This window comes from Janthinobacterium sp. SUN128 (assembly GCF_030587275.1).
In the GTDB taxonomy this organism is placed as follows: Bacteria; Pseudomonadota; Gammaproteobacteria; order Burkholderiales; family Burkholderiaceae_D; genus Janthinobacterium; species Janthinobacterium lividum.
In genome coordinates this window covers 3,127,961-4,050,706 of record NZ_JAPWHY010000001.1, presented here as the reverse complement: position 1 = coordinate 4,050,706, position 922,746 = coordinate 3,127,961, and the positions used below count along the sequence as shown (strand labels likewise).

The 922,746-nt window shown below is 63.0% G+C and carries 818 protein-coding genes, 7 tRNA genes, 1 other RNA gene and 3 pseudogenes (1 of these 829 running past the window's edge); 456 read left to right on the top strand and 373 right to left on the bottom strand.

What is annotated here, in order from left to right:
- Positions 1–52: the final stretch of a glycine betaine ABC transporter substrate-binding protein gene (locus O3297_RS18315; protein WP_305049706.1), read on the top strand. Its footprint begins 1,379 nt before the window's first position; 52 of the gene's 1,431 nt are visible here — the last part of the coding sequence; the start codon falls outside the window, past its left edge; the stop codon is at positions 50–52.
- A gap of 11 nt (positions 53–63) precedes the next feature.
- Here the strand turns inward: O3297_RS18315 and O3297_RS18310 are convergent, their stop codons facing one another.
- Positions 64–243, bottom strand: coding sequence for a hypothetical protein (locus O3297_RS18310; RefSeq protein ID WP_034746290.1), 180 nt, complete (start codon positions 241–243; stop codon positions 64–66).
- A 218-nt stretch (positions 244–461) separates the two neighbouring features.
- Here O3297_RS18310 and O3297_RS18305 point away from each other — a divergent pair, with 218 nt between their 5' ends.
- Positions 462–599, top strand: a complete 138-nt coding sequence (locus O3297_RS18305) for a hypothetical protein (protein ID WP_157751284.1) — start codon at positions 462–464, stop codon at positions 597–599.
- A 353-nt stretch (positions 600–952) separates the two neighbouring features.
- On the opposite strand, the gene O3297_RS18300 is transcribed toward O3297_RS18305, so the two are convergent.
- The 4 genes from O3297_RS18300 to O3297_RS18285 all read right to left on the bottom strand — a co-directional run bounded on the left by O3297_RS18300 (position 953) and on the right by O3297_RS18285 (position 3,761).
- Positions 953–1,459: a GNAT family N-acetyltransferase gene (locus O3297_RS18300; RefSeq protein WP_070254603.1), complete on the bottom strand. Its 507-nt coding sequence runs from the start codon at positions 1,457–1,459 to the stop codon at positions 953–955.
- The gene (locus O3297_RS18295) at positions 1,456–2,409 is read right to left on the bottom strand and encodes a DMT family transporter (RefSeq protein ID WP_305049366.1); all 954 of its coding nucleotides are present in this window, start codon (positions 2,407–2,409) and stop codon (positions 1,456–1,458) included. Before O3297_RS18295 ends, O3297_RS18300 begins: the two co-directional genes overlap by 4 nt.
- A 320-nt stretch (positions 2,410–2,729) precedes the next feature.
- Positions 2,730–3,179 (bottom strand): glycine zipper 2TM domain-containing protein, encoded by a 450-nt coding sequence (locus tag O3297_RS18290; RefSeq protein ID WP_034780449.1) that lies wholly within the window; start codon positions 3,177–3,179, stop codon positions 2,730–2,732.
- Positions 3,180–3,332: 153 nt separating this feature from the next.
- Entirely contained in the window at positions 3,333–3,761 is a 429-nt protein-coding gene (locus tag O3297_RS18285; RefSeq protein WP_034780447.1) for a DUF962 domain-containing protein, read from the bottom strand.
- Positions 3,762–3,856: 95 nt separating this feature from the next.
- Between O3297_RS18285 and O3297_RS18280 the strand changes: the two genes are divergently transcribed.
- Entirely contained in the window at positions 3,857–4,378 is a 522-nt protein-coding gene (locus O3297_RS18280) for a DNA-deoxyinosine glycosylase (protein WP_305049365.1), read from the top strand.
- A gap of 9 nt (positions 4,379–4,387) precedes the next feature.
- Here O3297_RS18280 and O3297_RS18275 read toward each other — a convergent pair whose 3' ends face one another.
- The 3 genes from O3297_RS18275 to O3297_RS18265 all read right to left on the bottom strand — a co-directional run bounded on the left by O3297_RS18275 (position 4,388) and on the right by O3297_RS18265 (position 7,335).
- Positions 4,388–5,050 carry a hypothetical protein gene (locus O3297_RS18275; RefSeq protein ID WP_305049364.1) on the bottom strand — a complete coding sequence of 221 codons (663 nt, stop codon included), beginning with the start codon at positions 5,048–5,050 and terminating at the stop codon, positions 4,388–4,390.
- Positions 5,051–5,153: 103 nt separating this feature from the next.
- The gene (locus O3297_RS18270; RefSeq protein WP_092608634.1) at positions 5,154–6,362 is read right to left on the bottom strand and encodes a hypothetical protein; all 1,209 of its coding nucleotides are present in this window, start codon (positions 6,360–6,362) and stop codon (positions 5,154–5,156) included.
- A gap of 106 nt (positions 6,363–6,468) precedes the next feature.
- Positions 6,469–7,335: an HDOD domain-containing protein gene (locus O3297_RS18265; protein ID WP_151097145.1), complete on the bottom strand. Its 867-nt coding sequence runs from the start codon at positions 7,333–7,335 to the stop codon at positions 6,469–6,471.
- Between the two features lie 290 nt (positions 7,336–7,625).
- Here O3297_RS18265 and O3297_RS18260 point away from each other — a divergent pair, with 290 nt between their 5' ends.
- Positions 7,626–8,204: a DNA-3-methyladenine glycosylase gene (locus tag O3297_RS18260; protein WP_070281638.1), complete on the top strand. Its 579-nt coding sequence runs from the start codon at positions 7,626–7,628 to the stop codon at positions 8,202–8,204.
- On the opposite strand, the gene O3297_RS18255 is transcribed toward O3297_RS18260, so the two are convergent.
- Both O3297_RS18255 and O3297_RS18250 read right to left on the bottom strand, forming a co-directional pair.
- The gene (locus O3297_RS18255; protein WP_305049363.1) at positions 8,201–9,895 is read right to left on the bottom strand and encodes a methyl-accepting chemotaxis protein; all 1,695 of its coding nucleotides are present in this window, start codon (positions 9,893–9,895) and stop codon (positions 8,201–8,203) included. The genes O3297_RS18260 and O3297_RS18255 overlap by 4 nt on opposite strands.
- Positions 9,896–9,963: 68 nt before the next feature.
- A complete protein-coding gene (locus tag O3297_RS18250; RefSeq protein ID WP_034780434.1) occupies positions 9,964–10,422 on the bottom strand; it encodes a cache domain-containing protein in 459 nt (152 codons plus the stop codon).
- Between the two features lie 282 nt (positions 10,423–10,704).
- Here O3297_RS18250 and O3297_RS18245 point away from each other — a divergent pair, with 282 nt between their 5' ends.
- From O3297_RS18245 to O3297_RS18225, 5 genes are all read left to right on the top strand, one after another.
- The gene (locus tag O3297_RS18245; RefSeq protein WP_305049362.1) at positions 10,705–12,069 is read left to right on the top strand and encodes a KamA family radical SAM protein; all 1,365 of its coding nucleotides are present in this window, start codon (positions 10,705–10,707) and stop codon (positions 12,067–12,069) included.
- 2 nt (positions 12,070–12,071) lie between these two features.
- Positions 12,072–13,421 carry a nitrate/nitrite transporter gene (locus O3297_RS18240; protein WP_305049361.1) on the top strand — a complete coding sequence of 450 codons (1,350 nt, stop codon included), beginning with the start codon at positions 12,072–12,074 and terminating at the stop codon, positions 13,419–13,421.
- Complete coding sequence (locus tag O3297_RS18235) at positions 13,366–14,214, top strand: fumarylacetoacetate hydrolase family protein (RefSeq protein WP_034746323.1); 849 nt, start codon at positions 13,366–13,368, stop codon at positions 14,212–14,214. Before O3297_RS18240 ends, O3297_RS18235 begins: the two co-directional genes overlap by 56 nt.
- Entirely contained in the window at positions 14,214–14,780 is a 567-nt protein-coding gene (locus O3297_RS18230; protein WP_305049360.1) for a carboxymuconolactone decarboxylase family protein, read from the top strand. Before O3297_RS18235 ends, O3297_RS18230 begins: the two co-directional genes overlap by 1 nt.
- A gap of 95 nt (positions 14,781–14,875) precedes the next feature.
- A complete protein-coding gene (locus O3297_RS18225) occupies positions 14,876–16,429 on the top strand; it encodes a S1C family serine protease (RefSeq protein WP_249153584.1) in 1,554 nt (517 codons plus the stop codon).
- Positions 16,430–16,485: 56 nt separating this feature from the next.
- Here the strand turns inward: O3297_RS18225 and O3297_RS18220 are convergent, their stop codons facing one another.
- The 3 genes from O3297_RS18220 to yjgA all read right to left on the bottom strand — a co-directional run bounded on the left by O3297_RS18220 (position 16,486) and on the right by yjgA (position 18,453).
- The gene (locus O3297_RS18220) at positions 16,486–17,154 is read right to left on the bottom strand and encodes an alpha/beta hydrolase (protein ID WP_034780428.1); all 669 of its coding nucleotides are present in this window, start codon (positions 17,152–17,154) and stop codon (positions 16,486–16,488) included.
- A complete protein-coding gene (mog, locus tag O3297_RS18215; protein WP_099394915.1) occupies positions 17,151–17,780 on the bottom strand; it encodes a molybdopterin adenylyltransferase in 630 nt (209 codons plus the stop codon). The genes O3297_RS18220 and mog overlap by 4 nt, the downstream gene beginning before the upstream one ends.
- Before the next feature lie 73 nt (positions 17,781–17,853).
- On the bottom strand, positions 17,854–18,453 hold the full coding sequence (gene yjgA / locus O3297_RS18210; protein WP_305049359.1) for a ribosome biogenesis factor YjgA: 600 nt from the start codon (positions 18,451–18,453) through the stop codon (positions 17,854–17,856).
- Between the two features lie 92 nt (positions 18,454–18,545).
- Here yjgA and pmbA point away from each other — a divergent pair, with 92 nt between their 5' ends.
- The 3 genes from pmbA to O3297_RS18195 all read left to right on the top strand — a co-directional run bounded on the left by pmbA (position 18,546) and on the right by O3297_RS18195 (position 23,880).
- Positions 18,546–19,898, top strand: coding sequence for a metalloprotease PmbA (gene pmbA, locus O3297_RS18205; protein ID WP_305049358.1), 1,353 nt, complete (start codon positions 18,546–18,548; stop codon positions 19,896–19,898).
- A gap of 245 nt (positions 19,899–20,143) precedes the next feature.
- Complete coding sequence (locus O3297_RS18200; protein WP_305049357.1) at positions 20,144–22,555, top strand: TonB-dependent siderophore receptor; 2,412 nt, start codon at positions 20,144–20,146, stop codon at positions 22,553–22,555.
- Positions 22,556–22,566: 11 nt separating this feature from the next.
- On the top strand, positions 22,567–23,880 hold the full coding sequence (locus tag O3297_RS18195) for an aminotransferase class V-fold PLP-dependent enzyme (RefSeq protein WP_305049356.1): 1,314 nt from the start codon (positions 22,567–22,569) through the stop codon (positions 23,878–23,880).
- Between the two features lie 43 nt (positions 23,881–23,923).
- On the opposite strand, the gene O3297_RS18190 is transcribed toward O3297_RS18195, so the two are convergent.
- The 3 genes from O3297_RS18190 to O3297_RS18180 form a co-directional block, all read right to left on the bottom strand.
- Entirely contained in the window at positions 23,924–25,033 is a 1,110-nt protein-coding gene (locus O3297_RS18190) for a cytochrome-c peroxidase (protein ID WP_305049355.1), read from the bottom strand.
- A 223-nt stretch (positions 25,034–25,256) separates the two neighbouring features.
- Positions 25,257–26,954, bottom strand: coding sequence for a methyl-accepting chemotaxis protein (locus O3297_RS18185; protein WP_305049354.1), 1,698 nt, complete (start codon positions 26,952–26,954; stop codon positions 25,257–25,259).
- Positions 26,955–27,320: 366 nt separating this feature from the next.
- Complete coding sequence (locus O3297_RS18180) at positions 27,321–28,445, bottom strand: M14-type cytosolic carboxypeptidase (protein ID WP_034780413.1); 1,125 nt, start codon at positions 28,443–28,445, stop codon at positions 27,321–27,323.
- Positions 28,446–28,586: 141 nt separating this feature from the next.
- Between O3297_RS18180 and O3297_RS18175 the strand changes: the two genes are divergently transcribed.
- Positions 28,587–28,841, top strand: coding sequence for a hypothetical protein (locus O3297_RS18175; RefSeq protein WP_176376543.1), 255 nt, complete (start codon positions 28,587–28,589; stop codon positions 28,839–28,841).
- A 111-nt stretch (positions 28,842–28,952) separates the two neighbouring features.
- On the opposite strand, the gene paaX is transcribed toward O3297_RS18175, so the two are convergent.
- Complete coding sequence (paaX, locus tag O3297_RS18170; protein WP_034780406.1) at positions 28,953–29,882, bottom strand: phenylacetic acid degradation operon negative regulatory protein PaaX; 930 nt, start codon at positions 29,880–29,882, stop codon at positions 28,953–28,955.
- Between the two features lie 267 nt (positions 29,883–30,149).
- Between paaX and paaA the strand changes: the two genes are divergently transcribed.
- The 20 genes from paaA (at position 30,150) to O3297_RS18070 (ending at position 50,700) form a co-directional block, all read left to right on the top strand.
- The gene (gene paaA, locus O3297_RS18165) at positions 30,150–31,139 is read left to right on the top strand and encodes a 1,2-phenylacetyl-CoA epoxidase subunit PaaA (protein ID WP_305049353.1); all 990 of its coding nucleotides are present in this window, start codon (positions 30,150–30,152) and stop codon (positions 31,137–31,139) included.
- 28 nt (positions 31,140–31,167) lie between these two features.
- Complete coding sequence (gene paaB, locus O3297_RS18160) at positions 31,168–31,452, top strand: 1,2-phenylacetyl-CoA epoxidase subunit PaaB (protein ID WP_034746356.1); 285 nt, start codon at positions 31,168–31,170, stop codon at positions 31,450–31,452.
- A 14-nt stretch (positions 31,453–31,466) separates the two neighbouring features.
- Positions 31,467–32,219, top strand: a complete 753-nt coding sequence (gene paaC / locus O3297_RS18155) for a 1,2-phenylacetyl-CoA epoxidase subunit PaaC (RefSeq protein ID WP_151097123.1) — start codon at positions 31,467–31,469, stop codon at positions 32,217–32,219.
- Positions 32,219–32,752, top strand: a complete 534-nt coding sequence (gene paaD / locus O3297_RS18150) for a 1,2-phenylacetyl-CoA epoxidase subunit PaaD (RefSeq protein WP_305049352.1) — start codon at positions 32,219–32,221, stop codon at positions 32,750–32,752. The genes paaC and paaD overlap by 1 nt, the downstream gene beginning before the upstream one ends.
- Before the next feature lie 39 nt (positions 32,753–32,791).
- Positions 32,792–33,871 (top strand): 1,2-phenylacetyl-CoA epoxidase subunit PaaE, encoded by a 1,080-nt coding sequence (gene paaE / locus O3297_RS18145; protein WP_034780398.1) that lies wholly within the window; start codon positions 32,792–32,794, stop codon positions 33,869–33,871.
- Between the two features lie 50 nt (positions 33,872–33,921).
- The gene (gene paaG / locus O3297_RS18140; protein ID WP_034780396.1) at positions 33,922–34,713 is read left to right on the top strand and encodes a 2-(1,2-epoxy-1,2-dihydrophenyl)acetyl-CoA isomerase PaaG; all 792 of its coding nucleotides are present in this window, start codon (positions 33,922–33,924) and stop codon (positions 34,711–34,713) included.
- Position 34,714: 1 nt separating this feature from the next.
- Positions 34,715–36,283, top strand: coding sequence for a 3-hydroxyacyl-CoA dehydrogenase PaaH (paaH, locus tag O3297_RS18135; RefSeq protein ID WP_305049351.1), 1,569 nt, complete (start codon positions 34,715–34,717; stop codon positions 36,281–36,283).
- A gap of 10 nt (positions 36,284–36,293) precedes the next feature.
- The gene (gene paaI, locus O3297_RS18130; protein WP_370385414.1) at positions 36,294–36,719 is read left to right on the top strand and encodes a hydroxyphenylacetyl-CoA thioesterase PaaI; all 426 of its coding nucleotides are present in this window, start codon (positions 36,294–36,296) and stop codon (positions 36,717–36,719) included.
- Positions 36,720–36,787: 68 nt separating this feature from the next.
- Positions 36,788–38,116, top strand: coding sequence for a phenylacetate--CoA ligase PaaK (paaK, locus tag O3297_RS18125; protein WP_070254579.1), 1,329 nt, complete (start codon positions 36,788–36,790; stop codon positions 38,114–38,116).
- Between the two features lie 26 nt (positions 38,117–38,142).
- Positions 38,143–39,348, top strand: coding sequence for a 3-oxoadipyl-CoA thiolase (gene pcaF, locus O3297_RS18120; RefSeq protein WP_092607624.1), 1,206 nt, complete (start codon positions 38,143–38,145; stop codon positions 39,346–39,348).
- A 73-nt stretch (positions 39,349–39,421) separates the two neighbouring features.
- Positions 39,422–40,573, top strand: coding sequence for an ABC transporter substrate-binding protein (locus tag O3297_RS18115; protein ID WP_034780388.1), 1,152 nt, complete (start codon positions 39,422–39,424; stop codon positions 40,571–40,573).
- Between the two features lie 72 nt (positions 40,574–40,645).
- Positions 40,646–41,524, top strand: coding sequence for a branched-chain amino acid ABC transporter permease (locus O3297_RS18110; protein WP_034780386.1), 879 nt, complete (start codon positions 40,646–40,648; stop codon positions 41,522–41,524).
- Positions 41,521–42,525: a branched-chain amino acid ABC transporter permease gene (locus O3297_RS18105; RefSeq protein ID WP_099389077.1), complete on the top strand. Its 1,005-nt coding sequence runs from the start codon at positions 41,521–41,523 to the stop codon at positions 42,523–42,525. Before O3297_RS18110 ends, O3297_RS18105 begins: the two co-directional genes overlap by 4 nt.
- A 1-nt stretch (position 42,526) precedes the next feature.
- On the top strand, positions 42,527–43,282 hold the full coding sequence (locus O3297_RS18100; RefSeq protein ID WP_034780381.1) for an ABC transporter ATP-binding protein: 756 nt from the start codon (positions 42,527–42,529) through the stop codon (positions 43,280–43,282).
- Positions 43,282–44,013: an ABC transporter ATP-binding protein gene (locus O3297_RS18095; RefSeq protein WP_099394905.1), complete on the top strand. Its 732-nt coding sequence runs from the start codon at positions 43,282–43,284 to the stop codon at positions 44,011–44,013. The genes O3297_RS18100 and O3297_RS18095 overlap by 1 nt, the downstream gene beginning before the upstream one ends.
- A gap of 102 nt (positions 44,014–44,115) precedes the next feature.
- Positions 44,116–44,730 (top strand): phenylacetic acid degradation protein PaaY, encoded by a 615-nt coding sequence (paaY, locus tag O3297_RS18090; protein ID WP_305049350.1) that lies wholly within the window; start codon positions 44,116–44,118, stop codon positions 44,728–44,730.
- Between the two features lie 32 nt (positions 44,731–44,762).
- Positions 44,763–46,814, top strand: coding sequence for a phenylacetic acid degradation bifunctional protein PaaZ (gene paaZ / locus O3297_RS18085; RefSeq protein WP_305049349.1), 2,052 nt, complete (start codon positions 44,763–44,765; stop codon positions 46,812–46,814).
- A 565-nt stretch (positions 46,815–47,379) separates the two neighbouring features.
- The gene (locus tag O3297_RS18080; RefSeq protein ID WP_305049348.1) at positions 47,380–48,642 is read left to right on the top strand and encodes a hypothetical protein; all 1,263 of its coding nucleotides are present in this window, start codon (positions 47,380–47,382) and stop codon (positions 48,640–48,642) included.
- A 10-nt stretch (positions 48,643–48,652) separates the two neighbouring features.
- Entirely contained in the window at positions 48,653–49,060 is a 408-nt protein-coding gene (locus O3297_RS18075) for a hypothetical protein (protein WP_070281618.1), read from the top strand.
- Between the two features lie 65 nt (positions 49,061–49,125).
- Positions 49,126–50,700 carry a methyl-accepting chemotaxis protein gene (locus O3297_RS18070; RefSeq protein WP_305049347.1) on the top strand — a complete coding sequence of 525 codons (1,575 nt, stop codon included), beginning with the start codon at positions 49,126–49,128 and terminating at the stop codon, positions 50,698–50,700.
- Between the two features lie 70 nt (positions 50,701–50,770).
- Here O3297_RS18070 and O3297_RS18065 read toward each other — a convergent pair whose 3' ends face one another.
- The 12 genes from O3297_RS18065 to O3297_RS18010 all read right to left on the bottom strand — a co-directional run bounded on the left by O3297_RS18065 (position 50,771) and on the right by O3297_RS18010 (position 63,479).
- Positions 50,771–51,994 (bottom strand): Xaa-Pro peptidase family protein, encoded by a 1,224-nt coding sequence (locus O3297_RS18065; RefSeq protein ID WP_305049346.1) that lies wholly within the window; start codon positions 51,992–51,994, stop codon positions 50,771–50,773.
- Positions 51,995–52,039: 45 nt separating this feature from the next.
- Positions 52,040–52,576: a type II secretion system protein gene (locus tag O3297_RS18060; protein WP_257217383.1), complete on the bottom strand. Its 537-nt coding sequence runs from the start codon at positions 52,574–52,576 to the stop codon at positions 52,040–52,042.
- A complete protein-coding gene (locus O3297_RS18055) occupies positions 52,563–52,946 on the bottom strand; it encodes a type II secretion system protein (protein WP_099389305.1) in 384 nt (127 codons plus the stop codon). Before O3297_RS18055 ends, O3297_RS18060 begins: the two co-directional genes overlap by 14 nt.
- 5 nt (positions 52,947–52,951) lie before the next feature.
- Positions 52,952–53,434: a type II secretion system protein gene (locus O3297_RS18050; RefSeq protein ID WP_305049345.1), complete on the bottom strand. Its 483-nt coding sequence runs from the start codon at positions 53,432–53,434 to the stop codon at positions 52,952–52,954.
- Complete coding sequence (locus O3297_RS18045) at positions 53,431–55,314, bottom strand: secretin and TonB N-terminal domain-containing protein (protein WP_099394900.1); 1,884 nt, start codon at positions 55,312–55,314, stop codon at positions 53,431–53,433. The genes O3297_RS18050 and O3297_RS18045 overlap by 4 nt, the downstream gene beginning before the upstream one ends.
- Positions 55,315–55,331: 17 nt before the next feature.
- The gene (locus tag O3297_RS18040) at positions 55,332–55,868 is read right to left on the bottom strand and encodes a hypothetical protein (RefSeq protein WP_070281611.1); all 537 of its coding nucleotides are present in this window, start codon (positions 55,866–55,868) and stop codon (positions 55,332–55,334) included.
- A complete protein-coding gene (pilO, locus tag O3297_RS18035) occupies positions 55,865–56,485 on the bottom strand; it encodes a type 4a pilus biogenesis protein PilO (RefSeq protein WP_305049344.1) in 621 nt (206 codons plus the stop codon). The genes O3297_RS18040 and pilO overlap by 4 nt, the downstream gene beginning before the upstream one ends.
- Positions 56,473–57,015 carry a hypothetical protein gene (locus O3297_RS18030; protein ID WP_092607663.1) on the bottom strand — a complete coding sequence of 181 codons (543 nt, stop codon included), beginning with the start codon at positions 57,013–57,015 and terminating at the stop codon, positions 56,473–56,475. The genes pilO and O3297_RS18030 overlap by 13 nt, the downstream gene beginning before the upstream one ends.
- Positions 57,006–57,794, bottom strand: coding sequence for a hypothetical protein (locus O3297_RS18025; RefSeq protein ID WP_305049343.1), 789 nt, complete (start codon positions 57,792–57,794; stop codon positions 57,006–57,008). The genes O3297_RS18030 and O3297_RS18025 overlap by 10 nt, the downstream gene beginning before the upstream one ends.
- Positions 57,781–59,478 (bottom strand): GspE/PulE family protein, encoded by a 1,698-nt coding sequence (locus O3297_RS18020; protein WP_305049342.1) that lies wholly within the window; start codon positions 59,476–59,478, stop codon positions 57,781–57,783. The genes O3297_RS18025 and O3297_RS18020 overlap by 14 nt, the downstream gene beginning before the upstream one ends.
- Before the next feature lie 25 nt (positions 59,479–59,503).
- Positions 59,504–60,697 (bottom strand): type II secretion system F family protein, encoded by a 1,194-nt coding sequence (locus tag O3297_RS18015; protein WP_099394896.1) that lies wholly within the window; start codon positions 60,695–60,697, stop codon positions 59,504–59,506.
- 250 nt (positions 60,698–60,947) lie between these two features.
- Positions 60,948–63,479: a M4 family metallopeptidase gene (locus O3297_RS18010; RefSeq protein WP_034780355.1), complete on the bottom strand. Its 2,532-nt coding sequence runs from the start codon at positions 63,477–63,479 to the stop codon at positions 60,948–60,950.
- Positions 63,480–64,150: 671 nt separating this feature from the next.
- Between O3297_RS18010 and O3297_RS18005 the strand changes: the two genes are divergently transcribed.
- Entirely contained in the window at positions 64,151–64,807 is a 657-nt protein-coding gene (locus O3297_RS18005; RefSeq protein ID WP_034780353.1) for a hypothetical protein, read from the top strand.
- Positions 64,808–64,858: 51 nt separating this feature from the next.
- Here the strand turns inward: O3297_RS18005 and argH are convergent, their stop codons facing one another.
- Positions 64,859–66,256, bottom strand: coding sequence for an argininosuccinate lyase (gene argH, locus O3297_RS18000; RefSeq protein WP_099389069.1), 1,398 nt, complete (start codon positions 66,254–66,256; stop codon positions 64,859–64,861).
- Positions 66,257–66,529: 273 nt separating this feature from the next.
- Here argH and O3297_RS17995 point away from each other — a divergent pair, with 273 nt between their 5' ends.
- Together O3297_RS17995 and O3297_RS17990 are read left to right on the top strand one after the other, a co-directional pair.
- Positions 66,530–66,736, top strand: coding sequence for a hypothetical protein (locus tag O3297_RS17995; protein WP_070256105.1), 207 nt, complete (start codon positions 66,530–66,532; stop codon positions 66,734–66,736).
- Between the two features lie 161 nt (positions 66,737–66,897).
- The gene (locus O3297_RS17990) at positions 66,898–67,323 is read left to right on the top strand and encodes a GNAT family N-acetyltransferase (protein WP_176386310.1); all 426 of its coding nucleotides are present in this window, start codon (positions 66,898–66,900) and stop codon (positions 67,321–67,323) included.
- Positions 67,324–67,328: 5 nt separating this feature from the next.
- Here the strand turns inward: O3297_RS17990 and O3297_RS17985 are convergent, their stop codons facing one another.
- Together O3297_RS17985 and O3297_RS17980 are read right to left on the bottom strand one after the other, a co-directional pair.
- On the bottom strand, positions 67,329–68,717 hold the full coding sequence (locus tag O3297_RS17985) for a YfcC family protein (RefSeq protein WP_083299835.1): 1,389 nt from the start codon (positions 68,715–68,717) through the stop codon (positions 67,329–67,331).
- Between the two features lie 17 nt (positions 68,718–68,734).
- Positions 68,735–69,871 (bottom strand): succinylglutamate desuccinylase/aspartoacylase family protein, encoded by a 1,137-nt coding sequence (locus tag O3297_RS17980; RefSeq protein WP_305049341.1) that lies wholly within the window; start codon positions 69,869–69,871, stop codon positions 68,735–68,737.
- Positions 69,872–70,072: 201 nt separating this feature from the next.
- Here O3297_RS17980 and O3297_RS17975 point away from each other — a divergent pair, with 201 nt between their 5' ends.
- From O3297_RS17975 to O3297_RS17965, 3 genes are all read left to right on the top strand, one after another.
- Positions 70,073–71,074, top strand: a complete 1,002-nt coding sequence (locus O3297_RS17975) for a MurR/RpiR family transcriptional regulator (protein ID WP_099389067.1) — start codon at positions 70,073–70,075, stop codon at positions 71,072–71,074.
- Between the two features lie 31 nt (positions 71,075–71,105).
- Entirely contained in the window at positions 71,106–73,904 is a 2,799-nt protein-coding gene (locus tag O3297_RS17970) for a TonB-dependent receptor (RefSeq protein ID WP_305049340.1), read from the top strand.
- Between the two features lie 162 nt (positions 73,905–74,066).
- Entirely contained in the window at positions 74,067–75,320 is a 1,254-nt protein-coding gene (locus O3297_RS17965) for a cyanophycinase (RefSeq protein WP_034780338.1), read from the top strand.
- Between the two features lie 144 nt (positions 75,321–75,464).
- Here O3297_RS17965 and O3297_RS17960 read toward each other — a convergent pair whose 3' ends face one another.
- Both O3297_RS17960 and O3297_RS17955 read right to left on the bottom strand, forming a co-directional pair.
- A complete protein-coding gene (locus O3297_RS17960) occupies positions 75,465–76,673 on the bottom strand; it encodes a DUF418 domain-containing protein (RefSeq protein WP_305049339.1) in 1,209 nt (402 codons plus the stop codon).
- Positions 76,674–76,681: 8 nt separating this feature from the next.
- A complete protein-coding gene (locus O3297_RS17955; protein WP_305049338.1) occupies positions 76,682–77,284 on the bottom strand; it encodes a TetR/AcrR family transcriptional regulator in 603 nt (200 codons plus the stop codon).
- 209 nt (positions 77,285–77,493) lie between these two features.
- Here O3297_RS17955 and O3297_RS17950 point away from each other — a divergent pair, with 209 nt between their 5' ends.
- From O3297_RS17950 to O3297_RS17890, 13 genes are all read left to right on the top strand, one after another.
- Positions 77,494–78,936, top strand: a complete 1,443-nt coding sequence (locus tag O3297_RS17950; protein ID WP_305049337.1) for an IgA Peptidase M64 — start codon at positions 77,494–77,496, stop codon at positions 78,934–78,936.
- Between the two features lie 427 nt (positions 78,937–79,363).
- Positions 79,364–79,549 carry a hypothetical protein gene (locus tag O3297_RS17945; protein ID WP_139144621.1) on the top strand — a complete coding sequence of 62 codons (186 nt, stop codon included), beginning with the start codon at positions 79,364–79,366 and terminating at the stop codon, positions 79,547–79,549.
- Positions 79,546–80,331 carry an enoyl-ACP reductase FabI gene (gene fabI, locus O3297_RS17940; protein WP_170846361.1) on the top strand — a complete coding sequence of 262 codons (786 nt, stop codon included), beginning with the start codon at positions 79,546–79,548 and terminating at the stop codon, positions 80,329–80,331. Before O3297_RS17945 ends, fabI begins: the two co-directional genes overlap by 4 nt.
- Before the next feature lie 10 nt (positions 80,332–80,341).
- Positions 80,342–81,790 carry an efflux transporter outer membrane subunit gene (locus O3297_RS17935; protein WP_305049704.1) on the top strand — a complete coding sequence of 483 codons (1,449 nt, stop codon included), beginning with the start codon at positions 80,342–80,344 and terminating at the stop codon, positions 81,788–81,790.
- Between the two features lie 18 nt (positions 81,791–81,808).
- Positions 81,809–82,882 (top strand): HlyD family secretion protein, encoded by a 1,074-nt coding sequence (locus tag O3297_RS17930; RefSeq protein WP_305049336.1) that lies wholly within the window; start codon positions 81,809–81,811, stop codon positions 82,880–82,882.
- A gap of 2 nt (positions 82,883–82,884) precedes the next feature.
- Positions 82,885–85,629 carry a ribosome-associated ATPase/putative transporter RbbA gene (gene rbbA / locus O3297_RS17925; protein WP_305049335.1) on the top strand — a complete coding sequence of 915 codons (2,745 nt, stop codon included), beginning with the start codon at positions 82,885–82,887 and terminating at the stop codon, positions 85,627–85,629.
- Between the two features lies 1 nt (position 85,630).
- A complete protein-coding gene (locus O3297_RS17920) occupies positions 85,631–86,755 on the top strand; it encodes an ABC transporter permease (RefSeq protein ID WP_034746452.1) in 1,125 nt (374 codons plus the stop codon).
- Positions 86,756–86,802: 47 nt separating this feature from the next.
- Positions 86,803–89,067: a DUF3141 domain-containing protein gene (locus O3297_RS17915; protein WP_305049334.1), complete on the top strand. Its 2,265-nt coding sequence runs from the start codon at positions 86,803–86,805 to the stop codon at positions 89,065–89,067.
- A 9-nt stretch (positions 89,068–89,076) separates the two neighbouring features.
- A complete protein-coding gene (locus tag O3297_RS17910) occupies positions 89,077–90,492 on the top strand; it encodes a bifunctional enoyl-CoA hydratase/phosphate acetyltransferase (RefSeq protein ID WP_092607701.1) in 1,416 nt (471 codons plus the stop codon).
- Entirely contained in the window at positions 90,489–91,706 is a 1,218-nt protein-coding gene (locus tag O3297_RS17905; protein ID WP_305049333.1) for an acetate/propionate family kinase, read from the top strand. The genes O3297_RS17910 and O3297_RS17905 overlap by 4 nt, the downstream gene beginning before the upstream one ends.
- Positions 91,707–91,921: 215 nt before the next feature.
- Positions 91,922–92,398, top strand: coding sequence for a hypothetical protein (locus O3297_RS17900; RefSeq protein ID WP_034780321.1), 477 nt, complete (start codon positions 91,922–91,924; stop codon positions 92,396–92,398).
- Between the two features lie 164 nt (positions 92,399–92,562).
- Positions 92,563–94,884 carry a M43 family zinc metalloprotease gene (locus tag O3297_RS17895; protein ID WP_305049332.1) on the top strand — a complete coding sequence of 774 codons (2,322 nt, stop codon included), beginning with the start codon at positions 92,563–92,565 and terminating at the stop codon, positions 94,882–94,884.
- Between the two features lie 26 nt (positions 94,885–94,910).
- Positions 94,911–95,264 (top strand): hypothetical protein, encoded by a 354-nt coding sequence (locus tag O3297_RS17890; RefSeq protein ID WP_139144131.1) that lies wholly within the window; start codon positions 94,911–94,913, stop codon positions 95,262–95,264.
- Here O3297_RS17890 and O3297_RS17885 read toward each other — a convergent pair.
- From O3297_RS17885 to O3297_RS17865, 5 genes are all read right to left on the bottom strand, one after another.
- Positions 95,255–95,443, bottom strand: coding sequence for a helix-turn-helix transcriptional regulator (locus O3297_RS17885; RefSeq protein WP_034780317.1), 189 nt, complete (start codon positions 95,441–95,443; stop codon positions 95,255–95,257). The two genes, O3297_RS17890 and O3297_RS17885, sit on opposite strands and share 10 nt — an antisense overlap.
- Before the next feature lie 200 nt (positions 95,444–95,643).
- A complete protein-coding gene (gene parC, locus O3297_RS17880; RefSeq protein WP_034780316.1) occupies positions 95,644–97,998 on the bottom strand; it encodes a DNA topoisomerase IV subunit A in 2,355 nt (784 codons plus the stop codon).
- 48 nt (positions 97,999–98,046) lie between these two features.
- Positions 98,047–99,849, bottom strand: coding sequence for a J domain-containing protein (locus tag O3297_RS17875; protein ID WP_305049331.1), 1,803 nt, complete (start codon positions 99,847–99,849; stop codon positions 98,047–98,049).
- A 12-nt stretch (positions 99,850–99,861) separates the two neighbouring features.
- A complete protein-coding gene (locus O3297_RS17870; protein WP_092607719.1) occupies positions 99,862–101,571 on the bottom strand; it encodes a molecular chaperone HscC in 1,710 nt (569 codons plus the stop codon).
- The gene (locus O3297_RS17865) at positions 101,571–103,568 is read right to left on the bottom strand and encodes a DNA topoisomerase IV subunit B (RefSeq protein ID WP_305049330.1); all 1,998 of its coding nucleotides are present in this window, start codon (positions 103,566–103,568) and stop codon (positions 101,571–101,573) included. The genes O3297_RS17870 and O3297_RS17865 overlap by 1 nt, the downstream gene beginning before the upstream one ends.
- Before the next feature lie 462 nt (positions 103,569–104,030).
- Here O3297_RS17865 and kdpF point away from each other — a divergent pair, with 462 nt between their 5' ends.
- From kdpF to O3297_RS17830, 7 genes are all read left to right on the top strand, one after another.
- Positions 104,031–104,120: a K(+)-transporting ATPase subunit F gene (kdpF, locus tag O3297_RS17860; protein ID WP_034746483.1), complete on the top strand. Its 90-nt coding sequence runs from the start codon at positions 104,031–104,033 to the stop codon at positions 104,118–104,120.
- The gene (gene kdpA / locus O3297_RS17855) at positions 104,120–105,925 is read left to right on the top strand and encodes a potassium-transporting ATPase subunit KdpA (protein WP_305049329.1); all 1,806 of its coding nucleotides are present in this window, start codon (positions 104,120–104,122) and stop codon (positions 105,923–105,925) included. The genes kdpF and kdpA overlap by 1 nt, the downstream gene beginning before the upstream one ends.
- Positions 105,926–105,934: 9 nt before the next feature.
- Positions 105,935–108,013: a potassium-transporting ATPase subunit KdpB gene (kdpB, locus tag O3297_RS17850; RefSeq protein ID WP_092607725.1), complete on the top strand. Its 2,079-nt coding sequence runs from the start codon at positions 105,935–105,937 to the stop codon at positions 108,011–108,013.
- A 10-nt stretch (positions 108,014–108,023) separates the two neighbouring features.
- The gene (gene kdpC, locus O3297_RS17845; protein ID WP_305049328.1) at positions 108,024–108,599 is read left to right on the top strand and encodes a potassium-transporting ATPase subunit KdpC; all 576 of its coding nucleotides are present in this window, start codon (positions 108,024–108,026) and stop codon (positions 108,597–108,599) included.
- Positions 108,600–108,721: 122 nt separating this feature from the next.
- On the top strand, positions 108,722–111,463 hold the full coding sequence (locus O3297_RS17840; protein ID WP_305049327.1) for a DUF4118 domain-containing protein: 2,742 nt from the start codon (positions 108,722–108,724) through the stop codon (positions 111,461–111,463).
- Positions 111,460–112,158, top strand: coding sequence for a two-component system response regulator KdpE (gene kdpE / locus O3297_RS17835; protein ID WP_034746496.1), 699 nt, complete (start codon positions 111,460–111,462; stop codon positions 112,156–112,158). The genes O3297_RS17840 and kdpE overlap by 4 nt, the downstream gene beginning before the upstream one ends.
- Positions 112,159–112,290: 132 nt before the next feature.
- Positions 112,291–113,040, top strand: coding sequence for a TorF family putative porin (locus tag O3297_RS17830; protein ID WP_305049326.1), 750 nt, complete (start codon positions 112,291–112,293; stop codon positions 113,038–113,040).
- Between the two features lie 55 nt (positions 113,041–113,095).
- Here the strand turns inward: O3297_RS17830 and O3297_RS17825 are convergent, their stop codons facing one another.
- Genes O3297_RS17825 through O3297_RS17815 form a run of 3 tightly spaced genes read right to left on the bottom strand, consistent with a single transcriptional unit; the run spans position 113,096 to position 114,958 of the window.
- On the bottom strand, positions 113,096–113,605 hold the full coding sequence (locus tag O3297_RS17825; protein WP_305049325.1) for a cobyrinic acid ac-diamide synthase: 510 nt from the start codon (positions 113,603–113,605) through the stop codon (positions 113,096–113,098).
- Between the two features lie 10 nt (positions 113,606–113,615).
- Positions 113,616–114,653 (bottom strand): 4-hydroxy-tetrahydrodipicolinate synthase, encoded by a 1,038-nt coding sequence (dapA, locus tag O3297_RS17820; protein ID WP_305049324.1) that lies wholly within the window; start codon positions 114,651–114,653, stop codon positions 113,616–113,618.
- On the bottom strand, positions 114,650–114,958 hold the full coding sequence (locus O3297_RS17815) for a hypothetical protein (protein WP_225317423.1): 309 nt from the start codon (positions 114,956–114,958) through the stop codon (positions 114,650–114,652). Before O3297_RS17815 ends, dapA (O3297_RS17820) begins: the two co-directional genes overlap by 4 nt.
- A gap of 212 nt (positions 114,959–115,170) precedes the next feature.
- On the opposite strand from O3297_RS17815, the gene O3297_RS17810 reads away from it, so the two are divergent.
- Positions 115,171–116,178 carry a gamma-glutamyl-gamma-aminobutyrate hydrolase family protein gene (locus tag O3297_RS17810; RefSeq protein WP_034780288.1) on the top strand — a complete coding sequence of 336 codons (1,008 nt, stop codon included), beginning with the start codon at positions 115,171–115,173 and terminating at the stop codon, positions 116,176–116,178.
- Positions 116,175–117,254, top strand: a complete 1,080-nt coding sequence (locus tag O3297_RS17805; RefSeq protein ID WP_305049323.1) for an alginate lyase family protein — start codon at positions 116,175–116,177, stop codon at positions 117,252–117,254. Before O3297_RS17810 ends, O3297_RS17805 begins: the two co-directional genes overlap by 4 nt.
- Here the strand turns inward: O3297_RS17805 and O3297_RS17800 are convergent, their stop codons facing one another.
- The 8 genes and pseudogenes from O3297_RS17800 to O3297_RS17765 form a co-directional block, all read right to left on the bottom strand.
- Complete coding sequence (locus O3297_RS17800; RefSeq protein WP_305049322.1) at positions 117,255–119,726, bottom strand: TonB-dependent receptor; 2,472 nt, start codon at positions 119,724–119,726, stop codon at positions 117,255–117,257. It abuts the gene before it with no gap.
- 255 nt (positions 119,727–119,981) lie between these two features.
- Positions 119,982–120,761 carry a FecR family protein gene (locus O3297_RS17795; protein ID WP_305049702.1) on the bottom strand — a complete coding sequence of 260 codons (780 nt, stop codon included), beginning with the start codon at positions 120,759–120,761 and terminating at the stop codon, positions 119,982–119,984.
- 54 nt (positions 120,762–120,815) lie between these two features.
- Positions 120,816–121,298: pseudogene (locus O3297_RS17790) on the bottom strand (sigma-70 family RNA polymerase sigma factor); the annotation flags it as partial.
- Between the two features lie 354 nt (positions 121,299–121,652).
- Positions 121,653–122,783: a YbdK family carboxylate-amine ligase gene (locus tag O3297_RS17785; RefSeq protein ID WP_070256033.1), complete on the bottom strand. Its 1,131-nt coding sequence runs from the start codon at positions 122,781–122,783 to the stop codon at positions 121,653–121,655.
- A complete protein-coding gene (locus O3297_RS17780) occupies positions 122,784–123,971 on the bottom strand; it encodes a cation:proton antiporter (RefSeq protein WP_034780723.1) in 1,188 nt (395 codons plus the stop codon).
- A 311-nt stretch (positions 123,972–124,282) separates the two neighbouring features.
- Positions 124,283–125,452, bottom strand: coding sequence for a VWA domain-containing protein (locus O3297_RS17775; protein ID WP_070256030.1), 1,170 nt, complete (start codon positions 125,450–125,452; stop codon positions 124,283–124,285).
- The gene (locus O3297_RS17770; protein ID WP_070256028.1) at positions 125,446–126,096 is read right to left on the bottom strand and encodes a GNAT family N-acetyltransferase; all 651 of its coding nucleotides are present in this window, start codon (positions 126,094–126,096) and stop codon (positions 125,446–125,448) included. The genes O3297_RS17775 and O3297_RS17770 overlap by 7 nt, the downstream gene beginning before the upstream one ends.
- Positions 126,097–126,105: 9 nt before the next feature.
- Positions 126,106–126,975 carry a MoxR family ATPase gene (locus tag O3297_RS17765; protein ID WP_034780284.1) on the bottom strand — a complete coding sequence of 290 codons (870 nt, stop codon included), beginning with the start codon at positions 126,973–126,975 and terminating at the stop codon, positions 126,106–126,108.
- A gap of 234 nt (positions 126,976–127,209) precedes the next feature.
- Between O3297_RS17765 and O3297_RS17760 the strand changes: the two genes are divergently transcribed.
- A complete protein-coding gene (locus O3297_RS17760; protein WP_034746524.1) occupies positions 127,210–127,539 on the top strand; it encodes a cytochrome c in 330 nt (109 codons plus the stop codon).
- An 11-nt stretch (positions 127,540–127,550) separates the two neighbouring features.
- Positions 127,551–127,892 (top strand): cytochrome c, encoded by a 342-nt coding sequence (locus O3297_RS17755; RefSeq protein ID WP_034780283.1) that lies wholly within the window; start codon positions 127,551–127,553, stop codon positions 127,890–127,892.
- Positions 127,893–127,905: 13 nt separating this feature from the next.
- On the opposite strand, the gene norR is transcribed toward O3297_RS17755, so the two are convergent.
- On the bottom strand, positions 127,906–129,462 hold the full coding sequence (norR, locus tag O3297_RS17750; RefSeq protein ID WP_305049321.1) for a nitric oxide reductase transcriptional regulator NorR: 1,557 nt from the start codon (positions 129,460–129,462) through the stop codon (positions 127,906–127,908).
- 205 nt (positions 129,463–129,667) lie between these two features.
- Here norR and nirK point away from each other — a divergent pair, with 205 nt between their 5' ends.
- From nirK to O3297_RS17735, 3 genes are read left to right on the top strand one after another with little or no spacing between them, the layout of a single operon-like run.
- The gene (gene nirK / locus O3297_RS17745) at positions 129,668–131,098 is read left to right on the top strand and encodes a copper-containing nitrite reductase (protein WP_305049320.1); all 1,431 of its coding nucleotides are present in this window, start codon (positions 129,668–129,670) and stop codon (positions 131,096–131,098) included.
- Positions 131,099–131,124: 26 nt separating this feature from the next.
- The gene (ytfE, locus tag O3297_RS17740; protein ID WP_092607756.1) at positions 131,125–131,802 is read left to right on the top strand and encodes an iron-sulfur cluster repair protein YtfE; all 678 of its coding nucleotides are present in this window, start codon (positions 131,125–131,127) and stop codon (positions 131,800–131,802) included.
- A 14-nt stretch (positions 131,803–131,816) separates the two neighbouring features.
- Positions 131,817–134,102, top strand: a complete 2,286-nt coding sequence (locus O3297_RS17735; protein WP_305049319.1) for a nitric-oxide reductase large subunit — start codon at positions 131,817–131,819, stop codon at positions 134,100–134,102.
- A 135-nt stretch (positions 134,103–134,237) separates the two neighbouring features.
- Here the strand turns inward: O3297_RS17735 and O3297_RS17730 are convergent, their stop codons facing one another.
- Together O3297_RS17730 and O3297_RS17725 are read right to left on the bottom strand one after the other, a co-directional pair.
- Positions 134,238–134,660, bottom strand: a complete 423-nt coding sequence (locus O3297_RS17730; RefSeq protein WP_070281576.1) for a DUF1841 family protein — start codon at positions 134,658–134,660, stop codon at positions 134,238–134,240.
- Positions 134,661–134,719: 59 nt separating this feature from the next.
- Complete coding sequence (locus tag O3297_RS17725; protein WP_305049318.1) at positions 134,720–135,187, bottom strand: DUF1203 domain-containing protein; 468 nt, start codon at positions 135,185–135,187, stop codon at positions 134,720–134,722.
- A gap of 469 nt (positions 135,188–135,656) precedes the next feature.
- Here O3297_RS17725 and mqo point away from each other — a divergent pair, with 469 nt between their 5' ends.
- Positions 135,657–137,255 (top strand): malate dehydrogenase (quinone), encoded by a 1,599-nt coding sequence (gene mqo, locus O3297_RS17720; protein WP_034780274.1) that lies wholly within the window; start codon positions 135,657–135,659, stop codon positions 137,253–137,255.
- 102 nt (positions 137,256–137,357) lie between these two features.
- On the opposite strand, the gene O3297_RS17715 is transcribed toward mqo, so the two are convergent.
- Entirely contained in the window at positions 137,358–137,990 is a 633-nt protein-coding gene (locus O3297_RS17715) for an RNA pyrophosphohydrolase (protein ID WP_034780273.1), read from the bottom strand.
- 204 nt (positions 137,991–138,194) lie between these two features.
- Here O3297_RS17715 and O3297_RS17710 point away from each other — a divergent pair, with 204 nt between their 5' ends.
- Both O3297_RS17710 and O3297_RS17705 read left to right on the top strand, forming a co-directional pair.
- Complete coding sequence (locus O3297_RS17710) at positions 138,195–139,934, top strand: proline--tRNA ligase (RefSeq protein ID WP_305049317.1); 1,740 nt, start codon at positions 138,195–138,197, stop codon at positions 139,932–139,934.
- Complete coding sequence (locus O3297_RS17705) at positions 139,931–140,548, top strand: lytic transglycosylase domain-containing protein (protein WP_305049316.1); 618 nt, start codon at positions 139,931–139,933, stop codon at positions 140,546–140,548. Before O3297_RS17710 ends, O3297_RS17705 begins: the two co-directional genes overlap by 4 nt.
- 103 nt (positions 140,549–140,651) lie before the next feature.
- On the opposite strand, the gene O3297_RS17700 is transcribed toward O3297_RS17705, so the two are convergent.
- Positions 140,652–141,047 carry an SWIB/MDM2 domain-containing protein gene (locus O3297_RS17700; RefSeq protein ID WP_071653383.1) on the bottom strand — a complete coding sequence of 132 codons (396 nt, stop codon included), beginning with the start codon at positions 141,045–141,047 and terminating at the stop codon, positions 140,652–140,654.
- 77 nt (positions 141,048–141,124) lie between these two features.
- Between O3297_RS17700 and O3297_RS17695 the strand changes: the two genes are divergently transcribed.
- Complete coding sequence (locus tag O3297_RS17695) at positions 141,125–141,322, top strand: hypothetical protein (protein WP_139144128.1); 198 nt, start codon at positions 141,125–141,127, stop codon at positions 141,320–141,322.
- Between the two features lie 160 nt (positions 141,323–141,482).
- On the opposite strand, the gene ffh is transcribed toward O3297_RS17695, so the two are convergent.
- A complete protein-coding gene (gene ffh / locus O3297_RS17690) occupies positions 141,483–142,850 on the bottom strand; it encodes a signal recognition particle protein (protein WP_034780269.1) in 1,368 nt (455 codons plus the stop codon).
- Between the two features lie 239 nt (positions 142,851–143,089).
- On the opposite strand from ffh, the gene O3297_RS17685 reads away from it, so the two are divergent.
- The 15 genes from O3297_RS17685 to O3297_RS17615 all read left to right on the top strand — a co-directional run bounded on the left by O3297_RS17685 (position 143,090) and on the right by O3297_RS17615 (position 161,438).
- Entirely contained in the window at positions 143,090–143,599 is a 510-nt protein-coding gene (locus tag O3297_RS17685; protein ID WP_070255996.1) for a sigma-70 family RNA polymerase sigma factor, read from the top strand.
- Positions 143,596–144,588, top strand: a complete 993-nt coding sequence (locus O3297_RS17680; protein ID WP_370385413.1) for a FecR domain-containing protein — start codon at positions 143,596–143,598, stop codon at positions 144,586–144,588. Before O3297_RS17685 ends, O3297_RS17680 begins: the two co-directional genes overlap by 4 nt.
- A 112-nt stretch (positions 144,589–144,700) precedes the next feature.
- Positions 144,701–146,899, top strand: coding sequence for a TonB-dependent siderophore receptor (locus O3297_RS17675; protein WP_305049314.1), 2,199 nt, complete (start codon positions 144,701–144,703; stop codon positions 146,897–146,899).
- A gap of 116 nt (positions 146,900–147,015) precedes the next feature.
- Positions 147,016–147,297 (top strand): hypothetical protein, encoded by a 282-nt coding sequence (locus O3297_RS17670; RefSeq protein ID WP_092607777.1) that lies wholly within the window; start codon positions 147,016–147,018, stop codon positions 147,295–147,297.
- Positions 147,294–148,997 (top strand): PepSY domain-containing protein, encoded by a 1,704-nt coding sequence (locus tag O3297_RS17665; protein ID WP_305049313.1) that lies wholly within the window; start codon positions 147,294–147,296, stop codon positions 148,995–148,997. The genes O3297_RS17670 and O3297_RS17665 overlap by 4 nt, the downstream gene beginning before the upstream one ends.
- Complete coding sequence (locus tag O3297_RS17660) at positions 148,994–149,335, top strand: DUF3325 domain-containing protein (protein WP_034780266.1); 342 nt, start codon at positions 148,994–148,996, stop codon at positions 149,333–149,335. The genes O3297_RS17665 and O3297_RS17660 overlap by 4 nt, the downstream gene beginning before the upstream one ends.
- A 91-nt stretch (positions 149,336–149,426) precedes the next feature.
- On the top strand, positions 149,427–150,614 hold the full coding sequence (locus O3297_RS17655) for an efflux RND transporter periplasmic adaptor subunit (RefSeq protein WP_052139997.1): 1,188 nt from the start codon (positions 149,427–149,429) through the stop codon (positions 150,612–150,614).
- A 5-nt stretch (positions 150,615–150,619) separates the two neighbouring features.
- Entirely contained in the window at positions 150,620–152,614 is a 1,995-nt protein-coding gene (locus O3297_RS17650; protein ID WP_099389041.1) for a MacB family efflux pump subunit, read from the top strand.
- A 148-nt stretch (positions 152,615–152,762) separates the two neighbouring features.
- The gene (locus O3297_RS17645) at positions 152,763–153,752 is read left to right on the top strand and encodes an ABC transporter substrate-binding protein (RefSeq protein WP_370385412.1); all 990 of its coding nucleotides are present in this window, start codon (positions 152,763–152,765) and stop codon (positions 153,750–153,752) included.
- A gap of 229 nt (positions 153,753–153,981) precedes the next feature.
- A complete protein-coding gene (locus O3297_RS17640) occupies positions 153,982–154,785 on the top strand; it encodes an inner membrane protein YpjD (protein WP_034780265.1) in 804 nt (267 codons plus the stop codon).
- Positions 154,782–155,042, top strand: coding sequence for a PP0621 family protein (locus O3297_RS17635; RefSeq protein WP_034780264.1), 261 nt, complete (start codon positions 154,782–154,784; stop codon positions 155,040–155,042). Before O3297_RS17640 ends, O3297_RS17635 begins: the two co-directional genes overlap by 4 nt.
- A 111-nt stretch (positions 155,043–155,153) precedes the next feature.
- Positions 155,154–156,224, top strand: a complete 1,071-nt coding sequence (locus O3297_RS17630) for a sigma 54-interacting transcriptional regulator (RefSeq protein WP_176376502.1) — start codon at positions 155,154–155,156, stop codon at positions 156,222–156,224.
- A complete protein-coding gene (ampD, locus tag O3297_RS17625) occupies positions 156,202–156,813 on the top strand; it encodes a 1,6-anhydro-N-acetylmuramyl-L-alanine amidase AmpD (protein WP_034780263.1) in 612 nt (203 codons plus the stop codon). Before O3297_RS17630 ends, ampD begins: the two co-directional genes overlap by 23 nt.
- Positions 156,814–157,204: 391 nt before the next feature.
- Positions 157,205–160,168, top strand: coding sequence for a ribonucleoside-diphosphate reductase subunit alpha (locus O3297_RS17620; protein WP_092607799.1), 2,964 nt, complete (start codon positions 157,205–157,207; stop codon positions 160,166–160,168).
- Positions 160,169–160,286: 118 nt separating this feature from the next.
- Positions 160,287–161,438, top strand: a complete 1,152-nt coding sequence (locus O3297_RS17615; RefSeq protein ID WP_034780261.1) for a ribonucleotide-diphosphate reductase subunit beta — start codon at positions 160,287–160,289, stop codon at positions 161,436–161,438.
- An 85-nt stretch (positions 161,439–161,523) separates the two neighbouring features.
- Here O3297_RS17615 and O3297_RS17610 read toward each other — a convergent pair whose 3' ends face one another.
- Together O3297_RS17610 and O3297_RS17605 are read right to left on the bottom strand one after the other, a co-directional pair.
- Complete coding sequence (locus tag O3297_RS17610; protein WP_305049312.1) at positions 161,524–162,300, bottom strand: SDR family oxidoreductase; 777 nt, start codon at positions 162,298–162,300, stop codon at positions 161,524–161,526.
- Positions 162,297–162,626, bottom strand: a complete 330-nt coding sequence (locus O3297_RS17605) for a nuclear transport factor 2 family protein (protein WP_070255967.1) — start codon at positions 162,624–162,626, stop codon at positions 162,297–162,299. The genes O3297_RS17610 and O3297_RS17605 overlap by 4 nt, the downstream gene beginning before the upstream one ends.
- A 122-nt stretch (positions 162,627–162,748) precedes the next feature.
- On the opposite strand from O3297_RS17605, the gene O3297_RS17600 reads away from it, so the two are divergent.
- On the top strand, positions 162,749–163,669 hold the full coding sequence (locus tag O3297_RS17600; protein WP_070255965.1) for a LysR family transcriptional regulator: 921 nt from the start codon (positions 162,749–162,751) through the stop codon (positions 163,667–163,669).
- A gap of 900 nt (positions 163,670–164,569) precedes the next feature.
- On the opposite strand, the gene O3297_RS17595 is transcribed toward O3297_RS17600, so the two are convergent.
- Positions 164,570–165,565, bottom strand: coding sequence for a hypothetical protein (locus tag O3297_RS17595; RefSeq protein ID WP_305049311.1), 996 nt, complete (start codon positions 165,563–165,565; stop codon positions 164,570–164,572).
- A 253-nt stretch (positions 165,566–165,818) separates the two neighbouring features.
- Between O3297_RS17595 and O3297_RS17590 the strand changes: the two genes are divergently transcribed.
- Entirely contained in the window at positions 165,819–166,352 is a 534-nt protein-coding gene (locus O3297_RS17590; RefSeq protein WP_034780256.1) for a YggT family protein, read from the top strand.
- 49 nt (positions 166,353–166,401) lie between these two features.
- Here the strand turns inward: O3297_RS17590 and O3297_RS17585 are convergent, their stop codons facing one another.
- The 8 genes from O3297_RS17585 to O3297_RS17550 form a co-directional block, all read right to left on the bottom strand.
- Positions 166,402–167,340: a carbohydrate kinase family protein gene (locus O3297_RS17585; protein ID WP_305049310.1), complete on the bottom strand. Its 939-nt coding sequence runs from the start codon at positions 167,338–167,340 to the stop codon at positions 166,402–166,404.
- 11 nt (positions 167,341–167,351) lie between these two features.
- Positions 167,352–168,599: a DUF3426 domain-containing protein gene (locus tag O3297_RS17580; RefSeq protein ID WP_305049309.1), complete on the bottom strand. Its 1,248-nt coding sequence runs from the start codon at positions 168,597–168,599 to the stop codon at positions 167,352–167,354.
- 8 nt (positions 168,600–168,607) lie between these two features.
- Entirely contained in the window at positions 168,608–169,552 is a 945-nt protein-coding gene (gene prmA / locus O3297_RS17575) for a 50S ribosomal protein L11 methyltransferase (protein ID WP_034780253.1), read from the bottom strand.
- Positions 169,549–170,964 carry an acetyl-CoA carboxylase biotin carboxylase subunit gene (gene accC, locus O3297_RS17570; RefSeq protein WP_034746622.1) on the bottom strand — a complete coding sequence of 472 codons (1,416 nt, stop codon included), beginning with the start codon at positions 170,962–170,964 and terminating at the stop codon, positions 169,549–169,551. The genes prmA and accC overlap by 4 nt, the downstream gene beginning before the upstream one ends.
- A gap of 101 nt (positions 170,965–171,065) precedes the next feature.
- Positions 171,066–171,527 (bottom strand): acetyl-CoA carboxylase biotin carboxyl carrier protein, encoded by a 462-nt coding sequence (accB, locus tag O3297_RS17565; RefSeq protein WP_034780252.1) that lies wholly within the window; start codon positions 171,525–171,527, stop codon positions 171,066–171,068.
- Positions 171,528–171,618: 91 nt separating this feature from the next.
- On the bottom strand, positions 171,619–172,056 hold the full coding sequence (gene aroQ, locus O3297_RS17560) for a type II 3-dehydroquinate dehydratase (RefSeq protein ID WP_034746628.1): 438 nt from the start codon (positions 172,054–172,056) through the stop codon (positions 171,619–171,621).
- A gap of 82 nt (positions 172,057–172,138) precedes the next feature.
- Complete coding sequence (locus O3297_RS17555; protein WP_305049308.1) at positions 172,139–172,705, bottom strand: TlpA disulfide reductase family protein; 567 nt, start codon at positions 172,703–172,705, stop codon at positions 172,139–172,141.
- Between the two features lie 19 nt (positions 172,706–172,724).
- Positions 172,725–173,363, bottom strand: a complete 639-nt coding sequence (locus O3297_RS17550) for a hypothetical protein (protein ID WP_305049307.1) — start codon at positions 173,361–173,363, stop codon at positions 172,725–172,727.
- Positions 173,364–173,478: 115 nt separating this feature from the next.
- Here O3297_RS17550 and mpl point away from each other — a divergent pair, with 115 nt between their 5' ends.
- The 9 genes from mpl to O3297_RS17505 all read left to right on the top strand — a co-directional run bounded on the left by mpl (position 173,479) and on the right by O3297_RS17505 (position 182,885).
- Positions 173,479–174,855, top strand: coding sequence for a UDP-N-acetylmuramate:L-alanyl-gamma-D-glutamyl-meso-diaminopimelate ligase (gene mpl / locus O3297_RS17545; RefSeq protein WP_305049306.1), 1,377 nt, complete (start codon positions 173,479–173,481; stop codon positions 174,853–174,855).
- Entirely contained in the window at positions 174,852–175,436 is a 585-nt protein-coding gene (locus tag O3297_RS17540; protein WP_099389029.1) for a YqiA/YcfP family alpha/beta fold hydrolase, read from the top strand. Before mpl ends, O3297_RS17540 begins: the two co-directional genes overlap by 4 nt.
- On the top strand, positions 175,433–176,047 hold the full coding sequence (locus O3297_RS17535; RefSeq protein WP_305049305.1) for a chorismate lyase: 615 nt from the start codon (positions 175,433–175,435) through the stop codon (positions 176,045–176,047). Before O3297_RS17540 ends, O3297_RS17535 begins: the two co-directional genes overlap by 4 nt.
- A gap of 2 nt (positions 176,048–176,049) precedes the next feature.
- Positions 176,050–178,137, top strand: a complete 2,088-nt coding sequence (locus O3297_RS17530; RefSeq protein WP_305049304.1) for a ribonuclease catalytic domain-containing protein — start codon at positions 176,050–176,052, stop codon at positions 178,135–178,137.
- Positions 178,138–178,276: 139 nt separating this feature from the next.
- A complete protein-coding gene (locus O3297_RS17525) occupies positions 178,277–179,134 on the top strand; it encodes an energy transducer TonB (RefSeq protein ID WP_305049700.1) in 858 nt (285 codons plus the stop codon).
- Positions 179,135–179,145: 11 nt separating this feature from the next.
- Positions 179,146–179,973, top strand: coding sequence for a shikimate dehydrogenase (gene aroE / locus O3297_RS17520; RefSeq protein WP_305049698.1), 828 nt, complete (start codon positions 179,146–179,148; stop codon positions 179,971–179,973).
- Complete coding sequence (mtgA, locus tag O3297_RS17515; protein ID WP_070255932.1) at positions 179,970–180,695, top strand: monofunctional biosynthetic peptidoglycan transglycosylase; 726 nt, start codon at positions 179,970–179,972, stop codon at positions 180,693–180,695. Before aroE ends, mtgA begins: the two co-directional genes overlap by 4 nt.
- Positions 180,696–180,916: 221 nt before the next feature.
- On the top strand, positions 180,917–181,882 hold the full coding sequence (gene corA / locus O3297_RS17510; RefSeq protein ID WP_034746658.1) for a magnesium/cobalt transporter CorA: 966 nt from the start codon (positions 180,917–180,919) through the stop codon (positions 181,880–181,882).
- 286 nt (positions 181,883–182,168) lie between these two features.
- Positions 182,169–182,885, top strand: a complete 717-nt coding sequence (locus O3297_RS17505) for an HAD family phosphatase (protein WP_305049303.1) — start codon at positions 182,169–182,171, stop codon at positions 182,883–182,885.
- 5 nt (positions 182,886–182,890) lie between these two features.
- On the opposite strand, the gene hemL is transcribed toward O3297_RS17505, so the two are convergent.
- Both hemL and O3297_RS17495 read right to left on the bottom strand, forming a co-directional pair.
- Positions 182,891–184,180, bottom strand: a complete 1,290-nt coding sequence (gene hemL, locus O3297_RS17500) for a glutamate-1-semialdehyde 2,1-aminomutase (protein ID WP_305049302.1) — start codon at positions 184,178–184,180, stop codon at positions 182,891–182,893.
- A 45-nt stretch (positions 184,181–184,225) separates the two neighbouring features.
- A complete protein-coding gene (locus O3297_RS17495; RefSeq protein ID WP_370385411.1) occupies positions 184,226–185,083 on the bottom strand; it encodes a hydroxymethylpyrimidine/phosphomethylpyrimidine kinase in 858 nt (285 codons plus the stop codon).
- Between the two features lie 96 nt (positions 185,084–185,179).
- On the opposite strand from O3297_RS17495, the gene O3297_RS17490 reads away from it, so the two are divergent.
- The 7 genes from O3297_RS17490 to O3297_RS17460 all read left to right on the top strand — a co-directional run bounded on the left by O3297_RS17490 (position 185,180) and on the right by O3297_RS17460 (position 195,144).
- Positions 185,180–185,332, top strand: coding sequence for a rubredoxin (locus O3297_RS17490; protein WP_034780237.1), 153 nt, complete (start codon positions 185,180–185,182; stop codon positions 185,330–185,332).
- Positions 185,333–185,417: 85 nt separating this feature from the next.
- Positions 185,418–185,840: a response regulator gene (locus O3297_RS17485; protein WP_305049300.1), complete on the top strand. Its 423-nt coding sequence runs from the start codon at positions 185,418–185,420 to the stop codon at positions 185,838–185,840.
- 36 nt (positions 185,841–185,876) lie between these two features.
- Entirely contained in the window at positions 185,877–186,242 is a 366-nt protein-coding gene (locus tag O3297_RS17480) for a PleD family two-component system response regulator (protein WP_034780235.1), read from the top strand.
- Positions 186,243–186,301: 59 nt separating this feature from the next.
- Positions 186,302–186,883: a chemotaxis protein CheW gene (locus O3297_RS17475; RefSeq protein ID WP_305049299.1), complete on the top strand. Its 582-nt coding sequence runs from the start codon at positions 186,302–186,304 to the stop codon at positions 186,881–186,883.
- Positions 186,883–189,120, top strand: a complete 2,238-nt coding sequence (locus tag O3297_RS17470; RefSeq protein ID WP_034780233.1) for a methyl-accepting chemotaxis protein — start codon at positions 186,883–186,885, stop codon at positions 189,118–189,120. The genes O3297_RS17475 and O3297_RS17470 overlap by 1 nt, the downstream gene beginning before the upstream one ends.
- A gap of 40 nt (positions 189,121–189,160) precedes the next feature.
- Positions 189,161–194,473, top strand: coding sequence for an Hpt domain-containing protein (locus O3297_RS17465; RefSeq protein ID WP_305049298.1), 5,313 nt, complete (start codon positions 189,161–189,163; stop codon positions 194,471–194,473).
- 29 nt (positions 194,474–194,502) lie between these two features.
- Positions 194,503–195,144 (top strand): hypothetical protein, encoded by a 642-nt coding sequence (locus O3297_RS17460; RefSeq protein ID WP_305049297.1) that lies wholly within the window; start codon positions 194,503–194,505, stop codon positions 195,142–195,144.
- On the opposite strand, the gene O3297_RS17455 is transcribed toward O3297_RS17460, so the two are convergent.
- Positions 195,137–196,600, bottom strand: a complete 1,464-nt coding sequence (locus O3297_RS17455) for a deoxyribodipyrimidine photo-lyase (RefSeq protein WP_305049296.1) — start codon at positions 196,598–196,600, stop codon at positions 195,137–195,139. The genes O3297_RS17460 and O3297_RS17455 overlap by 8 nt on opposite strands.
- Positions 196,601–197,042: 442 nt before the next feature.
- Between O3297_RS17455 and O3297_RS17450 the strand changes: the two genes are divergently transcribed.
- From O3297_RS17450 to O3297_RS17425, 6 genes are all read left to right on the top strand, one after another.
- Positions 197,043–197,645 (top strand): YqgE/AlgH family protein, encoded by a 603-nt coding sequence (locus O3297_RS17450; protein ID WP_034746689.1) that lies wholly within the window; start codon positions 197,043–197,045, stop codon positions 197,643–197,645.
- A gap of 165 nt (positions 197,646–197,810) precedes the next feature.
- The gene (gene ruvX / locus O3297_RS17445) at positions 197,811–198,194 is read left to right on the top strand and encodes a Holliday junction resolvase RuvX (protein WP_070256114.1); all 384 of its coding nucleotides are present in this window, start codon (positions 197,811–197,813) and stop codon (positions 198,192–198,194) included.
- A gap of 39 nt (positions 198,195–198,233) precedes the next feature.
- Positions 198,234–198,758: a bifunctional pyr operon transcriptional regulator/uracil phosphoribosyltransferase PyrR gene (pyrR, locus tag O3297_RS17440; protein ID WP_034780225.1), complete on the top strand. Its 525-nt coding sequence runs from the start codon at positions 198,234–198,236 to the stop codon at positions 198,756–198,758.
- On the top strand, positions 198,751–199,716 hold the full coding sequence (locus O3297_RS17435) for an aspartate carbamoyltransferase catalytic subunit (RefSeq protein WP_034746695.1): 966 nt from the start codon (positions 198,751–198,753) through the stop codon (positions 199,714–199,716). Before pyrR ends, O3297_RS17435 begins: the two co-directional genes overlap by 8 nt.
- A 24-nt stretch (positions 199,717–199,740) precedes the next feature.
- Positions 199,741–201,042, top strand: coding sequence for a dihydroorotase (locus O3297_RS17430; RefSeq protein ID WP_034780221.1), 1,302 nt, complete (start codon positions 199,741–199,743; stop codon positions 201,040–201,042).
- Positions 201,043–201,129: 87 nt separating this feature from the next.
- Positions 201,130–201,876 carry a 1-acyl-sn-glycerol-3-phosphate acyltransferase gene (locus O3297_RS17425; RefSeq protein ID WP_034780218.1) on the top strand — a complete coding sequence of 249 codons (747 nt, stop codon included), beginning with the start codon at positions 201,130–201,132 and terminating at the stop codon, positions 201,874–201,876.
- On the opposite strand, the gene O3297_RS17420 is transcribed toward O3297_RS17425, so the two are convergent.
- The 7 genes from O3297_RS17420 to O3297_RS17390 form a co-directional block, all read right to left on the bottom strand.
- A complete protein-coding gene (locus tag O3297_RS17420) occupies positions 201,873–202,637 on the bottom strand; it encodes an ABC transporter permease (RefSeq protein ID WP_034780216.1) in 765 nt (254 codons plus the stop codon). The two genes, O3297_RS17425 and O3297_RS17420, sit on opposite strands and share 4 nt — an antisense overlap.
- 2 nt (positions 202,638–202,639) lie before the next feature.
- The gene (locus O3297_RS17415) at positions 202,640–203,884 is read right to left on the bottom strand and encodes an ABC transporter substrate-binding protein (RefSeq protein ID WP_305049295.1); all 1,245 of its coding nucleotides are present in this window, start codon (positions 203,882–203,884) and stop codon (positions 202,640–202,642) included.
- A 17-nt stretch (positions 203,885–203,901) separates the two neighbouring features.
- The gene (locus O3297_RS17410; protein ID WP_176376483.1) at positions 203,902–204,705 is read right to left on the bottom strand and encodes an ABC transporter ATP-binding protein; all 804 of its coding nucleotides are present in this window, start codon (positions 204,703–204,705) and stop codon (positions 203,902–203,904) included.
- Positions 204,702–205,787, bottom strand: coding sequence for an acyl-CoA dehydrogenase family protein (locus O3297_RS17405; RefSeq protein ID WP_305049294.1), 1,086 nt, complete (start codon positions 205,785–205,787; stop codon positions 204,702–204,704). Before O3297_RS17405 ends, O3297_RS17410 begins: the two co-directional genes overlap by 4 nt.
- 1 nt (position 205,788) lies before the next feature.
- Positions 205,789–206,343, bottom strand: a complete 555-nt coding sequence (locus O3297_RS17400; protein WP_305049293.1) for a carboxymuconolactone decarboxylase family protein — start codon at positions 206,341–206,343, stop codon at positions 205,789–205,791.
- Positions 206,344–206,461: 118 nt separating this feature from the next.
- A complete protein-coding gene (locus tag O3297_RS17395) occupies positions 206,462–207,382 on the bottom strand; it encodes an AraC family transcriptional regulator (RefSeq protein ID WP_034780206.1) in 921 nt (306 codons plus the stop codon).
- A 93-nt stretch (positions 207,383–207,475) separates the two neighbouring features.
- Complete coding sequence (locus tag O3297_RS17390) at positions 207,476–208,315, bottom strand: symmetrical bis(5'-nucleosyl)-tetraphosphatase (protein WP_092607863.1); 840 nt, start codon at positions 208,313–208,315, stop codon at positions 207,476–207,478.
- A gap of 455 nt (positions 208,316–208,770) precedes the next feature.
- Here O3297_RS17390 and O3297_RS17385 point away from each other — a divergent pair, with 455 nt between their 5' ends.
- The 4 genes from O3297_RS17385 to waaA all read left to right on the top strand — a co-directional run bounded on the left by O3297_RS17385 (position 208,771) and on the right by waaA (position 212,874).
- On the top strand, positions 208,771–209,079 hold the full coding sequence (locus O3297_RS17385) for an H-NS family nucleoid-associated regulatory protein (protein ID WP_034780203.1): 309 nt from the start codon (positions 208,771–208,773) through the stop codon (positions 209,077–209,079).
- 92 nt (positions 209,080–209,171) lie between these two features.
- Entirely contained in the window at positions 209,172–210,554 is a 1,383-nt protein-coding gene (locus tag O3297_RS17380) for a phosphomannomutase/phosphoglucomutase (protein ID WP_034780201.1), read from the top strand.
- 4 nt (positions 210,555–210,558) lie between these two features.
- Complete coding sequence (gene waaC, locus O3297_RS17375) at positions 210,559–211,581, top strand: lipopolysaccharide heptosyltransferase I (protein ID WP_305049292.1); 1,023 nt, start codon at positions 210,559–210,561, stop codon at positions 211,579–211,581.
- 18 nt (positions 211,582–211,599) lie between these two features.
- On the top strand, positions 211,600–212,874 hold the full coding sequence (gene waaA / locus O3297_RS17370) for a lipid IV(A) 3-deoxy-D-manno-octulosonic acid transferase (protein WP_305049291.1): 1,275 nt from the start codon (positions 211,600–211,602) through the stop codon (positions 212,872–212,874).
- A gap of 123 nt (positions 212,875–212,997) precedes the next feature.
- Here waaA and O3297_RS17365 read toward each other — a convergent pair whose 3' ends face one another.
- The 11 genes from O3297_RS17365 to miaB form a co-directional block, all read right to left on the bottom strand.
- Positions 212,998–213,921 carry a M48 family metallopeptidase gene (locus O3297_RS17365; RefSeq protein WP_305049696.1) on the bottom strand — a complete coding sequence of 308 codons (924 nt, stop codon included), beginning with the start codon at positions 213,919–213,921 and terminating at the stop codon, positions 212,998–213,000.
- A 44-nt stretch (positions 213,922–213,965) separates the two neighbouring features.
- The gene (locus O3297_RS17360) at positions 213,966–214,706 is read right to left on the bottom strand and encodes a 1-acyl-sn-glycerol-3-phosphate acyltransferase (protein ID WP_034780186.1); all 741 of its coding nucleotides are present in this window, start codon (positions 214,704–214,706) and stop codon (positions 213,966–213,968) included.
- A 16-nt stretch (positions 214,707–214,722) separates the two neighbouring features.
- Complete coding sequence (gene gmhB / locus O3297_RS17355; protein WP_052139990.1) at positions 214,723–215,310, bottom strand: D-glycero-beta-D-manno-heptose 1,7-bisphosphate 7-phosphatase; 588 nt, start codon at positions 215,308–215,310, stop codon at positions 214,723–214,725.
- A complete protein-coding gene (gene glyS, locus O3297_RS17350) occupies positions 215,310–217,412 on the bottom strand; it encodes a glycine--tRNA ligase subunit beta (protein WP_305049290.1) in 2,103 nt (700 codons plus the stop codon). The genes gmhB and glyS overlap by 1 nt, the downstream gene beginning before the upstream one ends.
- A gap of 39 nt (positions 217,413–217,451) precedes the next feature.
- The gene (gene glyQ / locus O3297_RS17345) at positions 217,452–218,369 is read right to left on the bottom strand and encodes a glycine--tRNA ligase subunit alpha (protein ID WP_305049289.1); all 918 of its coding nucleotides are present in this window, start codon (positions 218,367–218,369) and stop codon (positions 217,452–217,454) included.
- A gap of 150 nt (positions 218,370–218,519) precedes the next feature.
- On the bottom strand, positions 218,520–220,034 hold the full coding sequence (gene lnt, locus O3297_RS17340; RefSeq protein ID WP_305049288.1) for an apolipoprotein N-acyltransferase: 1,515 nt from the start codon (positions 220,032–220,034) through the stop codon (positions 218,520–218,522).
- A gap of 79 nt (positions 220,035–220,113) precedes the next feature.
- On the bottom strand, positions 220,114–220,992 hold the full coding sequence (locus O3297_RS17335; protein ID WP_034746750.1) for an HlyC/CorC family transporter: 879 nt from the start codon (positions 220,990–220,992) through the stop codon (positions 220,114–220,116).
- A 117-nt stretch (positions 220,993–221,109) separates the two neighbouring features.
- Positions 221,110–221,529 (bottom strand): DUF4259 domain-containing protein, encoded by a 420-nt coding sequence (locus O3297_RS17330; protein WP_034780174.1) that lies wholly within the window; start codon positions 221,527–221,529, stop codon positions 221,110–221,112.
- A gap of 4 nt (positions 221,530–221,533) precedes the next feature.
- The gene (ybeY, locus tag O3297_RS17325) at positions 221,534–221,998 is read right to left on the bottom strand and encodes an rRNA maturation RNase YbeY (RefSeq protein ID WP_176376477.1); all 465 of its coding nucleotides are present in this window, start codon (positions 221,996–221,998) and stop codon (positions 221,534–221,536) included.
- On the bottom strand, positions 221,982–223,046 hold the full coding sequence (locus tag O3297_RS17320; RefSeq protein WP_070257432.1) for a PhoH family protein: 1,065 nt from the start codon (positions 223,044–223,046) through the stop codon (positions 221,982–221,984). The genes ybeY and O3297_RS17320 overlap by 17 nt, the downstream gene beginning before the upstream one ends.
- A complete protein-coding gene (gene miaB / locus O3297_RS17315; RefSeq protein ID WP_070281530.1) occupies positions 223,043–224,410 on the bottom strand; it encodes a tRNA (N6-isopentenyl adenosine(37)-C2)-methylthiotransferase MiaB in 1,368 nt (455 codons plus the stop codon). The genes O3297_RS17320 and miaB overlap by 4 nt, the downstream gene beginning before the upstream one ends.
- 650 nt (positions 224,411–225,060) lie before the next feature.
- Here miaB and O3297_RS17310 point away from each other — a divergent pair.
- Complete coding sequence (locus O3297_RS17310; RefSeq protein WP_034746769.1) at positions 225,061–225,387, top strand: hypothetical protein; 327 nt, start codon at positions 225,061–225,063, stop codon at positions 225,385–225,387.
- Between the two features lie 167 nt (positions 225,388–225,554).
- Here the strand turns inward: O3297_RS17310 and O3297_RS17305 are convergent, their stop codons facing one another.
- Complete coding sequence (locus tag O3297_RS17305; RefSeq protein WP_305049287.1) at positions 225,555–226,400, bottom strand: HDOD domain-containing protein; 846 nt, start codon at positions 226,398–226,400, stop codon at positions 225,555–225,557.
- On the bottom strand, positions 226,397–226,726 hold the full coding sequence (locus O3297_RS17300) for a hypothetical protein (protein ID WP_306508788.1): 330 nt from the start codon (positions 226,724–226,726) through the stop codon (positions 226,397–226,399). Before O3297_RS17300 ends, O3297_RS17305 begins: the two co-directional genes overlap by 4 nt.
- Positions 226,727–226,940: 214 nt before the next feature.
- Between O3297_RS17300 and O3297_RS17295 the strand changes: the two genes are divergently transcribed.
- Genes O3297_RS17295 through O3297_RS17280 form a run of 4 tightly spaced genes read left to right on the top strand, consistent with a single transcriptional unit; the run spans position 226,941 to position 229,692 of the window.
- Positions 226,941–228,512, top strand: a complete 1,572-nt coding sequence (locus O3297_RS17295) for a sensor histidine kinase (protein WP_305049695.1) — start codon at positions 226,941–226,943, stop codon at positions 228,510–228,512.
- A 21-nt stretch (positions 228,513–228,533) separates the two neighbouring features.
- Positions 228,534–229,115: a DUF1697 domain-containing protein gene (locus O3297_RS17290; protein ID WP_305049286.1), complete on the top strand. Its 582-nt coding sequence runs from the start codon at positions 228,534–228,536 to the stop codon at positions 229,113–229,115.
- The gene (locus O3297_RS17285) at positions 229,115–229,516 is read left to right on the top strand and encodes a DUF3224 domain-containing protein (protein ID WP_070257437.1); all 402 of its coding nucleotides are present in this window, start codon (positions 229,115–229,117) and stop codon (positions 229,514–229,516) included. The genes O3297_RS17290 and O3297_RS17285 overlap by 1 nt, the downstream gene beginning before the upstream one ends.
- On the top strand, positions 229,513–229,692 hold the full coding sequence (locus tag O3297_RS17280; protein ID WP_034746783.1) for a hypothetical protein: 180 nt from the start codon (positions 229,513–229,515) through the stop codon (positions 229,690–229,692). The genes O3297_RS17285 and O3297_RS17280 overlap by 4 nt, the downstream gene beginning before the upstream one ends.
- A gap of 70 nt (positions 229,693–229,762) precedes the next feature.
- Here the strand turns inward: O3297_RS17280 and O3297_RS17275 are convergent, their stop codons facing one another.
- Positions 229,763–230,167 carry a PEP-CTERM sorting domain-containing protein gene (locus O3297_RS17275; protein ID WP_305049285.1) on the bottom strand — a complete coding sequence of 135 codons (405 nt, stop codon included), beginning with the start codon at positions 230,165–230,167 and terminating at the stop codon, positions 229,763–229,765.
- A gap of 333 nt (positions 230,168–230,500) precedes the next feature.
- Here O3297_RS17275 and O3297_RS17270 point away from each other — a divergent pair, with 333 nt between their 5' ends.
- From O3297_RS17270 to O3297_RS17255, 4 genes are read left to right on the top strand one after another with little or no spacing between them, the layout of a single operon-like run.
- The gene (locus tag O3297_RS17270) at positions 230,501–230,854 is read left to right on the top strand and encodes a helix-turn-helix transcriptional regulator (RefSeq protein ID WP_034780109.1); all 354 of its coding nucleotides are present in this window, start codon (positions 230,501–230,503) and stop codon (positions 230,852–230,854) included.
- Between the two features lie 8 nt (positions 230,855–230,862).
- Entirely contained in the window at positions 230,863–231,288 is a 426-nt protein-coding gene (locus tag O3297_RS17265; protein WP_034780106.1) for a YeeE/YedE family protein, read from the top strand.
- Positions 231,289–231,296: 8 nt separating this feature from the next.
- Positions 231,297–231,728, top strand: coding sequence for a YeeE/YedE family protein (locus O3297_RS17260; protein ID WP_070257440.1), 432 nt, complete (start codon positions 231,297–231,299; stop codon positions 231,726–231,728).
- A gap of 42 nt (positions 231,729–231,770) precedes the next feature.
- Complete coding sequence (locus O3297_RS17255) at positions 231,771–232,628, top strand: ChaN family lipoprotein (protein ID WP_305049284.1); 858 nt, start codon at positions 231,771–231,773, stop codon at positions 232,626–232,628.
- A 14-nt stretch (positions 232,629–232,642) separates the two neighbouring features.
- Here O3297_RS17255 and O3297_RS17250 read toward each other — a convergent pair whose 3' ends face one another.
- The gene (locus O3297_RS17250) at positions 232,643–233,470 is read right to left on the bottom strand and encodes an IclR family transcriptional regulator C-terminal domain-containing protein (RefSeq protein WP_305049283.1); all 828 of its coding nucleotides are present in this window, start codon (positions 233,468–233,470) and stop codon (positions 232,643–232,645) included.
- A 166-nt stretch (positions 233,471–233,636) separates the two neighbouring features.
- Here O3297_RS17250 and O3297_RS17245 point away from each other — a divergent pair, with 166 nt between their 5' ends.
- From O3297_RS17245 to O3297_RS17160, 18 genes are all read left to right on the top strand, one after another.
- Positions 233,637–234,335 (top strand): 3-oxoacid CoA-transferase subunit A, encoded by a 699-nt coding sequence (locus O3297_RS17245; protein ID WP_305049282.1) that lies wholly within the window; start codon positions 233,637–233,639, stop codon positions 234,333–234,335.
- A gap of 10 nt (positions 234,336–234,345) precedes the next feature.
- Positions 234,346–234,987 (top strand): 3-oxoacid CoA-transferase subunit B, encoded by a 642-nt coding sequence (locus O3297_RS17240; protein WP_092607904.1) that lies wholly within the window; start codon positions 234,346–234,348, stop codon positions 234,985–234,987.
- A 69-nt stretch (positions 234,988–235,056) separates the two neighbouring features.
- Entirely contained in the window at positions 235,057–236,259 is a 1,203-nt protein-coding gene (gene pcaF, locus O3297_RS17235; protein WP_305049281.1) for a 3-oxoadipyl-CoA thiolase, read from the top strand.
- 252 nt (positions 236,260–236,511) lie between these two features.
- Positions 236,512–237,807 carry an MFS family transporter gene (locus tag O3297_RS17230; protein WP_034780684.1) on the top strand — a complete coding sequence of 432 codons (1,296 nt, stop codon included), beginning with the start codon at positions 236,512–236,514 and terminating at the stop codon, positions 237,805–237,807.
- 71 nt (positions 237,808–237,878) lie between these two features.
- The gene (locus O3297_RS17225; RefSeq protein WP_305049280.1) at positions 237,879–238,574 is read left to right on the top strand and encodes a fumarylacetoacetate hydrolase family protein; all 696 of its coding nucleotides are present in this window, start codon (positions 237,879–237,881) and stop codon (positions 238,572–238,574) included.
- Between the two features lie 21 nt (positions 238,575–238,595).
- Positions 238,596–238,916, top strand: coding sequence for a thioredoxin family protein (locus O3297_RS17220; protein ID WP_370385434.1), 321 nt, complete (start codon positions 238,596–238,598; stop codon positions 238,914–238,916).
- A gap of 544 nt (positions 238,917–239,460) precedes the next feature.
- Positions 239,461–240,747, top strand: a complete 1,287-nt coding sequence (locus O3297_RS17215) for an MFS transporter (protein WP_151096954.1) — start codon at positions 239,461–239,463, stop codon at positions 240,745–240,747.
- 249 nt (positions 240,748–240,996) lie between these two features.
- Positions 240,997–242,016 (top strand): ABC transporter substrate-binding protein, encoded by a 1,020-nt coding sequence (locus tag O3297_RS17210; protein WP_151096952.1) that lies wholly within the window; start codon positions 240,997–240,999, stop codon positions 242,014–242,016.
- A gap of 203 nt (positions 242,017–242,219) precedes the next feature.
- Positions 242,220–244,394: an iron ABC transporter permease gene (locus O3297_RS17205; protein WP_225317420.1), complete on the top strand. Its 2,175-nt coding sequence runs from the start codon at positions 242,220–242,222 to the stop codon at positions 244,392–244,394.
- A complete protein-coding gene (locus tag O3297_RS17200) occupies positions 244,391–245,476 on the top strand; it encodes an ABC transporter ATP-binding protein (protein ID WP_151096949.1) in 1,086 nt (361 codons plus the stop codon). The genes O3297_RS17205 and O3297_RS17200 overlap by 4 nt, the downstream gene beginning before the upstream one ends.
- Positions 245,473–246,303, top strand: a complete 831-nt coding sequence (locus O3297_RS17195; RefSeq protein WP_208672434.1) for an inositol monophosphatase — start codon at positions 245,473–245,475, stop codon at positions 246,301–246,303. The genes O3297_RS17200 and O3297_RS17195 overlap by 4 nt, the downstream gene beginning before the upstream one ends.
- 112 nt (positions 246,304–246,415) lie before the next feature.
- On the top strand, positions 246,416–247,525 hold the full coding sequence (locus O3297_RS17190; RefSeq protein ID WP_151096948.1) for a porin: 1,110 nt from the start codon (positions 246,416–246,418) through the stop codon (positions 247,523–247,525).
- 70 nt (positions 247,526–247,595) lie between these two features.
- Positions 247,596–248,585, top strand: a complete 990-nt coding sequence (gene iolG, locus O3297_RS17185; RefSeq protein WP_151096947.1) for an inositol 2-dehydrogenase — start codon at positions 247,596–247,598, stop codon at positions 248,583–248,585.
- 12 nt (positions 248,586–248,597) lie between these two features.
- A complete protein-coding gene (gene iolC / locus O3297_RS17180; RefSeq protein WP_305049278.1) occupies positions 248,598–250,544 on the top strand; it encodes a 5-dehydro-2-deoxygluconokinase in 1,947 nt (648 codons plus the stop codon).
- Positions 250,541–252,370: a 3D-(3,5/4)-trihydroxycyclohexane-1,2-dione acylhydrolase (decyclizing) gene (gene iolD / locus O3297_RS17175; RefSeq protein ID WP_305049277.1), complete on the top strand. Its 1,830-nt coding sequence runs from the start codon at positions 250,541–250,543 to the stop codon at positions 252,368–252,370. The genes iolC and iolD overlap by 4 nt, the downstream gene beginning before the upstream one ends.
- Positions 252,367–253,287, top strand: coding sequence for a myo-inosose-2 dehydratase (iolE, locus tag O3297_RS17170; protein WP_305049276.1), 921 nt, complete (start codon positions 252,367–252,369; stop codon positions 253,285–253,287). Before iolD ends, iolE begins: the two co-directional genes overlap by 4 nt.
- On the top strand, positions 253,284–254,081 hold the full coding sequence (iolB, locus tag O3297_RS17165; protein WP_305049275.1) for a 5-deoxy-glucuronate isomerase: 798 nt from the start codon (positions 253,284–253,286) through the stop codon (positions 254,079–254,081). The genes iolE and iolB overlap by 4 nt, the downstream gene beginning before the upstream one ends.
- A 10-nt stretch (positions 254,082–254,091) precedes the next feature.
- Positions 254,092–255,591 carry a CoA-acylating methylmalonate-semialdehyde dehydrogenase gene (locus O3297_RS17160; RefSeq protein WP_305049274.1) on the top strand — a complete coding sequence of 500 codons (1,500 nt, stop codon included), beginning with the start codon at positions 254,092–254,094 and terminating at the stop codon, positions 255,589–255,591.
- Between the two features lie 30 nt (positions 255,592–255,621).
- Here the strand turns inward: O3297_RS17160 and O3297_RS17155 are convergent, their stop codons facing one another.
- The 12 genes from O3297_RS17155 to O3297_RS17100 all read right to left on the bottom strand — a co-directional run bounded on the left by O3297_RS17155 (position 255,622) and on the right by O3297_RS17100 (position 270,400).
- On the bottom strand, positions 255,622–257,196 hold the full coding sequence (locus tag O3297_RS17155) for a histidine-type phosphatase (protein ID WP_305049273.1): 1,575 nt from the start codon (positions 257,194–257,196) through the stop codon (positions 255,622–255,624).
- 90 nt (positions 257,197–257,286) lie between these two features.
- Entirely contained in the window at positions 257,287–258,924 is a 1,638-nt protein-coding gene (locus tag O3297_RS17150) for a histidine-type phosphatase (protein ID WP_305049272.1), read from the bottom strand.
- A gap of 76 nt (positions 258,925–259,000) precedes the next feature.
- Positions 259,001–260,401 (bottom strand): acid phosphatase, encoded by a 1,401-nt coding sequence (gene acpA, locus O3297_RS17145; protein WP_305049271.1) that lies wholly within the window; start codon positions 260,399–260,401, stop codon positions 259,001–259,003.
- Positions 260,402–260,631: 230 nt separating this feature from the next.
- Positions 260,632–261,618 carry a LacI family DNA-binding transcriptional regulator gene (locus O3297_RS17140; RefSeq protein ID WP_318526607.1) on the bottom strand — a complete coding sequence of 329 codons (987 nt, stop codon included), beginning with the start codon at positions 261,616–261,618 and terminating at the stop codon, positions 260,632–260,634.
- Between the two features lie 182 nt (positions 261,619–261,800).
- Positions 261,801–264,281 (bottom strand): TonB-dependent receptor, encoded by a 2,481-nt coding sequence (locus O3297_RS17135; RefSeq protein WP_151096938.1) that lies wholly within the window; start codon positions 264,279–264,281, stop codon positions 261,801–261,803.
- Positions 264,282–264,360: 79 nt separating this feature from the next.
- The gene (locus O3297_RS17130; RefSeq protein WP_305049270.1) at positions 264,361–265,362 is read right to left on the bottom strand and encodes a FecR domain-containing protein; all 1,002 of its coding nucleotides are present in this window, start codon (positions 265,360–265,362) and stop codon (positions 264,361–264,363) included.
- A complete protein-coding gene (locus O3297_RS17125) occupies positions 265,359–265,886 on the bottom strand; it encodes a sigma-70 family RNA polymerase sigma factor (protein ID WP_034780071.1) in 528 nt (175 codons plus the stop codon). The genes O3297_RS17130 and O3297_RS17125 overlap by 4 nt, the downstream gene beginning before the upstream one ends.
- Before the next feature lie 182 nt (positions 265,887–266,068).
- Positions 266,069–266,145, bottom strand: a tRNA-Met gene (locus tag O3297_RS17120).
- 61 nt (positions 266,146–266,206) lie between these two features.
- Positions 266,207–266,283 (bottom strand) — tRNA-Met (locus tag O3297_RS17115).
- A 91-nt stretch (positions 266,284–266,374) separates the two neighbouring features.
- Entirely contained in the window at positions 266,375–267,334 is a 960-nt protein-coding gene (gene miaA, locus O3297_RS17110) for a tRNA (adenosine(37)-N6)-dimethylallyltransferase MiaA (protein ID WP_305049269.1), read from the bottom strand.
- Positions 267,335–267,439: 105 nt separating this feature from the next.
- Positions 267,440–269,344: a DNA mismatch repair endonuclease MutL gene (mutL, locus tag O3297_RS17105; protein ID WP_151096934.1), complete on the bottom strand. Its 1,905-nt coding sequence runs from the start codon at positions 269,342–269,344 to the stop codon at positions 267,440–267,442.
- Positions 269,345–269,461: 117 nt separating this feature from the next.
- Positions 269,462–270,400: a peptidylprolyl isomerase gene (locus O3297_RS17100; protein ID WP_305049268.1), complete on the bottom strand. Its 939-nt coding sequence runs from the start codon at positions 270,398–270,400 to the stop codon at positions 269,462–269,464.
- Positions 270,401–270,669: 269 nt separating this feature from the next.
- Between O3297_RS17100 and O3297_RS17095 the strand changes: the two genes are divergently transcribed.
- On the top strand, positions 270,670–271,320 hold the full coding sequence (locus O3297_RS17095) for a VTT domain-containing protein (protein WP_034780059.1): 651 nt from the start codon (positions 270,670–270,672) through the stop codon (positions 271,318–271,320).
- Positions 271,321–271,419: 99 nt separating this feature from the next.
- Here the strand turns inward: O3297_RS17095 and O3297_RS17090 are convergent, their stop codons facing one another.
- Positions 271,420–271,641, bottom strand: coding sequence for a hypothetical protein (locus O3297_RS17090; RefSeq protein WP_305049267.1), 222 nt, complete (start codon positions 271,639–271,641; stop codon positions 271,420–271,422).
- Here O3297_RS17090 and O3297_RS17085 point away from each other — a divergent pair.
- Complete coding sequence (locus O3297_RS17085; RefSeq protein WP_305049266.1) at positions 271,610–272,506, top strand: carbonic anhydrase; 897 nt, start codon at positions 271,610–271,612, stop codon at positions 272,504–272,506. The genes O3297_RS17090 and O3297_RS17085 overlap by 32 nt on opposite strands.
- 98 nt (positions 272,507–272,604) lie before the next feature.
- Here O3297_RS17085 and O3297_RS17080 read toward each other — a convergent pair whose 3' ends face one another.
- The 3 genes from O3297_RS17080 to tsaE are packed head-to-tail and all read right to left on the bottom strand — an operon-like array spanning position 272,605 to position 275,308.
- A complete protein-coding gene (locus O3297_RS17080) occupies positions 272,605–273,441 on the bottom strand; it encodes a D-hexose-6-phosphate mutarotase (RefSeq protein WP_305049265.1) in 837 nt (278 codons plus the stop codon).
- A 14-nt stretch (positions 273,442–273,455) separates the two neighbouring features.
- The gene (locus O3297_RS17075) at positions 273,456–274,856 is read right to left on the bottom strand and encodes an N-acetylmuramoyl-L-alanine amidase (protein WP_070281515.1); all 1,401 of its coding nucleotides are present in this window, start codon (positions 274,854–274,856) and stop codon (positions 273,456–273,458) included.
- Positions 274,820–275,308: a tRNA (adenosine(37)-N6)-threonylcarbamoyltransferase complex ATPase subunit type 1 TsaE gene (gene tsaE, locus O3297_RS17070; RefSeq protein WP_034780043.1), complete on the bottom strand. Its 489-nt coding sequence runs from the start codon at positions 275,306–275,308 to the stop codon at positions 274,820–274,822. The genes O3297_RS17075 and tsaE overlap by 37 nt, the downstream gene beginning before the upstream one ends.
- A gap of 78 nt (positions 275,309–275,386) precedes the next feature.
- Here tsaE and queG point away from each other — a divergent pair, with 78 nt between their 5' ends.
- Complete coding sequence (gene queG / locus O3297_RS17065; protein ID WP_070281514.1) at positions 275,387–276,478, top strand: tRNA epoxyqueuosine(34) reductase QueG; 1,092 nt, start codon at positions 275,387–275,389, stop codon at positions 276,476–276,478.
- A gap of 19 nt (positions 276,479–276,497) precedes the next feature.
- Here the strand turns inward: queG and O3297_RS17060 are convergent, their stop codons facing one another.
- Positions 276,498–276,842, bottom strand: coding sequence for a DUF3052 family protein (locus O3297_RS17060; protein WP_305049264.1), 345 nt, complete (start codon positions 276,840–276,842; stop codon positions 276,498–276,500).
- Positions 276,843–276,988: 146 nt separating this feature from the next.
- Here O3297_RS17060 and O3297_RS17055 point away from each other — a divergent pair, with 146 nt between their 5' ends.
- Both O3297_RS17055 and O3297_RS17050 read left to right on the top strand, forming a co-directional pair.
- On the top strand, positions 276,989–277,663 hold the full coding sequence (locus tag O3297_RS17055; RefSeq protein WP_305049263.1) for a PadR family transcriptional regulator: 675 nt from the start codon (positions 276,989–276,991) through the stop codon (positions 277,661–277,663).
- Positions 277,664–277,685: 22 nt separating this feature from the next.
- Complete coding sequence (locus O3297_RS17050) at positions 277,686–278,513, top strand: siderophore-interacting protein (RefSeq protein ID WP_305049262.1); 828 nt, start codon at positions 277,686–277,688, stop codon at positions 278,511–278,513.
- A gap of 111 nt (positions 278,514–278,624) precedes the next feature.
- Here the strand turns inward: O3297_RS17050 and O3297_RS17045 are convergent, their stop codons facing one another.
- Both O3297_RS17045 and O3297_RS17040 read right to left on the bottom strand, forming a co-directional pair.
- Positions 278,625–279,209 carry a response regulator transcription factor gene (locus O3297_RS17045; protein ID WP_034780029.1) on the bottom strand — a complete coding sequence of 195 codons (585 nt, stop codon included), beginning with the start codon at positions 279,207–279,209 and terminating at the stop codon, positions 278,625–278,627.
- Between the two features lie 32 nt (positions 279,210–279,241).
- Positions 279,242–281,260 (bottom strand): PAS domain S-box protein, encoded by a 2,019-nt coding sequence (locus O3297_RS17040; RefSeq protein WP_305049261.1) that lies wholly within the window; start codon positions 281,258–281,260, stop codon positions 279,242–279,244.
- 136 nt (positions 281,261–281,396) lie between these two features.
- Between O3297_RS17040 and O3297_RS17035 the strand changes: the two genes are divergently transcribed.
- The 6 genes from O3297_RS17035 (at position 281,397) to O3297_RS17010 (ending at position 286,494) form a co-directional block, all read left to right on the top strand.
- Positions 281,397–282,389, top strand: a complete 993-nt coding sequence (locus O3297_RS17035) for a TRAP transporter substrate-binding protein (RefSeq protein ID WP_370385433.1) — start codon at positions 281,397–281,399, stop codon at positions 282,387–282,389.
- A gap of 116 nt (positions 282,390–282,505) precedes the next feature.
- Complete coding sequence (locus O3297_RS17030; RefSeq protein WP_034780017.1) at positions 282,506–283,078, top strand: TRAP transporter small permease; 573 nt, start codon at positions 282,506–282,508, stop codon at positions 283,076–283,078.
- A complete protein-coding gene (locus O3297_RS17025) occupies positions 283,075–284,355 on the top strand; it encodes a TRAP transporter large permease (RefSeq protein ID WP_176385522.1) in 1,281 nt (426 codons plus the stop codon). Before O3297_RS17030 ends, O3297_RS17025 begins: the two co-directional genes overlap by 4 nt.
- 425 nt (positions 284,356–284,780) lie before the next feature.
- On the top strand, positions 284,781–285,293 hold the full coding sequence (locus tag O3297_RS17020) for a methylated-DNA--[protein]-cysteine S-methyltransferase (RefSeq protein ID WP_305049260.1): 513 nt from the start codon (positions 284,781–284,783) through the stop codon (positions 285,291–285,293).
- The gene (gene xerD, locus O3297_RS17015; protein ID WP_305049259.1) at positions 285,290–286,207 is read left to right on the top strand and encodes a site-specific tyrosine recombinase XerD; all 918 of its coding nucleotides are present in this window, start codon (positions 285,290–285,292) and stop codon (positions 286,205–286,207) included. The genes O3297_RS17020 and xerD overlap by 4 nt, the downstream gene beginning before the upstream one ends.
- 80 nt (positions 286,208–286,287) lie before the next feature.
- Positions 286,288–286,494, top strand: a complete 207-nt coding sequence (locus O3297_RS17010; protein WP_070257461.1) for a hypothetical protein — start codon at positions 286,288–286,290, stop codon at positions 286,492–286,494.
- Positions 286,495–286,559: 65 nt separating this feature from the next.
- On the opposite strand, the gene O3297_RS17005 is transcribed toward O3297_RS17010, so the two are convergent.
- Genes O3297_RS17005 through O3297_RS16995 form a run of 3 tightly spaced genes read right to left on the bottom strand, consistent with a single transcriptional unit; the run spans position 286,560 to position 292,045 of the window.
- Positions 286,560–287,837 (bottom strand): TolC family protein, encoded by a 1,278-nt coding sequence (locus O3297_RS17005; protein ID WP_305049258.1) that lies wholly within the window; start codon positions 287,835–287,837, stop codon positions 286,560–286,562.
- Positions 287,824–290,928, bottom strand: a complete 3,105-nt coding sequence (locus O3297_RS17000; protein WP_305049257.1) for an efflux RND transporter permease subunit — start codon at positions 290,926–290,928, stop codon at positions 287,824–287,826. Before O3297_RS17000 ends, O3297_RS17005 begins: the two co-directional genes overlap by 14 nt.
- Positions 290,921–292,045: an efflux RND transporter periplasmic adaptor subunit gene (locus tag O3297_RS16995; protein WP_305049256.1), complete on the bottom strand. Its 1,125-nt coding sequence runs from the start codon at positions 292,043–292,045 to the stop codon at positions 290,921–290,923. Before O3297_RS16995 ends, O3297_RS17000 begins: the two co-directional genes overlap by 8 nt.
- Positions 292,046–292,272: 227 nt before the next feature.
- Between O3297_RS16995 and O3297_RS16990 the strand changes: the two genes are divergently transcribed.
- The gene (locus O3297_RS16990; protein ID WP_034779983.1) at positions 292,273–292,953 is read left to right on the top strand and encodes a response regulator transcription factor; all 681 of its coding nucleotides are present in this window, start codon (positions 292,273–292,275) and stop codon (positions 292,951–292,953) included.
- Complete coding sequence (locus tag O3297_RS16985) at positions 292,946–294,343, top strand: cell wall metabolism sensor histidine kinase WalK (RefSeq protein WP_305049255.1); 1,398 nt, start codon at positions 292,946–292,948, stop codon at positions 294,341–294,343. Before O3297_RS16990 ends, O3297_RS16985 begins: the two co-directional genes overlap by 8 nt.
- Here O3297_RS16985 and O3297_RS16980 read toward each other — a convergent pair.
- From O3297_RS16980 to O3297_RS16965, 4 genes are all read right to left on the bottom strand, one after another.
- Complete coding sequence (locus O3297_RS16980) at positions 294,335–294,649, bottom strand: hypothetical protein (protein ID WP_092607970.1); 315 nt, start codon at positions 294,647–294,649, stop codon at positions 294,335–294,337. The two genes, O3297_RS16985 and O3297_RS16980, sit on opposite strands and share 9 nt — an antisense overlap.
- Complete coding sequence (locus O3297_RS16975) at positions 294,646–295,368, bottom strand: MgtC/SapB family protein (RefSeq protein ID WP_034779974.1); 723 nt, start codon at positions 295,366–295,368, stop codon at positions 294,646–294,648. Before O3297_RS16975 ends, O3297_RS16980 begins: the two co-directional genes overlap by 4 nt.
- A gap of 359 nt (positions 295,369–295,727) precedes the next feature.
- Entirely contained in the window at positions 295,728–298,847 is a 3,120-nt protein-coding gene (locus O3297_RS16970; protein ID WP_151096921.1) for an efflux RND transporter permease subunit, read from the bottom strand.
- A gap of 3 nt (positions 298,848–298,850) precedes the next feature.
- Complete coding sequence (locus tag O3297_RS16965) at positions 298,851–300,083, bottom strand: efflux RND transporter periplasmic adaptor subunit (protein ID WP_305049254.1); 1,233 nt, start codon at positions 300,081–300,083, stop codon at positions 298,851–298,853.
- Between the two features lie 393 nt (positions 300,084–300,476).
- Here O3297_RS16965 and O3297_RS16960 point away from each other — a divergent pair, with 393 nt between their 5' ends.
- Positions 300,477–303,011, top strand: a complete 2,535-nt coding sequence (locus O3297_RS16960; protein WP_211548094.1) for a bifunctional diguanylate cyclase/phosphodiesterase — start codon at positions 300,477–300,479, stop codon at positions 303,009–303,011.
- On the opposite strand, the gene O3297_RS16955 is transcribed toward O3297_RS16960, so the two are convergent.
- Positions 303,008–303,994, bottom strand: a complete 987-nt coding sequence (locus O3297_RS16955) for an endonuclease/exonuclease/phosphatase family protein (protein ID WP_092607979.1) — start codon at positions 303,992–303,994, stop codon at positions 303,008–303,010. The genes O3297_RS16960 and O3297_RS16955 overlap by 4 nt on opposite strands.
- 37 nt (positions 303,995–304,031) lie before the next feature.
- Here O3297_RS16955 and ybaK point away from each other — a divergent pair, with 37 nt between their 5' ends.
- The 21 genes from ybaK to eutC all read left to right on the top strand — a co-directional run bounded on the left by ybaK (position 304,032) and on the right by eutC (position 325,171).
- Complete coding sequence (gene ybaK / locus O3297_RS16950) at positions 304,032–304,523, top strand: Cys-tRNA(Pro) deacylase (protein WP_034779956.1); 492 nt, start codon at positions 304,032–304,034, stop codon at positions 304,521–304,523.
- 97 nt (positions 304,524–304,620) lie between these two features.
- Positions 304,621–305,265, top strand: coding sequence for a glycerol-3-phosphate 1-O-acyltransferase PlsY (gene plsY, locus O3297_RS16945; RefSeq protein ID WP_305049253.1), 645 nt, complete (start codon positions 304,621–304,623; stop codon positions 305,263–305,265).
- Positions 305,266–305,355: 90 nt separating this feature from the next.
- Complete coding sequence (locus O3297_RS16940; protein ID WP_305049252.1) at positions 305,356–306,021, top strand: DsbA family oxidoreductase; 666 nt, start codon at positions 305,356–305,358, stop codon at positions 306,019–306,021.
- A gap of 70 nt (positions 306,022–306,091) precedes the next feature.
- The gene (locus O3297_RS16935; protein WP_034779946.1) at positions 306,092–306,382 is read left to right on the top strand and encodes a DUF427 domain-containing protein; all 291 of its coding nucleotides are present in this window, start codon (positions 306,092–306,094) and stop codon (positions 306,380–306,382) included.
- Positions 306,383–306,419: 37 nt separating this feature from the next.
- Entirely contained in the window at positions 306,420–307,379 is a 960-nt protein-coding gene (locus O3297_RS16930; RefSeq protein ID WP_305049251.1) for a DUF2157 domain-containing protein, read from the top strand.
- Positions 307,376–309,037 (top strand): GDYXXLXY domain-containing protein, encoded by a 1,662-nt coding sequence (locus O3297_RS16925; RefSeq protein ID WP_305049250.1) that lies wholly within the window; start codon positions 307,376–307,378, stop codon positions 309,035–309,037. Before O3297_RS16930 ends, O3297_RS16925 begins: the two co-directional genes overlap by 4 nt.
- 41 nt (positions 309,038–309,078) lie before the next feature.
- Complete coding sequence (locus O3297_RS16920; RefSeq protein ID WP_305049249.1) at positions 309,079–310,323, top strand: metal-dependent hydrolase; 1,245 nt, start codon at positions 309,079–309,081, stop codon at positions 310,321–310,323.
- A gap of 105 nt (positions 310,324–310,428) precedes the next feature.
- Positions 310,429–312,180, top strand: a complete 1,752-nt coding sequence (locus tag O3297_RS16915; RefSeq protein ID WP_211548082.1) for a cation:proton antiporter — start codon at positions 310,429–310,431, stop codon at positions 312,178–312,180.
- Positions 312,181–312,272: 92 nt separating this feature from the next.
- The gene (locus O3297_RS16910; protein WP_034779933.1) at positions 312,273–313,181 is read left to right on the top strand and encodes an ion transporter; all 909 of its coding nucleotides are present in this window, start codon (positions 312,273–312,275) and stop codon (positions 313,179–313,181) included.
- Between the two features lie 49 nt (positions 313,182–313,230).
- On the top strand, positions 313,231–314,211 hold the full coding sequence (locus O3297_RS16905; protein WP_176376447.1) for a 3-oxoacyl-[acyl-carrier-protein] synthase III C-terminal domain-containing protein: 981 nt from the start codon (positions 313,231–313,233) through the stop codon (positions 314,209–314,211).
- Between the two features lie 10 nt (positions 314,212–314,221).
- Positions 314,222–315,259, top strand: a complete 1,038-nt coding sequence (locus tag O3297_RS16900) for an NAD(P)-dependent oxidoreductase (RefSeq protein ID WP_305049248.1) — start codon at positions 314,222–314,224, stop codon at positions 315,257–315,259.
- The gene (locus tag O3297_RS16895; protein WP_305049247.1) at positions 315,252–316,082 is read left to right on the top strand and encodes an MBL fold metallo-hydrolase; all 831 of its coding nucleotides are present in this window, start codon (positions 315,252–315,254) and stop codon (positions 316,080–316,082) included. Before O3297_RS16900 ends, O3297_RS16895 begins: the two co-directional genes overlap by 8 nt.
- On the top strand, positions 316,079–317,383 hold the full coding sequence (locus tag O3297_RS16890) for a F390 synthetase-related protein (RefSeq protein WP_305049246.1): 1,305 nt from the start codon (positions 316,079–316,081) through the stop codon (positions 317,381–317,383). The genes O3297_RS16895 and O3297_RS16890 overlap by 4 nt, the downstream gene beginning before the upstream one ends.
- Positions 317,380–318,018, top strand: a complete 639-nt coding sequence (locus O3297_RS16885; RefSeq protein WP_305049245.1) for a phosphatase PAP2 family protein — start codon at positions 317,380–317,382, stop codon at positions 318,016–318,018. The genes O3297_RS16890 and O3297_RS16885 overlap by 4 nt, the downstream gene beginning before the upstream one ends.
- Entirely contained in the window at positions 318,015–319,130 is a 1,116-nt protein-coding gene (locus O3297_RS16880) for a sterol desaturase family protein (protein ID WP_305049244.1), read from the top strand. The genes O3297_RS16885 and O3297_RS16880 overlap by 4 nt, the downstream gene beginning before the upstream one ends.
- Complete coding sequence (locus O3297_RS16875; RefSeq protein ID WP_305049243.1) at positions 319,127–320,245, top strand: acyl-CoA desaturase; 1,119 nt, start codon at positions 319,127–319,129, stop codon at positions 320,243–320,245. Before O3297_RS16880 ends, O3297_RS16875 begins: the two co-directional genes overlap by 4 nt.
- Positions 320,246–320,312: 67 nt before the next feature.
- Entirely contained in the window at positions 320,313–320,867 is a 555-nt protein-coding gene (locus O3297_RS16870; protein ID WP_305049242.1) for a GbsR/MarR family transcriptional regulator, read from the top strand.
- Positions 320,864–321,505 (top strand): DUF4166 domain-containing protein, encoded by a 642-nt coding sequence (locus O3297_RS16865; protein WP_305049241.1) that lies wholly within the window; start codon positions 320,864–320,866, stop codon positions 321,503–321,505. Before O3297_RS16870 ends, O3297_RS16865 begins: the two co-directional genes overlap by 4 nt.
- On the top strand, positions 321,502–322,965 hold the full coding sequence (locus O3297_RS16860; protein WP_305049240.1) for a TIGR01777 family oxidoreductase: 1,464 nt from the start codon (positions 321,502–321,504) through the stop codon (positions 322,963–322,965). Before O3297_RS16865 ends, O3297_RS16860 begins: the two co-directional genes overlap by 4 nt.
- A 34-nt stretch (positions 322,966–322,999) precedes the next feature.
- Positions 323,000–324,388, top strand: coding sequence for an ethanolamine ammonia-lyase subunit EutB (locus O3297_RS16855; protein WP_305049239.1), 1,389 nt, complete (start codon positions 323,000–323,002; stop codon positions 324,386–324,388).
- 9 nt (positions 324,389–324,397) lie between these two features.
- Positions 324,398–325,171: an ethanolamine ammonia-lyase subunit EutC gene (gene eutC, locus O3297_RS16850; RefSeq protein ID WP_305049238.1), complete on the top strand. Its 774-nt coding sequence runs from the start codon at positions 324,398–324,400 to the stop codon at positions 325,169–325,171.
- Here eutC and tsaD read toward each other — a convergent pair whose 3' ends face one another.
- The gene (tsaD, locus tag O3297_RS16845) at positions 325,172–326,212 is read right to left on the bottom strand and encodes a tRNA (adenosine(37)-N6)-threonylcarbamoyltransferase complex transferase subunit TsaD (protein ID WP_305049237.1); all 1,041 of its coding nucleotides are present in this window, start codon (positions 326,210–326,212) and stop codon (positions 325,172–325,174) included.
- Positions 326,213–326,421: 209 nt separating this feature from the next.
- Here tsaD and O3297_RS16840 point away from each other — a divergent pair, with 209 nt between their 5' ends.
- Positions 326,422–326,829: a nitrite reductase (NAD(P)H) small subunit gene (locus O3297_RS16840; RefSeq protein WP_034779878.1), complete on the top strand. Its 408-nt coding sequence runs from the start codon at positions 326,422–326,424 to the stop codon at positions 326,827–326,829.
- A 126-nt stretch (positions 326,830–326,955) separates the two neighbouring features.
- Here the strand turns inward: O3297_RS16840 and O3297_RS16835 are convergent, their stop codons facing one another.
- Both O3297_RS16835 and O3297_RS16830 read right to left on the bottom strand, forming a co-directional pair.
- On the bottom strand, positions 326,956–328,017 hold the full coding sequence (locus O3297_RS16835; RefSeq protein WP_070254320.1) for a 3-deoxy-7-phosphoheptulonate synthase: 1,062 nt from the start codon (positions 328,015–328,017) through the stop codon (positions 326,956–326,958).
- A 144-nt stretch (positions 328,018–328,161) separates the two neighbouring features.
- Entirely contained in the window at positions 328,162–328,839 is a 678-nt protein-coding gene (locus O3297_RS16830) for a hypothetical protein (RefSeq protein ID WP_305049236.1), read from the bottom strand.
- A gap of 169 nt (positions 328,840–329,008) precedes the next feature.
- Here O3297_RS16830 and ybiB point away from each other — a divergent pair, with 169 nt between their 5' ends.
- The 23 genes from ybiB to O3297_RS16715 all read left to right on the top strand — a co-directional run bounded on the left by ybiB (position 329,009) and on the right by O3297_RS16715 (position 349,147).
- Positions 329,009–330,001, top strand: a complete 993-nt coding sequence (gene ybiB / locus O3297_RS16825) for a DNA-binding protein YbiB (protein WP_305049235.1) — start codon at positions 329,009–329,011, stop codon at positions 329,999–330,001.
- Positions 330,002–330,057: 56 nt separating this feature from the next.
- Positions 330,058–331,272, top strand: a complete 1,215-nt coding sequence (locus O3297_RS16820) for an NAD(P)/FAD-dependent oxidoreductase (RefSeq protein ID WP_034779856.1) — start codon at positions 330,058–330,060, stop codon at positions 331,270–331,272.
- A 161-nt stretch (positions 331,273–331,433) separates the two neighbouring features.
- Positions 331,434–332,039, top strand: a complete 606-nt coding sequence (locus O3297_RS16815; protein ID WP_099388967.1) for an FxDxF family PEP-CTERM protein — start codon at positions 331,434–331,436, stop codon at positions 332,037–332,039.
- Positions 332,040–332,194: 155 nt separating this feature from the next.
- Positions 332,195–332,407 carry a 30S ribosomal protein S21 gene (gene rpsU, locus O3297_RS16810; RefSeq protein WP_008451879.1) on the top strand — a complete coding sequence of 71 codons (213 nt, stop codon included), beginning with the start codon at positions 332,195–332,197 and terminating at the stop codon, positions 332,405–332,407.
- 320 nt (positions 332,408–332,727) lie between these two features.
- Positions 332,728–333,180, top strand: a complete 453-nt coding sequence (locus tag O3297_RS16805; protein ID WP_034746974.1) for a GatB/YqeY domain-containing protein — start codon at positions 332,728–332,730, stop codon at positions 333,178–333,180.
- A 130-nt stretch (positions 333,181–333,310) separates the two neighbouring features.
- Complete coding sequence (gene dnaG, locus O3297_RS16800) at positions 333,311–335,107, top strand: DNA primase (protein WP_070254315.1); 1,797 nt, start codon at positions 333,311–333,313, stop codon at positions 335,105–335,107.
- Between the two features lie 465 nt (positions 335,108–335,572).
- A complete protein-coding gene (gene rpoD, locus O3297_RS16795) occupies positions 335,573–337,813 on the top strand; it encodes an RNA polymerase sigma factor RpoD (protein ID WP_034779848.1) in 2,241 nt (746 codons plus the stop codon).
- 108 nt (positions 337,814–337,921) lie between these two features.
- Positions 337,922–338,000 (top strand) — tRNA-Ile (locus O3297_RS16790).
- 517 nt (positions 338,001–338,517) lie between these two features.
- Positions 338,518–338,859 (top strand): hypothetical protein, encoded by a 342-nt coding sequence (locus tag O3297_RS16785; protein WP_305049234.1) that lies wholly within the window; start codon positions 338,518–338,520, stop codon positions 338,857–338,859.
- Between the two features lie 226 nt (positions 338,860–339,085).
- Entirely contained in the window at positions 339,086–339,310 is a 225-nt protein-coding gene (locus O3297_RS16780) for a hypothetical protein (protein WP_305049233.1), read from the top strand.
- Between the two features lie 64 nt (positions 339,311–339,374).
- Positions 339,375–339,590: a major coat protein gene (locus tag O3297_RS16775; protein ID WP_305049232.1), complete on the top strand. Its 216-nt coding sequence runs from the start codon at positions 339,375–339,377 to the stop codon at positions 339,588–339,590.
- Between the two features lie 73 nt (positions 339,591–339,663).
- Entirely contained in the window at positions 339,664–340,899 is a 1,236-nt protein-coding gene (locus O3297_RS16770) for a hypothetical protein (RefSeq protein ID WP_305049231.1), read from the top strand.
- A 9-nt stretch (positions 340,900–340,908) separates the two neighbouring features.
- On the top strand, positions 340,909–341,238 hold the full coding sequence (locus tag O3297_RS16765; protein WP_305049230.1) for a DUF5455 family protein: 330 nt from the start codon (positions 340,909–340,911) through the stop codon (positions 341,236–341,238).
- Positions 341,235–341,375 (top strand): hypothetical protein, encoded by a 141-nt coding sequence (locus O3297_RS16760; protein ID WP_305049229.1) that lies wholly within the window; start codon positions 341,235–341,237, stop codon positions 341,373–341,375. Before O3297_RS16765 ends, O3297_RS16760 begins: the two co-directional genes overlap by 4 nt.
- Positions 341,375–342,520, top strand: a complete 1,146-nt coding sequence (locus O3297_RS16755) for a zonular occludens toxin domain-containing protein (protein WP_305049228.1) — start codon at positions 341,375–341,377, stop codon at positions 342,518–342,520. Before O3297_RS16760 ends, O3297_RS16755 begins: the two co-directional genes overlap by 1 nt.
- The gene (locus tag O3297_RS16750; protein ID WP_305049227.1) at positions 342,517–343,839 is read left to right on the top strand and encodes a type II secretion system protein GspD; all 1,323 of its coding nucleotides are present in this window, start codon (positions 342,517–342,519) and stop codon (positions 343,837–343,839) included. Before O3297_RS16755 ends, O3297_RS16750 begins: the two co-directional genes overlap by 4 nt.
- A gap of 318 nt (positions 343,840–344,157) precedes the next feature.
- Complete coding sequence (locus O3297_RS16745; protein ID WP_305049226.1) at positions 344,158–344,388, top strand: hypothetical protein; 231 nt, start codon at positions 344,158–344,160, stop codon at positions 344,386–344,388.
- Positions 344,369–344,638, top strand: a complete 270-nt coding sequence (locus O3297_RS16740; RefSeq protein WP_305049225.1) for a hypothetical protein — start codon at positions 344,369–344,371, stop codon at positions 344,636–344,638. The genes O3297_RS16745 and O3297_RS16740 overlap by 20 nt, the downstream gene beginning before the upstream one ends.
- Positions 344,639–344,857: 219 nt before the next feature.
- Entirely contained in the window at positions 344,858–345,760 is a 903-nt protein-coding gene (locus tag O3297_RS16735; protein ID WP_305049224.1) for a hypothetical protein, read from the top strand.
- Positions 345,761–345,852: 92 nt separating this feature from the next.
- Entirely contained in the window at positions 345,853–346,683 is an 831-nt protein-coding gene (locus O3297_RS16730; RefSeq protein ID WP_305049223.1) for a site-specific integrase, read from the top strand.
- A 121-nt stretch (positions 346,684–346,804) separates the two neighbouring features.
- Positions 346,805–347,416, top strand: coding sequence for a hypothetical protein (locus tag O3297_RS16725; RefSeq protein ID WP_305049222.1), 612 nt, complete (start codon positions 346,805–346,807; stop codon positions 347,414–347,416).
- A 2-nt stretch (positions 347,417–347,418) separates the two neighbouring features.
- The gene (locus tag O3297_RS16720; RefSeq protein ID WP_305049221.1) at positions 347,419–348,546 is read left to right on the top strand and encodes a DUF262 domain-containing protein; all 1,128 of its coding nucleotides are present in this window, start codon (positions 347,419–347,421) and stop codon (positions 348,544–348,546) included.
- Positions 348,547–348,811: 265 nt separating this feature from the next.
- A complete protein-coding gene (locus O3297_RS16715; RefSeq protein ID WP_305049220.1) occupies positions 348,812–349,147 on the top strand; it encodes an FKBP-type peptidyl-prolyl cis-trans isomerase in 336 nt (111 codons plus the stop codon).
- Between the two features lie 16 nt (positions 349,148–349,163).
- On the opposite strand, the gene O3297_RS16710 is transcribed toward O3297_RS16715, so the two are convergent.
- The 4 genes from O3297_RS16710 to O3297_RS16695 all read right to left on the bottom strand — a co-directional run bounded on the left by O3297_RS16710 (position 349,164) and on the right by O3297_RS16695 (position 351,190).
- Positions 349,164–349,358, bottom strand: coding sequence for a hypothetical protein (locus tag O3297_RS16710; RefSeq protein WP_305049219.1), 195 nt, complete (start codon positions 349,356–349,358; stop codon positions 349,164–349,166).
- A 97-nt stretch (positions 349,359–349,455) separates the two neighbouring features.
- On the bottom strand, positions 349,456–350,169 hold the full coding sequence (locus O3297_RS16705) for a YjjG family noncanonical pyrimidine nucleotidase (RefSeq protein ID WP_305049218.1): 714 nt from the start codon (positions 350,167–350,169) through the stop codon (positions 349,456–349,458).
- A 115-nt stretch (positions 350,170–350,284) separates the two neighbouring features.
- Positions 350,285–350,617, bottom strand: coding sequence for a hypothetical protein (locus O3297_RS16700; protein WP_305049217.1), 333 nt, complete (start codon positions 350,615–350,617; stop codon positions 350,285–350,287).
- A gap of 81 nt (positions 350,618–350,698) precedes the next feature.
- On the bottom strand, positions 350,699–351,190 hold the full coding sequence (locus O3297_RS16695; RefSeq protein WP_305049216.1) for a DUF4265 domain-containing protein: 492 nt from the start codon (positions 351,188–351,190) through the stop codon (positions 350,699–350,701).
- Between the two features lie 120 nt (positions 351,191–351,310).
- Here O3297_RS16695 and O3297_RS16690 point away from each other — a divergent pair, with 120 nt between their 5' ends.
- Positions 351,311–351,727: a GFA family protein gene (locus tag O3297_RS16690; protein WP_305049215.1), complete on the top strand. Its 417-nt coding sequence runs from the start codon at positions 351,311–351,313 to the stop codon at positions 351,725–351,727.
- An 11-nt stretch (positions 351,728–351,738) separates the two neighbouring features.
- Here O3297_RS16690 and O3297_RS16685 read toward each other — a convergent pair whose 3' ends face one another.
- Both O3297_RS16685 and O3297_RS16680 read right to left on the bottom strand, forming a co-directional pair.
- The gene (locus O3297_RS16685; RefSeq protein ID WP_305049214.1) at positions 351,739–352,344 is read right to left on the bottom strand and encodes a glutathione S-transferase; all 606 of its coding nucleotides are present in this window, start codon (positions 352,342–352,344) and stop codon (positions 351,739–351,741) included.
- Between the two features lie 68 nt (positions 352,345–352,412).
- A complete protein-coding gene (locus O3297_RS16680) occupies positions 352,413–353,132 on the bottom strand; it encodes a Crp/Fnr family transcriptional regulator (protein WP_034779829.1) in 720 nt (239 codons plus the stop codon).
- A 548-nt stretch (positions 353,133–353,680) separates the two neighbouring features.
- On the opposite strand from O3297_RS16680, the gene O3297_RS16675 reads away from it, so the two are divergent.
- A complete protein-coding gene (locus O3297_RS16675) occupies positions 353,681–355,366 on the top strand; it encodes a methyl-accepting chemotaxis protein (protein WP_151096893.1) in 1,686 nt (561 codons plus the stop codon).
- Here the strand turns inward: O3297_RS16675 and O3297_RS16670 are convergent, their stop codons facing one another.
- Positions 355,367–355,585, bottom strand: coding sequence for an oxidoreductase-like domain-containing protein (locus O3297_RS16670; protein ID WP_099394780.1), 219 nt, complete (start codon positions 355,583–355,585; stop codon positions 355,367–355,369).
- Positions 355,586–355,960: 375 nt separating this feature from the next.
- Here O3297_RS16670 and O3297_RS16665 point away from each other — a divergent pair, with 375 nt between their 5' ends.
- The 13 genes from O3297_RS16665 to O3297_RS16605 all read left to right on the top strand — a co-directional run bounded on the left by O3297_RS16665 (position 355,961) and on the right by O3297_RS16605 (position 373,964).
- Positions 355,961–357,526 (top strand): DEAD/DEAH box helicase, encoded by a 1,566-nt coding sequence (locus tag O3297_RS16665; protein ID WP_305049213.1) that lies wholly within the window; start codon positions 355,961–355,963, stop codon positions 357,524–357,526.
- Between the two features lie 1,034 nt (positions 357,527–358,560).
- Positions 358,561–360,765, top strand: coding sequence for a beta-glucosidase (locus tag O3297_RS16660; protein ID WP_305049212.1), 2,205 nt, complete (start codon positions 358,561–358,563; stop codon positions 360,763–360,765).
- A 95-nt stretch (positions 360,766–360,860) separates the two neighbouring features.
- On the top strand, positions 360,861–362,096 hold the full coding sequence (locus tag O3297_RS16655; RefSeq protein WP_305049211.1) for an oligosaccharide flippase family protein: 1,236 nt from the start codon (positions 360,861–360,863) through the stop codon (positions 362,094–362,096).
- A 14-nt stretch (positions 362,097–362,110) separates the two neighbouring features.
- Positions 362,111–363,097: a glycosyltransferase family 2 protein gene (locus tag O3297_RS16650; protein WP_305049210.1), complete on the top strand. Its 987-nt coding sequence runs from the start codon at positions 362,111–362,113 to the stop codon at positions 363,095–363,097.
- Entirely contained in the window at positions 363,090–364,280 is a 1,191-nt protein-coding gene (locus O3297_RS16645; RefSeq protein WP_305049209.1) for a hypothetical protein, read from the top strand. The genes O3297_RS16650 and O3297_RS16645 overlap by 8 nt, the downstream gene beginning before the upstream one ends.
- 29 nt (positions 364,281–364,309) lie before the next feature.
- Entirely contained in the window at positions 364,310–365,344 is a 1,035-nt protein-coding gene (locus O3297_RS16640; RefSeq protein ID WP_305049208.1) for a polysaccharide biosynthesis protein, read from the top strand.
- Between the two features lie 4 nt (positions 365,345–365,348).
- Complete coding sequence (locus O3297_RS16635) at positions 365,349–366,458, top strand: NAD-dependent epimerase/dehydratase family protein (RefSeq protein WP_305049207.1); 1,110 nt, start codon at positions 365,349–365,351, stop codon at positions 366,456–366,458.
- Between the two features lie 2 nt (positions 366,459–366,460).
- Positions 366,461–367,594, top strand: a complete 1,134-nt coding sequence (wecB, locus tag O3297_RS16630) for a non-hydrolyzing UDP-N-acetylglucosamine 2-epimerase (protein ID WP_305049206.1) — start codon at positions 366,461–366,463, stop codon at positions 367,592–367,594.
- Between the two features lie 8 nt (positions 367,595–367,602).
- Positions 367,603–368,829 carry a glycosyltransferase family 4 protein gene (locus O3297_RS16625; RefSeq protein ID WP_305049205.1) on the top strand — a complete coding sequence of 409 codons (1,227 nt, stop codon included), beginning with the start codon at positions 367,603–367,605 and terminating at the stop codon, positions 368,827–368,829.
- A gap of 6 nt (positions 368,830–368,835) precedes the next feature.
- On the top strand, positions 368,836–369,786 hold the full coding sequence (locus O3297_RS16620) for an SDR family oxidoreductase (protein WP_305049204.1): 951 nt from the start codon (positions 368,836–368,838) through the stop codon (positions 369,784–369,786).
- 1 nt (position 369,787) lies between these two features.
- Positions 369,788–370,348: a sugar transferase gene (locus O3297_RS16615; RefSeq protein WP_305049203.1), complete on the top strand. Its 561-nt coding sequence runs from the start codon at positions 369,788–369,790 to the stop codon at positions 370,346–370,348.
- Between the two features lie 105 nt (positions 370,349–370,453).
- Positions 370,454–372,376, top strand: coding sequence for a nucleoside-diphosphate sugar epimerase/dehydratase (locus tag O3297_RS16610; protein ID WP_305049693.1), 1,923 nt, complete (start codon positions 370,454–370,456; stop codon positions 372,374–372,376).
- Between the two features lie 343 nt (positions 372,377–372,719).
- The gene (locus tag O3297_RS16605) at positions 372,720–373,964 is read left to right on the top strand and encodes a lipopolysaccharide biosynthesis protein (RefSeq protein ID WP_305049202.1); all 1,245 of its coding nucleotides are present in this window, start codon (positions 372,720–372,722) and stop codon (positions 373,962–373,964) included.
- A gap of 37 nt (positions 373,965–374,001) precedes the next feature.
- Here the strand turns inward: O3297_RS16605 and O3297_RS16600 are convergent, their stop codons facing one another.
- A complete protein-coding gene (locus O3297_RS16600; RefSeq protein ID WP_305049201.1) occupies positions 374,002–374,898 on the bottom strand; it encodes a sulfurtransferase in 897 nt (298 codons plus the stop codon).
- A 213-nt stretch (positions 374,899–375,111) separates the two neighbouring features.
- On the opposite strand from O3297_RS16600, the gene dnaE reads away from it, so the two are divergent.
- Complete coding sequence (dnaE, locus tag O3297_RS16595; protein ID WP_305049200.1) at positions 375,112–378,651, top strand: DNA polymerase III subunit alpha; 3,540 nt, start codon at positions 375,112–375,114, stop codon at positions 378,649–378,651.
- A gap of 63 nt (positions 378,652–378,714) precedes the next feature.
- Here dnaE and O3297_RS16590 read toward each other — a convergent pair whose 3' ends face one another.
- The 4 genes from O3297_RS16590 to O3297_RS16575 all read right to left on the bottom strand — a co-directional run bounded on the left by O3297_RS16590 (position 378,715) and on the right by O3297_RS16575 (position 381,577).
- Positions 378,715–378,945, bottom strand: coding sequence for a DUF6139 family protein (locus tag O3297_RS16590; protein ID WP_034786466.1), 231 nt, complete (start codon positions 378,943–378,945; stop codon positions 378,715–378,717).
- A gap of 122 nt (positions 378,946–379,067) precedes the next feature.
- A complete protein-coding gene (locus tag O3297_RS16585; protein ID WP_305049199.1) occupies positions 379,068–380,066 on the bottom strand; it encodes a VirK/YbjX family protein in 999 nt (332 codons plus the stop codon).
- A gap of 46 nt (positions 380,067–380,112) precedes the next feature.
- Entirely contained in the window at positions 380,113–380,667 is a 555-nt protein-coding gene (locus tag O3297_RS16580) for a universal stress protein (protein WP_070281447.1), read from the bottom strand.
- Positions 380,668–380,755: 88 nt separating this feature from the next.
- Positions 380,756–381,577 carry a MipA/OmpV family protein gene (locus tag O3297_RS16575; RefSeq protein WP_070254282.1) on the bottom strand — a complete coding sequence of 274 codons (822 nt, stop codon included), beginning with the start codon at positions 381,575–381,577 and terminating at the stop codon, positions 380,756–380,758.
- A gap of 157 nt (positions 381,578–381,734) precedes the next feature.
- Between O3297_RS16575 and O3297_RS16570 the strand changes: the two genes are divergently transcribed.
- From O3297_RS16570 to O3297_RS16555, 4 genes are all read left to right on the top strand, one after another.
- A complete protein-coding gene (locus tag O3297_RS16570; protein ID WP_034786469.1) occupies positions 381,735–382,421 on the top strand; it encodes a response regulator in 687 nt (228 codons plus the stop codon).
- Entirely contained in the window at positions 382,418–383,806 is a 1,389-nt protein-coding gene (locus O3297_RS16565; protein ID WP_305049198.1) for an ATP-binding protein, read from the top strand. The genes O3297_RS16570 and O3297_RS16565 overlap by 4 nt, the downstream gene beginning before the upstream one ends.
- 119 nt (positions 383,807–383,925) lie before the next feature.
- On the top strand, positions 383,926–385,521 hold the full coding sequence (locus O3297_RS16560; RefSeq protein WP_151096876.1) for an ATP-binding protein: 1,596 nt from the start codon (positions 383,926–383,928) through the stop codon (positions 385,519–385,521).
- On the top strand, positions 385,508–386,119 hold the full coding sequence (locus O3297_RS16555) for a response regulator transcription factor (protein WP_034786674.1): 612 nt from the start codon (positions 385,508–385,510) through the stop codon (positions 386,117–386,119). The genes O3297_RS16560 and O3297_RS16555 overlap by 14 nt, the downstream gene beginning before the upstream one ends.
- A gap of 15 nt (positions 386,120–386,134) precedes the next feature.
- Here the strand turns inward: O3297_RS16555 and O3297_RS16550 are convergent, their stop codons facing one another.
- From O3297_RS16550 to O3297_RS16535, 4 genes and pseudogenes are all read right to left on the bottom strand, one after another.
- On the bottom strand, positions 386,135–387,235 hold the full coding sequence (locus O3297_RS16550; RefSeq protein WP_070254278.1) for a glycosyltransferase family 9 protein: 1,101 nt from the start codon (positions 387,233–387,235) through the stop codon (positions 386,135–386,137).
- Positions 387,236–387,270: 35 nt separating this feature from the next.
- Positions 387,271–389,004: a lipid A export permease/ATP-binding protein MsbA gene (gene msbA, locus O3297_RS16545; protein ID WP_092608106.1), complete on the bottom strand. Its 1,734-nt coding sequence runs from the start codon at positions 389,002–389,004 to the stop codon at positions 387,271–387,273.
- 46 nt (positions 389,005–389,050) lie between these two features.
- Positions 389,051–390,268 (bottom strand): O-antigen ligase, encoded by a 1,218-nt coding sequence (locus O3297_RS16540; RefSeq protein ID WP_070254276.1) that lies wholly within the window; start codon positions 390,266–390,268, stop codon positions 389,051–389,053.
- A 252-nt stretch (positions 390,269–390,520) separates the two neighbouring features.
- Positions 390,521–391,759, bottom strand: a pseudogene (locus tag O3297_RS16535) (malic enzyme-like NAD(P)-binding protein); the annotation flags it as partial.
- A 206-nt stretch (positions 391,760–391,965) separates the two neighbouring features.
- On the opposite strand from O3297_RS16535, the gene O3297_RS16530 reads away from it, so the two are divergent.
- The 3 genes from O3297_RS16530 (at position 391,966) to O3297_RS16520 (ending at position 394,201) form a co-directional block, all read left to right on the top strand.
- Positions 391,966–392,991, top strand: coding sequence for a LacI family DNA-binding transcriptional regulator (locus O3297_RS16530; protein WP_034786474.1), 1,026 nt, complete (start codon positions 391,966–391,968; stop codon positions 392,989–392,991).
- Positions 392,992–393,117: 126 nt separating this feature from the next.
- Complete coding sequence (locus tag O3297_RS16525) at positions 393,118–393,597, top strand: hypothetical protein (RefSeq protein WP_052140504.1); 480 nt, start codon at positions 393,118–393,120, stop codon at positions 393,595–393,597.
- Positions 393,598–393,661: 64 nt separating this feature from the next.
- Positions 393,662–394,201 carry a hypothetical protein gene (locus tag O3297_RS16520; protein WP_305049197.1) on the top strand — a complete coding sequence of 180 codons (540 nt, stop codon included), beginning with the start codon at positions 393,662–393,664 and terminating at the stop codon, positions 394,199–394,201.
- Here O3297_RS16520 and O3297_RS16515 read toward each other — a convergent pair.
- From O3297_RS16515 to O3297_RS16450, 14 genes are all read right to left on the bottom strand, one after another.
- Positions 394,177–394,803 carry a LysE family translocator gene (locus O3297_RS16515; RefSeq protein ID WP_305049196.1) on the bottom strand — a complete coding sequence of 209 codons (627 nt, stop codon included), beginning with the start codon at positions 394,801–394,803 and terminating at the stop codon, positions 394,177–394,179. The two genes, O3297_RS16520 and O3297_RS16515, sit on opposite strands and share 25 nt — an antisense overlap.
- A gap of 73 nt (positions 394,804–394,876) precedes the next feature.
- A complete protein-coding gene (locus O3297_RS16510) occupies positions 394,877–395,653 on the bottom strand; it encodes an AraC family transcriptional regulator (protein WP_305049195.1) in 777 nt (258 codons plus the stop codon).
- Between the two features lie 2 nt (positions 395,654–395,655).
- Complete coding sequence (gene rng, locus O3297_RS16505) at positions 395,656–397,119, bottom strand: ribonuclease G (protein WP_034747098.1); 1,464 nt, start codon at positions 397,117–397,119, stop codon at positions 395,656–395,658.
- Positions 397,120–397,162: 43 nt separating this feature from the next.
- The gene (locus O3297_RS16500) at positions 397,163–397,783 is read right to left on the bottom strand and encodes a nucleoside triphosphate pyrophosphatase (protein WP_034786478.1); all 621 of its coding nucleotides are present in this window, start codon (positions 397,781–397,783) and stop codon (positions 397,163–397,165) included.
- An 8-nt stretch (positions 397,784–397,791) separates the two neighbouring features.
- Positions 397,792–398,262 (bottom strand): 23S rRNA (pseudouridine(1915)-N(3))-methyltransferase RlmH, encoded by a 471-nt coding sequence (gene rlmH, locus O3297_RS16495; RefSeq protein ID WP_034747108.1) that lies wholly within the window; start codon positions 398,260–398,262, stop codon positions 397,792–397,794.
- A gap of 6 nt (positions 398,263–398,268) precedes the next feature.
- Complete coding sequence (rsfS, locus tag O3297_RS16490; protein ID WP_034786479.1) at positions 398,269–398,958, bottom strand: ribosome silencing factor; 690 nt, start codon at positions 398,956–398,958, stop codon at positions 398,269–398,271.
- Positions 398,959–399,606, bottom strand: coding sequence for a nicotinate (nicotinamide) nucleotide adenylyltransferase (nadD, locus tag O3297_RS16485; protein ID WP_225317413.1), 648 nt, complete (start codon positions 399,604–399,606; stop codon positions 398,959–398,961).
- A 44-nt stretch (positions 399,607–399,650) separates the two neighbouring features.
- Complete coding sequence (gene hemF / locus O3297_RS16480; RefSeq protein WP_034786480.1) at positions 399,651–400,565, bottom strand: oxygen-dependent coproporphyrinogen oxidase; 915 nt, start codon at positions 400,563–400,565, stop codon at positions 399,651–399,653.
- A 101-nt stretch (positions 400,566–400,666) separates the two neighbouring features.
- The gene (locus tag O3297_RS16475; protein ID WP_305049194.1) at positions 400,667–401,470 is read right to left on the bottom strand and encodes a hypothetical protein; all 804 of its coding nucleotides are present in this window, start codon (positions 401,468–401,470) and stop codon (positions 400,667–400,669) included.
- Positions 401,467–402,114: a hypothetical protein gene (locus O3297_RS16470; RefSeq protein ID WP_305049193.1), complete on the bottom strand. Its 648-nt coding sequence runs from the start codon at positions 402,112–402,114 to the stop codon at positions 401,467–401,469. The genes O3297_RS16475 and O3297_RS16470 overlap by 4 nt, the downstream gene beginning before the upstream one ends.
- Positions 402,115–402,118: 4 nt before the next feature.
- Positions 402,119–402,256, bottom strand: a complete 138-nt coding sequence (locus O3297_RS16465) for a hypothetical protein (protein WP_305049192.1) — start codon at positions 402,254–402,256, stop codon at positions 402,119–402,121.
- 83 nt (positions 402,257–402,339) lie between these two features.
- Entirely contained in the window at positions 402,340–403,086 is a 747-nt protein-coding gene (locus O3297_RS16460) for a hypothetical protein (RefSeq protein ID WP_305049191.1), read from the bottom strand.
- Positions 403,087–403,174: 88 nt separating this feature from the next.
- Positions 403,175–404,443 carry a phosphoribosylamine--glycine ligase gene (gene purD / locus O3297_RS16455; RefSeq protein WP_070254269.1) on the bottom strand — a complete coding sequence of 423 codons (1,269 nt, stop codon included), beginning with the start codon at positions 404,441–404,443 and terminating at the stop codon, positions 403,175–403,177.
- Between the two features lie 70 nt (positions 404,444–404,513).
- Positions 404,514–405,239, bottom strand: coding sequence for a YebC/PmpR family DNA-binding transcriptional regulator (locus tag O3297_RS16450; protein ID WP_034747129.1), 726 nt, complete (start codon positions 405,237–405,239; stop codon positions 404,514–404,516).
- Positions 405,240–405,424: 185 nt separating this feature from the next.
- On the opposite strand from O3297_RS16450, the gene O3297_RS16445 reads away from it, so the two are divergent.
- The 4 genes from O3297_RS16445 (at position 405,425) to O3297_RS16430 (ending at position 410,367) form a co-directional block, all read left to right on the top strand.
- Positions 405,425–407,896 (top strand): alkaline phosphatase, encoded by a 2,472-nt coding sequence (locus O3297_RS16445; protein ID WP_305049190.1) that lies wholly within the window; start codon positions 405,425–405,427, stop codon positions 407,894–407,896.
- A gap of 118 nt (positions 407,897–408,014) precedes the next feature.
- Positions 408,015–408,935 carry a DMT family transporter gene (locus O3297_RS16440; protein ID WP_305049189.1) on the top strand — a complete coding sequence of 307 codons (921 nt, stop codon included), beginning with the start codon at positions 408,015–408,017 and terminating at the stop codon, positions 408,933–408,935.
- 29 nt (positions 408,936–408,964) lie between these two features.
- Positions 408,965–409,354, top strand: a complete 390-nt coding sequence (locus O3297_RS16435; protein WP_034786684.1) for a methylglyoxal synthase — start codon at positions 408,965–408,967, stop codon at positions 409,352–409,354.
- Between the two features lie 23 nt (positions 409,355–409,377).
- Positions 409,378–410,367, top strand: a complete 990-nt coding sequence (locus tag O3297_RS16430; RefSeq protein ID WP_034786488.1) for a quinone oxidoreductase — start codon at positions 409,378–409,380, stop codon at positions 410,365–410,367.
- A 169-nt stretch (positions 410,368–410,536) separates the two neighbouring features.
- On the opposite strand, the gene O3297_RS16425 is transcribed toward O3297_RS16430, so the two are convergent.
- Positions 410,537–411,166 carry a DUF4136 domain-containing protein gene (locus O3297_RS16425; protein ID WP_305049188.1) on the bottom strand — a complete coding sequence of 210 codons (630 nt, stop codon included), beginning with the start codon at positions 411,164–411,166 and terminating at the stop codon, positions 410,537–410,539.
- Between the two features lie 197 nt (positions 411,167–411,363).
- Between O3297_RS16425 and pepN the strand changes: the two genes are divergently transcribed.
- The 4 genes from pepN (at position 411,364) to O3297_RS16405 (ending at position 415,880) form a co-directional block, all read left to right on the top strand.
- On the top strand, positions 411,364–414,018 hold the full coding sequence (pepN, locus tag O3297_RS16420) for an aminopeptidase N (RefSeq protein WP_305049187.1): 2,655 nt from the start codon (positions 411,364–411,366) through the stop codon (positions 414,016–414,018).
- Positions 414,019–414,050: 32 nt separating this feature from the next.
- Entirely contained in the window at positions 414,051–415,052 is a 1,002-nt protein-coding gene (locus O3297_RS16415) for a class 1 fructose-bisphosphatase (RefSeq protein ID WP_092608140.1), read from the top strand.
- A gap of 116 nt (positions 415,053–415,168) precedes the next feature.
- Positions 415,169–415,244, top strand: a tRNA-Thr gene (locus O3297_RS16410).
- 195 nt (positions 415,245–415,439) lie between these two features.
- Positions 415,440–415,880: a hypothetical protein gene (locus O3297_RS16405; protein WP_305049186.1), complete on the top strand. Its 441-nt coding sequence runs from the start codon at positions 415,440–415,442 to the stop codon at positions 415,878–415,880.
- A gap of 7 nt (positions 415,881–415,887) precedes the next feature.
- Here the strand turns inward: O3297_RS16405 and O3297_RS16400 are convergent, their stop codons facing one another.
- Positions 415,888–416,982 (bottom strand): porin, encoded by a 1,095-nt coding sequence (locus O3297_RS16400; RefSeq protein WP_305049185.1) that lies wholly within the window; start codon positions 416,980–416,982, stop codon positions 415,888–415,890.
- Positions 416,983–416,986: 4 nt separating this feature from the next.
- Positions 416,987–418,861 (bottom strand): amidohydrolase, encoded by a 1,875-nt coding sequence (locus O3297_RS16395; RefSeq protein WP_305049184.1) that lies wholly within the window; start codon positions 418,859–418,861, stop codon positions 416,987–416,989.
- Positions 418,862–419,111: 250 nt separating this feature from the next.
- On the opposite strand from O3297_RS16395, the gene O3297_RS16390 reads away from it, so the two are divergent.
- Positions 419,112–419,810: a YoaK family protein gene (locus tag O3297_RS16390; RefSeq protein WP_092608148.1), complete on the top strand. Its 699-nt coding sequence runs from the start codon at positions 419,112–419,114 to the stop codon at positions 419,808–419,810.
- 8 nt (positions 419,811–419,818) lie between these two features.
- Entirely contained in the window at positions 419,819–422,893 is a 3,075-nt protein-coding gene (locus O3297_RS16385; protein WP_305049183.1) for a sensor histidine kinase, read from the top strand.
- On the opposite strand, the gene O3297_RS16380 is transcribed toward O3297_RS16385, so the two are convergent.
- Positions 422,867–423,499, bottom strand: a complete 633-nt coding sequence (locus tag O3297_RS16380; RefSeq protein ID WP_305049182.1) for a response regulator transcription factor — start codon at positions 423,497–423,499, stop codon at positions 422,867–422,869. The genes O3297_RS16385 and O3297_RS16380 overlap by 27 nt on opposite strands.
- Before the next feature lie 209 nt (positions 423,500–423,708).
- On the opposite strand from O3297_RS16380, the gene O3297_RS16375 reads away from it, so the two are divergent.
- Both O3297_RS16375 and O3297_RS16370 read left to right on the top strand, forming a co-directional pair.
- Positions 423,709–424,395, top strand: coding sequence for a hydrolase (locus O3297_RS16375; protein WP_070281851.1), 687 nt, complete (start codon positions 423,709–423,711; stop codon positions 424,393–424,395).
- A gap of 72 nt (positions 424,396–424,467) precedes the next feature.
- Positions 424,468–424,749 carry a XapX domain-containing protein gene (locus tag O3297_RS16370; RefSeq protein WP_034786497.1) on the top strand — a complete coding sequence of 94 codons (282 nt, stop codon included), beginning with the start codon at positions 424,468–424,470 and terminating at the stop codon, positions 424,747–424,749.
- Between the two features lie 12 nt (positions 424,750–424,761).
- On the opposite strand, the gene O3297_RS16365 is transcribed toward O3297_RS16370, so the two are convergent.
- The 3 genes from O3297_RS16365 to O3297_RS16355 form a co-directional block, all read right to left on the bottom strand.
- Positions 424,762–425,421, bottom strand: a complete 660-nt coding sequence (locus O3297_RS16365) for a response regulator transcription factor (RefSeq protein ID WP_225317412.1) — start codon at positions 425,419–425,421, stop codon at positions 424,762–424,764.
- Positions 425,418–426,161 (bottom strand): sensor histidine kinase, encoded by a 744-nt coding sequence (locus tag O3297_RS16360; protein WP_070281424.1) that lies wholly within the window; start codon positions 426,159–426,161, stop codon positions 425,418–425,420. The genes O3297_RS16365 and O3297_RS16360 overlap by 4 nt, the downstream gene beginning before the upstream one ends.
- A 165-nt stretch (positions 426,162–426,326) precedes the next feature.
- Positions 426,327–427,307 (bottom strand): alpha/beta fold hydrolase, encoded by a 981-nt coding sequence (locus tag O3297_RS16355; protein ID WP_092608160.1) that lies wholly within the window; start codon positions 427,305–427,307, stop codon positions 426,327–426,329.
- A gap of 185 nt (positions 427,308–427,492) precedes the next feature.
- On the opposite strand from O3297_RS16355, the gene O3297_RS16350 reads away from it, so the two are divergent.
- Positions 427,493–427,906, top strand: a complete 414-nt coding sequence (locus O3297_RS16350) for a DoxX family protein (protein WP_305049181.1) — start codon at positions 427,493–427,495, stop codon at positions 427,904–427,906.
- Here O3297_RS16350 and O3297_RS16345 read toward each other — a convergent pair.
- Positions 427,903–429,303 carry a PLP-dependent aminotransferase family protein gene (locus O3297_RS16345; RefSeq protein WP_305049180.1) on the bottom strand — a complete coding sequence of 467 codons (1,401 nt, stop codon included), beginning with the start codon at positions 429,301–429,303 and terminating at the stop codon, positions 427,903–427,905. The genes O3297_RS16350 and O3297_RS16345 overlap by 4 nt on opposite strands.
- A 370-nt stretch (positions 429,304–429,673) precedes the next feature.
- On the opposite strand from O3297_RS16345, the gene O3297_RS16340 reads away from it, so the two are divergent.
- The 6 genes from O3297_RS16340 (at position 429,674) to O3297_RS16315 (ending at position 438,012) form a co-directional block, all read left to right on the top strand.
- Entirely contained in the window at positions 429,674–430,027 is a 354-nt protein-coding gene (locus O3297_RS16340; protein WP_070254489.1) for a YqjD family protein, read from the top strand.
- Positions 430,028–430,269: 242 nt separating this feature from the next.
- Positions 430,270–432,681 (top strand): catalase, encoded by a 2,412-nt coding sequence (locus tag O3297_RS16335; RefSeq protein WP_305049179.1) that lies wholly within the window; start codon positions 430,270–430,272, stop codon positions 432,679–432,681.
- A gap of 208 nt (positions 432,682–432,889) precedes the next feature.
- Positions 432,890–434,584 (top strand): MFS transporter, encoded by a 1,695-nt coding sequence (locus O3297_RS16330; RefSeq protein WP_305049178.1) that lies wholly within the window; start codon positions 432,890–432,892, stop codon positions 434,582–434,584.
- A complete protein-coding gene (locus O3297_RS16325; protein ID WP_305049177.1) occupies positions 434,571–435,773 on the top strand; it encodes an HlyD family secretion protein in 1,203 nt (400 codons plus the stop codon). Before O3297_RS16330 ends, O3297_RS16325 begins: the two co-directional genes overlap by 14 nt.
- The gene (locus tag O3297_RS16320; protein ID WP_211547964.1) at positions 435,770–437,167 is read left to right on the top strand and encodes an efflux transporter outer membrane subunit; all 1,398 of its coding nucleotides are present in this window, start codon (positions 435,770–435,772) and stop codon (positions 437,165–437,167) included. The genes O3297_RS16325 and O3297_RS16320 overlap by 4 nt, the downstream gene beginning before the upstream one ends.
- 104 nt (positions 437,168–437,271) lie before the next feature.
- A complete protein-coding gene (locus O3297_RS16315) occupies positions 437,272–438,012 on the top strand; it encodes a tetratricopeptide repeat protein (protein ID WP_070254494.1) in 741 nt (246 codons plus the stop codon).
- A 39-nt stretch (positions 438,013–438,051) separates the two neighbouring features.
- Here O3297_RS16315 and O3297_RS16310 read toward each other — a convergent pair whose 3' ends face one another.
- From O3297_RS16310 to O3297_RS16250, 13 genes are all read right to left on the bottom strand, one after another.
- Entirely contained in the window at positions 438,052–439,035 is a 984-nt protein-coding gene (locus O3297_RS16310) for a hypothetical protein (protein WP_305049176.1), read from the bottom strand.
- A 131-nt stretch (positions 439,036–439,166) separates the two neighbouring features.
- Positions 439,167–442,283 (bottom strand): efflux RND transporter permease subunit, encoded by a 3,117-nt coding sequence (locus tag O3297_RS16305; protein ID WP_034786506.1) that lies wholly within the window; start codon positions 442,281–442,283, stop codon positions 439,167–439,169.
- Positions 442,284–442,292: 9 nt separating this feature from the next.
- A complete protein-coding gene (locus tag O3297_RS16300; protein WP_305049175.1) occupies positions 442,293–443,468 on the bottom strand; it encodes an efflux RND transporter periplasmic adaptor subunit in 1,176 nt (391 codons plus the stop codon).
- Between the two features lie 13 nt (positions 443,469–443,481).
- Complete coding sequence (locus O3297_RS16295) at positions 443,482–444,921, bottom strand: efflux transporter outer membrane subunit (protein ID WP_305049174.1); 1,440 nt, start codon at positions 444,919–444,921, stop codon at positions 443,482–443,484.
- Entirely contained in the window at positions 444,918–445,646 is a 729-nt protein-coding gene (locus O3297_RS16290) for a CerR family C-terminal domain-containing protein (RefSeq protein WP_305049173.1), read from the bottom strand. The genes O3297_RS16295 and O3297_RS16290 overlap by 4 nt, the downstream gene beginning before the upstream one ends.
- Positions 445,647–445,911: 265 nt before the next feature.
- Positions 445,912–447,273 carry a hybrid sensor histidine kinase/response regulator gene (locus tag O3297_RS16285; protein WP_034786510.1) on the bottom strand — a complete coding sequence of 454 codons (1,362 nt, stop codon included), beginning with the start codon at positions 447,271–447,273 and terminating at the stop codon, positions 445,912–445,914.
- A gap of 142 nt (positions 447,274–447,415) precedes the next feature.
- Entirely contained in the window at positions 447,416–448,150 is a 735-nt protein-coding gene (locus tag O3297_RS16280) for a 2OG-Fe dioxygenase family protein (RefSeq protein WP_034786511.1), read from the bottom strand.
- A gap of 103 nt (positions 448,151–448,253) precedes the next feature.
- Positions 448,254–450,290 carry a TonB-dependent receptor gene (locus O3297_RS16275; RefSeq protein ID WP_305049172.1) on the bottom strand — a complete coding sequence of 679 codons (2,037 nt, stop codon included), beginning with the start codon at positions 450,288–450,290 and terminating at the stop codon, positions 448,254–448,256.
- Positions 450,287–450,793 (bottom strand): DUF6702 family protein, encoded by a 507-nt coding sequence (locus tag O3297_RS16270; RefSeq protein WP_305049171.1) that lies wholly within the window; start codon positions 450,791–450,793, stop codon positions 450,287–450,289. The genes O3297_RS16275 and O3297_RS16270 overlap by 4 nt, the downstream gene beginning before the upstream one ends.
- Positions 450,790–453,165 (bottom strand): M1 family metallopeptidase, encoded by a 2,376-nt coding sequence (locus tag O3297_RS16265; protein ID WP_305049170.1) that lies wholly within the window; start codon positions 453,163–453,165, stop codon positions 450,790–450,792. Before O3297_RS16265 ends, O3297_RS16270 begins: the two co-directional genes overlap by 4 nt.
- 165 nt (positions 453,166–453,330) lie before the next feature.
- A complete protein-coding gene (locus O3297_RS16260; RefSeq protein WP_034786515.1) occupies positions 453,331–453,792 on the bottom strand; it encodes a MarR family winged helix-turn-helix transcriptional regulator in 462 nt (153 codons plus the stop codon).
- A 101-nt stretch (positions 453,793–453,893) separates the two neighbouring features.
- Positions 453,894–454,712, bottom strand: a complete 819-nt coding sequence (locus O3297_RS16255; protein ID WP_305049169.1) for a sugar phosphate isomerase/epimerase — start codon at positions 454,710–454,712, stop codon at positions 453,894–453,896.
- Complete coding sequence (locus tag O3297_RS16250) at positions 454,712–455,551, bottom strand: phytanoyl-CoA dioxygenase family protein (protein ID WP_305049168.1); 840 nt, start codon at positions 455,549–455,551, stop codon at positions 454,712–454,714. The genes O3297_RS16255 and O3297_RS16250 overlap by 1 nt, the downstream gene beginning before the upstream one ends.
- Before the next feature lie 109 nt (positions 455,552–455,660).
- On the opposite strand from O3297_RS16250, the gene O3297_RS16245 reads away from it, so the two are divergent.
- Positions 455,661–456,620, top strand: coding sequence for a LysR family transcriptional regulator (locus tag O3297_RS16245; protein ID WP_305049167.1), 960 nt, complete (start codon positions 455,661–455,663; stop codon positions 456,618–456,620).
- Positions 456,621–456,634: 14 nt separating this feature from the next.
- On the opposite strand, the gene O3297_RS16240 is transcribed toward O3297_RS16245, so the two are convergent.
- On the bottom strand, positions 456,635–457,705 hold the full coding sequence (locus O3297_RS16240; protein WP_305049166.1) for a hypothetical protein: 1,071 nt from the start codon (positions 457,703–457,705) through the stop codon (positions 456,635–456,637).
- 280 nt (positions 457,706–457,985) lie between these two features.
- Between O3297_RS16240 and O3297_RS16235 the strand changes: the two genes are divergently transcribed.
- A complete protein-coding gene (locus O3297_RS16235; RefSeq protein WP_305049165.1) occupies positions 457,986–458,405 on the top strand; it encodes a hypothetical protein in 420 nt (139 codons plus the stop codon).
- Positions 458,406–458,616: 211 nt separating this feature from the next.
- Here the strand turns inward: O3297_RS16235 and O3297_RS16230 are convergent, their stop codons facing one another.
- Together O3297_RS16230 and O3297_RS16225 are read right to left on the bottom strand one after the other, a co-directional pair.
- Positions 458,617–460,119, bottom strand: coding sequence for a hypothetical protein (locus O3297_RS16230; RefSeq protein ID WP_305049164.1), 1,503 nt, complete (start codon positions 460,117–460,119; stop codon positions 458,617–458,619).
- The gene (locus O3297_RS16225; protein WP_305049163.1) at positions 460,116–460,991 is read right to left on the bottom strand and encodes a hypothetical protein; all 876 of its coding nucleotides are present in this window, start codon (positions 460,989–460,991) and stop codon (positions 460,116–460,118) included. Before O3297_RS16225 ends, O3297_RS16230 begins: the two co-directional genes overlap by 4 nt.
- Positions 460,992–461,159: 168 nt before the next feature.
- Between O3297_RS16225 and O3297_RS16220 the strand changes: the two genes are divergently transcribed.
- Complete coding sequence (locus O3297_RS16220; protein WP_305049162.1) at positions 461,160–462,089, top strand: hypothetical protein; 930 nt, start codon at positions 461,160–461,162, stop codon at positions 462,087–462,089.
- 57 nt (positions 462,090–462,146) lie between these two features.
- On the opposite strand, the gene acpA (O3297_RS16215) is transcribed toward O3297_RS16220, so the two are convergent.
- Entirely contained in the window at positions 462,147–464,267 is a 2,121-nt protein-coding gene (gene acpA, locus O3297_RS16215; RefSeq protein ID WP_305049161.1) for an acid phosphatase, read from the bottom strand.
- Positions 464,268–464,433: 166 nt separating this feature from the next.
- Between acpA (O3297_RS16215) and O3297_RS16210 the strand changes: the two genes are divergently transcribed.
- Both O3297_RS16210 and O3297_RS16205 read left to right on the top strand, forming a co-directional pair.
- A complete protein-coding gene (locus tag O3297_RS16210) occupies positions 464,434–465,711 on the top strand; it encodes a cytochrome-c peroxidase (protein ID WP_034786743.1) in 1,278 nt (425 codons plus the stop codon).
- A gap of 138 nt (positions 465,712–465,849) precedes the next feature.
- The gene (locus tag O3297_RS16205) at positions 465,850–466,179 is read left to right on the top strand and encodes a hypothetical protein (RefSeq protein WP_034786523.1); all 330 of its coding nucleotides are present in this window, start codon (positions 465,850–465,852) and stop codon (positions 466,177–466,179) included.
- Positions 466,180–466,234: 55 nt separating this feature from the next.
- Here O3297_RS16205 and O3297_RS16200 read toward each other — a convergent pair whose 3' ends face one another.
- From O3297_RS16200 to O3297_RS16185, 4 genes are all read right to left on the bottom strand, one after another.
- Positions 466,235–468,292 carry a diguanylate cyclase gene (locus tag O3297_RS16200; RefSeq protein WP_370385410.1) on the bottom strand — a complete coding sequence of 686 codons (2,058 nt, stop codon included), beginning with the start codon at positions 468,290–468,292 and terminating at the stop codon, positions 466,235–466,237.
- Between the two features lie 182 nt (positions 468,293–468,474).
- Complete coding sequence (locus tag O3297_RS16195) at positions 468,475–470,283, bottom strand: ABC transporter ATP-binding protein (protein WP_305049160.1); 1,809 nt, start codon at positions 470,281–470,283, stop codon at positions 468,475–468,477.
- Positions 470,273–472,024 (bottom strand): ABC transporter ATP-binding protein, encoded by a 1,752-nt coding sequence (locus O3297_RS16190; protein WP_305049159.1) that lies wholly within the window; start codon positions 472,022–472,024, stop codon positions 470,273–470,275. The genes O3297_RS16195 and O3297_RS16190 overlap by 11 nt, the downstream gene beginning before the upstream one ends.
- Positions 472,025–472,189: 165 nt before the next feature.
- Positions 472,190–473,041: a phasin family protein gene (locus O3297_RS16185; RefSeq protein ID WP_305049158.1), complete on the bottom strand. Its 852-nt coding sequence runs from the start codon at positions 473,039–473,041 to the stop codon at positions 472,190–472,192.
- A 381-nt stretch (positions 473,042–473,422) separates the two neighbouring features.
- Here O3297_RS16185 and O3297_RS16180 point away from each other — a divergent pair, with 381 nt between their 5' ends.
- The 4 genes from O3297_RS16180 to O3297_RS16165 are packed head-to-tail and all read left to right on the top strand — an operon-like array spanning position 473,423 to position 476,747.
- Positions 473,423–474,697 carry an amidohydrolase family protein gene (locus O3297_RS16180; protein WP_305049157.1) on the top strand — a complete coding sequence of 425 codons (1,275 nt, stop codon included), beginning with the start codon at positions 473,423–473,425 and terminating at the stop codon, positions 474,695–474,697.
- Between the two features lie 36 nt (positions 474,698–474,733).
- On the top strand, positions 474,734–475,252 hold the full coding sequence (locus O3297_RS16175) for a GNAT family N-acetyltransferase (RefSeq protein WP_034786527.1): 519 nt from the start codon (positions 474,734–474,736) through the stop codon (positions 475,250–475,252).
- Between the two features lie 8 nt (positions 475,253–475,260).
- On the top strand, positions 475,261–475,794 hold the full coding sequence (locus O3297_RS16170; RefSeq protein WP_305049156.1) for a GNAT family N-acetyltransferase: 534 nt from the start codon (positions 475,261–475,263) through the stop codon (positions 475,792–475,794).
- Positions 475,795–475,829: 35 nt separating this feature from the next.
- Entirely contained in the window at positions 475,830–476,747 is a 918-nt protein-coding gene (locus O3297_RS16165; protein ID WP_305049155.1) for an Eco29kI family restriction endonuclease, read from the top strand.
- Between the two features lie 102 nt (positions 476,748–476,849).
- On the opposite strand, the gene O3297_RS16160 is transcribed toward O3297_RS16165, so the two are convergent.
- Entirely contained in the window at positions 476,850–478,082 is a 1,233-nt protein-coding gene (locus O3297_RS16160; protein WP_257217367.1) for a DNA cytosine methyltransferase, read from the bottom strand.
- 305 nt (positions 478,083–478,387) lie between these two features.
- Here O3297_RS16160 and O3297_RS16155 point away from each other — a divergent pair, with 305 nt between their 5' ends.
- The 10 genes and pseudogenes from O3297_RS16155 to O3297_RS16110 all read left to right on the top strand — a co-directional run bounded on the left by O3297_RS16155 (position 478,388) and on the right by O3297_RS16110 (position 490,535).
- The gene (locus tag O3297_RS16155) at positions 478,388–478,870 is read left to right on the top strand and encodes a very short patch repair endonuclease (protein WP_370385432.1); all 483 of its coding nucleotides are present in this window, start codon (positions 478,388–478,390) and stop codon (positions 478,868–478,870) included.
- A 172-nt stretch (positions 478,871–479,042) separates the two neighbouring features.
- Complete coding sequence (locus O3297_RS16150; protein ID WP_034786528.1) at positions 479,043–480,314, top strand: sugar ABC transporter substrate-binding protein; 1,272 nt, start codon at positions 479,043–479,045, stop codon at positions 480,312–480,314.
- A gap of 81 nt (positions 480,315–480,395) precedes the next feature.
- On the top strand, positions 480,396–481,286 hold the full coding sequence (locus O3297_RS16145) for a carbohydrate ABC transporter permease (RefSeq protein ID WP_099388896.1): 891 nt from the start codon (positions 480,396–480,398) through the stop codon (positions 481,284–481,286).
- Positions 481,274–482,101: a carbohydrate ABC transporter permease gene (locus O3297_RS16140; protein WP_070257990.1), complete on the top strand. Its 828-nt coding sequence runs from the start codon at positions 481,274–481,276 to the stop codon at positions 482,099–482,101. The genes O3297_RS16145 and O3297_RS16140 overlap by 13 nt, the downstream gene beginning before the upstream one ends.
- Positions 482,102–482,112: 11 nt before the next feature.
- Positions 482,113–483,153 carry an NAD(P)-dependent alcohol dehydrogenase gene (locus O3297_RS16135; RefSeq protein WP_305049153.1) on the top strand — a complete coding sequence of 347 codons (1,041 nt, stop codon included), beginning with the start codon at positions 482,113–482,115 and terminating at the stop codon, positions 483,151–483,153.
- Positions 483,154–483,155: 2 nt separating this feature from the next.
- Positions 483,156–484,244: pseudogene (locus tag O3297_RS16130) on the top strand (ABC transporter ATP-binding protein); the annotation flags it as partial.
- A 69-nt stretch (positions 484,245–484,313) separates the two neighbouring features.
- Entirely contained in the window at positions 484,314–485,204 is an 891-nt protein-coding gene (locus O3297_RS16125) for an AraC family transcriptional regulator (protein WP_034786532.1), read from the top strand.
- Between the two features lie 17 nt (positions 485,205–485,221).
- On the top strand, positions 485,222–486,697 hold the full coding sequence (gene xylB, locus O3297_RS16120) for a xylulokinase (protein WP_305049152.1): 1,476 nt from the start codon (positions 485,222–485,224) through the stop codon (positions 486,695–486,697).
- A 226-nt stretch (positions 486,698–486,923) separates the two neighbouring features.
- A complete protein-coding gene (locus O3297_RS16115) occupies positions 486,924–488,552 on the top strand; it encodes a methyl-accepting chemotaxis protein (protein WP_305049151.1) in 1,629 nt (542 codons plus the stop codon).
- A 168-nt stretch (positions 488,553–488,720) separates the two neighbouring features.
- A complete protein-coding gene (locus O3297_RS16110) occupies positions 488,721–490,535 on the top strand; it encodes a bifunctional diguanylate cyclase/phosphodiesterase (RefSeq protein WP_305049150.1) in 1,815 nt (604 codons plus the stop codon).
- Here the strand turns inward: O3297_RS16110 and O3297_RS16105 are convergent.
- The 11 genes from O3297_RS16105 to O3297_RS16055 all read right to left on the bottom strand — a co-directional run bounded on the left by O3297_RS16105 (position 490,526) and on the right by O3297_RS16055 (position 504,425).
- Positions 490,526–492,973, bottom strand: a complete 2,448-nt coding sequence (locus tag O3297_RS16105) for a TonB-dependent receptor (RefSeq protein WP_305049149.1) — start codon at positions 492,971–492,973, stop codon at positions 490,526–490,528. The genes O3297_RS16110 and O3297_RS16105 overlap by 10 nt on opposite strands.
- 78 nt (positions 492,974–493,051) lie before the next feature.
- The gene (locus tag O3297_RS16100) at positions 493,052–494,005 is read right to left on the bottom strand and encodes a FecR domain-containing protein (protein WP_305049148.1); all 954 of its coding nucleotides are present in this window, start codon (positions 494,003–494,005) and stop codon (positions 493,052–493,054) included.
- Positions 494,002–494,544 (bottom strand): sigma-70 family RNA polymerase sigma factor, encoded by a 543-nt coding sequence (locus O3297_RS16095; protein ID WP_070281387.1) that lies wholly within the window; start codon positions 494,542–494,544, stop codon positions 494,002–494,004. Before O3297_RS16095 ends, O3297_RS16100 begins: the two co-directional genes overlap by 4 nt.
- 123 nt (positions 494,545–494,667) lie before the next feature.
- Positions 494,668–495,021, bottom strand: a complete 354-nt coding sequence (locus tag O3297_RS16090) for a DUF3325 domain-containing protein (protein WP_070281386.1) — start codon at positions 495,019–495,021, stop codon at positions 494,668–494,670.
- Entirely contained in the window at positions 495,021–496,643 is a 1,623-nt protein-coding gene (locus O3297_RS16085; RefSeq protein ID WP_305049147.1) for a PepSY domain-containing protein, read from the bottom strand. The genes O3297_RS16090 and O3297_RS16085 overlap by 1 nt, the downstream gene beginning before the upstream one ends.
- On the bottom strand, positions 496,640–496,975 hold the full coding sequence (locus O3297_RS16080) for a DUF3649 domain-containing protein (protein WP_305049146.1): 336 nt from the start codon (positions 496,973–496,975) through the stop codon (positions 496,640–496,642). The genes O3297_RS16085 and O3297_RS16080 overlap by 4 nt, the downstream gene beginning before the upstream one ends.
- Before the next feature lie 2 nt (positions 496,976–496,977).
- Positions 496,978–497,724, bottom strand: a complete 747-nt coding sequence (locus O3297_RS16075) for a DUF4198 domain-containing protein (protein ID WP_305049145.1) — start codon at positions 497,722–497,724, stop codon at positions 496,978–496,980.
- Positions 497,725–497,798: 74 nt separating this feature from the next.
- Positions 497,799–500,060: a TonB-dependent siderophore receptor gene (locus O3297_RS16070; RefSeq protein ID WP_305049144.1), complete on the bottom strand. Its 2,262-nt coding sequence runs from the start codon at positions 500,058–500,060 to the stop codon at positions 497,799–497,801.
- Positions 500,061–500,354: 294 nt separating this feature from the next.
- On the bottom strand, positions 500,355–502,751 hold the full coding sequence (locus O3297_RS16065) for a TonB-dependent receptor (RefSeq protein ID WP_305049143.1): 2,397 nt from the start codon (positions 502,749–502,751) through the stop codon (positions 500,355–500,357).
- A gap of 91 nt (positions 502,752–502,842) precedes the next feature.
- Positions 502,843–503,931: a FecR domain-containing protein gene (locus O3297_RS16060; protein ID WP_305049142.1), complete on the bottom strand. Its 1,089-nt coding sequence runs from the start codon at positions 503,929–503,931 to the stop codon at positions 502,843–502,845.
- Positions 503,932–503,939: 8 nt separating this feature from the next.
- Positions 503,940–504,425, bottom strand: coding sequence for a sigma-70 family RNA polymerase sigma factor (locus O3297_RS16055; protein WP_305049141.1), 486 nt, complete (start codon positions 504,423–504,425; stop codon positions 503,940–503,942).
- Between the two features lie 168 nt (positions 504,426–504,593).
- Here O3297_RS16055 and O3297_RS16050 point away from each other — a divergent pair, with 168 nt between their 5' ends.
- Entirely contained in the window at positions 504,594–506,237 is a 1,644-nt protein-coding gene (locus tag O3297_RS16050; RefSeq protein WP_305049140.1) for an alpha-D-glucose phosphate-specific phosphoglucomutase, read from the top strand.
- Between the two features lie 51 nt (positions 506,238–506,288).
- Here O3297_RS16050 and O3297_RS16045 read toward each other — a convergent pair whose 3' ends face one another.
- The 5 genes from O3297_RS16045 to groES all read right to left on the bottom strand — a co-directional run bounded on the left by O3297_RS16045 (position 506,289) and on the right by groES (position 511,303).
- Positions 506,289–507,863 carry an oligopeptide:H+ symporter gene (locus O3297_RS16045; protein WP_244965298.1) on the bottom strand — a complete coding sequence of 525 codons (1,575 nt, stop codon included), beginning with the start codon at positions 507,861–507,863 and terminating at the stop codon, positions 506,289–506,291.
- Between the two features lie 81 nt (positions 507,864–507,944).
- Positions 507,945–508,502, bottom strand: a complete 558-nt coding sequence (locus tag O3297_RS16040) for a GNAT family N-acetyltransferase (RefSeq protein WP_305049139.1) — start codon at positions 508,500–508,502, stop codon at positions 507,945–507,947.
- Between the two features lie 85 nt (positions 508,503–508,587).
- Positions 508,588–509,064: a hypothetical protein gene (locus O3297_RS16035; RefSeq protein ID WP_305049138.1), complete on the bottom strand. Its 477-nt coding sequence runs from the start codon at positions 509,062–509,064 to the stop codon at positions 508,588–508,590.
- Between the two features lie 248 nt (positions 509,065–509,312).
- Positions 509,313–510,962, bottom strand: coding sequence for a chaperonin GroEL (gene groL / locus O3297_RS16030; protein ID WP_034786546.1), 1,650 nt, complete (start codon positions 510,960–510,962; stop codon positions 509,313–509,315).
- A gap of 50 nt (positions 510,963–511,012) precedes the next feature.
- Positions 511,013–511,303, bottom strand: a complete 291-nt coding sequence (gene groES / locus O3297_RS16025) for a co-chaperone GroES (protein WP_010400979.1) — start codon at positions 511,301–511,303, stop codon at positions 511,013–511,015.
- Positions 511,304–511,816: 513 nt separating this feature from the next.
- Here groES and O3297_RS16020 point away from each other — a divergent pair.
- The 5 genes from O3297_RS16020 (at position 511,817) to O3297_RS16000 (ending at position 514,070) form a co-directional block, all read left to right on the top strand.
- A complete protein-coding gene (locus O3297_RS16020; protein ID WP_305049137.1) occupies positions 511,817–512,563 on the top strand; it encodes a hypothetical protein in 747 nt (248 codons plus the stop codon).
- Positions 512,564–512,692: 129 nt separating this feature from the next.
- Positions 512,693–512,983: a DUF904 domain-containing protein gene (locus O3297_RS16015; protein WP_306532427.1), complete on the top strand. Its 291-nt coding sequence runs from the start codon at positions 512,693–512,695 to the stop codon at positions 512,981–512,983.
- Entirely contained in the window at positions 512,983–513,294 is a 312-nt protein-coding gene (locus tag O3297_RS16010) for a cell division protein ZapA (RefSeq protein WP_034747344.1), read from the top strand. Before O3297_RS16015 ends, O3297_RS16010 begins: the two co-directional genes overlap by 1 nt.
- A gap of 54 nt (positions 513,295–513,348) precedes the next feature.
- Positions 513,349–513,526, top strand: a non-coding RNA gene (ssrS, locus tag O3297_RS16005) — 6S RNA.
- Between the two features lie 79 nt (positions 513,527–513,605).
- Entirely contained in the window at positions 513,606–514,070 is a 465-nt protein-coding gene (locus O3297_RS16000) for an EVE domain-containing protein (protein ID WP_305049136.1), read from the top strand.
- On the opposite strand, the gene O3297_RS15995 is transcribed toward O3297_RS16000, so the two are convergent.
- From O3297_RS15995 to O3297_RS15985, 3 genes are all read right to left on the bottom strand, one after another.
- The gene (locus tag O3297_RS15995; RefSeq protein ID WP_305049135.1) at positions 514,067–515,584 is read right to left on the bottom strand and encodes a diguanylate cyclase; all 1,518 of its coding nucleotides are present in this window, start codon (positions 515,582–515,584) and stop codon (positions 514,067–514,069) included. The two genes, O3297_RS16000 and O3297_RS15995, sit on opposite strands and share 4 nt — an antisense overlap.
- 157 nt (positions 515,585–515,741) lie before the next feature.
- Entirely contained in the window at positions 515,742–516,572 is an 831-nt protein-coding gene (lgt, locus tag O3297_RS15990) for a prolipoprotein diacylglyceryl transferase (RefSeq protein ID WP_305049134.1), read from the bottom strand.
- 80 nt (positions 516,573–516,652) lie between these two features.
- Positions 516,653–517,564: a LysR family transcriptional regulator gene (locus O3297_RS15985; protein WP_305049133.1), complete on the bottom strand. Its 912-nt coding sequence runs from the start codon at positions 517,562–517,564 to the stop codon at positions 516,653–516,655.
- A 170-nt stretch (positions 517,565–517,734) separates the two neighbouring features.
- Here O3297_RS15985 and ilvD point away from each other — a divergent pair, with 170 nt between their 5' ends.
- Both ilvD and O3297_RS15975 read left to right on the top strand, forming a co-directional pair.
- On the top strand, positions 517,735–519,600 hold the full coding sequence (gene ilvD / locus O3297_RS15980) for a dihydroxy-acid dehydratase (protein ID WP_034786553.1): 1,866 nt from the start codon (positions 517,735–517,737) through the stop codon (positions 519,598–519,600).
- Between the two features lie 345 nt (positions 519,601–519,945).
- A complete protein-coding gene (locus tag O3297_RS15975; protein ID WP_034786554.1) occupies positions 519,946–520,257 on the top strand; it encodes a c-type cytochrome in 312 nt (103 codons plus the stop codon).
- A gap of 21 nt (positions 520,258–520,278) precedes the next feature.
- Here the strand turns inward: O3297_RS15975 and O3297_RS15970 are convergent, their stop codons facing one another.
- Complete coding sequence (locus tag O3297_RS15970) at positions 520,279–521,292, bottom strand: NAD-dependent epimerase/dehydratase family protein (RefSeq protein WP_305049132.1); 1,014 nt, start codon at positions 521,290–521,292, stop codon at positions 520,279–520,281.
- A gap of 91 nt (positions 521,293–521,383) precedes the next feature.
- Between O3297_RS15970 and O3297_RS15965 the strand changes: the two genes are divergently transcribed.
- On the top strand, positions 521,384–522,286 hold the full coding sequence (locus tag O3297_RS15965; RefSeq protein ID WP_305049131.1) for a LysR family transcriptional regulator: 903 nt from the start codon (positions 521,384–521,386) through the stop codon (positions 522,284–522,286).
- 91 nt (positions 522,287–522,377) lie between these two features.
- Here O3297_RS15965 and O3297_RS15960 read toward each other — a convergent pair whose 3' ends face one another.
- The 5 genes from O3297_RS15960 to folD all read right to left on the bottom strand — a co-directional run bounded on the left by O3297_RS15960 (position 522,378) and on the right by folD (position 527,557).
- On the bottom strand, positions 522,378–523,520 hold the full coding sequence (locus tag O3297_RS15960; protein ID WP_070257968.1) for a branched-chain amino acid ABC transporter substrate-binding protein: 1,143 nt from the start codon (positions 523,518–523,520) through the stop codon (positions 522,378–522,380).
- Positions 523,521–523,789: 269 nt separating this feature from the next.
- Complete coding sequence (locus O3297_RS15955; protein WP_305049130.1) at positions 523,790–524,167, bottom strand: hypothetical protein; 378 nt, start codon at positions 524,165–524,167, stop codon at positions 523,790–523,792.
- Complete coding sequence (locus O3297_RS15950) at positions 524,164–524,589, bottom strand: DNA polymerase III subunit chi (protein WP_305049129.1); 426 nt, start codon at positions 524,587–524,589, stop codon at positions 524,164–524,166. Before O3297_RS15950 ends, O3297_RS15955 begins: the two co-directional genes overlap by 4 nt.
- A 5-nt stretch (positions 524,590–524,594) precedes the next feature.
- Positions 524,595–526,664, bottom strand: coding sequence for a M3 family metallopeptidase (locus tag O3297_RS15945; protein ID WP_305049128.1), 2,070 nt, complete (start codon positions 526,662–526,664; stop codon positions 524,595–524,597).
- A 47-nt stretch (positions 526,665–526,711) separates the two neighbouring features.
- Positions 526,712–527,557 carry a bifunctional methylenetetrahydrofolate dehydrogenase/methenyltetrahydrofolate cyclohydrolase FolD gene (folD, locus tag O3297_RS15940; protein WP_230520726.1) on the bottom strand — a complete coding sequence of 282 codons (846 nt, stop codon included), beginning with the start codon at positions 527,555–527,557 and terminating at the stop codon, positions 526,712–526,714.
- Positions 527,558–528,224: 667 nt separating this feature from the next.
- On the opposite strand from folD, the gene aceE reads away from it, so the two are divergent.
- From aceE to O3297_RS15920, 4 genes are all read left to right on the top strand, one after another.
- A complete protein-coding gene (gene aceE, locus O3297_RS15935; RefSeq protein ID WP_034786560.1) occupies positions 528,225–530,921 on the top strand; it encodes a pyruvate dehydrogenase (acetyl-transferring), homodimeric type in 2,697 nt (898 codons plus the stop codon).
- Between the two features lie 98 nt (positions 530,922–531,019).
- Positions 531,020–532,693: a dihydrolipoyllysine-residue acetyltransferase gene (gene aceF, locus O3297_RS15930; protein WP_305049127.1), complete on the top strand. Its 1,674-nt coding sequence runs from the start codon at positions 531,020–531,022 to the stop codon at positions 532,691–532,693.
- Positions 532,694–532,703: 10 nt separating this feature from the next.
- On the top strand, positions 532,704–534,488 hold the full coding sequence (gene lpdA, locus O3297_RS15925; RefSeq protein WP_305049126.1) for a dihydrolipoyl dehydrogenase: 1,785 nt from the start codon (positions 532,704–532,706) through the stop codon (positions 534,486–534,488).
- Between the two features lie 255 nt (positions 534,489–534,743).
- Positions 534,744–535,913, top strand: a complete 1,170-nt coding sequence (locus tag O3297_RS15920; RefSeq protein WP_305049125.1) for a hypothetical protein — start codon at positions 534,744–534,746, stop codon at positions 535,911–535,913.
- Between the two features lie 23 nt (positions 535,914–535,936).
- Here the strand turns inward: O3297_RS15920 and O3297_RS15915 are convergent, their stop codons facing one another.
- Positions 535,937–536,653, bottom strand: coding sequence for a TetR/AcrR family transcriptional regulator (locus O3297_RS15915; protein ID WP_034786564.1), 717 nt, complete (start codon positions 536,651–536,653; stop codon positions 535,937–535,939).
- Positions 536,654–536,797: 144 nt separating this feature from the next.
- Here O3297_RS15915 and O3297_RS15910 point away from each other — a divergent pair, with 144 nt between their 5' ends.
- Genes O3297_RS15910 through O3297_RS15900 form a run of 3 tightly spaced genes read left to right on the top strand, consistent with a single transcriptional unit; the run spans position 536,798 to position 541,121 of the window.
- Positions 536,798–537,997, top strand: a complete 1,200-nt coding sequence (locus O3297_RS15910; RefSeq protein WP_305049124.1) for an HlyD family secretion protein — start codon at positions 536,798–536,800, stop codon at positions 537,995–537,997.
- Between the two features lie 6 nt (positions 537,998–538,003).
- Positions 538,004–539,602: a DHA2 family efflux MFS transporter permease subunit gene (locus O3297_RS15905; RefSeq protein WP_305049123.1), complete on the top strand. Its 1,599-nt coding sequence runs from the start codon at positions 538,004–538,006 to the stop codon at positions 539,600–539,602.
- Between the two features lie 40 nt (positions 539,603–539,642).
- Positions 539,643–541,121 (top strand): efflux transporter outer membrane subunit, encoded by a 1,479-nt coding sequence (locus tag O3297_RS15900; RefSeq protein WP_230520729.1) that lies wholly within the window; start codon positions 539,643–539,645, stop codon positions 541,119–541,121.
- A gap of 9 nt (positions 541,122–541,130) precedes the next feature.
- Here O3297_RS15900 and O3297_RS15895 read toward each other — a convergent pair whose 3' ends face one another.
- Positions 541,131–542,048 (bottom strand): LysR family transcriptional regulator, encoded by a 918-nt coding sequence (locus tag O3297_RS15895; RefSeq protein ID WP_305049122.1) that lies wholly within the window; start codon positions 542,046–542,048, stop codon positions 541,131–541,133.
- 111 nt (positions 542,049–542,159) lie between these two features.
- On the opposite strand from O3297_RS15895, the gene O3297_RS15890 reads away from it, so the two are divergent.
- From O3297_RS15890 to O3297_RS15870, 5 genes are all read left to right on the top strand, one after another.
- Positions 542,160–542,759, top strand: a complete 600-nt coding sequence (locus tag O3297_RS15890; protein ID WP_305049121.1) for a short chain dehydrogenase — start codon at positions 542,160–542,162, stop codon at positions 542,757–542,759.
- Positions 542,760–542,870: 111 nt separating this feature from the next.
- Positions 542,871–544,604: a hypothetical protein gene (locus O3297_RS15885; protein ID WP_305049120.1), complete on the top strand. Its 1,734-nt coding sequence runs from the start codon at positions 542,871–542,873 to the stop codon at positions 544,602–544,604.
- 150 nt (positions 544,605–544,754) lie between these two features.
- The gene (locus O3297_RS15880; protein ID WP_305049119.1) at positions 544,755–545,447 is read left to right on the top strand and encodes a hypothetical protein; all 693 of its coding nucleotides are present in this window, start codon (positions 544,755–544,757) and stop codon (positions 545,445–545,447) included.
- 104 nt (positions 545,448–545,551) lie between these two features.
- Positions 545,552–546,283 carry a BON domain-containing protein gene (locus tag O3297_RS15875; protein WP_305049118.1) on the top strand — a complete coding sequence of 244 codons (732 nt, stop codon included), beginning with the start codon at positions 545,552–545,554 and terminating at the stop codon, positions 546,281–546,283.
- Between the two features lie 156 nt (positions 546,284–546,439).
- Positions 546,440–547,732: an MFS transporter gene (locus tag O3297_RS15870; RefSeq protein ID WP_034786573.1), complete on the top strand. Its 1,293-nt coding sequence runs from the start codon at positions 546,440–546,442 to the stop codon at positions 547,730–547,732.
- A gap of 157 nt (positions 547,733–547,889) precedes the next feature.
- Here the strand turns inward: O3297_RS15870 and O3297_RS15865 are convergent, their stop codons facing one another.
- Positions 547,890–550,046: a S9 family peptidase gene (locus O3297_RS15865; protein WP_305049117.1), complete on the bottom strand. Its 2,157-nt coding sequence runs from the start codon at positions 550,044–550,046 to the stop codon at positions 547,890–547,892.
- Between the two features lie 173 nt (positions 550,047–550,219).
- On the opposite strand from O3297_RS15865, the gene O3297_RS15860 reads away from it, so the two are divergent.
- Positions 550,220–551,266, top strand: coding sequence for a lysozyme inhibitor LprI family protein (locus O3297_RS15860; RefSeq protein ID WP_305049116.1), 1,047 nt, complete (start codon positions 550,220–550,222; stop codon positions 551,264–551,266).
- Between the two features lie 3 nt (positions 551,267–551,269).
- Positions 551,270–551,773 (top strand): hypothetical protein, encoded by a 504-nt coding sequence (locus O3297_RS15855; protein ID WP_305049115.1) that lies wholly within the window; start codon positions 551,270–551,272, stop codon positions 551,771–551,773.
- On the opposite strand, the gene O3297_RS15850 is transcribed toward O3297_RS15855, so the two are convergent.
- From O3297_RS15850 to O3297_RS15830, 5 genes are all read right to left on the bottom strand, one after another.
- Positions 551,774–552,172, bottom strand: coding sequence for a hypothetical protein (locus tag O3297_RS15850; RefSeq protein WP_305049114.1), 399 nt, complete (start codon positions 552,170–552,172; stop codon positions 551,774–551,776).
- 102 nt (positions 552,173–552,274) lie between these two features.
- A tRNA-Lys gene (locus tag O3297_RS15845) sits at positions 552,275–552,350 on the bottom strand.
- A 68-nt stretch (positions 552,351–552,418) separates the two neighbouring features.
- Complete coding sequence (locus O3297_RS15840) at positions 552,419–554,173, bottom strand: GspE/PulE family protein (protein WP_305049113.1); 1,755 nt, start codon at positions 554,171–554,173, stop codon at positions 552,419–552,421.
- A 47-nt stretch (positions 554,174–554,220) separates the two neighbouring features.
- On the bottom strand, positions 554,221–555,009 hold the full coding sequence (locus O3297_RS15835) for a spermidine synthase (protein ID WP_305049112.1): 789 nt from the start codon (positions 555,007–555,009) through the stop codon (positions 554,221–554,223).
- A 95-nt stretch (positions 555,010–555,104) separates the two neighbouring features.
- The gene (locus O3297_RS15830; RefSeq protein WP_034785134.1) at positions 555,105–555,617 is read right to left on the bottom strand and encodes a glycine zipper 2TM domain-containing protein; all 513 of its coding nucleotides are present in this window, start codon (positions 555,615–555,617) and stop codon (positions 555,105–555,107) included.
- Positions 555,618–556,018: 401 nt separating this feature from the next.
- Here O3297_RS15830 and O3297_RS15825 point away from each other — a divergent pair, with 401 nt between their 5' ends.
- From O3297_RS15825 to O3297_RS15805, 5 genes are all read left to right on the top strand, one after another.
- Positions 556,019–556,417: a barstar family protein gene (locus O3297_RS15825; protein ID WP_034785135.1), complete on the top strand. Its 399-nt coding sequence runs from the start codon at positions 556,019–556,021 to the stop codon at positions 556,415–556,417.
- Between the two features lie 156 nt (positions 556,418–556,573).
- A complete protein-coding gene (gene purN / locus O3297_RS15820) occupies positions 556,574–557,182 on the top strand; it encodes a phosphoribosylglycinamide formyltransferase (RefSeq protein WP_034785137.1) in 609 nt (202 codons plus the stop codon).
- A gap of 21 nt (positions 557,183–557,203) precedes the next feature.
- A complete protein-coding gene (locus O3297_RS15815) occupies positions 557,204–558,523 on the top strand; it encodes an RsmB/NOP family class I SAM-dependent RNA methyltransferase (protein WP_211547853.1) in 1,320 nt (439 codons plus the stop codon).
- Positions 558,524–558,648: 125 nt separating this feature from the next.
- The gene (locus O3297_RS15810) at positions 558,649–560,007 is read left to right on the top strand and encodes a mechanosensitive ion channel family protein (protein ID WP_034785139.1); all 1,359 of its coding nucleotides are present in this window, start codon (positions 558,649–558,651) and stop codon (positions 560,005–560,007) included.
- A gap of 172 nt (positions 560,008–560,179) precedes the next feature.
- Positions 560,180–561,349, top strand: coding sequence for a fatty acid desaturase (locus tag O3297_RS15805; protein WP_370385409.1), 1,170 nt, complete (start codon positions 560,180–560,182; stop codon positions 561,347–561,349).
- 140 nt (positions 561,350–561,489) lie between these two features.
- Here the strand turns inward: O3297_RS15805 and rpmG are convergent, their stop codons facing one another.
- The 3 genes from rpmG to radC form a co-directional block, all read right to left on the bottom strand.
- Positions 561,490–561,657 (bottom strand): 50S ribosomal protein L33, encoded by a 168-nt coding sequence (gene rpmG, locus O3297_RS15800; protein WP_010400929.1) that lies wholly within the window; start codon positions 561,655–561,657, stop codon positions 561,490–561,492.
- Positions 561,658–561,679: 22 nt separating this feature from the next.
- Positions 561,680–561,916: a 50S ribosomal protein L28 gene (gene rpmB / locus O3297_RS15795; RefSeq protein WP_010400928.1), complete on the bottom strand. Its 237-nt coding sequence runs from the start codon at positions 561,914–561,916 to the stop codon at positions 561,680–561,682.
- 247 nt (positions 561,917–562,163) lie between these two features.
- Positions 562,164–562,838: a DNA repair protein RadC gene (gene radC, locus O3297_RS15790; protein WP_070256677.1), complete on the bottom strand. Its 675-nt coding sequence runs from the start codon at positions 562,836–562,838 to the stop codon at positions 562,164–562,166.
- Between the two features lie 102 nt (positions 562,839–562,940).
- On the opposite strand from radC, the gene O3297_RS15785 reads away from it, so the two are divergent.
- The 4 genes from O3297_RS15785 (at position 562,941) to ispH (ending at position 565,834) form a co-directional block, all read left to right on the top strand.
- Positions 562,941–563,567: a hypothetical protein gene (locus O3297_RS15785; protein WP_305049110.1), complete on the top strand. Its 627-nt coding sequence runs from the start codon at positions 562,941–562,943 to the stop codon at positions 563,565–563,567.
- 90 nt (positions 563,568–563,657) lie between these two features.
- The gene (locus O3297_RS15780; protein WP_305049109.1) at positions 563,658–564,287 is read left to right on the top strand and encodes a LamG-like jellyroll fold domain-containing protein; all 630 of its coding nucleotides are present in this window, start codon (positions 563,658–563,660) and stop codon (positions 564,285–564,287) included.
- A 134-nt stretch (positions 564,288–564,421) separates the two neighbouring features.
- A complete protein-coding gene (locus tag O3297_RS15775; RefSeq protein WP_034785165.1) occupies positions 564,422–564,877 on the top strand; it encodes a peptidylprolyl isomerase in 456 nt (151 codons plus the stop codon).
- A gap of 9 nt (positions 564,878–564,886) precedes the next feature.
- Positions 564,887–565,834 (top strand): 4-hydroxy-3-methylbut-2-enyl diphosphate reductase, encoded by a 948-nt coding sequence (ispH, locus tag O3297_RS15770; RefSeq protein WP_034785166.1) that lies wholly within the window; start codon positions 564,887–564,889, stop codon positions 565,832–565,834.
- 80 nt (positions 565,835–565,914) lie between these two features.
- On the opposite strand, the gene O3297_RS15765 is transcribed toward ispH, so the two are convergent.
- The gene (locus O3297_RS15765) at positions 565,915–566,133 is read right to left on the bottom strand and encodes a hypothetical protein (protein ID WP_070281343.1); all 219 of its coding nucleotides are present in this window, start codon (positions 566,131–566,133) and stop codon (positions 565,915–565,917) included.
- Here O3297_RS15765 and O3297_RS15760 point away from each other — a divergent pair.
- Genes O3297_RS15760 through O3297_RS15745 form a run of 4 tightly spaced genes read left to right on the top strand, consistent with a single transcriptional unit; the run spans position 566,132 to position 569,803 of the window.
- Positions 566,132–567,061, top strand: a complete 930-nt coding sequence (locus O3297_RS15760; protein WP_034785168.1) for a branched-chain amino acid ABC transporter permease — start codon at positions 566,132–566,134, stop codon at positions 567,059–567,061. The genes O3297_RS15765 and O3297_RS15760 overlap by 2 nt on opposite strands.
- Before the next feature lie 22 nt (positions 567,062–567,083).
- Positions 567,084–568,301 carry an ABC transporter ATP-binding protein gene (locus O3297_RS15755; RefSeq protein ID WP_305049108.1) on the top strand — a complete coding sequence of 406 codons (1,218 nt, stop codon included), beginning with the start codon at positions 567,084–567,086 and terminating at the stop codon, positions 568,299–568,301.
- Positions 568,302–568,313: 12 nt separating this feature from the next.
- Complete coding sequence (locus O3297_RS15750) at positions 568,314–569,087, top strand: ABC transporter ATP-binding protein (RefSeq protein ID WP_034785170.1); 774 nt, start codon at positions 568,314–568,316, stop codon at positions 569,085–569,087.
- Positions 569,084–569,803, top strand: coding sequence for an ABC transporter ATP-binding protein (locus tag O3297_RS15745; RefSeq protein WP_305049107.1), 720 nt, complete (start codon positions 569,084–569,086; stop codon positions 569,801–569,803). Before O3297_RS15750 ends, O3297_RS15745 begins: the two co-directional genes overlap by 4 nt.
- A 122-nt stretch (positions 569,804–569,925) precedes the next feature.
- Here the strand turns inward: O3297_RS15745 and O3297_RS15740 are convergent, their stop codons facing one another.
- Entirely contained in the window at positions 569,926–570,489 is a 564-nt protein-coding gene (locus O3297_RS15740; protein ID WP_092608379.1) for a phasin family protein, read from the bottom strand.
- Positions 570,490–570,839: 350 nt separating this feature from the next.
- Between O3297_RS15740 and O3297_RS15735 the strand changes: the two genes are divergently transcribed.
- The 3 genes from O3297_RS15735 (at position 570,840) to pbpG (ending at position 573,754) form a co-directional block, all read left to right on the top strand.
- A complete protein-coding gene (locus tag O3297_RS15735) occupies positions 570,840–571,757 on the top strand; it encodes a DMT family transporter (protein WP_370385408.1) in 918 nt (305 codons plus the stop codon).
- A 26-nt stretch (positions 571,758–571,783) separates the two neighbouring features.
- Positions 571,784–572,503 (top strand): nitroreductase, encoded by a 720-nt coding sequence (locus tag O3297_RS15730; protein WP_305049106.1) that lies wholly within the window; start codon positions 571,784–571,786, stop codon positions 572,501–572,503.
- 177 nt (positions 572,504–572,680) lie between these two features.
- Positions 572,681–573,754 carry a D-alanyl-D-alanine endopeptidase gene (gene pbpG, locus O3297_RS15725; RefSeq protein WP_230520745.1) on the top strand — a complete coding sequence of 358 codons (1,074 nt, stop codon included), beginning with the start codon at positions 572,681–572,683 and terminating at the stop codon, positions 573,752–573,754.
- Between the two features lie 33 nt (positions 573,755–573,787).
- Here pbpG and O3297_RS15720 read toward each other — a convergent pair whose 3' ends face one another.
- Positions 573,788–574,567: an IclR family transcriptional regulator gene (locus O3297_RS15720; protein WP_034785179.1), complete on the bottom strand. Its 780-nt coding sequence runs from the start codon at positions 574,565–574,567 to the stop codon at positions 573,788–573,790.
- 151 nt (positions 574,568–574,718) lie between these two features.
- Between O3297_RS15720 and O3297_RS15715 the strand changes: the two genes are divergently transcribed.
- The 8 genes from O3297_RS15715 (at position 574,719) to O3297_RS15680 (ending at position 581,711) form a co-directional block, all read left to right on the top strand.
- Entirely contained in the window at positions 574,719–575,102 is a 384-nt protein-coding gene (locus tag O3297_RS15715; RefSeq protein ID WP_070281337.1) for a diacylglycerol kinase, read from the top strand.
- 260 nt (positions 575,103–575,362) lie between these two features.
- Positions 575,363–576,367 (top strand): sulfate ABC transporter substrate-binding protein, encoded by a 1,005-nt coding sequence (locus tag O3297_RS15710; RefSeq protein WP_034785183.1) that lies wholly within the window; start codon positions 575,363–575,365, stop codon positions 576,365–576,367.
- Between the two features lie 44 nt (positions 576,368–576,411).
- The gene (locus tag O3297_RS15705) at positions 576,412–576,978 is read left to right on the top strand and encodes an alpha/beta hydrolase (RefSeq protein WP_034747509.1); all 567 of its coding nucleotides are present in this window, start codon (positions 576,412–576,414) and stop codon (positions 576,976–576,978) included.
- A gap of 45 nt (positions 576,979–577,023) precedes the next feature.
- Positions 577,024–577,662 (top strand): peroxiredoxin, encoded by a 639-nt coding sequence (locus O3297_RS15700; protein WP_034785187.1) that lies wholly within the window; start codon positions 577,024–577,026, stop codon positions 577,660–577,662.
- A 299-nt stretch (positions 577,663–577,961) separates the two neighbouring features.
- Positions 577,962–578,771 (top strand): sulfate ABC transporter permease subunit CysT, encoded by an 810-nt coding sequence (gene cysT / locus O3297_RS15695; protein ID WP_099408869.1) that lies wholly within the window; start codon positions 577,962–577,964, stop codon positions 578,769–578,771.
- Positions 578,768–579,694: a sulfate ABC transporter permease subunit CysW gene (gene cysW, locus O3297_RS15690; protein ID WP_034785420.1), complete on the top strand. Its 927-nt coding sequence runs from the start codon at positions 578,768–578,770 to the stop codon at positions 579,692–579,694. Before cysT ends, cysW begins: the two co-directional genes overlap by 4 nt.
- Position 579,695: 1 nt before the next feature.
- Positions 579,696–580,766 carry a sulfate/molybdate ABC transporter ATP-binding protein gene (locus O3297_RS15685; protein WP_034747519.1) on the top strand — a complete coding sequence of 357 codons (1,071 nt, stop codon included), beginning with the start codon at positions 579,696–579,698 and terminating at the stop codon, positions 580,764–580,766.
- Positions 580,767–580,778: 12 nt separating this feature from the next.
- On the top strand, positions 580,779–581,711 hold the full coding sequence (locus O3297_RS15680) for a CysB family HTH-type transcriptional regulator (RefSeq protein ID WP_070256667.1): 933 nt from the start codon (positions 580,779–580,781) through the stop codon (positions 581,709–581,711).
- Here the strand turns inward: O3297_RS15680 and O3297_RS15675 are convergent.
- Both O3297_RS15675 and O3297_RS15670 read right to left on the bottom strand, forming a co-directional pair.
- Positions 581,708–582,061, bottom strand: a complete 354-nt coding sequence (locus O3297_RS15675; RefSeq protein ID WP_305049105.1) for an MmcQ/YjbR family DNA-binding protein — start codon at positions 582,059–582,061, stop codon at positions 581,708–581,710. The two genes, O3297_RS15680 and O3297_RS15675, sit on opposite strands and share 4 nt — an antisense overlap.
- Entirely contained in the window at positions 582,058–582,669 is a 612-nt protein-coding gene (locus O3297_RS15670) for a DUF2185 domain-containing protein (protein WP_305049104.1), read from the bottom strand. The genes O3297_RS15675 and O3297_RS15670 overlap by 4 nt, the downstream gene beginning before the upstream one ends.
- A 358-nt stretch (positions 582,670–583,027) precedes the next feature.
- Between O3297_RS15670 and O3297_RS15665 the strand changes: the two genes are divergently transcribed.
- The gene (locus tag O3297_RS15665) at positions 583,028–583,585 is read left to right on the top strand and encodes a PEP-CTERM sorting domain-containing protein (protein ID WP_092608397.1); all 558 of its coding nucleotides are present in this window, start codon (positions 583,028–583,030) and stop codon (positions 583,583–583,585) included.
- Positions 583,586–583,667: 82 nt separating this feature from the next.
- Here O3297_RS15665 and O3297_RS15660 read toward each other — a convergent pair whose 3' ends face one another.
- The 3 genes from O3297_RS15660 to O3297_RS15650 all read right to left on the bottom strand — a co-directional run bounded on the left by O3297_RS15660 (position 583,668) and on the right by O3297_RS15650 (position 588,498).
- Positions 583,668–586,106, bottom strand: a complete 2,439-nt coding sequence (locus tag O3297_RS15660; protein ID WP_305049103.1) for a TonB-dependent siderophore receptor — start codon at positions 586,104–586,106, stop codon at positions 583,668–583,670.
- A 296-nt stretch (positions 586,107–586,402) separates the two neighbouring features.
- Complete coding sequence (locus O3297_RS15655) at positions 586,403–587,449, bottom strand: aldo/keto reductase (RefSeq protein WP_305049687.1); 1,047 nt, start codon at positions 587,447–587,449, stop codon at positions 586,403–586,405.
- Positions 587,449–588,498, bottom strand: coding sequence for a quinone-dependent dihydroorotate dehydrogenase (locus tag O3297_RS15650; RefSeq protein ID WP_070256659.1), 1,050 nt, complete (start codon positions 588,496–588,498; stop codon positions 587,449–587,451). The genes O3297_RS15655 and O3297_RS15650 overlap by 1 nt, the downstream gene beginning before the upstream one ends.
- Positions 588,499–588,701: 203 nt before the next feature.
- On the opposite strand from O3297_RS15650, the gene O3297_RS15645 reads away from it, so the two are divergent.
- Complete coding sequence (locus O3297_RS15645) at positions 588,702–592,013, top strand: S41 family peptidase (protein WP_305049102.1); 3,312 nt, start codon at positions 588,702–588,704, stop codon at positions 592,011–592,013.
- Positions 592,014–592,116: 103 nt separating this feature from the next.
- Here O3297_RS15645 and O3297_RS15640 read toward each other — a convergent pair whose 3' ends face one another.
- From O3297_RS15640 to O3297_RS15630, 3 genes are read right to left on the bottom strand one after another with little or no spacing between them, the layout of a single operon-like run.
- Positions 592,117–592,839: an arginyltransferase gene (locus O3297_RS15640; protein WP_034785198.1), complete on the bottom strand. Its 723-nt coding sequence runs from the start codon at positions 592,837–592,839 to the stop codon at positions 592,117–592,119.
- Between the two features lie 60 nt (positions 592,840–592,899).
- Entirely contained in the window at positions 592,900–593,616 is a 717-nt protein-coding gene (gene aat / locus O3297_RS15635) for a leucyl/phenylalanyl-tRNA--protein transferase (protein WP_305049101.1), read from the bottom strand.
- Positions 593,617–593,646: 30 nt separating this feature from the next.
- The gene (locus O3297_RS15630; protein WP_034785201.1) at positions 593,647–594,237 is read right to left on the bottom strand and encodes an NUDIX hydrolase; all 591 of its coding nucleotides are present in this window, start codon (positions 594,235–594,237) and stop codon (positions 593,647–593,649) included.
- Between the two features lie 185 nt (positions 594,238–594,422).
- On the opposite strand from O3297_RS15630, the gene O3297_RS15625 reads away from it, so the two are divergent.
- Both O3297_RS15625 and O3297_RS15620 read left to right on the top strand, forming a co-directional pair.
- Positions 594,423–594,499: transfer RNA gene (locus O3297_RS15625), tRNA-Met, on the top strand.
- 141 nt (positions 594,500–594,640) lie between these two features.
- Positions 594,641–594,717, top strand: a tRNA-Met gene (locus tag O3297_RS15620).
- 59 nt (positions 594,718–594,776) lie between these two features.
- Here O3297_RS15620 and O3297_RS15615 read toward each other — a convergent pair.
- On the bottom strand, positions 594,777–595,565 hold the full coding sequence (locus tag O3297_RS15615; RefSeq protein WP_305049100.1) for a helix-turn-helix transcriptional regulator: 789 nt from the start codon (positions 595,563–595,565) through the stop codon (positions 594,777–594,779).
- A 110-nt stretch (positions 595,566–595,675) separates the two neighbouring features.
- Here O3297_RS15615 and O3297_RS15610 point away from each other — a divergent pair, with 110 nt between their 5' ends.
- Positions 595,676–596,872, top strand: a complete 1,197-nt coding sequence (locus O3297_RS15610; protein WP_305049099.1) for an MFS transporter — start codon at positions 595,676–595,678, stop codon at positions 596,870–596,872.
- On the opposite strand, the gene O3297_RS15605 is transcribed toward O3297_RS15610, so the two are convergent.
- Together O3297_RS15605 and O3297_RS15600 are read right to left on the bottom strand one after the other, a co-directional pair.
- Positions 596,869–599,175, bottom strand: a complete 2,307-nt coding sequence (locus O3297_RS15605; protein ID WP_305049098.1) for a xanthine dehydrogenase family protein molybdopterin-binding subunit — start codon at positions 599,173–599,175, stop codon at positions 596,869–596,871. The two genes, O3297_RS15610 and O3297_RS15605, sit on opposite strands and share 4 nt — an antisense overlap.
- A complete protein-coding gene (locus tag O3297_RS15600; RefSeq protein WP_034785215.1) occupies positions 599,172–599,648 on the bottom strand; it encodes a (2Fe-2S)-binding protein in 477 nt (158 codons plus the stop codon). The genes O3297_RS15605 and O3297_RS15600 overlap by 4 nt, the downstream gene beginning before the upstream one ends.
- A gap of 150 nt (positions 599,649–599,798) precedes the next feature.
- On the opposite strand from O3297_RS15600, the gene mug reads away from it, so the two are divergent.
- A complete protein-coding gene (gene mug / locus O3297_RS15595; protein WP_305049097.1) occupies positions 599,799–600,320 on the top strand; it encodes a G/U mismatch-specific DNA glycosylase in 522 nt (173 codons plus the stop codon).
- Positions 600,321–600,363: 43 nt separating this feature from the next.
- Here the strand turns inward: mug and O3297_RS15590 are convergent, their stop codons facing one another.
- From O3297_RS15590 to O3297_RS15570, 5 genes are all read right to left on the bottom strand, one after another.
- A complete protein-coding gene (locus tag O3297_RS15590) occupies positions 600,364–601,155 on the bottom strand; it encodes an anti-sigma factor (RefSeq protein ID WP_305049096.1) in 792 nt (263 codons plus the stop codon).
- Positions 601,152–601,673 (bottom strand): RNA polymerase sigma factor, encoded by a 522-nt coding sequence (locus O3297_RS15585; RefSeq protein ID WP_305049095.1) that lies wholly within the window; start codon positions 601,671–601,673, stop codon positions 601,152–601,154. The genes O3297_RS15590 and O3297_RS15585 overlap by 4 nt, the downstream gene beginning before the upstream one ends.
- Before the next feature lie 21 nt (positions 601,674–601,694).
- On the bottom strand, positions 601,695–602,066 hold the full coding sequence (locus tag O3297_RS15580) for a hypothetical protein (protein ID WP_305049094.1): 372 nt from the start codon (positions 602,064–602,066) through the stop codon (positions 601,695–601,697).
- A gap of 57 nt (positions 602,067–602,123) precedes the next feature.
- Complete coding sequence (locus tag O3297_RS15575) at positions 602,124–603,041, bottom strand: DNA-3-methyladenine glycosylase (protein WP_305049093.1); 918 nt, start codon at positions 603,039–603,041, stop codon at positions 602,124–602,126.
- Positions 603,042–603,109: 68 nt separating this feature from the next.
- Positions 603,110–604,117, bottom strand: coding sequence for an XdhC family protein (locus O3297_RS15570; RefSeq protein WP_305049092.1), 1,008 nt, complete (start codon positions 604,115–604,117; stop codon positions 603,110–603,112).
- 98 nt (positions 604,118–604,215) lie between these two features.
- Here O3297_RS15570 and O3297_RS15565 point away from each other — a divergent pair, with 98 nt between their 5' ends.
- Positions 604,216–604,356: a hypothetical protein gene (locus O3297_RS15565; RefSeq protein WP_162835767.1), complete on the top strand. Its 141-nt coding sequence runs from the start codon at positions 604,216–604,218 to the stop codon at positions 604,354–604,356.
- A gap of 82 nt (positions 604,357–604,438) precedes the next feature.
- Here O3297_RS15565 and O3297_RS15560 read toward each other — a convergent pair whose 3' ends face one another.
- The 14 genes from O3297_RS15560 to O3297_RS15495 form a co-directional block, all read right to left on the bottom strand.
- Positions 604,439–605,542, bottom strand: a complete 1,104-nt coding sequence (locus O3297_RS15560; protein WP_305049091.1) for a M48 family metallopeptidase — start codon at positions 605,540–605,542, stop codon at positions 604,439–604,441.
- 10 nt (positions 605,543–605,552) lie between these two features.
- A complete protein-coding gene (gene dut / locus O3297_RS15555) occupies positions 605,553–606,002 on the bottom strand; it encodes a dUTP diphosphatase (protein ID WP_034785229.1) in 450 nt (149 codons plus the stop codon).
- A gap of 25 nt (positions 606,003–606,027) precedes the next feature.
- Positions 606,028–607,248 carry a bifunctional phosphopantothenoylcysteine decarboxylase/phosphopantothenate--cysteine ligase CoaBC gene (gene coaBC / locus O3297_RS15550; RefSeq protein WP_034785232.1) on the bottom strand — a complete coding sequence of 407 codons (1,221 nt, stop codon included), beginning with the start codon at positions 607,246–607,248 and terminating at the stop codon, positions 606,028–606,030.
- A 17-nt stretch (positions 607,249–607,265) separates the two neighbouring features.
- The gene (gene lspA, locus O3297_RS15545; protein WP_034754175.1) at positions 607,266–607,775 is read right to left on the bottom strand and encodes a signal peptidase II; all 510 of its coding nucleotides are present in this window, start codon (positions 607,773–607,775) and stop codon (positions 607,266–607,268) included.
- Between the two features lie 183 nt (positions 607,776–607,958).
- On the bottom strand, positions 607,959–610,859 hold the full coding sequence (ileS, locus tag O3297_RS15540; RefSeq protein ID WP_305049090.1) for an isoleucine--tRNA ligase: 2,901 nt from the start codon (positions 610,857–610,859) through the stop codon (positions 607,959–607,961).
- An 81-nt stretch (positions 610,860–610,940) separates the two neighbouring features.
- On the bottom strand, positions 610,941–611,912 hold the full coding sequence (locus tag O3297_RS15535) for a bifunctional riboflavin kinase/FAD synthetase (RefSeq protein ID WP_034785236.1): 972 nt from the start codon (positions 611,910–611,912) through the stop codon (positions 610,941–610,943).
- Positions 611,913–612,098: 186 nt separating this feature from the next.
- Positions 612,099–613,310 (bottom strand): hypothetical protein, encoded by a 1,212-nt coding sequence (locus tag O3297_RS15530; RefSeq protein ID WP_034785237.1) that lies wholly within the window; start codon positions 613,308–613,310, stop codon positions 612,099–612,101.
- A gap of 78 nt (positions 613,311–613,388) precedes the next feature.
- Positions 613,389–613,820 carry a biopolymer transporter ExbD gene (locus O3297_RS15525; protein ID WP_177886013.1) on the bottom strand — a complete coding sequence of 144 codons (432 nt, stop codon included), beginning with the start codon at positions 613,818–613,820 and terminating at the stop codon, positions 613,389–613,391.
- A 105-nt stretch (positions 613,821–613,925) separates the two neighbouring features.
- On the bottom strand, positions 613,926–614,354 hold the full coding sequence (locus O3297_RS15520) for a biopolymer transporter ExbD (RefSeq protein ID WP_034785240.1): 429 nt from the start codon (positions 614,352–614,354) through the stop codon (positions 613,926–613,928).
- Positions 614,355–614,359: 5 nt separating this feature from the next.
- On the bottom strand, positions 614,360–615,292 hold the full coding sequence (locus tag O3297_RS15515) for a MotA/TolQ/ExbB proton channel family protein (RefSeq protein ID WP_162835768.1): 933 nt from the start codon (positions 615,290–615,292) through the stop codon (positions 614,360–614,362).
- An 86-nt stretch (positions 615,293–615,378) separates the two neighbouring features.
- Positions 615,379–616,035, bottom strand: coding sequence for an energy transducer TonB (locus O3297_RS15510; RefSeq protein ID WP_034785244.1), 657 nt, complete (start codon positions 616,033–616,035; stop codon positions 615,379–615,381).
- A gap of 539 nt (positions 616,036–616,574) precedes the next feature.
- On the bottom strand, positions 616,575–618,176 hold the full coding sequence (locus O3297_RS15505; RefSeq protein ID WP_052140385.1) for a SpoVR family protein: 1,602 nt from the start codon (positions 618,174–618,176) through the stop codon (positions 616,575–616,577).
- Positions 618,176–619,444, bottom strand: a complete 1,269-nt coding sequence (locus O3297_RS15500; protein WP_034785247.1) for a YeaH/YhbH family protein — start codon at positions 619,442–619,444, stop codon at positions 618,176–618,178. Before O3297_RS15500 ends, O3297_RS15505 begins: the two co-directional genes overlap by 1 nt.
- Positions 619,445–619,516: 72 nt before the next feature.
- Positions 619,517–621,439 carry a PrkA family serine protein kinase gene (locus tag O3297_RS15495; RefSeq protein WP_034785249.1) on the bottom strand — a complete coding sequence of 641 codons (1,923 nt, stop codon included), beginning with the start codon at positions 621,437–621,439 and terminating at the stop codon, positions 619,517–619,519.
- A gap of 597 nt (positions 621,440–622,036) precedes the next feature.
- On the opposite strand from O3297_RS15495, the gene O3297_RS15490 reads away from it, so the two are divergent.
- Positions 622,037–623,068 (top strand): adenosine deaminase, encoded by a 1,032-nt coding sequence (locus O3297_RS15490; protein ID WP_305049089.1) that lies wholly within the window; start codon positions 622,037–622,039, stop codon positions 623,066–623,068.
- 24 nt (positions 623,069–623,092) lie between these two features.
- Positions 623,093–625,624 carry an ABC transporter permease gene (locus O3297_RS15485; protein ID WP_305049088.1) on the top strand — a complete coding sequence of 844 codons (2,532 nt, stop codon included), beginning with the start codon at positions 623,093–623,095 and terminating at the stop codon, positions 625,622–625,624.
- Positions 625,625–625,626: 2 nt separating this feature from the next.
- Here O3297_RS15485 and O3297_RS15480 read toward each other — a convergent pair whose 3' ends face one another.
- Positions 625,627–626,634 (bottom strand): response regulator, encoded by a 1,008-nt coding sequence (locus O3297_RS15480; protein ID WP_070253702.1) that lies wholly within the window; start codon positions 626,632–626,634, stop codon positions 625,627–625,629.
- 3 nt (positions 626,635–626,637) lie between these two features.
- On the bottom strand, positions 626,638–627,936 hold the full coding sequence (locus O3297_RS15475; RefSeq protein ID WP_305049087.1) for a sensor histidine kinase: 1,299 nt from the start codon (positions 627,934–627,936) through the stop codon (positions 626,638–626,640).
- A gap of 152 nt (positions 627,937–628,088) precedes the next feature.
- Between O3297_RS15475 and cqsA the strand changes: the two genes are divergently transcribed.
- A complete protein-coding gene (gene cqsA / locus O3297_RS15470; RefSeq protein WP_305049086.1) occupies positions 628,089–629,336 on the top strand; it encodes an alpha-hydroxyketone-type quorum-sensing autoinducer synthase in 1,248 nt (415 codons plus the stop codon).
- A gap of 10 nt (positions 629,337–629,346) precedes the next feature.
- Here the strand turns inward: cqsA and O3297_RS15465 are convergent, their stop codons facing one another.
- The 3 genes from O3297_RS15465 to O3297_RS15455 are packed head-to-tail and all read right to left on the bottom strand — an operon-like array spanning position 629,347 to position 631,497.
- Positions 629,347–629,814 (bottom strand): MarR family winged helix-turn-helix transcriptional regulator, encoded by a 468-nt coding sequence (locus O3297_RS15465; RefSeq protein ID WP_070281316.1) that lies wholly within the window; start codon positions 629,812–629,814, stop codon positions 629,347–629,349.
- A 57-nt stretch (positions 629,815–629,871) separates the two neighbouring features.
- Positions 629,872–630,219, bottom strand: coding sequence for a GIY-YIG nuclease family protein (locus tag O3297_RS15460; protein ID WP_151096742.1), 348 nt, complete (start codon positions 630,217–630,219; stop codon positions 629,872–629,874).
- A 12-nt stretch (positions 630,220–630,231) separates the two neighbouring features.
- On the bottom strand, positions 630,232–631,497 hold the full coding sequence (locus O3297_RS15455) for an MFS transporter (RefSeq protein WP_305049085.1): 1,266 nt from the start codon (positions 631,495–631,497) through the stop codon (positions 630,232–630,234).
- A 132-nt stretch (positions 631,498–631,629) separates the two neighbouring features.
- Here O3297_RS15455 and O3297_RS15450 point away from each other — a divergent pair, with 132 nt between their 5' ends.
- Positions 631,630–632,025 carry a group II truncated hemoglobin gene (locus O3297_RS15450; protein WP_034785429.1) on the top strand — a complete coding sequence of 132 codons (396 nt, stop codon included), beginning with the start codon at positions 631,630–631,632 and terminating at the stop codon, positions 632,023–632,025.
- A gap of 5 nt (positions 632,026–632,030) precedes the next feature.
- Positions 632,031–633,401: a DNA recombination protein RmuC gene (gene rmuC / locus O3297_RS15445; RefSeq protein WP_034785265.1), complete on the top strand. Its 1,371-nt coding sequence runs from the start codon at positions 632,031–632,033 to the stop codon at positions 633,399–633,401.
- A gap of 9 nt (positions 633,402–633,410) precedes the next feature.
- Here rmuC and O3297_RS15440 read toward each other — a convergent pair whose 3' ends face one another.
- The 5 genes from O3297_RS15440 to O3297_RS15420 all read right to left on the bottom strand — a co-directional run bounded on the left by O3297_RS15440 (position 633,411) and on the right by O3297_RS15420 (position 642,291).
- Positions 633,411–634,328: an MHFG family PEP-CTERM protein gene (locus tag O3297_RS15440; protein ID WP_305049084.1), complete on the bottom strand. Its 918-nt coding sequence runs from the start codon at positions 634,326–634,328 to the stop codon at positions 633,411–633,413.
- Between the two features lie 316 nt (positions 634,329–634,644).
- On the bottom strand, positions 634,645–636,492 hold the full coding sequence (gene glp / locus O3297_RS15435; protein ID WP_305049083.1) for a gephyrin-like molybdotransferase Glp: 1,848 nt from the start codon (positions 636,490–636,492) through the stop codon (positions 634,645–634,647).
- 62 nt (positions 636,493–636,554) lie between these two features.
- Positions 636,555–637,676 carry a GTP 3',8-cyclase MoaA gene (gene moaA / locus O3297_RS15430; protein WP_305049082.1) on the bottom strand — a complete coding sequence of 374 codons (1,122 nt, stop codon included), beginning with the start codon at positions 637,674–637,676 and terminating at the stop codon, positions 636,555–636,557.
- A gap of 29 nt (positions 637,677–637,705) precedes the next feature.
- On the bottom strand, positions 637,706–639,043 hold the full coding sequence (chrA, locus tag O3297_RS15425; protein WP_305049081.1) for a chromate efflux transporter: 1,338 nt from the start codon (positions 639,041–639,043) through the stop codon (positions 637,706–637,708).
- A 92-nt stretch (positions 639,044–639,135) separates the two neighbouring features.
- Positions 639,136–642,291 carry an Rne/Rng family ribonuclease gene (locus tag O3297_RS15420; protein ID WP_305049080.1) on the bottom strand — a complete coding sequence of 1,052 codons (3,156 nt, stop codon included), beginning with the start codon at positions 642,289–642,291 and terminating at the stop codon, positions 639,136–639,138.
- Between the two features lie 686 nt (positions 642,292–642,977).
- Between O3297_RS15420 and O3297_RS15415 the strand changes: the two genes are divergently transcribed.
- The 4 genes from O3297_RS15415 to O3297_RS15400 all read left to right on the top strand — a co-directional run bounded on the left by O3297_RS15415 (position 642,978) and on the right by O3297_RS15400 (position 646,136).
- Positions 642,978–643,973 (top strand): RluA family pseudouridine synthase, encoded by a 996-nt coding sequence (locus O3297_RS15415; RefSeq protein WP_034785281.1) that lies wholly within the window; start codon positions 642,978–642,980, stop codon positions 643,971–643,973.
- A gap of 88 nt (positions 643,974–644,061) precedes the next feature.
- Positions 644,062–644,721, top strand: coding sequence for an HAD-IIIA family hydrolase (locus O3297_RS15410; protein WP_034785432.1), 660 nt, complete (start codon positions 644,062–644,064; stop codon positions 644,719–644,721).
- On the top strand, positions 644,718–645,095 hold the full coding sequence (locus O3297_RS15405) for a Rieske 2Fe-2S domain-containing protein (protein ID WP_092608465.1): 378 nt from the start codon (positions 644,718–644,720) through the stop codon (positions 645,093–645,095). Before O3297_RS15410 ends, O3297_RS15405 begins: the two co-directional genes overlap by 4 nt.
- Positions 645,096–645,134: 39 nt before the next feature.
- Positions 645,135–646,136, top strand: a complete 1,002-nt coding sequence (locus O3297_RS15400) for a S49 family peptidase (protein ID WP_034785283.1) — start codon at positions 645,135–645,137, stop codon at positions 646,134–646,136.
- Positions 646,137–646,503: 367 nt separating this feature from the next.
- Here the strand turns inward: O3297_RS15400 and O3297_RS15395 are convergent, their stop codons facing one another.
- Positions 646,504–646,875: a hypothetical protein gene (locus O3297_RS15395; protein ID WP_305049079.1), complete on the bottom strand. Its 372-nt coding sequence runs from the start codon at positions 646,873–646,875 to the stop codon at positions 646,504–646,506.
- 256 nt (positions 646,876–647,131) lie between these two features.
- Here O3297_RS15395 and O3297_RS15390 point away from each other — a divergent pair, with 256 nt between their 5' ends.
- The 12 genes from O3297_RS15390 to O3297_RS15335 all read left to right on the top strand — a co-directional run bounded on the left by O3297_RS15390 (position 647,132) and on the right by O3297_RS15335 (position 660,180).
- Positions 647,132–647,842, top strand: coding sequence for a pseudouridine synthase (locus tag O3297_RS15390; protein WP_034785285.1), 711 nt, complete (start codon positions 647,132–647,134; stop codon positions 647,840–647,842).
- A gap of 87 nt (positions 647,843–647,929) precedes the next feature.
- Entirely contained in the window at positions 647,930–648,928 is a 999-nt protein-coding gene (locus O3297_RS15385; protein ID WP_305049078.1) for a fumarylacetoacetate hydrolase family protein, read from the top strand.
- A 139-nt stretch (positions 648,929–649,067) separates the two neighbouring features.
- A complete protein-coding gene (gene flhB / locus O3297_RS15380) occupies positions 649,068–650,261 on the top strand; it encodes a flagellar biosynthesis protein FlhB (protein ID WP_034785289.1) in 1,194 nt (397 codons plus the stop codon).
- Positions 650,258–652,354: a flagellar biosynthesis protein FlhA gene (gene flhA / locus O3297_RS15375; RefSeq protein WP_305049077.1), complete on the top strand. Its 2,097-nt coding sequence runs from the start codon at positions 650,258–650,260 to the stop codon at positions 652,352–652,354. Before flhB ends, flhA begins: the two co-directional genes overlap by 4 nt.
- 267 nt (positions 652,355–652,621) lie before the next feature.
- Positions 652,622–653,950, top strand: a complete 1,329-nt coding sequence (flhF, locus tag O3297_RS15370) for a flagellar biosynthesis protein FlhF (protein WP_034785293.1) — start codon at positions 652,622–652,624, stop codon at positions 653,948–653,950.
- The gene (locus tag O3297_RS15365; RefSeq protein WP_034785294.1) at positions 653,943–654,806 is read left to right on the top strand and encodes an antiactivator of flagellar biosynthesis FleN protein; all 864 of its coding nucleotides are present in this window, start codon (positions 653,943–653,945) and stop codon (positions 654,804–654,806) included. Before flhF ends, O3297_RS15365 begins: the two co-directional genes overlap by 8 nt.
- A gap of 45 nt (positions 654,807–654,851) precedes the next feature.
- Positions 654,852–655,583: an RNA polymerase sigma factor FliA gene (locus O3297_RS15360; protein ID WP_010400804.1), complete on the top strand. Its 732-nt coding sequence runs from the start codon at positions 654,852–654,854 to the stop codon at positions 655,581–655,583.
- A complete protein-coding gene (locus O3297_RS15355) occupies positions 655,565–656,311 on the top strand; it encodes a flagellar motor protein (protein WP_034785295.1) in 747 nt (248 codons plus the stop codon). Before O3297_RS15360 ends, O3297_RS15355 begins: the two co-directional genes overlap by 19 nt.
- A 5-nt stretch (positions 656,312–656,316) precedes the next feature.
- Positions 656,317–657,087 carry a flagellar motor protein MotD gene (motD, locus tag O3297_RS15350; RefSeq protein ID WP_151097926.1) on the top strand — a complete coding sequence of 257 codons (771 nt, stop codon included), beginning with the start codon at positions 656,317–656,319 and terminating at the stop codon, positions 657,085–657,087.
- Positions 657,088–657,185: 98 nt separating this feature from the next.
- Positions 657,186–658,796 carry an S-layer protein gene (locus O3297_RS15345; RefSeq protein ID WP_305049076.1) on the top strand — a complete coding sequence of 537 codons (1,611 nt, stop codon included), beginning with the start codon at positions 657,186–657,188 and terminating at the stop codon, positions 658,794–658,796.
- Positions 658,797–658,890: 94 nt separating this feature from the next.
- Positions 658,891–659,253, top strand: coding sequence for a translation initiation factor Sui1 (locus O3297_RS15340; RefSeq protein ID WP_305049075.1), 363 nt, complete (start codon positions 658,891–658,893; stop codon positions 659,251–659,253).
- Between the two features lie 72 nt (positions 659,254–659,325).
- Positions 659,326–660,180 carry a hypothetical protein gene (locus tag O3297_RS15335; protein WP_305049074.1) on the top strand — a complete coding sequence of 285 codons (855 nt, stop codon included), beginning with the start codon at positions 659,326–659,328 and terminating at the stop codon, positions 660,178–660,180.
- A gap of 60 nt (positions 660,181–660,240) precedes the next feature.
- On the opposite strand, the gene O3297_RS15330 is transcribed toward O3297_RS15335, so the two are convergent.
- The 3 genes from O3297_RS15330 to flgA all read right to left on the bottom strand — a co-directional run bounded on the left by O3297_RS15330 (position 660,241) and on the right by flgA (position 661,832).
- Positions 660,241–660,708: a flagella synthesis protein FlgN gene (locus tag O3297_RS15330; RefSeq protein WP_305049073.1), complete on the bottom strand. Its 468-nt coding sequence runs from the start codon at positions 660,706–660,708 to the stop codon at positions 660,241–660,243.
- Positions 660,709–660,716: 8 nt separating this feature from the next.
- Positions 660,717–661,025 carry a flagellar biosynthesis anti-sigma factor FlgM gene (gene flgM, locus O3297_RS15325; protein WP_305049072.1) on the bottom strand — a complete coding sequence of 103 codons (309 nt, stop codon included), beginning with the start codon at positions 661,023–661,025 and terminating at the stop codon, positions 660,717–660,719.
- Positions 661,026–661,136: 111 nt separating this feature from the next.
- On the bottom strand, positions 661,137–661,832 hold the full coding sequence (gene flgA, locus O3297_RS15320; protein WP_034787159.1) for a flagellar basal body P-ring formation chaperone FlgA: 696 nt from the start codon (positions 661,830–661,832) through the stop codon (positions 661,137–661,139).
- Positions 661,833–662,023: 191 nt separating this feature from the next.
- Between flgA and flgB the strand changes: the two genes are divergently transcribed.
- The 13 genes from flgB to O3297_RS15255 all read left to right on the top strand — a co-directional run bounded on the left by flgB (position 662,024) and on the right by O3297_RS15255 (position 674,875).
- The gene (gene flgB, locus O3297_RS15315) at positions 662,024–662,476 is read left to right on the top strand and encodes a flagellar basal body rod protein FlgB (protein WP_034754084.1); all 453 of its coding nucleotides are present in this window, start codon (positions 662,024–662,026) and stop codon (positions 662,474–662,476) included.
- 2 nt (positions 662,477–662,478) lie between these two features.
- A complete protein-coding gene (gene flgC / locus O3297_RS15310) occupies positions 662,479–662,880 on the top strand; it encodes a flagellar basal body rod protein FlgC (RefSeq protein WP_034754081.1) in 402 nt (133 codons plus the stop codon).
- Positions 662,881–662,895: 15 nt separating this feature from the next.
- On the top strand, positions 662,896–663,591 hold the full coding sequence (locus O3297_RS15305) for a flagellar hook assembly protein FlgD (protein WP_070281300.1): 696 nt from the start codon (positions 662,896–662,898) through the stop codon (positions 663,589–663,591).
- Positions 663,592–663,644: 53 nt separating this feature from the next.
- Positions 663,645–665,192: a flagellar hook protein FlgE gene (locus O3297_RS15300; protein ID WP_151096713.1), complete on the top strand. Its 1,548-nt coding sequence runs from the start codon at positions 663,645–663,647 to the stop codon at positions 665,190–665,192.
- A gap of 60 nt (positions 665,193–665,252) precedes the next feature.
- The gene (locus O3297_RS15295; RefSeq protein WP_070253727.1) at positions 665,253–665,996 is read left to right on the top strand and encodes a flagellar basal body rod protein FlgF; all 744 of its coding nucleotides are present in this window, start codon (positions 665,253–665,255) and stop codon (positions 665,994–665,996) included.
- Positions 665,997–666,068: 72 nt separating this feature from the next.
- Positions 666,069–666,851: a flagellar basal-body rod protein FlgG gene (gene flgG / locus O3297_RS15290; RefSeq protein ID WP_034754070.1), complete on the top strand. Its 783-nt coding sequence runs from the start codon at positions 666,069–666,071 to the stop codon at positions 666,849–666,851.
- 50 nt (positions 666,852–666,901) lie between these two features.
- Positions 666,902–667,552 carry a flagellar basal body L-ring protein FlgH gene (locus O3297_RS15285; protein ID WP_070281299.1) on the top strand — a complete coding sequence of 217 codons (651 nt, stop codon included), beginning with the start codon at positions 666,902–666,904 and terminating at the stop codon, positions 667,550–667,552.
- A gap of 2 nt (positions 667,553–667,554) precedes the next feature.
- Positions 667,555–668,670, top strand: a complete 1,116-nt coding sequence (locus O3297_RS15280; RefSeq protein ID WP_034787148.1) for a flagellar basal body P-ring protein FlgI — start codon at positions 667,555–667,557, stop codon at positions 668,668–668,670.
- 10 nt (positions 668,671–668,680) lie between these two features.
- Positions 668,681–669,607 (top strand): flagellar assembly peptidoglycan hydrolase FlgJ, encoded by a 927-nt coding sequence (gene flgJ / locus O3297_RS15275; RefSeq protein ID WP_034787146.1) that lies wholly within the window; start codon positions 668,681–668,683, stop codon positions 669,605–669,607.
- Between the two features lie 88 nt (positions 669,608–669,695).
- Positions 669,696–671,663 (top strand): flagellar hook-associated protein FlgK, encoded by a 1,968-nt coding sequence (gene flgK, locus O3297_RS15270; RefSeq protein WP_305049071.1) that lies wholly within the window; start codon positions 669,696–669,698, stop codon positions 671,661–671,663.
- 52 nt (positions 671,664–671,715) lie between these two features.
- Positions 671,716–672,957, top strand: coding sequence for a flagellar hook-associated protein FlgL (gene flgL, locus O3297_RS15265; protein ID WP_305049070.1), 1,242 nt, complete (start codon positions 671,716–671,718; stop codon positions 672,955–672,957).
- A 166-nt stretch (positions 672,958–673,123) separates the two neighbouring features.
- Complete coding sequence (locus O3297_RS15260; RefSeq protein ID WP_070253732.1) at positions 673,124–673,567, top strand: MarR family winged helix-turn-helix transcriptional regulator; 444 nt, start codon at positions 673,124–673,126, stop codon at positions 673,565–673,567.
- A 48-nt stretch (positions 673,568–673,615) separates the two neighbouring features.
- The gene (locus O3297_RS15255) at positions 673,616–674,875 is read left to right on the top strand and encodes an MFS transporter (RefSeq protein WP_305049069.1); all 1,260 of its coding nucleotides are present in this window, start codon (positions 673,616–673,618) and stop codon (positions 674,873–674,875) included.
- A 1-nt stretch (position 674,876) separates the two neighbouring features.
- Here O3297_RS15255 and fliR read toward each other — a convergent pair whose 3' ends face one another.
- The 13 genes from fliR to fliF form a co-directional block, all read right to left on the bottom strand.
- Positions 674,877–675,731: a flagellar biosynthetic protein FliR gene (gene fliR, locus O3297_RS15250; protein ID WP_034787136.1), complete on the bottom strand. Its 855-nt coding sequence runs from the start codon at positions 675,729–675,731 to the stop codon at positions 674,877–674,879.
- A gap of 22 nt (positions 675,732–675,753) precedes the next feature.
- Positions 675,754–676,023 carry a flagellar biosynthesis protein FliQ gene (gene fliQ, locus O3297_RS15245; RefSeq protein WP_034754044.1) on the bottom strand — a complete coding sequence of 90 codons (270 nt, stop codon included), beginning with the start codon at positions 676,021–676,023 and terminating at the stop codon, positions 675,754–675,756.
- A 10-nt stretch (positions 676,024–676,033) separates the two neighbouring features.
- Positions 676,034–676,792 carry a flagellar type III secretion system pore protein FliP gene (gene fliP, locus O3297_RS15240; RefSeq protein WP_370385431.1) on the bottom strand — a complete coding sequence of 253 codons (759 nt, stop codon included), beginning with the start codon at positions 676,790–676,792 and terminating at the stop codon, positions 676,034–676,036.
- Positions 676,793–676,799: 7 nt separating this feature from the next.
- Positions 676,800–677,375: a flagellar biosynthetic protein FliO gene (gene fliO / locus O3297_RS15235; protein ID WP_305049068.1), complete on the bottom strand. Its 576-nt coding sequence runs from the start codon at positions 677,373–677,375 to the stop codon at positions 676,800–676,802.
- Positions 677,372–677,806 carry a flagellar motor switch protein FliN gene (gene fliN / locus O3297_RS15230; RefSeq protein WP_034754038.1) on the bottom strand — a complete coding sequence of 145 codons (435 nt, stop codon included), beginning with the start codon at positions 677,804–677,806 and terminating at the stop codon, positions 677,372–677,374. The genes fliO and fliN overlap by 4 nt, the downstream gene beginning before the upstream one ends.
- Positions 677,807–677,856: 50 nt before the next feature.
- Complete coding sequence (gene fliM, locus O3297_RS15225) at positions 677,857–678,843, bottom strand: flagellar motor switch protein FliM (RefSeq protein ID WP_034754035.1); 987 nt, start codon at positions 678,841–678,843, stop codon at positions 677,857–677,859.
- Between the two features lie 6 nt (positions 678,844–678,849).
- The gene (gene fliL, locus O3297_RS15220; protein ID WP_070259366.1) at positions 678,850–679,362 is read right to left on the bottom strand and encodes a flagellar basal body-associated protein FliL; all 513 of its coding nucleotides are present in this window, start codon (positions 679,360–679,362) and stop codon (positions 678,850–678,852) included.
- Between the two features lie 186 nt (positions 679,363–679,548).
- Positions 679,549–680,817: a flagellar hook-length control protein FliK gene (locus O3297_RS15215; protein WP_305049067.1), complete on the bottom strand. Its 1,269-nt coding sequence runs from the start codon at positions 680,815–680,817 to the stop codon at positions 679,549–679,551.
- Positions 680,818–680,836: 19 nt separating this feature from the next.
- Positions 680,837–681,277 (bottom strand): flagellar export protein FliJ, encoded by a 441-nt coding sequence (fliJ, locus tag O3297_RS15210; RefSeq protein WP_070259362.1) that lies wholly within the window; start codon positions 681,275–681,277, stop codon positions 680,837–680,839.
- A 32-nt stretch (positions 681,278–681,309) separates the two neighbouring features.
- The gene (fliI, locus tag O3297_RS15205) at positions 681,310–682,626 is read right to left on the bottom strand and encodes a flagellar protein export ATPase FliI (RefSeq protein WP_225317475.1); all 1,317 of its coding nucleotides are present in this window, start codon (positions 682,624–682,626) and stop codon (positions 681,310–681,312) included.
- 89 nt (positions 682,627–682,715) lie between these two features.
- The gene (locus O3297_RS15200) at positions 682,716–683,417 is read right to left on the bottom strand and encodes a flagellar assembly protein FliH (protein WP_052140559.1); all 702 of its coding nucleotides are present in this window, start codon (positions 683,415–683,417) and stop codon (positions 682,716–682,718) included.
- Between the two features lie 43 nt (positions 683,418–683,460).
- A complete protein-coding gene (fliG, locus tag O3297_RS15195) occupies positions 683,461–684,459 on the bottom strand; it encodes a flagellar motor switch protein FliG (RefSeq protein ID WP_034787109.1) in 999 nt (332 codons plus the stop codon).
- Entirely contained in the window at positions 684,452–686,167 is a 1,716-nt protein-coding gene (gene fliF / locus O3297_RS15190) for a flagellar basal-body MS-ring/collar protein FliF (RefSeq protein WP_070281292.1), read from the bottom strand. The genes fliG and fliF overlap by 8 nt, the downstream gene beginning before the upstream one ends.
- Here fliF and O3297_RS15185 point away from each other — a divergent pair.
- The gene (locus O3297_RS15185; protein ID WP_099394443.1) at positions 686,166–686,363 is read left to right on the top strand and encodes a hypothetical protein; all 198 of its coding nucleotides are present in this window, start codon (positions 686,166–686,168) and stop codon (positions 686,361–686,363) included. The genes fliF and O3297_RS15185 overlap by 2 nt on opposite strands.
- Positions 686,364–686,504: 141 nt before the next feature.
- A complete protein-coding gene (fliE, locus tag O3297_RS15180; RefSeq protein WP_230539976.1) occupies positions 686,505–686,807 on the top strand; it encodes a flagellar hook-basal body complex protein FliE in 303 nt (100 codons plus the stop codon).
- 80 nt (positions 686,808–686,887) lie between these two features.
- On the opposite strand, the gene O3297_RS15175 is transcribed toward fliE, so the two are convergent.
- From O3297_RS15175 to O3297_RS15115, 13 genes are all read right to left on the bottom strand, one after another.
- Positions 686,888–687,634, bottom strand: a complete 747-nt coding sequence (locus tag O3297_RS15175; RefSeq protein ID WP_080753686.1) for a flagellar brake protein — start codon at positions 687,632–687,634, stop codon at positions 686,888–686,890.
- Between the two features lie 25 nt (positions 687,635–687,659).
- Positions 687,660–687,986 carry an EscU/YscU/HrcU family type III secretion system export apparatus switch protein gene (locus O3297_RS15170; protein ID WP_035821344.1) on the bottom strand — a complete coding sequence of 109 codons (327 nt, stop codon included), beginning with the start codon at positions 687,984–687,986 and terminating at the stop codon, positions 687,660–687,662.
- On the bottom strand, positions 687,979–689,151 hold the full coding sequence (locus tag O3297_RS15165; RefSeq protein WP_305049066.1) for a flagellar hook-length control protein FliK: 1,173 nt from the start codon (positions 689,149–689,151) through the stop codon (positions 687,979–687,981). Before O3297_RS15165 ends, O3297_RS15170 begins: the two co-directional genes overlap by 8 nt.
- Before the next feature lie 44 nt (positions 689,152–689,195).
- Entirely contained in the window at positions 689,196–689,522 is a 327-nt protein-coding gene (locus tag O3297_RS15160; protein ID WP_152284690.1) for a flagellar protein FliT, read from the bottom strand.
- A gap of 3 nt (positions 689,523–689,525) precedes the next feature.
- A complete protein-coding gene (gene fliS / locus O3297_RS15155) occupies positions 689,526–689,972 on the bottom strand; it encodes a flagellar export chaperone FliS (protein ID WP_152284691.1) in 447 nt (148 codons plus the stop codon).
- Between the two features lie 22 nt (positions 689,973–689,994).
- Positions 689,995–692,676: a flagellar filament capping protein FliD gene (gene fliD / locus O3297_RS15150; protein WP_305049065.1), complete on the bottom strand. Its 2,682-nt coding sequence runs from the start codon at positions 692,674–692,676 to the stop codon at positions 689,995–689,997.
- Positions 692,677–692,906: 230 nt separating this feature from the next.
- Positions 692,907–693,278 carry a flagellar protein FlaG gene (locus O3297_RS15145; protein WP_305049064.1) on the bottom strand — a complete coding sequence of 124 codons (372 nt, stop codon included), beginning with the start codon at positions 693,276–693,278 and terminating at the stop codon, positions 692,907–692,909.
- A gap of 84 nt (positions 693,279–693,362) precedes the next feature.
- Positions 693,363–694,856 carry a flagellin gene (locus O3297_RS15140; protein ID WP_305049063.1) on the bottom strand — a complete coding sequence of 498 codons (1,494 nt, stop codon included), beginning with the start codon at positions 694,854–694,856 and terminating at the stop codon, positions 693,363–693,365.
- Between the two features lie 475 nt (positions 694,857–695,331).
- Positions 695,332–695,925, bottom strand: a complete 594-nt coding sequence (locus tag O3297_RS15135; protein ID WP_305049062.1) for a PEP-CTERM sorting domain-containing protein — start codon at positions 695,923–695,925, stop codon at positions 695,332–695,334.
- Positions 695,926–696,220: 295 nt separating this feature from the next.
- Positions 696,221–697,804, bottom strand: coding sequence for a GGDEF domain-containing protein (locus tag O3297_RS15130; protein WP_092608528.1), 1,584 nt, complete (start codon positions 697,802–697,804; stop codon positions 696,221–696,223).
- Positions 697,805–698,005: 201 nt separating this feature from the next.
- Positions 698,006–698,653, bottom strand: coding sequence for a response regulator transcription factor (locus O3297_RS15125; RefSeq protein ID WP_034753998.1), 648 nt, complete (start codon positions 698,651–698,653; stop codon positions 698,006–698,008).
- Positions 698,654–698,705: 52 nt separating this feature from the next.
- On the bottom strand, positions 698,706–700,196 hold the full coding sequence (locus O3297_RS15120) for a sensor histidine kinase (RefSeq protein WP_305049061.1): 1,491 nt from the start codon (positions 700,194–700,196) through the stop codon (positions 698,706–698,708).
- A gap of 17 nt (positions 700,197–700,213) precedes the next feature.
- On the bottom strand, positions 700,214–700,801 hold the full coding sequence (locus O3297_RS15115; RefSeq protein WP_034787082.1) for a membrane protein: 588 nt from the start codon (positions 700,799–700,801) through the stop codon (positions 700,214–700,216).
- Positions 700,802–700,916: 115 nt separating this feature from the next.
- On the opposite strand from O3297_RS15115, the gene greB reads away from it, so the two are divergent.
- Both greB and O3297_RS15105 read left to right on the top strand, forming a co-directional pair.
- On the top strand, positions 700,917–701,483 hold the full coding sequence (gene greB / locus O3297_RS15110) for a transcription elongation factor GreB (RefSeq protein WP_092608531.1): 567 nt from the start codon (positions 700,917–700,919) through the stop codon (positions 701,481–701,483).
- A 70-nt stretch (positions 701,484–701,553) separates the two neighbouring features.
- The gene (locus O3297_RS15105; RefSeq protein WP_305049060.1) at positions 701,554–701,841 is read left to right on the top strand and encodes a hypothetical protein; all 288 of its coding nucleotides are present in this window, start codon (positions 701,554–701,556) and stop codon (positions 701,839–701,841) included.
- A 60-nt stretch (positions 701,842–701,901) separates the two neighbouring features.
- On the opposite strand, the gene O3297_RS15100 is transcribed toward O3297_RS15105, so the two are convergent.
- The 5 genes from O3297_RS15100 to O3297_RS15080 form a co-directional block, all read right to left on the bottom strand.
- Positions 701,902–704,184: a bifunctional (p)ppGpp synthetase/guanosine-3',5'-bis(diphosphate) 3'-pyrophosphohydrolase gene (locus O3297_RS15100; protein WP_034787076.1), complete on the bottom strand. Its 2,283-nt coding sequence runs from the start codon at positions 704,182–704,184 to the stop codon at positions 701,902–701,904.
- 81 nt (positions 704,185–704,265) lie between these two features.
- Positions 704,266–704,469: a DNA-directed RNA polymerase subunit omega gene (rpoZ, locus tag O3297_RS15095; RefSeq protein WP_010400723.1), complete on the bottom strand. Its 204-nt coding sequence runs from the start codon at positions 704,467–704,469 to the stop codon at positions 704,266–704,268.
- A gap of 59 nt (positions 704,470–704,528) precedes the next feature.
- On the bottom strand, positions 704,529–705,167 hold the full coding sequence (gene gmk, locus O3297_RS15090; protein WP_080753685.1) for a guanylate kinase: 639 nt from the start codon (positions 705,165–705,167) through the stop codon (positions 704,529–704,531).
- Positions 705,168–705,305: 138 nt separating this feature from the next.
- Positions 705,306–705,629, bottom strand: a complete 324-nt coding sequence (locus tag O3297_RS15085) for a hypothetical protein (protein WP_034787072.1) — start codon at positions 705,627–705,629, stop codon at positions 705,306–705,308.
- A 3-nt stretch (positions 705,630–705,632) separates the two neighbouring features.
- Positions 705,633–706,523: a YicC/YloC family endoribonuclease gene (locus O3297_RS15080; protein ID WP_034787070.1), complete on the bottom strand. Its 891-nt coding sequence runs from the start codon at positions 706,521–706,523 to the stop codon at positions 705,633–705,635.
- A 301-nt stretch (positions 706,524–706,824) separates the two neighbouring features.
- Here O3297_RS15080 and rph point away from each other — a divergent pair, with 301 nt between their 5' ends.
- The 3 genes from rph to hemW all read left to right on the top strand — a co-directional run bounded on the left by rph (position 706,825) and on the right by hemW (position 709,547).
- Positions 706,825–707,553, top strand: a complete 729-nt coding sequence (rph, locus tag O3297_RS15075) for a ribonuclease PH (RefSeq protein WP_034787067.1) — start codon at positions 706,825–706,827, stop codon at positions 707,551–707,553.
- A gap of 138 nt (positions 707,554–707,691) precedes the next feature.
- Positions 707,692–708,276 (top strand): RdgB/HAM1 family non-canonical purine NTP pyrophosphatase, encoded by a 585-nt coding sequence (gene rdgB, locus O3297_RS15070; RefSeq protein WP_070281283.1) that lies wholly within the window; start codon positions 707,692–707,694, stop codon positions 708,274–708,276.
- Positions 708,273–709,547, top strand: a complete 1,275-nt coding sequence (gene hemW / locus O3297_RS15065) for a radical SAM family heme chaperone HemW (protein WP_305049059.1) — start codon at positions 708,273–708,275, stop codon at positions 709,545–709,547. The genes rdgB and hemW overlap by 4 nt, the downstream gene beginning before the upstream one ends.
- A gap of 14 nt (positions 709,548–709,561) precedes the next feature.
- On the opposite strand, the gene O3297_RS15060 is transcribed toward hemW, so the two are convergent.
- The 3 genes from O3297_RS15060 to O3297_RS15050 all read right to left on the bottom strand — a co-directional run bounded on the left by O3297_RS15060 (position 709,562) and on the right by O3297_RS15050 (position 713,794).
- The gene (locus tag O3297_RS15060; protein ID WP_305049058.1) at positions 709,562–710,749 is read right to left on the bottom strand and encodes a tetratricopeptide repeat protein; all 1,188 of its coding nucleotides are present in this window, start codon (positions 710,747–710,749) and stop codon (positions 709,562–709,564) included.
- 130 nt (positions 710,750–710,879) lie between these two features.
- A complete protein-coding gene (locus O3297_RS15055) occupies positions 710,880–712,598 on the bottom strand; it encodes a methyl-accepting chemotaxis protein (protein ID WP_305049057.1) in 1,719 nt (572 codons plus the stop codon).
- A 122-nt stretch (positions 712,599–712,720) separates the two neighbouring features.
- Positions 712,721–713,794, bottom strand: a complete 1,074-nt coding sequence (locus tag O3297_RS15050) for a patatin-like phospholipase family protein (RefSeq protein WP_099388810.1) — start codon at positions 713,792–713,794, stop codon at positions 712,721–712,723.
- Between the two features lie 203 nt (positions 713,795–713,997).
- On the opposite strand from O3297_RS15050, the gene O3297_RS15045 reads away from it, so the two are divergent.
- Complete coding sequence (locus O3297_RS15045) at positions 713,998–714,855, top strand: hypothetical protein (RefSeq protein WP_305049056.1); 858 nt, start codon at positions 713,998–714,000, stop codon at positions 714,853–714,855.
- Between the two features lie 67 nt (positions 714,856–714,922).
- Here the strand turns inward: O3297_RS15045 and tal are convergent, their stop codons facing one another.
- Positions 714,923–715,858: a transaldolase gene (gene tal, locus O3297_RS15040; RefSeq protein ID WP_034787048.1), complete on the bottom strand. Its 936-nt coding sequence runs from the start codon at positions 715,856–715,858 to the stop codon at positions 714,923–714,925.
- Between the two features lie 207 nt (positions 715,859–716,065).
- Between tal and O3297_RS15035 the strand changes: the two genes are divergently transcribed.
- Genes O3297_RS15035 through O3297_RS15015 form a run of 5 tightly spaced genes read left to right on the top strand, consistent with a single transcriptional unit; the run spans position 716,066 to position 722,970 of the window.
- Positions 716,066–718,867 carry a type VI secretion system Vgr family protein gene (locus O3297_RS15035; RefSeq protein WP_305049055.1) on the top strand — a complete coding sequence of 934 codons (2,802 nt, stop codon included), beginning with the start codon at positions 716,066–716,068 and terminating at the stop codon, positions 718,865–718,867.
- A 13-nt stretch (positions 718,868–718,880) separates the two neighbouring features.
- Positions 718,881–719,810: a DUF4123 domain-containing protein gene (locus tag O3297_RS15030; protein ID WP_305049054.1), complete on the top strand. Its 930-nt coding sequence runs from the start codon at positions 718,881–718,883 to the stop codon at positions 719,808–719,810.
- 40 nt (positions 719,811–719,850) lie between these two features.
- Positions 719,851–720,303, top strand: coding sequence for a DUF3304 domain-containing protein (locus O3297_RS15025; protein ID WP_305049053.1), 453 nt, complete (start codon positions 719,851–719,853; stop codon positions 720,301–720,303).
- On the top strand, positions 720,251–722,479 hold the full coding sequence (locus O3297_RS15020) for a DUF2235 domain-containing protein (protein ID WP_244965291.1): 2,229 nt from the start codon (positions 720,251–720,253) through the stop codon (positions 722,477–722,479). Before O3297_RS15025 ends, O3297_RS15020 begins: the two co-directional genes overlap by 53 nt.
- Before the next feature lie 35 nt (positions 722,480–722,514).
- Positions 722,515–722,970 (top strand): DUF3304 domain-containing protein, encoded by a 456-nt coding sequence (locus O3297_RS15015; RefSeq protein WP_305049052.1) that lies wholly within the window; start codon positions 722,515–722,517, stop codon positions 722,968–722,970.
- A gap of 53 nt (positions 722,971–723,023) precedes the next feature.
- On the opposite strand, the gene O3297_RS15010 is transcribed toward O3297_RS15015, so the two are convergent.
- Together O3297_RS15010 and zwf are read right to left on the bottom strand one after the other, a co-directional pair.
- Entirely contained in the window at positions 723,024–723,878 is an 855-nt protein-coding gene (locus tag O3297_RS15010; protein WP_034750862.1) for an SIS domain-containing protein, read from the bottom strand.
- Positions 723,879–724,089: 211 nt separating this feature from the next.
- Positions 724,090–725,562, bottom strand: coding sequence for a glucose-6-phosphate dehydrogenase (zwf, locus tag O3297_RS15005; protein WP_070260463.1), 1,473 nt, complete (start codon positions 725,560–725,562; stop codon positions 724,090–724,092).
- 561 nt (positions 725,563–726,123) lie between these two features.
- On the opposite strand from zwf, the gene O3297_RS15000 reads away from it, so the two are divergent.
- On the top strand, positions 726,124–727,077 hold the full coding sequence (locus tag O3297_RS15000) for a chemotaxis protein (RefSeq protein ID WP_070281275.1): 954 nt from the start codon (positions 726,124–726,126) through the stop codon (positions 727,075–727,077).
- A 171-nt stretch (positions 727,078–727,248) separates the two neighbouring features.
- Here the strand turns inward: O3297_RS15000 and O3297_RS14995 are convergent, their stop codons facing one another.
- Positions 727,249–728,145: an SMP-30/gluconolactonase/LRE family protein gene (locus tag O3297_RS14995; RefSeq protein WP_305049051.1), complete on the bottom strand. Its 897-nt coding sequence runs from the start codon at positions 728,143–728,145 to the stop codon at positions 727,249–727,251.
- A gap of 9 nt (positions 728,146–728,154) precedes the next feature.
- On the bottom strand, positions 728,155–729,819 hold the full coding sequence (gene pgi, locus O3297_RS14990; protein ID WP_305049050.1) for a glucose-6-phosphate isomerase: 1,665 nt from the start codon (positions 729,817–729,819) through the stop codon (positions 728,155–728,157).
- 334 nt (positions 729,820–730,153) lie between these two features.
- On the opposite strand from pgi, the gene edd reads away from it, so the two are divergent.
- From edd to O3297_RS14975, 3 genes are all read left to right on the top strand, one after another.
- Positions 730,154–732,067, top strand: coding sequence for a phosphogluconate dehydratase (gene edd / locus O3297_RS14985; protein ID WP_070260459.1), 1,914 nt, complete (start codon positions 730,154–730,156; stop codon positions 732,065–732,067).
- Between the two features lie 3 nt (positions 732,068–732,070).
- Positions 732,071–732,700, top strand: coding sequence for a bifunctional 4-hydroxy-2-oxoglutarate aldolase/2-dehydro-3-deoxy-phosphogluconate aldolase (eda, locus tag O3297_RS14980; RefSeq protein WP_070260457.1), 630 nt, complete (start codon positions 732,071–732,073; stop codon positions 732,698–732,700).
- A 62-nt stretch (positions 732,701–732,762) separates the two neighbouring features.
- On the top strand, positions 732,763–733,275 hold the full coding sequence (locus O3297_RS14975) for a hypothetical protein (protein WP_081345913.1): 513 nt from the start codon (positions 732,763–732,765) through the stop codon (positions 733,273–733,275).
- A 20-nt stretch (positions 733,276–733,295) separates the two neighbouring features.
- Here the strand turns inward: O3297_RS14975 and O3297_RS14970 are convergent, their stop codons facing one another.
- The 23 genes from O3297_RS14970 to O3297_RS14860 all read right to left on the bottom strand — a co-directional run bounded on the left by O3297_RS14970 (position 733,296) and on the right by O3297_RS14860 (position 753,312).
- Positions 733,296–734,312 (bottom strand): LytR C-terminal domain-containing protein, encoded by a 1,017-nt coding sequence (locus O3297_RS14970; protein WP_305049049.1) that lies wholly within the window; start codon positions 734,310–734,312, stop codon positions 733,296–733,298.
- Positions 734,313–734,325: 13 nt separating this feature from the next.
- Positions 734,326–735,273 (bottom strand): type II secretion system F family protein, encoded by a 948-nt coding sequence (locus tag O3297_RS14965; protein WP_305049048.1) that lies wholly within the window; start codon positions 735,271–735,273, stop codon positions 734,326–734,328.
- Between the two features lie 19 nt (positions 735,274–735,292).
- Positions 735,293–736,267 (bottom strand): type II secretion system F family protein, encoded by a 975-nt coding sequence (locus tag O3297_RS14960; RefSeq protein WP_092606643.1) that lies wholly within the window; start codon positions 736,265–736,267, stop codon positions 735,293–735,295.
- 10 nt (positions 736,268–736,277) lie between these two features.
- Positions 736,278–737,645, bottom strand: coding sequence for a CpaF family protein (locus O3297_RS14955; protein ID WP_034787023.1), 1,368 nt, complete (start codon positions 737,643–737,645; stop codon positions 736,278–736,280).
- 38 nt (positions 737,646–737,683) lie between these two features.
- Positions 737,684–738,835 carry an AAA family ATPase gene (locus tag O3297_RS14950; protein ID WP_034787021.1) on the bottom strand — a complete coding sequence of 384 codons (1,152 nt, stop codon included), beginning with the start codon at positions 738,833–738,835 and terminating at the stop codon, positions 737,684–737,686.
- 22 nt (positions 738,836–738,857) lie between these two features.
- Positions 738,858–739,376 (bottom strand): TadE/TadG family type IV pilus assembly protein, encoded by a 519-nt coding sequence (locus tag O3297_RS14945; protein ID WP_305049047.1) that lies wholly within the window; start codon positions 739,374–739,376, stop codon positions 738,858–738,860.
- A 10-nt stretch (positions 739,377–739,386) separates the two neighbouring features.
- A complete protein-coding gene (locus O3297_RS14940) occupies positions 739,387–739,854 on the bottom strand; it encodes a TadE/TadG family type IV pilus assembly protein (protein ID WP_305049046.1) in 468 nt (155 codons plus the stop codon).
- A gap of 7 nt (positions 739,855–739,861) precedes the next feature.
- A complete protein-coding gene (locus O3297_RS14935) occupies positions 739,862–741,412 on the bottom strand; it encodes a Tad domain-containing protein (RefSeq protein ID WP_070281269.1) in 1,551 nt (516 codons plus the stop codon).
- A 46-nt stretch (positions 741,413–741,458) separates the two neighbouring features.
- Positions 741,459–741,737 (bottom strand): hypothetical protein, encoded by a 279-nt coding sequence (locus tag O3297_RS14930; protein ID WP_034787014.1) that lies wholly within the window; start codon positions 741,735–741,737, stop codon positions 741,459–741,461.
- A gap of 9 nt (positions 741,738–741,746) precedes the next feature.
- A complete protein-coding gene (locus tag O3297_RS14925) occupies positions 741,747–743,336 on the bottom strand; it encodes a type II and III secretion system protein family protein (protein ID WP_305049045.1) in 1,590 nt (529 codons plus the stop codon).
- Positions 743,337–743,358: 22 nt separating this feature from the next.
- On the bottom strand, positions 743,359–744,207 hold the full coding sequence (gene cpaB / locus O3297_RS14920) for a Flp pilus assembly protein CpaB (protein WP_070281266.1): 849 nt from the start codon (positions 744,205–744,207) through the stop codon (positions 743,359–743,361).
- Positions 744,204–745,550, bottom strand: a complete 1,347-nt coding sequence (locus O3297_RS14915) for an ATPase (RefSeq protein ID WP_070281263.1) — start codon at positions 745,548–745,550, stop codon at positions 744,204–744,206. The genes cpaB and O3297_RS14915 overlap by 4 nt, the downstream gene beginning before the upstream one ends.
- 31 nt (positions 745,551–745,581) lie before the next feature.
- Positions 745,582–746,202: an isoprenylcysteine carboxylmethyltransferase family protein gene (locus O3297_RS14910; protein ID WP_034787006.1), complete on the bottom strand. Its 621-nt coding sequence runs from the start codon at positions 746,200–746,202 to the stop codon at positions 745,582–745,584.
- Positions 746,203–746,241: 39 nt separating this feature from the next.
- On the bottom strand, positions 746,242–746,829 hold the full coding sequence (locus tag O3297_RS14905) for a prepilin peptidase (RefSeq protein ID WP_052140553.1): 588 nt from the start codon (positions 746,827–746,829) through the stop codon (positions 746,242–746,244).
- A complete protein-coding gene (locus O3297_RS14900) occupies positions 746,826–747,896 on the bottom strand; it encodes a phosphatase PAP2 family protein (RefSeq protein ID WP_305049044.1) in 1,071 nt (356 codons plus the stop codon). The genes O3297_RS14905 and O3297_RS14900 overlap by 4 nt, the downstream gene beginning before the upstream one ends.
- Positions 747,893–748,066, bottom strand: coding sequence for a Flp family type IVb pilin (locus O3297_RS14895; RefSeq protein ID WP_071653370.1), 174 nt, complete (start codon positions 748,064–748,066; stop codon positions 747,893–747,895). Before O3297_RS14895 ends, O3297_RS14900 begins: the two co-directional genes overlap by 4 nt.
- Positions 748,067–748,161: 95 nt before the next feature.
- Positions 748,162–748,335: a Flp family type IVb pilin gene (locus O3297_RS14890; protein ID WP_070281259.1), complete on the bottom strand. Its 174-nt coding sequence runs from the start codon at positions 748,333–748,335 to the stop codon at positions 748,162–748,164.
- Positions 748,336–748,418: 83 nt separating this feature from the next.
- On the bottom strand, positions 748,419–748,565 hold the full coding sequence (locus O3297_RS14885; RefSeq protein WP_157814672.1) for a hypothetical protein: 147 nt from the start codon (positions 748,563–748,565) through the stop codon (positions 748,419–748,421).
- Positions 748,566–748,821: 256 nt separating this feature from the next.
- Positions 748,822–749,523 (bottom strand): response regulator transcription factor, encoded by a 702-nt coding sequence (locus O3297_RS14880; protein ID WP_240317720.1) that lies wholly within the window; start codon positions 749,521–749,523, stop codon positions 748,822–748,824.
- Positions 749,520–751,187: a sensor histidine kinase gene (locus O3297_RS14875; protein WP_170846325.1), complete on the bottom strand. Its 1,668-nt coding sequence runs from the start codon at positions 751,185–751,187 to the stop codon at positions 749,520–749,522. The genes O3297_RS14880 and O3297_RS14875 overlap by 4 nt, the downstream gene beginning before the upstream one ends.
- Positions 751,188–751,337: 150 nt before the next feature.
- Positions 751,338–752,309: a sensor domain-containing diguanylate cyclase gene (locus tag O3297_RS14870; protein ID WP_070281254.1), complete on the bottom strand. Its 972-nt coding sequence runs from the start codon at positions 752,307–752,309 to the stop codon at positions 751,338–751,340.
- A 5-nt stretch (positions 752,310–752,314) separates the two neighbouring features.
- Entirely contained in the window at positions 752,315–752,941 is a 627-nt protein-coding gene (locus O3297_RS14865) for a chemotaxis protein CheC (RefSeq protein WP_034786994.1), read from the bottom strand.
- Between the two features lie 2 nt (positions 752,942–752,943).
- The gene (locus O3297_RS14860; RefSeq protein WP_034786991.1) at positions 752,944–753,312 is read right to left on the bottom strand and encodes a response regulator; all 369 of its coding nucleotides are present in this window, start codon (positions 753,310–753,312) and stop codon (positions 752,944–752,946) included.
- Positions 753,313–753,518: 206 nt separating this feature from the next.
- Here O3297_RS14860 and rpiA point away from each other — a divergent pair, with 206 nt between their 5' ends.
- Entirely contained in the window at positions 753,519–754,196 is a 678-nt protein-coding gene (gene rpiA / locus O3297_RS14855) for a ribose-5-phosphate isomerase RpiA (RefSeq protein WP_305049043.1), read from the top strand.
- 36 nt (positions 754,197–754,232) lie between these two features.
- Here the strand turns inward: rpiA and O3297_RS14850 are convergent, their stop codons facing one another.
- Positions 754,233–754,757 (bottom strand): DUF6622 family protein, encoded by a 525-nt coding sequence (locus O3297_RS14850; protein ID WP_305049042.1) that lies wholly within the window; start codon positions 754,755–754,757, stop codon positions 754,233–754,235.
- A gap of 188 nt (positions 754,758–754,945) precedes the next feature.
- A complete protein-coding gene (locus O3297_RS14845; protein ID WP_034750797.1) occupies positions 754,946–755,218 on the bottom strand; it encodes an oxidative damage protection protein in 273 nt (90 codons plus the stop codon).
- Between the two features lie 219 nt (positions 755,219–755,437).
- Here O3297_RS14845 and kdsA point away from each other — a divergent pair, with 219 nt between their 5' ends.
- Positions 755,438–756,283 (top strand): 3-deoxy-8-phosphooctulonate synthase, encoded by an 846-nt coding sequence (gene kdsA / locus O3297_RS14840; RefSeq protein WP_034750794.1) that lies wholly within the window; start codon positions 755,438–755,440, stop codon positions 756,281–756,283.
- Positions 756,284–756,358: 75 nt separating this feature from the next.
- Here kdsA and argA read toward each other — a convergent pair whose 3' ends face one another.
- Positions 756,359–757,669, bottom strand: a complete 1,311-nt coding sequence (gene argA / locus O3297_RS14835; protein ID WP_046685875.1) for an amino-acid N-acetyltransferase — start codon at positions 757,667–757,669, stop codon at positions 756,359–756,361.
- 56 nt (positions 757,670–757,725) lie between these two features.
- On the opposite strand from argA, the gene hrpA reads away from it, so the two are divergent.
- On the top strand, positions 757,726–761,949 hold the full coding sequence (gene hrpA / locus O3297_RS14830; protein ID WP_305049041.1) for an ATP-dependent RNA helicase HrpA: 4,224 nt from the start codon (positions 757,726–757,728) through the stop codon (positions 761,947–761,949).
- A 116-nt stretch (positions 761,950–762,065) separates the two neighbouring features.
- Here hrpA and O3297_RS14825 read toward each other — a convergent pair whose 3' ends face one another.
- Positions 762,066–762,671: a PRC-barrel domain-containing protein gene (locus O3297_RS14825; RefSeq protein WP_305049040.1), complete on the bottom strand. Its 606-nt coding sequence runs from the start codon at positions 762,669–762,671 to the stop codon at positions 762,066–762,068.
- 237 nt (positions 762,672–762,908) lie between these two features.
- Between O3297_RS14825 and O3297_RS14820 the strand changes: the two genes are divergently transcribed.
- From O3297_RS14820 to O3297_RS14810, 3 genes are all read left to right on the top strand, one after another.
- Entirely contained in the window at positions 762,909–764,108 is a 1,200-nt protein-coding gene (locus tag O3297_RS14820) for a PHB depolymerase family esterase (RefSeq protein WP_305049039.1), read from the top strand.
- Between the two features lie 308 nt (positions 764,109–764,416).
- Positions 764,417–765,631, top strand: a complete 1,215-nt coding sequence (locus O3297_RS14815; protein ID WP_305049038.1) for an MFS transporter — start codon at positions 764,417–764,419, stop codon at positions 765,629–765,631.
- 83 nt (positions 765,632–765,714) lie between these two features.
- On the top strand, positions 765,715–767,748 hold the full coding sequence (locus O3297_RS14810) for a GNAT family N-acetyltransferase (RefSeq protein WP_305049037.1): 2,034 nt from the start codon (positions 765,715–765,717) through the stop codon (positions 767,746–767,748).
- 52 nt (positions 767,749–767,800) lie between these two features.
- Here the strand turns inward: O3297_RS14810 and O3297_RS14805 are convergent, their stop codons facing one another.
- A complete protein-coding gene (locus O3297_RS14805; protein WP_070260408.1) occupies positions 767,801–769,066 on the bottom strand; it encodes a putative Na+/H+ antiporter in 1,266 nt (421 codons plus the stop codon).
- 206 nt (positions 769,067–769,272) lie between these two features.
- Here O3297_RS14805 and imuA point away from each other — a divergent pair, with 206 nt between their 5' ends.
- The 4 genes from imuA to O3297_RS14785 all read left to right on the top strand — a co-directional run bounded on the left by imuA (position 769,273) and on the right by O3297_RS14785 (position 773,015).
- Positions 769,273–769,983 (top strand): translesion DNA synthesis-associated protein ImuA, encoded by a 711-nt coding sequence (imuA, locus tag O3297_RS14800; RefSeq protein ID WP_305049036.1) that lies wholly within the window; start codon positions 769,273–769,275, stop codon positions 769,981–769,983.
- Positions 769,913–771,400: a DNA polymerase Y family protein gene (locus tag O3297_RS14795; protein ID WP_305049035.1), complete on the top strand. Its 1,488-nt coding sequence runs from the start codon at positions 769,913–769,915 to the stop codon at positions 771,398–771,400. The genes imuA and O3297_RS14795 overlap by 71 nt, the downstream gene beginning before the upstream one ends.
- Before the next feature lie 81 nt (positions 771,401–771,481).
- Positions 771,482–772,186, top strand: coding sequence for a glutathione S-transferase N-terminal domain-containing protein (locus O3297_RS14790; protein WP_305049034.1), 705 nt, complete (start codon positions 771,482–771,484; stop codon positions 772,184–772,186).
- 70 nt (positions 772,187–772,256) lie between these two features.
- Positions 772,257–773,015, top strand: a complete 759-nt coding sequence (locus O3297_RS14785) for a S9 family peptidase (protein WP_305049033.1) — start codon at positions 772,257–772,259, stop codon at positions 773,013–773,015.
- Between the two features lie 196 nt (positions 773,016–773,211).
- Here the strand turns inward: O3297_RS14785 and O3297_RS14780 are convergent, their stop codons facing one another.
- The gene (locus tag O3297_RS14780) at positions 773,212–773,562 is read right to left on the bottom strand and encodes a hypothetical protein (RefSeq protein WP_034783462.1); all 351 of its coding nucleotides are present in this window, start codon (positions 773,560–773,562) and stop codon (positions 773,212–773,214) included.
- A 222-nt stretch (positions 773,563–773,784) separates the two neighbouring features.
- Between O3297_RS14780 and O3297_RS14775 the strand changes: the two genes are divergently transcribed.
- From O3297_RS14775 to coaD, 5 genes are all read left to right on the top strand, one after another.
- A complete protein-coding gene (locus tag O3297_RS14775; RefSeq protein ID WP_092606594.1) occupies positions 773,785–774,246 on the top strand; it encodes an Hsp20 family protein in 462 nt (153 codons plus the stop codon).
- A 259-nt stretch (positions 774,247–774,505) separates the two neighbouring features.
- Positions 774,506–776,020 (top strand): Do family serine endopeptidase, encoded by a 1,515-nt coding sequence (locus O3297_RS14770; protein WP_070281235.1) that lies wholly within the window; start codon positions 774,506–774,508, stop codon positions 776,018–776,020.
- Positions 776,021–776,049: 29 nt separating this feature from the next.
- Entirely contained in the window at positions 776,050–776,709 is a 660-nt protein-coding gene (locus O3297_RS14765; RefSeq protein ID WP_034783312.1) for a response regulator transcription factor, read from the top strand.
- Between the two features lie 2 nt (positions 776,710–776,711).
- Positions 776,712–778,046, top strand: coding sequence for an ATP-binding protein (locus O3297_RS14760; RefSeq protein WP_099379071.1), 1,335 nt, complete (start codon positions 776,712–776,714; stop codon positions 778,044–778,046).
- Between the two features lie 94 nt (positions 778,047–778,140).
- Entirely contained in the window at positions 778,141–779,295 is a 1,155-nt protein-coding gene (gene coaD / locus O3297_RS14755; RefSeq protein WP_305049032.1) for a pantetheine-phosphate adenylyltransferase, read from the top strand.
- On the opposite strand, the gene O3297_RS14750 is transcribed toward coaD, so the two are convergent.
- Both O3297_RS14750 and O3297_RS14745 read right to left on the bottom strand, forming a co-directional pair.
- The gene (locus O3297_RS14750) at positions 779,292–779,891 is read right to left on the bottom strand and encodes a 2-hydroxychromene-2-carboxylate isomerase (RefSeq protein ID WP_305049031.1); all 600 of its coding nucleotides are present in this window, start codon (positions 779,889–779,891) and stop codon (positions 779,292–779,294) included. The genes coaD and O3297_RS14750 overlap by 4 nt on opposite strands.
- Positions 779,892–779,977: 86 nt before the next feature.
- Positions 779,978–782,176 (bottom strand): OsmC domain/YcaO domain-containing protein, encoded by a 2,199-nt coding sequence (locus O3297_RS14745; RefSeq protein ID WP_305049030.1) that lies wholly within the window; start codon positions 782,174–782,176, stop codon positions 779,978–779,980.
- A 130-nt stretch (positions 782,177–782,306) separates the two neighbouring features.
- On the opposite strand from O3297_RS14745, the gene O3297_RS14740 reads away from it, so the two are divergent.
- On the top strand, positions 782,307–782,933 hold the full coding sequence (locus O3297_RS14740) for a hypothetical protein (protein ID WP_305049029.1): 627 nt from the start codon (positions 782,307–782,309) through the stop codon (positions 782,931–782,933).
- 76 nt (positions 782,934–783,009) lie between these two features.
- On the opposite strand, the gene O3297_RS14735 is transcribed toward O3297_RS14740, so the two are convergent.
- Both O3297_RS14735 and O3297_RS14730 read right to left on the bottom strand, forming a co-directional pair.
- Positions 783,010–785,412, bottom strand: coding sequence for a TonB-dependent siderophore receptor (locus O3297_RS14735; RefSeq protein WP_305049028.1), 2,403 nt, complete (start codon positions 785,410–785,412; stop codon positions 783,010–783,012).
- Positions 785,413–785,589: 177 nt separating this feature from the next.
- Entirely contained in the window at positions 785,590–786,375 is a 786-nt protein-coding gene (locus O3297_RS14730; protein WP_305049027.1) for a PhzF family phenazine biosynthesis protein, read from the bottom strand.
- A 96-nt stretch (positions 786,376–786,471) separates the two neighbouring features.
- On the opposite strand from O3297_RS14730, the gene O3297_RS14725 reads away from it, so the two are divergent.
- Together O3297_RS14725 and O3297_RS14720 are read left to right on the top strand one after the other, a co-directional pair.
- Positions 786,472–789,618 (top strand): error-prone DNA polymerase, encoded by a 3,147-nt coding sequence (locus O3297_RS14725; RefSeq protein ID WP_305049026.1) that lies wholly within the window; start codon positions 786,472–786,474, stop codon positions 789,616–789,618.
- 39 nt (positions 789,619–789,657) lie between these two features.
- Positions 789,658–790,131 (top strand): GNAT family N-acetyltransferase, encoded by a 474-nt coding sequence (locus tag O3297_RS14720; protein WP_305049025.1) that lies wholly within the window; start codon positions 789,658–789,660, stop codon positions 790,129–790,131.
- Here O3297_RS14720 and O3297_RS14715 read toward each other — a convergent pair whose 3' ends face one another.
- Entirely contained in the window at positions 790,132–791,541 is a 1,410-nt protein-coding gene (locus O3297_RS14715) for an FAD-binding oxidoreductase (RefSeq protein ID WP_092606577.1), read from the bottom strand.
- Positions 791,542–791,730: 189 nt separating this feature from the next.
- Between O3297_RS14715 and O3297_RS14710 the strand changes: the two genes are divergently transcribed.
- From O3297_RS14710 to O3297_RS14690, 5 genes are all read left to right on the top strand, one after another.
- Positions 791,731–792,648, top strand: coding sequence for a ChaN family lipoprotein (locus O3297_RS14710; protein WP_305049024.1), 918 nt, complete (start codon positions 791,731–791,733; stop codon positions 792,646–792,648).
- A gap of 141 nt (positions 792,649–792,789) precedes the next feature.
- Positions 792,790–793,551 carry a tonB-system energizer ExbB gene (gene exbB / locus O3297_RS14705; protein WP_305049023.1) on the top strand — a complete coding sequence of 254 codons (762 nt, stop codon included), beginning with the start codon at positions 792,790–792,792 and terminating at the stop codon, positions 793,549–793,551.
- Between the two features lie 3 nt (positions 793,552–793,554).
- Entirely contained in the window at positions 793,555–793,980 is a 426-nt protein-coding gene (gene exbD, locus O3297_RS14700; RefSeq protein ID WP_099394407.1) for a TonB system transport protein ExbD, read from the top strand.
- Positions 793,977–794,750 (top strand): energy transducer TonB, encoded by a 774-nt coding sequence (locus tag O3297_RS14695; protein WP_305049022.1) that lies wholly within the window; start codon positions 793,977–793,979, stop codon positions 794,748–794,750. The genes exbD and O3297_RS14695 overlap by 4 nt, the downstream gene beginning before the upstream one ends.
- 52 nt (positions 794,751–794,802) lie before the next feature.
- Entirely contained in the window at positions 794,803–797,061 is a 2,259-nt protein-coding gene (locus tag O3297_RS14690; RefSeq protein WP_305049021.1) for a TonB-dependent receptor domain-containing protein, read from the top strand.
- A 138-nt stretch (positions 797,062–797,199) separates the two neighbouring features.
- Here the strand turns inward: O3297_RS14690 and O3297_RS14685 are convergent, their stop codons facing one another.
- Positions 797,200–797,601: a PRC-barrel domain-containing protein gene (locus tag O3297_RS14685; protein WP_034783326.1), complete on the bottom strand. Its 402-nt coding sequence runs from the start codon at positions 797,599–797,601 to the stop codon at positions 797,200–797,202.
- Positions 797,602–797,847: 246 nt separating this feature from the next.
- On the opposite strand from O3297_RS14685, the gene O3297_RS14680 reads away from it, so the two are divergent.
- The 3 genes from O3297_RS14680 (at position 797,848) to ftsB (ending at position 801,311) form a co-directional block, all read left to right on the top strand.
- Complete coding sequence (locus O3297_RS14680; RefSeq protein ID WP_034783327.1) at positions 797,848–799,500, top strand: CTP synthase; 1,653 nt, start codon at positions 797,848–797,850, stop codon at positions 799,498–799,500.
- 141 nt (positions 799,501–799,641) lie between these two features.
- Positions 799,642–800,925: a phosphopyruvate hydratase gene (eno, locus tag O3297_RS14675; protein ID WP_070260371.1), complete on the top strand. Its 1,284-nt coding sequence runs from the start codon at positions 799,642–799,644 to the stop codon at positions 800,923–800,925.
- A 62-nt stretch (positions 800,926–800,987) separates the two neighbouring features.
- Positions 800,988–801,311, top strand: a complete 324-nt coding sequence (gene ftsB / locus O3297_RS14670; protein ID WP_010400534.1) for a cell division protein FtsB — start codon at positions 800,988–800,990, stop codon at positions 801,309–801,311.
- 348 nt (positions 801,312–801,659) lie between these two features.
- Here the strand turns inward: ftsB and O3297_RS14665 are convergent, their stop codons facing one another.
- The 5 genes from O3297_RS14665 to O3297_RS14645 form a co-directional block, all read right to left on the bottom strand.
- The gene (locus O3297_RS14665; protein WP_305049020.1) at positions 801,660–801,941 is read right to left on the bottom strand and encodes a hypothetical protein; all 282 of its coding nucleotides are present in this window, start codon (positions 801,939–801,941) and stop codon (positions 801,660–801,662) included.
- A gap of 152 nt (positions 801,942–802,093) precedes the next feature.
- Positions 802,094–803,224, bottom strand: coding sequence for a glycerophosphodiester phosphodiesterase (locus tag O3297_RS14660; protein ID WP_305049019.1), 1,131 nt, complete (start codon positions 803,222–803,224; stop codon positions 802,094–802,096).
- Positions 803,224–805,638 carry a TonB-dependent receptor gene (locus O3297_RS14655; protein WP_305049018.1) on the bottom strand — a complete coding sequence of 805 codons (2,415 nt, stop codon included), beginning with the start codon at positions 805,636–805,638 and terminating at the stop codon, positions 803,224–803,226. The genes O3297_RS14660 and O3297_RS14655 overlap by 1 nt, the downstream gene beginning before the upstream one ends.
- Before the next feature lie 138 nt (positions 805,639–805,776).
- Positions 805,777–806,757 (bottom strand): Hsp33 family molecular chaperone HslO, encoded by a 981-nt coding sequence (hslO, locus tag O3297_RS14650; RefSeq protein WP_305049017.1) that lies wholly within the window; start codon positions 806,755–806,757, stop codon positions 805,777–805,779.
- Positions 806,758–806,761: 4 nt separating this feature from the next.
- Positions 806,762–807,286 (bottom strand): gamma carbonic anhydrase family protein, encoded by a 525-nt coding sequence (locus tag O3297_RS14645; protein ID WP_070260363.1) that lies wholly within the window; start codon positions 807,284–807,286, stop codon positions 806,762–806,764.
- 206 nt (positions 807,287–807,492) lie between these two features.
- Here O3297_RS14645 and O3297_RS14640 point away from each other — a divergent pair, with 206 nt between their 5' ends.
- The 8 genes from O3297_RS14640 (at position 807,493) to bamC (ending at position 814,554) form a co-directional block, all read left to right on the top strand.
- Entirely contained in the window at positions 807,493–808,368 is an 876-nt protein-coding gene (locus O3297_RS14640; RefSeq protein WP_305049016.1) for an alpha/beta fold hydrolase, read from the top strand.
- 90 nt (positions 808,369–808,458) lie between these two features.
- Positions 808,459–809,292 (top strand): 3',5'-nucleoside bisphosphate phosphatase, encoded by an 834-nt coding sequence (locus O3297_RS14635; protein ID WP_151096656.1) that lies wholly within the window; start codon positions 808,459–808,461, stop codon positions 809,290–809,292.
- Between the two features lie 92 nt (positions 809,293–809,384).
- A complete protein-coding gene (gene htpX / locus O3297_RS14630; protein WP_305049015.1) occupies positions 809,385–810,269 on the top strand; it encodes a protease HtpX in 885 nt (294 codons plus the stop codon).
- 38 nt (positions 810,270–810,307) lie between these two features.
- Positions 810,308–810,931: an L-threonylcarbamoyladenylate synthase gene (locus tag O3297_RS14625; protein WP_305049014.1), complete on the top strand. Its 624-nt coding sequence runs from the start codon at positions 810,308–810,310 to the stop codon at positions 810,929–810,931.
- A gap of 93 nt (positions 810,932–811,024) precedes the next feature.
- Positions 811,025–811,702, top strand: a complete 678-nt coding sequence (locus O3297_RS14620; RefSeq protein ID WP_305049013.1) for a site-2 protease family protein — start codon at positions 811,025–811,027, stop codon at positions 811,700–811,702.
- A gap of 42 nt (positions 811,703–811,744) precedes the next feature.
- Positions 811,745–812,317 carry a bifunctional 2-polyprenyl-6-hydroxyphenol methylase/3-demethylubiquinol 3-O-methyltransferase UbiG gene (locus O3297_RS14615; protein WP_070260359.1) on the top strand — a complete coding sequence of 191 codons (573 nt, stop codon included), beginning with the start codon at positions 811,745–811,747 and terminating at the stop codon, positions 812,315–812,317.
- An 84-nt stretch (positions 812,318–812,401) separates the two neighbouring features.
- A complete protein-coding gene (gene dapA, locus O3297_RS14610; RefSeq protein WP_305049012.1) occupies positions 812,402–813,280 on the top strand; it encodes a 4-hydroxy-tetrahydrodipicolinate synthase in 879 nt (292 codons plus the stop codon).
- 80 nt (positions 813,281–813,360) lie between these two features.
- The gene (gene bamC, locus O3297_RS14605; protein ID WP_034783356.1) at positions 813,361–814,554 is read left to right on the top strand and encodes an outer membrane protein assembly factor BamC; all 1,194 of its coding nucleotides are present in this window, start codon (positions 813,361–813,363) and stop codon (positions 814,552–814,554) included.
- Between the two features lie 278 nt (positions 814,555–814,832).
- On the opposite strand, the gene O3297_RS14600 is transcribed toward bamC, so the two are convergent.
- Positions 814,833–815,087, bottom strand: a complete 255-nt coding sequence (locus O3297_RS14600; protein WP_034783358.1) for a hypothetical protein — start codon at positions 815,085–815,087, stop codon at positions 814,833–814,835.
- Positions 815,088–815,441: 354 nt separating this feature from the next.
- Complete coding sequence (locus tag O3297_RS14595) at positions 815,442–816,563, bottom strand: cupin domain-containing protein (protein ID WP_034783359.1); 1,122 nt, start codon at positions 816,561–816,563, stop codon at positions 815,442–815,444.
- Between the two features lie 93 nt (positions 816,564–816,656).
- Between O3297_RS14595 and O3297_RS14590 the strand changes: the two genes are divergently transcribed.
- Positions 816,657–817,202 carry a peptidylprolyl isomerase gene (locus O3297_RS14590; RefSeq protein ID WP_034783360.1) on the top strand — a complete coding sequence of 182 codons (546 nt, stop codon included), beginning with the start codon at positions 816,657–816,659 and terminating at the stop codon, positions 817,200–817,202.
- A 189-nt stretch (positions 817,203–817,391) separates the two neighbouring features.
- On the opposite strand, the gene O3297_RS14585 is transcribed toward O3297_RS14590, so the two are convergent.
- The 11 genes from O3297_RS14585 to cphA (O3297_RS14535) all read right to left on the bottom strand — a co-directional run bounded on the left by O3297_RS14585 (position 817,392) and on the right by cphA (O3297_RS14535) (position 838,384).
- Complete coding sequence (locus O3297_RS14585) at positions 817,392–818,429, bottom strand: hypothetical protein (protein ID WP_305049011.1); 1,038 nt, start codon at positions 818,427–818,429, stop codon at positions 817,392–817,394.
- The gene (gene mutS / locus O3297_RS14580) at positions 818,426–821,128 is read right to left on the bottom strand and encodes a DNA mismatch repair protein MutS (protein ID WP_305049010.1); all 2,703 of its coding nucleotides are present in this window, start codon (positions 821,126–821,128) and stop codon (positions 818,426–818,428) included. Before mutS ends, O3297_RS14585 begins: the two co-directional genes overlap by 4 nt.
- Positions 821,129–821,376: 248 nt before the next feature.
- Entirely contained in the window at positions 821,377–821,937 is a 561-nt protein-coding gene (locus O3297_RS14575; protein WP_176376285.1) for a hypothetical protein, read from the bottom strand.
- Entirely contained in the window at positions 821,934–824,174 is a 2,241-nt protein-coding gene (locus tag O3297_RS14570; protein WP_305049009.1) for a serine/threonine-protein kinase, read from the bottom strand. Before O3297_RS14570 ends, O3297_RS14575 begins: the two co-directional genes overlap by 4 nt.
- Before the next feature lie 199 nt (positions 824,175–824,373).
- Positions 824,374–825,696: an aspartate aminotransferase family protein gene (locus O3297_RS14565; RefSeq protein WP_305049008.1), complete on the bottom strand. Its 1,323-nt coding sequence runs from the start codon at positions 825,694–825,696 to the stop codon at positions 824,374–824,376.
- 80 nt (positions 825,697–825,776) lie between these two features.
- Entirely contained in the window at positions 825,777–826,664 is an 888-nt protein-coding gene (locus O3297_RS14560) for a MurR/RpiR family transcriptional regulator (RefSeq protein WP_305049007.1), read from the bottom strand.
- Between the two features lie 44 nt (positions 826,665–826,708).
- Positions 826,709–826,993: a hypothetical protein gene (locus O3297_RS14555; protein WP_070281185.1), complete on the bottom strand. Its 285-nt coding sequence runs from the start codon at positions 826,991–826,993 to the stop codon at positions 826,709–826,711.
- Positions 826,994–827,324: 331 nt separating this feature from the next.
- The gene (locus tag O3297_RS14550; RefSeq protein WP_305049006.1) at positions 827,325–829,991 is read right to left on the bottom strand and encodes a TonB-dependent receptor; all 2,667 of its coding nucleotides are present in this window, start codon (positions 829,989–829,991) and stop codon (positions 827,325–827,327) included.
- Positions 829,992–830,217: 226 nt separating this feature from the next.
- Entirely contained in the window at positions 830,218–833,364 is a 3,147-nt protein-coding gene (locus O3297_RS14545) for an EAL domain-containing protein (protein WP_305049005.1), read from the bottom strand.
- 194 nt (positions 833,365–833,558) lie between these two features.
- Complete coding sequence (gene cphA, locus O3297_RS14540) at positions 833,559–836,129, bottom strand: cyanophycin synthetase (protein ID WP_070281178.1); 2,571 nt, start codon at positions 836,127–836,129, stop codon at positions 833,559–833,561.
- Positions 836,130–836,206: 77 nt separating this feature from the next.
- Positions 836,207–838,384: a cyanophycin synthetase gene (gene cphA, locus O3297_RS14535; protein ID WP_099394391.1), complete on the bottom strand. Its 2,178-nt coding sequence runs from the start codon at positions 838,382–838,384 to the stop codon at positions 836,207–836,209.
- A 467-nt stretch (positions 838,385–838,851) separates the two neighbouring features.
- Here cphA (O3297_RS14535) and O3297_RS14530 point away from each other — a divergent pair, with 467 nt between their 5' ends.
- Together O3297_RS14530 and O3297_RS14525 are read left to right on the top strand one after the other, a co-directional pair.
- The gene (locus O3297_RS14530; protein WP_249153439.1) at positions 838,852–841,122 is read left to right on the top strand and encodes an ABC transporter ATP-binding protein; all 2,271 of its coding nucleotides are present in this window, start codon (positions 838,852–838,854) and stop codon (positions 841,120–841,122) included.
- Positions 841,123–841,124: 2 nt separating this feature from the next.
- Entirely contained in the window at positions 841,125–841,595 is a 471-nt protein-coding gene (locus tag O3297_RS14525) for a DUF1854 domain-containing protein (protein ID WP_034783381.1), read from the top strand.
- 135 nt (positions 841,596–841,730) lie between these two features.
- On the opposite strand, the gene O3297_RS14520 is transcribed toward O3297_RS14525, so the two are convergent.
- The gene (locus O3297_RS14520; protein WP_305049004.1) at positions 841,731–844,256 is read right to left on the bottom strand and encodes a TonB-dependent receptor; all 2,526 of its coding nucleotides are present in this window, start codon (positions 844,254–844,256) and stop codon (positions 841,731–841,733) included.
- A 435-nt stretch (positions 844,257–844,691) separates the two neighbouring features.
- The gene (locus O3297_RS14515) at positions 844,692–846,206 is read right to left on the bottom strand and encodes an AMP nucleosidase (protein WP_070281173.1); all 1,515 of its coding nucleotides are present in this window, start codon (positions 846,204–846,206) and stop codon (positions 844,692–844,694) included.
- Between the two features lie 122 nt (positions 846,207–846,328).
- Between O3297_RS14515 and O3297_RS14510 the strand changes: the two genes are divergently transcribed.
- From O3297_RS14510 to O3297_RS14495, 4 genes are all read left to right on the top strand, one after another.
- Positions 846,329–846,925, top strand: a complete 597-nt coding sequence (locus O3297_RS14510) for a TetR/AcrR family transcriptional regulator (RefSeq protein ID WP_034783384.1) — start codon at positions 846,329–846,331, stop codon at positions 846,923–846,925.
- A gap of 14 nt (positions 846,926–846,939) precedes the next feature.
- Positions 846,940–847,743 (top strand): type I methionyl aminopeptidase, encoded by an 804-nt coding sequence (gene map, locus O3297_RS14505; protein WP_176376279.1) that lies wholly within the window; start codon positions 846,940–846,942, stop codon positions 847,741–847,743.
- A gap of 2 nt (positions 847,744–847,745) precedes the next feature.
- Entirely contained in the window at positions 847,746–848,270 is a 525-nt protein-coding gene (locus O3297_RS14500; protein ID WP_305049003.1) for a hypothetical protein, read from the top strand.
- A gap of 78 nt (positions 848,271–848,348) precedes the next feature.
- Positions 848,349–848,993, top strand: a complete 645-nt coding sequence (locus O3297_RS14495) for an FABP family protein (protein ID WP_070260323.1) — start codon at positions 848,349–848,351, stop codon at positions 848,991–848,993.
- A gap of 138 nt (positions 848,994–849,131) precedes the next feature.
- Here O3297_RS14495 and O3297_RS14490 read toward each other — a convergent pair whose 3' ends face one another.
- Positions 849,132–851,594: a tetratricopeptide repeat protein gene (locus O3297_RS14490; RefSeq protein WP_305049002.1), complete on the bottom strand. Its 2,463-nt coding sequence runs from the start codon at positions 851,592–851,594 to the stop codon at positions 849,132–849,134.
- A gap of 80 nt (positions 851,595–851,674) precedes the next feature.
- Entirely contained in the window at positions 851,675–852,454 is a 780-nt protein-coding gene (locus O3297_RS14485) for a helix-turn-helix transcriptional regulator (RefSeq protein WP_305049001.1), read from the bottom strand.
- A gap of 101 nt (positions 852,455–852,555) precedes the next feature.
- On the opposite strand from O3297_RS14485, the gene O3297_RS14480 reads away from it, so the two are divergent.
- Both O3297_RS14480 and O3297_RS14475 read left to right on the top strand, forming a co-directional pair.
- Positions 852,556–853,446: a DMT family transporter gene (locus O3297_RS14480; protein WP_092606507.1), complete on the top strand. Its 891-nt coding sequence runs from the start codon at positions 852,556–852,558 to the stop codon at positions 853,444–853,446.
- A gap of 38 nt (positions 853,447–853,484) precedes the next feature.
- Entirely contained in the window at positions 853,485–854,081 is a 597-nt protein-coding gene (locus O3297_RS14475; RefSeq protein ID WP_305049000.1) for an O-methyltransferase, read from the top strand.
- A 4-nt stretch (positions 854,082–854,085) separates the two neighbouring features.
- Here the strand turns inward: O3297_RS14475 and O3297_RS14470 are convergent, their stop codons facing one another.
- A complete protein-coding gene (locus O3297_RS14470; protein WP_370385430.1) occupies positions 854,086–854,595 on the bottom strand; it encodes a GAF domain-containing protein in 510 nt (169 codons plus the stop codon).
- A 68-nt stretch (positions 854,596–854,663) separates the two neighbouring features.
- Positions 854,664–855,554 (bottom strand): LysR family transcriptional regulator, encoded by an 891-nt coding sequence (locus tag O3297_RS14465; protein ID WP_305048999.1) that lies wholly within the window; start codon positions 855,552–855,554, stop codon positions 854,664–854,666.
- 94 nt (positions 855,555–855,648) lie between these two features.
- Between O3297_RS14465 and O3297_RS14460 the strand changes: the two genes are divergently transcribed.
- The 13 genes from O3297_RS14460 (at position 855,649) to O3297_RS14400 (ending at position 872,007) form a co-directional block, all read left to right on the top strand.
- Positions 855,649–856,635: an aldo/keto reductase gene (locus O3297_RS14460; protein WP_099394712.1), complete on the top strand. Its 987-nt coding sequence runs from the start codon at positions 855,649–855,651 to the stop codon at positions 856,633–856,635.
- 138 nt (positions 856,636–856,773) lie between these two features.
- Positions 856,774–857,598 carry a protein-glutamate O-methyltransferase CheR gene (locus O3297_RS14455; RefSeq protein WP_200880276.1) on the top strand — a complete coding sequence of 275 codons (825 nt, stop codon included), beginning with the start codon at positions 856,774–856,776 and terminating at the stop codon, positions 857,596–857,598.
- Between the two features lies 1 nt (position 857,599).
- Positions 857,600–858,208, top strand: a complete 609-nt coding sequence (locus O3297_RS14450) for a chemotaxis protein CheB (protein WP_151096638.1) — start codon at positions 857,600–857,602, stop codon at positions 858,206–858,208.
- Positions 858,209–858,316: 108 nt separating this feature from the next.
- Entirely contained in the window at positions 858,317–859,441 is a 1,125-nt protein-coding gene (locus O3297_RS14445; protein WP_070281153.1) for a hybrid sensor histidine kinase/response regulator, read from the top strand.
- The gene (locus O3297_RS14440; protein ID WP_151096636.1) at positions 859,438–862,821 is read left to right on the top strand and encodes a PAS domain S-box protein; all 3,384 of its coding nucleotides are present in this window, start codon (positions 859,438–859,440) and stop codon (positions 862,819–862,821) included. Before O3297_RS14445 ends, O3297_RS14440 begins: the two co-directional genes overlap by 4 nt.
- A gap of 166 nt (positions 862,822–862,987) precedes the next feature.
- The gene (locus O3297_RS14435) at positions 862,988–863,245 is read left to right on the top strand and encodes an MAPEG family protein (protein ID WP_305048998.1); all 258 of its coding nucleotides are present in this window, start codon (positions 862,988–862,990) and stop codon (positions 863,243–863,245) included.
- Positions 863,246–863,358: 113 nt separating this feature from the next.
- A complete protein-coding gene (locus tag O3297_RS14430; RefSeq protein WP_305048997.1) occupies positions 863,359–865,077 on the top strand; it encodes an ATP-dependent DNA helicase RecQ in 1,719 nt (572 codons plus the stop codon).
- A gap of 89 nt (positions 865,078–865,166) precedes the next feature.
- Positions 865,167–866,207: a ligase-associated DNA damage response exonuclease gene (locus tag O3297_RS14425; RefSeq protein ID WP_151096635.1), complete on the top strand. Its 1,041-nt coding sequence runs from the start codon at positions 865,167–865,169 to the stop codon at positions 866,205–866,207.
- Positions 866,200–867,843 (top strand): ATP-dependent DNA ligase, encoded by a 1,644-nt coding sequence (locus O3297_RS14420; protein WP_305048996.1) that lies wholly within the window; start codon positions 866,200–866,202, stop codon positions 867,841–867,843. Before O3297_RS14425 ends, O3297_RS14420 begins: the two co-directional genes overlap by 8 nt.
- 7 nt (positions 867,844–867,850) lie before the next feature.
- Positions 867,851–870,310 (top strand): ligase-associated DNA damage response DEXH box helicase, encoded by a 2,460-nt coding sequence (locus O3297_RS14415; protein ID WP_305048995.1) that lies wholly within the window; start codon positions 867,851–867,853, stop codon positions 870,308–870,310.
- On the top strand, positions 870,307–870,981 hold the full coding sequence (gene pdeM, locus O3297_RS14410; RefSeq protein ID WP_305048994.1) for a ligase-associated DNA damage response endonuclease PdeM: 675 nt from the start codon (positions 870,307–870,309) through the stop codon (positions 870,979–870,981). Before O3297_RS14415 ends, pdeM begins: the two co-directional genes overlap by 4 nt.
- A gap of 193 nt (positions 870,982–871,174) precedes the next feature.
- Entirely contained in the window at positions 871,175–871,537 is a 363-nt protein-coding gene (locus tag O3297_RS14405) for a KGG domain-containing protein (RefSeq protein ID WP_305048993.1), read from the top strand.
- A gap of 206 nt (positions 871,538–871,743) precedes the next feature.
- The gene (locus O3297_RS14400; RefSeq protein WP_034783412.1) at positions 871,744–872,007 is read left to right on the top strand and encodes a hypothetical protein; all 264 of its coding nucleotides are present in this window, start codon (positions 871,744–871,746) and stop codon (positions 872,005–872,007) included.
- A gap of 133 nt (positions 872,008–872,140) precedes the next feature.
- Here O3297_RS14400 and O3297_RS14395 read toward each other — a convergent pair whose 3' ends face one another.
- The gene (locus tag O3297_RS14395) at positions 872,141–872,638 is read right to left on the bottom strand and encodes a pyridoxamine 5'-phosphate oxidase family protein (protein ID WP_305048992.1); all 498 of its coding nucleotides are present in this window, start codon (positions 872,636–872,638) and stop codon (positions 872,141–872,143) included.
- A gap of 280 nt (positions 872,639–872,918) precedes the next feature.
- Between O3297_RS14395 and O3297_RS14390 the strand changes: the two genes are divergently transcribed.
- The 6 genes from O3297_RS14390 to O3297_RS14365 all read left to right on the top strand — a co-directional run bounded on the left by O3297_RS14390 (position 872,919) and on the right by O3297_RS14365 (position 878,020).
- Positions 872,919–873,572, top strand: coding sequence for a PepSY-associated TM helix domain-containing protein (locus O3297_RS14390; RefSeq protein WP_211546703.1), 654 nt, complete (start codon positions 872,919–872,921; stop codon positions 873,570–873,572).
- A gap of 32 nt (positions 873,573–873,604) precedes the next feature.
- On the top strand, positions 873,605–874,120 hold the full coding sequence (locus O3297_RS14385) for a DUF2271 domain-containing protein (RefSeq protein ID WP_034783417.1): 516 nt from the start codon (positions 873,605–873,607) through the stop codon (positions 874,118–874,120).
- A gap of 10 nt (positions 874,121–874,130) precedes the next feature.
- Positions 874,131–874,955, top strand: a complete 825-nt coding sequence (locus tag O3297_RS14380) for a DUF4198 domain-containing protein (protein WP_092606481.1) — start codon at positions 874,131–874,133, stop codon at positions 874,953–874,955.
- Between the two features lie 26 nt (positions 874,956–874,981).
- Complete coding sequence (locus tag O3297_RS14375; protein WP_305048991.1) at positions 874,982–876,022, top strand: FAD:protein FMN transferase; 1,041 nt, start codon at positions 874,982–874,984, stop codon at positions 876,020–876,022.
- A gap of 12 nt (positions 876,023–876,034) precedes the next feature.
- Entirely contained in the window at positions 876,035–877,399 is a 1,365-nt protein-coding gene (locus tag O3297_RS14370) for a sulfite reductase subunit alpha (RefSeq protein WP_305048990.1), read from the top strand.
- Positions 877,400–877,468: 69 nt separating this feature from the next.
- Complete coding sequence (locus O3297_RS14365; RefSeq protein ID WP_151096629.1) at positions 877,469–878,020, top strand: glutathione peroxidase; 552 nt, start codon at positions 877,469–877,471, stop codon at positions 878,018–878,020.
- A gap of 3 nt (positions 878,021–878,023) precedes the next feature.
- Here O3297_RS14365 and O3297_RS14360 read toward each other — a convergent pair whose 3' ends face one another.
- From O3297_RS14360 to O3297_RS14335, 6 genes are all read right to left on the bottom strand, one after another.
- Positions 878,024–879,250, bottom strand: coding sequence for a DUF2325 domain-containing protein (locus O3297_RS14360; protein ID WP_305048989.1), 1,227 nt, complete (start codon positions 879,248–879,250; stop codon positions 878,024–878,026).
- 39 nt (positions 879,251–879,289) lie between these two features.
- Entirely contained in the window at positions 879,290–879,616 is a 327-nt protein-coding gene (locus tag O3297_RS14355) for a hypothetical protein (RefSeq protein WP_176376267.1), read from the bottom strand.
- Positions 879,617–879,701: 85 nt separating this feature from the next.
- On the bottom strand, positions 879,702–879,899 hold the full coding sequence (hemP, locus tag O3297_RS14350; protein ID WP_034750559.1) for a hemin uptake protein HemP: 198 nt from the start codon (positions 879,897–879,899) through the stop codon (positions 879,702–879,704).
- A gap of 251 nt (positions 879,900–880,150) precedes the next feature.
- Entirely contained in the window at positions 880,151–880,957 is an 807-nt protein-coding gene (locus O3297_RS14345; protein ID WP_034783488.1) for a Crp/Fnr family transcriptional regulator, read from the bottom strand.
- Positions 880,958–881,297: 340 nt separating this feature from the next.
- Complete coding sequence (locus tag O3297_RS14340; protein WP_034783426.1) at positions 881,298–881,942, bottom strand: response regulator transcription factor; 645 nt, start codon at positions 881,940–881,942, stop codon at positions 881,298–881,300.
- Between the two features lie 155 nt (positions 881,943–882,097).
- Positions 882,098–882,565 (bottom strand): universal stress protein, encoded by a 468-nt coding sequence (locus O3297_RS14335; RefSeq protein ID WP_070260284.1) that lies wholly within the window; start codon positions 882,563–882,565, stop codon positions 882,098–882,100.
- 478 nt (positions 882,566–883,043) lie between these two features.
- Here O3297_RS14335 and O3297_RS14330 point away from each other — a divergent pair, with 478 nt between their 5' ends.
- Entirely contained in the window at positions 883,044–883,916 is an 873-nt protein-coding gene (locus tag O3297_RS14330) for a protein phosphatase CheZ (RefSeq protein ID WP_305048988.1), read from the top strand.
- Positions 883,916–885,808: a chemotaxis protein CheA gene (locus O3297_RS14325; RefSeq protein ID WP_305048987.1), complete on the top strand. Its 1,893-nt coding sequence runs from the start codon at positions 883,916–883,918 to the stop codon at positions 885,806–885,808. The genes O3297_RS14330 and O3297_RS14325 overlap by 1 nt, the downstream gene beginning before the upstream one ends.
- A 64-nt stretch (positions 885,809–885,872) precedes the next feature.
- On the opposite strand, the gene O3297_RS14320 is transcribed toward O3297_RS14325, so the two are convergent.
- On the bottom strand, positions 885,873–887,003 hold the full coding sequence (locus O3297_RS14320; protein WP_305048986.1) for a S41 family peptidase: 1,131 nt from the start codon (positions 887,001–887,003) through the stop codon (positions 885,873–885,875).
- Positions 887,004–887,330: 327 nt separating this feature from the next.
- Here O3297_RS14320 and leuC point away from each other — a divergent pair, with 327 nt between their 5' ends.
- The 16 genes from leuC (at position 887,331) to O3297_RS14240 (ending at position 905,207) form a co-directional block, all read left to right on the top strand.
- A complete protein-coding gene (gene leuC / locus O3297_RS14315) occupies positions 887,331–888,734 on the top strand; it encodes a 3-isopropylmalate dehydratase large subunit (protein WP_070281127.1) in 1,404 nt (467 codons plus the stop codon).
- Between the two features lie 68 nt (positions 888,735–888,802).
- On the top strand, positions 888,803–888,925 hold the full coding sequence (locus O3297_RS14310; RefSeq protein WP_010400408.1) for an entericidin A/B family lipoprotein: 123 nt from the start codon (positions 888,803–888,805) through the stop codon (positions 888,923–888,925).
- 51 nt (positions 888,926–888,976) lie between these two features.
- On the top strand, positions 888,977–889,624 hold the full coding sequence (leuD, locus tag O3297_RS14305) for a 3-isopropylmalate dehydratase small subunit (protein ID WP_034783435.1): 648 nt from the start codon (positions 888,977–888,979) through the stop codon (positions 889,622–889,624).
- Positions 889,625–889,635: 11 nt separating this feature from the next.
- Positions 889,636–890,706, top strand: coding sequence for a 3-isopropylmalate dehydrogenase (leuB, locus tag O3297_RS14300; protein WP_099388745.1), 1,071 nt, complete (start codon positions 889,636–889,638; stop codon positions 890,704–890,706).
- A gap of 45 nt (positions 890,707–890,751) precedes the next feature.
- The gene (asd, locus tag O3297_RS14295; protein ID WP_071653756.1) at positions 890,752–891,879 is read left to right on the top strand and encodes an aspartate-semialdehyde dehydrogenase; all 1,128 of its coding nucleotides are present in this window, start codon (positions 890,752–890,754) and stop codon (positions 891,877–891,879) included.
- A gap of 244 nt (positions 891,880–892,123) precedes the next feature.
- Complete coding sequence (locus O3297_RS14290; protein ID WP_305048984.1) at positions 892,124–894,607, top strand: FimV/HubP family polar landmark protein; 2,484 nt, start codon at positions 892,124–892,126, stop codon at positions 894,605–894,607.
- A gap of 46 nt (positions 894,608–894,653) precedes the next feature.
- Positions 894,654–895,484, top strand: a complete 831-nt coding sequence (gene truA / locus O3297_RS14285; RefSeq protein ID WP_305048983.1) for a tRNA pseudouridine(38-40) synthase TruA — start codon at positions 894,654–894,656, stop codon at positions 895,482–895,484.
- A 28-nt stretch (positions 895,485–895,512) separates the two neighbouring features.
- On the top strand, positions 895,513–896,196 hold the full coding sequence (locus O3297_RS14280; protein ID WP_305048982.1) for a phosphoribosylanthranilate isomerase: 684 nt from the start codon (positions 895,513–895,515) through the stop codon (positions 896,194–896,196).
- Positions 896,189–897,439, top strand: coding sequence for a tryptophan synthase subunit beta (trpB, locus tag O3297_RS14275; protein WP_305048981.1), 1,251 nt, complete (start codon positions 896,189–896,191; stop codon positions 897,437–897,439). The genes O3297_RS14280 and trpB overlap by 8 nt, the downstream gene beginning before the upstream one ends.
- Before the next feature lie 133 nt (positions 897,440–897,572).
- On the top strand, positions 897,573–898,370 hold the full coding sequence (gene trpA / locus O3297_RS14270; RefSeq protein WP_305048980.1) for a tryptophan synthase subunit alpha: 798 nt from the start codon (positions 897,573–897,575) through the stop codon (positions 898,368–898,370).
- A gap of 197 nt (positions 898,371–898,567) precedes the next feature.
- Positions 898,568–899,440, top strand: a complete 873-nt coding sequence (gene accD, locus O3297_RS14265) for an acetyl-CoA carboxylase, carboxyltransferase subunit beta (RefSeq protein ID WP_010400390.1) — start codon at positions 898,568–898,570, stop codon at positions 899,438–899,440.
- Between the two features lie 115 nt (positions 899,441–899,555).
- A complete protein-coding gene (gene folC, locus O3297_RS14260) occupies positions 899,556–900,854 on the top strand; it encodes a bifunctional tetrahydrofolate synthase/dihydrofolate synthase (RefSeq protein WP_305048979.1) in 1,299 nt (432 codons plus the stop codon).
- A gap of 24 nt (positions 900,855–900,878) precedes the next feature.
- Complete coding sequence (locus O3297_RS14255; RefSeq protein WP_305048978.1) at positions 900,879–901,850, top strand: SPOR domain-containing protein; 972 nt, start codon at positions 900,879–900,881, stop codon at positions 901,848–901,850.
- A gap of 20 nt (positions 901,851–901,870) precedes the next feature.
- A complete protein-coding gene (locus tag O3297_RS14250) occupies positions 901,871–902,359 on the top strand; it encodes a CvpA family protein (protein ID WP_034783449.1) in 489 nt (162 codons plus the stop codon).
- A gap of 39 nt (positions 902,360–902,398) precedes the next feature.
- On the top strand, positions 902,399–903,922 hold the full coding sequence (purF, locus tag O3297_RS14245) for an amidophosphoribosyltransferase (protein WP_034783451.1): 1,524 nt from the start codon (positions 902,399–902,401) through the stop codon (positions 903,920–903,922).
- Positions 903,923–903,965: 43 nt separating this feature from the next.
- A complete protein-coding gene (locus O3297_RS14240; protein ID WP_305048977.1) occupies positions 903,966–905,207 on the top strand; it encodes a cystathionine gamma-synthase family protein in 1,242 nt (413 codons plus the stop codon).
- Positions 905,208–905,273: 66 nt separating this feature from the next.
- Here the strand turns inward: O3297_RS14240 and lexA are convergent, their stop codons facing one another.
- Entirely contained in the window at positions 905,274–905,909 is a 636-nt protein-coding gene (gene lexA, locus O3297_RS14235) for a transcriptional repressor LexA (protein WP_034783454.1), read from the bottom strand.
- Positions 905,910–906,184: 275 nt separating this feature from the next.
- Between lexA and rpsF the strand changes: the two genes are divergently transcribed.
- The 7 genes from rpsF (at position 906,185) to O3297_RS14200 (ending at position 910,988) form a co-directional block, all read left to right on the top strand.
- A complete protein-coding gene (rpsF, locus tag O3297_RS14230) occupies positions 906,185–906,574 on the top strand; it encodes a 30S ribosomal protein S6 (protein WP_034750499.1) in 390 nt (129 codons plus the stop codon).
- Between the two features lie 20 nt (positions 906,575–906,594).
- Positions 906,595–906,894, top strand: a complete 300-nt coding sequence (priB, locus tag O3297_RS14225; protein ID WP_034783455.1) for a primosomal replication protein N — start codon at positions 906,595–906,597, stop codon at positions 906,892–906,894.
- 25 nt (positions 906,895–906,919) lie between these two features.
- Positions 906,920–907,210 (top strand): 30S ribosomal protein S18, encoded by a 291-nt coding sequence (rpsR, locus tag O3297_RS14220; protein WP_010400024.1) that lies wholly within the window; start codon positions 906,920–906,922, stop codon positions 907,208–907,210.
- Positions 907,211–907,237: 27 nt separating this feature from the next.
- Entirely contained in the window at positions 907,238–907,693 is a 456-nt protein-coding gene (gene rplI, locus O3297_RS14215; protein WP_034783456.1) for a 50S ribosomal protein L9, read from the top strand.
- Between the two features lie 135 nt (positions 907,694–907,828).
- Positions 907,829–909,214 (top strand): replicative DNA helicase, encoded by a 1,386-nt coding sequence (locus O3297_RS14210; RefSeq protein WP_034750488.1) that lies wholly within the window; start codon positions 907,829–907,831, stop codon positions 909,212–909,214.
- A 94-nt stretch (positions 909,215–909,308) separates the two neighbouring features.
- Entirely contained in the window at positions 909,309–909,935 is a 627-nt protein-coding gene (locus O3297_RS14205; RefSeq protein WP_010400015.1) for a DUF47 domain-containing protein, read from the top strand.
- Between the two features lie 42 nt (positions 909,936–909,977).
- Positions 909,978–910,988: an inorganic phosphate transporter gene (locus O3297_RS14200; RefSeq protein WP_034783457.1), complete on the top strand. Its 1,011-nt coding sequence runs from the start codon at positions 909,978–909,980 to the stop codon at positions 910,986–910,988.
- Positions 910,989–911,157: 169 nt separating this feature from the next.
- On the opposite strand, the gene O3297_RS14195 is transcribed toward O3297_RS14200, so the two are convergent.
- Positions 911,158–912,054, bottom strand: coding sequence for an MBL fold metallo-hydrolase (locus O3297_RS14195; protein WP_070260525.1), 897 nt, complete (start codon positions 912,052–912,054; stop codon positions 911,158–911,160).
- A 198-nt stretch (positions 912,055–912,252) separates the two neighbouring features.
- On the opposite strand from O3297_RS14195, the gene O3297_RS14190 reads away from it, so the two are divergent.
- The 4 genes from O3297_RS14190 to O3297_RS14175 form a co-directional block, all read left to right on the top strand.
- On the top strand, positions 912,253–913,875 hold the full coding sequence (locus O3297_RS14190; protein ID WP_070281834.1) for an HD family phosphohydrolase: 1,623 nt from the start codon (positions 912,253–912,255) through the stop codon (positions 913,873–913,875).
- On the top strand, positions 913,872–916,127 hold the full coding sequence (locus tag O3297_RS14185; RefSeq protein ID WP_305048976.1) for a CHASE2 domain-containing protein: 2,256 nt from the start codon (positions 913,872–913,874) through the stop codon (positions 916,125–916,127). Before O3297_RS14190 ends, O3297_RS14185 begins: the two co-directional genes overlap by 4 nt.
- A gap of 210 nt (positions 916,128–916,337) precedes the next feature.
- Entirely contained in the window at positions 916,338–917,948 is a 1,611-nt protein-coding gene (locus O3297_RS14180; protein WP_305048975.1) for a ShlB/FhaC/HecB family hemolysin secretion/activation protein, read from the top strand.
- Between the two features lie 16 nt (positions 917,949–917,964).
- The coding region (locus O3297_RS14175; RefSeq protein WP_305048974.1) for an S-layer family protein at positions 917,965–922,746 on the top strand (4,782 nt) is incomplete at its 3' end.

Genomic DNA, 922,746 nt, shown 5'->3' with positions numbered 1-922,746 from the left:
AGGCTTGTTCGAGCTGGTGGAGCGCTGGGCCGTGGCCGGCCGGCAGCACTGACGGCATCACGGTTACAGCGAGTGCAGTTTGGAGCGCACCGAGACGACGGCCTGGTGCAGGATGCGTTCAGCCTGGAAATCGTTCTCGCGCTGTTCGGCGATGGCTTGCAAGTCGCGCGTATAGCGTTCCAGACGGGAGCGCAGGTAGGCGCGGTAGATTTTCATGACGAGCGGTTTGGCAGAGACATTCATGATGTGGCTCCCAGGTGCGTAATGATGCGTTCATTTTGTGTGAGCGGAATGCCGCCACTTTGCGCCATATCAAATGCCATGACCTCGTCAAATTGGCGCGTTTGACATTGCACAATGCCCCCCAGACCTAAGATGCCACACTGAATCTTCCCTGCTCGCCTGGTCATCATCAGTCGTCGCAGGCCCTGATTCCCTCAAGCATACTCAAGGAGCGTCGCATGGTCATTTTTGCCGTGGTTGCTGGCTGCATCGCCTGTTTGACAGTGTACCAAATCTATAAAAATGCGCAGGGTGGCAGTGGGGTTGCGCAACAACATATCGGTTTGCACGGCACATTGATTGAACCACGGAAATAATCAGTGTCTTTCAAGCGACACTCGGTGACACTTGGTTGGCAGATTTAAGTCAAATGTAAGGCCCGGTAAGCAAATGTAAAGGTCGGCGTGTTGGCAAGCGGCAGCGTTTATATTGATAACCGTTGATTGCATTCTCCCCCCTCCCACTTGACAATGGGTTCACCCCGCGGTGCCGCTAGCCCGCGGGGATTTTTTTGTAACTTACTGCGCGGCGCGCCTTGCGGCCTGCGATGCTCACTGTACCTCGCGTACAGTTCCGCTTCTCGGCCACAAATCGCATCCGCTCGCTACAGTTCCCCCTCCTTGCAGTTCCCCTTCCTTGCAACTCCCCTTCCTTGCAGCTCCCGCTCCAATCAGGCCGGCTTTGGCGTACCTGCCGACAATTGCGTCAAGGCATCGCCAGCGACCCGGCAGATGCGCCAGTCCGGCATCACGTCCGCGCCCATGCCCTTGTAGAAGTTGATCGCGTTTTCATTCCAGTCCAGCACCGACCATTCGAAGCGGCCGCAATCGCGTTCGACGGCCAGTTGCGCCAGCGCCACCAGCATCTGCTTGCCATAGCCCTTGCCGCGCACCGATTGCTTCACATACAGGTCTTCCAGGTACAGGCCCTTGCGGCACAGGAAGGTGGAAAAATTATGGAAGAACAGGGCGAAGGTCACCACTTCACCATGTTCTTCGCCGACCAGCGCTTCGCATGCGGGATGGGCGCCGAACAGGCTGTCGTGCAGCATGGATTCCCTGGCGATCATCATGTGTTCGAGTTTTTCAAACACGGCCAGTTCATGGATCATGCCAAAGATGGCAGCCACGTCGGATGCGGTCGCGGGACGAATGGCGAGGGAGGAAGAGGTGCTCATGTTGCCTTTGTTGGTGAAGTGGTGGAAAGGGAAGCAATGGTACTTGTCTTGCGCGCGCCCGACGTCAGGGCCCAGGCCACGCTGGACAGGCACAGCACCATGCCCGCCCATTCGATGGCGGCGGGCCGGTAGTGTTCGAACTGCACCGACAGCAGTACGGAAATGACGGGCGTGACGACGCCGATGTACACGGTCTTTTGCGTGCCGATGCGGGCGATTAACGTGAAATAGGCGCTGAAGGCGATCACCGAGCCGAAGATGGCCAAGTACAACAATCCCATCCAGTAACTGGGGCGCGCGGGCAACTGCCAGGACTGCCCAGTGGCGATGGCCCAGACGGCCACCATCAAGGTGCCCCACAGCATGGTCCAGGCCATGGTCAGCATCACGTTGCCGGAATGTTCGCGCACTTTCATGACGAGGGCGTTGCCCACCGTGCTAGACACGGTGGCCACCAGGGCCAGCATGAAACCGAGCAGGAAATTGCCATTGCGGCCATTCCCGCCGCCCAGAATATCGTGCAGCGCCGCGCCGATGGACTGGTAAAACAGCAGCACGATGCCGCAGATGGCGACAAATGCCGCGCAGCAGGTACTCCAGGTGATGGGCGTGCCGAAAGCGATGCGGTTGAGCAATGGCGTCCAGAACACCATCAGGGCAAACAGCACGCTGACGAGGGCCGACACCAGATATTGCTCCGAGCTGTACGTGCACACATAACTGAGGGCAAACGAGGCCAGTCCCTGCAGCAGCATCCATTGCTGCGCGCGCCAGGGCAGGCGCAAGCGGTCGCGGCGCAAGGCGCACCAGGCAAACAGGGTGGCGGACGCGAGGCCGAAGCGGTAGACCACGGAAACGGCGGGGGCGACATCGCCCAGCTGCAAGGTGATGGCCCAGAAGGTGGAGCCCCAGATCAGGCAGGCAATGATGAACAGGAGAGGAGAGGACATCGCGCAAGTATACGGATATCGCGCGGGGATGGCGAGTCCCGGCCGGGCTTGCCCAATGTGCCATCAGGAGACACGAGGGATTGAGCCAGCGCAGTGCTTCTGGAAAATGTTGAATTTATGAAAATATTTACATTAATATCAAGTAAATATTTTCTGAATTGCATCTTTGAAGGGGAGACGCCATGCCAGCCTCACTGCAGATCAAAGTATGGAGCGTGCTTGTGTATGTCGTCGTGACGGCCGTGCTTGCCATCTGGCTGCACCCTTCCGCCTTGCTCGCTGCCGGCGCATTCGGCTGAGCGCATGCGCCGGCAAGCAGATCAATGCGTGACGCGGGTCTTGCGGCCATCGGACAGCAGGCGCACGCGCTCGCCCGGGCGGAACAGTTCGTCGGCGTCTTGCACGATGGCGCGCATGTCGCCATTGTCCAGGCGCACGGTGATTTCCAGGCCGGGTTTGTTCGAGGCATTCGCTTCGATGCTCTTGCCGGCCATACCGCCCGCGACGGCGCCGAGGATGCTGGCCGCGATGGCGCCCTTGCCGCCACCGACGGTCGAGCCAGCTACGCCGCCCAGCGCCGCGCCGGCCAGCACGCCCGTGCCCGTTTCACCCTTGTCGATGGTTACCTGGCGCACGGATTCAACCGTACCCATGCGAACCGATTGTTCATTCTGCGCCTGGCGCGCATTGTAGACATTTGCCGAGTTCGGTTGTACGGCGCAGCCGGCCAGGGTGGCGAGCAATGCCACTGCAATAATTGGTGCTTTCATATGGGACTCCCTTGGACAAAAGTTGGTTGCCGATTGCGTCGACCGGCAGATGATGACTTATCATAAGGACACTTGCCTCAGATAACTAGTTGCGAATAGTAAAAATCTGTTACCGGCGCAGCGTAACCACATGACTACGTGAGCACTTGCCGCTCAATACGCCAGCCGCAGGCGCCGGTACAAAAATCCCAGCACGAACAGCGGCCCCACCAGTAAAAAGCGCAAGTCGTCCAGAAACGACGGTTTCTTGCCTTCGATCTGGTGGCCGATGAACTGGCCTATCCAGGCCAGCACGAACAGCGCCAGCGACACGGGCAGGATGGTCAGCGCCGGCATGAGCAGCAGCAGGCCCAGCATGGCGGCCAGCATCGCCAGCATGCCCGCAGCAAACGGACGTGACAGCTTGTAATAATAGTATAAGGCCAGAATACTGCCGAGCAGCGCCACGCTGGGATGTATGCTCCACAGCAGCCCCAGCAGGCTGAAAACGATCAGCGGCACGCACACGATGTGCACCCATTCATTGACATGGTTGCGGTGGCTTTCGCCATACTGGGCCAGCAGGGTGTCGATGGTGCGCATGGGCGGTCTCTTGTATAGGGATGGTTGTCCGGGAATTCTACACCGTCGCGTGGCCGGGTAAAATGGCCCTTCATTTCCCCTTCCGGACCGCTCATTTGAATAGCCCAGCCTTCTTGCCAGACGTGGCCGCCGACCCGCGCAAGCGCTGTTTCGATCCCGTCGTCGACGCCGATACGCGCTTGCTGATACTGGGCAGCCTGCCCGGAGAAAAATCGCTGGCGCACAGCCAATACTATGCGCATCCGCAAAACAAGTTCTGGAGGTTGCTGGGCGAGGTGCTGGGTGTGGATCTGACCAGCCTGCCCTATGAGGCGCGGTTGAGTACCTTGCTGGCGCACGGCGTGGGCCTGTGGGACGTGGTGGCGCAGGCGCAGCGCACGGGCAGCCTGGACAGCAATATCCGCGCCCGCGACGACAACGACCTGGTGGCCCTGGCCGCCAGCCTGCCGCAATTGGACACGATCGCCTTCAACGGCGGCACGGCAGCCAAGCTGGGCATCAAGGTGCTGGGCGAGCACGCGCAGCGCTACCGCATGGTCAGCTTGCCGTCGAGCAGCCCCGCCTACACCCTGGCGTATGCGCAGAAATTGCAGGCGTGGTTGGCTTTGCGCCGGTGAGATGGCATGTCAGGCGGCAAGCCTGTGCATGAGGCGCTGCGCCTGTTCCTGCCGGTACTGGCGCCGCCAGAACCAGGCGATGCAGATCAAACCCAGCAGGGATGGCGCCAGCTGCGTCCAGGGCTGGCCCATGGGCAGCAGGTTGCCCGCGGCGGCCGAAAGCATGGCGAACAGCGAGGCGAGCAGCTTGTAGATATGTTCATAGCGCCACAATACGCCATGCCAGCGGCGGGGAAAGAGCCAGCGCGCGCTGTCGTAGACGAGGATGGTGGCCAGGCCGCCCAGCGAGGACAGCACGACGATGGCTTGCTGTCCGGAAGCATCTTGCTGCAGGCGCAACAGGATCATCCCGCCCGCCGCCAGCGCGGCTGCCGTCATCGCGCCATCGACGGCTTGCGGACCGGCATCGCGCGTGTACACGGCGCGCCAGCCGCTCAGCAGCTGGTACAGCACCAGCACCGTCAGCACGGCAAAGACGGGGCGATAGTCAAACAGCAGATTGCCGATGGCGGCCGTGGCGCAGACCAGCAAGGTCAGCCACGCGAACAGCCTGCCGCGGCGACGGTGCTGCGGCGTGCCCTTGGCCGTGGCCAGCAGGAACAGGCCCAGGCCGATGGCGGCGCTGCCGGCCAGCACATGGGTGACAATATTAATCAGTTGCGGCTGGGGCATGCGCATCTCCGGAAGGTGCGCCAGGCTGGCGCGCGCTCGCGGAGATAGTATCTTGATAATTGCCGCCTGCCAAGATGGCGGGCGACGGGGGAGGCGACGGGACTTATGCCGGCGCGTATGGCTGCGCTTCCAGCGGCTGTCCCTTGGCGTCGAATTTCAGCGCCACGGACAAGCGGGTCACGCCGATGGTGGCCAGCGCATCGCAGATGTCGTCGACTTCGTCCTGCAGGTCGGCGGCCAGGTCCAGCGGCTTGTCGGCGCTGTGCAGCAGCTCGCCGCCTGCCGTGCTGACATTGACGCGCAACAGCATTTCACCGTGTTCATCGGCCGGGCCGACGACCACCGAGACGTCGCCGGCATCGACGTTGTTTTCCGCCAAGGCATGGTTGATGCCGGACATCATCTGCAGCATCGCATACTCGCTCATGCCTTGTTCCTTGCCGCCATGGAACAGATCCTGGTAGAGGAAGCTCACTTCCAGGGCGTTGCCGGCCGGCGCCAGGCAGCGTTTCACCAGATCGCCCACTTCCGTCGTCCACTGCTGGTAGCGGGCCATGCGCGCGTCGAACCAGGCGTCGAGCGCCGCTTCGTCCTTCGGTTCCGCATAGAACGGGTCGTCCACGCGCTTGAGGGCAAAGCCCAGCAGGAAGCGCAGCTCGACGGCCGTGTCCTGCGGGCCGAAGGCCGTCTCGCTCCAGCCGACGATGCTGCTTTCCAGGCCCGGCGTGGCGACGATCTTCTTGTCCGTCATCGACGCGTAGGCATCGCGCACCATCTCGTGCAAATGGCTATAGGTGATGCGGTCGATTTCATCGAGGTCGTAGGCATGGCTCATCAAGACCACCTTGGCCTTGGCGCTTTCCAGTTCTGCCTGCTGGAAACTCTTCACCAGCGCTTCGAAAGCGTCCTGGTCCTGGAAGCTGTCCGCCTCTTTCAGGCCGCCCGTGCTTTGCACCAGCAGGGGCACGACGAAGGCGTTGATTTCCATGGCCGGGGCATTCTCGCGGCGGATCACGGAGATGGAGGCCGCTTCCTCGATATGGCTGCGCAAATACTGGTAGGCGCCCACATCTTCGTACTTGGCGCGCTCGATGGCGTCGTACAGGATTTCATCCTTCTTTTGGTTCAAGGCCTTGCGGATCAGGCGGCCGAACTCGACGGCTTGCTCGGCCAGCACCGTGCCCTGCGATTCGCTGTCTTCCTGCTCCGCCAGGTTCAGGGCCATCGTGCACAGCATGCGTGTGACGGATTCATCCTTGTCTTCAGGCGTGTTGGCGGATTTACGGGGGACAGGGCGCTTATTTTTGGGCATGGCGATCAACAGGTTAAGAAATACGGGTCAGGCAAACGGAAACGGGCGCCAGGGCTATGCCGGGCGCCGGAACGGATCATACAGGCGGCCGCGGCCGCCCGATACATCAATGGTCGGTATCGAACATCTCGTGCAGTTCGTCGAGCAGGTCGGCGGCTTCTTCCTGCGACAGGCCGAGATGCTGGCAGGCAAGTTCTCCGCCCTTGTCCCACTCCAGCGAGGTACTGTTGCCATGGTAGCGCTGAATGCCCTTTTCGGCCAGCAGTGACAGGGCGACGAGCGAGCGGATGGCGTCGTCCGTGGACGGGTCGGCCAGCACCGCGTAGTCGTGGTGGTGCAGGATGGCCCACGAGACGTCCGAGGACAGGCCCCAGTTGCGTGCCAGCAAGCAGCCGATGGCCGCGTGGTTGGTCTGGTGGCGCGCGTCTTCCAGGGTCGTAAAACAATTGTGCGCATCGTTGGCCGCCGCCGCGTAGGTGTTCACGTAGTCGGGAAAGCGGTTCATCAGCAGGGGCACGCCGATATCGCAGAACAGGCCGAAGGTGTGGGCGATGTCGGGCGGGGCGATGCGCAGCTTGCGCGAGGTAAATACCAGCGCGCGCGCGCGCTTGGCCGACACATCCCAGAAGTTGGTCAGTTCCACGCCTTCCGCTTCCAGCGCCTGGCGTGCCAGCAAGCCCGTCATCATGGCGCTGCACTGGTTGATGCCGAGAAAGTTGATACCTTGCTCGACGGACTTGGCCTTGCGCGCGGCGCCATAGAAGGGCGAGTTGGCCAGTTTCAGCAGGGCGCCGGACATGCCGACATCGTCGGCGATGATGCGCGCGATGCGGCGCGGCGACGGGTCTTGCTCCGCCAGTTCGCGCTGCAGGTCGACCAGCAGGCTGGGACGCGGCGGGATGCGGATGGAACGCATCAAGGCGTCAACCGGATCTTCCTGCTCTACCTGCTTTTGCGCTGCCGCTCTCATCATCACGCTTTCATCATCATTTTTGTGCCCGGTGCTTATTCTGTCGCGCACTGCCGCTGCCCGCTTCATGAGCGTCTGGCGCAGTGCCCGACGATTATCGCTGTTTATGCATGGCAATAGTTCATATCTGCAATATATTGTCGCAAAAATTCCCGTTTTGGCCTGGACTCGCCGCCATTTTCGTCATTTTACGACGCTGCCCATCCTGATATTCATGATGAAAAGATCAAGTTGTATTTGTTTTTAAGGCGGGGCAAGGCGTGCGGCGGGATGTGCGGCAGTACAATTGCCGGATGAAAAAAATCCTTGCGGGTATCGATTTTGCGGACGATTCCAGCAGCGTGGCGCGCCAGCTGATCGGTGTGACTGTGCTGGTCGACGGCGTCGGCGGGCGTATCGTGGAAACGGAAGCGTATGACCGGCTGGACCCCGCTTCGCACACGTATGGGGGCATGACGCCGCGCAATGCGGCCATGTTCGGCCCGCCCGCGCACGCCTATGTCTACCGCTCGTACGGCATCCACTGGTGCCTGAATTTCGTGTGCCGCGAAGCGGGGCATGGGGCGGGCGTGCTGATACGCGCGATTGAACCCGTGGCGGGACTCGATGCCATGCGCGAGCGGCGCGGCGTCGAGGATGCGCGGCTGTTGTGCTCGGGGCCGGGCAAGGTGTGCCAGGCGCTCGGTGTCACGCATATGCATAACCGGCTGGCGCTCGATGCCCCGCCGTTCATGCTGCTGGCACGCGAAGAAGAGGTGACGGTGCAGGCGGGCTCGCGTATCGGCATTTCCAAGGCGATGGAGACGCCGTGGCGTTTCGTGCTGGCCGGTTCGCCCTACTTGAGTAAGCCGATGCGCGCGCCTGCCATCTAGCTGCGCTGGCGCCGCGATGCATCCTTGGCGGTACGTAGGCCGGGCATGCCGCGTAGCGGGCTATGCAGTGCGCGCCGCTCCTGTTGCGCACTGGCCGGTTGCCGGAACGCTTCTTCTTCGGCATGGCCGCTCGGCGCGGCCGGGCGCTCGTCCAGGGTGAACACGGCCACGGCCGCCGACAATTTGACGGCCTGGTCCTGCAAACTGGCCGCCGCCGCTGCCGCCTGCTCCACCAGGGCCGCATTTTGCTGGGTGACGTCATCCATTTGCGCGACGGCCTGATTCACTTCCGTGATGCCAGAAGCCTGCTCGGCGCTGGCCTGTTTCACGCGCTGGATGATCTCGTTGACTTGCTGCACCGAGGCAACGATGGCGTCCATGCTATCGCCCGCCTGCTGCACGGCTACGCTGCCGCCATCGATGGTAGTGACCGAGGTGGCGATCAGGGTCTTGATTTCCTTGGCCGCCTGGGCCGAGCGCTGCGCCAGGGTGCGCACTTCGGACGCCACCACGGCAAAGCCGCGGCCTTGCTCTCCCGCGCGCGCGGCCTCTACCGCCGCATTCAGCGCGAGGATATTGGTCTGGAAGGAAATACCATCGATCACGCCGATAATGTCCACGATCTGGCGCGAATTGGCGCGTATTGTCGCCATCGTCGTCACGGCTTGCTGCATCGACGCGCCCCCTTGCACGGCCAGGGTCGATGCTTGCCCCGCCAGCTCGCAGGCTAGCTGGGCGTTGTCGGCGTTGTCATTCACGGCTTGCGTCAGCGTTTCCATGGCGCTCGACGTTTCTTCCAGCGAACTGGCCTGCATTTCCGTGCGCGCCGACAGATCCAGATTGCCGGTGGCAATTTCGCGCGAGGCCGTGTCGATCGATTGCACGGCGCCCATGATGGTGCGCAAGGTCTGGTTCAGGTGGGCGATGGTCTGGTCCAGCACGCGCGACGTGGCGGCGATTTCGTCATTGCCCTGCTTGGGGGCGCCGGCCATCAGCTTGCCCGCCGCCAGGTCTTGCACGGCGTCGGCAATGCCGCGGATTTCCACCAGCATGGCGCGCCGTACCAGCATGGTCACCACGATGGAGACGAGGATCGACAGCAGCACCGTCAACAGCAGGCTCCAGCCCAAGGTGCGAAACTCGGCGCTGGCCGTCGCATGGGCCTGGCTGCTGAGCGTCGTTTCCAGGGCGGACAGTTGTGTCAGCTGCGTATTGAACTGGACGAATTGGGTTTCTGCCTTGAGCATGGAATTGGTGGCGATCGACTGATCCATCTGCGCCATTTCCATGGTTTCCAGCACCGCCTTGCGATAGCCGGCCAGGGCCGTGATGGCCGCATCGACCAGGGTGCGTTCGGCGCCCGTGGCCGTGGCGCGCAGCGTGCCCAGCTGGGTGCCGATGGCCGCGTGGCGCGCCTTGATCTGTTGCTCCAGCGTATCGAGGCGGGCCTTGGCGAAGCTGCCATTCGTCCACGACAGCAACTGGTACATATTGCCGTGCACATGCCTGGCCTCGCCTAGTACGTCGGCCGCCGCCTTCAAATGCGTGATGCGTACCCGTACCATGTTTTCCAGCGAGGCATTTTGCCGCACCATGCCATACCAGGCGCCGGTCGAGCTGAGTATCAGCAGCAGCAGGACCAGGGTGGGCGCCAGCAATAATTTTGGTCCGATGCGTAATCGATTGAGCATGCTTGACTCCTGGCTATGGCTGTTCCAACCGCAGGCGGCGCGCGGCGTGCGTGCGCGCCGCCCTTGCCCTATTTCTTGTAGATCCCCGCTTCCAGCACCACGTCATTGACGCGCAGGATGTACGTGGTCTTCGGCTCGATCTTGCCGCTGGTGGGATTCTTGTACTGGTAGTCGACCCAGCCCTTGCCCTGCTTTTGCGCCAGCTCGATGATTTCACGGCGATATTTCTTACCATTCGCGTCAGGGACATCCGTCAAATCCTTGCCCACGATGGAAGGATTGATGGGGTGGGCCAGCACGATGCCCGTCTTGATGTCGCGCATGTCCACATACAGCGAGCCCTGCACGAAGTCCGGGTCTTTCGCCGTGATTTTCTTCATCATTTCTTCCTTGCCATGCGCCTTCATGAAGGCGGCGCCCCGTTCGGCCATGGCGATGGCGTCTTTTTCCGTTGGTTCGACCGCGGCGCTGACGCTGCCGCCGGCAAATGCCAGGCACAGCAGGCTACCCGTGAATAAGCGTTTCATGAAAGCTCCTTGTGGTATCGAGGGATGTGTTGCCAAGTCGTAATTTACGTCGCCGGCGGTCCCATCAAATTGCGATGGAACAAACTACGGTGTTGCTTGTCGGCAGCATGCAACGTATCGACGGCTTGTTGATATGTAGCAATTTGGTTCCAGGCAGCAAGAACTATGATGACTTTCACAGCATGCCGAGCTGGCCGGGCATGGGGGAGGAAGAAGCTGGAATTGGCCGATATGGGGCTGGTTTCATGAAAGTTATCGCTATTTACAGGCAAGGAGCAGATCGTGTCCGCACCCATTACCGAGCCGTTTTCACCCAAGTTCAAGCCGTATACGCGGCACACCATTCAACAGGCGCGGCAGTGGGAATGGCTGCCGGAAGAGCAGCGCGAAGCCGTGCAAGTGGTGTCGCACGTCTTGCCGTTTCGCACCAATGCCTATGTGCTCGATCAGTTGATCGACTGGAACAACATCCCGGACGATCCCATCTATCGCCTCGTCTTTCCCCACCGCGACATGCTGCCGCCCGAGCAGTACGCGCACTTGCGCGAGCTGGTGCTGGTGCAGCGCGACAAGGCCGCCATCGATGCCTACGTGCATGGTTTGCGCCTGGGCATGAATCCCCATCCGGCCGGCCAGATGACGCACAACGTGCCCCGGGTCAACGATGCGCCCGTGCGCGGCTTGCAGCATAAATATGCGCAAACGGTGCTGTTTTTTCCCAGCGCGGGACAGACGTGCCACGCGTATTGCACCTTCTGCTTCCGCTGGCCCCAGTTCGTCGGCATGGACGACATGAAGTTCGATGCGCGCGAGTCGCATGAGCTGGCCGCCTACCTGCAACTGCATCCGGAAGTGACGGACGTGCTGATCACGGGCGGCGACCCGATGATCATGAATACGCGGCAACTGGCCGCCTACCTGGAGCCGCTGCTGGCGCCGGGCCTGGAACACATCCAGAACATTCGCATCGGCACCAAGGCGGTGGCGTATTGGCCGCAGCGCTTCGTGTCGGACCGCGATGCGGACGACTTGATGCGCCTGTTCGAGCGCATCGTCAAGGCGGGCAAGAACCTGGCCGTGATGGGCCATTACAGCCATGCCGTCGAGTTGCGCCAGGACATCGCCCAGCAAGCCGTGAAACGCATCGTCTCCACGGGGGCCACCTTGCGCATGCAGGGGCCGCTGATCCGCCACATCAATGAAGATCCGGCAAGCTGGGCCGAGTTGTGGCAGACGGGCACGCGCCTGGGGGCAATTCCGTATTACATGTTTGTCGAACGGGACACGGGCCCGCGCGCCTATTTCGAGTTGCCCCTGGCGAAGGCGCACGAGATTTTCCAGGCCGCCTACCAGATGGTGTCCGGCCTGTCGCGCACGGTGCGCGGGCCTTCCATGAGTGCGTTTCCCGGCAAGATCGTGATCGACGGCATCGTCACCATCCATGGCGAAAAACTGTTTGCCCTGCAATTTTTGCAGGCGCGCAACCCGGACTGGGTGCGCCGGCCGTTTTATGCCAAGTTCGATGCGGAAGCGACGTGGATGGACGATTTGAAGCCGGCCTTTGGCCAGGAGAAATTCTTCTTTGAAACGGATGAACCCGTGCCGCACGTGCCGCATAAAATCATCCGCCTGGCGCAGGCCGCCTGAGCATGCACGGCGCCGGCGGCTCTTCCCGTTCCGGCGTGGCCGTGTTTTGCCTCGTGTTCCTGCCGTTCGCGCTCGGGCACTACCTGTCGTGCCTGTTGCGCGGCGTCAATGCCGTGCTGACGGCCGAGTTGCTGGGCGCCATCGTCCTGACGCCAGCCCAGCTGGGCCTGCTGACCAGCGCCTTTTTTCTTGCCTTTGCTCTGGTGCAATTGCCAGTTGGCATGGCGCTAGACCGCTACGGCCCCCGCACGGTGCAACTGTGGCTGCTGGCGCTGGCCGCCCTGGGCGTGTGGCTGTTCAGCCGGGGCCACAGCTTTGCCGAGCTGATGTGGGCGCGCGCCCTGATGGGGGCGGGCCTGGGCGGCTGTTTCATGGCGGCCGTGAAGGCGATCTCGTGCGCCATCGCGCCATCGCGTCTGCCTTCCGTGCATGGCTACCTGATCGCCGTGGGGGGCCTGGGCGCGGCCACGGCCACCATGCCCGTCAAGCTGGCCCTGCACTACACGGACTGGCGCGGCGTTTTCCTGGGCTTGGCGCTGGCGGCGCTGGCCATCGGCTTGCTGATCCGCCTGCTGTCGCCGGCCCTGCCTGCGTCCGTCGCGGCCATGAACCAGGTCGGCAAAGTGAGCGTGTGGAGTGTCTACCGTGATCCGGGTTTTCGCCGCACCATTGCGCTGGTCCTGTTGCCGCACACGGTGTTCTTTGGCGTGCAAGGCTTGTGGGTGGGGCGCTGGCTGGCCGACGTGGGCGGCATGTCCGATGACAGCGTGGCATATCTGTTGTACCTCGGCATGGCGGCCGTCATCTTCGGCGCCATCGGCATGGGCATGCTGACGGAATGGGCGGGGCGGCGCGGTATTGCACCCATGCAGGTGGCGGGCGTGGGCATCGTCCTGTTTGTCGCCGTGCAAGTGGCGATGGCATGCAATGTGCTGCCCAGCCTGCCTTTGCTATCCGTGCTGTTTACCCTGCTGGGCACGGTGACAGGGCTCGAGTATGCGATCGTCGCGCAAAGCATGCCGGCCAGCTTGACGGGCAGGGCGGCCACTTGCCTCAATTTGCTCATTTTCACGGGCGCCTTCCTGGTGCAGGCGGGCTTTGGCTTGATCCTCGGCTGCTGGCCACTGAACAGCCAGCAGCAGTATCCGCCGCAGGCTTACCAGGCGGCGTTTGGCGTGCTGGCGGCCTTGCAACTGCCTGGACTTGCGATGTTTTTCATTCACCGCTACAGGCGTGCCGGACCATCCGGTAAAATGGCAGCCTGCACAGCGGCAATGATCAACTCCAAGGAAGACTATGAAACTCGTTCGTTATGGACGTCCAGGCAAGGAAAAACCGGGCCTGATCGATGAAGAAGGCAAACTGCGCGACCTGTCCGGCGTGATTGCCGATATTGACGGCGCACAACTGTCCGACAAGGCACTGCGCAAGCTGGCCAAGCTGGACGAAAAGACGCTGCCCCTGGTGCGCGGCAATCCACGCTTCGGCGTGCCGCTGGCGAAAGTCGGCAAGTTCATCGGCATCGGCCTCAATTACGCGGATCACGCGGCCGAGTCCGGCATGGCTATCCCGGCCGAACCCATCGTCTTCATGAAGGCCATTACTTGCCTGAATGGCCCGGATGACAATGTCGTGCTGCCAAAAGGCTCGAAAAAGACGGACTGGGAAGTGGAACTGGGCGTGATCATCGGCACGCGCGCGCAATACGTGAGCGAAGAGGATGCCCTGAAATACGTGGCCGGTTACTGCGTCGTCAACGACATTTCCGAGCGCTCATTCCAGCTGGAGCGGGGCGGCCAGTGGGACAAAGGCAAGGGCTGCGACACCTTCGGCCCCGTCGGCCCGTGGCTGGTGACGCGCGATGAAGTCATCGATGAGCAGGATCTGGACCTGTACCTGGAAGTCAACGGCAAGCGCATGCAGACGGGCAATACGCAAACCATGATCTTCACGGTGGCGCAGATCGTCAGCTACCTGTCGCAATTCATGACCCTGGAACCGGGAGACGTCATCGCCACGGGTACGCCGCCGGGCGTGGGCCAGGGCCGCAAGCCGCAGCGCTTCCTGAAGAAGGGCGACAGCATGCGCCTGGGTATCGCCGGCCTCGGTGAACAGCAACAGGACGTGGTCGCCTGGACTGCCTGATGGCCGGTAGCGATATCGACCGTTTGCCGCCGCTGCCGCTGAACCAGCTTGACGCCCAGCAGCGCGCGGCCGCACAAGCCATCATCGATGGTCCGCGCGGTGCCCTGTACGGCCCTTTCGTGCCGCTGATCCGCAGTCCCGAACTGATGGAAACGGCGCAGCGCATGGGCGAATATTTGCGCTACCGCAGCGCCATCGGCACGCGGCTGTCGGAACTGGCCATCCTGGTGACGGCGCGCCAGTGGGACCAGCAGGTCGAATGGGCCATCCACGCGCCGCTGGCCGTGCAGAACGGCATCGCGCAAGCGGCCGTGGACGCCATTGCCGCGCGGCGCATGCCGCTTGCCCTGAAAGAAGATGAGCAAGCCGTGCACGACTTCTGCGTCGAGTTGCAGCAGAACAAGCGCGTCAGCGATGCCACGTATGCGCGGGCGCTGGCGCTGTTTGGCGAGCACGGCGTGGTCGACTTGATGGGTATCAATGGCTACTACACCTTCCTGGCCATGGTGATGAATGGCGCGCAGACGGCCGTGCCGGCATTGGGTGTGCCGCCCATGCCCATCTGACGAGAGGAGTTTTTCTGGCAAAGATGGACAAAGTGTAATGAAGTTGCAATTATTCAATATATAATTTTACTTCCCTTCCATTGCCAACAAGCTCAATGAAAACTCGTCCGTGCTTCACCCTGATGGGCCGCGCCTTCCTGGCGCTGGCCCTTTCTTTTTGTCCCTTGATGACGGTGCGTGCGCTTGCCGCCGAGACGGCCGCCAGCGCCAGCGCTTCCGCCCTGGAAAATTCCGTCGTCAAGGTGTTTTCCACCCTGCGCGGGCCCGATCCGTATAAACCGTGGAGCAAGGCGGCGCCGCAAGAAGTGACGGGTTCCGGCGTCGTCATCGAAGGCCGCCGCATCCTCACCAATGCGCATGTGGTCGGCTATGCCAGCCAGGTGCAGATCCAGGCGAATGGCGCGGGCGACAAGATCCCGGCGACCGTGCTGGCCATCTCGCGCGGCATGGACCTGGCCTTGCTGAAAATCGATGACGACAGTTTTTTCGCCAGCCACAAAGCGGTGCCGCGCGCCAATGTCTTGCCGGACGTGCGCGATGCCGTGCTGGCGTATGGCTATCCGACGGGCGGCACGTCCTTGTCGATCACCAAGGGCATCGTCTCGCGCATCGAATTCGTGCGCTACAACTTTCCTGTCTCCGGCCTGCGCATCCAGATCGATGCGGCAATCAACCCGGGCAATAGCGGCGGCCCCGTGATTGCCGGCGACAAGATGATCGGCCTGGCCTTTGCCGGCATGCTCAATGCGCAAAACATCGGCTACATCATCCCCAACGAGGAAATCGAGCTGTTCCTGCGCGACCAGGACAGTGGCGCGCCCAAGGGCAAGCCAGCCATGCGTGACGTGACGCAAACGCTGGAAAATCCGGCGCTGCGCACCTACCTGAAACTGGCCAAGGGCGTCGAGGGCGCCGTCGTGATGTCGCCGGCCAGCAAGGATGCCACCTATCCGCTCAAGGAGTGGGATGTCATCACGCATATCGGCGATTTTCCCATCGATAACCAGGGCATGGTCAAGCTGAATGCCAACAGCCGCGTGCGTTTCCAGTACCGGGTGCAGCAACTGGCGAAAGATGGCGAACTGCCGTTGACGGTGGTGCGCCAGGGCGCGCCCCTGAAAATCAAGGTGCCCGTCTCTGCCGCGCACCCGATGCTCATCGCAGGCCTGCAGGGTAATTACCCATCCTATTTCATCTTCGGCCCCATGGTGTTTTCGCGCGCCACCACGGAATTCATGGCGGCGCCGAATGGCAACCCAACGATTTTGGGCGGCATGGCGTTTGCCGGCAATCCGCTGGCCACGCGGCGCGGCGATGCGCCCGATAGCGAGCGCGAAGAGCTGGTGGTGATCGCCGCGCCGTTCTTCCCGCACAAGCTGATGAATGGCTACAGCACCCGTTTCTTCTCCGTCGTCGATTCCGTCAATGGCGTGCGCGTGCGCAGCCTGGCGCACCTGGTGGCCTTGCTGCGCGACCAGACGGATGAGTTGCTGACGTTCCGCTTCCAGCAGCGCGATGCGGAATTGGTCGTCGTGCCCCGCAAGGACATGCTGGCAGCGACGGAATCGATACTGACGGATAACGGCATCCGCTCGGAAGCCTCGCCCGACATGCTGAAAATCTGGAATGAAAAAACGCCGGCGAACTGATCGTTCCCGGCGTTTGGCAAGACAACAGGCGCGGCGCATACCGCGCCTGTTTTGTTTTATGCCAGCACTTTTTTCAGCCACGCGCCGATGGCGTCGATCTCTTCCTGGCACAGCGAGTGCTGCATCATGTACTCGTGCCATTCCACCTTGTAACCCATGCCGGTCAGCAAGTCGCGCGACTGCTGCGCGCGGGCGATCGGTACCACGGGGTCGGCCGTGCCGTGCGCCATGAAGATCGGCGTCTGCAGGCTCGCCGGCGTGCGTTCGGCTGCCGTCTTGTCGGCCAGCGGCAGGTAGCCGGACAGGCACATCAGGCCGGCCAGCGGTTCCGCGTGGCGCAAGCCCGTTTGCAAGGTCATGGCGCAGCCTTGCGAGAAGCCGGCCAGGATGATGCGGCTGGCGGGAATGCCGCGCGCCTTTTCGCGCGCGATCAGCGCTTCGACCTGTGCCTGCGAGGCGCGCAAGCCGCCTTCATCTTCGCGGCGCACGAGGTCGCTCACGAGGATGTCGTACCAGGCGCGCATCACATAGCCGTTGTTGATGGTGACGGGCATGGTGCCGGCGCTGGGGAAGATGAAGCGGATGGCGGGGCAGCCGCGCAAATCGAGTTCCTTCACCAGGGGCACGAAGTCGTTGCCGTCAGCGCCCAGGCCGTGCATCCAGATGATGGAGACGGTGGGATTCGGTGCGCTGTCGAGTTCTATGGTTTCCAGCAAGGTGCTCATGTATTTTCCTCAGGTAAAGGTTGCGCCGGACGCAGCGCCGATTTGGGACGGAAGGCCTTGCAGATGGCCGGGTCGGTTTCCATGTAGGGGCCGCCGATGAGGTCGATGCAATATGGCACGGCGGCAAAGATACCGTTGACCAGCTGCACGCCGTCGGCATCCTTCAAGCCTTCCAGGGTTTCCTTGATGGCTTTCGGCTGGCCCGGCAAGTTCATGATCAGGGCGGCACGCTCGGGCGTCTCGCGGATCACGGCCACCTGGCGCGAGAGGATCGCCGTCGGCACGAAGCGCAGGCTGATCTGGCGCATCTGTTCGCCGAAACCGGGCATTTCCTTGGTTCCGACGCTGAGCGTGGCATCCGGCGTCACATCGCGGCGCGCCGGGCCCGTGCCGCCCGTCGTCAGGATCAGATGGCAGTGGCTCAGGTCGACCATGTCGATCAGGGTGTTTTCAATCTGCGAGCGCTCGTCCGGGATCAGCCGTTTTTCCAGGCGGAATGGCGTGCGGATGGCGGCGGACAGCCAGCTTTCCAGGGCCGGGATGCCCAGGTCTTCATACACGCCGCCGCTGGCGCGGTCCGAGATCGACACGAGGCCGATAATCAATTCGTCTTCTATCGTGGTCATGGGGCACCTGTCTATGTCGTAAAAAAACCGGGCTGATCCCGGTTTTTGTCAACCCAAGCCCTGGAGCTGGGGTTTATTCGTCTTCTTCTTGCTCAACGTCATCTTTATCGGCATCTTTCTTGCCGCTGTTGTTCTTCTTGGCGATCTCTTTCAAGATCTGGAAGATTTCACGGTAAGCTTTTGGTGGCTTGTTCTCGGCCTGCTCCTTGCGGGCATTGCGGATCAGGGTGCGCAGGTGCTGCACGTCCAGTTCCGGGTTTTCCGACAGCAAGACGGTCAATGCCTTGTCATCCGTCAAGAGTTTGTCGCGGCGGCGCTCCATCGCGTGCATATTGGCCGTGTCGGCTTTCGACAAGCCTTTCCAGCTATCGATGGTGCGTTGGATGGCGGCAACTTCTTCCTCATCCAGGGTACGCATCTTCTTGCCCACGTATTGCAGCTGGCGGCGGCGGCCTTCGTGGTCCTTGATTTGCTGGCATTCGAGAATGGCGTCGCGCACGTCTTCCGGCATCGGGACGCGCTTGACGCGGTCACGTGCCTCATTGACGAGTTCTTCGCCCAGCTTTTGCAGGACGGTCATCTGGCGCTTGAGTTCCGACTTCGAAGGACGTTCATATTCCTGTTCGAATTCGGTCGATTGGAAGCCGCAAGCTCCCCGGTTTGGATTTGGCATGATAAGGCGGGATTGGCCGCGTAGGCCGCACCTGTAAACTGTAAACGACTGCTATGATAACCTTTTTAGCGGCTTTCCGAAGAAAACAGCGCATGAACGACTCCGTATTTACCCATAGTCAAGAGCAATTGCAGCAACTAGCCCGTGATGTGTTGTCTTTTGCGCGGGAAGCGGGCGGCACCGACGCTGCCGTCGAAGTCAGCGAAGGCGGTGGCCTGTCCGTTTCTGTCCGAAAAGGCAAGATCGAAACGATCGAGCAAAACAAGGACAAGGGCATGGGCGTGACCGTGTTTGTGGGCAAGAAGCGCGGCAATGCCAGCACCTCCGATTTCTCGCCGTCCGCCCTGCGCGCCACGGTGGACGCCGCCTACAACATCGCCCGCTTCACGGCCGAGGACGATTGCGCGGGACTGGCCGACGCCGACATGCTGGAAATGGCGCCCCGCGATTTGCAACTGTTCTATCCCTGGCTCATTTCCGCCGAGGAAGCCGTCGTGCTGGCCCAGCGGGCCGAAGCGGCCGCGTTTGCCGTCGATCCGCGCATCACGAACAGCGAAGGCGCGGGTGTGCACGTGCAGCAATCGCACTTTGTGTCCGCCAATTCGCGCGGCTTCATCGGCGGCTACCCGTTTTCGCGCCACACCCTGTCCGTGGCGCCCATCGCCGGCAAGGGCGCCAAGATGCAGCGCGACGACTGGTATTCGTCCGTGCGCGACGCCTCCAAAATGTCGAGCCCGGAAGCCATCGGTCGCTACGCCGCCGAGCGCTCCCTGTCGCGCCTGAACGCGCGCAAGCTGGGCACGCGCACCTGTCCCTTGCTGTTCGAGGCGCCGCTGGCGGCCGGTTTGCTCGGTACCTACGTGCAAGCGACCTCGGGCGGCGCCCTGTACCGCAAGTCCACTTTCCTGAACGATTCCCTGGGCACGCAAGTGCTGCCGTCGCACGTGCAGATCTTCGAAGACCCGCACGTGATCGGCGGCGTCGGTTCGGCTCCGTTCGACGAGGAGGGCGTGAAAACCGTCAGCCGCGACGTCGTCAAGGATGGCGTGGTGCAAGGCTATTTCCTGTCGACTTACACGGCCCGCAAGCTGGGAATGCAGACGACGGGGAACGCGGGCGGCTCGCACAATCTGTACCTGACCTCGAAGCAGACGGCCGCCAGCGACGATTTTAGTGCCATGCTGAGAAAGCTGGGCACGGGCTTGCTGGTGACGGAACTGATGGGACAAGGAACCAATTACGTGACGGGCGACTATTCGCGCGGCGCCTCCGGTTTCTGGGTGGAAAACGGCGTGATCCAGTATCCGGTGGAAGAAATCACCATCGCCGGCAACATGAAGGACATGCTGCGCAACATCGTGGCCGTGGGCGCGGACGCCTTGCGCCGCGGCACCAAGGAGACGGGTTCCATCCTCATCGAGAGCATGGTGGTGGCGGGCGGTTAAGTGCCGTGACTGCTTTCTGCAAAGGCGCCGCTGGCGCCTTTTTTCATGGGCGTGTGGTTTTTTGCACGGGCAACCCATCGTCATACGGATGAAATATTGCCTTCGTATGATGTCGCCATCTGACGTTATCTGCGCTATTTAGATGCTTTTAATGTAAGTAAGCCGAACTTCGTGATATTTCATGCAAGATGCGAGTCTTGCCGTGACGCGTTGTTGTTGATTCAACCTGCATAGTGACCCTCTCCATGACCTACTCCCGTACCCGCATCGCCCGCGCGGTGGCCCTGTTGTGTGCCATGAACGCCCTGTTCGCCCATCCGGCCCAAGCCCATGGCGCCGCGCCCGCTGCGCCAGCTTCCGCCAGCGACGCCAGTGACACCCCGCAAGCCGTCATCGTCACGGGCACGCGCGGCAGCAACCGCACGCAGTTCGACACCATGGCGCCCGTGGATGTGTTCAACCGCGAAGATATCGGCGCCGTTGAATCGTCGGACTTGAACGATGTGCTGGCGCAACTTGTGCCTTCATATGTGGTGCAGCGTCTGCCGATGGCTGACGGGCAAGTGTTTGTGCGTCCCGCCACCCTGCGCGGCCTGTCGCCGGACCAGACCCTGGTGCTGGTCAATGGCAAGCGTTTCCACCGTAGCGCCTTGCTCGGCGCGCGCGGCGCGCAGGCGCCGGACCTGGCGCAGATTCCCGTCTCCGCCATCAAGCGCATCGAGGTGCTGCGCGACGGCGCCTCTGCCCAGTACGGCTCCGACGCGATTGCCGGCGTGATCAACATCATTCTCGACGATACGCTCGGCACGGAGGTCTCCGTGCATCATTCGCAATATTCGGAAGGCGACGGCAAGGGCAATGAAGTGAACCTGAAGACGGGCTTTGCCTTTGGCGAGACGGGCAAGGCGACGATTTTCGGCGCGCTGGCCAAGTCCGACCCCACGTCGCGCACGCGCCAGCGGGCCGACGCTATCGCTTTCCAGAATGCGCATCCGGAACTGAAGGTGCCGAATCCCGTGCAGCGCTGGGGCCAGCCTGAACTCGACAGCAAGCGCATCGGCTTCAACGCCAGCATGGCCCTGTCCGACACGACGGAACTGTACGGTTTTGGCCTGTTCAGCCGCAGTGACGGCACCTCGGATTTCAACTGGCGCAACCCGGACACGAGCACAGGCGCGTATAAAACCAGCAGCCTGTTCCCTGGCTGGGACTTGCGCAGCATCTATCCGCTGGGCTTCAGCCCCAGCTATTCGAACGAGCAGGATGATGTACAGGTGGTGGCCGGCGTGCGCGGCCATTTCAACGACCGCTTCGGCTGGGACGTGAGCGCTTCCTGGGGGCGCAACCGCATCGATTACAACCTGGCCAATTCCATCAACGCCTCGATGGGGCCGGGCAGCCCGACATCGTTTTACCTGGGCCAATTGTCGCAGGTGGAAAAGATTCTCAACGCCAACTTCAACTATGAATTGCCCGTAGCGTCCCTGCCGCAACCGGTCAACATCGCCTTCGGCGCGGAGGCGCGCAATGAAACCTATGGCGTGAAGGCGGGCGACGTGGCATCCTGGACGGTGGGGCCGGGCGCGGCCATCGGCCTCGACGCGAATGCGAATGGCGCGCCAGGCTTCAGCGACCGCCAGGCCGGCAGCTGGGGCCAGGACAGCTATGCGGCCTACCTGGACGTGGAGGTGCCCGTCACGAAGGCCCTGAGCCTGGGGGGCGCGGCCCGCTATGAACATTTCTCGGAATTCGGCAGCACCGTCAACGGCAAGTTGTCGGCCCGCTATGCCTTGAGCGAAGACATGGCCTTGCGCGGTTCCTACTCGACGGGTTTCCGTGCGCCAACGCCGGGCCAGTCGAACACCAACAGCACGAACCAGGGTCTCGACACCAAGACCCTGTTGCTGTTTACCAGCGGCCGCCTGGCCAACAACGATCCGCTGGCCATCCTGCTGGGCGCCAAGGCATTGAAGCCGGAAAAATCGAAGAATTTGTCGCTGGGCTTTACGTGGAAGACGCCGGCGGGCTTCTCCGGTTCCGTCGACGTGTATGACATCAAGGTCAGCGACCGCTTCAGCACGTCCGCCGCGTTTGCCGTGCCGGCCGGCGTGGCCAATCCGCTGCGCTATACCTCGGTCAGCTACTTCACGAATGACTTCGACACCACCACGCGCGGCATCGATATCGTCGGCAGCCACCTGAGCCGTATCGGCGACGGCAAGCTGACCCTGACCCTGGCCTACAACTACAACACGACGAAAGTCGACGACGGCAAGTCCAGCCTGGTGACGAATGCGGCCCAGCGCCAGGTCTTCGAGGAGCGCTTGCCGCGCCAGAAAGCCACCATCAGCGGCAACTATGACCTGGGCAACTGGAATACCCTGGCCCGCGTGCGCTATTACGGCGCGTGGACGGACAATTCCGGCAATGCCACGGGCGATATCTTCCAGCGTTTTGGCGCCATGCAATTCCTCGACCTGGCGGCCAGCTACAAGATCAGCGACAAGCAGTCCGTGCGCGTGGGTATCGATAACGTGCTGGACAAGTATCCTGACGAAGCAACCTTCCAGGCCAGCCGCGGTCTGATCTATTCGCGCAATGCGCCGTACGACACGGACGGGCGTAACCTGTACGTCGAGTACAAAGTGAAATTCTAAGGGAGATGACGATGAATCCACAACGCCGCGCCCTGTTGCGCGCCGGTTCGCTGGCGGCAGCGCTGCCCATGGCGGCGGGCGCAGGATCGGCTGCGGCAGCATCTGCCGCCCTGCCTCCGTCCTTGCCATCGGTGCCGGCCGGCACCACGCCGGAAGTCCTGGCCAGCAACCAGGCTTACTGGCAGGCCGTGGCCGCGCAGTACGACACGACCGATGCCATCGTGCAACTCGACAATGCTTTCTGGGGTTCGATGGCCAGGCCCGTGCTGCGCCACTATGAGCAGCAGCTGGCCATGGTCAACCGCGACAACGCCTGGTATGCGCGCATGCGCTTTCCGGCCGACTTCGAGGCGGCGCGCGCGGCGGCGGCCAGGGCGCTGGGCGTGGGCATCGATGAAATCGTGCTGACGCGCGGTGCGACGGAAGCGCTGCAAGTCCTGATCGCCGGCTATAACCGCTTGCGTCCCGGCGATACGGTGCTGTACGCGGACATCGATTACGACAATATGATCACCGTCACGCGCTGGCTGCAGCAGCGGCGCGGCGCCCAGGTCGTGTCGATTGCCATGCCGGAACCGTTTACGCATGATGGCGTCATCGCCGCCTATGTTGCTGCCATGGAACGGCATTCGACCTTGAAACTGATGCTGCTCACGCACGTCAATCACCGCAACGGCATGGTCTTGCCCGTGGCCGAGATCAGTCGCCTGGCACGCGCACGGGGCATCGACGTGATCGTCGATACGGCGCACGGCTTCGGCCAGCTGGACATGACGATTCCTGACCTGCAGGCGGATTTTGCCGGCATCAACCTGCATAAATGGATAGGCGCGCCTGTTGGCGTGGGTGCTGCGTATATCAAGCGGGGCAGGGTGGTTGATATCGACGCATATATGGGAGAAAAGACGGGCGACGATATCCGCACGCGCGTGCACACGGGCACGGTCAATTTCGCTGCCTATCTGAGTTTGCCGGTGGCGCTGGACTTGCATGCGCAGATCGGCGTGGCCAACAAGCAGGCGCGGCTGCGACTGCTGCGCAACCGCTGGGTGGAAGCGGCGCGCGCCATCGAAGGCATCGAGGTGCTGGCGTCAGCCGATCCGCGCCTGACGAGCGCCATCGCTTCGTTCCGCCTGAAGGGCAAGACGAGCGTGGCCGACAGCTATGCGCTGTCGAAAAAGCTGGTACAGGAACACGGCATCTTTGCCGTGCCGCGCGACGGTCTGGCCAGTGGCGCGTGCGTGCGCGTTACGCCGGGCATCTTTACGCCCGAGTCGCATCTGGACCGGCTGGTGGAAGCCTTGCGCAAGGTGGCGCGCGGGTAGTTGCCAGGGGTGGGGGCGTTCCCGCGCTGGAACGCCCCACGCTTTACTGCTGGACCTGATAGCCATCCGTCAGGGTGGCCAGAAACTTCACCATGTCCTCGATCTCGCCCGCGGTCAGCGCGGGCGCCATGCCGCGCTTGCGGTCGAACGGCGCCTCGCTGACGTTCACGTTGGCGCGGTATCTGGTGGGTACGTCATTGAATTTCTGCACTTTCCCCCGCTTGTCGCGCGGATACCATTCTTGCGGATGCGTATCGCGCCGCACATAAAAACGCAGCGCATCCGTCAAGTTGTCGAAGACGCCGTTATGAAAGAATACCTGGCGCGTGGCCACATTGCGCAGGCTGGGCACCTTGAAGGCGCCGCATAAGTCTCTTTTCGTCGCCAGGTCCGTGCGGTCGGGGCCGCACAAACCCAGGTCGAAATAGGTGGGGTCGGCCGTGGCGGGGATGCGCGTATTGCGCGGCACGCCCAGATTGTCGAAACTGAAGTCCGTAAACAAGGGGGGCGCGCCGTGTTCTCCCCGCACGCTGGGGTGGCAGGCGGCGCAATTGCCCTTGCGTTCATCGTTGAACAGGGCCAGGCCACGCAATTCCGCCAGTTCCAGGGGAACCTTGTTGGCCAGGTAGAGGTCATATTTGGAATCGTAGCGGTGGAAGTCCGGCTCCTCCTGCTGGAATTGCTGTAAGGCATAGGTGATGCGCTTGAATGCCTGTTGTGGTTGAGCAAAGATGGCGTCGCCAAAGACGTGCTGGAATGCTTCCGCGTAACTGCCGTTGCGCAGCCGTTCCACCACTTCATCCGTGCTGGCATTGGCCATTTCGTGCGCCGCCAGGAACGGCCGTTCCGCCTGTTCCGCCAGGCTGGCGGCTCGGCCGTCCCAGTTGATGCCGCCGTTGGGCGCGCCTTCCTCATCAAAGCGGAAGGGCGGCGTGTGTTCCAGGTAGCGCAGCGATGGCGTGGCGCGGTAGCCGGGCGCCTGGCCATCGGCGCCGCCCAGTTGCACGGCCAGCTTGTTGCCGGGCGCATAGGCGTGGGCCGGGTCGTGGCAGCTGGCGCACGACTGCTTGCCCGAGGCGGACAGGCTTGCATCGTGGAAGATGCTCCGCCCCAGCTGTGCGGCAGGGCTGAGTTCGGCCGTCGTGCCTGGCATGACGTGCAAGCCAAGAAACAAGAATATGCACACGTGTGCAAGTCGGGTCGGTGAAAATCGCGCCTCAGCGCGTGGCTGGTCTTTGATGGTCATATGCAGGGTAGTGATCGGCAAGTGGAGGGACGGGCAATGCTGCGCCCAGTATAGGCAGCAATGGCCGATGTGGCAACGATTAGCGATGCTGCGCTGCGCCATGGCGGCGCGGCGCTCCGGCCGCAGTCGATCAGTACTGTTCCCATTCTGTTTCCGCCACTGCGGCGGGGACGGCGTGCTTGCGGCTGGCGGGCGCGCTGGCGACGAGACGGGGCTTGTCCACCCTGGCGACAGTGGCGCGTGGCGCGGGACGCGAAGCCGGCACGACGGGCGGCAGCGCTTGCGTGCCGTCGAGCTTGAACACGCTGACGGCCTCGGCCAGGATGCCCGCTTGATCCTGCAGCGCTTCGGACGCGGCGGCCGCCTCTTCCACGAGGGCCGCATTTTGCTGTGTCACGGCATCCATTTCCGTGATGGCCTGGTTGATCTGCTCGATGCCCGCCTCCTGCTCGTTGCTGGCGGACGTGATCTCGGCCATGATGTCGGTTACGCGCCGTACGCTACTGACGATCTCTTCCATGGTGCTGCCAGCCTGGTTCACCAGGGTGCTGCCGAGATTGACCTGGTGCACGGAATCGTCGATGAGGATCTTGATTTCCTTGGCGGCCGAGGCGGAGCGGTGGGCCAGGTTGCGCACTTCCGTGGCGACGACGGCAAAGCCCCGTCCCTGTTCGCCCGCCCTGGCCGCTTCCACGGCCGCATTCAGGGCCAGGATATTGGTCTGGAACGCAATGCCGTCGATGACGCCGATGATGTCGACGATTTTCTTCGACGAGGCATTGATGGAATCCATGGTGGTGATCACTTCCGCCACCACTTGCCCGCCCTTGCTGGCCACGCTGGAAGCCGATTGCGCCATCTGGTTGGCCTGGCGTGCGTTCTCGCCGTTCTGCTTGACGGTCGACGTCAGTTCCTCCATCGACGACGCCGTTTCTTCCAGCGAGCTGGCTTGCTGTTCCGTGCGTGACGACAGGTCCATATTGCCGGAGGCGATTTCACGCGAGCCGTGGGCGATGGCATCCGTGCCATGGCGTACGCGGGCCACGATGCCTTGCAGATTGTCGTTCATCTCCTTCAGGGCGCGCAGCAACTGGCCCGTTTCATCGTCGCCGCGCGCGTCGATGCTGCCCGACAGGTCACCGGCCGCCACCCGTTGCGCCACCTTGACGGCTTCGGCTATGGGGCGGCTGATGGAGCGGCTGATCAGCACGGCCAGCGCGATGGCGATGATGGCCGCGGCGACGGACAGCGACAGCGTCAGCATGATGGCCTGGCGCCCGTCGGCGAGGGCTTGCTTGCCTTCGGCGGCCATCAGCGATTCCTGGAAGCCGGCCATGGCTGCCAGTGCCGTCAAGAATTTTTCCTGCGGATAGCGCAACTGCGTCAGCAGGAAGATGCCAGCCGTTTCCGCTTTACCTTCTTGCAACAGCTTGATATTCGCATCGCGCGTCCTGGCATAGCTTTCGCGGCTGGTCGTCACGGCCTGAAACAATTCCTGGCCCTTGGGCGTGTTGACCAGGGTTTTCAGACGCGCCAGCAGTTCCACGTTCTTTTTGGCCGACGCCTGAATCTTGGCCACGGAACTGCTGACTTCGTCGGTATCGTTGGCACCGATGATGGCGTTGCTCAAAAGGCGGGCCTGGATATTGATTTCGGACTGGATCGTATTGGACAGCATGACCTTGACATAGCGGTCGTCGAGGATTTTTTCCGTCGAGGCATTGATGTTGCGGATGCGGCTGATGGAAACAAATGCCACCATGGCAAGCAGGACAATGATCAAGCCGAAACTGAAGGCCAGGCGTGTGCTGATTTTAAGCTTAGACATAGGGAATTCATCCTCGGCGAAAAGCGGAAAGCGTGCGCTTGGCATCGTCCTGCGGACTAGCGGCGTCCGTGCATGACGATGTTGATGCGGTCAGTGTGCGTTACAGAAAGCGTATTCGGCAGGGATAGGGCCGTGGATGGGTATTTCCGGTGGCCGGGAAGTCATGGCGACCCGCCCGGCGGCGTATTGTTGGGGGGCCGCGCGGCGTGGCACGGTCCGATTCTGTTGTTCAGTGTAGGACGATAATTTCTGGCAGGCAAGAAGTTCGGAAAGAAAACAAGCCGGCCAGCAACGCTTGCCGTGCAGCCAAAAAAAAGCCCCGGCGAGCGGGGCATGGGGTCAAGCAGGCCGCTTCGGCCCTGGTGCTCAGGCGCGCAAGGTCGCCAGGATCGGTTGCAATACGGCAGCACCCAAGGCGGCGCTGCGGGCGCCGCTCCAGCCCGTTTGCGGATCGGGATCGTTGGCGTTGTCCTTGAACGGCAGTTCCAGGGTCAGCGACAGGCAGCCGAAGGCGTGGGTGATATGGGGCGAACCCATGGTCAGCACTTCCGGCGTGAACGGGCCGTCTTCATAGCCGTGTTCATCCTGGAAGTCGGGGCTGGCCACCTTGAAGTCGGCGATGAAGCGGTCTTGCTCGGCCTTTTGTGCCGGCGTGAAATTTTCCAGCGCATCGCTGCCAGCTACGAAGACGTAAGGCAAGCCTTCGTCGCCATGCACGTCGAGGAACAGGTCGCAGCCGATTTCATGCATTTTTTGTTTCACCAGGAACACTTCCGGGCTGCGTTCCATGGTCGGCGTCATCCATTCGCGGTTCAGGTTGGCGCCGGCCGCGTTGGTGCGCAGGTTGCCGTGCACGGAACCGTCCGGGTTCATGTTCGGCACCACATAGAAGACGGCGTCCTGCAGGCACTGGCGGGCAAACGGATTGGCCTGGTCCAGCAAGGCTTCGAGCATGCCTTCGACAAACCATTCGGCCATCGTTTCACCGGGATGCTGGCGCGCGATGACCCAGACTTTCTTCTCTGCATCGGCGTCGCCGACCACCAGCAGGTTCATGTCGCGGCCTTCCACGGTGCTGCCCAGGTCGATCAAGCGCACCAGCGGCGACGCTTGCGCGCTGTCGATCAGGGCCAGGTGGCGGTCCCATGGATATGGCTCGAAGTAGGCGTAGTACACGCTTTCTTCCTCGGGCGTGTGTTCGATAGTCATCACGGTGCCATCAAAGCTGGTGGGCACGCGGAACCAGGTTTCGCGGTCGTAGCTGGCCACGGCCTGGTAATCTTTCCAGCCGTCCGGATAGGCCGATTTGCCGGCATTCATGAAGCGGATCGTGCAGGCCTCGCCTTGCGCGCCTTGCAGGCGGAAGTAAAACCACTGCGTGATGTCGGCGTGGGAATCCTTGCGGATGTTCAGCTCGATGGATTGGGCATCGTCGGCGCGCAGCACCTCGATCGCGCCGGCGTCGAATTGCTGGCTGATTTTAATGGTCATGAGTGTTCCTGATAAAAACGTATGGGTTTTGCATCGTGTGCAATGGCGCGATGATACCTGTTTTGCGGTGGTCTTTGTGCTGGCGCAAACGACGACGGACGCGCTTTGCTAACGTGATAGCTCCAATACGGGGAGAGCATCATGGATGACAACGGCAAACACATACGCGAACTGGAAAAGAAAGTCAGCGCCCTCAGCGATGCCCTGGCGCACCTGGGCAAGGGTACGACCTTGCAGGAATTGCTGCGCATCATACGTTTCCCCGGCTATACCACGCCGGCCGAATTCACCTTCAATGCTGCCATCCTCGACACCATGCTGGTGCAGGCCAATGCGCTGGAAAAGCTGGGGCAGGATTTGCTGGCGGGGGCCAAGCAGGTCGTCGCCAAGCAGTGAACGCAGTAGTGAGCAAATCCTGAACGCCTGAAAAATATTCAGGGCAAGGCGCAGGGCCGCAGGCAGTACGAACGTACGCCCAGGCCCTGCAACGCCGCCATGGACGTTTTGTCAGGTGTTCAGTCCGCCGAAACGTTCAAAAAACCATGGCTCGACAGATGCCGCCTGCTCATCCTCGCGCCGCAGGGTGGCCAGGATATGTTCCTCTGCCGCCGCGTAGGTAAGGCGGTAGAGGTCGCGCGCCAGCGCATAGGCTTGCGTGCCGGGCCACGGCTCGGGCAGCAGTTCGACGGGCAATTGCGGGTCGTGCAACTGCACACGGCGGTAGGCGTGCGTCAGCAGTGAGCGGATGACGAACGCTTGCTCGGCATCGAACACGGGCGCTTCTTGCAGCAGGGTCAGCAGCGGCTGGAAGCTGGCGATGAATTTTTCGTAGCCAGCCATCACTTCCGACAAGTCCCAGCAGTCGCCCACCATGTCGCGCAGGGGGCGCGTGCTGACGCCCGGCAACTCTGTTGTGTGGCAAACATACAGCTTGCCCTGCACCTCATTGCGCACGAGAATATCTTCCAATGCCTCCGTATTGCTGGCCGGATGGCCAAAGATACCCGGTGAAATCAGGCCATAGCCGGCCCATAATAATTCCTTGCGCAGCGCCCCCCGCTCGGCAGCGCCGATGCTGCCGGCCGGCCCGATCACCAGGGTCCAGCTGCCATCCCAGTGCACGACCAGCGGTGCATAAATGCGGCGATAGGCGCGTTCGAAGCGGGCCAGCGCCTCCGGGCGTATCGTATAGGCGCTGCGGCGGCCATCGCGCTGCGAGCTGAGCCAGCCTTCCTGCGCCAGGCGGAACACGCTGGTACGCAATAAACGGTCGTTGACGCCGAATGGCGCCAGCAGTTCGATCAGGCTGCCCAGCCAGATGGCGCCGCCGCGCGGCACGATGGCGTCGCCAAAGATGGTCATCACCAGGGACTTCGAGCGCGGTGGGTCGCTTTCCAGGAAATCGGCTATCCATGCCGTGCAGCGGGTGTTCTTCATGTGGTTCCGGTCTGGCCGTGTTGCGGTCGAATCAATAAAAGCAGCAGTTTACTTGGCTGCGCGGGTAGCGCGGCAATAATTTGCCGGAAGCGCTGGTGGCGCTCTGTAGTGTTTTCTCATCAGCAATATCATACGCACAAAAAAGCTGCACAAGATACGAATTTTTAAAATGATTCATATCAAGTGTATGCAAATCGTTTTTTGTATCGTATTATCTGTTCATCGCACCGCGTTGCTGCGCAAAATCAAAGACATGGGAGACAGATCATGTACGCACAAATGGTTGAAACCGGCCTCAAGAACGTCCGTTCCCTCGACGACATGGGCCAGGAAGAGCGCGCTTTCCAGGCACGCATCGACGAAGGCATCAAGATCGAGGCCAAGGACTGGATGCCGGACGCCTACCGCAAGACCCTGATCCGCCAGATTTCGCAGCACGCGCACTCGGAAATCGTCGGCCAATTGCCCGAAGGTAACTGGGTCACGCGCGCGCCGACCCTGAAACGCAAGTCCATCCTGCTGGCCAAGATCCAGGACGAAGCGGGCCACGGCCTGTACCTGTACAGCGCCGCGGAAACCCTGGGCGTGTCGCGCGACGACTTGCTGGCCGCCTTGCACTCGGGCAAAGCCAAGTATTCCAGCATCTTTAATTATCCGACCCTGTCGTGGGCCGACATGGGCGCCATCGGCTGGCTGGTCGACGGTTCCGCCATCATCAACCAGATTCCCCTGTGCCGCTGCTCGTATGGACCGTATGCGCGCGCCATGATCCGCGTCTGCAAGGAAGAATCGTTCCATGCGCGCCAGGGCTACGACATCATGATGTCGCTGTGCAAGGGTACGCCGGCGCAGAAAGCCATGGCGCAGGATGCGCTGAACCGCTGGTGGTGGCCATCACTGATGATGTTCGGCCCGTCCGACGCCGCCTCCGTCAACAGCGCCCAATCGGCGCAATGGCGCATCAAGCTGTTCTCGAACGATGAATTGCGCCAGCGCATGGTCGACCAGACCGTGCCGCAAATCGAATACCTGGGCCTGACCGTGCCCGATCCCGACCTGAAATTCAATGCGGAAACGGGCCACTATGAATTCGGCGAGATCGACTGGTCCGAGTTCAACAATGTCCTGAAGGGCAATGGCCCATGCAACCGCGAACGCCTGCAAACGCGCGTGAAAGCGTATGAAGACGGTGCATGGTTCCGCGATGCCTTGGTCGCGTATGCAGACAAGCAAGCTGCTGACAAAGCGGCAGCGTAAATACATAAGACAGATAGGGGATAGCAACATGAGCAAAGAATGGCCTTTGTGGGAAGTTTTCATCCGCAGCCAGCACGGCCTGGCGCACAAGCATGTGGGCAGCCTGCACGCTTCCGACGCCACCATGGCGGTCAACCATGCGCGCGACGTCTACACGCGCCGCAATGAAGGCGTGAGCATCTGGGTGGTGCGAGCGGCCGATATCGTCGCCAGCAGCCCCGGCGACAAGGGCGCCCTGTTCGAGCCGTCGAACAGCAAGGTGTACCGTCATCCCACCTTCTTCCCGATGCCGGAAGAAGTCAAGAACCTGTGATGGGAGCGCCGGCAATGGATGACAAAGTTAACTACTTGCTGCGCCTGGGCGACAATGCCCTGATCCTCAGCCAGCAGCTGTCGCAGCTGTGCGGCAAGGGTCCCGCGCTGGAGGAAGACATGGCGCTGACCAACGTGGCGCTGGACTTGCTGGGCCAGACGCGTCTGTGGTTCAGCTATGCGGCCGAACTGGAAAACGCGGGCCGCGACGAGGACGATATCGCCTTCCTGCGCGACGCCCACGATTTCAAGAACTGCCTGCTGGTCGAACAGCCGAACGGCAATTACGCCGACACCATGATGCGCCAGTTCTTCTTCGACAGCTGGCACTACTTCCAGCTGCTGGAACTGACGAAATCGACGGATGCGCGCATCGTCGAAGTGGCGCAAAAGTCGATCAAGGAAGTGACCTATCACCTGCGCCGCAGCGGCGACCTGATCGTGCGCCTCGGCGACGGCACGGCCGACAGCCATGCCAAGACGCAGGCTGCCGCCGACAAGCTGTGGATGTACACGGGCGAGATGTTCAAGTACGACGCCGTCGACCAGGCCATGGTTGCCGCCGGCATCGCGCCGCCATCGGACGTGCTGCGCCGGGCTTTCCTGGAACACGTGGCCGAGATCTTCGCCGAAGCGACGCTTGTCATGCCGGCGCCCGACGCCTGGATGCAAAAGGGCGGCAAGCAGGGCACGCACACGGAGCACCTGGGTTTTATCCTGGCCGAGATGCAGTTCCTGCAGCGCGCCTATCCCGGGGCGGAGTGGTAATGAACACGGCCGCTGGCGCTGCGGCGCTGGACGCCGCCCAGGTCTGGGCCTGGCTCGGCGACGTCGCGGACCCGGAAATCCCCGTCATTTCGGTGGTGGACCTGGGCATCGTGCGCGCCGTCGAAGTCACGGATGGCGACGCATGCATCGTGACGATCACGCCCACGTATTCGGGCTGCCCGGCCATGCAGGTGATCGCCGACGCCGTCACGGATGCCTTGCGCAGCCATGGCGTGGCCAAGGTGACCCTGGTGAACCAGCTGGCGCCCGCGTGGACGACGGACTGGATGAGCGAAGCGGGCAAGGCCAAGCTGAAAGGCTATGGCATCGCCCCGCCGCAGCAGCAGGTGATCGACATCAGTGGTTTGCGTGGTGGCGTCAAGCGCCAGCCTGGCCCCAGGCTGGAGGTGATCTGCCCGAACTGCGGTTCCACGCATACGCAGCTGACCAGCCAGTTCGGCTCCACGCCGTGCAAGGCCCTGTACAAGTGCCTGGCTTGCCGCGAACCGTTTGACTACTTCAAGTGCCACTAAAAAATCAGGCACACGTTCCGAAGAAACTGGAGATGAAGCATGAGTAAATTTTATCCGCTGTGCGTAGCGAACGTGCGCAACGAAACGCGCGACACCATCGCCGTCACGTTCGACGTGCCAGCCGAGCTGCAGCAGCAGTTCCGCTTCCAGCAGGGCCAACACCTGACCCTGCGCGCCAATATCAATGCGGAAGACGTGCGCCGCTCGTATTCCATCTGCTCGGCGGTGCAGGATGGCACCCTGCGCGTGGCCATCAAGCGCACGCCGGGCGGTGCCTTCTCCACTTGGGCGAACGATACCCTGAAAGCCGGCGCCACCATCGAGGTGATGCCGCCCATGGGCCACTTCAACGTGCCGCTCGACTGCGTCAACCGCAAGCACTACCTGGCGTTCGCGGCCGGCAGCGGCATCACGCCCATCCTCTCCATCATCAAGACCACCCTGCTGACGGAACCCCTGAGCCGCTTCACCCTGTTCTACGGTAACCGCGCCTCGTCGTCCGTCATCTTCAAGGAAGAATTGACGGACTTGAAGGATGTGTACCTGGAGCGTTTGAACCTGGTCTACGTGATGAGCCGCGAGCAGCAGGACATCGAATTGTTCAACGGCCGCATCACGCAGGAAAAATGCGAGCAATTCCTGCAGCACTGGATCAAAGTCGAAGACTACGACAACGCCTTCATCTGCGGCCCGGAAGACATGATGCTCGGTGTCTCCGCTGCCCTGCAGGCTGCCGGCATGCCCAAGCAGAATATCAAGATCGAACTGTTCGCCGCCAGCATCCCGAAAAACGCCCACAAGCCGCGCGCGCAGCTCGACGCGGGCGTGGTGCAGGAAACGGAAGTGACCGTCATCATGGATGGCAACCACACCACCTTCACGATGGACAAGGACAAGGAATCCATCCTCGACGCGGGCCTGCGCCAAGGCATCGACATGCGCTACTCGTGCAAAGGCGGCGTATGTTCGACCTGCCGCTGCAAGATCCTCGACGGCAAAGTCGAAATGGATGTCAACTACGCGCTGGAAGACTACGAAGTGGCGCGCGGCTTCGTCCTCAGTTGCCAGAGTTTCCCTCTCACAGACAAGGTCGTGGTCGACTTCGACCAGGCTGAATAAGCCGGTGCAGGGCACGGGCCCTGCCTTACCTATTACACAAGCGAGACGCCATGACCTACCAAAACATCCTCTTTACCATCGAGCAGGGTATCGCCACGCTGACCCTGAACCGTCCCGACAAGCTCAATAGTTTTACGCAAGCCATGCACGAGGAAGTGCGCGACGCGATTGCGAAAGTCAATGCCGACAGTACCGTGCGCGTCTTCGTGCTGACGGGCGCGGGCCGCGGCTTTTGCGCGGGCCAGGATCTGTCCGACCGCGCCGTGGAACCCGGCTCGAAGGGCGTGGACCTGGGCGAGTCGGTGGAAAAGAACTATGCGCCGCTGGTGCTGGCCCTGAAAGCGCTGCCGATGCCCGTGATCTGCGCCGTCAACGGCGTGGCCGCCGGCGCGGGCGCCAACCTGGCGCTGGCTTGCGACATCGTCATCGCCGGCAAGTCGGCCAGCTTCGTTGAAGTGTTCTGCAAGCTGGGCCTGATCCCGGACACGGGCGGTACCTTCTTCCTGCCACGCCTGATCGGTTCCGCGCGCGCCATGGGCCTGGCCATGCTCGGTGAAAAACTGACGGCGGAAAAAGCGGAAGACTGGGGCTTGATCTGGAAATGCGTCGAGGATGCCCAACTGGCGGAAGAAACGCGCAAGCTGGCCGTGCACTTTTCCACGGCGCCGACCAAGGGCCTGGCCTACACCAAGCAGGCACTGGCCGCCAGCGGCGCCAATACCTTGCCGCAGCAGCTGGCGCTGGAAGCGCGCATGATGAGCGATCTCGGTAACAGCGACGATTACCGCGAAGGCGTTGCCGCCTTCATGGAAAAGCGCGCACCGCAATTCAAGGGACATTGATATGGCAGCTTTGGACAACAACAGTATCGTCGCCGTCATCGGCAGCGGCGCCATGGGCGCCGGCATCGCGCAGGTGGCCGCCGCCGCCGGTTACCGCGTAAAACTGTACGACACGCGCGCAGAAGCGGTCAGCAAGGCCTTGCTCGACATCGGCAATATGTATGCGAAGCTGGCGGAAAAGGGCCGCATGACGGCCGACGATGCGGCAGCCGCCACGGCGCGCCTGCAGGCGGCTGGCAGCCTGGCCGATGTGAGCGATGCATCCCTGGTGGTGGAAGCCATCGTGGAAAATCTCGACGTCAAGCGCGGCCTGTTCGCGGAACTGGAAGCGCTGGTCGGCGACGACTGCATCCTGGCGACGAACACCTCGTCGATTTCCGTCACGGCCATCGCCGCCAAGCTGCGCCGCCCGGAACGCCTGGTCGGCATGCATTTCTTTAATCCTGTACCCCTGATGGCGCTGGTCGAAGTGATCAGTGGCCTGGCCACCAGTGAGCAAGTGGCCGCCACCGTGTATGACACGTCGATTGCCTGGGGCAAGAACCCCGTGCATGCAAAATCGACGCCTGGCTTCATCGTCAACCGTGTCGCCCGTCCGTTTTACGCGGAAGGCTGGCGCCTGCTGAACGAACAGGCGGGCGACGCCGCCACCATCGACGCCGTGCTGCGCGAAGCGGGCGGTTTCCGCATGGGGCCATTCGAATTGATGGACCTGATCGGCCACGACGTGAATTTTTCCGTCACGCAATCCGTGTTCGGCGCCTATTTCAACGACCCGCGCTTCACGCCGTCCGTGCTGCAGCAGGAAATGGTCAACGCCGGTTTCCTCGGCCGCAAATCGGGCCGCGGTTTTTACCTGTATGGCGAAGGCGCCGCTGCCCCCGTGGCGCAGGCGGAAGGCGCGCAGGCCAAGCCCGAATTCGTCGCACTGTCGGCCGCCATCGGTGGCGATGGCCGTGGCCACAGCGGCATCATCCACAGCCTGGTGCAGCGCCTGGAGCAGGCGGGCATCACCGTCAGCCGCCGCGTGACGCAGGAAGGCCAGGCGCACGACGAGGCGCCGGCCCTGCATTGCCATGGCGCCGCGATTTACCTGACCGATGGCCGCAGCGCCACCCAGCGCGCGCACGACAACCAGCATCCGGACACGGTGCTGTTCGACCTGGCGCTCGATTACGCCGGTGCCAGGCGCATTGCCGTGGCCCGTGCCGACCAGTGCAGCGACGCCGCCTATGCGGCTGTCGTCGGCCTGTTCCAGGCGGCCGGTTTCATCGTCACGCGCCTGGACGACGTGCCTGGCCTGGCCGTCATGCGCACTGTCGCCATGCTGGCCAACGAGGCGGCCGACGCCGTCAACCAGGGCGTGTGCACGGTGGCCGCCGTCGATATCGCCATGCAGAAGGGCGTCAACTATCCGCGCGGACCGCTGGCCTGGGCCGATGCCGTCGGCGTCCAGCACATCGTGTCGGTGCTGCACCACCTGGCGCAAGGCTATGGCGAAGACCGCTACCGGGTCTCGCCGCTGCTGCGCCGCAAACTTGCCAATGGAGATCGCTTTCATGCCGAATGAAGACCACAACATGACCGCACAAGCCCTGGCGGAAGCGGCCGCTGCCTCCATGCTGTCGCGCGATAACGCCACCGCCGCCATGGGCATCGCCCTGGCCGAAGTGGGCCCCGGCCATGCGCGCATGACGATGACGGTGCGCCCGGACATGCTCAATGGCCACCAGACCTGCCATGGCGGTTTTATCTTTGCCCTGGCCGACAGCGCCTTCGCCTTTGCCTGCAACAGCTACAACATGAACACCGTGGGAGCCGGCTGCACCATCGATTACCTGGCGCCGGGCCGCGAAGGCGACGTGCTGACGGCGCACGCCGTCGAGCAGGCGCTGGCCGGCAAGAGCGGCGTCTACGACGTCAAGGTCAGCAACCAGGAAGGGCGCGCCATCGCGCTCTTCCGTGGCAAGTCGATTCGCGTGGCGGGTGAAGTCATCAGCAATTGAAGGTACGAGAGCAGGCTTGAACTGCCGGAACGAATTACATAGTTATAGAACCGAATCAGGAGACAGAGATGGTCCAGAGAACCCCAGCACCGAATGACCTCGAGCCGATCGAGCGCGCCAGCAAGGATGAACTGCAGGCGCTGCAGCTCGAACGCATGAAATGGACGCTCAAGCATGCGTATGACAACGTGCCCCATTACCGCGCCGCTTTTGACGAAGCGGGCGTGCATCCGGACGACCTGAAATCCCTGTCCGACCTGGCCAAATTCCCGTTCACCGATAAAAAGGTCTTGCGCGACAATTACCCGTTTGGCCTGTTCGCCGTGCCGCGCGAGCAAGTGGTGCGCATCCACGCGTCCAGCGGCACCACGGGCAAGGCCACGGTGGTCGGCTATACGCAGAACGACATCGATACCTGGGCCAACGTGGTGGCGCGCTCGATCCGCGCCGGCGGCGGCCGCGCGGGCGACATGGTGCATATCTCCTACGGCTATGGCCTGTTCACGGGCGGCCTGGGCGCGCATTACGGCGCCGAGCGCCTTGGTTGTACGGTCATTCCGATGTCCGGCGGGCAGACGGAAAAGCAGGTGCAACTGATCCAGGATTTCAAGCCGTCGATCATCATGGTTACGCCATCGTACATGCTCAACATCATCGAGGAATTCACGCGCCAGGGTCTGGACCCGGCCGAATCGTCGCTGAAGGTGGGCATCTTCGGCGCCGAGCCGTGGACGGACGCCATGCGCTCGGAAATCGAGGCGCGTGCCGGCATCGACGCCGTCGACATCTACGGCCTGTCCGAAGTGATGGGCCCTGGCGTGGCATCCGAATGCATCGAAAGCAAGGACGGTCCCGTCATCTGGGAAGACCATTTTTACCCGGAAATCATCGATCCGGAAACGGGCGAAGTGCTGCCGGACGGCGAAGAGGGGGAGCTGGTGTTTACCTCGCTGTCGAAGGAAGCGCTGCCCATCATCCGCTACCGCACGCGCGACCTGACCCGCTTGCTGCCGCCGACATCGCGCTCGATGCGCCGCATCGGCAAGATCACGGGCCGCTCGGACGACATGCTGATCATCCGCGGCGTGAACGTCTTCCCCACGCAGATCGAAGAGCTGATCCTCAAAATGCCGAAGCTGGCGCCACAGTATCAATTGGTGGTCACGCGCGACGGCCACCTCGACAAGCTGGAAGTGGTGGCCGAGCTGCGTATCGACCTCACTGCCACCATCTCGGCCAGTGAAACGGACGCGCTGGCGCGCGAGCTGGAACACCGCATCAAGACACACGTGGGCGTGAGCACGCGCGTGCGCCTCGTGGCCGCCGCCGGCATCGAACGCACCCTGACGGGCAAGGCCCGCCGCGTGGTTGACCAGCGCCCGAAGATTTTTTCCTGATAGCCCGCCCGAACAAGGAACCAGACATGAATGACGCTTTTATCTGTGACGCCGTACGCACCCCGTTTGGCCGCTATGGCGGCGCGCTGTCCAGCGTGCGCGCGGACGACCTGGGTGCGCTGCCGATTGCCGCGCTGATCGCCCGCAACCCGTCCGTCGACTGGGCCGCCATCGACGACGTGTTCTACGGCTGCGCCAATCAGGCGGGCGAGGACAATCGCAACGTGGGCCGCATGGCTGCGCTGCTGGCCGGCTTGCCGGCGGCAGTGCCCGCCAATACCATCAACCGCCTGTGCGGCTCCAGCCTGGATGCCGTCGGCATGGCTGCCCGTTCCATCAAGGCGGGCGAGGCGGAACTGATCATCGCCGGTGGCGTGGAAAGCATGACGCGCGCGCCTTTCGTGATGGGCAAGGCCGACAGCGCGTTTTCACGCGCGGCGAAAATCGAAGACACGACCCTGGGCTGGCGTTTTGTGAACGGCAAGATGAAGGCGCAGTACGGCATCGACACCATGCCGGAAACGGCGGAAAACGTGGCCGTGGAATTTGGCATCAGCCGCGCCGACCAGGATGCGCTGGCCCTGCGCAGCCAGCAGCGCTGGGCGGCTGCCCACGCGGCAGGCGTGTTCGAGCGCGAAATCGTGCCCGTCGCCGTGCCGCAAAAAAAAGGCGAACCGAAAATGGTGACGATGGATGAACATCCGCGTCCTGATACCTCGCTGGACATGCTGGCAAAGCTCAAGGGCGTGGTCAAGCCGGACGGCACGGTCACGGCCGGCAATGCCTCGGGCTTGAACGATGGCGCCTGCGCCATCCTGCTGGCGTCCGCCGCCGCCGTCGACAAATACAAACTGACGCCGCGCGCAAAAGTGCTGGGCATGGCCACGGCCGGCCTGGCGCCGCGCATCATGGGTTTTGGTCCATCGCCCGCGTCGCGCAAGGTGCTGGCGCAAACGGGATTGAGCATTGAGCAGATGGACGTGATCGAACTCAATGAAGCGTTTGCGGCGCAGGCACTGGCGGTGACGCGCGACCTGGGGCTGGCGGACGATGCGGCCCACGTAAATCCGAATGGCGGTGCGATCGCCATCGGCCACCCGCTGGGCGCATCGGGCGCGCGCCTGGTGATGGCGGCCCTGAACCAGCTGGAACGCACGGGCGGGCGTTATGCGCTGTGCACCATGTGCATCGGCGTGGGGCAGGGTATTGCCGTCGTTATTGAACGCGTATAAAAGCAGTATATAAAACAAGGTGCAAGATAGCACCACCCAATTTGACCGTAGTGCCAACCTGGTGGAGACCACAATGATTGCCAATATCTTCAAGAAAACCCTGATCGCCGGCGTGCTAGCCATGTCCGCCGTGGGCGCGTATGCGGCCGATAACATCAAGATCGGTTCCGTGCTGTCCGTCACGGGGCCAGCCGCCTTCCTGGGCGACCCGGAACTGAAAACCCTGCAGCTGTATATCGAGAAGATCAACGCGGCCGGCGGCGTCCTGGGACGCAAGCTGGAACTCGTGCATTACGATGACGGCAGCGATGCCGCCAAGGCCAACGGTTTTACCAAGCGCCTGATCGAGTCCGACAAGGTCGATGTACTGATCGGCGGCACCACCACCGGCGCGACGATGGCGATGGCGCCGCTGGTGGAGCGCGCCAGCATGCCGTTCATCTCGCTGGCGGGCGCCGTGGTCATCATCGATCCGGTCAAGAAATGGGTGTTCAAGACGCCGCATACGGATCGCATGGCGGCAGAGAAGGTGTTCGAGGACATGAAGAAGCGCGGCATCAGCAAGGTGGGCCTGCTGTCGGAAACGAGCGGCTTTGGCGCTTCGGGCCGCAAGGAATCGCAAATCGTCGCCTCGAAATACGGCATCACCCTGGTGGCCGATGAAACCTACGGCCCGAAAGACACGGACATCACGGCGCAGCTCACGCGCATCAAGAATACCGCTGGCGTGCAAGCCGTCTTCGTCTTCGGCCTGGGCCAGGGCCCGGCGGTCGTGACCAAGAACTATGGCCAGCTGGGCATGGCCGCGCTGCCGCTGTACCAGTCGCATGGCGTGGCGTCCGACGAATACCTGAAACTGTCGGGCAAGGCCGCCGAAGGCGTGCGTCTGCCGACGCCAGCCCTCCTGATCGGCGCCATGCTGCCGGACAGCGATGCGCAAAAGGCGATCGTCGTCGGCTACGACAAGACGTATAAGGACCGCTACAAGATCGACCCATCGACCTTTGGCGGCTATGCGCTCGACGCCCTGAACCTGTCGGTCGACGCCATCAAGCGCGCCGGCGGCACGGACCGCGACAAAGTGCGTGCGGCGCTGGAGTCGACCAAGGGTTTTGTCGGCACCACCGGCGTCTTCAACATGTCGGCCAAAGACCACATGGGCCTGGATCTGTCGGCTTTCCGCATGGTCGAAGTGAAGAACGGCGAATGGCAATTGTCGAAATGATGTAAGCCAGAAGTACCTGCGCGGGCCGCCCTCGAAGGCGGTCCGCGCACAGCCGAACATAATGGAGACACCATGGAAGTCGCACAATTTCTACAATTTCTGTATTCCGGGATGACGGTCGGTTCCGCCTACGCGCTGGCGGCGCTGGGCTTCACCATCATCTACAACACCAGCGGCGTGATCAATTTCGCCCAGGGCGAATTCATCATGCTGGGCGGGATGCTGGCTGCCGTGATGTCGGCCGCCGGCGTACCGCTGCCGCTGGCCATCATCCTGGCCGTCATCGCCACAGGTATCGTTGGCCTGCTGATGGAAAAAACCGTGATCGAACCGGCGCAAAATGCACAGGTCATCACGCTCCTGATCATCACCATTGGCGCCTCGCTCGTGCTGCGCGGCCTGGTGCAAATCTGGCTGGGCAAGGACACGCATTCGCTGCCCGCGTTTTCCGGCGACGCGCCGATCGAATTCCTGGGTGCCAGCCTGCTGCCGCAAAGCCTGTGGGTGCTGGGCGTCACCGTCGTCATCGTGCTGGTGCTGGGCTGGTTCTTCGGCCGCACGCTGATGGGCAAGGCCATGCTGGCCACCTCCCACAACAAGCTGGCCGCGCAACTGGTGGGCATCAACACGCGCAAGGTGCTGCTGTTCTCGTTCGGCCTGTCGGCCCTGCTGGGCGCTGCCGGCGGCATCCTCGTTGCACCGATCACGTACACCTCGTATGACGCGGGCATCATGCTGGGCCTGAAAGGCTTTGTCGCCGCCGTCCTCGGTGGCCTGGGCGGTGGCGCGGGCGCGATTGCCGGTGGCCTGATCCTCGGCATCGCCGAAGCCATGACGGCCGGCTACATCTCGTCGGCTTATAAAGATGCCGTCCCCTTTGTGCTGATTTTATTGATCCTGTTCTTCCTGCCGCAAGGCTTGTTTGGCGCTAAAAATTCGGAGCGTGTATGAAGAGTTTCTTTGCCCGCTCACGCCACGGTGGCCTGTTGTTGCTGGCCCTGGTGCTGGCCATCCTGCCCCTGTTCCTCACCAATGCGTTCTACTATGACGTGGCGATTCGCATTGCCCTGAACGCCATCGTTGTCATCGGTCTGAACCTGCTGATGGGCTATACGGGCCAGATCAGCCTGGGCCACGCCGGTTTCTACGGCCTGGGCGCGTATGCGTCCGCCGTGCTGACCACGCACTACAACTGGCCGCCGCTGGCCGCGCTGGCCGCAGGAGCGGTTGCCACGGGCTTGCTTGCCTTGCTGCTGGCGCGTCCCGTGCTGAAACTCAAGGGCCACACCCTGGCCATGGCGACCCTGGGCCTGGGCATCATCATTTCCATCGTCATCAACAACGAGACGCAGTGGACGGGCGGCCCGGACGGCATCGGCGTGTCCGCCTTCAGTGTCGCCGGCCTGGAAATCGCCGGTGAAAAATCGTGGTACATCCTGTGCGCCGTGCTGCTGTTGCTGGTGACGTGGCTGGCCCTGAACCTGATCGATTCGCCTGTCGGCCGCGCGCTGCAGGCCATCCACGGTTCGGAAGTGGCGGCCCGCGTGGTCGGCGTCGATACGACCCGCTTCAAGGTACGCGTGTTTGTGCTGTCGGCCGTCATCGCCAGCATCGCGGGCAGCATCAGCGCCCATTACATCGGTTTCATCACGCCCAACCTGGCCGGCTTCTTCCACTCGATCGAGCTGGTGACGATGGTGGTGGTGGGCGGCATGGCGTCGATCTTCGGCTCCATCATCGGCGCGGCCCTGCTGACGATCCTGCCGCAGCTGCTGTCCAGTTTTGAAGGCTGGGAAACGGTGGTGTTTGGCGTGATCCTGATGGCTACCATGATCTTCATGCCGAAAGGCCTCGTGCCGAGCCTGGCCAGCCGGTCACGCAAACGGGCAGGGGTGCCGCAGGCGCCCAAAGCCCCCGAAGGCGCGGCAAAACCACCGGCGCAGGAGGTATGAGATGTTGACGATTAACAATCTGAGCAAGAGCTTCGGCGGCGTGCACGCGGTGCAGGATGTGAGCTTTACCGTCAAGGAGGGTAATATCCATTCCGTGATCGGACCGAACGGCGCCGGCAAGACGACCCTGTTCAACCTGATCACGGGCGTCTACACGCCGAGCAAGGGCGAAATCCTGCTCAATGGCGAGAACGTGGCCGCCATGCCGCCCGATGCGCTGGCGCGGCGCGGCATGAGCCGCACCTTCCAGAACCTGCAAGTGTGCATGAACATGACGGCCATCGACAATGTGATGGTGGGCGCGCATTTGCGCCTGAACCAGAACCTGTTCGCGTCCATGCTGCGTTTGCCGTCCGTGCGCCGCGCGGATGCGGCCTGCCGCGACGAGGCGGCGGGCCTGATGGAATTCGTCGGCGTGGGCCGGCATATCGATGACGAGGCGGGACAGATGTCGTATGGCGCCTTGAAGCGCCTGGAAATTGCCCGCGCGCTGGCGGCCAAGCCGAAAGTGCTGCTGCTCGATGAACCGGCCGCTGGCCTGAATCACACGGAAACGGGCGAGATCGAAACCTTGATCCGCAAGGTGGCGCAATCGGGCGTGACGGTGGTGCTGGTCGAGCATGACATGAAACTGGTGATGAATCTGTCGGACCATATCCTGGTGCTCGACTATGGCAAGAAGCTGGCCGAAGGGACCGCCGCCGAAGTGCGCGCCAATCCCGACGTGGTGGCGGCATATCTGGGGGTGGCGGCATGATGACAATGGAAAAACCTCAGACTCCGCTTGTGCTCGATATCGCCGGCCTGACCAGTCATTATGGCCGCATCCAGGCTTTGCACGGCATCGACCTGCAAGTGCGTCAGGGCCAGCTGGTGGCGCTGGTGGGCGCGAATGGCGCAGGCAAGACAACCCTGCTGCGGGCGATCTCCGGCGTGCAGCCGATCAGCGCCGGCAGCATCGCCTTCGCCGGCCAGGACGTCAGCCGCATGAGCGCCGACAAGCGCGTGCGCGCCGGCATCTGCCAGGTGCCGGAAGGGCGGCAAGTGTTCGGCCCCATGACGGTGGAAGACAATTTGCGCCTGGGGGCTTTTACACGCCCACCGCAGGACGTGGCCGGTGACATGGAGCGCATGTACGGCCTGTTCCCGATCCTGAAGGAAAAGCGCTTGCTGCTGGCCGGGACGTTATCGGGCGGACAGCAGCAGATGCTGGCCATGGCGCGCGCGCTGATGGGCCGCCCGCAACTGCTGCTGCTCGATGAGCCGAGCATGGGCCTGGCGCCGCTCCTGATCGCGGAGATATTCCGCATCGTGGCCGAACTGCGCGACCAGGGCATCACCATCTTCCTCGTCGAGCAGAACGCGCACGCCGCCCTGTCGATCGCCGACGTGGGCTATGTGATCGAGACGGGCGCCATCACGCTGTCCGGTCCGGGGCCTGAATTGCTGCATAACGAGCAGGTACAAAGTGCCTATCTGGGCATGTGAAAATCCGGGGTCAGACCCATCGGGACCCGGCGTCCCCGTCTGACCCCAGCTCTACGTTGCATTTAGAAATAGCTTGCGCAACATGTGTATTGGAAAGTGAGTATGGTCAAAGTCTACGAAATCAACGGCGTCACCCCCGTCGTCCACCCCAGCGCCTATGTGCACCCATCGGCCGTGCTGATCGGTGACGTGATCATCGGTCCGCGCTGCTATATCGGTCCGCTGGCCTCGATCCGCGGCGACTTCGGCCGCCTGATCCTGGAGGAGGGCGCGAACCTGCAGGACACCTGCGTCATGCACGGCTTCCCCGGCTGCGACACGGTGGTCGAAGTCGACGGCCATGTCGGCCATGGTGCCGTGCTGCATGGCTGCCGCATCGGCCGCAATGCGCTCGTCGGCATGAACGCCGTGGTGATGGATAACGCCGTCATCGGCGAGGAATCCATCGTCGCGGCCATGAGTTTTGTGAAGGCGGGCATGATCGTCGCGCCGCGCAGCATGGTGGTGGGCACGCCGGCCAAGATCATCCGCGTGCTGACCGACGATGAAATCAAATGGAAAAGCTCGGGCACGGGCCAATATCACGAACTGGCCGTGCGTTCCATGCAGACGATGCGCGAGGTGGAGGCCCTGACGGAAGTCGAGGCCGGCCGCCAGCGCCTGAATTTCGAATCCGCCTTGCCGCTGCATTTGCACAAGAACGCAGCAGCGCAGTAAGCACGCAGTAAACCAACATAGGAGTAAACCACATGGCTCATATATCCACCCTGCAAAGCCTGATCGCCGGCCGCTGGCTGGGCGAAGGCGCTGCCGTGCCCTTGCACAGCGCCTTGAACAACCGCGTCATCTATCACACGCATGCGGAAAAGATCGACTTCGACGAAGCCGTCACGTATGCCCGCAAGACGGGCGTGCCGGGCCTGATGGCGCTGGACTTCCAGCAGCGCGCCGCGCGCCTGAAGGCGCTGGCCCTGTACCTGGTCGAGCGCAAGGAAGAACTGTATGTGATTTCGCACCTGTCGGGCGCCACGCGTGCCGACAGCTGGGTCGATATTGAAGGCGGCACGGGTACCCTGTTCGCCTACGCCAGCATGGGCAGCCACGAGTTGCCGTCGTCGAACGTGCTGCACGAAGGCCCGGCCATCGCGCTCGGTAAAAAAGGCGGTTTCGCCGGCACGCACATCCTGGTGCCGCGCGGCGGCCTGGCCGTGCACATCAACGCCTTCAATTTCCCCATCTGGGGCTTGCTGGAAAAATTCGCGCCCAGCTTCCTGGCGGCCATGCCCTGCATCGCCAAGCCGGCCACGGCGACCAGTTACCTGACGCAGGCCGTCGTGCGCATGATGCATGAATCGGGCTTGCTGCCGGCTGGCAGCTTGCAGCTGGTGATCGGTTCCACGGGCGACTTGCTGGACCGCCTGAATGGCCAGGATTTCGTGACATTCACGGGATCGGCCGCCACAGCCGCCAAGCTGCGCACGAATCCGAACCTGATCGCCCAATCCGTGCCCTTCAACGGCGAAGCCGATTCGCTCAATTGCGCCATCCTGGCGCCGGACGTCACGCCAGACGACGTGGAATTCGATTTGTTCGTCAAGGAAGTCGTGCGCGAGATGACGGGAAAATCGGGCCAGAAGTGCACGGCCATCCGCCGCATCATCGTGCCCGAGCACCTGATGGACGCCGTCGGTACGCGCCTGCGCGAACGCCTGGCCAAGGTGGTGGTGGGCGATCCGTCCATCGAAGGCGTGCGCATGGGCGCGCTGGCGTCAAAGGAACAGCAGAACGACGTGGCCGAACGGGTCGCCACCCTGTCGCAGGGTAATGAAGTGGTATTCGGCGCGGCCGACGGTTTTAGTCCTTTGGGCGATGGTGCCCTTGACGGCAGCTTCTTCTCGCCGACCCTGCTGCTGTGCCGCGACGCTTTCGGCAACGATGCCGTGCATGACGTGGAAGCGTTCGGCCCCGTCAGCACCATGATGGGCTATAAGGACATCGATGAAGCGCTGGCCCTGGCAGCGCGCGGCAAGGGCAGCCTGGTGAGCACCCTGGTGACGCGCGATCCGAAGATCGCCGCGCGCGTGGTGCCGCAAGTGGCGGCCACGCATGGCCGCGTGCATGTGCTCGAGCGTGTGGCGTCCGTCGATTCGACGGGTCATGGCTCGCCGCTGCCGCAACTGAAGCACGGCGGCCCTGGCCGCGCGGGCGGCGGCGAAGAGCTGGGCGGCGTGCGCGCCGTGCGCCACTATCTGCAACGGGCGGCCGTGCAAGGCTCGCCGACCATGCTGGCGGCCATCACCGGCGAATACGTGCGCGGCGCGGACGTCAATGAAAGCCCGATCCACCCGTTCCGCAAGCACTTCGAGGACTTGAAGACGGGCGACTCGCTGCTCACGCACCGCCGCACCGTCAGCGAAGCGGACATCGTCGCCTTCGGCGGCATCTCGGGCGACTTCTTCTACATGCACTTCGATGAAATCGCGGCCAAGGAATCGCAGTTCGGCAAGCGCATCGCCCACGGCTACTTTGTGCTGTCGGCCGCCGCCGGCCTGTTCGTCTCGCCAGGCGTCGGTCCCGTGCTGGCCAACTATGGCCTGGACAACCTGCGCTTCGTCGCGCCGGTGGCGATTGGCGACACCATCCGCGCCCGCCTGACGTGCAAGCGCAAGGTCGACCGCAATCGCAAGGACGTGTTCGGCGTGGGCCAGGGCGTGGTCGCGTGGGACGTGCAGGTGACGAACCAGAACGAGGAACTGGTGGCCAGCTACGACATTCTGACCCTGGTGTCGAAGCGCGAGTAAGTCCGAGAGTAAGCGTCTCTGGCAGGATTGGTTTGAACGGCGCCGCCCGCGATCATCGCGCGGGCGGCGCTTTTTTTATGCGGATTCTTTTCGTCTTGAATTATCCATAAGTGTATGAAAAATATAGGCTAAGAGCCTATCCCAGTAGGGAGCGTCTTCTGCTGGCAGCGGATCAGGAGCGCGGACAAGGCGTGAGGAGGACGCGTGGCGAGCCACGCGACGACGATCAACGCAGTCCCCGCTTCTGAGGCGCGCCAGCGGGGGATGTATTCATCTACTGGGATAGGCTCTAAGTGTGGTTTTGCACGGCGTGCTATTTAGATAAACCCCTCTAGAACGCGTGCTTTTTTCATGGAAATGGGCGAATTCGCTCATTGCCTCAAGAAAACTTTCCAACGTAAAACCTTTTCTCTGTAGCATGGTTTTACTCACTGGTCACGCCGCCATGGACGCCCAAGGCGATGGCGGCGCGAAAAAAACGGACCCGGCCTTTTACGGCCGGTGAGCCATCGACCGCGAGTCCCATTCCACGATTAACGTTCACCGCTACGGGTATTTAATTACTATGAATAAACACGTCCTGATTTTCCTGCTGGCCATGCCCCTGGCCATCAGCCATGCCTATGCCGAAGAGGCCCCTGGTCCCGCGGTCAAGATCAGCGGTTACGGCACCGCCGCCCTGACCATGGCCGATACCGACAGCGCGCAGTTCGCGCGCCCGAACCAGGCTGCCGGCGCAGGCCGCACCGCCCGCACAGGCGTCGATTCCAATCTGGGCCTGCAGGCCAATGTCACCGTCAATCCCTGGCTGTCGGCCACCGTGCAAGGGCTGGCGCGCAAGGATGGCGAAGACGATTTTGGCGCCGAACTGGCGTGGGCCTTTGCCAAGGCCAAGGTATCGGACAGCTTCAGCGTGCGCGTCGGCCGCATGGGCCTGCCTGTCTTCATGATTTCCGATTACCGTAACGTCGGCTATGCCAACACCATGCTGCGTCCGCCCGGCGAAATGTATTCGCAGGTTCCCCTGAACAGCATCGATGGCATCGATGGCACCTACCAGTTCAGCGCGGGCGACACCAGCATCACCACGCAGCTGGCGCTGGGCCGCACCAAAGCCACCCTGGCCACGGGTCCTGATTCGACCGTGCAGGTGGAAGGCAAGTCCATCGTCGCCCTCAACGTGGTGGCCGAACATGGTCCCGTCACCGTGCGTTTCGGCCGGGCCGAGACCAAGCTGACGATCAACGATTCGCCCAGCCTGAATACCTTGATGGGCAGCTTGCGCGCGGCCGGCAGCGGCTACAGGATCGCCCAGTTGGGCGCCCTGGCCGATGCGCTGGAAGTCAAGGACAAGAAGGCATCGTTTACGTCCGTGGGCCTGGGCCTGGACTGGAACAATGTGCTGGTGCAGTCCGAATATGCGAAGCGCAAGACGGACAGCTATGTCAGCGACAGTACCTCGTGGTACGTGATGGGCGGCTACCGCATCGGCGCCTTCCTGCCGTACTACAGCCACGCCAGCCTGAAGGCCGATGGCCGCGTGAACAACACCGTGCCCGCATCCTGTCCTGCCGGTTATCCAGCCGCCTGCACGCCGACCTTGCGCGCCCTGTCGGCCGGCGTCGACACCCTCGCATATATGCGCAATCAGCTGGAGCAATCGACGGACAGCATCGGCGTGCGCTGGGACTTCCACCGTTCGGCCGCGCTGAAAGTGCAGATCGACCGCATCAAGCCGAAGAATGGCCCGGGCCTGTTCGTGCAAGCCAAGCCGGGTTTCCATGGCCCCGTCACGGTGGCTGCCGCCGCCATCGATTTCGTTTTCTAAGGAGCGCCGCATGAAACCATTGATCTTGAATGTGGCTGCCTTGCTGGCGCTGTCGACCGCTGTTCCCGCCATGGCCGAAGTGGTCGTGGTGGTCAATCCGAAGAGCGCCGCCGGCGCCATGACGAACGAACAGGTGGCGCAATTCTTCCTCGGTAAATCGACGGCCATGACGCCGGTCGACCAGCCGGAAAGCGCCCCCGTGCGCGCGGAGTTCTACAAGAAGGTGACGGACAAGGAGCCGTCGCAGGCGAAGGCCCTGTGGTCCAAGCTGGTCTTCACGGGCAAGGCGACCTTGCCGAAGGAAGTGGCCAATAGCGCCGACGTGAAGAAGGCCGTGGCCGCCGATCCGAAAGCCATCGGCTATATCGAGAAGAGTGCCGTCGACGGCACCGTCAAAGTGGTGCTGACGACGCCATAAGGCCGCCATGACGGCATGCGGCGACGCATGCCGTCTTTTGCACGAGATAACATCAGGAGACAGCAATGAGCATCAAACGCAAGATATGGGCGCTGCCTGTCGTCTCGGCCGTGATTTTCGGGCTGGGGCTGGCCGTCAGCGCCTACCTGTCCACGGCCACGCTCAATTCCATCCACGCCACGGAAAGTGCCGACTATCCCGTGCTCGACATGGCCAAGTCGCTGACCCTGGACGTGGCCGCCGTCGGCGACGCCCTGCGCGATGCCGTCAGTGAAGGCGACAAGGAGCGTATCGGGCAAGTCGGCGGCCAGGCTGTCAAGCTGCGCGCCAGGCTGGGCGACTTCGCGGCGATCCCTGGCCAGCGCGAGCAGGGCCTGCGCCTGGCCAGGGAATTCGATGCCTACTATGCGCCGGCCCTGAGTGCGGCGCGCATCATGCTGGAAATGGAAGAGGGCGACCCGCAAGCGACCGTGGCGCGCATGCAGGGGGCGCTGGCGGTGCTCAACACGGACCTGGCAAAGACCAACGAACAGGCGCAATTGCAATTCAAACAGGGCATCGAACGCAGTGCGGCCAATGTGCGCAATGCGCTCAATACCAGCATCGCCGTGGCGCTGGCCGTCATCGTCTGCCTGGTGGCCGTGTCGCATTTCGTCGTGCGCGCCATCTGGCAGCAGCTGGGCGGCGAACCCGAATATGCGCGCCAGATCGCGCGTGCCGTGGCCGATGGCGACCTGTCGATGGAGATCGCCACCGAGGCGGGCGACCAGGCCAGTCTGCTGGCGGCATTGAAGGAGATGCGCGGCCGGCTGGCCGGCATGGTGTCCGGTATCAAGGCGTCGGCCGAAACCATCCAGGTGGCCAGCGCTGAAATCGCCCAAGGCAATGCGGACCTGGCCGCGCGCACGGAATCGCAGGCGGGCAGCCTGGATCAGACGGCGCGCAGCATGGACAGCCTGACCTCCACCGTGCGCGACAACGCCGCCAACGCGGGCCAGGCGCATGAACTGGTGGTGTCGGCATCTTCGGTTGCCGTGAAGGGCGGGCAGGTGGTCAGTCAGGTAGTCACCACCATGGGCGAGATCAACGATTCGTCCAAGCGCATCGTCGACATCATCGGCGTCATCGACGGCATCGCCTTCCAGACGAATATCCTGGCCTTGAATGCGGCCGTGGAAGCGGCGCGCGCGGGCGAGCAGGGCAGGGGTTTTGCCGTGGTGGCGTCCGAAGTGCGCAACCTGGCGCAGCGCAGCGCGGCAGCGGCGCGCGAAATCAAGCAATTGATCGGCGATTCGGTGGCCAAGGTGAATGTCGGCTCGAAGCTGGTCGACGAGGCGGGTCTGACCATGGGCCAGATCGTCGACTCCGTGAAAAAGGTGGCCGACATCATGGCCGAGATCAGCGCTGCCAGCCAGGCGCAAAGCGCCGGCATCGGTGACATCGGCGTGGCCATCGGCAGCATGGACCAGATGACGCAGCAAAATTCCGCGCTGGTGGAAGAGGCGTCGGCGGCCGCCGAATCGCTGCAGGAACAGGCCGTGCAGCTGGGCACGGCGTTGGCCGTGTTCAAGCTGGCGCAGGGAAGCGCTGTGTCGGATTACGCGCAGGGCGCCAATCCGACCTGCCTGGCATTACGGTGATACCAGCTTGACCTGCATGGCATGGCGTAGGGTGGATTAGCGCAGCGTAATCCAACACAAGGGCATCTGTTTACGCGTGCAAGCCGAACGGATCATCGATGCTGTGCGCCGGCTGCGTGAACCAGCGCGGACCGTCATCCGTCATGTAGAAATGGTCTTCATGGCGGATGCCGAATTCGCCGGGGATGCAGATCATCGGCTCGTTCGAGAAGCACATGCCCACGTCCAGCGGCGTCGTGTCATTGCCCACCAGGTAAGGCCACTCGTGGATATCGAGGCCGATGCCGTGGCCCGTGCGGTGCGGCAGGCCGGGCAGCTTGTAGCCGGGGCCGAAGCCATCCGCCTCCAGCGAGACGCGCGCGGCGCGGTCCACGTCGCCGCAGGGCACGCCCAGCTGCGCTGCCGCGAATGCGGCGGCCTGCGCCGCCTTTTCGCTGTTCCACACGCTGCGCTGGCGCGCGCTGATCGTACCAAACACATAGGTGCGCGTGATGTCGGAGATGTAGTTCATTACCTGGCAGCCCGTATCTATCAGCACCGTGTCGCCCGCTTTCAAGGTTTGTACGTAGTTGACGCCATGCGGGTAGGCCGTCGCTTCGCCGAACAGCACGATGCAAAAATACGAGCGGGGCGCGCCCACCTTGCGGTGCGCGCGCTGGATGAATTCTTCCACTTCCACCGTCGTGATGCCTTCGTACAGCATGCTGGCCGTGGCCACGTGCACGGCCAGGGTCATGTCCATCACGCGCTGCATGAGGGCGATTTCCGCCGGTGACTTGCGGCTGCGGCAGTACGCGGTGACGGCGCGCGCGTTTTCCAGCGCGTAGCCGGGAGCCAGCGGCTTGATGCCGTCGTAGATGAAGAAGGCGGCGCTTTCGCAGATGCCCACGCGTGGCGGCGCAGCTTCATCCTGAGCTATCCCCATGCGCGCCAGCACGTCGACGAACAGCTGGTACGGGCTTTCATGCTCTTCCCAGCAATTGACCTTGCCTTCGATGAGCATGAAGCCTTGCAAGGTGCTTTCCTCGAAGGCGGGGGCGATGTATTCGATCTCTCCGCTGGCCGGCAGGATGGCGCCCACCATGCGTTCGCTGGCATACCATTTGGTGCCAGTGAAATAGGTGAGATTGGCGCCCGCGTTCAGGTAGACCGCGGCGATGCCCTGTTTGCGCATGAATGCCTGCGCCCTGGCGATGCGTTGCGCATGTTCGTCCTTGCCGATGGCGACCATGCCGCCCGTCATGTCCGACAGCGATGCCAATGCCTGTTCGATGGAAGTGCCACCTATGCTCATGCCTGCTCCTTTGCTCGATGCTGAATATGGAATGCGGGCATGATATCAGTTTGCGCCTTTCGGCTTGAGTCCGGGCGCGCCGCCGGCGGCATCGGGCGGGGCCAGCACCAGGTCGTGCGGATACGTGAAGTGCCAGTCCGCGTAGCGCTGCTTGCGGCGCAGGCTGGCGTCTTCGTCGAGAAAATTGTCCTGCTTGATAGGGAGCTGTGGCGACAGCGAATGGATGCCGACGATGCGTCCCTCCTGCCGCAGCACACCCCATTCCGCCTTGCCCGTGACAGGGTCCGCATACAGGCGGCGCAAGTGCCGCCGGGCGTTGGCAAAGCGCGGGTCGCGCAGCAGTTCCTGCAAGGTCAAGGGATAGCGGGGCCGCCCGTCGCCCGGCGTGCTGTCGTAGTAGCGGCCCAGCGCGTTGCGGAACTCATGGCCGATGAACAGCAGCTCGCGCTCCTTGTCACGCCGCGCGGCCGTGGCAAACAGTTCGCTGGCCAGCACCAGGCCCACGCCCATGAAGGCCACCAGCATCAGGGTCCAGATATACGCGAAGCCCCGTGCGCGGCGTTGAAAACTAGAGCTGCTCAAAGGGGATGCCCTCGCGCGTCTTGCCCTTGGCGCCGCTGCGCACGTCGGCCACCCCGCCGATCTCGCCATTGGGCGAAGGGATCAATTGCCAGGTGGCGCTGGACTCCGTGACGGGGTCCAGCGGCACGCTGCGGAAGTAATGGTGGGTCACGAGGTCGTCCAGGGCGGCCGGATACTCGCCCTTGTCGGCATAGTATTTATCCAGGCCGCTCCTGAGCACTTGCAGGTTTTCCTTCAGGGCGACTTCCTTCGACTTTTCCACGGAACCGAAATAGCGGGGAATGGCGATCGTCAGCAGCAGCGAGATGATCGCCAGCACCACCAGCAGTTCGACCAAAGTAAAGCCGCGGCGTGAGATAGAAGCGGGCATCAAGTTCACCATTGATTGAGCGGCACGCCGTTCAGGCCCACCTTGGTCGAGCGCGAGGCGACGTCGAACACGTCCTCGCCTTCGCTGGGATTGTCGGGCGGCGAGGCATAGGCGCGCTTGCTCCAGCTGTCGGCGGCGCTGCCTTCTTCCCTGGGCTGGAACGGGTCGCGTGGCAGACGGCGCAAAAAATAGATGTTCTGCTTCGAGACGCTGCGCTGGTCGGGCACCCCCTCGACCAGTTCCTCGAGTTTTTTCGGATAGCCGGAAGCGCCCAGCGACAGCTTGATGCGGCCATTGTCCGAAGCGCGCTTGTAGGCATCGATGGCCTCGCGCATCTCGATCAGGGCGCTGCGCAATTGCTGTTCCTTCGCCCGTTGCAAGGCCACCTGAGCCATCGGCACGGCCACCGTGGCCAGGGTCGCCATGATGGCCAGGGTGATCATCAGCTCGATGAAGGTAAAGCCCTGCTCTTTCACTGGCCACCTCATTGGCCACCCTTGACAGTGGCCTTGTCGCCGGCGGCAGGCGCTTCGTCGCCACCCGTCATGGGCGAGCCGGTGCGCGGCGCGGCCTGTTCTGGCGCGGCGATAGCCTCGGGGGAGCCGCCCACGCTGGCGCGGCCGCCCACGGATGTCTCGGTGCCGGAATTGAATTCGGCCGTCGTCAGGTCCGGGCGGCGGATGCTGCGCAGCAGGCGCGGCGTGATCGACAGCACGATCTCGCTGCGCATGGCGTCGTCCTTCTGGCTGCCGAACAGGCGGTTCAGCACGGGCAGCTCGCCCACGCCCGGCACCTTGTTGGCCGTGCCCCGGTCTTCATCGCTGATCAGGCCTGCCAGCACCTGCGTCTCGCCATCCTTCAGGCGCAGCACCGTGGAAGCGCTGCGCGTGCCGATCTGGTAAGCCTGCGTGCCCGTCTTGCTGATCACTTCCTTGACGACGTTCGACACTTCCAGGTTGATCTTGATGGCCACCTCGTCGTCCAGGTAGACGTTCGGTTCGACGTCGAGCTTCAAGCCCACGTCGATGTAGTTGACGCTGTCGGAACTGACGCCGTTATTCGTCGTGACGGTAATGACGGGCACGCGGTCGCCGATGAGGATCTTCGCCTTTTCCTTGTTGCGCACGCGGATGCGCGGGTTGGCCAGGATATTGCTGTCGCTGTCCGTCTTGTTGGCGTTCAGGGTGACGCCGCCGATGCCCAGGTTGATATTGTCGCCATTGATGCGGTGCAGGTCCGCCACTTTCAAGCCACCGAGTCCTCCCGTGCTGCCTGCGACGCCGGCCAGTGTCAGGCTGGCCTGGTCCGGCCAGCGCACGCCCAGTTCCATCAGGCGCGTGCGCTTGACTTCCAGCACCTCGACTTCCAGCATCACTTCCGGGTCGGCCAGGTCTTGCACGTTGATGATGCGTTCGGCCATGCGCACCATTTCCGGCGTATCGCGCAGCATGATGATGCCCAGTCGCTCGTCGGTGACGACGTCCTTGGCCTTGAGCAGGGTCTTGATGGAGAACGCCACCGTCTTGACGTCGGCATTGGCGAGGAAGAAGGTGCGTACCACGAGCTGCTGGTAATCCTTCACCTTTTGCGGCGTGTTCGGGTAGATCGTGATCGACTTGTCGCTGGTGACGCTTTGTTCCAGCTGGTTGGCGCCCAGCAGCATGGCAATCGCCTCTTCGATGCTGGTGTCGCGCACGGAAATGGTGGCGCGCAGGGCGGGATCGACTTCCTTGTCGAAGACGAAGTTCAGGCCCGACACCTTGCTGATGAAATCGAACACGGAACGCAGCGGCGCGTCGCGAAATTCCAGGGTCACGGGTTTCCTGTAGGCGGCCGCCAGCTTGCCGCCGGCCGGCAGACTTTTGGATTGCGCCTCGCCGATGCGGCTTTTCAGGGCCAGCGCCTCGCGCTGTGCGGGGCGCTCCTGCAGCACCTGGCGCAGGGCTTCCTGCGCCTGCGCGATATTCGCTTCGCCGCCGCGCTGGTAGCTGGCCTGCGCTTCCTGCACCAGCTTGCGGTGCCGTTCATCCTGTGCCACGCCGGCCAGGCCCCGCTGCGCCACGTCGTTGCTGGCATCCAGCGCGAGCGCCTGCTGGTACAGCGCCTGCGCTTCGGGCAGCTTGCCCTGCTGGCGCAGCGCCTCCGCAGCGCCATTCAGCTTGTTCAGCGCGCGCATCCTGCCATTCGTGACGGCAATGCGGTACTTGGCGTTGGTCGGCTCGGCCTGCGCCGCCTGTTCCAGCAGGGCCAGCCCCTGTTCCGTGCGGCCCGCGCCCAGCATGGCCTGGCCATCGTTATAAGCCTGGTTGCCGGCGCAGGCGGCCAGCAGGGACAGCACCGGCAGCAGGGTGAGGATAGTACGAGACATACGTGCGGCGCGTCGTTTCAATTGAGGTCCCCTACGGCGAGTGTCTGTTTCAGGTTGAGCGGCAGATAGGTAAATTGCAGAGAACCCTGCACCACGCCGTCGAAGCGGTAGCGCTCTTCGAGCGTGTCGCCGGGGCGCGCCACCACGTTGCGTTCGCCCGCCTGCAGAAAGTAGGCGGCCTTGCCTTCGTCGACAAAGCGGCCCAGGAATTGAAAGGGCAGCGGTGGCGGCGCGTTCGCATCCACGCGGGCTGCGGGTAGTGCCGCCTGGGCTGCCTGCTGGTCGAGCATGATCTTCTTCGGCGTCTCCGGCTGCCAGCTCTGCTTGGCGAACAGGGTCGCTGCTTCGTCGTCATCGAGTCCCCGGCGCGGTTCGATGGCCAGCGCACGATTGGTTTGCGCAACGGCGGCTGCGGCGAGGGGGGCTGGCGCCACCCGCTCCACCTGGCGCGTGGTGGCCGTGGCCGGTCCCACGATGCTGCCTTCATCCTCGGGCGCGAAGAGGGCGGCCAGCAAGGTCGCCACGGCGGCGCCTCCCAGTACGGCTTTTTTCATCGGCGCACCTCCGCCTTTTTCACCAGCAGGATGAACTGGATGCGCGCGTCGATCTCGCCCGCCTCGATCTGCTCGCGCTTGAAGAGCACGGAGTCGAGCGTCAGGGTGGGCAGCGCCTGCAGGGCATCGACGATAAAGGTCTGCAGCTGCGCGTATTCGGCTTTGACGGGCAGGGTGATCTGGTAGCGCAGGAAGGCTGTGTTGCCGTCTTCCTGCGGCTTGTAGTCGGCCTTGGCCAGGGTGACACCGCTCTTTTGCGCCACTTCCAGCAAGGCCTTCAATTGGTCGGGAATGCTGTCATGCGCAGGCAGGTAGGCGTGAAAGGCGGCCAGGCTGTCCGCATCGGCATCGAGCGTGATGGGTGCCGGCTGCAGCGCCGACTGTCTGGCAGCAGCGGCCAGTTGCGCCGCCAATTGCTGCTGGCGTGCGGCCAGTGCATCGCCCTGCTGCATGGCGAAAGCGGCCAGCGCCAGGCAGGCCGCGCCGAGGGCGCTGGGCCAGCCGAGGGTGCGCCACAAACGTTGCGCTTCCCACGCCAGGCGCGGCGGCATGCGCAGCTGCAGGCGCGCGCGGGCCACGGGCGTGCTGGCTTTGAATACGGGTTTTATTGCCGCCATTGCGCCTCCAGCTGAAAACGGTAAGGGTGTTCGGGGGCGTTCGCATTCATCTCGTGCTTGAGCAGATACACGGAGCTGAACATGGGCTGCTGGTTCAGGAAGGCCAGGTAGTTGAGCATGTCCTGCGGCGTTTCCGCCTCGGCGGCGATCTTCAGGACGCTGGCGCCATCCTGTCCCTGCTGCGCGTTCAGGTCCAGCCCCAGCAAGGCCACGCGCACATCGCGCGGCGCCTGCACGGTCTTGACCAGGCGCGTGACGGGCAGGTTAAGCTGGCGCACGGCGGCGGCCACCTGTTTCAGTTCGATGTCGCGTTCGCGCTGCTGGCTGGCGGACAAGGGCGCGCGCATCGGGCGCGCGGGCTGCAGCTGCGCCAGCTGCGCTTCCAGGCGCCGCGTTTCCTGCGCCTGCACCAGCCAGTACACGGCGGCCGGCAGCAGCAGCAAGCCGCCCGCCAGGCACAGGGCCAGGCGCCAGCCCTTGAACGTCTGCACTGCGCCGGGCGCCAGCAATTCCAGGCGGCTCAGGCCCATGCGGCCTCCCGCATCAGGTGGGCGGCGCCGGCCACGGGAAGGGACTGGAAGCGCGCCGGCAGCTCGTCCTGCGGCATGCCGCTCAAGTCGAGCAGCGCCACGTGTTCGATCGCGTCCAGCTGTGGTGCGCGCAAGTTCCAGCGCCGCCACGCCCGATCCAGTTCATCGCCCCAGGCGGCGCCGCAGGACTGGCTATGCAGGCCCGTGATGCGCCCGCCGCCCGTCGTTGCCAGCAGCAGCCGTCCCGCTTCCACCAGGGCGAAGGCGGCAGGTTTGCCGCCGGCGATGCTGCGCCAGGCCGGCCCGACGATGGGTTCAAGGGACAGGCAGCGCCGTCCATGCGCGGCCGCCGCATCCTGCACGCCTTGCAGCAGGGCCGCATCGATGCCGCAGGCCAGGCGTGGCTTGCCATAGGGCGCATCGTCGGCAGCCAGGCGCCAGGCGCGCGCGCCATCGCCGTAGACGGCAGCGAACTGGCTATGCAGGAAGCGCTGCGCGCTGCTCCGGTCGAGCAGGGCGCCGCTCCACGGCACCATCAGCATGGCGCACCAGCGGCTGGCCAGGCTGACGGCCAGCGGCAGTTTTTTTTCATTGTGCTGTTCCAGCCAGCCGCGCAGGGCGGCCAGCGCCACTTCCCAGCTGGCGTCGGGGTTCGCAATGGGCAGGTGGAAGGCGCTGTCGGGCACGGGGCGGCCGGCGCGGCGCAGCACGCCGTGCAGCCCGTGCGGCGCCAGGTGCAGGCACAGGGTGGCGCGGGTAAGGCGTTCAATAAGTGACACGATTGAGCTCCGCTAAAGTGGTTTCGCCGCGCCGCACCAGGTCCAGGCCCGCTTCGCGCGCCAGGCGAAAGCCGTTGCGCGCCGCTTCTTCCTTCATCTGGCTCAAGGGCGCCCGCGTGCAGATCATTTCGCGCATGGCGTCACTGAGCATCAGCACTTCGGCGACGGCCTTGCGGCCCTTGTAGCCGGTGCCGCGGCAGTGGCCGCAGCCCTTGCCGGCCATGAATTGCCAGTCCTGCACCTGGTGCAGGGCCAGGCCGCTGTCGCGCAGCTGCTGCGCATCGGCCAGCACCTCGGCGCTGGCATCGACGGCGCAATGGGCGCAATTGAGGCGCAGCAGGCGCTGCGCCACGATGCCGTTCAGGGCCGCCGCAAAGCTGTAGGCGTCGACGCCCATGTGCAGGAAACGCCCGACCACATCAAAGACGTTATTCGCGTGCACGGTAGTAAACACCAGGTGGCCCGTGAGCGCGGCCTGCACGGCGATCTGCGCCGTCTCGTCGTCGCGGATTTCGCCGATCATGATCTTGTCGGGATCGTGGCGCAGGATGGAGCGCAGGCCGCGCGCGAACGTCAGCCCCTTCTTTTCATTGACGGGGATCTGCAGCACGCGCGGCAAGCGGTATTCGACGGGGTCTTCGATGGTGACGATCTTGTCGCGGCCCGTATTGATTTCCGTGATGGCCGCGTACAGGGTGGTGGTCTTGCCGGAACCCGTGGGCCCGGTCACCAGCAGCATGCCGTGCGGCTTGGCGGCCAGGCGGCGTATCTGCTCAATGGCGTCCTCGTTCAGGCCCAGGCTTTCCAGGCGCAGCGCCTGCGCCGCTTCCGTCAGCGCGCGTCGGTCCAGCAGGCGCAGCACGGCGTCCTCGCCAAAGATATTCGGCATGATGGAGACGCGAAAGTCGATTTCCGCCCCTTTTACGCGCACCTTGAAGCGGCCGTCCTGCGGGATGCGGCGCTCGGCGATGTCGAGATCGGCCATGACCTTGATGCGCGAGATGATCTGCTCGGCCATCGCCAGTCCCTGTACCTGGCCTGCCTGTACCAGCACGCCGTCGACGCGGTATTTGATGACCAGGCTGGCCACGTCGCATTCGAGGTGGATGTCGCTGGCCTGGAATTTCAGGGCATCGTAGATGGTGGAGTTCACCAGTTTCACCACCGGGCTGCTGTCTTCGCTGATGCGGATCAGCGAGATATCCTCGATACTCTGGTCCAGGCCCGGCACGTCATCCCCATGCTGCATTTCCTGCATCGCCTGCTGCACGCTTTCCTGCTGCAGCAGATAGGCGGCCAGGTCGTCCGGGTGCGCCAGCGCCACCGTGAAGGGCGTGGACAGGGCGAAGTCGGCCCACTGCAGCAGGTCTTCCGCAAACGGGTTGCCGATGACGAGCACGGGCGGTGCGCCGGGGGCGCCCGGCTGCAGCAGCACGCAGTCGCGCTGGGCGCAATCCGTGTAGGGCAGCAGGGCAAAGGCGGGCAAGGCGGCTTGCAGCTCGGCCATCGTCCAGGCCGGGTAGCGGAACAGGGCGGCCAGCTGGCGCAAAAAGACCTCGGGCGGCAAGGCCGCCGTTTCCTGCAGCACGGCCATCCGCGGGCGGCCCTGTTCCAGCGCGCTGGCGTGGGCCCGGCGCAGCATGGCCGCATCAAGCACGGCCCGTTCTTCGTCGCGTGCATTCATGGCAGGCACCACATGGTAAAAACCGTCACGATAAGCTCCCGGCCAGTTCAAAGATCGGCATGTACATCAGCACCACGACGCCGCCGATGACGACGCCGATGATGGTCATCAAGAGCGGTTCGAGCAGGCGCGAGGCCCAGTCCACCCAGCGGGCGAATTCCTCGTCGTGGAACTTGGCCGAGCGTTCCAGCATGTCGCCCAGGCGGCCCGTGTTCTCGCCCACTTTCAGTAGCGATTGCGCCACCGGTGTGGCCATGCCGGCGTGTTCCAGCGCGGTGGAAAACGGCATGCCTTCCTGCACCGCGCGGCGCGCCTGCGCCAGCTGCTCCTGCTGCGCCGGCAGCAGCATGGGCGCGACCATGGCCAGCGCCTTGTGCAGGGGGATGCCGGCGTGCAGAAGCAGGCTGAGAGCCCGGTAGAAGCGGGCCAGGCGGAATTCGGCCGCCTTCTCCGCCAGCACGGGCAGGCGCAGCAGGCGCAAGACCAGGGCCTGGCGCGCGCCGGCATTGGCGATGCCGAAGACCACGGCGGCCACCACGGCGGCCAGCGCGCTGGCGCACAGCAGCGGATGCGCGGCCAGGGTCTGGCCAAAGCCGAGCAGCATTTGCGACATCCAGGGAATCTCGCGGCCCGAGCTTTCGTAGACGACGCTGAATTTGGGCACCACGTAGCCGAGCAGGAACAGGGTCACCAGGCCGCCGACGACGAGCAGCATGCACGGGTAGATGGCGGCGGAAATGAGTTTCTTGCGGATGGCGTCGAACTGCAGCTGGTAGCCGACGAAGCGCGCCAGCGCCTCGGGCAGGTTGCCCGAGCGTTCGGCCGCATGCACGGTGGCGATGTAAATGTCGGGGAAGATGTCGGGGAAACCGGCCAGGGTGTCGGAAAAGCTTTGCCCTTGCTGCAGGGTGAGCACGATGGCGGCCAGGGTGGCCTTTGCGCTTGGCCGCGTTTCCTTGTTATGCAGGGTGGCCATGGCCTCGCCCAGGTTCAGGCCCGCTTCGAGCAGGGCCAGCAGCTCCTGGCTGAATTGCAGCAGAGGCAGGCCCTGTTTGCCGGGACGCAGCGCGACGCCCGTCTCCTGCGCAGCGCCAGCGTCGACGGCCAGCACGCGCCAGCCGCCGCGCACGGCCGCGCGGATCGCTTCGGCCTCGCTGGCGGCGTCGATGGCCAGCGCCTGGCTGCCCGCCGGGCCCTGCACCTGAAGGTGGAACTGCATCGTCGGCTCAGGCGAGCATGGCGAGGGCCTGGGGCGTGAAAATGGGGTAAGCGGAAGAAGGGAATGCGCGTGCGGACAAGGTCGAAGTAGGCATCGGTCAGGAACAATCCAAAAAAAAGTTCAATTCGTCGCGGGTACCAGCAGCAGGCAAGATGCAATCACTGCCTCAGGGTAGACTGGAATTGCCAGGAAATCAATCGTGCCGTGCGGGCAAGCCTTGTCGCGATGGCTTGCCCGCATGTTCAGCCGCTTACTGGGTGACCAGGCTGACCTTGTCGATCACGAACGAGGTTTGCAGCGATGCGTCCTCGGTCGCGGCAAACGAGATCTGCACGGTCTGGCCCTTGTAGGCGATCAGGTCAAACGTGCGGATCTGGTAGCCGGCAGCCTTGTTCACGTTCGAGTACGAGGCCAGGGTGCCCAGCACCGTGCCGGCGCTGTTCTTCACGGTGACGACCAGCTTGTCGTACACGGTATTGCCCGTTTCCGCCGTGTCGATGTGCAGCGCGAAGGTCAGGCTGGCCGAGGTGGCGGCGGCCGGAATGGCCACGCTTTGCGTCAGCGATTCGCTGGCCGTGGCGCCATTGCCGCCCAGCCAGGCGTACTTCGTGCCTTCGTACGCGGTCTGGCCCGTGAAGGTGCCGATGGCGCCCGTGGTGCCGCTCCAACCCGTGGCGCCGGACTCGAAGCCGCCGTTCGTCACGCGTTCGGTGGCGCTGCTCGTGCCCACCGTCAGCGTGGCGTTGTTCGACGTGGCCGTCACGGCAGGCGAGGACGAATCCGTCACCGTGGCCTTGAAGACGGCGCCGCTGTCGGCCGCTACAGTCGTGAAACTGTAGGCGGGCGATGTGGCGCCGCTGATCACGGCGCCGTTGCGGTACCACTTGTAGGTGTACGGTGCCGTGCCGCCGCCCGCGCCCACGGCGAACGAGGCGGTGGCGCCCGGTGCGACGGTGATGCTGGCCGGCTGGCTGGTGATGGTCACCGCGCCGCCCGTCGTCGATTCATCGACGTCGGCGCCCACGTTGATGGCCGCATACGCGCGCTTGACGGCGATCGCCTCGGCGCTGCCCACGCCATACAGTTCCTCGGCTGCCAGCAGTACCTTGTTGCGCGCGTCGGCGTAGTTGGTCGACGAAGTGAACTTGGTGGTGGCGGCCTTGAACCAGATGCGGTAAGCCTTGTCGCTGCCGATACCGGTCATGGCCAGCGGGCTTTTGTTCAGGTAGGAGCTGTAGTAGTCGCTGCTGGACGTGGAGTTCGACCCTTGCGACAGGAAGTAGAACATGCGGTTGTTCGGGCCGCTGCTGTAGTGGACGTCGAGGTTCTTGATGGTGCTGCTCCACGCATTCGGGCTGCTGCCATCCTTGCTTGGTTTGTACAGCCAACGCAGCGGCTGGCCATTCTTGGCGATTTCCTTGCCCGTCATCCAATCGTTGCCCGTGTTGGGGATCGTGGTGCCCGTGCCGCCGGCGCGCGCATACGCTTCCACCATTTCACCGGCGATGTCCGAGCTCGATTCGTTCAAGCCGCCCGACTCTTGCGAGTAGATCAGGCCCGATGTGGCGTCCGTGATGCCGTGGCCCATTTCGTGGCCGATCACGTCGATGGAACCGAGGTTGTTGAACGAGCTGCCGCCGTCGCCGATGTACATGCACTTGCAGCTGCTGTCGTAATAGGCGTTGTCGTAGGCCGTGTTGACGTGGGCGGCGATGTGGGTAGCCGTGTTGTTGCCGTCCAGGCTGGACCAGCCCAGCACATTCTTGTGCGTGTCGTAGGTGTTCATCAGGCCCCACATCGCGTTCACGGCCGCCGTCTGGCCATTGGCGTTGGTGGTGCTGCCGCCGTTGATGTATTGCTGGCCGTCGCCCCAGGTATTGCTGGTGCTGCTGTACACGCTGCCCGAGCTGGTGCCGTGATTGGCATTCGTGATGGCCATGCCGCCGAAGCTGCCGCCCGTGCCGCGGCTGGGGTCCTTCATGGTGTAGGTGCTGCCCGTGAGCGTGGTGTTGAGCGGTACCTGGCCGTTGTACTGGCTGTTGCCGATACCGGCCACGGTTTTCAGGGCTTTCCATTGACGCAGGATGCGGCCATCCTTGGCGCTGACGACGGTGTCGTAGTAGACGGGCTTGTTACCGCTGATCATGCGCGTCTGCACCAGATAGGCCAGCTCGTAGTGGTCGACCACGTCCTGCACGTCGAGGGCGTTCAACGCGGCTTCCGATTTGTTCTCGGCGCCGGCCACGCGCACGGTTTTCATGACGGGGTAGATCAGCAGTTGCGCATGCGGCGGCACGTGGTCGACGGCGCGCACGCCAATGCTGTCCACGGCGGCGGCGATGGCTGCCGCCGCGCTGATGGCGGGCGTGGTGTCGATATCGGTGGTGGCGCTGCGGGTGACGGAATTGACACCGCCGCTACCGAGGCCGGAAGCGCGGTCCGACACGGATTCGCTGACGATGTCGCCGGCGCTGTTGCTGACCACGACCGTTTCGGAACCGAAGACGGGCAAACCCTTGTAGGTGTGCTGCACGCGGCTCACGCGTGTGCCGCTGACGCCAGGATGCTGGGCGCCGACGGCAAAGCCATGTTCGGTATTCAGGCCGCGGCTGCGCGCCTGCGCAGCCAGCTTGTTGACCAGGCTGGCGGTCTCTTGTGGAGAAGCCAGGGCGACCGGGGCGGCCATCAGGGTCTGTGGCAGCGGCGTGGCGGCGTCTGCCGTGGTAGCCATCAGCGGCAGGGCGGCGATGGATGCGGCAACTATCGTCAAACGTAAATTCATTTCTGCTCCATGGTATCGGTTAAGGAAATGGTGAATGAGCTGGCCGCGATGCCTGATGGCCACCCCGGCGTGCCTGACAGGCGGATAGCCTGCCGTTTTGTGGTGGCATGACGCCGGGTAGGGGGACACTAAACTTGTCGATATCGCCATGTCAAAAAATTCAAGAAATGGGTCACTACGCGAATTTTTGTTAAGAATTGAACATTTATCGGTGCTACATCAGCGCAAAGTTTGATCTACCACAAGCTGTAACTTTTGTTTTGGACTACTTCCCCTAATGGCGCGTTCTGTTGGAAAAACACTGTTGCATTTTCTAAATGTTGCGATCTACACTAGGTATTCGCGTGGCCCCAACGGACCAGGCGAAGACAAAAAAAGCGCACGCGGCAATGACCGCGTCCAGATACAGCGCATCGGGAAAAAAATTCGGGAGTTTCACATGACGTCAGTTCTGTTTTCTGCTGTTGGTTTCAGCCATTTCCCCTCTGGAGCGGCATTCATGCTGCATCCGCCTTCCTAGCCGCCGCCAGCCGGTTCTTCCCCCCGCGAGGGGGTTCTTTTCCGCGAGTCCGACCGTGCCGCCCGGCGCGGCCGCTGGCGCAGTGCATCCTTTTTTCAGGAAGGGTTGCCGGCTCCTGGTGCGTGCACCGGAATCACCGGCCCGACGAACTATGCTTTCGATAGCGACCAAAGTGGAACAGATCGTGATGGAATCGGCCTTTCTCAGCGAGGGATTGGGCCGCGGCTTGCTGAACCTGTCGGAACTGGCGCGCCAGCTGCAGCCGCAATTGCAGAGCGACTTATGGAAACCGGTGGGGCAGGCCGCCGTGGTGATGGCGCTGCGCCGCCTGGCCGAACGGATGCCGCAGCAGAAAAGCGGCGAAATCGTGCTGGCGCACCGCGCGGGAGAACTTTCCACGCGCAGTGAATTGATGATTTTTACCTACCGCTATTCCGATCAGACCTATGATTGCCAGCGCCAGTTGCTGGCGCTGGCCGCACCCCAGCGCGGCACCTTCATCACGGTCACGCGCGGCGTCAACGAGGTGATGGTGATCTGCAGCCGCAGCCTGCACGCGCTGGTGGAAGAGGTCTTCGGCGGCGAGCAGGAATTGGCGCGCCTGGAGCGCGTGACGGCCGTGACCCTGCACCTGGCGCCCGAGACCTGCTATACGCCAGGCGTGTATCACGCCATCCTCAAGCGCCTGGCCTGGGAGCGCATCAATCTGATCAATATCATCTGCACCTACACGGAACTGACCTTGCTGCTGGAAGCGTCGCAGACGGGGGCCGCCTTTTCCGTGTTGTCGAAGATCGTCGCACAATGAAAAACGCCCCGCTGCAGCGCTGCAGCGGGGCGTTTGCGGGATGGACGCCGCTTATTTTTCCAGCTGCGTGCGCACGCGGGCAATCGCGGCGCGCACCTGGTTTGGCGCGGTGCCGCCCACGTGGTCGCGCGCGGCCACGGAGCCTTCCAGGGTCAGCACTTCAAACACGTCTTCGCCCGTCAGTGGCGAGAAGGCGCGCAACTGCTCCAGCGACAGGTCGGCCAGGTCGCAGCCCGCATCGACGCAGGCGCGCACGGCCAGGGCCACGGCTTCATGGGCGTCGCGGAATGGCAAGCCCTTCTTGACCAGGTAGTCGGCCAGGTCGGTCGCAGTGGCATAGCCCTGCAGGGCTGCCGCGCGCATCGCTTCCGGCTTCACCGTGATGCCGCCGGCCATGTCGGCGAAGATGCGCAGGGTGTCGATGACGGTGTCGACGGTGTCGAACAGCGGTTCCTTGTCTTCCTGGTTGTCCTTGTTGTAGGCCAGCGGCTGGCCTTTCATCAGGGTCAGCAGGCCGGTCAGGTGGCCGTACACGCGGCCCGTCTTGCCACGCGCCAGTTCCGGCACGTCCGGGTTTTTCTTTTGCGGCATGATCGACGAGCCGGTGCAGAAGCGGTCGGCGATGTCGATGAAACCGATGCGTGGGCTCATCCAGATCACCAGTTCTTCGGCCATGCGCGACACGTGCATCATCAGCACGGCGGAGGCGGCGCAAAATTCGATGGCGAAATCGCGGTCCGAGACGGCGTCGAGCGAGTTGTGGCACACGTCGTCAAAGCCCAGCGTTTTTGCCACGCGCAAGCGGTCGATGGGGAAGGTGGTGCCGGCCAGCGCGGCGGCGCCCAGCGGCAGGCGGTTGACACGCTTGCGGCAGTCGGCCATGCGCTCGGCGTCGCGGCCGAACATTTCAACATACGCCAGCATGTGGTGGCCGAAGGTGATCGGCTGGGCCACCTGCATGTGGGTAAAGCCGGGCATGATGGTGTCGGCATGCTGCTCGGCCAGGTCCGTCAGCGCGCTGCGGAACGTCGCCAGCAGGGTGGTGATGTCGTCGATGGCGGAGCGCACGTACAGGCGGATGTCGGTCGCCACCTGGTCGTTGCGCGAACGGCCCGTGTGCAGGCGCTTGCCCGCGTCGCCTACCAGTTCGGTCAGGCGTTTTTCGATATTCAGATGGACATCTTCCAGATCCAGCAGCCATTCGAACTGGCCGGCGGCGATTTCCTGCGAAATTTGCGCCATGCCGCGCTGGATTTCCGCGTAATCGGCCGGGCTGATGATGGCTTGCGCATGCAGCATTTCCGCATGGGCCAGCGAACCTTCGATGTCGAACAGCGCCAGGCGCTTATCAAAAAATACAGAAGCTGTGTAGCGCTTGACGAGGTCCGAGACCGGTTCGGAAAACCGGGCCGACCAGGCTTCGCCCTTTTTGGAGAATTGATCAGTCATGAAAGAAGTCCTTTAGTGTACGGCGATTATAAACAAGGTTGGCCGGCGGTAGGGCTTTTAGGACCTTGCAGGGCGCTGAAATGGCCAGGAATGGGGCTGGCAAGCCTCAAATGCCACGGCACAGGCACGTTGTGCGTTCCATCCGGGCTTTTTGTATTCTGTCCCGCGAATCGTGCGTTTGGTCGCAATCCGATGGCAGTTCAGGGGGGATCGGCCTACAGTTCAATCATCGCAGGACAAACAGCAACGCCCCTCAACCTCAAGGAAAATATCATGAACATCGCTAAAAACATGGAAGCCATCTTCGTCGCCATCATCGCCATCGCCGCCGCCACCAGCCTGGCCACCGCCGCCGTGCCGAAGTTCCGCGCCGCGCCAGCCGCTTCCGTGACCTTCGTTGCCAGCGCCGATCAAGCCACCATGCATACCGTGTATGTCAGCGCCAAGCGTCTGAACGCCGAAGAAAAAGCCGCCCTGTAAGCATGGCGGCAGCGTGCCAGTCGCAGCTACGGCAGCAGCAGGCAGAGTACCCCCGTCGTCAGCAGTCAGAAGGGGAGGCAGCCCGATTCTTTCCTGCCCAGGTGACAGCAGCGCGCAAATCGCCGATGATCAGTTTTTTTCCACGACAGGCGGACAGCGTGATGCCACACTTGAAGATCAGTAGCGACAAGGCGGAACTTGACGTTCCGGCCATTCACCATTTTCTCAGTACGCAATCGGCATGGGCCATCGGCATCGCGCAGGCCACCGTACAGCGCGCGATCGACCATTCGCTATGCTTCGGCGGCACGCTGGACGGCCGTCAAGTGGCGTTCGCCCGCGTGGTCAGCGACTACGCCACGTTTGCCTATCTGGTCGACGTGTATGTGCTGGAAGAGTGCCGCGGCCGCGGCTACAGCAAGCGCCTGATGGAGGCCGTGATGGCGCATCCCGACTTGCAGGGTCTGCGCCGTTTCATGCTGGCCACCAGCACGGCGCATGGCTTGTATGCGCGTCACGGCTTTACGGCGCCGCTCAGGCCGGAGACGCTGATGGAGCGGTATGTGCCGGACATCTACCGGCGCTGACTGGCTTACTGCCAGTGCATCAGGCAGGGCGGAATCAACAGCAGCAGCGCCAGCACCAGGTAAATCAGCTGCAGCGGGATCATCCACTTGGCCCACGTAATCCAGGGCACGCGCGCCAGCGCCAGCACGCCGACAGTGATACCTGAAGTGGGGATCATCGGCGTGGTGAATTCGCCGAACTGGAAGGCCAGGATGGCCGTCTGGCGCGTCACGCCCACCAGGTCGGCCAGTGGCGCCATGATCGGCATGGTGAGAGCCGCCTGGCCGCTGCCCGAGTGGATGAAGAAGTTGATCACCGACTGCATGAAGAACATCTTTTGCGCGGCGAAGACGGGACTCGACGACGCCACCAGGGGCGTCAATGCGTGCAGCATGGTGTCGATGATCTGCGCGTCGCGCGCCAGGATCATGGTGCCGCGCGCCAGCGCGATGACCAGCGCCACGCTGACCATGTCGCGCGCGCCCTGCACGAACGACGCCACCAGGCTGTCCATGTCGAGCCGGCCGACCAGGCCGACGACGATGGCCATCACCAGGAACAGGGCGGCGATTTCATCGATGAACCAGTCGTACTTGACGACGCCGACGACCATCGTCAGCAAGGTTGCCATGAAAATCCACAGCACCGCGCGGTGCGTGCGCGTCATGCCGGCAAAGCTGTTCAGGTCCAATGTGTGCTCGCTGCGCTTTTCGATATCGAGCAGGTAGGTCGGGCTTTTTTCCGGATGGCGCTTGATGCGCGCCGCGTACCACATCAAGAACACGATGCTGACCGCCGTGGCGATGGCCCACACGATCAGGCGGTAGCCGATGCCGGAAAAGATCGGCACCCCGGCGATGCCCTGCGCGATGCCGACGTTGAACGGGTTCAGGAAGGCGGCGGAAAATCCCACTTGCGAGCCGATGAAGGGAATCGACACCCCCGTGATGGTGTCATAGCCCAGGGCCAGGGCCAGCGGCACGAAGATCAGGATGAAGGGAATCGCTTCCTCGTTCATGCCGAAGGTGGCGCCGCCCAGCGAGAACATCGTGAAGAAGACGGGGATGATGGCGGCACGCACGAAGCGCGAACTGGTATGCGCCTTGGCGATGGCCTTGATCAGCGAATCGAAGGCTTCCGTTTTTTGCAGCACGGCGAAGGCGCCGCCGACGATCAGCACGAAGCCGATGATCAGGCTGGCGTCGACGAAGCCCTTGATGGGCGCCATCATCAGCGCGGCGAGTCCCTGCGGCTTGTTGTCGACATAATGAAACGTGCCGGGGATGATCAGCTGCTTGCCGTTGACCAGCTGGGTATCGAATTTCCCGCCCGGCACCAGCCATGTCGCCAGGGCGATCATGGCCAGGATGCCGCACAGCAGGACGAAGGTATTGGGGAGCTTGAATTTTCTCATGGCGCTTTTTGTGACATTTATTGGCTCAGCAGGCTGCCGCCGCGGAAGGCAACGGCGCCGGCGACCTTGCCGACGTTCATGCCCCGCAGGACGTGGCGGTGGGCGCTGCGCGCAAAAAAGACGCCGGCCACGGTGCAGCGCAAGGTTGTCGTCTCGCCGCTGACGGGGTCGATCAGGTCGGCCACGGCGTCGCCGGCTGCCAGCACGTCGCCCATTTCGCGCAGATACACCAGCACGCCATGATGCGGCGCAAGGATCGGTTCCACGCCGGCCAGCGGCGTCGGTTCGCATTGCGGCGCGGGCAGGTCGTCGCCGGCGCCGGCTATCTCCAGCACGCCCTCGATGGCGAGAAAGCGCAGCAGGGCGGTGGCGTCGCGCTCTGCCAGGGCGTAGCTTACTTCCACTTCGCCGCGCAACTCGACCGTGGTCGACAGGCAGGCGGCGGGAATCGGATAGCGTCCGCCGAAGTGCGCGTCGAGATCCCACCACAACCGGCTGCAGGCTTCATCGAACGGTTCTTCTCCGGCCGCCAGTTCCAGCAGCACGGCGCGCGCGCCCAAGAGCGCGGACAGGGGCGCGATCTGCGCGGCCAGCGGCGTGCCTGTGTAAATGTGCAGGGCCGCCTCGTTATCGCAATGCAGGTCGAGCACGATGTCGGCGTCGATGGCCATGCCCAGCAGGGTTTTCTTCAAGGTCTCCGCATCCGTGCCCGGCCGCCAGGCGGCGACGGCCGCGCGCGCATGCTCGCGTATCAGCGCCACGTTGGCTTGCGCATCCTGTCCCAGCTGGCCATCGAGCGTGGTTTTCAATTCATCGGCCACGTGGCGGTAGGCGCGGTTGAAGTTGATGCCGGTGGTCAGGTCGAAGCGGCCGAACGGCGCGCCATGGATGGCTTGCGCCAGGCCGATCGGATTGGCGGCCGGCACCAGGATGATTTCGCCATGCACCTTGCCCGCCGCCTCCAGCGCCAGCAGTTCGCGGCGCAAAAATTGCGACACCAGCATGCCCGGCACTTCATCCGCATGCAGCGCCGCCTGGATGTAGACCTTCTTGCCGCTGCGGCTGGTGGCTGCCGCGGTGCCGAAGTGAAAGCTGCTCAATTGGCACGCTACGCTGGCGTGCGCGGTGGAGATGGGGTGCTGTTGTACTTGCATGGTGAATTCGCCCCAAAACGGGGCGCGGTTGATGGATTTCGGTCGATTATGTAGCAATATTTTCACGAAGTAAATCAATGAAAATCCTTTTACAAATATTTGTTGAGTTTTCTTTTTGATATGAGTACAGTAAGTTCCAGCGACCCGATTTCGCCTTCCGCCAGTGATCCGCAGTGCCCCAGAATACAGGCCGCCAGTGATATGAGAGCATCCGCCAATCCTGCACGCAGCAGTCCCCACACGCCACGGGCTGGCACGCTGGCGTCGCCCGATGCCGCGTTCGCGCAGTCTCCGCTGGGGCAGGCGCTGATGCACGTGCTGGCCGGCGGCTCGGCTTCGCAGCGGCAGATCGCCGATTACCTGCTGCGCAACCAGATGCGGGTGACGGCGCTGGGCATCGAGGAACTGGCCGACAGCTGCCAGGTATCGACGGCCACCATCAGCCGCTTCGCGCGCGACATCGGCCAGAAGAATTATTCGGCCATGCGCGGCGCCATGGCCGAAACCCTGCAATCGCTGTTGCAGCCAGTCGACAAATTGCGCCGCACGATAGAGCGCCGCGCGCGCACCACCTCACCCATCACGGAAAGCCTGGAATATGCGGCCGCGAATATCGCCGCCACGTCCGATGCCCTGTCGCCGCACGCCATGCAGGCCGTGGTGCGCCGTCTGACGCGCGCCAGGGTAGTGTATGTGATGGGTTTTGGCCTGTCGGCCAACCTGGCAGGCATGCTGGTGCAGCATCTGCAGCCATTTTGCCCGCATGTGGTGGAGGTGGTGGGCATCGGCGGCTCGGAAGTGGCGGCCGGCCATTTGGTCAACCTGACGGCGCACGACGTGCTGGTGGTGATCTCGTTCCCCCGCTACACGCTCGACTGCATCGGCCTGGCCAGCTTCGCGCGCGACCGCGGCGCCTGCATTGTGGCGCTCACGGATTCGCCCGCCTCCCCCCTGGCCGAACTGGCCGATCACGCGCTGTATGCGCAAAGCACACACCCCGTCCTGCCCAGCAGCGCCAGCACGGCGCTGGCCATGATCGAAGCGCTGGCCGTGGCGCTGATGGTGTCGAACAAGAAGAACGTTGAAAAAGCGGCCCGTCTGAGCGAAGTCATCGCCGCCTATCTGTACGGCGGCGAGCATGGCGTGCAGGGACCCCGGAAAACAGCTTCAAAGCAACGCAAGGCAGTCTCAAAGTCATTATAAAAATCAGACATCATCATTGGGGAGAGTGGCAATGCACATGAAAAGACAGGACGGCGGCTCCTTGCCACGCGAGTCGATGCTGGCGCAAGGCGTGCGACTGGCGCTGGGCGCCCTGAGCGTGTCGGCGGCGCTGGGCATGCTGGCCGCCGGCGCGCAGGCGCAGGCGCAGGAGCAGGTGCAGGACGGCGACGCCGCGCCGAAAAAAATGCAGCGCGTGGAAATCACGGGGTCGGCCATCAAGCGGCTGGAATCGGAGACGGCGCTGCCGGTGCAGATCATCACGCGCGCCGAAATCGAAAAGGCGGGCGTGACGACGGCGGCCGAGCTGATGGCGCGCGTGTCGGCCAACGTGGGAGGCCTGACGGACGGCGCCAGCATCAATATCGGCGGCGACCAGCGCGGCTTCAACAGCGCCAACCTGCGCGGCGTGGGCACGTCATCGACCCTGGTGCTGCTGAATGGCCGGCGCATGGCCAACTTTGCCTCGCCCGGCGACGATGCGGGCGTGGATCTGAATAATATTCCCGCTGCCGCCCTGCAGCGCGTGGAAGTGCTGCTCGATGGCGCTTCGGCCCTGTATGGCACGGACGCCATCGGCGGCGTGATCAATTTCATTACGCGCAAGGATTACCAGGGCGTGGAGTTGAACGTCTACGGCAGCCGCACCGATGAAGGCGGCGCCGGCAAGCGCACGGCCAGCATCACGGCCGGCACGGGCGACCTGGGCACGGATGGCTACAATATCTTCGCCGTGGTTGACCTGCAAAAAACCGACCGCCTCAGTTCCTCGCAACGCAAGTTCATTCCGAACTTGCAGGTTCCGCAGCGCCTGGGGCATTTGCTGTCGAGTTTTACCAGCCCGGCGAATATCCGCCTGTCGGGGGAGCAGCGCGACTATTTGCAGGAACAGGGCTTCCTGCTCAATGGCCAGCCGATCAGCGGCCGGCAGATCAATCCGTCGATCCCTCACTGTTCGCCGCCGGCCAATCTGTACCTGCCCGCAGGAACGGGCGGCGTCGATGCCTGTACCTACGATTACATGGGCGACACGGAGCTGTATCCGAAGACGGACAAGCAGAACCTGCTCACGCGCGGCGTACTGAAACTGAATAACGAGCACCAGCTGTACGCGGAAGTGGCGCTGAGCCGTTCGCGCAGCTATTACGTGGGCTCGTCGGCGCGCGTGATCGGCTATCTCGATTACAGCAAGGTGCCGCAGCTGGCCAATACCGGCCTCGATAGCATCGTCGATGAAGACGGCAATCCGACTGCGCGCGAACTGGAGCTGCGCATGCGGCTGAACGAGGCGGGCATGCGCACCAGCCAGTTGACCAGCGAGAGCCAGCGTGTCGTGGTGGGCGCCAGCGGCACGCTCGCCGGCTGGGATTACGACGTGGGCTTCAATCACAGCGTCAACGTCGTGAAGGACCGCGACACGCATGGTTATGTCCTGTACGACAAGCTATTGGAAGGCATCGCCTCCGGCGACATCAATCCGTTTGGCCCATCGGGCGCGAAGGGCAAGGCGCTGCTCGACAGCATCCAGGTCAATGACGAAGTACGGCATGCGCGCGGCACCATGGATGCGCTCGACTTCAAGGCATCGCGCGCGCTGATGGCCCTGGGTGGCGGCGACATGGCGCTGGCCGTGGGCGGCGAAGTGCGCCGCGAGCGCACCGAGTTCCGTCCCTCGGCGTTGCTGATGAGCGACAACATCAACAACGACGCGGCGCCTGAAGGCGGCGTGGCCACCAGCGACAGCCGCATGGTGCAAGCCATCTACAGCGAATTGCTGCTGCCGTTTACCAAACAGTGGCAGGCGCAGTTGTCGGGGCGTTATGACCACTACCAGCAGGTGGGCGGCGCCCTCAGTCCGAAGATCGGGCTGACCTACATGCCCAGCAAGCAGGTGCTGCTGCGCGCTTCGGCCGGCAAGGGCTTCCGCGCGCCATCGATGTCCGACCTGCACCGGCCCACTGCCTACAGCAGTACGGCGACGCTGCCGGATCCCGTGTATTGCGCGAGCGAGAACAATGATTACTCCGTCTGCGCCGATAATTGGGATACGCGCCGCTACAGCAACGACAAGCTGAAACCGGAGCGCAGCCGCCAGTTCACGGCCGGCCTGGTGCTCGAGCCGAGCCGGCACTGGACCTTCAGTGCCGACTACTGGAATATCAAGCGCACGGACCTGATCAGCGAAATCGGCGACGACATCATCCTGGGCAACCTGGCCAAGTATGGCGACCTGGTGCACCGCGACGAAGACAATGAAATCGACTACATCGAGCTGCGCAAGGAAAACCGCGGCGCGCAAAAGGCGGCGGGTCTCGACATCACGGCCGACCTGCATGGCGTGCAAACGGCGTGGGGACGATTCGGCGCCCACCTGAGCGGCACCTACGTGCTCGATTCGAAAATCCAGACCAGCCCCGGCGACGTCTTTATCAGCAACCTCAATAAATTCGTCACGGAAGGCGTGGTGCAGCGCTGGCGCCATACGATCACCCTCGACTGGGACAATGGCCCGTATTCGGCCAGCCTGTCGAACACGTATTCGAGCGGCTACGATGACCAGAACTCGGCCATCAACACGGATAACGGCAGTGTCGTCAAGCCGAATCGGGTGAAGGCGTACACGCTGTGGGACATGTCGGGCGCGTATGCCGTCAGCAAGCAGTTCAAGCTGCGCGCGGGCATACAGAATCTGTTCAATACCAGCCCGCCATATTCGAACCAGGCCTACTTTTTCCTGTCCGGCTATGACCCGACCTACACGGATCCGCGGGGCCGGCGCTTCTATGCGAGCGCCAATTACAGCTTCAAGTAAGCAGTTTTACATAGAAGCGTGGAGATACCGCAACAACGCCGTCATCTGCGGCGGGTAGCATCGTAGTGCGATGGCGCTGGGTTGCAAGCAGCAGTATTGGCAGCAAGGGCGCGTGCCTGCATCAACAAGCGTGCGCCACTTTTCTTGTATTTGAAAGGCACCATGAAATCATCCGCAAGCCTGTATCACACCTTCCGCGCCGCGCTGCTGTTCGCGCTGGCATTGTGCAGCGTCCATGCCGTGGCGGCGCCGGGTGGCAGTGCCATCGGCAGCGCGCCGCAGGGAACGCTCGTCATCATTGGCGGCGGCCTGCGCGCCGACAATGCCGAAGTCTGGCAGCGCATCGTCAAGTTGTCGGGCGGGCCAGGCGCGCGCATCGCCGTGCTGGCCTCGGCCGCGATGAACCCGGAAAAATCGGGCGAAAGCATCATCAAAAAGTTGAACCAATATGGCGCCGATGCCTTTTTCGTGCCGCTGGCCGTCAAGCTGCCGAACAGGGATTACCGCAAGGCCGCCGAAGACCCGGCCATCGTCACGCAGATCAAGTCGGCCAGCGGCATTTATTTTGCCGGCGGCGACCAGGGACGCATCACGCAAGCCTTGCTGCGCCCGGACGGCAGCCGCACTGCCGCGCTGGAAGCCATCTGGTCGGTCTACCGCAACGGCGGCGTGATCGCCGGTTCCAGCGCCGGCGCCGCCATCATGAGCACCACCATGTTCTACGACGCCAAACCCGTGCTCGACATGCTCAAGATGGGCGTGACGGATGGCCGCGAGATCGCGCCTGGCCTGGGCTTCATCGGCAGCGATGTCTTCGTGGACCAGCATTTGCTGGTGCGCGGCCGTTTCGCCCGCATGATTCCCGTGATGCTGAAAAAAGGCTATCACCTGGGCCTGGGCATCGATGAAAACAGCGCCATGGTGGTCGACGCCATGCGCGACGTGGAAGTCATCGGCTACAGCGGCGCCTTGCTGATCGACCTGTCGGGCGCCATCAGCGACCGCGGCGTGAAAAATTTCAATATCAGCAATGCGGCCATCAGCTACCTGGACCGGGGCGACAAATTCAACCTCGTCACGCGCGTGTTTACGCCCTCGCCGGACAAGGCCGACAACAAGCTCGATCCGAACCAGCCCGACATGCGCGAACCCGTGTTCACCAACGATATCCTCGGCAATAACGCCGTGCTGGACCTGATGGGCAACCTGATCGACAACGCGCAGCAGGAAGCCATCGGCATCGCCTTCGGCAATCCGCGCGATCCGTATCCGGACCTGGGCTTTGAATTCCGCTTCAGCAAAACCGTCAACAGCGTTGGCTACAGCTCGACCGAGGCGGAAGCGTATTCGGTGCTGAAGCTGCGCCTCGATATCCGCCCCATCCAGTTGCGCCAGCCGCTGTACCGCTACAAGTAAGCGCCGCGCTAAGTAATCCTCAGGAAATTATTGTGAATTTATGACGAACAGAACTGGATGCTATGCAAGGCGCCTGCTGCGACGCAGTGCGAGCACTGCTAACAGCGGGCAACGCCGCAGAGCGCCGGTTATGGAAGTCAGAAATCACAATAATTTATTGGGGGTTACTTGGCGCCGCCAGCGCGGCCACGCGGCGATCGTCAAGGCCCTGAGCAGCCACTCGACGGGGCCATACGCGTGGCCGCGCAGCCACCAGCGGCTCAACGGCAACTGCACGCAAAAGATGATGAGCGCCAGCGCCAGGGCACCGAGCGGCGAGACGCTGCCCATCAGCCGCGCGCCATACGCGAGGAACAGCACGGCGCAGATGGCCGACTGCAGCAGGTAGTTCGACAGGGCCATGCGGCCCGTGTCGGCCAGCAGGGAAAACAGCGCGCCGTCGCGCAGGCGCTCGAACAGGGCCAGCGCCAGCGCCACATAAGCGCCAGCCAGCAGCGGCGCGCTTGCCAGGCCCACGGCCAGTCCCGCCACCTGCCATGCCTGGCTTTGCGCATACACGGACGTCCACGCATAGAAGGCGGCGCCAGGCAGTCCCGCCAGTGCGCCCGCCCACAGCAGGCGGCGGCGCAGCGGCAGATAATCGCTGGCGTGCAGCAGCATCTCGCGCTTGCCGGCGGCCAGGCCGTACAGGAACATGGCCAGCGCACACGGTGCCTGCACCAGCAGCAGGACGATCCAGATTTCACGCAGTTCGCGCAGGTGCTGCTTGACGACGGCGGCGGGCGTGGCGTGGTAGGCGGCCAGCGCGCTTGCCGCCTTTTGCGCCATCGCCACGGCGTTGTCCGCGACGTCGCCCGCCGGTTGCAGGCTTTGCAGCCACGCCATGCCGGCCCAGAATGCCACGCAGACGGTGACGAGGATGCCGGCCAGAGTGAGTGCCTGGCGTTCGCCGCAGCGGTACAGCGCCAGCAGCACGATGCCCAGCGCGGCGTAGGTGGTGAGTATGTCGCCATGAAACAGCAACACGGCATGCAGGGCGCCGATCAGCCACAGGCCCGCTTGCCGGCGCAGCATGCGCGGCACGAACGGCGCGTCGGCACGCACCGCCGCCTGCATCTGCAAGGTGAAGCTGTAGCCGAACAGGAAGGAAAACAGCAGGTAGAACTTGGTCTCGAACAGCAGGGCGACGAGGAAGTGCGTGGCACGGTCCACGCCGCGGTGAAAGGCGGGATCGGTCAAGCCCAGGCCGAACCAGGGCGTGGCGAAGGCGCCGATATTGACGACCAGGATACCGAACAGGGCGCAGCCGCGCAGGGCGTCGACGTCGGCGATGCGCGCGGACGGGGTTTTCATGGCGCCGCTCATGCCAGGGCAGGGCGCAGGAAGCGCGCCAATAACAGGTGCAGGCTGGCCCGCTGCGCCAGCGGGGCGTATTGGGGATCGACGGCGACCCGGTTGAAGATGCCGTCGATCAGCGCGGCGATCCAGCTGGCCGTCTGCGCGGCGTCCAGCGCGGCGTCGGCCTGGCCCGCTGCGGCCGCCTCTTCCAGCAAGGTTTGCAGGCCGCCGCGCAGGGTAGCGTCGTTGCGTGCCACCCTGGCCGCGATGTCCGTGTCGCGCATCGCTTCGGCGGAAATGTCCAGCGCCAGTCCCGCAAAATCCGCGTCGGCCGCCAGCGCCAGCACCAGGTCCATGAAATCGAGCAGGGCGCCGTAGGCATCGGCGCTGCCTTGCACGCCGGCGAAGTAGGCCGCCGTCTCGCTGCCTTCCTGGTCGACGATGGCGGCGATGATGGCTTGCTTGGTGGGGAAATAATGAAACAGGTTGCCGGGGCTCATGCCCGCTTGCGCGCAGATGGCGGCGGTGCTGGTCTGGTGAAAGCCCTTGCGCGCAAAGCAGCTGCGCGCGGCGGCGAGAATAGCGTCGCGGCGGGCCGCGTGTTTGCCGGGATCGATGGTGCGCATGGTTCTGTCCTTTTATAAATCGACTAGTCGATCTAATATAAGGCGATTGCATCGCCTGGTCAAGCGCATCGTCTGAAATGGGCGCTTTGCACGCCCCCTTCCTGTCGCTACAATGTGCCGCAGCGGTTTTTCCCGCGCCTGCCGGCAGGCCCGCCGATTGTTTGGAAAACCGATCCCTTCACCTGTTTTTCTACCGTTTTAGGAATGACATGCAGCAGACCCCGATTCGATCCTTCCTCTGCGCGCTGGCGCTGGCCGCCGGCATCGTCCCTGCCGCGCAGGCGGACAACGCGCCACTGCCGGCCACCATGCGCCTCGATTACCAGCACAGCGGCAATGCGCTGAGCGAGCACTATGCGGTCGAGCGCGTGCTGGTCGAGCCCCTGCCATGGCCGGGCAACCTGGCGCGCCCCATCGACGACAGCAATCGCGGCAACAATCTGCTGGAAGTGGTCGACATCAAGTCGGGCAAGGTGCTGTACTCGCGCGGTTTTTCCACCATCTTCGGCGAATGGGCCAGCACGGATGAAGCGAAAACCACCACGCGCGCCTTCCAGGAATCCGTGCGCTTCCCGCAGCCCGAGCACCCCGTGCGCGTGCGCATCCTCAAGCGCGACGAGCGCGGCCTGTTTTCCATCGTGTGGAGCACCGATGTCGACCCGGCGGCGCAGGACGTGATCCGCAAGCAGCCGCCGGCGCCCGTCAAGCCTATCCCGATCCGCATCAGTGGCCCCTCGTCCGGCAAGGTTGACCTGCTGATCATGGGCGATGGCTATACGGCCACCGAAATGGGCAAGTTCGAAGCGACGGCGCGCAAATTGGCCGAGCACCTGTTTACCGTCTCGCCATTTCGCGAGCGGGCCAATGACTTCAATGTGTGGGCCATGGCCGCGCCGACGCAGGAATCGGGCGTGTCGCGTCCATCGACGGGCGTGCATCACGCCTCGCCGCTGGGCACGCGCTACGACATCTTCGGCAGCGAGCGCTATGTGCTGACGACGGACAACCGCGCGCTGCGCGACCTGGCGCAATATGCGCCGTATGAATTCATCGAAATCCTCGTGAATAACGATACCTATGGCGGCGGCGGCATCTTCGGCCAGTTCAGCACGGCGGCAGCGAACAGCGACTGGGCCAATTACCTGTTCGTGCATGAATTCGGCCACCATTTCGCCGGCCTGGCCGACGAGTACTACACCTCGCCCGTGGCCTACCAGTCGAATGGCGAGCGCCAGGAGCCGTGGGAGCCGAACGCCACCGCGCTGCGCGATCCGGCCAGGCTGAAATGGAAAAACCACGTCAAGGCGGGCACGCCGCTGCCCACGCCATGGCCGAAGGAAGCATACGACAGCCATGCGCGCGAATACCAGAAGCAGCGCGCGGCCCTGCGCGCGGCCAACCGTCCTGAAAGCGAGATGAGCGACCTGTTCAAGGCCGACTTGGCGTACACGCAGCAGTTGTTCTCGAAAGCGCCGCAGCGCCATGCGGTGGGCGCCTTCGAGGGCGCGAACTACGAGTCGTCCGGCTACTACCGGCCCGAGATGCAGTGCATCATGTTCGACCGCAGCGAGACGTTCTGCTCCGTATGCCAGGATGGCATCAGCACCATCATCGACTTGTATTCGCGTCCCGCACCGGCGCCGGAAAAATAAGACCGTTCAAGTCTGTCCTGTAATGCATGGTGGGCCATGTTGCAACGCAATAGCATGGCCCCCTTTCTGCCTCGTCCTGCCGCCTGCCTTCCGCCACTGCTCAGCACTGCTTGTCTTCCAGGCAATACCAATTGTCGCTCACCTGCGCGATTTTCTTCTCGCTAGCCCTTGATATTATCAAATAAATACGCCCGCACGCTTGCCTGAAAAATATTTCATTTAGATAATATTGCGGTAAAATTTGATTTACATCAATGTTGCATTGCCGCAATCGCACTTATAGTTGACCTAGCTCAAAACGATAAGCATGTGGACCGGACTCATCGCGAATCACGTATCTAAATGCTGTAGAGTAATTTTCGCCCTGTACCAGTTCCCCGAGAATGCACTGGTGCCGGCCTCGAATTTCAGTGACGGAAGCCGATTCATGAAGATGCAGACCCCCGCGCCTGGCGCGTGCAGTACCTTACACCCCCACACTCCGATTGCCTTGCCGTATGCGCGCGCCGGTGGCGTCACCCTGGCCATGTGCGCCGCCGCCATGCGCGCCGGCGCGGTGCGCTGCGTGCATGCGGCCACGCCGTGGCCCGCCCTGCGTCCAGTCCAGGCATGATGGCCGCCTTGCCGCAGCACTTGCCTTTGCAGGGCAAGCGGGGCCTGGTGGTGGGCATTGCCAATGGGCAAAGCATCGCCTGGGGTTGTGCCAGCGCCCTGCGCGCGGCCGGCGCCGAACTGGCCGTCACCTGGCTCAATGACAAGGCCAGGCCACACGTGGAGCCGCTGGCGCAGCAAGTGCAGGCGGCCATCATGGCGCCGCTCGACGTGGCCGTGCCGGGCCAGCTCGAAGCGCTGTTCGCGCAGATCGAACGGCAGTGGGGGCGGCTCGATTTCGTCGTCCATTCCATCGCCTACGCGCCGAAGCAGGACTTGCATGGCCGCGTGACGGACAGTTCCGCCGACGGCTTTGCGCAGGCCATGGATGTCTCCTGCCACTCCTTCATGCGCATGGCGAAACTGGCCGAACCGCTGATGCCGGACGGCGGCAGCCTGATGACCATGAGCTACCTGGGCGCGGAGGAAGTCATCGCCGACTATGGCCTGATGGGTCCCGTGAAGGCGGCGCTGGAAGCGTCGGTGCGCTACCTGGCCGCCGAACTGGGGCCGCAAGGCATCCGCGTCAACGCCATTTCGCCGGGGCCACTGGAGACGCGGGCCGCTTCCGGCATCGCCCATTTCGACCGCCTGATGGCCGACGCCATCGAACGCTCGCCCATGCGCCGCCTGGCCACCATCGAGGACGTGGGCGCGCTGTGCGCCTTCCTCGCCGGCGACGGCGCGCGCGCCATCACGGGCGGCACCCTGTATGTCGATGGCGGCTACAACATTCTGAATTGACTGGAAGATGATGACCATGGCTGTTTCTACTTTGCCCAACCGCGCCAGGATGGCCGCGCTGGCCACCATGCTGGCCCTGGCCGGCTGCGCCTCGATGGCGCCGCCGTACGCGCCACCGCCGCTGCCGGTGGCGGCGCAATACCCGGAAACCGATCCGTCCGGCGCACACGCCCCCGACGTCGCCTGGCAAGCCTACTTTGCCGACGCGCGCCTGCAGGCGCTGATTGCGCAGGCGCTGGCCAGCAACCGTGACATCCGCATCGCCGCCCTGCGCGTGGAAGAAGCGCGCGCCGCGTATGGCATCCAGCGCGCCGAACAATTTCCCGCCATTGCGCTGGGCGCCTCCGGCAGCCGCGCGCGCGTGCCAGGTGACTTGAGCGTGACGGGCCGCCCCATGACGAGCGCGCAGTACCAGGCGGGCTTGAACGTGAGTGCCTGGGAGCTCGATTTCTGGGGCCGCGTGCGCAGCCTGAAGGACAGCGCGCTGCAAACCCTGCTGGCCAGCGACGAGGCGCGCCGCGCCGTCGGCGTGGCCCTGGTGGCGCAGGTGGCCAATGGCTACCTGGGCTTGCGCGAACTCGATGAACGGGTGGAACTGGCGCGCGCCACGGTCGACAGCCGCGCCGAATCGCTGCGCATCTTCACGCGCCGCTTCGAGGTGGGGTCGATTTCCAAGCTGGACCTGACGCAGGTGGAAACCCTGCTCAGCCAGGCCTTGTCGCTGTCGGCGCAGCTGGAACAGGCGCGCGCCGTACAGGCGCACGCGCTGGCCCAATTGGTGGGCGGCCCCGTCGACCTGACGCCGGTGGCTGGTGAGGTGCGCCGCTTCGACGACGCCAGTGTGCTGCAGCCGCTGCATGCGGGCCTGTCCTCGGCTTTGCTCACGCAGCGTCCCGACCTGATCGCGGCCGAACACCAGCTGCGCGCCGCGCAGGCCAATATCGGCGCCGCGCGCGCCGCCTTCTTCCCGACGATTTCGCTGACGGCGGCTTACGGCACGGCCAGCGCGGAATTGAGCGGCTTGTTCGATTCGGGCAGCGGCGCGTGGAATGTCGCGCCGCGCCTGGTGCTGCCGATCTTTGACGCGGGCCGTATCCGCGCCAATATGGACCTGGCCGAGGTGCGCCGCGACGTGGCCGTGGCCAATTATGAAAAGAGCGTGCAGGGCGCCTTCCGCGAAGTGGCCGACGCGCTGTCGAACCGGCGCTGGCTGGCGCTGCAGGTCGACATCGGCAAGACGACTTTGGCCGCGCAGAGCGAACGGGCACGCCTGGCCAAGCTGCGCTACGACAATGGCGCAGCGCCCTACCTGGAAGTGCTCGATGCACAGCGCGACTTGCTGACGGTCGAGCAGCAGCTGGTGCAGACGCGCCGCGCGCTGCTGTCCAGTCAGGTCAGCCTGTATGCGGCGCTGGGCGGTGGCGCGCCAGCCACTTCCGCCGCCGCTTCCACCCACTAATTTGATCGCCCCGATACCATGACTCCACAACTGAAGAAAAAACTCATCCCCGCGGCGCTGGTCGTGGCCGTTCTCGTGCTGGGCTATGTGGCCTGGCAAAAAATGCGTCCCACGGGCCCTGGCGAAGGCTTTGTCAGCGGCAATGGCCGCATCGAAGCGACGGAAATCGACGTCGCCACCAAGCTGGCGGGAAGGGTCAAGGAGATCCTCGTGCGCGAGGGCGACTTCGTCAAGGCGGGCCAGCCGCTGGCCACCATGCAGGTCGATTCGCTGACGGCCCAGCGCGACGAGGCGCGCGCGCGCCAGCAGCAGGCGTCCGACGCCGTGGTCGGCGCGCAGGCGCAAGTGGCCGTGCGCGAGAGCGACAAGGCCGCCGCGCTGGCCATCGTGGCGCAGCGCGAAAGCGAACTCGATGCGGCGCGCCGCCGTCTGGCCCGTTCCGAAACCCTGTCGAAAGAGGGCGCCTCCTCGGTGCAGGAACTTGACGACGACCGTGCCCGCGTGCGCAGCGTGGCCGCCGCCCTGAATGCGGCCAAGGCGCAGGTGACGGCGGCGCAGGCGGCCATCGACGCGGCCCGGGCGCAGGTGGTCGGCTCGCGCTCCGCCGTCGTCGCCGCCGAGGCGACCACGGCGCGCATCGATTCCGACCTGGCCGATGGCCAGCTGACGGCGCCGCGCGACGGCCGCGTGCAATACCTGGTGGCGCAGCAGGGCGAAGTGCTGGCCGGTGGCGGCAAGGTGCTCAACCTGGTCGACCTGTCGGACGTCTACATGACCTTCTTCCTGCCCGAGACGGCGGCCGGCAAGGTGGCGATGGGCGGCGAAGTGCGCATCATCCTCGACGCGGCGCCCAACTACGTGATTCCGGCGACGATCTCGTTTGTCGCCGCCAGCGCGCAGTTCACGCCGAAGACGGTGGAAACGGCCAGCGAGCGCCAGAAACTGATGTTCCGCGTGAAGGCGCAGATCAGCCGCGAGCTGCTGCAAAAGCACCTGGCGCTGGTGAAAGTGGGCCTGCCCGGCGTGGCCTGGGTGCGTCTCGATGCGAAGCAGGCATGGCCCGCTGAACTGACGGCGAAGATCCCGCAGTGACCATGGGCGTGAACAATTTCGTCGTCAGCATCCGGGGCGTCAGCCAGCATTACGGCAAGACGGTGGCGCTCGACGGCATCGACCTCGATGTGCCGGCCGGCTGCATGGTTGGCCTGATCGGGCCCGATGGCGTGGGCAAATCGAGCCTGCTGTCGCTGGTGGCCGGCGCGCGCGCGGTACAGGAAGGCAGCGTCATGGCGCTGGGCGGCGACATGCGCGATGCGCGCCACCGCGACGATGTCTGCCCGCGTATCGCCTACATGCCGCAAGGCCTGGGCAAGAATCTGTATCCGACCCTGTCGGTTGAGGAAAACCTGCAGTTTTTCGCGCGCCTGTTCGGCCACGACGCGGCCGAACGCCGCCGCCGCATCGACCAGCTGACCCGCAGCACGGGCTTGCAGCCCTTCCTGGCGCGCCCGGCGGGCAAGCTGTCGGGCGGCATGAAGCAGAAGCTGGGCCTGTGCTGTGCGCTGATCCACGATCCCGACCTGCTCATTCTCGATGAGCCCACCACCGGCGTCGATCCACTGGCGCGGGCCCAGTTCTGGGACTTGATCGCCGGCATCCGGGTGCAGCGCCCGCAAATGAGCGTGATGGTGGCCACCGCCTACATGGACGAGGCGCAGCGCTTCGATTGGCTCGTCGCCATGGACGACGGCAAGGTGCTCGACACGGGCACGCCGGCCGAACTGCTGGCGCGCACGGACAGCAGCAACCTGGAAGCGGCCTTCATCAAACTGCTGCCGGAAGCCAAGCGCGCGGGCCACCAGCCCGTGGTCATCACGCCTCTGGACGCTGCCAGCGCGCAGGACGTCGCCATCGAGGCGCAAGACCTGACCATGCGCTTTGGCGATTTTACGGCTGTCGACCATGTGAATTTCCGCATCGGCCGCGGCGAGATCTTTGGTTTTCTCGGCTCGAACGGCTGCGGCAAGTCGACCACCATGAAGATGCTCACGGGCCTGCTGCCGGCCACCGAAGGCAAGGCCTGGCTGTTCGGCAAGGAGGTCGACTCCAGCGATATCGACACGCGCCGCAGGGTCGGCTACATGTCGCAGGCCTTCTCTCTGTACAGCGAGCTGACGGTGCGCCAGAACCTGGTGCTGCATGCGCGCCTGTTCCACGTGCCCGACGGCGAAATAGGGGCGCGCATCGACGAAATGGCGCAGCGCTTCGACTTGCGCGCGGTGATGGACGACTTGCCCGACAGCCTGCCGCTGGGCATACGCCAGCGCCTGTCGCTGGCCGTGGCCATGGTGCACAAGCCGGAAATGCTGATCCTCGACGAACCGACGTCCGGCGTCGATCCGATTGCGCGCGACAATTTCTGGCGCCTGATGATCGAGCTGGCGCGGCGCGACCGCGTCACCATTTTCATTTCCACCCACTTCATGAACGAGGCCGAGCGCTGCGACCGCATCTCGCTGATGCATGCCGGTAAAGTGCTGGTCAGCGATGCGCCGGCCGAACTTGTGCGCAAGAAGGGCGCGCCGTCGCTGGAAGCGGCTTTCATCGCTTACCTGGAAGAGGCGGGCGGAGGCACGGCACCGGCGGAGCAGGAAAGCGCGGTGCCCGCGCAGAAGGCTGAAGTGGCCGCACCACAGCAGGAACACCGGCGCAGCCGTTTCAGCCTGAGCCGCATGCTCAGCTACATGTGGCGCGAGACACTGGAACTGCGACGCGACCCCGTGCGCCTGACCCTGGCGCTGGGCGGCTCCGTGTTGCTGCTGTTCGTCATCGGATTCGGCATCAGCCTGGATGTCGAAGATCTCAGTTATGCGGTGCTTGACCACGACCAGACCACCCTGAGCCAGAATTACACGAACAACCTGGCCGGTTCGCGCTACTTCGTCGAACGTCCGCCTCTGCGCGACTATGCCGATATCGACAAACGCATGCGCAGCGGAGAGTTGTTGCTGGCCATCGAGATTCCGCCCGGCTTCGCGCGCGACGTGCAGCGCGGCGCACCGGCACAGGTGGGCGCGTGGATCGACGGCGCCATGCCGATGCGCGCCGAAACCGTGCAGGGCTACGTGCAGGGCATGCACCAGTTGTGGCTGGCCGACCAGGCCTTGCACCGCTATGGCATCACCATGAACAACCCCGTCGCCATCCAGACGCGCTACCGCTACAACCCGGACGTGAAAAGCCTGCCGGCCATGGTGCCGGCCGTGATTCCCCTGCTGCTGCTGATGTTGCCGGCCATGCTGGCGGCGCTGTCCGTGGTGCGCGAAAAGGAACTGGGCTCCATCATCAACCTGTACGTGACGCCCGTGACGCGCCTGGAATTCTTGCTCGGCAAGCAAGTGCCGTACGTCGTGCTGGCCATGTTCAACTTCGTCCTCATGGCGCTGCTGGCCGTCACCGCCTTTGGCGTGCCGATCAAGGGCAGCTTGCCAACCCTGATCGGCGCCACCTTCATCTTCAATATCTGCGCCACCGGCATCGGCCTGTTCGCCTCGACGTTTACGCGCAGCCAGATCGCGGCCCTGTTCGTGACCATGATCGGCACCATGATCCCGGCCATCCAGTTTTCCGGCCTGCTCAATCCCGTCTCGTCGATGGAAGGCGTGGGCAAGGCCATCGGCCTGATGTACCCGGCCACGCACATGCTCAATATCAGCCGGGGCGTGTTCAACAAGGCGCTGGGCTTTGGCGATCTGCATGCCTCGTTCTGGCCCCTGATCGTCGCCATTCCCGTGATCCTCGGCTTGACGGTGGCGCTGCTGAAGAAACAGGAGAGCTGATATGCGGCATCTTGAAAATATCTACCGCCTGGGCGTGAAGGAAATCTGGAGCCTGATCCGCGACCCGATGATGCTGATCCTGATCCTCTATACCTTTACCTTGGCGATCTACGTGGCCGCCACGGCCAAGCCGGAAACCCTGCACATGGCGTCGATCGCCATCGTCGACGAGGATGGCTCGCCCCTGTCCGGGCGCATCGCCTCGGCCTTCTTCCCGCCGCAGTTCACGCCGCCAGCCATGATCAACCAGAGCCAGGTCGATGCGGGCCTGGACGCGGGCCAGTACACCTTCGTGCTGACGATACCGCCCAAGCTGCAGGCGGACGTGCTGGGCGGGCGCCAGGCGGAATTGCAGCTGAACGTCGACGCCACGCGCATGAGCCAGGCTTTCAGCGGCAGCGGCTACATCCAGCAGATCGTCGCCGGTGAAATATCCGAATTCGCCAAGCGCTATCGGGGCGCGACCGTCTCGCCCGTGGAGCTGGTGATGCGCGCGCGTTTCAATCCGTCGCTGAGCCAGGCCTGGTTTGGCTCGCTGATGGAGCTCATCAACCAGGTGACGATGCTGTCGATTATTCTCACGGGGGCGGCCCTGATCCGCGAGCGCGAACATGGCACCATCGAGCATTTGCTGGTGATGCCCGTGACGCCGGCCGAGATCATGCTGGGCAAGGTCTGGTCGATGGGCCTCGTGGTGCTGCTGGCCGCCGCCCTGTCGCTGAACCTGGTGGTGCGCGGCATGCTGCACGTGCCCATCGAGGGTTCCATCGCGCTGTTCCTGTGCGGCGCGGCCCTGCACCTGTTTGCCACCACCTCGATGGGCATCTTCCTCGCCACCGTGGCGCGCAGCATGCCGCAGTTCGGCATGCTCCTGATCCTCGTGCTGCTGCCGCTGCAGATGCTGTCGGGCGGCAGCACGCCGCGCGAAAGCATGCCCGAACTGGTGCAGAACATCATGCTGATCGCCCCGACCACGCATTTCGTCGAGTTGAGCCAGGCGATTCTGTACCGGGGTGCCGGCATCGACGTGGTGTGGAAACCGTTCCTGGCCTTGCTGGCCATCGGCACGGCCCTGTTTACCTTCGCGCTGGCGCGCTTTCGCAAGACCATCAGCCAGATGGCGTAGCCCCCGCGCCGGAATGGTCCGGCGTTTTTTGCATGAAAAGGATAGCCATGAAGATCGAAGCTGCACCATTTTTCTCCACCGGCGGCTTGCCGTCGCTGGGCGTGCTGGGCGACTATGCGCGCGACTCGTGGCAGCGCATCGTGCTGTATGCGGACGTGATGCGCCGGCGCGGCAACCAGTACCAGGAGCACATGGCCGAGGAAGTGCCGAACGTGCTGGACTTCCCCGCCGAACTGGTGATGTCGGGCCTGGAACTGGCGCGTCCCGTCAACTACGGCCTGGCGCGCATCTTGACGCCCGATGCGCCGGAACCCGATCCATCGAAGCGGCCATTCGTCGTCGTCGATCCGCGCGCCGGGCACGGTCCCGGCATCGGCGGCTTCAAGGCCGAGAGCGAGATCGGCGTGGCCCTGCGCGCCGGCCACCCGTGCTACTTCATCGGCTTCCTGCCCGATCCCGTGCCGGGACAGACGGTGGAAGACGTGATGCACGCCGAGGCGGCCTTCCTGGAAAAAGTCATCGCCCTGCATCCGCTCAGCGAAGGCAAGCCCGTCGTCATCGGCAATTGCCAGGCGGGCTGGCAAATCCTCATGACGGCGGCGATGCGCCCGGAATTGTTCGGCCCCATCATCGTGGCCGGCGCACCCGTGTCCTACTGGGCCGGCTGGCATGGCCGCAACCCGATGCGCTACGCGGGTGGGCTGATGGGCGGAAGCTGGGCCACGGCGCTGGCGGGCGACCTGGGCAACGGCCGCTTCGACGGCGCCAGCCTGGTGCAGAATTTCGAAAAGCTCAACCCGGCCAATACCCTGTGGAGCAAGCAGTACAACCTGTATGCGAACATCGACACGGAAGCGCCTCGCTACCTGGAATTTGAAAAATACTGGGGCGGCCATGTCTTCCTCAACGACGTCGAGATGCAGTACATCGTCGACAATCTGTTCATCGGCAACCGCCTGGCCACGGCGGAATTGATTACCTCCGACGGCGTGCGCCTGGACTTGCGCAATATCCGTTCGCCCATCGTCGTGTTCTGCTCGAACGGCGACAACATCACGCCGCCGCCGCAGGCGCTGGGCTGGATCACGGACTTGTACCGCGACGACAAGGATGTGCTGATGCACGACCAGACCATCGTGTATGCCGTGCATGACAGCATTGGCCACCTGGGTATCTTCGTCTCGGCCAAGGTGGGGCACAAGGAACACCAGAAATTCGCCAGCAATATCGACCTGATCAACCTGCTGCCAGCCGGCATCTACGAAGCGAGGATCGTCGACAAGACGCCCGATACGCCGAACGCGGACCTGGCCAGCGGCGACTATGTGCTGCAGGTCGAACACCGCGGCATCGACGACGTGCGCGCCATCGTGCAGCCAAGCGTGGAAAACGACCGCAAATTCGCCGCCGCCGCGCGCGTGTCCGAAGTGAACCTGGCCCTGTATCGCACGTTTGCGCAACCGTGGGTGCGCGCCATGGTCACGCCGCAGACGGCGCGCTTCCTGCAGCTCGCACATCCGCTGCGCGTGTCGTACGAGCGCTGGACGGACCATAATCCGCTGGCCAGGCTGGTGGCCAAGGAGGCGGAAAAAGTGCGCGCCCACCGCCAGCCGGTATCGCCCGACAACCCGCTGCTGGCCATGCAGGAAGCCATCTCCGGCGCCATCACGGCCGGCTTGAAAGGCTGGCGCGACTGGCGCGATACGCTGCAGGAAACCACCTTCGACCTGGTGTACGGCTCGCCGCTGGTGCAGGCGCTGACGGGACAAGCCATCGGCGATACGGCGCCGCCGCGCCCCCATCCCGGCATTTCGCCCGAGCATTGCGAATACGTGCGCTGCGAAACGCGCAAGATGGACGAGGACATGCAGCGGGGCGGCCTGGTGGAAGCGGCCGTGCGCGCGCTGTTCTACATCTACCGCTTCCGCATGATCGCCGACGAGCGCAGGGTCAACCTGGCCCTGAAATTGATCAAGCCGCAATACCGGCAGGATGTCGGCATGGAGGAATTCCGCGGTATCGTGCGCCAGCAGGCGCGCTTGATGCTGCATGATTTCGATGCGGCCATCGCGGCCTTGCCTGCCTTGCTGTCGCGCGCCGACCCGGACGACATCGGCGCGCTGGCCGAGTGGCTGCAGCAAGTGCTGCAAGTGCCCGAAGCGCCGACGCCGGACGAGGAGGCGAGCCTGCAGCAGATGCTGGACGTCTTCGACCGCGCGGTCAAGGTGCAAGCGAAGGCCTTGCCGTCGGACGCGGGCGCATCCCCTGCCGGGCCAAAAGCCAAGCCGGCCAAACACATTACCCCTGTATAGAAGACCACGATGACCACTACCCAAGACGATGATTTGCATATCGTGCGTAACCGCACCTTCGACCAGATCGCCATCGGCGACACTGCCAGCATCACGCGCACCCTGAGCATGGACGATATCGCCCTGTTCGCGGTGATGTCGGGCGATGACAACCCGCAGCACCTCGACACCGAATTTGCCGCCGCGACCCGCTACCAGGGCGTGATCGCGCACGGCATGTGGGGCGCGGCCCTCATTTCCGCCGTGCTGGGCACGCGGCTGCCCGGCGCCGGCACCGTCTACACGGGCCAGACCCTGCGCTTTTTGCAGCCCGTGCGCGTGGGCGATACCCTGGCCATCAGCGTCACCGTCACGGCGCGCGAGCCGCGCAACCGCCACGTGACCCTGGCTTGCCGCTGCGTCAACCAGCACGGCGCCGTGGTGCTCGATGGTGAGGCGCAGGTGATCGCGCCCGCCGAGCAGATCGAAAGGACGCGCGCCACCTTGCCCGAAGTGCGCCTGCATAACGGCGACGGCACGCGGCGCCTGCTGGAACACGCGCGCACCCTGGGTCCGATCAGAGTGGCCGTGATCCACCCTTGCGATGAACTGAGCCTGTCGGGCGCGCTTGACGCCTACGCGGCAGGCTTGATCACGCCCGTGCTGGTGGCGCCGCGCGCGCGCCTGGAGGCGGTGGCGCTGGAGGCGGGCCTGAGCCTGGAAGGCATCGCCATCGAAGACGTCGAACATAGCCATGCGGCCGCCGCGCGCGGCGCCGAACTGGCGGGGAAAGGGGAAGTCGAGGCGCTGATGAAGGGCAGCCTGCACACGGATGAGCTGATGTCGGCCGTGCTGTCGGCCAGCGCCGGCCTGCGCACCAAGCGCCGCATCAGCCACTGCTTCCTGATGCAGACGCCCGCGTATCCGCGTCCCTTCATCATCACGGACGCGGCCATCAATATCGCGCCGAACCTGGCCATGAAGGCCGACATCGTGCGCAACGCCATCGACCTGGCGCACGTGATCGGCGTGGCCTGCCCGCGCGTGGCCATCCTGGCCGCCGTGGAAACGGTGAATGCGGACATGCCGGCCACCCTGGACGCGGCCGCCCTGTGCAAGATGGCCGACCGTGGCCAGATCACGGGAGCGATCCTCGACGGCCCGCTGGCCTTCGACAATGCCGTCTCGATCGCCGCCGCCACCGTCAAGGGCATCGTCTCCGAGGTGGCGGGCCGCGCCGACATCTTGCTGGTGCCCGACCTGGAAAGCGGCAACATGCTGGCCAAGCAGCTCGAATACATGGGCGACGCGGACAGCGCCGGCATCGTGCTGGGCGCGAAAGTCCCCGTCATCCTGACCAGCCGCGCCGATTCGCGCGCCAGCCGCATCGCCTCGTGCGCCATCGCCGTGATGCTGGCCAACCATTACCGGAGCACGCCGCCATGAACGCAGCACTCCAACATGCCGACGGCACCCTGATCCTGGTGCTCAATTGCGGCTCGTCGAGCATCAAGTTCGCCCTGTTCGAGCAAGCGGGCGGCGTGCTGCCGCAGCAGGCGCAATGGAGCGGCAAGGTAGAAGGCATCGGTCGCGAAAACGCCACGTACCGCGCCGGCGGACTGCCGGCAATCGCCTTGCAGCTCGATGCAGAGCAGCCGCATCACGCGGCCCTCGAATACATCCGCGCGCAAGTGGTGGCGCAGCTGGCCGGGCGTGAGCTGCGCGCCGTGGCGCATCGCGTGGTGCACGGCGGCAGCAAGTATTTCGCCCCCGTGCGCATCGATTTCAAAGTGCTGGCCGACCTGAAAAGTTATGTGCCGCTGGCGCCCCTGCACCAGCCGTTCGCGCTGGAGGCGATCGAGGTGCTGCTCGAATCGCGGCCCGATATCGCCCAGGTGGCCTGCTTCGACACGGCCTTCCACCACACGGTGCCGCAGGTCGAGCAGATGCTGGCCCTGCCTTACGATGCGTGGGAGCGGGGCTTGCGCCGCTACGGCTTCCACGGCCTGTCGTATGAATACCAGTCGCTGGTGCTGGAGCAGCGCTTCGGTGCCGTCGCGCGCGGCAAGGTCATCGTGGCCCACCTGGGCAGCGGCGCCAGCCTGTGCGCCATGGATAATTTGCACAGCGTGGCCACCACCATGGGCTTTTCCGCGCTCGACGGCTTGATGATGGGCACGCGCTGCGGTTCGCTCGATCCGGGCGCCGTCATCTATCTGATGGAGATCGAAAAGCTGTCGCTGGAAAAAGTGGCGCATGTGCTGTACCACGAGTCGGGCTTGCTGGGCGTGTCGGGCGTGTCGGCCGACCCGCCGGTCTTGCTGGCGCAGCAGGACCGGCAGGATGCCACGGGCGAGCGTATCCGCGCCGCGCTGGCCTTGTATATCCGCCGTATCGTGCGCGAGATCGGCGCCCTGACGGCCGTGCTGGGCGGACTGGACATGCTGGTGTTTACGGCAGGTATCGGCGAACACAGCGCCGAGCTGCGCCAGCGCATCTGCGCCGAGCTGGGCTTTATTGGCCCCGTGCTCGATGCGGATGCCAATGCGCGCAACGCCAGCCGTATTTCCATCGATGCCAGCCGCATCGTGGTGGGCGTGGAGCCGGCCAACGAGGAGTGGGTGGCGGCGCGCCACGCGGCGCTGGCTGTGCGGGCATGAGGTCCTGAAGCGTACAGCCGCGCTCGATGGGAAATTTGCCGAATTGCACATATTTTCCGTTGAGTGCGCTAACGCACTGTGTGGTTTGCCAGTTATCTTTACTATGAAGTCATGCCATTGCGCTACATCAAGAAACAGCGCGATGCCTGGCAAATTTTGAACATTTTGCCCGCCTTTAGTAAGAATAAAATTAAACCATATTGAAAGGTCTCATCATGAACAAATTACTCGCCGCCCTGATCGCTACCCTGTTTGCCACCGCTGCCATCGCGCAAACGTCGCCAGTCACCCCAGCCGTTGCCAGCGCCCAGGCGTCTGCGCAGCACGACATCAACAAGGCTGCCAACAAGGAAGCCAAAGTCGATGCGAAGGCTGACGCCAATGTCGCCAAGGCTGAAATGAAGGCTGACGAAAAGAAAGCCGACGCCCAGCACAAGGCGAACAAAACCAAGGCCAAGGCCCACGACAAAGTGGCCGATGCCGATCCGGAAGACAAGATGAAGGCGCAAGCCAAGGCTGACAAGGCCGCCGCCAAGGCCGATGCGAAAGCAGGCAAAACCTCCGTGAAAGCGGATGCCAAGGTCGCCAAGGAAAAAGTGGAAGCGAACGCCGATAAAGCCATCGCCGCCACCAAGACGGAAGAAGCCAAGGCCAAGGCCGACGCTGAAGTCAAGGCCGCCGCCGCCAAGTAATCCCCTGTTTGCGGGCCACGGCCTGCAAGCCCAAAAGACAGCTTCGGCTGTCTTTTTTTCGTCTGCCACTTTTCTTTTGCACCGCTTGCCAGTCTTGATCTGGCACAAATGCTCCTCTTTTCGCCGTGCCATAGTGAATTGGCAAACAGACGAAGGGAGACATCATGAGCACCGCTAAAACGAAAAAAACACCCGCTACCGGTTCGGCGGAAGGCGCGCCTGCCGTGTCCGCCATGCAGTCCATGCCGGTCGAAGGCGACATGCAGGCTGGCGACGATTCGGCGGACGGCGACGCCATGGCTGGGCCGCGCCTGGGCATGTCGTATGCCGACCAGGCTGCGCTTACCCAGGGTACGGCCGCCGCGGATGCCGGCGCCATGCCGGGCGGCGGCATGCAGCAGGCACCGCAGGGCATGGCGGCCACCAGCTGCATGCAGCTTGGGGCTGGCGGTGGCATGGGTGGCGATGGTGGCGGTGGCGGTGGCATGGGGGGCAGCGACGGTGGACAGGGCGGCGGTACACCGCAGAAGCGCACCTGCGCCACGATGGACGTGCATCGCCGCCTGCTGAGCGAAGATCCATCGTATGCGAACGTGCGCGCCGATATCGAAAACCTGGCCGGGCTCTACGAGGGCGACGGCAGCATTGCCGCACGTTCCGGCGTGACGCAGATACCGGTGGTGGTGCACGTGGTGTGGAATACGGCCGCACAGAATATTTCGGATGCGCAGATCGCCAGCCAGATCGATGTGCTCAATCGTGACTTCCGGCGCGTCAACCCGGATGTCAACAGCACGCCGGCGCCATTCCTGCCCCTGACGGCCGATGCGCGCCTGGAGTTCGCGCTGGCCACGACCGATCCGCATGGCGCGGCCACCAGCGGCATCGAGCGGCGCCAGACGACGGCGGCCTCGTTTGGCGCGGACGATGCCGTCAAGTCGCAGGCGACGGGCGGCATGGATGCCTGGCCGGCCGACAGCTACCTGAATATATGGGTGTGCCAGCTTGGCGGCGGCTTGCTGGGCTACGCGCAGTTTCCCGGCGGCCCGGCCGCCACCGACGGCGTGGTGATCCTGCAATCGGCCTTTGGCACGAACGGCACGGCGGCGCCGCCGTTCCACCTGGGGCGCACGGCCACGCATGAAATCGGCCATTGGCTGAATCTGAACCATATCTGGGGCGACGACGGCACCGGGTGTTCGGGCACGGACAACGTGGCCGACACGCCCAACCAGGGCGGGCCGAACACGGGCCAGCCCTCGTTTCCGCAGGTGTCCTGCAACAACGGGCCGAATGGCGACATGTTCATGAACTATATGGATTACGTCGACGATCCCGCCATGTTCATGTTCACGGCGGGACAGGTGGCGCGCATGCAGGCCTGTCTCGATGGCCCGCGCGCCAGCATCGGCACGGGCGGCACAGGCGCAGGCGCCACGCCGCGCCAGAGCTCGTCTCCCGTCGTGGCCTGGGGCGCGACCCGCCTCGATGTGTTCGTGCTGGGCACGGACCGCGCGCTCTACCACAAGGCCTGGAATGGCACGGCCTGGGCGCCGTCCGTCACCGGCTATGAAGGGCAGGGCGGCATTTGCACCAGTGCCCCGCAGGTGGTGTCGTGGGGGCCGAACCGGCTCGACGTGTTCGTCACGGGCACCGACAGCGGCTTGTTCCACAAGTGGTGGAATGGCACGGCCTGGGGACCGTCGCTGACCGGCTATGAAGCGATGGGCGGCTTGTGCGTGGGCGACCCGCGCGCCGTGGCCTGGGGACCGAACCGCCTCGACGTGTTTGTCGTCGGCACGGACCGCGGCCTGTATCACAAGTGGTGGAACGGAGCCGCCTGGGGGCCGTCCTTGACGGGTTACGAAGCCATGGGCGGCATTTGCCTGGGCCAGCCGGAAGCCGTGGCCTGGGGGCCGAACCGCCTCGATGTCTTCGTTGTCGGCACGGACCGGGCCCTGTACCACAAGTGGTGGAACGGCACGGCCTGGGGACCGTCGCTGACGGGCTATGAACGCCTAGGCGGCATATGCACCTCGGCGCCGAAGGCCGTGGCGTGGGGACCGAACCGCTTCGACGTCTTCGTCACGGGCACCGATGGCGCTCTGTACCACAAGTGGTGGGATGGCGCGAAATGGGGGCCGTCCATCGACGGCTTCGAGCGCCTGGGCGGTATATGCGTGGGCGAAGTGGAAGCCGTATCGTGGGGTGCCAACCGGCTCGACCTGTTCGTCATCGGCACGGACAGCGCCCTGTATCACAAGGCGTGGAATGGATCCGCCTGGTCGCCATCCGTGACGGGCTTTGAAAGCCTGGGCGGCATATGCACCTCGCGTCCGCGCGCCACGGCATGGGCGCCGAACCGCCTCGACGTGTTTGTCACGGGTACGAATGGCGCCCTGTTCCACAAGGCGTGGAACGGCACGGCCTGGTCGCCTTCCGTGAGCGGCTATGAAAGCCTGGGCGGCGTGGTATCGTGTTTCTGACATCCATGGTTGACACGGGAGGCGGCATGCACGGCATGACAACGGCACTGCCCAGCGGCAGCTGGACGCATTCCTTCGAGGAGGATGCAGACGGTATCGAGGTGTACCGGCCCACGGCCACGTTCGTCTTTCCTCCCAGCCGCAAGGGGCGCAAGGTGCTCGAGTTCGGCGCGCCCGCCGGCGCCACGGCGCAAGGGGAGGCGACATTGACGTCCATGGCGCCCGGCCCCGATGACCGCCCCCGCGCCGGTCCCGTGACCCGGCTGGTACCCGTGGGCATGGGCCGCTATGCGCTGGGCGATGCTGGCGGGACGCAGGACGTGATCGACATCGTCGAAGCGACGCCTGAAATGCTGCGCCTGTCGCGGCGTCAAGGATGACCCCGGAGCTTGTGCGCGAGCGCCGTGCGGTTACCCACGCCCAGTTTCTGGTAAATCGCATGCAGCTGGTTGCGCACGGTGGCCGGCGACTTGCCCAGTTCCCTGGCGATGCTTTTATACGGCAATCCTTCGGCCGCCATGGCCGCCACCAGCCGTTCGGCCGGGGTCAGGCGCTGCATGGCAGCCTGCCTGAAACCTTGTTTGTCATCGCTGTTCTCCTGTCGCTGGGCGGCGTGCCGGTGGCATGCCTGCAGGGATAACGGGAACGCGGGACATATCTGTCAAATTATCTGTGAAACTATTTTTTCCTGTGCCGCTGCGCGGCGCTGGGCGAAAAAAAAGACAGGCGAACCTGTCTTTTCGTATGGCCGGATGCCGATCAGCCGATGGCCGCCATGGAGACCGGTTTCAGCTTGGCCGCCAGCGCCTTGCCTTTCTTGGCACGCTTGCCGAAGTGTTCGGCCAGGGCCGTGGCGCCCAGCGATGCATCCTGCGGTTTCGAAGCCCTGCCGATGCCCGAGACCACCACGCCGCGCTGAGTGATCGGCTGCACGGCCAGCAGCTTGTCTTTCGCATCGAGGTCGATCAGCTTGACGCCGGTGCCGCCCTTGGACAGGGTTTTCATTTCATCGAGGCCGAACACCAGCAGGCGTGCGCCTTCCGTCAGGCAGGCCAGGGCGCTGGCCGCCTCGGGGATGACTTTCGGCGCCAAAGGCACGTCGCCATCGTCCAGGGTGATGAAGGCCTTGCCGCCTTTCAGGCGGCTCGTCATGTCGCCCGCCTTGGCGATGAAGCCGTAGCCTGCGCTCGACGCCAGCAGCAAATTGGTGGCGCCATTGCCCGCAAAGTAATGGAGGATGCGCACGGCGTTGCCGGGCGTGCCGCCGCTCAGGTCGCACAAGGTCGTGATCGGCACGCCATCGCCGCGCGCGTTGGGCAGCGCGGAGACGGGAACCGAGTAAATCTTGCCGTTGTTGCCAAAGCCCAGCAGGGTGTCGACCGTACGGCACTCGAAGGCGCCATGCAGGGAGTCTCCCGCCTTGAACGTGAACTGCGCCGCATCGTGGCCGATGCCGGTACGCGCGCGCACCCAGCCTTTTTCCGAGATGATGACGGTGACCGGTTCATCGACCACCTTCTGTTCCGCCACGGCTTTCTGCGCTTCCTCGATCAGGGTGCGGCGCGCATCGCCGAACTGCTTGGCGTCCGCTTCGATTTCGCGGATGATGGCGCGCTTCATCGACCCCGGGTTGTCGAGCAGGTCTTGCAGCGATTTTTCTTCCTTGCGCAGCTCGGCCAGTTCCTGCTGGATCTTGATCGTCTCCAGGCGTGCCAGCTGGCGCAAGCGGATTTCCAGGATGTCGTCGGCCTGGCGTTCGGACAGCTTGAACGCTTCGATCAGGGCCGCCTTCGGTTCATCCGAATTGCGGATGATCTGGATCACCTTGTCGATATTGAGCAGGATCGCTTCGCGCCCTTCCAGGATATGGATGCGGTCCTTGACCTTGCCCAGTTTGTAGCCGGTGCGGCGCGTGACGGTCTCGAAGCGGAAGTCGATCCACTCGCGCAGGATGTCGCCCAGGCCTTTCTGGCGTGGACGGCCATCGCCGCCTATCATCACCAGGTTGATCGAGGTCGACGATTCCAGCGAGGTGTGCGCCAGCAGCATCAGCATGAATTCCGTCTGGTCCTGGTTCTTCGACTTCGGCTCGAACACGAGGCGCACGGGCGCGGCGCGGCCCGATTCGTCGCGGATGGTGTCGAGCGAATTGAGGATCAGCGCCTTCAGGGCCACCTGGTCCGGCGACAGCGCCTTCTTGCCCAGCTTGATCTTCGGATTCGTCAGTTCCTCGATTTCTTCCAGCACCTTCTGCGACGAGGTACCAGGCGGCAGTTCCGTCACGACGGCTTGCCACTGGCCGCGCGCCAGTTCCTCGATCTTCCAGCGCGCACGCACCTTCATGCTGCCACGGCCGCTCGCGTACATGTCCTGGATCTGCGATGGCGGGGTGATGATCTGGCCGCCGCCGGGGAAGTCGGGGCCGGGAATGATGGCCATCAGCTCGGCGTGCGTCATCTTCGGATCGCGGATCATGGCGACAGCCGCTTTCGCCACTTCCGCCAGGTTGTGCGACGGGATTTCCGTCGCCAGGCCCACGGCGATGCCGGAGGCGCCGTTGAGCAGCACCATCGGCAGGCGCGCCGGCAGCAGCTTCGGTTCTTCCGTCGAACCGTCGTAGTTGGGCTGGAAGTCCACCGTGCCCATGCCGATTTCATCCATCAGCAGCTTGGCGATCGGCGTCAGGCGCGCTTCCGTGTAACGCATGGCCGCGGCGCCATCGCCGTCGCGCGAACCGAAGTTGCCCTGGCCGTCGATCAGCGGGTAGCGCAAGGAGAAATCCTGCGCCATGCGCACGAGCGCGTCGTACACGGACTGGTCGCCGTGCGGATGCAATTTACCCAGCACGTCGCCGACCACGGCCGCCGATTTGCGGGGCTTCGCCGTGGAATTGAGTCCCAGCTCATTCATCGCATACAGGATGCGGCGCTGCACGGGCTTCTGGCCATCGCACACGTCGGGCAGGGCGCGGCCCTTGACGACGGAGATGGCGTAATCGAGATAGGCGCGCTCGGCAAAGGTGGACAGGGTCAGCGCTTCGCCGTCGAATACCGGTTCATCCGGCTCGATCGGCTCAGGCTGGGCATCGTCAAATAAATTGGTTTGTGTGGACATGGCGCTTGTTTCGGTGTTAAGTGGTTGCGGTTGAATTCGTGGGGCTGATTATGACAGCCCGGGTTTGGAAAAAGACTTGCCATACGTCAGATACATGTAGCGCAAGGTCAGATACAGCACGGCCAGGGCCAGCTCGACACTGTTATGCATCATCGGCATGGCGCGGATGGCCGGGGCGTGGCCGGCCAGCACGAAGCTGGCGAGCGACGGCACCAGCACCACCGGCCAGATCGTCTTCCATTTGAAATCGGTGGGCGAAAACAGCAAGCCGGCGCACGACCAGGCATACAGCGCGGCGCCGACGAGGGCGGCCGGCAGCAGTTGCAAATACAGTTGCAGCAGCAAGCCCGCGCAACCGATCAGCCATGCCGCGCGCAGGCGGGGCAAGAGCGCCTCGGGGAAGCCGCAATCGCCATACAGGCCGGTGGCGCTGCGCAGGGCCAGCGCCGCCAGGCAGAATATCAATGGCATGGCCTCGCCGATAGCCAGCGCCGCAGGGCCTTTGCCGCTCATGAACATGGCGGCGAACAGCGACAGGCCGAGGCACAGGAGCAGCAGCATGCCATGCAGCAGTTGGCGGTTCATCGCGTACGCGAGCAGCGCCGACGCGCACAAGCCGGCCGCGGTAACGAGGCGCATGGTCTCGCTGCGTTCGGGCAGGAACAGCAGCAGCGCCAGCACGAGGTAGGGCACGATCCAGCCCAGTTGCCGCAAGCCGGGCCGCTGCCACAGCGTGGGCAGGCGTTCCTGCAGCGCTTCCTGCAGCGTATCGACCCGCGCGAACAGGGGCGCCGGCCAGCGCAAGGCATGCATGGCCAGCAGCGCAAAGGCGAGCGCCTGGAAGCCCAGCAGGCTGGCATAGGCGGCCGTGTCGCCGAGCTTGAAGCCGGCCGCATCGAGCACGCCAGCGAGCATGAAGTGCAGCACGAAACCCAGGCCGCCCGAAGCCAGCGCCGTCTGCTTGAAGTAGCGCCTGGCATGGACGGCCTGCTCCCATTGCTCGAACAGGTCCGTATCGAGCTTGTAAGCCAGCATTTCGCCGTGCTGCCAGCGTATCGCGTGCAGCAGTTCGCGCAGCTGCAGGTTGAATTTCTGGTCGAACAGCTGGCGCGCGTAGGCCGATGGCGGCTGCTGCGACATGATGCAGTCCAGGCCGGGATAGCTGTCGCGGTTGTCGCTGAAATGGGCAAACGAGCGGTCGGCCCGGTAGCGCTGCACGGCGCCGCGCACCAGGTCCGCATGGCTGCGCGCCAGGTAGGAAAAATCGTGGTCCCAGCCCAGCTGCTCGAACAGGGCCTGGCGCAGCGGCAGCGTATAGCCGGCGCTGGCGCAATAGCGCAGCGCGCACAGGTCGAACTCCTCGCGCACGTCGAGATTCAGCATGGCGTCGTCCTGCAGGATGCGGGCCAGCACCTCGCCGGCATCCGCGTGCCGCGTCAGCGCCAGGCAGCCCTGCCACAGGTTGTCCGCTTCCTGCGCCGGATCGATGGCGACCACGCCCCATTGTTCTGGCGGCGGCGTCTGCTCCTGGGCTATGACGCCCCACAGTTCTGCGGGCGGCTCCTGCGCGGGTTCGTCGATGACGCCCCACAAGTCGGCCGGTTCCATCGGCGGTGCTTCTGGCGCTTCCGCTTCCGCTTCGGCCGCTGGCGGTTCCGGCAATTCCTCGGAAAACAGGTGCGCATGGCGCAGCGCGTATTCATACGCTTCGCGCAGTTCCTGGAAGGCGGCCGGATCGTCTTCGGGACGCGTCACCTTCAGACGCTTCGCATACGCGCGCTTGAGGGCGCGCTCGTCGCCGGTCGGCTCCGTGCCCAGGATTGCCCACAGGCTGCGCTGTCCGTTGTCCATGCCGCCGTCCATTTACAGGAAGCTCTCGCTCTCGACCTGGCGCAACACTTCGTCGAGCGCCTGGCGTGCCTTGCGGATGGTGTTCGGGTCCTGTGTTTCCAGCGCGGCCTGGAAGTTGGCCGTGTGCGCCGCCAGGTACTGGCGCACGTCGCCCAGAGACTGTTCGTACAGCCGGTCGGCGCGCGTGACCAGGGTGCGGTTTTCCATCTGCTCGCGCGGGTGGATCTTCAGGTCGGCCAGTTCCGCAAAGCGCTGCTCGATCTGTTCCGGCGTCATCACGCCCGCGTTGTCGCTGATGACCATCTTGTGCTTTTCCTGCGTGGCCAGCACGGTCACTTCCGCTTCCAGCACGCCGCTGACGTCGTAGGTGAAGCGCACGTCGATGCCGATTTCGCCCGCCTTTTTCGCGGGTATCGGGAAGCTGATCTTGCCGAGGAAGACATTGTCGGCCACCAGGCGCGACTCGCCCTGGAAGATCGCCACGTTGATTTCCTTCTGGTTGTCGTGGATGGTGGTGATGTTTTCCGTGCGCGAGACGGGCACCACGGAATTGCGCTCGATGATGGGCAGGTAATGCCCGCCTTCATACTGGTTCGCGCCGACCTGGCGCGAAATGGAAATGCCCAGCGAGTACGGCGCCACGTCCGTCATGACCACTTCGTCGAGCGCCGCGTCGCGCATCTTGAGCCCTGCTTGCACGGCGGCGCCCAGCGCCACGGCTTCGTCCGGATCCAGGTGGATGGCGGGGAAGCGGCCGAACATGCGCGAGACGAGTTTGCGCACCAGCGGCATGCGCGTGGCGCCGCCGGCCAGCACTACTTCATTCAATTCCGCGGCGCGGATGGTGGCGTCGCGCAGCGCCCGTTCCACGGGCAGGCGCAGGCGGGCCAGCAGGGGCTCGCACAATTGCGCCAGTTTGTCTTCGCTGATCTCCCAGCTGTATTCCTTGTCCTGGTAGCGCGTGGCCATGCGCACGGATGGCTGGTCCGACAGCAGGCGCTTGACGCGCTCTGCCTCATCGCGCAGCAGCTGCTGCTGGCGCGGGTCGAACAGGCGGCTGCCGGCCGCATCGCGCAAGCCGCTGCCTTCCAAAAAGGCGTCGACCAGCACGGTGACGAAGTCTTCGCCGCCCAGAAAATTGTCGCCGGCCGAGGCGCGTACTTCCATCACGCCTTCGAACAGTTCCAGGATCGACACGTCGAAGGTGCCGCCACCCAGGTCGAAGACGAGGAATTTGCTTTCCTGTTCCTTGTCGCGGATGCCGTAGGCCAGCGCGGCGGCCGTCGGCTCGTTCAGCAGCCGCTCCACGCGCAAACCCGCCAGCTGGCCGGCGATGCGCGTGGCCTTGCGCTGCGCATCGCTGAAATACGCGGGCACGGTGATGATGGCTTCCTCGACCTTGTGCCCCAAAAAGGCTTCGGCATCTTCCTTCAGCGCGCGCAGCACCATCGACGACAGCTCTTCCGGACGGAATTGCTGCGTGCCGAGGGTGATCTTCTTTTCACTGCCCATGTAGCGCTTGAAGACGGCCGCCGTCAGTTGCGGGTGCGTCTGCAGGCGCTCGCGCGCGGCGCGGCCCACCAGCACGGTGCCGTCGTCATCGATGCTGACGCACGACGGCGTCAGGTGTTCACCGAGCGCATTCGGGATGATGGAAGCCTTGCCATCGCGCCAGATGGCGACCAGGCTGTTGGTGGTGCCCAGGTCGATACCGATGATCATCAGATATCCGCCTCCGCCTCATTGCCGTGTTCTTCGATCCAGGCGCGGCGTCCCGCCGCTTCGCCTTTGCCCATCAACATATTGAAGCGGGAAGCCGAGGCCATGTGGTCGACTTCACCGAGCGTGACGGGCAGCAAACGGCGCGTGTCCGGGTTCATCGTCGTTTCCCACAACTGCTCGGCGTTCATCTCGCCCAGGCCCTTGAAGCGCGAGATCGACCAGGCGCCCTGTTTCACGCCTTCCTTGCGCAGCTTGTCCTCGATGGCGAGCAGTTCGCCGTCGTCGAGCGCATAGATTTTCTGCATCGGCTTCTTGCCGCGCGCCGGCGCATCCACGCGGTACAAAGGCGGACGGGCGATGCAGATGTGTCCCTTGTTGATCAGGGCCGGGAAGTGCTTGAAGAAGAGCGTCAGCAGCAGTACCTGGATGTGCGAGCCGTCCACGTCCGCGTCGGACAGGATGCAGATCTTGCCGTAGCGCAGGCCGGACAGGTCGGGCGTATCGCCCACGCTGTGCGGATCGACGCCGATGGCGACCGCAATGTCGTGGATCTCGTTATTGGCGAACAGGCGGTCGCGATCCGTTTCCCACGAGTTCAAGACCTTGCCGCGCAGGGGCAGGATCGCCTGGAATTCCTTGTCGCGCCCCATCTTGGCCGAACCGCCCGCCGAGTCGCCCTCGACGAGGAACAGTTCATTGCGCGCGATGTCCGACGATTCGCAGTCGGTCAGCTTGCCGGGAAGGACGGCCACGCCCGAGGATTTTTTCTTTTCCACTTTTTGCAGCGAGCGCTGGCGCGACTGCGCCTGCTTGATCACGAGATCGGCCAGCTTCTTGCCGTAGTCGACGTGCTGGTTCAGCCACAGTTCCAGCGGCGGCTTGGTGAAGGTCGAGACGAGGCGCACGGCGTCGCGCGAGTTCAGGCGTTCCTTGATCTGGCCCTGGAATTGCGGGTCCAGCACCTTGGCCGACAGCACGAAGGAAGCGCGCGCGAACACGTCTTCGGGCAGCAGCTTCACGCCTTTCGGCAGCAGCGAGTGCATTTCGACGAAGTTCTTCACGGCGCCGAACAGGCCGTCGCGCAAGCCCGATTCGTGCGTGCCGCCATTCGAGGTGGGGATCAGGTTGACGTACGATTCGCGCACGATGGCGCCTTCTTCCGTCCACGCCACAACCCAGGCCGCGCCTTCGCCCTCGGCAAAGCCTTCCGAGTCCGGGCCCGCATACTGCGCGCCTTCGAACAGGGGAATCAGGGTTTCGCCATTCGATACCTGCGCCAGCGTTTCGGTCAGGTAGCCGCGCAAGCCTTCCGCGTACTGCCAGGTCTGCGTATCGCCGGTTTTCGCGTTGGTGAGGGTGACGGTCACGCCCGGCAGCAGCACGGCTTTCGAGCGCAGCAGGCGTTGCAGCTCCGTTTGCGAGATGTTGGGCGAATCAAAATATTTTGCGTCGGGCCAGGCGGTGACGCGCGTGCCCGACTTCTTGCCGTCGCGCGGGGCGGGGCGGGAATTCAAGGGCTCGATCACGTCGCCATTCGCAAACACCATGTGGTGCAAGCCGTTGCCGTCGCTTTCCTTGCGCCAGACGGTGATTTCCAGGCGCGTCGACAGCGCATTGGTGACGGACACGCCGACGCCGTGCAAGCCGCCCGAGAACGCATAGGCGCCGCCCGAACCCTTGTCGAACTTGCCGCCCGCGTGCAGTCGTGTAAACACGATTTCCACCGTCGGCACGCCTTCTTCCGGGTGCAGGCCGACGGGAATGCCGCGGCCATTGTCTTCGACGGTAATGCTGCCATCCGTGTTTTGCGTGACGGCGATATGCGTGCAATGACCGCCCAGCGCCTCGTCGGAGGCATTGTCGATCACTTCCTGAATGATGTGCAGCGGATTTTCAGTGCGGGTGTACATCCCCGGGCGCTGCTTGACGGGTTCCAGTCCTTTCAGGACACGGATGGATGATTCGCTGTAGTCGGATGCTGTTTTTTTAGTGGCCATACGTGTTCAAGCTAAGTAAAGACAGTGGTTGGAACGCCAGGCCAGGGCACTGCGGGCGCAATGACAGCGGCGGCGATAACTGTATGAATATACAGTATATCCCGTCCAGCGTCACTGGGGGAGGGCAGTGCGGCAGGCTTGGCGTCCTTGTGCGGACGCTCGCGCATTCTATCTTGATCGGCGGGCAATAGCGCTACTCCAAGGCAACAACAGTGCGCCGCGCGCGTGGTTTTGCGCCAATTGTGCTGGATTTTATGCGGTAAAGCCGCCGTTTTTACATCTTGTTTACAGCTGCCTCCCCAGTCTTTACGAATTTTTTAGACCCTTTTGGCTAATCTGCTCACTATCAAAACAAACCTGAATGAGGGTGGGAATGGATCTCGTGTATCTCGGCTTGATTGCCGTGTTTTTCGTCGTGGCGGCCGGCTTTGCCGTCGCCTGCGACAAATTAGGGAGCGTCAAATGAACGCGTTTTATGTGCTGGGCGCCGTCGTCTCGGCTGGCCTGCTCGTGTATTTGCTGGTGGCGCTGCTGAAGGCGGAGGAACTGTGATGACGACGCAATCGATACTGTTATTGGTGGCTTTCCTCGCCGTGCTGCTGGCCGCCGGCTATCCGCTGGGCCTGTACATGGCCAGGGTGGCCGGCGATGGCCCCGTGCGCGGCCTGGGCTGGCTGCAAAAGCTGGAAAACCTGCTGTACCGCTGGTCCGGCCTTCCCGCCGACAAGGCCATGGGCTGGAAAAGCTATGCCATCGCCCTGATCGTCTTCAATACCGTGGGCGCCGTCTTCGTCTACGGCCTGCAGCGCCTGCAGGGCTTCCTGCCACTCAATCCGCAGGGACTGGGCGCCGTCAGCCCCGATTCCTCGTTCAATACCACCGTCAGCTTCGTCGCCAATACCAACTGGCAGGGTTATGGCGGCGAACAGACCATGAGCTACCTGACGCAGATGCTGGGCCTGGCGTGCCAGAACTTCTTTTCGGCGGCCACCGGCATCGCCGTGATCTTCGCGCTGGTGCGCGGCTTCGCCTCGCGCTCGGGCAAGTCGATCGGCAATTTCTGGGTCGACCTGGTGCGCTCGACCCTGTACATCCTGCTGCCGCTGTCCCTGGCCCTGTCCGTCGTCTTCATGGGCGAAGGCATGATCCAGAATTTTTCCGCCTACAAGGAAGTGACCCTGCTCGACCACGTGGCGTATGAAACGCCGAAAGTGACGGCCGACGGCCAGCCCGTGCTGGATGCGGCCGGCAAGCCCGTGATGGAAGCGCAAGTGGCAACGACGCAGACGATCGCCATGGGCCCTGTCGCGTCGCAGGAGTCGATCAAGCTGCTGGGCACGAATGGCGGCGGCTTTTTCAACGCCAATTCCTCGCACCCGTATGAAAACCCCACCGTGCTGTCGAACTTCCTGCAGATGCTGGCCATCTTCATCATCCCCGCCGGCCTGTGCTTCACGTTCGGCCGCATGGTGGGCGACATGCGCCAGGGCTGGGCCGTGCTGGCCGCCATGACCCTGATCTTTGTCGTCATGACGGCTGGCGTGATGAGCGCCGAGCAGCAAGCCAATCCCGCCCTGCAAGCCCTGGGCGTGGACCAGCAGGCCAGCAGCCTGCAATCGGGCGGCAATATGGAAGGCAAGGAAACGCGCTTCGGCATCAGCTCCTCGACCCTGTTCGCGGCAGTGACGACGGCCGCATCGTGCGGCGCCGTCAATTCCATGCACGATTCCTACATGCCCCTGGGCGGCATGGTGCCGCTGCTGTTGATGCAGTTCGGCGAAGTGATCTTCGGCGGCGTGGGCACGGGCCTGTACGGCATGCTGATGTTCGCCATCCTGGCCGTTTTCATCGCAGGCCTGATGATAGGCCGCACGCCCGAATATCTGGGCAAGAAAATCCAGGCCTATGAAATGAAGATGGTCTCGCTGGCCATCCTGGTCACGCCAGCCCTGGTCTTGACGGGCACGGCGATCGCCGTGATGGTCGAGCCGGGCAAGATCGGCGTGGCCAATCCGGGCGCGCATGGTTTTTCCGAAATCCTGTACGCCTTCACGTCGGCGGCCAACAACAACGGCAGCGCGTTTGCCGGCCTGTCCGCCAACACGCCGTTCTACAACGTGATGCTGGCGATCGCCATGTGGTTCGGCCGCTTCGGCGTGATCGTGCCCGTGCTGGCGGTGGCCGGTTCGCTGGCGGCCAAGCAGCGCCTGTCGGCCAATGCCGGCACCATGCCCACGCACGGCCCCATGTTCATCGGCCTGCTGATCGGCGTTGTCGTGCTCGTCGGCGTTTTGAATTACGTTCCCGCGCTGGCCCTGGGCCCGATCGTCGAACACCTGCAACTTTTCATCAAATAAGAGGCTACCATGTCACGCACAAGCCTGACCTTGTTCGATTCCGCACTGATCGGCCCCGCCGTCGTCGATGCGTTCAAAAAACTCGACCCCCGCACGCAGTGGCGCAGCCCCGTGATGTTCGTCGTCTACGTGGGCAGCATCATCACGACCTTGCTGGCCATCCAGGCCCTGAATGGCCAGGGCGAAGCGCCATTCGGCTTCATCGTCGCCGTCGCCGTGTGGCTGTGGTTTACCGTGCTGTTCGCGAATTTCGCCGAAGCGCTGGCCGAAGGCCGCAGCAAGGCGCAAGCCGCGTCCCTGCGCGCCCTCAAGCAGACGGTGATGGCAAAGAAAATGCAGACGCCGAAATACGGCACTTCCTGGCTGCCCACGCCGGCCACCGACCTGCGCAAGGGCATGACGGTGCTGGTGGAGGCGGGTGACGTGATTCCCGCCGACGGCGAAGTGACGGCCGGCGTGGCCTCCGTCGACGAGAGCGCCATCACGGGCGAATCGGCGCCCGTCATCCGCGAATCGGGCGGCGACTTTTCCGCCGTCACGGGCGGTACCCGCGTGCTGTCGGACTGGCTGCTGGTGCGCGTTTCCGTCAACCCTGGCGAAGCCTTCATCGACCGCATGATCGCCATGGTCGAAGGCGCCAAACGCCAGAAGACGCCGAATGAGATCGCCCTGACGATCCTGCTTGTCGCCTTGTCGATCGTGTTCCTGATCGTCACCGTGACCCTGCTGCCGTATTCGCTGTTTTCCGTGGCGGCGGCCGGCAGTGGCACGCCGGTGACCATCACCGTGCTGATCGCGCTGCTCGTGTGCCTGATTCCGACCACCATCGGCGGCCTGTTGTCCGCCATCGGCGTGGCCGGCATGAGCCGCATGATGCAGGCCAATGTGATCGCCACGTCGGGCCGCGCCGTGGAAGCGGCTGGCGACGTGGACGTGCTGCTGCTTGACAAAACGGGCACCATCACCCTGGGCAACCGCCAGGCTTCCAGCTTCGTGCCGGCGCCCGGCGTGACGGAGCAGCAGCTGGCCGATGCGGCGCAGCTGGCCTCGCTGGCCGATGAAACGCCGGAAGGGCGCAGCATCGTCGTGCTGGCCAAGCAGAAGTTCAATATCCGCGAACGCGAGATGGCCAGCCTGCACGCCACCTTCGTGCCCTTCACGGCGCAGACGCGCATGAGCGGCGTGGATATCGCGGGCGAACAGCAGGTGCGCCAGCTGCGCAAGGGCGCGGCCGACTCCATGAAGAAGTACGTGGAAGCGCTGGGCCAGCCGTATCCGGCCGAGGTGGGGCGCGCCGTCGACGACATCGCCCGCCGCGGCAGCACGCCGCTGGTGGTGGTTGACGATGGCCGCGTCATGGGCGCCGTGGAGCTGAAGGATATCGTCAAGGGCGGCATCAAGGAGCGCTTCGCGGAATTGCGACGCATGGGCATCAAGACCGTCATGATCACGGGCGACAACAAGCTGACGGCAGCGGCGATTGCCGCCGAAGCGGGCGTGGACGATTTCCTCGCCGAAGCGACGCCGGAAGACAAGCTGAAACTCATCCGCAGCTACCAGGCCGAAGGCCGCCTGGTGGCGATGACGGGCGACGGCACCAACGATGCGCCGGCGCTGGCCCAGGCCGACGTGGCCGTGGCCATGAACTCGGGCACGCAGGCGGCAAAAGAAGCGGGCAATATGGTGGACCTGGATTCGAATCCCACCAAGCTGCTGGAAATCGTTGAAATCGGCAAGCAGATGCTGATGACGCGCGGTTCGCTGACGACGTTCTCGATTTCGAACGACATCGCCAAGTACTTCGCCATCATCCCGGCCGCCTTCGTGGGCACCTATCCGCAGCTAAAAGCGCTGGACATCATGCACCTGGCCAGTCCCGCCTCGGCCATCATGTCGGCCGTGATCTTCAATGCATTGATCATCGTCGTGCTGATTCCGCTGGCGCTGAAAGGCGTGCAATACCGGGCCATCGGCGCGGCCAGCCTGTTACGCCGCAACCTGCTGATCTACGGCCTGGGCGGCATCGTCCTGCCCTTCATCGGCATCAAGCTGATCGACATGCTGCTGTCCGCACTCAATTTAGTCTAAAGGAACCGTCATGAACACTATCGTACGTCCCGCCCTGGTCCTGTTTGCCGCGCTGACCGTGATATGCGGCGTCGTCTATCCGTTTGCCACGGCCGGCATCGGGCAGCTGGCTTTCAACGATGAAGTCAACGGCAGCATCGTCGAGCGGGCTGGCCGCCCTGTCGGCTCGACCCTGATCGGCCAGTCCTTCACCTCGCCCAAGTATTTCTGGGGCCGCCCATCGGCCACCGCGCCGATGGCGAACAACGGTGCCGGTTCGGGCGGCTCGAACCAGGGGCCGACCAATCCGGCCCTGGTGGACGCCGTCCAGGCGCGCATCGCCGCCCTGCAGGCTGCCGATCCGGGCAACCGCAACCCGATCCCTGTCGATCTGGTGACGGCGTCGAGCAGCGGCCTGGATCCTGAAATCAGCCTGGCGGGGGCCCTGTACCAGGCGCCGCGCGTGGCCCGCGTGCGCGCCATGCCGCTGGCGCAGGTGGAAAACGCCATCGCCAAGGTGCAGAAAACCGCGTATATCGGCTTTTTCGGCGAGCCGCGCGTGAATGTGCTGGAACTGAATCTGGCGCTGGATGCCATGGCAAAGTAAGCTGACAACGGTTGGTTGGCCGGCGTAAGCCGACATCACCACCGGCCAGGCCAACGATGTCGTCGGATTACGCGCTAGCGCGCTAATCCGACCTACAATGCCCAGGAAGATTAAAATACAACATGCTCCCCAACGACAGCCAACGCCCCGACCCTGATGCCCTGCTGGCGCAAGTGCAGGCACAGGAAAAGAAAGCCGCGCGCGGCCGGCTGCGCATCTATTTTGGCGCCTCGGCCGGCGTCGGCAAGACCTATGCGATGCTGGCGGCCGCACGCAAACTGCTGGCCGATGGCCAGGACTTGCTGGTGGGGGTAGTGGAGACGCATGGGCGCCAGGATACGGCGGCCCAGCTTGACGGCTTGCCCGTGCTGCCCCTGAAGGCCATCGAGTACCGGGGCAAGACCCTGTTCGAGTTCGACCTGGACGAAGCGTTGCGGCGCGCGCCGGCGCTGATACTGATGGATGAACTGGCCCACTCGAACGTGGCCGGTTCGCGCCATCCGAAACGCTGGCAGGATGTCGAGGAATTGCTAGCGGCCGGCATCGACGTGCTCTCCACCGTGAATGTGCAGCACCTGGAAAGCCTGAACGACGTGGTGGGCGGGATCACGGGCGTGCGCGTGGCGGAGACCTTGCCCGACACGGTATTCGACCGCGCCGATGAAGTGGTGCTGGTCGATATCCCGGCCGATGAACTGCTGCGCCGCCTGAAGCAGGGCAAGGTGTATCAGCCGCTGCAAGCCGAGCGGGCATCGCAGCATTTTTTCCGCAAGGGTAACCTGATCGCCTTGCGCGAACTGGCCTTGCGCCGCACGGCGGACCGGGTGCAGGACGACGTGCAGGCTTACCGCGTCGAGAAATCCATCAATCCCGTGTGGAAGACGGGCGCCGCGCTGCTCGCCTGCGTGGGACCGCACGCGGGCGGCGAGCACGTGATCCGCAGCACGGCGCGCCTGGCCAGCCAGCTGAATGCGGAATGGCATGCGCTGTACGTGGAAACACCGCGTTTGCAGCGCCTGCCGGCGATCCAGCGCGAGCGCATCCTGAAAACCCTGAAACTGGCGCAGGACCTGGGCGCGCGCACGGCCATTGTGCCGTCCGCCGACATCGCCGGCGCCGTGGTCGAGTATGCGCGCAACGCGAATATCTCAAAAGTCATCGTGGGCCGTGGCCGCGCCGGCACGCTGACGCGCCTGTGGCACACGCCGCCAGCCGCGCGCATGGCCAGCCTGGCACCCGATATCGATTTGATCGAGGTGGGCTTGCCGCCTGCCGATGCGGCGCCCCGGCGCGCGGCCGGCGAAGATGCGGAAGCGCCGCGCCGGCCCCCGCGCCATTGGCGCTACATATTGGCCGCCGGCGCCAGCCTGGCCACGGCGCTCGCCTCCGTCCCCCTGCAGCCTTATCTTGACCTGGCCAATATCGCCATGCTGTCCTTGCTGACGGTGGTGCTGGTGGCCGTGCGCCTGGGACGCGGGCCGGCGGCGCTGGCGAGCCTGGTGGGCGTGGCCTGCTTCGATTTCGTCTTCGTGCCACCGCGCTTCTCGTTTGCCGTGGGCGATTTCCAGTATGTGATCACCTTTGGCGTGATGCTGGCCGTGGGCCTGATCACGGGCCACCTGACGGCGGGCCTGCGCTTCCAGGCGCGCGTGGCCTCGCACCGCGAAGCACGCGCCCGCGCCCTGTATGAATTCTCGCGCGAGCTGTCCGGCGTGCTGCAGACGGAGCAGATTTTCGACATCACGAAAAGCGCCATTGAACGGGCTTTCCGCGCGCGCGCCACTCTGCTGCTGCCCGATGATGAGGGCGGCTTGCAGGCCCCGAACGGCGGCGAGGCGCTCGATATCGGCATTGCGCAGTGGGCCTTCGACCATGCACAGGCGGCGGGGACGGGGACCGATACCTTGCCGGCTTCGCCCGTTTTCTACCTGCCGCTGATCGCGCCGATGCGCACGCGGGGCGTGCTGGCGCTGCTGCCGCTCGATGGCGCGCAGCGCGGGCGTTGGCTGCTGGTGCCGGAACAGCGCCAGCACCTCGATACCTTTGCCGCGCTGGCGGCCATCGCCCTCGAACGCGTGCACTATATCGACGTGGCCCAGGGCGCGCTGCTGCAGATGGAGTCCGAGCGGCTGCGCAATTCGCTGCTGGCGGCCCTGTCGCACGACTTGCGCACGCCATTGACGTCGCTGGTTGGCCTGGCCGAATCGCTGGCCCTGTCGCGGCCCGCCTTGTCGCCCACGCAGCTGGACATGGCGCGCTCGCTGCAGTCCGAAACCGTGCGCATGAGCGCCCTGGTGGCGAACTTGCTGGACATGGCGCGCATCGAGAGTGGACAGGTGCGCCTGAACCTTCAATGGCAGGCGCTGGAAGAAGTGGTGGGCAGCGCGCTGCGCGCCAGCGGCCCGCAATTGCAGCAGCATGCCGTGCAGACGCAGCTGGCGCCGGACTTGCCGCTGGTGCGCTACGATGCCGTGCTGGTCGAGCGCGTGCTGTGCAACCTGCTGGAAAACGCGGCCAAGTACACGCCGCCGGGCAGCACCATCACGGTCGCGGCCGGGGTGCATGGCCAGTTCCTGCAGGTGGCGGTGTCTGATGATGGCCCGGGTTTGCCGCCGGGCCGAGAAGAAGCCATTTTTGAGAAATTTACGCGCGGCGAGCGCGAATCGAACAAGCCGGGCGTCGGGCTGGGGCTGGCCATTTGCCGCGCCATCGTCGAAGCCCACGGCGGCACCATCCACGCGCAGCCGCACGCGCCGGGACAGGGCGCCGCCATCGTCTTCAGCCTGCCGCTGGGCACGCCCCCGGCGCCGCCGGAGACTGAGCTCGATGACGCCAACGACCATGAAACAGGAAAACCAACATGAACGAACCTTCCGCCACCGCCTTGCTGGTCGAGGATGAACCGCAAATCCGCCGCTTCGTGCGTGCCGCGCTGGAAGACGAGGGCTGGCAGATTTTCGAATCCGCCACCATGCAGCGGGGCCTGATCGATGCCGGCACGCGCCGGCCCGACCTGATCGTGCTGGACCTGGGGCTGCCCGACGGCGACGGCATCGATTTCATCGCCGACATCCGCAAATGGTCGGCCGTGCCCATCATCGTGCTGTCGGCGCGGGTCGACGAGCAGGACAAGATCCGCGCGCTGGACGCGGGTGCCGACGATTATCTGACCAAGCCGTTCGGCGTGGGCGAACTGCTGGCCCGCGTGCGCGCCACCTTGCGCCGTCAGCGCCAGCCCGCCGCCAGCGATGATGGCGTGGTGCAGTTCGGCGACGTGCGGGTCGACCTGAAGGACAGGCTGGTGACGCGCAACAAGCAACTGGTGCACATGACGCCGACGGAATTCCGTTTGCTGTCGGTACTCGTGAAGAACGCGGGCAGGGTGGTCACCAATCCGCAGCTGCTGCGCGAAGTGTGGGGGCCGTCGAACAGTGAAAACGGCCATTACCTGCGCATCTACATGGGGCATCTGCGCCAGAAGCTGGAAGCCGATCCGGCCCAGCCGCAGTACCTGTTGACGGAAACGGCCGTCGGCTACCGGCTGCTGCTGCCGCTCTAACACCTGTCAATCCCCTGTTGGAAAACAGGCGCCGCGCGCGCCAGGGGGACGCTTTACCCAAAATTTTTGCAGCGGCGGGCCAGCTGCGCCATGTTGGCAAAGGCCCATACCACCAATGAAGAAGAAAAAACCATGAATAAAATGTTACTTGCACTTGCCGTCGCCACAGCCTTTACGGGCAGCCTGGCCCACGCGGAAGAGGCCAAGCCCGATAATGAAGTCAGCTTCAACGTGGCCGGCGTGTCCGACTACCGTTATCGCGGCATTTCGCAGACGCGCTTGAAACCCGCGCTGCAGGGCGGCGCCGACTATGTCAACAACCCGACGGGCCTGTACGCGGGCGCCTGGGCCTCCACCATCAAGTGGACCAAGGACGCGGGCGGCAGCGGCGACGTGGAAGTGGACCTGTATGCGGGCAAGCGCGGCCAGTTGACCAGCGACGTTGGCTATGACGTGGGCGTGCTGGCGTACGTGTATGCGGACAACGGCTTGAAGCACATCGCCGGCCTGGCCGACGCGGACACGCAGGAAGTCTACGGCCAGCTGTCGTATGGTCCCGCCTACGTCAAATATTCGCACGCCGTCTCGAACCTGTTCGGCATCGTCAACAGCAAGAACAGCGGCTACCTGGACATCGGCGCGACCATCGACCTGACGAACGGCTGGACCGGCAACCTGCATGCGGGCCATCAGAAGGTCCAAAACAACGACGCGGCTAGCTATACGGACTGGAAAGTGGGCGTCACGCGCGACTTCGGCGTGGTGACGGGCGCGCTGGCCGTGATCGGCACGAACGCGGGCAAGTCCGCCTATGCTTCACCCGTGAATGGCAAATTCATGGGCAAGACGGCGCTGCAGCTGACCGTCAGCAAGACGTTTTAATTGACAGGGAGGAGAGGCGGCGCATGCGCCGCCTTTTTTTACGTGATGCGCCAGGCTAGGCCGGCAGGTTGAAAACGGCGCAGTACAGCTGTCCCAGGCTGACTACGCGGGCGGCGGGAATCTGCGCGGCCAGGGCGTGGGCGGGTGCCGCTTGCGTGTCCGTTGCCAGCAGGACGCGCAGGCCCGGATTGACGCTGCGCGCGTGCGCGATGCGCAGCGCCAAGCCTGATTGCGCGGCGGCGTCGACGACACCGTCGAGCGGCACCACCAGCACGCGCGCGGCGATCAGGGCCGAACGGCTGCCCATGGAGTCGCGGCCTTCGCTGTCGATGACGATGTCGTGGTAGCAGTGCACCAGGTGTTCCAGCTCCGGTTGCAAGCCCTTGGCGCTGATGGCGCGCGCCATCAGGCGCGGCCGCGTCAGGCTGCTGTGCATGGCGCCGTCGTGCATGTTCCTGGCTTGCGCCATGGCGCCCTGGCGCGGATCGGCATCGAGCAGCAATACTTTGCGTCCGGCCAGCGCGCGCGAGGCGGCCAGCCGCCCGGCCAGGATGGATTTTTCCATCCCCCCGCGTTCATCCGTGATGGCGATGATCATCTTGGCGTACGGCTGGCATGATGTCGGCAGGGGAGACCAGCTGCAGCAGACAGCCTTCGCGCGGCTCTTCCCTGTCGCTGGCCGTCCATGCCGGCAGCTGCATCAATGGATCGAGTGCCGCGGCCAGGGCGGCCTGGCCGGCGGAAGACATGGGCGTCATCGGCAGGCGCAATGCGTCGCGCACCTTGCCCTGCATGGCCAGCGCCGCCTTGACGGGAGCGGGATTCGGTTCGGCAAACAGCAGGCGGATGACGGGCAGCATGGTCTTGAACAGCGCGCCGGCGGCGCCGTGGCGGCCCTGCTTGACGAGGTGGTACAGCTGCGCATACAGGTCGGGGCGCACCTGGGCGGCGGCCGACATGGCGCCGTGGCCGCCCATGGACAGGCTGGCCAGCAGCAGCGCATCGTCGCCGCACAAGACGTCCAGGCGCGTGTCGAGCAGCAGTTCGCCCAGCTGCTGCAGCTTGCCGCCCGCTTCCTTGATGGCGACGAAGTGCGAGTCGCGCGCCAGCAGGGCCGCCGTCTGCGGTTCGATATTGACGCCCGTGCGTGCCGGCACGTTGTACAGCACGATGGACTGGTCGGTGGCGGCGGCGATGGCCTGGAAATGGCGCACGATGCCATCCTGCGAAGGGCGCACATAGGCGGGTGCGGAGATGAGCAGGCCGGCCAGCGGATGGTCGTTGTAGCGTTGCACCGTGGCGACGACACCGCGCGTATCGCTGCCGCCGATCCCCATCAACACGGGGAAGCGGGGGCCGACGGCTTCGAGCACGCTGTCGAGCAGCATGGTCTGTTCTGCGGCGCTCAGCATGGCCGCTTCACCCGTGGTGCCGCACACCACCAGGCCGTCGATGCCGCTGGCGGCCAGATCGCACGCGAGCTGCTGGGCGGCGTCGAAGTCGATGTCGCCATCGCCATCACGGAATGGCGTGACCATCGGCACCCAGATGCCCTGGAAGTGCGCGGTGATGCGCATTGAAGACATCGCGTGCTCGCAGGCATACTGGTTCATAGCGATTTCCCCTGGCTGATGCGGCCAAATTCCGCCGCCGGCAACAGGCGCATGACGGCATCCATGGTCAGGCGCAGGGCCGGTTCCGTCACGCACAGCCAGACCTTCATGCGTTCGGCATGGTCGACCGCCTCGACGCGCATGAACGACAGCATGCCGCCGCAGGTCTTGACGACCAACTGGCGCAGCTCGGCCAGGCAGGCTTTGTCGACCGTGATGTGCATGAGGAAGGTGGGCAGGCGGGGATGGCGGTGGGGCAGTGCTTGATGCGCTTGATGCGTTTGCAGGCGTGAATGGGGTTCCATGGTGGCTTTGCAGCGGTGGTTGAGGTACGTTCAAGATTAGCAGCGGGGGCGTAAAGATTCTCTAAAAAGCGGGGCCGCCAGCGTAAACGGGCCGTATGCGTTGAGCGTGTTGCGTGGATGCCCCGTGCGTATGCTTTTGTTACAAAATTGAATCGTGCTTTCGGGGGCAGGGGTTTATATTGAAAACGTCTCCGCTTTCAGTCAGCCCCGCCATGTCAGACGAAAAAGATCCCCAGCTTCCTCCTTCCACCGATCCCGCAGCGCCAGCATCACCGCCGTCGCGGCCTGACCGGGTGGGCCGCCGGGCACCCGATGATGAGCACCGTGCGCGCGACGCGGCCCCCCGCTACCTGAAGGACAACGATACGCCGCTGGCGCTGGCCTGGCGGGTGATCTCGTCGCGCTACCGCTCCATGCGCGACAAGGCCAGCCGCGATTTCATGCGGCGCACCCTGCGCATCGGCATCTCGGCGCGCATTTTCCACCCCGAACCGGGCGCCACTGGCCTGCGCAGCAAGAACCTGCAATACCTGGAAGAGTCGATCGCCCAATGGGTCATGTCGCGCGACGTGCTGGTCTTCATGATCCCGACGGTCAATACCAGCGGCCAGCTACACCCGAGCAATATCACCTTGCGCCACTATGCGCGCCACCTGGACGGCCTGGTGCTGCAGGGCGGCGCCGACGTCTCGCCGCAGACGTATTCCGAGGCAGCCACGCGGCCCGAATGGAACGGCGACCGTGCGCGCGACCTGTACGAACTGGAGCTGCTGCACGAATTCGTCGATGCGGGCAAACCCGTGCTGGGCATCTGCCGCGGCTGCCAACTCATCAACGTGGGCTTTGGCGGCACCCTGTACCAGGACATCGCCTCGGATGTGGAAGGCGCCACCTCGCACGTCAACGACCTGTATGACCGTCACCGTCACAGCATCGTCTTCCCGAAAGGCTCGTCGCTGGCGGGCATGTTCCCGAAGGCGGGCGAGGCGCTCGTCAATTCCATCCACCACCAGTCGGTCAAGGACCTGGGGCGCGACATCACCGTGGAAGCGTATTCGCAAGGGGACAATATCGTCGAAGCCATCCGCTACCAGCGGGCGCGCTTCGTCATGGGCTTGCAGTGGCACCCGGAATTCCATTCGGCGGGCGGCGTCGAGCTGCTCGATTGCACGCCCATCCTCGATAACTTTTTGCGCGCGGCGCGGGAGACGCGGTTTTGAGTACGCACCTGATCCGCCGGCGCACTGTGCTGGCGGCACTGTTGGCGTTGCCCCTGGCGGGCTTGCGCGCGGCGCCGCGCCCGCATGAGGGGCCGCTGCCGTTTGCGCTGACGTCCGCCGCGCGCGCCCGCACGCTCAAGACGCGGGTGGCGCCGGCCATTGCCGAACAGGTGGTCAAGGCGGCGCGCAAGGATGCGGCGCGGCCCGTGCACCTGATGGCTGAAGTGCGCACGGGCGGCTTGCTGAAGGGAGAGGGCGGACGCGAGACCAGCCAGCAGGCGCAGGAAGACTGGCGCCAGGCGCGCTTGCAGGCGCTGGCCTGGCGGCTGTCGGGCGAGATGGCGCATTTCGAGGCGGCGCGCCAGCTGCTGCTGGCCTGGAGCGGCAGCTATCAGCCCTCGTTCAGCCCCGTCGACGAGACGGAGCTGGCCAGCCTGCTGATGGGCTATGACCTGGTACAGGAACGCTTGAACGGCGTCGAGCGCGAGCAGGTGCAGGCGTTTTGCCGCACCCTGGCGCACGGGTATTTGAGTGATCCCATCAAGGTGGGCGGCCCGTCCACGGCGCGCAACAACTGGCACAGCCACCGCATCAAGATCGGCACGGCCGCCGCGTATGTCACGGGCGACGCCTTGCTGATCGCGCGGGCGAAGGAACGCTTCCTGGCGCACGTGCCGCGCAATATCGACGCCGGCGGCGTACCCTTCGACTTCGAGCAGCGCGACGCCCTGCATTACACCACCTACAGCCTGGAGCCGCTGCTGACGACAGCCCTGATGGCGCAGGCGCATGGCGACGACTGGTATGGCGCGCCGGAAGCGCGGCGCCTGGCTGAGGCGCTGGCCTGGCTGGCGCCCTATGCGCAGGGCAGAAAGACGCACGAGGAGTTCGCGAAAAGCGCCGTGCCCTTCGACCGCAAGCGCGTGGCGGCCGGTGAAAAGGGCTTTACGGGGAATTGGGAGCCGAAGGGCGCCGCCAATGTGTACCTGCTGGCGGCACGCTTCGATCCCGCTTGCCTGTCGCTGGCGCTGGAGTTGCGCCCGCCAGCCTGGGCGCTGGCGCTGTACGGAAGCTGATTAAAACTTCGTGCGCACGGTGAACATCACATTGCGCGGCTCGCCGTAGAAGCCCGTCTGGAACAGGCCCAGTCCCGTCAGGTACTTCTTGTCCAGCAGGTTGTTCACGTTGAGGCTGGCCGTGACGTTCTTGCTGATCTCGTAGCGGGCCAACAGGTTGACCAGCGCGTAGCCGCCCTGCTTGACGCGCGAATAGTCCTCGATGGCGGGATTCCAGATATTGCCTTCGTAGCTGCTTTGCCAGTTGACGCCGCCACCGACGGTCAGCTTGTCCAGGCTGGCCGGCAGGCGCCACGTGCCTTGCACGCGCACCAGGTGGGCAGGCTGCGTCGTTTGCAGCATGGTGGAAAACACATCCTTGCCATCCGCGTCGCGCACGTGGGTGTAGGTGTAGCCGGCGCTCAGCTTCACATCCTTGGCCACTTCGCCAGTCACTTCCATCTCCACGCCGCGGCTGGTGACGCCGTCGATGGCTTTATACGCTTCTTCGCCGTTGACTTCGCCCACGGAACTGGCCACGTTGCTCTGGCGGATCTGGAACAGGGACGCGCTGGCATTGACCGTGCCGTCGAGGTACTCCGCCTTCACACCCGCTTCCACGCCCTTGCCGCGCACGGGCGACAGGAAATTGCGGTTGATGTCGCGGTTGCTCTGCGGCGCGAAGATGCTCGTGTAGCTGCCGAACACGGAATAGGTCTTGTCGAGGTCATACACGACGCCCGCATACGGCGTGACGACCTTGTTTTCCTCGATGCGCGAGGTGATGCGCGCGGTGCCGGCGTCGAAGAAGGTGCGGTCCTGTTCCTGCTTGTAGTTGCTGACGCGCGCGCCGACGATGACGGACAGCGCATCGACGGGATGCAGGCGCACGGCGCCATACAGGCCGCTCTGGCGCGTGCTGTCGTTGTCGTCGCCCAGGCGCTTGAATGCCGGTTCCGCATACTGGCCGCGCCAGTCGAAATAGCTGCCTTCCACGGGAGGGTAGACCGATTCGTAGACGGGACCATCCTGCTTTGCCGTCGAACTGGAATACCCGATCATCGCTTCATGCCGACGGCCAAATGCCGTGAATGGACCGCTGGCATCCACGTTGACGGTGGTCTGGCGGCGGTCGCCCTTGTATTTGCCCATGAAGAAATACGTGCCTGCGCCCGTGACAGGCGCGGGATTGCCGCCACTGGCCGAACCGAGCACGCTGTCATGCTTGCTGCGCAGCTGGTTGGCGCTCAATTTCACTTTCCACTCGTTGGCGAACGTATGTTCCAGCGATGTGAACAGCGTGGTGTTCTGCATGTCGCGGCGGCTCCAGTCCGTGGCAGGGTTCCACGAGGTGGGGAAATCCGTGCGGGTGCCATCGGAAAGCAGGACGGGGAAGCCTGTCCAGGTCGAGCCGCGCGGCTTGTAATCCTGGTGCGTGAAGCCTGCCGTGAGCAGGGTGACGGATGTCAGGTCCGCCTCGATGATGCCGTAGGCGACGGATTTCTGCTGCGTGTAGCGGTCCAGGTAGGAATGCTTGTCCTGGTAGGCGCCCACCAGGCGGCCGCGCACCGTGCGGCTGGCATTGAGCGGGCCGGAGACATCGGCTTCGCCGCGGTAGTTGTCCCACGATCCCGCGCCCAGGGTGGCCGAACCTTCGAAGCTGGCGGTGGGGCGCTTGCGCACCATGTTGACGGTGGCCGACGGGTCGCCCGAGCCGCTCATCAGGCCCGTCGCGCCCTTCAGCACCTCGATGCGGTCATAGATGGCCATGTCGCTGTTCGTCGTGCCCCAGTCGTAGACACCGTCATAGATGGCCGATACGCCGTCGTACTGGAAATTGGTGACGGCAAAGCCGCGCGCCTGGAAGCTCCAGCGGTCGCTGTCGTAGTTTTGCACGCTCACGCCATTGACGTTTTTCATGACGTCGGAGACGGCGTTGCTGTTCTGGTCATCCATCTGCTGGCGCGTGACGATGGTCAGCGACTGCGGCGTTTCGCGTTGCGTCAACGCCAGTCCCGTGGCGCCGCTGGCGGGGCCGCCCGTATAGCTGCCCGTGCCGCTGGTGGCGGCGCTGTGCTCGGCCGCCGCCACCACCGTGACGCCGCTCATGACGGCCACGCCGCGGCTGTCCGCCGAAGGGGCGCCGGCGCCGGCGGCGATCTTTTGCAGCAGGTAGCCGCCGTTCGATTGCGGCACGGCTTGCAGGCCGCTGCCCGCCAGCAGCACGCTGAAACCCTCCTGCAGGCTGTAGCTGCCTTGCAGGCCGGCGCTGCGCAAGCCTTGCGTGGCCTCGCTGGAGAACGACAATAAAATGGCGCTGTCGCTGCCAAAGCGCGTCAGCACGTCACCCAGCGCGCCGGCCGGAATGCTGTAGGCGCGTACTTGCCGGGTTTGTGCCTGGGCCGATGCCGGCAGGGCCAGGGCCATGCCGATTTGCGACAGGGCGCAGGCCAGGACGGTGCGGGTAAGGAGGGAACGCGAAGCGTGGTGCATGGAATAAAACCTTTCGTGGATGCGCAAGATGGAGACTGCCTATCTAAGTAACCCTCAATAAGTTATTGTGTTTTCTGACTTCCATAAGCGGCGCTGTGCGGTGTTGCCCGCAGCTAGCAGTGCTCGCACTGCGTCGCTGCAGGCGCCTTGCACAGCATCCGGTTCTGTTCGTCATAAATTCACAATAATTTCCCGAGCATTACTTACCAAGTCACGCGAGCACGGCGAAACAGCTCACTTTGCAGAAAATATTTTTCAGCGGGCCGCCAGTTCGATGCGCACCACCTGATGGCCCCAGAAGCGCGTGACGGTATTGCGCCGCAGCTGCAGGCTGGCGCTGACGGCGTCGAGGATGGCGCTGACATCGGCCAGCGGGTAGGAACCGGACACGCGCAGGCTGGCGACGGCGGGCGCGCAGGCCAGCGGATGGTCGCTGTAGCGCGACAGCTCGGCGAGGAAATCGGCCAGGCGCATGTCGCGCGCCACCAGCATGCCGTCCAGCCAGGCGCCGCCATAAGGCGCCAGCGCCTGGCGGTGCAAGCCGGTGCCGTCGAAATGGGCGCCTTCCCCGGGACGCAGCACCAGGCGCTGGCCGCCGTCGTCGGCCAGCACGGCGACGGCGCCTTCGAGCACGCCGGCGCTGGCATATTGCTCGTGCAGTCGCACCGTGAAACGCGTGCCCAGCGCCTGCAGGCTGCCATGCGGCGTGTCGACGAAGAACGGCCGCTGTGCCGCATCCTTGCCGGTGGCGATGAAGATTTCACCGGCCAGCAGTTGAATGCGGCGCTGTTCGCCGTTGTAAACGATATTGACGGCGCTGCTGGTGTTGAGCGTGAGCCGCGTGCCGTCATCGAGGGTCACGACGCGGCGCTGGTTGACGCCGGTGCGGTAGTCGGCCGTCCAGCCGCGCCACGGGCCGCGGCGTTCGAATGCATACAGCGAGGTGCCGCAGGCCAGCAGCAGGGCCAGGGTCTTGACGGCATGGCGGCGCGGTGCATTCGCCTGCACGCAGGCGCGCAGCAGGGTCGCCTGCATGGCGGGCGGCAGGTGTTCATGCTGCGTTTGCAACTGCTGCCACGCTTGCGTGGCGCTGGCGGCACGCTGCAGATGGCGTTTTACTGTCGCCAGCGAGATGCCGAGCTGGCGCGCAATGTCTTCCTGTGGCAGCTCGTCGAGCTGGCGCAGTAAAAAAGCCCGTTTCACGGGAGGCGGCAAGCCGTCGAGCATGCGGTCGAGTTCAAACACGGTGGCCAGCAGCAGCGACCGTTCCTCGGGCGATGGCGCATGCCGGGGCGGCAGTTGCGCCAGCACGTCGAGGTAAGCCTCTTCGAGTTTCTGACGGCGGTAATGGTTGAACAGCACGCGCTGCGCGACGGTGGCGAGAAAGGCGCGCGGCTCGCGCGCGGCGACGGCGTCTTCGCGGTCGAGCAGGCGCACGAAGGTGTCATGCGCCATATCGGCCGCGCACGCCGTGCTGCCGAGTTTTTTGCGCAGCCAGCCCTGCAGCCAGCCATGGTGGTCGGCATACAGTGTCGCAATGTCCTGGCGTTGTAGCGGCTCTGCCAGCGGCATCGCATTCCCCTTGCATGGCCGGCCCGGCCGGATCGGTGGATTTAAACAATAATAAGAATCATTCTCACTTATTGTAACAAGCGGGGGCAGGGGCTGTAAATGACGGGGGCGGCGGGTGTGGTTTTTTGGCTTTGCGCTGTTGGGGTAAAAGTCACGATGACCGGCAAAACCGTCGCGAGCAGAAGGGAGAGGCGGCCAAGAAGACTGCAGGTCGGATTAGCGCGCAAGCGCGTAATCCGACACCAGCACTGGGGCTAACAATATTGTCGGCTTACGCCCTATGGGCTAGTCCGACCTACGCTTCTGATTGCACCTCAAAAGCAAGATCCGGGGTTGGGGTGAACGGGCCAGCCCTCAATAATTCATGGGTTCGCCCCGGAAGCATCGGATCGCCGAATCGACCATGCCCTCGGCGCTGCCCTGCACATTGTGCTGCTTGCGCAGGTATTGTGCGTCGCTCCATTGCTTGGCCACGTCCGACAGGTGTTTCAGGGCTGGCGTGCTGCCCAGCGCCTCGGCGTGCGGTTCCATCTTGCGCAGGGTGGTCATGATGTCTTCGCGCAGCGACATCGTTTCGTAGGTTTTCGGGTGCGTGATGGCGCCATCGAGGCCGAAGCGGCAAGCCTGGAAGCGGTTGTAGTTATACACGAGGTAGTCGTCTTCCACCGGCGGCGTTTCGCGGCGTTCGAGCAGGTAGCGGCACAGGGCCTGCAGGTAGGCGGCCAGCGCGGCGGCCCGCTCCACCGTCAGTGGCGTGTCGCACACGCGCAGTTCGATGGTGCCGAATTCCGGCTTGGGACGGATATCCCAGTAAAAATCCTTCATGCTCTTGATGATGCCCGTGTTCTCCATCTTGGCGAAATACTCGTTGGAGAACTGGTCCCAGCTGAGGGTGAACGGCGCGCGCCCGCTCATGGGAAACGCGAACACGGAGTTCAGGCGGGCCGAATCGAACAGGGTGTCGCGTCCCTGCACGTAGGGCGAGGAAGCCGACAGGGCGATGAAGTGGGGGATGTAGCGGTTCAGCGAATGCAGCAGGAACATGGCGTCGTCGCCCGAGGCGCAGCCGATGTGCACGTGCTGGCCGAAGATGGTGAACTGCTTGGCCAGATAGCCGTACAGTTCCGAGATTTCCTGGAAACGGGGCTTGGAAAAGATCTTTTGCGACGACCATTGCTGGAACGGGTGCGTGCCGCCGCCCGCGATGCCGATATTGAGCTTGTCGCCGGCCGTGATCAAGGTGTCGCGGATTTCCTGCAACTGCTCCAGCAGGGGACCGTGATGCGTGTGCACGCTCGAGTTGATCTCGATCATGCTCTCGGTGATTTCCGGCGTGACGTTGCCGGGAAACGGTTTTTTATTCAGCAGATGCAGCAGGTCGGGGCTGGCGGCCGTCAAGTCATAGTCCGACAGGTTTACCAGTTGCAGTTCGAGTTCGACGCCGAAGGTCAGCGCGGCCGATTGGCCAAAGGGTTCCAGCGGCATTTAGCGCTCCTTGATTTCGTGGGTTTCTTTGGCCAGCATCAGCACGCGCTGCACCAGCACCGGGCCGACCAGTTCCAGGCCCAGGGTGATGGCGGCCAGGGCGTTCAATTCGTCGCCGAAGTTCACGCCATGCTGGCGTGCGTGTTCCAGCAGCAGGATGATGAAGACGGAGACGGGCGTCAGCGCCACGCCCGTCAGCACGCCCTTGCGCCAGGAAATGCCGCTCACATGCGAAAACGCGGCCACGCCGACGACCTTCGTCAGCAGGCGTCCGCCGACGACGGCCAGTGCCAGGCCCGCGCCGGCTGCCACGCTGGCCCATTCCAGGGTCGAGGCGGCATACACGAACAGCAGCACCGTCAGCAGCTCGCCCAGCGCGCCGAAATTGCGCTGCGCCTGGCTGAAGGCGACGCGCCGGTGGCGCGCCACCAGGCCGAAGGTGAGGGTGGCCAAGAGCGGCGACAGGCTGGTGGTGTAGGTGAGGGCGACGAGCAGCATCACCGACAGCGCGAACGCCACGGTGGCATCCTGCGCCATGTTGCCCAGGCGGCGCAGCATGGCCGGCACGACGATGCCGAAGACGGTGCCGGCGGCCACGGAGGCGGCCAGCACGGCGGCGCTGCTGCTGCTCGCCTCGATTAGGTCGGTGGAGCTCTGGAACATCCAGAAGCCGACGATGATGTTGAACGTGAAGACGGCCAGCACGCAATTGAGGGCGGTGAGGTGGACGATGCGTTCCGTGACCTGACCCGAGCTGCGTTCCTCGTTGATGACGCGCATGATGGTGGCCGGCGAGGTGGACATGGCCAGCGACGCCAGCAGCAGCGCCGTCATCGAAGTGCTGCCGAATTCGATGCCGATGAAGTAGACGACGGCAAAGGTCAGCAGGGATTCCACCAGGCCCGTGACGGCGATCCAGGGATTGTTCTTCAGCCAGCGCAGGTTGATGCGGTAGCCCACCTCGAACAGGATCAGGCCGAAGGCCACGTCGGCCAGCACCAGCATGGGGCCGGCGTCCGTCTGCGGCAGGATGCCCACCTGCGTCTGCGCGAGGACGAAACCGATCACGCCGTAAAAACTGATGCGCGGCAGGCCAGTCCAGCGGTGGCCGAATTCGCCCACCACCCAGGCCAGGGTAATGGCGAACGGCCAGGACAGGTCGGCGGCGATCGAGATCAGACTTTGCATGCTCATTCCTTTGAAAATGGCGCTGGCACCGGCCGGCAGCACGGGGCTGGCGCGGCAATGTCGTGGTGCAGCGATGGTGCATTGTTTGCGCAGAGCGATGCGCCGATTCTACCGGAGCAGAAGGCGCGCACGATGTGCGCAATCGAACAGTGTCGCGGCCATGGCGGCCGCGCACAGGATGCAGCAGGTTGGGCAGGGCTGGTATCAGCGTATGGTACCCGCCCGCAGCGGAGATGCTCCGCACGGTAGTGCCGTGTCGCAGTGTACGGCATGGCGGCCCCCTGCCGCCATGGACTTTTTGTTGCGTACCTTTATTTACTGAGCAGACGCATGCCCCGTTCCAGCCCATCGATCGACAGGGGGAACATGCGGTTGTTCATCAGTTGCCGCATCACGCCGATCGACTGGCGGTACTGCCATAATCCCTCCGATTCGGGATTGAGCCAGATGAATTTCGGGAACGCCTGGGTAAAGCGGGCCAGCCACGTCGATCCCGCTTCCTCGTTGTTGTATTCGACGCTGCCGCCCGGTTGCAGGATTTCATAGGGGCTCATGGTGGCGTCGCCGACGAAAATCAGCTTGGTGTCGGGCGGGTATTTGCGCAGCACGTCCCAGGTGGGAAAACGCTCGGCGTTGCGGCGCCGGTTGTTCTTCCACAGGTAGTCGTAGACGCAGTTATGGAAGTAAAAGAACTCCATGTTCTTGAATTCCGTCTTCGCCGCCGAAAACAGTTCCTCGGTGCGCTCGATATGGTCATCCATGCTGCCACCAACATCGAGCAGCATCAGCACCTTGATGCGGTTCTTGCGTTCGGGCCGCATCCTGATGTCGAGATAGCCCGCGTTATTGGCCGTGGCGGCGATGGTGGCGTCCAGCGCCAGTTCATCTTCCGCGCCTTCGCGCGCGAATTTGCGCAGGCGGCGCAGGGCCACCTTGATGTTGCGCGTGCCCAGTTCGCGCTCGCCGTCGTAATCCTTGTAGCTGCGCGCTTCCCACACTTTCACGGCCGTGCGGTTGCCGCCCTTGCCACCGATGCGGATGCCTTCCGGGTTCGTGCCGCCATTGCCGAATGGCGACGTGCCGCCCGTGCCGATCCATTTGCTGCCGCCTTCGTGGCGCTCCTTCTGTTCCTTCAGCAGCTCGTTCAGGCGGTCCATCAGCTTGTCGTAGCCGAATTTCTCCAGCTGCGCCTTCTGCTCCTCGGACAGCTCGCGCTGCATGCGTTTGAGCAGCCAGTCGAGGGGAATCGCCGCGTTCGTGTCGAAGGCCGCGTTGACGCCCTTGAAGTACTGGGCAAAGGCGCGGTCGAACTTGTCGAAATGGGCTTCATCCTTGACCAGGGTCAGGCGCGCCAGATAGTAAAAATCGTCCATCGAAGCGTCGATGACGTTCTTTTGCAGCGCTTCGAGCAGGGTCAGGAATTCCTTGATCGAGACGGGAATCTTCGCATCCTTGAGCGTGAAGAAGAAGTCGATCAGCATGGCGCTTCCTCTGCCCCGGCGGCTCCCGCGCGGGGCAGCGCGGCGATGGGGCGCTGCGCCAGCTTGTAGCGCAAATGGGCGGCAATCTCCGGCCACTCGCCGCGCGTGATGCTGTACATGACGGTATCGCGCACGGTGCCGTCGCGGCGCAGCGCATGGTGGCGCAGCACGCCGTCCTTTTTCGCGCCCAGGCGCTCGATGGCCGCCTGCGAGGCATGGTTGAAATTATCGGTGCGCAGGCCCACCAGCGCGCAGCCGAGCGTGTCGAAGGCGTGCGCCAGCAGCAGCAATTTGCAGGTGGTGTTGACGTGGCTGCGCTGGCAGCGCTTGGCATACCAGGTGTAGCCGATTTCCAGGCGCCCGATGGCTGGCACCACGTCGTGGTAGCTGGTGGTGCCGAGCACCTCGCCGCTGGCCACGTCGATGACGGCAAAAGCGAAGCGCGAAGGGCGCATCTCGATGCCCTTGAAAATGTACTGGTCCACCTGGTCCGGCTCGGGCACGGAGGTGACGCGCAGGTTCCACAGCTCGCCATCCATGGCCGCCGCGCGCAGGCCGGGCGCGTGGTGCGGCGCCAGCGCTTCGAGGCGGATGCCGTGCAGTTCCAGGGGGACGAAGACCTTGTCCGGGCTGATGTCGTTCACCGGCGCTCCTTAGCGGTTGGTGCGCGACATGAACATCAGGCGCTCGAACAGGTGCACGTCCTGCTCGTTTTTCAGCAGCGCGCCGTGCAGCGGCGGCACGACAGCCTTGTTGTCCTTGCTGCGCAGCGCGTCAAAGGGGATGTCTTCGGCCAGCAGGAGCTTGAGCCAGTCGAGGAATTCCGATGTCGACGGTTTTTTCTTCAGGCCCGGCACGTCGCGCACTTCATAGAAGGTTTGCAGCGCCTGCGCCAGCAATTCCTGTTTCAGGTGCGGGTAGTGGACGGCGACGATTTGCTCCATCGTGTCCTTGTCCGGGAATTTGATGTAATGGAAGAAGCAGCGGCGCAGGAAGGCGTCGGGCAATTCCTTCTCGTTGTTCGAGGTGATGATGACGAGCGGACGGTGGCGCGCCGTGACCATTTCGCGCGTCTCATACACATAGAATTCCATGCGGTCCAGTTCGCGCAGCAGGTCGTTCGGGAATTCGATGTCGGCCTTGTCGATCTCATCGATCAGCAGCACCACCGGCTCGGGTGCCGTGAACGCCTGCCACAGCACGCCCTTGACGATGTAGTTCTGGATGTCGCGCACGCGCTCGTCGCCCAGCTGCGAATCGCGCAGGCGCGAGACGGCGTCGTATTCGTACAGGCCCTGCTGCGCCTTGGTGGTCGATTTGATATGCCATTGCATCAGCGGCATGTTCAGCGCGGCGGCCACTTCCTCGGCCAGCATGGTCTTGCCCGTGCCCGGTTCGCCCTTGATCAGCAGCGGGCGTTGCAGGGTCAGCGCCGCATTCACGGCCAGTTTCAGGTCGGCGGTGGCGACATAGCTGTCGGAACCTTCGAAGCGTTGGCCTTGCTGGGTGTGCTGTGCTTGCATGAGCGGTCTGCCAAAGTAGGGAAATGGTGAGTATAAACAGAACTGTGGCGCACTGCCACGCGGACGGCCTGTGCCTGCCTGCCTACAATGCGGGTTTTATAGGTGGACTTGCAAGAATATCTTGGCTAGAATCGGCAAGCAGCAGATTAATTGTCAACCTTAATTGTCAATACATAAAATCAATAAAAAACCAGCTCTGGCGTTTCTCCGATTACCTTTGTTCACATTGCCACTATGAAAAAAATATTTGCACTTCTCGTGCTTGCCGGCATAGCAAATGCCGTCACAGCGGCTGACATTGTAGGAAACGCCAAGGCAGCCCCTGCCAAGGTGGAAATGTGTATCGGCTGCCACGGCATTCCCGGTTACAAGGCAACCTTTCCTGAAGTATTCCAGGTGCCGATGATCGGCGGCCAGCCGGCAAAATATATCGAGAATGCGCTGCAAGCCTACAAGAAGGGCGACCGCAAGCACCCCAGCATGAAGGGCATCGCCAGCAGCCTGTCGGACCAGGATATCGCTGATGTCGCCGCGTATTATGCGCAACAAGCCAAGACGAACTGAGGACCAGCCAGATGAAAAAACTACTCGCCGCCCTCGTTTGCGCCACCGTCTCGTTCGGCGCCAGCGCCGCCGGCAATATCAACACGGGCAAGGCCCTGGCCGAAAAATACAGCTGCGCCACCTGCCACGGCAAGGATTACGGTTCGCCCATCGATCCGTCCTATCCGAAACTGGCGGGCCAGCACAAGGACTACCTGGAACACGCTCTGACGGCGTATAAACGGGGCGACAAGCCCAATGGCCGCAACAACGCCATCATGACGGGCCAGGTAAAACCGCTGAGCAACCAGGACATCAAGGACCTGGCCGCCTACTTCCACAGCCTGCCGAGCACCCTGGTCACTCACCGCTGAGTTTTAACCCTGCTCAGGCTTTCAAGCCCACCCGGCGCGCCAGCTTATGTAAATTGCTGGCGTCCAGCCCCAGCTGGCGCGCGGCAGCGGCCCAGTTATCCTGATGCAGGACCAGCGCTTGCCGGATGGCCTGGCGCTGGCTCGCTTCCACGATCTGATGCATGGATAGCGGCGGCGCCGCTGGCGTGCCGCACGCGGCTGGCGCCAATGGCGGCGCCTCCGCGCCGGCCGGCGCTTCCAGCGCATCGAGGTCGAGCATATCCGTTTCCAGGGTCACGATGTCCTTGCGGTCCGCGCCGCGGATCACGGCTTTCAGCGCGGCCCGGCTGATCACATGTTCCAGTTCGCGCACATTGCCCGGCCAGCGGTAATGGCACAGGGCGTTTTCCGCCGCGGCGGACAGGCGCAGGCTGCGCAGTCCCAGGCGCGCTCGGTTCAGTTCCAGGAAACCACCGGCCAGCAGCAGCACGTCATTGCCCCGCTCGCGCAGCGGCGGAATCGGCACGGGATACACGGATAAACGGTGGTACAGGTCGGCGCGGAACGAACCGTCGCGCACATGCTCGCGCAGGCTGCGGTTGGTGGCGGCAATCACGCGCACGTTGACCCTGCGCGGCCGGTCCGCGCCCAGGCGCTGGATTTCGCCATTTTGCAAGGTGCGCAGCAGCTTGGCCTGTATCGACAGCGGCAATTCCCCCACTTCATCGAGAAACAGGGTGCCCCCTTCGGCCGCCTCGAAACGCCCGGGCCGGTCGCTGACGGCGCCGGAAAACGCACCGCGTACATGGCCGAACAATTCGCTCTCGGCCAGGGACTCGGGCAAGGCCGCGCAATTGACATGGATCAGGGGCTTGCCGGCGCGGCGCGACAGGCGGTGCAGGCGGTGCGCGCACAGTTCCTTGCCGACGCCCGTTTCCCCCAGCAGCAGCACGGGCAGTTCGGAATCGGCGACCACCTGCAATTCGTGCAGCAAGTGCGTGATGGCGCTGCTCTGGCCGACGAAATCGTGTTCCTCGCGCGGCGCTTGCGCATCGGCCAGCATGGCGCCGCCCGACAGGCGCAGGGCGCGGATTTCCGCCTCCAGGCGCGTGACGCGGACGGCCGCCTCGATGGCGCAGGCCAGCTCGCCCAGGTCGCGCTGCGCCTGCGTATCGAAAGTGCCTACCTGCAGCGCGTCGAGCGTGATCACGCCCCAGCGTTCGCCTTCCAGATCCAGCGCCATGCCCATGCAGTCGTGCACGGGCAGCGGCTCGCCGGCCCGCTCGGCGATCAGGCCATCGTAGGGATCGGGCAGGGAACTGTCGTGATGGAAGCACAGCACGCCGCGCCGCTGCAGGATGGCGGCCAGGCGCGGATGGTCGGCGACGGCGAAGCGGCGTCCCAGCGCGTCGCTGGCCAGGCCGGCCATCGCCACGGGGCGCAAGTGCTCGCCATCGAGCTTGAGCAAGGCCACGGCCTCGCAGCTGAAGTGGGCGCGCAGGCTGCCGACCAGGCGCTGCAGGCGCACGGCCACGGGCAGGTCGGCGACCAGGTCGGTGAGCAGCAGCAGGTGGATGGCAGTGGTGGTCATAAGTACCATGCAGGGTACAACGGACCATGCTTTAAAAGGGTCATACCGACCCTGCAATTTTCAAATCGTTGATTTAAAACAAGTTTTTCCTGGCACGTCGTTTGCCTAGGTAAGGGGGCCGAACCGGCATACAAGACCAAGGAAAGCTTGATGAAAACGACTCCCCCCCCTCCGCGCCATTGCCGCCGCCGTCTGCGTACTGGCCATGCCCCTGTCCGTGCAAGCCCAGGCGAGCCTGCCGGCCAGCGCTGCCGCCACTGCGGCCAAACCCGCCGCCGCCACGCTCAAGCGCTATGAACTGCAAACCAATATCGTCGATGGCAAGATGGTGTTCATCGATGCCAAGGGCCAGGTCAATCCCGTGCTGGCGGCCAAGGTGGGCGACACGGTCGAACTCGTGCTGAAAAGCGGCGAAGGCGCCGAGCACGACCTGCTGATCCCGGAGCTCAACGTGGCCTCGGCCAAGTTCAGCGCCAATAGCGGCAGCACCACCGTGCGCTTCAAGGTCACGCGCGCCGGCACGTTCACCTATTACTGCTCGATTCCCGGCCACCGCCAGATCGGCATGGAAGGCAAGCTGGAAGTGAGCGGCACCTCGCTGGCTGAAGCCGGGGCACCGAAGGCTGCTGGCGCCGGCAGCGCTGCCAGCGAATCGAGCCAGGCCGCCGCGCTGGCCCTGTACACGCCCGCGCCCTCGCCGATGCGCGGCCCCGATCCATCGGCCGTCAGCGTGGCCGCCAATCCTGCCTCCGTGCCGGCTGCCATCGGCGCGCGCGCGCCGCAAACCCTGAAATACCGCATGGAGACGGTGGAGCTGCCGGGCAAGCTCGATGACGGCACCAGTTTTACGTACTGGACCTTCAACCGGCAAGTGCCCGGCCCGATGCTGCGCGCGAAGGTGGGCGACACGGTGGAACTGACCCTGTTCAATGCCAAGGACAGCAAGATGATCCACTCGATCGACCTGCACGCCGTGACGGGCGGCCATGGCGGCGGACAGCACACGCAGGTGGCGCCGGGGCAGGAAAAAACGGTCACCTTCAAGGCGCTCAATCCGGGCCTGTACGTGTATCACTGCGCCACGCCCCTGGTGCCGCAGCATATCGCGGCCGGCATGTACGGCATGATCCTGGTCGAACCGGAAGGCGGCCTGTCAAAAGTCGACCGCGAGTATTACGTGATGCAGGGCGAGATGTACACGGGCCGTCCGCACGGCGCGCCCGTGCACCAGGAACCGAACCTGGAAAAAATGGCCAATGAACTGCCCGACTATTACGTCTTCAACGGCGAAGTGGGCGCCTTGAGCAAGACGCACAAATTGCAGGCGAAAGTCGGCGAGACGGTGCGCATCTATTTCGGCGTCGGTGGCCCGAACAAGATTTCATCGTTCCACATCATCGGCGAGATATTCGACAAGGTGTACAGCGAAGGCTCGATCAGCAGCCCGAAACACGACGTGCAAACCACCCTGGTGGCACCGGGCGGCGCGACCATCGTCGAACTCAAGGTACAGCATCCGGGCAGCTATCTGCTGGTCGACCATGCCTTGTCGCGCGCCGGCAAGGGCGCCGTGGGCGTGCTGGAAGTGACTGGCGAACCCGTGCCCGGCGTCTACCACGCGGGCGCCCGCCAATAAACCCTATTCATCATCAAGGAACTGTTATGGAAATGATCGAGCTATCCCTGGGCCAACTGGCTCGCCGCATCCCTGGCGCCACGCGCCTGTTCGATGCGCACCGCCTGGATTTCTGCTGCGGCGGCAACAAGACCCTGCGCGCAGCGGCCGAAGCGGCCGGCGTGGACACGGCGCCCATCGTCGAGGAACTGCGGCTGCTGGCAGGGCGCGCAGATACCAGCGGCGAGCGTGACTGGCAGGAAGCTTCGGCCACCGAGCTGGTGGAACACATCCTGGCGCGCTACCACGCCGTGCACCGCGAGCAGCTGCCCGAGCTGATACGCCTGGCACGCAAGGTCGAGCAGGTGCATGGCGAGCGCGCCGACTGTCCGCACGGGCTGGCGGAACACCTGTCGGCCATGGCGCAGGAGCTGGAAAGCCATATGCGCAAGGAAGAAGACGTGCTGTTCCCGATGATCGTGCGCGGCCAGGGGCCCCGGGCCGGCGCGCCCATCAACGTGATGCGCATGGAGCACGACGATCATGGCGTGGCCTTGCGCGCCATGGAGGCGATGACGAACGATATCACCGCGCCGGCCGGCGCCTGCACCACCTGGCGCGCGCTGTACACGGGCTTGCGCACCTTCCGTGCCGACCTGATGGCGCACATCCACACTGAAAACAATATCCTGTTCGAGCGCTTTGCGCCGGCCGTGGTGCACTGACAAAGGAAAGACCCATGGGTCCCTACAAAAAACTCTGGTTCACCTTGATCGGTGTGCTGATCGTGACGTTTTCGCTGCTCGGCTACTACGGCACGGAAGTCTACCGGCAGGCGCCGCCGATCCCCGCGCAGGTGCTGGCGCAGGATGGCCGGCAACTGTTCGACCGCGAGGGCATCCTCGATGGCCAGACGGCCTGGCAATCCGTCGGCGGCATGCAGCTGGGCTCCATCTGGGGCCACGGCGCCTACCAGGCGCCCGACTGGACGGCCGACTGGCTGCACCGCGAACTGACGGCCTGGCTGGAACTGGCCGCGCAAGAGCTGCATGGCAAGGCGTACGCGGCGCTTGACGGCCCCGCGCAGGCGGCGCTGCGCGAAGCGCTCAAGATCGAATACCGCGGCAACCGTACCGATGATGCGCAAGTGCTGCGCCTGTCGCCGCGCCGCGTGCAAGCCATCGCCAACACGGCGCACTATTACGATCAGCTGTTCTCCGACGCGCCGGCGCTGCACGCCAGCCGCGAGCATTTCGCCATGAAGGAAAACACCTTGCCCAGTGCCGAGCGGCGCGCGCAGATGACGCAGTTCTTCTTCTGGACGGCGTGGGCCGCCGCCACCGAACGTCCTGGCCAGAAAGTGACCTATACGAACAACTGGCCGCATGAACCGCTGATCGGCAACCAGCCCAGCGGCGAAAACCTCGTCTGGTCGGTCGCCAGCGTGGTGGTGCTGCTGGCCGGCGTGGGCTTCCTCGTCTGGGGCTGGGCCTTCTTGCGCGACCACGACGAAGCGCTGCCGGCCGCCGGTCCGCGCGATCCGCTCACCACGTTCGCCCTGACGCCTTCGCAGCGGGGACTGGGAAAATATCTGTTCCTGGTGGTGGCGCTGTTCACCTTCCAGGTCTTCATCGGCGGCTTTACGGCGCATTACACGGTGGAAGGGCAGCAGTTCTACGGCATCGACGTGTCGCGCTGGTTCCCGTATGCGCTCACGCGCACCTGGCATATCCAGGCCGCGCTGTTCTGGATCGCCACGGGCTTCCTGGCTGCGGGCCTGTTCCTGGCGCCCCTGATCAATGGCGGCAAAGATCCGAAGTGGCAGCGCCTGGGCGTCGATGTACTGTTCTGGGCCCTGGTCGCCGTGGTGGTCGGCTCCTTCATCGGCAACTACCTGGCCATTGCGCAAGTGATGCCGCCCGAGTGGAATTTCTGGCTCGGCCATCAAGGTTATGAATATGTGGACCTGGGACGCTTGTGGCAAATCGGCAAATATATCGGCATCCTGCTGTGGCTGGTGTTGATGCTGCGCGGCGTGGTGCCGGCCCTGCGCAAGCCGGGCGGCGACAAGAACCTGCTTGCGCTCCTGACCGCGTCTGTGGGCGCCATCGGCCTGTTCTATGGCGCCGGCCTGTTCTACGGCGAACGCACGCATCTGTCGGTGATGGAATACTGGCGCTGGTGGGTGGTGCACCTGTGGGTGGAAGGCTTCTTCGAAGTGTTCGCCACGACGGCGCTGGCCTTCATCTTCTCGACCCTGGGCCTGGTGTCGGTGCGCATGGCCACGACGGCCAGCCTGGCGTCGGCCTCGCTGTTCATGCTGGGCGGGATACCCGGCACCTTCCACCACCTGTACTTTGCCGGCACCACCACGCCCGTGATGGCCATCGGCGCAAGCTTCAGCGCGCTGGAAGTGGTGCCGCTGATCGTGCTGGGCCACGAAGCGTGGGAAAACTGGCGCCTGAAGGAACGCGCGCCATGGATGGAAAACCTGCGCTGGCCCATGATGTGCTTTGTCGCCGTCGCCTTCTGGAACATGCTTGGCGCGGGCGTGCTGGGATTCATGATCAATCCGCCCGTGGCCTTGTACTATATCCAGGGCCTGAACACGACTCCCGTGCATGCGCATGCGGCACTGTTCGGAGTGTATGGCTTCCTGGCGCTGGGCTTTACCTTGCTGGTGCTGCGCTATTTGCGGCCCGACTACCGTTTCAGCCCTGCGTTGATGAAGACGGCGTTCTGGGGATTGAACGCGGGCCTGGCGCTGATGATCTTTACCAGCCTGCTGCCGATTGGCATCGTCCAGTTCCACGCCAGCGTGACGGAGGGCCTGTGGTATGCGCGCAGCGAGGAATTCATGCAGCAGCCGCTGTTGCAGAACCTGCGCTGGATACGCACCTTCGGCGACGTGGTATTCATCGTCGGCGCCATCGCCATGGCGCTGCAGGTGGTGCTGGGATTGCTGGGAAGAGGGCCTGCACAGGCCTTGCCTCAGCGCATGAAGGAGGCAGTAAAACCGATGTGAGGTAGTACTGGCACAACACCTGGGAAAACCGTAGCGAGCGGCAGCGATTTGTGGCTGAGAAGCGCAACCGTACTCTAGTACGGTGAGCATCGCAGGCCGCAAAGCGCGACGCGCAGCAGGTTTTGACAGGTGTTCCTACCGGCGGCGCACGCAGTCGATATAGGCTTCAGTATCGGGCGGCAAGCCCGAACGTTGCGAAGCCCAGATCATCTGGCCCAGGCATTCCATCACTTCGTGCTGGGCGGCATGGGCCGAATCGAGGCGCTGGGTGAGCTGCTGGACGGCCGGGCGGATGCCGCGCGGCTGGTCCACCTGCACCTGCTCCGTGATCGACAGATGCATGGACAGGTGCAGGAAGGGATTGGCTTGCCCGCCTTCGACGGAGTAATCGCGCGCCAGCGCCGCCTCGACGTCGGAGAGCTCGTTCTCATACTCGGGGTGTTCCAGGATCCAGTCGAGCGCGATGGCTTCCATCGGCGTGAGGATTTCATGGGCGCGATGCTTGCGCAATGTTTCACAAAAGAAACGGCGCACATCGTCGGAAGAAGGGTTGAACATGGCTGACGGACTATGGCTAAAGGGCAGCCGGCATTGTACCGCGTAGCCGTAATAAGTTCTCAGGCCCGGTCGATCCTGGCCGCATAACAACCACGTTTGGCATTGTGCACGTGGATATAGCTGACAGCCGGGTTCTCAAACAGCCGCGCGATCACGGTTTCAATGGCCGTGCCTTCCACCACATCGGCATCGACCATCATCCCACCTTCCGTATAGCCGCGCAGCGACAGCAGCCGGATGCGCATCGATTCCGGCACCTGGTCGACGGCGTCATAGGCTTGCGTGGCACCCTCGCGGATAAAGATGGCGTGCGAGGCGCGGTAGGGCGTGTCCGCATCCTGGCAGACATGGTTCAGCAGCAGCACCGTGTCGCCGATCGCCGCGTCGCGCAGTTCGATGCGGTCCGGGTAACCGGGCTGGCTGTCGACCACATGGCGGATAATGCCCAGCGCGGCCAGTTCGGCGTCGGGCAGGCCGAAACAGGCCAGGAAAGGGGCGGGCGACAGGCCGCGCATACGAAAAGACATGGTCAGGCTCCGGTGTGGTCAAAGCGTTATCAGACCATGATGGATGGGGGCTCGCCATCCGTTTCTTGCTCCGTGCATTCCTGCAGCAACTGGCTTTTTAACGCCTGGTTACTGCCAAATTAATACTCCACAGTAAGTGTTATCCACGATCCTGGCGGCCCGGCAAGGGCAAATAACGGTGATAAAATGGCTGTTCTTGATATTTGCTATAGACAATCGCCGTGTTGTGAGTTTGGCCCCGCGCGAGGGCCAAAACAGCAGCGGCGCCGTGTTTTCCTTGTCCGCACCATCGCCACTCCATCGCTGCCGCAAGCTGCGGCGGGGCGGCGGCATGCATGCGTCATCACCATCGTTACCCCTTGATCCGGCCGTTCTTGCGCTGGAGGGATAGCCATTTTCCGATGATCTTGCGCTTGCCGCCCGGGTGGCCTGGAAGAACCAACCCTCAGTATTCATAACGGAGTTACCCATGCGTAAATCGCTATTACTTTTGATGTCGTGCCTGATCCTGGCGGCATGTGACAAGACCCCTCCGGCCTCGTCCGAAAAACCGGTCGACGTGCTGCTGATCGGCGCCGGCACCATGAGCGCCACCCTGGGCAGCATGCTCAAGGAACTCGATCCGTCGCTGACGATGGAAATGGTCGAGCGCCTCGATTCCGTGGCCGCCGAAAGCTCGGATGCGATGAACAACGCGGGCACGGGCCACTCGGCATTTGCTGAACTGAACTACACGCCGGAAGCGGCCGATGGCAGCATCGAGACCAAGAAAGCCGTTGCCATCAACGAGCAATTCGAAATTTCCAAGCAATTCTGGGCTTATCAGGTAGCCAACAAGCACTTGGGCGCGCCGCAAACCTTCATCAACAACGTGCCGCATATGGCCTTTGTCTGGGGCGACGACAATATTGCCTTCTTGAAGAAGCGCTATGCCGCGCTGCAAAAGGAAAACCTGTTCAAGGGCATGCTGTTCTCGGAAGACCAGGCGCAGATCGAACAGTGGGCACCGCTGGTCATGCAAGGGCGGGACAAGGGCCAGAAAGTGGCCGCGACACGCATGGAAATCGGTACCGACGTCAATTTCGGCAATCTCACGCGCGGCCTAGTGAAATACCTGACGGACAGCCACGGCATGGTCCTGCACCTGCGTCACCAGGTGGAAGACATCCAGCGCGGCGCCGATGGCGTGTGGAACGTGACGGTGAAAGACTTGAACGCCGGCAAGGAAAAGACCATGCGCGCCAAGTTCGTCTTCATCGGCGCCGGTGGCGGTTCGCTGCCTCTGCTGGAAAAATCGGGTATTCCTGAAGCCAAGGGCTACGGCGGCGTGCCGGTCGGCGGCCAGTGGCTCGTGACGACCAATCCGGAACTGGTGGCGGCGCATGCTGCCAAGGTCTACGGCAAGGCATCCGTCGGTTCGCCGCCGATGTCCGTGCCGCATCTCGATACGCGTATCATCGATGGCAAGAAAGCCCTGCTGTTTGGCCCGTTTGCCACCTTCTCGACCAAGTTCCTGAAAAACGGTTCGTGGATCGATTTGCCTGCCTCGATCGGCACGGGCAATGTGAAACCCATGCTGCAAGCCGGCTATGACAATATTCCGCTGACGAAATACCTGGTCGAACAGGTCATGAACACGCCGGAAGACCGTTTGAAAACCCTGCGCGAGTACTTGCCGAATGCCAAGATGGAAGACTGGACCCTGCAAAACGCTGGCCAGCGCGTGCAGATCGTCAAGGATGACCCTGTCAAAGGCGGCTTGCTGCAGTTCGGTACGGAAGTCGTCGGCGCCGCCGATGGCAGCATCGTTGCCCTGCTGGGTGCATCGCCAGGCGCCTCGACCGCGCCGCCGATCATGATCAAGGTGCTGCAAACGGCATTCAAGAGCCGCCTGGCTACGCCGGAATGGCAAGCGAAGATGGTGGAAATGGTGCCGTCGTACGGTCAAAAGCTGAACAATGATCCGGCCCTTGCCAACAAGATCCGCCACTACAGCAGCAATATCCTGGGTCTCAAAGCGATTACCCTGGACGTTCCCGCCGCTGCGCCAGCGCCGGCAGCAAACTAAGTCGGCCTGACCGGCAGGGGAGTTTCCTGTCGGCATGAAAAAAGGGGCAGCCTGTTCAGGCTGCCCCTTTTGCGTGGGAGAGTGCGTTCATGGTGCGGCGGACTACTCCTTGCCTGGCAAAATCAGCTCCGGTGTACACCCTTCGGCGGCAATGCCGTCGCAAGGCTTGGCCAGTGCCGTACCATCCTGTGCCCGTGGCGCATGGGGCTGGCGCAGGTAGCGCGACGTGTGGCGGTGCGCTTGCTGCGCGTTGCCATGCACGGGCCAGGTCAGGAAGCGGGACAGCTCCTGCAAGGCACGCTGGTAGACATCGCGTTTAAATTCAATGACGACATCGAGCGGGACCCAGTATTCATGCCAGCGCCAGGCGTCGAACTCGGGATGGTCGGTCAGGCGCAGATTGACGTCGTTATCGCGCGCGCACATTCTCAGCAGAAACCAAATCTGCTTCTGGCCACGGTAATGGCCACGAATCTCGCGCTTGATGAAGTGGTCTGGCACCTCATAGCGCAGCCAGTCGCGGGTGCGGCCGACAATTTTGACGTGTTCCTGTCTGAGTCCGATTTCCTCTTCAAGTTCGCGAAACATGGCTTGTTCCGGTGTTTCGCCATATTTGATACCGCCTTGCGGAAACTGCCATGAGTGCTCGCGCACCCGCTTGCCCCACCACACCTCGTTCTGGGCGTTTAGCAGGATGATGCCGACGTTGGGCCGAAACCCTTCACGGTCGAGCATAATGCACCTCAAACTTTCTGCGACAGTGCGTCTTTTTTTACATAATTACCCACAACTTCGCAAGCCGGTGACCTTTTCGGGGTGCGAAAAGCGCCGGAATCGCACCAATTGAGCGCATTTGTGTAAAGTATGGACGCATCAGCCAGCTAATCCTTTAAAATTAGGTTGATTATAACCCTCTCTTTTTAAAAAGAATTCACCGTTATGCGCGCCTCCCGTTTTTTTATTTCCACACTTAAAGATGCACCTTCTGACGCGGAAATCGTCAGCCACCAGTTGATGATGCGTGCAGGCATGATCAAACGCCTCGGTTCCGGCATCTATACCTACATGCCGATGGGCTTGCGCGTGATCCGCAAGGTGGAAGCCATCATCCGTGACGAGATGAACAAAGCCGCCGGCATCGAACTGCTGATGCCGCTCGTGCAGCCGGCCGAACTGTGGCAAGAGACGGGCCGCTGGACCAAGATGGGCGACGAACTGATGCGCGTGAAAGACCGCCACGGCCGCGAATACGCGATCCAGCCGACATCGGAAGAAGTCATCACCGACGTCGTGCGCACGGAAATCAAGTCCTACCGCCAGTTGCCGTTGAACTTTTATCACATCCAGACCAAGTTCCGCGACGAGCGCCGCCCACGTTTCGGCCTGATGCGCGGCCGTGAATTCACCATGAAGGACGCGTACTCGTTCGACCGCGACCTGGCTGGCATGCAGGCGTCGTACAAGGTCATGTTTGACGCTTACACGCGCATCTTCACGCGTTTCGGCCTGCAGTTCCGCGCCGTGGCCGCCGACAACGGCGCCATCGGCGGTTCCGGTTCGCATGAATTCCACGTCATCGCCCACACGGGTGAAGACGCGCTCGTGTACTGCCCGACGTCCGACTACGCCGCCAACATGGAAGCGGCCGAAGCGCTGCCGCCAGCGGGCGAGCGTCCAGCCGCAGCCCAGGCGCTGACGAAAACGGCCACGCCGGACACCGTCAAGTGCGAAACCGTGGCGGCCCTGCTCGGTATCGACCTGGCGCAGACCGTGAAAACCATCGCCCTGACGGTGGAAACCGTTGGCAAGGATGAGAAAGTCACGAAACAGCATTTCATGCTGCTGCTGCGCGGCGACCATGAGTTGAACGAGATCAAGGTCGGCAAGGTTGCCGGCCTGGCCGGCCACCGTTTCTCGACGGAAGCGGAAATCCTGGAAGTCTACGGCACGATTCCCGGCTACCTGGGCCCGATTGCTACCCGCGCCCCCGTCACCGTCGTGGCGGACCGCACGGTCGCCCACATGAGCGACTTCGTTTGCGGCGCGAATGACGCCGGTTTCCACTACACGGGCGCCAACTGGGGCCGTGACGTGGCCGAGCCAGCCATCGTGGCCGACTTGCGCAATGTCGTCGCCGGCGACGCGTCGCCGGATGGCCAGGGCGCACTCGCCATCGAGCGCGGCATCGAAGTGGGCCACGTGTTCCAGCTCGGTACGGCGTACTCGGAAAGCATGAAAGCCACCTTCCTCGACGAAAACGGCAAGCCTGCACCGCTGCAGATGGGTTGCTACGGTATCGGCGTGACGCGCATCCTGGGCGCCGCCATCGAACAGAACTTCGACGACAAGGGCATCATCTGGCCAGCGTCGATCGCACCGTTTGAAGTCGTGCTGTGCCCGATGGGCATGGACCGCAGCGAACTGGTCAAGGAAGAGACGGAGAAGCTGTACGCGGCCCTGCAAGGCGCCGGCGTGGACGTCATCGTCGACGACCGCGGCCTGCGCCCTGGCGCCATGTTCGCTGACTGGGAACTGATTGGCGTGCCGCACCGCATCGTCATCGGCGAACGCGGCCTGAAAGAAGGCAAGCTGGAATACCAGGGCCGCCGCGATGCGGAAGCGACCGGCGTGGCACCGGACGAGATCGTCGCCTTCATCCAGGGCAAAATGGCGCAGTGAAGCGCTTATCGCTAAGTAAAACGGCTGGCGCGCTCGCGCTGGCCGCTGGCCTGGCCTGCGCTCCCTTTGCGCAGGCCGGCAACCAGAAGGAGGAGGCGCTGGCCGACTCCGTCCGCCTGGCCCTGTCGCACGCGATCCGCGACGAACGCCCGCCGCAACCCAAATTTGCCACTCCCGCCGACTTGCAGCGCTACCAGCAATGGCTGGCGCAGATGTCGCAACGCCTGCAGCGCAAGCTGCCGGATGCGCAGCTGCGCACGGAATTCCTGGAAACCGTCTGGTATGAAGCGCGCCGTGCGGGCCTGGAACCGGCCCTGGTGCTGGGCCTGATCCAGGTCGAGTCGGCTTACCGCAAATATGCCGTCTCGCTGGCCGGCGCGCGCGGCTACATGCAGGTGATGCCGTTCTGGACGGGCGTCATCGGCGACAGCGACCGTAGCAAGCTGTTCCACATGCAGACGAATCTGCGCTACGGCTGCGCGATCCTGCGCATGTACCTGGATATGGAAAAAGGGGATTTGTACCTGGCGCTGGGACGCTACAACGGCAGCCGGGGGCGGGCCGAGTATCCGAATGCGGTAAGGGCGGCGTGGAAGCAGTGGGAATTCAAATGAGGGCCGGGGTCAGACCCGACAGGGTCTGACCCCAAAAAAATGCCCCGCTCGCAGTGATGCGGCGGGGCACTCACACGGCGCGGAACGCCCTGTGCGTATCTGATTATTTCAAATGATCGGAGATCAGTTTCGTCATTTCAAACATGGAGACTTGGGCTTTGCCGCCGAAAACTGCTTTCAGCTTGTCGTCCGCATTGATCATGCGGCGGTTGGCCGGATCTTGCAGATCGAGTTTTTTGATGTAATCCCATACCTTTTTGGTCACTTCCGTGCGCGGCAGTGGTGCTGCGCCAACAACGGCGGCCAGCTCTTTCGATGGCGTCATTGCTTTCATGAATGCTGCGTTTGGCTTGCGTGGTGTTGCCGGTGCTGCCGCTTTCTTCGCCGCTGCTGGTTTAGCTGCTGCTTTGGCTGCGGGTGCTGCTTTCTTGGCGGCTGCAGGCTTGGCTGCTGCTGCTTTGGCTGGCGCTGCTACTGGGGTTTTTTTGGCTGTTGCCATCTTCGAGCCTCCTTAACAAACACATGGGAAATTGCGCAATTAATCGCACGGCTAATATTGGTGTGGATTTACCTTGTATGCAAGTGTTTTTCACGTTTTCACGAGGAAAAAGCAGGGAAATGACCATGCTGTCGCCCGGGCGCACCGCTTGGGGGCGCAGAACGGCGTTTTTGCCCGTAAATGGCATGGTTGCTGGCTATGCGGGGAGGGGTACTGCGGGGAGGGAGGAAATGATGCCGGACGCCATGAAAATGCAATCCGGCATGATTTTATAACGGTGTTTCTTGACTTGAACTACATCTCACGCGGCGTAAAAAAGGCCTTCAAGATCACAGCGAGCGGATGGTATTTGTGGCCGGGAAGCGCAACCGTACTGAAGTACGGTGAGCATCGCCGGCCGCAAAGCGCCCGCGCAGCGGATTTTGAAGCCTTCCACTACCTCATGCCGGGCATCATACCCTTCATGGAGCGCATCATCTTCATCATGCCGCCACCCGACAATTTCTTCATCATCGTCTGCATTTGCTCGAATTGCGTCAGCATGCGGTTCACTTCCTGCACTTGCACGCCGGCGCCGGCGGCGATGCGGCGCTTGCGCGTGGCCTTGATCAGTTCAGGCTTGGCGCGTTCCTGCGGCGTCATCGAGTCGATGATGCCGCACATGCGGCGTACCTGCTTGTCGGCCTGGTCCATGTTCTTGCCGCCTGCCGCCTGCTGGAACTGGGCTGGCAGCTTGTCCATCAGGTTGGCCATGCCGCCCATTTTCTTCATCTGGCCCAGCTGTGCCTTGAAGTCGTTCATGTCGAACTTGCCGCCGACCTTGATTTTTTGCGCCAGGTCGGCCGCCGCCTTGCTGTCGACGCCCTTGCGCGCCTCTTCCACCAGGGCGAGGATGTCGCCCATGCCCAGGATGCGGTTGGCCATGCGGGTCGGGTCGAATGCTTCCAGGCCGTCGAGTTTTTCCGAGACGCCGGCAAACTTGATCGGTTTGCCCGTGATGTGGCGCACCGACAGGGCCGCACCGCCGCGCGCATCGCCATCGAGCTTGGTCAGCACGATACCGGTCAGCGGCAGCGCATCGTTAAACGCTTTCGCCGTGTTGATGGCGTCCTGGCCCAGCATGGCGTCGACGACGAACAGGGTTTCGATCGGTTTCACGGCGCCGTGGACGGCGGCGATTTCGCGCATCATCTCTTCGTCGATACCGAGGCGGCCCGCCGTATCGATGATCAGCACGTCGTGGTAGTGCTTTTTCGCCCAGTCCAGCGCGGCCAGGGCGATATCGACCGGCTTGTCCGTGCTGGAAGACGGGAAGAAGTCGGCGCCTACCTGGGCGGTGACCGATTGCAGCTGGGCGATCGCGGCGGGACGGTACACGTCGGCCGAGACGGTCAGCACTTTCTTCTTCTTTTCTTCCTTCAGGTATTTCGCCAGCTTGCCGACGGTGGTGGTTTTACCCACACCCTGCAAACCGGCCATCAGGATGATGGCGGGCGGCTGCTGCGCAAAGCTGATCTGCGACGCTTCCGGTCCCAGGTCGGCGCCCATCAGGGCGGCCAGCTCGCGCTGTACCACGCCAACCAGGGCCTGGCCTGGCGTGAGCGAGGAAATGACATCCTCGCCCATGGCTTTTTCTTTGACTTTGGCGATGAATTCGCGCACGGCGGGCAGGGCGACGTCGGCTTCGAGCAGCGCCAGGCGCACTTCGCGCAGCATGTCGGCGGTGTTCGCCTCGGTCAGGCGCGCCTCGCCGCGCATGGTCTTGACGACTTTGGCAAGCCGTTGGGTGAGATTATCTAGCATGATGAACCTGCAATGAAAAGCTTGGGAGTGGGCGGCGAAAGCCGGACGATGGCCGTCATTTTACCTTATCGCGGTTGGCTGGCGGTCCTGCGCTGCATCGCCTGGCGGTTGGCCTGCTTTTGAATTAGTTGGTATTTCTGGCAATGCCGCGATTGCATGAAAGTCAAAAACACGGTTAAAATGAGAATAATTCTTATTTACATTCTCGGGTGCCGCACGCCTGAGCGGAAAGGGATGCCATGTCGGCCGCCGATTTTGCACAGCAACAAGACCTGCACGCGCTCTACAGCAGCCATCATGGCTGGCTGCAGGGCTGGCTGCGGCATAAGCTGGGCAATGCGGGCGAGGCGGCGGACCTGGCGCAAGACACCTTCATCAGCGTGCTGACCAACGGCACGGCGCCGCAGATCCGCGAGGCGCGGCCTTTTCTCGCCACCATCGCGCGGCGTCTGGTGGCGCACCGCTACCGCCGGCAGGTGCTGGAAGACGCCTATCTGGAGGCGCTGGCCTGCCTGCCGCCCGAGGTGGCGCCCGCGCCGGAAGAACGGCTGCTGGCGCTGGAAGCCTTGCAGCAGATCGATGTGGCCCTCGACGGCTTGCCGGGTCCCGTGCGCACGGCGTTCTTGCTGGCGCAGCTCGAAGGCCTCAGCTACGCCGAGATCGCCGCGCGCCTGAACGTATCGGCCAGCTCGGTCAAGCAATACCTGACGCGCGCCAACCGCCAGGTGTTTTTCTCCCTGCCGGCATGAGCACGGTGGCAGAACCCGCGGCCGCTGCTGCCATCGGCGAGGACGTGCAGCTGCAGGCGGCCGAGTGGCTGACCGTATTGATGTCGGACGAGGCCAGCGAGCAGGAGCACGCCGCCTGGCAGTGCTGGCGCGAGGCCGACCCTGAACATGAACTGGCCTGGCAGCATATCGAAGCGGTGTCGCAGCGGTTCAGCGGCTTGCACCGCGGTGCGGCCGCGCAGGCGCTGGCGGGCACGCAGCAGAAAGCCGTCAACGGCAAGCGGCGCCAGTTGCTGGCGTGGCTGGGCGTGGCGGCCGGCGGCGGCATGCTGGCCGCGCAGACGGGCGCCTGGGATGGCGTGCGCGTCCTGCGTGCTGACTACCGCACGGCTACGGGCGACAGGCGCGAGATAGTGCTGGACGATGGCAGCGTGCTCAGCTTGAATACGGATTCGGCCGTGAATGTGCGTTTCGACGCCAGCCGCCGCCTGATCGAGCTGCTGGCCGGCGAAATCCTCGTCGTCAGCGGTCACGGCAGCGGCAGCGACGCGCCGCTGGAAGTGGCCACGCGCGAAGGCATGGTGCGCGCGCTGGGCACGCGCTTTTCCGTGCGCCAGCAGGATGACTACAGCACGGTGGACGTGTTTGAAAGCGCCGTTGAAATCCGCCCCCGCGACGGCATCGGCGCGCCCTTGCTGCTGGCGGCCGGGCACGGCGTGGCATTTTCCCGTCAGGCGCCAGACGCGCCGCACGCCATCGGTGCATATGCGGACGCCTGGTCGCGCGGGCAGCTGATCGTCGACGACGTGACCCTGGGCGATTTCCTGGCCGACCTGGCCCGTTACCGCCCCGGCGTGATCGACTGCGCGCCGCAAGTGGCCCGGCTGCGCCTGTCGGGCGTGTTCCCGCTGGCCGACACCCAGCGCATTTTGAACATGCTGCCCAACTCGCTGCCGGTGCAGGTGCGCAGCCGCACGCGGTATTGGGTGACGGTCGAACCGGCGCCGTAGCACCCCACAAAAAATATTTGCAGCCGGACTGCCCGTTTTTCGTTTTCGCGGCACCTACAGGGTAGGGCGGCTGTTTTTTACCGTCTCATGGCGCCACTTTTCAGGATTTTTCATGCAACAGGTTTCGCATCTTGTCAATTTTGTATCGCATCGTCTTCAGCGGCATCCGCTGGCGCTGGCCGTGACGGCCTTGTGCCTGGCCGCCGGTACCTCCGCGTTGGCGCAGCAGGTGCCAGCCACGCCCGCCACCGAGCAAACCATGCTTGGCATGTCCGTCACGGCAGGGCGCGATGCGACGACGGAAGGCAGCGGCTCGTATACGACGGGCGTGAGCAATACGGCAACCAAGCTGAACCTGTCGCTGCGCGAGACGCCGCAGTCCGTCAGCGTGCTGACGCGCCAGCAGATCGACGACCTGGGCATCACCACCCTGGATGACGCCGTGCAGTCGATCACGGGCTTGGTCATGCAAAAGGGCAACTTTACGGGCGATTCCGGCAGTTTCAGCGCACGCGGCTTTCCAGTTGACAACATCCTGTTCGACGGCTTGCCCACCAGCCTGGGCGCGAACGGCACCTTCAATGGAGACAATGACGACCTGGCCATCTATGACCGCATCGAAGTGGTGCGCGGCGCCACGGGCTTGATGACGGGCAGCGGCACGCCCAGCGCCGCCATCAATCTGGTGCGCAAGCGCCCGACGGCCACGCCGCAAGCGTCGTTCTCGGCCAGCATCGGCAGCTGGAGCAACTACCGCCTGGAAGCCGATGCGGCCAACGCGCTCAACGAAGCGAAGACCCTGCGCGGGCGCATCGTCGCGACGGTGCAGGACAAGAAGGATTTTGTCGACGTGCTGCATGGCCGCAATCACCAGCTGTACGGCATCATCGAGGCCGACCTGCGCCCCGATACCACGTTGACCCTGGGCGCCCACTACCGCAAGACGGATAACGACGGCGTCACCACGGGCGTGGTAACGGCCGCCGACGGCACTTTTTTGAACTTGCCCCGCTCGACTTATCTGGGCACCGACTTCGATGGCTGGCGCCAGACGGACAAGACCATCTTCGCGGAACTGGAACACCGCTTCGCCAACGGCTGGAAGGCCAAGCTGGCGGCCACGCGCAAGACGCCCGAGATCGACACGACGTTTTCCGGCATCAGCCGCCGCGGCGACACCCTGCGCTTCAATTCGCAAAGCTACCGCGCCGAACTGGCCAACACCAGCTATGACGCGTATGCCACTGGCAGCTACAGCCTGTTCGGCCGCGAGCACGAGCTGACGGTCGGCGCCAGCCACCGCCGTTCGTCGAAAAACAGCTATGGCGGCTGGGCGCCGTACAGCTGGGGCGCGGCGGCGCCGGTGCTCGACCCGTTCAACTGGGATACGGGCAGCGTGGCGCGTCCCGTCATCAATTACGCGCAGTGGCGCACGGCCAGCATCACCGAGCAAAGCGGCGTGTATGCGGGCACGCGCATGCGCCTGGCCGAGCCGCTGTCGCTGGTGCTGGGCGGGCGCGTAAGCTGGTACAAGGACGATGCCGGCTACTCGGTGGCGCGCGAATTCACGCCGTACGCCGGTGTCGTGTATGACCTCGACAAGCAGCATTCCGTGTACGCCAGCTGGACCGAAATCTTCCAGCCGCAGGCTTCCACCGACGCCAATGGGCAGCCCTTGAAGCCGATCAGCGGCACCAACTATGAAGCGGGCGTGAAAGGCGAATACTTTGGCGGCGCCCTTAATGCCAGCGCGGCCGTGTTCCAGATCCGCCAGCAAAACCGCGGCGTGGACGACCTGGCTGGCCCCAATCCCTGCCCCGGCAGCACCTGGGGCTATTGTCAGCGCGCGTCGGGCGAAGTGCGCAGCGAAGGCGTGGAGCTGGACGTGGCGGGCGCGCTGACGCCCGACTGGCAGCTGTCGGCCGGTTTTACGTATGTGAAGGCGCAATTTACGCGCGACAGCGATCCGGCCAATATCGGCAAGGATTTCAACAGCCGCTATCCGCGCCAGCAGCTCAAGCTGGCCACCAGCTACCGCCTGTCCGGCGCCGCGCAGGGCTGGCGCGTCGGCGCCTCGGTGTACGGGCAGGGCGCGACCGAGTCGACGGACGGCACCTACCATCTGCGCCAGGGCCGCTATGCGATCCTGGGCTTGAATGCGGCGTGGCAGATCGACAGCCGCGCCGAACTGCGCCTGAACGTCAACAATGCGCTCGACAAGCACTATTACCAGAGCATCTATTCCGATGTCTTCGGCAATCTGGTGGGTACGCCGCGCAACCTGATGCTGACCTTGAACTACAAACTGTAAATAATCACTTTTGAATGACCTATCTTGATGAAGGATGCATGGCTTATGAATGTGCAGTTGAATCTGGCCCACGCCAGCAATGGCGTGAGCCAGCGTGTGCCGCAGGGAGCGCCGCGATGATGAAATCGGCCAACATGATGTTGTTCTCGCGCGTGCTGGCCGCCATTTTTGGCGGCTATGCGCTTACGTCCGGCGTGGCCGTGCTGCTGTCGGCCGTGCTGCCGCTGTCGCGCGCCGAAGCCGTGCTGACGGCCACCCTGAGCGCCTTCGTCGTATATACCTGCGCCGTGATCTGGGTCTTTGCCGTGCAGGACCTGCGCCGCGTCTGGCTGGGCATGCTGCTGCCTGCCATCGCCTGCGGCGGCATCGGCATGCTGCTGTCGCGAGGTGCCGCATGAACGCCGTCAAGGTAGACAAAGTGGTCAAGACGCCACAGCAGGGCGGCTTGCGCCAGGCCATGGCCTGGCTGCATACGTGGAGTGGCCTGTGGATTTCCTGGCTGCTGTTCGCCATTTTCCTGACCGGCACCCTGGCCGTCTTCGACGACCCGATCGGCCACTGGATGACGCCCGAGCACGCACTGGAAGAGGCGGCGCATGCGAACGATCCGCCGCTGCCGAAGGTCACGGACCGCGGGCACCGCCTGGAGCTGGCGCTCGATTTCATGGCGAAGGAGCACCCGAAGGCGGACATGTGGGAAATCTGGCCCGTGCAGCGTCCCGGCCACGGCCTGTCCGCCTACTGGTTCCAGCCCAGCGGCGGATATGGCTCGGCGGACCTCGATCCGCTGACGGGCGCCGTCATCGAGCATGCGCGCGAGGCAACGGAACGGGAAACCATCGGCGGCCACCATTTCGTCGATTTCCACTACGAGCTGCACGCGGGACGCATCGGCGTGTGGATAGTCGCCATCACCACCATGATCATGCTGGTGGCGCTGGTGAGCGGCGTCATCACGCACAAGCGCATCTTCAAGGATTTCTTCACCTTCCGCCCGGCCAAGGGCCAGCGTTCGTGGCTCGACGCACACAATGCGGTGGCCGTGCTGACCTTGCCGTTCCAGTTCATGATCGCCTACACGGGCCTGGCATTCTTCAGCGATGACTATGTGCCGGCCCCCGTGGTGGCGCAATACGGCATGGACAATCCCAAGAAGGCCTTCCTGGCCGACTGGAACGATGCGGGCAAGCCCGTGAAGACAGGCCAGCCGCTGGCCATTCCCGCGCTGGAATCGTTTGCGCAGCGTGCCGAGCAGGCCATCGGCCAGGAAATCCGCGCCGTGGTGCTGGACAATCCGAACGATGCCTCCATGCGCGTCTGCATGTACGGCTGGAATGAAGACGCGGAACTGCTCACGCGCCTTAGCGCCAATTCGGGCAGGGCCTGCTACGCGCTGGCCACGGGCGAACAGGTCGCCGTGCGCCTGCCGGGCAAGTCGGACACGGGCGGCGCGGGCCTGACGCGCTCCGTCATGTCGAACCTGCACATGGTGGGTTTTGGCGGCACGCCGATGCGCTGGCTGTACTTCTTCTGCGGCCTGGCCGGCACGGCAATGATGGGCACGGGCGCCATCCTGTTCATGGTCAAGCGCCGCCAGAAGTCCGGCGGCGAGTTCGGCGCCTATACGCAGCGCGTGTACCGCGTCATCGAATGCCTGAACGTGGCGGCGATTGCCGGCCTGGCCATCGCCTGCGTGGGCTTCCTGTGGGCCAACCGTTTGATCCCCGTCGGCATCGAGCAGCGCGCCGGCTGGGAAGTGCGCGCCTTCTTCGGCGTGTGGTTCCTGATGCTGGTGCACGCCTGCCTGCGCGGGGAAAAGCGCGCCTGGATCGAGCAACTGGGCTTGCTTGCCGCCCTGTGCCTGCTGCTGCCGGTGCTCAATGTCTTGAGCACGGGCGACAACCTGGCGGCGCAGATCGCGCGCGGCGACTGGGAAAGCGCCGGCGTGGAACTGGGCAGCATGGCCTTCGGCCTGCTGGCCGCCAGGGGCGCGTGGAAAGTCCACAAGCGCAAGGAAAAACCGGCCAGGAAGGCTGCACCGAAGGAAAGCGCTGCGCCCTCGGCCAGCCTGCAAGTCAATACGGAAGGACAGTCATGATCAATACCATCCTCTGTGCGCTGGGCCTGTCGTATGCGGGCATGGCCAGCCTCTCCCTGGCGATGGACCGCCATCACGGCCAGGTCTGGGGCAGGGACGCGGCGCCGAACGTGCGGCGCGCGCTGCAACTGGCCGGTGCGCTGCTACTGGCGCTGGCCATCTGGCCTTGCGTGGCTGGCTGGAGCGCCACCGTCGGCGTGGTCGCCTGGCTGGGTTTCATCGGCGCGGGAGCGCTGCTGGTGGCGCTGCTGCTGCCGTACGCCCCCCGCTTGCTGTTTCGTAGTTCCCTGCTGGCAGCCGTCGCCGCGCTGGCAGGTCTTGTGACGTTTCTGCAGTAATTTTGACTGCCATTTTCAAGGATAGACCGATGCACTTTTCACGCCTGGCGACACCGATTGATGTTTTGAATGTACTGAAAGTGGTTTCCTGATGGCGGCCCGCCTGCCTTCCCGCCGCGCCCGCATCCTCGGCGGCGTGGTCTTGCTGGCGCTGTTTGGCGCCGGCGCACTGTGGGCCACGCGCGGCCCGGCCACCGTATTCGACACGGCGCCCGTCAAGCGCGGCAATATCGAGGCCAGCGTCACGGCCATCGGCACGCTGCAGCCGCAAACCTATGTCGACGTGGGCGCGCAGGTGTCGGGCCAGATCACGCGCCTGCACGTGCAGCCGGGCAGCGCCGTGGAAAAAGGCCAGCTGCTGGCCGAGATCGACCCCAGCGTGCAGCAAGCCACCGTCGACGCTGGCCGCGCCGCGCTGGCCGGATTGCGTGCGCAGCTGGCCGACCAGCAGGCGCAGCACCGCCTGGCGGGCCAGCAGCACGTGCGCCAGAAGCAGATGGCCAAGTTCGACTCGACGCCCTTGGCCGACCTGGAAACGGCCGAAGCCACCCTGGCCTCGGCCGGCGCCAAGATCGACCACCTGAAGGCACAGATCGACCAGACCCAGGCGAGCCTGAAGGCGGACGAGGCGCGCCTCGGCTATACGCGCATCTATGCGCCGATGGCCGGCAAGGTGGTGGGTCTGGACGCGAAGGAAGGGCAAACCCTGAACGCCACGTACCAGACGCCGAATATCCTGCGCATCGCCGATCTGTCGGCCATGACAGTGTGGACGGAAGTGTCGGAAGCGGACGTGCGCCGCGTGCGCCCGGACATGCCCGTGTACTTCACCACCCTGGGCGGCGACCAGCGGCGCTGGAGCGGCAAGGTGCGGCAAGTGCTGCCGGCCCCGCCGGTGCCAGGTGGTTCTGCCGCCGGCACGGCCCTGGCGCCGTCGACCAGCAAGGTGATTTTATATACCGTGCTGTTCGACGTGGATAACGCCGATGGCGAATTGATGCCGCAGATGACGGCGCAAGTGGTGTTTGTCACGGCTGCGGCGAACAATGTGCTGGCCGTGCCCTTGCCGGCCCTGAAACCCTCGACGCAAGAAGGCGCCAAGCCGGGGCAGTTTACGGCCCGCGTGATGGATGCGGACGGCAAGGTCGATACGCGCACCGTCACCGTGGGCGTGCGCAACCGCCTCAGCGCGGAAGTGCTGCAAGGCTTGCGCGAAGGCGAATTGCTGGTCACGGGCGAGCAGCCGGCCGGCAGCGGCAGCAGCAGGTTCCAGCTGTGAGCGCCATGAGCGAGGCCGCGTCGCTCGGGCAACCCGGGCAGCCGGAGCAAGCGGCGCCGTTGATTGAACTGCAAGGCATCCGCAAGCGCTATGGCGGTCATGACGGCGCGCCGGCCGTGGAAGTGCTGCGCGGCCTGACCTTGTCGATCGGCGCCGGCGAATTCGTCGCCATTGTGGGCGCGTCCGGTTCCGGCAAGTCGACCCTGATGCATTTGCTTGGCTGTCTTGACCGGCCCAGCGACGGCACCTACCGCTTCGCCGGCCAGGACGTGGCCAGCCTGAATCCCGATGAACTGGCGTGGCTGCGGCGCGAAGCGTTCGGCTTTGTCTTCCAGGGCTATCACCTGATCGCCACCGAATCGGCGCGCGAAAACGTGGAAGTACCGGCTCTGTACGCGGGCATGCCGGCCGCGGCCCGCCATGCGCGCTCGGAAGCGCTGCTCAAGCGCCTGGGCCTGGGCGAGCGGCTCGATCACCGGCCAAACCAGTTGTCGGGCGGGCAGCAGCAGCGCGTGTCGATCGCGCGCGCCCTGATGAATGGCGGGCGCATCATCCTCGCCGATGAACCGACGGGGGCGCTCGACAGCAGCAGCGGCGCCGAAGTCATGGCCCTGCTGGGCGAACTGGCCGACGCGGGCCACACCATCATCCTGATTACGCATGACCGCAAGGTGGCGGCACAGGCGCGCCGCGTGATCGAGATCAGCGATGGCGAAATCATCGAAGACTCGGGCGCCATCGCCATTCCCGCCACGTCGACGGCCCTGCCGCCGCTGGACATGTCGCGCGCCGCCCACGACACGGGCGCGTCGCTGGGCACGGAATTGCTCGACGCGGCGCGCGCCGCCTGGCGCGTGTTGTGGATCAACCGCTTCCGCACGGGCTTGACCCTGCTGGGCATCGTCATCGGCGTCGCTTCCGTGATCGTCATGCTGGCCATCGGTCTGGGCACGCGCCAGCAAGTGATGGCGCAGCTGGGCGCATTCGGCTCGAACCTGCTGTACATGGCGTCGCGCGGCGAAAGCTCGCGTATCCCCGGACGCAGCATCACCCTGGCCGACCTCGATGCGCTGAAAGACGTGCCGGGCATTACCCACGTGCTGCCGAATGTCACGGGCAACAAGGTGATACGCCACGGTAACCTCGACGTGCAGACCTATGTGCGCGGCACGGGGCCGGCCCTGCCGCAGATCCAGACCTGGCCGGTGGCCAAGGGCGGCTTCTTTACCGAGGAAGACGAGCGCGAGATGGCCACCGTGGCCGTGCTGGGCGCGCACCTGGCGGAAAAGCTGATGCCGGACGTGGCCAACCCCGTGGGGCAGAGCATCCTGATCGGCAACGTGCCTTTCCAGGTGATCGGCGTGATGAGCGCGAAGGGGGCGCTGACGGGCGAGAAGGATGAAGACGACGTGCTGCTGCTGCCGTTTTCCACGGCCGGCATCCGCGTCTTCGGCCAGCGCGAGCCGACGTACACGGTGATGGCGGTGGCCGACGTCAAGCGCGTGACGGAGGTGGAGGCGGCAGTCGACGCCACCATGTTCGAGCGCCACCGCATCCGCGACTACGGCATCAGCAACGCGGCCGCGTCGATCGCCGCCGAAGCGAAGACGCAGGACAACATGACCATGATGCTCAGCCTGATCGCCGCCGTCTCCCTGGTGGTGGGCGGCATCGGCGTCATGAACGTGATGCTGATGACGGTGCGCGAGCGCACGCGCGAAATCGGCATACGCATGGCGACGGGCGCGCGCCGGCGCGATATCCTGCGCCAGTTCCTCACCGAAGCCGTGCTGGTGTCGGTGGTGGGCGGCGTGGCCGGCATCGTGGTTGGCGTGACGGTCGCCGGCCTGCTGCTGGTATGGGACGTGCCGGTGATCTTTTCGCTGAGCGCCATCGCCGGCGCGTTTGCCTGCGCCGTGGTGACGGGGCTGGTGTTTGGCTTCATGCCGGCGCGCAAGGCGTCGGGACTCGACCCGGTGGTGGCGCTGGCGGGACAGTAGCAACAGACGGTCGTCATAACGCCGGCAGCGTGGCTGCCGGCAAAAAAATGTTGCCCTGGCTCCAACACGCGGTACTATCTCCCCATAACAAAAAAGCAGTGTTTCGCGTGCCCTTGCGGGCACACACCAACCACCACAGGAGAACCCGATGCGTAAGAAATTAACCTTGAAGACCGGTATTGCCGCCGCCCTCATGCTGGCCTTCGGCATGGGCGCTGTCCAGGCACAGGCGCAGGAAGTCGTGCGTCTGGGTAACTTGAAATTCGCCCATTACGGCGCCGTGTCGTACATCAAGGAAATCGCGCCCAAGTGCGGCATCAAGGTTGAGGAGCATGTGTTCGCCAAGGGCCTCGACGTGATGCAGGCGATTATCGCGGGCGAACTGGACGTGGGGGCGACGGCGTCCGAAGCGGCCATTTCCGGCCGCGCCGGCGGCGCGCCCATCTACGTGGTGGCCGGTTTTGCCAAGGGCGGCGCGCGCCTGGTGGGCGGGGCGGGGCAAAAGATTGCCAGCGTCAAGGAACTCAAGGGCAAGCGCGTGGGCGTGACGCGCGGCGGCATCCAGGAAGTGCTGCTGCTGGCCGAGCTGTCGCAAGCGGGCCTGACGTATTCCGAAACCAAGGGCAAGGATGTGCAACTGGTATTTCTGGCCTACGCCGACTTGAACCAGGCGTTGATGGGCAAGAATATCGACGCCATGATGCAGTCCGAGCCGCAATCGTCGCAGGCCATCAACAAGGGTTTCGGCACCGAAGTCATCAAACCGTACGACACGCCGATCGGCGAACCCGTGCGGACCATGGTGATGACGGAAAAGTTCTACAAGGAACGCCGTCCCGTGGCGGAAAAATTCATGCGCTGCTTCGTCGAAGCCACCAAGACCTTTATCGACAACAAGGCGACGGCGGAAAAGTATGTGCGCGAAGTGGTGTTCCGCGGCCAGATCACGAAGGATGACTTCGACGACGCGATCAGCAATTCGCCGTATTCGTATGACATCTCGCCCGAGCATATTCAGACCACCACGGACGTGATGGTGAAAACGGGCGTGGGCCGCATGACGAAACCGCCCGTGGCCAAGGACTGGGTCAAGACCGACTTGCTGGAGCAGGCGAAAAAGAGCCTGAACGTGAAGTAAACCGGATATTGGCAATGCCCGATGGCCCGCTTAAGCGGGCCATCATTTTTTTGCGGCATACTAATATATACAGGTAGCGTGAAAGATTGCCGAAATCTTGAGGGTGCGCCACCCCGTCATGCCTCAGGCGCGATATCATGGCAGGCTTGCGGCATTGGATGGCGGCGTCGTGCCTGTCACCGGGCTGTCGCCTGAATCGCGCTTGTCGGCTATGGTGTAAACTTAAACTATGCAGATCTATTTCTTTTTCATCGCCGCGCTGTTGTACGCGGCGTGCGCGGTGCTTCCCTCGTCCCGTGCCCGGCTCATTGCCGGCCTGACCGGCGTTGCCTGGCTGGCGCACGCCGCCACCTTGTGGTTCGACCTGATGGCGCCGGGCACCTTGCGCTTCGGTTTTTCCGCCATGCTGTCGGCCGCGCTGTGGGTCTCGGTGGGCGCCTACTGGATAGAAAACCGCAATTTCAGCCTGGACGGACTGCGCCGCATGGTCATGCCCAGCGCCGTCCTCGCCATCGGCCTGGCCTGGGCCTTTCCTGGCAGCCAGGTCAACATGGAAGGCAAGTCGGCCGTCTTCGGCTGGCATATTGCCGTGGCCGTGCTTGCCTACAGTACCTTGACGATTGCCGCCTTCCACGCCGTGCTGATGGCGCTGCAGGAATCGCGTTTGCATACGCGCAGCGAAAGCCGCGGCTTCATCGGCACGGCGCTGGACCAGTTGCCAGCCCTGCTGACGATGGAAAAACTGCTGTTCCGTATGATCGGCCTGGGCTTCATCCTGCTGAGCCTGACCGTGCTGTCGGGCATCGTGTTTTCCGAGCAACTATTTGGCAAGGCCCTGAACTGGGATCACAAATCCGTGTTTACCATGCTGTCGTGGCTGTTGTTTGCCGCGCTGCTGGCAGGCCGCCGCTTTCGCGGCTGGCGCGGCAAGACGGCCCTGAGTTTTACCCTGGCCGGTTTCGCCACCTTGCTGCTGGCCTATGTCGGCAGCCGTTTTGTACTGGAAGTGGTTTTACACCGAGGATTCGCATGACACGTGTTTTATTCTGGCTGGCGCTGGTATTCCTGGTGCTGTTTGCTATCCGCAGCAAGATCCGGAGCATGCAGCAACGGGCCCGCGCGCAGCAGCAACAGCAGCCGAATCCGTTTGCGCCGCCGGGCCGGCCGCAGGAATTGCCTGATGCCGAACTGATGCTGTGCTGCGCCCATTGCGGCGTGTACTACCCGGCCTCCGAAAACGTGCAGGCCAAGGGCCACGATTACTGCAGCCACGCGCACGCCACCTTGTAAGGGCGTGCCGGCGCGCGTTGCTCATCCGTATTGTAACGGCCTCCGGCATCCGTCCGGCGTAGCATCTGCAGCAGGCGGTTCGTCGCCGCCATTGCAGAAAGGCGCGCTCCCATGTCCCGTCCCAGTCCGCAGACCGTCACCGTCACCGCCGCCGGCATGCCGCCGGCGCCGCAACTGAGCGGCAACTCGCTGCCCATGCAGGCGCTGCGCGCGCAGATCGGCCGCATCGCCCGCTGTGGCGCGCCGGTGGCCATCCGCGGCGAATCGGGCACGGGCAAGGAACTGGCGGCGCGCGCCATCCACGCGCAGGGCGCGCGCGCCAGTTTCCCGTTTATCGCCGTCAACTGTGGCGCCATTCCCGAAGCGCTGATGGAAGCGGAATTCTTCGGCTGCCGCCCGGGCGCCTATACGGGCGCGCTGCACGAACGCCAGGGCTTGTTCCAGGCAGCCCACGGTGGCAGCCTGCTGCTCGACGAAGTCGACGACCTGCCGCTGGCCATGCAGGTGAAACTGTTGCGCGTGCTGCAGGAGCGCCGCGTGCGCAAGCTGGGCGGCAGTACTGACGAGGCAGTCGACGTGCGCATCCTGTGCGCCAGCCAGCATGGCCTGGGGCGCGGCGTGGCGGCCGGCACGTTTCGCCAGGACCTGTTTTACCGCCTGAATGTGATCGAGCTGGCACTGCCGCCGCTGCGCGAACGGCGCGGCGATCTGCAGGTATTATGTGAGGTGATCCTCGCGCGCCTGTCGCCGCGCCGGGCCGTGAGCCTGGCGCCGCCCGTGCTGGCGGCCCTGGCCGCGTATGCGTTTCCCGGCAATGTGCGCGAACTGGAAAACGTGCTGGAGCGGGCGCTGGCCTTTGCCGACGGCGGCGTGATCGCGCTCGAGGGGCTGGCCTTGCCGCCGGCGGCGGGCAGCATGCCGTCGCGGGCGCCGCCGGCCTTGCCGGAACGGCAACTGTGCCTGCCCGGCATGGCGGCGTATGGCGTGACCCCCGTCTTGCCGCTGGACATGTATTTGCGCCAGGCCGAGCGCGACATGATCATGCTGGCGCTGGTGCAGGCGCGCTACCACCGCGCGCGGGCGGCGCGCCAACTGGGCCTGAGCGTGCGCCAGTTGCGTTACCGCATGCAGAAATTGACGATACAGGAAGCCCTATTTGATGAGCGCATGGACGATAGATGAAGACGGCTGGTGCGATGGCGCGCTGCGCTATGACTCCCAATACTACGATGCGCGACCGGACGGCGCGCAAGTCGATTTGCTGGTGATCCATAACATCAGCTTGCCGGGCGGCCACTTTGGCGGACCGCATGTGTCGGACTTGTTTACGGGCCGGGTAGATTATAATGCCGATCCTTCTTTCGCCGACCTGCGTGGCTTGCAAGTCTCGGCGCACTTTTTTGTGCGGCGCGATGGTGCGTTGCTGCAATATGTTTCTGCTGATAAACGTGCCTGGCATGCCGGCGCGTCCACCTTCGAGGGACGTCCGCAGTGCAATGGCTATTCCATCGGTATCGAAATGGAAGGCGCGGACGATGTGCCCTTCCAGCGGCGGCAATACCATGTCCTGGCGGCGCTGACGGTGGCGCTGGCGGCGCGCTACGGGCTGTCCCAGGTGCGCGGCCACGAGCATATCGCGCCGGGAAGGAAGACGGATCCGGGACCGTTTTTTGACTGGCATTTTTACCAAGTATGCTGGCTGGAAACCTTGCGCGGGCAGCCTGCGTTAGCGCTTACTTCGCGGGGATTGGGCTTTCCATCCATGCCCTGAAAAGTCAACCGAAATCGTATAAGAAAAGACAAAAAATTACGCTGGCGGATGCCGGAAAACTATTGCATCACCCTTCGATGGGTACTACAATTAGTGCAGAAGTTGGATGTAAAGACTATATCTAGTGCCATCACAGACGTTTTCAGAATTATTGTCAAAGCTATCCGGATTGCTGATAAAGCACTGGAACTGGCGGTTTATCACCCTTGATCGTGTTTCGCGCCAGCCGGGCAGTGCGGTGTGGCGAGATGGATACTGAGCTGTTTTATGCACTATGAATTTACTATTTAGCAACAAATACCTGAAGAAACCCTGACCATCGGGCGTTCTATTCAACAACACACGCGGCAGCAAAACTGCAGGCTGACTTTAGCTGACAACGGGAGCTTCAATGCAATCACCACAAGATATTTCCATCCATCCAACGCCAGTATCGCCAGCGCCAGGCGCGGCCAACAGTGTGGCGAGCACGGGCGCGGCATTGGGCGACTATCGCATCATCCGCCGCAACGGCGCGGTGGTGGCATTTGAGCCTTCGAAGATCGCCATCGCCATGACCAAGGCGTTTTTGGCCGTTAACGGCGGCCAGGGCGCAGCCTCGGCACGCATCCGCGAACTGGTGGAACAACTGACCGACGGCGTCGTCGCCGCGCTGGTGCGCCGCCATCCGGGCGGCGGCACCTTCCATATCGAAGACGTGCAAGACCAGGTGGAACTGTCGCTGATGCGTTCGGGCGAACACGACGTGGCGCGTGCCTACGTGCTGTACCGCGCCAAGCACATGGAAGAGCGCCGCCTGCAGAAGGAAGCGCAAGGCGCCTCCGCGCAAGTCACCGCGCCCCAGCTGAACGTCACCGACAACGGCGTGCGCCGCCTGCTGGACATGCAGGAAGTGCGCGACCTGATCAACGCCGCCTGCGCCGGCCTGGAAAAGCACGTCGATGCCGACGCCATCCTGGCTGAAACAGTGAAAAACCTGTACGACGGCGTGCCCGTCGAAGAGCTGCACAAGTCGGCCATCCTGGCGGCGCGCGCGCTGATGGAAAAAGACCCGGCCTACAGCCAGGTCACGGCCCGCATCCTGCTGCACACGGTGCGCAAGGAAGTGTTCGGCAAGGAAGTGCCGCAAGCGGCCGCTGCCGCAGAATACCTGACGTATTTCCCGCAATACATCGCCAAGGGCATCGCCGCCGAGCTGCTGAACCCGGTACTTGCCAGCTTCGACCTGGAACGCCTGGCGAAAGCCATCGTGGCCGACCGCGACTTGCAATTCGGCTACATCGGCCTGCAAACCCTGTATGACCGCTACTTCCTGCATATCCAGGACGTGCGCATCGAAATGCCGCAGGCGTTCTACATGCGCGTGGCCATGGGCCTGGCGCTGAACGAGGCGGACCGCGAAGCGCGCGCCATCGAGTTCTACAGCCTGCTGTCCTCGTTCGACTTCATGAGCTCGACGCCGACCCTGTTCAACTCGGGCACCCTGCGCTCGCAGCTGTCGTCGTGCTACCTGAGCACCGTCTCGGATGACCTGGAAGGCATCTACGACGCCATCAAGGACAACGCGCTGCTGGCCAAGTTTGCCGGCGGCCTGGGCAACGACTGGACGCCAGTGCGCGCCTTGGGCGCCCACATCAAGGGCACCAACGGCAAGTCGCAAGGCGTGGTGCCGTTCCTGAAGGTGGTGAATGACACGGCCGTGGCAGTCAACCAGGGCGGCAAGCGCAAGGGCGCCGTCTGCGCCTACCTGGAAACCTGGCACATGGATATCGAGGAATTCCTCGACCTGCGCAAGAACACGGGCGACGACCGCCGCCGCACGCACGACATGAACACGGCGAACTGGATTCCCGACATGTTCATGAAGCGCGTCATGGAAAAAGGCGAATGGACCCTGTTCTCGCCGTCGGACACGCCAGACTTGCACGACAAGGTCGGCAAGGCTTTTGAACAGGCTTACCTGGGCTATGAAGCCAAGGCCGCCGCCGGCGAAATCCGCGTATTCAAGAAGATCGCCGCGCTGGACCTGTGGCGCAAGATGCTGTCGATGCTGTTTGAAACGGGCCACCCATGGATCACGTTCAAGGACCCTTGCAACATCCGCAGCCCGCAGTCGCACGTCGGCGTCGTCCACAGCTCGAACCTGTGCACGGAAATCACCCTGAACACCAGCAGCGATGAAATCGCCGTCTGCAACCTCGGTTCCGTGAACATGCCGGCGCACATGAAGGAAGGCAAGCTCGATCACGTCAAGCTGGCCAAGACCGTGCGTACCGCCATGCGCATGCTCGACAACGTCATCGACATCAATTACTACGCCGTCGACAAGGCGCGCAATTCGAACATGCGCCACCGTCCGGTCGGCATGGGCGTGATGGGCTTCCAGGACTGCCTGCACATGATGCGCATCCCGTTCGCCTCGGACGCCGCCGTGTCGTTTGCCGACACCTCGATGGAAGCCGTCTGCTACTACGCCTACCTGGCGTCGACGGAACTGGCCGAAGAGCGCGGCCGCTATGAATCGTATGCAGGTTCGCTGTGGGACCGTGGCATCCTGCCGCAAGACTCGGTCAAACTGCTGGCCGAAGAGCGCGGCGGCTACCTGGAAGTCGATTCCTCGTCGGCCATGGACTGGACCCCGGTGCGCGAACGCATCGCCAAGTTCGGCATGCGCAACTCGAATTGCGTGGCGATCGCCCCGACGGCGACGATTTCGAACATCATCGGCGTCTCGGCCTGTATCGAGCCGACGTTCCAGAACCTGTACGTGAAATCGAACCTGTCGGGCGAATTCACCGAGATCAACGGCTACCTGGTGCGCGACCTGAAGGCGCGCGACCTGTGGGATGAAGTCATGATCTCCGACCTGAAGTACTTCGACGGCTCGCTGGTGAAGATCGACCGCATCCCGCAAGACCTGCGCGATATCTATGCCACCGCCTTTGAAGTGTCGCCAAGCTGGCTGGTGGAAGCGGCTTCGCGTCGCCAGAAGTGGATCGACCAGGCCCAGTCGCTGAACATCTACATGGCTGGCGCATCGGGCAAGAAACTGGACGAAACCTACAAGCTGGCATGGCTGCGTGGCCTGAAAACCACCTATTACCTGCGTACCATCGCCGCTACCCACATGGAGAAATCGACCTCCAAGACGGGCGCCCTGAACGCCGTGGCAGTCGACGGCGGCATGTCGGCCAGCGCCCAAAGTGCACAAACCAGCGCCCAGGCAGCCGTCGTGGCGGCAGCAGCAGTGGCCGTGGCGCCGGTAGTGGCAGCGGCAGCGGACGACGCCGATGGCGAAGCCTGCTACCTGCGTCCGGGTGACGATGGCTTTGAGGAATGCGAAGCCTGCCAGTAAGATTTTAGTTGTCAGCCCGGCACGGCCGGGCTGATTCAATGTTGTCAATGTCCGCATTGTCCGATACAACGGGCCTGTTGCGGATCGCCGGCTCGCCGGCATGGAAAGGAAGAAGAATATGTCGTTGTCTTGGGATGATGAAACCACGTCGGCAGCTGTGCCGCGTCCGGCGCAGCAAGCGCCACTGGGAAATACCGAATTGAACCTGCCGGCAGGTGCCGAGCCGTCCGAAGCGAACGCCGAGCAAGTGGCGCGCCGCGTGAATGCCGACGACAAGCGCATCATCAACGGCAAGACGGACGTCAACCAGCTGGTGCCGTTCAAGTACAAATGGGCGTGGGACAAATACCTGGCCGGCTGCGCCAACCACTGGATGCCGCAGGAAGTCAACATGCAGCGCGATATCGAGCTGTGGAAGAACCCGAATGGCCTGACGGACGACGAGCGCCGCCTGGTCAAGCGCAACCTGGGCTTCTTCGTGACGGCCGACTCGCTGGCCGCCAACAATATCGTGCTGGGCACCTACCGCCACATTACGGCGCCGGAATGCCGCCAGTACCTGCTGCGCCAGGCGTTCGAGGAAGCGATCCATACGCACGCCTACCAGTACATCGTCGAATCGCTGGGTCTGGACGAAGGCGAGATCTTCAACGCCTACAACGAAGTCAAGTCGATCCGCGACAAGGATGAATTCCTGATTCCGTTCATCAACACCCTGACCGATCCGGCGTTCGTCACCGGCACGGTGGAAAACGACCAGAAGCTGCTGAAGTCCCTGATCGTGTTTGCCTGCCTGATGGAAGGCCTGTTCTTCTACGTCGGCTTCACGCAGATCCTGGCGCTGGGCCGCCAGAACAAGATGATGGGTGCGGCGGAGCAGTACCAGTACATCCTGCGCGACGAATCGATGCATTGCAACTTTGGCATCGACTTGATCAACACGATCAAGATGGAAAACCCGCAGCTGTGGACGGCCGCCTTCCGCGAAGAGATCAAGGACCTGTTCATGAAGGCCGTGGAACTGGAATACGCGTACGCGGAAGACACCATGCCGCGCGGCGTGCTGGGTCTGAATGCGCCGATGTTCAAGGGCTATCTGCGCTTCATCGCCAACCGCCGCGCGCAGCAGATCGGCATCGAGCCGCTGTTCGCCCAGGAAGAAAATCCATTCCCATGGATGAGCGAGATGATCGACATGAAGAAGGAACGCAACTTCTTCGAGACGCGCGTGACGGAATACCAGACCGGCGGCGCGCTGAACTGGGAATAAGCCAGCCGATAGCGTTACCAGTCATGTCACAAAGGCCTCGCGGATGCGGGGCCTTTTGCCATGTGGCGAGCTTGTTGCAGCGGGCTTAGACGGTCGGGATGGTGCCGCCGTCGATCACATACTCGGCGCCGTGGATCGACGCGGCGCGGTCCGAGGCCAGAAAGGCAACCAGTTCGGCCACTTCTTCCGGCTTGCCCGGGCGGCCGATGGGAATGCCGCCCAGCGTCTGCATCAGCTTCTGGCGGGCCGCATCTTCGGTGGTGCCGGCGTGGCCAGCCCAGCGCCGTATCATCGCGTGGGCCGCCGTGGTTTCGATGAAGCCCGGCGAGACGGTATTGATGCGGATGCCCTGCGGGCCGAATTCCTTCGACAATCCCTTGCTGTAGTTGCTCAGCGCAGCCTTGGCGGCAGCATACGCCAGCGTCGACTCGTACAGCGGCAGGCTGCGCTGGATCGACGAGATGTGGATGATCACGCCGTATTGGCGTGCCACCATCGCCGGCAGCAGGGCGCGGTCGAGGCGCACGGCGGCAAGCAGGTTGCCATCCAGCGCGTCTTGCCAGGCATCGTCGTCCAGGGCCAGTGCGCCGCCGCCCGCGGCCGTCGAACCGCCCACGTTATTGATCAGGATATCGACCCCGCCCAGGCTGGCCAGCGCTTCCCGGATCAGCGTGTCGGTTCCCGCGCGGGTATGCAGGTCGGCCGCGATGAAATGCACGCCGACCGGCAAGCTGCCGCTGGCGGCGCGCGCCGTGGTCGCCACGCGCGCGCCGCGCTCGAGCATCAGTTTCAGCGTCGCCGCGCCCATGCCCTTGGTGCCGCCCGTGATCAGCACGCGCTTGTCCTTGAAATCGGTATTCATGCGCTGATCTCCAGGGTCTGGATGCGGTTGCTGGCGAGCGTGAAGGCAAAGCGCAGCTCCAGCGGGCTGCCGGGGAAATTGCCACTGACGCTGCTGGTGACCACGCAGCGTGCGCCCCTGGTGTCGGCCGAGGTGGGGCTGATGGTGGCGCCGTACTGCTTGCTGCCAGCTTCCTTCCAGGCCTTGATGGCGGCATGGCCCGCGTGCGCATGGCCGTCGTCATGCACGACGCCATCGGCTGCGAAGCACTGCGCCACGGCGTCGCTATCGTGATGGTTTTCGGCGGTAAAGTAGTCGCCGACGATTGCCGGCATGAGGAGAGACATGGTGCTTCCTTTGGGGGGAGAGGTAGGGAGCGACCATCATATGGCGTCCAATTGCAGAGAAATAGTATGGCAACGGTGATAGGCTTTAAACTTCAGGTTCATTATTGACTGCGTGAGCACGCATGAAAAATAACTCTCTCGATGGTATCCGTACCTTTCTCGCGGTCGCCGAGCGCAAAAGTTTCAGCGCCGCGGCACTGCAGCTTGGCGTGACGGTGACGGCCGTCAGCAAGGCGGTCAAGGTGATGGAGCGCCAGCATGGCGTGCTGCTCTTCAAGCGCAATACGCGCAATGTCGCCTTCACCGAAGCCGGCGCGGGCCTGTACGCCAGCCTGGCCGGCGCTACCCGGCAGATCGATGACGCCTTCGCGGCGCTGACCATGTTTCGCGACCGGCCCGCCGGCCATCTGCGGCTGACGGTGCCGCGCGCGCTGGGCGCGCTGGTCATGCGCGCATTGATACCGCGTTTTCGCAGCAGCTATCCTGACGTGACCATCGACCTGTCGCTCGACGATGGCGCGGTCGATCTGCTGGCGCACGGTTACGACGCCGGCATCCGCCTGGGGCAGTCCGTGGAGCAGGAGATGGTGGCGGTGCGCCTGACGGGGGACTTGCGCTGGTCCGTGGTTGGCGCGCCCGGCTACTTCGAGCGGAAAGGGCAGCCGCTGATCCCGGAAGACCTGGTGCGCCACGACACGCTGGCCTACCGCTTCCACACTTCCGGCGCCTTGCACCGCTGGCGCTTCGTGCGCGATGGCGAGGAATTTCTGGTGGAAACCGGCGCGCCCCTGGTCGTCAACGACACCACGCTGATCGCCGATTTCGCCCGCTCGGGTCTGGGCCTGGCGTATATGCCGGACGTGGAAATCGAAGGTGACCTGGCAAGCGGCAGCTTGCTGCGGGTGCTTGAAAACTACGTGCCGCCGACGAGTGGATTGTTCCTGTACTTTCCTGCCCGTACTCAGAGCCAGCCCAAACTGCGCGCCTTCATCGATACTGCGCTGGCCCTCTCCCGGCTCGCGTCGTCCAATGACGCGCGCTAGCTTGGCCTGTTTTTATCCAGCCCGCCGCCATCGTTCTGGAGACAGGCTGCGGCATCGCATGCCGCTTTTTGTTAGCCGCTTTTTCGTGGCGCGCAGCGGCGCGGCGGCGCATGTGCATCGCATGCGGCGGCACAGAAAAGTGTGGCCATTTTTTCGCCGCATGACGCGCGCCGCGACGCATTTTTTTGATGGCGCCAATGCGCGCGAGACAGCTAGTAAATATCGTTTCCGGACACGCTGGCGGCGGCATTTGGCACGCGATTGTGCGATAGCACGCGTAACGTGCAAAAAAGCGGGCGAAAACGTGTCGTGCCGGTTGCGCATTGACAAGGTTTTCGTGTACTTTATGAGATTGCAAATGCGAGCGTTAGAATGCGGGGTTTTTTAACCAGCGCGGTAGCGAAAAAACCTCGCAAAACAGGGATACAGATTTACACGGATATGCACAAAACCACACCGTTTTCGTCTGCCGCCGTGCCCGAATTTTTTCAGGCATGGCGGTTTTTTATTTGACGCATCGGTGTTGTAGCGAGCGCGATGCGAGGAGCGAAAAAACGCACGGCATCGAAAACGAATGACCGAATTCAGACTTTGCCACCAGCTGCGAGATAAAGCAGGGTGGCACCGACGATGGCTGAAGTGCTGCAAACGTGAGGAGTTGCAGCAGTTCAGCTGGTGCCGAATTCATTAGCGCAAACGACCGTTTGCGCCGATGAATAATTCGCCTGGCCTATCCCTGTGGTGGGTCGGACGGGTTTAAATCTTGTAGCTTAAATTTCTCATCTCAGATGAAGGAGAGACAAATGGCAACAGCCGCTAAGAAATCAGAAGTAAAGAAACCAGCCGCCAAGGCTGCTCCTGCCGCGAAGAAGCCGGCAGCCGCAGCAAAGACGGTTGCCGCTAAACCAGCTGCCAAAGCCGCAGCGAAACCAGCCGCAAAACCAGCCGCCAAAGCCGCAGCCAAGCCTGCAGCAAAAGTGGCTGCCAAGCCAGTAGCGAAAGCCGCAGCGAAACCAGCGGCCAAGGCAGCAGCAAAACCGGCAGCAAAACCGGCAGCGAAACCTGCAGCCAAGGCAGCAGCCAAGCCTGTAGCGAAAAAAGCCGCAGCCAAACCGGCCGCCAAGCCAGCAGCAAAAGCCGCTGCAAAACCAGCGGCCAAGGCAGCAGCCAAGCCAGCAGTGAAAAAAGCTGCAGCGAAGCCAGCAGCCAAGGCAGCAGCGAAACCGGCCGCCAAGGCAGCAGCCAAGCCAGCAGCGAAAAAAGTCGTCGCCAAGGCAGCCGCCAAGCCAGCAGCAAAAGCTGCAGCCAAGCCAGCAGTGAAAAAAGCCGCAGCGAAACCTGCAGCCAAGGCAGCAGCGAAACCGGCCGCCAAAGCGGCAGCCAAGCCAGCAGCGAAAAAAGTCGTCGCCAAGGCAGCAGCGAAGCCGGCCGCCAAAGCAGCAGCCAAGCCAGCAGCAAAAGCTGCAGCGAAGCCAGCGGCAAAAGCAGCAGCCAAACCGGCAGCGAAGCCAGCAGCGAAAGCCGCAGCCAAGCCAGCGGCCAAGGTAGCGGCGAAGCCGGCAGCAAAAGCTGCAGCCAAGCCAGCGGCCAAGGTAGCAGCGAAGCCGGCAGCGAAAGTTGCCGCCAAGCCAGCAGCGAAAGTCGCAGCCAAGCCGGCAGCCAAAGCAGCAGCGAAACCTGCCGCCAAGGTTGCAGCAAAACCTGCAGCGAAGCCAGCGGCCAAGGTAGCAGCGAAGCCAGCAGCAAAAGCTGCAGCCAAGCCAGCCGCCAAGGTAGCCGCGAAGCCGGCAGCGAAAGCAGCAGCGAAACCTGCCGCCAAGCCAGCCGCCAAGCCAGCCGCAGCGCCAGTCGTGGCAGCCGTACCTGCAGCAGCGCCGGCAGCAGCCCCAGCGGCACCAGCCGCCGTGGCAGCCAAGCCAGCCGCCAAGAAGGCCGCGCCTAAAAAGGCCGCACCGAAGAAGGCAGCTCCTGTCGCCAAGCCATCGGCACCTATCGCACCTGTAGCAAAAACCGTGTTGGCTCCGGCTGCAGCCTGGCCATTCCCAACCAGCACCCGCCCATCGTAATTCCAACGATACGGGTGCCTGGATGAGGCAACACGCCGCTGTGTGACTCAATCACACAGCGGTTTTTTTTTGGAGAATTAGTCGTGCTGATCGTTATCCTTACATTGATCGTTGATACCATCGCCACCTTGCTGGGCGGCGTGTTGCTGCTGCGCTTCTGGATGCAGGCGGTGCGCGTGCGGCCGCCTTCGTCGGTGGCGCAATTCACGTTTCAATTGTCCGACTGGCTGGTGCGCCCCCTGCGCCGCGTGGTGCCGGGCGTGGGCGGGTATGACTGGGCCAGCCTGATCGGCGCCTTCCTGATCGTGCTGCTGGCCAGCTCGGTGCTGTTTATTTCCGGCTATCCTGTCGAAGTGGTGCTGCTCAAGTCGCTGCAACGCTTCCTGCAATGGATACTCTACGGTTTCATGGCCTTGCTGATCATCGAAGCCATCTTCAGCTGGGTCAACCCGCATGCACCGCTGGCGCCGTTTGTACGGGCCTTGAACGAGCCCCTGCTGCGTCCGATACGCAAGGTGGTGCCGCTGGTCGGCAGCCTGGATCTGTCGCTGCTGGTGGCTTTGATTCTGCTGCAGATCGCGCAGGTGCTGGTGGGGATGATTATTGTGGTGAGGTAATGCGAGAAGGTCGGCCTGGCGCTAGCGCACAAGCCGACCGGACTACATATTAATAGCGGTAGCCGAACGCCGCTTCGAACTGGTCGGCGATGCTCTCCGGCGTAAACACATGGTTTTGCGCGCCCTGGGTGGCGATCTTGATGGCGCCCAGCAGGCTGGCCAGACGGCCGCTGGTTTCCCAGCCCAGGTCGTTGGTGATACCGAACAGCAAGCCGGCACGGTAGGCGTCGCCGCAGCCGGTCGGGTCCAGCACTTCTTTGGCGGTCACGACAGGAATGTCGATGCGCTTGCCGTCCGTATAGATTTCCGACCCTTTTTCGCCACGCGTGATAATCAGCGCTTCCAGGCGGCTGGCGATGTCCGGCAGGGTCAATCCCGTGCGTTCCATCAACATTTCCATCTCATAATCGTTGGCCGATACATACGTGGCTTTGTTGATGAAATCGATCAACTGTTCGCCATTGAAGCGTGGCAACTGTTGACCCGGGTCGAACATGAAGGGGATGCCCAGCTCGGCCAGGTCGGCGGCGTGCTTGAGCATGCCCTGGTCGCCGTCCGGCGAAATGATGGCCACCTTGGCCGGGCCCGCATTGGCGATCGGGTTTTCATGCGCAAACGACATGGCGCCCGGGTGGAAGGCATTGATCTGGTTATTGTCCGCATCGGCCGTGACGAAGCACTGCGCGTTGTAGCTGTCGGCCTTGATGAGGATGTTGGCGGTGGAAATGCCCAGCTTTTGCAGGCGTTCCAGGTAGGCGGCGCTATCTTGCCCCATGACGCCGACGATGCGCGGGTCGCCGCCCAGCATTTTCAGACTGTAGGCGATGTTGCCCGAGCAGCCGCCGAACTCCGTGCGCATGGTGGGCACGAGGAAGGAGACATTCACCTTGTGCAATTGGTCGGCCAGCAGGGATTCGCCGAAGCGGCCGGGGAATTGCATGATGGTGTCGGTGGCAAGCGAGCCGCAGATCAGCGATGTTTTGGTCATGATAGTGTCTGTTAAGGATAAAAGATGGCGATATGGTAGCCAGACGCCGTGAGCTGGTCTAATGCGAAATACAGTTTGATGGTTTGTTCCGAGCGCGGCGCAAACCCCGTGCTTACGTCGATCGAGGCCGGCAGGTAGTCGCGCGGCGCGATCACGCGGCGCAAGACCGGCTTGTCATTGGCGTCGTTGAGTATCAGTTCGATGCTGGGCCAGGCTTGCACGCTGCGACTCTGGTTGCGCAGCAGCGAGACGTAGGAGAAAGTCTGGTCCTTCAAGGTCTGCAACTCGCCTTGCTCGATGGCCAGCGCCTCGATCTGCGCCGGCAAGTCGACCTGGCAGCCACTGAGCTTGCACAGCGCGACCAGGGTCGGCTTCCACTGCGGAAATTGCGCCGCCAGCGGATTGCGGAAGGTGGTCATCACTTGCAGGAATAGTAAAAGCAGCAGTACAACCGAGCCGATGGCCATGGCCACGCGCAAGGCCTTGCCGCTCTGTTCGCGGCGCCGGCCCAAGGTCACAAAGGCCGGCTCGTCGTCGGCCGGCGGCAGGATGGGTTCTTCCTGCTCTTCGGCGGCATCCGGCGCGACGGGGGCGGCGGGCAATGGCGTGAAGGAATGGTCGGCCAGCGTGGGTTCCCGGCGCGCGGGCTTGTCCAGGCTGACTTTTTCAGCGGCAGGCAATGCCGGCGCGGCCGGGGCTGCCACCGTTTCCAGGTTTGGTTCGCGGCGGCTATCGCGCAAATACGTGGCGAAGGCGGGCGTGTCATCGATCTGGCGGCGCTTGAAGGGCGCCATCGGCTGGGGCAACGGTGGTTCGGGCAGCTCTGCCGGTGTTGCAGCAGATTCAGGCAGGTCGAGCGGTGCAGCGGCAGGCGTGTCGGCCAGCGCCTCGTCAGGAAGTGCCACGTCGAGGTCCAGTTCGATGTGTTCGCCATCGTCTTCGTTGTCCTTGAGCTGCGCCGTTTCCGGCAGGATGCCGAACGGGTCGAACGAGGTGTCGAAGTCGAGGGAATAAATGGGTTCGTCGTCCGTGGCGGACGGCAGGCTGTTGTCGGCCGGATAACTGGTTGGCAGGGGAGCGGCAGTGCCGGGGCCGGACGTTAAAAACGGCGATGCCGCGGCTGGATCGATCAGCGCGGCATTGCCGTCAAACACTTCCCTGCACGTGCCACAGCGCACGATGCCCCCACGTAACTTCAATTGGTCAGCAGCGACCCGAAATATCGTGTTGCAATGGGGGCATTTGGTGGCGAGGGCCATTGCTGTGCTTATGCACCTTCCGCGCGGGGCGCAGGTGCTTGCGTGCTGCCCAGGCGGCCATGCAGAGCCACCCAGCCATCTTGCTCGGCCCACACACCCAGCTGGATGAATGGTGCGTAGGCAGCGGCCACTTCTTCCGCCTGGCGTGCCAGCACGCCGGACAGGATCAGCGCGCCGCCATCGGCGACACGGCCCGACAGCATCGGCGCCATCAGCTTCAATGGGCTCGACAGGATGTTGGCGACGACGATGTCAAACTTGGCCGTGGCGTGTGCCGAAGTGGCAAACGTGTCTGGCAAGAAATATTCGATCTCGCACTGGTTGCGTTCGGCATTGTCGCGCGCCGATTCGATCGCTTGCGGGTCGATGTCGACGCCGGCCACCGTTTGCGCACCGAGTTTCTTGGCCACCATGGCCAGGATGCCGGAACCGCAACCGTAGTCGAGCACGGTCTTGCCAGGAGCCGGATTGGCTTCCAGCCACTCCATGCACAAACGCGTGGTCGGATGGCTGCCCGTACCGAAGGCCAGGCCCGGATCCAGTTCCAGGATCAGGCCGTCAGGATCCGGTGCCTCGTGCCAGCTGGGCACGACCCAGATATTCTTGCCGATGTGAATCGGGGCGAATTGCGACTGGGTCAGGCGCACCCAGTCCTGCTCTTCGACGGGGCGCATGGCAAAGGCGGGAACTTCCGCCATGCCGACCGCTTGGGCCGCAGCGGCCACGATGGCGGCCTGGTCGGCGTCGACGTCCGTCAGCGCCACCACGCGGCTGCGTTCCCACGCCGCTTCCTTCGGTTCCATGCCCGGTTCGCCAAACAGCGGCTGCTCGGCATCCGTGCCTTCATCGGCGTCTTCCACCGAGACCGACAGGGCGCCCGCTTCCATCAACGCGTCGGACATGGCCTCGGCGTTGTCACGGGCGATCTCGATGACGATTTCCGTCCAGCTCATGCGCCCGCCTTGATTTCGGACTTCTTGGCGATGCTGGGGCTGCCGCCATTCAGGTTCTTGCCCAGGTCCGGCATGTCGGCCAGTTTCTGTTCCAGATAGTGAATGTTGGTGCCGCCTTCGATGAAGCGCGCGTCGATCATCAGTTCGCGGTGCAGGGCGATGTTCGTGTTGATGCCTTCGACCACCATTTCGGACAGGGCGATCTGCATGCGGCGGATCGCCTGCTCGCGCGTGGCGCCGTAAGCGATCACTTTGCCGATCATCGAGTCGTAGTGCGGCGGCACGTAGTAGCCGGCGTAGGCGTGCGAGTCGACGCGGATGCCGGGACCGCCCGGTGCATGCCACGACACGATCTTGCCTGGCGATGGCGTGAACTTGAAGGGATCTTCGGCGTTGATGCGGCACTCGATGGCGTGGCCCGACAGCAGGACGTCGCGCTGGCGGAAACGCAGTTTTTCGCCGGCCGCGATGCGGATCTGTTCTTGCACGATGTCGATGCCGGTGATCATCTCGGTAACCGGATGTTCCACTTGTACGCGGGTATTCATTTCAATGAAATAGAACTCGCCGTTTTCGTACAGGAATTCAAACGTGCCGGCGCCGCGGTAGCCGATCTTGCGGCAAGCTTCGGCGCAACGGTCGCCGATTTTCTCGATCAGTTTGCGCGGGATCCCCGGCGCTGGTGCTTCTTCGATCACTTTCTGGTGGCGGCGCTGCATGGAGCAGTCGCGCTCGCCCAGCCAGACGGCGTTCTTGTGTTCGTCGGCGAGGATCTGGATTTCCACGTGGCGCGGATTTTCCAGGTACTTCTCCATATACACTTCAGGGTTGCCGAAGGCCGTGCCGGCTTCCGTCTTGGTCATCGCCACGGCGTTGATCAGGGCCGCTTCCGTGTGCACCACGCGCATGCCGCGTCCGCCACCGCCACCGGCGGCCTTGATGATGACCGGGTAGCCGATCTTGCGGGCAATTTGCACGATCGCTTTCGGATCGTCCGGCAACGCGCCTTCCGAGCCGGGTACGCACGGTACGCCAGCCTTGATCATGGTTTGCTTGGCCGACACTTTGTCGCCCATCAAACGGATCGATTCGGAGCGGGGGCCGATGAAGACGAAGCCCGATTTCTCGACGCGTTCGGCAAAGTCGGCATTTTCCGACAGGAAGCCATAGCCTGGGTGAATCGCTTGCGCATCCGTCACTTCAGCAGCGCTGATGATGGCGGGCATGTTCAGGTAGCTCAGGGACGACTGTGCCGGGCCGATACAAACGGATTCGTCGGCCAGCTTGACGTATTTCGCGTCCTTGTCGGCTTCGGAGTGGACTACAACCGTTTTAATGCCCATTTCGCGGCAGGCGCGCTGAATACGGAGGGCAATTTCACCACGGTTGGCAATCAGGATTTTTTCAAACATGGTAGGTTCGCGTATGTCTGTGAGAGCCGGCTAGCCGGCGAAACAACAAGTGTGAGGGGCTAAAACTGCAAACGGCCGTTGCCGGCCGTGTGGACTGGGTTTTAGCCGATCACAAACAAGGGTTGACCGAATTCGACCGGTTGGCCGTTTTCGACCAGGATCTGGGTCACGACACCGGCTTTATCGGAGTCGATTTCATTCAGGAGCTTCATCGCTTCGATGATGCACAGGGTATCACCTTCCTTGACGGTCGAGCCCACTTCAACATAGGCGGCGCTGCCAGGAGCGGAGGAACGGTAGAAGGTACCGACCATCGGCGACTTGACCACATAGCCCGTTGGCTCGGCGGCGACCACGACGGCAGCAGCCGCTGGTGCTGCGGCTGGCGCGGCTGGCTGGTATTGGGCTTGCATGCCTTGCGGCTGCATCATGACCATCTGGTTTTGCGGCATGGCCGACGATTTGACGATGCGAACCTTGCTTTCGCCTTCGGTAACTTCCAGCTCTGCGATATCCGATTCGGCGACCAGGTCGATCAAGGTCTTGAGTTTTCGTAGATCCATGTAAAACCCCTAGGAATGTAGTTTGTTTTATGAGTGATGCGGTGATGTCCAAGAACCTATCGCCGCGCTAAATGCGTGCAGATCGCGTAGATTAACGTTTTTTAAGCGCAAAGTCGATGGCAAACCGATATCCATCGATACCCAGGCCGCAGATCGTCCCCTGCGCGATCGCGCTGAGAAATGAGTGATGTCGAAACGTTTCGCGTTGATAAATATTCGAGATATGGACTTCCACGAACGGGATGGCGACCCCGGCCAGCGCATCGCGCAAAGCAACGCTGGTATGGGTCAGGCCGCCCGGATTGATGACGATGGCATCGATCCCTTCCGCTCGCGCGGCATGGATGCGGTCGATCAGCGCGCCTTCATGGTTGCTTTGAAAGCAAACCAGGTCGGCACCGGCCGCCATGGCTTGCGCCATTGCTGCCTGCTCGATATCGGCCAAGGTGCTGGCGCCGTAGACCTCAGGCTCGCGCGTTCCCAGCAAATTCAGGTTGGGACCGTTGAGCAGAAGGAGGTTTTTTGCCATGTATGGAAGACCGTTTTAGCGAAAGTTCCGCATTTTGCCGCCAAAGATACGCATTGGCAAGAGAAAAAAGCACGCTCCGAATTTACAATTTATCCAGATCGGCGCGCAACTGATCAAATTTCAAGCGGCCCAGATAGGTCTTTTTGACTTCGCCATCGGCGCCGATCAGCACCGTAAAGGGCAAACCGCCCGTGGCATTGCCAAAATGACGCGACAGGTCGGTGCCGCTCATGCCGGACACATACACGGGATAGGCGATCTTGACCTTGCTGGCAAAAGTGGCAATATTACTGGCCGAATCGATGCCGATACCGATCACCTGCAGGTTTTTCGCCCCGTAGTGGCCTTGCACTTCGGATAACTCCGGCATTTCTTCCACGCACGGCGGGCACCATGGCGCCCAGAAATTGACCAGCACATTCTTGCCTTTCCATTGCGACAAGGCTTGCGTGGCGCCTGCCGCGTCCGGCAGGGACAGCGCATACAGTTCGTTGACGGGACCCGTCGCGCCTGGCGCGATGGCGGTCGTCAGCGGTCCCGCTTCTTTCTCCGCTTCTTTCGCTTTTTCCTTGCTCAAACCGACGTAAGCGCCCATGCCGCCAAACATCAGCGCCACGATGGCACAGGCGATCCAATTCTTTTTTGTCATAACTTTATCTATATCAATGTTAGTCGGCAGCCGGCACGCCATCGGCGAGGCTGGCGGCCAGCAGGCTGCGCAGCCCGGCGATATCGGTGCGCAGCACCTTGCCGTCCGCCTTGGCTTTCAGCGCGCCGCGCATATCGTCGAGCTCATACATGGCCGCGTGCACGCCTTCGTTTTTCCACAAGAAACTGGCTGTCTCGACCGCATCATAACGCGCTCCCTTGAAATGCGGGCTTTCCGACATGTCGAGCACGATATTTTTATTGAGCAGGAAGATGTGGATTTCCTTGGCGCTCTCGGCGAACAGCTGCAAATAGATCTCGTCGTGGGGGCCGGCCGTGCCATTGAGCACGGGGCCACTGAGCAGGGGATGAAATTGTTGCAACGCCTCCATCACCTGCAGCGCGATCGTGCGCAGCTGGAACAATCGCGCCGGCTGGCTGTCGGCCAGGAACAGGGCATTGTATTGCCGCACCTGTTCTTCGATCATGTCGTTGTCAGGCAGTATATTGGGCAGGTTCGGCGCGTCACCGAGGACTTGCCGCGCCGCCTTGCGCTTGGCGCTGCCATAGTCGGCGCCATCCTGCGCCACGAGGCGCGCGGCAGCGGCAGCGATTTCCAGGCGCAACTGCGCGCTATCGTCAAATGCATCGTTTGTCATGAGCGAGATGATACTCCGAAGCGGAAAAAGTCATGGCGTCAGGTAAAATCCTGCACTTGCTGTTTTTTATCTCACCGTCTTACTTACTTAAGCGTGCACCTTTCGCACTGATCACATGCATATTCATATTCTCGGCATTTGCGGTACCTTCATGGGCGGCCTGGCTGTCCTGGCCAAGGAAGCCGGCCATAAAGTCACTGGTTGCGATGCCAACGTGTATCCGCCGATGAGCACCCAGCTGGAATCGCAGGGAATCGAATTGATCCAGGGCTTTGATCCGGAACAAACCAAGCTGAACCCGGATTTGTATGTGATTGGCAATGTGGTTTCGCGCGGCAACCCGCTGGTGGAAGAAATCCTCAACCGCAGCCTGCCGTATGTGTCCGGCCCGCAGTGGATCGGTGAACACATCTTGCGCAACAAGTGGGTGCTGGCCGTGGCGGGCACGCATGGCAAGACGACAACCTCGGCCATGCTGGCCTGGATACTCGAAGACGCGGGCTACGCGCCGGGCTTCCTGATCGGCGGGGTGCCGATGAACTTTGGCATTTCCGCCCGCCTCAGCGGCAAAATCGACGGCAGGAGCGCCGACTCGGACTTCTTCGTCATCGAAGCCGATGAATACGACACGGCCTTCTTCGACAAGCGCAGCAAGTTCGTGCATTACCACGCGAAGACGGCCGTCATGAATAACCTGGAATATGATCACGCCGACATCTTCCCCGATCTGCACGCGATCGAGACGCAATTCCATCACCTGGTGCGCACCGTGCCCGGCATTGGCCGCCTCGTGTTCAACGGCGACGAAGCATCGCTGCAGCGCGTGCTGGCGCGCGGTTGCTGGAGTGAAAAGGAAAGTTTTGGTCAAGATGCCAACTGGCAACTGCAAGAGCAGGCCGATGGCAGCTTCGACGTGTATTTCAATGGCCAGCAGGAAGGCCATGTGGCGTGGGCGCTCACGGGCAAGCACAACCGCAGCAATGCGCTGGCGGCCATCGCCGCCGCGCGCCACGTGGGCGTGCCGATTGCCCAGGCCTGCGCTTCGCTGGCCAGCTTTGAGAGCGTCAAGCGCCGCATGGAAGTGCGCGGCGTGGTCAACGGCATCACCGTGTACGACGATTTTGCGCACCACCCGACGGCCATTGCCACCACCGTGGGCGGGCTGCGCCAGAAGATAGGCAGCAGCGGCCGCATCCTGGCCGTGCTGGAACCGCGTTCGAACACCATGAAGCTGGGCGCCATGAAAGATGCGCTGCCGGGCAGCCTCAAGGATGCCGACCTGGTCTTCGGTTTCGGCAGCCATGCCGCGCTGGGCTGGAGCCTGGGCGACGCGCTGGCGCCGCTGGGCAAGATTGCCAGCGCCTACGAAGACATCGATACCTTGGTGGCCGCCGTGGCCGCCAGCGCCCGTCCCGGCGACCAGATCGTGGTCATGAGCAACGGCGGCTTTGGCGGCGTGCACCAGAAGTTGCTGGAGGCGCTGGGCCGATGATTCTGTACCTGCATGGATTTCGCTCGTCGCCCCTGTCGATGAAGTCGCGCCTGCTGGCCGCGCAGATGCAGGCGCTGGGCCGCGAGGCCGAATGGCTGTGTCCGCAATTGCCGGCCTCGCCCAAGCTGGCCATCGAACTGGCCCTGTCGCTGGTCAAGGATGTGGCGCCGGCCGACCTGACGATCATCGGCTCCTCGCTGGGCGGCTATTACGCCACCTGGCTGGCGGAGCAGCTCGGTTGCCGCGCCGTGCTGCTGAACCCTGCCATCGTGCCCCTGATCGACCTGGAACAGCATGTGGGCGTGACGACCGAGTTCCATTCGGACAAGCCATTCGAGTTCAAGCGTGAATACATCGACGAGCTGCGAACCTTTGCCGTAGAGAAAATTACTGAGCCGCAACGCTATTTCCTGATTGCCGCCACGGGCGATGAAGTACTCGACTACCGCGACATGGTGGCGCATTATCAGGGGGCGCAGCAGTGCGTCATCGATGGCAGCGACCATGGCATCAGCGAATTTGCCGCATACCTGGCGCCCGTGCTGGCATTTTGCGGCATCGACGCGGACGCGGCCAAGTGAGGCCGGGGTCGCTGCGGCAGGCGCAATGGCATGCGCACGTGAACGCCGTCAATGCGCCGCCAGCCTTGCGCCATTGGCTCACGGGCGGCGGTTCGCTGACGGCCAAGCTGAAAGCGCATAGCCAGGCGTTCCGCGTGCAATGTTTGCATCAGAAAACATCGCGCTGTTTGATGGACGAGGCCGCCATCATTGGTTTGCACCGCGCGGGACGGGTATGGGAACGCGAAGTGCTGTTGCGTTGTGATAACAAACCGGCCGTGTTTGGCCATACCGTCGTGCCCATGCAGGCGACGGCCACTGACTGGCCCTTGTTTTCCGCGCTGGGCGAACGTTCGCTGGGCACGACCTTGTTTGGCGACCGCATGGTGCGGCGCGGCGAACTGGAATTTGCCCGCTTGCGCGCCGGCCACCCGCTGGTGCAGCGGGCGCAGGCGGCGCTGGCATTGGAAGGGCGGCGCGCCGGCGAGCAGGCGCTGTTTTTTGCCCGCCGCTGCCTGTACCAGCGTCACCAGGGATTGCTGCTGGTAACTGAAGTATTTTTGCCGGCGGTGCTGGAGTTGAATCCCTTCACTCGCACCGTTGCAACCGACACATTAATAAACAAAGCATAACAATGAATCTATTTTTTGAAGAATCCGGCGATTTCAAGGTCGGCACGGTCCTGTCGCAAGCGGGTGAAGCGTACCAGGTCGAAATGGCCAGCGGCAAGCGTACCAAGGTCAAGGTCAAGGACGTGCTGCTGCAGTACGAAAAACCGGCTCCGGCCGAGCTGCTGGAGCAAGCCAAGGCCGTTGCTGCCGAGATTGACCTCGATTTCCTGTGGGAAGTGGCGGGTGAAGACGAGTTCGGCTTTGCCGAGCTGGGCGCCGAGTATTTCGGCCATGCACCGTTGCCGCCGGAAGCGGCCGGCCTGATCCTGGCCCTGCATTCGGCGCCCGTGTATTTCTACAAGAAAGGCCGTGGCCGCTACAAGGCGGCGCCGGAAGCGTCGCTGAAGGCGGCCCTGGCCGGCATCGAAAAGAAAAAGCAGCAGGCGCTGGTGCAAGCCGCCTATGTGGAAGAGCTGAAACAGAACCGCTTGCCTGCCTCGATGCAGCCCATGGTGCTGCAGCTGCTGTTCAAGCCGGACAAGAACACCATCGAATACAAGGCGCTGGAAGCGGCGTGCACGGAATTGCACACGACGCCGCCGCGTTTGATGCTGGCTGTCGGCGGTATTGCTTCGCCGAAAGATTTGCACCTGTCGAAATTCCTCTTCGAAAACTTCCCGAAAGGCGCGGGCTTCCCGAGCGTGCCCGTGCCGTCCGTGACGGCCAAGCTGCCGCTGGCCGACGTGGCCGCCTTCTCGATCGACGACGTGACCACGACCGAGATCGACGATGCCTTCTCCGTGCAGCCGCTGCCGGATGGTACCGTGAAAGTGGGTATCCACATCGCCGCGCCGGGGCTGGGCATCCGCCCGGAAGACGTAATCGACAAGATGGCGCGCCAGCGCATGTCGACCGTCTACATGCCGGGCGACAAGATCACCATGCTGCCGGACGAAATCGTCAACGCATTCACCCTTGCGGAAGGCACGACGTGCCCGGCCCTGTCGCTGTACGCCACGCTGGACCCGAAAGCGGACTGGGCCGTTGTCAGCACGCAGACGCGTGCCGAGCTGGTGCCGATTGCCAGCAATTTGCGCCATAACCAGCTGGACGATCTGGTCAACGAGGAAACCCTGGCCAGCGGCGAAGGCGAGTACCCGCACAAGGCCGATTTTGCCGTGCTGTGGCAATGGGCGCAGCAGCTGGAGCAGGGCCGCATGAAGAAACGCGAAGCGTTCGGCTTGAAGCCGGAACAGAATAACCGCGTCGATTTCAATTTCTATGTGGAAAACGACATCGTCACCGTGGCGCGCCGCAAGCGTGGCGCGCCGCTCGACAAGATCGTCGCGGAACTGATGATTTTTGCCAACAGTACCTGGGGCAAGATGCTGCACGACCATGGCGTGCCCGGCATCTATCGCAGCCAGGGCGGTGGCAGTGGCAATAGCTGGGCGGCAAAGATGCAGGTGCGTATGGTCACCCATGCGGCGCCGCACCAGGGCCTGGGCGTCGATCAATATGCGTGGAGTACATCGCCCTTGCGCCGCTATACGGACTTGGTGAACCAGTGGCAAATCATCGCCTGCGCCGAGCATGGCGTGACGGCGCCGCTGGTGGCCCCGTTCAAGCCGCGCGATGCGAATCTGTTCGCCATCGTTTCGGCGTTCGACGCCGCGTATGCCGCGTATGGCGATTTCCAGTCGAACATGGAACGCTATTGGTGCTTGCGCTGGCTGCACCAGGAAAACGCGCGCCAGGTCGATGCCGTCGTGCTGAAAGACGAGATCCTGCGCTTGGTCGACATTCCGCTGGTCATCAAGCTGCCGGGCATGCCATCGGTGGCGCGCGGCGCCCAGGTCAAGCTGGACTTGCTGCGCTGGGATGAGGTCGACCTGAGCATCGAAGCGCGCCTGCTGGAAATCGCCGCCGTACCGGATGCGGCTGCCGATGCCGAACTGGATTACGAAGAAGAATCGGGCGACGAAGGCGCCGACGAGGGCGACGTGGCGCCGGAAGCATCGCCGGAAGCGGTGAACCAGGTCAGCGACGCCGATGCGGAAGTGGCGGAACTGGCCAGCGAAGACGTGGTCAGCGAACCCGAGGTCAAGTAAGGCCGTCGTCAGGCCATCAAGGCGGTGCTGAAAACTGTTGCCGGCACCGCCCTTTGACGTAGAATTCAGCCATCTTGTTATGGTGTGTTTGTTGCGAATTGGGTTGCGCGTGAAGTCTTTCCGAGAGAATCGTTTCCTGATGATTGCCGTGGCGGTATCGCTGCTGGCGCACGGCGCTTTGCTGGCGATGCATTTTGTCGCCCCGGCCCCGCAGCGGGCCGTGGCGACCGATCCCGGCCTGGAAGTGATCCTGGTCAACGCCAAGCATGCGAACAAGCCGCTGAAGGCCGATGCCCTGGCGCAAGCCAATCTCGACGGTGGCGGACAAGCCGACAAGGGCCGCGCCAAGTCGCCCTTGCCCGACATGCGCCAGGTGGAAGAGGGCGACAGCGTCAAGGCCAGCGCCCGGCGCATTGCCGAACTCGAGCAGAAGCAGCAGGAGCTGCTGACGCAGGCGGCCAGGCCGACGCCCTACAGCGCCGCGCCCGTCACGGAAAAAGACAAGCCCAATCCGCTCGCATCCGGTTCGGACTTGATGGAAAGCAGCAAGGCCATCGCGCGCATGGCGGCCGAGATCAGCCAGACCGTGGAAGACCAGAACAAGCGTCCGCGCAAGACCTTCATTACGCCCAGCACGCAGGAAGTCGGCTACGCCATGTATTACAAGACCTTGCAAAAGCGCATCGAGGAAATCGGCACCCTGAATTTCCCGCAAAAGAATGGCCGCAAGATGTATGGCGAACTGCTTGTCTACATCCCCATCTTCCAGGATGGCACGATTTACCAGAAGGAAGGCGGCGCCCGCGTGGAGAAAAGCTCGGGCAACCCCGCGCTCGATGCGGCGGCCCTGGCCATCGTGCGTCGCGCGGCGCCGTATGGGCGTTTCCCACCGAACATGTTGTCAAGTGATAAGGATGACCTGTGGGTCGTCATTACCCGCTTCAAATTTACGCGCGAAGAAAAAATGGAAGCTAACCTGACTGGCGGCAGCAATTGAACAAGCAAGAAATGAATCCCGATCAATATTGTGTCTTCGGCAATCCCATCGCCCACAGCAAGTCCCCCCTGATCCACGCCGCGTTTGCCCTGCAGACGGGCGAGCCCATCGTCTACGATCGCCGCCTGGCGCCGCTCGATGGCTTTGCCCTGGCGGCCCGTACGTTTGCCGCCGAGGGCGGCAAGGGCGCGAATGTGACGGTGCCCTTCAAACTGGACGCGTGCGCGCTGGCCACCGTCTTGACGCCGCGCGCGCAAGCGGCCGGCGCCGTCAATACCCTGCGTTTCGATGGCGATACCATTCTTGGCGACAATACCGATGGCGCGGGCCTGGTGGCGGACATCGTGCGCAACGCGGGCGTGAGTGTCTCCGGCAAGCGCGTCCTGCTGCTGGGCGCGGGCGGCGCGGCGCGCGGCGTCGTGCTGCCCTTGCTGGAACAGGGGCCGCAGGAAATCTTCATTGCCAACCGCACCGTGGCCACGGCCGAGGCGCTGGTGGCGCAGTTTGCCGATGCGCTGGATCAACCCGGTCAGTTGCGCGCCGGCGGCTACACGCAGCCCGATGGCGTCTTTGATCTCGTCATCAATGCCACCTCGGCCAGCCTGGCGGGCGACTTGCCGCCCGTGCCGCCGGGAATCTTCGGCGATCACACGCTGGCGCTGGACATGATGTATGGCGCCCAGCCCACCGTCTTCATGGACTTTGCCGCGCAGCATGGCGCGCAGGTGCGCGATGGCCTGGGCATGCTGGTGGAGCAGGCGGCTGAAGCGTTTTACGTGTGGCGCGGCGTGCGGCCGCGGACGCAGGATTTGCTGGCGCAATTGCGCAGTGCCCTGTGAGCGCCGGCAAGAAGGGCCAGCGCCGCAGCGGCAGCCGCTACGGCTGGATCAAGTGGCTGTTCATCGTCCCCGTGCTGGCTTTTATCGTCGTGCAACTGTATTTCTTCCTGCAAATCTGGTGGTGGGTCGAGCACAATCCGTCCAGCACGGCTTTCATGCGCGAACAGTTGTCTGTCTTGCAGGACAAGAATCCGAATGCCACGATCAAGCAGACGTGGGTACCGTACAACCGCATCTCGAACAACCTGAAACGGGCCATCATCGCTTCGGAAGACGCGAATTTTTCCGAGCACGAAGGCGTGGACTGGGAAGCCTTGCAAAAGGCATATGAAAAAAACAGCAAGAAGCAGAAGGTCGTGGCGGGCGGTTCCACCATCACGCAGCAGCTGGCGAAGAATCTGTTCCTGTCCGGCTCGCGCAGCTATGTGCGCAAGGGCCAGGAACTGATCATCACGTATATGCTGGAAAGCCTGATGGAAAAGCAGCGCATTTTCGAGATTTATTTGAACGTGGTGGAGTTTGGCACGGGCATCTTCGGCGCCGAGGCGGCCGGGCGCCACTATTACCGGGTCAGCGCGGCGGGCCTGAGCGCCGGGCAGGCGGCAAAACTGGCCGTGATGCTGCCGAACCCCCGCTTTTATGACCGCCACCGCGATACGGGCTACCTGAACCGGCGTACGGGCGTGATCCTGCGCCGCATGGGAGCGGCGGAACTGCCTTGATGGCAGCCGGCTTTCTTTGTATAAAGTTAAAGCTGCCTGATTGGCACTATTGCGGCGCAGCATCTTAATCGGCCCGGTTGGTGCAACGCCGCACTTTTTCCGTGAAAAAGCGGTGCCGGGGGTGGTCGTGAAAAGGCCTTTGCGGGTACACTTGCGCTGTTTTCATTTTTGGCGCCAGCGCCAGCACATCACGATAACCCAACATCCGGCTGAGAGCGCGCATGATCAATGTCTTTGTATTACAGAATGGCCGGCTCAACCAGGTGCCGATCGACAGCCGCGCAGACCTCGAAAATGCCGAACCGGTGTGGGTCGACCTGACCGACCCTACCGATGATGAACGGGCCTGGGTCAAGGCCATCTACAACGTCACCCTGCCGGGCGAAGACGAAGTCAAGGATATTGAAGCGTCGGCCCGCTATTACGAAGCGGAAAACGGCGACTTGCACCTGCGCACAGATTTCCTGCGCGAAGAGGACGATGGTCCCTCGCGCGTCATCACGGTCGCCTTCATCCTGGCCCGCAAGATCCTGTTTTCCATGCATACGGACGACTTGCCCGTGTTCCGCCTGGTGCGCATGCGCGCCCGTTCGCGGCCCGGCTCGATTGCCGACTACATGGACGTGCTGCTCGACCTGTACGCCACCGATGCCGAATATTCGGCCGACGTGCTCGAAGGCATCTACCAGAACCTGGAAGAAGTCAGCACGCGCGTGCTGCAAAAGGAATTTACCGATGCGCACGCGGCCGAAGCGCTGAATGCGATTGCCCACGAGGAAGATTTGAATGGCCGTATCCGCCGCAACATGATGGATACGCGCCGCGCCGTGAGTTTCCTGATGCGCGGCCGATTGCTCAATTCCGAGCAGTTCGAGGAAGCGCGGCAGATTTTGCGCGACATCGAATCGCTGGACGGCCATACCTCGTTCCTGTTTGATAAGATCAACTTCCTGATGGATGCCACCGTCGGTTTCATCAACATCAACCAGAACAAGATCATCAAGATCTTCTCGGTGGCCAGCGTGGCCTTCCTGCCGCCGACCCTGATCGCCAGCGTATACGGCATGAACTTCAAGCTGATGCCGGAACTGGAATGGTCGTTCGGCTATCCGTGGGCATGGGGCTTGATGATCACCAGCGCCATCGCGCCGTTCCTGTACTTCCGCCACCGCGGCTGGCTGAAGTAAACCGCATCGCCGGGGCGCTTTCCGCGTCCCGGTTTCAAGACGAACGCAGCGAATTCAAAAATCAGCGATAATCACTGGTATTGCGTGGTATTGAATTGGTATTTACGCGTCGACGCCTGCCTGGCGCCCGATTCTTTCCCCCGTTGGCTGCTTTTTGCAGAAAAGTATCGTCATTCAGACGTTTTCTGCGTGGTAGCGTCCGCCTGTTCCACCTATGATCATTGCGATGCCTGCCTTGGCCGGCTGGCCGCCGCATTTCCCGTCACCGTTGCCTTCTGGAGAGTCCATGCCTGATACCGCCACCACCCCACTGCGCTATACCCATTTGATCAGCGACTGCGATGGCGTGCTGATCGACAGCGAAGCCGTGGCCCTGCAAGCGCTGCTGGAATTGCTGGGACCGCGCCTGCAGAACCTGCCCGAGGGCATCACCCTGCAAGGCTTGATCGAGCCGCGCCTGGGCCAGCGCCTGGTGCCGCTGATGCAGGATATCTACAAGGAGCTGGGCTTGCCGCCATTGCCGGCCGACGAGATCATGGCCATCGGCAACGCCGTCGATGCGGCCTGCGACGCGCAGCTGCGCGCCGTGCCTGGCGTGGCGCAGGCACTGGCAGCCATTCCCCTGCCCAAGGCCGTCGCTTCGAACAGCGTCAGTGCGCGCGTGCTGTCGGCGCTCGAGCGGACCAGCATGGCGCCGCTGTTCGACAAGCGCGTCTTTACGCCGGACCTGGTGGGCCACGCCAAGCCGCATCCGGGCCTCTACCTGGCGGCAGCTGCCGCCTTCGGCGTGCCGCCAGGCCAGTGCTTGGTGCTGGAAGACAGCGTCACGGGCGTGACGGCGGCCGTGGCGGCGGGCATGACGGTGCTGGGGTTTATCGGCGGCGGGCATATCGCCGCTGGCCAGGAAGCGCGCCTGAAGGCGGCCGGTGCGCATGTCGTGTTCAGCGACATGGCCGGTTTGCCGGCGCTGGTGGCCGCGGTGATGGACACTGCGGCCGTGTAAAACGCTTATGCCAGTTTGGCAAAGACCTTGCGCGCGGCGGCGATGGTGGCGTCGATGACGGCGTCATCGTGCTGTGCCGAGACGAAGCCTGCCTCGAAGGCGGCGGGCGCGAAGTACACGCCTTCGTCCAGCATGGCGTGGAAGAAGGCATTGAACTTGCTGCGGTCGCCCGCCATCATTTCCGCGTAGCTGGTCGGCGGGGTGGCGCTGAAATAGATGCCGAACATGCCACCGATGTAGTCGGCGCAGAAGACCACGCCCGCTTCTTGCGCGGCGGCGGTCAGGCCTTCGGCCAGGCGCTTGGCCGTGGCGCCCAGCTGCTCGTAGAAGCCAGGCTGCTGGATCAGTTTCAAGGTGGCCATGCCGGCCGCCACGGCGACCGGGTTGCCGGACAGGGTGCCGGCCTGATAGACGGCGCCCAGCGGCGCCATGTTGTGCATCAGCGCCGCGCTGCCGCCGAAGGCCGCCACCGGCATGCCGCCGCCGATCACCTTGCCTAGCGCCGTGAGATCGGGCTTGATGCCGTACAGCGCCTGCGCGCCGCCCAGGGCCACGCGCAAGCCGCACATGACTTCATCGAAAATGAGCAGGGCGCCGTGCTGCGTGCACAGTTCGCGCATCGCCTGCAGGAATTCCGGCGTGGCTTTCACCAGGTTCATGTTGCCGGCCACCGGTTCGACGATGACGCAGGCGATTTCCGCGCCGAAGCTGTCGAAGGCGTCTTTCAGTTGTTCCACGTTGTTATAGTCGAGCACCAGGGTGTGCTTGACGAAATCTTCCGGCACGCCGGCCGACGTCGGGTTGCCGAAGGTGAGCAGGCCGCTGCCAGCCTTCACCAGCAGCGAGTCGGCGTGGCCGTGGTAGCAGCCTTCGAACTTGACGATCTTGTCGCGTCCCGTGGCGCCGCGCGCCAGGCGCAGGGCGCTCATGGTCGCTTCCGTGCCCGACGATACCAGGCGCACCTGTTCGATCGACGGCACCAGGCGCGTGATTTCCTCGGCCATCAGCACTTCGCCTTCCGTCGGCGCGCCGAACGACAGGCCCAGCGCGGCAGCATCCTGCACCGCCTTCACCACTTCCGGATGGGCGTGGCCGACGATGGCCGGGCCCCACGAGCCGATGTAGTCGATATAGCGCTTGTCGTCCGCGTCCCAGAAGTACGGGCCTTCGGCGCGCGTGATGAAGCGCGGCGTGCCGCCGACCGAGCGGAAGGCGCGCACGGGCGAATTGACGCCGCCTGGCGTGGTTTTTTGTGCGCGGGCAAACAGGATGTCGTTTTGTGAAGTCGTCGTCATGATAATCGTGCCTTGAAAGTGGATCGTTGTCTGTGTCGTCTGTACTTATTGGGCGCCGCGCTGGCGCTGCTGCCGGAACAGGCGGTTCGGCACCAGCTTGCCCATGCCGTGGCGCTGCGCGTGGGCCAGGGCGCCGGCCGTGAATTCCTGCGCCGCCACGACCACCTGCGGCACATCGTCTTCATCGTTCGCCAGGGCCAGCAGGGCGGTGGCGGCGGCAGACAGGGTGCTGCCGGCGCCGTTGAAGATGCCGGGCAGGTGCTGCCATTCGTCGTGGCGCACCACGCCGTCCTCGCCGAACAGGGTGTTGGCACGCAGCTTGCCTTCGGCCGTACCGGACTTGGTGGCGTCGGCCGGCATGCCGGTGACGAGCACGTATTCGCAGCCCAGGGCCACCAGGTAGTCGACGTCGTTTTGCAGGGTGTCATCCGGATCGGCGTCGCGCCAGGTCTCGGCCAGGCGCTCCAGCTCCACCGGCGAGAGCACCAGCAGGGTCGTTTGCGGGATCAGGAGCTGGCGCACGGCCGTCAGGATGTCTTCATCGTCCATGCCCTGTTCCGGCAGCGCCGAAATGAAGGGATCGAGGATCAGCGGCACGTTCGGATAGTCGGAGACGATTTCGGCGATGGCCGTGACGTTTTCCACGCTGCCCAGCGCGCCGATCTTGATGGCCGAGACGGACATGTCTTCCAGCAGCACGCGCGCCTGGTCGGAAACCCAGTCCGGGTCGACCGCCTGCACGTCTTCCACGCGCGCCGTATCGCTGATCAATAGGCCCGTGGTGACCGACAGGCCATGGCAGCCGAAGGCTGAAAACGTGGCCAGGTCGGCCTGGATGCCGATCGCACCGACCGGATCGGACACGCCGAAGCTTAATATGAGGGGAGAAGTTTGGTTTTGCACGGCGGGTAGATTAAGATACCTAATTCAGCATTTTACTTGATTGAAGGGTGGCAGAACGTGAGTAGCAACGAAACAACGCAGCAATTCCAAACGTGGATGTGTCTTATTTGCGGCTGGGTTTATGATGAAGCGGCCGGCATGCCCGACGAAGACATCGCTCCGGGCACGCGTTGGGCCGATGTTCCGATGAACTGGACCTGTCCTGAATGCGGTGCGCGCAAGGATGATTTCGAGATGGTGGCGCTGTAATCAATCGAGATCTATGGGATGCCGCTGCCGCACGCAGGTATCGCGGCTGCCTGTGCTATGGTATGAAAGATTGTCGAATAATCACATGACGCGTCCCTTTTTGCCCGAGGCGCCGTCCGATGCCGTGTGCGCCAGCGCCACGATACTCGTCATCGACGACAGCGCGACGATACGCAGCGCGGCCGCGAAGATCCTGGGCGAGGCCGGTTATCGCGTGGTGGTGGCGGAAAACGGCTTCGATGCCCTGGCCAAGATCGCCGACTGCCGGCCGGCGCTGATCGTGTGCGACATTGTGATGCCGCGCCTGGACGGCTACCGCACCTGCGCGCTGATCAAGGCCAGTGCGGCCTTCCACGCCACGCCGGTGCTGATGCTGTCGTCGAAGGAAGGCTTGTTCGACCGCGCGCGCGGGGCCATGGCGGGCGCCAGCGCCTGCCTGGCCAAGCCGCTGGCGCGCGAGGCGTTGCTGGAGGCCGTGCGGTTGCACCTGGCCGGGCATTTTGAATAAGTGTTTTTATTGATTGACAACGCAGCAAGGAAGCAGATGGCCATACACACAATTCTGATCGTCGACGACTCGCCGACAGAACGCTATTACCTGAGCGAGATGCTGGTGCGTGCCGGTTATGCCGTCCTCACGGCGCAGGATGGCGCCGACGCGCTGGCGCAACTCAAGCAGGCCAGGCCCGATCTGATCCTGATGGACGTGGTGATGCCCGGTGCGAATGGCTTCCAGATCACGCGCGCGATTGCGCGCGATCCCGAACTGCAGGACGTGCCGGTGATTATCTGCTCCAGCAAGAGCCAGGAAACGGATCGCATCTGGGGCTTGCGCCAGGGCGCGCGCGATTACCTGGTCAAGCCGGTGGTCGAAGCCGAGCTGCTGGCCAAGATCGCCGCGATTTCCTGAGAATGCACACGATGCCAGGTCACGGCGTGTCCACAGCGGCCCTTTCGCCTGCCGCTGCCATGCCATCTTTCGAGACGGGCGCGCGGCAGGGGCGCTTGCGCCAGTATCAGCTGCAATTGATCGAGCGGATACAGGCCGCGCGCAGCGGCGCGCTGGCAGCGCGCAAGGAACTGGGCGTGATGCTCGGTGGCCGGCCGTGCCTGCTCGACCTGACGCAGCTGGGCGAAATCGTCATTGCTTCCGGCGTGCAGATCCAGGGCGTGCCGCTGGCGCAGGACTGGTACCTGGGCCTGGCGGCCATGCGCGGACGCCTGACGGCGGTCGTCGACCTGGCCCGCTACATGGGCGAGCCGGCTTGCGTGTCGGACAATCACTGCCGCATCATCACGTTTTCTCCCCGTCTGGGCCTCAATTGCGCGCTGCTGGTCGAACGCGTGCTGGGCTTGCGCCAGTTGCGCGCGATGCAATCCGTGCGCGTTCACGATGCGGCGCAGGGTGTGCTCCCATCGTGGGCGGCGCAGGCGCTGCGCGACAGCGAAGGGCAGCAGTGGCTGCGCCTGGACCTGGCGCAGCTGGCGCAATCGGAACGCTTCCTCGATGCCGGCTTTGACGGCTTCCCCGAACACAAGGATATTTGCTGATGGGCGCCAATTCCCCCATTCTGGCGGCCGGCATGCCCGAAGCGCAGCACGCTGCGGACGCGCCGGCATCGGCGGCAGACCTGCCGCTGCGCCTGCGCGACGCGCTGGGACGGCGCAAGTCGCTGGCCAGCGCGCCGGTCAGCGACTTGAAGCTGCCGCTGATCGGCCATTTTCCGCTGCAAAAGCAGCTGAGCATCTTGTCGACGCTGATGGCCCTGAGCCTGGCCGCCAGCCTGCTGTTCGTGGGGCTGAACACGCGCAGCGGCAATATCGCCTCGGCACAAACGCAGCTGGCCAGCGATGCGCTGATGCATTCGCAGCGCATCGGCAAGGCCGCGCCCAACGCCGTGCAAGGCAATCCGGAAGCCTTCCGCCAGCTCGAGGAAAGCCGCAATGAACTGAACCAGGACTTCCGCCTGATGCTGCGCGGCGGGACGTATCACGGCCGCGATATCGGCGAGTCGCGTGCCGCCCTGCTGGCGGCGGTGGCCGACGCGCGCAAGAAGTGGGCCAGCAGCGACCGCGCGGCCAGCACCATCTTGCGCCTGAAACCGGAACTGGGCGAATTCGACAAGACCTTGCAGCAATTGAATGGGCTGTCGCCGGCGCTGCTGGCGCAGACCGAGGAAATCGCGGCCCTGAAGGTGCAGCGTGGCGGCAATGCGCGCGACCTGGCCGTCATCGGCCGCCTGATGATGCTGAGCCAGCGCATGAGCCGCAGCGCCAGCGAATTCCTGTCGTCGGGCAGCATCAGCTCGGAAACGGCATTTTCGCTGGGGCGCGACACGACGTATTTCCGCACCGCCGTGGAAGGCTTGCTCAATGGCAGCGTGTCGCTGCAATTGGCGCCCACGCGCGACGCCGAACTGCGCGACCGCCTGGTGGCGTTGAAAGCCAGTTTCGACACGTACCAGAAGCTGGTGTCGTCGATACTCGACCGGCTCGACAAATTCAGTTCGGCGAAAAGCGCCGAACAGCTGATCTTCAACGAGAACGAAGACCTGCGCCAGCGTTTGACCCTGCTGCAGCAGATGTATCACGTGAACCAGGAAACCCTGGGCATCGCCTTCTGGATGATGGTTGGTGGCGTGTTGCTGACCCTGATCGCGGCGGCCGGCATCGGCCGCGTGCTGCTGCAGGACTCCGTCAACCGCACGCGCGATGCCGAGCGGCGGCGCCAGGAAGCGGAAATCCTGCGGCTCCAGTCGCAGGGAAAAGAGGAAGAGGCGAAGGCCAGGAATGAGCAGAACCAGGCGGCCATCCTGCGCCTGATGAATGAATTGCAGAAGGTCGCCGATGGCGACCTGACGGTGCAGGCGACCGTGTCGGAAGACATCACGGGCGCCATCGCCGATTCCGTCAACTATACGGTGGAGGAATTGCGCGGCCTGGTGGGGAGGGTGACGGCGACGGCCGAACAGGTCAATCGCGCCTCGACGCAGGCGCAAAGCATTTCCAGCAAGCTGCTGATCGCGTCGCAGCAGCAGTCGCGCGAAATCCAGGGCGTCAGCGCCACCGTGGTCAAGATGGCCAATGCGATTACCGACGTGTCGAAGTCGGCCAGCGTCTCGGCCGACGTGGCGCGCCAGTCGGTAGCCGCCGCGCAGCAGGGTTCGACGGCGGTGGAAAACGCCATCAAGGGCATGCATGAAATCCGCGAGCAGATCCAGGATACGTCCAAGCGCATCAAGCGCCTGGGCGAATCGTCGCAGGAAATCGGCGAGATCACCGAGCTCATTTCCGACATCACCGAGCAGACAAATGTGCTGGCGCTGAACGCCGCCATCCAGGCCGCATCGGCCGGCGAGGCAGGGCGCGGCTTTTCCGTCGTGGCCGAGGAAGTGCAGCGCCTGGCCGAACGCTCGGCCGCCGCCGCCAAGCAGATCGGCGCGCTGGTGCGCACCATCCAGGCCGATACCCAGGATGCGACGCGGGCGATGGAAACGTCCACGCAGGGCGTGGTCGAGGGCGCGCGCCTGTCGGACGCGGCCGGCGCAGCCTTGAACGACATCAGCCAGGTGTCGAAACACCTGGCAGAACTGATCCAGGGCATTTCGTTCGCCACCGGCACGCAGGCCGGTTCGGCCAGCGGCGTGGCCTTGAATATCCAGCATATCCTGAGCGTGACGGAGCAGACCCAGGATGGCACGCAGCAAACGGCGCAATCGATCCATAAACTGTCGATGCTGGCGCAGGAACTGAAAAATTCGGTGTCGCGCTTCCGCGTCGCCGCCTGAACGCCGCGCCAGTCCAGGCGATTTCCTTACCGAGGCATGCATGAGCACACCTGATAGTCCACAGCAGTCCAAGCCGTTCGACAGCGAACCTTTGTCGTGGGTGATGGTGGAAATCCGCGAAGCGCTGGGCCGCTCGAAAACGGCCCTGTTCGAGGCGGGTGGCCGCGAGCGCGAGGAACGCGCCACGGCCCTGCAGCATGCACGCTCGCATCTGCACCAGGCGCATGGCGCGCTGGTGATGGTGGACGTGGCCGGCGCCAGCCTGCTGACGGACGGCGCGGAACAGGCGCTGGCGCGCTTTCGTGACGGCAGCCTCGAATACACGCTGGACCATGCGCAAGTCGTCGCCGAACTGTATCAGGCCCTGACCGAATATCTGGAAGATCTGGTGGCCGGCACGCCGCCGCAGCCGACGCGTTTGTTTCCCTACTACCGCGACCTGCAAGCCATGCTGGGCGCCGAGCGTATACACCCGGCCGACCTGTTCTTTCCGCCAGCATCGATGCTGGAAGGGCATGCCATCGCGTTGGCGCAGGCGCCCCCGGTGGCCGATTATCCGGCCTGGCGCGGACGCTTTGAAAAGTCCCTGTTGCCCTTCCTGAAGGCGCAGGATGACGCGGCGCGTCGCCAGCATGCCAGCGACTTGCACGCCACCCTGACCCTGGTGGCCGACGCGCAGCAGGAAGCGCCGGCGCGCACCTTCTGGTTCGCCATGCAGGCCTTTGCCGGGCTGGCGGCCAGCGGCGAGGGCATGGGCACGCTCAATGTCAAACAGTTGTTCGGCCTGATCAACCTGCAATTGCGCCGCCTGGCGCAGGGCACGGCCAGCCTGCCCGAATCGATGCTGCGCGACGCCCTGTTCTTCATCGCGGCCGCCACCGAGCCGACGCCGGAGGCACGCCAGTTGCGCGCCGCTTTCGCCCTGGAGGGGCAGGTTCCCGCCGACGTGGAAACGCGGCGCTACGGCCAGGTTGACCAGGATGCCTTGCAAGGCGCCCGCACGGCCCTGGCGCAGGCGCGCGCCAGCTGGAGCCGCCTGGCGCAAGCCGACCTCGATCCAGCCCTGGGCACGGATTTCGAAGAGTCGCTGCAACAGGTGGCCGCACATGTGGAGTCCTTGAAGCAGCCGGCCCTGGCCAGCCTGCTGCGCGAATGCGCGGCCGTGGCGCGGCAAGCCGTGGCCAGCGGGCGCAGCGCGGCCCTGGAAAATGAAATCGGCATGGCGCTGCTGTTTGCCGACACGGGGCTGGAGCAGCTGCGCCGCCTGCCCGACGATTTTGCCGGCAATGCGGAAACCATCGCCGCGCGCCTGCAGGCATTGCTGGCTGGCGAAGCGCCGCCGCCCGTCACGGCGGGCGAGATGTCGCGCCAGATCGAACAGGGCCAGACGGTGGCCGCGCTGGCCGAGGAAATGAAGACGGGTCTGCGCCAGGTGGAAAAGGTGCTCAACGCTTATTACGCGGATACGTTGCGGCCGGAGGGGGCGCTCGATGGCGTCGCGCCCGTGCTGGGCCAGTTGCAGCAGCAACTGGCGGGGCTGGGACAGGAAGACGCGCGCGCCGCCGTGCTGCAGGTCGACGCAGCCGTGCGGCAGCTGGCCGGTAGCTGCGCCAATGCGGAGGCGCATGCGGAGGCGCTCGACGAGATCGCGCAAAATGTCAGCGCGCTGGGCTTTTTTGTCGATATGCTGGGCCGCAATGCGCAGGCGGCCAGCGGGCGTTTCCATTTCGATGCCGCCGCCGGCACCTTCCGCGCCCTGCCATTTGAGAAAGTCGCCGCCGCCGGTGCCGTACCGGTGCCATTGCTCGACCAGACCCTGGCGCCCGCCGCGCCTGCCGGCATGGATGCCGCGCCCGCCGTGACCGATGTCGATGCGGAGATGCTCGATATCTTCCTGGCAGAAGCGCGCGAAGTGCTGGCCTTTATCGACACCACCCTGGCCCTGCCGCGAGAGCAGGCCGCCAGCGGCGACCACCTGGCCATGCTGCGCCGCTCGTTCCATACCCTGAAAGGCAGCAGCCGCATGATCGGCCTGGCGCAGTTTGCCGAAGCGGCCGGCGCCATCGAACGCGTCATGAATACCTGGCTGGCCGAGGCGCGCCCCGTCAGCGACGACTTGTTTACCTTGCTGAATTACGGCTGGTACCAGCTCAGCGAATGGGTGGCCGAACTGGAAGGCGGAGCGGGACGCGAGCGCGAGGCCGGCATGCTGCTGATGGCGGCCGAGCGCGTGCGCGAAGGCGGCCCGTTCGAATTGCGCAAGCCGCGCCCGGCCGCGCCCGTGGCCAGCAATGGCAATGTGATCGGACTTCCCCTGGCCACGGCGCCCACGCTGCACGAAGCGCCGGACGATCACCTCAAGCACGTGGGCGAACTGCGCATCAGCCTTCCCTTGTACAACATCTACCTGGCCGAAACGGATGAATTGCTGCGCGTGCTCACGCGCGACTTCGGCGAGTGGCGCCATGAACAGCGCGCCGTCAGCGCGGAGGCGCTGCAAGCCGTGCATACGCTGGCGGGAACGTCGGGCACGGTGGGTTTCCAGTCCCTGCGCGACCTGGCGCACGCGCTCGAAACGGTGATCGAGACGGTGGTGCCGCCGCTGGCCGGCCTGCGCGCCGAACAGCACGACGTGCTGGAACAGGCCACGCAGCGCATCGGGCAGATGCTGCAGGCGTTCGCGCTGGGAGATTTGGCGCCAACGCAGCCGGACATGATCGAAGCGCTCAACACCCTGTGGCGCGCCTTGACGGCGCCGCCCGGCGAAAGCAAGGAAGACCGGCTCGACGCCCTGTTTGCGGCCGCCTACGCCAGCATCGTCGGCACGCCGGCGCAGCCTGCGGAGTCGCTACCCGACGCGCCGGCCGACGCATTGGCCGAGATTCCTGTACCCCAGCTCGAGACCCTGTTCGAGGCGACGTATGCGAGCATCGTCGCCGACGCGCTGCAGCCGGCTGCTGCCGAAGTGCCGGCACCGGCGCCGATGCAGGACAGCGGCATCGGCGACGACCTGTTCGACGCCGGTTTCGAGCACGCGCCGCCATTGGAGCACGCGGCACCGGAAGCGCCGGCGCCCGCCATCATGCCGGCCGACGCGGCCGCGCTGCTGGCGGCGAGCGCCGGCATCAGCGATGAACTCGACCTCGATTTATTGTCCGTCTTCCTGGAGGAGGGCGCCGACCTGCTGCCGCAGATCGGCGAGGCGCTGCGCAGCTGGCAGCAGCAGCCGCACGACAGCGGCCAGGCGCAGATGCTGCTGCGCACCTTGCATACGGTCAAGGGCAGCGCGCGCATGGCCGGTGCCATGCGCCTGGGCCAGCATGCGCATGAAATCGAGACGCATATCGAAAACATGCTGCATGCGGGTACCGCCACGCCGCAGGCATTCGAGGAATTGCTGGCCCACTACGACCATGCGCTGCACCTGTTCGAACAGTTGCAGCAGCCCTTGCTGCCCTTGCCGGGCATGGAAGACACGCCGGCCGCCGAACCGAAGGCGGCCCTGGTGCGCGTGCGCGCCGATATCCTCGACCGCCTGGTGAACCAGGCTGGCGAAGTGTCGATCACGCGCTCCAAGATGGAAAATGAAGTGGGCGTGCTGGGCGCTTCGCTGGCCGAGTTTTCCGACAACCTGGCGCGCTTGCGGCGCCAGCTGCGCGAAGTGGAAATGCAGGCCGAATCGCAGATCGCCTCGCGCATGGCCGTCGGCAGCGAGCGCGATTTCGATCCGCTCGAATTCGACCGCTTCACGCGCTTGCAGGAACTCACGCGCATGATGGCCGAAAGCGTCAACGACGTGGCCTCGTTCCACGAAAACCTCAGCCACAGCGTCGATGCGGTAACGGACGACCTGGTGCTGCAGGCGCGGCTGACGCGCGAGCTGCAGCGCGACCTGATGCAGATCCGCATGGTGCCGTTTGCCAGCATCGCCGAACGGCTGTTCCGCGTGGCGCGGCAAAGCGCCAAGGAAGTCGACAAGCGCGTCAACCTCGACATCCGCGGCGGCGGCGTGGAAATCGACCGCAGCGTACTGGAACGCATGGCGGCGCCCTTCGAGCACCTGCTGCGCAACGCCATCGTGCACGGCGTCGAGCCGCGCGACGCGCGCCTGTCCGCGGGCAAGAGCGAAACGGGCGAGCTGCTGGTGCAGGTCAGCCAGCAGGGCAATGAAGTGGCGATCGCCTTTTCCGACGATGGCGCGGGGCTGGACCTGGAACGCATCCGCGCCAAGGCGCACGGCGCCGGCCTGGTGGCGACGGATGCGCCATTGACCGATGCGCAGGCGGCCGAACTGATTTTCACGCCCGGCTTTTCCACCGCCGACAGCCTGACGGAACTGGCCGGGCGCGGTTTTGGCATGGACATCGTGCGATCCGAAGCGCTGGCCCTGGGCGGGCGCGTGGAAACGCTGACGCAGGCGGGCCTGGGCATGCGCTTCACCATCCACCTGCCGCTGACCCTGGCCGTCACGCAAGTGGTGCTGCTGGCGGCCAGCGGCAAGACGTATGCCCTGCCATCGGTGCTGGTGGAGCAGGTGCTGCACCTGAAAGGCGAACAGCTGGAGCAGGTGCGGGCGGCCGGGCGCATCGAGTCGCACGGGCAGTCGCTGGCGCTGCACCACCTGTCGGCCATGCTGGGCGAGACGCCGGCGGCGCAGGCCACGCAGCGCTATGCGCCCGTGCTGTTACTGAGGAATGGCAATGACAGGCTGGCCTTGCAGGTCGATGACGTGGTGGGCAACCGCGAAGTCGTGGTCAAGCACGTGGGCCCGCAGCTGGCGCGCATGCCGGGCATCGCCGGCGCCACGGTGCTGGGCACGGGCGACATCGTGCTGATCCTCAATCCGGTGGCGCTGGCACAGCATCTGGAGCACCATCCGGAACTGTTGTCGCAGTATGCGCTGGCCAGCAGCGAGCAGCATGCCGCTTCCAGCGCGCTGGCCGTGCCTGTCGTGCGCGTGATGGTGGTCGACGACTCTCTGACGGTGCGCCGCGTGATGCAGCGCCTGTTCGAGCGCGAAGGCTACCAGGTGCTGCTGGCCAAGGATGGCGTTGATGCGCTGGAACAGCTGCATGCGCTGGAGCCGGCTGCCATGCCGGCCCTGCTGCTGGTCGACGTGGAAATGCCGCGCATGGATGGTTTTGATTTGACGCGCAATGTGCGCAGCGACGACAAGACGCGCGCCATCCCCGTCATCATGATTACCTCGCGCAGCGCCGACAAGCACCGCGCGCACGCGTTCGAGCTGGGCGTGAATGCGTATTTCGGCAAGCCGTTCCAGGAAGAGGAATTGCTGGCGGAAGTGCAGCGCCTGCAAACGGAGGCTGGTGCCGAATCACTGCGGCAACCATAACAGGCGTGCATCGCCAAATCAGGAAAACAATGAGCCTTCATGCCAAACTGAAAAAACTCGAAGACAAAGCCATGGCCAAAGGTGAGCATGCGGTCGCCGCGGCCGCCGCCCATCTGTTGCAGGATATCGACTCCATCGACAGGCAAATCAACCTCGTCGGGGCGTTGCATGAAGTGGGCTACCTGCAGAACTCGCTGAAGCCCTACTGGAATGCGTTCAGGGCTGATGAGCCGGCATGGATAGAACGCTGCCTGGCAAGGCTGGTCATTGCCGATCATGACTATTGGGCACTCGCCGCGCTGCTGGGGTGCGATGGTCCGGCCACCATCGGCATCGCCATGGGCAAGGGGTTCAAATCCGCCGCGACGAGGCAGTACGAACGTTTTGACAAACCCGCTGTCCATGTCGATACCTTGTATTTGTCAGGCATGGGCAAGGTGCTGCACCCCATACTGGAAATCGGCTATGACACGCGGGAAATGATCAATGTCGACGTGGGAAGGGCGCGGGCACTGAGCATCGACAATCAGTTGGACACTGCGCAATGGCAGCCAGGTGACCCGCTGGGGACGGGCGGACTATCCCTTTCCATGCAGGCGAAACTTCCGCACGGCGCCTGGCGGTCGGTGTGGACGCCGTTCACCGCACAGGAAGTCGGTGGTCCTACTTGACCACTTTGACCACTTCATAACGTTCCAGGGTCTCCTTGCGCGCCTCGTCGTGCTGCACCAGCGGTTCCGGATAATCGCGCCCCAGCATGATGTTTTTTTGCTCGAGCAGCATGCGCGGCACCAGCCAGGGGGCATGGATTTCCTTGTCGCCCAGCGCCTTCAGCTGTGGCAGGTAGCGGCGGATGAAGCGCCCGCTGGCATCGAATTTTTCCGACTGCGTGACGGGGTTGAAGATGCGGAAGTAGGGCTGCGCATCGCAGCCGGACGACGAGGCCCATTGCCAGCCGCCGTTGTTCGAGGCCAGGTCGAAGTCATTCAGGTGCAGCGCGAAATACGCTTCGCCGCGGCGCCAGTCGATGCCCAGATCCTTGATCAGAAAGCAGGCCGTGACCATGCGCAGGCGGTTGTGCATGTAGCCCGTCTGGTTCAGCTGCGCCATCGCCGCGTCCACCAGCGGATAGCCGGTGCGCCCCTCGCACCAGGCGGCAAACAAGGCATCGGCCTCGGGCCCCGTTTCCCAGGCGATGGCGTCGTAGGCGGGTTTGAAGGCGCCGCCTTCCACATGCGGGTTCTGGTACAAAATCATGGCATAGAAATCGCGCCAGATCAGTTCCGCCAGCCACACGGGCGCGCCATCGCCGCCACCGCCACGGTCCATCAGGTCGACCACGGTGCGCACCAGATAGCGCAGCGACACGGTGCCGAAGCGCAGATGCATGGACAGGTAGGATGGCCCCTTCAGGGCGGGAAAATCGCGCGCCACGTCATAGCGGGCCACGCGCGGCAGGAAATCCTCGAACAGTTGACTGGCGCCCGCCATGCCGGTGGGGATGGCCAGTTCGGCCAGGTTGCTGGCCTCGAAACCCAGTTCGCCCAGGGTGGGCAGCGGCGCCGGCGTGCCGGCGCGCGGCGGCGCCAGGCTGGCCGCATGCGGCTCGATATCGAACGGCGCCAGGCAGGCGGGTTCGGCGCGCATTTTCTTCAGCCACGCATTCTTGTACGGCGTGTAGACGGTATACGGCTTGGCCGAGAGCGTCAGCACCTCGTCCTTTTCAAAGATGACCTGGTCCTTGAAACTGAACCACAGGCGCGCGTCGCGCGTGAGCGCGGCGGCCACGCCGGCATCGCGCGCGATCGCTTGCGGCTCGTAGTCGTGGTTGGCAAAAACGGCGTCGGCGTTCAACTCGGCGGCCAGGCGCGGGATGGTCTCGGCCGCGTCCGCGTGCAGCACGATCAGGTCGCCGCCCAGCTGGCGCAGCTCGCTGGCGAGCTCGGCCACGCTGGCATGGATGAAGTCGACCCGCCGGTCGCGGCGCGGCAGCGCTGCCAGGATGGCGGTGTCGTACACGAAGACGCAATGCACGGCCTGGCTCTGGCGCAGGGCGTGATGCAGTGCAGCATGGTCAAACGCGCGCAGATCGCGCCGGAACCACACCAGGGAAGTCTTGATTGTCATTATTTTGCGTGTTCAGGGTCAAAGATAGGCGATTTTTTGCCGCCAACAGGGCTTTATGGCCGCTCGCGTCGTGCCTTTGGCGTCGCTGCGGCGGCAATTCAGTGTAAACTACCGGGTATGTTCATGGTGCTTTATGTGCGACAGCGATTTTGCAATCAATTTTACAATTGGCATTGAAATGCGCTTGCAGGGAAAGCGACGTTTCCTATCAAGCAAGTCACTCAGCGTGCAGGATGTCGCCGCATGGCACAGCAAATTGACAACTAATTTATAACATAACAAGAATAGCGCCTGGCAATACGGTTCTCGCCGCCCAGCATTCGCGGCAGGATGTGCCAGGCGTACGATAGCGGGGTAAGCGAGACTTGCCAGCAAGCCCACAGAGAGAGCATCGCGTATGAAAAAGAGTAAAATCGACCAGACTCTACCAGGACATCGTCTGATGCAGGGTGTGGGAGAACCGGCCGCGACCGGTTCCTCCACCCTGAATCTGGCCAACCATTTCCTGATTGCGATGCCGGCCATGCAAGATCCGATCTTCGGCGGCACGGTCGTGTACGTGTGTGAACATAATGAAAACGGCGTGCTGGGCGTCGTCATCAACAAGCCCACCGACATGACCATGGAAGTGCTGTTCGACCGCATCGACCTGAAACTGGCGGCCGGCAGCGACACGCCCATCATCAACGAACCGATCATGTTCGGCGGCCCCGTGCAGGATGACCGCGGCTTCGTGCTGCACACGCCGGGCGCGCGCTATTCCTCGTCGCTGACGGTGACCGATGAAGTGGCGTTTACCACGTCGATCGACGTGCTCGAAGCCGTCGCCAAGGGCGATGGCCCCGAGCGCATGCTGGTCTCGATCGGCTATTCGGGCTGGAGCCCGGGCCAGCTGGAAGACGAGATCGGCCGCAACGGCTGGCTGACGGTGGGCGCCTCGGCCGACATTCTGTTCGACTTCCCCATCGAGCAGCGCTACGTGGCGGCCATCAAGTTGCTGGGCATCGACCCCCTCATGCTGGCGAGCGAGGCCGGACACGCATGAGGTGGATGCCATAAACCTACTGCGCAGCCCACTTTCGGGCATCCGTTGCTCGCTGTACCTTCGTACAGCTCCGCTACTCAACCCGACATTGAGCTTGCTCGCTACGGTTTCTGGCACCACCTATGTTGATCTTTATTATGGAAAAATGCTGTGACGAGTGACGCCATCGACACCATCCTCGCCTTCGATTTCGGCTTGAAACGCATCGGCGTGGCCATCGGCAATACCATGATTTGCCAGGCCAAGCCGCTCAGCGTGATCACGGCCACGGCGAACGAGCCGAAGTTTGCCGCCATCGATAGCCTGATCAGGGAGTGGGGCGCCAGCCGCATCGTGGTGGGCTTGCCCAGCCATCCCGATGGCACGGAACACGAGATGAGCGCGCGCTGCCGCCGTTTCGCCAACCAGGTGCATGGCCGCTTCAACCTGCCGGTGGAACTGGTCGATGAGCGTTACTCCTCGGCCGTCATCGCCGCCAAGCGCGGTGAAGTGATCGACGACCGCGCCGCCGCCATCATCCTGCAACAGTATTTCGACGCGAATTATTAATCTGACCCTAGACTTCCTCCCTGAATGATCAAGAACTCTATGCCGCATCCTACGAATCCTTCCCAACTCGACGCCGAGGCCCTGTACGCGGTCTTGCTGCAGCAAGTGCAGAGCGGCCTGGCGGGCATCCCCAACGTGGCCATCGTCGGCATCCATTCGGGCGGTGCCTGGCTGGCCGAACGCCTGGCGCGCGACCTGAACCTGCTCGACCGCCTGGGTGTGCTCGATGTCTCGTTCTACCGCGACGACTTTGCGCAGAAGGGCCTGCATGCGGACGTCAAGCCGACGCAGATCAGTTTTGACGTGGCCGGCGCCACCATCCTGCTGGTCGACGACGTGCTGTACACGGGCCGCACCACGCGCGCGGCCATCAACGAATTGTTCGACTACGGCCGCCCGGCGAAGATCATGCTGGCCGCCCTGGTCGACCGCGGCGAGCGCCAGTTGCCGGTGGCCGCCGATTTCGTGGCCGCCTTCACAGCCGTGCCGCCGGGCCAGGCCCTGGTCCTGAAGCAAGCCGACGATGGAAAATTCACGCTCACCATAGATACCCACCATGCTTAATCCGCAACTGAATAAACACGGCGAACTGCAACATCTGCTGACGATCGAAGGCTTGCCGAAGTCTATCGTCAACCACATCCTCGATACCGCTTCCTCGTTCGTCGGCATCTCCGACCGCGATGTGAAAAAGGTGCCGCTGATGCGCGGCAAGAGCGTTTTCAATCTGTTCTTTGAAAACTCCACGCGCACCCGCACCACCTTCGAGATCGCCTCGAAGCGCCTGTCGGCCGACGTCATCAACCTGAACATCCAGGCGTCGTCGGCCAGCAAGGGCGAGTCCCTGCTCGACACGATCGACAACCTGTCGGCCATGCATGCCGACATGTTCGTCGTGCGCCATGCGCAGTCGGGCGCGCCCTACCTGATCGCCAAGCACCTGATCGACACCAAGCAGCCGCACGTCCACGTTGTCAACGCGGGCGACGGACGCCATGCGCACCCGACCCAGGGCTTGCTCGACATGTACACGATCCGCCACTACAAGAAGGATTTCACGAATCTGACGGTGGCCATCGTGGGCGACATCCTGCACAGCCGCGTGGCCCGTTCCGACATCCACGCGCTGACCACGCTGGGCGTGCCGGAAGTGCGCGCCATCGGCCCGCACACCCTGCTGCCGGGAGGCCTGGAACAGATGGGCGTGCGCACCTTCACCAACATGGATGAAGGCCTCAAGGGCGTCGACGTGATCATCATGCTGCGCCTGCAAAATGAACGCATGAGCGGCGCGCTGCTGCCATCGGCGCAGGAATACTTCAAGAGCTATGGCTTGACGCCCGAGCGCCTGGCGCTGGCGAAACCGGACGCCATCGTCATGCATCCTGGCCCGATGAACCGCGGCGTGGAAATCGATTCGGCCGTGGCCGACGGTCCGCAGGCGGTGATCCTGCCGCAGGTGACCTTCGGTATCGCCGTGCGCATGGCGGTGATGAGTATTTTGGCTGGTAATCAGGGCTGATAGCCCAAGGACGAGTAAGCGAGCATGACGACACTACATATCAAGAACGGCCACCTGATCGACCCTGCCAACGGCATCGATGGCTTGCAAGACCTGTTTATCGCCGACGGCAAGGTGCTGGCCGTGGGCAGCGCCCCGGCCGGTTTCAAGGCCGACACCACGTTTGACGCGGCCGGCCTGGTGGTTTCCCCCGGCCTGGTCGACCTGTCCGCGCGCCTGCGCGAGCCGGGCTACGAATACAAGGCGACCCTGGAATCGGAATTGCAGGCAGCTCTCCAAGGCGGCGTCACGAGCCTGGTATGCCCGCCCGACACCGACCCCGTGCTGGACGAGCCGGGCCTGGTGGAAATGCTGAAATACCGCGCCAAGACGCAGAACAAGGCCCACGTGCACCCGCTGGGCGCGCTGACCATGGGCTTGAAGGGCAAGTCGCTGACGGAAATGGCGGAACTGACGGAAGCGGGCTGCATCGGCTTCGCGCAGGCGGAAGAGCCGATCGAAGACACCACCGTGCTGCTGCGCGCGATGCAGTACGCGAACACCTTCGGCTACACCGTCTGGCTGCGTCCGCAGGACCCGCATATCGGCCGCGGCGGCATCGCCCACAGCGGCCCGCTGGCGTCGCGCCTGGGGCTGTCCGGCGTGCCCGTGATGTCCGAAACCATCGCCCTGCACACGATTTTCGAATTGATGCGCGCCAGCCGCGCGCGCGTGCACCTGTGCCGCATCTCGTCGGCGGCCGGCCTGGAACTGATCCGTGCGGCCAAGGCCGAAGGCTTGCCCGTCACCTGCGACGTGGGCGTGCACCATGTGCACCTGACGGACGCCGATATCGGCTTCTTCGACCCGAATGCGCGCGTCACGCCGCCGTTCCGCAGCCAGCGCGACCGCGATGCGATCCGCGCCGGCCTGTTTGACGGCACGGTCGACGCCATGTGCTCGGATCATACGCCTGTCGACGACGATGAAAAACTGCTGCCGTTCGGCGAAGCGTCGCCCGGCGCCACGGGGCTCGAGCTGCTGCTGTCGCTGGCCCTGAAATGGGCCGACGACTATGCGCTGGCGCAGCCACAAGCGGGCGCCCGTCCGCTGGCGCGCGCCGTGGCCAAGGTCACGGCCGACGCGGCCCGTGTCGCCGGCATCCCGGCCGGCAGCCTGGCCGTGGGCGAAGCGGCCGACATCTGCGTCTTCGATCCCGCCGCGCGCTGGACCGTGTCGTCGGCGTCGCTGGCCAGCCAGGGCAAGCACACGCCTTTCCTCGGCTATGAGCTGAACGGCATCGTCAAGGCGACCATCGTTGCCGGACAGGTGGCGTTTCAGCGTTAAAAAATCAGATCCATGGACCGGGGCATGCTGCCCCGGCATCCCTTGTCTGCTCCCGGATTTCGGTTCTGGTTTATTTGTTGGTGTGATTTGAAACTTCTGCTTACCTACCGCCTCGCGCGCATCGCCATTCACCTGGGCTGCGGCATGGCCAAGAGCGCCGTGCTCTTTCCCTGGCTGGACCTGGAGGGGCGCAACCGGCGAATCCGCCGCTGGTCGACGCAACTGCTCGATATCTGCGGCGTACATGTGGCGCAGCCGGCAGACAGCGTACCGGCACTCGACCATGCGATGGTGGTGGCGAACCACGTTTCGTGGCTCGATATCTTCGTCATCAATGCCGTCCACCCCTGCCGTTTCGTCGCCAAGGCGGAAATCCGCGCCTGGCCGATCCTGGGCTGGCTGGCGGGGCGCGCCGGCACCATTTTCATTTCGCGCGGCAGCAAGCGCGACCTGCGTTTGATTTTCCAGGGCCTGGTGGATAAATTGACGGCGGGCGAGCGCATTGCGTTCTTCCCCGAAGGCACGACCGCCGCGCAAGGACAGATCCTGCCGTTTCACGCCAACCTGTTCGAGGCGGCCATCGACGCGCAAGTGCCGGTGCAGCCGTTCGCGCTCGTGTATGTGGATGACAAGGGAGCCTTGCACCACGCCGTCGACTTCATCGGCGAGATGAGTTTTGCGCAAAGCATGGTGGCGATTCTGAGCGGCCCGCCCATCACGGCACGCCTGACCTGTCTGGCGCCAGTGGCGACGCTCGACGCGCACCGCCGTGAACTGGCAGCGGCAACGCAGGCGACTATCGCCGCCACGCTGCCGCTGGACCAGGCGGCTTAGTTCTTCACGTGCAGCCAGCGCGCATGCGCGGCGCGGGCCAGGTAGTCGAGGATGAAACCGAGTATGCCGATCAGCACGATGGCGGCCATCAGCTCCGAATACGCGAGCCGGTCGCGCGTGTCGAGGATGAAGTAGCCGAGGCCCGCCGACACGCCCAGCATTTCCGCCGGTACCAGCACGATCCAGATGATGCCGATGGCCAGGCGCACGCCCGTCAGGATATCGGCCGTAATGCCCGGCAAAATTACCTTGAAGACGATCTCGCTGCGCGTGGCCGACAGGCTGCGGGCCAGCAGCAGCCAGTTCGGATCGAGCCGCGCCACGCCGGCCGCCGTATTGAGCAGGATCGGCCAGACGGCTGCAAACGCCAGCAGGAAGTATACGGGCGCGTCACCGACACCGAGCACCATCACGGCAATCGGCATCCACGATAACGGCGAAATCATGCGCAGCAGCTGGAACAGCGGCATGGCCGCGCCGGAAAAGCTCTTCGACATGGCCACCAGCACGCCCAGCGGCACGCCGATGACGATGGCCAGTCCCAGGCCCACGGCTACCCTTTGCAGGCTCAGTACCACGTGCAGCCAGATATCCGAACCGCCCACCATCTCCTGGAACGCCAGCGCCGTGGGCAAGGGGGCGAAGGCGGTGGCGATCGGCGTGGATTTCTCCAGCGCCGTCACGCCCATGGACCACAGCAGCAAGGCACAGGCCAGCCCCACCAGGGGCAGGCCGAACTTCGTGAACAACTTGCTTGCCATCGTCAGACCGCCACGGTTTCGCTGCGCAGCAGGTTGGCCGGCAAGCCGAAGGCGGCCGGGCCGCCGACTGCCGTGATGGCCTTGCGCACGAAGCGGTCATCGACCAGGTCCCGCGCGGCGAACTTCGGATCGAGGTTGGCCAGGAAGCGCGTATCGCCTTCGACCTTGGTGCGGCCGATGGCGCGCACCAGCTCTTCCGTGTACGAGGCGAACGGATATGGCTGGAAGTCGATGCGGCGCTGCTGCCAGTTCTTGTGCACGATCAGGCCCTGTTTTTCATAGCCGGCGTAATCGGTGGTGGCCAGCACCTTCGTCAGCACTTGCAGCGGATGCGGCGTGTAGCGGTGCTCGCCCACGTTCGACAGCAGCTTGGCCGTGTCGACCTGGTTCGAGCGCGTCCACAGCTGCGCCTTGACGATGGCGTTGGTGACCTTTTGCGCCCATTCGGGACGCGTGTTGATGTCGCGCTCGGACAGGAACGTGACGCAGCATGCATGGTTTTTCCACACGTCGCCCGAGAAGCGCAGGATCTTGCCGATGCCGGCGTTTTCTGCCGCCGCATTGAACGGCTCGGCCACGATGTAGCCGGCAATCGACTTGCTGGCCAGCGCGGAGACCATTTCGGCCGGCGCCAGCACGATCAGATTGACCTCATTCGATTTGATGGCTGCGTTGCGCGCGCGCGTGACCGGGGTCAAGCCATTCGAGGACAGGATTTGCTGCAACAGGATGTTGTGGATCGAGTACCAGAACGGGATGGCGACCGTGCGCCCGCCCAGGTCGGAGACCTTGTTGATCTCGTTGGCCACCGTCAGCGCGGAACCGTTGACGTGGTTCCAGGCGACGACTTTCGCGGGGAACTTGGCGCCGTAGCGCACCCACAGGGTGGCCGGCGACAGCAGGTGGATGACGTTGACCTGGCCGGCGACGAAGGCTTCGATGATCTGCGCCCAGCTGCGGAACAGGCGCGGCGTTTCCGCCTGCAAGCCCTCGGCCTCGAACAGCTTGCGGGCGTGCGCGACGAGCAGCGGGGTGGCGTCGGTAATCGGCAGGTAGCCGATCTTCACGGGCTGGTCATCGCCTTTCGGACCTTGCTGGGCCATGGCGTCGCCGGCGAACAGCAGCGGCGAGGCGACGCTGGCCGTGGCCAGGGCCGACATGCGCAGGAAGTCGCGCCGCGTCAGGCCGCAATCGCAATCGGACGAGGCGCAGATGTGCAGGGGTTTGTTTTGGTCTTCGAATGTCATGGGAATGTTCCGGTCGATTAATGGGGAGCAAAGGCGGGCGTTTGATCCTGCTTTTGCAGCGCCTGCAGGGCGTCGAGGATGTCCATCTTGAGGGCGATCACGTCGGCGCTGTGGCCGATTCTGGGCTGGGCGATGGCGACGGGCCATTCGCGCACGATGTTGCCCGGCTTGCCGCCCATGAGCAAGATGCGGTCGGCCACGAGGATCGCTTCATCGATATCGTGCGTGACGAGCAGCACGGCCGTGTGCCAGCGGTGCACCACGTCGACCAGCAGCGACTGCATCTCGGCGCGCGTGATGGCGTCGAGCGCGGAAAACGGTTCATCGGCAAACAGCAGTTCCGGTTCGCGCGCCAGCGCACGGGCCAGCGCCACGCGCTGCGCCATGCCGCCCGACAGGGCGGACGGGTACAGTTTTTCGCGGCCCTTCAAGCCGACCGCTTCGATGGCTTGCGCCACGCGCGCCTGGTGCGCCTCGCGCGTGAGCTGCGGCTGGTGCTTGAAGTCCAGGCCAAAACCGGCGTTGCCCGTGACATTCAGCCAGGGCAGGAGGCTGGCCTGCTGGAAGACGAGGGCGCTGCGCGGATCCGGTTCGCGCATGGGCGCATCGAGGAACTGGATCTCGCCCGTCGATGGCGGCTGCAAGCCGGCCAGCACGCGCAGCAGGCTCGATTTACCGCAGCCGCTGCCGCCCAGCAGGCAGACGATTTCACGCTTGCGCACACCCAGCGAGACGTGCTGGAACACAGGCGCCGTGCCGGGATAGGCGTAGCTCAGGTCCTGCGCCTGCAGCGCCCAGTCTTGCGCTTCCGCTGCCGTCATGCCGGGGCTCCCGCCGCCTTGGCAGCCTGCTGGCTGTCGAACAGCTGCAAGGCCGCCTGCAATTGCGTCAGGCTGGGAGTGACGATGGGGATGAACGACGATTCGCGCCAGCGGCGGGCAAAGCCCTGCTGCTCGGCGTTCAGGTAGGCGCGCCCGCCCATGGCTTGCAGTTCCAGCATCAGCGCCTGCTGCAGCACGTCGGCCAGTTGTATGCGCAGGCGGAACATGGCTGGCGCCTGCGTCTGGAAGCGGCCATCATGCACGCCGGCCAGTAGCGTAGGGACGGCGTTTTCCAGGGTGGCTTGCAGCGCTTCGATGCGGGGCGTGAGCTGGTTGCGCGAGCCGGCGGAAATCTGCGCCGCTTTTGCCAGGCTGGCGCGCGCCAGGCCGATCGACAGGCCGCACTGCATGCCGAGGAACGATGGGCGCACCTGCGGCAGCCAGGCTGGCGCATTGTCGCTGATGATGTCCGCGGCGGGAATGTGCACCTGCGCCAGCTTGACGGAAGCCGTATTGCTGCCGCGCAGGGCGATCAGGTCCAGGTCTTCGCTGCGCTTGACGCCTGCCGTGCCGCTGTCGAAGGCGACGATGACGGGGGGCGCGCCGTCGTTCGGCGCCACGGCGGCCGCCGCGACAAAGCCCGCCTTGCGCAAGTTCGTCACCCAGGCCAGGCCGCCGTCGACCAGCAGGCCGTCATCGTGGCGCGCGCCCGTGATCTGCAGCTGCTCGATGCCGGACAAGAATTTCATGGCGTTCGACAAACCGCTGGCGCCCGCTTGCGTGCCTGCCAGCAGGCCTGGCAAGCGGCGCTCGGCCAACGCGCGGTTCTCGCTTTGCAGCAGGAATTCGATGAAGCAGCGCTGGCCCCAGAAAACAAAAGCTGCCGTCACCGATTGCTCGGCCACTTTGGCGATGGCGTCGATGGCGTCGCGTACGTCGCCGCCCGCGCCGCCATGTGCCTGCGGCACGCCGATGGCCAGCAGCTGGTCGCCAGCGAGGGCCGGCAAAACGGTTTCAGCCAGTTCCGATGATTGGTCAAGCTGGTCGGCATGCATGTGCAGCCAGTGATTGAGGCGGCCCATGTCAGACGGCGCCAGGCAGGTAGGGTGTCAACTGCGGATTGACGGGCGTGCCGGCCAGGCTGTTGGAGAAATTGCACAGGGTGGCCAGGCTGATGCCCAGCACGACTTCCAGCGCCTGCTGTTCCTCGTAGCCGGCGGCCAGGAAGGCTTGATATTCGGCGTCGCTGACGGCGCCGCGCGTGGCGATGACGGCCGTGGCGAAGGCGGCGACGGCGTCCAGTTTGATGTCACCCGTCGGCTGGCCGTGCTGCAGGGCGCGCACCGTGTCCGGTGTCTGGCCCGCTTTTTTCAGCGAGATGGCACTATGGCCGGCGATGCAGAAATCGCAGCCATGGATGCGCGCTGCCGTGATTTGCACCACTTCGCGTTCCATCAGGCTCAGGCTGGCGCGTCCATTGATGCCGGCGACGGTCAGATAGGTTTCCAGGGCCAGCGGTGCATTGGCCAGCACGCCGATCAGGTTGGGCAGGAAGCCATTGTTGGCGATGGCCTTTTCCACGAAGGGACGGCTATCGGCCGGAGCGGTATCGAGAGTGTGCAGCGTCAGACGGGGCATGGGGTACCTTGTTAAGTTGGTAAGTCACCCGGCCATTATATCGGCCATGCCGTGCGTGCAACAGACGTCAGCGTCGCCCTTTTGTGCTCGTTCGTCTGCGATTGTGAGATCCTTGATTTCAGCTGGCCAGCTGGCGCAGGCGCTGGTCGCGCCGGTAGGCGCCCGGCTGCTCGCCCGTGACCCGCTTGAAGGCGCGCGTAAAGGCGGCGTGCGAGCGGTAGCCCACCAGTTCGGCCGCGCGTTCGACGGAGACGCCGTCGTGCAGCCGGCGCGCCGCGATCTTCATGCGCAGCAGGAGCAGGAACTGGGCCGGCGAGTGGCCGCTGGCGCTGGCGAAATGCTTGCAGAAGCTGGCGCGCGACATGCACGCTGCCTTGGCCATGTTCTCGATCGACCAGTCGGCGGCGGGGGCGTCGAGCATGCGTTCGAGCAGCGGCGAAAACGCGGGCTGGTGCAGCAGCGACAGCAGGCCGGCCGCCACCTGCTCGCCCTGCGCCACATGGCGGATCAGGTAAAAGAACAGCAGTTCGACCAGGCGCGCGATGAGCGGCGACGGTTGTTCCGGATCGCCGCCCGCTTCCGCCAGGATCAGGTCGAACAGCGCGGCGGCGGCGCTGAAGGCGGGCGCGTCGCCGCGTATCAGCAGATATGGCGGGAAGGAGTCGACGATCAGCGCTGAGAGGGCACCGCGAAATTGAAAGAAGCCGCAGGCCAGCGCCGTCGCCGGCAGTTTCGTGGGCGCCTGCAGCGGCAGCATGGCTTGCGCGCTGACCGCCTGCAGCGGGTCGCTGTGGGGACTCAGAAAGTGCGGCAAGTCGCGCAGCAGGAAGACGCCGTCGCGCGGGCCGAGCGCGATTGGCGCCGCGCCATCGAGGTGCAGATAGCAGTGGCCATCGAGCACCAGGTGAAAGCTGCCCAGTTCCCGGCCTGCCGTGGAGGCGCGCCAGCGGCCGCAGTACTGGCCCACATGCAGGACGGCGGTGTCGAGTTCCAGGCTGCCGAGCAGCCAGCGCGCCAGTCTGTCGGTATCAGGGGACATGGGATAGCACAGGCAAAAGTTGCATCATAAGGGCCACGCGCGGCAAGGCCAACGACCGATTTCGACTAAGCATATGCGCGCCATGCTTGTCACTTACCGCTTGCCACTGTGTTGCTGGAAGGCAGGGCAGTCGACTTGCAGCAGCGAGCGGTCTTCCAGGCACACGGCCGACAGTTTTCCGCCCCACACGCAGCCGCTATCGAGGCCAATCAGGTGCGGCCGCAACTGCAGTCCCAGCGCCGACCAGTGGCCGAAGACGATGGTGTCGCCAGCGCTGCGCCGTCCCGGCACGTCGAACCAGGGCAGCAGGCCGGAGCCGGGCGGCGGGCTGCCGCTTTCCTTCATCTTGAAGTCCATCACGCCGTCCGGCGTGCAAAAGCGCAGCCGCGTCATGGCGTTGATGATGCAGCGCAGCCGGTCGGCGCCCTGCAGGTCGTCGCGCCAGGCGGCCGGCTCGTTGCCGTACATGGTGCGCAGGAACGCCACCCAGCCGTCGCTGCGCAGCATGGCGGACACTTCCCCGCTCAGCGACAGGGCCTGGGCAGCGCTCCATTGCGGCAGCAAGCCCGCATGCACGAGCACATGGCCGTCGTGTTCCAGTGCCAGTGGCCGCTGGCGCAGCCAGGCGAGCAATTCCTCGCGGTCGGGCGCATCGAGGATCTCGGCCAGCGTATCGGACGCATGCTCGGGGCGGATGCCGTTGGCCACGGCCAGCAGGTGCAAGTCATGGTTGCCCAGGACGCTGTCGGCCAGGCCCTGCCGCGCCAGCGCATGCACGTGGCGCAGGGTGGCCAGCGATGCGGGGCCGCGATTGATCAGGTCGCCCGCGAACAGCAGGCGGTAGGGGCCATCCGCTGCCGCCTGGATCCGTTCGATCAGCTCGACGGTTTGTGCGTGGCAGCCTTGCAGATCGCCGATAAAGTAAGTTTTCATATGTGCCGGGGTGAAGTGAACTACGCGCCTGCATTATAAGCATGCCAGCCCTTTGGCGTTGGGTACATTGCGGGGCTGCGAGCAATTGCGCGCATGGCCGGCGGGAAGAAAAAAGCGGATGCCGATTATGCCGCATGGGGATTTAATAGGGCTGCATTTCCCGCTGCCGTACATCGATAATAATCGGCCAGCGCGTTTGTCGGCATGGATGGCTGCGCCATGCCAGCCTTGCAAGCGGCATGCGCAGCCATTCCGGAATGCCACGCATCCTTGTTTATTTATTTTTCACGCGTGCTTTCGGCATATTCTTCATTGAATCTTAATGTTGAGCAGATAAATACGCTGATGGCCGCGATTCAATAGTTGATGGATTATTCAACGGTGCGCAGCTGTTTATACAATGTAGTATATTTCCCGTGATTTTATTATTTAAATTAATGTAAAGGATGTACCGGATGGATCTGTCAACGATGACGATGCTGGAATTGCGCAAGCTGGAAGATAATGTGAAGCAGGAATTGAACGGCCGCGAGCGCGAAGACTTGAACAAGGCGCGCGAACAGATCATGGCTATCGCGCAGCAGGCGGGCATTCCGCTGAAGCAGCTGATACTCGATGGTTTGCACCCGCGCACGGGCAAGGTCGCGGTGCGTTACCGCCACCCTGACAATGCGACCGAGCAATGGACAGGCCGTGGCCGCCAGCCGCTGTGGGTCAAGCAGTGGGTGGAATCGGGCAAGTCGATCGATCTGCTGCGCGTATAATTCGGTATACTCTTGGCGCAGTAGCAAGCTGTCAGCCGCGCGCTGCACCTTGCCAGGCACCCTACTATTCCCTTACTTATACCGCCCACACCATGCTTCCATTGTCCAGAACGATCTTCAAGGCCTACGATATCCGCGGCATCATCGCTAAAACCCTCGATGCCAGCGTGGCGCACAAGATCGGTCAGGCATTTGGCCAGGCAGCCCTGGCCAAGGGCGAGCAGCGGGTCGTGATCGGCCGCGATGGCCGCCTGTCGGGACCGGAATTGACGGCAGCGCTGGCGCAGGGCTTGCAAGCGGCAGGCATCGATGTGATCGACCTGGGCGTGGTGGCTACGCCGATGGTTTATTTCGGCACGAATGTGCTCGACACGCGCTCCGGCATCATGGTCACGGGCAGCCACAATCCGCCTGACTACAATGGATTCAAGATGGTGCTGGCCGGTGAAGCCATTCACGGCGAAGCGATCCAGGCCCTGTACCACAGCATCGTCGCGCACGACGGCAGCGCCAGCAGCACACCGGGCAGCTATGCCACGCACGATATCCGCGCCGCTTACCTGGAGCGCATCCTGGGCGACGTCAAGCTGGCGCGTCCGATCAAGATCGCCGTCGACTGCGGCAATGGCGTGGCCGGCGCATTCGCGGGCGACCTGTTCCGCGGCATGGGCTGCGAAGTCATCGAACTGTTCTGCGAAGTCGATGGCAATTTCCCGAACCACCACCCGGACCCGGCGCATCCGGAAAACCTGCAAGACCTGATCCGCTGCCTGGCCGAGACGGATGCCGAAATCGGCATCGCCTTCGACGGCGACGGCGACCGCCTGGGCGTGGTCACCAAGGATGGCCAGATCATCTACCCTGACCGCCAGATGATGCTGTTTGCCGCCGACGTGCTGACCCGCCACCCAGGCGCGCAGATTTTGTATGACGTGAAATGCACGCGCCACCTGGCGCCGTGGATCAGCAAGCATGGCGGCGTGCCGCTGATGTACAAGACGGGCCACTCGCTGGTGAAAGCCAAGCTGCGTGAAACGGGCGCGCCGCTGGGCGGCGAAATGAGCGGCCACATCTTCTTCAAGGACCGCTGGTACGGTTTCGACGACGGCTTGTATTCGGCTGCGCGCCTGCTGGAAATCCTCACGCGCGAAGCGGATCCGTCAAGCCTGCTCAATTCCCTGCCGCAGTCCGACAGCACGCCGGAACTGCACCTGGAACTGAAGGAGGGCGAGAACGTCGCGCTGATGGACATGCTGCGCCGCGACGCCGTCTTCCCCGGCAATGAACAGATCATCACCATCGACGGCTTGCGCGTGGAGTACGCGGACGGCTTCGGCCTGGCCCGCTCGTCGAACACCACGCCGGTGATCGTCATGCGCTTCGAAGCGGAAACGCCGGAAGCCCTGGCGCGCATCCAGGGACAGTTCAAGAGCGTGATCCTGGCGGCCAAGCCAGACGCTGTCCTGCCGTTCTGACAGCATGGCCGGTCAACCTGGCGCACAGGCGCCCTTGAAAATCCTGCTGGTGCGGGTATCTTCGCTGGGCGACGTGCTGCATAACTTGCCGATGGTGGCGGACATCGCCCGCCATTTCCCGAACGCGACCATCGACTGGGTGGTCGAGGAGGGCTATACCAGCCTGGTGCGCCTGAACCCGCGCGTGGCTACCATCTTCCCGTTTGCGCTGCGGCGCTGGCGCAAGAGCCTGGGCAAGAAAGAGACGCGCGCGGAAATCGCCGCCTTCTTCCGCAGCCTGCGGCAGACGCGCTACGATTATGTGTTCGATACCCAGGGCCTGCTCAAGACGGGCATCATCATGGGCGCCGCGCGCCTGGCGCCGGGCGGACAGAAAGTCGGCTTGGCCAATGGCAGCGAAGGTTCCGGCTACGAAGGCATCTCGCGCATTTTTCATACGAAAAGCATTCCGCTCGACCCGCGTACGCATGCGGTAGCGCGCGGCCGCCTGGTGGCCGCCGCGGCACTCGGCTACACGGTCGACACGCCGGCCGATTTCGGCTTGCCGGAAGTATCAGGCAGCGAGCCGCGCCCGGACTGGATGGGCGAGGCGCCTTACTGCGTGTATTTCCACGGCACGGCGCGCGACGCCAAGAAATGGGCGCCGGAAAACTGGATCGCCCTGGGCCAGGCGCTCGCGCCCATGCCGATTCTGCTGCCCTGGGGTTCGCCCAAGGAAAAGGCGGAAGCCGAACAAGTGGCGGCCGGCCTGCCGAATGCGCGCCTGCTGCCTAAGCTGTCGATGGGCGACGCCACCTTGCTGGCGCGCCATGCGGCGCTGGTGATCGGCGTCGACACGGGCCTGACGCATATCGCCGCCGCCTTTGTGCGCCCGACGGTGGAAATCTATGCCGATTCGCCGCTGTGGAAAACGGAAGGCAACTGGTCGCCGAAAATCATCAACCTGGGCGACAAGGGCGCGCCGCCCGGCGTGCCGGAAGTGCTGGCCGCGGCGCAGCGCCTGCTGGCCGAGTATCCTCCCGCCTGACTTCAACATCAAACAATCATGCGACTTCTTTATACCCTTGCCTGGTGGCTGGCCTTGCCACTGGTGCTGGCGCGGCTGTGGCTGCGCGGACGCCAGGAACCCGGCTACCGCCGGCACTGGGGCGAGCGCCTGGGCTTTTACGGGCGCCGGCCAGCCCCTGCCATGGACACCATCTGGCTGCACGCCGTTTCCGTCGGCGAGACGCGCGCGGCCGAGCCGCTGATCGATGCGCTGCTGGCCGCATGGCCCGCTTGCCGCATCGTCCTCACGCACATGACGCCGACGGGGCGCGCCACGGGCAAGTCCCTGTTCGCCAAACACGGCACGCGTCTCGTGCAAAGCTATCTGCCGTACGACACGGGCGCCATGCCGGCCCGCTTCATCCGCCATTTCGCGCCGCGCATCTGCATCCTGATGGAGACGGAAGTGTGGCCGAATCTGATCCACCAATGCAATCGCTACAAAGTGCCCGTGGTGCTGGCCAATGCGCGATTGTCGCAGCGCTCGCTGGGCAAGGCGCAGCGCCTGGGTAAGCTCATCACCGATGCGGCGCGCGGCATCACCCTGGTGGCGGCGCAGACGCAGGACGACGCCGATCGCGTGCGCCAGCTGGGCGTGCGGGACGTGGTCGTCACGGGCAGCATCAAGTTCGACGTCGTCGTGCCCGAGGCGGCGCTGGCGACGGGGGCGGCGCTGCGCGCAGCGATCGGCGCACGTCCCGTGCTGCTGTGCGCCAGCACGCGCGAAGGGGAAGAGCCTCTGATCCTCGAAGCACTGGCGCGCGCCAGCCTGCCACCTGACGCGCTGCTGCTGGTCGTGCCGCGCCATCCGCAGCGCTTCGACGAAGTGGAAAAACTGATCGCGGCGCAGGGCCTGGCCGTGCAGCGCAGGTCCGGCCTGGCGCAGGGCGATGCCGTTGCGGCGGCCACGCAGGTGCTGCTGGGCGATTCGATGGGCGAGATGTTTGCGTACTATGCAGCCTGCGATTGCGCTTTCGTCGGCGGCAGCCTGCTGCCGCTGGGCGGACAAAACCTGATCGAGCCGGCAGCCCTGGGCAAGCCCGTGCTGATCGGTCCCCACACCTTCAACTTTGCGCTGGTGACCGAGCAGGCGATTGCCGCCGGCGGTGCCGCGCTGGTGGCGGACGCCGATGCGCTGATGGCGCAGGCGTCGGCCCTGCTGCAGGATCCCGCGCGCCTGGCGGCTATGGGAGAAAAAGCGCTGGCGTTTGCCAACCAGCACCGGGGCGCCACGCCGCGCACGATAGCGGCCATCAAGCCCCTGTTGCCGTGATGGATGCACGGCCAACAATGTTGTCGGATTACGGCCTGCGGCCTAATCCGACCTACTGCCGTGATCTAGGTAGGTCGGATTAGCGCCTGCGCGTAATCCGACAGGCGACGCCAACAATGTTGTTTACGCGAACAGGACTGGCAGCTCTTGCGAGCGCTTCCTCAGCGCCTGCTTGGCGCCATCGTAGTTCGGATAGATCGATTCCACGGTGGCCCAGAAGCGGGGGCTGTGGTTCATTTCCAGCAGGTGCGACAGTTCGTGCGCCACCACGTAGTCGATCAGCGGCAGGGCGAAGTGGATCAAACGCCAGTTCAGGCGGATCTTGCGCTCGATGGTGCAGCTGCCCCAGCGCGTGCCGGCCGACGATAGCGACAATGAGTCGTAGCGCACGCCCAGCTTGTCCGCATACAGGTCCAGCCGCGCCTCGAACAGCTGGCGCGCTTCATGCTGGAACCAGCCCTTCACTTTTTCCTTCAATTGCTGTTCGCTGCCCGTGGGCGTGACCCATACGTGCAGCTCATTCGTCTCGCGCTGGAAGCTGGCGCGGTGGCGCGGCGCCTGGTGCAGTCGCAGGGTGATGTCGCCGCCGAGGTAGGGCAGCACGGCGCCATCGACCCAGGCCACGGGCGGACGCTGCTGGCGCTGCACCTTGCGCTCGCCCCGCTCCAGCAGCTTCGAGACGATCCAGCCTTGCTTGGCGCGGATGGCGTTGTCGATTTCGGCCAGGGTGACGCGCTTGGGCGCCGTGACGCGCAAGCCGTTATCGTCGATCATGAAGCCGATGGAACGGCGCGTGGAGCGGCGCAGGGCGAATTCGACGAGGTGGCTGCCCAGCTGCAGTTGGCGCAGCGGCGGGCCATCGGCGGTGCGTGGCGGGGAAGGCAGGGGAGGCGGGGCGGGACGAATGATGGGGGGCGCGGGCGCCACTACCGGTGGCGCCACGGGCGGCGCTGGCGGTGCCGTGGGGCGCACCGCCGGGGGCGTGCTGGTCGAGACGTCATGCGCGAACAAATCCAGTTGCTGGTCGCCGACCTTGATGGTCTTCATCTGCTGGCGCAGTGTCGGCTCCTGGATGACCGCGCTGATGCCGTCTAGCCAGCGTTGTAGGCGTGAGGCGAAATGACGCGCATTTCTGATTCTATCCAATTTTCCACCTGTTGCATCATGCTGTCCGGGGTTTGCCCTTCCGGCGAAATCGGTTTGCCTATCGAGACGGTGATCAGTCCCGGGCGTTTGAGGAATGACTGCTTGGGCCAGCACTCGCCTGAGTTGTGTGCAATCGGTACCACCACGGCGCCCGTGGCGATGGCCAGACGCGTGCCGCCGCTCTTGTACTTGCCCGTCTGGCCCACGGGAATGCGCGTGCCTTCAGGGAACATGATAATCCATTGGCCATCGGCCAGACGGCGCTTGCCATGCGCGACCACGCTCTTGAACGCATGCTTGCCCTGCTTGCGGTCGATGGGGATCATGCGCAGCAGCGCCATGGCCCAGCCGAAGAACGGGATGTACAAAATCTCCTTCTTGAACACATACACGAGCGGGCGTGGCAGGCTGGGAAGTAAAAAGATGGTTTCCCATGCCGACTGGTGCTTCGACAGCACGATGGCCGGCGCGTCGGGGAAGTTCTCGGCGCCCTTGACTTCATAGCGGATGCCGCAAATGACCTTGGCACACCACAGGATAAACACGTTCCAGCGCGAGGTGACCCAATAGCGCTTGTTGTAGCTCAATGGCGCGGCAAAAAAGCACACGCAGGCCCAGACGATGGTGGCCACGATCATGATGATCATGAACAGCAGGGATCGCAGGAACAGGGAAATATTACGCAATGCGGTTCTCCGAAGATTAGATACTCAATGCCACGCTGGGCGCCGCTGCGGCGGGCGCCTTGAGCAGATGGCTGACGACGGCGGCCAGGTCGGGGAAGACCTGGGTGCCAGGCGGCAGGCCACCTGTTTCGTTGGTCTTTTCGCCCTTGCCCGTCAATACCAGGTAGGGCACGCAGCCGCTGATGAAGCCGGCCTGCAGGTCGCGCAGCGAATCGCCGACGGTGGGCACGCCTTTCAGGCTGGTGTTGTAGCGCTGTGAGATTTCATGGAACATGCCGGGCTTGGGCTTGCGGCAGTCGCAATTGTCCGCGCCCGCGTGCGGGCAAAAGAAGATGGCGTCGATATCGGCGCCTACCTGCTGCGCCAGGGTGTGCATCTTCTGGTGGATCGCGTTCAGCACCGTCATGTCGAAATATTCGCGCGCGATGCCCGACTGGTTCGAGGCGATGACGACGCGGTAGCCAGCCTGGTTCAGGCGGGCGATCGCTTCGAGCGAACCGGGGATCGGCAGCCATTCGGCCGGCGATTTGATGAAGTCCGGCGAGTCATGATTAATGACGCCGTCGCGGTCGAGAATAATCAGTTTCAGCGCCGGAGTACCCATTATGCCGCCAGCTTGGAAATGTCGGCCACGCGGTTCATCATGCCGTGCAAGGACGACAGCAAGGCCAGGCGGTTGTTGCGCAGGGCGACATCCTCGGCCATCACCATCACGTCATTGAAGAAGCCATCGACATCGTCGCGCAGCTGCGCCAGGGTTTGCAGGGTGCTGGTGAAATCGCCCTTGGCGAAGGCCGCGTCGACTTCCGGCTGCACGCGCGAAACGGCGGCGGCCAGTTTTTTCTCCGCTTCGTCCTGCAGCAGCGCCACGTTCACGCCACCGGCGGCGACCTGGCTGACGGCTTCCTCGTTCTTTTTCAGGATGTTCGTGATGCGCTTGTTGGCGGCGGCCAGCGAGGCGCTTTCCGGCAGGGCGGCAAACGCCTGCACGGCTTCCAGGCGCTGCACGATGTCGTCCAGGCGGTCCGGATTTTGCGCCACGACGGCTTCGATTTCATTCGGCGAGAAACCGCGCTCGCGCAGGATGCCGCGCAGGCGGTCCAGCATGAAGGTGGTGACATCCGCGACCGGATCCTTGAAGCCGGGCACCGTTGCGAACTGCGCGGCGGCATCGGCCAGCAAGCCCTGGATCGACAGTGGCAAGCGTTTTTCCAGCAGCATGCGCAGCACGCCCAGGGCGTGGCGGCGCAGCGCGAACGGATCCTTGTCGCCCGTCGGCGCCAGGCCGATGGCCCAGATGCCGACCAGGGTTTCGAGCTTGTCGGCCAGGGCCACGGCGGTGCCGGTGCCGGTGGTCGGCAGGCTGTCGCCGGCAAAGCGCGGCTGGTAGTGTTCGGAGGCGGCCAGCGCCACTTCTTCCGGTTCGCCGTCATGGCGCGCGTAATACGTGCCCATGATGCCTTGCAGTTCGGGGAATTCGCCCACCATGTCGGTCAGCAGATCGGCCTTGGCCAGCAGGGCGCCGCGTTCGGCCAGGGCCACGTCATATTGCAGCTTGGCGGCGATGGCGCCGGCCAGCGACTTGACGCGCTCTGTGCGGGCCGCTTGCGTGCCCAGCTTGTTGTGGTAGACAACGTTGGCCAGCAGCGGCAGACGCGCTGCCAGGGTCTTCTTCTTGTCTTGCTCGAAGAAGAACTTGGCGTCGGACAGGCGCGGGCGCACGACGCGCTCGTTGCCGCCGATGATGTGCTCTGGCGTGTCCGTCTCGATGTTCGAGACGATCAAAAAGCGCGAGCGCAGCTTGCCTTCGCTGTCCGTCAGGGCGAAGTATTTCTGGTTCGTCTGCATGGTGAGGATCAGGCATTCCTGCGGCACGGCCAGGAATTCTTCCTCGAAGTGGCATTCATACACGACCGGCCATTCGACCAGGGCGGTGACTTCATCGAGCAGCGCTTCGGGCATCAGCACCTGGTCGGCGCCGGCCTTGTCCAGCAGCTGGGCGCGGATGCGCTCCTTGCGTTCCTCGTTGCTGGCGATGACGCTGGCGTTGAGGATCAGCGAAGGCGCATAGTTTTCCGCGTGCGCGATGGTGATCGGTTCGCCGTCGGTGAGGAAGCGGTGGCCCAGGGTGGTGCGGCCGGCCGTCAAGCCCAGCAGGGTCAACGGCAGGATATTGATGCCGTGCAGGGCGATCAGGCTGTGGGCCGGGCGCACGAATTGCACGGTGGTGCCGTCCGGGCGCTGATAGCTCATCAGCTTTGGAATCGGCAGCTTGGCGCAAGATTCCGTCAATGCCGCCTGCGCGCCGGTGGCGAGCTGGCTGCCTGGCGCCGTGTAGGTGTAGAAGAAGCTTTCGGCCTTGCCGTCGACGGCGCGTTCCAGCTCGGCCACCGTCAGCTCGGGGAAGCCCAGTGCGGCCAGTTTCTTGGCCAGCGGCGGCGTGCCGTTGCCGTTCGCGTCCAGCGCCACGGAGACGGGCAGGACTTTTTCGCGGATCGATTTGTCGGGCGAGACTTCGCGCACGTTGGTGATGGAGACGGCCAGGCGGCGCGGCGAGGCGTAGCTGGTGGCGACGCTGTCGGCTTCCAGGAAGTCGCGCGCTTTCAGGCCGTTGACGATGCCGGCCGTGAAGGCGGCGTCCAGTTTGGCCAGCGCTTTCGGCGGCAGTTCTTCGGTCAGCAGTTCGATGAGCAGTGTTTGGTTCATGGTGTTCTTGTCTGGTACGGCGGTGTATGAGCTAGGCGATCAAGCGGCGGCGGGTTGGTCTGCGGCGGGCAGCATCGGGAAACCGAGGCGCTCGCGCGAGTCGTAATACGCTTGCGCCACCAGGCGCGACAGGGTGCGCACGCGGCCGATGTAGGCGGCGCGTTCCGTCACCGAGATGGCGCCGCGCGCGTCGAGCATATTGAAGCTGTGCGATGCCTTCATGATCTTTTCGTAGGCGGGCAGGGTCAGTTGCAGCTCGATCAAACGCTTCGCTTCCGCTTCGTAGTTGCCGAACTGTTCGAACAGCAGGTCCGTATTCGCGTGCTCGAAGTTGTAGGTCGATTGCTCCACCTCGTTCTGGTGGAAGACGTCGCCGTAGGTCAGCTTCTTCGTGACTCCGTTTTCTTCCCACTCGGTCCACACCAGGTCATACACGTTTTCCACGCCTTGCAGATACATGGCCAGGCGTTCGATGCCGTAGGTGATCTCGCCCAGCACGGGCTTGCAATCGAGGCCGCCCACTTGCTGGAAGTAGGTAAACTGGGTCACTTCCATGCCGTTCAGCCAGACTTCCCAGCCCAGGCCCCAGGCGCCCAGGGTCGGGCTTTCCCAGTCGTCTTCGACGAAGCGCACGTCATTCTGCGTCAAGTCCAGGCCCAGCGCGGCCAGCGAACCCAGATACAGGTCGAGGATGTTTTCCGGCGCAGGTTTGAGCACCACCTGGTACTGGTAGTAGTGCTGCATGCGGTTCGGATTTTCGCCATAGCGGCCATCTTTCGGGCGGCGCGACGGCTGCACATACGCGGCGCGCCAGGGTTCCGGGCCGATCGCGCGCAGGAAGGTGCCGGTGTGGAAGGTGCCGGCGCCGACTTCCATGTCGTAAGGCTGGAGCAGGGCGCAACCTTGCTTGTCCCAATAGGTTTGCAAGGTCAGGATAATTTGTTGAAATGTGAGCATCGTATGAGTTCGCCGCGCGGGAGACTGCGCGCTGTTAAGGTTTGCTTGAAGCCCGGACGCTGCCAGTCAAGCGCGTCCGGGCCGGGGTTTTGCTAATTTTAGCGGTTTTTACGGGCCCACTGTGACTCTTCGGACAATATCGGCCGCTTATTACTGCCCGGCGCGGCCACGGCGGGCGGCGCGCGACAGCAGGAAGGCCGCCAGCAGGGCCAGCGCGGCCAGGGCCAGCACCAGTTTGTTGCCGTACAGAATGTATGGCGTCATGCCGCCCATGCCTTGCACCTTGGCCGCCAGCGTGGCTTGCTGTTCCGGCGGCAGGAGGCTTTGCACCACGCCCTTGCCGTCGATGACGGCGGTGGCGCCCGTGTTCGTCGAGCGCAGCATGGGGCGGCCCGTTTCCAGGCTGCGCATCTGCGAAATCTGCAAATGCTGCGGGATGGCGATCGAGTCGCCAAACCAGGCCAGGTTCGAGATATTCAGCAGCACGGACGCCGACTGCTTGCCATGGCGGTGGGCGCTGGCCAGCTGGCCGGCGATTTCCTCGCCAAACAAGTCTTCGTAGCAGATATTCGGCAGCACCAGCTGGTCGCGCACCTGCAGCGGCGCCTGCACTTCCGCGCCGCGGCCCATGTCGCCCAGCGGGATGGCCATCATGGCGACAAACCAGTGCAGGCCGGGCGGCACGAATTCGCCGAACGGCACCAGATGGTGCTTGCGGTACTGGTAATACGGTCCCGGCGCCCCGTTGGGCGTGATCCCCAGGGCCGCATTGTAGAAGCGCTGCTGCTCGTCGAGCACGGGCATGCCGACCAGGATCGTGCTGCCCGTCTGCTGCGAATAAGCCGCCAGGCTGTCCAGATAGCCGGGCGGCAGCTGGTGCGGCAGCACGGTGACGGCCGTTTCCGGCGTGGCGATCAGGTCGGCCGGCGCGCTGGTGATGGAGCTCTGGTACATTTGCAGGGCGCCCAGCACGAAGCCGGGGTCGAATTTCTGCTGCTGCGGCACGTTGCCCTGCAACAGGCGCACCGTGATCGGGCGTCCGACCGGGTGCGTCCACGCCACGTACTGCAAGCCGATGCCTGCCGCGTACAGCGCGATGACGCCGCCCAGCGCAAACCAGCGCGTGCGGTGCGTCAGCAAAAGCAGGGCGCCGGCCGACAGCGCCGCCAGCCAGCCCAGGCCATACGCACCGACGATGGGGGCAAAGCCGGCCAGCGGGCTGGCATTGTGGGCGTAACCGGTGGCCAGCCACGGGAAACCCGTAAACAGCCAGCCGCGCGTCCATTCGAACAGCGTCCAGGTGGCGGGCAGCACCAGCAAGGTCATGGCGGGCAGGGACAGCACCCAGCGCTGGCGCAGCCAGGCGGCCGCGCCCATGGCCAGGGCCACGTAAATGGCCATCAGGAGGGCCAGCAGGGCCACGGCGATGACCGCGATCGGCGCGGCCATGTCGCCATAGCGGTGCATGGAGATATACAGCCAGTGCGTGCCGGCCGCGCACCAGCCAAAACCGTAGGCCCAGCCGATCAGCGCGCCGGCTTTGACGTTCGCCGCGCGCAGCACCTGGTAGAACAGCACGCCCAGGCTGAGGATTTGCAGGGGCCAGTAGCCGAAAGGGGCGAACGCCAGCACCGCGACGGCGCCGGCGATGGCGGCAGTCAGCATGCGCGCCCCTATGCTGCGGGGCGGTTTGGCGGGGGCGTTGGGGTCAGCGCGTCTGAAACGCATTTACAGCACGCGCATGTCAGAGTTCCAGTTCCGGCACGTTGGGCAGGCGCTCGACCAGCAGCACGTGCACCTGGCGCGCATCGGCGCGCAGCACCTCGAAGCGCAAATTGCCCAGGTCGAAAATATCGCCCTTGTGCGCCATGCGGCCCAGGTACTTCGACACGAGGCCGCCGATAGTGTCGACGTCGTCGTCGACCAGGTGGCTGCCCACTTCCTCGTTGAACTGCTCGATCTCGGTCAGCGCCTTGACGCGCCAGCGGGGACCGAACTGGCCTTCCTTGAGCGACAGGATGTTGTCCTCGGCTTCGTCGAAGTCGTATTCATCCTCGATATCGCCGACGATCTGTTCCAGCACGTCTTCGATGGTGATCAGGCCGGCGACGCCGCTGTATTCATCAACGACGATGGCCATGTGATTGTGGTTGGCGCGGAAATCGCGCAGCAGCACATTCAGGCGTTTCGATTCGGGGATGAAGATGGCGGGGCGCAGCATGTCGCGGACGTCGAAAGTTTCTTCTGCGTAATAACGCAGCAAGTCTTTCGCCAGCAGGATGCCGATGACCTTGTCGCGCTCGCCTTCGATCGCGGGGAAGCGCGAGTGGGCGGTGGACAGGACTTCCGGCATCCATTCCTCGATCGGCTTGCTGATGTCGATGACATCCATTTGCGAACGGGGAATCATGATGTCGCGCGCGCAGAGATCCGATACCTGAAACACGCCTTCGATCATCGACAGGGCGTCGGCGTCGATCAGCTTGCGTTCATGCGCATCGTGTAGAACTTCGAGCAATTCTGCACGGTTCTCTGGCTCGGGGGAAATGAGTGCGGTCAGGCGTTCAAACAGTGACCGGTGGGGCTTGACGTCAGTTCTGACGCCACTAGGGTGCTCGGGCATAGGAGGCGTGAGCCGTTGTTGCGAAGGGATATAGGATACACCAAAAGTGGGGGAATACCGGATTTCCCCGCTTTTGATGCAAATTTAATATGTTGAAGTGCGCCGTTGCCCGACGTTTCAGGCGTCCGCGCCCAGCACGCGCGCGCGCAATGCCGCCACGTCGGCCTGCCAGTCGGCGAAATGCTCGCTGTCCTGCCACAGCTGGCGCAGTTCCGACGCTTCCCCGCCGATCTTGTCGAAGGCCAGGCGTGCTTTTTCCAGCAACGGCGGCGTGACCTTCTTCTTGCAGGCGGCCACCCATTCGTCCACTTCCGCAGTGGCCGGGTCGTCCTCGCCCGGCTTGCCCAGCAGGCGCGCGATCACTTCCAGCGCGGCCAGCGCTTCGGCGGCGAACGGCGCCTCCAGTTGCGCTTCCTGGCTGTCGATGACGTTGTCGAGCGTCGTCTCGACCAGTTCCAGGGTTTTATATTCGTGCAAGTCCTGCGCCCAATCCATGGCGTAGTCGTTGCCGAAGGCATCCAGTGCCCAGGTTCCCATGCTCTTACTCCTTGTACGGGTCGGTAATGCCGAGTTTCGCGAGGATCTCCGTTTCCAGGCCCTCCATCTCGGTGGCTTCCTCGTCATCCATGTGGTCGTAACCCTGCGCATGCAGCACGCCGTGCACGATCAAATGGGCCGTGTGCTCTTCCACGCTCTTCTTCTGCTCCGCCGCTTCCTTCTCCAGCACGTCTGTGCACAGGATGATGTCGGCGCGCGTCGGCTCGTCGTCATTCAACTCTTCGCCTTCGTTGTAGGCGAACGTCAGCACGTTGGTGGCGTAATCCTTTTCGCGGTAGTCGCGGTTCAGGGTACGGCCTTCTTCCGCGTCGACGAAGCGGATCGTGAATTCGGCAGGGGCGAACAGGGCCGCCTTGACCCAGCGGCGCACTTTCGGGCGCGTGATCAGGGTTTCCAGGCGGGCATCCGGGTATTGCACGGACAGGGACAGTTTATTTTTTTCGGACATTTTTGGCGGCAGCTGGTTTCAACAAGGGGAGTAACTGGGCGGCGTCGGCGTTGGCCGCCTGCGCCGTTTCATAGGCGTCGACGATGCGCGCGACGAGCGGGTGGCGCACCACGTCGGTGCTGTTAAATTGCGTGAAGCCGATGCCGCGCACGTCTTTCAGCACATGCACGGCGTCGATCAGGCCGCTCGTCTGGCTCTTGTGCAGGTCGACTTGCGTGACGTCGCCCGTCACCACGGCCTTGCTACCGAAGCCGATGCGCGTCAAAAACATCTTCATCTGTTCGACGGTGGTGTTTTGCGCCTCGTCGAGGATGACAAACGCGTGGTTCAGGGTGCGCCCGCGCATGTAGGCCAGCGGGGCGATCTCGATCACCTGTTTTTCAAACAGCTTTTGCGTGCGGTCAAAGCCCAGCAAATCATACAGCGCATCGTACAGGGGACGCAGATACGGATCGACCTTTTGCGCCAGGTCGCCCGGCAAAAAGCCCAGGCGCTCGCCCGCTTCGACGGCCGGGCGCGTCAAAATGATGCGCTTGACGGCGTCGCGTTCGAGCGCGTCGACGGCGCAGGCGACGGCCAGGTAGGTTTTACCCGTGCCGGCGGGGCCCACGCCGAAGCTGATGTCGTGTTCGAGGATGTCGCGCAGGTAGGCGATCTGGTGCGGCGTGCGCCCGCGCAGGTCGGAGCGCCGCGTTTTCAGCACGGGGCTGGCGATATCCGGCTCGACGAAGGTGCTGGCGGGCGCGTTGGCGTGGTGTTCCGAGGCGGCGGACAGGCCCGCGCGCTGTTCCACCAGGGCCAGCTGCACTTCTTCCAGCGGCACGACCTTGTTGGCGATGGCGTAGAACTGCTCGAGGATTTCCACGGCGCGTTCGGCATTGCTGCCGCCGACGATGAATTTCTCGCCGCGGCGGAAGATCGTCACGTCGAGGGCGGCGGAAATCTGGCGCAGGTTTTCATCGAGGGGGCCGCACAGGTGCGCCAGGCGCGTGTTGTCCAGCGGCTCGGGGATGAAGTAATGCGGCTGTATCGGGGCTTTGGTTTTCAACTGGCTCTTTTCAATGCGGGTGCGCTGGCGACGAGTTCGCCGCGCAGGGTGTAGGAATGGCTTTCGGTGATGCGCACGTCGACCAGCTGGCCGGTCAATTGCAAGCCGTCGGGACCGGCGTCGAAATTGACCACGCGGTTGTTTTCCGTGCGGCCTTGCAGTTCGCTATCGTCTGTATCCTTTTTGGAGCGGCCTTCGACGAGGATGGTTTGCACCGTGCCCACCATGGCCAAGCTGTATTTGCGCGTGTTGGCGTCGATGGCCGCCTGCAGCTGCTGCAGCCGGGCCAGCTTGACTTCGTGCGGCGTATCGTCTTCCAGGCTGGCGGCCGGCGTGCCGGGGCGCTTGCTGAAGATGAAGCTGTAACTGTTGTCGAAGCCCACGTCGGCGATCAGCTTCATCATGGCGTCGAAGTCGGCCTGCGTCTCGCCAGGAAATCCCACGATGAAGTCGGACGAAATCGCCATGTTTGGGCGCACGGCGCGGATGCGGCGGATGATGGACTTGTATTCGAGGCCCGTGTAGCCGCGCTTCATGGCGCCCAGAATCTTGTCGGAACCGTGCTGCGCCGGCAGATACAGGTGGTCGACCAGCTGCGGGATCTTCGCATAGGCGTCGATCAGGCGCTGCGTGAATTCCTTCGGGTGGCTGGTGACGAAGCGCATGCGTTCGATGCCGGGAATGTCGGCCACGTATTCGAGCAGCAGGGCGAAGTCGGCGATCTCTCCGCCTTCCATCGCACCGCGGTAGGCGTTCACGTTCTGGCCCAGCAGGGTGATTTCCTTGACGCCCTGGGCGGCCAGGCCCGCCACTTCCGTCAGCACGTCCTCGAAGCGGCGCGACACTTCCTCGCCGCGCGTGTAGGGCACGACGCAGTAGCTGCAATATTTGCTGCAGCCTTCCATGATGGAGACGAACGCCGAGGCGCCCTCGACCTTGGCCGGCGGCATGTGGTCGAATTTTTCGATTTCCGGGAAGCTGATGTCCACTTGCGAGGCGCCGCTGGAGCGGCGCAACTCGATCATCTGCGGCAGGCGGTGCAGGGTTTGCGGGCCGAAGACCATGTCGACATACGGCGCGCGCTTGACGATGGCGTCGCCTTCCTGCGACGCCACGCAGCCGCCCACGCCGATCAAGAGGTGCGGCTTGGCCAGCTTCAGGTCGCGCAGACGTCCCAGGTCGGAAAACACTTTTTCCTGCGCCTTTTCGCGCACGGAGCAGGTATTGAGCAGGATCACATCGGCATCTTCCGGCGTGTCCGTGCGCACCAGGCCATCGGAGGCGCCCAGCACGTCGGCCATCTTGTCCGAGTCGTACTCGTTCATCTGGCAGCCGAAGGTTTTAATGAATACTTTTTTCTGCATGGAGTTGGGCGCTTATCGGTAAATGTGGCGGCAAACAAGATGGCTGGGCGGGATGTTGCAGCGCAGGGGGCCGCTCAGGGCGGGCGCGGTGGATGACCGGCTTGGCGCCTCTGGCTGCCCGGCGGCAGGCTCGCTGCAAGTTCAGGCGATAGTTTAGCGTAAAACGCCGGGGCGGGCCATGTTGTGCTTACCTTGCCGACAAGGTTGCCGCCTGCATATGCCGCCATGTGACGTGATGCTCAAAAGCATTTATTGCCGTGCGACACCATTGATTTGTAACAAGTTGCTGCAAAGCCTTGTGTGCGCCCGCTGGCATCCTAATGTGTTGAAATAGCATCGTTGCCAAGCCAACCAGCAGCTTGATTGATATTTAACAATCAGGAAGTTTGCGCGAGGCGCAGATGCTGCGTGTTTGGGCTAGTATATTGCCTTATATGCAATTCATTTTTGGCGAGTCATACGTGCTTTGAGTGTCTTTATTCACGCGGCAAGTTGCGTACGTTGGCTGGGCGTGGCAGTGCGAGTCCTGTACAGGCAGTGCGATAAGGAGGGAGGGCTGAATCCGATGGAAGACGTTTATTTGAACACTCTAAGCCAGCCTTAAGTTCGTATCGGCATTATTTTCTACATTCACCAGACGAGGAAAAATCATGGCACATCATGCATTAGCATCGCAAGAGAGTTACAACCCGAACCACCTGCTGGACATTCTGCTGAGCAAGATGCAGCTGAAAAACGATGCAGCCCTGTCGCGTCTGCTTGAAGTGGCGCCACCGGTCATCAGCAAGATCCGCCACCACCGCTTGCCGGTCGGCGCCTCGCTGCTGATCCGCATGCACGAAGTGACGGGCATGAGCATTCGTGACCTGCGTGACTTGATGGGCGACCGCCGCACCAAGTATCGTCTGTCCGACGCCCAGGGCCGTCCAAAAGCGGAAGACCGCGGCGATGCGCAAGAATCGAATTACGCGCACTGATGTGGTGGTTGTACGCTGACTGTGCCGCTTGCGTAGCTGCTGGCGGCAACAGGCTGGCGTGGACCGGGCAGCATGGACGTACCGCAGTACCTATAACGGCTTTCGCCTCGCAGCGAGAGCCGTTTGCGTTTGCGGCTGTGCCTGCCGAGTTCGCTTAGCTTAAGCAATCAGCTTAGCAAGGCCGAGGTGATTTCATCGTAACGCAGCTCCGTTTCGCGGAACAGCTGCAGATACGTGTCTTCGCCCAGGCCAAGCGCATCCCAGGCCACCGGCGAGACGCGCGGCACCATGTCGTCGCCCGCCTGCGCCAGGTCGAGCGCGCAAACAAGCGCATTGGCCACGTGGATCAGCGATGCGAGGAAGCCTGCCCCCGGCGTTTCCGGCTGCAGGTAGTTGGCCAGCGTCAGGCGCATGGTATCGGAAAAATTCCAATGTTCGGCCAGCGCCACGCCGGCCTGCACGTGGTCCACGCCCAGCACGGTTTGCTCCGCTTCGAGCAGGCTGCAATCGTGCGCCGCCTGGTGCGCGATGACTTGCGCGTAATGCGCGGGAAAGCTGCTGACCAGCACCAGGCGGCCGATGTTGTGCAGCAGGCCGGCCGTGAACGCGTAATCCTGGTTGAAGCGGATCTGCCGCGCCAGCACCTTGGCGCAGGCGGCTGTCGCCACCGAATGGCGCCAGAAGGCCTTGTCGTCGAAGCCGGGGCAGCGACCTTCCGGGAAGCAGCCCGTGATGGCGGCCGACGTGATCAGGCTGCGCGTGGTCTGGAAGCCCAGGTACGTGATCGCCTGCTGGATGGTGGTGGCCTTCACTTGCAAGCCGTATTGCGACGAGTTGGCCAGGCGCAGGGTTTTCGCCGTCAGTGCCTGGTCGTACGACACTTTTTTGGCCAGCACGGAAATATCGACGTCTTCCTGGTCGATGCTGTTGAGCAGTTCCATGACGACGGCGGGCAGCGAGGGCAAATCGTCGAGGTGGGCGACGATGTCGTCGAGGGTCAGCTGGGTGCTCATGCGGCCTCTCCCGTGCCCAGGCGGTACGCCGTGACATAGCTGCGCAGCAAGGTGGTGGCCGCGTCCAGGGGATCCTCCGGGTCATGCTTGCGGAACAGGTAGGCCAGCCGTTCGCTGTCGGCCGCCTGTTGTGCGGCGATTTCTTCGGGCGACGGTGGCGGCGCCTGGATCGGCAGCATGTCGATGTTGTGGCGCGGCATCAGGGCCAGCATGTTTTCAGTCAATACCGCGCCTTGCGGCAACAGCACTTGTCCATGCGCATCGAGCAAGACATCCGACAAGACCATGCCAGGACGAACTTGTTCCAGGGGTAGATGTTGATGCATGACCGCCATGACGACTCCTTAGATGATTGCGGGATATTACCATTGCCATGACGCAATGTCTCAACCTGTATCAAGGCTCTGTGGAAAACGGTATTGCTGTAAATCTTGCCAATAAGCATGTCATACCGTACATTTGATTCAGGCTGTTGTCCGCTGACGTATCTGCGCCCGCGCCGCGGGCCGGCGACCGGCCTGGCCCGGGGAGTGTTGATTGATGGTGAGTATCCAAGTCCGGCTGACCCTGCTTTTTGTCGTGATCGTCACCCTGGTGCTGGGCATTTCGGGTACCTATACCCAATATACCTTGAGCAAGGAACTCGAATCGGGCAGCGCGCGTCTGCGCAGCGGCGTGCTCACGCGCTTGCAGACGAGTTTGCCTTCCGCCCTGTGGGATCTCGATAAATCCAAGGTCGACAGCATCGTCGCGGCCGAAATGCTGCCGCCGGAACTGGTCGGCATCCGCGTCTACGACGCCTCCGTCGGCCTGTTCGCGGGCGAAGTGCGCGATGCGGCGGGCACCCTGGTGCCGCTGACGGCCGACGTGGCCATGGGTGGCACGCCCGTCGAGGCGCCGCTGGTGTTCCGCGACGCCGTGGCCGCAGCCACGGGTGGAAAGCCCGTGATCGTCGGCAAGGTCATCGTCAATTTCAGCCGCGCCCAGATCGATGCGGCCCTGCGCGGCGAAGTGCGGCGCAAGGTGCTGGAAGTGTTGCTGCTTGACATCATTCTGGTGGGCGCCCTGGCGCTGAGCCTGCGCATCGTCTTCGGGCCCTTGAAACAGTTGCGCGACGGCTTGTTCGACCTGGCCACGCGCGGCAGTGACGATGTCGAAGAGCTGCCGGAAAACCGGCGCGACGAGCTGGGCGACGTGATCCGCGGCTTCAATGCCGTGCAGCGCAAGCTCAAGTCCATCATCGAGGGCAGCCGCGAGGCGGAAGACATGGCGCGCCGCTCGCAGCAGGCAACGGCGCAGGCCATGGACGAGCTGCGCCGCGCGCAGGAATCGTTGCTGCAGTCGGAACGCCTGGCCTCGCTGGGCAGCCTGGTGGCCGGCGTGGCGCATGAAATCAACACCCCGGTCGGCATCGCGCTGACCAGCGCCTCGGTGCTGAAGGAGGCCACCGATGCCATCAGCACGGCGGTGGCCGGCGGCAGCGTGAAGAAGACCGATATCGTGCGCTACCTGGAAACGGCCGGCGAAAGCGCGCGGCTGATCATGAACAATGCCTATCGCGCCGCGCACCTGATCCACAGTTTCAAGCAGATCGCCGTCGACCAGGTCAGCGAGGCGCGCCGCTTGTTCGAATTGCGCGACTATATCGGTGAAGTGATTTCGAGCCTGCAGCCGACCCTGAAAAAGACGCGCATCCGCATCGCTATCGATTGCCCGCCCGGCATCATGCTCGACAGCTATCCGGGCGCGCTGGCGCAGGTGCTGACCAACCTGGTCTTGAACTGCGTCGAGCACGCCTTTGATGCGGATACGGACGGCCATATCTATATTGGCGTGCTTGGCGATAACGACTGGATCGCCATGCAGGTGCGCGACGATGGCCGCGGCATCGCGCCCGACATGCTCGACCGCGTGTTCGACCCGTTTGTCACCACGCGGCGCGGACAGGGCGGCACGGGCTTGGGCTTGAATATCGTATTCAACTTGATTGCCAAGCAGTTTGGCGGCACCATCACGGTCAGCAGCACGCTGGGGCAGGGCGCGACGTTCCTGCTGCGCCTGCCCAAGGTGACGCCATTGCCGGAAGGCGCCGCCAGCGGTCCTGCCGGCTAGGCATAGGCAAGGAGACAATACATGGCACAGATGGAAAACAGTCAGCAGGTGGCGCTGTTGCGCGGGATCAATGTGGGCCGCGCCAAGCGCGTGGCCATGGCCGACTTGCGCAAGTTGCTGGGCGACCTGGGGTTTGCGCAGGTGCGTACCGTGCTCAACAGCGGCAACGTCGTGTATGACGGGGGCAAGGTTGCGCCGGCCGATGCCGCTGCCCGCATCGAGGAAGCGCTGGTGCTGAAACTGGGCGTGGCGGCCAGGGTGACGGTGCTGTCGGCCAGCCAGTTTGCCGAACTGATCGAACAAAACCCTCTGGCGCCGGCGGCCGATGCGGCCCGGCTGCTGGTGCTGGTGCTGAACAATCCGGCCGACGTCCAGCGTCTGGCGCCCCTCTTGCAGCAGCCGTGGCAGCCGGAAGCGCTGGCGCTGGGGCGATGGGCCGCGTATGCCTGGTGTCCCGATGGTGTGCTGGCCAGCAAGGTGGTGGCGGCCCTGGGCGTGCTGCTGGGCGATGGCGTCACCTCGCGCAACTGGGCCACCATGCAAAAATTACATGCGCTGCTGAACGGGCCGGAAGCGGCAGTCACATCGACCAAGGAGTACTGATGCCTTTCATTACCGGAACCTTTGACGTCAGCATCACCCCGGAAACCTTGTCGGACACGGCCGCGCAATCGGGGCTGGGGCGCTTGTCGCTCGACAAGCGCTACCACGGCGCCCTCGACGCCAGCGCGCAGGGCGAGATGCTCAGCGCGCGCGCCAGCGTGGCCGGTTCGGCAGGCTATGTGGCGCTGGAGCGGGTGGAAGGCAGCCTGGACGGGCGCCATGGCAGTTTTTATTTGCAGCACAGCGGCACCATGACGCGCGGCGCGCCCGCCTTGTCGGTGACGGTGGTGCCCGATACGGGGACGCAGCAGTTGCAAGGGCTCACCGGCAGCCTGGCCATCCGCATTGAGGACGGCAAGCATTATTATGACTTTACGTATGACATTGTTGAGACGCAATGAACTGGGATATCGTCAAGGGGGTCTTGATCGTGCTCGTGGCCATCAGCGTGGTGGTGACGGCCTTCGTGCTCATTTCCGCCTCGGGCCCGGACAAGGCGGGCTGTATCGCGCGGGCCCTGAAGTCGGGCATTCCGGTGGGGAATATCGAACGGGTCTGCCGCCTGCTGGACAAATGATGACGCCATAAAAAAACATTCCGCACCAGGCGGAATGTTTTTCAGCAGCGCCTTGCCAGTGCTGGCGCCGTCAGTTATCGAATTTTTCCTGTTTTTCGCCGTGCAGGCTCAAGGCCACCAGGCCCAATCCCACCAGCAGCATCGAGTACATGCTCGCTTCAGGCACGGGGGCCGGCACGTGGGTTTGCTGTGCGGGCGCGGCCGTCATGGGCCTGGGCGGCGCCAGGGCCACATGGTGCGCGCCACTGGTGCTCCAGTGCGGTGCCGCAGCCGCGCTGCTGGCAAGCAGGCGTGCATACGGCAAGTCCGGCGTTTCCCAGCCGGGATTATTATTCAAGCTGATGCTTTCATCGATCGCCACGCGTTCACCGGTTTCCTGCTGCTTGCCGGCCGCCGTGTCGCTGACTGCCGCCACGCTCCATGTGCTGGCCGACAGCGCCAGCAAGGCCACGCATAACGGCTGATAGATACTCATCGTGCTCTCCCTGTTGTTCACCGCGCGGCGCAGCCGAAACCGGCTTGCGCATGGACGGATAATTCGCCTGTACGGGGGCGTATCATGGTTTTTCTGCTGTTCTCCCATTACAGCACAGATCGTGACAATTTTGATACGTTTATTTCTTCTTTATTACGAATATTTGTCATTTTGATAGCGTAAACATGATCGTTGCCGCACACTTTGCATGAGCACGCTATCGCCAAAAAACACTGTTGTTTTTTTGTGCGAATCGCCAGCAGGAAAACAGTATATTGATTAGTATATTGTTTATCGCATGATGATCAATATGACCGCCTGTGGGAGGGCAAGATGGAGACAGTCGCAACACCGCAACACGCATACAACCTCGACGCCATGCGTGGCTCGGCCTACAAGGCCAGCTCGCTGCTCAAGGCCATGGGCAATGCCGACCGATTGATGCTGCTGTGCCAGCTATCGCAGGGCGAGCATTGCGTCAGCGACCTCGAACAAAAAGTGGGCATCGGCCAGCCGACCCTGTCGCAGCAGCTGGGCGTGCTGCGCGAAGAGATGCTGGTGGCCACGCGGCGCGATGGCAAGCAGATTTATTACCGCGTCGCCAGCCCGCCCGTGCTGGCCGTGCTGCAAGTGCTGTACGCGCAATTTTGCGCGCCGCGCCCCGCCTTCAACGACGAAGCGGACTGAACGCTGCCATGAGCATAGCCTGGCAGCACTTCACGCCGTGGGCCTCGCTGGCCGGCGGCATGCTGATCGGCCTGGCGGCTGCCCTGCTGATTCTGTTCAATGGGCGCATCGCCGGCATCAGCGGCATCCTCGGCGGCTTGCTGCGGCCGCGCAGTGGCGACCTGGGCTGGCGCATCGCCTTTCTTGCCGGCCTGATCGGCACGCCCCTGCTGTACCAATTGTGGCAAGCCTTGCCGCCCGTGCAGATCGACGCGGGCACGCCCGCCCTGATCGTCGCGGGCTTGCTGGTGGGCGTGGGCGTGCGCTATGGCGCCGGCTGCACCAGCGGCCACGGCGTGTGCGGCCTGTCGCGCCTGTCCCCGCGTTCGCTGGCGGCCACCATCGCCTTCATGGCGGCCGGATTCCTCACCGTCTATCTGTTGCGCCATCTGTGAGCAAGCTTATGAGCAAGCTGATCCTTTCCCTGTTGAGCGGCCTCCTCTTTGGCCTGGGCCTGATCGTCTCCGGCATGGGCAATCCGGCCAAGGTGCTCGCTTTCCTCGACCTGGCCGGGGCCTGGGATCCGTCGCTGGCGCTGGTGATGGGCGGCGCCATCGGCGTGGCCCTGCCAGCCTTCTGGCTGGCGCGCCGGCGCAGCACGGCACTGTTGGGCGAGCCCATGCAGTTGCCGGCATCGCGGCGCATCGACCGGCGCTTGCTGCTGGGCAGCCTGGCCTTTGGCGTGGGCTGGGGCATCGCCGGTTTTTGTCCCGGTCCCGCCCTCGTATCCCTGCTGGCGGGCCAGCCGAAAGCGTGGCTGTTTGTGGGCGCCATGCTGGCCGGCATGGTCCTGTTTGAAGTGCTGGAGCGCCGCAAGCTGCCCGCGCCGGTCTGAGACGGTACAATCTGGCGCATCGCCACTTTGGATACTGCTTACATGAAGACCGTGATTTTCCGCGCCGGCGCGCGCGCCGCCCTGCTGTCCAGCATGCTGGCGCTGGCCGCCTGCGGCAGCTTGCTGAAGAAGGAAGCGCCGCCCGCTCCCGTGCCCGTGGCCGACACCTTGCCCAATCCGCAAGTCTTGCTGCTGGGCGAAGTCCATGACAATGCGCAAGGCCAGCGCCTGCGCGTCGAAGAATTGCGCCGCCGCCTGGCAGCCGGCTGGCGTCCCGTGATTGTGATGGAGCAGTTCGACCGCGAAAACCAGGACTTGCTGACGCGCGCCGCGCGCGATTGCGCCGATCCCGACTGCATCATCCGCGTGATGGAACAGCCGCGCTGGGACTGGAGCTTGTACCGGCCCGTGCTGGACCTCGTCATCAGCTACCAGCTGAGCCTGGTCGCCGGCAACCTGTCGCCGGCCGATGCGTCGCGTATTGTGCGCGACGGCATCCAGTGGTCCATGCCGCCCGCCATGGTGGCCACTTACCTGGCCGTACCCGTGCCGGCCGATATCCTGGACGGGCAACAGAAGGAAGTCCAGGCGGCCCGCTGCAATATGCTGCCCGACATGATGATCAACGGTGTCGTCAACGCCCAGGTGGCGCGCGATATCTGGATGGCCAAGCTGATCCGCGACCAGGCGCCGCGCGACGTGGTGCTGATCGCCGGCAATGCCCATGTGCGCAAGGATATCGGCGTGCCCCGCTGGCTGAAGCTGGCCGACCCGCAGCTGAACGTGCGCAGCATCGGCTACCTGGAGCAGGGCGGCAGCGGCTACAAGGGCACGTTTGACCTGACGCAAACGATGCCGGCGCAGCCGCGCGCGGACCCGTGCGCGAAGTTTAAGAAATAAGGTTTAGGAAATAATCACTGCTGCACCCGCACCAGGGCGCTGACCCGGCTTGCCGTCTCGAGCAGTTTCGGCAAGCTGTGTTCCAACAGGTGCGCCACGGACGGCCCCGCCGTCTGGCCGCTGACGTTGATGGCCGCCACCACCTTGCCAGCCCGGTCGAACACGGGCGCGGCCAGGGCGATCAAGCCCTGTTCCAGCTCTTCCTGCACCAGGCACCAGCCCTGACGCCGCACTTGCGCAATCTCATCCATCAAGACGTCGATATCGACCTTGGTCGCCGGCGTGATTTTCAGCAGCGCCATCTTTGACAGCCGTGCGTGCAGCACGTCGGGCGCCAGGCCCGCCAGCAACACCCGTCCCATCGAGGTGCAGTAGGCGGGCAGGCGGCTGCCGATGCCCAGGTTGATCGACATGGTGCGGTGCGCGGACAGGCGCACCACATACACGATGTCATCGCCGTCGAGCACGGTGGCCGAGCACGACTGGCGCAAGGTCTGCATCAATTCTTCCAGCAGCGGCTGCGCCTGCGTCCACACGGGCAAGGACGACAGATAGGCGTAACCGAGGTCCAGCACCTTGGGCGTCAAACGGAACAGCCGTCCATCCGCTTCCACATAACCGAGATGCAGCAAGGTGTGCAGGATGCGCCGCGCGCCCGCGCGCGTCAGCTGCGCCCGCTCCGCCACTTCGCTCAGGGTCTGTTGCGGCGCGTCCGCGCCAAAGCTGCGCAACACGGCCAGCCCCCGCGCGAACGATTGCACATAGCTGTCGCCGGGACGCGGTGCGCCGTCGGCGTCGAGGGTGTCTGCGGCGGAAAGGGGCGTGCTGCGGAGGTCGGTCATGGCAATTCCAATTGATCAAGGTGGCAATTATAGCCATGGCGCTGGCGAAAACGGCAAATTGACAAGCGCCCCGATCAGGCATATTCTCACGAATAAGTTCTAAATACGAATATTTGTTCGTTATGCGAACAAATAACAGATGGCTTTGATTTGGAGGAAGCAGGCAATGATCGACAAACTGCGTTCCAGCGTGCTTGATGCGCTGGCCGATATCCACGATGGCGCCACCGTCATGATTGGCGGCTTTGGCGGCGCCGGCCAGCCGGCCGAGCTGATCGACGGCTTGATCGCCCAGGGCGCGCGCGACCTCGTCATCGTCAACAATAATGCGGGCAATGGCGATACGGGCCTGGCTGCCCTGCTGAAAAACGGGCAAGTGCGCAAGATCATCTGCTCATTTCCCCGCCAGACCGATTCCCACGTCTTCGACGCCCTGTACCGTGCGGGCAAGCTGGAGCTGGAGCTGGTACCGCAGGGCAACCTGGCCGAGCGCATCCGCGCCGCCGGCGCCGGCATCGGCGGCTTTTTCACCCCCACGGGCTATGGCACGGACTTGGCCAAAGGCAAGGAAACGCGCGAGATAGATGGCCGCATGTATGTGTTCGAGTCACCGATCCACGCCGATTTCGCGCTGATCAAGGCGGAGCAGGGCGACCGCTGGGGCAACCTGACCTACCGCAAGACGGCGCGCAACTTCGGCCCGATCATGGCCATGGCCGCGAAAGTCAGCATTGCTTCCGTGCATGAAGTTGCCGAGTTGGGCAGCATCGATCCCGAGCACGTCATCACGCCGGGCCTGTTCGTGCAGCGCATCGTGCAAGTGCCGCGCACGGCCACCGGCCCCGCCGGCTTCAAAGCCGCCTGAGGAGTATCAAGTGAATAAATGGAATCGAGATCAAATGGCGGCCCGCGTGGCGGCCGACATCCATGAAGGCAGTGTCGTCAACCTGGGCATCGGCTTGCCGACCCTGGTGGCGAACCACTTGCCGGCTGGCGCGGACATCATCCTGCACAGCGAAAACGGCGTCATCGGCATGGGCCCCGCGCCCGCGCCCGGCGAGGAAGACTACGACCTGATCAACGCGGGCAAGCAGCCCGTCACCCTGCTGGCGGGCGGCAGCTATTTTCACCATGCCGACAGCTTTGCCATGATGCGCGGCGGCCACCTGGACATCTGCGTGCTCGGGGCGTTTCAAGTGTCCGCCACGGGCGACCTGGCCAACTGGCACACGGGCGCGCCGGACGCCATTCCCGCCGTGGGCGGGGCCATGGACCTGGCCATCGGCGCGAAAAAAACCTGGGTCATGATGGAATTGCTGACCAAGACGGGTGAAAGCAAGCTGGTGCAGGCATGCACGTATCCGCTGACGGGCATCGCCTGCGTCAGCCGTATCTACAGCGACCTGGCCGTGCTCGACCTGTCGCCTGCCGGCGCCACGGTCGTCGAACTGGTCGACGGCTTGAGTTTTGAGCAGCTGCAAGCCTTGACGGCCGTGCCGCTGACGGACGGACGTTAGTTCGCCATCAATACGTCACCATCAATACGTAACGATCAATACGCAAACTACTTTCTTGGAGGAAAGAACATGACCCATGCATATATCTGCGACGCCCAGCGCACGCCCTTTGGCCGCTATGGCGGCGGACTCGCCGGCGTGCGCGCCGACGACCTGGGCGCCGTGCCCATCCGTGCCTTGATGGCACGCAATTCGCACGTGGACTGGACGGCTGTCACCGACGTGCTGTACGGCTGCGCCAACCAGGCGGGCGAGGATAACCGCAACGTGGCGCGCATGGCAGCCTTGCTGGCCGGCTTGCCCGACAGCGTGCCGGGCGCCACCCTGAACCGCCTGTGCGGCTCGGGCCTGGACGCCATCGGCAGCGCCGCCCGCTTCATCAAGAGCGGCGAGGCGGGCTTGCTGATCGCCGGCGGCGTGGAAAGCATGAGCCGCGCGCCGTTTGTCATGGGCAAGGCGGACAGCGCCTTTGCACGCGGCATGAAAATGGAAGACACGACCATCGGCTGGCGCTTCATCAATCCCTTGATGAAGGCGCAGTACGGCGTCGATTCGATGCCGGAAACGGCGGAAAACGTGGCCGTCGAGTTTGGCATCAGCCGTCTTGATCAGGACGCGTTCGCCCTGGCCAGCCAGGTCAAGGCGCTGGCGGCGCAGCAGGCGGGCGTGTTCGACAGTGAAATCTGCCCCGTCAGCATCGCGCAAAAGAAGGGCGACCCTGTCATCGTGGTCCGCGACGAGCATCCGCGCGCCACCACGCTCGACACTCTGGCCAAATTGAAACCCGTCGTGCGCGCCGACGGCACGATCACGGCCGGCAACGCGTCCGGCGTCAACGATGGCGCGGCGGCCCTGCTGCTGGCCGATGAAGCGAACGCGGCCCGCTTTGGCCTGACGCCACGCGCCCGTGTCGTGGCCATGGCGACGGCCGGCGTGGCGCCGCGCATCATGGGCATCGGCCCCGCGCCCGCCACCCTGAAAGTGCTGGCCATGACGGGCTTGACCCTGGCCGACTTCGACGTCATCGAACTGAACGAAGCGTTCGCCGCCCAGGGCCTGGCCGTGCTGCGCCAGCTGGGCTTGCCTGACGACGACCCGCGCGTGAACCCGAATGGCGGCGCCATCGCCCTGGGCCACCCGCTGGGCGCGTCGGGCGCGCGCCTGGCCATGACGGCCGTCAACCAGCTGCACCGCACGGGCGGCCGCTACGCGCTTTGTACCATGTGCATCGGCGTGGGCCAGGGCATCGCGCTGGTGCTGGAACGGGTCTGACCTCCAGCGCGTCCGGGCAGGCGCCATGCACTGTGCACTGACACAAGATGCGGCATTGGCATCGGCCAGGGCATCGCGCTGGTGCTGGAACGGGTCTGATTCCACCCGCCCGCAGGTGAAAAAAAGTTGCCGGCGATACGTATTAACGCGTATGCCGGGCGGCTTTTTGACCCCGATCAAGGGCGTATGATGCAAAACCAGCCCGGGCAACCCGGCTGGCGTTGGCTTTTTCACACGAACAAGAAGACTGATATGACATCCCACGATACTCCGCATGACGTTGCGCAGCTGACTTCCCAGCAGCGCATCAAGGCCATCATTGGCGCTTCCTCCGGTAACCTGGTCGAATGGTTCGACTTCTACATTTACTCGTTCTGCGCGCTGTATTTCTCGCACGCCTTCTTCCCGTCCGGTAACCCGACGACGCAGTTGCTGCAGACGGCCGGCATCTTTGCCGCCGGCTTCCTCATGCGTCCCGTGGGCGGCTGGCTGTTCGGCCGCATCGCCGACAAATACGGCCGCCGCCAGTCGATGATGATTTCCGTGCTGATGATGTGCGGCGGCTCGCTGATGATCGCCGTGCTGCCCACGTATGAAACCATCGGCGCCTTCGCCCCGTTCCTGCTGCTGGTGGCGCGTCTGTTCCAGGGCTTGTCCGTGGGCGGCGAATACGGCACCAGCGCCACCTACATGAGCGAAGTGTCGGAATCGGGCAAGCGCGGCTTCTTTGCCTCGTTCCAGTACGTGACCCTGATCGGCGGCCAACTGCTGGCCTTGCTGGTACTGGTGGTCTTGCAGCAATTGCTGACCCTGGAAGAATTGCGTGCCTGGGGCTGGCGCATCCCGTTCGTGTTTGGTGCCCTGGCGGCCCTGGTGTCGCTGAACCTGCGTAAATCCCTGACGGAAACAACCACCGCCAGCGAGCGCAAGGACAAGGACGCGGGCAGCCTGCGCGGCTTGCTCAAGCACAAGCGCGCCTTCATCACGGTACTCGGCTTTACGGCCGGCGGCTCGCTCGTGTTCTACACGTTTACCACCTATATGCAGAAATACCTAGTCAACACGGCCGGCATGGACACCAAGACGGCCAGCGCCGTCATGACCTGCGCCTTGTTGGTATATATGGTGCTGCAGCCGGTGTTCGGCGCCCTGTCCGACCGCATCGGCCGCCGCACCTCGATGCTGTTCTTCGGCGGCCTGGCCACCCTGTGCGTGCTGCCGATCATGCATGCCTTGAAGGACATCACCAGCCCGTACGCGGCGTTTGGCCTGATCATCATCGCCCTGGCCATCATCAGTTTCTATACGTCGATCAGCGGCTTGATCAAGGCGGAAATGTTCCCCGTCGAAGTGCGCGCGCTGGGCGTGGGCCTGTCGTACGCGGTCGCCAACGCCATGTTCGGCGGTTCGGCCGAATACGTGGCGCTGCAGTTCAAGGCCTGGCACGTGGAAGAGTATTTCTATTGGTACGTGACTGTCATGTGCCTGATTTCCTTCATCGTCGCCATCCGCATGCCGGACCCGAGCCGCTCGGGACTGTTGAAGTAAGCTTGCCGTAAAATGGGGGACACTGCGGTGTCCCTTTTTCATCACCGTTATCGTGCCGATCAGGAGTCTTCATGTCGTATGTCATTCCCGCAGCCATCCAGCCCAGCGTTCCCGTCACGGGCAGCGCCGACAGCTTTCCCGTCCACCGCATCTATTGCGTGGGCCGCAACTATGTCGACCACGCCAAGGAAATGGGCCACACGGGCCGCGAGGCGCCGTTTTTCTTCATGAAACCAAACGACGCCGTGCTGCCCGTGCCTGCCGGCACGACAGGCGAGCTGCCGTATCCGGCGCAGACGCAGGATTTCCAGCATGAGATGGAACTGGTGGTGGCCATCGGCAAGGGCGGCAGCGACATCGGCGTGGCCGATGCGCTGAGCCACGTGTGGGGCTATGCGATCGGCCTGGACATGACGCGCCGCGACGTGCAGGGCGCAGCGAAAAAGCTGGGACGCCCATGGGATACGGGCAAGGCCTTCGAGCATTCGGCGCCCATCGGCCCCATCACCCCGGCCGCGCAGGCGGGCGACGTCAAGCATGCCGCCATCACCCTGCACGTGAACGGCGAGCTGCGCCAGGGCAGCACGATCGACATGCTGATCTGGAACGTGGCTGAAACCATTGCCGACCTGTCGACCTACTTTACCTTGCAGCCGGGCGACCTGATCTACACGGGCACGCCGGCCGGCGTGGCGGCCGTGCAGCGCGGCGACGAGCTGGTGGGCGCCATCGATGGCCTGGAGACCTTGCGCCTCAAAGTGGTCTAAGTTTTCAAGGAGAGCGGCATGATGCACGATACGTATTCTGTAGCGCAACCGGCGCGTGCCGAGATCGACGCGTTGACGGGGCCGGCCCTGCTGGAATTTGGCACGGACTGGTGCGGCCACTGCCGCGCCACCCAGGCGCCGCTGGCCGCCGCGTTTGCGCAGCACTCCGCGGTGCCGCATATTCGCGTGGAAGACGGTCCCGGCCGCGCGCTGGGGCGTTCGTTCCGGGTAAAACTGTGGCCGACCCTGATTTTTTTGAAAGATGGCCAGGAAGTGGCGCGCCTCGTGCGGCCGCTCGACAGCCGCGAAATTAAGCAGACTTTTGCATTGATTGATGCGTAGGTCGGCTTAGCGCAGCGTAAGCCGACACCACCGCACATGCTCCATCACAACTTCTTGCCGCACTGCACCACTGCGCGTATCATAAGCCGCTTACAGCAAGATCAACCGCATCCTTCGTGATGCAGGCGCGATCATCGCCGGCCCGCTCCACCCGGAGGGGCCGCAGGCAAGGATTCACCACAAATGACCGATGCCGCGATGTCGACGCGCGGGTCTGGTACGGAATGCCTGGCGATACGCCGGGTCTGATACACGTCGCCCATCCCCTGACGCCTTTCCTGCCGTGCCCCGGGTAACCGGATGGCGCACGACCGTTGTTTCTCTAAATCAGCACTGATCACGGCGCGATAGCGCGCGTTGCCGGCAGTTCGCTACGGCAACTAAAACCGTTGTTTTTTGTTTGCAAATTTAATAGCAAATGCGCGGCAAATGCCTGCGCGCAAGGCTATGATATGCGAACGACACGGAGACAACGTGCTGTGCTGCTGCCTGAAAAAACATCCAGAGAATGGCCTTTAGACACCCTCCCCAAGGAGCGCAGTAAATGAGCACCCCCCCCAAGAAAAATTCCCCCGGCACGGTGCTGTTCGCCAGTTTGATCGGCACCACCATCGAGTTCTTTGACTTTTATATCTACGCCACCGCCGCCGTGCTGGTGTTTCCGAAACTGTTCTTCCCCGCCGGCGACCCGTCGGCCGCCGTGCTGCAGTCGCTGGCCACGTTTGCCATCGCCTTCTTCGCCCGCCCCATCGGTTCGGCCGTGTTCGGCCACTTCGGCGACCGCATCGGCCGCAAGGCTACTCTTGTGGCAGCCTTGCTGACCATGGGTATTTCCACCGTCATCATCGGCTTGCTGCCGACCTATGCCGCCATCGGCACCCTGGCGCCGCTGCTGCTGGCGCTGTGCCGTTTCGGCCAGGGCCTGGGCTTGGGCGGCGAGTGGGGCGGCGCGGTGCTGCTGGCCACGGAAAACGCGCCACCGGGCAAGCGCGCCTGGTACGGCATGTTCCCGCAGCTGGGTGCGCCGATCGGCTTCTTCCTGTCGGGCGGCATTTTCCTGCTGCTGAGCGAAACCATGACCGATGAACAGTTCTTCAGTTATGGCTGGCGCATCCCGTTCCTGGCCAGCGCGCTGCTGGTCATCGTCGGCCTGTATGTGCGCCTGAAGATCACGGAAACGCCGGACTTCCAGAAAGTCATCGACAAGAAAGAGGTCGTCAAACTGCCGGTCGCCACCGTGTTCCGCCAGCATGGCCGCATGTTGTTCCTGGGCACCATCATCGCCCTGGCCACTTTCGTGCTGTTCTACCTGATGACGGTGTTCGCGCTGAGCTGGGGTACGACCAAGCTGGGCTTCACGCGCAAGGAATTCCTCATCGTGCAGCTGTTTGCCGTGCTGTTCTTTGCCCTGACGATACCCTTCTCGGCCGTGCTGGCCGACCGACGCGGCCGCCGTGCGACCATGATCTGGGTCTCCGTCGCCATCGCCATCTTCGGCCTGGTGCTCGCGCCCATGTTCGGTTCCGGCGTGACCTGGGAAGTGACGGTCTTCATGGCCGTCGGCCTGGGCCTGATGGGCATGACCTACGGGCCGCTGGGCACGATGCTGTCCGAGCTGTTCCCGCCTGAAGTGCGCTACACGGGCGCCTCGCTGACGTTCAACCTGGCCGGCATCCTGGGTGCCTCGCTGGCGCCGTACATCGCCACCTGGCTGGCCACCAACTACGGCTTGCAATACGTGGGCTACTACCTGTCGCTGGCGGCCGTGCTGACACTGGGCGCGCTGCTGATGGTGGGCAAGCCACGCGCGGGCAAGGAAGCCTGGCAGTAACACGCCTCTGATCCCGGAGCCCCCGAAAGCCGCCAGCTGTACGCACAGCTGGCGGTTTTTTTTGTCGGTAAAACACCACGCCGCACGCCTGCCGAGATTCTTGTTGACAGTCAAAATCGGCTGGTGGTAAGGTGTGCACACGTGTGCAATGCAGTGCAAGTCTTGAAAAAGCACATCCCGGGACAGTGACACCGCAAGATAGCGGTGCGGTCTGAAGTACCACAACGACAACAAACTTGGAGTGAGACGATGAAGATGCGCAATGTTGCGATCGCTATAAGCCTGGCCCTGCCGATGACGGCCATGGCCGCCGACGAACGCCTGTCCGTGCTGTGCTCGGCCGACATGGAATGGTGCCAGCTGATGAAGAACCGCTTCGAGGCGGAAAGCAAGATCAAAGTGTCGATGATCAGGAAGAGCGCCGGCGAGGCGTATGCGAAGATCCGCGCCGAAGCGTCGAACCCGAAATCGGACATCTGGTGGGGCGGCACGGGCGACCCGCACCTGCAGGCCGCCGCCGAAGGCTATACGGAAGAATACAAGTCGCCCACCCTGCCCAAGCTGCAGCCGTGGGCGCTCAAGCAGGCCGAGACGGCCAAATACCGCACCGTCGGCATCTACATCGGCATCCTGGGCCTGGCCTACAACGAAAACGTGCTGAAGAAGAAAAACCTGCCGCCGCCGCAATGCTGGAAAGACCTCGTCAAGCCCGCCTACAAGGGCGAGATCGAGATGGCCAACCCGAACTCCTCGGGTGCCGCCTACAACGCGCTGGCCACCGTGGTGCAGCTGTTCGGTGAAGAGGAAGCCTTCGATTTCCTGGCGAAAATGGGCCAGAATGTCAGCAAGTATCCGAACGCGGGCGTGGCGCCCGGCGAGGACGTGGGCCGCGGCGAAGCGGGCGTGGCCATCGGCTTCATGCATGACCTGATGAAACTCACCGTGGCAGGCTTTCCCGTGAAAGTCTTGCCGCCTTGCGAAGGCACGGGTTACGAGATCGGCTCGATGAGCATCGTCAAGGGCGCGAAAAACATGGAGCAGGCAAAGAAATTCTATGAATTCGCCCTGCGTCCCGACGTGCAGAGCGAGGCCGTCAAGGCGCTGGCCTTCCAGATCCCGTCCAACGTGGCCGCCACCATTCCCGCCGCCTCGCCGCGCCTGGAAAACATCAAGACTATCAACTACGATTTCGCCAAGTATGGCGCGTCGGACACGCGCAAGCGCTTATTACAACGCTGGACGACGCAGATTTATTCTGCCGGCAATTAACGCGCGCCAAAACTTACTGCGCGTCGCGATTTGCAGCCTGCGATGCTCACTGTGCTAGCGCACAGCTGCGCGTCTCGGCTACAACTCACTGCCGCTCGCTACAGTTTTGGCAGGCGTTAAACCTATATAAATTGTTCAAAACGTCTGGAAATCAAGGCGCACCGCGCAACAGAATTTCAGACGTCCATAGTTGGATGAAACTCATGAAAAAAATATTTTACGGCTGGCTGCTGGCCGCCCTGGCAGCGTTGTGCCTGTTGCCCTGGCAGCAGCAGGAAGCGGGACTGTTCGCCGGTGAATGGCTGCGCGACGGCCAGTTCTTCGCGGAGCGTGGCGCACCGGCCGTGCTGCACCTGCTGTCGTTCGGCGCCTGGCCGCTGGGCGTGTTCTTCGCTCTGCTCGCCGCCAGCGCCGCGCTGGTGGCCGCCAATCCCCACCGCAAGACCCTGGGCCTGGGCCAGATCGCCATCGGCGGCACCGGCATGCTGTGGCTGGCATGGCTGGGCTGGGGCCCGCTGGCCGCCGGCACCGGCCTGGGTTTCGGCGCGCTGCTGCTGGCGCTGTGCCTGCTGTTCCTCCTCACGTCCGGCGCGGCCGCCTGCGGCGTGTGCCGCGGCGACGCCTTCGTCGCCGGCGCCATCGGCCTCATCATTTGCCTGATTTCCCTGTTCGTGCTGTTCCCCGTCGCGCTGATCCTCGTCAGCGCCGGCCAGCCGATGGACGATGGCGGCACGGGCGCCGCCGCCCTGGCGCGCCGCCTGGCGGATCCGGGCATCTGGAGCCTCAATTGCGTGTCCGGTCCCGGCCGCTGCGGCGTGGCCTGGAACACCCTGGCGCTGGCCTTGCTGACGGGCGTGTCGGCCACCTTCCTCGGTCTCGTGTTCGCCCTGCTGGTGACGCGCACCAATGGCCGCTGGGTGCGTCCGATGCGCGCCATCACGATACTCCCCATCGTCACGCCGCCGTTCGTGCTGGGCCTGGCGCTGATCCTGCTGTTCGGCCGCAACGGCGCCATCACGGGCCTGGTCGGCGACCTGTTTGGCATCGAACAAAGCCGCTGGCTGTACGGCATGACGGGCGTGTGGCTGTCGCAGATGCTGGCCTTTGCGCCGATCGCCTTCATGACATTGATAGGCGTGGTGGAAGGCGTCAGCCCTTCGCTGGAAGAGGCGTCGGGCACCCTGGGCGCGAGCAGCTGGCAAACCTTCGTCAAGGTGTCGCTGCCCTTGATGCGTCCCGGCATCGCCAACGCCTTCCTGTTGTGCTTTATCGAAAGCATGGCCGACTTCGGCAACCCGATGGTCTTGGGCGGCAACTTCCACGTGCTGTCGACGGAAATCTTCTTTTCCGTGGTGGGCGCCTCGAACGACCAGGGCCGCGCCGCGACGTTGGCCATCGTGCTGCTGACCTTTGCCGTGGGCGCCTTCTTCATCCAGAACCTGTGGCTGGGCAAGAAATCGTATGTGACGGTGACGGGCAAGGCCGACCATGGCGGCCACGCCTCGCTCAACCCGCGCCTGAAGACCACCCTGTGGACCATCGCCCTGCCATGGTTCGCCTTCACGGCCCTGGTGTACGGTACGGTAGTGGCGGGCGGCTTCGTGAATAACTGGGGCCAGGACAATGCCTTCACCTTGCGCCACTACATCGACGCCTTCGGCATCACGGCGGGCGCTTCCGGCTGGCACTGGACGGGCCAGGCCTGGCCATCGCTGTTCACCACCCTGACGATCTCGGCCATCGCCGCGCCCTTGACGGCCTTTGTCGGCATCCTCTCGGCCTGGCTGCTGGTGCGCCAGCAATTCGCCCTGAAGAGCGCGTTCGAGTTCGGCACCATGCTCAGCTTTGCCATTCCCGGCACCGTCATCGGCATCAGCTACATCCTCGCGTTCAACTCGGCGCCGATCGAGTTGACGGGCACGGCGACGATTTTGATCCTGTGCTTTGTCTTCCGCAACATGCCGATGGGACTGCGCACGGGCATCGCCGCCATGCGCCAGCTCGACGGCAGCCTAGACGAGGCCTCGATCACCCTGGGCGCCAGCAGCTGGACCACCATGCGCAAGGTCATCCTGCCGCTGCTGCGTCCGGCCATCGCCTCGGCCCTCGTGTATGGCTTCGTGCGCTCGATCACGTCGATCTCGGCCGTCGTCTTCCTCGTCAGCGCCGACTATGACATGGCCACGTCCTACATCATCGGCCTGGTGTCGAACGGCAACTACGGCACGGCGATCGCCTACGCCACGGTCTTGATCGTCGTCATCCTGCTGTGCATCCAATTGATCCACCTGCTGGTTGGCAAGCGCCGCCTTCGCCGCGTCAGCGCCGAAAAAACGCTGCCGGCCGCCGTTCCCAACCTGGAAAAGAGCTACGCATGAACCACTTTACTACCCATGAAACAGCCATCGCTGCGCTGGAATTCGACGGCGTCACCAAGCGCTACGGCAAGGCCCTGGCCGTGAACGACGTCTCGTTCACCATCGCGCCGCGCACCATGGTCACCCTGCTGGGGCCCAGCGGCTGCGGCAAGACCTCGACCCTGCGCCTGATCGCCGGCCTGGAACGCGTCAGCGCCGGGCGCATCCTGCTGGCCGGCGAGGACGTCACCTTGACCTCCGCCGCCGAGCGCGACGTCAGCATGGTGTTCCAGTCGTATGCGCTGTTTCCGCACATGACGGTGCTCGACAACGTGTGCTACGGCTTGACCGTCTCGGGCGAGACCAAGCCGCGCGCCATCGAACGGGCGCAGGAAAGTCTGCGCCTGGTGGGCCTGGCCGACTTCGCCGCGCGCTTCCCGAACGAACTGTCGGGCGGCCAGCAGCAGCGCGTGGCCGTGGCCCGCTCGCTGGTGCTGCAGCCCAAGGTGCTGCTGCTGGACGAGCCGCTCTCCAACCTCGACACGAAACTGCGCCGCCGCGTGCGCGACGAGATCCGCGACATCCAGGTCAAGCTGGGCTTGACGGCCGTGTACGTCACGCATGACCAGGAAGAGGCGCTGGCCATTTCCGACCAGATCATCGTCATGAACCGGCAAGTGATCGCGCAAAAGGGCACGCCGCACGAGCTGTTCGAGTCGCCCGCCGACAAGTTCGTCGCCGACTTCATCTGCAACGCGAACATCGTCGATGGCGTGATCGAATCGGTGGCCGACGGCAAGGCCGTCTGCGTGATGGGCAAGCTGCGGCTGCGCCTGCCATGCCGCGGCCAGCGCAGCGGCGAAGCCAGTTTCGCCGTGCGCCCGGAAGCCATCCTGCTGTCGCCCGCGCAGCCCGACAGCGCCATGGTGGTGCGCGTGGCGCGCGCCACCTACCTGGGACGCGAAATGCAATACACGCTCGACACGCCCGTCGGCGAACTGTTTGCCGTCTCGCACGACTTGAGCCAGGTTTTCACGCAAGGCACATCGGTCGCCATGACCGTACACGAACATGGCGCAGCCATCATTGGAGGACAAGCATGACAGATATGACACAGGCAGCACTGGCCGATGCGGCCACGCTGGAACGCTATGCCTATGCGCGGCACATCATCCGCCAGGCGGGCGAGATTGCGCTGGGCATGTTCCTGCGCCGCACGGAGCTGGTGATCGAGGAAAAGGGCTTGCAGGACATGGTCAGCATCGCCGACCGCATGGTGGAGGATTTCCTGCGCGCGCAGATCGCCGAGCGCTTCCCGGAAGACGCCGTGGTGGGCGAGGAGCGCGGCGGCGGCGCGTCCGATGCGCGCTGCGTGTGGGTCATCGATCCCATCGACGGCACTGCCTGCTTCGTCAACGGCATGCTGGCCTGGTGCGTGTCGATCGGCGTGCTGGTCGACGGCCAGCCCGCCATCGGCGCCGTGTACGACCCGAATGCGGACGAGCTGTTCCATGCTTGCCTGGGGCAGGGCGCGCACGTGACCGCGAAGGCGGGCGAAACGCGGCTGCGCGTGAACGACGTGGCCAGCTTGCAGGGCGGCGTGCTGGGCGTGGGCTTTTCGCACCGCGTGGGCACCGACACCTTTTTACCGTTCCTGCTCGACGTGCTGGAAGTGGGCGGCATGTTCATCCGCAACGGTTCCGGCGCCTTGATGATCGCCTACGTGGCGGCCGGGCGCCTGATCGGCTATTTCGAGCCGCACATCAATTCCTGGGATTGCCTGGCGGGCATCGTGCTCGTCAACGAGGCGGGCGGGCGCTGCAATGATTTTCTCGCCGATAACGGCCTGGAAAAGGGCAACCCCATCCTCGTGGGCGGTCCCCGTTTGTATCCGCAACTGGAAGCGCTGGCATTGCCGCGCTGCCAATAAATCATCTACTTTGAAAGGGAGGGAAGGCGTCCAGCGGCGGGCGCGCGCAGGAGCAACACACTGTTGAGCATCATGAGTAATCCACCACCATAAAAACAAGCAGGAGACAAGAATGAAAAACGGGATGAAAAACGAGATGAACACCATGCAGTTGAACAAGATCGCCGCCGCAGTATTGCTGCTGGCCGCCTCAGGCTGCGTCCTGGCCGAATCGAGCGTCGTCGTGTATGGTCGTATCCATGCGGGCTTCGACCGTATCGAAACGTCGAGTTCGGCCACGGCGCCGAATGGCGAGTCCGTGTCGCGTGTGTCGGACAATTCCTCGAAGATCGGTTTCCGGGGACGCGAAGATTTGGGCAGTGGCAACACGGCCTTCTTCCAGATCGAGGGCAACGCCAAGCTCGACGATGGCACGGGCGCCATCAATAGCAAGGATACCTTTGTCGGCCTGGAAAACCCCGCCTATGGCCGTATCGCGCTGGGCCGCTTCGCCACGCCGATCCGCCAGATCAACGGCTACACCAACCGTTTCGTGGGCGAAGGCATCCAGGACGACGCCAACATTTCCCAGCTTGGGGGCGAAGGCTTCAACCGCCGCAGTTCGAACGCCGTCAGCTATCGCACGCCCGTGGTGCAGGGATTCAGCGCCACGATCTACCGCGCCAGCGAAAACGAGGCGTCGAATGGCGACCGCATCTATTCGGGCATCGTTCAATACGTGAACGGTCCCGTCAAGGGAGCCGTCGGCTATGAAAAGCACAAGGATTTGCGTCCCGGTTTCAGCGAAAAAATGTTCCGCGCCGTGGGCAATTACAACTTCGGCGGCGGCGATGTGGGCGTGGCCTGGAACCGCCTGGTGTATGACGTGGCCGGCGGCGACTTGCAGCGGGACTATTTCACCATCACGGGTGCCTACAAGGCGGGCGGCGGTTCCTTCATCGGCCGGTTCGGTGTGGCTGGCGATGTGTCCGGCAGCGCGCCCAACGGCAGCAGCGTGACCATCAAGGCGACCACCCTGGTGCGCGGCGATGACAGCGGCGCCAAGCAGGCCACCCTGGGCTACGAGTATTACTTGTCCAAGCGCAGCACCGTGTACGCCTACTACACGCAAACGAATAATGACAAGAATGCCAACTACACATTTGGCGGCAATGCCTTCGCCGCCACCAAGAAGGGTGCCAAGCTCAGCGGCGTTATGCTGGGCGTCATTCACTTGTTTTAACCTTTTTTGCCTGAATTTGCACACGTGTGCATTTTCGGGCAACGTACTTCCGACTATCAAGGAGATGGAAATGATTCAAGTGGCATTGTTCGGCGCCGGCCGCATCGGCCGTATTCACGCTGGCAATCTGGTGCGCCAGCCCGGCGTGCGCCTGAAATACGTGGTCGACGTGCATGCGGGCGCGGCGGCGGAAGTGGCGGCCCTGCATGGCGCCAGCGTCGCCAGCGTGGAAGCCGTGCTGGCCGACCCCGAAGTCAAGGCCGTGCTGATCGCGTCGAGTACGGACACGCATGCGGACCTGATCGTGCGCGCGGCCGCCGCCGGCAAGGCCATCTTTTGCGAGAAACCCGTCGACCTGACGCTGGAACGCGCGCGCGCCGCCGCCGCCGCCGTCAAGGAAGCGGGCGTGCTGTGCATGATCGGCTTCCAGCGCCGCTACGATCCCACGTTCGCCGCCGTCAAGCAGCGCATCGCGGCGGGCGAGATCGGCACGCCGGAGTTGCTTATCGTTACCAGCCGCGATCCGGGCCCGCCACCCGTCAGCTACATCCAGGTGTCGGGCGGCATCTTCAAGGATATGCTGATCCACGATTTCGACATCTTCCGCTGGATACTCGATGACGAAGCCGTCAGCGTGCACGCGACGGGCAGCTGCCTCGTCGACCCGGCCATCGGCGCGGCGGGCGACCTCGATTGCACGGCCGTGACCATCCGCACGGCACAAGGCCGCTTGTGCCAGATCAACACCACGCGCCGCGCCGCCTATGGCTACGACCAGCGCTTCGAAGTGCTGGGCAGCGCCGGCATGCTGCAGGCAGGCAACCACAAACCGACGGAAGTGACGGCGTATGGTGCCGTCAACGTCAGCGTGGACCGTCCGGAAGATTTTTTCCTGGAACGCTACCGCGCCGCCTACGCCAGCGAGATGGCGCACTTTTTCGACGCCTTTGCCCATGGCGCGCCCCTGCGCACCACCGTCCACGACGGCTTGAAGGCCCTGGAACTGGCCGAAGCGGCCACCGTGTCGTGGCGCGAGCAGCGTATCGTGCAACTGTCATAAGGAAGCAATGCCATGAAGAATACGACTGAATTTGCCCAGGGCCGCGCGCTAGACGTGATCTGCCTGGGCCGCCTGGCGGTGGACCTGTACGCGCAGCAGATCGGCAGCACCCTGGAAGACGCCACCAGTTTCGCCAAGTACCTGGGCGGCTCGTCGGCGAACATCGCCTTCGGCACGGCCCGCCTGGGCCTGAAGTCCGCCATGCTGTCGAAGGTGGGCGACGACCATATGGGACGTTTCCTGACGGATACCTTGTCGCAGGAGGGTTGCGACGTCAGCCACGTCGACATCGACCGCGAGCGCCTCACGGCCCTGGTGATGCTGGGCATCAAGGATAAAAACACGTTTCCCCTGATTTTTTACCGTGAAAATTGCGCCGACATGGCCATCGAAGCATCTTCGGTGGATGCGGCCTTCATTGGATCGAGCAAGGCGCTGTTGATCACTGGCACGCATTTCTCCACGGCCGCCATGCACGCCGTCAGCACGCAGGCCCTTACATTGGCCCGCGCCAGCAACGTGCGCACCGTGCTCGACATCGATTACCGGCCCGTGCTGTGGGGCTTGTCGGGCAAGGCCGATGGCGAAACGCGTTTCGTCTCGAACGAAGGCGTGACCAGCCACTTGCAGGCGATCCTGCCGCAATTTGATCTGATCGTCGGCACGGAAGAGGAATTCATGATCGCCGGTGGCGGCGCGGACATCATGGCGTCCCTGCGCGCCGTGCGGGCCGTGAGCGGTGCCACCCTGGTCGTCAAGCGCGGGCCGCTGGGCTGCGCCGTCATCGAGGCGGGCATTCCTGCCAGCCTCGATGCGGCATTCAATTATCAGGGCGTGCGCGTGGACGTGCTGAACGTGCTGGGCGCGGGCGACGCTTTCCTTTCCGGTTTCCTGAAAGGCTGGCTGCGCGGCGAGGATTACGCGGCGTGCTGCCGCTATGCGAATGGCTGCGGCGCCCTCGTCGTGTCGCGCCATGGCTGCGCGCCGGCCATGCCGTCGCCCGTCGAGCTCGACTATTTCCTCGCCAACGCGGCCAAACTGAGCCGTCCCGACCAGGACGCCACGCTGGCGCGCCTGCACCGCACGACGGTGGCGCGCAAGCAGTGGAATGAGCTGTGCGTGTTTGCGTTCGACCACCGCACGCAATTCTTTGAGCTGGCGCAGCAGGGCGGCGCCGACGAGGCGAAGATTGCACGCCTCAAGCAATTATTCGTGCAAGCCGTGGGCCAGACGGAGGCGGCGCGTGGATTGCAGGGCGGCACGGGTGTGCTGATCGATGACCGCTATGGCGCCGATGCGCTCAACGACGCGACGGGGCGCGGCTGGTGGATCGGGCGTCCCGTCGAGATGCCGGGCTCGAACCCGCTGCAATTCGACTGGGGCCGCTCGCTGGCATCGCGCCTGACGCAGTGGCCCAAGGAACATGTGATCAAGTGCCTGGTGCAGCTGCACCCCGACGATACGCCGGAAAACCGCCTGGAGCAGGAAGCGCAGATCAAGGGCTTGTACGACGCCGCGCAAATCACGGGCCATGAATTGCTGCTGGAAATTATTCCCGCCAAGTCGCTGCCGCAGCACGACGACACCGTGTACCGCGCCGTCAAGCGCCTGTACAACCTGGGCATCTATCCGGAATGGTGGAAGCTGGAAAGCATGTCGGCCAAGCAATGGCAAGCGATCGATGCCCTCGTGCACGAGCGCGATCCGTATTGCCGTGGCGTCGTCCTGCTGGGTTTGAACGCGCCGATTGCTGCCCTAGCCGACAGTTTTGAGCAAGCCAGTGCCAGCACGACGTGCCGCGGCTTCATGGTGGGCCGCACCATCTTCCAGGAACCGAGCCGCCGCTGGCTGGCGGGCGAACTCGACGACGCGGGCCTGATCGCCGCAGTGCGCGCCAACTTCGAGCAGCTCATCGCCTTGTGGCAGCGTACGCGCAACCGCCTGGAGCGTGCAGCATGAGCGCCACGATCAGATTGACCATGGCGCAGGCGCTGGTGCGCTATCTGGCCGCCTTGCGGGTGGAAGGGGGCGAACCTTTGTTCGGCGGCGCCTTCGCCATCTTTGGCCACGGCAACGTGGCGGGACTGGGCGAGGCGCTGTACCAGTACCGTGACAGTTTCCCGACTTATCGCGCCCACAACGAGCAGGCGATGGCACACGCGGCCATCGCTTACGCAAAAGCGCACATGCGCCGGCGCATGATGGCGGTGACCAGTTCCATCGGTCCCGGCGCCACCAACTTGCTGACGGCCGCCGCCCTGGCGCACGTGAATCGCTTGCCGGTCTTGCTGTTGCCCGGCGACGTCTTCGTCTCGCGCGCGCCGGACCCGGTGTTGCAGCAGCTGGAAGACGCCGGCGACGGCAGCGTGTCGGTGAATGACGCCTTCAAACCTTTATCACGCTACTTCGACCGCATCGTCTATCCGGAACAGTTGCTGACCGCCTTGCCACGGGCGATTGCCGCCTTGACGGACCCGGCCGCCTGCGGCCCCGTCACTTTATCTTTGCCGCAAGACGTGCAAACGATGGCGTATGACTATCCTGCCAGCTTTTTCGAACCGAGAGTCGTGCGTTTCCGTGCCTTGCCGCCTGTCGAGCAGGAGCTGGAAGAAGCGGTGTCGCTGTTGAAAAACGCCAAGCAGCCGCTGATCGTGGCTGGCGGCGGCGTGCTGTACGGCCAGGCCAGCGCCGCCTTGCAGGCGTTTGCCGAGCGCCATGGCATTCCCGTGGCGGAAACCCAGGCGGGCAAGAGTGCCTTGCCATGGGACCATCCGCTGCAACTGGGCGCCATCGGCGTGACGGGCTCGCCTGCCGCGAACGCGCTGGCGGCGGATGCGGACGTGGTGCTGGCCATCGGTACGCGCCTGCAGGATTTCACCACCGGCTCGAATTCCCTGTTTGCGCAGGCGCAGCTGGTCAGCTTGAACGTCAACAGTTTTGACGTACTGAAACGTCGTGGCCTGGGCTTGCAGGCGGACGCGACGCTGGGCTTGCAAGGCCTGTCGCGGCTGCTTGGCAGCTGGAACAGCGCTGGGCAATGGATGGACCGCGCGCAGCAGGCGGGCAACGCCTGGCGCGCGACGGTGGCCGCCATCACCGGCAAACGCGAGGTGGCCGGCTTGCCGTACGACGGCGAAGTCATCGGCGCCGTGCAGCGTTCCGCTCCCGATTCCACCAGCCGCGACATCGTCGTTTGCGCGGCGGGGACTCTGCCGGCCGAACTGCACAAGCTGTGGCGCACGTCGACGCCGGGCGGCTACCACATGGAATACGGCTATTCGTGCATGGGCTATGAAATCGCCGGCGGCCTCGGCGTCAAGATGGCGAAACCGGAAGCGGAGGTCGTCGTCATGGTGGGCGACGGCAGCTATCTGATGATGAATTCGGAAATCGCCACTTCCGTCATGCTCGATAAAAAACTCATCATCGTCGTGCTCGACAACCGGGGCTATGGCTGCATCAACCGCCTGCAGCAGGCGTGCGGCAATGCTTCGTTCAACAATATGTTGCCCGATAGCGCACCGCATATCGACTTTGCCCTGCATGCGCAATCGCTGGGCGCGCTGTCCGAACATGTGGGTTCGATTGCCGAACTGGAGCAGGCGATGCTGCGCGCCCGCGCCGCTACGCGTACCTATCTGATCTGCATCGATACGGACGACACGCGCACGACCGAAGAGGGTGGTTGCTGGTGGGAAGTGGCCGTGCCCGAGGTCTCCACCCAGCCCGGCGTGCAGCTTGCGCGCGCCCGTTATGAACTTGACCGCCAAGGACAACAACAATGAACGCACCGACATGGAATGTGAAGATCGGCATCAACCCGATCTCGTGGATGAACGACGATTTGCCGTCGCTGGGGGGAGAAACCCCGCTGGAAACGGCCCTGAAGGAAGGCGCCGAGATCGGCTACGTGGGGTTTGAACTGGGCAACAAGTTTCCGAAAGATGCCCCGGCCTTGAACGCCGTGCTGGGCAAGTATGGCCTGGCGTGTGTTTCCGGCTGGTATTCGGGGCGCCTGGCGCACCGCTCTGTCGAGGAAGAGATCGCCGCAGTGGCATCGCATCTGCGTTTGCTGGCGGACAGCGGCGCCACCGTGATGGTCTACGGCGAAGTGGCCGACGCCATCCAGGGCGAAGCGCGCGCCCTGTATAAGCGCCCCCGTTTCCAGTCGCAGCAGCAATGGCAGGAATATGCAAACAAATTGACGGCCTTTGCCGCCCACCTGCTGGCGTATGGAGTACGCCTGGCCTATCACCATCACATGGGCGCTTACGTGGAAACGCCGGCCGATGTGGAGCAATTGATGGCCTTGACGGGACCCGAGGTCGGCTTGCTGTTCGACACGGGCCACATCACCTTTGCCGGCGGCGATGCGCTGGCAGTGCTGAATAAACATATCGATCGCATTTGCCACGTGCATTGCAAGGACGTGCGCCCGAATGTGGTGAAACTGGCCCGCAATGGCCACTGGAGTTTCTTGCAGGCCGTCATCAATGGCGCCTTCAGCGTGCCGGGCGACGGCAGCATCGACTTCCCGGCCATCCTGACGTGGCTGTATTTGCACGGCTACGAAGGCTGGCTGGTGGTGGAAGCGGAGCAAGACCCGGCCGTCGCGCCCAGCTACGAATACGCGAAGATGGGCCACGATTACCTGGCACGCCTGGTCGATGCGATTCCCCGCCTGGGCCGGGAGGCGGCATGAGCCCGCTGCTGGTGAAGGCCCGGCCCGGTTCCGCCATCGTCGAGGTGACGCCAGAGTCGGCCGGCTGGACGCATGTGGGCTTTGCCGCGCACCGGCTTCAAGCGGGCGAGTCATTGAACCTGGAGACAGGCAGCCGCGAACTGTGCATCGTCGTGCTGACGGGCACGGTGACGGTGCGGGCCGGTGAACAGACCTGGGAAGCCATCGGCAAGCGCCAAAGCGTCTTCGAGGAGCGCTCGCCGTATGCCGTGTATGTCCCATTGGAAACCAAGGTCAGCATCACGGCGGTGAGCAACGCGGAAGTGGCCCTGTGCAGCGCACCGGCCACGACCCAGCGTCCGGCACGCCTGATCGAGCCATCGTCCATGACGCGCTCTGTGCGCGGCAAGGGTGCCAACACGCGTTATGTGTGCGACATCCTGCCGCAGACGGCCGAGGCCGACGGCTTGCTGGTGGTGGAGGTGGTGACGCCATCCGGCCATTCGTCGAGCTATCCGCCGCATAAACACGACAGCGACAATGTGCCGCTGGAAAGTTCGCTCGAGGAAACCTATTACCACCGCCTGAACCCGGAGCAGGGCTTTGCCTTCCAGCGGGTCTACACGGATGACCGTTCCATCGATGAAGCCATGGCCGTGGAAAACCACGACGTGGTGATGGTGCCCAGGGGCTACCACCCCGTGACCGTGCCGTATGGCTACGATGGGTATTACCTGAACGTGATGGCCGGCCCGCAACGCGTGTGGCACTTTAAAAATGATCCGGCCCATGAGTGGCTGATGAATAGCAAATAAAGGAACTCCAATGACAATGCAACAGATCGGCCACTTTATTGGTGGCAACCCGATGGCTTCGCGCTCCGAGCGCATGAGCGACGTCTTCAATCCCGCTACGGGCGCCGTGACGGCGAAGGTGGCGCTGGCGACGCCTTCCGAATTGAACGCGGCCGTGGCCGCCGCCCATGCGGCATTTCCCGCCTGGTCGCAAACCTCGCCCCTGCGCCGCGCCAGGATCATGTTCAAGTTCAAGGAGTTGCTGGAGCAAAACGCCGACAAGCTGGCTGCGCTGATCACGGCAGAGCACGGCAAAGTGTTCACGGATGCCAAAGGGGAAGTGACGCGTGGCATCGAAGTAGTGGAATTTGCCTGCGGCATCCCGCAAATGATGAAGGGGGAGTATTCGGAGCAGGTGGCCGGCGGCATCGACGCCTGGTCCATCCGCCAGGCGCTCGGCGTGTGCGTCGGAATCACGCCCTTCAATTTTCCCGTGATGGTGCCGATGTGGATGTTCCCGATGGCAATTGCCTGCGGCAATACCTTCGTATTAAAGCCGTCCGAGCGCGACCCGTCGGCCAGCCTGCTGCTGGCGCAGCTGTTGACGGATGCGGGTTTGCCCGATGGCGTCTTCAACGTGGTGCAGGGCGACAAGGAAGCCGTCGATGGCTTGTTGCATCACCCGGACGTGCGCGCCGTCAGCTTTGTCGGTTCCACGCCGATCGCCGAGTATATCTACGCCACCGGCTGCGCGCAGGGCAAGCGCGTGCAGGCGCTGGGCGGCGCGAAAAACCACATGGTGGTCATGCCGGACGCGGATATTCCGCAAACGGTCGATGCCCTGATGGGCGCCGCCTTCGGTTCGGCGGGCGAGCGCTGCATGGCCATTTCCGTGGTGGTAGCGGTGGGCAATGTAGCAGACCAGCTGGTCGAGGCGCTGGTGCCGCGCATTGCCGCCCTCAAGATCACGCAGGGCATGGATTTAACAGCGGAAATGGGGCCTGTGGTGACGCAAGTGCACAAGGAGAAGATTGCCGGCTATATCGCCACGGGCGTCAAGGAAGGCGCCAAGCTGGTCAGTGACGGGCGCGGTTTCGTCTTGCCAGGCCACGAAAACGGCTTTTTCCTCGGCGGCAGCCTGTTCGACCATGTAACGCCCGAGATGACGATCTACAAGGAGGAAATCTTCGGCCCCGTGCTGTGCATCGTGCGCGTGCCCGATTTTGCCACGGCGCTGGACCTGGTCAATGCGCATGAGTACGGCAATGGCACGGCGATCTACACGCGCGATGGGAATACGGCGCGCGAATACACGCACCGGGTGCAGGTGGGGATGGTGGGCGTCAACGTGCCGATCCCCGTGCCGATGGCTTTCCACAGCTTCGGCGGCTGGAAGCGCAGCCTGTTCGGCGACCACCACGCGCATGGTCCGGAATCCGTGCGGTTCTACACGAAGCAGAAGGCGGTGACGCAGCGCTGGCCCGCTTCCACGGCTGCCGGCGCCGAATTTTCCATGCCGACCCTGAAGTAAGGTGCGATGGCGGCGCGCAGCATCAGCGCGTCAGCGCGCCGCCACGTGGCCGTAGCAGGTTTTCAGTTTCGCATAGTCGTAGAAGACGCTGCCGGGCGCGATGCGGGCACCGTCGCAGGCAGCCTGGAAGTCGGTTTCCTTTTCGTTGTACAGCAAACGCACGATCAGCCGGCCTTCGCCGTTGCGGTACACATCCCACTGCATGTTGGCCGCCAGCGGCGAGAAGCTCTGGCCGCGCCACGGATTCGTCTCATAGCTGTAGCTGGCCGATGCCGGCAAGGGCGCCAGCACCTGCTTCAAGCCCATGGCCGAAGCGAGCGGAATGAGCATCTCGGCGTGCGTGAAGCGCAGCTTGGCCGCGTGGCGCAAGTCTTCCCTGGCCAGCGCATCGACTTCCTTGAAAAAATCCTCGCGCAAGGCCAGCGCGAAACGCCAGGTCACGCCGCTGCTTTCCGTGGTGGCCGGTCCCTTCTGGTAAAAATCCTCGTAGTCGGCGACATACGCGTAGTAGCGCGCATCTTCGACGGGCATGTAGCGGCTGAAATCGGCCGGCACTTCATGCCGCATGCCGGCGGCGATCGCATACAGCTCATACAGTTTCGTGGCGGCCGCATTCAGGCTGCGGATGACGGTCTTGCCGCTGCCCGTCATGGTGCGCGTGAGCTTGCCGTCCTCGCTGGTGAAGGTGTAGCTGCCCGTGTCCGCATAGCTGGCGCGGCCGCCTTCAAACTGGTCGAGGAAGGCGGGCGCAAACAGCCGTTCGAGCACGTGGCGCGCATGCGCGGCCGCTTCCGGCTGCCGTGCTGGTGCATCCATCAGCGCATGCAGCTGCTTGGTTCTTTCATAGTACTGGTAGGCCTGGCTGGCGGCATAGGTGGCGTAATGCGGGTTGGCCCGATCGGTGACGCGGTCCGTCTGCGGCGCCAGCTTGTGCGCATACAGCAGGAAGCGGTTCACGCCACCGGGCTGCGCCACTGCCTTGCGTCCTTGCGGGTAAGGTGCCGGCGCGGGCGGCAGGTATAACAAGGGCGCCAGCGCGGGTGCGTGCTCGAGCAGCGATTGCGTGAAGAAGCGCGAACTGTCGCGCGCGCGGTCCACGCCCGAGTTGATGGTGACGAGCTGGCGCGGTGCCGTCGCCGCCGCCTGCCCCACTTGCGCGAACAGGGCGGGCAGGCGCGCCAGCATGCGCGCTGCCAGCTGCCGGTGTTCGTCGATGCCCGTCTGCGACAGATTGCCATAGCCGGCTTGCTCGATGCCGGCCACGCCATAGCCGAGCAAGGCATTTGCCTTCATCAGGGCCAGGATGTCGGGACCCAGTTCGCGTCCCAGGGGAGTGAGCGCATCCTGGGCGGCGGCTTGCTGCCACATCGCATACAGGGCCGCATCGTTTTTCATGCTGGTGAGCCCCCGCGAGCCGTGGCGTGCCACCAGCTGCGTGAAGATGGGCTGGAAGCCGTCCGGCGGCGCGGCATAGGTGGCCGGGTCCTGCTGCGGCGCATACGGCGTCTTGGTCTGGTAATAGCCTTCGATGGCCAGGGCGGGGCTGGCGCAGATGGCGAGTGCCAGGGCCAGCATCTTGCTGGTAGGGGTAAGTGGTGGGCGCATGGAAGTCCGTAGCTGAGTTTAATTTCCTACGTGCAAGCCTAGCACCAAACGTGAAACAGGCGGGCACGGATGCCCGCCTGCGTTCCCTGCTTACTGTCCCACGTGGCCGTAGCAGGTCTTCAGCTTCGCGTACACGTAGAAATGGCTGCCGGCGGCAAAGCGGGCGCCATCGCAGGCGGCCTGGAATTCCGTTTCCTTTTCGTTGTACAGCATCTTCACCAGCACATTGCCGCTGCCGTCGCGGTACACATCCCACTGCATGTTGGCGGCCATCGGCGCCACATACAGGCCGCGCCAGCTGCTGTTGTCATAGCTGTAGGTCTGCGCCGCCGGCAGCGTGCCGACGACGGTCTTCAGTCCCATGGCCGTGGCCAGCGGGATGATGGCTTCGGCGTGCGTGAAGCGCAGCTTGGCACCGTGCGACAGGTCGCCGCGCGCGATGGCGTCCACTTCCGTGAAGAAGTCTTCGCGCAGCGCGCGCACGTAGTTCCAGGTGACGCCGGCGCTTTCCGTGGTGCCGGGACCCTTGTTGTAAAAATCCTGGTAGTCCTGCACGAAGGCCTGGTACTTGGCCGCGTCCGACGGCATGTACTGTACGAAATCGGCTTTGACCTCGTTCGTCATGCCGGCCATGATGGCGTACAGGTTGTACAGCACGGAAGCGGCATCGGCCAGGCCCTTGATGGTGGTCTCGCCGTCGCCCGTGACGGTGTTGGTGAACTTGCCGTCGTCGCTGGTGAAGCTGTAAGTACCCGTATTGGCGAAGCTGTAGGTGCCGTTGTCGATCTTGTCCACAAACGCCTTGGTAAACAGGCGTTCCAGCACTTCGCGACCCAGGGTGCGCGCCGTGGCGTCCGTGTCGATGGCCGTGTATTTGGCCAGGAAGTCGGGGCTTTTCAGGTAGGTCTGGTAGGCCTGGCTGTCCTGGTAGGTCTGGTAGTAGCGGTCGAGGGTATCGGTGACCAGGTCCGTCTTCGGCACCAGCTTGTGCGCATACAGCAGGAAGCGGTTGGTACCGGCCGGCTGAGCCACGGGCTTGCCGGCCGGGTAGCCGGCGGGGGCGGGCGGCAAGGTGATCAGCGGGGCGACGGCCGGCGCAGTGCTGGCCAGCGACTGCGCGAAATACGCGGCGCTGTCCTTGGCGCGGTCCACGCCGGAACTGACGGTGACGATCTGGCGCGGCGCGCTGGCGGCATTGCTACCCAGTTGCGTGAACAGGGCGGGCAGGCGCGCCAGCATGCGCACGGCCAGCTGCTTGTGTTCATTGATGCCCGTCTGCGACAGGTTGCCGTAGCCGGGCGCCGTGATGCCGTCCACGCCGTAGCCGAGCAGGGCGTTGGCCTTCATCAGTTTCAGGATATCGGCGCCCAGTTTTTGTCCCAGCGGCGTGAGCGCATCGTCGGCGGCGGCCCTTTGCCAGACGTTGTAGAAGGCGGCGTCGTACTTCATGCTCGACAGGCCGCGCGAGCCGTGGCGCGCCACCAGTTCGGTGAACACCGGCGCGTAGCCGGCTGGCGCGGCTTCGTAGGTGGCGGCTTCCTGTTGTGGCGTGTATGGCGTCTTGGTCTGGTAGTAGGTGGCGGGCGGTGGCGTCACCGGGGGCGTCACCGGCGGCGTTACCGGTGGCGTGACCGGTGGCGTGACAGGGGGCGGCGTATCATCGCCGCCGCCACAGGCGGCCAGGGCGAGCATCAGGAGGGACAGGGGAAGATGGCGTGCGTGCAGCATGGCGTTTCCTTCAGGTGTGGTTAGCCCGGGTGCTCCGCGCAGGACGGCGTACCCAGGGTAGACAGGCAGGGGGGAGTTACAGCTTGAGGGCCTTGGCCAGGCTGTTGGCACGCGCATCGCGCTCGCTCAATGGCGCCAGGCCGTGCCGTTCCTCGATGAACTTCAGGATCGACACGGTTTCATATTCGGTATGGTCGATATGCCCGCCTTCGCTGAAGGGCGAGATCACCAGCGCGGGGATGCGCGTGGCAGGGCCGAAGCGGTCGCCTTTCGGTGGCGAGACGTGGTCCCAGAAGCCGCCGTTTTCATCGGTGGTGACGATGACGACGGTGTCCTTCCATTGCGGGCCTTCCATGATGGCGCTGATGATGGCCACACCCTCGTCGTCGCCGGCCGCCACGCTCGATTTTTCCATCCCCGGGTGCATGTTCTTCTTGCCCATCGGCTTGTAGAACGAGACGGGCGGCAGCTTGCCGGCCTTGATGTCGGCGATCATGTCGGAGCGGTCCTTCAGGTGCGTGGCGCGCTGCTGCGGACTGTCGATGAAGCGTTTGAAGTAGGTGAACGGCTGGTGGTGGTACGAGAAATCCTCGGCCTTCTTGCCCGACTTGGTCGAGGCGACGGCGATGTCGTAGCCGTCGGCATAGTAGACCCAGGAAATGCCCTTGTCCGTCAGGCGGTCGCCGATGGTGGGCATGGTTTGTGGCGGCAGGAAGGTCTGCTTCTTGGTGGGGTCGAACAGCAGCGGGCCTTGCATGGTGTTGACGGCGTAGCCATCCTGCGTCACTTCCGCCTCTTCGCCCTTCTTGTGGCCCGTGCCGCGGTCATCCTGGGCGACGATGGACTTGGGCGCGTTCGGGAACACGGGCGTGCAGGCGCAGGTCAGCCACATGTGGTTGAGGAAGGAACCGCCGTAGGCGGACTGGAAGAAGCGGTCGGCCAAGGTGTAGCGCTGCGCCAGCGTCCACAGTTTGAGCTTGCTGCCGTCGAAATAGCCCATGGGCAGGGCGCCCGTATTGCCCTCGACGACGAAGCGGTCATTCTTGCCGTCGTTGATCTGGCGCTTGTGCGTCCAGAAGGCATGCACGGGACTGGCCGTCTTGTCGCCCAGCGAGACGCTCGGCTCCATGCGGAACGGCTGGTTGCCGATGTCGCCCTTGAAGCGCGGGTCCAGGCCGCCCTTGTCGAACGCCACGGCGGGCAGCAGGCGGTACGGCTTGCCATCGGGGCCTATCTGCGTGGTGGTGTCGGGCGCGTGGCCATTGGCGATGCCGTCGGCGCCGGGGAAGGTGCCGAACAGATGGTCGAAGCTGCGGTTTTCCATGTACACGACGACGATCTGGCCGATCTTCGCCAGCTTCGGATCGGCGGCGACCGTGGCGGCCATATCTTGCCGCGTGGCGGTGGGGGTGGTGCAGGCCGCCAGGCCGATGGCCCCGGCGCCGAACAGGGCGATTCTTAGAACGTGGTTCAACATAACAGTCTCCTGATACGCCTCCGCGGACGGGGCGTTTTTTTAATGGTGTGGCCAGAACTGGCCTGTTTGAAGAAATTGCACACGTGTGCAGTACGCGTGTGCAAACAGTAACCCGGATTTTTTTTGATGTCAACAAGTACAGGTGGGGGATGAAAAAGTGTGGAAAACGGGGAACGGCGGGCCGTGGCGGGCGGGCAGACGGCGCGGCGCCATCTGCCGTGTTGCATCGCTTAGCGCGTCGTGCCGCGCCGCACCAGGGTGACGGGCACTTCCTTCAGGCGGCCCGGCATGGCAAATTTTTCCATGCGCTCGACCAGGCTCTTGACGGCGCGGCGCGCCAGTTCGCCCGCATCCTGGCGGATGGTGGTCAGCTGGTAGGCGTCCAGCGCCGCCATGGGAATGTCGTCGAAGCCGATCACCTGCAGTTGCGCGGGCACGTCGATGCCGTACTTGCTGCGCGCCGCATCGATGAAGCCGCAGGCGATCAGGTCGGTGGCGCAAAAGACGCCGTCGGGCAACTTGCTTGATGCGAGCAGGGCGTCGGCAGCTTCCTGGCCCGCCTGGTAGCCGATGGCGTCGGCCAGGTATTCGCCGGCCGTGCAGCGTTTCTTCGCCACGGCCGGCGCCAGGTGGTCGAGGAAGGCCTTGCCGCGCGCGATGCCGCTGAAACTGCTGGCGCGCGTGTTGACGAAGGCCAGCCGTTTGGCTCCGCTGTCGAGCAGAGTGCTGGCCGCCAGTTCGCCGCCATGACGATTGTCGCTGTTGACCACGTCCACGCCTTTCAGGTCGCGTGCGCGGTTGATCATGGCCACCGGCACTTGCCGCTGCAGGTATTCCGTGGCGACGGCGGACGGCGGCGAGCCGGACGTCATGATGACGCCGGAAATCTTGTAGCTGAGGAGGATGCGCAGCAATTCGCTGAGGCGCTCGGGGTCTTCCGCATTCATCAGCAGCGGCACCAGCGCATGTTCGCTCAGGCTGCGCGTGATTTCGCCCAGCAGGGCCACGCGGAACGGGTCGGTGAAGCCCGTGATGACGACGCCCACCAGGTTGCTTTGTCCCTGGTTCATGCTGCGCGCCAGGATGTTGACCTGGTAGCCCAGCGACTGCGCCGCTTCCATCACGCGGGCCCGCGTTTCGGGCGCCACGCTGGCGCCGGGCGTGAACGTGCGCGAGACGGCGGAGCGGGAGACGCCGGCCCGTTTGGCGACGTCCACCGAAGTGACCCAAGACTTGTCTTTTTGTTCCATTGACGGTGTAGATGAATGAGAGGCTGATGCACGATGCGGTGCGGCGCAATGCCGCGCCATCATCTTAGCCGAAAATCCCGGCCGCGGCGCGAACTGAATGCCAGTCCCGCGCCATGGCCAGCGTGCCGGTGCTCAGCTTCTCAAGCGTCTTACCACTTCGGCGTGTACTTCAGGGTGAACTGCACGTTGCGCGGGTCGCCATAGTAGTTGTTCGAACCGGTGGTGTTGTAGGACGGGATGATGTAGCGCTTGTCGAACACGTTGTTGACGTTGAGCGACAGGGCCACTTGCGGTGTGGCTTGCCAGCCCAGGCGCGCGTTCCAGATCGAGAAACCGGCAACCTTGAACGTGTATCCGGTATCGACCGTATGGCTTTGCAGGTTGGCGCCGGCGCCCACGCTGAATTTGTCCCAATCGCCAGGCAGGGTGTAGTTCGACCAAAGGCGCAGCATGTGCTTGGGCGTCCACGTCGAGAAGACCTGGCCCTTGTTGTCCGGATCGTCGAGGTAGGTCGTCGTCGTATAGGCGTAGCCGGCCGACAGTTGCAGGCCGCGCGCCACTTCGCCCGACATTTCCGCTTCCAGACCCTGGCTGCGCACCTTGCCCGAGGCGCGCGAGCAGTACCAGCCATCGCAGGCGAAACCGGCGGCGTAATCGGTGACGGCGCGGTCCTTGTGGTCATAGCGGAACACGGCCAGCGAGGTGTTGAGCTTGCCGTCCAGCAGTTCACCCTTGATGCCGCCTTCGTAGCTGCTGCCCGTGATCGGTTTGAGGGTCCGGCCTGCCACATCGTGGTTCGTCTGCGGCTGGAACACGTCCGCATAGCTGGCATAGGCCGACCATTGCGGCGTCAGTGCATAGATCAGGCCCACCGATGGCGTGAACTTTGCCGTGGCGCTGGTGGCGTCGCGGTAGCCGTCCGGCGTGGCATACAGGAAGTCGTACCAGTTGAAGCGCCCGCCCAGCAGGACCTTCAGATTGCTCGTCAGCTGGCCGTTCCAGGTGGCGTACAGGCCTTTCTGGCGCATGTCGTAGGTGCTGTAGCTGGTCACGCCCGCTGGGCGCGCGGCGATGGTGTCGAAGTCCTGCCACGGGCGATGGTGGTTGATATTGAAGATATCCGCACCTGTTTCCCACGCGCGCGCATAGCGGTCGGTCGACGTGAAGCTGGCATAGCTGGCGCCGACGACGACTTCCTGCGCGATGCCCAGGCCATTGAATTTGCCGCGCACGAAAGCGTCGATGCCGCGCTTGCGGTTGTCGAAATCGGTGGAAAAGTCGCCATAGCGCGCGCCGCTGCCATCGGGATTGATTTCAAAGGCCGTGCGCTGGTGCGTGGAGCTCGTGCTTTCATTCGTGCCCAGCGCCGAGGCTTTCAGGCTCCATTGCGTATTGAAATGGTGTTCCAGATCCAGGTAGACGGTGCTCTGCTCAACCTGGCTGCGGTTCCAGTCGGCGCCCGTGAAGGTAGAGCGCGGCAGTGGCAGTGCGCTGCCGTCCTTGTAGCGGGGCAGGCCGATGAAAGTGGGACGGCCGTGGGCCTTGACATGGCTGGCGGCAAGGCCCACGGTGGTGGCGGGCGCCAGGTCGTAGTCGAGCGCCGCGTACAGGGTGCGGTTCTTGCTCCACACCTGGTCGATGAAGGAGTGGCTATCGTCTTCATCGACGATGGCGCGTCCGCGCAGGGTGCCTTCCGCATTCAGGGGGGTGCTGATGTCGACCTGGGCGCCATAATGGTCCCAGGAACCGGCGCGGCCCGTCAGCGTGATCGCGCGCGTGGCCAGTGGACGCTTGCGCACCAGATTGACTGAACCACCGGGGCTGCCCGTGCCGACCAGCATGCTCGAGGCGCCGCGCAGCACTTCCAGGCGGTCGTAGATGACCATGTTTTCCTGGCCCCAGTTGCCCAGCGCATAGGTGTTGCGGTCGATCGGCACGCCGTCGTACTGCCATTGGTCGATCTGGAAGCCGCGCGCCGTGATCACCACGCCCGGCCCCACGCCATGCACGCCCACCACGCCCGTGACGTTATTGACGGCTTCGCGCAAGTCCGTGATGCCCTGGTCGTCCAGGCGCTGGCGCGTCAGCACGCTCACCGATTGGGGGATGTCCTTCATCGACTGCTCGCCCTTGCCGATGGTGATCTTGCGTGCCGTGTAGGAGCCGCTGCCTTCGGTGGTGGCGCCTTGTTCGGCCTGGCCGACGATGGTAATCGAGGGCATGGTGCGCTCGGCAGCCGAGGCGGAGGTAGCGGCCGCTGTGGGCGCGGTTGCCGGCGCGGCCACCAGCACATAGCCGGTCGGGGTCTTGCCGATGGCGTAGCCGCTGCCGCGCAGCAGCACGGCGAAACCGTCATCGATGGCATAGCTGCCCTGCAGTCCGGCGCTTTGCAAGCCTTGCACCTTGGCGGCGTCGATGACGATGGAGACGCCTGCCTGCTGCGCATAGCGGTTCAGGGCGCCGGCCAGCGGGCCGGCGGGGATGGCGTAGCTGGCGACAGCCGGCACGGCCTGGGCGACTGCCTGGGCGTGCAGGCCGGCGCCAGCGAGCAGCATGGCGGCCAGGGCCAGCGGGCGCAGACGCGTGCGCAGGGTGTTCGGGGAGGAAACGGCAACGACTTGAGCGTACATGTGACAGCCTTTTTTGAATGATCTCAGCTGCCTTGACGCACGAGATGCGCACAGTGGAACCGCGAACGCGAAAAATTCTCTATTTATTTTTTGCGGCGCCGCTGGCGGGGGCGTCGACCATCACGAGATAGCGCGTCAGCATGCGGATGCGCAGTTGCGGGAAATTGTCGATCAGCAGTTGCAGCGCCTTGTCCGTGTCGTCCAGCGGCAGCACGGCGGCCACGCGGATGCCGGCGATCTGCGCGCGGTCGTAATGCAGCTGGCCGGGGCGGTGGCGCGCCAGCTCGTCGAGTACTTCGGTCAGCGGCAAGTCGTCGACCACCAGCTGGTGCGCGCGCCACGCTTCCTGCACGCTGGCCGCATCGATGGCCACGATAGGTCCCACGCCATCGTCCGTGATGCGCGCGCGCTGGCCCGCCCGCACCACGACGGCCGGATGTTGCGGCACCTGTGCCAGCACTTTCGACTCCAGCATGCTCAAGGTGGTGCTGCCGCCTTCCTTGCGGACGCTGAAGCGCGTGCCCAGCGCGCGGATTGCCGCCTGGTTGCTGTCGACGATGAAAGGGCGCTGCGCATCCTTGGCCACGTCGACGAGGATGTCGCCGCGTACCAGTTCCACATGCCGCTCTCCCGCATTGAAGCGCACGTTGACGGCGCTGTGGCTGCCCAGGGTCAGGCGGCTGCCATCGGCCAGGGTGTGCATCTGCCATTGTCCCGTGGGGCTGCGCAGGTCGGCCAGCAGGTAGGCGGGGCGCTCGCTGATGACCAGCGCGCCGGTCAGCGCCAGCACGGCCACGGCGCTGGCGGCGGCCAGCTGGCGCAGACGCTGGCGCTTTGGGGCGATGGCGGCCAGGGCGGCGCGCGCGGGGCGATGGTCGCCGCCGGCCGGCTCGCGCACGGCGCTCAATTGAAGCAGCAGGTTTTCCATGCCGGCGGCGACTGTCGCGTGCAGCGGGTCGGCCGCCTTCCATGCGGCGAAGCCGGCCCGCGCCGTGTCGCGCTCGGACGGGTCGTCGGCGCTCAGGCGCACGATCCACCGTGCGGCCTGCTCGGCCGCCACGTCGGTGCGCGTGCTGTTCATGCCGCCATGGCCGGGCAGGCGTGGCGGCAGGCCAGCAAGGCTTGCACCAGGTATTTCTGTACCATGCGCGTGGAGACGTTCAGCTGCGCGGCGACGGCGGCCTGCGGCTGTTCTTCCAGGTAGTGCAGCAAAAAAGCGTCGCGCGCCTTGGCGGACAAGCCATCCAGTGCCGTGGCGATCTGCTCGAGCGCCTGCACGGCCATCAGGATCTCGTCCGGCGAAGGTGCGCCGGGCAGGCTGTCGGCCAGCAGGGCCAGTTCCGCCAGGTAGCTGCGCTCGAGTATCTGGCGGCGCGCGCGGTCGAGCAGCAATCGCTTTGCCGTGGTGGACAGATAGGCGCGCGGCTCGCGCATGCCGAACAGGGCGTCGCGCGAGGCGATGATGCGTACGAACGTATCTTGCGCCACGTCGGCTGCGCCATGCGGACAGCTGAGTTTTTTGCGCAGCCAGCCGACCAGCCAGCCGTGATGCTCGCTGTAGAGCGAATGCACTTGCTGTTGCAGGCTGGGCTGGATGGCGGACATGGGTGATGAGTAATATAAATGAGAATTATTCTCATTGTAAGCCGCAGGGGCCGCTTGCCACAATCCCCAATGCATGCGCAGAGGGCAGGTGTTGCGTGGAGGCCGCATGCGCGATGATGGCGGAAATGAAAAAACCCGCCGCTGCACGGGGCAGGGGCGGGTTTATCAATGCTGCAAATTCTTGGTGGTGATAGGTGGACTTGAACCACCGACCCCAGCATTATGAATGCTGTGCTCTAACCAACTGAGCTATATCACCAAACAGACCGGTCAGACCGGATGCTGGTTGCGACCATGGTGATACCATGATCCTTGTTCTTTGGTGGTGATAGGTGGACTTGAACCACCGACCCCAGCATTATGAATGCTGTGCTCTAACCAACTGAGCTATATCACCCAACAGCCGAGCATTATCCAGTCTTCCCATTTCCTTGTCAATGCCGGCGCAAAAAAATGTGCGGATTTTTCACGCGCCAGCACAGGCATGATTATTTTTGTAACGGCGTCAGCAAGGGCTGGATCTGCGCCAGCATGGACGAGGCCGGATCAGCGCCCAGGCAATCGATGACGATGCGTTCCGGCATCGAGCGTAACCAGGTGAGCTGCCGCTTGGCCAGCTGGCGCGTGGCGATGATGCCCGTCTCGCGCAGGGCGGCGCGGTCGATGCGGCCATCGAGATACTCCCAGGCCTGGCGGTAGCCCACGCAGCGCATCGAGGGCAAACCCGGGTGCAGGTCGCCGCGCCGGCGCAGCTGCTCCACTTCATCGAGCAGGGCGTCGTCTTTCAGCATGAGGTCGAAGCGCGTGGCGATGCGCGCATGCAGCACGGCGCGGTCCGACGGTTCCAGCGCGAACGATTGCAATTGAAACGGCAGCACGGTCTTTTCGCGCCGCGCCAGCAGGGCCGACATGGGCTGGCCGGACAGCGCGATGATTTCCAGCGCGCGGCCGATGCGCTGCGCATCCTGCGGCGCCAGGCGCGCGGCCGTGACGGGATCTTGTTCGGCCAGGCGCGCATGCATGGCGGGCCAGCCGATGGCGGCCGCGTCTTCTTCCAGCCGGGCGCGCAGGACGGGATCGGCGCCGGGCAAGTCGTCGAGGCCATCGGCCAGGCCCTTGAAGTACAGCATGGTGCCGCCGACGAGCAGCGGCAGCTTGCCGCGCGCCGTGATCTCCGCCACCAGGCGCAGGGTGTCATTGCGGAACTGCGCCACGGAATACGCGTCGAGCGGGTCGATGATGTCGATCAAATGATGCGGTACCTGGGCCAGTTCTTCCTTCGACGGCTTGGCCGTGCCGATATCCATGCCGCGGTAAACGAGGGCGGAATCGACGGAAATGATCTCGGATGGAATGGCTTGCGCGATGGCCAGCGCACTGGCCGTCTTGCCGCTGGCCGTGGGGCCCATGATGGCGACGGCCAGGGGGAGGTGTGGGGTGTTTTGCATGTTGACTTTTGTAAGGTGATGCGTAGGTCGGATTAGCGCAAGCGTAATCCGACGTGATGCCGCCGCCGCAGTGTCGGATTACGCTGCGCTAATCCGACCTACTGTCTATTGGCCGCGCAGGAACAGTTTATCGAGTGCATTGATCTCGACCTGTACCCATGTCGGCCGGCCGTGGTTGCACTGGTCGGCGCGTTCCGTGCTCTCCATCTGGCGCAGCAGGGCGTTCATTTCCTGCACCGATAAAATCCGGTTGGCGCGCACGGCCGTGTGGCAGGCCAGGGTGCCCAGCAATTCGTTCTGGCGCTCGATCAGCACGCGCGAGCCGCCGTATTCGCGCACGTCGCGCAGCACGTCGCGCGCCAGGGTTTGCGCGTCCGCGTTTTTGAGCAGGGTCGGCACGGAGCGCACGGCCAGGGTGGTGGGCGACAGGGCGGCGATGTCGAAGCCCAGCGCCTTCAATGTGTCCTGGTTTTCATTCGCCGTCGACACTTCGATGGCGTCCGCGTAGAACGTCACGGGTATCAGCAGCGATTGCACCTGCATGTCCTGGCCGGAGACTTGCGCCTGCAGCGCGTTTTTCAGCTGCTCGTACAGGATGCGTTCGTGCGCCGCGTGCATGTCGACCAGCACCAAGCCCTTGGTGTTCTGCGCCAGGATGTAGATGCCATGCAGCTGGGCCAGGGCAAAGCCCAGCGGATATTCTTCGCGCGCCATCGCTTCGGGCGAGGCGATGTACGGTTCCACCTGCGTGATCGGCGAGGATGCGCCGCCGCCGAACAGGGCGCCGTAGGCGGACGTGTCCTGCGCCACGCCAGGCGCGTCGGCAAAGAAGGGACGGGCCGCGCCGGGCGAGGCGGGCGCGAAGGTATTCGTAAATTGTGCGCCGAACGAGGTCTGCGTCTGCTCGCGGCGCCAGATGCCAGGTCCACCCAAACCCGCGCCCGCGGTATCACCGCCGAGGCTGGAGGCAGCCGGCAGGGGCGCCGGCACGCTGCCGAACGCCGTGGCCGACGTCTGCGCCAGGGCGCGCTGTACCGCGTGGAAGACGAACTGGTGCACGGAGCGGCTGTCGCGGAAGCGCACTTCGATCTTCGACGGGTGCACGTTGACGTCGACCAGGGCCGGGTCGAGGTCGAGCGCCAGCACGTAGGACGGAAAACGGTCGCCATGCAGCACGTCCTGGTAGGCCATGCGCACGGCGTGCACCAGCAGCTTGTCGCGCACGAAGCGCCCGTTGACATAAAAGAACTGGCCGTCGGCGCGCGCCTTGGACGCCGTCGGTAAGCCGGCAAAGCCGTGAATGCGCAAGGTGCCGGCCGATTCGTCCAGCGCCAGGCGCGCTTCGGCGAAGTCGTTGCCCAGGATGTGGGCGCTGCGCTTGGCCAGTTCGCTGATATTCCACTGATCGATGGTGCGGCCATTGTGCGACAGCGAGAACGACACGTCCGGCCGCGCCAGCGCGATGCGGCGCACGACTTCGGCGCAGTGGCCGTACTCCGTCTGCTCGGACTTGAGGAATTTGCGCCGCGCGGGCGTGTTGAAATACAGGTCTTGCACGTCGACCGTGGTGCCGTGCGCGCCGGACGATGGCGAGACGCTGCCATTGTGCGAGCCGACGATTTCCCAGGCGTGGGCCGCGTCCGCCGTGCGCGACGTCACGGTAACGGCAGCCACGGAAGCGATCGAGGCCAGCGCCTCGCCGCGAAAGCCCAGGGTGCCCACGTTTTCCAGGTCGTGCAGGGACGCGATCTTCGAGGTGGCGTGGCGCGCCAGGGCCAGCGGCAGCTGGTCCTTGTCGATGCCGCGGCCGTTATCGGTAATCGCGATGCGTTTCACGCCCCCTTCTTCCAGCCGCACGGTGATCTGCGTGGCGCCCGAGTCGAGCGCGTTTTCCAGCAGCTCCTTGACGACGGCGGACGGCCGCTCGACCACCTCGCCGGCGGCGATTTGCGAAATCAACTGGTCAGGCAAGGCCTGGATCGGGCGGTGGGGCGTGATGGGAGCGTTCATGCCCTGATTATAACGGGTTCGCAAGGGGAGGCGCTGCTGTGCTGATGCCTGAAACCCAAAACGAAGGCTGGGGTCGTACCCTGAGGGTACGACCCCGGAATTTGCCCTTCGGGTCGTTTATTTTGCCATTTCCCGCACCGGTATCGGCGCATTGCACAGGTCAATATGGCCGGCCGTGACCTTGCTCCACGGGCCGCCGCGGTGGCGCTGGGCGTCCAGCACGGCCTGGTAGGCGGCGCTGTCGGTGCGCATCACTTCCAGATTTGCGCGCTGTGCCAAGGGCACGCTGGCGGCCAGGCGGATGGACTTGATCGGCACGTTTTTCTCGGGGCTGTCATAAAAGCCCATGGGGCCCGTGCCGCGCGGCAGGGTCGACAGCAATGGCATGCCGGAGACGACTCTGCCGACGACCGTGATGTCGCGGTCCAGGTGGCGCGGCGACTGGCCGATGACGGCGTACAGTTCCGTGCCGCCGCCACTGTCGCTGGCGCTGTCGCGGCCCACGCCAACGGTGGCGTAGCAATGCGTGAGCCAGGCCGTGCCGGTTTTCGGGTCGCGCGCGGACGGGAAGCCGTTCGAATGCCCCACTTGCGGCGCATAGCCATCGACGTCCGGCAGGCGCGTGAAGCTCTTGACGTTTTTCAAGGGCACGGTGAATTCGCCGGGCAAGGTGCGCTGCGCATGCTGGATCGGCTTGGGATTTTTCTCGTTCGGATCGCCCCACTGCGCCACCCAGTTGTCCTGCGCGCGCGTGATGGCCAGGCCGTCGTAATACTGTTCGGCCACCAGGGCCTTGATGTTGGCCACGTGCTTCGGTGCGAAGTCTGGCGCCAGTTCGATCACCACGCGGCCGGCGGGAATGTCCAGGTACAGGGTGTTGTCCGGATCCAGCGGACGCCAGTCGGACGGTTTCGAAGCCTTGATCACGTCGGCCAAGCCCGCTTTGGCGGGCAGTTCGGCGGGCGCCTTGATCTGCACAGACGCCGCGTGGGCAGTCAGATGCGCAAGGCCCAGTACGGTGGCCATGGTCAGGCCGCTCAGTGGGTGTCGATACATGTTTTCTCCTGGTCGGCGCGGGTTGCGCCGGTCAGAAAGTGTATACCGGAATGGCAATATTTCGCTGAAAAAACGTTGCGCGGGCCGAACATGGTATGCCAGCAGGAAAACTGGCCTGAGCGAGTTGGCGTCGGTAATTCCTTAACCTTTCCTTAAAATGCCACACGCGCACGGGCACCGCATAATTAATCCTGAAATATCGGGCCGGGGACTGCCGTTGCGCTGGCCGGGTGGTGTATGATTCCGCCGCTACCTTTAGGGAAAAATATATGGATTTTGTGCAATTCCTCGACATGATCGTGCATGTCGACAAGACGCTGGGTCTCTTGATCGAGCAGTACGGTACCCTCGTGTATGCGGTGCTGTTCGCCATTATTTTTTGCGAGACAGGCCTCGTGGTGCTGTTTTTCTTCCCTGGGGATACCTTGCTGTTTATCGCCGGCGCGTTCTGCGCGACGGGACAGATGCACCTGGGCTTGCTGATCTTCCTGCTTGTCACGGCGGCCATCACGGGCAACACGCTCAATTACTGGATAGGCGAGGCCATCGGGCAAAGGGTGTTTACCCACGATTACCGCTGGATCAACAAGGATGCCATGCGCCGTACGCACGAATTCTTTGAAAAGCACGGCGGCAAGACAATCATCCTGGCCCGTTTCGTGCCGGTGGTGCGTACCTTCGCGCCGTTCGTGGCTGGCATTTCCGACATGACGCATGCGCGCTTCCAGATGTACAACGTGACGGGCGCCCTGTTGTGGGTGGTCGGTCTGGTGACGGCGGGTTACTTCTTCGGCAATATCCCGTGGATCCGCGACCACCTGACCTTGATCGTGCTGATCGGTGTCGGCGCCGCCGTCGTGCCGGTGGTACTGGGCGGCTTGTGGAAACTCTACAAGCGCATGGTCGGCAAGTCGGCGTAATGCCGCATGGATCCGGGGCAAGCGCGCTGCGGCACAGCCCGCAGCCGGCCCCGGATCCCGTTTTTCTCTGCCTTGTTTTTGTTTTACTCCCGCGCTGATTCAAGTTTTGTTGCTTTCCAGCCGTAAACCAGAGGGTATTCTCACTTTCTGGATTTCCATGCGACATTTGAGCGCCCTGTTAGCTTGCAGCCTTGCCGCGATGACGGCCATGGCAAGCGCCAAAGATGCCCCCGCCCCGGCGAGCGCCGCTGCATCCGCGCCCATGTCGGCGTCGGCGCGCGCGGCCGCCATGAAAACCTTGACCGAATCGGTGAAGGGCAAGGAGGCCAAGGCGCCTGTCGTCGTCGCACCCACGGCGCGCGAAAAGGAAGAAGCGGCCGAAGTCGACCTGTCCGAACGCATCGCGGCGCGCCTGGCGGAAATGCGCGCGACCCAGGCGGCCCGCGCCGCCGCCCGCGCCAAGCGCGCGGCCGTGGTGAAGGCCGCGCCGCCGCCACCGCCCGTGCCGCGCGGCACGCACTGGTCGTACGAGGGCGACAGCGGCCCGGCCCACTGGAGCAAGATCAATGTCGACTGGGCCAAGTGCGGCAATGGCAGCCGGCAGTCGCCGATCGATATCCGCGACGGCATGAAGGTGGAACTCGAGCAGATCAGTTTTGACTACCATCCGTCGTCGTTCAATGTGGTCGACAATGGCCACACGGTGCAGGTGGGCGTGAGCGGCGGTAATTACATCACGGTGCAGAACCGCATGTTCGAGCTGCAGCAATTCCATTTCCACCGCCCGTCCGAAGAGCGCATCAATGGCAAGGCATTCGAGATGGTGGTGCACCTGGTGCACCGTGACGCGGAAGGCCGGCAAGCCGTGCTGGCGCTGCTGCTGGAGCGGGGCGCGCCGCAGGCGACCATCCAGACCGTGTGGAACAACCTGCCGCTGGAAAAATTCGAGACCATGCAGCCGACCATCCTGCTCGACCCGGCCGAGATGCTGCCCACGCGGCGCGAGTACTACACGTACATGGGATCGATGACGGAGCCGCCTTGCAGCGAAGGCGTGCTGTGGCTGGTGATGAAGCAGCCGGTGCAGGCTTCGCCGGCGCAGATGGCGCTGTTCAGCCGCTTGTATCCCTTGAATGCGCGTCCGATCCAGCCTGCCAATGGCCGCATCATCAAGGAGTCGAATTAACAGCGCCTGAGAAAAGCCCATGGCGTTGTTGCCTTGCCTCGTCGTACATGCGTACTGCCTTCGGCAAGGCGCCTAGCCCTGGACTTTTTCAGTCGCTCTTATGTAAATGCGAGATGCTGGCGGCCCGTCCATTCGGCGCCGGCGGCCAGCAGGTCGGGCTGGATCAGGGCTGGCTCGATGCAGATGAAACGCTGGTATTCATCGTCGGCCAGGTCGGGCAGGGCGGCCGCGTCTTGCGCGCCCGGGTTCCACACGACGGCGTCCGTAAAGCCCTGCTGTTCCAGGCGCAGCGTATGGCCGCCGGACTGCAGGCTCAAGGCGCCCGGCAGCTGGTAGTAGATGCGGTCCAGCTTGTCCGCGAATTGCAGCAGCTCTTCCGCCTGCAAGGCATCTTGCGGTGTTTCGTCCGAATAGCGCACGCGCTGCAAGCCGCCGACGCGCGCCTCGCTCAATTGATCTATCGAAAAATAGCTGTGCAGGGCCGCCGAGAATGGAAACGCCTGCTCGCCCGTGTTATGCACGGACAGGTTCAGTTCCAGCGTCTGCGCCTTGACGGCCACGCGCAGGCGCAAGGTGAAGGCATAGGCCCAGGTGGCGGCGATCGCTTCCGGCAAGTCAGCCTGGGTCAGGGCAAATTGCGCCCATGCGGCGCCATCGGTGTCGCCGCTCGATTCCAGCTGCCAGGTCGCCACGCGCGCAAAGCCGTGGCGCATGCCCGTGCCGCGCGCGCCGAACTGGGGAAAGATCACGGGCACGCCGCCACGGATGGCGCGGCTACCATCCAGCGCGGAATCCCGGCTGCAGAACAGGCGCTCCTGGCCATCGCTGGTCCGCCACGAGACCAGGTGGCCGCCGTACAGGGTGACGGTCGCTTGCGCGCCGTCGGCGGCGCGGATGGTCACGGCCGGCAGCTGGCCAAAGATACTCTTGCTCATGCTAGGCTTTCATGTCAGGTCAGGCGGCTTTTCGCCAGCGGCGGATTCTTGGCAAAATAATTCTTGATGCCCGTGACGATGGCGTCGGCCATCTGGTCCTGATAGCCGTTGTCGGTCAGCTTGGCTTCTTCTTCCGGATTCGAGATGAACGCCGTCTCGATCAGGATGGAGGGAATGTCCGGCGCTTTCAGCACGGCGAAGCCGGCCTGCTCGACGGAACCCTTGTGCAGACGGTTGATGCCGCCGATTTCGCGCAGCACGGCCTTGCCCAGCTTCATGCTGTCATTGATCTGCGCCGTCGTCGACAGGTCGAGCAACACGCTGGCCAGCTGCTTGTCGTGGTTCTTTACGTTCACGCCGCCGATCAGGTCGGCCTGGTTTTCCTTGTTGGCCAGCCAGCGCGCGGCAGTCGAGGTGGCACCCTTTTCGGACAGCACGAAGACGGACGAGCCGCGCGCCGTCGGCTGGATGAAGGCGTCGGCGTGGATCGAGACGAACAGGTCGGCCTGCACCTTGCGCGCCTTTTCCACGCGCATGCCCAGCGGGACGAAGAAATCGGCGTCGCGCGTGAGCATGACGCGCATGTTCGGCTGCAGTTCCAGCTTGGTCTTGAGGCGCTTGGCGATGGCCAGCACCACGTCTTTTTCGCGGCTGCCCCGGCTGCCCATGGCGCCAGGATCTTCGCCGCCGTGGCCGGGATCGAGCGCGATGGTAATCATGCGCACCACTTTCTGGCCCGGCAGGGGCCGCGCTTCGGGACGCTGTTCCGGGCGGATATCGGGCACGGGCGGCACGATGGGCGCTACCGGTGGCACGACGGCGGCCACGGGCGGCTTGCCGCTCTCGGGGAGGGGCAGCGCGGGCGGCGGCGTATGCGTGCCGGCCATTGGCGGTTTGGCAGGGTCGCTCGACCAGTCGCCCTTTTCGATCATTTGCGCGATCAGGTCCGGCTCGTGCACGGGATACAGGTCGAAAATCAAACGGTGGTTGTAGGAGCCGGCCGGCGGCAGCGTAAACAGCTGCGGCGTGACCTCTTCCTTCAGGTCGAACACCAGGCGCACGACGTTGGGCCGGTTCTGGCCCACGCGCACCTGCTTGATGTACGGGTCGTTCGACTGGATCTTCGCCACCAGGCCCTTGAGCGTTGGATTGAGTTCCAGTCCTTCGATGTCGACCACCAGGCGTTCCGGGTCCTTGACGATGAAGTGGGTCGCCTTAAGGATGCTGTCGTTTTCCAGCGTGACGCGGGTATAGTCCTCGGCCGGCCAGACGCGCACGGCGAGAATTTGCGCCGCCATCGCCGACATGGGCGCGAAAACGGACAGCAGCAGGGTGCCGCCGGCCTTGAGGACCGTGCGCCGGGTGATGGGCGAGGAGATCAAAGGTTCGGGGCGAATTTGAGACGGTGAAGGCATGACAGACCCAATTCAGAAGACGCTTGCAATTCTACATCACGTCCTGTACCCGCAACGTTCAAATAAATATTCAGGTCCGCCGGCGGCAGCACCGGCTCGGCTTTCTCCGGCCATTCGACGATGCAGATATTGCGGCCGTCGAAGTCTTCGCGAAAACCCGCGTCGAGGAATTCCTCGGCGCTGCCCATGCGGTACAGGTCGAAATGGATGACGTTGACGCTCTGGCCATCGAGCTGCACCGTGTACGGTTCGGACAAGGTATAGGTGGGGCTTTTCACGTGGCCCGCATGGCCGGCCGCGTGCAGCAGGGCGCGGGTGAGGGCCGTCTTGCCGGCGCCCAGGTCGCCGTGCAGGTAGATCGCCAGGCCCGGCGCCAGTGCGCGCGCCAGCGCGGCGCCCAGCGCGGCGGTGCCGGCTTCGTCGTGGAGGTGGGCTTTGAAGTGTTCGGTCATTATCTTCGGTATCGCATAAAATGGAGGCTGCTGTCATTGTAACCGCCCGCGCGCCTGCCGTTTTCCGTAAAGTCCCCTATGTCCGCCACCGTCACCGATCTCGCCGCCTTGGCGCGCACCATTAAAGAATGGGGGCGCGAGCTGGGTTTTGCCGAGGTGCGTATCGCCGACGTGGACCTGTCGCACATGGAAGCGCCCTTGCAAGCCTGGCTCGATGCAGGGTATCACGGCGAAATGGATTACATGGCCAGCCACGGCATGAAGCGCGCACGCCCGGCCGAACTGGTGCCGGGCACGGTGCGCGCCATCAGCGCGCGCATGAATTATCTGCCACCGGCGCTGGGGCCAGACTGGCGTGAGCACGAGGCGGCGCGCGATGCCGATCCCGCGGCGGCCGTGATCTCCGTGTATGCGCGCGGCCGCGACTATCACAAGGTCATGCGTTCGCGCCTGCAGCAGCTGGCCGAGCGCATCAAGGGCGAGATCGGCGACTTCGGCTACCGCGTCTTCAGCGATTCGGCGCCCGTGATGGAAGTCGAGCTGGCGCAAAAGGGCGGGCTGGGCTGGCGCGGCAAGCATACCTTGCTGATCAACCGCCAGGGCGGCTCCTTTTTTTTCCTCGGCGAGATACTCATCGACGTGCCGCTGCCCGTCGACCCGCCGGAGACACCGCGCTGCGGCCAGTGCTCGGCGTGCATCACGGTGTGCCCGACGCAAGCCATCCTGGGGCCGTACAAGCTTGACGCGCGCCGCTGCATCTCCTACCTGACGATCGAATTGAAGGGGGCCATTCCCGTCGAGATGCGCCCCTTGATCGGCAACAAGGTGTATGGCTGCGACGATTGCCAGACCGTCTGCCCGTGGAACAAGTTCGCCCAGCGCGCCGTCGTGCCGGACTTCGACGAGCGCCACAGCCTGGGCAGCGCCGGCATGGTGGAACTGTTCGCCTGGACGGAAGAGGAATTCAACCGCCGCATGGAAGGCAGCGCGATCCGCCGCATCGGCCACGAACGCTGGCTGCGCAACCTGGCCGTCGGCATGGGCAACGCGGCGACCAAGGCCCGGGGCCAGGCCGACATCGTCGCGGCTCTGCTGTCGCGCCGCGAGCATCCGTCGGCCATCGTGCGCGAACACGTCGAATGGGCGCTGGCGCTGCACGGCATCGCTTGACCTGCGTTTATTTCTGCGTTTAAGCCTGCTTCAGGCGCAGCGCCGACCACTGACTATCGATGGCGACCATCGCCACGCTGTCGAGGCCCATGGTTTGCGCAAAGTCGCGGATATCGTCGCGGTGGATGTCGCTGCCCGCTTTGATTCCGCCCTTGCGGTATGCCACCCAGACCGCGCCGCCGGGCGCCAGGCGCGCCCGCGACGCCGGCAGGTACTGCTCCAGTTCCGCGCGGCTGCGCGCAAACAGCAATATCCAGTCAGCATTTTCACCTTCCCGCACCAGCCGCTCTGGCGGCAACTGCGCCAGCAATTCCCCATGCTCGCCGCCATCATTGAGCACGGCCAGGGCCGCGGCATTTTTCACATACATTTTTTCTGGGACAGTTTTTTCAGGCATGGCAAGGACGTGTCGATTGCGGAAAGACGAGCATAACAAATTTCTCCTTGACTTATCGATATATCGTTATAAAATGACGATACCTACTAACGATATATCTTTAAAGAGAAAACATGAGAAACTCACACCACGCAGAACACGGCCATCACGGCCACCACCATCATCACGGCCATTGCGGCCAGCAGCATTACCATGGCGAACACCGCCACGAGCACCGCAGCGAATACGCCATGCATGGCCGCGGCCCGCGCGGTTTCGACGAGCGCGGCGACGGCATGGGCCATGGCGGCCCCGGTGGCCCAGGTGGACGAGGGCGCGGCGAACGGGCCGAGCGCGTCTTCGGCCGCGGCGACCTGCCGCTGATCGTGCTGGCGCTGATCGAAATCAGCCCGCGCCACGGCTATGAAATCATCAAGGCCATCGAAGAGCGTTGCGGCGGCGCCTACGCCCCCAGCCCGGGCGCCGTGTACCCGACCCTGACCCTGCTGGAAGAGCAGGATCACGTCACCTCAAGCGAGAGCGCCAGCGGCAAGAAGCTCTACACGATCACGGACCTGGGACGCGCGTATCTCGACGAGAATCGCGCCCAGGTGGATGGCATCCTGGCCCGGCTCGACATGTTTGCCCGCGTCCAGGCGCGCAACGCCTTGCCCGAGCGCGTGCGCCAGGCCATGCACACCCTCAAGCATGCGCTGTTGCTGAACAAGACCAGCTGGAACGACGCCGAAGCCGAGCGCGTCTCCGCCGTGCTGGAGCAGGCGGCGAATGCCATCGTCGACGGCCACTGAGCCTACTTTACAAGGATAAGCAATGACTACTGCATCACCTACAGCACCACGTCCGCATGCCATCGAGCGCGTGCGGCATGACTTGAAACTGCGCGTGCTCACCGTCGTGCGCACGGAGCAGCTGACGCCGCACATGCGCCGCATCACCCTGGCGGGCGATGACCTGGATGGCTTTGTCTCGCCGGCGCACGACGATCACGTCAAGCTGTTCTTCCCCGCCCCGGGCGAGACAGCGCCCGTGTTTCCCGTGCTGGGCAATGGCCCGAATCCCATCCAGTACGCGGAAGGCGCGCGTCCCATCGCCCGCAATTACACGCCGCGCCGTTATGACGCCGCGCGGCGCGAGCTGGAAATCGACTTCGTGCTACATGGCGACGGCCCCGCGGCCAGCTGGGCGGCGCAAGCGGCGCCCGGCCAGACCCTGGGCGTGGGCGGACCGCGCGGCTCCATGCTGGTGCCGCTCGATTTCGACTGGTATGTGCTGGTGGGCGACCAGACGGCCTTGCCGGCCATTGCCCGCCGCCTGGAGCAGTTGCCGGCCACGGCGCGGGCGATTGCCGTGATCGAGATCGTCGAAGACGGCGAACAGATCGCGTTGGAGTCCGCCGCGCAGCTGGACGTGCGCTGGGTAGCGCGCAATGGCCGCAAGGGGCCGCTGCTGCTGGAAGAATTGGCGAAGGTCGCCTTGCCGCAGGATGGCGACGGTTACGTGTGGGTGGCGTGCGAGCATGCGCAGGTGCAGGGCTTGCGCGGGCATTTCATCGATGCTGGGGTGCCGAAGCAGCATCTGCATGTGGCCAGTTACTGGAAGCATGGGGCGGCGGAGCATCACGAGCACCATGATGCGTGATGGCGGTGGTGTCGGGTTACGCGCTGCGCGCTAACCCGACCTACCCGACCTACATTGCAATGTAGGTTGGATTAGCGGCGCGCCAGCGCCGCGTAATCCAACATGGCTGCACTACTTCAACAACCCCGCCAGCTCCACCGCCGTCTTGACCTGCATCTTGTCGAAGATATGCGCGCGGTGGACTTCCACGGTGCGCATGCTGATGCCCAGCTTGTCGGCCACCACCTTGTTCATCTTGCCCGCCAAAATCAGGTCCAGCACTTCGCGTTCGCGCGTCGACAGGGTGGCCAGGCGCGCATGCACGGCGGCCAGTTCGCCCGCCTGGCGCGAGTTGGCCAGGCCCTGCTGCACGCGGTCCATCAGGTCGTTGTCGTTGAACGGCTTTTCAAAGAAATCGAAGGCGCCCCGTTTCAGGCTGTCGACGGCCATCGGCACGTCGCCATGGCCGGTGAGGAAAATCACGGGCAGGCGCGCCGTCAGGTCGCGCTTGACCAGCTGGTCGAACAGGGCGATGCCGTTCATGTCGGGCATGCGCACGTCGAGCAGCACGCAGTCGCCGGCGGCGTCGAAGCTGCCGTCCAGGCTATCGAGGAATTGCTGCGCGCTGGCATAGTTGCGCGCCTCGATGCTGCGCGAGGCGGCCAGCCAGGACAGGGAGTCGCGCACGACCTCTTCGTCGTCAATGATGTGTAGCATGTGGTCTCCGGCTTGTCGTTATGCGTTATTCGTTAAGGCGAGTGCGGCGCGCGCGGCGCGGCCGGCACGCTGAATGTAAAGATGGTACCGCCAGCGGGGTTGGCGCCGAAGGTCAGCGCGCCGCCATGAAATTCGATGGCGGTGCGGCAGATGTTCAAGCCCATGCCCATGCCTTCGGACTTGGTCGAGAAAAACGGCGAAAACAGCCGCTCGGCGACGTCCTGGGGAATGCCATGTCCATGGTCGATCACGTCCACCGTCACCATGCCCTGCTGCGCGTCGTGGCTGGCCCGCAGGCGCATGATACGCCGTCCCGGCGCCGCATCCTGCATCGCTTCGATGGCGTTGCGCGTCAGGTTCAGCAGCACCTGCTCGATCATCACGGGGTCGGCGCGCAGCAGCGGCAGGTCCGGTGGCAGCTCTTCCTGGATGGTGACATAGTATTTGCGGGCCTGCAGGTCGATCAGCGCGCGGATGCCGTCGATCAGGGTACGGATGGAGATGTCCTGGCGCTGCGGCTCGCTCTTGCGCACGAAATCGTGCACGCTGCGGATGATCTGGCCGGCCCGCTGCGCCTGCGCGCTGGCTTGCTCCAGTGCCGGTTTCAAGGTGCCCGGATCGACGGGGGCGTCATGCTCGATGGCGCGGCGGATCAAATTCAAGGCTCCCGTGGTGTAGCTGGAAATGGCCGCCAGCGGCTGATTCAATTCGTGCGCCAGCATCGACGCCAGTTCGCCCATGGTGGCCAGGCGCGAACTCGTTTGCAGTTTTTCCTGCTGCTGGCGATTCAGTTCCTCGACCCGCTTGCGGTCCGAGATATCGAGCACGGAACCCATCCAGCCCGTCTGCTGGCCGTTCTTGTCCACCAGCGGCGCTTCGAAGATCAGCACGGCCACGCGCGTGCCGTCGGGGCGCTGGAAATAGGTTTCGAACTGCGGCGTGGGGTTGCCGGCCAGGGCCTTGACGAAGCGCTGCTGGTATTCCTCCAGCGCCTCGGGCACCCAGTAGGGCATGGGCGGCAAACGCCCCAGGATTTCCTCGGGCGGATAGCCGACGATCTGGCAAAACGCGGGATTCACATATGTGACTCTTCCTTCGAGGTCGCGCGCGCGCATGCCCGTCACCAGCGAGTTTTCCATCGCCGTGCGAAACAGCATCTGCTGGCGCAGCGCGCCCTCGGCCACCAGGCGGCGCGAAATATGCCGCCACAGGGCCAGCAGGCTCCATAATAAACCCAGCGAGAGGGCGATGACGGAGCCGACCAGCAGATTGGGCAGCAGCTTGGGCTGGCTTTTCACGCTGTCGGTAAACAGGGTGATGGTGGCGCCGGGCACGTCGAGCGCGCGCTTGTGCGTGTACACGCCGTGGCCGGGACCGGCGGCGGCGCGCCGCGCCAGCACCTTGTCGTCGCGGTCGATCAGCGAAATCTGGTTATCCTGCGCAAACCACCACGGCACCATTTCATCGAGCAGGCTGCTGATCTGGTAGGTGGCCACCAGGCTGCCGACATAGCGCTGGCCATCGAACAGGGGCTGGTGGTAATCCATCAGCATGGCGCCCGGCGGCGCGTCGGGAAAGCCGCTCTGCTGCGAAGGCTGGGCGTACTGGCCCCGGTGCAGGCGGCGCGCATTGTCGGCCGCCGTCAGCGAGGCCGGTGAAAACGACAAGGCATGCGGCAGGCTGTTGTCGCTGGTGGCCAGCACCTTGCCGCTGGTGTCGAGCCACAGCACGCGTTGCAGTTCGCGGCCATTGCGCAGCATCTGCTGCAGCCGTTCGTGCACTTTTTCCGCGCCCAGCGAGGCGCTGGCGATATCGACACCCAGGTTGAACAGGCTTTCCTCGTTGCGCGCCAGCTGGAAGCGGATGGTCTGCTCCACCCACAGGGTGTCGGCGATCAATTGCTCCTGGCGCTCGTTGCTTTCCATCTGGCGCGCCTGCCAGGGCAGCCAGAACAGGATGGACAGGAACAGCAGCAGCAATATGACGGGCAGCAGCCAGCGCATCGGGCTCGATAGCTTGAAGCGGCGTGCAAGGGTGGGGGGAGTCGGCATGGCTGGCAGGGTAGCGGCTTATCGGGAGCCGGCTATTGTGGTTAACCACAATAGCCGAAGCAGTTTCTTTGGCACAATATCCAAGTAGACAAATAATAAAGTTTTTCTAAAAACCATCCAGGAGACAAAAATGCAGATGAAAACCATGTTCGTCGCGCTGTGCGCGGCCATAGGCGCCACCGCCGGCGTGCACGCTTACGCGCAAGCCCCCATCGTCATCAAGTTCAGCCACGTCGTGGCGACGGACACGCCGAAAGGCCAGGCCGCCGAGCGTTTCAAGCAGCTGGCCGAGAAAGCCACGAATGGCAAGGTCAAGGTCGAACTGTACCCGAACAGCCAGCTGTACAAGGACAAGGAAGAACTCGAAGCCCTGCAGCTGGGCGCCGTGCAGATGCTGGCGCCCTCGCTGGCCAAGTTCGGCCCGCTGGGCGTGAAGGAGTTCGAAGCGTTCGACCTGCCCTACATTTTCCCCACCAAGACGGCGCTGTACAACGTTACCGAAGGCGAAATCGGCAAGAGCCTGCTGAAAAAACTGGAACCCAAGGGTATCACGGGCCTGGCCTACTGGGACAATGGCTTCAAGGTGATGTCGGCCAACAAGCCGCTGCACAGCCCGGCCGACTTCAAGGGCCTGAAAATGCGCATCCAGTCGTCCAAGGTGCTCGACGCGCAGATGCGCGCGCTGGGTGCCAATCCGCAGGTGCTGGCCTTCTCGGAAGTGTATCAGGCGCTGCAGACGGGCGTGGTCGACGGCACGGAAAATCCGCCGTCGAATATGTACACGCAAAAGATGCATGAGGTGCAAAAGCACGTGACCGTGTCGAACCACGGCTACCTGGGCTATGCCGTCATCGTCAACAAGAAATTCTGGGATGGCTTGCCGCCCGATATCCGCGCCCAGCTGGAAAAAGCCATGCGCGAAGCGACCACGTTTGAAAAAGCCATCGCCCAGCGCGACAACGACCAGGCCCTCGACGCCATCAAGAAAGCGGGCAAGACGCAGATCTACACCTTGACGGTGCAGGAACAGGCCGAGTGGCGCAAGGCGCTGGCGCCCGTGCAAAAGACCATGGAAGCGCGCATCGGCAAGGACCTGATCTCGGCCATCAACAAGGAAAGCGCGAAGTAATAGCGCTGGCCGCGCCACCCGGTGCGGCTTTCAGGGGCATCCCTGTCTTTCTGTAGCAACGGCACCTGCGCGTCCTGCGCGGGTGTCAGCGTACCCGCATTCTTTGAAAGTCCACCATGAAATTTCTGGATCACCTGGAAGAGTGGCTGATCGCGACCCTGATGGGCGCAGCCACCTTCATCATCTTCGTCGCGGTCGTGCACCGCTACCTGGCAGGCTTGCCGATACCGGTCGTGCAAGACTTCCTGATTCAAATCAATACCAGCTGGGCCCAGGAACTGTGCATCTACATGTTCGTCTGGATGGCCAAGTTCGGCGCCGCGTATGGCGTGCGCACGGGTATCCACGTGGGCGTCGATGTCTTGATCAACCGCATGAACCCGCGCTGGCGCGACCGTTTCATCGTCTTCGGCCTGGGTGCCGGCGCCCTGTTTACGGGTGTCGTGGGTACCCTGGGCGCCAGCTTCGTGTGGTCGATCGGCCACACGGACCAGACCTCGGCCGACATGGAAGTACCGATGTGGCTGGTCTACCTGGCCGTGCCGCTCGGTTCCTACCTGATGTGCTTCCGCTTCCTGCAAGTGATGGTGCATTTCATCAAGACGGGCGCCTTGCCGAAACACGACCATTCGCACGTCGAGGGCCTGGAAGACGAACTGACGGCTGAAGAAAAAGGAGCCAAGGCATGAACGCGCTGATCATTTTTGTGTTGCTGCTGGCGTTGATGCTGACCGGCATGCCGATTTCCATTTCGCTGGGCCTGACGGTACTCACGTTCCTGTTTACCATGACCAGCGTGCCCATCGAATCGGTGGCCCTGAAGATTTTCACGGGCATCGAGAAATTCGAGATCATGGCCATCCCGTTCTTCATTTTGGCGGGCAACTTCCTCACGCATGGCGGAGTGGCGCGGCGCATGATCAACTTCGCCAGTTCCATGGTGGGCCACTGGCATGGCGGCCTGGCGCTGGCCGGCGTGATGGCGTGCGCGCTGTTTGCTGCCGTTTCCGGCTCCAGCCCCGCCACCGTGGTGGCGATCGGCTCCATCATCCTGCCGGCCATGGTCAAGCAGGGCTACCCGCGCGGTTTCGGCGCTGGCGTCATCACCACCTCGGGCGCGCTGGGCATCCTGATTCCGCCATCGATCGTGATGGTGATGTATTCCGTCAGCACGAATACCTCGGTGGGCAAGCTGTTCATGGCGGGCGTGATTCCCGGCATGATGCTGGCCATGCTGCTGGGCCTGACCACGTGGTTCTTGGCGCGCAAGCACAATTATCCGCGCATGAAGAAGGCCAGCTGGACGGAACGCTTCGTCACCTTCAAGAAAAGCGCCTGGGGCCTGCTCTTGATCGTCATCGTCATGGGCGGCATCTACTCGGGCGCCTTCACGCCGACGGAAGCGGCCGCCATGGCAGCCGTGTACGCCTTCATCATCGCCGTCTTCGTCTACAAGGACTTGAAGATCAAGCAAGTGGGCAAGGTCTTGCTCGACTCGGCCGCCATGTCGGCGATGCTGTTGTACATCATCACGAATGCCGTGCTGTTCTCGTTCCTGATGACCAGCGAAAACATCCCGCAAGCGATGGCCGAATGGATCACGGGCAAGGGCCTGGGCGTGATCAGCTTCTTGTTGGTGGTCAACGTGCTGTTGTTGTTGGCTGGTAACGTCATGGAACCGTCGTCCATCGTGCTGATCATGGCGCCGATTTTGTTCCCTGTCGCCATGAAGCTGGGCATCGATCCTGTGCACTTCGGCATCTTGATCGTGGTCAATATGGAGGTCGGCATGTGCCATCCGCCCGTGGGCTTGAACCTGTACGTGGCGTCCGGCATTACCAAGATGGGCATTTCGGAGCTGACCGTGGCCGTGATGCCGTGGCTGCTGACGATGCTGGGCTTCCTGGTGCTGATTACCTACGTACCACAAATCTCGCTGTGGCTGCCAAATTTAATTTACAACTAAAACAGTTGTCCCCGTCATGGTGCAAAAAAAGTCGATCCGGCCGAATAAATGCGCTATGATGGGCAGCCTTAAGGGGAAACACGTATATGCATATACGCCCAGGTAGCAAGGCTGAAATACAGAATTGGCAACAAGGTTAGTGGGGGAGTGGTCTATAAAAACGGTATTGATACCGGGGATATATTGAGGAGACACACGTTTCACAGAAGTTGTTGAGTCATAGCTGTCTGCGGCCACAAGCCGGCACCGGCGGACCCAAACGACCGGGAACGTGAAGCAATATTTGAAGCGCACCGACTGGTGCGCTTTTTTTTCGTCCCCGGGAAACGTCCGCCGGCACGCCCAAAGTCGGTGCATAATTCCCGTGGCGCTGTTTCCGGCGCCGGCAGGTTGCATATATGCCACACTTGAATAATGATCAGCAGATGAAAAAACAACAGGGCAGTGAACTGTTCAGCGCCATCGTGGCCGCGCCGTTCGGCGCCATGGGCGTGCGCACGCAGGATGGCCAGGTATGCGAGCTGGTGTATCTGCCGCCGCACTTTGCGGAAAAAGACGCGCAGGATGCCGTCTCCGAGCGGGCGTGCCAGCAACTGACGCGCTATTTTATCGATCCCGATCATGTCTTCGACTTGCCGCTGGCAGGCGCGGGCAGCGCCTACCAGCAACGGGTATGGGCGGCGATCGCCGGCATCCCGCGCGGCCAGGTGCGCACCTATGGCGACGTGGCGCGCCTGATCGGCTCGGCGCCGCGCGCCGTGGGCCAGGCCTGCGGCGCCAACTGGTTTCCCGTGGTCATACCCTGTCACCGGGTCACGGCCGCTGGCGGCCTGGGCGGCTTTGCCCACCATGACGATGCGACGGGCTTCCACCTGGGCGTGAAGCGCTGGCTGCTGGCGCATGAAGGCGTGGCGGGCATGGGGTGGTCAACACGATGATGAACAGCCTGCTGGCGCCCGACAACACTACCCTGATCGATGAATTCTGCGACAGCCTGTGGCTGGAAGACGGCCTGTCGAAAAACTCGCTGGACGCCTACCGGCGCGACATGCGGCTGTTTTCGCGCTGGCTGGAAGTGGCGCGGCCCGGGCGCGAGGGCCTGTACGACGTGTCCACGGCCGATATCGAGGCGTATTTCGCCGCCCGCCACGACGAGAGCAAGGCCACGTCGTCGAACCGGCGCCTGTCCGTGCTCAAGCGTTTTTACCAGCTGGCCCTGCGGCACAAGCATATCGCGGCCGACCCGTGCCTGAAGATGGTGTCGGCCAAGCAGCCAGCGCGCTTCGTGCATACCTTGAGCGAAGCGCAGGTGGAAGCGCTATTGGCGGCGCCCGACGTCAGCACGCCGCTGGGCCTGCGCGAGCGCACGATGCTGGAACTCATGTATGCGAGCGGCTTGCGCGTGTCGGAACTGGTGGACTTGAAATCCGTGGAGCTGAGCCTGAACGATGGCGTGCTGCGCATCACGGGCAAGGGCAGCAAGACGCGGCTGGTGCCGTTCGGCGAGCAGGCGCGGCTGTGGATCGAGCGCTACCTGAAGGAAGCGCGCGGCGTGATTCTCGACGGCCAGATGGACGATGCGCTGTTCGTCACGCGGCGCGGCGGCGCCATGACGCGGCAAATGTTCTGGGTCATTATCAAAAAACACGCGCTGAACGCCGGCATCACGGCACCGCTGTCGCCGCACACCCTGCGCCACGCGTTCGCCACCCATTTGCTGAACCATGGCGCGGACTTGCGCGTTGTGCAATTGTTACTGGGACACTCCGATATTTCCACCACGCAGATTTACACGCATGTGGCCCGCGAACGGCTGAAACTGCTGCATGCGCAGCATCATCCGCGAGGCTAAACATTTGGTGTTTGGTCCAACTACGTCATAATGTGGCTTATATGCTTATCTGTAACATCTAAAAACTAAAGAGGTAGTAAATGGCCAAGACAAATTTCCAATACGAAAAACGGCAAAAAGAGCTGGAAAAGAAGAAGAAAGCCGAGGAAAAAGCCAGGCGCAAGCTGGAAGCGAAAAACAATCCGAAGCCGGCCGACGGCGGCGAGGGCGATGAGCCGGAAGCGGACGACGCCGACGTCGACGCCGATCCGGCCGCCGAAGGCGACGCTCCCGCCCAGCCCCAGTAATTCTCCGTTCCTGACGACCGGTGCGGCATGGCCGCGCCGGTATCTCCTCGTTCTCTCCTTCCCCGCTACAAGCGCGGCCGCTGGCCGATCGCCAGTTGCAGCTGCGTGCTGGCGATGGCCGCATCGGCGCGCGCCTGCACATAGCCCTGGTACGCCTCATCGGCCGAGCGCTGCGCCGCCAGCCATTCCAGCAGCGAGGCATTGCCGCTGAAGTACGACAGGCGCATGCCATCGACCACCTTTTGCGCATCGACCAGCACGCCGTCACGGTAGCGCGCCAGCCTGTCCTGCGCCGCCCGCAGTTGCCGCTGCGCCGTGCGCACTTGCGTTTCCGCTGTCAGTTCCGCCTGGCGCAGGGCCAGCATCGCCTGTGTCACGCCCGCTTCCGCCTGTACGATGTCGCCCTTGTCGCGCCGCGACAGGGGAATGGGGATGGCCAGCGAGATGGACAGCGCACGGGAGCGGGGCGCGCCTTCGACGGGATTGCCGCTGGCGTCGATGCCGTCATGGTAGCCGCGCGCGGCGGCCAGGCCCAGCGTCACGGTCGGGTCGACGGCGCGGTTGGCGCGCACCAGCGCCGCGCCGTCGCGCAGGTTGTCCAGGGTGGCGCGGGCGATGCGCACGTCGCTGCGGGCATCGAGCGCTTGCGGCACCAGCATACCGGCATCCTGGTTCTCAAACGCGGCGAAATCGCATACCAGCTGCGCCTCCGGAAACAGCGCGTCGAACCGGCGCCCCAGCGGCGGCGACAGGGCCAGCATGGCGCTATCGGCCTCGCTGCGCGCCTGCGCCAGGTCGGCCTGGAACTGGTCGCGTTCCACGCGCGACTGCAGCAGCTCGATGCCGCCCACATCGCCCGCCTTGCGCCGCACGGCGTTCGCTTCCACGACTTTCGACAGGGCCGCCATGGTCTGCTCCTTGCGCGCGAGGACCTCGCGCGTGCGGCACGCTTCCGTGAACGCGGCGGCCGCCGTGCCATACAGTTCGCTTTTGAAGCCTGCCACCGTTTCCTCGGCCAGCGCGACATTGCTGTGCGCGGCTTTCAAGCGCGCGGCGCGCTTGCCGCCCGTCTCGATGGCCATGCTGATGGCCGGGTTCCACGTGACGGGCCGATGTTCGACGCTGCGCACGGTTTCGCGCGTGGCGCCCAGGGTGAATTCGGGATCGGGACGCAGGCCGGCGATGCCGATGCCGGCCTTGGCCGAGACGATGCCTTCCTGCTGCGACTGCAGCTCCAGGCTGTGGCTTTCCACGGCGGACAGATAGGTTTCAAAGCTCAGGGGGGTGGCGATGGCGCAAGGGGCGATCAGCCAGGCTGCCAGCAGTACATTAAAACGTGTCATGGGTCTTTCCTTCGGTATCGGTCCGGCGTTTGTGTACGTGCGCCTCGATCAGGTAATACAGGGCCGGCAACAGCAGCAGGGTCAGCGCCGTCGCCGTCACCAGACCGCCCACCACCACGGTGGCCAGCGGGCGCTGCACGTCGCTGCCCAGACCCGTGGCCAGCATGGCCGGCGTCAGGCCCAGGGCGGCCACGGTGGCCGTTATGAGGACGGGGCGCATGCGGTCGCGGGCGCCTTCCAGCACGGCGTCGCGCAAACTGCGGCCTTCGTCGGCGCGCAAGCGGTTGATCTGCGCCAGCATCAGCACGGCGTTCAGGACGGCCACGCCGAACAGGGCGATGAAGCCGACGGCGCTCGACACGTTCAAGGTCATGCCGCGCAGGTGCAGCGCGGCCAGGCCACCGAGCATGGCCAGCGGCACGGCCAGCAAGACCAGCGCGGGCTGGCGCAGGTTGCGGAACTGGCCAAACAGCAGCAGGAACATGGCGCCCAGCGTCATCGGCAGGATCAGGGCCAAACGGCTTTGCGCGCGCTGCAGGTTCTCGAATTGGCCGCCCCATTCGACGCTGATGCGCTGGTGCTCGCCTGCCACGGCTTGCGCCACCAGCGGGCGCGCTTCGGCCAGGAAGCCGGCCAGGTCGCGTCCGCGGGCATTCAGGCGCACGATGATGTGGCGCCGGCCCATTTCGCGCACAATCACGCTCTCGCCCGAGGTGGTGCTGATGCTGGCCACCTGCGCCAGCGGGATCTTCGCGCCATTCGCCGCCGTGAGTTTCAGGTTGGCGATGGCGTCCGGGCTGGAACGCGTAGCGGGCGGGAAGCGCACGGCGATGTCGTAGCTTTTCTCGCCCACGTACACCTGGCCGATGGGCGCGCCGCCGATGCCGGTGGCAATCAGGTCGGCCACGTCGGCCGCATTGATGCCGTAGCGGGCCGCCTTTGCGCGGTCCAGTTCCACCTTCAGGTTGGGTAGCGGCGGTTCCACGTCCACGGCCACGTCGGAGGCGCCGGGGACACCTTTCAATACGTGCGCCACCTTGCCGGCGATGGCGCGCACTTCATCGAGGTCGTTGCCGAAGATTTTCACCGTCAGGTCGCTGTGCGCACCCGACAATTTATCCTGCACACCATCGATCATCGGCTGCATGAAGGCCACCGTAAAGCCGGGCATGCGCGCGAAGCGCTCATTCATTTTCGCGATCAGCTGCTGCTTGCTCATGCCCGATTTCCAGCTTTTATACGGATGCAGGCCCACGCTCGCCTCGATGTGCGACGGCGTCCAGTAATCGGTGCCGTCGTCGTTGCGCCCCGTCTGCGTGACGATGGTCGACACTTCGGGAAACTCCAGCGCGGCGCGCCGCAGTTCGCTGGCCATGTCGGACGCCTTGTCGAGCGTGATCCCGGGCGGCATCTGCACCTGCAGCCACAGGGAGCCTTCATCGAGATAGGGCAGGAAGTCCCGTCCGATGGTAGTGCCCAGCAAAGCCAGGCATGCCAGCGAGGCGGCGCACACCATCGCCACCCAGCGCTTTCTGCCCACCATGCGCTCGAGGAAGCGGCCGTACGCGGCCGCCAGCTTGTCCAGTGCGCGGTTATGGAAGGTGCGGCGCGGCTTGCGCAAGGCTAGCCAGGCCAGGCCGGGGATCAGCACCAGGGCCACCACCAGCGCGCCCACCAGCGCCGCGCCCACCGCATACGCCATGGGAGAGAACAGCTTGTATTCGATGCGCTGGAAGGCGAACAGTGGCAGGTAGGCGGCGATGATGACGGCCATGCCGAACATGATGGGTCGCGCCACCTGCAGGGTCGCGCCGATGGCGTCCTGCAGGGTGAGGGGCCGTTCCTGTTCCCGCTCGCGGCGGCGCAGCATGTTTTCCAGCACCACCACGGAACCGTCGACGAGGATGCCGAAGTCGATCGCCCCCAGGGACAGCAAATTGGCGGGAATTTTAAAGTGGTGCATGAAGATGAAGGCGATCAGCAGGGCCAGAGGAATCGTCAGCGCGACGATGGCGGCTGCGCGCGGGCTGCCCAGATACAGCAGCAGTACGAGGGCGACCAGCAGCATGCCTTCGCCCAAGGTATAACTGACCGTGTGCAGGGTGGCGTCGATCAGCGAGCTGCGGTCCAGGTAGGGCACCACTTTCACATCTTTCGGCAGCAGGTTGGTATTGAGGTCATCGACGGCCGCGTGGATGCCGGCCAGCGCCTCGGACGGATTGAAATCCTTCAGCAGCAGCGTGATGCCTTCGATGGTGTCGGGGTTGTCGTCCTTGCCGAGGATGCCGCGCCGCTCCACGTTGCCATAGGCGAGCTTGCCCAGGTCTTTCACCAGCACGGGCACGCTGTCCTTGCTGCTGACGACGACGTTGCCCATGTCGTCGAGCGAATGCAGCAAGCCCACGCCGCGCACCACGTACGATTGCTGGCCACGGTCGATGACGCTGCCGCCGCCGCTGATATTGTTGGCGTTGATGGCGTCCTTGACCTGCGCCAGCGAGAAACCGTAGCTGTCGAGTTTTGCGGGATCGAGTTCCAGCATGAATTGCGTCGTCAGCCCGCCGAAATTGCTGACGTCGGCCACGCCGCGCACCTGCTGCAGGCGCGGAATCACCGTCCAGAACTGCAGCTCGGACAGTTCGCGCAGCGAGCGTGTTTTCGATTCCAGCGTGTAGCGGTAGATCTCGCCCGTGGGCGAGGTATAGGGATCGAGTCCCGGCTTGGCGTCGTACGGCAGGTTCACGCTGGCCAGGCGTTCCTGCAGCCGCTCGCGCGTGAAGTAGCCATCGCTGCCATCCTCGAACACCACCGTGATCAGCGACAGGGCGAACAGGCTGCGCGTGCGCAGCACGTGCATGCCGGGCGTGCCGAGCAGGGCGCGTTCCAGTGGAATGGTGATCTGCTGCTCGATTTCCTCGGCGCCCAGGCCCGGCACCTGCGTGACGATCTGCGAGGTGACGTCGGCGATGTCGGGGTAGGCTTCGATGGGCAGCTGCTTCCAGCAATAGACGCCGTAGACGGCGACGAACAGCAGTACCAGCCAGACGATGCCGCGCCGCTGGCAGCAGGTGGCGATGAAACGGTCAATCATTGAGCAGCACTCCTTCCTTGACGACGATGCGTTCGCCCGCGCGCAAGCCCGAGACGATTTCCACCTGCCCGCCATGGCTGGCGCCCACTTCCACCGTGTGCGGCGAGAACACCAGCGGGCTGCGCTCCACCATCACGCGCGTCGATGGCCCACTTTGCAGCACGGCGGCCGCCGGCACGAGGAGGGCGCGGCGGGAAGCGCCGGCGAATCCCGCGTGGGCGAACATGCCCGGCTTGAAGGCGCCGGCGCGGTTGTCGATGGCCACGCGCACCTTCACCGTGCGCGTCTCGGGATCGAGCACGGCGCCCACATACGCGACCTTGCCCTCAAAAGCCTTGCCGGGCCAGGCGTCGACGGTGATGCTGGTCTTTTGTCCCACGGCCACCTGCGCCAGGTCCCTCTCGGCCACGTTGGCCGACAGCCACACGGTGGACAGGTCGGCCACCGTCATGACGGGCGCGTTGATATCGTTCCAGTAGCCGCCCTGGGCGCCTTCCATGGCGATCACGGTGCCGGCGATCGGCGAGCGCAAGACATAGTCGCGGCGCGAACCGCGCACGCCGGCACCGTACTGGGCCAGCTTGTCGGCGCTGGCCTGGGCATCGCTGCCGGCCTGCGCAAAAGCCGCCTGCGCCGCTTCGTACTCCTTGCGCGCGGCGATTTCCGCCTCGAACAGGGTTTTCTGGCGCTCCAGTTCCTGGCGCGCCTGCAGCAGGGCGGACTTCGCCTTGCTGTCGTCCGCGTAGGCGGCGCTCAGTTCCGCCGAATCGAGCGTGAACAGCGGGTCGCCCGCCTTCACGCTGTCGCCCAGCGTGCGCTGCAAACGCGTGATCCGGCCAGCCAGCGGCGGCGTGATTTTCACCAGTTTTTCCGGCATCGCTTCGATGCTGCCTGGCGCATCCGTCTGCGTGGCGATCTCCTGTTCCTGCACGGCGGCGACCTGCAGGCGCTGGCGCAGCGGCGACATCTTGTCGACGGCGATGCTGCCGTCGTCCAGGTGCCTCGATTGGGCGGGCGGCGTGGCTGCCGCCGTCGGTTTGGCGCAGCCGGCCAGGGCCGAACAGGCGAGAGCGAGGGCGCAGCTGGCGCCCAGGGCGTTGCGGGTGGTCGTGTTCATCCCGTGTTTCCTTGTTATTGATGGTGATGGGGCATGCGTGGATGCCGTGCCCAGGCGGGCGGTCAGAAGGGGCGCGGGCAGAGATATGACAGCGCCGGAAAAGCATAGCAATGTGGTCCTGAAGAAGCGCCCAAGAATGCCTGAATCATTCTTCAGGTTCGGTGCGCGCGCGGTGGAGCGCGGTAAAATGCCAGCATGGAAAACAGGGCGCGACGCGAAAGGCTGGCATGAGAATCCTCCTGGTGGAAGACGACCGCAAGGCGGCGCGCCTGCTGGCCCGCGGCTTGCAGGAAGAAGGCTTTGTTGTCGACGTGGCGCATAGCGCCGAGGAAGGCGAGGATGAAAGCTACGCCGTCGACTACGACGCGATCGTGCTGGACTGGATGTTGCCGGGCAAGCAGGGCATCGATTTTTGCCGCGACTTGCGCGCGCGCGGCATCCAGACGCCCGTGCTGATGCTCACGGCGCGCGACGCCACGGCCGACCGGGTGGCGGGCCTGAACACGGGCGCCGACGATTACCTGACCAAGCCTTTCGAATTCGAGGAACTGCTGGCGCGCATCCGCGCCCTGCTGCGCCGCTCCGACATCAGCCGCCCGCTGGTGCTGGCGCTGGCCGATTTGACGCTCGATCCCGTCAGCCACCAGGCGACACGGGCCGGTGCGCCGCTGGTGCTCACGCCCAAGGAATACGCGATTCTGCTGATCCTGCTGCGCCAGGCGGGCGAAGTGGTCAGCCGTGCGCGCCTGGCCGAGCAGATATGGCAGGCGGACCTGATCGGCATCGACAACCTGATCGACGTCCACGTGCGCAACCTGCGGGGAAAAGTGGATACGCCGGGCTTGCCGCCATTGATCCATACGGTGCGCGGGCGCGGCTTCCGCCTGGCGGAAAACAACGGTGGCTAGCTTTCGCAAGCGCCTGCTGCTGGTGCACCTGGCCGTCATCCTCGCCATCGTCGCCTGCACGGCGCTGGCCGGCTACTGGGGCCTGTCGCGCGCCGTGCATGGACAGCTCGATGCGGCCCTGCTGGCGCTGGCCGAGACGGAAATGGCCATGCTGCCGGCCGCGCCGCGCCAGCCCGTGCAGGTGCACGAGGTGGCGCCTGGCCTGGCGCAACCCTCGTTGACGCGCCTGGACCGCCTGGTACAGATTATCGATGGCGAAGGCCGCGTGCTGGCGCGCAGCCGCAACCTGGAGGCGGCGCAGCTGCCGGCGCCGCCCGCCCTGCTGGCGCGCCTGGCGGCCGGCGAGACTGTCTTCGAGACCCTGCCCAAGTTTGGCGAAGAGCCGCTGCGCATGGTCTCGATTCCCGTGCCATCTTCCGGCGCAGGCCTGGCGGTGCAGGTGGCCGGTTCGCTCGACGACGCCAACCACGTGCTGGCCGCGGCCACGGTGCTGTTTGCCGCCATGGCGCTGGCCTTGCTGGCGGCCGTGGGCTTGGCCGGCGAAATGCTCACGCGCCGCGTGCTGGGCGCCATCGACGACGTGGTGGACCAGGCGCATTCGATCGGCGAAGCCAGCCTGCACCAGCGCCTGCCCCATCCCGGCACGCAGGACGAGATCGGCCGCCTGGTCGATACCCTGAACGCCATGCTGGACCGACTGGAGCATGGCTATGATGCGCAGCGCCGCTTCACGGCCGACGCCTCGCACGAATTGCGCTCGCCCCTGTCGCGCCTGCGCACGGAAATTGAAATCACCCTGCGCCGCCCGCGCGAGTCGCCCGAGTATGTCGATGCGCTGGCTTCCTGCCTCGATGAAGTGCAGCGCCTGACGACCCTGGTGGAAGAATTGCTGATGCTCACCCGCCTGGACGTGGGCCAGGAGCGCAATGCGGTGGAAACCATCGCGCTCAATCCCCTCGTGCGGGCGGCCGCGCAGCGCCTGGAAAAGGCGGCGGCGCAGCGCGGCATCCGTATCGTCTTCGATGACAGTGTGACCGTCCAGGCCAAAGTGGCAGCTGGCCCGGTGGACCTGGTGCTGGCCAATCTGCTCGATAACGCCGTGAAGTTTTCGCCGCCAGACAGCGTCATCACGGTGCGCGTGGTGCGCGACGGCGAACAGGCGTTTGTGAGCGTGGCGGATGCGGGGCCGGGCATCGGCGTGGACGATTTGCCGCATCTGTTCGAGCGCTTTTACCGGGGCGCCCAGGCGCGTGCGGGCGAGGCACCGGGCTTCGGCCTGGGCCTGGCCCTGTCGCAAGCCATCGTGCACGCGTATGGCGGCAGTATCGAGGCGCGCAACCGTCCGGAAGGCGGCGCGCTGTTCATCATGCGCCTGCCCGCCTCAGATTGACGGTGCGACGCCTTCCCAGCGCACTTGCCGCACTTGCGGCCAGGCGCCCGCGCGGTTGACGAAGCGTACCAGCACGGCGCGCTGCACGGCCTGGCACAGCACCGTGGCGATCAGTTGCACCACCTGCCTGGCGTCGTCCCAGCTGCGCAGCATCTGCGACGGCGCCAGACCTGCGCCCTTGAGTTCGGCCAGCAGCAGGCGCACCACATGGTCGGCTTGCGCCGCGGGGCAGGTGACGGTCAGGCGGTAGGTGGCCACGACAGGCGCTTGCCTGGCAAACCAATGGAAGAACTTTTTCATCATCATACCCCCCGCTCGGCGACAAATTCCGCGTTGTTCACCAGCGCCCAGCGCACGGCCGAAACGCTGCCTTCCAGACTCACCTGGCTGACGATCTGCTCCAGCAATCCCAGGCTGGACAAAGGCGTGAGCAGGTCGGCGCGCACTTCGATGCGCCCCGCGTGCGCGGCATCCTCGCTGTGCAGCGATTGCAGCATCAGCGCCGGCATGCCGCTGATCAAGCGCAGCATCAGCTTGCGCACTTGGACTTCCTGCTCCGCCTCGCACACGGCCGTCACGCGGTAGATACTTTCCGTTTCGATGCCCGCTTCGCTGCCATGCGCGTTGATGCGTTGCGCCAGATGGCGCAGCACCAGGTTAGCGATCAGCACGAAGCCCGTGCCGATGGCCGCTTCCAGCGCGAAGCCCAGGCCGCACAGGATGCCGATGGCGGCCGAGCACCACAGGGTGGCGGCCGTGTTCAGGCCGCGCACCGTCATGCCTTCTCGCATGATGACGCCGGCGCCAAGAAAGCCGATGCCCGAGACCACTTGCGCGGCGATGCGCATGTGGCCCGAGGCATCGCCTTCGAGCACGGAAACCATCACGAACAGCGAGGCGCCGACGGATACCAGCGCATTCGTGCGCAAGCCCGCCATGCGCTGGCGCAGCTGGCGTTCGGCGCCGATCATGGCGCCCAGGGTCAATGCCGCAGCAACGCGCAGCGCAAAGTCAAATACCACCATTATTTCTCCCGGCTGGGGAGGAACAGGCGAGTGCCAGGGCGTGCGGAAACCGCCCGGTAAAGGGGGCAGCAGACGATAACGGTGGAACGATGAGGAGGGAAGTGCGGCGAATGGACATCGCCGCTGGTATAACCGCACCTTGCCATGGGCAGGGCGGGCGGAATGCGCGCGTCTTGCCTAAGGCCGATCGCCGATGGTCAATCGACTACTGTCACTGGAACAAGCACCCACGAGTCACTCCATATCATTGATAACGGAGACAGTCTAGCCAGTGGGGCAGCTTTGGTCAACTGAAGCTCTCTTCAGAAAGCCGCCGCGTCGTCCCCGCCAATGCGGGGACGGTGAAGGCGACCGGTCAATCAGTGGGCGTGTGCCTTGCCGTCGTCGGCGGATGCGGCATGCTCGCCGCCGCTGCCACCAAAGAAGCGCGCGGCGCGCTTGCCCAGGCTGTCGAGGTAGGTGTAGGCGACTGGCACCACCACCAAGGTCAGCAAGGTCGAGGTGATGACGCCGCCGATGACGGCGCGGCCCATCGGCGCCTGCGATTCGCCGCCGTCGCCCATGCCGATGGCCATCGGCAGCATGCCGAAGACCATCGCCAGGGTCGTCATCAGGATGGGGCGCAAACGTACTTGCCCCGCTTCCATCAGTGCCTCGAACTGTCCCAGGCCTTCGCGCTGGCGCTGGTTGGTGAAGTCGACCAGCAAGATCGCATTCTTGGTGACCAGGCCCATGAGCATGATGAAGCCGATCACGGAGAAGATGTTCAGGGTGCTGCCCGTGATCAGCAGGGCGGCCAGCACGCCGATCAGCGACAGCGGCAAGGACACCATGATGGCGATCGGCTGCAGGAAGCTGCCGAACTGCGACGCCAGCACCAGGTAGATGAAGATCACGGCAATGCCCAGCGCCATCATCGCGCCGCCCATGGTTTCGGCCATCTGCTGCGCATTGCCGGCCACGTCGAAGCGCACGCCGGGCGGCAGGTCGATGGACTTGATGGCTTTCTGCACGTCGGCGTCGACGTCGCCGGCGGGGCGGCCCTGCACGCCCGCATAGATGGCGACCCGGCGCTGCAAGGCCTGGCGTTTCAGCACTTGCGGGCTCGATGACGGCACGAATTCGACCACCTGGCGCAGCGGAATCATGACCGGCTTGCCGTTCGCGTCAAACTTGCTGGACGCCAGCGACAGGTCGGCCAGGTCGGCCACTTTCTGGCGGCCCGATTTCGGCAGCTGCACGTTGACGTCGTAGTTCTGTCCGTCGCTGGCTAACCAGTGGCTGACCGTGTCGCCCGCTACAAAAGGCCGCAGGGCATTGCCGATCTGCTGCACCGACAAGCCCAGGTCGCTGGCCAGCTCGTTATTGATTTTCACGGTGGTCGACGGATTGGCGCCTTCCTGGCTGTACTCCATGTCGGCCAGGCCCTTGATGGTGCGCATCTTGTCCATCAGGCGGTGCGCCACCGCATCGAGCTTGCCTTCATCCGTGCCGAGGATGGCGATGAAGATGGGACGGTTGCCGACCGACAGGGTGATGCCGGCGATCGGCGCCAGGCGCTCGCGGATCAGCTTTTCCAGTTCCTGCTGCGAGCGGCGCTTGTGCGTCTTGAGGTCCGTCAGTTTCAGGTTCACCTCGGCCGCGTTGCGTCCATCGGGCGTGCCGATATTGGCCACCAGGCTGTCGATCTCGGGAAACTCCTTCAGGGCCGTTTCGATCTGGCGCACTTTGCTGTCCGTGTATTCGAGGCTGGAGCCGACGGGCGTCTTGAAGCGCAGGTTGACCCAGCCCTGGTCCGTCTCGGGGAACATCTCGCCGCCGATCATCGGCACGAGCATCAGGCTGCCCGCGAACAGGGCCACGGCCGTGGCCAGGGTCGTCTTGCGCCAGCGCAGGGCCACAGCCAGCACCTTGCCGTACCAGACGTGCAGGCGGTCGATGCCCGTCTCGATCCAGGCCATGAAGCGGCCCAGCCACGGCGCATACTTGAAGCGGTCCTTGACGGGGTCGCGCCAGACGGACGACAACATGGGGTCGAGCGTGAAGCTGACGAACAGGGAGACGAGAACGGCGACCGCCACGGTGATGCCGAACTGCAGGAAGAAGCGGCCGATGATGCCGTCCATGAAGGCGACCGGCACGAACACGGCGACGATGGCGAACGTGGTGGCCATCACGGCCAGGCCGATTTCATTGGTGCCGTCGTTGGCCGCCTTGTAGTGGTTCTTGCCCATGCCCAGGTGGCGCACGATGTTTTCGCGCACGACGATGGCGTCATCGATCAACAGGCCAATGCACAAGGACAGCGCCATCAGGGTCAAAAAGTTCAGGGTAAAGCCGAAGGCCTTCATGGCGATGAAGCTGGCCAGCACGGAGATCGGCAAGGTCAATCCCGTGATGATGGTCGAGCGCCACGAATGCAGGAACAGGAAGACGATCACCATGGTCAGCACGGCGCCTTCGATGATGGTGCGCTTGACGTTATTGAGCTGGCTTTGCACGCGTTCCGATTCGTCGTCCAGCACGCGCAGCTTGATATCGGGCGGCAGCGTCTTTTGCAGGTCCGCCGCCACTTTCAGGATGCCGGTACCCACTTCGACCACGTTGGCATCCTGCACCTTGGTGATTTCCATGGTCACGGCTTGCTGGCCGTTCATGCGCGAGATCGACAGTTCTTCCTGTTCGCCGTCGACCACGGTGGCCACCTGGTCCAGGTAGACGGGGCCGATGGCGCGCCGCGCGACGATGATCTTGCCGAATTCGCGCGCATCCTTGATCTTGCCTTCCACGCGCACCAGCTGTTCGGCCGCGCCATGGCTGATCGAGCCGGCCGGCAAATTGGTATTCGTCGCCTGGATGGCGCGGATCACTTCATCGACACCGATGCCCTGGGCATTGAGTTCGATCGGTTTCATGCTGATGAGGATCTGGCGCGCGCGCAAGCCGCGCAGCTTGACTTGCCCCACGCCGGCCACGCCCTGGAAGCGCTTGCTGATGATCTGTTCCGTCATGGTCGACAGCGAGCGTAGGTCATGCCCGGTCGAGGTCAGCACGATGGTGGCGATGGGGCGTTCGTTGTCGCCTTCTGCGCGGGCGATGAACGGGTCCTTGGCTTCTTTCGGGAAGCGGGGGCGCACCAGGGCCACCTTGTCGCGCAAGTCCTGCATGGCCTTGTCCATGTTCGTCGACAGCTCGAATTCCAGGTAGACGCCGGCGCGTCCTTCCCACGAGTTGGCGCGGATGGTCTTGATGCCGCTGACGGTGTTGACGGCGTCCTCGATGGGGCGCGTGATGTCGTTTTCCACGGCTTCGGGCGAGGCGCCCGGGTAGTTCACTTCAATGGCGGCGAACGGGAACTGCACGCTGGGCATGCTTTCCACGCCCAGGCCACGGTAGGAGAAGATGCCCAGCACCACCAGCGCCACCATGACCATGGTGGCGAAGACGGGATTTTGAATACTGACTTTGGTCATCCACATGGCTCAGTCCTTCCGTGCCAGCACGGCTGCCGGCGCGGCAGGGGCGGCAGCCGGTGCGGCGAAGGTCACGCTGTGGCCCGGCTTGACGCCATCGAGCTTGGCGATGATGACTTTCGCGCCCGGCACCAGGCCGGACGTCACTTCCGCATAGCCTTCATCCTCGTTGCGCAGTCCCAGCGTGATGGGCTGGGCGACCACCTTGTTGTTCACCAGCGCATACACGACGGGACCTTGCTTTTCATTGCGCACGGCCGTCAATGGCACCAGCGGCGCCACGGATGAGCGCTCGGTGACGATGCTGCCCTTGGCGAACATGCCGCCGCGCAGCGCGCCATCGCCATTGTCGACGGCGATGTAGACGAGCATGGCGCGCGAGCCGCTCTCGGTGGTGGGGTTGATGCGCGTGACCTTGCCGGCGAAGTCGCGCGCGCCGAAGCCGTCGACCTTGAAGTGCACGTCCTGGCCCAGCTTGATGCGGGGGATTTCCGCGCTGGGCACAGGCGCTTCCAGGGTCAGCTGCGCCAGGTTGACGATGGTGTAGACGGGCATGTCGGGCGAGACTTTTTCGCCGGCCTGCAGGTGGCGCTTGCTGACGATGCCGGCCATGGGCGCGCGAATCACCGTGTCGGCCAGCGCGATGCGGGCGATGTCGACCATGGCGGCGGCGGACTTGACGCTGGCGCGCGCCAGGTCGACCGAGTTTTGCGTCGTGTCGTAGGCCGTTTGCGAAATGTACTTTTGCTTGAGCAAGGCCTGGCTATTGGCCTCGTTTTTGCTTGCCATCGACAGGCGCGCCTGCGCTTCGTCGAGCATGGCTTGCTGCTGCGTCAGGCGGGCGCGCTGGTCGGCCGCATCCAGGCGAACAAGGATTTGCCCATTCGTCACATGCTGGCCTTCCTGCAAGGTCGTTTCCTGGATCACGCCGGAAACCTTGGCCTTGATGGTGGCCTGGGTCAAGGGCGCCAGCGAGCCGGACAGGGGCAGGCTGATTGCCAGCGCGCGCGCATCGATGGCGGCCACGTCGCCCTGCGCCAGTTCATGCACGGGCGTCTTGTCCTGCTCCTTCTTCTTGCTCGCTTGCAGTTCGGCAGCCTTGGCGGCTTGCTGCTTCGATTGCATCACCGTCCAGCCGCCGCCGGCCAGGGCCAGCACGACCAGGATCAGCACGGGGGTGCGCCAGCGCCGGCGGCGCGTGGCGGCAAGGGGGGAGGCAGGGGGCAGGGTCTCGTTTTTCATAGGTTTTTTAGTCAGGAGCGGCGCAGGGGTTCGGCGCCAGGTCTCGGTGCGGACCCGGCCTGTCGCTGGCCGGGAGAATTCGGGTAGCGCATCACCGTGGCGGCCGCAGGCAGCACGCCTGCCGCTGCGGTCGTTCACGGCGATACGCATGTTGCCACTTTAGGAAGATTCAAGTCTGGCCGCCATCGCCGTGCGACAGATTGCACAAAATCGGGGCTGGAATGCAAAAAACGGCGACCGGAAACACTGCCGGCATGCCCGCGGTGCGCGTCACGATGCTTGCGCATCCTCAAGAAGCCGATTCGCGGGCGCGCAAGAATGGTCGGGATGGTTGCGCCACCGGACAGGCCATCCGCCTGCCGGTTGCCGCGCTGCCGCGCCACGGGGGGCCTGATGTCTGATCGGATTGTCGGAGCCGCCCCGTCGCCGGGCCGTTTGCTGGCCGCTGCCGAACCGCAGGCGGGGCCGGCCGGCAAGGCGCTCGATTTGCTGTCCATCATTGTTGCCGCCGTCGAACAGGCGCCCGGCCTGGCCGTGCGCGGCATCGACCGCGATGGCATCGTGCGCTACTGGAGCTTTGGCGCGGCGCGCCTGTATGGCGTGACGGCGGAGCTGGCGCTGGGCCAGCCGTGGGCCAGGGTGGCCGCTTCGCTACCGGACGCCGCCACCGTGGCCGAGGAGGTTGCCGGTGAATTGGCGGCCGTGTGGGAGAGCGGCAAGGCGCGCAGCACGCGCTTGTGGAAGCTGGATGCCGATGGGGCCGCGCCGCGCTGCATCTGTTCCACCGTGTTTCCTGTCATGCAGTCCGGAAGAGTGCGGCAAGTGGTCTGCATCGATGTCGACATCACGGCCAGCGGCCAGGATGGCGCCGCGCAGGGCGCCTTGTTGCTGATGGGCGACAATTTCCGCCAGCTGTACCAGAAATCCGCCGATGCCATCCTGCTGCTGCGCGACGAGCATATCGCCGAGGCGAACCCGGCCGCTATTGCCCTGTTTCAATGTGAAGACCGGCAACGCCTGCTGGGGCGCCGCCTCAGCGACTTTTCGCCCTTGCGCCAGCCCGATGGCGAATTGTCATCGTTGAGCGGCACGCAACTGGCGGCGCAGGCCCACGCCGACGGCAATTGCCGCTTTGACTGGCGCTATCAGACGTGCAGCGGCGAGCTGTTCTGGGGCGAAGTGCTGCTCACTTCCGTCACGCTCGACCACACCTATCTGTTTTACGCCGTGATCCGCGATATTTCCTCGCGCAAATTGGCCGAACGGGCCCTGTACCTGTCGATGCAGGTCATCGAGCATGCAAGTGTCGCCATCGTCGTGATGGACCCGCAGCAGCGGGTCGTCAGCATGAATCCCGCGTACAGCGAGATCAGCGGCTACAGCCTGGACGACATGCTGGGCAAGCCCTTCGTCCTGCACGGCGTGGAGCCGGATGCGCCGGCGTTTTTCGACCACGTGTGGGACGAGGTCGATGCGAATGGCTATTGGCAAGGCGATATCATGGGCCAGCGCAAGGCGGACGGGCGCTACCCGGCCTGGCTGTCGCTGACGGCCATTCGCGACTCGCAAGGGCAATTGAGCAATTACCTGGCCATTCTCAGCGATATCAGCGAGCGCAAGAAAAACGAGGAGCACACGCGCCACCTGGCCGAGCACGATTTCCTTACCGACTTGCCGAACCGGGTGCTGCTGCTGGACCGGCTGTCGCTGGCCCTGGCGGCCGCGCGGCGCAAGCTGAGCATGCTGGCCATCCTGTACCTGGATCTCGATCATTTCAAGCACATCAATGACAGCATGGGCCACCACGTGGGGGACTTGTTGCTCAAGGAAGTGGCGCGGCGCCTGGTGCGCTGCGTGCGCGGCGTCGATACGGTCAGCCGGCATGGCGGCGACGAGTTCGTCATCATCCTGGCCGAGGTGGGCGGCATCGACCAGGTGGCCCATGTGGCGTCCAGCCTGCTGCATGCCGTGACGCAGGTGTACCAGCTGGGCGAATACGAACTGCATGTGTCGACCTCGATCGGCGTGGCCATCTTTCCCAGCGATGGCGACAGCATCGATACCCTCGTGCATAACGCCGACATCGCGATGTACCATGCCAAGGAAAGCGGGCGCAACAATTTCCAGTTTTTCAATGCCGAGATGAATGCGCAAATCGTCGAGCGGGCCAGCCTGGAGCAGGGCTTGCGCGAAGCGCTGGGACGCGATGAATTCGTGCTGGAGTTCCAGCCCGCGCTCGATGTTGCCAGCGGGCAGATCGTTGGCGCCGAAGCGCTGCTGCGCTGGCGCCACCCGCAACTGGGGGTGCTGCCGCCCGAGCGCTTCATCGCCGTGGCCGAGGAATGCGGCTTGATGGTGTCGATTGGCAACTGGGTGCTGCACCATGCCTGCCTGCGCGCGCGGGCCTGGCACGATGCGGGCCATGCCTGGCACGTGGCTGTGAATCTGTCGCCGGCGCAATGCCTGCACAATAATTTATTGCTTGGCGTACAAGAGGCACTGACCGCGTCGGGTTTGCCTGCCGGCTGCCTGGAACTGGAAGTGACGGAGTCCTTGCTGATGAAGGGCGGCGCCCGCCTGGCCGGGGTGCTGGCGCAGCTGCGCGCGCTGGGCGCCAGGCTGGCCATCGATGACTTCGGCACCGGCTATTCGCGCCTGGCCAATCTGCGCCATTACCCGGTGGATAAACTCAAGATCGATCCATCGTTCCTGCCCGCCGCCGCGAATGGTGCGGCAGGCGAGTCCGACACGGTCGTCGCCGCCACCATCATCGCCATGGCGCGCGCGCTGCAATTGACGGTGATTGCCGAAGGCGTGGAAACGGCGCAGCAGCTGGCGTATCTGCGGGGGCAGGGCTGCCAGCAATACCAAGGCCGCTATGCCAGCGCGCAAGTCGAGGGCAGCGCGCTGGCGAGGTTGCTGCATTAGTGGATATTTCCCAGCAGCTTGATGCGTGCCAGCACCTGGCCATGGTCGGATGCATGCGGCAAGCCCAGCAGCAAATGGTCGTTGAGATAACCCACTTCCTGCACCACGCCGATGGCGCGCGGCGAGGCGGCGTGGAAATGTTCGGACACAAGGATGTGGTCGATCGTCATGTAGGTGCTGTCGTGGATATTCGTGTAGCCCACGTGGCGCAGGGCATCCTGGCGCAGCTGGATGGCATTGGCGTCGTACAGGCGCGCGCGCATTTCCGGCATGTCGCCATGTGGTTCGCACGGCCCGCCCGCCCCCATGACGATGGCCGTGGTGACGGCATTGGCGATGTCGTTGAAGTCGCCCAGCACAATGCGGGGGCGGCCGCTGTGGCCCAGTTCGCTTGCCAGCACGCGCAGGGCCACGGCTTCCGCGCCGCGCCGCTGCAGCGAGCGCAGGTTGGCCAGTGCGTAGGCGATGGCATCGTTGCCGTCGCCATGGCGGTAGTCGGGCCGGCGTGATTTCAAATGCACGACGACCACGTCCGTGAGTTGTCCGCCAGGCAAGATGACCTGGACGTGCAGGGGCGCGCGGGCGAAGCGGCAGGCATTGTCATCTTGGACATGGCTGTCGGCAGGCACGCTCACGCCGGCAGGGAAATTCGCCCAGGCAACACCAGCGCCGGCCAGCGGCAGGCGCGACACCAGCGCCACCGTGGGCAATATGCGTCCGGCGGCATCCATCGCATCGTAGCCGGCCAAGGTGGCTTCGCGGTAATGGCGCGTGCGCGACAGTACGTCGCGCAAGGCCGCTTGCGAGAAAATTTCCTGGAAACCGATCACGTCGGCGTCGAGCAGGTCGATCTGCCGCGCCGTCCACTCCGCCTTGGCCGCGTATTGCGCCGGGCTCAACGGTTCCAGGTTGTCATACAATTTCGCCCCGGCAGGGGCCAGGTTGCAGACATTGAATGTGGCAAAGCGGATTTCTTCCTGCATAATTAGCACTCCTCACTGAACGATCAGCGTATCACGCATGGCTAAAAAAGAGCATATTTCCGAGACCCAGGCGACGCAGTTGCTGCGCAAGCATCAAGTTTCCTTCGATGAACACCCGTATCCGTACGAGGAGCACGGCGGCACCAGCGTCTCGGCGCGCGAATTGAACGTGCCCGAGCATGCGGTGATCAAGACCCTGGTGATGCAGGATGAGGCGGCCAAGCCGATGATCGTGCTCATGCATGGCGATTGCAAGGTCTCGACCAAGAACCTGGCGCGCGCCATCGGCTGCAAGTCCGTCGAGCCGTGCAAGCCCGAGGTGGCGCAGCGCCATTCGGGCTACATGATCGGCGGCACCTCGCCGTTCGGCACGAAAAAAGCCATGCCTGTGTACGTGGAGCAATCGATCCTGGCGCTTGAACGCATCTATATCAATGGCGGGCGGCGCGGCTTCCTCGTCTCGCTGGCGCCGCAGGTGCTTGTTGATTTGTTGCAAGCCAAGCCGGTGCAGTGCGCCCTGCAGGATTAATGAAATGGACGACGGGCTGTTACCGGGCATCGGCCATGGTGTATATTCTGCTGCGCCAGCCTCGATGCTGGTGTAATAAACACAATAAAGGGAAGAAATGAATCCAGTAATCACAACCGTGGCAATGACAGTGGCCGCTTACTTGCTCGGCTCGATATCGTTTGCCGTGGTGATGAGCAAGGTCTACGGCATTGCCGATCCGCGCACCTATGGCTCGAAAAATCCGGGCGCCACCAACGTGCTGCGCAGCGGCAACAAGGGCGCCGCCATCATGACCCTGCTGGGGGATGGCGCCAAGGGCTGGCTGGCCGTGTTCCTGGCCGACCATTTTGCCACTGCGCTGGGCGTGGGCGACACGGCCGTGGCCCTGGTGGCCATCGCCGTTTTCCTCGGCCATTTGTGGCCCGTGTTCTTCCGCTTTGTCGGCGGCAAGGGCGTGGCCACGGCCCTCGGTGTGCTGCTGGGCATCAATCCATGGCTGGGCCTGGCGACCCTGGCTACCTGGCTGATCATCGCCTATGCCTTCCGCTATTCCTCGCTGGCAGCGCTGGTGGCGGCCCTGTTCGCGCCGTTTTACTATGGCTTGCTGTTCGGCGTCGATCCCATCTTGCTGTCCGTGATCGTCATGAGCGTGCTGCTGGCTTACCGCCACAGCCAGAACATCGCGAACTTGCTCTCCGGTAAGGAAAGCAAGATCGGCGGCAAGAAGGATGTGGCCAAGGCGACCGTCAAGAAGAAGTAAGCGCTTGATTTCCCGCGGCCCGTACGCATATGCTGTGCTTGCGGCGCCGCGCGGTGCGGCCGCCACCGACTCGCGCAAAGGCTGCCCACCATGAGTTCCACTCCCGCCACACCCACCCCCATCCGTATCGATTTCGTGTCCGACGTTTCCTGCCCCTGGTGCGTGGTCGGCCTGAAATCGCTGGAGCAGGCGCTGGCCAAGCTGGACGGTACCGTCCAGGCCGATATCCACTTCCAGCCTTTCGAATTGAACGCCAATATGCCGCCCGAAGGCGAGGATATCGGCGAACACATCGCCCGCAAATACGGCTCCACCCCGGAACAGATGGCGCAGTCGCGCGAAGCCATCCGCGCGCGCGGCGAGCAGCTGGGCTTTACCTTTGCCATGGACAAGCGCGGCCGCATCTACAACACCTTCGATGCGCACCGTCTGCTGCACTGGGCCGGGCTGGAAGGGCGTCAGAAGCAACTCAAGATGGCGCTGTTCGATGCCTATTTCACGCAGGGACAGGATCCATCCTCGCATGCGGTGCTGCTGGCCGTGGCCGGCAAGGTGGGGCTCGATAGCGTGAAAGCGGCCGAGGTGCTGGCATCGGACGCCTACGCGGACGAGGTGCGCGCGCAGGAACAGTTCTACCAGCAGAACGGCATCAACTCGGTGCCTGCCGTCATCATCAACGAGCGCCACCTGATTTCCGGGGGCCAGCCGCCTGAAGTGTTCGAGCAAGCCTTGCGCCAGATCATCGCCGGCGCTTGAGCGGGGCGCCAATGGCGCGCGCCATGGCAGACTTTTTGCGCTACACTCGGCGCAGAAGGAGGATAGTCAAATGCCAACAGCCAGCTGGAATGGCGCTGTCATCGCGCAAGCCACCGATGCGCAGGTGCAAGTCGTTGAAAACAATGTATATTTTCCTTTATCGTCGGTGACGCAGGAATACCTGCGTCCCAGCAGCCACACGAGCATCTGCCCGTGGAAGGGCACGGCCAGCTATTACGACCTCGTCGTCGATGGCCAGACGAATGCCAACGCGGCCTGGTATTACCCCCAGCCCAAGGATGCGGCCAAGCAAATTGCCGGCCACGTCGCCTTCTGGCGCGGCGTGAGCGTCGAGCGCTGACCTGACTCCCCCAATTTCCTGACAAAGAAAGCAGACGATGGATTTACGCCTCGCCGTGTACCAACTCGCCTCGGACCATGCGCTCGATGCCCTACAAACCCGGCAGTTGCAGGAAGTGGCCGGCTTCCAGCGCGAACCCGCGCGCCTGGCCTACTGGCTGCCGCGCGGCGTGGCCGTGCTGGGCGCCGCACTGCTGGGCATGGGCTTGATCTGCTGGGTGGCCGCCAACTGGGAAGCGCTGGGCCGCATGGGCCGTTTTGCCCTGCTGCAAGGGGTGCTGGCCGCCGCCTGCGTGGGCGCCTTCGCCGTGCCCAAGGCGCGCGTGCCCTTGCTGCTGCTGGCTTTGCTGGCCATCGGCGGCCTGTTTGCGTATTTCGGCCAGACGTACCAGACGGGCGCCGACCCGTGGCAGCTGTTCGCCCTGTGGGCCGTGCTGGCCCTGCCCCTGTGCCTGGTCGCGCGCAGCGACGTGCTGTGGACGCCATGGATGCTGATACTGTCGACGGCCGCCACCCTGTGGATGCAGGCGCAGGCGCGCCACAGCTGGCGCATCGATTCGGCCGATCTGTCCATTTTCGTCAGCGGCTGGCTGGTCGTGCTGCTTGCCTGTGCGTTTGTCTCGCCCCTGCTGGCGCGCTGGACGGGCGCGGGCAGCTGGGCCTTGCGCCTGGGCCTGGTACTGGCCACCATCCTTATCACGGGCACGGGCGTCAGCGCCCTGTTCGGCAATGATATCGAATCGCCGTACTGGGCGGGACTGGGCTTGCTGGCCGTCGCCGGCGTCCTGCTGGCCACCGGCCGGTTCTTTGATGTGTTCGGCCTGAGCGCCGTCGCGCTCGGTATCAACACCTTGCTGGTGGGAGGGCTGACGCACGTGCTGTTCAACGGCCATGGCGATGGCGTCGGCGCGCTGGCCATGCTGGGCTTGCTGGCCGCCGTGCTGCTGGCGCTGACCGTGCAAGGCATCCTGTGGCGCACGCGCCGGGAGGCGGCATGAACACTATCCATAGTCAACGAGCCGATGCGCTCGCCACCCTGATCGACGACGCCACGCGCGCCGGCCTGCTGCCGCCCAACGCCACCCGTCCCGTGCAGGATGTACGGCCGTGGCCGCTGGTGCTGATGACGGCCTTCGGTGCCTGGCTGGCCGCGATTCCCCTGATGATTGCGCTGGGCGTGGGCCTGGAAAGCGTCGTGCGCCACGGACCCGGCGCGTATGTCGTCGCCGCCATCGTGCTGGTGGCGGCCGTGCTGCTGATCCGCACGCGCGGCGTGGCGCTGTTCGTCGAGCAACTGGCCGTGCCATGCCTGCTGGTGGGCGGCGGCTTGCTCGGTTATGCCCTGTACCGCGACTATTCCACGCAGACGGCGTCGCTGCTGCTGTGCCTGGCATGCCTGGTGGTGGCCGCCGCCTTGCCGCGCGACTGGCTGCGAGTGCTGCTGGGGCTGGTCGCCTGCGGCTTGCTGGGGCTGGGCATCGTCGATAGCACGCGCGACTTTATTTTCGAAAACGACCCCACGCAACTGTATCTGGCCTGGATGCTGGCCCTGGCCCTCTGGCTGGGCGCCCACTGGCTGCAGAAGCAAGCCTTCAACGATGGCCGCGGCGCGTCCGTCGCCGCTTTCCTGGAATCGCTGTCGACGGGGTGGGTCCTGGCAATCTTGCTGGGACTGGTCTTCTGGTCCGGCATGACCTTCATGCTGGGTGGCGCCTTGGGCGGTGGTTTTGCCGGCGAAGTGGCGCGCGAAGTGACCCGGCACCAGGCCGGCGCCTGGTATGCGCAAGCCTTGAACGGGGTGTCGCTCGTGCTGGCCATGGCGGCTGCCGCCTGGACGGGATGGCGCTGGCCGGCGTTGCGCCAGTTGCCCGCCATCGGCGTGGCGCTGGTGCTGGTCGTGCTGTCCTGGTTCATGCCGGCGCTGGGGCCCGTGCTGCTGATCCTCGCGTATTGCCTGACGAGCGGGCGCTCGCGCGTGGCCGTGGCGGCCGCGCTGGCCGCCGCATGGATACTCGGCAGCTTTTATTATCAGCTGGCCTGGCCGCTGGCCAGCAAGGCGGCGTTGCTGGCCGTGGCTGGCGCCGTGCTGTGCGCCCTGTCGTGGCTGGCCATGCGCGGCGCCGTGCTGCACCTGGTGGAAAGCAAACCGGCGGGCGTGGCCACCGAACACCGCGCCGCGCGCCTGGGCGTGCTGGGCGGCTTGCTGCTGGTGTTGCTGGTCGCTAATGGCGGCATCTGGCAAAAAGAGCAGCTGATTGCCAAAGGGGAAGCGATCTTCGTGGCGCTGGAACCCGTCGATCCCCGCTCGCTGATGCAGGGCGACTACATGCGCCTCAATTTCGTCAACCTTGGCGTCTTGAGCACGCTGGCCAGCGTGGACCGGGCGCCTGGCCGGCCTCTCGTCGTGGCCACGCGCGATGCGCGCGGCGTGGCGGAACTGCTGCGCCCGTACACCAGGGAAGCCCTTGCGTCTGGCGAATTCCTGCTCGAGCTGACGCCGAAGGATGGGAACTGGGTGCTGGTCAGCGATGCCTGGTTCTTCAAGGAAGGCGAGGCGGCGCGCTGGGAAAAAGCCCGTTATGGCGAGTTCCGCGTGATGCCGGACGGGCGCGCCTTGCTGGTCGGCATGCGTGGGCCGGAGCTGGAAAAGCTGTAGCGCACGCGCACGCGGGGGCGGGCGTCCTGTAAAATTGCCCGATGGATAATATTACGCATTCGGTCATCGGCCTCGGGGTCGGCGAACTGGTACACCGCAGCCTGCCGCCCGAGCCGCAGGCCCCCGCCCAGCGCACCCGGCGCGCGCTGTTTCTCTTTACGGCCTGGTTTGCCAGCAACGCGCCGGACCTGGATCTGGTGCTCACCCGATTGCTGCCGCGCCCGTTCGGCTACATGCTGCACCACCGGGGCCACACGCATACCTTGCTGCTGGCCTTGCCCCAGGCGCTGCTGTTGCTGGCCCTGTTGTGGCTGCTATGGCCCGGTGCGCGCCGGTTGCTGAAAAGCAGCGTGCCCGCCCGCATCGGCCTGGCGGCTTGCCTGTTGCTGGGATTCTGTTTGCACATGGGCATGGATTTCCTCAATTCCTATGGCTTGCACCCGTTTTACCCGTTTGACAGCCGCTGGCTGTATGGCGACATGGTCTTCATTGTCGAGCCCATGTTCTGGGTGCTGCTGGGCGTGCCCGTGATCATGTCCTTGCACTACGGCATCGTCAAAAGCGTGCTGCTGGCGGGGCTGGCGGCGGCCCTGTGTTTCTTCACCTATAAAACCTACCTGGCGCCGGCTTCGCTGGCCATACTGCTGGGGCTGGGCGTGATTCTGGCCGTGCTGCAGGGCCGGGCCGGCGAGCGGGGACGCGGACCGTTGCTGCTGGCCTTCGCGCTGGCCGCCACGTTCATCGGCACGCAGGGCGTGGCCTCGGCCCTCGGCCGCGCGCGCATCGAGGCGGCCGTGCAGCGCCTCGATCCCGGCACGCGCGTGTGGGACGTGGCGATGACGGCGTTTCCCAGCAATCCGCTGTGCTGGATCTATGTCTCGCTCGACAGCAAGACGGACGTGTACACCTTGCGGCGCGGCACCCTGAGCCTGCTGCCGGATGCGCTGGCGCCCGCTGCCTGTCCGGCCGGCCTGGTGGAAACGGGTAGGCAAGGCCAGCAGCTGGCGCCCGGCATCGCCGTGTCGGCCAAGGCGGAGGGCAGCCTGGCCGCCTTGCGCGCGCTGCAGGAAGACAATTGCTATGTGGACGCCTGGTTCCGCTTTGCCCGCATGCCCAGGTTGAATGCGGACAAGCTGACGGACGTGCGTTTCAACCCCGGCATGCTGCCCAATTTCACGACCGTCGAACTGCAGCAGTTCCGCAACCGGCCGTGTCCCGCCTACGTGCCGGGCTGGGACCGCCCCCGCGCGGACATGCTGGCGCCGCCGCAAGCGGTGCGTCCGTAGCGATTTTGTTGCCTTGTGGCAAAATATCGTGTGTGCACTTACTTCGCCATGGCCGCGCATGCGACACGACCAATTCAGCATGAATGATATTTAGTTAGGATTATTTTGGAAGAGCAACACGCCTTACCGTATCTGCGGGAAACCCTGCTGTTTCTCGCCCTGGCCGGGATTTTTATTCCGCTATTGCAACGCCTGAAGGTCAACCAGGTCCTCGGTTTCCTGGCCGTCGGCGCCCTGTTCGGCCCGTTTGGCTTCGGCCTGTGGGCCGGCGAGTTCACGTGGCTGACGTATTTCTCGTTTGTCCGCGCCGAGCAGGTCAGCGGCCTGGCCGAGCTGGGCGTGATGTTTTTGATGTTCATGATCGGCCTGGAACTGTCGACGGAACGGCTGTGGGCGCTGCGGCGCTGGGTATTTGGCGCGGGCGTGGGGCAAGTGGCGGTCAGCGCCTGCCTGATCGGCAGCGTGGCGTATTACTTTGGCCTGTCGCTGGAAGCGTCCATTGTGCTGGGCCTGGTGCTGTCGCTGTCGTCGACGGCCGTGGTGATGCAGTTGCTGACCGACCAGCGCTCGCTGCAGACGCCGGCCGGCCAGGCGGGTTTTTCCATTTTGATGTTCCAGGATCTGATGGTGGTGCCGCTGTTCATCCTGATCGACGTGTTCGCCAGCGGGCGCAGCGACGACCTGGCGTATCTGCTCAGCTTTGCGGCCGTGAAATCGGCCGGCGCCATTCTGCTGATCTATCTGCTGGGCCGCCGCGTCATCCGTCCGCTGTTCCAGTTTTTCGTCAAGAAACGCCAGCCCGACGTGTTCATGGCATTGACCCTGCTCAGCACTCTGGGCATCGCGGGATTGACCTATCTGGCGGGCTTGTCAATGGCGCTGGGCGCCTTGCTGGCCGGCCTGCTGCTGGCGGAAACGGAATTTCGCCACGAAGTGGAAGTGACGATCGAGCCCTTCAAAGGCCTGCTGATGGGTTTGTTCTTCATGTCCGTGGGCATGCAGATCGACGTGCGCGAAATCCTCAAGTCGCCGGTGTTGATTCCCCTAGCCGTGCTGAGCCTGTTTGCCTTGAAAACCCTCGTCATCAGCGTGATTTTCCGCATCGGCGGCTTTCACTGGGGGCGCGCCGTGGAAACGGGCGTGCTGCTGGGGCAGGGCGGCGAATTCGCCTTCATCGTCGTCGCGTATGCGCTCGGTACCAAGCTGATCGGACCGCAGGTGGCGCAGTTCGTCATGCTGGTGGTGGGTCTGAGCCTGTTCGCCACGCCGGCGCTGGCCAAGGCGGCGCGCGCCTTTGGCAACTGGTGGGAGCAGCGCCACCACCATCAGCTGGCCGACCTGGCGCACGGCGCGCTGCCGCCGCAGGGCAACACCGTCATCATCGCCGGTTTCGGCCGGGTGGGGCAGTTGCTGGCCAAGGTGCTGACGGAGCAGGATATCGCGTATGTGGCCATCGAGAATGATGCGCGCCTGGTGACGACCTTGCATCCGCGCGGTTTCCCCGTGTATTTCGGCGATGCGTCGCGCGCGGAACTGTTGCAAAAGGTCAATGCGGACCGGGCCGCCGCCGTGGTGCTGACCATGGACCATGCGGCGTCCGTGCTGCATGCCGTGAAATCGATCCGCCGCGAATATCCGCAGCTGCCCGTGTATGCGCGGGCCCGTGACGAGGCGCATGCCGTGGCCCTGATACAGGCGGGCGCTACCCTGGTCGTGCCCGAGGCGCTGGAATCGGCGCTGCAGCTGACGGCCACCGTGCTGCACACGGTGGGCATCTCGGAAGCACGCACGACGGACATCGTGCAGGCCGAGCGCGACCGGCGCAATGCCGTGCTGCTGGCGAAAAAGCTGTCGTAGTGTTGTTGTAATGAAACCTGTAGCCCAACCGTGCGTGTCGCCGTGCTTTGTCAATTATCTATACAATAATAGTATATGAGCACACTACCCACATGAAAGCCGCGACGAAGAGCGGCGCGGCGCCCCTGACGCCGCAGCAACTGGCGGCGCAGGAAACGCAGCAGAAATATGGCAAGCCCGAGCGGGGCTGGCGCGAGCAGGTGTACACCGTCATTTTCGAGGCGGAAACGCGCACGGGCCGCGCCTTCGACCTGCTGCTGATCGCCGCCATCCTGATCAGCGTGACGGTGGTCGTGCTCAGCAGTGTCGCCTCCGTGGCCGAGCGCTATGGCACCTGGCTGACGGCGCTGGAATGGTTTTTCACCATTTTATTTACCATCGAATATTTCGCCCGCCTGTCGTGCCTGCAGCATCCTGTGCGCTACGCCAAGAGTTTTTTCGGCATTATCGACTTGCTGGCCATCGTGCCGACCTACATCGGCTTGCTGCTGCCGGGCGCGCACGTGTTGATCGACGTGCGCATTTTGCGCCTGCTGCGCATGTTCCGTATCCTCAAGCTCACGTCGTATGTGCATGAATACACGGTGCTGGGGCGGGCCTTGCTGGCCAGCCGGCGCAAGATTCTCATTTTCTTGTCTTTTGTCATGATGGTGGTCTTTCTGCTGGGTACTGTGATGTACGTCGTGGAAGGGCCGGAAAACGGTTTCAGCAGTATCCCCACGTCGATATACTGGGCCATCAGCACCATGACCACGGTCGGTTTCGGCGATATCACGCCCCGCACCGACATCGGGCGCACCATCGCTTCGCTGATGATGTTGCTCGGCTGGGGCATCCTGGCAGTGCCTACCGGCATTATCAGCGCGGAAATGACGGTACAGCGCAGTTCCAAGCTGGTGACCACGCGTACCTGCCCCACGTGCCTGAAAGAAGGGCTCGATGACGATGCCAATTTCTGCAAGAACTGCGGCGTCGATTTGCCTCCGCTGGCACGCGATTAGCGCATAGACCATACATCAACCGTATTTACTTTACTTTTTTAAGGCCAACATGATTCCAGTTCGCCTGATCGCGACGGGCAAGGCCGTGCCGTCGCATAGCGTGACTTCCGCAAGCCTGGACCTGACATTGGGCCATCCAGCCGGCTACACCCTGCGCAAGAGCGGCGTGCTGTCGCGCTTTGTCGCCGCGCCCGATGAGTCGCAAAGCCAGCTGGGCGCCGCCGCCCTGCTCGATGCTCTGAAGAATGCCAGCCTGCGTCCGGCCGACATCGACCTGTTGATCTGCGCCAACGGCGTGCCCGAGCAAGCGTTGCCGAATACGGCTTGCTTCGTGGCCGAACATGCAGGATTGCCACCAGGCACGCAAAGCTTCGACGTCAATGCCAGCTGCCTCAGCTTCATGGCCGCCTTCCGCGTGGCCGCGTCCATGCTGGCCGGTGGCGCCTACCGGCGCATCGCTATCGTTTCGTCCGACCTCGCCTCGCGCGGCGTCGACTGGAGCGAGCCGGAAGCGTCGATGATCTTTGGCGACGGCGCCGCCGCCGTCATCGTCGAGCGGGGCGATGGCAGCGCCGGCATCCGCGCCTACAAGATGGGCACGTATCCGGAAGGGCGGCGCTACTGCGAAATTCGCGGCGGCGGCACCGAGCGCAACCCGCGCAATGGCTGCGAACCGGGCGATTATCTGTTCCGCATGGATGGCAAGGCCGTGTTCCGCCTGGCCGTCAAGGTGATGCCGGATTTCCTGGCGGAACTAATGCTGGAATCGGGCGCGGGACTGGAAAGAGTCGACGTGGTCGTGCCGCACCAGGCCAGCCCATTGGGGCTCGCGCATGCGGCGCGCATCCTTGACGTTCCCGATGCTAAAATCATCAAGATCTTTGAAACGCACGGCAACCAGGTGGCCGCGTCCTTGCCTACCGCCCTGCACGAGGCGGTAATGACGGGGCGGGCCGTGGCAGGCCAGCGTTTGCTGATGATGGGGACGGCCGCGGGCCTGACCATCGGCGGCATGATTCTTGACCTGTGAAGGTGGTGTAATGAGGCGGATACTGGTCACGGGAGCGACGGGCGGGCTGGGGCGCAATGCCGTGCGCACCCTGCTGGCGCAGGGCGTGGAAGTGCGCGCCACGGGCCGCAACGCCGCCGTGGGCCGCGAACTGGAACGCATGGGCGCGCAATTCGTCGCGCTTGATCTGGCGCAAGCATCGCCGCGCCAGGTCGATGAGCTGGTGCGCGGCATGGATACCGTCTGGCACTGCGCCGCGCTGTCGTCGCCATGGGGGGCCGAGCGCGATTTCATCGCCGCCAACGTCACGGCCACGGCCCAGCTGCTGCGCGCGGCCGCCAGCCTGCACGTGGCGCGCTTCGTGCATATCTCCACGCCGGCCATCTATTTCGACTACCGCAACCGCTACGACGTGCCGGAAACCTTCCGCCCCGACGCCTTCGTCAACGCGTATGCGCGCAGCAAGGCGATGGCGGAAAAACTGGTGCAGGACTGCGTCGACCGCCACCGCGGCATGACGTGCGTGATCCTGCGCCCGCGCGCCATCTTCGGCCCGCACGACCAGGTGCTGATTCCGCGCCTGGCGAGGGTGCTGGAACAGCGCGGCGGCAAGCTGCCGCTGCCCAATGGCGGCGCGGCCACCATCGACATCACCTATGTCGACAATGTCGTGCATGCGATGTGGCTGGCCACCGTGCACAAGACCATCGCTTCCGGCGCCGCCTTCAACATCACGAATGGCGAGCCGGCGCGCTTGTGCGACATTTTGCGCACCCTGTTCTGCGACCATCTGCAGCAGCCGTTCGAGATCGTCAGCGTGCCGTACCGCGTGCTGGCGCTGGTGGCGCGCCTGATGCAGTTTGCTTCGCGCTTTACACGCCGCGAACCGGCGCTCACGCCCTACAGCATCGGTGCGCTCAGCTTCGACATGACGCTCGACAGCGCCAAGGCGCGCAAGGTGCTCGGTTACCGTCCCATCGTCAGCCTGCAGGACGGCATTGCCCGCACGGCGCAGTGGATGCGCCAGGAAGCGGCGGCGCACAAGATGGGCAAGGAGCGCAATGGCTAGCATCACCGCGTTTCGCGTCGGTCACTGCACGCATCCTTCGTGCATGGTTTTGAAAGGCAGCGGGCTGGCCAGCCGCTGCTTCCCCTCGCGCGCCTACCTGATCGAAACACGCGCGGGCCTGTACCTGTGGGACACGGGTTACGCCGAGCACTTCCGCGCCGCCACATCGAAGGGCGTGTACCGCATGTATGCGTGGGTGACGCCGATTTCCTTCGAAGAGCGTGAATCGTTGCAGGGCCAGCTGCGCGCGCATGGCGTGGCGCCCGGCGATATCCACACCTTGCTGCTGTCGCACTTCCACGCCGACCATATCGCGGGCCTGCGCGACTTTCCCGGCGCGCGGCTGATGGCCTCCAAAATGGGCTGGGACGCCGTGCGCGGCCTGTCCGGCGTGGCCGCCGTGCGCCAGGCCTTCGTGCCCGAGCTGTTGCCAAACGATATAGCCGACCGCCTGGATTTCGTGGAAAGCGTGCCCGAGACGGCCTTGCCGGCCGCCCTGCTGCCATTTACGCACGGGCGCGACGTCAGCGGCACGGGCGAAATCTACATCGTCGACCTGCCCGGCCACGCCATCGGCCACCTGGGCGCCTTCGTGCTGCAGGAGAGCGGCTGGACCTTGCTGGCGTCCGACGCGGCCTGGGTGCCGGAAAGTTTCCAGCAGCTGCGCGGACCGTCGGAACTGTCGTTTATCATCCAGCACAAGCGCGCGCCGTACTACGCCACCCTGAACCGGCTGCACCAGTTGCACCGGTCAGGCAATGCGCAGATCCGCATCACGCACGAAGACACGGCGGACTATGTTCCTGTGGCGGGCCGCCCGTGAAGCGTATCTTCTGGCTGTTGCTGTCGTACTGGCGTACGCGCCGCCTGCACTTTGCGGACCGCGCGCAGCTGCACGCATACCAGCAGCGGCAACTGGCCCGTTTCATTGCGGTGCTGTGCGCGCGCAGCGCTTATTTCACCCCGTACCGAGATATGCCGCTGGCGCAGTGGCCGACGATGAACAAGGCGCTGATGCTCGAGCATTTCGACGCCATGAATACGCAAGGGGTGACTTTGGCGCAAGCGATGGACGCGGCCATGGCGGCCGAGCAGAGCCGCGACTTTACGCCGGCCGTCGGCGACATCACGGTGGGCCTGTCGTCCGGCACCTCGTCGCGGCGCGCCGTGTTTACCGTCAGCCCCCGCGAAAAGGCCCAATGGGCGGGCGTGATGCTGGCCAAGGCGCTGCCCGATGGCCTGTTCTCCGGCGAGCGGGTCGCGCTGTTCCTGCGCGCGAACAGCAATCTGTACACGGCCGTGCGCTCGCCGTGGTTGACCTTTGCCTTTTACGATTTGTTCGAACCGTTCGACAGCCTGTGCGGGCAGCTGGCGCAATATCGGCCTTCCGTCATCGTCGCGCCGGCCCAGGTGCTGCGCCAGCTGGCCTTGCGCGTCATCGATGGCAGCCTGGCGCTGGCGCCGAAAAAAGTCATCTCGGTGGCCGAAGTGCTGGAAGCGCAGGACCGCGCGCTGATCGTGCAGGCGTTTGGCGCCGTGCATGAAATCTACCAGGCCACCGAGGGTTTTCTCGCCAGCAGCTGCGAGCACGGCGTGCTGCACCTGAACGAAGAGTACGTGCATATCGAGCCGCAGTGGCTCGATGGAGAGCAGCGGCGCTTCGTCCCCGTGATTACGGACTTCACGCGCATCACGCAGCCCATCGTGCGCTACCGCCTGGACGATATCCTGATCGCGCGCGCCACGCCATGCCGGTGCGGCCGCGCCACGCGCGCCATCGATGGCATCGAAGGACGCTGCGACGACATGCTGTTCTTGCCATCCTTGCCATCGGCGAACGGCGGTGCACCCGTCGCGGTGTTTGCCGACGTGCTGACGCGGGCCTTTGCGCAAGCCTTGCCGCCCGACGCCGATTACCGCCTGGTGCAGTCGGGCGACGCATCCCTGCAACTGCATGCAGCCCTGGACGAGGCAGGACTGGCCGCCCTGCGCGCGCACCTGGCAGCGGTGCTGCAGGGCCTCGGCGTGGCCGTCGACGGCCTGGCCTGGACGACGAGCGCTGAACTGCCTCCCTTTGATCCCACCATGAAACGGCGCCGCATCCGGCGCCTTGCGACCGCATGAACCCTTCTTCCATGACCGTACGCGGCCGCCTGCTGCATTTGCTGGCCGGCTGGGGCAGCGTCGGCCTCGTGTATTTTTCCAGCGACTTGCTGCAAGGGCAGGGCGTGCTGCTGCCGGAAACGGCCATCGACCGCGCCATTCCCTATACGGACGCTGCCATCTGGCTGTACCTGTCCTTCTTCATCCTGATCCCCTACGCCTACCTGGCGGCCGATGCGGCGCGGGTGCGCTGGCTGGCGCGCGCCATGGCGCTTTCCGCCGTCATGTGCGGCGTGGTGTTCCTGCTGTATCCGACCACCCTCGCGTATCCGCCCGTCGATGCAGGCAATGCCTGGAGCACGCAGGCGCTGCGCATGCTGCAGGCGGCGGATTCCACGCAAAACTGCCTGCCGTCGCTGCATGGCGCCCTGACATTGCTGTGCGTGTGGGCGCTGTGCGGCAGGCGCCATCTGCTGCGCTCCGCGCTGGCCGTGGCGCTGGGCCTGGCCATCTGCTATGCCATCATCGCGCTGCGCCGGCACGTGAGCATCGATCTGGCTGCCGGCCTGGCCGTTGGCATCGCTGGCGGCATGCTGGCCAAAATGCAGGTATCCTTGGCTGCCCGCCGCGCCGTTTCCATGAAAACCGCACCATGATGAATCCATTTGCCCTATCGTTTTTGATCATGCTGGCCTTCGTGCTGGCCGAACTGCTGATCCTGAAATGGGTGCGCAAGACCCCCGTGCCGTGGAAGGACGTGATCTTCAACCTCAATTCGGGGCACATATTGATGTGGGTGTTCCGCGGCGTGGAAGTGGCGGCCTTCGCCCTGCTGCTGCGCCATGTGAGCCTGCACATCGTCGACCAGTGGCCCGTGGCGGCGCAATGGGTCTTCGCTTTTTTTGCCTGGGATTTGTGCTTTTACTGGATGCACCGGCTGCATCATAAAATCCCTTTGCTGTGGGCCGTGCACGTGGTGCACCACCAGGGCGAGCATTTCAACCTGTCGCTGGGCGTGCGCAATTCCTGGTATTCGTCGCTGACGAATTTCCCCTTCATCGCCATCCTGGCCGTGCTGGGCGTGCCGCTGGAAATCTTCCTCGTCGTCTCGTCCCTGCATTACACGGTGCAGTTCTATAACCACAATGCGCTAGTGAACAAGTCCGGCATTCTCGACAAATTCATGGTCACGCCGTCGCACCACCGCGTGCACCACGGCACGGATAAACGCTATATCAACCGCAATTTCGGCGGCACCCTGCTGCTGTGGGACCGGCTGTTCGGCAGTTTCCAACCCGAACTCGAGGGCGTGGAAATGCGCTATGGCGTGAGGGGCATGACACCCACGCACAACCCGCTGCTGGCCAGCAACGGCAAACTGTTCACATGGCTGCGTGCGCGCTTTCCCCACTGGCAGTCGCGCGGCACTTTCCACGTGCCCGAGCTGTTCATCGGCATCGGCGGCGTGATCCTGTTTGGCCTGGTGATCTATTACGTCAATCACGAAGCGGTGCTGGCCGGCGCGCAGCAGGCCATCCTGTTTGCGCTGATCTTTGGCGGCACCCTGGCGCTGGGCGGCCTGTCGGATGCGCGCCGCTGGGGCGCCATCGCCTGGGTCGCCATCGCCGTGGCCATGCCGCTGCTGTTCCTGGGCTGGTATGGCGCGCGCGATGCGTGGGGCGTGGTCTTCCTGGCTGCGCTGCTGGCGCATGGCCTCGACGGCGCGCGCCGCCTGTGGTGGCCGGCAGCGGCGGGGACGCGCGCGTGACGCAGCCTGTACCTTCGCTGCCGCCGCTGCGCTTCCAGCCCGCCCGCGATTCCGCCTTCCGCCGCGAATTGCGCGCGCGCGCCGACGCCTACCTGGCGGATGAAGGAAGACACCGTTTCGGCGACGCGCGCCTGCATGCGAAAACCGTGTTTCTGGCCGCGCTGACGGTGGGGCTGTATGCGCTGGCCTTGAACGCCGGCAGCACCTGGCCGTTCGTCGCCAGCTATGTGGCTTGCCTCGTCGCGGCCATGGCGCTGGCCATGAATACCCTGCACGACGCGGCCCACAGCGCCATCTTTCGCCAGGGAGCCTGGAACCGCGTGCTGATCCGCCTGGTGGGCTTGCCCGTGGGCGTGGACACGGATTTCTGGACCATCCGCCACGTGCACTTCCATCACACGTACGCCAACGTGGAAGGCTATGACCTCGACACGGAGCCGAATCCGTTTTTGCGCCAGACGCCGTTTCAACGCTGGTCGCCGCAGTACCGCTATCAATATCTGTACTGGCCCGTGGTGGCGGCCCTGTCGCTGCCTTATCTGAACTGGTATGGCGACTGGCTGGACCGCTTTGGCAAGACGCCAGTGGCCGCGCACAGCCGCTTGCAGGGATGGCGTGGCTGGCTGTCCTTCCTGGGCTGGAAGCTGGGCCACGTGGCGCTGGTGCTGGCGCTGCCCATGTGGGTGCTGCAGCAGCACGGCATCGGCTGGGGCGTGGTGCTGGGCGCGTATTTCGTGGGCCAGATGCTCGCCTCGTGCGCGCTGGTGGCGCTGATCCTCGGCACGCACTGGGCCGAAGTGGAGTTTTTCCAGCCGGGGCAGGACGGCACCCTGCCGCACGACTGGTACCAGCACACGTTTTATACGGCTTGCGACTGGACGCCGAGGCCGCGCGCCCTGCGCTGGCTCGGTTACTGGCTGGGCGGCTTGAACCTGCACCTGACGCACCATTTGTTCCCCACCTGGAACCACCGCCATTACCCGGCGTTGGCGCGCATCCTGGCCGAACTGGCGCCGCGCCACGGCCTCGTGTACCGCGAACTCGGTTACGGCCAGCTGCACGCCTCGCAGCAGCAATTCCTGCGCGCCATGGGCCGGCCACCGGCAAAGCCCTGACGAATCGCGCTTGACTCGGTTTCCGTTTCGTCTTAAATTTCTGTAACGACAGAAATGAGAGAAAGCAATGGAACTGAGTCCAACTACGCAAAAGTACATTCTTCATTGGGGCGAGATGGGCACCCGCTGGGGCGTCAACCGCACGGTGGCGCAAATCCACGCGCTGCTGTTCCTGGCGAATGAACCGCTGACGGCGGAAGACATCGCGGCCAGCCTGAACGTGGCCAGGTCCAACGTCAGCAACAGCCTGAAGGAATTGCAAAGCTGGGGCCTGGCGCGCATCACGCATGTGATGGGGGACCGGCGCGACCATTTCGTCGCCCTGCAGGATGTGTGGGAAATCTTCCGCGTCATCATGGAAGAGCGCAAGCGGCGCGAGATCGATCCCACCCTGACGGTGCTGCGCGAGTGCGCGATCGAGGGCGAGCACGATGCGGCGATACCGCCAGAGACGCTGGCGCGTATGGGCGAGGTACTGGCGTTTTTGGAGATGCTCAGCAGCACCTACAGCGATTATAAAAACCTGCCGCCCGCCACCCTGCAGCGCATGCTGTCGATGGGCGGCAAGGTGGCCAAGTTCCTCAGCCCGGAAGACAAACCGGGCAAGCGTGGCAAATCATGAACGGCCCCTCGGAAGGAGAACTGTTCAAGAAGGTGATGGGCGCACAGTGGCTGACCCTGCACCCGGATATCCGCCGCCGCTTCGAGAAAAATCCCGCGCCGGGCCAGCCCCTGTACTACCGGGGCGAACTCAGTGAACTCACCAGCTCGCGCATGGGCAAGGTGCTGGGCTGGCTCACGCGCCCCTTCATCAACGGCGCGTTGATTCCGTACGACGACCACGGCTTCCCCGTGGATATCGAAGTCTATTCGCGCCCCGGCTGCCCCTTCATCTTCAAGCAGCGCACCTACCGCCTGCACGGGCGCGCACCGATCCGCTTCACCTCCTATATGGCCGAAAGCGCGAAGGGCGAAGTGCTCGAATACGTGGGCATGGGGTTGGGCATGAAGCTGGTGCTCCACGTCGAGGATGGCAACCTGCACTTCACCAGCGATGGCTATTTTTGGGATCTTTTCGGCTGGCGCATGCCGCTGCCCGGCGTGCTCACGCCCGGCAAGACCTATCTGTGCCACCGCAACGACACGCCGCAGCAGTTCAATATCCGCATCGAGATCCGCCACGCGCTGTTCGGCACCACGTTTACGCAAGTGGGCGTGTTCCGCGAGTCCGCCGCGCCGGAAATGAAGGAGACACCATGAATACGCATCTGCTGGCCCTGCAACTGATGGCGGCGCAAGGCTGCCTGGGCGCCTTCGACACCATCTACCACCATGAAATCACGGAGGCGCTGCCGCAAAAGGCCTCGGCGCGCCTCGAATTGAGCATCCATGCGACACGCGCCCTGATCTACAGCCTGCTGTTCGTGGGCCTGGCCGCCTGGGAGTGGCATGGCGCCTGGGCCTGGGTGCTGGTGATCGTCTTTGGCGTGGAAATCGTGCTGACCCTGTGGGATTTCGTCGTGGAAGACCAGACCCGCCTCTTGCCGGCCACGGAGCGGGTCACGCATACGGTGCTGGCGATCAATGCGGGCGCCTTTATCGCGCTGCTGGCGCTCAATAGCAGCGAGTGGGCCAGCTTGCCGACGGCACTCGTGTGGCAGCCGTATGGCTGGCTCAGCGTCTTCCTGGCCCTGTGCGGCGTGGGCGTGGGCCTGTCCGGCCTGCGCGATGCATATGCCGTGTGGCAGCTGGGCCGGCGCAAGGTGCAGGAGACGGCAGAGCAGGAGAAGCGCCTGAGCTTTGCCGCTGCGCCGCAGTCCGTGCTGGTGACGGGCGCCACGGGTTTCATCGGCCAGCAGTTGGTCAGCGCCTTGCTGGCCGACGGCCATGCGGTGACGGTGCTGACGCGCCAGCCGAAGCAGGCTGCATGGACATTTAATGGCCAGGTGCGCTGCATCCAGGCGCTGGACGAATTGCCGGATGCGCAGCGCATCGACATGGTCGTCAACCTGGCCGGCGCGCGCATCGTCGGGAAGCGCTGGACGGACGCGCGCAAAGCCACTTTGCGCCGCAGCCGCGTGGCGCTGACGCAGGCACTGGTGGCATGGATCGCCCGCGCGCAGCATAAGCCACGGGTGCTGCTGTCGGCGTCGGCCATCGGCTATTACGGCGTGCAGCCGCAGGGCGATGCGACGCAGCTCGATGAAGACAGCGCGCCGCAAGCCATCTTCATGTCGCAGCTGTGCCAGGAATGGGAAGCGGCCGCGCGCCAGGCGGAGAGATTTGGCGTGCAGGTGGGCTGCATGCGCTTTGGCCTCGTCTTCGGCCACCAGGGTTCGCTGCCGCAGATGCTGCTGCCGATCCGCTTCGGCGTGGGCGGCCCCCTCGGCAGCGGCCAGCAGTGGGTCACGTGGGTGCATGTGCGCGACGTGATCCGCGGCATGGCCCATCTGGCGCGCCGCAGTGAGCAGGGCATGGTGAGCGGCGCGTATAACTTCTGCGCGCCGGAAGCCATCGAGCAGCGCCGCTTCGCCCAGGTGGCGGGCGCCGTGCTGCACCGGCCCAGCTTCCTGCCCACGCCGGCCTTCGTCATGCGCGCCTTGCTGGGCGAGCAGGCCGACTTGCTGGTGGAAGGCCAGCGGGTGGCGCCGCGCCGCCTGCTGGCCGAGGGATTTGCCTTCCGCTATCCGCAGCTGGAAGGGGCGCTGCGCAGTTTATAAGTTGGCGTAAGATGGGGATGGGAGGAACCGAACCATGCCCCGCTTCAGCCATACGATAGACAGCCAGGTTTACCAGTTCGCCAGCCTGAAAACGCTGCTGGCGAAGGCCACGCCGCCCCGTTCGGGCGATGTGCTGGCCGGCGTGGCGGCAGCCAGCGCGCGCGAGCGGATGGCGGCGCAGCTGGCGCTGGCGGACGTGCCGCTGTCGCTGTTTCTCAACGAGGCGCTGGTGCCGTATGAAGACGATGAAGTCACGCGCCTGATCATCGACACCCACGAGCGCGCCGCTTTTGCGCCGATTTCCCACCTGTGCGTGGGCGATTTTCGCGACTGGCTGCTCGATGACGCGACGGATACACAAACGCTGTCCGAGGTCGCCGCCGGCATCACGCCGGAAATGGCGGCAGCCGTCTCAAAAATCATGCGCCTGCAGGACCTGGTGCTGGTGGCCCGCAAGTGCCGGGTCGTCACATCGTTCCGCAATACCCTGGGCCTGGAAGGCCGCCTGTCCACGCGCTTGCAGCCGAATCATCCGACGGACGATGCCACGGGCATTGCCGCCTCCATCCTCGATGGCCTGCTGCTGGGCAGCGGCGACGCCGTGATCGGCATCAACCCGGCCACCGACAATGTGGCGCAAGTGGTGTCGCTGCTGCAGCTGCTCGACGCCGTCATTGATCAATATCAGATTCCCACGCAGTCGTGCGTGCTCACGCACGTCACCAACACCCTCGAGGCGATCCGCCGCGGCGCGCCCGTCGACCTGGTATTCCAGTCGGTGGCGGGCACGCAGGCGGCCAACCGCAGCTTCGGCATCGACTTGTCCCTGCTGGCCGAGGGGCAGGCGGCGGCCCTGTCGCTGGGACGCGGCACGACGGGCAACAACGTCATGTATTTCGAGACGGGGCAGGGCAGCGCTCTGTCGGCCGGCGCGCACCACGGCATGGACCAGCAAACGTGCGAAGCGCGCGCGTATGCGGTGGCGCGCGCCTATCAGCCGCTGCTGGTCAATTCGGTGGTGGGCTTCATCGGCCCCGAGTATCTGTACGACGGCAAGCAGATCATGCGCGCGGGGCTGGAAGACCATTTCTGCGCCAAGCTGCTGGGACTGCCCATGGGCTGCGACGTGTGCTACACCAACCATGCGGAAGCGGACCAGGACGACATGGATGCCTTGCTGACCATGCTGGGCGTGGCCGGCTGCAATTTCATCATGGGAGTGCCGGGCGCGGACGACATCATGCTCGGCTACCAGAGCACCTCGTTCCACGACGCCCTGTATGCGCGCCGGGTGCTGGGCCTGCGTCCCGCGCCGGAATTCGAAGCCTGGCTGGCACGCATGCGGATCACGGATGCGCAGGGCCTTTTGCACACGGCGCTGGCGCCCGCCTTCCAGGCGGCCCTGCTGCGCCTGGGCACCTAGGGAGGAAGTATGGGCGATACCGATTCGTGGCAAGCCCTGCGCGCGTACACGGCGGCGCGCATCGCGCTCGGGCGCCGTGGCGTGAGCGTGCCGACCCGCGCGCAGCTGGCGTTCCAGCTGGCCCACGCGCAGGCGCGCGACGCCGTGCACCTGGCGCTCGATGGCGAGGCCCTGGCAGGCGTATTGGCCGCACAGGGGCAAGACTGCGTGCAGCTGCACAGCGCGGCCGCCACGCGCGCCGACTATCTGCAACGCCCCGACCTGGGGCGCCGGCTCGACGACGCTTCACGCCTGCGGCTGGCCGCCGGTGCCGTGGGCGTCGACCTGGCGCTGGTGGCGGCCGATGGCCTGTCGGCGCTGGCCGTGCAGCGCCATGCGGCACCCTTCCTGGCCGCCTTGCGCGAACGGCTGGCGCTGGAAGCGTGGACGCTGTCGCCGGTACACATCGTGGCGCAGGGACGGGTGGCCATCGGCGACGAGGTGGGGGAATTATTGAAGGCGCGCGCCGTGCTGGTGCTGATCGGCGAGCGGCCGGGCTTGAGTTCCCCGGACAGCCTGGGCCTGTACCTGACGTGGGCGCCCGAAGCGGGTTTGCTGGACGAGCGCCGCAACTGCATTTCGAACGTGCGCCCCGCGGGGCTGGCGTATGCGCAGGCCGCGTACCGGCTGCACTACCTGCTGTCGCAGGCGTTCAGCCGGCAGCTGTCGGGCGTGGCATTGAAGGATGAAACGGTGGAAGAGGGCGCGGCCCTGGCGGGCGCGCGCAACTTCCTGCTGGCGTGATCAGACTTCGCGGATTTCGTCCAGCGGCCAGCGCGGGCGCACGTTGAACGAGTAATCGTGCTTGGCCGCCTGCGGGTTGATTTGCAGGCGCATGGCGCCGGCAAAGGCGATCATGGCGCCGTTGTCGGTGCAGAATTCCAGCTCCGGGTAATACACTTTAAAACGCTTCTTGGCGGCCGCCGCGTTGAGCGAGGCGCGCAGTTGTGCGTTGGCGCCCACGCCGCCGGCGATCACCAGGCGTTTCAAGCCCGTGTGCTTGAGGGCCGAGACACACTTGGCTGTCAGCACGTCGACGATGGCGTCGACGAAGCCGCGCGCGATATTCGCCTTGTCCTGCTCGCAGATATTCGCGATGACTTTTTCTTCATGGTTTTTCACCACCGTCAGCACGGCCGTCTTCAAACCGGAAAAGCTGAAGTTGAAATCCTTCGAGTGCAGCATGGGGCGCGGCAGCTTGTAGGCCAGCGGATCGCCGAATTCGGCCAGGCGCGAAATGGCGGGGCCGCCCGGATAACCGAGACCCAGCAGCTTGGCCGATTTGTCGAACGCTTCGCCGGCCGCATCATCGAGCGTTTCGCCCAGCATCGTGTACTGGCCCACGCCATCGACGCGCATCAGTTGCGTGTGGCCGCCCGACACCAGCAGGGCGATGAAGGGGAATTCCGGCGGTTCGGACGCCAGCAAGGGGGAGAGCAGATGGCCTTCCAGGTGGTGGATGCCCAGCACCGGCTTGTTGATGGCCAGACCCAGGCTGCAGGCGACGGACGATCCGACCAGCAGCGCGCCGGCGAGGCCGGGCCCCTGCGTGTAGGCGATGGCGTCGATCTCGGGCAGGGTGATGCCGGCCTTGGCCAGGGTTTCTTCCAGCAGCGGAATGGCGCGGCGGATATGGTCGCGCGACGCCAGTTCCGGCACCACGCCGCCATATTGCTCGTGCATGGCGACTTGCGAATAGAGGGCGTGCGACAGCAGGCCGCGTTGCGTGTCGTACAAGGCCAGGCCGGTTTCGTCACAAGAGGATTCGACGCCAAGAACAATCATGAAGGTGCTAAATAGGGAGGAGTAATCCGCCATTGTAAAGGAAAGCCGGGCAGTCCACCGTGCGGCCGGCGCACCATTTCGGCGGCAGTGTGCACTTGCGCAGTGCGCCGCTGGCCGGTTTTCCCCCGGTTTTTGGCCATTCTTCGCCTGTGCGGCACTGGCACCGCTCTTGCTTAGAGGTGCATGTGCCTTTCTCAAGGGAGCTAGCGATGTCGGAACAATGGAAAATGATTTGCCGCCTGAAGGACATGCCGCTGGCGGGCGCGCGCATGGTGCAACGGGGCCTGGCCTGGCAGGATTTGCCGGGCGTGGCGCTGTTCCGCGCGGCTGACGATACGGTGTATGCCTTGCTCGACACGGTGCCTTGTCTGGGCGGCCCGCTGGCGCATGGGGTGCTGATGGAGAAAAACCTGATGGGGCCGAAGAACAGCTGGATCATCGAACTCGATTCGGGCCGCCTGGTGGCGCCCGTGCAGGGCATGGCGCGCCTGTACGCCGTGCGCATCATGGACGGGCGCATCTACCTGGATGTCAATGAACTCAATATCCCGGCCAGCAAGGCGGAACAGGCGCTGGCGGGATCGTTCGCCGTGCTGCCGCATGTGCAGATGGCTTGATATGTCTCTTGGTGGTGTCGGCTTACGCGCTGCGCGCTAAGCCGACCTGCGCATTGACGCGCCCGTCGGGTAGGTCGGATCAGGCCCCCAGGGCCGTAATCCGACAACATTGTTGGCCGTAATATTTTACGCCGGGCGATTGACGAGGTGCGCATGCGCATCGCGCAGCATGGTCGCCGTCGTGTCCCAGTCGATGCAGCCGTCCGTGACGGAGCAGCCGTAGGTCAGTTGCGACAGGTCTTGCGGGATCTTCTGGTTGCCGCCAACGATGTTCGATTCGATCATCACGCCCACCAGCGAGCGGTTGCCCTGGCGGATCTGGTTGACCACGTCGGCCATCACCAGCGGTTGCAGTTCCGGCTTCTTGTAGCTGTTCGCGTGCGAGCAGTCGACCACCAGGTTGGCCGGCAGCTTGGCCTTGGCCAGCGCCTGTTCGGCGATGGCGATCGACACGGAATCGTAGTTCGGACGGCCGTCGCCGCCGCGCAGCACGACGTGGCCATACGCGTTGCCGCGCGTGCGCACGATGGCCACATTGCCTTCGCCGTTAATGCCGAGGAAGGAGTGCGGGTGCGCCGACGACAGAATCGCGTTGACGGCGATGCTGATGTCGCCATCGGTGCCGTTCTTGAAGCCGACCGGGGTCGACAGGCCCGACGACATTTCGCGGTGCGTCTGCGATTCCGTGGTGCGCGCGCCGATGGCGGTCCAGGCGATCAGGTCGCCCAGGTATTGCGGCGAGATCGGGTCCAGCGCTTCGGTGGCGGTGGGCAGGCCCAGTTCGCACACGTCGAGCAGGAACTGGCGCGCCTTTTCCATGCCTTCGTTGACCTTGAACGAGTCGTCCATGTACGGGTCGTTGATATAGCCTTTCCAGCCCGTGGTGGTACGCGGTTTTTCGAAATACACGCGCATCACCAGCAGCATCGTGTCCTTGACTTCCTCTTGCAGCGCTTTCAGGCGGCGCGCGTAATCGAGGCCGGCGACGGGGTCGTGGATGGAGCACGGGCCGACGACGACGAACAGGCGCTGGTCCTTGCGGTCGATGATGTTGCGCAGCGCTTCGCGGCCGCGGCTGACGGTGTCGAAGGCGCTTTCCGACAGGGGCAGCTTGGCGTGCAGTTCAGCCGGTGTCGGCATGGGCGCGAAGGAGGTGACGTTGATATTTTCGATGTCTGGCGTATTCATGATTCTGGCTCGGCTTTCGCTATTGCGTTCTTTAAGAGGCAATAGTGTAGCGGAAATGCGGCCTGGCGGCGGGGATGGCGCCAAAACGGGAATGCCTCAGTTGTTTTTATGGCAGGGCCGGCACGCCGCCGGCCCCCTGTGTGCTCAATGGCCGCCGGCCAGGCTGGCGCCAAAGGTGTAGCGGGCGATGCGCTGGTAGTTGCCGGCCAGCTCGGGCGGCCGGGGCAGGCCGGGATGGCGCCGCACATGGTCGAGGATGGCGCTTTCGTGCTGGCGTATCTGTGCGTCCAGGCAGGCGACCTGCTGGCGCACGAGGGCGTGCAGCGCATGCTGGCCGGCCTGCAGGTGCGCATCGAGGCGCGCCGATTCCTGCCGGCGCACGCCTTCCATGGCGTGCAGGCGGCGCAGCCACAGCCGTAGTTCCACATAGGCGGGCGAGGGCGGCGTCCAGCGCGCGGGGCGCCTGTGCTCGCAGTAGTGGGCCAGCACCGCGGCGCTGTGCGCCGCGTCGCCGGGCAAGCCATGGCTGCGGATATATTCTTCCAGCTGCGCGGGCTGGGCATCGCAGACCAGCATGCCCATGTCGGCCAGCATGCGGGCCGGCGCGTCGCTGTACGGCATATCGAGGCGCATGCAGACGCGCAAGCCCATGACGGGCACGTCGTTCCTTTGCAGCCAGCTGCGCAGCCAGCGGTAGCCGGCCACGTCGTTTTCCAGCACCTTGCACAGCATTTCGCCGCCCGAGAGCAGCACGGCTTTCAGCTGCAGCTTGCTCGTCTCGATGCCGACGAAGGCGCTTTCCCTTTTGCTTGCGTGTTCCATGATGAGTCCCCCCTGTGCAGTCATATACGCAGCGGTGGCGCGTTTGGATGCAGTCGCGATGTAAATTCGTCCAAATTCGTCCCCAAAATAGCGTGAAAGACTGTTGCATTGGCGCCTATGGCGTCTTCCAGCCCCTCTGCAAGGGGAAAAATCCGTGTAAGCTGGCGCCATGACGACTGTTTCCATCCCCCATACCGATGTGGCCGGTGAGCCATTTCCCGCTGCACGTTTCATCAAAGAAATAGGACGCGGCAAGAACGGTGCGCGCAGCATGACGCGCGACGACGCCTGCGCCCTGTACCGCGCCATGCTTGAGGGCCGCGTGTCGGACCTGGAACTGGGCGGCATTTTGTTATCCATGCGCATCAAGGGCGAGTCCGTGGATGAGATCGCCGGCTTCCTCGACGCTGCCGAAGCATCGTTCGCGCCGCTGGCCGCGCCGGCCGGCGAATTTGCCCCGATCATCATTCCCAGCTACAACGGCGCCCGCAAGATGGCCAACCTGACGGCGTTGCTGGCGCTGCTGCTGGCGCGCGCGGGCGCACCCGTGTTCGTGCATGGCGTGACCAGCGATCCGGGCCGCATCACCACGGCCGAGGTGCTGGCCGCGCTGGGCGTGCCCGCCTCGCCGGACCATGCGCAAGCCGAGGCCGCCATGGCGCGCGGGGAAGCCGCCTTCCTGCCCATCGCCGCGCTGGCGCCGCGCCTGGCGCACATGCTGTCCCTGAGGCGCGTGCTGGGCGTACGCAATTCCACGCATACCCTGGTGAAAATCATGCAGCCGTTCGCCGGGCCGGCCCTGCGCCTGGTGTCGTACACGCATCCGGAATACCTGGAAATGCTGGGTGAATATTTCCTGACGGCCTCTGATCCTGCACGCGGCGACGCTTTCCTGATGCGCGGCACGGAAGGCGAGACGGTAGCCAACGCCAACAAGGCGCAGCAGATCGACTGGTTCCATGGCGTGGAGCGCACGGTGCTGGTGGAAAAGCAGTTGCTGGTGGACGAGTTGCCGCATTTGCCGGCCGAGCGCGATGCGGCCACCACGGCCGCCTGGATCGCTGCCGTGCTGCGCGGCGAGGTGCCCGTGCCGCCATCGATCGTCGAGCAGGTGGAGCAATGCCTGATGGCATCGCGGCAGATTGCAGCACGGCCGCGCTAGCCGCGTCGCCGCAGTTTACAATGGCGTCTTTGTAATCAGCGGTGACCGGAATTCTTATGGCAAAACAATTTGATGTGGCAGTGATCGGCGCGGGCGCGGCCGGCATGATGTGTGCGGCTGTTGCCGCCCAGCAAGGCAAGCGCGTGGTGCTGATCGATCACGCGGCCAAGCTGGCCGAAAAGATCCGCATCTCGGGTGGTGGACGGTGCAATTTCACCAATATTAACGCCACCCCGCAAAATTTCCTCTCGGAAAACCCGCATTTCTGCAAGAGCGCGCTGTCGCGCTACACGCCGCAGGATTTCCTCGCGCTGGTGAAAAAATACCGCATCGGCTACCACGAGAAGCACAAGGGCCAGCAATTCTGCAATGAGTCGGCCGAGCAGATCATCGACATGCTCAAGGACGAGTGCGCCGCTGGCGGCGTGCACTGGCGCATGCCGTGCAAGATCGACAATGTTGTCCAGCAAGATGACGGTGGCTTCGTGCTGCAGACCGATAGCGGCGACATCGAGACGGCCAGCATCGTCATCGCCACTGGCGGCCTGTCGATCCCGAAGATCGGCGCGACGGATTTTGCCTACCGCATCGCCAGGCAATTCGATTTGACGATGGTCGAGCCGCGTCCGGCCCTGGTGCCGCTGACGTTCGATGCGGCCAGCTGGGCGCCGTTCGCGGAACTGTCCGGCATCGCCCTGGAGGTGGATGTGGAGACGGGCAGTCTGAAAGGCCGCAAGGCAACGGGCGCGCGTTTCCGCGAAGATTTGCTGTTCACCCACCGCGGCCTGTCGGGTCCGGCGATCCTGCAGATTTCCAGCTACTGGCTGCCGGGCGAACCCATCGTCATCAATCTGCTGCCGGAAGTGGACGTGGCGCAGACCTTGATCGAAGGCAAGGGAACCTTGAAGAAGCAACTGGGCAATATCGTCGCGCAATGGCTGCCGCAGCGCCTGGCCGACTGCTTGCTGGCCGTCAACGGCCTGGCGCCGGACGCGCGCATCGCCGACATGCCCGACGCGCAGCTGCGCAAGCTGGGGCTGGCCATCAATGCCTGGTCCATCGTGCCGAACGGTTCCGAAGGCTACCGCAAGGCGGAAGTGACGCGCGGCGGGATCGACACGCGCGAACTGTCGCAGCAGACCATGATGGCCAATAAAGTGCCGGGCCTGTATTTCATCGGCGAAGCGGTTGACGTGACGGGCTGGCTGGGCGGCTACAACTTCCAGTGGGCCTGGGCTTCCGGCGTGGCGGCAGGTATTGCCTTGCAGTAACAATCAGTTGTCATTTTGGCGCGGCAAGTGATTATTGGTGACAATGTTCTTGACTTCGATCAAGTGATGTTGAATACTTGGCATGTAAATTAATTTTTAGACATTTTTCATGCCTGGTGGTAATTAGTCAGGCATTCCCCTGACCATGCCCTGGAGTCGCCATGAAACGCCTGATCGCCACCGTCGCAGCAACCGTACTCACCAGCGCCGCCTTTGCCAGCACCCCCGTGCTGAGCAACGGTGGCTTTGAAAACAATTCTGTCGGTGGCGGCTACGTCTATGGCAATGTGGCGCCGGGCTGGAGCTTCACGGGCGGCGCCGGCGTGTCGGCCAGCTACACGGCGTGGAATGGCGTGGCGCAGGAGGGCAACGCCTTTGCTTTCCTGCAAAATACGGCATCGATCTCGCAAAGCTTCGTCAGCTCGGGCGCCGCCGACTACTCGTTCGCCTTCAACCTGGCGCTGCGTCCCGGCTACGATCAGGGCCAGGCCGTGACGGTCAGCCTCGATGGCAGCCTGCTGGGCCAGTACGCAGTGACCAGCACGGGCTGGACCGGCTTCAACGTGAACGCGCTCAACATCGGCGCCGGCAGCCATACCCTGAGCTTTGCCGGCATCAACCCGAACAATGCCTACGATACCTCGGCCTTCCTCGATGGCGTCAGCATGAACGTCAGCGCCGTGCCGGAACCGGGCACGTACGCCATGCTGCTGGCGGGCCTGGGCCTGCTGGGCTTCATGGCGCGCCGCCGCAAGAGCGCCATTTGAGGTAAACTGCTGCCAGGATGCGTGGTTTACACCACAGCCGGGCAGCAATCTCAGGCTGCATGCCGCACGCAAGTGGGGGAGGGGCTTCCCTTTCCGATTAAAAGCTGCTACTATCTATCTCTTCCTATACACCACCTCAACGGTTTGAATTTTACATGACCACTATTCGCCTTAAAGAAAACGAGCCGTTCGAAGTCGCAATGCGTCGCTTCAAACGCACCATCGAAAAAACGGGTCTGCTGACCGAATTGCGCGCTCGCGAATTCTACGAAAAGCCAACAGCTGAGCGCAAGCGCAAGCTGGCAGCTGCTGTAAAGCGTCATTACAAACGCATCCGCAGCCAACAACTGCCGAAAAAATTATTCTAAGACTGTTCAGTCAGAACCAACCCGGGTAGTTCGGCGCATTGTTCGCCACGGGTTTTGTTTTGATTCGCCTGGAGTGATACTTCAGATGAGTCGCATACCCGCTCCGGTTCGCCGCAGCGGGTTTTCGCTTTTGTGGCTGCCTGCTTGGAGTGCCTGACAGAACCGTAGCGAGCGGCAGTGAGTTGCGGCTGAGAAGCGTAGCTGTGCGAATGCACAGTGAGCATCGGAGGCCGCAAATCGCGACGCGCAGTAGGTTATGTCAGGTACTCTTAGTCTGCGCACATTAGCATCGAGCCCTACTTACCAACACGAGGATTGCCATGAGCTTGAAAGAACAAATTACCGAAGACATGAAAAACGCCATGCGCGCCAAGGAAGCGGGCAAGCTGGGCACGATTCGCCTGTTGCTGGCGGAAATCAAGCGCAAGGAAGTCGACGAGCGCATCGAATTGACGGATGCCCACGTGACGGCCATCGTGGAAAAGATGATCAAGCAACGCAAGGATTCGATCACCCAGTTCGAGGCCGGTGGCCGTGCCGATCTGGCCGACATCGAAAAAGCCGAGCTGGTGCACCTGACGGGCTACATGCCTGCCGGTCTGTCCGACGAAGAAGTGGCGGCCGAAGTGGCTGCCGCCGTGGCCGCCTCGGGCGCCGCCGGTCCGCAAGACATGGGCAAGGTCATGGCCATCGTCAAGCCGAAGCTGGCGGGCCGCGCCGACATGACCGTGGTGTCCGCCCTGGTCAAGAAAGCCTTGACGCCGGCAGCGTAAGCATACAATAGTAGCAAGGGCTGCCAGCCATCGCGCTGGCAGCCTGTTAACAGCCCACACGTTGACCTGGCTCAACCTCAGGCCGCGTGCGGTAGTATAGTCTGACCTATAACAAGACCCGCCCTAGCCAGTGATACCTCAATCCTTCATTTCCGATTTGCTCAACCGCGTCGATATCGTCGATGTCGTGGGGCGCTATGTGCAACTGAAAAAAGGTGGCGCCAATTTCATGGGCTTGTGCCCGTTCCACAGTGAAAAATCGCCCAGCTTTACCGTCAGCCCCACCAAGCAGTTCTATCACTGCTTCGGCTGTGGCGCGCATGGCACCTCGATCGGCTTTTTGATCGAATACTCGGGCATGGGCTTTGTTGACGCCGTCAAGGACCTGGCGCAGAACGTGGGCATGGTTGTGCCGGAAGCGGACGACAAGATCCCGCCGGCCCAGCGCGCGCAGATCCAGGCGCAAAGCATGGCCCTGTCCGACGCCATGACGCAGGCGTGCGATTATTACCGCGGGCAATTGCGCCACGCGCCGGAAGCCATCGCCTACCTCAAAAACCGGGGCTTGACGGGCGAAGTGGCCGCTCGCTTCGGCATGGGTTTTGCGCCCGGCGGCTGGGATAACCTGCGCTCCGTCTTCCCCGACTACGACGTGGTGGCCTTGGCCGAGGCTGGTCTCGTGATCGACAAGGTCGATGAAGAGGGCAACAACCGCAAGCGCTACGACCGTTTCCGCGAGCGCATCATGTTCCCGATCCGCAATACCAAGGGGCAGGTCATCGCCTTTGGCGGCCGCGTGCTCGACCATGGTGAACCGAAATACCTGAACTCGCCGGAAACTCCCTTGTTTTCCAAGGGTTTTGAACTATATGGGCTGTTCGAGGCGCGCCAGGCCATCCGCGACGCCGGCTATGTGCTGGTGACGGAAGGCTATATGGACGTGGTGGCGCTGGCGCAGATGGGTTTCCCGCAAGCGGTGGCGACCCTGGGTACGGCGTGCACGCCCACCCATGTGCAAAAACTGTTGCGCCAGACCGATAACGTGATTTTCAGCTTCGACGGCGACAAGGCCGGCCGCCGCGCCGCCCGCCGCGCGCTGGAGGCGAGCCTGGCCCATGTGTCGGACAATAAAACCATCAAATTCCTGTTCTTGCCGTCGGAGCACGATCCGGACAGCTACATCCGCGAATTCGGCGCCGAAGGTTTTGAACAGCAAGTGCATGAAGCCATGCCGCTGTCGCAATTCTTGCTGAAAGAAGTGTCGGGCGAGCATGATCTGTCGGAACCGGAAGGGCGCGCCCGCGTGCAGTTCGACGCCAAGCCCCTGCTGCAGCTGATGGCGCCATCGTCGCTGCGCCTGCAGATCGTGCGCGGCCTGGCGCAGCTGACGCAGTCCACGCCGGCCGAGATCGAAGCCCTGTTCGAACTGGCGAAACCCGTTGCCGTGGCGCGCCGCGCGCCGCCGAAATCGGGCCGCCCTGTGCCCGTGGGCCTGGAATTGAAGATCATGCGCATGCTGGTGGCGCATCCGCCCCTGACCATGCGTATCGACGAGGCCGCTCTCACCGCCTTCCAGCACCTGGGGCCCGATGCGGCGCACAGCCTGGGGCAACTGGTGGCCGTGGGCCAGGCGCTGGGCGAGCACGGCAGTTTCGCCGCGCTGGCGCAGCAGTTGAAGGAGCTGGGCAGCGAATACGACGAGATCATCGGCGAGATCGCGGCCGGCACGGAATCCGATTACGACAGCGAATTGTCGTGGCTGGTGAGCACCATCCGCGAGATCAAATTGAATGCCTTGAAGGCGGAATTGCAGCAATTGTTCGCGTCGGGTTTGCCATCGGAGAAAATTGGTGTACGCTACCGCGAAATCATGCAGGAGCAAGGCGACCTGGAGCGCGAGCGCGATGCCGAGTTGGTGAATCGCTAACCTTGCCTTGAGGGTATGGCGCGCACTGGAAAAACATTTTTCGCGTGCTATAATTAAATGCTAAGTATTGTGTGCTTTGGCAAGCTAGTTCTGTTTCGTAAATAGTATTTGTTTTCAGTAAGTTAGGCTCTTGATCGGCGCGGTGGATCGTGTCGGCAGCCAGGGCCAACTGGCGTTTTCGGCGTTGCGGGCAAGGGCTCGCAGACGCTGGCAAGCCGCGCCAGGCTCTCGCTCCCAACGCGGTCGATGCAGGAATTTTTGCCGAGACGGCTGGCAACAGCCGGTGGACAGGAATTGCTGCGCTTCCCGCGGATCGTGGCCGATGAGGTGTAAGTAACGTAACAGTGTCGAATTTGCGTAGTCGGCAGGTTCGAAGATGGTGGTTCCCGCAGGTAGACAGGGAACTGGCAGCAAACTTTATCCTAATCCACCGTAAAGCAAGTCGTTGTGTAATCGAAAGCGCCTGTGCCAATCAAGAAACCCGAATCCAAAGCGGCTGTAAAGCCCACTAAAGTTACCACGAAAGCCGAAAAGGCGCTCGACCGGCCAGAAGCGCGCGTCACCAGCGCGCCCGTGGTCAGCCAGACCACCGATGCCGCCACCCTGGCGGCGATCGATACGTCCGGTTATGTCTTGCCGTCGGTAAAAGTGCCAGGCCGCCGCGGCCGTAAGCCAAAAGAATTCCAGCCAGAAAATGATGAAGTCGCCGCCCTGAACGCCGTCGAGCGGGCCGAACTGAAGGCCGTCGACAAGGCCAAGGCGAAGGATCGCAAGGCGAAAGAGCGCGCGCTGCTGAAGGACGCTTTCTCGTCCGACACGGAAGCGAGCGAGGAAGAACTCGAGCGCCGGCGCCAGAAACTCAAGACCCTGATCAAGTTCGGCAAGGAGCGCGGTTTCCTGACCTATGCGGAAATCAACGATCACTTGCCCGAAAACATCGTCGATCCGGAAGCCATCGAAGGCATCATCGGTACCTTCAATGACATGGGCATCGCCGTCTACGAGCACGCGCCCGATGCGGAAACGTTGTTGTTGTCCGATAACGTTGCCGTCGTCACCAGCGATGACGAGGCGGAAGCGGCAGCCGAGGCCGCATTGTCGACCGTCGACTCCGACTTTGGCCGCACCACGGACCCCGTGCGCATGTACATGCGCGAGATGGGCTCGGTCGAGCTGCTGACGCGCGAAGGCGAGATCGAAATTGCCAAGCGGATCGAAGATGGCTTGAAAGACATGATCCAGGCCATTTCCGCCTGTCCCGTGACGATCGCCGAGATCATTGCCGCCGCCGACCGCATCGCCAACGAAGAGATCAAGATCGACGAAATCGTCGACGGCCTCGTCGATGAAAACGAACCGGTCGCCGCCGCGCCTGTCGTGGCTGCTCCCGTCGAAGAAGACGAGGAAGAAGGCGAAGCGGAAGAAGAGGAAGTCGAAGAAGAGGAAGAGGCCAGTGCTTCCGGCGCAGCCGGTTTCTCGGCCGAGCAGCTGGAAACCCTGAAGCGCACGGCGCTGGAAAAATTCGCCATCATTTCGCAGCAATTCGACAAGATGCGCCGCGCCTTCGAAAAGGAAGGCTACAACTCGAAACCCTACGCCAAGGCGCAGGAAGCCATTTCGCAAGAGTTGCTGGGCATCCGCTTCACGGCCAAGGTCGTGGAAAAGCTGTGCGACACCCTGCGCGGCCAGGTCGATGAAGTGCGCCATATCGAAAAGCAGATTCTCGATGTGGCCGTGAACCGCTGCGGCATGCCGCGCGCCCACTTCATCAAGGTCTTCCCGGGCAATGAAACCAACCTCGACTGGGTCGATGGCGAAGTCAACGCAGGACACGCGTACAGCGCCATCCTGGGCCGCAACATTCCGACCGTCAAGGAACTGCAGCAGCGCCTGATCGACCTGCAGGCGCGCGTCGTCTTGCCGCTGCCGGACTTGCGCAACATCAATCGCCAGATGGCGGCCGGTGAAATGAAGGCGCGCAAGGCCAAGCGCGAAATGACGGAGGCCAACTTGCGCCTGGTCATTTCGATCGCCAAGAAATACACGAACCGCGGCTTGCAATTCCTCGACCTGATCCAGGAAGGCAATATCGGCCTGATGAAGGCCGTCGACAAGTTTGAGTACCGCCGCGGCTACAAGTTCTCCACGTATGCGACCTGGTGGATTCGCCAGGCCATCACGCGCTCGATCGCCGACCAGGCGCGCACGATCCGTATTCCCGTGCACATGATCGAGACGATCAACAAGATGAACCGGATTTCCCGCCAGATCCTGCAGGAAACGGGCGCGGAACCCGATCCGGCCACCCTGGCGATCAAGATGGAGATGCCCGAGGACAAGATCCGCAAGATCATGAAAATCGCCAAGGAACCGATCTCGATGGAAACGCCGATCGGCGACGACGACGATTCCCACCTGGGCGACTTCATCGAGGACAACAACACCCTGGCGCCGGCCGACGCGGCCCTGCACGCGTCCATGCGCGGCGTCGTCAAGGACGTGCTCGACTCCCTGACGCCACGCGAAGCGAAAGTGCTGCGCATGCGTTTCGGCATCGAGATGTCCACCGACCACACCTTGGAAGAAGTGGGCAAGCAATTTGACGTGACGCGCGAGCGCATCCGCCAGATCGAAGCCAAGGCGCTGCGCAAGCTGCGCCACCCATCGCGCTCCGACAAGCTGAAAAGCTTCTTGGAAGGCAACTAGAAGCCAATAGGGCTTGACGCGCGCCCCTGATACCCCTATCCTCGCGTGTCCGTTTCCAAAACGGCCGCGCGAGGCGGGCTTCAACAGCGCCGCCACGCCGCAGTCCCCGGGCCTCTAGCTCATGCTTGGTTAGAGCAGCGGACTCATAATCCGTTGGTGCCGTGTTCGACTCACGGGAGGCCCACCATTTATTTCCGCTTGCAGATCTGCAAGCGTCGTCTCTTCAGGACTGATCCACAGATAGCTAAGAAGTTCAGCACGCTTCTGTGGGTCAGCTTCTCCTTCAGCTCCCGCCAGTGCAATTGCTCTGTCCGTATCGGCCCCGATGATTGCAGCCATTTTCGCCGCATAGTACGCCGACAGGTGCTTACGCTTCTTCCATGTGCTAATCGCCGCTTCATTGATCCCTAATCCCTGAGCGATAGTCTTAGCCTTATGGATTTTCAAAACTTCATTTAATAATTCAATCGTGCTATTCATTGTTTTTGCTCGCAGGAAAACTTCTCATGATGTAATATCTTCTCATCGTGATAAGTAACTTCTCACGATGTAAGTAAACGATAGCACATCTAGGTTGAATGTAAACCGCTCAGTCTCCGGCCCAAGGGCCGCCTGTTTGCCCACTGGTACGCCTTGGGAGGTTTTTTCGGCTGTTGTGCAAAAACCAATCGCTCTAGCGGGCGACTCACTCCAAGGAAAAGACCATGAAAAACACCATCCAAATTTTGCATGTCACCCAAGTGGCTGGCCGTTCGAAAAAAACCGGCAATGACTACGATATGCGCATGGCGCAATGCATCGTCCACAAGCCAAACCGCGATACCGGCGTCATCGAGCCGTTAATCGGTGAGCTGGTCTTGCCGGAGCGCTTCAAAGACACTCAACCGGGCATGTATGAGGTCGAATTCGAAGTATCGATCTCGCAGGACAAACGTGTCGGCGCGCAGGTCTTTTCCATCACTCCTACCTCCGCCGGTTCGCAAGCAAAATCTGCTGCAGCGGCTCCCGCCGTCAAGGCGAACCCAGGTCAACAAACCGCTTCGTAATTTTCTATGCCTGTCTGCGTTGAAGGAATGTCTTTAGCTACGACCCCGCGTACGCCGGGTCTGTCTCCTTACATTCCTGTTCCCTTTCGCAATGATCCCAAAGCCTGTACTTGGGTCATTCAGACCGGCAATGAATTTACGGAGGCTCAGGCTGCTCAGCAGGAGTTAGAGGCTATGTTTTTGCCGTGCATTTTGGTCGTGATTTTCGTGCTTGGCTGGATTGCAGGTGCGCAGCGATGAGTGCTCTTTTTCAGAGTGTTTTGCCGGTGCTGTTGTTGCTGGCTTTGTTCGTCGCCGCTGTGCATCTGGTCAAGTTTTTGATCATTCGTATCGTGAGGCAAAAATGACTATTGCAGCTGCTATTGGTTACGCGCTTTCTGCTTTTGGCATCGGTTATGCGGCAGGTTCTGTTCAGCGCATTATCCGTCGCTCCATTGAGGTACTGGATTAGTAGCGCTTCTGGCGATTGGTCGTTGCCAGATTCTATGTAGGCCACTTTTTAAAGGGAGTTTTATATGAATAAAAATGTTCAACGCGGTTTGGCTATGGTTGGCGTCCTGGCTGCTTCCGGTTCGGCAATGGCCGCTGATGATCCCGGCATCGCCGCTATCACGGCACTGTCCGGTACTGCGACTTCGTACATTACGGCTGCTTTCGCGGTCGCCGTGCTCGTCGCGGGCGGCTTCTGGGGTATCGGCATGATGAAAAAAGCTTTCTCCAAAGCCGGTTAATTCCGGTTTCGGTGGTGTGGGCGGCTTCGGTCGCCCTTTTTTTATGCTTTTTTATACCTTCGGGGCTACGGCGATGCGCACTTTCATTTATCTCTGTATTGCGGTTACGTTGCTTTCGGTCGTTGGTCTTGCCCGCGCTGATGATGATGAACCGGTCATGTGGGCTGTTTACGAGGAGGCTTCAGGTTCTCAGTATTCCCCTCCTTTTTCTCCGTTGTCGGTCAAAGGTCTTGAGGCTGCTTTGAAAGCGCAGGGTAGTTTGGGCGTGGAGGGGAGTTGTATGGGGAGGGATTTGCGCACTCCTGTTACTTCTCTTGCCATTGGCACTTTTGTAAATTGCAATGGTGTTTCGGGTGGTGGTGGTGTAGTTCGTGTTTGGAAGTCGCCTTGCAAAAAGGGTGATTCCGTTGGGATTTTGCATGTGCCGATGAATTACGAATCGGTAGACAAGGACAAAAATCACACTGTCCTACAGACGCTCAACACTATGTCCACAAATTTTTGCGCAGATATTTGCGAGGTCAAACAAGGCAGTTCAGCAGATTGCCATTACACGGCGTATAAACCCGGAATTGATCTGTATGAGTGCTTCGTCGAGGGCACTAAAACAGGCAAAATTTGTAAGGTCTCGCCTGAGACTCCTTCTGTTCCGTCAGGCCCTCCAAAACCATATGACCCTGATGCTCCGACTACTCCAACAGACCCTTCTAATCCTTCGCCCGGTTCCCCTGGTTCCAGTGGCGGCACTGGTACGGGTGGTGGTGGCGGTGTCGGTGGTGCCGGTGGTGTCGCTGGTAAGGACGGAATGGGCGGTGCTGGTGGTGCTGGTGGCGCTGGTGGCGCTGGTGGCGCGGGTGGCGCTGGCGGTGTGGGTGGTGCTGGTGGTGCAGGTGGTGTAGGTATTGGTGGGCCGGGTGGTGCTGGTGGTGCTGGCGGCGGCGGTGGTTCTTGCGGTGGTCCCGGCCAGCCAAAATGTCAAATCGATGAATCAGGTGTCAGCGGTGGAAATGGCATTTGGGACTCGTTGGGCGATATGTTTGGTCAAGGCAAGGATGGTAAGCCTGGTGAGCTTGGTGACACGGGTGTGTCTGGTAGCCCGTTTTATATGCCGCGTATCGCTGGTGCGGTGCCTACTGGTTCTTGTGAAAATCCTACTGTAAGTCTTCCGTTTGGTGGCATTTCTTTGCAAGTGGACGTTTGCAAGTATGTTCCGATCGCTTCCGCGATGTTCGCTTTGCTTTGGCAATTTTTGTTCGTTTACGCCTGTCTCGGCACTCTTTCTCGTGCTACGTCTAAACCTGTAACGTAGGAGCTTCTCATGCCAGCATTAGCTGCTTTATTGGTCAATCTCGTTGTCGGTTTCATCGGCTTCCTGCTCAAATATTTCACTCAAAAGGTTGTTGTTGCAGGGCTCATTGTGACGTTTGTTGTCTCGATGTTCTATGGCTTTATGAGTACTTTTACTGGCGTTATCAATTCCGCGATAGTTGGCGCAGGTTCTGTTCATCCTATGTTTGGTGCTGGTGTAGCGATGGCGGTTCCTCCGCAAACGGCTTCTCTGCTTTCTGCGTATTTTGTTTTTTATGGCCTTTGCGAGGTCTACAAATACAAACTCGCGCTCGTCGCTCTTTGGTCAAAAACATCATGAATATCATTCACCTCATTGTCATGTGCGGCTTTTTTGTTGCTGTGATTTGGTTTGTTTGGTGCCATATCGCCGCTGATTTGCCTGCCGATTTTCTTGCAAAGTTCGTCAATGATGCTAAGAAGCGAGGGGGCAAATAATGGCTGTGTACGCCATCACGGGCAAGCTTGGGAGTGGTAAGGGTAAAGCGGCTATAGATCAGTTGCGCCGTTATCTTCGTGCCGGTAAGCGTGTTGCTACGAATTGTGATGTTTTTATCGAACATTTATTGCCTGGGCTTGATAGGTCTAGCGTTATTCGCATACCTGATAAGCCGTCTGCCGTCGATCTGTACATGGTTGGTAGCGGTAATAAATTCATTCAGTTTGAGACTACCTTTAAGTACACCGATGCGTGTATTACGGCTGTTCCTCCTTCTCCTAAGCTTCTTCCTGGCTTTGATGAATGCCATAACGGCGCTCTCATTCTTGATGAGTGCGGCTCCTGGCTCAATACCCGGAATTTTCAAGACAAGGGCCGTGCTGAGTTGCTGGAGTGGGCTATTCATGCGCGCAAGTACGGCTGGGACGTTTTTTTTGTCATGCAAAACGTTTCTCAGATTGATAAGCAGTTGCGCGATTCTTTGCTGGAATACGTCGTTCGCATGAATAGGCTTGACCGCATGAAGGTTCCTTTCATCAGTGCCGGGGTGAAATTTCTTACCGCTGGTATGTCGGAGGGGAATTTGCCGCGTCTTCACGTGGGTGTTGTTCGCTTGGGTTCTTCTCCTGATGGTCTTGTTGCTGATCGTTGGGTGTTTCGTGGTGATGATCTCAACGCCGCCTATAACACGACTCAAGTGTTTTCGGACGCTTACCCGCATGGTACTCATTCGCTTTTGTCGTCATGGCATTTATCTGCTCTTGTCGGTGTTCCTGCCGATTTCATCGGCCCATTGCCGGCATCGCCGGCCGCTCTTGCGCTTCTTCGTCCTCGTCTTTCGCCGTCTAAACCTTCTTGGACTCGTATGATTAAATTTACTGTTTGCGTGCTTTGTTTTGGCCTTGCTGTCGGTGGCCTTGGCGGCCGCTATGCGTACATGCACGGTTTTGGTGTTGACGCTCCCCAGGACAAGCCTATCGTTTATGAAAAGGGTATTCAGGGTTTGGGCTACTTTTCTGATGGTTCCGTTTATACCGTTTCTCTTTCTGACGGTAGGCTTATGAAGGCCTTGCGTTTCCGTCGCGAGACCGTCGGATGGTCTGCCATGATCGAGCCAGACGTATGGGTGCGAGGTGGTGTATGAAGCGCTTTTTTGCTGGTTTTCTGCTTTGTGTGGTGGTTTGTACTGCGCGGGCTGAGGTGGTGTCCTTTGACTTCAATTCGGTTTCGCTTGTGGCGTTTGCTCAGGCTATCTATCGCAATATGCTTCGGCGTGATTTTGTGATTTCCCCTGATGCGTTGTCCCTTGATCGTAAATTCTCGCTCTCGTTGCGCGCTATAGATTCGGCTAAGGTGCCTGCGTTGGTCGACGGTATTTTGTTGCAGCAGGGCGTTGTTAGCGTGTTGCGCGATGGCGTCTACTACCTTGATTTGTCTAAGGATGCGCGCACGGCGCTTATGGTTGAGAAAAACGCTGCTCATGGCGTATTTTCTTCGTCGGATACTCAAGGTCTATCCGGGCCGTCTGCGCCTCCTGTCGGCCCTGCTGGTGCCCCTGCGGCCTCATCTGGTGCCGCTCCTGATCTTTCCAAGGCGTCGCTCCCTCTGCGTGCTGCTGCTGATGTTTCGCAGGTCTATGAGTCGGAGAATAGGTCTGTTGAGTTCTTGGTCGATGTTATCAAGGCCGCTTTCGGTGATCGTGCGGCTGTGGTTGCCGGTGGTCAGGTTGTTCTAAGTGGTACGGCGGACGATGTTGAGAAAATGTTTGTGCTGCTTCGTGCAATCGATAGGTTGCCAAAGATGGTCGATGTGTCTGCATCTTGGGTTGAGGTTACTGAGACTGGCTCTGATCAGCAGGGCATTTCAATAATGGCGAACGTCCTTGGGGCAAAGTTCGGGCTTGCTCTTGGTGTTCAGTCTGGCTCTAGCGCTATTAGTTTGAAGGGTGCAAATTTCGGGCTGGTTCTCGATGCGCTTCGGACTGACGGCCGTTTTCGTCAGGTATCAAATTCTCGTATCGTCGGTGATGACTATCAAAAAATGACACTGATTGTTGGCGATGAAACGCCCACGATTGCCAGCACTGGTAAAGATAATTCCGGTAATACCGTGCAAAACGTTGTCTATCGGGCTTCGGGGGTCATTGTTGATGTGCTGCCTAAGGTTTTGGGTAGCGGCAAGGTCAATCTTGCTATCGATGGCCAGATTTCTAGTTTTAAGGCTACGGCTACCGGTGTAGTTGGTTCTCCCACTTTGATCAAACGGCAGGTTAAAACGGCTGTGACGGTGGCGGACGGTGATGTGTTGCTCATCGGTGGCTTGAACGACAGCCAGGACGATCAGCGCTCCAATGGTTTGTCTTTTCTTCCTGCTGCTTGGTCCTTGAAAAACAATACTAAGAGCAGGACTGATCTAGTTTTGGTGTTGAGTGCGCAGGTTTCCCGCACCTCAGAAAAACAGTGACTTGTCACGTTAATTTCGTTGTGACAGCACAAGCGGCCCGAAGGGCAAAATCTTTGAGGGCCTATCGAAGTCGGCGTTTGATTTTGAAGTAAAGGCTTCTCATGGCCTGTGCGCATCGGAGCGAGGAGCGACACGTTTTCAAAGTTTTAGCGGGTAGTCCGCTGTCTCGTTTAGGACCTTACTGTCACACGTTGGCTGCCGCTGCCCACCTGAAAGACTGTTTTTGAATTTTCCTTGATGTTGCTCAATGCTAGAGCTAGCTTGTTTTGATGTTGCCGGTTGCATCCTAGAGAAACTTAGATCTTTTCGGGGGCTCAAATGACAGAACTATCTTTTAATTGCATCGCAGTATGCAAGCTTGCTTTGGAGTATCAACGTAAAGGACTGTTCGACGCTATGCATGTTGTCGACGAAATGCTGGAGCGCATCCCTCAAGGTGACGAAAAGCTCTCGCCGTGGATAGACAAGCGTGTGCAGCAAGCGCTACAGCTGGTGGAAATAAATAGAACTATCGCAGAGTTGAATTCATATGAAGCCTCCAAAGCTTGAGCAAGAGCACGACCTGTTTGGCCCGATTAGAAGGGGAAGGGGGCGTCCTGCCACTGGTGCGGCTAAGTCTAGTGCGCAACGTCAGAAAGAGCGTAGAGAACGCTTGCGTGATGACGGCAAGGCTTTTTTAACGGTGCATGTAGATGCCACGTTGCTGGAAGGATTGAAAGCGTACATCCGCTTCAAGGACATTACGCCGGATCAGGTGATAGAGAAATTATTGCGTCAGCAATTGCTGCGCAAACGATAGCGGAAAGCTTGGTGCCGCTATCTGCGCGCAGCGCGGGTGGCGGCGCGAAGCGCCGCTAAACTTGTATTAGGGACACTTAAGAACACAGCAGTAGAAATCGCAGTTACGGGCATGTGCAGTACAGGATTTCAAACCAGTTTTTGGATGGACAAAAAAAAGCCCCAGGCATCTACTAAATGCCCGGGGCCTTCGATAAACCTGCCGTTACAGGACTACCGAATGACCGAATTAGATTATGAAAACGCTTTAGCGTCAATTGATTTCTCGCCTGTAGACCAATGTGCGCAACATCGCCCGGAGTGGTGGGACGATGAAGGGATCAAGAACACATGGAACGACAACTATACGGCCCGTAAGCGCGTTTTTCCTGACGGACAGTGCGAAGTGACAGTTACCAAGGAACGGCACTTTGTAGGCCCTGCTAGGCTGCTTAAAACGAAGGCCAAGCGCGGCGAGTCCGAGAATCGTGAGGCAAACGATGATGACGCTGGCCGCCGTGCGAAAAAGAACGTGAAACACTGCTGTAAACAGATCGGCGCTGATCGCATGGTCACGCTGACGTATAGAGAAAATATGGTGGATCGTGAGACAGCACTCAAGCATTGGAAAGCGTTTTGCCGCAAGCTCGGCAAGCACAAACAATTTCACTATGTCGCCGTCATTGAGGAGCAGGAGCGCGGCGCGCTGCACTTCCATGTGGCGGTCGCCGGTCGGCAAATGTATGCGCTCTTGCGCTCGATCTGGCAAAGCGTATTGGGTCGTGGGCCGAACGGTGAACAGATGGGACAAGTCAACGTCCGCGATCCGCATCGCTTTGGTTTTGGTGTCACTGGCGCGCACAAGATCGCCAGTTACATTGCCAAGTACTGCGGTAAGGAAATGCAGTGCAGGGCGCTCGATCAGAAACGTTATTTCCGCTCTAAGGGCATCGTGGTGCCCGAAGTCCACTCATGGCGCTTGTTGGGCTGCACGTCGATGCTTGGTGCAGCACAGGCCGCTTTTCGGGCGATTGAGGGGCATTGCATGGACGGATTGCAAACGTGGTGTAACAACGGCCTTGGCGTCGTCTACCTTGCGACTGCTCCGGGCTTGCCCGATGATGTGCATGAATGTCCGTTTTGAATGTTGTATAGTTTATTCATGGCAACATTTGGAGTTACCTGGCTATGGGAGTTTCGGAGTCGTCGCAGTTGGTTTTTTCGGTGGATGGTGTCATGCAAAAAACTTGGGATGACGCCGTTGCCCGATGGTTGATCGAGAAAGCTGATAAGGCATCTTTGAAGTCGGATCAGTGCATTATCCGGTGGCTTGATCGCTATCTGAGTGGCCTTCCGATTGTTGATATCACACGGCCGGTAGTGGACTCATTGGCACACAAGAAAATTGCTTCGGGTGTAGCTAACGGTACTGTTAACAGGATGCTCGCTTTACTGCGCTCAATCTTGATTCGAGCCTCTGTGGATTGGGAGTGGTTGCCTGTAGTTCCGAAAGTTCGTCTTCTGCGTGAACCGGTGAGACGTGTTCGCTATCTCACTAAAGCTCAAGCAGAGGCTCTTCTGGTGCAGCTACCGCCACATCTTGCTGAAATGACAGCTTTCTCTTTGGCCACAGGCTTGCGTAAGAGTAATGTAACAGGGTTGACCTGGTCTCAGATTGACCTATCTCGGAAGTTAGCCTGGATACATCCGGATCAATCAAAATCGCGTAAAGCGATCGCTGTGCCATTGAATGTGGACGCGTTGCGAATCATTACGCTACAGATCGGTAAGCATCCGGTGCGAGTTTTTAGCTTCAAAGGAGAGGCAGTAGCACAGGTAACAACTGCCGCGTGGTATAAAGCATTGAAGAGATGTGGAATTGATGATTTTAGGTGGCATGATTTACGTCATACATGGGCAAGCTGGCACGTCCAGAATGGTACACCGTTGAACGTCTTACAGGAGCTGGGCGGCTGGGAAAGTGCACAAATGGTGCGGCGCTATGCACATTTTTCTGTTTCACATTTGGCTACATATGCAGATATGCTGCCATCGTTTACTACTTAATATTATTGTTTTTTGTAGAGTATAGTTTATTTGTTAATTTTTGGTTTTGGAAAATTTAAATTATTTAAAGAATATTTACAATATGATCTCAGCCTCATTGAAGTTGGATTTGGAATCTTTGATGCCAGTAGAGCAGGTTTTTCAAAAGCATATAGTCGATGGTGCTAGTCATTTTTTTAAGAATACAATTAACTTGCCAGATTTTGAGTATGGTCTTAGGTATGATTTGGCGCAAAGATTGGGAATTAGTATAAATGACGTAATTATAGTTGGATCGGCAAAAGTTGGATTTTCCGTAAAGACTGAAGCATTTTCTCCATTTGATAGCAAATTTATAGAAACTGGGTTAGAGCGAGAGAAATCTGATATCGATGTCGCCATTGTCAATAGGAATTTATTCGATTCAATAAATCGTGAGATATATGGCCTCTCAAGACATTTCGATGCAGATTGGATTGCGCAGAAGTGGAAGATGAATTACTTCAATACTACGCCTTCTGATTTGCATAAAAGATATGCTGTCTTTCTTGCAAAAGGTTGGTTGCGTCCAGATTTAATGCCATTAGATTATTATAGATCGGCTGCCTGGGTGCCAGTTGTGGAGCATTGGAGAGAGAAGTTGGAGAAAAGAAAAATAGCATTAGGGTTCTATTCTGATTGGTACTATTTAAAGCATTATCAGATGGATAATTTGAATAGGCTGAGAGCCAAGCTTATGACGTTGGAGGTTTGAGTATGATTAGTGTTGCGCCACTTGATTCAAGTATTCCGGCTAATAATCAAAAGATTATTGAGATTTATAATAAGATGAGGCAGGGGCAGCTTCTCGTGAATAAGGATTATCAGCGAAAATTGGTATGGAAAAGAAATCATAAGTTGGAGTTCATTGATACTGTTTTGAAAAATTTTCCTTTTCCAGAAATATATCTGGCACCTGGCAATTTGGATCAAGCAAATCTTATACTTACAGACGAAATAGTGGATGGTCAGCAGAGGCTAACAACTATTCGAGACTATATTGAAGGTACGGATATTTTTGCATTGGATGATTTGTCAATTCAGAAATTTTCTGACCTAACTGTGCCTGAACGAACTGCATTTTTAAATTATGAAATTTCTGTTCGTTATTTGAAAAATATGAATGCCGAACAAGTTAGGGAAATATTTCAAAGGATAAATAAGACTGATTATGCTTTGAATTCTACTGAGCGTATTAATGCGCAATGGGGTGATAGTGAGTTTGTTTTGTTTTCGAAGCAATTAATTGAGCCAGAATTTGAATCTGAGAGTGTGCAGTATATTATTGATTCTTCTGAGCGAAGAGAATTTGTTAACTTTTTCCTTGGTGGTGAGGATGAGGATGATAATGTTGGGGTTTTCTCGGAAACAGACATGTCAAGAATGTTTGCTCTGCAATATATAATGACACTGGTTGTAACTTTGGATGATGAAGTATATTTCGCTAGAAATGATAAAATAAAGAATTATATTGAGGGCTTTAATGAGGGATTCGGTCAAGGTGCGGCGATTAAAGATAAGTTGCTTTCGGTTATCCGGTTTATATCAAGCCTAGGTCTGGGGCGAACCTCTCGTTGGTATAAAAAAGCAAATCTATTTTCATTGATTTGCGAACTTGCTAAACTTGATGTGAGTAAAATTGATAAGGATCATTTTAGTATGGCTTTATCTTATTTCGACTATCGTGCAACCATGCATGAATTCCATCTTTCTGATCCTACTTTGGAATTGAATAGAGATGAATTGAGATATTTGGATTATGCTAGAGAAGCTGTGAATCAGAAGGCTGCTCGTGATTACAGAGGTGAGTTTTTGCGAAAACTTATTCTTGAATCTATTCTTTAACAAGAAAATTTCAGCATGAATAATTTCATGGGAAATTTTATATTTTTTAGTGTTGTATAAATTGCATTTGTAAAAATATCTAATTTCACGAATATTTCTTGTGGTCGGTAGAGCATGTGTCTCATAATCCGTTGGTGCCGTGTTCGACTCACGGGAGGCCCACCAGAATTTGTAGTAGTGATCGAAGCCCCGGCGGGCCACTGCCGGGGCTTTTTTCGTGCTGCCGTACAATCACGGCATTGCGATTGATGAAGGGTAATTCGAGATGACGGCTGAAGTGAAGATTGAAGACATCGTCGTTGGTGACGGCAAGGCGGCGGCGCGTGGCGCGCTGGTGACTGCCCATTACCGGGGCTGGCTGGAAGATGGCACGGAGTTTGACTCGTCGCACAAGCGGGGCGAACCGTTGCGTTGTGTGTTGAGCAATAACAAGGTCATCCAGGGCTGGATTCTGGGTTTGCAGGGCATGCAGGTGGGCGGCACGCGCAAGCTGTGGGTGCCGGCGGCGCTGGCGTATGGCGAGCGGCAGGTGGGCTTGATTCCACCAAACTCCAATTTGCTCTTCGAGATTGAATTGCTGGAAGTACTGACGCGCGATTGATGTCTGGATGGCGTAATCAGACAGATACGACGTCGGCTTTTTGCGCGAGCAGTTGTCCGGCATCGGCGCGCAGCGCCTGCTGCGAGGGGGCGGTGGCATCGCGAAAGGCCAGGTAGCCGACCAGCCTGAGCTTGCCCGCCTGGCGCTTGGCCAGCATGGCAAAGAACAGGGTCAATGCCTCGATGGCGAGCAAGACGGTGCAGGAAGGCATGGGCAGGCATCAGGATGGACGAGTCCTGATGGTACGCGAACAGCGATGTATTTTCGTGCCGCTATCAGCGTATTTCAGGTGGTGCGCTTGTGGTAGATCAAGCCTGTTTCAGTTTGACTTGCATCATGTCCAGCATTGGCACGATGTCATGCAGGCTGGCCACTTCACAGGTGGGGATGGCAGTCGAGGTATTGGCCATGTTGTCCGGATTGAACCAGCAACTGTCGATGCCATAGCGGTTCGCGCCGAGGATGTCGGCGTCCAGCCGGTCGCCGATGATGATGGTCGCGTCCTTGCTGCATGCGCGCGCCATGTTGGCCGCGTATTCGAAGAAGCGCACGTCCGGCTTGGCGTGACCGCACGCTTCCGAGGTGGCGACGAAGGAAATGTAGTCGCCCAGGCCGGAGGCGGCGATGCGGCGGTTCTGGATGGATTCGACGCCATTGGTGATGATACCCACTTCGCCGATGCGCGACAGGGTTTCGCACACTTGTTTGGCGCCGTCGATGAGCACGACCGTGTCCGGCAGGGAGTCAAGATACAGCCGGCTGGCCAGTTCCGGATCGATGGCGATGCCGTTCAATGTAAACGTCTTGCGGAAACGTTCTACCTTCAGGAAATCCTTGCTCACGTCGCCCGTTTCGAAACGTTTCCACAGGTCGATGTTGATCGCCTGGTATTGGGAAAACAGCGCGTCGATGCCCTCGTGCAAGCCCAGTTCGTCCATGGTGTGCAGGAACGAGCGTTTTTCGGACGCCCGGAAGTCGAGCAGGGTATCGTCGAGGTCAAACAGGAATAGCTTGTATTTCATGGCGTGTCATTGAAAGGAACTTGTCTTGCATCGTAGCACGTAGCGATGAGTTCGGTTGCGCTGAGGAGTACTAGCGAGTCGTCTATTTGCACTGAAACCTGACCATTTTCGTGCGCTATTCAAGGGCCACGATGCACTGTTTGACTCTTGGCAAATCCATGCGCAGGTAGCGCTCGGTGCCGGCACGTGTCCCTTCGCTGGGCGGAGCCAGGATAGGCAAGGCCTCGGCGTTCGCCGGCGGCTGATTCGCCGGATGGGACAGCACGCGCATACCGTCGAGCCTGGCGGCGGGCAGGTTCCAGGTCGAGGGAGCTGCTTGTGGGCAAGAAACGGCGGCAACGGGCAGCATCGTCGTGGCCGCCATGGCTAATGCCAGCGGCTTCATCCGATGCCCGCCGCCGAACGGCCGAAGTAGATCACGCGGGCGCCGGGTTTGTGATTGCGCCATGGGCCGAAAATTTCAATGCCGCCAGGCACCTGGCGCATGAAGCGCGCCGCATGGTTGGCCCTGCCGCAGGTTCTGATAGGCTTACATATCCACCCACCAGTTGAGCAAGGTTTCATCATCGTCGTCATCGAGGTTGACGTAGATATTGGCGAAGTACCATTCGACGCCCGTCGCTGTGCGGAAGGCGTCGAAGGGGGCGTTGACGTTGTAGATGCCGTGGTGTCCGGGCACGCTGAAGGTGAGGTTGCCCTTGTACTGGCCATCCATCGTGCCGCCCAGCTGGCTTTGCACATCGCGTTCGAGCTGGTCCACTGCTTCTTGCGGCACGTCGTCGGCATAGATCTGGATGCAGAAGTTGCCGCCGCGCTTCAATACTTCGGCGGGGGCGAGCGGGTCGGCGATGTTGACGATGTCGCCACGCGCCAGGTTCAGGGTCAGGCCAGGCGAGGCCAGTAGTTCGTAGACGTGCTCGTCAATCTGGCGCGCGGGCAGGGTTTCATACACGGGACCCTTGGTGTTTTCGCCTGCCAGTACGCGGATGTGCGGCAAGCCTTCGCAATTGATGTCTTCCATTCATTCTTTCATAGTGCCGGCGTCACGCACTTTGGGCTGCGCCAGGGTGGGTTTATGGCAATATTGTACCGGGTACGTGCCGGCTGGCCGGGTACGCAGCGCTGCAAACGAGGAGATGCAATGGAGAATGTGGTGCAAACAGGCGGCTGTTTATGTGGCGCCGTGCGCTTCGAAGTGACGGGCGAGGGCGGCAATCCGCACAGCTGTTCCTGCCGCAATTGCCAGCAGCACACGGGCGCGCCAACGGTGGCCTGGGTGGAGTTTGCGCGCGATCAAGTGCGCTGGACGGGGTCGTCCGGTGGGCCTGCCACCTACCGTTCTTCCGAATATTCCAGCCGGGCTTTCTGTGCCGCTTGCGGCAGTTCTATCGGTGCCATCGACGATGCGCCCACGGTGGCCTTGCTGGTGGGCAGTTTTGACGATCCTGCCCAGGCGGCCTTTGCACCCGAATATCACTCGTTTGACGATGTCAGGCCGGGCTGGTGGCACTTCGATCCAGCCGCCGCTGTACCCGGGCCGGGCGCCGCAGGCAAATAGCCTGCGGTGCGTCAGACTGGCGGCGTGGCCAGGAAGGCGGGCAAGGTTTCCGCCGAGCGAGTGTAGGCGTGGATGGCCGGGTAATCGCTGGGTTTGACGATATCGGGCGTTTCCAGCTGGGCGAAGCTCCAGCCGACGGCGATGGTCACGCCCGCCTGGTCGATACTGCCAGTCTCGCCAGGCAGGGGCAGGTGCGCGCATTCCTGTTCCAGCGCGTTCCAGGCGGCATGCAGCTGCATGCTGACCCGTTCCAGCCACGGCGCATGTTGCTTGTCGAGCGGACGCAGCTTGCGTTCGTAGACGATTTGCACGGCTTTTTCATAGGCGGCCAGCGCCAGGCCCGTCAGGCGCAGCGCGCGCACGCTGTCGGCGAGGGCGGGGACGGCGGTGCCCGGACGCAGCAGCGATAGATAGTGGAGTATCAAGGTGGAATCCATCAGCACTTGCCCGTCGTCCAGTACCAGGGTCGGCACCTTGATGACGGGGTTGATCTCGCGCACGGCATCCATGTTGCGGAACACGGATAGCGGCAAGTGCTCGTAGGAAATTCCCTGCAGTTGCAAACAGACGGCGACCCTGCGCACATAGGGCGAGTCGAGCATGCCGATCAGTTTCATGGCCAGTCTCCGGGGTAGTCAGGAATATCTACGATACCCGCTTGCCTGCCCGTTTGCCAGCGTCGTGCTTAATTGTGTGCGCTGATGCCGCTGCGGAACTGTTCAAAACCGGCGCGCGCTGCCTTGTAGCAATTGCCGGCGGCCGCTTCCAGGCCTTCGCGGTCGAGCACTTCGACCGTGCCGCGGCGGTACTGGATCAAGCCTTCGTCCTGCAGTTTGCGGGCCGTGACGGTGACGCTTTCGCGGCGCACGCCCAGCATGTTGGCCATGGTGTCTTGCGTCACTTTTAATTCGTTCGACAGCGAACGGTCGAGGCGGTCCAGCAGCCAGCGGCACAGTTTTTGTTCGATGCTGCAATGACGGCCGCCCACCACGTTCTGTGCCATTTGCGCGAACATGGCGCTGGTGTAGCGCATCAGCAATTGTGCCAGCGCGCCGCCTTCATTGAACACTTCGCGCAGGAAGGCTGTTTTCAGGCGGTAGCCGTAGCCGGCCGTTTGCACGATGGCCGTGCAGGTGGCGCGCTCGGCTTCGTAGAGCACCACGCCAGCCACGCCTTCGCGGCCGATGACGGCGATCTCCGTGGTGGCGCCGTCTTCCATCACATACAACAGGGAAACGATGGCGTTGGTGGGGAAGTACGTGTATTCAATCTTGCCGCCGCAATCGAACAGGTGCTTGCCGGCAGGCAAAGCGACCAATTCCAGTTGGCAGAACAGGCGCTCCAGATCGGTGCGCGACAAGGCGCGCAGCAATTCGTTCTGTTGTGCGCCCGTGATGCTGATCATCGGGGTGGCGGGAGCGGCTTGCCAGTTGTGCTGGGCGGCGGCGTGGTTATTCGTTGCTGGGGTCAGGTTGCTATAAGCTTTGTACATGGTAGGGCCTCGTCTTCTGATTTTGTTGGATGGCGCTGCTTTTCTGGCTTGCTAGCGTTGTGCTGAATCTTGTATCCACTATAGGACCAGGGGCCGCGGACGGGCATCGGATGAGCCGACGCGCTTATGTAGGCTAGGAACATTGCCTCGTGTCATCCGACTCCTACGCCTGCTGCTGCATTTTTCCCTGTAGAAACAACGTTGCCTGGAAAAAATACGCCGCCTTGCCCGCTACCCGTGAACTTTGGCCGCATACCTTGATCAAACCCCTCTGCACTGCAGTACGACGGTGATAAGATGTTGCGCTGCGGAAATTCGACTGGTGTTTCGGGATGCGCTGCTGTCCTTGCCCTCCATCACTGTTTACTTCCGCTGCAGCCTGCCCTCACTGCCCGCGCCGTGCATTTGCCGGAGCGCGGCCATCTTGTCCCGTTTACCCGTCTAATGAAGGAACGCAACGCATGAAATGGTTTTTTGATCTGAAAATTGCCACCAAGCTGATCTTGTCGTTTGGCGCCGTGCTGCTGTTGACGGCCGCGCTGGGCGTGTCGGCGATCTTTTCCATGGCGCGCATCAATACCGCGTCGACGGACCTGTCCGCCAACTGGATGCCCAGCGTGCTGGCGGCCATGTCCATGCGCAGCGATGTCAGCGATTTCCGCCGCTGGGAACTGGCGCACATGCTGGCCGCGCAGGATGCCGACATGGCGCAGAACGAAACGCGCATGACGGAAACCCAGGCCAAGCTGAAGGTGGACGGCGACAAGTACCGCAGCCTGATTTCCGAACCGGGCGAGCGGGAAGTATTCGAGCGCTTCCTGGCGCTCAACGATGAATTCATGCGCCTGCATGCAACCATGCTGAGCCTGTCGCGCGAGATGAAGAAGGAAGAGGCGCGCGCGCTGGCCGTGGGGCCGTCCGCCAAGGTCATGGCGGACATGATGGCGACCCTCGATAAGCTGGTGTCGATTAACACGGATGGCGGCGTGCGCTCGAGCGCCAGCGCTGATGCAACGTATGCGGCCTCGCGTGCCAGCCTGATCGGCCTGCTGGTGGGCAGCGTCGTCATCGGCATGCTGCTGGCGCTGTGGGTGGCGCGCAGCGTGGCGCGTCCGCTGATCGAGGCCGTCGGCGTGGCGCGCCAGGTGGCGGCTGGCGATTTGACGGCGCATATCGTTGTGCAATCGCAAGACGAAACGGGGCAATTGATGCAGGCCCTGAAAGACATGAATGCCAGCTTGCAAAAACTGGTGGGCCAGGTGCGCAGCGGCACCGATACGATTGCCACGGCGTCGAGCCAGATTGCCGCCGGCAACCAGGATTTGTCGTCGCGCACGGAAGAGCAGGCCAGTTCGCTGGAAGAAACGGCTTCGTCGATGGAGGAGCTGACCTCGACCGTGAAGCAGAATGCGGACAATGCGCGCCAGGCCAACACCATGGCGCTGACCTCGTCGAGCATCGCCATCGAGGGCGGCAAGGTCGTCGGCGAAGTGGTGGGCACGATGGCGTCGATCAATGCCTCGTCGCGCAAGATCGTCGATATCATTGCCGTCATCGACGGCATTGCTTTCCAGACCAATATCCTGGCCCTGAATGCAGCCGTCGAGGCGGCGCGCGCAGGCGAGCAGGGGCGCGGCTTTGCCGTCGTGGCCACGGAAGTGCGCAACCTGGCGCAACGCTCGGCCGCCGCGGCCAAGGATATCAAGGTCCTGATCGGCGATTCGGTCGAGAAAGTCGAGGCGGGGTCAAAACTGGTGGACCAGGCGGGCCGCACGATGGATGACATCGTGGCCAGCATCACCCGCGTGACGGATATCATGAGCGAGATCACGGCCGCCAGCAGCGAGCAGAGCGCCGGTATCGAGCAGGTTAACCAGGCGATTGCCCAGATGGACCAGGTGACGCAGCAAAATGCGGCCCTGGTGGAAGAGGCGGCGGCAGCGGCCGAATCGATGCAGGAGCAGGCCGCCAGCCTGAGTGAAGTGGTCAGCATCTTCAAGCTCGACGTGGCCAGTGCCGCCGCAACCCGGCCGCGCGCGCCAGTCCTCGGCAAGGCGCCGGCCGCCGTGACGCCGGCAGCGGCGCCGCGTCAATTGGCCGACACGGCGCGTCGCACGGCGCCAGTGGATGAGTGGGAAAGCTTTTGATTAAGCGCGCTTGCGCGGTTTTTTGACGCCCTTAGTGGTGGGCGCGGTAGCGGCTTGCTGGCGCTGTTGCCACGCCCTCAGGGCCTCTTCGTAGGCGGCCAGGTCTTCCTGGTACATTTCCAGTACGCAAAAGGTGCAACCGCTGTGGCAACATTCGTCATTGCCCGGTTTGCTGGGCGCTTGCGGTTGCGGATCGTGGGGTAAAGGCGGGGTGGGCATGGTGAGGGCAGGGGGCGGCGGAAGAGGTATCGGAGCTGGCATCGCAGTTGCCATCATACGGCATCCCGGCGTGCCGTTGCTGGAACGCTTTTTGCTCAAAAATCACGGTTTCCGTGTACAGTTGCGGTGAATTAGGGTATCGTTTACAGCACTGATATTGTATCTTCTGCGCGCGATGTTCCGCCGGCGCGATCTCCGCCGCCATCGCAGCACATCTCTTCGACGCTCCCGCATACGCCATACAGCATGTCCCGGAGCACGGAGGTGCCGCAAGAACAATGATCCATGGCTTGCAAGACGGAGCTGCCTGTGCCCCGAAATGTTGTTTATTGAGAAAGCATGGCTTCCGCAGTGCGGAGGCACACCAGAAAATTTATGTCTGAAACCGAATCGACTCCTACGCCCAGCCCGGCGATTGCCCCTGAAGCGGCGCCCGTCGCCGCTGCGCCTGCACCAGCACCTGCCGTATCCGCTGCTCCCAGCCTGACCTTTGCCGACTTTGGCCTCGCGCCTGAAATCCAGCGCGCACTGACCGACCAGGGCTACACCCATCCGACACCGATCCAGGAACAAGCGATCCCCGTGGTGCTGCAAGGCCGCGATGTGATGGGTGCCGCGCAAACGGGCACCGGCAAGACGGCCGGTTTTTCCTTGCCGATCATCCAGTTGCTGATGGCGCATGCCAGCAGCAGCATGTCGCCGGCACGCCACCCGGTGCGCGCGCTGATCCTGACGCCGACCCGTGAGCTGGCGGTGCAGGTGGCCGAAAACGTCAAGGCTTACGCCAAGCACACGCCGCTGCGCTCGACCGTCGTCTTCGGCGGCATGGACATGAAGCCGCAAACCGTCATCCTGCGTGGCGGCGTGGAAATCGTCATCGCCACGCCGGGCCGCTTGCTCGACCATATCGAGCAAAAGAACATCAGCCTGAGCCAGGTGCAGATGCTGGTCATGGATGAGGCCGACCGCATGCTGGACATGGGCTTCCTGCCGGACTTGCAGCGCATCATCAACTTGCTGCCGAAGCAACGCCAGAACCTGATGTTCTCGGCCACGTTCTCGCCAGAAATCAAGAAGCTGGCTGCCACGTTCCTTAACGATCCGCTGACGATCGAAGTGGCGCGCAGCAACCAGACGGCCGACAAGGTCACGCAAGTGGTCTATAAAGTGACGGAAGACCAGAAGCATGCCCTGGTCGCCCATCTTCTGCGCCAACGCGACCTGAAGCAGGTCATCGTATTCTCGAATACCAAGATCGGCGCTTCGCGCCTGGCCCGGGTGCTGGAACAGGAAGGCATGAGCGCCACGGCGATTCACGGCGACAAGAGTCAGCAGGAGCGCATGGCGGCGCTGGAAGCGTTCAAGAAGGGCGAGATCGACGTGCTGGTCGCCACCGATGTGGCGGCGCGCGGCCTGGATATTTCCGACTTGCCTTGCGTCATCAACTTCGACTTGCCGTACAACGCGGAAGATTATGTGCACCGCATCGGCCGCACGGGCCGCGCCGGCGCCTCGGGCGACGCCATTTCGATCTACTCGGATAAAGACGAGCGCTTGCTGGCCGACATCGAGAAACTCATCAAGCAAAGCATCAAGCGCGGTGAATTGACGGGCTTCAACCCCGCGCCCGCCCGCAGCAGCGACAGCGAGCGCCGTCCGCCGCGCCGCAGCGAAGGTGGCGAGGCGCGTCCCGCGCGCGCCCCGGAGAGCCGCCATGCTGGCGACAGCAGCCGCGACAGCAGCCGCGACAGTCGCTCCGCCGAGCGCGGTGCGCGTCCCGCCTTTGGTCCTGGCGCCCGCCGCGAAAAGGCCGATCCCTGGTTCCTGAAGCCATATGAGCCCGCCAAGGCCGCAGCCCCGGCTGCCGCCAGCATGGCGCCTGTCGCGGCAAAGCCGAAGCAGAAGGTGGCAGCGTTGCTGGGTGGATTACTTAAGCATTAATATTGTTGCATTACACTTCATTGCGCTTCAATGTCTGGCACGGTTGCTGATCGTTGATCGGTAGTCGTGCTTTTCATTGCTTGATCGCCATTGAGTTTGGCCGATACGGCATTAACTTTGGCCGAGAGGCAAAACTGCGCAAGCGCCTTCGATCATCGAAGCCGAGAACGACCGGCGTAGCCGATCGCAACGTTCTGCAGTAATGTCAGGTGTCACCAGGTTTTTCTTATGCGCAGTTTATTCCGTGACAAGTTACCCTTACCGTTGTGGTACACGCCCTTTTCATGCGTAGAGCATCGAAATAATTGATGATATTTTTACCACTTCTATTTGTAACAAATATATCTAATTGTAAAATATTATCCCCGCTGTTTTTGCTATCGCTATCCTTTGCCACCGAATAACTAGGCACACGCACTGGCTGCGTGGGTTTCCCGGATGCTCACCCTGAATACCGTATAGATGTGTATGGGGCTGAATATTGATGCCGCCTGAGCTATGGCTCTCTGCAATCCATGAGCTTTTGTTGCTGTGTGGATTGTGTGCGGAGCTAGTTGTCTATGCGTCAGTCCACTCCATGTCAGCTTGATTTTCTTGTGCGCCTGGAAGATGCGCATGTCTTTGGGTGCTCGGTTCTTGGTTGAGCCCAGGTGTATCCAACTGTTTCTTTATTGCATTTTCAAATTGTCTAAATTGCAATTTTCATACTTTTGAAGTGGGAATTTGTAGTAATAACATCGCTTTTCGTTTATAATTGATAGCTATCATTCGAATTTTGGTTTTTAGTCGGGTGTGTAATGCACATATTTGTGCAGGTTGAGAAATTGGCCTTATTAGATATCACAATTCTCAGTTGTAGTGGTTTTGATATATAAACTTCACGATGTTCGATATTAAAAAATCAGATATTTCTTGATGTTTTAGGCGCAATATTTTTAATATTTAGCTCCAATAAAATATTTATTATTTTATAAATTATTAGAATATTTTGAAATAATAATAGATAGTAATAATATTGTTATCAGGGGATATAGATGCAGCGTAATTTTCTGTCGTTCTTGCTGGCCATTTTCGCCGTGGTTTCATTTGCCGGTTGTGGTAATCAACGTGCAGAAGTTGTGCCTGTAGTCGAACACGACGCGCAGACGCGAGCCCTTGGCTTGCTCAAGATGATGACGCTCGATGAGAAGATTCAGTTGGTACATGGTGTTGGCAATGGCGCATCTCCCCTTGATGGTGCCGCTTTTATCCCAGGCATCAAGCGGTTGGGCATTCCGGACATTGATATCGCAGATTCATCCACAAGCGTCCGTGTGGCGAAGGCGAACGCTACGATCATGCCATCGACTTTGGCGCTGGCCGCCAGTTGGGATCCAGAATTGGCGCATGAGTATGGTGCGGCGATCGGTCGCGAACTGCGTACCTTGGGCTTTGTGGAAGGATTGGGTGGTGGTATCAATCTGAGCCGTGAGCCAAGAGGCGGCCGCACCTTTGAATATATGGGCGAGGATCCTGTTCTGGCCGGCCATATGGTGGCGCAGCGTACCTTGGGTACGCAAGAACAAAAAGTTATCGCGACGCTCAAACACTATGCGCTTAATAACCAGGAAACCAACCGTTTTGTGTCCAATTCAATCGTGGATGAGCGGACCATGCGACAGTTATATTTATTGGGGTTTGAAATTGCAGTCAAGGAAGGGCGCCCTGGGAATGTGATGTGTGCATATAACCTGGTCAATGGCGTGAAGGCTTGCGAAAGCGCTTATCTGTTGCAGACTGTGCTTAAAGACGAATGGGGGTTTGACGGTTTCGTGCAATCCGATTGGTCCTACGCTGTGCGCAATACGGTACGCGCAGCCAATGCTGGTCTTGATGAGGAACAACCAGGCTCACTTAATGATTCCGTTGGTGCTGGTGGAGAGCCGACCCATTTTAATCAGCGTTTGAAGGCTGCGGTCGAGTCGGGGGCAGTGTCGATGTCCAGGTTGGATGACATGGTTTTGCGTAAGCTGCGTACCATGTTTCGCGTTGGTATTATGGATGCGCCTCCCAAGCCCGGAGGCCGGATAGACAAGGATGCTGGTCATGCTGCGGCAAAAAAAGTGGCGGCCGGAAGTATCGTATTGTTGAAAAACAAGAATCAAGAAACTGCTGCGCGCGCCATATTGCCGCTTGATGCCGCGCTCTTGAAAAAGATCGTCGTCATTGGTGGGCATGCCGATGTGGGGGTGATGGCCGGTGGTGGTTCTGGTGGACCAATGGCTGCCGTGAACAATCCGGTAAAGTGCCTGCTTCCAGAAAAAATGTATACCGAATGTGCACCGTTTTCCGCCTCGTCACCTTTTGCAGAAATACGGGCCAAGGCAAAATCGGCGCAGGTGCAGTATTTTGACGGTAAGGATAGTGTTGCTGCCGCTAACGCTGTGGCTAATGCTGATGTGGTAATTATTTTTGCGACGCAATTTAGTGGTGAAGCGCGTGACTTGACCTCGCTGGGACTGCCTGACCCGAGCAGTGATCCCGCCAATCAAGCCTTCGACCAACGAGCCTTGATTGAAACAGTGGCAAAAAAGAATGCCAATACGGTTGTTGTGCTGGAACATGGTACAGCCGTTACCATGCCGTGGCTCCCATCGGTTGCTGCTGTGCTTGCGTCATGGTACCCGGGTGATCAAGGCGGTGCGGCAATCGCTGACATTTTGTTTGGCGACATTAATCCATCTGGAAAACTGCCGATGACATTCCCGCGCAGTGAAGCTGATTTGCCGCAAAAATATATTTCCGCAACGGATTTGAATGTGTCCTATAGCGAGGGATTGATGGTGGGTTATCGCTGGTACGATGCGCAGAAAATTGATCCGCTTTTTGCATTTGGCTATGGTCTTTCATATACTACCTTTAGTTATGCGGATCTGCGCTTGTCGCGCACGTCAACCGGGAATGTGAAAGTCAATTTTACGTTGACGAATACAGGCGCGCGCGCTGGTTCTGAGGTCATGCAAGTATATGCTGCCTTGCCTGTAAATGCCGGCGAACCGCCGCAGCGATTGCTCGCATGGAAAAAAATCCAATTGGCGCCAGGTCAGAAGAAAAACATTGAAATTGATGTGGCGCCCGAGCGTTTGAAGGTGTGGAACACGGCTGAAAAGCAATGGACCCTGCCGAAAGGAACGTACGAATTTCGTTTAGGTAACTCGTCACGTGACGCAAATGTATTGCGCGCTGCTCAGACCTTTTAATGGCGAACTGTAGTCGTCCATACGTGTGACAGCAGTTTCTGTATTTTAAAAAATAAATTTACCTATATGAGCTTCTATTTTTGTTGGGGGCGGGCATGATTTCCCGGCAAAAGTTAAACGTCCTGTATTTGATGGGGAACCAGGGCGTCAACTACATCATGCCATTACTGGTGTTTCCTTTCTTGATGCACGTGTTAGGCCCGAAAAAATTTGGTTCACTTAGTTTTTCGCTCGCAACTGTTCAGTTTTTAATCCTGCTCACTGATTATGGATTTAATTACAGTGCGACAAAAAGCATTTCCATTGCCGGGCAAGACAAACAAGTGATCTCGCAGGTATTTTTTAGAACAATGTGGGCGAAAATTCTGTTGTGCCTGATTTGTTTTATTGCGCTGTTGGTTATGATTGAGATGCTCGATACCTACGCTGCGATTAAAGATTTGCTGTTTATAAATTTCTTGGCAGTTGTTGGAACGGTTATCTATCCTCTTTGGCTGTACCAGGGGTTGGAGCGCATGGGGGCTATTACCTTGTTTTCCGTGCTGTCACGGGGTTGTGTACTGATCTGCTTTTATTTTTTGGTAAAAAATGAGAATGATATTAATGCCGCGATGTTGCTGTTGGCTGTGCCAAACATCTTAGCGGGGTGCTTCGCACTGGTCACCATTTATCGTGAGAAACTGGTTTTTTGGGTCGGTTTTTCAGTCGACGAGATCAAAAAAGCCTTACTGGAAGGCGGTCAGGTCTTTTCTTCGACATTGCTGACCAGCATGTATACCCTGATGACTCCGGTGGTCATGGGGTTTGTTGCCGGCCCAGTCTCGGTTGGCTACCTGAACGTGGCCAATACTGTGAAGCAGGCGGTATGCGGGGTTTTTTCACCCTTGTTACAAGCATATTTTCCGCGTGTTAATGCGCTGTATGTAACCGACAAAAATGCCTCCAGAGCATTGGCAAGCAAAATTTTCAAATATGTGATGTCGATGTTGATTTTTATTTCTGCTGGATTGTTTTTGATGTCGGGGTTGATCGTAGAGAAAGCATTTGGCGCACAGTATGCCGCAGCCATTCCAGTTCTGAAAGTGTTGGCATTTGCACCGTTCTTTATTATGGCCAATTCTGTCATGGGCTTGCTTTTCATGATCCCACGTGGCGACATGAGAGGTTATTTGCGATCGATCGCTGCTGGTGCTGTTTTTAGTTTAATTATTGTCGTTCCGGCTGCCTATTATTTGAAGGAAAGCGGTGGGGCACTTACATTGCTGCTGGTAGAGATGGTTGTGAGTGCATTCATGATCTTTCGAATTCGACAGTATAAAAAGAACCAGTAATGGCAGGAAAATATATGAATGTATCGGTAATTATTCCTTATTGGAAACGCGAGAAGCAAATTGAGCTGGTGTTGCAAAGCCTGGCTAAGCAGGTTCCAGAAGGTATGCAATTCGAAGTACTGGTATGTGACAGTCATAGTGGTGACAGGGTCGGCGATATTATTCGTCAGGCACAAAGTATCTATTTGAACATGACTGTCAGGCATCTGCAGTCTGAAAATATCGTAGCGCAGAAACGCAATGATGGTATTCGGCACGCAAGCCATGAATTGTTGATTTTTCTTGATGATGATTGCGTGCCGCGCCTTGATTATTTGCAGAGCGTGTTGTCTGATCTTGAAAAAGTAAATGGCGGCATCTTGTGTGGCGAAGTGCGTTTTCCCGAGGATATGGTGAGGGCAAGTAATTACTACCGCTATCGTGACTCCAAGCATCCGAAGTTTTTGGATGCCCCTTTCTGTGCACTGGACCAGTGGAGTTTTGTCTCCATGAACATGGTGGTGCGCAAAGCTGACCTGGCGGAAGCAAAGCTATTCTATGATGAACGCTTCATTGGATATGGTTGCGAAGACCATGAGTTTCCATGGCGCTTGCTGAAAGGTGGCCTGCCAATCCGGATGGGAAGTTTTTGTATCGACCATCACGAGTATGATGGAGATATTGCCAAGTATAAACGCAAGATATTTTGCACCGCGCGTGATGGCATGTATATGCTGGCCAATATTGCCCCGGAAATTGTCAAATCGCATAAGAAGTTAGCACGGATAGAGTCCATTTATCACAAGAAAACCTTGCTTGCTGCGGTCGCGCGTATGGGAGTTGCCATGATATTCAATACTCACGTTTCGCGTTTGATTGAAGTAGTGTTGAAAAAAACAGACGGGCAGCGGGGTATGTATTGCCCAAAACTATACCGTTATGTACTGCTGAGCGACTATCTGGCCGGGGTCCGTTCGCGAGATGGACGTTTGAAGGTAGCGGGGCGGGGATGGTATGACTAGATATTACAATGCCGCCATTCTCTTGTTGATATGGTCGATCTTCTTTCATTTGTTGCGTAATATTAGTGGTGCGTACGTTGCATTGCAGGGCGGTGTTTTTGTACTCTGTGCCATATTGTTTTATTGTAGATATGAATTGCTGAAAAGTGAGGGACTGTTAATCGTCGTCTTGTTTAGCCTGTCTTTTTATGTTGTGACGCTTTCAGTAATTTATAACGAACAGTACGGCGAGGCCGCACCCGGTATATTTAGGTTCATCAGTTTGATCATTTCACTGCTCAGTGCTCTGATTATTGTGCGTAGTGGTAAGGTGGGATTGTTTTGGCGCTGTTTCAGCCTGTTTGTCGCCCTCTGTGCTTTGTCGCTATATTTTCAGTTTGTTTTTGGTGCGATAGGTTGGTTCGCCGAAGCCAGCGAGCGTGCAGGCTTTTCCCGATATGCTTCTCTGGCGGGAAGTTTAACTGTATATGGTGTAGTGTGTGGTATGGCAATCATTTCCAGCTTCTATTACTTCATGGGATGGAAGCGCATTTTTTTGATTGCAGTGATTGTGTCTGGCGGATTTATTTCTTTACAGAAAGCTGCGATTGCAAATGTAGTGCTTGCGGCAATTTGCATCGCAGTAATGCAAAAAGTTTCTTTTAGGAATGTTTTTCGCCATGGTCTGATGATCGTGGTACTGGGTATTTTGGTATTGTGGAGCAGCGGGTTGACAGACATTGCGGAAATCGCATTCAAAAGCTCGGTTGGGGCCGCTGGCGATGGGTTGCAGTCGGATGTTTCTTTGCTGCAAAGCGCATTTGACAGGTTGGTGGAGCTGCCGGGTATTGTGTTTGATTTTTATGGTTTCAACCGGATGTTCTGGGGAGTTGGCGTGTTCGGAGGGGCCGGTTCACTCGGTTATTCGGAGCTTCCGATGATGCACAATGCCTATTTTGATATCGTATCCATTGCCGGCATTCCTGTATTTATTGGCTTGCTGTTGTACTTTTTTTCGTTGTTATGGAAGGCATATCGATACTGGCGTAGCGGCGCGATACATCATGTTGAAACCAAGGTGGTTATATTGATATTTTTTATGTCAATGGTGAATATGTTTTTTGCGAGTGGAAATTTCTTTCAACCAGTTATCGCAATTGTGTTGTGGGTTAGCGTTATTTGCGTTGCACGCTTGCGGATGTAATTCATAAAATTTTATATACAAAGAAAATTATGTTTAAAGATAAAGTGTTGCTGATTACCGGTGGAACCGGTTCGTTTGGAAATGCCGTATTAAAACGGTTTCTGGATACGGAAATCAAAGAAATCCGGATTTTCAGTCGCGATGAAAAGAAGCAGGATGATATGCGTAAACAATATAATCATCCGAAGCTGAAATTTTACATCGGCGATGTACGTGATTCGTCCAGCATCCTGAATGCAACGCGTGGAGTGGATTTTATTTTCCATGCGGCGGCCTTGAAGCAAGTGCCGTCGTGTGAATTTCACCCGATGGAAGCGGTCAAGACAAACATTATTGGTACGGACAATTTGCTGGAGGCGGCGATTCAGAACAGCGTGCGTCGCGTGGTGTGCCTGAGTACCGACAAGGCCGCCTACCCGATTAATGCTATGGGTATTTCCAAGGCAATGATGGAAAAGGTCATGGTGGCCAAGTCGCGCAACGTCGACGATGCGAAGACGGTTATCTGTGGTACCCGTTATGGCAATGTCATGGCGTCGCGCGGCTCGGTCATCCCGTTGTTCGTCGATCAGGTACGCGCTGGCATGCCGCTTACGATTACCGATCCGGCGATGACGCGTTTCATGATGACGCTGGAAGATGCTGTTGACCTGGTGCTGTATGCATTTGAACATGGCAAGAATGGCGATATTTTTGTACAAAAGGCACCAGCAGCGACCGTCGAGGTGCTTGTGCAGGCATTGTTGGGATTGCTGGGCAAACCTGAGCATCAGGTCGATGTCATCGGCACGCGCCATGGCGAAAAATTATACGAAACGTTGTTGAGCCGTGAAGAAATGGCTGCTGCACAAGACCATGGAGATTATTTCCGCGTACCGCCGGATTTGCGTGATCTGAACTATGGCAAGTTTGTCGAACAAGGAGAGCAAAAAATTTCCATGTCGGAAGATTACAACTCACACAATACGCAGCGTCTGGATATCGCCGGCATGCAGGCATTGCTGATGAAGCTTGAATTTATCAAAGCCATTTTGCGTGGCGAAGATTCCGCTCTGGAGAGCTGAGGCCATGAAAGTACTGGTTACCGGGGCCAATGGCTTCATCGGAAAAAACCTGTTGGTGCATCTGCGTGAGCGGGGCACCGATGCGATCGAGGTGATGACCTTTGTGCGCGGCGATACGTTCGACTCTTTGTCCATGAAAGTGGCGCAAGCAGATTTCATTTTCCATCTGGCTGGTATCAACCGGCCGAAAAATGATACCGAATTTGCCGAAGGAAATACAGATTTGACGCGCCATCTGTGCGATATCGTCAAGGCAAGCGGCCGTGCTGTTCCTATCTTATATACCTCATCGATTCAAGCAATGCGCGATAACGCGTATGGCTTGAGCAAGCGGGGCGCGGAAGATGCGCTGTGTACGATGAGCGCGGACACTGGCGTGGCCAGCTATATTTATCGCTTGCCAAACGTATTCGGCAAGTGGTGCCGGCCGAATTATAATTCGGCGGTAGCCACGTTCTCGCATAATATCGCGCATGGCTTGCCGATCCAAATCAACGATCCTGGCGCCATGCTGCAGCTCGTGTATGTCGACGATGTCATTGCCGACTTCCTCGCGGTGATGGATACGCGTCCACCTGCTGGCGAGCGCGAGGTTGCGCCTGTGTACAGTATTTCAGTGGGAGAGCTAGCGCGGCAGTTACAGGCATTCAAGGATAGCCGCGACTCGATGGTGGTCGAGGCTGTCGGTATGGGCTTGATACGTGCGCTGTATTCCACCTACATCAGCTATTTTACGCCGGACCAATTTACCTATCCGTTAACCAAGCACGAAGATCCGCGTGGGGTGTTTGTCGAAATGCTGAAAACCAAGGATGCCGGTCAGTTTTCGTATTTCACCGCCCATCCTGGCATCACGCGTGGCGGTCACTATCATCATACAAAGACCGAAAAATTCCTGGTTATCAAAGGTTTGGCACGCTTCGGATTCCGTCATATTGAAACGGGGGCGACCTATACGCGCGAAACGAGCGGTGGTTTCCCTGAAGTGGTCGAGACCATTCCAGGCTGGTCCCATGATATTACGAATATTGGCTCGGACGAAATGATCGTCATGCTGTGGGCAAATGAGATCTTTGACCGCCAATATCCAGACACCATCACGCACAAGGTTTAGCAATGAAAAAGTTAAAAGTATTAACAGTTGTTGGCACGCGCCCTGAGATTATTCGTTTGTCGCGCGTGATGGCTGCGCTTGATCAACATTGTGATCATGTGATTGCGCATACTGGCCAAAACTATGACTATGAATTGAACGAGATCTTTTTCCAGGATCTGGAAGTACGCAAGCCGGATCATTTCCTCAATGCAGCTGGCGCAAATGCTGCGGAAACTATCGGTAAAGTGATTATTGCTGTCGATGCAGTACTGGAACAGGAGCAACCCGATGCGATGTTGATCCTAGGCGATACCAATAGTTGCTTGGCAGCCATTCCTGCAAAACGCCGCAAGATTCCGATTTTCCACATGGAAGCAGGTAATCGTTGCTTTGACCAGCGCGTACCGGAAGAAACTAATCGCAAGATTGTCGATCACACTGCCGACATCAATTTGACGTATAGCAGTATTGCGCGTGAATATCTGTTACGTGAAGGCTTGCCGCCAGATCGTATCATCAAGACTGGCAGCCCGATGTATGAAGTCTTGCATCATTATTTGCCGGGCATCCATGCCTCCGACGTAGTGGCCCGCCTTGACTTGGTGGAAGGTCAATACTTTGTCGTGAGCGCACACCGCGAAGAAAACATCGATTCTGATCTTAACTTCGGTAAGCTGGTCGCGACATTGAATGCGGTCGCAGAAACCTATCAATTGCCCATTATTGTGTCGACGCATCCGCGCACGCAAAAGAAGGTCGATGCCAAAGGGGTCTCGTTCCATCCGCTGGTGCGTCTGTTAAAACCGCTTGGTTTTAAGGATTATGTCAAATTGCAGGCCAGTTCGAAGGCAGTCTTGTCGGATAGCGGTACCATCAGCGAAGAGTCTTCGATTCTGAATTTCCCGGCATTGAACATTCGCGAAGCGCACGAGCGGCCGGAAGCAATGGAAGAGGCTGCGGTCATGATGACTGGCTTGGACGTTGGACGTGTGTTGCAGGCGCTGGCAATTCTACATACGCAAGCGCGTGGCGACAAACGTGACTTGAAGCTCGTTGACGATTACAGCGCTGCTAATGTATCCGACAAAGTGGTGCGCATTATCCATAGCTACACGGATTACGTGAATCGCAAGGTATGGCATAAAGCTGGATAAGTTAAATAGTGAAAATACTTATCGTTAGTCAATATTTTTGGCCAGAGAACTTTCGTATTAATGACTTGGTACGCGATCTGACCTCTCGTGGGCATGAGGTCAGCGTGCTGACGGGCATGCCCAACTATCCTGAAGGCAGCATACACGAAGACTTCAAGCGGTCGCCTGAACGCTACCGCGACTATCACGGCGCCAAGGTCATACGGGTACCGCTGATACCGCGTGGTAAAAGGCCGATACAGCTGATGCTCAATTATTTGAGTTTTGCTATATCCGCATCGCTGATTGGTCCTTTCAAGCTGTCGGGCCAACAATTTGATGTCATTTTCTGTTACGAGCCATCGCCTATCACGGTAGGTTTGCCGGCCATTCTCATGAAATGGATCAAGCGGGCGCCGCTGGCGTTTTGGGTGCTGGATCTATGGCCCGAATCATTGAGTGCAGTGGGCGCGGTGAAATCGCCATTGATCTTGCGGATGGTGGGAGGTCTGGTACGTTTCATTTATCGCCACTGTGATTTGATACTGGCGCAGTCGAAATCCTTTATTAGTGGTATCGGAAGATATTGCGACGATGCCGACAAGATCAAGTATTTTCCGAGCTGGTCGGAAGATCTTTTTAATGATGGGGCAGTGACCCATGCGCCGGAATTGACGCGCCGGGAAGACTTGTTTAACGTGGTTTTTGCCGGAAATATCGGAGATGCACAGGATTTCCCCTGCATTTTGAAGGCTGCAGTATTGTTGCGCGAGCGTCGCGATATTCGCTGGATTATCGTTGGGGATGGCCGCATGGCGACCTGGGCGCAGGAGCAGATCGTGCAGCATGGTTTGCACGACACTGTTGTCATGACAGGGCGTTTTGCGCTGGAGAGGATGCCGTCTTTTTTTGCACATGCAGATGCGTTGTTGGTGACGTTGAAAGCCAATGATATTTTTGCGATGACCATCCCGGGGAAGCTGCAGACCTATCTGTCCTCTGGCCTGCCTATTGTCGCGGCGCTGGACGGCGAGGGGGCCTTAGTCGTCACGGAGGCGCAGGCTGGCTATGCCAGCAATGCGGGCGATGCGGAAGGCCTGGCTGCATCAGTTGCACGTCTGGCAGGATTGAGCAGCGAGGAGCGCGAAAGTATGGGAGCGGCGGGGAAAGCCTATTATGAAGCGCAATTTGCGAAAAAAATGTTGATTGATACCTTGGAAAATGATTTGCGTAATTTGGCGGGAATCAGTTCTTAAATAAAAATGCATAAAATACTTATCACCGGTGCTAACGGTTTTGTCGGTAGTGCCTTGTCTCACGCCTTGGAAGAGCGAAAAATTCCTTTTATTGGTGCCGTGCGCAAGAATTGCCTGCCGGGGCAAATGCAGGTTGGTGAGCTTAACGCGTCTACTGATTGGCGTGCCGCGCTCGCCAATTGCTCCGCAGTCATACATCTGGCGGCACGCGTACACGTCATGCACGAAACGGAGGCTGATGCGCTGAGTGCCTACCGCGAGGTGAATGTCGCTGCCAGCCTGAATCTCGCGCGGCAAGCCTGGGAAATGGGCGTCAAGCGTTTTGTTTTCGTCAGCAGTGTGAAGGTAAATGGCGAGGCAACGTACGGTACACCATTTTGCAGCAGCGATATACCCGCGCCGCTCGATCCGTACGGCGTGTCAAAACTTGAAGCCGAACAGGCATTACGGCAATTCGCCCTGCAAAGTGGCATGGAGTTGGTGATTGTCCGCCCGCCTCTTGTTTATGGACCTGGCGTGCGTGCGAATTTCCGGCGCCTGATGGAATTGGTAAGAAAAGGCTGGCCATTACCCTTGGGGGCCGTGAGCAACCGGCGCAGCATGGTTTCGATTGATAGCCTGACGGACTTGCTTATTGTCTGCAGCCAAGATAGCCGCGCTGTAGGGCACGTCTTCATGGTGTCCGACGATCACGATGTCAGTACCGCAGACTTGTTGCGTATGCTTGCGTGTGCGATGGGTAAACGCCCAAGGCTGTTGCCTGTGCCACACGCCATGTTGCAAGCCGTTGCCAAGGTGCTGGGGAAGTCGGCGCAGGCGAGTCGTGTACTCGGATCGCTGCAAGTCGATATCAGCCATACCAAGCAGGTGCTGGGATGGGCGCCTGTCATTGGCATGCAGCAGGCGCTGGACAACACGGTATCGGATTTCTTGGGCGCTATATCATTACAGGATTGAGATGAAGAGATTATTTGATTTTTTGCTGGCATTCATGGTGATGTTGGTATTGTTGATACCGGTCGGACTAGTCGCCATATTTGTCAAACTCAGTTCCAAGGGGCCCGCCATTTATTGGTCAGACCGCGTCGGTCGGCGTAACAAGATTTTTCGGATGCCAAAATTTCGTACCATGCGCGTCGATACACCGGCGGTGGCGACGCATTTGCTATCCGATCCGAAGCAATTCTTGACACCCGGAGGGTCGTTTCTGCGCAAATCTAGCCTTGATGAATTACCGCAATTGTGGAGCATACTGGTCGGCGATATGAGTTTCGTCGGACCGCGTCCTGCTTTGTTTAACCAGCAGGATTTGATTGCCTTGCGCACGCAGTATGGAGTCGATGCCATCTTGCCGGGCCTGACCGGTTGGGCGCAGGTGAATGGACGCGATGAGTTACCCATTCCTGAGAAAGTCAAACTGGATGTTGAGTATATGTCACGCCAGTCTTTTTTATTTGATGTCAAGATAATAATATTAACGGCTTTAAAAGTGGTTCGGCGTGACGGTGTTGCACATTAACTTTACTGTGCCGAACAGCTGTTTTTTTTGCGTGAAAATTATTATTTTATCCATTCGAATGCATGCGTCCTAAGCGGCATGCATTCCATTAAGCAAAAAAATAAAATGAAATCCTTCCTTGATTTGCCGCGTTTTCAAAAGCAGATGATTGCGATAATCGCAGATTGTATCTTTCTGCCTTTGATTTTCTGTTTTGCAATCTATTTTCGATACGATGCATCCAGGGGCGAAGTTTTCGCCCACTACCTGTGGCTCATCTTTGCAGTACCGCTCGTCTCCATTCCCATCTTTATTCGCCTGGGTTTGTATCGTGCGGTGATCCGCTTCATCGACCAGAAAATCATTTATGTCGTGGTGGCTGGGGTAACCCTGTCGGTGGCCATGCTGGTAGCAATGGCAGCGTTTGCCACACATATGTCGGGTTTGTCGCGTGGTGTTTTCGCGATGTATTGGGTGACGGCCATCATGTATGTTGTCATCAGCCGTTTCCTCGTGCGCGGCGTACTATTGATGCCGGAAATTAAGCGTGATGCAGTGCGTGTCGCCATTTATGGCGCTGGCAGCGCAGGTTCGCAGTTGGCGAATGCCTTGCGGGCCAGTAAGGAATATCTGCCCGTTGTATTTATTGACGATAAGAAAGAACTAAAAGGGGCGACCATCGCGGGGGTCAAGATTCATTCTTCATCGATGCTGCCGGAATTGATTCATAAGGCCGGTATCCGGGAGGTATTGTTGGCGATGCCATCGATGACGAAAGCCCAGCAAAAAGAAATTCTGAACAAGCTGGAGTTATTGAAGGTCAAAGTCAAGGTTACGCCGCCTGTGGCCAGTCTGGTCAGCGGCGAGAGGCGCTTGCAGGATGTGCGTGAAATTGAGATTGAGGATTTGCTTGGGCGGGACCAGGTAGCGCCGAACCCGAATTTGTTATCGGGATGTATTTCCGGGAAAACGGTTCTGGTCAGCGGGGCGGGTGGTTCAATTGGATCGGAGCTGTGTCGTCAGATTATCCATTTGCGTCCTAAACGCTTGATTTTGCTTGAGATGTCAGAATTTGCACTGTATTCAATTAAGCAGGAGTTGAAGGGGAGCAAAAATACACATGGCATGGATGTAGAAATATTACCATTCCTGTGCTCGGTACTCGATACGGCCAAGTGTCAGAATATCATGAGGAGCTTTGAGGTCGATACCGTCTATCATGCCGCAGCTTACAAGCACGTTCCACTGGTAGAGCATAATCCGGTGGAAGGTGTACGTAACAATGTCTTTGGCACCTTGAGCATTGCCAAGGCTGCAATGGCTAGCGACGTTAAATGTTTCGTCTTGATCTCGACTGACAAGGCCGTGCGGCCGACCAATGTGATGGGATCCACCAAGCGCCTGGCAGAGCTGATTTTGCAAGCTTTTGCCCGACAGCAAAGCAAGACACGCTTTTGTATGGTGCGTTTTGGCAATGTGCTCGGTTCGTCTGGTTCAGTGGTCCCCTTGTTCCGCAAGCAAATCCTGGCCGGTGGCCCGATCACTATCACACATCCTGAAATAACACGCTATTTCATGACTATTCCTGAGGCGGCGCAACTGGTGTTGCAGGCCGGCGCGATGGGTGAGGGCGGCGATGTTTTTGTGCTGGATATGGGCGATCCGGTCAAGATCGTGGATCTGGCGAAGCGGATGGTGCACCTGAGTGGCATGGAAGTGAAAACGGAGCAGACGCCGGAGGGGACTATCGAAATTCAACATGTCGGTCTGCGCCCTGGCGAAAAGCTGTATGAAGAATTGTTGATTGGCGAAAATGTTGAAGGCACGGAGCATCCATTGATCATGCGTGCACAGGAGGCTGAGATTGCCTGGCCCCAGTTGGAGGCGTTACTCAATGAGATGCGTACGGCGTGCGACCAGTTTGACCATGAAGCGGTGCGCGCCATCTTGCTGCGAGCAGTTGCCGAGTATGCCCCCCAGTGTGGTATCGAAGATTTGATATGGCTGGTCGAAAGCCGGCGCGCATCACCGAGCAGCAAGCCTGTGTAACACTTGCCGGTTGAGATCGATACGGCCATACAGAGACTGTGTTGGCCTGGATAGTTAAGCTGTTACTAACTGCAATAAGATTTGTGAATGAATCTCGGTGAGCTTATCGTACTGTCTTGTATCGTGCGGCGTGCTGCAGGTGTTTTCTGACGGGAAGTTACTAGATGCACGCCACATCGATGATTGTCTAGGTAGTACGATTTCGTGAGGTCCTGTTCCTTACCAGATTTCAATAGTATTCAGCCGCCAAGTGCAATACCTTTTTAGGGAGTTGCCTACGGTGATAAGTCAGCCGCACGCCGGGGCTCTGAGATGTTTATTTAATGAAATATAAAGTAAATTTATGAAAAGATTCGATGAAATGGGCGCATTTAAAAAGCGCAGCAATGATGAGCCTATTATCTGGAACGACGTTTTTGCCGCTTTATGGCAAGGACGCAAATTGTTGCTGGGTGGTACAGCCTTGGTCATGGTGCTTGGCGTGTCGGGTTCGATGCTGCTCTCTAAATATCGCAGTGATGGATTTTTGCAATTTGGCGATGCCATCCCTGTTCCCCTGAAGAAGTCGGATTTACGTTTGGCGAAGGAAAAAGAAGCGCCCAACGGCATTGCTTTGGCCGATTTCAAGCGTTATGTCGCAGCTTATAGTACCAGTGGGCGATTTAACGATTTTGTCGTGCAAAGTAAATTGGAGGGGGCGCCAGGGATCAGCGAAGTGCGCAAGGCATTTTACTCGCGGGATGGCATCGGTAAAATAATCGAACCGGTATACCCGTTTACCAAGCTGGACGCCAAGGAGTTGCTTGAGCCATCGAAGGAGAGTGAGAATAATGTCATTGGCCTACGCATCAGCTTTGAAGCGAGCAGTCCGGCCGATGCACAAGCCGTGGTTTCGTTCTTGGGACGTTATGCGATGGATAGTATCGTATACGTGATTTATTCCGATGCGTTACGCTTCAAGCATGCTGAACTTTCCACCCGGATCACGGAATTGGACAATCAGATTATCGATTTGAAGGAAAAGCTCGCAAGTTATCGTCGCCAGGGCGGTGTACTGAAGCAGATCGTCAGTCGTTACCCTGATGCATCAGGTCAAGGAATGCGTCAAGTTGTGAGCGTGACCGAAGAGAATGCCCGCTACCTGTCGCCGGCTACGCATCTGATGTCGACCGAGGTCGAGGCATTGGCTGCCGATGAGTCAATTCTCAAGTTTGAACGCGAGAAAAAACAAAAGATGATCATGCGCGAGTACTTTGACAAAGCCAAGGTCCTAATCGATAACAACAAATCAGGTGAGGTGATTTTGCGCTCGTTGGAGGGTGTCAAAGAGGGCGTCTTCAAGAATAAGGATTTAAGTGAAGAGCTGATCAAGGAAGTATATAACCAGATTACTATCGATAATCAAACTGCGATCAATGTCTACCTGGAAAAGAGCCGCTTCATTGCTGGTCCGAGCTTGCCGGAAAATCCGGCAATGCGCCTGTCGACAGCCTTGATGATGAGTTTCCTGGCCGGCGTACTATTATCCGGGTTGTTCATTCTTGGTCGTAATTGGGTGGCATCCCTGCCAAAAAAACCGGCTGCTTGAGCCGGTGATGGATACCCGCGCGCCACAGGCGCCGGGTTTACTTGGTGTGCTTGTCGTAACAATGCGGGCAAGACACCTCATACACATATTCCGGCGCCAGCTGCTGGCGAGGCGTGACGACGGCGCGGCAGACAAAACACTGCACCGTTTCCGTCGGTTCCAGTTTCGGGTTCAGCGCCGTGCGGTAGTCGAAGACGAAGCAGTCGCCAGTGTAGTGCTCGCCGCCCACTTCCTCGAAATATTTCAGGATGCCACCGTCGAGCTGGTACACGCTGTCGTAGCCGATTTCCTTCATGTGGATGGCGGCCTTTTCGCAGCGGATGCCGCCCGTGCAGAAGGTGACGACAGTCTTGCCTTCCAGTTCATCCTTGTGGGCGGCCGCCACGGCCGGGAATTCCGTAAATTTGTCGATGCGGTAATCAAGCGTGTTGTTGAATGTGCCCACGTCCACTTCAAAGGCGTTGCGCGTTTCCATCATGACCACGGGTTTGCCCGCATCGTCGACGCCGGCGTCGAGCCAGCGCTTGAGCGTATGCGCATCGACGGACGGGGCGCGGCCCAGTTCCGGCTTGATCAGCGGCATGCGCATGGTGATGATTTCTTTTTTCAGCTTGACCAGCATGCGCTTGTGCGATTGCTCGTTCGACAAGCTTTCCTTCCATTCCAGATCGGCCAGACGCTCGTCGCTGCGCACCCAGGCGAGGAAGGCATCGATATGCGCGCGCGTGCCCGACAGGAACATATTGATGCCTTCCGGCGTCAGCAGGATCGTGCCCTTCAGTTCCAGCGCCAGGCATTGCTCCTGATACAAGGGACGCATGGCTTCCGTATCGGCTAGCGTGATGAATTTATACGCGGCGATATTGACAAACGTGGCGGCGGGCGCACTGACGGCGGCGGAAACGGCGGGTGTGGCAGGGGTGATGGCTTGCATGATGGCGATCGGGTTAGACTGAACAGCCGATATTATAAGCCCGACAGGCCAGGCAGGATACCCGGCCAGCCACGTTTTGCCGTGCCGGCGGGCTGTGCACGGCAGGATTTTCTTGCCCGCAACCGAGGGCCGCACCGCCGGTCCGGGGCCGCGACGCGGTAGAATAGACCCCATTGAATTTTGCACGAAACGGTACACAGGATGGAAATGGTAATGCAAGAGGCCGGCGCTCCGGCAGGTTCACAGCAAGCGATGCAGCCCGGTCCTGCCTTCGTCCACTTGCGCGTGCACTCGGAGTACTCGATCGTCGATGGCCTGGTGCGCATCGACGACGTGGTCAAGGCGGCGGCGAAGGACAAGCAGGTGGCGCTGGCCGTCACCGACCTGTCGAACCTGTTTGGCATGGTCAAGTTCTACAAGGAAGCGCGCGGCAAGGGCATCAAGCCCATCGTCGGCGTCGACGTGTGGATCACGAATGACGACAACCGCGAAAAACCGTCGCGGCTGCTGCTGCTGGCGAAGAACCGCATGGGCTATCTGCAGCTGTGCGAACTGCTGTCGACGGCCTGGCTGACGAACCAGTACAAGGGCCGCGCCGAACTGCGCATCGAGTGGCTGCAGGCGCTGGCGACGAATACCTACGACCTGTACCCGGGCGAAAGCGCGGCGAATGGCTTGATCGTGCTGTCGGGCGCGCATTTCGGCGATGTCGGCACGGCCATCGAGAATAGCAACCTGGCCCTGGCCGAGCGCAATGCGCAGCGCTGGGCCGAGATTTTCCCCGGCCATTTCTATATCGAAATCCAGCGCGGCGGCCAGGCCAACCAGGAGGCGCAGGTACGCCATGCGGTGGCCCTGGCGGCCAAGCTGGGTTTGCCTGTGGTGGCCACCCATCCCGTGCAATTCATTTCCCCTGAAGAATTTATTGCCCACGAAGCCCGCACCTGTATCGCCGAAGGCGAAATGCTGGCCAACGCCAAGCGCGTGAAACGTTTCAATGACAGCCAGCGCTTCCTGTCGCAGGCCGACATGGCCGAACTGTTCGCCGACTTGCCGGCCGCGCTGGCCAATTCCGTGGAAATCGCCAAGCGCTGCAACCTGACCCTGACCCTGGGCAAGCCGCAGCTGCCGAACTTCCCCACGCCGGACGGCATGACGATCGACCAGTTCCTCGTTGCCGAGTCGCAGGCCGGCCTGGAAAAACGCTTATTGCAGCTGTATCCGGATCCCGAGCGCCGTGAAAAGGAGCGCCCGCGCTACGAGTCGCGCTTGAAATTCGAGACGGACACGATTTGCAACATGAAATTCCCCGGCTACTTCCTGATCGTGGCCGAGTTTATCCAGTGGGCCAAGGAAAACGGCGTGCCCGTCGGCCCGGGCCGCGGTTCGGGGGCGGGTTCGCTGGTGGCGTATTCGCTGCTCATTACCGACCTCGATCCATTGCAGTACAACCTGCTGTTCGAGCGCTTCCTGAATCCCGAACGCGTCTCGATGCCCGACTTCGATATTGACTTTTGCCAGGAAGGGCGCGACCGCGTCATCCAGCACGTCAAGGATTTGTATGGCAAGGAGGCGGTCTCGCAGATCGCCACCTTCGGTACCATGGCGGCCAAGGGCGCGATCCGCGACGTGGGCCGCGTGATGGACTTCGGCTATAACTTTTGCGACGGCATCTCCAAGCTGATCCCGTTCAAGCCGGGCAAACCCGTGTCGATCGCCGACGCCATCGAAGAGGAACCGCTGCTCAAGGAGCGCCTGGAAAACGAGGAAGAGGTCAAGCAGCTGCTGGACCTGGCGCAGCAAGTCGAAGGCATCACGCGCAATATCGGCATGCACGCGGGGGGCGTGCTGATCGCTCCGGGCAAGCTGACGGATTTCTGCCCGCTGTACACGCAGGGCGGTGATTCCGGCGTCGTGTCGCAGTACGACAAGGATGACGTGGAAGCCGTCGGCCTGGTGAAGTTCGACTTTTTGGGCCTGACCACGCTCACCATTCTCGACCGCGCCGTGCGCTATATCAAGCAGCTCGATCCGGCGCAGGCGAATTTCGACCTGGCGACCTTGCCGCTGAACGACAAGCCGTCGTACGACTTGTTGACCAAGGCCAAGACCGTGGCCGTGTTCCAGCTGGAGTCGCGCGGCATGCAGGGCATGCTGAAAGATGCGCGTCCCGACCGCTTTGAAGACATTATCGCGCTGGTGGCGCTGTACCGTCCGGGCCCGATGGACCTGATTCCCGATTTCTGCAAGCGCAAGCACGGCGAACGCTTCGATTATCCCGATCCGCGCACGGAATCGATTCTGTCCGAAACCTACGGCATCATGGTGTATCAGGAGCAGGTGATGCAGATGGCGCAGATCGTCGGCGGCTACTCGCTGGGCGGCGCCGACATGCTGCGCCGCGCGATGGGTAAAAAGAAAGCCGAAGAGATGGCCGAGCACCGCGAGATCTTCCGCGCCGGTGCCGCAAAAGACGGCTTGACGGCGGAAAAGGCCGACGAGATCTTCGACTTGATGGAAAAGTTCGCCGGCTACGGTTTCAACAAATCGCACGCCGCCGCCTATGCCTTGCTGTCGTACCACACGGCTTACCTGAAAGCGCACCATACGGCCGCCTTCATGGCCGCCAACTTGTCGCTGGCCATGGACGACACGGACAAGATCAAGATCCTGGTGGAAGACTCGCTGGAAATCTGCAAGCTGACCTTGTTGCCGCCGGATATCAACGAATCGGACTACCGCTTCACGCCAAGCGGCGCGGCACCGTCCGTGAGCGGCAAGAAAGTCACGCAGATCCGCTATGGCCTGGGCGCCGTGAAAGGTTCCGGCCAGAACGCCATCGAAGCCATCATCGCCGCGCGCGAGGCGGGCGGGCCATTCACGAGCCTGTTCGACTTCTGCAAGCGCGTGGACAAGAAGCAGATCAACCGCCGCACCATCGAATCCCTGATCCGCAGCGGCGCCTTCGACTGCCTGAAGGTCGACCGCGCCATCCTGCTCGCGTCCGTGGCGTTCGCCATGGAGTGCGCCGACCAGGCCGCCAAGGCGGCAAACCAGGTGAGCCTGTTCGGCGGCGACGACAGCGACATGGTGGCGCCGCCCGAGTACGTCAAGGTGCCCGTGTGGACGGATAAGCAGCGCCTGACGGAAGAAAAGATCGCGCTGGGCTTCTACCTGTCCGGCCACCTGTTCGATTCGTATGCGCCCGAGGCGCGCCGTTTTGCGCGCACGAAATTGTCGGAACTGTCGCCCTCGCGCGAACCGCGCATGATGGCGGGCGTCATCACGGGCTTGCGCACGCAGATGACGCAGCGCGGCAAGATCCTCATCGTCACCCTGGACGACAAGAGCGGCACGGTGGAAGTGACGGTGTACGGCGAATTGTTCGACTCGAACAGGAAAATCTTCAAGGAAGATGAATTCCTGGCCGTCGTGGGCAAGGTCTCGGAAGACCGTTTTTCGGGCGGCTTGCGCATCACCGCCGAGAGCGCCTTCGACATCATCGCCGCGCGGGTGCAGTATGGCCGCCAGCTGGGCTTGACCTTGCCGGCCACCCTGGACGCCAAGCGCATCCGTGAGGTGATCATGCCGCACCGCGCCGAGACGGGCTTGCCGATTGCCGCACGGGTCAGCCCGCAAGGCGTCAGTTGCGTGCTGCAGTTTGGCGACGAGTGGAAAGTGGCGCCATCGGATGAGTTGCAGATGGCGCTGGAGCAAATGCTGGGTGCGCAAGAAGTGGCGGTCGAATACTGACCGGCACCGCCCGGCGCATACAACAAAGCCAAACCGCGGACACGCTGGTTTGGCTTTTTTCGTTTACATGTCTTTCAGGCCCGTGATCGCATAGCCCTTGGCGGCGATCTGCTGGTGCGGCTGTTCGATATGGTAGTTGGGCAAGGCCTGGGCATCGTCGGCCACTTCGCTGGCGCGTACTTCCAGCTGCCAGTCGGTATTGGTAACTTCTTCCGGAATGAGCTTTCCTTCCGGCACGGCGAGGTAGGAAAAAATGCCGTCGTGCTCGGCCCGGCGGTAGATGTCTACGCGCATGACTTGCCTCCTAGTAAGCGTTGGGGGAACCGGCGCACCACATGTGCATACCGATAGCGCTAGCGTAACAGGATTGTGCCGTGCACGGGTTGAAGCGTGTGCCGCAGGAGGAGGGGCGGTGCTCAGGCGGCGGCGGAAGCGTAGTCTTCGTCGTCCAGATCGGCCGCTTGCCGTGCCTCGTTGGCGGCTGCCGCAGTGCCTGCTGTGGCGACCTGCAGCGGGCTGCGATGGGCGTCGAGGCCGCTACGCAGGCTGCCGATCATGGCCAGCGTCAGTTCGTGGCGTTTGCGTGCTTCCGAGCGTTTTTTTGACGGAATGTCTTCCAGTGCAGGCAGGGGCAGATTTTCGCATGGCAGCTCAAAATCGCCATCCTTGCGTGCCTGGGCGCCAAGTTCTTGCCAAAGGGCATTGTAGTCGGCGAACAAACGGCCCTTTTTGGCGGAATGGTGGACGGCGCGGTTGGCGTTACCTACAAGTATCATGTTGCGGCAGCCATGTTCATGTCCCAGCTGGCGCACCAGGCGCACCATCAGGGCCTTGGGGCGCATGCCATGCAGATCGCGCGTGGCCTCGCGCACGCGGCGCAAGCCTTCCGCACCGCGCGGACCCTGGATGCAACCGATGCCCACGCCCATGCTGGCGCGCGCGCGGGAACCGAAGAAGGTAAAGGCGACCGAGTAGATCACGTCATCGCCATGTGCCAGCTGCAATACCATCTCGCCTTCGCGGTCCATCGGTTGTAGCGAACACAGCTGCAGGTGGTAGGGTGCGCCCGATTTTCCCGGTACGGTACCCAGGCGCACGGGCGCGCGCGCCGCCTGCGTCATCAGCTTGCCCCAGCCTTGTTGCAGGATGAAATGATAGTGCTCGACCAGCAAGGCGACGCGCTGGCGGCACGACAGGTTCGTGCTCAGGTAGTGGCGGTACACCTTGTGCATCATGCGCGGATAGGCTTGCAGCAAGTCCTGGAACACGGGATGGGAATTGAGCAGCTGCAGCCAGATGCGCGTCTGCCGGCGCTGCAGCTGTGCCCGCAATTGCAGCTTGAGCAGCTCGCGCACGCGTGACATGCCTGGCGGCATATTGCTCAGGCCTGCGTGCAGGGTAATGGCTTGTGTCATCAAAGGGTTCCATGTGTATGTGGATGGGCCTGGCGCCGGCGGCGCTTCAGGCAGGCGGCGGTCCGCTCATGCCGTCGGTATCGGCCAGCAAGACCGTGGCGCTACGCGTGGCGCGCGCCAGCCTGCGTGCCAGCGCTCCGGCAAAGCGGCGCTGCCAGGGACTGTGCCGCAGGGCCGGCAGGACGATTTCGTGGCAGCCGAGCAGTTCAGCCGTATCGAGGATCGTAAACAGCAGCTCGCCGGCGACAATATGCGTGCTGAAGGCGAGCTGCGAACGGCTCAGATACAGACCCGCCTCGTGCATCATCTGCTGCGTGGCCGGGTCCAGCGCATGGCATGCGCCGGCGCTGTGCCGGGGCAAGCCATCGGCCTGGCGCGGTGGCGCCGCTGTCACGTGCAGCAGGCTGACGCTGACCTGGATGCCCCATTCCTGCAAGCGCCTGGCGTAGCGCGCGCCGTAGATGATGTCGCTGGCGCGCTTGACGGGCAAGAGCAGCAGCAAGGTATCCTGGCCCGGCTTGCCGCCCGCGCCCGCGGCGCTGTCTGGGGCGCGGTGACGTTGCGGGGCAAGGCGCGATGCATGCATGGAAGGGATGGCCATAGTCGGAAAACCATGTCATGTTATCCATGCCACCCCCCTGTGTAAATTGGCGAAACAGCGTACGGGTTCCCCTTATGCCGTCCCGGTCTTAATAGCGGTAGGTGACATACACGGCGCCGATCGGCGATGTCTTGCGCTGCACGATGGGGCTCTTGGCCGCGTCGCCCAGGCGGCTCTCGACGCCGACCAGGGTATTGATGCCCCAGCGCGCATCGAAGCGGTGCTCCCAGTTGATGGTGGCCTGTGCTTCATAGAAACCGCCCTTGGGCGTGTATTGCTTGAACGAAGTATTCGCCGCCTGGGTGGCCGTCACGCCATACATGGTCTGCACGTACTTGCGCTCGCCCCAGCCCAGCTGGCCACTGATGTTCACGCTGTCTTGCTGCACGCCCTTGGCATCGGCCCGGCCGTAGATCTGGCCTGTCGCGCCGAAATGCACGTTGGCGCCGTTTTCGCGGTTCGACAGGGGAATGTCGCTCGACACGCTCAACGACAGGCCCGGCAAGGGCGAATAGCCTGCGCTGAGCAGGGCGCTGGCGTTGCCCTTGACTTCGCCCATGCCCTTCAGATAATCGCTGCCGCCCCAACCGTTGGCACCATTGCGCTTGTGGTCTTCGCGATTGCCGCGGTAGCCCAGCGCGGCGCTGTAGCTGAAGGGGCCTGCCTGGCCGCCATAACCGATGCCGCGCGAAGTGCTGAAGAACAAGCCATTGGCCATGGCGTAGTCGAGGATGATCAGCGGCGAGGCCGACAGCTTGTCAGCGCCGGAATAGCTGGACACGGCAGCGACGCCGCCGCCGATGGTGAAGACATTTTCCGCCGCCGGTTCGGCCGCCGCGGCGGCCAGGGGATTCAAGCTCAGGCCGCAGGCCAGTGCCAGCGAGGTCAACAAGGTTGTAGATGCGTGCATGGAGTTTTCCGTCAGGTGGAGAACCGAGTCCGGAGTGGCTCGATTGACAGCCGACAGTATCCATCCTTGCCATGAAGGAAAAATGAGCCTTTTATTAAGATTGTATGAAGAGCGCTTCTTTACCCATTCTTCAGCTTGCGGTGGTTTAATACTCCCCATGAAGATACTGCTGATTGAAGACGATATGGACCTGGGCAATGGCGTGCGGATTGCCCTGCGCGACCAGGGCATGCAAGTGGTCTGGGTGCGCAGCCTGGAGGATGCGGCGCGCAGCATCGAGCACGACAGTTGCGAACTGGTGCTGCTGGACCTGGGCTTGCCCGATGGCGATGGCCTCGATTTGCTGGCCCGGCTGCGCGCGGCGCGCCTGCCGGTGCTGATCCTCAGCGCCCGCGATACGCTGGAACAGCGCTTGCGTGGCCTGGACGGTGGCGCCGATGACTACCTGGTGAAGCCGTTCGTGTTGGCCGAGCTGCTGTCGCGCGTGCGCGCCCTGGCCCGCCGCAGCTATGGCTTCGATGGCGATACCATCGAATTGCGCGGCTTGCTGCTGCAAGTGCCCACGCGCAGGGTCAGCGTGCATGGCCGGCCCGTGGAGCTCACGGCCAGTGAATATGCCCTGCTGAAGACCTTGCTGATGCGTGCAAACCGGGTCATCACGCGTCGCGTGCTGGAAGAGCACATCCTGCCCGGCGGGCTGGCCAATGCCAGCAATACCCTGGATGTGCATATGGGCAACCTGCGCCGCAAGATAGGCGAAGGTTATATCCGTACCGTGCGCGGCGTTGGCTATGTCATCGACCAGCAGGGCGAGACATCCACCCCGCCGGGTGCTGGCGCATGATGGGGCGTTTCTGGGCCATGCTGCGCCGGCCTACCCTGGTGCGCCGCCTGATGGTCGCGCAAATGCTGATGCTGACCGTGCTGTGGAGCCTGGCTGTGGCGTATGTACTGGTCGAGGGCGCGGGCGAAGCGAGCAATGTGACCCGCGGCGTCCTGCACGCCATTATCAGCGTGGCCGATAACCTGGCCGAGCAGCCGCAGCGCCAGGAGCAAAGCTTGCGCGCCATCGACGAAGCCTTGCGCGAGGAATTTGAAATGGGCCAGGTGCCGGAACTGGCGCCGCGCATCCTGGTCTGGCGCGAAGGCAAGCTGGTCTACAAGTCCCCCGATGCGCCCAGCGGCATCCGCAGCGCCGGCCCGGAGCAGATGGAAGTGGTGTATATCAAGGGCCAGGCCTGGCGCAGCCGCAGCCTGGCCGAAGGGGGGACCCGCGTGACCGTGCTGGAGGTGGGGGGCGCCTGGCAGTTTTTCATCACGATCAATTCACGCGGCTACTACCTGCTGCCGTTGCTGATCAGCCTACCGTTCCTGCTGGTGCCGGCCTGGCTGTCGATCCGCCTTGCCATGCGCCCGTGGCGCAAGGTGGCGCAGGAGGTGGCGGCGCGCGGGCCGCAGGATTTGCGTCCGCTGGCGTTCAAGCCGCCGCATGGCGAACTGGCGGCGCTGGTCGACAATATCAATGCCCTGCTGCAGCGGGTCGATGCCAGTGCCTCGCGCGAACGCAGCTTCATCGCCGATGCCACGCATGAGCTGCGCACGCCGCTGGCGGCCATGCGCGTGAATGTCGAGGCTTTGCAGGGACAGGCGCATGATGCACGCCAGCAAGAGCTGCTGGACGGTATCTTGAACAGCGGCAACCGGGCCGCGCGCCTGGTGGGCCAGTTGCTGCAGCTGACGCGCAGCGAAGTGCAGGCGGGCGGGGGCGAGTTGCCGCGGCGGCAGGCGCTCGATACCTTGCTGCAAGACCGGCTGGCGGCCTTGTCCGGCCTGGCCCAGGCGGGCGATATCGAACTCGAGTTGCAAGCCAGCGTTTCGCTCAACGTGGCCGGACAGCGCGAGAGCCTGGTCTCGCTGATCGACAATCTGGTGGAAAACGCCATCAAGTACAGCCCACGCGGCAGCAGCGTGACGGTGTCGCTGCATGCGGAGCGGGGCCAGGCCGTGCTGCATGTGGCCGATCAGGGGCCGGGCATCGCGCCGGCCCTGTATGAACGCGTGTTCGACCGCTTTTTCCGCGCGCCGCAGCAAGTGCAGCCAGGCAGCGGCCTGGGCTTGTCCATCGTAGCTTCCGTCGTGCGCCAGCACGGCGGCACGATTCAGTTGCACAGAGGTAATGGCGGCCTGGGCTTGCTGGTGGAAGTGCGCTTGCCATTGGCCGAAGCCTGACGCTGCCTGCGTGCCTTGCGATATTGCATTAAAATTATTTCATGTGCTTATAACGCAAGTTGGCATGGCGTGGCGCACGCTTGCGATGCATAATGCGGGACAGTTAAAAAAACACCGTTATGCGCCTATTTCTGTCCCGCTACCTGCCGTATCCCGCCTTTGTCGGCTTGTATCTGCTGTTTGACTGGGCCACGTATATCGACCCGATGTACGGGCTGAACATCACCCCCTGGAATCCCGATCCCGCGCTGGGCCTGGTATTTTGGCTGATCCACGGCCGCAAGGCGGCGCTGCCGTGGTTTATCGCCCTGGTGGCAGGCGAGGTACTGGTGCGCGGCATGCCGGCAGGCTTGCCCCTGACCTTGCTCTGTTCGGCGTGGCTGGTGCTCGGCTATGGCAGTATGGGCGCAGTCTTGCGCCGCAGTTTCAGCAGCAGCGACATCTTCGACAACCGGCGCCGCCTGAGCGCCTGGGTCGCCATCGTGCTGTTTGGCACCGTGCTCAATGCGCTCGGCTATATTTCCCTGCTGTCGCTGACGGGACGCATCCCGGCCGGCGAATGGGGGACGGCAGTCTGGCGTTTCGGCATCGGCGACATGGTCGGCATGCTGGTGTCGATGCCGCTGATCTGGGTGCTGTTCAGCGAACGGGGGCGCGAGCGCCTGCATGCCGCCGTCTGGCGCTGGGAAACCCTGGCGTATCTGGCACTCGCCAGTTTTGTGCTGTGGAGCCTCTTCGGTTCCATCGTGCGTTCCGAATACAAGCATTTCTACTTCCTGTTTCTCCCCGTGATCTGGGCCGCCTCGCGCCAGGGATTGCATGGCGCCGTGCTGGCCGTGTTTGTATTGCAACTGTGCATTATCACCCTGGTGAAATGGACGCATGCGGTCGATATCCAGTTTTATGAATTGCAACTGCTCGATGCCGTGCTGGCGCTGGTGGGATTTTTTATCGGCATCGTCGTCGATGAGATGCGGCAGGTGGCCGACGAACTGAAACACACGATGCGCCTGGCGGCCGCAGGAGAGATGGCGGCCGCGCTCGCGCATGAGCTGAACCAGCCGCTGACGGCCTTGTCGACCTATGGCAAGGCGTGCGAATACTTGCTGGAGCGGGGCGAAACGGGCGCCTTGCTGCAGGGCGCGGTGGGGCACATGATCGTGGAATCGGGACGCGCCGCGGACGTGGTGCGCCGCCTGCGCGACTTTTTCCGCACGGGCGCGATGCAGCTTGAAGCGGTGGAGGCGAGCGCCTTGATCGAGGGCATGGCGCGCCAGTTCACGCCGCTGTTCCATGAACATGGCATCGAACTGGTGCTGGTGCCGCCGTCGCCGTTGGCCGTCAACGCCGACCGCCTGCAAATCGAGCTGGTGTTACGTAATTTATTGGCCAATGCGCAGGATGCGGTGATGGGTCAGCCGCGCGGACGGCGCCGCATCACGGTCTCGGCCGAGCGGCTCGAAGGCGGGCGGCTGCGCCTGTCCGTGGAAGATAGCGGCCCCGGCATTTCCAATAACCTGGCGGCGCGCCTGTTCGAACCGTTTGTCTCGAGCAAGGCCAGCGGCCTGGGTCTGGGGCTGGTGCTCAGCCGCAGCATCGTCGAAGCGCATGGCGGCCAGTTATGGGCCGAAGTGGGCAAGCATGGCATTTTTCGTTTTGTCCTGCCCCTGGCACGCGCCAGTGCGGCCGCTACAGGAGAGTATGGTGACAAGTAATTTGACGGTGTTTATCGTCGACGACGATCCCGCCGTGCGCGATGCGCTGGGTTTGCTGCTGGGCATACGCGGCTACCGCACGGCCCTGTTTTCCTGCGGCGAGGATTTCCTGCACAGCTGGCGTCCCGAGTGGGCTGGCTGCCTGCTGGTCGATATCCGCATGTCGGGCATGGATGGCCTGAGCCTGCAGCGCCGCTTGCTGGAGCTCAAATGCATGCTGCCCGTCATCATTATCACGGGACACGGCGACGTCGCCCTGGCACGCCAGGCCTTCAAGGCGCAGGCCAGCGATTTCCTGGAAAAACCGTTTGACCACGACAAGTTGCTGGCAGCCATCGATGAAGCGTTTTCGCGCGAGGCGCATGCGCGCGGCCAATTGCTGCGCCAGGTGGAGGGGCAAGCCTTGCTGCGCGCCTTGACGCCGCGCGAGCGGGAAGTGATGCATCTGGTGGTAACAGGCCAGCACAACCGAGATATCGCCCCGGCACTGGGCATTTCCGTGCGCACGGTGGAAGTGCACAAGGCGCGCCTGATGGACAAGCTGGGCGTCGACAATGTGGCCGACTTGGTGCGCATCAGCATGCTGGGCACCGGTTAGCCACTGCAGCGTTGTCTAGGCGATGGTCTGCAATACCTGGTCGACCGAGATCGCCTTGACCCAGTCGCTGCGCCGCGCCACCGTGATGACGGTGCTGTTGGCGCTGTCGAACGGCGCCCATTCCGGATTCTTCTTGCGCATCAATGCCACCACCGGCACATGCACGGCGTTCGCCAGGTGCATGATCGATGTTTCCACCGAAATGATCAGGTCGCATTGCGCCAGCATGGCGGGCAGCTGGAAAAAGTTGTCGACAGCGCTGAAGGCTTGCGTGCGCGGCAAGCCACGCGCCTGCACGACCGCATCGACCTTGGCCAGTTCCTGCGGCATGGCATTGATCAGGAAGCAGGCATTTTTCCACTTCGGCATCGCTTGCATGCGCGCGATCAGTTCGGCGATGCGTTCCAGCGGCCAGCCGCGCTTGTGCGACTTGGCAAACGGGTTCAGGAGTACGAGCGGACCCTGGCGCGGGGCAAAGCCCCAGGTGGCCAGCTGCGCCTGCGCTTGCTGCAGCGCCTGCTCGGGAATGTGCACGAAGGGATAGCGTTCGGCCACGGGAATGTCGATTCCCGTCAATTGATGGAACCAGTCCGCATACACGCTGCTGATATGGTGCTCGCCGGCATCCTGTCCCGCATACGAGGCCAGCACGGCATCGATCTTGCGATAGGCCAGGTAATGCCAGGGACGCAGTGGGCTGAACGGCTTGCGCGTGCCGATCACCAGCCCGTTCGGGCTGATCGCGCGGGCAAGATCCGCGTACTGCTGTGGCCGTACGTGGGCCAGTGACACGACGACAGGATAGTGTTCCGCCTTGGCTTCGCGCAGTGACTCTTCGTAGAGCGCCGGGCTGTAGGTCTTGCGGTACACCTTGGCGAACAGGCCAGACTGCTCTACCCAGTCATACAGCGAATAGGTGCGCAGGCTTTCCCATTGTTTCGCGTCGGACGTGCGGCGCACTTCGTCGACCCACAGGTGGATCTGAATATGGGGATAGGCCGCGGCGAAGGCGCGGAAACCGTTTTGCAGGTAGGTAAAGTCTCCCAGCGCCAGATGGGCGATGAAAAGAATTTTGTCCGACTTTTGTAGAAGTTCGGCGGGAATCAAAGGCGTCATGTATCAGTACGATTTCAGGTATTCATTCGATGGTGTCAAGCCACTTGCTGGGAAAATTGCAGGCGATGCAGATTGGCATAGGCGCCGTTGGCATCCAATAATTGCTGGTGACTGCCGGTTTCCATTATTTTCCCATGTGACAATACCACGATACGGTCCGCACGTTCAATTGTTGATAGCCGATGCGCAATAACGAGGGTGGTTTTACCTTGCATCAGATGTTCCAGCGCCGCTTGCACGGCCCGTTCCGCTTCCGTATCCAGTGCCGAGGTCGCTTCATCGAGGATCAGGATGGGCGCATCCTTGTAGATCGCGCGGGCGATGGCCACGCGCTGGCGCTGGCCGCCGGACAGGCGCGAGCCGTTGTCGCCCAAGCGCGTTTCCAGGCCGTCGGGCAAGCCGTCGATGACGTCCGACAGGAACGCGGCGGCCGCAGCCGCTTCGATGCGTTGCCGGTCCGGCGCCGCATCGCCATACGCGATATTGGCGGCCAGGGTATCGTCGAACAATACGACTTGCTGGCTGACCATGGCGATCTGGCTGCGCAGGCTCGTCAGGGCGATGGTATCGATATTCTGCCCATCGAGCAAGATCTCGCCACTGCTGGCCGAGTAAAAGCCGGGCAGCAGGCTGACCAGGGTTGATTTGCCGCCGCCGGACATGCCGACAAAGGCGATCGTTTGTCCTGGCGCAATGCTCAGATCGATGTGTTGCAGCGCCGGTTCCGGATGTCCGGGATAGGCAAAGCTCACGTCCCTGAACTCGATGCGGCCTTTGCTGCGCCCGGCGAGCGGCTGGCCGCCCGTGCGCTCCGGCGTCTTGTCGATCAGCAAAAAGACTTCTTCCGCGGCGGCCATGCCGCGCTGCAGGGGGCCGTTGACTTCGGCCAGTTGCTTCAAGGGCGTCAGCAGCATCAGCATGGCCGTGATGAAGGACACAAACCCGCCGACCGTGATCTGCCCCTGCTCCGACTGGAACAGGGCCATCACGATGACCAGGGCCACGGCGGCGGCCGTGATCACCTGCGTGATGGGGACGGTGGCGGAAAAAGTGGTGGTCATGCGCATGCTGTAGCGGCGCAATTGCTCGGCACGCTCTTCGAAGCGCGACTTTTCGTAGTCCTGGCCGCCGAAGATCTTGATCACTTGCTGGGCGCGCGTGGTTTCCTCGATGACCTGGGTCAGCTCCGCGTTGACGGCCAGGGAGTCGCGGTTGAGTTTTTTCAGGCGCTTGCCCGTCGTGCGCACGACGATGGTCAGCAGGGGCAGCAGCACCAGGGTCACCAGCGTCAGCACCCAGTTCAGGTACAGCAGCCACGCCAGCAGGCCCAGCACGGTCAGCGAGGAGCGCACGATCGACGTAAACACCTTGGTCACCATCTCGATGATCTGCTGCACTTCGAACATGATGGAGTTGATGACTTTGCCCACCGTGTGGGTGTTGTAGAAGTCGATGGGCAAGTTGAGCATGCTGGCAAACATCCTGCGCCGCAACTCGTTGAGGATGCGCGTGGAGACATAGCTCATCAGGTAGCTGCTGGCAAACGTCGACGCGCCGCGCATGGCGAAGATGCCGATGACGATCAGCGGCACGAGCCAGAAGGAAAAATTCACCTTGCCGCCAAAGCCATTGTCGAGCAGCAGCTTGAGCGCATACGGCAGCAGCGGTTCCGTCGCCGCCGTGACGACCATCGCCAGCAAGGCCAGGGCCAGGTGTTTCTTGTAGGGCGCGTGCAGTGCGGTGAGGCGCTTCAGGTCGGGCGTGAGCATCGGTATGGTTCCTTGCAGGGGACAGCAAAAACGGTCAGGCGGAAGCTCAGGCAATGCGTTCTTGCTGGCGCAGCATGGCCCACAGTATCACCATCGGGAAGACCAGCATGATGATGCCGATATTCAGGGTGAGCGAGTTCGTCGTCAAGCCGAACGTGATATAGCAGGAAAGCAGGATGACGCCGGCCAGCGCATAGGGTTGTGTCGTTTGTCCATGTCCTGCCGCCCGCAGGGACTGGGTGAACAAGCGCAGCGGGAGGAAAAACAGCACCAGCAATGCTAACAGGCCCAGCATGCCGCGCTTGACCAGCGAATCGATATAGTCGTTGTGCGCATTCGTGAAGTCGCGCGCCACGGCATTCATCTTGCCTTCGGCTGCCAGCTCCTGCTTTTGCGCCAGATAGCCATTGCGGCCGATGCCCAGCAACAGGTTTTCATCCGACATGCGCAGCGCGGAGCGCCACATTTCCACGCGTTGGCCAACGGAAGAGTATATGTTGCCGGAATCATTGAAACTGTTCAGTTCGTTGATGGCGGCGACGCTGCGCTCCCGGACCGGTGAGTTGGGGAGGGCATAGACGAGGGTGCCGAATACGACAAAGGCGGCTGCGACACTGAAAAGGTAACGTTTGCCGTGTTTTCTAGCATGATGCAGGGCGATGATGCAGACACAGATCGGCAATGCCAGCCAGCCGCCACGGCTACCGCTGATGATCGAACCGGCAATGCCAGCGATGCAGCCGCACAGCATCAGCACTGTCCACAGGCGCTGGCGCGATTGCGCGCGTGCCCACGTGACGCCGCATAGCGAGAGCATGCCCAGCAGCATGCTCACATTGCCATAATGGATGGCGTTGCTCGTGGCAGCTTGGGGACGAGCAATGTCATGGACAAAGAATTGCCAAAAAGCCAGTGCAGCGCCGCCGATGGCACCAATGGCAACACCGCTCCACCACGCTTCCGGCCGCGGCGGATAGGCAATCAGCAGCAGCAGCACGGGCGCGGCCAGCAGGGCCCGCAGGGGCATGTCGAGTTCGCGCGCCGGATCGGCGTGATACAGCATGTTGGCGGTAAAGATGAAGAAGTACAGCAGCAGCGTGCCGAGCATCAGGTAATCGCGGCGCTGCAGATTCAGACGGGGGCGTTTCCACAGCAGCCAGCTGCTGGCCAGCAGCAGCACCAGCGCGCCAAGGGAATATCCGCTGTTGACTGCCAGCGCCAATGCCGAAAAGAGAAAAACACAAACAGAGGTCAGGCCGAGCATGAATATCCTTGGTAACGCACGACGTCGCCATTATGGCAACTGTAGCAACATAAAGTAGGCGTCATTGTAATCGAAGGGGGCAGCAAAAACGGCACCCGGGAATTTACTCTTCGATAACTATATAGGCGGTCTCAAGGGGGAAATGAAAAAAACCATGGTTTTCAGCCATGGTTTTTTTGTAAGCAATGGTAACTTGCTGTTATTTTGCCAAGGCAGGATCGCCTGCCACGCGTATCAGGCGACTGCTGGCACGCGGGTGGCGACGCCGGTGGCGATGGCTGCTTGCGACACGGCAGGCGCGACCCAGCTGCGCAGACGCTCGTCGAACGGCGACGGTATCAGTTGCAGCGGCGTCAGGGCGCTGCTTTCGTGACCCGGCAGCGGCTCCTTGGCCAGCGCGGCGATGGCGCGCACGCAGGCCAGCTTCATTTCTTCATTGATGGTGGTGGCGCCCACGTCGAGCGCGCCACGGAAGATGTACGGGAAGCACAGCACATTGTTGATCTGGTTCGGGTAATCCGAGCGGCCCGTGGCGACGATGGCGTCGTCGCGCACGGCGTGCACTTTTTCCGGCGCGATTTCCGGATGCGGATTGGCCAGGGCGAAGATCAGCGGCTTGGCGGCCATCGATTCGACCATCTGTGCGCTGACCACGCCGCCCTTCGAGACGCCGATGAAGATGTCGGCGCCGACCATGGCGTCGGCCAGGTCGCGGTCGCTCGTGTCGTTCGCGTAGCGCGCCTTGTTCTCTTCCATGCTGGCATCGCGGCCCGGGTAGATCACGCCCTGGCTGTCGCACACTTTCAGCAGCGACTTGTTCAGGCCCAGCGAGACGAGCAGGTCCAGGCAGGCGATCGACGCGGCGCCAGCGCCCGAGACGGCCACTTTGACGTTGCCGATGTCCTTGCCGACCAGTTCCAGGCCGTTCAGGATGCCGGCCGCGACGATGATGGCCGTGCCGTGCTGGTCGTCGTGGAAGACGGGAATATTCATGCGCTTGCGCAATTGCTGTTCGATGTAGAAGCAGTCGGGCGCCTTGATGTCTTCCAGGTTGATGCCGCCGAAGGTCGGCTCCATGCGCACCACGGTGTCGATGAACAGGTCGGGATCGTTCTCGGCCAGTTCGATGTCGAACACATCAACGTCGGCGAACTGCTTGAACAGGCAAGCCTTGCCTTCCATCACCGGTTTGCTGGCCAGCGGACCGATATCGCCCAGGCCCAGCACGGCCGTGCCATTGGTGATCACGGCCACCAGGTTGCTGCGCGACGTATAGATGCCGGCCGTGCGCGGATCTTCCACGATGGCTTCGCAGGCAAAGGCCACGCCCGGCGAGTACGCCAGGGTCAGGGCGCGGGCGTCGCCCAGCGGTTTGGTTGGCGTGACGGAAATCTTGCCTGCGCGGGGTTCCGCATGATAGGCGAGGGCGGCTTCTTTCAGGTTGAAGGTTTCGCCGTTCTGTTCGGCGTGCTTGCTGTGCGAAGTAGACATAGGAATTCTGTGAGGGGCAACCAGGCCCGAGTGGTAAGTCCGAGCCATGGTATGCAAGCGTTTGCACGCTGTCAAGGCTGGATTGTACTAAAGCCTGTCAAAACCGCTTTGGGCGTCGGCTTTATTTCAATGCAAGCGTTTGCTCGGTTTTTGACGGAATAGGGAATTTTTACGATAAAATCACGGTATTGCGATCCGGGAAGCCCATGACAAACAAGAACCCCACCTTAAGCGACGTCGCGCGGGCCAGCGGCGTGCACTTTTCCACCGTCTCGCGCGTGATGAACCCGGCAACGCGGCAAATGGTCAGCGCCGAGGTGGCCGCGCGCGTGCTGGCCGAAGCGGGCCGGCTCGGCTACCGGCCGAACCGCGCCGCCTCCACCCTCGTCACCCGCAAGTCGCGCATCATCGGCGTGGTCTTGCCCGACATTACCAACGCTGTCTTTCCACCGATCCTGCTGGGCATCGAGGAAGGCTTGCGCAAGCATGGCTACCTGGCCATCGTTGCCAACGTGGGCGCTGACGAGGAAGAGCAGCTGTTCGTCATCAACCGCCTGCTGGGACAGCAGGTCGACGGCCTGATCCTGGCTACGGCGCGGCGCGACGATCCCGTCATCAAGATGTGCATCGACCAGAATGTGCCTGTCGTTACCGTCAACCGCAGCGACGAGACGGGCGTCGCTTCCTGCGTCGTCAGCGACGACGTGGTCGGCATGCGTCTGGCGGTGGAACACTTGCTGGCGCTGGGCCACCGCCATATCGCGCACATCGCCGGCCCGGAAAACCTGTCCACGGGCCACGTGCGCCGCCTCGGTTTCCTGGCCGCCATCCAGGCCAGCGAACTCGATCGTTCGCAAGCGTTCGTGTTTGAAAGCAGCGGCTATTCGCGCGAATGCGGCAAGGCGGCCCTGCTGGAACTGCTGCGCCAGTCGCCGCGGACGACGGCCGTGGTGACGGGCAGCGACCTGGTGGCCCTCGGCTGCTACGACGCCATCCGCGAACTGGGTTTGAGTTGCCCCGAAGATATTTCCGTGGTGGGCCACAACGACATGCCCTACATGGACATGATCCGTCCGCCCCTGACCACCATCCGCATCCGCCACCACGGCATCGGCACGGAAGCGGCCCGGCTGATCCTGCAAACCATAGCTTCGCCCGATTCCCCGGTGCTCGACGTGCGCCTGAAACCCGAACTGGTGGTGCGCGAATCGACGGCGGCGCCGCGCGCCTGAGTCTGCCGCTTGTTGCCCTTCTTTTGCTGGAGTATGTTTAAATCTTGATATTGATAATGATCAAGATAACCCCATGCAGACGACATATAGGCGACAACGGCGGCATGCACAGCAGGGAGGCCGCTGATGCCGAAGAATTTCGGCATGCCTGGCAACGCCTGGCGCTATGCGCTGGGCAGCGACTATGGTTATTGCTCGCCCTTGCTTGACGGCATAGAGTTTGAAAACGAGTGGGTGACGATACGCGAATCGGCGATCCGCATCCGCGCCGGCTATGCCTGGGATGGCTGTTCGCCCTGTATCAGCGTGCTCGGCCTATTTTATGTGGGCACGCCCGATGGCGCGCAGCACCTGGGCTTGCCGGCGACGTATCATGCCAGCCTCGTGCATGATGTGCTGTGCCAGTGGCGCGCCGACATTCCCGTCACCCGCGCGCAGTCGATCGCCATTTTCCAGCAGTTGCTCAGGGAGGTGCGCTTCCCCCTGGCGGGGCTGTATGCGGGCGCCGTCTTCCTGTTCGGGCCACGACGCGACTTCATGCGGCCTGGCGCGCGCGCCGCAGTGGCCGCTCCGCACCCGCCAGGGGCAACATTAAAGCGGCGCTGAAGCTGCCGCCGACGCGCCATGATGTTAAACTGGCGGCCCTCAACGTATTTTGCCCTCCATCGCCATGACCAAAACCAACACGCCCTCCCCGAAACGCCGCGAAGAGGGCGTCGCCAAGCTGACCGTCAATCCCTTCCTCGATGCCGAGTTTTACGCGCGCATGCGCGACTACACGGAACGCGATGCGGCCATCATCAAGGAATTGAAAGCGATCGCCGAGATCCGCGCCGGCAACAAGCAGCCCGATCCCCGCCTGGCGCCGTCGCTGCAAGCACTGCGCGATACCGTCAAGAAAGGTCTGACGTTTGGCGAGATGCTCGAGCGCATGGCGGCCGGCAAGGAAAAAGGCTTGTGGGAACCGTGGATGACGACCTTCGGCATTGAAATCCGCGCCGTCAACTACGGCGCCGGCCCGCGCAACGCCTGCCTGGTGCTGGACCTGGCGGCGAATGCCCCCGCGCACGCCATGTTCGCCAAGGTCGGCATCCAGAACTGGCGCAGCCTGGCCGCCGACGACTGCTCCGTCGTGCGCTCGGAAAAAGCGACGGAAACCACGCCCTTGAAAGTGTATGCCGTGTTTTACCTGGATCCGCTGCCAGCCTGATCCGCTAGCAGCACCACCGCCAGCACGATCAGCATCACGCCCGACAGCCGTTCCAGCGACGGCAGCGCGCGCGCAAAGCGCTGCCGCAGGGCGCTGCTGCCGATGGCCAGCGCCACCGCCATATCCCACGCCAGCACGGCAAAGACCATCCACGCGCCATATGCGACCATCGCAGCGGGACTCGTCTGCCTGGAGGCCAGCACGGTGGCCAGGCTGACGTAGAACAGCGCATTTTTCGGATTCAGGATGGCGGAGACAAACCCCGTCACGACACCGCCGCGCCAGCGCGCCTTGCCGGTGGCGGGCTTGGCATCCAGGCCGCTCTTGCCCGCATGGCGCAAGAACAGCCAGCCCAGGTACAGCAGATAGGCGCATCCCGCCAGCCGCACCACCATGAATGCCGTACTGCCCGCCCGCAGCACCGACAGTCCTCCAAATGCCGCCACGATAAACACCGCATTGGCCACGGTAATGCCCATGCACGTGCCGGCGGCGGCGCGCCAGCCGTGGGCCAGCGAGGTGCGCGCGATCAGGAAGAAATCGGGCCCGGGCGACAGCAGGGAAAGAAAGTGGGCGGCGGCGATCAATAAAAAGTCCTGCATGGCTTGCGCTCCGTAACGATAGGGAGGCGAGTATGCAATGCTGCTGCCGGCGCGTATTGAAGAAAATTGCAGGCTAGCGGTAGCGCCCGGGCGTGATGCCCGCATGCGCCTTGAAGACGCGCTGCAGGTGGCTCTGGTCGGCAAAGCCCAGCTCATGCGCCAGCTGCGCCAGCGCCGTCCCTTCCTGCAAGCGGCTGCGCGCGCGGTTGACGTGCATATTCAGCTGGTAGGCATGCGGCGTCAGGCCCGTGGCGGCGCGAAAGGCGCGGATCAATTGATAGGGGCTCAGGCCAGCCGCCTCCGCCAGTTGCCGCAGGCTGGCCGAGGGCTGCGCCTGCAGCGTTGCGAACACGGGCGCCAGCTGCTGGGGCAGCGGCTTGCGTTCCGACGGCAGCACGTCTGCGCAGGCGCTGGCGCAAGCGCCAAGGAACGCCAGCAGCGCCGCATTTTTCTCCGCCGCGCCGGCCGTTGAAAACAGCAGCGCATTCATGGCGCAAAACTGCGCATACAGCAGCGGGCAGTGCAACACCGTCGCCGTGTCGCCATCGAGCGCCGGCGCGTGTGCCTGCAGCCACCGCGCATCGAGATGCAGCATCTGGTAGCTCCACAGGGCGTCAGGCAGGGGATTGCAGGCGTGTACGCAGCCGGCCGGCACCAGCACCAGGCTGCCATTGCCGAGGGCGACCTTGCCGCCTTTGCTGCCCGTAAAGATGCTGCCGCCAGAGTCGACGGCGCCGATGGAAAACGTGGGATGGCTGTGCGGCTTGTAGCACGCCCGGCTGTGGCAAGCGCGCCGGCTCTCCACATGGAGGAGAGATGGGTCGCGCCAGAAGGCGGTGCTGCCCGGCATGACTACATCAGGATCACGTCGTACTGCTCCTGGTGGTAGGCATTCTCCACCTGCAGCGAGATTTTCTTGCCGATGAAATCACCGAGCATGGCCAGGTGCTGCGATTCTTCTTCGAGGAACAGATCGACCACTTCCTGCGAGGCGAGGATGCGGAATTCGCGCGGGTTGAACTGTTTCGCCTCGCGCAGCAGTTCGCGCAGGATTTCATAGCAGATGGTGCGCGAGGTCTTGACTTGTCCCTTGCCGGCGCAGGCGGGGCAGGGCTCGCACAGGATGTGGGCCAGCGATTCGCGCGTGCGCTTGCGTGTCATTTCCACCAGGCCCAGTGGCGAGAAGTTGCTCACCGAAACCTTGGTGCGGTCGCGCGACAGCGTGCGTTTCAGTTCGGCCAGCACGGCGTTGCGGTGCTCGGCATTGTCCATGTCGATGAAGTCGAGGATGATGATGCCGCCCAGGTTGCGCAGGCGCAGCTGGCGCGCGATGGCGTGCGCCGCTTCCAGGTTGGTCTTGAAAATCGTGTCGGCGAAATTGCGCCCGCCCACAAAACCGCCCGTGTTGACGTCGATGGTGGTCATCGCTTCCGTCTGGTCGACGATCAGGTAGCCGCCCGATTTCAGGTCGACCCGGCGCCCCAGCGCGCGCAGGATCTCTTCTTCCACGCCATACAGGTCGAACAGCGGGCGCTCGCCCGTGTAGTGCTGCAAGCGCGTCAGTTCGCTGGGCGTGTAGATTTCAGCGAATTCGCGCAATTTGACGTAGTTCTCGCGCGAATCGACCTGGATGGTGGCTGTTTCATCGCCGACGAAGTCGCGCAGCACGCGCTGCGCCAGGCTCAAGTCCTGGTGCAGCAGGCTGGTGGCGGGACGCGTGCGCGCGCCGTGCGTGATCGTGCTCCAGGTCTTGCGCAGGTAGTCGACGTCCGCCTTCAGGTCCGCGTCGGAAGCGTCCTCGGCCATGGTGCGCACGATGTAGCCGCCTTTTTCATCGGGCGGCAGCAGGCTTTGCAGGCGCACGCGCAGCTGCTCGCGCTCCGCTTCCTTTTCGATTTTCTGCGAAATGCCGATGTGCTTGTCCTGGGGCAGGTACACCAGCATGCGTCCGGCGATGGAAATCTGCGTCGACAGGCGCGCGCCCTTGGTGCCGATCGGGTCCTTGATCACCTGCACCGTCAGCACCTGGCCGTCGAAGAGGATTTTTTCGATCGGCGCCGGTGTCGCGTTCTGGCCGTCGTGGCCGCGCGCTTCCCAGATGTCGGCCACGTGCAGGAAGGCGGCGCGCTCGAGGCCGATGTCGATGAAGGCCGACTGCATGCCCGGCAACACCCGTACCACTTTGCCGGAATACACATTGCCGGCCAGGCCGCGCGTGAGCGTGCGCTCGATGTGCAATTCCTGCACGGCGCCCTGCAGGATGAGGGCGACGCGCGTTTCTTGCGGCGTGATATTGATCAGGATGTCTTCGTTCATGGAGGCGGGGAAGTGGAGGCGACGAATGACATCATACCCGGGATCAGGGCAGGGGCAAACCTGCTTCACGCAGCAATTGCGCCGTCTCGTACAGGGGCAGGCCCATGATGCCGGAATGGCTGCCTTCGATATGCTCGACGAACAGGGCGGCGCTGCCCTGGATGCCGTAGCCGCCGGCCTTGTCGTAGGGCTCGGGCGTGGCGCAATAGGCGGCGATGGAGGCCGGCGAGAGCACGCCGAAGCGCACTTGCGACACCTGCGTGCGCTGCTCGGCGAAATCCTTGTAGTGCACGGCGATCGAGGTGAGCACCTCGTGCGTGCGGCCCGACAGCTGCTGCAGCATCGCCACGGCCTCAAGGCGGTCGGCCGGCTTGCCGAGGATGATGCCGTCGATGGTGACGGTGGTGTCGGCTGCCAGCACGGGGCGCGGGGTCAGGTGGCGGCGGCGCACCAGGTCCCAGGCGAAGGCGGCTTTTTCATTCGACACGCGGGCGACATAGTCGAGCGCCGATTCGCCGGGCAGGACTTCCTCGGTGACGTCGGCGCCGCGCGGGCCGTCGCTGCGCAGCAGCAGCAATTCGAAATCGATGCCGATCTGGCGCAGCAGTTCGCGCCGGCGCGGGCTTTTGGAGGCAAGGTAGATCTTGTGATCAGCCGTTTTCATGGGGGAGTTCAGACGCGGTGATAGGGGTGGTTTTGCGTGATCGACCAGGCACGGTACAGCTGCTCGGCGAGGATCACGCGCACCACGCCGTGCGGCAGGGTCATGCTGGAAATGCGCAGCATGCCTTCGGCACGTGCCTTGAGTTGCGGATCGAGGCCGTCGGCGCCGCCGATCAGGAAGGCGGTGTCGCGGCCATCCTGCTGCCACGCCATCAACTGCTGCGACAGGCCGACACTGGTCAGGTCCTTGCCGCGTTCGTCGAGCGCGATGATGCGCACGCCCTTGGGCAGGACGGCTTCGATGCGTTCGCGTTCCAGCGCCATCGCCGTGGCGGCGGTCTTGCTGCCGGAACGCTCCACCGGCTTGATTTCTTTCAGCACGATGCGCAATTCCGGCGGCATGCGCTTCGCGTATTCCGCGAAGCCCGTCTCTATCCAGGCCGGCATTTTATGGCCGACCGCAGCGATGATGAGCTGCATCGAGGCTTACGCTTCGACTTTTTTGATACGCTTGATCACGGTTTTTGCCGGTGCAGCATCGGCTGCCGGCTTGGCCGCGCGTGGGGCGCGCACTTTTTTCTCTGGCAGCGCTTTCAAGGCTTTCACGGCAGCCGCTTCGGTCTTGGTTGGCGCGACTTTCACGGTCTTGCCGACAGCTTTGGAAGCGGTGGCTTTTTTCGCCGGGGCTTTCTTGGCGGCGGTGGCGGCCGTGGCTTTCTTGGCCGGTGTCTTTTTCTCGATCACGGGCGAAGCTTCCACATTGGCCTTGCTCGCTGCCAGATGGCCGCTGACCTTTTTCGGCTCGTCGCCGGCCGCTTTTTTCGGCGCGCGCTTGGCGGCACCCAGCTTGACCGGCGTGTCGCCCCAGATTTCTTCCAGGCGGTAGTAGGCGCGGATAGGCGCTTGCATGATGTGGACGATCATGTCGCCCAGATCGACCAGCACCCATTCACCCGTTTCCTCGCCTTCCATGCCGATGATGTCGCCGCCGGCGTCCTTGACCTTGTTGCGCACCGAGGCGGCCAGCGCCTTGGTTTGACGGTTCGAGGTACCGGAAACGATCGCGATGCGGTCGAACAGGCTGGTCAGGTGACTGGTTTCGAAGACGGCGATGTCTTGGCCTTTGACGTCTTCAAGGGCGTCAACGACGAGGGTTTGCAGTTTTTTGATGTCCATTTAGCTTTTGTATAAATTATGTTGTTCAATATAGTCTAGCACTAGCGGGGAAACAAGCGAGTTTGCCCGATTCCCCCGTTGTAATGCCGCACGTATTTCGGTGGCGGAGATATCCACCGCGAAGTCCTGTGCCAGATAAGTCAGACCGTGCGGCGTGTTGCGGATGCTTTCCAGTGACCCCAGGCGGCGCGAAAATTCTTCGGCAACCACTTGCGGCACTGCGGTGTCATTCAGCGCGAAGCCGGGGCGGGCCGCGACGCAGATATGCGCGTATTCAAATAATTGCTGCCATTCGCGCCATGTCGCGAGCCGCTGCAGCTGGTCGGCGCCCATCAGGAAAACGATGGATGCGCGCGCTCCCAGCTCGGCGCGTACCTGGCGCAAGGTATCGATGGTGTAGCTGGCCTGGCCATGTTCGCTGCGCTCGATTTCCTGGCGGTCGATCACGACCGGCACGGGCAGGCCGGCAAACGCCAGGCCGGCCATCTCGGCGCGCTGCTGGCCGGTGGCGCCCAGGTTGCCCTTTTGCCAGGGCGCGCCGGCCGGAATCACGCGCAGTTCATCGGCGTGCAGCAGGCTGGAAAAATGCGTGCCCAGCGCGACATGGCCCATATGCACCGGATCGTAGCTGCCGCCCAGCAGCGCCACGCATGGGGTATTGCCGGCGATGCCATGCGTCGTGCTAACTCCGGTCACGCCTGCAGCCAGTCGCGATGCACGAGGAAGTCAGTATATAACGCCGCTTCGGGACTGCCCGCTTCCGGGTGCCAGTCGTAGCGCCACTTGACCACGGGCGGCATCGACATCAGGATCGCCTCGGTGCGTCCGCCCGACTGCAGGCCGAACAGGGTGCCGCGGTCGAACACCAGGTTGAACTCGACATAGCGTCCGCGCCGGTAGCACTGGAAATCGCGTTCGCGTTCGCCGTAGGGCGTGTCCTTGCGGCGCGCCAGGATCGGCACATAGGCTTTGACGAAAGCGTCGCCGGCGCTGCGCATCATCGCAAAGCTGTCGTCAAAGCCCAGGGCGTTGAAATCGTCGAAGAAGATGCCACCGGCGCCACGCGCTTCGCGCCGGTGCTTCAGGTAGAAATAATCGTCGCACCACTGCTTGAACTTCGGATGCAGTTCGTCGCCAAACGGCGCCAGCGCATCATGGCACACCTGGTGGAAGTGCTTTACGTCGCCCGCGTCGCCATAATACGGCGTCAGGTCCATGCCGCCGCCGAACCACCATACGGGTTCGCCATCGGCATTGACGGTGCTGAAAAACCGCACATTCATGTGCACCGTGGGCGCATACGGATTACGCGGATGCAGCACCAGCGACACGCCCATCGCTTCCCACGCCTTGCCACCCAGTTCAGGGCGCGCGGCCGCTGCCGATGGCGGCAATGCGGCGCCGGTAACGTGCGAAAAGTTCACGCCGCCCCGCTCGAATACATTGCCTTCCTCGATCAGCCGCGAAATGCCGCCGCCGCCCTCGGGGCGCTGCCAGGCATCGGTCAGGAAGGGCTTGCCGTCCTGCGCTTCGAGTGCCTGCACGATACGGCTTTGCAAATCGAGCAAATAGGCCTTGACGGCCGAAGGAGAGGGAGTTGACGACATCGCGTGGGCCGACGAGGCCGAAATAAAAAAGTAAGGACGGATTGTACCCTGTTACGGATTTTTGTGATAGCAAAACCGGCGCTGCTGTTGCCGGCCCTGCTTTACCGAGGCGGCTGGTCCTGCACCACATGGACATCGTATTGCACGCTCTCATGGCCCGGCTGGCGGGCGGCATCGAGTGCTTGCGCCGCACGCTGCTGCCGGTCGTCGCGTTCCACCGTGTCGGCCGGCTGCGCCAGCGGTGCCGCAGGCGTTGGCTGCTCGCGCTTGAACCACAACGGCCCCGCTATCGCCACGAGCATCAGCATTAGCAGCATCAGCACTATCATCAGGACGTTGAACGGGCGCGCGGCGCGCCGGCCATACTGGACCGGCGGTTTGCCGGCAGCATCGACGATCACGCGCGCCAGTGGCGAGCCGTTCGCGCGCGTGCGCGCTTGCAGCTCCTGGTATTGCAGCGGCGATAGCGTGCCCTGTTTCAGCATATGCCGCAAGGCCGCGACGGGCGTGGCGGCCAGGTGACCGGCAGGCAGGCTGTCGTGGGCGGCGTCGCGCTGCCACGGGTTGATCAGGTTATGCTGGTACAGCGCGTCGACCGCCTGCCGGGTCACCTGCTGCAGCGCGGCGCTGGCCAGGTGCCGGCGTGGCTCATCGGCGGGCAGCTTGCGCAGCATCTTGAAAAAACGGTCCTCGGGCACGAGTTCGGCGCTCAGCAGCCAGGCCAGCGTCCCGATCTGGTCGGCATTCATCGCCAGCTCCGGCACATCAATGTCTTCGGCGGCATTGTGCGCGCGCTGCAGGTCGATGATCTCCAGTTCGGCCAGCGTATCGTCGTATTCGTCGCTGGTGATCAGGCCGAGGCGCAGCAGTTCCGCCAGCGGCAGCAGGCGTGGATCGGTGCTCATGGCCGCAGGCTTCCGGTAAACAAGCCGTACACGACGGACATGACCAGGATCAGTCCCAGCACGATCAGCGCGCCTTTCCAGGCCGGTGGCCGCTTGTACGGGATGCGGTCGTGGCCATGGCGCAGCCTGGACGCTTCCATGATGTCGCGCGCCAGTTCGCTGCCATGTTCACGCACGTGCACTTCCAGCGCTTCGAACTGCGCCGTCGGCAGGATGTTGTTTGCCACCAGCCAGCGCATGGCGATCCAGGGCGTATACAACATGTGGTCGGCTGGCGCCGCCGCGTGTGCCGCATCGCGCTGGAACTGGTTCAGCAAATCGAGCTCGTACAAGGCGTCGACCTCGCGGCGGTTGTAGTGCCGCACCCCCTCTGCTGCCAGTGCCTGTTGCCGGGGTGGCAGTTTGGCCACGCGCTTGTCGAAGTCATTCTTGGGCAGCAGATCGGTCAGCAGCAGCCAGCCCAGGGTGCAGGCCAGATCGGCGTCCTGCGCCAGTTCCGGCATGTCGACGGGATCCTCGGGCGGGTGCAGGCGCTCATGGGCGGCGATATCGCGTTCCGAGTTGGCCTCGTCCAGTTCCTGCGCGGTGATCAGGCCAAGCTGGTGCAACTGGCCCAGCGATGCGTGGGGCGGTTCGATATGCATGGACTTACTCTGTTACTTTGGCCAGGCGCAGTTCGCCGGCAAATTGCGGCGTCACCGACCAGCCATTGCCGGCCGCGTCGCGCTGGCGGCGCGTGAGCAGCTTCAGCACATGCAGCGCCTCGACGGAAGTATGCGTGGGCACAGGTGGATCGCTTGTCATCGGGAGTGGGTTTGTGAAGAATTAAGATGGTAAATTTTACAATGCAATCTCGTTTCTCCAGCGCACTATTGAAGTTGCGCCTGCTCCAGTTCTGTCTTGAACCGCGGTGTTACCGACCAGTTCTTGCCATCCTCGCTGCGCTGGAAAGTAAAGTCGCCTTGCTGCAGCACCGACACTGCCAGCACCTTTGTTGCGGCAGCGGGCGCAAGGTCGTTGCGGGCCAGCAGCAGGCGGCAGGAAACCACGCCGGGCAATACTTCCTTGCATGGTCCCAGCGCTTCAATATCGCCGATTTCACGGTAGTGCTGCGGCGACACCACCGCGTTGAGATTGACATGGTAGAGCGGCTTGCCGCGCAGTGCATCCATGCCGGCCAGCATCGCATTCTTCAGCCCATCGCGCCCGATGGGCTGGCCCTGCTGCGCAAAGCCGCCATGCCAGGCGATGTCGGCAAAGCGCGTTTGCACGATGCCCGGATGCGCATGGTCATACTCCAGCCGGCTTTTGCGGCGGCCTTCCACGCGCGAAATGGTCCAGGCGTATTGCATCGGCTTGCCGTCCTGGATGACGGTAGCCAGGCAGCCACGGGTTTTTTGCGACCAGGCATAGCCAGCCTGCTTGATAGCGTGCAGGCTGAATTTGCCATCCGTGACCGCGGCCACGGTTTGTCTGGCGTCACAGCGTGGTAAGGCATGGCTGCTGAACCAGTACCAGGCCAGGCCGGCAACGAGCAGCGAGGCAAGCGTCAGCCAGGTCAGGGGGCTCACCGGGGCATCGTTGTCGGGTGCGGCAAGGCCGGGTGGAATGGTCATGGCGAGGAATGGGGGAGGCGATCAAAATGAAAACGGGCCGGGGCGGATGCATTCCGCGCCGGCCCGCCGTGTGATCGTTATGGGGCGATCAATGCTTCAAACCGCGCCAGCCGATGTCGCGGCGGTATTGCGCGCCGTCGAAATGGATCTTTTCCACGGTTTCATACGCCTGCTTCTGCGCCATCTTGATGCTGTCGCCCAGGCCCACCACGCACAGCACGCGGCCGCCGTTGGTGACCAGGCGTTCGCCCTCGATGCGGGTGCCCGCATGGAAGGTGACGGAATCGACGGTTTCGGCCGGGATGTCGCCGATGGATGTGCCCTTGACAGGATCGTCCGGGTAGCCGGCGGCAGCCATGACGACGCCGACGGCCGTGCGGCGGTCCCATTCCAGTTCCACGGCGTCGAGCGTGCCGTTGACGGCGTGTTCCATGACGGTGACCAGGTCGGTTTTCAGGCGCGCCATGATCGGCTGCGTTTCCGGGTCGCCCATGCGGCAGTTGAATTCCAGCGTCTTTGGCGTGCCCTTGTCGTCGATCATCAGGCCCGCGTACAGGAAGCCCGTGAACGTGATGCCATCCTTGGCCATGCCCTGGATGGTCGGCACGATGATTTCGCGCATGACGCGCGCATGCATGGCCGGCGTGACGATAGGCGCCGGCGAATACGCGCCCATGCCGCCCGTGTTCGGGCCCTGGTCGTGGTCTTTCAGGCGCTTATGGTCCTGGCTGGTGGCCAGCGGCAGAATGTTCTTGCCGTCGCACATGACGATGAAGCTCGCTTCTTCGCCGGCGAGGAATTCCTCGATGACGATGCGCGCGCCGGCGTCGCCGAACTGGTTATCGGCCAGCATCATGTCGACCGCCTGGTGCGCTTCTTCCAGGGTCATGGCTACGACGACGCCCTTGCCGGCGGCCAGGCCGTCGGCCTTGATGACGATGGGTGCGCCCATGGCGTCGATGTAGGCGTGCGCGGGAGCGACATCGGAAAACGTCTGGTAGGCGGCTGTCGGGATGCCGTGGCGCTGCATGAAGGCCTTGGCGAAGTCCTTCGACGATTCCAGCTGCGCCGCTTCTTTCGTCGGGCCGAAGATTTTCAGGCCGCGCGAGCGGAACAGGTTGACGATGCCCGCCGCCAGCGGCACTTCCGGACCGACGACCGTGAGGCCGATGTGTTCCTGTTGAACGAAATCGGCCAGCAATTGCGGGTCGCTGATGTCGAGATTGACCAGGCGCGCATCGCGCGCGGTGCCGCCATTGCCCGGCGCGACATACACCATCTGTATGCGTTCGGACTGGGCCAGTTTCCAGGCCAGGGCGTGTTCGCGGCCGCCAGAGCCGACTACCAGAATTTTCATAGGTACCGTTCGTTCAATGTGGGTTGCAGGGCGGCGGTGCCGCCCTTGAGGTGTATAGCTTATTTTTTGCTTAGTTCTCGATCAGGGCGTTCGTAAACACTTCCTGGACATCGTCCAGCAGTTCCAGCGCATCGATCAGCTTTTGCATCTTGATGGCGTCGTCGCCCGAGTAGACGGTTTCCGTCGCCGGCTTCATGATGACTTCGGCCACTTCGGCCTTGAAACCGGCCGCTTCCAGCGCTTCCTTGACGGTGGCGAAATCGTGCACGGGAGTGACCACTTCGAAGCCGCCTTCTTCATCGGCGATGACGTCGTCGGCGCCCGCTTCCAGTGCCGCTTCCATCAGCTTGTCTTCGTCGGTGCCCGGCGCGAACAGCAGTTGGCCGCAGTGCTGGAACATGAAGGCAACCGAGCCTTCATTGCCCATGTTGCCGCCATTCTTGTTGAAGGCGTTGCGCACTTCGGCCACCGTGCGCACCTTGTTGTCGGTCATGCATTCGACGATGACGGCCGCGCCGCCCACGCCGTAGCCTTCGTAGCGCACTTCCTCGTAGTTGGCGCCGTCGACGCCGCCGCTGCCGCGGTTGATCGCGCGCTGGACGTTGTCTTTTGGCATGTTCGCATCGGCCGCCTTGTCGACGGCCAGGCGCAGGCGCGGATTGGTGATGGCGTCGGCGCCGCCCATGCGGGCCGCGACCGTGATTTCCTTGATCAGGCGCGTCCAGATTTTGCCGCGCTTGGCATCGGTGGCAGCCTTTTTATGCTTGATGTTGGCCCATTTGCTATGTCCTGCCATGTCGAATCTTCCTTAGACGGGTGTTCAATTGTGGCCGACATTTTAGCATATCGGCCCCCTGCGAAGCGGCATGGCCCGGTCATCAAGCGGACACATTTTGTTGTTAAAGTGACGCGCTTTCATGTTATGCATCATCCCACCACTCCAATAATCAAGATTAAGGGCGCGACATCATGGCAAGTCAAATGGATAGGCGGCAATTTCTGAAATTGGGCGGCTTTATCACGGTCTCCGTGACGACCGCCGGCCTCGCCGCCTGCGGCAGCACCGATTACAGCGATCCTGGCGTGCCGCTGGCCTCGGGCAGCGACTGGAAATTCCCGCAAAGCGTGGCCTCGGGCGACCCGCGCGCCGACAGCGCCATGCTGTGGACGCGCGTCGTGCCCGCCAGTTTCGATGCCGTCGCGCCCGCCGTGGCCGGCAAGGACGAGGTCGCCGTACGCCTGATCGTCAGCGCCAGCGACAATACGGCCGCCCTGGGCGGCAATACGGCCCTGGCCGGCACGCCCATCGTCGATGCGAAATTGCCGCTGAAAGCCGATTTCGACAATACCCTGCGCCACAAGGTGACGGGCTTGCAGCCGGGCCAGGTGTATTTTTACCAGTTCATCGCCGGCGACGTGCGCTCGAACGTGGGCCGCTTCAAGACGGCGCCCGCCGCCACGGCCGACGTGCCGCAGCTGCAGTTCGCCTACCTGACGTGCCAGGACTGGAGCATCAACCACTGGGGCGCGCTGTCGCACATCGCCGCCAATGAAAGCCTGGATTTCATCGTCCACCTGGGCGATTACATCTATGAAACGGTGGGCGAGGCCTTCCAGAGCGGCGCCGTGGAAAGTCGCCACGACCAGCTGAAACTGCCGGACGGCACGTATAAAAGCGGCACGTCCGGCGCGAAATATGCCACCACCGTGGCCGATTACCGCTACCTGTACAAGAAATACCGCACCGATGCGCGCCTGCAAGCCGTGCACGAACGCTTTGCCTTCATCGCCATCTGGGATGATCACGAATTCACGGACGACGCCTGGCAGGACGCGTCCACCTACGAGGGCATCGTGGCCGCCGACGGCAGCGATTTGCACCAGCCGGCCCGCCGCCGCAGTGCCAACCAGGCGTGGTTCGAATACATGCCGGCCGACGTCACGTTCGATGCCGCCGCGACAACGTTCCAGAACATCCAGATCTACCGCGATTTCCAGTTCGGCAAACTGATGCAGCTGGTGATGACGGACGAGCGCCTGTACCGCGCCGACCATGCGATCGCCGAAGCGACCATCAATCCCGCCACGGGCAAGCCGCTGGGCAGCATCGGCAGCCGCTATCTCGTGCCGCAAGCGCTGTTCGACAGCGTGGAAGGGCAGAAGATGGCCGCCGCCACCAAGGCCGGCGCCGACCCGCTGGCGGCCGTCGGCATGCTGGGCACGACCCAGCGCGACTGGTGGAAAAGCAAGATGAAGGCAGCGACCTCTACCTGGAAGCTGTGGGGCAATGAAGTGTCCTTGCTGCGCATGGGCTTGAATGGCACGGATGCGATCGCCACCTTGCTGGCCCTGAGCGCCATGTCGAACGTGGGCAAGGCCATCGCCAGCACCCTGCCTTTGGTGGGCGGCAGCGTGCCACTGGCCTCCAGCATCGTGGCCGCTTCCACGGCGGGCGCATCGGCGACCCTGGCGCAAGCGGCGGCCATGGCGATTGCCGCTGCGCCAGCCAATGCCGGCGCGCAGGGCGCCGCTGCCGTGGGCGCCGGCTTGAGCGCGGCCCAGGCCGGCATCACGGTGGCTGCCTACAACAGCGGCTCGCCGGCCGCCGCCGCGCAAGTGATCGCCTTCGGCTGGATCAAGCCCGACGTGCAGGCCAAGGGCGCCGCGTCAAGCTTTGTCGCCGCTTCCGGCCAGCAGGCGGCGCTGGCGCCATTCTTCACGCGCTTCCTGCTCAATTGCGACCAGTGGGATGGCTACAACAGTGAGCGCAAGAATCTGATGGCGCACCTGAAAAACAATGCCATCGGCAACGTGGTGGCGATTACCGGCGATATCCACTCGTTTTTTGCGGGCACGGTCAGCGACGACTTCGACGCGGCCAGCGGCGGCACGCCCGTCATGGTGGACCTGGTGTCGGCCGGCGTCAGTTCCGATTCCTTCTTCAGCTATCTGAAGTCGGCCGCCGGCAGCATGGGCGATATCGGCACCCTCGTCAGCTATCCGCTGGCCATTCCCGTCACGGGCCTGGGCACGGTGAATCTCGACATCAATCTGCTCGACTACACCATGGGCAAGGCGGCGCCCACCATCGACAGCCTGCTGGAGCAATTGCGCGTGCAGCTGCGCGGCGCCCTGGCCGCCAAGGGCGTGCCGGAGGCGCAGCTCGATGCCACGGTAGCTTCCGTGCAGGCTGGCTTGAAAGCGAGCACTGACTTCAGCGCGACCCTGCTGGGCCTGGCGCAGCAATTGTCCGGCCTGGGCAACAACCCGTGGATCAAGCATTTGAATACGGATGCGCAGGGCTACACGGTGGTCACTTTGACGCCGGGCAAGCTGGTGGCGCAGTTCAAGCAGGTAAATAAACTGATCGGCACGGCGGCGCCAAGCAATGTGATTGCGCGGGTGACGACGGCGACGGTGACGGCGGGCGCGGCGGCGGTGGTGGTGTCTTAAAATTATTTATTAAACGTCAAGCCCAAAGCAAGGGCTGGGGTCAGACCCTCAGGGTCCGACCCCGGTTTTTGCCGTCGGGCTTATCAGCCGCCTGTCGCTTTTGCCTTACAATCTGGAGATGAGCTCCAGTTCCCCGCAAGCATCTCCTCCCTCGCTTCCCCGTTCCGTCTACCTCGGTGGCCTGGCCATCGCCGTGGGCGGGGCGGTGCTGTTTTCCACCAAGGCCATCGTCGCCAAGCTGCTGTACCGCTACCAGATCGACGCCGTCACCCTGATCGCCTTCAGGATGATTTTCTCGCTGCCCGTATTCGCCGTCATCGCCTGGTGGAAGATGCGTACGGAGCCGCCGCTATCAAACAGCGACCGCTGGCGCCTCGTCGGGCTGGGGCTCGTCGGTTACTACCTGTCCAGCTATCTGGATTTTCTGGGCCTGCAATACATTTCCGTGGGCCTGGAGCGCTTGATCCTGTTCCTTACGCCCACCTTCGTACTGCTGATTACCACCGTGTATTTCAAGCAGCGCATCAGCCGCCTGCAGTGGCTGGCACTGTTCACGTCCTACTGCGGCATCGTGCTGGTGTTCGTGCACGACTTGCAGGGCGGCGCCAGCAATGTGGCGCTGGGGTCGACTCTCGTGCTGGGTTCGGCTTGCGCGTATGCCGTGTATCTGCTGGGCTCGGGTGAACTGGTCAAGCGCATCGGCTCGATGCGCCTGGTTAGCTATGCGATGTGCGTGGCCAGCTTTGCCTGCATCTTTCAATTCTTCATCCTGCGTCCCGTCGAGCTGCTGATCCAGCCCATGCCCGTGTATGGTTTGTCTTTGCTGAACGGCATCTTTTGCACGGTGATGCCCGTCTTCATGACGATGATCGCCGTCGAGCGCATCGGCGCGCCCGTCGCCTCGCAAGCGGGCATGATCGGTCCCGTGTCGACCCTGTTCCTGGGCGCCATGATCCTCGATGAACCGATCACCAATTGGCAACTGGCTGGCACCAGCCTGGTCTTGGCCGGCATCTACTTGCTGTCGAAAAAGAAATAATTCATCCACCCACTGAAATGGTCCTCACCATGAAAACACGCATCGCCCTGATTGCCCACGACAAGAAAAAAGATGACATGATTACCCTGGCGGGCGAATACCTGGACTTTTTGAAGGGTTGCGAACTGTCGGCCACGGGCACCACGGGCGGCCGCCTGATCAACGAATTGGGCCTGGCGGTCGAACGCAAGCATTCCGGTCCGTTCGGCGGCGACTTGCAGATCGGCTCGCTGCTGGTGGAAGGCTTGATCGATTGCGTGATTTTCCTGCGCGACCCGATGACGCCGCAGCCGCACGAGCCGGACATCAACGCCCTGGTGCGCGCCTGCGACGTGCACAACGTGGCGTGCGCGACGAATCTGTCATCGGCGCACCTGGTGCTGTCGCAGTTGCAGGCGCGGGCCAGCGCGGCCGCCTGATTCACCCAGACAAGGAGATGAGCATGAGTGCAACGATTACCACCAAGGCCATTCGCGTGCAGCGCGTGGGCGGTCCGGAAGTGATGGAATATGTGGACGTGGAACTGCCGCCGCCCGGACCCGGCGAGGCGCGCGTGAAACACGAGGCCATAGGCCTCAATTTCATCGACGTGTATTTCCGCACGGGCCTGTACCCGCAGCCGCTGCCGAATGGCCTCGGTGTCGAGGGCGCGGGCATCGTCGAGGCGGTGGGCGAGGGCGTCACGGAAGTGAAAATCGGCGACCGGGTGGCGTATGCGGCGCGCATCAATGGCGCGTATGCGCAGCAGCGCAACTTGCCGGCGGCGCTGCTGCTGGTGTTGCCCGAGCGCATCGCTTTCGATACGGCCGCCGCCATGATGCTGCAAGGCTTGACGGTGCAATACCTGTTCCACCGCACGGTGGCCCTGAAGGCGGGCGATACCATCCTGTTCCACGCGGCCGCGGGCGGCGTGGGCCTGATCGCCTGCCAGTGGGCGAAAGTGCTGGGCGTGAACCTGATCGGCACGGCCGGTTCCGATGAAAAGGCGGCGCTGGCCAAGGCGCATGGCGCCGCCCACGTCATCAACTACAACACGGAAAACTTCGTCGAGCGCGTGCGCGAGATCACGGGCGGCAAGGGCGTCTCCGTGGTGTACGATTCCATCGGCAAGGATACGTTTACGGGTTCGCTCGACTGCCTGGCGCCGCTGGGCATGATGGTCAGTTTCGGCAACGCGTCCGGTCCCGTGCCGGCCTTCACCCTCAGTGAACTGGCGTCGCGCGGCTCGCTGTTCCTCACGCGCCCGGCCCTGTTCAGCTATGCCTCGAACCGCGCCAACCTGGAAGAAATGGCCACCTCGCTGTTCGGCGTCGTCAGCAGCGGCGAAGTGCAGATCGAGATCAACCAGCGCTACAGCCTGGCCCATATCGCCCAGGCGCACACGGACCTGGAAGGGCGCAAGACGACCGGTTCCACCATCATCGTGCCATGAGTGGCGGCAATGATGGCACGCCGAAGTTCGGCCGCCTGCTGATCGTGCTGTTATTGGCCGTGGCCCTGATCGGCGCGCTGACCTTTGCGGCAGAAGCGTATTATTCGTAGGCATAAAAAAACCGGCTGACGCATCGCTGCACCAGCCGGTTTTTTGTATTGCCACGTAACTATTCTACCTTGACTTCCACCTTGCGGGGAACGCCGCTTTGTCCGGGGAAGTCGGCAAAGGCGCTGGCGACCATGGCCGGCATCACCTGCGACGTGGCGCGCTTGTTGCTGGTCGATTGCACGGTCACGTCATACAATTTCTTGCCGTTGCGGTCATTGATCGTCACGCGCAATTCGCGTTCGTATTTGTGGCGCACGGTTTCTTCCATGTCCATCGGGCCATACCAGTAGGGGTTATAACCAAAGCGACCATAGCCTGGCCATGCGCCGTAGCGGTAGCCGTAGCGGCCAGGCCAGTAGCCGGGGCCATACCAGAATGGATCGGACGCCTGCAGCACGCGCTCAGGATAGTCGACGGTGGAAAACTGCATCGCCACGCGCAAATTGGCTGCCGCAGCGCCGGAAGCTTCGCCGAAGCCGTGCTTGGCCAGTTCCGCGCGCACCAGGTTCTGGTAGCTGCGGTATTCCAGCGTATCGTTTTCCGCCGCTGGCGCTTCAAACGCATACGATTTGTCCTGCAATTGCGCAGGCCACTCGTGGAAGACGGTGACGTCGCTGCGTATGGTGGTGGCGCATCCGGTCAGCAACACGGTCAATGCGGCCATCATGATGGTGAGATAACGTTTCATTGCATGACCTCCTGATAGTAGACACAATTCATCGCTTAGTATTATAAGAATAGTTCTATTTGTTTCTATTCATTATTACAGAATGTTACCGAGCATGTCGGCGTGTAAGGGAATCCAACATTCCTGGCCTGAATCGCGACTATCGGGGGCTGGTGTTGGTAAAATAGGCTTTTGCCTCCGCTCCCACCCAAATCCCTATGCGCACAGACAGCCCTCAGACGATTTACCGCAAAGATTACACGCCGCCCAGCTTCCTGGTCGACAGCGTCGAACTTGGTTTCGATCTCGATCCCGCCCGCACAGTGGTGGCGAGCCGGATCCGCATGCGCCACAATCCGGCCAGCACCAGCCGCAGCATCGAATTGCACGGCGAACATATTGAACTGGTGCAAGTCCGCCTGAACGGCAAGCTGCTCAATCCGTCGCAGTACAAGCTGACGGCCAGCATGCTGACCATTCCCAAGGCACCGGACGATGTTACGCTCGATATCGAAACCGTGCTGGCGCCGCAGGACAATACCTCGCTGTCCGGCCTGTACGTGTCGAACCATAATTTCTTCACGCAGTGCGAAGCGGAAGGCTTCCGCCGCATCACCTTCTTCCCGGACCGTCCGGACGTGATGGCCAAGTACACGGTCATGCTGCGCGCCGACAAGGAGCAATATCCGGTACTGCTATCGAACGGCAACCTGATCGAAGAGGGCGACCTCGGTGACGGCCGCCATTACGCCAAGTGGGAAGACCCGTTCAAGAAGCCGTCCTACCTGTTCGCCCTGGTCGCCGCGCGCCTGGTGTGCCAGGAAGAGCGCTACACCTTGAAGTCGGGCCGCGAAGTGCTGCTGCAAGTGTGGGTGGAAGACGGCAACCTCGATAAAACCGACTACGCCATGCAGTCGCTGAAAAACTCGATCCGCTGGGACGAGGAGCGCTTCGGCCTGGAACTGGACCTGGACCGCTTCATGATCGTCGCCGTCGGCGATTTCAACATGGGCGCCATGGAAAACAAGGGGCTGAACATCTTCAATACCAAGTATGTGCTGGCCAATGCGCGCGTGGCGACCGACGTCGATTACGCGGGCATCGAAGCGGTGGTGGGCCATGAATACTTCCATAACTGGACCGGCAACCGCGTGACGTGCCGCGACTGGTTCCAGCTGTCGCTGAAGGAAGGCTTGACGGTGTTCCGCGACCAGGAATTCTCGGCCGACATGATCGGCACGGATACGGGCCGCGCCGTCACGCGCATCGACCAGGTGCGCACTCTGCGCCAGGCGCAGTTCCCTGAAGACGCGGGCCCGATGGCCCATCCCGTGCGTCCCGATTCCTTCGTCGAGATCAATAACTTTTATACGGTCACGATCTACGAAAAGGGCGCCGAAGTGGTGCGCATGTACCAGACCCTCGTGGGCCGCGACGGCTTCCGCAAGGGCATGGACCTGTATTTCGAGCGCCACGATGGCCAGGCCGTCCAGTGCGACGACTTCCGCGCCGCCATGGCCGACGCGAATGGCCGCGACTTCAGCCAGTTCGAACGCTGGTACAGCCAGGCCGGCACGCCCATCGTCACCGCTTCCACGCGCTACGATGCCGCCAGCCAGACGTTCGAGCTGACCCTGGCGCAAAGCTGCCCCGCCACGCCGGGCCAGCCGAAAAAACTGCCGTTCCACATTCCCGTCACCGTCGGCCTGCTGGCTGCCGATGGCGGCGACCTGCCGCTGTACGTGGATGGCGTGGCATCGAACGGTGCCACCAGCGTCGTGCTGGAATTGACGCAGGCGTCGCGGACTTTCCGCTTCACGAATGTGACGCAAGCCCCCGTGCCGTCGCTGCTGCGCGACTTTTCCGCGCCCGTGGTGCTCGAATACGGCTATACCGACGCCGAACTGCTGCACCTGTTCCGCCACGACAGCGATCCCGTGAACCGCTGGGAAGCGGGTCAGCGCCTGGCCATGGAGCGCCTGCTGAAACTGACCGGCGCCGTCGCCGCAGGCGAAGCGCTGGCGCTGGACGACACCTTCATCGAAGCGCAGCGCGCCTTGCTGGCCGATGAAACGCTCGATCCTGCCTTCCGCGAGCTGGCCTTGATCCTGCCGTCGGAAACCATCATCGCCGAGCGCCTGGCGCAAGTCGATCCGCAGGCGATCCATGCGGCGCGCCAGTTCATGCGCCGCACCATCGCTGCCGCGCTGAAACCTGAGCTGCTGGCGCAATACCACGCCAACCAGACGCCGGGCGAGTACAGCCCGGACGCCCTGTCGGCCGGCAAGCGCGCGCTGAAAAACCTGGCCCTGTCGTATCTGCTGATTGCGCCCGCAGCGGCGGAGCTGGACCTGGCGCGGCTGCAGTTCGACAATGCCGGCAACATGACGGACCGCGCCGCGGCACTGGCGGCGCTGATTCATTCCGGCTCGCAGCCGCATGCGCAGGCGGCCCTGGCCAGCTTCTATGGCGATTTCGAGAACGAGGCGCTGGTGGTCGACAAGTGGTTCGCCATGCAGGCGGCCGCGCCATCGACCGATGTGCAAGCCGTGCGTCAACTGATGACGCATCCGGCCTTCACCCTGAAAAACCCGAACCGCGCGCGCAGCTTGATCTTCAATTTCACCAACGCCAATCCGTCGCAATTCCATGCGGCTGACGGCAGCGGCTATGCCTTTTGGGCCGAACAAGTCATCGCGCTCGACGCCCTGAACCCGCAAGTGGCGGCCCGCCTGGCGCGCTCCATGGACCGCTGGCGCCGTTACGTGCCCGCGCTGCAAAGCCACATGCGCGAGGCGCTGGAAAAAGTCGCCGGCCAGGTCAGCCTGTCGAATGACGTGATGGAAGTCGTCAGCAAGGCATTGGCCAATTAACACCGCAATAATCATCAAAACAGAGGGATTTCATGAAACGCATCAGTCTTACGCAATACCTGGTTGAAGAGCAGCGCTCGAACAACAGCATTCCGGCCGAACTGCGCCTGCTGATCGAAGTCGTCGCGCGCGCTTGCAAAACCATCAGCCACGCTGTCGGCAAGGGCGCGCTCGGTGAAGTGCTGGGCACGGCCGACACGGAAAACGTGCAGGGCGAAGTACAGAAGAAACTCGACATCATCTCCAACGAGATCCTGCTCGAAGCGAATGAGTGGGGCGGCCACCTGGCGGCCATGGCGTCGGAAGAGATGGAATCGATCCACCCGATCCCGAACCGCTATCCGAAGGGCGAATACATGCTGCTGTTCGACCCACTGGATGGTTCCTCGAACATCGACGTCAACGTGTCGATCGGCACCATCTTCTCGGTACTCAAGGCGCCGGACGGCATGGGTCAGCCGACCGAACAGGACTTCATGCAGGCGGGCAGCAAGCAAGTGGCGGCCGGCTATGCCGTGTACGGCCCGCAAACCATGCTGGTACTGACCTTCGGCAATGGCGTGAACTGCTTCACCCTGGACCGCGAGATGGGTTCGTGGGTCCTCACGCAAAGCAATATGCAGATTCCGCCGACGACGAAGGAATTCGCCATCAACATGTCGAACGCGCGCCACTGGCATCCGCCCGTGAAACGCTATGTCGATGAACTGCTGGCCGGCGACACGGGCCCGCGCGGCACCAACTTCAACATGCGCTGGATCGCTTCGATGGTGGCCGACGTGCACCGCATCCTGAACCGCGGCGGCATCTTCATGTACCCTGCCGACCTGCGCGATACGTCGATGCCGGGCAAGCTGCGCCTGATGTACGAAGCGAACCCGATGGCCTTCATCGTCGAACAAGCCGGCGGCGCAGCCACCGACGGCCAGCATCGCATCATGGACATCGCCCCGCACAAGCTGCACCAGCGCGTACCCGTCTTCCTCGGCTCGAAAGACGAAGTGGCCCGCGTGACCGCCTACCACGCGGAGTAAAAAGCCGCACTTTTCCACGATTTTTAGCGGCCCGCAGCCGGGCCGCTAAAAAAATGCAAAAAAGTTCGCGTTGACACTAGCAAATTTTGTGCATTGTTTGTAGAATGTGGGTCTTCGCCGTTGTAGCTCAGTTGGTAGAGCAGCACATTCGTAATGTGAAGGTCGCCAGTTCGATTCCGGCCAACGGCACCAAGTTTCATCAGAAAACCCGCTTGCTTGCAAAAGTCAGCGGGTTTTTTGTCGTCCTCGATTTCAGCGCCATGGCTGACGGGACCAATCTGTATTGGAAGCAGGCCGCGAGCTCGAACCCGGGCGCGGTGCTCCGCTGGCATATACGTCTGCAGGCTACAATATTGCATTGGCTTTTACATCAGCGGAACTCTACCCATGCCCGAAAAACTGTCCCAGTACCTGGCCTCGCTCGACGCCTACGATGGCGATGCGCCACCCGTGATTGATCTCGATCTCTACTTTGCAGGCAATACCGACGAAGAGTCGATCGCGCCGAACCAGTGGGGCTATGGCCGCCCGCCGATTGCGCAGTTGTATGAAAGGTTCCGCGAGATCGCCGCCAGGCCGGACGTGGAAAAGGTGCTGGTCGGCTTGCACCAGGATTGGTGCGACTATGGCGAGGCGGACGTGGACGCGAAACGTTTTCCGCCTGCGGAAAACGTGCATATCTTCACGTCCGCACGCCAGGACGAGGTGGAGCGCTGGATCGCCGGCATGGAAGCCGACGGCGTCATCCCCGGCTGGCCTTACGGCAAGCCCGACAACGCTCCTGACCCGTCACAGGGCTATGCCGTACTGTCGGTCTGCTGGGACTGAGCGCCGCTCAGAAATTGTGCCTGATCCCCAGCGCCACACCCGACATGGTGGCGCCCGCCCTGCCTGTTTCGTGTCCCAGGCTGTTGATGGCAAAGTCGGCGATGCCGTGGCGGCTGTTGGCCAGGCGCGTGTAGTAGGCATACAGGCTGCTGCGTTTCGACAGCTGGTAGTCGTAGCCGGCGGTGGCGTGGGTGGCGCCCGTATCCGCTCCCGCACGCACCGTGCCGATGCTTTCCAGCGCGCCGCCGCTGGCGCTTTGGGCATGCGCCAGGCCGAAACGCAGGCCGTGGCGGCCGAACTGGCGCGTGGCGGAGACATACACCGTGCGGCGGTGCAGTTCGCCCGTGGGCGTCGCATAGCGCAGGCTTTCCAGCGCCAGCGCCAGCTGCGTGGCGCTGTCGACGCGCCAGGCCAGGGCCAGCTTGCTGCCACGGTCGGAGAGTCCGCGTCCCTGATAGTCGTGGTGTGCCTCATGCGCCAGGGTGGCGTACAGGGTGCCACCGTCATAAAGCAAGGCGGCCGAGGTCAGTGCCGGATGCGCGCCGCTGGCGGGTCGTTCTTCCCCCATGCCGCGCGCCACGCGCAGCGACCAGCCTTGCCACTGCGGCGTCCAGTAATGCACGCTGTTTTGCTGGCGCCGGTCGAAGGAATACGTGTTGCTGGTATTGCTTTCGGTGGCGCCCGCGCCGTTGCCCATCAGGCTCATGTAGCCGGCCGTGGTGGGGTAGAACGGGTCGAGCGCGGACGTGGCGCTGTTGTAGGGCAGGGTCCAGTTGCCGGCAAAGAGCGTGCCCCACGGTCCGGCAATACCGACGCGCGTGTCGCGCGCGGCGATTGATCCTGCGCCCGTATCGGGCGACAAGGTGCCCTCGACCTGGAACAGCGCCTGCCAGCCGCCGCCCAGGTCTTCGCTGCCGCGAAAACCGAGTACCGAGCGGTTGTTGGATACGCGCTGCACGCTGTCGCCGCTGGCGGACGAGTGCATCGCTTCGAGCGCCACGTTCAGGCGGCCGTACAGCTGCACATTGTCCTGTGCCGCGGCGGGCAGGGCAGCCGCCAGCGCGAGCGCGCCGGCCGCCAGCAGGGGCAATCGCGTCAGCATGGCCTCAGAACGCAAAGCAGCTGCAGCCCAGCGCGCCCCAGAAGCCGGAGTGGCTGGAGACGGGCACGGAACTCTTGCGCGCCACGTCATGGGCGTGGGAGTGCACGCCGCAGGCGCCCTGGCACTGGTGCTGTTGCATCACGCTGCTCTTTTGCGGCGGCGCGGTGCGGTAGTGGCCGGCCACGTTTTTCACGGGCGACCAGTCGGGCAATACGGGGATCGGAGGCGGCGCCAGATTGGAAAATTCCGCCTGGCCGTAGACGATCTTGCCGCCGACGATGGTGAGCACCGATTCGATGGACTTGATCGCCTCTTCAGCTATGCTGAAAAAATCCGCGCTCAGCACGGCCAGGTCGGCCAGCATGCCTTCCTGGATGCGGCCCTTCTTGCCTTGCTCGCTGGAGAACCAGGCGCTGCCCGCCGTCCACAGTTCCAGCGCCGTGTCGCGCGACAAACGGCTGCCCGCGTCGTACAGGCGCAAGCCGCCGACGGTGCGGCCCGACACCAGCCAGTACAGCGCCGTCCACGGGTTGTAGCTGGCGACCCTGGTGGCGTCGGTGCCGCCGCCTACCGGCACGCCCGAGGTAAGCATGCGCGCGATCGGCGGCGTGGCCTTGGCTGCTTCGGCACCGTAGCGGTCGACGAAGTACTCGCCCTGGAAAGCCATGCGGTGCTGGATGGCGATGCCGCCTCCCAGCGCCTTGACCCGGTCGATGTTTTTCGGCGTGATGGTTTCGCAGTGGTCGAACATCCAGTGCAGGCCGTCGAACGGAATGTCGCGGTTGACCTTTTCAAAGACCGTCAGCATGCGCTCGATCGATTCGTCATAGGTGGCGTGCAGGCGGAAGGGCCAGCGTTTGGACACCAGGTGGCGCACCACCTTTTCCAGTTCGTCGTCCATGCCGGGCGCCAGGTCCGGGCGCGGTTCGAGGAAATCCTCGAAGTCGGCGGCGGAAAACACCAGCATTTCGCCGGCGCCGTTATGGCGGTAGTAATCGTCGCCCTGGCCCGGCGTGACCATCTCCGTCCATTTTTCAAAATCCTCCAGTTCGCGGCCCTTGTTTTGCGTGAACAGGTTGTAGGCGATGCGTATCGTCAGCTGCTCTTTTTGCGCCAGTTCCTCGACCACCGCGTAGTCTTCCGGATAATTCTGGAAGCCGCCGCCCGCGTCGATGGCGCTGGTCAGGCCGAGTCGATTGAGTTCGCGCATGAACTGGCGCGTGGAATTGACTTGCAATTCTCGCGGCAGGGTCGGACCCTTGGCCAGGGTCGCATATAAGATCATGGCGTTTGGACGGGCGATCAGCATGCCAGTGGGGTTGCCGGCAGCGTCGCGCACGATTTCGCCGCCAGGCGGGTTCGGCGTGTTCTTGTCGTAGCCGACCACGCGCAGGGCGGCGCGGTTCAGCAGGGCACGGTCGTACAGGTGCAGGATGAAGACTGGGGTGTCGGGCGCGGCCGCGTTGATTTCATCGAGGGTCGGCATGCGCTTTTCCGCGAACTGGAATTCGTTCCAGCCGCCCACCACGCGCACCCATTGCGGATTCGGCGTGCGCAAGGCTTGCTCCTTGAGCATGCGCAGGGCGTCGGCCAGCGAAGGCACGCCTTCCCAGCGCAATTCCAGGTTGTAGTTCAAGCCGCCGCGGATCAGGTGCAGGTGCGAGTCGTTCAGGCCGGGAATGACCGTGCGGCCACCCAGGTCGATCACGCGGCTGTCGGGCGCGCGGTGGCGCATGACGTCTTCAAGATCGCCCACGGCGAGGAATTTGCCGTCGGCGATGGCCACGGCGCTCGCTTGCGGGCAGCTTTTATCGACGGTATGGAAGCAGCCATTGAGCAGGATCAAGGGTGCGGCGGCGGGGAGGGTGTGTTCTGGCATGGTGCAGCTCCATGGTTGCGGTGCAGGGGGGGAGGGGGCCGGCGTGCGCGGCGCGAAAGTCACGTCGGCCAGTGTAGCGGACGTCCCGCGCTTGAACACGGGCCAAAAGATCAGGTGGCGCGTCGCGCACTGGCCGAATGGCGGGGGCGGCGGCCGGCCGCATGGCTTACCATGCAGGCAGCGGCGCCGGGGCGCTTCCCTGGCGCGTTTTTCGTTTTTTAGTGCATTGCACGGTATCAGGAGTCATTCGATGGATCAGCCACCACATAGCCGTTTATACGGCACCAGCCTGGGCTTTTTGGCCGGGTATGTCGATACGCTGGGCTTTATCGCCCTCTTCGGCCTGTTTACGGCCCATGTCACGGGCAACTTCGTGCTGATCGGCGCCGCCCTGGCCGAACCGACGCGCATCCCCATCCTGCTGAAAATCCTCGCTTTTCCCGCCTTTATCGCCGGCATCGTCGTCACGCGCCTGATGGTGCTGGCCATCGAGCGCCGCGGCGGTCCGGCGCTGACGCTGGCTTTCCTGCTGCAATGGATCTTGCTGGCCGGTTTCATGGTGTTCGGCATCCTGGCCGAGCCGGTCGGCAAGGAAGTGGGCACGCTGGCGATGTTCGCCGGCTTGCTGGGCACGGCCGCCATGGGCGTGCACAGCGCCACCAGCCGTCTGCTGCTGGCGCACCTGGCGCCGACCTCCATGATGACGGGGAACGTGACGCAGATCGTGCTCGACACCGTCGACGTGCTGCGCGGCGCGGCCGACGAGGGCACGCGCGCGCGCTGCGGCAAGTTCTTCTGGCCGCTGCTGGCCTTTGCGCTGGGCGCCATCGCTGCCGGCTTTGGCTACCTGGTCTTCGGTTTCGCGGCGCTGGCCGTGCCGCTGGTGCTGCTGGGCGGCCTGATCGTCGTGGAGCAGCGTAGCGGTCGGACCGCCGTGCCCGTGCCCTGACAGCCGCGATGCGCGCCTTCCTGCTGTGGCTGATGTTCATGCTGGCCAGTCCTTGCGGGCTGGCCATCGATGCCGCACGCGGCATCCATCAGCTGCAGCACACGCGCTGGATGGCCAGCGACGGCGCGCCCGACGATATCATCGTCATGGCTCAGGGCAATGACGGTTTCCTGTGGCTGGGCACGCATGCGGGCGTGCGCCGTTTCGACGGCCTGCGCTTCGAGCCCGTGCGCGCGCGCCAGGGCAGCTTTCCCGACACGGTGGCGCTGGCGCTCAAGCGCGCCTCCGACGGCGGCATGTGGATAGGCTGGCAAGTGGGCGGCATCAGCCACGTCAAGGATGGCGTGGTGCGCAATTACGCCGAAGCGCAGGGCGTGCCGGCGGGCGCCATCTGGGGCTTTGCCATCGGCGGCGACGGCGCCTTGTGGGCGGCCGGCGTGTCCGGCATCTCGCGCTTCGATGGCCTGCGCTGGCAGGCGATGGGACCGGCGCAGGGCTACACGGCGCAAAAGGCGTCCGCCGTGTTTGCCGACCGCGATGGCCGCATCGCCGTGTTCAGTGAAAACGGCCTGTTCATGTGGCAGGCGACGCAGTCGCGCTTCGCGCCGCCCATTGGCCGGCTTGACCTGCGCGCGCCGCCGCAGCAGGGACCCGACGGCCGCATTTATTTGCTGGAGATGCGCGGCATCCGCATCATCGAGTCGCTGGAACGCTATGAGCAGCTCGATCATCGGTGGATTTACCGCGATACGAGCGGCACCAGCGGCAGCATGCTGGTCGATCGCGCGGGCACCTTGTGGTTCGACAGCCAGTACGGCTTGCACCGCACGCGCAGCAGCGGCGCGCTGGCGCCGGGACAGCTGGGCATCAGCGGCGACACGGAATCGTTCCTGCCCCGCGATGGCTTGAGCAATGTCCTCGTCGGTTCCATGTGCGACGACAATGAAGGCAATGTCTGGGTTGCCACGTACGGAGGCCTGGACCGTTTCCGCCAGGCCGCGCCCGTGGTCCTGCGCACGCGTGCCGCGCCCGGCGTGGCCGAAGTGTTCCGTACCCAGGAAATGCTGGCCGGACCGGCAGGCGCGATGTGGCTGTCGCGCGATGACGTCCTGGGGCCGCTGCTGCTGGCGCGGGCCGACGGCACGGTGCTGCGCGCGCCGCGCCTGGGCCCCATCAGCGCCATCCTGGAAGCGCCGGGCGGCCCGTGGGTGGCGGCCCGCGCCGGCCTGCAGCAGCTGGCCGGCGAGGATGGGCGCGTACTGCGCACGATCGCCTATCCATCTGGCGCTGCCGCGGTCAAGCGCATGCGCGCCGGCGTGCTCGCGCCCGATGGCAGCATCTGGGGCGTGTTCAGCGGCGCCGGCGTTTTCCAGTATCGCGACGGGGTCTGGCGGCGCGAACCGCTGCTGCCCGGTGGCGGCGCGAAAGTGCCGCTGGCGCTGCTGGCCGACGCGGCCGGGCGCCTGTGGCTATCGTATGCCGATGGCAGCGTCGCCATGCTGGAACGGGGGCGGCTGCACGCCTTCGGTCCCGCGGAGGGCCTGGACCTGGGCAAGATTCCCATGCTGATCGAATACCACGGGCAGGTGTGGGCGGGCGGGCAGCGTGGCGTGGCGCTGTGGCGCGGCAGCCGCTTCGTCACCCTGCGCGGCGAGCCGGCCAGCGCCACTGAGGGCGTGGTGGGCCTGCTGCGCGCGCGCGACGGCAGCCTGTGGCTCAATCACGGCAGCGGCGCCGCGCACATTCCGGCCGCGGAAGTGGACCTGGCGCTGCGCGACGCCGCCCATGCCATGCGCGCCACCTCGTACGACGCCGTCGATGGCTTGAACGGCAGCATCGGCATGCTGCACAACCGCTCGGTTGCCGAAGCGGACGATGGCAAGATCTGGTTTTCGCGCCAGAGCGCGACGTTCTGGATCGATCCGCGCCAGACGCTTGCTCCCTTGCCGGCGCCACGCGTGGAAATCGGCGCGCTGCTGGCCGACGGCCGACGCGTCGATCCGCCCGCAAGCGCCGGCCTGCAGCTGGCGGCAGGCACGCGCGACGTGCAATTCCATTACAACGCCGCCAGTCTGGGCACGCCGGAGCGTTTGCAGTTCCGCTACCGGCTCGACGGCTACGATACGCAGTGGCAGCAGGCGGGCGGCCGGCGCCTGGCGCAGTACACGGGCCTGGGGCCGGGCAGCTACCGCTTTGAAGTAATCGCGGCGAATGGCGACGGCGTGGCCAGCACGGTGGCGCAACTGCCGTTCCGCGTGCTGCCCGCCTTTTACCAGACCTGGTGGTTCCGCAGCCTGTGCGCGGCGGCGCTGCTGGCGGCCACATACGGCGTTTGCCGCTGGCGGCTGGGCCAGCACGCCGCGCGCCTGCAGGCGCGGATGGAGGCGCAGCAGGCCGAGCGCGAGCGCATCGCGCGCGAGCTGCACGATACCCTGCTTCAGGGCACGCAGGCGATGATCCTGCACTTTCACAATGCCAGCATGGCCATCGCCGAGGATGACCCCGCGCGCGCCGCCATGCTGCGCGCGCTCGACGATGCCGACCGCATGCTGGGCGAGGGACGCGACCATGTGCACGACCTGCGCGCGGGCGACGATGCGGGCGCGCGCTGGAGCGCCATCCTGCGGCGCGAAGGCGAGCGTCTGGCGGCGCAGCACGGCATCGTGTTCCGCTATGCGGAGGAAGGCGAGGCGCGCATGCTGCATGCGCGTGCCGCGCATGAAATCTACCGCATCGCCAGCGAAGCGCTGCGCAATGCCTTCCAGCATGCGCGCGCGCAGGTGGTCGAGGTGGCGGTGCGCTATGCGTGCGGAGGCATCGAACTGCTCGTGCGCGACGATGGCCAGGGCTTGCCTCCGGTAGTCGCCGCGAACGGGCAGATTCCCGGACACTGGGGCATGCCCGGCATGCGCGAGCGCGCGGTGAAACTTGGCGCGCGCCTGACTGTGGGCGGGCGCGATGGGGGCGGCACGCAGTGGCGCCTGCGGGTGCCGGCGCACCGCGCCTGGCCGCTGGCGCACGGCCCGCTGCGCCGCTGGTGGCAGCGCTGGCGCCGCTCAGGCGTCGAGGATGCCGCGCCGTAGCGCGATGGTGACGGCGTGGGTGCGGTCCCGGGCGCCCAGCTTGGCCAGGATGGTGCTCATGTGCGCCTTGACGGTTTCTTCCTTGATTTGCAGCAGGGCGCCCGTCTCGCGGTTGGAATTGCCTTGCGCAACCTGCTTGAGCACGTCCAGTTCGCGGTTCGACAGCACGTCGCTGCAGGCATACAGCGCCAGTTCCGCCTCGATCTCGGGCGTGATGTGGCGCCGCCCCGCATGCACGTTCTGTATCGCCGCCAGCAATTCGTGGCGCAGCGCGCTTTTCAGCACATAGCCGCATGCGCCCGCGCGGATGGCGCGCAGCACCTGCGTGTCGCCCTTGTAGGTGGTCAGCACGATGATGCGCGCCTGCGGATGGCGTGCGCGGATGGCGCCGATGGCGTCAAGGCCGTTCATGCGCGGCATCTGCAAATCCATCAGCGTGACATCGGGCTGCAGCGCGTCAAACTGCTGCACCGCCTGCTGGCCATCGGTGGCCTGGCCCACCAGCGCCACGCCGGGAAAGGCGCGCAGCAGGGCCGCGATGCCGTCGAGCAGTAACTGGTGGTCGTCGGCAATGAGGACGCGTATCGCCGCCGTATCGCTGCACATGATGTTGCCTGGCAAAGAGGAGTTATCGATCAAGAGTCGTCGGAGCATGGTGAGCAAAAGGTATTTTACCGCAGCGCCCGCCCTCCTGCAGGGGGCATTTCCCGGAGGCAGCCTGCATGCCAGCCTATATTTAGATAGTGGTGCGGGAACGCCGCCAGGCATACGATGCACGGCAGTACCCACTCAACCCTTTCTTCATGGATGACATCATGACCAATCCGAAACTGGAAGTCCTCACCCCCGATAATTGCCAGATCATCTTCATCGACCAGCAGCCGCAGATGGCGTTCGGCGTGCAGTCGATGGACCGGCAAGCGCTGAAAAACAATACCGTGGGCCTGGCCAAGGCCGCCAAGGTATTCAACATCCCCACCATCATCACCACCGTCGAAACGGAAAGCTTCTCCGGCCATACCTATCCGGAACTGCTGGACGTCTTCCCCGGCAAGGATATCCTCGAGCGTAGCTCGATGAACTCGTGGGATGACCAGAAGGTGCGCGATGCGCTGGCCGCCAACGGCAAGAAGAAAGTCGTCGTTTCGGGCCTGTGGACGGAAGTGTGCAACAACAGCTTTGCCCTGTGCGCGATGCTCGAAGGCGACTACGAAATCTACATGGTGGCCGACGCTTCTGGCGGCACTTCGAAGGAAGCGCACGATTACGCCATGCAGCGCATGATCCAGGCTGGCGTGGTGCCCGTGACGTGGCAGCAGGTGCTGCTGGAATGGCAGCGCGACTGGGCGCACAAGGAAACCTATGACGCCGTCATGGCCATCGTGCGCGAACATTCGGGCGCCTACGGCATGGGCGTCGACTACGCCTACACGATGGTGCACAAGGCGCCGCAGCGCATCCATGGCGAACACGCCACCCTGGCGCCGGTGCCGGCCAAGTAAACGCCACGCGGCAGTGCCATGCGCCGCGCGCCTGACCGCGCGCGGCGTTTTTTTCATCGAAAGGAATGCGCCATGAAGTTATATGTGATTTCTCTGGCGGTGGGTTTGCTGGTTGGCATCATCTACGCCGTTTTGCAGGTGCGCTCGCCGGCGCCGCCCGCCATTGCCCTGATCGGCCTGCTGGGCATGCTGATCGGCGAACAGATCGTCCCCGGCGTCAAGCGCCTGATGGCGGGAGAAGCCATCACCGTGTCGTGGCTGCGCAGCGAATGCGTGCCGAAGATCAGCGGCGTGGAAGCGAAGCCGACATTGGCCAAGGCCGAGCCGCAGCAGAAGGACGACAGCGCCGCCTGATCTTCCCGGCAGCTAGAACGCGCCCAGCAAGCCGCGCCGGGCGGCCACCGTGGCCGCCTCGGTGCGGCTTGATACGTTGAGCTTGGTCAAAATATTATTCACATGAAATTTGACGGTGCCCACCTCGATGCCGGCGCTGCGCGCGATCATCTTGTTGCTCTTGCCCGCTGACAGGTGCAGCAGGATGTCGTGCTCGCGTTTCGACAGGCGGTTCGCCTCGATGCGGCCGGCCTGCTGCGCGGCCAGTTCCGGCGGCAGGTAGTGCCTGCCGGCGGCCACCTGGCGGATGCACTGCGTCAGTTGCAGGAAGCCGGAATCCTTCAGCAGGTAGCCGCGCGCGCCGGCGCGCAATGCCCGGTGCACGCTGTCCTCGCCCTGGTAGGTGGTGAGGATGACGATCTTCGCTTGCGCGTCGTCTGCGCAGATGCGCTCGATCGCCTCGACGCCATGCATTTCCGGCATGTTCAAATCCATCAGCACCACGTCGGGCCGCAGTTGCCGGTACAGCTCCACGGCGGCGCTGCCCGTGCCGGCCTGGCCCAGCAGGAGTAAGCCAGGCAGTGATGCGATCAGCGAGGCCAGGCCGGCCAGGATCAGCGGGTGGTCGTCGGCGATCAGGAGGGTAATCGGCGGATCGGCCGGGGGCATGGTCGTGTGCATGGTTGTGCTCATGGCGCTGGCAAGGTGAAGTGGAAGACGCTGCCATGGGGCGCGCCGGGCGCATGCCACAGGCGGCCGCCATGCGCGTCGAGGATGCGGCGGCAGATGGCCAGGCCCATGCCCATGCCGTCCGGTTTGCTGGAATACAGGGCGTGGTACAGGCGGCCGGCCGCCTGCGGCGCGATGCCGGCGCCATTGTCGGCAATGCTGAAGTGCTGCACGCTGCCATCCAGGCGCGAAGACAGCAGCACTGTGCGCGGCCGGCCGCCGGTGTCGCGCAGAGCCTCGATGGCGTTCATCAGCAGGTTCAGGATGACTTGCCGGAATTGCACCGGGTCGGCATGCAGCAGCGGGCGGCCCGGCGCCAGCTGCGTTTCCAGATGGATGGCGTGGCGTTGCAGTGGCGCGCGCAACAGCGGCAGCAGGTCTTGCACGGCGTCGTCGGCTACAAAATGACCGTGGCTGTCCGGCGAATTGCAGGCCAGGCCATGCACGCTGCGCAGCACGGCGCTGGCATGGCTGCCGGCACTGGCGACCAGGGCCAGTGCCGCGCGCGCCTCGTCGAGGCGGGGCGGATCGTGATCGAGCCAGCGCAAGGCGGCATCGGCATTGAGCGCGATGGCCGCCAGCGGCTGGCGCACCTCGTGCGCGACCGATGCGGCAAATTCGCCCATACCGTCCATGTTGCCCATGCGCTGCGCCTGCGCCGGGCCGGGGTCTTGCTTCTGAGGGAAATAATGCATGCTGGCCATCGCGGAACTCCTGTCGTTCGCTGCGGCGTATGCCGCGCTGCAACAAGTATGCACGGCGCATCAGGCATGGCAGTTATACGAATGGGGGAGGCGGGCGGTTTTTTTTGCGCGGCGGGGAAGAGTAGCACCGCCGGGCGGGCCGGCGGTGCGGGAAGCGCAGAACGGTCAGGACTTGATAAAGGCCAGCAAGTCTTCGTTCAGGCGGTCCTTGTGGGTGGCCGGCAAGCCGTGCGGCGCGCCTTCATAGATGACCAGCCTGGCGTTCTTGATGAGCTTGGCCGCAGCCTTGCCGGAAGCGTCGATCGGCACGATCTGGTCGTCGCCGCCGTGCACCACCAGGGTGGGCACGGAGATTTTCTTCAGGTCGGCCGTGAAGTCCGTCTCGGAAAACTGCTTGATGCAATCGTAGGCGTTCTTGATGCCGCATTGCATGCCCTGCAGCCAGAAAGTGTCGCGCATGCCTTGCGACACCTTGTTGCCGGGACGGTTGGCGCCGAAGAACGGCACCGTCAGGTCCTTGAAAAATTGCGAACGGTCGGCCAGCACGCCGGCGCGGATGCCGTCGAAGACGGACATCGGCAAGCCGCCGGGATTCGTCTCCGACTTGACCATCTGCGGCGGCACGGCGCCCACCAGCACGGCCTTGGCCACGCGCTTTTCGCCATGGCGGCCGATATAGCGCGCCACTTCGCCGCCGCCCGTCGAATGGCCGACCAGGGTCGCGCCCTTGATGTCGAGCGCGTCGAGCAGGGTGGCCAGGTCGTCGGCGTAGGTATCCATGTCATTGCCCTGCCATGGCTGGCTGGACAGGCCGTGGCCGCGGCGGTCGTGCGCGATCACGCGGTAGCCGTGGCTGGCCAGGAACATCATCTGGTCTTCCCAGGCGTCGCCCTGCAATGGCCAGCCGTGGCTGAAGACGACGGGCGTGCCGCTGCCCCAGTCCTTGAAGTGGATGACGGTGCCGTCCTTGACGGTGACGCTGTTGACGGTGAGCTTGCCCGGTGCCACTGCAGTGCTGGCGGCTGGCTTGGCGGCGGCGCTGGCGCCACCGGCGGCCAGCAGGCCCGCGCCGGCGGCGACACCGGCGACGCTGACGAGCAGCTTGCGGCGGGATGTGACTTCTTCGGCTTCGATTTTCTTCGACATATTGCATTTCCTTCGGGGATGGGGGAGGGACCAGTTACGGCCTGAGCCAGTAATGGCATCGGCCAGTCTAGGCCTTCGCGCGGGCCGGCGCCTCTGCCAAAAGACCAGTCGCGCCCAGGCGCCCGCCTGCCTATGATGGCTGGCAGCGGCGCGCCGCGCCGCCTGGCTTTCCCACTGGAGCAATCATGAAGAAACACTGGATGGCGGCGCTGGCCGGCCCCTTCTTGCCCGATGCGGGCTTGCTGTTTGCGCGCGTGACGGGCGCGCTGCTGGTGCTGCACGTGCACGGCTTGCCCAAACTGCTGCACTTCTCCGATGAACTGGCGCATATCGACGACCCGCTGCACCTGGGGCGCGCCGTCACCCTGTACTGCGCCCTGTTCGCGGAAATCCTCTGCCCGCTGCTGGTCGCCGCCGGCTTGCTGACGCGCCTGGCCTGCCTGCCATTGCTGTTCCTGCTGGGCGTGTCGATGCTGCTCGTGCACCCGGACTGGAGCATCGCCGATGGCCAGTTCGGCTGGCTGCTGATCATCGTCTTTGGCACGATTGCCATCAGTGGCGCGGGCAAATTTTCGGTGGATGCGCGGCTGCGCCGTTAAATGACGAATTCCCGGGGCAGCGCCGGCTTGTGCGCCAGCAGCAGTGATAATTTCTTTAATGCGTTGGCCAGGCGCGCGCGGTCGCGGATGCTGCCCAGCGAAATGCGGATGGCGTTCGGCGGACGGTTGTCGTAGAAGGCGTCCGAGGCCGTGACGGCCACGCCCTGGGCGCGGGCCGTGGCGGCCAGTTCGCGCGAGGTCCAGTAGCTGGGCAGTGAATACCATACGTGGATGCCGTTGCTGTGCGGCTGGCTGGTGCCCGTCAAAATCGTGCGGATGACGTCCTGGCGCGCGTCCGCTTCGCTGCGTATGCCGGCCAGCAGCGCGTGCGCGGAGCCGTCGTGTATCCATTGCGTCGTCAGCGCCGTCGTCAGGGGCGTGGCCATCAGGGAAAACGAGCGCATGGCCTGCAGGAAGCGTTCGCGCAGCTGCACCTCGGCGATCAAGGTGTAGGCCATGCGCAGGCCCGGCGCCAGGCATTTCGACAGGGTGGCGATATACGACACGTGGGCGGGCGCGTAATGGGCCAGCGGGGGCGGTGCGTCGGACGCCAGCAGCCAGTACGGGTCATCCTCGATGATGTGCATGCCGCAGCGCTGCACCACCTCCGTGATGGCCAGGCGGCGCGCGGCCGGCATGGTGTGCGCTGTCGGGTTTTGCAGGGTCGGGTTCAAATACACGAGGCGCGCCTGGTGCTTGCGGCACGCCTTTTCCAGCGCTTCGGGCAGCATGCCGTCGGCATCCGTTTCCACGACGATGGCCTTGCGGTTCAGCTGGCTCGCCGCCAGGCGCAGGCCCGGGTACACGGCGCTTTCCGTCAGGATGCTGTCGCCGGGCCGGCTGAGAGTCAAGATCAGCGCCGCCAGCGCCGCCTGCGCGCCGGGACAGGCCACCACATGTTCCGCATCGACGTCGCCGAACATGGGCGCGAGCCAGACGGCGCCCGCCGCGCGGTCGGCCTTGCCGCCGCCGCCCAGGTGATAACTCATCAACAGATCGCTGTCCGTGCGCATCAGCACTTGCGCCACGCCCTGTTTCAGCAAGTCGCCGAAATCCACGCCCACGGGCGGCGGCGGGATGTTCATGCTCAGGTCCAGCATCTGCGTCAATTCCACTTTCGGCGCCGCCACATAGGTGCCGCGCGCGCCATGTCCCTCCAGCAGGTTGCGGCGCTTGGCTTCGTCGTAGGCGCGCGTTACCGTCGTCAGGTCGACCTGGTACAGGGCGGCCAGGCGGCGCTGCGGCGGCAATCGGTCACCCGGGCGCAGGCTGCCGTCGGACAACGCGCGCTCGAGCATGTCGGCGATCTGCAGGTAGCGCGGGCCGCCGTGCTGCACGAACGGCGTGATCCACGCACTGGTCTGGCTTTCTTCTTGTATGGATTTGGATTGGGGCATTTTGTTTTATGTATGGGTATTGCTTCTCGTAATTATGGGCTGAAGCCTTGAAAAAATCCATACATTTATGCGTGGCGGGCTGTATCTTCAGGAAGATGCATGACGGATGGTTTGCCCGCCCGTCCCGCCAGGCCGGCGGGGATTGCTATTTCCAACAGGCATTTAAGTCTGCGTCTCAAGGTGTGGCAGCGCACGGTGGCGCGTGGCGGGGGCGGTTAAGGTAGTACCAACAGCTTGCTGCTGATCCACTGTTTGATATGGCTCAGCCCGGCAGCGTTTAGCCGCTTCTTTTTCCCCGAAGCGAGGAGAATCATGATTCGGTCACGGCATCGAGCATGGTTGAGATTATTCACTGTTAAAGGAAACCATCATGAACGCGATTGAAAAAACCAGCTCCGATTTGAACGGCACCGTCCAGGATACCCGCCAGGATTTGCACCGCACCATCGACAAGGTGGCGAGCCAGGCCCAGCCTCTGGCCGACAAGGTGGCCACGCGCGCCCATGACGGCGTGGACCAGGTGGGCGACCGCATCGGCCAGGTCAGCGACACCGTCAACAAGGCTTCCGAAACCTTGATGGCGCGCGGCAAGCAATTGGGCGCCGCCTGCCAGCGCGCCGGCGAGACGGGCCGCGATTATGTGCGCGAGCGTCCGGCCGTGTCCTTGCTGATTGCGGCGGCAGCCGGTTATGGCCTGTCGAAACTGCTGGGTTCGCGTAAGTAACTGTACGCAGCCAGGCAAGGTCGTTGTCGTGGGCGCTGGCCCGGTCTGCCTTCATTGCGGGCCGTGCCAGCGCCCACGCGCACAAGGTAGCAGCAAGCGGTAAAGGAGAGTGATGATGCGCTCCATTTTGTTGTGGTTGATCGGCATACCTATTCCCATCATTATTTTGATTGCCCTGTTCGTGCGCTGAATGAGGGAGTTGTAGCGTTACTTCCCGGGGCAAATTACTCACAGGAGATGTAATGGCTAGCAACAAGAAAACGCCGTCCACGGACGGTGCGGGTTCCGTATTGAGCAGCATGTCCGGCCCATCCGACAGCAATGCGCCGCACAGCCTGGGCGCGGACAACGACGTGGCCCGCGCGCTGCTGCAAAAGACGGCCGCCGGCCAGCAGCTGGCCGCCGCCATGGCCGTCAATCCCAAGGAGGATGGCCAGTATGGCGAGGCGGCGCGCACGCCGGTCGAAGGCGTGCATGTGGCGACCGGCGAAGCGCTGGCCACGGCCAGCACCACAGGCGAAACGCTACCTTCTCCGAAGACGGGTGACGGCCAGCCCGCGCTGGGCGAGAATGCGCTGAATAGCTCGCTGGATGGCGCCCGTAGCGACGATAGCGGCTGCGTGCTGACGACCAACCAGGGCGTGCCCGTGGGCGACAACCAGAACTCGCTGAAGGCGGGCTTGCGCGGCCCCACCCTGATGGAAGATTTCATCCTGCGTGAAAAGCTCACGCATTTCGACCATGAGCGCATCCCCGAGCGCGTCGTGCATGCGCGCGGTTCGGCCGCCCACGGTTACTTCGAATGCTACAAGGAGCAAAGCAAGCATACGCGCGCCAGGCTGTTTGCCAAGGCGGGTAAGCGCACGCCTGTCTTCGTGCGCTTTTCCACGGTGGCCGGCGAACGCGGTTCGACCGATACGGCGCGCGACGTGCGCGGCTTTGCCGTGAAGTTTTATACGGACGAAGGCAACTGGGATTTGGTGGGCAATAACATCCCCGTCTTCTTCATCCAGGATGCGATGAAATTCCCCGACCTCGTGCATGCGGTCAAGCCCGAACCGCACAATGGCATGCCGCAGGCGGCCAGCGCGCACGACACCTTCTGGGATTTCGCCTCGCTGTCGCCGGAAATCACGCACATGCTGATGTGGGCCATGTCGGACCGCGCCATCCCGCGCAGTTACCGGATGATGCAGGGCTTCGGCGTGCATACCTTCCGCCTCGTGAATGCCAAGGGGCAGTCCGTGTTCTGCAAATTCCACTGGTCGCCCATGGCCGGCACGCACTCGCTCGTGTGGGACGAAGCCGTCAAGATCAGCGGCGCCGATTCCGACTTCCACCGGCGCGACCTGTGGGAAGCCATCGAGTGCGGCGAGTATCCCGAATACGAGTTGTCCTTCCAGGTCTTCACGGAAGCGCAGGCGGAAGCGTTCCCCTTCGACGTGCTCGATCCGACCAAGCTGATTCCCGAAGAACTTGTCCCTCTTGTCCCCGTCGGAAAAATGGTCTTGAACCGCAACCCGGACAATTTTTTTGCCGAGACGGAGCAGGTGGCGTTCTGCACGGCGCACATCGTGCCCGGCATCGATTTCTCCAACGACCCGCTGCTGCAGGGACGCATCCATTCCTATGTCGATACCCAGCTGACGCGCCTGGGCGGCGCCAACTTCCATGAAATCCCCATCAATGCGCCGCTGGCGCCCGTGCACAACAACCAGCGCGACGGCATCCACCGCCAGGCCATCAACCGGGGCCGGGTCGCGTACGAGCCGAACTCGCTGGCGGGCGGCTGCCCGTTCCAGGCGGGCGCGAAGGGTTTCAACAGTTTTCCCGCTTCCGCCGAAGGCGACAAGGTGCGCGGCAAGCCCGAGAAATTCGCCGAGCATTATGGCCAGGCGCGCCTGTTCTGGATCAGCCAGACGCCGGTGGAACAAGACCATATCGTGCATGCGTTCCGCTTTGAGCTGAGCAAGGTGCAGACGGTGGCGATCCGCCAGCGCATCGTCGCCATGCTGCGCAATGTCGACGAGACCCTGGCGCAGCGTCTGGCCGATGGCCTGGGCCTGGCGCTGCCGCCCGTCATGCCGCGCGCCTCCCTGGAGCCGCTGCCGGCATATCCGCCATCACCAGCCCTGTCGCTCTTTTTCCGTCCCGGCAAGACGGGTATCCATACCTTGCGCGTGGCCATCCTGGTGGGGCCGGGCAGCGATGGCGCGCAAGTGCGCAATATCTATGCCTCGCTGCTGGCCGATGGCGCCGTGCCGCGCCTGATGGGCAGCCACCTGGGCAAAGTCGACACCAGCGGCGGCGCGCCGCTCGACGTGGAAATCTCGCTCGAGGCGGGACCGTCCGTGCTGTTCGACGCCGTGGTGCTTCCCGACGGCCAGGGCGCCGTGCAGCAGCTGGGCAGCGACGCCAACGCGCTCGACTTCCTGCGCCTGCAATACCGCCACTGCAAGCCGATGCTGGCCAGTGGCGCCGGCAAGGACTTGCTGGACAAGGCTGGCGTACCGGCGACCCTGCCCGATGGCAAGCCGGATCCCGCCATCATCGTCGCGCCTTCCGGCGACGTGGTGAAAGTCGTGGCGGCCTTTAAAAAGGCGCTGGCCGCGCACCGGGCATTTGCGCGCGAGACGGATCCGCCGAGGGTGTGAGTGGCGGCATCAGCACGGGGGCCGGATCCGCCGGCCCCGTTGCCTACGCTGTTTGAGCTGCATGCGCAACGCCCTGCAACAATGTAAACAATAAAAACGTCCTGCGGTGATATGCTGCTGACTAGAACTGTTCATTTGCAACTATTTGCTTGAAGGAAGCAGAACAGCAGCAAGGAACGGCTTCAGCAAACCGGATCGCGATTACCGCATGGACAAGTACACACCTCGCACCTGGGGGCCGGGCGAACGCCCGACCTTGCCCGGGTCGCCATCGATGCCCGAACATTCGACGCCCAAGCGTGTCGCGTATTTCATCGTCGGCCTGATCGTCGCGCTGACGGGGGGACTGGGCAACGGCCTGGTGACGGCCAATTTGCTGAACCTGCAAGGTTCGCTGGCTGCCTATGCCTACCAGATGCAGTGGCTGCCGGCCGCCTACGTGATGACCATCGTTTCCATGAATCTGCTGCTGGTGAAGTTCCGCCAGCAGTTCGGCCTGCGCCTGTTCACGGAAGCGTTCCTGGTGCTGTATGCGCTCGTCACCTTCGCCCACTTGTATGCGAATACCTTGCCGTCCGCGATCGCCGTGCGCGCCGCGCATGGCATGGTGGGCGGCGCGCTGGGCGTGCTGGGCCTGTACTACACCCTGCAGGCGTTTCCCGCGCGGCACCGCCTGAAGGGCGTGGTGCTGGGCCTGGGTTTTGCCCAGCTGGCGCTGCCCCTGGCGCGCATCTTCACTTCCGAACTGCTGCAGATCGGCGAATGGCATGGCCTGTACCTGTTCGAACTGGGACTGGCCCTGCTGGCGCTGGGCTGCGTGCTGGCCCTGAAACTGCCGCCCGGCGACAGGGTGCAGACGTTCGAGCCGCTCGATTTCCTCACCTTCATCCTGTTCGCGCCCGGCGTGGCCCTGCTGTGCGCCGTGCTGGCGCAGGGGCGCACGGCGTGGTGGCTGGAATCCGAGTGGGTGGGCGTGTGCCTGGCATGCTCGATCGTGCTGATCGCCGCCTCGCTGGCCATCGAGCATAACCGCGCGCGCCCGCTGCTCAACACGCGCTGGCTCACCACGGGCAAGATCGCCAAGCTGTTTTTATCCGTGCTGCTGTTTCGTATCGTGCTGTCCGAATCGACGGGCGCCGTCGGCTTCCTGCAGGCGCTGGGCTTGAACACGGACCAGATGCAAAACCTGTTCGTCGTGGTGCTCCTGGGCAGCGTGGCGGGCCTGGTGGTCAGCGCGCTGACGATCAATCCGGCGACGTTGAACCGCTCGCTGATGTTCGCGCTGTTGCTGATCGCTGCTGGCGCCCTGATCGACGCGCATGCCACCAGCCAGACGCGTCCCGTCAACATGTATGTCAGCCAGTTCCTGCTGGCCTTTGGCGGCACGTATTTCCTCGGTCCCACCATGGTGGCCGGCATGGGCGCCGTCATCGCCGAACCGCGCAACCTGGTGAGTTTTTCCGTGATGTTTACCATGACGCAGAATCTGGGCGGCCTGCTTGGTGCGGCCATCGTCGGCACCATCCAGACGGCGCGTGAAAAATACCATTCCAGCTACCTGGTCGAGCATCTCACCATGCTTGACCCGCAAGTGGCCGCGCGCGTGCAGTCCGGAGCCGCAAGCTATGGCGGCGTGCTGATGGACCCTGCCTTGCGCAGCGCCCAGGGCGTGGCGCGCCTGGGCGCCATCGCCACGCGCGAAGCCAATGTGCTGGCCTATAACGATGTTTTTTTGATGATCGCCGGCGTCGCCATCGCCACCCTGATCTGGATGCTGGTCAGCCAGTCCTGGACCCGCATCACCACCGGCGCGCGTCGCCTGGTCGGCCCCGTGCGCGATGCGCAGACGGCCATGGCCATCGTCCCCATTACCAATTCGGAACCGAGCAATGACAGAAAATAACACCACGCCGCCAGCACCAATACCAGCACCCGCTGCGCCACCTGTCCCGGCGCCCGCTGCAAGCAGCACGCCGCCGCAGCCGGACCGGCGTCACCAGTGGCTGTCCGCGCTGGCCTTTGCCGCCGTGGCCCTGGTGGGCGTGCTGATCGTGCTGTATGCGTGGCGGCTGCCGCCGTTCACCAGCCCCATCGTCACGACGGAAAACGCCACCGTGCGGGGCCAGGTGACCATCATCGGCACGCAGCTGTCGGGCTATGTGGTGGAAGTGACGGTGCAGGACTTCATGGACGTCAAGGAAGGCCAGCTGCTGGTGCGCATCGACGACCGCATCTACCAGCAGCGCTACGAACAGGCGCAGGCCCAGCTGGCCGCGCAGCAGGCGGCGCTGTCGAACTGGGCGCAGCAAAAGGCCAGCGCGCAGGCGGGCATTTCCGTCAGCGAGGCCGTGATGGCCAATGCGGAAGCGCAGGCGCGCAAGGCCAGCGCCGATCTGAATCGCGTGGAGCAGCTGGTGGCAGACGGTTCCCTGTCGCAGCGCGAACACGACCAGTCGCGCGCCGCGCAGGCGCAGATGGCGGCGGCGCTGGCGCAGGCGCGCGCCAACCTCGACATCGCCCAGCAAAGCGTGCACAGTGTGGTGGTCAACAAGCAGGCGCTGGAAGCGGCCGTGGCGAATGCGCAGGCGGCCGTCAAGGCGGCGAAGATCGACCTCGATAACACGCGCATCGTGGCACCATCCGATGGACAATTGGGCCAGGTGGCGGTGCGCCAGGGCGCGTACGTGAATTCCGGTGCGCAGCTGATGGCGCTGGTGCCGCGCCAGATGTGGGTGATTGCCAATTTCAAGGAAACGCAAATGAATGGCGTGCAGGAAGGGCAGAGCGCCACCTTCCACGTCGACGCGCTCGATGGTGCCGTGCTGACGGGCCAGGTGGAACGGATCTCGCCGGCCACCGGCTCCGAATTTTCCGTGCTGCCGGCCGATAATGCGACGGGCAACTACCTCAAAATCGCCCAGCGCATTCCCGTGCGCATCCGCATCGATGCGGGCCAGGCGAATGCGCGCCGCCTGGTGCCGGGCATGTCGGTGGTGGTCAGTGTCGACACGTCGGCCGTGCTGAACGACTCGGCGGACAATCCCGCGCCACCGCCTGCACCGAAAAAGGCGACTGCGAAGGCCAAGCCATGAGGCGCCGCCTCCTGCTGATTGCCGGCGTGCTGGCGCTGGCGGGCTGCGCCGCCAACGCGCCACCGCAGCCTGCATCGGCCCTGCAACTGCCGTCCGGCTGGCGCGCGCAAGGCGAGGGCGGCGCAGCGTCCGCGCATGGCACACAGGTGGAACAGCTGTGGTGGCAGGCGTTCGGCGATCCGGTTTTAAGTGATCTGGTGGGCGAGGCGCTGGCGCGCAATGGCGACTTGCGCGTGGCGCGCGCCCGCGTGCAGGAATACCGCGCGCGCCTGGCGCAGGCCGATGCGAACCGCGCGCCCAGCCTGGCCTTCGATGGCTCGCCGACGCGCACGCGCACCCTGGCGTCCAGCGGCAAGCCGTATGTGACGAACGTCTTCCAGGCCGAACTGCAGGCCAGCTATGAAATCGATGTGTGGGGCCGGCTGGCCAATTTGAGCGATGCAGCGGGCGAGAGCTACCGTGCAGAACAGGCCAGCCTCGATGCGGCAGCCCTGTCGATCGCCGCCAGCGTGGCGACGAGCTACCTGAACTTGCGGGGCCTCGACGCGCAGCTGGCGCTGACGCAATCGACCCTGCAGCTGCGCGAACAGTCGCGCGAGCTGGCGCGCAAGCAGTTCGAGGTGGGCTACAGTTCGCGCTTGGAATGGCTGCAGGCACAATCGGAATACCATGCGGCGGCCGAGCAGGTGCCGCAGCTGCAGCGGCAGATCTTCGAACAGGAAAACGCGCTGGCCGTCCTCGTTGGCGGCAATCCCGGCCCCATCGCGCGCGGCTTGCCGCTGGCCGAGCTGGCGGCGCCTGGCGTGCCTGCCGGCCTGCCGTCCGAATTGCTGCGCCGGCGGCCCGACATCGCGCGCGCGGAACACAACCTGGCGGCAGCCAACGCCAGCCTGGCCGCCACGCGCGACCAGCTGCTGCCCTCGTTCAAGCTGACGGCCGTTGGCGGCGGGCAAGCCACAACCCTCACCGATTTCCTGCATGCCCCGACGGCCCTGTGGCGGCTGACGGCGCTGGCGGCCGGTCCCCTGTTCGATGGCGGCAGGGTGCAGGCGCAGACGGATGCGGCCGGTGCGCAGCGCGACCAGCTCGTGTACGCGTATGAAAACGTGGTGCGCAACGCCTTCGCCGAAACGGAGAACAGCCTGGGCGCCATCTACCGCCTGCGGCAGCAAGCAGTGGAAAACGAGGCGCGCCGCGCCACCGCGGCCGATACCCTGCGCATCGCGCACAACCGCTACCGCAATGGCTACGCCTCGTATCTGGAAGAACTCGACGCCCAGCGCACCCTGTACAGCGCCGACGTGGGGCTGCTGCAACTGAAGACGCGCGTCCTCGTCGCCTCGGTCGACCTGTACCGGGCCATGGGCGGCGGCTGGTCCGCCAAGACGGAATAGGCGCGCGTGCACGGCGCGGTCGTTTGCCGTGGCCAGTGTAATATTCTGACCGGGGAAAGCGGCGGCATGGTGCCAGCTGCTCCCGTCACGAACGAGGTCGCAGCATGACGATTTTTGGCATAGGCATCCATATCCTGATCGCGGTATTTTTTGCGGTTCACGTGGTGCGCAACGGGCAGCAGCTGTACTGGCTGCTCATTTTATTCATGTTCCCGCTGCTGGGCAGCGTGGTGTATTTCTTCGCCATCTACCTGCCCAATTCGCGCCTGCCGCAAGGCGCGCGCAAGGTCGCTTCGGTGGCCGTGCAAGTGCTCGATCCGAACCGCGAACTGCGCGAGGCGAGAGCCGCTTTCGAGTACACGCCGACGGCGCAAAACCAGATGCGCCTGGCCAGCGCGCTGCTCGAAGCGGGCGATGCGCAGGAAGCGGCATCGACCTACGAAGCCTGCCTGCGGGGAGCGTTTTCATCGGACCTGGAAATTCGCCTGGGCGCGGCGCGCGCCTATCTGGAATGCGAACGGGGCGCCGAGGCCTTGACGCACCTGGAATTTATCCGCCGCACGGATATCCATTTCCGTCCCGAGATGGTGTCCCTGCTGACGGCGCGCGCGCTGGCGCAAAGCGGGCGTCAGGTGGAAGCGAAGGCGGAATTCGACGATGCGCTGACGCGCTACAACAGTTTCGAGTGCCGCGCCGAGTGCGCGATCTGGGCATTGCAGCAGGGCGACAAGGTGTTGTCGGAACGCCTGCTGCTCGATATCGACAGCGCCATGGCCCGCTGGAGCAGCCATACGCGTGCCATGTATGCGCCGCTGCTGGTGCGCCTGGAGGCGGCGCGCAGGTAGCTGGCGTGCGTGGGATCGGACCCGGCGGGTCCGACCCCGTCAAACGCCAGGCACCGTGTTTTTCCCTTCAATTAATTTATATCCCTTGCCATCGAAAGCATAGCGCGCGTGTCCGTTCAACGGCGTGGCGATGCGCGGCGGATCTTCATCCGGCTTGACCGTGACGCCTGGCTTGATCTTCTCGGAGGCGCCCTTGAAATCGATCAGCAAGTCATCGTAGGCGCCGCCATTGCGCGCGGGGGCGAAGCGCCACTTGCCTTCGACCATCCAGCATTCATCCATGTCCGGCGTGCAGGCGCCCATATTGTCCGAGTACAGGTCCATGCCGCCATCGAGCGCGGTTACCTTGCCGTCGCCGATTTCAAACAGGGCCAGTTGCGTGATGGTGTAGCCCTGGCCCGTATAGCCATGGCGGATCGCCAGTCCCGGCTTGTTCGCGCCCAGCATGACCCAGTGGACTTCACCGAGCTGCCCCGATGAACCGAGGGCGGCGATGTTTTCCAGGCGTTTCACGACTTGCCACTGGCCGTCTTCCGGCTGGCCCTTGGGCGCCAGGAAAAACACATTCAACAGTCCCGACGAGGCATGTGCCGATTCCGCCGTGCCTTCCGTGTTGGCCGTTTCCGCATTCGCCACCAGGATGGCGCGGCCATCGGGCAGGAGCTTGTGGCTGACGGCACTGACCACGTAACTGAGTTTGTCGACATGGTTGTCAGGATCGGGCAGGTCGGCCAGCGCATCCTCGCTGTCGCTGCGGTAGTCCTTGCCGAAGACGGCGCGCATCATGCCCACTTCACGCTCGCGCGCCTGCGGCGTGTTCATCGCTTCCGTCCTGGGGGCGGTGGCGGCCGGCGGCGGCACGTGTTCGGCCGATGCGGCATCGTCAGCGGCTGCGGCTGCGGCTGCGGGGACATCGCTTACCACGTCAGCGGCCAGGTCGGCGCTGGCGGGAGCGGTCTTTTCCGAGCAGGCGCCGAGCAGCGCGGATACCAGTAGCAGGACGAGCGGGGTACGGTAATTCATAGGCAGGGCAGATTGCGTTCATGGAGAATGGGCGCAGTATGCCAGATAGATGGAAGCGAGGGAGCGCGGCCTTGCGGCCGGTCCTTCGCTTCCTTGCCCGCGAGGGGCGATTTTGCAAACAATGGCGACGCCTATTTTTCCAGCGCCACCTTGTCATCGCGCCGCAGCGGCGCCTTCTGACGGCGCAGTCTGGCCATGCCGCGCTTGAGCAGGTGCTCCAGGTCGTCGATGTAGGTGAACACGGCCGGCACCACCAGCAGGCTCAATAGGGTCGACGTGATCAGGCCGCCGATCACGGTAATGGCCATCGGCGAACGGAAGCTGGGGTCGGCGCCCCAGCCCAGCGCCAGCGGCATCATGCCGGCGCCCATGGCAATCGTCGTCATCAGGATGGGGCGGCTGCGCTTGTGGCAGGCATCGACCAGCGCATCGAAGCGGTTCATGCCGGCCTGGCGCGCCAGGATCGCATAGTCGACCAGCAGGATCGAGTTCTTGGTGACGATCCCCATCAGCATGATCAGGCCGATCATCGATGGCATCGACAGGGCGCTGCCCGTGATCAGCAGCGCCACGAAGGCGCCGCCGATTGACAGCGGCAGCGCCGCCAGGATGGTCACTGGCTGCATGAAGTCCTTGAACAGCAATACCAGCACGCAGTAGATGCACAGAACGCCGATCAGCATGGCCAGGCCGAAGCTGGCGAATAGCGAGGCCATCTCCTGCGCGTCGCCCAGTTCGGCGATCTTCACGGATGGCGGCAAATTCTTCATCGATGGCAGCGCGCGCGCTTCCACGTTCAATTCACCGAGGGTGCGCGAACCGAGTTCCACGTCGAGGGTCACGTTGCGGCTGCGGTTCAAGCGGTCGATCTGCGCCGGGCCGCTTTCCATCGTGACGCTGGCCACGTTCGCCAGGCGCACGGGGCCATTCTTGCCGGGCACCGTCAGGCGCTCGATGGCGGCCAGGTCGGCGCGCACGCTGTTGGGCAGCTTGACGCGGATCGGCACTTGCCGCTCCGGCAGGTTCATTTTCGTCAGGTCCGTGTCGTAGTCGCCGGCCGTGGCCACGCGCACGGTCTCGCCGATGGCTGCGGCCGTCACGCCCAGGTCCGCCGCCTTGGCGAAATCGGGACGCACGATGATTTCCGGGCGCACCAGCGAGGCGCTGGAATTGACGTTGCCGATGCCTTTCAGGCCGCGCAGTTCGCGCTCGACCTTTTGCGCCGCCGCCATCAGCGCCACCGGGTCTTCCGAGCGCAGCACCAGCTGCATCTTGACGCCCGTGTCGGGCGGCCCCACCGTGAAGCGGGCGCCGGGGATCGTATCGAGCTTGTGGCGCAGCTGCGTTTCCAGGTCCGCCATCGATTCCTTGCGCTCCGTGCGGTGCACGGTGGTCAGGGTCAGCACGGCGCGGCGCGCTTCGGCCGCCGCGCCGGGGGCGAAGGCGTCGCCGCTCGAGCCGCCGCCTATCGAACTGAAGACGCCCTTGACGCCCGGCGTGCGCATGGCCGCATCGCGCGCCAGGGCTGCCACGGCCTGCGTTTCACCCAGGGTGGAACCGGGCGGCAGTTCCAGGTTGATCTGCGTCTGCGCGCGGTCGGCGGCCGGCACGAAACCGGTCGGCAGCAGCGGCACGAGCGCGATGGCGCCGACAAAGAACAGGGCCGCGGCGATGGCCGTGATGCCGCGGTGGTTCAGGCACCAGCGCATGACCGTCAGATAGCGCGTCATCAGCCAGCCATCCTGCTCTTCCTTGTGCGGCAGCGGTTTCAATATGTAGGCTGCCATCATCGGTGTGAGCAGACGCGCCACCACCAAGGATGCCAGCACGGCCAGCACGGCCGTCCAGCCGAACTGCTTGAAGAACAGGCCTGGAATGCCGCTCATGAAGGCCGTCGGCAGGAATACTGCCACCAGCGCGAAGGTGGTGGCGATCACCGCCATGCCGATTTCGTCGGCCGCTTCCATGGCCGCTTCCATGGGCGACTTGCCCATGCGCAGATGGCGCTCGATGTTTTCGATTTCCACGATGGCGTCGTCGACCAGCACGCCGACGACCAGGGCCAGCGACAGCAGGGTGACGGTATTGAGCGTGTAGCCGAACCAGTAGATGCCGAGGAAAGCCGGCATCACGGACAGGGGCAGGGCGGCGGCGGCGACCAGGGTGGCGCGCCAGTCGCGCAGGAACCACCACACCACCAGCACGGCCAGCAGCGCGCCTTCGTACAGCAGCTCCATCGAGCCGTCGAAGTTTTCCTCGACGGGGAAGGCATTGTCGATCGACTGCTGCAGCACCACGTTGGGGTTTTCCTTCTGCAGGTCGGCGATGGCGTCGCGCGCGCCCTTGGCGACGGCCACTTCACTGGCGCCCTTGGTGCGGAACACTTCAAAGGCGACGACCGTCTTGCCATCCTGCTCGGCCAGCGCGCGCGGTTCGGCGACCGTGTCGCGCACGGTGGCCACCTGGTCCAGGCGCACATGGCGGCCGTCCGGCAGCGGCACTTCCACGCGCGACAGTTCATCGGCCGTTTTCACGGTGGCGATGGTGCGCACCGACTGCTCGGCGCCGCTGATGTCGCCCCGGCCGCCAGGCGCTTCGCGCTGGACCAGGCGCAACTGGCGCGAGACGTCGAGGGCGGAGACTTTCAATGCCGCCATGCGCGCTTCGTCGAGTTCCACCTGGATCTCGCGGTAGACGCCGCCCACGCGGGTGACGGCGCCCACGCCGGGCACGGTCAGGAGGCGCTTGGCCACCGTGTTGTCGACGAACCAGGACAGGTCGGGAGAGTCGAGCGGGTTGTCGACGCCCGGCTTCGCCGTGGCGATAAAGGTCAGCACCACGCGCCCGGCCGTGGACGCCTTGGTGACGGTGGGGTCGCGCAGCTCGGCCGGCATGTCCGCCTTGACTCGCGCGACGGCATCGCGCACATCGTTGACGGCTTCGGCAATCTGCTTTTCCAGGATGAATTCGACGGTGACCGTGACGACGCCATCGAGCACCTTGGTGTAGATGTTTTTCACGCCTTGCAGGGTGGCGACGGAGTCCTCGATCTTGCGCGCCACTTCCGTTTCCAGCTGGGCCGGCGCGGCGCCTGGCAGCACCGCGCTGACGGTGACGATGGGCAGTTCGATGTCGGGGAAATCCTGCACCGGATTGGCCTTGTAAGCCAGCAGACCGGCCAGGGTCAGCAGCGCGAACAGCATGATGGCCGGGATCGGATTCTTGATCGAGAGGGAGGAAAAATTCATGGCCTCTCCTTACTTTTTCGCTGCGGCCGGCTTGGCTGCTGCTGCGACCGGGGTTGCTACCGGGTTTTGAACATTGCGTACCAGGTCGCCGTCATTGAGGAAGCCTGCGCCGCTGACGACGATGGTCGTGTCGGCCGTGATGCCGCCTAAAATCTCGATGCGGTCGCTCAGGCGCCGTCCGGCCTGCACCTTGATCTGGCTGACCCGCTGGTCGGCATTCAGGCGGAAGACATAGCTGAAGCCATCGCGCACGGCGATCGCCTGCTGCGGCACCGTCAGCGCGCCCGAGTTACCCAGTTCGAATTCGCCGCTGGCGTACATGCCGGCCTTGAACGGCGCATTGTTGCCGGCGCTGGCCGGCAGGTCGACATACACGAGGGCGGAACGCGTCTGCGGATCGACGGTAGGGGCGATCATGCGCACCTTGCCCGTCAAAACGCTGCCGTTGGCCGCCTTCACCTGCGCCAGGGTGCCCGGTTTCAGGCTCATGAGCTCGGTTGCCGTCACTTCGGCGCGCCATTCGAGGCGGCCCTGGCGGATCATGCGGAACAGTTCCGTGCCGGCACCGACGACGGAACCGACGGTGGCCGAGCGCGAGGAAATGATGCCGCTGTCGGGCGCCAGCACCTGCGTGTATTTCAGGCGCAGCTGCTGCGACGCCAGTTGCGCCTTGGCGGACGCGATGCGCGCGTTAGCCGTCTGTTCGGCCGTCAGGTACTGGCTGATCTGCTGCGCGCTGATGGCGCCCGTGCTTTGCAGCGAGCGGGCGCGCTGCGCGTTGGCGGCCGCTTCTGCCGCATTCGCTTCCGCTTCCAGCACGGCGGCCTTCGCCTGCGCCACGTCGGCGTTCACCGTGTCGTTCGAGAACACGGCCAGTACCTGGCCGGCGCGCACGACGTCGCCGACATTCACGCGCACCTCGGTGAGGCGCAAGCCGTTCGATTCGCTGCCGATGACGGCTTCCTGCCAGGCGGCCACGTTGCCGTTGGCCTTCAGCTTGATGGGCAGGCTCGCCGTTTGCGGCTTGGCCGTGGTGACGGTGAGCGCCGGCTTTTGCGCCGCGTTCTTATCCTTGGCGTCGTCGGCCGCCGTGGAGGAAGGGGAGTACAGGGCCACGCCGGCGCCCAGCACAACGCAAAGGGCGGCCAGGGCGAGAGCCATCGGTTTCAGGGTCATTTTTTTCATGTTGTCGTATCCGTCAGGGGGCATTGTTGGCGATGGCGATGGCGCTGCTGCTGCTGCTGCTGCTGCTGCTGCTCCAGCCGCCGCCGGCGGCGCGGTACAGCGCCACCCAGGCGGCGCTGCGTTCGCGCTCGAGGTTGACCACCGTGTTTTCGGCGGCCAGGCGCGTGCGGCGCGCGTCTTCCAGTTCGATCAGGCTGGCCAGGCCATTCTTGTAGCGGTCCTCGGTGGTGACAAACGACACGCGGTAGCCTTCCAGGGCCGTTTTCGCATGGCCGCTACGCGCGTCCGTGCTGGCCAGGTTGACCAATGCCTCTTCCACTTCGCGCACGGCCTGGCGCACGCCGGCGCGGTATTTCACGACGGCTTCGTCGTAGCGCGCCGTGGCCGCGTCGACCTGGGCACGGCGGGTGCCGCCGTCGAAGATGGGCAGGCTGACGGCCAGCGGGCCGATGCTCCAGGTACTGGCCGTGATGCTGGTGCCGCCGGCGCGGATATTGCCCTTGCCGATGGAGCCGGCCAGACTCAGGCGAGGGTAGCGCTGCGCCTGCGCGCCGCGCACTTCGAAGCTGGCGGCCGCCACTTCGCGTTCGGCGCTGTAGATGTCGGGACGCTGGCCCAGGGTTTGCGCCGGCAGTTGCGCAATCGCCACGGGCGAGGGCAGGACCGCCGGGCTGGCCCCCAGCTTCTGGCGCAGCGAGTCTTCCGGCATGGCCGACAAGGCCACCAGCGCCTTGATATTCACGTCGCAGGCGGCGCGCTGTTCGATGGCGCGGCTGGCGCCTTCGGCGGCGCTGGCACGGGCCAGGGCGGCATTGGCGGGCGGCTGGAAGCCGGCGCCGGCGCTCAGTTCCGTCAGGCGTGCCGAGTCGCGGCGCGAGACGGCATCCTGTTCGGCCACGGCCTGCAATTGCTGGCAGGTGCGCAAGGCGTAGTACTGGTTTGCCACTTCGGCGGCGACCGAGACGCGGGCCTCATGCCAGCCGGCGCGGGCACTGTCGTAGCGTTCTTGCGCCGCATCGCGCGTGGCGCGCCTGGCCCCAAACACATCGATTTCCCACGACGCCTGCAAGGCCGCCTGCGAGGTGGTGCCGCTGGGCTGCGCCGATTGCTGGCTGGTGCGCACCACGCTGCCTGTCGCATCGAGCGTGGGCGCCAGCGCGGCGCCGCCGGCGATGCGATCCGCGCGCGCCTGCACGATGCGCGTGCCGGCGGCGGCGATGGTCGGGCTGACCTGCTGTGCGTCGGTGATCAATTCCACCAGCAGGCTGTCGCCCTGGCCCTGCCACCAGCTGGACAGGTCCGTCAGCTTGCCGTTATGCGGCAGCGGCGCCTGCCACTGCGCGGGCGTGCTGGCGGCCACCGTTGCGGGCGGCCCCTGCAGGGCGCAACCGCCCAGCGCCAGCACGATGCTGGCGGCCAGGACGCGTTGAACGGTGCATTGAATAGTCGTCATGCTTGTCCTTCTGCTTGTCGTTGAGCGGTGGGGGGAGAGGGAGGAATGGCCAGGCGCCGGCGCTCCACGTCGGCCATGGCCAGCGCGTAGTCGGTCATGCGCGCCAGCCAGGCATCGATCGCGTGCGGCGTTTCCATCAGTTGCGGGCGCAAGGTGTGCAGCACCTCGGCGCCGACCATGTGCTGCAGGGCCAGCGAGGCGATGGAAAAGGCCAGCCGGTGCATGTCGTCGCTGTCGTCGGGCGCGTCCAGGTGGCGTGCCAGCACGCGCGTGAGCGCCTCGTGTTCGGCACGGATGTTCTGGTCAACCTCGCGCGCCCACAGGCCCGTCGGTTCGAGCATCTCGCGGCACCACAGGCGCATGCAGTCGCGCGCGATTTCTCCCTGCTGCATGGGGGCGAGCAATTGCGCATAAAAGCCTTCCAGACTTTGGCGCAGGGTGAAATGGGGTTGCTCGTACAGGGCGATATTGTCTTGTGGATTCGATAGTTGATGGGAGAAGGCGGCGCGGTACAGGCCCGCCTTGTCGCCAAAATAGTAGCTGATGGCCGCCGCGTTGGTGCCGGCCGCCTGCGCCAGCTCGCGCGTGGACGTCTTGGCGTAACCCTGTTCGGCAAACAGGCGGATGGCGCTATGCAGCAGCCGCTCGCGCGACTGTTCGCCATCGGAACGGGGCTTGCGCCCGTCGTCGGCGTGGGAGGTGGGGATGGCGTTTTTTTCAATCATGCCGGAGATTTAAACATATATCTCAAACGATTGATATAACTAAATCGTTTGATTTAGTTAAGAAAGGATGAAGATGCGTGAAAAACGCAGGCAAAAAAAAGCCCGCGGTTGTATTCGCGGGCGGAATCCAATGTTCGGAGAACGAATTGGAGGAGACAGTTCTACTATAGCGCCGAAAATGGTGCAGTGCAATACCGTAGAACTACTGTATCGGTCTCTTCTGGATGGCAAAAAGTCAGCATTCCATGCTGCGGCGCACAGAAAGTCAGGCCTTGCTGCGCAGTGCCAGCGTAAACGTGCTGCCGGAACCGTAGTCGCTGTTGAAGAACAGCGCGCCGCCGATGGCGTTGGCCAGGTTCTGGCACAGGTACAGGCCCAGTCCCGCGCCTTCCACGTGGCGCGTGGAGGTGGAATCGAGCTGCGAGAAGGCCTGGAACAGCTTGGCCTGGTCTTCTTCCTTGATGCCGGCGCCGCTGTCGGCGATGCTCATTTCCGTCACCAGCACGCCGTCTTCGTCGCGCTGGGACAGGCTGATGCGCACCGTGCCCTGTTCCGTGAATTTGATGGCGTTGTTGAGCAGGTTGATGAGGATTTGCGTCAGCGCGCGGCGGTCCGTGTCGATGATGGCGGGCGGCTGGCCCGCTTCTCCCAGTGCCATTTCCAGCGCCAGGCCTTTTTGCTGGGCCAGGGGGCGCAGCGTGTCGGCCACGTCTGCCATCAGCTCCTGGCAGTGCACGGGCTCGATCGACAGGGTCAGCTTGCCCGCTTCGATCTTGGCGACGTCGAGGATGTCGTTGATCAGCGAGAGCAGATGGCGCGCGCTGGCGCGGATGGTATTGAGTTGCTTGTCCTGGTCGGACGTCAGGGGGCCGGGCAGTTTCATCAGCAGCGCGCCCGTGAAGCCGATGATGGCGTTCAATGGCGTGCGCAGTTCATGCGACATGTTGGCGATGAAGGCCGACTTCATGCGGCTCGCTTCGGCCAGTTCCAGGTTTTTCAGGGCGATTTCGCGGTTGATGGTTTCCAGTTCGGCCGCATGGTGCGCCAGGCGCATGTTCAGCTCGATCACCTGGCGTTCGCGCGCCTGCAGCTCGCCGTTGACCTGCACCGCCTGCTCATACGTGGAGATCAGCAGGTCGAGGATTTGCTGGCGTTCCGCATTGATGAAATGCTTCTGGTCGCCCAGATACAGGGCGATGCCGATTTCCACATTCTGGTTCTTGCGCAGCTTCTGGTTCATCAGCATGTGGCTGATGCGGTTGAGCAGATAGTCTTCCGCGTAGGGCTTGCGGATGAAATTGTCGGCGCCGCACTCGATGCCGCGGATGATGTCCTTCGGATCGTTGAGCGAGGTGACGAGGATCACGGGGATGTCGCGCAGGGTCGGATCGGACTTGATGGCGCGGCACAGGTCGTAGCCATTCATTTCAGGCATGACGATATCGGACAGCACCAGGTGTGGCTTGCGCTCGCGGATGGCGGCCAGGGCCAGCTGGCCATTCGCCGCCACGCGCGCGTTATAGTGCAGGGACTGGATCAGGCGGCGCAAGCGCTCCGCCTGGGTCGGGCTGTCCTCGACGATCAGGATCTCGATTTCGTCAGGCTTGATTTGGTTGTTGGAGTCCACAGACCTCTCCTAGGATTTCAGTGTGGTGATGCTGGGCGCAGTGAGCGCACAATATCGACATCGTATGACTATATCGGATTTAGGTCTGCAAAAGTAACTTCCAAGTAACTATTTTGGCCACAGGGAATGCTGTGGCCGCTTGTCAGTTTTCGCCCTGGAACTGGCCTGCGCGATAGGTCAGCACGAGCGTATCGCGGTGGCCATGTTCGCCGATGGGCTGGATCGGCGTCGATTCATGGATCACGGCGGCATCGTCGAGCAGCAGCAGCGACCACGGTTCGGTCAGGGTAAAGCGCTTTCCGTTGGGGCCGTCTGCTTCGAAGATGCGCGTCTCGCCGCCCTTGACCTGTTCGCGCCCGATCAGCAGCACGGCGACGAAATCGACGCCGTCGCGGTGCGCGCCTTCCGGCGTGGGCCGGCCGATGCCATCGGTCGTATCGATGCGGAACTGGTGCGCCTCGATGAACCAGGGCTGGCTGCCCTTCACCTGCGAGCAGGCGTCGCCCAGCGCGCGGATCAGCTGCTGCCAGGCCGCTTGCGCGACGATAGCCGCTTCGACCGGTTCGAACAGGCGGTGCATGCCGCCGTGCAGGGCGTTGTATTCCACCGGTTGCCAGTGCGGACGGTGCGCCGTCTGGGTCAGGCGCTCGCCATCCTGCACGAAGCACGAGTGGCGCCGGCGGCGATAGCGGCCGCCATCCTTCAGGTAATTGTCCAGCGCCAGGGTATTCCAGCTCGGCTCCAGCGCGCGCAGCGCGGCCAGCGGGCAGCCGGCCAGCGCGGCCACGTCCTGCGGGCGCAGCACGGCATAGCCGTCATCGCGCAAGGCATCCTTGACGTGGGACGGGTCGGTAAAGATCGGTGCGGAAGTGCTCATGGCGGTGCTGGCCGCAATGCGGCCTGTCTCAGTTTATCCAGCCTGGCATTCTACGACTTCGCGGCGTTTCCTGTGCAGTGCGACAGGAATTATTCTTGTTGAGTTAAAAATTCTTTACCAGGGTCAGGCGCAGCGAGCGCGATTCCACCGGATGGAAGTGGATGTCGTCGATGGGCTGCGCCTCGCCGGGCAGGCGCGAGGCATAGTAGTAATCGATGGCCGAGTCGCGCCGGTTGGCCAGGTTGTAGCCTTCCAGCTCCACGCGCAAGGTCTTGTCGATCTGGTAGGCGATGCGCCCGTTCAAGCCCACGCTGGCCGCGGAGCGCACGCTGTTGTCTTCAATCAGGGGGCGCGGACCGAAGTAGCGCAGGCGCAAAGAACCCGACCACGGCCCCGGCGGCGTCACCGTCATGGCCAGCTGGGCTACGCCTTCTATGGCACCGGGGATGAAGTCGCCCGCCGGGTCGCTGCCGCGCGAGCGTGCGCGCGCATACGCCAGGTCCAGGTCCAGCGACAGCCAGCTTGCCGCCTTGTAGTAGCTGGAAAACTCGATGCCGTAGCGGCGGCTGGGGCGGCCCGCCTCGGTGGCGCCTGCGTCGCCGATGAACAGCAGTTCGGAATCGAAGTCCAGGCGGTACAGCGACAGCGAGGTTTGCAGGCCGGCGATGGCGGCGCTGCGCAAGCCCAGTTCCAGTCCCCGCGAGCGCGCCAGAGGCGTGACCTTGTCGGCCGCTACACCCGTCTTCGGGTCGACCGTGATCGTCGTGCCGCGCGCATCGTTGCTGTGAAAGCCATTGCCGATGTTGAAATACGCTTCCGTATCGCGCCACGGCCCGGCGATCACGCTCAGGCTGGGGCTGAACAAATGGTCGCTGGTCTTGCCTGAATTGGCGGCGCGGTCGCTGCGCACGTCGAAGCGGTAGGCGTCCGCGCGCAGGCCGGCCACGGTGCGCAGCCAGCGCGACCAGCGCGTGCTGTTTTCGCCATACACGCCGAGGCTCGATTCGACGATATGGTCTTGCCGCGTGGTTGACAGGATCTGCCGCTGCCGCGTGTTGTACAGGCCATTGTGGATATTGTCGTTCTGTAGCTGCAGGCCGATGGTGGTGTCGCTGCTGCCCCTGTCCGTGTGGCGGTGCCAGGTGTGGCTGGCGTTGATCCCGGACGTCACGCGCCGGTCCGGCTGGGCGAACTGGTCGCCGTTATCGGGGTCATCCATCGCGTACGTGAAATCCGAGAACAGGGCCAGGCGGTTGGCGATCACATATGCGCTGACCCTGGACGACATGTCGTCCGTTGTCTGGCGCCAGGCGCCCGAGAGGCTGTAGCGCTGCGCCTTGCCGCCATCGCTGGCATCGATGGCGTCGAAGCGGCCCAGCGTGCCGTCCTGCACGGCGCGCAGCGGAATCTGGTCGGTGGCGTTCCAGCTGGCGTCATACGCCATGGCCGTGACGTTGAAGCCGTTGTTGGCATAGCCTTCGCTGTAGCGCAGCACGCCATTGAGCTTGCGGTAGCGGTCCGGCTGCGTGAACGGGCCATCGTTGTGCTGCGCTTCGAGCGCGTACAGCAGGCTGCCGTCGCCCGCATCGAGCGAATCGGCCAGCAGGGCGCGGCGAAAGCCGTTCTGCCCGATGCCCACGCTGGCGATGCCTTGCGTCAGGCGGTTCGCGTAGACGACGGACGCCGCGCCGGCCGAGGAGAAATCGCCTTGCTCCGCCGAATACGGCCCCTTTTTGTAGTCGAGACGCATGGCCAGTTCGGGGATCAGGAAGTTCAGGTCCGTCCAGCCTTGGCCGTGGCCATGGCTGCGCTGGTTGACGGGCATCTCGTCGACGGTGGTGCGCAGATCCGTGCCGTGATCGAGATTGAAGCCGCGCAGGTAGAACTGGTTGGCCTTGCCCTCGCCGCTATGCTGGCTGACGATCAGCCCCGGCACGGCTTCGAGCAGTTCGCCTGGCCGGTAGCTGGTGCGCGCGTCTAGCTGCTGTTGCGTGACGCTGCCCGCGTTGGCCGAATCGGCCACGCCCAGCTGGTTCAGGCGCGAACCGTCGACCAGCACGCGCTGGAAGATGTCGTCGGCGTGGGCGGTCGCTGCGGAAAACAGGGCGGCGAGGAGGAGGGGAAGATGGCGTGGCGTCATGGGTGTGGTGGGACTTGGCGGATCGGCAGTTCCGTGTTCTGGCGGTCGAAGATCAACGTCTGGATGCTGCCGCTGTCCTGCACGTTGAGGGTATTGCGCTGGCTGGGCAGGAAGTCGATCAGCAACTGGTTATGGATGCGCGTGGCGGGGGCCAGGCGCGTGCGTTCGATCTCCTGGAAGATCACCACGTTGTCGGCATTGACCTTCATGCCGACCCAGTTCAGGCGCAGGCGCTTGCCATCCGGCCCCACGAGGTAAAACTGTTTTTCGACATAGCGGCGCAGGGCCGCTTCGCTGTCCTCCTGGCCCAGGTCGAACTGGCGCTGGTACAGGTTCGTCAGCAGCGCCTCGACGTCGTGGCCCGTGTAGGTGTGCACCACTTCCGTGCTCCCGCTGGCCGCGTTATAGCTGATGTCGGCGATACCCATGTGGAAATTATGGGCGCCGGCCGCCATGCTGGCGCAGGCCAGCGTGGCGCAAGCCAGCGCGCGCCAGCGCTTCATGCCTCGTCGCCCTTGGCCGAGCCGCCATTCTTGCCTTTCAATGGCGTATGAAAGTCGCGCATCAGGTTATCCTTGGGCGACTTCTCGCTCTTGAACAGTTCCAGGCGCGATGGCGTGATTTTTCGCGGCCAGCTATTGTTGCTGGTGTCGATGTCGGCCGTTTCCCAGTACGGGTCCTGCACCAGGCCCACCATCGGCTCGTCCGTGATGACGACCTTGGTGATTTTCTTCGGCGAATAGCGCCACACTTCGGCCGGCACGCGCTCGACGTACTTCTTGCCGCTTTTCAGTTCGATTTCGAGTATCAGCGGCATGACCATTCCGCCCACGTTCGACAGGTCGACCAGGTACAGGTGCTTGCCCTGTTTCAGCAAGTCCTTTTCCCACGGTTCCAGAGCGGCCAGCGCCTCGGCATAGGAGTTGCGGTCCTTGTTGGTCACCGTGAAATCGTCGTGCTGGTTGTAGAAATCCTTCAGCTCCGGATGCGCGTCGACCCGGCGCGGCATGCCCTTGTTGGCGCGGCTCGTGACGGATTCCGGCTGGGCGTCCTTCTGCGCCTTCTTCCAGGCCTTTTCCGTTGCCGGATCTTTTGAACTTACGCCGTATTCGCTGATGCCGTCGATGCTGATGTCGACCGGGTCGGTGGTATAGAACCAGCCGCGCCAGAACCAGTCCAGGTCCGTGCCGGAAGCGTCTTCCATGGTGCGGAAAAAATCGGCGGGCGTGGGGCGCTTGAATTTCCAGCGCTGCGCATATTCCTTGAACGCGTAGTCGAACAGCTCGCGCCCGAGGATGGTCTCGCGCAGGATGTTCAGGCCCGCCGCCGGCTTGGCGTAGGCGTTGTTGCCGAACTGCAGCAGGGATTCGGAATTGGTCATGATCGGCACCTGGTCGCGGCTACGCATGTAGTCGACGATTTCGCGCGGTTCACCGCGCGAGGCAGGGTAGTTTTCTTCCCACGCCTGCTGTGCCAGGTATTGCACGAAGGTGTTGAGGCCTTCGTCCATCCACGTCCACTGGCGCTCGTCCGAGTTGATGATCATCGGGTAGTAGTTGTGTCCCACTTCGTGGATGATCACGCCGATCAAGCCATACTTGGTGCGCTTCGAATACGTCAGCTCGCCCGTCTTTTTGTCTTTCACCGGGCGCGGGCCGTTGAACGAGATCATCGGATACTCCATGCCGCCCACGGGGCCGTTGACGGAAATGGCCGTCGGATACGGGTAGTCGATGCTGTACTTGTTGTATTGTTCAATCGTGTGCACGATGGCTTGCGTGCTGTATTTTTCCCACAGCGGATTGCCCTCTTTCGGATAGTAGGACATGGCCATCACATCGCTGCCGCCCTTCTTGTAGCCCTGCGCATCCCAGATGAACTTGCGGCTCGAGGCCCAGGCGAAGTCGCGCACGTTGGCCGCCTTGAAGTGCCACGTCTTTTGCGCGCGGCTGACGGATTTTTCGGCCGCTTCCGCCTCTTTTTGCGTGACGATGACGATGGGCTTGTCGCTGCCGCGGGCCTTTTCCAGGCGCTCGCGCTGTGCGGAAGACAGCACGTCCTGCGGGTTCTGCAACTGGCCCGTGGAAGCGACGATATGGTCGGCCGGAACCGTCAGTTGCACGTCGTAGTCGCCGAATTCCAGGGTGAATTCGCCCGAGCCGAGGAACTGCTTGTGCTGCCAGCCGGCCGCGTCGTAATAGGCGGCCATGCGGGGGAACCACTGCGCCACTTCGAACAGGGCGTTCTTGTCGTCGAAGACTTCATAGCCGGCGCGCCCGCCCAGCACCTTCTGTTCGTTGATGCGGTAATCCCAGTCGATCTGGAAGGCGAAATCCTGGCCCGGTTTCAATGGCTGCGGCAAGTCGATGCGCATCATGGTGCGGTTGATAACGTACGTCAAAGGCCGGCCATCGGCGCCTTTCAGGGCGCGGATATTGAAGCCGCCCTGGAAGTCGCCGCGCGCCAGGAGGCCGCGCAAGCCTTCGAATTTCATCGTGTCTTCGCCCGCCGTCCTGGCCCATGCCTGGCGCGACGGCGCCGTGGTCATGCGGCGCGCGTCGGAATCGGGCTTGTAGATATTCTGGTCCAGCTGCACCCACAGGTAGCCGAGGGTGTCGGGCGACTGGTTATGGTAGGTGATGGTGCCGCTGCCGGCGATCTCGCGTTTGGCTTCGTCCAGGGTGGCGCGCAGCGTGTAGTCGGCGCGCTGCTGCCAGTAGGCGTGGCCCGGCGCGCCTGAGGCGGTGCGGTAGGTATTCGGGGTAGGCAACACCTCTTCGAGTTGGCGGAACTTGTCGTCGAAGGGTTCGGCGGCGAAGGCCGATACGGTAAAGCAAAGAGCCAGCGAGGCTACGGAGCCGAAAGGTATGCGCATATTCACCCTGATGTTGTTGTAAGGAAATAGTGGCAACTATTCTATACGCAGGGTGAGGCCATCCATGTATCGATTTGTAATAAAGAAAGGCGGATTTTGCGCCAGCTTTTGCCTTGCGCCGTCAGGGCAATGCTTTACCTGATTTTGCTCGGAAAAGCGGCGTTTTTACTCACTTTTCATCAGGCTGTCGCGCAACTGGTTCAGCTGTTGTTTCATGTCCACAACTTGCTCTACGCTACAGTGGCTGGCCGTCAGGATGGCTTCGGGCAGCAAGGCTGCTTCATGGCGCAGCTGGTCGCCTTGCTGCGTGAGGGAAATGATGACTTGCCGCTCGTCGCTGGCGGCGCGCGTGCGCGTCAACAGGCCCGACTGCTCCATGCGCTTGAGCAGGGGGGTCAGGGTGGCCGAGTCGAGGAACAGGCGCTCGCCCACTTCCGACACCGTCAAGCCGTCGCGTTCCCACAACACCATCATCACCAGGTATTGCGAATAGGTAAGGCCGAGCTTGCGCAGGAGCTTGCGGTACAGCTTGTTCATGGCAAGCGAGGTCGAGTACAGCGCAAAGCACAGCTGGCTGTCCAGGCGCGGCACCTGGTGCAAGGGGTTGGGGGAGGTGGTGGTATCCATGGGCACAGTATATATAGCGCGCTACTTAATGACAAGCATGGCTGGTATGCACGTGTGCACCGGACCGGCTGGCCCGGTGCATGGAGAGTGCCTGTGACGAACTACTGCGCGTAACGCGCGCGCAGCAGATGCAGCATCGCGACGTTCTGTTCCCAGGCATCGCTCACGGGCTGCTGCGTCCAGGGCAGGGTTTGCGTATATGGCGCGGGGCCGAATTCCGGCGTGAACGTCATGCGCTCGGCGCCGGCGGCGCGGCGCAGGGCGACGATGGCGTCCCACCAGGCCAGGTGGGCGTCGAGCGCCGGTTTCGCCTCCGGCGCGCGGAAGTCGGCTACCTGCGGACCCTGCGCATGGCCCACGCGGGCATGCACGTGGCGCACCAGCGGCAGTACTTGCGCCAGCGTCTGCGGCTGGTCTTCCAGCAGGGATTCGCAGGCGCAGCACCAGTGCGACAGGTCGGCCGTCAATGGCAGCTCGGGATACTGCGCCAGGTAGGGCAGCAGCAACATCGGGTGGCCGGAAAAGCGGCTGCGGTGGATTTCATGCGCGATGGGCACGCCGTGTTTTTTCGAGATGGCGGCGGCCAGGTCGATCAGCTGCGCGTTTTGCGCCTGGCTGTAGTAATCCTTGCCCGTGTGGGTGTTGACCAGCACGGGGCGCGCCAGGCAGGCGTTTTCCAGCAGTTCCGCCAGGGCGGCGCGGTGCTGCTCGAAGTCGCTGTGGAACACGGTTTCCCACTGCGCGGCGATCAGCTGCAGTCCCGCCTTGGCGATACGGTCCGTCCACTCCTCGCGCAGTGCCGCGTCCAGCGGCAGCGACATTTCGATGCCGTCGAAGCCGGCCGTCGCTACCCTGTCGATGAAGACGTCCGGCGGCAGCTCGTTATTGCCCCAGTGGGCGGCAAAGACGTCGATGCGCATCAGACGAAGCCCCGCACGGGGAAGGTATCGTCGCGCTGTATCCAGTTGTGGGCCGCGTATTCCGTCTGGCCGTCCGTGGCGTGCAAGGTGTAGGCGTGGCGCGAGACGGGCGAGCGGTTCGGCGCGCTGTAGTGGGGCAGCAAGCCGTGGAAGCAGACGAGGGCGCCGGCCTTCACTTCGAGTGGCACGGCCGTGCTGTCGTCGGGCCAGGGCATGGCATCGAGTTTTTCCACGCGCACCTGGTCGCCGTTGCGGATGAAGCGTTCGCGCAGGGGGCCGCGGTGGCCGCCCGGTTCGGCCCACAGGCAGCCATTGTCCAGGGTGGCGTCTTCCAGCGCGAACCAGAAGGTGGTCACGCTGACTGGCGTGGTTTCGAAATACGTGGCGTCCTGGTGCCAGCGCACTTCGCCGCCGATGCCGGGCTGCTTGAAAATGTACATCGATTGCCAAACCTGCGCGTCCGCCAGGCCCAGGTCGCGCGCCACTGCGGCCAGTTTTGGATCGGCAGAAAAGCTGCGGAAGACGAGATCGAGGTCGTGCATGGCGTGGCCGATCTTGTTGATCGACAGGGACTTGGCCTGCTTCAGCTGGCCGTCCGGACCAAACGCCTCTTCCTCGAAGAAGCAGCGGATGGTGTTGTCGGAAGCGAGGAAATAATCGTTGGTGTTCTTGGCCTGGTCGCGCGTGGTGAAGATCGATTGGCTGACGCTGGGATCGAATTCGTTGACAATCTGCTCGGCGCGCGCGCGCAGGGCGGCGATTTCGTCCGCACCCTTGAAATCGGGCAGGATGATGTAGCCGTCGCGTTGGTATTGTTCTTGTTGCGGGATTGTCAGCATGGCGGCGGCTCCGGAGGTCAATGGAAAGCGCCATTGTAGGATGGGCGAGGGCGGCAAACAATTGCCCAACGGTTGACAGATTGTCGCCAAAACGATGACAATCTTTGACATGGATCAATTAAAAGCGATGGAAATCTTTGTCGAAGTGGCGCGTCAGCGCAGCTTCACGCTGGCCGGGCAGCGCCTGGGCCTGACGCGGGCCATGGTCAGCAAGACCATCATGCAGCTGGAGGAGCGCTTGCATGCGCGGCTGCTGCACCGCTCCACGCGCGAAGTGAGCTTGACGGATGCGGGCCGCGCCTATCTGGCGCCGTGCATGGCCACCGTCAGCCAGGCGCAGGAGGCGGCGCGCATGGTGGCGCACGTGGCGCAGGCGGGAGCGGGGGCGGAGCTGGCCGGGCCGCTGCGCATCCAGGCGCCATCGAGTTTCGGCAGCGCGTGGCTGGCCGATGCCGTCGCCCGTTTCAGTTTGCTGCACCCGCAGGTGCAGGCCGAGTTGTTTGTCGACGATGCGCTGCTCGACCCGATACGCCACGGTTTTGATTTGACCATCCGCGTGGGCGGCATCCCGGACAGCAGCGCGCTGGCCATGCGCCCGCTGGCGCCGTGCCGCGCCGTGCTGTGCGCCAGCCCCGCCTATCTGGCGCAATGGGGCGTGCCGCAGACGCCGCAAGAGCTGTTGCAGCACCAGTGCCTGCATTTCAGCCACCTGACGGATGGCACGAACTGGCATTTCCAGCGTGGGGAAGGCGGCAAGCAAGAAGCGGTGAGCGTGCGCGTGCAGGCGGGCTTCACGGCGAATAACGGCCTGGTGCTGCACCAGGCGGCGCAGCGGGGACTCGGCATCGTCTACAGCACGACGTTTCTCGCCTGGCGCAATCTGCTCGATGGCAGTCTGCTGCCCGTGCTGTCCGGCTGGGAGCTACCCCTGAATCACTTGAGCGCCCTGTATCCGGCCAGCCGCCAGCCGTCGCCCAAGGTGCGCGCGCTGATCGATTTCCTGGTGGCCGAATACCAGCCCGTGCCGCCGTGGGACCGCGAGCTGGCAGCGGCAGGTTTTTTCAGCTGAGGGTCAATTGAGGCTCAGTTGAGCGCGAGGGGTTCCACCGTCCACGCGCCATCCGCGTACACTCTTTCGTCGTCGAGGTAGACGGCTTCGGTGACGGCGAAGATGTCGACGTGGTAGCGCGCATCCTTGCGCTTGAATTGCGGCTTGGCGTAGACGCCGTGCTTGGCGCCCAGCGACAGGTGGATGCCGCACATGCGTTCATACGTGCCGATGTCGTTGACCAGCTGTTCGCGCGAAAAGGCGCGGTTCATGCCGAAGCCCAGTTCGCGCACCCATACTTCGCCTTCGTGCGCGCGGATGATCTCCAGCATGGCGGTAAATTCCGGCGTGGCGTGCTCCGTGCCCGTGACTCTGCCCTTTTCGATGATCAGGGTGATCGGCGTGTCGGGGCGGTTGACCATGAAGTGCGTGTCGCCGAAAACAAAGATGCGCACGCGGCCATTGACCGCTTCCAGGTCCTGCGCTTCCGTAAACACTTCGCCCAGCGGGAACTGGCCGCCGATATTGTTCATGCCGCTGTAGTCGCCGATATTCAGCTTGGCCGATTCGAACGGCGAGGCAAAGACCAGCTGCTCGCCGCCGCTGTCGACCATGCCGTGGCGGGCGCCGTCGATGCGCGCTTTCAGTGCATGGCCCACGCCCCGGTAGTAATCGGGATCGTACGCCAGCGAAGCGATGTAATGCAGCCCCTGCACGCCGGGCATGCGCGACAGGTGCACGTGCTCGATGACCTTCAGGCCCCGCTTGAACAGCTCGATGCGGATGCGGAACGCTTCCAGGCGGAAGCTGGTCGACTGGATCAGCACGACGAGGCTGCCGGCCGGCAGCTCGGCAAAGGCAGCCAGCACGGCATCGGGCGTGACCTCGTCGAAATCGATGAAGGTCGCGTCGGGCAAGGCATGGCGATACGCTTCCGTCAACACGACATTGAGCCAGCTGCGCTTGTCGCAGACGATCAGGGACGGTTCATCCGGGCGGTGGCAGATGGCCATGGCCAGCAGGTCGGCCACGTTTTGCGCGGCCACTTCGGTGGCGGCGGCGCTGATGGCGTCGAGCCGGCTGGTGTCATTCTCGGGAAGCGTCATGGTGCGGAGGTGGGGACGTGAAGTAATCGCAGCATTATAAGGCGATTGCCGCTGGGCACACCATTCCCCATCCGGCGGAGGACAAGCGGCTGCCGCGTCCCTGATTATCTTGTGTAGTGCTTTACGGCAATGTATTATTTGACAAACAGCCTGGAAGCGGCCCGGCGCAGCGGCAAACGCGCGCATGCGCATGGCACGCTTTCAGTGATGCAGGGACAACAAGCCAGCAGGCGATGACTAAGAGTGTGATGTGATGAGCATAATCGGACAAGATATTCCCATGGAACGGCCGGATACGGATGGGCGCGCCGCCGTCTTCGTTCCCGTCACGGGCGTGAAGGAAGATGTCCTGTTGACCATACGCAAGGGTGCGGCCATCGTCGGCTTTGCCAACCACGACCGCACCATCACCGTGTATTTTGAAAGCAACCGTTTTGACGATCCCGTGCTGGCCAAGTGGGAGAACAAGGCGCGCAAGGCCTACGACCGCTTGGTCGACAATGCGCCCACCGTATCGAAACTGACCACCAGCCCCGCCAATTTCGAGCAGATCGGCTATATCAATGGCAAGGGCATCACCATCCGCCGCATGGAAAGCCTGCAGCGCTGGCTCGCGTATTCGGATGCGATGGAGTCTTGCCCGGCAACGGATATCATTCCGCGCACGCTGATCGCCAAGCCCGAAAGCGTTAAAGTTTAAGAGCGGTTGATACAACACCCTCGGTGTTGTTGCCTGCCCTGCATTTACTTACTGTACTGAAGTACTGTCTTCGGGGCGGCGCCTAGCCCTGAGCATTTTCTCAGCCGCTCCTGGTGTGCATACGGGAGCCAACGATGTTGTCGGATTACGCAGGGCTTTGCCCCGCTGATCCGACCTGCGCGACCTACGCCTGACTTCGCTCACGCCCCCCTCACACCACGACGATATTCGCCTGCGCCTTGAGCGGACAGGGCAGGGTGTCGTCGAAGGTGATCTCGATGGCGCTGGCGATGAACATGCCGCCGATGTGCTGGGCCGCGATTTCCGGCGGCGTGCCGGGCTTGGTCAGGTTGACGTCCTGGGCGAATACGAAGACGCGCCAGGTGCCGTAGACCTTCTGGTCGTATTGCAGCAGGGTGCGGTAAGCCCGCTTCAAGTCCAGGCTGCCTGCGTAGACACCATCGTTGGCGCCCGGGTCGAAGCCCAGGCCGTCGTCGGTCAGCGATTCCACGAAATACAGGCCCTGCGGCGCCTGGAACAGCACGAAGGCATACAGCTCCGTGCCGCGGAACACATTGCCATTGTCGCGCTTGAAGCTGGCGCGTATCCACAGCGGTTCATAGGCTTGCACGACGGCGGGCGTATCCGTTTCCACGGGCCCCGCCACATGGATGTTGACCTGCGTTTCGGTGACGGCATGCTGGTAGGTGGCGCCCGTCGTGAAGCGTTGATACTCCCAGCTGATGTCGGCCGTGTAGGGCAAGCCCGCGTTCGGCGCTTCGGGCAACACCCATTTCGCCACCACGCGCTCGGCCAGGGTCAGTTCGCCGGCGGCCGGTGATGTTGCTTCCTGACCACGCCAGAACGGATCCGCGATATCGGAGCAGGCGACGGCGATGGCGCCCGAGGCGATGGCCGAGGCGACGCCCGCTACCGTGAATTCGGGCTGGCCCGAGCCGGCCCCTTCCAGTGAGCAGCAGTCGACGCTGGGATCGGTTTCCTCGAAGGTGCCGCCCACGCTGAAGCTGGCCTTGCCGGATCCGAGGGCGGCTGAAATGATGGCCACCAGGGCGGCGATGATGGCGATGATGATGGCCAGTATCTTCCACCACGGGTCGGCAAACGGCAGCTCGCCATGCGTGCCCGCGTAGGCGGGGTTCGGCGTCCAGACGAGGGTCATGCCGGTCGGCACGATCGGCCCCAGGCCGGGCGGACAGCGGCAGTCTTTCCCGTCGCCGCCCGTGCTGCCCCAGCGCTTGCCGGGCAAATGGCCTTGCGGCTTGGACAGTTCCAGCGTGCCTTCCTCGACCGTGCACGTGTACGTATTGGTGGCGCTGTCGAAGCGCGTCTGCGAGACGAAGATTTGCTGGATCGAGCGGTGCGGCGTATAGCCGTCCGCCTTGGCGACGAAGCTGACGAGGCGCTTGCCGGGCGCCGCATGCTGGAAGTCGGCATCCCACATGACCAGCATGGCCGCGCCGGCGGGAATGCTGGCAAAGAAAAAGGTGCGCGCCACGGGCACGATGCCGGGGTCGCCCACGCTTTCCAGGTACACCGTGACATTGTTCAGGGCGCTGCTGGACATATTGGTGACGTGGGCGGCGATGCGCAAGCCATAGATGGCATTGTCGAAGATGCCATCGGGCAGCATGATATTGGTGACGGGCTCGATCGCGAACGGCCGTGTCAGCACCTGCAGGGGGGTATCGCTCATGATGCTTGCTCCTCGGGGCTTTGCTGCTCTTGCGCTTGCTCTTTCTCCAGGTCGGTGACGATATACGTGATGCCGCCCATGACTTCGCCGTCCTGGCTCTCCAGTACGCGCAGCAGCGCGTATTGGCGTGGCGGCAAGGCTTCGGCGCGCACGCTCAGGTACACGGCCTGCGCCTGGCCGCGCGGCACCTCCAGCGCCAGCTTTTGCTCGCCGGGCGCGTCGCCATTGCAGTGGGGCGTGCGTGCCAGGCCAGCGACCAGGCGCGCGTCCCTGGCCGGCTGCCATCGCTCCAGCCCCAGGGTGGTCAGGAGGTGCTCCGGCAGCTCGCCGCCCTGCTCGATCTGCAGTTCCACCTTTTTCGTTGCGCGGGGCAGGGCCGCCACCGCGATGCTCAGCAATTGCGCGCGCCGGGCCGCCAGCACCACGGTGACATTGCGCTGGGCGATCTGCTCGTGCTGCTTGGGCTGGAAGGGATAGCCGCTGGGCAGGGGATCGGGCAGCGGGTTGACGTCGCCCGGGCCGTGGGCCACGGCCAGCAGGCATTCGTGGCCGCCATTGACGATGACGGGGATCCACGGCACCAGGCACAGCACTTCCTGCGTGGCGCCGGGCGGCAGGTCGGCAAAGGCGGAGCCGATCTGCGTGGCGGCGCCGACGGCGATCTGGCCGGACGGGTCGGCCCAGTAAAAATCCACGCGCACGCCGTTCGAGGCGCTGTTGCCCGTGTTGTGCACGCGGCCCCACAGGTAGTTGGCGGTACCGGCGATGGGCGCGCCCGGCGGGCCATTCGGATCATTGCCCGGCACGACCCAGATATCGGCGCTGTCCCACCATGAGGGCTGGCCGTCTTCGATGATCAGGTGGGCTGGCATGGCGTTCTCCTTGTCCGTGGCCGCTGCTTGTAGCTTAGGCCGCAGCGGCGTATGCTATTTGATCGGTATCAAGGCCATGGAACACGGCGCCGGTGCGCCGTTGCTGTGCTTGCGTAAGGTAATATTGCGGCAGAACGCAGTGGAATGACTCCAGGAAAAGGTTGTAATGTGCTTGAAACAGTGAATGACGTTTGCATCAACGCCGCTTGCGGCCGGACCTTGCCGCTGCGCGTGGCGCATTGCCCGTTTTGCGGCGCGCGCCAGGCGGCGCAGGCGCCTGTTCTGGAGAAAACCGTGGCAGTAGCGCCGCCGCCCGTGCCGCGCATGCCGCCGCCGGTGCCCGTCGCTCCGCCTCCGCCCATTCCTGCGCCCACCCCCGTGCCGCAGCCCGCACCCGTTCCCCAGGCAATCCCGCCAGCGCCGTCCGCGCCAGCGGCTGCGCCGTCCAAGGCGCCGCCCGCCAAAGCGGCCACCAGGGGTTCGGTGCCGCCACCGCGCCCGCCCGTGCGCCTGCGCACGTGGATCGCGGCGGCGGCGGTGCTGACCGGTATCTGGTTCTTCAACAAGCCCGCCGACAAGCCGGCCAGCGTGGCGGAACAGGTCGAGGCCGCCACGGCGCTGGCGGCACAGTGCGACCTGGATGGGGCGCGCAGCGCGCTGGCCGTGCTGAAAAGCGCCAAGGCGCCTGCCGCGCAGCTCAAACGCTTGCAGGCGAGCATCACCAAGTCCGCCGCCACCTGCGACAGGCAACAGCAGCGGGCACAGGCGTGGCTGGCGCTGCAAGGCAGCGTCAACCAGGCCCTCGATGCGGGCAAGCCGGACGTGGCCGCCACGCGCCTGGCCGCGCACGTCAAGCGCTGGGGCGACGATCCCGACACGCTGGAACTCGATGCCAAGGTGAAAGTGGCGCTGGCCAGCGCCCAGCTCGACCTGGCCGACGCCTGCCTGGCGCGTTCGGACCGGGTGTGCCTGGAAAACAGCCTGATCGCCGCCGAACGCTACAAGCGGCCGGAACTGGCGGCGCGCACGCAGGCGCTGCGCACGGCGTTGTCGCAATTGCTCGAACGTTCGCTGCTCGATGCGTCCCCCGGCCAGTAGCGCCAACATGTAAAACGCCCGCCGGGGTCAAGCCGGGCGGGCGCATTTTACTCAGCCTTACTCTTGCGGCACCAGCGCCAGCGCCGCGCTGAAGTCGCCCATCGGCTTGCCGCCATGGGCTACCAGTGCCTTGTCGCGCGTGCTCAAGCCATCCAGTACGGGCAGGGCGAAGCGGTGCGTGATGGCGCGCAGGATGGACGCCGAATCATATTGCGTATGGTCAACTAATCCCTTTTTCACGTAGGGCGAAACGAGGATGGCCGGCACGCGCGTGCCCGGACCCCAGCGGTCGCCCTTCGGCGGCGCGGCGTGGTCATAAAAGCCGCCGTTTTCATCGTAGGTGACGATGACCAGCATGTTCTTCCACTGCGGACTCTTTTTCAGCTGGGCGATGACGCCGGCGATGTGCGCGTCGCCGTCGGCCACGCTGGCGTAGCCCGCATGCTGGTTCAGGTTGCCCTGCGGCTTGTAGAAGGCGACGGGTGGCAGCTTGCCGGCGCTGGCGTCGGCCAGGAACTGGCTGTCGAAGTCGCGCAGGTGGGCGGCGCGGTAGGTGGGCGCCTTCACGGGGTCCATATTCGCAAAGTAATTGAAGGGCTGGTGGTGGAACTGGAAGTTCGGCGGATTCGGGAAGCTGCCGGCGCGCGCGCTGGCCGTGGCCAGGGTCGTCGTGTCCTTCCAGGCGCCCGCATACCAGGCCCAGTCGATGTTCTTGCCAGAGAGCAAGTCGCCGATATTCGTCTGCGTTTGCGGCGGCAGGGTGGTGGCCTTGCCCGTGTCCGCATACAGCTTGCTGCTGTCGCCCGAGGCGGGCGCGTTGCTGCTGGGCTGGAATGGCGGTTGCATGGTATTGACGGCGTAGAACATGCCCGTGCTGTCGGCCGGCGTCAGCGCGCCGTCGTTGGCATAGGCAGGCGCGCCGTTCAGGACGGTGCTTGGCGCCGTGGCGGACGGCGTCAGACGCAGGAAGTTGCCGTTGGTGTCGACGTCGATCTTCGCGATCGAGCCCTTGGCCACCGAGGTGTCCGCGTTCGGATAGGTGGGCGCGCAAGCGCAGATCAGGTACTGGTGCGTGAGGAAGGAGCCGCCGAAGGCGCCGATGAACAGGTTGTCGGCCAGCGCATACTGTTTGGCGATGTCCCACAGCTGCATCTTGCTGCCGTCGTAATAGCCCATGCTCAAACCGCCCGCATCGGAATACGCGGCGAACTTGTCGTTGGCGCCGCCGTTGATCTGCATCTGGTTGTTGTAGAAGCGATGGACTAGGTCGCGCGTGATGACCGATTGCGGCAGGTACAGGGGGCTGTTGGCATCATCGATCTGGAACGGCTTGTTGGGCAGGTTGGCCGATTGCGCCTGGGTGATGACGGTGCCCTGGCCGGCTGCCGTCATGCCGCCCCAGGTGGGTGGCAGCACGGGCAGGGTGCTGCCGTCGACGTCCTTCTGCGGCACGTAGGTGGAGGTCGACGTGGGGTTCACGCCCGGCACGCCGTTGGCCCCCGGGAACAGGCCGTACAGGTTGTCGAAGCCGCGGTTTTCCGCGTAGATGACGACGATGGTCTGGATATTGTTCAGCGCCAGCGCGCCATTCAGCGCGGCCAGCGCGTCGGCGGGCGCCGCCTGCGCGCTGGCGCTGGCGATCAAGCTCGTCACGCTGGCGTTTTCCGCCTTCAGTTTCGCCAGCTCGTCGCCGCTGGCCTTGTTGAAGTCGGACGCCAGGCCCGCTTCGGACACGCCGAGGCGCGCGGCCAGCTTACTGCTGGCGGCCGCAAAGTCGCCGCCGTTGCCGTCCATGACTTGCGCCAGTTCCGTCGACAGGGCGCTGACGAAACCGCTGTGCCCGGCGGGAGCGCGCAGCAGCAGTTTTTGCGTCACCTTGCTGCCCGCGTCGCCGATGGCGTCATGGCGGATCGCATCCGTGCCGATGGTCACCAGCACGGCGCCCTGGCCGTCGAGCGTGTAGCTGCCGTCGGCGGCCGTGCGCACGGCGGCGGAGGCGCTGTCGCACGTGAGTCTGGCGGTGGCGCTTTCCAGGCACACCTGGGCGTTTTCATAGTAGCTGCCGATCACCTGGCCATGGGTGCTGGGCGTGATCGCATAGTTGCTGCCGCAGGCGGCCAGGCCCAGCGTCAGTAACAACGGCAGGGGCCGTAAAGAGGTTTTTGCGTGCAAGTTCATGTTCATGCCTTCTGGGTGGAAAACGTCGCATGCTAGGCAGGCAATATGTCAGCTGCGTGACATATCAGCGCCTGTTACATGACGTAATGTACGGACTTGATACATGAGGTTTTGCAGGGTTTTGTCACGCAGCTGTCACATGCCGTTGCTACGCTGCCAGCCCATGATGAAAACGAATCCCTCCCTGCTGCTTGCCGCCGTGGCTGCCTGCCTGCTGGCCGCCTGCCATCCGGCAGCGCAGAAAGAAGCCGCAGCCAAGCCCGCCTATCTGTCGGGCGCATACGCCCCCACCCTGCAACGCCAGCCTTCCGTGGCCCAGATGACGGCCATGGGCCGCGCCATGTTTTTCGAGCCCAGCCTGTCCGTCTCGGGGAAGATGTCGTGCGCCAGCTGCCACAGTCCGGATCACGCGTATGGCCCGCCAAATGCCCTGGCGGTGCAGCTGGGCGGCCCCGAACTGAAGGATGCGGGCACGCGGGCCGCGCCGTCGCTGCGCTACCTGCAGACGGCCCCAGCCTTTACCGAACATTTCCATGACGACGATGGCGACGACAGCGTCGACGCGGGCCCCACCGGCGGGCGCAACTGGGATGGCCGTGCCCAGTCCGGCCACGAACAGGCGCTGGCGCCGTTGCTGTCGCCGCGCGAGATGGGCAACCGCGATGCGGCCGCCGTCGTCGCCAAGTTGCGGGCCGGCCCCCTGGCGGCGCAGTTCCGTCAGACGTATGGCGCGGATATCTTCGAACAGCCGGGCCAGGCGCTGCGCTGGGCGCTGATGTCGCTGGAAGTGTTCCAGGAAAGCCCGTTGGATTTCTATCCGTACACGAGCAAGTACGACGCCGTGCTGCGCAAGCAGGCCGTCCTGAGCCCGCAGGAAGCGCGCGGCCTGGCCCTGTTCAATGATGAGCGCAAGGGCAATTGCGCGTCCTGCCATATCAGCCAGGTGAGCGCCGGCGGCGCCTTTCCCCAATTTACGGATTACGGCTTGATCAATATCGGCGTGCCGCGCAATGGCAAGCTGCCCGTCAATGCGGACCCGGCGTTTTTCGACATGGGCTTGTGCGGCCCGGACCGCACCGACTTGATGGAGCACAAGGAATACTGCGGCAGCTTCAAGACGCCATCCTTGCGCAATGTCGCCCTGCGCAAGGTGTTTTTCCACAATGGCAGCTTTGACAGCCTGGAGCAGGTGTTGCGTTTTTACGTGCAGCGCGATACGGCGCCGCAAAAATGGTATCCGGCAGATAAGAACGGCAAGGTGCGCAAATACGACGACTTGCCGCCCGGCCTCGTGGCGAACGTGAACGTGGAAGCGCCGTTCGACCGCCAGCCGGGCCAGGCACCCGCCCTGAACGAAACGGAGATCGCCGACGTGATCGCCTTCCTGCATACCCTGACGGATGGCTATCAGGCACCCCGCCCGGCACAGGGAAAACATGGCTGAAAAGATATCAAGATACCATTGCTTACAACTACGCCACAAAAGCCTGTTTTTATGTGCGTTAGCGCACGCTAGAAAATTTTAGGCAGGTGTATATTGCGAACTGATCTGTGTCTTTTGATAACAATGAAAGGGAATATCATGAAAGTAAGCAAAAATTGGATGACCGTGTGCGCCGCCGGGATGATGGTTGTGGCACTGGCTGCCTGCCAGAAGAAGGACGATGTCGCTGCAGGCCCTGCTGAACAGGCTGGCCAGAAGATCGATGCGGCCGCTGCCAAGGCTGAAGCCGACATCAAGGCCGCCGCTACCAAAGCTGACGCTGCCGTGAGCCAGGCCGCTGCCGATACGGGCGCCAAGATGGACCAGGTCGCCGCTGACGCCGACAAGAAAATGAGCGAAGCGGCCGATGCCGTCGGCAAGAAAGTGGAAAAAGCCGGCGAAAAGATGCAGGAATCCGCGCACAAGTAATCATCGTAGCAAGCGCGCCAGGCGGCCACCTCCGGCCCGGCCCCCGCAGCTGTCGTCAGGTGATGGCGGCTGCGGCGACGCCATCGCTGGCCTGGCCGCCTGGCCTCTTCTGCCCCGCCGTCTCCGTTTTGTCCACCCCGTCCGCTCCTCCCAGTACCACGCTCAAATCGACAAAGCCGTCGCGCCACGCGCGTTCCAGGTCTTGCTCCACCGCTTCCAGGGTCGTTCTTTCCACCTGCTGAAAACCGCGCAAGCCATACGCCCGGTTGCGCCCGTGCGCCTTGGCCAGGTACAGCGCCATGTCGATCAGGTTGACGCTGCGCTCCCACGTGAGCGGCCGTCCCAGCGGCGCCAGCGGATAGGGCGCAAAGCCCACGGACACGTGTACCTTGATGGCTTGCCCCTGGTAGTGGATGCTTTGCGCCGCCATGCCGTTGAGGATGCGCCGCGCGATATCGTCGAGTCCGTCGCGCGCGACGGCTGGCAGGAAGGCGAGGAATTCTTCGCCGCCCCAGCGCACTATCATGTCCGTTTCGCGCAGCACTTCGTGCAGGGTTTCGGCGATCGTCGTCAGCACCAGGTCGCCTGCCGCATGGCCGTAAGCGTCGTTGATGTGCTTGAAATGGTCGACGTCGAGCAGGAACAGCGCGCCCACGACATCGGCGCCGCCATAGGACGGCTGCGGCTTGCCCGCATGGCTGCGCATGAATTCCTGGAAATGGCGGCGGTTGTACAGGGCCGTCAGCGGGTCGCGCGAGCTCTGGCGCTTGAGTTCCTGGTTTTTCACCTTCAGCTGCACGTTCGCGTGGCGCACCTTGCGGTACAGCAAACCGACGATGACGGAGGCCATGGCCAGTACCAGCGCCAGCAGCCACCATACGCGCTGCTGCAGGCGGCGGTTGTCGATTTCCGTGCTCTTGATCTGATTCTCGCGGCTCAGCAGCTCGATCTGGCGCTGTTTCTTTTCCGCCTCATACTTTTCCTGCAGCTCATATACGGCCTTTTGCCGCTGCTTCTCGAACAGCTGGTTCGAGATGCCCCGTTCGCGGTGATATGCCGTGACGGCGCCGCGCAGGTCGCCTGCCTTTTCCAGCGCCATGCCGTATTCCAGCATCACGGCCTGCATTTCCGGCTGGTTGGCCGTGCGTTCGTAGTAGGCCAGGCCCGTGGCCACGCTTTGCTTGCCTTCCTGCAAACGTCCCTGGCCGATCAGCGCCTGGCCGATGTTCAGGCGCGCCGTTGCCTCCACCTGTTCATTGTTGACCAGGCGCGCCGCCGTGATGGCTTCATTCGCAAAGCGCAGGGCGCGCGTGTAGTCGCCTTCCTTCAGGTAGCTGTCCGACAGATTGACGAGGGTGACGGCGACCATGCCGCGCGCGCCCAGTTGGCGTTCCAGCGCCAGGGCCGCCAGCAGGGCGCGCTGGCCCCGCTGCGGCTGCTGCGCGTCGAGCGCCAGCCCGTATTCCGTATTCTTGGCCTGCGCCATGCGGCCCGGCGATGCCAGGGTGCCGGACACGGCCAGCAATTCGTCGAGCACCTCGAAGCCCTTGTCGTATTCGCGCATCTGCGTGTACAGCAGGGTGAGGGCATTCAGCGCGGCGGCCAGGCTGGAGGGGGAGTTGCTCTGGCGCGCCAGGTCGACAGCCGCCTGCAGCTTGGCCAGCGCAAACGGGAAATTGCCTTCCTCGGCCCAGGACTGGCCCGCGCTGATGGTGGCCTGCACGCGCACGGGCAAGTCGTCCGTGCGGTTGGCGATGCGTTCCGCCTCAAAGGCCAGCAGGTGCGAGGCGCGGCGCTCGTTCATGGCGAACGTGACATAGGCCTTGCAGAGGATGCCTTTCGCCAGCGCCACGTCGCTCTTGTTCTGGCGGGCGTAGGCGATCAGTTCCTCGGCCAGCCGCATGGCGATATCGTTCTGTCCCAGGCGCATGCGGACGGTACTCAGCTGTGTCAGGAATTCCGCGCGCACCAGCAGGGGAGCGTTGCGCGCCTGCGTTTCCACCTCCTCCAGGCGCTGCAGGGCGCGCGCGGGGACGAAGCGGCCATCCTCGCGCACGGCGGCAATATGCTGTTCCAGCTTGCTGACCTGGGCATGGCTGGCGGGCGGCAGCAAGCAGGCCAGTACCAGCAGCCAATGCGCCTTTCGCCATGATGCCCGATTCTGTCTGCCTGCCAACGTCCCGCTCCCGCAATGACACCTGTCTGTAACAGATTATATTCTGTTGCAATCAAGAAATATCATGCGGGGTACAGAAATTTGCGAAAGTGCACACTGCCGGCATTGACAAGGCCCCCTTACTGCGCCAGCTGCTGCAGCAGGTACAGGCGCTGGTACAGGCCGCCTTCGATCTGCATCAGGGCATCGTGCGGCCCCGCTTCCGTGATGCGGCCGTGGTTCAGCACGATGATGCGGTCGGCCTCGCGGATGGTCGACAGGCGGTGGGCGATGGCGATGATGGTGACCTTGCCGCGCAACTCGTTGAGGGCCTGCTGCACGATCTGCTCCGTCTGGCTATCGATGCGCGACGTCGCTTCGTCGAGCAGCAGGATGCGCGGCTGGCCGGCCAGCGCGCGGGCAATCGCGATCAGCTGCTTCTGCCCCGATGACAGGCGCGAGCCGCCTTCGCCCAGCGGCGTGTCGTAGCCGTGTTCCAGCGCGGCGATGAAATCGTGCGCATGCGCGGCGCGGGCGGCCGTCTCGATCTGCGCCTGCGTGTAGCCGCGGCCCATGTCGATGTTTTCGCGCGCCGAGGCCGCCAGCAGGAAGGGGTCTTGCGGCACCAGGCCCACGTCGGCGCGGAAGTGCTCGTTGTCGATGCTGTCGAGGGCCACGCCATTGATGGCGATGCTGCCCTGCGCGACGGGATAAAAGCGCAGCAGCAGCGACAGCAGGGTCGACTTGCCGCTGCCCGTATGGCCGACGATGCCAAAGAAGGCGCCTTGCGGAATCGTCAGCGACAGGTCGTGCAGCACGGGCTGGTTTTCCACGTAGGCGAACGTCAGGTTCTGGATGTCCACGGCGGGCAGGTCGCTGCCCGCTTTCGTCTGCCGCAGGGCCGGTGTTTCCCTTCCCTGTGCATGTTCGAGCGCCTGCGCTTCGTCCAGCAGGGCCGAGACGCGGGCCGTGGCCACCACCGATTGCTGCAACTGGCTGAACTGCATGGTGATCTGGATCAAGGGTTCGATCACGCGCGCGATGTAGCTGATGAACGCGTACAGCACGCCCACTTCCACGGCGCCCATCTCGCGCCGGCCGAAGCTGAAGATGACGACGGCCAGCAGCACGATGTTGAGCATGTCGAGCGCGGGGCGCAGCAGCCAGGCGTTGGCGCGCAATTCCTGCATGCGCGCCGTGTAGTGGTCCTGGTTGATGCCCGTGAAGCGCGCGCCGAAGCGCTTTTCCGCGTTATTCGCCTGCAGCACGCTCATGCCGCCGATCGATTCGGCGATCTGGCCGTTGATCTCGCTGCGCAGGGCGCGCGCGCGTGTGACGGCCGGCGCGCTCCAGCGCTGGTACAGGAAGACGATGACCAGCACGGCCGGCAGCAGGGCCAGCACGATCAGCATCAGCCGCCAGTCGAGGAAGGCCATGGCGGCCATGGTGCCGACCAGGACGATGGAGCTGTCGAGGATGACGAACAGCACCTGCACGTACAGCGATTTCACCGCTTCCGTGTCATTGGTGACCCGGCTGACCAGTTGCCCCGTGATGGCGCGGTCAAAGAAGGCCATGGGCAGGCGCAGCACGTGCTGATACACGGTTTCGCGCAAACGCTGCACCGAGCGCATGGCCAGGCCGGACAGGCGCACCAGCTGCAGATAGCGCAGGCCGGAAGCGACCCAGCCCGTCAGCAGGCAGCCGCCCAGCAGCAGCGACATGCGCGTCCAGTCCAGGTTGCGTGGCAGCAGATGCTGGTCGATCAGGGCCTTGCCCAGAATCGGGCCCGTCACTTCCAGGGCGGCGGCGAGGATCAGCCAGAACGTGGCCCAGTACAGGTGGCGCAGGTCGGGCGCGGCGGCGCGGCGCAGCAGGCCGATGGCTTGCGCGGCCTGGCGGCGCACGGATTGCGTGGCGGTGGTGGCTTGGTCGGTCTTAGATGGCATCGAGGCTGGCCTCCAGTTGTTGATAGCGCCACTGGCTGGCATACCAGCCATCGCGCTGCATCAGCGCGTCGTGGTTGCCCGTTTCCGTGACGTGGCCGTCGCGCAGCACCAGGATCAGGTCCGCGTTGACGACGGCGCTCAGGCGGTGGCTGGCGATGATGGCGCTGCGTTCGGGGCGCTTGCGGCGCAGTTCTTCCAGGTGCTGCAGGATGCGCGTTTCCGTACCCGTGTCGACGGCGGACAGCGCGTCATCGAGCAGCAGCAAGCCGTTGTCGGCCAGCAGAGCCCGGGCAATCGCCACGCGCTGGCGCTGGCCGCCGGACAGGGTGATGCCTTTCTCGCCCACGTGGGTGGCATAGCCGTCGGGAAATTGCAGGATATCGGCATGGATGTCGGCCAGCTGCGCCGCCCGCTCCACTTCCTCGCGCGTGGCGCCGGGACGGGCCAGGGCGATATTGTCGGCGATGGTGGCGGAGAACAGGAACGATTCCTGCGGCACCCAGCTGATGGCCGCGCGCAGCGCGTGTAAGGTATACGCGTCCAGCGGCTGGCCATTCCACGTGGCCGTGCCCGATTGCGGCGTGACCTGGCGCAGCAGCACCCGCAACAGGGTCGACTTGCCGCTGCCCGTCGGGCCCACTAAACCCAGGGTCTGGCCCGGGTCCAAATGCAACGAAATGCCGGACAGCGCGGGTGCCGTCTGGCCCGCGTAGGCGAAGCCGACGTCCTGCAATTGCAGCGGCCCTGGCGTGAGGGTGGCGATGGTGCCATGGTCGTCGATGGCCAGCGGTGCATCGAGCATCGGCTGCAAGCGCTGCCAGGCGGCACGGCCCCGTTCGATCAGGGAGAGCACCCAGCCGGCGGCGAACATGGGCCAGATCAGCTGGCCCAGGTACATGGAAAAGCTCGTCAGCGCGCCGATGGTCAGCTGGTCTTGCCACACGAGGTAGCCGCCCAGGCCCAGGGTCAGCGCCGTGGCGGCCGTCAGCGTCAGGCCGACGGCCGGTTCGTATGCCGCTTCCCAGCGCTGCGCCGTCAGGCTGGCGTTCGCCGCGTGGCCGGCCAGGACGGAAAACTGCTGGCTGCTGCGCTCTTCCAGGCCCAGCGCACGCAGGGTGCGCACGCCCGACAGCGATTCCTGCACATGGTCGTTCAGCGCGGAAAAGCGCTTCAAGGAATCCGTCGACGCCGTGTGGATATGGCTGGAAATGCGCCAGAAGGCCAGTCCCATCAGGGGGAAAGGCAAGAGGGCGATGCAGGCCAGGCGCCAGTCCACGCCCAGCAGCATGATGCCCAGCACCATCAGCAAGGTCAAGGTGCCGTCGAAGCCGGCCAGCATGGCTTCGCCGGCGGCCATTTCGATGGCGTCGATGTCGTTCGTCGCCAGCGCCATCAGGTCGCCGGTGCGCTGGTTCTGGTAGAACGACGCGCCCTGCTGCGACATGCGCGTGTAGAAGCGCGTGCGCAGCATCACGCCCAGCTGGTAGGCGGCCTTGAACAGGGTGATGCGCCAGCCCACGCGCAGGAAATAGATGACGACGCCGACGGCGAGCAGGGTCAGCAGCTCAAGCCACAGTTCGGCAGCCGTCATGCGGTGCGCGGCCAATGCGTCGATGATGGCGCCCACGCGGCGCGGGATCCAGACGGTCAGTGTTGCCACGCCTGTCAGCATGACGGCAGCGGCGGCATACGCCGGCCAATGCTGACGCACGAAGCCGGCGATGAGCCTCGATAAACTCATGGTTACCTTTTGTTTTTAGTAATGGGGTGTCGCGGGGCGGAAGGACGGGCACGCGGACGGAAAGTACGCGTAGGATACAACAAGGTAGAAAAGCGCGCTGTGGACGGGCACGCAAAAAACGGGCCGTAGCCCGTTGTTTTGCTGCATCAGTGCGGCGCGCGACGCTTACTTGCGACCGCTGCCTTTGCCGCCCAGCATGTCGAGCTGTTTCGATGGCGTGCCTTTGGGGGCGGCCTTGGCTGCCGGCTTGGCGGCTGGCGCAGGAGCGTGCTTCACGGCGGCCTTGGCCACGCTCTTGCCGACGGCGCTGGCCGGCTTGGCGGCTGGTTTGGCCGGTGCTGGCGCGGCGGCTTTCGCTGGCGCGGCGGCGGGTGCAGGTGCGGGCTTGGCCGCTTCAGGCTTGGCAACCGGTTTGGCTTCGGCCGCTTTCACGGCGGGCTTGTCGGCGGCCTTCTCGGTCACCTTGGCCGGCGCTGCCGCCGGTTTGGCTGCGGGGGCGGCGACAGGCGCGGGCGCTGGCTTGGCGACAGGCTTGGCCACTTCGGCAGGCTTGGCGACGACGGGCGCTGGTGCCGCTGCTGGCGCAGGTGCAGCGACAGGGGCAGCGGCAGGTGCGGCGATGGCCGGCGCAGGCTTGGCTGCGGCAGGGGCAGGGGCAGGGGCCGTTGCGGCGGCAGGGGCGGCAGCATCGAGGCGGGCCTTGGCCGAGGCCAGCAATTCCGCCTGGGTGCTCGAGGCGATGCCGAACAGCTGGCGGCTGTAGGCCAGCACGCTCTCGATGTTAGGCTGCGCCTGGTTGCTGCTGTAGCTGAAGAAGTCGCGCGGGTCCTGCGTTTCCAGCAGGTGCTGCGCCGTTTCCGCTGTCTGCGACAGGGCGGCCTTGCTTGCGTTCAAGTTCAGGGCGATGATTTTCTCGGCGCTTTCAAAGACTTTGCTGGTCAGCGTGCTGAAGATCTGCAGCTGGTTTTCCAGTTGCGACTTGGCGGCGCTGGAAATTTGTTCAGGAAGCGGAAACATATTTACTCCTTTGTACGGATTAAAATGCTGGCAAAACGCTCTGCAAAATCCCGAAAACCAGAGTTGGCCGCGTTTTGTAAAGCGGGTAGCGTGCTGAATAGCTGATCATAGGCTGATTTTGATGCAACGCAATATGAATATTCTAGCGGTGATTCGAGTTGGTTGAAAGTTATTTTTATCGCGCCGCCCTGTCATGGCCGCATAGTATTCATCAGCTTGTTGCTGTCTGACGAATGTTTGCGCCCGCGCAAGGCGCGCATCGTGATTCTATGGCTATGTTTTTGCCAGTCGCTATATTTTTGCACTGCAGCATTCGCACGGAAGTAGATGTAATGGCAATAATGTCATTGCCCCCAAGTAGCCAACAGAAGGAGTGTCCGCATGGACCTTGTCATCCGCAATGCCAGCCTGCCCGACGGGCGCCGCGCCATCGATATCGCCATCGAGGGCGGCCGCATCGCCGCCGTCGGCCCCGCCTTGCCCGTGGCGGGCGCGCAAGAGATCGACGCCGCCGGCGACCTCGTCACGCCGCCGTTCGTCGATGCCCACTTCCACATGGACGCCACGCTTAGCTACGGCTTGCCGCGCGTGAACGCCTCCGGCACCCTGCTCGAAGGCATTGCCCTGTGGGGCGAACTGAAGCCGCAATTGACGCAAGATGCTCTGGTGGAACGCGCCTTGCAGTATTGCGACTGGGCCGTGGCGCGCGGCTTGCTGGCCATCCGCTCGCACGTGGATATCTGCGACCCGCGCCTGCTGGCCGTTGAAGCGCTGCTCGACGTCAAGCGGCAAGTGGCGCCGTATCTCGATTTGCAGCTGGTGGCCTTCCCGCAGGATGGCATCTTGCGCAGTCCCGGCGCCTTCGACAATCTGAAGCGCGCGATTGACATGGGCGTCGACGTGGTGGGCGGCATCCCGCATTTCGAGCGCACCATGGCCGATGGCGCGGAATCCGTGCGCCTGCTGTGCGAATTTGCCTGTGAACGTGGCCTGATGGTCGACATGCACTGCGACGAGTCGGACGACCCGCTGTCGCGCCACATCGAAACCCTGGCCTTCCACAGCCAGCGTCTTGGCATGCAGGGCAGGGTGACGGGGTCGCACCTGACGTCCATGCATTCGATGGACAATTATTATGTCAGCAAACTGCTGCCCCTGATCCGCGAGGCGGGTGTGGCGGCCATTGCCAACCCCCTCATCAACATCACTTTGCAGGCGCGCCACGACACGTATCCGAAGCGGCGCGGCATGACGCGCGTGCCCGAGATGCTGGCCGCCGGCATTCCCGTCGCCTTCGGCCACGACTGCGTGATGGACCCGTGGTACAGCCTCGGGTCGGGCGACATGCTGGAAGTGGCGCACATGGGTTTGCACGTGGCGCAGATGACGGGCCAGCAAGCCATGCACGACTGCTTCCTGGCCGTGACGGAGACGCCGGCGCGCATCCTGGGCCTCGATGGCTATGGCATCGCTCCCGGCTGCCATGCGGACTTGCTGATCCTCGATTGCGGCTCCACGGTGGAGGCGCTGCGTCTGCGCGCGGCGCGGCGCCTGGTGCTGCGCCGCGGGCAGGTCGTCAGCGAGTCGCCGCGCGCCAGTGCGCGTCTGCAACTGCCGGGCCGCCCCGGGACGGTCAATTTTCGCCTGGGGCGCTGATACAATCAGCCATCACTTGTTATCGGGAGTACCGCTTTGAAAGAAATTGATATCCGCCCGGCCAACGAAGCCGACTTCGACGCCATGTGGCCGATCTTCCAGACCCTGGTTGCCGGCGGCGACACCTATACCTTCCCCGCCGATACCACGCGCGAAGAGTGCCATGCCTACTGGTTCGGCCCCGGCGTGCAAAGCTTTGTCGCCGTGATGGGCAGCGAGCGCCTGCTGGGCATGTACAAGCTGGTGGCGAACCAGCCGGGCCATGGGTCGCACGTGGCCAATGCCTCGTTCATGGTCGACCCGGCCGCGCAGGGCGTGGGCGTGGGCCGCCTGCTGGGCGTGCACTGCATGGAAGAGGCACGCCGCGCGGGCTATCTGGCGATGCAGTTCAACTTCGTCGTCAGCACCAACCTGGCCGCCGTCACCCTGTGGAAAAAACTGGGCTTCACGGTCGTCGCCACCCTGCCGCTGGCCTACCACCACGCGCAGCTGGGCTATGTCGATGCCTACGTGATGTACCAGCTGCTGACCGACCCGATGCAGTGGCCGGCATGAGCGGCGCCATGACAGAGCCGATCACCGTCATCGAGACGCCCCGCTTGCGCCTGCGCACCGCTACCCTGGACGATGCGGCCTTCTACATGGAGCTGGTCAACGACCCTTCGTGGATCGCCAACATCGGGCAGCGCAACATCCACACCCTGGAAGCGGCCCGCGCCGCGCTGGAAACGGGACCCATGGCGCAGTTCCGCGCGCATGGCTATTCGCTGTACATCGTCGAGCGCCGCAGCGACGGCGCGCCTGTCGGCATGGCCGGCCTGGTGCGCCGCGACAGCCTGCCCGGCCCCGATATCGGCTATGCCGTGCGCCCTGCCTACTGGGGCCAGGGCTATGCCTGGGAAGCGGCGGCCGCCATCGTGCAGCATGCGCAGCACGTGCTGCGTCTGCGCACCCTGTACGGCATCACTTCACAGCAGAACCAGGCGTCGATCAACCTGCTTAACAAGCTGGGCCTGCGTTTCGAGCGTTTCTCGCGCCTGCCGCCGGATGGCAGGGAGACGAATGTCTACCGCAAGGATTTTCGCCAGTTTTCGTAGTGCGAACGTAAATATTGAATAGGGTAAGGAAATAGATGGCCACAAGTAAAAAAGTCGTTCCACCTCTCGAAACTATGCTTGTTGAATTGCAAGATCTAGCCAGTCGAATAGCCAATGTTGACGCAGGTACTGATGCCCGTAGTGTCAAAAAAATCCGTTTGGAACTAGAGCGGGCGGTGTCTGAGATCAAGGCGACCACGGAAAGGTTGGACCCCGTTTGGCGTCCGGAATCGATTTTTGATCCATCCGATCCTAATACTGCGGGCAGGGTAGTAGCCTTGACCTTGCTTGCGCAGGAAAGGCATTCGTTGGCGGCTATCCCTGAATTCTATGGTGCCGGGGTGTATGCGATCTATTATCGAGGCGATTTTTCACCTTACTTACCATTGAAAGATACTGATCATCCTATCTACGTGGGAAAAGCTGACCCTGATCGACAAGGCGCCAAGGATGCTGTAACTCAAGGAACAAAGCTATCGGCACGACTCAATGAACATGCCCGCAGTATTCGAAAAGCAACTACTACACTGAAAATTGAAGATTTTGAATGTCGTTTTTTGATTGTGCAAAGCGGGTATCAAAAGTCGGCCGAAGATTATTTGATCAACTTTTTCAAGCCGATCTGGAACTCGGAGACGAAGATCTGCTTTGGTCTTGGGAAGCATGGAGACAGTTCCGATACGCGTGTCAATAAGCGCTCACCCTGGGATACCATGCATCCAGGACGAGAATGGGCGGATAGAACTTTTGAGAACCAGAAATCGATCGAGGTGATCAATGACCAAATTGCTGGTCACTTGTCAGTACATACGCCTTACACAGATGTCCATCAAATTTTTGAGCGGATCATGGCCGATATGCGTCAGATTAACCGGGAGCGTTTCTTTACTCCTGCAAAAGGTGGTGCTTTGTTCGATCAGGTAGCCGCCGAGGTCATGCCCCCTTCAGAGTAGTGGCGCGATTTTTTGACTCGGATGTATTCTTTAAAATATGGCGGAAGGGCAGGGGCTTTTGGTACACCTCTTGCATTCTTCCTGCCATGCTGGGATCCACTTTTATTCTCGCAGAAGTGCGCATACACCGCGTGCCATTACTGCCGCTAACTTTACAGGAACCGCGTTGCCTAGCTGGCGCATGGTCTCGGACCATGTACCTTCAAATATGAAATTGTCAGGGAAGGTCTGAATACGTGCTGATTCCCTGACAGTAAAGTACCTAACTGAGCCGTCAGTGCGGCGTAGCATATTTTCACCTCCAGGAACCCCATGGTCACCTGCTTTGAGTGCCTTTGCTGGTTCATCAATCGGGCTCCCTGTATGCCCGGCGTAAGCTCTTGCGCCTGGCTGAAAGCGATGTGCTTGCGCCAACTCCAATTCCTTTGTGGAGGATCTCTCAGGGTCGGGGAGATCTGAGATAGCGTCTCTGACGGTTTGCCAGGCAAGCATGTTTGCGCCGTCATCAGCATCTAGAATTTTTTGGATCTTTTTATCTATGCCTTCGGGCCGCGGCGGACGCTTCTTGGATGCGACGCGGTGACGTTCCCAGTAGCTCCCGTTTGCCCATTTTGTCAGCACTAGCGCATCACTACTATGTGTTTCAGCTGGAAAGTCCCAAGGCTTGTGAACATCAGCCCTGAAACCAACGAAAAAGATACGCATACGCTTTTGCGGAACACCATAATTGGCGGCATTGACCAGACGGTGATAGACATGATATTCGCTCGGCGCCCCCTTGGCCTTGTATGTTTGCAGCCTTGCCAAGTGTTCTGTCCACAGCTCTTTCGTTTTGGAAATTTGTGATGGAAATTCAAGTTGCAGAAGGATGTAGTTGAAGTAGTCGGCGAATGCCGCACGTTTTAGACCTTGTACATTTTCAAAGGTAAACGCGCGCGGCCGGGCCTCTCGGACAGCACGTATCGCTTGCGGGAACATATCTCTCTCGTCGAGAAATCCGCCGTGCTTCCCACCCATGGAAAAAGGTTGGCATGGTGGGCCTCCGGTGATTAGATCGATATTGATATGACTTGTATAGTTAAAATCACGTACGTCACCTTCTATGACATCAGGCCAATGACTTATCGGTTCCACTTGCTGAAGTTTGTTATTGCGCAAGGTATTGCACGCATGGCTGTTCCATTCGACAACTGCGCGATGCTGAACATCATTGCTGGAAAAACCAAGTGCCAGTCCTCCCGCCCCTGCGAATAGTTCAATTGACTCAATGGTACGAGCATTTGTCACTAGTGTGTCTGAAGGGACTAAGAGGGCGGGCGTGTTATACATGGTCATTTGGGGCGGCTGAAACGCTGCTGCTTTTTCGGTACATTATTGAATCGATGTGGTTGATCGTAACCTGACGTTGCAGGGTGGCAACTGCCACTCTCGTCTGCATGCGATGGTGTGTATAGCAACTTCTGTGTGGATACATTTAAGTAGTGCAGCAGTATAAAGCAATGAACACAAGAGGAACAAACTGAAGGAGGTAGCTGCACGCCATATGCTTCAATGTCCATCTCTCTGTAGACCTCATTTTACTGTGTTTTTGTACAGTGCTCAATGGGCTGATTTGTTGTGACTCAAACTACCCGTTGAAAATGCCAGGAACGGCACTATTTTTGCACGGTTTCATGAGGTGCATTATGGTTGACACTATAGATCAGCCATCGCGTAGCAGAGTGATGGCACGGGTTAAAGGCAAAAACACTGGGCCAGAGCTGTTGGTTCGAAAGCTGGTGTTCGCAGTTGGATATCGCTATCGAATTCATGTCAAGAATCTGCCGGGATCTCCCGATTTGACATTTCCTCGCAGGAAAAAAGTCATCTTCGTACATGGATGTTTTTGGCACCGGCATGAGGGTTGTGATTTGGCTCGCATGCCTAAGTTACGAATCGATTTTTGGGACTCAAAATTGAGCGGCAATAAGTTACGCGATGCACGAGCAGTCGATGCCTTGCGTCAATGTGGATGGGATGTCATGGTCGTGTGGGAGTGCGAGCTTCGTGATCCCCAGAACGTAGCGAAAGCGATACAAGGATTTCTCGGCGCACCTTGTCGGCGTGTCTTGCCTGAGGTGTGAGTCCTCGAGCAAATGAGGATATCTTGGATCTTGACGATCCGCCAGCAGGTGAGGGATGGCTGAAAAAAAGTATTTAGAAACCCGCGCCTTTTGTAGTGGTGGCGCGCGGTCTTTGTTTTTATAGTTGGCATACCGGTGGAAAACCGCCGGACTATAAAAATGGAGACGTGTTATGAAAATCATGACTGCTGTTGCATGGGGCGCCCTCATGTCCGCCGGGTTCGCAGACGCCTCGGCGCAAAGCTGCTCGGTGCCTGTGCTCAAGGTGCTGGCGCAAAAAAGCCTGGGCCTGACCGTGATGGAAAAGACCCTCGCCGAGTATGAAAAGAAAAGCGGCACCAAGGTACAAATCAGCTATTTCGGCGAAAACGACCGCCGCTCCAAGGCCAGGCTCGATGCTTCCACCAAGGCCGGTTCCTACCAGATCTATTACATCGATGAAGCCAACGTGGCCGAATTTGCCACGGCAGGCTGGGTCGTCCCCCTGCTCAAATACCTGCCCAAGGAAGCTGACTACGACGACTTCCTGCCGGGCCGCCGCGCCGTCGCCTCGTACAAGGGCGTGGCGTATTTCGCGCCCCTGATCGGCGGCAGCGACTTCCTGTTCTACCGCCGCGACCTGCTGGAAAAGGCCGGCATCGCCGTGCCGAAGACGCTCGACGAACTGGTCGCCGCCGTGAAAAAACTCAACAGCCCGCCGAACGTGTATGGCTGGGCGGCACGGGGCCAGCGCGGCTCGGGCATGAATGTGTGGCGCTGGTCGCCGTTCATGCTGGCCGCCGGCGGCAAGTGGGAAAAGGATGGCGTGCCGACCTTCAATTCGCCGCAGGCCGTGAAGGCCACCACCTTGTACCGCGACCTGTTCAAGTATTCGCCGCCGGGCGGCGCCACCTACGACTGGAGCAATGCGCTCGAAGCGTTCAGGTCGGGCAAGGTGGCCTTCATGATCGAGTCGACGCCGTTTGCCGACTGGATGGAAGACCCGAAAAAATCCTCGGTGGTCGACAAGGTTGGTTATGTGCGCCCGCCTGCGCCGCTGGCATCGGCCGCCTATGGCCATGGCCTGGCCATCTCCGCCACGGGCGCGAAGGATGAATGCACGCGCCAGGCGGCCGGCAAGTTTATCGCTTTCGCCACGGGCAAGGAACAGGAGCAGGCGCGCCTGAAGGACAACGTCTTCAGCGACTACAACCGCAGCAGCACCATCGCCAGCGACTACTTCCGCAAGCACGTCAAGCCGCAGATCCAGGCGGGCCTGACGGACACCACGCCCGTCTCGCGCGTCACGATCTGGCCTAGCCCCGAGTGGCCGGACATCGGCGACAACCTGGGCGTGGTGCTGGAAGAGGTATTTACGGGCACGCGCGGCGACGTGCAAAGCGCGCTCGATGAAGCCAATGAGTACGCGACGGAAGTGATGCAACGGGCCAGCAAAAGAAAGTAAGCCGCATGCCGTTCAGCCGCCGCCCGCGAAGGCGGCGGCCAGCTTCCCTGTGCCTGACAGTCCGTTGCGAGAGTCTCTCCTATGCCACACACTATCCGTAAAAAACGCCATACCTGGCTGCCGGCCGTGTTTCTGACGCTGCCGCTGCTGGTCCTGCTGATACTGGGCCTGGTGCCCAGCATCGCCGCCATCAACCTGGCCCTGCAAAACCGCGTGCTGCGCTACAGCGACAGCGATTACGTCGGCTTTGCCAATTTCATCCGCCTGTTCGGCGACCGTCGCTTCGTCAATGCCGTGCAGGTATCGGCCATCTGGGAAGTGGTCACCGTGGCCGGCTCGCTGATCGTCGGCGTGCTGCTGGCCGTGTTCCTGTTCGAGAGAGTCAAGGGACGCACGCGTGACGTCATCGCGCTGCTGCTGATCGTGCCCGTGCTGCTGCCGCGCGTCTCGGCCGCCTTCATCTGGAAGTTCATGTATTCGCCGCTGATGGGCATCCTCAACTGGCTGCTCGAGTGCGTGGGCCTGGGCGGCACGGCCTTGCTGTCCGATCCCGCCACGGCCCTGTATGCGGTGGCGCTGGTCGACATCTGGCAGTGGGGCCTGTTCTTCGGCGCCGTCATCCTGAAGCTGCTGGAAACCTTGCCCGCCGAACCGCTGGAAGCGGCGCGCCTCGATTACGCCAGCACGCTCCAGGTGTATGCGTATATTGCGCTGCCGATGCTGAAGGTGCCCATCATGAGCCTCGTGTTCATCAAGATGGTCGAGTCGCTGCGATCGTTCGACCTGATCTACGTGATGACCAAGGGCGGCCCCGGCATCTCCACCGAAACCCTGGACATGTACGCGTATGCGCAAGGCATCGGCCTGATGGGCAAGGTGTCGTATGCCTCCAGCATGGCCGTGCTGATGATGCTGGCCACGACTGTCATCTTCACTTTACTCTGGAAGCGGGTCGCCAAATGGGAAAACTGACTGTTCGGCGCGGCATGGACCATGCCGCCACCACCGCCATTACCACCGCCATCGTGCTGGTGGCGCTGTTTCCCATCCTGTGGGCCGTGCTCAATTCCTTCAAGGAGCTGATGGATATCGTCACGCCCGTGCCGCGCTTTTTCTTCAGCCCGACCCTGGCCAATTACAAACAGGTGCTGGCCAGCCCCGAAGTGCTGACGGGACTGGGCAACAGCGTGGCCATCGTCGGCGTGGCCGTGTTGCTGGGCGCCGTGCTGGGCGTGCCGGCCGCGTATGCGATCGCCCGCTATCCGATCCCGGCCAAGAAGGATATCCAGTTCTTCCTGCTCTCCCTGCGCTTTTTGCCACCCGTCGCCGTCGCCATTCCCTTGATCTCGATCTGGATCGACCTGGGCCTGTACGACTCGCGCCTGTCGATGGTGGTGACATATCTGCTGGTGACCCTGTCGACCATCATCTGGCTGTCGATTCCCGCGTTTGCTCGCATCCCGAAAGAGATCGAGGAAGCGGCGGCGCTGGACGGCTACGGCCCTTACCAGGTGTTCTGGCACGTGGCCCTGCCGGTGGCCTCTAAAACCCTGATGGGCGGCATCGTCTTCAGCTTCGTGCTGGTGTGGAACGAACTGATGATCGCGCTGGCGCTCACCTCCTCGAAAAGCATGACCCTGCCCGTGGTGGCGTCGGCCTTCACGTCGATGGGCCAGGAAGTTCCGTGGGGCGTGGTGAACGCTTCCACCGTGCTGCTGGCGCTGCCGCCGCTGCTGTTCGTCGGCATCCTGGGACGGCTGCTCAACTCCATGCTCAAACATAAATAAGGAAGGCTATCATGCAAGCACTCGTACTGGAACAGGCGCATTCCATCACCCTGCGCGATATCGACGTGCCGCTCGCCGTCGGCCCGCGCGATGTGAAAATCAAGATTCATACCGTGGGCATCTGCGGCAGCGACGTGCATTACTTCAAGCACGGCAAGATCGGCCCCTTCGCCGTCGAAGCGCCGATGGTGCTCGGCCACGAGGCATCCGGCGTGGTGGCCGCAGTGGGCGCGGAAGTCACGCACCTGAAGGCAGGGGACCGGGTCTGCATGGAGCCGGGCGTGCCGCAGTTCGATTCGCCGGCCACCATGCGCGGCCTGTACAACCTCGATCCCGCCGTGCGCTTTTGGGCCACGCCGCCCATCCACGGCTGTCTCACGCCATATGTCGTGCATCCGGCCTCGTTCACCTTCAAGCTGCCCGATAACGTCAGCTTCGGCGAAGGCGCCATCGTCGAACCGCTGGCCATCGGCCTGCAGGCGGCCAGGAAGGCGGCCATCAAGCCGGGCGACGTCGCCGTGGTGATCGGCGCCGGCACCATCGGCGCCATGAACACCCTGGCCGCGCTGGCGGGCGGCTGCTCGCGCGTGATCCTGGCCGACCTGGTGCCGGAAAAACTGGCCCTGTTCGCCGGCAATCCCGCCGTCACCACGGTCGACGTGCGCCAGGCCAGCCTGGCCGACACGGTGCGCGAGGCTACCGATGGATGGGGCGCCGACATCGTCTTCGAGGCTAGCGGCAGCATGCGCGCCTACGACAACATCATCGATCTGCTCTGCCCGAACGGCTGCCTGGTGCTGGTTGGTATGCCGCCGGATAAGGTGCCTTTGGATATCGTCGCCATCCAGGCCAAGGAAGTGCGCATCGAGTCGGTGTTCCGCTACGCGAACATCTTCCCGCGCGCCATCGCCTTGCTGGCCTCCGGCAAGATCGACGTGAAGCCCTTCATTTCGCGTACCTTCGGCTTTGCCGACGGCGTGCAGGCGTTCGAGGAAGCGGCCAAGGGCCATCCGCGCGACGTCAAGATCCAGATTGAACTGTCAGGAGACTAACCATGGCAAATATCGCCTGCAGGCAGCTGCACAAGACGTATGACGAGAAGACGGCCGTGCTGCAGCCGTTCGACCTGGAAATCGATGACGGCGAATTCATCGTCCTGCTGGGGCCATCGGGCTGCGGCAAGTCGACCTTGCTGCGCATGATCGCGGGCCTGGAAGACATCAGCGGCGGCGAGCTGCTGATCGGCGGCGCCGTCGTCAACGACTTGCCGCCCCGCGCGCGCAACGTGGCGATGGTGTTCCAGAATTACGCGCTGTATCCGCACATGACGGTGTACGACAATATCGCCTTTGGCCTGCGCCGCCTGAAGGTGCCGAACGACGAGATCGAGCGCCGCGTGCGCGAGGTGGCGGCCATCCTCAGCCTGGACAGCCTGCTCGAGCGCAAGCCGCGCGCCATGTCGGGCGGCCAGCAGCAGCGCACGGCGATTGCGCGCGCCATGATCAAGACGCCGCAAGTGTTCCTGTTCGATGAGCCGCTGTCTAACCTGGACGCCAAGCTGCGCGCGCAGCTGCGCGCCGATATCAAGCGCTTGCACCGCCGCCTGCGCACCACCACCCTGTACGTCACGCACGACCAGCTCGAAGCGATGACCCTGGCCGACAGGGTGGTGCTGATGAAGGGCGGGCATATCGAGCAGATCGGCACGCCGGCGGAGCTGTACAACCACCCGCGCACCCTGTTTGCGGCCGGCTTCATCGGCACGCCGGCCATGAATTTCATCGACGGCGTCATCGAAAAAGAGAACGGGCAAACGGCGCTCGTGTGCGCCGGTTACCGCTGGCCATTGATTTCGCCCCGCTTCGCGGCGCTGCCGGCCGGCATGCGCGTGGTCTTCGGCCTGCGGCCGAACCACTTGCGCGCGGCGCTGCCGCAGGAACATGCCGGCAGCCATGGCCTGGCGTGCGCCATCGACCTGGTCGAGCTGCTGGGCGCCGAAGCGTTGATCAGCTTTCAGTGCGGCTCCCTGACCTTGTCGGCCCTGCTGCCGGCGAATGCGGCCAACAGCGCGGCGCAGGTAGGGCAGACCCTGGCGCTGGCCTTCGACGAAGAGCACATGCATCTGTTCGACGCCGACAGCGGGCTGGCCGTGGCGCCCGGTGGTCAGTAAGTGGTTAGAATAGGGTGACCAAGACCGTGCAAGGGAACTGCCGTGACGCCTGACCTGGAACTGATCCATAAACCGATCCATGAATCGTTTCGCGCGTGGGCGCACGGTTTTCCGCACACCGTGGCGAAATGGCATTTTCATCCCGAGTACGAGCTGCACTTCATCATCACATCGAATGGCAAATTTTTTATCGGCGACCATATCGGCAGTTACGGGGCAGGCAATCTGATCCTGACAGGACCGAACCTGCCGCATAACTGGGTCAGCGAACTGCCGGAAGGCGTGGTCCTGCCCGAGCGCGACCTGGTGCTGCAGTTTTCCAGCGACTTCATCGAACGTTGCGCGCTGCTGTTCCCGGAGATGGCGCCCCTGAAAGCCCTGCTGGCCGAGGCGGGCAGGGGCTTGCAATTTCCCGATGCGCTGGGCCTGCGCCTGGTGCCGCTGATGAAGGAATTGACGACGGCGCAGGGCTTGCGCCGGGTCGAACTGTTTACGCGCCTGTTCGGCGAGCTGTGCGACTGCCGCGAGCGGCGTCCACTGGCCAGCGTCACCTACCTGGCGCAGGCGGGCCGCTACATGTCGTCGACCATCAACCTGGTGCTGGCCTATATCAAGCAGAACATCACGCTCGATTTTTGCGAGCAGGACGTGGCCGACGTGGCGGAGATGAATACGCTCAAATTCACGCGTTTCTTCCGCAAGCATACGGGCACCTCGTTCATTCAATATGTCAACCAGGAGCGCATCGCGCTGGCCTGCGAGCTGCTGATGAACACGGACATGAAGGTCACCGATATCTGCTATCGCACGGGCTTCAACAACCTTTCCAATTTCAACCGCCAGTTTTTGGCACACAAGCAGATGTCGCCGTCGAAATTCCGCTCCTGCCTGCTGATGAACATGCCCGAGCCGTCAGGCGACGGCCATTCTTAACTTTCTTTTGGAATCAAATGACTTATCTCGGTATCGATATCGGCACTTCCGAAGTCAAGGCCATCCTCACCGATGACGCCCAGGCCATCCTTGCCAGCGCCGGCGTGACCCTGCGCGTCTCCAGCCCCCATCCCGGCTGGTCGGAACAGAATCCCGAGGACTGGTGGCACGCCACCCTGGACGTCATCGCGGCCATCCGCGCCGCGCAGCCGGTGGCGTTTTCCGGCCTGCGCGGCATTGCCCTGTCGGGCCAGATGCATGGCGCGACCCTGCTCGACAAGCAGCAGCACGTGCTGCGCGCGGCCATCCTGTGGAATGACACGCGCGCGTTTGCCGAATGCGTGGAGCTCGAGGCGCTGGTGCCCGAGTCGCGCGCCATCACGGGCAACCAGGCGATGCCCGGCTTCACGGCGCCCAAGCTGCTGTGGCTGCAAAAGTACGAACCCTCGCTGTTCCGCGCCACGGCCAAGGTCTTGCTGCCGAAGGATTACGTGGCGCTGCGCCTGACGGGCGAGTATGTGTCCGACATGTCCGACGCTTCCGGCACCCTGTGGCTGGACGTGGCCAGGCGCGACTGGTCCGAGCGCATGCTGGCCGCTACTGGCCTCACGCGCGAGCATATGCCGCGCCTGGTCGAAGGCAGCGACGCTGCGGCGCAGGTGCGCCCATCCCTGTGCCAGGAGTGGGGCATCGCGCATCCGGTGCTGCTGGCCGGCGGCGCGGGCGACAACGCGGCCGCCGCCGTGGGCCTGGGCGTGGTGGAGCCGGGCGCCGGCCTGCTGTCGCTGGGTACCTCGGGCGTGCTGTTCGCGGGCAGCGATGGTTTTGCGCCGAATCCGGGCCAGGGTGTGCATGCGTTCTGCCATTGCCTGCCCGAGCGTTGGCACCAGATGAGCGTGATCCTCAGCGCCGCGTCCAGCCTCAGCTGGGTGGCGCGGCTGACGCAGTCGAGCGACATCGGCGACCTGGTCAGTCTGGCGGAAAATGTCGAGGCGCGCACGGCGCCGGTCTTCCTGCCCTACCTGAGCGGCGAACGCACGCCGCATAACGATGCCTCCGCGCGCGGCGTATTTTTCGGCTTGTCGACGGAACACGGGCGCGCCGAACTGGCCTACAGCGTGATGGAAGGCGTGGCCTTTGCCATGGCCGACGGCAATGCGGCCTTGCGCAGCGCCGGCACGCGTCTGGAAGAAGCGTCGTTCGTCGGCGGCGGCTCGCGCAGCCGCTTCTGGGCGCAGCTGTGCGCGAATGCCTCGGGCTTGAACGTGCTGCGCCACGACCACGGCGTGGCCGGCGGCACCATGGGCGCGGCGCGCCTGGCGCAGATGGCGGTGACGGGCTTGCCGCCCGCACAGGTGTGCACGCGCCCGCCCGTGCAGGAAACGGTGGCGCCGCAGGCGTCCGCCATGCTGGACGACCGCCTGGCGCGCTACCGGCGTTTGTATCCGCTGCTGCGCGAGGAGTTCGCGGGAGCCGCTGTGGTGGCGCGCTGACGCTGCCAGCAAGCTTGCCCGGATGACCATAACGGTGACGGAAAATCATGACCATCCAGTCAACCTTGCGCTGTAATTTGTTGTTTCTATGTTGAAAGTGTTTCTCTAACGAAAGCGCTGCTTGGTTTTTCACGGGGCGCGCCGCATGATTTCCCTATTTGGTGAGAATTGGATAGTTTTGGTGGCGTCTTTGTTGCCATCCTGTTCTTGCCGCCGGGAGAAACACATGCAACTCGCGAATCTGAAAATCTCCGTCCGCCTGGGTCTGTTGGGCGCCTTCTTCTTCCTTGCGCTGGTGTTCGTGGGCGCGCGTGGCTGGAGCGCGCTCGACGCGGCCAGTGCGCGCAGCGCGGACGCCATGCAGCGTTCAGTGGCCCTGACGGAAGCGGTCGACGCGGCGCGCAGCGCGCAGGTGGAATTCAAGATCCAGGTGCAGGAATGGAAAAACATCCTGCTGCGCGGCGGCGATGCTGCCGCCTTCCAGCGCTACCGCGAAGCGTTCGTTGCCAGCGGTGCGCAGACGCGCAAGGAATTGAAAAGCCTGCAGGCGATGATGGGCGCATTAAAACTCGACACGGCGTCCGTGGAGCACGCGCTGCAGGCGCACGACGCGCTGGGCGTCAGCTACCTGGCGGCGCTGCAAAAGTATGACGGCGCGCGCGCCGACAGCGCGCAGGCCGTCGATGCGCTGGTGAAAGGCATGGACCGCGAACCGACGCGCCAGATCGACGCCATCGTCGCGACCATCGGCAAGCAGTCGCACACCCTGATGGCGCAGATGAAGGAGCAGGATGCGGCCGCGCACCGCAGCGCCAGCATCGCCATGCTGGCCACCGTGCTGGTGACCCTGGTCGTCGGCAGCGTGACCGTGTGGTGGCTGATCCGCAGCATCACCGTGCCGCTCGGTGCGGCCGTCGGCATCGCCCAGCAAGTGGCGGCGGGCGACCTGCGCGCCGTGGTGGCCGACGGCAGCCGTGATGAAATCGGCGACCTGCTGCGCGCCTTGAAAGCCATGAGCGGCAACCTGGCCGCCATCGTGGGACGCGTGCGCGCCGGCACGGACGCCATCGCCACGGCGTCCGGCGAAATCGCCAGCGGCAATATGGACCTGTCGTCGCGCACGGAAGAACAAGCCAGTTCGCTGGAAGAAACGGCTGCCTCGATGATCGAGCTGACGTCCACCGTGCGGCAGAATAACGACAACGCGGACCAGGCGCGCCAGCTGGCCGGCGGCGCCTCCGACGTGGCGCAGCGCGGCGGCGAGGCCGTGGCGCAGGTGGTGCAGACCATGAGCCATATTAATGCCTCGTCGAAGCGCATCGTCGATATCATCGCCGTCATCGACGGTATCGCTTTCCAGACGAATATCCTGGCTCTGAATGCGGCCGTGGAAGCGGCGCGGGCCGGCGAGCAGGGACGCGGCTTTGCCGTCGTTGCCACCGAGGTGCGCAACCTGGCGCAACGTTCGGCAGCGGCGGCCATGGAAATCAAGCAGCTGATCGGCGAATCCGTGCGCACGGCGGAAGAGGGCAGTGTGCTGGCCGGCCAGGCGGGGCGCACGATGGATGACGTGGTGAGCAGCGTGCAGCGTGTCAACGCCATCATTGGCGAGATCGCCGTGGCCAGCGTGGAGCAGCGCGACGGCATCGAGCAGATCAGCATCGCCATCAGCCAGATGGATGGCGTGACGCAGCAGAATGCGGCCCTGGTGGAGCAGGCCGCCGCCGCTGCGGACGCGCTGCAGCAGCAGGCGGCCAGCCTGGCCGACGCCGTCAGTATCTTCAAGCTGCATGCGGAGCCCGGCGCGGCGGCACCGGCGGGTGCCACGCTGGCCCGGAGGCTGTCGCTGGCCTGACGAAGAGCTGCCCCGTGCCGCTTGATGCCAGTCAAGCGGCCCCCGATCAGGCAAATATCGCGCCCAAATTCTTATACTATTTCCTTTCCGCATGGTTCTGCGCCCGGCCGCATGGCGCGCGTTGCAAAGGAAAAGCATGTCTTCCAAATCTTGCCTGCCGGGTGACGCATGACGGCGCTGCTGCTGGCGCTGTGCCTGGCCCTGGCCGTGGTGCTGAGCTTGCTGCTGGCCTGCCAGTGGCAGGCGGCGCGCGCGTGGCGCCTGCGCCATGCGACGGGCGTGGTGCTGCAGGCGGCGCAGGGCCAGCGCATGGCCGATGCGCTGGCCCTGTTGCAGGCGCTGCCGGCGGCCGTCATCGGCACGGACCACGATGGCGTGGTGCAGTACCTGAATCCCCGCGCCAGCGCCATGGGCGGACTGCTGGGCGACGGTGGCCTGGGCCAGCCCGTGACGCAGCTGCTGCCCCTGTTCCATGACGGCACGCCCATCGATGCGGCGCGCCAGGTGCGCGACTGCGTGGCGCAGCAGGAAGTGCTGGAAGTGGCGCGCGGCGCCGTGCTGCTGCGCCATCTCGACGGCAAGCGCATCGACGTGCAGTACAGCTGCGCGCCGCTGGCGCAGGGTGGCGCCGTACTGCTGCTGCACGATGTGTCGGCGCGCCGGCGCGCCGAGCAGCAGCTGGAATTCATCGCTCACCACGACGGCTTGACGGGCTTGCCAAACCGGCTGCATTTCCAGATCCGCTTCGAGCACGGCATCGCCTACGCGCGCCGCCACCAGGCGTTGCTGGCCGTGCTGTTCGTCGACATCGACCGCTTCAAGTCCATCAACGACAGCCTGGGGCACGACGTGGGCGACCAGGTGCTGACGGAGTTCGCGCGCCGGGTGCAGCAGTGCGTGCGCAAGGTCGACACGGTGGCGCGCCAGGGCGGCGACGAATTCATCATCCTGCTGACGGAACTGCGCACGGCGCACGATGCCGAGCGGGTGGCCGAAAAAATCGTCGGCGCCATCGCCGCCCCCTTCGTCATCGGCGAATACAGCCTGTCGGTGGCGGCCAGCGTGGGCGTGGCCCTGTACCCGGACGACGACGACGACGTCAATGCGCTGATCGAAAAGGCCGACCTGGCCATGTATGCGGCCAAGCGCCACGCGCCCGGTACCTGCCTGCGCTACGCGCCGCGCATGCAGACGCAGTCGTATTCGCGCACCATCCTCGAGACGGCCCTGCGCCACGCGCTCGAACGCGATGAATTCGCGCTGTACTACCAGCCGCGCATGGACTTGAAGATGCGCAGGATCACGGGCGTGAAGGCACTGCTGCGCTGGAAGCACCCGGAACTGGGCCTGATGATGCCGCTCGACTTTTTACCGGTACTGGAGGAAAGCGCCTTGATCCTGCCGGTGGGAGCGTGGGTGATGGCCACGGCGGTGGAGCAGGCGCGCAGCTGGATCGCGCAGGGGCAGATGCTGACGGTGTCCGTCAGCCTGTCGGCGCGCCAGTTCTACCAGCGCGATATCGCACGCAATTTCGCCGCTGCGCTGCAGGCGGCCGGCGTGCCAGGGCATTGCATCGAACTGGAAATCGCCGCCGGCATTCTGATCGCCCGCAACCAGAACTGCGAACTGATACTGAGCCAGTTCCGCCAGCTGGGCATGGCGATTGCCATCAGCGATTTTGGCACGGGCGACGCTTCGCTGAATTACCTGAAACGCTTTCCCACGGATGCCGTGAAGATCGAAAAGTGTTTTGTCGACGACGTGGGAAAGCCGGGCGGCGACGGCGCCATAGTGCGCGCCATCGTGGCGATGGCACGCACGCTCGGACTGCGCACCATCGCCGGCGGGGTGGAAAGCGGCGAGCAGCTGGAACTGCTGGCCGAGATGGGTTGCGACGAGGCGTTTGGCTACTACCTGGGCCGCGCCATGGCGCCCGAGGGTATCGAGGCGCTGCTCAAAAGTGGCGAAGCCATTCAGAACTGATAGCGCAGCGACAGCATGGCGTTGCGCGGATCGCCGTAGTAGCCGCCCATGCCCGTCGAGTAGTAGCGCTTGTCGAAGACATTGTTGACGTTCAGGGTCGCCACCAGTTGCTTGCTGACCTGGTATTGCGCCATCAGTCCGGCCACCGCATAGGCCTTCTGCGTGAAGCGTTCGCCATTCGGTCCGCGGTCATCCATGTAGATATCGCTTTGCCAGTTCACGCCGCCGCCCAGCACCAGGCCCGGCACGCCTTGCGCCAGGCGCCAGGTGCTCCACAGCTTGGCCATGTTCTGCGGCTGGTTGGTCTGAATGCGTGCGCCAGCGGCATTACGGATGCGGCTATAGGCATAGCTGGCCGTAAGTTGCCAGTCGGGACGCAGCTGGCCCGAGACTTCCGCCTCGAAGCCGCGCGTGGTGGCGCCCTTGACCGTGTGGTAGGCGTAAGAACCGCCGCCCGTGCCGATGATCCAGACATTGCCCGGATCGGCTTCGGCCAGGTTTTCCTGCTTCAGCTGGAAGAGGGCGGCGCTGGTGGTGAGCTTGCCGTCGAAGAATTCGCCCTTGGCGCCCACTTCGTAGTTCTTGCCTTCCAGCGGCGCGAGGAAGCGGCTGTTGACGTCGCGCTGGCTTTGCGGCGTGAAGATGCTGGTGTAGCTGGCATAGGCCGACCAGTGCCGGCCCAGGTCGTAGACGAGGCCCGCATACGGCGTGATCTTGCCGTTTTCGCGCATCGCGTCGTACAAGTCCGTGTCGGCATCGTAATCGCTGCGGATGTCGCGCTTCCAGTACGACAGGCGCGCTCCCAAAATCACCGATAGCGCGTCCGTCGGGCGCAGGCGCAGGGTCGAATACAGGCCGCTTTCGCGTTCCTTGTCGTACGAGCTGCCCAGGCGCGTGCCGCTGTAGTCGGGCACCGGCATGGCGCCATTCCAGGCGTGGATATCCGGCACCGTGTAGTCGTAGCCAGTCAGGCGCCAACCCGGATAGATGGGACTATTCGTCTTGAGTTCCGAGGCGCTCACGCCCAGCACCAGTTCATGCTTGCGGCCGAAGGCCTGGAACGGGCCGCTGACGTAGGCGTCGAGCGAGGACTGTTGCGGCTTGCTGTGCCAGTTGGCCAGCCACAGCTTCATGCCGCCGCCCGTCATGCGGTCCGGGTAGCCGTTGCCGGAAAAACCCTGCAAGGCATCGTACTGGTTGCTGCTGCGGCTGACGGCCACCTTGGCGATCCAGTCATTGTCGAAATAATGATCGAGCGTGGCGAACAGCATGCTCTGTTCGCGGTCATACGTGCTCCACGCGGCCGTGCCGTTCATCGAGCGGGAAAAATGGGTTTGCGAGCCGTCGGCATAGAACATGGGGAATTCGCGCCCCGCGCCCTTGAGTTTTTCCTGCTGGTAGTTGATGCCGGCGCTGAGCACCGTCGACGGCGTCAGGTCCGCTTCGACGATGGCGTACAGCACGTCCTTTTTCTGCTGGTAGCGGTCGATGAACGAGCGCTGGTCTTCATGCGCGGCGACGATGCGCGCGCGCACCTTGCCGTCCGTCGTCAACGGCGTCGAGACATCGCCTTCGATGCGGTAGCGGTCCCATGAACCGAGCTGCGCGCCGGCCGCGGCGGCAAACGCGCGGCCCGGGCGCTTGCGCACCAGGTTGATGGCGGCCGACGGGCTGCCCGTGCCGCTGATCAGCCCCGTCGCGCCGCGGATGATTTCGACGCGGTCGTAGATGGCCATGTCGTAGGTGCGCGCTTCCAGGTTCTTGCTGGTCGGAATGCCGTCGAACATGTACGACGTCACTTCGAAGCCGCGTGAAAATACCTGGTCGTATTCGCGCGTGCTCGACGAATGGTCGACCGTGATGCCGGGCGCCTGCACCAGCACGTCCTGCAAGGTGCGCAAGCCCTGGTCCTCGATCTGCTGGCGCGTGATGACGCTGACGGCTTGCGGCGTTTCGCGCAGCGACAGGTTCAGGCGCGTGGCGCTGGTCAGGCCCGCGTAGCCGCGCTTGCCTTCCGTGGTGCCGTCGCGCAGGGCGCTGGAGCTGACGGCTACTTCGCCCAGGGTCGCGGCAATCGGCGCGGCGGGCGATGCCGTGCCTGCCTTGCGCAGCACGTAGCTGCGTTCCCCGCTGGGCAGTGCGTCGAGGCCCGTGCCAGCAAGCAGGCGGGCCAGTGCCTGCGGCACCGTGTAGCTGCCGCTCAGGCCCTGCGTGCGCACGCCTTGCAGCAGTTCGGCCGCCGCACCCACGCTCACCTTCGCCTCGATGGCAAAGCTGGCGATGGCGGTGGACAGTTCGCCGGCCGGCACGTGGAAAACCGTTTGCGCGGCGGCTGGCGTGGCGGCATCGGCTGCCATGGCCGGCGCCTGCGCCAGCGACAGCAGGAACACGGCGCTGCCGATGGCGCGCGCGAGGGGAGTCAAACGGGGTGGGTGCATGGTCTTGCCTTTCCGGTGAGTGTCGTTGTAATACTCACAGGACAGGCCATGCCGAAAAAAGGGGCCAATTCTTGTCAACTATTTTTTGCGGGCCGCGATGGTGACCCAGTACGGAGTGCGGTACAGCACGTCGACGGGCAGCATGCGCGCCAGGCTTTCCAGCACGGCGTCCGTGTCGTCGAGCTGGAAGGCGCCCGACAGGCGCAAGCCCGCCACTTGCGGCTCCACGCGCAGCAGGCCGGGGCGGTAGCGTGACAGCTCCAAGGCGAAGGCATCGAGGCGCATGTCCTGCGCCGCCAGCATGCCGTGCGTCCACGCATCGGCTTGCAGCGGGGCTGGCGTGGGCAGGCCGGCGTGGCTGGCGTCGAAGCGGCTTTGCTGTCCCGCCATGAGCGTGCGGACGGTGGCCGAGGGCGCGCGCGGCGTGATTTCCACCGCGTGCTCGAGCACCGTCACGCGGCTGCTGTCGTCGTCGACGCGCACGGTGAAGCGCGTGCCCAGCGCGCGGATGCGGCCATGGCAGGTGGCGACGATGAAAGGGCGGCTGCCCGCATGATCGGCGCGCGTCTGCACCAGCACTTCACCGCGGCGCAGGGTCAGCAGGCGTTCGCCGGCGCCATACGCCACATCGACGGCGCTGTCCGTGTTGAGCACCAGGGTGCCGCCATCGGGCAGGGATACTACACGCCGTTCTCCCACGCCGCTGCGGTAATCGGCCAGCATTTCGTGGCGCACCAGCAGCCACGCGGCGGGCGCCGCCATCAGCGCCAGCAATACCTGCACGGCCACGCGGCGCTGCGGCCGGCGCAGCACAGGCACGGCCAGATCCGGCGGCAGCAGGCCAGCCGTCTGGCTCACCTGCTGCACCCTGTTCCAGGCGCGCGCATGTTCCGGGTCGCGTGCGCGCCATTCGGCGCTGGCGGCCAGGTCGTCCGGCGTGGCCTGGCCCGACTGCTCCAATAAATACCATTCGACGGCCTGGCGCGCCACCTTGCGCGACAGCGGAGGATATGGCGAAGCAGCGGCGCTCATGCCGGAAAATCCGGCGCCAGCAGCACGCATTCCGTCAGCGCCTCGGCCATGTAGCGTTTCACGGAGCGCTCGCCGATGCCCAGCAGCGCGGCGATATCCGCGTAGGCATGGCCTTCGATCTGCGCCATGATGAAGACGGCGCGCACCTTCGGTTTCAGGCCGTCGAGCATGGCATCTACCGCTTGCAACGCCTGCAGGATTTCCACGCGCTGCTCGGTCGATGGCAGATGCTGTTCGGGCAGGGCGGCGAGCGCTGCCAGCCACGCCCGTTCCAGCGACTGGCGCCGCAAATGGTTGATCAGCAGATGTTTGGCGACGGTCGCCAGGTAAGCCTTGGGGGCGCGCAGGGCCGGCGTTTGCGGCTGCATTGGCGCGCCGGCCAGCAGACGCGCGAAAGTATCCTGCATCAGGTCGGCGGCCTCGGCAGCGTTACCCAGGCGCCGCTGCAGCCAGTGCGCCAGCCAGCCGTGGTGTGCGCGGTAATGGCTTTCCAGCTGCGTGGCCAGCAGGGGGGAGGGCGCGAACGGACTGCCTGGCATGGTGGGGATGGCCTTAATGCAAATAAGAATTATTCTCATTTTAGCGCGGTGAGCGTGCCGATGCAATGCGCTGTTGCTGTCCCGCCACGCACTTGCCGTCACGTGGCGGTACCGCCAGGTCCTCTACAGCAAGGCCAGCGCGACGGCGGCCAGTACGGCCGCGCCGCCGATGATGCGCGCCAGGCGCATGGCCTGGTGCGGCGCGTAGGGCAGCAGCCAGATCAGCAGCAAGCCGCAGCCCGTCAGGCTGCCGACCCAGTAGACGAGGCCGTAGCCGCCGCCGGCGATGTGCATGGCCCAGGCGAGGCCGGCCGCCAGCGCCAGCCAGCCGGCCCATTGCAAGCGGCGGCGCAGCGGCGCGGGCGGTTCGGCGCCGCGTCCGTGCAGGTCGGCGTAATGGCGGTCCATCGCCAGGCACAGCGAAGACAGGCCCGCATAGCACAATGCGAAGACGAGGAAATTCGCTAACAGTTCCATCACGCGGCCTCCATGGTTTGCGCCGGTTTCACCGCTGCTGCCTTGGCCGCCTTCACGGGCAGCGGTTTCAATTTGAACGCCGCATACGCGAGGCCCAGGCCCAGCACCAGCACCACCAGATCGAAGGCGGCGACCGCCACGGGGCCGCGGCCCAAGAACAGGGTCACGCCCAGGTGCGAACTGGTCGTGAAGACGTTCAGCACAGGCAGCGATGCCAGCAGGAAGGCGCCGGCGGCCAGCTGCATGCGCCACATGGCTCGCGACGGGCGCAGCTGGGCGATGATGGCGGCCAGGGCCCAGGCGCCGAAGAAGCAGGCGATTTCCTCTTTCGGCCGGTCTTCCATCGTCACGGACAGCAGGCGGTTGGCCCAGAAGTAGGCGCCAAAGGCGATCGGGATGCCGGCGATGGCGCCGATGTTGAGCGCTTCGACCAGGCGCAGGCCGAAGCTGGCGCGCTTGCCGGCGGCCAGCGCCTTGGCCTGCTTCTGGCGCGTCTTGACGGCCCACAGCAAAGCGCCCGTGGCCACCATGGCACAGCCGGCCAGGCCGGACAGGAAGAACAGGGCGCGCAGCAGCGGCCCGCCGAAATGTGCGACGTGCAGTCCAACCATCACGCCTTGCGTGGCTGCCGCGCCGGGCTGCGCGTCGCCATCGCTTGACAACAGCTTGCCGGAAACGCCATCGAATTCCATCGACGGCTGCTTCGACGACATGTCGCGTCCACCGGCGCGCGTCAGCGAAATGGTGGCGTTGGCGTCGCCCGGGTGGTTGACGGAAATGCGCTCGACCTTGCCGCCGCCCCAATGCTGTTCCGCCTGGCGCACGAGGGGCGCCAACCGTGCCAACGGCGCGGCCACGCCGGCTGGCTTGCTGTCGCCCGAGCGGCCCGGGAAGGCTTCGGCGAAGAAGGCATCCTGGTCGCCCTTGTAGGCGGCCGTGACGCCGGAAGGCATGTACAGGAACATCAACGTGACCAGGCCCGTGTAGGTGATCATGATGTGGTAGGGCAGGGCCAGCACGGCCGTCACGTTATGCGCGTCCAGCCACGAGCGCTGGCCCTTTTTCGGCCGAAAGGTAAACAGGTCCTTGAAGATGCGCTTGTGCGTGACGATGCCGCTGATGATGGAGACGAACATGAACATGGCGCAGAAACCCACGATCCAGCGGGCCCAGATGGCCGGCATGTAATGCAGGTCGAAATGCAGGCGGTAGAGGAATTCGCCGCCCCGCGTCTCGCGCGGCTTGGACAGCACTTCTCCCGTGGCCGGATCGGCTTTTTCGCTATGAAAATTGCCGCGCCGTCCGCGTTTCTTTTCGCCGGGCTTCGAAGGCTTGCTCCAGCCCAGTTGCGTGGCCGGGCTGCGATCGCCGGGCAGACTGATGAACCAGCGCGTGGCGCCTTCTGCCCGCTCTTGCATCGCCTTCTGCGCCACGCTGGCCGCTTCCTCGGTGCTTACCTGGCTGGCGGCGGCGCCGTGCAATTCGGGCTGCATCCACAGGGTGATTTCATTGCGGTAGTAGCTGGCCGTGCCGGCGCAAAACACCAGCAGCAAAATCCAGCAGACGAGCAGGCCGGACCAGGTGTGCAGCCATGCCATCGACTGGCGGAAACCTTCTTTCATGCGAAACTCCAGGATAGTGCGTCCATCCACTGCAGGATGGCGGCGATGATGGCGGCGGGGATCGCGAGGCCCAGCCAGGCGCGCAGGGCGTTGCGCGTGGCGAAGACCCACATCACGGCGCAGGTGTAGATGGCAAACGACAGCAGGGTGGCTGTCATGACGGCTTCGGAACGGGCCATGGGCAGGCTTACCGACAGCAGCATGGTGACCAGCGCGGCCAGCACGTAGCCGCCAACGATGGCCGCCACGCTGCGCGAAGCCACGCCGAGGCGGTACACCGCGCCGGCGGAGAGCCGCAGGCGCGGCATTTTAATGATGGCTGGCGCTTGCATGGTCAGTCGTGATCCTTGCTCGGTGGCAGGGCCGGGCCGGCCGGCAGCGGCGTCACGCCTTGCGGCTGCACCAGGCTCAGGGTCGTCACGAACATGACCTTGTCATAGGCTTGCGTGCCGCGCTGGCCAGCCGTCTTGTCCGTGTGCTGCACTTCCAGCACATAGGTGCCCTTCCATGGCAGCGGGAAGCTGACCAGGCCTTGCGCATCGCTCCACGCTTCCTTGCCCCAGCCCGATTGCACCACGGCGTTGACCTTGGCTTGCGCCAGCGGCTTGCCCTGGTAGCTGACCTGGAACTGGCCTGCTTTGCCGGTCGGCACCAGGTCGAGGGTCAGCGCGGGTGCTTGCGCCTTGCCGTCGGCGATCAGGCGCGCGGCCGGGACCCACACGGTGCGCGTGCTCTTGCCATCCTTTTTCTCTTCCCAGGACGGGTAGTTGTCTTCCTCGACGATGATGCTTTCGCCGGCACCCACCTTGCCATTCAGGATGAACGCGCCGGCCGTCTTGCTCGCCTGCAGCGGCTGCGTGCCCTTGGCCGACACCCATGTCACGTTCTTGATGCTGAACTTGTCCAGCAGGCCGGGCGACGCCTCGCGCAGGTTGTCGCCGAATTCGCCGAAGTACACGCTGGCCGTCTTGCCGTCCTGCTGCAGCCAGATCTGGTGCGCGCTGGCCGTGCCGGAAACGAGGGCCGCGCCCAGCAGGGCGGCAGCGAGGGCGCCGAGGCGCGCGATGGAAGTGATGTGCATGGTGTATCCCTTATCTTCTTATGTGAAATGGACAAAGCGGCCGCGCTCCGGGGGGGGCAGCGGCCTGCGATGCATCAGTACTGGTAGCGCAGGTTCAGCGCCACGTTGCGCGGTTCGCCGTAATAGCCGCCGTTATAGAAACCCACGCGGCGGAAATACGTCCTGTCGAACAGGTTGTTGACATTCAGGCTGGCCGACAGTTTCGGGCTGATCTGATAGCGCGCCATCAGGTTGGCCAGCACGTAGCTGCCCTGGCTGACCCGGATCTTGCTTTTGTTCGGCAGGGTGGCCGTCGTCCAGATCTCGTTCTGCCAGTTCAAGCCGCCGCCGATGGTGAGATTTTGCAGCTCGCCCGGCAGGCGGTAGGTGGTCGAGACGCGCAGCATGTTGGTCGGCTGGATGGTGTTGGTCACCACGCCCTTGCCCGTCTTCGATTTGCTGTGCGTGTAGCCGGCGAACAGCTGCCAGCCGCTCAAGGGGCTGCCCGACACTTCCGCCTCGTAACCCTTGCTTTTCGTGCCCTTGCCCGTCGAGATATAGGGACGGCTGCCGTCCGGCAGCACGAAGGTCAGCGGCACCGATTTGTCTTCCTCGCCCAGGTTGTCCTGCTTGGCTTCATACACGGCAAACGAGGCATTCACGGCGCCGTCGAAGAATTCGCTCTTCACGCCCGCTTCCACATTGCTGCCCGTGATCGGGTCGAGGAAGGCGTTGTTCTTGTCCTTCAGGTTTTGCGGCTTGAACAGGTCCGTGTAGCTGGCGTACAGCGAGGTACTCTTGCTCACGTCGAGCACCACGCCCGCGTACGGCGTGACGACATCGTCCGTCTTGTAGGCGGAGCTGCGTTTCACAAAACGGCCCTGGGTATCATAGCGGTCGTTATATGTTTCCCACCTGGAGACGCGCGCGCCGGCCAGCACCTTGAAACTGTCCGTGACATTGATGCGCGTGGCGATGAAGGCGCCGGACTGCTTGGTGGTGGCGACGTCGCGCGCGCCCGTGCGCGTGAGCGCCGGCTCGGGCACGTCGCCCGTCCAGTTGCGGAAGTCGGGGATGGTGGTGGCGAATGGCAGCGGATCGGGCAGCAAGGTTTCATTCGTCGTGCCGCTGCGCTTCCAGCCATTCACGCCCAGCACCAGGTCGTGCTGGCGGCCGAACAGGGGGAAGGTGCCGTTGGCCGACAGGTCGAAGTTGTCCTGCTTTTCATCGTAGGGGAAGGCGCCGCTCCAGACTTCCAGGCCGCTGCCGTCGCGTTTCGGATAGCCGCTGCCGCCGTAGAACAGTTTGCCGTTCGAGGAGCTGTCCAGGCGCCCGTAGGCAGCCTTGATCTTCCAGTCGTTGGCGAAGCGGTGTTCGAGGTAGACGTATTTGTTTTCGAATGCGCGCTCCCAGCTGCTCCACTTGGCCGCCATGTTGAACGAGCGCGGCATGTTGGCCGGCGTGCCGTCCGAGAAGAACAGGGGCGTGGTGCCCCAGCTCGTGCCTTTCGGCGTGTTTTTTTGATAGTCGATGCCGGCCGTCAGCAACGTTGCAGGCGTCAGATCCGCCTCGACGATGACGGCGCCCACCAGCTTGCGTTCCTTGTACAGGTCCATGTAGGAATGGCGGTTCTGGCCTGCCACCACGACGCGCCCGCGGATGCTGCCGTCCGCATTCAGCGGCGCGCTGATGTCGCCTTCGAGCCGGACCTTGCTCCACGAACCCACGGTCAGGCCGGCCGAGGCGGCAAACTCCTTGCCGGGACGCTTGTGCATCATGTTGATGGTGGCCGACGGGTCGCCATTGCCGCTGACCAGGCCCGTGGCGCCGCGCACGATCTCGATGCGGTCATAGATGGCCGTGTCGAACAGCGCATTGCTGCCTGAATTGACGGCCACGCCGTCGATCTGGTAATTGCCGATGGAAAAGCCGCGCGCCGAAAAGCTCGTGCGTTCGCTGTCGTTCTCCTGCACCGTCACGCCCGTCGACTGCACCAGTACCTCGGCCAGGCTGTTCAAGCCCATGTCGTCCATGCGCTGGCGCGTCACCACGGAAATCGATTGCGGCGTTTCGCGGATCGACAGGCCCATGCGCGTCGCCGTGGCCATCTGTTTGGTGGTGTAGGAACCCGTGTGCTCGGTCGCTGCCTTGTCTTGCTGGCCCACTACCTTGATCTCGCTCAGAGTGGCTTCATCGGGCTTGGCGGGTGCCTCCGCAGCCAGGGCCGCGCCGGCGCCCAGCGCTGCCGTCAGCAATGCGGAATGCACGGCGATGGCCAGCGGACGCATGGCGACATTGGAAACTGGTGGGGAAAACGGGCCGGCAACCATGCCGGCCAGCGAACGTGCTCGCGCCATGAAACATCCTTCTTCTCGTGTGCCCGCCGTCGAGCGGCTGGCGTTTTTGGTATGGGAGGCTTGCTTGGCGGTGGTGCCTGGCTGGCGCAGCGTGTCATCCAGCCGCGCATCAGTCAGGCGACTGTGCGCAAACTCGGGTGGGAGTCTAAATGTGAATGAGAACTATTCTTATTATAGTGCGGGGTTGCGAGACATGCAAGAGAGCGATGTGGTAATGAAGCCGCAGCGATGCCGTCAACGCGCACGGCCGCCCCATTGCTGGCGGCGGCCGTGCATGCGCAGGAGCGCGGGCGTTTACAGCTGGCCGCGCAGGGTCAGCATGGCGTTGCGCGGTTCGCCATAGAAGTTGGAGCCATAGGCGGCCCACACGCGCGTGTAGTATTTTTTGTCGAACAGGTTGTTCACCGTCAGCGACAGCTCCAGTGTGGGACTGAGGCGGTAGCCAGCCTGCAAGCCCACCGTGGTGACGGGGCCCTGTTCGAATTTCACGGGCCCGTTCAGGCGGTACATGCTGCTGACGCTGCGCAAGCCACCGCCCACGCTGACTTTATCGAGCGCGCCGGCGAGCCGGTAATTGGTCCACAGATTGACATTGTGGCGCGGCGCGATGAAGGAATACAGCTGCGCCTTCTGGTCGTCGCTGCCTTCGAGGGTGCGCGTGCTGGTGTAGGAATAGCCGCCCGTGATATTCCAGCCGGGCAGGGGACTGCCGCTCAGCTCGGCTTCCACGCCCTGGCTGCGCATCTTGCCGGCGCCGATGGAGAACAGCGGGTTGGCCGGGTCGGGCATGACGCGGTTCTCGTCTTCCATGCGGAACAGGGCCGCATGCGCGTTGACGTTCTTGTCGAACAGCTCCGCCTTCAGCCCCAGCTCGAACTGCTGGCCCGTGCGCGGTTTCAGCGTCTGGCCGGCAGCGTCCGTGGTGGACTGAGGCGAGAAGATGCGCGTGTAGCTGCCGTAGGCCGACACCTGCTTGTCGAGCTCGTAGACCAGGCCCGCATACGGCGTGAACTTGGCCTTGATGGTGTTGCTGACATCGGTGAACTGGTTGAAATACGCGTTGCGGTTGACGGTATGGTTGTCCCAGTGCGTCACGCGTCCGCCCAGGTTGACGGCCAGGCGCTCGGTCGCTTGCAGGCGGGTGCGCGCGTACAGGCCGAACTGTTTGGTGCGGTTGTCATTGCCGTTGGAAAAGGTATAGCTGGGCCGCGCGATATTGTTATCGGGATGAAAGATGTTGATCGGCGCATTGTTTCCGCCGCCATACTGGAAATTCTTGTGCAGCTGGCGGTAGTCGGCGCCCACGATCAGGTCGTGGCTGCGGCCAAACGCCTGGAACGGCGTGGCCAGGTAGGCGTCCAGGCCCTGCGTCTTCCAGTGGCTGCGGTAGTTCCAGCTGACCAGGCAGCTGTCGCCCGTGACGGGATCGGCGGAACAGTCGGACCAGCCGAAATTGCGCGACGGTTCATCCTGCTCGCGGTACAGGGCGGTCGCCTTGAACTGGCCGCCGTTCGCCAGTTTATGATCGAGTTCGGCAAAGTATTCGGTGACTTTTTCCGTGATGTGGTTCCAGGCCGGGTCGAGATAGGTGGAGCGGGGCACGTCGAGCAGGCGCCCGTCTTCATACGCGGGCAGGCCGAAGGCGGGACGGCCCTTGTATTGCTGGTGGGTGACGCCGCCCGTCAGTACGGTGCCCGGCGCCACGTCGATGGCAACGGTGCCGTACAGCAGCGGTTTTTCCGCATACACATGGTCGACGAAGGAGCGCCGGTGTTCATACGCGGCCACCAGGCGGCCGCGCACCTTGCCATCCGCGCTCAGGGGGCCCGTGACGTCCGCCTCCGCGTAGTAGCGGTCCCAGGAACCGGCGCTGAGCACGCCGCTGGCGGCGAAGGTGTCGCGCGCGCGCTTGCGCACCAGGTTGATGGTGCCGCCCGGGTCGCCCGCGCCTTGGAACAGGCCGGCGGGGCCGCGCAGCACTTCCACCCGGTCATAGATGGCCAGTCCGAAGCCGGCCGACAGGTCGTTGCCCGTGCTGGCCGGCGTCATCACGCCATCGACCTGCACCGAATCAAGCGCATAGCCGCGCGAATAAAAGTTGCCGTGGTTGCCGCCCGTGCTGCTGGCCTCGACGGTGATGCCCGTCACGCCGCGCATGGCGTCATCCAGGCTCAGCAAATTCTGGTCATTCAACTGCTGGCGCGTCAGCACGGAGACGGATTGGGGAATTTCGCGCAGGCTTTGCTGGCCCTTGCCGATGCTCACCACTTGCGCCGCGTATGACTTGGTCAGCTCGCTGTCGATCACTGCCTCCTGGCGGGCGCTGACGGTAATTTCCGCCAGGGTCGCCACCTTGCCCGTGGCGGCGGGCGCGGAGCGGATGATGACGCTGTTGCCGTCGATGGCAGCCGTCAGGCCGCTGCCGGCCAGCAGACGCTCCAGGCTGTCGGCCACGCTGAGGGTGCCGCTGACGGCGGGCGCCGTCTTGCCGGCCACGAGTTCGGGCGCGAACAGCAGTTGCAGATTGGCTTGCCGCGCCAGCTCATTCAGCGCCTGGCCCAGCGGCTGGGCGGCGATGGCCAGTGTGACGGCGGGCGCCGTTTGCGCCTGTGCCAGGGAAATGGTGCCCAGGGCCAGCATGGCGGCCAGGGCGAGGGGGGCGGGTGTCAGATTGAGGCGGGGGGACCACATGTTGCATTTCTCCAGGTTAATTTATTGTCGATTAACTTGGTAGACGCGGCAGCGGGCAGAACCCTCACCTGCGAATGCGACTTATTTGCATTTATTTTTCAGGCAGCCGCATCGCAGGGGCTTGCGCCGGCATTTTTGCTGCCATGCGGATCTCGCTGGCGCCGCCGCTGCGCACGATCTGCACGGGCAACAGCTGCGGCAGGGCGGCGGCGAAGCGGTCGAGCTGGGTCAGGCTGAAACTGCCGCCGATGCGCAGCTGCGCCACGGCGGGATCGCGCACGACGAAGCCGGTGTCGCCATAGCGCTCGAATTCGGCCAGTGCCGCGCCCAGCGGCACATTGTCGAAGGTGACCCTGCCGTTGCGCCATGGCGCAACGCTGCCTGGGGCCAGGCTGGCAATGGCGGACAGGCGGCCGCCGGCGTCGGCGCTGACGCCCTGGCCGGCCCGCAGGTCGGCCAGGTCTGGTCCTGCGCCCGCCACGCGCACGTATCCTTGCTGCACGGCCACGCGCAGCTGGCCGTCGTGATCGAGCGTATTGCGTACGGAAAACTGCGTGCCCACCACCGTCACTTTCAAGGGGCCGCTCAGCACGTCGAAGGGCTGGCCCTGTCTGCTTTGCACCTGGAACAGCGCTTCGCCGTGCGCCAGGCGCACTTCGCGGCGCTGGCGGTACAGGGTGACGTGCAGCTGCGTGGCCGTATCGAGTTCTACCTTGCTGCCGTCGGGCAGCGAGACGGCCAGGCGCTGGCCGCGCATGGTGGCATACGACTGGCTGAACACGGCTTGCTGTTGCCACCACTGGTAGCCGCCCGCGCCCACGCTGAGCAGCAACATGGCGGCGGCCGCATACGGCAGCGCGCGCAGCCAGTGGCGGCGGGGGCGGGAGGATGGCGCTGCGTGGGGCACTGCCCAGCGCGCGGCGACCTGCGCGGGAATCTTGCGCGCCACGCGGTGCGTGTCCCGCAGCTGCGCGTACGCTTGCGCGTGCAGCGCGTCGGCTGCCAGCCAGGCGGAAAATTCGGCCTGTTGCTGTGCATCGAGGTTGCCGCGCCGGCCAAACCAGCTTGCCGCGGCCAGTGCCACGCCGTCCTGCGTGGCGGCAAAGTCGGCGTACTCGCGCAAGTCCGCCTCGTCCTGCGCGGACGGGCCGAAATCGTAGCGGGGCGGGTGGGCGGTCATGGGCGCCATTATGTGGCTTCCCGCAAAGAATGCAACTGCGCCTGGCAACCGAGCATGCCCCGCGCGATATGTTTTTCCACCATGCTCACGGAAATGCCCATGCGCGCGGCGATCTGCGCGTGCGGCAATTCCTCGAAGACGTGCAGCACGAAGGCGTCGCGGCAGCGGGGCGGCAAGGCGTCGATGGCGGCCACGCAGGCTTGCCAGTCCTGGCTGCTTTCGAGCGCCTGCTCCGGCTGCAAGTGGCGCGGCGCGGCCGGATGCGCGGCCTCGGGCAGGGCATCGAGCTCCTCATGCTGGCGCAGGGCGGCGCGGCGGTGATTGTCGATCAGCAGATTGCGCGCCGTGCGGTACAGCAGCGCACGCGGTTCGCGCACGGCCGCTTCGCCCAGCACGCGCGCATAGCTTTCCTGCACCAGGTCGGCAGCAGCTTCGCGGTTGCGCAAGCTGCGCCAGCAAAAGTTCAACAGTTCTTGGTAATAGCGTGCAACCACGGCGTCCGATGTATGAGTCCGCAGCCAGGAGTGCCGCATATGAGAATGATTCTCATTATATGGCATGCCGGAGTGTAGCGCTAAGCGGCTTGGCGCACCGTGGCAGGCGTACAACGCTTTGCCGCTTGCCTGGCATGCGTTACCATCGGAAGTTAATATGGAGGCAAGATGGCTATTCAAATCATCAATACGGCGCCGGTAGCCGGCCAGCGGCCCGGCACTTCTGGCCTGCGCAAGAAAGTGGCTGTGTTCAGCCAGCCGCAGTATCTGGAAAACTTCGTGCAGAGCGTTTTTGACACGCTGGGCGACTGCCGCGGCCAGACCCTGGTGCTGGGCGGCGACGGCCGCTTTTACAACCGCGCGGCCATCCAGACGGTGCTGCGCATGGCGGCCGCGCACGGTTACGCGCGCGTACTGCTGGGGCAGGGCGGCATCCTGTCGACGCCGGCCGTCAGCTGCGTCATCCGCAAGCATGGCGCCAGCGGCGGCCTCATCCTGTCGGCCAGCCATAATCCGGGCGGTCCCGATGGCGATTTCGGCATCAAGTACAACATCGCCAATGGCGGCCCGGCGCCCGAAAAGGTCACCGAGGCCATCTACGCCTGCACGCAAGGCATCGCCGAATACCGCATCAGCGACGCTGCCGACATCGACCTCGACAAACCGGGTTCGGTGCGCATCGAGCAGATGACGGTCGAAGTGATCGATCCGGTTCAAGATTACGCGGAACTGATGCAGCAGCTGTTCGACTTCGACGCCATCCGTGCCCTGTTCGCGGGCGGCTTGCGCATCTGCTTTGACGGCATGCACGCCGTCTCCGGTCCGTATGCGACGGCCATCCTGGAAGGCATGCTGGGCGCGCCGAAGGGCAGCGTTATCAACGGCGTGCCCCTGGAAGACTTCGGCGGCGGCCATCCGGACCCGAATCCCGTCAACGCGCAGGAATTGATTGCCATCATGGCGGCCGGAGATGGTGACAATGAGGCCCCCGACTTCGGCGCCGCCTCGGATGGCGACGGCGACCGCAACATGATCGTTGGCCGGCGCTTCGACGTGACGCCGTCGGACAGCTTGGCGATTTTGGCCGCGAATGCCACCGTGGCGCCCGGCTACCGCGCGGGCTTGAAGGGCATCGCCCGCTCCATGCCCACGTCGGGCGCGGCCGACCGGGTCGCGGCCGCGCTGGGCATTCCGTGCTACGAGACGCCGACGGGCTGGAAGTTCTTCGGCACCCTGCTCGACGCCGGCATGGCCACCTTGTGCGGCGAAGAAAGCTACGGCACGGGCTCGAACCACGTGCGCGAAAAGGACGGCGTATGGGCCGTGCTGTTCTGGCTCAACCTGCTGGCAGAGAAAAAGCAATCGGTGGAAGAGATCGTGCGCGCGCACTGGGCTACGTATGGCCGCAACTATTATTCGCGCCACGATTACGAAGACATCGACAGCGCCAGCGCGCAGCAGTTGATGGAGGCCATGCGCGGCCAGCTGGCCGCCTTGCCGGGCCAGGTAGTCAATGGCTACACGGTGGCGCTGGCCGACGATTTCAGCTACACGGACCCCGTCGATGGCTCCGTGGCGGCGCAGCAGGGCATCCGCATCGTCATGACGGACGGCGCGCGCATCGTGCTGCGCCTGTCCGGCACGGGTACCGAAGGCGCCACCCTGCGCCTGTACCTGGAGCGCTATGAAGCCGATGTCGCGCAGCACGGCATCCCGACCCAGGAAGCGCTGGCGGGACTGATCGCCGTGGCCGAGCAACTGGCGCAGATACGCGAGCGCACGGGGCGCGATGGGCCGACCGTGACGACGTAAAAAAAGGGCGCCCGAGGGCGCCCTTCTTCATTGCGGCAGGTCAAACCGGCATCATGCTTTTGCCGGGATGGCCGCCTGGCGGTAGTTATCGACCATCTTGTAGCGCTTCGCATACAGGCCGAAGGCCAGCATGGCGACGGCGGCAAAGGCGGCGAAGAAGAACATCTGGAAGGCTGTCACGCTGATGCCGCTTTCGGCGATCTTGCCGATCACGCCTTCGTTCATGACGCTGCGGTTGACGATCAGCACCCACAAGTTACCCACCGTGGTCGACAGATTCCAGAAGCTCATGATGGCGCCCTTCATCGAGACGGGCGCCTGGCTGTAGGCAAACTCGAGTCCTGTCGCCGAGACCAGCACTTCGCCGAATGTCAGCAGGGCGTACGGCAGGATCTGCCACATGATGGAGACGGCATTGCCGCTGTCGAGGGCCAGCTGCAGCAAGCCGATGACGATCCACGCCAGCGAGGAAAAGCCGATACCGGCCGTCATGCGGCGCAGGGCCGTCGCTTCCAGGCCGAAGCGGTTCAGCATCGGGTACAGCACCAGGTTGTTGAACGGGATCAGCAGCATCACCAGCATCGGGTTCAGCGCCTGCATCTGCGCCGGCAGGAACCAGCTTGGTTTTTCCATGGTGTTCGCTTGCACGATCCAGGTCGAAGCCTTCTGGTCGAACAGCGAGAAGAAGGGCGTGACGAGGGCGAAGATGACGAGGATGCGCAGCACGGCGCGCACGCCTTCGACGGCTTCGTCGGGGTGGATGCCGCGCGCGCGTTCCAGCTGCATGGCCGTGCCGATGCTGCCGAAGGCCAGCAGCAATACCAGCGCCGTACACGCGGAAATCACGAAGCCCCATTCGGGAATGCTGTAGAACGCATACAGGGCGCCGATCACGCCGACGTAGGCCACATACAGGCCGGGACGCGAACCGCCGTCGACACGCGCCAGCAGGGCCGTGCGGGCCACGCGGGTGAACGAATCGGGGTTCGGCGGTGCAGGCGGCACGTGTACGTATTTTTTGGCGCCCATCCAGAAGACGATGGTGGCGGCCAGCATCATCAGGCCGGGGATGCCGAAGGCGATCGATGGACCGTATTTTTTCAGGAACAGCGGCATCAGCAGCGAGGCGAAGAAGGAGCCGAAGTTGATGATCCAGTAGAACAGGTCGAACACCAGCTTGGCCTTGTGCTTGTTGGTCTGGTCGAACTGGTCGCCGACAAACGAGGCCACGAGCGGCTTGATGCCGCCGGAACCGAAGGCGATCAGGAACAGGCCGAAATAGAAGCCGTTGACGCTGTTTTCAAACAGGGCCAGGCAGGCATGGCCGGCGCAATACACGAGGCTGAGCCAGAAGATGGTGTTGTATTTGCCGAAGAAGCGGTCGGCCAGCCAGCCGCCCAGCAGCGGGAAGAAGTACACGCCGATGACGAAGGTGTGGAAGACGTGCTTGGCTTCGCCCGTGCGCTGGTCGATCGGGATCATCAGCAGCAGGGTGCTGATGAGGAATGGCGTCAGGATGTTGCGCATGCCATAAAAGCTGAAGCGTTCGCAGCCTTCGTTGGCGATGATGTACGGTATTTGCCGGGGCATCTTGCCCGTGGCGGTTTGTGTCTCGGCCGATGACATTGGCTCTCCCCAAGTTTTTTTTGTAAGCCGCGATGCTAAGGCCTGCCGCGTTTGCTTGCAACAGAAAAAACGGCCTGTCCGCTATTTCGCAGGGATTTGTAAGGTATTGATTTTCATAAAGACATTACTTTCGGCACTTGCGCGCGCAGGGCGGGGCAGCCACAGCTGCATTTGCAGCATGCCATCCGATGCGGGACAGTCCTCCAGGGTAAAACCGCAAGCCAGGTACAGAGTCAATGCCGCGTGGTTGTCCTGCGCCACGGCCAGGCGCACGCGGCCCAGCTCGGGAATGGCGCAGGCATGGTCGATGGCGGCCTGCACCAGTTGCCGTCCCGCGCCGCGCCCGCGCGCCTGCTGCGCCACGTACACGCCCCACAGGCTGGCCTTGTCATGCACGACGGCGATCGGTTCGCGGCGCAGGCCGGCCATGGCGATCAATTGTTCCTTGGTGAAAGCGCCAAATATTATTTGGTGGGAGGTGGCGTGCAGGCGCTCGGCTATCTGTGCCAGCGGCAAGCCGCTTTCCGCCGCATGCGTGGTGCAGAAGGCGGCGGGCAGTTCGGCGATGCCGGCCAGGCGCAGCGCGCGGTAGGCGCTGGCGTCGTCTGGCGTGAGGGGGCGGACGGTGATGGCGGGCATGTGGGCGAGTATCGGGCTTCGATGCCAGAAAGTAAAGCTTGCGCTGCAACGCCAGTGTCCCTGGCCATCGCGTCGGCTTGGGGTGTTACTGCGTGGCGATGCGCTGCATGGGCGCATTGTCCTTGCGCCATTGTTCCAGGCTGATCAGGTCGCCGCTGACGATGTCGTCGACGAGGATGTGCTTGCCATCGGGCGTGACGACGAAACTCTCCCACCGGTGCGCCGCATCGGGCGTGCTTTCGAAAAAGCTCAGCTGGTAGTAAACGACGCCATCGACGAGGCGCGTCTCGGGCGACGTTTCCATCACGGCGCCGTGCGCGCGGCCGCCGGACGCCTTTTCGATATGCGCCGACCATGCCTTGATTTCCGGCAAAGCCATCAGCGCATCGACGGCGCGCGCGTTCTGCTCCGGCACCGCCGTCTGGCTGTTCGCGGTCGGGGCATTGTCTGCCTGCGGCGCGGACTGCTGATGCAGGTAGAAAGCACCGAGCCCGGCGGCCAGCAAGCCGGCCAGGATGCCGGCGATGATGGTGGTTTTGGAAGAAGAGGCGCGTGGCGGCATGGCGGTAGTGGCGTAAGAAGGTGGAGGATGGCGGCCATGCTAAAGCAAAACGCACAGGCCGGCAATCGCCGGGCTTGCCGAACGGGTTTGCCAAACGGGCTTGTAAAATCAACAGGCGAAAAAAAGCCACCTTCCGTAGAAGGTGGCTTTCGGGGCCGCCGGGAGGCGCTGGCAGCTTTTGGTCTGCCAGCCCTGTCCCTGCGTATGCGGCCAGTCGCGCCGTCGCCTGCGCGACTGGCCGCCGGACATTACATCATGCCGTCCATGCCGCCCATGCCGCCCATACCACCCATGCCGCCGCCCATGCCGCCGCCTGCCTTGTCGTCAGCGATTTCGCAGACCATGCAGTCGGTCGTCAGCATCAGCGAAGCGATCGAAGCGGCGTTTTGCAGCGCCGAACGGGTCACTTTGGCTGGGTCCAGGACGCCCATTTCCACCATGTCGCCATACGTGCCGTTGGCAGCGTTGTAGCCGTAGTTGCCCGAGCCAGCCAGTACGGCTGCCACGACGACCGAAGCTTCTTCGCCAGCGTTTTGCACGATCATGCGCAGAGGCTCTTCCATTGCGCGCAGGACGATCTTGATACCAGCGTCTTGATCAGGATTGTCGCCCTTGACCGTGATGTTGGCGCGTGCGCGCAGCAGGGCTACGCCGCCGCCTGGCACGATGCCTTCTTCCACGGCAGCGCGGGTCGCGTGCAGTGCATCTTCAACGCGGGCTTTTTTCTCTTTCATTTCGACTTCGGTGGCTGCGCCAACCTTGATCACGGCAACGCCGCCAGCCAGTTTGGCGACGCGCTCTTGCAGTTTTTCACGGTCGTAGTCCGAGGTCGCTTCTTCGATCTGTACACGCACTTGTTTCACGCGTGCTTCGATCGAAGCTGCTTCGCCGGCGCCATCGATAACGATGGTGTTTTCCTTGCCCACTTCGATGCGTTTCGCTTGGCCCAGTTCGGCCAGGGTCACTTTTTCCAGGGTCAGGCCGACTTCTTCAGCGATCACTTGGCCGCCGGTCAGGACAGCGATGTCTTCCAGCATGGCTTTGCGGCGGTCGCCGAAGCCAGGTGCTTTCACTGCGCAAGTTTTCAGGATGCCGCGGATGTTGTTCACAACCAGGGTGGCCAGCGCTTCGCCTTCGATGTCTTCTGCGATGATCAGCAGTGGACGGCCAGCTTTTGCGACTTGTTCCAGTACCGGCAGCAGGTCGCGGATGTTCGAGATTTTCTTGTCGCACAGCAGGACGAATGGGCTGTCCAGTACGGCAACTTGTTTCTCCGGGTTGTTGATGAAGTATGGCGACAGGTAGCCGCGGTCGAACTGCATGCCTTCAACGATGTCCAGCTCGTCGTTCAGCGACTTGCCGTCTTCAACGGTGATGACGCCTTCCTTGCCGACTTTTTCCATCGCTTCAGCGATACGCTCGCCGATCGAGTAGTCCGAGTTTGCCGAGATCGCGCCAACCTGGGCGATTTCCTTGGTCGTGGTGCAAGGACGGGCGATTTTCGCCAGTTCTTCGACGGTGGCAGCAACTGCCTTGTCGATACCGCGCTTCAGGTCCATCGGGTTCATGCCGGCGGCAACGAACTTCATGCCTTCGCGCACGATGGCTTGTGCCAGCACGGTTGCGGTGGTGGTGCCGTCGCCGGCGTTGTCGCTGGTGCGGGAAGCAACTTCCTTGACCATTTGCGCGCCCATGTTCATGAGCTTGTCTTTGAGTTCAACTTCTTTCGCTACCGAGACACCATCCTTGGTGACGGTAGGGGCGCCGAACGAGCGCTCCAGGACCACGTTGCGGCCTTTCGGGCCCAGCGTTACTTTGACTGCGTTGGCGAGGATGTTGACGCCTTCGACCATCTTGGCGCGCGCTGCGTCGCCGAATACTACTTCTTTAGCTGCCATGTTCAATTCTCCTGAGTTTCGGGATGTATCTGTCTACAACGTGGAAACAATTACTTGACGACGATCGCCATGATGTCTTCTTCGCGCATGACCAGCAGCTCATCGCCGTCAACTTTGACGGTTTGGCCGGCGTACTTGCCGAACAGGACGCGGTCGCCCACTTTGACATCCAGAGGACGCACTTTGCCGTCGTCGAGAATCTTGCCATTGCCTACGGCAAGGACTTCGCCTTGATCCGGTTTTTCAGCAGCTGCATCAGGAATGATGAGGCCGGACGCAGTCTTGGTTTCCTGGTCGAGGCGTTTGACGATGACGCGATCGTTCAATGGGCGCAGATTCATACAAAACTCCTTAAAGTTCAATGGATAGGTGTTGCTAAATGAATACATGCCTGGCACAGCGCCAGACGTGCTTTCAGTGACCGCCGTTGAAAGCAGCCCGCAACGGTCAAGCAAACCCCATGTCATCCTGTCCTTGCCTGTATCCGGCAGTGGTGCATCGCGGCGTCGCCCGCCGCGTAGCGTTCCCTGCAGTGGCCTGGCAAGCACCATCATTTCCTGAGGATTGCTACGAAAGAGTTTGTTAGCACTCTCTACTAACGAGTGCTAATTATAGGGACGGTAGGGGGCTTATTCAAGGGGAACATATAGATAGATGCTGAGCAGAGCCTGCATCTACACAGGGTTTGCGCCAGCACAAATCTCGTTCCCGGGCGTCAGCAACAGGCGCGACTCTAGCATGCCGTTCGGAGAGGGGGCGTTCCTGTACGCATAGGAAACAGAGTTTGACTATGAAATTTGATAAGATGATTGCAATTGCATATCAATATCACCACTCGCACCAGAAAGCACGCCATGCCATTCCCGATTTCCCATCCCGCCCGGCGCCTGTTGGGCGCTACTCTCGTCGGTCTCGCCTGCCTGGGCAATGCTGCGGCGCAAACGCCCACCATCGTCGACGAGATCACCGTGGCGGCCCTGACGCCGCTGGAAAAGGAAATGTTGCTCAATGACTTGTTCAACGATTTGAACAAGGATGACGACGACCAGGAAGCCCATGTGTGGGACAACGGCGGCGACAGCGGCGTGCTGGTGAAGGTCACATATAACTTCAGCAACTCCGGCATGACGGAACACAGCTTGAAGGCGCACGTGTGCCGCGACCTGAAATTCGTCGTCACCGCAGGCGGCAAGTCGCAGGACCTGAGCCGCCGCACCTGTTCGCAGAACAGCGGACGCTGGGATGTGCAGGGCAAGGACCCGGCGCCCGTCGTGTATCCGCCTTTCCTGTCCGACGTCACCATCGCCAAGCTCAATGCCAGGGAACAGAAAGCGCTGCTGACGGCCGCCGTGCGCACCTTGAAAGATGAAGAGGATGGCAAGACGCGCCAGTGGAGCAACAAGGGCCTGGGCAATGCGGTGCCGCTGGCAGTGCGCCTGACGCCCTCGGGGACGGACGCCAAGCCTGGCAGTTATCGCCGTACTTGCCGCGACTTGACGATGGTTCTTGACGGCAAGGGCGGACAACAGACGCTGACGCGCCGCTCTTGCGAAAACCGCTATGGCGGACTCGATATCGAACCCGATTACGTCGACGAGTAAAACGCTGCCATCGCGGCGCCGGCAGATGCGCGCACTTGGCGAAAAGCGCCGGAAAAAGCGTGTATTGTCCGCCAACTGCCCTGCATTGATGTAAATATGTGTGACAGCGGCGTGATTCGATTGACGCCCATGGAGCGTCCGCCCTATAGTGGCGGGATGATTTCCGAATTCAACGAATTATCCGACAAAATAGGCCTGCTGGCCGAAATGACCCATGCGCTGCGCCGTGAAAACGCGCAACTGCGCAAGGACAATGCCGCGCTGGCCGCCGAGAACGCCCTGTATGTGCAGCGCATGCGCGAGGCGCAGGAGCGGGTGGAAGCTTTGCTGGAAAAAATTCCCGAACTGGTGCAAGCCGGCCTGGAGCAAGCCGCTTCGGAAGCGGGCGCCTATAGTGCCGAGAACGAGAAGGAAGCGTAATGCCGCGTGTCGATGTCAATATCATGGGCCAGTCCTACAGCATGGTGTGCCGCGACGGCGAAGAGCGCGCGCTGCGCGAAGCGGCGATCTATCTCGATAGCAAAATGAAAGCCATCCGCGACGCGGGCAAGGTCAAGGGCAACGACCGCATCGCCGTGCTGGCCGCCCTGGGCGTGGCCGCGGAATTCCTTTCCGTGAAGTCGCCGCAAGGTCCGCTGTCGGAATTGACGATACTGGAAGTGAAGCAGAAAATCTCGGCCATGCATACAGTCCTGGACAGCGCGCTGACGCCCCAGGAAAACCTTTTTTAAGCGTGCACGCGACGATTTGTCTTTGCGATGCGCGATCAAAGGAGTAAACTTGGGTCTACCCTGCGGTGTTCGCGATTGCCATATATTCCTTGAACCATTTATGCGCATCGGTTGCGAATTTTGTTTGATGGGAGTGAGCGTCGCTCGTTCGACGAACCCGAAATTGAACTAACGTGACCACCTTGAACCGTTTGGTTCGGGATGCCGGCATAGCGGCACAGGCGGGGCCCAATTTGCAGTACCAAGAAAACGGTTGCAGCATCGATGCGCAACCGTTTTTTTACGCCTGTTGCTTTTGATAGGGAGTGAATATGAAACAATATTGGCTGATGAAATCCGAACCCGATGAAGTGAGCATCGACGACCTCATGGCGGCGCCCAAACACACCATGCCGTGGTTCGGTGTGCGCAACTACCAGGCGCGCAACTTCATGCGCGATGGCATGCAACCGGGCGATGGCGTGCTGTTCTATCACTCGAGCTGCCCGCAGCCGGGCGTGGCGGGCGTGGCCGAAGTGGCCAGCGGCGCGTATCCCGATCACAGCCAGTTTGAAGAGGGCGGAAAATATTTCGATGCCAAGGCCACGCAAGAGCAGCCACGCTGGATCAGCGTCGACGTGCGCGGCGTCAGGAAGACGGCGCTGCTGCCCCTGTCCGAGATGCGCCAGATGCCGGAACTGGAAGACATGCTGCTGCTCAAGAAAGGCAGCCGTCTGTCGATCACGCCCGTGACGCCGGCGCAATGGGAAGTCATTACCGGCAAGCTGACAGGCTAGCCTTCGACCCGGTTGCGGCCATTCTGCTTGGCCCGGTACAGGGCCTGGTCGGCGGCGGCCAGCAATTGTTCCGGCGTCTGTCCTGCGTCATTCAGCGCGAGGCCGATGCTGGCCGTCACCAGGCCGCCGCGCGACGGCGCGTGGACGATGGCGGCCGCGGCAATCGCTTCCTGCATCTTGTGCGCCACGGCCAGCGCGCCCGCGCCATCGGTGGCGGGCAGGATGGCGGCAAACTCCTCTCCGCCGAAGCGGGCCGCCAGGTCGCTGGCGCGCGGCAGCGCGGAATGCAGGGCCGCCGCGATCTGCTGCAGGCAGGCGTCGCCATACGGATGGCCGAAGGTATCGTTGAGGCTTTTGAAGAAGTCGATATCGATGATCAGCAGCGCCAGCGGTTGATTGTTGCGCGCGGCGCGCTGCCACTCCAGCTGCAGGGTCTGGTCGAAGCAGCGCCGGTTGGCGATGCCCGTCAAGCCATCCGTCAGCGACAGCTTTTCCAGTTTGTCGTGGGCTTCGCGCAAAGCCCGTTCGCTTTGCATGTAGCGGCTTTGCAGGGTGGCCGAGCGCAGCGCGTGGACCGTCAGCGCGACAAACAGGGCGCTGGCCGCCAGGTAGAAATGCTCGCGCAGCACGACGAATCCCAGTCCCAGCAGGGCTGCCGTGAAGAAGATGGGGCTGAAGTTGTCAATCAGCAAGGTCAACGGCCGCGGCGGCCGTGCTTCTTCCTCGCCCGGCTGCACGCGCATGGCCAGCACCGCCAGCAGCAGGAAAGGCAGGCTGGGCAGTACCTCGCTGGGACCGGCTTCGGCCAGCGCATGCAGGGTCAGGTAATTATAGGCGCCCGCGCAGGCGGCGTAGCACCACAGGAACACGCTGAGCAGCAGGTAGAAACGCCCTTGTGCACCATCGCGGCGGTGCGCCAGCAGGCGCAGCGAGGCGCAACAGGCCAGGACGAGGTTTTCCACGTTGTACGTCGTCACCAGCAGGCTGGCGGGTATCGGCGCGATCGAGCGCTGGTCGAAGGGCGAGACGGAAAAGATGGCCGTATAGGTCAGGTAAGCTGCCAGCAGCACTTGCACGGCGTCCAGCCATTGCAGGGTGCGCGAAGGGTGGCGGTCGCTGACGGAGGAAATGGCCAGCAGCAAGGGCGCGCCATACATGAAATAGGCAAAATCGGAGAAATACGTCGTGTCGGACGCCACATGGCCGCTCAGGTCTTGCCAGGCGGACAGGGCCATGCCCACGCTCCAGAACAGCATGGCGGCCGCAAACAGGCCCCAGCCCGTGCGCACGACGCCGGGGGGGCTCAGGCTGGCGTTGCGGCAGCAGGCTGCCAGCGCCAGCAGTGGCGCCATCACGCCGAACAGGTAGCTCACGGCGGGACCGCGCGTCCCGGCCCAGGCCGTCAAGGCCAGCTGCGCCAGCACGTAGCCGCCCGCCAGCGCCAGCCAGAATGTCGTGGTCTTCCTCGCATACTGCATGGATGGGACTCCCCGCTCGAATTGCCAACACAGCATGATTGCATGCCCTGCTCTTGCTGCAGGGTAAAGCGATCATTGCGCTATCGCAAGCGAAGATTCATTCCGCAAGGAAATTATGCTGCTTTGAGGGAAAGGTTGCCGGAGGAGGGTGATGGCGCGCCTGCCTGGCGCGCCATCGGGGGGAACAGCGGTGTTACGTGTTGGCCGGGCGGGCCTTGGTGGGCGGCGTGCCCATTACCTGGCTTTTATACGCCCACACCAGCAGCGCGATGGCGCCGACGATCATCGGCAGGGACAGCATCTGGCCCGACGTGATCGGCACGCCCAGCCACACGACTTCCCAGTCCGGCGTGCGGAAGTATTCCGTGAAGAAGCGCGCGCAGCCGTACAGCAGGGTGAACATGGCGCCGACGGCCATGCGCGGACGCTGCTTGCGCGCATACAGCCACAGGATGATGAACACCAGGATGCCGTCGACCAGCATCTGGTAGAGCGGCGACGGGTGCACGGGATACGGAATGCCTGGCCATTGCATGGCCCACGGCAGGGTGTCCGGGGCGATGCGGCCCGGCAGTTCTGCATTGATGAAGTTGCCCAGACGGCCGGCCGCGTAGCCGAGCGGCACCAGCGGCGCGATGAAGTCGAGCACATCGAACAGGTTGCGGCCCGCCTTGCGGCTCCACAGGTACATGGACAGGATGACGCCGAGGAAGCCACCATGGAAGGACATGCCGCCATGCCAGACCATGAAGATCTCGAGCGGATTGTGCATGAAGTATTCGGGGCGGTAGAACAGCACTTCGCCCAGGCGCCCGCCGATCACCACGCCCAGCATGCCGTAGAACAGCATGTCATCGAGGTCTTCCTTCTTCCAGCCCAGCACGGCGATATGCGGCTGCTTGATGCGCACGCGGCCCAGGATAATGAACAGGGCAAAGGCCAGCACATACATCAGGCCGTACCAGTGCACGGCGAGCGGGCCGATCTGGATGGCTATCGGGTCGGGCATCGGGTGTATCAGCATGGGGGTTTCTTTCTTTGTTTAAAGCCAAGGTTGCGTAGTATGGGGGCGCTTGCGGTTCTTTGCCTTAGCGGCCACTTAATTTATCGTGCTGGCTGGCCTATCTGCTTGCGCAACAGCGCCAGAAAGCCTTGCAGCACGGCGGACGGATTGTCGCGGCGCCAGGCCAGGCCAGTTTCCACCAGCGGCGTGGCGTCCCGCAGCGGCCTGTATTCTACGCCCGGGCGCATCAGATTCGATACCGATTGTGGCACAAGCGCGATGCCCATGCCAGCCGAGACGAGGCTGACGATGGTTTGCATCTGGATCGCTTCCTGGCCGATCTGCGGCGTGATGCCGGCCGCGCGGAACACGCCGAGGATGGCGTCGTGCAGGGCGGGCGAGATCGCGCGCGGGAAAATGATCAAGGGCAGGGACGGCACGTCGCGCAGGCCCACGGCGCCCGGCGTGTTCAAGATGTCGAGGCCGGACGGCGCGGCCAGCACCAGCGGTTCGGCCAGCACGGGCAGGTAGTCGAGTTCCCCTTTGGCCTTTTCGGGCAGCGGCGGGATCAACAGGCCCGCATCCGTGCGCCCGGCCAGCAATTCGTCCAGCTGCAGGTCGGAAGTGGCCTCCTGCAACTGGATTTGTACTTGCGGATAAGCCGTCTGATACGCGCGCAGCAGCGGCGGCAGCACGCTGTAGTCGGCCGAGGAAACAAACGCCAGGCTCAATCGCCCCGCCTCGCCCTGCGCGGCCCGTTGCACCAGCGCGGGCAAATCGAACGCCTGCGCCAGCAGCCGGCGCGCCTCGGGCAGCAGGGCCGTGCCGGCCGGCGTCAGCTGCACTTCGCGGCGCGTGCGCACGAACAGGGGCGCGCCCAGCAATTCTTCCAAGGCCATGATGGTTTGCGACAGGGGCGGTTGCGTCATGTGCAGGCGCGCGGCGGCGCGGCCGAAGTGCAATTCCTCGGCGACGGTGACGAAATAGCGCAGCTGGCGCAGTTCAAGGTTCATATGCGTTTCCATGTGGAATAAGTTCTGTGATATATAAAACGACTCACAGACACGTGCATCATATATTTGACAGTGGGGCGCGCGCAAGGCAATCTGGCGTACCCCCACTGCATGCAGGGTTTTACTGCAGACCTGCACAGTCAGGCACCAACACTTTTGGAAGGTCCATCATGCCGCAATACCGCTCCCGCACCACCACCCACGGCCGCAACATGGCTGGCGCCCGCGCCCTGTGGCGCGCCACCGGCATGAAGGATGGCGACTTCGACAAGCCGATCATCGCCGTGGTCAACTCGTTCACCCAGTTCGTGCCCGGCCACGTGCACCTGAAAGACCTGGGCCAGATGGTGGCGCGCGAAATCGAGGCGGCCGGCGGCGTAGCCAAGGAATTCAACACCATCGCCGTCGATGACGGCATCGCCATGGGCCACGGCGGCATGCTGTATTCGCTGCCGTCACGCGACCTGATCGCCGACTCCGTCGAATACATGGTCAACGCCCACTGCGCCGACGCCATGGTCTGCATCTCGAACTGTGACAAGATCACGCCGGGCATGCTGATGGCCGCCATGCGCATCAATATCCCCGTCGTCTTCATTTCCGGCGGCCCGATGGAAGCGGGCAAGGTCGTCAAGGTGGTCAACGGCACGCAGAAGATCATCAAACTGGACCTGGTCGACGCCATGATCAAGGCCGGCGACAGCACGGTGTCCGACGCCGACGTGGCGGAAATCGAACGCTCGGCCTGTCCTACCTGCGGTTCCTGCTCCGGCATGTTTACGGCCAACTCGATGAACTGCCTGACCGAGGCGCTGGGCCTGGCCCTGCCCGGCAACGGCACCATCCTGGCCACGCATTCGGACCGCCAGCAGCTGTTCCTGCGCGCGGGACGCCTGATCGTCGAACTGGCCAAGCGCCATTACGAGCAGGACGATTACTCGGTGCTGCCACGCTCGATCGCCACCAAGTCCGCATTTGAAAACGCCATGGCGCTCGACGTTTCCATGGGCGGCTCGACGAATACCGTGCTGCACTTGCTGGCCGCCGCGCACGAAGCGGAAGTGGAATTCACGATGGCCGACATCGACCGCATCTCGCGCAAGGTACCGTGCCTGTGCAAGGTCGCGCCGATGACGGACAAATACCATATCGAAGACGTGCACCGCGCGGGCGGCATCGTGGGCATCCTGGGCGAACTGGCGCGCGCCGGCTTGCTGAACACGACCCTGCCGACCATCCACGCGCCGACCCTGGCCGACGCCATCGCGCAAAACGACATCATGTGCACGGACAATCCGGCCGTGCATGAATTGTTCCGCGCCGCCCCGGGCGGCGTACCGACGCAGACGGCGTTCTCGCAATCGGAGCGTTTTGCGGCAGTCGATACGGACCGCAGCACGGGCTGCATCCGCGACAAGGCGCACGCCTACTCGCAGGATGGCGGCCTGGCCGTCTTGTACGGCAATCTGGCGGAAAAGGGCTGCATCGTCAAGACGGCAGGCGTCGATGAAAGCATCCTGAAATTCTCGGGCAAGGCGCGCGTGTTCGAAAGCCAGGATGCCGCTGTTGAAGCGATTTTGGCCGATACCGTGCATGAAGGCGACGTTGTCATCATCCGCTACGAAGGCCCGAAAGGCGGCCCCGGCATGCAGGAAATGCTGTACCCGACTTCGTACATCAAATCCAAAGGTCTGGGCAAGGCGTGCGCGCTGTTCACGGACGGGCGCTTCTCGGGCGGTTCCTCGGGCCTGGTGATCGGCCACGCCTCGCCGGAAGCGGCTGAAGGCGGCGCCATCGGCCTGGTGGAAGAGGGCGACTTTATCGACATCGACATCCCCGAGCGCACCATTAATTTGCGCGTGACGGACGTTGAACTGGCCGCGCGCCGCGCCGCCATGGAAGCGAAGGGCGACGCGGCCTGGCTGCCCGTCAACCGCGAGCGCTATGTGTCGCAGGCGCTGCAGGCGTATGCGGCGCTGACGACGTCGGCTGACCGGGGCGCCGTGCGCGATCTCTCCCAACTGAAGAAGCGCTGACCACACCAGGCAAAACCTACTGCGCGTCGCGATTTGCGGCCTGCGATGCTCACTGTGCATCCGCACAGCTGCGCTTCTCAGCCACAACTCGCTGCCGCTCGCTACGGTTTTGCCAGGTGTTGGATACTGTTGCGCAGGTAAGACAGCCGGCCCCGATCTGCTGCGCGGGGCCGGCTGTCGTTACATCGCCTTACAAACAACATGGTCATGGACGCGCAGATGGGGCAGAATATGCATGCCTCCTGACTACATTGCGTTACTACATTGAAACGCTTGATCTGGGCTCGTGGTGCATCTGCGGAAACACAGTAAAATGCCGCAGGAAGTAACTTTGGAGAAAAGACAATGAAACGTTTTATGTTGGTGAGTGTATTGGCCGTATCGGCTCTGGCATCGCAAGCAGCGTTGGCCAATCCGGACCTGGCGAAAGCAAAAAACTGCATGGCTTGCCACGCGGTGAGCACGAAACTGGTGGGCCCTGCGTTCAAGGACGTGGCTGCCAAGTATGCCGGTCAGAAAGACGCGGAAGCCAAGCTCGTGGCGAAAGTCATGAAGGGCGGTTCCGGCACCTGGGGCGCGATCCCGATGCCAGCGAACCCGCAAGTGAGCGATGCGGAAGCCCACACCCTGGTCAAATGGGTACTCGCACAGAAATAATCTGTGCCGCAGTAACTGCAATCAGCGCGCCGGCAATCCCGGCGCGTTTTTTTTGCCCGCTGCCTTATGCAGATTGCCCATGCCTTCCAATGTCGCCCGCACCGCCTCGTCGAGCGGCGTATGCGGCTCCTGGCCCAGCACGGCCAGCAGCCGCGCATTGTCCATGGCCAAGGGCGTGTGCCACAGATAGCGCATCTCGCGCATTTCGCGCAGGGTCGCCACGAACGGCGACGCCAGCGCCACCAGCCACCACGGAAAACGCCGGATGGCGGGCGCAGTTCCTGTCGCCTGTTCCACCACGCGGGCAATCGCGCCCGTCATTTGCCGGCCGTCGTGGTCCCAGTGGCCAGCCATGTGAAAGCGGGAGAACGCCGGCAAGGTGGCGCGCATGGCCAGCAATTGCAGCATTGTGCGTGCTACGTCGGGCAGGTAGGACCACTGGTGGCCCACGCCGTGCGCGCCGGGATACAGCACGCTGCGCACGGGCTGGCCCGGTTTCACCAGCCCCTGCGAAAACCAGTTGTTGCCGACGCGGGGGCCGAAGAAGTCGCCCGCGCGCACGATGATGACCCTGGCGCCCTGCGTGCTGGCCCATTCCAGCCGCGCTTCCAGTGCCACGCGGATGGCGCCCTTGCGCGTGAGCGGGCGTTGCGGCGCATCTTCCGCAAGTAAGTCTCCCGATGCGGGAAAGGCGTCGGGACCGAAGTTGTACACGGTGCCCGGCAGCACGATGGTGGCGCCCTCGGCAATCGCCGCTGAAATCGTGTTGTCGAGCATGGGCAGCACCAGCCGGCTCCAGTGGCGGTAGCCGGGCGGGTTGACGGCGTGCACGATGACGGCGCAGCCTTTCGCGGCCGCCAGCACGTCCGCGCGCGACAGCGCATCGCCGCGCAGCCACTCGATGTTATCGCCGCGTGGCGATGGCGTTTCTCCCCGCGTCAGGGCGCGCACCTGCCAGCCTGCCGCCTGCAGTTGGCGGACCATCTCGCCGCCGATGCCGCCCGTCGCGCCCATTACCAATACCGTTTTGTCCATATTGTCCTCCGTGTGGTTGATGGAGCCAGTATCTGCCGCGCAAGGCTAATTGGGAATTGACGAGTATCGATCACAGGCTATACATTTATGTATGACTACCGCCATCGCCTGGGAATACTACCGTTCGCTATTGGCCGTGCTGAAGCACGGTTCCCTGTCCGGCGCGGCACGCGCGCTGGACATCACGCAGCCCACCGTCGGCCGGCATATCGCCGCGCTCGAGCAGGCGCTGGGCGCGACCCTGTTCACGCGCTCCCAGCTGGGTTTGCTGCCCACGGAAGTGGCCCTCGCGCTGCGGCCCCATGCGGAAACCATGGAACATACGGCCGCCCTGATGCAGCGCGCCGCCAGCAGCCAGGGGCAGGGCGTGGCCGGCGTCGTGCGCATCGCGGCCAGCGAAGTGGTGGGCGTGGAGGTGCTGCCGCCCATCCTGGCCCGCCTGCGCGTGCGCCATCCGGGCTTGATCATTGAATTGGTATTGAGTAACAAGGTGCAGGATCTGCTGCGACGGGAAGCGGACATCGCCGTGCGCATGCTGCGGCCGCGGCAGGAACAGCTGGTGGCGCGCAAGGTGGGCGATATCGAACTGGGCCTGCATGCCCACGTGGATTACCTGGCGCGGCATGGCACGCCGCTGGTACTGGCCGATCTGGCGCAGCATGCCGTCATCGGCTACGACGAGGCGAGCCCCTTCGTGCGCAACGCGGGCGCGGCTTTCAACGGATTTGCGCGGGAAAATTTTGCATGGCGCAGCGACAGCGACCTGGCGCAACTGGCCCTGATACGCGCGGGCGCCGGCATCGGCGTGTGCCAGGCGGGTCTGGCGGCGCGCGATCCTGCCCTACGGCGCGTGTTGCCGCAAGCGTTTGCGCTACCGATGGAAACGTGGGTCACCATGCATGAAGATTTGCGCGGCAGCCTGCGCTGCCGCGCCACCTTCGACGCGCTGGCCGAAGGCTTGCTGGCTTATGTAGCCGGACAGCAAGAACCGTAGCGAGCGGATGTGAGTTGTGGCTGAGAAGCGGAGCTGTGCGAATGCACAGTGAGCATCGCAGGCCGCAAATCGCGCCGCGCAGTAGGTTCTATTATTTGACCACTTCCATCTTGGTCTTCTTGCCATCGCGATAAGTGAACAAGGTCAGCGCGCCATCCTTGATGTCGCCGTTGGCGTCGAACGAGATCGGGCCCGTCACGCCCTGGTAGTGCACCTTGGCCAGGAAAGGCAGGTAGACGGATGGTTTCGACGATTTCGCGTCGGCCATGGCGGTGGCCATGGTCATCACGGCATCGTAGACGTATGGCGCGTACAGCTGCACTTCCATATTGTATTTCTGCTTGTAGCGGGCGCGGAAGTCGTCCATGCCTTTTTGCTGCGCGCCCGTCACGCCGCCCGCTTCCGCGCAGGTGACCATGTCTTCGCCCACGGCGTCGCCTGCCAGCTTGCCCAGCGGCTCCGTGCACAAGCCATCGCCGCCCATGAACTTGGCCTTGATGCCCAGCGCCTTCATCTGGCGCAGCATGGGGCCGCCCACGGAATCCATGCCGCCAAAGAAGATCAGGTCGGGATTTTTCGACTTGATGCTGGTCAGGATGGCATTGAAGTCCGTCGCGTTGGCATTCGTAAATTCCTTGCCGACGATTTGCACGCCTGGGGCGGCCTTCTTGGCGCCCTTGACGAATTGTTCCGCCACGCCCTGGCCGTATGCCGTGCGGTCATCGATGACTGCGATTTTCTTCGCCTGCAGCTTGCCCACGGCATACGCGCCCAACGTTCCGCCCAGCTTGTTGTCATTGGCGACGACGCGGAAGGCCGTGTTGAATTTCTGCTGGGTATACGTCGGGTTGGTGGCGGCCGGCGAAATCTGTGGAATGCCGGCATTGAAGTAAATGCGCGAGGCGGGAATCGTCGTGCCCGAGTTCAGGTGGCCGACCACGCCGTTGACCTTGGCGTCGACGAGCTTTTGCGCCACGGCCGTGCCCTGCTTGGGATCGGCTGCGTCATCTTCGGGCACCAGCACGAATTTCACGGCTTTGCCGTCGATCTTGAAGCCTTTGGCGTTCAAATCCTCGATGGCCATCTTGGCCGCGTTCTCGTTATCCTTGCCCAGGTGGGAGCTGGCGCCAGAGACCGGGGCGACGTGGCCGATCTTGATGATTTCCTGTGCGCCCGCATGGCCGGCAAAGGCAAGGGCGACGGCGAGAGGAAGGACTTTGGTCTTGAGCAGCATAAACATTCTCCAATGGATAAAGATACGGCGGCGTCTCGTGAAAACCGCTTCGACAGGCGGTACGTGTGAAGAAAGGTACAACAAAAAACAGGCGGCGCAAAGCCGCATTTCGGGCTTTTTACATTTTGTCGCAACAATCACCAAAGTGAGGCGCGATGCACCGATTTCGCAGGCGCGAGCGCACCAAAGAATGGCGTTGCAAGAAGGAATAGGGTAGACGGGTAGGTCGGGTTAGCGCGCAGCGCGTAACCCGACGATGCGCAGCAAGTTTAGGGTTGCAGCGCCTGTGAGGGAGGGTGCAAATGCCCCAGTTCGTGGCTCACCGCATGCGCGACGATCTGCTCCAGCGACTGCTGCAGATCTTCGCGCAGGGCGCCGCGCATGCCGATCAGGGCGTTTTGCAGGGCCGTCTGCAGGACGTGGGCGATGCGCTCTTCCAGCAGATGGTCTATCTTGCCCTGCACCTGGTGCAGGATGCGCTGGGTCAGCCGCTGTTCGATGGCGTCCCAGTCGGGTTGCGCCACCGTTGGCGGCAACGCCGGCGTTGCCTCGACAACAGGCTCGACTGACATGGCGGGCGCCGCCTCCGGCCCCAGCAGCACCTCCGTCAGCAGGGGAATGCCCTGGTCGAATGGCGGTTGATTCATGTCTTCCCTGCCACGAAGTGCGTCGGCTGCACGTTTTGCTGGCGGTAATGCAGGAAGCGCTGGCGGCCCGCCTGCGCATCCTGCTCATCCATGGAAACGATCTCGAAGACGCGCTGGAATTGCGCGTAATTGGCGGGCGGCAATTGCGACAGGTTGACGAGGATGTCGTGATGCGGCAGCTCGGCCGCTTCGTCATCGGTCAGGATGATGGGCGTTTGCGCCGCCAGCGGATCGCCGGCCAGCACGTGCGGCAGGAAATCCGTGGCGGAAATGGTCCACATGGCGCTGTTCAAGGCGTCGAGCTGGGCGCTGTCTTGCGCCAGCACGACGACCTTGTTGCCGGCCATATAGGCCTTGCGCGCCAGGCGGCAGGCGTAGGCCAGCTTGTCCGGCACATTGCTGTGAAAATCGATGCGGCTCATGGCGATCAAGCGGCCATGCCGCTGTGGCGCAGCAGGGCGTCGATGGACGGCTCGCGGCCACGGAAGGCCGTGAACGATTCCAGCGCGGGGCGCGAGCCGCCGACGGACAGGATTTCTTGCAGGTAGCGCTTGCCCGCCGCCGTGGTGGCGGCCGGTCCCAGCGCCCTGGCTTCTTCAAACGCCGCATAGGCATCGGCGGACAGCACCTCGGCCCATTTGTAGCTGTAGTAGCCAGCCGCGTAGCCGCCGGAGAAGATATGTCCAAAGGCATTCTGGAAGCGGTTGAACGGGGGCGGGATGAGCAGCGCGAACTTGGCGCGCACGCCGTCGATCAGTTGCTGCACGCTCTGGCCCGTGCTGGCATCGTAGTCATAGTGCAAATGCATGTCCAGCAAGGAAAACTCCACCTGGCGCAGGGTTTGCAAGCCGGACTGGAAATTCTTGGCGGCCAGCATTTTGTCGTACAGCGCGCGCGGCAGCGGCGCGCCCGTGACGGCATGCGCCGTCATGTGCTCGAGCACGTCCCATTCCCAGCAGAAGTTTTCCATGAATTGCGACGGCAGTTCCACGGCATCCCATTCGACGCCGGCAATGCCCGACACGCCCAGCTCGTCGACGACGGTGAGCATATGGTGCAGGCCGTGGCCGAATTCGTGGAACAGGGTGATCACTTCATCGTGCGTGAACAGGGCTGGCTGTACCTTGCCGTCGACCACGGCCGGTTCCGTGAAGTTGCAGGTGAGATAAGCGATCGGCGTTTGCACGTGTTGCGCGTCGGCGCGTCGGCCGCGCGCGTCGTCCATCCAGGCGCCGCCGCTCTTGCCCGCGCGCGCATACAGGTCCAGGTAGAACTGGCCGACCAGTGTGCCGTCGCGCTCGATGCGGTAGAAACGCACGTCCGGGTGCCACACGGGTGCCGTATCAGGCTTGATCTCGACGGCGAACAGGTTCTGGATCTGGCGGAACAGGCCGTCGATCACCTTGTGTTCAGGGAAATACTGTTTGACTTCCTGGGCCGAGAATGCGTAGCGGCGTTCCTGCAGTTTTTCGGAAGCGTAAGGCACGTCCCACGCTTGCAGTTCCGCAATGCCCAGCTCTTCCTTGGCGAATTGTTTTAGTTCTGCCAAGTCCTTCTCGGCGAACGGGCGCGCGCGTTTGGCCAGGTCTTCCAGGAAGGCGATCACTTGCGCGGGCGAGGTGGCCATCTTGGAGACCAGCGACACTTCGGCGAAATTGGCGTAGCCGAGCAGTTTTGCCTCTTCGTCGCGCAATTGCAACAGAGTGACGATGTTGAGCGTATTGTCCCAGTCCTCTTTCTTGCTGAACACGTCGCCTTGGTCCGAGGCCTTGGTGGCGTTGGCGCGGTAGATGGTTTCGCGCAGCGCGCGGTTGTCGGCAAATTGCAGGATCGGGTAGTAAGAGGGAAAGTGCAGCGAGAATTCATGGCCCGCTTTGCCCGCTTTTTCGGCGGCGGCGCGCGCGGCCGCCTTCACGTCGTCGGGCAAGCCGGCCAGTTCAGCTTCGCTCTCGACCAGCAGCTTGTAGTCATTGGTGGCGTCGAGCACGTTTTCGGAAAAACGCGTCGAGACGGCCGCGTGTTCTTCCTGGATGGCGCCAAAGCGCTCTTTCTTGTCCTCAGGCAACTCGGCGCCACCGAGGCGGAAGTCGCGCACGGCATTGTCGACGATGCGGCGGCGCGCTGGCGACAGGCTGGCGAAATCGGCGCGCGCCTGCAATTGCTTGTATTTGCCGAAGAGGATTTCGTTCTGGCCCAGTTCGGTCCAGAATTCCGTCACCTTGGGCTGGTTCGCATTGTAGGCGGCGCGCAGTTCCGGCGTATCGATCACGCTGTTCAAGTGGTTGACGATGCTCCAGGCGCGGCCCAGGGTTTCGGCGATCTGGTCCTGGGGCGCAACGAAGTTTTCCCAGCTGACTTCTTCCATGGGTGCTTCCAGCTGCGCCACCGTGGCGCGCGCCTGGGCCAGCAGGGTGTCGATGGCAGGCGTGACATGCTCGTGCGTGATCGCGTCGAAGCGTGGCAGGCCGGAAAAATCAAGCAGGGGATTGGTATTCATCGTCGGTTCCATATATTAAAAGGGGCGGTCAGGCCGCCCCGGTGTTTTTACACGCGCTCTGCCGCCTCGACGGTATTCATCAATAACATCGTGATGGTCATCGGCCCCACGCCACCCGGCACAGGCGTGATGTGCGAAGCGACGTCTTTCACTCCGGCAAAGTCCACGTCGCCGCACAGCTTGCCGTTATCGTCGCGGTTCATGCCCACGTCGATCACGATGGCGCCCGGACGGACCATGTCGGCCGTCAGGGTATTGCGGCGCCCGACGGCGGCGACGACGATGTCGGCGTTGCGCGTGTGGTGGCCCAGGTCCGGGGTCGCACTATGGCAGATGGTGACGGTAGCGTTCGCTTGCAAGAGCAGCAGGGCCATCGGCTTGCCGACGGTGTTGCTGCGGCCGATGACGACGGCGTGCTTGCCGCGCAAGTCCACGCCCGTGCTTTCGATCAGTTTCATGCAGCCATACGGCGTGCAAGGGCGGAAGCCGGGCAAGCCCGTCATCAGTTCGCCGGCGCTCAGGACGGAATAGCCATCCACGTCTTTTGTCGTGGCGATCGCTTCGATGACCTTGTGCGGGTTGATGTGTTTGGGCAAGGGCATCTGCACGAGGATGCCGTGGATGGCCGGGTCGGCATTCAGGCTGGCAATACGTGCCAGCAAGTCCGCTTCGGACAGGTCCGCTTCATATTTTTCCAGCACCGAGTGAAAACCCACGTCGCCGCACGCCTTGACCTTGTTGCGGACATACACCTGGCTGGCCGGGTCTTCGCCGACGAGTATCACGGCCAGGCCGGGCTGGGTGCCCTTGGCCGTGAGGGCAGCGGCGCGCGTGGCGATCTCGCTGCGCAGTTTTTGGGAGAGGGCGATTCCGTCGATCAGTTGTGCTGGCATGGTAGGGAGGCTGAGAGCTGGTAGGAGGGAAAAGTCAGATTATAAAGCCGGGCGGCGCAAAGGGGCGGTTTTGGCGCCAATGCCGTGACGTTAAAAAGCGGGCCACAGACGCGAGCCTGAGAAAATGCCGATGGCGGCGTTGCGGCTCCTTGCCGTACTGGCGTACTGTCTGTGTCGCCGCGCCTTGCCCTCGACATTTTTCAGGCCCGCTTGGCCCGGCATAAAAGCGGGCCACAGACGCGAGCCTGAGAAAATGCCGATGGCGGTGTTGCGGCTCCTTGCCGTACTGGCGTACTGTCTGCGTCGCCGCGCCTTGCCCTCGACATTTTTCAGGCCCGCTTGGCCCGGTATGCCTGTGCGGACGACTGGGGCGTTAATGCGTTTTGCTGGTGTGCTGGTGGCCTAGGGAGCGCAAGGGCCTGCGGTTCTTTTGGCGCCGTTTTTGGCACTTTGATCACCCTAATTTCCGGGCAGAATTTGCGGCGGTGCAGCATAAATTTCATGGGGTAATTTCATGATGTGAAATGCTATATCGTAATTTGAAAAATAGTAAATACGCTGTTAGAATCCCCACACTAAACCGACTTAATAGTAAATAATCAGCGAAATACCGTCCGACAGCGATCCGGAAAATCGGGGTGGGGCGTTCACAAAGGAGACTCAACAGATGTCAGCTCAACTGAACCAGGTAACGACACAGATCGGCACCGACCCGGATATGCAGGAAACCAAGGAGTGGCTGGACGCGCTCGAAGCCGTTCTGGAAAATGAAGGTCCGGAACGCGCGCATTACCTGATGGAGCGCATGGTTGACCTGGCTCGCCGCCGCGGCGCCCAGATCCCGTTCTCCAGCACCACCGCCTACGTCAATACCATCCCCACCAAGCAAGAAGCACACTGTCCCGGCAACCTCGAATACGAAGAACGCCTGCGCTCGTGGATGCGCTGGAACGCCATGGCCATGGTCGTCAAGGCCAACCGCGCCGACGGCGACCTGGGCGGCCACTTGTCCTCGTTCGCTTCGCTGGCGAACATGCTGGGCATCGGTTTCAACCATTTCTGGCACGCGCCAACGGCCGACCACGGCGGCGACCTGCTGTACATCCAGGGCCACTCCTCGCCCGGCGTCTACGCGCGCGCCTTCCTCGAAGGCCGTTTGACGGAAGAGCAAATGCTGAACTTCCGCAAGGAAGTCGACGGCAAGGGCCTGTCCTCGTACCCGCATCCGAAGCTGATGCCTGACTTCTGGCAGTTCCCGACCGTGTCGATGGGCCTGGGCCCGCACATGGCGATCTACCAGGCGCGCTTCCTGAAATACCTGCACGCACGCGGCATCGCCAAGACCGACAACCGCAAGGTCTGGGCCTTCTGCGGCGACGGCGAGATGGACGAGCCGGAATCGCTGGGCGCGATCGGCCTGGCCGCACGCGACATGCTCGACAACCTGGTCATCGTGGTCAACTGCAACCTGCAGCGCCTGGACGGCCCTGTGCGCGGCAATACCAAGATCATCCAGGAGCTGGAAGGCGAATTCCGCGGCGCCGGCTGGAACGTCGTCAAGGTCATCTGGGGCCCGGGCTGGGACGCCCTGCTGGCACAGGACAAGGAAGGCATCCTGCAGCGCGTGATGATGGAAACCGTCGACGGCGAATACCAGAACTACAAGGCGAAAGACGGCGCCTACGTGCGCAAGCACTTCTTCGGCAAGCATCCGAAGCTGCTGGAAATGGTTGCCAACATGACGGACGACGACATCTGGCGCCTGACCCGTGGCGGTCACGATCCGCACAAGATCTACGCGGCATTCAAGATCGCCCAGGAACACAAGGGCCAGCCAACCGTCCTGCTGGTGAAAACCATCAAGGGCTACGGCATGGGCAAGTCCGGCGAAGCGCGCAACACGGCGCACCAGACGAAAAAACTGGACGACGAAGCCATCCGCGAAATGCGCGACCGCTTCTCGCTGCCTATCCCTGACGACAAGCTGGCCGACATCCCGTTCTTCAAGCCGGCCGACGACGCGCCGGAAATGGTCTACCTGCACGAGCGCCGCAAGGCCCTCGGCGGCTACCTGCCGCAGCGCCGCCAGAAGTCGGAAGAAACCCTGCCGGTGCCTGGCCTGGACGCCTTCAAGAACGTGCTGGAAGCGACGCCGGAAGGCCGTGAAATCTCGACCACGCAAGCGTTCGTGCGCGTCATCTCGACCCTGCTGAAAGACCCGAACCTGGGCCAGCGCGTGGTGCCTATCCTAGTCGATGAATCGCGTACCTTCGGCATGGAAGGCCTGTTCCGCCAGATCGGCATCTACAACCCGAAAGGCCAGTTGTACGAGCCGGTCGACAAAGACCAGGTCATGTACTACCGCGAAGACAAGGCTGGCCAGATCCTGCAAGAGGGCATCAATGAAGCGGGCGGCATGAGCTCGTGGATCGCCGCGGCGACGTCGTACTCGACCAACGACCGCATCATGATCCCGTTCTACACCTTCTACTCGATGTTCGGCTTCCAGCGTATCGGCGACCAGGTGTGGGCTTCGGCCGACATGCGCGCCCGTGGCTTCCTGATGGGCGGCACGGCTGGCCGTACGACCTTGAACGGCGAAGGCTTGCAGCACGAAGATGGCCACAGCCATATCTTCGCCGCGACCATCCCGACCTGCATGCCGTACGATCCGACCTTCAGCCATGAAGTCGCCGTCATCATCCAGGACGGCCTGCGCCGCATGATCGCCAACCAGGAAGATGTGTTCTACTACATCACGATCATGAACGAAAACTACGCCCAGCCAGGCATCAAGCCAGGCCAGGAAGAAGGCATCCTGAAAGGCATGTACAAGCTGCAGGAAGGCCAGGCTGACGCCAAGCTGCGCGTACAGCTGATCGGTTGCGGCACCATCCTGCGCGAATCGATCTTCGCCGCCGAATTGCTGCAAAACGACTGGGGCGTGGCTGCGGACGTGTGGTCGGCGCCATCGCTGACCCTGGTGGCCCGCGATGGTCAGGATGCGGAACGCTGGAACATGGTCAACCCGTCGAAAGAGCAGCGCGTGCCGTACGTGACGTCGCTGATGCAGGACACGGACGGCCCGATCGTCGCCACGACCGACTACATGCGCGCGTTTGCAGAACAGATCCGCGCCTTCATGCCGAAGGGCCGCACTTATAAAGTGCTGGGCACCGATGGCTTTGGCCGCTCGGACAGCCGCGCCAAGCTGCGCGAGTTCTTCGAAGTGAACCGTTATTATGTCACCGTGGCCGCGCTCAAATCGCTGGCTGACGAAGGCAAGATCGACGTGTCGGTGGTGGAGCAGGCGATCGCCAAGTACGGCATCGACGCGAACAAACCGAATCCGGTGACCCAGTAATCGTTGTGCGGACCCGATGATGCCAGGGCGGTGCGAAAGTGCCGCCCTGGCGTGTGTGCGGGTCCATCTGACAAATAAATAAAATAACGGAGCAAGCTATGAGCATTGTGGAAGTCAAAGTCCCGGATATCGGCGATTTCAAGGAAGTCGAGATCATTGAACTGATGGTCAAGCCAGGCGACACGGTCAAGGTTGACCAGTCCCTGATCACGGTCGAATCGGACAAGGCCAGCATGGAAATTCCATCGAGCCACGCCGGTGTCGTCAAGGAATTGAAAGTCAACGTGGGCGACAAGATCGCCGAAGGTTCGCTGGTCCTGCTGCTGGAAGTGGCGGATGATGCGTCCGCTACGGCCGCGCCTGCCGCTGCACCGGCACCCGCCGCTGCAGCACCTGCACCTGCCGCTGAAGCCGCCCCCGCCGCCGCTGCACCTGCCGCTCCTGCCGGCGCGCCTGCGCTGGTGGAAGTGACCGTGCCCGATATCGGCGACTTCAAGGAAGTCGAAGTCATCGAACTGATGGTCAAGGTCGGCGACAGCATCAAGGTCGACCAGTCGCTGCTGACGGTCGAATCGGACAAGGCCAGCATGGAAATTCCATCGAGCCATGCCGGTATCGTCAAGGAATTGAAAGTCAAGGTCGGCGACAAGGTTGCCAAGGGTTCGCTGGTACTGGTCGTGGAAACGACGGGCGGCGCTGCTCCTGCCGCTGCTGCACCGGCACCTGCCGCGCAAGCTGCCGCCGCACCAGCGGCCGCCGTCGCTTCGGCGCCGGTGCCTGCCGCCGCACCTGCTGCCGCACCAGCTCCCGCCGCCGCGCCTGCCGCAAATGGCAAGCTGGCGCACGCGTCGCCATCGATCCGCAAGTTCGCGCGCGAACTGGGCGTGGACCTGGCCCGCGTGGGCGGTTCCGGTCCGAAAGGCCGCATCACCCAGGAAGACGTGCAGAACTTCGTCAAGGGCGTGATGTCGGGCGCCGTCGCCGCGCCAAATGCGCCGGCCGCTGCCAAAGCCGGTTCGGGCGTGGGTCTGGACCTGCTGCCATGGCCGTCGCTGGACTTCAGCAAATTCGGCACGACCGAATTGCTGCCGCTGTCGCGCATCAAGAAAATCTCGGGTCCGAACCTGCACCGCAACTGGGTCATGATCCCGCACGTCACGCAGTTCGACGAAGCGGACGTGACGGACCTGGAAGCGTTCCGCGTCGACACCAACGCGGCCAATGCGAAGAACAAGGATGCAGCCAAGCTGACCATGCTGGCCTTCGTCATCAAGGCGTCCGTCGCCGCGCTGAAGAAATTCCCCGCGTTTAACGCTTCGCTCGACGCCAAGGGCGAAAACCTGATCCTCAAGCAGTACTACAACATCGGCTTCGCGGCCGACACGCCGAATGGCCTGGTGGTACCGGTGATCAAGGGCGCGGACCAGAAGTCGGTTTCGCAGATCGCCCGCGAAATGACGGAACTGTCGCTGCAGGCGCGCGAAGGCAAACTGAAACCGGCCGACATGCAGGGCGCCAGCTTTACGATTTCGTCCCTGGGCGGCATCGGCGGCACGCACTTCACGCCTATCGTCAATGCGCCGGAAGTGGCGATCCTGGGCCTGTCGAAAGCCTCGATCAAGCCGGTATGGGATGGCAAGGCCTTCCAGCCACGCCTGATGATGGGCACCTCGCTGTCCTACGACCACCGCGTGGTCGATGGCGCGATGGGCGCGCGATTCTCCGTGTACCTCGGCGAAGTCCTGGCCGACATGCGCAAAATTCTGCTGTAAGGAGCGATTGATGAGCACAGTAGAGGTAAAAGTACCGAATATCGGCGACTTCAAGGAAGTCGAAGTCATCGAACTGATGGTCAAGGTCGGCGACACCATCAAGGTGGACCAGTCCCTGATCACGGTCGAATCGGACAAGGCCAGCATGGAGATTCCATCGACCCACGCGGGCGTCGTCAAGGAAGTCAAGGTCAAGGTCGGCGACAAGATCGCCGAAGGCAGCGCGCTGCTGGTGGTGGAAGCAGCTGAAGGTGCGGCTGCTGCCGCTCCTGCGGCGGCTCCTGCACCTGCGGCAGCAGCTCCGGCGACTGCCCCTGCGGCAGCACCGGCAGCCGTTGCCGCCATCCCGGCCGGCAATTACAGCGGCCAGGTCGACATCGATGTCGACATGATGGTATTGGGCGGCGGTCCCGGCGGCTACTCGGCGGCGTTCCGTGCGGCCGACCTGGGCATGAGCACCGTCATCGTCGAGCGCTACGCCACCCTGGGCGGCGTGTGCCTGAACGTGGGCTGCATCCCGTCGAAGGCGCTGCTGCACGTCGCTTCCGTCATCGATGAAACGGCGCACATGTCCAACACGGGCGTGACGTTTGCCAAGCCGACCATCGATATCGACCAGGTCCGCGCTTACAAGGAAGGCGTGATCAAGAACATGACGGGCGGCCTGGCCGGCATGGCCAAGGCGCGCAAGACGCAAGTCGTCACTGGCGTGGGCCAGTTCCTCTCCGCGAACCATATCGAAGTGACGGCAGGCGACGGTTCGAAAAAAGTCGTGCAGTTCAAGCAAGCCATCATCGCGGCCGGTTCGTCCGTGGTGAAGCTGCCATTCGTGCCGGAAGACCCGCGCATCGTCGATTCGACGGGCGCGCTGGAATTGCGCCAGATCCCGAAACGCATGCTGGTCATCGGCGGCGGCATCATCGGCCTGGAAATGGCGACGGTGTATTCCACCTTCGGCGCGCGCATCGACGTGGTTGAAATGATGGATGGCCTGATGCAGGGCGCGGACCGCGACGCCGTCAAGGTGTGGCAGAAGTTCAATGAGAAGCGCTTCGACAACATCATGACCAAGACCAAGACGGTGGCCGTCGAGGCGCTGCCGGAAGGCATCAAGGTCACGTTCGAAGCAGCCGAAGCGGGTGCCACGGCACCGGCGCCGCAAGTCTACGACCTGGTGCTCGTCGCCGTGGGCCGCAGCCCGAACGGCAACAAGATTGCCGCCGACAAGGCCGGCGTGCAGGTGACGGACCGCGGCTTCATCAACGTCGACAGCCAGATGCGCACCAACGTGCCGAACATCTTCGCCATCGGCGACCTGGTGGGCCAGCCGATGCTGGCGCACAAGGCCGTGCATGAAGGCCACGTGGCAGCGGAAGCCGCTGCCGGCCAGAAGTCGCACTTCGACGTCAAGGTGATCCCGTCGGTCGCCTACACGGATCCGGAAGTGGCATGGGCCGGCATCACGGAAGACGAAGCGAAAGCCAAGGGCATCAAGGTCGAGAAGGGCCACTTCCCTTGGGCCGCTTCCGGCCGCGCCGTGGCCAATGGCCGTGCCGAAGGCTTCACCAAGCTGCTGTTCGACGCGGAAACGCACCGCATCATCGGCGGCACCATCGTCGGCACGCATGCGGGCGACATGATCGGTGAAATCGCGCTGGCCATCGAAATGGGCTGCGACGGCACCGACATCGGCAAGACCATCCACCCGCATCCAACCCTGGGCGAGTCGATCGGAATGGCTGCGGAAGTGTACGAAGGCGTATGCACGGACTTGCCGCCGCCGCGCAAGCGCTGATAAAGAGTTAACTTTCAGTATAAAAAACCGGGACATGTTCCCGGTTTTTTTATTTCCCTTGATCTGCAGCATAGTAAAACGTGGCCCAGCGGTGTCTTGTGAAAATTGGTGAGTATTGCCGTGTGGAAAAAGTGGCAGAATGGAGGTCTGTAACCATGTTTTGCTTTTGCTTCAACGGAAGCGTGTGATTTTTCCAGGAATGTTGCCAGCGTGGGATACGGTCAAATTCCGCTGTACTGAGAGAGTTTTGCAACGATGAAAAAATTTACCGCCCTTCATATTGCCGATGTCCGTTTGCGCCGGGCCGATGAGCAAGAGCAAGCCGTGATGCTGCATGCCTTGTACCAGGATGTGGCTGCTATCCTGGCGGCAGGCAAGAAGATCGATGCGATTTTCTTCACGGGCCAGCTGGTGGCGCTGGACGCCTGTGCCGATACGACGCCCGTGTATGTCTACGAATACTTCCTGCGCCCCTTGCTGCAGGCGGCCAGCTTGCCCGGCGCGCGTTTCTACCTGGTGCCGGGCAGCCGCGTGCAGGGTGTCACGGCTGCGGCGCTGGGCAATGCCGGCTTCAGCTTTTTCTCCGCCGACGAGCACGCCAGCGCCGAGCAGCGCGCATACTACAAGAATATCCACGCCGTGTTCCATGGCCACCAGCATACGGGTGATGCCAGTTCGCTGATGAAGTCGCTGGGCATCCTGTTCAAGAGCAATCCCGGCAGTCTGTACAGTGCGCAGGGCCAGATGGCGGCGTTTGCCGTGCTCGAGTTTGGCACGGGCGCGGCCGATGGCGGCGCGGCTGGCACGCAGTGGACGGTGTCCCTGCGCGAGTTCGATGACGTGAGCAAGAACTTCGCCCTGTCGGTGCTGTACACGCCGAATGGCCAGGAAACGGGGCAGATGGATGCCGAGTATGTGTTTGCCACCTTGCTGCCGCAACTGGCAGGCGAGCGCGCTTATCTCGATGGCTTGCTGGGCAAGGCAGGCGTGCAGCAGCGCGTGGACGCCTGCGTGGCTGCCGATGCGCGCGAATTCCTGATTGAGCTGGCGTTCGTGATGTTCGAAGCCAAGACCGTCTTCCTCAGCGAGGCGGAGCTGGAGCGTTTTGCCAGCGACTATTGTGGCGTAAAGGGCTGGAGCATGGCGGCCGGGGATTGGCTGGCGCCGCTGTATGCGCATGGCTTGCTGTTGCGGGCCGATGGCCAGGTGGCGTTTTCCTTCGATTGCTTCCGCACGTATTTCCTGGCGCAGCGCTTTGAAACCTCGTTCGACCTGATGCGCTATGGCCCGGATCGCTACGATGGAAGTGAGTCTTCACTCAGTCTTGATGGCGCGTCGGCGGCCCAGCCTTTCCTGCGGGCGCTGGGCTTGAGCGATGCACGCGCCGAAGCGGCGCTGCCGGAAGATTGCAGCCGCCCTGGCTGAATTCCCCGGCCAGCCATTCCGCATCAGTCCGCCAGCGGCTGGCGCAGGGTGCCACGCAGGAACAGGTCGAGACTGACCGCTACCTTGGCGCGCAATTGCGCCACATCCGGTTGTGCCTGTGGCGGGAACAGCAGGCGCGACATCTGGTCGCCCAGCAGGCAATTGAGCAGGTGCAGCGACAGCATGGCCGCCGTCAGCTCCGCGCGAAACAGGGGCGCGATGTCGGGGCGGCTGAAAAACCTGGTCAGCATCTCGCGCGTCTGTCCTGGCCCCACCTTGTAAAACGTTTCCGCCAGTTCCGGGTGCGTGGCCGCTTCCGCCACCACCATGCGATTGAGGCGGATGGCCGCCGGCATGGTGACGAGTTGCACGAACAGCAGGCCGAACTCGCCCAGGATGGTGGGCAGGGGCCGCATATCCGTTTCCAGCGCCGGCATGGTCGAGAAGTAGGCGGCGCGGCGCAGTTCCACCACGGCATTGAACAAGCCGGACTTGCCGCCAAACTTCACATAAATCGTGCGCACGGCCACATGGGCTTCGCGGGCGATCATTTCCAGGCTTACCTTTCCATACCCCTTTTCCAGAAACAGGCAGCCTGCCGTGTGCAGCAGGTTTTCCATGCGCGCTTCCATGTCGGCCGCGCGCGGCCGGCCGGCTGGCTTGCCGCAGCAGGAAAGCTCCTGGGCGTCGTCGGATTCTTTATCGGTAGGCAAGGTGTCGCTGAGGCCGGGATCGGACATGGTCTGGGTCTCTTTATAAGGTGGAAGGTAAGTGATGGCTCACACTGTAGTGCAAATTAAAATGAAATGCAATCGTTTCATTTCTTGACTTTGGCTTTTCTTTGCCCAATAATGAACATACATCATTTCATTTCCGGAGCAAGTATGTCCAACCAGCCAGGCCAGGCAGAGCACAAGGTGCTGAGTGCCGTCCCACCCGCGGCCCCTGCCGCACCTTCCGCGCCCGCCGCTTCCGCCAGCTCCGCACCACCTAACAACCGCGTGAAAATCATCGCCGGCCTGATCGTCCTGGTCGCCCTGGGCGCTGGCGCCCGCATGTGGTACCGCAGCCACTATTTCGTGGAAACAGAAAACGCCTACGTGGCCGGCCACGTGCATCCCGTCTCGGCGCGCATTTCCGGCGTCGTCACCAAGGTCTTCATCGACGACAATCAAATGGTGAAAGAGGGCGACGTGATCGCCGAACTCGACCCGTTCGACCAGCGCGTGAAAACCGAGCAGATCGCCGCGCAGATCGCCAGCGCCGAGCAGCAAGTGCTGCAGGCCGATGCGCAGATCGCGCAAGTGCAGGCGCAAGCCAGCGGCGCCCAGGCGCAAGTGGCGCAAGCGGATGCGCAACTGCTGCGCGCAAAACAGGATGCGGACCGTTATGGCCAGCTGTACACAAGCCAGATGAAAGCCGTATCGAAAGCGGAACTCGACGCGGCCAATGCGGCCCGCTCGAGCGCCGTGGCCGACCTGGCCGCCCGCCGCGACAGCGCTTCGGCCGCCAAGGCGCAGATTGGCGCGGCGCAAGCTGCGCGCGACGTGGCCAAGGCACAAGTGGCCGTGCTGCGCGTGCAATTGAAGGACGCCGAACAGCAGCTGCAATACAACCGCATCCTGGCCCCCGTCGCCGGTCGCATCGGCAAGCGCAACGTGGAAACGGGCATGCGCGTGCAGCCGGGCCAGCAACTCACGGCCATCGTGCAGGACAACGTCTGGGTCACCGCCAACTTCAAGGAAACGCAGCTGGCCGACCTGCATCGAGGCCAGAGCGTGCACGTGACCATCGACGCCATGCCGGGCAAGAAACTGGTGGGTACCGTGGACAGCTTCGCGCCTGCCTCGGGCGCGCAATTCGCCCTGCTGCCGGCCGATAACGCCACCGGCAACTTCACCAAGATCGTCCAGCGCGTGCCCGTGAAAATCGTCTTCCAGCCGGAAGACATCAAGGCCATGAATGGCCGCCTGGTGCCGGGCATGTCGGTGATCGCCGAAGTGGAAGTGAATCAGCCTGAAACGCAGCCGGCTGCGCGCCACGCCGCCGCTCCCGCTCCCGCTGCCCAGACTGCCACCCGCTAAGCTTCCATGAGCAGCTCCTCCACCACGCTGGCGAAGCCGCCAGCGTTTCCCGTGATCGACGAGAAAGTCTCCGGGCGCACCTGGCTGGCGGTCGCCGCCGGCATGCTGGGCGCCTTCATGGCGGTGCTCGACATCCAGATCACCAACTCCTCGCTCAAGGATATCCTTGGCTCGCTGTCGGCCACCCAGGAAGAGGGCTCGTGGATTTCCACGGCCTACCTGGTGGCGGAAATCATCGTCATTCCCCTCACCGCGCTGCTGGCGCGCGTGTTCGGACTGCGTACCTACATGATCGGCACCACCGCTTTCTTCCTGCTGTTCTCCACCCTGTGCGGGGCGGCCTGGAACCTGGAAAGCATGATCGTCTTCCGCATGCTGCAGGGGTTCACCGGCGGCGCCCTGATTCCGATGGCGTTTACCCTGGTGATGCTCAAGCTGCCGCCATCGAAGCGCGCCGTCGGCATGGCCATCTTTGGCTTGACGGCGACCCTGGCGCCGGCCATGGGACCGACCCTGGGCGGATACCTCTCCGAACTGTATGGCTGGCCATCGATCTTCTACATCAACTGGGTGCCCGGCGTCCTGCTGATCGTCGGCATGATCTATGGCCTGGACAAGGAGCCGCTGCAACTGAAGCTGTTCTGGAAGGCCGACTGGCTGGGCATCTTCTTCATGGCCCTGGGCCTCGGTTGCCTGACCATCTTCCTGGAAGAGGGCAATTCGAAGGACTGGTTCGACTCGGGTTTCATCATCGCCTTTGCCGCGCTGGCCCTGACGGGCATCCTGGGCTGGGTCGTCACCAGCGCCACGCGCGCCGAACCGTTCGTCAACCTGGCGCTGTATGGCCAGCGCAATTTCCTGGTCGCCACCGTGCTGTCGGCCGTGACGGGCATGGGCCTGTATGGCTCGGCCTTTTTGCTGCCGCTGTTCCTGGGCCAGATCGCCGGCTACTCGCCGATGCAGATCGGTGAAGTCATCATGTGGGTGGGCTTGCCGCAGCTGTTCATCATGCCCTTCGTCGCCAAGCTGTCGTCGACGGTGGATAACCGTATCCTGTGTTCGATCGGCCTGCTGCTGTTTGGCGGCTCGTGCATGATGAATGCCTACATGGACGCTTCCACCGGCTACGACCAGCTGCTGTGGTCGCAGGTGGTGCGCGCGCTGGGCCAGCCCTTCGTCATGCTGACCCTGTCGAACTTCGCCATGAAGGGCATCGCGCCGAAGGACATGGCATCCGCTTCGAGCCTGTTCAACATGACGCGCAACCTCGGCGGCTCGATCGGCATCGCCCTGCTGGCCACGGCCCTGAGCACCCGCGAGCACTTCCATTCGCAGCGCCTGGGTGAAGCGATCAATGCCTATTCCAGCGCCACGCAGCTGCGCATCGACCAGCTGACGTCCTCGTTCATGGCCAAGGGCTATGACGCCGTCACGGCCGGCAACCAGGCCTTGCAGGCGATCGATGGCATCGTGCGCCGCGAAGCGTATGTGATGGCCTATAACGACGGCTTCTTCCTGATCGGCGCCATCCTGCTGGCCTGCATCGTGCCCCTGTGGCTGGCCGACAAACTCAAAGCCCCCGGTGGCGGTGGCGGCGGTCATTGACCGCGCACGCAAACACCTCAAGAACAAGAAGGTACACATCATGAACACAGTTATGACCAAAATCGCCGCAGCCGCCTCGCTGGCCGTGCTGCTTGCCGCCTGCGGCACCGTGGGCCAGGATTTCAAGGCGCCCGCCAATCTGGCCGGCATCGACACGGCCACGTTCCGCCATGGCGCGGGTAGCGCGGACGCCGCGCAATTGCCGGCCGAATGGTGGAACGTGTTCGGCGACGACACCCTGAACCGGCTGGAACAAGCCGCGCTGCGCGACAACCCGAGCGTGAAAGCGGCTGGCGAGCGATTGCTGCAGGCACTGGCGCAAAGCGGCACGGCGCGTGCGAACCAGGGGCCCAGCGTGAACGTCAGCACGGGCATCTCGAACTCGCGCACCTCGGCCAACACCTCGCAGGGCCTGGCCCTGGGCAACCGCTCCATCAGCGGCAACAATTTTTCCGTGGGTGGCACGCTGTCGTACGAGGTCGACTTGCTGGGGCGTGTCAAGCGCATGGTCGAAGCGGCCGATTCGCAGGCGCTGGCGGCGCAGGCCGACCGCGACGGCGTGCTGCTGATGCTGTCGGCGCAAGTGGCCAGCAACTACTGGCAGCTGCGCGGCCTCGATGCGGAAATGGCGATCCTGAATGGTGCGCTCGATACGCGCCGCGAATCGGCGCAGCTGGTCGAGGCGCGCTTCAACGCGGGCCTGACGAATGAGCTGGACCTGGCGCGCGCGAAAGTCGAACTGTCGAACGCGCAGGCCGACCTGCATGAAGTCAAGCGCCAGCGCAACCAGCTGGAAAACAGCCTGGCCACCCTGACGGGCAAGCCGCCGTCGGCGCTGCAATTGCCGGTCGCCGCCGATCCATCCATCTTGCCGCTGCCGCCAGGTATCCCTGTCGGCCTGCCTGCCAGCCTGCTGGCGCACCGTCCTGACCTAGTTTCCAGCGTGGCGGGCCTGCGCGCGGCGAATGCGCAAGTAGGCGTGGCCGAAGGCGCGTTTTATCCGACGCTGCAATTGACGGGCAATTTCGGCTACGCCTCTGAAAAGCTGCGCGACCTGGCGCAGGGCGGTTCGCGCCAGTTCAGCTTTGGTCCGCTGGCCCTGTCCCTGCCGATCTTCGACGGTGGCCGCAACCAGGCCAACCTGGATTTGAGCAAGGCGCGCTATGCGGAAGCCGTGGCGAACCATGAAACCAAGCTGCTGACGGCCTTGCGCGAAGTGGAAGATGCGCTGTCCGACGTGGAGCAGCGCCAGTTGCAGGGCGACGCCCAGGCCCTGTCGCAGGCAGCGGCGGCGCGCGCCTACCTGGTGGCGCGCACGCGCTACGAGCGCGGCATCTCGACCTACCTGGACGTGACGGACGCGCAGCGCAGTTCGCTGGCCGCGGACCGCGCCGCCGCGCAGATCAAGACCCAGCGCCTGCTGGCGACCGTCGCCGTGGCGAGGTCTTTAGGTGCCGGCTGGCAGCCGGACGGCGAACTGGCCAAGCTGGCGTCGGCGCCCGCCGCAAAGGTGAACTAAGCTTCCCGGTTACGTGAGCGTGGCCGGTGGCGGTGTCGCCGCCGGCCCGTAGCGTTCCAGCAGAAAATCGATGAAGGTCGTCAGTTTCGGCGTGGGCTGGCGGTCGCGCGCATACACGAGGTGCATGGGGCGCGGCGCCGGCACGTAGTCGGCCAGCAGCGGCACCAGCCTGCCGGCGGCGATATCGCCGGCCATCAGGATCTCCGCCTGCATGACGATGCCGAAGCCGTGCAGGGCCGCTACGCGCAGCGCCTGCCCATTATTCGAGCGGAAGCGGCTCTCGCGCACGGGGCTGCCATCGTCGTCGCCGCTCCTGGCCAGGCGCCAGCGCACATGGCGCGTCCATTGCATGAAGTCCAGGCATTCGTGGCGCGCCAGGTCGGCCGGCGTGCGCGGCGTGCCGTGTCTGGCCAGGTAGGCGGGCGCGGCGCAGATCACCATCGCATACGGCCGCAGCGCGCGCGCCACCATGGCGGAATCTTCCAGCTTGCCGATGCGGATGGCCGCATCGAATCCTTCTTCCACCAGGTCCACCGTCCTGTCGTTCAGGTTCAATTCCAGGCTCACTTCCGGATACGCATCGAGGTAGTCGGCCAGCAGCGGCGCGATGCACTCGCTGCCGAACGACACGGGCGCCGTGATCTTCAGCTTGCCGCGCGGTGCCGTGCGCATGGCTTCCGCGCCCCGTTCGGCCGCATGGATGCTGGCCAAAATCTGGCGGCACTGCTCCACATACTGCTGGCCGATTTCCGTCAGGCTTTGCCGCCGCGTGGTGCGCGCCAGCAGCCGCGCGCCCAGCCGCTCTTCCAGGTATTTGATGTGCTTGCCCACCATCACGGGCGAGATCCGGAACGCCTCGGCGGCAGCCGTGAAACTGCCCGCATCGACGACGGCGACAAAAATCTCCATGCTGCGCAATTTATCCATGGCGCCTTGATTGCAAACTATAGATTAGTAATCTTGTAAATTCTAGCGTATTTATTCCTTTTTGTAAGCGGCGCATACTGGCTCCATCGTTCAACCAGACTAGGAAGCATCATGAAAATCGTTATCATCGGCGCCAGCGGCACCATCGGCACGGCCGTCGCCGCCCAACTGGCGCAACGCCATGAAATCATCGAAGTGGGCAGCCGCAGCGGCACGCACCAGGCCGACATGGGCGACATCGCACAGGTACGCGCCCTGTTCAAGCGCATCGGCAAGGTCGATGCCGTCGTCGTCACGGCCGGCAAGCTGCATTTCGGCCCCCTGGCCGAATTCACGCCCGAGCAGTTCCAGCTGGGCCTGGACAGCAAGCTGATGGGGCAGGTCAACGTGGCGCTGGTGGCGCAGGAATACCTGAACGACGGCGGCTCGATCACCCTCACGAGCGGTATCGTGGCCGACCAGCCGATCCGCTTCGGCACGGCCGCCACCATGACCAACGCGGCCGTGGAAGGTTTCGTGCGGGGCGCCGCCATCGAGTTGCCGCGCGGCGTGCGCATCAATGTCGTCAGCCCCACGGTGCTGGAGGAGTCGCTGGAGTCGTATGGCCCCTTCTTCTATGGCTTCGAACCGGTCGCCGCCAGCCGCGTGGCGCTCGCTTACAGCCGCAGCGTGGAAGGGGCGCAGACGGGGCAGGTGTACAAGGTCTGGTAAGCCGCTTGCCATGCCATGGGGCAGGTGGGACAATCGCAGGCTGAACAAGGAAGCGGCCGCGCCGTGATGGTGCGGGGCGCTTGCTTGCTGTGAACCACACACCGAGGCCCCATGAAAAACATCCTGATTCCCCTGCTGATGGCCGCCGCCGTCGGCAGCGCCTGCGCCGCAACGCAAGCGGCCGCACCCGCAACCCCGGCCACCGCCGCGCAACTGACCGCCATGAGTGCCCGCTATGCGCCCGTCGCGCTGACGGCCGATGTCACGCACCTGTCCGCGGGCGACCGCCAGGCCATCGCCAAGCTGGTTGAAGCGGCCAAGCTGGTCGACGTGCTGCAGCTGCGCCAGCGCTGGTCCGGCAATGAATCGCTGTGGGCAGCCCTGAAGAAGGACAAGTCGGCCCTGGGCCAGGCCCGTTTGAACTATTTCTGGATCAACAAGGGGCCATGGTCGGTGCTCGACGCCCATGCCTCGTTCATGCCCGCCAGCTATGCGGGCATCGCGATTCCCGCGCACAAGCCGGAAGCGGGCAACTTCTATCCGCAGGGCGCCACCAAGGCCAGCCTGGAAACGTGGATGAACGGCTTGCCGGCGGACGACAAGCAGCAGGCGCAATGGTTCTTCACGACGATTCGCGCGGGCAAGGATGGCACCTATAAGACCGTCAAGTATTCGGATGAATACAAGGTGGAACTGAAGCAATTGGCCAAGCTGCTCGACGAGGCGGCCGCCGCCACGGACAACGCATCGCTGAAGAAATTCCTGACCTTGCGCGCCAAGGCTTTCCTCGACAACGACTATCTGCCGTCCGACTTCGCCTGGATGGACCTCGATTCGCCCGTCGACATCACCATCGGCCCCTACGAAACGTACAACGACGAATTGTTCGGCTACAAGGCCGCGTTCGAAGCTTACGTGAACATCCGCGACCAGGCGGAGACGCAAAAGCTGAACTTCTTCGCCAGGCACATGCAGGAACTGGAAGACAACCTGCCGCTCGACGCCCGGTACCGCAACCCGAAAGTGGGCGCGCTGGCGCCGATGGTGGTGGTCAACCAGGTGTACGGCGCCGGCGACGGCAACATGGCCGTGCAGACGGCCGCCTACAACTTGCCGAACGACGAGCGCATCATCAGCGCGCGCGGCTCCAAGCGCGTGATGTTGAAGAATGTGCAGGAAGCCAAGTTCAAGGCCACCCTGACGCCGATCTCGAAACTGGTGCTCACGCCCGAGGCGCAGCAGGATGTGGATTTCAATTCCTTCTTCACGCACATCCTCGCGCATGAAATCATGCACGGCCTGGGTCCGCATGCGACCGTGGTCGACGGCAAGCCATCGACGCCGCGCCAGGACTTGAAGGAAGCCTACTCGACCATCGAAGAGGCCAAGGCCGACATCACGGGATTGTTCGCGCTGCGCTACATGATGGACAAGGGGCAACTGAACGACACCCTGGGCCAGGGCGAGGCGGCCGAGCGCAAGCTGTACAACACTTTCCTCGCTTCCGGTTTCCGCACCCTGCATTTCGGCTTGACGGATTCGCATGCGCGCGGCATGGCTATCCAGATGAATTACATCCTCGACAAGGGCGGCTTTGTATCGCTGGGCGACGGCAAGTTCGGCGTCGATTTTGGCAAGATCAAGCAGGCCGTGATCGACCTGGACCGTGAATTCTTGACCATCGAGGCGACGGGCGACTATGCGCGCGCGAAAGACCTGATGACCAAGTACGTGGTGATCCGCCCCGAAGTGCAGGTGGCGCTCGACAAGATGAAGGCCGTGCCTAACGATATCCGCCCGGAATTCGTCACGGCCCGCGCGCTGGACAAGGCGGCGAAGAAATAAGCTGACCTTGATTATTATCAGTGTGAAAAGCCGGTGCCTCTGCGCCGGTTTTTTTTCGTCTTTATTTGTGAAAAGTTGCCAGTTTTTCCTTGTGGAAATATTTTCACCGCTTACTCTGCAGCGGTATATCCTCTTTTTCCCGCCGATCCCATGCCAAATCCGCTCTTGCTGATGAGCTTGCTCATCCTTTTGTCTCCTGTGTCCGCCGTGGCTGCCGCCAAGCTCACCGACCTGGAAACCCGCTGGCTGCAGGCGGGCCAAGCCGTCATCGCGTTTGCGCGTGCGCAAGGCTTGCCCATCGATATCATCGTGCAGCCGCAGGATGCCCCCGGCGCCGTGCCGCTGGCGCTGGGCTACGCGGCAGGGCGCTGCAAGCTGGTGCTCTCCTTGCGCGGCAATGCGCAGGCGGACAGTGTCCTGCAAGGCGTGCCACCCATGCGCCACGGCCTGATGATGGAAGCGATGACGGCGCATGAGATCGGCCACTGCCAGCGCTATGCGCAGGGTGACTGGCATGCCTTGCCACGCGGCTTTGTCGAGCCGCGCAGCATGCAGCGGAGCAAGTTGACACTGCTGGCGCAGGAGCTGCGCGAGACGCGCCGCGAAGAGGGCTATGCGGATCTGGTAGCCCTGGCGTGGATGCATGGACGCCACCCCGGGCAGTATCAGGATGTGCTGGCCTGGATGCTCGGCGTGCGCGCGGCTGGCGATGGCGCAGGCGGTTCGCACGCCACGCAAGCCTGGCTGGCGCTGGCCGCTGGCGCTGGTGCATTTGATGAGTCCGTTTCACCATTTGAACAGGCGCAAGTATTGTGGCGGAAGGGCTTGAGCGGCGACAAATAAGCGATGATTTTTATGCGAATGGACTGTCAGCGTGTGCTGTCGCACGGAGCTTTGCGCGCGGCAGGGGTCTAATCTGGGCATCAATTAACCAGAGAGGAACCATCATGAACAAAATGATCGCACTCATGCTGGCCGCCAGTGCCAGCGCCCTGCTTGCCGCCACGCCCGCGTATGCGCAGGATGCCTCGTACAAGAGTTTGACGGACAAGGCATCGGCCGACTACAAGCAGGCCAAGGCCGCCTGCGACAGCCAGAGCGGCAACGCGAAAAAAGTCTGCGTGGAGGAAGCCAAGGTGGCGCGCGCCAAGGCCGATTCGGACGCCGTGGCGCAATACCGCAACACGCCGCGCGAACTGGGCAAGGCCCGCAAGGATGTCGCCAATGCCGAGTATGACCTGGCCAAGGCCAAGTGCGGCGACCGCACGGGGGCCGATAAAACCACGTGCATGACCGATGCCAAGGCGGCGAAAACGGCCGCGCTGGCCGATGCCAACACGGGCGCCAGGGCCGGCACCAACGTGGCGCAAAATCCGCCTGCCACGATGAAGGAAAACTGCGACGCCATGGATGCGGCGGCCAAGGCCGCCTGCGTGACGCGCAATGCGGCCGGCAGCACCAAGACGGCCGTGGCCGACTCTGTCATCACGACGAAAATCAAGGCTGACCTCGTCAAGGACAACGACTTGAAAGCACTCGATGTGCACGTGGAAACGGTCAACGGTGTCGTCATGCTCAGCGGCTTCGTGCCTTCGCAGGCGCAAGTGAAAAAAGCCGCCGACCTGGCCCGTGGCGTGGAAGGCGTGACGGATGTGAAGAATGGCTTGAAAGTGAAGTAAGCCGCATTCTGCCGATGCGTTAAAGCCGGGACTGGAGCCGCACGCAGCACTGTGGCTCCAGTTTTTTTGATTGTATAAATTACGATCATAATATAACATGGGGAAAATCCAGTCGGCTGATGCTGACCGGCATTCACTTTTTCTCATGAGGACGGCATGCTTTCCCTATCGTTTTCGCAATGGCTGGAGCGGCGCGGCGTGCACTTTGCCTGGGTCATCGTCGCCATTACTTTCCTCACCGCCTTGACGTCGTCGGCCGCGCTGGGTTTGCCGGGCGCGCTGATGCAGCCCTTGAGCCGCGAGTTCGGCTGGGATGCCGAGCAGATTTCCTCGGCCCTGGCCGTGCGCTTCGTGCTGTTCGGTTTGATGGGGCCGTTTGCCGCCATCCTGATGGAGCGTTTCGGCTTGCGCAATGTCATCTGCGTGGCCCTGGGCCTGATCGCAGCGGGCATGCTGCTGGCCACGCGCATGACGCAGTTCTGGCACCTGGTCGCCCTGTGGGGCATCCTGCTGGGGCTGGGCTCGGGCATGACGGCGCTGGTCTTGAGCGCCGTGGTGGCGAACCGCTGGTTCGAGACGCACCGTGGCCTGGTGGTGGGCGTGCTGACGGCCAGTTCGGCCACGGGCCAGCTGCTGTTCCTGCCCGTGGGCGCCTGGCTGATCGAGCACTACGGCTGGCGCACGGCCGTCATGCCCGTGTTCGCCGCCTGCGCCATCGTCGCCGTGCTGGCCTTCCTGTGCATGCGCAACCGCCCGCAGGACGTGGCCTTGCGTCCCTACGGCGCCGACCCGGCCACGCCCCTGGTGGCGGCGCCGGCGGCGACAATGACGTTTGCCACGCCGTTCATGATCCTGCGCAGTGTGGCGGCGAACCGCACCTTCTGGATATTGTTCGGCACGTTTTTCATCTGCGGCCTCAGCACGAATGGCTTGATCCAGACGCATTTCATTTCCCTGTGCGGCGACTCGGGCCTGTCAGCCGTGCCGGCCGCGTCCGTGCTGGCCATGATGGGCGCGTTCGACCTGTTCGGCACCATCCTGTCGGGCTGGCTGTCGGACCGCTATGACAACCGCAAGCTGCTGTTCTGGTATTACGGCTTGCGTGGCTTGTCGCTGTTCTGGCTGCCGTATTCGGAATTCACCTTGTACGGCCTGTCCCTGTTCGCCATGTTCTACGGCCTGGACTGGATCGCCACCGTGCCGCCCACCGTGAAGCTGGTGGGGGCCACGTTTGGCCGGGAGCGGGCGGGCATGGTCTTCGGCTGGATATTCGCCGGCCACCAGCTGGGCGCCGCCGTGGCCGCCTACGGCGCGGGCCGCATCCGCACTCTGATGCTGACCTACAATCCTGCCCTGTTCGCGGCCGGCGCCGCCTGCCTCGTCGCCGCGCTGCTGGTGCTGGCGATCCAGCGGCAGAAGGCGGCCGTGGCCTCTGCCCAGCCCGCATGAAAAAAGCCAGGCCCGCGTGTGCGGAGCCTGGCTTTTTCATTTTTTCAAGATTTCAAGAACGCCTCAGAACACGTTCAGGGCAAGGCGCATTGCCGAAGGCAGTACGAATAGTACGACTAGGCAATGCAACGCCGCCATGGACTGTTCTGTGGTGTTCTTATTTTAAGTATTTGGCCAGCCAGCCCTCGACTTCGCTATAGAAGAAGCGGCTGTTTTCGCCCTTCAAGATCCAGTGGTTTTCGTCCGGGAAGACCAGCAATTTCGCCGGCACGTTCAGGCGCTGTTGCACGGCAAAGTTCATCAAGGCATTGTTGGCCGGCACGCGGTAATCGAGCTCGCCCACGGTGATCAGGATGGGGGTCGTGAAACCCGTGCCTTTTTCGTGGTTGCCCGCTTGCATGACGGGGCTTTGCTCGCGCCACACGGGCAGGTTCGACCAGACGGGGCCGCCTGCATTGGTTTCACGGCCGAAACCGCCATCGCTGGTACCCCATTGCATGATCAGGTCCATTTCGCCCGCATGCGAGACGATGGCCTTGTAGCGCGTGGTGGTCGCTTGCAGCCAGTTGGCCAGGTGGCCGCCATAGCTGGCGCCGCCGGCAGCCAGTTTCGTGCTGTCGATAAATGGATATTTCTTGATGGCTTCATCGACGCCCTGGTTGACTTCATCGCCAGGGCCCTTCAGCGGATCGAACTGGATAGCCCGCGAGAATTCCTCGCCGTAGCCGGTGGAACCCTTGTAGTCGGTCAGCAGCACGACATAGCCGGGCTTGGCCAGCAAATGATAGTTCCAGCGCAGCACGAACTGGTCGCGCCACATGCTGGCCGCGCCGCCGTGGATGACGGTAAACAGCGGGTATTTCTTGTTCGGGTCAAAGTTGGCCGGCTTGACGAGCATATTGTGGATCTGGCGGCCGTCGGCCGTGGTGAACCAGAAGTGCTCGGGCGCCTGCCAGTCGATTTTACTTGCCTTGTCCGTGTTGAATGTCGTCAGGCGCTTCGGCTGCTTGCCGTTGAAGGCGTAGATTTCCGGCGGGTTGATGGCGGATTCCCACACGCCCACCAGGGCCTTGCCGCCGCTGCTCAGCGAGTTGATGGTACCCGTCGGCAAGGATGGTTCCTCGCGCACGTCGCCACCCCTGGCGTCGATCGAGTACAGCTTTTCCAGGCCAGCATGTTCATAGCTGAAGATGACGCGCTTGCCGCCTTCGGGCAGCACAAAGCGCGAAATGGAGCGGTCCAGCTTGGCCGTCAGGATGGTCGGCGCAGGGTTGCTCATCGGCCAGGCAAAGCTGGCCAGGCGTTTCACGTCATACACTTTGCCCGGCGTTTGCGCGTCGCTGAGCGCGAACAGCGTCTTGCCGTCGGCCGCGAATTTCAGGGAACCGTAGCTGTGTTTATCCTGCGTCAAACGCTGCGCTTCACCGCCCGCCACGGGCAGCAAGTACAGTTGCGAGACGACGGCTTCGCGCTGGGCCGCATCGCGGTTGGTGGCCGCGTTGAAGACGACGGCCTTGCCGTCCGGCGTCCAGACGGCATCCAGCGATTGTCCCTCGTCGCCCTGGCCGCCGCCAAAGCCCGGCAGGGTGACCAGTTGGGTGCCCGACAGGATGTCGCGCGGGGTTGCCGCGGCGTCGGCGTCGACGATGAACAACCGCACCTGCTTGTCGGTCAGCCACTTGTCGAAATAGCGGGGCGCCGTCGTTTCATACGAACGGGCGCTGTATTTGCGTTCCTTGCGCTCTTTCGCGCTTTGCTTGACGTCGGCTTCCGTCTTGTTGCCTGGATAGATGTCGCTGATGAACAGCAACTGCTTGCCATCCGGGCTCCATTTCGGCATGCGCGCGCCCATGGTGAGCGAGGTCAGGCGCTGCGCTTCGCCGCCAGCGACCACGTCGAGGCGATAGATCTGTCCCGCGTCATCGCCGTCGCGCTTGGCAACGAAGACCAGCTGGCGGCTGTCCGGCGACCAGGCCACGGCGCTTTCGCCGCCCTTGGACGAGGTCAGGCGGCGCGCAGGGCTGTCGTCAAGCAGCGACTTGATCCACAGATCCGACGATTGGTCTTGGCTGGAGTAGGCGCTGTCGACGACGGAAAACACGGCCCACTTGCCGTCCGGGCTGGCGACGGGCGCGCCCACCCGTTTCATCAGCCACACGTCTTCATGCGTGATGGCGTGCCTGGCATTGGTTTGCGTGGCGGCAACTGGGGTGGTGGCCTTGGTATCGGCGGCGTGGACGGTCGTTGCCAGCGAGGCGCAGGCCGCTGCGATCAGCAGGGAGCCGAGGGAACGGCGAAGACGGGGTGAGGTCATGGGCGTGGTCCGGTAGTGAAAAAAGTACAGCGGGCAACATTATTGCCCATCGTTTCCCGCACTGCCAAGGCTGTGTACCGTTACTTACCACGTGGGACGGCCACGTATCGGGCGGGCGCGCCATGGCCGATCAGTTAAACTTGTTCTTTTACTGATGCTACCTGTGGCCGGCCATGAAAATTAGTCTACCCTTATTGAAAACGATATTGCTGGGCGCGAGCTGCCTGCTGGCTGCCCCGGTTTTTGCCGCGGCGCCCGCACCGTACCCGAATACCAGCGCCATGGGCGTCGGTCACGCGGAAAGCACAGCCTGGTATGCGGGTTGCCTGAAGGTCAAGGATGCGGCGCCGCCGCCGGCCGACCTGCCGGCCCCTTCCGCCGTGGCATCGCTGCAGCAGTGCCAGGCAACAGACCTGTATTACGATACCAAGAGTATGTCCTCGCCCAAGCCGGCGGACTGGCGTCCTGCGCGCCATTGCGCCATGGCCACGCAGAACAGCGCTGTCCTGATGATGCTGTACCAGAATGGGCAGGGCGTGCAGAAAGACCCGTTGCTGGCGCTGAAGTACGCGTGCAGCATCGATGCGGCGCCGGCCGAGATGCAAGGGCGCATCGAACACTTGCAGAAGATCAATGCCAGCGGACGCGGCATGATCGATTTGTGCGACGACATCACCAGCGGCTACATGATGGGCGTGTGCAGCGCCATCGATGCGCGCCAGAAACAACGCGTGCGCACGCAGGCGACAGGCAAAGTCGGCGCAAGCATGCCTGCAGCGGCGCAAGCGTCGCTGCAAAAACTGCAGGCGGCGGCAAGCAAGTTTGCCGATGCGCGCGCGGCCAATGAAACGGACTTGAGCGGCACGGCACGCGCCGCCCTGAGCATCGCCGCCCGCACGGCCGAGCTTGATCTGCTGGCGCACGATCTGCGCGAGTACGAAGCGGGCAAGCTGCCGGCCAGCATGTCCAGGGAACAGGCGGCGGCGCTCGACAAGGAACTCAACGCCATCTACGGCAAGCTCATGAAGAAGCCGGCGCAAACCCATGCGGGCGCCGTGGGCAAGGATGGCATCCGCGCCACCCAGCGCCTGTGGCTGGCGTACCGCGACGCGTGGATGAACTTTGGCGCCGTGCGTTACCCGTCCGTGACGAGCGAGACCTGGGCCGGCCTGCTGACATCGCGGCGCAATGTGCAACTGCACGACTTGCTGGAGAATTGAAGCATGCGTGAAGCCTATTATCACGAAGATGATTTTTGCATGATCGAACTGCTGCCGCTGGATAATTTGCAGCACTGCCTGACGCAGATGGGCGAGCAGCAGGCATTTGCCGACGCGCACCGCAGCGGCGCCGGCTGGACGCAGTTGTACGTGCCCGAGGCGCCGCCGTCGCCGCTGCGCGCGCTGGGCCTCACGGCGGACCAGTTGCGCCTGGCGCTGGCCGATGCCTTGCCGCCCTACGACGCCGTCTACACGGGCTACAGCAGTTACCGGGTGGAATGCAAGAATGTGCTGGCCTTTGGCGGCGAGCACGCGGAAACCCTGTTTGCGGGCCTGGATGACGAGGGCATCGTGTGCGACCTGTGGTGCAGCGACGCCATGCCTGAACTCATGCTGCTGCCCTTGAAAGAGCAGTTGCTGCTGGCCGACTGGGGCGCAGGGTTTGCGTGTCCGCTGTCCGATGGGGAATTGTTTGCCCGGTATCTGCAGGAATACGAACTGGGCTGATTACTCGCAGGCGATGGCGTTTGGCTGCGCCACCTTCACCACCGACGCCAGGCGCGCCATGTCGTTGCCATCGCCTTGCTCCACATACGGTTGATAGGTGTCGATGACGATGCGCGCACGCGCTTGCCAGCCGCAATTGTCGGCCTGGCGCGCGGGCACGCGCAGCAGCCGGCGCGCCTCGCCATCGTTGGAAAAGCAGAACCACGCATCGTGCGTGGCGGCAGGGCGGGGCAAACGGCCCCACTGCGCCTTGTCGGGCGCGAAGCAGACGCGGTTGCCGATGATCTGCAGGCTCATCTCGTCCGTGCGCGCGCTGTACTGGCCGTCGAGCACGATGGGCGTTTGCGCTTGGGCGGACAGGCAAACGGTGGACAGGAGGAGGGTGGCGGCAAGTTTCATGCGTTTCTTTCAGGGCTGGCAAGACGAAGGGCCAGTATAACCGGGGGCCGGAAACGAAAAAAGCCAATCCCGAAGGATTGGCTTTTTAGTACTGCGCATTCGTGGTAGGCCGTGCGGGATTCGAACCTGCGACCAACGGATTAAAAGTCCGCTGCTCTACCAGCTGAGCTAACGACCCGAAAGAGGCCGCATTATATATCAGTTGAAAAAGAATGCAAAGCATTCCTGTGAGAAAGTGCTGGCCAGCTAATGCAGGGCTGCCGTGAGCTTCAGCACTTCGTCGATGCTGGTCGTGCCATCGATGATCTTGCGCGCGCCGGCGATGCGCAGCGGCGTCATGCCGTCGAGGATGCTCTGGCGGCGCAGGGCATGCAGGTCGGCGCCTGCCTTGACCAGCTGGCCGAACGTTTCCGTCACGCCCAGCAGTTCATAGATGCCGGCGCGCCCCAGATAGCCGCTGTGCCGGCACAGGGCGCAGCCGACGGGGCGGTATGCGGCGGCCGGCAGCTCCAGCTGGCCGCCTGTCAGGCGCTGCCACGCCGCAGCACCGGGAGCCGTGTCCAGCTGCTTGCAGCCCGGGCACAGGCAGCGCAACAGGCGCTGCGCCAGCACGCCGGCCAGGCACGCTTCCAGCAGATAGGCGGGCAAGCCCAGTTCCAGCAGGCGCATGACGGCCGAGGGCGCATCGTTGGTGTGCAGGGTCGAGAGTACCAGATGCCCCGTCAGCGCCGCCTGGATGGCCATCTCGGCCGTGGCCAGGTCGCGGATTTCGCCCACCATGATGATGTCGGGGTCTTGCCGCATCAGCGCCCGCACGCCATCGGCAAACGACAGTTCGATGCCGGCCTGGGTTTGCACCTGCATCTGGTTGAAGGCCGGTTCGACCATTTCGATGGGGTCTTCCACCGTGCACACATTGACTTCGCTGCCGGCCAGCGCCTTCAAGGTACTGTACAGGGTGCTGGTCTTGCCCGAGCCGGTGGGACCCGTCACCAGCACGATGCCGTGCGTGCGCGCCGTCAGCTGGCGCCAGCGTTCGGCGTCCGCCGGCGGAAAGCCCAGCTCGGCCAGGCTCTTGACGGCCACTTCCGGGTCGAAGATGCGCATGACGAGCTTTTCGCCGAAGGCCGTGGGCAAGGTCGACAGGCGCAGCTCGATTTCCTGGCCCTGCGCATTGCGCGTCTTGATGCGCCCATCCTGGGGCCGGCGTTTTTCCACCACGTCCATACGCCCCAGCAACTTGATGCGCGCCGTCATGGCCAGCAATACCACGGGCGGCAACTGGTAGGCCTGGTGCAGGCGGCCGTCGATGCGCAGGCGCACGAGGCCCGCGTCGCGCTTCGGTTCCAGATGGATGTCGGAAGCGCGCTGGGCAAACGCGTATTGCCACAGCCAGTCGACGATGCGCACCACGTGCTGGTCGTTGGCGTCGAGGCTGGTCTTGTTGCGCCCCAGTTCCACCAGTTGTTCGAAATTGTGGCGCAGCGCCAGGTCTTGCGTGGAGGCTTGCCGGGCCACCTTGACGGAACTGGCCAGGCTGAAAAATTGCGCGATGGCGTCGGCGATGTGCAGCGGGTTCGCGATGACCAGGCTCAGCTTGCGCGGCGCCAGGTTTCCCAGCTGTGCCTGCCAAGCGAGCGCATATGGCTGGGCCGTGGCGATGACGATGCGCTCAGGCGTGCTTTCCACGGGCAGGATGTTGAAGCGGGCCGCATAGCCGGCCGTCATGACGTCGGCCACCTGGCTGAAATCGATGTGCAGGGGATCGATGCGCACATACGGCAGGCTGGAGCGTTGCGCCAGCCAGGCGCACAGGGCATCGAGCGTGAGTGCGCCGTGGGCGATGCTGCACAGCGGATGCAGGGCGGGTGCCGGCAGCAGGGCGGCCTGGGCGTCGATGGCGGCCGCTTGTGCCGCATCGAGCAAGCCGTCTTCCTGCAGCCAGGCCAGCAGCTGCGGCAGTTGCAGCGGCGTATCGGGAGAAGGAGGGGATGCGGGCATGGCCGGCGCCTTTCCGGGCTGCCGGCCATGCCTGGGCAGGCCGGCGGTTACAGGGTGCTGACGATGCCCTTGACCCAGGACTTGGCGGGCAGCTTGGTCTCGGCGACGATCTGCTTGGCGCGTTCGAGCAGGGCGGCTTGCGCTTCCGTATCGAGTGCCACTTTCGTCTTGAAAGCGATCGCCACCACGTTCCCATCATGGACTTCCGGCAGGCAGATCACCTGTTCAAACGCAAACTTCATCGCCTTGATGTTCTTCGCGTAGCTGGGGTGGTCGCCAAACAGGTTGACCGTCATGATGCCGTGCGGCGCCAGGCAGGCGCAGCAGGCGGAATAGAAATCGGCGCTGTCGAGCACGGGACCGCGCGCCGTGGCGTCGTACAGGTCCACCTGCAGGGCGTCCAGAGTGCCGTGGTGGGTCTCGTCGTTGACGTAGTCGAGCGCATCCATCTCGCGCACGTGCAGGCGCTCGTCGTTGGGCGGCAGCTTGAACATCGAGGCGCAGATGGTGATGACGGATGGGTTCAGTTCGATGGCATCGACCTGCGCCTGCGGGAACTGGCGGTAGCAGAACTTGGTCAGCGCGGCCGTGCCCAGGCCCAGCTGGGCGAGGCGCTGCGGCTGTTCGATCCACAGCATCCACGCCATCATCTGCTGCGCGTATTCGAGCTCCGGCCAGTCCGGCTTGCGGATGCGCATGGCACCCTGCACCCATTCCGTGCCGAAATGCAGATAGCGCACACCATCCATTTCCGACAGGGTGACAGGGGCATAGCGGGGCTTGCGCGCAGGGCGCGAGGATTCGATTTGTTCGATGGATTTTCGTTTGATAAGCATAAGGCGGCCTGAAAGTGTGCCGCATTATAGCCCGCGCCGGGGCGCCATAAAAAATGCCAGCCGCTGGGGCTGGCATGGTACGGGCTGGTTATTGCTTACTGCTGAGCGGGTTCGATCGAGACGCGCAGACGGATGCGCTCGCCCGGATCGTAGGACATGATGCTCGTGTAGTTGCGGCCGCGGTAGTCGTAGGTGACCTGGTAGCCATTGTTGCGCGATTCCCAGTGGTCGACCTGACGGCATTGCTTGACGGCTTGTTCCTGCATGCCGCCCTGGTAATTGTTCTGGTTGTCGACACGGTCGCCGACGACGGCACCGGCAATCGCGCCAGCAGCGGCGGCGGCCGTGCGGCCATTACCGCCACCGACCTGGCTGCCGAGCAGGGCGCCGGCGATACCGCCGACGATGGAGCCGCCAGCGCTGCGCTGTTGCGGCGGCGCCTGGACTTGCACGTATTCCGTGCGGCATTCCTGGCGTGGACGGTTGATCTGTTCCACTTGCGGCACGACGCGCACGACCTTGCCGAAATCTTCAAAGTCGGCGGCCTGGGCGAGTGGCAATGCACCGATACAAAGGGCTGACATCATCAATTTGGCTTGCAAGTTCATTTGTAACCTCGTTATGTAGAGAATCTTTCAGGGTATTTTTTACAACTTGGGACTATAGTAATCCCGCCAGACGGGGACAAGTGTTTCGCATGGCAACAAAATGTAACAGCCCAAGCCCCTTGCCCCACAGTCTGTAACATGCACTTTCAATCGATACAAGATGTTGAAATGACTTGAAACCAGCGGTTTGTAACAAATCTTGCGTTTGACATCATATTCGGGTTGATTCATGCAGGACAACACGTTACCCTAATACGCGTATGGCTTATATAAAATCGCACTGAATCGCATAAAAGTTGATACAGATCGAATCACCGCGTGCGCATTGACCCGCGTGCGGGGATGCAATAAGAAGAGCAGCTAGAAGAGATCCATACATAACAGGTCGATTTGAGGGAAAAATGAGTTTGTTACTAACCGTGCCGCCCAACCTTGTCCAGTCCATCCGTGCCTTTCGCGTGACCGAATTACAAGACGAGGCGATCCGTCTCGGGCAGCACTTTTTATATGCGCATTGCAACGCTGGACAGACCAAACAACAAGTCATCGGCATTATTGCAGAAGCATTCCTGTTTCCGAAAAACCTGGCGAAGAATTTCGATGCCCTGCGCCTGTGCCTGACGGACACCATGTCCAAGGCCGGCACGCAGACGGGATTCCTGGTGGTGCTCGAGCAATTGCCAAATACGCAAAAATTCGACAAGGAAGCGCGCGAGATCCTGCTCGACGTATTCCGCGACGCGGCCGACTACTGGGCCGAGAAGAAAGTCCCGTTCCGCGTCTTCTATTCGTTCGAGTAAATACTTACTCTTGCCGCGGCGCCGTCAAACCGGCTTCCCGCGCAGGTGAGAATCGGCATCTTCGGGCGGCTGCGGCGCGCCAGCGCCCATGTTGCGCCGCAACAATAATGCCGGCCTTTCTAGATTCGCATCGCCATAGCGGGTACAATGCGCGCTATGAAAAATATCGTTATCCTCATTTCCGGACGCGGCAGCAACATGGAAGCGGTCGTGCGCGCGGCGCAAGCCGAGCAATGGCCTGCCCGTATTGCCGCCGTCATCAGTAACCGGGCCGATGCCCAGGGACTGGTTTTTGCCGCGGAACACGGGATAGCGACGGCAGTCGTTGCCAACAAGGATTATGCCAGCCGCGAACAGTTCGATGCGGCGCTGCAAGCCGTGATCGACGGCTTTGCCCCCGACTTGGTCGTGCTGGCCGGTTTCATGCGCATCCTGACGCCGCCCTTCGTCGAGCATTACGCGGGGCGCATGCTCAATATCCACCCGTCGCTGCTGCCGCTGTTCCCGGGCATGGCGACGCACCGCCAGGCGCTCGAGGCGGGCGTAACGGAACACGGCGCGACCGTGCATTTCGTGACTGCCGAGCTCGATCATGGCCCGGCCGTGGCGAGCGCGAAAGTCCCCGTCTTGCCAGGCGACACAGAAGAGAGCTTATCGGCGCGCGTGCTGGTAGAGGAACATCTGCTTTACCCGCGCGCCATCCGCCTGTTCATTGACGATAAACTGTCAGTCGAGCATGGCCAGGTCCGCGTGGACCCTCAATAAAATATTACAGGAAGAATAACAATGAGATTGCCACCAGCGATACTTGCCAATGCTGAAGAAGTATTGCGCGAAATTTTACGTTTCACGGCCCCGGCCGACACCACCCTGTCGCGCTATTTCCGCGACCATCCGCGCCTCGGTTCGCGCGAACGCGGCGCCATTGCCGAAGGCATTTATGCCGTGCTGCGCAACAAATCGTTCTTCACGGACTTCGCCGAAGCGGGCAGTGGCCCGACCATGCGCCGTTTGACCATCCTCGGCCTGGCCGAAGCCGTCGGCGCCGACTCCTTGGGCGGCCTGACGGAAGAAGAAGTGGAATGGCTGGAACGCATCACGCAGATCGACCGCAGCCTGATGCCGTCGAATATGCGCGCCAACATGCCGACCTGGCTGTTCGATAAATTGATCGCCCAGTTCGGCGAAGCGGAAACCATGAAGCTGGCCGATGCGCTGAACGCGCCGGCGCCGCTGGACTTGCGCGTGAACTCGCTCAAGGCCACGCGTGAGGACGTGATGCTGGCCCTGGCCGAAGCGCCTATCCTCAGCACGCCGACGCCGTATGCCCCGCTGGGCTTGCGCGTGATCAAGAAGCCATCGTTGCAAAACCTGCCATTGTTCCAGAGTGGCGCCATCGAAGTGCAGGATGAAGGCAGCCAGATCCTGTCGCAGATCGTCGGCGCCAAGCGCGGCGAGATGGTGGTCGATTTCTGTGCCGGCGCGGGCGGCAAGACCCTCGCATTGGGCGCGCTGATGCGCAACACGGGCCGTCTGTACGCATTCGACGTGTCGGAAAAGCGTTTGGCCAAGCTGAAGCCGCGCATGGCCCGCAGCGGCCTGTCGAACGTGCATCCGGTGCAGATCGCGCATGAGCGCGATGCCAAGATCAAGCGCCTGGCCGGCAAGATCGACCGCGTGCTGGTCGATGCCCCGTGCAGCGGCCTGGGCACCCTGCGCCGCAATCCGGACGTGAAATGGCGCCAGCAGCCGAATTCCATCGTCGAGCTTCAAGCCAAGCAGGCAGCCATCCTGGCCGGCGCGGCGCGCCTCGTCAAGGGCGGCGGCCGCCTGGTGTACGCCACCTGCAGCTTCCTGAACGAAGAAAACGATTTTATCGCCGAGCAATTCCTCGCGGCCCATCCGGACTTCACCCTGGTGCCGATGAGCAAGGTGCTGGCCGAACAGAAGATCGAGCTGGAAATGGGCGATTACCTGAAATTGTTGCCGCATCTGCACCAGACCGATGGCTTCTTCGCCGCCGTGTTCGAACGCAAGGTCATGCCGAAAAAAGTCTACGCCGATGAAAAGCCGGCCGACGACGTTGACGCTGAACAAGCCGAATAAGGCTGTCACGGGCCGCCGCTGCAGCATCGCAGCGGTGGCCATGCACTTGCGCCGGCCTGTCTGGCGCAAGCTGTGGGCACCCCGCCCGGTTATTCCCCCGCACCATCTTCCAGACTCCATCCGCCATGAACGAAACCCCGCTGCTCAACCTGATCACTGACTTTGTCGACGATTTCCGTCAACCGGCCATCCTGTGGCAGGCGCTGGTCATCGTCGCCTGCCTGGCACTGAGCTGGCTGCTGGTGCGGCAGTTACGCGTGTTCCTGCACCAGCGGGCGGAAGCGGCCGCCACGCCGGCCACGCCAGAAACCTTGCAGCGCACCGATAGTTTCATCCGCATCCTCACGCCCGTACTGGCGGCCATGCTGCTGGGTATTGCGCAGCATTTCCTGGCCAAGTTCCAGTCGGTCAATCTGCTCAGCATTGCCATCCCCCTGTGCACCTCGATGGCGCTGGTGCGCTTCGGGTTTTATGTGCTGCGCCGCATTTTTGCCCGCCATGGCGACATCAGTCCCACCATGCTGCTGCTGGAAAAGATATTTACAGTCGTGGTGTGGGCCGGCATGGCCCTGTACATCACGGGCCTGTGGCCGGAATTGCATACCTTCTTGGAAAGCATCGTCGTGCCGCTGGGACGCAACAAGGTGTCCGTGGCTGCCATCTTGCAAGCCGCTATTTCCGTGGCCGTGCTGCTGGTGCTGGCCATGTGGGCCGGCACCTCGCTCGACGAGCGCCTGATGAAAATGCAGGGCCTGCACACTTCCTTGCGCGTGGTGATGTCGCGCATGGGCCGCGCCGTGCTGATCCTCGTTTCCGTGCTGGTCAGCCTGTCGCTGGTAGGCATCGACTTGACGGTGCTGTCCGTGTTTGGCGGCGCCTTCGGCGTGGCGCTGGGCTTTGGCTTGCAAAAGATCGCCGCGAACTTCGTGTCCGGCTTCATCATCCTGCTGGACCGCAGCCTCACCATCGGCGACATGATCACGGTGGGCCAGTTCACGGGCAAGGTCACGCAAATCAATACGCGCTATACTGTGTTATTGGGTGGCGATGGCGTTGAATCCATCGTGCCGAATGAAATGCTGATTTCCGGCGGCGTGCAGAACATGTCGCTGAGCAACCGCATGGTCTGGCTGTCGACGGCCGTGTCGGTGGGCTATGAAACGGATCTCGATGTCATCTTCCCCTTGCTGGAAGCGGCGACGGCCAAGGTGCCGCGTGTGTCGCAAAGCAATCCGCCATCGGCCACCCTCGTGCGTTTCGGCGCCGACGGCCTCGATGTGCAGATCGGCTTCTGGATCGCGGATCCGGAAAATGGCACTGGCGGCGTGAAGTCGAATGTGAATCGCGCCATCTGGCGCACCTTGCAGGAACATAAGGTCACTGTACCGTTTCCGCAACGCGAATTGCGTATTGTTGGTACGCCTCCTGCCCCGCTCGCCAGCGCGGCAGAGGGTGAGTCCGCCCCATCCGGCACCCAGCCTTAACCTCGCTGCCTGCCTCCGATTTTGCCTGACCGTACCCATTAGGGCGTACAATCACGCCTAAAATTAACTCTGCCGGACCTCCAGAATCACTGGAGCGACCGTGCGCACGCCCTGTCCACTTGGAGTAGCAGTAATGACATTGAGTTCCGTTCTACACGACGTTTTGCAGTTCATGGCAACTGGCATTACCGATCTGTCCGCATGGCAAGTTTTCCTGTACACCATGGTGGTCACGCATATCACGATCGCCAGCGTCACGATTTACCTGCACCGCCATCAGGCCCACCGCGCGCTGGAATTGCACGCCATCCCCAGCCATTTCTTCCGTTTCTGGTTGTGGCTGACGACGGGCCAGGTGACCAAGGAATGGGCGGCCATCCACCGCAAGCACCACGCCAAATGCGATACGGAAGAAGATCCGCACAGCCCCGTGACGCGCGGCATCAAGAAAGTCTTCTGGGAAGGCGCCGAGCTGTACCGCGCTGAATCGAAGAACATGGAAACCATGGCCAAGTACGGCCACGGCACGCCGACGGACTGGATCGAGCGCAACCTGTACACCAAATACAGCTGGCTGGGCGTGGTGTCCCTGTTCGTCATCAATTTCATCCTGTTCGGCGTGATCGGCATTTCCGTGTGGGCCGTGCAGATGATGTGGATCCCGATCACGGCGGCCGGCATCATCAACGGCATCGGCCACTACTGGGGCTATCGCAACTACGACTGCGCGGATGCGGCCACCAACATCATTCCGTTCGGTATCCTGATCGGCGGCGAGGAGTTGCACAACAATCACCATACCTATGCGACGTCGGCCAAGCTGTCGTCGAAATGGTATGAAATCGATATCGGCTGGGCGTATATCCGCGCGCTGGAAATGCTGGGTATGGCCAAGGTGAAAAAGCTGGCGCCGGAGCCGAAGTTCTCGCACGGCAAGCTGGAAGCGGATTTCGAGACCTTGCAGTCCGTCATCGCCAACCGCTACGACGTGATGGCCAAGTATGCGAAATCGATCAAGCATGCCTGGAAGGAAGAGCTGGAACACCTGAAGCACAAGGCCGAGCTGGAAAAGCGCTTCCTGAAATCGTCGCGCAAGCTGATGCAGCGCGAACCGGGCAAACTGGCCGATGCGCATCACGAACAGTTGTCGGAATTGTTCCAGCACAGCAAGGCGCTGGAAACCATGCACCACATGCGCGTGGAATTGGGTGCCATCTGGGAACGTTCGCACTTTACGCGCGAGCAATTGCTGCAAAAGCTGCAAGACTGGTGCACGCGCGCCGAAGCGTCGGGCATCAAGTCGCTGCAAGATTTCTCCCTGCGCCTGCGCAGCTATGCCTGAGTAAGCTGTCGCGTCATATCAAGGCCCTGGTTTTCAGGGCCTTTTTTTCGTCCAGGCAGAAGGGGAGAACGGCGAGATAAAAATCAGGGCGAAAAAAAACCGCTCATCGGAGCGGCTCTTTTTACAGAACACAATATCAATTACTTGATTTTGGTTTCTTTGTACGTTACGTGCTTGCGTGCTTTAGGATCGAATTTCATGATCTCCATTTTCGCAGGCGTCGTACGCTTGTTTTTGGTGGTCGTGTAGAAGTGACCCGTACCGGCGGTCGATTCTAACTTGATTTTGTCGCGGCCTGATTTTGCCATGATAGCTCCCTTATTCTGCTAATTAGACTTTTTCGCCACGAGCGCGCATATCGACCAATACGGCGTCGATGCCGACTTTATCGATGACGCGCAGACCGGCGTTGGACAAACGCAGGGAAACCCAGCGGTTTTCAGATTCAACAAAAATACGACGATTCTGCAAGTTAGGCAAAAAACGACGTTTGGTTTTGTTGTTTGCATGGGAAACATTGTTGCCGACCATCGGCTTCTTCCCAGTGACTTGGCAAACACGTGCCATGGCGCACTCCTTAAAGATATTCCAAATTGGAAAAACGAGAGTATATCCAAAATAAGCCGATTTATCAATGACTTGCGAAAAACAATTGTGTCGTGTTGTATTGAAATAATTTAACAATTTGACTTTTCCCCTTCGTCATAGGGGGAAGCACTGGTAAACAGTGCTGTTTACTGTTAGATAAGCGTCTTGCTGCTGTCACGTATGTCCTTGTTTACACATGGTTAACTGCTGCCTGGCCAGCCCCGGCCTAGATCTGGCCGTGTTCCGAGAAGGAATGTACTTGCCGCCCGGCAACGACGAAATGGTCGAGGATGCGCACGTCCACCAGCGACAACGCTTGCACCAGCGCGCGCGTCAGCAACAGATCCGATTCGCTGGGCTCCGGCGTGCCGGACGGGTGGTTGTGCGCCAGCATGACGCTGGCCGCGTTGTGCAGCAGGGCCTGCTTGACCACTTCGCGCGGATACACGCTGGTGTGGGTGAGGGTGCCGCGAAACATTTCCTGGGTGGTGATCAGGCGGTTCTTGACGTCCAAAAACAACACGTGGAATGCTTCATGCGCCAGGTGGCCCAGGGTCAGGCGCAGGTAATCCTTGACGGCGTGCGGGGAATTGAGGGCTTGGCCCGCTTGCAAGTCCTCGATGATGGCGCGCCGCGCCAGTTCCAGCACGGCTTGCAGCTGGGCGAACTTGGCGCTGCCCATGCCGTGCACGGCGGAAAAACTCACGAGGCTGGCGCCAAACAGGCCACGCAGCGAGCCGAAGTGCTCGACCGTGTCGCGCGCCAGTTCCACGGCGCTCTTGCCGCGCACGCCCGTGCGCAGGAAGACGGCCAGCAATTCCGCGTCCGACAGCGACTGCGCGCCATCCTCGATCAGGCGTTCGCGCGGCCGTTCGCCGGCCGGCCAATCCTTGATGCCCATCTTGCCTCCCGTTCGCGCCCGGCTCGTCGTGGCGCCTGCCAACGATTGTCGCGCCTTCCCCGGGCGGCCATGCTGCGCTAGCTCGTCTTCATGGCGAATCATATGAAAAAAACAAAAACCAAGATGCCGGGCCTGGCCATTTTCAAGCGCTATGATTTGCCTGTCGTTGTACTTAATGCAAGTTGCAGCGGCGGGGGAGTCAGGGCCCTGAACTCAATGTCTTCCACTTGTTTTACAGGAGTCGTCATGCCGTACATCAAAGTAATCAATGGAGTCATGCAAGAGTTCAACGCCGCCGGCGTCAACACGGGCAAGGTCAGCGGCATCGGCCTCAATGCGCACGCGTATCTGGAGCGCCGTCAATGGAGCGCTACCGCACCGCTGGCGCCGGAAGTGGAACATCCTGATTACAGTACCGATTTGCCTTATCTTGCGGCCAACGGCTTCAAGTACATCCAGGTGATGGTGGCGCCATTCAACGGCAGACAGGCTGCCGGTACGAGCTATCAGGTATGGGACTACGTTGTCGGCGAGCCGAGGTTTGCCACCGACAACACGGTCGTGGACCTGAGAATTCAGGATAAATATTTGGAGGCAAGACAACCTGCATGCCTTGCTGAGCGCCATACGCCGTACGGGCGTGCAACTGGCATGCTATTGGGCCTGGAATGCGGGGAAAACCATGGAGCGCGCCGGTTTGAACCTGGTGGAGACGCCGGGGTACAGTAACAAACGCAAGGCTGTCTGGGACGCCTTGCGCGGCCAAGATGCCATGCGCCCAGCACCCCGCCCAAGCCCTGTTTCGGCGTGACGAAGACCTTGCAATTCAAGCCTGGCCTGCTGCTCACCGTGCCGTCGTCCGTGCGCTACGAGAGCGCGGATTTTTCGCTGTCGTATTGCATCCGGCAACAGGACTTCTCCTCGACCGTTGCTCTGGTGCAGGCTTTTATCGCGCATCAGGCGAACAAGAAAGGATGGGGGCTGCTGACGCAGGATATCAAGACGTTCCTGTATTTATTCAATGGCGTTGGCGACAATGGCTTGGGCGCCAACAGCAATGGGCATGGCTTGAAGGTGGACATTCCCAACCGCTGGTTCCGCTGTACTTATACTGTGAAGCATGATGGACGCATCAGCCTGTATGTGGATGATTTCCTCATGTATCAGAGTTTGCAAAACATGGCGCCGCCATTCTTGAATGCCACTGGCACCCAGCTGGTGATCGGCCGCGCCGTGCATGCGCTGGAGCAGGGCACGCCCGCCTGGCAGTTGTCGGACGTCATCCTGTACGACCGCGTGCTGACGCCGAAGGAAGTGTATGACTATGGCCAGTATGGCATCGTGCACCGGCCCGTGGGGCGCTGGAAGCTCGACGGCAACCTGGAGGACAGCTCCGGCTTCGGCAATCACGCCAGCACGGCGGGCGGGTTGACGTACGTCAACGTCTGATTCGCCGATCCGGCGTCGGATGTGTTGCGCGGCCATGTTTTTTGACAAAAGCATGGCCGCGCCGAGATGGCATGGGGCGCGCTGGCTCAGGGTGGCTTACAATATCGTTTTGCACCAGTTACTTGAAAACTACTATGTCCAACGAGCAACCAGCAGTCGTCACCGAAGCGGCTTACCTCACCCTGCATTATCGTCTTGCTACTGTTGACGGTACTGACATTGTCACGACCTTCAGCGGCAATCCCGCGACCTTGATGCTGGGACAGGGCCAGCTGGCGCCGTTCCTCGAGCAGCGCTTGCTGGGCTTGCCTGAAGGCACGCACCAGACGTTCGAGCTGGCGGCCGGCGAAGGCTTTGGCGAGCGCAATCCCGAGCTGGTGCAGTCCGTCTCGCGCGCTACCCTGGACGAGAACTCGGTGCCCGGTGCCGACTACAAGATCGGCGACCTGGTCGACTTCGCCGCCCCGGGCGGCGGCCGCTTTGCCGGCGTGCTGCGCGAAATGCGCGACGACTCGGCCCTGTTCGACTTCAATCATCCGCTGGCTGGCCAGCCGCTGCGCTTTGAAGTCAAGCTCATTTCGGTCCTGTAAGGAGTAGCGATGGATAAAGAACTGTTACTGGCCCAGCCCCGCGGTTTCTGCGCTGGCGTCGACCGGGCGATCGAAATCGTCGAACGCGCCTTGCAGCAATTTGGCGCACCGATCTATGTGCGCCATGAAATCGTCCACAACGCCTATGTGGTGGCCGACTTGCGCAACAAGGGTGCCATCTTCATCGACGACCTCGATGACGTGCCTGCTGGTAATACGCTCGTGTTTTCCGCCCATGGCGTGTCGAAAGCCGTGCGCGCCGAGGCGGAATCGCGTGGCCTGAGCATTTTTGACGCGACGTGCCCGCTGGTCACCAAGGTGCACATGGAAGTGGGCAAGATGCGCCGCGAAGGCCGCGAGATCATCATGATCGGCCACGATGGCCATCCCGAGGTCGAAGGCACGATGGGCCAGGCCGATATGGGCATGCATTTGGTGGAAACGCTCGAAGATGTGGCGAAACTGCAGGTCGCCAATCCGGAGAGCCTGGCCTATGTTTCGCAAACAACGTTGTCAGTTGACGACACTAGCGACATTATTGCGGCCTTGAAAGCGAAATATCCGAATATCGCCGAGCCGAAAAAAGGCGACATTTGCTACGCCACCACGAACCGCCAGGAAGCCGTGAAATTCATGGCCCCGCAAGTGGAAGTGGTGATCGTCGTCGGCAGCCCGAACAGCTCGAATTCGAACCGCTTGCGCGAAGTGGCCGAGAAGATGGGCACGCCTGCCTATATGGTCGACAATGCCTCGCAAATCGACCCCGCCTGGCTGGAAGGCAAGCTGCGCGTGGGTGTGACGGCTGGCGCCTCGGCGCCCGAGGTACTGGTGCAGGCCGTCATCGACCGCTTGAAAGAGTGCGGCGTGCGTAGCGTGCGTCCGCTCGACGGCGTGCAGGAAGCCGTCACGTTCCCGATGCCGAAAGGCCTCGATGGCATCAAGCGCGACGTCGCCTGAGTCCGTATGGCTGTTGAGTATCGATGAAATAGTTACCTCAAAACCGAATTTAATTCGGAAATGATCGATTTATTCCAAGCTTAGTTTTTGCAAAAGATCGTTATGATTGCCTCAAGCTTGAATATGTTGTCGTTATGACTAAGCAAGGTCACGCCCGTTTTCAGTGCGTGCACCATGCTGGTGAGAACGGTCCAGGGATGGCACTGCAGGAATTCTTCCTCCGGTGCCGTTTTTGTATCAGCGCCCCATGTTCTGGCGGAAGTTGTTCCCGAAAAATGCATATTTGATAGGGCAATCATGGATACATTCATCCAGCAGATCATTAACGGCTTGGTGTTGGGCAGCATGTATGCCTTAGTCGCCCTCGGTTACACAATGGTGTACGGCGTTCTGAACCTGATCAACTTCGCCCACGGCGACGTGCTCATGATCGGCGCCATGGTGGGCCTGACCATCCTCAAGCTGCTGGGCATCTATGTGCCGGACTGGCCCGGTTACCTGAAACTGGCCACCGCCATCCTCGGCGCCATTCCCATCTGTATTCTGGTCAATATCATCATCGAGCGGGTCGCCTACCGCCGCCTGCGCAACGCCCCCCGCCTCGCCCCCCTGATTACCGCCATCGGCGTCTCCATCCTGCTGCAAACCTTCGCCATGATGATCTGGACGCGCAATCCCTTGCCCTTTCCGCAATTGCTGTCGACCGATCCCATCAACATAGGCGGCGCCGTGATTTCGCAAACGCAAGTACTGCTGCTGGCCCTGGCCGCGCTGTCGATGGGCGGATTGGTGTTGCTGGTGGAAAAAACGAAAATGGGCCGCGCTATGCGCGCCACGGCGGAAAACCCCCGCGTGGCTGGACTCATGGGGGTCGATTCCGACAAGGTCATCGTTGCCACCTTCGCCATCGGCGCCGCGCTGGCGGCCGTGGCGGGCGTGATGTGGGGCGCCAACTATGCGTCCATCCAGTTCTCCATGGGCGCCATCCCCGGCTTGAAGGCCTTTTGTGCGGCCGTGCTGGGCGGCATCGGCAATATCTATGGCGCCATGCTGGGCGGTATCTTGCTGGGCATTATCGAGAGTCTGGGCGCCGGCTATATCGGCGACATCACGGGCGGTTTCCTGGGCAGCCACTACCAGGATATCTTTGCCTTCGTCGTGCTGATCATCGTGCTGACCCTGCGCCCGTCCGGCATCATGGGCGAACGCGTGGCCGACCGTGCCTGATGTGAAACTGGGAGAATAAATCATGGCACTACTCGATTTTGACGCTAAGAAAAATCCGACCAAAGCCTACGCCGGCATGCTGGGCCTGGCCGCGCTGCTGATGGTGTTCCCGTTCTTTGCCGCCCAGTTCGGCAACTCGTGGGTGCGCATCATCGACATGGCCTTGCTGTACATCATGCTGGCCCTGGGCCTGAACATCGTCGTCGGCTTTGCCGGCCTGCTTGACCTCGGCTACATCGCTTTCTATGCCGTGGGCGCCTACCTGACGGCCTTGCTGGCCTCGCCCCAGTTCGCCATCCTGCTCGAATCGGTGGTGAACCAGTATCCCGTGCTGGGCGAAACCCTGGTGCAGCTGATGGGGCCGGAAATCCGCGAAAACGGCATCCACCTGTCGATCTGGATCATCGTGCCGCTGGCCGCCTTTGTTGCCGGCCTGTTCGGCGCCCTGCTGGGTGCGCCCACATTAAAACTGCGCGGCGACTACCTGGCCATCGTGACCCTGGGCTTTGGCGAGATCATCCGCATCTTCATGAACAATTTGAACGACCCGATCAATTTCACGAATGGGCCGCAAGGCATCAATCTGATCGACCCGATCCGCATCTTCGGCGTCAACCTGGCGGGCGAGGCGGGCACCAACAGCACCGTCATGGTGGCAGGCTTTTCCATGCCGTCCGTGAATGCCTATTACTTTTTGTTCCTCTTCCTGTGCATCGCCGTCGTGTTCGTCACCAAGCGCCTGCAGCATTCGCGCCTGGGCCGCGCCTGGGTAGCCATCCGCGAAGACGAGATCGCCGCCAAGGCCATGGGCATCAATACGCGCAACGTGAAATTGCTGGCCTTTTCCATGGGCGCCTCGTTCGGCGGCGTGGCGGGCGCCATGTTTGCCTCGTTCCAGGGTTTTGTTTCGCCGGAATCGTTCTCGCTGACGGAGTCGGTCGCCGTGCTGGCCATGGTGGTGCTGGGTGGCATCGGCCACATCCCCGGCGTGATCCTCGGTGGCGTGATCCTTGCCTCGATACCGGAAGTACTGCGCCACGTGGTGGAACCGGCCCAGCAGGCGCTGTTCGGCCACGTGGTGATCGAGGCGGAAGTGCTGCGCCAGCTGCTGTATGGCTTGGCCATGGTGTTGATCATGCTCAACCGTCCTGCCGGCCTGTGGCCATCGCCGAAGCACGAAGACCGGCCCGACCACGATGTGGACCAGCCGAACAAATCCACCGGCGTCGTGTCCGCTTAAGGGAGGGATAGCATGAGCGAACAGATCATTCTCAACATTGCCGGCGTGAACAAGCGTTTCGGCGGCTTGCAGGCGCTGACCGACGTGGGCATCACCATCCGGCAAGGCCAGATCTACGGCTTGATCGGCCCGAACGGGGCCGGCAAGACGACGTTTTTCAACGTGATCACCGGCCTGTACCAGCCCGATACGGGCACCTTCGAACTGGCCGGCAAGCCGTATTCGCCATCCGCGCCGCACAAGGTGGCGAAGGCGGGCATCGCGCGCACCTTCCAGAACATCCGCCTGTTTGGCGACATGACGGCGCTGGAAAACGTCATGGTGGGGCGCCATGTGCGCTCGCACCAGGGCGTGTTCGGCGCCATCTTCCGCCACAAGGCGGCGCGCGAGGAAGAGGCGTCCATCCGCAAGCGGGCCATGGAGCTGCTCGATTTCGTCGGCATCGCCCAGTTCGCCAGCCGCACGGCCCGCTTCCTGTCGTATGGCGACCAGCGGCGCCTGGAAATCGCCCGCGCGCTGGCCACCGATCCGACCCTGCTGGCCCTCGATGAGCCGGCGGCGGGCATGAATGCGACGGAAAAGCTGGCTCTGCGCGAGTTGCTGGTGAAAATCAAGGCGGAAGGCAAGACCGTGCTGTTGATCGAGCACGACGTGAAACTGATGATGGGACTGTGCGACCGCATCACGGTGCTCGAGTATGGCAAGCGCATCGCCGAAGGCTTGCCGGCCGAAATACAACAAAACCCGGCCGTCATCGAGGCTTACCTGGGGGGATCGCACGCATGAGTAATATATTGAAGGTGGCGGGCCTGCACGTGGCCTACGGCGGCATCAAGGCGGTGAAAGGCATCGACCTGGAAGTGAACGAGGGCGAGCTGATCGCCCTGATCGGCGCGAACGGCGCCGGCAAGACGACGACCCTGAAAGCCATCACGGGTACTTTGCCTGCCTGCAAGATCGAGGGCACGATCCGCTACCTGGGCGAATCGCTGAAGGGCACGAAATCGTTTCATCTGGTGGAAAGGAAACTGGCCATGGTGCCGGAAGGGCGGGGCGTGTTTACCCGCATGTCGATCCGCGAAAACCTCATGATGGGCGCCTACACGCGCACGGACAAGGCGGGCGTCGAGGACGATATCGCCCGCTGGTTCGACGTATTTCCCCGCCTGAAGGAACGCTCGGCGCAGATGGCCGGCACCCTGTCGGGCGGCGAGCAGCAGATGCTGGCCATGGCGCGTGCCCTGATGAGTCATCCGAAGCTGCTGCTGCTCGATGAGCCATCGATGGGCCTGTCGCCCATCATGGTCGAGAAAATTTTCGAGGTGATCCGCAAGGTGTCGTCCGAAGGCATCACGATTCTGTTGGTCGAACAAAATGCCCGCCTGGCCCTGCAGGCGGCGCACCGCGGCTATGTGATGGATTCCGGCCTGGTCACCATGGGCGGCAACGCGGCCGCCATGCTCGACGACCCGCGAGTGAAGGCGGCGTATCTGGGGGAGTAAGAGGGATCAGGCATAAAAAATGCCCCAGCTGGGCTGGGGCATAATGGCATCCGTCGGGGAAGTACGGGATGGATGCCTGGAGGAGCCGATAACAGCGGACCGCCGTAGCGGTCGCGTAGGAATTACTTGGCAGCGCGCGGCACGACTTTTTCAGCCGCTTGCGTGAACTGGTTCACGGCCGAGGTCAGGTTCGCTTCGATGGCTTCGACGGCTTGCTTGCTGGTTTTCGAGAATTGCTCGTAGCCTGCATTGGCGTTGCCGATGGCGCTTTTCAGGATGGCGACGGCGTTTTCCGAACCGGCTGGCGCGTTCTTGGTGACTTCTTCCACCAGCGACAGGACTTTGCGGTTGGTTTCAGCGATTTGCGATTCAGCAGCTTTGCTGAATTCGGCTTGCGTGCCCGACGTGATGGCAGCCAGGTGACGGCCGTAAGCGATGGCTTTTTCGGCGCCAGGCTGGGCTTGGGCAGAGGCCAGCGAGAAGAATTCTTGTGGATCTTTTGCCGACAGCAATTGCTTGGCGGCGGCGGTCGATTCTTCCAGCGTTGCTTTGGCAGCGGTCAGGTTCAGTTCGACGATCTTTTCGATGCCTTCGAAGGCTTTGCCCGTCAGCGACGAGAACAGGGCGAATTGGGCTTCCAGGTTGGCTTTGGTAGCGGACGAAAATTGCTCAGGAATTGAAAACATATAAATCTCCAAAAAATCGAAATCTGGTTAATTTGATGCTGCGTGTACCGTTTGGGAAAGCAGGTGAATCTAAATTTTTCAAGCTGAACAAGAATTGTGCAACGCAACAAACCCTATTCTACGGCGAAAAAAAACGAAGTCAAGCGATTCTTGTGCGATGCAACAATTGAATAGATTTGCGTCAAAAGCCATTGTTTCTAAACGGAAATATTTGATTTCTGAGTGCTAATGGTTTAGCCCTAAACCATTATTTCCCCGCCTTTCAGGACGGGTGCGGCGCAGCATGCTAGACTTTGCCTCCCGCACTGGCGCAGCGCCCCGGTGCCGATCCTGTTTCCCGAGTTGATACCATGTCCAATCTTCCCGCCGCGGCTGGCGCCAGCGGCAAAGCCTCTTTCCTGACGACCCTGGCGCCGATGGCCTTGCCCGGCTTCTTCGTGTTGTTATGGAGCACAGGTTTTATCGTGGCCAAGTTCGGCTTGCCGTATGCGCCGCCGCTGACCTTTTTGCTGCTGCGCTTCCTGGGCGTGCTGGTGATCCTGCTGCCGCTGGTGCTGCTCTTGCGCGCGCCGTGGCCTGTGGGCCAGTTCCGCCAGATCGCCGTGGCCGGCATATTGATGCAGGCCGGCTACCTGGCCGGCGTCTGGTGCGCCATCAAGCTGGGCATGCCGGCCGGCCTCTCTGCGTTAATTGTCGGCATGCAGCCCGTGCTGACGGCCTGCGCCGCGCCCCTGATCGGCGAATCCGTGCGCCCGCGCCAGTGGCTGGGCCTGTTCTTTGGCTTGCTGGGCGTGGCCCTCGTCGTGTATGCGAAGATCAACCTCGTGGGCCTGACGGTGGAAAGCGTGCTGCTGTGCGTGTTCGCCCTGCTGTCGATGACGGCCGGCACCATGTACCAAAAACGCCACTGTCCGCAATTCGACTTGCGCACCGGCACGGTGGTGCAGTTTGCCGCCTCCATCGTGGTGGTCTTCCCATTCGCCCTGTATTACGAAGGACTGGACTTGCATTTCAGCAATGTGCAATGGACGGCGAATTTCATCGGCGCCTTGCTGTGGTCGGTACTCGTGCTGTCGATCGGCGCCATCTTCCTGCTGTTCGCCCTGATCCGCCGCAGCGATGCGACAAAAGTGACGGGCCTGCTGTACCTGACGCCGCCCACGACGGCCGTGATGGCCTGGCTGATGTTTGGCGAAGCGTTCAATATGCTGGGTATCGCCGGCATGCTGGTGGCCGTGGTCGGCGTGGTGTTCGTGGTCAAGAAATAGACTAGATATAGCGGGAGAGCAGGGCAGTGAGCAAGCAAGCATCTGAAACACAGTCGGCGCAGCAAGCCGTGGACGCCGTCATCGTGTCGCGCCGTTCGATCCGCGCCTTTTTGCCCACGCCGGTGGCGCAGGACGATATTGCGCGCATCCTGGAAGTGGCGGCGCGCGCGCCATCGGGCGCCAACATGCAGCCGTGGAAAGTGTATGTGCTGTCGGGCGAAGCGCGCCTGCGCCTGTCGCGCCGCATCCTGGCCGCCTACGACGCGCCCAAGGCAGCCGATGCGCCCGCGCGCACGGCGTCGTACACCTATTACCCGCGCCAGTGGACGGCGCCGTTCATCGAGCGTCGCCGCAAGATCGGCCTGGACCTGTACCAGCTGCTGGGCCTGGAGCGTGGCGACACGGCCGGCATGGCGGCCCAGCATGGACGCAATTTCCAGTTTTTCGATGCGCCCGTGGGCCTGATCTTTACCATCGAACGGGTGCTGGAACAGGGTTCCTGGCTCGACTACGGCATGTTCTTGCAAAACATCATGCTGGCAGCGCGCGCGCGGGGACTCGACACGTGCCCGCAAGCGGCCTTCATCCATTACCATGACATCATCCGCGACGAGCTGGGCGTGCCGGCCAGCGAAATGGTGGTGTGCGGCATGGCCCTCGGCCATGCCGACCCGGACAAGGCCGAGAACCGCCTGAACACGGAACGCGAGCCGCTGGCCGGCTTTGTTAAATTCATGGACAAATAGACATTACTGGCGATGGACACGGCCAAACAAGCGGTTAAGGATGAGTTTGTTTGCTGATCGCCAACGATTTGTATTTCATTACTGCAATAAATACTGTCCTAACTGTTAAATAGACTTGCGATTACTCTGCATTTCGCTACACTGCAATAAGGCAACAGCTTCACGGGGAATTATCGAATGGCTAAGTTTAAACTTGCGCTGGGTATCCTGGCTTCCCTGCTGTTTGCGCTGGCGCCGGCTGCTGCCGTGCAAGCCAAGGAAGCGAACGGCAAATCCTCTGCGTCCAAGAAACAAAATACCAAGAAAGTCAAAGTCGTGCTGCGCAAGGGCGCGACGGCCGCGCCGCGCGAAAAGACCGTGCGCCGGGTCGTCATGGTGCGCGGCAAGCGCAAAGTCATCTATCAAAAAGTCAGCAGCGTGGCCGTGCCCATGGCCGCACCGATGCCGACCATGGGCGATCTGGCCGGCCTGAACCTGACGCGCGATCCGCTCGACCTCAAGTCCAGCGTGGCGCTGGTGCTGGACCAGGCCAATGCGGAAGTGCTGTTTGAAAAGAATTCCAATGTGGCCTTGCCCATCGCCTCCATCACCAAGATGATGACGGGCCTGGTGGTGGTCGAAGCGCGCCAGGACATGGATGAAGTGCTGACGATCACGGACGAGGACGTTGACCGCGCCAAGTTCAGCAGTTCGCGCCTGAAAGTGGGTTCGCAATTGACGCGCGCGAATATGCTGCACATCGCCTTGATGAGCTCGGAAAACCGCGCCGCCTCGGCGCTGGGCCGTAACTATCCTGGCGGCTTGCCGGCGTTTGTCGACGCCATGAACAGCAAGGCGCGCCAGCTGGGCATGATGGATACGCATTACGTCGATTCCAGCGGCCTGTCGAAAATGAACGTGGCCAGCGCGCGCGACCTGGGCAAGCTGGCCATGGCCGCTTTCCGCCATCCGCTGCTGCGCGAATACTCGACGGACCCGAAAGCCATCGTCGAAGCCAGTGGCCAGCCCATGCAGTTTGGCAATACGAATCACCTGGTGGCCAACCCCGGTTGGGAGATCGGCTTGCAAAAGACGGGGTTCATCAATGAGGCGGGGCGTTGCCTGATGATGCAGGCGGTCATCGAGGGACGGGCCGTGATCATGGTCTTCCTCGATTCCAAGGGGAAACAGTCGCGTACGGCCGATGCGGGACGCATGCGCAAGTGGCTGGAAGCTTTGAAGCCAGCCAATATGAGCCTGCCCGGCGGCTAAAAATATACAGGGTAGCGTAGCTGCCCTGTATATTTAGTCTTGCGGGATATAGCCCAGCGTGACGGAAATCTGGTTCGCCGTTTCCACCAGGTCCACCAGCCACTCATCCTGCAGACGGTCGGCCGGCGCCGAGATCGACAGGCCGGCGATCAGCTTGCCGGAGTCGTCGCGGATGCCGGCGGCCATGCAGCGCACGCCCAGTTCCAGCTCTTCATTGTCGCGCGCATAGCCGCGCTCGCGCACCAGGCTCAGTTCGCGCTCGAGTTTTTGCAGATCCGTGATGGAATTCTTGTTGTGTCCGGCCAGGCCCGTGCGCGTGGCATACGCGCGGATGGCTTTCGGCTCGTCCACCGACAGGAACAGCTTGCCGGTCGAGGTCAGGTGCAGCGGGCCGCGGCCGCCGATGGCGCGCACCACCTGCATGCCCGAGCGCTCGGAAAAGGCGCGGTCGATGTAGACGATCTCGTCGCCCTGGCGCACGGACAGGTTGATGGTTTGCTGGGTTTTCTTGTGCAGCTGGCGCATGAAGTCCAGCGCCGCTTCGCGCACGCTGAGGCGGCTTTTCACCACATTGCCCAGTTCCAGCAGGCGCATGCCCAGCCGGTACGTGCCCGGTTCGATGCGGTCGACAAAGCGCGTCAGCACCATGTCGTTGAGAATGCGGTGCGCCGTCGAGGGGTGCAGGCCGGAAACCTTCGACAATTCCTTCAGGCTGACCGGGTCGGAATATTTCGCCAGGGCATCAAGCAGGGCGACCATGCGTTCGATCACCTGTATCGTTGTCTTGGGGGCCGCGACCGGTTCAATTTTCATGATGGATTTGGTGCAATGCAGTATTCATGCTTCTTTATACCATAATGTGAAAAAATAGTGAAATGTTCCGAGATATTCAGCGAATAAATGGTCACAGTGCTATGTCGCCCCCATAATGTGCTCACTGCACTTGATTTACATATGGAAAACTATGCAACCTGTAAATGAATTCAAAAGTAAGAGTGGCTTGAAGCGGATCTTTTCCGCTTTTTTCTACTCGCTCGATGGCTTGAAGGCGGCCTGGCGCCATGAACACGCGTTCCGCCAGGAACTGGGCCTGTTCGTCGTCGGCACGGTGATCGCCTTGCTGCTGCGCATCTCCGCCTTTGAAAAGCTGGTGCTGATCGGCGTGCTGCTGCTGGTGCTGATCGTCGAGCTGATCAATTCCGCGCTGGAAGCCGTGGTCGATCGAATTTCGCTGGAACGCCATCCGCTGTCGAAGAACGCCAAGGACTTCGGCAGCGCGGCCGTGTTGCTGACCTGCATCCTGGCCTTCGCCACCTGGGCAGTGGTCCTCTTTAACCGTTTCTATTGAACACCTGTCAAAACCTACTGCGCGTCGGTATAGGCAGCCTGCGATGCTCACTGTACTAAAGCACAGTTGCGCTTCTCGACCGCCTCTCCCTTCCGCTCGCTACGGTTTTGTCAGGTGTCCTTGGTTTTAACTGCTTTATCCCCGGTGCGCGCCATCCATATGCGAAAATCGAATATCAAACGGCGAAACGCTTCGTTCTCTTTGCGGCCATAGCGCCGTAATCTGGTGGTTCTGAAAGTTCAACCACTCGGGGATCTTAGATGCTGTCGAAAAAAATCATCATTGCCGCCGCCATCAGCGCGTTTGCCATTCTGCAAACGGCGCAGGCTGCCGATATCACCCTGCTCAACGTGTCGTATGACCCGACGCGCGAGCTGTACCAGGATGTGAACACGGCATTTGCCAAGGAGTGGAAAGGCAAGACGGGCGACAACGTCAAGATCAAGCAATCGCACGGTGGTTCCGGCAAGCAGGCGCGCGGCGTCATCGATGGCCTGGAAGCGGACGTCGTGACCTTGGCCCTGGCCTATGACATCGATGCGCTGGCCGAGCACAAGCTGCTGGCCGCCGACTGGCAGAAGCGCTTGACGCACAACAGCTCGCCGTACACCTCGACCATCGTGTTTCTGGTGCGCAAGGGCAACCCGAAAGGCATCAAGGACTGGAATGACTTGATCAAGCCGGGCGTCTCCGTCATCACGCCGAACCCGAAAACCTCGGGCGGCGCCCGCTGGAACCACCTGGCAGCGTGGGGCTACGCGCTGCGCCAGCCGGGCGGCAACGAAGCGAAGGCCAAGGATTTCCTCGGTAAACTGTATAAAAACGTGCCCGTGCTCGACTCCGGCGCGCGCGGCGCCACCACCACGTTCGTTGAGCGCGGCATCGGCGACGTGCTGATCGCCTGGGAAAATGAAGCTTACCTGGCCGTCAAGGAACTGGGTCCGACCAAGTTTGACATCATCACGCCGTCCGTCAGCATCCTGGCCGAGCCGCCTGTTGCCGTCGTCGACAAGTTTGCCGACAAGCACGGCACGCGCAAGGTGGCCGAGGCTTACCTGAACTACCTGTACACGGACGAAGCGCAAGACATCATCGCGAAGAATTACTACCGTCCGGCAACGGACAAGGCGGCGAAGAAATACGCGTCGCAATTTGCCAAGGTCAACCTGTTCACCATCGAGCAAGTGGCGGGTGGCTGGACGGCGGCACAGAAGGCGCATTTTGCCGACGGCGGCATCTTCGACCAGATCTACCAGCCTAAATAAGATCGGATGGCACGATTGCCAGACCGTTACTAAAAGGATCCACCATGGCGCTGCGCAGCTTTTCCGATTACCGGGTACTGATCGTGCCGGGCTTGCATAACAGCGGTCCCGAGCACTGGCAGAGCCGCTGGCAGCGCCTGTATCCGCAATTCGAGCGGGTCGAGCAGGACGACTGGAACGCTCCCGACCTGGCCACCTGGTCGGCGCGCCTGGACCAGGTACGGCGGCAGGATGCGCGCCCGACCCTGATCGTGGCCCACAGCTTCGGCTGCCTGACGACGGCGCACAGCCTGGCCCGCGATCCGCAGGGCGTGGCCGGCGTGCTGCTGGTGGGGCCGGCCGATCCCGACAAGTTTGGCGTGGCGAAGGCATTGCCGCAGAAGCGGCTGCCTTGCCCCGGCATATTGATCGCCAGCCAGACCGACCCATGGATGACGGCCGAACACGCGGCGCAGTGGGCACGGCGCTGGAATTGCAAGTATATTGATGGCGGTGCGCTGGGTCATATCAACGCCGAGTCGCGCCTCGGTGACTGGGTCTACGGCCAGGCGCAACTGCAAACACTGTTTGATCTGGCGCAAAGCGACAAGCGCCACCGTCAGGCAGCCTGATTCGACGCACATTCCATTGCCACACAACCTCACAAGGAGATCACGATGACTTTACGCCTGGGCGATGTCGCCCCTGATTTTGAACAAGACAGCTCGATCGGCCCGCTCAAGTTCCACGAGTGGGCGGGCAATTCCTGGGTGGTGCTGTTTTCCCACCCGGCCGACTTTACCCCCGTGTGCACGACGGAACTTGGCCTGACGGCCAAGCTCAAACCGGAATTCGACAAACGCAACGTGAAGGCCATCGCGCTGTCCGTGGACGCGGCCGAATCGCACAAAAGCTGGATCAAGGATATCGAAGAGACGCAAAACACGGTGGTGGGCTTCCCCATCATCGCCGACGTCGACAAGAAAGTATCGGTGCTGTACGACATGATTCACCCGGAACAGTCTGTCACGGCCACCGTGCGCTCCGTCTTCATCGTCGATCCGAACAAGAAAGTGCGCCTGATCCTCACGTATCCACTGAGCACGGGTCGCAACTTCAATGAAATCCTGCGCGTCATCGATGCCCTGCAACTGACGGACGGCTACACGGTGGCCACGCCCGGCAACTGGAAAGATGGCGACGACGTCATCATTCCATTGACCGTGCAAGACCCGGACGTGATCAAGCAGAAATATCCGAAGGGCTTTACGGCCGCGAAACCATACTTGCGCCTCACGCCGCAGCCAAACAAGTAAGAACTGGGTCAGATCCTATGGGTCTGACCTCAGCCGTCAAGGTGTTGGGTTAAGTGTGTGCCCAACCCCACCCCAAAAGCCGGGGTCGGACCCACAGGGTCCGACTCCTTTTTTTTCGCCCAGCATTTCCATCGGCAAGTATGCAAAATCCATCTAAGCAAATGAGAAATGGTTAGTTCTTTTTATAACGATTGCATGTGATTATTGCGGCCTATAACTCAAAAATGTAATAAGAAGGAGTTTCTATGTCTGCAGCATCAGCAGCACCGCTCAAGGCGCGCGGAGCGCCGTTTCGGGTCATGCCGGGGTTTAAGCTGTCACTGGGCTTCACGCTCTTTTACCTGGCCTTGATCGTCCTCATTCCGCTGTCGTCGGTGTTCCTGAAAACTTTCACCATGACGTGGGACGCCTTCTTCAGCGCCGTCACGTCCGACCGCGTGATGGCGTCGTACCGCCTGACGTTTGGCGCTTCGCTGATCGCCGCGCTGCTGAACGTGGTGTTTGGCGGCATCCTGGCCTGGGTGCTGGTGCGCTATAAATTCCCCGGCAAGCGCATCATCGACGCGCTGGTCGACTTGCCGTTCGCCTTGCCGACGGCCGTGGCCGGCATCACCCTGACGGCTTTGTATTCGTCGAACGGCTGGTTCGGCCAGTTCATCGAAGGTGTGCTGGGCATCAAGGTGGCATTCACGCCGCTGGGCGTGGTGGTGGCGCTGACCTTCATCGGCTTGCCGTTTGTCGTGCGCACCGTGCAACCGGTGCTGGAAGACGCGGAAAAGGAACTGGAAGAAGCGGCCGCCAGCCTGGGCGCCAATTCCCTGCAAACGTTTATCCGCGTCATCTTCCCCACGATTTTGCCATCCTTGTTGACGGGCTTTGCGCTGGCTTTCGCCCGCGCCACGGGCGAATACGGTTCCGTGATCTTTATCGCCGGCAATATGCCCATGGTGTCGGAAATCACGCCGCTGTTCATTATTACCAAGCTGGAGCAATACGATTACGCGGGCGCCACGGCCATCGCCGTGGTGATGCTGGTGGTCTCCTTTTTGCTGTTGTTGACGATTAACCTGCTGCAAGCATGGACGCGCGGAAAGGCGAAGAAATCATGAGTACGAATACGACTGCCATCGCTGGCGTGGACAATGCGCGTCCGACGGCGCGCCGCTTCGAGCCGAATGTCGGCCCCGTCGTGCTGGAGCCATTGTGGGTGCGCACGGTACTGATCACCATCGCCTTGCTGTTCCTGACGACCTTTTTGATCGTGCCCCTGGTGGCCGTGTTTGCGGAAGCGTTCAAGAAGGGCTGGGAAGCGTATATCGCCGCCATCATCGACCCGGACGCGATTTCCGCCATCAAGCTGACCCTGATCACGGCGGCCATCGCCGTGCCGCTGAACCTGGTGTTCGGCGTGGCCGCTTCCTGGTGCATCGCCAAGTTCGACTTCCGCGGCAAGAGCATCTTGCTGACCCTGATCGACTTGCCGTTTTCCGTCTCGCCCGTGATTTCCGGCCTGATCTATGTGCTGATGTTTGGCGCCCAGGGCTGGTTCGGCCCGTGGCTGCAGGCGCACGACATCAAGATCCTGTTTGCCGTGCCCGGCATCGTGCTGGCCACCATTTTCATTACCTTCCCGTTCGTGGCGCGTGAACTGATCCCGCTGATGCAGTCGCAGGGCAGCGAGGAAGAAGAGGCCGCCATCGTGCTGGGCGCGTCGGGCTGGAATACCTTCCGCCGAGTCACCTTGCCGAACATCAAGTGGGGTCTGCTGTATGGCGTGATCCTGTGTAACGCCCGCGCCATGGGCGAGTTCGGCGCCGTGTCCGTCGTCTCGGGCCATATCCGCGGCGAAACGAACACCATGCCGCTGCAGGTGGAGATTCTGTACAACGAGTACAACTTCGCCGCCGCGTTTGCCGTCGCCTCCCTGCTGGCCCTGCTGGCCCTGGTGACCCTGGCCCTGAAAGCCTTCATTGAGTGGCGTTTGAACGAGAGCGACGCCGACGATTCCGCCTTACGTTCCACGGAGCACTGATATGACCATCGCAGTTAAAAACATCCACAAGCGTTTCGGCGATTTCGTCGCCCTCGACAATATCTCGCTGGACTTTCCCGCCGGCGAATTGACGGCCCTGCTGGGTCCATCCGGTTGCGGCAAGACCACCTTGCTGCGCATTATTGCCGGCCTCGAACATCCGGACAGCGGCCAGGTGCTGCTGGACGCGGAAGACGCGTCGAACCGCCACGTGCGCGAGCGGCAAGTCGGTTTCGTCTTCCAGCATTACGCGCTGTTCAAGCACATGACGGTGTTCGAGAACGTGGCCTTCGGCTTGCGCGTGAAGTCGCGCAGCGAGCGCCCGTCGGAAGACCAGATCCGCCGCAAGGTGAAGGATTTGCTGGAACTGGTGCAGCTGGACTGGCTGGCCGACCGCTATCCGCCGCAGCTGTCTGGCGGGCAACGCCAGCGCATCGCCCTGGCGCGCGCGCTGGCTGTCGAACCCCGCGTACTGCTGCTGGACGAGCCGTTCGGCGCCCTGGATGCCAAGGTGCGCAAGGAATTGCGCCGCTGGCTGCGCCGCCTGCATGACGACTTGCACGTGACCAGCATTTTCGTCACGCATGACCAGGAAGAAGCGCTGGAAGTGGCGGACCAGGTGGTGCTGATGAACAAGGGCACCGTCGAGCAACTCGGTTCCCCGGAGCAAGTCTACAACCACCCGGCTTCGCCCTTCGTGTATGGCTTCCTGGGCAACGTCAACCTGTTCCACGGCCGCGTGCATGACGGCGTGATGGCCACAGGCGACGCTAGCTTCGAGGTGCCCGATTACGCGGGCGTGAGCGACAGCAAGGGCACGGCCTATGTGCGTCCGCACGACCTGGAAATCGACCGCTACACGCAGGGTGCGGAAGGCATCGTTGTGAAACTGAGCCGCGCCCATGCGATCGGCCCGCTGGCCCAGCTGGATTTGCAGCGCGTGGATAACAGCGAGCTGATCGAAGCGGTGATGTCGAACGAGCGTTTTACCCATCTGCAGCTGAAGGAAGGCGAGACATTGGTTGTCCGCCCGAAACGTCTCCATGTATTTGTTGAACCCACCCGAACTTGATACAGGATAGCCATGAACTTTCAACAATTGCGATCGATCCGCGAAGCGGCCCGCCGCGGCTATAACCTGACGGAAGTGGCCAACGCCCTGTTCACGTCGCAGCCGGGCGTGAGCCGGCAAATCCGCGAACTCGAGGATGAGCTGGGCGTGGTGATTTTCGAGCGCAACGGCAAGCGCTTGACGGGCTTGACGGAGCCGGGCAAGGGCATCCTGAAGATCGTTGACCGTCTCTTGATCGAGGCGGAAAACCTGCAGCAGGCCAGCCTCGAATACAGCGGCCAGACCAGCGGAACCTTGTCCGTGGCGGCCACGCACACGCAGGCGCGCTATGCGCTGCCGAAAGTGGTGCAAAGCTTCCGTGCCGCTTTCCCCGACGTGCGTATCGCGCTGCAGCAAAGCGCGCCCGAACACATCGCGGAATGGGTGCTGTCCGGCAAGACCGATATCGGCATCGCCACGGAAGGCTTGAGCCAGTTCCCCGACCTCGTGTCGTTCCCGTGCTACCGCTGGAGCCACTTGATCGTCGTGCCGGACGGCCACCCGCTGCTCGAGCACTCGCCCATCCGCCTGGAAGACCTGGCGAAATATCCGCTGATTACCTACGACAAGGGTTTCACGGGACGCGGCCATATCGACGATGCGTTCGCCAAGGCGGGCGTGGCGACCGATATTATTCTCACTGCCATGGATTCCGACGTCATCAAGCAATACGTGGCGCTGGGCCTGGGCGTGGGCATCGTCGCTTCGATGGCCTTCGACCATGGCCGCGACAAGGGCTTGCGGGCCGTGGAAGCGTCGCATCTGTTCGCCACCAACACGACGCGCCTGGCCGTGCGCCGCGGCGCCTACCTGCGCGCGTACGCCTATGAGTTCATCCTGCAACTGGCGCCGGACCTGACGCGCGAAGACATCGACCGTGCCATGGCGGGCGAGGACGCCCTCTAGGCGATGGCTGCCCTTTGCGCGCGCGTCAGGCTGGCCACGGCGCGCGCGTAGCTATCCTGCACCAGCTCAGCCAGGTAATCAGCCGGGAAGCGCGCCACATCCACGATCGTCACCCAGTGAAAGCGGCCCATGTAACGGGCCGGTTTCACGCCCGGCATGTCCGTCAGTTCGATAAAGCGACCGGCGCTGACCCGCAGGCTGAAGCGCCACTGCTCCGGTGCGCTGGTCTTGAAGTACGCAAATTTTTTCCCCGCCACTGCATACACGAGGATATTCGACGGCGCACCGTACAGCACGGTTTGCGTACCGGGCAGGGCCGCGCAAAATTTCTTCAATTCATCTATTGTCATTCGTCAACCGCCATGAATTGTTGCGTGTTGTGGTCGAAGGCATAGGCCGCGCCGGCCGGAGCATCCAGCAGTGCAATAAAACGGTCGTCCACGCTGAGCACGGCGCCCAGCGACACGAGGGCCACGTTGGCGCTGTCGTTCATGTAGTCGTCGCTCTCGTCGTTGGCCGTGAAGCGCCAGCCGCTGTCGTCGTCGTTGTCCGGCTCCTCGCGGTACAGATAACCGACGGGTGCGCCGTCTTCCAGCACTTTTTTCGTCACGAAGCACAGGCCCGCGTAGCGGTTGACGAGGTTATCGTCATCGTCGTGCTGGGTATTGATGATGTGGCGCGCATCGAAGGCGACGGGGTCTTTGGCCTGTAAATCTTGGATGTAGCCGGGCATGTTGTCGAGCTTGCCGGTGAAGTGGCCATGCGGTTCGACCGTATCCACCAGCACCCACATGCGCTCGGCGCCCGGCGCTTGCGGATCGTCGCTGTGGAAGGCGAAGATCAGCTTGACCACCTCGCCGGGGCGCACCTGGGCGATGGCCTCGGGTGGCGATTTATAGAAAGTGTAGGGATGGCGCGCCGCCAGTTCGGCGGCGTCGGCCAGGTGCCAGCTGGGCATGGTTGCTTATCCGTGATCAAAAAGAGTAAGACCCATGGTAGCCGATTGCCTGTCAGGATGACCACGCATACCTTCCGGCTTGCCATTGGTACAGGGCGACCCTGCCACTTTACATGTGCTGAGATACAACAATCCTGTTCCCCGGGACGGCGAGCGTTCATGGCAACGATGGCGGCAAGCCCCGTGATAGCAGGCCTCGCCAATAAATTGATAAGACCAATTGAAATTTTCAATGGCCGAAGATGTTTCTTTTATTGCATTTAGATTTCCTGGATGATATCTTTTGTCCAATCGCAAAAAAATATAACAAAAATACAATCAACATTGTAGTTTTTGAAATTCATCGATAGGGGAAACTATGAACATGACTAAACATGCCGTGCTGGGTCTCTGCCTTGCTGTCTCGGCTTGCCTGGCGCCATTGGCCCAGGCTGCTAGCTGGGTGGAAATCACCGACCCTGCCATGAGCGGCTTCCTGGTGGGCGGCAATACCGTCACCTATGGCAGCGTGGCAGCGGACGCGGTCTGGGTCTATGACGGCGCCAACCCGGCCGGTGCGCAAAGCGCGGCCGCCATCAAGAGCTTGGTCAGCAGCAAGTTTGGCCTGCCCTCCAGCGGTGCAGGCTCGCTGGTCTTTGCCGCCCAGGGCGACCTGGCCAGCAGCAAGTCCGGTTCGTTTACCGTCAACTCCAGCTTTGACTACCTGGCCGTGCATTATGGCCGTGGCGAACTGTTGTTCCACTGGGACACGCCGCTTGCCGCGAATACGGTCTTCAGCATTGCCAACTTGCCGCGTGGCCTGAGCAATTTCCGCGCGTACAACTCCGTCTCTGCCGTGCCTGAGCCAGCGACCTACGGCATGCTGATGCTGGGCCTGGGACTGGTCGGTTTTGTCGCGCGCCGCCGCCGCGCCTGAGCCTGATGCGCCTGCGGGCGCAAGACATGAAAAAGCCCGGAAACGCGATGCGTTCCGGGCTTTTTGCATGGCAGAGCGCTATTTACCAGCTATAGCCAGCCTTCGCGTAGTAGTAGCGGCCGTTGAAACCGTTCGGCGCGAAGATGCTGTACGGCTGGGTGCCGTTGACGTTCAGGTTGCCCGCGCTCGTCACTTGCGCCGGGTAGCGGTTGGTGACGTTGTCGATGCCGGCCACCAGGCGCCAGTTCTTGCCCAGTTTCACGGAACCGGACACGTCCAGCACCCATTGCGGGTCATACGTCTGGTCCAGCTTGACATCGTTCTGCGGCACGGTGAAGCTGCCGTAACGCGTCACGACGCCGTGCGCATTCCAGATGCCGAAGCCGTAGTCGGCGGCCAGGCTGAACTTGTCCTTCGGCGAGGCCACCGTGATGCGGTCGATGCTCTGGCGGTCGATCAGTTTCAGGTTGTTGGCCGTCAGGATGGCTGGATTGTCGGCGATTTTCTGTACCGTGCTCTTGTTATGGTTGTAGGCCACGGTGAGATCGAGGCGGTCCTTGTCCTGCAGGTCGATGCGGTAGGTGCTGACGATGTCCACGCCTTCCGTGCGCGTGTCGACGGCGTTGGTGAAGTAGCGCGCCGCGCCCACGCTCGAGCCTTGCGTCGCCAGCTGGGCCTTGAGCTTGTCGTTCAGCGCCAGGTTGGCCGAGAACAGGATGCGGTTGTCGATGTCGATGCGGTAGGCGTCTACCGTCGTGGTGAAGTTGCGGTTAGGCTGGAACTGCAGGCCCAGGCTGTAGTTGCGGGCTTTTTCCGGTTTCAGGTCCTGTGCGCCCAAGGCGCGCGCCTGCGGCGTGTTGACGGCAAAGGTGCCCGTCTCGATGGCCGTATTGTTGCCGTTGATAACCTGGAAGTTGGTGGTGGTGATGGTGTAGTACTGCTGCGCCAGCGATGGCGCGCGGAAGCCGCTCGATACGGTGCCGCGCAAGGACAGCGCGTCCGTGAAGGAGTAGCGGGCCGAGCCCTTGGCCGAGGTGGTGCTGCCGAAATCGCTGTAGCGCTCATGGCGCAAGGCCACGCCGCCCGACAGTTTCTTCGTCGCTTCCGCTTCCAGGTTCACATAGATCGACTCGTTGTGGCGCGAGTGGCTGCCTGCGTTGGCGGGACGGAAACCGGAAAAGCCTTGCGCGCCGCCAGCCAATTTTGGATCGGCGGTGATGTACGACGTTTCCTCGCCGGCGCCGATGCTGTACTTTTCATGGCGCGCTTCGGCGCCCACGGCCACCGTAAGGGGGCCGGAAAAGAACGCGACGGGGAATTCGCGCGCCGCGTCCAGATTGAATACGGTCTGTTCGTTTTTCAGCGAGCCGGCATAGAAATGCGTGGGGCTGTTCGCGCCCAGCGACTGGTTGACCGTGTTGTCCAGGTCCAGTTCGAACTTGTTGCTGCCGTAATTGATGCTGGCATCCCAGCGCCAGCCGGCCGCGTCACCGCGCAAGCCCGTGACAATGGACTGGTCCGTCAGGGTGCTGTTTTGCAGCGGCAAGAAGCCTTCCGGATAGATCGGCGTGCGCTGCGAGTAGACCTTGGTGACGGGGTCCTGGATCAGGGCCGTGCGCCAGGTGGCGGCGGCCGACGTGTCGCGCTTGCCATAATTGCCGAAGGCATACCAGTCGATATTGTCGCTGATGCGGTATTCGCTGTTGAGGAAAATCGTTGCCGGCTTGCTTTCCGGATCGCCATAGCGCTGGTTGACCTTGCCGTAGCGCGGTTCCAGCGGATTGCGGAAGTCGGCGCCGGCGCGGTTGGTCGGGTCGCGTTCCGCCACTTCCGCCGAGACGCGCACCCAGCCGTCGTCACCCAGGGCGAAGCCGGCCGAACCCTTGATGGATTTTTGCTTGCCGTCGCGTTCCTGCGTCTGGCCATAGCCCACTTCGATATCGCCGCCGGCCGCGCCTTTTTTCAGGATGATGTTGATCACGCCGGCGATGGCATCGGAACCGTACTGGGCCGCCGCGCCATCGCGCAGCACTTCCACGTGGTCGATGGCGGCCAGCGGGATGGCGTTCAGGTCGACGGGCGCCGAGCCGCGGCCCAGGGAACCGTTGACGTTGACGACGGCCGAGGTGTAGCGGCGCTTGCCGTTCACCAGCACCAGGGTCTGGTCGGGCGACAGGCCGCGCAGCTGGGCCGGACGCACGGCGTCGCTGGCGTCGGCGCCCGTGGCGCGGGCAAAGTTCAGCGATGGCAGCAGGCGTGCCAGCACGGTGGCCAGTTCGCCCGAACCCGTGCTTTGCAGGTCGCGCGAGGTGAGGATGTCGATAGGCGATTCGGAATCGATGGTGCGGCGGTTCTTGGCGAAGGTGCCGGTGACCACCACCGATTGCAATTCGCCTTCGGCCGGCAGCTCTTGCTGCGCTTGCGCCTGCATTGGCAGGCTGAAGCAGGCGATCAGGCTGGCGGCGATAACGGTTTTCACGGGCAGGGCGGGAAGCTGGGAGCGGGCGGTGCTTGAACTCATCGACAATATCTCTTCGGTTGGTGGATGCGCGAACCATGGCGGTCCGGTGATGACATCAGAGTAACAGTGGGCCTGTGGCGTGCTTACGAATCGTTCTGTCTATCGATATGCAATAAATGTCTGATACACGTCCAAATGGCGCGGGTAGCGCATATGGCCTCGTTTCCAGCATACGACCGGGCACGGCAAGGCCGCAATGCTGCACAGCAGTAAATTGCCAGCTGTTGTATAAATACGACTATCTGCGATGAGCGTGGGGAGCCTGGCGGCGGCATGCGCCGCCAGACGGAGCGCGCCTACTGTCCCGGATTGGGCAGGCTGGCGTGGATGGCGTCGACGGCCGCCACCAGTTCCGGCGACAGGGTCATTTGATGGGCGTCGATATTCTGCTGCAACTGCGCCACGCTGGTGGCGCCGATGATGGTCGAGGCCACGAACCAGCGCGAGTAGCACCAGGCCAGCGCCAGCTGCGCCGGCGTCAAGCCGTGCGCGCGGGCCAGCGCCGCATACTGGCTGGCTGCCGCGATGGTAGCGGGGCGCACGTAGCGGGGACTCCAGCCGGCCGGGAAGCGCGTCAAACGGCCCTTGGCCTGCGGATCGTCGATATATTTCGCCGTCAGCTGGCCGAACGCCAGCGGACTGTAGGCCAGCAAGCTGACATTTTCCCGGTGGCAGGTTTCGTCGAGCAGGCTCGTCTCGAAATGGCGCGCCGTCAGGTTGTACAGGTTCTGGATGGAGGCGATGCGCGGCAAGCCTTTCAGCTCGGCCTGCTTGATGTATTCGCACACGCCCCACGACGATTCGTTCGACACGCCGATGTGGCCGATCTTGCCCTCGTCGACCAGTTTGCCCAGCACGGCCAGGGTGTCTTCGATGGCGACCGAGGCGTGTTCCTTGCGCGGGTTGTACACGCTGGCGCCGAAGATGGGCAGGTTGCGGCTGGGCCAGTGCAATTGATACAGGTCAATGTGCTCCGTCTGCAGCCGGCGCAGGCTGTCTTCGACGGCGGCGCGGATGTTGACCGCGTCGTGGTCCGTCTTGCCCTTGCGTATCCAGTGCATGCGCGAATTCGGCCCGGCCACCTTGCTGGCCAGCACGATCTGGCTGCGCTTGCCGCTTTTCTTCAGCCAACTGCCGATGTAGCGCTCCGTGCTGCCCTGCGTTTGCGCACTGGCCATCACCGGATACATCTCGGCTGTGTCGACGAAGTTGATGCCCCGCTCCAGCGCGTAATCGAGCTGGCTGTGCGCTTCCGCTTCGCTGTTCTGCTCGCCGAAGGTCATCGTGCCCAGGCAGATCCGGCTCACCTCCAGGCTGCTGGCACCGAGCTTGACCCTGGCGATCATGTCGCCTGTTTGCCGCGCAGCGCGCGCGCGCAATCCTTGATCAACGCGGGACCGGCGTAAATCAGGCCGCTGTACAGCTGCACCAGCTGCGCGCCCGCCTCGAACTTGGCCACAGCGTCGCTGCCCTGCATGATGCCGCCCACGCCGATGATGGGCAGTGCATCGCCCAGTTCGGCCTTCAGCAGGCGGATGACATTGTTCGACAGCTCGAACACGGGCGCGCCCGACAGGCCGCCCGCTTCGGCGCCGTGCGGCATGCCTTCCACGGCGCTGCGCGACAGGGTCGTGTTGGTGGCGATGACGCCATCGATACGGTGGCGCGTGAGCGACTCGGCAATGCTTTTCACCTGTTCGCCATCCATGTCCGGCGCGATTTTCAGGGCCAGCGGCACGTAGCGTTTGTGCTTGTCCGCCAGGCGCGCCTGGGCATCTTTGAGCTGCGACAGCAGGGCGTCGAGTTCCGACGCGCCCTGCAGCTGGCGCAGGTTTTTCGTGTTCGGCGACGAGATGTTCACCGTCACATAGCTGGCGTAGGGGTAGACTTTTTCCAGGCACAGCAGATAGTCGTCGGCCGCCCGCTCGATGGGCGTGTCGGCATTCTTGCCGATGTTCAGGCCCAGCACGCCGGCGCGGTCCTGGTAGAACTTCGACGCCTGCACGTTGGCGACAAAGGCGTCCACGCCGCCATTGTTAAAGCCCATGCGGTTGATGATGCCCTGCGCTTGCGGCAGGCGGAACATGCGCGGTTTCGGATTGCCCGCCTGCGCGCGCGGCGTGACGGTACCCACTTCGATGGAACCAAAGCCCAGGTCGGCCAGCGCGTCGATGTAGGCGCCATCCTTGTCCAAGCCGGCGGCCAGGCCCACGGGATTGGGGAAGGTGATGCCCATCACCGTGCGCGGGTCGGCTGCCGGTTTGCCGGCCAGCTTCGTCAGGCCCAGCGCGCTGGCGCGTTTCAGGGCGGGCAGGGTGAGATGGTGGGCCGCTTCGGCATCCATCGAAAACAGCAGCGGGCGGGCGAGGGAGTACAGGAATTTTTCAGACATGGGGCGCTTTGAGTAGGTGTGCGGGCCGCCGGGAAGGGCTGGCGGCGCGCGAAATAAGTGCCGTATTTTACCGTGTTCCACGCGGCTGCCGGGTGTATAGTTCTTGTTGGCCAAATGCAATATTGATCCATTGATAATCCGCATCCGGCCTTGGACTTTCCTGTTTCTTCTCTGTTCTGTTTACTTCATAAGCGAGACATCGATTGAAAAAGACACGCATCTTGACCGCCATCGCGGCCGCCAGCGCACTGCTGCTGAGCCACCCGGCCCTGGCACTGCCCAATACCCAAGACACCCGCATGCTGAGCGAACCGGCCGTCTCCAGCCGCCACATCGCCTTCATCTATGCGGGCGACTTGTGGCTGTCGAACCTGGATGGCGGCGGCGCGCGGCGCCTCACTTCCGACCTGGGCGACAAGTCCCATCCCGTGTTTTCACCCGATGGCAGCCAGATCGCGTATAGCGCCAACATCGACGGCAATGTCGACGTGTATGTGATCGCGGCGGCCGGCGGCGTGCCGCGCCGCCTGACCTTCCACCCGGGCGCGGACCTGGCGCAGTCGTTCACGCCCGATGGCCAGGCAGTGATGTTCACCTCGCCCCGCGCCGCCTTCAACAACCGCTTCCAGAAGCTGTTTACGGTACCCGTGGCGGGCGGCGTGGAAACCCAGCTGGAAATCCCCAACGCGTCGCGCGCCGCCTATTCGCCCGATGGCAAGCGCATCGTTTACAACCCGCTGGCGCCCGCCTTCAAGCAGTGGAAGCGCTACCGGGGCGGCACCAACTCCTGGCTGTGGCTATTCTCGTCGGCCGACAAATCCATTGAAAAAATCCCCCAGCCGACGACGCGCTCGAACGACGTCGACCCCATGTGGCTGGGCGACACCGTGTACTTCCGCTCCGACCGCAACGGCGAATTCAACCTGTTTGCGTATGACGTCAAGACGAAAGCCGTGCGCCAGCTGACGCGGCATGCGGATTTCCCCGTGTTGAACGCGTCGGCCGCGAACGGCACCATCGTCTACGAGCAGGCTGGCTATTTGCACTCGCTCGACATCGCCAGCGGCCAGGCGCACAAGCTGACGATAGGGGTGGCCAGCGACCTGGGGCAGACGCGCCCGCGCTGGGTCAAGAATGCGAAATACATCCGCGACGCGTCGATTTCGCCGTCGGGCGCGCGCATCGCCTTCGAATACCGGGGCGAGATCGTCACCATCCCCGCCGACAAGGGCGATGTGCGCAACCTGACGCAGACGGCCGGTGCCCACGAGCGCACGCCGATCTGGTCGCCCGATGGCCGCTCGGTCGCATATTTCTCGGACGAGTCGGGCGAGTATGAACTGCATGTGCGGGCGCAGGATGGCAAGGGTGCCGTACGCAAGTTCAAGCTGAATGGCAGCGGCTTCTATGACAGCGCCGTCTGGTCGCCCGACAGCAGGAAGATCGCGTTTGCCGATAATGGCTGGAGCATGTATGTGATCGACGTCGGCACGGGCAAGGTGCAGAAGGTCGCCACGGAGCCGATGTATGGCGTCGACAAGAGCATGCGCGCCTCGTGGGCGCCCGATTCGCGCTGGCTGGCCTACACGCTCAATTCGCCCACCTACACGCGCAGCGCCTACATCTATTCCGTCGAGCAGAACAAGTCGATGCCCGTGACCGATGGCTTGTCCGACGTGGCCCAGCCGGTGTTCGACAAGAGCGGCAAATACCTGTATTTCTTCGCTTCGACGAACGCTGGTCCCAGCAACAACTGGTTCTCGCAGCAGAATGAAGACAACCTGGTGACGCGCACCGTGTGGATGGCCGTGCTGCGGCGCGACTTGCCATCGCCCCTGATCAAGGAGAGCGACGAGGAAAAGGCCGCCAGCGCTGACATCAAAAAAGACACGGCGAAGGCGGAGCCGGAAGCGAAAAACGAACCGAAGGTCGATCCGAAGACGGGCCGCGACGATCCGAAGGTGACGGTGGCACCGGTGGCGCCGATCAGCATCGATTTCGACGGCATCGCCACGCGCATCGTCGACTTGCCGCTGCCGGCCGCGCAGTTCTCCAGCCTGACGGCGGGCGCCGCAGGGCAGATCTTTTTGCTGCGCGAAAGCGACGGCAAGAAGGCCGTGCAGCGTTTTGACCTGAAGGAGCGCAAGGCGGAAACCGTGGTGGCGGAAGCCGATGAATTCGAAGTGTCGGCCGATGGCAAGAAGCTGCTGTACCGCCAGAAGGAGAATTGGGCCATGGGTAGCGCCACGGGCAAGCTGCTGGCGCCGGGCGAAGGCAAGATCAAGGTCGACGCCATCGAAGTAAAGGCCGATCCGCGCGCCGAATGGACGCAGATTTTCAACGAGGTGTGGCGCATCAACCGCGATTACTTCTATGACCCGGGCATGCATGGCGTGGACTGGAAGGCCATGCGCGACAAGTACGCCGTCTTCCTGCCCGAGCTGTCCAGCCGCGCGGACCTGAACCGGTTGATCCAGTGGATGTGCAGCGAGCTGGCCGTGGGCCACCACCGCGGTGGCGGCGGCGATGATTTTATCGAGGCGAAGAAGGTGCCGGGGGGCTTGCTGGGCGCCGACTATGAAGTGCGCGATGGCCATTACCGCTTCAAGAAAGTGTATGGCGGCTTGAACTGGAATCCGGCCCTGCGCGCGCCGCTGACGGAGCCGGGCCTGAACGTCAAGGCGGGCGAATACCTGCTGGCCGTCGACAGCCGTCCTTTGCTGCCGCCGACGAATATCTACAGCGCCTTCGAGAACACGGCCGGCAAGGCGATCGACCTGACCGTGGGGCCATCGGCCGACGGCAAGGGCGCGCGCACCATCACCGTGGTGCCCGTGCCGACCGAGGATGCCTTGCGCAACCGCGACTGGATCGAAGGCAATATGCGCAAGGTGAATGCGGCGACGGGCGGCAAGGTGGCATATGTGTACGTGCCGAATACGGCGGGCCTGGGCCACACCTACTTCAAGCGCTATTTCTTCCCGCAGGCGGACAAGCAGGCCATCATCGTCGACGAACGTTTCAATGGTGGCGGCAGCGTGGCCGATTACTACATCGAGATCCTGCAGAAGAAGGAAATCGCCTGGTGGACCATGCGCTACGGCGCCGACATGAAGACGCCGTCCGCTTCGATCCAGGGGCCGCGCGCCATGCTGATCGACGAGACGGCCGGTTCGGGCGGCGACCTGCTGCCGTGGATGTTCCGCAAAAATAACATGGGCCCGCTGATCGGCAAGGCGACGTGGGGCGGCCTGGTGGGCGTGCTGGGCTTCCCCGTGCTGATGGATGGCGGCTTCATCACGGCGCCGAACCTGGCGTTCTGGACGCGCGAGAATGGCTGGGGCGTGGAAAACGAAGGCGTGCCGCCCGATATCGACGTCGAGCAAACGCCGGCCGACGTCATCGCCGGACGTGATCCGCAGCTGGAAAAGGCGATCGAGGTGATCCAGGCCGAACTGGCGAAGAATCCGCCTGTGCAGCCCAAGCGTCCGGCGTTTCCGGACAAGAGCAAGTAGGTCGAATTAGGCGCGAAGCGCCGTAATCCGACACCATTGTTGGCATCGCAGTGTCGGATTACGCGCTTGCGCGCTAATCCGACCTGCCAAATAATCCCAGGTTTTACAGGATCACCCACTGCCCCTTGATCCGTGCTTCCAGCGGCTTGAAGTTGATTTTATAGGCCATCTTCGGGCTTTGCGCGATCCAGTAGCCCAGGTAGATGTAGGGCAGGCCCAGCTCGCGCGCCTGGGCGATTTGCCACAGCACGTTGTAGGTGCCGTACGAGGCGCCCGGCACGTCCGGATCGAAAAAAGTGTAGACGGACGACAGGCCATCGGCCAGCACGTCGATGATGCTGACCATGCGCAGGATGCCTTCGGCATCGCGGAACTCCACCAGGCGCGTGTTGACCCGGCTTTGCAGCAGGAATTGCGCATACTGGTCGCGGCTGTCCTGGTCCATGCCGCCGCCCGCGTGGCGCGTGCTCTGGTAGCGCAGGTACAGTTCGTAGTGCTCGTCGAGGAAGGACAGGGTGGCCACGCCCGCCTGCAGGTCTGCGTGGCGGCTCCAGGCGCGGCGCTGGTTGCGGTTCGGGGTGAACTCGCCCGTCACGACGCGCACGGGAATGCAGGCTTGGCAGCCGTCGCAATACGGGCGGTAGGTGAAAATGCCGCTGCGGCGAAAGCCGTTGCGCACCAGTTCCGAATACACGTCGCTGTTGATCAGGTGCGAGGGCGTGGCCACCTGCGAGCGGGCCTGGCGGTCGTCCAGATAGCTGCACGGATAGGGCGCCGTCGTGTAGAACTGCAGGGTGGCAAACGGTAGTTCGTTCAGGTGCGTCATGCTGATCCTGTCTGGTCTGTCCGCGGCAATGGAAGTCTGCGTGGAGATATCATAGCTTTTTTATGCCGGTGGTGCAGCTTGCCAATCCGTGATTTGCGCTGCTTCAATGGCGACGCGCACATGGGCGAGGAAGCGCGCGCGCGAAATGGGCGCCGCGCCCAGCGAGGCCAGGTGCTTCGTTTCTTGCTGGCAGTCAATCATGGCCACGCCGCGCGCGTGCAGAAAACGCACGAGGTGCGCCAGCGCGATCTTCGAGCCATCCGTCACGCGCGCGAACATCGATTCGCCATAGAACATGCGTCCGATCGACACGCCATACGCGCCGCCGACCAGTTCTCCATCAAGCCAGAGTTCCGACGAGTGCGCGTAGCCCAGCTCGTGCAAGCCCGTGTAGCCGGCGATGATTTCGTCGGAAATCCACGTGCCCGGGCCATCCTTGCGCGGCGCCGCGCAGGCGCGCATGACGGCGTCGAAATCGCCGTCGAAGCGCAGCTGCCAGCGACCGTCCGTGGCGGCGCTGCGTTCGACCTTGCGGATCGCCTTGGCCAGGCTGTCGGATACCTTGAAGTCCTCCGTCATCAGCACCATGCGCGGATCGGTACTCCACCACAAAATAGGCTGGCCTTCGGAAAACCAGGGGAAGATGCCGCGCCGGTAGGCGTCGAGCAGGCGCGCGGGCGACAGGTCGGCGCCGGCCGCCAGCAGGCCGGGCGCCTCGTCGGTGAGGGCGCGCGAAACGTCGGGAAACGGGGTGTGGGTATCGAGCCAGGGAATCATGCGGCGTCAAAGGTGGCAGTTGGTGGAGGCTTATTCGGGGGCTTGCTCTGCATCCGTGCGCGCCATCGGGCGCGTGATGTCGCCCGTATGGAAACCATAGCTGCCGCCTTCGCGGATTTTCACGCGGTCGGCAAAGAACAGTTCCAGGGTGGCGCGGATGGTGGGGAAGGCCAGGTCATCCCAGGGTATCTGCGCTTCCGTAAACATCTGCACGTCCAGGCTTTCGATGCCCGGCGCGAAATCGAGGTCGCGCAGGCGCGCCAGGTAAAACAGGTGCACCTGGTGCACGCGCTGCACGTTCAGCAGTGAAAACAGGGGGCCCAGTTCGATATTCGCGCCCGCTTCCTCCACCGTTTCGCGTTCGGCCGCGTCGGATGTCGTTTCATCGTTTTCCATGAAGCCGGCAGGCAGGGTCCAGTAGCCCAGGCGCGGCTCGATGGCGCGCTTGCACAGCAAGACCTGCAGCTGGCCATCCTCTTCCCACACGGGGATGGAGCCGACCACCATTTTCGGGTTCTGGTAATGGATGGCGTCGCAGTTGGCGCAGACATAGCGCGGACGGTTGTCGCCTTCCGGAATGGAGAGGCTGACAGGATGGGCGCATTCGGAGCAGAATTTCATGGGCGGGCTTGGGAAAATGGAAGTCTAGTGTAACGCTTACTGTACACCGATTGCGCGCGGCGTGGCGTGTCGGGAGGACACAATGCCAATCGGCAATTGGCCGGGGTTTTTAATTAAATAGCTCTATTGCAGCCTAAGTTGAGATAGCTATTGCCTAAGCCACCCGTTTGCCCTTATAATTCTTGTGCGGGGTGGAGCAGTCTGGCAGCTCGTCGGGCTCATAACCCGAAGGTCACAGGTTCAAATCCTGTCCCCGCAACCAATACCGGAAAGCCGCTGATTCTTGCAAAAGATCAGCGGCTTTTTCCATTGCTGGCCAACGACAATATCCGGCAGACAGGGCAGGTATGACATTGTCAATTCACGCCTTTACGCCGCGCAACAATCTGGTATATAATTCGTCTGCGGGGTGGAGCAGTCTGGCAGCTCGTCGGGCTCATAACCCGAAGGTCACAGGTTCAAATCCTGTCCCCGCAACCAATTCGAAGCCGCTGATTTCTCGCAAGAGAATCAGCGGTTTTTTCGTTGTGCGCTGCAGTTCACTCCTGCGCCTGGCGTGCATACACCACCAGCCGCAGATGGCGGTCCGCATCGATGGTGAGCGAGGTGTGTTCATATGCGACCTCCTCGCCGTCGATTGTCAGGCGGCGTACGCCGGCACATGGCGCATGCACGTCGTGGCGGCGCCACCATAACTTGAATTCGGGCGAGACTTTTTCCAGTTCCTCCACCAGCGCGTGGATATCCGCTTCCTGCGTGGCGCGCGCATAGTCGCGGCGAAAGCTCGACAGCATCAGCGGTGCCTGCTCTTCCCACGCCGCGAAGCGGGATCGCAGCAGCGGCTCGGTAAACAAGAGCCACAGCAGATTGCGGCGCGAGGCGGCATGCGCGCCGAAGCCAAACAGGGTGTCGGCGCCCCCGTTGAACGCCAGCACGTCCCAGCGCAAATTGAGCACATACGCCGGATGCGCCAGCTCGTGCATCAGGCGGCGCACCAGCGGCGGCACCACGCAAAACGTCTTGCCCTCTTCGGCCGGCGGACGCGCATGCGCCAGCAGGAACAGGTGGCGGCGCTCGCCCGCGTCCAGTTTCAGCACTTCGGCCAGCTTGTCGAGAAAGGCGCTCGAGACGCCGATGTCGCGCCCCTGCTCCAGCCAGGTGTACCAGGTCAGCCCCACGCCGGCCAGCGCCGCCACTTCTTCGCGGCGCAAGCCCGGCGTACGCCGCCTTCCACCGCCGGGCAAGCCCACGTCTTCCGGCGACAGCCGCGCGCGGCGCGCCTGCAGGTAGGCGGCCAGTTCGTGGCGGGTGCGGGCCAAGGTGCGCATGGTGATGCCTTTCCGGTAAGCCTGTTGCTATCAGTAATAGCATAAACAGTTAAATTGTAATTGTTTATATTGTATTCCAGAATGCCTGCTTTCTTTCCGAAAGCTTGCCCATGTCCGACTCTTCCTCCTCCAGTAGCCTCGCGCCTGCCATCGCCGCGCTGCCTGCCACCGTCTACCTGATCGCCATGGGCGCGTTCGCGCTGGGCATGGCGTCGTATGTGACGGCGGGCTTGATGCCGATGATTGCCAGTGCCTTTTCCATCTCCCTGGCGATGGCCGCGCAACTGGTGACGGCGTTTACGCTGGCCTATGGCCTCGGCTCGCCGCTGGTGGTGGCCTTGCTGCCGGCGCGCGCGCAGCGCTCTGGCCTCCTGATCGCCCTGGCCGTGTTCGTGCTGGCGAACGGGGCCAGCGCGCTGGCGCCCGGTTTCAGCGGTTTGCTGGCATGGCGCGCCATTGCCGGCGTCGGTGCGGGTGTCTACCTGGCGCTGGGTATCGCGGCGGCGGCCGGCGTGTCGGCGCCGCAGCAGCGGGGCAAGGCCATCGGCGTGATCATGGGCGGCATGGCGGGCGGCACGGTGCTGGGCGTGCCCTTGAGTTTGCTGCTGGCGCAGCAGCTGGGCTGGACCGCGGCCCTGTGGCTGGTCGCCGTCCTTGGCGGGCTGGCGCTGGCGGGCTTGCTGTGGAAGCTGCCCGCGTTGCCGGCGGTGCCGGCCACGTCGCTGCGCCGCAAGCTGGCCTTGCTGGCCGATGGGCAGGTGCTGTCCATCCTGCTCGTGTCGCTGCTGGCGGCCATCGCCAGCCTGGGCATGTACACGTTTATCGCGCCGCTGCTGGCGTGGTCGGCGCAGGGGGCGGCGGTGTCCGCCACGCCCTTCCTGTGGGCCTGGGGCGTGGGGGGGATCGCGGGCAGCGTGCTGGTCGGACCGTGGGCGGACAAGGTGGCGGCGCCGAAACTGACCTGGCTCATCTTGCTGCTGCTGGCGCTGGCCTTGTGCGCGCTGCCGCTGGCGGCCGGTTGGTCGGCCTGGCTGATGCTGGCGCCGATCGTGCTGTGGGGTGCGGCTGGCTGGGCCCTGCAAGTGCCGCAGAACCAGCAACTGCTGGCCGTGCGCGCGCGGCAGGGCGATGGCAACCTGGCCATCGCCCTCAACGAATCGGCGCTGTACCTGGGCAGCGCCATTGGCGCGGCCACCGGCGGGCTGCTGCTCCTGCTCGACTGGCCCATGTGGCTGCTGGCGGCCGGTGCCGCCCTGGTCGCCGCCGCAGCGTTGCTGCTACAGTTGCCTGCCGCGCGGCGGACCTAAGCCTTTTTCGCCAGCTGCATGCCCACGGGCAGGGCGCGGATGCGCTTGCCCGTGGCCGCGAAGATGGCGTTGCACAGGGCTGGCGCGATGGGCGGCGTGGCCGGTTCGCCCACGCCGCCCAGCTCCATGTCCAGGGTACCCGGCACCAGGTGCGTGTGGATCACGCGCGGCGCGTCGGCGGCGCGCAGCACGGCGTAGTCGTGGAAATTGCTTTGCTCGACCCTGCCATTCTTGAAACTGATCTCGCCGCTCATGGCCAGCGACAGGCCCATGATGCAGGCGCCCTCGATCTGCGAGCGCACGCGGTCCGGGTTGATCTGCGGGCCGCAATCCATGGCGATGTCGACCCTCGGCACGATGACTTCGCCGGCCGCATTGATCTCCACTTCGATCACGGTCGCCACATAGGTGACAAAGCTGTAGGACACGGCCAGGCCCAGCCCCCGTCCCTTGGGCAGCTTGCGGCCCCAGCCCGCCTTGGCTGTCGCCAGCTCGATCACGTGGCGCATGCGGCCGATGTCGACCGGATACTTCGCCGGATCTTCGCCATAGTTCCAGCCGTCGGACAGGTCGGCCGGGTTGATCTTGCGCGCGGGGCCCAGCAGCGCGAGCAGGTAGTCGCGATGATCCTTTTTTGCCGCGTGGGCCAGTTCGGCCGTGAACGACTGGATGGCAAATGCGTGCGGGATATTCGACACGGAACGGAACCAGCCGATGCGCGTGTGGGCCGGCACTTCGGGCACTTCGACGCGGATGTTCGCAATGGCGAACGGCACGTTGATGGCCGACATGCCCAGCTCGAACGGCGCCTGCCTGTTCGCGCCGGCGGCAAAGGTCGACGTGATGGTGGGGGCTGCCGTGCGGTGCAGCCAGGCCGTCGGCATACCTTTCGCGTCCAGCGACGCTTCCAGCCGTTCGACGGAGACCGTGTGCAGGTAGTCGTGCTGCAGGTCGTCGTCGCGCGTCCACGTCAGCTTGACGGGCGCGCCATCCATGGCTTTCGACAGCAGCGCCGCCTCGACGGCGAAATCGGGTTTCGATTTGCGCCCGAAGCCGCCGCCGAGCAGGGTCACGTGGACGGTCACGTCGTCATACGCCAGACCCAGGGCCTTGGCCACATTGCTGCGCGTCGCTTGCGGCGCCTGCACACAGGCCCACACTTCGGCCTTGCCGTTGGCGATGCGCACGGTGGCGGCGGGCGGCTCCATGGTGGCGTGGGCCAGGTGGGGCAGATAGTATTCGGCACTGAATTTCCGCGCGGCGGGAGCGGCGGCCAGCGTGGCCACCGTCCTGCCCTGGTCGCGCGCCGGGCTGGCCGGCTGTCGCACGGCCGCTTCCAGGGTCTTGCGGAAGGTCTTCGAATCGTAGCCGGCGTTCGGGCCATCTTCCCATTCCAGCACCAGCGCTTCGCGGCCCTTGATGGCGGCCCAGGTGTTGCTGGCGATGACGGCCACGCCGCCCAGCGGATTGAACATGGCTGGCGGCGGACTGCCCGCCAGTTCGACGATGCGCAGCACGCCCGGCACTTTCAGGGCCGCCGTCTTGTCCACGCTTTTCAGCTTGCCGCCAAAGACGGGAGGGCGGGCGATGACGGCGTACGCCATGCCGTCGAGGCGCGTGTCGATGCCGAAGTGGGTATTGCCCGTGACGATGTCGTGCAAGTCGATGCCGCGCGTGCTGGTTTGGCCGATGTAGCGCAGCTCACCCGCCGTTTTCAGGCTGATGCGCGCGCGTGGCGGCACCGGCAATTTGGCCGCTTCTTCGGCCAGGGCGCCAAAGGACAGCGAGCGTCCGCTGGCCGCATGCACGACCGCGTGGTTGACGGCTTTGACTTCCGTCACGGGTACGTCCCAGCGCACGGCGGCAGCCGTTTCCAGCATCAGGCGCGCGGTGGCGCCCACGTGGCGCATGGCGCGGAACGAGTGGCGCATGCTGCGCGAGCCGTCCGTATCCTGGCTGCCGTAGCGCGCTTCGTCGGCGGGCGCCTGCTGTACGCGCACCTGCGCCCAGTCGGCACCCAGTTCGTCGGCCGCCACCATGGGCAGGCTGGTGCGGATGCCCTGGCCCATTTCGGAGCGGTGTGCCACGATGGTGACGATGCCGTCGGCACCGACCGACAGGAAGACCAGGCTGTCGTCGACCACGCCGCCAGCCATCTTGTCGCCGCCGTATTTGACGGCATCGGCCGCCATCACGAGGCCGGAAGGGCCGGCCACCAGGGTCAAACCGGCCAGCGCGCCGGCGGCCTTGAGCCAGTTGCGCCGCGCAGGCGAATGTGCGGCAGGAGTGTCATGCATGCTCATTTGGCCGCTCCTTTCGCGTGGATGCTGGTCGCGGCCTGCTTGATGGCCGCGTGGATGCGAGTATAGGTGCCGCAGCGGCAGATATTGCCGCTCATCGCTTCGCGGATTTGCTGGTCGTTCGGTCTTGGGGTCTTGTGCAGCAGGGCCGTGGCCGACATGATCTGCCCGGCCTGACAGTAGCCGCATTGGGGCACGCCGTGTTCCTGCCAGGCCTGCTGCAGCGCCAGGCCGACCTTGTCTTCGCCCACGGCTTCGATGGTGGTGATCTTCTTGCCGGCGGCGGCCGACATCGGCGTCACGCAGGAGCGGATGGCTTCGCCATCGAGGTGCACGGTGCAGGCGCCGCACAGGGCCATGCCGCAGCCGAATTTGGTGCCGGTCATGCCCAGTTCGTCGCGCAGGGCCCACAGCAGGGGCGTGTCTTCAGGCAGCGCAAGCTCGTGTTGCTTGCCATTGATGGTCAGGGTCGTCATGTGTATTCCTCGGTGTGGGATGGTGCGGGAAAGCGCGACGGCCATCCACCATACGGATGAGCGCATCAGTACGGGATGGTAGCACCGCCCGCCCTGCGCTGCAGGACATGGCGCCGGTGGCATACTGCGGCTTCTGATAGCGGAGTTTTCATGACATACCTCACAACGGCGCCGGGCTTGCCCGATATTCTCGCTCCCGGCTTGCAAGTGGTTTTTTGCGGCCTCAATCCGGGCATGGACGCGGCGGCGGCCGGCCACCATTTTCTCGGCCGCGGCAACCGTTTCTGGCCGGTGCTGCACCTGGCCGGCTTCACGCCGCATCTGGTGGCGCCGCAAGACGATGCCAGCGTGCTCGGTTTCGGGCTGGGTTTGACTGCGGCCGTCGGGCGCCCGACCAGCCGCGCGGACCAGGTGGGGGCGGACGAGTTCGCGCAAGCGGCGGCGGGCCTGCAGCATAAACTGGCATTGCTGCAGCCACAGTGGATCGCCTTCCTGGGCAAGGCTGCCTACGCGGCGATGACGGGGAAGCGCCAGCTGGCGTGGGGCGAACAGCCGGAGCGCTTCGGCGGCGCGCGCGTGTGGATCTTGCCCAACCCCAGTGGGCTCAATCGCGGCTATTCGAAGGAGCGGTTGGTCGACGCGTATGCGGAACTGCGGCGTGCGCTGGACTGATAGCGCGCTGGCGTTCAACGCACTTGCGCATGGATGGCGGGGCTTAGCGGGCTTGCTCCAGCTGCGCATACACGGCGTCGGCGATCTTGCCCAGCTCCCGTTTGGGCAGGCTCGCCGAGAGGGCGTAACCAAGCTGGCCGTCAATCCAGTAAAACACGCTCAGCTCCTTTTCCTGCGTGTAGCGGAAGGCCGTTTCCTGCCTGCCGGCCCGTTCTTTGGCCACATACAGGGTCAGGCGCTTGCCGCTGCCATCTTCGTACATGAATTGCGCCACGGGGCCGTCGCCATCGCCGGGCAGCAGGCGGCCGCCGATCAGGTGATAGCCGAGCGGTGACAGCGCGGGCGGTTGCAATTTGCTGCCCAGGCGTTTCGACAGCCATTGCACCAGGTGCGCCTCCTGTTCGACACCCACTTCCACGGGATGGCGCACTTCGGGCGTGTAGACGGCATGGGCGATGGCGGCGCTGCGCGCCAGGGACATCGGGCTGGCGCTGGTGGTCCGCATGTCGCCGCCATCACCGCGCAGCAGCCAGCCGCCCGCGCCGCCTGCGATCACCAGCACGATGGCCGCTGCCGCCTGCATGGCGTGGCGCTGCCAGGCGCCGTTCGCCGCCGGTGGCGATGCCGCCTGCAGCAGGTCCGGCGGCACGGCTTCGTCCAGCACGGGGTCGAACAGGACACGCAATTGCCGGTTCTGTTCGCGCCAGGCGTGCACCCTGGCGGCATCCTCGGGGTGTGCGTGCAGGTGGGCGTCGACAGCCGCGCGCTGCGCCTGGGGCAGGACGCCGTCGGCCAGGGCGTGCAATTGCGCTTCGCTGATGGCTTGCGTTGTCATTTCACGACTTTCAGGGTAGGGGCGCCATGGCTGCCGGCCGGGCGGCCATCGAGCAGTTCGCGCAGCCGTTCGCGCCCGCGCGACAGCCGCGACATGACGGTGCCGACAGGGATGCCCAGGGTGGACGCCACCTGCTCATACGGCATCTGTTCAAGCGCGACAAGCAGGATGACTTCGCGCTGCCCCAGTGGCAAATGGGCCAGCGCCGCATCCATTTCGCCGATGGCGATGGCTTGCCCCGGCGCGTGCTCCGGGGCGGGCAGCAGGGCGTCGTCGTCGAGCTCCTGCAACGCCAGGCCGGGGCGGCGCAATTGATCCACGTGCAGGTTGTGCATGATGGAAAACAGCCAGGGTCGCATCTCGCCACCCCGTTGCCACTGGTCGAACTTGCGCCAGGCCCGCTCCACGGTGTCCTGCACCAGGTCGTCCGCGTGCACGGCGCCCACCAGCGCGCGCGCATAGCGGCGCAGGCCGGGCAGGCAGGCTTGCAGTGTGCGGCTGTCCTCTTGCGTGGTCATCGTGGCGGCGGGATGGGGGGCTTAGGGCTTGACGACGTGCCACACGTTCTTGAAATTGTCGCCGGCCACGTCGCCCGGTTTCTTGTCTTCCTTGTACAAATACAGGGGCTTGCCCTTGTAGGTCAGCTGCATGGCGCCGTTGTCTTCGCGCTTGATGCTGCCATACGGGGCGGCGGGCGCCGCTTCGGTGGCGATGACGGCGGGCCAGGCCACCAGGCAGCCGCCGCTGCAGGCGCTCTTGCCGCTGTCGGCGACATCCTTGTCGAACACATACACGGTCATGCCGCTGGCGTTGACCAGCATGCCGTTGGCCGGCATGACGTCGGCGGCAAAGGCCAGCGGGGCGGACAAGGCGATGAAAAGGGCGGTGGCGGCGAAAGTGGTAAAGCGCATGATGGTCTCCTTGAGGTTTTGAGGGCTTGCAAGGGATAGACGCATGCCGCCCGCCGTTTATTCCCGCGCAGGTAAAATATTTATTTCCGGCGCATGCAGGCTGGCCCACAGGTGGGCGGCCGCCATGGTGCGGTGCGGCGCGTACTGGCGCAGCCATTGTTCCGTACGCGCCATGTCCGGCTTGCTCTCTTCGCCGAGCAGCTTTTGCAGGGCGGCGCGGATGGCCACGTCGCCGTGCAGCGAGCAGTCGGCATAGCCGTAGCCGCGCAGTAGCGCGTAATTGACGGTCCACGGGCCGATGCCCTTCACGGCCAGCAGCGCCTGGGAAATCGCCGCCACGTCGCCGGAGGGCGGCAGCTCCAGTGACAGCTCTCCGTCGTTGACGAGGTTTGCCAGGCGCAGCACGGTTTCGGCCTTGGCGCGCGAGAATTTGCGGCTGGTCAAATCCTCGATTTCCAGCCTGGCCACGTCGCGCGCCTCGGGATAGCACCACAAGCCGTCGCCGTGCTGGCGTCCCGCCCGCAAGATGAAGGTGCGGCGCAGGGCGATGGCGAACGGCAGGTTGATCTGCTGGCCGATGATGGCCCAGGTCAGCGCCTCGAAGGGACTGGCCGACTGCACGATGCGCAAGCCCGGATTGCGCCGGACCAAAGGCGCCAGCAGCGTGTCGCCGGCGGCCAGTTGCGCGAACGGTTGCGGGTCGATGCGCAGGCCGAGGATATTGAGCAGGGCGCCGTGCAGCCGTTCCTGAAGGCCGGCAGCGGCATCGCCATCGATGTCGGCGCGGCAGACGGCGGCAGCGTCCGTGAAGGCCACGTCCAGTACCACGGGCACGCCCTGCATCAGGATGCCCTTGCGCAGGCCCGTCGGCGTGACTTGTTCGGCCACGGCTTGCGCATCGCGGCTGTGGAAGGCGATGACATCGTCGCGGCGGTAGCCGGCGGGCAGGGGGAGGGTCCAGTGCAGCAGGGTCATGGTGGGCCAAAGTCAAAGACGGTATCAGGGAGGCGATGCGGGCGCACCGCGTTTCTTGCTGTTTGCCTTCAGCGCGCGCAGATGTCGGTGGTGGGCGGGCTCAGGGCTGCCGCGTGCTGGATCTGCAGGGCGTCGGGCACACCATTTTTCACGGCCGTCAGTTCGGCCAGGATGGAAATGGCGATTTCGGCCGGCGTCTTGCTGCCGATGTACAGGCCGATGGGGCCATGCAGGCGCGCCAGCTGTTCCGCGCTGACGTCGAACTGCGGCAGCCGTTCGCGGCGCCTGGCGTTGTTGGCGCGCGAGCCGATGGCGCCCACGTAGAACGCTGGGGACTTGAGCGCTTCCATCAGGGCCAAGTCATCGAGCTTGGGATCGTGCGTGAGGGCGACGACGGCGCTGCGGCTGTCGAGCTTTAGTTCCAGCACGAGATCGTCCGGCATGGCGTGCAGCAGGGGCACGCCCGGCACGTTCCAGCCGCCCCGGTATTCCTCGCGCGGGTCGCAGACGATGACGTGGTAATCCATGGCCGTGGCGATTTGCGCCACGAAGCGCGATAGCTGGCTGGCGCCGATGATCAGCAGGCGCCAGCGCGGGCCATGCTGCGTGGTGAGTACGCCATCGTCCAGTGCCAGCACGGCGCCCGGCGTGGCGCGCTGCAGGGTGACGGCGCCGCTGCGCAAGTCGAGGCGGCGCTCGACCAGTTCATGAGCTTCCAGGCGCGCCAGCAGTTCGGCCACGCGGCTGCCCGCATGCAGCGGCTCGATGGCCAGTTCGATGGTGCCGCCGCAGGGCAGGCCGAAGCGGTGCGCCTCGTCGGCGCTGATGCCGTAGCTGACGATTTCCGGCAGCGTGCGCACGATGCCATGCACGCGCACGGTGTCGATCAAATCATCTTCGATGCAGCCGCCGGACACGGAGCCGACCACCGTGCCATCGTCGCAGATGGCCAGGGTGGCGCCCACGGGGCGGGGGCTGGAGCCCCAGGTCTTGATGACGGTAACGAGTTCGCAGCGGTGGCCGGCGTCGAGCCAGGCGGCGCTGGTTTTCAGAACTTCAAGGTCGATGCTGTCCATGGCGCGCAGGAGGAAAGCCGCAGGTAAGCGGCAAAGTATGGAAAAGTATTCAAGATTGTGGATATACTACCTGTTCCATCACCCTGCGGAGAATTTTCATGTCAAATGAAGTCAAGACGCAAGAAGAGGGTATTCCCAAGTTCGGCAAGCTGCTCATCGTCCTGTTTCTAGCCGTGGTGTTCTGCGGTGCCCTGACCTGGATCATGGGCACCTACTTCCCCAACTTCCCGGGGGCCTGAGCAAACCCTGTTTGATCAGGATTGAGCACAGTGAGCATCGCAGACCGCAAAGCGCGACGCGCAGTAGGTTATGGTAGGCGTTCTAAGGCTTCAGCGGTTTCTTCGCCGCCTGCTTGGCGCGCACGTCGGTGACGGCGCGGTTCACGGCGGCCATGCGCGAGTTGGTGCCGGGATGCAGCGCCGTGTAGCCATTGGCGACCGTGGCCGGCACTTGCGTGGCCAGGCGCTGCCAGAAGCGTGCGGCGTTGTCGACGTTGTAGCCGGCGCGCGCCAGCAGGTAGATGGCCAGGGTGTCGGCTTGCACGTCGAGTTCCTGCGGCATGGCCTTGATGCCGGCGGCGCCCGTCAGCATCGACACGTCGGGCTGCACGGCGCCCAGGCTGTCGATGATGCTGCCGGCCGTGCCTGCCGTGCGCTGGCTGCGCGCGTGGTCGAGGATGTTGTGCGCCATTTCGCGGGCGATGACAAAGGCGATGCCTTCGTCGTTTTGCGCCGCATTGACCATGCCGCGCGTGAGCATGATGCGCGCGCCGTCCGAGTACGCGTTGACATTGTCCGCATTGCCCAGGGCGACGCGGAAGGCGCAGGCGCGCGTGACGGGAATCTTCAGGTCCTGCTGCTGGCCATCGCGGGCGATGGTCATGTTCAGGCTCGCGCTTTTCGAGGCCAGCGGGCCGACGATGGCGCCGAACGGGCCTTCCGCTTTCGGGCCGGCCGGCAGCGGCTTGCCTTCGGCGGCCACCAAGCCGTCGCCCTTGCGCAAGCCGGCGCGCGCGGCGCCGCTGCCCGGCAAGACGCCGGAGACCTGCATCTGTTCGCCGTAGCCGAGGGCCGCCTGGGCCGCGTCGGCATAGATGCCGGGGTAGGAATACTTATTCTGCGCCGTGAAGCCCAGCAGGTTGCGCGCATACGTCTTGCACAGGTCCGCATTGTTGATCAGCAGGGGCGCCGAGACTTTCGACAGGCGGTCCTGCAGCGCCACCATCTTCACCAGTTCTTCCTGCGCCGCCTTTTGCTGCGCCGTCGGGGCGGGCGCATCGGGTGCCGGCACGACGTTGAACGGACCGCTGACATGCGTCGTTGGCGTGGTGCAGCCGGCGAGGATGGCGGCACTGGCCAGCAGGAGGGGAGTGGCCAATCGGCGCAGCGAAGTTGGGGCTGGGATCAGATGGCGTAAACCTGGCATGAGAAAATCCTTAATGTTTGCCGGTGCTGCCGAAACCGCCAACACCGCGTTCGCTGTCGCCGAATTCCTCGACGACGTTAAAGCCCACTTGCAGCACCGGCACGATAATCAGTTGCGCCAGGCGTTCCATGGGATTGAGCGTGAAAGCGCTCTGGCCCCGGTTCCAGGTCGATACCATCAGCTGGCCCTGGTAATCGGAGTCGATCAAGCCTACCAGATTCCCCAATACGATGCCGTTTTTGTGGCCCATGCCGCTGCGCGGCAAAATCATGGCCGCATACGACGGGTCGCCGATGTGGATGGCCAGGCCGGTGGGAATGAGCACCGTCTGGCCCGCTTCGATGGTGATGGCTTCATCGATGCAGGCGCGCAGATCCAGACCGGCGCTGCCCGGCGTGGCGTAGGCTGGCAGCAGTTCTTTCATGCGGGCGTCGAGGATCTTGATGTCGATATTTTTCATTGAAGCTAAGTCGTCTAAAAATGGATTATTTGAGCAGTGAATTTTTTGCCAGCCGCTTCGAGATTTCCGAAATCAGCTGGCGCGCCAGGTTCAGTTTCGAGGCGCGCGGCAGCACGGTATGGCCCTCTTCATCGAACAGGATGATGGTGTTGTCGTCCTGGCCGAACGTGTTCTGGCCGATGTTGCCGACCAGGAGGGGAATCCCCTTCTTTTCTCGCTTGGTCGAGCCGAATTCCACGAGGTTTTCCGATTCGGCGGCAAAGCCCACGCAGTACGGATAGCCGGCCAGGTTGGTGCGCGCCGCCACGGTGGCAAGGATGTCGGGGTTTTGCGCGAACTGCAGTTCGGGCACGGAGCCGTCGGCCTGCTTTTTCATCTTCTGGTCGCTGGCGTTGGCGACGCGCCAGTCGGCCACGGCGGCGACAGCGACGAAGACATGCTGGCCGTCGACGTGGGCCAGCACGGCATCATGCATCTGCTGCGCGCTTTGCACGTCGATGCGGCGCACGCCGAAGGGCGCGTCCAGCGCCGTGGGGCCGGAAATGAGCAGCACCTCGGCGCCCGCTTCGCGCGCCGCGCGCGCCACCGCATAGCCCATCTTGCCCGAGGACAGATTGGTGATGCCGCGCACGGGGTCGATGGCTTCAAAAGTGGGGCCGGCCGTGACCAGCACGCGCTTGCCCGCCAGGACTTTCGGCTGGAAGGCGGCGATCAGCTCCGTCAGCAGCTGTTCCGGCTCCAGCATGCGGCCCAGGCCAACTTCGCCGCACGCCTGTTCGCCGGCGGCCGGGCCGAACAGCTTGATGCCGTCGTCGCGCAGCTGCTGCACATTGCGCTGCGTGGCGGGGTTCTGCCACATTTCCACGTTCATGGCCGGCGCCACCAGCAGGGGCAGGTGGGAGGGACGGGCCAGGCACAGGGTCGACAGCAGGTCGTCGCACACGCCGTGCGCGAGCTTGCGCAGAAAATCGGCCGAACACGGCGCGATCAGGATGGCGTCCGCATGGCGCGTCAAATCGATATGCGCCATGTTGTTGTCGATGCGCGCATCCCACTGGCTCGTGTGCACGGGGTGGCCGGACAGGGCCTGCATCGTGACGGCCGTGATGAAGTGGCTGGCCGCATCCGTCATCACCACTTGCACCGAGGCGCCGGCCTTTGTCAGCGCGCGGCACAGTTCCGCCGCCTTGTAGCAGGCGACGCCGCCCGAAAGTCCCAGAACGATTTTTTTGCCGGACAATTCCATGCCGTTCTCCTGCGTGTTTATTTGTTTACCCGGCGCAGTTCATCGATGATGAACAGGGCCGCGCCGATGCAGATGGCGCTGTCGGCGATATTGAAAGCGGGGAAATGGCCCCAGCTTTTCCAGTGGAAGTCGAGGAAATCGACCACGTGGCCGTACATCAGGCGGTCGATGGCGTTGCCCAGTGCGCCACCGAGTATCAGCGCCAGGGCCCAGCAGAACATGCGCTGGCCGGCGTGCTTTTTCAGCAGATAGATGATGTAGATGGCGGCCGCCAGGGCGATGCCGGTGAAGAAATAGCGCTGCCAGCCGCCCTGGTCGGACAGGAAGCTGAACGCGGCGCCCTTGTTATACGCGAGCACCAGGTTGAAATACGAGGTGATGACCATCTCTTGCGCATAGCGGAAGGTCTTCAGGATCGTGATCTTGGTGATCTGGTCGAACAGGATGACGATGGCGGCAATGCCCAGCCAGGGCACGAGCGACGCTGAGGATGACGATTTCGATGAAAAACGGTTTTTAGTGGCCATATTTTTCCAGGGAAGATAAAGCCGCCGCCTGGTAGCTGGCGGCGGTTGGGCTCATAGCATACAACGGCGGGCAAAATCGTAGCGAGCGGCAGTGAGTTGGGGCTGAGACGCGCAGCTGTACTTTAGTACAGCGAGCATCGCAGGCCGCAAATCGCGACGCGCAGTAGATTTTGACGACGTTGTTTATGCGAAACGGCGAGATTCGCCCTTTCCATACAGATTGCTGACGCAGCGGCCGCACAGGGTAGCATGCGCGGCGTCCGTGCCCACGTCGCTACGGTAGTGCCAGCAGCGCTCGCACTTCGGCGCCGTCGACGCGGTTACGACCACTTCCTCGGCCGCTTCGTCGGCCACCTCGGCCACCGTGGCTTGCGAGGTGATGAAGACGAACTTCAAGTCTTCGCCCAGGGTGGTCAACAGCTTGTATTTCATCGGCGCGGCCTTGATCGTCAGTTCCGCCTGCAGCGACGAACCGATGGCGCCCGAGGTGCGCAAGTCTTCCAGCTGTTTTGTCACGTCCGTGCGCACGGCGCGCAGTGCCGTGTATTTCTCCAGCAGGCCGGCGGCGTCCGAAACTTCCGGCAGCTGCCACCAGGTTTGCGTGAAGATGGTTTCATCGCTGGCGGCATAGGCTTCGCTTCCTGCGAAGACGGCCCATGCTTCTTCGGCCGTGAACGACAGGGCAGGGGCCATCAGGCGCAGCAGGCTTTGCGTGATGTGCCACAGTGCCGTCTGCGCGGAACGGCGCGCGTGCGACGTCAGGCCGGAGGTGTACAGGCGGTCTTTCAGGATGTCCAGGTAGAAGCCGCCCAGGTCTTCCGAGCAGTACGTCTGCAGCTTCGACACCACCGGGTGGAACTCGTAGCGCGCGTAGTTGTTCTCGATCTGCGTTTGCAGCGACGCCATGTTGGCCAGCGCATAGCGGTCGATTTCGAACATTTCCGCCACCGGCACGGCGTCCGTGGCCGGATTGAAGTCCGACGTATTGGCCAGCAGGAAGCGCAGGGTGTTGCGGATGCGGCGATACGATTCCGTCACGCGTTTCAGGATCTCGTCGGAGATCGACAGCTCGCCCGTGTAGTCGGTCGACGCGATCCACAGGCGCAGGATGTCCGCGCCCAGGGTGTCCGAGATCTTTTGCGGCGCCAGGGTATTGCCCAGCGACTTGGACATCTTCTTGCCTTCGCCATCGACCGTGAAGCCGTGCGTCAGCAGGGCTTTGTACGGCGGACGGCCGTTCAGCATCGACGATACGAGCAGGGACGAGTGGAACCAGCCGCGATGCTGGTCCGAGCCTTCCAGGTACAGGTCGGCCGGGAATTGCAGCTGCGTCGAGTGCGAACCATGGCCTTGCGGGCCGCCCAGCACCGTCTGGTGCGTGGCGCCGGAATCGAACCACACGTCCAGCGTGTCCTTGTTCTTGGCGTAGATGGCCGCTTCGTCGCCGATCAGGTCTTTCAAGTCCAGCGCCTGCCATGCCTCGATGCCGTCCTTTTCGATCAGCTTGGCCACTTGCTCCAGCAGTTCCGGCGTGCGCGGATGCAGGTCGCCCGTTTCCTTGTGTACGATGAAGGCCATCGGCACGCCCCACTGGCGCTGGCGCGACAGGGTCCAGTCGGGACGGTTGGCGATCATGCCGTGCAGGCGCGCCTGGCCCCAGTCCGGGAAGAACTCGGTGTCGGCGATGCCTTGCAAGGCCGTTTCGCGCAGGGTTGCGCCGCCGTCCTTCGGCGTCACGTCCATGCCGGCGAACCACTGCGAGGTGGCGCGGTAGATGATCGGCGTCTTGTGGCGCCAGCAATGCATGTAGCTGTGGTCGAACATCTTGACTTCGAACAGCGCGCCCGCTTCGCGCAAGGCGTTGCAGATCGGCTTCGACGCTTCCCAGATGGTCATGCCGCCGAACAGGGGCAGGGTCGAGGCGAACTTGCCGTCGCCCATGACGGGCTTGATGATGTCGTCGTCCTTCATGCCGTGCGCCTTGCACGAGATGAAGTCGTCCAGGCCGTAGGCTGGCGCCGAGTGCACCACGCCCGTGCCGCTTTCCGTGGTCACGTATTCGGCCAGGTACAAAGGCGACAAGCGGTCATAGAACGCGTCGGCCGCATGCAGCGGGTGGCGGAAGCTGATGCCGGCCAGGGCCGCGCCGTCGCACGTGGCGATGGTCGTGCCATCGAGCTTGAAGCGCGCCAGGCTGGCGACGACCAGGTCTTGCGCCAGGATCAGCAGCAGCGGCTGGCCATCGCGCTCGGCTTTCACCAGCGCATATTTGACTTCCGGGTGCACGTTCAGGGCCTGGTTCGACGGGATGGTCCACGGCGTGGTGGTCCAGATGACGATGAAACCGTTATCGGTCGGCAGGGAAGGCAGGCCGAAGGCGGCCGCCAGTTTTTCCGGTTCGGCGAACTTGAATCCGACGTCGATGGCGGGATCGCGTTTTTCCGCGTATTCCACTTCCGCCTCGGCCAAGGCCGACTGGCAGTCGAAGCACCAGTTGACGGGCTTCAGGCCGCGGTAGACATAACCTTTTTCCAGCAGCTTGCCCAGCGCGCGCAATTCGTCGGCTTCATTGCCGTGCGCCATCGTCAGGTAGGGGTTGTCCCACTCGCCCAGCACGCCCAGGCGGATGAAATCCTTTTTCTGGCGCTCGACCTGCACGTTGGCGTAGGCGCGGGCCTTTTCCAGCACTTCGGCCGTCGGCAGGTTCTTGCCGTGCAGTTTTTCGATCTGGATCTCGATCGGCATGCCGTGGCAATCCCAGCCCGGCACGTACGGCGCGTCGAAGCCGGCCAGCGAGCGCGACTTGACGACCATGTCCTTCAGGATCTTGTTGACGGCGTGGCCCAGGTGGATATCGCCATTCGCGTACGGCGGGCCGTCATGCAGGATGAATTTCGGGCGGCCGGCGGCAGCCTTGCGCACGCGCTCGTAAATCTTCTTGTCTTGCCATTGCTGTACCCATTGCGGCTCGCGCTTGGCCATGTCGCCGCGCATCGGGAACGGGGTTTCCGTCATGTTGACCGGGTATTTGCTTTCAGGCTTCTTGTTCTGCTTGGGCGTGGCTGGCTTGTTTTGATCGGACATAATCTTCTTTAATGGTATGGAGTATATTTTTGCAGCGGGTTGGCGGCGGCAGGTGCCGCCAGGCGGTGGAGTTGGCCGGCGTCAAATTCGGTCGGTGGCGGTAATGGCGCCGCTGCGCTGCTCAAAATACGCGCGCGCCTGATTCGAGTCGCGCTCGATGGCGGCCGTCAGGGTGGGCAAATCGTCGTACTTCTCTTCGTCGCGCAGTTTTTCCAGGAATTCCACGCGCACCAGCTTGCCGTAGCAGGACTGGGCGAAATCAAACAGATGCACTTCCAGCAAGACGCGGCCGCTGTCATCGACGGTGGGGCGCACGCCGAGGCTGGCCACGGCCGGCAGCGGCACCGGTCCCAGGCCATGTACTTGCACGATGAAGATGCCGGACAGGGCGGGGCGGTGCGCCACGCGCAGGTTCAGGGTGGGAAAGCCGAGGGTACGGCCCAGCTTCTGGCCGTGGATGACGTGGCCGGAAATCGCGTACGGATGGCCCAGCAACTGCGTCGCCAGCGGGAAATCGCCGGCGGCCAGCGCCAGGCGCACGGCCGAGGACGAGATGCGCGTGCTGCCGCTCATTACGGTAGGCAATGTTTCCACATGGAAGCCATACTGGCGGCCCGCTTCCTGCAGCATGGCCACGTCGCCGGCGCGCCGGGCCCCATAGCAGAAGTCGTCGCCGACCATCAGCCATTTCACGTGCAAGCCGTCGACGAGGACTTTTTCCGTGAATTCCTGCGGCGTCAAGGCGGCGAACTGGGCGCTGAAGTGCTCGACGACGACACGGTCGATGCCGGCGTCGTCCAGCGATTGCAGCTTGTCGCGCAAGTTGGCGATGCGCTGCGGGGCTTTGGACAGGTCGCCCGCGCGCTGCGCGAAGAATTCGCGCGGGTGCGGTTCGAACGTCATCACGGCCGCTTCAATGCCGAGTTCGGTCGCGGCGCCGCGCACGCGCGCCAGCAAGGCCTGATGGCCGATGTGGACACCGTCAAAATTGCCGATGGTCAGAGCGCAAGGCGCTCGTGCCTGGGCATTGGGAAGTCCGCGGAATACCTTCATAGGAATCTGATGAAAAACTGTGCCAAAAGGGGGATTATACGGACTGTTTCAGGGATGCACACCCGGCAGGGCGGGCACAGGGCGAATTTCACTGCTGAAATAACAAAAAGCGTTGCCGGCGGGTGTGCTGGCAACGCTTTTGGATGGCACTCGACTAGCTGCCTGCAACTCCCGGAGGATGTTGTCTTATTTATTCATCAACGTCCAGTAGCGGGCCAGGTCAGCCGCGCCATCCGTGCCCTTGACGGCTTTGAGTGCTGTCGAGGCATTGGACTTCTTGCCGGCGTGAATGTAAGCGATGCCCAGATGCAGCTTGGCTTCTTCCGCATACTTGGCGGTGCCCATTTTCACTGCATCGTTCATCAAGCCCAGGCCCTTGTCGGCCTGGCCGTCGTAGACCAGGGCGAAGCCCAGCTTGCTCAAGCTGTCGGCGTCCTTGTTCTTGACGTATTCCGCTTCCGACTTGGCGGCGTTGGCTTTCAGCTCGGCCTGGGTTTTCAGGGCCAAGTCTTTCAGGCGCTGGTGGCGTGGCGCATCGGCGCCGGTACCCAGTACGCCTTTTTTGTAGCCTTGCTCGATGATGCTCAGCGCTTCGCCAGGATTGCCTGCTTGCAGGGCCAGCTGGCTGATTTCCATGTATTCGGAAGGTTTGCTGAACAGGCCGTTGGCCAGGCGCAGGCGCTGGACGTCCAGGGCCAGGCGTTGCGAGAAGCCAGGCTTGCCCGAAACGCGGTTCAGCAGGTCAGCCCAGTAGCTGGTTTTCGGATAGCTCGATGCCAGTTTTTCCAGGGTGGCGACGTAGCCGCCCTTGTCGTTTTGCTTCAACTGGATGTTGGCCAGCATTTGCAGGCTTGCTTCCGAGTTGCCGCCGCGCGATTGCAGCTCTTTCGCCGCTTCGGCGTAGTTGCCGCTGACGTAGTAGGTCTGGATCAGCAGTTCGCGCATCTGGGCATCGTCGCGGTCTTTCAGCGAGCGCTTGATCCAGGTGATGGTGTTCGGCCAATCCTTGGCGCGGTAGTACATGCCGGCCAGGGCTTGCGTGAATTTCGGGGCTTCGGCGGCGCTCAGGCGGCCGGAATTGATGACGGCTTCAAAGGCCTTGATGGCGGTGCCGTTGTCGCCGGCGGCGGCAGCGGCCGAAGCGCGCACGCGTTCGATCTGGTAGCTTTCAAAGGCGGTCTTGCCGCCGACGCTGTCAGCTTCGCGCAGCTTGGCCAGCGCTTCCTTGTTTTTGCCGCTGCTAGCGAGTTTTTGCGCTTCTTGCAGTGGCTTGCCCACTTCGGCACGCACGGTGTCTGCGGCGTATGCCAGCGAGCCCAGGCCGATTACGGGAGTTGCTGCGGTAAAACCGATAGCGGCCATGACGAGGCCGAGATGAGCGAGACGAAACTTGGACATAAGAAAGTCTTTCAGTAAAAAGCGAATAGGCAGGAAGTCCTGCCTATTCGGATGTAAAGAGAACCTGATTGCTGCAGCTTACTGGAATTGCTCGTTGCCGACCAGACCGATTTTGGTCACGCCCAGACGCTGCGCCGACGCCATCACACCGGCGACGACTTTGTATTCCACCAGCTTGTTCGGACGCAAATGCACTTCCGGCTGGTCTGCTTGCGCAGCAACGTTGCTCAGCTTGGCTTCCAGCGAAGCGCGGTCAGGAATGACCTGATTGTCCCACAAGATCGTGCCGTCAAAATCGACATCGATCGTGACGACCACTGGTTCGGTTGTCGGTGGCGGCGGGGTGCCGACCGGCATGTTCAAGTTCACCGAGTGGTTTTGCTTAGGAATCGTGATGATCAACATGATAATCAGCACCAGCATCACGTCGATGAGGGGCGTCATGTTCAGTTCCATCATTGGTTCCGGATCCGCGCCTGCTGCGCTTCCCGAACCGACATTCATACTCATAGTGTTTCCTTTAAGAAGTCCAACGAAGCACCGGGCGAAACTGCCGCCCGGTCAGCTTCTGGCGGTGGCATCCCCATGTTGCCGGGACGCCGCCGCCAGTCGCTATCAGCCCTTGTCAGGTGGTTCGGTGATGAAGCCGACCTTCTGGATCCCGGCACGTTGGGTCGTGTAAATAACCCGGCCGATCGATTCGTAGCGTGTTTCTTGGTCGCCACGAACGTGTACTTCCGGCTGCGGTACTTTCACTGCTTCAACTTTAAGATAATCGAACAATTCGTTCGTGTCTTTCAGTCTGGTCTGGCCCAGGTAAATCTCACCGTCCTTGTTAACAACGATGTTGACGTTTTCTGGCTTGCTTTGAAGGGCTTGGTTGGCCTCGATCGGCAGATCGATTTTCTGCAATTTGAGGACAACCGGACTGGTGATCAAGAAAATGATCAGCAAAACCAACATGATGTCGACGAGCGGCGTCGTGTTGATTTCTGACATTACTTGATCTTCATCTCCGCTGTCGGAGCCGACGGACATCGACATGATTCTTATCCGATCTTTTTAGCGCCGGCAGCACGGCCAGCTTCGCTGGTCGACATTACGCCGGAAACCAGAACCGAGTGAACGTCGGCGCTGAACGAGCGGATGTCTTCCATTGCGGATTTGTTACGACGAACCAGCCAGTTGTAACCCAGAACGGCAGGAACGGCGACCAGCAGACCGAAAGCGGTCATGATCAGTGCTTCACCAACTGGACCTGCAACTTTGTCGATCGATGCGTTACCGGTCATGCCGATAGCGGTCAGCGCGCCGTAAATACCCCAAACGGTACCGAACAGACCGATAAACGGTGCGGTCGAACCAACGGTTGCCAGGAACGACAGGCCATCTTGCAGACGCGATTGGACTTTGTCCGAAGCGCGCTGGATCGACATCGTCACCCAGGTCGACAGGTCGATTTGTTCCAGCAGGGCGCCGTCATGGTGTGCGGTTGCCTTGGTGCCCGATTCAGCGATGAAGCGGAATGGCGAACCTTCGCTCAGGGTTGCCGAACCAGCAGCGATCGAAGGAGCTTTCCAGAATTTGGAAGCGGCTTCTTTGGCTTGCTTGAAGATCTTCATTTGATCCAGCAGTTTGGTGATGATGATGTACCAGCTGCCGATCGACATGATGGACAGGATGATCAGGGTAGCGCGTGGCACGAAGCCGCCGTCCCATACTGCGGACAGGCCGAACGGGTTGTGCACTTCTTCGGTTTTGGCTGGAGCTGCTGCATCAGCGGCTGGAGTTGCTGCTGCGTCTGCTGCTGGAGCGGCTGCATCTGCGGCAACTGGTGCTGGTGCAGCGTCTGCCGCAGGAGCCGAAGCGGCAGCCGATGCTGGCGCGTCAGCGAATGCCGGAGCTGCTACCAGAGCGGTAGTAGCGGTAACGGACAACAGAACCGCGGCAAAAAATGCGGACAAACGGGTATTCTTAAACATGCTTCCTCCAAAATTAAAAATAACAGATCGCTGAACGTAATGACAACGAAATCATAGTGTGAGACAGGGGATAACTGTCTCGGGTTTTAATCCAGCGACCAAACGTATTGCATTTGCTGCCAGCCTTGTTCCGGCTTGCCGTCAACTGTTGCCGGCTTAAATGTACAGCGGCTAATACCTTGCACCGCGGCTTTGTCCAGGTCTCTGAAGCCGCTGGACTTCACGATCTTCGAATCAGCGACCTTGCCGTCTACACCGATCAGGAACGACAGTGTCACCACACCGGTTTCCTCATTGCGCTGCGACGACTTTGGATAAGCCGGTTTTTCGCAGACACTGAAGTCAACCACGGCCGGTGTACGCACCGATTTGGCTGGTCCAGGAGTTGGCGCAGGCTGTGCAGGCGGTGCTGGCGGTGCCAATACATTCGTGGCTGGCTTCACAGCAGTCGTATTTGCAATCACGTTCTGTTGTGGCGGCGGCTGCTGCACGTTCACCTCGACTGGCGGAATGAATGGCGGCGGTGGCGCCTTCATTTCTGGCGGCGGTGGTGGCGGTGGAAGATCCTTCGGTGGAGGCGGTTTGACTTCCTCGATAATCTTGGTTTCAACCGGTTCCATCATTTTGGTAACTAACCGCTTGCCCAAGCCCGTCGCGATCCCGTAAGCCGCGAGAACGTGCAGCAGGACAACGACAGTTATGCCTGTGTAGTTCTTGGGACTTTTCTCGTTCGAAAAATTCATGCCTGCTTTCTCCAAATACCATCTCTTGTCTTGCAACTGAACCCCAAAATGACGACACAAAGCTCCAGCCGTATCCGGGACGTCGCCGAATTATACATACGAATTCTTTATTTTACACAGATTTTTAACGCCTAAAACCGGTTAAATTTTTGGCGCTTTTGCGCCCTGAAAACGTACTTGCTTATGTCATCTTTGCACGCTTTCGGACAGAAAAAAAGGCGGTCTTATCGGTTTTTTACAGCCGTTTTGGACGACCGCTGCTAAGTTCTCCGATGTGCCTATATGGCGGAATTATATTTCGTGATATCCAATATGGAAACTGCTAAATTTGGAGAAAAATCTTTCTTTATGGAAATGTTTTGGCTCTGAACCAGACCACTTAGCCTTCGGTGCGCACCAAACGGGTGCGGAACGCACTTCACCCAGGTCAAAAAAGGCGCTCCTGGAGGCCTATTTGAGGCCGTCAGGCCATACTGAATTCCTATACGGGCATAGGAAGCGCTTATATTCTTGCTATTGATTATTATCAACAAAACATTTCATGGCCGGACAACCGGGTCATCGCGCCGGTTGCGCTTCTCGCGCCGGCAATTCAGGGTGCCCAGGACCACGCCCTGAGGATCGACCGTATCGAGATGCACATCGAAGCCCCACAGCCGCGCCACATGCTTGAGCACCTCGGCTGCCTGCTGGTTCAGCGGGCGGCGCTGGAATTGCGTGTGGCGCAGGGTCAAGGCGCGGTCGTCGCGCGTATTCACGGACCACACCTGGATGTTCGGCTCGCGGTTGCCCAGGTTGTACTGCTCGGCCAGCTGCTGGCGCACGTAGCGGTAGCCGGCATCGTCATGGATGGCGGAAATGGCCAGTTTTTCATTCTTGTCGTCGTCAAGCACGGCAAAGAAGTGGAATTCGCGGATCAGCCGCGGCGACAAATACTGGGCAATGAAGCTTTCATCCTTGAAATTGCGCATGGCAAAGTCCAGGCTCTTGCGCCAGTCGCTGCCGGCCATGTCGGGAAACCAGGCGCGGTCTTCGTCCGTCGGGTGCTCGCAGATGCGGCGGATGTCGCTCATCATGGCAAAACCCAGCGCATACGGGTTGATGCCGCTGTAATACGGGCTGTCGATGGGCGGCTGGTAGACCACGTTGGTATGGCTTTTCAGGAATTCCATCATGAAGCCGTCACCCACCACGCCTTCGTCATACAGCTGGTTCAATATCGTGTAATGCCAGAAGGTGGCCCAGCCCTCGTTCATGACCTGGGTTTGCCGTTGCGGGTAGAAGTACTGGGAAATCTTGCGCACGATGCGCACCATCTCGCGCTGCCATGGTTCCAGCAGCGGCGCGTACTTCTCTATAAAGTACAGCAGGTTTTCCTCGGGTTCGGGCGGAAAGCGGGGGGCGGCCTTGCGCTGGTCTTCCTCGTCCTCGTCATCCTCGCGCCGGGGCAGGGTACGCCACAGCTGGTTGATCTGCGACTGCACATAGGCTTCGCGCTCTTTCTGGCGCGCATATTCCTTCGCCATCGACAGTTTCGCCGGGCGCTTGTAGCGGTCCACGCCATAGTTCTGGATGGCGTGGCACGAGTCGAGCAGCAATTCCACGGCATCGACGCCATGGCGCTGTTCGCATTCGGCGATGTAATTCTTGGCAAACACCATATAGTCGATGATGGCGTCCGCATCCGTCCAGGCGCGGAACAGGTAATTGCCCTTGAAGAAGGAATTGTGGCCGTAGGCCGCATGCGCGATCACCAGCGACTGCATGGTCAGGCTGTTTTCCTCCATGAGATAGGCGATGCAGGGGTTGGAGTTGATGACGATCTCGTAGGCCAGGCCCATCTGGCCGCGCTTGTAGCTTTTCTCGGTAGACAGAAAGTGCTTGCCGAAAGACCAGTGGTTGTAGGAGACGGGCATGCCCACCGAGGTATAGGCATCCATCATCTGTTCGGCCGTGATGATTTCCAGCTGGTTCGGATAGGTGTCGAGGCCAAACTGTTTCGCTACGCGACGGATTTCCTCGTGGATTTGCTCGATCAGCTCGAACGTCCATTCCGACTGCTCGGGCAGGGCATTCGGGTGGCGCAGGCGCACGAACGGTTCGCCCGGGGTGTTGCTGGCGCGGTCAAAGGCTGCACTCATCATTTCACCTGTTTCTTGAACAGTTCGCGGAAGACCGGGTAGATATCGGCCGGCGTGACGATCTTTTGCATGGCGAAATGGGCGTGATGGTCGAGCACACCCGCGTATTGCTCCCACAGGTTTTGCTGCGGGCCATCCGTGATCTCGACATAGGTGTAGTACTGCACCTTGGGCATGATGGTGTTGATCAGCAACTGGCGGCACAGCACGGAATCGTTGTCCCAGTTGTCGCCGTCGGACGCCTGCGCCACATAGCTGTTCCATTGCCCGGCGCCATAGCGCTCGTCGATGATGGTGTTGAGCAAGTGCAGGGCGGAGGATACGACGGTGCCGCCCGACTCGCGCGAATTGAAGAATTCATGCTCGTCCACTTCGGCCGCCGCCGTATGGTGACGGATGAAGACGACTTCGATCTTGTCGTAGACGCGCTTGAGGAACAGATATAACAGGATGAAGAAGCGCTTGGCCGTATCCTTGCGCGATTCGTCCATGGAGCCGGACACGTCCATGATGCAGAACATGACGGCTTGCGTCATCGGCTTGGGCACCTTGACGCGGTTGCTGTAGCGCAAGTCGAACGGGTCGATGAAGGGAATGGCCAGCAGGCGCGTGTGCAGGTGGTGGATCAGGCGGCGCAGTTCCGTGACCAGCGGGTCGCTGTCGGGCGCGCCTTCGTGCAGCAGTTCGGCCAGGTCTTCCTCGGCCTGCGCCAGCTGCTTGCGGGCGCCGCCGCCGACGGCGATGCGCCGCCCCAGCGCGCCGCGCAAGGAACGCAGCACATGGATGTTCGATGGCGTGCCCGACATATTGTAGCCGGCGCGCTGGTTCTTGAATTCCGTGGTGGCCGTCAGCTGGGTTTTCACCATATGCGGCAATTCCAGGTCCTCGAAGAAATAATTCATGAATTCTTCGCGCGACAATTCAAAGATGAAATCGTCTTCCGTCGTCTCGTCGCTATTGCCCGCCTTGCCCCGCCCGCCGCCACCGCCGCCTTTCGGCCGGGCGATCTGGTCGCCTTTCAGGTATTCCTTGTTGCCGGGATTGACCACTTCCCATACGCCGCCATGCGCGTGGCCGAACGATGGTTCGCCCACGTCCTTGACGGGGATGCTGACCTTCTCGCCATTCTCGACGTCCGTGATCGAGCGCCCCTTGATGGCACGCCCCACGGCATCCTTGATCTGGCCCTTGTAACGCCGCAGGAAACGCTCGCGGTTGACGGCGGATTTATTCTTGCTTTGCAAGCGCCTGTCGATGAGATATGTCAAAGGGTGCCTCCTTGCCTCTCGTCTCGCGCGCCCCGCCATCCATCGGGCGGGAGCGCGCCTTCGCTGTCCGCGCTATGACGACTTGCGTACGCGCAAGTACCATTCGCATAACAGGCGTACCTGCTTGGCCGTATAGCCTTTTTCCACCATGCGGGCCACGAAGTCGGCGTGCTTGTTGGCATCGTCGGCGCTGGCCTTGGCATTGAAGGAAATCACGGGCAGCAATTCCTCCGTATTCGAAAACATTTTCTTTTCAATCACGGTGCGGAACTTTTCATAACTGGTCCAGGCGGGATTCTTGCCGCCGTTCGAGGCCCGCGCGCGCAAGCCGAAGTTCACGATTTCATTGCGGAAATCCTTCGGATTGGAAATTCCCGCCGGCTTCTCGATCTTTTCCAGTTCATTGTTCAGCGATTCGCGGTCGAAACTTTCGCCCGTGTCCGGATCGCGGTATTCCTGGTCCTGTATCCAGAAATCGGCAAACGTCACATAGCGGTCGAAGATGTTCTGTCCGTATTCCGAATAGCTTTCCAGGTAAGCCGTCTGGATCTCCTTTCCGATGAATTCCACATAGCGCTGCGCCAGGTGCTCCTTGATATAGGAGAAGTAGCGCTGCTCGAGTTCCGGCGCGAACTGCTCGCGCTCGACCTGCTGTTCCAGTACATATAATAGATGCACGGGATTGGCGGCCACTTCGGAATTGTCAAAGTTGAACACTTTCGACAGGATCTTGAAGGCAAAGCGCGTCGACAAGCCGTTCATGCCTTCATCCACGCCCGCGTAATCGACGTATTCGTGCATGGACTTGGCTTTCGGGTCCGTGTCCTTGAGGTTCTCGCCATCGTAGACGAGCATCTTCGAAAAGATGCTGGAGTTTTCCGGGTCTTTCAGGCGCGACAGGATGGCGAACTGCGCCATCATGCGCAGGGTGCCGGGCGCGCATGGGGCCTTGACCAGCGAGGAATTGGCCACCAGCTTGTCGTAGATCTTGATTTCATCGGAGACGCGCAGGCAGTACGGCACCTTGACTATATAGATACGGTCAAGAAACGCCTCGTTGTTGCGGTTGTTCTTGAAGGTCTTCCATTCCGACTCGTTCGAGTGGGCCAGAATGATGCCGTCGAACGGGATGGCGCCGAAGCCTTCCGTGCCCTTGTAATTGCCTTCCTGCGTGGCCGTCAGCAGCGGGTGCAAGACCTTGATCGGCGCCTTGAACATTTCCACGAATTCCATCAGGCCCTGGTTGGCCAGGCACAGGCCGCCCGAATAGCTGTAGGCGTCCGGGTCGTCCTGCGCATAGTCTTCCAGCTTGCGGATGTCGACCTTGCCCACCAGCGAAGAAATATCCTGGTTGTTTTCATCGCCCGGCTCCGTTTTCGAGATGGCGATCTGTTTCAGCACGGACGGATAGCGCTTGACGACGCGGAACTGGTTGATATCGCCATTGTATTCATGCAGGCGCTTCACGGCCCACGGGCTGGGGATGTTGCGCAGGTAGCGGCGCGGGATGCCGTAATCCTCTTCCAGGATGGTGCCGTCCTCTTCCTCGTTGAAGAGGCCCAGCGGAGATTCGTTGACGGGTGAGCCTTTCAGGCAATAGAAGGGCACATGCTCCATCAGCGACTTGAGCTTTTCCGCGATCGACGATTTGCCGCCGCCGACGGGCCCCAGCAGATACAGGATCTGCTTGCGTTCTTCCAGGCCTTGCGCCGCGTGGCGGAAATACGAGACGACTTGCTCGATGACTTCCTCGGTGCCGTAGAACTCGCGGAAGGCGGGATAGATCTTGATGATCTTGTTGGCGAAGATGCGCGACAATCGCGTGTCGTTGCGCGTGTCGACCAGTTGCGGCTCGCCGATGGCGGCCAGCATGCGTTCGGGCGCGCTGGCATAGGTCAGCTTGTCCTTCTTGCACAGGGCCAGGTATTCGGTGAGCGACATTTCCTCTTCGCGGGTGCGCTCGTAGCGTGCTGCATAGTTATCAAAAATGGTCATGTCAATGTCCTTTAATGTAAACCTGTACTGCCAGTCACCATGGCCGCCCGCCTGGCACTCGCCTGGGCTTGCCGTCTGAACTTTTCCTGTACCCCGTATCGATTTTTATTGTTGTTTCAAGCCCGGCTGTCTTTGCGAGTCCGGATTGCCCGGACCAAAAAACTGGCGCTTGATGCCGTGTGCTGACGTAGCCAGCCGGCTTTTTTTTCACTGTTGATAGCGCTTGTTGCACCTACCTTTACCCCATGAAATTTATTATTGCTCTAAAGGATCAGGAAGTCAAAAGATATGTCAGCATATCCTTAATACTTGTTTGTAAATTGTTGATTTAATTGGATAAATCATCAGATTTTCCATCAATTTCAATGAACCTTTTTGTACCTTTTAAATCATCATACGACAATTCGCCAGCGCGTGCCGGAGCCGGCCATGGCGCTGCCGCAGCCTGCGCCATGGCGGCCGGGCGCCGGTGAGGCTGGCCATCTTGCGCTAAGATGCCTGCATGTCTGATGGCCCTGCGCGCCGCGCGTGCGTCTTCCGCACCGCGCCCGGCGCGTGCGAGCCAGCATTTTTATCGTCACCCTATAAGGAACACCCATGATGAACCCCCAATTGCGCGCGATCGTCCGCGGCATGCCGAAGGCCGAACTGCATATCCATATCGAAGGCTCGCTGGAGCCAGAACTGATTTTCGCACTGGCCGAGCGCAATGGCGTGCCGCTGGGCTATGAATCGGTGGAACACTTGCGCAGCGCCTATGCTTTTACGGATTTGCAGTCTTTTCTCGACATTTATTACGCTGGCGCAAGCGTGCTCTTGAAAGAGCAGGATTTCTATGACATGACGCAAGCCTACCTGCGCCGCGCCGAAGCCGATAACGTGCTGCACACGGAAATCTTCTTCGACCCGCAAACCCACACGGCGCGCGGCGTGGCCATGGCTGACGTGATCAACGGCATCCACCGCGCCTGCCAGGACAGCCCCGTCAGCGCGGCCCTGATCCTGTGCTTCCTGCGCCACTTGAGCGAGGAAGAAGCGTTCGAGACCCTGGAAGACGCGCTGCCGCACCGCGACAAATTCATCGGCATCGGTCTCGACTCGTCGGAAGTGGGCAACCCGCCCGAGAAATTCTCGCGCGTGTTTGCCCGTTGCCGCGAGCTGGGCCTGCACCTGGTGGCCCACGCGGGCGAGGAAGGTCCGCCAGCCTACATCCGCACGGCACTCGACGACTTGCAGGTCGAACGCATCGACCATGGCGTGCGCTGCCTGGAAGACGCGGAACTGACGGCCCGCCTGGCGCGCGAACAGATCGCCCTGACCGTCTGCCCGCTGTCGAACACCAAGCTGCGCGTGTTCGACCAGATGCATGACCACAACCTGGTGCAACTGCTCGACGCCGGCCTGCTGGTGACGGTGAACTCGGACGATCCCGCGTATTTCGGCGGCTACATGAACGACAATTTCGACGCCATCTTCGACGCCTTGCCGCTGGGCCTGTCCCACGCGCAACGCCTGGCGCGCAACGGTTTCATTGCCGCCTTCCTGCCGCAGGCGCAGAAAGACGCCTTCCTCGCTACCGTCGATGCGTATTTCGCCCAGCACGCGGCCGCCCACGGCAGCGCGCAATAACATCCTCATAAAGACCCGCCGCCCATGTTCCGCCTCTCCCTGAAAATGACCGGCCGCGACTGGCGCGCCGGGCAACTGCGTTTCCTGCTCGTTGCGCTGATCGTCGCCGTGGCGGCCCTGTCGGCCGTGGGTTTCTTCGTCGACCGCCTGCGCGCGGGCCTGAACCGCGACGCGCACCAGTTGCTGGGGGCCGACCTGGTCATCAGCGCCGACCAGCCCGTCAATGCCGCATGGCGCGCGGAAGCGCAGAAGCGCGGCTTCCTCCTGGCCGACACGGTGACGTTTCCCAGCATGGCGCAGGCGGGCGAGGGCGAACAGTCGCTGTCGCAGCTGGCGTCCATCAAGGCCGTCTCGCCCGGCTACCCGCAGCGGGGCAAGCTGAAGATCACGACCAAACCGGGCGAGGCGCAGGATGCCGTGGGACGGCCAACCGACCAGGTGCCGGCGCCCGGCACCCTGTGGGTCGATGCGGCCATCCTGTCCAGCCTGAACGCCAGGCTGGGCGACACTCTGACCCTGGGCGACAAGGCATTTACGGTCACGCAACTGATCGCCAGCGAGCCCGACCGCGGCGCCTCCTTCCTCAATTTCGCGCCGCGCGTGATGCTGCCCCTCAGCGATCTTGCCGCCACGGCGCTGGTGCAGAACGGTTCGCGCGTGTCATACCGGCTGCTGCTGTCGGCGCCGCCCGCCAAGGCGGCCGAGCTTGCGCAATATCAAACCTGGCTGGAAAGCCAGATCAAGACGCAGGCCATCAAGGGCGTACGCATCGAGTCGCTGGAATCGGGCAGTCCGCAGATGCAATCGACCCTGGACCGCGCCGACCGTTTCCTGTCACTCGTCGGCTTGCTGTCGGCCATGCTGGCGGCCGTCGCCGTGGCCATGGCGGCGCGCCGCTTCATGCTGCGCCACCTGGATGCGTGCGCCATGCTGCGCTGCCTGGGCTTGACGCAAAACCAGGTCACGGCCATGTACGTGATCGAATTCCTGCTCGTTGGCTTGGCCGGCAGCGTGGTCGGCGTGATGGTGGGCTTCGGCGGCCACCTGGTGCTGCTGGAGCTGTTGGGAAAACTGGTGCAGAGCGACCTGCCACCCGTCTCGATGCTGCCCGCACTGCAGGGCGTGGCCACCGGCATGCTGTTGCTGCTGGGCTTTGCCCTGCCGCCGATTTTGCAGTTGCGCAATGTTCCCCATAACCGCGTGATCCGCCGCGAACAGGAGCCGCCGCAGGCGCTGGCCGTGGCCACGTATGGCCTTGGCATCGCCGCCTTCGTCGTGCTGCTGTTGTGGCAGGCGGGCGACGTGAAACTGGCGCTGCTGACGGCGGCCGGTTTCCTCGGCGGCTTCGCCCTGTTCGGCCTGGCCGGCTGGCTGGGCATCCGCTCGCTGAAAACCCTGCGCGGCGCCTTCAATCACCAGGGCTGGCGTTTTGCCGTCACTTCCCTGCAGCGCCGCCCGGGCGCCACCGTCATCCAGGTGGTGTCGCTGGCGCTGGGCCTGATGGCCTTGCTGCTGCTGACGGTGGTGCGCGGCGACTTGATGGTGGCCTGGCGCAACGCCACGCCGCCGGACGCGCCGAACCGCTTCATGATCAATATCCTGCCGGAACAGAAAGACCCGATCGCCGCGCGCCTGGCCCAGGCCGGCGTGGCCAACGCGCCCTTGTATCCGATGATACGCGGGCGTTTGGTGGCCGTGAACGGCAACGCCATCACGGAAACGACCTACGAGGATGACCGGGCCAAGGGCCTGGCCGACCGCGAATTCAACCTGTCGACGATGGCCACGATGCAGGAAGAAAACAAGCTGGTCGCCGGCAAGTGGTTCGGCAATGGGCCCGGTGCGCCGGCCGAGGCGTCGGTGGAGGAGGGCATCGCCAAGACATTGAAACTGAAACTGGGCGACAAGCTGCGCTTCGACATCGCCGGCCAGCCCGTGGAAGCGGCCATTACCAGCTTGCGCAAGCTGGAATGGGGCTCGATGCGCGTCAATTTCTTTGTCATCATCAATCCGGCCGCGATGGCGGACACGCCGCAGACGTGGATCACGGCCTTTCACCTGCCACCCGCGCAGGCGGACCTGGGCAATGCCTTGCTGCGCGATTATCCGAACCTGACGGTGGTCGACGTGGGCGGCGTGCTCAAGCAAATCCAGGGCGTGCTGGACCAGGTAGTGACGGCCGTCGAATTCCTGTTTGCCTTCACGCTGGCCTCGGGCTTGCTGGTGCTGTATGCGGCCCTGATGGGCTCGCAGGACGAGCGCACGCGCGAAGCGGGACTGCTGCGCGCGCTGGGCGCCACGCGGCGCCAGCTGGCACAGGCCCAGTTGATCGAGTTTTCGCTCGTCGGCGCCCTGGCCGGCTTGCTGGCGGCATCGGGCGCGGCCGCCATGGGCTGGGCGCTGGCCACGTACCAGTTCAAGTTCGCCTGGAGCTTCGCGCCTGGCGTGTGGGCCTTTGGTTTGCTGGCCGGCGCCCTGTGCGCGATTGCCGGCGGCTGGCTGGGCTTGCGTAACGTGCTGAAACATCCGCCCCTGCAGACCTTGCGGGAAGGCTAGTCTTAAGCGCTGACGCTATCGCCTGCGCCCGCCCGCAGAAATTGCGCGTAGGACATCACCGGCTGCCCCAGCTGGTGCGCCGGCACGTCGAACAGGGCCCAGAAATACGTCATGCGGCCCAGGCAGATGGTGGGCGCGGCGCAGTAGCGGAACCAGTTTTCGCCGATCTGCGCCGCGTACATGCCGTCGCTGTCGGCGTCGGAAAAGTAGGGAATCACTCGCATTTCCAGCAGGGCCAGCAGCAGTGACTCGGGCGCGTCGCTGTCGCGCGCCATTTCGTACTGCGTATGCAGGCTGCGTTCCGTCTCGATGATCATCAGCTTGGCGTGGCCTTCGCGCGTGAAGAACAGGATGCCGCTGGGATTGGGGAAAATATAGTATTCGACAAAACCATGGCGCTGGCACAGCTCGTGCACGACGGCGGCCAGCGCTTCGTCTTGCAGGAAACTGTAGTCGTGCAGCATCAGCAAGTCGCGCACGGTCTCCGATTGCTGCAGGAAGAATTCGCGCTGCAGGGCAACGATTTCCTGTTCCAGGATGTCGAGCGCATCGTCGTCGCTTTTCTTGATATAGCGGTCGATCAAGCCCCGGTTGAAGGCCGTCACGGCCACTTTTTCATCGGCCGCGCCCGTAAATAGAATCTTCTTGCACGGCAAGTCGCGCACGGCCTGGCAAAATTCCAGGCCATTCATCTGCGGCATTGAATAATCGACCACCAGCACGGAGGGCACGGCAAAGCGCTGCGCCTGGCCGCTGATGCGCCAGATGCGTTCGATGTCGAGCGCCACGTTGCATTGGTCGGGCGGCAGGTTTTGCGTGTCGAAGTTGACGTGCAGCGGCGTTTCGCCCGGCTGCGCGCTCTGGCGCAACCAGTGCAGGGCGCTGCTGGTGTCGTGGAAGGTCTTGCGCGCCAGGCCGGGATCGAGCTGGAACGCCAGGCTCTTCAGGAAGGAATCGCTGTCGTCGATCAATACGGTCAGGGTCGGATGGGTGTAGACGGGCAGTTGCATGCGTCACCTTGCGGGGGAAGAGGGTTGGAAGCGGGCAGGCACGGGCTGGGGGAATTCCAGGATGAAAATCGCATAGGCATGCTCGCGCGACACGCAGCGGATGCGCGCCTGCCAGGCGGTGACGATCTGGCGGCACAGGGCCAGGCCGATGCCGCTGCCGTTATGGACGGGATAGGAGTAAAAACGCTCGAAGATCAGCGGCAGGCGGTTCTTCGCGATGCCGCAGCCCGTGTCGATGAACAGCAGCCTGGGCACGGGGCGGGCGCCGTCGATGATGATGCGCACGCGTCCCTTGCCTGCCCGCTGGATGGCTTTCAGCGCGTTTCTCAGCAGATTCAGCAGGATCACCACGCACAGTTCGTCCTGGCCGGCGAACTGGAAGTCGGCACGCACGTCCACCTTGACGCTGCTGCGCTGGCTGTTGCTGGTAAATGGGTAGCGCTTGAGCACGGAGTTCACCATCTCCAGCATCGATAGCGCCTGGTTAGGCTGGAGGTTGCGGTTCACGGCACTGGCGCTCATCAGGAACAGATCGATCATGTGATGCATGTGGCGCACTTCGAACTGGATGCGCGACAGGGCTTCCTGCAACGGGGGCATGTCGTCCGCCTGGTCGGCCAGCTGCGGCAGCAGCCGGCGCATGCCCCGCACATTGGCTTCCACGCTGGTCAGCGGCGTGCGCAGCTCGTGCGCCACGGAACCAAGCCCGGCCGCCAGGCCTGCCAGCCGTTCCAGTTCCAGCACCTTGCTGCCCACTTTCACCACGGACAGCGCGGCAATGGTGAACCAGTGCACGGGCAGTTGCTGCAGCACTTCACGTTGCAGCAGGAAGCCGCCTTCCCCCTGCAGGATGACGGCGAGGCAGGCGGCGCTGGTGCCGATCAGGTAGGCGCAGCACGCCAGTTTCGTTTCGAAATGAAACAGCACGACCAGGCCGATCAGCAGCGATTCGCTCCAGATGGACGACGCATGGTTCATCAAAAACATGAAAGTAAAGAAGAAGGGCAGGATGTAGCTGAGCGCGAACAGCAGGTAACGCGACAGCCAGCGGACCGAGAAGCGGCGGGCAAACAGGCCAGCCATGCAAATGCCCACGCCCGTCAGGCGCAGGGTCAGGTTTTCATAGGCTTGCGGAAAAAAGTAATGCCACAGCAGGTAGTACAGCGGCATCGCCACCGTGCCCACGGCGGCCAGCATGGCGACTCGGCCGGCCAGGTCCTCATGCGGCACGCGCTCATGCAGCAGCGAATGGAGCAGGCGCCTGCGCCAGTGTGTCCATCGTCCTTGCAATTGCTGCGTCATGACTCTGCCTAGATTCTCTTTAGAACATTATCATCGCGTAAATTTTCCTGGTTGAACGGTTATCTCGTCGGACATTGATATACGTCAATGGATGGGTTTGCAACACGGTCAAGGCTTTAATTTGCAGCAAACCTTTCCCTAGGAGAAAAACCATGACTATCGCTACCAGCGTGCATACCCCATCTTTCGCCCGTGCCGAACACTGCCTGCCCGACTACATCGTGCGGCGCATGGATGCGCATCACATCACGCGCATCGAAAAACTGCTGGGCGGCCAGCATCCCCATGCCTGGCAACCGACCCCCGCCCATGCTATTTTCCTGGCCGGCAATGACTACCTGTCCATCGCCGCCGAGCCGACACTGGTGGCGGCGCAGGTGGCATCCCTGCAGGCGCATGCGGGCGGCATGCTGATGTCGGCCGTGTACTTGCAGGAAGGCAGCGAACAGCACCGGCTGGAAAGCCGGCTGGCCCGCTTCATGGGCTGCGAGGATGGCATCCTGGCGCAGTCCGGCATGGCGGCCAACGTCGGCTTGCTGCAGTGTATCGCCGGCCCCGGCATTCCCGTTTACCTGGACATGCAGGCTCACGCGTCGCTGTGGGAAGGCGTGCTGTCGGCCCAGGCCCAGGCCGTGCCCTTCCTGCACAACGACATGACGCACCTGCGGCGGCAGGTGGCAAAGCATGGCCGTGGCGTGATTGTCGTCGATGCCCTGTACAGCACCAACGGCAGCCTGGCGCCGCTGCTGGAGCTGCTCGATATCGCCGAGCGCAGCCACTGCGTGGTGGTGGTCGACGAGTCGCATTCGCTGGGCACGCACGGCCCGCAGGGCGCGGGCCTGGTGGAAGCCTGGGGACTGGGCCACCGCGTGCATTTCCGCACGGCATCGCTGGCCAAGGCCTTCGCGGGCCGGGCCGGTTTCATCAGCTGTTCCAGCCGCTTCAAGGGGTATTTCTTGTCCGAATCACGCCCCGCCATCTTCAGTTCCTGCCTGCTGGCGCATGAGCTGGCGTGGCTGGGCGCGGCGCTCGATTTCATCATGGCCGCCGACGAGCGCCGCGCCACCCTGCGGCGCCACACGCTGCAGGTGCGCGACGGCTTGCGCGAGCTGGGCTACAACGTCAGCGATGGCACGGAGCAGATCGTGGCGCTGGAGGCGGGCGGCGAACCGGCCACCCTGGCCCTGCGCCAGGCGCTGGAACGGCACGGCATTTACGGCGCCATGTTTTGTGCCCCGGCTACGGCGAAGAACCGCGCCATCGTGCGCCTGACCCTGAATGCGGGCTTGCGCGAGGATGAGTGCGCAAGAGTGCTGGCCGCCTGCGCCGCCATCCGCGACGAAACGGGCGTGGAGCACTGGCAGTCGACACGGCGCCTGCGCAAGCTGGCGCTCGTGTAAGGGCGATGCGTCAGCCGTTCGCTGGCTGGCTGCCGGCGATGCCGGCCAGCAGCATGGACAGCGGTGCCAGCTGTTCCGCGCTGGCGCTGCCCAGCAATTCCTGGCCCAGTGCCTGCGCTGTCGCATCGGCGTGGAGCAGCAGGGCTTGTCCCGCTTCCGTGATGACGGCATAGCCGACACGGGCATCGCGCGCATCGGCCTGGCGCGCCACCAGGCCGATTTTTTCCAGCGGCATCAAGGAGCGCGTGATGCCGGAGGCCGTCAGCGCCAGGCGTTCGGCCAGGTCGATGCGACGCAGGCGGCCGCCGGGCGCGCGCTGCAAGTGGTACAGCAATTGATAATCGCTGAAGCTCAGGCCATGCAGATTGCCCAGGATGCTGTCGAAGCGGCGCACCAGCACGGCCTGGGCGCGCGCCAGGCGCAGGCAGAAGTCCAGCGCGCTGGCACCGTCCGGCGGCGGGGGAGTGTGATCGATCATGACGTCCTTTCAATTCGCTGCGAAGTGCTTGAGTGCGCAAGTGTAAAGCATGGCCGCTCAATAGCGTGCCTGTCCCTGCTCCAGCAGCTGTGCCTGGTACAGCGCCAGCAGGGCGTCCAGCTCGGCATCCGCATCGAAGGCTGGATCGTCGGGCACCTTGACGGCATCGAGCAGCTCGAAACGGAAGGCCGCTGCGCCGTCGCGTTGCCAGTCCGCCTGCAGGAGGGCGTTGCGGTGCTTGCCCAGATTCAGTTCGAAGCGATGGCGGTTCAGCGCGCCAGGGGCATTGCGGCTGCGTTCGAGCAGGGTGCGTCCGCTGGGCAAGTGGCGCAGCGCGATGATGCCCAGCGCGGGCGCTTGTTGCCGGTAGGCCGCTTTCAGGGCCGCTTGTCGTGGTTTATCCATGCTGTGACTGCCTTAAGGTTGAACTGCATAATCGCTAGCCCCGATGCGGGGAATATCCGTCCACAGGATGGCGGCCCCGGCGGCGGCCAGCAGCAGGGCGCCGCCAGCGCAGAACAGCTCGCCCACGCTCAGGTGGCGCAGCAACGCACCCGTGGCCGCCGCCGACAGGGGCGCCAGTCCCAGGAAGATGCCCATGAACAGTGCCATCGCGCGGCCCAGCATGGCGGGCGCCACGCGCCGCTGTATCCACGTAAAGATGGCTACCTGCACATAGCCGCCCAGCATTCCCGTGACGGCCAGCAAGGCCGCGCCCTGCCAGGCCGTGCCGATTTGCCCCAGCGCCATCAGCAGCAGGCCCACGACCGCATCGACCAGCAGCAGGGTGGCGCCGAAGCGGCGGCGCAGCCAGGCGCCGCCCAGGCTGGACGCCAGCATGCCGGCCAGAGTGCCCGCACCGTGCGTGCCCATCAGCACACCCAGCGCCGCGGCGCCGTGCAGGCGCTCGCTGGCCAGCACGGGCAAGGCCACTTGCAGCGGCCCCATGACGAAGAAGGCCACCACCGCCCAGTACACATAGCAGCTGCGCAAGGGAATGTCGCGCCACACCATGGCCAGGCCCGCCGCCATGTCGCGCCACATGCCCTGCGCCGCCGCCACAGCCAGTGGCCGCAGGCTGACTTGCCGCAAGGTCCAGGCCGAGAACAGGAACGTCAGCGCATCGATGGCAAAGGCGGCGGCCAGCGCCGCCATGCCGGTGTGCTGGGCGCCATCGTGGGTGCCGAGCACGAGTGCCGCCAGCAGGGGGCCGGCCAGCAAGGACAACTGGCGCGCGCCCATCTGCAGGCTGTTGGCCGCTTGCAGTGACTGCGCCGGCACGGCTTGCGGCAGGATGGCCGTGCCGGCGGGAATGCCGAAGGCGGAAGCGATGCCCAGTGCCAGCGCGGCCGCATACGCCAGCGCCAGGCTGGCCTGGTCCAGCATCAGCAGCCCGGCCAGCGCCAGCAGGATGGCGGCATTGGCCAGTTTGCTTGCCAGCAGTACGCGCCGGGGCGAATGCCGGTCGGCGACCGTGCCACCCAATAAGATGAGCACGGCGCGGGGCGCGCCCATCAGGGCCACGGCGATGCCCAGGCTGAGGCTATCGCCCGTCAGGCTCAGCACCAGCCACGGCAGGGCCAGCATGCTGAACTGGTCGCCCAGCATGGACACGAGGCCGCCGCCCAGCAGCCAGCGGAAGTTGGTATTGCGCATCAAGTGGGATTCTGCGGTGGTCGACATGCTTTATCTTCCCGTGTTTAAAGATTGCATAGTAGTTGACATAAGCTTGAGTAGTCAAGTATATTGCTTTTTATTGTGGCAGCGACAGCTGCCGCCGCATGAGGCGCCAGCGCTTGCGCTATCATGGCGGCCATGACTGATACCACTGCCCCCACCCTGTACGAGACCATCGGCGGCGCCCCCGTGCTGCGCGAAATGGTCGACCGTTTTTATGACTTGATGGAGCTCGAAGCCGAGTTCGCCGGCATCCGCGTCATGCATCCGCCATCGACGGACGGCTCGCGCGACAAGCTGTATTTCTTCCTCACGGGCTGGATGGGCGGACCGGATTTGTATATCGAGAAATTCGGCCACCCGCGCCTGCGCGCCCGTCACTTGCCCTACGCCATCGGCACCAGCGAGCGCGACCAGTGGCTGCGCGCCATGGCCTGGGCCATGGAAGACACGGGCATCGAAGAATCCTTGCGCGTACGCCTGATGGAATCGTTCTATCAGACGGCCGACTGGATGCGCAACAAGCCTGACTGACACCCATGAGCCCAATCGAGTTTTACAGCCTGCTGGGCGCCGCCATCGTCGCCATCGTCCTGTTGCTATTGATCTTGCTGCGCCCGCGTGGCGCGGCCGGCGATGGCGCCACCACCCTGGCCCTGGTGCAGCAGCACCAGCAGCAAAGCCTGGATCGCATCGACCGGGTCGAGCGCGAAGTGCGGCTGCAACTGCAGGCATCGGCGCAAGCGACGCGCCAGGACCTGGCCACCGGCCTGGCGCAATTCCAGGCGGCGACTCTGCAACAACTCGACAGCCTGCGCACGCAGATGCAGGCGCAGGGGAAAGTCGGGCGCGAAGAGCAGGCGCAAAGCCTGGCGCGCTTTGCCGAGAGTACCAATCAAACCCTGGCCCAGCTGACGGAATCGAATGCGCAGCGCATGCTGGAAGTGCGCGCCACGCTCGAGAACAAGATCCGCGACTTGCAGGCCGACAATGGCGCACGCCTGGAAGAGATGCGCAAGACGGTCGACGAGAAACTGCACGCCACGCTGGAAACGCGCCTCAGTGCGTCGTTCCAGCAAGTGTCGGAGCGGCTGGAAAAAGTCCACCAGGGTCTCGGCGAGATGCAGCAGCTGGCGCTGGGCGTGGGCGATTTAAAGCGGGTACTCACCAATGTGAAGACGCGTGGCACCTGGGGCGAAGTGCAGCTGGAAATGCTGTTGGAGCAGGTACTCACTGTCGACCAGTATGCGAAGAATGTGGAAACCGTGGCCGGCAGCGGCGCGCGCGTGGAATTCGCCTTGAAATTGCCGGGCCTCTCCGACGGCGGCCCTCCCGTGTGGATGCCGATCGACGCGAAGTTTCCCAAGGAACAGTACGAGCGCCTGGTCGAGGCGGCCGAGCGGGCCGATGCCGACGGCGTGGCCTTGGCCGGACGCGAGCTGGAACGGGCCGTGCGCGGCGAAGCGAAAACCATCGCCGAGAAATACCTGGCGCCGCCGCACACCACCGACTTTGCCATCCTGTTCCTGCCCACGGAAGGCTTGTATGCGGAAGTGTTGCGCCGCCCGGGCCTGGCCGACGAATTGCAGCGCGTGCACCGGGTCAGCATCGCCGGACCATCCACGTTAACGGCCTTGCTCAACAGCCTGCAAATGGGTTTCCGCACCCTGGCGCTGGAAAAGCGCTCGTCGGAAGTGTGGCAAGTGCTGGGCGCCGTCAAGACGGAGTTCGGCAAGTTCGGCGACGTGCTGTCGCAAACCCGGCTGACCCTGGAAAAGGCGGCGAAGAATATCGAAAGCGCGGAAGTGCGCAGCCGGCAGATGGCGCGCAAATTGAAATCCGTGGAAGCCTTGCCGGGCGAGGCCGCCGCCTTGCTGCTGGGTAAGGCGGACGCCGGCGACGGCGAGTAGCGCGCCGCCTCAGGCCGCCCGCACAGTGCGGCGGCGCAGCGCGCTGTAGCCAACCAGCGCCAGTCCCGCCAGCAGCATGGCCCAGGTTTGCGGTTCGGGCACGGCCGGCAAGACCGTCGGCACCGTGGGGGGAAAGGTGGGGATGATCACGGTGGGCGGCACGATGATGCTGCTGCCCTGGTCCGGCGGCAGACCGCCGCCGCCACCGCCACCACCACCGCCGCCCATGCCGGCCGGCGGCGTGATGCCGCCGACGGTGCGCACATAATTGTTGAAAGGCAGGAACGGAATGCTGGCCACCTCGGGCGGCATGGCGCCGCCCGTGAAAGAACCGCCGCGCAAGGCGTCGGGATTGTCGATCAGTGGCACGCCTGCCGCTTCCGGGGCGGCGGGGGCGGCGGCAACAGGCGCTGCACCGGCGGGCGCGGCGCCTGCCGCCGGCGGCGCCGATGCGGGTGCCTGCGTGATACGGCTGACGTTACGGCAAATCGTCGGCACGAGGATGCACTGGCCCTGTACGCAATACACGAGTCCCCGTTCCTGCATCTGTTCGCTCCAGCCTGCACGTGTGACATTGCGGCAAACGCGGCCAGGGCCGAAATGCATGTCGCTGATGCGCGTGTTGTAGTTGCCCTTGCCGCGGATGGCGTCGCGGCTGATCACCACGATCTCATCGTACTGGCGCGCGCGCATGCGCTCCTTCAATTGTTCGCGCACTGGCGGCGCGATATCCGTATAGCGGTCTACCGCCGCCACCACGTCACCCATGAACGGGTCGACGCCTGGACGGTTCCAGTTGCAGTTATCCAGCACACCGGCGCGCGCGATGCCTTTCGCGCTGGCGGTCAAGGGCGCCAGGGACAAGGTAGCAAGCAGGCATGCCACGCCCAGCATGCTGGCTCCCGCGATCCATGAGCTGTGTCTCATTGTTAGTTTCCTCATGAAAACAATATCAAAATTGAACTTTATACAAGTTTGAATGTTATCACCGAAGAAACTTCAATATCAACTAATAAATAAAATTATTACAATTAGTGTTGTCTTTATTGATTTATTGGTCATGGAAATGATTAATATTTTTATCTTGATAGCCGAACAGTTGCCGTGCAGGATAAATTGATTGCGAAGGGGCAATGCGAACGGCCCGCGCAGGGCGGGCCGTTGTGAAGAGGAGGGGGAGACGCAGGTGACGCAGCGTGGAATGCGGCCCGGCCAGCGCGTCAGCCTGGCCGGTGGTGGTGCATCAGGTCAATCCATGGAACAGCACGATATCGACCAGGTCGCCGGCCGCCACATGGCCTTGCGCTTCGTGCAGCACGATCATGCAATTGGCTTGCGTCATCGAGCGCAGGATGCCGGAGCCTTGCGCTCCCGTCACGCGCACGTGCTGGCGCCCGTCCGCGCCCCGTTCGACGATGCCGCGCTGGTATTCCGTGCGGCCCCGTTTCTTGCGGATGGGCGCTTGCGCCGCCACCTGCAGCAGCGGCAGGCTGGCCGTGTCCGCAGCGGCGCCCATCAGGCGCAGCAGGGTCGGGCGGGCGAGGAAATAAAACGCCGCCATCACGGCCACGGGGTTGCCGGGCAGGCCCAGCAGCAAGGCCGATTCGCCTTCGCTGGCAATCCGCCCGAAGGCCATGGGGCGGCCCGGGCGCATGTTGATTTGCCAGAAGGCCACTTCACCGAGGCGCGCCAGGATGTCGCGCGTAAAATCGGCCGCGCCGCTGGACACGCCGCCCGACGTGATGATGACGTCGGCCGAGGCGCAGGCGCCGCGCATGGCCGCTTCCAGTGCCTGCGGATTGTCCTTGACGATGCCCATGTCGAGCACGTCGCAGCCGAGGCGGGTCAGCATGCCCAGCAGGGTGTAGCGGTTGCTGTCGTAGATGCAGCCCGCGTCGAGTTGCTCGCCGATCGAGCGCAATTCGTCGCCGGTGGAAAAGAAGGCCACGCGCAGGCGCCGGCGTACGGGTACTGTGGCGATGCCCAGCGAGGCCAGCAGACCCAGCTCGGCCGGCCCCAGGCGCTTGCCTTGCAGCAGGGCAGGCTGGTCCTGCATCAGGTCTTCGCCCTTGAAGCGGCGGTTGTCGCCGGGGCGGATGCAGTCCGGCGCCACGGTGATGTGCTGTGCGCTGGCGTGCTGCACCAGTTCCTGCGGCACCACGCTGTCGCAGCCGTCCGGCATGACGGCGCCCGTCATGATGCGCGCGCATTGGCCGCGTCCAATGTTGACCGTGCCGGGACGCCCGGCCAGGATGGTGTCGACCACGGCCAGGGTGACAGCAGTGTCGCCACCGAGGTCGGCGCCGTGCAGGGCGTAGCCATCCATGGCGGAATTGTCGTGCGCGGGCACGCTGATGGGCGAGATGATGTCGGCCGCCAGGATGCGCTCGAACGCTTGCGGCAGCGGCAGTTCCTCGATCTCGGCGACAGGCGCGACGGTGTCGGCCAGGATGGCTTGCGCCATCGGCACGGACAGGCCCTGCGCCTGCAGGGCCGCCAGCTCGTCCGGGGTATTGATGTTGCCGAACGCGCTATTGTTCTCGAAGAGCACCTCGGCCAGTTTCAAGGGGCCATGCCAGGTGCGCATGCGGCGCTCTCCGCTGCGCAGGTACGCATCGAGCTGGGGCAGGGCGGAAGTCTTGACGAGACAGAAGACGGGGTGCGGGCGGCGCACCGTCTGACCCGTCGCGGGATCGATGTCCTCGGTGACGGCGATGGCCAGGTCGGCATTGCTTTGTGTCAAACCGGCGGCCAGGCGCGCTGCCAGGTCGGGCGGCAGCAGGGGCGAGTCGCACGGCACGGTGAGCAGATAGGGCGTGTCGGCGTGCTGCATGCCGCTGTGCAAGCCGGCCAGCGGACCCAGCTGGCCCGGCAGCACGTCCGGCCACACGGGCAGGCCGAAGCGCGCGTAATCTCCGGCATCCGCATGGACACTGATGGCCAGCTGGCCCACTTGCGGCGCCAGGCGCTGCAGCACGTGGCGGACCAGGGGCTGGCCATGCAGGGGCAGCATGCCCTTGTCGCGCTGGCCCATGCGCGTGCCGAGGCCGCCGGCCAGGATCAGGCCGGTAATGTCGTGTTGATTGATCATGAGAGGCGAAAATGTGGATGCATACGCCATGGTAGCAGCGGCAGGCGTACGCCGCTCCCGATTCAGCCGCCGATGTACGACATTTCCACTTTCTTTTTACCGTGCTCAAGTGCGCCGCCCGTCAAATCCGTCTGGCTGGTGCGCAATTGCGAATAGCGGTCGCCGCGGCCGCGCCATAGCTGCGCCACGGCCGAGGAAATTTCTGCATCGCTGTGGCCGCCGCGCAGCAGGCTGCGCAAGTCGTGGCCGCTGCTGGCGAACAGGCACGTGTACAGCTTGCCTTCGGTCGAGAGGCGGGCGCGGCTGCAGTCGGCGCAGAACGCTTGCGTGACGCTGGAAATGAGGCCGATTTCGCCGCTGCCATCCGCATAGCGCCAGCGCGCCGCCGTTTCGCCCGTGTAGTTCGGGTTGATGGGCAGCAAGGGCATCTGCGCGCCGATACGGCGCACGACTTCTGCCGAAGGGATGACTTCCTGCAAGTTCCAGCCGTTCGAGGCGCCTACGTCCATGTATTCGATGAAGCGCAGAATGTACGGCGTGCCCTTGAAGTGGTGCGCCATGGGCACGATTTCCTGCTCGTTCATGCCGGCCTTGACGACCATGTTGATCTTGATGGGGCCGAGTCCTGCCTGGTGCGCCGCATCGATGCCGTGCAGCACGTCGGCCACGGCAAAATCCACATCGTTCATGCGCTTGAAGGTGGCGTCGTCGAGCGAATCGAGTGACACGGTGACACGGTTCAGGCCCGCATCCTTGAGCGCCTGCGCCTTTCTTGCCAGCAAGGAACCATTGGTCGTCAGTGTCAGGTCCAGCGGCTGGCCCGACGGCGTGCGCAGGTCGGCCAGCATGGCGATGAGCTTTTCGATATTCTTGCGCAGCAGCGGTTCGCCGCCCGTCAGGCGGATCTTTTCCACCCCGTGCGCGACGAACAGGCGTGCGATGCGCGTGATTTCCTCGAACGACAGCAAATCCGTGTGCGGCAGATACACGTGGTTCTTGTCGAACACGTCCTTCGGCATGCAATACACGCAACGGAAATTGCAGCGGTCGGTAATCGAGATGCGCAAGTCGTGCAGGGGCCGGCCCAGGCTGTCGGCCACATTGCCGCTGGGGCTTTCCAGCTGCGCAGGGATCGCCGGTGCCCCGTTGCGGGCTTCGGCGAGGTAGATAATCTTGTCAGCCATGAAAGGTGATACCACTTACGTTGAGTCGTTCAAGGCAGATACGATAGCACGAGGCCGAAGATGGCACAGGCGAGCAGCAATTTGATGGTGCCCACTTGAAACCTGATCAGCGCCACGCCGGCCGCCAGCGCGATGAACATCGCCAGCCATTCCCAGTGCGGCAGCGGGTTTTCTTGCCAGAAGATATGGCGGCCAAAGAACAGCGCCAGGCTGGCGATGACGCCCACCACGGCTGCCGAGATGGCCGTCAGGGGCGCGCTCAGGCGCAGATTTCCGCGCGATGCTTCCACCAGCGGCGCACCGGCCAGGATGAAGATGAACGAGGGCAGGAAGGTAAACCAGCTGGCGACGAGCGCGCCGCACACGCCCGCCAGCCACAGCTGCTCCCCTGTCACGGCATGGCTCCAGCCGCCGACAAAACCGATGAAGGCGACGATCATGATCAGGGGGCCGGGCGTCGTTTCGCCCAGCGCCAGGCCATCCATCATTTGCTCGCTGGTGATCCAGTGGTAGTGGTCGGCGGCGCCCTGTACCAGATACGGCAGCACGGCATACGCGCCGCCAAACGTGAGCAGGGCCGCCTTGCTGAAAAACACGCCCATCTGCGCCAGCGGCTGGTCCGCGCCGCCCGCCAGCGCCAGGCCCAGCCAGGCGAGGAAAGCCAGGGCCAGGCCCAGCGCACAGGTGGCCAGCAGGCGCGGCCAGCTGAAGCGCGCGTGCTCCGGCGTGGGCGTGTCGTCATCGATGAGGGCGGCGCCGTAGCGGGCCGCGCCGCCATGCGAGGCGGCGCCGACATGGAAGTGGGCCGGCAGCCAGCGCCCGCCCGCCATGCCCAGCAGGGCGGCGGCGAGCAGGATCAGCGGAAATGGCAGCTGTAGCGCGGCGATGGCGACAAATGCGCCCGCCGCGATGGTGATCAGGCCGGGGCTGCGCAAGGTGCGCCGGCCCAGGCGCCAGGCGGCCGCCAGCACGATGGCGACGACGGCCGGCTTGATGCCGTACAGGACGCCGGCGATGGCGCCCACGTGGCCATACGCCATGTAGAGCCAGGACAGCACGATCAGCACGATCAGCGAGGGCAGCAAGAACAGCAGGCCCGCCACCAGGGCGCCGCGCGTGCGGTGCATCAGCCAGCCGATGTAGATGGCCAGCTGGGTCGCTTCCGGCCCCGGCAGCAGCATGCAGTAGTTGAGGGCGTGCAGGAAGCGCTGCTCGGAAATCCAGCGCCGCTTTTCCACCAGCTCCGCATGCATCATGGCGATTTGCCCGGCCGGGCCGCCAAAACTGACGCAACCGAGCTTGAGCCAGTAGCGGAAGGCGCTGCGCAGGCTGACGGGGGCGGGAGCTTGATTGGCGTTCTCGTGCATGGCGGGCGGATGGCTGGCAAAGAAGTGGACGTAAAAAAGGGGAAGCCTGAGCTTCCCCTTTCATCATTGGCGGCTGGGCGAACCCGGCGCGCTTATGGACGTTGCGTGTTGACCTGGATCAACGGCTCATCCGATTGCGGCGGCAATGGCTTGCGTTCGCGCGGCTTGCGCACGGGAGCGACTGCCTTGGCAGCGGCTTCCTGCGCCAGGCGCAGTTTTTCCGGATCGGTGGCAGCCAGGGTCAGGCCGGCCGAACCGAGCACTGCGCTCAAGTCCAGCGGCGCGGCGACTGGCGCTGCAGGAGCAGGAGCAGGAGCAGGAGCAGGAGCAACGACAGGGGCTGGCGCCGGAGCAGGTGCAGGAACAGGGGCGGGAGCCACTTCGGCAACCACCGGGGCCGCTTCCACCACGGCCGGTGCCGCTTCGGCGACTGGCGCTTCTTCAGCTACAGCGACGGTTTCCACGACAGCAACCGTTTCCACGACTGGCGCCGCTTCGACGATGACTTCCGCTGGAGCAGGCGCTTGCGCCGGTGCAGCTTCCGTTTTCTCGGCAAAGCTGTACTCGGCAGCTGGTACTGGTTCGGCAGCGGCTGGTTCAGCTTGCGCTGCTGCCGCTTCCACAGGGGCTGGCGCTACGATCACTTCAGCGGCTGGTGCGGCTTCTTCGACCTTGGCGATGTCCACGACCTTGGCGATTTCGACCACTTCGACCACTTCGGCCGCGACGGCAGGAGCGGTTTCGGCAGCAGCTTCCACTGGCGCAGCGACGGCGACGACAGCGGCGGCAGCCACGACGGCTACTGGAGCGGCATCGGCGGCAGCTTCCGGCGCCGGAGCAACCGTGAAGCTGATTACCGGTGCATCCTGGCCTTCGTTTTCACCGTTTGCCGATTCGATCAGCTCGCCCGTTTCGCGGTCGCGGCGGTTGCGGTTGCGGCCGCCACGACGGCGGCGGCGGCGCGGTTCTTCACCTTCCACGTCGTTTTCCGTCTCTTCGCCTTCAGGACCGGCATTCGCCGGTGCTTTCAGCAGGTTCGCCGGTGCGGCGTCGGATTCCGGGCCGTTGGACGGCACGACGACGTTCACTGCGCTGACGGTGGCGCCAACCAGTGCCAGCTCTTCAGCTTTCACTTCAGCAACAACAGCCTTGTCGGCGCGCGGTTCGCGGCCTTCGCGTGGCTGGCGTGGCGGACGTTCGGCACGTTCCGGACGTTCTGCGCGTTCCGGACGCTCGGCGCGTTCAGGACGCTCACCGCGTTCGCGTGGTGCCGCCGTTGCATCGCCGCCTTCGCGGGCTTCACGCGGTTCGCGTGGCGGACGCGGTGGGCGTGGCGGACGTGCCGCTTTTTCCAGTGCTTCCGCCGCTGCATCGTCCTGGGCTGGACGGCCCTGGCCCGGTTCGCGTTCTTCGCGGCCAGGCTTGCCGTTGCGGCCACGGCCACGCGGGCCACGGCTGTTGCGGTCGCCGCGGTCGGCGCCGGCCGGCTTGGCTGGTGCGACAGGGGCGGGTGCCGGTGCCACCGGTGCCGGGGCGCCGGTGAAGAAGCTGATGATCTTGGCGATCAGGCCCTGTGGTGCGGCAGGCGCGGCCACTGGAGCCGGTTTCGCTTCGACGGGCTTGCGCTCGACCAGCGGTGCCGGCTGGTCAGGGGTGATCGTCTTGACGACGGCTTCCTGGCGCGGCTTGGCTTCTTCCTTCTGGCGCTTGCTGTAAGCCATGTCGGTTTCAGCGCTTTCAGCCAGGTTGTAGCTGGCCTGGCTGTCTTCCAGACGCGGATCGTCGTGCTTGATGCGTTCGAGCTTGTAGTGCGGCGTTTCCAGATGCTTGTTCGGGATCAGGATCACGGCGATGCGGTGGCGGTTCTCGATTTTCAGTACTTCGCCGCGCTTTTCGTTCAGCAGGAAGGCGCCCACGTCCACGGGCACCTGCACGTGGATGGTGGCCGAGTTTTCCTTCATCGCCTCTTCCTGGATGATGCGCAGCACCTGCAGGGCGGACGACTCCGTATCGCGGATGTGGCCGGTGCCGGAGCAGCGCGGGCACGTCACGTGCGAGCCTTCGGACAGCGAAGGACGCAGGCGCTGGCGCGACAGTTCCATCAGGCCGAAGCGGGAAATCTTGCCCATTTGTACACGGGCACGGTCATGGTGCAGCGCATCTTTCAGACGCTGTTCCACTTCGCGCTGATTCTTTGCCACTTCCATGTCGATGAAGTCGATGACGATCAGGCCGCCCAAGTCGCGCAGACGCAGCTGGCGGGCCACTTCTTCGGCCGCTTCGCAGTTGGTGTTGAAGGCGGTCGTCTCGATGTCCGAGCCGCGCGTGGCGCGGGCCGAGTTGACGTCGACGGAGACCAGTGCTTCGGTATGGTCGATAACGATGGCGCCGCCCGATGGCAACGGCACGGTGCGGCTGTACGCCGTTTCGATCTGGTGTTCGATCTGGAAGCGCGAGAACAGCGGCACGTCGTCGCTGTAGCGTTTTACGCGGTGCACCATGTCGGGCATCACGTGGCTCATGAACTGGTGCGCCTGGTCGTAGATCTCGTCGGTGTCGATCAGGATCTCGCCGATGTCGGGCTGGAAGTAGTCGCGGATGGCGCGGATGACGAGCGACGATTCCTGGTAGATCAGGAAAGCGCCGTTGGCCGACTTGCCGGCGCCTTCGATGGCGCGCCACAGTTGCATCAGGTAATTCAAGTCCCACTGCAGCTCATCGACGTTGCGGCCGATGCCTGCCGTGCGGGCAATGACGGACATGCCAGCAGGCAAGTCCAGTTTATCCATGGTTTCGCGCAATTCCTGGCGCTCTTCACCTTCCACGCGGCGCGATACGCCACCGCCACGCGGGTTGTTCGGCATCAGGACCAGGTAACGGCCGGCCAGCGAGACGAACGAGGTCAGGGCGGCGCCCTTGTTGCCGCGCTCTTCCTTTTCCACCTGGACCATGATTTCCTGGCCTTCGCGCAGCGCTTCCTTGACGGAAGCGTTACGCACGTCCACGCCTTCACGGAAGTACGTGCGGGCAACTTCCTTGAAAGGCAGGAAGCCGTGGCGGTCTTCGCCATAGCTGACGAAGCACGCTTCGAGCGATGGCTCGATGCGCGTGATCACGCCCTTGTAGATGTTGGATTTGCGCTGTTCGCGCCCGGCTGTCTCGATATCGATGTCGATCAGTTTTTGTCCGTCGACAATCGCTACGCGCAGTTCTTCTTGCTGCGTGGCATTAAACAACATGCGTTTCATTTTTATAACTCCGCGACCCGTAGGCCATCTCAAAGCCGCTTCCGGGGAAGCGGCGAAGTACAGGGATATATGCGAGAACGGGAGTGCTGGCGGGGGAAATGCCTAGGCGTGCGGAGCAACAACGCGTACGAGGTATACGTTACGGCCGCAACAGGCGCGGTGAGGTCGATCGTCATGCCGAGTGCACAGGACACTTGCAACTCATCTGAAGCAGCCCGGATGTCGGGGGCAGAGAATGCAAGTGGTCAGCAAATTCAGAGCCAAATCGTAAGCCGGCTCATTACAGGGATCGCGATGGCGAGGCTTGGCCTCAGCCTATTCATCGACAACCCTCAGTATTGTGGCCGCATACGGGGTTTGGCGAAAACGGCAAGCGTTATCAACTTCATCAACCCGCGAGCCCGACTCGATAAGTCGCGCTAACGGGTACTTATCCTTATAATCCAATACACTCACTTCAGCATCTCCACGCGTTATCCGATTACAACTACGGTGCAACCTTGATTCGCGCAGGGATGGTGCATATACATTTTTTTCCACCGAATTTGCAATTTGGCGAGGCCGGTGGAGACGCCCCTGTGTAAAATGTGCTTTTATTCTTACACTCGCAGCAGCCAGGGCCGCAGCAAAAACAATTATATATTCAAAATGAAGGACTTAGAGAGATTTCTGGGAAGACATAGTAAATGAAGAGTCAAAATGATGTTGTTCCCCCTTCAACACCCCCGGTTCAGCCGCAAGCCCAATTCGTAACGATCGCCGAGGAAGAAGCAGGCCAGCGCATCGACAACTACTTATTAAGAGTGTGCAAGGGAGTGCCTAAAAGCCACATCTACCGGATCTTGCGATCGGGAGAAGTGCGGGTTAATAAAGGCCGTATCGATCAGCTGTACCGTCTCGCCGCTGGCGACGTGGTGCGCATTCCCCCCGTGCGCGTGGCCGAAAAGGCGCCCACGGGCGCGCCGGCCGCCGAATTCAAGATCATCTTCGAAGATGCGCAGCTGCTCGTCATCGACAAGCCGGCCGGCGTGGCCGTGCATGGCGGCTCGGGCGTGTCGTTCGGCGTGATCGAGCAATTGCGCGCTTCGCGCCCCGACGCCAAGTTCCTGGAATTGGTGCACCGCCTGGACCGCGACACGTCCGGACTGCTGTTGCTGGCAAAGAAACGTTCCGCGTTGACGAACTTGCACGAGCAGATGCGCGATGGCGTCACGGACAAGCGCTACCTGGTGCTGGTGGCCGGCGACTGGAAGAATGCGCGCCAGCATATCAAGTTGCCGCTGCATAAATATACGACGGCCGAAGGCGAGCGACGGGTGGCCGTGCAGGCTGATGGCCTGGCGTCGCACACGGTGTTTTCACTGTTGCATAAATATCACAACTTCGCCTTGCTGGAAGCGGAATTGAAGACGGGACGCACGCACCAGATCCGCGTGCACCTGTCTTCGTCCGGTTTCCCCATCGCCGGCGACGATAAATATGGCGACTTTGCCCTCAACCGTGCCCTGTTGAAAGCCGACAGCACGCGCGGTGCCCTGAAACGCATGTTCCTGCACGCGCACCAGATCACGTTTACGCATCCGGAAACGGGCAAGACGATGACCCTGAACGCGCCGCTGGCTGCCGAATGCGAGCGTTTCTTGGTAAGCTTGGGCAAACCATTGGCCGTTGCCGCACGATAAGTAAGCACTGTGCGCGTGACACTACTCACAAGGTAGTCAGTCGCCGTCATTCACTATCAAGGAGCCGGCGGCTATGCCGTCGGGAAACATGGCAAGAAAGCAATTTGATCTGATCGTCTTCGATTGGGACGGTACGCTGATAGACAGTACCTCGACCATCGTCAAGTGCATCCAGGCGTCGGCCAAAGACTTGGGCTTGCCAATTCCCACCGAGTTGCTCGCTTCGCATGTGATCGGCCTGGGCTTGCAGGAAGCCATGCAGCTGGTGATGCCCGACGTGGAGCCGAAATACCATGCGCGCATGGCCGAGCGCTACCGCTATCACTACCTGTCGCGCGACCATGAGCTGGCCCTGTTTCCGGGCGTCTACGAAATGCTGCAGGAACTCTCGCAGCAGGCGTATTTCCTGGCGGTGGCCACGGGCAAGAGCCGTGTCGGCCTGAACCGCTCCTTGAATGCCGTCAAGCTGCTGTCCCTGTTCGATGCGACGCGCTGCGCCGACGAAACCTTTTCCAAGCCCCATCCGGCCATGCTGCAGGAACTGACGCGCGAACTGGGGCAGGATATGCGCCGCACCGTGATGATCGGCGACACCAGTCATGATTTGTTGATGGCAAGCAATGCCGGCGCGGCCAGTATTGCCGTAGAGTATGGAGCGCATCCGGTGGAGCAGTTGCAAGCTTGCCATCCCCTGTATTCGGCCGCCACGGTGGCCGACCTGCATCAATGGCTGAGCGAGCACGCATGATGAACGATGTTGTCGATGTATTCATTTGCGCCGCCGACGCCGTGGCCGATGGCGGCAAGGGCGTGCGCTTTCCCGTCTCGGCCGGTGGCGAAGCGACCACCGGTTTTGTCGTGCGCCATGGCGGCAAGGCGTATGGCTACCTGAACCGCTGCGCCCACGTGCCGATCGAACTGGACTGGGCTGAGGGCGAGTTTTTCGAGTCCAGCGGCTTGTACCTGATGTGTTCGACGCATGGCGCCATCTATGTGCCGGAAAGCGGCCTGTGCGCGGGCGGCCCCTGCAAGGGCGGGCGCTTGCGTCCGATTGCCGTGGCCGAGCGCGATGGCCAGCTGTACTGGCAACCCGACGAGTATGTCCAGCCACTGCCGGCCTGAGGCCGGGACGGGCTTTCTGTAATTTAAGCAAAGTGAACCATGAGCGATAACACGAATGACAAGCTGGCCAGCAGCGCGCCAGCCGCCGGCCACGGCGCCCCTGCGGGACACTGGGAGCGCGACGTGCTGGAAAAGCTGGTATTTGCCACTTTGCAAGAGCAACGCGCACACCGCCGCTGGAGCATCTTTTTCAAGGTCTTCAGCCTGCTGATCGTGCTGTTCGCCCTGTGGGTGTTTTATGACTACAACACGGCCGACGACAGCGAAACCCTGGGCCGCCACACGGCCCTGATCGACATCAGCGGCGCCATCGAGTCCGAAGGCAGCGGCTCGGCCGCCGTCGTCATCCCCGCGCTGGACAAGGCATTTTCCGATGCCGGCTCCGTGGCCGTGGTGCTGCATATTAATAGTCCGGGCGGCAGTCCCGTGCAGGCCGGCATGATCGTCGACGAGATGCAGCGCCTGCGCAAGGGCTATCCGGACAAGCCTTTATATGTGGTGGTCGATGAAATGTGCGCCTCGGGCGGCTATTACATCGCCGCCGCCGCCGACCGCATCTACGTCAACAAGGCCAGCGTGGTCGGTTCCATCGGCGTGCTGATGGATGGCTTCGGCTTCACGGGCGTGATGGAAAAAGTCGGCGTCGAGCGCCGCTTGCTGACGGCGGGCGAGAACAAGGGCTTCATGGACCCGTTCAGCCCACTGACGGAAAAACACAAGGCGTATGCGCAGAGCATGCTCAATGAAATCCACCAGCAATTCATCGACGTCGTGCGCACGGGACGGGGCAAGCGCCTGAAGGAAACGGCCGATACCTTCTCCGGCCTGTACTGGACGGGCGCGAAAGCCGTGGAAATGGGCCTGGCCGACGATTTCGGCACGGTCGACAGCGTGGCGCGCGATATCGTCAAGGCGGAAGACATCGTCGACTACACGCAGCATGAAGGCTTGCCGGAACGGGTGCTGAAAAAGTTTGGCGCCGCCATGGGCGCTGGCGCCATGAAGGCGGCCGTGCAGCAGTCACAACCGGCGTTGCGCTGAGGACATCACTCTTGGCTGGCAGGCAAGCCAATCGAGAATGATTTTCAATAAGGTGGTAAATTGGCTTGAAAACGGGGCTGCTTGGGCTATAGTGAAAGCGTAGTTCTTTTCAAGGAGGGGCGATATATCAACTATGTTGTCAGTACTAACTTGATTGGCAGGTCTTGGAACTACTCGCCGCATCGCAGATGTGGTTTTGAGTGAATTTACATTCCTCACTAAAGTCCCGATGGGGCTTGGGAACGGCGGCGCAATGCCGCCGTTTCCTTTTGTGTGTGCTGGATGGGCCGGTGTCGGCGGATGGGTCTGGGTGCGCTGGCAAGGCAGGCATGCGAAGGCAGGGCATGGCTGGTCGGACGGGCCGCGCTCAGACGGCGCAGCCGTTGCAGTGCGCGGGCAGGGGCTGCCTGGCCACCGCAGCGCCGACGCTGGCGTTGGTGTCGGACGGTATGTCCGCCATGGCAGGCGCGGCCACGCTGTCGGTTTCCGCGTCTGCGTCCGCATCCGCGTGCGCAAAACCACCCAGTTCCAGCCAGCACATGAAATGGCATTGCGCCTCGGCATGCCAGTGCGTCTGGCTGGCTGGCGATGGCGGCGCGTCCGCATCCTGCGGCGCAGGGGTGCTGCTCCAGCGTGCCACGCCGAGTCTGACTTTGTGCATGGCCGCCTGTTCCGCAGCGATGCGCTGGCGCATGTCGGCGATGCTGCCTTGTAAGGCGATGGTATCGGTATGCTTCATACAATGTCCTTGTGGGTCGTTGCCTGGTTATTATTCCTAAAGCTCGTTAGGCGGATTCCTACCGAAGTTTCAGTCTATCAATGCGATATTCCGAGCGCTTGATATTTCTCAAAGGAATCAACCATTTCTCGCCAAATCTCACCTTGTTCTTTTTGGTATTTCTGCGTGTGCCATGGTTTCGTGCCGCCTGCACCGCCGTGCGGGCGCCAGGTGCCGCCGCTTCACGCTGCCACCCGCTTCTGGTAAAGTCACGCCCATGAGTAAATTATCCCTAGACCGCATCCTGCAATCGCAGGGTTTTGGCACCCGTAAATATTGTCGTTCCCTCATCGAGGATGGCGATGTCGTCATCGATGGCGTCACCCAGACCAATTACCGCACCACCGTCGAGACCGAAGGCCTGGTGCTGCATGTATTTGAAGAAGAATGGGTGGTCCGCCAGCACCTGTACCTGGCGCTGAACAAGCCCGCCAACTTCGAATGCTCGCGCAAGCCCAGCCATCATCCTGGCGTGTTGACCTTGCTGCCGGAGCAATTCACCTGGCGCGAAGTTCAGCCCGTCGGCCGGCTCGACCACGATACGACCGGCATGCTGCTGATGTCCGACGATGGCCCATTTATCCATGCCCAATCGTCGCCGAAGCGGCACGTTCCCAAGATTTACCAGGCCACTACGCAAGAGCCCGTGACCGATGAACTGGTGGCCCTGCTATTGGCCGGCGTGCAATTGCACGACGAACCGGCCCCGCTGGCCGCCCTCGTCTGCGTCAAGCGGGGCGAGCACCAGCTGGAAATCGTGCTCGAGCAAGGCAAATACCACCAGGTCAAGCGCATGCTGGCCGCCGCCGGCAACCATTGCAGCGCGCTGCACCGTTCCGCCATCGGCAGCCTGACCCTGGAATCGCTGGGCATCGCCGAAGGCGAGTGGTGCTACCTCACGCCCGAGCAGATCGCGCTCCTGGCCTAGTTCCTTCCTGACCGCCAAAGCCGGGGATATCCCGGCTTTTTGGCGTCTTTAGCCTCCATTGCCTGCATTTGACGAAGTTTCCCGCCTATGAAATTAGCTACCCTGAAGGATGGCACGCGCGACGGCCAGCTGGCTGTCGTGTCGCGCGACCTGAAAACGGCCCATCTGGCCGACGGCATCGCCCCGACCCTGCAAAAGGCGCTCGACGACTGGAGTTTCATCGCGCCCCAGCTCGATTTGCTGTACCAGACCATCAATAGCGGCCGCGGCCATCGCGCCTTTGAATTCGACCCCGCTAACTGCATGGCGCCCTTGCCGCGCAGCAGCCTGCGCGTGGCCGGCGTATCCTACCTGTCGCAGATCGAGCGGGCCTGCAAGGCCGCAGGCAGCGAGGTACCGGCCAACTTGCGCGACGCACCGCGCATGTACCAGGGCGCCAGCGACAATTTCCTCGGTGCCCACGACGAGATCATCCTGGCGCACGAGCAGTGGGGCATCGATTACGAGGCAGGCATCGCCGCCATCACGGACGACGTGGTCATGGGCTCCACGCCCGACCAGGCACACCTGAACATCAAGCTGTTGATGCTGGTCAACGACATCACCTTGCGCAACCTGGTGCCGGACGAGCAGGCGAGTGGTTATGGTTTCCTGCAAGCGAAACCGGCCATGGCCTGCTCTCCTGTCGCCATCACGCCTGACGAGCTGGGCGATGCCTGGCGCGGCGGCAAGGTGCATCACGCCCTGCGCTGCAGCCTGAACGGCAAGTTGACGGGCCAGCCCCACGCGGGCGCCGACATGGCGTTCAATTACCCGCAATTGCTCGCCCATCTGTGCCAGACGCGCAACGCGCGCAGCGGCAGCGTGGTCAGCGCGGGCGGGGTCGCCAACAAGGAAGTCAAGAAGGGTTTTTCCAGCATCGTTGAGCGACGTAACCAGGAGATGATCGCCGATGGCGTCGCCAGCACGCCATTTCTGTTGTTTGGTGATGTTGTTCGATTGGAGATGCTGGGTGACGACGGCAAGTCCTTGTTTGGCGCCATCGAGCAGACTGTCAAGCAGGCGGAAGCAAGGAAGTCCCGCTAAGGTTTCTGGGGAGCAAAGGAAAAGCAGGGCAATTGCCCTCCTTCTCCCCCGATGGCGTGTGCCCGCTTGAACCGATAATGCCACATGCCCAGTCCGTATTGCGCCTAGCCAGGCTGCAGGACTTCACCGGAGTTGATTGATGTCGGAAGACAGCGACGCAGAAAAGACCGAAGCCGCGTCACCGAAGCGCCTCGAGCAGGCGCGTGAGGAAGGCGACGTTCCGCGATCGCGTGAAGTGGCAACGTTCACTGTGCTGATGGCGTCCGGCTGCTGCCTGTGGTTTGCCGGCGACGCCATCGTGCGGCGGTTGACTGCCGTCATGGTGTCCGGGCTGACCCTGGACCGGGAGCAGATACTCAATCCCGACGCGATGATGTTGCGCATCGGCTACGACGTGGGCTCCGTCTTGCTGACTTGCCTGCCGTACGCGCTGGCCATCATGCTCGTCGCCCTGGCCTCGCCCGTGCTGGTGGGCGGCTGGCTGTTCAGTTCCAAGGCGTTCACCCCCAATTTTGGCAAGCTCAACCCGATTCGCGGCCTGGGCAACATGTTTTCGAAGAATGCGCTGGTGGAGTTGCTCAAGGCCATCGCCAAGACCCTCGTCGTCGGCGTCGTCGCCTGGATGGTGATGCAGCATCAAAAGGACGCCGTGCTGGGTTTGTCGGTGGAATCCCTGCGCGCCGGTTCTGCTCATCTGATCAGCTTGCTGATCACGGCCTTTTTGCTGATCGTCGGCGCGCTGGGCCTGATCGCCGCCATCGACGGTCCGTACCAGATGTGGCACTACGCTAACAAGATGAAAATGTCCTTGCAGGAAGTCAAGCAAGAGTCGAAAGAGTCGGACGGCAATCCGCAGATCAAGGCGAAGATACGCCAGATGCAGCATGAAATGTCGCGCCGCCGCATGATGGCCGATGTGCCGACGGCCGACGTGGTGGTGACCAATCCTACCCACTACGCGGTGGCCTTGAAGTATGGCGAGAATTCGCGCGGCGCGCCGCAGGTGGTGGCCAAGGGCATCGACGAGGTGGCCGCGAAGATCCGCGAACTGGCCGGCGAACACAAGGTTGCCATCCTGGAAGCGCCGGCCCTGGCGCGCGCGCTGTACAAGCACACGGATATCGGCGACGAAATTCCCGAGGCGCTGTATGGCGCCGTGGCCGAAGTGCTGGCCTACGTGTTCCAGCTGCGCAGCTATGGCAAGGGCCAGGGCGAGCGTCCCGACAAGCCGAAGAAACTCGACGTGCCGCCCGAGCTCGACCCGCAGAACCCCGCATCGCAGACACCGCCCGCAGCCGGCGCAGAAGACAAGAATAAAGGAAGTACACCATGAACGGCCTGAGAATGCCAGCCTGGCTCAGTGGAATGGGCAACAACGCCAGCAAGGGCATCGCCGCGCCGGTCATCATCATCATGCTGCTGGCGATGATGGTGCTGCCGCTGCCGGCCTTCATCCTCGACATCTTCTTCAGTTTCAATATCGCGCTGTCGATCATCGTGCTGCTGACTGCGCTGTACACGGTCAAGCCGCTCGACTTCATGGCCTTCCCGACCATCCTGCTCGTGTCGACCATGCTGCGCCTGTCGCTGAACGTGGCGTCCACGCGCGTGGTGCTGACGGAGGGCCATACGGGCGCCGACGCGGCCGGTAAAGTGATCGAGGCGTTCGGTCACTTCCTGATCGGCGGCAACTACACGGTCGGTATCGTCGTCTTCATCATTTTGACGATCATCAACTTTACCGTGGTGACCAAGGGCGCGGGGCGTATCGCCGAGGTGGGCGCCCGCTTCGCGCTGGACGCCATGCCTGGCAAGCAGATGGCCATCGATGCCGACCTGAACGCGGGCCTGGTCGGTGAAGACGAAGCGCGCCGCCGCCGCACGGAAGTGGCACAGGAAGCGGAATTCTATGGTGCCATGGATGGTGCCAGCAAATACGTGCGCGGCGACGCCATCGCCGGCATCATGGTTACCGTCATCAATATCGTCGGCGGCTTGCTGGTGGGCTTGCTGCAGCACGACATGGGCTTTGCCGACGCGCTCAAGAACTACACCTTGCTGGCCATCGGTGACGGCCTGGTGGCGCAGATTCCTTCGCTGATCATTTCCACGGCGGCCGGTATCGTCGTCTCGCGCGTGGCCAGCGAACAGGACATCGGCACCCAGCTGGTGGGGCAGCTGTTTGCGAAACCGCAAGTACTGTATATTACCGCCGCCATCATCGGCGGCATGGGCTTGATTCCCGGCATGCCGAACATGGTCTTCCTGCTGCTGGCCTCGCTGCTGGCCGGTGCCGCCTTTCTGATCAGCAAGAAACGCATGCAGGAAAAAGAGGCGTCCGAAAAACCGGCCGAAGTGCCGCAAGCGACCGTGGCGCCCGAGCAGGAAGAAGCCAGCTGGCAAGACATCATGCCCGTCGATACCCTGGGCCTGGAAGTGGGCTACCGTTTGATTCCCCTGGTCGACAAGACGCAGGGTGGCGAATTGCTCAAGCGCATCAAGGGCATCCGCAAGAAATTTGCCCAGGAAGTGGGTTTCCTGGCGCCACCCGTGCATATCCGCGACAACCTGGAATTGAAGCCGTCCGCCTACCGCATCACCCTCAAGGGCGTGGAAGTGGGCGTGGGCGAAGCGTTCAACGGCCAGTTCCTGGCGATTAATCCCGGCATGGCCAGTGGCACCTTGCCGGGCCTGGCCACGAACGATCCCGCTTTCGGCTTGCCCGCCACCTGGATCGACGCGAGCTTGCGCGACCAGGCCCAATCGATGGGTTACACGGTGGTCGACGCAGGCACCGTGGTGGCCACGCACCTGAACCACCTGATCACCTCGCACGCTTCCGAGCTGCTGGGCCGCGCGGAAGTGCAGTCGCTGCTCGACCACCTGGGCAAGGAGTCGCCGCGCCTGGTGGAAGACCTGGTGCCGAAGATGCTGTCTTTGTCGACCTTGCAGAAGGTGCTGCAGAACCTGCTGGCCGAAGGCGTGCACATCCGCGACATGCGCACCATCATCGAAACCCTGGCCGAGCATACGGTCAGCACGCAAGACCCTAACGACCTGACGGCGCTGGTGCGCGTGGCCCTGGGCCGCGCCATCGTGCAGCAACTGTTCCCCGGCTCGGCCGAACTGTCCGTGATGACCCTCGACAGCCGCCTGGAGCGCCTGCTGATGCAAGCGATGGGCAATGGCGGCGACGGCGCCGGCATCGAGCCGGGCCTGGCCGACACCATCGCGCACCAGGCGGGCCTGGCCGCGCAGCAGCAGGAAGCGCTGGGGCTGACGCCGGTGCTGCTGGTGCCGGCGCCGCTGCGCGCCTTGCTGTCGCGCTTCCTGCGCCGCGCCTTGCCGCAGCTCAAAGTGCTGTCGCATGCGGAAGTGCCGGAAACCAAGACGATCCGTGTCACGGCGCTGGTGGGGGCACAATAGTTGACAGCATTAGTACCGGAGTCAGACCCGCCGGGTCTGACCCCGGCCCTTGCCTTTGGTCAAATAAACATCAATTTCCTCTCGGCAAACTGAATAACGGGTACTTTCCCGTCCTGTTCCTTCGATCGTTTCCTGCAAGCATCGCTAATAATGGAAACTGTCCGGGTGATCTGTGTCCATGTGGAAGACAGCACTCAAGCAACAGGAGTCGATGATGGTCACACAGTTCAGCCAATATTGCGCCACCCCCGCCTTGGGAGGCCGGTCATGAATGTGAAGAAATTTACGGGCGCCTCGTCGCGCGATGCGCTGCGCAAGGTGCGTGAAGCGCTGGGCCCCGATGCCGTGATTCTGTCGAACCGCCAGGCCGATGGCGTGGTGGAAATCCTCGCGCTGGCCAATGACGATGCCGCTTCGCTGGCGTCGCCGCCGGCCGCCTCCGAAATGGCCCAGCCCCGTCCCCAGTTGCAGACCCAGTTCGCCACGCCGCAGCGTCCGGCCGCCCCGGCCCAGCGCCCAGCTGCGCCGCGTCCCGCCGCGCCGCGCCAGGCTGCCTCCGAGCCAGTGGACATGGCCCGCATGCAGCAGATGATGGCCAGCGCGCTGGCGCACGTCAAGGAAAACGCCGCCGCCGAGATGAGCGGCATGATGAATGAAATCCGCGCCATGCGCGGCATGATGGAAACCCAGCTGGCGGAAATCTCGTGGGGTTCGACGCAGCAGCGCGAGCCGCAAAAAGCCGTCGTGCTGCGCGAAATGCTGGCCGCCGGCTTCTCGGCCAGCCTGGCGCGCTACCTGATCGACAAGCTGCCGGCCGGCCTCGATGGTGCGCAAAGCATGCGCTGGATCAAGACCGTCCTCAGCCGCAACCTGAATACGGTGGCCAATGAAGACGCCATGCTGGAGCAGGGCGGCGTGTTTGCCTTGGTGGGCCCGACCGGCGTCGGCAAGACCACCAGCACGGCCAAGCTGGCGGCCCGTTGCGTGATGCGCCACGGCCCGGAAAAGCTGGCCCTGATCACCACCGATGCCTACCGTATCGGCGCGCACGAACAGCTGCGCATCTACGGCAAGATCCTCGGCGTGATGGTGCATTCCGTGAAGGACGAGGCGGACTTGCGCATCGCCCTGAAGGAATTGAAGAACAAGCACACGGTGCTGATCGATACGGTCGGCGTGAGCCAGCGCGACCAGATGGTCACGGAGCAGGTGGCCATGCTGTCGGGCGCCGGCGCCGATGTGAAACGCCTGCTGTGCCTGAACTCCACGGCGACCCAGGAAACCCTCAACGAAGTGGTGCGCGCCTACCAGGGCAGCGGCCTGGCCGGCTGCATCATGACCAAGCTCGATGAAGCGGCCTCGATCGGCAATGTGCTCGACGTGGTGATCCGCCAGAAGCTGAACCTGTTTTATGTGTCGAACGGCCAGCGCGTGCCGGAAGACCTGTACCTGGCCGACCGCGGCTACCTGATCGACCGCGCCTTCAAGCTCAAGCGCGATGCGGCGGCGACGCAGTTTTCCGATGCCGAACTGCCGCTGCTGATGGCGCAGGCGGCCGCCCGCAACAATGAAGCGCGCGGGGTGCACCTTGGCTAATTTCGATTTCGACCAGGCCGAAGGCTTGCGCCGCATGCTGGCCGGCCCGCAGCCGCGCGTCATGACGTTCCTCTCGGCCACGCCGCAGGACGACAAGGGCGCCATGCTGGTCAATCTGGGCGCGTCGCTCGTCTACGGCGGCAATGACGTGCTGCTGCTCGACGCCAGCGGCGGCAGCGATGGCGTGGCGGCGCGCCTGGGCCTGGCGCACGGCGCCAGCCTGCGCGACGTGGCGCGCCAGCAGTGCGGCCTGAACCAGGTCATCCACCAGGTGCCGCAAGGCTTTGGCGTGGCCAGCCTGGGTGCGCGCAACCATTTGATGGACAGCATGGACTATGCGGGCGAGGACGAACTGCGCCGCCTGGGCAAGACGTTCGAGGTGCTGGCGCGCCAGAGCGGCATCGTGCTGGTCGACGGCGTCGTGGCAGACGAGGGCGATTGCTTCCCCGTGCCGCTGATGGCTTCGTCCGATATCGTCGTGCAAGTGTCGACCAGCGCCACCTCGATCAAGGCGGCGTACTGCCTGATCAAGCGCCTGAGCCAGGAACTGGGACGCCGTCCGTTCGGCATTCTCGTCACCGGCGCTTCCGAATCCGAGGCAAAAGTGGTATACGATAATATGGCGCAGGCGGCGAGCCGCTACCTGGCCGTGAAGCTGACTTCGATGGGTTCGGTGCCTGCCGACGAATATCTGCACCGGGCGGCGCGGCTGGGCCGCAGCGTGGTCGATGCGTTTCCGCTGGCGGGCGCCTCGGTGGCGTTTCGCGGACTGGCCGAGCGGCTGGCCCGTTCGGCGGCACCGGTGCTTGGCGGCACCTTGTACCAGACGGGGAGCCCGCACCAGTTCAGCGCCTGAATCGAACCGTAGCACCAGATAAGATGAGAAAACAATAAGCAGCCTATGTACACGGTCAAAGGGAAATCGAACAAGGACTATTTGCTGACGGAGCACATTCCGCTGGTGAAGCGTCTGGCGCACCATATGAAGGCGAAATTGCCGCCTTCGGTCGAGGTCGATGACCTGATCCAGGCCGGCATGATCGGCCTGCTCGATGCCATTAGCCGCTATGAAGAGACGCATGGCGCGCAGTTCGAGACGTATGCCGTGCTGCGCATCCGCGGCGCCATGCTCGACGAATTGCGCACCAGCGACTGGCTGCCGCGCAGCATGCGCCAGAACATGCGCAAGATCGAAGAGGCGATGAGCACCTTGCAGCAGCGCCTCGGCCATCCGCCGACGGAGTCGGAAGTGGCGAAGCTGCTCAAGATGTCGCTGGCCGACTACCAGGAAATGCTGGGCGACGGCGGCGGCCACCAGCTCGTGTACTACGAAGACTTTCATGACCCGGACGGCAATGACAGCTTCCTCGACCGCCACTGCGTGGACGAGGACAGCGACCCCTTGCGTTCCCTGCTCGATACCGATTTCCGGCAATCCGTGATCGATGCCATCGACGCGCTGCCACCACGCGAGAAAATACTCATGGGCCTGTATTACGAAGAAGAGCTGAACCTGAAGGAGATCGGCGCGGTGATGGGCGTGTCGGAGTCGCGCGTCTCGCAGCTGCATACCCAGGCCGTCGCGCGCCTGCGCGCAACCTTGAGGGAGCAGGCGTGGACTGGTCCAGCGTAATCGGGCTGGCGCTGGCGCTGGCGGGCCTTTTGGTCGGCCAGGCACTGGAAGGCGGCAAGATGGCCTCCCTGCTGCAGCCGGCCGCCTTTGCCATCGTTGTCATCGGCACCTTCGGCGCCGTGCTGCTGCAAACGCGGCTGCGCACCTTCGTGCGCGGCCTGGAAATGCTGCGCTGGGTCTTCTTGCCACCGGCCGACACGCGTGCCGCGCTGGCGCGCGACATCGGGCAGTGGAGTCTGACGGCGCGGCGCGACGGCCCGCTGGCGCTCGAGCGCCTGATGGAAAACACGGCCGACCGCTTCAACGCCAAGGGCTTGAGGATGATCGTCGACGGCATCGCGCCCGACAAGCTGCGTCAGCTGCTCGACGTGGAAATCTCCGCCTATGAAATGGCCGAGCGCCAGGCCGTCAAGGTGTGGGAATCGGCGGCCGGTTATTCGCCCACCATCGGCATCCTGGGCGCCGTGCTGGGCCTGATCCACGTGATGGAAAACCTCACCGATCCGAGCAAGCTGGGCGGCGGCATTGCCGTGGCGTTTGTCTCGACCATCTATGGCGTCGGCCTGGCCAACCTGCTGTTCCTGCCGGTGGCGAATAAACTCAAGGCCATCGTCTCGCGCCGCGTGCTGCAATACGAAATCACGGCCGCCGTGCTGTACGACATCGCCACGGGCGACCATACGCGCATCATCGAAGAGCGCGTTTCCAGCCTGCTGCACGAGCACTGACCATGATGCGGCGCGCGCGCAGGAAGTATGACGAGGAACCGGACAACCAGGACCGCTGGCTGATCTCGTACGCCGACTTCATCACCCTGCTGTTCGCCTTCTTCGTTGTCATGTACGCGATTTCGCAAGTCAACGAAGGCAAATACCGCGTCTTCCAGAATGCCATCGGCCAGGCCTTCAGCCTGGAAAAGGGCGCGCCGCCCATCATCATGGAAGCGCCGCAGGCGATCCCGCTGCCGAACCCGGCCCTGAAACGCCGCACGGAAGCCATCCGCCGCGAGCGCGAACACATGACGCGCCTGGCGCAGGACCTGACCTCCACCCTGGCGCCGCTGGTGAAGGAAGGCAAGGTGCGGGTCACGCAGACGAGCCGCGGCGTGAGCGTGGAAATCAATGCCAGCGTGCTGTTCGACCCGGGCGCGGCGCGCCTGACGGTGGAATCGGACCAGGCCCTGCGCGCCGTCGCCGTGCTGCTCAAGGACGATACGCACGACGTGCAGGTGGAAGGGCATACGGACGTGCAGCCGATCAGTAATTCCAACTTTGCCTCGAACTGGGAATTGTCGGCCGCGCGCGCCAGCGCCGTGGTGCGCCTGTTCATCGCCAGCGGCGTCAAGGCGTCGCGCCTGACGGCCGTCGGCCACGCCGACAACATCCCCGTGGCGCCGAACGAAACGGCGGAAGGGCGCGCGCGCAACCGCCGGGTCGCCGTGACGATTTTGTCGGGCATCCCCGAAACGGTGACAGAAGTGCCGACGGCGCCGGTGGCCAACTAGACGGGTCTTTCGGGCCGCTAGGGTCAGGCGCATGTCATTCGGTGGTCATACTGGAATGCTAGGCTGTCGCACTTCTTTTCAGCCTCCAGGTCTATCCCATGTCTTACTCCAGATTGTTGCTTCCTTCGGCTATCGCCATCCTGTTGAGCGTCGCCGCTTGCGGCGGCGATAACGACCCGTCCAGCAGCGTGCCACCGGTCCCCACTGGCCGCTGGATCGCCGGCGACCTGCATACCCACACCACGCAATCGGCCGATGCGGATGTCAGCCAGACGCTGGACAAGGTGCTGGCCAAGGCGTTCGGCAGCTACGGACTCGACTGGATGGCGCTGTCCAACCATTTGCGCGTCTCCACGCGCGACGCACTGGGCGCGCCGCTGCCGACGCCCATCCCGATGTCCATCGGTGCCGAGCGCTATGAAATTCCACGCGTGCAGGCGCTGCAGGCGGGCGGCACCTATGCCGACAAACTGGTCTTTTCCGGCTTCGAGTGGGACATGCCGACCCACGATCACATCGGCATCGGCCTGTTCGAGGGCGCGGACAAGCTCAGTGCCAGCACCCGGGGCATGAAGGAGTTCGAGTACCTGTTTACCACGCGCGACGCCAGCATGTTCGACGCTGCCGATGTTGCAGCATGGAAAGCCAAACATGGCGAAACCCGCTATAACAAGACGGCAGCCGATGCGCTGCAAGCCATCAACTGGCTCAAGCAGAACTATCCGGAGACCAGCTACGCCGTCATCAACCATCCATCGCGCAACAAGGGCAGTTACAGCATCGCCGACTTGCGCGCCTTTAACGATGCCGCCCCCAACATCATGTTCGCCATCGAAGGCATGGTCGGCAACCAGATGGAACCGGACCGCGGCGGCTACACGGCCGCCTATACGGACGACAATGCGCTGCTGCGCGTGTATGGGGGCGTCGATTACGTGGTGGCCAAGCTGGGCGGGCCATGGGATGCGCTCCTGGGCGAGGGGCGCCGCATCTGGAACCTGACCGATTCGGATACCCACTTCAAGATCGTCGGCGGCAACAGCAGCGGCTATTTCCCCGGAGAGTATGCGAAGAACTATGTGTTCAACAGCGCGCAAGGCGCGCCGCTGGCGAAAGACTTGCTGGCCGGTTTGCGTTCGGGCAAGATGTTCTCGACTTACGGCGATCTGATCAACGCGCTGGACTTCAACCTGGCCAGCAAGGACGACCGCAAGGAGATGGGCGGGGAGCTGAAGGTCGGCAACGGCGATAAAGTCACCATTACCATCCGCTTCAGGAGCCCGGCCAAAAACAACTACGAAAAACCCGTCGATAGTGGCGTGGTCGCCGGCGTCAAGCCCGTTGTCGACCATGTCGACCTGATCGTCGGCGATGTGGGCGCGAAGGCGGCGGCGGGTACGCCGGCCTACAACGTTGCCGCCAATGCCAGCACGCGGGTGCTCAAGCGCTTCACCAGCGCGGACTGGAAAGTCGGGGCCGACGGCTACTACAGCGTAAGCTACGAAATGACGGCGACGAAGAACCAGTATTTCCGTTTGCGCGGCACCAATCTGGGTACCGATGTCGCCGGCCTGACGCAGGCTGGCGAGCCGCTGGCCGACCAGCGAACGGGCACGACGGACAGCACCCAGCGTTTCAATGACATCAACGACCGCAATTACCGCAGCCTGTGGTTCTATTCGAATCCCGTATTCGTCACCTTGCGTTAATACGCTGCACGGCGCGCCACCGGATGGGGCGCGCCGGGCTTGATCCCGCTTCCACTTGGTACAATCGCGCCTTCTCCCTTTTTATCTCCCCATCATGAAAAGCAGCTCCCTGGGCGGTCTCGTCTATTCCACCGAAACGGGCCGCATGTGTCCCGCCTGTCGCCAGCCGCTGGCGCAATGCGCATGCAAGGCGCAAGCCAAGGCGGCGCCCGCGGGCGATGGCGTGGTGCGCGTCTCGCGCCAGACCAAGGGCCGTGGCGGCAAGAGCGTCACCGTGGTCAAGGGTTTGCCGCTGGACGCCATGGCGCTAGCCCTGCTGGGCAAGCAGTTGCGCACGCAGTGCGGCTCGGGCGGCACGGTCAAGGATGGCGTGATCGAGGTGCAGGGCGACCATGTCGACACCATCCTGGCCGCGCTGACCAAACTGGGCCACCAGCCGAAAAAGGCCGGCGGCTGAGCGTGCGGAGGCGTGCGGCCCGCTGCCGCAGGCCTGTGGTAACGTGCATTTCCTTTTATGCGCCACCTCATCATGAATAGCAAATTGACCGGCATCGCCTGCGCCGCTGCCATCGCGGCGGTACTGGCGCTCGTGTACTGGCCCGCACCCGACGCCGGCGCGCCGCAAGCGGATGCGGCTGCCGCCAGCGCGCCGGCGGGGCGCAGCCTGGAATCGTATCTGAATATCGACGCCGCCCCCGTCGCCGATGCCGCGCCCGTTCCCGTGACCTTGGCGCGGCAGCTTGCGCGCCTGGCCGCCAGCGGCAGGGCGGAAGACGCGTATGCGGCGTTCAGCCTGATCGACGACTGCATCGTCTTCCAGCAGGAAGGGCGCTTGCCGGGCATGGAATTCGAGCTGGGCCGCGAGATGACGGTGGAAGAAAAAGCCGCCCAGCAGCAGCTGTGCGCGGGCCTGACACAGCGCCAGCGCGAGGACCGCCTCGGCTACCTGGCCACCGCCGCCAAGGCGGGCGTGCCGGGCGCGGCCACCCTGTTCCTGTCGGAAGGCCCGTTCGGCGACCGCAGCGCGCTGCGCAACCGTCCCGACGATCCGCTGGTGCAGGCATGGAAGCGGCAAGCCATCGCCCAGCTGACGGCGCAGGCGGACGAGGCGGAACTGACCAGCGTGGCTACCCTGATGATGGCGTACTTGCGCGATGGCGAGGTGGTGCGGAAGGATGCGCCGCAAGCGTATGGCTACCTGCTGGCCCTGCGCCAGGTCTACGACGATATCCTCGCGCCCGGCGTCACCAATCCGTATCAGGATGAGTACTGGCACTGGCTGCAGGCGGAGCTGACGCCGGAGCAGCAAGCCGCGGCCAGCGCCAGGGCGCAAGCCATCGTGGCGAAATACCGCCAGCATGCGGGGCGTCCCGCGCACGGTTGAGCTGGCAAGGCCGCTGCGCCTTGCCGGGTTGCTGTTAAGGTTGCTGTTAACTAAGGGGGATTAGCCGATGACGACGCGCCGGCTGGCCGTGTTCGTCGTCGGTTGGCCGCTGGGGCCGTAGAAATTGCCGCTTTGGGCCGGGGGGCGCATGGCGTTCAGGGCGCCTTGCGTATGTACCATATGCTTGTTGACGAGCAGGCTGTTCAGGCGGTTTTGTTCCTTGGCTTCGCGCGTCGTCTCGAGCAGGGCTTTCCACAGGGGCGCCGCTTCCGCTTCGCCGGCGCCCACCAGCCAGTCTTCCATGCCCGCTTCGGCCGCCATGAAGCCGGCCGCCGCCAGCGCCTGGTGGCGTTGCGCCGCCAACTGGCTCAATTGTCCTACGAGTGCCGTCTTGCGCACCGTGAGCTCCGTGATTGCATCGATGTCAGCCGCAACCAGATGCCGCTGTTCTTCTTTCATCAATGCCAGCAATGTGGTCATGAGCTGGTGCTCGTCGCGCAGGCTGGAAAACGGAGTCACTGATTGCATGAGGGAACCTATCTATTTCGTGAGTGCAGCAAGTCCTTGACCGTGTCGAGGAGACCGTCCGCCACTTTTTCTGAGTTGACCTGGAACTGGCCGTCGGCGATCGCCAGCTTGATGCGTTCGACTTTTTTCGTGTCGAACACGGCGCCGCTGCCGGCAGTTGCACTGGCCGCTAATGCCTGTCCTTGCGGCGACAGGCGTACATTGTCCGACGTTGTCGGTGTTGCCTGGGCTTTCTCGGCATTCCGGGTGCCGGAGGTACTCGCGGGCGCCACCGGCAGGCCGGGATTGCTTTTAATGGTGTTGTCGGTAATTTTCACAGCGTGATCCTCGTCTGGTCGAAGTCAAAAAACTCCGGGATATGTGTCATTATCGGCACCTTCTCCCGAAACTTTAGTGCGCCAGACCACAATATCGCTGTCCATCCGTGTTTAAAAGGCGACCTCCACCAAGCCGCCTGCGCGCGCCACGCCGCTGATCTGCTGGCCGCTCTGCGTGCGTACCTGCACCGTCTGGCCATCGCCGGCGCTGCCGATGGCGCGCCCTTCTGATGCCACCTGGAAACCATTGCCACTGGAAACGACGCGTACCAGCTGGCCTTGCATCACCACCGGCTTGCGGCGCAGGGTGTCGAGGCGCATCGGCGTGCCGGGTGGCAAGGAAATATTCGTGCTGGCGCCCACCACCTGGGCCATGTCCGTGGCGATGCCTGCCGGCAATGCGGCCAGGTCGCCCTGCATCGTTACCAGCTGGCTGGCGTCGATGGCTTGCCCTTGCGCCAGCGGCACGGCGCTGGCCACGTAGTCGCCGACGACGGCCACGTTCGCTTGCAGATAGATGGTCCAGTTGCTTGGCGCCGTGCAGCGCACGCCGACGGTGGTCTTGCCCCAGGCGCGCGCGCCCGGCGCCATGAATGCTTGCGGCGCGGGGCAGGCGGCCAGGTTCAGGCGCGGATCGACGGCGCCGACGGTCACCGTTACCTTGCCGGGCAAGCCGTTGCTTTGCACTTGCAGGAATTGTTCCACGCTGTTGCGCAGCGCTTCCGGCGTCTGGCGGCCGGCGTTTTGCGCCTGGGCCAGCAGTGGCAGGGAGGCAAGAGCGAAGAGGAAAGCAAGCGGTGTTTTCATGGTGATAGGCCTCTGGAATAGTGCCATGATAGTGCGCGCGGCCCCGTTCGAAGCCCCGATTAAGGGGTAAAAGTAAGGTCTGATCCGGCGATGGTCTTGCTGGTGGGCGCCGTACTATGTTTCCTGTCATCACTAATCCGCCATCCTTCCGCCATCTCGGGCGCCAGTGGCAGATCTTTCCGGAGCCTGACATGATAGGGAAACTCGACGATTACATGCGCTTCAACGAGACGGCGCTGAGCCTGCGCTCGACGCGCCAGGAATTGCTCGCCTCGAATATCGCCAATGCCGACACGCCCAACTACAAGGCGCGCGATGTCGATTTCGCCGCCGCGCTGAAGGGCGCCATGGCGCGCAAGGATGGCGTGCCGCCGGCCCTGAAGGGCACGGCGCCGCAGCATATGCCGGGCAAGGGCGTGGCCGCGGCTGCGGGCGCAGCCGGCGGCGGCAAGGTCGAGACCCTGGCCGACGGTACGCCGCTGCTGTACCGCGCGCCGGCCCAGGGCGCCGTCGATGGCAATACGGTGGACATGGATCTCGAGCGCAACGCCTTTGCCGACAATGCCATCCGCTACGAGGCGGCCGTGACGTTCCTTAACTCGCAGATCAAGGGCATGCTGACGGCCATCCAGGGAGGACAATAATCATGTCGCTATTTAATATCTTCAATGTTTCCGGTTCGGCCATGAGCGCCCAGGCGCAGCGCCTGAACACGGTGGCCAGCAACCTGGCCAATGCCGATAGCGCCACCAGCGCCACGGGCGAAGCCTACCGCGCCAAGCAGGTGGTGTTCGAAGCCGTGCCCATGGCCAACGGCGCCACGGCCGTCAAGGTGCAGAAGGTGATCGAAGACCCGTCGCCGATGAAGCTGGTCTACGACCCGAAGAACCCGCTGGCCGATGAGAAGGGCTACGTCACCATGCCGAACGTGAATACGGTCGACGAGATGGTCAACATGCTGTCGGCTTCGCGCTCGTACCAGACCAACGTGGAAACCATGAACGCGGCCAAGTCGCTGCTCCTGAAAACTCTCACCATCGGCCAATAAGGCTGACTGATCATTATGGCAACCATCGATACCAGCACCTCCAAAGTCACCGACCTGATGGCGACGATGAATCCGAAGAAGAGCACGGCCGAGCCAGGCAGTGTCGAAGCGGAAACGAACAAATTCCTCACCTTGCTGGTTACCCAGCTGAAAAACCAGGATCCGATGAATCCGCTGGACAATGCACAGCTGACCAGCCAGCTGGCGCAATTGTCCACCGTGACGGGCGTCAACAAGCTCAATACGACCGTGGAAAGCCTGAAGGCCAGCTATCAGCAAGCCGAATCGATGCAGGCGGCCAACATCATCGGCCATGGCGTCTTGACAGCGGGCAAGGATATCAACCTGAGCAAGAGCGCCGCGCTGCTGGGCGTGGACCTGGCCACGGCAGCCGACAAGGTCAAGGTCGTCATCTACAAGGATGGCAAGGAAGTCCATTCCATCGACCTGGGCGCACAGGCGGCGGGCACCTTGCCGCTGGGCTGGAACGGTTCCACCGCCGATCTCGACAAGGATGGCAAGCCGGTCGTGCTGGCCGATGGCGCCTACACCTTCACGGTGGAAGCCACGCGCGGCGGTACCAAGCTCAAGGATGCAACGGCGCTGATGTTCGGTTCGGTCGCCAGCGTGTCGACGGGCGCGAATGGCGTGAAATTGAATGTTCCGGGCGTGGGCAGCATCACCATGGCCGACGTGAAACAGATTCTGTAAGCCGCTTCCCCTTAGCGTGACCCTCTACCCCTAATTTCTACCAGGAGAACACAATGTCTTTCCAACAAGGCCTGAGCGGCTTGAATGGCGCCGCCAAATCGCTGGACGTCATCGGCAACAACATCGCCAACTCGTCGACCGTGGGTTTCAAGCAGTCGCAGGCCCAGTTCGCCGACATTTATGCCAACTCGCTGTACGGCGTGGGCGGCAACCAGGCGGGGATCGGCGTGTCGGTCTCGCAAATCGCCCAGCAATTCAACCAGGGGAACCTGGAATCGTCGTCGAATCCCCTCGATATCGCCATCAATGGCGGCGGCTTCTTCCGTACCAGCGTCAACGGCGCCATCCAGTACTCGCGCAATGGCCAGTTCCAGGTCGACAAGAGCGGCTTCATCGTCAACGCCCAGCTGGCGCAGCTGACCGGTTATGCGGCCGACGTCAACGGCAAGATCGTTGCCGGCGCCGTCGTGCCCCTGCAAATCGACCAGTCGGACATGAAGCCCCAGGCAACGACCAAGGTCAGCACGGAAGTCAACCTCAATTCGAATACGGCCATGCCGACCACGGTGCCGTTCAAGACAGGGGACGACACATCGTTCAGCAAGCAGTTTCCCGTCGAAGTCTTCGATTCGCTGGGCAATTCCCACATCATGTCGAATTTCTACGTCAAGACGGGCACCAACACCTGGGATGTCTACTCGGCCGTTGACGGCACGGAAGTGACCAGCATGAAGGCCGCCGCCGCCCTGCAGACGGACCCGGCCTCGCTGGCCGCGCGCGCCGCCTACCAGGCTGCCGCCACGGCCGTGCCGCTGGTGCCGGCCAACGTGACGACGGCCGCCGTCGCCTATGGCAATGCGGTCGGTGCCGCCGTCTCGGCGGCCGCCGCTGCCGCAGGCGCCACGCCGGCGCAACTGGCCGCCATCGCCGCCACCTACGGCAGTGCCGTGCCGAATGGCGTCAATTCGAGCCGCACGCCCGACCAGATCGACGCTGCCATCCGCGCCGTCACCAATGTGCCAGCCGTCAAGACCGGTTCGCTGGTCTTCAACACGGTCGGCAGCCTGGATCGGGCCGCCATGCTGGCCCTGACGCCGCCGCAAACCTTGCCTGTCACCGTCAACCTGCCGATCTTCCCGGCCACGGGCGCGAATGCGACCCTGTCGGTCCAGGTCGACTTCACCAAGTCGACCCAGCTGGGCAGCGCCACGGCGGAAAAGAAAACGGAAGCGGATGGCTACAAGGCGGGCCAGCTGAGTCAATTCATCGTCGGCGACGACGGCGTCATCCAGGGCCAGTACAACAATGGCAAGACGCGCAGCCTGGGCCAGGTGGTGTTGAGCAACTTTGTCAACCCGAACGGTCTGGAGCCGCTGGGCAACAACGCCTGGGTGGAAAGTTCGGCCTCGGGCAAGCCCGTCACGGGCGAGCCCAAGACGGGCAACCTGGGCAACTTGCGCGCCTCGGCCGTGGAAGTGTCGAACGTCGATCTGACGGCGGAACTGGTCAACATGATCACGGCCCAGCGCGCCTACCAGGCGAATGCGCAAACCATCAAGACGCAGGATTCCGTTTTACAGACCCTCGTCAACCTGCGTTAAGAGTAAGGGGAGCGGTTCTTTCGGACTGCTCCCGGCTTTCGTTTTGCACGGAGAAAACACATGGACCGTCTCATCTACACCGCCGGCTCGGGCGCCAAGCACATCCTGGACAAGCAGGCGACCACGGCGAACAACCTGGCGAACGCCACCAGCACGGGTTTCCGCGCCCAGCTCGACTCGTTCCGCGCCGTGCCCGTGGTGGCCGACGGCATGATGCCGACGCGCGCCTTTGTCGTCGATTCGACGGTCGGTTCCGATTTCACGCAAGGTCCGATGCAGCACACGGGCCGCGCGCTCGACGTGGCCGTGGAAAACGGCGGCTGGATCGCGGTGCAGTCGGCCGACGGTTCCGAAGCCTACACGCGCAACGGCGCCTTGAAACTCAATGAAAACGGCATGCTGCAGACGCAGGGCGGGCTGATGGTGCAAGGCGATACGGGCCCCATGGCGATTCCGCCCGGCGTGACGGTGGCCATCGCCAGCGATGGCACAGTGGGCACGATTTCCACCGACGTGCCGCCAGGCCCGTCGACGGTGCTGGGACGCATCAAGCTGGTCAACCCGCCCGAGCAGCAACTGGTGCGTGGCGATGACGGCCTGTTCCGCCTGAAGGATGGCACGGTGGCGCAAGCCGATCAGGCCGTCAAATTGACCACGGGCGCGCTGGAAGGCAGCAATGTCAGCCCCGTCGACTCCATGGTCAGCATGATCGCCCTGGCGCGCCAGTTCGAAACGCAAATGAGCTTGTTGAAGAATGCCGAGAATAACGCGGCGAAAGCCACCCAGATCCTCGCTTTGAATTGACGGGGGCCACCGCATAATGGTCACATAGAAATAGTCTACAGGGCTGGTTAGCGCTGTTATTGGAGAAAAATCATGATTCGTTCCCTTTGGATTGCCAAGACCGGCCTGGAAGCGCAGCAGACGCAGATGGACGTGATCGCCAATAACCTGGCCAACGTCAGCACCACGGGCTTCAAGAAGTCGCGCGCCGTGTTTGAAGACTTGCTCTACCAAAATGTGCGCCAGCCGGGCGCGCAATCGTCGCAGCAAACCCAGCTGCCATCGGGCTTGCAGATCGGCACGGGCGTGCGCACCGTGGCAACCGAACGCATCCATACGCAAGGCAATCCCCAGGCCTCGGGCAATTCGCGCGATGTGATGGTCAACGGCACCGGCTTTTTCCAGGTGCTGATGCCGGACGGCGCTACCGCCTACACGCGCGACGGCTCGTTCCAGACGGATGCCAACGGCCAGCTCGTCACCTCGGAAGGCTTCGTGATCCAGCCCGCCATCACCGTGCCGACCAATGCGCTGAGCCTGACCGTGGCGCGCGACGGCACCGTGTCCGTCACCTTGCCCGACACCGTTGCGCCATCGCAAATCGGCTCCCTGCAACTGACCACTTTCGTCAATCCCGCCGGCCTGGAATCGAAGGGCGAAAACCTGTACATGGAAACGGGCGCTTCCGGCGTGGCGCAAACCAACACCCCGGGCACGAACGGCGCCGGCGTGCTGATGCAGGGCTATATCGAGACGTCGAACGTCAACGTGGCCGAGGAAATGGTCAACATGATCCAGACGCAGCGTGCCTACGAGATCAACAGCAAGGCCATCACCACATCCGATCAAATGCTGCAGAAATTGTCGCAACTTTAATTTTCATAGTCGTCATGCCATCCGCCGCCGGATGGCAGCGGAGGTTCGCCATGCAATACCCCATCATCGCTTTGTTCTCCGCAGCCCTGCTGTCCGGCTGCGCCATCACGCCTACGTCCATCGTGCAATATCCGACCAGCACGCGCGCGCCGATGCCGGAACCGGTGGTCGTCAACAACGGCTCCATCTACCAGCCGTCGACCTACCGTCCCGCCTTCGAAGACCGCCGCGCACGCCACGTGGGCGACACCATGACGATCGCCATCACCGAGCGCACGAATGCCGTCAAGGCGGGCGCCAGTTCCGGCAACAAGTCGGGCAGCGTGGGCTTCAGCACGCCGGGCATGCTGCAGGGGCGCCTGGGCGGCACCGTGGCGGCAAATGGCGCGACGAAATTTGCCGATGGCGACAACCAGTCCGCCAGCAACACGTTTTCCGGCGTGATCGGCGTGACGGTCATTGAAGTGCTGCCGAATGGCAACCTGATCGTCGCCGGCGAAAAACAGATCGCCATGAACAAGGGCACGGAATTCATCCGCTTCTCGGGCATGGTCAATCCCGACACCATAGGCACGGGCAATGTCGTGCCATCGACCCAGGTGGCCGAAGCGCGCGTCGAATACCGCACCAACAGCCAGATCGACCGCGCCGAAATGGCCTCGATGGCGTCGCGCTTCTTCCTCAGCCTGCTGCCTTTCTGATCATGGCAACGTTGACCTTTCCCCGTTTTCTCGCCATCTGCGGTCTGGCTGCCTCGCTGCTGGCGCCCGTGGCGCAGGCCGAGCGCATCAAGGACCTGGCCAGCATCGCCGGCGTGCGCCAGAATCAGCTGATGGGTTATGGCCTCGTCGTCGGTCTCGACGGCAGCGGCGACCAGACCACGCAAACCCCATTTACCATCCAGAGCGTGGCGGCGATGCTGCAGCAGCAGGGCATCAACTTGCCACAAGGCACCAGTTTGCAGCTGAAAAACGTGGCCGCCGTGATGGTGACGACGGCCTTGCCCGCGTTTGCCCAGCCGGGCCAGTTGCTCGACGTGACGGTATCGTCGATGGGCAATGCGAAAAGCTTGCGCGGCGGCACCTTGCTGATGACGCCATTGAAGGGCGCCGATGGCCAGGTGTACGGCATGGCGCAGGGCAACGTGCTGGTGGGCGGCGTGGGCGCGCAGGCGGCCGGCAGCTCCGTCGTCATCAATCACCTGAGCGTGGGCCGCATCTCGGGCGGCGCTACCGTCGAGCGCAGCGTGCCTTCGGCCTTGGGCGCCAACAACACCATCCGCCTGGAATTGAATGCCACCGATTTCGCCACCGCCAGCCGCGTGGTCGACGCCATCAACAGCCGCTACGGCGCCGGCACGGCCGCCGCGCTCGACGGCCGCGTGATCCAGGTGCAGTCGCCCAGCGGCAGCGACCAGCGCGTGTCCTTTTTGGGCCAACTGGAAAGCATCGAAGTCAATCCGGCCCGCCTGGCGGCCAAGGTCATCATGAATGCGCGCACCGGTTCCGTCGTGATGAACCAGTCCGTGACCCTGGAAACATGCGCCATTTCGCACGGCAACCTGTCCGTCACCATCAATGTCGAGCCGCAAGTGAGCCAGCCGGCGCCCTTGTCGGGCGGGCGCACGGTGGTCACGCAGACGGCGCAGATCGATATCAAGAAGGAACCGGGCAAAGTCATGCTGGTCAAGGGCGGCGCCTCGCTGTCCGACGTGGTCAAGGCCTTGAACGCCATCGGCGCCTCGCCGCAAGACTTGCTGGCCATCCTGCAGGCGATGAAAGCGGCCGGTTCGCTGCGCGCCGAACTCGAAATCATTTGATGGGCACGCCATGATCAGTCAAACCGACCTCAGCAATACCGCCGCCTATGACGTCAAGGGCATGGATGGCTTGCGCCAGTCCGCCAAGGCGAAGGACCCCGCCGCCCTGAAAGAGGCGGCCACGCAATTCGAAGCCATGTTCATCAACATGATGATGAAAAGCATGCGCGAAGCCACGCCGCAGGACGGCATCATGGATAGCCAGCAAAGCAAGATGTACACCTCGATGCTGGACCAGCAGACGAGCCAGAACCTGGCCAAGCGCGGCACGGGCCTGGCGGACGTGCTGATCCGCCAGCTGTCGTCGTCGAGCCAGGCGCTGGCCGCCGATGGCGCCGAAGCGCCGTCGCCCCGTTCATCGAGCATGGCGCAGGCGCTGGCCGCCTTCCGCCAGCAGCAGGGCGCCCTGACGGAAGGCGCCGGCAGCGCGGCAGCCAGCGGCAAGACCCTGAGCGACAAGGCCAACGCCACGCAGGCGCCGCACGTGCGCGCCTTCCAGGAAAAACTGGGCGTGCATGCGGAAGAAGCCAGCCGCGCCACGGGCATCCCGGCCAAGTTCATGCTGGGCCAGGCGGCGTTGGAAACGGGCTGGGGCAAGCGCGAAATCATCGCCCGCGACGGCAGCAGCAGCCACAACCTGTTCGGCATCAAGGCATCCAGCGACTGGAAGGGCAAGGTCACGGAAGCCGTCACCACGGAATACGTGAATGGCAAGGCGCAGCGCAAGGTGGAAAAATTCCGCGCCTACGACAGCTACGCGGACAGTTTCAAGGATTATGCGCAGTTGATAACCAACAACAAGCGCTACGAAAAAGTGCTGGCCAGCGCGGGCGACGCCAGCACCTTCGCCCACGGCTTGCAGAAAGCCGGCTATGCGACGGACCCGAATTACGCTGCCAAACTGACAAAAATTATCAAGAATTCGCTGGTCGGCTGACGCCCCGCCTTGCCCCCGTGCAAGCCGCGCGCTTCAAGTTTTCGCCGCGGCTGCCGTAAATACATTTGACGGTAACCAATAAGACACCATGACTTCGAATCTACTCAGCATCGGTAAGAGCGGTTTGCTTGCAGCGCAGGTGGGCCTGTCGACGACCGGGCATAACATCACCAATGCCAACGTGGACGGTTACAACCGCCAGGTGGTGCTGCAGCAGACGGCGCAGTTCAATAATGCCGGTTATGGCTTTGTTGGCAATGGTACCGAGGTATCGCAAGTCAAGCGCCAGTACGACGGTTTCATGGCGGCCCAGGTGAATGGCGCGCAGTCCGCCACCAGTTCGCTCGATGCGTATTACACGCAGATCAGCCAGATCGACAATATGCTGGCCGACCCCACGGCCGGGCTGTCGCCGGCGATGGCCGATTTCTTCAAGGGCGTGCAGGATTTCAGCTCGAATCCATCGTCCGTTTCGTCGCGCCAGGCATTGTTGTCGAGCGCAAATTCGCTGACGGCCCGTTTCCAGGGCCTCAGCGCGCGCCTGACGGAAATCGGCGACGGCGTCAATTCGCAGATCACGTCGAACGTCAAGGTGATCAATTCCTACGCCAAGCAGATCGCGGAGCTCAATACCGCGATTACCAACCTGACCGTGAATGAAAGCAATCAGCCCAACGATTTGCTGGACCAGCGCGACCAGCTGATCACGGAGCTGAACAAATACGTCAAGGCAACTGTTCAGCCTGGCGCCGGCAATTCGATTACCGTCTCGATCGGCTCGGGCCAGCCGCTGGTGGTGGGCGACAAGAACTTTGAACTGGCCACCACGCCGTCGCCGACGGACCCGAACCGCCTGGACGTGGGCTATGTGACGGGCTCGAGCGTCACCAAGCTGTCGGAAAGCTCCCTCAGCGGCGGCGCGCTGGGCGGCTTGCTGGAATTCCGCAGCGGCAGCCTGGACCGCATCCAGAATTCGCTGGGCAAGGTCGCCATCGCGCTGGCCTCCACCTTCAATGAACAGCACAAGCTGGGCCAGGACTTGAATGGCGACATGGGGGCCGACTTCTTCAAGTTGCCCGATCCCGTCATCGGCGCGGACTACCGCAACAACGCGACCAGCACGACAGTGCTGTCGGCCAAGGTCAGCGATCCGACCAAGCTGACGGCCAGCGATTATGCCGTCAAGTATGACGGCGCCAATTATGTGGTGACGCGCCAGAGCGACGGCGCGAAAACGACCATCAACCCCTATCCGCAAACCGTGCCGCAAACCATCGACGGCGTGGATTTCTCGATCACGGGCGCGGCTGCCGAAGGCGACAATTTCATGGTCAGGCCGACCGCGCACGGCGCTTCCGACCTGGCCGTGGCGATTACCGACCGCAACAAGCTGGCCGCCGGCGCGCCGATCGCCACGGGCGCGCCCGTCAGCAACACGGGTAGCGGCAAGCTCGGCGCAGGTAGCGTGGACAAGGCGTATTTAACGCCGGGCAACGCGTTGACGGGTACCGTCACCCTGACGTATGACAAGGCGACCACTTCGCTGTCGGGTTTCCCCGCGGGGCAGGCCGTGACGGTGAAAGGCTTGAACGGCGCGACCACCACGTATCCGGCCGGCACGGCGAATATCCCGTACACGGAAGGCGACAGTTTCAGCTTTGGCGGCATCAACGTCAACATGACGGGCGCGCCTGCGCAGGGCGATAAATTCACCATCGCGCCGAACTCGGGCGGCGTGGGCGACAACCGCAATGCCTCCTTGCTGGCGGGCTTGCAGACGAAGAACATTCTCGATGGCGGCAAGGCCACGTTCCAGGGTTCGTACGCGGAAACCGTCAGCTATGTCGGCAACAAGACGCGCGAAGTACAAGTCAGCGGCCTGGCAAGTCTTGCGTTGTTGCAACAAACCAGCACGCAGCAGCAGGCCGTTTCCGGCGTCAATCTCGATGAAGAGGCGGCCAACCTGCTGCGCTACCAGCAAGCCTACCAGGCTTGCGGCAAGGTCATGCAGATCGCCAGTACCCTGTTCGACGTGGTCATCGGCCTCGGACGTTAATTATTCAAGCGGCGGCGCATAGCGCCCCGCCGCCATCCGGAAGGGCAGCATCATGCGCATCAGTACCAAAATGATCTATGACGCGGGCAGCACGCAGCTGAACAATCTGCAGGGCGCGTTGAACCGCACCCAGATGCAGCTGTCGGCGAATCGCCGCAACCTGACGCCGGCCGACGACCCGATCGCCTCGGCGCGCGCGCTGGAAGTGACGCAGTCGCAAACGATCAACACGCAATTCGTGACGAACCGCTCGAACGCCAAGAATTTCCTGTCGCAGGAAGAGCTGGCGCTGGCCAGTACCACCTCGCTGATCGCCGACGTGCAAGACCTGGTGCTGAAGGCCGGTAATCCGGCATTGAAGGATATCGATCGCCAGAGCCTGGCCACGGAGCTGAAAGGCCGCTTGACCGACCTGATGGGCATCGCCAACACGTCCGACAACGCGGGCGGCTATCTGTTCGGCGGCTACAAGTCGACTACCCAGCCGTTCAGCCAGACGCCGGGCGGCGCCACCTACGTGGGTGACCAGGGCCAGCGCGAGCTGCAAGTGGGCTCGGCCCGCTATTTGGCCACCAGCGACTCGGGCGCGGCCGTGTTCGAGAACAATTTGACGGGCAACGGCAAGTTCACCACGGCCCCCGATCCAGGCAACTTCACGCGCGGCGGCGCCGGCATCATTTCCGGCGGCACCGTCACCGATCCCACCAAGTTGACGGGACACAAATACACGATCGACTTCCAGGTGACGGGCACGGGCACGGATGCCAAGACGACCTATACCGTGACGGACGTGACCCTGGGCCAGACTATTCCGAATCCCGCCGTGCCGGTGGCCTATAAATCGGGCGACGCCATCAACTTTGACGGCCAGCAAGTCAATGTCGCGGGCAAGCCGGCCGACCTGGACAAGTTCACCCTGGAGCCCAGCGGCAAGGAATCGATCTTTACCACGATTACCAACCTGATCGGCGCACTGGGCCAGCCGGCCTCGGGCGACGCAGGCCAGGCGCGCCTGACGGCTAGCCTGAACGCGGCGCACGATATCCTCGACACGGCTTACGACAACGTGCTGTCGGTGCGCGCGGAAGTCGGTTCGCGCCTGAAGGAACTCGATACCCTCGACAGCGCCGGCGACGACCTCGACCTGCAATATGCAAGCACCCTGTCGGGCTTGCAGGATCTGGACATGGTGAAGGCAATTTCCCTGTTCAGCCAGCAGCAGATCACCCTGCAGGCGGCGCAAAAATCGTTCACCTCCATCTCGGGCTTGTCGCTGTTCAATTACATCAGCTAAGCGTCCGCAGCGCAGCAGGACCGGCAAGCCGGGGCAGGGAGGTCATCTCCCGCCCCGGCTTTTTTGCGTCCGCAAGATGGCTGTCTTGACAAGATATGCAGTCAAACTGTGCAGTCTACCTGTCTATATGTTATAGTAGGGGCTGTTGATCCACCACATGGCTAGCATGCGCACCCCACAAGAAGACCACGAACAAGTTCTGCAACTGGCCGGCGAATTGCGCATCCTGGTCGGCAAATTGCGCCGCCGCCTGCGCGAAGAGGCGCACCTGGGCGATGTCAGCATGTCGCAGGCATCCGTGCTCAGCCGCCTCGAACGCGACGGTCCCGCCACGGCCAGCAGCCTGGCGCGCGCCGAAGGCATGCGGCCCCAGTCGATGGCCGCCACCGTGCAAGCGTTGACGGAGGCGCAGATGGTGACGGGCTCGCCCGATCCGGCTGACGGCCGGCAAACCATCTTGACGCTGACGGACAGCTGCCGCGCCTGGATCGCGGCCAGCCGCGCCGCGCGCGAAGACTGGCTGGCGCGCACCATTGAAACCCGGCTCACGCCGGACGAAGTCACCGAACTGGACAAGGCGGTGGCATTACTCAAACGCTTGGCGGAGTGATCCGCTGAATTTTTCACCACGACCCCGGCAAGGAGCCCGCACGCCCAGATGAACAACACATTCCGTTCGCTACGCATTCCCAATTACCGTATCTGGGCCGGCGGCGCCCTCGTGTCGAATATCGGCACGTGGATGCAGCGCACGGCGCAGGATTGGCTGGTGCTGAGTGAATTGACGCAGCACAATGCCAGCGCCGTCGGCATCGTCATGGCCTTGCAATTCGGCCCGCAACTGCTGTTGCTGCCGCTCACTGGCATGGCGGCCGATTTGCTCGACCGCAGGAAATTGCTGCTGTGCACGCAGGCGGCCATGGGACTGCTGGCGCTGGGACTCGGGATATTGTGCATCAGTGGACAGGTAGCACTGTGGCACGTGTATGTGTTTGCTTTCCTGCTGGGCTGCGTGACGGCCTTCGATTCGCCCGTGCGCCAGACTTTTGTTGCCGAAATCGTCGGCGAGGAAGATTTGACGAACGCCGTGGCGCTCAATTCCACCTCGTTCAATGCGGCGCGCATGCTGGGCCCGGCGGTCGCCGGCTTGCTCATCAGCAGCGTCGGCAGCGGCTGGGTCTTCATCATCAACGCCGTCTCGTTTGCCGCCGTGATCGGTTCGCTGTTGCTGCTGCGCGTGGAATTGCTGCGCCGCGCGCCGCGCCTGAAGGCCACGCGCGCCAGCCTGGGCGAGGGTTTCCGCTATGTGCGCCAGCGGCCCGACCTGATGGCTATCCTGCTGATGCTGTTCCTGATCGGCACCTTCGGACTGAATTTCCCGATTTTCCTGTCGACCATGTCGGTGACGGCCTTCCATGCGGGCGCCAGCCAGTATGGCGTGCTCAGTTCCGTGATGGCGTGCGGTTCCGTGGCCGGTGCCTTGCTGGCTGCGGGACGTGGCCAGCCCACGCTGGCCTTGCTGCTGGGGGCGGCTGCGCTGTTCGGCCTGGCCTGCGCGCTGGCCGCCGTGATGCCCAATTACTGGCTGTTCGGCATGATGCTGGTGGTCATCGGCATCGCCGCGCAAACCTTTACCACCAGCGTCAACAGCAGTGTGCAACTGTCGACGGCGCCCGCCATGCGGGGCAGGGTCATGGCCATTGTGCTGGCCATCTCGGCGGGCGGCACGCCGCTGGGCGCGCCCATCGTGGGCTGGGTGGCCGACACCTTCGGCCCGCGCTGGGCGCTGGGCATAGCCGCCCTGTCGGGCCTGGCGGCGGCCCTCGTCGGCGTGCGCTACCTGGTCAGGCATCACCAGTTGCGTTTGAATGTCGACTTGCGGCGCTGGAGCTTCGCGCTCAGCAGCGACCAGCGGTGAGTTAGCGCGCCGGCGCGGCCGGCGCCGGAGGGCGTAATGGATTCGGCGGCGCGGGCGGCGGTGGCCGGTCGCGCGTGGCAAAGCCGCGCGGCAGCAGGCGCGCTGTTTCTATGCCGCGCAGGAACATGTTCTGGAAGGGCGTGGCCAGGTAGGGCAGGACCATGCCGATCACGAGCAAGCCCACGCCCAGGGTGACGGGGAAGCCGATACCAAAGATGTTCAGCTGCGGCGCGGCACGTGTCAAGATGCCCAGCGCCACGTTGGTCAGCAGCAAGGCAGCGATGATGGGCAGCGAAATTTGCAGGCCGGAACGGAAGATTTCCCCGCCCCAGGCCGCCAATTGCTGGAAACCGCCGCCGCTGATGGGACTCGACGAAATCGGCAGGCTGACAAAGCTTTCCGCCAGCGCCGCCAGCAAGACCAGGTGGCCGTTGACGGTCAAAAACATCAACGTGGCCAGCATGACGAGGAACTGGCTGATGGCCGAAGACCTGCCCTTGGTTTGCGGATCGAAGAACGAGGCGAAGCCCAGGCCCATGGTGAGACTGCTGATCTCGCCGGCCATTTCGATGGCGGAAAACACGATGCGGATGGAAAAGCCCATGGCCAGGCCCACCAGCATCTCCTGCGTGAGGATCAGCAAGCCGGGCAAGGACATCGGGTTGACGGCAGGCAAGGCCGGCACGGTGGGGGCGATGATCATGGCCAGCAGCGCGCCCAGGGTCACTTTCACTGTGGCGGGCACGGCCGCGTTGCCGAACAGGGGAGCGGCCGCGATCAGGCCAAGGATGCGGCTAAGCGGCCACAGCAGTGCTGCGATCCAGGTATTGAGTTCGATGCTGGACAGGGTCAGCATAGGAGGATCAGCGATGGCTGCACTAACCCACCAGGTTCGGAATGCCCGTGAAGACCTGGCGCATGTAGTCGAGCATGACGGACAGCATCCAGGGGCCCGCCACGACGATGGCGACGAAAATGCCGACCAGCTTGGGGATGAAGGACAGAGTCGCCTCGTTGATCTGCGTGGCCGCCTGGAAGATACTCACGATCAAGCCGATGATGAGGGCGACCAGCAGCATGGGCGCGGCCACCATCAGGGTGATTTCCATCGCATGGCGGCCCAGGGTCATGACGCTTTCGGGTGTCATCGTATTTCCCCTAGTAAAAACTCTGTGACAGCGAGCCCAGCAGCAACTGCCAGCCATCGACGAGCACGAACAGCATCAGCTTGAACGGCAGCGAGATCGTGGCCGGCGACATCATCATCATACCCATCGACATCAGCACGCTGGCGACCACCATGTCGATGATCAGGAACGGGATGAAGATGGCAAAGCCGATCTGGAACGCCGTCTTCAGTTCGCTGGTGACGAAGGCTGGCACGAGGATGCGCAGCGGCACGTCTTCCGGACCTTGCAGGGCCGGTGAGCGGGACATCTTGGCGAACAGGGCCAGATCGGCCTGGCGCGTCTGCTTGAGCATGAAGGTTTTCAGGGGATCGACGCCCTTGTCCATCGCCTGCTGCATGGTGATCTTGTTTTCCTGATAGGGCTGGTACGCATCCGTATAAATCTTGTCGAACACGGGGCCCATGACGAACAGGGTCAAAAACAGGGCCAGGCCCACCAGCACCTGGTTCGGCGGCGCCGATTGCGTGCCGATGGCCTGGCGCAGCAGGGACAGCACGATGATGATGCGCGTAAAGCAGGTCATCATCAGCAAGGCCGCCGGCAAAAAGGTGAGCGACGTCATCAGGATGAGCGTCTGCACCGGCAGCGAGTAATTCTGGCCGCCGCCCGGCGCCGGGGTGCTGTTGAAGGCCGGGATGCCCGGCTGGGCCATGGCCCATAGCGGCAAGGCCAGGGCGGCTGCCGCCAGCAGCCAGGTCAGGGGAGTCTTCAAGGTGGACCACGCCATCTGCTGCTTATTTCCCATTGCGTTTTTCGATGGTCTGTTTCAGCCACTCGGAAAAATTGGCGGCCGCGGGGCCGTTTTGCGCCGTGGCCAGTTGCGGCAGGTCGCTTTCCTGGCGCGGCATGGTGGCCAGCGCGTTGATCCTGCCGGGCGAGGCGCCGACGACGATCCACTGGTCGGCCACTTCGACGAGGACGATGCGTTCGCGTCCGCCCAGGTTGAGCGAACTGACGACGCGCATCTTGTTGTTGCCGCCCATGACCTTGGGGCCATAGCGCTTCATGAACCAGGCCAGACCGATCAGGAGGGCCAGCACGAACATCAGCGCCAGGATGGTTTGCAGCAGGCTGCCGGCCGAGCTGGTCGGCGCCATCGTCATCGGTGCGCCGGGCGGCATGGCGGGCAGGACGGCGGCAGGCGCGGAGGCCGGCACCGCTGCGGCGGCCGGCGGCGTCTCGCTTGCCACCGCGACGGAAGCGCTGGCGGTGCTGGCCGCCGGCGCTGAGGCCGCTGCCGGTTCAGCTTGGGCAATGCTGCATGCCGCCAAGAGCGGCAGCACGGTGGAAATCAACAGGCCAGGCTTCATTTATTGAGTTTTCGGATGCGTTCGGAAGGCGTGATGATGTCGGTCAGGCGGATGCCGAACTTGTCATTCACCACCACCACTTCGCCCTGGGCGATCAGGCAGCCGTTCACCAGCACGTCCATCGGTTCGCCGGCCAGGCCGTCGAGCTCGACCACGGAACCCTGTGCCAGCTGCAGCAGGTTCTTGATGGCGATCTTGGTACGGCCCAGTTCGACCGTCAGTTGCACGGGGATATCGAGGATGAAATCGATATCGTTGTGCGTTTCCGACTTTGATGCCTGCTTGGAAAAGTCCTTGAACACGGCGGCGCTGGCCGCGCTGGCCGTATTGGCGGCCTGGTTCTGCAGCGCTTCGGCTTCCGCCTTGGCCTGCTCGGCAATGGCCGCGCCCCAATCGTCTTCCGCGCTTTGGTCGTCTTGGTTGTCAGACATGTGTTTCTCCTGTTGTACTGATGCGGACCGCAGCGGCCCGGGTATTTTATTTAGTGGTTATTCATGTTATCGGCATTGGCGAGGAGTTTCTCCACCTTCAATGCATATTGTCCGTTCAACACGCCGTAGGTGCAATCCATCACGGGCACGCCGTCGACGGTGGCGGCGATCAGTTCGGGAATATTCAGGGGGATGATGTCGCCCACCTTCATGTTCAGGATTTCGTCGAACGACACGCGCGCCGTGCCCAGCGAGGCCACCAGCTCGACTTCGGCGATCTGGATCTGCTGCGTCATCAGGCGGATCCAGCGCTTGTCCACCTCCAGCGCCTCGCCCTGCAGGCTCGAGGTCAGCGAATCGCGGATCGGCTCGATCATCGAATACGGCATGCAGAAGTGGATTTGTCCGGAAACGGAGCCCAATTCCACCGTAAACGTGGACGCCACCACTACCTCGTTCGGCGTGGCGATGTTGGCGAACTGCGTGTTCATTTCTGAACGGATATATTCGAACTCGACGGGGAAGACCGGCTCCCACGACTTGGTATAGGCCTCGAAGACGATGTCGAGGATGCGCAGGATGATGCGCTGCTCCGTCTGCGTAAAGTCGCGCCCTTCGACGCGCGTATGGAAACGTCCGTCGCCGCCGAACAGGTTGTCGACCAGCAGGAAGACCAGGCCCGGATCGAAGACCATCAGGGCCGTGCCGCGCAGCGGCTTCATGTGCACCAGGTTCAGATTGGTCGGCACCACCAGATTACGGATGAACTCACTGTATTTCGAGACGCGCACGGAACCGACCGACACTTCGGCGCTGCGGCGCAGGAAGTTGAACAGGCCCACGCGCAGCAGCCGGGCGAAACGCTCGTTGATAATTTCCAACGTTGGCATCCGGCCGCGCACGATGCGCTCCTGGGTTGCCAGGTTGTAGGTACGAACTCCCGTGACATCTTCCGGCGCCTGCGCGTCGTCCTGGTCTCCGTTGACGCCCTTCAGAAGGGCATCGACTTCTTCCTGGGAGAGGAAATTATCGGCCATGGCTGCTTATTGAATGATGAATGCGGTAAATAATACGTCCGTCACGTCCTGCTCCGGCCCTTTGTCCTCGAACGGCTGGTTCACCTGATTGATGATTTCGGCCGCCAGCTGCTGCTTGCCTTCCACGGTATTGAGTTCGGATGCCTTCTTGCCGGACAGCAGCAGCAGCAAGCGGCTGCGCACCTTCGGCATGTTCAGCTTGATGGAATCCATTTCTTCCGGACTGCTCACCTGCAGGGTAAACGCGATCTGCAGGTATTGTTCGCCATTTTCCGGCTGCAAGTTGACGGTGAAGGCATCGACGGGCACGAAGACGGGCGGACCTGCCTTGGACGCGGCATGTTTTTTCTTGCTGGGCGCCGATTCTTCTTTATCGGCCTTGCCATGCAGGAAGTACCAGGCGGCACCGCCACCGATGCCGCCAGCCACCAGCACCGAGGCCAGCACGATGATCAGAAGCTTCTTTTTCGAGGCGCCGGCGGGAGCCAGGCCTGCATCTGCTTTCGGATCTGCTTTCATTTTTGGATTTGCTTTCAATGGTACTCGAGTGCATGGAAGTGGATCACGACGCCATTATGTCATTATCGGCAAATTCTGCGCAGAAGGATGCAGTGAAAAGAGGGCGGAAGCGCCCTCAACTCGCTGTTTTTAGACGAAAAGTTACGCTGTGGGGCACGCCTGTGGCCCGAGGACGACGAATTATCCTCAGGCAAAGGTATCCACGGCACTCAGGCTGGGCCGGCTGCGTGTGCCGGTAGCCGGCGCGATGGCGATCTCGCCACCGGAGACGCCGCCACCCTGGCCATTGCCACGGCGTCCGCCAGATGCTTCCCGGTTACCCTGGTCCTGCTGTTCCGGCGTGCCGGCCGAGACCGTGGCGCTGCCAAAGGCGATGCCCGCTTCGCTCATCATTTCGCGCAGGCGCGGCATGGCCGCTTCGAGCGCCTGGCGCACTTCCGGCTGGGCCGACATGAAGGCGGCATCGGCCTGGTCATTGGTGACCGTCAGTACCACTTGCACGGGTCCCAGGTCGGGCGGATTCAGGGTCAGCGTGGCGCTCTGGTCGCCGCCGGCCGCCATCCACACGACTTTCTGTCCCAGTTGCTGGTCCCAGGCCGGCGTGCCGACCCGGCCCGCCAGCTTGTCGCTCGGCACGGCCACAGCGGCCGCGGCCTGCTGCAGCGCGCCCGGTTGCAACTGGGCCGCCAGGCGGCTCAGGTCGGCAGGTGTTTCCTTGATGATCGGCTCGGCCATGGCGGCGCCAGCCTTGGCAGTGGCTGCCAGTTGCGCGTCGATGGCCAGCTTGCCAGGTTCGGCCTTGCCGGCCGGCACGCTGGCGCCTGGCGTGGCGGCCGTCTTGCCCTGGGCCTGGAGCAGGCTGTCGGCAAAGTCGCCGCTGTCGGCTTGCGCGATGACGGTGGCGGCGGCCTTGCCGCTGCCCTGGCCGGCTGCCAGCAAGGGCCCTGTTGCCAGGTTCTTGCCCTCGGCCTTGACGCTGGCGCGCGCCGGCAGTTCCGGCCCGGCCTTGGCCGCTGGCGGCTGGATGGCCAGCTGGATGCTGCCCACCAGGGCCAGCATCTCGGCGGCTGGATCGGCTGGCGGCGTCACTGTTGCGGCGGGGGCGGCAGGCACGCTGGCCTCGGCCGTGGCGCTGTCGGCTGTCGCCGCCTCGCTCGATTGCGCGGGCGGCTGTTCGCTGCTGGCCGCCTGTTCGGTGTCTGCCTGCGCCGGCTTCGCTTCGCTCGCTGGCGCCTGGGCGGGTGCTGACGTGGCAGCAGGGCGGGCCGTCGGCGCAGGCGCTGGTACTTGCGCTTGCGCCATATTGCGGCTGGCCTGGCGTTGCTCGATCTGGCGGTTCAGGGTGCGCTGGAAGTCGCCCGCCGTGCCGCTGGCGGACGGCTGGCTGCGGTTGGCGGCGCCCGGCGTGGCATTCGGCGAGACTATCTGGGAAATCGGGGTTGGCTGGGTTTGCATGATGCTGCCTCAGTGTTGCTTAGCGTTTGTAATAGGCTTGTCGCGCCGCGTGCTCATCCATTGCTTTCTGGTCGCGCTTGTTTTCCAGCTTCAGCGCCTGTTCCTGCGCCCGGTTGTTCAGGGTGGTGTACGACATGCGCTTGCGTTCGGCCAGCTGCCAGCGCATCTTTTCATTGTCGCTGCGCGCCTGCGCATGCTCGACCACCTGCTGCTGGCCCAGGATGGCGCTGTCGAGCTTGACCATGAAGGCCTGGAAGTTGCGGTAAGCCATGGGCGTGATACCGCTGCTCATGCTGGCCTCGAAGCGCTTGGCATAGTCGTCGCGGTAGCCGGACAGCATGTCGAGCTTTTCGCGGCAATCGTCGAGCGCTTTCAGGGCCGCGCCCAGGCGCTTGGCGCAGTCGTCCGTTTCGCGCTGGGCAAGGTCGATCAGGGTTGCAAGTTGGGAAGGAGAAGCCATGACTGATTATATTCCCGCTATGCAAGCCCTAATCACTCGAATAGAGCGGTAAGTTGCCCCAAGCTCTCGTCCATGCTGACCCGCTCCGTGATTTGCTGTTGTAAAAACGCTTCAATCTTTTCATGCAGGGCGATGGCCTGGTCCAGCACGGGATCGGTGCCGGCGCTGTAGGCGCCCACGCTGATCAGGTCGCGGCTGCGTTCATAGCGCGAATACAGCTGTTTCAGTTTGCGCGCCTGCTGCTGGTGCTCGTGCGTGGTGATCGAATGGGCCGCACGCGAAATCGATTGCTCGATGTCGATGGCCGGATAGTGTCCCGCTTCGGCCAGGCGGCGGTTCAGCACGATGTGGCCATCGAGAATCGCGCGCGCCGAGTCGGCGATCGGGTCCTGCTGGTCGTCGCCCTCGGTCAGCACGGTGTAGAAGGCCGTGATCGAGCCGCCGCCTTCCTCGCCATTGCCGGCCCGTTCCACCAGCACGGGCAGCTTGGCGAAGACGGACGGCGGATAGCCCTTGGTGGCAGGCGGCTCGCCGATGGCCAGGGCGATTTCGCGCTGCGCCATGGCGTAGCGGGTCAGCGAATCCATGATCAACAGCACGTTTTGCCCCTGGTCGCGGAAATACTCGGCAATCGCCGTCGCATACGCGGCACCTTGCAGGCGCATCAGCGGCGGCGTGTCGGCCGGCGCGGCCACGACGACGGAGCGGGCCAGGCCTTCGGCGCCGAGAATCTGCTCGATGAATTCCTTGACTTCGCGTCCCCGTTCACCGATCAGGCCGACGACGATCACGTCCGCCTCCGTGTAGCGGGCCATCATGCCCAGCAGCACGCTTTTACCCACGCCGGAACCGGCAAACAGGCCCATGCGCTGGCCGCGGCCCACGGTCAGCATGGCATTGATCGAGCGCACGCCCACGTCGAGCGTGTCGACGATGGGCGCGCGGCCCAGGGGATTGGCGGGGCGCACGTTGATGGGGGCGCTGTCGGTCGTGTGCAGCGGGCCCAGCTGGTCGAGCGGACGGCCCGCGCCATCGAGCACGCGGCCCAGCAGTTGCGGACCCACGGGCAGGTGGCGCGCGCGGTCGCTGGGACGGCGGCGCGGGTGCGCCACGCTGCCGGGGCGGGGAATGGCCGGTTCGACGGAAAACACGCGCGTGCCGGGCACGATGCCTTCGACGTCGCTTTGCGGCATCAAGAACAGGCGTTCGCCTTCAAACCCCACCACTTCCGCCTCGACCCGGCCGCCATTCGGCAGCGGCACGGTGCAGGCGGCGCCGACGGCCAGGCGCAGGCCCACGGCTTCCATCACCAGGCCGGCCACGCGCGTGACCCGGCCTGAAATCTGCATCGGTTCGACAAAACCGACCACGGCCGAACAGTCGCTCAGGTAGGCGCGCCAGCGCGCCGCATGGGCTGTGGGGCCTTTGACTGGCTCGCTCACGGCGCCAGCCAGTCCAGGTCTTTGCCCAGCGCATGCGTCAGGCGGTGCCAGCGGGTGGACGTCTGCGCGTCGATCTGGTTGCTGGCCGTGTCGATCTTGCAACCGCCGCGTTCCACGCTGGGGTCTTCGATGACGCGCCAGCCACCCTTGTCGAGCTCGTCTCCGATGCCGTCGCGCACGACTTGCGCATCTTCCGGGTTGAGCATCAGCAAGGCAGGTTGTTGCAGTACAGGCAAGTATTCGATGGCTTCGCGCACCACGGGCAGCATCAGTTCGGGACGCACGGGCAAGGCCGTCTTCAGCATGCCCTTGGCCAGCTGCAGGGCCAGTTCCATCACGTCATTGGCGATCAGTTCGTCGGCCTGGTGCACGGCCGTGCCGAAGTCGACGGCGATGGTTTGCAGATGCGCCAGCTCGATGGCGGAAGCCGCCTTGCCTTCCGCATACGATTGCGCGTGCCCATCGGCATGTCCTGCCGCATGGCCTTCCGCATAGCCGGCCGCGCGGCCTTCGTCGAAGGCCGTGGCGCGCGCCTCCTCGCGGATGGCGTCGAGTTCTTCCTGCGTCGGATATTCGAGCGGCGGAGCCGGTTCTTCCTCGTGCAGCTCGGCAAATGGGTCGAACTCGGGCTCGGGGTCCGGTTCGAGCAGCTTGCGCGCCGCCACCACGCTGGGACGCTCGTCGCCAAACGAGGTCATTTCCCAGCGCTGGTAGGCGGTTTGCTGCTCTTTGGGAATCAAATTAGACAAACGAATCCTCGCCTTTTCCGCCTAAGACAATCTGCCCCTCGTCCGCCAGGCGGCGCACGATCTGCAGGATCTGTTTCTGCTGCGATTCCACTTCCGACAGGCGCACGGGGCCTTTCGACTCCAGGTCTTCGCGCATCATCTCGCCGGCGCGCTGCGACATGTTCTTGAAGATCTTGTCGCGCAGCTCTTGCGAGGCGCCTTTCAGGGCGATGATCAGCATTTCCGACTGCACTTCGCGCAGCAGCAGCTGGATGCCGCGGTCGTCGATATCGATCACGTTGTCGAACACGAACATTTCGTCCATGATCTTTTGCGCCATGTCGTTGTCGTAGTTCTTGATATTGTCCATGACGGAGCCTTCCTGCTCGCCGCTCATGAAGTTCAGGATCTCGGCCGCCGCGCGCACGCCGCCCAGCGACGATTTCTTGATGTTTTCGTTACCCGACAGCAGTTTCGTCAGCACGTCGTTGAGCTCGCGCAAGGCGGCCGGCTGTACGCCGTCCAGGGTGGCGATGCGCAAGACCACGTCGTTGCGCAGGCGGTCCGTGAAGTGGCCGAGGATTTCGCAAGCCTGGTCGCGTTCCAGGTGGACGAGGATGGTGGCGATGATCTGCGGGTGTTCGTTGCGGATCAGCTCGGACACGGATTGCGAATCCATCCACTTCAGCGATTCGATGCCGGACGCATCCTTGCCGCCCAGGATGCGCGACAGCAGCACGGACGCCTTGTCATCGCCCAGCGCCTTGGTGAGGACTTGGCGGATGTATTCGTCCGAATCGAGGCCGACGGTGGAATTGAGTTCCGTCTGCGCGCGGAAGTCGTCGAGCACCTCGACCACCTGCTCGTGCGCGATGCCCTTCATGGTGGCCATGGCGGCGCCCAGTTTCAGCACTTCGCGCGGGCCGAGGAATTTCATGACCTCGGCCGCTTCGCTCTCGCCCAGTGCCAGCATCAGGATCGATGCTTTTTGCAGTCCCGTTGTCTCAGTCATTATTGCCTATCCATGCTTTGATTACGTTGGCCACCACGCGCGGGTCTTCCTGCGCCAGTTTCCTGGCCATCGCCAGGTTTTCGCGATAACCGCGGGCCGTATCTTCTTCCAGTTCTTCCAGCTCCGCTTCGCTGAGCAGGACTTCGTTTTCTTCGCCGTCCTTGGCCAGTTCCGGCTCGATGACGGGCGGCGGCGCGCCGAAATCGTCGATCTTGCGCATCACGGGGCGCAGCATCGGACGCACGATCTTGATGAAGATATACAGCAGAATCAGGGCCGTGATGAGGAATTTCGCCAGTTCCTTGGCCAGCGGCAAGTTGGCCGGGTCGCGCCACCACTCCAGCTTGCCTTCCGGCGCGCGGTCGATGCCGTCGAAGGGCGAGTTGGCCACGCTGAAACTGTCGCCGCGTTCCTTGTTGTAGCCCATCGCTTCCTTCACCAGATTATTGATCTGGACCATTTCGGCAGGGGAAATCGGCTTGACGGTGACCTTGCCATCCTTGTCGAAGGTGCGGCGGTAATTGACGACGACGGCGACCGACAGGCGGCGCAGGCCGCCCATGGATTTCTGTTCGTAGCGCACGGTCTTGTCAACTTCGTAATTCGTCGTCGATTCCTTCTGTGTCGGTGCCGTCGGTGCGCCGCCCGGGGCGCCTGGCGCCTCGGCCGTCAGCGGAGCCGTCGCCACGCCTGGCGGCTGGTTCGACAGCGCGCCCGGCACGCCGGACGGGTTGGCATTGCCGGCGCCCGTCGATTCGCTCGTTTGCTGGCTGCGGATGGTGGACGCTTCCGGCGGCGAATTCGGCTTGTAGGTTTCGGCGGCCTGCTCGCTTTGCGAGAAATCCACGTCAGCCGTCGCTTCGGCGCGCACATTGCCTTCGCCGACGATGGGCAGCAGGATCGATTCGACTTGCTTGATCACGCTTTGCTGCAACTGCTGCACGTACTTTAATTGGTTCGGGTCCAGGCTCTTGATGCCGTTGGCGCGGTCCTTGTCCTTTTCCTGGTTGGACAGCAGGGTGCCGGCCTGGTCGACCACGGTGACATTGATTGGTAGCAATTCCGGCACGCTGGACGCCACCAGATGCACGATGGCGCTCACCTGCAGCTGGTCGAGGCCGCGGCCAGGGTGCAGGTTCAGCAGTACGGAAGCCGTCGGTTTTTGCTGTTCGCGCACGAAGACGGACGGTTTCGGCAGGGCCAGGTGGACGCGCGCCGTATCGACGGCGGACACCGATTCGATCGATTTCGCCAGTTCGCCTTCCAGCGCGCGCTGGAAATTGACCTGTTCCAGGAATTGCGACACGCCCAGCTTCTGGTTTTCCATCAGCTCGAAGCCCACGTTGCCGCCTTTCGGCAAGCCTTGCGCGGCCAGTTTCAGGCGCGCATCGTGGACTTGTTCGGATGGCACGAGAATGGCGCCGCCGCCTTCGGAAAACTTGTGCTTGATGCCCAGCTGGTCCAGCGATGCGGTGATGGCGCCGCCGTCGCGGTCCGTGTAGTTGGAGAACAGGACTTTGTATTCGGGCGGCTGGTTCCACATGTACAGGGCCACGCCGATGGCGATCAATGCGGCCACGCCCAGGCCGCGCAGGAAATTCTTGCCCATCGGCGTCTTGGCGAAGGCTTGCACGGATTCCACGGGCGAGCGGGCAGGCGCCGGTTCAGGCGGTATGCGGTTTACATCGATTTCTTCGGCTACAGCCATGATTGCCTTCCAGGGCGTGTGGTTTGACGGGTATTCGGTGCTGCGTGGGGCCGCTTCCTCGGGAGGAGGGGGCGATATGCAGAATTATCCGCCACTGTCACGCGCTTCAATCGTCCAAATAGAAGGCGCTTTTGCCGCCTGCTCGGCCGAGCGGCTGGCGTTGGCGCTGGTATTGTGGAACCCTGGCAACATGTGACGGAAGTTATTGTACCCGTCGTTGCCAGGCAAGCCAGGGTTTTGTTCTCTGGGTGCAACAGGCAAGGAACAGTTATGCAGCAGACCAGAATCGGGAGGCAAAGTGAAAACAGGCGGTATCGATAGCAGCAGGATCGAGGCGATGATCGCGCAACTGAAGTCGGCGGCCACGCGGCCGGAGGCGAAAATACCGGCGATCCAGACCGAAATGCCGGCAGCGAAGGTGAATTTTGCCGATGCCTTCAAGAGCGCGCTGGACTCCGTGAGCGGCGCGCAAAAGGCCTCGTCGGCGCTGGGCCAGCGCTTTACCATGGGTGATGAAAAGGTCAGCCTGTCGGATGTGATGGTGTCGATGCAAAAGTCGAGCATCGAATTCCAGGCGACGGTGCAGGTGAGGAATAAATTAGTTTCTGCGTATCATGAAATCATGAATATGCAGGTTTAACTGTTGATGACCCAAAACGAAGACCGGGGTCGGACCCTCAGGGTCCGACCCCAGCCCTTGCGTTCTGGGTCAACTGACGCTTAGCCCAACCCAGCCATGCGCGCATTTCTCTCGCGCTCCAGTCGCGTGATATAGCGCTGCACGTGCGCCAGCATGCTGCGCGGCAGGTCGACGAACTGGCAGCCCAGGCGGCGGTTCAGCTTGTTGTTCAGCAGGGTCATGTCCAGCGAATTGCGAATTTGTAAAGTCGCGGTGACGATGCCGACGTCGGGCAGGTCGATGCGGCAACCGGGATAGTCCCTGCCGATGGTTTCGCCCAGCATCAGTTTATTGTCGAGGATGGCGATGCCGCCGCAACTGATGTCGGCCAGCGGGAACAGCGTGTCGGCGCCGCCCAGCGAGGGCGGCAGGGGAATTGCCACGCGCACGGGATTGCTCACGGGCGTCGTCATGCGGTAATACTCGCGCCGCTGCAAGCGGATCAGCGTTTCTGGAATGGCAATTTTCAAGGCGGGCGTGCCGCCATAATTGCACTCTTCCACCAGGGCGCTGGCAAACAGGATGCGGATCTTGTCGAGCGAGGTTTCAAACGAGATGCCAGTGGCAGCCACCATGCGCCGGTTCTGGTCGGCGTTCACGGAACGGTCGAGGATGACGGTATCGCGTTCGGCATCGACTTCCAGGATGGAGGTGACGCACACATCGGATTCACCGTGGATCAGCATGCGGATCAGCTGGTTCTTTTCGCTGATGCTGCGCAGCAAGGCGATGATTTCCCGCCGCGATTCCACTTCAAAATCATGCCAGTTTTCGAGGCCGGAATCCATAATATGTGCTTGCATTGATGCCTGTCTATGTATCGGTGAGGTTGACGCTGGTGTCGGGCGGCGGCGGGATGGGCCCGCCATTCGCAGATTCAATATGATATAACCAGGCCAGCAGTTCCGCAATCGCCCGATACAGGCCCGGAGGAATCTGGCGGTCCAGGTCGACATCCATCAGCAGCGCCACCAATTCCTTCGATTCATGCACGAAGACGCCGTGTTCGCGCGCCGTGCTGATGATCTGGTCCGCGATCAGGCCGCTCCCCTTGGCCACCACCTTGGGCGCCGGCGTGCCGCTCTGGTAGGCCAGCGCGACGGCCGTCTGCGGCACCTTGCGCTTGGTGTCGTCAAGCATCGCCTGCTCCCGCTTCCGCTGCCGGCGGCTCTTCCGCGTCCGGCTTGCCGGCAATGCTCAGCGACGACAATGGCCAGCCGGCCGCGTCCAGCGACGCTTCCAGCCGCGGGGCATGCTGGCGCAAGGTGTCGGCGCTGCCTTCACTGCCCGCCTGCAGCTGGATGTGCACGCGGCCGCCCTGCAAGACCACGTGCGCGGCCAGGTCCCCCAGCAGCGGAAACTGGAAGCGCACGTTGCTGCGCCAGGCCGTCGCTTCCTCGTCGCCGTCGCGGCCGTCGTGCTGCTGGCTTTCCGGCGCATCCTTGCTGATATCCCACTGCATCTTCTGGCCAGGCCACGCTTCGCCCTGCCATTGCACGCGCGCCTGTTCGTGCGTATGCAGCTGCAAATTGATCAGCTGCGCCGAGGCCAGGTCGGTGCCTGTCCTGGCCGTTTCGCCTGCCTGGGGCTTCTGCATCTGCGGTTCCAGCAGCAGCGACGCCAGCGGCCGCTTGCCTTCGGCCCATTCCGCCACATGCGATTCATAGAACAGGCCGCTGCTGCCGACCGCATCGCGCAGGTTCTGGGCTACCTGGGCCGGGGCGGCGCCCGGCGTGGCCATCAGCGGCGTCTTGCCGACCAGGGACAGGGGCGCGCCGGGCACGCTTTCGGCCTGGCTGAGCACGCTGCTGATGGCGCGCGCGGTGGTGCTCAGCTCGGGCGCAGGCGTGTCGCCTGCGAGGGCGGGCAGCAGATTGGCTGGCGTCAGGGGGGCACGGCTGAGCAGCGTGGCGGCCGTGCTGCCGGCGCGCGTGCCCGCCTGGGCGGCGCCGGCCTGGGGACCACGCGTTTCGGCCGCGTCCGGCTCTGCGTCCGCGTCCGCATACGTCAGCAGGGCGCTGGCGGGCTGGTCGCGGTTATTGCCGATCTGAAAAGAGGGGCGGGGATTGATGCCGATCAAGGTCAGGGGGATTTCCGTACCCGGCTGGGCGCCAGCGGGCAGCTGCATGCGGGCGGGAGTGCCGGCCACGCGCACGAGGAAGCTGCCGTCGCCCATGCGGGCCAGCACCTGTCCCTGCATGGATTTGCCGATGAGTCCCTGCAGCGAGCGCTGGAACTCGGCCTGGCGCGGGTCGGCGACGGTGTCGGCCGGGCGCGTACCCTTGATCGGGGTCAAGGGCGTCATGCCGATTGCATCCATCTTCGGCAACATGGCGCCCCCGTGTGTGTTTACGCGCCGTAGGCGTTGGCCAGGCGCCGCTCTGTACCGGTGCTGTTGATCAGCTTGGACAACTGCGCCATCCACGGCATGGTCAGGTCGCGGATCTTGCGGTCGTCTTCCAGGATCTGCTTGATCAGGGCAACCTTGCGCAAGCGGCCGGCGCTTTCCAGCACGACTTTTTCTTCATTCGCCTTCAGCGCGGCCACATGCGTGCTGATGCGCTGTTCCAGCTCTTCCAGCGCGTCCCAGTCGGCGTTGGTGGCGGCGGTCACCATCTGGCCCGTCAGGGTCTGCATGGCTTCGTAGGTGGTCAGGACTTCTTGATTCGTCATCATGGGTCAGGCGCTCGCAAGGCTGGGCATACGTTTCAAATCGGCGCCAGGCATGGCGGCGGGGGTGGCGCCTATGGCGTTCCAGGTTTCGCGCAGGTCGGTCAGCAGGCGCTGCACTTCTTCCAGCATGCCAAGATCGTTGCGGATATTGGCCGCCAGCAAGCGCGCGCTCATGTATTCATACAGGGCGTCGAGGCCTTCGGCGATCTGGCCGCCCGCTTCCTTGTCCAGGCTGGCGCGCAAGCCATTGTCGATGATCTGGATGGCTTTCGAGATGGACTTGCCTTTTTCCGGCACATTGCCCGATTTCATGTGCACTTGCGCGCTGAGCACGGCCACCAGGGCGCCGTCGTACAGCATCACGATCAGCTTGTGCGGCGAGGCCGAGACGATGCCCGTCTCCAGGCCGACCTTGGCGTAGGCATTGACGCCGCGTTGTTGGGTTCCAAACATATAATTCTCCTGATGATTGGGCTTAACGGTTGGCGGCGATGGCGGCCAGCTGCTGGGTCAAATAGGTTTGCATGCCCTGCAATTTATTCAGGGACACGTCCAGGCGCGAGTACTGGGCGCGGTAGCGCGCCTCGATGTCCGTCAGCTTCTCGCTGAACTTGTCGCGCTGCGTGGCAATGTTCTTGATCGTTTCGTTCAGGCCCTTGGAGCGGTTGGTGATCATGCCGTCCGTGCCGAGGAAGGAGGTGGCCAGGTTGTTCAACTGATATGCATAGCCTTGCGAGAAGCTGACGGTGCCGCGCGAACCCGTGGTGCCGCCCGTGACTTCAATCTTCAAGCCATCGGCTGGCGAGCCGGCGGCGCCCGTCAGGGTCTGGCCCGAGCCGATCACCGGTTGTCCGCCCAGGGTGCCGGCCACGTCCGCGCCCTTGACGGGCGTGGATGCGCCGAACAGGGCGGTTGGCGCCGTGCCCGTGCCGCTGCTGATGGCAATGTTCGAGACGGAGCCGTAGCGGCTCGATGCCAGCACCAGCTTGCCCGTGCCATCGATGGAGGCCGACACGGTGGAGCCGGCGTCGGAAAAGGACTTCACGCCGTTGATCGATGACTGGATCAGCGAAGCCATCTGCGCGGGCGTGTACGTGCCGGCAGGAATGACGACCTGGGCCGTGTTCTTGGCAGCGCTGGGCTCGGTATCGTTGAGCGTGATGCTCCACGTGGTGTCGCTGGCAATCGTCGTGCTGGCGGGCATGACGGCGGCCGAGGTGATCGACCCCTGGCTGGCCATCGTGGTGATCGTCAATTCATAGCTGCCTGGCTTGGTGGCGGCCGTCGAGCTGGTAAACGACACGTTGCTGTCGGTGGCCTTGCCCAGTGCGGAGAACAGGCCGGCGATGTCGGTGAAGTTGGCGCTGATGGCCTTGTCGAGCTTGCTGCTGTCCAGCGCCAGGCTGCCGTCCTTCTGGAACGAGATGCCGACCTGGCTCAGAGTGCTCAAATTGCTGTTCAAGCCGGTAATGGGCGCGCCCAGCTGCCTGCGCAGCTGGCTCTGGATCGATTGCGCCGTCGAATCGCCCAGCAGGACGCCGCCCTTCTTGGTCTCCGGATCATAGGCCGTCATCTTGGCCATGGCCGTGTTCAGGTCGTTATACGCCTTGACGAAGGCATTGATGCTGGTCTTGACGGTGGAGGTATCTTTCTGCACCGACAAGCTGGTGCTGCCGACCTTGGCAATGCCCAGGGTCACGCCTTCGATGGCCGTATCGACGCTGTTGGAGGCGCTGGTAATGGCGATGCCGTTGACGCTGAAGTTCGTGTTTTGCGCGGCGCTGTTCTGCTTCAGGTTTTGCGTGCCGCCCGCATCATACGACAACAGATCGTTCAGGGCACTGTCCGGGGGCAGGCCGTCGCTGCCGCTCAGCGAGATCTTCATGGACGAGTTGGCGCCCGTCTTCGACGAACTCAACACCAGATGGTACGGTTTGTCCGTGCCGTCCGAGACGATGCTGGCCATCACGCCCAGGCCCGCGTTATTGATGGCGTCGCGGATGCCTTGCAAGGTGTTGTTGGTGGAGTCGATCACCACCGTGCCCGTTGCCTGCGTGCCATCCTGGGTGAAGTTGGTGTTCATGTAGGCGCCACCGGAGCCTGCCGTCAGTCCGGCGGCGGCCGGATTGCTGCCGGCGATGGTGATCGGGCTGGCATTGCTCGAGGCCAGATTGATGGTGCTGGTGAGCGTCACGTTCGAGCCGTCATTGACCGAGTTCGAGGCATGGCCGATGCCGCCCTTGACGGAGCCCGTCACCACTTCTTCGATATTCAGGTTGGAACCGTCGGCGCGCGTAAACTTCAGGGTGCCGTCGGCGGCCTTGCCCGTGACGGTAATGTTGGCTGCCGCCAGCGCGTTCGAGACGGTATTCGGGCCTTCCAGCGTCGTGTCGAGCGAGGCGGCCGTGATGCCGGCGCCTGCGGCGACGCCGTTACCCTGGGTGACGATCGAGATGCCGCCCACCGACAGCGAATAGGTGCCGTCCGCGCCCGTTTCGATATTGCCGAAGCCGCTGAACATGGTGGCGCTGCTCGACGTCGGCTGGGCCGTGGCCGTCACGCCCGTGGTGCTGCTCTTGGCGTTGATGGCGTCCGCCAGCGCGCGCGCGCTCTTGGTGCTGGCGTCGGTGGGGATGGCGGTGCCGTTGAGTATCAGGGAGCCGTTGCTGATGCCGGTCTGCGCCGTGGTGGCGCCCAGGGCAGTGCCGCTCAGGCCGAAGGTGCCGCCCGCGAGCGAGCCCAGCTGGAACGAGATCGTCGTCTTGCTGCCCAGGCCGATGGTCGACAGCTTGCTGGCCATGCCGCCCGACATCAGGGTCTGCGACTGGGCCAGCTGGGTGACATTGATGTTGTAGTTGCCGGCCACGGCCTTGGCGCCGGCGCTGGCCGTCAGCACGAGGGGATCGGCGGGCGTGGCGCTGACGGCGCGGAAGTTATTGGTGTTGGACAGGGCGGACAGCGAACTCTGGAAGGTGCTGACGGCGCCGCTCAAGGTGCCCATCGCACTGAGCTTGGCCTGGTAGGAGGCCGTTTTCTTGTCAAAAGTACCCAGTGGGGCCGCTTCGGCCGTCATCAGCTTGTCGATGATGGCATTCACATCCAAGCCGCTGGCGCCAGCGCCGATGCCGATGGATGAAAGGGTAGGTGTGATGGCCACTGAATACTCCTAGGAAAACGCTAATATAAGCTGTTATCGGCAGAATCAATCAGGACTTGAGAGGGGGATTTACCGCGCTGTTTTCAGCGGGCGTAAAAAATCGGGGAAGAAGCAGAGGATTATTGCCTGGATTGCAATGAAAAACGGGGCCGGATAGCCAAGCTACCGAACCCCGTGGTCATGCCGATGCGTATTGCCACGATGCTGCACGTCCGTGGGCAAGGCCATCGCTATGCGCTTTGCCTGATCAGCGAACCTTTGGCCGAGTCAAAGGTCTTGGACAATTCCAGGGCTTCCTTGGTGGGAATCTGGCGCAGTACTTCCTTGGTTTCCTGGTCGATGACCTTGACCACCGTGCGCTGGCTGTCTTCGTCGATGGAAAATTCCAGGCCTTGCGTTTTCATTTGCGACGACTGGTTCAGGTCCGATACCGCCTTGTCCAGCTGTTCGCGGCTGGGCTCCCGGCTGGCTTGCTGTGGTGCAACCGTACCGTTTTCCGTGGCAGCGCGTGGCGCTGCAGGGCGCGCCGGTGGCATGTCCGCAGACGCATAACTCTTGTCTATCCGGGCCGCGGAGGCGGCCGCTATCGTGTCGATAGTCATGGTGCTCTCCTAGTGAAAATTCCCCTGCCGAAAAAATCCGGCAGGGGAATCGGAGTCCTACGCTGTTGCGATACTAATCGGAGATTAGCCGCGCAGCAGGCTCAGGACGCCGTTTGGCAGCGAGTTCGCTTGTGCCAGCATGGCCGTACCAGCTTGTTGCAGGATCTGGCCGCGGGTCATGTTGGCCGTTTCCGATGCAAAGTCGGTATCGACGATGCGGCTGCGCGATGCGGACAGGTTTTCCGTGGTCGATTGCAGGTTCGAAATCGCCGACGAGAAGCGCGATTGCAAAGCGCCGTACTGGGCGCGTTGGCCGTTGACCGTTGCCAGTGCTGCATCGGCAATTTTCAGTGCCAGCTGTGCACCGTCAAACGTCGTCACGTCCAGGGTCGATACGGAGTTCAGGGTCGAACCTTGCGCTGTCGCTTGACCAACTTTCAGGCCGGTAGGGGTGTTTTCCGTTACCGAGAAGCTGTTTTGCGAGTCGAAAGTCACGCGGCCGTTGACCGTGGCGGCATCGGCTGCAGCGATGATCGACTGTGCCGCGCCTTGCACCGTACCATTGGCCTTGTAGCCATCCACGGAGAACTTGGTGTTGGCCGTCGTGCCTTGCGTCAGGTTGATGTTCTCGCCCGATGCATTGGTCAGCTTCATGCCTTTGTTGACGCTGTCGTACTGGGCGGTCACGCCGGTCTTTGCCGTTTGGGCATTGATGGCATTGATGCCTGCTGCGTAGTCGGCTGCAGTCGATGCCGTGCCGCTGACGGCGAACGACACGGTGACAGGCGCCGTGCTTGGGTTGTCCGAACTGATGGCGAACGAATACGATTCAGCACCCAGGTTCAGGTTGACGTCCGTTTGTGCCGAAGCGGTCACGCCCGTTTTTGCCGTTTGGCTGTTGATGTCGGCGGCAACGGATTTGGCCGTGCTGCCTTTGACGCCGGCGGCGGCTGCCGTCGTGTCGACGGTGGCGGTGCCGATAGAGCCGGAAATCGTGAGCTTACCGACAACAGCATTACCCAGCGCATCTTTCTTGACAGCCGATGCATCGTTGGCGATACGGTTGTTACCGTAGGTGTTGGTCAGGAAGTTCGCGCCGCTGGCGGAAATCAGCTGATTGGCATCTGCGCCGACCTGGAAGTTGGCCGTACCCATGGTGCCGTCCAGCAGCGCCTGGCCGTTGAACGAGGTGGTTTGGGCGATACGGTTCAACTCCGAACCCAGTTGGCCTACCTCGGTTTGCAGCGCCTGACGGTCGCTCGACGAGTTGGTGGCGTTCGACGATTGCACGGCCAGTTCGCGGATACGTTGCAGGATGTCGCCCGAGCTTGCCAACGCGCCTTCGGCCGTTTGAGCCAGCGAGACGCCGTCGTTTGCATTGCGGGTGGCTTGCGTCATGCCGCGGATTTGCGACGTCATACGGTCGGAAATTGCCAGGCCGGCGGCGTCGTCCTTGGCGCTGTTGATGCGCATACCGGAGGACAGGCGTTGCAGCGAGGTGCTCAGGGCCGATTGCGAGGTCGACAGGTTGCGTTGCGAATTCAGGGACGAGATATTGGTATTAATTACTGCAGCCATGATGTTTCTCCAAACAGGTACTACATTGCGCTATGTGCTAGTCACTTTGGCCTGCCCCGCTGTTCCGGGACAATCAAGCCGCTGTTGTTTAGGGTAACGGTTGCTCTGCGGGAAAATTTATGGCGGAAAGTGCTTTAAATTTTAATTTTTAGCCCTTCAGTTTGCCGCCGGCCGCGCGCTAGACGACATGATTTAAAGAAACTTGAGGGTAAAAATAGTTTTATTTTTATATTCGACGCAGGCTAGCGGCGTGCCGGAGGGGCGGGAGTGTTATTGTTTTAGTCATGAAAAATGCCGTCCGGCCGGGTGGCGGAACGGCATGTGACGGAACGGGCAGGGTTCAGTCGCTCACATCTTGGCTTTAGTTGCGCAGGCGCTGGGCTACGCTGCCGAAAAGGCGATCAGGTTTTTTTGACGTGATATGGCGAACATATTGTTCGTATCAGACAAGCGACAGCATGCTATTTTGTTGTGTTCAGAATTTCTGCTTGCGTCGCAGGATAAAACCCATCAAACCTAAACCTGCGAGGAGCATGGCATAAGTTTCGGGTTCGGGAACCGCGGAAGTAAATGTCAGGGATAGTTTTTGAGCTCCAGTCGGAAAAACAGTGTAGTCAGTCCAGTTTTGTCCCTCGATAGAGGATTTCATCATGAATCCCACAGGCGTACCATTTTTGTAAGCTTTGTTCAGATACGCTGTCAGGTCGATGGGTTTATTTTGCTTTTTGTCGGTTGCCGTCTTTGCTACCAATCCCCCGATGGGATTCGGGGCGGTATAGTAATTAAAGGATACCCAATTACCATCGGTAAGATAAACCTCCATGCTACGGGAAGTTATCGGTGTCCACAAAAGTCCCGATGTCAGAGTGACGGAGGGATCGTAGGCTGGCAAAATAAACTTTTCGTACAGACGGGTATAGCCGTCGCCAAAGATAGCTCCTACGCCGCCATGATCGGAGGTGTCTGTGCTGCCGTTGCGGGTACTGTAAAAGGTCGATAAATGCTTGCTTCTTAAAATGGAAATTTCTTCGACCGCTGCCTGGGAGGATGCTGGCATGATTGCAGTCATACAGATTGCGAGCGCGAATATCTTATTTGATGCGTTAGGTTTAATGCACTTAAGTAAATTTCTTTTCATATGACATGCCCCAAAGTGGTTGATTTAATGAAATTATTGCAATAATTATAACTATATTGGCGTGTGTAGTCTTTTCCCATAACAAATGGGACTGCTATCTTATTGCACCAATTAAGTCATTAAAACGATTCAGGTTAATTTTTTGGCAATTGATCGAGTGAGTTTTTTCGATCATACCTGAGCAAAGTGCGGGAGATGCAGTGCGTTGCTACGCACCGCATGGAACTCAGTCCGCCACCACCACCCGGTTCTTGCCCGTCTGCTTGGCCTGGTACATGGCGCGGTCGGCGCGCTTGACCAGCTCGGCCTGGTCTTCGTTGGGCAGGCGCAGGGCCACGCCGGCGGAAAAGGTGATCAAGACCTTTTCGTTGTCGTGCAGGAAGAAATGCCGGGTCAGCTCGCGCTGCAAGCGCGTCATCGTCGACGAGGCCGCCTCGACCGTGGTTTCCGGCAGCAGGATGAGGAATTCCTCGCCGCCGAAGCGGGCGATGACGTCCATCGAGCGCAGGGTTTCCTTGACGATCTTCACCAGGTGTTTCAGCGCCGCATCGCCGGCCAGGTGGCCATACGTGTCGTTCAGGCGCTTGAAGTCGTCCAGGTCCAGCATGGCGATGCACAGCGGCGTGCCGCGGCGGTCGGAACGGGCCGTCTCGCGCTCGAACACGTCGTCCAGGCCACGGCGGTTCAGGCTGCCCGTCAGCTGGTCTTCCCGCACCAGTTCGCTCATATGCTGGAGCTTCGCTTCCAGGGTGTGGATGCGCTGTTCCGCATCCTGCACTTCCTGGCGCGCCAGCACCATTTTGTCGCGTGCGCGCAAGGCTTCGTTCTGCACCATGCGCGTTTCGCGCAAGACTTCGTCGAGAACGCTGTTCAGTTCGCTGATATTTTCCGCCTGGCTGATCTTTTCCGAATAGCCGCCGATCTTTTCATGGAAGTCGCCCGTGCTGGCCGCCACTTGCCCGAGGCGGTCGATGAAGGTCATCATCATGTTCTTGACCGTCAGCTTGACGTCGGACAGGCTGTGCTTGAGCTGGCCTTGCTTGTAGATGACTTCCTTCAGGCTGCGCGTGGCGTCTTCCAGCGCACGCTGGTCGAGCGGGCCGGCGATCAGGTTTTGCACGGCATCGACCTGGCCGCGCAGCCAGCTGTCGTCGTCGAGCAACTGGCTGACGTTATCGAGCAGCAACTTGAACAGGCGCAGCAGCAATTCCTGCTGTTCGGCCGTGTCGCCGCTTTTCAATTCGATCTGGTAGCACAGCTGTTTCAGGCGCAGAGCCGCTTCGTTCAGCGCTTCTTCCGTGTGGGCCAGCTTGATGGCCGCGCCCAGCGATTCGGCTTCTTCCACCAGCGCGGGCGTTCCCGTCAGCAAGGTGGCGACGGCAAAGCCCAGGGTGCGGCTGAGCAATTCGCGCAGGGTGCGCGTCTGTTCGCCGTCCGGCAGGGGCGGCAATTCGATGCCACCGCCTTTCTTGACCTGTTTTTCCGCCAGTTGTGCCAGGGTGCGCGCATAGCTGTCCCAGTCGCGCGCTTTCAGGGCGCGCTGGAAGCGTCGGCCAAAGTCGCCCAGTTCGCCCGCCGATTCGCTCATCTTGGCGGCAAACTGCGTCAGGACGTTTTCCGCGCCACTTTCCGCGCCTTTTTCTACATTGGCGCTGGCAGCCAGCACGGCGGCGGGCGCGCCGGGCGTCTCCGCCGGTTCGCTGATGCCGGCGATTTCATTGTAGATATCGCGGTAGGCGCTCGGCGTGGGGGCGATGCGGCGCGTGGCCAGGCGGCGAAACGCTTCGCGGGCGATATCGGCCGGGTTCATCGCCGCAGCGGCGGCAGTACTCGTGGCGCCAGCGGGAGCGCTTGCTGGTGAAGATGGCAATTTACTGGACATGTAGGCACAGCCTTTTTAGATATTTCTCATTATCCTCATGATATGCGAGTTGGCAAAGAACTTATTGTGCGAGAAGCAAGGAGAAGTCCTGTCAATTCGCCCGATGCCAGCATGCATGCCGCTTTGCCGTCAATCCACCAGCTGGTTGCGGATGGCGTAATGTGTCAGTTCGGCACTGTTCTTGAGTTTCATCTTGACCAGCAGGCGGGCGCGGTATTCGCTGACGGTTTTCACGGACAATTTCAGCTCTTCGGCGATGGCGCCCACGGCCTTGCCCGAGGCGATCATGACCAGGGTCTGGTATTCGCGGTCCGACAGGGTGTCGTGCAAGGCCGTTTCGTGGTCTTCGCCCACCGTGTTGGCCAGTTCCTGCGCCAGCGAGGCGCTGATGTATTTCAAGCCCTGCGCCACCTGGCGGATGGCCGTGACCAGTTCGCGCGGCGCGCTCTGTTTCGTCAGGTAGCCGGCCGCGCCCGCCTTGAGCGAACGGATGGCGTACTGGTCCTCGCGGTGCATGGAAAGCATCAGCACGGCCAGTTCCGGCTTTTCCTTCTTGATCTGCTTGAGCACCTCGATGCCGCTGCGGTCGGGCAGGGAGATGTCGAGCAGCAACACCTGGCATTTCGAGCCGCGGAACAGTTTGATGGCGTCGTGGCCATTTTCGGCCTCGCCGGCCACGATGATGTCCTTCGTATCGGCGAGGATTTGTTTCAAGCCCTCGCGCACGATCGCGTGATCGTCGGCGATGAATACCCGGATGGTGGCTTTTTCTTTCATGACTGCGTTGTTTCCTATTTGAATCCCTGCGCCCTGCGGCGACCCTGTGGCCTTACGGCGATCCGCTCTGCGCTGGTGCGCTGGCTGCAGCCGCTATTATCGCCTCTCGCGGCGTGGTCAGCCGGATTTTTATGCTCAGGATGGTGCCGCCGTCCGGCCCATCCATCAGGCTCAGGGTGCCGCCCAGCGCGCTGGCGCGTTCGGCCATGCTGCGGATGCCGAACGATTGCGGCTTGGCGCGATCGGACAGGCGCATGCCGACGCCGTTGTCGGCGATGGTCAGGCGCAGATGCTGGCGCTGCCTGGCCAGGCGCACGCTGACCTTGCTCGCCTGCGCATGCTTGGCGATGTTCGTCAGCGCCTCCTGGGCGATGCGGAACAGGCTGGTCGCCTGGTCCAGTTCCAGTTCGATGTGCTGGCGGTTCGACATGAACTGGCATTCGATGCCGGCCTGGCGTGCGAATTCCTTCACTTGCCAGTCCAGCGCGGCGACCAGGCCCAGGTCCAGCATGGAGGGGCGCAAGTCCAGCGAAATGCGGTGCACGGCGTCGATGCTGCGGTCGACCAGGGCATCGACATAGTCGGCCTTTTCCTGCAGCAGCGGGTCGTCCGGCGGCAGGCGGCGCGCCAGCATGGCCAGCGCCATCTTGATCGCCGTCAGATTGCCGCCCAGGTCATCGTGCAGTTCGCGTGCCAGGCGCGTGCGTTCGTGTTCCTTGACCTTGTCGATATGCGCAGTCAGCTCGGCCAGGCGGGCGCGCGACTGGCGCACTTCGATCTGTTCGAGCCGGCTTTCCGTGATATTCGTCATGATGCCTTCCCACTGCACCGTGCCGTCGGCCAGCGCGCGCGGCGTGGAGCGCAGGTTGATCCATTTGACGTCTTTCCAGGCATCGATCCAGATGCGGCCTTCCCAGTTCCAGCTCCACAAGGCGTTTTTTGAGGCCTGCATCGATTCCAGATACGAGGCGCGGTCGTCGGCCAGGATCAATTGATAGAACAGTTCCGGACGCGCATGCAGCTGTGCCGGCCCCAGGCCCAGCAGGGCCTGGCAGCCGTCGCTCAGGTAGGCAAAGGATGCCCGTCCATCCGCATGCAGGCAGAACTGGTACACGAGGCCAGGCGTATTCGAGACGATGGCGTTGAAGCGCGACTGCACCTGCGCCAGGGCGGCCGCCGTCGCCTGCGGCGTGTGCAAGTCTTCGCCCTCGGCCAGGAGCAGGGCGCGTCCCTGGCGGCTGGCGCGCGACAGTTGCAGGCTGAGCGAATACAGGCTGCCATCGCGGCGGCGCTGCTGTACATGCAGCCGGGCTTGCGCGCCGATGCTGTCGTCCAGGGCCGCCAGTACGGCGGCCAAGTGCTGCGCGTCCAGCTGCGGCGCCAGCGTGAACGGCGTCATCGCCAGCAATTCCTGGCGCGTGTACTGCAAGTTGTCGCAGGCGGCGTCGTTGGCATCGAGCAATTGCAAGCTGGCAGAGTCGTACAGGTAGATTTCCGGCGCCGCCGCGCGCATGGCGGGGGCCAGCTGGAGAGTGTCGTGCATGGAGTCGTCCTTCTTCATCAGCGGCGGGCGCGCCAGAAGGCGGCGAAGCGGCGCAGCACTCTGGCTGGGCGGGAATTATGCCGGCCTGGCGTGCCCTTGCGCAAGCGTTGCCACCAAGCACGGCGGGCGCGGCCCAGCGCGGCCGACAGGCGGCTGATCCTGCGCCATGGACGCGTGGCGCGCAGGCGGGCGATCCAGCGGTCCTTGGTTTCCATGAACAGGCCATGCCAGCGCGCAAACCACGGCAACGTCAGCAGAGTGGGGCGCGTCAGGCTGTACAGGCGGGCCACGGCGGCCGCGCCGCCCAGCTTGGCGATGACGATCACGCCGATGCCGGAAAATGCATGGCCGCGCGCGATCGCCAGCAGGGCCAGCAGCTTGACGGGAAACAGCAGCACGGCCGGCAGCACGAAGATGGCCAGCGCCCAGTACGGCGGCAGGCGCCTGATCCACGCTTCCAGTGCATGCAGGGGCGGAAATTGCGCCACCACCTGCATGATGCGCGCACCCGTCGCCCACAGCCATTCCTCGATCAGCAGGAAGATGGCGGCCAGGTAGACCAGCGGCGCGAACAGCCAGCGCCTGACTCTGTAGAATTTTTTCATCCGTCTCCGTGTGCGGCGCAGGTTTGCCGCGATTGCCACGATGATACGTCAAAAAAGCCCGTCTGCCCCCGCATCCCGTGTGCCTGCGGGTCCCTGGCAGGGCTACAATAGGCAGATGAATAAAGCCTTTGTAAAAGAATCCGACAACGACGACGATGAAGAAGCGGCCGCGCTGGCGCTGGCCATTCCCGCCGGCGCCAAGAACTACATCACGCCGGCCGGTTACCAGCGCATCAAGGATGAGCTGCTGCAGCTGATCGACGTCGACCGTCCGGAAGTCGTGCGCATCGTCCATTGGGCGGCGTCGAATGGCGACCGTTCGGAAAATGGCGACTATATCTACGGCAAGCGGCGCCTGCGCGAAATCGACCGCCGCATCCGCTTCCTGACGAAACGCATGGACCTGGCCGCCATCGTCGACCCCAGCGTGCACCATGGCAACGACCAGGTGTTTTTCGGCGCCACGGTAACTTACCGCACCAGCGACGGCGAAACGCACACGATCACCATCGTCGGCATCGATGAATTCGACCCCCTGAACGGCAAGATCAGCTGGGTCTCGCCCATGGCCCGCACCATCACCAAGGCGCGCGAAGGCGACGTGATCACCCTCACCACGCCGCTGGGCGAGCAGGAACTGGAGTTGCTGGAAGTGACGTATCCGGCGCCTGGGGAGGGGTAGTTTGCGGTGGCGCAGAGTGTCTGATGCGCGTACAGGCACACTGATCATTTAGTCGGTATCAGGAGTTGCCATGCCCCGCCGCCTTCGGCTCGTCTTGCCCGGCGTTCCGCTGCATGTGTTGCAGCGTGGAGTGAATCGCCAAGCATGCTTTCTTGATGGGCAGGATGATCTGCTGTCTCTGCATTCCTTGTATTGGATGCTTGGACGTGACGCGTCTGAACGGCAAAAAACATACCAATCGTTATTTCAGGATACATTAGGCGAGCGTTGTCTCGGGCAACTGCGTGAAGCAATCAATGCCGAATTTGCGGTAGGAGATCAGGCGTTTTTACGACGAGTTACGGAAAGTATCGGGTAGCCTGCAGCGGAAAACTGGGGTCAGACCCGGCGGGTCCGACCCCAGTCTTCGCTTTGGGTTTTAGTTACGTTCGCGCAGGATGCGGTTGACACCTGCTACCCGGCGCACATTGCGCAGCAGGGCGGCCAGGTGGACCCTGTCCTTGACTTGCACGGTGAAGCGCAGCTGGTCGAGGACGTTGTCCTTGTCTTCGTCCATGCCGACATAGATGATGTTGGCGTCGGACTCGCCGATTTCGGCGGCCACGCGGGCGAGGATGCCCCGTTCGCTGTTGATCAGCACCTTGATGCGGCAGTCGAAGCGACGGTTCAGTTCGGTTCCCCAGCGCACGGCGATCCAGCGGTCCGGTTCCTTGGCGCGCTGGCGCTTCGCTTGCGAGCAGTCGCTCGTGTGTACCAGCAGCCCCTGGTCGCGGCGCAACTGGCCGATGATCTGGTCGCCCGGGATCGGCAGGCAGCATGGCGCCAGCTGTACCGAAACGCCTTCGCTGCCGCAGATGGTGACGGGGTCGAGCTCGCTGCCGCTATTGTGTTCCACCGGCATGCTGGCCGCTTCGCCGCCGATCAGGCCGAAGATATGGCGCGCCACCAGGGTGGCCATGCGCTTGCCGATGCCGATGTCCGCGTACAGCTCGTCCATGGAATTGGCGCTCGATTCGTTGAGCAGGCGTTCGATCAATGGCGCCGGCAGGTCGGCGTCGATGTTCAGGGTGTGCAGCGCCTGCGACAGCAATTGCTGGCCCAGGGCGATCGATTCGGGCAGGTTGATCGTGCGCAAATGGTGGCGGATGGCCGAACGGGCCTTGCCTGTACGCACGAATGACAGCCAGGTCGGGCTGGGGCGCGACGAGGAATCGGTGATGATCTCGACAATGTCGCCATTGTGCAACTCGGTGCGCAGGGGCGAGGTTTCGTTGTTGATCTTGACGGCCACGGTCTGGTCGCCGATGCCCGTATGGATCGAGTAGGCGAAATCGATGGCCGTGGCGCCGCGCGGCAGGGCGATGATCTTCGACTTCGGCGTAAATACGTAGACGGAATCGGGGAACAGGTCGACCTTGACGTGTTCGAGGAATTCGGCCGAGTCGCCCGTCTGCTGCTGGATGTCGAGCAAGGATTGCAGCCACGCATGGGTGCGCTGCTGCAGATCGGACGGGTTCGATTCGCCGCTCTTGTACAGCCAATGCGCCGCTACGCCGGATTCGGCCGTGCGGTGCATTTCCTGGGTGCGGATCTGGAATTCGACGGGCGTGCCGTAGGGACCGATGACGGTCGTGTGCAGCGACTGGTAGCCGTTCAGCTTGCGGATCGCGATGTAATCCTTGAACTTGCCCGGCATGGGCTTGTACAGGCTGTGCAGGGTGCCCAGGGTCACGTAACAGTCGGCAAAGCTGCCGACCACCACGCGGAAGCCGTACACGTCCAGCACTTGCGAGAACGACAAATGCTTGCTGCGCATCTTCTTATAGATGTCGTACAGGGTCTTTTCGCGGCCCGTGACGTCGGCCTCGAGCTCGGCCATGGACAGGGTGCTTTTCACCGCTTCCATGATCTTGTTGACCACTTCGCGCCGGTTGCCGCGCGCCGCCTTGACGGCTTTCGCCAGGGTGCGGTAGCGCATCGGGTAAAGGTGCGAGAACGACAGGTCCTGCAGCTCGTGGTAAATATTGTTCAGGCCGAGGCGGTGCGCGATCGGCACGTACACTTCCATGGTCTCGCTGGCGATGCGGCGCTTTTTTGCCGCCGTCATGAAATCCAGCGTGCGCATATTGTGCAGGCGGTCGGCCAGCTTGATCAGGATCACGCGCACGTCGGACGCCATGGCCAGCAGCATCTTGCGGAAGTTTTCCGCCTGCGCTTCGATCTGGCTCTGGAATTCGATCTTTTCCAGCTTCGACAGGCCGTCGACCAGGTGCGCCACGGGTGCGCCGAAGCGCTCGATCAATTCATCCTTCTTGACGTCCTGGTCTTCCATCACGTCATGCAGCAGGGCGGCCATGATGGCTTGCGCGTCGAGCTTCCAGTCGGCGCAGATTTCGGCGACGGCGATCGGATGCGAGATATACGGCTCGCCCGAGCGACGCATCTGGCCCAGGTGCATTTCGTCGGAGAAGCGGTAGGCTTCCTTGACTTTTTTCAGGTCGGCAGGGGAAAGGTATTCGGCCAGCTTGTCGGCCAGGTGACTGACGGAGGCCACGCCCAAGGCGGGTGCTGGCGGTGCTGCGGGGGTGTTGCTGCCGGACGTGCCGGTGCCGGGCGCGGAAGCGCCCTGCGATTTTGCCGCCTGGCGCGAGGCCAGGGACGGCAGTGCTGCGGAAGTCGTGTCGGCTGGGGTCAGACTCATAAAACGTCGCGTTGCTTCACAGTGTGAATAAAGGATACGGTAGAACCAGGGGTCAGCACTGTTCCGGCACGCGGCTTCCCACTACATCGGGACCTTTTTCAGCATTTCGATGCCGACTTTACCGGCAGCGATTTCACGCAGTGCGACAACGGTAGGCTTGTCCTTGGCTTCCACCTTTGGGGTGTGGCCTTGCAACAACTGACGTGCGCGATAAGTCGCAGCCAGGGTCAGCTGAAAACGGTTAGGGATCTGCTTCAGGCAATCTTCGATTGTGATACGGGCCATAGTAACTCCTAAATTTTATGCGTGGTGCGGGGCGCTGTGTGAACTGGCGTGCAGACTAATTACTCTGCGTGCAGGCCCAGCTGGGCGAATAGCGATGCGTTGCGGGCCGCTTGTTGCGCAAACCGGCAACGGGCCGCTCTCACGATCGCGCTCAGTTCGGACAAAGCGACCGTAAACTCTTCATTGATAATAACATACTCGAACTCGGGAGCGTGTGCGATTTCGCCGCCAGCCGCCAGCAGGCGGCGCGTGATCACGTGCGGCTCGTCCTGGCCGCGCTTGTTCAAGCGTTCTTCCAGCGCATCGATCGATGGCGGCAGGATGAAAATGCCGGCCGCGCGGGGGAATTGCTTGCGCACCTGGCGCGCGCCTTGCCAGTCGATTTCCAGCAGGATGTCGGTGCCGGCGGCCATTTGCTGTTCCACCATGATGCGTGAGGTGCCGTAGTAATTGCCATGGACTTCCGCCCATTCCAGGAATTCGCCCTGGTCTGCGCGCGCGACAAAGTCTTCCGCCGTCGTGAAATAGTACTCGCGGCCGTGCTGCTCGCCCGGACGGGGGGCGCGCGTGGTGGTCGAGATCGACAATTTGATGCCGGGCTCTTGCGCCAGCAATGCATTGACCAGTGTCGATTTGCCGGCGCCCGATGGCGCGGCGACCACGAACAGGCTGCCGGAGAAGGCGGTAGGGTGGCTCATGCGGATCTTTCCATATGCGTGTGATGGCGGCGTTTGCGCTTGCACGGGCGCCGCCCAATCCGGTATTTTACCAAGAGGCAAGGCGGTGAGCCAGCCCCCGCTGGCGACATGGTAAAAAATCAAGCTGGCCGGGGCGTTTCAGCGGGGCAGCCGTCCCAGCGTGATTTCGCCCGTGTTCAGGACGATGGCCCGGCCATTCACATCTGTACAGTCGCGGTTGCTGATGCGCACGACCGTGCTGTCGACCGACACTTCCGCGCCCAGGCTGCTGCGCGAGCAGATGCGGTAGGAGGCGGCATCGGCGCCCGTGTAGATGGATGCGCCGCGCTCCTTGAGGGTAAAACAGCCAGCCGTGCAGCTTTCGATCGCATATGGCGACGGCAACTGCGCCGTTTGCGCCTGCGCTCCGGCCGCCAGCAGCGCCAGCAAGGCGGCAAATGTCCCTGTGCGTGGCGTGGCCATGGCTTACTCCAGGTTCTGCACTTGTTCGCGCATCTGCTCGATCAGCAGCTTCAAGTCCATCGAGGCGTCGGCCAGTTCCTTGACGGACGCCTTGGCGCCCAGCGTATTGGCTTCGCGATTCAGTTCCTGCATCATGAAGTCGAGGCGCTTGCCTACTTGCCCGCCCTTGGTGAGGATGTGGCGCGTTTCGCCCAGGTGGGCCGACAGGCGTGCCAGTTCTTCCGACACGTCGATGCGGATGCCGTACAGGATGACTTCCTGGCGGATGCGTTCCATGGCGTCCTGGCGCGACAGGGCCGAATTCGAGCCCTGGCTGGCCAGGCCCAGCGCATCCTGCATGCGTTCGATGGCTTTTTGCTGGAAGGCCGCCACCACTTGCGGTATCAATGGCGTGATGCGCTTGACGATGGCTTCCATCGCTTCGATGCGCGACACCAGCACCGCTTCGAGCGCCGCGCCTTCGCGCTTGCGGCTGTCGACGAAGGCCGCCACGGTGCGCTTGGTCAGCGCGCCCACGTCCGCCTGCAAGGACTCTTGCCCCACTTGCGCTTCTTCGATGATGCCAGGCCAGCGCAACAGTTCGGCCACCGTCATGACGGGGGCGGAGACAAAATGCTGGCCTACTTCGTTTTGCAGGCGCGCCAGTTCGGCCAGCAGGGGCAGGTTCAGGGCCTGCGTGCCTGCCGTCGCGGCCTTGCGGCCAAAGCTCAGGCGTACCTCGACTTTGCCGCGCGTGATGGCGGACATGACAGCGGCGCGCAAGTCTGGCTCCAGGGCCCGCAGATCGTCGTTGATCCGGAATTGCAGGTCGAGAAAGCGCGAGTTGACGCTCTTGATTTCAATTGTCAGTGTGCCTGCAGCACCTTCGCTGGTGGCAACCGCGTAGCCTGTCATGCTTGAAATGCTCAAAGGATTCCCCGATTTGATCTTGTATACAGTCACTTATACACTTAATCAGCCAGCGCAGGCAATACCGCCCGCGCCGCAAAACAGGACCGAAGAGCACGATGGCCTGAAAATTGCTGAATAGTGTGCGTTTTACGGCATTGTAAAGAAAATTGTGTTTGGCGGGGCAGGATTGTAGGGATCATGTGTGCGCCGCCTGCCATTGCGTCTTGCGCTGTTGCATGACTGCAAATAGACGGGCGCGCGGTGGTAAAATCGCTGCCGCAACCCCAATCACACAGGACATCCCATGACATTTGAATCCCGCCCGAGCGGCCGCGCCGTCGACGCGCTGCGCGCCATCCGCATCACCCGCCAGTACACCAAGCATGCCGAAGGCTCGGTGCTGATCGAGTGCGGCGACACCAAGGTCATCTGCACCGCCAGCATCGAAGACAAGGTGCCGGGTTTCCTGAAAGGCAAGGGCCAGGGCTGGTTGACGGCCGAGTACGGCATGCTGCCACGCTCGACGCACACGCGCATGGACCGCGAAGCGGCGCGCGGCAAGCAGTCCGGCCGCACGCAGGAAATCCAGCGCCTGATCGGCCGCTCGCTGCGCGCAGCCTTTGATTTGCAGGCGTTCGGCGAACGCACCCTGCACCTCGATTGCGACGTCATCCAGGCCGATGGCGGCACCCGCACGGCCTCGATCACGGGCGCCATGGTGGCCGCGTATGACGCGTTTTCCCAGTTGCAGGCACGCGGCGCGATTGCCGCCATTCCCGTGAAAAGCTTTGTCGCCGCCATCTCGGTAGGCGTCTACCAGGGCATGCCGGTGCTGGACCTGGACTACGTGGAAGACTCGGGCTGCGACACGGACATGAACGTGGTCATGACGGAGGCGGGCCACTTCATCGAAGTGCAGGGTACGGCCGAAGGCGCCGCGTTCGACCGCGCCGGCATGAACCGCTTGCTGGACCTGGCGCAGGGCGGCATCGCCGACCTGATCGCCCTGCAGAAGCAGGCATTGGGGATCTGATCTTTACATAGATTTACATCCTGTTGCCCGCCACGCCGGGCAAGAAACCCACGGCTGCCGCTTTTTGCGGCAGCGGCAGGCCAGGGTGAGGGGAGCGCAAAAGGTTTACAATGTCGGCACTTCAACCGGACTACTGACATGACCCAACGCCTCATCCTCGCCTCCAACAACGCCGGCAAGCTCAAGGAATTCAACGAGCTGCTCTCGACCATCGGTTTTTCCGTCCACGCCCAGGGCGAGTACGCCGTGCCGGAAAGCGACGAACCATTCCACACCTTCGTTGAAAACGCCCTGCAAAAGGCGCGCCATGCGTCGCGCCTGACGGGCTTGCCTGCGCTGGCCGACGATTCGGGCGTGTGCGTCAATGCGCTCGGTGGCGCGCCGGGCGTGTATTCGGCACGCTATGCGGGCGAGCCGAAATCGGACGCGGCCAACAGCGCCAAGCTGATCGCCGACCTGGAAGCGCATGCCGACAAGTCCGCGTACTACTACTGCGTGCTGGTGTACGTGCGCCATGCGGACGACCCGCAGCCGGTTATCGCCGACGGACGCTGGAATGGCGAGATGATTGCTACGCCGCGCGGCAACGGCGGCTTCGGCTACGATCCGCATTTCTTCCTCCCCGCGCTGGGCAAGTGCGCGGCCGAATTGACGTCCGATGAAAAGAACGCCCTGTCGCACCGTGGCCAGGCCCTGCGCGCGCTGGTGGAAAAACTGCGATGATCCCGATCAAACTGGTGGGCGCCGCCGCCAAGCCGGCCGCCAGGGCGGGAGCCGCTCCCGCGCCGCAGGAAGGCATTTCCGGCGCGGCCGGGGCGGCCCTGAAATACCTGCAGCCGGGCGCGCTGAACCTGGCGGCACTGCCGCCGCTGTCGTTGTACATCCATTTCCCGTGGTGCGTGAAAAAATGCCCGTACTGCGATTTCAATTCGCACGAGGTGCGCGGCGACTTGCCGGAAGGGGAATACCTGGCGGCCCTGCGGCTGGACCTGGAAATGGCGCTGCCGCTGATCTGGGGCCGCAAGATCCATACCATCTTCATCGGCGGCGGCACGCCCAGCCTGATGTCGGCGGCGGGCCTGGACCGGCTGATGTCGGACGTGCGCACCTTGCTGCCATTGGAGCCCGACTGCGAAATCACCATGGAAGCCAATCCGGGTACCTTTGAAGCGGAAAAATTCAAGTCCTACCGGGTCAGCGGCATCAACCGCCTGTCGATCGGCATCCAGAGCTTCAATGGCCGCCACCTGCAGGCGCTGGGGCGTATCCATGACGACAACGAGGCGCGCCGCGCGGTGGACATCGCGCACGCCAATTTCGACAATTTCAACCTCGACCTGATGTACGCGCTGCCCACGCAAACCCTGGGCGAGGCGCAGCAGGACCTGGAAACGGCGCTGTCGTTCGCGCCGCCGCACCTGTCGCTGTACCACCTGACGCTCGAACCCAATACGCTGTTCGCCAAGTATCCGCCCGTGCTGCCGGACGACGACGAGAGCGCCGATATCGCCGACATGGTGGCCGCGCGCGCCGCGCAGGCCGGTTACGGCCGCTACGAAGTGTCGGCCTATGCGCAGCCGGGCCGCCAGGCCAAGCACAACCGCAATTACTGGGAATTCGGCGACTACCTGGGCATCGGCGCGGGCGCCCACTCGAAGATTTCGTTCCCGCACCGCGTGCTCCGCCAGGCCCGCTACAAGCAGCCGCGCGCCTACATGGACGCGGTACTGGCCGGTAAGCCGGTGCAGGAAGAGCGCGAGCTGGCGCGCGAGGAAATGGGTTTCGAGTTCATGTTGAATACCCTGCGCCTGACGCAGGGCTTTACACCGAACCTGTTCGCCGAGCGCACGGGCCTGGCCATCAACGCCATCGAGCAGCCGCTGAACGCGGCCGAAGCGAAAGGCTTGCTGTACCGCGACCACCAGGTCATCCGCCCGACGGAGCGGGGGTTGTGCTTCCTGAACGACCTGCAGCAGATGTTCCTGGAAGACTGACGCGGCCTGATGCGCTAGTGCGCGGTAGCGGCGCGCAGGCGCTGCAGCTTGGCCGCGTACAGCCCGTGCTCGCTGCGCGTGGTGCTGTTGTCCATCGCCAGTTCCAGCTGCCTGCCCGCCTGCGAGAGTTGTCCCATGCGCGCATACGCCTGCGCCAGCCAGAAGTGGAATTCATGGTAGTAGGGATCGCGCGCGATCTCGCGCTTGAACAGGCGCGCCGCTTCCTGGTAGTCGACGGCCTCCATGGCGCGCTGGCCCAGGTTGAAGAAGTGGAACGGAGGTTCCGGCTGCAGGGCCAGCAATTTTCTCCGTAGCAGCTGCGCTTCGTTCGCGCGTCCCAGGCCGTCGAGTGCCTGCGCCAGGTTCGACAGCAGCACGGTATTCGATGGCGAGCGTTCCAGTGCGTAAGCGAGCGTGCGCCGCGCCGGTTCTGTGTCGCCGTGGCGCAGCTGGATGATGCCCAGCGTATTGAAAGCGCCCGCAAACGTGGGGTCTTGCAGGATGGCGGCGCGCGCATACCAGTAGGCTTGATCGAGCTCGCCGCTGGCCATGGTTTCGGCGGCGCGATTGTTGAGGTACATGGCCAGGATGGTCGCCTCGCTGATTTGCAGCGTGCGCTGGCCTGCAAGGTCTTCGCCAGGCAGGAAGTCGATGAGCATGATGGCGTCGGCCTCGTAGCCGACGGTATTGCCGGCGGCACGGCGTTCCAGCGCGAGGTTGACGTGGCCGGCGACGAAATACATGCCACCGCTGCGGCTCCAGCTCTCTTCTCCCAGAACCAGCTGGTAGTGCACATTGAGTCCCATTTCCTTGGCCAGCGCGGCCGTCATCAGCACCAGCGACAGGCAATTGCCGCTGCGCGCATCGAACGCCTGTGCCGCCGTGCGCGTCATGGCGGCATCATATTCAAGCTGCAGCCCGGCCCTGTTGCGCAGGGCATCGGCCAGCGCGCGGCGGGGATTCTTGCTGCGCCCCTCGCGCGCGATATCGACGCGCACGTACTGCCGCATGGCGTCGCTCATGGCAAACGCCTGCCGCGGGTCGACCGGCACGGCCGGCGCGGCAAAGCTGGCATCGTTGAAAAGGTCGGGCGGAGGCGGGGTGGCGGGCGCCGTGGCGCAGCCGGCAAGGGCTGCACACAGCAGCAAGGGGGACAGGAGGCCCAGGCGCAGTTGTGCGCTGACGCGGCGGATACATTTCATGTTCGTGCTCCCGCAGAACGATGTCAGGCGCAACACGTATTGCTGCCGGTGGTGCGCCCTGCCACCTGAAACAAGTATCCTCGCGCGCCACGGCGCTGTCAAACCCTTTTGACTGGCCCTGTTGCCAGTCTTAAAACTCTTCCCAATCCTGCTCGCCAGCCACCTGCGCCTGGGGCTTGCGCGCAGCAGGCGCGCTCCTGGCCGCGATGGCTGGCTGCCTGGCGGCGGCGCTCCTGGCCGCCGGCTTGGCCTGCTGGGTGGGCGCCGGCCGCGCGCTGCGTACCGGCGCCTTTGTCGCCATGTGTTCGAGCTGGAAGCCGGCCGCCACTTGCGCCAGGCGCGCAGCCTGGTCCTGCATGCTTTCGGCCGCTGCCGCCGCTTCCTCCACCAGGGCCGCATTTTGCTGCGTCACCTGGTCCATCTGCGCGATGGCCTGGTTGACCTGGTCGATGCCCATGCTTTGCTCGGCGCTGGCGGCGGTGATCTCGGCCATGATGTCGGTGACGCGGCGTACGCTGTCGACCACTTCGTTCATGGTGCTGCCGGCCTGATGTACCAGCCGCGTGCCATTGTTGACCTGTTCCACCGAGTCGCCGATCAGGGTCTTGATTTCGCGCGCCGCCGCGGCCGAGCGTTGCGCCAGGCTGCGCACTTCCGTGGCGACGACGGCAAAGCCGCGCCCCTGCTCGCCGGCGCGCGCCGCTTCGACGGCTGCGTTCAAGGCCAGGATATTCGTCTGGAAGGCGATGCCGTCGATGACGCCGATGATGTCGACGATTTTCGTCGATGCCGTGTCGATGGCGCCCATGGTGTCGACCACCTGGCTGACGATGCTGCCGCCCCGTTCGGCCACGCTTGACGCGGCCACCGCCATCTGGTTGGCCTGGCGCGCATTGTCCGCATTCTGCTTGACGGTGCTGGTCAGTTCCTCCATCGACGATGCCGTCTCTTCCAGCGAACTGGCCTGCTGCTCCGTGCGCGCCGACAGATCCTGGTTGCCGGCGGCGATTTCGCCGGAGGCCGTGGCAATCGCATTGGTGCCCGTCTGCACTTCCGACACCACCTTGCGCAGCGCCTCGTTCATGCCCTGCAGCGCGCGCATCAGGTCGCCGATTTCATCGCTGGCGGGCGTGCCGAAATGCGTGCGCAAGTCGCCGTCGGCCACCGTTTCAGCCACCTTCACGGCAGCCTTCAATGGCTGCGTGATCGAGCGCGTGATCAGCCAGGCACAGACGCTGCCCAGCGCCACCACCAGCGCGCACAAGGTCAGCAGCAGGGTAAAGCTGCGCCCGTTGGCTTCCTCGATCGCTTGCGCCGTGGCGTCGATGGCCTGGCGCTGCTGCGACAGCAGGGCCTTGACGTTGTTCTGGTACTTGGCGGCGGCCGGCGCGAAGCTGTCGCGGTAGGCGCTTTCCGCCTGCGCCGCGTTGCCGGCCTTGCGCGCATTCATCACCAGGGTCTTGGCATCCTGGTACTTGACGCGTTCGGCGATGGACGACTTGAAGATGGCTTTTTCTTCATCGCTGTCGAGCAGCGTCTCGATTTTCTTCAGCAGTTCGCTGCCCTGTTTCGTGCTGTCGGCGATGGTGTCGGCAAACACGCTCGACAAGGTTTCATCCGTGCTTTTGGCGATCATCGAGGTGCGCGCGATGGCCGAGTAGATCAGCACGTACCAGTCCGATACCAGGCGTTCCTTGGCCAGCGGTTTTTCCATCATTTGCCGCGTCGCTTCGGCATTCACATGGGCGCTGTACAGCGCGTACGAGGTGGAGATCACGGACAGCAGCAGCACCAGCGCGAAGCCTGCAGCCAGGCGCGTGCCGATACGAAGGTGGGAGAGGGCGTGCATGGTTGAAACTCCTGTCGCAGAGGGATTGAAGGTTGCCTGTGCGACATAGTATGCACTGATAAGTGACCAATAGGCGAGGGAAAAGCGCGCTTGTTTTGGCGCGTGTTGCAGTCTCGCCCTTGCTACAGATCGAGCGCCTGGCGCAGGTCCGGCTGCTCTGCCCAGCGGGCGAAGGCGGCCGCCATGCGCTCGCTTTCCGCGATGGCGCGGCGCCAGTCGCGCATGCGCGCCGCGTGGTCCTGCCCGTAATGGGGGAAGTCGCGCCGGTCCGGCAGTTTGCCATTCGGCAAGCTGGCCACGAAGGCGGGCGAGGGCGAGACGAGGATCATGTTGTCGAGTGCGCTATCGCCGCTGCGCGCGCGGCGCCAGGGCATGGCCTTGTCCAGCCAGCCCGGCACGATATGGTCGGCAAAATGCGGGTACAGCACCAGGTCCGGTTCGCGCTGGTAGGGCAGGTGCAGATGGTAGTCGACCAGGCCGCCGTCCCAGTAGCGCCCGGGTGGCGCGCCGGCGATGTCCGTCACGGCATCGAGCACCAGCGGGATGGAGCCGGAGGCCAGCAGCGCGTCGCGCAGGTTCTCTTGCGCCAGGGGCACGAAATGCGAATGAAAGGCGTCGAAGCGCGAGCGCAACCAACTGGCGCCGTCCGGCCCCGCATGGAACACCGCGCGTTCCAGCGAGGCGGCCAAGTGCGCCCGTGCCACGGCATTGCCGGCGGCGGCCAGCAGGAAGCCGCGCCGGTCGCGCCATTTGCCCGGCTGCGCCAGCGCGCCGATGCCGCGCACGGCCAGCACCGACAAGCTATGGCGCTCGTGCCGCAGCAGCTGCGCATCCTGGCCATCGAGGACCGCGTCGAGCAGGGCGCGGCAGGTGCGGCTGACGTGCGCCGCATCGGGCTTGTCAGGATAGCGCTGGCCCACGTATTCGCGCACCAGGCGGCGCTGCGCGGCCACCGGGTCGGGGAACACGGCGGCGGCCATGCGCCAGGCGCCGATCGAGGCGCCGACGAAATGGCGCGGGCGTGGCGCCTGGGCCAGGAAGTCGCCGAACAGCCAGCAATCGAGCTGGTGCAGGATCAAGCCTTTTGGCCCGCCTGCGGCAGCAGGGACGATGGCGACGTCAAGCGCGCGCAAGCCGTTGTCGGCGATGCGCGCCCGGGCGCGGCGGCCCAGGCGGATGGTGATCGGTGATTGCATGAGTAGTCGTTGACGGCCTGTGGCCAGCTATTTTACCGCCAGCGTGGCGTCACGAAACAGTCGCGCTCGTTATAGTCACATTGTTAGTATTAGTAAATTTCTTTAAGGCAACCATTCTCTTGAGAAATGTTGCATAATATTGGACGTTGAATTTTTGGCATGTGCCAAGGATTCCTTATGCCCTGCTTTTTTATTGGAATCGTATGCAATTGAATCACGCTTTTGTTTTGACCCTCATCGCTGGCTCTCTCGTTGCCTGCGGCGGTGGCGGCTCGTCCTCCCCAGCTGACCCGGTGGTCGCCGTGAATCCACCCGTGACGCCCGTAGTACCTGTTGCCCCCCCAGTGGTGCCTGTCACGCCGACCGCCACCGGCGAAGACACGGGCTCCGTCAGCGCCCGTTTCGTCAATGGCGACAACAGCCGTTTCGTCTTTACGTCGATCGGCTTGCAGAGCAATGGCAAGGCCAGCACGCTGGTGCAGGACGCCTCCGGCGCCTTGAGCACTATCGGCAGCATCGTCCTGACGGGCAATCCGTCCGTGACGCGTGACATCAGCGGCGACGCGGCCTTCGCGCAGGGCCGCTGGTTCAAGGGCGCGTTCAGCAATATTTCCGGCGCCACGACCTTGACCGGCAATAATGCCAGTGCGCATTATGTCGCCTATAACGTGCTCGCCGCACTGCCAGCGACCGGTACGTTGACCTGCGATGCCGGTGCGTTCACGGCGCCAAGCTATACGGGCGGCAGCAGCGTCTCGTCGACCGCTTACTTCGGCACGGCCAGCGGCACCGCCAGCGTATCGTTCGATGCTTCCGGCGCCAAGGTGGCGCTGTCCCTCGATGCCAGCGCCGGTGGCAGCACGGGCAAGGTGAGTGCTGCTACCAGCATGGCTTCGGCCGCGTCGAGCAGCATCACTGGCGGCTACCTGTCGAATGGCACGGGCGCGCAGCTGATGCTGGGCGACGGCGGCGCTGGCCGCTATCTGCTGATCGCCGCTTACAAGGCGCAGCTGGCCAATGGCGCCAATTACCAGGGCGTGGCCACCTTCCGCTGTTCCTGATCACGCAGGCATGAAAAAAGCGGCGCCGTGCATTGCACGGGCGCCGCTTTTTTTATGCACGTCGTGATTAGCGCAGTGCCGAGATCATCTGTTTCAGCTTGCCGGAATCGACGCAGAAGGCGCGGATGCCTTCAGCCAGTTTTTCCGTCGCCATCGCGTCCTCATTCATCATGAAGCGGAAGGCTTCCTCGTTCAGCGACATTTGCACGATGTTGGTCGATGGCGCCGCTTCGGCGCTCAGCTTGCGCTCCACCGGCGCATCGCTGTCGGCCAGCTTTTGCAGCAGGTCGGGGCTGATGGTGAGCAGGTCGCAGCCGGCCAGTTCGAGGATTTGCGACGTGTTGCGGAAGCTCGCGCCCATCACCTCGGTCTTGTAGCCGAACTTGCGGTAGTAGTTGTAGATGCGGCGGACCGATTGCACGCCTGGATCTTCCGCGCCCATGTAGTCGATACCCGTCGATTTCTTGTACCAGTCGTAGATGCGGCCGACGAACGGAGAAATGAGCTGCGCGCCCGCTTCGGCGCAGGCGATGGCCTGGGCCAGCGAGAACAGCAGGGTCATGTTGCAGCGGATGCCTTCCTTTTCCAGGATGGCGGCGGCGCGGATGCCTTCCCAGGTGGAAGCGATCTTGATCAGCACGCGCTCGCGTGGAATGCCGGCGTTCGAATACAGGGCGATCAGGTCGCGGCCCTTGGCGACAGTACCTTCCGTGTCGAACGACAGGCGCGCATCGACTTCGGTGGAGACGCGGCCGGGGATGGTTTGCAGGATTTCCACGCCAAACGCGATCAGCAGGCGGTCGATGATTTCGGCTGTGGAGGCGTTCGGATGGTCGCGCACGGCCTTTTCCAGCAGCGGCTTGTATTCATCCTTTTGCACGGCCTTCAGGATCAGCGACGGATTCGTCGTCGCATCGCGCGGCGTGTAAGCCTGGATCGATTGGAAGTCGCCGGTGTCGGCCACCACGGTAGTAAATTGCTTCAGTTGTTCGAGTTGGTTCATGGCTGCACGGGAAAGAGTGAATGGGCTTGCCGGAGTATTGTACCGAATCCGTTGCATCAAGCATCGACTAATGTCTTCCCCGTGCGCTACTTGCTCAATTGAATCTTGCTTTTTTGAGAACTCGCGCATAATTGCCTGGAATTGTTTATTTTGCACACTGTTCTGATAAGCAATGTGCGATGCCACACTCCAGATGAAGAGCATCTTTTGACACAAGATATCGTTAGCGCAGTGGCCGCCTTCAACGGCGCGGCACGCCTGTATGCATTGGCTATCGGCGACGATGGTCAGGACAGCGGCTTGCTGGTCGAAGCCTTTGCCGCCGACGAACGGCTGCAGGAGGTCGGCGCGCGCGACATCATCGCCTTGTCCACCAGCGCCCATGTTGCGCTGGCGTCCCTGCTGGGCCAGCCGGCCAGCCTGCATATCAGCCTGGCGGACGGCACGCGCACGCAGTTTTCCGGCTACATCAGCGAAGCGGCCATGCTGGGCAGCAATGGCGGCCTGGCGCGCTACCGCCTGCGCATCACGCCTTGGTTGTTTCTGTTGACGCAAGTGCGTAACAGCCGCGTCTGGCAAGATCGGAGCGTGATGGCCATCGTCGACGAGGTATTGCAAGCGTATGCGCCATATGCGCTGTGGCGCTGGAGCGACGAGGTCGCGTCTTTCGTGCAGGACGTGGGCGAACGCAGCTATTGCTGCCAGTACCGCGAATCGGATTTCGATTTCGTGCGCCGGCTGCTGACCGAAGAAGGGCTGGCCTGGCGGTTTGACGATCAGACCATGGTCGTCTTTGCCGACAGCAGCCAGGCTTGCGCCACGCCCGAGGACGCCAGCAGCGCACAGGCGGGCGGGCTGCGCTTTCATGGCGCGCGCGTCGGCGAGCCGGGCGACAGCGTGCAAGCCTTGAGCGCGCGGCGCAGCCTGCAGCTGGGCCTGAGCAGCGTGCTCAGCTATGACTACAAGGCGAAAAAGGCCGTGGCCGCCAGCGTGCCGGCCAACATCGCGCTTGGCGGCAAGAACGCGCCGGTGCTGGAAAGCTACGACACACCGGGCCAGTACTGGTACGCCAGCGCCGCCCAGGCGCAGCGCTACGCGCAGTTGCAGATGCAGGCCCATGAAGCGCGCGCCCAGCTGTGGCAGGCCCGTTCGACCGTGCGCACCCTGCGCGCCGGCACGCGCTTTACCCTGACGCAGGGACCGTTACCGCAGGCCGATGGTGCCGCGTCCGAATATGTCGTGCTGCGCGTGGCCAGCATCGGCGTCAACAACCTGCCGGCGCCGGCCCTGGAGGGATTGGCGGAACTGTTCGGCCCGATACCGGAATTGCTGGAAGAAACCGTGGCAGAGTGGGGCGCAGGATTTTCCGATGTCGCCGCCGCGATCGCCCAGGCGCAAACCAGCGGTTACGCCAACTGCATCGAGATGATCACCGCAAGCACGCCGTGGCGTCCGGTGCATGACAGCAACGATGCGCGCCAGCACGCCACGCCGACCGCCCTGGGCAGCCAGAGCGCCATCGTCGTGGGCGCCGATGGCAATGACGCGGCCAGCGGCGCCGATGAAATTTATTGCGACAGGCTGGGCCGGGTGCGCATCCGTTTCCACTGGCAGCAGGAGACTGGCGCGACTTGCTGGGTGCGCGTGGCGCAGCGCGCGGCCGGCGGCGGCATGGGCAGCCAGTTCCTGCCGCGCATCGGCCAGGAAGTGCTGGTGCAATTCCTGGAAAACGATATCGACCGGCCCGTCATCATCGGCGCGCTGTACAACGGGCAGGGCGAGGGCGGCACCAAACTGACCCCGGGCGGCGTCGGGGGCGAGTCAGGTGACGCTGGTGTTTTCCAGCCGGCACACGATCACGCGGTAGCCGGCCAGGGCAACCTGGCGGGCGGCAACAGTCCGCTGTGGCATGGCGCCGCAGGCGCCAGCGCGGCGCACCGCAATGGAGCAGCGCAATGGGGCATCCGCAGCAAGGAGTTCGGCAAGGCGGGCGGCATGGCCGGTTACAACCAGCTGCTGTTCGACGACAGCGACAGCCAGGGCCGCGTACAGCTGAAAAGCAGCCATGCGGCCAGCGAACTGAGCCTGGGGCATCTGATCCACGGTGCCGACAATTACCGTGGCAGCCTGCGCGGCGCCGGCGCCGAGCTGCGCACCGATGCGTATGGCGCGGTGCGCGCCAGGGCGGGTCTGCTGGTGACCAGCTATCTGCTCGGGCACGACGCGTCGCAGCGCGATCCGGCCGGCGACAACGGATCCGGCATTGCCCTGCTGAAACAGGCCGTGATGCTGGGCGACACATTTAACACCGCCGCCAAGACGCATCAAACGGTAACGTACGCCAGCCATCTTGGCGCAGAGACGCCGGACGCCAGCGTGCTCGACAACAAGGCCGCGCCGCTCAAGGCGATGCTGGCCACTGTGGCGGGCATGCACGACCAGTTGCCACAGACCAAGGACGCCATCATCGCGATTGCCGCCAGGGCCGGACTGGGCGTTGTCGCGGGGCAAGACATGCAACTGGCCAGCGGCGAAACCGTCACACTGATGAGCGGCCAGGATACCCAGTTCACCGGCGGCGGCCAGTTGCGCGTGCACAGCGGTCAGGCCATCGGCGCCCTGGGCGGCGTGGTCAAGGCGGGCGAGAACAATATCGGCCTGCAGATGATCGCCGCCAAACAGGCCATCGACGTGCAGGCGCAGGCCGACCTGCTCAAGGTGCAGGCGCGCGAGGAAGTCAATCTGATCAGCGCCAACGCGCATATCGACTGGGCGGCGGCAAAAAGCATCCGCCTGTCGACTGCGGGCGGGGCGAATATCACCATCGAGGGCGGCAATATTACGATTCAGTGTCCGGGCAAGATCACGGTGCATGCCGGCAGGAAGAGTTTTATCGGGCCGACACGGCTCGCTTATCCATTGCCGGCGCTGCCTGCCAGCGTCTGTAAAGCGTGTCTGCTGGCAGCGTTGCGTAGCGGTAGTCCGTTTGTCGCACCCACGGCAGCCTAGAAAAGGAGCCCTGATGTACTTTGCCATCGATGTTCCCGACCCAGAAGTTCCAGCGCTGATCGCGCAGCAACTGCAGGCCTTGCGTGCGGACGCGGTAGTGGCGAACGGCGGCCAGCCCCTGCATCTGCTGGCGCTGCTCGACGGCGCCTGCGACGAGGAATTTTTCACCAAGCGCTACCCGAGCCGCTTGCGGCACCAGTCGCTGTATGCCTATACCTCGCTGCAAAACTTCAAGAGCGCCGCACCGCATTTAATGGCGGCGCCATCGGCAAGCAGCGAGCAGGCCGCGTGGCTGCAGCGCCTGTTTTCGCTATGCGCAGGCAAGCCCATGCTCAGCATCATCGCCAGCACGCTCAATATCGACCGGCTGGAGCAGCATCTGCGCCCCTATTTGATTGCCATCACGCCAGATACCGTCGAATGGCCAGTGCGCTGGGCCGATAGTCGCACATTGCCGGCCTTGCTGGCGGCCTTGACGCAAACCCAATATGCGCATTTGCTGAGTCCCATCTACCGCTGGTGGTCGCTGCGGCGCGATGGTTCCCTGATCAGTTGGCAAGGCGAGGCTCAGCCCAGTCCCGTCCCTGCGGAGTTTGATAAATTTCCCTTGAACGACATCGCCTTTGCCTCCTTGGTGGATACCGCCGAGGCCGACGCCATCCTGGCCAATCTGCATGATGTGCAGCCGGACCTGTTTCATTCAGGCACCCCGGCCGAGTGCCATGCGCGCGTGGCGCGTCATTTGCTTGTGGCAAATGCCAGCGGCATCGAGGCGGCGGGCCTGCGTCAGCATTTCAGCGCCCTGGCTTTGATGCTGGCCGATGATTTCACCTTGCATCCGGCGATGGCCAGTCTGCTGCGGCGGACGCGCCAGGGTGCGAATTACCTGTCCGAGCTCGACACGCTGCCCGACGATTTCTGGCAGGCGCGATCAGCTGCCTAGCCTTGTTCATTCAACTGCTTACTTTGATAAAAGGAAAATCATGAAATGGATTATGTATCTTGGCACCGCCTTGCTGCTGAGCGGTTGTGCTGTCAAGGCAAGGCAGGTTGAGCAAGCCGGGCCAAGTCCTACCGCGACAGCGCAGGTGGGTATTGTCAACCATACGGGGAAGTATATTTATTCCGCGTCGGTGGATGGGGCAGGAGGTGCCAATATGGCCAGATGGGGAGCGGGAGGGGCTGATGTTTGTTGTGCTTCTATTCCGCGGGTATGGTATCCGGGAATGAAAGTCCGGGTGCGCTGGGATATGCCGGAAGAACATACGCATATTGTCAAAGAAAAAATGGTGGAAGTGGAAAAATACGATGAGCCCGGGGATATCTATATGCATTTTTTTCCCAATGACGAGGTGAGAGTTGTCGTGTCAAATGCGGGAGGGGGTGCAAAAACTCATCCTATTCTTCACTCCGGGAAACCTGCCAATATTCCTTGATATCATGATCAGTGAAACTCCCCATTCCGCGCCGTTTCCCGTCGATTTCTTTCTCAAACCGTCGACGAAAGAACAATCCGAAATTGCCAAGGAGGCATGTGACAATAAAGATAATGCACCGTGCAGTATTCCAGTAAGGGTTGGACTTTTCTTTGATGGAACCAATAATAACCTGGAGCGCGATAGGAATGGGGTTAGGACAGGCGTGCTCGACCCGAAAACAAAGAAGCCTATTCCTATAAGTAATGTTGTAGTCGACGCCAATAATGCCAGTCATAGTAATGTGGCGCGGCTATTTTCAAGTTTTCCATCGAATAAACGGGGTGCGGGATATTTTCGAAATTATATTCCTGGCGTCGGAACTCCATTTGCGGAAATCGGTGAATTGACTGAAACGGATGAGGGGAAAGCTTTTGCCAAAGGAGGGCAGCCACGAATTGTGTGGGGATTGTTGCAGGTTTTAAATGCAATTCATCGAACGGTATATGGAGATGAAACTCCATTATATAAATCAGATAAGGCTGGCGAACTTGCCCGTACTTATGATAATGCCGTAGGCCACAAAAAGGTGCCGCATCCCTCAACCGGCAGGGAGCGTTTCATGACCCACTCGGACTGGTTCGCTGAGCATATTGAAAAACTAAGGGAGGCGATGGTGGCACGGCCCAAGCCGCATATCCCATCGCTGACCCTGTCCGTGTTCGGTTTTTCGCGGGGTGCCGCCGAGGCGGTGGCGTTTTGCCAGCTGTTTGCCGATTTGCTCACGCCGGGTGAAGGTGAGGTGCAGAAGTTTGCCGGCATCCCCGTCAGCATCGATTTTCTTGGCGTCTTCGACACGGTGGCAACCGTGGGCAGTTCGGCGTCTGTCGCGAAAACCACGATTGCGCCTGGCGCGATGTTCGATGGCCATTGGGCCTGGGCCAATGAATTGCTCAAACCGCTGCCGTCCTGCGTCCAAGCCGGCTTGCATTGTATTGCCACGCATGAGCAGCGCATGAATTTTCCCGTCACGCGCCTGACAGGGAAGATCGAGGAAGTGTATTTTCCTGGTGTGCACTCGGACGTGGGAGGCGGCTATGGTCCGGGCGAGCAGGGAAAGGGGCGTGGCGGACAAGCGGCCTTGCTGTCGCAAATCCCACTGGCACATATGTTCAAGGAGGCCCGTATCAAGGGCGTGCCCTTGATACCGTTCAGTGAACTGGAGGCAACGGACCGAGATGATTTTCAGGTCAGTCAAGAGCTTGCCAAGGCATGGGAAGCATATACCGCCGAGCTTAACAAGCAAGGCGCTTTGCTGAGCAAGCACATGGAGCTGTATTACCGCTGGCGCGCCGTGCGCGTCAAGACCTTGGAAGCCACGGCCAGCTTCAAGGCAGCCAGCGCGCAGGAGCGCGAGGATCTGGGCTCCTACAACCGCTTGCTGGCGGGCGATCTGGAAGCGCTGCGCGCACGCAAGGCCTTTCGTCATGGCGATGAGGAGAAACCGTTCAGCGCCCGGGATATTGCGCGCATCAATCACTGGCAATACTATCGCGCCCAAAATCACACGCCCCTGGATGAATGGGAAGCATGGGCGCTCGATATATTCGATCACCCCAAACCGCTACCGCTCGAAGTGATGCGGTTTTTTGACGATTATGTACATGATTCCCTTGCCGGCTTTTATATGGCGGGCGAAGTGACGGAATACGACAAGCGGGCCAAGATCGCCTCGTTCGCCAATAAACCGCCTGAAGACGGCTTTTATAAACGCGCGTATGAGCTCAGCCGGAAGACGGAAGCCGCGCAACTGAAGCAGAAGAATGGCGAAGCATTGACGCCGGATGAGGAAGCACTGGTCAAGGAAGCGCAGTATGGCACGCCCTACCCAATCCGTACGGATGCCGACAGCGCCGCCATGCGCAGCGCGGTGATCACCACGCAAACCTATACGCGTCGCGAGGGTGGCGGCTATATCTTGCGCCGAGGCTATTATCCGCAAAGCGGCTTCTTCCGGAAAAGCGTGCACGAAAACGAGCTGCAACGCATGCCGACGGCCGGCATCAAGGCAAAAGAAGTACCCGAAGAATTCGTATGGAGCGACAACTTAACACAGGATATTGCGCAAGCCAAAGTCGATGAAGAAATTTACCTGGCGCAGCAGCGCTACGCAAGCCGGGTCGAGGCGCTCGCATAGGGCGTGAGTTCTGCACGGCTGGAGCCGAAAGGAAAATGATGAAATGGATTATTTATCTTGGCGCTGCCTTGCTGCTGAGCGGCTGCGCGTTCAAGGCCAGGCAGGTTGAGGAAGCCGGCCCAAGTCCTACCGCGACGGCGCAGGTGGGTATTGTGAACCATACCGGGAATTTCATTTACTCCGCGTCGGTTGACGGGGCTGGAGGGGGGAATATGGCCAGATGGGGGGCGGGACTTGCCAATATTTGCTGCACATCCATTCCTCGTGTGTGGTATCCGGGAATGAAAGTCCTGGTGCGGTGGAATATGCCTGAGGGGCATACCGACGTTATCAAAGAAAAAATGGTGGAAGTGGAGAAATACGATGAGCCCGGGGATATCTATATGCATTTCTTCCCCGATGACGGGGTGAGGGTTGTCGTGTCAAATGCAGGCGGACGTGCAAAAACGCATCCTATTCTCCATTCGGGAAAACCTGCCGATATGCCTTGATGCCTGTCGCGGAAAGGATCGATCCCCACCAGCGAGGCTGGCGCCGATGGGAATCAGCCGATGAAGGAATCGAACTGCATGTCGAATTCCTGCAGCGCCTTCTGTGCATTCTGCATCTTCTTGCGGAATTCCGGCCCACGTTGCAGGGCCAGGCCCACGGCCAGCACGTCGATCACGACCAGGTAGGCCAGGCGGGCTGAAATCGGAGTGTAGGGGTCGGTGTTGAAGACCAGGTCGATCGGGATCAGGACGGTCGCCAGGTCGGCCAGCGGCGTGCCCGATGGGGCCAGCACGACGACGTCGGCGCCGCCGCGGCGCGCCAGTTTCACGGAGCGGACCAAGGCGGGGCTGTTGCCGCGTTGCGAGATGGCTACCAGGCAGTCGCCGCCGCGCAGCAGGGCCGCCGCGATACTGTGGATGTTCGGGTCGCTGTAGGCCACCGTCGGCACGCCCGAGCGGAAGAACTTGTGCTGGGCGTCGGCCGCCACGATGCCCGACGTGCCCTGGCCATAGAATTCGATCTTGCTGGCGCGCGACAGGATGTCGAGCGCGCGCTGGATCGCTTCCGGGTTCAGGTTGTTGCGCAGGTCGAGCAGGGTGTTGATCGAGCGGCTGCAGATTTTATTCACCAGGTCGGCCGCCAGGTCGTCCTGCGCCGGCTGTTCGTTTGCGCCCGGCATGGCCAGGGCCAGGCCCTGCGCCAGCTTCAGCTTGAATTCATGCCAGCCGTCATAACCCAGGGTGCGGCAAAAGCGCACCACGGTCGGTTCCGACACCTGCGCGCTTTTCGCCAGCGCCGTGATGTTCTGGCTGACTGTCTGGTTAGGCTGGTCAAGCACGGCCAGCGCGACCTTTTTCTCCGACTTGGAGAGCGAATCGAGCTGGGTGCGGATGGAGTCAAGCAGCATTAAATTAGTCTTCTGTTTTCGGGAAGCGGTGAAGCAGGGGTTTCGCAGAGCACCGCTCCGCGTCTGCGTAACGGCCTGCCCATGCATGGGCAGGCTCCTTACCTTGCCAAACTAGTCTTCTGGCAGGGGTGAAGCAGGGGTTTCGTGAAGCACTGCTCCACGCCTGCGTAACGGTCTGGCCTTGCAAGGCCAGACTCCTTGCGCTTCCAAACTAGTCTTCAGGAAGCGCTTCTTCACGCCACTGCAAGCCATCGCGGCCGATCAGGGCGCTGGCGGCTGCGGGACCCCAGGTGCCGGCCGTGTACGGAATCGGCGCGCTGTCGTTCTGTTCCCAGTTGTCGAGAATCGGCTCGACCCATTCCCAGGCCGCTTCCAGTTCGTCGCCGCGCATGAACAGGGTCAGCTGGCCGCGCAGCACGTCGAGCAGCAAACGCTCGTAGGCGTCCATGCGCGGGGTCTTGAACGATTCGCGGAAATCGAGTTCCAGTTCCGCCGGTTTCAAGCGCATGCCGTCGCCCGGGGTTTTCGCCATCAGGTTCATGCGCAAGCCTTCGTCCGGCTGCAAACGGATCACCAGGCAGTTCGGCTGGAAGCTCGACGTGGGCTGGTTGAAGATCGAGTGCGGAATCTGCTTGAAGCGCACGACGATCTCGGCCAGGCTGTCGGCCATGCGCTTGCCCGTGCGCAGGTAGAACGGCACGCCGGCCCAGCGCCAGGTATCGATTTCCGCCTTCAGCGCAACGAAGGTTTCGGTGCGCGAATGTTCCGGCGCATCCGGCTCGTCGCGGTAGCTCGGCACGGTGGCGCCGTCGACGTGGCCGGCGCGGTACTGGCCGCGCACGATGTTCTGCGCCAGGGTGGTGGGCGTGAATTTTTTCAGCGAGCGCAGCACTTGCAGCTTTTCATCGCGCACGGCGTCCGGCGCGATCGAGGTCGGCGGTTCCATGGCGACGATGCACAGCAGTTGCAGCAAGTGGTTTTGCAGCATGTCGCGCAGCGCGCCCGAGGTGTCGTAGTAACCCATGCGGTTGCCCACGCCCAGTTTCTCGGCGATGGTGATCTGCACGTCGGAAATCCACTCGCGGCGCCACAGCGGTTCGAACAGGATATTGCCGAAGCGCAGGGCCAGCAAGTTCTGCACGGTTTCCTTGCCCAGGTAATGGTCGATACGGTAGATCTGCGATTCCTGGAAAACCTTGCCCACTTCGGCATTGATCTGCTTGGCGCTGGCCAGGTCGCGGCCCAGCGGCTTTTCCAGCACCACGCGCGAATTCGGCGTCACCAGGCCGTTGTCTTCCAGGTTGTCGCAGATGAGAGCGAACAGATGCGGCGGCGTCGCCAGGTAATACACGCGCGTCAGGTCGGCATCGCCGCGCAGCGCTTCGACCAGCGGTGCATACGTGGCCGCATCGCTGGCGTTGAGCGACACATACACGATGCGCGCGCAGAATTTGCTCCAGGTGGCGGCATTCAGGGTGCTGGCCTTGATATGGGGGCGCGAGTTGCTTTCCACCATTTTCAGGAAGGCATCCTGGCCGCTGTCCTGGCGGCCCACGCAGATGATGCGCGCCGTCGGCGGCAAATCGTTCGCGACGTCGCGCGCATACATCGCAGGCAACAATTTGCGCATTGCTAAATCGCCGCTGCCGCCAAACAGGACCAGGTCAAAATCGGTAAGTGCCATAAGTGAGTGTCGTCGCAAAAGTAAAAGGGCCGGAGCGGGGAGGAGGCCGACCGGAAGTGCCAGTCTGTCGCTACTATAATCGGTGGTGTAAATTTACTACGTAGAACAGGCAATTGCAAGAAATTTTACTACATTCCAGCCCCTGCCGTCGCCATTTTGCCCGGTATGCCCGCCAGCGGCGCCGGCATGGCCATTATATGCCGTTCGCCGGTGCCGGCGCGGTGTCCTGCTTTTCATAGCCTTTTCAAAGCAACCATGGTTGCCAGGGAAATTTCTAGTTCTCTCCGTCATCATTTGCGCTGTAGCAACAAGCAAATCAAGAAATGCTGTCAGGATCGCTGTTGGCAGCGTAAAGTAGCTTTGAAGAAAGTAAAAAACCGTATAATTCAAGCTCGAATCGATAGCAACTATTGGTTGTAAGAAATTGTACGATATACACTGCACCGCTAGCGCCGGCCATGCCCCGAACCCGCCATCCGACGTCCATGCGACGTGCAGTCCGCACTGTCCGCAGCATCAGGACAGGCGACTTAACTTTACAAGACGGCTCAAGGGGACACAATGAATTCAATGCAGCAAGATGTCGATGAACGCACGAGCCTGACAGGCAATAACAAATTCGAACTGTTCCTGTTCAAGCTGGGTACCAGTGATCACTCGACCAGCCGCGAACTATTCGGCATCAATGTGTTCAAAGTCCGTGAAATCATGGAAATGCCGGCCATCACGGCCGTGGCCGGTTCGCACCCGCACATGCTGGGCGTGGTCAACATCCGCGGTCAGATCGTGCCCGTGATCGACTTGCCGATGGCGGTCGGCTGCAAGAGCAATGGCTTGAAGATACTGATGGTGACCGAATTTGCCCGCTCGACACAGGCGTTTGCCGTGGAAGAGGTCGATGAAATCGTGCGCCTGGAATGGAACCAGGTGCTGTCGGCCGAATCGAGCGTCGGTGGCGGCCTCGTCACCAGTATCGCGCGCCTCGATGGCGATACGGACAAGACGCGCCTGGCGCAAGTGCTGGACGTGGAACAAATCCTGCGCAACGTGCTGCCGTCGGGCGACCCGGACGTGGACGAGAACAGCATCGGCCCGCAAGTGCGCTTGCCGGCCGGCGCCGTGATCCTCGCGGCCGACGATTCCTCGCTGGCCCGTTCGCTGATCGAAAAGGGCCTCGAAGCGATGGGCGTGCCTTTCATCATGACCAAGACGGGCAAGGAAGCATGGGAACGCCTGCAGGCCATCTCGGCCCAGGCGGCCACGGAAGGCAAGACGGCGAAAGACAAGGTGGCGCTGGTGCTGACCGACCTGGAAATGCCGGAAATGGATGGCTTTACCCTGACGCGCAACATCAAGAACGATGGCCGCTTCGCCAACATCCCCGTGGTGATCCACTCGTCGCTGACGGGCTCGACCAACGAAGACCACGTCAAGGGCGTGGGTGCCGATGGTTATGTGGCGAAATTCGTGGCGGCTGAATTGGCTGAAACCATCCGCAAGGTGCTGGCGCGGTAAGCTGAAGCAACCGTAGGTCGGATTAGCGGTGTATGCCGCGTAGTCCGACGCCACCATGGCCAACACTGTTGTCGGATTACGCGGGACCTTGCCCCGCTAATCCGACCTACGTGAGCGTAAAAAAAGCGCCGGACCCTCGCAGGTGCCGGCGCTTTTTCATGTTTGAAACGATTACGCCTGGTAAGCCGTCTCCGGCTGGCCCGCCACGTCCACGCGCACGGACAGCACGTGGCCGCTCAAAGGGTAGTTGGCAATTTCCTCGGCCGAGCGGTTATGGCTGGCGCTGGTGATGTACAGGGTGCGCAGGTCGGGGCCGCCAAACGTTACCATGGTGGGGCAGCGCACGGGCACGGTAATTTCGCCCAGCAGTTGGCCATCGGGGGCGAAGCGCAAGATCTTGCCGCCTTCAAACATGGCCGACCAGTAATTGCCTTCGCTGTCGACGGCCGCGCCATCGGGGCGCCCGCCGTAGTCCGCAGCTTTCTTGTCCATGGAAAAACGCTGGAACGGCTGCGGCGCGGAAATGGCTCCGCTGGCCGCATCGAAATCGAAGCGGTCGATGCGGTGCGTGGTGGTATCCGAGTGATACATGGCGCGCTTGTCGGGGGAAAAGCCCAGGCCGTTCGAGACGGTCATGCCGCCCGACCAGACTTTGCGCACTTGTCCCTTTTCCAGCACGAACATTTCCGCCGCATCGGCGTTGCGCGGCTCGAAAATCGTGCCGACCCAGAAACGGCCTGCCGGGTCGACCTTGCCATCGTTGAAGCGCGTGGTGGCCATGTCGAACGGCGCCGGGGCGATTTCCGCCAGGCTGCCCGTCTTCGTGTCGAGGTGGGCAAAACCGCTGCGCAAGGCCACGATCAGGCCGCCGCCCGCGTTGATCGCCAGCGCCGACGGTTCCGTCGGCATGCTCCACTGGTCATGCTTGCCGCTGGCCGGGTGCAAGCGGTGCACGGCGCGGCCATCGATGTCGACCCAGTACAGGGCCGCTTCCTTGCCATGCCATAGCGGGCATTCGCCCACTTGCATGGGTTTGTCGCTGACTACTTTAATTTCGTAAATATTCATCTATCTCTTTTAGTATGCGGCTTTTGCAGCTTTAGCCAGCGCAATCAAGCCATTGGTCGAGCTGTCGTGGTGGTCGGGACGGGCTTCGCCCGTCAGTTCGGCCTGGATTTTCTTGGCCAGTACCTTGCCCAGTTCCACGCCCCACTGGTCGAAACTGTTGACGTTCCACAAGACGCCCTGCACGAAGGTCTTGTGTTCGTACAGCGCGATCAGGGCGCCCAGGGTGGTCGGGGTCAGCTGGTCCATCAAAATGGTGTTGCTGGGACGGTTGCCGGGGAAGGTCTTGTGCGGTACCAGCGCCTCGATCTCGCTGTCCGGCAAGCCTTGCGCCTGCAGATCAAGACGCACCTCATCGCCCGTCTTGCCCGTCATGAAGGCTTCCGACTGGGCAAAGCAGTTCGCCAGCAGGGCGTCGTGGTGGCCCGGTAAATCGTGCGTGGCGCGCAGGGCGGCGATGAAATCGATGGGCGTGATGTCCGTGCCCTGGTGCAGCAGCTGGAAGTACGCATGCTGCGCATTCGTGCCGCAGTCGCCCCAGATGACGGGGCCGGTCGGCACGTCGACGGGCACGCCATCCTTGGTGACGCGCTTGCCGTTGCTTTCCATGTCCAGCTGTTGCAAGTAGGCGGCAAAGCGGCTCAAGTCCTGGTGGTATGGCGCGATGGAAACAGAGCCGCAATCGAGGAACTGGCGGTTCCAGAAGCCCACCATGGCCAGCACGACGGGCATGTTCTGTTCCAGCGGCGCCTGGCGGAAGTGCTGGTCCATCGCATGCGCGCCGGCGAGGAAATCGCTGAAGTATTCAAAGCCGATGGACAGGGCCACGGCCAGGCCGATCGACGACCAGACGGAGTAACGGCCGCCGACCCAGTCCCAGAACGGGAACATGTTGTCCGGCGAAATGCCGAAGTCGACGATGGCTTGCGTGTTGGTCGAGACGGCCACAAAATGCTTGGCCAAGTCGGTTTCTTCGCCTTCGAGCAGGAACCAGGCGCGCGCCGTGTTGGCGTTGAGCATGGTTTCGGCCGTGACGAAGGTTTTCGAGGCCACGATGAACAAGGTCGTTTCCGGATCGACTTTCGACAGGGTCGCTTCCATGTCGTGGCCGTCGACGTTGGAAACAAAGTGCATTTCCAGGCCAGGGTTGGCATACGAGCGCAGGGCCAGGCAAGCCATTTTCGGGCCCAGGTCCGAGCCGCCGATGCCGATGTTGACGATGTCGCAAATCGGCTTGCCCGTGTAGCCGAGCCAGCTGCCATTGCGCACCTTATCCGTAAACGCCTTGACGCGTTGCAGCACATCTTGCACGTCGGTATCGATATCCTGGCCGTCGACCACCAGCTTGGTGCCCCGTGGCGCGCGCAAGGCGGTATGCAGAACGGCCCGATGTTCGGTAAGATTGATTTTCTCGCCAGTGAACATGGCTTCGCGCTGCGCTTCCACGCCGCGCTCGCGGGCCAGGTCCATCAGCAGACGCATGGCGGTGGCGTCGACACGGTTCTTCGAGTAATCGAGCAGCAGGCCGGCCGCATCGACCGTCATGCTGGAAAAGCGCGCGGGGTCGGCTGCGAACAGCTGGCGCAGATGCACTTCGCGCAGGCTGGCGCGATGCGCTTGCAGGGACTGGAAACTGGCGGTGGCGGTGATGGCAGGAGTAGGTGCTGGCTGGCGCATGGCGGTCGGCTTGGGTGCTTGTCTCGGTTGAAAGGGGCGCGGCGCGTTCGTGATGGCGAACAGCGGATCCGGCATTGGTATGAGAATAATACATCAGAAAAACGTAATTTCACTACAGTTTGTGCAGGCGCCTGGCATTTTCAGCGTTTTTTCAGCGTTTTATCCGTGCTGCAATAGATAGGCAAGCAAGACGAGTGGGCGTGGCACGCTGTTGTTTTGCCTTGAAAGGTCGTGGAAAAATGGATTATTTCTGCCACTGGCCACTGCAAGAGTGCTTCTGCACGACCATTTTGTAGTAAAATTTCACGAAATACTCATTTTTAAGGAAATCCATATGGCGCTGCATCCAGTAGTCGAATCCGTAACAGCGCGCATCATCGCGCGCAGCCGGCCATCGCGCGGCGCCTACCTGGCGCATCTGGATGCTGCCCGCATCCAGGGCGTGCAGCGCGGCGCCCTGTCGTGCACCAACCTGGCGCACGGCTTTGCCGCCTTTCCCGCCAACGACAAGCTGTCGCTGAAGGAATACAAGAAGCCTTCCGTGGCCATCGTTTCCTCGTACAACGACATGCTGTCGGCGCACCAGCCGTTTGAAGGCTTCCCGCAGATCATCAAGCAAGCCGTGCGCGAAGTAGGCGCCGTGGCCCAGTTCGCCGGCGGCGTGCCCGCCATGTGCGATGGCGTTACGCAAGGCCAGCCGGGCATGGAACTGTCGCTGTTCTCGCGCGACACCATCGCCATGTCGACGGCCGTGGCGCTGTCGCACAATATGTTCGACTCGGCCCTGTACCTGGGCGTGTGCGACAAGATCGTGCCGGGCCTGTTGATCGGCGCGCTGCACTTCGGCCATTTGCCGGCCGTCTTCGTGCCGGCCGGTCCGATGACGTCGGGCCTGTCGAACCAGGAAAAAGCCAAGGTGCGCCAGCTGTATGCGCAAGGCAAGGCCACGCGTGAAGACTTGCTCGAAGGCGAATCGAAAGCTTACCACGGCGCCGGCACCTGTACCTTCTACGGTACCGCGAACAGCAACCAGATGCTGATGGAAGTGATGGGCCTGCACTTGCCGGGCGCCGCCTTCATCACGCCGAATACCCCGCTGCGCGATGCGCTCACAAGAGCGGCCGCCCAGCGCGCCGCCGTCATCACGGCGCAAAGCGCCAGTTACTTGCCGGTCGGCCATATCGTCGACGAGAAATGTATCGTCAACGCCGTCGTGGGCTTGCTGGCCACGGGCGGTTCGACCAACCACACCCTGCACCTGGTGGCGATCGCCAAGGCGGCCGGCATCGTCATCGACTGGAACGATTTCAATGAACTGTCGGCCATCGTGCCGATGCTCACGCGCATTTACCCGAACGGCGATGCCGATGTGAACCATTTCCACGCGGCCGGCGGCACGGGCTATCTGATCCGCGAACTGCTGGACGCGGGCTTGCTGCACGACGACGTCAACACCATCCTGGGCCACGGCTTGCGCGCCCACTGCATGGAACCGTTCCTCGGCGAAGACGGCAAGGTCTTCTGGAAAGATGCACCGGCTGCCAGCGCCGACGAAAACGTGCTGCGCCCCGCCTCGAACCCGTTCGCGCCGGACGGCGGCATGGTCCTGGTCGCAGGTAACCTGGGCCGCGCCGTGATGAAGGTCTCGGCCGTCAAGCCGCAGCACCGCACGGTGGAAGCGCCGGCGCTGGTGTTCAATTCGCAGGAAGATTTCATGGCCGCCTACAAGGCGGGCACCCTGGACCGCGATTTCGTTGCCGTGCTGCGCTTCCAGGGCCCGCGCGCCAACGGCATGCCGGAACTGCATGCGCTGACCCCAGCGCTGGCCAACCTGCAGGATGCGGGCCGCCACGTGGCGCTGGTCACCGATGGCCGCATGTCGGGCGCATCGGGCAAGGTGCCGGCCGCCATCCACGTCTCGCCGGAGATTCTCGCCGGCGGCCCGCTGGGCCTGGTGCGCGACGGCGACATCATCCGTCTCGACGCCTTCACGGGCGTGCTCGAGGCGCTGGTGCCGGCCGACGTCTGGCACGCCCGTTCGCTGGTCACGGCCGACTTGTCGCCGAACCACGTCGGCATGGGCCGCGAGCTGTTTTCCATGTTCCGTTCCACCGTCAGCGCGGCGGAAGAGGGTGCCACCACCTTCGGCCTGCCGTCGCCGATTCCCACCACCGTCGCCTTGCACGACGCCGACAATGTCGGTGATACCGTACCGGGTTCCGATGAAGACTTTTTGGCTAGGAAATAAGAGATGACCATGACACTACTGGAAATTATGCGCACTTCGAGCGTGATCCCCGTGATTGCGATCGACGATCCTGAACACGCCGTACCGCTGGCGCGCGCGCTGGTGGCGGGCGGCATCCGCGTGCTGGAAGTGACCCTGCGCACCAAGCACGGCCTCGAAGCGATCCGCGCCATGTCGGCAGTGCCGGGCGCCATCGTCGGCGTCGGTACCTTGACCCGTCCCGAGGAATTCGCGCAGGCGCGCGATGCGGGCGCCGTGTTCGGCGTCTCGCCAGGCCTGACTTCCGCCCTGGTGGCGGCGGCGAAAAGCAGCGGCTTGCCCTTGCTGCCAGGCGTGATGACGCCAGGCGAAGTGATGGCGGCGCGTGAAAACGGCTTCCAGCAGCTGAAACTGTTCCCGGCCGTGCCGGCGGGCGGCATCGGCATGCTCAACGCGATTTACGGCCCCCTGCCGGACATCACGTTCTGCCCGACGGGCGGCATCTCGCAAGAGACGGCGTCGCAGTTCCTGGCGTGCAAGAACGTCGCCTGCGTGGGCGGCTCGTGGCTGACGCCGAAAGACGCGATCGCGGCCGGCAACTGGGACCGCATCACGGAAATCGCGAAGGCGGCCAGCGGCCTGCGTTCAGCGTAAGCGGCTCCGGCGCGGCAGGCTTCCCGCTTGCCGCGCTTTATTTCTTTCTCCTCATGCGAGTCTTGCGCCGTCCCCTCACCATCGGCGAAACCGCCATGGCCCGCAGCGTCTTCCAGGGCGCCATCGACTACGCGCGCGTGCGCGTCGTGCGCGGCTCCTTTCTTCCGTTTGGCTTGCAGGACCAGAACACGGCCATGACGCCGCGCGGCAGCCTGCACTTCATGCCGGCCCAGTACCGCGACGATTTTTCCCGCGAAGGCAACAGCGGCAAGCTGTTCTTCATCCACGAGATGGTGCACGTGTGGCAGTACCAGCTCGGCTACGGCGTGCTGCTGCATGGCGTGCTGCTCGCGCTGCGCGGCGGCTACATCGGGCAGCGCGCCTACCGCTACGATGCGCAGGCTGGCGGCGTCCTGTCCGACTTCAACATGGAGCAGCAGGGCGACATCATCGCCCACTACTTCGGCGCGCGCCAGCTGGGCATTCCCGCCTACGTGGCGAAACTGCCGCAGCTGCAGGATATCCTGCAAGGCTTCCTGATCAACCCTGCCGACCGCCGCCTGCTGCCACGCTGACGCCGCCGCTGATGCCACTGCTACGGCGCCGTGTTCGATGCCAGGCGCATGTCCGGCGCGCGCAGGCTGGCCGCTGCATCCTTGCCCAGCAATAAACGCAGGTCGGCGCCCGCGCCGATGCCGCTGTCGCCGGCCGCCTGCAGTTGCGGCATGCCGCCCAATGCCAGGGCCAGGGCGGCCGCTGCCTCGGCGTGGCCGGGACGGTAGACGATGCTGCTGGCCTGGATGCCGTACGGCCGCTGGTTGCCCAGCCGCAGCACGCTGATGCCCATGCCGCCCAGCATGCCGCGCATGCGCGCCGCCATCCCCGTTTCGCCATTGCCGTTGATGACTTCCAGCCGTGGCAGCGGCATCGCCGGCTTGGCCAGGGCGCGGATAGCCGCTGGCGCGGTTTGCGCCGCCACGGGCGCGTCGCGCCAGCTCAGCGCAAAGATATTCGGCTGCAATTGCGTCAGCTGCAAGCGGCTGGCCGGCGCCGCTGGCATGGGCGCCGGCGCCAGGTCGGGCGCGATGGCCTCCGCGGTGGCATCGACTGTGCCGATGCTGCGCGCCAGCGCCGCGATGGCCAGGTCCAGGTTGGCGCGCGCCGGCTGCTGGCCGTTGTCGAGCTGCAGCGACTGGCGCAGCGCGTCGGCCGCCTGGGCATACTCACCCTGCAGGTACAGCACGTAGCCGAGATTGTTGTAGGTCCTGGCCGTCGGCGCTTGCAGCGCCAGCGCCTGCAGCATGCTGCGGGCCGTTTCCAGCTGGCCCAGCTGCGCGTGCAGCACGGCGGCGCCATTGCGCGCATCGGCCGAGTCGGGCTCAAGCAGCAGGGCTTCGCGGTAGGCGGCCAGCGCAGCGCGCGGGTCGCCCAGTTCCAGCATGCGCTTGCCCAGCTTGCAGAACGCGGCAGTGCGGGTGGCGGGGCTGTCATCGATGCGCGCCTGGGGTGGCGCAACATGATTGCCCTGGCTGGCCGGGCCGGGCAGGTGGCCGCAGGCGGGCAGCAGGCCGGCGCAGGCGAGCATGAGCATCAGGGTGGTGTGCTGTGACATGGCGGTTCTCCGGTCAGCTGCCGCTGCCCATGCTGGGCAGGAGCACGCGGTAGATTTGCAGGAAGGCTGGTCCCATCAAAACGACCAGCAGCGAAGGGAAGATGAAAAAGATCAGCGGGAACAGCAGCTTGAGGGCGATCTTCGCCGCTTCTTCCTCGGCCATCTGGCGGCGCTTGATGCGCAGCTGGTCCGACTGCACGCGAAGCGAGGCGGCGATGCTGGTGCCGAAGCGTTCGGCCTGGATCAGCATGGCCACCAGCGCGTCGACATCCTCGACGCCCGTGCGCAGGGCCAGGTTGCGCAGCGCCCGCTCCTTGGTGTTGCCGGCACGCAGTTCGAGCATCACCAGGTGCAATTCCTCGGCCAGCACGGTGCTTTTCAGGGCGATCTCCGCGGCCACCCGGGCCAGCGCGGCATCCATGGCCAGGCCCGCTTCCACGCACACCGTCATCAAGTCCAGCGCATCGGGAAAGCTTTCAAAGATATCGCGCTGGCGCCGCTTGATCATTTGTGCCAGGACAATATTGGGCAGGTAGTAGCCGATGGCGGCCACGATCAGCAGCCAGAACAGCAATGCCTTGCCCGCCATCTGGCTGCCCGACGCGCTCAGGCCCAGGAACAGCAGCAGGGGCAGGCCGATGGCCAGCATGGTCTTGGCGGAAAAGAACAGGATGGGCGCCGATGCCTGGCGCAGGCCGGCATTCATGAAGCGTCGGCGCATCACGGAACCTTCCCAGCCCTGGTCGGGCAGCGACAGTTTGGCCAGCGGACCGCTCAGGCGCACCATGCGCGCCAGCCATGGGCTGGGCGCCGATGCGCCAGGCGCCGCCGCGCTCTTGCCGGTGGCGTTGTCCATGCGCTGGCGCAAGGGATCGGGGGCAAAGCTGCGCATGGCCACCAGCACGGTGCCGAAGACGGCAATGAAGAGCAGGGCGAGAAAGGCAAAATGGACGGGGTTCATGAGGGTTCTCCTTGCGGGCTCAGACACGGATGCGGATGATATTGCGCATGACAAGGACGCCGCACACCATCAGCAGCAGGGCGCCGACGAGCATCTTGCGTCCGCCCGGGTCGACAAACAGCATTTCCAGGAATTGCGGATTGGTCAGGTGGATCATGGCCGCCGCGCCGAAGGGTAGCAGCGACAGGATCCAGGCCGACAGCCTGCCTTCGGCCGACAGCACGCGCACCTGTCCCAGCAGCTTGATGCGCTCGCGGATGATGCGGCTGATGCTGTCGAGCAGCTCGGCCAGGTTGCCGCCCGTTTCGCGCTGGATCAGCACGGCGATGACGAAGTAGCGCAGGTCCGTGCTGGGCACGCGCGTGGCCAGGTTCATCAGGGCGTCCTGCATGGCGATGCCGAAATTGACTTCGTCGAAGGTGGCGCGAAATTCCACGGCCAGCGGCGCGTTCATCTCATCGCCGACCATTTTCAGGGCGGTGGGGAAGGCGTGGCCGGCGCGCAGGGCGCGCGCCATCAGGTCGAGCGCGTCGGGCAATTGCTGTTCGATGCGTTGCAGGCGCTTGGCCTTGGCGCGCAAGACCACCAGCAGCGGCAGCAGGGCCGCGCCAGCCACCAGCGGCAGGCGCAGCATCCACGGCACGCCGAAGTAGCTGAGCAGCAAAAACGCGGCGCCGGCCGTGGCCAGCATCACGCCGGCGAAGCTGGCCACGCTCCAGGTCAGCCCCGATTGCTCCAGCAGGCGGTCTAGCGCATGCACGCGGGGCACGCTGAGCAGCAGGCGCTGCAGGGCCGGGGTGTCGCTCAGCAGGCGCTTCTTGATCATCGAGCTGCCCGTGTCGCCATGCGCGCCGGCCGACATGATGCGCAGGCGGCGCGCGACCCTTTCCGCTTCCGGGCCGCGCGAGGTGTTCCACGCCAGGTATACCCCCTCGATCAGCAGCACCACGGCGATGAAGGTGAGGATGGCGAATACGTAATAGAGATAGTCCATGATGCTCCCCTTAATGGTACTGGCGGGCGGGATCGAACAGGGTTTCCGGCAGGCTGATGCCGAAGGCGCGCAGGCGTTCCAGGAAGTGCGGCCGCACGCCGCTGGCATGGAAATGTCCCTGCACCGTGCCGTCCTCGCCGATGCCCGTCTGGCGGAAGGTGAAGATTTCCTGCATGGTGATCATCTCGCCTTCCATGCCCGTGATTTCCTGGATCGAAATGATCTTGCGCTTGCCATCCGTCAGGCGCGCCACCTGCACCACCACGCTGACGGCAGAACTGATCTGCTGGCGCATGGCCTTCACGGGCAGGCCCGCCGAGGCCATGCTGATCATGTTTTCCAGCCGCGTCAGCGCGTCGCGCGGGGTGTTCGCATGGATGGTGGCCATCGAACCTTCGTGGCCCGTGTTCATGGCGCCCAGCATGTCGAGCGCCTCGGCGCCGCGCACCTCGCCCAGGATGATGCGGTCGGGACGCATGCGCAGCGCATTGCGCACCAGCGCCCGCTGTGTCACTTCGCCCTTGCCCTCGATGTTCGCGGGCCGCGTTTCCAGGCGCACCACGTGCGGCTGCTGCATCTGCAGTTCGGCCGCGTCCTCGATGGTGACGATGCGTTCGGCCGTGCTGATGAAGCCGGAAATCGCATTGAGCATGGTGGTCTTGCCGCTGCCCGTGCCGCCCGAGATCAGGATGTTGACCTTGGCCTTGCCCAGCGCCTGCAGGGTGGTGCTCATTTCCTCCGTCAGGCTGTGCTTGAGCATCAGGTCGGCCAGGCGCAGCGGCTGGGCCGAGAAGCGGCGGATCGACATCACCGGACCGTCGATGGCCAGCGGCGGGATGATGGCGTTGACGCGCGAACCGTCGGGCAGGCGCGCATCGACCATGGGGCTCGATTCATCGATGCGCCGGCCCACGCGCGAGACGATCTTGTCGATGATCTTCATCAGGTGGGCGTCGTCGGTAAAGCAGATGTCGCTCAGCTCCAGGCGGCCGTGGCGCTCGACATACACCTGGCGGTAGGTGTTGACGAGGATGTCGGACACGCCGGGATCGGCGAGCAGCGGTTCGAGCGGGCCGAAGCCCAGCACCTCGTCTTGGATGTCGCGGATCAGCGAGCGCCGTTCCAGCTCGTTGATCACCACATTGTCTTCCGTGAGCACGTCGCTGACGAGGATTTTCAGCTCTTCGCGGATCTGTTCGCGCGACAGGCGCTGCATGCCTTCCAGGTCGACGCGGTCGAGCAGCGCCTGGTGGGTACGGTGCTTGAGTTGCTGGTAGCTCTGGCTCGATGCGCCCTGGTGCGCGGCATCGTCATTCAGGCTGGCGTCATCCTGGGCATAGCCCAGGCGGTCCCGCAGGGTGAGTTTTTCGGCAGTCATGGTCGGTCTCCGGTGTATGGGGGGATCTGGTTGGAACCTCAGGCACGCGCCAGCAGCCGCGAAACCCAGCCTTGCGCGGCGGGCGGGGTTTCGCCGGCCAGGCTGGCGGCCAGTTCTTGCAGGGCGCGCGAGACGGAATTGTGCGACGCCAGCTTGAGGATGGGCACGCCCTGGCTGACGGAGGCCGCCACCGCCTCGTAGTGGTTGGGGATGGATTTGTAGACGTGCTTGCCATACGCCGCTTCCAGATCGGCCACGCGGATGCTGTCGCTGCTGGCATAGCGGTTCAGGATCAGGCGGATCTTGTCTTCGCGGTAGCCGAGGCCGCGGAATACGTCGAGCAGGCGCTTGCCGTCGCGCACATACGGCAAGGTGGCCTGCAGCACGGGAAAGATCAGGTCGGCCCGGTCCAGCGCGCGCACGCTGACGGGGTCGAGGCCGCGTCCCACATCGAGCAGGATGTAGTCGTACTGGCTGCGCGCCAGGGTCAGCAAGCGGTCGATATGGTCCGCCTCGACGTCGGCCGCATGGGCGGGATCGTCGGCGGCGGCCAGCACGCTGTAGGCGGGCGTGATCTGGATCATGCTGGCGGTCAGCAGCGAGGCGTCGAGGCGCACGATCTGCTGCGACAGCTGCGACAGGGTGGTGGCCGGCTTGTGGTCCGAGACGAACAGGGCGGCGTCGCCGAACTGCAGGTTCAGGTCGAACAGCGCCACCTTGCGCTGTTCGCCGGCGGCCAGCGCGTAGCCCAGGTTGGCGGCGATGAAGGTGGCACCGCTGCCGCCCTTGCACGAGACGAAGGCCAGCACCTGGCCCTTGCGCGTGACCTGCTTTTGCAGCTTGTCCTCGATGCGGCGCAGCGCGGCGCACAGGGCCGCGTCGTCGTCCGGCAGCAGCACTTCGCGCACGCCGGCGCGCATCGCGCGCAGCAGGAATTGCGGACTTTGCTGCGGACATTGCACGATGATGGCCAGGTTCGGATGGCGCCCGCCCAGCAGTTCGAGCCGTTCCAGCTCCGTCTCGCCCGCCTGCTCCTGCTCCAGCAGCAGCAAGTCCGGCGTGGCGCCGTTGTCGAATACATCCGGTATGCTCGCCAGCAGCGCGACGCGGTCGGCCGCGCTGCGTTCGCGCAGCAAGCGGGTGAGCCGCTTGAGCTGGGCTTCATTCTTCGAGACGATGACGATATTCACTTGGTACTCCCGGTAATGGCGTTCAGTTGATCTGGAAGCCCAGGCTTTCGGCGTGCATGACCACGACCGAGGCTGGCACGGCGATATTGAGAAAACCGAACAGGCTGACCATCGGCGTATAGCTGACGTTGTCGATCGACACGCGCACGCTGTCGATGCAGCTGGCCGTGCGCGTGATGTCGCCGCAGGCCGACAGGTTGTCGCCCGGATCGAGCGGCGGCAAGGTCACTTCGGCGCCGCTCTTGTTCAGGTAGCGGATGGTGATGTTGGCGGCCGTCAGTTCCGGCGCGGCAGGCAGGGCCGTGCCGCCGAACAGGGCCAGCGTCTTGACGGTGTCCGTCTGGTCGATCCAGCGTACTACCGCCTCGCGCGCGGCGCGGCGGCTCACTTCCTGCACCGTGTTGTACAGGTACAGCATGCGGCCAAATTCGAGGATGCCGAACAGCAGGGTGAAAAACAGCAGTGCCACCAGGGCGAATTCGACGGCGGCGGCGCCGCGCTGGCGGCCGGCTGGAGGAGACGATGGAAGGCGGTGGCGCATGGCGTTCTCCTTACAGCATGTAGCGCATGGTAGTGCGCGGCGAGAGCGGCGTGGCATAGCTGCTGGCCGCGCCGATCACGAAGGGCAGGTACTGGCCCACCGACAGCGTGTAGTTGACGACTTCGACGCGGATGCCGCCCGGCGCCGTGCCATCGGTGCAGCTGCTGTCGTTGAACGCCGCATCCAGGCAGGTGACCGTCACGTTGGCCGTGGTGAAGACGCTGATGCCGGCGCTGGTGGCCGCATCGACGACCGTCTGTTTGGCGGCAGGCACGCCCTGCGAGGCGATGCCGGCCTTGGCCTTGACGGACATGTTGCGCGCCGCATCGCGCGTGGCCTTGGTCAGCGCGTCGTAGTACCAGAAGGCGCGGCCGAAGCCGAAGATGCCCGCCAGCAGGGTGATCAGCAGGGCCAGCACGATGCCGAATTCGACGGCGGCGCCGCCGCGCTGCCTGAGGGGGGAAAGGTGGATGCGCATGGCCGCCTCACTTGTAGAGTTTGATTTCGGAATTCGGCACGGGCTCGATCAGGCCCGCGAACTCGACGTCGAGGCGCTTGGTGCCGCCGCTGAAATCGGCCTTCATCGTCATGAAGAATTTGCCGATGCCCACCGCATTCATGACGCCGCACGAAGCCGGCCCCACTGGCGCCGTGCGGCAGTCGACCAGCACCACGTTGAGGATGCGCCGGTTGCGCTGGCCCGGATGGGCGGCCGAGGGCGCCTGGAACGTGGGGCCGCTGGTCTGGTTGTACGGCGAAGGCGGCGTACTGGCAGGAAAGCCTGCGCCTGGGCTGACGGGGTAGCTGGCCGTGTCGAAGTAATTCGCCTTGGCCGTGCTGTACATGGGGTTGGCGTTGGCGTCCGCGACGCTGTACGCCGTGCCGGCCTTGGCCGGAGTGGCGCCATTGCTTTGGTAGGCCGGGCCGTAGGACCACAGCACGCCGTAGCCGGCGAACTGGGCGAACGTGGCCGAGGGCGCGGGGACGGGGCCGGCCGACGGCAGCTGGTAATTCGGCTTGTTGCCGGACAGGCTGACGGGCTGCTGGCTGGGCAGGGTGCTGGCGCCCGGCTGCATCCAGCCGGTGGGCGGCGAGTTGGCGGCGGTGGCGGCGCAGGGCGACGCGCCGCCCACGCAGGGAAATTCCTTGATGTTGGTGTCGGGCGGCGCCGTCGCGGGGTCGCACACGGAAGGTCCACCGTAATCGTCGAAGCGCGAATTGAGCGAGGCGGCCAGCGAGGCCGACAGGCCCGTGTTCGTGTAGACCTGGCCCGTGCCGCTGGTGATGACGGCGCTGCTGCCCGTGCACATGAACGGCGCGGTGGAGGCGGCGCTCGAATGCGACGCGCTGCAGCTGCCGGGCGGCGCATCGACGGGGTTGATCAGGTAGGGGTCGGACGGGCCGCCCAGCGGATTGAGGCCGAACAGGTTGTAGGTGACGCCGCGGCGGAAGCCGAATTCCAGCAGTTCCGTCAGGCCCGTGCCGGCCGGCGCGGCCGGATACGTGTATTGCGCCGTCTTGTTGGCCGGATCGACGGCGCACACGCCGATCGGCGTGACGTCGTTGACGAAGCGGCCCGCCACGGCCACGCCCGAGGTACTGGTGCTGGCGATGCCGGCGATGCCCATCAGGTAGGTGGCGAAGGTCTTGCTGCCCGTGTCGACGCGGATGAAGGTCTGGCCCTGCGGGCTGGTGCGGGCGCTGGCGCCGGAAGACCACGGCCCGTCGGGGCTGGGGCCGAAACTGATGTTGGCGGCCGTCAGGGTCAGCGTGGTGGAAAAGTCGTAGCGGTTCTTTTGCGCGATGGCGATGGCCTTGGCCTGCGCGTTGTCGATGCCGGTGGCGCTTTGGTTGAGTTCCACGGCGCCGGCCAGGGCGGCGCTGTCGGCGCCGTTCTGCAGCTCCGTCTTGGCGATGTACAGGTGGCCCAGGTCCAGCACCAGGCCGCCCATGGCGAACAGCACCACCAGGGTCAGCCCCAGCACGATGGCGATCGCGCCCTGCTGCTTATCGTGCCTGCGAAATGCGGTGTTCATGACTGTCTCCTGGTGGCCTGGGAAAAGTGCATCGCGGGACTGGCGCCTACTGGCGTCCGCCCACGCCGATGGTGAAGACATTCGGTTGCGGTTCCGGCGCCGCAAACGATTTCTGGTAGCGCTGGTAGGCGCTGACGCCGGCCTTGCCGTCGATGCCGCTGACCGGGTTGGCATTGCGGTAGGCGTCCGGATACATGATCTGCTGCGCCTTGAGCAGGGCCACCGATTCGCCAAAGTGCGAATCGAGCACGGGCGTGGTGGTGGCGGCGCAGCCGGCCAGCAGGCAGAACAGGGCGGCGCAAGGCAGGCGATGTGCGGTTTTCATGGTGTTCTCCTATTTGAGGTCGAAGCCGGCGGCAGGCTGGGGCGCGGCCGCTTGCGGCTGCATGGGGGCCGGTGCCTGTGCCGCTGCGGGGGCGGGCGCCGGTGCGCTGCCTTCCATTTTTCCCTGCATGAACATGTCGCCGCGCGTCGGCTGGATGTAGCCGTCGGTGGGCAGCTTGTAGTCGGGCGGCAGCGGCTTGACCAGGTGCGGCGTGATGATGAAGACCAGTTCCGAACGGTCCGTCTGGAAGTCCGTGCTGCGGAACAGGGCGCCCAGCACGGGCACTTCGCCCAGGCCTGGCAGGGCCTTGATATTGCTGGTCACGTTGTTCTTGATCAGGCCGCCGATGGCGAAGCTCTGGCCGTCGAACAGCTGCACCGTGGTGGTGGCGCGTCGCGTGGTAAACGATGGCAGGATGGCCGTGGCCGAGATGCCGGTGGCGGTGATGCCGATGCCGTCCTTGTTCAGGTCCGACACTTCCGGCGCCACCCTCAGGTTGATGCGTCCCCCTTCGAGCACGGTGGGCGTGAATTTCACGGCCACGCCGAATTCCTTCTCTTCCAGGGTGATGGTGGGCACGCCGTTATTGTTGGTCTGGCTGACGGGGATGAAGATTTTGCCGCCGGCCAGGAAGCTGGCCTCCTGGCCGCTGATGGCCATGATGTTCGGTTCGGCCAGCACCTTGATCAGGCCATCGCGTTTTTGCGCGTCGAGGTTGAAGAAGTTGTTCTTGCTGGCGCCGCTCAAGCCGCTGGGATTGTTGCTGAGCAGGCTGGACAGCAGCGAGTACGACCAGCTGCCGCTGGTCTTGTTGATGCCCAGGCTGGCGCCCAGCTGGTCGACCAGCACTTTCGACACTTCGGCCACCTTCACTTCCAGCATCACCTGCTGCGGCGCGGCGATCGACAGCAGGTTGATCACGCGCGGCATGCCCGCATCGGGCGCAGCGGCGGGAGCGGGCGCGGCGGCGCCTGCGGCTGGCGCGGCGCCGGAGGTGGCGTTGCCGCTTCGGGCGCTGCGCTGCACATAGGCGTTCGCCAGCGACAGGGCCTGGTCGGCCTTGACGACATCGCTGACCATGCCCGACAGGATCAGGGTGTCGCCCGCCACCGTGACGTTGATCTTTTCGTTCGGCAGCAGCTCGGCCATGCGTGCCTGCAGGCTGCTGCTGTCGATGCCGACGGCCAGGTCGATGATGGTGGCGTCATTGCTCTTGTTCCACAGGATCAGGTTGGTGGTGCCGACGGAGCGGCCCAGCAGATACACCTCGTTGGGGTTGAGCAGGATGACGTCGGCGATGCGCGGGTCGCCGACGGACATGCGGCTGGCGGCGAACGGCAGGCGCATCAGGGTCGACTTGCCTTCGGCCAGACTCATTTGCGGCGCCATCTCGGTGCGGCCGGCGCGCGATTCGCTTTGCGGCGGCGTGGCCTTGGGGCGGGCGGCGGCCCGGCTGGTCCGGGCGGCGCCGGTGTCGGCGGCAACGGCGGTGGCGGCAACGGGTTCGCTGCGTGCCTGGGGCGCCAGGGCGCCGATCATGGCGAGGGCAAGCGCCAGGCTGAGTACCCGGCTTCCGCTTGCTGTGCAATATGTGCTCATGGCGTGACTCCTCTGGTGCAGGTTAGAATTGTTGGGAGCTGCGTTCCAGCCCCTTGATGACATCGACGCGCGGACCGGCCTGTGGCGCAGCTGTGGCTGCAGGACGGCGGCGCGGGAGCGGCTTGGCTTGCACCATGGCGGCGGGGGCTGCCATGGCGACCTTTTCATCGAGCAAACTGGACTTGGTGGCGCCTTCCGTGTTGACGGGCTTGTCCTCGACCTGGTTGCGTAGCACCAGCGACAGGGTGCCCACGCTGCGTGCCAGGTCGAGTTTTTCCGCCTGCTCCGGCGTCAGCTCCAGGGTCACGGCGTTGACCACCTTGGGCTTGGTGTCGTCGCGGCTTGATTCCTGGGCAATGGCCAGCACGAGGATGCGTTCGAGCACGATCTTGGAAATGTTCGGGTCGCGGTCCGGCGTCTTGCGGGCACCTTCTCCCTGGGTATTGACGAGGATGTCGACGAAATTGCCGGGCAGGGCGAAGCCGGCCACGCCCACCACATCGTTGACGCGCACGGTCATGGCGCGCTTGCCCTCGGCGACGACGGCCGATAGACCGCCTTGCGTGCCGGGAGGCGCCAGCTTGCCTTCCATGATCGGTTCGCCGTGCTGGATGCTGGTGCGCGTGACGCGCGTTTCCAGCAGTTTCGGATCGTTGACGGCGCCCGGCGGCAGCGCGTTCGATGGCCAGTCCACCATGCGCACCATGTCGGGCGTGAGGCGCGCCCCCAGGCTGATGTCGACCTGGGCCACGGCCACCTTGTTGATGTTGCCCGAGGCTTGGGCATTGATCCAGCGCGCGGCCACGATGACCGCGGCGAACGCCAGGATGACCGCAATGGCCATCATCGTCAGAGCGCGTGCGTTTCTCATTTTGCTTCCCCTTTGTGCTGGACCGCTTCCGGTCCGGTGTGTGTGCTTGCAAGGTCGTCATCGCTGCCGAAATAGTTTTGCCATGCCCAGAACAGGACTTCCGGAGACAGTTGCGCCGGGTGGTCTTCATAACGCGCCTGGTCGCAGATCTGCGCGAGGATGTCGCGCGGATAGCAGGCCAGCAAGGGCCGCTTGTAGAGGCTATGCAGGTGCAGCAGGTAGGTGTAGGAGGCTTCGTCGAAATTGATGCCCAGCTGGGCGCAGGTGCTGCGGAACACGGCCAGGTAGTGGTAGGCGCTCAGGGGGCCGACATGGATCTTGTAGCCGATGCGGCGCAGGAAGGAGTCGTCGGCCAGGTGCTGCGGCGCCAGGTTCGACGAGAACACGACGATGACGTCGAAGGGTACGGGGAACTTGTAGCCCGTGTGCAGCGACAGGTAATCGATGTGACGCGCCATCGGCACGATCCAGCGGTTCATCAGTTCCACGGGCGAGCAGCGCTGGCGGCCCAGGTCGTCGATGACGAAGATGCCGTTGTTGGCCTTCAAGTGCGGCGGCGCCTGGTACAAGCGGTTGCCATGGTCGAATTGCAGGTCCAGCATGTCGAGCGTCAGCTCGCCGCCCGTCAGCACGGCGGGGCGTTCGGCGCGCACCCAGCGCGGGTCGGATGGCACGAGGCCGCCGCGCGACAGGGTGTGCAGCATGGGGTCGAGGAAGGGCAGCACTTCGCCATCGACCATCACGGCATGGGGCAGGGCGATGGCGCCGCTGAGCAGGCCGTTCAGGCGCTCGGCCAGGTAGCTCTTGCCGCTGCCGGCGGGGCCGTGGAAGAACAGGGCGCGTCCGGAATTCATGGCCGCGCCCAGCTGGTCGAGCACGGCCGAACTGGCCACCACGTCGCGGAACTCGCGCTGCACGTCATCGCGGGTGACCTGCATGTTTGCCACGCTTTGCGCCAGCACCTGGTTGCTGTAGTCGGCCAGGGTGACGGGGGCGGGGCCGCTGTAGGCGTTGCGGCGCATGTATTCGGCGGCGCGCAGGCGGCCCTGGTCGCCCAGCAGGTAACACAGGTCGGCGTCGGTGCCGCTGCCGCCGTTGCGGCGCGCTTCGCACAGCTTTTCGGCGCGCATGAAGGTGAGCAGCGGTTCGAGCACGCCGGCGCCCAGTTTTACGTGTGTCGACAGGGCGGGCAGGCCGATCTGGCCGCGCAGGAAGAGTATCTTGACCAGCAGTTCGACCAGGAACAGGAAGGGCAATCCCGTTTCCTCGACCGTGCGTGGCGCGCGCTTGGCCGCCGGTTCGACGCCGCCGCCGTCGCTGCGTTCTGGATAGGTGTCAGGCATGATGGGTACTCCTCGTTCGGGTGGCCGGATATCAGAAGATGAAGGGCAGCAGGCGGTACTTCACCTGGCGCATGTAGACGCGATAGCGCACGTCGGTGGACAGGAAACGCTCTTCGCGCAGCAGGCGCATCACCATCATGCTCATCGTCGCGACATAGATGACGGTGTTGGCGGGCGAGGTGTTGGCCAGCAGGTAGCCGCTCAGGGAAATCAGGTAGCTGGCATACAGCGGATGGCGTATCACGCGGTAGACGCCGCCCGTCTTGATTTCGCGCTGCGCCGCCACCAGGCCGAAGCTGCGGTTCAGCGACAGCAGGCCGGCGATCTGCAGCAGGCTGCCGACGGCCAGCAGGTAGCGCGCGCCGGGCCAGATGGCCATGTCGGCGGGAGACAAAAGGAAGGGCGCGAAGGTGGCGCCGATGGCCAGCAGCCAGTCGCCCGCATCGGTGGAAACGCTGACGGGGGCCGTGCGCACGATGAAGAACAGGGCGGCCAGGGTTTCGGCGGCGCAGAACAGCAGATAGCTCCAGTCGCCGCTGTGCAGGAATCCCATCACGTGGGCACTGGCGAAGAACGTCCACAGGCAAGCCATGGCGATGCTGGTGAACAGGCTGGCGTGGCGCGAGTGGCAGAGGGTGGTGAGAGTGTGCATGGTCAGGTCCTAGGGGGCTGGTCGTCGGAGCGGCGCGTTTCAGCGCAGGCTCCACAGGTGGGTGTAGTGCAGGAAGACCTGCAGCAGGGTGCCGCTGGCAATGGCGAAGGCGTAGGCCAGCTTGCCGGTGGCAGGCGGCGGTTCGGCGATCGTGGCGGCGCCGCCGGCAAGGCTGTGCAGCAGCGCGCCGAGCATCATGTGATAGGTGTTTTTCAGTACTTGGCGCAGGCGCTGACCGGCCAGCGCGGCGGCCAGGGCCAGCACGCCGCCGCACAGGAAGGTCAGCAGGGCCGCTTCGAGCACGGCGTCGGGACCGAGGAAGGCGCCGCACATGGCCATCAGCTTGACGTCGCCGGCGCCCAGGGCGCGCAGCAGATACATGGGCAGCAGCAGGGCCAGTCCGGCGGCGGCGCCGGCCAGCGCCTGCAATAGGCCCAGGCCGCCGAAGGAGGCGTCGAACAGTCCGGCGCCGGACGGCACGAAGCTGTTGATGATCAGTCCCGCCAAGGTGCCCCACAGCACCAGCCGGTTCGGGATACGGCGCGTGCGCAGGTCGTGCCACAGGGCGGCGGCGAGCAGGGTGGCGAGTACGGCCAGGCACAGCAGCATGGGCAGGTGGGCGTTCATGATGTCAGTCCTTCCTTGCTCATGCAGGGAGCCGTTGCCATGTGCATGGCCGGCGCCGTGGCCTGGCTGCCCAGCAGCCGTCCCACCAGGCGCCACACCAGCGCCGCGCCGGCCGCACCCACATAGCCGTCGAGCGCATAGTGCCAGCCCAGGTGGATGGAGCCGAGCAGGATCAGTACGGCAAAGGCGGTCAGCGAGATCCCGGCGGCGCGGTTGACGCGCCAGCCCATCATTGCCAGCAGCACGGCCGTGGCCACATGCATGCTGGGCATGGCGGAGATGCCCAGTTCACCGTTCGCGCCCTTGCTTTGATAGCCTTGCCACAGCATCTCCTGCACTTGCAGGGCCCAGACGGGGACGTGCTGGTTGGCGTCATGCAGGTAGACCATCAGCGGCGCATACGGGTTGCTGGCATGCAGGTGGCCGTAGTAGCAGGGGCCGACCGAGGCAAACAGCACGGCCAGGATGCTGCCCAGGGCGATCCAGGTCAGCGCAAAGCTGAGCAGGAACTGCATGCGCAGCAGGGGCCGGCGCGTGTCGAGGATGAGCCAGTACAGGATGGCGTAGAACAGGAAGAACCAGAAGTGGTAGCTGAAGTTGAGCAAGCCCGTGACGAGCGGGTGGCCCAGCAGTGGCTGCAGCCTTTCCCATGGAGCCTTGCCGCCATGCAGCGCGATGTCCCAGGCGGACAGGGTGGCATCCCAGGTGTAGGGATGCAGACGGGGGATGGCGCCCTTGATGACGGTGAAGCTGGAGGCGAAGACGGGGATCAGCAGCATGGCCGGCAGCGCGTGCAGCAGGCGCTCGTTGCTCAGGTAGCGGCGCAGATCGTGGTACAGATAGTGGCACAGGCGGTGCGGGCGTTTCATCACCATGACATGGATGGTGTAGCCGCACAGGATGAAGACGGGGCCAATGAGGATGGCCATGAAGAAGCCGGCCAGCACGTTGAGGGTGTCCGATGCGCTGGGCAGGCCGCCGGCCAGCAGCGTCGCCACGGCGGCGTACGGCAGCACGATCAGCAGCAGGGCGCGGTGGGTGCGCAGCGAGGCGCGCAGGGTGTTCATGACAGGGCCAGGACCACTTGGTCCTTGACGTAGACAAACAGCAGCTTGACCTGGTCGCCAAGCAGGGTGATCGTGACCACCAGCACTGCCGCGATCAGGCCGGCCAGCAGCGCGTATTCGATCGCTGTGACGGCGGACTCGTCGGATAAACGGCTGAAGAAAGATTTCACGATGGGCCTCGCTATGCGTTCGTCAAGGTGGGCGTGCCGGGAATATTGGGCGGCGTAGTCCGGGCTGGCGCTGGGCCGGCCCGGACAGCAGCGCGTCAGGCATTGGCGGTGGTCAGCTTGGTGCCGATGGTGCTGAAGGTTTTTTTCAGCTGCGTGCCGACGATGGTGACGGCGGCGATGATCACCACGGCGATCAGGGCAGCGATCAGGCCGTATTCGATTGCGGTGACGCCATCTTCTTCGCGGATAAAGTTTTTGATGAGGTTCATGACAACTCCTGGTGGTGGTTAAGGTACGACGGTGGATGAAACGGTTTTGCAGCGTTGCTTCCTGGTGCTACGACCTGGCGCGCTCATGGACTTTCGCCCAGTGCCAGCAATCCGATGATGCAGACCACCGCCATGAGGGCCGCCACTAGGGCATAGCGGTAGAACGCAGCCTTTTCCTTGCCCTGTAAATAGGTGATCAGGGCCGTCGGAAGAAACTTGTCAAGGCGCATGCTGTGCTCCGTGTCGTGGTGGGCCGCGCGGTGATTTGCACTCCGGTAAATCCACTATAGAAGTCGGCACCTTGATCTACATCAGAAGAACATCCTTTTATTGCAAGGAGGAACTGCTCGTTTTTTTCGTGACAATTGTCATGGTCGAGTCTGGCGCGCGCAGGAGCGCAGGAGCGCATGCCGCGCCGCTGCTTGGCGATGGGAGGGAGGGAGGGAATGCGCGGCCGTGCAGTGGCCGTGCAGGAGGACAGTGGTGTCAGGCGCCGGGCGGCAATTGGCCCAGCTGGTGCTTGGTGGCGTAGGCGTACAGTTCCAGGCGGTTGTACACGCCCAGCTTGCGGTAGATCGATGTCAGGTGATTGCGCAAGGTGTGTTCGGAGATGAACAGCTGGTCCGCCAGCAGCTTGGCCGGCGTGCCGCTGCCGTGCACCAGCGCGGCGATGATCTTTCTTTCCTTGAGGGTCAGGCTGGCGATGGCGATGGCGTGCGCCGAGCCGCCGCCGGGCTGGGTCAACTGCGTCAGCATGCGTCCCAGCATCGCGTGTTCCAGCCACAGCTCGCCCTGGTACACCTTTTCGATGGCCTTCAACACCATCTCCGCCGGCGCGTCCTTGCTGACGATGCCGCGTGCGCCTTTCAGTACCGTCTGGTCCAGGATGGCCTGGTCGTGGCTGGCCGTCAGCACCAGCACGCGCGTGCCGCCGCATTGCGCCAGCGCGGGCAGGATGGCCAGCGAACTGATGCCGCCCAGGTCCAGGTCCAGCACGATCACGTCCGGTTGCAGCGCCTTCGCCTGCTCCAGCGCCTCGGTGCCGTCGGACGCCGTGGCGACCACGCGCATGCCGGAGTGCTCGCCGCCGATCAGGCGCTCCAGGCCCCACAGCATGGTCTTGTGATCATCGACCAGCATGACGCTGATGACATGGCTGGCCGGTGGCATGTGGCGTACGTCATTCATATGGGGATCTCGATCTGGACGGAGGTGTTGCCCAGCATGCCATGCGTGACGCGGGCCGTGCCGCCGAGGGCGGCGGCGCGCTCGGCCAGCGAGTCGGGCAGGAAATCGGGGACGTGCGCGGCGGCGCATTCGTTGTCGATGCTGATGTGCAGCGCGCCCTGCACGCAGGTCAGCTTGACGGCGCCGTGGCGCGCCGACGTATGCTTGCGGATATTGCTCATGCCTTCGTTGACGATCTGGAACACCTCGGCCGCCAGGCGGTCGTTGATGTGCAGGTCGCCTTCGATATGCAGGGCGATGTCGATGCCATAGAATTCGCGGATCTGCGTGGCCTGGCGGCGCAGCGCGACCAGCAGTTCCGGCTCGCTTTGCACCTGGCCATTCTTGAACGTGCGCGCGTAGCTGCGCAGGTCGGTGATCACCTGGCCCGACATGATGATCAGCTTTTCCAGTTCCGGCAGCAGCGGGTTGCCCGGCGTGGCTTCGTTGCGCAGGGCGGCCAGGCCGTGGCGCAAGCCGATATACGGCTGCACGGCCGTGTCATGCAGGTCGCGCGCGATCTTTTCGCGTTCGCGCGAGGCCGCCTGCGACGCCAGGCGGTCGAGCAGGTTGATGTTTTCAATGACGGGAAACGCCTGCGCGCCGATATGGCTGAGAAACAGGGCGTCCGTCTTGCTCATGCTGGTGGCGGACACGATAAAGATCCGGCCTTTGCCATTGCGCAGGGGCAGCGGCGCGCTGATGAAAGCGTGCGCTTCGAGCAGTTCGGCCAGGCGGGCGCCCGCCGCGTCGTCATGCCGCAGCCAGCGTCCGCTGTTTGGCTCGAGCATGCGCGCGCCGCCTATCCATGGCAGCCAGGGGCCGGCGGGCTGGTTGTACAGCGCGATTTTATCGTGCGGGAAAGCGAGCAGGGGGCTGGCCGCGTCGTCGCTGAGGAGCGAGCTGGTATGCACGACGCCCGTGCCCGTGTGAATCACGCTGCGCAGGGACCAGACCCGCGTGCCCTTGTCCTGCATGATCAGCAGGCAACTGCGGCCGTTGAAATAACTGCGGGTTTTTTCCAGCACCGAGGTGATGGTCTGGTCGACGCCGAAGCGGGGATTGGACAGCTGGCTGACATCGCGCAGCAGCGCCAGGTGGCTGCGCTGGGTGATGGCCGAACCACCCCAGTAGGCGATCATGTAGCCGAGCGCCAGCAGGAAGGTGGTGCGCAGCAGCAGGCGCGACAGTTCCGCATCCGTTTCGCCGAACAGGGCGGTGGCGGCGAACAGGCCGGCCGAGGCCAGGGTGACGCGCGCGCCTTCCTCGAAGCCCCGCTGGAACGACGATGTCAGGATGGCAAAGAAAAAAAACAGGAAGAATAAATTGTTGTGGCTGCTGGTGGAAAACACGATCAGCGCATACCAGGCCACGTCGAGCCAGTACAGCAAGATGTCCTGGGGCAGGCTGAGGCCCAGCAGGGCCAGCACGTAGAGCAGCAGGCTGTGCATGGTGTACGCGGAAAAGATCAGCCAGGTGATCTTGGTCAGCTTGCCGGCGCTTTCGGGGTCGATGAACAGGGTCAGCAGGGTGGCGCTCGACAGCAGCAGGCGCATGCCGTTCACCATGGTCGTATCCATGCCGGCACCCGGCAAGCCTGATCTGAGGGGAGGATCGAGATTCACAAGCGCTCCTGGCCATGTCCCGCATGGTGGGGCCATGCGCAGGGATAGATACCACAGATAAATTCTTGTTATTGTTGCTGCAAGCAATGACGAGTCTACGCACACGCCGTAAAGATGTCTACTGGAATCCTTTCTCCGATGTTGCTTTTTTTACAGCGGCTGCACCATCACGCGGTTGCGTCCGGCGCGCTTGGCCAGGTACAGGGCGCGGTCGGCCGCGCCGATCAGGGCGGAGATGGCCAGCGGCTGCTGCGGCTGCTGCGTGGCGATGCCGATACTCACTGTGATGTGCTTGACGTCATTGCCCGTCTTGGCATGCGGAATGCGCAGCTCGGCCGCGTGCTGGCGGATCGCCTCAGCCATGCGCAGCGCCTGCGCCGCGTCCGTGTCGGGCAGGATGGCGGCAAACTCTTCGCCGCCATAGCGGGCCAGCAGGTCGGTGGGGCGCTGCAGCATGGCGGCCAGTTCGGCTGCCACGCGGATCAGGCAATCGTCGCCCTGCTGGTGGCCGTAATGGTCGTTGTAATCCTTGAAATGGTCGATATCGATCATCAGCAGCGACAGCGGACTGCTGGTGCGCATGGCGCGCCGCATTTCCTTCTCGATCGCCACGTCGAAATGGCGGCGGTTGGCGATGCCCGTCAAGCCGTCGGAAAAGGTTTGCGAGCGCAAGACCATGGTCTGTTCGCGCAGCAGCTTTTCGCGCCCCACGGCGATGGTGACATCATTGATCTGGATCAGGCAATGGCGTGGCGAGCCGGGCAGGTTGATCGGCGTGACGGCGATGGCTTGCTGCATGCGTTCCTCGCCGTCGCTGCCGCCCGTGGCAGCGCCATGCGTGTACAGCGCAAACGGCGCCTTGTGCAGGGTTTGCGACAGCAGCGACTGGAAATTGTCGCGCAGTGCCTGGGTGATGGCCGAATCCATGCGCTTGTGCCGCAGTTCCGGAAAGACGGCGAAGAAATCCTGGCCCAGCACGGCGTCGGCCTGGCAAGCCGAGTGGCGCGCCATCCACTTATTCCACAGCACGATGCGATGCTGCTCATCGAGCACGATGGCGCCCAGGTTGACGGCGCCGAGTATGCTCTCGAGCAGGGCGAGTCGATGCAAGACATCCGGCATGATCGTCACGCCTGTCCCAGCACCTTGGCCAGGTAGCGGCTGACTTGCTGTTTCAGGTCGTGCAAGGCGGACAGGTCGAGCACGAATGCCACATAACCGTGGATCTGGTGCTTGGACAGCACGAAGTCGATATGCAGCATCAGCACGACGGCTTCGTCATCCTGGCCGCCGAACGAGGAGAGGATTTCCGCGCTGGTGCCCACGTGGTACAGGGGCAGCGAGCCATGCAGTTCGCTGTCGAACAGGTTGGCCAGGGTTCCGACGCAGGAATTGAGGATGATGTTGCCGATCTCGCTCATCGCTTCCTGTTCCATCTCCGTCAGTTCCTGCAGCGGCATGGCGTCGCCCACCATCAGGCGCACGATTTCCAGGCTTTTGTCTTCCGGGAACATCAGAATGGCTTCGGTGGCGAAAGCGCCATCGTAATGCTGGCTGACGCCGCAGATGCGTTCGCCATCCTTCTTGCTGCCGAGCAAGGCTGCCGCGTCGGCACGGTTCAGGAAGGTGATCGACGGCACCGACATTGTGACTTCTTCATTCACGATCTCGCTCATGGCCGCCGCCGCATGGCCCACCCCGATGTTGAATATCTCTACCAGGGCGTCGTTCTCGAGTTCGGAAAGATTGACCATGCTCACAGTCCCAGTGATTCGATCAACTGGTGGATGCGCGTTTCCGTGATCGGTTTTTCCATGAAGCCCACGCCCAGTTCGCTGGCGCGGTTGCGGGTGGCGTTCTGCACATTGGCCGTGACGAGAATGATGTGTGTCTGCGGGCACAGCACGCGCAATTGTTCTGCCGCCGCCATGCCGCCCATGCCGGGCATGTTGACATCCAGTAGTATCAGCACAGGGTTGACGGTCTTGACTTTTTCCAGGGCTTCCTCACCCGTCGCCGCCTCAATCACTTGCCAGTCGGCATGTTTGCTGAGGATGAATTGATGCGACATCAAACGTGAAACCCGGCTGTCATCGACAACAAGTACCTGTTTACTGTGATTCATGTGCTATTCCTGAAACGTCATATCGGACTATCGTGCCATTTTCGCATATTTTAGAGGGCATAGAGTGTATTTGGGTGCGCGATTGCCCTAGGGCAAAGTTTTCCCGCTTGCCTGTTGTATTGAGTCGCATCGCCGGGCATGCTGGCCGGCTGGCCAGGCTGGCAATCCGTTAAAATAGCGCCATTCCTCACTTTAGCCTGAATGCCATGACCCAAGACGAATTGAAGCAAGCCGTAGCCCGCGCCGCCATCGACTACGTAGTAAAAGGTGAAATCATCGGCGTCGGCACCGGTTCCACCGCCAATTTTTTCATCGATGAACTGGCCAAGATCAAGGACACCATCAAGGGCACGGTCGCCTCGTCCGAAGCGACGGCCGCGCGCCTGGCTGGCCATGGCATTCCCGTCTTCGACCTGAACGATGTCGAGTCGATCGCCGTCTACATCGACGGCGCCGATGAAATCACGGCCAGCGGCGCCATGATCAAGGGCGGCGGCGCGGCATTGACGCGTGAAAAGATCGTTGCTTCCGTCGCGAAACAGTTCGTCTGCATCGCCGACGGCTCCAAGCTGGTGGAAACTCTGGGCACCTTCCCGTTGCCGGTGGAAGTGGTGCCGATGGCGCGCGCTGCTGTATCGCGCCAGCTGGCTGCGCTGGGCGGCACGCCCCGCCTGCGCCTGAAGGCCGGCAGCACGGAAGCGTTCATTACCGACAATGGCGGCGAAATCATCGACGTGCTGGGCTTGAAAATTGCCGATCCGGTGGCACTGGAACAGCAGATCAACCAGATCGTCGGCGTCATCGCCGTCGGCCTGTTCGCCGTGCGCGGCGCCAATGTCTGCCTGCTGGGCATGCCGGAAGGCGTGCGTACCCTGGCGTACTAAGATGATAGCCGGCGTTCGCCGGCGTGTGCACCTGTGTTACATGGCGGCCCCTTGCGGGCCGCTTGTCATTTGCGCCTTGCGGTACACGGCCACGGTACGCAGCAAGCCGCCGAGGAAGATGCCGCTGAAGCAGCCATAGGCGAGGCAGACAGGTACGATGAAGCTGGTCGCATGGGCATAGGCCGGGGCGATGGCCAGGGTCACGGCGACCGCATATTTCATGCAGAAAATGCTCATCATCAAGATCATGGGCACCCAGCTGCCGGGGCGCTGCACGCTGCCGCGCGCGGGAATGGCGGCTATCTTGCGCGCATCGGCCAGCCTCCACGCCAGCGCCGCGCCAGCCAGCGCGCCGGCGCCCCAGGCGAACGGCGCCACGCCAGCTAGGCCGAAACTGCCGTACACGCCGCTCAGGGACAGGGCCAGCATGACCAGGGGAATGATGCACAGCTTGCGCAAGCTCACTTCACGCGCCCGGCTGGCCAGCACGCCGCGGTAGACGAGAAAACCCAGGATGGCCCAGACGTAGAGGGGAGTGTGGCTGAAGATTTGCTGCAACATGGTGTCCGCCTTGGAGTGAGGTTGTCGATGGACGTACTGTGCCAGCCGGCGGCATGGGCGGCGAGCCGTGTGCGACGAAACGGGAAAGGGCAGCCGTGAAACAGCGTCAGGCGGCGTGAAAGGGGGAGGGGAGAATCAAGGGAAAACTACCCGCGGCGCGGTGGCCACGGGCGGGAATACGGAAAAACTTACTCGGTCGGCGGGACATAGCCCATGGCCGCATCGGCGCCATCGCCGAAGAAATGTTTTTCCATCTGCGTGGCCAGGTATTTGCGGGCGCGCGCGTCGGCCAGGTTCAGCCGGTTTTCATTGACCAGCATGGTCTGGTGCTTGAGCCAGGCAGCCCAGGCTTCTTTCGACACGGATTCGTAAATCTTCTTGCCCAGTTCGCCCGGGTACGGCGGGAAATCCAGTCCTTCGGCTTCCTTGTTGAGTTTGATGCAGTGGATCGTGCGGGCCATCTGTGCTCCTGAATCAGTGTAGAGATAAAGCGTGATTATAAGGCACTTTGCGCCAGCCCTCGCGGAGCCGTCGCGGCCTGGCGACACGCCGTTTGCCGCGCCCTTGCGCTGGATCAAATTTGATCTGCGCCGCCCTAGCTAGTAAGATGCCTTATCGCGCCAGCCGCTGGCTGCGCCCCTTCCAACCAAGTAGTAGTAATTAACCAAGATGGAATCCCTATGACCTCAGTGAAAGTCCATGGCATCGATGTCAGCAATACCGGCAGCTTCGCGCTGTTTGGCGGCATCAACGTGCTCGAATCGCGCGATCTCGCCATGCGCGCCTGCGAAGAATATGTGCGCGTGACGCAAAAACTGGGTATTCCATATGTGTTCAAGGCCAGCTTCGACAAGGCCAACCGCTCGTCGATCCATTCCTACCGCGGCCCGGGCCTGGAAGAGGGCATGCGCATCTTCCAGGACGTCAAGGCGGCGTTCGGCGTGCCCGTGATTACCGACGTGCATGAGCCATGGCAGGCGCAGCAGGTGGCCGAAGTGGTTGACGTGCTGCAATTGCCTGCTTTCCTCGCGCGCCAGACGGATCTCGTCGTGGCCCTGGCGAAAACGGGCAAAGTCATCAACATCAAGAAGCCGCAATTCCTCAGCCCTGGCCAGATGGCCAATATTGTCGAGAAATTCAAGGAAGCGGGCAACGATCAACTGATCCTGTGCGACCGCGGCACCTGCCTCGGCTACGACAACCTGGTGGTCGACATGCTGGGCTTTGGCGTGATGAAGAAAACCTGCGACGACTTGCCGATCATCTTCGACGTCACGCATGCGCTGCAGCAGCGCGATCCCGGTGGCGCCGCTTCGGGCGGCCGCCGCCAGCAAGTGGCGGACCTGGCCCGCGCCGGCCTGGCCGTCGGCATCGCCGGCCTGTTCCTGGAAGCCCATCCTGACCCCGACAACGCCCGCTGCGACGGCCCCAGCGCCTTGCCGCTGGATCAGCTGGAGCCATTCCTGGCGCAATTGAAGGCGCTGGACGACCTGGTCAAATCGTTTGCGCCGCTGAACATCAAGTAATGGTGTTTCAGTAAAGGTGTTTCAGTAAAGGTGTTTCAGTAAAGAAAAAGCCCGGCATGCCGGGCTTTTTCAGTTTTACAGTGTCTTGATGAGCACTTGGGATTTACGTTGCCAGTTATACATATGCTGGCGATCCTTCGGCAAATCGTCGACCGTGGCCGGCACGAAGCCGCGTTTCTTGAACCAGTGCGAGGTGCGCGTGGTCAGCACGAACAGCTTGTTCAGGCCGGCGGCACGGGCGCGGTTTTCCATGTGTTTCAGGATGCGCTCGCCGTCGCCCTGGGCTTGCACTTCCGGGTTGACCGTCAAACATGCCATTTCCGCCATTTTTTGCGCGGGGAACGGGTACAGGGCGGCGCAGCCGAAGATCACGCCATCATGCTCGATGACGGAGAAATAATCGATTTCGCGTTCGATCAGCTCGCGGCCCCGCTTCACTAACGTGCCGTCCGCTTCCAGCGGTTCGATCAGTTTGATGATGCCGCCCACGTCTTCGATGGTGGCCTGGCGCAGGCTTTCCAGGTTTTCATGGCTGATCATGGTGCCCACGCCATCATGGGTAAACAATTCCAGCAGGGCCGAACCATCCATCGAGAACGGCACGATGTGCGAGCGTTCGACGCCGTTATGGCATGCCTTGACGCAATGTTTCAGGTAAAACGCCGTCGCGTCGGGCAGGAAGCCCGCCATCAGCACGGCTTCGGCCTGGTGCGACGACAGTTCGCGGATTTCCACGCCCGTGGCGTCTTCCATCATCGGTGTTTCCGTGATGAAAATCAGCTTGTCCGCGTGCAGGGCGATGGCGGCGCTGCACGCTACGTCTTCCATTGTGAGATTGAATGCTTCGCCCGTCGGCGAAAAGCCCAACGGCGACAGCAGCACCAGGCCGTCCGAACCGAGGATGGAATGGATGGTTTCGGCGTCGACCTTGCGCGTGATGCCCGTCAGTTCCAGGTCCACGCCATCGATCACGCCCAGCGGGCGCGCCGTGATGAAGTTGCCGGAAATGATACGGATGGCAGCATGCGACATGGGCGTGTTCGGCAAGCCCTGGCTGAACGCGGCCTCGATATCGAGGCGCAGCTCGCCGGCGGCTTCCTTCGCGCATTCCAGCGCGGCGATATCCGTGATGCGCACGCCGTTGTGGAAGCGGCCTTCGACGTTACGCAGGGCCAGTTGTTCCGCCACCTGCGGCCGCGAGCCGTAGACCACGGTGACATTGATGTCCAGCGCATGCAGCAGGGACAAATCATGGGCCAGCACCTGCAGCGCCCCGGCGCTGACGAGTTCACCGGGGAAGGCGACCACGAAGGTCTTGCCGCGAAAGGCGTGGATGTAAGGCGCGACTGAGCGCAGCCATTGGACGAATTGGGTAGGGTTTTCCATTAAGCGCATTATAATTCGCTGCGCGATGTGCGCGCTTAAAATACCTGTAAAAAACAATGTCTTCAGCCAGCAATAAGTCTTCCCCTCCTTCCAACGTTGCAAATGTGCCCGCCAGCGGGGATATTTCCGCGCCTGCCGCCACGCCTGCGCAGGGCCGCCAGCGCCCGCCCGTGAGCCAGCAAAGGCAGCAGCCGCCGCGCGCGGAGCAGCAGAAACAGCAACAGCAGCAGCGATCGGGAGAGGGCAAGCCCCAGGCCGCGCGCCCGCCGCGCGAGGGGCAGGAAAGCCGCGAAGCCCGCGATGCGGCCCGCGCCGCGCGCGAGGCGGAAAAGGCTTTCCGCAATCCGCTGCCGCCGATTACGTATCCGGAAGACTTGCCCGTCTCGGGCCGGCGCGCGGAAATCGCCAAGGCCCTGATGGAAAACCAGGTGATCATCGTTTCGGGCGAGACGGGTTCCGGCAAGACGACCCAGTTGCCGAAGATTTGCCTGGAGCTGGGACGCGGCCAGAAGGGCATGATCGGCCACACGCAGCCGAGGCGTATCGCCGCTTCCTCGACGGCCAAGCGCATCGCGCAGGAGCTTGGTACGCCGCTGGGCGAAACGGTGGGTTTCAAGGTCCGCTTTACCGATACCCTGAGCCGTGGCGCGTCCGTCAAGCTGATGACGGACGGTATCTTGCTGGCCGAGACGCAGACCGATCCGTTGTTGAAAAATTACGACACCATCATCATCGATGAGGCGCACGAACGCAGCCTGAACATCGATTTCCTGCTCGGTTATCTGAAACAGCTGCTGCCGCGCAGGCCGGACCTGAAAATCATCATCACCTCGGCCACCATCGATGCGGAACGCTTCTCGCGCCATTTCGGCACGCCGGAAAAACCGGCGCCCGTGATCGAAGTGTCGGGCCGTCTGTACCAGGTGGAAGTGCGCTACCGCCCCGTGGAGCGCGAGCAGGTAGCCATGCCTGGTTCGGGCGCGAACGCCGACAAGCCGGGCCAGCGCACGGCCGCCGCGCGCGAAAAGCGCGACTTGATGGATGCCGTCGTCGATGGCGTGGAAGAACTGTGCCGCATCGGCTCGGGTGACGTGCTGGTGTTCTTGCCGGGCGAGCGCGAAATCCGCGACTGCGCCGAAGCGCTGCGCAAGCACCATCCGCCGCACGTGGAAATCCTGCCCCTGTTCGCCCGTTTGTCGGCCGAAGAGCAGGAGCGCGTCTTTAAAACCAGCAACGCGCGCCGCATCGTGCTGGCCACCAACGTGGCGGAAACCTCGCTGACGGTGCCCGGCATCCGCTACGTGGTCGATGCGGGCCTGGCCCGCGTGAAACGCTACAGCTATCGCAACAAGGTCGAGCAGCTGCAGGTCGAGCCGATCGCCCAGTCGGCCGCCAACCAGCGCGCCGGCCGTTGCGGCCGCGTGGCCGACGGCGTCTGCATCCGCCTGTACGAAGAGCAGGATTATCTGCTGCGGCCCAAATTCACGGAGCCGGAAATCCTGCGCTCCTCCTTGGCGGCCGTCATCCTGCGCATGAAATCGTTGCACCTGACGGACGTGGAAACCTTCCCCTTCATCGAGCCGCCGCTGGCGCGCGCGGTGGCTGATGGCTACCAGTTGCTGCAGGAACTCGGCGCCGTCGATGAAGTGAACAAGCTCACGCCGCTGGGCAACAAGCTGGCCAAGCTGCCGCTGGACCCGCGCGTGGGCCGCATGATCCTGGCCGCGCTCGATAACGCGTGTTTGACGGAAGTGCTGATCGTCGCCTCGGCCCTGTCCGTGCAAGACCCGCGCGACCGTCCGATGGAACACCAGCAGGCGGCTGACGAGGCGCACAAGAAATTCGCCGATGAAAAGTCGGAATTCCTCAGTTACCTGAAAATCTGGCGCTGGTTCGAGTCCGCCATCGAGCACAAGAAAACCAACCGCCAGTTGCAGGATAATTGCCGCACGAATTTCCTGTCGCAGATGCGCTTGCGCGAATGGCGCGACGTGCATTCTCAGCTGCTGACCATCGTCAAGGAGCAGGGCTGGCGATTGAATGAGGCGCCGGCCACCTATGACAACCTGCATATGGCCTTGCTGACCGGCTTGCTGGGCAATATCGGTTTCAAGGGCGAAGATGAACCGGGCGCCGGCTACCTGGGTGCGCGCGGCATCAAGTTCCATATCTGGCCCGGTTCCTCGCTGTTGAAAAAGCCGGGCAAGTGGATCATGGCGGCCGAACTGGTCGACACGACGCGTTTGTACGCGCGCTGCGTGGCGCAGATCCAGCCCGAATGGCTGGAAAAAGTCGGCGTACACTTGCTGAAGAAATCCTGGGGCGAACCGCGCTGGGAAAAACGCTCGGCGCAGGTGACGGCGTCCGAACGGGCTACTCTTTATGGCCTGGTGGTGTACAGCCAGCGCCGCATCAATTACGGCAATTTCAACTTGCCGGAAGCGCGCGAAATCTTTATCCGCGACGCCCTCGTGGGCGGCGACTTCGACACGCGCGCGCCGTTCTTTGCGCACAACCACAAGCTGATCAAGGATATCGAAAACCTGGAACACAAATCGCGCCGCCTGGACGTGCTGGTCGACGATGAACTGATCGCCGCCTTCTACGACAAGCTGCTGCCGGCGGACGTGTGCAATGGCGCCGGTTTCGAGAAATGGCACAAGGAAGCCACGCGCGAAAACCCGAAGCTGCTGTATTTGAACCGCGAAGAGCTGATGCGCCACGAGGCGGCCGGCGTGACGACGGACCTGTTCCCGAAGACCATGTCCGTGACGGGCCTGGAAATGGGCCTGACGTACCACTTCGAGCCGGGCAGCGTGCGCGATGGCGTGACCTTGAGCGTGCCGCTGTATGCTTTGAACCAGTTGCCGCGCGAGCGCTGCGAATGGCTGGTGCCGGGCATGCTGAAGGAAAAAGTGCATCTGCTGCTCAAATCCCTGCCGCAAAAGCTGCGCCGCCACTGCGTGCCGCTGCCCGATTACGCGGCCAAGTTCTGCGAGCGCGTGCATGAGGCGGGCGTGTTTGGCCGCGGCGACCTGATCGACGCCATCATCGCCGACATCCGCACGCAGATCACGATCAATGTGCTGACGACGGACTTCAAGCCGGAAACCCTGCCTGCCCATCACTTCATGAATTTCAAGGTGATCGACGAGCATGGCCGCCAGCTCGACATGGGCCGCAACCTGGCCACCCTGCAGGCGGAATTCGGCGGCCAGGCGCGCCAGAGTTTCCAGAAGCTGGCTGAAGTGTCGGGCGTTTCCGGCACGGGCACGCCCGGTGCCAAGGTGGCGGGCGCGCAAGTGGCATCGCGGCTGCAGGCGCAAGCCCAGGGCGCCGCCGCCAACGCGGCAACAGGCAAGGGCGGCGCGCCGGCCAAGGGAGTGGCTGCCGCTGCAGCGCCGGCGTCCCCGAATGCCACCGTCTCGCAGCACATGGGCTTGACGGGCTGGACCTTTGGCGAGTTGCCGGAGTTGCTCGAAATCGTGCAAGGCAAGCTGACCCTGATCGGTTTCCCCGCCCTGGTCGACAAGGGTACGCATTGCGACCTGGAAGTGTTCGATGATCCGACCGTAGCCGCCCGTACGCACAAGGTGGGTTTGCGCCGATTGTTCGCGCTGCAAATGAAGGAACAGATCAAGTACGTCGAGAAAAGCATCCCCGGCCTTCAGCAGATGGGCATGCAATTCATGGCTCTCGGTTCGCAGGAAGAGTTGCGCGAGCAAATCATCAACAAGGCGCTCGACATCGCTTGCCTGCAAGATCCGCTGCCGCTGGACGCCGCCTCGTTTGCCAAACGCCAGGCGGAGGGCAAGTCGCGTCTCGTCTTGCTGGTCAATGAAATCGCCCGCTTGCTGTCGCAAGTGCTGACGGAATTCCACGGCTTGCCCAAGCGCCTGCAGAATATTCCCGCAGCGGCCGCCGCCGATATCCAGTCGCAGCTGCAAGGCCTCGTGCATAAGCGCTTCCTGACGGAAAACGAGTACACGCAACTGGCGCATTTCCCCCGCTATCTGAAGGCGATCAACGTGCGCCTGGAAAAGCTGCGCGCCGACCCCGCGCGCGACACCAAGTTGATGGCCGAATGGCAATCGGCCGCCGCGCCGTATCTGCGTCAGGCCAAGGACCGCCAGGCCGGCAAGAATACGGACCCGAAACTGGTCGACTTCCGCTGGATGCTGGAAGAGCTGCGCGTGTCGCTGTTTGCGCAGGAGTTGCGCACGCCGATGCCTGTTTCTGCCAAGCGTTTACAGAAAGTGTGGGAGTCGATGCAGCGGTAGGTCGGATTAGCGGGGCAAAGCCACGCGTAATCCGACGACATCGTTGGCGCGACCGGTGGTGCCGTGTCAACGGTGTTATCGGTGTCGCTGGTGGTGTCGGATTACGCGGCTAGCCGCTAATCCGACCTACCCGACCCATGTTTATCGAACTCATCGTCGCCGAGCGCCGAACGCGAGCCCAGGTCGCCCTGGCTGCTGCCCGTGCCAGCGCGGCTGCCGCTCATGGAGGTGCCGGTCAGGCTGCCTTCGCTGCCCGATTGCAGGCTGGCGCCGCTGCGCGGGTCGCTGCCGGATGGCATGCGCCTGCCTGCCATGGCGCCGCTGCCGTAGCGCATGCCGCTGCCATAGAACGCTTCCATCTGCTGGTTCCAGGCATCGCTGCCCATGTCGGGCCAGTTGTTCTTGTCGAAACCGGGAGCCTCTTTCAGCAAGTCTTTGTCCACGTTGAGCAGGAAGCGCTTGTTGACGGTGTCCAGGGTCAGGCGTTCCCAGGGCACGGCAAACAGCTTGTCGCCCATGCCCAGCATGCCGCCGAAGGAGAGTACGGCATAGGCGATCTGGCCGGTGCGCATGTCGAGCATGATTTCCTTGATGTCGCCCAGTTCCTCGCCGCTGTGATTGTAGACATCGTCGCCGAGCAGGGTGTCAGCCCCCATCAGGGCCGGCCCCGGGCCGTCGTGGTTGCGGTACATGCCCAGGATGTCGCGGTCCAGATAGCTCATGGTGTTCTCTCCTCGTGAAGTGCTGATCGAACATCCAGATTACGCATGCGCACCAAGTCGCCCTTGATCTGCCTCAATGGTGCCAGCGGCACTTTTATCGGTGTGCAAGCGTACGGTGTGGTCAGCCAATTGCGGTACTCTATGCGTTCTAAAGAGGAGGCCGCACATGCTGACGATGCAACGATGCAGTGGGATGAACTTGCGGTACGCTCCACCACGACATGGGCGCCGCTTGCCATGGTAAAGCCCGCCACCAAATGGCTGCGCGGGTTATTGCGCGCCGGTAAGGCGCAGCAGCGCACGGCGACCAAGCTGGCTAAGGTGCTGTTCGGGCCCGTGCCGGCCAAGCCCACGCCTAAATCTAAACCTAAGCCCCGCAGCAAGCCCGTGGCCAAGACCAGGCCGACGCCGCGCGCCAGGCCCGCCAGCGACGCCGTGCCCTCGCTGGCGCCCTTTGCCACGCCCCTGTCGCCCCCGCGCGTGCGCAAGCGAACGCCGCCCCCGCCAGGCAAGTGGCTGGCCGCCCACTATGCGCCATTGCCGGAACTGGGACAGTTGCCGGGCCGGCGCCTGCCCTATTTCCTGTACCTGCCCGAGAAGGCGCCCAGCGCCGCCATGCGCAGCCGTGGCCGGCCGCTGCTGGTGATGCTGCACGGCTGCGAGCAGAGCGCCACGCAGTTTGCCGAAGGCACGCGCATGAACCGCCTGGCCGAACGCAAGGGTTATGCCGTGCTGTATCCGCAGCAATCGCTGCGCTCGCATGCGCGCCGCTGCTGGAAGTGGTACGACAAGCTGACGCAGGAGGGCGGCGGCGACGTGCGCCTGATCGTCGGCGCCATCGAGCAGGTGGCGGCCCGCTATGCGATCGACCGCGCGCGCATCTATATCTGCGGCATTTCCGCCGGCGCCGGCATGGCGCATATCGTGGCCTTGAACCATCCCCATCTGTTCGCCGCGCTGGGCCTGCATTCCGGGCCCGTGTTTGGCGCCGGGCATAACCTGATCGGCGCGCTGGGCGTGATGCAGCATGGCGCTGCCGCCCGTGCCGACGCGGCCATCGATGAAGTGCTGGCGCGCCAGCCCGCGTTTCCCCGCTTGCCCACCATCCTGCTGCAAGGGTTGGCCGACAAGGTGGTGCGGCCCATCAACCAGACGCAGCTGGTCCGCCAGAGCGTACGCGTGAACCGCTTGCCGTTTGATACCGTGGTGACGGCGCAGCGCCTGCCTGGCGGCGCGGCGGGCGGACGCAATCCGGCCCATGCGTATGGGCTGCACGACTATCAGGTGGGCAAGGATGTGCTGCTGCGCGTGGCGCAGGTCGAGCACCTCGAGCACGCGTGGAGCGGCGGCGATGCCAGCCTGCCGTTCAACGACAAGGCCAAGCCCGACGCCAGTAGGATGCTGCTCGATTTCTTCGCCAGCCACCGCCGCCGGTAAGCCGGCGTGCCTGCGCGCCGCAACGGCGCGCAGGCACTGGTACGCATCGTTCTTGCATTCCCCCTCAGGGCCGCTGCCGCGCGGCGGGGCGCTGGCCGCGCCCATTTCAGCACAGATTCCACATGCCGCAGCACCATCGAGTTTATCTAATTGGTATTGCTGCGGTATTTAAAAATCACAAAAACAGGCGCTAAAAATACTAACTGGTATACAATTGGTACACGTTTTCAGTGTGAAGCGTGTCTGCCGTCCCATGCCCCGACGGCAGATATGCACTGACGGCAGCCACCCACGTTACGGAACGCGCCATGTCCATCAAGTCCAAGCAGTTGCTGTGGTTTTTTGCGTTTTTCCTCGTCTTTGAACTGAATATCTATCTGTCCAACGACATGATCATGCCGGCCATGCTGGGCATCGTCGGCGAGTTCCAGGCGGAGGAAAAATTCGTCCCCCTGTCCCTGAGCCTGTATCTGCTGGGCGGCAGTTCCCTGCAGATTTTCCTGGGGCCTTTGGCCGACACCATCGGCAAACGCAAGCTGGTGCTGACCGGCAATACCTTGTTCCTGCTGGCCACGCTGGCCGTGCCATTTGCCGCGTCGATCGAGCAATTTCTCGCCGCGCGTTTCATCCAGGGCATGGGCTGCTGCTTCATCTTCGTCGGCTATGCCATGATCCATGAACTGTTCGATGACATGGCTGCCGTCAAGCTGAGCAGCATCCTGTCGAGCACCACCATCCTCGCGCCCCTTGCCGGCCCCATCCTCGGCAGCGCCATCATCAGCCGGCTGGACTGGCGCTACGTCTTTTTCCTCTCCGGCTTGCTGGCGCTGCTGTCCTTGCTGGGCCTGTTCAAGACCATGCCGCGCGCGGCCGCCAGGGTCACGCGCCTGGACCTGGGCGCCATCGTGCGCAGCTACGCGGCCATTTTCAGCAACAAGCGCTTCATGTTCGGCATGTTCACGGCCGGGCTGGCCACCGTGCCCCTGACGGCCTGGATCGGCTTTTCGCCCATCTTCGTGCTGCAGGAAATGGGCGCCTCCTACGCCACGTATATCGCCCTGCAATGCGTGATTTTGTCGGGCTTTGTCCTCAGCAGCATCGCCATCCAGCGCCTGCGCCAGGACTTCCCCCTCGTGCATCTGCTGCGCCTGGGCGGGCTGGTCGCGGCCGCCGGCATGCTGGGCGCCGGCGCGGGCCGCCATCACGTCGACGTGTTCGCCGCCTGCATGTTTGTCTATTCCATCGGCTTCGGCCTGTTCAATGGCGCCCTGATACGCAGCGCGATTACGGCCAGCAAGGAATCGGTGACCTTGACGACGGCTGCCATGAGCTTGTTGTACTGCATTTATCTGTCCGCCTGGCTGCAGCTCTATAACGTGCTGTGCCAGCGTTTCGGCTATGCGCTGGAAACGTATGCGCTGCTCAATATCCCCGTCATCGTGGTCATCGCCGCCTGCCTGCTGCTGTTTACGCGGGGCATGGCGGGGCGCCGGGAAAGCGAGGTGCTGCTCGCCCGGCACTGATGGCGCAGCGATGCGCATGTTGTCGACCTTGTTTTACCTCCTGCGAAGTTTATTGACACTCTCCTGCGGAAAATGGTGCGCCCATGAAAATAGATGACCTGGCCTCGAAACACGATCAAGCAAAGATCTTCAACCTGGAATACGAGTTCCGCATCAACCGGCTGAAACTCGACTACATCACCCTGGCCGATGTCCGGCCGGCCGGCAGCGACCTGGAACAGCTGGCCGTGGAGCACCAGGCGGGCATCGCGGCCCTGCGCAGCTTCGTCGCCCTGAATTTCAACCATTTCAATGCAGCAAGCTGCTCGTCGCTGAGCTGCATCCCCACGCGCGCGCTCGGCGACGACGAGCGCTACCTGCACCGCATCTGGATGGGCGGACCGTTGCCGGCCATCGCAGCCGAAGCGATCCAGCAGTGGGGCGCGGCGCTGGAAGCGGTGCGGCACAACGGCGGCGCGCCGTACGTCTCCATCCTGTGGGTGTGGGATGCGCAGCAGCTGCGTAATGACGAGCGCTTCAGCCCCACGGGCGGCGCCGGGCGCTACACGATAGGCCGCTACGCCATCGGCGGCACGACCCTGCATATCAATTCGCTGCGCGCGCTGGCGCTGGATTTCGCGCCGGCCCGCTTCGGCGTACTCGATACCCTGCATATGCAGCGCTACTTCGCCACCTTGTCCGATTATTTCCGCATCCTCATCATGTGCGAATACGGCGGCATGTATATGGATGTCGATACGATCCCGCACAATCCGGCGACGATTTTCCTGATGAAGCCGGAAGTGCCCGATTATTTCCAGCGCAAGGATGGCGACAGCGAAGAGCGCCAGCATGTCAGCTGGATGAATCTGTTTCTCGATGAAACGGGCATGCTGATCGCCAAGAAGAACGATGCCGCGCTGCGTGTGATCCAGCGCAATGTGAACATCGCCTATGCGGGTATCGATGCGCGGATTCCTCGTTCCTGCCCGCAATTCGAGGCGCAGCTGTTTGGCCAGTTCTATGCCGAATGGAAGAAAAACCTGGGCGTGACCCTGCTCAGCCATGCCGAGTTCTACCAGCGCTATTGCGTGCTGTATGACGGTGCGCGGGAAGCGGTGGCGGGCGGCATCCGCGGCATGCGCTTGCTGGACGATATCATTACCGACGTGCACATTCCCCTCAGTGAGGAGGAACGGCGCGCGTATGCGCGCTGCGTCGCCAGGCTCGACGAAATCGGCTGGCAGCTTGACGATCCTTTGAGCCTGCCCGACATCGTCGATGTGTTCGATATCGAGGAAGTGCCGCGCATGGCGTATGCGGCCCAGCTGCGGGCGGACATCGACCATTTTCACTATTACTCGGTGCTGTCGGACGACCCGCAGCTCGATCGCGTGAATGGCGTATTTTGCCGCTACCTGCTGGCCCACCGTTCGCGGCATATTGCCGCTGGCGATTTCTGGCGCCCGACCGTGGGCCGCCACGGCAGCCGCATGCCGGCCGCCAGCGATGCCGTCCCGTCCGGCGACGAGATGCAGGCGGGCCTGCTGTCGCATGCGCCGCTCAAGCTGGTGCCGGGTGAACTGCTGGGCGATGAGACGAGGAACCGCATGGCGAAACTGCTGTTTGCCACCAGCTATCTCGAATACTGCTCGTTCGGCAATAAACTCAATCTGCAGTTCGTCGAATTGCAGCGGCGGCAGAATATCGACCCGTATCTGCAGCACATCCACGGCCTGCATGACGAAGACGGGCGTTTCATCGGCTTCTTCACGGCCGCCACGATGGCCGAGTTCCAGGCTTGCGGCGCCGTCTCGTATTACCGGGACGACATGAAGGCGCTCGACGATGCCTATGACGCATTCGTGCTCGCGCATGCGCGCACCGACGACTGTTTCGTCAGCAGTCTGGCCATCGACGAGAAATACCGGGGGCAGGGCCTGTTCCGGCAGATGTTCCATGAAATCCGCGACCTGGCCAGCCGCAAGGGCTGTGCGCGCATCACCTTGACGGTATGGGAAAAAAGCGAAGCGCTGCAAGTGTATCTGCACAAGGGTTTTCGCAGCGTGGGCACGTTCGACTATGCCTACAGCCTGTTCTATGACCGGCTGCATTTCCTCGTGTATGAGGGAAACTGAAGAGGGAAATTGAAGGCAGCAGGGGCGGCCGGCAGCCGCCCCGTGATGAGGCTTACAGGGCCAGGAAGGCCAGGCCCGCCACAGCCGTCGGCAGCAGGGCGCCGGCCAGCAAACCGACGGCGCCGATCGATTCATCCTTGAAGCCGCGGCGCAGCAGGGCCACGCCGGCCGGGTTCGGCGCATTGGCGATGACGGTCAAGCCGCCACCGGCCACGGCGCCGGCCATCAGCATGTATTTCGCTTCGTCCGTCATGCCGACGATCAGCGAACCGAGGTAAGTGAGGGCCGCATTGTCGGTAATGGCCGTCAAGCCCAGGGCGCCGAAGAACAGGGCCAGCGGTTTCAGGCTGGAAACGATGGGCTGCAGCCACCATTGCTGCATGCCGCCCAGTACCACCAGGCCGCCGAGGAAGAAGCCGACCAATAAACCCTCTTTCAGGATCAGCGGGCTTTGATAGCGCTCATACGCCTGCACGAAGCCGAGGAAGAACAGGAACAGGCCGATGAACAGCACGGGATGGTGCGCCAGGGCGACGACGCCGGCCAGCACGATCATATGCACCAGGCTGACGGCCAGCGGCACTTTTGGCGCTTCGACTTCACCGGCCTTCGGCTTGATGTCGGAGGTGTTGCTGTGCAGGTATTTGCGCAGCAAAATGCTCACGCCGGTGGCGTTGACGAGGACGGCGATGGCCGCCTTCCAGCCGAAATGGCTGGCCATGTAGGCGCTATCCCAGTTCCACGTGGTGGCCACCATCAGCACGGGCGGCGCCGCGTACGAGGTGAGCGTGCCGCCGATGGAAACGTTGACGAACAGCACGCCCAGCGCGCCGTATTTCAGCCATTCAGGGATGCCCGGGCGGAAGATTTGCGGTGCCAGCATCAGCGCGGCCAGGGTCATGGCGGCCGGTTCCGTGATCAACGAACCCGTCAGGGGCACAAGCGCCAGGCCCAGCCAGACGAGGGCCAGTTCCGTGCGCAGCGGCATCACGCGCGCCACGCCTTTCAACAGGCGCTGCACGGCGTCGAGCACGGGGCGCGAGGCAGCCACGACCATGACGACAAAGACGAACAGCGGCTCCGTGTAATGGCGCGACTCGGCATACTCGATGGCCGCATCGCCGCCCGAGACAAAGGCCATGATGATGATCAGGATGAAGGCCCAGAAGCCGAACACGACTTCCACTTCGCCCAGCAAATGCAGCAGGCCCGCATGGCGGGGGTGGCGCCGCGACAATGTTTCAAACGACTTGGCGGCGAAGGTGTGGATGAGCGCAAGCCCGAAGACGATGGCGCTGATGATTTGGATGGTGGTCAAATGCGTTTCCTTATGGACGGAGGAGGCCGACTGGTACTTTGCCAGACGGTAAGGAGAGTGCTTATGGTACAGCAATCGATGTGAAAAACGGTGTTTTTCGGACGTGGCGGGACGGCCCCCGGGGAGCTGCGGCGCAGATAAGCCTTGCCAAAAACGTGGCTGGATAGTACTGTATATGCATACAGTATTTATCTTCATATTCAATTATGCAACATTCCGAATTGATGGCCTCGCCGGAAGCCTTGCACCCGTCCCTGTGGCGCGCATCGCAGCTGGGGCAGGGCGCCACGCGCTGCCTGGACACGGGCTTTGCCGCCCTGTCCGCGCAGTTGCCCGGCGGCGGCTGGCCCAGCGGCAGCCTCATCGATCTGCTGGTGCAGCAGCCGGGCAGCGGCGAATTGCGGCTGCTGGCGCCCGCGCTGGCGCAGCTGCCGGGCTTGCCCATCGTGCTGCTGCAACCGCCCCATCCGCCGCAGGCGCTGGCCCTGGCCGCGCAGGGGCTGACGCCGTCACAATTGCTGTGGTTAAAGAGCGCCAGCAGCAAGGATGCCTTGTGGGCGGCGGAAAATATCTTGCGCAGCGGTAGTTGCGGCGCCTTGCTGTTCTGGCAGCCGCATGTGCGCGCCGACAGCCTGCGCCGGCTGCACCTGGCCGCGCAGTCCGGCAACACCCTGTTTTGCATGCTGCGCCCGCTGCACGGCGCGCAGGATGCATCGCCGGCGCCGTTGCGCCTGTCCGTGCGTCCGGCCGCCGGCGGCATCGAGATCGGCTTCATCAAGCGCCGGGGACCGCAGCGCGACGCGCCCCTGTTCCTGCCCCTGCAACCTCCTTCATTACTGCTACGCCATGCGACTCTGGATCGGCCTGTGCCTGCCCCGGCTCCCGCTCGAAGTGTTTTGCCCGCGCTGGTCGGTTGACAGCCTCGGCGTGGTGCTGGAGCAGGAGCAAGTGATGGCCGTGTCGCCGCTGGCGCGGGCAGCCGGCATCCGGCCGGGCATGCGCCGCGCCGGCGCGCTGATGCTGGCGCCGCAGGCGCGCCTGCACGAACGCTCCCAGGAACTGGAGGCGCAAGCCCTGCAAGCGGTAGCGCTGGCGCTGCTGCAATATTCGCCGCTGGTGGCGCAGGGCGAGGAAGCGACCCTGCTCGTCGATGCGGGCGCCAGCCTGCGCCTGTTCGGCGGCGTGCGCGCCCTGTGCCGGCAAATCGCGGCCAGCTTGCGCGCGCTCGGCTACACGGCCCAGCTGTCGTGCGCCCCCACGGCGCGCGGCGCCTGGCTGCTGGCGCGCGCCGGGACGCGCCGGGGCCGGACATTGAGCATGGCCAGCCTGGTGCGCCGCCTCGACCGCCTGCCGTGCGCCTTGCTGCCGCCGGCGCGCCCCTGGCTGGAATGGCTGGACGGCATCGGCTGCCGCACCCTGGGGCTGCTGCGCCACTTGCCCCGGCCCGGCTTGCAGCGCCGCTGCGGCGGGGCCTTGCTCGACATGCTCGACGATGCGCATGGCCACGGCACGGAACTGTACCTGTGGCTCGAAGCGCCGCCCACGTTCCGCGCCAGCCTGGAACTGTTCGACCGCGTGGAGCACGCTGACGCGCTGCTGTTCGGCGCGCGCCGGCTGCTGCAGCAAATGACGGGCTGGCTGTGCGCGCGGCAATTTGCCGTCGAGCGCATCCAATTGTTGCTGGCGCACGAGCGGGGCCGGGTGGCGCGTGCGCCCACCGTCATCGACCTGGCGCTGGGCGAGGCCGTCTGGCGCGACGAGCACCTGGTGCGCCTGCTCAAGGAACGCCTGGCGCAGCTGGTGCTGGACGCGCCCGTGATCGGCCTCACGCTGGAAGCGCTGCAGGTGCAGCCGATGGCGCCGCCCAGCGACACCCTGTTTCCCGAACCGGGCGGCACGCCGCAAGAGCGCCAGCGCTTGATGGAATTGCTGGTGGCGCGCCTGGGCACGGACAATGTCTTGCAGGCCGCGCCGCGCGCCGATTACCGTCCCGAGGCGGCCAACCAGTGGCTGCCGCTGCCTGCCAAGGCCGGCGGCAGAAACGCGGTGCCGGACTTGCCGCCCGGCTTGCCCGGCATGCCCCGTCCCGGCTGGCTGCTGGCCCAGCCCATCGCCCTCCTGATGCGCGAGCACCGGCCATTCTATGGCTCGCCTCTGAAGATGGTCTCTGTCGCCGAGCGCATCGAAGCGGGCTGGTGGGGCCAGTCGCAGGCGCGCGATTACTTCATCGCCGAAGGCCTCGACCATGCCCACTACTGGGTCTACCGTGAACGCATCGCCGGCAGCGGAGAAGATGCCGCGCCGCGCTGGTTTTTGCATGGCTTGTTTGGCTGAATGCGCTGTCCTGCTGAAACTGCCATGCTTGGCTATACTGGCTGCCCGGCGCCGCATCTTTAATTGAAATGAAGGATATCCATGACACAGCTTCCCGACTTCCCCATCACCCAAAAATGGCCTGCCCGGCATCCCGAGCGCCTGCAACTGTACTCGCTGCCGACGCCGAACGGCATCAAGGTTTCGATCCTGCTGGAAGAACTGGGCCTGGCGTACGAGCCGCACCTGGTCAGCTTCGAACAGAATGACCAGCTGTCGCCCGCCTTCCTGTCCCTCAATCCGAACAACAAGATTCCCGCCATCCTTGACCCGGACGGTCCCGATGGCAAGCCGCTGGCCCTGTTCGAGTCGGGCGCCATCCTGCTGTACCTGGCCGAAAAGACGGGCAAGTTCATCCCCCAGGACGCAGGCCTGCGCTATGAAACGATACAGTGGCTGATGTTCCAGATGGGCGGTATCGGGCCCATGTTTGGCCAGGTGGGCTTCTTCCATAAATTCGCCGGCAAGGATTACGAGGACAAGCGTCCGCTGGAACGCTATATCGGCGAGGCCAAGCGCCTGCTGGGCGTGCTCGAGCAGCGCCTGCAGGGCCGCGACTGGATCATGGGTAGCCAGTACACGATTGCCGACATCGCCATCTTCCCGTGGGTGCGCTGCCTGGTGGGTTTCTATGGGGCGGGCGACCTCGTCGGCTTTGGCAATTTCCCGCATGTGCAGCGCGCGCTGGACGCGTTTCTGGCCAGGCCAGCCGTTGCCAAAGGAGTCAATATTCCCAAGCGGGATTAAAGCAGGAAGTGGCCGGGCGGCGCTACAATGCGCCATCGGCCGCCCTGCGCGGCAGCTTTGATCTGAAACAATGAAATCCACCCGTCAAGATTTTCCCGGCGCGCACGGCCATGTGCTGGCGGCGCGCCTCGATGCGCCCGACGGCGCCATCCGCGCGTATGCGCTGTTTGCCCACTGTTTTACCTGCGGCAAGGATGTGCTGGCCGCGCGGCGCATCGCGCAAGGTCTCACGGAACACGGCATCGCCGTGCTGCGCTTCGACTTCACGGGGCTGGGCGCCAGCGAGGGCGAGTTTGCCGCCACCAATTTCTCGTCGAACGTGGACGACCTGGTCGCCGCCGCTGATTTCATGCGGGCAAAACATGCCGCGCCGCAATTGCTGATCGGCCATAGCCTGGGCGGCGCGGCCGTGCTGGCCGCTGCCGCGCAGGTGCCGGAAGCGACCGCCATCGCCACCCTGGCCGCGCCCAGCACGCCCGCCTACGTGACGCGCATGTTCAGCGAGCACCTGGAGCAAATCGCCGCCGAAGGCGAAGCGCTGGTGCAGCTGGAAGGGCGGCCCTTCCGCATCCGCCAGCAATTCGTCGACGACGCGGGCAGCCACAGCCTCAAGACCCACATCACCGGCCTGCGCCGCGCCCTGCTGGTGATGCACGCGCCGAACGACACGACGGTGAGCCTGTCGAACGCGATGGATATCTTTACGGCCGCCAAGCACCCGAAAAGCTTCGTTTCGCTCGACGATGCCGACCATCTGTTGACGGGGCGCGATGACGCGGCCTATGTTGCCAACGTGATCGCTGCCTGGAGCGCGCGCTATATCAGCTAAGTAAGCAAGCGGTCGCCCATGAAAAACGCCGCGGCAGCAGAAGCTGGCGCGGCGCGGATACTATTGGTACTTTACAACACCTGACAAAATCGTAGCGAGCGGCAGTGATTTGTGGCCGAGAAGCGCAGCCGTGCTAAAGCACGGTGAGCATCGCCGGCCGCAAAGCGCGACGCGCAGTAGATTTGGTCAGGTGTTCTCAGTCTTCGTCAAATTCGGCCGATAGATCCTTCCAGCCTTTGCTTACGGCAAAGGCCGAAAATTCCTCGGGCGCTTCCAGAACGATCAGTTTCTTGTCTTGCAAGCCAAGGTCGCCGTGGCCGAAATCGGGGCCTACGTAGCCGAGGCTGCGCAGGCGCGCCAGGATGTGGCCGACCAGGGTCTTGTCCTTATAGGCGCCCGCTTCGAGCGGGGCGGCGAAATCGACGTAGACGTCGATGATGCCGTAGCCTTCGTCGAAGATGCGGATGGCCTTGATGTCGTGGGCACGGCCGGAGCCGTCGGTGGCCTTGAAGGGGCCGCTGAGCTGGATGTCGGTGTCATTGTTCATGCCGCCAGCATACACCAAAAGCCGGTGCCGCATGGGGGACGCCATGCAAAATCCCCTTGGGCTGGGCATGTAAAAATTTCTTACAAATTTGGCGGCGTCTGGGGCGCTTTTCGCCAATTTCAAGGCCTTGAAAGGGGCTGGAGAGGCCGTATATCGGTAACAAGCGGATGCTCATGGTGAGGTCCGCCCCTCTTATCGCTTCATTTGAAAAGGATATTTATCATGCGTACTTTTGACCTTGCTCCCCTGTACCGTTCCGCCATTGGCTTTGACCGCCTGGCACAGCTGCTCAACGAACAGCGCGCCGATGCGCAACCGAGCTATCCGCCGTACAACATCGAACTGGTGTCGGAAGACAAGTACCGCATCGTGATGGCTTTGGCCGGCTTCTCGCGCGAAGAGATCGACATCATCACCGAACGCGATTCCCTGCACGTCACGGGCCGCAAGCAGAAAGATGGCGTCGAGCGCACCTTCTTGCATCGCGGTATCGCTGCCCGCGATTTCGAACAGCGTTTCCAGCTGGCCAACCACGTGAAAGTCACAGGCGCCACGTTTGAAAACGGCATGCTGACCATCGACCTGGTGCGTGAAGTGCCGGAAGCGCTGAAACCGCGCAAGATCGAGATCGGCTCCGGCAGCGGCGCCACCGTCAGCGCGCTGGAACAGCGTCAGGCGGCCTGATCTGATCGTGGCGCCCTCCGGGCGCCCGGGCAGGTTCCTTTCATGCAGTAAAATACTGGCCGGTTGATCCGGCCAGTGTCACGTCCGGAGCCCGTTCGTGCCCTTCATCGCCCGCCATGCGCGGTGCGCGCGGCACGCAAGATTAAACCATGCTTAAAGGCGCAAATGCCTGTTTCCAAATAGAAAAATGTTAAGCACCGCCTAAGACTCGTGGCCCAATATTGCATACATCAAAATCTCATTGAATGAGGAGCAATTCATGGAACAGCAAACGAATACCGCATCCCTGAAAATCAAACGCACCGTAGCCGCGCTGGCCGCGATCGGTGTGCTGGGCGCCGGTGGCGCCATGGTGGTGCATCAGAACAATGCTGGCGCGAATGCCGCCGCTGGCGTACCTGCCGCTCCCGTGGCTGCCGCCGTGGCGCCCGCCGCTGCCGCGCCGCTGGTGGCCTTGCCCGACTTTAGCCAGATCGCCGCGCGCAACAGCCCGGCCGTCGTAAATATCAGCGTCACGGGCAGTACCAAGGTGGCCTATGACCCCTCGGCCCAGGCCGGCAACGACGATTTCGGCAACGACCCCTTCTTCGAGTTCTTCCGCCGCTTCCAGGGTCCGCAAGGCGGGCAGCGCGGTGGCCGCGACGTGCCCACGCATGGCCTCGGTTCCGGCTTCATCGTCAGTCCGGACGGCATCATCATGACGAATGCCCACGTGGTGCGCGATGCGCGCGAAGTGACCGTCAAGCTGAACGACCGCCGCGAATTCCGCGCCAAGGTGCTCGGCACGGATCCGAAGACCGATATCGCCGTGCTGAAGATCGACGCCAACAACCTCCCCATCGTGCCGCTCGGCCATTCCAGCGACTTGAAAGTGGGCGAATGGGTGCTGGCGATCGGTTCTCCTTATGGCTTCGACAGCACGGTGACGGCCGGCGTCGTCAGCGCCAAGGGCCGTTCCTTGCCGGACGACAGCAATGTGCCGTTCATCCAGACGGACGTGGCGGTGAACCCCGGCAACTCGGGCGGCCCGCTGTTCAATACGCGCGGCGAAGTGGTCGGTATCAATTCGCAGATCTACAGCCAGACGGGCGGCTTCCAGGGCCTGTCGTTCGCCATCCCCATCGACCTGGCGGGCCGCATCAAGGACCAGATCGTTGCCACGGGCAAGGCCAGCCATGCCAAGCTGGGCGTGACGGTGCAGGAAGTCAACCAGGGCTTTGCCGACTCGTTCAAGCTGGCCACGCCGGAAGGCGCGCTGGTGGCCAACGTGGAGCGGGGCAGCCCGGCCGACAAGGCGGGCCTGAAATCGGGCGACGTGGTGCGCAAGGTGAATGGCCAGCGCATCATCGGTTCTGCCGACTTGCCGGCGCTGGTGGGCACCTCTTTGCCAGGCGACAAGATCAGCATGGATGTCTGGCGTGACGGCAAGATCGTCAGCCTGACGGCAACCCTGGGCAATGCGGCCGACAAGGTGGCCGAAGTGGCGAAGAGCGACAGCGCCGCCGGCAAGGTAAAGCTGGGCCTGGCCCTGCGTCCGTTACAATCGGATGAAAAACGCGAGGCGGGCATCAGCGCCGGCCTGCTGGTGGAAGACGCGGGCGGCGCCGCCGCGAATGCCGGAGTGCAGCCGGGCGACGTGCTATTGTCGGTGAATGGCCGTCCCGTCAACACGGTCGAGCAGGTGCGCGACGTGGTGGAAAAATCCGCCAAGTCGGTGGCCTTGCTGATACAGCGGGGACCGGACAAGATATTCATTCCCGTGCGTTTGGGCTGAAAACAAGAGTAACTAGAGAGAGGCAAGCCATGCGCTTATTGCTGGTAGAAGACGATACGATGATCGGCGAGGTGGTGCTCGATCTGCTGCGCGCCGAGCATTATGCGGTGGACTGGGTCAAGGATGGCGACATGGCCGATACGGCCCTGCAGACGCAGACCTACGACCTGGTGCTGCTGGACCTGGGCCTGCCCCGCAAGGATGGTCTCGACGTGCTGCGCTCTATGCGTTTGCGCAAGCTCGACACGCCGGTGCTGGTCGCCACGGCGCGCGACGCCATCGAGCAGCGCATCGCCGGCCTCGACGCGGGCGCCGACGATTACGTGCTCAAGCCGTATGACCTCGACGAGTTGCTGGCGCGCATACGCGCCCTGCTGCGGCGCGCCTCGGGGCGGCCGGAACCGATCTTCGAGCACCAGGGCGTGAGTATCAATCCGCTGACGCGCGAAGTGATCGCCGAGGGCCATCCCGTCAACCTGTCGGCGCGCGAATGGGCCGTGCTGGAAGCGCTGATCGCGCGTCCCGGCATCGTGCTGTCGCGCGCGCAGCTGGAAGAAAAGCTGTACAGCTGGAAGGATGAAGTCAACAGCAATGCCGTGGAAGTGTATATCCACGGCTTGCGCAAGAAGCTGGGCAGCGACTTGATCCAGAACGTGCGCGGCCTCGGCTACATGGTGCCCAAGGCATGAGGATGAAGGTCACGGTGACGCACTCGCTGCGCGGCCGCCTGCTGTGGTTTTTGCTGGCGGCCATCATCATGGCGGCCCTGGCGCAGGCGTCGATTGCCTATCGCAGCGCCCTGTACGACGCCGACCAGATTTTTGACTATCACATGCAGCAGATGGCCCTGTCGCTGCGCTCCGGCGCGCCGCTGGCCAACCATGCGCAAGCCTTGCCTGCCGACCCCGTCAACAACGACATGGTGGTGCAGGTATGGACGCCGGACGGCGTGCAGGTGTTCCGCTCTATCACGCGCGCGGAACTGCCGCAGCGCGCCGTGCTGGGCTTTTCGAATGTGAAGGCCAACGGCACGACCTACCGTATCTTCTCCGTGCAAACCAGTTCCCAGACCGTGCAGATCGCCCAGGACATGGCCGTGCGCAAGCGCATGGCCGGCAGCCTGGCGCTGCGCACGGTGGGCCCGATCGCGCTGATGGCGCCGATTCTGATGCTGGTGGTGTGGTGGGTCGTCAGCGGCTCGCTGGCACCCGTTTCGCGCGTGCGCAAGCAGGTGGCGGCGCGCCAGGCGGACGATCTGTCGCCCGTCTCGGAAGCGGGCTTGCCCGACGAAGTACGGCCCCTCGTGCATGAACTGAATTTGCTGTTCGGCCGCGTGAAGACGGCGTTCGACGCGCAGCAGCATTTCGTTGCCGACGCCGCGCATGAATTGCGCACGCCGCTGGCGGCCCTGAAGCTGCAGGTATTGAGCCTGGAGCGGGCCGAATCGGAAGAAAAACGCAGTCTGGCGATTTCCCGCGTGAGCGCCGGCATCGAACGGGCAACGCGCCTGGTCGAGCAGCTGCTGGTGCTGGCGCGCCAGGAAGCCAGTGCCGCCAGCGGCGACCAGCTGCAGGCGGTGGACTTGAACGATGTCGTCAAGCGCGCGCTGGGCGACATGGCCGGCATCGCGCAGGCGCGCAAGATCGACCTGGGATTGCATCATATGGACCCGGCCAAGGTGGCGGGCCAGGCCGATGCGCTCAACATCATGCTGCGCAACCTGGTCGACAACGCCATCAAGTACACGCCGCAGGGCGGCACGGTCGACATCGACCTGCGCGCCAGCCCCGTCGGCGTGACCTTGTCCGTGGAAGACAGCGGCCCCGGCATCCCGCCCGAAGAGCGCGAGCGCGTCTTCAGCCGCTTCTACCGCGTGCCCGGCACGGATGCCAACGGCAGCGGCCTGGGACTGGCCATCATCAAGGCCATCGCCGAGCGCCACGGCGCGCGCCTGGTGCTGGACAAGTCCGAGCGCCTGGGCGGCCTGTGCGTGCGCGTGGAATTCCCGCAAGCCGTGAAAAAATAACGTTTTGATCATGATCTTTGGCATGTTGCATTGACGCGCGCGCCGCTGGCATATATTGTCTGCGCAATAAGCATTCAAGCAAATGGAGCGCAGCATGCAGAAGATCGGCTTTTCAGGAACCCTCGACCCCATCACCAACGGCCACATGTGGGTGATCGGCGAAGCGCGCTCGCTCGCCGACGAGGTGATCGTGTTCCTGTCGCAAAACCCCGCCAAGAAGCCGCAATTTCCCGCCGAAGACCGCAAGCGCATCATCGAGCAGAGCGCGCGCGAGTGCGGCTGGGACAATGTGCAGGTGGTCATCGTCAAGGGCGACTACACGGCGCGCGCGGCGAAAAAGCATGGCTGCGACTACCTGATCCGCGGCATCCGCACGACGGCCGATTTCGACTATGAAAACCTGATTCAGCAAACCAATGTGGACGTGCTGCAGGGCGCCAAGACGATTTTCGTCATGCCGCCGCGCGACCTCGGTTCCGTCAGTTCCAGCTTCGTCAAGGCGCTGGAAGGTCCCGTCGGCTGGAACTGGACCATGAAGAAATTCGTCCCCAGCCCGGCGTACCAGGCGTGGATACTCGACTGCCTGCGCAAGGAGTGGGAAGCGCTGTGGAACTACGCCACCGCCTCGCAAGCGGACATCGCGCTGGCGGACCACTGGTTCGTGTACCTGACTGGGCCGCAGGCGTATGGCGGCGCGGACCGCCACTATCACAACCTCGACCACCTGGTGCACGGCCTGTCCGAGATCCGCGTGTGGGCCGACAATACCTTTGCGCCCAAGCGCGACAGCGCGCTGGTCAAGAAGGCGTTCTGGTTCCACGACGCCGTTTACAGCCACGACGACGATGCCCTGTATTCGAGCGAAGAGGCGAGCGCCCAGCTGTGGCTGGCGAGCGGCCTCGATGCGGGCGACAACCTCGATGTGGCGCAATTGATACGCGTTACCGACCATTTCCAGGGCCCCGGCATCAGCCATCCGCTGAAGGACGCCATGCTCAGCGCCGACCTGGCCATCCTGGGCCAGGATGACGAGGTGTACCAGGCCTACACGCAAGCCATCGGCCGCGAATACGCGCACGTGGACCCCGTGCGCTTCAACGAGCAGCGGGGCCTGGCCCTGCAGCACCTGTGCGGCAAGGCGCAGGCGGGCCAGCTGTTTGGCGATGCGTACTTTGCCGACCAGTACAACGAGCGGGCAATCGAGAACATGCAGAAGGAAATCGCGGCGCTGGCGGGGAGTGGGGTTTAACGGCGGCTGGCTACCGCATGCAGCAGTGCATCCTCGAGCCGATCATTGCCCCAGAATAATTCCCCAGCGCTGACGAAGCTGGGGGCGCCGAACAGGTTCAGCGCTTGTGCCTGCTCGGTCTGGCGGCGCAGCCGCAGCTTGTTGTCCGATGTCACAGCCAGCGCCAGGACGGTGCGCGCATCGAGGCCCAGCCCTTCCAAGGCTTCGCTGACGGCTTCGAGGTTGTCGATGTCGCGGTCTTCGGCAAAATTCATCGCCATCATGCGGCGCGCAAAGGGCGCAATCCAGCCCTGGTCCGCGCCGATCAGCGCCACGCGCATGGGCAGCAGGGCTGTGCGGGGGAAGGAACTCGGTTGCTGCCATGGCAATGCGTACTTTTCGCACTGGCGCGCCATGTCGCGCCACGTGTAGTCGCCCTTGAGTTTTTGCAAAATGAAGGGCGATGTCTCCCAGCCCAGCGTCTTGAAGACGACGCCCAGCAGGAAGGGTTTCCAGATCACATGCACCTTCTTTTCATGCGCCAGCGCGTCGATGCGCATGGCGCTCAGGTAGCTGTAGTTGCTGCCGAAATCGAACCAGAATTCCAGTGTGGCCATGGTCTCTTTTCCATGCGGTCGCGCAGGGTTGACTCCTGCGCCGGGGCGCGAAGGCGCGACTGCCGCGCCGGCCCCCGCTTGAAGTCCTAGCGGGCCGCCGCCTTGGCGCGCGCCGCGTGCAATTTCTTGAAGCTGTCGATCAGGCGCTGGTGCCGGTCGAGGCCTTCCAGTTGCATGCTGGTCGGGGTCAGGCCGAAGAAGCGCACGCTGCCGTCCACCGAGCCCAGCACCGCATCCATGCGGGCGTCGCCAAACATGCGGCGGAAATTGACGACGTAATCGTCCAGCTCCAGCTCGTCATCCAGTTCCACTTCCAGCACCACGTTCAAGGCTTGATAGAACAGTTTGCGCTCGAGCGTGTTGTCGTTGTACTGCAAGAAGGTTTCCACCAGTTCCTTCGCTTCCTCGAACTGCTGCAGGACGAGCTGTATCAGCAGCTTCAATTCCAGGGTCGTCAGCTGGCCCCAGACGGTATTTTCGTCAAACTCGATGCCGATGAGGGTGGCGATGTCGCCGTACTCGTCGAGCTCGCTGTTTTCCAAGCGGTCAAGCAAGTCTTCCAGGCTGGCATTGTCCAGGCCATGCAGGTTCAGGATGTCGGCGCGGAACAGCAGCGCCTTGTTGGTGTTGTCCCAGATCAAATCCTCGACCGGATATACCTCGGAATAACCGGGCACGAGGATGCGGCAGGCCTTGGCGCCCAGCTGGTCATACTCGGCCGTGTACACTTCCTTGCCCATGCCGGCGAGGATGCCGAACAGGGTCGGCGCTTCCTCGGCATTTGAGTTCTCGCCGTGGCCGGAAAAATCCCACTCGACAAAATCGTAATCGGCCTTGGCGCTGAAGAAGCGCCACGAAACGATGCCGCTGGAATCGATGAAGTGCTCGACGAAGTTATTCGGCTCGGTGACGGCTTCGCTGGCAAACGTCGGTTGCGGCAAGTCGTTCAAGCCTTCAAAACTGCGGCCCTGCAGCAATTCCGTCAGGCTGCGCTCGAGCGCCACTTCCAGGCTCGGGTGCGCGCCGAACGAGGCAAACACGCCGCCCGTGCGCGGGTTCATCAGGGTGACGCACATCACCGGGTACACGCCGCCCAGCGACGCATCTTTGACCAGCACGGGGAAACCCTGTTCTTCTAGGCCGACGATGCCGGCAAGGATGCCCGGATACTTCGCCAGCACTTCCTGCGGCACGTCGGGCAGGGCGATTTCGCCTTCGAGGATTTCGCGCTTGACGGCCCGCTCAAAAATTTCCGACAGACATTGCACCTGCGCTTCGACGAGGGTATTGCCGGCGCTCATGCCATTGCTGACGTACAGGTTTTCGATCAGATTGGACGGGAAATACACGACCTCGCCGTCGGACTGCCGCACATACGGCAGCGAGCAGATGCCGCGCTCGGCATTGCCGGAGTTGGTGTCGATCAGGTGCGAGCCGCGCAGCTCGCCATCGGCATCGTAGATGTCGCGGCAGTAGGCATCGAGAATCTCCTTCGGCAGTGCATCCTTGCGGCCCGGCTTGAACCAGCGCTCGTTCGGGTAATGGACAAACTCCGCGTTGGCGATGTCGTTACCCCAGAACGATCCCGCGTAGAAATGGTTGTTGCTGAGGCGCTCGATATACTCGCCCAGGGCCGACGCCAGCGCGCTTTCCTTGGTCGCGCCCTTGCCATTGGTGAAACACATGGGCGAATGCGCATCGCGGATATGCAGCGACCATACATTCGGAATGATGTTGCGCCACGAGGCGATTTCAATCTTGATGCCCAGGCCCGCCAGCAGGCCCGACATATTGGCGATGGTCTGTTCCAGCGGCAAATCCTTGCCGACGATATAGGTATTCGCCCCAGGGGCGGGATTCAGGGCCAGCAAGGCCTGGGCGTCGGCGTCCAGGTTTTCTACCTCTTCAATCACGAATTCGGGACCCGTTTGCACCACTTTTTTCACCGTGCAACGGTCGATCGAGCGCAGGATGCCCTGGCGGTCCTTGGCCGAGATATCGGCCGGCAACTCGACCTGGATCTTGAAAATCTGCTGGTAACGGTTTTCAGGATCGACAATATTGTTTTGCGACAAACGGATATTTTCCGTGGAAATATTGCGCGTATCGCAATACAACTTCACGAAGTAGGCCGCGCAGAGTGCCGATGATGCCAAAAAGTAATCGAACGGGCCTGGCGCCGAGCCATCGCCCTTGTAGCGGATGGGCTGGTCGGCGATGACCGTAAAATCGTCGAACTTGGCTTCGAGACGCAGCTTGTCGAGAAAGTTGACTTTAATTTCCATGAGGTAATCCAATACTGTGCTTATGAGTTAGCCGCTATTATCCGTGCTTTCCGCCGCAGGGCAAAGATTGTTCGCGGCGGCCGGGCTGGCGGGGAGCCGCCGGGGCCAGGCCGAAGGGGCATGTTCCCCTATGAAGCAGGCTGATAGTTCATGGTTTTTCACCTATCGCACTGAAAGTTGTCTCTCTACCATGATTCTTCTTGCTGATATACAAAAAACGCAAGCTTTGATGGACGAGCTCGCATTGCAGTTCGATTTTGACCTTGGCCGTGCTGCGCGGGACAGTTCCTGGATCAAGCTGTTGCCAGAAAAGGCTGTCATGGTACTGGCCGGTGATAGCAGCGGTGGCGTTTTTCTTGCGTACGGCGACGGCGAGATCGAACGATGCCCTATCCTCCATGTCACATCCGAGGGACAGGCTGGCTGTATCGCTGCCAATCTCACTGAACTGATTGCCATGATGCTGGCGCTGCCCTACTGGCGCGACCTGCTCAAATTTTCCGATAGTGGCAAGCTGCAAGAGATGCGACGGACCGCGCGGTTCAGCGAGCAGGACTACCTGGAGGAGTACGCTGAATTTCCTGCTGCCAAGAAACGGATATTGGATACCTTAGCTGTTCCAGTCATTGCTGATCCAGTCAAGTTGCTCCATGACTGCGTACACGCCACCGATTGCAGTGTCGTGGCCCAGGACGGCTGGCGTTACGAGTCGCTCTTTAATCATTTCAAGTCCAGCGACAATCCAGGTTGGACGTGAATGTATGAATGTCGACATAAAAAACAGCGGCTGCCCATGCTGGCGCAGCCGCTGTTTTTTCAGGCGGACACGGTGATCAGAACTTCACCCACAGCCGTCCGAAATACGAGGCGCCGTTCAGGCCGAACTGCACGCTGTCGTATTTGAAGCCGTTATCCGTTTCGTCCGCGTTCTGCGTGGTGGGCTTGACGTTGAAGATGTTGTTGCCGCCAAAGGTCAGCTTGGTGTTCTTGCTGATGCTGTAGGTAAAGCTCAGGTCGGCGGACGTCTTGGCCTTGTAGCGGGCGTTCGGTACGCCTTCGGCCGTGCCGCTGAAGGTGCCCAGGGTTTGCGGGCCAAAGTAGATGATGCGCAGGTCCGATTCCAGCTTGCCCGTGATGTAGTCGAAGCCCAGGGTGGCTTTCGCGCGCGGGCCGCCCTGTTCGATGAACAGGCGTTCGCGCTCGGACAGCAAGACATCCTCGAAGCCCGTCAGCGAGGCGGGCGTCTTGACTTTCGTCACTTCCGTTTTGCTCAAATTCAAGGCTAGGAAGGTGTTCAGGCGGTTGCCGGCCAGCTCGCCCTTGTGCGAGGCCGTCAAGTCGAGTCCGCGCGTGCGCGTGTCGACGGAGTTGACGAAAAATTGCGCTTCCGTCACACCCAGGAGGGCCAGGCGCGCGGCCAGGTCCGGGTAGTTGTCGGCATTGAAGCGGCCCGACAGCACGATGCGGTCCTTGATCTTGATGTTGTACAAGTCGGCCGTCACGGAAATGGCTTGCGTCGGCGTCCAGGTGGTGCCCAGCGTAAAGCTGGTGGATTTTTCCTCTTTCAACTTGGGAATGCCGGCCGCATTGGCGACGGCGCCGCCATTCGGCGCCAGCACCACGTCGGTGGCCACGCCGCTGACGAAGTCGGTAAAGGTGGACGAGAAATACACTTGCTGCAGCGATGGCGCGCGGAAACCCGTGCTGGCCGAGCCGCGCAGCAGCACATTCGGTGCCACTTTGTAACTGGCGGCCAGCTTGCCCGTCACGGTGGAACCGAAGTCGCTGAATTTTTCATAGCGCAAAGCCGCCTGGGTTTTGAGGCGTTCCGTCCAGTCCAGTTCCACGTCGCCATACGCGGCGATACTGTGGCGTTTGGCTTTCGTCACGTCGCTGGGCTGGAAGCCGGGAAAGCCCTGGCTGCGTCCATTGCCGCCCGTGCCCACGCCGTCGGCATCGATGTAGGAACCCGGTTCGCCGGCCATGATCTTGTATTCCTCGCTGCGGTATTCGGCGCCGAAGGCCACGTTCATGCCGCGCATCACCGTATCGTAATAGCGGCTGAAATCGGCATTGCTGGTCAGTTGCTGGAACGAGAAGCCGCCCGCATCAAAACTGCTGGGGCTGACACCCTTGCCGCCGTTCATCAGGTCGAGGTTGGCGATCGATGCGTTCAGCGTGTTGCTGATGTCGTAGCGCATCTTGTTGTAGCCATAGGTCTGCGAAAAGTCAGCATGCCATTCGCCGATCTGGCTGCGGTGGCCGATGGTGGCGTACTGGTCGTCGATCTTGCCATTGATGAAAGGCACGAACCCGTCCGGGTACATGGCGGCCGAATTGCGCGCAGGGATGTCGTCGCTGCCGATGCCGCCCCGGCCGAACGCGGCGCTGGACGCGTCGCGCGTCTGCGCGCCGGCAGTGAAGTACAGCTTGCCCGCGCCGCTGGTGGCGTAGTCGCCATTGATATACAGGGTTTTGTTCTTGGACTTGGTGTCGCCGATGATGCGCATGCTGTCGGAGTCGGCGCGGTTCGAGCGGCCCCGGTCCAGGTATTCGCCCGTGATGGCCAGGGTGCCCTTGTCGCCCAGCGCGATGCCGCAATAGGCGGAGGTCATGTAATTCTTGCCGTCGCCTTCGGAATACTGGCTGTAGCCGGCCACGGCTTCGCAGCCCAGGCTTTTCTTGAGTTCGATGTCGATCACGCCGGCAATGGCGTCCGAGCCGTACTGGGCGGCGGCGCCGTCGCGCAGCACTTGCACGTTCTTGATCGCCAGCAAAGGAATCGCATTCATGTCCGTACCCGTGTTGCCGCGGTTGCGCGCACCGAACAGGTTGACGAGGGCCGTCGTGTGGCGCCGCTTGCCGTTCACCAGCACGAGGGTCTGGTCCGAGCCGAGGCCGCGCAGGGCGGCCGAATCGATCAGGTCGGCCCCGTCGGCGCCCGTCTGGCGCGTGGAGTTGAACGAGGGCGAGATGTATTGCAGCGATTGCGCCAGGTCAAACTGGCCGCCTTGCTCGGCCACCTTGGAAATGGGAATGATATCGACCGGCACCATGGTATCGGTAGCGGAACTGGCGACCCGGCGCGAACCGACCACGCTGACCGTTTGCACGGGACCGTCCGTGGCGGCCGCTTCCGTGCTCTGGGCCATGGCGGCGGGACTGAAGGTGGCCAGGGCGGCGCTGCCGTACAGGCTGATGAGGACTGCTTTACGCAAGGTGGTGAGGGTCGGCACGCAGTATCTCCAAGTGGCTGATGAGCAAGATTCGTGACTTGATTCTAGTGCCATCATTTCAGCATTCACCAGCGATACTTTGTTTTGTTATTACAAATTTGCTGTAACTGTTGTTTCCTGGTTGATTATCTTTTGGCCGCTGCCTGGCTTGCCTTGTGCTGGTGCGGCGCGCCCCATTCAGGTGCTGCGTTGCACCATGCCGCCCACCCAGATGGCCTGCGCGCTGTATTGCACCTCGATCAAACACGGCTGCTGCGTCACGTGGCCCTGGTGCAGACGCAGCGACTGTTGCAGATGCACCGCCAGCGCGCCCGCCGCCACGCCCGTGGCGCTGTCTTCCAGCGCCGGATCGAGGTGGTTGAAGTTGCGCCCCTCATACGCGTGCTCGCCCGTGCGGCAATACGCATAGCAGCCGCTGACCTGATGCAAGGCGCTCCAGTCGGCGATCAGTTCCAGGTTCGGCCGCAGCGCGCGCAGGGTGGTGCGGTCGGCCACCTCCAGCAGCAGCTTCGGACTGCCGACGGAGGCGAGCACGGGCGGCGACAGCAAGTGCATATGCTGGCCCATCAGCTCGGACGGCACATACTTTTCCACCAGGACGGCAGGTGCCGGCTGCGGCGCCAGGCCGATGAACAATCCCTCCGCGCGGCGCACCAGCTGCAAGGCTTGCCCGCGCATGGCGGTGCGTACCGTCAGGGTTGCCGGCGCGCCAGGCGCCGTCAGCAGCACATGCGCGGCCGCCAGGGTGGCATGCAGGCACAGGGGGCTGCGCGTGTGCGGATAAAAATAGTCGAGCACGATGTCTCCGTCCGCCTGCCGGTCGAGGAAGACGCAGGCGCTCACTTGCCGCTCTTGGGCGAATTGCTGGCGCGCCGTTTCGCTGCCGCGGTCGTTTTCCACGACCAGTGCCGCATTGCCGCCACCTGGTGCGGCGCCGAAACATTTCAAGAGATGGACGATCATGGCGGTCGATGTGGAGGTAAAACACCAGCATAAACGATAAGCCCGATTCCAGATAAGTATAATATACTGTGTTTATATACAGTATTGAGGTGGATCATGTGGGGCGCAGTCTTACCCGAGTATGCTGAGTTGTACTGCCTGAGCAATTTCAGCTTCCTGCATGGGGCCTCGCATGCGGAAGAGCTGGTGGCGCGCGCCGTTCAGCTCGGTTACAAGGGGCTGGCCATTACCGACGAGTGCTCTCTGGCGGGTGTCGTGCGTGCCCATGCGGTGGCCAAGCGGACCGGTTTTCCGTTGATTATCGGCGCGCACTTTCACTTGACGCAGTCCGACGGCAGTCCGGCCCTGTCCTTGCTGGCGCTGGTGCAAGACATCGATGGTTACGGCAACTTGTCGGAACTGATCACCATGGCGCGCACGCGGGCGGCCAAGGGGCGCTATTTGCTGACGCCCGATGATTTCGCCGCGCCATCGCTCGAGTTTGCCCATTTGCGGGGGCTGCCCGGCTGTTTGATGATCTTGCTGCCCAGCTATCCGGCCCAGCCCGAGGCGCTGCGCGCGCAGGGGGCATGGATGGCAGCAACCTTTGGCAGCGAGCGCAGCTGGATAGGCCTGAACCTGCTGCAGCGGGCGCAGGATGACGCACACCGCAGCGCCGTGCAGGAGGCGGCGCAAGCGCAGGGCTTGTCCGTGGTGGCCGTCGGCCACGTGTGCATGCACGTGCGTTCGCGCAAGCCCTTGCTCGACACGCTGTGCGCGATCCGCGTGGGCAAGCCCGTGAGCGAGTGCGGCTATGCGCTGGCGCAAAACGCGGAGCAGCATCTGCGCGCGCGCTTGCGCCTGGCCAATGTGTATCCGCCGCAGGCGCTGGCGGAAACCCTGCGCATCGCGGACCTGTGCACATTCTCGCTCGACAGCCTGTGCTATGACTATCCAATCGAGCTGGTGCCGCACGGCCACACGCCGGCGACGTATCTGCGCGAAGAAACGTATGCGGGCGCGCGTATCCGCTTTCCGCTGGGCATTCCGGCGAACGTGCAGGAGCAGGTCGAGCAGGAGCTGGAACTGATCGCGGAGCTGTCGTATGAAGCGTACTTTTTGACCGTGTACGACATCGTGCGCTTTGCCCGCTCGCAAAATATCCTGTGCCAGGGCAGGGGCTCGGCCGCCAATTCGGCCGTCTGCTATTGCTTGCACATCACGGAAGTGGACCCGGCGCGCGGCAACTCGCTGGTCGGGCGTTTCATGTCGCGCGAGCGCAACGAGCCGCCCGATATCGACGTCGATTTCGAGCACCAGCGGCGCGAAGAAGTGATTCAATATATCTATGGCAAATATGGCCGCGAGCGGGCCGCGCTGGCGGCCGTGGTGATCAGCTACCGGCCCAAGAGCGCCTTGCGCGACAGCGGCCGGGCGCTGGGGATCGACCTGGCCATCGTGGAAAAGGTGGCCAAGGCGCATCGCTGGTTCGATGGCAAGCGCGATCTGCTCGAGCGCCTGGCCGAATGCGGACTCGACCCGGAAGCGGCATTGTCGCAGCAGTGGGCTGGCCTGGCGCAGCAGTTGCTGGGCTTTCCCCGTCATTTGTCGCAGCATCCGGGCGGCTTTGTCATTGCTCAGGGCAAGTTGTCGCGCCTGGTGCCGATTGAAAACGCGGCCATGGCCGAACGCAGCGTCATCGAGTGGGACAAGAATGACCTCGAGGAGCTGGGCTTGATGAAGGTCGACGTGCTGGCGCTGGGCATGCTGTCGGCCCTGCGCCGTGCGCTGGAACTGGTGGGGGCGCGGCGCGGCGAGGAATTCCGCCTGCAGGATATTCCCGCGGAAGACCCCGTCACTTACGACATGATGTGCGAGGCGGACACCATCGGCGTGTTCCAGATCGAGTCGCGTGCCCAGATGAGCATGCTGCCGCGCTTGCGTCCCCGTGAATTCTACGACCTCGTCATCGAGGTGGCGCTGGTGCGCCCCGGCCCCATCCAGGGCGGCATGGTGCATCCGTATCTGCAGCGGCGTCAGAAAAAGGAGCCAATCGATTATCCGAAGGGCCTGGAAAAGGCGCTGGGACGCACCCTGGGCATCCCGATCTTCCAGGAGCAGGTAATGCAGGTGGCCATCATCGCGGCCGATTTCACACCCGGCGAAGCGGACCAGTTGCGGCGCGCCATGGCGGCCTGGAAACGCAAGGGCGGCATTAACAATTACCATGACCGCATCGTCGATGCCATGGTGGACAATGGCTATGAGAAAGTATTTGCCGAGGCCATCTTCAGCCAGATCGAGGGCTTTGGCGAATACGGTTTTCCCGAGTCGCACGCTGCCAGTTTCGCGCTGCTGACGTACGCCAGTTCCTGGCTGAAATGCCACGAACCGGCCGCCTTTCTGTGCGCCTTGCTCAACAGCCAGCCCATGGGCTTTTACAGTCCCTCGCAACTGGTGCAGGATGCGCGCCGGCATGGCGTGCAGGTGCTGCCCGTCGACGTGGCGATCAGCGGCTGGGAGGCGGAGCTGGAAGAGCAGGGGGGGCGGGGTGTCGCACCCGCCGTGCGCCTGGGCTTGAACAGCCTGTTCGGCATGCGCGCGGAAGCGGCCCGGCGCATCGAGGATGCGCGCGCCATCGCTGCTTTCGCCGACGTGGCCGACCTGGCCCTCCGTGGCGGCCTGGACCGTCATGATTTGCAGGTGCTCGCCGCCGGCAATGCCCTGCACGCGCTGGCCGGGCACCGGCGCGCGGCGCTGTGGCAGGCGGCCGGCGCCGTGCCCGACAGGGATTTGCTGCGCGCCACCTCACAAGAGGAAGACTTGCCCGTGTTGGCCGCGCCGACGGAAGGCGAGAGCATCGTCAGCGACTACCGCGCGCAAGGCCTGACCCTGGGCCGCCACCCGCTGGCGCTGCTGCGCAAGCAATTGCTGGAGCAGCGTTTCCTGCCCGCGTCCACCTTGATGACTTACACGAGCGGACAGCTGGCGCGCGCCTGCGGCATCGTCACCGTGCGCCAGCGGCCGGGCACGGCCAAGGGCGTCATCTTCATGACCCTGGAAGACGAGACGGGCACGGTGAACGTCATCGTCTGGCCCGACCTGGTGGCAAGCCAGCGGCGCGAAGTGCTGAGTGCGCCGCTGCTGGGCGTGTACGGCGTGTGGCAGCGCGAAGGCATCGTGCGCAACCTGGTGGCCAAGCGCCTGGTCGACATGTCGCATTTGCTGGGACGCTTGCGGACCAGCAGCCGCGATTTCTGTTGAGAGTTGCCGGCGGGGAGGAGGCCATGGCATTATTTGAAGATGACAACCTTGCCCGAACCGACACTGCGTCCCGCCCTGGTCGCCGACGCGCCCGCCATCGTCGCCCTTATCGACGACCTGATGCCTTTTTTGACCCTGCACCCGGATGGCGCGGGGGCGGAAAAATTCATCGAACATTGCCGCCAGCCGGCCATCGAAGGCTATCTGTCGCAGACTCGCTATGCCTACCAGCTCGCGCATATCGACGGTGCACTGGCCGGTGTGGTGGCCATGCGCGACAACACGCATCTGTTCCACATGTTCGTGCCGCGCGCCTGGCACCGGCGCGGCATGGCGCGCCGCCTGTGGCAGGCAGCCCGCGATGCGTCGCTGGCCAAAGGCGATGTGACGGCGTTTACCGTCAATTCCTCCCTGTACGCCTTGCCCCTGTACACAAGCCTGGGCTTTGTCGCCACGGGGCCGACGGTGGAGGAGGGCGGTATCGCTTTCGTGCCGATGCGCATGGCATTATAGTTACCAGCGCACGATCTTCCCCGGATTCATGATGTTCTTCGGATCCAGCGCGTGCTTGAGGGCGCGCATGGTGTCGATCGCGCCTGCACCATGTTCTTCCACGAGGAAGGCCATCTTGTGCATGCCCACGCCGTGCTCGCCCGTGCAGGTGCCGTCCATGCCGATGGCGCGCGTGACCATGTCGCTGTTGACCTTTTCCGCGCGCGCGATATCGGCCGGGTCATCGGGATCGACCAGCATCTGCACGTGGAAATTACCGTCGCCCACGTGGCCGATGATGGCGTAGACGAGCCCCTGCGCTTCGCAATCGGCCTTGGTGGCGAGGATGCATTCGGCCAGGCGCGAAATCGGCACGCAGCAATCGGTGGAAATGGCGCGGCTGCCGGGGCGCAGTTGCAGCAGGGCGAAATACGCATTGTGGCGCGCGGCCCACAGGCGCGAGCGGTCTTCGGGACGGCTGGCCCACTCGAAATCGCTGGCGCCATGCTCCGCCGTGATGGCTTGCACCAGCTGCGCCTGTTCGGCCACGCTGGCCGGCGTGCCGTGAAATTCAAACAGTAATAATGGCTTTTCCGGCAGCGCCATCTTGTCGTAGGCATTGATGGCTTTCACGCCATTTTCATCGAGAAACTCGACCCGCGCCACGGGAATGCCCATCTGGATGGTCTGGATCACGGCGCTGACGGCTTCGCCCGTGCCGGGGAACGAGCACACGGCAGCCGAGATCGCTTCCGGCAGCGGATACAGTTTCACCGTCACTTCCGTGATGATGCCCAGGGTCCCCTCGCTGCCGACGAACAGGCGCGTCAGGTCGTAGCCGGCCGACGATTTTTTCGCCCTGGTCCCCGTCTTGATGATGCGGCCATCGGCCGTCACCACGGTCAGGGCCAGCACGTTTTCGCGCATGGTGCCGTAGCGCACGGCGTTCGTGCCCGAGGCGCGCGTGGCGGCCATGCCGCCCAGCGACGCATTGGCGCCCGGGTCGATGGGGAAGAACAGGCCCGTGTCGCGGATTTCCTCGTTCAGCTGTTTGCGCGTCACCCCTGCCTGCACGGTGGCCGTCAAGTCTTCGCCATGCACCGCCACCATCTGGTGCATTTGCGACAGATCAATCGTCACGCCGCCATGCAGGGCCAGCACATGGCCTTCGAGCGAAGTGCCGCTGCCGTAGGCGATGATGGGCACGTCGTGCGCGCTGCACAGCTTGACGGCGGCCGCCACTTCCTCGGTGGAATGGGCGAAGATGACGGCGTCCGGCAGCATGGGAGGATAGCTCGACTCGTCGCGGCCATGGTGTTCGCGCATGGCTTGCGTCATGGAAAAGCGGTCGGCAAAGATCAGGGAAAGTACGGCAGCAAGGGATACGGGCAGCGGTTTTTTCAGTACCGCCAACTGGTCAGTTTGATTCACGCGAGTCCTCCGTTTTTTTTATTCTACTCCGCGCCCGGGGATTTCACCGAAGCAGCATATTGGTTTTTGCCAGTAGTAAAAAAATCTGTATGGTTCGCCATGCATTGGTTGTAAATGAGAATCATTTCCATTAAAATGCCCGCCAGTAGTTATTTTGCAATGCGTGCTTAGACCCGAAAGGCCATGCCCATGAAATTCTCCCTGTCCATCGCTGCCGTCCTGCCCGCCTGCGTGCTGGCCCTGAGCGCCTGCAGCAGTGTCGCCCCCGTAACTGGCGCGGCCACCGGCGCCGCCGCGACGTCCGCCGCGCAGGATGTGCGCCAGCTGGGCGAGATCGTCGACTTGCGCAGCGGCCAGCGCGTGACTGCCGAGCAACTGCTGGCCCAGCTGGCCGCTGCGCCGAGGATCATCGTGGGCGAACAGCATGACCAGCTCAGCCATCACCAGATCGAGCAATGGCTGCTGCTGCAACTGCAGGGCCGGCGCCCGCAAGGCAGCGTGCTGCTGGAAATGCTGAACCCGGACCAGCAAGCCAAGGTGGACAAGGTCAAGCCGTGGCTGCAGACGGATCCCGTCGTGCGCCCCGAGCACGTGGCCGAGCTGCTGGCCTGGCAGCCAAGCTGGAAGTGGGAGCAGTATGGCGACCTGGTCATGACCGTGATGCGCGCGCCGTATCCCGTCTGGTCGGCCAACCTGGACCGTAGCGAGATCAAGCAAATGTTTGTCGACAAGCCGGCCGTGCAGGGCAAGCACTCGAACCTGGCCAACGATGGCAAGGTGCATGCCAAGCTGAAAGATATCATCCGCGTCATGCATGACAACCAGATCGACGAACCGCGCCTGGCCGCCATGCTGTCGGTGCAGCAGCAGCGCGACCGCCGCATGGCCGAGCGCCTGTTGGCCGCGCCCGCGCCGGCCGTGCTGATCGCCGGCGCCTACCATGCGCACAAGGACCTGGGCGTGCCGCTGCACGTGCAGGACTTGACGGGCGGCCCTGCGCCGCTGGTGCTGGTCCTGGCGCAGACGGGCGCCACTGTGCTGGCGCCGCAGGCGGATTTCGTCTGGTTCACGCCGGTTGCCGCATCCGCCATCGCCAGCGCCAAGTAAGCCGTTTTACCTCCGCCGGGCGGTCAGCCCGGCATTCTCCCCCAGCAAGCTTCCCCGCAGCAGCCAGGTAGTCCGTCCGATTTTTTTGCATGCGCATGCGCGCCGTTGGCGCAGCCATGCCTGTTACCTGTTGAAGCTCCCATGCGTATCCCCTTGTTCCGTATCAAAGCCGCCGCTGGCGGCATGTTTCTTTCCCTGTTCCACGCCACCGCGCAAGCGTCCGCCTTGCCGCATGATATGTCGCCGTTGGGCATGTTTTTCGCCGCCGACCAGGTCGTCAAAAGCGTGCTCATCGGCTTGCTGATTGCCGCGCTGGCCACCTGGGTGGTCTTGCTGGTGAAGGGCGCCAGTTTGCTGCAAGCCCGGCGCGCGGCGGCGCAAGCCGTCGCCATGCTGAAGACGGCCACCTCGCTGCCTGACGCGGCCGCCAAAGTGGAGGGGGCAGGCAGCACTTCGCTGGCGCAGCAGTTGCTCGACGATGTGCAGCAGGAACTGGATCTGTCGCACGCCAGCGCGCCGGCGGCGGCCCTGAAAGAGCGGGCCGGCTTTCGCCAGGAACAGTTCATTGCGCAGCAGGTGCGCGCCATGACGCAAGGCATCGGCCTGCTCGCCAGCATCGGCGCCGTGGCGCCGTTCGTCGGCCTGTTCGGCACCGTGTGGGGCATCATGAACAGCTTTATCGGCATCGCCGTCAGCCAGAGCACGAATCTGGCAACCGTCGCGCCGGGCATCGCGGAAGCCTTGCTGGCCACCGCCCTGGGCCTGGTGGCGGCGATTCCCGCCGTCGTCATTTATAACGTCTTGAGCCGTGGCATCAACCAGTACAAGGCGCAGCTGCGCGCCGCTTCTGCGCAAGTGCTGCTGATGCTGAGCCGCGACCTCGACACGCGCAAGCAGGCCTGAGCCATGGCCAGCCTCTTTCCTTCCCAGGACGACGACACGGCCGACATGCCTGAGTTGAGCGAGATCAATGTCACGCCCTTCATCGATGTGATGCTGGTGTTGTTGATCATCTTCATGGTGGTCTCGCCGCTGGCCACGGTCGACCTGAAAATCGACTTGCCGGCCGCCACTGCCAAGCCGGAACCGCGCCCCGAAAAGCCCCTGTTCGTTTCCCTGAAAGCGGACCACAGCCTGTATCTGGGCGAGTCGCCCGTGGCGCGCGAGCAGCTGGGCGGTTTGCTTGACGCCCAGACGGGCGGCGACCGCCAGCGCACCCTGTTTTTCCAGGCTGACAAGCAAGCAGCGTATGAAGACGTGCTGGGCGTGATGGATGCCCTGCGCCAGGCCGGTTATCTGAAGGTGGGCCTGGTCGGCCGGGAGGGTGGGTGAATCCGCGCCCCGTATTGAACTGGGGCATCGCCACGGCGCTGGTGGTAGCGGGCATGCTGGCGTTGCTGCTGTGGGCCAGCTGGCATTCCGTTACCGTGGCGCCCGCCAACCCGGCGGCCAGCGTGATGGTGGTATTTGCCGCACAGGCGATGTCGCCGGAAACACAGGTCGCGCATGCCGTGGGCGCGCGCCAGTCGGCTGCCTCCAGCTCGGCCCGGCCGCCAAGGAGCGCCATCCGGCAAGAGGCGTTGCCCGTGCTGGCGCGCGCCGCCGCGCCGGAGATCGTCGCGGCGGAAAAAGAGGAAAAGGCGGCTGCCAGCCCATCAACGGAGCCGGGCAAGGATGCCGCCAAGGAAGCTGCCGTGCCCGCGCAGGCCAGCAGCAGCGCCACGCCGGCACCGGCTGCCATGCGCGGTCCGCAGGCGGCGCCGTTCAATAGCGACACGCCGTCAAGCAGCGCGGCGCCGGCCAGCTGGCAAAGCCGCGTGCTCAGCCATCTGGCCCACTTCAAGCGCTATCCGGGCGATGCGCGCCAGCGCAAGCGGGCTGGCGCCGCCTGGGTGCGCTTCCAGGTGGACCGCGAGGGCAAATTGCTGGCCAGCGAACTGGTCACTTCATCGGGCACGGTGCTGCTCGACCGCGAAGCGCTGCAAGTGCTTGAGCGCGCGCAACCGTTGCCGGCGCCACCCGATAACGTCCTGCACCAGGGCACGGTGACCGTCACCTTGCCCGTCTCATTCAAGCTGGAGCCAGGACAGGACAAGGCATGAGGATGCCGATTGTTTTTCATTCAAAAATCTATCCATAACAAATCGAGGGTGTATGCATATCAAGACAATGACGCAGGCCGTGGGCATCTGCATGGCTTTGCTCGCGCAGCAGGCATGGGCGCAACAAGTCCAAGACAGTGGCAAGGTGGAATTTCCACCATTGAATGTATCGGGTGAAACGGTGCCCGCGGAACAGCAGGCGCTGGAAAAACCGGGCGCCGTCAGTGCGCGCGGGCCGGACACGCGCTTGCAGCCCGTCGACCAGATCCTGCGCGGCATGCCGGGCACGTTTACCCAGATCGATCCGGCGCAGGGCGCCGTCAGCGTCAACATCCGCGGCTTGTCGGGCCTGGGGCGCGTCAACATGATGGTCGATGGCGTGAGTCAGAATTACTATGGCAGCGCACCCTCGTCCGTGTCGCACGGCGGCGTGCCCAGCAGTCAGTTCGGCGCGCTGATCGATCCGAATTTCATCATCGGCGTGGATGTGTCGCGTGGCAATGTCGTCGGCGGCGACGGCGTCAATGCGCTGGCCGGCAGCGCCAATTTCCGCACCATCGGCGTCGATGACGTCGTCTTCGCCGGGGAAAAAACGGGGGCGCGCACGAAGATGTCCGCCGGCAGCAATGGCGTGGGGCGCAGCGCCATGCTGGCCGTGGGTATGAAAAATCCGGCCTTCGATGGCGGCAGCGTGGGTTTCATGGCCGCCACCAGCGCGAGCGTGATCGGCAATAACTACAAGAATGCGAAGGGCGTCAACAGCGAGGAATTCGGTTTTGGCTACAACCGCTATTACAAGCAAAAACCCAAGTCGCAACTGCTCAAGCTGGACCTCAAGTTGAGCGACTTCCATGCGGTGGAACTGTCGGCGCGCGATTACCGCAGCACGTTTACGCGCCGCGACATCCATAGCGATGACTACTACGTAAAATATCACTACACGCCGTTTTCCGAGTTGATCGATCTCAATGTGGTGGCCAGCAGCAGTCGCGGCAACCAGAAATACATGCCCGAGGCGCTGACCAATTTCATCAACACGAATGCGGCCAACCGCGCCGACGCCTTCGATATCAACAACACCAGCAGCCTCAGACTGGCCGGCGGCGATGCGCTGGTGACCATTGGCGGCAAGCTGATGCGTAATAAATACAGCAAGCACGTGGAAAGCCTGGTCGACGATCCGGACAACCCGGATGCGAACCAGCAATCGATTGAAAACAATACGTTCGGTCCCGAGGGCGTGCAAAAGATCAACAGCCTGTATGCGGGCCTGCAATACAACCGCGGCATTGTTCAAGTCAATGCGGGCCTCAACTACACGCATTTTGATTTGACGGGCCACAAGCCCGCCTGCGATTTGCGCGTGCAGTGCTTCCCGCAAGGGGCAAGCAATATTGCGCTCAAGGAGCATGGCATCAATCCCTCGCTGCTCGTTTCCGCGCAGGTGACGCCATGGTTCCAGCCGTTTGCCAGCGCCGAGCGCACCATGCGCGGGCCGAATCCGCAGGAAGTGTTTTTCTCGAATGACGGCGGGGCGTCGATGAACCCCTTCCTGAAGGGCGAGCGGGCCAGCACCTACCAGCTGGGTTTTAATTCCAGCCTGCATGGTTTGCTGAGCAAGAACGACGTGCTGAATTTCAAGGCCCTGTATTTCAAGAGCAAGATCGATGGCTATATCACCAGCCAATCCTTCCTCGTGTGCGATAACGGGCGCAAGTGCAATATATCGGAAGTGATCGCCACGGATTGGGAGACCGTCGATGCGTACGTGACGAATATGTATATCTACATTAACTCGGCCACACCCGTGCATACGCGCGGCTGGGAACTGGAAGCGCAGTACCAGCTGGGGCCGGCCTATGCGCGCCTGTCGTACACGCGCGAAACGACGCGCCAGCCCACGTCGATCGCCAGCGCCTGGTTTGGCGCGGCCGACATCAGCGAGCTGCCCAGCGTGTACTACAACCTCGACGTGGGCACGCGCCTGCTGGACAACAAGCTGGAAGTGGGCGCCATCCTCAAGCACACGGGCTCGAACCGCCGCCTGTCGCCGGATAATGAAGCCGATGAAGCGACGGGCGAAGTGCTCAAGGCCGACAATCCGAAGATCCCAGCCGTGATCGACCTGTATGCGAGTTACCAGGTCAGCAAGAACCTGTTCCTGCGCCTGTCCGTGCAAAACGCCATGAACAAGGATTTCTCGGAAGCGCTGAACCGCTTGAACTCGATGCCATCGCAGTCGCAAGAGAATACGCCGCTGAGCACGGCACGGGGCAGGACGTATGTGGCAGGGCTGGAGTACCGCTTCTAGTTTTTTAGCAAAGCGGCGACGCCTGACAAAACTGTAGCGAGCGGATGTGATTTGTGGCCGAGAAGCGCAGCTGTGCTATAGCACAGTGAGCATCGCCGGCCGCAAAGCGCACCGCGCAGTAAGTTTTGTCAGGTGTTATCAACGCGGCGTGGTGCCGTAGTAGCTGTGGATGGAATTGATCCACGTGGTATCGGCCATGTTCGGCCAGTTATCCGTATCGAAGCCGGGGGCGTTTTCGATGCGTTCCTTGTCGACGTTGAGGGTGAAGCGCTTGTTGACGGTGTCGAGCAGCAGCGCTTCCCACGGCACGGCGAACAGCTTTTCGCCGATGGTGAAGACGCCGCCGTGCGACATGACGGCGTAGGCGATTTTGCCGCTGCGCATGTCGATCATGATTTCCTTGATTTCGCCCAGATGTTCATCCTTGGCGTTGTGCACATGGTCGCCGATCAGGGTGTCTGCACCCATCAGTTCAGGGCCGGGGCCTTTGTGGCCGCGGTTGACATACATGCCGTAGGCGTCGCGTTCTTCGTAGCTCATGATGTACCTCCGTTGAAAAATTCCAGTCTGGACGTCTGCCGTGGCAGGGTCTGTTCGGTCTCCCACACAAAATATGGAATTGGAAATATTTCAATTATTGTTATTGGGTAATTTTGTTGCGCGTAGACAGCAGGAGGGGGAGGGATAGTCGTCATTTGGCGCAAATTTCCGCGCGCGGGGAGCGACGCAGGCGGGCTTTAGTGTATAATTTCAATTTCCCGCACGTGCCGTTCGGCACCATCTGCAATGACCAAATTTGTCTTCGTCACTGGTGGCGTTGTGTCTTCCCTTGGAAAAGGGATTGCCGCCGCCTCCCTCGCCGCGATCCTCGAATCGCGCGGCCTTAAAGTCACCATGCTCAAGCTCGACCCGTATATCAACGTCGATCCTGGCACGATGAGCCCTATGCAGCACGGTGAAGTATTCGTCACCGATGACGGGGCCGAAACCGACCTCGACCTCGGTCACTACGAGCGCTTCATCTCCACCCGCATGAAAAAGGTGAATAACTTCACCACTGGCCAGATCTATGAATCGGTGATCCGCAAGGAACGCCGGGGCGAATATCTGGGCAAGACCGTGCAGGTGATTCCGCATATCACCAATGAAATCCAGGATTACATCCGCCGTGGCGCCGAAGGCTACGACGTGGCCCTGTGCGAAATCGGCGGCACCGTCGGCGATATCGAATCGCTGCCATTCCTGGAAGCGGCGCGTCAGCTGAGCCTGCGCGCCGGCCGCAAGAACACGGCTTTCGTCCACCTGACCCTGGTGCCTTACATCGCCTCGGCCGGTGAACTGAAAACCAAGCCGACCCAGCACTCGGTGCAAAAGCTGCGCGAAATCGGCATCTTGCCAAACGCGCTGCTGTGCCGCGCCGACCGCGCCATCCCGGAAGACGAGCGCGCGAAAATCTCGCTGTTCTCGAACATCGAGGAAGACGCCGTCATTTCCGTATGGGATGTCGACACCATCTACAAAGTGCCGCAAATGCTGCACGACCAGGGCCTCGACAAGATCATCTGCGACGCGCTGGACCTCGATCCGGCGCCGGCCGACCTGTCGATCTGGAGCAAGCTGATCTATACGATGGAGCACCCGAAGGCGGAAATCACCGTCGGCATGGTCGGCAAGTATGTCGAGCTGACCGAGTCGTACAAGTCGCTGATCGAAGCGCTGCGCCACGCCGGCATCCACACGGAAAGCCGCGTCAACATCGAATACATCGATTCGGAAGAAATCGAAACGACCGGTTGCGACAACCTGGGCAAGTACGATGCCATCCTGGTACCGGGCGGCTTCGGCAAGCGCGGCGTGGAAGGCAAGATCAAGGCGGCCCAGTTCGCCCGTGAAAACAAGATCCCTTACCTGGGCATCTGCCTGGGCATGCAAGTGGCCCTGATCGAATACGCGCGCAACAAGGCAGGCATGCCAAACGCGAATTCGACCGAGTTCGACCTTGATACGGATCAACCTGTCGTTGCACTGATCAATGAGTGGCAAAACCACGATGGTAAAGTCGAGTTGCGCGATGAAAACTCGGACCTGGGCGGTACCATGCGCCTGGGCGCGCAGACCTGCGCCGTCAATCCGGGCACCCTCGCCGCCGAGATCTACGGCAGCGTGGTGACCGAGCGTCACCGCCATCGCTACGAAGCCAATAATCACTACCTGGCCCGTGTCGAAGCGGCTGGCCTGATCGTGTCGGCCCGTACGCCGAGCGAAGATTTGTGCGAAATCATGGAATTGCCACGCACGGGTGAGAATGCCCACCCATGGTATATGGGCGTGCAATACCATCCTGAGTTCAAGTCGACGCCACGCACCGGCCATCCGTTGTTTACCTCGTTCATCAAGGCAGCGCTGGCGCACAAGGAAGCCAACGCCGTCGCTGAATAACGCCGGTCGATAGCGACAGTATTACCTGTAAGACAGCTCCCGGCCTGATAGTCTCCGCCGGGAGTTTCTTTGCCCACTTTGTGCAATTGCGCATCAGAACGCAGTGTGCAGCCCCTGTTACGCTTAACTTTGGAGAATGACATGAGTGCTATTGTTGATATTATCGGTCGCGAAATCCTGGACTCGCGCGGTAACCCGACCGTCGAATGCGATGTGTTGCTGGAATCGGGCGTGATGGGCCGTGCGGCCGTGCCGTCGGGTGCCTCGACCGGTTCGCGCGAAGCCGTGGAATTGCGCGATGGCGACGCCAAGCGCTACTTCGGCAAGGGCGTGCTGCAAGCATGCGAAAACATCAATACCGAAATCTCCGAAGCCATCATGGGCCTGGACGCCAATGAACAGGCTTTCCTGGACCGTACCCTGATCGACCTGGACGGCACGGAAAACAAATCGCGCCTGGGCGCCAACGCCATCCTGGCCGTCTCGATGGCTGTCGCCAAGGCTGCCGCTGAAGAAGCGGGCTTGCCGCTGTACCGCTATTTCGGCGGTTCGGGCGCCATGCAGATGCCAGTGCCGATGATGAACGTCATCAACGGCGGCGCGCACGCCGACAACAACCTGGACATCCAGGAATTCATGATCATTCCCGTGGGCGCCCCGTCGTTCAAGGAAGCCGTCCGCTACGGCGCGGAAGTATTCCACACGCTGAAAAAGATCCTGCACAAGAAGGGCCTGAACACCAACGTGGGCGACGAAGGCGGTTTCGCGCCATCGCTGGCCAACCATGAAGAAGCCATCAAGCTGATCATCCAGGCCATCGAAGAAGCGGGCTACGAGCCAGGCACGCAGATCGCCATCGGCCTCGATTGTGCCGCGTCCGAGTTCTACAAGAACGGCAAGTACGAAATGGAAGGCGAAGGCCTGAGCCTGACGGCCACCGAATTCACCAACCTGCTGGCGACCTGGTGCGACAAGTACCCGATCATCTCGATCGAAGACGCGATGCATGAAGGCGACTGGGACGGCTGGGCGATCCTCACAAAGGAACTGGGCAAGAAAGTGCAACTGGTCGGCGACGACCTGTATGTCACCAACACCAAGATCCTGAAAGAAGGCATCTCGAAAGGCATCGCCAACTCGATCCTGATCAAGATCAACCAGATCGGCACCCTGACGGAAACCTTCGCCGCCATCGAAATGGCCAAGCGCGCCGGTTACACGGCCGTCATTTCGCACCGCTCGGGCGAAACGGAAGACTCGACCATCGCCGATATCGCCGTGGCCACCAATGCCCTGCAGATCAAGACCGGCTCGATGTCGCGTTCGGACCGCATGGCCAAGTACAACCAGCTGCTGCGTATCGAGGAAGACCTGGGCGACATCGCCAGCTACCCTGGCCGCGATGCGTTCTATAATCTGAAGTAAGCTGATGTAAAACCCACTGGCCGGCCGGAGATGTTCCGGCCGGTTTTTTAACTGAATGTCCCATGCGCCTGATTACGCTCGCCCTGGCAGCCCTGCTGCTGTTGATACAATTTCCCCTCTGGCTGGGTAAAGGCGGCTGGCTGCGTGTTGCCGACATGGAAGCCCAAGTGGCGGTGGCCAACAAGAAGAACGTGGAATTGAAGGCGCGAAACGCCAAGCTCGAATCCGAAGTGCGCGACCTGAAGGATGGTACGGGCGCCGTCGAGGAGCGTGCCCGCTATGAGCTGGGCATGGTCAAACAGAATGAGATTTTCGTGCAGATCGTGCGCAAGGGCCAGACCCCGCCACTGCTGGAAACACCGGTGGACGCTGCTGCGCCACATTAAGACAGTACTAACTTCCCACTTGCCAGCCTGGACCGATTGCCAGGCTGACATATCACATGACTACCTTGTACTTATTACCTTGTACTGCTGCACACGACTGGCCGCATGGCGCGGCGTGCTGCTACTGCCTTGCTGCTTGCTGATCAGAAACGGGCCTTGCCGGTCGTGATCAGGTAAAAGTGGATGCCGGTGACCACGACGGCCACGGCGATCAATGCGGTTTCGAGAAACATCATAAAAATTCCTTGTTAATATTTAGTGAGCTAAAAAAACGTCCAGGGCCAGGCGCCAAGCCGAAGACAATACGTCAGTACGGCGAGGCGCAGGCAACGCCGCCATGAACGTTTTTTAACCGCGCGACGCCAGGAAGCGCAGTTCTGCGGCCAGATTCGGCATCAGCTTTTCGTAGCGGTTCGCTTCCGAGTTCAGCAGGGCGAAATCGCGCTTGCTTGGACGCACATAGCGCTCGTCATCGGCACTGGTCGTCGTCGTGGCGATGACTTCCTTCTGCGCCAGTTCGCTGTATGGCTTGGAAGCGAGCAGGGCGCCCAGGAAGGCGCGCGTGGCGCGGCCCAGGTTGCTGAAGTAGTTATCGTTGTCGTTGCTGTAGGTGTTGGTAAAAGTGGACATATGCCCTCCATGAATGGTCTGTTGTTGCATTGCACAATAATGGAGTTTGCGATATGCGTCCAATTTCAAATTCCAATTTCAGAAATTCAAGAAACGCATAATAAGGGCGTAGCCATCGGCCACGCCCTGAAAATGAATTTGTTACGAAATGTTTATCCGACGGCGATGCGTCCCAGACCCGGATCGTCGCTGAAAAAGCCGTCCAGTCCCGTCTCGATATAGCGCCGCATTTCCGCCACGGAACCGGCCTCGTTGCGCGCATTCTCGCCATTGCCGTCGCGGAAGTCGGCCGCCAGGAAACGGTTTTCCGGACGGAAGGTCCACGTGTGCAGCAGCAAGCCCGCCTGGTGCGCATCGTCGACGATGGAAGAGGGCTTGGCCAGGCGCTGGTCGGCGCCCAATGGGATGACGCCCCGCGTGGGCGGCGCCACCACGTCCGCGTAGGCGGCGATGTCGCGCAGGCCGGCCGGCGTGATCATTTGCCCGAAGGTCAGTTTGCCGCCCGCCTTGGCCACGTCCATCGGGCGGATATCGCCGCCCACCACCAGCTGCATCAGGCGCACGTTGGCGCGCCGTCCCAGCTTCTCGCGCAGGTATTTCAAATTCGCCACTTCGAAGGACTGGATCTCGATCGGTGCGCGGCGCGTGTACTCGTGCGCCAGCATGGTCGACAGGAAACGGTCTTCCAGCGCCAGGCCCGCATCGCGGAAATACGTGGAGCTTTTCAGCTCCGGCACCAGGCCGATGATGCGCCCGCTGGCGGCCGATTGCGCTGCAACAAAATCGATGATTTCTTCCCACGTCGGAATCTGGAATTGTCCATCGTATAAGGTGTTGCCGGTGCGTACTTTCGGCAGCCGCTCGATGGCGCGCAGGGTTTTCAGCTCGGCCAGGGTGAAGTCGTCAACGAACCAGCCTTCGTGCCATTCGCCATCGACCAGCTTCTTGCCGCGCCGGTTGGCAAACTCGGGACGGCGCGCCACGTCGGTGGTGTCGATCAGGTTGCTTTCATGGCGCGCCACGAGGATGCCGTCGCGCGTGGCGACCAGATCCGGCTCGACGTAATCGGCGCCATCGAGGATGGCCTTGGCGTACGACGCCAGCGTGTGTTCAGGGCGCAGGGCGCTGGCGCCCCGGTGGGCGAAGACCAGCGGACGGCTTGGTTTTGTTTCCAGCAGGCCGGCCGCGAAGCCGGGCGCGGCGGCCAGGGCCAGGCCGCCGACGGCCGCCTGGACGAAGCTGCGGCGCGAAAAATGCCGTTGCGGAAGGAGAGGCGTACGCATCAGAAATCCGCCGTCAAGGTGAGGAAGCCCTGGCGCGGGGCGATCGGGAAGGTGTTATACGTCTTGTCGGCCGCGCCCACCACCACGTTCAGCGAGCCTTCGCGGTTGGCCAGGTTGCTGACGTTGACTCTCCAGCGCGGATTTTTCAGCCAGCCGGCCATGGCCGGCAGCTTGCCCGACACGCCCAGGCCCATCAGGAAATAGCTGGGCACGGACAGATCGTTGGTGTACGTCGCGTAGCGCTTGCCCACATAGTCTCCCGTCAGCTGCACTTCGATATCGCCAACCGTGGCGGAAGCGACGAACTTGTTCAGCCATTCCGGCGAGCCTGGCACGTTCTTGCCCGCCGTCAGCACCAGCGCGGCGCCATTGTTGTAATTGTCCGCGTACTGCGAGCGGTTGTACGAGAGGGCATTGTAGAACGAGAAATTGTTGCCAAAGTGGACGGTACCCGCGATATCGATGCCGTCCGTGCGCACGCTGCCCACGTTGGCCAGCACGGGGTTGCCACCGATGATGGAGGAAATCACAGGCGTTGGGCTGATCTGCAGCAAGCGGTTGCTGAAATCGACGTGGTACACATTGACCTGGCCATCGATGGCCGTGATGGCGCCCAGGTTCAAGGCGTGGCTGCCGCGCACGCCCACTTCATAGGTGAGGGCCGTTTCCGGCTTGGCATCGCGCTTGAACAAATCAAACGCGGCCTGGCTCGACAAGCTCCACGGCGAGGCGCCGCCGCCGCCGTAGGTGACGAACTGGCGCATGTTTTTCTGGATATTGAAGTACAGCTGGTCTTGCGGCGTGAAGTCCCAGCGCGCGCCCACTTGCGGCAAGAACCATTTTTTCGTGTTGATGGTGCCGACCGGCAAGGCCGTCGAGCCGCCGGAAATGGCGCCCTTGGCCGGCTGCACGGGGAATTGGCCATCGGCAAACTGCAGGCTGGACTTGAAACCGGCCTGCAGGGCGATATCGGGACGGATGCGCCACTCATCCTGCAAGTGCAACTGCACCACCTTGTTGTCGATCTCGCTGCCGTATTGCGTGATCAAGGGATTGCTGGGGCGGTCGTACGGCGAAGTCGGGTTGTTGACGTCCAGCGCATACCAGCGGCGGTAGGCGGACGAGCGATTCTGTTCCAGCCACAAGCCCGCTTCCAGCTGATGCTCGCCGATTTCCTTGCGCAGGGTGGAAATGAAGCCGCCGCGCTTGATGTCGTATTCCGTCGTGCGCACGGCGTAGCCCGAGTTGCCGAAGACTTCCTTCAGGTTCTGCTTCGGGTAGTACACGCTGAACAGGCCCGGCAAGCCGGCCACGCCGATGGGGCCGGCCACCACGCCCGCGCCGTCATCCTTGTGGTAATACACCTGGTTCGACCATGTCATGCCTTCGGACAAATTGGCGTCGAACTTGGCGTAGGCCAGGTAATCGGTGCGCTGCGCATCGCTGTAGTAATTGCGGTAATTGTTGCCATCGGCGGCAGGCGTCGCGCCCGTCGGCGACAGGTAGTTGAGGGCCGCCTTGAAATCCGGATACAGGAAGGGACGCGTGTACGGCGAGCTCGTTTCGCCGGCCACATGCACGGTGCTGTCCTCGTTCGGCTCGATCTTGTCCGAGTAATTGAAGAACAGGGTCAGCTTGCCCGCCTCGCTGCGGTTGACGTACTTGGCGTTGAACTGGTCGCCGCCCTGGCGCGCATCGAAGTCCCAGGCGCGCGCTTCGTGGTGCAGGATGGAAAAATAGGCGCTGCTGCCGTCGCCGAAGGCGCCCGTGTCGTAGCGGGCAAACGTGCGCGAGGTACGGTGGCTGCCCACGGTTTGCTGCACGCTGGCGCCCTGCGTGGCCAGCGGGTCGCTGGAATAGGTTTCGATGGTGCCGCCCAGGTTGCTGGTCGAGGCCGTGGCCAGGTCGCCCGCGCCCGAGGACAGCACGACGCTGCGCACGTTTTCGCTGATTACGGCGCGCTGCGGCGACAGGCCGTTGTAGTTGCCGTACTGCTGGTCGCCCAGCGGCACGCCATCCATGGTGTAGCCCAGTTGTTGGCCGGAAAAGCCATGCACGAACAGCGACAGGTTCTGCTCGTTGTTGCCCCATGGATCGGCCGTCTGGAAGCTGACGCCGGGCAAGGTTTGCAAGGCTTTCAGCGGATTCGTGCCAGGCAGGATTTTCTGGATTTCACTCTTGCTCAGGGCGACTGAAGAACGCGTCTTGCGCGAGGAAATCTCCACGGTGGTGATCGGGGCATTCTCGTCGGCAGCCGGGGCAGCAGCAGCGGCCATGTCGGTGGCGGCGGACGCCACGGCGGCGGCGACGGCCGTTTGCGCCAGTGCCGGCAGGCTCAAGCCCGCGGCGCAAGCGCCCAGCAACACGTGAAAGGAATGGCGGCGCAGGGCCAGCGTCAAGTGGGTGGTCATCATCAGCCTGTGGAAAGTGGGAAGTAATACAAGCTGCGCAGCGTAACGGCGGCGCGTGACGGGCTGATGACGAACTGATGACGGGAAGATGACAGTAGAAACAATTGCGCCGCCTGAGGGGCGGCGCGGAGATTATTACAATTAGTTAATGCTGGCGGCTGGCGGGATGAGCACTTCGGCCGGCGCATCCGTGATGAACAGCTGTGCGCAATCGACCTTGTCGAACTCGTAGTGCTGGCCGCAGAAATCGCAGTTCACGCCCACTTGCCCCACTTCGTCCAGGGTGCTGTTGACTTCTTCCTCGCCCAGCATCTTGAGCATATTGCCCACTTTTTCGCGCGTGCAAGTGCAATGGAAGCTCGGGTGCAGCGGGTCGAAGACGCGGATCGTTTCTTCCCAGAACAAGCGCTGCATCAGGGTATCGATGTCCGTCGACAGGATTTCCGCCTCTTTCAGGGTCGACGCCAGCATCACGGCGCGGTTCCACGTGTCCAGCGCATCTTCTTCCGAGACGGGCGTCGCTTCGGCCTTGCCGCCATGGTGGGGCAGTTTTTGCAGCAGCAGGCCGCGCGAGACGGTGTCGTCCGTGGCCAGCCACAGGCGCGTGTCGAGCTGTTCCGAGCGCAACATGTAGTTTTCGATCACGGTGGCCATGTCGTCGCCGTCCAGCGGCACGATGCCCTGGTACGGTTGCTGGCCCGGCACCTTGTCGGCCGGGTCCAGGGTGATGATGAAGCGGCCCTTGCCCGTGGCGTTGAGCAGCTGCGGCACGGTGGCCACGTCGGGAATCGTGGCATCCGGGTCCAGCTTGGCCGTGGCGCGCAGGCGCAGGTCGGAATCGCACTCGACCACCATCAGGCGCACGGGACCGTCACCGTGGATTTGCATGATGATGGAGCCGTTGAATTTCAAGTTGGCCGACAGCAGGGCGGCGGCGGCCACCATTTCGCCCAGCACTTTTTTCACGGCCGTCGGGTAGGCGTGGCGCGACACCACTTCCTGCCAGGTGCCGGAAACGTCGATGAACTGGCCGCGCACGGCGGCGTTGTCGAAAATAAATTTTTGCAGGGTATCCTGGCCGGTAAGGGCTGCGCTGACTGCGCCCGTGGTTTCAGTCGTCATTCTTTTATCCAATCTTCTTGAGTTGCGTATTAAATAGCTGGCCGCGTTGCACATAGTTCACGGCGTTGCCTTGTAGCCTGGTGATATCGTCTGCCGTCAGGGCCCGCACGGCTTTCGCCGGTGAGCCGATGATCAGCATATTGTCGGGAAATTCCTTGCCTTCCGTGACCAGCGCGCCCGCGCCGACCAGGCAGTTCTTGCCGATCTTCGCGCCGTTCAGGATCACGGCCTGGATGCCGACCAGGGCGCCATCGCCGATCGTGCAGCCATGCAACATTGCCTGGTGGCCGATGGTGACGTTCCGGCCGATGTCGAGCGGGTAGCCCGGATCCGTATGCAGCACGGCGCCTTCCTGCACATTGCTGTTGGCGCCCACGGTGATGCGTTCGTTGTCGCCGCGAATCGTGGCGCCGAACCATACGGACGTATTCGCTTCCAGGGTCACCTTGCCGATCACATTGGCCGTGTCGGCAACAAAAGCGGAAGCATCAATCAGCGGCGCATCGGCGCCCAATTGGTAGAGTGTCATCGTTAGCCTGTGGCGGTGGTGGAAGCGCCGGGCACGGCCGGACGCGGAAGTTTTGCGCTATTTTACGCTGTTGCAGGGCAAGTCCGAGCGCCGGGCGTTAATCCGGTATAATTATCGAACGGTCGTACTTTTATGCGCGCCCTATCTACAGACACAGCATGTGGCGCCATCTGCGCCACTTTCAAGGCAGGCATCCGATGAAACCCATGAAACTTTCCCGTTCCGAATTCATCAACATCCGCGGCGCCCGCACGCATGTGCGCCACTGGGGCCGCGAAGGCGCACCCATCCTGTTCATGGTGCATGGCTGGATGGACGTGGCCGCCTCGTTCCAGTTCGTCGTCGACGAGTTGCAGGGCGACTGGCACGTGATCGCGCCCGACTGGCGCGGCTTTGGCCTCAGCGACTACACGCAATCGGATACCTACTGGTTCCCCGACTACCTGGCCGACCTGGACGCCATGCTGCTGCACTATTCGCCGGACGCACCCGTCAACCTGCTGGGCCACAGCATGGGCGCCAACGTGGCCGGCCTGTACGCGGGCGTGCGGCCCGAGCGCATCAGCCGCTTCATCAATCTGGAAGGCTTCGGCATGATGGCCACCAAGCCGGAGCAGGCGCCGGGCCGCTACGCCAAGTGGCTCGACGAATTGCGCGAGCCGCCCGCCATGCGCAGCTATCCCACGCAACAGGCCGTGGCCGAGCGCCTGCAAAAGACCAATCCGCGCCTGCCGGACGAGCGCGCGGCTTTTCTCGCCGAACACTGGTCGGCGCAGAACGAGGCGGGCGAGTGGGACATCATGGGCGACCCGCAGCACAAGCGCGTCAATCCCATCCTGTACCAGGTGGAAGAGGTGATGGCCTGCTGGCGCCGCATCACGGCGCCCGTGCTGTGGGTGGAGGCCGATGACACGAATATGTGGCAATGGATGGGGCCCAAGGAGCAGGCGCGCGTTGAGATCGACCGGCGTTTGGCCTGTATCAAGGATGTGCGCTGCGAGATGATGCTGGACGCGGGCCACATGCTGCATCATGACCAGCCGCAGGCACTGGCAAGGCTGGTGGAAGCCTTTTTGGCCTGATGTGTGTCGGGAACGCTGCAGCGCTATTTGACAAGCAGCGTACAATGAAAACTTCTTCCATGCTGAGCCCGTGCAGGGTATTGTTTTCACATGCTTAAAGTCGACCTGCATTGTCATTCGAATATCTCCGACGGCGTGCTGTCCCCCGCCGCCGTGGCTGCGCACGCACGCAAGGCGGGCGTCGACGTGTGGGCGTTGACGGACCACGATGAAGTGTCCGGCATCGCCGCCGCGCGCACGGCCGCGCTGGACCTGGGGATGCGCTTCGTGGCCGGCGTGGAAATTTCCATTACGTGGGCTGGCGAAACCGTGCACATCGTCGGCTTGCAAGTCGATGAAAACAATCCGGGTCTGGTGCAGGGCTTGCACCAGACGCGTTCCGGGCGCGACGCGCGCGGCCGCGAAATCGCCCGCCAGCTGGACCTGGCCGGCATCCCCGATGCCTATGAAGGGGCCTTGAAATTCGTCGGCAACCCTGATCTGATGTCGCGCACGCACTTTGCCCGTTACATCGTGGAAACGGGCAAATGCGCGAACATTCCCGACGTGTTCAAGAAATACCTGTCGGAAGGCAAGCCGGGCTACGTCGAGCACCGCTGGGCTACCCTGGCCGAAGCGGTGGGCTGGATACGCGGCGCGGGCGGCGTGGCCGTCATCGCCCATCCGGGCCGCTACCGCTTCAGCGACATGGCGCAAGGCGTGCTGTTCGATGAATTCAAACAACTCGGCGGCGTGGCCATCGAAGTCGTCACGGGTAGCCACAGTCCGGACCAGTATCCGGAATACGCGCAGCTGGCCAACGCTTACGGCTTCCTCGCCTCGCGCGGCACGGATTTCCATGCGCCGGGCGAGTCGCGCGTGGATTTTGCCATGCTGCCGCCTTTGCCAGCCAACGTCACCCCGATTTGGCACGATTGGTTCTAGGGCGCGGCTGGCCTGCGCCTGCAGCGCGGGCTTGAAAAGTCGCGACCGCATACTTATCTTTTAATTATTATTGTTTTTCGGAGCCATCGCCCATGAAACGTATCGTCCTGTTTATCGCAACCAACCTGGCCGTGATGCTGGTGCTGTCGCTCGTGCTCAGTTTGCTGGGCGTGGGCAATCCGGCACGCGGCAGCACCTTGAACCTGGGCAGCCTGCTGGTGTTTTCACTGGTGGTGGGCTTCACGGGTTCGATCTTTTCATTGTTGATCAGCAAGCCGATGGCCAAGTGGAGCACGGGCGCGCGCGTGATCGACAACCCGACGTCGTCGACGGAATTGTGGCTGGTCAATACCGTGCGCGCCTTGTCCGAGCGGGCCGGCATCGGCATGCCGGAAGTGGCCGTGTACGAGGGCGAGGCGAATGCGTTTGCCACGGGCGCCTTCAAGAATTCCGCGCTGGTGGCCGTCTCCACCGGTTTGCTGCAAAGCATGAACCGCGATGAAGTCGAAGCCGTGCTGGGCCACGAGATCGCCCACGTGGCGAATGGCGACATGGTGACCCTCACCCTGATCCAGGGCGTGGTGAATACCTTCGTCGTCTTCATGGCCCGCGTGGTGGGTTTCTTTGTCGATAACGTGCTGTTGAAAAATAACAACCGCGAAGGCGGCGGGCGCGGCATCGGCTATTTTGTCACCGTGATGGTGTGCGAAGTGATCTTCGGCTTGCTCGCTTCCATCATCGTGGCCTGGTTCTCGCGCCAGCGCGAATTCCGCGCCGACGCCGGTTCCGCCAAGCTGCTGGGCAGCCCCACGCCGATGATGCACGCGCTGGCCCGCCTGGGCGGCGTGCCGCCGGGCGAGCTGCCGCAATCGATGCAGGCGCTGGGCATCAGCGGCGGCAATGGCGGCTGGGGCGCGCTGTTCGCCACCCATCCGCCCCTCGAACAACGCATCGCCGCGCTGCGCGGCGTACAATAATGCTAACTTAACAAGCTGGTTCGCCAGAACGCTTACACATGAGTCAATTTTTCCAGATTCACCCTGACAATCCGCAATTGCGCCTGATCAAGCAGGCGGCGCAGATCATCCAGTCCGGCGGCGTCGTGGCCTTGCCCACGGATTCCTGCTACGCGCTGGTGTGCCAGCTCGACGACAAGGGTGCCGTCGAGCGCCTGCGCCGCATCCGTGGCGTGGATGAAAAGCACCATTTAACCTTGCTGTGCCGCGACTTGAGCGAGCTGGGCGTGTATGCCCGCGTGGACAACCGCCAGTTCCGCCTGCTCAAGGCGGCCACGCCGGGCGCCTATACTTTCATCCTGGAAGCGACGAAGGAAGTGCCGCGCCGTCTCAGCCATCCTTCGCGCAAGACCATCGGCCTGCGCGTGCCGCAGCACCGCATCGTGCAATGCCTGCTGGAGGAGCTGGGCCAGCCGCTGCTGGGCGCGACGTTGACCCTGCCCGGCGATGAAGACAGCCTGACGGATGCCGACACGATCCGCGAACGGCTGGAAAAACTGGTCGACCTGATCATCGATGGCGGCGTCTGCGCGCATGGCCCCAGCACCGTGATCGACCTGACGGGAGCGGAGCCGGAAGTGGTGCGCGTGGGGCGCGGCGACCCGGCCGTGCTGGGTTTGTAGGCGGCATCGCAGGTCTGTTCTGGCGCCGTTCTTCATCTGTTCTTAATGACAACGTAAGAAAGAGCCTAGTTCGCCTCTGGTAGAATCGCGGTCATGAGCGATTTCAATACGATAGTCCAGACCGTTGCGGTGTACCTGGTGCCGGTGCTGTTTGCCATTTCCCTGCATGAGGCGGCGCATGGCTATGCCGCCCGTTATTTCGGTGATCCCACGGCCTCGAACGAAGGCCGGCTGAGCCTCAATCCCATCCGGCATATCGACCCTTTCGGCACGATCTTGCTGCCCCTGATGCTGTATTTCACGATCCAGGTGCCGTTCGGCTATGCCAAGCCGGTGCCAGTCGATTTCAGCCGCCTGCGCAATCCGAAGAAGCAGATGGCCTGGGTGGCGTTTGCCGGTCCTGGCGCCAATTTCGTCATGGGCCTGGGCTGGATGATCACCTTTGTCGTGCTCAGCGTGATGCCGCCGACGGAAATGGGCATGTTTTTCCGCAAGATGGCGGGCGCCGGCGTCAGCGTGAATGCGGCCATGTTTGTCTTTAACCTGATTCCCGTGCCGCCCCTCGATGGCGGACGCATCATGACGGGCTTGCTGCCGATGCAGTTGGCGCGTCCTTACGCCAGCATAGAGCGCTACAGCCTGTATGTCTTCGGCGCCCTGGTGCTGCTGATGTACACGGGCGTATTGAACCGCGCCTTGCTGGCGGCGATCGAATTTGTCATTGGCATTTTTGTCACCCTGGTCACGCCCCTGACGGCCCTGTTGACTTGATGCAAGCAACTGGATGGACGCAAATAATTGATGGAAGTACCGATGCAAGTAACTGAACCAATATTAGAAACCGAAGCGATTTCCGGCTGGCTGCGCCGCTGGGCGCCCCTGATCCCCGGCGGTGAAGTGCTGGACCTGGCCTGCGGTGCGGGCCGCCACGCGCGCCACCTGGTAAGCCTGGGCCACCCCGTGATCGCGCTCGACCATGATCCGGAAATGCTGGAAAAGGCGGCTGGCACGGGCATCACCACGTCGCTGGTGGACCTGGAAGGGCCGGGCGCCGTGTGGCCTTTCGCTCCCGGCCGTTTTGCCGGCATCGTCGTCACCAATTACCTGCACCGGCCCCTGCTGGAAGCCATGATTGCCAGCCTGGCGCCCGATGGCGTGTTGCTGTATGAAACGTTTGCTGAAGGCAATGAGCAGTTCGGCAAGCCGTCGAATCCGAAGTTCCTGCTGAAGGAAGGCGAAATGCTGACCTGGGCGGTCCAGCACGGCTTGCGTGTGGTAGCGTATGAGGATGGGCGCGTGGAACAGCCAAAAGCTGCTCTGGTGCAACGAATTTGTGCCGTCCGGCCGGATTTTCCACGGTTGGCAGCCCTGCTGCCGACGTTTTGAGCGGCCATACTATGTCAGAATGCACCACAGGCGCGGGCTATCCGCTACAATCGTTGTTTTATTTATCGGCGCTATAAACTTACTATGATCAAGGGCAGCATTGTAGCAATCGTCACCCCGATGCACGCAGACGGCAGTCTGGACTTTCCAGGCCTGCGCAAGCTGATCGACTGGCATATCGCCGAGGGTACGGACGGCATCGTCATCGTTGGCACGACGGGCGAATCGGCAACAGTCAGCGTGGAAGAACACTGCGAACTGATCCAGTTGACCGTCGAACATGCCAAGGGACGCATTCCTATCATCGCCGGCGCCGGAGGCAACTCCACGGCCGAGGCCATCAAACTGACGCGCTACGCGAAAGAAGCGGGCGCCGATGCTGTCTTGCAAGTGGTGCCGTACTACAACCGTCCTACCCAGGAAGGCATGTACCAGCACTTCAAGGCCATCGCCGAAGCCGTCGACATCCCCGTCATCCTGTACAACGTGCCTGGCCGCACGGTTGCCGACATGAGCAACGAAACCATCGTGCGCCTGTCCGCCATCCCGAATATCGTTGGCGTGAAAGATGCGACCGGCAATATCGGCCGTGGCATTGACCTGCTGCGCCTCGTGCCGGCCGACTTCGCCGTGTACTCGGGCGATGATCCGACCGCCATGGCGCTGATGTTCTGCGGCGGCCACGGCAATATCTCCGTGACGGCCAACGTCGCGCCGCGCGCCATGCACGACATGTGCGTCGCGGCCATGGCGGGCGAGCACGCCACGGCGATTGCCATCAATAACAAAGTTTTTCCTTTGCACCAGAAACTGTTTGTCGAGCCCAATCCGGTGCCCGTCAAATGGGCGCTGGCCGAAATGGGCCTGATGCCAGCCGGCATACGCTTGCCACTGGTGCCGCTGGCTGAGAATTGCCATGCCACCGTGCGCGATGCCTTGCGCGACGCTGGCATCCTGTCTTAAGCCGAACTTCAAGCCCGGACTCGACCAGTCCGGACCTTCCCTGATTCCAGCTGCTACTTAGCTTCTTATCCAGTTACGACATGACTAATTGCAAGAAAACCAAATCGGCGCCTGCCACCATCGCCGTCCGCGGCATCGTCATCGGCGCCGTCGCAGCCAGCCTCGCGGGCTGTGGCATGATCAGTTCGGTAGTCGGCGGCGACAAGGTCGACTACAAGTCGGTCAAGAAAGCCGGCACCCTGGACGTGCCGCCTGACCTGACGCAATTGCAGCAGGACAACCGTTATTCCTTGCCGGATTCGAAAAATGGCGTGGCCACGGCTTCCGGCTACAACGCGCAGCGCAACGCCACGGCCGGTACGCCCGTCGTCGTGGGCGCCGACGGCGTGGTGGGCGTCGTGCCTGTCACGGCAGGCGGCGTGAAGGTCGAGCGCGCGGGCAACCAGCGCTGGCTGGTCGTCAAGCAGTCGCCTGAGGTGCTGTGGCCGCAGCTCAAGCAATTCTGGGAGGATTCGGGCTTTACCATCGCCATCGACCAGCCGACGGCTGGCATCATGGAAACAGAGTGGAACGAAAACCGCGCCAAGATCCCGCAAGATATCATTCGCAGCACGATCGGCAAGGCTTTCGACGGCCTGTATTCGAGCGGCGAAAAAGACAAATACCGTACCCGCGTGGAGCGTCTGGCCGATGGTTCGACCGAGATCTACATCAGCCACCGTGGCGTGGAAGAGGTTGTCACGGGCCGCGACAAGGAAACCACCACCTGGACCGCGCGTCCGAACGATCCGGGCCTGGAAGCGCAATTCCTCGCCAAGCTGATGACGCGCCTGGGCGCGGCCAGCGACGATGCGCAGGCGAAGACGGCTGTCGATGCCGCCATCGTGCAGCCGCAGCACGCCAAGCTGGTGGGTGACGCCGCCACGCCGGCGCGCGCCATCGAAGTCGATGAAAGTTTCGACCGCGCCTGGCGCCGCGTCGGCCTGGCACTGGACCGCGTTGGCTTCACCGTGGAAGACCGCGACCGCACGCAAGGCACGTATTTCGTGCGTTACGTCGATCCGGATGCCGTCAAGAAAGATGGCTTCTTCTCGAAACTGTTCAGCTGGGGCTCGTCGTCCGACAAGGACAAGGGCGCGCAGCGCTACCGCGTCCTGGTCAAGGCCGGCAATGGCTCGACCAGCCTGGTCAGCATCCTCAGCAACGAAGGCCAGCCGGACGTCTCGCCAGTGGCAGAGAAGATCCTGGGTCTGCTGAACGACCAGTTGAAATAAGTTCGCTGAGTGGCGGCTATCAAAAGCTGTCACACATTATAAAAAAGGCTGGCCCGGTGCAAACCGGGTCAGCCTTTTTATTTTGGGTATGCAATAGGTGCTTGCGGCGTCCAGCAAAACCGTAGCGAGCGACAGTGATTGGTGGCCAAGAAGCGTAACCGTACTTGAGTACGGTGAACATCGCAGGCCGTAAAGCGCGGCGCGGTAGGTTTGCTTGGGCGTTTGCCCAATAAAAAAGCCGGCCCGAAGGCCGGCTTTCTTTAGTGCAGGGTGCTAAATTACTTAGCAGCCGATGCAGCAGCCGAAGCAGCCGAAGCAGCGTCGGTAGCGGCCGAAGCGGCAGCCGAAGCAGCAGCAGCAGCGTCGGTAGCGGCCGAAGCAGCAGCGTCAGCAGCAGCAGCTGGAGCAGCTTCAACTGCTGGTGCTGGTGCTGGGGTTTCAACTACTGGTGCTGGTGCAGGAGCTTCTTCTTTTTTGCTGCAAGCAGCCAGAGCAACAACCATCAGGGAGGCGATCAGCAGGGATTTTTTCATTTGTTTTCCTTAATTATTTCAAAAAATAAATCAATATTGTTGCGATGAATAATTACCGGTAATTATCGCTCGTTAGGTCGTCTTCGAAGGCTTTTCGTACCAGGTGGTGCCTGCCAGACAACGGAAACTTCCTAACCGAATATTATAGCGATTTTTGGTGCGTCGCAATAGGAGCAAGAGGCAAATTCGCAACTATTTTGTGATATCGCAATATTTGCCGAAGCAAATTGCAAGCAAGTGTAAGCGATTTGCGAAAGCGCGACAAAACGATATAAAAATAATATGTTTTATTGCGCTAGCGCAGATGCCGATATTCCCCCTGCTGTAATACCACTTTTACTACGCTGCACCCATTCAAGCCAGTTCGATCCAGCCATCCTGATACCAGGTATATAAGGCATCCATCACGTCATCGGAAGCCTGGGCTACGGCTGTGCCATCGAGGGCGCGTTCGTTGGCCAGGGTTTCCAGGGCCGTTTTATCGGCCTTGCCAATGGCAAACGATTCGCCATTGATGAAGACATTCTTGCCACGATACAGCATCAGCGTCTTGCGCGACAACACGACACCCTTTTTCTGTGCGGCGTCCGCGAAGCGGCCTACCGTCAGCGGCTTGGACAGCGGCGTGAAAAATACATTGTGCTTCGGTTCCGACAGGTGTTCACCGAGGAAAATGGTCACATCTTCTTCCGTGAAGCGCACCTTGTTCATTTCTTCCGTGATGGTGCTGAGCATTTCACGGGGGATTTCCGCCGGCTTGCCCGACGCCTTCAGGTCCGGATCGCTATAGATGCCCGGCAAGTCGATCGAGTCGGCCATGAATTGCAGGAAGGCTTCGCCCAGTTCCTGGAACGATGGCGAGCGGAAGCCGATCGAATACGTCTGGCAGTCGCCGATGGCCACGCCGTCGTGCGCGTAGTGAGGCGGCAGGTACAGCATGTCGCCCGGTTCCAGCGTGAATTCTTCGTCGGGCGTGAAGTTGCTGAGGATTTTCAGCGGCAAGCCGTCGATCAGGCTCAAGTCTTTCTGCGCGCCGATGCGCCAATGGCGCTTGCCCTGGCCTTGCAGCAGGAACACGTCATACGAATCGAAATGCGGGCCCACGCCGCCGCCATCGGTGGCGAAGCTGACCATCAGGTCGTCCAGGCGCGCGTCCGGCAGGAAACGGAACTGGCGCAGCAGGGCGTCGGCCTTGGCGCTGTGCAAGTTGGCGCCCTGTACCAGCAGGGTCCATTCCTTCTGTTTCAGCGAGGGCAGGCTGGTCAATGGACCTTGCTGCATGTTCCAGTGGCCATCCGCATGGCTGACCAGGCGCGATTCGACGTGGTCCAGGGTAGCCAGCTCGGCCAGGGCCTTGAAATCGAACAGTGCCTTGAAACCAGGCACAGCTTGACGGATCAACAAGGGTTTTTTATGCCAGTAGTCGCGCAGGAATTGCGCCGGCGTGATATCGCCGAGGAGAGTTAATTTTTTCATGCGCCCATTATAACAACCGGAAATGCAGGAATGCGCCTGCCGTTGGCGGCGTGAAGGTATAATTTGCCAGCTTATACAATGAAAGGAAGCATAATGAAGATTGCCAAAAATACGGTCGTGACTGTCAACTACAAACTGTCAGACGCGCAAGACAATCTGATCGAAGACGGCCGTCAGCCTATGGTCTACCTGCACGGTGATTATGAAAACACCCTGCCGAAGATCGAAGAAGAGCTCGACGGCAAGGAAGTTGGCTATTCCAACACGATCCAGATCGAACCGGATGATGCTTTCGGTGAATACGATCCAGCCCTGGTGAAGGTCGAGCCGCGCAATCGCCTGCCTGAGCCGCTGGAAGTGGGCATGCAGTTCGAAGGCATGCCGGAAAGCGATTCGCCGGACGAAGAAGCGATGATCTTCACGGTCACCGATATCGCCGACGACAAGGTCGTGCTGGACGGTAACCATCCACTGGCCGGCATCGCGCTGCGCTTCTCGCTGACCGTCGCTGACGTGCGCGCAGCCACCGACGAAGAAATCGCCCATGGCCACGTGCATGGCGCACACGGCCATGACCATGGCGATGAAGATGATGAAGGCGAAGAGGGCGATCACTTCCGTACCCACCCTATTCATTAACACCTGACCAAACCTGCTGCGCGCAGCGGGGCGCGGCCGGCGATGCTCACCGTACTCTAGTACGGTTGCGCTTCTCGGCCACGCCGCGCAGCTGCTCGCTACGGTTTTGTCAGGCGTCGTGACGTCTGTTGGGCGTGACGCTGCTTGAATGAAAACAGGCCGGCTCATGCCGGCCTGTTTGCTTATGCGCTAACGGCGCACGGTCGACGCCCTGGCCCTGGCTTGCGCCGATGGCCTGACGGCGCGTTGACGCACCTCAAAGAATGGCGTCTTGCCTGGCCGTACGGCGATGGCGGCCCAGTCGTTGTTGATGCTGACGTGGCCCAGGTTGCCTTTCCAGCTGATCTTCGGCCCGCCTGTTTTGGCTGCGGCTTTTTTGGTTTTCCCCTCCTTGCCATCCGTGTCGCCATCGCGCTGCGTATCGACCAGTAGCACCTTGCCGCTGAACTTTTTCGCCAGGGTGCGGATCTGCTTGCGCGGTCCGGCAAAGCCGTCCTGTTTCGAACTAAAGCTGGGCAGCAGCGAATTGTCGTCGTCATCGAGCACGCCCGCGTCGCCATCGGAAAACAGCACGATGCCGTCGAGCTGCTTGCGCTGCGCCATGGCGAACAGGCGTTGCAGCCAGGAGCGGTTGGCGACCAGGCGGTCTTCGAATTCGCTGTTGCGTCCCGCTTCTGGCAAGAAATGGTTGTTGTTCGCGGGCAGGTTGACGGTAGCAAACAGCACGCCGCCGTATTCCCAGTGGGCGTTTTCTGCATAGCTGCGGAACTTCGCCGTCGATGACAGCCGCGACAGGGTCAGCTTGCGCTGGCCCAGGCTCTGGTCATCGGCAAAATACACGTCGCGCAGGCGGTTCAGGCGTTCGATGGCGTTGACCCTGCCGCGCGAATTGCGGCAGTTGGCCCAGTCGCTGGCCGACAGCGAGACGATCAGCGGCGGTCCGCTGGCGTCCAGCAAATCCTTGCGCTGGCCATACAGCTTGTCGCTGCACGATTCGCTGGCGGCCTTGATGCCGGTGGCCACGACGAACGAGGCATTGAAGGCGCTGGTGTCGGCGATGGCTTTTTTCAGGGGGCCGTCGTCCGGCCCCGCGTTGAAGGAATGGCCCAGTACGGCAAACTCGAAGCCGGCCTGGTCGCCCGGGGCGGCCAGCGCCGCTTGCCATGGCAGGCTGGCAGCCAGCAAGCCGGCGGCCAGCAGGCGTATCGAGCTGCGCCGGCAGGTCATGCGGCGGCCAGCCGTTTCAACTGGTACAGCTGTTCCAGCGCGTCGCGCGGCGTGAGCGCATCGGGATCGAGGTCAGCGATGGCATCGAGCAAGGCTTGCTGCGCCGCGTTCAGCGCGGCCAGCGGCGCCGCCGCTTCCTCTTCTTCCTCCTGTGCATACGGATCGGCTGCCGGTGCGGCGAACAGGTCGCGCTGCGGCGTGGCGTCGAGCGCCTGCGCTTCCAGGCGCGCCAGGTGCTTGCGCGCCGCCTTGATCACGGGCTGTGGCACGCCAGCCAGTTGCGCCACCTGCAAGCCGTAGCTCTGCGAGGCGGGACCGGCTTGCACGGCGTGCAGGAAGACGATGCTGTCCTTGTGCTCGACGGCCGACAGATGCACGTTGGCGGCGCTCGGGTGGCTGTCCGGCAGTTGCGTCAGCTCAAAGTAATGCGTCGCGAACAGGGTGAAGCTGCGGCTGGTGTCGATCAGATGGCGCGCGATGGCCCAGGCCAGGGCCAGGCCGTCGAAGGTCGAGGTGCCGCGGCCCACTTCATCCATCAGCACCAGCGAGTGCTCGGTGGCGCCGTTCAAAATCGCCGCCGATTCCGTCATTTCCACCATGAAGGTCGAGCGTCCGCCCGCCAGGTCGTCGGTGGCGCCGATACGCGTGAAGATGCGGTCGATGGGGCCGATGGTGGCGGAAGCGGCCGGCACGTAGCTGCCCACGTAAGCCAGCAGGGTGATCAGGGCCACCTGGCGCATGAAGGTCGATTTACCGCCCATGTTCGGACCGGTAATCAGCAGCAAACGGCGCTCGTTGACGAAGCGGCAATCGTTGGCGATGAAGCGTTCGATCTGCTTTTCCACCACGGGGTGGCGCCCTTCGACGATGTTGATGCACGGTTCCTCGACCAGTTGCGGCGCGGCCCAGTTGTGCTGCTGCGCATGTTCCGTCAGCGCATTCAGGGTGTCGAGCTGGGCCAGGCCTTGCGAAATGGTCTGCAAAGTCCCAATGTGCGGCGCCAGGTCGGCCAGCAGCAGGTCGTACAGCAGCTTTTCGCGCACCAGGGCCTTGTCCTGTGCCGACAGTGCCTTGTCCTCGAACACCTTGAGTTCCGGCGTGATGTAGCGCTCGGCGTTTTTCAAGGTCTGGCGGCGACGGTAGTCGTCCGGCACCTTGTCCGTCTGGCCGTGGGTGACTTCGATGTAGAAGCCATGCACCTTGTTGTATTCGACGCGCAGGTTGGCGATGCCCGTGCGCGCCCGTTCGCGCGTTTCCAGGTCGAGCAGGAACTGGCCCGCATTTTCCGACAGGGCGCGCAATTCATCGAGTTCGGCGTCGAAACCGGTGGCGAAGACGCCGCCGTCGCGCACCATCGCGGCCGGCTCCTGCGCCACGGCGCGCACCAGCAAGTCCAGGCAGGCGGTTGGCGTGGCCAAGGCCGTATGGATGGCGGCCAGCAAACCGGTTTCGCCGCCCTGGCCGCATTGTTCACCCTTATAGCAACGGACCACGTCGCCGCGCAGGGCCGGCAGTTGCAGCAAGCCGTCGCGCAGGGCGGCCAAGTCGCGCGGACGGGCCGACAGCAGCGCGATGCGCGTGGTGATGCGTTCGATATCGGGTACTTGCGCCAGGGCGGCGGCCAAGGGGCCCGCCGCTTCGCTTTGCGCCAGCGCGGCGATGGCTTCATGGCGCGCGCGCGCCACATTCTGGTCGCGCCGCGCATGGTGCAGCCAGTGGCGCAGCATGCGCGAACCCATGGCCGTGCGGCAATGGTCGAGCAAGGAGAACAAGGTCGGCGATTCCTGGCCGCGGATGGTTTCCGTCAGTTCCAGGTTGCGCCGCGTGGCCGCGTCCAGTCCGATAAATTCGCTTTCCGTTTCCGTCGTCAGGGAGCGCACGTGCTGCAAGCCGCGTCCCTGCGTCGACTGCGCATAGCGCAGCAGCGCGCCGGCCGCGCCAAATGCGGCGCCGAGGCCATCAGCGCCGAAGCCCGTCAAGGTCGCCACGCCAAGTTGATCGAGCAGGGCCTTGTGGCCGCCCACCACGTCGAAATGCCAGTCCGGCACCCGGTTGATGTGCGTGCCCGCGTAGTCGTCGAACAGGTTGCCATTGTCGCCGCTGAGAATTTCAGCCGGCACGATGCGTTCCAGTTCCTGCTGCAGGCGCGCGGCCACGGTGCCGCTGTCGCCGGAAAACTCCATCAACTTCAAAGCGCCGCTCGCCAGCGACAGCCAGGCCAGGCCAGTGGTGACCGTCTTGCGCTGCGTGATGCTGCACACGGCCAGCAGCGGGCGCTCGGCCTTCTCTGGCAGCAAGTCCGCATCCGTCAGGGTACCGGGCGTGACGACGCGCATGACCTTGCGCTCGACGGGGCCCTTGCTGGTGGCCGGGTCGCCGATCTGTTCGCAAATGGCCACCGACTCGCCCAGCTTGACCAGCTTGGCCAGATAGCCGTCCAGCGAATGAAACGGCACACCGCACATTTTAATCGGGTTGCCACTGGCCACGCCGCGCGCCGTCAAGGTAATGCCCAGCAGGCGCGAGGCTTTCTCCGCATCCTCGAAAAACAGCTCGTAGAAATCGCCCATGCGATAGAAGACCAACATCGTCGGGTGGTTTTCCTTGATGCCCATATATTGGGCCATCATTGGCGTAAGCTTTTCAGCCGAATTCTTCTTTGCCGCGGCGGCGTTGATTTCTTTTGGGACGGTGGTCATGTGTTCTTTGTCGTTGGTCCGGCGGCCGGAAAATGCGTGCCTGCCGGGCTGTGTGTGGTGCTGTGTGCATTCAAGGCCGCGCCAGGGGGCGGAGCTTGGCTTCAAGGCCGTCATTTTACCGCTTTCGGCGGGGGGGCGGCGTATTGCGTGCTGATGTGAAAAAGCCGCGCCGGTGGAGGTGGCGCGGCTTGAGCCGGGACTCATGACAAGGACGATGCGTGAGATGTTATGTCGTTCCGTGAGGGGACTTAGATTACGTCGATTGAACCGCCGACTGAGCTTTCAGGATCAAAGGAAAAGACGCGCAACTCGGGTTGGACGCCATCGCCGCGCAGGATGCGCACAGTCATGACAAACGACAGTTCCCAGCGGCCCTTCGTGTGGCCCACGTCCAGCGTATGTTTCCATTCTTGCCGAATGCGGCGCAGGTCCGGCAGTTCAGGGTCTGGCGGCAGCAATTGGGATTCGAAATCCAGCTGCAGCGGATAGGTGGCACCAAGGGCTTGCAGAAATGGCGACGGTATCGAGTAGACGGTCGGCACATTCTGGCCGATCTGCGTCAGCTGGGGTACGCTGATGATGCAGCAATCGACAATCTGGAACGAAGTGAAGCCGCTTTTCTTGGAACCACAGCAGTTGACATCCAGATAGACATGCTGTCCTTGCTGGAAATGCACGCCGCCCATGTATTCGCCGTGGCGCGGATCCGCTGTGCCATCGCAAGATGTAAATTTGTAATCCAACTGGCTGCTGGTCTGGTCTGCATCAAAATGTACGGATAACTTCATCCAGGGGCTTACATGCGTCATGTTTTACGATCTCTTTTCAGGTTAATAATAAACTGTTGGTAGCGAGCATCTCGCCTGAGGTTCAATAGATCGGGTGCCGTTTCGATCAGATTGAGGGGGTAGCCAAGCTTGGCTGCCTGCTGTAGCGACGCCAGTGCCTCCTCATGATTGCCAATTAGCTCATGGGTCAGGGCAGCGCGGAATTGCACGTCTGCTACTTCACCGGCCATTTCCAAGGCTTGTTTCACGCGTATCAACGCTTCCGCTTTCTCGTCCGTATAGGCGCGGTACAGCGCCATGCGCGAATGGTAGGATGCATTGTCTGGTCGACTTTGCAAAATGGGCAATAGCAGTGCAATGGCACGTCGGTAGGAATCCTTTGACGCCGCCATATGAGCGGGAACCCAGCGTTGTGCATCGGCCAGGTTAGCCCACAGCATGTAGGTATTAGGACTGCCCTTGCTGGATGACACGGCATTTTTGAATGCTTCCACGGCACCCAGATAGTCGGCCTTGGCAAATAGCGACGTGCCGAGATTGTTGTACAGCTCCCAATGTGGCTGGATTTGTAGGCCTTGCTGCAATATACGCAAGGCTTCATCGTTGCGGTCTAGGCGTAGCAGGACGGCATTCAGGTAGGCGTAGGCGTTGGCGGATTGCGGGTCGAGTTCGATCGCCCTACGGAATGCCTTTTCGGCATCAGTATAGGCACCTTGACGGTAATGCAACATGCCCTGCATTATTTGGAATTGGCGTTCGCGAGGATATAGGCGTTTTGCATCGTCGATGATCGATTGTGCAAGATCATTTTTTTTCGCATTCATCAACACCCGTATTTTACCCATGAGCGCCAGCAGGTTTTGCGGATCCAGGTTGAGTGCTGCGGCAGTGGACGTCAAGGCAGCGTCAGATTTGCCTTGTAATTCCAGAACCCAAGCGCGTGCCACCTGGGCCAGCGCCAATTGATTGTCTAGTGTGATGGCTTGCTGTGCGCTGGCGTCGGCACGCTGCAACCAGGTCTCGTCGCGGCCATTGCCGATATAACGCAGGCTGTATGCGAGGGACAGACCTGCTGCTGCTGCCGCACTGTTCGGATTGTGCGTCAGTACGGTTGTGAAATGCATGATCGCCTGCTCTTGGCTCGTATCGCGGTCAAACACCCGCAACGCCTCCATCCCCGCCGCCATGCTGGCCATTTCCGAATATGGCGCGGGCGCCTTTTCGCCTGTGACCAACGATTTGACGGCAGGAAGGATATTGGGCAGCTGCCATCCCGCCAATACCGCCAGCAGCGCCACGCCCGCGCCCCATTTCAGGGTGCGCTTGCGGGGCAGGGGCAGGCGGATGGAGACGCTGGCGGGCGGCTCTTCCTTCGCAGGCGGCTCGTTGGCCAGGGGCGCAGCCAAGGTGAGCGGTTCGCCGCGCTGCGCGCCTAGCGCCTCGCGCACATCGCGCATGGTGCGTGGCCGTTCCGCCGGGTCGTGCGCCGTCATCGCGCGCACGAGGGCGTTGATGGTGGGCGGGACGGTTTCCGGCAGGTCGGGCCAGGCTTCCGTTGCCTGCATGTGGGCGGCGGCCAGGGCCAGGCCGTTCAGATGGGCGAAGTGGCGCTGGCCGGCCAGCATTTCGTACAGCATGGCGCCCAAGGCATACACGTCGCCGCGCGTGTCGGGCAGGCGGCCCATCAGGCGCTCGGGCGCCATGTAGGCAATCGTGCCCTGCAAGTCGCACAGGGTGGTCGTTTGCGTTGCTTGCGGGTCGATGTGGCGGGCCAGGCCGAAGTCGAGGATGCGCACCTTGCCGTTTGCCTCCAGCATCAGGTTCGACGGTTTCAGATCGCCGTGCACGAGGTCCATGGCGTGCGCCTCGTCCATGGCGTCGGCGATCTGGTAGGCGATGTCGAGCGCGGCTTGCAGGTCAGCCTTGCCGCTGTGCATGAACTGGCCCAAGGTCTGGCCTTCGACCAGTTCCATGACGATGGACTGGCTCGTGCCCTGGCCTTCGATGGCGAAAATGCGCACGAAGGCGGCATGCTTGAGCGAGGCGGCCAGGCGTGCTTCATTGATGAGTTTTTCCGGATGCAGCACGTCGGCTTGCGGTTTCAGGCGTTTCAGCGCCACGCTGCGGCACAGCTTGGCATCCCAGGCTTCGAATACATGGCCGAAACCGCCTTCGCCCAGCAAGCGGCGCACTTCATAGTGCCCGCTGATCGTGTCGTCTTGCAGTGGGGGCTGACGCAGGGAGTCGAGCAGTTCCATATACCTTGGCTTCAGAGTGCATCAACGTGGGCGTCCAGCATCGAAAAGGGCAATGCGATGTTTGAATGCTCAAGATGATTGATTTTGAGTAACTTCCTGATTTAAAACGATTGTTTAAAATAAGTCAATTAATATTGGCAAGGAGTGAACAAAAGTTGCTGGTCGAGGCCTTTGCGCATTTCTGCCGCGGCTTGCGCGGCTACCCCACGCAAGCATCGATGGCCGCGCCCAGCTTGTCGACGATTTCATCGACGTGGCTGGCGTCGATGATATAGGGTGGCGCCAGCAGGATGTGGTCGCCGTGCAGGCCGTCGATGGTGCCGCCCATGGGGTAGCACATCAGCCCGTTCTGCATGGCTTGCGCCTTGATGCGCGCATGCAGGCGGCGGGCCGGGTCGAAAGGCTGTTTGCTGGCGCGGTCCTGCACCAGTTCCAGGCCCAGGAACAGGCCGCGGCCACGGATGTCGCCCACGTGCGCATGGCCATCGAAACGCGCAAGCAGCCGCTCTTGCAGCAAGCCGCCCATGGCGCGCACGTTGAGCAGCAGACCGCGTTCCTCGATCTGCCGCTGCACGGCCAGGGCGGCGGCGCAGGCCGTGGCGTGGCCGATATACGTGTGGCCATGCTGGAAGAATCCCGTGCCGGTGCGGATGGTGTCGCGGATGTCCTTGGAGACCATCACGGCGCCGATGGGCTGGTAGCCGGCGCCCAGGCCCTTGGCGATGCAGATCAGGTCGGCCGTGATGCCTTCCTGCTCGCAGGCGAACAGGCTGCCCGTGCGGCCCATGCCGCACATGACTTCGTCGAGGATCAGCAGGATGCCATGGCGCTGGCAAATGTCGCGCATGCGCTGGAAGTAGCCGGCGACGGCGGGCAGGGCGCCGGCCGTGGCGCCGACGACGGGTTCGGCGATGAAGGCCATGACCTTGTCCGCGCCCAGCTCGGCGATAGTGTCTTCCAGTTCCTGGCCCAGGCGCGCCACGTAGTCGCCGTCCGTTTCATGGGCTGGCTGGTCGCGCCAGGCGTAGCAGGGCGACACGTGCGTCACGTCGATCAGCAGCGGTTCGAATTGCTGGCGGCGCCAGGCGTTGCCGCCCGTGGCCAGTGCGCCCAGTGTGTTGCCGTGGTAACTCTGGCGGCGCGCGATGATGTGGCGGCGCTGCGGCTGGCCCCGTTCCACGAAATACTGGCGCGCCATCTTGAGCGCGCTTTCCACCGCTTCCGAACCGCCCGAGACGAAATACACGCTGTCGATGCCGGCAGGCGCACGGGCGACGAGGAAATCGGCCAGCTGCTCCATCGGCTCGGTGGTGAAAAACGAGCTGTGCGCGTACGCCATCCTGGCAACCTGCTGCTGCACTGCCGCGATCACGGCCGCATCCGCATGGCCGAGGCAGGAGACGGCCGCGCCGCCGCAGGCGTCCAGGTAGCGCTTGCCGTCGGCGTCGATCAGGTAGGGACCATCGCCGCCCGTGGCGACGGGATAGCTGGCGGTCAAGCTGCGGTGGAAGACATGGCTCATGGCATCGCTTTCTTATCGGCAAGGGGAATACCGATTATAGAAGGCGTTGCGCTGCTTGACAACGTTTGATGTATTTGTTTTTAATTTACATCATTTGATGTTTTTGCGTAGGCGCCCAGCGCCCGCAGCTGGCTTTCCGCCGCACCGATGGCGGTGACGGCATCGGGCCCCGCGCGCGCCACCAGCAGTTCCACCAGGCTTTCGACGGCCGCGACGCCGGCCACGATGGAGGGGAAGAACGAGGGGCTGTCGACGGCGATGACGATGCTGGCATCGGCTTGCAGGGCCAGCGGCGACAGGGGGCTGTCGCTGATGGCGACCAGCTGGCAGCCGGCTTGGCGCGCCGTCTGCGCCACCAGCAGCGCTTCGCTGGAATAGGGTGCGAAGCTGACGACGACGACGGCTTCGTCTGCCTGCAGGGCGCGCAAGTCCATTTCCAGGGTGCCGCCCTGGCCGCTCAGTAGCTGCACGCTGGGGCGCAGCAAGCGGTACAGGTAGTGCAGGGTGTAGGCGATGGGGTGGGCGGCGCGAAAGCCGGCCACATGCACGCGGGGCGCCGCCTGCAGCAGGTTGGCGGCCGCGTCCAGGGCGGCGTGGTTGGCACTTTCCGTGGCGGCCAAGTTGCGCTGCTGCACCGTGAACACTTCGGTGACCAGGTTCCCGTCCTTGCCGGCCAGCGCGTCCGCCTTTGCCGCATAGCCGGCCGGTGCGGTGCGCAGGCGCTCGACGAAGATGGCTTTCAGTTCCGGCCAGCCGGCAAAGCCCAGCTGTTGCGCCAGGCGCACGAGGGCGGCCGACTGCACCTGCGCGCGCGCGGCGATGCTGCGCATCGATGAGACGGCCACTTCGTCCGGATGGTCGGCCAGGTAGCGGGCGCCGGCCTGGAATTGCGGGCTCAGTTCCGCATGGCGCGCCTTGATCAGGTCCATCAGTGCCGTATAGGAGTCGTGGGGTGTCGCTGCCTGCATCGCCGTGCCTCATTTGATCGGTTGCGGCGATGGTACAGGATTCGTCAGCGCGCCGGTAGCGGCAAGCCTTGCGCCAGCGCGGCCGTGCGCGGGCGCAGGCGGGCAAACAGGTGCGGCCCGGCAGGTTTGCGGCGCGGTCCCGTCGTCAGCACGCGCAGGGCGGTGGGCAGCGGCACGTCGTGGCAGTGCAAAAACAGGGCGGCGGCGCCCGTGCCGGCCATTTCCTGCAAGGCCAGCGCATGCTCGACCAGCGCCGCCGTGCGCATGTCGAGCCGCACCGGGATGTCGGGTTGAAATAACTGTGTGTCGACGTGCCGTGCATTGCGCATGCTGTCCCCGCCGGGTTCGCTAGTCAAGCTGCCAGCATAAAAGCCCCCGGCGGCGCCATTTTGCGTTAAATCAATTCCACTGTCGGATAGATTCCGCAAAGCAAAAAAACGCCAACCGTTGCCGGCTGGCGCTGAAAACCCTCAAGGAAGAAAGAATATGTATTGCAATGACGCGTCGACGCCTGACAAAACCATCGCCGGCCGCAAAGCGCGCCGCGCGGCCGGTTTGGTCAGGTGTTGCTGCCGGTCCTAAAAACGTCCAGGGCTAGGCGCCGCGCCGAAGACAGTACGCACAGTACGGCGAGGCGCGGCAACAACGCCCTGGGCGTTTTTAGTAGCTCCAGCGGACCGACAATCCGACAACCTTGTCATAGCGCCGCACGTCGCGCACATACTCGGGCGTGTCGTGGTAGTCGCGGTAGGTCGAGTCGAGCAGGTTGTTCGCGTCCAAAGTCACCGTGGTGTTCGGGTTGAGCTTGTACGAGACCGACGCGTCCAGGGTCTTGGTTGGCGCGACGGTCAGGTGGATGCCCTTGCCGCGGTAGTTGTAGTCGTCGACGTACTTGTCGCGCCAGCTGTAGGCCAGGCGCGCCGACCACGGTCCCTGTTCGTACAGACCGACGATATTGGCCGACCATTTCGACATGCCCGTGAACGGATGCGCGCTGCCATTCAATTCTTCCAGCTCGCCCGTCATGTAGGTGGCGTTCGCTTGCAGGCCGAGGCCGCTCATCCAGCCTGGCAGTTTGTCGTAGAACTGCTGGTAAGCCATTTCCACGCCTTGCAGATGGCCCTTCGAGGTGTTGCGCGGACGCGTGATGTCGTACTCGATGCCGCCATACGTTTCCTTGGCCGAACCGGACAGGATGTAATTCTTGAAGTTGTGGCGGAACACGGTGGCCGTGACGGAACCCGTTTGCGCGAAATACCATTCCAGCGCCACGTCGAGGTTCTTGCCTTCCACGGGTTTGAGGTCGGGATTGCCGCCGTTGCCCGTCGGGCGCACCATTTCCAGGCTCTGGCCCAGGGTCACGCCGGGGTTGAAGTCGGCGAAGTTCGGGCGCTGCACGGCCTTGCCTGCCGTCATGCGGGCGATCAGGTCCTGGCGCAGCATGGCTTTCAGGGTCATGCTGGGCAGCACGTCCGTATCCGAAGTCTTCACGCGTACGGGCGTGATGATGCCGTTTTGCGAGGAATTGCCTTGCAAGTCCTGCTTGGTCTGCACCACGCGCACGCCCAGGGTGCCATCGACCGGTACTTGCGCCAGGTCAAAGCCGATGCGCGCCTTGCCGTAGACGGCATTGGTTTTTTCCACGTCCTTGAAGTGGGTCATCGGATCGTCCGGGCTGCGCTCGCTGCTGCCCGTAAACAGCTGGCGCAGGGTATCCGTGTTGTTGAGCATGAAGTCGCGGCATGGCGTGAGCCAGCTTTGCAGGCCGAAATTGCCCGTGTTCTTGTGCGAAGTGCAGGCCAGGCCGGGCAGGGCGTCGGCAGTCATGATCGACGTCAGTCCGCCTTGCACGTTCTTTTCGCGTATCGATTCCGCCTTGCGCTTGGCCAGGCGCACGCCGCCCGAGAATTCGCGGAAGAAGCCCGTGCTGTCCATGTCGTAGGTAACGTCGCCGCGCCAGTCGGTCGAGCTGCCTTCATCCTGGCTGTGATTGTCGTAGAAGCCGAGCAGGGTGTAGTTCTTCGGATCCGTCATGTTGTAGCCGGGGTAGCTGATCTGCGCGCCGCCGTTGACGTTGGTGCTGCCGATCACGCTGGTCGGATGGGCGAGGAAGTCGAGGATGGGAAATTCGCGCTCGAAGTTGCTGACCGTGCGCGCCAGTTCCGTGGTGGCGCGCAGCTGCGGTGTGATGTCCCAGCGCGCGCCGATGGCGCCTTGCGAACCGATCGAGCGGTCGCGCCGCGCCTGGGTCGAGCCCAGCGTGAACGGCGACCATGGGCCGTCGATCTTGCCCACCGTGGCCGCCTGATTGGTACCGGGGATCAGGGTGATGTCCGGGTTCTGGCCCCACGGCAGGGAACCGACGAAGAACTGGCTGTCGAACGCATGCTTGATCAGGGTCGACATGCCTTCCGCATACACTTCCACCTGCGAGTTCGGGCGCCACTGGAAGGCGGCATTCGCCGCATAGCGCTTGCGGTCGCCCACGGTCGGGATCATGCCGACGGAATCGGGACCCGTGATATTGCCCGCTTCGGGGCGCTTGACGGGTTCGGCATTCCAGATCGTCTCGTCATAGTATTTGCCGCGCTGGTAGGACAGGCCGAGCAGTGCGCCGAATTCGCCGTATGGGGTCTTCCAGCGGTTCGAGACCATGCCGCTGACGTTCGGGTCCGTCGAACCGGATTTGTCGCGGTGCTCGGCGCGCACGTTGCCCGATGCCGTAAAGCCCTTGAAGTCGAAGGGGCGGTTGGTGCGCACGTCGATCACGCCGGCCGTGCCGCCTTCGACCATGTCGGCGCCCTGCGATTTGTACACGTCCACGCGCTGCAGCATGGCCGTCGGGATGTCGGCCAGGTACAGGCTGCGGCCCACGGAGGTGAACATTTCGCGGCCGTTGAGCAAGGTCACCACGCCGGGCAAGCCGCGGATGATGACGGTACCCGCTTCGCCGCCTTCGCGGCGGATCTGCACGCCCGTCACGCGGCCGAGGATTTCGGCCACGTTCTTGTCGGGGAATTTGCCGATTTCATCGGCGACGATGGAATCGACCACCTGGTCGTTGTTTTTCTTGATCGTCTGTGCGCTTTGCGCCGCGCGACGCACACCGGTGACGGCGACGACGGCGATGCCGGCATTGTCGGCCGCCGGTGCTGCTGCTGCCGATGCCGTTTCTTCCACTGGCGTGTCCACGGCGGGTGCCTGTTGCGCCCAGACGGAAGCGCTGCTCAGCAGGCCGGCGCCGGCCAGGGCGGTCACTGTGGCCTTCAAGGTCAACCGTGTGTTTTGTCGGGACGTGCGGGTGCCCGTTGCCATCAATTGCTTCATCTTGTCTCCACCTGTATTTTAGTTATGTTGAGAACGCTGCGGCAGTCGCCGCCAGAGCTGGAACTTGCTCAGAAACATGGTAGGTGGGAATGACTTTGCCCCACAAATGACTTCTTTTGCGATGTCAATACCAATTCCGGTATCCCTGCTGCATTCATGCGCCCTGGCGGCCGCCGCGCGTTGTCGAACCTGGCGCCTGCGCGTTGCGGGCGCTCCACAGGAAGTGTCAGGCGGCGCAGGACGCGGTGGTTTGCGCCAGCCAGGCCATGAAGTGCGCCTGCGGCATGGGGCGGGCAAAGTAATACCCTTGCAATTCATCGCAGCCGGCATGACGCAGCACGTCGGCATCGGCCGCGCTTTCCACGCCTTCGGCGGTGACCGTCAGACCCAGGGTATGGCCAAGGCCGATGATGGTTTTCGTCACCGCCAGATTCTGCGGCGAACCGTGGATGTCCTGCACGAAGCTCATGTCGATTTTCAGCTTGTCGAGCGGGAAGCGGCACAGATAGTTCAGGCTCGAATAGCCGGTGCCGAAATCGTCGATAGACAGGGCAAACCCCAGTGCCTTGATGGCGTGCAGGGTGGCGATGGTGTCGTCCACGTTGTCCATCAGGATGGACTCGGTCAGCTCGAATTCGATCTGTCCCGGCGTGACGGGAAATTCGCGCAGCACTTCGCGCAAGGTGGCCACCAGGCCGCCGCTTTTCAGCTGGATGGCCGACAGGTTGATCGACACGGCGATGTCGCCCGCGCCCGCTTCGCGCCAGGCCACTTGCTGGCGGCACGCCTCACGGATGACCCACGCGCCGATGGAGACGATCAGGCCCGATTCCTCGGCGGCGGGGATGAAGCTGTCGGGCGCGATCAGGCCGTGCTGCGGATGTTGCCAGCGGATCAGGCTTTCCACGCCATTCAGGCGGCTGCTTTTCGCATCGATGCGCGGCTGGTAGTACAGCACCAGTTCCTGTCGTTCGATGGCGTGACGCAGATCGCTTTCCAGGTGCAACTGCTGCAACTGCTGCTCCTGCATCTGCGGCGTGAACATGCGTGCGTGATCGCGTCCGCCGCTCTTGGCCTGGTACATGGCCGCATCGGCGTGGCGCATCAGGGTATCCATGTCGCCGCCGTGGTCCGGATAGATGGCCACGCCCACGCTGCACGAGACATACAGCTCGTTGCCTTCCACCTGGTGCGGCTGGCGCATGGCCGGTATCAGCCGCGTGTCAAGCAGGGCGGCGATGGATGCGGCGTCGCCGATGCCATTGAGGATGACGACGAATTCATCGCCGCCCAGGCGGCTGACGGTATCGCCTTCGCGCACCAGCTGCAGCAGGCGCGCCGACACCGATTGCAGCAGCGCGTCGCCCACGTGGTGGCCCAGCGCGTCGTTGACGTGCTTGAAGCGGTCCAGATCGACGAACAGCACGCCCACCTTTTCGCCGCTGCGGCGCGCCTGCGCGATGGCGGCCGCCAGGCGCAGCTTCGACACGTGGCGATTTGCCAGTCCCGTCAGCGCGTCGTGGTGGGCCATGTGCTCGATCTGCCGCTCGCTGGCCTTGCGTTCGCTGATATCGAGCGAACTGGCGATGAAATGCGTGGTGACGCCATCGAGGTCGCGCACGGCGTTCATCACCAGCCAGGCGGGATAGCTTTCCAGCGACTTGCGCTGCACCCGGATCTCGCCCTGCCAGTAGCCGCGCCGCGCCAGGGTCCGGCGCAGGCTGTCGAGCTGCTCGGGACTGTTGTCGGGTGCGAGCAAAAAGGCCGGGCGCTTGCCGATCAGCTCCACCATGTCGTACAGCGAATGGCGGCGGAAGGCCTGGTTGACGGTGATGATGCGCATGCCGGCGTCCATCACGATCAGGCTTTCGGCGGATGCCTCGAAGACCTTGGCCCACAGTTCCAGGCGCGACTCCATCAGCTTCATCTTGTTGATCGGCGTGAAGGTCGACAGCACGGCGCGCTGGCCCTGGTAGTCGATCAGGCGCGCGGAAATCAGGGCCCACGTTGGCGTGCCGCTGCCGCTCCAGCATACTTCGAATTCATCGACGGCGCCCAGGTCGCTCAAGCGCTGGAAGAAGCGCGAACGGGCTTGCGGACTCATGCCGCCCACCCACGGGTCCAGTTCCAGGCCGCCCTGCCACGCGTGCGCGGCCTGGTTCGCGTGCAGCACCTGGTGATGGGGGATCGAGGTGACCATCAGCGGAATGGGAATGGCGTCGACCAGCTGGCGCTGCGCATCGGCCGCGCTGGCGCTGGCCACCAGTTCCTGCTGCGCCATGCGCTGGAAATCGAGCTGCTGCAGCATGGTATTGAAGGCGCTGACCAGGCGCCCCGTTTCGTCTTCGCTGTCCCAGATGGCGCGCAGGCTATGGTCGCCCGTTTCGCGCACTTCCTGCGCCACGCGCGCCAGGCGGCGGATGGGCAGGGCGATCTGGCGCGCGACGAAAAACACCAGGCCCAATATCATTACCAGCAGCAGCACGGCCGTGCCCAGGTGCAGCCACATGCGCGTAAAGAAGCCGTCCACGCGCAGCTGGATCAGGCGGTGCAATTCGCCTTCCGCTTCGCGCCAGGCATGCAGCAGGGCCGCAGAGGCGGCTGCATCGTGGCGCAGCAGCGCGGCGCTGCCAGCGGCACTGACAGGCGCGCCGGCCAGCGCCTGGGTGCTGGCGCGAAACTGCGCCACGGCTTGCTGCAGGGCCGCGCGCGAGCCGTCCAGGTGCTGGCGCAGCAGCGGCGTGCTGGCCGCGAACGCCTCCGTGTAGTCGCTGCCGATGCCGCCCATGGTGGCGTCCATGCGCCCTTCCAGGATCAGGAACTGGGTCTGCAGGCGCTGGCGCTGCGCGCCTTCGGCCGTCGCCAGTTGCAGGGCCAGGGCGCGCGTGCTGTTGATCACTTCCAGCAGTTCCGGGAAGCGCAGGATCACCAGCGACATGGTGTAGTAGCTGTCCAGGTCCGGGTCGAGGATGAGGTTCGACTGGTTGCCTACGCGTGTGAGCAGTGCGCGTCCGGCAACGAAGGCGGGCGAGGGCGCGATGCCGTCGTCCGGCGCAACGGGCGTGCTGCCGGACTGGCGCAGCAGGGCGGAAAATTCCCTGCTCAATTCCGCGCTGCGCATATCGCTGCCGAACTGGCGCTCGGCCATTTCGATGGCAGCTGCCGATCCGGCTGCATCGGCTTGCGCGCGTGCCAGGGGCAGCAGCGCATCGCGGATCGCGGCGATGTAGTCGTTGCCCGCCATCTCCTTGCGCGAGAAATCGATGGCGATGTATTTTTCGTTGATGAGGATGCCGGAAATGAAGATGACGGCGGACAGGTCGAGCAAATAGATCAGCGCCAGTTTGCGCCCCACCGTCAATTTCCCGATCATGCGCGAGATTCTGCCCACCATGCGTGCCCCACCTTCTTGTCAGCCCATTTATGTTTTCTTATGAGCAATTTCCATGCCTGAATTTACAAGCTTGCAAGGGGGCTTTTGCACCATGCGGGTGCGCGCAGGGAGGCGGTGCGCGCGCATAAAAAAGGGCGGCCCGCAGGCCGCCCTTGTGCGCGATGATACTGCGCTTATGCTTCGGCGACGCGCTTGGCGATGTGCGCCAGCGCTTCTTCCACCTGGTCGATCAGGATCAGGCACAGATCGCCTTCGTTCAAGCGCGCCAGGGCCTTGTCGATGGCGACGAATTCGCCGTTGATTTCATCGATATGGCTGGTGCGCTTGGCGCCGTCCAGGCCCTGGCGCAGCAGCGCCACGACTTCGCCGTCGGCGCGGCCGCGCTGGCATTGATCCTGGTACAGCAGCACATCGTCGAAGGCGGCGCCGAGGATTTCCGTCTGCTGGCGGATGTCTTCGTCGCGGCGGTCGCCGGCACCGCTGATGACCACCGAGCGGCGCTTGGCCGGCATGCTTTCCACGGCTTGCACCAGCGCCAGGATGGCGTCCGGATTGTGGCCGTAGTCGGCGATCAGCGTGGCTCCACGATAATCGAAGACGTTGAAGCGGCCCGGCGCATTGTCGGCTTCATTGGCAAAGGTTTTCAGGCCCAGCGCGATGGTTTTCCAGTCCAGTCCTACGGCCCAGGCGGCGGCCAGCGACGCCATGACGTTGTCGACCTGGAAGCCGATGGCGCCGTTGCGCGTGATCGGCACCTGCGACAGGGCGATTTCGTGGCGCTCCTTGCCCTGCGCCGCGACCAGCTTGCCGTCCTCCACGTACACCACGCGGTTGCCCTGTGCGCGGTGCGTGGCCATCACGGGATGCGTCTTGTCGGCGGCGAAGAAGGTCACCGTGCCGCTGCAATTCTTTGCCATGCGCGCCACGGCCGGGTCGGTGGCGTTCAGCACGGCCACGCCGCTGTCGGCCACGTTCTGCACGATCACGCGCTTCAGGACCGCCAGGTCTTCCACGGTGGTGATGTAGTTCAGGCCCAGGTGGTCGCCGGCGCCGATGTTGGTCACCACGGCGACCTGGCAACGGTCGAAGGCCAGGCCTTCGCGCAGCATGCCGCCGCGCGCCGTTTCGAACACGGCCGCGTCCACGTCCGGGTGCAGCAGCACGTTGCGCGCGCTGCGCGGTCCGCTGCAGTCGCCGCTGTCGATCTGGCGTCCTTCGATATACACGCCATCCGTGTTGGTCATGCCCGTGCGCAGGCCGGAAGCCGTCAGCAGGTGGGCGATCAGGCGCACGGTAGTGGTCTTGCCGTTGGTGCCGGTGACGGCGACCACGGGAATGCGGCCATCGTCGCCTTCGGCGAACATGGCGGCGATGATGGCTTCGCCCACGGGACGCGGTTTGCCGAACGACGGCGCCAGGTGCATGCGCAGGCCCGGTGCCGCGTTCACTTCCACGATGCCGGCGTTCTGCTCTTCCAGCGGTTTCAAGATGCTTTCGGAGACGACGTCCACGCCGCAGATGTCCAGGCCCACCATGTGCGCGGCCGCGACGGCGCGCGCCGCCACTTCCGGGTGCACGTCGACGGTGACGTCGGTGGCCGAGCCGCCCGTCGACAGGTTGGCGTTATTGCGCAAGATCACGCGCTGGCCCACGGGCGGCACGGATTCGGCCACATAGCCCTGCTTGGCCAGGCTGGCCAGGGCGATGTCGTCGAAGCGGATTTTCGTCAGCGAGGTGGCGTGGCCGCTGCCGCGGCGCGGATCCAGGTTGACCTGGTCGACCAGTTCGCGCACCGTGTGCTGGCCGTCGCCCACCACTTGCGGCGGGTCGCGGCGGGCGGCTGCCACCATCTTGTTGCCGATGACGAGCAAACGGAAATCGTGGCCCGGCAGATAGCGCTCGACGAGGATATCGTCGCGGAATTCCTGCGCCGCGAGGAAGCCGGCCGTCAGTTGTTCGCGCGTGGTGACATTGACGGTCACGCCCTTGCCCTGGTTGCCGTCCTTCGGCTTGACGACGACAGGCAGGCCGATCTCGCAGGCGGCGGCCCAGGCATCGTCCGCGTCGACGGCGACACGCCCGTGCGGCACCGGCACGCCGGCAGAATCCAGCAGTTTTTTCGTCAGTTCCTTGTCCTGCGCGATGGCTTCGGCGATCGCGCTGGTGCCGTCCATTTCGGCGGCCTGGATCTTGCGCTGCTTGCTGCCCCAGCCGAACGTCACCAGGCTGCCTTCGGTCAGGCGGCGGAACGGGATGTTGCGGGCCACGGCGGCGTTGACGATGGCGCCCGTCGATGGGCCCAGGCGCACGTCTTCATCGAGTTCCTGCAACTGGTGCAGCGCGCCGGCCAGGTCGAACGGCGCATCGTCGAGCGCGGCCTGGCACAGCTGCTGCGCCAGTTCCAGCGCCAGGCGGCCGACGGCTTCTTCCGAGTATTCGACGACGACCTGGAAGATGCCCGTTTCCAGGGTCGGCGTGGTGCGGCTGAAGGTGACGGGGCAGCCGGCTTGCGCCTGCAGGCCCAGCGCCGCCAGTTCCAGCACCTGCGCCATCGGCGCGGCGTTGTAATTGCCCAGCGGTTGCAGCGGGCTCAGTTGCGGAAAGCGCGCGCGCAGGCGGGCTTCGAAGCCGGGCAGCTGGGCGATGTCGAGTTCCTGCGTGGTGCAGGAAACAATGGCTTCCACGGCGGTGTCGTGGCTCCAGAGGTTAGGGCCCCGCAAGGCCCGTACGCGAGATACTTCCATAATTAAACCGTAATCCTGTTGTGTTCTTGTGGGCCCGGCCGTCATGGCCGGGCTTGAGTGCTGCTTTGCCTGTGCTGTCAGTTGCCGATGCAGCCGGGGGCCGCGTCGAAGGTGCGCAGTCCGGCGCAAATCAGATCGACGGGCAGGTTCAGGGCCCAGGCGGCCGCCGCGACGGCCAGCACGCTGTCGACATTGCCGGCCGTGGCCGGTTTCAGCAGGTCCAGGCACAGCAAGACCGTTTCGATGCCGCCTTCGGCCAGCACGATGTGGTTGCCGCGCACGAATACGGCGCGCTGGCCGGCGGCCAGTTGCGCCGCGATGGCGGCCAGGCTGCCATCCTGCGCATACAGGGTCACCGTGCCGTCGCACAGCTCGGCCAGTTCCAGCACGTGCGCGTTGGCGGCATTGAGCACGGCCACGCCCGTCGGCACCACCACGTCGACCTGGCTGCGCACGGCCTTGTACAGGCCCGCTTCGTCCAGCACGTCGAAATCCTTGACGCTATCGAGGCTGCCCATGTCCGTGACGACGCCGATCTGGCACTTGTCGTAAGCCAGGCCTTCGGCCAGGATCATGCGCGGATTGCTCTCGAACAGGGCCGTCTGCACGGTGCGGTTGAGCAGCAGGCGCTGGCCTGCATCCCAGTTCACGCAATCGCTGCTGACGACTCTGCGCTGGTCCAGATACATGCCTTCGCTGCAGACGGCGCCCGTGTGCAGGCCCGACAGGTTGAGCAGCTTGCACAGCATGCGCACGATCAGGCTGGCGCCGCGCGTACCCGTCACGCCGATCAGCGGAATGCGGCCCGTTTCCTCGGGCGCGAACAGGTGGTCGACGATGGCCGCGCCGACAGGGCGGGGCTGGCCCACGCCCGGCTTGATGTGCGCCAGCAGGCCAGGGCTGGCATTGACTTCGATGATGGCGCCGCGCTGCTCTTCCAGCGGACGCGTGATGTCGGTGGTGACCAGGTCGATGCCGGCGATATCCAGGCCAACCACGCGCGCGGCCAGCAGGGCCGCATGCACGACGGACGGATGCACGTCGTCCGTGACGTCGATGGCCACGTTGCCGTTCGGCTGGATCAGCACTTTCTGGCCCGCCTGCGGCACCGACAGGGCGGTCATGCCCTGGCGCTGCAGTTCCAGCACGATTTCGCCCGATTCATGCGGCTTGACGGTGCCCAATGGGAAATCTTCGCCTTCGCCGCGGCGCGGATCGGTATTGATCTGCGTGTTGACCAGTTCCAGCACGGTGGAGACGCCGTCGCCGTCAACCCACAGGGATTCGCCCTTGGCGGCCGCGATCAGCTTGTTGCCGACCACGAGCAGACGGTGTTCGTCGCCCGTGATGAAGCTTTCCACCAGCACGGCCGAGCTGTCGCCCTTGCGCGCGGCCAGGTCGTAGGCTGCCTTCACGTCCGCTTCCGTCATCAGGTTCAGCGATACGCCGCGGCCATGGTTGCCGTCATAGGGTTTGACGACGACGGGCACGCCGATGTCTTGCGCTTCTTCCCAGGCCGCTTCGGCGCTGCGCACCAGGCTGCCTTCGGGGACGCGCACGCCGCACGATTTGAGCAGGAATTTGGTGAGGTCCTTGTCGCTGGCGATGCCTTCGGCGATCGCGCTGGTGCGGTCCGTTTCGGCCGTCCAGATGCGGCGCTGCGCGGCGCCGTGGCCCAGTTGCACCAGGTTGCCGTCGTTCAGGCGCAGCGAAGGGATGCCGCGTTCGGTGGCCGCATCGACGATGCTGGCCGTGCTCGGGCCCAGGCAGCGCGCGTCGACCATGTCGCGCAGGGGCGCCAGGGCCGCTTCCAGGTCGTAGGCTTCATCGTTGATGGCAGCCATCAGCAGTTCGCGCGCGGCGGCCAGGGCGGCGCGGCCCACGTGCTCTTCGCGCGTGCGGAAGGCCATCTTGTAGACGCCGCGCTGGCTGGTCGAGCGCGTCTGGCCGAAGCCCGTGCGCATGCCTGCCAGGTTTTGCAGTTCCAATACGACGTGTTCGAGGATGTGGGCCGACCACGTGCCTTCGCGCAGGCGCTCGAAAAAGCCGCCCCGTTCGCCCACGCCGCAGCGGTGCTCGATCATGCCGGGCAGCCACGCCACCAGGCGCTCGTACAGGCCGGGCAAGGTATTGGATGGATAGTCTTCCAGTTCGCCGATGTCGACCCAGGCTTCAATCACCGGGCGGTAAGTCCAGATGTTGGGGCCGCGCAAGTGGGTGACGCGGGCAAATTCGATGTTCTTCTTCTTGATCATGTAAGTGGTTTCTTGATAACAAGCCAGGCGTCTGGGCGCCAGATACTTTATGTTGGCTCTACAGAGTCTTTTCAGGCTCGTGCTTGGTTCTTTATCCCGGGTATGCGCAGTGTGCCACTTTTAGCGGCCTCTTGTCGCGTTTGCTTCTCGTATTCTGCTGGTGTTGTCATTCTAATTGTTACTAATTGTTGCCATACTTGTTATAAAGATACCGACTCTGGCCAAAGCTGGAGCATTTGCGCAACAGCGGGCTGTTGTATACTTGCCGCTGGTCGATGGCCGCTCATTTTTTTGCTCCGTTTTGCCATCATTCCTTACCGGCAGGCATCCATTCGATACAATACAGGAAATTGCCACTGGTGCATCTGCCTCGCCATCGCGCAGTACACAAACATTGATCGGGCGTCTGCCCCATCCCCCAAATCCCGCCCTGAAGGGCTTGGCCTCGAGCCGGAGTATGCTTTACGATGACAACTGAACTGAGTGTTCCTGCAACAACTATTCCCCTCACTTCGCTGCCGGAACACTGGCTGGCGGAAGTGGAAAGCAACCTTTCTCCAAGGGAGAACGTTTTAAGTAGCGTTGAGGTTGACCTCGATGCGCGATTACGTTTCACAAAAGGCATAATTGTTGTCACAGAGAAGCGTTTACTGGCCCGTTCCCCGGGCGATACCGTCTGGAAAAGCTGGTCTTTCCGCCCCGGACTGCGCCTGACGCACCATGACCACGCCGGTGTCGGCCACCTGGAACTGTTCGACGACCACGGCCGCCTGGCGTCGTGGCGCTTCACTTTGGGCCAGAACCTGCATGCGATCCGCGTGCTGGAACAGTTCGTCGAGCGCCTCGACAGCCACCTGACGGGCCAGCCCGTGCTGGAAGCGGAGCAGGAAGTGTGCCCCAGCTGCAAGGCGCCCTTGGAACCGGAGCAGGAAGAATGCCCGATCTGCGCCAAGGTACTGCACACGCCGCCATCGACCTGGACCCTGTTCCGCCTGTGGCGCTTCGCCCACCCCTACCGTGGCCAGCTGGCCCTGGGCTTCATGCTGATGCTGCTGAGTACTGCCGCGCACATGATTCCGCCCTACCTGACGGCGCCGCTGATGGACAATGTGCTGATCCCGTATCAGAACGGCAAGCATATCGATCCCTGGCTGGTGGTGTACTACATGAGCGGCTTGCTCGGTTCGGCCCTGCTGGCCTGGCTGCTGGGCTGGGGCAAGACCTATGTGCTGGCCCTGGTGTCCGAACGCATGGGCGCCGACTTGCGCTCGGCCACCTATGAACACCTGATGAAGCTGTCGCTGGAATTTTTCGGCGGCAAGCGCACGGGCGACCTGATGGCGCGCATCGGCAGCGGCAGCGACCGCATCTGCGTCTTCCTGTCGCTACATTTGCTCGATTTCGCGTCCGACGTGCTGATGATCATCATGACGGGCGTGATCCTGTGGTCGATGAATCCGTGGCTGGCCATCATGACCCTGGCGCCGTTGCCGTTCATCGCCTGGATGATCCACCTGGTGCGCGACCGTTTGCGCACGGGCTTTGAAAAGATCGACCGCGTGTGGAGCGAAGTGACCAACGTGCTGGCCGATACCATCCCCGGCATCCGCGTCGTGAAGGCGTTTGCGCAGGAAAAACGCGAAGCGGCCCGCTTCCGCGACGCCAACGCGCACAACCTTGCCGTCAACGACAAGCTGAACAAGGTTTGGTCGCTGTTCTCGCCTACCGTTTCCTTCCTGACGGAGATGGGCTTGCTGGTCATCTGGTGCTTCGGCATCTGGCAGCTGTCGCGCGGCGAAATCACCGTCGGCGTGCTGACCGCCTTCATCGCCTACAGCACGCGTTTCTATGGCCGACTCGATTCCATGAGCCGCATCGTCTCCGTGACGCAGAAATCGGCATCGGCCGCCAAGCGCATCTTCGACATCCTCGACCACGTGTCGAGCGTGCCGGAACCGGCGCAGCCCGTCAAACTGGACAAGATCGAAGGACGCATCGATTTGCGCGAAGTCGGTTTCCGTTATGGCAACCGGGCCGTCAACCGCGGCATCACCCTGAACATCAAGGCGGGAGAGATGATCGGCCTGGTGGGCCACAGCGGTTCGGGCAAGAGCACGCTGGTCAATCTGATTTGCCGCTTCTATGACGTGTCGGAAGGCGCGATCCTGCTCGATGGCGTCGACATCCGCTCGTTCGCCGTGTCCGACTACCGCCGCAACATCGGCCTGGTGCTGCAGGAGCCGTTCCTGTTCTTCGGCACCATCGCGGAAAATATCGCCTACGGCAAGCCGCACGCGACGCGCCAGGAAATCATCGCCGCCGCGCGCGCCGCGCATGCGCACGAATTCATCCTGCGCTTGCCGCAAGGCTACGATTCGATGGTGGGCGAGCGTGGCCAGGGCTTGTCCGGCGGCGAACGCCAGCGCATCTCGATTGCCCGCGCCCTGCTGATCGACCCGCGCATCCTGATCATGGATGAAGCAACATCGTCGGTCGACTCGGAAACGGAAAAAGAGATCCAGAAGGCGCTGGACAACCTGGTGCAGGGCCGCACGACGATCGCCATCGCTCACAGGCTGTCGACCTTGCACCGGGCCGACCGCCTGGTGGTGCTGGACCGCGGCCAGGTCGTCGAAGTGGGCAGCCACGATGAACTGATGGCGAAAGAGGGCGCCTATTTCCGCCTCTACGAAGCACAGGCGCGCAACAACGAACTCGCCCTGGATGACAAGGAATAAGCATGGCCAGTACAACTTTTACATTAAGCCGCGACACCTTCGGCAAGCTGGTGATGACGGACGCGGACGGCCAAGTCTTTGAGGGCGTGGCGCCCGTGCGCGCCTTCCCCATCCAGTCACCCGACGAAGGCATTTCGCTGGTGCTGGGCAATGGCAAGGAAGTGGCGTGGATCGACCGCATCGACGCCTTGCCGGAGCCGGCGCGCAGCCTGCTGCAGGAAGAGCTGGAAGGGCGCGAATTCATGCCCGAGATCGCGCGCGTGAAAAGCGTCTCCAGTTTCGCCACGCCGTGCACCTGGCATGTCGATACGGACCGGGGCGAGACGCAATTCGTGCTGAAAGGCGAGGAAGACATCCGCCGTATCGGCGCGACGTCGCTCTTGATCGCCGATAACCACGGCATCCACTTTTTGATCCGCGACATGTTCGGTATCGACAAGAACACGCGCAAGATACTCGACCGCTTCCTGTAGGCGCCAGAGCTGTCCGAAAGCCGCTGCCTGCAGCGGCTTTTTTTCGCCTGCCGGACATGAAAAAAGCCGCATAAGAATGCGGCTTTCGTGGGCAGTACCGGCAGCCCGTTTCAGGCCGCCGGGGATTGCGCTACATTACATGAACTTGTAGCCTGCGCCGATGTAGAAGTAACGGCCACGCACGTTGTACAGCTGGGCAAAGCCCAGGGTGCCGTACTGGTTGCCTGCGCCCATGATGCTAAACGGCGGCATTTTGTCGAACAGGTTCTTGATGCCGGCCGTGAAGGTCAGGTTTTGCATCGCCACGTACTGGCCCGTCAGATCCACTTCGGTGTGCGAAGGAATCGTGCGGGTGCCAGGCTTGATTTCGTCGCGGCGCAAGTCCGAGTCGATCATGTCGCCTGTCGTGCGGATCACCAGGGAGCCGGACATATTGTCCTTTTCCAGGCTGGCCGTGAACGTGTTGCGGTACTTCGGATTCATGAACGTCTTCAGCGTGCTTTGCACCGGATCGGTTTCCGTATCCTGCGTTTCCATGCGGGTGTAGATGGTGGACGCATTGCGGATCGTGAATTTGCCGAACATCGTTTGCGGCGAGGTGTAGCGCAGGTCCGTATCGAAACCGCGCACTTCGGTGGTGGCCAGGTTCTGGTTGTTCAGCAGGATGCGGGCGTCGCCATTCTTGATTTCGACGTTGCCGCGCTCGATGGCCTTCAGTTCCGACAGAGTGCCGATTTCGTTCTTCTTGTCGATCTTGAAGTAATCGATGCTGACCGTCAGCGAGTTCACTGGCGAGAACACCATGCCCAGGTTGTAGGTCTTGCCCGTTTCCGGTTTCAAGTCCTTGTTGGAGCCGGAGACCTGGTAGTAGGAGAAGTTGGTACAGTTACCCGAGATCGAAGGGAAGGCATTGCAGACTTCCTTGTCGTTCGTCGTGTAGGCGCCCGCATCGACGCCGCCGAACATCTGTTTCAGCGATGGCGCCAGGTAGCTGCCCGCATACGAGCCGCGGAACATCAGGTTGTTCAGCGGCTGGTAGCGCAAGGCCAGTTTCGGGCTGGTCTTGCTGCCGACATTCGAGATGTCGTCATAGCGCACGGCGACCTGTGCTTCGACGTTTTTCAGGAATGGAATCGACAGTTCGCCGAAGATGCCCTTGGAATTGCGGTCCGCCTTGACGGCAGCCTGCTGGATGCTGCCGAAGACCACGCCATCGATCTGGTTCTGGTCGGGCTGGTCGCTCAGCGTTTCCTTGTTGTACGACACGCCGACGGCGTAAGCCATCGCGCCGCCTGCCAGGTCCATGATCGGCGCGGAAGCCTTGGCGTTAAAGAAGGTCAGTTCCGACTTGCCGGCGCGCGTAGGCGTCAGGCGGATCTTGTCGACGGCTGCCTGCGCGTTGTCGGTGCGGGTCGGGTCGATCGAGCCATTCTCGATCGCTTCGTTGAACAGATCGTAGTGCGCGTAGTTCGAATCGCGGTTGGTAGCCTTGCTCACGCCCTTGCCGATGGCTACATCCCAGTCGATGCCGCGCGTCGTGCCTTCCAGGCCCGTCGAGAACTGGGTCATTGTGCCCTTGCGGTTGGTCTTGCGCGGACCCATTTGCATGAAGCGGCCAGCAACAGTCTTGCCGTTGACCTGGAAATTGCCAGGTGCGGCCTGGGATTCGAAGTCATCCTTGCTTTCGGAATACGTAAATTCCGCAAACGCGCGGATGCTGTCGCTGATTTTCAGGCTACCGATCAGCATGCCGCTGGCGCGGTCGGCGCCATTGGTCGAGGTCAGCAAGGTCTTGTTGACGTCGAAACGGCAGGAGCCGGCGCTCAGATCACCCGGTGGGCATGGCACCAGGGTGCCGCCGCCGGCGATATTGCCGCTAGGATGGAAGCCGCTGCGGCCATCGGGGCCGCCAAAACGGCGGAAGTCGGCCGAACGGGTCAGGTCGCGGTCCTTGCGGTAGATCGGATCGCGCTTGAACACGTCGACCGTGGCCAGCACGTTGAAGCCCTGGGTGTCATAGTCGCCAAAACCGTAAACGAGGTTGGCCGTCTTTTCCTTGGCGTCCGAGCGCGAGCTCTGGCCGTAGCTGGTTTTCGCTTCCAGGCCCTGGTAGTTCTTTTTGGTGATGAAGTTCATCACGCCGGCAACCGCATCGGCGCCATAAATGGCCGAACCGCCGTCTTTCAGGATTTCAATGCGTTCCAGCGCGCTCAGCGGGATGGCGTTGACGTCGACCGCGGCGCCCGCGCCCGAACCGTCAGCCAGCGCATTGGTCGGCAAGCGGCGGCCGTTTAACAGGATCAGCACGTTGCGCTCGCTCAAGCCGCGCATCTTGATGTTGGTAGTACCGGAGCCGGAAGGCGAGCTGGCGCTCAGTTCGCCCTGGTCATTGATGTCGATGGAGGCCAGGTTGCGTACCAGCTCGGCGACGCTGGTGGCGCCCGTGCGCTCGATATCTTTCTTGCTGTAAATTTCCACTGGCGCGGCGGTTTCGGCATCCACGCGCTTGATGGCGGAGCCGGTCACGACCACGCGTTGCAGCTTCTCCTCGCCAGCCTTGGCTTCCTGTGCCTGGGCTGCCTGGTGCATGAAACCGGCGCCCATCATCAAGGTGCCTGCGAACATCATGCGCAAGGATTTGCTTAATTTCTTTTCAATCATTGTCTGTCCTCCAACTAGGAAACTTTAGTTTCCTTAGGGTTTTATTTAGCCATTTGAAATTATTTTCAAAATTACCATGTTTACAAATTTGATAGATTAAATTTGCAATTCATCAGACCATTTTTTGATCTTGGCTGTCAAGAACTGCCGAGAATTTGTGCATGTGCATGGCAGCGACCAGAGTGAAAGCGGATGAATTTTATTTGCGAGGAGCAGGAAAGTGTCAAATTTCAATTGTTAATTAAATTAAATTTTCCAATTGGAAAAAATGTCGTTGAAAGTTTGGTGTTTGCGAGGTGCCTGTCTAGACAGCTGTTGTTTTTTTGTGACGATATGGACGCCCGATAACGGTGGTGCAAACGGCGTTGCCGGGGCAGGGCAGCGGGCAAAAAAAAGCCGCCCGGTAAGGGCGGCTGACGTGGCGCATGGCGGGTGTTACTGGAACGCGACCTCGGCAAAACTGCGCAATTTGCGGCTGTGCAGCCTGTCCACGCCCTGGCGGCGCAGCAGTTCCACGGCGCGGATGCCGATGCGCAGATGCTGGTCGACCCGCTCGCGGTAGAAGTGATTGGCCATGCCGGGCAGCTTGATTTCGCCGTGCAGCGGCTTGTCGCTCACGCACAGCAGGGTGCCGTAGGGGACGCGGAAGCGGAAGCCGTTGGCGGCGATCGTCGCGCTTTCCATGTCCAGCGCGATGGCGCGGCTCTGGCTGAAACGGCGCTCCGGCGTGCGCTGCGGCAGCAGTTCCCAGTTGCGGTTGTCCGTGCTGGCCACGGTCCCCGTGCGCATGATGTGCTTCAGATCGTGCCCCGTCAGCTGGGTGATTTCAGCCACGGCCGTTTGCAGCGCCTGCTGGATTTCCGCCAGCGGCGGGATCGGCACCCACAGCGGCAGGTCTTCGTCGAGCACATGGTCTTCGCGCACATACGCATGCGCCAGCACGTAGTCGCCCAGGCTTTGCGTGGTGCGCAAGCCCGCGCAATGGCCGAGCATCAGCCAGGCGTGCGGGCGCAGCACGGCGATATGGTCGGTGATGGTCTTGGCATTGGCGGGGCCGACACCGATATTGACCATGGTGATGCCGCTGCCGTCCGCGCGCAGCAGGTGGTAGGCGGGCATCTGCGGCAGGCGCGGCGGCGCGGCGCCCAGCGCATCCTCGCTTTCGACCGTCTGGCCGACCCGGCGCGTGACGACGTTGCCCGGTTCGACGAAGGCGATATAGCCATCGTCGTCCGATGGCGCGGCCGTATCGGGCGCGCGGTCCATCATGGCGTGGCCCAGGCGGATGAATTCATCGATGTAGAACTGGTAATTGGTAAACAGGACGAAGTTCTGGAAATGCTGCGGCGACGTGCCGCTGTAGTGGCGCAGGCGCTGCAGCGAGTAATCCACGCGCGGCCCCGTGAACAGGGACAGCGGCTGCGCTTCGCCATGCGCCGGTTCGTGCGTGCCGTTGGCGATGCCGTCGTCCATGGCCGACAGGTCGGGCAGGTCGAACAGGTCGCGCATGGCCAGGCGGCGGCCCGCGTCCATATTGCCTTCGATATGGTCATGCTCGGCGAACGAGAAGTGCACGGGAATGGGCTGGGCGCTCACGCCCACTTCCAGGTGCACCTTCTGGCCGCTGTTATGGTTTTTCAGCAGCAGGGTGAACTGGTCGAGGTAATAATCGCCGAACAGGTCGGGGCGCGTCAGGGTGGTTTCAAACACGCCGGGGCCGGCGACAAAACCGTAGGCCAGCGGCGAGTCGGCGCGCGCCACGGTGTCCGTCTGGATGCGCACGAAGGGATAGCAGGCGCGCACTCTTTCGTGCATGTCTTCGCCGGCGACAAAACGCTGCAGCGCATCGCGCAAGTGTTCGATGCTGCTGCGGTAGATGGCTTGCACTTGTTCCAGCGCCAGGCGTGGATCGTCGAAGCGGGAGGAGGCGATGAAGGGGGGCGTAAGCAAGCGGATTCTCCTTGTGGCGGTTCGTGCATACCATTGTAAGGCAGCGAGGCAACTCTTGTTTGTCCCGTCTTTTCCAAACGGGAGCGCTTGACGGATTCAAATAGAATCTGTATTCTATTTGAATGGTCAGACTAGCCAAATTCAACGAAAACAACTTCATCGACAGCGCGATTGCCGTCGCCGCCCAGTGCGGCGTGGGTGCCGTCTCGATGGCCGCCATCGCCGTCAAGGCCGGTGCGCCCATCGGCTCCGTGTATCACCGCTTCGATTCGCGCAACGCCATCCTGGCGCGCGCCTGGCTGCGCGTGAAGAGCGACTTCCGCGAGGAAGTGGCCAGCCGCTGGCTCGGTGGCGACACCTGGGCCGGCGTGCACGGCTTGCTGGACTGGTGCCGGCGCAAGCCCGTGTATGCGCGCTTCCTGCTGCAATGCGCGGACAGCCCCGATTTCAGCAGTGGCCTCAGCGAGGAGTTGCTGGCCGCCGTCGAAGAAGAGCAGGCCGCGCTCGACGCCTGCTTTGTCCGCTGCGCCGAAGCCATGCCCGCCACCACGGAACTGGACCTCGATCACATGCTGCTCAAATTTGTCCTGATCGACGCCCCCGTGGCCGTCGTCAAGCCTTACCTGACCCAGGAGCGGCCGATACCTGCCAGCGTCGACGCCATGCTGCGCGCCTCGCACGATGCCGTGCGCGGCTGGGCTGCTCACACCACACACTAACCAAGAAGAAAACCATGCGCTATTCCACCCAGCTTGAACACGGCAAGAAAATCCCCCTGCACGACGAAGAAGGTTTCATCGGCATGCGCGCGGCCGGCCGCATCGCCGCCGACACGCTCGACTACATCGCGCCTTTCGTCAAGCCTGGCGTGTCGACGGCCAAACTCGACGCCCTGTGCGAAGAGTTCATGCGCGCCGCCGGCGCCATCCCCGGCACCATCGACTACCACGGCTACAAGCACGCCAGCTGCATTTCCGTCAATCACGTGGTCACGCACGGCATCCCGTCCGAAACGAAGATACTGAAAGTGGGAGACATCCTCAACATCGACGTGACGCCGAAGTTCAACGGCTGGTTCGGCGACACCAGCCGCACCTTCAAGGTGGGCGCCGTCTCCATCCTGGCCAATCGCCTCGTCAACACGGCGTATGACGCCATGATGGCCGGCATCCACACCGTGCGTCCCGGGGCTACCTTGGGCGACGTGGGCGCCGCCATTGAAGCGGTGGCCAAGGCGCAGGGATTTTCTTCCGTGCGCGATTTCTGCGGCCATGGCGTGGGCCAGGTCTTCCACGACACGCCGCAAGTGCTGCACTATGGCCGCGCCGGCACGGGCATCGTGCTGGAACCGGGCATGATCTTTACCATTGAACCGATGCTCAACGTGGGCAGCTACCAGGTCAAGGTCTTGCCGGACAAATGGACGACGGTGACGAAAGACCGTTCGCTGTCGGCGCAGTTCGAACACTCGCTGGCCGTGACGGAAACGGGCTTTGAAATCTTCACCCTGACCGGCTCGACCGCGCCGCTGGTGTAAGCATGGATGACGCGCGCCGGCAGCAGCTCACCGATATCATCGCCGCGAAAGCCGGCGTGGATGTCGCTTGCGCGGCGCGCCACCTGGCGCTGCATGATGGTGACGTGGCGGCCGCCCTGCGCGGCATCGATGCCGAGCGCTACACGCTGACGCAGCGTCTGCTGAACAAGTACCGGCGCGATCCGGAAGACGCGCTGCAGCACGTGGCGCTGGCCGTGCTGCAGCACGAAGGCATCCGCAGCGACAGCGTGCTGCGTGCCGAACGTATCGCGGCCCTGGCGCCGGAAGTGGCATGCGTGCTCACGCTGGCCGAGTGGCTGGCCTATGTGGACTGGGAAGGCTTCGACAGCGCCCTGTACTCGAATATCGACGCGGTGGCGGCGATCATCGCCGGTGCATTGGGCCTGCCCGAGGTGGCTGCCAACCTGCTGCAAACGCGCGATGCAGCCGTGTTTGAAACGCAGCGCCCCGCGCTGGCTGCCGCGGCTCTGCTGTTTATCGAGCGCCACACTACGCAGTTTCCCTGACGGCTGGCGCTTTGCCGCCGGGCGGCGCGCATCTTACAATGGCGGCAAGCACTGTTGCCCCATTTTGAAGATTTCCGCATGAGCGATTTTCCCGAAGATATCTATACCGAGCCGTCCGCCGACGTGCACACCCTGAACAACCTGGGCCCATTGACCGGCATGGCCGGCATCTGGACAGGCACGCGCGGCCTGGACGTCAAGCCGAAGGCCGACGGCCCGCGCAAGCAGGCTTTCGTCGAGCGCATCGAACTGCAACCGATCGACCCCGTCACCAACGGCCCGCAACTGTTCTACGGCTTGCGCTACTACATCCACATCACCAAGCCGGATCAGGTCAAAACGTATCATGAACAGGTGGGCTACTGGCTGTGGGAGCCGGCCACGGGCGCCGTGATCCAGACCCTGGCCATCCCGCGCGGCCAGATCGCCATGGCGTCCGGTACGACGACGGCGGACGCCACCAGTTTCGAACTGGTGGCCAAGCGCGATTCGACGGCCTACGGCATCTGCTCGAACCCTTTCCTCGAACATGCGTTCACCACCGTCGAATACCGCATCAAGGTCGATATCCACGCCGACGGCACCTGGGGCTACGACGAAGACACAGTCATGCTGATCCGTGGCAAGGATGAACCGTTCCACCACACGGACCGCAACCTGCTGACCAAAGTCGGCGAGCCGACGCCGAACCCGATGGCCCTGCAGGCGCTGGCGGCGGTGTAAAAATCAAAAAGCGGCGACTTTTTCCGCCGCTCTGCTGGAGCGCCTGAAAAATGCTCAGGGCTAGGCGCGTTGCCGCAGGCAGTACGAACGTACGGCCAGGCAACGCAACAACGCCATGGGCTTTTTCTCAGGTGCTCCTTAAGGCTGTCCCTGGGCCACGGCCTTGACCGCGCGCTCCTCGCCCATGGCGGCGGCGATCTTCCAGCGCTGCATGGCGCTGGCGCGGTCGGGGCGTTTCAGGCCCGCGCCTTCCCAGTCCATCAGTCCCAGGTTGTAGATGTCGCCCGCGCTGCCCTTGTCGGCGGCCAGGGTGAACCATTTGCGCGCTTCCTTGTGGTTGACGGGGATCTGGTAGCCGCGCACATGGTACAGCCCCAATAAGTGCATGGCTTGCGCATTGCCCTTGTTCGCGGCCTGTTTCAGCAGGTCGAGTCCGCGCGCCATGTTGCGCGGTTCCTGCCAGCCTTCGGCCAGCATCACGCCTTTCGCCGTCAGCGCATAGCTGTCGTTCTTCACGAGGCCCTTGCCGATCAGGGGCTTGGCGGCCAGTTGGCGCGCTTCGCGCTGCTGCGCCGTGGGCGCCGTGACGGGGCCGGGCTTGCCTTCGCCCATCAGCAGCATCCAGCCATACAGGCCATACGCGCCGGCGTCGCCCTTGCCGACCAGGCTTTCCAGCATGGCCAGCGCCTGCGCCTTGTCGCCATTTTCGTACAGCTTGACGGCTTTGGCGCTACTGGCGTCCGGCGGCACGGCGGCCGGCGCATGGGGAGCGACAGGCACGGACGCCATGGCCGCCTGTGGCGGCGCGGAAACCGGGCGCACGCGCACGGGCAAGCCATAGCTGGCGGCCAGCACGGCCAGGCTGGCGGGAACGAGGATCAGCACTTGCGCCAGTTGGTTGCGGCGGCCTTTGCCGGCGATGCCCATGGCACGCTCGGCTTGCTGCTCGCCGCCCAGCGCCTCGCTGAGCACGGCCTTCACCTTGCGGTTGAACAGCCAGTAGCCGGCGCCCGTGACGAGCAAGCCGGCCACGGCGGCCGCACCGCGACCGGCGAAGAACCAGGTGGCGATGGCGGCGGCCAGGGCGGCCAGCGCGCTTTTCCACCAGAATTGCTTGGCCAGTCGCGTGTAGACCTGGCGCAGGGCGCCGAGCACGCAGGTGCGCACATTCTGCGCATAGTCGGCGGAGACGACATCGACGTGCGCGTGGTCCGCGTCGCCGCTGAGGACAGACTCGATCACGTCCGCGTTCAGTTCCGAGGCGGCCACGTCGCGCAGCGGCGTCAATAAACCCTGCACGTGGGCCGAGAACAGGCCGTCGTCGGCGCTGCCGGCCAGCGCATCGCTGAGCGCCTTGAGGTCGCCGCGCAGCAGCTTTTCCACGATCTCGTCCAGGGTCAGCCAGCGCAAGTCCGTGCCGTACGCCACCAGGTGGTGCTTTTCTGCGTTGCAAGATGCGTCCAGGCGCACGATGCGCAGCTTGGCCGCATACAGGGCGTCGACTTCCTGCGGCTGGTCTTCATTGTAAATGCTCACTTTCGCCAGGGTCAGGCTGCTGGCGATGGCGGCCAGTGAGTGCACGCTTTCCTTGTCGCGGATGCGGCGCGCGTCGTCGGGCGCCTGCTTGGGCAGGCTGACGCTGTAGCCGGGCGCCACGTGCACGTCGACCCAGGCCGCCTTGCCCACCTTGCCGGAGCCGTCGCAGGGGTTACAGCGCAAGTCGCCCACGCCGCTGCAGGTGCGGCAGGTGACGCTGCCGCTGGCGCGGCAGGTGCCGCAATTGATGTTGCCGGACCCGTGGCAGGTGCTGCAACTGACCTTGCCGTAGCTGCAATGGTAGCAAGAGCGGTATTCGGTGCGGTACTGGGGCCGCGTTTCGCTGTGGTAGCTGGTGTGCGAGCTGCCGTTGCTGTAGGTGGTAGTGGGCACTTGCACCGTGATGTAGTCGGTCACCTGCTCGGACACCGTGCCGCTGCCGCTGCAATACGAGCACGATACCTTGCCGCTGCCGTAGCAGCCATAGGCGTCGCAGCTGACGGTGCGCCCGCCGTGGCAGCTCCAGCAGGTTTCCGTCGTCGCGCCGTGGCAGGTGTGGCAGCTGATGCGGCCTTTGCCGATGCAGTTGCTGCAAGTGTCCAGGTGCCAGTACTTGACGGCATGCGGCAGGTAGACGCCCGACTCGACGCCGTTGTAGGCCTGGCCCGCCTGGCGCAAGTCATTGTCGAGCTTGCCCGCCGCGCGGCGCAGCCGCTCTTTTTCCTGCGCGTGAGCGAGTGCTCCCACTTCGTGGGAGCCACAGTGGCAGTCATTGCCCGCTGGCGCGAAATAGCCATTGATGACGCGCTGCTCGAAGCGCGCTTCCAGTGCGTAATTGGCTTGCAGGGAAAAAGCCTGCAGCACGTCTTCTTCGCCCAGCGGCGTAATGTCGTGCGGCTCGAAACGCGTCTTGTCCTGCACCAGGGTGCGCAGCTTGCCCAGGACGGTGGGTATCTCTTCCTTGTCGAGCTTGATGGGCGCTGGCGCCGTTACGGCCATTGCTGACGCCTGGGGCATGTCCTCGCTGCCTTGGGTATCGGTGGCCGTGTCGGTGCTGGGGTTCATGCGCGTCCTTTTGCTCTCTGGAAAGATGTTTGAATTTTAGCATTCCCATATGACAAAGCCGACAGCCCTGGTCCGCTTTTTCAGCGCAGGCCGCGGCGGAACTGGTCGGGCGTGCCGCCGCTCTGCCGCCGGAACATGGCGATGAAAGCGGAAGCCGTGCTGTAGCCCAGTTCCAGCGCGATCGCTTGCACGGTGTCTCCCTGTTCCAGCAGGGGCAGGGCGGCCAGGAAGCGCTGGCGCTGGCGCCATTCGCCGAACGGCATGCCCAGTTCGCGCTGGCAGCGCCGGGCCAGGGTGCGCTCCGTGACATGCAGTTGCGCGGCCCACTCTGCCAGTGAGCGATTACTGCCCGGCTCCGCCTGCAGGGCCGACAGCAGCGCCGCGATGACGGGCTCGTCACTGCCCGGCAGGTAGTTGCGGCTGCACGGCGCCAGCTGCAACTGGTCGACCAGTACTTGCGCCAGGCGCTGGTCGGCCAGGGTGGCGGGCGTGGTGACGCCGCGTTCGGCAAAGTCGCCGAGTATGGCTTTGAGCAAGGGACTCAATACCAGCGCGCACGGCTGCGCCGGCAGCTGCGCGCACAGGCTGGCATCGATATAGGCCGAGTGAAATACGACATCCTGGCGGATATAGCCGTCGTGCAAGGTCTCGGGCGGTATCCACACGGCGTACTGGGGCGGCGACAGATAGCGCTGGCCCGCCACCATGATTTCCATCACGCCCGTCGAGCAATACGTGAGTTGGCCCCACGGATGGCTCTGGTAATCGAATTGCTGGTGCGCGTGGTAATCGTCGAGGCGAAAGTACACGGGATAGGGCAGGGCGTCGGAAACGGCGGGGAAATGCTGGTTGCTGGCCATGGTGTCTTTGTCCTGTTCTTCGCATCATTTGTCCGGTATTCATTATATCCATGGAATCAGACCATGCGAAAATGGCGGTCTTGAATATTGGAGTTCTTTGCATGCAAACCAGGCATTACCTGTTTCCCGTGATCGCCGTGCTGATCTGGGCCATCAATACCATCGTCAGCAAGATGGCCGTGGGCGTGATCGATCCGGCCGCCATCTCGTTCTACCGCTGGCTGCTGGCCGGTGTGCTGCTGGCGCTGGTCTTTAGCCGCGCCGTGTGGAAGCAGCGGGCCATCGTAAAACCGTATCTGGGAAAACTGTTTGTGCTGGGCATGTTGGGCATGGTCATGTACCAGTGCCTCGCCTACATTGCCGCGCAAACGACGACGGCGACGAATATGGGCATCCTTGCTTCCCTGATGCCGCTGCTGGCCGTGGGCCTGTCCGTGCTGTTGTTGAAAGAGGCGCCCACCGTGGGCGGCGTGTTTGGCGGCCTCGTGTCGCTGCTGGGACTCGGCTATCTGCTCAGCCATGGCGATCCGGCCGCCCTGATCTCCCATGGCGCGGCCGTGGGCGACGCCCTGATGCTGCTGGCCTGCCTGTCGTATGCTGGCTATGGCGTGCTGCTCAAGCGCTGGAAGATTCCCCTGAATAACTGGCACTCGCTGCTGATCCAGGTGTGGTGCGCCGTGCCCGTGCTGTTCGTGTATTACCTGAGCCAGTCCGCGCCGCCCGTGACCGGCGCCGGCTTGCCGCTGGTGCTGTTTGCCGGCATCCCCGCGTCCATTATCGCGCCGTTCTTGTGGATGCATGGCCTGGCCAAGCTGGGACCGAGCCGCGCCACGACGCTGATGAATCTGCTGCCCGTGTTCACGGTGATCATCGCCATGCTGTTCCTCGGTGAAACCTTGCACAGCTACGATGTGATCGGCGGCGGCGTGACCTTGCTGGGCGTGGTGATGGTGCAATACCTGAAGCGCCCCCTGCGCCGTGCCAAAGCCTAGTTTTCTTGCTATGCTGATGCTTTGCACAAGGAGGCGGCATGCACAGCATCGATACCCTCGATACCCTATTAAGCGAACTGGAAGCATTCGGCAACGCCAATGACGCGGCGCATGTGGAGCGGGCCAGCCGCATGCTCAATATCACGCGCGACACGGGCGAATTGCTGGCCGTGATGGTGCACGCGCGCGGTGCGCGGCGGGTGCTGGAAATCGGCACCTCGAATGGTTATTCCACCCTGTGGCTGGCGCGCGCGGTACAGGCGCTGGGCGGCAGCGTGGTGACGGTGGAAAAGGCGCAGGACAAGTTCGACATGGCGCATGCCAACTTTGTGCGCGCACAATTGCAGGGCGTGATCGGCCAGCTGCTGGCGGACGCGGGCGACGTGCTGCGCGATGCGGCCGACGGCGCCTACGACTTCATCTTCCTCGATTCCGCGCGCCAGCAATATGAGTCCTGGTGGCGGCAGCTGGATCGCGTGCTGGCGGCCGGCGGCGTGCTGGTGGTCGACAACGCCAGTTCGCACTACGCGGACATGGCCGGTTTTATCGAGGCCATCCGCGCCGACAGCCGCTACACGGCGTGCCTGGCGACGGTCGGCAAGGGCGAATTCATCGCCGTCAAGGCGGGCAACTAGTTAATTACTCGGCGACGATAGCCGCTTCCAGCACGCGCACCAGCGATTCGACGCCTTGCGCGTCGACATCGTCGAAGCGGCCGGGCAAGGGGCTGTCGAGGTCGAACACGCCGATGATCTGGCCGTTCGCAAACACGGGCGCCACCAGTTCAGAACGGGAATTGACGTCGCAGGCGATGTGGCCGGGAAACGCGTGCACATCCTGCACGACGATGGACTTGCCTTCGACCACGGTGGTGCCGCACACGCCGCGGCCCTTCTTGATGCGGATGCAGGCCGGCTTGCCCTGGAACGGTCCCAGCACCAGTTCCTCGCCTTTCAGGAAGTAAAAGCCGGCCCAGTTGAGACCCGGCATCGAGTTGAAGACCAGCGAACTGAAGTTGGCCGTATTGGCGATGAAATCGCTCTCGCCCGACAGCAAGCCTTGCAGCTGGGAGCGCAGGTCCGCATACATGGCTTGCTTGGCTGCGGGAGTATCGGTGCCGTAGGCGGCGTCGCTGATGGTAAACGTCATGGTCGTGGTGGCGCTCGAAAATGGGGAAGGCGCCATGGTAGCGCGTCTGGCGCATCCGTGCCCGGCCCTCATTTTTTCAGATGTTCTTGCGCCAGCTGGCGCAGCAGGGGCAGGGCCGCATGGCCGTGCTCTTCCCGCCAGGCTAGGCCGATGCCGGCCGCCAATTCCTCGCCTTCCAGCAATGGCCGGTAGACCACGCCGGCCAGGCGCAGCGCGCGGAAGGAATCGGCCAGCAGGGCCATGCCCTTGCCGGCCGCCACGTCGCCGAGCAGCACATGGTGGTCGGGGGCTTCGCGCAGGAATATCGGCGCGAAACCATGCCGGCGGAAAACTACCTGGCAATGGTCGAAGAAGGCGGGCTGGCGCGCCCGTTCGAACCAGTAAATCGATTCTGCCGCGATGTCGGCCAGGCTGAGCTTGCGCTTTTTCGCCAGCCGGTGCGCGGCGGGCAGGGCCAGCATCATGGGCTGGCGCGCCAGCGGCTGCACGGTCAGCTCGAAGGTGGCGCTGGGCAAGGCAAGCAGGGCCGCGTCCAGCTGGCCCTTGCGCACGGCCGCGACCAGGCGCGGCGACGGTGCGGCCGTCAGTTCCAGGCGAATATTGCCCAGTTGCCCCTCCAGCGCCGCCAGCAGCGGGCGGAACAGGCCGGCCGCCACGGCACTCGTCAGGCCCAGGCGCAGGCGCGCGGGCGCGCTGTCACGCTGCAGCGATGCTTGCGCCGTCTCCAGCAAATCGAGGATGTGCAGCGCCTGCGGCAGCAGGGTGCGGCCCGCTTGCGTCAAGGCCACGCCCTGCGTGTCGCGCTCGAACAGGCGCGCGCCCAGCCGCTCTTCCAGCCCCTTGATGGCGCGCGACAATGGCGGCTGGGTCATGTGCAACTGTTCCGCCGCCTGGCGGAAGTTCAGGCAGCGGGCGACGGCGCAAAACAGGGTCAAGGCATGGGTATCGAGGGCTCTCATACCAGAAAGGTATCACGAAATCGCGCATTCCCCCGCCAGCCGGTGCTACCTAGACTGGCTGCATTGAGTCAACGTGAGGGAGATCTACATGCAACTGCAACAACGACGGATCGGCCATAGCGGCTTGACCAGCTCGGCATTGGGCCTGGGCTGCATGGGCATGTCGGAATTCTATGGCGCGACGGACGAGGCGCAATCGCTGGCCACCCTGGAAGCGGCGCTGGCGGCGGGCGTGACCCTGTTCGACACGGCCGACGCCTACGGTTTCGGCCACAACGAGCAATTGCTGGGGCGCTTCCTGGCAGCCCATCGCGGACAGGCCCTGGTCGCCACCAAGTGCGGCCTGGCGCGCGAGGCGGGCAGTTATGCGCGCCGCGTCGACAATTCCCCCGCCTACATCCGCCAGGCATGTGTAGCGTCGCTGGCGCGCCTGGGCGTGGAGAGCATCGACCTGTTCTACCTGCACCGCCTGAACCTCGACACCCCGCTGGAAGACTCGATGGGCGCGTTGGCGCAGCTGCTGCAAGAGGGCAAGATCCGCGCCGTGGGCCTGTGCGAAGTAAGTGCCGCCACCCTGTTGCGCGCGGCGGCGCTCTGCCCCGTGGCGGCAGTGCAGAGCGAATATTCGCTGTGGACGCGCGAACCGGAGCAGGGCGTGCTGGCCGCCTGCCGCGAAGTGGGCGCCAGTTTCTTCGCCTACAGCCCGCTGGGGCGCGGTTTCCTGACGGGTGCCATTGCCGATGCGGCCAGTCTCGACGCGGGCGACTTTCGCCAGTTCAATCCCCGTTTCGCGGCTGGGAACCTGGCGCGCAACCAGGCCATCGTTGCGCAAGTCAAGGGCATCGCGCGCGCAAAAGGCTGCACCCCGGCCCAGCTGGCGCTGGCCTGGCTGCTGGCGCAAGGCGACGACATCATTCCCATTCCCGGCACCAAGCGCATCGCCTACCTGCACGACAACCTCGGCGCGCTGGCCGTGCATCTGGACGGGGCCGAACTGGCGGCGATGAACGCCGCCTTTCCCTTGGGTATGGCAGCGGGCGCGCGCTACACGGAGGAAGGGATGAAGGGCGTGGATGCCTGAAAAAGATGGCGCAGTGTACGCCAGCGTACCTAATTGATACTTTCCCTGCGGGATAATCGCCAGTGATCTGCTAGCATTTGGCAGTGCTGCATGGTGTGCGTTGCACTGTGTTCAACGGTCTGGTATCCGATGAGGTGGATGTTGTTAGATGACGATATTTTCGATATAGAACTGAAGTTATTGCTTGAGGGAATACTGCTGCGGTATCAGCACGATTTCCGCGACTATTCCGTCGCGTCGCTGCGCCGGCGCATGCGCCAGGCCATGGAGCGCTTCGGCTGCGCCAGCCTGTCGCAATTGCAGGACCGCATCTTGCATGAGCCGGCCATGTTCGCGCAGATGCTGCAGTTTTTCACGGTGCAAGTGAGCGAGATGTTCCGCGATCCCGCGTATTTCCGTGCCTTGCGCGAAAAAGTCGTGCCCATCCTGCACACCTATCCCTCCATCAAGATATGGGTGGCCGGCTGCAGCAGCGGGGAAGAGGTGTGGTCGCTGGCCATCTTGCTGGAAGAAGAGGGCTTGCTTGAGCGCAGCATGATTTACGCGACCGATATCAATGTGGAAGCGCTGGCTGCGGCCGAAGCGGGCATCTATCCGATCGAGCGCATTGCCCAGTTCAGCGAGAATTACCAGCTGGCGGGCGGCAAGCGCTCGCTGTCCGACTATTACACGGCCGCCTACAAGGGCGCCATCTTTGAGCGGCGCTTGCGGCGCCAGTTCGTTTTCGCCGACCACAGCCTGGCGACGGACAGCGTGTTTTCGGAGGTGCACATGGTTTCCTGCCGTAACGTCATGATTTACTTCAATAAAGACTTGCAAGACCGCAGCCTGGGCCTGTTCCACGAAGCGCTGGTGAACCGGGGCTTCCTGGGCCTGGGCATGAAGGAAAGCCTGCACTTCAGCCGCCATGCGGCCAGCTTCAACGAGCTGAGCCCGGCTGAACGCATCTTCCAGCGTGCCTGACATGTTGCCGACCAGCGACGTCGCGCCACCGCCCGCCGGCCTGCGCCTGATCGCCATCGGCGCCTCGGCCGGCGGCGTGGAAGCGCTGGGCATCGTGCTGCGCGCCTTGCCCGTCACCTGCCGCGCAAGCGTGGTGGTGGTGCTGCACTTGGCGCCGGGCCGCTCGAGCCAGTTGCCGCATCTGTATGCGGAACGTTGCCACTTGCCCTTGCGCGAGGCGCAGGACAAGGAACCTCTGGAGACGGGGGTCGTGTATTTCGCCCCACCCGATTACCACCTGCAAGTCGAACCCGATGGCTGTTTTTCCCTGTCGCAGGAAGCGCCCGTGTATTTTTCGCGCCCGTCCATCGATGTTCTGTTGGAAACAGCCGCGTACGCCTACCGGCGCGCCATGCTGGCCATCATCCTGACGGGTGCCTCGGCCGATGGCGCGGCGGGCCTGGCGCGCGTGCGGCAGCTGGGCGGCAGTGCCTGGGTGCAAGACCCGCAGCGGGCCAGCTATGGCATCATGCCGGCCGCCGCGCTCAAGCGGGCCGGCGCCGACCGCGTGCTCGATTTGCCGCAGATGGCCGCCAGCCTGGCTCTGCTGGATAACGGGGAGGACAAGTGAATGGCGGCATGACAGTGCGTGTAATATATATGCAAAGACTGAAACAATATTAATTTCCATATCAAAACATTATGGCATTTTGCCGTGACGATGCCTGAAGACCGATCCGTGACCGCTCCTATCCATATCCTCGTCGTTGATGACATCGCGCAAAACCTGGTCGCCGCCGAAGCCGTGCTGGCACGGCCCGGTATTATCATCCTGAAGGCAAGCTCGGGCGCGCAAGCGCTGGAATTGCTGTTGACGCATGAAGTGGCGCTGGCCCTGATCGACGTGCAAATGCCGCAGATGGATGGTTTCGAGCTGGCCGAGCTGATACGCGGCAGCGAGCGCACGCGCAGCATTCCCCTGATTTTCCTCACGGCCGCGTCGCGCGAACCGAGCTACAGCTTCCGCGGCTACGAGGCGGGCGCCGTCGATTTCCTGTACAAGCCCATCGACGTGAAAGCCTTGCAAAGCAAGGTGGCCGTGCTGGTCCAGTTGTACCAGCAGAAACGCGAGTTGTCGGCCCAGCTCGACGAGCTCAAGCATGCGCTGCACCTCAATGAACTGTTCACGGCCGTGCTGGGCCACGACTTGCGCACGCCCCTGTCGGTGGTGATGAACGGCGCCATGCTGTTGCCGATGATGAGCGACCACCCGAAGGTGGTCGTCACGGCGCAGCGCATCGAAAGCAGCGCCAAGCGCATGGGCCGCATGGTCGACCAGTTGCTGGACCTGGCGCGCATCCGCTCGGGCACGATGGAGTTGCGCAGCAGCACGCACGACTACCTGGCGCTGGCGCGCGCTATCGTCGACGAGTTCGAGACGGCGGGCCAGGCCCCGCTGGTCGAGATCAGCAGCGTGGGCGAGCTGCACGGGCAATGTGATGCGGGCTTGTTGTCGCAAGTCATCTCGAATCTGTTATGCAATGCCATCACGCATGGCGAGGCGGGCACGCCGGTGCAACTGGCCCTGGACGGACGCGATGCCGACAGCATTGAATTGCGCATCGCCAATCGTGGTGTCATCCCGGCCGCCTTGCTGCCAACCCTGTTCGAACCGTTCCAGCAGGCGGGCGAGAAGCGCAGGACGGGGCAGGGCCTGGGGCTGGGCCTGTACACGGTGAATATGTTCGTCAAGGCCCACGGTGGCACGGTCGAGCTCAGTTCGACGGCGACGCAGGGCACGGTGGCGACGGTGCGCATCCCGCGCCAGTGCCAGGTGCGCGTGCAAGCGGGACTGTCCACATGAGCGCGCCAGCCTGGCCGCGCGGCGGCGGCAGCATGGGCGAGCTGCTGCGCCGGCGCGACTGGTCCGCCACCAGCCTGGGCGCCCTCGATGGCTGGCCCGCGAATTTGCGCACCAGCGTCGATATCGTCCTCCATTCGCCGATGGCGATGGTGCTGATGTGGGGGCCGCAGCACGTGATGATTTACAACGACGACTATATCCAGATCGCCGGGGAGCGCCATCCGGCGGCGCTGGGCGGCACGGTGCCGGCCGTCTGGCCCGAGATATGGGACTGGAACGCGCGCATCCTCGAAGCGGGGCTGCGCGGCGAGACGCAGGTGCACCGCGAGTGCTGCCTGCCGCTGTTGCGTGACGGGCAGCGCACGGACGTCTGTTTCGACCTGTATTACACGCCCGTGCATGGCGCCGACGGCCAGGTGGATGGCGTACTGTGCACGGCGCTGGAATTGACGGCGCGCATGGAGGAGGGGCGCCAGCTGAAGCTGGCCACGGCCGAGCTGGGCGAACTCAACACCACCTTGCAGGCCGAGGGCGAGGCCGTGCGCGAGGCCAACCGCCGCCTGGGCGAGGAGCGCGCGCTGCTGCGCGCCCTGTTCCAGCAGGCACCCAGCTTCATGGCCATGCTGCGCGGGCCGCAGCACGTGTTCGAGCTGGCGAACGAACATTATCTGCGCCTGGTGGGGCGCCGCGATTTGCTCGGCAAGACAGTCGAAATGGCCTTGCCCGAAGTCAAGGCGCAAGGTTTCATCGAGCTGCTCGACCAGGTCTACCGCACGGGCGTGCCCTTCGAAGGGCGCCAGGTGAAGGTGGATTTGCAGACGGCGGACGGGCTGACGGGCCAGCGCCATATCGACTTCGTCTACCAGCCCATCAAGGATGACGAGGGCGTGGTCACGGGCATCCTCGTCGAAGGCATCGACGTCACCGAGCGCATGGAAGGCGAGGAGCGGCTGCGCCTGGCCCAGCAGGCGGGCGGCATCGGCACCTTCGAATGGTTCCCCGATACGGGCGCGATGGTGGTGTCGCCTACCTTCCGCCGCCTGTGGGGCATTGCCGACGAGGAAGTGGTGACGGAACGCCTGCTGGTGAGCCTGGTCGATGCGCGCGACCAGCAAAAAGTCGGACCCAGCAAGCTGGATCTGGCGCCCAATCCCCTCGAATACGTGGAGTACCGGATCCGCCGTCCCGCCGATGGCGCGCTGCGCTGGATCGCGCGCCAGGGCGAGGTGGTGGCCGGCCGCGTGCCGGGCCAGCGCCGCTACGTCGGCGTGTCGTTCGACGTGACGGAGCGGCGCCACATCGAAGATGAACTGAACGCCAGCCAGGAGCGCATGGCGGCCATTTTCGGCCAGGCCTCGGTGGGCTTGTCCGAGCTGGGCCTCGATGGCCGCTTCCAGCGCGTCAACGGCGCCCTGTGCCGCATGCTGGGGCGTTCCGCCGAAGAACTGCTGAGCCTGAACATGAACGACATCATGCATCCGGCGGACGTGCCTGGCAACGGCGTGCTGTTCCGGCGCCTGGTGGAAACGGGCGAGTCGTTCTCGCTGGAAAAGCGCTACCTGAAGCCCGATGGCTCGCAAGTGTGGGTGTCGAGCAATGTCAGCCGCCTGGTCGATGAGCAGGGTCATACGCGTTCCCTGATCGCCGTCAAGACGGATATCACGGACCGGCGCCGCGTGGAAAAAGCGCTGCATGAATTGAACGAAACGCTGGAACACCGGGTCGAACAGGAAGTGGGTGAGCGCACCAAGGCCGAAGACGCCTTGCGCCAGGCACAAAAGATGGAAGCCGTGGGCCAGCTGACGGGGGGGATCGCGCACGATTTCAACAATGTGCTGCAAATCATTTCCGGCAATTTGCATTTGCTGCATCACTTGGCGGGCACGGATGGCTTGATGCGCCAGCGCCTGGACACGGCGATTGCCGCCGTCGAGCGGGGCGCCAAGCTGTCGTCGCATTTGCTGGCATTTGCGCGGCGCCAACCCTTGCAACCCGTGGTGGCCGATCTGGCGCGCGTGGTGCGCAACATGGATGCGCTGTTGCGGCGCGCCCTGGGCGAAGCGATCGACATCGTGCTCGTGGGCGGCGGCGGACTGTGGAATACCCTGATCGACCGCAGCCAGATCGAGAACGTCATCCTCAACCTGGCCATCAATGCGCGCGACGCCATGGATGGCGTGGGCAAGCTGACCATCGAGCTTGGCAACGTCGTGCTCGACGAACAGTATGTGCATAACCTGGTCGACGTGCCGGCAGGTCAGTACGTGATGCTGTCGGTGACCGATACGGGCCGCGGCATGAGCGGCCCCGTGCTGCAGCGCGCGTTCGAGCCGTTCTTCACGACCAAGCCGGAAGGCGCGGGCACGGGCCTGGGCCTGTCGATGGCGTATGGTTTTGTCACGCAAAGCCGCGGCCATATCCGCATCTACAGTGAACCTGGCGTGGGCACGGGGGTCAAAATCTATTTGCCCCGCTCGCTGATGGCGGAAGCGGACGAGGAACTGGAGCTGAGCGGCGTCGTCACGGGCGGCACGGAAACGGTGCTGGTGGTGGAAGACGACGTGGGCGTGCGCACCACCGTGGTCGACATGCTCGGGGCGCTCGGCTACAAGGTGCTCAAGGCCGAGGATGGCGAAAGCGCGCTGGCCGTGCTGCACAGCGGCGCGCAGATCGACTTGCTGTTTACGGACGTGATCATGCCCGGTCCCGTCAGCAGCACGGAGATGGCGCGCCAGGCGCGCGAGTTGCAGCCCGATATCGCCGTGCTGTTTACCTCGGGCTACGCGCAGGATGTCATCGTGCACGAAGGGCGTCTCGACGCGGGGGTGGAATTGCTCAGCAAACCGTACCGGCGCGAAGAGCTGGCGCGCAAGCTGCGCCATGTGCTGGCCAACCGCCAGCAGCAAATGCGCGCGCGCCAGTTTGAACGGTCCGGCGCGCCGGTGGCCGGCAGCACCTCGGCCAGCGTGCGGGGAAGCGGCACGCCGGGGCTGGACTTGACGGGCCATGCGCCAACACCGCAGGGTGACATGCCGACATCGATGAAAATACTCGTGGTGGAAGACAATCTCGATTCGCAGCTGATGGTGTGCGAACTGGTGGGTATGCTGGGCCACACGGTCAGCGGCGTGTCCGATGGCGAGGCGGCGTGGGATCTGCTCAACGAGCAAGACTTCGATATCCTGTTTACGGATGTCAGCCTGCCCGGCATGTCCGGCATCGCATTGGCACGCATGGTGCTGCGCGATAAACCGGACATGCGCATCATCTTTTCCACGGGCTATGGCAAGGAATCGATGGATGAGCTGGGCTTTTCCGCCAGCGTCTTGCGCAAGCCTTATGATTTGATGGAGTTGCAAGCGGCACTCGACCAACCCTGACAGGCATGCGCCGGCACGGCTTGCCCGTCTCACCCGCAGAGGTAAAGGATGACCCCTGAATTGACGATGCTGGCCTGTACTTTGGTGCTGGCGCTGCTGCAAATCCTGCTGCCCGCGCTGTTTCGCACGCGCGAAACAGGCACGGCCTATAACGTGAGCGCGCGCGATGGCGACGGGCCGCTTGCGGCGGGCCCAGGCGAACCTGTTCGAAACCCTGCCCCTGTTCGCCGCCGCCGTGCTGATCGCTCACGTGACGGCGCAGGAAAGCGCGCTGACCCTGTACGGCGCCGCTCTGTACCTGGCCGCGCGCGTGCTGTATTTGCCCCTGTACGCGTTTGGCGTGCCTGTCGTGCGCACGCTCGTCTGGTGCGTGTCGATTGCCGGTCTGCTGATGCTGTTCTGGGCCATCCTGTTTGCTTCCTGAATTCCTACGCCGGCTGTGGCGCCCGTCCTATGGCGGTGCGCCAGGCCCGGCCGTAAAGTAGCTGCACCTGGGCGCTGGGGCGCCGGCATCGCAGTGTTACTTTCGGGACGACAATGATGAGCAGTGCAGCGAACCAATCCGGCCAATCCGGCCAGCCCGGCAAGCCCGGCAAGACCGGCAAGACCGGCAAGCATATCCAGCGCCTGCTGCGCTCGGTCTTTGGCGTGGCGCGGCTGCGCACGGGCCAGCAGGAAGTCATCGACAGCGTGCTGGCCGGGCGCGACACCCTGGCCATCATGCCCACCGGCAGCGGCAAGTCCCTGTGCTACCAGTTGCCCGCCGCCCTGTTGCCCGGCGCGACTTTGGTCGTGTCGCCGCTGATTTCGCTGATGAAAGACCAGCTGGAAAAGCTGCAAGAACTGGGCATCACGGCCGTGCAGCTCAACAGCAGCCTGTCGCGCGCGGAAGAGGACGAGGCCATCGCCCGCATCGGCCAGGGCGGCAGGATCATCATCTTTTGCACACCGGAGCGTCTGACCAGTGCCGCCTTCCTGTCCCTGCTGGGAGCCTCGCCGCCCAGCCTGGTCGTCATCGATGAAGCCCATTGCATCTCCCAGTGGGGCCACGACTTCCGTCCCGCCTACCTGGAAATCGCGGCCGCCCTGCGCGCGCTGGGCCGTCCGCCCGTGCTGGCGCTGACGGCCACGGCCACCGGCGAAGTGGTAGACGATATCGACGCGCAACTGGAAGCGCGCAAGCTGCAGGTGATCAATACCGGCATCTACCGCGCCAATTTGCGCTACCGCGTGATCCAGGTCACGAATGCGGGAGAGAAACAGGACGAAGTCTTGCGCCTGCTGCGCGAGACGGCGGGCGTGGGCATCGTGTATGCGGCCACCGTCAAGGCTGTCGAGGACCTGGCGGCGCGGCTGGGGGAGTTGGGCGAGAGCGTCACGTGCTACCACGGCAAGCTGGCGGCGCGCGAGCGCAAGCACAACCAGGACCTGTTCATGAACGGCGAACGCCGCATCATGGTCGCCACCAATGCCTTTGGCATGGGCATCGACAAGCCCGACACGCGCTTCGTCATCCACTTGCAGGTGCCGGCCAACCTGGAAGCGTACTACCAGGAATCGGGCCGGGCGGGACGTGATGGCTTGCCCGCCGACTGTACCTTGCTGTATTTCCAGGAGGACAAGCGGGTGCAGCAGTTTTTTCTGGCAAAACACTATCCCACGGCTGACGAACTGGCGGCCATCGTCGCCGCCGCGCAAGACTTGCCCGCCACCTTTGCTTTCGCTGCACTGGCGTCCAGCCTGCCCGAGTTTTCCGACGGCCATTTGAAGGTGTGCCTGAAACTCTTGAAAGACGGCAAGCTGCTGCGCCAGGACCGCAAGCTGGGCTACAGCTTGAAAGCTCCCTCGGCCGCCACGCCCTCGTTTGCGCAGCTGGCGCAAGTCTATGTCGACAAGCAGGAGCGCGACAAACAGGCGCTCGAGCAGATGGTGGCATATGCGCAAAGTGGCCTGTGCCGCTGGAAACTGCTGCTCGATTACTTTGGCGATGCCGGCGATTTCGAGCGCTGCTGCACTTGCGATAATTGCCAGTCGCCGCCCGCGCTGGCCGCGCCCATCACCCTGGACGAGTTGCCGCCGGCGCCTGTCCAGGTACCTGCGCCGGCACCGGCGCCCCAGATCGCCGTCGGCAGCCGCGTGCGCGTGCCCCGCTATCAGATCGGCACCGTGCTGTCCGTGGCGGGCGACCAGGTCACCATTGCCTTTCCAGAAAACACCACGCGTACCTTCATGGCGGAATTCGTTGTCCCCGCATGAAGCCATGGTGCGCTGCCGAACAGTGATCTGCCGCAAGCGCGCTAGAATCAGCCCATTCCAACGCGCTTTTTTAACGCAGGGAGCAGGGCATGACAGACATGGTGGTGGTGCGCAAGGAAGGCTTGTATTGTGTGCCGGGTCAGTTCTACATCGACCCGTGGCGCCCCGTCGAGCGCGCCATCATCACGCATGCGCACGCCGACCATGCGAGAGTCGGACACCGGCATTACCTGTGCGCCGCTCCCGGCGAGCAGGTGCTGCGCGCGCGCCTGGGCGCCGTTTCCATCCAGGCACTCGCGTATGGCGACACGATAGAACACCACGGCGTGCAAGTGTCACTGCATCCGGCCGGCCACGTGCTGGGCTCGGCCCAGGTGCGCATGCAGCACGGCGGTGAAGTGTGGGTGGCGTCCGGCGACTACAAGCTGCAGCCCGACCCCACCTGCGCACCGTTCGAGCCCGTGCGCTGCGATACATTCATCACGGAATCGACCTTCGGCCTGCCCATCTACCGCTGGCAGGCGCCGCAGGAGGTTTATGACGATATCAACCAGTGGTGGCGCAGGAATGCGGCCGAGGGACGCACCAGCGTGCTGTTCTGCTATGCCTTCGGCAAGGCGCAGCGCATCCTGGCGGGACTGGACGCGACCATCGGTCCCATTATCTGCCATGGCGCGGCGCAGGCATTGACGCAGGTCTACCGCGAGTGCGGCGTGGCCTTGCCCGCCACCGTCATGGTCGATAACGTCACGGACAAGGCGGCCCTGAAGACGGCGCTGGTGATCGCGCCGCCGTCGGCCGCCGGCTCGCCGTGGATGAAGCGTTTCGGCGACTACAGCGATGCGTTTGCCAGCGGCTGGATGCTGCTGCGCGGCGCGCGCCGGCGGCGCGGCGTGGACCGGGGTTTTGTCCTGTCCGACCATGCCGACTGGCCCGGCCTGATGCAAGCCATCCAGGCTACGCAGGCTGAACGCATCATCGTCACGCATGGCTCGATTCCCGTGATGGTGCGCTGGCTGCAGCAGAACGGCTGGCAGGCGGGCGGCTTCGAGACGGAATATGGCGACGACGAGGCCGATGACAATGCGCCCGGTGCGTCCACGGCAGCGGAGGACGTCACCCATGCGTGACTTTGCCCGGCTGTACGCGGAACTCGACGAAACCACCTCCACCAGCCGCAAGCTGGCGGCGCTGCAAGCCTATTTTCGCGGCGCCTCGCCCGACAATGCGGCCTGGGCCGTGTATTTCCTGGCCGGCGGCAAACCGCGCCAGGCCGTGCCCACCAGGTTGTTGCGCGAGTACGCGACCGAGCGGGCGGGCCTCGATGCCTGGCTGTTCGACGAGGCCTATCACGCCGTGGGCGACCTGGCCGAAACCATCGCCCTGATCCTGCCCGCGCCCGCCAGGCGCAGCGACATCGGCCTGGCCGAGTGGGTCGAGCAGCGCATCGCACCGTTGCGCGGCGCGGCGCCCGACACCATCCGCGCCGACTTGCTGGCCTACTGGGACGAGCTGGAAACGCGCGAACGATTTTTGTTGCTCAAACTGATAGGCGGCGGCTTTCGCGTGGGCGTGTCAAAACTGCTGGTGACGCGCGCGCTGGCATCCATCGCGGCCGTCGACAGCAAGCTGATCGCCCAGCGCCTGATGGGCTGGACCGATGGCAAGGTCAGCCCCACGGGCGCGGGCTTTCTCAAACTGATCGCCGCGCAGTCGGAGGGCGAGCATGCGCTGCGCGGCGGCCAGCCTTACCCGTTCTTCCTCGCGCATCCCTTGCAGGCGGGGCCGGAGACGCTGGGCGACATCGGCGACTGGCTGGCCGAATGGAAATACGACGGCATGCGCGCCCAGCTGCTGCGCCGCGGGGGCGTGAACTGGCTGTGGTCGCGCGGCGAGGAATTGATCACGGAGCGCTTTCCCGAACTGGCGCAGCTGGCCTTGCCCGAGGGGACCGTGCTCGATGGCGAAATCCTCATCTGGCAGCCGGGTGACGTGCCTGCGCCATTTGCCGACTTGCAACAACGCATGGGCCGCAAGACGGTGTCGTCCAAGCTGCTGGCCGAGCTGCCCGCCGTGCTGGTGGCCTACGATGTGCTGGAAATCGATGGCGTCGATGTCCGCCAGTTGCCCCAGCTGGAGCGCCGCGCGCTGCTGGAAACCGTGGTGGCCGGCGTGGACTCTTCCGCGCTGCGCCTGTCGCCGCGCATCGAGGCGGCAAGCTGGGAGGCGCTGGCAGCCATCCGCGCTGAATCGCGGGCGCGCGGCGTGGAAGGCTTGATGCTCAAGGCCGTGTCGGCCGCGTATGGCGTGGGCCGCACGAAGGATGTGGGCACGTGGTGGAAGTGGAAGATCGACCCGTATGCCATCGACGCCGTGCTGATCTACGCCCAGGCGGGCCACGGCCGGCGCGCGTCGCTGTACACGGACTACACCTTTGCCGTCTGGGACAGTGACACGGATGAGGAGGGCGGTGAAGAACGCAAGCTGGTGCCGTTCGCCAAGGCGTATTCCGGCCTCACGGATGCGGAGATCGGCCAGGTCGATGCCGCCATCCGCAAGACGACGGTAGAAAAATTCGGTCCCGTGCGCAGCGTGCGGCCGACGATGGTGTTCGAGATCGGTTTCGAAGGCATTGCTGCGTCGAGTCGCCACAAGGCGGGCATCGCCGTGCGCTTTCCCCGCATCCTGCGCCGGCGCGAAGACAAGGCCATCGCCGACGCGGACACGCTGGCCACCCTGAAGGCCATGCTGGCCCAGACCACATGAGCAAGCGATGAGCACGCTGGCGCAGCGCATCGATGCGTGGTTTGTCACGCGCGGCTGGACGGTGTTTCCGTTCCAGCGCGCCGTCTGGCGTGCTGGCGCGCAGGGTCGCTCCGGCCTGCTGCATGCGAGCACGGGTTCCGGCAAGACGTATGCCGTGTGGTTCGGCGCCTTGCTGCGCGCCGAGCGGCTGGCGCGCAAGGGGAGAAAGCAGGGCTTGCGCGTGCTGTGGATCACGCCCATGCGGGCACTGGCCGCCGACACCGTGCGCGCGCTGCAAGCCTCGGGTGCGGAGCTCGCTCCCGGCTGGCGCATCGAGGCGCGCACGGGCGACACGAGCGCGGCGCAGCGGGCGCGGCAGGCGAAGGCCTGGCCCGAGGTGCTCGTCACGACGCCGGAAAGCCTGTCCCTGATGCTCAGCCAGGCGGACGCCCGGGAACGTTTCAGCCTGCTGGAAACCGTGATCGTCGACGAGTGGCACGAATTGATGGGCAGCAAGCGCGGCGTGCAGGTGCAACTGGCCCTGGCCCGTTTGCGCCGCTGGCAGGAAAACCTGATGACGTGGGGCTTGTCGGCTACCCTGGGCAACTTGCAGCAGGCGCAGGACGTCTTGCTGGGCGAGGAAAACGCCGGCGTGCTGGTGGAAGGTAAAATTAAAAAGCGCATCCTTGTCGACAGCCTGATCCCCGTCAACCCCACGCGCTTTCCCTGGGGCGGCCACCTGGGCATCCAGATGCTGCAGCCCCTGATCGCCGAGATCGAGGGCAGCGCCACCACCCTGGTATTCACCAACACGCGTTCGCAGGCCGAGCTGTGGTACCAGCATTTGCTCGATGCGCGGCCCGACTGGGCGGGCCTGATCGCCCTGCACCACGGTTCGCTGGACCGTGAAGTGCGCGAGTGGGTCGAACAGCACCTGAAAACGGGCGAACTGAAAGCCGTCGTGTGCACGTCCAGCCTGGACCTGGGCGTCGACTTCCTGCCCGTCGAGCGGGTCTTGCAGGTGGGCAGCGCGAAAGGCATCGCGCGCCTGGTGCAGCGGGCCGGGCGCAGCGGCCACGCGCCGGGGCGCATCTCGCGCGTCACCTTGGTACCCACCAACAGCCTGGAATTGCTGGAAGCGGCGGCTGCCCGCGCTGCCCTGGCGCAGGGCCACCTGGAAGCGCGCCCGGTGCCGGACAAGCCGCTCGACGTGCTGGTGCAGCACCTGGTGACGATCGCGCTGGGTGGCGGCTTCCAGTCGGCTCAATTGTATGAGGAAGTGCGCGCCGCCTGGTCGTATCGCCACCTGACCCTGGACGAGTGGCAATGGGCGCTCGACTTCGTTGCGCGCGGCGGGCAAAGCCTGACCGTGTATCCGGAATACCGGCGAGTGCTGCCGGACGATGAGGGCGTGTACCGCGTGCCGGACGTGGCCCTGGCGCGGCGCCACCGCATGAGCATCGGCACCATCGTGTCGGAGGCGGCCATTCAGGTCAAGTTTCTCGGTGGCGCGCGCATCGGCAGCATCGAGGAATCGTTCATCGCGCGCCTGAAGCAGGGCGACCATTTTTTGTTTGGCGGGCGCATCCTGGAATTCGTGCGCGTGCACGAGATGACGGCCTACGTGCGGCGCGCAACAGGCAGCCGCGGCGCCGTGCCGCGCTGGCAGGGCGGCAAGATGCCGCTGTCGTCGGAACTCGCGCATGCCGTGCTGGACCAGTTGCAGCTGGCGCAAGAAGGGAAGGCCAGCGGGCCGGAAATGCGCGCGCTGGCGCCGCTGCTGGCCATCCAGCAGGCATGGTCGAGCCTGCCCACGCGCGCCAGCCTCTTGCTTGAAACCTTGTCCAGCCGCGAAGGCCATCACCTGTTCGTGTATCCGTTTGCCGGGCGCTCGGTGCACCTGGGCCTGGCGTCGCTGCTGGCGTACCGCATCGCGCGCGTGCAGCCGGCCACCTTGTCGATTGCCGTCAACGACTACGGCTTTGAATTGCTGGGCGCGGACGACATCGATTATGCGCCGCTGCTGGCGGGCGCCAGCGGCGCCGATATTGCCCTGTTCAGCACGGACAATCTGCTGGAAGACGTGCTGGCCAGCCTGAACGCGACTGAATTGTCGCAGCGGCGCTTCCGCGAAATCGCCCGCATCGCCGGCCTCGTGTTCCAGGGCTATCCGGGCCAGCCGAAAAGCGCGCGCCAGCTGCAGGCGTCTTCCTCGCTCTTCTTTGAAGTGTTCCGCAAGCACGACGCGGCCAATTTGCTGCTCACGCAGGCGCAGCGCGAAGTGCTGGAACAGGAACTGGAATTGACGCGCTTGCGCGCCACCTTGCGCGAGCTGCATGGCCGGCAGATTTCCCTGCAAGCGCTGGAGCGGGCATCGCCGTTTGCCTTCGGCCTGATGGTCGAGCGCTTCCGCGAACAGCTGACGACGGAAAAGCTGTCGGACCGGGTGGCGCGCCTGGTCAGCGCGCTGGAAAAGGCGGCCGCATGAGCGGCCCGCAGCAAGCGCACTGCGTGGTGGAACTGGCCGGCGAGATTCTGTGGCTGCTGGCGCACAAGGCCGTGTATTGGCCCGCGCGCAGGATGCTGGTCATCGCCGACATCCATTTCGGCAAGGCGGCCGCGTTTCGCGCGCTAGGCGTGCCCGTGCCGCGCGGCACCACCACCCAAAACCTGCTGGCGCTCGACGCCCTGCTGGCCAGTTACGCTTGCGAGGAAATCGTCTTTCTCGGCGATTTTTTGCACGCGCGCGCCGCGCACGGGGCCGCCACCGTGGCCGCCATGCAGGCCTGGCGCGCGCGCCATCCGGACGTGCGACTGACGGTGGTGCGCGGCAACCACGATGCGCATGCGGGCGACCCGGCCGCCGCGCTGGGGATCAGCATGGTCGATGAGCCGCATCAGGTGGGCAATCTGTCGTTCTGCCATCACCCGGACATCGCCGCGCCCGGTTATGTGCTGGCCGGCCACGTGCATCCCGTGTTTCACTTGCGCGCTGAAAGGGGCGGCTTGCGCCTGCCGTGTTTCCTGCTGGGTCAGCATCGCGCCATCCTGCCCTCGTTTGGCGCATTCACGGGCGGCCATGCGGTGCGGCCAGCCGCTGGCGAGCGCGTCTACGTGACGGCCGACGCGGCGATTTTCGCACTACCCGCTAACTGCTGAGTGTCTGGTACTTTTGGTGGAAAACTGAAAGTAACTGCGTTACCGTAGGCGGGACACATCCTACATACGCTCTTGCCATCCTCCTATTTCTTGTGCCCCATGTGCGCACTAAGATGACTGTTCCCTTGCCATGCGAGGGGGAAGAATTGCATGGTTTGCACTGTTTCTGATTCCATCGATCAAGGAGATCATCATGGCCACATCGAGCGACAATAAACAGCAAGGTAGTAAAACCAGTAGCAGTAGCAGCGGCGGCAACAAGCAAAGCGATACCAGCAAACGGGGTTTCGCTTCCATGGACCCCGCCCAGCAGCGCGAAATCGCCAGCGAAGGGGGGCGTGCCGCGCATGAAAAAGGCACGGCGCATGAATTCACCTCGGAAGAGGCCCGCCGCGCAGGCAGCCAAAGTCACAAGAACGACGCCAGCCGGCAAAGCGCAGCCAGTTCCAGCGGCTCGCGCGACAATGCCGGCATGAACCAGGAAGGCAACCGCGACAGTGGTAACAAGCAAAGCGGCGGTTCGGGATCGAGCTCGGGCTCGCGCAACAAGCAGTAGTGCAAGTAGTAGTCATGAGCAGTAGCAAGTGATCATGGCCAGCGGCAGGCAGGCACGCCGCTGGTCATGGCCGCATCTGTCCGGCAGCCGCAAAATTTTGATGCAATGCAGCAGGCATGGACTATGATGAATGAGCTGCGCCGGCAATGTGCGATCACCTGGCAATCACCTCGCAGTCAACCGCATCGATGATCAGGGAGAAGATAATGGGCAACTCGAATACGCCGCAACCGGGCAATAGCCAGGGCGGCACGCCATCCACGGCGGGCAGCAAGCAAAGCACGGCCGACTCGGCTGAAAACTTTGTGCTGGTCGATAGCGAGCAAGGCCTCGATATCGGCGACGATCTGTTTTCCATCGGCGAAGTGCGGCGCGCCGACCGCTTGCCCCATCACCAGTCCGGTTCCGCCGGGCAGAGCAGGCAGAGTGCCGACGATGGGCCGGACACCACGGGCAGTACCGGCGTCTGAGCTTCCCTTCTTGACTGTCTGGTAATCCCCGCAGGGCCAGCTGTTGGACGTGTTCGCGCACGCCGGCTGGCCATTCCACCATACGGGGAGTAACGCCGGCTGCTTGCCGGCGCGGATAACATTGGCGACTCGGCTACAGATCGACCCTGCCGTGTTCGCCCAAGTCCTTCGGCGGCTCGCCCGTAATGGCGGCCTTGGCCATTTCATAGAATTGCATCATCTTGCTGGCGCTGCTATCCCAGTATTCTGCCGACTGGATCGTCACCTTGATCAGCGACAGCTTCGGATCGTCGAGTCCGCCCGGGAACCAGGCTTTGACCAGCGGGTTCCACAATTCCTCCGCCTTGGCGCGGTCCTTCAGCAGCTGCGCGTGGCCGCAGACGGATACATACAGGCTGTCGCCCGTGTCGACAAAGCTGACATTGACTTGTGGATTGTTCAGCAAGTCGCGCGTGTAGGCGGCCTCATCCGAGACAAAGAACCAGATTTGCCCTTCCTTGTCGACCTGCTGCTGCGTCAGCGGCCGGCTGGTGAGGGTGCGCATGTCGTCGCTGGTGGTCAGCATGCCGAATTTGACATCCTTGATCTTGGCCGCGATGCTGGCCACTTGTTCGCTGGAATACGCTTGCATATTGTGCTCCTGTTTGATTGTCCTGAACAACAGCATAGGCGGGCATGGCTCGCGGCTCTGTACGGCAGCTTACGTAGCGGCACGCATGGTCCGGTCTTGTTGTGCATGTTTCAAAGCTGTTACAAAACGCTGGCCCGGCGGGGCGCCCCATGTATTGACTTAATAAATGATAATCATTATCATTTGTTTGAAAATGTCGGCATGAACTTTGATTGAAGGATGGGAATGAAGCACACTGACTTGTCGCGCCACCTGGCCCGCTCCTTGGCGGGAGCGCTTGATGGGTAATGCGGGCGCCGCAGACAAGGCCAAGAACAACGCCAGCCGCGCCGTCTGGCTGAAGAACTTGCATCAATGGCACTGGATCAGCTCAGCGCTTTGCCTGCTGGGCATGTTTTTGTTCGCCATCACCGGCATCACCCTGAACCACGCAGGCCAGATCGAATCCAAGCCGGCGATCACGCGCCAGAAGGCGGCGTTGCCGGCACCCCTCGTCACGGAACTGGCCGCGTATGCCGCCAAGCACGATGGTGCCAATGCGCCCATGCCGGCCGCCGCCGAAGCCTGGCTCAAGCAGCAATGGTCGCTCAATGCGGGCGGCCGTCCCGCCGAATGGTCGGTCGACGAAGTGTATTTGCCGCTGCCCAAGGCGGGCGGCGATGCCTGGGTGCGCATCGGACTGGAAGACGGGGCCGCCGAATATGAATTGACGGACCGGGGTTGGGTATCCTGGCTCAACGATGTCCACAAGGGCCGCAACACGGGCGTGGCCTGGAGCTGGTTCATCGACATCTTTGCCGGCGCCTGCATCGTGTTTTGCCTGACGGGGCTATTGATTTTGAAGTTCCACGCGGCCAACCGGCCATTTACCTGGCCGATGGTTGGTCTCGGTATCTTGATACCTTGCGCGATCGCCTTGCTGTTTATTCACTGATCGTTTTTATTTTTCCTTTTTACAGGCACACCATGAAATTACGCTACTCCCTGGCGCTTGGCCTTCCCCTGATCGGCACTTCGGCGATGGCGGCCGACCTGGCCCTCAAGATTGAAATCCCGCAACTGAACGTGGCGGAGTACCACCGTCCTTACGTGGCGGCATGGCTGGAAACGGCCGATCAAAAGGTCGTCGGCAATCTGACGGTGCTGTATGACGTGAAAAAGAAGGACAAGGCCGGCGAAAAATGGCTGAAGGACATGCGTCAATGGTGGCGCAAGAGCGGCCGCGACCTGGCCATGCCCGTTGACGGCGTCAGCGGCGCCACGCGTGCGCCGGGCGAACATACCCTGACTTTCCCCGGTGCCAAGGCCTTGCTCGACAAGCTGCCGGCCGGCGAATACCAGGTGGTGGTGGAAGCGGCGCGTGAAGCGGGTGGACGCGAGCTGGTGCGCGTGCCGTTCCAGTGGCCGCTGAAGTCGGCCCAGTCCGTGCCTGCCAAAGGCAAGGAAGAACTCGGCAATGTCGTCGTCCAACTCAAACCATAAGGCGCACATCATGTTCAATCGATTCAACCAATCCCTGATCGCCCTGGCCCTGGCCGGCCTGGCCATGAACGCCCACGCCCACCGCGGCTGGATGGTGCCATCGAGCACGATGGTGGAAAGCAAGGACGCCTGGGTGACGGTGGACGCAGCCGTCTCCGACGGCCTGTTCGAGATCGACCACCAGCCGCTGCGCCTGGACGCGCTGCAAGTCATCGGTCCGGACGGCGCCAAAGTCACGCCGGCGAACACGGTCACGGGCCGTTTGCGCAGCGTTTTCGATGTGAAAATGGAAAAACCTGGCACGTATAAAGCGGCCATCGTGTCGCAAAACGTGATGGGCAGCTACAAGCTCAATGGCGAGCAGAAGCGTTTCCGTGGCAACGAGGAAACGTTCAAGAAGGAAGTGCCGGCTGACGCGCAAGAACTGAAAATCACGCGCACGGCAGCGCGCCTGGAAACCTTCTTCAGCAATGGCGAAACCAGCACGGAAGTGTTCAAGCCGACGGGCGTGGGCCTGGAATTCGTGCCGGTGACGCACCCGAACGACTTGCGCGCCGGCGAGAAAGCCACCTGGCGCTTCCTGGTCGACGGCAAGCCGGCGGCGAACCAGGCGTTCAGCCTCGTGCCAGGCGGCGTGCGCTACCGTGGCGTGCTCGGTGAAATCCGCCAGAGCACGGATGCCAAGGGCGAGATCACGTTTACGGTCCCTGCGGCCGGCATGTACTACCTGAGCAGCACCTGGCCTGCGGCCGCACCGGCCGTGGCCGGCCAGCCGCCAGCCATGCCCGAGCGCCGCATGACGTACGCGGCCACCGTGGAAGTGTTGCCGCAGTAAGCGGCGGCATCGTCACGAGAGCGCCGATGCGCCGGGTCCTGCTGCCGCAGCAAATTTCCGATCAGGTCGCGCCGCCCGGTGCCGCGATCCGGGACTTGCGCGGCCTGTCGATGGGCACCAGCTGGTCGGTACGCTTGCTCGAGCCCGCCATGCCGGGACGCGCGGGCAGCGCCGACTTGCAGCAGGGCTTGCAGCAGCAGCTGGACCTGGTGGTGGCGCAAATGAGCCACTGGAGCGACGAGTCCGACCTGGGCCGCTTCAACCGGGCCGAGCCTGGCAGCTGGCACAGCCTGCCCGCCGCGTTTTGCGAGGTGCTGGGCTTTGCCATGCACGTGTCGCAAGCGTCCGGCGGCGCGTACGATCCGTGTGCGGGCGCGCTCGTCAACCTGTGGGGCTTCGGCCCCCGCAACCGTTATGACGAGCCTGGCTTTCTGCCGCCGAAAGACGATACCGTGGCGCTGCTGCTGGCGCAGCGCCAGCGCCGCCGCCTGGAACTCGACTTGCCGGCCCGCCGCGCGCGCCAGCCGGGCGGCTTGCAGCTCGATTTGTCCGCCGTGGCCAAGGGCTATGGCGTGGACCGCCTGGCCCGCTACCTGGAAAGCCAGGGCATCCACCATTACCTGGTGGAAGTGGGCGGCGAGCTGCGCGGCGCTGGCAGCAAGCCCGATGGCCAGCCGTGGTGGGTCATGCTGGAACAGGCCGATGGCGCCGCCGATAGTGCCGATAATGCACAGCATCCGGCGGAAATGCTGCTGGCGCTGCACGGCTTGTCCGTGGCGACCTCGGGCGACTACCGGCGTTTCTTCCAGGACGGCACGGTGCGTTTCTCACACACCATCGATCCGCGCAGCGGCATGCCGATCGCCAACCAACTCGCTTCCGTCACCGTCGTGCATGCCGAATGCATGGCGGCCGATGCCTGGTCGACGGCCCTGACCGTGCTGGGGCCGGAAGCCGGCATGGCGCTGGCCGAAGAGCAGGGCCTGGCTGCGCGCTTCCTGCAGCGCGACGGCGAGGGCTACCACGAAACGCTGAGCAGCCACATGCTGGCCATGCTCGACGAATGAACGATTGATTCCATGATTTTTACGCACGATACGACGCGGCTGGCCTTGCTGGCCGCCCTGTCCCTCAGTTATGCGGGCGTGTGCCTGGCGCCCTGGCTGCGCGCGCGCGCCAAGCGCCGCGCGTCCGACGCCGCCAGGGAGGCGCTGGCCAACAATCCCGCCTGGCTGGTGGCGTATGCGAGCCAGACGGGCAATGCCGAGGAACTGGCCACGCAAACGGCGCAGAGCCTGCGACTGGCCGGCATCCCCGTGCGCCTGTGTGCGCTGGCCGACCTCACGGCCATTGATCTGCAACAAGCCGAGCGGGCCCTGTTTTTGGTCAGCACCTATGGCGAAGGCGACGCGCCTGACAATGCAGCCGCCTTCATGGGCCGCCTGATGACGGGCGAGCTGGCGCTGCCGCAATTGCATTACGCCGTGCTGGCCCTGGGCGACCGCAGCTATGGCCATTATTGCGGCTTCGGCCGCGCGCTCGATGCCTGGCTGGCGGCGCAGGGCGCCTCGCGCCTGTTCGAGCGCATCGAAGTCGACCGCAGTGCCAGCGCCGCCATCGAGCAATGGTTCCAGCACCTGAGCCACCTGGCCGGCACCAGCGACGCGCCCGACTGGAGCGCCCCCGCCTTCGGCGACTGGCGTTTGACGCAGCGGCGCCACCTCAACCCTGGCAGCGCCGGCGGCGCCATCTACCACGTGGAACTGGCGCCGGTGACGGGCAGCTTGCCGGAATGGCAGTCGGGCGACCTTGTGCAGGTGACCGCCCCCGCCGACCCATCGCAGCCGCGCGAATATTCGATCGCCTCGATTCCGCATGATGGCAGCGTGCATCTGCTGGTGCGCCAGCATGCGCATCCCGATGGCGGCCTGGGCCTGGCCTCGGGCTGGCTCACGGCGCAAGCCAAGGTCGGCGACGTGGTGCAGTTGCGCCTGCGCCAGCACAAACGCTTCCGCCTGGAAGACAATGCCCGGCGGCCATTAATTCTGATCGGCAACGGCAGCGGCATCGCCGGCTTGCGCGGTCACCTGAAGAGCCGCGTGCTGGCGGGGCAGCGGCGCAACTGGCTGATCTTTGGCGAGCGCAACCTGGCCCACGATTTCCATTATCGCGAGGAAATTGAGCGCTGGCACGCCAGCGGCGACTTGCCGCGCCTGGACCTGGCGTTTTCGCGCGACCAGGCGGAGCGGACCTACGTGCAGGACCGCCTGCGCGGCAATGCCGACGAGGTCAAGCTGTGGCTGGAGCAGGGCGCGGCCATCTACATTTGCGGCAGCCTGGCCGGCATGGCGGGCGGCGTCGATCAGGCCCTGCAAGAGATGCTGGGCCGGCCCGCGCTCGACGCGCTGGCGGCCGAAGGGCGCTACCGGCGCGACGTGTATTGAGTTTTTGACGCCGCCAGCGCGTTCGCGCACACACGGCTATCATGATTGTTTCATCCGAGGAGACACATCATGAGCGACAGCATTTACGACATTCCCTTGCGCCGCATCAATGGCGAACCCACCAGCCTGGACGCCTATCGCGGCAAGGTCGTGCTGGTGGTCAATGTGGCCTCCGCCTGCGGCTTGACGCCGCAGTACGAAGGACTGGAAAAACTCTACGCCGACAAGCAGGCCGAGGGCCTGGTGGTGGCCGGTTTTCCCGCCAATGAATTCGGCGCGCAGGAGCCGGGCACCAACGCCGAGATCGCGGACTTTTGCCGTGGCACGTTTGGCGTGCAATTTCCCATGTTTGAGAAAATCGTCGTCAAGGGGCCGGGCCAGCATCCGCTGTACCAGCGCCTGGTGCAAGAGCAGCCGCGGGCGCAGGAAAAGCCGGGCAGCGATTTCCGCGCCAAGCTGGCCGGCTACGGCATCACGCAGGAGCAACCCAGCGACGTGCTGTGGAATTTCGAGAAGTTTTTGATCAGCAAGGACGGCAAGGTGGTGGGGCGTTTCGCGCCCGACACCACGGCCGATGATGCGCTCTTGCGCGAAGCCATCGCGCGCGAGTTGCAGGCCTAGGTTTTAGTCGGAGGCGTCCAGTGCGGCTGGCTCCATCTCGCCACTGACTTCCTGCAAGCCGCGTGCCAGGCTGGAGATGCTGGGGTTGTCGATGAAGACGCAGCGCTTGCCCGTGCGCTTGCAATAATCCTTGACGCGCCAGTAGGCGCTGTGGCTGATGCAGCCCGTCTGGCAAATCACCAGGTCGGCCGCTGCCAGGCTCGAATCGAGCAGGTTGGCATTGTCTTCCAGGCCGCCGTCGTGGTGGGTGAATTGCGCGCCGACCCGCTCGATCAGGGCGCGGTAGGTGGCGACATTGCCGCTGCGCCCACCTACGCACAGCACGCTTTGGTCGACCAGGCGGATCGGCATTTTCAGCTTGCCGCCGGTCGGCACTTCCAGCTTCGGCGCCGGTGGCGGCGCGGCAGCGGCCGGGCGTGGCTGGGCCTGTTTCAATTCCGCGATTTGCTGGCGCAATTCCTTTTCGCGCTCATCCATTTGCGCCAGGCGTTCGACCAGGCGCGTGCGCGATTCCAGCGCCGGGATGGCGGCCTGCAATTGCGCCAGTTCCGCGCGCAAGCCATCGATCACGCTATCCTTGCCGATGGCCTCGGCACGCGTGCGCAGCAGCACGGCTTCCTGGCGCTCCAGCTCGCCCGTTTTTTCCATCAGTGCGGCCTGGCTGCGCTGTTGCAGCTTGGCCAGTTCGTGCGCCAGGCGTACATTTTCTTCCTGCAAGGCCGTAAATTTGCCCATGTCGGCGCGCACGCAGGCGCCGGCCTGGTGCTGGATCATGTGCAAGTCTCTGCACATCTGCTCTTCCAGCTCGGCATCGCAGCGCGGGTGCGTCAGGCCAGCCCAGAAGGCGCCCGACACGTCGCCGTTGGCGACGGCCGTGCGCCACAGTTGCGCTACCTGCTCCGTGGTCTTGGCGCCGCGAAAGCGCAGGATGACGGGAGCGTAGCGGCGTTCGAGTTCCTTTTGCAGCGCTTCGGACAGGCGGTTGCGCGCGCCGCATTCCGTCACGGCGCCCACGTGCACTTCGTAGTCGTCTGCCAGCACGCGCCCGCCCGTCATCTTGCCCACCAGCTTGCGCAGGTAGCCCAATGGCAAGCCCACGCCGACCAGCGGACAATGGCAGGTATGCGACAGTTCCCACAGCCGGCGGCGGCGCGAAGCGAGCGCGGCCGTTTCGGCTCCGTCGCTGGAACAATTGCTGATGACGGGCAAGGACTGGTCTTTGTCACACATGGCGGTATCCTGTTGGGCGGTGGCAGTGTTGAAGAGAAATTATTGCGGCAGGGGCGAGGCAGGGCGCTTGGCGCTCAGCATGCGTGCCAGGCGCTCCAGCAATGTGGTCTTCGGCGGCGCGGGCCGGTGCAGCGCCACCAGGGCGGCCCACTGCTGCGACAGTTGCTGGCACGTCGCTTGCAGCACGGGGCCCAGGCCGGGCGAATTCGACAGCACTTGCAGATGGCGTTCGATGACACCGGCCAGTTTCTCGCAGGGACTGCCCGCATGGTAGTGCGACATCAGATGCAGCACGGCCGACAGCAGCAATTCAGGCTGTTGGCCTTGCGGGGAGGGAAACGTCGTGGAAGGTCGGTCGTTCGCCATCAAACACTCCTGTGCGGTGGTTTGGCTGGCTGCGCGCACGGAGCGCGACTGGCTGGCGAGTGTGGTGACTGGCTGCCGTGCTGCTTCAGGCAGTCAGGATCAGCTTGTTCAACTGGGTGACGCGCAGGCGATAGATCTTGCCGCTGTGCTCAATCTCCACTTCGCGGCCCTGTTGCAGCAGCGCTTCGCTGGTGATGCGGCGCGCCGGCTGGGCCATGCTGACGGGAGGACGGACGTGGGCGGTAGCGGCATCCTGGATCAAGGCTGGTTTTGAGCTTTGCATGTTGGGCTTTCTTTATCTCAGTTGAGAATGATTCGTATTTGCATTATTGTTGAATGTGGCCCGAAAAGCAAGGCTTATTTGTGTGGGATCCGCGCTTTTTTGCGGTGAGATGGCAGCGTGGAAGATGCTGCTGCGCAAAGGTGGCCGCTGGCGCGGCGCGGAAGAGGAGTGGCCGCAAAAAAGACCCGGCAAGGCGTTGTGCGCCTTGGCCGGGCCAAGCCTGTGCCAAGCTTGAAGAAATCGGGATGGCGCTAAATGGTGGCCAGCAATTGCGCCGAGGCGGTGGCGGCTGCGGTGGTATCGGCCTTGAGTTTGGCGGCGGCCAGCTGCTTGGCGCGCGAGCGCGACGGCGGCAGGCGGCGCAGGGTTTTCAGGGCGTCCGGATCCTTGATGCCGATGGTGCGCTGGTCAACCGTGATGAGGCCAATTTCATTGAATGCGGACAAGGTGCGGCTGACCGTTTCCAGGGTCAGGCCCAGGTAGCTGCCGATTTCATGGCGCGTCATGCGCAGGTTGAACAGCTTGCTCGAATAGCCCATCTGCGCGAAGCGGTCGGCCAGCGAGACGAGGAAGCGCGCCACGCGGGCTTCGGCGCTGAGGGCGCCCAGCATGCCGATCATGGCTTGCTCGCGCACCAATTCGCGGCTCATCACGCCATACATGACGTTTTCCAGTTCCAGGTGCACCCTGCCCAGCGCCGTCAGCTTCTTGAACGGCAGCAGGATCAGGTCGCAGTCGGACAGGGCCACCGCTTCCGAGGAGTAATGGCGCGAGTGGATGCCGTCGACGCCCAGCATGTCGCCCTTCATGGGGAAGCTGAGTACCTGCTCATTGCCGAATTCATCGATGAGCACGGTTTTCAGGAAGCCCGAATTGACGATGTACAGGGTGTCGAACGGTTGGCCGATGGTATGCACGCGCTGGCCCGTCTTGAATTGCACGTGCTGGAACAGCAGTTCGTCAGCGGCGATGGTGCAGGCGCTGGAGATATGCAGCAGGTCGCACACCTCCTTCAGGTTCGACCAGAGCCGGCCCTGGCGCTGGCGTCCCGCTTCCATCGGGGAGGAGGGGGCCAGCGACGGTGAGGCAGCGCGGGTGTCGGGCGTTTGCGTGGACAGCATGTTCATCTCCTGGTGACAGGTAGTTCAGAGTTGAATGACGGGGTGCTCGGGGCGGCGGGCGGGCAAGGGTCGGCGGCGCGCGTCCAGGCAGGTAATGCTCAATTCGCTGAAGACTTGCTGTGTGATGAAATAACTTTCCAGCAACTTGATGACTGGTTTCAGTATGCCAACAACCGTATGCAATTAATATCAGCAGTGGCTGAATATGGCAGTAGGAGCTGCGGTAGGTGAGGTAGGATTGTTCCTACAGTTGGCGCGCGGGCGCGCGCCAGGAGAATCACGTCTTGAAGGGCGATAGCAGGCGGTGCGCGACGGCATACTGGACCATTTCCGATAGGGAACTCATGCCCATCTTTTGCATGATGCGCGTCTTGTGCGTACTCACCGTCTTCACGCTCAGATGCAGGTTGTTGGCAATTTCCGTGATCGACTTGCCGGCCACCAGCAGGGAAAAGACCTCGAATTCGCGGTCCGACAACTGTTTATGCAGCAAGCTTTCATTCGGCATCATGATGTTGAGCACGAGCTGCTCCGCCACCTCGGCGCTGATATAGGGGCGTCCCGACGCCACCTTGTGGATGGCGCCCACGAGCTGGGTGCCCGCGCTTTCCTTGGTCAGATAGCCTTGCGCGCCGGCGCGGATGGCGCGCACCGCATATTGCTCTTCCTCGTGCATGGTGAGGATCAGGATGGACAGCTTGGGCGCCTCGCTGCGGATTTGCCGGATCAGGTCGACGCCGCTGCGGCCCGGCATCGACAGGTCGAGCAGCAGCAGGTCGAAGCCGCCCTGGCGCACGTGGTTGAGGACTTCAAACCCGTCGATGGCCTCACCCACGATGTCGATATCCGGCGCGCCGTCAAGGATGCGCTTTAATCCTTCACGCATGATGGTGTGGTCGTCGGCAATCACAATACGTATCATAGGCGGGCAATCTGGTGGCGTGTAATCTGCTGTGTCCGTTACCGGACAATCAAATGTTAAGAAACGAGAAATGTTGTCATTTTAACTGAAGTGGCCGCACGTTTGCCTTTTTCTTGCTGTGCCGGCAACGGCGGCCTCCGTGGCCATGTGACCCCTTATTTTGCCGGGGGTTCCTTGATCAGCCTATGCACGAGCACGGGCAATTTCGAGTGCGACAGCACCTTGTTGGTGACGCTGCCCAGCAGCAACTGGCCCCAGCCGCTGCGGCCATGCGAGCCCATGAAGATCAGGTCGCATTGCTGCAATTGCGCCACTTCCACGATTTTCAGGGCCGGGCTGTCGGAAAAGGCCGTCAAGCCCGTCGCCTGCAGGCCCCGCTTGGCAGCCGCGTCGAGGATGGGCTGCCAGTGGTCGGCACCCGCCTTGCGCATGGCGATGCGGTATTCCTCTTCGCTGGGATAGCTTGGCGGAATGATTTCGATATACACCGGGTACTGGTACTCGGGTGCCACGTACACGGCAAGGATGTCGGCGTGCATCTGTTCGGCAAAGGCAACGCCGGCGCAGGCCGTCAAGTTGGAGACGGTGGAGCCGTCCGTGGCGATCAGAATTTTCTTATACATGGCAGGTCCTTTGGCGATGACTCAGCGCGCGCAACGCCTCTTATTGTAGACGTGGCGGCAGCATTGTATTCATGTAAAGACTTGATAATTGTCAATACTACTGCACCTTCAGTATAGACAACATTGGCAGAAAGATCGTGTTTAAGGTGCAACGATGTCCCAGCGATATCCATATGGCGCTGTTGCGCAGGCGCCCGCGGGCAGGATTTCTTGTGCGGCGCGTGGTCTTGCACGCACGCCAATGGTAGTATTTCAAAATACAACAGCAGGAACACTTATTTCCTGGCGGAAAAGCTCTTGTGGGCCAGCTTTGCACCAGGAAGCGCGTTTTGAGATTTACCAACAGGGCGGCGCCCTGCTACACTCGCACCATCGCAGCGGTATTGCCTCAAATCATCTTAATCGAGAAATTGTGGGTATCAGTCTGTAAAACGCACAGTTCAGGCGGAATTTTGACAAATTATGGAGAAGCAGGGATATGACCAACGCCGCTGATGATTTCGATGCATTATTCGATGAAGTATCCGCGCAAAGCGCGGCCGCAGCCACGCCGGCGCCTGCCGCCGCGCCCGCTCCCGCCGTGATCGCGGATGACGATTTTGACGCGCTGTTCGACTCCGTGTCGGCCAGCGCCGCCGCACCGGCAGCTGCAGCCGCAGCGGCGCCGGTGGCTGTCGCGCCAGCCGCAGCGGAAGCGGCCCCCGTGGCCAGCGCCGGCGCGCCTGGCGAAGCGGCCGATCCGGTCGACCAGTCCGACAAGCCGATGTTCGAGCGCCTGGGCGGCATCGTGCGCCTGCTGCACGACTCGCTGCGCGAACTGGGCTACGACAAGGCATTGACGGAAGCGTCGTCGCAGATCGTCGACGCCCAGGACCGCCTGGAATATGTCGCCACCCTGACGGAGCAGGCCGCCAACAAGGTCCTGAATACGCTCGACGAAGGCATGCCGGCGCAAGACGTGCTGTCGAAGAAAGCCAAGGACATGGACAGCCGCTGGACAGCCTTGTTCGATGGCAAGCTGAGCCTGGAAGAATTCAAGGCCCTGGCCGGCGATTCACGCCAGTTCGCGCAAGCCGTTGCCGAAGCAACGGAAGCGGAAAAAGCCCGCTTGCTGGAAATCATGATGGCCCAGGACTTCCAGGACATCACGGGCCAGCTGATCAAAAAAGTGGTCAACATCACCAAGACGGTGGAGCACGAGCTGGCTCAGCTGCTGCGCGACAACGCGCCGGCCGAGGTGCGCGAAAAGCTGGCGCAAAAGCCGGTGCCGCTGATGCAGGGCCCGTCCGTGCCGTCGGTGGCGCTGGACCAGGATAATGTAGACGACCTTCTTGCGGATTTGGGATTCTAATGGACGATATGCTCAAGGATTTCGTCGTTGAGGCGATGGATCTTGCGGTTAATGTTGAAGAGCACTTATTGCGCCTCGAGCGTGATCCTGACAACAAGGAAACGCTGAATGCCGTGTTTCGTTCTTTCCACACCATCAAGGGCGGTGCCGGCTTCATGGGCTTGCCCGCGCTGGTGGCGGCCTGCCATCTGACGGAAAACCTGTTTGACGCCTTGCGCACGGGTGCCGCGCCGGTAACCCCCATCGCCATCGAGGCGGCGCTGCAAGCGTCCGGTTTCGTTGCCGACCAGCTGACGGAATTGGCGAATGGCGCCGCGCCGGAAAGCTTGCCGGCCATGCCGGAAGAGCTGGAACATATCCTGACGAACGCCATCGAAGGCAAGGGCATGGACGCGCCTGCGCCGGCCGCCGCCGTGGTGGCGGAAGCGGCCGTGGTCGTTGCCGAGGTCGCAGAAGTTGCCGTGGCCGCGCCCGCCGCCGCCGCCGTTTCCACCGCCGGCGCCGATGGCCTGGACTGGGAAAGCATGTATAACGCCGTCGTGCCCGAGGGAAGCCGGGTCGCTGCCGCGCCGGTGTCCGCCGTCGCCGCTGCCCCTGCCGTCGTGGCCGCCGCGCCGGCCGCTGCCGCTGCTGCCAAGCCGGCCGCCAAGAATTGGGATGGCGCCGAACGACGCGAAGAGCGTCCGGAAGTGCGCCATGCCGCGCCCGTCAAGGAAGACAGCATCCGCGTCGATGCCGTCAAGCTCGACGCCCTGCTGGAAGTGGCCGGTGAATCCGTGCAGGCCGCCAACCAGGCTGCCGTGCTGCTCGAGCGCTTGCTGCAATTCAAATTCGAAGGCCAGGCCGCCACCCTGATGGCGACTCTGGCGGAAACCCTGGAACGCGCTTCGCGCTACTCGACGGAACTGCAGCGGGCCACCCTGGCCACGCGCATGCAGCCCGTGGGCCGTCTGTTCCAGAAATTCCCGCGCCTGGTGCGCGAGCTGGCGAAAGACCTGGGCAAGGATGTCGAGCTGACCATCGAGGGCGCGGAGACGGAAGTCGACCGCGTGGTGGTCGACAGCTTGTACGATCCGCTCGTGCACATGCTGCGCAACTCGCTCGACCATGGCGTCGAATCGCCGGAAGCGCGCCTGGCTGCCGGCAAGCCCGCCAAGTCGTATATTTCACTGAAAGCGTGGCAGGAAGCCAACAGTGTCATGATCGTGCTGCAGGATGACGGCAAGGGCATGGATCCGGCCTTCCTGCGCAGCAAGGCCCAGCAAAAGGGCTTGATCAGCGAAAACGCGCAATTGAGCAACGACGAATGCTTCCAGCTGGTGTTCCTGCCGGGCTTCTCGACCAAGGAAGTCGCGTCCAGCGTCTCCGGCCGTGGCGTGGGCATGGACGTGGTGAAAACGGCCGTGGAGAAAAACCGCGGCGCCATCCATATCGAGTCGGCGCTGGGCAAGGGCACGAAATTTGCCATCCGCCTGCCGATCGAACTGTCGATCGTGCCGACCATGCTGGTGTCGACGTCGGGTGCCGCGCTGGCGCTGCCGATGGCGGTGGTGCAACGCGTCGTCGAATTGCCGGAAACCTTCATGGAAGTGGGCGGCGCGCCCGTGCTGAAAGACCAGGGCCGTCCATTGCCCGTGCGGTCGCTGGCCGGCTCCCTGGGCTACGAATCGTGCAGCGAGCGTGTCGGCATCGTGGTCGCCGCGCCACAGCCGTACATCCTGGCCGTGGAAGCCGTCGATGGCACGGCCGACCTGGTGATCAAGCCGATGACGGCCATCACCGTGGAAGGCATCACGGGTACGGCCCGCTCGGCCGAGGGCGAGCTGGTGCTGGTTGTCGGCCTGTCGTTCCTGATGGACGGGTGCCGGGGGAGCGTCCGGTTGGCAGCTTAAGTCTTGCCTTATTCATTAGAAAGCCCGCCAGGTATAGCGGGCTTTTTTTATGGCGCCAGCGATGTCAGATGTTGTCCGGGCGTAGCGTGCCCCCTTCAAGCCAGCGCTGCACGCGCAGCACTTCCTGAGCGCGCTCCGCCTCGTCCTTCGGTGGCGGCAGGTAGATATCGGGCATGATGCCACCGAGATCCACCTGCAGCTGCGGCAAGCGGGCCGAGCGCGAGGTGGCGTATTGCAAGTGGCGCTGTCCTGATGGCAGGGCGTGCAGGCGCAGGTTGGAATAGTCGAGTGCGCCGTAACTGTTGCGGCCGATCAATTTCACATGAAAACTTTGCCGCGCCGCCAGCAGGAATTCTTCGCAGGAGCTGGCGCAGTCGCGGTCGACCAGCACGGCCACGCGCGCCGGCCGGCGCGGTTCCGGCGTGTCCGCGCGCATATAGCTGATGGTGCCGCTGCTTTGCTGCGGCGCGTATTGGCCCGGCTTGACGCTGCGCATCTGCGTCACGGCCTGGGCCGCAAAGGCTGCGCAGGCCTGGTCGCCGGGTGCCAGCAGCGCGCAGACGTTTTCCTGGCCTTCGATATTGGCCGGCGTGGACAGCCATTCGGCGCCCATGCGGACGATCTCTCCCGAACTGATCCAGGACAGCAGCGGCGCATACGTGCTGTCGCTGCCGCCGCCGTTGCGGCGCACGTCGAGGATCCAGTTGGGGCGCGTCGCCAGTGCCGCGCGATGCGTATCGAGCAGGGCGGCCACGGCGGCGCGGTAGCTGCCGTGAAAGCTGGGCAAGGTCAGCAGTACAGTCGAGTCCGACAATATCCGCAGCGCCGGTTCCTTCGATGCTGCCGCTTGTCCCGGCGCGGCGGGCCGTGCCGGCGCCGGTTTGGCGATATCGAGCGCGCTGCCCGGCTTTACATGCAGGTGGCCCTTGCGCCACATGCGCGCATAGTTTTCCAGGACCGCATCGCAGGCCTGGCCATCGGCCGCGCCGGCCGCCGCCGTGGTGGCCGTGGCCAGCGCCAGGTCGAAATACGCCGGTCCCTTTTGTTCCAGGTGCTGGCGCGCGCCCGTGTCATTTTCCAGCAGGAAGGGCGCAATGGCGCGCAAGTCCTGCACGCAGGTGTCTCCCGGCGTGGCCGCCGCCGCATGGGCGCCGGCCAGGGTCAGGGCGGCCAGCGCCAACAAGTTCAGTTTCATCGAAGTCCCAGTGTGGTGGCGCGCGTGCGTCGGTCATTATTGTCGAAACACAATACACGAAAGATTGAGGAAAAAACATGCCTTTCTGCCGCCGCCGTCAGTCCTTCGGCAAGCCGCGTGCGGATGGGCTTGTGATGGCGCTGATAAGCCGATATCGGCAATTTCCAGCTCATATCGAACAATGTGGCCAAACTTTGTATCGCCAATCCCACGCTTTTGCCTGTTTCGGTTCTGTATTCCCCAATATATGGCATAATCCTTGTGGATCACCGTATGACCTGGTATCACTTGATCACTTAAACAGGCTGTGGCAACGCTGCATAAATCATGATGAAGACGCTTTACGACAAACTTTGGGAATCCCACGTTGTTCGGGCCGAAGATGATGGCACGACAATTCTGTACATCGACCGGCACCTGCTGCACGAAGTCACCAGCCCGCAAGCCTTCGATGGCCTCAGCGTGGCGGGCCGCCAGCCGTGGCGCATTTCCGCCAACCTGGCCGTGGCCGACCATAACGTGCCCACCACCAGCCGCGTCGACGGCATCGCCGACCCGGTCTCGCGCCTGCAGGTGGAAACGCTGGACAAGAACGCCAAGCACTATGGCTTGACCTACTTCAACATGAACGACAAGCGCCAGGGTATCGTGCACGTGATCGGCCCCGAACAGGGCGCGACCCTGCCCGGCATGACGGTCGTCTGCGGCGACTCGCACACGTCCACGCACGGCGCGTTTGGCGCGCTGGCGCACGGCATCGGCACGTCCGAAGTGGAACACGTGCTGGCCACGCAAACCTTGCTGCAAAAGAAATCCAAATCCATGCTGGTGCAGGTCGACGGCGCCTTGCCGGCCGGCGTGACGGCCAAGGATATCGTGCTGGCCATCATCGGCAAGATCGGCACGGCCGGCGGCACGGGCTACTGTATCGAGTTCGGCGGTTCGGCCATCCGCGCGCTGTCGATGGAAGGCCGCATGACGGTGTGCAACATGGCCATCGAGGCGGGCGCACGGGCCGGCATCATCGGCGTGGACGACACCACCATCAATTACGTCAAGGGCCGTCCGTTTTCCCCGGCAGGTCCGCACTGGGAGCGCGCCGTGGCCTATTGGCGCACCCTGCATTCGGACCCTGGCGCCCGCTTCGACCTGGTCGTCACGCTCAACGCGGCAGAAATCGTGCCGCAAGTGACCTGGGGCACCTCGCCCGAGATGGTGATCGGCGTCGATGGCCGCGTGCCGGACCCCGACCAGGAAAAAGACAGCGTCAAGCGCGATGCGATGGAAAAGGCGCTGGTTTACATGAACCTCAAGCCCAACACGGCCATCGAAGACATCCGCATCGACAAGGTCTTCATCGGTTCCTGCACCAATTCGCGCATCGAGGATTTGCGCGCGGCCGCCGCCGTGGTGCGCGGCAAGTACCGCGCCTCGAACGTCACCCTGGCGCTGGTGGTGCCAGGTTCCGGCCTCGTCAAGGACCTGGCCGAGCGCGAGGGACTGGACCGCATCTTCAAGGATGCCGGCTTCGAGTGGCGCGAGCCGGGCTGCTCCATGTGTCTGGCCATGAATGCGGACCGCCTGGAGCCGGGCGAACGCTGCGCGTCTACGTCGAACCGCAACTTCGAAGGCCGGCAAGGGCAGGGCGGCCGTACCCACCTGGTGTCGCCCGCGATGGCGGCGGCGGCAGGCATCGCCGGCCACTTTGTCGACGTGCGGGGATTGCGATGACGGCAGGGACCGGCGCCGCTGGTTTACACTAGCGTTCCCGGTCCCTTACTTACTATCAAGAAATCATCATGAAAAAACTCTTCGCCCTCCTTATCGCCACCGTCATCCTGTCTGGCTGCAATACCGTCTCCGGCATCGGCCGCGATGTGCAGAAAGTCGGCCAGGTCGTCACTGGCGCCGGCGGAAAATAAACCGCGACGTGCCGGCGCCCCGTGCCGCGCGTCCTACCGAGTAGAAACAGCATGGATAAATTTACGATTTACGAAGGCCTGGTCGCCCCGCTGGACCGCGCCAACGTCGACACCGACGCGATTATCCCGAAGCAATTCCTGAAATCGATCCACCGCAGCGGCTTCGGCCCCAACCTGTTCGATGAATGGCGCTACCTCGACCATGGCGAGCCTGGGCAGGACAACAGCCGCCGTCCGCTGAATCCGGAGTTCGTGCTCAATGAGCCACGCTACCAGGGCGCTTCGATCTTGCTTACGCGCAAGAACTTCGGTTGCGGCTCCTCGCGCGAGCACGCGCCGTGGGCGCTGGATCAATATGGCTTCCGCGCCATCATCGCGCCATCGTTTGCCGATATCTTCTTCAATAACTGCTACAAGAACGGCTTGCTGCCCATCGTGCTGTCGGAAAGCCAGGTCGAGCACCTGTTCAATGAAGTCAAGGCTTTCCCCGGCTTCAAGCTGGTGGTGGACCTGGAGCAGCAATGCGTGCGCACCAGCAACGGTTCCGTCTCGTATCCGTTCGAGATCGACGCCTTCCGCAAATATTGCCTGATGAATGGCCTCGACGATATCGGCCTGACCCTGCGCCACGCCGACGATATCCGCGCCTTCGAAGAACGCCATCTTTCTGCTCAGCCCTGGCTGGCCAACGTCATTTAAACGATTAAAATATGAAAATTGCAATCTTACCCGGCGACGGCATCGGTCCTGAAATCGTCGCGCAAGCTGTCAAGGTCTTGAATGTGCTGGGCGAATCGTTCGAGCTGGAAACGGCGCCCGTGGGCGGCGCCGGCTATGCAGCCCATGGCCATCCCTTGCCGGAAGGAACCCTGGCCTTGGCGAAAGCGGCCGATGCCGTGCTGTTCGGCGCTGTCGGCGACTACCAGTACGACAATCTGGAGCGCCAGTTCCGTCCCGAGCAGGCGATTTTGGGCTTGCGCAAGAACCTGGGCCTGTTCGCCAACCTGCGTCCGGCCATTCTGTATCCGGAGCTGGCGGGCGCCTCGACCCTGAAGCCGGAAGTGGTGTCCGGCCTGGACATTTTGATCATCCGTGAACTGACGGGCGACATCTATTTCGGCCAGCCCCGCGGCGTGCGCGAGTGCCCCGATGGTCCGTTCAAGGGCCAGCGCGAAGGTTTTGACACCATGCGCTATGCGGAAGGGGAAATCCGCCGCATCGCCCACGTGGCTTTCCAGGCCGCGCAAAAGCGCGACAAGCGCCTCACCAGCGTGGACAAGGCGAACGTGCTGGAAACCTTCCAGTTCTGGAAAGATATCGTCACCGACGTGCACAAGGAATACCCGGATGTGGCGCTCGATCACATGTATGTCGACAACGCGGCCATGCAGCTGGTGCGGGCGCCGAAGAAATTCGACGTCATGGTGACCGGCAACATGTTCGGCGACATTCTGTCGGATGCGGCCGCGATGCTGACGGGTTCGATCGGCATGCTGCCGTCGGCCTCGCTGGACGCCAACAACAAGGGCTTGTACGAACCGTCGCACGGCTCGGCGCCCGATATCGCGGGCAAGGGCATCGCCAATCCGCTGGCGACGATCTTGTCGGCCGCCATGATGCTGCGCTATTCGCTCAACCGCGAAGAGCAGGCAAGCCGCATCGAGGCTGCTGTCAAGCAAGTGCTGGCGCAGGGCCTGCGCACGGCCGACATCCATGAAGCGGGCACGACTTTGGTCGGTACCGAGGCGATGGGTGATGCAGTTGTAAAAGCGCTGGGATAAAATAGTCTAATGACGGCAGTCGCCGTCTCATCTTGAGGAATGGTAATGAAATTAGTTGGCTTGGTAGGTTGGCGCGGTATGGTCGGTTCGGTCCTGATGCAGCGCATGCAGGAAGAGGGCGATTTCGCCCATATCGAACCGGTGTTTTTCACCACTTCGAACACGGGCGGCGCGGCGCCGGCCATGGCGAAGAATGAAACCATCCTCAAGGATGCCAACAACATCGCCGAACTGTCCAAGTGCGACATCATCATTTCCTGCCAGGGCGGCGACTACACGAGCGCTGTCTTCCCGCAGCTGCGCGCAGCGGGCTGGAATGGCTACTGGATCGATGCGGCCTCGACCCTGCGCATGGAAAAGGACGCCGTCATCGTGCTCGACCCCGTCAACCTGCACGTCATCAAGGATGCGCTGGGCAAGGGCGTCAAGAATTACATCGGCGGCAATTGCACCGTGTCGTGCATGATGATGGGCCTGGGCGGCCTGTTCCAGCACGATTTGATCGACTGGATGACGTCGATGACCTACCAGGCGGCATCGGGCGGCGGCGCGCAGCACATGCGCGAACTGCTGACGCAATTTGGCACCATCAACGGTTCCGTCAAGGCGCTGCTGGACAACCCGGCTTCCGCCATCCTGGAAATCGACCGCCAAGTGCTGGCCACCCAGCACGGCTATTCCCCGGATGAAATCAAGCAATTCGGTGCGCCGCTGGCCGGTAACCTGATCCCGTGGATCGACAAGGACCTGGGCAACGGCCAGTCGAAGGAAGAGTGGAAAGCGGGCGCGGAAACGAACAAGATCCTGGGCCGCGGCATCGACTTTGGCACCAAGGAAATCCCTGTCGACGGCCTGTGCGTGCGCATCGGCGCCATGCGCTGCCATTCGCAAGCCTTGACCATCAAGCTGAAAAAAGACGTGCCGCTCGATGAAATCAACGACATCATCGCCAGCAACAATCAATGGGTGAAATTCGTGCCGAACACGCGCGAAGCGTCCGTGCGCGACCTGTCGCCGGCGGCCGTCACGGGCAGCCTGACGATTCCTGTCGGCCGCGTGCGCAAGATGAGCATGGGCGGCGAATACCTGTCCGCGTTCACCGTGGGCGACCAGTTGCTGTGGGGCGCGGCCGAGCCACTGCGCCGCATGCTGCGCATTTTGCTCGACGCGTAATGGCAATAAATTACTGATCCAGATCAAGCCGGGGCTGTTTTCCCGGCTTTTTTTTCGTCCTGAGCCCCTCAAGGCTCAACGATGCGGAGCTTGCATAGCTCTGGGCATGATGATATGTTGATACCTCTGGAAAAGTAACAGTTTTCCCATGTCAACTAAGATGCCGCCAACTATGCCTGTACACACTCGTCCCCGGGTCGCCTCCCTTGCCATTAAAACACTCAGCAGCGCTGTCGCCTGTGCGGTGTTATTGTCACCGGCGGCATCCGCAGCCGAGCTGGGCAAGATCACGGTGCTGTCCGCAGCCGGCCAGCCGCTGCGCGCCGAGGTCGAATTATCGGCCGTCAAGCCAGGCGAGGCCGCGAACCTGCTGGCCAAGCTGGCGCCGCCGGACGCCTACCGCCAGGCCAACGTGGAATTCAATCCCGCCCTGAACGCGCTGACGTTTGCCGTGGAAAACCGCAATGGCAAGCCCTTCATCCGCATCAGCTCGGCGCAACCGGTGGCCGAACCCATGGTGGATCTTTTGCTGGAGCTGAGCAGCAAGAGCGGTCGCCAGGTGCGCGAATATGCGTTTGTACTCGACACGCCCGAAGCGCGCCAGACGCGCGGGGCGCAAGTGACGGCGCCAGTCGAGCCAGGCAAGGCCAAACCGGCTGCCGCCGCGGCCGATGCTGCGCCACCGGCCGCGAAAAAGGCGGCAGGCGAATACAAGGTCAAGACGGGCGATACCTTGAGCCGCATCGCCAGCGAGCTGAAGCCTTCGGGCGTCTCGCTCGACATGATGCTCGTCGCCCTGTACCGCGCCAATCCCGATGCCTTCAAGGGCGAGAACATGAACCGCATGCAGGCCGGACGCATCCTGGCCGTGCCGGGCGCGGACACCGTGCGCGCCACGGGCGCGGCTGAAGCGAAGGGCATCGTGACGGCGCACGCCATCGATTTCGAAGCCTACCGCAACAAGCTGGCGGGCCAAGTGTCGCAAAGCAAGCCGGCCAAGGCGGCGCAAGCGACGCAAAGCACGGCTGGCAAGATCGGCGCGACGAAGGTGCAGGAAAAGCCGACGGCCGTGAGCGAGTCGCAAGACAAGCTGAAACTGTCGAAGGCGGAGCCGGCGGCCAAGTCGGCCGGCAAGAGCGCCGTCGCCAGCGAGGAAGACAAGATCGCCAAGGCGAAGCAGGTCGATGAAGCTGCCGCGCGCGTCAAAGAGCTGGAAAAAAACGTCAGCGACCTGGAAAAGTTGATGGCGGTCAAGAGCAAGGCCATGGCGGACAAGAGCGCCCCGGCGCCCGCCAAGCCGGCCGAGACCGCTGCCAGCGCACCGGCCAGCGTTCCTGCCCCGGCCGCCGAGGCGCAGCCGCCCGTGCCGAAGGCGAAACCGGTGCCGCTGGTGAAAAAACCGTCGCCGCTGGAACCGACCTTCGCCGACAAGTTCAATGACCATCTGGGTGCCATCGGCATCGGCCTGGCCGCGCTGCTGGCCGCCGTGGCCGCGCTGGTGATCGCGCGCCGCCGCAAGGAGACGCCGCCGCCCGCCGACAATGTCGCCCCCGTGTTCGAGCCGGAAGCGCCTGTGACGCCGCCGGCCGGCCTGGCGCCGGAAGACCAGCAGTCCGAAGCGAGCAACCACCTGTTCGGCACGGGTGCCGCCGCTGCTGGCGTCGCCGCCGTAGCGGGCGCCAGCATGCTCGATGCGAATGAAACGGACCCGGTCGCCGAAGCGGACGTGTATATCGCCTACGGCCGCGATGGCCAGGCGGAAGATATCCTCAAGGAAGCCTTGCGTATCCACCCGGAGCGCCATGCGGCCCGCCTGAAGCTGCTGGAAATCTATTCGGCCCGCAACGACGTGCGCGCATTTGAAGACCAGGCCAGCGAGCTGTACAGCTTGACGCGTGGCCAGGGCGAAGAGTGGCCGCAGGCGGCCGCGCTGGGCCTGGCGCTCGATCCCACCAATCCCCTGTATGGCGATACGGAAGACGATGCTGTCGTTAGCCTGAGCAAGGCTGCGGGCGACGACTTGCATGGCCAGAGCATGGACTTGTCCGACGATCTGTCTGCTCCTGAGTCAGCGCCGGCGGCCGACCTGGCGCCCGCCGAGCCCGTGTCCTCCGTGACGGCCCGCGATACGGGCGCGCCCCTCGACTTCGACCTCGACAGCCTCGATTTCGAGCCCGTTTCCACCAGCGACCCGATCGTCATGCCGGGACCGGACAGCAAGCCGGTCTCCGCCGCGCAGGATGCGCAGTATGACGCCAGCATGGATTTCGGCCTGGACCTGGAGCCGCCAGCCGGCCCCGTGAATGGCGTAGGCGCCGGCCTGACGCCGTTGCCTGATCCGTTGAAGGATGTCGACCTGGCCCATTTCGACCTCGACGAGCCGGTGGCGCCAGCTGCCGCGCCGGTCGCGGCGGCCGAGCCTTCCCTCGACAGCCTGTTCGACGACGCGCAAACGCCCGCCACCTTGCCGGAAGCCATACCGCCGGCACAGGAATTCGATCTGTCGGGCATCGACCTGGATCTCAACGATGGCAAGACGGCCAGCGCTGGCGTGGACGACCCGCTGTCGGCCATCCACATGGAAATGGATACCAAGCTGGACCTGGCGATCGCTTACCAGGAAATCGGCGACAAGGAAGGCGCGCGCGAGCTGATCGATGAGGTCATCAAGGGCGGCAGCGCCGAACAGGTCGCGAAAGCGAATACGATGAGGGCTTTGCTGAGCTAGCAATGCCCGCCGGTGCGGCAGGCTGCCGCGCCGGTATAATGCTTCGATGCAAAATATTACGACAGCAACGCCATTGAAGCGTATCGTCCTCGGCCTGCAGTACGACGGCACGGCCTGGCATGGATACCAGAAACAGGAAGACGGGCAAACGGTGCAGGACCAGCTGGAAAACGCGCTGGAACAATTTTCCCGCGTGCGCCTGGCCACCACGTGCGCCGGCCGCACGGACACGGGCGTGCATGCGCTCGAGCAAGTCGTGCATTTCGATACGGAATTGAGCCGCGATGTGCACTCGTGGGTGCGCGGCGTCAACGCCTTCCTGCCGAAATCCATCGCCGTGCGCTGGGCCAAGGAACTTGAAGGCGATCCGACGGTCAATGACTTCTTCCACGCCCGCTTCAGCGCCCGCGCGCGTACCTATCATTATGTGTTGTATAACAACGCCACCCGTTCGCCGCTGGTGGAAGGGCGCGCCGGTTTCTTTTTCCGTCCGCTGGACGTGGAACTGATGCGGCAAGCCGTGCAGCCGCTGCTGGGCTGGCACGATTTCACGGCTTTCCGTGCCGCGCAATGCCAGGCCAAGTCGCCCGTCAAGCTGATGCATGACATCCGCATCGAGCGGCGCGGTGATTGCGTGATTTTCACCATTACGGCCAATGCCTTCCTGCACCACATGGTGCGTAACCTGGTCGGTTCGCTCGTCTACATCGGCACGGGGCGCGAAAAGCCGGACTGGCTGGGGCATTTGCTTGAAAGTAAAGACCGCCACGCGGCGGCGCCCACCTTCATGCCGGACGGCCTGTACCTGGCGCAGATCGATTACGATCCGAAATGGGCATTGCCGCAAGACAGTAGTAGCGCTTTGCCCTGGTTTTGATCTGCATCAAATCAAGTAAAGGATTGCCATGCCTCGCACACGCATCAAGATCTGCGGCCTGACCCGCGTCGAAGACATCCAGGCCGTCGTGGCCGCGGGCGCCGACGCCATCGGCTTCGTGTTTTATCCGAAGAGCCCCCGTTACGTCACGCCGCAGCAGGCCGCCAGCCTGATCGCCGCCATGCCGCCCTACGTGACGACGGTGGGCCTGTTCGTCAATGCCACGCTGGACGAGGTGCGGGCCACGAGGGCCGTGGCGCCCTTGTCCCTGCTGCAATTTCATGGCGACGAGACGCCCGAACACAGCGCCGCGCTGGCGGGCGCCGTGAATACGCCATTTACGCAAGTGTTCCGCGTCAAACCCGACACCTCCTTTGAAGATTTGCTAGAATACGAACAGCGCTATCGCGCCGCCAGTCCCTTGTTCTCCAGCCTCTTGCTCGATACCTATGTGGATGCCTACGGCGGTGCAGGAAAGGTATTTGATTGGTCCCTCATTCCAAAAGAACTCGCGCCTCGGGTCGTTTTAAGTGGTGGCTTGAGCGTACAAAACGCGACTGACGCAGTGGTGCGCGTGCGCCCTTACGCCGTCGACATCAGCAGTGGTGTTGAAGCGTCCAAGGGCATCAAGGACGCATCCCGAGTCCGCGCGTTTATCGCCGCGGTGCAGGATGCCGATGCCATCATTGCCAGAGGAAACCACCATGAATGACCACACCACCGCGCCCGGCGCAGCCGCCGCATTGTTCCACGCCACCGATTACCCTTTTCCTGACGTACGCGGCCACTTCGGCCCCTATGGCGGCTCGTTTGTTGCCGAAACGCTGACCCACGCGCTGGCCGAGCTGAAAGACGCTTACGCGCGCTACAGCGCGGACCCGGAATTCCTCGAAGAATTCCGCTACGAGCTCAAGCACTTTGTTGGCCGTCCGTCGCCCATCTACCACGCCAAGCGCTGGTCCGAGATGGCTGGCGGCGCGCAAATCTATTTCAAACGCGAAGACTTGAACCACACGGGCGCGCACAAGATCAATAACGTGATCGGCCAGGCCCTGCTGGCCAAGCGCATGGGCAAGCCGCGCATCATCGCCGAGACGGGCGCCGGCCAGCATGGCGTGGCCACGGCCACCATCTGCGCCCGCTTCGGCCTCGAATGCGTGGTCTACATGGGCAGCGAAGACGTCAAGCGCCAGGCGCAGAACGTGTACCGCATGAAACTGCTGGGCGCCACCGTCGTGCCCGTCGAATCCGGCTCCAAGACCCTCAAGGATGCGCTGAACGAAGCCATGCGCGACTGGGTCACGAATATCGAAAACACCTTTTATATCATCGGCACCGTGGCCGGTCCCCATCCGTATCCGATGATGGTGCGCGACTTCCAGTCCGTGATCGGCGAGGAATGCCTGGTGCAGATGCCGGAAATGACGGGCCGCCAGCCCGACTACGTGCTGGCCTGCATCGGCGGCGGCTCGAATGCCATGGGCATCTTTTACCCGTACATCGACCAGAAGGACGTGAAACTGATCGGCGTGGAAGCGGCCGGCGAAGGACTGGACACGGGCAAGCACTCGGCTTCGCTGACGGCCGGCTTTCCGGGCGTGCTGCACGGCAACCGTACCTACCTGCTGCAGGACGAAAATGGCCAGATCATCGAGACGCACTCCGTCTCGGCCGGCCTCGACTATCCGGGCGTGGGCCCGGAACATGCGTGGCTGAAAGATTCGGGCCGCGCGCAATACGTGTCGATCACGGATGACGAGGCGCTGCAAGCGTTTCACGATTGCTGCCATATCGAAGGCATCATCCCGGCCCTGGAATCGTCGCACGCGCTGGCCTACGCGGCCAAGCTGGCGGCCACCTTGCCGAAAGACCAGATCGTGCTGGCCAACCTGTCGGGCCGTGGCGACAAGGACATGCATACCGTGGCGGAGCGCATGGGACTCAATTTCAACTAACAGCGTGTCAACGGGGTCAGACCCGCCGGGGGAGTGCGCGCCAGTGGTGCGCATTCCGATCCCGCAGGGACTGACCCCAGCCTTTGCTTTGGGTTGAAATTATTCCATCTATCCATCATTAAGAAAGCTCATCATGTCCCGTATCTCCGCCACTTTTGCCAACTTAAAATCCAACAACAAGACCGCCCTGGTCACTTTCATTACCGCCGGCGACCCCGGCCCTGACGCCACCGTGCCCCTGATGCACGCGCTCGTCGAGGGCGGCGCCGACGTGCTGGAGCTGGGCGTGCCGTTTTCCGACCCCATGGCCGAAGGCCCCGTCATCCAGCGTGCCTGCGAACGGGCCTTGAAATTCAATGTCGGCATCCACGATGTGTTCGGCTATGTGCGCCAGTTCCGCGCAACGAACCAGACGACGCCCGTCGTGCTGATGGGCTATGCGAATCCTATCGAGCGCATCGGCAGCGCCGCGTTTATTGATGCAGCGCAAGCGGCCGGCGCCGATGGCGCCATCGTCGTCGACTATCCGCCGGAAGAGTGCGAGGAATTCGCCGCCGCCATGCGCGCGGCGGGCCTCGACCTGATTTTTCTCCTGGCGCCCACCTCGACGGAAGAGCGCATTGCGCAAGTGGCCAAGGTTGGCGGCGGCTTCAGCTATTATGTGTCGCTGAAAGGCGTCACGGGCGCCGGCAACATTGATACGGAACAGGTGGCAGAGCGCCTCGCGGCCATCCGCCAGCATGTAAAATTACCTATCGGCGTGGGCTTCGGCATCCGCGATGGCGCCACGGCCAAGGCCGTTGCCAAGGTGGCCGATGCCGTCGTGATCGGCAGCCGCATCATCCAGGAGATTGAAAATGCCCCGGAAGGTGGCGCCGTCGACGCCGTGCGCAGCTTTACGGCAAGCATCCGCGCCGCACTGGACGCCTGAGCAAGCTTGTTGTTTACGCAAGCTCGGGTGGCGGCAAAGTTCGACAGCCCGGCGATAAACGGCTACACTTCGGCCACTGATTTGCCTGTTATTGTGCAATAGATAAAATTTTTGGTGGCGCCCTGCGGGGCGTCGCCGTTTACCGTCTGCCGGGGGCGTCCACCGACGCTACCCCTACAAGGGCCCAAGGAGAAAATATGAGTTGGTTGGAAAAACTGCTGCCACCGCGCATCCAGCGTTCTGATGCCGCCGCGCGCAAGACCATGCCGGAAGGCCTGTGGGTCAAGTGCCCGTCGTGCGAAGCCGTGCTGTACCGTACGGACCTGGAATCGAATTTGCACGTGTGCCCGAAATGCGACCACCACATGCGCATCCGCGCGCGTGAACGCCTCGACAGCCTGCTCGACGCGGGCGGCCGCTATGAAATCGGCCAGGAAATCCTGCCAGTCGATACCTTGAAATTCAAGGACAGCAAGAAATACCCGGACCGCCTGAAGTCCGCCATGGAAGCGACGGGCGAGACGGATGCGATGGTCGTCATGGGCGGCGCCATCATGAGCCTGCCGGTTGTCGTGGCGTGCTTCGAATTCGAATTCATGGGCGGCTCCATGGGTTCCGTCGTGGGCGAGCGCTTCGTGCGCGGCGCACAGATCGCGCTGGAACAGAAGGTGCCGTTCATTTGCATCACCGCCACCGGTGGCGCGCGCATGCAGGAAGGCTTGCTGTCGCTGATGCAGATGGCGAAAACCACGGCCATGCTGACCAAGCTGTCGGAAAAGAAATTGCCATTCATCAGCGTGCTGACCGACCCGACCATGGGCGGCGTGTCCGCTTCGTTCGCCTTCATGGGCGACGTGGTCATCGCTGAACCGAAAGCGCTGATCGGCTTTGCCGGCCCGCGCGTGATTGAAAACACCGTGCGTGAAAAACTGCCGGAAGGCTTCCAGCGCGCCGAGTTCCTCGTCACCAAGGGCGCCGTCGACATGATCGTCGACCGCCGCAAGATGCGCGAAGAAATCGCCCGCCTGCTGGCCTTGTTGCAAAACCAGGCTGTCGAAGTACTTGCGTAATTTGATTTACCCCAAAACCTGAACTACCGGGGTCGGACCCTCAGGGTCCGACCCCAGTCTTCGGTTTGGGTCTCATGTCTTTTCCGCCTCGCGCACTCTTTTCAAGAAGTCTCCCATGCAAAACCTCCCCACCACCTTGCCGGACTGGCTCGCCATGCTGGAAACCCGCCATTCGGAAACCCAGATCAGCATGGGCCTGGACCGCGTGCAAGCCGTCAAGGCGCGCATGCAACTGGCGTTTACTTGCCCCGTGATCATGGTGGCGGGCACGAATGGCAAGGGGTCCACCTGCGCCATGCTGGAATCCGTGTTGTTGCGTGCCGGCTACAAAGTGGGGCTCTACATCAAGCCGCACTTTCTTGATTTTAACGAGCGCGCCCGCGTGCTGGGCGAGATGGCCAGCGATGAACAGCTTGTCGCCAGCTTCAATGCCGTCGAAGCCGTGCGCGCTGACACGCCGCTGACGTATTTCGAATTCACCACCCTGGCGATCCTGCACCTGCTGTCGCAGGCCAAGCTGGACGTGGCCATCTTGGAAGTGGGCCTGGGCGGGCGCCTCGATGCCGTCAACGTGATCGACGCCGACGTGGCTATCGTCACCAGCGTCGATATCGACCACACGGATTACCTGGGCGACACGCGCGAAGCGATCGGTTTTGAAAAGGCGGGTATCTTCCGTCCGGGCAAGGCGGCCATTTGCAGCGACCCCGTGCCGCCGCAGTCGCTGATCGACCATGCGGAAGCCATCGGCGCCGACTTGTGGCTGATGGGCCGCGATTTCAATTATTCGGGCGACAAGCAGCAGTGGAACTACGGCGGGCGCGAGCAGCGCCGCAATTCGCTCGCTTACCCGAGCTTGCGCGGCGCCAACCAGATCCTCAATGCGACGGCTGTGCTGGCCGCGCTGGAAGTGCTGAAGCTGAAACTGCCCGTGGGCGCGCAGGAAGTGCGCACGGGCCTCGTGACGGTGGAACTGCCGGGCCGCTTCCAGGTCTTGCCTGGCCGCCCCAGCGTGATCCTCGACGTGGCGCACAACCCCCATGCAGCGTCGGCGCTGAACCAGAACCTGGGCAATATGGGTTTCCACCCGTACACGTATGCCGTGTTCGGCTCCATGCTGGACAAGGATATCGATGGCGTATTGGCTGCGATGAGCGAGCACGTCGACCACTGGTGCCTGACGGGCCTGCCTTCACCGCGCGCGGCCACAGCCTCCGAACTGGCCGCCAAGGTGCAGATCATGCTCGAAGACAAGCCCGACAGTAGCGAACATACTGTGTCTATTTTCGATGATCCGGCACAAGCTTTTGCAAATGCAATGAGCCGGGCCGGTGAGAATGATAGAATTGTGGTCTTTGGTTCTTTCCTCACCGTTGCCGGCGTGATGAAGGCCCGAAAATCCTCACTTCACTGAAACGCACTCGACTGAAAATCACGCATGGGCTTGTTCTCGAAACTGTTTAAAAACAAGCAAGAATCCTCTGGCGAAGACAGCGGCTTTTATGTCCCTGGCGAAGCACAGTCGCCGACCCGCAAGCGCGCAGCCAACACCTCCGGTGGCGGCGGATCGCGCCGTGGCGGCAAGGAGGCGCCGGATCCGGTCTTGCCTGAAAAGAAGCGCGCACGCCGCCGCTTGGTCGGGGCGATTGCCCTGGCCTTGGGCGTAGCTGTCGGCTTGCCGATGCTGCTCGATTCCGAGCCGAAGGCGCCCTTCAACGATATCGCCATCGACATTCCGTCGAAGGAAAAGGCCGCCGCACCTGCACCGGCGCCCGTGCCGGCCGTTCCGGCCCAGGCCGCAGCGAATGGCCTGGACCAGTCCGAGGAAATCGTCGATGCGCCGCTGCCGCCTGCCGCCAAGCCTACGCCCACACCGGCACCCGTGCTGGCCGCCGCCCAGCCTGCACCGGTCAAGCCGACCTATGTGGAACCGAAACCCGAGCCCAAGCCTGAGCCCAAGCCGGTCAAGGTGGAGCCGAAGCCGGAAACGAAGCACGAACCCAAGCCTGAGCCGAAACACGAGCCCAAGCCCGAGCCCAAGCATGAGGTAAAACCGGAAGCGAAGCCCGAGACTAAGCCTGCCAAGCCGGCGCAATCGGCCGACGATGCCGCGCGCGCGCTGGCTATCCTGGAAGGCAAGCCGCAAGAGAAAGTACAAGACAAGGTGCACGACGCCGGCAGCGGCAAGTTCGTGGTGCAGGTGGCGGCCTTGGCGACGCAGGACAAGGTCGACGAATTGCAGGACAAGCTGCGCGAAGCGGGCATCAAGTCGTACACGCAGAGAGTCTCCAGCCCGGCGGGCGAGCGCATCCGCGTGCGCGTGGGCCCGTTCGGCAGCCGCGAAGACGCCGAAAAGACCCGCGCCAAGCTGCAAAAGCTGGGCCTGGGCGGCAGCCTGGTACCGGCGTGATGTTGCAAGGCTGAGCGCGCGTGACGATCTTCGATTACCTGGTGCTGTTCGTGCTGGTGACGTCCGTGCTGATCAGCATGATGCGTGGCCTGGTCAAGGAAATACTGTCATTGGTCAGCTGGATCGTGGCTTTCGTCATTGCCAACGCCTATGGCGCCACGCTGGCGAAATTCCTGCCGGAAGCCGTGCCGGGCGAAGCCGTCCGTTTGTTGCTGGCTTTCGTGGTGCTGTTCATCGGCGTACGCATTTTGATGGGATTGCTGTCCATGACGGTCGACGCGCTCGTCAAGGTGACGGGCCTGAGCCTGGCCGACCGCACCCTGGGCAGCCTGTTCGGCGTGGCGCGGGGCCTTGTGATCGTGCTGACCGCCGTCATCTTGTGTGGCATGACTTCCATACCGCAGCAGCCATTCTGGAAAAACGCGCAGCTCAGCCCGCTCGCGGAGCAGGGCGCGCGCGCCATCAAGCCTTATCTGCCTGCCGCTTACGCGCAGCATGTGAAATTTTGAATTTTTTTTAAAATCAGTAGCACAGTTTAGGAGCACACCATGTGTGGCATCGTCGGCGTCGTTTCCCATCAACCTGTCAATCAATTGCTCTATGATGCATTGTTGCTCCTGCAACATCGCGGTCAGGACGCGGCAGGGATTGCGACCAATCACAGCAGTATGTTTTCCATGCACAAAGCCAATGGCCTCGTGCGTGACGTCTTCCGTACGCGCAACATGCGTTCGCTGCAAGGCACGACGGGCATCGGCCATTGCCGCTACCCGACGGCCGGTTCGTCGAGCGAAGAGGAAGCACAACCGTTCTATGTGAATGCGCCGTTCGGCATCACCCTGGCGCACAATGGCAACCTGACCAACTGGGAACAGTTGAAGCTGGAAATGTTCAAGAACGACCGCCGCCACATCAATACCGATTCCGATTCGGAAGTGTTGCTCAACGTGCTGGCGCATGAAATCCAGGAAGCGACGACGGGCCTGAACCTGGACCCGGAAGCCATCTTCAAGGCCGTTACCGTGCTGAACCGCCGCGTCAAGGGTGGTTACGCCGCCGTGGCGCAAATCGCCGGCGTGGGCTTGCTGGCCTTCCGCGATCCGCACGGCATCCGCCCGCTGTGCCTGGGCATCAATGAAACGGAGCAAGGTCCGGAATACCTGATCGCTTCCGAATCCGTGGCCCTGGAAGGCATGGGCTTCCGCTTCGTGCGCGACATCGGCCCCGGCGAAGCCGTCTTCATCGATGCTGACAAGCAATTGCACAGCGCCCAATGCGCCGACAATGCCAGCCTGAACCCGTGCGTGTTCGAATTCGTCTACCTGGCCCGTCCCGACTCCGTCATCGACGGTGCCTCCGTGTACGCCACGCGCCTGAAAATGGGCGAGTATCTGGCCGAGAAGATCCGCGCCGAATTGCCAGGCGTGCATATCGACGTGGTCATGCCGATTCCCGATTCCTCGCGTCCGGCCGCCATCCAGCTGGCCATGGCGCTGAACATCGAGTACCGCGAAGGCTTCATCAAGAACCGCTATATCGGCCGTACCTTCATCATGCCGGGCCAGGCGGCGCGCAAGAAATCCGTGCGCCAGAAGCTCAACGCGATCCCGTCCGAATTCAAGGACAAGGTCGTGCTGCTGGTCGACGATTCCATCGTGCGCGGCACCACCAGCCGTGAAATCGTGCAGATGGCGCGTGAAGCGGGCGCGACGAAAGTCATCTTCGCCTCGGCTGCGCCGCCGGTGATCTACCCGAACGTGTACGGCATCGACATGCCGACGCGCGACGAACTGATCGCCTATGGCCGCACGACGGAAGAAGTGTGCCGCGAAATCACGGCCGACTACCTGGTGTACCAGGATATCGGCGCGCTCAAGCAGGCCATCGCCGACGTCAACCCGGCCCTGACCAACTTCGAAGCGTCGTGCTTCGATGGCGTGTACGTGACGGGCGACGTGTCGCAGGAATACCTGGACCGCCTGGAATATGCGCGCCACCATCCGAAGGCGGCAGCGCCCGAAGATACGCCGCGTTCCCAGCTGAACCTGAACCTGGCGACAACAGAAGCGTAATTATCTTGCCCGGCTAGCGCCGGGCTTTTTTTGCTCCGCGATCATGAACGATAAAAAAAACTACGGCTTTACCACCACCATCCTGCATAACGACCGCCGCAAGGGCATCGAGCACGGTTCCCTGCACAAGCCCGTGCATACTTCCGTTGCCTTCGGCTACGGCGATGCGCGCCAGCTCGCTTCCGTATTCCAGGGCAAGGAGCCCGGCTTCCGCTACGGCCGCCAGGGCAATCCGACCGTCTCCGCGCTGGAAGACAAGGTCAACAAGATGGAAGATGGCGTCGCCACGCTGTGCTTCGCCACCGGCATGGGCGCCATCGGCGCCGTGGTGCAGGCGCTCTTGCGCGCCAGCGACCATGTCGTGTCGTCGGCTTTTTTGTTTGGCAACACCAACAGCCTGTGGCAAACGGTGACGGGGCAGGGCATTGCCGTGTCGTTCGTCGACGCCACGGACGTGGCCAATGTGGCCGCCGCCATCACGCCGCAAACGCGCATCGTGTTTGTCGAAACCATCGCCAATCCGCGCACGCAGATCGCCGACCTGGCAAAGATCGGCGCATTGTGCAAGGAACGCGGCATTTTGTACATCGTCGACAACACGATGACGACACCCTACCTGTTCCGCCCGAAAGCCGTGGGCGCGGGCCTGGTGGTCAATGCGCTGACAAAATCCATCGGCGGCCACGGCAATGCCCTGGGCGGCAGCTTGACGGACACGGGTGTGTTCGACTGGACGCAGTATCCGAACATTTTCGACAATTACAAGAAGGCGGCGCCGGCGCAGTGGGGCATCGCGCAAATCCGCGCCAAGGCCTTGCGCGATTTCGGCGCCTCCCTGGGCCCGGAGGCGGCGCACCATATCGCCGTCGGCGCGGAAACCATGGCCTTGCGCATGGACCGCACCTGCTCGAACGCCCTGGCGCTGGCCACCATGCTGGCCGCCGACCCGCGGGTAGCGGCCGTGCATTACCCGGGCTTGGCCTCGCATCCGCAGCACGCGCTGGCGACGGATTTGTTCCGCAGCTATGGCTCGCTGTTCAGCTTTGAGCTGAAGGATGGCATCGATTGCTTCGATTTCCTCAATCGTCTCAATCTTGCCATTCCAGCGAGCAATCTCGGCGACACGCGCACCCTGGTCATTCCCGTCGCCCATACGATCTTTTACGAGATGGGCGCCGAGCGCCGCGCCAGCATGGGCATCGCCGAATCCCTGATCCGCGTCTCCGTCGGTATCGAGGATGAGGCGGACTTGCTCGAGGATTTCCGTAGCGCCCTGGACGCATAAAACGCCTGGGCAATAAAAAAGGGCCGCAACAGTCATGCTGTTGCGGCCCTTTTTACATGCGGAGGTTCAATGCCAGCTGCGCATCAAGCCTACCGCCAAACCTTCCAGGGCGAATTCATCTTCCGGCGATACGGTAATGACCTTGAAGTCGGGGTTTTCCGGCAGCAATTCGATGACGGAACCGGTTTTCTTGTAGCGCTTGACGGTGACTTCGTCGCCGATGCGGGCGACAACGATCTGGCCATTCTTGGCGCTATCGACCTTCTTGACGGCCAGTAAATCGCCATCCATGATGCCGGCGTCGCGCATGGACCAGCCGCGCACCTTCAGCAGGAAGTCGGGCTTGGCCGAAAACAGGGCGGGGTCCACGTTGTAGCTCGCTTCCAGGTTTTCCTGTGCCAGAATGGGCGAGCCTGCCGCCACCCGGCCGATCAGGGGCAGCGACATCAGCAGCGCTGCCGGCACTTTCGATGGCAGGGCTTCAGCGGCCGCGCCGATCAGGCGGATGCCGCGCGAGGTGCCGGGAGAAATCTCGATCGCGCCCTTGCGGGCCAGGGCCTGCAAATGCTCTTCGGCCGCGTTGGCCGATTTGAAACCCAGTTCATTGGCGATTTCGGCACGGGTGGGAGGAAAGCCCGTGTTTTCAATCGCGTCCTTGATCAGGTTCAGGATTTGTTCTTGTCGTGCTGTCAGCTTGATCATGAGCGGTGGGTGCATACTAAAATGCTGTCTATATGAACAGTCTGTATTTTTGTACAGTATCGCCCACTATGCAAGGGGATTTCCGTGTTTTAGGCGAATTTCGCAATAAATACTTGTCCAGGGGCGGAAAGCACGGTGGCGCGCGGGCTTTTCGGGGGCTGGTGGAAGGAATGATTGAAACGTTTGCAAAAGGCGGTTATAATCTTCGGCTGACCTTCCCACACCCGTCTTGACGCCGGGGTGGGCGATTATCAATCCGACCTGAAGGAGTTTGCATGCGTCATTATGAAATAGTCTTTATCGTCCATCCGGACCAAAGCGAGCAAGTGCCCGCGATGATCGAACGCTACAAAGCCAGCGTAACCACCCGCGGCGGTTCGGTTCACCGCGTGGAAGATTGGGGCCGCCGTCAAATGGCTTACTCGATCCAAAAGCTGCCTAAAGCACACTACATCTGCCTGAACATCGAATGCGACAACGAGACCCTGGTCGAGTTGGAAACAGCATTCAAATTCAATGATGCCGTGTTGCGTCACCTGACCGTTAAAATGAAGAAAGCTGAAACAGCTCCTTCGCCGATGATGAAATCGGTACAACGCGAAGACGCGGCCAAAAGCCACCGCACCGAAGCACCAGCAGCCGCTCCAGCCGCAGCAGCAGCTTAATTCTTGACCAGGATCGTGCGCTGAACCAGCTACAAGTAACCGCCATCATTGCCGAGCGCGAAATATTGCGCTATACCCCGGCAGGGCTGCCGATTGTGAATGCAGTATTGCAACACAGTTCGCAGCAGATGGAAGCAGGGATTGCCCGTTTGACCGAGTTTGATGTTGCCGCGCTAGCCGCTGGCGAAATTTCAGGCAGGTTCAGTCAGGCAAGCTTGGGCGGGGTGTATCAGTTCACGGGTTTCCTGGCCAGGAAGAGCCGCAACAGCAAGAGTTTGGTGTTTCACATCATTGATTTTAGTGCAGTCAATTCTGACTAGCGCATTTTAGATACAGGAGCCTGACATGGCATTCGGTAAAAAGTTCGACAAAAATAAGCTCAAGCTTAAAGAAAAACGCAAACAGCAAAACCCGTTGTTCAAACGCAAGAAGTTCTGCCGCTTCACCGCAGCTCACGTTGAGCAAGTCGACTACAAAGACGTCGACACGCTGAAAGACTTCGTCCAAGAAAACGGCAAGATCATGCCAGCACGCCTGACCGGTACCAAAGCGCACTACCAGCGCCAAGTTGACACCGCAATCAAGCGCGCTCGCTTCCTCGCGCTGCTGCCATACACCGATCTGCACCACGCTTAATCGGTCAGATATTCCTGGAGAAGAACTATGCAAATCATTCTGTTAGAAAAAGTTGTTAACGTCGGTAACCTCGGCGAAGTCGTCAAAGTCAAAGACGGTTACGCACGTAACTTCCTGATCCCGCAACGCCTGGCACGTCGTGCTACGGCAACCGCTGTGGCTGAATTCGAAGTCAAGCGCGCCGAACTGGAAAAAGCTGCTGCCGCCAAACTGGCCGCATCGCAAGCCCAGGGCGAAAAACTGAGCGGCCTGACCGTTCAAGTTGCTCAAAAAGCTGGTGTTGATGGCCGTCTGTTCGGTTCCGTCACCAACTTCGACATCGCTGAAGCGCTGACCAAGCAAGGTTTTGCTGTTGAAAAAGCACAAATCCGCATGCCTACCGGCCCGCTGAAGATCGTTGGCGAGCACAACGTTTCGGTTGCTCTGCACACCGACGTGGTCGTGGAAGTTGTTATCGCTGTCGTACCAGACGCGAACGCGTAATCGTCTGCGGGCCTGGCCCGCAAGCGCTGCCGCACTATGAAAAGCCGGGTTCGCCCGGCTTTTTTGTGGCCTTTTTTTCGCTCAATTTCAGCCCTTTATTTTTGCCAGCACGCCGAAGCGGGTATAATTCGCGCCATGAACGCCCCCTCTGATCCGCAACTGGATTCCCTCCGTATTCCGCCGCATTCGATCGAAGCAGAACAATCCGTTATCGGTGGTCTGCTGCGCGACAATGCCGCGTATGACCGCATCGCCGACTTCATGCATGCGGAGGATTTCTATCGCTATGACCATCGCATCATCTTCGAGCAAATCGTCAAGATGGTTAACGCTTCCAAGCCAGCCGATGTCATTACTGTTTTTGAAACCCTGACCCAGCTCGGCAAGGCCGATGATGTGGGCGGACTCGCTTACCTGAACGCCATGGCGCAAAACACGCCATCGGCCGCGAACATCCGGCGCTACGCCGAGATCGTGCGCGACCGCGGCGTGCTGCGCAAGCTCATCACCGTCGCCGACGATATCTCCGGCACGGCCTTCAGCCCGCAAGGCAAGGAAGTCAAGCAGATGCTTGACGAGGCCGAGTCGAAGATTTTCGCCATCGCCGAAGAGGGCGCGCGCGGCGCCCAGGGCTGGACCGCCATCCAGCCCCTGCTGACGCAAGTGGTCGAGCGCATCGACGAACTGTACAGCCGCGACAACCAGAGTGAAATCACGGGCGTACCCACCGGTTTCATCGACCTCGACCGCATGACCTCCGGTCTGCAGCCGGGTGACCTGGTAATCGTGGCGGGCCGTCCGTCGATGGGCAAGACGGCGTTTTCCGTCAACATCGGCGAAAACGTGGCCATCGACAGCGGCTTGCCCGTGGCCGTGTTCTCGATGGAGATGGGCGGCGCCCAGCTGGCCATGCGTATGCTCGGCTCCGTCGGACAGCTGGACCAGCACCGCCTGCGCACGGGCCGCCTGAACGACGAGGACTGGCCGCGCCTGACGAATGCGATCCAGAAGATGAACGACGCGCAGTTGTACATCGATGAAACGCCGGCGCTCAACTCGATCGAATTGCGCGCCCGCTCGCGCCGCCTGTCGCGTCAATGCGGCAAGCTGGGCCTGATCATCGTCGATTACTTGCAGCTGATGTCGGCCAATACGCCGGGCGACAACCGCGCCACGGAGATTTCCGAGATTTCACGGGGCTTGAAAGGCCTGGCGAAAGAACTCGGTTGCCCCGTGATCGCGCTGTCCCAGCTGAACCGCTCGCTGGAGCAACGCCCGAACAAACGTCCTGTCATGTCCGACTTGCGCGAATCGGGCGCTATTGAGCAGGATGCCGACGTGATCCTGTTCATTTACCGCGACGAGGTGTATAACCCCGACTCGCCAGACAAGGGAACGGCCGAAATCATCATCGGTAAACAACGTAACGGTCCAATCGGCAGCATCCGCCTCACCTTCATGGGGCAGTACACCAAATTTGGCAATTACAGTGGTGGCCTGGCGCTTTACCAAGGCGACTAACACAGCAGCACTGATATTCCATTGGCCGCCCCTTCATCAAAAGGGGCGGCTTTCTGTAGTAAATAACACGACTCAATGCTTAACGGAGAATGACATGTTTGGACGCTTGATGCCCACTGAGGGCAAGTTTTTTGAATTGTTTAACCAGCACGCGGAACTGTGCGTCAAGGGCGCCAAAGAGATGCTCGGCCTGATGACCAATTTCGACGACCTGGAAAACCGCGTGCATGCGATCGAAAGCATCGAGAAACAGGCGGACAAAGTCACCTACGCCACCGTGGAAATGCTGCACAAGACCTTCATCACGCCGATCGACCGCGACGACATCCATCAGCTGATCACGCGCCAGGACGACATCCTCGACCTGCTGGAAGATGCGGCGCAAACCGTTTCGCTGTACGACCTGAAAGCCGTCACGCCGGAAGCCAAGCGCCTGGCCGAACTGGTGCTGGCCTGTACTGAAAAAGTGCGCGACGCCGTCGCCATGCTGCATAACATGGACAACTCGCGCAAGATCGTCGCCATCTGCGAAGAGATCGACCGCCTGGAATCGGATGCCGACCACGTGATGCGCGCCGCCATGTCCAAGCTGTTCCGCGATGAGCCGGACGTGCGCAACCTGATCAAGCTGAAAGCGATCTACGAAATTCTGGAAACCGTGACCGACCGTTGCGAAGATGTGTCCAATATTATCGAAGGCATCATCGTCGAAAACGCGTAAGCGTTGGGCCTGTCCTGAACCAGAATCAGAAAAGAAACTACAATGACCATACAAATCAGCATCTACGTGCTAGGCCTGTTGATCGTCCTCGCGCTGCTGTTTGACTTCATGAACGGCTTCCATGATGCCGCCAACGCGATCGCCACGGTGGTCTCGACGGGCGTATTGAAACCGCAGACCGCGGTTGCCATGGCCGCCACGTTCAACTTCGTCGCCATCTTCGTGTTCCACCAGCTGACCGTGGCCGCCACGGTGGGCAAGGGCACCATTGACCCGGCGGTAATCGACCAGTACGTGATCTTCGGCGCGCTGATGGGCGCCATCTTCTGGAATTTGTTTACCTGGTACTACGGCATTCCCTCGTCGTCCTCGCACGCGCTGATCGGCGGCCTGGTGGGCGCCGCTGTCGCCAAGTCCGGCACGGGCGCGCTGGTCGCGGCCGGCCTGTGGAAAACCGTGGCTTTCATCGTCATCGCACCCGTGCTGGGCTTTGTGTTCGGTTCGATCATGATGCTGCTCGTGTCGTGGATTTTCGTGCGTTCGACGCCGCGCAAGGTCGACAAGTGGTTCCGCCGTTTGCAGCTGGTATCGGCGGCCGCCTACAGCCTGGGCCACGGCGGCAACGATGCGCAAAAAACCATCGGCATCATCTGGATGCTGCTGATCGCCGCCGGCTACTCGAGCGCGGCCGATGCCATGCCGCCGATGTGGGTCATCATCTCGTGCTACACGGCCATCAGCTTCGGTACGCTGTTCGGCGGCTGGCGCATCGTCAAGACCATGGGCCAGAAGATCACCAAGCTCAAACCGGTGGGCGGCTTCTGCGCCGAAACCGGTGGCGCGATCACGCTGTTCGTCTCGACGGCGCTGGGCATTCCCGTGTCGACCACGCACACGATCACGGGCGCCATCGTCGGCGTCGGCTCGTCGCAAAAAATGTCGGCCGTGCGCTGGGGCGTGGCGGGCAATATCGTCTGGGCCTGGATCTTCACGATTCCCGCTTCCGCCTTCGTTGCCGCAGTCGCCTGGTGGATTGGCCACCACATCATGTAAGGCGCCCCTGCAAACCTACTGCGCAGCCCCCTATCGAATCTCCGTTGCTCACTGTACTAAAGTACAGCTCCGCTACTCAATCCGATATCGGGCTTGCTCGCTACGGTTTTCAGAGGGCCTTGGGCCAACTGGGCACATTCAAAAAAAGGAACCGTGAGGTTCCTTTTTTTTATGCGCCGGCCAGTTCCACCGTCAGCCCCTCGTAGGCGAGAAACACCTGCAAGCCGTCCAGGCGGCTCGCATAGCGGCCCATCACGTCGGCAAACACGGCTTCGAGCTGCTCGTCGCTGCGGGTCGGTTCGTGGTGGGTGCAGTACAGGCGCCGCGCGCCGCAGCGCAGGGCCAGGTCGAAGGCGGCGTCGAAGGTGCCGTGGCCCCAGCCCTGCTTGCCCGGGTATTCCTCGCGCGTGTACGAGCAATCCATGATCAGCGCGTCGACGCCGGCGACCAGTGCGTCGATGCCGGCCTGGCGCTGTGCATTGCGCGCCGCGCAGGCCGCATGCTCGGCATGGCCGGGCGGATGCAGGTTGTAGAACGGTTCATGGTCGCCGCTGAAAAACAGCGCGGCGCCGCCGCAGTCGATGCGGTAGCCGAGGTTGACGACGGGGTGGTTCATTTCCGCGCCGCGCACCTGCGCGCCGCCTACCTCGACGGCCTCGCCGGGCGCCAGCGTGCGGTACTCGATGCAGGCCGCCATGGCCGCTTCGCTGACGGGAAAATAGCTGTTTTGCAGTTGCACCGCCATCACGTGTTCGATGCCGCGTCCGGCGACGGCATCGTGGGCGCCGTACAGGCGCATGCGGTTGCCGGCCACAAACAGGGGCGAAAACATGGGCAGGCCGTGGATGTGGTCCCAGTGGCTGTGCGTGATGAAGACGTGCGCGTCGACAGGCTCGCCCGGCGGCAGTTGCTGCGCCAGCGAGAAGATGCCGCTGCCCGCATCGAGAATGATCAGGCTATCGCTGTCGGTGCGTACTTCGATGCACGTGGTGTTGCCGCCATAGCGCGCCGTGCGCGGGCCGGGAGAGGGGATGGAGCCGCGCACGCCCCTGAACGTGAATTTCATTCAGTACCTTGTTACGGTGTAATTATTGTTGATTCTATTCTAATTAATGAGATTGGCGGCAACATTTATGCGTGTTGCGATACGGAAAGTTATTTCATTTTGTTGTAACTAAGTAATGTACAGTGCGCAGGGTGGCCGTTACACTGGCGCTTGCCGACTTCCCCTTTTTTGCTTGCCCATTACCTGATTGCCGCCAACATGCCTCAGCTGCACCCTGAGAAAATCGCCCACAGACTGGAGCAATTGACCGAACTCAGTGTCGCGCTCGGCCATGGCCTGGGCGGCGAGGGGCACGATATCGGCGCGCTGTTGCAGCGCATCGTGCTGCTGGCAAAAAGCATGAGCGGCGCCGATGGCGCCACCCTGTACCGGCCCATGGCCGAGGGCCGCCAGCTGGCGTTCGACATCAGCGTCAACGACAGCCTGGGCATCGCGCAGGGGGCGGACATGGGCTTGCCTGGCGTGCCCCTGTTCGACGCTGCCGGCCAGCCGAATCTGGCATCGGTGGCCGCGTATGCGGCGAACCTGCGCCGCAGTGTGAATATCGCCGACGTCTACCGCGACGAGGGCTTCAATTTTTCCGGCATGCGCGAGTTTGACCGCCACCACGGCTACCACACGCAATCGATCCTGACGGTGCCCATGAGCGACCACGAGGGCGACTTGATCGGCGTGCTGCAGCTGGTCAATGCCAAGGATGGGGAAACGGGGCAGGTGCGCGCCTTTTCCTCCACCGACCAGCGCTTCATCGAGGCGCTGGCCGCGCAGGCGGGCGTGGCGCTGACGAATCAACTGCTTATCTCGCAGCTGGAAGAGCTGCTTGAATCGCTGGTTACCCTGATCAATATCGGCATCGATGAAAAGTCGCCGTACACGGGACGCCACTGCCAGTTCGTGCCCGAGCTGACGATGCTGCTGGCGGACGCCGCGCATGCGACGGACACCGGGCCGCTGGCCGATTTCCGGCTCAGCGACAACGAGCGCAAGCAGCTGTGGCTGGCCGGCCTGCTGCACGATTGCGGCAAGATCACCACGCCCGTGCACGTGGTCGACAAGGCCACCAAACTGGAAACCATTTTCGACCGCATCGCCCTGATCGATACGCGCTACGAAGTGCTGCTGCGCGACGCCGAGATCGCGGCCCTGCGCCAGCAGGCGGCGCAGCCGCAGCAGAAAGATGCCATTGCCCGCGCGCTGGCGCAGGAGCAGGCCGCGCTGCGCGAAGAGCGCGACTTCATCCGCAGGGTGAACATCGGCGGCGAAAGCATGGCGCAGGCGGACCAGGAGCGCGTGCGGCAGATCGCCAGGCGCCGCTGGCGCGCGGCCGATGGCGAACTGCGCGATTTTCTGGACGCCGACGAGACGGAAAACCTGACCATCCGCGCCGGCACCCTGACGGCGGCCGAGCGGGCCATCGTCAACAACCATATCAGCGTGTCGATCCGCATGCTCGAAGCGCTGCCGTGGCCCAAGCACCTGCAAAAAGTGCCCGAGTATGCGGGCGGCCATCACGAGCGCATGGATGGCAAGGGCTATCCGCGCGGGCTGACGAAAGAGCAGATGTCGGTGCCGGCGCGGCTGATGGCCATCGCCGATATTTTCGAGGCCCTGACGGCGCGCGACCGGCCCTACAAGAAGGGCAAGCCGCTGTCCGAATCCCTGCGCATACTCGGCAATTTCAGCCTGAACGGGCATATCGACCCGGAGCTGTTCGACGTCTTCATCCGCAGCAAAGTCTATCTGACCTTCGCTGAAAAGCACATGCATCCAAGCCAGATCGATGCCGTCGACGAGGCGGCCATTCCAGGCTATACCCCTTGAAGCCCTCGCTGGCCTTGCGCAAGCATGGGGCGCGCTGCTTGCTGGGCATACTGCTGACGCTGGCGGCGGCCGTGCTGTGCCTGGCCGGCAACGACACCATCGCGCGGTTTGATTCCATGCTGGGCGACTGGCGCATGCGTCTTGATGCGCCACAGCTCGACCGCCGCATCGTCATCGTCGACATCGACGAGCAAAGCCTGGCCCGGGTGGGCCGTTTTCCCTGGAGCCGCGATATCCAGGCGCGTCTGGTACGCCAGCTCACCGGCCATTACGGCGTGTCTGCGCTGGGCTTCGATATCGCGTTTCCCGAAGCGGACACCAGTTCCGGCTACGCCGTGCTGCAAGGCCTGGCGCATGGCGAACTGGCGGGCGTGGCCGGCTTGCCGGCGCAGCTGGAAAAGCTGCGCCCCGCCATGGATTACGACGGCCTGTTTGCCGAGGCCATGCGCGGCCAGCCCGTGGTGCTGGGCTACAGCGTCTCGGAGCAGCAAAGGAAGGGCGTGCTGCCCAAGCCGGTCTTCACCGTGGCCGATTTGAACGGGCGCAGCGTCACGGCCTACGTGGCGCGCGGCTACGAAGCCAATATCGCGCCCCTGCAGGCGGCCGCGCAAGGCGCCGGCATCTTTACGGCCCTGACCGACGCCGATGGCGTGGTGCGTTCCTCGACCCTGTTGCAGCGCATCGGCGACGGCTATTATCCTTCGCTGTCGCTGGCCACCGTCGCCGTCTACCTGCAGGCGCGCGCCATCGCCCCCCGCTTCACGGGCACGGCCGACACCCTGTCGGCGCGCGAGCTGGCCAACGGCGGACTCGAACACCTCATGCTGTTCACCCCGCGCGGCGCGATGGCGATCCCCGTGGGCGAAGCCTTGACCACCACGGTGCAGTACCGCGGCACGGGCGGCCCCGATGGCGGCGCCTTCCGCTACGTCTCGGCGTCCGACGTGCTGGCCGGCACGGTGCCGCCCGCGCTGCTGAAGGGCGCCATCGCGCTGGTGGGCACCACGGCGCCCGGCTTGAACGATATCCGCGCCACGCCCGTGAATGCCGAGTATCCGGGGGTGGAGGTGCACGCCAACCTGATCAAGTCCATGCTCGACGGGCGCTTCAAGGCGCGGCCCGACTATGCGCTGGCATTGGAACTGGTGCAGATCGTGCTGTGTGGCCTGCTGCTCGCGGGCGCCCTGGCAGTGCTGCCGCCGGCCGGCGTGATGCTGGCCACCGTGGGCGCGCTGGCGGCGGCCATCGGCATCAACCTGTACCTGTACGCCGCGCACGACCTGGTGCTGGGCGGCGCCGTGCTGCTGCTGCTGATCCTTGCACTGTTCATCACCAACCTGGCGTGGGGCTATTTTTTCGAGGTGCGCAAGGGACGCGCGCTGGTGGCGCGCTTCGGCGAATATGTGGCACCCGAGCTGGTGGCCGAGATGGCCGACGATCCGCAGCGCTATACCATGGAGGGCGAGAACCGCGAACTGACGGTGCTGTTTGCCGACGTGCGCGGTTTCACGGCCATTTCCGAGCAGCTGGCGCCGGCCGCGCTGCGCGAATACATCAATGAGTATCTGACGGCCATGTCGGAAGATATCCGCGACAGCCATGGCGGCACCCTGGACAAATACATCGGCGACGCCGTGATGGCGTTCTGGGGCGCGCCCGTCGCCTTTGGCGATCACGCCAGCCGGGCCGTGGCCAGCGCCTTGCTGATGCAGGGCAGCGCGGCACGGCTGAACCGGCAGTTTTGTGCGCGCGGCTGGCCGGCGCTGCGCATCGGCATCGGCATCAATACGGGATCCATGCATGTGGGCGACATGGGCTCGCGCATCCGCCGCGCCTATACCGTGATGGGCGACAGCGTCAACTTGGCCGCGCGCCTGGAAGGCGCCAGCAAGCTGTATGGCGTGGGCATCGTGGTGGCCGAGGCCACGCGCGCCGCCGCCCCGGATTTCCTGTACCGCGAGCTCGATCGCATACGCGTGCTGGGCAAGCAGGAAGCGGTGGCCATCTTCGAGCCGCGCGGCCTGCTGGCCGACGCCGGCAAAGCGGAGCTGGCGCAGATGGAACGCTGGCATGCGGTGCTGGCCAGTCTGCGCGCGCGCGACTGGGGGCAGGCTGGTGCGCAGCTGGTCCGCTTGCAGGCGGACTTTCCCGATGACGGCCTGTACCGGCTGTACGCGGCGCGCCTGGAGCAGTACCGCAACGCGCCGCCGCCTGCCGACTGGGATGGCGTGACAGCATTGCACAGCAAATAGCCCGCCATCGCGCCCGAAAATGCAAGCGATGGCCGCATTTTTCACCCTCGCCGGCGCACGATTTGTTGCGCTGCGATAAAAATCAGGGAGAAATGTTAGAAATTTCTGACTGGAAACTAAAAGCCGTCTAAAATTTGTCTTCAATCCATTGCCGGACATGCTGGCGCCTGCGGGCCGCGCGCTTGTCCGGTTACACAAGAAATCCTTCACATGACATATCGTTTGGTGCACCTGCTTGCGGGTTCCGCGCTGCTGTTCGCCGTCGGCGCCGCCGGCGCTGCCGTTCCCATGGATGAAGTTGCTCCTGCGATGCAGGAAGACGGCGTGCCGCGCTTCGAGATCCGCCGCTTCGATGTCCAGGGCAATACCCTGCTCACGTCCGCGCAGGTGCAAGCCTTGCTGGCACCTTACACGGGCGCGCAGCGCGATTTTTCCGACATCGCCCGCGCCGTCGAGGCGCTGGAAGCGGCCTACCGCGAGCGCGGTTACAGCGCCGTGCAGGTGCAATTGCCCGAGCAGGAACTGGAACGGGGCGTGGTGCGCCTGAGCGTGCTGCAAACGCCGCTGGGCAAGCTCGCCATCAGCGGCAACGCGCATGTCGACGAGGCCAACGTGCGGCGCGCCCTGCCGTCCCTGCGCGAAGGCGAGACGCCGAACGTGCCGGCCCTGTCGCAAAGCCTGAAGCTGGCCAATGAAAACCCTGCGCGCAAGATCGAAGTGCGCCTGCAAGCGGACGAGCCGGCGGGCGCCATCGACGCCATCGTCACGGTGGCCGATGAAAAGCCCTGGAAAGCCATGCTTAACGTCGACAATACGGGCAATGCGCAAACGGGCAAGACGCACGTGGGCGTGGTGCTGCAGCATGCCAACCTGTTCGGCCGCGACCATGTCGCCAGCCTGCAATACACGAGCAGCCTGGAAAAGCCGGACAAGGTGGGCGTGTATGGCGCCGGCTACCACCTGCCGCTGTATGCGCTGGGCGACTCGATGGATTTCTTCGCCAGCTATTCGAACGTCGATTCGGGCAGCGTCTCGGCCGGCATCTTCGACCTGGCCGTCAGCGGCCAGGGCAGCATGGCCGGCATCCGCTACAACCAGAACTTTGCCCGCAGCGGCGATTTCGAACCCAAGCTCGTGTACGGCGTCGATTACAAGGCTTACCGCAACAGCGTGCAGCTGTTCGGCATGGAGCTGGGCGCCGACGTCACCGTGCATCCGCTCAGCGTCAGCTACATCGGCAACTGGACCTTGCCCACGGGCGAGACCAGCGTGGCGGTCACCTTCGCGCACAATATCCCTGGCGGCAAGCATGGCGCGCAAGCCGATTTCGACCGCGTGCGCGCGCATGCCAAGGCGGCCTACAACACCCTGCGCCTGAGCGCCAGCTCGGGGCGCGTGCTGGCCGGCGACTGGCAATGGCGCGCGCTCGTCAACGCGCAAGTCACGCCCGATGCCTTGGTGCCGGGCGAGCAGTTCGGCGCCGGTGGCGCCGCGTCCGTGCGCGGCTTTGCCGAGCGCGAGGTATCGAATGATTCGGGCGTCAACCTGAACCTGGAACTGTATACGCCGAACTGGTGCGGCCAGGCACCCGGCTACCAATGCCGCGCACTGGCGTTCTATGACACGGCCTGGCTGCGCCGCAACCATGGGCTGCCCGGCGAAAGCGCATCGCAAGGCATCAGCAGCGGCGGCCTCGGCCTGCGTTTACTGCTGAGCCGCTATGCCAATCTGCAACTCGATTACGCCCATGTCGTCAATGGCGGCGACACGGGACAGCGGGGCGCCAACCGCCTGCATTTCCGCCTCGCCTTGGCCTACTAGTATCAGGATGAACACCATGCACAACCATGTCCAGCACGCCTCCGTTTTCATCCTGACGCCATCCTTTTCGTCACCCTTTGCGCTGCCCCTGCGCCGCACGGCGCTGGCGCTGCTGCTGGCCGGCTGTTTCGGCGCGGCGCAGGCCAACCCCGCCTTGCCGCAGGTGGTCAACGGACAGGCGACGTTCAACCAGCAGGGCAACATCTTCTCGATCACGAACACGCCCAACACCATCATCAACTGGCAGAGCTTTTCCATCCATGCGGGCGAAATCACGCGTTTCATCCAGCAAAACGGCAATAGCGCCGTACTCAACCGCATCACGGGACAAGACCCCAGCAAGATCCTGGGCGCGCTCGAATCGAACGGCAAGGTCTTCCTGATCAACCCGAACGGCATCGTCTTTGGCCAGGGCGCGAAAGTGGACGTGAACGGGCTGGTGGCGTCCAGCCTGGGCATGACGAACGAGGATTTCCTGGCCGGCAAGCGCCAGTTCACGGCCGGCGGCGTGGCCGGCGGTGTCAGCAATGCGGGCCTGATCCAGGCGGGCAAGGGCGGGCAAGTGCTGCTGATCGCGCCGAACGTGGAAAACACGGGCATCATCACGGCGCCAAATGGCGAAGTGATCCTGGCGGCCGGACGCAGCGTGCAGCTGGCCGACCCCGGCAATCCGCAATTGCGCGTGCTGGTCTCGGCACCAGCGGACCAGGCCCTGAACCTGGGCCAGATCATCGCCCAGGGCGGCAGCATCGGCATGGCCGGCGCGCTGGTCAGCCAGCGCGGCGTGCTCAACGCCAACAGCGCTGTCGTCGGCGAGAATGGCAGGATCGTGCTCAAGGCCAGCGGCAAGGCATTGCTGGAGGCGGGCAGCGTCACCAGCGCCACTGGCGCGGTGGGCAAGGGGGGAGACATCCAGGTGCTGGGCGAGCAAGTGGGTTTGCTGGGCAATGCGGCAATCGACGCCAGCGGCGGCACGGGCGGCGGCACGGTCTTGCTGGGCGGCGACTACCAGGGCAAGAACGCGGCCGTGCAGAATGCGCGGCAGGTGCTCGTTGGCAAGGACGCCAGCGTCAATGCCGATGCCGTCCATGGCGGCAACGGCGGCAAGGTCATCGCCTGGGGCAATGAATCGGCCCAGGTACACGGCAGCATTTCCGCGCGCGGCGGCGCGCAGGGCGGCGACGGGGGCTTCGTGGAAACATCCGGCCATTACCTGGCCGTCGATGGCATCCGCGTCAATACCAGCGCGGCGCATGGCAAGCGCGGCAACTGGCTGCTCGATCCTTACGATATCACCGTGGTCGCCGGTTCTGGCGGCCAGCTGAGTTCCTTCGATCAATTCGCCGACTCTCCGGCCACCGGCAACGCCAGCATCGGCGCCGACCTCATTTCCGGCGCCAGCAGCAACGTCACGCTGCAGGCCCTGCACCGCATCAATTTCAACAGCGCCATCAACATCGCGCAGCAAGGCGTGGGCTTGACGGCGCAGGCGGGCGAGATCATCAATGTCAATGCGCCCATCACCACCAATGGCGGCCATATCACGCTGTCGGCCAATGATGCGGCCGCTGGCATGGCCTATGGCGCCGGCTCGAATGTGAATCTGAACGCGGCGCTCGGCAGCGGCAATGGCGATGTACGGTTGTCGGGCGCCGGCGTCACTTTCGGCGTCGGCTCCGTGAATGTCGGCAACGGCAATTTGACCTTGCGCGCGAATGTCGCCGGTGGATCCATCGACCTGACGGGCAGCGGCGATCAGCTGCTGGGCAGTGGCGTCACCGGTCAGACGGTGCTGCTGGAGGCGGACAACATCAGCATCAACGGCGCCATCAATGTTGGCGGCGCCGCCGGCAATGCCGGGGTGACCCTGCAAGCGTTCAGCGCGGGACGGCAGATCGCGCTGGGTGACAAGCCCGGCAGCGGCCTGCGCCTGACAAACGCCGAACTGAACCGCATCGCCGCCGGCAGCGTGCATATCGGCAGCGCTGCAGGCGGCGACCTGACGGTGGAGCAGGCGATCGACCTGGCAACTGTCGCGGCGGACGGCGGCGTGAAAAACCTGGTGCTCGAAAGCGGCGGCAATGTGCTCGTCTCGAACACGCTGGCGCTGCGCCAGGACGGCAGCAGTATCACCGCCACGGCCGGCGGCTTGCTGTCGCTCGCCAGTGGCGGCGGCTTGTCCGCCGGCGCGGTCAATCTGGTTGCCGACAATATGAGCCTGGGCGGCGGCGCGCAATCGATAGCGGCCACGGCGGGTGGCACCGTCAGCCTGAACCGCCGTTCCAGCGTGGGGACCATCACCCTGGGCACGGGCGCGGCGGACAATGCCGGCAGCCTGGGTTTGAGCGAAGCGGAATTGAAGACCATCAGCGCCGGCACCGTGCAGGTGGGCGGCGACAGTTTTACCGGGGTCGTCAATCTCGTGGGCGCGATGGACCTGGCGTCGCAAGGCGAGTTGAACCAGCTTGTGCTGCGCACGGGCGGCAATATCAACCTGAACGGCCCCCTCAGCGTGGCCAAGGGCTTGACCCTGGCTTCCGGCAATAACATCAGCGCGAGCGGCGCCGTCAGCGTGGGCGGCGACTTCCTGCTCGATGGCGGCCGCTGGGTGCAGAACAGCGCCAGCCTGCCCGCGTTTTCCGCGCGCGGTTTCAGCATCGCGCAGGGGAGCTTCCTGCGCGCGGCAGGCGGCGACGGCGGATCGTCCTCGCCCTATCTGATCGGCGATATCCATGGCTTGCAAGGCATCGGCAGCCTCGGCCTTGGCAACAGCTATCGCCTGGCGGGCAATATCGACGCCAGCGGCACCGCGAACTGGAACGATGGCCAGGGTTTTATGCCGATCGCCGGCAGCGGCAGCGGTTTTTCCGGCATGTTCGATGGCGCCGGATTTACTCTCAGTAACTTGAAAATCGACCGCAGCCTGGCGTCCGGTTCGGCGGCCGGCCTGTTTGGCACCGTCCAGGGCGGCACCTTGCGCAACCTGACCCTGAGCGGCGGCAGCGTCACCGGTACGGCCAACGTGGGCGCGCTGGCGGGCGAGGTCGTCAGCGGCAATATCGATGGCGTGAACAGCAGCATGGCCGTCAGCGGCCAGCGCAATGTTGGCGGCCTGGTGGGCAGCAACGGGGGCGCCATCACGTTGTCCGCCAGCAGCGGCGCCGTCACCGGCATCAATGCCGATAGCGGCGGCGCCATCGGCGGCCTGGCGGGATTGAATGCGTCCGGCGCCAGCATCACGACCTCGTACGCCACCGGCGTGGTGACGGGCGCGCGTGAAATGATCGGCGGCCTGGTTGGCAATAACCAGGGCGCGCTGAGCCAGTCTTATGCCACCGGCAATGTTACTGGCGCGCGCAGCATCGGCGGCCTGGTGGGCCTGAACGGCGGCAGCATCGATGATGCCTATGCCAGCGGTGCCGTGGGCCGGGCCGGCGTTGCCGATCCCATCCTCGCCTGGGAAAACATGGGCGGGCTGGTCGGCGAAAGCACGGGCAGCGTCAGCCATGTCTTCAGCAGTGGCGCCGTGACTGGCAGCGGCTATGCGGCAGTCGGCGCGGTAGCCGGCCGCGTGTCTTCCGGTTCCAGTTTCAGCTATGTTTTTTTCAATTATGAAACATCGCTGGTGCTGATGGATGGCGGTGGTTCCAGCGGACGCAGCACGGCGCAGATGAAGCAGCAGGGCATGTTCAACGACTACAATTTCAGCAGCGTGTGGCGCATCTACGATGGCTACACGACGCCGATGCTGAAGGCTTTCCTGAAACCGCTGCAAGTGAACCTTTCTGGCAATGCTGCGGGCAAGGTCTACGATGGCCAGTTGGCTGCCTTCCTCGGTTCGATCGGCTATGTGGGATTGATCGACGGCGACACGGGCGTAAATGGCAGCCTCGGCTACGGCAGCAACGCGCGCAATGTGGGCAGCTATGCCGCGACAGGCCTGTGGTCGACCAAGTACGACATCAGCCTGGGCGGCACGACGACCTTCGCCATCACGCCGCGCGCGCTGACGGTGAGTATCGGCGGCAATGGCAAGATCTATGACGGCACCCTGGGTTACGACGGCGCCAATTTTGTGCTGGGCAATGTGGTGGCGGGCGACAACATCAGCATCAGTGGCAGCGCCGCCTTCCTCGACAAGAATGCGGGCAACGGCAAGGCCGTGCATGCCAGCGGCCTGGCCCTGGGCGGCAATGAACTGGGCAACTACAGCCTGGCCGCGACCACGGCGGACGGCACGGCCGACATCAGCGCGCGCGTGCTGAACTATGGCGTCACGGGCGCGCAAAGCCGCGTCTACGACGGCACCTTGCAAGCTGGCCTGAACGGCTACTTCGAAGGCCTTGTGACGGGCGACCAGGTCGGCATGGCCGGCTTGCAGGGCAGCTTCCGCGACAAGCATGTGGGCACCGGCAAGGTGGTCGATTACCAGGTGGCGACGGGCCAGCTGACGGGCGCCGATGCGGGCAACTACGTGCTGAATGGAAATGCGGGCAGCACGACGGCCGACATCACGGCGCGCGTGCTGAACTATGGCGTCACGGGCGCGCAAAGCCGCGTCTATGACGGCACTTTGCAAGCTGGCCTGAATGGCTACTTCGAAGGCCTGGTGACGGGCGATCAGGTCAGCATGACTGGCTTGCAGGGCAGCTTCCGCGACAAGCATGTCGGTATTGGCAAGGTGGTCGATTACCAGGTGGCGACGGGCCAGCTGACGGGCGCCGATGCGGGCAACTACGTGCTGAATGGAAATGCGGGCAGCACGACGGCCGACATCACGGCGCGCGTGCTGAACTAT

Bases quoted from the DNA above. Each gene is read 5' to 3' on its own strand.
- O3297_RS18310 (WP_034746290.1), bottom strand. From the start codon at position 243: ATGAATGTCTCTGCCAAACCGCTCGTCATGAAAATCTACCGCGCCTAC.
- O3297_RS18305 (WP_157751284.1), top strand. From the start codon at position 462: ATGGTCATTTTTGCCGTGGTTGCTGGCTGCATCGCCTGTTTGACAGTG.
- O3297_RS18300 (WP_070254603.1), bottom strand. From the start codon at position 1,459: ATGAGCACCTCTTCCTCCCTCGCCATTCGTCCCGCGACCGCATCCGAC.
- O3297_RS18295 (WP_305049366.1), bottom strand. From the start codon at position 2,409: ATGTCCTCTCCTCTCCTGTTCATCATTGCCTGCCTGATCTGGGGCTCC.
- O3297_RS18290 (WP_034780449.1), bottom strand. From the start codon at position 3,179: ATGAAAGCACCAATTATTGCAGTGGCATTGCTCGCCACCCTGGCCGGC.
- O3297_RS18285 (WP_034780447.1), bottom strand. From the start codon at position 3,761: ATGCGCACCATCGACACCCTGCTGGCCCAGTATGGCGAAAGCCACCGC.
- O3297_RS18275 (WP_305049364.1), bottom strand. From the start codon at position 5,050: ATGCCCCAGCCGCAACTGATTAATATTGTCACCCATGTGCTGGCCGGC.
- O3297_RS18270 (WP_092608634.1), bottom strand. From the start codon at position 6,362: ATGCCCAAAAATAAGCGCCCTGTCCCCCGTAAATCCGCCAACACGCCT.
- O3297_RS18265 (WP_151097145.1), bottom strand. From the start codon at position 7,335: ATGATGAGAGCGGCAGCGCAAAAGCAGGTAGAGCAGGAAGATCCGGTT.
- O3297_RS18260 (WP_070281638.1), top strand. From the start codon at position 7,626: ATGAAAAAAATCCTTGCGGGTATCGATTTTGCGGACGATTCCAGCAGC.
- O3297_RS18255 (WP_305049363.1), bottom strand. From the start codon at position 9,895: ATGCTCAATCGATTACGCATCGGACCAAAATTATTGCTGGCGCCCACC.
- O3297_RS18250 (WP_034780434.1), bottom strand. From the start codon at position 10,422: ATGAAACGCTTATTCACGGGTAGCCTGCTGTGCCTGGCATTTGCCGGC.
- O3297_RS18240 (WP_305049361.1), top strand. From the start codon at position 12,072: ATGCACGGCGCCGGCGGCTCTTCCCGTTCCGGCGTGGCCGTGTTTTGC.
- O3297_RS18235 (WP_034746323.1), top strand. From the start codon at position 13,366: ATGAAACTCGTTCGTTATGGACGTCCAGGCAAGGAAAAACCGGGCCTG.
- O3297_RS18230 (WP_305049360.1), top strand. From the start codon at position 14,214: ATGGCCGGTAGCGATATCGACCGTTTGCCGCCGCTGCCGCTGAACCAG.
- O3297_RS18225 (WP_249153584.1), top strand. From the start codon at position 14,876: ATGAAAACTCGTCCGTGCTTCACCCTGATGGGCCGCGCCTTCCTGGCG.
- O3297_RS18220 (WP_034780428.1), bottom strand. From the start codon at position 17,154: ATGAGCACCTTGCTGGAAACCATAGAACTCGACAGCGCACCGAATCCC.
- mog (WP_099394915.1), bottom strand. From the start codon at position 17,780: ATGACCACGATAGAAGACGAATTGATTATCGGCCTCGTGTCGATCTCG.
- yjgA (WP_305049359.1), bottom strand. From the start codon at position 18,453: ATGCCAAATCCAAACCGGGGAGCTTGCGGCTTCCAATCGACCGAATTC.
- pmbA (WP_305049358.1), top strand. From the start codon at position 18,546: ATGAACGACTCCGTATTTACCCATAGTCAAGAGCAATTGCAGCAACTA.
- O3297_RS18200 (WP_305049357.1), top strand. From the start codon at position 20,144: ATGACCTACTCCCGTACCCGCATCGCCCGCGCGGTGGCCCTGTTGTGT.
- O3297_RS18195 (WP_305049356.1), top strand. From the start codon at position 22,567: ATGAATCCACAACGCCGCGCCCTGTTGCGCGCCGGTTCGCTGGCGGCA.
- O3297_RS18190 (WP_305049355.1), bottom strand. From the start codon at position 25,033: ATGCCAGGCACGACGGCCGAACTCAGCCCTGCCGCACAGCTGGGGCGG.
- O3297_RS18185 (WP_305049354.1), bottom strand. From the start codon at position 26,954: ATGTCTAAGCTTAAAATCAGCACACGCCTGGCCTTCAGTTTCGGCTTG.
- O3297_RS18180 (WP_034780413.1), bottom strand. From the start codon at position 28,445: ATGACCATTAAAATCAGCCAGCAATTCGACGCCGGCGCGATCGAGGTG.
- O3297_RS18175 (WP_176376543.1), top strand. From the start codon at position 28,587: ATGGATGACAACGGCAAACACATACGCGAACTGGAAAAGAAAGTCAGC.
- paaX (WP_034780406.1), bottom strand. From the start codon at position 29,882: ATGAAGAACACCCGCTGCACGGCATGGATAGCCGATTTCCTGGAAAGC.
- paaA (WP_305049353.1), top strand. From the start codon at position 30,150: ATGTACGCACAAATGGTTGAAACCGGCCTCAAGAACGTCCGTTCCCTC.
- paaB (WP_034746356.1), top strand. From the start codon at position 31,168: ATGAGCAAAGAATGGCCTTTGTGGGAAGTTTTCATCCGCAGCCAGCAC.
- paaC (WP_151097123.1), top strand. From the start codon at position 31,467: ATGGATGACAAAGTTAACTACTTGCTGCGCCTGGGCGACAATGCCCTG.
- paaD (WP_305049352.1), top strand. From the start codon at position 32,219: ATGAACACGGCCGCTGGCGCTGCGGCGCTGGACGCCGCCCAGGTCTGG.
- paaE (WP_034780398.1), top strand. From the start codon at position 32,792: ATGAGTAAATTTTATCCGCTGTGCGTAGCGAACGTGCGCAACGAAACG.
- paaG (WP_034780396.1), top strand. From the start codon at position 33,922: ATGACCTACCAAAACATCCTCTTTACCATCGAGCAGGGTATCGCCACG.
- paaH (WP_305049351.1), top strand. From the start codon at position 34,715: ATGGCAGCTTTGGACAACAACAGTATCGTCGCCGTCATCGGCAGCGGC.
- paaI (WP_370385414.1), top strand. From the start codon at position 36,294: ATGACCGCACAAGCCCTGGCGGAAGCGGCCGCTGCCTCCATGCTGTCG.
- paaK (WP_070254579.1), top strand. From the start codon at position 36,788: ATGGTCCAGAGAACCCCAGCACCGAATGACCTCGAGCCGATCGAGCGC.
- pcaF (WP_092607624.1), top strand. From the start codon at position 38,143: ATGAATGACGCTTTTATCTGTGACGCCGTACGCACCCCGTTTGGCCGC.
- O3297_RS18115 (WP_034780388.1), top strand. From the start codon at position 39,422: ATGATTGCCAATATCTTCAAGAAAACCCTGATCGCCGGCGTGCTAGCC.
- O3297_RS18110 (WP_034780386.1), top strand. From the start codon at position 40,646: ATGGAAGTCGCACAATTTCTACAATTTCTGTATTCCGGGATGACGGTC.
- O3297_RS18105 (WP_099389077.1), top strand. From the start codon at position 41,521: ATGAAGAGTTTCTTTGCCCGCTCACGCCACGGTGGCCTGTTGTTGCTG.
- O3297_RS18100 (WP_034780381.1), top strand. From the start codon at position 42,527: ATGTTGACGATTAACAATCTGAGCAAGAGCTTCGGCGGCGTGCACGCG.
- O3297_RS18095 (WP_099394905.1), top strand. From the start codon at position 43,282: ATGACAATGGAAAAACCTCAGACTCCGCTTGTGCTCGATATCGCCGGC.
- paaY (WP_305049350.1), top strand. From the start codon at position 44,116: ATGGTCAAAGTCTACGAAATCAACGGCGTCACCCCCGTCGTCCACCCC.
- paaZ (WP_305049349.1), top strand. From the start codon at position 44,763: ATGGCTCATATATCCACCCTGCAAAGCCTGATCGCCGGCCGCTGGCTG.
- O3297_RS18080 (WP_305049348.1), top strand. From the start codon at position 47,380: ATGAATAAACACGTCCTGATTTTCCTGCTGGCCATGCCCCTGGCCATC.
- O3297_RS18075 (WP_070281618.1), top strand. From the start codon at position 48,653: ATGAAACCATTGATCTTGAATGTGGCTGCCTTGCTGGCGCTGTCGACC.
- O3297_RS18070 (WP_305049347.1), top strand. From the start codon at position 49,126: ATGAGCATCAAACGCAAGATATGGGCGCTGCCTGTCGTCTCGGCCGTG.
- O3297_RS18065 (WP_305049346.1), bottom strand. From the start codon at position 51,994: ATGAGCATAGGTGGCACTTCCATCGAACAGGCATTGGCATCGCTGTCG.
- O3297_RS18055 (WP_099389305.1), bottom strand. From the start codon at position 52,946: ATGCCCGCTTCTATCTCACGCCGCGGCTTTACTTTGGTCGAACTGCTG.
- O3297_RS18050 (WP_305049345.1), bottom strand. From the start codon at position 53,434: ATGAGGTGGCCAGTGAAAGAGCAGGGCTTTACCTTCATCGAGCTGATG.
- O3297_RS18045 (WP_099394900.1), bottom strand. From the start codon at position 55,314: ATGTCTCGTACTATCCTCACCCTGCTGCCGGTGCTGTCCCTGCTGGCC.
- O3297_RS18040 (WP_070281611.1), bottom strand. From the start codon at position 55,868: ATGAAAAAAGCCGTACTGGGAGGCGCCGCCGTGGCGACCTTGCTGGCC.
- pilO (WP_305049344.1), bottom strand. From the start codon at position 56,485: ATGGCGGCAATAAAACCCGTATTCAAAGCCAGCACGCCCGTGGCCCGC.
- O3297_RS18030 (WP_092607663.1), bottom strand. From the start codon at position 57,015: ATGGGCCTGAGCCGCCTGGAATTGCTGGCGCCCGGCGCAGTGCAGACG.
- O3297_RS18020 (WP_305049342.1), bottom strand. From the start codon at position 59,478: ATGAATGCACGCGACGAAGAACGGGCCGTGCTTGATGCGGCCATGCTG.
- O3297_RS18015 (WP_099394896.1), bottom strand. From the start codon at position 60,697: ATGCAGTTCCACCTTCAGGTGCAGGGCCCGGCGGGCAGCCAGGCGCTG.
- O3297_RS18010 (WP_034780355.1), bottom strand. From the start codon at position 63,479: ATGAATTTACGTTTGACGATAGTTGCCGCATCCATCGCCGCCCTGCCG.
- O3297_RS18005 (WP_034780353.1), top strand. From the start codon at position 64,151: ATGCTTTCGATAGCGACCAAAGTGGAACAGATCGTGATGGAATCGGCC.
- argH (WP_099389069.1), bottom strand. From the start codon at position 66,256: ATGACTGATCAATTCTCCAAAAAGGGCGAAGCCTGGTCGGCCCGGTTT.
- O3297_RS17995 (WP_070256105.1), top strand. From the start codon at position 66,530: ATGAACATCGCTAAAAACATGGAAGCCATCTTCGTCGCCATCATCGCC.
- O3297_RS17990 (WP_176386310.1), top strand. From the start codon at position 66,898: ATGCCACACTTGAAGATCAGTAGCGACAAGGCGGAACTTGACGTTCCG.
- O3297_RS17985 (WP_083299835.1), bottom strand. From the start codon at position 68,717: ATGAGAAAATTCAAGCTCCCCAATACCTTCGTCCTGCTGTGCGGCATC.
- O3297_RS17980 (WP_305049341.1), bottom strand. From the start codon at position 69,871: ATGCAAGTACAACAGCACCCCATCTCCACCGCGCACGCCAGCGTAGCG.
- O3297_RS17975 (WP_099389067.1), top strand. From the start codon at position 70,073: ATGAGAGCATCCGCCAATCCTGCACGCAGCAGTCCCCACACGCCACGG.
- O3297_RS17970 (WP_305049340.1), top strand. From the start codon at position 71,106: ATGCACATGAAAAGACAGGACGGCGGCTCCTTGCCACGCGAGTCGATG.
- O3297_RS17965 (WP_034780338.1), top strand. From the start codon at position 74,067: ATGAAATCATCCGCAAGCCTGTATCACACCTTCCGCGCCGCGCTGCTG.
- O3297_RS17960 (WP_305049339.1), bottom strand. From the start codon at position 76,673: ATGAAAACCCCGTCCGCGCGCATCGCCGACGTCGACGCCCTGCGCGGC.
- O3297_RS17955 (WP_305049338.1), bottom strand. From the start codon at position 77,284: ATGCGCACCATCGATCCCGGCAAACACGCGGCCCGCCGCGACGCTATT.
- O3297_RS17950 (WP_305049337.1), top strand. From the start codon at position 77,494: ATGCAGCAGACCCCGATTCGATCCTTCCTCTGCGCGCTGGCGCTGGCC.
- O3297_RS17945 (WP_139144621.1), top strand. From the start codon at position 79,364: ATGAAGATGCAGACCCCCGCGCCTGGCGCGTGCAGTACCTTACACCCC.
- fabI (WP_170846361.1), top strand. From the start codon at position 79,546: ATGATGGCCGCCTTGCCGCAGCACTTGCCTTTGCAGGGCAAGCGGGGC.
- O3297_RS17935 (WP_305049704.1), top strand. From the start codon at position 80,342: ATGACCATGGCTGTTTCTACTTTGCCCAACCGCGCCAGGATGGCCGCG.
- O3297_RS17930 (WP_305049336.1), top strand. From the start codon at position 81,809: ATGACTCCACAACTGAAGAAAAAACTCATCCCCGCGGCGCTGGTCGTG.
- rbbA (WP_305049335.1), top strand. From the start codon at position 82,885: ATGGGCGTGAACAATTTCGTCGTCAGCATCCGGGGCGTCAGCCAGCAT.
- O3297_RS17920 (WP_034746452.1), top strand. From the start codon at position 85,631: ATGCGGCATCTTGAAAATATCTACCGCCTGGGCGTGAAGGAAATCTGG.
- O3297_RS17915 (WP_305049334.1), top strand. From the start codon at position 86,803: ATGAAGATCGAAGCTGCACCATTTTTCTCCACCGGCGGCTTGCCGTCG.
- O3297_RS17910 (WP_092607701.1), top strand. From the start codon at position 89,077: ATGACCACTACCCAAGACGATGATTTGCATATCGTGCGTAACCGCACC.
- O3297_RS17905 (WP_305049333.1), top strand. From the start codon at position 90,489: ATGAACGCAGCACTCCAACATGCCGACGGCACCCTGATCCTGGTGCTC.
- O3297_RS17900 (WP_034780321.1), top strand. From the start codon at position 91,922: ATGAACAAATTACTCGCCGCCCTGATCGCTACCCTGTTTGCCACCGCT.
- O3297_RS17895 (WP_305049332.1), top strand. From the start codon at position 92,563: ATGAGCACCGCTAAAACGAAAAAAACACCCGCTACCGGTTCGGCGGAA.
- O3297_RS17890 (WP_139144131.1), top strand. From the start codon at position 94,911: ATGCACGGCATGACAACGGCACTGCCCAGCGGCAGCTGGACGCATTCC.
- O3297_RS17885 (WP_034780317.1), bottom strand. From the start codon at position 95,443: ATGCAGCGCCTGACCCCGGCCGAACGGCTGGTGGCGGCCATGGCGGCC.
- parC (WP_034780316.1), bottom strand. From the start codon at position 97,998: ATGTCCACACAAACCAATTTATTTGACGATGCCCAGCCTGAGCCGATC.
- O3297_RS17875 (WP_305049331.1), bottom strand. From the start codon at position 99,849: ATGGACAACGGACAGCGCAGCCTGTGGGCAATCCTGGGCACGGAGCCG.
- O3297_RS17870 (WP_092607719.1), bottom strand. From the start codon at position 101,571: ATGATCATCGGTATCGACCTGGGCACCACCAACAGCCTGGTCGCCATC.
- O3297_RS17865 (WP_305049330.1), bottom strand. From the start codon at position 103,568: ATGGCCACTAAAAAAACAGCATCCGACTACAGCGAATCATCCATCCGT.
- kdpF (WP_034746483.1), top strand. From the start codon at position 104,031: ATGAACGCGTTTTATGTGCTGGGCGCCGTCGTCTCGGCTGGCCTGCTC.
- kdpA (WP_305049329.1), top strand. From the start codon at position 104,120: ATGACGACGCAATCGATACTGTTATTGGTGGCTTTCCTCGCCGTGCTG.
- kdpB (WP_092607725.1), top strand. From the start codon at position 105,935: ATGTCACGCACAAGCCTGACCTTGTTCGATTCCGCACTGATCGGCCCC.
- kdpC (WP_305049328.1), top strand. From the start codon at position 108,024: ATGAACACTATCGTACGTCCCGCCCTGGTCCTGTTTGCCGCGCTGACC.
- O3297_RS17840 (WP_305049327.1), top strand. From the start codon at position 108,722: ATGCTCCCCAACGACAGCCAACGCCCCGACCCTGATGCCCTGCTGGCG.
- kdpE (WP_034746496.1), top strand. From the start codon at position 111,460: ATGAACGAACCTTCCGCCACCGCCTTGCTGGTCGAGGATGAACCGCAA.
- O3297_RS17830 (WP_305049326.1), top strand. From the start codon at position 112,291: ATGAATAAAATGTTACTTGCACTTGCCGTCGCCACAGCCTTTACGGGC.
- O3297_RS17825 (WP_305049325.1), bottom strand. From the start codon at position 113,605: ATGGAAAAATCCATCCTGGCCGGGCGGCTGGCCGCCTCGCGCGCGCTG.
- dapA (WP_305049324.1), bottom strand. From the start codon at position 114,653: ATGAACCAGTATGCCTGCGAGCACGCGATGTCTTCAATGCGCATCACC.
- O3297_RS17815 (WP_225317423.1), bottom strand. From the start codon at position 114,958: ATGGAACCCCATTCACGCCTGCAAACGCATCAAGCGCATCAAGCACTG.
- O3297_RS17810 (WP_034780288.1), top strand. From the start codon at position 115,171: ATGTCAGACGAAAAAGATCCCCAGCTTCCTCCTTCCACCGATCCCGCA.
- O3297_RS17800 (WP_305049322.1), bottom strand. From the start codon at position 119,726: ATGCACCACGCTTCGCGTTCCCTCCTTACCCGCACCGTCCTGGCCTGC.
- O3297_RS17795 (WP_305049702.1), bottom strand. From the start codon at position 120,761: ATGCAGGCGACCCTGCTGCGCGCCTGCGTGCAGGCGAATGCACCGCGC.
- O3297_RS17785 (WP_070256033.1), bottom strand. From the start codon at position 122,783: ATGCCGCTGGAACCCTTTGGCCAATCGGCCGCGCTGACCTTCGGCGTC.
- O3297_RS17780 (WP_034780723.1), bottom strand. From the start codon at position 123,971: ATGCAAAGTCTGATCTCGATCGCCGCCGACCTGTCCTGGCCGTTCGCC.
- O3297_RS17775 (WP_070256030.1), bottom strand. From the start codon at position 125,452: ATGCTGATCGACTTCTTCTTCACGCTCAAGGATGCGAAGATTCCCGTC.
- O3297_RS17765 (WP_034780284.1), bottom strand. From the start codon at position 126,975: ATGCAAGCACAGCACACCCAGCAAGGCCAACGCTTCGAAGGTTCCGAC.
- O3297_RS17760 (WP_034746524.1), top strand. From the start codon at position 127,210: ATGAAAAAAATATTTGCACTTCTCGTGCTTGCCGGCATAGCAAATGCC.
- O3297_RS17755 (WP_034780283.1), top strand. From the start codon at position 127,551: ATGAAAAAACTACTCGCCGCCCTCGTTTGCGCCACCGTCTCGTTCGGC.
- norR (WP_305049321.1), bottom strand. From the start codon at position 129,462: ATGACCACCACTGCCATCCACCTGCTGCTGCTCACCGACCTGGTCGCC.
- nirK (WP_305049320.1), top strand. From the start codon at position 129,668: ATGCCCCTGTCCGTGCAAGCCCAGGCGAGCCTGCCGGCCAGCGCTGCC.
- ytfE (WP_092607756.1), top strand. From the start codon at position 131,125: ATGGAAATGATCGAGCTATCCCTGGGCCAACTGGCTCGCCGCATCCCT.
- O3297_RS17735 (WP_305049319.1), top strand. From the start codon at position 131,817: ATGGGTCCCTACAAAAAACTCTGGTTCACCTTGATCGGTGTGCTGATC.
- O3297_RS17730 (WP_070281576.1), bottom strand. From the start codon at position 134,660: ATGTTCAACCCTTCTTCCGACGATGTGCGCCGTTTCTTTTGTGAAACA.
- O3297_RS17725 (WP_305049318.1), bottom strand. From the start codon at position 135,187: ATGTCTTTTCGTATGCGCGGCCTGTCGCCCGCCCCTTTCCTGGCCTGT.
- mqo (WP_034780274.1), top strand. From the start codon at position 135,657: ATGCGTAAATCGCTATTACTTTTGATGTCGTGCCTGATCCTGGCGGCA.
- O3297_RS17715 (WP_034780273.1), bottom strand. From the start codon at position 137,990: ATGCTCGACCGTGAAGGGTTTCGGCCCAACGTCGGCATCATCCTGCTA.
- O3297_RS17710 (WP_305049317.1), top strand. From the start codon at position 138,195: ATGCGCGCCTCCCGTTTTTTTATTTCCACACTTAAAGATGCACCTTCT.
- O3297_RS17700 (WP_071653383.1), bottom strand. From the start codon at position 141,047: ATGGCAACAGCCAAAAAAACCCCAGTAGCAGCGCCAGCCAAAGCAGCA.
- O3297_RS17695 (WP_139144128.1), top strand. From the start codon at position 141,125: ATGCAAGTGTTTTTCACGTTTTCACGAGGAAAAAGCAGGGAAATGACC.
- ffh (WP_034780269.1), bottom strand. From the start codon at position 142,850: ATGCTAGATAATCTCACCCAACGGCTTGCCAAAGTCGTCAAGACCATG.
- O3297_RS17685 (WP_070255996.1), top strand. From the start codon at position 143,090: ATGTCGGCCGCCGATTTTGCACAGCAACAAGACCTGCACGCGCTCTAC.
- O3297_RS17680 (WP_370385413.1), top strand. From the start codon at position 143,596: ATGAGCACGGTGGCAGAACCCGCGGCCGCTGCTGCCATCGGCGAGGAC.
- O3297_RS17675 (WP_305049314.1), top strand. From the start codon at position 144,701: ATGCAACAGGTTTCGCATCTTGTCAATTTTGTATCGCATCGTCTTCAG.
- O3297_RS17670 (WP_092607777.1), top strand. From the start codon at position 147,016: ATGATGAAATCGGCCAACATGATGTTGTTCTCGCGCGTGCTGGCCGCC.
- O3297_RS17665 (WP_305049313.1), top strand. From the start codon at position 147,294: ATGAACGCCGTCAAGGTAGACAAAGTGGTCAAGACGCCACAGCAGGGC.
- O3297_RS17660 (WP_034780266.1), top strand. From the start codon at position 148,994: ATGATCAATACCATCCTCTGTGCGCTGGGCCTGTCGTATGCGGGCATG.
- O3297_RS17655 (WP_052139997.1), top strand. From the start codon at position 149,427: ATGGCGGCCCGCCTGCCTTCCCGCCGCGCCCGCATCCTCGGCGGCGTG.
- O3297_RS17650 (WP_099389041.1), top strand. From the start codon at position 150,620: ATGAGCGAGGCCGCGTCGCTCGGGCAACCCGGGCAGCCGGAGCAAGCG.
- O3297_RS17645 (WP_370385412.1), top strand. From the start codon at position 152,763: ATGCGTAAGAAATTAACCTTGAAGACCGGTATTGCCGCCGCCCTCATG.
- O3297_RS17640 (WP_034780265.1), top strand. From the start codon at position 153,982: ATGCAGATCTATTTCTTTTTCATCGCCGCGCTGTTGTACGCGGCGTGC.
- O3297_RS17635 (WP_034780264.1), top strand. From the start codon at position 154,782: ATGACACGTGTTTTATTCTGGCTGGCGCTGGTATTCCTGGTGCTGTTT.
- O3297_RS17630 (WP_176376502.1), top strand. From the start codon at position 155,154: ATGTCCCGTCCCAGTCCGCAGACCGTCACCGTCACCGCCGCCGGCATG.
- ampD (WP_034780263.1), top strand. From the start codon at position 156,202: ATGAGCGCATGGACGATAGATGAAGACGGCTGGTGCGATGGCGCGCTG.
- O3297_RS17620 (WP_092607799.1), top strand. From the start codon at position 157,205: ATGCAATCACCACAAGATATTTCCATCCATCCAACGCCAGTATCGCCA.
- O3297_RS17615 (WP_034780261.1), top strand. From the start codon at position 160,287: ATGTCGTTGTCTTGGGATGATGAAACCACGTCGGCAGCTGTGCCGCGT.
- O3297_RS17610 (WP_305049312.1), bottom strand. From the start codon at position 162,300: ATGAATACCGATTTCAAGGACAAGCGCGTGCTGATCACGGGCGGCACC.
- O3297_RS17605 (WP_070255967.1), bottom strand. From the start codon at position 162,626: ATGTCTCTCCTCATGCCGGCAATCGTCGGCGACTACTTTACCGCCGAA.
- O3297_RS17600 (WP_070255965.1), top strand. From the start codon at position 162,749: ATGAAAAATAACTCTCTCGATGGTATCCGTACCTTTCTCGCGGTCGCC.
- O3297_RS17585 (WP_305049310.1), bottom strand. From the start codon at position 167,340: ATGACCAAAACATCGCTGATCTGCGGCTCGCTTGCCACCGACACCATC.
- O3297_RS17580 (WP_305049309.1), bottom strand. From the start codon at position 168,599: ATGGCCCTCGCCACCAAATGCCCCCATTGCAACACGATATTTCGGGTC.
- prmA (WP_034780253.1), bottom strand. From the start codon at position 169,552: ATGAGCTGGACGGAAATCGTCATCGAGATCGCCCGTGACAACGCCGAG.
- accC (WP_034746622.1), bottom strand. From the start codon at position 170,964: ATGTTTGAAAAAATCCTGATTGCCAACCGTGGTGAAATTGCCCTCCGT.
- accB (WP_034780252.1), bottom strand. From the start codon at position 171,527: ATGGATCTACGAAAACTCAAGACCTTGATCGACCTGGTCGCCGAATCG.
- aroQ (WP_034746628.1), bottom strand. From the start codon at position 172,056: ATGGCAAAAAACCTCCTTCTGCTCAACGGTCCCAACCTGAATTTGCTG.
- O3297_RS17555 (WP_305049308.1), bottom strand. From the start codon at position 172,705: ATGACAAAAAAGAATTGGATCGCCTGTGCCATCGTGGCGCTGATGTTT.
- O3297_RS17550 (WP_305049307.1), bottom strand. From the start codon at position 173,363: ATGACAAACGATGCATTTGACGATAGCGCGCAGTTGCGCCTGGAAATC.
- mpl (WP_305049306.1), top strand. From the start codon at position 173,479: ATGCATATTCATATTCTCGGCATTTGCGGTACCTTCATGGGCGGCCTG.
- O3297_RS17540 (WP_099389029.1), top strand. From the start codon at position 174,852: ATGATTCTGTACCTGCATGGATTTCGCTCGTCGCCCCTGTCGATGAAG.
- O3297_RS17530 (WP_305049304.1), top strand. From the start codon at position 176,050: ATGAATCTATTTTTTGAAGAATCCGGCGATTTCAAGGTCGGCACGGTC.
- O3297_RS17525 (WP_305049700.1), top strand. From the start codon at position 178,277: ATGATTGCCGTGGCGGTATCGCTGCTGGCGCACGGCGCTTTGCTGGCG.
- aroE (WP_305049698.1), top strand. From the start codon at position 179,146: ATGAATCCCGATCAATATTGTGTCTTCGGCAATCCCATCGCCCACAGC.
- corA (WP_034746658.1), top strand. From the start codon at position 180,917: ATGATCAATGTCTTTGTATTACAGAATGGCCGGCTCAACCAGGTGCCG.
- O3297_RS17505 (WP_305049303.1), top strand. From the start codon at position 182,169: ATGCCTGATACCGCCACCACCCCACTGCGCTATACCCATTTGATCAGC.
- hemL (WP_305049302.1), bottom strand. From the start codon at position 184,180: ATGACGACGACTTCACAAAACGACATCCTGTTTGCCCGCGCACAAAAA.
- O3297_RS17490 (WP_034780237.1), top strand. From the start codon at position 185,180: ATGTGTCTTATTTGCGGCTGGGTTTATGATGAAGCGGCCGGCATGCCC.
- O3297_RS17485 (WP_305049300.1), top strand. From the start codon at position 185,418: ATGACGCGTCCCTTTTTGCCCGAGGCGCCGTCCGATGCCGTGTGCGCC.
- O3297_RS17480 (WP_034780235.1), top strand. From the start codon at position 185,877: ATGGCCATACACACAATTCTGATCGTCGACGACTCGCCGACAGAACGC.
- O3297_RS17475 (WP_305049299.1), top strand. From the start codon at position 186,302: ATGCCATCTTTCGAGACGGGCGCGCGGCAGGGGCGCTTGCGCCAGTAT.
- O3297_RS17470 (WP_034780233.1), top strand. From the start codon at position 186,883: ATGGGCGCCAATTCCCCCATTCTGGCGGCCGGCATGCCCGAAGCGCAG.
- O3297_RS17465 (WP_305049298.1), top strand. From the start codon at position 189,161: ATGAGCACACCTGATAGTCCACAGCAGTCCAAGCCGTTCGACAGCGAA.
- O3297_RS17460 (WP_305049297.1), top strand. From the start codon at position 194,503: ATGAGCCTTCATGCCAAACTGAAAAAACTCGAAGACAAAGCCATGGCC.
- O3297_RS17455 (WP_305049296.1), bottom strand. From the start codon at position 196,600: ATGACAATCAAGACTTCCCTGGTGTGGTTCCGGCGCGATCTGCGCGCG.
- O3297_RS17450 (WP_034746689.1), top strand. From the start codon at position 197,043: ATGCAGGGTGTGGGAGAACCGGCCGCGACCGGTTCCTCCACCCTGAAT.
- pyrR (WP_034780225.1), top strand. From the start codon at position 198,234: ATGCCGCATCCTACGAATCCTTCCCAACTCGACGCCGAGGCCCTGTAC.
- O3297_RS17435 (WP_034746695.1), top strand. From the start codon at position 198,751: ATGCTTAATCCGCAACTGAATAAACACGGCGAACTGCAACATCTGCTG.
- O3297_RS17430 (WP_034780221.1), top strand. From the start codon at position 199,741: ATGACGACACTACATATCAAGAACGGCCACCTGATCGACCCTGCCAAC.
- O3297_RS17420 (WP_034780216.1), bottom strand. From the start codon at position 202,637: ATGGCAAGCAAGTTGTTCACGAAGTTCGGCCTGCCCCTGGTGGGGCTG.
- O3297_RS17415 (WP_305049295.1), bottom strand. From the start codon at position 203,884: ATGACATTCGAAGACCAAAACAAACCCCTGCACATCTGCGCCTCGTCC.
- O3297_RS17410 (WP_176376483.1), bottom strand. From the start codon at position 204,705: ATGACGGCAGCGGAAGCGCAAGACTGGGCGCTGCAGGCGCAGGACCTG.
- O3297_RS17405 (WP_305049294.1), bottom strand. From the start codon at position 205,787: ATGGGCCGCCTCAATCACTGGCTGCACATGCATGCCGACCAGCTTGAC.
- O3297_RS17400 (WP_305049293.1), bottom strand. From the start codon at position 206,343: ATGCCCCGTCTGACGCTGCACACTCTCGATACCGCTCCGGCCGATAGC.
- O3297_RS17395 (WP_034780206.1), bottom strand. From the start codon at position 207,382: ATGTCCCCTGATACCGACAGACTGGCGCGCTGGCTGCTCGGCAGCCTG.
- O3297_RS17390 (WP_092607863.1), bottom strand. From the start codon at position 208,315: ATGAAAACTTACTTTATCGGCGATCTGCAAGGCTGCCACGCACAAACC.
- O3297_RS17385 (WP_034780203.1), top strand. From the start codon at position 208,771: ATGGATCTGTCAACGATGACGATGCTGGAATTGCGCAAGCTGGAAGAT.
- O3297_RS17380 (WP_034780201.1), top strand. From the start codon at position 209,172: ATGCTTCCATTGTCCAGAACGATCTTCAAGGCCTACGATATCCGCGGC.
- waaC (WP_305049292.1), top strand. From the start codon at position 210,559: ATGGCCGGTCAACCTGGCGCACAGGCGCCCTTGAAAATCCTGCTGGTG.
- waaA (WP_305049291.1), top strand. From the start codon at position 211,600: ATGCGACTTCTTTATACCCTTGCCTGGTGGCTGGCCTTGCCACTGGTG.
- O3297_RS17365 (WP_305049696.1), bottom strand. From the start codon at position 213,921: ATGAAGACCATCAAGGTCGGCGACCAGCAACTGGATTTGTTCGCGCAT.
- gmhB (WP_052139990.1), bottom strand. From the start codon at position 215,310: ATGGGTACTCCGGCGCTGAAACTGATTATTCTCGACCGCGACGGCGTC.
- glyS (WP_305049290.1), bottom strand. From the start codon at position 217,412: ATGAACCAAACACTGCTCATCGAACTGCTGACCGAAGAACTGCCGCCG.
- glyQ (WP_305049289.1), bottom strand. From the start codon at position 218,369: ATGCTCACATTTCAACAAATTATCCTGACCTTGCAAACCTATTGGGAC.
- lnt (WP_305049288.1), bottom strand. From the start codon at position 220,034: ATGCTGACTGCCGCCATCGCCGGCGCCGTCGCGGTGCTGGCGTTCGCC.
- O3297_RS17335 (WP_034746750.1), bottom strand. From the start codon at position 220,992: ATGCCCGAGCACCCTAGTGGCGTCAGAACTGACGTCAAGCCCCACCGG.
- O3297_RS17330 (WP_034780174.1), bottom strand. From the start codon at position 221,529: ATGGGAACCTGGGCACTGGATGCCTTCGGCAACGACTACGCCATGGAT.
- ybeY (WP_176376477.1), bottom strand. From the start codon at position 221,998: ATGTCCGAAAAAAATAAACTGTCCCTGTCCGTGCAATACCCGGATGCC.
- miaB (WP_070281530.1), bottom strand. From the start codon at position 224,410: ATGCAGAAAAAAGTATTCATTAAAACCTTCGGCTGCCAGATGAACGAG.
- O3297_RS17310 (WP_034746769.1), top strand. From the start codon at position 225,061: ATGGCACATCATGCATTAGCATCGCAAGAGAGTTACAACCCGAACCAC.
- O3297_RS17305 (WP_305049287.1), bottom strand. From the start codon at position 226,400: ATGAGCACCCAGCTGACCCTCGACGACATCGTCGCCCACCTCGACGAT.
- O3297_RS17300 (WP_306508788.1), bottom strand. From the start codon at position 226,726: ATGCATCAACATCTACCCCTGGAACAAGTTCGTCCTGGCATGGTCTTG.
- O3297_RS17295 (WP_305049695.1), top strand. From the start codon at position 226,941: ATGGTGAGTATCCAAGTCCGGCTGACCCTGCTTTTTGTCGTGATCGTC.
- O3297_RS17290 (WP_305049286.1), top strand. From the start codon at position 228,534: ATGGCACAGATGGAAAACAGTCAGCAGGTGGCGCTGTTGCGCGGGATC.
- O3297_RS17285 (WP_070257437.1), top strand. From the start codon at position 229,115: ATGCCTTTCATTACCGGAACCTTTGACGTCAGCATCACCCCGGAAACC.
- O3297_RS17280 (WP_034746783.1), top strand. From the start codon at position 229,513: ATGAACTGGGATATCGTCAAGGGGGTCTTGATCGTGCTCGTGGCCATC.
- O3297_RS17275 (WP_305049285.1), bottom strand. From the start codon at position 230,167: ATGAGTATCTATCAGCCGTTATGCGTGGCCTTGCTGGCGCTGTCGGCC.
- O3297_RS17270 (WP_034780109.1), top strand. From the start codon at position 230,501: ATGGAGACAGTCGCAACACCGCAACACGCATACAACCTCGACGCCATG.
- O3297_RS17265 (WP_034780106.1), top strand. From the start codon at position 230,863: ATGAGCATAGCCTGGCAGCACTTCACGCCGTGGGCCTCGCTGGCCGGC.
- O3297_RS17260 (WP_070257440.1), top strand. From the start codon at position 231,297: ATGAGCAAGCTGATCCTTTCCCTGTTGAGCGGCCTCCTCTTTGGCCTG.
- O3297_RS17255 (WP_305049284.1), top strand. From the start codon at position 231,771: ATGAAGACCGTGATTTTCCGCGCCGGCGCGCGCGCCGCCCTGCTGTCC.
- O3297_RS17250 (WP_305049283.1), bottom strand. From the start codon at position 233,470: ATGACCGACCTCCGCAGCACGCCCCTTTCCGCCGCAGACACCCTCGAC.
- O3297_RS17245 (WP_305049282.1), top strand. From the start codon at position 233,637: ATGATCGACAAACTGCGTTCCAGCGTGCTTGATGCGCTGGCCGATATC.
- pcaF (WP_305049281.1), top strand. From the start codon at position 235,057: ATGACCCATGCATATATCTGCGACGCCCAGCGCACGCCCTTTGGCCGC.
- O3297_RS17230 (WP_034780684.1), top strand. From the start codon at position 236,512: ATGACATCCCACGATACTCCGCATGACGTTGCGCAGCTGACTTCCCAG.
- O3297_RS17225 (WP_305049280.1), top strand. From the start codon at position 237,879: ATGTCGTATGTCATTCCCGCAGCCATCCAGCCCAGCGTTCCCGTCACG.
- O3297_RS17220 (WP_370385434.1), top strand. From the start codon at position 238,596: ATGCACGATACGTATTCTGTAGCGCAACCGGCGCGTGCCGAGATCGAC.
- O3297_RS17215 (WP_151096954.1), top strand. From the start codon at position 239,461: ATGAGCACCCCCCCCAAGAAAAATTCCCCCGGCACGGTGCTGTTCGCC.
- O3297_RS17210 (WP_151096952.1), top strand. From the start codon at position 240,997: ATGAAGATGCGCAATGTTGCGATCGCTATAAGCCTGGCCCTGCCGATG.
- O3297_RS17205 (WP_225317420.1), top strand. From the start codon at position 242,220: ATGAAAAAAATATTTTACGGCTGGCTGCTGGCCGCCCTGGCAGCGTTG.
- O3297_RS17200 (WP_151096949.1), top strand. From the start codon at position 244,391: ATGAACCACTTTACTACCCATGAAACAGCCATCGCTGCGCTGGAATTC.
- O3297_RS17195 (WP_208672434.1), top strand. From the start codon at position 245,473: ATGACAGATATGACACAGGCAGCACTGGCCGATGCGGCCACGCTGGAA.
- O3297_RS17190 (WP_151096948.1), top strand. From the start codon at position 246,416: ATGAAAAACGGGATGAAAAACGAGATGAACACCATGCAGTTGAACAAG.
- iolG (WP_151096947.1), top strand. From the start codon at position 247,596: ATGATTCAAGTGGCATTGTTCGGCGCCGGCCGCATCGGCCGTATTCAC.
- iolC (WP_305049278.1), top strand. From the start codon at position 248,598: ATGAAGAATACGACTGAATTTGCCCAGGGCCGCGCGCTAGACGTGATC.
- iolD (WP_305049277.1), top strand. From the start codon at position 250,541: ATGAGCGCCACGATCAGATTGACCATGGCGCAGGCGCTGGTGCGCTAT.
- iolE (WP_305049276.1), top strand. From the start codon at position 252,367: ATGAACGCACCGACATGGAATGTGAAGATCGGCATCAACCCGATCTCG.
- iolB (WP_305049275.1), top strand. From the start codon at position 253,284: ATGAGCCCGCTGCTGGTGAAGGCCCGGCCCGGTTCCGCCATCGTCGAG.
- O3297_RS17160 (WP_305049274.1), top strand. From the start codon at position 254,092: ATGACAATGCAACAGATCGGCCACTTTATTGGTGGCAACCCGATGGCT.
- O3297_RS17155 (WP_305049273.1), bottom strand. From the start codon at position 257,196: ATGCGCCCACCACTTACCCCTACCAGCAAGATGCTGGCCCTGGCACTC.
- O3297_RS17150 (WP_305049272.1), bottom strand. From the start codon at position 258,924: ATGCTGCACGCACGCCATCTTCCCCTGTCCCTCCTGATGCTCGCCCTG.
- acpA (WP_305049271.1), bottom strand. From the start codon at position 260,401: ATGTTGAACCACGTTCTAAGAATCGCCCTGTTCGGCGCCGGGGCCATC.
- O3297_RS17135 (WP_151096938.1), bottom strand. From the start codon at position 264,281: ATGTACGCTCAAGTCGTTGCCGTTTCCTCCCCGAACACCCTGCGCACG.
- O3297_RS17130 (WP_305049270.1), bottom strand. From the start codon at position 265,362: ATGAACAGCACGCGCACCGACGTGGCGGCCGAGCAGGCCGCACGGTGG.
- O3297_RS17125 (WP_034780071.1), bottom strand. From the start codon at position 265,886: ATGTCCGCCATCCAGCCCAGCCTGCAACAGCAAGTGCATTCGCTCTAC.
- miaA (WP_305049269.1), bottom strand. From the start codon at position 267,334: ATGCAAAACACCCCACACCTCCCCCTGGCCGTCGCCATCATGGGCCCC.
- mutL (WP_151096934.1), bottom strand. From the start codon at position 269,344: ATGAACGCTCCCATCACGCCCCACCGCCCGATCCAGGCCTTGCCTGAC.
- O3297_RS17100 (WP_305049268.1), bottom strand. From the start codon at position 270,400: ATGTATCGACACCCACTGAGCGGCCTGACCATGGCCACCGTACTGGGC.
- O3297_RS17095 (WP_034780059.1), top strand. From the start codon at position 270,670: ATGGATTTTGTGCAATTCCTCGACATGATCGTGCATGTCGACAAGACG.
- O3297_RS17085 (WP_305049266.1), top strand. From the start codon at position 271,610: ATGAAAACCTTGACCGAATCGGTGAAGGGCAAGGAGGCCAAGGCGCCT.
- O3297_RS17080 (WP_305049265.1), bottom strand. From the start codon at position 273,441: ATGAGCAAGAGTATCTTTGGCCAGCTGCCGGCCGTGACCATCCGCGCC.
- O3297_RS17075 (WP_070281515.1), bottom strand. From the start codon at position 274,856: ATGCCTTCACCGTCTCAAATTCGCCCCGAACCTTTGATCTCCTCGCCC.
- tsaE (WP_034780043.1), bottom strand. From the start codon at position 275,308: ATGACCGAACACTTCAAAGCCCACCTCCACGACGAAGCCGGCACCGCC.
- queG (WP_070281514.1), top strand. From the start codon at position 275,387: ATGTCCGCCACCGTCACCGATCTCGCCGCCTTGGCGCGCACCATTAAA.
- O3297_RS17055 (WP_305049263.1), top strand. From the start codon at position 276,989: ATGAGAAACTCACACCACGCAGAACACGGCCATCACGGCCACCACCAT.
- O3297_RS17050 (WP_305049262.1), top strand. From the start codon at position 277,686: ATGACTACTGCATCACCTACAGCACCACGTCCGCATGCCATCGAGCGC.
- O3297_RS17045 (WP_034780029.1), bottom strand. From the start codon at position 279,209: ATGCTACACATCATTGACGACGAAGAGGTCGTGCGCGACTCCCTGTCC.
- O3297_RS17040 (WP_305049261.1), bottom strand. From the start codon at position 281,260: ATGCCGACTCCCCCCACCCTTGCACGCCGCTTCAAGCTATCGAGCCCG.
- O3297_RS17035 (WP_370385433.1), top strand. From the start codon at position 281,397: ATGAAAACCATGTTCGTCGCGCTGTGCGCGGCCATAGGCGCCACCGCC.
- O3297_RS17030 (WP_034780017.1), top strand. From the start codon at position 282,506: ATGAAATTTCTGGATCACCTGGAAGAGTGGCTGATCGCGACCCTGATG.
- O3297_RS17025 (WP_176385522.1), top strand. From the start codon at position 283,075: ATGAACGCGCTGATCATTTTTGTGTTGCTGCTGGCGTTGATGCTGACC.
- O3297_RS17020 (WP_305049260.1), top strand. From the start codon at position 284,781: ATGAAAAAACAACAGGGCAGTGAACTGTTCAGCGCCATCGTGGCCGCG.
- xerD (WP_305049259.1), top strand. From the start codon at position 285,290: ATGATGAACAGCCTGCTGGCGCCCGACAACACTACCCTGATCGATGAA.
- O3297_RS17010 (WP_070257461.1), top strand. From the start codon at position 286,288: ATGGCCAAGACAAATTTCCAATACGAAAAACGGCAAAAAGAGCTGGAA.
- O3297_RS17005 (WP_305049258.1), bottom strand. From the start codon at position 287,837: ATGACACGTTTTAATGTACTGCTGGCAGCCTGGCTGATCGCCCCTTGC.
- O3297_RS17000 (WP_305049257.1), bottom strand. From the start codon at position 290,928: ATGATTGACCGTTTCATCGCCACCTGCTGCCAGCGGCGCGGCATCGTC.
- O3297_RS16995 (WP_305049256.1), bottom strand. From the start codon at position 292,045: ATGAACACGACCACCCGCAACGCCCTGGGCGCCAGCTGCGCCCTCGCT.
- O3297_RS16990 (WP_034779983.1), top strand. From the start codon at position 292,273: ATGAGAATCCTCCTGGTGGAAGACGACCGCAAGGCGGCGCGCCTGCTG.
- O3297_RS16980 (WP_092607970.1), bottom strand. From the start codon at position 294,649: ATGATGATGAAAAAGTTCTTCCATTGGTTTGCCAGGCAAGCGCCTGTC.
- O3297_RS16975 (WP_034779974.1), bottom strand. From the start codon at position 295,368: ATGGTGGTATTTGACTTTGCGCTGCGCGTTGCTGCGGCATTGACCCTG.
- O3297_RS16970 (WP_151096921.1), bottom strand. From the start codon at position 298,847: ATGTGGATGACCAAAGTCAGTATTCAAAATCCCGTCTTCGCCACCATG.
- O3297_RS16965 (WP_305049254.1), bottom strand. From the start codon at position 300,083: ATGAAAAACGAGACCCTGCCCCCTGCCTCCCCCCTTGCCGCCACGCGC.
- O3297_RS16960 (WP_211548094.1), top strand. From the start codon at position 300,477: ATGTCTGATCGGATTGTCGGAGCCGCCCCGTCGCCGGGCCGTTTGCTG.
- O3297_RS16955 (WP_092607979.1), bottom strand. From the start codon at position 303,994: ATGCAGGAAGAAATCCGCTTTGCCACATTCAATGTCTGCAACCTGGCC.
- ybaK (WP_034779956.1), top strand. From the start codon at position 304,032: ATGGCTAAAAAAGAGCATATTTCCGAGACCCAGGCGACGCAGTTGCTG.
- plsY (WP_305049253.1), top strand. From the start codon at position 304,621: ATGAATCCAGTAATCACAACCGTGGCAATGACAGTGGCCGCTTACTTG.
- O3297_RS16940 (WP_305049252.1), top strand. From the start codon at position 305,356: ATGAGTTCCACTCCCGCCACACCCACCCCCATCCGTATCGATTTCGTG.
- O3297_RS16935 (WP_034779946.1), top strand. From the start codon at position 306,092: ATGCCAACAGCCAGCTGGAATGGCGCTGTCATCGCGCAAGCCACCGAT.
- O3297_RS16930 (WP_305049251.1), top strand. From the start codon at position 306,420: ATGGATTTACGCCTCGCCGTGTACCAACTCGCCTCGGACCATGCGCTC.
- O3297_RS16925 (WP_305049250.1), top strand. From the start codon at position 307,376: ATGAACACTATCCATAGTCAACGAGCCGATGCGCTCGCCACCCTGATC.
- O3297_RS16920 (WP_305049249.1), top strand. From the start codon at position 309,079: ATGGATAATATTACGCATTCGGTCATCGGCCTCGGGGTCGGCGAACTG.
- O3297_RS16910 (WP_034779933.1), top strand. From the start codon at position 312,273: ATGAAAGCCGCGACGAAGAGCGGCGCGGCGCCCCTGACGCCGCAGCAA.
- O3297_RS16905 (WP_176376447.1), top strand. From the start codon at position 313,231: ATGATTCCAGTTCGCCTGATCGCGACGGGCAAGGCCGTGCCGTCGCAT.
- O3297_RS16900 (WP_305049248.1), top strand. From the start codon at position 314,222: ATGAGGCGGATACTGGTCACGGGAGCGACGGGCGGGCTGGGGCGCAAT.
- O3297_RS16895 (WP_305049247.1), top strand. From the start codon at position 315,252: ATGGCTAGCATCACCGCGTTTCGCGTCGGTCACTGCACGCATCCTTCG.
- O3297_RS16885 (WP_305049245.1), top strand. From the start codon at position 317,380: ATGAACCCTTCTTCCATGACCGTACGCGGCCGCCTGCTGCATTTGCTG.
- O3297_RS16880 (WP_305049244.1), top strand. From the start codon at position 318,015: ATGATGAATCCATTTGCCCTATCGTTTTTGATCATGCTGGCCTTCGTG.
- O3297_RS16870 (WP_305049242.1), top strand. From the start codon at position 320,313: ATGGAACTGAGTCCAACTACGCAAAAGTACATTCTTCATTGGGGCGAG.
- O3297_RS16865 (WP_305049241.1), top strand. From the start codon at position 320,864: ATGAACGGCCCCTCGGAAGGAGAACTGTTCAAGAAGGTGATGGGCGCA.
- O3297_RS16860 (WP_305049240.1), top strand. From the start codon at position 321,502: ATGAATACGCATCTGCTGGCCCTGCAACTGATGGCGGCGCAAGGCTGC.
- O3297_RS16855 (WP_305049239.1), top strand. From the start codon at position 323,000: ATGCCCCGCTTCAGCCATACGATAGACAGCCAGGTTTACCAGTTCGCC.
- eutC (WP_305049238.1), top strand. From the start codon at position 324,398: ATGGGCGATACCGATTCGTGGCAAGCCCTGCGCGCGTACACGGCGGCG.
- tsaD (WP_305049237.1), bottom strand. From the start codon at position 326,212: ATGATTGTTCTTGGCGTCGAATCCTCTTGTGACGAAACCGGCCTGGCC.
- O3297_RS16840 (WP_034779878.1), top strand. From the start codon at position 326,422: ATGTCGGAACAATGGAAAATGATTTGCCGCCTGAAGGACATGCCGCTG.
- O3297_RS16835 (WP_070254320.1), bottom strand. From the start codon at position 328,017: ATGAATACGCCAGACATCGAAAATATCAACGTCACCTCCTTCGCGCCC.
- O3297_RS16830 (WP_305049236.1), bottom strand. From the start codon at position 328,839: ATGGAACACGCAAGCAAAAGGGAAAGCGCCTTCGTCGGCATCGAGACG.
- ybiB (WP_305049235.1), top strand. From the start codon at position 329,009: ATGACGACTGTTTCCATCCCCCATACCGATGTGGCCGGTGAGCCATTT.
- O3297_RS16820 (WP_034779856.1), top strand. From the start codon at position 330,058: ATGGCAAAACAATTTGATGTGGCAGTGATCGGCGCGGGCGCGGCCGGC.
- O3297_RS16815 (WP_099388967.1), top strand. From the start codon at position 331,434: ATGAAACGCCTGATCGCCACCGTCGCAGCAACCGTACTCACCAGCGCC.
- rpsU (WP_008451879.1), top strand. From the start codon at position 332,195: ATGACCACTATTCGCCTTAAAGAAAACGAGCCGTTCGAAGTCGCAATG.
- O3297_RS16805 (WP_034746974.1), top strand. From the start codon at position 332,728: ATGAGCTTGAAAGAACAAATTACCGAAGACATGAAAAACGCCATGCGC.
- O3297_RS16785 (WP_305049234.1), top strand. From the start codon at position 338,518: ATGAAAAACACCATCCAAATTTTGCATGTCACCCAAGTGGCTGGCCGT.
- O3297_RS16775 (WP_305049232.1), top strand. From the start codon at position 339,375: ATGAATAAAAATGTTCAACGCGGTTTGGCTATGGTTGGCGTCCTGGCT.
- O3297_RS16770 (WP_305049231.1), top strand. From the start codon at position 339,664: ATGCGCACTTTCATTTATCTCTGTATTGCGGTTACGTTGCTTTCGGTC.
- O3297_RS16765 (WP_305049230.1), top strand. From the start codon at position 340,909: ATGCCAGCATTAGCTGCTTTATTGGTCAATCTCGTTGTCGGTTTCATC.
- O3297_RS16760 (WP_305049229.1), top strand. From the start codon at position 341,235: ATGAATATCATTCACCTCATTGTCATGTGCGGCTTTTTTGTTGCTGTG.
- O3297_RS16755 (WP_305049228.1), top strand. From the start codon at position 341,375: ATGGCTGTGTACGCCATCACGGGCAAGCTTGGGAGTGGTAAGGGTAAA.
- O3297_RS16750 (WP_305049227.1), top strand. From the start codon at position 342,517: ATGAAGCGCTTTTTTGCTGGTTTTCTGCTTTGTGTGGTGGTTTGTACT.
- O3297_RS16745 (WP_305049226.1), top strand. From the start codon at position 344,158: ATGACAGAACTATCTTTTAATTGCATCGCAGTATGCAAGCTTGCTTTG.
- O3297_RS16740 (WP_305049225.1), top strand. From the start codon at position 344,369: ATGAAGCCTCCAAAGCTTGAGCAAGAGCACGACCTGTTTGGCCCGATT.
- O3297_RS16735 (WP_305049224.1), top strand. From the start codon at position 344,858: ATGACCGAATTAGATTATGAAAACGCTTTAGCGTCAATTGATTTCTCG.
- O3297_RS16730 (WP_305049223.1), top strand. From the start codon at position 345,853: ATGCAAAAAACTTGGGATGACGCCGTTGCCCGATGGTTGATCGAGAAA.
- O3297_RS16725 (WP_305049222.1), top strand. From the start codon at position 346,805: ATGCCAGTAGAGCAGGTTTTTCAAAAGCATATAGTCGATGGTGCTAGT.
- O3297_RS16720 (WP_305049221.1), top strand. From the start codon at position 347,419: ATGATTAGTGTTGCGCCACTTGATTCAAGTATTCCGGCTAATAATCAA.
- O3297_RS16715 (WP_305049220.1), top strand. From the start codon at position 348,812: ATGACGGCTGAAGTGAAGATTGAAGACATCGTCGTTGGTGACGGCAAG.
- O3297_RS16710 (WP_305049219.1), bottom strand. From the start codon at position 349,358: ATGCCTTCCTGCACCGTCTTGCTCGCCATCGAGGCATTGACCCTGTTC.
- O3297_RS16705 (WP_305049218.1), bottom strand. From the start codon at position 350,169: ATGAAATACAAGCTATTCCTGTTTGACCTCGACGATACCCTGCTCGAC.
- O3297_RS16700 (WP_305049217.1), bottom strand. From the start codon at position 350,617: ATGGCGCAATCACAAACCCGGCGCCCGCGTGATCTACTTCGGCCGTTC.
- O3297_RS16695 (WP_305049216.1), bottom strand. From the start codon at position 351,190: ATGGAAGACATCAATTGCGAAGGCTTGCCGCACATCCGCGTACTGGCA.
- O3297_RS16690 (WP_305049215.1), top strand. From the start codon at position 351,311: ATGGAGAATGTGGTGCAAACAGGCGGCTGTTTATGTGGCGCCGTGCGC.
- O3297_RS16685 (WP_305049214.1), bottom strand. From the start codon at position 352,344: ATGAAACTGATCGGCATGCTCGACTCGCCCTATGTGCGCAGGGTCGCC.
- O3297_RS16680 (WP_034779829.1), bottom strand. From the start codon at position 353,132: ATGATCAGCATCACGGGCGCACAACAGAACGAATTGCTGCGCGCCTTG.
- O3297_RS16675 (WP_151096893.1), top strand. From the start codon at position 353,681: ATGAAATGGTTTTTTGATCTGAAAATTGCCACCAAGCTGATCTTGTCG.
- O3297_RS16670 (WP_099394780.1), bottom strand. From the start codon at position 355,585: ATGCCCACCCCGCCTTTACCCCACGATCCGCAACCGCAAGCGCCCAGC.
- O3297_RS16665 (WP_305049213.1), top strand. From the start codon at position 355,961: ATGTCTGAAACCGAATCGACTCCTACGCCCAGCCCGGCGATTGCCCCT.
- O3297_RS16660 (WP_305049212.1), top strand. From the start codon at position 358,561: ATGCAGCGTAATTTTCTGTCGTTCTTGCTGGCCATTTTCGCCGTGGTT.
- O3297_RS16655 (WP_305049211.1), top strand. From the start codon at position 360,861: ATGATTTCCCGGCAAAAGTTAAACGTCCTGTATTTGATGGGGAACCAG.
- O3297_RS16650 (WP_305049210.1), top strand. From the start codon at position 362,111: ATGAATGTATCGGTAATTATTCCTTATTGGAAACGCGAGAAGCAAATT.
- O3297_RS16645 (WP_305049209.1), top strand. From the start codon at position 363,090: ATGACTAGATATTACAATGCCGCCATTCTCTTGTTGATATGGTCGATC.
- O3297_RS16640 (WP_305049208.1), top strand. From the start codon at position 364,310: ATGTTTAAAGATAAAGTGTTGCTGATTACCGGTGGAACCGGTTCGTTT.
- O3297_RS16635 (WP_305049207.1), top strand. From the start codon at position 365,349: ATGAAAGTACTGGTTACCGGGGCCAATGGCTTCATCGGAAAAAACCTG.
- wecB (WP_305049206.1), top strand. From the start codon at position 366,461: ATGAAAAAGTTAAAAGTATTAACAGTTGTTGGCACGCGCCCTGAGATT.
- O3297_RS16620 (WP_305049204.1), top strand. From the start codon at position 368,836: ATGCATAAAATACTTATCACCGGTGCTAACGGTTTTGTCGGTAGTGCC.
- O3297_RS16615 (WP_305049203.1), top strand. From the start codon at position 369,788: ATGAAGAGATTATTTGATTTTTTGCTGGCATTCATGGTGATGTTGGTA.
- O3297_RS16610 (WP_305049693.1), top strand. From the start codon at position 370,454: ATGAAATCCTTCCTTGATTTGCCGCGTTTTCAAAAGCAGATGATTGCG.
- O3297_RS16605 (WP_305049202.1), top strand. From the start codon at position 372,720: ATGAAAAGATTCGATGAAATGGGCGCATTTAAAAAGCGCAGCAATGAT.
- O3297_RS16600 (WP_305049201.1), bottom strand. From the start codon at position 374,898: ATGCAAGCCATCACCCCTGCCACACCCGCCGTTTCCGCCGCCGTCAGT.
- dnaE (WP_305049200.1), top strand. From the start codon at position 375,112: ATGCAAGAGGCCGGCGCTCCGGCAGGTTCACAGCAAGCGATGCAGCCC.
- O3297_RS16590 (WP_034786466.1), bottom strand. From the start codon at position 378,945: ATGCGCGTAGACATCTACCGCCGGGCCGAGCACGACGGCATTTTTTCC.
- O3297_RS16585 (WP_305049199.1), bottom strand. From the start codon at position 380,066: ATGACACAAGCCATTACCCTGCACGCAGGCCTGAGCAATATGCCGCCA.
- O3297_RS16580 (WP_070281447.1), bottom strand. From the start codon at position 380,667: ATGGCCATCCCTTCCATGCATGCATCGCGCCTTGCCCCGCAACGTCAC.
- O3297_RS16575 (WP_070254282.1), bottom strand. From the start codon at position 381,577: ATGCACGCATCTACAACCTTGTTGACCTCGCTGGCACTGGCCTGCGGC.
- O3297_RS16570 (WP_034786469.1), top strand. From the start codon at position 381,735: ATGAAGATACTGCTGATTGAAGACGATATGGACCTGGGCAATGGCGTG.
- O3297_RS16565 (WP_305049198.1), top strand. From the start codon at position 382,418: ATGATGGGGCGTTTCTGGGCCATGCTGCGCCGGCCTACCCTGGTGCGC.
- O3297_RS16560 (WP_151096876.1), top strand. From the start codon at position 383,926: ATGCGCCTATTTCTGTCCCGCTACCTGCCGTATCCCGCCTTTGTCGGC.
- O3297_RS16555 (WP_034786674.1), top strand. From the start codon at position 385,508: ATGGTGACAAGTAATTTGACGGTGTTTATCGTCGACGACGATCCCGCC.
- O3297_RS16550 (WP_070254278.1), bottom strand. From the start codon at position 387,235: ATGACGCCTTTGATTCCCGCCGAACTTCTACAAAAGTCGGACAAAATT.
- msbA (WP_092608106.1), bottom strand. From the start codon at position 389,004: ATGCTCACGCCCGACCTGAAGCGCCTCACCGCACTGCACGCGCCCTAC.
- O3297_RS16540 (WP_070254276.1), bottom strand. From the start codon at position 390,268: ATGCTCGGCCTGACCTCTGTTTGTGTTTTTCTCTTTTCGGCATTGGCG.
- O3297_RS16530 (WP_034786474.1), top strand. From the start codon at position 391,966: ATGACAAACAAGAACCCCACCTTAAGCGACGTCGCGCGGGCCAGCGGC.
- O3297_RS16525 (WP_052140504.1), top strand. From the start codon at position 393,118: ATGCCGAAGAATTTCGGCATGCCTGGCAACGCCTGGCGCTATGCGCTG.
- O3297_RS16520 (WP_305049197.1), top strand. From the start codon at position 393,662: ATGACCAAAACCAACACGCCCTCCCCGAAACGCCGCGAAGAGGGCGTC.
- O3297_RS16515 (WP_305049196.1), bottom strand. From the start codon at position 394,803: ATGCAGGACTTTTTATTGATCGCCGCCGCCCACTTTCTTTCCCTGCTG.
- O3297_RS16510 (WP_305049195.1), bottom strand. From the start codon at position 395,653: ATGCCGGGCAGCACCGCCTTCTGGCGCGACCCATCTCTCCTCCATGTG.
- rng (WP_034747098.1), bottom strand. From the start codon at position 397,119: ATGAACGAAGACATCCTGATCAATATCACGCCGCAAGAAACGCGCGTC.
- O3297_RS16500 (WP_034786478.1), bottom strand. From the start codon at position 397,783: ATGAAAACGGCTGATCACAAGATCTACCTTGCCTCCAAAAGCCCGCGC.
- rlmH (WP_034747108.1), bottom strand. From the start codon at position 398,262: ATGCAGCTCATCATCGCTGCGGTCGGCCATAAAATGCCGGCCTGGATA.
- rsfS (WP_034786479.1), bottom strand. From the start codon at position 398,958: ATGGACATCAAAAAACTGCAAACCCTCGTCGTTGACGCCCTTGAAGAC.
- hemF (WP_034786480.1), bottom strand. From the start codon at position 400,565: ATGTCGTCAACTCCCTCTCCTTCGGCCGTCAAGGCCTATTTGCTCGAT.
- O3297_RS16475 (WP_305049194.1), bottom strand. From the start codon at position 401,470: ATGAGCACCGATCCACGCCTGCTGCCGCTGGCGGAACTGCTGCGCCTC.
- O3297_RS16470 (WP_305049193.1), bottom strand. From the start codon at position 402,114: ATGCATATCGAACCGCCCCACGCATCGCTGGGCCAGTTGCACCAGCTT.
- O3297_RS16460 (WP_305049191.1), bottom strand. From the start codon at position 403,086: ATGACCATTCCACCCGGCCTTGCCGCACCCGACAACGATGCCCCGGTG.
- purD (WP_070254269.1), bottom strand. From the start codon at position 404,443: ATGAAAATTCTGGTAGTCGGCTCTGGCGGCCGCGAACACGCCCTGGCC.
- O3297_RS16450 (WP_034747129.1), bottom strand. From the start codon at position 405,239: ATGGCAGGACATAGCAAATGGGCCAACATCAAGCATAAAAAGGCTGCC.
- O3297_RS16445 (WP_305049190.1), top strand. From the start codon at position 405,425: ATGGATAGGCGGCAATTTCTGAAATTGGGCGGCTTTATCACGGTCTCC.
- O3297_RS16440 (WP_305049189.1), top strand. From the start codon at position 408,015: ATGAGCTCCAGTTCCCCGCAAGCATCTCCTCCCTCGCTTCCCCGTTCC.
- O3297_RS16435 (WP_034786684.1), top strand. From the start codon at position 408,965: ATGAAAACACGCATCGCCCTGATTGCCCACGACAAGAAAAAAGATGAC.
- O3297_RS16430 (WP_034786488.1), top strand. From the start codon at position 409,378: ATGAGTGCAACGATTACCACCAAGGCCATTCGCGTGCAGCGCGTGGGC.
- O3297_RS16425 (WP_305049188.1), bottom strand. From the start codon at position 411,166: ATGAAACGTTATCTCACCATCATGATGGCCGCATTGACCGTGTTGCTG.
- pepN (WP_305049187.1), top strand. From the start codon at position 411,364: ATGCGCACAGACAGCCCTCAGACGATTTACCGCAAAGATTACACGCCG.
- O3297_RS16415 (WP_092608140.1), top strand. From the start codon at position 414,051: ATGAAACGCATCAGTCTTACGCAATACCTGGTTGAAGAGCAGCGCTCG.
- O3297_RS16405 (WP_305049186.1), top strand. From the start codon at position 415,440: ATGCCCGAAAAACTGTCCCAGTACCTGGCCTCGCTCGACGCCTACGAT.
- O3297_RS16400 (WP_305049185.1), bottom strand. From the start codon at position 416,982: ATGCTGACGCGATTGCCCCTGCTGGCGGCCGGCGCGCTCGCGCTGGCG.
- O3297_RS16395 (WP_305049184.1), bottom strand. From the start codon at position 418,861: ATGCCAGAACACACCCTCCCCGCCGCCGCACCCTTGATCCTGCTCAAT.
- O3297_RS16390 (WP_092608148.1), top strand. From the start codon at position 419,112: ATGGATCAGCCACCACATAGCCGTTTATACGGCACCAGCCTGGGCTTT.
- O3297_RS16385 (WP_305049183.1), top strand. From the start codon at position 419,819: ATGCGCGCCTTCCTGCTGTGGCTGATGTTCATGCTGGCCAGTCCTTGC.
- O3297_RS16380 (WP_305049182.1), bottom strand. From the start codon at position 423,499: ATGTGCAGCGATACGGCGGCGATACGCGTCCTCATTGCCGACGACCAC.
- O3297_RS16375 (WP_070281851.1), top strand. From the start codon at position 423,709: ATGACCAATCCGAAACTGGAAGTCCTCACCCCCGATAATTGCCAGATC.
- O3297_RS16370 (WP_034786497.1), top strand. From the start codon at position 424,468: ATGAAGTTATATGTGATTTCTCTGGCGGTGGGTTTGCTGGTTGGCATC.
- O3297_RS16365 (WP_225317412.1), bottom strand. From the start codon at position 425,421: ATGAGCACAACCATGCACACGACCATGCCCCCGGCCGATCCGCCGATT.
- O3297_RS16360 (WP_070281424.1), bottom strand. From the start codon at position 426,161: ATGGCCAGCATGCATTATTTCCCTCAGAAGCAAGACCCCGGCCCGGCG.
- O3297_RS16355 (WP_092608160.1), bottom strand. From the start codon at position 427,307: ATGTCGAAGAAAATCGAAGCCGAAGAAGTCACATCCCGCCGCAAGCTG.
- O3297_RS16350 (WP_305049181.1), top strand. From the start codon at position 427,493: ATGAAGAAACACTGGATGGCGGCGCTGGCCGGCCCCTTCTTGCCCGAT.
- O3297_RS16345 (WP_305049180.1), bottom strand. From the start codon at position 429,303: ATGCCCCAATCCAAATCCATACAAGAAGAAAGCCAGACCAGTGCGTGG.
- O3297_RS16340 (WP_070254489.1), top strand. From the start codon at position 429,674: ATGAACGCGATTGAAAAAACCAGCTCCGATTTGAACGGCACCGTCCAG.
- O3297_RS16335 (WP_305049179.1), top strand. From the start codon at position 430,270: ATGGCTAGCAACAAGAAAACGCCGTCCACGGACGGTGCGGGTTCCGTA.
- O3297_RS16330 (WP_305049178.1), top strand. From the start codon at position 432,890: ATGGACAAGTACACACCTCGCACCTGGGGGCCGGGCGAACGCCCGACC.
- O3297_RS16325 (WP_305049177.1), top strand. From the start codon at position 434,571: ATGACAGAAAATAACACCACGCCGCCAGCACCAATACCAGCACCCGCT.
- O3297_RS16320 (WP_211547964.1), top strand. From the start codon at position 435,770: ATGAGGCGCCGCCTCCTGCTGATTGCCGGCGTGCTGGCGCTGGCGGGC.
- O3297_RS16315 (WP_070254494.1), top strand. From the start codon at position 437,272: ATGACGATTTTTGGCATAGGCATCCATATCCTGATCGCGGTATTTTTT.
- O3297_RS16310 (WP_305049176.1), bottom strand. From the start codon at position 439,035: ATGAATTACCGTACCCCGCTCGTCCTGCTACTGGTATCCGCGCTGCTC.
- O3297_RS16305 (WP_034786506.1), bottom strand. From the start codon at position 442,283: ATGAATTTTTCCTCCCTCTCGATCAAGAATCCGATCCCGGCCATCATG.
- O3297_RS16300 (WP_305049175.1), bottom strand. From the start codon at position 443,468: ATGAAAAAAATGACCCTGAAACCGATGGCTCTCGCCCTGGCCGCCCTT.
- O3297_RS16295 (WP_305049174.1), bottom strand. From the start codon at position 444,921: ATGACGACTATTCAATGCACCGTTCAACGCGTCCTGGCCGCCAGCATC.
- O3297_RS16290 (WP_305049173.1), bottom strand. From the start codon at position 445,646: ATGATTGAAAAAAACGCCATCCCCACCTCCCACGCCGACGACGGGCGC.
- O3297_RS16280 (WP_034786511.1), bottom strand. From the start codon at position 448,150: ATGAGCACTTCCGCACCGATCTTTACCGACCCGTCCCACGTCAAGGAT.
- O3297_RS16275 (WP_305049172.1), bottom strand. From the start codon at position 450,290: ATGACGCCACGCCATCTTCCCCTCCTCCTCGCCGCCCTGTTTTCCGCA.
- O3297_RS16270 (WP_305049171.1), bottom strand. From the start codon at position 450,793: ATGAAGCGCTGGCGCGCGCTGGCTTGCGCCACGCTGGCCTGCGCCAGC.
- O3297_RS16265 (WP_305049170.1), bottom strand. From the start codon at position 453,165: ATGCGCATACCTTTCGGCTCCGTAGCCTCGCTGGCTCTTTGCTTTACC.
- O3297_RS16260 (WP_034786515.1), bottom strand. From the start codon at position 453,792: ATGGATACCACCACCTCCCCCAACCCCTTGCACCAGGTGCCGCGCCTG.
- O3297_RS16255 (WP_305049169.1), bottom strand. From the start codon at position 454,712: ATGCGCATCGACGTCTTTGCCGCCCACTGGGGCAATAACGAGCTGCCG.
- O3297_RS16250 (WP_305049168.1), bottom strand. From the start codon at position 455,551: ATGCTGACAATCCCGCAACAAGAACAATACCAACGCGACGGCTACATC.
- O3297_RS16245 (WP_305049167.1), top strand. From the start codon at position 455,661: ATGGATCAATTAAAAGCGATGGAAATCTTTGTCGAAGTGGCGCGTCAG.
- O3297_RS16240 (WP_305049166.1), bottom strand. From the start codon at position 457,705: ATGACGCTTCCCGAGAATGACACCAGCCGGCTCGACGCCATCAGCGCC.
- O3297_RS16235 (WP_305049165.1), top strand. From the start codon at position 457,986: ATGGAACGGCCGGATACGGATGGGCGCGCCGCCGTCTTCGTTCCCGTC.
- O3297_RS16230 (WP_305049164.1), bottom strand. From the start codon at position 460,119: ATGAGCGATACCCCCCTGCAGGTGCTGACACGGCCGTTCGCGATCGAG.
- O3297_RS16225 (WP_305049163.1), bottom strand. From the start codon at position 460,991: ATGCCAGCCCACCTGATCATCGAAGACGGCCAGCCCTCATGGTGGGAC.
- acpA (WP_305049161.1), bottom strand. From the start codon at position 464,267: ATGAACTTGCACGCAAAAACCTCTTTACGGCCCCTGCCGTTGTTACTG.
- O3297_RS16210 (WP_034786743.1), top strand. From the start codon at position 464,434: ATGAAAACGAATCCCTCCCTGCTGCTTGCCGCCGTGGCTGCCTGCCTG.
- O3297_RS16205 (WP_034786523.1), top strand. From the start codon at position 465,850: ATGAAAGTAAGCAAAAATTGGATGACCGTGTGCGCCGCCGGGATGATG.
- O3297_RS16195 (WP_305049160.1), bottom strand. From the start codon at position 470,283: ATGCCATCTAAGACCGACCAAGCCACCACCGCCACGCAATCCGTGCGC.
- O3297_RS16190 (WP_305049159.1), bottom strand. From the start codon at position 472,024: ATGAGTTTATCGAGGCTCATCGCCGGCTTCGTGCGTCAGCATTGGCCG.
- O3297_RS16185 (WP_305049158.1), bottom strand. From the start codon at position 473,041: ATGTTTCCGCTTCCTGAACAAATTTCCAGCGCCGCCAAGTCGCAACTG.
- O3297_RS16180 (WP_305049157.1), top strand. From the start codon at position 473,423: ATGGACCTTGTCATCCGCAATGCCAGCCTGCCCGACGGGCGCCGCGCC.
- O3297_RS16170 (WP_305049156.1), top strand. From the start codon at position 475,261: ATGACAGAGCCGATCACCGTCATCGAGACGCCCCGCTTGCGCCTGCGC.
- O3297_RS16165 (WP_305049155.1), top strand. From the start codon at position 475,830: ATGGCCACAAGTAAAAAAGTCGTTCCACCTCTCGAAACTATGCTTGTT.
- O3297_RS16160 (WP_257217367.1), bottom strand. From the start codon at position 478,082: ATGACCATGTATAACACGCCCGCCCTCTTAGTCCCTTCAGACACACTA.
- O3297_RS16155 (WP_370385432.1), top strand. From the start codon at position 478,388: ATGCCAGGAACGGCACTATTTTTGCACGGTTTCATGAGGTGCATTATG.
- O3297_RS16150 (WP_034786528.1), top strand. From the start codon at position 479,043: ATGAAAATCATGACTGCTGTTGCATGGGGCGCCCTCATGTCCGCCGGG.
- O3297_RS16145 (WP_099388896.1), top strand. From the start codon at position 480,396: ATGCCACACACTATCCGTAAAAAACGCCATACCTGGCTGCCGGCCGTG.
- O3297_RS16140 (WP_070257990.1), top strand. From the start codon at position 481,274: ATGGGAAAACTGACTGTTCGGCGCGGCATGGACCATGCCGCCACCACC.
- O3297_RS16135 (WP_305049153.1), top strand. From the start codon at position 482,113: ATGCAAGCACTCGTACTGGAACAGGCGCATTCCATCACCCTGCGCGAT.
- xylB (WP_305049152.1), top strand. From the start codon at position 485,222: ATGACTTATCTCGGTATCGATATCGGCACTTCCGAAGTCAAGGCCATC.
- O3297_RS16115 (WP_305049151.1), top strand. From the start codon at position 486,924: ATGCAACTCGCGAATCTGAAAATCTCCGTCCGCCTGGGTCTGTTGGGC.
- O3297_RS16110 (WP_305049150.1), top strand. From the start codon at position 488,721: ATGACGGCGCTGCTGCTGGCGCTGTGCCTGGCCCTGGCCGTGGTGCTG.
- O3297_RS16105 (WP_305049149.1), bottom strand. From the start codon at position 492,973: ATGCACCCACCCCGTTTGACTCCCCTCGCGCGCGCCATCGGCAGCGCC.
- O3297_RS16100 (WP_305049148.1), bottom strand. From the start codon at position 494,005: ATGAGCGCCGCTGCTTCGCCATATCCTCCGCTGTCGCGCAAGGTGGCG.
- O3297_RS16095 (WP_070281387.1), bottom strand. From the start codon at position 494,544: ATGCCAGGCAGTCCGTTCGCGCCCTCCCCCCTGCTGGCCACGCAGCTG.
- O3297_RS16090 (WP_070281386.1), bottom strand. From the start codon at position 495,021: ATGGAACTGTTAGCGAATTTCCTCGTCTTCGCATTGTGCTATGCGGGC.
- O3297_RS16085 (WP_305049147.1), bottom strand. From the start codon at position 496,643: ATGAAAGAAGGTTTCCGCCAGTCGATGGCATGGCTGCACACCTGGTCC.
- O3297_RS16080 (WP_305049146.1), bottom strand. From the start codon at position 496,975: ATGCAAGCGCCAGCCATCATTAAAATGCCGCGCCTGCGGCTCTCCGCC.
- O3297_RS16075 (WP_305049145.1), bottom strand. From the start codon at position 497,724: ATGCACATCACTTCCATCGCGCGCCTCGGCGCCCTCGCTGCCGCCCTG.
- O3297_RS16070 (WP_305049144.1), bottom strand. From the start codon at position 500,060: ATGGCGCGAGCACGTTCGCTGGCCGGCATGGTTGCCGGCCCGTTTTCC.
- O3297_RS16065 (WP_305049143.1), bottom strand. From the start codon at position 502,751: ATGTGGTCCCCCCGCCTCAATCTGACACCCGCCCCCCTCGCCCTGGCC.
- O3297_RS16060 (WP_305049142.1), bottom strand. From the start codon at position 503,931: ATGACCGCCCACCCGCCCCGCTACGATTTCGGCCCGTCCGCGCAGGAC.
- O3297_RS16050 (WP_305049140.1), top strand. From the start codon at position 504,594: ATGGCTATTCAAATCATCAATACGGCGCCGGTAGCCGGCCAGCGGCCC.
- O3297_RS16045 (WP_244965298.1), bottom strand. From the start codon at position 507,863: ATGTCATCGGCCGAGACACAAACCGCCACGGGCAAGATGCCCCGGCAA.
- O3297_RS16040 (WP_305049139.1), bottom strand. From the start codon at position 508,502: ATGCCCGCCATCACCGTCCGCCCCCTCACGCCAGACGACGCCAGCGCC.
- O3297_RS16035 (WP_305049138.1), bottom strand. From the start codon at position 509,064: ATGCCGCCACGCGCCTCTTCTTCCAAAACCACCATCATCGCCGGCATC.
- groL (WP_034786546.1), bottom strand. From the start codon at position 510,962: ATGGCAGCTAAAGAAGTAGTATTCGGCGACGCAGCGCGCGCCAAGATG.
- groES (WP_010400979.1), bottom strand. From the start codon at position 511,303: ATGAATCTGCGCCCATTGAACGATCGCGTCATCGTCAAACGCCTCGAC.
- O3297_RS16020 (WP_305049137.1), top strand. From the start codon at position 511,817: ATGCCATTCCCGATTTCCCATCCCGCCCGGCGCCTGTTGGGCGCTACT.
- O3297_RS16015 (WP_306532427.1), top strand. From the start codon at position 512,693: ATGGAGCGTCCGCCCTATAGTGGCGGGATGATTTCCGAATTCAACGAA.
- O3297_RS16010 (WP_034747344.1), top strand. From the start codon at position 512,983: ATGCCGCGTGTCGATGTCAATATCATGGGCCAGTCCTACAGCATGGTG.
- O3297_RS16000 (WP_305049136.1), top strand. From the start codon at position 513,606: ATGAAACAATATTGGCTGATGAAATCCGAACCCGATGAAGTGAGCATC.
- O3297_RS15995 (WP_305049135.1), bottom strand. From the start codon at position 515,584: ATGCTGTGTTGGCAATTCGAGCGGGGAGTCCCATCCATGCAGTATGCG.
- lgt (WP_305049134.1), bottom strand. From the start codon at position 516,572: ATGCTGATACACCCGATGCCCGACCCGATAGCCATCCAGATCGGCCCG.
- O3297_RS15985 (WP_305049133.1), bottom strand. From the start codon at position 517,564: ATGAACCTTGAACTGCGCCAGCTGCGCTATTTCGTCACCGTCGCCGAG.
- ilvD (WP_034786553.1), top strand. From the start codon at position 517,735: ATGCCGCAATACCGCTCCCGCACCACCACCCACGGCCGCAACATGGCT.
- O3297_RS15975 (WP_034786554.1), top strand. From the start codon at position 519,946: ATGAAACGTTTTATGTTGGTGAGTGTATTGGCCGTATCGGCTCTGGCA.
- O3297_RS15970 (WP_305049132.1), bottom strand. From the start codon at position 521,292: ATGGACAAAACGGTATTGGTAATGGGCGCGACGGGCGGCATCGGCGGC.
- O3297_RS15965 (WP_305049131.1), top strand. From the start codon at position 521,384: ATGACTACCGCCATCGCCTGGGAATACTACCGTTCGCTATTGGCCGTG.
- O3297_RS15960 (WP_070257968.1), bottom strand. From the start codon at position 523,520: ATGCTGCTCAAGACCAAAGTCCTTCCTCTCGCCGTCGCCCTTGCCTTT.
- O3297_RS15955 (WP_305049130.1), bottom strand. From the start codon at position 524,167: ATGAATCAACCGCCATTCGACCAGGGCATTCCCCTGCTGACGGAGGTG.
- O3297_RS15950 (WP_305049129.1), bottom strand. From the start codon at position 524,589: ATGAGCCGCATCGATTTTCACAGCAATGTGCCGGACAAGCTGGCCTAC.
- O3297_RS15945 (WP_305049128.1), bottom strand. From the start codon at position 526,664: ATGAATACCAATCCCCTGCTTGATTTTTCCGGCCTGCCACGCTTCGAC.
- folD (WP_230520726.1), bottom strand. From the start codon at position 527,557: ATGCCAGCACAACTGATCGACGGAATCGCCCTCTCCCAAAAACTGCGC.
- aceE (WP_034786560.1), top strand. From the start codon at position 528,225: ATGTCAGCTCAACTGAACCAGGTAACGACACAGATCGGCACCGACCCG.
- aceF (WP_305049127.1), top strand. From the start codon at position 531,020: ATGAGCATTGTGGAAGTCAAAGTCCCGGATATCGGCGATTTCAAGGAA.
- lpdA (WP_305049126.1), top strand. From the start codon at position 532,704: ATGAGCACAGTAGAGGTAAAAGTACCGAATATCGGCGACTTCAAGGAA.
- O3297_RS15920 (WP_305049125.1), top strand. From the start codon at position 534,744: ATGAAAAAATTTACCGCCCTTCATATTGCCGATGTCCGTTTGCGCCGG.
- O3297_RS15915 (WP_034786564.1), bottom strand. From the start codon at position 536,653: ATGTCCGATCCCGGCCTCAGCGACACCTTGCCTACCGATAAAGAATCC.
- O3297_RS15910 (WP_305049124.1), top strand. From the start codon at position 536,798: ATGTCCAACCAGCCAGGCCAGGCAGAGCACAAGGTGCTGAGTGCCGTC.
- O3297_RS15905 (WP_305049123.1), top strand. From the start codon at position 538,004: ATGAGCAGCTCCTCCACCACGCTGGCGAAGCCGCCAGCGTTTCCCGTG.
- O3297_RS15900 (WP_230520729.1), top strand. From the start codon at position 539,643: ATGAACACAGTTATGACCAAAATCGCCGCAGCCGCCTCGCTGGCCGTG.
- O3297_RS15895 (WP_305049122.1), bottom strand. From the start codon at position 542,048: ATGGATAAATTGCGCAGCATGGAGATTTTTGTCGCCGTCGTCGATGCG.
- O3297_RS15890 (WP_305049121.1), top strand. From the start codon at position 542,160: ATGAAAATCGTTATCATCGGCGCCAGCGGCACCATCGGCACGGCCGTC.
- O3297_RS15885 (WP_305049120.1), top strand. From the start codon at position 542,871: ATGAAAAACATCCTGATTCCCCTGCTGATGGCCGCCGCCGTCGGCAGC.
- O3297_RS15880 (WP_305049119.1), top strand. From the start codon at position 544,755: ATGCCAAATCCGCTCTTGCTGATGAGCTTGCTCATCCTTTTGTCTCCT.
- O3297_RS15875 (WP_305049118.1), top strand. From the start codon at position 545,552: ATGAACAAAATGATCGCACTCATGCTGGCCGCCAGTGCCAGCGCCCTG.
- O3297_RS15870 (WP_034786573.1), top strand. From the start codon at position 546,440: ATGCTTTCCCTATCGTTTTCGCAATGGCTGGAGCGGCGCGGCGTGCAC.
- O3297_RS15865 (WP_305049117.1), bottom strand. From the start codon at position 550,046: ATGACCTCACCCCGTCTTCGCCGTTCCCTCGGCTCCCTGCTGATCGCA.
- O3297_RS15860 (WP_305049116.1), top strand. From the start codon at position 550,220: ATGAAAATTAGTCTACCCTTATTGAAAACGATATTGCTGGGCGCGAGC.
- O3297_RS15855 (WP_305049115.1), top strand. From the start codon at position 551,270: ATGCGTGAAGCCTATTATCACGAAGATGATTTTTGCATGATCGAACTG.
- O3297_RS15850 (WP_305049114.1), bottom strand. From the start codon at position 552,172: ATGAAACTTGCCGCCACCCTCCTCCTGTCCACCGTTTGCCTGTCCGCC.
- O3297_RS15840 (WP_305049113.1), bottom strand. From the start codon at position 554,173: ATGCCCGCATCCCCTCCTTCTCCCGATACGCCGCTGCAACTGCCGCAG.
- O3297_RS15835 (WP_305049112.1), bottom strand. From the start codon at position 555,009: ATGCTTATCAAACGAAAATCCATCGAACAAATCGAATCCTCGCGCCCT.
- O3297_RS15830 (WP_034785134.1), bottom strand. From the start codon at position 555,617: ATGAACTTGCAAGCCAAATTGATGATGTCAGCCCTTTGTATCGGTGCA.
- O3297_RS15825 (WP_034785135.1), top strand. From the start codon at position 556,019: ATGAGTTTGTTACTAACCGTGCCGCCCAACCTTGTCCAGTCCATCCGT.
- purN (WP_034785137.1), top strand. From the start codon at position 556,574: ATGAAAAATATCGTTATCCTCATTTCCGGACGCGGCAGCAACATGGAA.
- O3297_RS15815 (WP_211547853.1), top strand. From the start codon at position 557,204: ATGAGATTGCCACCAGCGATACTTGCCAATGCTGAAGAAGTATTGCGC.
- O3297_RS15810 (WP_034785139.1), top strand. From the start codon at position 558,649: ATGAACGAAACCCCGCTGCTCAACCTGATCACTGACTTTGTCGACGAT.
- O3297_RS15805 (WP_370385409.1), top strand. From the start codon at position 560,180: ATGGCAACTGGCATTACCGATCTGTCCGCATGGCAAGTTTTCCTGTAC.
- rpmG (WP_010400929.1), bottom strand. From the start codon at position 561,657: ATGGCAAAATCAGGCCGCGACAAAATCAAGTTAGAATCGACCGCCGGT.
- rpmB (WP_010400928.1), bottom strand. From the start codon at position 561,916: ATGGCACGTGTTTGCCAAGTCACTGGGAAGAAGCCGATGGTCGGCAAC.
- radC (WP_070256677.1), bottom strand. From the start codon at position 562,838: ATGGGCATCAAGGATTGGCCGGCCGGCGAACGGCCGCGCGAACGCCTG.
- O3297_RS15785 (WP_305049110.1), top strand. From the start codon at position 562,941: ATGAAAAAAACAAAAACCAAGATGCCGGGCCTGGCCATTTTCAAGCGC.
- O3297_RS15775 (WP_034785165.1), top strand. From the start codon at position 564,422: ATGTCCAACGAGCAACCAGCAGTCGTCACCGAAGCGGCTTACCTCACC.
- ispH (WP_034785166.1), top strand. From the start codon at position 564,887: ATGGATAAAGAACTGTTACTGGCCCAGCCCCGCGGTTTCTGCGCTGGC.
- O3297_RS15760 (WP_034785168.1), top strand. From the start codon at position 566,132: ATGGATACATTCATCCAGCAGATCATTAACGGCTTGGTGTTGGGCAGC.
- O3297_RS15765 (WP_070281343.1), bottom strand. From the start codon at position 566,133: ATGATTGCCCTATCAAATATGCATTTTTCGGGAACAACTTCCGCCAGA.
- O3297_RS15755 (WP_305049108.1), top strand. From the start codon at position 567,084: ATGGCACTACTCGATTTTGACGCTAAGAAAAATCCGACCAAAGCCTAC.
- O3297_RS15750 (WP_034785170.1), top strand. From the start codon at position 568,314: ATGAGCGAACAGATCATTCTCAACATTGCCGGCGTGAACAAGCGTTTC.
- O3297_RS15745 (WP_305049107.1), top strand. From the start codon at position 569,084: ATGAGTAATATATTGAAGGTGGCGGGCCTGCACGTGGCCTACGGCGGC.
- O3297_RS15740 (WP_092608379.1), bottom strand. From the start codon at position 570,489: ATGTTTTCAATTCCTGAGCAATTTTCGTCCGCTACCAAAGCCAACCTG.
- O3297_RS15735 (WP_370385408.1), top strand. From the start codon at position 570,840: ATGTCCAATCTTCCCGCCGCGGCTGGCGCCAGCGGCAAAGCCTCTTTC.
- pbpG (WP_230520745.1), top strand. From the start codon at position 572,681: ATGGCTAAGTTTAAACTTGCGCTGGGTATCCTGGCTTCCCTGCTGTTT.
- O3297_RS15720 (WP_034785179.1), bottom strand. From the start codon at position 574,567: ATGAAAATTGAACCGGTCGCGGCCCCCAAGACAACGATACAGGTGATC.
- O3297_RS15715 (WP_070281337.1), top strand. From the start codon at position 574,719: ATGCAACCTGTAAATGAATTCAAAAGTAAGAGTGGCTTGAAGCGGATC.
- O3297_RS15710 (WP_034785183.1), top strand. From the start codon at position 575,363: ATGCTGTCGAAAAAAATCATCATTGCCGCCGCCATCAGCGCGTTTGCC.
- O3297_RS15705 (WP_034747509.1), top strand. From the start codon at position 576,412: ATGGCGCTGCGCAGCTTTTCCGATTACCGGGTACTGATCGTGCCGGGC.
- O3297_RS15700 (WP_034785187.1), top strand. From the start codon at position 577,024: ATGACTTTACGCCTGGGCGATGTCGCCCCTGATTTTGAACAAGACAGC.
- cysT (WP_099408869.1), top strand. From the start codon at position 577,962: ATGCCGGGGTTTAAGCTGTCACTGGGCTTCACGCTCTTTTACCTGGCC.
- cysW (WP_034785420.1), top strand. From the start codon at position 578,768: ATGAGTACGAATACGACTGCCATCGCTGGCGTGGACAATGCGCGTCCG.
- O3297_RS15685 (WP_034747519.1), top strand. From the start codon at position 579,696: ATGACCATCGCAGTTAAAAACATCCACAAGCGTTTCGGCGATTTCGTC.
- O3297_RS15680 (WP_070256667.1), top strand. From the start codon at position 580,779: ATGAACTTTCAACAATTGCGATCGATCCGCGAAGCGGCCCGCCGCGGC.
- O3297_RS15675 (WP_305049105.1), bottom strand. From the start codon at position 582,061: ATGACAATAGATGAATTGAAGAAATTTTGCGCGGCCCTGCCCGGTACG.
- O3297_RS15670 (WP_305049104.1), bottom strand. From the start codon at position 582,669: ATGCCCAGCTGGCACCTGGCCGACGCCGCCGAACTGGCGGCGCGCCAT.
- O3297_RS15665 (WP_092608397.1), top strand. From the start codon at position 583,028: ATGAACATGACTAAACATGCCGTGCTGGGTCTCTGCCTTGCTGTCTCG.
- O3297_RS15660 (WP_305049103.1), bottom strand. From the start codon at position 586,106: ATGAGTTCAAGCACCGCCCGCTCCCAGCTTCCCGCCCTGCCCGTGAAA.
- O3297_RS15650 (WP_070256659.1), bottom strand. From the start codon at position 588,498: ATGTCTGAAAAATTCCTGTACTCCCTCGCCCGCCCGCTGCTGTTTTCG.
- O3297_RS15640 (WP_034785198.1), bottom strand. From the start codon at position 592,839: ATGACGCACCTGAACGAACTACCGTTTGCCACCCTGCAGTTCTACACG.
- aat (WP_305049101.1), bottom strand. From the start codon at position 593,616: ATGATTCCCTGGCTCGATACCCACACCCCGTTTCCCGACGTTTCGCGC.
- O3297_RS15630 (WP_034785201.1), bottom strand. From the start codon at position 594,237: ATGAAATTCTGCTCCGAATGCGCCCATCCTGTCAGCCTCTCCATTCCG.
- O3297_RS15615 (WP_305049100.1), bottom strand. From the start codon at position 595,565: ATGCGCACCTTGGCCCGCACCCGCCACGAACTGGCCGCCTACCTGCAG.
- O3297_RS15610 (WP_305049099.1), top strand. From the start codon at position 595,676: ATGTCCGACTCTTCCTCCTCCAGTAGCCTCGCGCCTGCCATCGCCGCG.
- O3297_RS15605 (WP_305049098.1), bottom strand. From the start codon at position 599,175: ATGAGCATGCATGACACTCCTGCCGCACATTCGCCTGCGCGGCGCAAC.
- O3297_RS15600 (WP_034785215.1), bottom strand. From the start codon at position 599,648: ATGACGACCCTGACCATCAATGGCAAGCAACACGAGCTTGCGCTGCCT.
- mug (WP_305049097.1), top strand. From the start codon at position 599,799: ATGACATACCTCACAACGGCGCCGGGCTTGCCCGATATTCTCGCTCCC.
- O3297_RS15590 (WP_305049096.1), bottom strand. From the start codon at position 601,155: ATGACAACGCAAGCCATCAGCGAAGCGCAATTGCACGCCCTGGCCGAC.
- O3297_RS15585 (WP_305049095.1), bottom strand. From the start codon at position 601,673: ATGACCACGCAAGAGGACAGCCGCACACTGCAAGCCTGCCTGCCCGGC.
- O3297_RS15580 (WP_305049094.1), bottom strand. From the start codon at position 602,066: ATGCGCTTTACCACTTTCGCCGCCACCGCCCTTTTCATCGCCTTGTCC.
- O3297_RS15575 (WP_305049093.1), bottom strand. From the start codon at position 603,041: ATGACCCTGCTGCACTGGACCCTCCCCCTGCCCGCCGGCTACCGCCGC.
- O3297_RS15570 (WP_305049092.1), bottom strand. From the start codon at position 604,117: ATGGACAGCATCGACCTTGAAGTTCTGAAAACCAGCGCCGCCTGGCTC.
- O3297_RS15565 (WP_162835767.1), top strand. From the start codon at position 604,216: ATGTCAAATGAAGTCAAGACGCAAGAAGAGGGTATTCCCAAGTTCGGC.
- O3297_RS15560 (WP_305049091.1), bottom strand. From the start codon at position 605,542: ATGCCAGGTTTACGCCATCTGATCCCAGCCCCAACTTCGCTGCGCCGA.
- dut (WP_034785229.1), bottom strand. From the start codon at position 606,002: ATGAAAAATATCGACATCAAGATCCTCGACGCCCGCATGAAAGAACTG.
- coaBC (WP_034785232.1), bottom strand. From the start codon at position 607,248: ATGGAATTGTCCGGCAAAAAAATCGTTCTGGGACTTTCGGGCGGCGTC.
- lspA (WP_034754175.1), bottom strand. From the start codon at position 607,775: ATGGCCACTAAAAACCGTTTTTCATCGAAATCGTCATCCTCAGCGTCG.
- ileS (WP_305049090.1), bottom strand. From the start codon at position 610,859: ATGTCCGATCAAAACAAGCCAGCCACGCCCAAGCAGAACAAGAAGCCT.
- O3297_RS15535 (WP_034785236.1), bottom strand. From the start codon at position 611,912: ATGAAGGTATTCCGCGGACTTCCCAATGCCCAGGCACGAGCGCCTTGC.
- O3297_RS15530 (WP_034785237.1), bottom strand. From the start codon at position 613,310: ATGTCCAAGTTTCGTCTCGCTCATCTCGGCCTCGTCATGGCCGCTATC.
- O3297_RS15525 (WP_177886013.1), bottom strand. From the start codon at position 613,820: ATGAGTATGAATGTCGGTTCGGGAAGCGCAGCAGGCGCGGATCCGGAA.
- O3297_RS15520 (WP_034785240.1), bottom strand. From the start codon at position 614,354: ATGTCGATGTCCGTCGGCTCCGACAGCGGAGATGAAGATCAAGTAATG.
- O3297_RS15515 (WP_162835768.1), bottom strand. From the start codon at position 615,292: ATGTTTAAGAATACCCGTTTGTCCGCATTTTTTGCCGCGGTTCTGTTG.
- O3297_RS15510 (WP_034785244.1), bottom strand. From the start codon at position 616,035: ATGAATTTTTCGAACGAGAAAAGTCCCAAGAACTACACAGGCATAACT.
- O3297_RS15505 (WP_052140385.1), bottom strand. From the start codon at position 618,176: ATGAGTGCAGCCTTTGACCGCGCCAGCAACACCCCGGGCGAACCGTTC.
- O3297_RS15495 (WP_034785249.1), bottom strand. From the start codon at position 621,439: ATGACCATTTTTGATAACTATGCAGCACGCTACGAGCGCACCCGCGAA.
- O3297_RS15490 (WP_305049089.1), top strand. From the start codon at position 622,037: ATGATGAACCCCCAATTGCGCGCGATCGTCCGCGGCATGCCGAAGGCC.
- O3297_RS15485 (WP_305049088.1), top strand. From the start codon at position 623,093: ATGTTCCGCCTCTCCCTGAAAATGACCGGCCGCGACTGGCGCGCCGGG.
- O3297_RS15480 (WP_070253702.1), bottom strand. From the start codon at position 626,634: ATGCAACTGCCCGTCTACACCCATCCGACCCTGACCGTATTGATCGAC.
- O3297_RS15475 (WP_305049087.1), bottom strand. From the start codon at position 627,936: ATGACGCAGCAATTGCAAGGACGATGGACACACTGGCGCAGGCGCCTG.
- cqsA (WP_305049086.1), top strand. From the start codon at position 628,089: ATGACTATCGCTACCAGCGTGCATACCCCATCTTTCGCCCGTGCCGAA.
- O3297_RS15465 (WP_070281316.1), bottom strand. From the start codon at position 629,814: ATGATCGATCACACTCCCCCGCCGCCGGACGGTGCCAGCGCGCTGGAC.
- O3297_RS15460 (WP_151096742.1), bottom strand. From the start codon at position 630,219: ATGGATAAACCACGACAAGCGGCCCTGAAAGCGGCCTACCGGCAACAA.
- O3297_RS15455 (WP_305049085.1), bottom strand. From the start codon at position 631,497: ATGTCGACCACCGCAGAATCCCACTTGATGCGCAATACCAACTTCCGC.
- O3297_RS15450 (WP_034785429.1), top strand. From the start codon at position 631,630: ATGACTGATACCACTGCCCCCACCCTGTACGAGACCATCGGCGGCGCC.
- rmuC (WP_034785265.1), top strand. From the start codon at position 632,031: ATGAGCCCAATCGAGTTTTACAGCCTGCTGGGCGCCGCCATCGTCGCC.
- O3297_RS15440 (WP_305049084.1), bottom strand. From the start codon at position 634,328: ATGAGACACAGCTCATGGATCGCGGGAGCCAGCATGCTGGGCGTGGCA.
- glp (WP_305049083.1), bottom strand. From the start codon at position 636,492: ATGATCAATCAACACGACATTACCGGCCTGATCCTGGCCGGCGGCCTC.
- moaA (WP_305049082.1), bottom strand. From the start codon at position 637,676: ATGGCTGACAAGATTATCTACCTCGCCGAAGCCCGCAACGGGGCACCG.
- chrA (WP_305049081.1), bottom strand. From the start codon at position 639,043: ATGCACGAGAACGCCAATCAAGCTCCCGCCCCCGTCAGCCTGCGCAGC.
- O3297_RS15420 (WP_305049080.1), bottom strand. From the start codon at position 642,291: ATGAAACGCATGTTGTTTAATGCCACGCAGCAAGAAGAACTGCGCGTA.
- O3297_RS15415 (WP_034785281.1), top strand. From the start codon at position 642,978: ATGAAGAGTCAAAATGATGTTGTTCCCCCTTCAACACCCCCGGTTCAG.
- O3297_RS15410 (WP_034785432.1), top strand. From the start codon at position 644,062: ATGGCAAGAAAGCAATTTGATCTGATCGTCTTCGATTGGGACGGTACG.
- O3297_RS15405 (WP_092608465.1), top strand. From the start codon at position 644,718: ATGATGAACGATGTTGTCGATGTATTCATTTGCGCCGCCGACGCCGTG.
- O3297_RS15400 (WP_034785283.1), top strand. From the start codon at position 645,135: ATGAGCGATAACACGAATGACAAGCTGGCCAGCAGCGCGCCAGCCGCC.
- O3297_RS15395 (WP_305049079.1), bottom strand. From the start codon at position 646,875: ATGAAGCATACCGATACCATCGCCTTACAAGGCAGCATCGCCGACATG.
- O3297_RS15390 (WP_034785285.1), top strand. From the start codon at position 647,132: ATGAGTAAATTATCCCTAGACCGCATCCTGCAATCGCAGGGTTTTGGC.
- O3297_RS15385 (WP_305049078.1), top strand. From the start codon at position 647,930: ATGAAATTAGCTACCCTGAAGGATGGCACGCGCGACGGCCAGCTGGCT.
- flhB (WP_034785289.1), top strand. From the start codon at position 649,068: ATGTCGGAAGACAGCGACGCAGAAAAGACCGAAGCCGCGTCACCGAAG.
- flhA (WP_305049077.1), top strand. From the start codon at position 650,258: ATGAACGGCCTGAGAATGCCAGCCTGGCTCAGTGGAATGGGCAACAAC.
- flhF (WP_034785293.1), top strand. From the start codon at position 652,622: ATGAATGTGAAGAAATTTACGGGCGCCTCGTCGCGCGATGCGCTGCGC.
- O3297_RS15360 (WP_010400804.1), top strand. From the start codon at position 654,852: ATGTACACGGTCAAAGGGAAATCGAACAAGGACTATTTGCTGACGGAG.
- motD (WP_151097926.1), top strand. From the start codon at position 656,317: ATGCGGCGCGCGCGCAGGAAGTATGACGAGGAACCGGACAACCAGGAC.
- O3297_RS15345 (WP_305049076.1), top strand. From the start codon at position 657,186: ATGTCTTACTCCAGATTGTTGCTTCCTTCGGCTATCGCCATCCTGTTG.
- O3297_RS15340 (WP_305049075.1), top strand. From the start codon at position 658,891: ATGAAAAGCAGCTCCCTGGGCGGTCTCGTCTATTCCACCGAAACGGGC.
- O3297_RS15335 (WP_305049074.1), top strand. From the start codon at position 659,326: ATGAATAGCAAATTGACCGGCATCGCCTGCGCCGCTGCCATCGCGGCG.
- O3297_RS15330 (WP_305049073.1), bottom strand. From the start codon at position 660,708: ATGCAATCAGTGACTCCGTTTTCCAGCCTGCGCGACGAGCACCAGCTC.
- flgA (WP_034787159.1), bottom strand. From the start codon at position 661,832: ATGAAAACACCGCTTGCTTTCCTCTTCGCTCTTGCCTCCCTGCCACTG.
- flgB (WP_034754084.1), top strand. From the start codon at position 662,024: ATGATAGGGAAACTCGACGATTACATGCGCTTCAACGAGACGGCGCTG.
- flgC (WP_034754081.1), top strand. From the start codon at position 662,479: ATGTCGCTATTTAATATCTTCAATGTTTCCGGTTCGGCCATGAGCGCC.
- O3297_RS15305 (WP_070281300.1), top strand. From the start codon at position 662,896: ATGGCAACCATCGATACCAGCACCTCCAAAGTCACCGACCTGATGGCG.
- O3297_RS15300 (WP_151096713.1), top strand. From the start codon at position 663,645: ATGTCTTTCCAACAAGGCCTGAGCGGCTTGAATGGCGCCGCCAAATCG.
- O3297_RS15295 (WP_070253727.1), top strand. From the start codon at position 665,253: ATGGACCGTCTCATCTACACCGCCGGCTCGGGCGCCAAGCACATCCTG.
- flgG (WP_034754070.1), top strand. From the start codon at position 666,069: ATGATTCGTTCCCTTTGGATTGCCAAGACCGGCCTGGAAGCGCAGCAG.
- O3297_RS15285 (WP_070281299.1), top strand. From the start codon at position 666,902: ATGCAATACCCCATCATCGCTTTGTTCTCCGCAGCCCTGCTGTCCGGC.
- O3297_RS15280 (WP_034787148.1), top strand. From the start codon at position 667,555: ATGGCAACGTTGACCTTTCCCCGTTTTCTCGCCATCTGCGGTCTGGCT.
- flgJ (WP_034787146.1), top strand. From the start codon at position 668,681: ATGATCAGTCAAACCGACCTCAGCAATACCGCCGCCTATGACGTCAAG.
- flgK (WP_305049071.1), top strand. From the start codon at position 669,696: ATGACTTCGAATCTACTCAGCATCGGTAAGAGCGGTTTGCTTGCAGCG.
- flgL (WP_305049070.1), top strand. From the start codon at position 671,716: ATGCGCATCAGTACCAAAATGATCTATGACGCGGGCAGCACGCAGCTG.
- O3297_RS15260 (WP_070253732.1), top strand. From the start codon at position 673,124: ATGCGCACCCCACAAGAAGACCACGAACAAGTTCTGCAACTGGCCGGC.
- O3297_RS15255 (WP_305049069.1), top strand. From the start codon at position 673,616: ATGAACAACACATTCCGTTCGCTACGCATTCCCAATTACCGTATCTGG.
- fliR (WP_034787136.1), bottom strand. From the start codon at position 675,731: ATGCTGACCCTGTCCAGCATCGAACTCAATACCTGGATCGCAGCACTG.
- fliQ (WP_034754044.1), bottom strand. From the start codon at position 676,023: ATGACACCCGAAAGCGTCATGACCCTGGGCCGCCATGCGATGGAAATC.
- fliP (WP_370385431.1), bottom strand. From the start codon at position 676,792: ATGGCGTGGTCCACCTTGAAGACTCCCCTGACCTGGCTGCTGGCGGCA.
- fliO (WP_305049068.1), bottom strand. From the start codon at position 677,375: ATGAAGCCTGGCCTGTTGATTTCCACCGTGCTGCCGCTCTTGGCGGCA.
- fliN (WP_034754038.1), bottom strand. From the start codon at position 677,806: ATGTCTGACAACCAAGACGACCAAAGCGCGGAAGACGATTGGGGCGCG.
- fliM (WP_034754035.1), bottom strand. From the start codon at position 678,843: ATGGCCGATAATTTCCTCTCCCAGGAAGAAGTCGATGCCCTTCTGAAG.
- fliL (WP_070259366.1), bottom strand. From the start codon at position 679,362: ATGAAAGCAGATCCGAAAGCAGATGCAGGCCTGGCTCCCGCCGGCGCC.
- O3297_RS15215 (WP_305049067.1), bottom strand. From the start codon at position 680,817: ATGCAAACCCAGCCAACCCCGATTTCCCAGATAGTCTCGCCGAATGCC.
- fliJ (WP_070259362.1), bottom strand. From the start codon at position 681,277: ATGGCTTCTCCTTCCCAACTTGCAACCCTGATCGACCTTGCCCAGCGC.
- fliI (WP_225317475.1), bottom strand. From the start codon at position 682,626: ATGCAGATTTCAGGCCGGGTCACGCGCGTGGCCGGCCTGGTGATGGAA.
- O3297_RS15200 (WP_052140559.1), bottom strand. From the start codon at position 683,417: ATGACCTCGTTTGGCGACGAGCGTCCCAGCGTGGTGGCGGCGCGCAAG.
- fliG (WP_034787109.1), bottom strand. From the start codon at position 684,459: ATGACTGAGACAACGGGACTGCAAAAAGCATCGATCCTGATGCTGGCA.
- O3297_RS15185 (WP_099394443.1), top strand. From the start codon at position 686,166: ATGATTGCCTTCCAGGGCGTGTGGTTTGACGGGTATTCGGTGCTGCGT.
- fliF (WP_070281292.1), bottom strand. From the start codon at position 686,167: ATGGCTGTAGCCGAAGAAATCGATGTAAACCGCATACCGCCTGAACCG.
- fliE (WP_230539976.1), top strand. From the start codon at position 686,505: ATGATCGCGCAACTGAAGTCGGCGGCCACGCGGCCGGAGGCGAAAATA.
- O3297_RS15175 (WP_080753686.1), bottom strand. From the start codon at position 687,634: ATGGATTCCGGCCTCGAAAACTGGCATGATTTTGAAGTGGAATCGCGG.
- O3297_RS15170 (WP_035821344.1), bottom strand. From the start codon at position 687,986: ATGCTTGACGACACCAAGCGCAAGGTGCCGCAGACGGCCGTCGCGCTG.
- O3297_RS15165 (WP_305049066.1), bottom strand. From the start codon at position 689,151: ATGACGCCCTTGACCCCGATCAAGGGTACGCGCCCGGCCGACACCGTC.
- O3297_RS15160 (WP_152284690.1), bottom strand. From the start codon at position 689,522: ATGATGACGAATCAAGAAGTCCTGACCACCTACGAAGCCATGCAGACC.
- fliS (WP_152284691.1), bottom strand. From the start codon at position 689,972: ATGTTTGGAACCCAACAACGCGGCGTCAATGCCTACGCCAAGGTCGGC.
- O3297_RS15145 (WP_305049064.1), bottom strand. From the start codon at position 693,278: ATGACTATCGACACGATAGCGGCCGCCTCCGCGGCCCGGATAGACAAG.
- O3297_RS15140 (WP_305049063.1), bottom strand. From the start codon at position 694,856: ATGGCTGCAGTAATTAATACCAATATCTCGTCCCTGAATTCGCAACGC.
- O3297_RS15135 (WP_305049062.1), bottom strand. From the start codon at position 695,925: ATGACTGCAATCATGCCAGCATCCTCCCAGGCAGCGGTCGAAGAAATT.
- O3297_RS15130 (WP_092608528.1), bottom strand. From the start codon at position 697,804: ATGAACCCGGCCGATATCGCCCGCGAAGCGTTTCGCCGCCTGGCCACG.
- O3297_RS15125 (WP_034753998.1), bottom strand. From the start codon at position 698,653: ATGAAAGAAAAAGCCACCATCCGGGTATTCATCGCCGACGATCACGCG.
- O3297_RS15120 (WP_305049061.1), bottom strand. From the start codon at position 700,196: ATGCACGACACTCTCCAGCTGGCCCCCGCCATGCGCGCGGCGGCGCCG.
- O3297_RS15115 (WP_034787082.1), bottom strand. From the start codon at position 700,801: ATGAAAAAATTCTACAGAGTCAGGCGCTGGCTGTTCGCGCCGCTGGTC.
- greB (WP_092608531.1), top strand. From the start codon at position 700,917: ATGAATAAAGCCTTTGTAAAAGAATCCGACAACGACGACGATGAAGAA.
- O3297_RS15105 (WP_305049060.1), top strand. From the start codon at position 701,554: ATGCCCCGCCGCCTTCGGCTCGTCTTGCCCGGCGTTCCGCTGCATGTG.
- O3297_RS15100 (WP_034787076.1), bottom strand. From the start codon at position 704,184: ATGAGTCTGACCCCAGCCGACACGACTTCCGCAGCACTGCCGTCCCTG.
- rpoZ (WP_010400723.1), bottom strand. From the start codon at position 704,469: ATGGCCCGTATCACAATCGAAGATTGCCTGAAGCAGATCCCTAACCGT.
- gmk (WP_080753685.1), bottom strand. From the start codon at position 705,167: ATGAGCCACCCTACCGCCTTCTCCGGCAGCCTGTTCGTGGTCGCCGCG.
- O3297_RS15085 (WP_034787072.1), bottom strand. From the start codon at position 705,629: ATGGCCACGCCACGCACAGGGACATTTGCCGCCTTGCTGGCGCTGCTG.
- O3297_RS15080 (WP_034787070.1), bottom strand. From the start codon at position 706,523: ATGACAGGCTACGCGGTTGCCACCAGCGAAGGTGCTGCAGGCACACTG.
- rph (WP_034787067.1), top strand. From the start codon at position 706,825: ATGACATTTGAATCCCGCCCGAGCGGCCGCGCCGTCGACGCGCTGCGC.
- rdgB (WP_070281283.1), top strand. From the start codon at position 707,692: ATGACCCAACGCCTCATCCTCGCCTCCAACAACGCCGGCAAGCTCAAG.
- hemW (WP_305049059.1), top strand. From the start codon at position 708,273: ATGATCCCGATCAAACTGGTGGGCGCCGCCGCCAAGCCGGCCGCCAGG.
- O3297_RS15060 (WP_305049058.1), bottom strand. From the start codon at position 710,749: ATGAAATGTATCCGCCGCGTCAGCGCACAACTGCGCCTGGGCCTCCTG.
- O3297_RS15055 (WP_305049057.1), bottom strand. From the start codon at position 712,598: ATGCACGCCCTCTCCCACCTTCGTATCGGCACGCGCCTGGCTGCAGGC.
- O3297_RS15050 (WP_099388810.1), bottom strand. From the start codon at position 713,794: ATGCAATCACCGATCACCATCCGCCTGGGCCGCCGCGCCCGGGCGCGC.
- O3297_RS15045 (WP_305049056.1), top strand. From the start codon at position 713,998: ATGCAATTGAATCACGCTTTTGTTTTGACCCTCATCGCTGGCTCTCTC.
- tal (WP_034787048.1), bottom strand. From the start codon at position 715,858: ATGAACCAACTCGAACAACTGAAGCAATTTACTACCGTGGTGGCCGAC.
- O3297_RS15030 (WP_305049054.1), top strand. From the start codon at position 718,881: ATGTACTTTGCCATCGATGTTCCCGACCCAGAAGTTCCAGCGCTGATC.
- O3297_RS15025 (WP_305049053.1), top strand. From the start codon at position 719,851: ATGAAATGGATTATGTATCTTGGCACCGCCTTGCTGCTGAGCGGTTGT.
- O3297_RS15015 (WP_305049052.1), top strand. From the start codon at position 722,515: ATGATGAAATGGATTATTTATCTTGGCGCTGCCTTGCTGCTGAGCGGC.
- O3297_RS15010 (WP_034750862.1), bottom strand. From the start codon at position 723,878: ATGCTGCTTGACTCCATCCGCACCCAGCTCGATTCGCTCTCCAAGTCG.
- zwf (WP_070260463.1), bottom strand. From the start codon at position 725,562: ATGGCACTTACCGATTTTGACCTGGTCCTGTTTGGCGGCAGCGGCGAT.
- O3297_RS15000 (WP_070281275.1), top strand. From the start codon at position 726,124: ATGAATTCAATGCAGCAAGATGTCGATGAACGCACGAGCCTGACAGGC.
- O3297_RS14995 (WP_305049051.1), bottom strand. From the start codon at position 728,145: ATGAATATTTACGAAATTAAAGTAGTCAGCGACAAACCCATGCAAGTG.
- pgi (WP_305049050.1), bottom strand. From the start codon at position 729,819: ATGCGCCAGCCAGCACCTACTCCTGCCATCACCGCCACCGCCAGTTTC.
- edd (WP_070260459.1), top strand. From the start codon at position 730,154: ATGGCGCTGCATCCAGTAGTCGAATCCGTAACAGCGCGCATCATCGCG.
- eda (WP_070260457.1), top strand. From the start codon at position 732,071: ATGACCATGACACTACTGGAAATTATGCGCACTTCGAGCGTGATCCCC.
- O3297_RS14970 (WP_305049049.1), bottom strand. From the start codon at position 734,312: ATGTCACAGCACACCACCCTGATGCTCATGCTCGCCTGCGCCGGCCTG.
- O3297_RS14965 (WP_305049048.1), bottom strand. From the start codon at position 735,273: ATGAACCCCGTCCATTTTGCCTTTCTCGCCCTGCTCTTCATTGCCGTC.
- O3297_RS14960 (WP_092606643.1), bottom strand. From the start codon at position 736,267: ATGGACTATCTCTATTACGTATTCGCCATCCTCACCTTCATCGCCGTG.
- O3297_RS14955 (WP_034787023.1), bottom strand. From the start codon at position 737,645: ATGACTGCCGAAAAACTCACCCTGCGGGACCGCCTGGGCTATGCCCAG.
- O3297_RS14945 (WP_305049047.1), bottom strand. From the start codon at position 739,376: ATGCGCCACCGCCTTCCATCGTCTCCTCCAGCCGGCCGCCAGCGCGGC.
- O3297_RS14940 (WP_305049046.1), bottom strand. From the start codon at position 739,854: ATGCGCATCCACCTTTCCCCCCTCAGGCAGCGCGGCGGCGCCGCCGTC.
- O3297_RS14935 (WP_070281269.1), bottom strand. From the start codon at position 741,412: ATGAACACCGCATTTCGCAGGCACGATAAGCAGCAGGGCGCGATCGCC.
- O3297_RS14930 (WP_034787014.1), bottom strand. From the start codon at position 741,737: ATGAAAACCGCACATCGCCTGCCTTGCGCCGCCCTGTTCTGCCTGCTG.
- O3297_RS14925 (WP_305049045.1), bottom strand. From the start codon at position 743,336: ATGAGCACATATTGCACAGCAAGCGGAAGCCGGGTACTCAGCCTGGCG.
- cpaB (WP_070281266.1), bottom strand. From the start codon at position 744,207: ATGAGAAACGCACGCGCTCTGACGATGATGGCCATTGCGGTCATCCTG.
- O3297_RS14915 (WP_070281263.1), bottom strand. From the start codon at position 745,550: ATGCCTGACACCTATCCAGAACGCAGCGACGGCGGCGGCGTCGAACCG.
- O3297_RS14910 (WP_034787006.1), bottom strand. From the start codon at position 746,202: ATGCACACTCTCACCACCCTCTGCCACTCGCGCCACGCCAGCCTGTTC.
- O3297_RS14905 (WP_052140553.1), bottom strand. From the start codon at position 746,829: ATGAACGCCCACCTGCCCATGCTGCTGTGCCTGGCCGTACTCGCCACC.
- O3297_RS14900 (WP_305049044.1), bottom strand. From the start codon at position 747,896: ATGAACACCCTGCGCGCCTCGCTGCGCACCCACCGCGCCCTGCTGCTG.
- O3297_RS14890 (WP_070281259.1), bottom strand. From the start codon at position 748,335: ATGAACCTCATCAAAAACTTTATCCGCGAAGAAGATGGCGTCACCGCA.
- O3297_RS14885 (WP_157814672.1), bottom strand. From the start codon at position 748,565: ATGCGCCTTGACAAGTTTCTTCCGACGGCCCTGATCACCTATTTACAG.
- O3297_RS14880 (WP_240317720.1), bottom strand. From the start codon at position 749,523: ATGAATGACGTACGCCACATGCCACCGGCCAGCCATGTCATCAGCGTC.
- O3297_RS14870 (WP_070281254.1), bottom strand. From the start codon at position 752,309: ATGCCGGATGTCTTGCATCGACTCGCCCTGCTCGAGAGCATACTCGGC.
- O3297_RS14865 (WP_034786994.1), bottom strand. From the start codon at position 752,941: ATGGTCAATCTTTCCGAACTCGAGAACGACGCCCTGGTAGAGATATTC.
- O3297_RS14860 (WP_034786991.1), bottom strand. From the start codon at position 753,312: ATGAATCACAGTAAACAGGTACTTGTTGTCGATGACAGCCGGGTTTCA.
- rpiA (WP_305049043.1), top strand. From the start codon at position 753,519: ATGACCCAAGACGAATTGAAGCAAGCCGTAGCCCGCGCCGCCATCGAC.
- O3297_RS14850 (WP_305049042.1), bottom strand. From the start codon at position 754,757: ATGTTGCAGCAAATCTTCAGCCACACTCCCCTCTACGTCTGGGCCATC.
- O3297_RS14845 (WP_034750797.1), bottom strand. From the start codon at position 755,218: ATGGCCCGCACGATCCACTGCATCAAACTCAACAAGGAAGCCGAAGGA.
- kdsA (WP_034750794.1), top strand. From the start codon at position 755,438: ATGACCTCAGTGAAAGTCCATGGCATCGATGTCAGCAATACCGGCAGC.
- argA (WP_046685875.1), bottom strand. From the start codon at position 757,669: ATGGAAAACCCTACCCAATTCGTCCAATGGCTGCGCTCAGTCGCGCCT.
- hrpA (WP_305049041.1), top strand. From the start codon at position 757,726: ATGTCTTCAGCCAGCAATAAGTCTTCCCCTCCTTCCAACGTTGCAAAT.
- O3297_RS14825 (WP_305049040.1), bottom strand. From the start codon at position 762,671: ATGAGCTATCTGGACCGCGACATCCTGGGCATGTACCGCAACCACGAC.
- O3297_RS14820 (WP_305049039.1), top strand. From the start codon at position 762,909: ATGGTAAAGCCCGCCACCAAATGGCTGCGCGGGTTATTGCGCGCCGGT.
- O3297_RS14815 (WP_305049038.1), top strand. From the start codon at position 764,417: ATGTCCATCAAGTCCAAGCAGTTGCTGTGGTTTTTTGCGTTTTTCCTC.
- O3297_RS14810 (WP_305049037.1), top strand. From the start codon at position 765,715: ATGAAAATAGATGACCTGGCCTCGAAACACGATCAAGCAAAGATCTTC.
- imuA (WP_305049036.1), top strand. From the start codon at position 769,273: ATGCAACATTCCGAATTGATGGCCTCGCCGGAAGCCTTGCACCCGTCC.
- O3297_RS14795 (WP_305049035.1), top strand. From the start codon at position 769,913: ATGCGACTCTGGATCGGCCTGTGCCTGCCCCGGCTCCCGCTCGAAGTG.
- O3297_RS14790 (WP_305049034.1), top strand. From the start codon at position 771,482: ATGACACAGCTTCCCGACTTCCCCATCACCCAAAAATGGCCTGCCCGG.
- O3297_RS14785 (WP_305049033.1), top strand. From the start codon at position 772,257: ATGAAATCCACCCGTCAAGATTTTCCCGGCGCGCACGGCCATGTGCTG.
- O3297_RS14780 (WP_034783462.1), bottom strand. From the start codon at position 773,562: ATGAACAATGACACCGACATCCAGCTCAGCGGCCCCTTCAAGGCCACC.
- O3297_RS14775 (WP_092606594.1), top strand. From the start codon at position 773,785: ATGCGTACTTTTGACCTTGCTCCCCTGTACCGTTCCGCCATTGGCTTT.
- O3297_RS14770 (WP_070281235.1), top strand. From the start codon at position 774,506: ATGGAACAGCAAACGAATACCGCATCCCTGAAAATCAAACGCACCGTA.
- O3297_RS14765 (WP_034783312.1), top strand. From the start codon at position 776,050: ATGCGCTTATTGCTGGTAGAAGACGATACGATGATCGGCGAGGTGGTG.
- O3297_RS14760 (WP_099379071.1), top strand. From the start codon at position 776,712: ATGAAGGTCACGGTGACGCACTCGCTGCGCGGCCGCCTGCTGTGGTTT.
- coaD (WP_305049032.1), top strand. From the start codon at position 778,141: ATGCAGAAGATCGGCTTTTCAGGAACCCTCGACCCCATCACCAACGGC.
- O3297_RS14750 (WP_305049031.1), bottom strand. From the start codon at position 779,891: ATGGCCACACTGGAATTCTGGTTCGATTTCGGCAGCAACTACAGCTAC.
- O3297_RS14745 (WP_305049030.1), bottom strand. From the start codon at position 782,176: ATGGAAATTAAAGTCAACTTTCTCGACAAGCTGCGTCTCGAAGCCAAG.
- O3297_RS14740 (WP_305049029.1), top strand. From the start codon at position 782,307: ATGAAGCAGGCTGATAGTTCATGGTTTTTCACCTATCGCACTGAAAGT.
- O3297_RS14730 (WP_305049027.1), bottom strand. From the start codon at position 786,375: ATGATCGTCCATCTCTTGAAATGTTTCGGCGCCGCACCAGGTGGCGGC.
- O3297_RS14725 (WP_305049026.1), top strand. From the start codon at position 786,472: ATGTGGGGCGCAGTCTTACCCGAGTATGCTGAGTTGTACTGCCTGAGC.
- O3297_RS14720 (WP_305049025.1), top strand. From the start codon at position 789,658: ATGACAACCTTGCCCGAACCGACACTGCGTCCCGCCCTGGTCGCCGAC.
- O3297_RS14710 (WP_305049024.1), top strand. From the start codon at position 791,731: ATGAAATTCTCCCTGTCCATCGCTGCCGTCCTGCCCGCCTGCGTGCTG.
- exbB (WP_305049023.1), top strand. From the start codon at position 792,790: ATGCGTATCCCCTTGTTCCGTATCAAAGCCGCCGCTGGCGGCATGTTT.
- exbD (WP_099394407.1), top strand. From the start codon at position 793,555: ATGGCCAGCCTCTTTCCTTCCCAGGACGACGACACGGCCGACATGCCT.
- O3297_RS14690 (WP_305049021.1), top strand. From the start codon at position 794,803: ATGCATATCAAGACAATGACGCAGGCCGTGGGCATCTGCATGGCTTTG.
- O3297_RS14685 (WP_034783326.1), bottom strand. From the start codon at position 797,601: ATGAGCTACGAAGAACGCGACGCCTACGGCATGTATGTCAACCGCGGC.
- O3297_RS14680 (WP_034783327.1), top strand. From the start codon at position 797,848: ATGACCAAATTTGTCTTCGTCACTGGTGGCGTTGTGTCTTCCCTTGGA.
- eno (WP_070260371.1), top strand. From the start codon at position 799,642: ATGAGTGCTATTGTTGATATTATCGGTCGCGAAATCCTGGACTCGCGC.
- ftsB (WP_010400534.1), top strand. From the start codon at position 800,988: ATGCGCCTGATTACGCTCGCCCTGGCAGCCCTGCTGCTGTTGATACAA.
- O3297_RS14665 (WP_305049020.1), bottom strand. From the start codon at position 801,941: ATGTCCACTTTTACCAACACCTACAGCAACGACAACGATAACTACTTC.
- O3297_RS14660 (WP_305049019.1), bottom strand. From the start codon at position 803,224: ATGCGTACGCCTCTCCTTCCGCAACGGCATTTTTCGCGCCGCAGCTTC.
- O3297_RS14655 (WP_305049018.1), bottom strand. From the start codon at position 805,638: ATGATGACCACCCACTTGACGCTGGCCCTGCGCCGCCATTCCTTTCAC.
- hslO (WP_305049017.1), bottom strand. From the start codon at position 806,757: ATGACGACTGAAACCACGGGCGCAGTCAGCGCAGCCCTTACCGGCCAG.
- O3297_RS14645 (WP_070260363.1), bottom strand. From the start codon at position 807,286: ATGACACTCTACCAATTGGGCGCCGATGCGCCGCTGATTGATGCTTCC.
- O3297_RS14640 (WP_305049016.1), top strand. From the start codon at position 807,493: ATGAAACTTTCCCGTTCCGAATTCATCAACATCCGCGGCGCCCGCACG.
- O3297_RS14635 (WP_151096656.1), top strand. From the start codon at position 808,459: ATGCTTAAAGTCGACCTGCATTGTCATTCGAATATCTCCGACGGCGTG.
- htpX (WP_305049015.1), top strand. From the start codon at position 809,385: ATGAAACGTATCGTCCTGTTTATCGCAACCAACCTGGCCGTGATGCTG.
- O3297_RS14625 (WP_305049014.1), top strand. From the start codon at position 810,308: ATGAGTCAATTTTTCCAGATTCACCCTGACAATCCGCAATTGCGCCTG.
- O3297_RS14620 (WP_305049013.1), top strand. From the start codon at position 811,025: ATGAGCGATTTCAATACGATAGTCCAGACCGTTGCGGTGTACCTGGTG.
- O3297_RS14615 (WP_070260359.1), top strand. From the start codon at position 811,745: ATGCAAGTAACTGAACCAATATTAGAAACCGAAGCGATTTCCGGCTGG.
- dapA (WP_305049012.1), top strand. From the start codon at position 812,402: ATGATCAAGGGCAGCATTGTAGCAATCGTCACCCCGATGCACGCAGAC.
- bamC (WP_034783356.1), top strand. From the start codon at position 813,361: ATGACTAATTGCAAGAAAACCAAATCGGCGCCTGCCACCATCGCCGTC.
- O3297_RS14600 (WP_034783358.1), bottom strand. From the start codon at position 815,087: ATGAAAAAATCCCTGCTGATCGCCTCCCTGATGGTTGTTGCTCTGGCT.
- O3297_RS14595 (WP_034783359.1), bottom strand. From the start codon at position 816,563: ATGAAAAAATTAACTCTCCTCGGCGATATCACGCCGGCGCAATTCCTG.
- O3297_RS14590 (WP_034783360.1), top strand. From the start codon at position 816,657: ATGAAGATTGCCAAAAATACGGTCGTGACTGTCAACTACAAACTGTCA.
- O3297_RS14585 (WP_305049011.1), bottom strand. From the start codon at position 818,429: ATGACCTGCCGGCGCAGCTCGATACGCCTGCTGGCCGCCGGCTTGCTG.
- mutS (WP_305049010.1), bottom strand. From the start codon at position 821,128: ATGACCACCGTCCCAAAAGAAATCAACGCCGCCGCGGCAAAGAAGAAT.
- O3297_RS14575 (WP_176376285.1), bottom strand. From the start codon at position 821,937: ATGACGCATGTAAGCCCCTGGATGAAGTTATCCGTACATTTTGATGCA.
- O3297_RS14570 (WP_305049009.1), bottom strand. From the start codon at position 824,174: ATGGAACTGCTCGACTCCCTGCGTCAGCCCCCACTGCAAGACGACACG.
- O3297_RS14565 (WP_305049008.1), bottom strand. From the start codon at position 825,696: ATGAGCCATGTCTTCCACCGCAGCTTGACCGCCAGCTATCCCGTCGCC.
- O3297_RS14560 (WP_305049007.1), bottom strand. From the start codon at position 826,664: ATGCAGGCAGCGACACCCCACGACTCCTATACGGCACTGATGGACCTG.
- O3297_RS14555 (WP_070281185.1), bottom strand. From the start codon at position 826,993: ATGCGCAATGCACGGCACGTCGACACACAGTTATTTCAACCCGACATC.
- O3297_RS14550 (WP_305049006.1), bottom strand. From the start codon at position 829,991: ATGAAGCAATTGATGGCAACGGGCACCCGCACGTCCCGACAAAACACA.
- O3297_RS14545 (WP_305049005.1), bottom strand. From the start codon at position 833,364: ATGATCGGGAAATTGACGGTGGGGCGCAAACTGGCGCTGATCTATTTG.
- cphA (WP_070281178.1), bottom strand. From the start codon at position 836,129: ATGGAAGTATCTCGCGTACGGGCCTTGCGGGGCCCTAACCTCTGGAGC.
- cphA (WP_099394391.1), bottom strand. From the start codon at position 838,384: ATGATCAAGAAGAAGAACATCGAATTTGCCCGCGTCACCCACTTGCGC.
- O3297_RS14530 (WP_249153439.1), top strand. From the start codon at position 838,852: ATGACAACTGAACTGAGTGTTCCTGCAACAACTATTCCCCTCACTTCG.
- O3297_RS14525 (WP_034783381.1), top strand. From the start codon at position 841,125: ATGGCCAGTACAACTTTTACATTAAGCCGCGACACCTTCGGCAAGCTG.
- O3297_RS14520 (WP_305049004.1), bottom strand. From the start codon at position 844,256: ATGATTGAAAAGAAATTAAGCAAATCCTTGCGCATGATGTTCGCAGGC.
- O3297_RS14510 (WP_034783384.1), top strand. From the start codon at position 846,329: ATGGTCAGACTAGCCAAATTCAACGAAAACAACTTCATCGACAGCGCG.
- map (WP_176376279.1), top strand. From the start codon at position 846,940: ATGCGCTATTCCACCCAGCTTGAACACGGCAAGAAAATCCCCCTGCAC.
- O3297_RS14500 (WP_305049003.1), top strand. From the start codon at position 847,746: ATGGATGACGCGCGCCGGCAGCAGCTCACCGATATCATCGCCGCGAAA.
- O3297_RS14495 (WP_070260323.1), top strand. From the start codon at position 848,349: ATGAGCGATTTTCCCGAAGATATCTATACCGAGCCGTCCGCCGACGTG.
- O3297_RS14490 (WP_305049002.1), bottom strand. From the start codon at position 851,594: ATGAACCCCAGCACCGACACGGCCACCGATACCCAAGGCAGCGAGGAC.
- O3297_RS14485 (WP_305049001.1), bottom strand. From the start codon at position 852,454: ATGGCCAGCAACCAGCATTTCCCCGCCGTTTCCGACGCCCTGCCCTAT.
- O3297_RS14480 (WP_092606507.1), top strand. From the start codon at position 852,556: ATGCAAACCAGGCATTACCTGTTTCCCGTGATCGCCGTGCTGATCTGG.
- O3297_RS14475 (WP_305049000.1), top strand. From the start codon at position 853,485: ATGCACAGCATCGATACCCTCGATACCCTATTAAGCGAACTGGAAGCA.
- O3297_RS14470 (WP_370385430.1), bottom strand. From the start codon at position 854,595: ATGACGTTTACCATCAGCGACGCCGCCTACGGCACCGATACTCCCGCA.
- O3297_RS14465 (WP_305048999.1), bottom strand. From the start codon at position 855,554: ATGAGAGCCCTCGATACCCATGCCTTGACCCTGTTTTGCGCCGTCGCC.
- O3297_RS14455 (WP_200880276.1), top strand. From the start codon at position 856,774: ATGTTGTTAGATGACGATATTTTCGATATAGAACTGAAGTTATTGCTT.
- O3297_RS14450 (WP_151096638.1), top strand. From the start codon at position 857,600: ATGTTGCCGACCAGCGACGTCGCGCCACCGCCCGCCGGCCTGCGCCTG.
- O3297_RS14440 (WP_151096636.1), top strand. From the start codon at position 859,438: ATGAGCGCGCCAGCCTGGCCGCGCGGCGGCGGCAGCATGGGCGAGCTG.
- O3297_RS14435 (WP_305048998.1), top strand. From the start codon at position 862,988: ATGGCGACGGGCCGCTTGCGGCGGGCCCAGGCGAACCTGTTCGAAACC.
- O3297_RS14430 (WP_305048997.1), top strand. From the start codon at position 863,359: ATGATGAGCAGTGCAGCGAACCAATCCGGCCAATCCGGCCAGCCCGGC.
- O3297_RS14425 (WP_151096635.1), top strand. From the start codon at position 865,167: ATGACAGACATGGTGGTGGTGCGCAAGGAAGGCTTGTATTGTGTGCCG.
- O3297_RS14420 (WP_305048996.1), top strand. From the start codon at position 866,200: ATGCGTGACTTTGCCCGGCTGTACGCGGAACTCGACGAAACCACCTCC.
- O3297_RS14415 (WP_305048995.1), top strand. From the start codon at position 867,851: ATGAGCACGCTGGCGCAGCGCATCGATGCGTGGTTTGTCACGCGCGGC.
- pdeM (WP_305048994.1), top strand. From the start codon at position 870,307: ATGAGCGGCCCGCAGCAAGCGCACTGCGTGGTGGAACTGGCCGGCGAG.
- O3297_RS14405 (WP_305048993.1), top strand. From the start codon at position 871,175: ATGGCCACATCGAGCGACAATAAACAGCAAGGTAGTAAAACCAGTAGC.
- O3297_RS14400 (WP_034783412.1), top strand. From the start codon at position 871,744: ATGGGCAACTCGAATACGCCGCAACCGGGCAATAGCCAGGGCGGCACG.
- O3297_RS14395 (WP_305048992.1), bottom strand. From the start codon at position 872,638: ATGCAAGCGTATTCCAGCGAACAAGTGGCCAGCATCGCGGCCAAGATC.
- O3297_RS14390 (WP_211546703.1), top strand. From the start codon at position 872,919: ATGGGTAATGCGGGCGCCGCAGACAAGGCCAAGAACAACGCCAGCCGC.
- O3297_RS14385 (WP_034783417.1), top strand. From the start codon at position 873,605: ATGAAATTACGCTACTCCCTGGCGCTTGGCCTTCCCCTGATCGGCACT.
- O3297_RS14380 (WP_092606481.1), top strand. From the start codon at position 874,131: ATGTTCAATCGATTCAACCAATCCCTGATCGCCCTGGCCCTGGCCGGC.
- O3297_RS14375 (WP_305048991.1), top strand. From the start codon at position 874,982: ATGCGCCGGGTCCTGCTGCCGCAGCAAATTTCCGATCAGGTCGCGCCG.
- O3297_RS14370 (WP_305048990.1), top strand. From the start codon at position 876,035: ATGATTTTTACGCACGATACGACGCGGCTGGCCTTGCTGGCCGCCCTG.
- O3297_RS14365 (WP_151096629.1), top strand. From the start codon at position 877,469: ATGAGCGACAGCATTTACGACATTCCCTTGCGCCGCATCAATGGCGAA.
- O3297_RS14360 (WP_305048989.1), bottom strand. From the start codon at position 879,250: ATGTGTGACAAAGACCAGTCCTTGCCCGTCATCAGCAATTGTTCCAGC.
- O3297_RS14355 (WP_176376267.1), bottom strand. From the start codon at position 879,616: ATGGCGAACGACCGACCTTCCACGACGTTTCCCTCCCCGCAAGGCCAA.
- hemP (WP_034750559.1), bottom strand. From the start codon at position 879,899: ATGCAAAGCTCAAAACCAGCCTTGATCCAGGATGCCGCTACCGCCCAC.
- O3297_RS14345 (WP_034783488.1), bottom strand. From the start codon at position 880,957: ATGGAAGCGGGACGCCAGCGCCAGGGCCGGCTCTGGTCGAACCTGAAG.
- O3297_RS14340 (WP_034783426.1), bottom strand. From the start codon at position 881,942: ATGATACGTATTGTGATTGCCGACGACCACACCATCATGCGTGAAGGA.
- O3297_RS14335 (WP_070260284.1), bottom strand. From the start codon at position 882,565: ATGTATAAGAAAATTCTGATCGCCACGGACGGCTCCACCGTCTCCAAC.
- O3297_RS14330 (WP_305048988.1), top strand. From the start codon at position 883,044: ATGACCAACGCCGCTGATGATTTCGATGCATTATTCGATGAAGTATCC.
- O3297_RS14325 (WP_305048987.1), top strand. From the start codon at position 883,916: ATGGACGATATGCTCAAGGATTTCGTCGTTGAGGCGATGGATCTTGCG.
- O3297_RS14320 (WP_305048986.1), bottom strand. From the start codon at position 887,003: ATGAAACTGAACTTGTTGGCGCTGGCCGCCCTGACCCTGGCCGGCGCC.
- leuC (WP_070281127.1), top strand. From the start codon at position 887,331: ATGATGAAGACGCTTTACGACAAACTTTGGGAATCCCACGTTGTTCGG.
- O3297_RS14310 (WP_010400408.1), top strand. From the start codon at position 888,803: ATGAAAAAACTCTTCGCCCTCCTTATCGCCACCGTCATCCTGTCTGGC.
- leuD (WP_034783435.1), top strand. From the start codon at position 888,977: ATGGATAAATTTACGATTTACGAAGGCCTGGTCGCCCCGCTGGACCGC.
- leuB (WP_099388745.1), top strand. From the start codon at position 889,636: ATGAAAATTGCAATCTTACCCGGCGACGGCATCGGTCCTGAAATCGTC.
- asd (WP_071653756.1), top strand. From the start codon at position 890,752: ATGAAATTAGTTGGCTTGGTAGGTTGGCGCGGTATGGTCGGTTCGGTC.
- truA (WP_305048983.1), top strand. From the start codon at position 894,654: ATGCAAAATATTACGACAGCAACGCCATTGAAGCGTATCGTCCTCGGC.
- O3297_RS14280 (WP_305048982.1), top strand. From the start codon at position 895,513: ATGCCTCGCACACGCATCAAGATCTGCGGCCTGACCCGCGTCGAAGAC.
- trpB (WP_305048981.1), top strand. From the start codon at position 896,189: ATGAATGACCACACCACCGCGCCCGGCGCAGCCGCCGCATTGTTCCAC.
- trpA (WP_305048980.1), top strand. From the start codon at position 897,573: ATGTCCCGTATCTCCGCCACTTTTGCCAACTTAAAATCCAACAACAAG.
- accD (WP_010400390.1), top strand. From the start codon at position 898,568: ATGAGTTGGTTGGAAAAACTGCTGCCACCGCGCATCCAGCGTTCTGAT.
- folC (WP_305048979.1), top strand. From the start codon at position 899,556: ATGCAAAACCTCCCCACCACCTTGCCGGACTGGCTCGCCATGCTGGAA.
- O3297_RS14255 (WP_305048978.1), top strand. From the start codon at position 900,879: ATGGGCTTGTTCTCGAAACTGTTTAAAAACAAGCAAGAATCCTCTGGC.
- purF (WP_034783451.1), top strand. From the start codon at position 902,399: ATGTGTGGCATCGTCGGCGTCGTTTCCCATCAACCTGTCAATCAATTG.
- O3297_RS14240 (WP_305048977.1), top strand. From the start codon at position 903,966: ATGAACGATAAAAAAAACTACGGCTTTACCACCACCATCCTGCATAAC.
- lexA (WP_034783454.1), bottom strand. From the start codon at position 905,909: ATGATCAAGCTGACAGCACGACAAGAACAAATCCTGAACCTGATCAAG.
- rpsF (WP_034750499.1), top strand. From the start codon at position 906,185: ATGCGTCATTATGAAATAGTCTTTATCGTCCATCCGGACCAAAGCGAG.
- rpsR (WP_010400024.1), top strand. From the start codon at position 906,920: ATGGCATTCGGTAAAAAGTTCGACAAAAATAAGCTCAAGCTTAAAGAA.
- rplI (WP_034783456.1), top strand. From the start codon at position 907,238: ATGCAAATCATTCTGTTAGAAAAAGTTGTTAACGTCGGTAACCTCGGC.
- O3297_RS14210 (WP_034750488.1), top strand. From the start codon at position 907,829: ATGAACGCCCCCTCTGATCCGCAACTGGATTCCCTCCGTATTCCGCCG.
- O3297_RS14205 (WP_010400015.1), top strand. From the start codon at position 909,309: ATGTTTGGACGCTTGATGCCCACTGAGGGCAAGTTTTTTGAATTGTTT.
- O3297_RS14200 (WP_034783457.1), top strand. From the start codon at position 909,978: ATGACCATACAAATCAGCATCTACGTGCTAGGCCTGTTGATCGTCCTC.
- O3297_RS14195 (WP_070260525.1), bottom strand. From the start codon at position 912,054: ATGAAATTCACGTTCAGGGGCGTGCGCGGCTCCATCCCCTCTCCCGGC.
- O3297_RS14190 (WP_070281834.1), top strand. From the start codon at position 912,253: ATGCCTCAGCTGCACCCTGAGAAAATCGCCCACAGACTGGAGCAATTG.
- O3297_RS14180 (WP_305048975.1), top strand. From the start codon at position 916,338: ATGACATATCGTTTGGTGCACCTGCTTGCGGGTTCCGCGCTGCTGTTC.